This window comes from Mycobacterium sp. IS-3022, assembly GCF_001500065.1.
Taxonomy (GTDB): Bacteria; Actinomycetota; Actinomycetes; order Mycobacteriales; family Mycobacteriaceae; genus Mycobacterium.
In genome coordinates, this window is record NZ_LQIN01000001.1 from 1 (window position 1) to 726,325 (window position 726,325).

652 protein-coding genes, 11 tRNA genes, 1 other RNA gene, 10 pseudogenes and 3 riboswitches are annotated in these 726,325 nt (G+C 66.5%); of the genes and pseudogenes, 366 read left to right on the forward strand and 308 right to left on the reverse strand.

Annotated elements, in window-relative coordinates; translation table 11 throughout:
- Positions 1–164: 164 nt before the first annotated feature.
- Together AU188_RS00005 and AU188_RS00010 are read right to left on the reverse strand one after the other, a co-directional pair.
- Positions 165–932, reverse strand: coding sequence for a CPBP family intramembrane glutamic endopeptidase (locus AU188_RS00005; RefSeq protein ID WP_059161699.1), 768 nt, complete (start codon positions 930–932; stop codon positions 165–167).
- Between the two features lie 19 nt (positions 933–951).
- Positions 952–1,740 carry a DUF2470 domain-containing protein gene (locus tag AU188_RS00010; RefSeq protein WP_059161700.1) on the reverse strand — a complete coding sequence of 263 codons (789 nt, stop codon included), beginning with the start codon at positions 1,738–1,740 and terminating at the stop codon, positions 952–954.
- 108 nt (positions 1,741–1,848) lie between these two features.
- Here AU188_RS00010 and pheA point away from each other — a divergent pair, with 108 nt between their 5' ends.
- Together pheA and AU188_RS00020 are read left to right on the forward strand one after the other, a co-directional pair.
- Positions 1,849–2,775, forward strand: coding sequence for a prephenate dehydratase (gene pheA / locus AU188_RS00015; protein WP_059161701.1), 927 nt, complete (start codon positions 1,849–1,851; stop codon positions 2,773–2,775).
- The gene (locus tag AU188_RS00020; RefSeq protein WP_059161702.1) at positions 2,772–3,458 is read left to right on the forward strand and encodes a histidine phosphatase family protein; all 687 of its coding nucleotides are present in this window, start codon (positions 2,772–2,774) and stop codon (positions 3,456–3,458) included. Before pheA ends, AU188_RS00020 begins: the two co-directional genes overlap by 4 nt.
- Here the strand turns inward: AU188_RS00020 and AU188_RS00025 are convergent.
- From AU188_RS00025 to AU188_RS00035, 3 genes are all read right to left on the reverse strand, one after another.
- The gene (locus tag AU188_RS00025; protein WP_059161703.1) at positions 3,438–3,629 is read right to left on the reverse strand and encodes a hypothetical protein; all 192 of its coding nucleotides are present in this window, start codon (positions 3,627–3,629) and stop codon (positions 3,438–3,440) included. The two genes, AU188_RS00020 and AU188_RS00025, sit on opposite strands and share 21 nt — an antisense overlap.
- 79 nt (positions 3,630–3,708) lie before the next feature.
- The gene (locus tag AU188_RS00030) at positions 3,709–4,059 is read right to left on the reverse strand and encodes a metallopeptidase family protein (RefSeq protein WP_059161704.1); all 351 of its coding nucleotides are present in this window, start codon (positions 4,057–4,059) and stop codon (positions 3,709–3,711) included.
- A gap of 4 nt (positions 4,060–4,063) precedes the next feature.
- Positions 4,064–5,530 carry a septum formation family protein gene (locus AU188_RS00035; protein ID WP_059161705.1) on the reverse strand — a complete coding sequence of 489 codons (1,467 nt, stop codon included), beginning with the start codon at positions 5,528–5,530 and terminating at the stop codon, positions 4,064–4,066.
- 93 nt (positions 5,531–5,623) lie between these two features.
- Between AU188_RS00035 and serS the strand changes: the two genes are divergently transcribed.
- Complete coding sequence (gene serS / locus AU188_RS00040) at positions 5,624–6,883, forward strand: serine--tRNA ligase (protein WP_059161706.1); 1,260 nt, start codon at positions 5,624–5,626, stop codon at positions 6,881–6,883.
- A 25-nt stretch (positions 6,884–6,908) separates the two neighbouring features.
- Here serS and AU188_RS00045 read toward each other — a convergent pair whose 3' ends face one another.
- Genes AU188_RS00045 through AU188_RS00055 form a run of 3 tightly spaced genes read right to left on the reverse strand, consistent with a single transcriptional unit; the run spans position 6,909 to position 9,540 of the window.
- Positions 6,909–7,244 carry a hypothetical protein gene (locus AU188_RS00045; RefSeq protein WP_059161707.1) on the reverse strand — a complete coding sequence of 112 codons (336 nt, stop codon included), beginning with the start codon at positions 7,242–7,244 and terminating at the stop codon, positions 6,909–6,911.
- Positions 7,241–8,791 (reverse strand): MBL fold metallo-hydrolase, encoded by a 1,551-nt coding sequence (locus AU188_RS00050; RefSeq protein WP_059161708.1) that lies wholly within the window; start codon positions 8,789–8,791, stop codon positions 7,241–7,243. Before AU188_RS00050 ends, AU188_RS00045 begins: the two co-directional genes overlap by 4 nt.
- 38 nt (positions 8,792–8,829) lie before the next feature.
- On the reverse strand, positions 8,830–9,540 hold the full coding sequence (locus AU188_RS00055) for a phosphotransferase (protein ID WP_059161709.1): 711 nt from the start codon (positions 9,538–9,540) through the stop codon (positions 8,830–8,832).
- Positions 9,541–9,558: 18 nt separating this feature from the next.
- Here AU188_RS00055 and AU188_RS00060 point away from each other — a divergent pair, with 18 nt between their 5' ends.
- From AU188_RS00060 to AU188_RS00070, 3 genes are read left to right on the forward strand one after another with little or no spacing between them, the layout of a single operon-like run.
- Positions 9,559–10,335 (forward strand): lysophospholipid acyltransferase family protein, encoded by a 777-nt coding sequence (locus tag AU188_RS00060; protein ID WP_059161710.1) that lies wholly within the window; start codon positions 9,559–9,561, stop codon positions 10,333–10,335.
- Between the two features lie 5 nt (positions 10,336–10,340).
- Complete coding sequence (locus AU188_RS00065; protein WP_059161711.1) at positions 10,341–11,114, forward strand: lysophospholipid acyltransferase family protein; 774 nt, start codon at positions 10,341–10,343, stop codon at positions 11,112–11,114.
- On the forward strand, positions 11,111–11,926 hold the full coding sequence (locus AU188_RS00070) for a Cof-type HAD-IIB family hydrolase (RefSeq protein ID WP_059161712.1): 816 nt from the start codon (positions 11,111–11,113) through the stop codon (positions 11,924–11,926). The genes AU188_RS00065 and AU188_RS00070 overlap by 4 nt, the downstream gene beginning before the upstream one ends.
- Before the next feature lie 7 nt (positions 11,927–11,933).
- Here the strand turns inward: AU188_RS00070 and AU188_RS00075 are convergent, their stop codons facing one another.
- Together AU188_RS00075 and AU188_RS00080 are read right to left on the reverse strand one after the other, a co-directional pair.
- Positions 11,934–13,556 carry an N-acetylmuramoyl-L-alanine amidase gene (locus AU188_RS00075; protein WP_059161713.1) on the reverse strand — a complete coding sequence of 541 codons (1,623 nt, stop codon included), beginning with the start codon at positions 13,554–13,556 and terminating at the stop codon, positions 11,934–11,936.
- A 130-nt stretch (positions 13,557–13,686) separates the two neighbouring features.
- A complete protein-coding gene (locus AU188_RS00080; protein WP_059161714.1) occupies positions 13,687–14,616 on the reverse strand; it encodes a hypothetical protein in 930 nt (309 codons plus the stop codon).
- 232 nt (positions 14,617–14,848) lie between these two features.
- Here AU188_RS00080 and glf point away from each other — a divergent pair, with 232 nt between their 5' ends.
- The 12 genes from glf to AU188_RS00140 all read left to right on the forward strand — a co-directional run bounded on the left by glf (position 14,849) and on the right by AU188_RS00140 (position 34,378).
- A complete protein-coding gene (glf, locus tag AU188_RS00085; protein ID WP_059162214.1) occupies positions 14,849–16,057 on the forward strand; it encodes a UDP-galactopyranose mutase in 1,209 nt (402 codons plus the stop codon).
- Positions 16,054–17,991 carry a glycosyltransferase gene (locus AU188_RS00090; protein ID WP_059161715.1) on the forward strand — a complete coding sequence of 646 codons (1,938 nt, stop codon included), beginning with the start codon at positions 16,054–16,056 and terminating at the stop codon, positions 17,989–17,991. Before glf ends, AU188_RS00090 begins: the two co-directional genes overlap by 4 nt.
- Positions 17,984–18,508, forward strand: coding sequence for a phosphatase PAP2 family protein (locus tag AU188_RS00095; protein ID WP_059161716.1), 525 nt, complete (start codon positions 17,984–17,986; stop codon positions 18,506–18,508). Before AU188_RS00090 ends, AU188_RS00095 begins: the two co-directional genes overlap by 8 nt.
- Positions 18,509–18,546: 38 nt before the next feature.
- The gene (locus AU188_RS00100; RefSeq protein WP_059161717.1) at positions 18,547–19,461 is read left to right on the forward strand and encodes a decaprenyl-phosphate phosphoribosyltransferase; all 915 of its coding nucleotides are present in this window, start codon (positions 18,547–18,549) and stop codon (positions 19,459–19,461) included.
- Positions 19,439–21,526 carry a terminal beta-(1->2)-arabinofuranosyltransferase gene (gene aftB, locus AU188_RS00105; protein WP_156426518.1) on the forward strand — a complete coding sequence of 696 codons (2,088 nt, stop codon included), beginning with the start codon at positions 19,439–19,441 and terminating at the stop codon, positions 21,524–21,526. The genes AU188_RS00100 and aftB overlap by 23 nt, the downstream gene beginning before the upstream one ends.
- Before the next feature lie 174 nt (positions 21,527–21,700).
- Complete coding sequence (locus AU188_RS00110) at positions 21,701–22,756, forward strand: esterase family protein (RefSeq protein ID WP_059161719.1); 1,056 nt, start codon at positions 21,701–21,703, stop codon at positions 22,754–22,756.
- Positions 22,757–22,897: 141 nt separating this feature from the next.
- The gene (locus AU188_RS00115) at positions 22,898–23,785 is read left to right on the forward strand and encodes an alpha/beta hydrolase-fold protein (RefSeq protein ID WP_059162215.1); all 888 of its coding nucleotides are present in this window, start codon (positions 22,898–22,900) and stop codon (positions 23,783–23,785) included.
- Positions 23,786–23,841: 56 nt separating this feature from the next.
- Entirely contained in the window at positions 23,842–24,309 is a 468-nt protein-coding gene (locus tag AU188_RS00120) for a hypothetical protein (RefSeq protein ID WP_059161720.1), read from the forward strand.
- A gap of 18 nt (positions 24,310–24,327) precedes the next feature.
- Positions 24,328–25,335 carry a carboxylesterase Culp6 gene (gene culp6, locus AU188_RS00125; RefSeq protein ID WP_059161721.1) on the forward strand — a complete coding sequence of 336 codons (1,008 nt, stop codon included), beginning with the start codon at positions 24,328–24,330 and terminating at the stop codon, positions 25,333–25,335.
- 171 nt (positions 25,336–25,506) lie between these two features.
- Positions 25,507–27,396: a long-chain-fatty-acid--AMP ligase FadD32 gene (fadD32, locus tag AU188_RS00130; protein WP_059161722.1), complete on the forward strand. Its 1,890-nt coding sequence runs from the start codon at positions 25,507–25,509 to the stop codon at positions 27,394–27,396.
- A gap of 104 nt (positions 27,397–27,500) precedes the next feature.
- A complete protein-coding gene (pks13, locus tag AU188_RS00135; protein WP_286137261.1) occupies positions 27,501–32,831 on the forward strand; it encodes a polyketide synthase Pks13 in 5,331 nt (1,776 codons plus the stop codon).
- Positions 32,828–34,378, forward strand: a complete 1,551-nt coding sequence (locus AU188_RS00140; RefSeq protein WP_059161724.1) for an acyl-CoA carboxylase subunit beta — start codon at positions 32,828–32,830, stop codon at positions 34,376–34,378. The genes pks13 and AU188_RS00140 overlap by 4 nt, the downstream gene beginning before the upstream one ends.
- 56 nt (positions 34,379–34,434) lie before the next feature.
- Here the strand turns inward: AU188_RS00140 and AU188_RS00145 are convergent, their stop codons facing one another.
- The 8 genes from AU188_RS00145 to dprE1 form a co-directional block, all read right to left on the reverse strand.
- The gene (locus AU188_RS00145) at positions 34,435–35,559 is read right to left on the reverse strand and encodes a transporter substrate-binding domain-containing protein (RefSeq protein WP_286137207.1); all 1,125 of its coding nucleotides are present in this window, start codon (positions 35,557–35,559) and stop codon (positions 34,435–34,437) included.
- Positions 35,560–35,671: 112 nt separating this feature from the next.
- The gene (locus tag AU188_RS00150; RefSeq protein WP_059161726.1) at positions 35,672–36,580 is read right to left on the reverse strand and encodes an MBL fold metallo-hydrolase; all 909 of its coding nucleotides are present in this window, start codon (positions 36,578–36,580) and stop codon (positions 35,672–35,674) included.
- A gap of 107 nt (positions 36,581–36,687) precedes the next feature.
- The gene (locus AU188_RS00155) at positions 36,688–39,915 is read right to left on the reverse strand and encodes an arabinosyltransferase domain-containing protein (RefSeq protein WP_172799367.1); all 3,228 of its coding nucleotides are present in this window, start codon (positions 39,913–39,915) and stop codon (positions 36,688–36,690) included.
- Positions 39,879–43,157 (reverse strand): arabinosyltransferase domain-containing protein, encoded by a 3,279-nt coding sequence (locus AU188_RS00160; RefSeq protein ID WP_059161728.1) that lies wholly within the window; start codon positions 43,155–43,157, stop codon positions 39,879–39,881. Before AU188_RS00160 ends, AU188_RS00155 begins: the two co-directional genes overlap by 37 nt.
- Positions 43,158–43,296: 139 nt before the next feature.
- Positions 43,297–46,521 (reverse strand): arabinosyltransferase domain-containing protein, encoded by a 3,225-nt coding sequence (locus AU188_RS00165; RefSeq protein WP_059161729.1) that lies wholly within the window; start codon positions 46,519–46,521, stop codon positions 43,297–43,299.
- An 11-nt stretch (positions 46,522–46,532) separates the two neighbouring features.
- Positions 46,533–48,434 carry a galactan 5-O-arabinofuranosyltransferase gene (locus AU188_RS00170; RefSeq protein ID WP_059161730.1) on the reverse strand — a complete coding sequence of 634 codons (1,902 nt, stop codon included), beginning with the start codon at positions 48,432–48,434 and terminating at the stop codon, positions 46,533–46,535.
- The gene (gene dprE2 / locus AU188_RS00175; RefSeq protein ID WP_059161731.1) at positions 48,434–49,213 is read right to left on the reverse strand and encodes a decaprenylphospho-beta-D-erythro-pentofuranosid-2-ulose 2-reductase; all 780 of its coding nucleotides are present in this window, start codon (positions 49,211–49,213) and stop codon (positions 48,434–48,436) included. Before dprE2 ends, AU188_RS00170 begins: the two co-directional genes overlap by 1 nt.
- A 12-nt stretch (positions 49,214–49,225) precedes the next feature.
- Positions 49,226–50,626: a decaprenylphosphoryl-beta-D-ribose oxidase gene (dprE1, locus tag AU188_RS00180; RefSeq protein ID WP_059161732.1), complete on the reverse strand. Its 1,401-nt coding sequence runs from the start codon at positions 50,624–50,626 to the stop codon at positions 49,226–49,228.
- Positions 50,627–50,738: 112 nt separating this feature from the next.
- On the opposite strand from dprE1, the gene AU188_RS00185 reads away from it, so the two are divergent.
- Genes AU188_RS00185 through AU188_RS00195 form a run of 3 tightly spaced genes read left to right on the forward strand, consistent with a single transcriptional unit; the run spans position 50,739 to position 53,442 of the window.
- Entirely contained in the window at positions 50,739–52,568 is a 1,830-nt protein-coding gene (locus AU188_RS00185) for an alpha/beta hydrolase (RefSeq protein ID WP_059161733.1), read from the forward strand.
- On the forward strand, positions 52,565–53,134 hold the full coding sequence (locus AU188_RS00190; protein ID WP_059161734.1) for an LppA family lipoprotein: 570 nt from the start codon (positions 52,565–52,567) through the stop codon (positions 53,132–53,134). Before AU188_RS00185 ends, AU188_RS00190 begins: the two co-directional genes overlap by 4 nt.
- Entirely contained in the window at positions 53,131–53,442 is a 312-nt protein-coding gene (locus AU188_RS00195; RefSeq protein ID WP_059161735.1) for an ESX-1 secretion-associated protein, read from the forward strand. The genes AU188_RS00190 and AU188_RS00195 overlap by 4 nt, the downstream gene beginning before the upstream one ends.
- Positions 53,443–53,451: 9 nt before the next feature.
- Here the strand turns inward: AU188_RS00195 and AU188_RS00200 are convergent, their stop codons facing one another.
- Positions 53,452–53,850: a GtrA family protein gene (locus AU188_RS00200; protein WP_059162216.1), complete on the reverse strand. Its 399-nt coding sequence runs from the start codon at positions 53,848–53,850 to the stop codon at positions 53,452–53,454.
- A gap of 50 nt (positions 53,851–53,900) precedes the next feature.
- A complete protein-coding gene (gene pdxR, locus AU188_RS00205; protein ID WP_059161736.1) occupies positions 53,901–55,322 on the reverse strand; it encodes a MocR-like pyridoxine biosynthesis transcription factor PdxR in 1,422 nt (473 codons plus the stop codon).
- Between the two features lie 49 nt (positions 55,323–55,371).
- Between pdxR (AU188_RS00205) and AU188_RS00210 the strand changes: the two genes are divergently transcribed.
- Together AU188_RS00210 and AU188_RS00215 are read left to right on the forward strand one after the other, a co-directional pair.
- The gene (locus tag AU188_RS00210; protein WP_059161737.1) at positions 55,372–55,854 is read left to right on the forward strand and encodes a carboxymuconolactone decarboxylase family protein; all 483 of its coding nucleotides are present in this window, start codon (positions 55,372–55,374) and stop codon (positions 55,852–55,854) included.
- Positions 55,855–55,881: 27 nt separating this feature from the next.
- Entirely contained in the window at positions 55,882–56,640 is a 759-nt protein-coding gene (locus tag AU188_RS00215; protein ID WP_059161738.1) for a phosphotransferase family protein, read from the forward strand.
- Positions 56,641–56,644: 4 nt separating this feature from the next.
- On the opposite strand, the gene AU188_RS00220 is transcribed toward AU188_RS00215, so the two are convergent.
- From AU188_RS00220 to AU188_RS00240, 5 genes are read right to left on the reverse strand one after another with little or no spacing between them, the layout of a single operon-like run.
- Positions 56,645–56,962, reverse strand: a complete 318-nt coding sequence (locus tag AU188_RS00220; RefSeq protein WP_059100727.1) for a TFIIB-type zinc ribbon-containing protein — start codon at positions 56,960–56,962, stop codon at positions 56,645–56,647.
- A gap of 58 nt (positions 56,963–57,020) precedes the next feature.
- Positions 57,021–57,851, reverse strand: coding sequence for a galactan export ABC transporter permease subunit Wzm/RfbD (gene wzm, locus AU188_RS00225; RefSeq protein WP_059100728.1), 831 nt, complete (start codon positions 57,849–57,851; stop codon positions 57,021–57,023).
- The gene (gene glfT1 / locus AU188_RS00230) at positions 57,848–58,879 is read right to left on the reverse strand and encodes a galactofuranosyltransferase GlfT1 (RefSeq protein WP_082686413.1); all 1,032 of its coding nucleotides are present in this window, start codon (positions 58,877–58,879) and stop codon (positions 57,848–57,850) included. The genes wzm and glfT1 overlap by 4 nt, the downstream gene beginning before the upstream one ends.
- On the reverse strand, positions 58,876–59,670 hold the full coding sequence (gene wzt, locus AU188_RS00235; protein WP_059100729.1) for a galactan export ABC transporter ATP-binding subunit Wzt/RfbE: 795 nt from the start codon (positions 59,668–59,670) through the stop codon (positions 58,876–58,878). Before wzt ends, glfT1 begins: the two co-directional genes overlap by 4 nt.
- 18 nt (positions 59,671–59,688) lie before the next feature.
- Positions 59,689–60,192 (reverse strand): bacterial proteasome activator family protein, encoded by a 504-nt coding sequence (locus AU188_RS00240; RefSeq protein WP_059161739.1) that lies wholly within the window; start codon positions 60,190–60,192, stop codon positions 59,689–59,691.
- Between the two features lie 320 nt (positions 60,193–60,512).
- On the opposite strand from AU188_RS00240, the gene AU188_RS00245 reads away from it, so the two are divergent.
- The gene (locus AU188_RS00245; protein ID WP_059161740.1) at positions 60,513–61,709 is read left to right on the forward strand and encodes a cysteine desulfurase-like protein; all 1,197 of its coding nucleotides are present in this window, start codon (positions 60,513–60,515) and stop codon (positions 61,707–61,709) included.
- Positions 61,710–61,716: 7 nt separating this feature from the next.
- Here the strand turns inward: AU188_RS00245 and AU188_RS00250 are convergent, their stop codons facing one another.
- Positions 61,717–62,691, reverse strand: a complete 975-nt coding sequence (locus AU188_RS00250) for an NAD(P)H-quinone oxidoreductase (protein WP_059161741.1) — start codon at positions 62,689–62,691, stop codon at positions 61,717–61,719.
- A 77-nt stretch (positions 62,692–62,768) separates the two neighbouring features.
- On the opposite strand from AU188_RS00250, the gene AU188_RS00255 reads away from it, so the two are divergent.
- Positions 62,769–63,281 (forward strand): MarR family winged helix-turn-helix transcriptional regulator, encoded by a 513-nt coding sequence (locus AU188_RS00255; RefSeq protein WP_059161742.1) that lies wholly within the window; start codon positions 62,769–62,771, stop codon positions 63,279–63,281.
- 48 nt (positions 63,282–63,329) lie between these two features.
- Positions 63,330–63,416 (forward strand) — tRNA-Ser (locus AU188_RS00260).
- Here AU188_RS00260 and pdxR (AU188_RS00265) read toward each other — a convergent pair.
- On the reverse strand, positions 63,398–64,801 hold the full coding sequence (gene pdxR / locus AU188_RS00265) for a MocR-like pyridoxine biosynthesis transcription factor PdxR (protein ID WP_059162218.1): 1,404 nt from the start codon (positions 64,799–64,801) through the stop codon (positions 63,398–63,400). The genes AU188_RS00260 and pdxR (AU188_RS00265) overlap by 19 nt on opposite strands.
- 46 nt (positions 64,802–64,847) lie before the next feature.
- On the opposite strand from pdxR (AU188_RS00265), the gene AU188_RS00270 reads away from it, so the two are divergent.
- Entirely contained in the window at positions 64,848–65,261 is a 414-nt protein-coding gene (locus AU188_RS00270; protein ID WP_059161743.1) for a hypothetical protein, read from the forward strand.
- The gene (locus AU188_RS00275; protein WP_059161744.1) at positions 65,261–66,172 is read left to right on the forward strand and encodes an NAD-dependent epimerase/dehydratase family protein; all 912 of its coding nucleotides are present in this window, start codon (positions 65,261–65,263) and stop codon (positions 66,170–66,172) included. Before AU188_RS00270 ends, AU188_RS00275 begins: the two co-directional genes overlap by 1 nt.
- Here AU188_RS00275 and AU188_RS00280 read toward each other — a convergent pair whose 3' ends face one another.
- Positions 66,173–67,006, reverse strand: coding sequence for a crotonase/enoyl-CoA hydratase family protein (locus AU188_RS00280; protein WP_059161745.1), 834 nt, complete (start codon positions 67,004–67,006; stop codon positions 66,173–66,175).
- A gap of 49 nt (positions 67,007–67,055) precedes the next feature.
- Complete coding sequence (locus AU188_RS00285; protein WP_059161746.1) at positions 67,056–67,490, reverse strand: hypothetical protein; 435 nt, start codon at positions 67,488–67,490, stop codon at positions 67,056–67,058.
- 40 nt (positions 67,491–67,530) lie between these two features.
- Between AU188_RS00285 and AU188_RS00290 the strand changes: the two genes are divergently transcribed.
- The gene (locus tag AU188_RS00290; RefSeq protein WP_059161747.1) at positions 67,531–68,109 is read left to right on the forward strand and encodes a TIGR03086 family metal-binding protein; all 579 of its coding nucleotides are present in this window, start codon (positions 67,531–67,533) and stop codon (positions 68,107–68,109) included.
- Between the two features lie 74 nt (positions 68,110–68,183).
- Here the strand turns inward: AU188_RS00290 and AU188_RS00295 are convergent, their stop codons facing one another.
- Both AU188_RS00295 and hisC read right to left on the reverse strand, forming a co-directional pair.
- Entirely contained in the window at positions 68,184–68,654 is a 471-nt protein-coding gene (locus AU188_RS00295; protein WP_059161748.1) for a DUF4334 domain-containing protein, read from the reverse strand.
- On the reverse strand, positions 68,651–69,706 hold the full coding sequence (hisC, locus tag AU188_RS00300; protein WP_059161749.1) for a histidinol-phosphate transaminase: 1,056 nt from the start codon (positions 69,704–69,706) through the stop codon (positions 68,651–68,653). Before hisC ends, AU188_RS00295 begins: the two co-directional genes overlap by 4 nt.
- Positions 69,707–69,790: 84 nt before the next feature.
- Between hisC and AU188_RS00305 the strand changes: the two genes are divergently transcribed.
- From AU188_RS00305 to AU188_RS00320, 4 genes are all read left to right on the forward strand, one after another.
- Positions 69,791–69,879: transfer RNA gene (locus tag AU188_RS00305), tRNA-Ser, on the forward strand.
- Positions 69,880–69,920: 41 nt separating this feature from the next.
- A tRNA-Arg gene (locus AU188_RS00310) sits at positions 69,921–69,993 on the forward strand.
- 103 nt (positions 69,994–70,096) lie between these two features.
- Entirely contained in the window at positions 70,097–70,600 is a 504-nt protein-coding gene (locus tag AU188_RS00315; RefSeq protein WP_059162219.1) for a metallophosphoesterase family protein, read from the forward strand.
- Positions 70,593–71,006, forward strand: coding sequence for an MmcQ/YjbR family DNA-binding protein (locus tag AU188_RS00320; RefSeq protein WP_059161750.1), 414 nt, complete (start codon positions 70,593–70,595; stop codon positions 71,004–71,006). Before AU188_RS00315 ends, AU188_RS00320 begins: the two co-directional genes overlap by 8 nt.
- On the opposite strand, the gene AU188_RS00325 is transcribed toward AU188_RS00320, so the two are convergent.
- The 4 genes from AU188_RS00325 to AU188_RS00340 are packed head-to-tail and all read right to left on the reverse strand — an operon-like array spanning position 71,003 to position 74,716.
- Complete coding sequence (locus tag AU188_RS00325; protein WP_059101823.1) at positions 71,003–71,551, reverse strand: cupin domain-containing protein; 549 nt, start codon at positions 71,549–71,551, stop codon at positions 71,003–71,005. The genes AU188_RS00320 and AU188_RS00325 overlap by 4 nt on opposite strands.
- A 55-nt stretch (positions 71,552–71,606) precedes the next feature.
- Entirely contained in the window at positions 71,607–72,368 is a 762-nt protein-coding gene (locus tag AU188_RS00330) for an SDR family NAD(P)-dependent oxidoreductase (protein ID WP_059161751.1), read from the reverse strand.
- Positions 72,369–72,384: 16 nt separating this feature from the next.
- Positions 72,385–72,666 (reverse strand): hypothetical protein, encoded by a 282-nt coding sequence (locus AU188_RS00335; RefSeq protein ID WP_059161752.1) that lies wholly within the window; start codon positions 72,664–72,666, stop codon positions 72,385–72,387.
- 55 nt (positions 72,667–72,721) lie between these two features.
- Positions 72,722–74,716: a hypothetical protein gene (locus AU188_RS00340; protein ID WP_156426519.1), complete on the reverse strand. Its 1,995-nt coding sequence runs from the start codon at positions 74,714–74,716 to the stop codon at positions 72,722–72,724.
- A 64-nt stretch (positions 74,717–74,780) separates the two neighbouring features.
- Between AU188_RS00340 and AU188_RS00345 the strand changes: the two genes are divergently transcribed.
- Positions 74,781–75,383, forward strand: coding sequence for a histidine phosphatase family protein (locus AU188_RS00345; RefSeq protein WP_059161754.1), 603 nt, complete (start codon positions 74,781–74,783; stop codon positions 75,381–75,383).
- 9 nt (positions 75,384–75,392) lie between these two features.
- Positions 75,393–76,460, forward strand: coding sequence for a phosphotransferase family protein (locus tag AU188_RS00350; protein ID WP_502687571.1), 1,068 nt, complete (start codon positions 75,393–75,395; stop codon positions 76,458–76,460).
- A gap of 26 nt (positions 76,461–76,486) precedes the next feature.
- Here AU188_RS00350 and AU188_RS00355 read toward each other — a convergent pair whose 3' ends face one another.
- Entirely contained in the window at positions 76,487–76,870 is a 384-nt protein-coding gene (locus AU188_RS00355) for a LapA family protein (protein ID WP_059101876.1), read from the reverse strand.
- 113 nt (positions 76,871–76,983) lie between these two features.
- On the opposite strand from AU188_RS00355, the gene AU188_RS00360 reads away from it, so the two are divergent.
- From AU188_RS00360 to AU188_RS00380, 5 genes are read left to right on the forward strand one after another with little or no spacing between them, the layout of a single operon-like run.
- Positions 76,984–77,940: an ABC transporter substrate-binding protein gene (locus AU188_RS00360; protein WP_059161755.1), complete on the forward strand. Its 957-nt coding sequence runs from the start codon at positions 76,984–76,986 to the stop codon at positions 77,938–77,940.
- A complete protein-coding gene (locus AU188_RS00365; protein ID WP_059161756.1) occupies positions 77,937–79,046 on the forward strand; it encodes an ABC transporter ATP-binding protein in 1,110 nt (369 codons plus the stop codon). The genes AU188_RS00360 and AU188_RS00365 overlap by 4 nt, the downstream gene beginning before the upstream one ends.
- Positions 79,047–79,049: 3 nt before the next feature.
- The gene (locus tag AU188_RS00370) at positions 79,050–79,715 is read left to right on the forward strand and encodes an ABC transporter permease (protein ID WP_059161757.1); all 666 of its coding nucleotides are present in this window, start codon (positions 79,050–79,052) and stop codon (positions 79,713–79,715) included.
- A 5-nt stretch (positions 79,716–79,720) separates the two neighbouring features.
- On the forward strand, positions 79,721–80,518 hold the full coding sequence (locus AU188_RS00375; RefSeq protein ID WP_059161758.1) for an ABC transporter permease: 798 nt from the start codon (positions 79,721–79,723) through the stop codon (positions 80,516–80,518).
- 2 nt (positions 80,519–80,520) lie between these two features.
- Entirely contained in the window at positions 80,521–81,111 is a 591-nt protein-coding gene (locus tag AU188_RS00380) for a putative glycolipid-binding domain-containing protein (protein ID WP_059161759.1), read from the forward strand.
- Here the strand turns inward: AU188_RS00380 and AU188_RS00385 are convergent.
- Positions 81,074–82,033, reverse strand: a complete 960-nt coding sequence (locus AU188_RS00385) for a prephenate dehydrogenase (RefSeq protein ID WP_172799343.1) — start codon at positions 82,031–82,033, stop codon at positions 81,074–81,076. The genes AU188_RS00380 and AU188_RS00385 overlap by 38 nt on opposite strands.
- A gap of 94 nt (positions 82,034–82,127) precedes the next feature.
- Between AU188_RS00385 and AU188_RS00390 the strand changes: the two genes are divergently transcribed.
- The 6 genes from AU188_RS00390 to AU188_RS00415 all read left to right on the forward strand — a co-directional run bounded on the left by AU188_RS00390 (position 82,128) and on the right by AU188_RS00415 (position 86,561).
- Positions 82,128–82,649: a tRNA adenosine deaminase-associated protein gene (locus AU188_RS00390; RefSeq protein WP_059161760.1), complete on the forward strand. Its 522-nt coding sequence runs from the start codon at positions 82,128–82,130 to the stop codon at positions 82,647–82,649.
- Between the two features lie 27 nt (positions 82,650–82,676).
- Positions 82,677–83,135, forward strand: coding sequence for a nucleoside deaminase (locus AU188_RS00395; RefSeq protein WP_156426552.1), 459 nt, complete (start codon positions 82,677–82,679; stop codon positions 83,133–83,135).
- Positions 83,136–83,164: 29 nt separating this feature from the next.
- A tRNA-Ser gene (locus tag AU188_RS00400) sits at positions 83,165–83,255 on the forward strand.
- Between the two features lie 86 nt (positions 83,256–83,341).
- Positions 83,342–84,553 (forward strand): PP2C family protein-serine/threonine phosphatase, encoded by a 1,212-nt coding sequence (locus tag AU188_RS00405; RefSeq protein ID WP_172799344.1) that lies wholly within the window; start codon positions 83,342–83,344, stop codon positions 84,551–84,553.
- Positions 84,550–86,124 carry a sensor histidine kinase gene (locus tag AU188_RS00410; protein WP_059161761.1) on the forward strand — a complete coding sequence of 525 codons (1,575 nt, stop codon included), beginning with the start codon at positions 84,550–84,552 and terminating at the stop codon, positions 86,122–86,124. Before AU188_RS00405 ends, AU188_RS00410 begins: the two co-directional genes overlap by 4 nt.
- A complete protein-coding gene (locus tag AU188_RS00415) occupies positions 86,121–86,561 on the forward strand; it encodes a response regulator (RefSeq protein WP_059161762.1) in 441 nt (146 codons plus the stop codon). Before AU188_RS00410 ends, AU188_RS00415 begins: the two co-directional genes overlap by 4 nt.
- Here AU188_RS00415 and AU188_RS00420 read toward each other — a convergent pair.
- Positions 86,534–87,022, reverse strand: coding sequence for an ATP-binding protein (locus AU188_RS00420; protein ID WP_156426520.1), 489 nt, complete (start codon positions 87,020–87,022; stop codon positions 86,534–86,536). The two genes, AU188_RS00415 and AU188_RS00420, sit on opposite strands and share 28 nt — an antisense overlap.
- 99 nt (positions 87,023–87,121) lie before the next feature.
- Complete coding sequence (locus AU188_RS00425; protein WP_059161763.1) at positions 87,122–87,493, reverse strand: hypothetical protein; 372 nt, start codon at positions 87,491–87,493, stop codon at positions 87,122–87,124.
- 55 nt (positions 87,494–87,548) lie between these two features.
- Between AU188_RS00425 and AU188_RS00430 the strand changes: the two genes are divergently transcribed.
- A complete protein-coding gene (locus AU188_RS00430) occupies positions 87,549–87,890 on the forward strand; it encodes a DUF732 domain-containing protein (RefSeq protein ID WP_059161764.1) in 342 nt (113 codons plus the stop codon).
- A 52-nt stretch (positions 87,891–87,942) separates the two neighbouring features.
- Here AU188_RS00430 and AU188_RS00435 read toward each other — a convergent pair whose 3' ends face one another.
- Positions 87,943–88,407, reverse strand: a complete 465-nt coding sequence (locus AU188_RS00435; RefSeq protein WP_059162225.1) for a lipoprotein LpqH — start codon at positions 88,405–88,407, stop codon at positions 87,943–87,945.
- A gap of 110 nt (positions 88,408–88,517) precedes the next feature.
- The gene (locus tag AU188_RS00440; RefSeq protein WP_172799345.1) at positions 88,518–88,922 is read right to left on the reverse strand and encodes a lipoprotein LpqH; all 405 of its coding nucleotides are present in this window, start codon (positions 88,920–88,922) and stop codon (positions 88,518–88,520) included.
- 68 nt (positions 88,923–88,990) lie between these two features.
- On the opposite strand from AU188_RS00440, the gene tgt reads away from it, so the two are divergent.
- Both tgt and AU188_RS00450 read left to right on the forward strand, forming a co-directional pair.
- Positions 88,991–90,238, forward strand: a complete 1,248-nt coding sequence (gene tgt / locus AU188_RS00445) for a tRNA guanosine(34) transglycosylase Tgt (RefSeq protein ID WP_082686414.1) — start codon at positions 88,991–88,993, stop codon at positions 90,236–90,238.
- 9 nt (positions 90,239–90,247) lie between these two features.
- Positions 90,248–91,567, forward strand: a complete 1,320-nt coding sequence (locus AU188_RS00450) for an acetyl-CoA hydrolase/transferase family protein (RefSeq protein ID WP_059161766.1) — start codon at positions 90,248–90,250, stop codon at positions 91,565–91,567.
- 92 nt (positions 91,568–91,659) lie between these two features.
- On the opposite strand, the gene gluQRS is transcribed toward AU188_RS00450, so the two are convergent.
- Entirely contained in the window at positions 91,660–92,529 is an 870-nt protein-coding gene (gene gluQRS, locus AU188_RS00455; RefSeq protein ID WP_082686453.1) for a tRNA glutamyl-Q(34) synthetase GluQRS, read from the reverse strand.
- Between the two features lie 182 nt (positions 92,530–92,711).
- On the opposite strand from gluQRS, the gene AU188_RS00460 reads away from it, so the two are divergent.
- Positions 92,712–94,100: an MFS transporter gene (locus AU188_RS00460; protein ID WP_059161768.1), complete on the forward strand. Its 1,389-nt coding sequence runs from the start codon at positions 92,712–92,714 to the stop codon at positions 94,098–94,100.
- On the opposite strand, the gene AU188_RS00465 is transcribed toward AU188_RS00460, so the two are convergent.
- Genes AU188_RS00465 through AU188_RS00480 form a run of 4 tightly spaced genes read right to left on the reverse strand, consistent with a single transcriptional unit; the run spans position 94,101 to position 99,203 of the window.
- Positions 94,101–94,526, reverse strand: coding sequence for a hypothetical protein (locus tag AU188_RS00465; protein ID WP_059161769.1), 426 nt, complete (start codon positions 94,524–94,526; stop codon positions 94,101–94,103).
- Between the two features lie 57 nt (positions 94,527–94,583).
- A complete protein-coding gene (locus AU188_RS00470; RefSeq protein ID WP_059161770.1) occupies positions 94,584–95,648 on the reverse strand; it encodes an ATP-dependent DNA ligase in 1,065 nt (354 codons plus the stop codon).
- 49 nt (positions 95,649–95,697) lie between these two features.
- On the reverse strand, positions 95,698–97,110 hold the full coding sequence (locus tag AU188_RS00475; RefSeq protein ID WP_059161771.1) for a cyclic nucleotide-binding domain-containing protein: 1,413 nt from the start codon (positions 97,108–97,110) through the stop codon (positions 95,698–95,700).
- Complete coding sequence (locus tag AU188_RS00480; protein WP_156426521.1) at positions 97,110–99,203, reverse strand: adenylate/guanylate cyclase domain-containing protein; 2,094 nt, start codon at positions 99,201–99,203, stop codon at positions 97,110–97,112. The genes AU188_RS00475 and AU188_RS00480 overlap by 1 nt, the downstream gene beginning before the upstream one ends.
- Before the next feature lie 223 nt (positions 99,204–99,426).
- On the opposite strand from AU188_RS00480, the gene AU188_RS00485 reads away from it, so the two are divergent.
- The 3 genes from AU188_RS00485 to AU188_RS00495 all read left to right on the forward strand — a co-directional run bounded on the left by AU188_RS00485 (position 99,427) and on the right by AU188_RS00495 (position 102,332).
- On the forward strand, positions 99,427–100,509 hold the full coding sequence (locus tag AU188_RS00485) for an ATP-dependent DNA ligase (RefSeq protein ID WP_059161773.1): 1,083 nt from the start codon (positions 99,427–99,429) through the stop codon (positions 100,507–100,509).
- A gap of 1 nt (position 100,510) precedes the next feature.
- Positions 100,511–101,563 carry a non-homologous end-joining DNA ligase gene (gene ligD / locus AU188_RS00490; protein ID WP_059161774.1) on the forward strand — a complete coding sequence of 351 codons (1,053 nt, stop codon included), beginning with the start codon at positions 100,511–100,513 and terminating at the stop codon, positions 101,561–101,563.
- Between the two features lie 115 nt (positions 101,564–101,678).
- Complete coding sequence (locus tag AU188_RS00495; RefSeq protein WP_172799346.1) at positions 101,679–102,332, forward strand: cutinase family protein; 654 nt, start codon at positions 101,679–101,681, stop codon at positions 102,330–102,332.
- Here the strand turns inward: AU188_RS00495 and AU188_RS00500 are convergent.
- The gene (locus AU188_RS00500; protein ID WP_059161776.1) at positions 102,329–104,419 is read right to left on the reverse strand and encodes a serine/threonine-protein kinase; all 2,091 of its coding nucleotides are present in this window, start codon (positions 104,417–104,419) and stop codon (positions 102,329–102,331) included. The two genes, AU188_RS00495 and AU188_RS00500, sit on opposite strands and share 4 nt — an antisense overlap.
- Before the next feature lie 278 nt (positions 104,420–104,697).
- On the opposite strand from AU188_RS00500, the gene AU188_RS00505 reads away from it, so the two are divergent.
- The 3 genes from AU188_RS00505 to AU188_RS00515 all read left to right on the forward strand — a co-directional run bounded on the left by AU188_RS00505 (position 104,698) and on the right by AU188_RS00515 (position 107,779).
- A complete protein-coding gene (locus AU188_RS00505) occupies positions 104,698–105,543 on the forward strand; it encodes a hypothetical protein (protein WP_059161777.1) in 846 nt (281 codons plus the stop codon).
- A 12-nt stretch (positions 105,544–105,555) separates the two neighbouring features.
- A complete protein-coding gene (locus AU188_RS25160) occupies positions 105,556–107,229 on the forward strand; it encodes a hypothetical protein (RefSeq protein ID WP_059161778.1) in 1,674 nt (557 codons plus the stop codon).
- 67 nt (positions 107,230–107,296) lie between these two features.
- A complete protein-coding gene (locus AU188_RS00515; RefSeq protein ID WP_059161779.1) occupies positions 107,297–107,779 on the forward strand; it encodes a hypothetical protein in 483 nt (160 codons plus the stop codon).
- Between the two features lie 31 nt (positions 107,780–107,810).
- Here the strand turns inward: AU188_RS00515 and AU188_RS00520 are convergent, their stop codons facing one another.
- Complete coding sequence (locus tag AU188_RS00520; RefSeq protein WP_059162227.1) at positions 107,811–108,878, reverse strand: NAD(P)H-dependent amine dehydrogenase family protein; 1,068 nt, start codon at positions 108,876–108,878, stop codon at positions 107,811–107,813.
- 88 nt (positions 108,879–108,966) lie between these two features.
- Between AU188_RS00520 and AU188_RS00525 the strand changes: the two genes are divergently transcribed.
- Positions 108,967–109,623, forward strand: coding sequence for a TetR/AcrR family transcriptional regulator (locus AU188_RS00525; RefSeq protein ID WP_059162228.1), 657 nt, complete (start codon positions 108,967–108,969; stop codon positions 109,621–109,623).
- Here AU188_RS00525 and AU188_RS00530 read toward each other — a convergent pair.
- The 3 genes from AU188_RS00530 to AU188_RS00540 all read right to left on the reverse strand — a co-directional run bounded on the left by AU188_RS00530 (position 109,620) and on the right by AU188_RS00540 (position 111,610).
- Positions 109,620–110,636 carry a S1C family serine protease gene (locus AU188_RS00530; RefSeq protein ID WP_059161780.1) on the reverse strand — a complete coding sequence of 339 codons (1,017 nt, stop codon included), beginning with the start codon at positions 110,634–110,636 and terminating at the stop codon, positions 109,620–109,622. The two genes, AU188_RS00525 and AU188_RS00530, sit on opposite strands and share 4 nt — an antisense overlap.
- Before the next feature lie 28 nt (positions 110,637–110,664).
- Positions 110,665–111,453 (reverse strand): lipid uptake coordinator LucA, encoded by a 789-nt coding sequence (lucA, locus tag AU188_RS00535; protein WP_059161781.1) that lies wholly within the window; start codon positions 111,451–111,453, stop codon positions 110,665–110,667.
- 71 nt (positions 111,454–111,524) lie between these two features.
- Positions 111,525–111,610: transfer RNA gene (locus AU188_RS00540), tRNA-Ser, on the reverse strand.
- A gap of 67 nt (positions 111,611–111,677) precedes the next feature.
- On the opposite strand from AU188_RS00540, the gene ffs reads away from it, so the two are divergent.
- Positions 111,678–111,772: signal recognition particle sRNA small type (gene ffs, locus AU188_RS24740), an RNA gene on the forward strand.
- A 22-nt stretch (positions 111,773–111,794) separates the two neighbouring features.
- On the forward strand, positions 111,795–113,069 hold the full coding sequence (locus AU188_RS00545; RefSeq protein WP_059161782.1) for an aspartate aminotransferase type Ic: 1,275 nt from the start codon (positions 111,795–111,797) through the stop codon (positions 113,067–113,069).
- 62 nt (positions 113,070–113,131) lie between these two features.
- Here the strand turns inward: AU188_RS00545 and AU188_RS00550 are convergent, their stop codons facing one another.
- Entirely contained in the window at positions 113,132–114,001 is an 870-nt protein-coding gene (locus tag AU188_RS00550) for a type IV toxin-antitoxin system AbiEi family antitoxin (protein WP_059161783.1), read from the reverse strand.
- A gap of 193 nt (positions 114,002–114,194) precedes the next feature.
- On the opposite strand from AU188_RS00550, the gene AU188_RS00555 reads away from it, so the two are divergent.
- Entirely contained in the window at positions 114,195–116,054 is a 1,860-nt protein-coding gene (locus AU188_RS00555) for a DNA polymerase III subunits gamma/tau (protein WP_059162229.1), read from the forward strand.
- A gap of 4 nt (positions 116,055–116,058) precedes the next feature.
- Here the strand turns inward: AU188_RS00555 and AU188_RS00560 are convergent, their stop codons facing one another.
- Both AU188_RS00560 and AU188_RS00565 read right to left on the reverse strand, forming a co-directional pair.
- Positions 116,059–117,378: a class I SAM-dependent methyltransferase gene (locus AU188_RS00560; protein ID WP_059161784.1), complete on the reverse strand. Its 1,320-nt coding sequence runs from the start codon at positions 117,376–117,378 to the stop codon at positions 116,059–116,061.
- Positions 117,375–118,787: an FAD-binding oxidoreductase gene (locus AU188_RS00565; RefSeq protein WP_059161785.1), complete on the reverse strand. Its 1,413-nt coding sequence runs from the start codon at positions 118,785–118,787 to the stop codon at positions 117,375–117,377. Before AU188_RS00565 ends, AU188_RS00560 begins: the two co-directional genes overlap by 4 nt.
- A gap of 69 nt (positions 118,788–118,856) precedes the next feature.
- On the opposite strand from AU188_RS00565, the gene AU188_RS00570 reads away from it, so the two are divergent.
- Positions 118,857–119,303, forward strand: coding sequence for an SRPBCC family protein (locus AU188_RS00570; RefSeq protein ID WP_059161786.1), 447 nt, complete (start codon positions 118,857–118,859; stop codon positions 119,301–119,303).
- Between the two features lie 57 nt (positions 119,304–119,360).
- On the opposite strand, the gene AU188_RS00575 is transcribed toward AU188_RS00570, so the two are convergent.
- Entirely contained in the window at positions 119,361–120,134 is a 774-nt protein-coding gene (locus AU188_RS00575; RefSeq protein WP_059162230.1) for an Rv3717 family N-acetylmuramoyl-L-alanine amidase, read from the reverse strand.
- A gap of 112 nt (positions 120,135–120,246) precedes the next feature.
- Here AU188_RS00575 and AU188_RS00580 point away from each other — a divergent pair, with 112 nt between their 5' ends.
- From AU188_RS00580 to AU188_RS00590, 3 genes are read left to right on the forward strand one after another with little or no spacing between them, the layout of a single operon-like run.
- Positions 120,247–120,579, forward strand: coding sequence for a YbaB/EbfC family nucleoid-associated protein (locus tag AU188_RS00580; RefSeq protein WP_059161787.1), 333 nt, complete (start codon positions 120,247–120,249; stop codon positions 120,577–120,579).
- Positions 120,580–120,589: 10 nt separating this feature from the next.
- Positions 120,590–121,201 (forward strand): recombination mediator RecR, encoded by a 612-nt coding sequence (gene recR / locus AU188_RS00585; RefSeq protein ID WP_059101787.1) that lies wholly within the window; start codon positions 120,590–120,592, stop codon positions 121,199–121,201.
- A 10-nt stretch (positions 121,202–121,211) separates the two neighbouring features.
- Positions 121,212–121,610, forward strand: a complete 399-nt coding sequence (locus tag AU188_RS00590) for a hypothetical protein (RefSeq protein WP_059161788.1) — start codon at positions 121,212–121,214, stop codon at positions 121,608–121,610.
- A 123-nt stretch (positions 121,611–121,733) separates the two neighbouring features.
- Here the strand turns inward: AU188_RS00590 and AU188_RS00595 are convergent, their stop codons facing one another.
- Together AU188_RS00595 and AU188_RS00600 are read right to left on the reverse strand one after the other, a co-directional pair.
- Positions 121,734–122,453: a type 1 glutamine amidotransferase gene (locus tag AU188_RS00595; RefSeq protein ID WP_059161789.1), complete on the reverse strand. Its 720-nt coding sequence runs from the start codon at positions 122,451–122,453 to the stop codon at positions 121,734–121,736.
- Entirely contained in the window at positions 122,446–123,672 is a 1,227-nt protein-coding gene (locus tag AU188_RS00600; protein ID WP_059161790.1) for a Mur ligase family protein, read from the reverse strand. The genes AU188_RS00595 and AU188_RS00600 overlap by 8 nt, the downstream gene beginning before the upstream one ends.
- A gap of 84 nt (positions 123,673–123,756) precedes the next feature.
- Here AU188_RS00600 and AU188_RS00605 point away from each other — a divergent pair, with 84 nt between their 5' ends.
- Positions 123,757–124,776: a DEDDh family exonuclease gene (locus tag AU188_RS00605; RefSeq protein WP_059161791.1), complete on the forward strand. Its 1,020-nt coding sequence runs from the start codon at positions 123,757–123,759 to the stop codon at positions 124,774–124,776.
- A gap of 108 nt (positions 124,777–124,884) precedes the next feature.
- Here the strand turns inward: AU188_RS00605 and leuA are convergent, their stop codons facing one another.
- Entirely contained in the window at positions 124,885–126,729 is a 1,845-nt protein-coding gene (leuA, locus tag AU188_RS00610) for a 2-isopropylmalate synthase (RefSeq protein WP_059161792.1), read from the reverse strand.
- A 257-nt stretch (positions 126,730–126,986) separates the two neighbouring features.
- Here leuA and AU188_RS00615 point away from each other — a divergent pair, with 257 nt between their 5' ends.
- The 3 genes from AU188_RS00615 to AU188_RS00625 all read left to right on the forward strand — a co-directional run bounded on the left by AU188_RS00615 (position 126,987) and on the right by AU188_RS00625 (position 130,220).
- The gene (locus AU188_RS00615) at positions 126,987–127,436 is read left to right on the forward strand and encodes a hypothetical protein (RefSeq protein ID WP_059162231.1); all 450 of its coding nucleotides are present in this window, start codon (positions 126,987–126,989) and stop codon (positions 127,434–127,436) included.
- A gap of 21 nt (positions 127,437–127,457) precedes the next feature.
- Positions 127,458–128,441 (forward strand): linear amide C-N hydrolase, encoded by a 984-nt coding sequence (locus tag AU188_RS00620; RefSeq protein WP_059161793.1) that lies wholly within the window; start codon positions 127,458–127,460, stop codon positions 128,439–128,441.
- 408 nt (positions 128,442–128,849) lie between these two features.
- Positions 128,850–130,220 carry a sugar transferase gene (locus tag AU188_RS00625; protein ID WP_059161794.1) on the forward strand — a complete coding sequence of 457 codons (1,371 nt, stop codon included), beginning with the start codon at positions 128,850–128,852 and terminating at the stop codon, positions 130,218–130,220.
- Positions 130,221–130,230: 10 nt separating this feature from the next.
- Here the strand turns inward: AU188_RS00625 and AU188_RS00630 are convergent, their stop codons facing one another.
- Positions 130,231–131,178, reverse strand: a complete 948-nt coding sequence (locus AU188_RS00630; protein WP_059161795.1) for an amino acid--[acyl-carrier-protein] ligase — start codon at positions 131,176–131,178, stop codon at positions 130,231–130,233.
- 152 nt (positions 131,179–131,330) lie between these two features.
- On the opposite strand from AU188_RS00630, the gene AU188_RS00635 reads away from it, so the two are divergent.
- From AU188_RS00635 to AU188_RS00645, 3 genes are all read left to right on the forward strand, one after another.
- Complete coding sequence (locus tag AU188_RS00635) at positions 131,331–131,567, forward strand: acyl carrier protein (protein ID WP_059162232.1); 237 nt, start codon at positions 131,331–131,333, stop codon at positions 131,565–131,567.
- A 41-nt stretch (positions 131,568–131,608) separates the two neighbouring features.
- A complete protein-coding gene (locus AU188_RS00640; protein ID WP_059161796.1) occupies positions 131,609–132,022 on the forward strand; it encodes a 4'-phosphopantetheinyl transferase superfamily protein in 414 nt (137 codons plus the stop codon).
- A gap of 126 nt (positions 132,023–132,148) precedes the next feature.
- Positions 132,149–133,843, forward strand: a complete 1,695-nt coding sequence (locus AU188_RS00645) for a serine aminopeptidase domain-containing protein (RefSeq protein ID WP_286137214.1) — start codon at positions 132,149–132,151, stop codon at positions 133,841–133,843.
- Positions 133,844–133,859: 16 nt separating this feature from the next.
- Here AU188_RS00645 and AU188_RS00650 read toward each other — a convergent pair whose 3' ends face one another.
- Genes AU188_RS00650 through AU188_RS00680 form a run of 7 tightly spaced genes read right to left on the reverse strand, consistent with a single transcriptional unit; the run spans position 133,860 to position 142,310 of the window.
- A complete protein-coding gene (locus tag AU188_RS00650) occupies positions 133,860–135,068 on the reverse strand; it encodes a glycosyltransferase (RefSeq protein WP_059161797.1) in 1,209 nt (402 codons plus the stop codon).
- Positions 135,065–136,207, reverse strand: a complete 1,143-nt coding sequence (locus AU188_RS00655; RefSeq protein WP_059161798.1) for a glycosyltransferase — start codon at positions 136,205–136,207, stop codon at positions 135,065–135,067. Before AU188_RS00655 ends, AU188_RS00650 begins: the two co-directional genes overlap by 4 nt.
- Positions 136,204–137,154, reverse strand: a complete 951-nt coding sequence (locus tag AU188_RS00660) for a hypothetical protein (RefSeq protein ID WP_353612102.1) — start codon at positions 137,152–137,154, stop codon at positions 136,204–136,206. Before AU188_RS00660 ends, AU188_RS00655 begins: the two co-directional genes overlap by 4 nt.
- On the reverse strand, positions 137,154–138,353 hold the full coding sequence (locus AU188_RS00665; protein ID WP_059161800.1) for a glycosyltransferase family 4 protein: 1,200 nt from the start codon (positions 138,351–138,353) through the stop codon (positions 137,154–137,156). Before AU188_RS00665 ends, AU188_RS00660 begins: the two co-directional genes overlap by 1 nt.
- Positions 138,350–140,206, reverse strand: coding sequence for an O-antigen ligase family protein (locus AU188_RS00670; RefSeq protein WP_156426523.1), 1,857 nt, complete (start codon positions 140,204–140,206; stop codon positions 138,350–138,352). The genes AU188_RS00665 and AU188_RS00670 overlap by 4 nt, the downstream gene beginning before the upstream one ends.
- Before the next feature lie 2 nt (positions 140,207–140,208).
- Positions 140,209–140,790 carry a YveK family protein gene (locus AU188_RS00675; RefSeq protein WP_059161802.1) on the reverse strand — a complete coding sequence of 194 codons (582 nt, stop codon included), beginning with the start codon at positions 140,788–140,790 and terminating at the stop codon, positions 140,209–140,211.
- Entirely contained in the window at positions 140,787–142,310 is a 1,524-nt protein-coding gene (locus AU188_RS00680) for a lipopolysaccharide biosynthesis protein (protein WP_059161803.1), read from the reverse strand. The genes AU188_RS00675 and AU188_RS00680 overlap by 4 nt, the downstream gene beginning before the upstream one ends.
- Positions 142,311–142,553: 243 nt before the next feature.
- On the opposite strand from AU188_RS00680, the gene AU188_RS00685 reads away from it, so the two are divergent.
- On the forward strand, positions 142,554–143,807 hold the full coding sequence (locus AU188_RS00685; protein WP_286137217.1) for a glycosyltransferase family 4 protein: 1,254 nt from the start codon (positions 142,554–142,556) through the stop codon (positions 143,805–143,807).
- 10 nt (positions 143,808–143,817) lie between these two features.
- Here AU188_RS00685 and efeO read toward each other — a convergent pair whose 3' ends face one another.
- Both efeO and AU188_RS25640 read right to left on the reverse strand, forming a co-directional pair.
- The gene (gene efeO, locus AU188_RS00690; protein WP_059162234.1) at positions 143,818–144,987 is read right to left on the reverse strand and encodes an iron uptake system protein EfeO; all 1,170 of its coding nucleotides are present in this window, start codon (positions 144,985–144,987) and stop codon (positions 143,818–143,820) included.
- Positions 144,988–145,172: 185 nt separating this feature from the next.
- The gene (locus AU188_RS25640; RefSeq protein WP_286137218.1) at positions 145,173–145,298 is read right to left on the reverse strand and encodes a hypothetical protein; all 126 of its coding nucleotides are present in this window, start codon (positions 145,296–145,298) and stop codon (positions 145,173–145,175) included.
- Between the two features lie 151 nt (positions 145,299–145,449).
- Between AU188_RS25640 and AU188_RS00695 the strand changes: the two genes are divergently transcribed.
- A complete protein-coding gene (locus AU188_RS00695) occupies positions 145,450–147,186 on the forward strand; it encodes a hypothetical protein (protein ID WP_286137219.1) in 1,737 nt (578 codons plus the stop codon).
- Here the strand turns inward: AU188_RS00695 and AU188_RS00700 are convergent.
- Positions 147,183–148,139: a UTP--glucose-1-phosphate uridylyltransferase gene (locus tag AU188_RS00700; RefSeq protein WP_059161805.1), complete on the reverse strand. Its 957-nt coding sequence runs from the start codon at positions 148,137–148,139 to the stop codon at positions 147,183–147,185. The genes AU188_RS00695 and AU188_RS00700 overlap by 4 nt on opposite strands.
- A 388-nt stretch (positions 148,140–148,527) precedes the next feature.
- Here AU188_RS00700 and AU188_RS00705 point away from each other — a divergent pair, with 388 nt between their 5' ends.
- The 12 genes and pseudogenes from AU188_RS00705 to egtE all read left to right on the forward strand — a co-directional run bounded on the left by AU188_RS00705 (position 148,528) and on the right by egtE (position 160,729).
- Complete coding sequence (locus tag AU188_RS00705; RefSeq protein ID WP_059161806.1) at positions 148,528–149,793, forward strand: aspartate kinase; 1,266 nt, start codon at positions 148,528–148,530, stop codon at positions 149,791–149,793.
- 2 nt (positions 149,794–149,795) lie between these two features.
- A complete protein-coding gene (locus AU188_RS00710) occupies positions 149,796–150,833 on the forward strand; it encodes an aspartate-semialdehyde dehydrogenase (RefSeq protein WP_059161807.1) in 1,038 nt (345 codons plus the stop codon).
- A gap of 40 nt (positions 150,834–150,873) precedes the next feature.
- Positions 150,874–151,977 carry a DUF4185 domain-containing protein gene (locus AU188_RS00715; protein ID WP_059162236.1) on the forward strand — a complete coding sequence of 368 codons (1,104 nt, stop codon included), beginning with the start codon at positions 150,874–150,876 and terminating at the stop codon, positions 151,975–151,977.
- 90 nt (positions 151,978–152,067) lie between these two features.
- Complete coding sequence (locus AU188_RS24745; protein WP_286137221.1) at positions 152,068–152,481, forward strand: hypothetical protein; 414 nt, start codon at positions 152,068–152,070, stop codon at positions 152,479–152,481.
- 144 nt (positions 152,482–152,625) lie between these two features.
- Positions 152,626–154,087 (forward strand): annotated as a pseudogene (locus tag AU188_RS00725) (catalase).
- Between the two features lie 47 nt (positions 154,088–154,134).
- Positions 154,135–154,563, forward strand: coding sequence for an organic hydroperoxide resistance protein (locus AU188_RS00730; protein ID WP_172799347.1), 429 nt, complete (start codon positions 154,135–154,137; stop codon positions 154,561–154,563).
- Between the two features lie 46 nt (positions 154,564–154,609).
- Positions 154,610–155,218, forward strand: a complete 609-nt coding sequence (locus tag AU188_RS00735) for a sensor domain-containing protein (RefSeq protein ID WP_059162237.1) — start codon at positions 154,610–154,612, stop codon at positions 155,216–155,218.
- Between the two features lie 124 nt (positions 155,219–155,342).
- Positions 155,343–156,635, forward strand: a complete 1,293-nt coding sequence (egtA, locus tag AU188_RS00740) for an ergothioneine biosynthesis glutamate--cysteine ligase EgtA (RefSeq protein ID WP_082686418.1) — start codon at positions 155,343–155,345, stop codon at positions 156,633–156,635.
- Positions 156,632–157,906, forward strand: a complete 1,275-nt coding sequence (egtB, locus tag AU188_RS00745) for an ergothioneine biosynthesis protein EgtB (RefSeq protein ID WP_059161809.1) — start codon at positions 156,632–156,634, stop codon at positions 157,904–157,906. The genes egtA and egtB overlap by 4 nt, the downstream gene beginning before the upstream one ends.
- Positions 157,906–158,607, forward strand: a complete 702-nt coding sequence (gene egtC / locus AU188_RS00750; RefSeq protein WP_059161810.1) for an ergothioneine biosynthesis protein EgtC — start codon at positions 157,906–157,908, stop codon at positions 158,605–158,607. Before egtB ends, egtC begins: the two co-directional genes overlap by 1 nt.
- Positions 158,607–159,608 (forward strand): L-histidine N(alpha)-methyltransferase, encoded by a 1,002-nt coding sequence (egtD, locus tag AU188_RS00755; protein ID WP_059161811.1) that lies wholly within the window; start codon positions 158,607–158,609, stop codon positions 159,606–159,608. The genes egtC and egtD overlap by 1 nt, the downstream gene beginning before the upstream one ends.
- The gene (gene egtE, locus AU188_RS00760) at positions 159,605–160,729 is read left to right on the forward strand and encodes an ergothioneine biosynthesis PLP-dependent enzyme EgtE (RefSeq protein WP_059161812.1); all 1,125 of its coding nucleotides are present in this window, start codon (positions 159,605–159,607) and stop codon (positions 160,727–160,729) included. Before egtD ends, egtE begins: the two co-directional genes overlap by 4 nt.
- Here the strand turns inward: egtE and AU188_RS00765 are convergent.
- Positions 160,726–162,210 (reverse strand): glutamate-cysteine ligase family protein, encoded by a 1,485-nt coding sequence (locus AU188_RS00765; protein ID WP_059162239.1) that lies wholly within the window; start codon positions 162,208–162,210, stop codon positions 160,726–160,728. The two genes, egtE and AU188_RS00765, sit on opposite strands and share 4 nt — an antisense overlap.
- Before the next feature lie 89 nt (positions 162,211–162,299).
- On the opposite strand from AU188_RS00765, the gene AU188_RS00770 reads away from it, so the two are divergent.
- From AU188_RS00770 to AU188_RS25165, 3 genes are read left to right on the forward strand one after another with little or no spacing between them, the layout of a single operon-like run.
- The gene (locus tag AU188_RS00770) at positions 162,300–163,100 is read left to right on the forward strand and encodes an MBL fold metallo-hydrolase (RefSeq protein WP_059161813.1); all 801 of its coding nucleotides are present in this window, start codon (positions 162,300–162,302) and stop codon (positions 163,098–163,100) included.
- 10 nt (positions 163,101–163,110) lie between these two features.
- On the forward strand, positions 163,111–164,256 hold the full coding sequence (locus AU188_RS00775) for an acyltransferase family protein (protein ID WP_059161814.1): 1,146 nt from the start codon (positions 163,111–163,113) through the stop codon (positions 164,254–164,256).
- Between the two features lie 29 nt (positions 164,257–164,285).
- Positions 164,286–164,423 (forward strand): hypothetical protein, encoded by a 138-nt coding sequence (locus AU188_RS25165; protein ID WP_156426524.1) that lies wholly within the window; start codon positions 164,286–164,288, stop codon positions 164,421–164,423.
- Here the strand turns inward: AU188_RS25165 and AU188_RS00780 are convergent.
- Entirely contained in the window at positions 164,399–165,166 is a 768-nt protein-coding gene (locus AU188_RS00780) for a class I SAM-dependent methyltransferase (protein ID WP_059162240.1), read from the reverse strand. The two genes, AU188_RS25165 and AU188_RS00780, sit on opposite strands and share 25 nt — an antisense overlap.
- A gap of 9 nt (positions 165,167–165,175) precedes the next feature.
- On the opposite strand from AU188_RS00780, the gene glpK reads away from it, so the two are divergent.
- Complete coding sequence (gene glpK / locus AU188_RS00785; RefSeq protein ID WP_059161815.1) at positions 165,176–166,708, forward strand: glycerol kinase GlpK; 1,533 nt, start codon at positions 165,176–165,178, stop codon at positions 166,706–166,708.
- Positions 166,709–166,769: 61 nt separating this feature from the next.
- Here the strand turns inward: glpK and AU188_RS00790 are convergent, their stop codons facing one another.
- Together AU188_RS00790 and AU188_RS00795 are read right to left on the reverse strand one after the other, a co-directional pair.
- Positions 166,770–167,495, reverse strand: a complete 726-nt coding sequence (locus tag AU188_RS00790; RefSeq protein ID WP_059161816.1) for a PadR family transcriptional regulator — start codon at positions 167,493–167,495, stop codon at positions 166,770–166,772.
- Positions 167,496–167,561: 66 nt separating this feature from the next.
- Positions 167,562–168,107 carry a PadR family transcriptional regulator gene (locus AU188_RS00795; protein ID WP_156426525.1) on the reverse strand — a complete coding sequence of 182 codons (546 nt, stop codon included), beginning with the start codon at positions 168,105–168,107 and terminating at the stop codon, positions 167,562–167,564.
- A 75-nt stretch (positions 168,108–168,182) separates the two neighbouring features.
- Here AU188_RS00795 and AU188_RS00800 point away from each other — a divergent pair, with 75 nt between their 5' ends.
- Positions 168,183–169,517, forward strand: a complete 1,335-nt coding sequence (locus AU188_RS00800) for a carotenoid oxygenase family protein (protein ID WP_059161818.1) — start codon at positions 168,183–168,185, stop codon at positions 169,515–169,517.
- Here AU188_RS00800 and AU188_RS00805 read toward each other — a convergent pair.
- The gene (locus AU188_RS00805) at positions 169,467–170,447 is read right to left on the reverse strand and encodes an AraC family transcriptional regulator (RefSeq protein ID WP_059161819.1); all 981 of its coding nucleotides are present in this window, start codon (positions 170,445–170,447) and stop codon (positions 169,467–169,469) included. The two genes, AU188_RS00800 and AU188_RS00805, sit on opposite strands and share 51 nt — an antisense overlap.
- A 9-nt stretch (positions 170,448–170,456) precedes the next feature.
- Positions 170,457–171,092 (reverse strand): TetR/AcrR family transcriptional regulator, encoded by a 636-nt coding sequence (locus AU188_RS00810; protein WP_059162241.1) that lies wholly within the window; start codon positions 171,090–171,092, stop codon positions 170,457–170,459.
- Between the two features lie 70 nt (positions 171,093–171,162).
- On the opposite strand from AU188_RS00810, the gene AU188_RS00815 reads away from it, so the two are divergent.
- A complete protein-coding gene (locus tag AU188_RS00815) occupies positions 171,163–171,828 on the forward strand; it encodes a DUF998 domain-containing protein (RefSeq protein WP_059161820.1) in 666 nt (221 codons plus the stop codon).
- A 67-nt stretch (positions 171,829–171,895) separates the two neighbouring features.
- Positions 171,896–172,390, forward strand: coding sequence for an anthrone oxygenase family protein (locus tag AU188_RS00820; RefSeq protein ID WP_059161821.1), 495 nt, complete (start codon positions 171,896–171,898; stop codon positions 172,388–172,390).
- Positions 172,391–172,392: 2 nt separating this feature from the next.
- On the opposite strand, the gene AU188_RS00825 is transcribed toward AU188_RS00820, so the two are convergent.
- Positions 172,393–173,256, reverse strand: a complete 864-nt coding sequence (locus AU188_RS00825; RefSeq protein WP_059161822.1) for an RDD family protein — start codon at positions 173,254–173,256, stop codon at positions 172,393–172,395.
- Between the two features lie 29 nt (positions 173,257–173,285).
- Between AU188_RS00825 and AU188_RS00830 the strand changes: the two genes are divergently transcribed.
- Positions 173,286–174,278 (forward strand): stage II sporulation protein M, encoded by a 993-nt coding sequence (locus AU188_RS00830; RefSeq protein WP_059161823.1) that lies wholly within the window; start codon positions 173,286–173,288, stop codon positions 174,276–174,278.
- A gap of 234 nt (positions 174,279–174,512) precedes the next feature.
- Here AU188_RS00830 and AU188_RS00835 read toward each other — a convergent pair whose 3' ends face one another.
- Genes AU188_RS00835 through AU188_RS00855 form a run of 5 tightly spaced genes read right to left on the reverse strand, consistent with a single transcriptional unit; the run spans position 174,513 to position 179,790 of the window.
- A complete protein-coding gene (locus tag AU188_RS00835; protein WP_059161824.1) occupies positions 174,513–175,835 on the reverse strand; it encodes a DUF58 domain-containing protein in 1,323 nt (440 codons plus the stop codon).
- Positions 175,832–176,797 (reverse strand): AAA family ATPase, encoded by a 966-nt coding sequence (locus AU188_RS00840; RefSeq protein ID WP_059161825.1) that lies wholly within the window; start codon positions 176,795–176,797, stop codon positions 175,832–175,834. The genes AU188_RS00835 and AU188_RS00840 overlap by 4 nt, the downstream gene beginning before the upstream one ends.
- Positions 176,794–177,963: a DUF4350 domain-containing protein gene (locus AU188_RS00845; protein ID WP_059162242.1), complete on the reverse strand. Its 1,170-nt coding sequence runs from the start codon at positions 177,961–177,963 to the stop codon at positions 176,794–176,796. Before AU188_RS00845 ends, AU188_RS00840 begins: the two co-directional genes overlap by 4 nt.
- Entirely contained in the window at positions 177,960–178,613 is a 654-nt protein-coding gene (locus AU188_RS00850; RefSeq protein ID WP_059161826.1) for a DUF4129 domain-containing protein, read from the reverse strand. The genes AU188_RS00845 and AU188_RS00850 overlap by 4 nt, the downstream gene beginning before the upstream one ends.
- Before the next feature lies 1 nt (position 178,614).
- Complete coding sequence (locus AU188_RS00855; RefSeq protein WP_172799370.1) at positions 178,615–179,790, reverse strand: hypothetical protein; 1,176 nt, start codon at positions 179,788–179,790, stop codon at positions 178,615–178,617.
- A gap of 82 nt (positions 179,791–179,872) precedes the next feature.
- Here AU188_RS00855 and AU188_RS00860 point away from each other — a divergent pair, with 82 nt between their 5' ends.
- The 3 genes from AU188_RS00860 (at position 179,873) to AU188_RS00870 (ending at position 182,455) form a co-directional block, all read left to right on the forward strand.
- Positions 179,873–180,337: a GatB/YqeY domain-containing protein gene (locus tag AU188_RS00860; RefSeq protein ID WP_059101743.1), complete on the forward strand. Its 465-nt coding sequence runs from the start codon at positions 179,873–179,875 to the stop codon at positions 180,335–180,337.
- A 54-nt stretch (positions 180,338–180,391) separates the two neighbouring features.
- Positions 180,392–181,378, forward strand: a complete 987-nt coding sequence (locus AU188_RS00865) for an LLM class F420-dependent oxidoreductase (protein ID WP_059161827.1) — start codon at positions 180,392–180,394, stop codon at positions 181,376–181,378.
- A gap of 183 nt (positions 181,379–181,561) precedes the next feature.
- The gene (locus tag AU188_RS00870) at positions 181,562–182,455 is read left to right on the forward strand and encodes a manganese catalase family protein (RefSeq protein WP_059101741.1); all 894 of its coding nucleotides are present in this window, start codon (positions 181,562–181,564) and stop codon (positions 182,453–182,455) included.
- Between the two features lie 16 nt (positions 182,456–182,471).
- Here the strand turns inward: AU188_RS00870 and AU188_RS00875 are convergent, their stop codons facing one another.
- A complete protein-coding gene (locus AU188_RS00875; RefSeq protein WP_059162244.1) occupies positions 182,472–183,050 on the reverse strand; it encodes a hemerythrin domain-containing protein in 579 nt (192 codons plus the stop codon).
- A 100-nt stretch (positions 183,051–183,150) separates the two neighbouring features.
- On the opposite strand from AU188_RS00875, the gene AU188_RS25450 reads away from it, so the two are divergent.
- A complete protein-coding gene (locus tag AU188_RS25450) occupies positions 183,151–183,312 on the forward strand; it encodes a hypothetical protein (protein WP_172799349.1) in 162 nt (53 codons plus the stop codon).
- On the opposite strand, the gene AU188_RS00880 is transcribed toward AU188_RS25450, so the two are convergent.
- Positions 183,313–183,984 carry a hypothetical protein gene (locus tag AU188_RS00880; RefSeq protein ID WP_059161828.1) on the reverse strand — a complete coding sequence of 224 codons (672 nt, stop codon included), beginning with the start codon at positions 183,982–183,984 and terminating at the stop codon, positions 183,313–183,315.
- 124 nt (positions 183,985–184,108) lie between these two features.
- Between AU188_RS00880 and AU188_RS00885 the strand changes: the two genes are divergently transcribed.
- Together AU188_RS00885 and AU188_RS00890 are read left to right on the forward strand one after the other, a co-directional pair.
- Positions 184,109–184,804 carry a HemK2/MTQ2 family protein methyltransferase gene (locus AU188_RS00885; RefSeq protein ID WP_059101739.1) on the forward strand — a complete coding sequence of 232 codons (696 nt, stop codon included), beginning with the start codon at positions 184,109–184,111 and terminating at the stop codon, positions 184,802–184,804.
- Positions 184,801–185,028 (forward strand): CDGSH iron-sulfur domain-containing protein, encoded by a 228-nt coding sequence (locus AU188_RS00890; RefSeq protein ID WP_172799350.1) that lies wholly within the window; start codon positions 184,801–184,803, stop codon positions 185,026–185,028. Before AU188_RS00885 ends, AU188_RS00890 begins: the two co-directional genes overlap by 4 nt.
- Here AU188_RS00890 and AU188_RS00895 read toward each other — a convergent pair.
- Entirely contained in the window at positions 185,008–186,027 is a 1,020-nt protein-coding gene (locus tag AU188_RS00895; protein WP_059161829.1) for an iron-containing redox enzyme family protein, read from the reverse strand. The two genes, AU188_RS00890 and AU188_RS00895, sit on opposite strands and share 21 nt — an antisense overlap.
- 673 nt (positions 186,028–186,700) lie before the next feature.
- Between AU188_RS00895 and AU188_RS24750 the strand changes: the two genes are divergently transcribed.
- Positions 186,701–188,263: a deaminase gene (locus AU188_RS24750; protein ID WP_163722343.1), complete on the forward strand. Its 1,563-nt coding sequence runs from the start codon at positions 186,701–186,703 to the stop codon at positions 188,261–188,263.
- Between the two features lie 348 nt (positions 188,264–188,611).
- Here the strand turns inward: AU188_RS24750 and AU188_RS25915 are convergent, their stop codons facing one another.
- From AU188_RS25915 to AU188_RS00905, 3 genes are read right to left on the reverse strand one after another with little or no spacing between them, the layout of a single operon-like run.
- A complete protein-coding gene (locus tag AU188_RS25915; protein WP_220098541.1) occupies positions 188,612–189,046 on the reverse strand; it encodes a ubiquitination-like system serine protease family protein in 435 nt (144 codons plus the stop codon).
- Complete coding sequence (locus AU188_RS00900) at positions 189,043–190,272, reverse strand: ThiF family adenylyltransferase (RefSeq protein WP_082686420.1); 1,230 nt, start codon at positions 190,270–190,272, stop codon at positions 189,043–189,045. Before AU188_RS00900 ends, AU188_RS25915 begins: the two co-directional genes overlap by 4 nt.
- A complete protein-coding gene (locus AU188_RS00905; RefSeq protein WP_059161831.1) occupies positions 190,247–190,531 on the reverse strand; it encodes a multiubiquitin domain-containing protein in 285 nt (94 codons plus the stop codon). Before AU188_RS00905 ends, AU188_RS00900 begins: the two co-directional genes overlap by 26 nt.
- Positions 190,532–191,032: 501 nt before the next feature.
- On the opposite strand from AU188_RS00905, the gene AU188_RS25645 reads away from it, so the two are divergent.
- Positions 191,033–192,133: an XRE family transcriptional regulator gene (locus AU188_RS25645; protein ID WP_059161833.1), complete on the forward strand. Its 1,101-nt coding sequence runs from the start codon at positions 191,033–191,035 to the stop codon at positions 192,131–192,133.
- A 499-nt stretch (positions 192,134–192,632) separates the two neighbouring features.
- On the opposite strand, the gene AU188_RS00920 is transcribed toward AU188_RS25645, so the two are convergent.
- From AU188_RS00920 to AU188_RS00935, 4 genes are all read right to left on the reverse strand, one after another.
- Positions 192,633–195,701, reverse strand: coding sequence for an MMPL/RND family transporter (locus AU188_RS00920; protein WP_059161834.1), 3,069 nt, complete (start codon positions 195,699–195,701; stop codon positions 192,633–192,635).
- 93 nt (positions 195,702–195,794) lie between these two features.
- Positions 195,795–196,223, reverse strand: coding sequence for a DUF6188 family protein (locus tag AU188_RS00925; protein WP_011562217.1), 429 nt, complete (start codon positions 196,221–196,223; stop codon positions 195,795–195,797).
- A gap of 75 nt (positions 196,224–196,298) precedes the next feature.
- Positions 196,299–196,970 (reverse strand): TetR/AcrR family transcriptional regulator, encoded by a 672-nt coding sequence (locus AU188_RS00930; protein WP_059161835.1) that lies wholly within the window; start codon positions 196,968–196,970, stop codon positions 196,299–196,301.
- A complete protein-coding gene (locus AU188_RS00935) occupies positions 196,967–197,476 on the reverse strand; it encodes a PaaI family thioesterase (protein WP_059161836.1) in 510 nt (169 codons plus the stop codon). Before AU188_RS00935 ends, AU188_RS00930 begins: the two co-directional genes overlap by 4 nt.
- 104 nt (positions 197,477–197,580) lie before the next feature.
- Between AU188_RS00935 and AU188_RS00940 the strand changes: the two genes are divergently transcribed.
- Positions 197,581–198,294 carry a TetR/AcrR family transcriptional regulator gene (locus AU188_RS00940; RefSeq protein WP_059161837.1) on the forward strand — a complete coding sequence of 238 codons (714 nt, stop codon included), beginning with the start codon at positions 197,581–197,583 and terminating at the stop codon, positions 198,292–198,294.
- A gap of 763 nt (positions 198,295–199,057) precedes the next feature.
- Positions 199,058–199,249 (forward strand): hypothetical protein, encoded by a 192-nt coding sequence (locus AU188_RS00945; RefSeq protein WP_269976116.1) that lies wholly within the window; start codon positions 199,058–199,060, stop codon positions 199,247–199,249.
- A gap of 170 nt (positions 199,250–199,419) precedes the next feature.
- Here AU188_RS00945 and AU188_RS25455 read toward each other — a convergent pair whose 3' ends face one another.
- Positions 199,420–199,848: a hypothetical protein gene (locus AU188_RS25455; protein WP_172799351.1), complete on the reverse strand. Its 429-nt coding sequence runs from the start codon at positions 199,846–199,848 to the stop codon at positions 199,420–199,422.
- A 719-nt stretch (positions 199,849–200,567) separates the two neighbouring features.
- On the opposite strand from AU188_RS25455, the gene AU188_RS24755 reads away from it, so the two are divergent.
- Both AU188_RS24755 and AU188_RS00955 read left to right on the forward strand, forming a co-directional pair.
- Positions 200,568–200,864, forward strand: coding sequence for a hypothetical protein (locus AU188_RS24755; RefSeq protein WP_082686422.1), 297 nt, complete (start codon positions 200,568–200,570; stop codon positions 200,862–200,864).
- A 2-nt stretch (positions 200,865–200,866) separates the two neighbouring features.
- Complete coding sequence (locus AU188_RS00955; RefSeq protein ID WP_269976114.1) at positions 200,867–201,385, forward strand: hypothetical protein; 519 nt, start codon at positions 200,867–200,869, stop codon at positions 201,383–201,385.
- 185 nt (positions 201,386–201,570) lie between these two features.
- Here the strand turns inward: AU188_RS00955 and AU188_RS25650 are convergent, their stop codons facing one another.
- Positions 201,571–202,011 carry a hypothetical protein gene (locus AU188_RS25650; RefSeq protein WP_269976113.1) on the reverse strand — a complete coding sequence of 147 codons (441 nt, stop codon included), beginning with the start codon at positions 202,009–202,011 and terminating at the stop codon, positions 201,571–201,573.
- A 648-nt stretch (positions 202,012–202,659) separates the two neighbouring features.
- Here AU188_RS25650 and AU188_RS25655 point away from each other — a divergent pair.
- Positions 202,660–203,727: an EspK C-terminal domain-containing protein gene (locus AU188_RS25655; RefSeq protein WP_269976112.1), complete on the forward strand. Its 1,068-nt coding sequence runs from the start codon at positions 202,660–202,662 to the stop codon at positions 203,725–203,727.
- A gap of 931 nt (positions 203,728–204,658) precedes the next feature.
- Positions 204,659–204,814 carry a hypothetical protein gene (locus AU188_RS00965; protein WP_172799352.1) on the forward strand — a complete coding sequence of 52 codons (156 nt, stop codon included), beginning with the start codon at positions 204,659–204,661 and terminating at the stop codon, positions 204,812–204,814.
- A 108-nt stretch (positions 204,815–204,922) separates the two neighbouring features.
- On the opposite strand, the gene AU188_RS00970 is transcribed toward AU188_RS00965, so the two are convergent.
- The 3 genes from AU188_RS00970 to AU188_RS25660 form a co-directional block, all read right to left on the reverse strand.
- Positions 204,923–206,446 (reverse strand): AICE element replication initiation protein, encoded by a 1,524-nt coding sequence (locus tag AU188_RS00970; RefSeq protein WP_269976111.1) that lies wholly within the window; start codon positions 206,444–206,446, stop codon positions 204,923–204,925.
- Between the two features lie 188 nt (positions 206,447–206,634).
- Positions 206,635–206,832: a helix-turn-helix transcriptional regulator gene (locus tag AU188_RS00975; protein ID WP_059161841.1), complete on the reverse strand. Its 198-nt coding sequence runs from the start codon at positions 206,830–206,832 to the stop codon at positions 206,635–206,637.
- Positions 206,833–207,337: 505 nt separating this feature from the next.
- On the reverse strand, positions 207,338–207,694 hold the full coding sequence (locus AU188_RS25660) for a hypothetical protein (protein ID WP_234815186.1): 357 nt from the start codon (positions 207,692–207,694) through the stop codon (positions 207,338–207,340).
- Between AU188_RS25660 and AU188_RS25665 the strand changes: the two are divergent.
- Positions 207,605–208,012 (forward strand): annotated as a pseudogene (locus AU188_RS25665) (tyrosine-type recombinase/integrase); the annotation flags it as partial. The gene AU188_RS25660 and the pseudogene AU188_RS25665 overlap by 90 nt on opposite strands.
- 209 nt (positions 208,013–208,221) lie before the next feature.
- Here AU188_RS25665 and AU188_RS00990 read toward each other — a convergent pair.
- From AU188_RS00990 to ponA2, 7 genes and pseudogenes are all read right to left on the reverse strand, one after another.
- Positions 208,222–208,295: transfer RNA gene (locus AU188_RS00990), tRNA-Pro, on the reverse strand.
- A 168-nt stretch (positions 208,296–208,463) separates the two neighbouring features.
- Positions 208,464–208,727 (reverse strand): SHOCT domain-containing protein, encoded by a 264-nt coding sequence (locus AU188_RS00995; protein ID WP_059161844.1) that lies wholly within the window; start codon positions 208,725–208,727, stop codon positions 208,464–208,466.
- Between the two features lie 86 nt (positions 208,728–208,813).
- On the reverse strand, positions 208,814–209,485 hold the full coding sequence (locus tag AU188_RS01000; protein ID WP_059162248.1) for a response regulator transcription factor: 672 nt from the start codon (positions 209,483–209,485) through the stop codon (positions 208,814–208,816).
- 480 nt (positions 209,486–209,965) lie between these two features.
- Positions 209,966–210,718, reverse strand: a pseudogene (locus tag AU188_RS25920) (histidine kinase); the annotation flags it as partial.
- Positions 210,719–210,899: 181 nt separating this feature from the next.
- A complete protein-coding gene (gene cds1, locus AU188_RS01005; RefSeq protein ID WP_059161845.1) occupies positions 210,900–212,006 on the reverse strand; it encodes an L-cysteine desulfhydrase Cds1 in 1,107 nt (368 codons plus the stop codon).
- The gene (locus AU188_RS01010) at positions 212,003–212,962 is read right to left on the reverse strand and encodes a metallophosphoesterase (protein WP_059161846.1); all 960 of its coding nucleotides are present in this window, start codon (positions 212,960–212,962) and stop codon (positions 212,003–212,005) included. Before AU188_RS01010 ends, cds1 begins: the two co-directional genes overlap by 4 nt.
- Before the next feature lie 70 nt (positions 212,963–213,032).
- Positions 213,033–215,486, reverse strand: coding sequence for a transglycosylase/D,D-transpeptidase PonA2 (gene ponA2 / locus AU188_RS01015; RefSeq protein WP_059161847.1), 2,454 nt, complete (start codon positions 215,484–215,486; stop codon positions 213,033–213,035).
- A 294-nt stretch (positions 215,487–215,780) separates the two neighbouring features.
- Between ponA2 and AU188_RS01020 the strand changes: the two genes are divergently transcribed.
- The gene (locus AU188_RS01020) at positions 215,781–216,137 is read left to right on the forward strand and encodes a WhiB family transcriptional regulator (RefSeq protein WP_059161848.1); all 357 of its coding nucleotides are present in this window, start codon (positions 215,781–215,783) and stop codon (positions 216,135–216,137) included.
- 1 nt (position 216,138) lies between these two features.
- Here the strand turns inward: AU188_RS01020 and bagB are convergent, their stop codons facing one another.
- Together bagB and bagA are read right to left on the reverse strand one after the other, a co-directional pair.
- Positions 216,139–217,272, reverse strand: a complete 1,134-nt coding sequence (gene bagB / locus AU188_RS01025) for an ATPase BagB (RefSeq protein WP_059101730.1) — start codon at positions 217,270–217,272, stop codon at positions 216,139–216,141.
- The gene (bagA, locus tag AU188_RS01030; RefSeq protein WP_059161849.1) at positions 217,272–218,291 is read right to left on the reverse strand and encodes an ATPase BagA; all 1,020 of its coding nucleotides are present in this window, start codon (positions 218,289–218,291) and stop codon (positions 217,272–217,274) included. Before bagA ends, bagB begins: the two co-directional genes overlap by 1 nt.
- Before the next feature lie 48 nt (positions 218,292–218,339).
- Between bagA and sp36 the strand changes: the two genes are divergently transcribed.
- Genes sp36 through AU188_RS01040 form a run of 3 tightly spaced genes read left to right on the forward strand, consistent with a single transcriptional unit; the run spans position 218,340 to position 219,729 of the window.
- Positions 218,340–218,501, forward strand: coding sequence for a Sp36 family protein (gene sp36 / locus AU188_RS25170; protein ID WP_156426527.1), 162 nt, complete (start codon positions 218,340–218,342; stop codon positions 218,499–218,501).
- Entirely contained in the window at positions 218,498–218,956 is a 459-nt protein-coding gene (locus tag AU188_RS01035) for a RidA family protein (protein ID WP_059161850.1), read from the forward strand. Before sp36 ends, AU188_RS01035 begins: the two co-directional genes overlap by 4 nt.
- Positions 218,953–219,729 (forward strand): MBL fold metallo-hydrolase, encoded by a 777-nt coding sequence (locus tag AU188_RS01040; RefSeq protein WP_059161851.1) that lies wholly within the window; start codon positions 218,953–218,955, stop codon positions 219,727–219,729. Before AU188_RS01035 ends, AU188_RS01040 begins: the two co-directional genes overlap by 4 nt.
- Before the next feature lie 48 nt (positions 219,730–219,777).
- On the opposite strand, the gene crp is transcribed toward AU188_RS01040, so the two are convergent.
- Complete coding sequence (gene crp, locus AU188_RS01045; protein ID WP_059101725.1) at positions 219,778–220,452, reverse strand: cAMP-activated global transcriptional regulator CRP; 675 nt, start codon at positions 220,450–220,452, stop codon at positions 219,778–219,780.
- An 88-nt stretch (positions 220,453–220,540) separates the two neighbouring features.
- Entirely contained in the window at positions 220,541–220,834 is a 294-nt protein-coding gene (locus AU188_RS01050; RefSeq protein ID WP_286137265.1) for a hypothetical protein, read from the reverse strand.
- A gap of 236 nt (positions 220,835–221,070) precedes the next feature.
- Between AU188_RS01050 and nth the strand changes: the two genes are divergently transcribed.
- From nth to marP, 4 genes are read left to right on the forward strand one after another with little or no spacing between them, the layout of a single operon-like run.
- Positions 221,071–221,751, forward strand: a complete 681-nt coding sequence (nth, locus tag AU188_RS01055) for an endonuclease III (protein ID WP_172799372.1) — start codon at positions 221,071–221,073, stop codon at positions 221,749–221,751.
- Between the two features lie 21 nt (positions 221,752–221,772).
- Positions 221,773–222,420, forward strand: a complete 648-nt coding sequence (locus AU188_RS01060; RefSeq protein WP_059161853.1) for a TlpA family protein disulfide reductase — start codon at positions 221,773–221,775, stop codon at positions 222,418–222,420.
- Positions 222,417–223,199 (forward strand): NUDIX hydrolase, encoded by a 783-nt coding sequence (locus AU188_RS01065; RefSeq protein ID WP_059161854.1) that lies wholly within the window; start codon positions 222,417–222,419, stop codon positions 223,197–223,199. The genes AU188_RS01060 and AU188_RS01065 overlap by 4 nt, the downstream gene beginning before the upstream one ends.
- Positions 223,196–224,383: an acid resistance serine protease MarP gene (gene marP, locus AU188_RS01070; RefSeq protein ID WP_059161855.1), complete on the forward strand. Its 1,188-nt coding sequence runs from the start codon at positions 223,196–223,198 to the stop codon at positions 224,381–224,383. The genes AU188_RS01065 and marP overlap by 4 nt, the downstream gene beginning before the upstream one ends.
- On the opposite strand, the gene AU188_RS01075 is transcribed toward marP, so the two are convergent.
- Both AU188_RS01075 and AU188_RS01080 read right to left on the reverse strand, forming a co-directional pair.
- The gene (locus AU188_RS01075; RefSeq protein WP_059161856.1) at positions 224,380–225,357 is read right to left on the reverse strand and encodes an alpha/beta fold hydrolase; all 978 of its coding nucleotides are present in this window, start codon (positions 225,355–225,357) and stop codon (positions 224,380–224,382) included. The genes marP and AU188_RS01075 overlap by 4 nt on opposite strands.
- On the reverse strand, positions 225,358–225,867 hold the full coding sequence (locus AU188_RS01080; RefSeq protein ID WP_059161857.1) for a phage holin family protein: 510 nt from the start codon (positions 225,865–225,867) through the stop codon (positions 225,358–225,360). It lies immediately after the preceding gene.
- A 138-nt stretch (positions 225,868–226,005) separates the two neighbouring features.
- Here AU188_RS01080 and AU188_RS01085 point away from each other — a divergent pair, with 138 nt between their 5' ends.
- Entirely contained in the window at positions 226,006–226,713 is a 708-nt protein-coding gene (locus AU188_RS01085) for a S1 family peptidase (protein ID WP_059161858.1), read from the forward strand.
- A gap of 8 nt (positions 226,714–226,721) precedes the next feature.
- On the opposite strand, the gene acs is transcribed toward AU188_RS01085, so the two are convergent.
- Positions 226,722–228,683: an acetate--CoA ligase gene (gene acs / locus AU188_RS01090; protein WP_059161859.1), complete on the reverse strand. Its 1,962-nt coding sequence runs from the start codon at positions 228,681–228,683 to the stop codon at positions 226,722–226,724.
- Between the two features lie 123 nt (positions 228,684–228,806).
- On the opposite strand from acs, the gene AU188_RS01095 reads away from it, so the two are divergent.
- Complete coding sequence (locus AU188_RS01095; protein WP_059161860.1) at positions 228,807–229,559, forward strand: Fic family protein; 753 nt, start codon at positions 228,807–228,809, stop codon at positions 229,557–229,559.
- A gap of 439 nt (positions 229,560–229,998) precedes the next feature.
- Here the strand turns inward: AU188_RS01095 and AU188_RS01100 are convergent, their stop codons facing one another.
- On the reverse strand, positions 229,999–230,856 hold the full coding sequence (locus tag AU188_RS01100; RefSeq protein WP_059161861.1) for an HAD-IB family hydrolase: 858 nt from the start codon (positions 230,854–230,856) through the stop codon (positions 229,999–230,001).
- A 415-nt stretch (positions 230,857–231,271) separates the two neighbouring features.
- On the opposite strand from AU188_RS01100, the gene ssd reads away from it, so the two are divergent.
- The 7 genes from ssd to AU188_RS24790 are packed head-to-tail and all read left to right on the forward strand — an operon-like array spanning position 231,272 to position 235,737.
- Positions 231,272–232,336: a septum site-determining protein Ssd gene (gene ssd, locus AU188_RS01105; RefSeq protein ID WP_059161862.1), complete on the forward strand. Its 1,065-nt coding sequence runs from the start codon at positions 231,272–231,274 to the stop codon at positions 232,334–232,336.
- A complete protein-coding gene (locus AU188_RS01110; RefSeq protein ID WP_059161863.1) occupies positions 232,333–233,499 on the forward strand; it encodes a TadA family conjugal transfer-associated ATPase in 1,167 nt (388 codons plus the stop codon). The genes ssd and AU188_RS01110 overlap by 4 nt, the downstream gene beginning before the upstream one ends.
- A complete protein-coding gene (locus AU188_RS01115) occupies positions 233,496–234,275 on the forward strand; it encodes a type II secretion system F family protein (protein WP_059161864.1) in 780 nt (259 codons plus the stop codon). Before AU188_RS01110 ends, AU188_RS01115 begins: the two co-directional genes overlap by 4 nt.
- Positions 234,272–234,841, forward strand: coding sequence for a type II secretion system F family protein (locus AU188_RS01120; RefSeq protein WP_059161865.1), 570 nt, complete (start codon positions 234,272–234,274; stop codon positions 234,839–234,841). The genes AU188_RS01115 and AU188_RS01120 overlap by 4 nt, the downstream gene beginning before the upstream one ends.
- 23 nt (positions 234,842–234,864) lie before the next feature.
- Entirely contained in the window at positions 234,865–235,071 is a 207-nt protein-coding gene (locus AU188_RS01125; RefSeq protein WP_059162250.1) for a DUF4244 domain-containing protein, read from the forward strand.
- A gap of 41 nt (positions 235,072–235,112) precedes the next feature.
- Positions 235,113–235,394 (forward strand): TadE family type IV pilus minor pilin, encoded by a 282-nt coding sequence (locus AU188_RS25675; protein ID WP_353612103.1) that lies wholly within the window; start codon positions 235,113–235,115, stop codon positions 235,392–235,394.
- Positions 235,395–235,425: 31 nt separating this feature from the next.
- A complete protein-coding gene (locus tag AU188_RS24790) occupies positions 235,426–235,737 on the forward strand; it encodes an Rv3654c family TadE-like protein (protein ID WP_059161866.1) in 312 nt (103 codons plus the stop codon).
- Here AU188_RS24790 and AU188_RS01140 read toward each other — a convergent pair.
- The gene (locus AU188_RS01140) at positions 235,734–236,765 is read right to left on the reverse strand and encodes a PAS domain-containing protein (protein ID WP_059161867.1); all 1,032 of its coding nucleotides are present in this window, start codon (positions 236,763–236,765) and stop codon (positions 235,734–235,736) included. The genes AU188_RS24790 and AU188_RS01140 overlap by 4 nt on opposite strands.
- Before the next feature lie 289 nt (positions 236,766–237,054).
- On the reverse strand, positions 237,055–239,382 hold the full coding sequence (locus tag AU188_RS01145; protein ID WP_059161868.1) for a DEAD/DEAH box helicase: 2,328 nt from the start codon (positions 239,380–239,382) through the stop codon (positions 237,055–237,057).
- A 279-nt stretch (positions 239,383–239,661) separates the two neighbouring features.
- Between AU188_RS01145 and AU188_RS01150 the strand changes: the two genes are divergently transcribed.
- The 3 genes from AU188_RS01150 to topA all read left to right on the forward strand — a co-directional run bounded on the left by AU188_RS01150 (position 239,662) and on the right by topA (position 243,524).
- Complete coding sequence (locus AU188_RS01150; RefSeq protein WP_006243848.1) at positions 239,662–239,865, forward strand: cold-shock protein; 204 nt, start codon at positions 239,662–239,664, stop codon at positions 239,863–239,865.
- A gap of 131 nt (positions 239,866–239,996) precedes the next feature.
- Entirely contained in the window at positions 239,997–240,587 is a 591-nt protein-coding gene (locus AU188_RS01155; RefSeq protein WP_059161869.1) for a hypothetical protein, read from the forward strand.
- A 135-nt stretch (positions 240,588–240,722) separates the two neighbouring features.
- Positions 240,723–243,524 (forward strand): type I DNA topoisomerase, encoded by a 2,802-nt coding sequence (topA, locus tag AU188_RS01160; protein ID WP_059162252.1) that lies wholly within the window; start codon positions 240,723–240,725, stop codon positions 243,522–243,524.
- A 27-nt stretch (positions 243,525–243,551) separates the two neighbouring features.
- Here topA and AU188_RS01165 read toward each other — a convergent pair whose 3' ends face one another.
- Positions 243,552–245,156 carry an adenylate/guanylate cyclase domain-containing protein gene (locus AU188_RS01165; RefSeq protein WP_172799374.1) on the reverse strand — a complete coding sequence of 535 codons (1,605 nt, stop codon included), beginning with the start codon at positions 245,154–245,156 and terminating at the stop codon, positions 243,552–243,554.
- A gap of 88 nt (positions 245,157–245,244) precedes the next feature.
- Here AU188_RS01165 and AU188_RS01170 point away from each other — a divergent pair, with 88 nt between their 5' ends.
- The gene (locus tag AU188_RS01170) at positions 245,245–246,453 is read left to right on the forward strand and encodes a DNA polymerase III subunit delta' (RefSeq protein ID WP_059161871.1); all 1,209 of its coding nucleotides are present in this window, start codon (positions 245,245–245,247) and stop codon (positions 246,451–246,453) included.
- Between the two features lie 84 nt (positions 246,454–246,537).
- A tRNA-Thr gene (locus AU188_RS01175) sits at positions 246,538–246,613 on the forward strand.
- A gap of 54 nt (positions 246,614–246,667) precedes the next feature.
- On the opposite strand, the gene AU188_RS01180 is transcribed toward AU188_RS01175, so the two are convergent.
- The 6 genes from AU188_RS01180 to AU188_RS01205 form a co-directional block, all read right to left on the reverse strand.
- Positions 246,668–247,162: an EspA/EspE family type VII secretion system effector gene (locus tag AU188_RS01180; protein ID WP_059161872.1), complete on the reverse strand. Its 495-nt coding sequence runs from the start codon at positions 247,160–247,162 to the stop codon at positions 246,668–246,670.
- A gap of 25 nt (positions 247,163–247,187) precedes the next feature.
- Positions 247,188–248,978 (reverse strand): hypothetical protein, encoded by a 1,791-nt coding sequence (locus tag AU188_RS01185; RefSeq protein ID WP_082686425.1) that lies wholly within the window; start codon positions 248,976–248,978, stop codon positions 247,188–247,190.
- A complete protein-coding gene (gene galE / locus AU188_RS01190) occupies positions 248,962–249,939 on the reverse strand; it encodes a UDP-glucose 4-epimerase GalE (protein ID WP_059161873.1) in 978 nt (325 codons plus the stop codon). The genes AU188_RS01185 and galE overlap by 17 nt, the downstream gene beginning before the upstream one ends.
- A gap of 62 nt (positions 249,940–250,001) precedes the next feature.
- Positions 250,002–251,279, reverse strand: coding sequence for a polysaccharide biosynthesis protein (locus AU188_RS01195; protein WP_059161874.1), 1,278 nt, complete (start codon positions 251,277–251,279; stop codon positions 250,002–250,004).
- Complete coding sequence (locus AU188_RS01200) at positions 251,276–252,607, reverse strand: M1 family metallopeptidase (protein ID WP_059162254.1); 1,332 nt, start codon at positions 252,605–252,607, stop codon at positions 251,276–251,278. Before AU188_RS01200 ends, AU188_RS01195 begins: the two co-directional genes overlap by 4 nt.
- Positions 252,604–256,521, reverse strand: a complete 3,918-nt coding sequence (locus AU188_RS01205) for a Pls/PosA family non-ribosomal peptide synthetase (RefSeq protein ID WP_059161875.1) — start codon at positions 256,519–256,521, stop codon at positions 252,604–252,606. Before AU188_RS01205 ends, AU188_RS01200 begins: the two co-directional genes overlap by 4 nt.
- 293 nt (positions 256,522–256,814) lie before the next feature.
- On the opposite strand from AU188_RS01205, the gene AU188_RS01210 reads away from it, so the two are divergent.
- Positions 256,815–257,822: a TerC family protein gene (locus AU188_RS01210; RefSeq protein ID WP_059161876.1), complete on the forward strand. Its 1,008-nt coding sequence runs from the start codon at positions 256,815–256,817 to the stop codon at positions 257,820–257,822.
- 4 nt (positions 257,823–257,826) lie between these two features.
- Here the strand turns inward: AU188_RS01210 and AU188_RS01215 are convergent, their stop codons facing one another.
- The 3 genes from AU188_RS01215 to AU188_RS01225 form a co-directional block, all read right to left on the reverse strand.
- Positions 257,827–258,978, reverse strand: a complete 1,152-nt coding sequence (locus AU188_RS01215) for a serine hydrolase domain-containing protein (RefSeq protein ID WP_059161877.1) — start codon at positions 258,976–258,978, stop codon at positions 257,827–257,829.
- 87 nt (positions 258,979–259,065) lie between these two features.
- The gene (locus tag AU188_RS01220; protein ID WP_286137232.1) at positions 259,066–259,587 is read right to left on the reverse strand and encodes a 2-oxo-4-hydroxy-4-carboxy-5-ureidoimidazoline decarboxylase; all 522 of its coding nucleotides are present in this window, start codon (positions 259,585–259,587) and stop codon (positions 259,066–259,068) included.
- Between the two features lie 82 nt (positions 259,588–259,669).
- Complete coding sequence (locus tag AU188_RS01225; protein ID WP_059161878.1) at positions 259,670–260,158, reverse strand: inorganic diphosphatase; 489 nt, start codon at positions 260,156–260,158, stop codon at positions 259,670–259,672.
- Between the two features lie 113 nt (positions 260,159–260,271).
- Here AU188_RS01225 and dacB point away from each other — a divergent pair, with 113 nt between their 5' ends.
- The 5 genes from dacB to AU188_RS01250 all read left to right on the forward strand — a co-directional run bounded on the left by dacB (position 260,272) and on the right by AU188_RS01250 (position 266,672).
- Entirely contained in the window at positions 260,272–261,651 is a 1,380-nt protein-coding gene (dacB, locus tag AU188_RS01230; protein WP_059161879.1) for a D-alanyl-D-alanine carboxypeptidase/D-alanyl-D-alanine endopeptidase, read from the forward strand.
- The gene (locus tag AU188_RS01235) at positions 261,648–262,709 is read left to right on the forward strand and encodes an Rv3626c family coenzyme F420 biosynthesis-associated protein (RefSeq protein WP_156426528.1); all 1,062 of its coding nucleotides are present in this window, start codon (positions 261,648–261,650) and stop codon (positions 262,707–262,709) included. Before dacB ends, AU188_RS01235 begins: the two co-directional genes overlap by 4 nt.
- Positions 262,688–263,677, forward strand: coding sequence for a tRNA lysidine(34) synthetase TilS (gene tilS, locus AU188_RS01240; protein ID WP_059161880.1), 990 nt, complete (start codon positions 262,688–262,690; stop codon positions 263,675–263,677). Before AU188_RS01235 ends, tilS begins: the two co-directional genes overlap by 22 nt.
- Positions 263,664–264,254: a hypoxanthine phosphoribosyltransferase gene (gene hpt, locus AU188_RS01245; protein WP_059161881.1), complete on the forward strand. Its 591-nt coding sequence runs from the start codon at positions 263,664–263,666 to the stop codon at positions 264,252–264,254. Before tilS ends, hpt begins: the two co-directional genes overlap by 14 nt.
- 198 nt (positions 264,255–264,452) lie before the next feature.
- Positions 264,453–266,672, forward strand: coding sequence for a molybdopterin-dependent oxidoreductase (locus tag AU188_RS01250; protein WP_059161882.1), 2,220 nt, complete (start codon positions 264,453–264,455; stop codon positions 266,670–266,672).
- 16 nt (positions 266,673–266,688) lie between these two features.
- On the opposite strand, the gene AU188_RS01255 is transcribed toward AU188_RS01250, so the two are convergent.
- The 3 genes from AU188_RS01255 to AU188_RS01265 are packed head-to-tail and all read right to left on the reverse strand — an operon-like array spanning position 266,689 to position 269,437.
- Positions 266,689–267,435, reverse strand: a complete 747-nt coding sequence (locus tag AU188_RS01255) for an SIMPL domain-containing protein (RefSeq protein ID WP_059162257.1) — start codon at positions 267,433–267,435, stop codon at positions 266,689–266,691.
- Positions 267,436–267,451: 16 nt separating this feature from the next.
- A complete protein-coding gene (locus AU188_RS01260; protein WP_059161883.1) occupies positions 267,452–268,471 on the reverse strand; it encodes a zinc-binding dehydrogenase in 1,020 nt (339 codons plus the stop codon).
- Entirely contained in the window at positions 268,472–269,437 is a 966-nt protein-coding gene (locus AU188_RS01265) for an alpha/beta fold hydrolase (RefSeq protein WP_172799354.1), read from the reverse strand.
- Between the two features lie 188 nt (positions 269,438–269,625).
- On the opposite strand from AU188_RS01265, the gene ftsH reads away from it, so the two are divergent.
- From ftsH to AU188_RS01320, 11 genes are all read left to right on the forward strand, one after another.
- The gene (gene ftsH, locus AU188_RS01270; RefSeq protein ID WP_059161885.1) at positions 269,626–271,941 is read left to right on the forward strand and encodes an ATP-dependent zinc metalloprotease FtsH; all 2,316 of its coding nucleotides are present in this window, start codon (positions 269,626–269,628) and stop codon (positions 271,939–271,941) included.
- 28 nt (positions 271,942–271,969) lie between these two features.
- On the forward strand, positions 271,970–272,578 hold the full coding sequence (gene folE / locus AU188_RS01275) for a GTP cyclohydrolase I FolE (protein ID WP_059161886.1): 609 nt from the start codon (positions 271,970–271,972) through the stop codon (positions 272,576–272,578).
- Positions 272,575–273,396: a dihydropteroate synthase gene (folP, locus tag AU188_RS01280; protein ID WP_059161887.1), complete on the forward strand. Its 822-nt coding sequence runs from the start codon at positions 272,575–272,577 to the stop codon at positions 273,394–273,396. The genes folE and folP overlap by 4 nt, the downstream gene beginning before the upstream one ends.
- On the forward strand, positions 273,389–273,769 hold the full coding sequence (gene folB, locus AU188_RS01285; RefSeq protein WP_059161888.1) for a dihydroneopterin aldolase: 381 nt from the start codon (positions 273,389–273,391) through the stop codon (positions 273,767–273,769). Before folP ends, folB begins: the two co-directional genes overlap by 8 nt.
- Positions 273,766–274,278: a 2-amino-4-hydroxy-6-hydroxymethyldihydropteridine diphosphokinase gene (gene folK / locus AU188_RS01290; protein ID WP_059161889.1), complete on the forward strand. Its 513-nt coding sequence runs from the start codon at positions 273,766–273,768 to the stop codon at positions 274,276–274,278. Before folB ends, folK begins: the two co-directional genes overlap by 4 nt.
- On the forward strand, positions 274,278–274,754 hold the full coding sequence (locus tag AU188_RS01295; protein WP_059161890.1) for a DUF3180 domain-containing protein: 477 nt from the start codon (positions 274,278–274,280) through the stop codon (positions 274,752–274,754). The genes folK and AU188_RS01295 overlap by 1 nt, the downstream gene beginning before the upstream one ends.
- 78 nt (positions 274,755–274,832) lie before the next feature.
- Entirely contained in the window at positions 274,833–276,155 is a 1,323-nt protein-coding gene (locus AU188_RS01300) for a DUF6779 domain-containing protein (RefSeq protein WP_059161891.1), read from the forward strand.
- An 89-nt stretch (positions 276,156–276,244) separates the two neighbouring features.
- Positions 276,245–277,210, forward strand: coding sequence for a Rossmann-like and DUF2520 domain-containing protein (locus AU188_RS01305; protein ID WP_059161892.1), 966 nt, complete (start codon positions 276,245–276,247; stop codon positions 277,208–277,210).
- On the forward strand, positions 277,207–278,139 hold the full coding sequence (gene panC / locus AU188_RS01310) for a pantoate--beta-alanine ligase (RefSeq protein WP_059161893.1): 933 nt from the start codon (positions 277,207–277,209) through the stop codon (positions 278,137–278,139). Before AU188_RS01305 ends, panC begins: the two co-directional genes overlap by 4 nt.
- Positions 278,139–278,546 (forward strand): aspartate 1-decarboxylase, encoded by a 408-nt coding sequence (gene panD / locus AU188_RS01315; RefSeq protein WP_059101682.1) that lies wholly within the window; start codon positions 278,139–278,141, stop codon positions 278,544–278,546. Before panC ends, panD begins: the two co-directional genes overlap by 1 nt.
- Positions 278,547–278,550: 4 nt before the next feature.
- Positions 278,551–279,366, forward strand: a complete 816-nt coding sequence (locus AU188_RS01320; RefSeq protein WP_059161894.1) for a type III pantothenate kinase — start codon at positions 278,551–278,553, stop codon at positions 279,364–279,366.
- Here AU188_RS01320 and AU188_RS01325 read toward each other — a convergent pair.
- A complete protein-coding gene (locus AU188_RS01325; protein WP_059161895.1) occupies positions 279,363–280,592 on the reverse strand; it encodes an alanine racemase in 1,230 nt (409 codons plus the stop codon). The genes AU188_RS01320 and AU188_RS01325 overlap by 4 nt on opposite strands.
- A gap of 23 nt (positions 280,593–280,615) precedes the next feature.
- On the opposite strand from AU188_RS01325, the gene lysS reads away from it, so the two are divergent.
- The 6 genes from lysS to AU188_RS01355 all read left to right on the forward strand — a co-directional run bounded on the left by lysS (position 280,616) and on the right by AU188_RS01355 (position 287,241).
- The gene (lysS, locus tag AU188_RS01330; protein ID WP_059161896.1) at positions 280,616–282,154 is read left to right on the forward strand and encodes a lysine--tRNA ligase; all 1,539 of its coding nucleotides are present in this window, start codon (positions 280,616–280,618) and stop codon (positions 282,152–282,154) included.
- Positions 282,155–282,264: 110 nt separating this feature from the next.
- Positions 282,265–282,606 (forward strand): histone-like nucleoid-structuring protein Lsr2, encoded by a 342-nt coding sequence (gene lsr2, locus AU188_RS01335; protein ID WP_059101678.1) that lies wholly within the window; start codon positions 282,265–282,267, stop codon positions 282,604–282,606.
- Between the two features lie 261 nt (positions 282,607–282,867).
- The gene (gene clpC1, locus AU188_RS01340) at positions 282,868–285,408 is read left to right on the forward strand and encodes an ATP-dependent protease ATP-binding subunit ClpC (protein ID WP_059161897.1); all 2,541 of its coding nucleotides are present in this window, start codon (positions 282,868–282,870) and stop codon (positions 285,406–285,408) included.
- A 272-nt stretch (positions 285,409–285,680) separates the two neighbouring features.
- A complete protein-coding gene (locus AU188_RS01345) occupies positions 285,681–285,896 on the forward strand; it encodes a CbtB domain-containing protein (RefSeq protein ID WP_059161898.1) in 216 nt (71 codons plus the stop codon).
- On the forward strand, positions 285,896–286,693 hold the full coding sequence (locus AU188_RS01350; protein WP_059161899.1) for a CbtA family protein: 798 nt from the start codon (positions 285,896–285,898) through the stop codon (positions 286,691–286,693). The genes AU188_RS01345 and AU188_RS01350 overlap by 1 nt, the downstream gene beginning before the upstream one ends.
- A complete protein-coding gene (locus AU188_RS01355; protein ID WP_059161900.1) occupies positions 286,690–287,241 on the forward strand; it encodes a histidine phosphatase family protein in 552 nt (183 codons plus the stop codon). Before AU188_RS01350 ends, AU188_RS01355 begins: the two co-directional genes overlap by 4 nt.
- Here AU188_RS01355 and AU188_RS01360 read toward each other — a convergent pair.
- Both AU188_RS01360 and mhuD read right to left on the reverse strand, forming a co-directional pair.
- Positions 287,238–288,608: a serine hydrolase gene (locus AU188_RS01360; RefSeq protein WP_216636154.1), complete on the reverse strand. Its 1,371-nt coding sequence runs from the start codon at positions 288,606–288,608 to the stop codon at positions 287,238–287,240. The two genes, AU188_RS01355 and AU188_RS01360, sit on opposite strands and share 4 nt — an antisense overlap.
- Positions 288,589–288,912, reverse strand: a complete 324-nt coding sequence (gene mhuD / locus AU188_RS01365) for a mycobilin-forming heme oxygenase MhuD (protein ID WP_059101672.1) — start codon at positions 288,910–288,912, stop codon at positions 288,589–288,591. The genes AU188_RS01360 and mhuD overlap by 20 nt, the downstream gene beginning before the upstream one ends.
- A gap of 55 nt (positions 288,913–288,967) precedes the next feature.
- On the opposite strand from mhuD, the gene AU188_RS01370 reads away from it, so the two are divergent.
- Positions 288,968–289,750 (forward strand): alpha/beta fold hydrolase, encoded by a 783-nt coding sequence (locus AU188_RS01370; protein ID WP_059162258.1) that lies wholly within the window; start codon positions 288,968–288,970, stop codon positions 289,748–289,750.
- Here the strand turns inward: AU188_RS01370 and AU188_RS01375 are convergent.
- Entirely contained in the window at positions 289,727–289,981 is a 255-nt protein-coding gene (locus AU188_RS01375) for a hypothetical protein (RefSeq protein WP_059161902.1), read from the reverse strand. The two genes, AU188_RS01370 and AU188_RS01375, sit on opposite strands and share 24 nt — an antisense overlap.
- A gap of 71 nt (positions 289,982–290,052) precedes the next feature.
- On the opposite strand from AU188_RS01375, the gene AU188_RS01380 reads away from it, so the two are divergent.
- Entirely contained in the window at positions 290,053–291,048 is a 996-nt protein-coding gene (locus AU188_RS01380; protein ID WP_059161903.1) for a GlxA family transcriptional regulator, read from the forward strand.
- Here the strand turns inward: AU188_RS01380 and AU188_RS01385 are convergent.
- Positions 290,976–291,920, reverse strand: coding sequence for an HhH-GPD family protein (locus AU188_RS01385; RefSeq protein ID WP_059161904.1), 945 nt, complete (start codon positions 291,918–291,920; stop codon positions 290,976–290,978). The two genes, AU188_RS01380 and AU188_RS01385, sit on opposite strands and share 73 nt — an antisense overlap.
- Here AU188_RS01385 and AU188_RS01390 point away from each other — a divergent pair.
- Positions 291,919–292,539, forward strand: coding sequence for a carbonic anhydrase (locus AU188_RS01390; protein WP_059162259.1), 621 nt, complete (start codon positions 291,919–291,921; stop codon positions 292,537–292,539). The genes AU188_RS01385 and AU188_RS01390 overlap by 2 nt on opposite strands.
- A gap of 59 nt (positions 292,540–292,598) precedes the next feature.
- Complete coding sequence (locus tag AU188_RS01395; RefSeq protein WP_059161905.1) at positions 292,599–293,363, forward strand: hypothetical protein; 765 nt, start codon at positions 292,599–292,601, stop codon at positions 293,361–293,363.
- Positions 293,364–293,377: 14 nt separating this feature from the next.
- Here the strand turns inward: AU188_RS01395 and disA are convergent, their stop codons facing one another.
- The 3 genes from disA to AU188_RS01410 all read right to left on the reverse strand — a co-directional run bounded on the left by disA (position 293,378) and on the right by AU188_RS01410 (position 296,569).
- Entirely contained in the window at positions 293,378–294,496 is a 1,119-nt protein-coding gene (gene disA / locus AU188_RS01400) for a DNA integrity scanning diadenylate cyclase DisA (protein WP_059161906.1), read from the reverse strand.
- Between the two features lie 30 nt (positions 294,497–294,526).
- Positions 294,527–295,927, reverse strand: coding sequence for a DNA repair protein RadA (radA, locus tag AU188_RS01405; RefSeq protein WP_059161907.1), 1,401 nt, complete (start codon positions 295,925–295,927; stop codon positions 294,527–294,529).
- A 75-nt stretch (positions 295,928–296,002) separates the two neighbouring features.
- Complete coding sequence (locus AU188_RS01410; protein ID WP_059161908.1) at positions 296,003–296,569, reverse strand: copper chaperone PCu(A)C domain-containing protein; 567 nt, start codon at positions 296,567–296,569, stop codon at positions 296,003–296,005.
- Positions 296,570–296,909: 340 nt separating this feature from the next.
- Here AU188_RS01410 and carD point away from each other — a divergent pair, with 340 nt between their 5' ends.
- Genes carD through rlmB form a run of 4 tightly spaced genes read left to right on the forward strand, consistent with a single transcriptional unit; the run spans position 296,910 to position 300,295 of the window.
- On the forward strand, positions 296,910–297,398 hold the full coding sequence (carD, locus tag AU188_RS01415; protein WP_003888533.1) for an RNA polymerase-binding transcription factor CarD: 489 nt from the start codon (positions 296,910–296,912) through the stop codon (positions 297,396–297,398).
- A gap of 17 nt (positions 297,399–297,415) precedes the next feature.
- Positions 297,416–297,901, forward strand: a complete 486-nt coding sequence (gene ispF, locus AU188_RS01420) for a 2-C-methyl-D-erythritol 2,4-cyclodiphosphate synthase (protein ID WP_059161909.1) — start codon at positions 297,416–297,418, stop codon at positions 297,899–297,901.
- Positions 297,902–297,946: 45 nt separating this feature from the next.
- A complete protein-coding gene (cysS, locus tag AU188_RS01425) occupies positions 297,947–299,347 on the forward strand; it encodes a cysteine--tRNA ligase (protein ID WP_059161910.1) in 1,401 nt (466 codons plus the stop codon).
- Positions 299,348–300,295 carry a 23S rRNA (guanosine(2251)-2'-O)-methyltransferase RlmB gene (gene rlmB / locus AU188_RS01430; RefSeq protein ID WP_059161911.1) on the forward strand — a complete coding sequence of 316 codons (948 nt, stop codon included), beginning with the start codon at positions 299,348–299,350 and terminating at the stop codon, positions 300,293–300,295. It abuts the gene before it with no gap.
- Positions 300,296–300,367: 72 nt separating this feature from the next.
- Here the strand turns inward: rlmB and AU188_RS01435 are convergent, their stop codons facing one another.
- Positions 300,368–301,288 carry an MBL fold metallo-hydrolase gene (locus AU188_RS01435; RefSeq protein WP_059161912.1) on the reverse strand — a complete coding sequence of 307 codons (921 nt, stop codon included), beginning with the start codon at positions 301,286–301,288 and terminating at the stop codon, positions 300,368–300,370.
- Positions 301,289–301,298: 10 nt separating this feature from the next.
- Positions 301,299–302,486 carry a ribosome hibernation factor-recruiting GTPase MRF gene (gene mrf, locus AU188_RS01440; RefSeq protein ID WP_059161913.1) on the reverse strand — a complete coding sequence of 396 codons (1,188 nt, stop codon included), beginning with the start codon at positions 302,484–302,486 and terminating at the stop codon, positions 301,299–301,301.
- Between the two features lie 61 nt (positions 302,487–302,547).
- Between mrf and rpmB the strand changes: the two genes are divergently transcribed.
- The 7 genes from rpmB to AU188_RS01475 all read left to right on the forward strand — a co-directional run bounded on the left by rpmB (position 302,548) and on the right by AU188_RS01475 (position 306,926).
- Complete coding sequence (rpmB, locus tag AU188_RS01445) at positions 302,548–302,784, forward strand: 50S ribosomal protein L28 (RefSeq protein WP_059161914.1); 237 nt, start codon at positions 302,548–302,550, stop codon at positions 302,782–302,784.
- Positions 302,784–302,948 carry a 50S ribosomal protein L33 gene (rpmG, locus tag AU188_RS01450; RefSeq protein WP_059161915.1) on the forward strand — a complete coding sequence of 55 codons (165 nt, stop codon included), beginning with the start codon at positions 302,784–302,786 and terminating at the stop codon, positions 302,946–302,948. The genes rpmB and rpmG overlap by 1 nt, the downstream gene beginning before the upstream one ends.
- On the forward strand, positions 302,948–303,208 hold the full coding sequence (locus AU188_RS01455; RefSeq protein WP_059161916.1) for a WhiB family transcriptional regulator: 261 nt from the start codon (positions 302,948–302,950) through the stop codon (positions 303,206–303,208). Before rpmG ends, AU188_RS01455 begins: the two co-directional genes overlap by 1 nt.
- 26 nt (positions 303,209–303,234) lie before the next feature.
- Positions 303,235–303,357, forward strand: a riboswitch (cobalamin riboswitch).
- An 89-nt stretch (positions 303,358–303,446) separates the two neighbouring features.
- Positions 303,447–304,427, forward strand: a complete 981-nt coding sequence (locus tag AU188_RS01460; protein WP_059161917.1) for an ABC transporter substrate-binding protein — start codon at positions 303,447–303,449, stop codon at positions 304,425–304,427.
- Positions 304,424–305,494 (forward strand): FecCD family ABC transporter permease, encoded by a 1,071-nt coding sequence (locus AU188_RS01465; protein WP_059161918.1) that lies wholly within the window; start codon positions 304,424–304,426, stop codon positions 305,492–305,494. Before AU188_RS01460 ends, AU188_RS01465 begins: the two co-directional genes overlap by 4 nt.
- Positions 305,491–306,270 (forward strand): ABC transporter ATP-binding protein, encoded by a 780-nt coding sequence (locus tag AU188_RS01470; protein ID WP_059161919.1) that lies wholly within the window; start codon positions 305,491–305,493, stop codon positions 306,268–306,270. The genes AU188_RS01465 and AU188_RS01470 overlap by 4 nt, the downstream gene beginning before the upstream one ends.
- On the forward strand, positions 306,267–306,926 hold the full coding sequence (locus AU188_RS01475; protein ID WP_059162260.1) for a (2Fe-2S)-binding protein: 660 nt from the start codon (positions 306,267–306,269) through the stop codon (positions 306,924–306,926). Before AU188_RS01470 ends, AU188_RS01475 begins: the two co-directional genes overlap by 4 nt.
- On the opposite strand, the gene AU188_RS01480 is transcribed toward AU188_RS01475, so the two are convergent.
- From AU188_RS01480 to AU188_RS01490, 3 genes are all read right to left on the reverse strand, one after another.
- Entirely contained in the window at positions 306,919–307,674 is a 756-nt protein-coding gene (locus AU188_RS01480; protein ID WP_059161920.1) for a LamB/YcsF family protein, read from the reverse strand. The two genes, AU188_RS01475 and AU188_RS01480, sit on opposite strands and share 8 nt — an antisense overlap.
- 32 nt (positions 307,675–307,706) lie before the next feature.
- On the reverse strand, positions 307,707–308,381 hold the full coding sequence (gene bluB, locus AU188_RS01485) for a 5,6-dimethylbenzimidazole synthase (protein ID WP_059161921.1): 675 nt from the start codon (positions 308,379–308,381) through the stop codon (positions 307,707–307,709).
- A gap of 466 nt (positions 308,382–308,847) precedes the next feature.
- Complete coding sequence (locus AU188_RS01490) at positions 308,848–309,744, reverse strand: hypothetical protein (RefSeq protein ID WP_059161922.1); 897 nt, start codon at positions 309,742–309,744, stop codon at positions 308,848–308,850.
- A 218-nt stretch (positions 309,745–309,962) separates the two neighbouring features.
- Between AU188_RS01490 and AU188_RS01495 the strand changes: the two are divergent.
- The 5 genes and pseudogenes from AU188_RS01495 to AU188_RS01515 all read left to right on the forward strand — a co-directional run.
- Positions 309,963–310,721: pseudogene (locus AU188_RS01495) on the forward strand (class I SAM-dependent methyltransferase); the annotation flags it as partial.
- A gap of 11 nt (positions 310,722–310,732) precedes the next feature.
- Positions 310,733–311,725 carry a metal ABC transporter solute-binding protein, Zn/Mn family gene (locus AU188_RS01500; protein WP_059161923.1) on the forward strand — a complete coding sequence of 331 codons (993 nt, stop codon included), beginning with the start codon at positions 310,733–310,735 and terminating at the stop codon, positions 311,723–311,725.
- Entirely contained in the window at positions 311,712–312,491 is a 780-nt protein-coding gene (locus tag AU188_RS01505; RefSeq protein WP_172799355.1) for a metal ABC transporter ATP-binding protein, read from the forward strand. The genes AU188_RS01500 and AU188_RS01505 overlap by 14 nt, the downstream gene beginning before the upstream one ends.
- Positions 312,491–313,357 carry a metal ABC transporter permease gene (locus AU188_RS01510; protein ID WP_059161925.1) on the forward strand — a complete coding sequence of 289 codons (867 nt, stop codon included), beginning with the start codon at positions 312,491–312,493 and terminating at the stop codon, positions 313,355–313,357. The genes AU188_RS01505 and AU188_RS01510 overlap by 1 nt, the downstream gene beginning before the upstream one ends.
- Positions 313,358–313,388: 31 nt before the next feature.
- Positions 313,389–314,489 (forward strand): Rv3575c family transcriptional regulator, encoded by a 1,101-nt coding sequence (locus AU188_RS01515; RefSeq protein ID WP_059161926.1) that lies wholly within the window; start codon positions 313,389–313,391, stop codon positions 314,487–314,489.
- Here AU188_RS01515 and AU188_RS01520 read toward each other — a convergent pair.
- From AU188_RS01520 to kstR, 3 genes are read right to left on the reverse strand one after another with little or no spacing between them, the layout of a single operon-like run.
- Positions 314,486–315,424 carry an aminoglycoside phosphotransferase/kinase family protein gene (locus tag AU188_RS01520; RefSeq protein WP_059161927.1) on the reverse strand — a complete coding sequence of 313 codons (939 nt, stop codon included), beginning with the start codon at positions 315,422–315,424 and terminating at the stop codon, positions 314,486–314,488. The two genes, AU188_RS01515 and AU188_RS01520, sit on opposite strands and share 4 nt — an antisense overlap.
- Positions 315,425–315,426: 2 nt before the next feature.
- Complete coding sequence (otsB, locus tag AU188_RS01525) at positions 315,427–316,179, reverse strand: trehalose-phosphatase (protein WP_059161928.1); 753 nt, start codon at positions 316,177–316,179, stop codon at positions 315,427–315,429.
- A 2-nt stretch (positions 316,180–316,181) separates the two neighbouring features.
- Positions 316,182–316,787 carry a cholesterol catabolism transcriptional regulator KstR gene (gene kstR, locus AU188_RS01530; RefSeq protein ID WP_172799375.1) on the reverse strand — a complete coding sequence of 202 codons (606 nt, stop codon included), beginning with the start codon at positions 316,785–316,787 and terminating at the stop codon, positions 316,182–316,184.
- A gap of 274 nt (positions 316,788–317,061) precedes the next feature.
- On the opposite strand from kstR, the gene AU188_RS01535 reads away from it, so the two are divergent.
- A complete protein-coding gene (locus AU188_RS01535; protein ID WP_059161929.1) occupies positions 317,062–319,176 on the forward strand; it encodes an acyl-CoA dehydrogenase family protein in 2,115 nt (704 codons plus the stop codon).
- 30 nt (positions 319,177–319,206) lie between these two features.
- Here AU188_RS01535 and AU188_RS01540 read toward each other — a convergent pair whose 3' ends face one another.
- Entirely contained in the window at positions 319,207–319,746 is a 540-nt protein-coding gene (locus AU188_RS01540; RefSeq protein ID WP_059161930.1) for a hypothetical protein, read from the reverse strand.
- A 72-nt stretch (positions 319,747–319,818) separates the two neighbouring features.
- Positions 319,819–320,877, reverse strand: a complete 1,059-nt coding sequence (locus AU188_RS01545; RefSeq protein WP_059162262.1) for a ferredoxin--NADP reductase — start codon at positions 320,875–320,877, stop codon at positions 319,819–319,821.
- A 204-nt stretch (positions 320,878–321,081) separates the two neighbouring features.
- Here AU188_RS01545 and hsaA point away from each other — a divergent pair, with 204 nt between their 5' ends.
- Genes hsaA through hsaB form a run of 4 tightly spaced genes read left to right on the forward strand, consistent with a single transcriptional unit; the run spans position 321,082 to position 324,637 of the window.
- Entirely contained in the window at positions 321,082–322,266 is a 1,185-nt protein-coding gene (hsaA, locus tag AU188_RS01550) for a 3-hydroxy-9,10-secoandrosta-1,3,5(10)-triene-9,17-dione monooxygenase oxygenase subunit (protein ID WP_059161931.1), read from the forward strand.
- A gap of 12 nt (positions 322,267–322,278) precedes the next feature.
- Positions 322,279–323,163, forward strand: coding sequence for a 4,5:9,10-diseco-3-hydroxy-5,9,17-trioxoandrosta-1(10),2-diene-4-oate hydrolase (gene hsaD / locus AU188_RS01555; protein WP_059161932.1), 885 nt, complete (start codon positions 322,279–322,281; stop codon positions 323,161–323,163).
- Between the two features lie 2 nt (positions 323,164–323,165).
- Complete coding sequence (hsaC, locus tag AU188_RS01560; RefSeq protein WP_059161933.1) at positions 323,166–324,068, forward strand: iron-dependent extradiol dioxygenase HsaC; 903 nt, start codon at positions 323,166–323,168, stop codon at positions 324,066–324,068.
- Entirely contained in the window at positions 324,035–324,637 is a 603-nt protein-coding gene (hsaB, locus tag AU188_RS01565; protein WP_156426529.1) for a 3-hydroxy-9,10-secoandrosta-1,3,5(10)-triene-9,17-dione monooxygenase reductase subunit, read from the forward strand. Before hsaC ends, hsaB begins: the two co-directional genes overlap by 34 nt.
- Positions 324,638–324,648: 11 nt before the next feature.
- On the opposite strand, the gene AU188_RS01570 is transcribed toward hsaB, so the two are convergent.
- Together AU188_RS01570 and AU188_RS01575 are read right to left on the reverse strand one after the other, a co-directional pair.
- Entirely contained in the window at positions 324,649–325,416 is a 768-nt protein-coding gene (locus AU188_RS01570; RefSeq protein WP_059161934.1) for an alpha/beta fold hydrolase, read from the reverse strand.
- Between the two features lie 10 nt (positions 325,417–325,426).
- Complete coding sequence (locus tag AU188_RS01575) at positions 325,427–326,392, reverse strand: LysR family transcriptional regulator (protein ID WP_059161935.1); 966 nt, start codon at positions 326,390–326,392, stop codon at positions 325,427–325,429.
- 71 nt (positions 326,393–326,463) lie between these two features.
- Between AU188_RS01575 and AU188_RS01580 the strand changes: the two genes are divergently transcribed.
- Genes AU188_RS01580 through AU188_RS01590 form a run of 3 tightly spaced genes read left to right on the forward strand, consistent with a single transcriptional unit; the run spans position 326,464 to position 330,466 of the window.
- Positions 326,464–327,828, forward strand: a complete 1,365-nt coding sequence (locus tag AU188_RS01580; protein WP_059161936.1) for an MFS transporter — start codon at positions 326,464–326,466, stop codon at positions 327,826–327,828.
- Positions 327,825–328,571 (forward strand): 3-hydroxybutyrate dehydrogenase, encoded by a 747-nt coding sequence (locus AU188_RS01585; RefSeq protein WP_059161937.1) that lies wholly within the window; start codon positions 327,825–327,827, stop codon positions 328,569–328,571. The genes AU188_RS01580 and AU188_RS01585 overlap by 4 nt, the downstream gene beginning before the upstream one ends.
- Positions 328,568–330,466: an acetoacetate--CoA ligase gene (locus AU188_RS01590; protein ID WP_059161938.1), complete on the forward strand. Its 1,899-nt coding sequence runs from the start codon at positions 328,568–328,570 to the stop codon at positions 330,464–330,466. The genes AU188_RS01585 and AU188_RS01590 overlap by 4 nt, the downstream gene beginning before the upstream one ends.
- On the opposite strand, the gene AU188_RS01595 is transcribed toward AU188_RS01590, so the two are convergent.
- From AU188_RS01595 to fadD3, 7 genes are read right to left on the reverse strand one after another with little or no spacing between them, the layout of a single operon-like run.
- On the reverse strand, positions 330,447–331,727 hold the full coding sequence (locus tag AU188_RS01595; protein WP_059161939.1) for an HNH endonuclease: 1,281 nt from the start codon (positions 331,725–331,727) through the stop codon (positions 330,447–330,449). The genes AU188_RS01590 and AU188_RS01595 overlap by 20 nt on opposite strands.
- Positions 331,728–331,772: 45 nt before the next feature.
- Complete coding sequence (locus AU188_RS01600; protein WP_059161940.1) at positions 331,773–332,939, reverse strand: MFS transporter; 1,167 nt, start codon at positions 332,937–332,939, stop codon at positions 331,773–331,775.
- A gap of 13 nt (positions 332,940–332,952) precedes the next feature.
- The gene (locus AU188_RS01605; protein ID WP_172799376.1) at positions 332,953–334,065 is read right to left on the reverse strand and encodes a pyridoxal phosphate-dependent aminotransferase; all 1,113 of its coding nucleotides are present in this window, start codon (positions 334,063–334,065) and stop codon (positions 332,953–332,955) included.
- A gap of 52 nt (positions 334,066–334,117) precedes the next feature.
- Entirely contained in the window at positions 334,118–335,059 is a 942-nt protein-coding gene (ipdE2, locus tag AU188_RS01610; protein ID WP_059161942.1) for an acyl-CoA dehydrogenase IpdE2, read from the reverse strand.
- Positions 335,056–336,009 (reverse strand): acyl-CoA dehydrogenase family protein, encoded by a 954-nt coding sequence (locus AU188_RS01615; protein WP_059161943.1) that lies wholly within the window; start codon positions 336,007–336,009, stop codon positions 335,056–335,058. The genes ipdE2 and AU188_RS01615 overlap by 4 nt, the downstream gene beginning before the upstream one ends.
- A 4-nt stretch (positions 336,010–336,013) precedes the next feature.
- Positions 336,014–337,138 (reverse strand): acyl-CoA dehydrogenase family protein, encoded by a 1,125-nt coding sequence (locus tag AU188_RS01620; RefSeq protein ID WP_059161944.1) that lies wholly within the window; start codon positions 337,136–337,138, stop codon positions 336,014–336,016.
- Positions 337,138–338,691, reverse strand: a complete 1,554-nt coding sequence (fadD3, locus tag AU188_RS01625; protein ID WP_059161945.1) for a 3-((3aS,4S,7aS)-7a-methyl-1,5-dioxo-octahydro-1H-inden-4-yl)propanoate--CoA ligase FadD3 — start codon at positions 338,689–338,691, stop codon at positions 337,138–337,140. Before fadD3 ends, AU188_RS01620 begins: the two co-directional genes overlap by 1 nt.
- 47 nt (positions 338,692–338,738) lie before the next feature.
- Here fadD3 and ipdE1 point away from each other — a divergent pair, with 47 nt between their 5' ends.
- Together ipdE1 and ipdF are read left to right on the forward strand one after the other, a co-directional pair.
- Positions 338,739–339,890: an acyl-CoA dehydrogenase IpdE1 gene (ipdE1, locus tag AU188_RS01630; RefSeq protein WP_059161946.1), complete on the forward strand. Its 1,152-nt coding sequence runs from the start codon at positions 338,739–338,741 to the stop codon at positions 339,888–339,890.
- Positions 339,887–340,675 carry a (5R,7aS)-5-hydroxy-7a-methyl-1-oxo-2,3,5,6,7,7a-hexahydro-1H-indene-carboxyl-CoA reductase gene (ipdF, locus tag AU188_RS01635; RefSeq protein WP_059161947.1) on the forward strand — a complete coding sequence of 263 codons (789 nt, stop codon included), beginning with the start codon at positions 339,887–339,889 and terminating at the stop codon, positions 340,673–340,675. The genes ipdE1 and ipdF overlap by 4 nt, the downstream gene beginning before the upstream one ends.
- Here ipdF and AU188_RS01640 read toward each other — a convergent pair.
- Genes AU188_RS01640 through AU188_RS01655 form a run of 4 tightly spaced genes read right to left on the reverse strand, consistent with a single transcriptional unit; the run spans position 340,672 to position 342,593 of the window.
- The gene (locus tag AU188_RS01640; RefSeq protein ID WP_059161948.1) at positions 340,672–341,268 is read right to left on the reverse strand and encodes a hypothetical protein; all 597 of its coding nucleotides are present in this window, start codon (positions 341,266–341,268) and stop codon (positions 340,672–340,674) included. The two genes, ipdF and AU188_RS01640, sit on opposite strands and share 4 nt — an antisense overlap.
- A complete protein-coding gene (locus tag AU188_RS01645; protein ID WP_059161949.1) occupies positions 341,268–341,714 on the reverse strand; it encodes a putative alpha/beta hydrolase in 447 nt (148 codons plus the stop codon). Before AU188_RS01645 ends, AU188_RS01640 begins: the two co-directional genes overlap by 1 nt.
- A gap of 6 nt (positions 341,715–341,720) precedes the next feature.
- Complete coding sequence (locus AU188_RS01650) at positions 341,721–342,032, reverse strand: DUF2563 family protein (protein WP_059161950.1); 312 nt, start codon at positions 342,030–342,032, stop codon at positions 341,721–341,723.
- Positions 342,033–342,083: 51 nt separating this feature from the next.
- Positions 342,084–342,593 (reverse strand): hypothetical protein, encoded by a 510-nt coding sequence (locus AU188_RS01655; protein ID WP_059161951.1) that lies wholly within the window; start codon positions 342,591–342,593, stop codon positions 342,084–342,086.
- A gap of 93 nt (positions 342,594–342,686) precedes the next feature.
- Between AU188_RS01655 and kstR2 the strand changes: the two genes are divergently transcribed.
- Together kstR2 and fadA6 are read left to right on the forward strand one after the other, a co-directional pair.
- Positions 342,687–343,298: a TetR family transcriptional regulator KstR2 gene (gene kstR2, locus AU188_RS01660; RefSeq protein ID WP_059162264.1), complete on the forward strand. Its 612-nt coding sequence runs from the start codon at positions 342,687–342,689 to the stop codon at positions 343,296–343,298.
- Entirely contained in the window at positions 343,291–344,451 is a 1,161-nt protein-coding gene (gene fadA6 / locus AU188_RS01665) for a steroid 3-ketoacyl-CoA thiolase FadA6 (protein ID WP_059161952.1), read from the forward strand. Before kstR2 ends, fadA6 begins: the two co-directional genes overlap by 8 nt.
- A gap of 17 nt (positions 344,452–344,468) precedes the next feature.
- Here fadA6 and AU188_RS01670 read toward each other — a convergent pair whose 3' ends face one another.
- The 10 genes and pseudogenes from AU188_RS01670 to AU188_RS01715 all read right to left on the reverse strand — a co-directional run bounded on the left by AU188_RS01670 (position 344,469) and on the right by AU188_RS01715 (position 356,173).
- The gene (locus AU188_RS01670; RefSeq protein WP_059161953.1) at positions 344,469–345,584 is read right to left on the reverse strand and encodes an NDMA-dependent alcohol dehydrogenase; all 1,116 of its coding nucleotides are present in this window, start codon (positions 345,582–345,584) and stop codon (positions 344,469–344,471) included.
- 57 nt (positions 345,585–345,641) lie between these two features.
- Positions 345,642–346,367: a hypothetical protein gene (locus AU188_RS01675; protein WP_059161954.1), complete on the reverse strand. Its 726-nt coding sequence runs from the start codon at positions 346,365–346,367 to the stop codon at positions 345,642–345,644.
- The gene (locus tag AU188_RS01680; RefSeq protein WP_059161955.1) at positions 346,364–347,011 is read right to left on the reverse strand and encodes a SatD family protein; all 648 of its coding nucleotides are present in this window, start codon (positions 347,009–347,011) and stop codon (positions 346,364–346,366) included. Before AU188_RS01680 ends, AU188_RS01675 begins: the two co-directional genes overlap by 4 nt.
- Before the next feature lie 51 nt (positions 347,012–347,062).
- Positions 347,063–348,800: pseudogene (locus AU188_RS01685) on the reverse strand (GMC oxidoreductase).
- Positions 348,801–348,810: 10 nt separating this feature from the next.
- The gene (locus AU188_RS01690) at positions 348,811–350,346 is read right to left on the reverse strand and encodes a succinic semialdehyde dehydrogenase (protein ID WP_156426557.1); all 1,536 of its coding nucleotides are present in this window, start codon (positions 350,344–350,346) and stop codon (positions 348,811–348,813) included.
- Positions 350,347–350,392: 46 nt separating this feature from the next.
- Positions 350,393–351,877, reverse strand: a complete 1,485-nt coding sequence (locus tag AU188_RS01695) for a flavin-containing monooxygenase (RefSeq protein WP_059161957.1) — start codon at positions 351,875–351,877, stop codon at positions 350,393–350,395.
- Positions 351,874–352,917: a Rieske 2Fe-2S domain-containing protein gene (locus tag AU188_RS01700; RefSeq protein ID WP_059161958.1), complete on the reverse strand. Its 1,044-nt coding sequence runs from the start codon at positions 352,915–352,917 to the stop codon at positions 351,874–351,876. Before AU188_RS01700 ends, AU188_RS01695 begins: the two co-directional genes overlap by 4 nt.
- A complete protein-coding gene (locus tag AU188_RS01705) occupies positions 352,914–353,912 on the reverse strand; it encodes a PDR/VanB family oxidoreductase (protein WP_059161959.1) in 999 nt (332 codons plus the stop codon). Before AU188_RS01705 ends, AU188_RS01700 begins: the two co-directional genes overlap by 4 nt.
- Positions 353,909–355,159: a cytochrome P450 gene (locus AU188_RS01710; RefSeq protein ID WP_059162265.1), complete on the reverse strand. Its 1,251-nt coding sequence runs from the start codon at positions 355,157–355,159 to the stop codon at positions 353,909–353,911. The genes AU188_RS01705 and AU188_RS01710 overlap by 4 nt, the downstream gene beginning before the upstream one ends.
- Before the next feature lie 243 nt (positions 355,160–355,402).
- Positions 355,403–356,173 (reverse strand): lysophospholipid acyltransferase family protein, encoded by a 771-nt coding sequence (locus AU188_RS01715; protein ID WP_353612106.1) that lies wholly within the window; start codon positions 356,171–356,173, stop codon positions 355,403–355,405.
- A gap of 505 nt (positions 356,174–356,678) precedes the next feature.
- Here AU188_RS01715 and AU188_RS01720 point away from each other — a divergent pair.
- Complete coding sequence (locus AU188_RS01720; RefSeq protein ID WP_059161961.1) at positions 356,679–357,947, forward strand: PucR family transcriptional regulator; 1,269 nt, start codon at positions 356,679–356,681, stop codon at positions 357,945–357,947.
- 9 nt (positions 357,948–357,956) lie between these two features.
- On the opposite strand, the gene ipdC is transcribed toward AU188_RS01720, so the two are convergent.
- Genes ipdC through echA20 form a run of 4 tightly spaced genes read right to left on the reverse strand, consistent with a single transcriptional unit; the run spans position 357,957 to position 361,391 of the window.
- Positions 357,957–359,018 (reverse strand): (3aS,4S,5R,7aS)-5-hydroxy-7a-methyl-1-oxo-octahydro-1H-indene-4-carboxyl-CoA dehydrogenase, encoded by a 1,062-nt coding sequence (gene ipdC, locus AU188_RS01725; RefSeq protein ID WP_059161962.1) that lies wholly within the window; start codon positions 359,016–359,018, stop codon positions 357,957–357,959.
- On the reverse strand, positions 359,015–359,761 hold the full coding sequence (ipdB, locus tag AU188_RS01730; protein WP_172799357.1) for a cholesterol ring-cleaving hydrolase subunit IpdB: 747 nt from the start codon (positions 359,759–359,761) through the stop codon (positions 359,015–359,017). The genes ipdC and ipdB overlap by 4 nt, the downstream gene beginning before the upstream one ends.
- Positions 359,761–360,636: a cholesterol ring-cleaving hydrolase subunit IpdA gene (ipdA, locus tag AU188_RS01735; protein WP_059161964.1), complete on the reverse strand. Its 876-nt coding sequence runs from the start codon at positions 360,634–360,636 to the stop codon at positions 359,761–359,763. The genes ipdB and ipdA overlap by 1 nt, the downstream gene beginning before the upstream one ends.
- A complete protein-coding gene (echA20, locus tag AU188_RS01740) occupies positions 360,633–361,391 on the reverse strand; it encodes a (7aS)-7a-methyl-1,5-dioxo-2,3,5,6,7,7a-hexahydro-1H-indene-carboxyl-CoA hydrolase (protein ID WP_059161965.1) in 759 nt (252 codons plus the stop codon). The genes ipdA and echA20 overlap by 4 nt, the downstream gene beginning before the upstream one ends.
- Before the next feature lie 85 nt (positions 361,392–361,476).
- Here echA20 and AU188_RS01745 point away from each other — a divergent pair, with 85 nt between their 5' ends.
- Together AU188_RS01745 and AU188_RS01750 are read left to right on the forward strand one after the other, a co-directional pair.
- The gene (locus AU188_RS01745; protein WP_082686427.1) at positions 361,477–362,232 is read left to right on the forward strand and encodes an SDR family oxidoreductase; all 756 of its coding nucleotides are present in this window, start codon (positions 361,477–361,479) and stop codon (positions 362,230–362,232) included.
- Positions 362,233–362,250: 18 nt separating this feature from the next.
- Positions 362,251–363,156: an SDR family oxidoreductase gene (locus tag AU188_RS01750; protein WP_059161966.1), complete on the forward strand. Its 906-nt coding sequence runs from the start codon at positions 362,251–362,253 to the stop codon at positions 363,154–363,156.
- Here the strand turns inward: AU188_RS01750 and AU188_RS01755 are convergent, their stop codons facing one another.
- Complete coding sequence (locus AU188_RS01755; RefSeq protein ID WP_059162267.1) at positions 363,157–363,612, reverse strand: nitroreductase family deazaflavin-dependent oxidoreductase; 456 nt, start codon at positions 363,610–363,612, stop codon at positions 363,157–363,159. It abuts the gene before it with no gap.
- A 23-nt stretch (positions 363,613–363,635) separates the two neighbouring features.
- Here AU188_RS01755 and AU188_RS01760 point away from each other — a divergent pair, with 23 nt between their 5' ends.
- Positions 363,636–364,016 carry a DUF8021 domain-containing protein gene (locus AU188_RS01760; protein ID WP_059161967.1) on the forward strand — a complete coding sequence of 127 codons (381 nt, stop codon included), beginning with the start codon at positions 363,636–363,638 and terminating at the stop codon, positions 364,014–364,016.
- A 99-nt stretch (positions 364,017–364,115) separates the two neighbouring features.
- Here the strand turns inward: AU188_RS01760 and AU188_RS01765 are convergent, their stop codons facing one another.
- On the reverse strand, positions 364,116–365,279 hold the full coding sequence (locus AU188_RS01765; protein WP_059161968.1) for a steroid 3-ketoacyl-CoA thiolase: 1,164 nt from the start codon (positions 365,277–365,279) through the stop codon (positions 364,116–364,118).
- A gap of 122 nt (positions 365,280–365,401) precedes the next feature.
- On the opposite strand from AU188_RS01765, the gene AU188_RS01770 reads away from it, so the two are divergent.
- The 7 genes from AU188_RS01770 to AU188_RS01800 are packed head-to-tail and all read left to right on the forward strand — an operon-like array spanning position 365,402 to position 372,315.
- Positions 365,402–366,661 (forward strand): cytochrome P450, encoded by a 1,260-nt coding sequence (locus tag AU188_RS01770; RefSeq protein ID WP_059161969.1) that lies wholly within the window; start codon positions 365,402–365,404, stop codon positions 366,659–366,661.
- Positions 366,662–366,703: 42 nt separating this feature from the next.
- On the forward strand, positions 366,704–367,753 hold the full coding sequence (locus AU188_RS01775; protein ID WP_059161970.1) for an acyl-CoA dehydrogenase family protein: 1,050 nt from the start codon (positions 366,704–366,706) through the stop codon (positions 367,751–367,753).
- A gap of 2 nt (positions 367,754–367,755) precedes the next feature.
- A complete protein-coding gene (gene fadE29 / locus AU188_RS01780) occupies positions 367,756–368,919 on the forward strand; it encodes an acyl-CoA dehydrogenase FadE29 (protein WP_059161971.1) in 1,164 nt (387 codons plus the stop codon).
- Positions 368,916–369,905, forward strand: a complete 990-nt coding sequence (locus AU188_RS01785) for a bifunctional MaoC family dehydratase N-terminal/OB-fold nucleic acid binding domain-containing protein (RefSeq protein WP_059161972.1) — start codon at positions 368,916–368,918, stop codon at positions 369,903–369,905. Before fadE29 ends, AU188_RS01785 begins: the two co-directional genes overlap by 4 nt.
- On the forward strand, positions 369,902–370,306 hold the full coding sequence (locus AU188_RS01790; protein WP_059161973.1) for a MaoC family dehydratase: 405 nt from the start codon (positions 369,902–369,904) through the stop codon (positions 370,304–370,306). Before AU188_RS01785 ends, AU188_RS01790 begins: the two co-directional genes overlap by 4 nt.
- Before the next feature lie 11 nt (positions 370,307–370,317).
- Positions 370,318–371,472 carry a 17-hydroxy-3-oxo-4-pregnene-20-carboxyl-CoA lyase gene (ltp2, locus tag AU188_RS01795; RefSeq protein ID WP_059161974.1) on the forward strand — a complete coding sequence of 385 codons (1,155 nt, stop codon included), beginning with the start codon at positions 370,318–370,320 and terminating at the stop codon, positions 371,470–371,472.
- 42 nt (positions 371,473–371,514) lie between these two features.
- Positions 371,515–372,315 carry a hypothetical protein gene (locus tag AU188_RS01800; protein WP_059161975.1) on the forward strand — a complete coding sequence of 267 codons (801 nt, stop codon included), beginning with the start codon at positions 371,515–371,517 and terminating at the stop codon, positions 372,313–372,315.
- Positions 372,316–372,351: 36 nt separating this feature from the next.
- Here AU188_RS01800 and AU188_RS01805 read toward each other — a convergent pair whose 3' ends face one another.
- The 3 genes from AU188_RS01805 to kstD form a co-directional block, all read right to left on the reverse strand.
- Entirely contained in the window at positions 372,352–373,266 is a 915-nt protein-coding gene (locus AU188_RS01805; protein WP_059161976.1) for an MPT63 family protein, read from the reverse strand.
- Positions 373,267–373,474: 208 nt separating this feature from the next.
- Positions 373,475–374,341: an enoyl-CoA hydratase ChsH3 gene (gene chsH3, locus AU188_RS01810; protein WP_059161977.1), complete on the reverse strand. Its 867-nt coding sequence runs from the start codon at positions 374,339–374,341 to the stop codon at positions 373,475–373,477.
- Positions 374,341–376,023 carry a 3-oxosteroid 1-dehydrogenase gene (kstD, locus tag AU188_RS01815; RefSeq protein WP_059162268.1) on the reverse strand — a complete coding sequence of 561 codons (1,683 nt, stop codon included), beginning with the start codon at positions 376,021–376,023 and terminating at the stop codon, positions 374,341–374,343. Before kstD ends, chsH3 begins: the two co-directional genes overlap by 1 nt.
- Before the next feature lie 73 nt (positions 376,024–376,096).
- On the opposite strand from kstD, the gene AU188_RS01820 reads away from it, so the two are divergent.
- The 5 genes from AU188_RS01820 to AU188_RS01840 all read left to right on the forward strand — a co-directional run bounded on the left by AU188_RS01820 (position 376,097) and on the right by AU188_RS01840 (position 381,566).
- Complete coding sequence (locus AU188_RS01820) at positions 376,097–376,882, forward strand: 2-keto-4-pentenoate hydratase (protein ID WP_059161978.1); 786 nt, start codon at positions 376,097–376,099, stop codon at positions 376,880–376,882.
- Positions 376,883–376,894: 12 nt separating this feature from the next.
- Positions 376,895–377,824, forward strand: coding sequence for an acetaldehyde dehydrogenase (acetylating) (locus AU188_RS01825; RefSeq protein ID WP_059161979.1), 930 nt, complete (start codon positions 376,895–376,897; stop codon positions 377,822–377,824).
- The gene (gene dmpG / locus AU188_RS01830) at positions 377,821–378,882 is read left to right on the forward strand and encodes a 4-hydroxy-2-oxovalerate aldolase (protein ID WP_059161980.1); all 1,062 of its coding nucleotides are present in this window, start codon (positions 377,821–377,823) and stop codon (positions 378,880–378,882) included. Before AU188_RS01825 ends, dmpG begins: the two co-directional genes overlap by 4 nt.
- 65 nt (positions 378,883–378,947) lie before the next feature.
- A complete protein-coding gene (locus tag AU188_RS01835) occupies positions 378,948–381,035 on the forward strand; it encodes a RecQ family ATP-dependent DNA helicase (RefSeq protein ID WP_059161981.1) in 2,088 nt (695 codons plus the stop codon).
- Between the two features lie 120 nt (positions 381,036–381,155).
- The gene (locus AU188_RS01840) at positions 381,156–381,566 is read left to right on the forward strand and encodes a heme-binding protein (RefSeq protein WP_059161982.1); all 411 of its coding nucleotides are present in this window, start codon (positions 381,156–381,158) and stop codon (positions 381,564–381,566) included.
- 132 nt (positions 381,567–381,698) lie between these two features.
- Here the strand turns inward: AU188_RS01840 and AU188_RS01845 are convergent, their stop codons facing one another.
- Entirely contained in the window at positions 381,699–382,682 is a 984-nt protein-coding gene (locus AU188_RS01845) for an IclR family transcriptional regulator (RefSeq protein WP_082686429.1), read from the reverse strand.
- Positions 382,683–382,767: 85 nt separating this feature from the next.
- Between AU188_RS01845 and AU188_RS01850 the strand changes: the two genes are divergently transcribed.
- Genes AU188_RS01850 through AU188_RS01860 form a run of 3 tightly spaced genes read left to right on the forward strand, consistent with a single transcriptional unit; the run spans position 382,768 to position 385,822 of the window.
- Positions 382,768–383,895, forward strand: a complete 1,128-nt coding sequence (locus AU188_RS01850) for a hypothetical protein (protein ID WP_059161983.1) — start codon at positions 382,768–382,770, stop codon at positions 383,893–383,895.
- Positions 383,896–383,897: 2 nt separating this feature from the next.
- A complete protein-coding gene (locus tag AU188_RS01855; RefSeq protein WP_059161984.1) occupies positions 383,898–384,680 on the forward strand; it encodes an SDR family oxidoreductase in 783 nt (260 codons plus the stop codon).
- Complete coding sequence (locus AU188_RS01860) at positions 384,677–385,822, forward strand: sulfotransferase family protein (RefSeq protein ID WP_059161985.1); 1,146 nt, start codon at positions 384,677–384,679, stop codon at positions 385,820–385,822. Before AU188_RS01855 ends, AU188_RS01860 begins: the two co-directional genes overlap by 4 nt.
- Positions 385,823–385,893: 71 nt before the next feature.
- On the opposite strand, the gene AU188_RS01865 is transcribed toward AU188_RS01860, so the two are convergent.
- The 3 genes from AU188_RS01865 to AU188_RS01875 are packed head-to-tail and all read right to left on the reverse strand — an operon-like array spanning position 385,894 to position 388,235.
- Positions 385,894–386,532 carry a sensor domain-containing protein gene (locus AU188_RS01865; protein WP_059161986.1) on the reverse strand — a complete coding sequence of 213 codons (639 nt, stop codon included), beginning with the start codon at positions 386,530–386,532 and terminating at the stop codon, positions 385,894–385,896.
- 51 nt (positions 386,533–386,583) lie between these two features.
- Positions 386,584–387,072 carry a hypothetical protein gene (locus tag AU188_RS01870; RefSeq protein ID WP_059161987.1) on the reverse strand — a complete coding sequence of 163 codons (489 nt, stop codon included), beginning with the start codon at positions 387,070–387,072 and terminating at the stop codon, positions 386,584–386,586.
- The gene (locus tag AU188_RS01875) at positions 387,069–388,235 is read right to left on the reverse strand and encodes a 3-ketosteroid-9-alpha-monooxygenase, oxygenase component (RefSeq protein ID WP_059161988.1); all 1,167 of its coding nucleotides are present in this window, start codon (positions 388,233–388,235) and stop codon (positions 387,069–387,071) included. Before AU188_RS01875 ends, AU188_RS01870 begins: the two co-directional genes overlap by 4 nt.
- A gap of 109 nt (positions 388,236–388,344) precedes the next feature.
- On the opposite strand from AU188_RS01875, the gene AU188_RS01880 reads away from it, so the two are divergent.
- Entirely contained in the window at positions 388,345–388,878 is a 534-nt protein-coding gene (locus AU188_RS01880) for a gamma carbonic anhydrase family protein (protein WP_059161989.1), read from the forward strand.
- A 7-nt stretch (positions 388,879–388,885) separates the two neighbouring features.
- Here the strand turns inward: AU188_RS01880 and AU188_RS01885 are convergent, their stop codons facing one another.
- The gene (locus tag AU188_RS01885; protein ID WP_502687572.1) at positions 388,886–389,533 is read right to left on the reverse strand and encodes a hypothetical protein; all 648 of its coding nucleotides are present in this window, start codon (positions 389,531–389,533) and stop codon (positions 388,886–388,888) included.
- An 81-nt stretch (positions 389,534–389,614) separates the two neighbouring features.
- Here AU188_RS01885 and AU188_RS01890 point away from each other — a divergent pair, with 81 nt between their 5' ends.
- The 5 genes from AU188_RS01890 to AU188_RS01910 all read left to right on the forward strand — a co-directional run bounded on the left by AU188_RS01890 (position 389,615) and on the right by AU188_RS01910 (position 395,640).
- The gene (locus AU188_RS01890) at positions 389,615–390,598 is read left to right on the forward strand and encodes an MOSC domain-containing protein (protein ID WP_059161990.1); all 984 of its coding nucleotides are present in this window, start codon (positions 389,615–389,617) and stop codon (positions 390,596–390,598) included.
- Between the two features lie 5 nt (positions 390,599–390,603).
- Positions 390,604–391,872 (forward strand): PucR family transcriptional regulator, encoded by a 1,269-nt coding sequence (locus AU188_RS01895; RefSeq protein WP_059161991.1) that lies wholly within the window; start codon positions 390,604–390,606, stop codon positions 391,870–391,872.
- 83 nt (positions 391,873–391,955) lie between these two features.
- Positions 391,956–393,650, forward strand: a complete 1,695-nt coding sequence (locus AU188_RS01900) for a PHA/PHB synthase family protein (RefSeq protein ID WP_059161992.1) — start codon at positions 391,956–391,958, stop codon at positions 393,648–393,650.
- On the forward strand, positions 393,647–394,462 hold the full coding sequence (phaZ, locus tag AU188_RS01905; RefSeq protein ID WP_059161993.1) for a poly(3-hydroxyalkanoate) depolymerase: 816 nt from the start codon (positions 393,647–393,649) through the stop codon (positions 394,460–394,462). The genes AU188_RS01900 and phaZ overlap by 4 nt, the downstream gene beginning before the upstream one ends.
- Positions 394,459–395,640: an acyl-CoA dehydrogenase family protein gene (locus tag AU188_RS01910; RefSeq protein WP_156426533.1), complete on the forward strand. Its 1,182-nt coding sequence runs from the start codon at positions 394,459–394,461 to the stop codon at positions 395,638–395,640. Before phaZ ends, AU188_RS01910 begins: the two co-directional genes overlap by 4 nt.
- Positions 395,641–395,647: 7 nt before the next feature.
- Here the strand turns inward: AU188_RS01910 and AU188_RS01915 are convergent, their stop codons facing one another.
- From AU188_RS01915 to AU188_RS01925, 3 genes are read right to left on the reverse strand one after another with little or no spacing between them, the layout of a single operon-like run.
- Positions 395,648–397,150 carry an aldehyde dehydrogenase family protein gene (locus tag AU188_RS01915; RefSeq protein ID WP_059161994.1) on the reverse strand — a complete coding sequence of 501 codons (1,503 nt, stop codon included), beginning with the start codon at positions 397,148–397,150 and terminating at the stop codon, positions 395,648–395,650.
- Positions 397,147–398,640, reverse strand: coding sequence for a long-chain-fatty-acid--CoA ligase (locus AU188_RS01920; protein ID WP_059161995.1), 1,494 nt, complete (start codon positions 398,638–398,640; stop codon positions 397,147–397,149). The genes AU188_RS01915 and AU188_RS01920 overlap by 4 nt, the downstream gene beginning before the upstream one ends.
- Positions 398,633–400,606, reverse strand: a complete 1,974-nt coding sequence (locus AU188_RS01925; RefSeq protein WP_059162272.1) for a GMC family oxidoreductase — start codon at positions 400,604–400,606, stop codon at positions 398,633–398,635. The genes AU188_RS01920 and AU188_RS01925 overlap by 8 nt, the downstream gene beginning before the upstream one ends.
- Positions 400,607–401,158: 552 nt before the next feature.
- Here AU188_RS01925 and AU188_RS25175 point away from each other — a divergent pair.
- Positions 401,159–401,305 carry a hypothetical protein gene (locus tag AU188_RS25175; protein WP_156426534.1) on the forward strand — a complete coding sequence of 49 codons (147 nt, stop codon included), beginning with the start codon at positions 401,159–401,161 and terminating at the stop codon, positions 401,303–401,305.
- A gap of 15 nt (positions 401,306–401,320) precedes the next feature.
- Here AU188_RS25175 and AU188_RS01935 read toward each other — a convergent pair whose 3' ends face one another.
- Genes AU188_RS01935 through AU188_RS01955 form a run of 5 tightly spaced genes read right to left on the reverse strand, consistent with a single transcriptional unit; the run spans position 401,321 to position 405,865 of the window.
- On the reverse strand, positions 401,321–401,737 hold the full coding sequence (locus AU188_RS01935) for a nuclear transport factor 2 family protein (RefSeq protein WP_059161997.1): 417 nt from the start codon (positions 401,735–401,737) through the stop codon (positions 401,321–401,323).
- Positions 401,738–401,740: 3 nt separating this feature from the next.
- Positions 401,741–402,619, reverse strand: coding sequence for a TIGR03619 family F420-dependent LLM class oxidoreductase (locus AU188_RS01940; protein WP_059161998.1), 879 nt, complete (start codon positions 402,617–402,619; stop codon positions 401,741–401,743).
- Complete coding sequence (locus AU188_RS01945; protein WP_059161999.1) at positions 402,616–403,785, reverse strand: thiolase family protein; 1,170 nt, start codon at positions 403,783–403,785, stop codon at positions 402,616–402,618. The genes AU188_RS01940 and AU188_RS01945 overlap by 4 nt, the downstream gene beginning before the upstream one ends.
- Complete coding sequence (locus AU188_RS01950) at positions 403,782–404,843, reverse strand: thiolase family protein (RefSeq protein WP_172799377.1); 1,062 nt, start codon at positions 404,841–404,843, stop codon at positions 403,782–403,784. The genes AU188_RS01945 and AU188_RS01950 overlap by 4 nt, the downstream gene beginning before the upstream one ends.
- Positions 404,844–404,851: 8 nt before the next feature.
- Positions 404,852–405,865 (reverse strand): Zn-ribbon domain-containing OB-fold protein, encoded by a 1,014-nt coding sequence (locus AU188_RS01955; protein ID WP_059162001.1) that lies wholly within the window; start codon positions 405,863–405,865, stop codon positions 404,852–404,854.
- Positions 405,866–405,923: 58 nt separating this feature from the next.
- Between AU188_RS01955 and AU188_RS01960 the strand changes: the two genes are divergently transcribed.
- Genes AU188_RS01960 through AU188_RS01970 form a run of 3 tightly spaced genes read left to right on the forward strand, consistent with a single transcriptional unit; the run spans position 405,924 to position 408,908 of the window.
- Entirely contained in the window at positions 405,924–406,955 is a 1,032-nt protein-coding gene (locus AU188_RS01960; RefSeq protein ID WP_059162002.1) for an LLM class F420-dependent oxidoreductase, read from the forward strand.
- A 43-nt stretch (positions 406,956–406,998) separates the two neighbouring features.
- Positions 406,999–407,718, forward strand: a complete 720-nt coding sequence (locus AU188_RS01965; protein ID WP_059162003.1) for an acetoacetate decarboxylase family protein — start codon at positions 406,999–407,001, stop codon at positions 407,716–407,718.
- Complete coding sequence (locus tag AU188_RS01970) at positions 407,715–408,908, forward strand: cytochrome P450 (protein WP_059162004.1); 1,194 nt, start codon at positions 407,715–407,717, stop codon at positions 408,906–408,908. Before AU188_RS01965 ends, AU188_RS01970 begins: the two co-directional genes overlap by 4 nt.
- A 58-nt stretch (positions 408,909–408,966) precedes the next feature.
- On the opposite strand, the gene AU188_RS01975 is transcribed toward AU188_RS01970, so the two are convergent.
- Positions 408,967–409,803: a type IV toxin-antitoxin system AbiEi family antitoxin gene (locus AU188_RS01975; RefSeq protein ID WP_059162005.1), complete on the reverse strand. Its 837-nt coding sequence runs from the start codon at positions 409,801–409,803 to the stop codon at positions 408,967–408,969.
- A gap of 136 nt (positions 409,804–409,939) precedes the next feature.
- Positions 409,940–410,740: a crotonase/enoyl-CoA hydratase family protein gene (locus tag AU188_RS01980; RefSeq protein WP_059101577.1), complete on the reverse strand. Its 801-nt coding sequence runs from the start codon at positions 410,738–410,740 to the stop codon at positions 409,940–409,942.
- 33 nt (positions 410,741–410,773) lie between these two features.
- Between AU188_RS01980 and AU188_RS01985 the strand changes: the two genes are divergently transcribed.
- Genes AU188_RS01985 through AU188_RS01995 form a run of 3 tightly spaced genes read left to right on the forward strand, consistent with a single transcriptional unit; the run spans position 410,774 to position 414,522 of the window.
- Positions 410,774–412,462: an acyl-CoA synthetase gene (locus AU188_RS01985; RefSeq protein ID WP_172799358.1), complete on the forward strand. Its 1,689-nt coding sequence runs from the start codon at positions 410,774–410,776 to the stop codon at positions 412,460–412,462.
- A gap of 19 nt (positions 412,463–412,481) precedes the next feature.
- Positions 412,482–413,603, forward strand: a complete 1,122-nt coding sequence (locus tag AU188_RS01990) for an NAD(P)H-dependent flavin oxidoreductase (RefSeq protein ID WP_059162007.1) — start codon at positions 412,482–412,484, stop codon at positions 413,601–413,603.
- Positions 413,604–413,634: 31 nt separating this feature from the next.
- Complete coding sequence (locus AU188_RS01995) at positions 413,635–414,522, forward strand: NAD(P)H-binding protein (RefSeq protein ID WP_059162008.1); 888 nt, start codon at positions 413,635–413,637, stop codon at positions 414,520–414,522.
- A gap of 4 nt (positions 414,523–414,526) precedes the next feature.
- On the opposite strand, the gene fadD17 is transcribed toward AU188_RS01995, so the two are convergent.
- From fadD17 to AU188_RS02010, 3 genes are read right to left on the reverse strand one after another with little or no spacing between them, the layout of a single operon-like run.
- On the reverse strand, positions 414,527–416,032 hold the full coding sequence (fadD17, locus tag AU188_RS02000; protein WP_059162009.1) for a long-chain-fatty-acid--CoA ligase FadD17: 1,506 nt from the start codon (positions 416,030–416,032) through the stop codon (positions 414,527–414,529).
- 1 nt (position 416,033) lies between these two features.
- Positions 416,034–417,131, reverse strand: coding sequence for an acyl-CoA dehydrogenase family protein (locus tag AU188_RS02005; protein ID WP_059162010.1), 1,098 nt, complete (start codon positions 417,129–417,131; stop codon positions 416,034–416,036).
- Between the two features lie 11 nt (positions 417,132–417,142).
- Entirely contained in the window at positions 417,143–418,324 is a 1,182-nt protein-coding gene (locus AU188_RS02010; protein WP_059162011.1) for an acyl-CoA dehydrogenase, read from the reverse strand.
- A gap of 145 nt (positions 418,325–418,469) precedes the next feature.
- Between AU188_RS02010 and AU188_RS02015 the strand changes: the two genes are divergently transcribed.
- From AU188_RS02015 to AU188_RS02070, 12 genes are all read left to right on the forward strand, one after another.
- Entirely contained in the window at positions 418,470–418,661 is a 192-nt protein-coding gene (locus AU188_RS02015; protein WP_059162012.1) for a ferredoxin, read from the forward strand.
- A 45-nt stretch (positions 418,662–418,706) separates the two neighbouring features.
- Entirely contained in the window at positions 418,707–419,612 is a 906-nt protein-coding gene (locus AU188_RS02020; protein ID WP_059162013.1) for a 3-oxoacyl-ACP reductase, read from the forward strand.
- 267 nt (positions 419,613–419,879) lie between these two features.
- Positions 419,880–420,644 (forward strand): MlaE family ABC transporter permease, encoded by a 765-nt coding sequence (locus AU188_RS02025; RefSeq protein WP_059162014.1) that lies wholly within the window; start codon positions 419,880–419,882, stop codon positions 420,642–420,644.
- Complete coding sequence (locus tag AU188_RS02030) at positions 420,641–421,495, forward strand: MlaE family ABC transporter permease (RefSeq protein WP_059162015.1); 855 nt, start codon at positions 420,641–420,643, stop codon at positions 421,493–421,495. The genes AU188_RS02025 and AU188_RS02030 overlap by 4 nt, the downstream gene beginning before the upstream one ends.
- An 11-nt stretch (positions 421,496–421,506) precedes the next feature.
- The gene (locus tag AU188_RS02035) at positions 421,507–422,697 is read left to right on the forward strand and encodes an MCE family protein (protein WP_059162016.1); all 1,191 of its coding nucleotides are present in this window, start codon (positions 421,507–421,509) and stop codon (positions 422,695–422,697) included.
- Positions 422,697–423,731, forward strand: coding sequence for an MCE family protein (locus tag AU188_RS02040; protein WP_059162017.1), 1,035 nt, complete (start codon positions 422,697–422,699; stop codon positions 423,729–423,731). Before AU188_RS02035 ends, AU188_RS02040 begins: the two co-directional genes overlap by 1 nt.
- Complete coding sequence (locus AU188_RS02045; RefSeq protein WP_059162018.1) at positions 423,724–424,770, forward strand: MCE family protein; 1,047 nt, start codon at positions 423,724–423,726, stop codon at positions 424,768–424,770. The genes AU188_RS02040 and AU188_RS02045 overlap by 8 nt, the downstream gene beginning before the upstream one ends.
- Positions 424,767–426,185, forward strand: a complete 1,419-nt coding sequence (locus tag AU188_RS02050; protein WP_286137241.1) for an MCE family protein — start codon at positions 424,767–424,769, stop codon at positions 426,183–426,185. Before AU188_RS02045 ends, AU188_RS02050 begins: the two co-directional genes overlap by 4 nt.
- On the forward strand, positions 426,182–427,378 hold the full coding sequence (locus AU188_RS02055) for an MCE family protein (protein WP_059162019.1): 1,197 nt from the start codon (positions 426,182–426,184) through the stop codon (positions 427,376–427,378). The genes AU188_RS02050 and AU188_RS02055 overlap by 4 nt, the downstream gene beginning before the upstream one ends.
- Positions 427,378–429,189: a virulence factor Mce family protein gene (locus tag AU188_RS02060; RefSeq protein ID WP_059162020.1), complete on the forward strand. Its 1,812-nt coding sequence runs from the start codon at positions 427,378–427,380 to the stop codon at positions 429,187–429,189. Before AU188_RS02055 ends, AU188_RS02060 begins: the two co-directional genes overlap by 1 nt.
- Complete coding sequence (locus AU188_RS02065; RefSeq protein ID WP_059162021.1) at positions 429,186–429,878, forward strand: Rv1363c family protein; 693 nt, start codon at positions 429,186–429,188, stop codon at positions 429,876–429,878. The genes AU188_RS02060 and AU188_RS02065 overlap by 4 nt, the downstream gene beginning before the upstream one ends.
- A complete protein-coding gene (locus tag AU188_RS02070) occupies positions 429,878–430,366 on the forward strand; it encodes a mammalian cell entry protein (RefSeq protein ID WP_059162022.1) in 489 nt (162 codons plus the stop codon). Before AU188_RS02065 ends, AU188_RS02070 begins: the two co-directional genes overlap by 1 nt.
- On the opposite strand, the gene AU188_RS02075 is transcribed toward AU188_RS02070, so the two are convergent.
- The 4 genes from AU188_RS02075 to AU188_RS02085 form a co-directional block, all read right to left on the reverse strand.
- Positions 430,353–431,834, reverse strand: a complete 1,482-nt coding sequence (locus tag AU188_RS02075; protein WP_059162023.1) for an alpha,alpha-trehalose-phosphate synthase (UDP-forming) — start codon at positions 431,832–431,834, stop codon at positions 430,353–430,355. The genes AU188_RS02070 and AU188_RS02075 overlap by 14 nt on opposite strands.
- A complete protein-coding gene (locus AU188_RS25180; protein ID WP_156426535.1) occupies positions 431,835–431,999 on the reverse strand; it encodes a hypothetical protein in 165 nt (54 codons plus the stop codon).
- 50 nt (positions 432,000–432,049) lie between these two features.
- Complete coding sequence (locus tag AU188_RS02080) at positions 432,050–432,406, reverse strand: hypothetical protein (RefSeq protein ID WP_059162274.1); 357 nt, start codon at positions 432,404–432,406, stop codon at positions 432,050–432,052.
- A gap of 99 nt (positions 432,407–432,505) precedes the next feature.
- Positions 432,506–432,856 carry a hypothetical protein gene (locus tag AU188_RS02085; RefSeq protein WP_059162024.1) on the reverse strand — a complete coding sequence of 117 codons (351 nt, stop codon included), beginning with the start codon at positions 432,854–432,856 and terminating at the stop codon, positions 432,506–432,508.
- Between the two features lie 159 nt (positions 432,857–433,015).
- Here AU188_RS02085 and AU188_RS02090 point away from each other — a divergent pair, with 159 nt between their 5' ends.
- The 6 genes from AU188_RS02090 (at position 433,016) to ctaD (ending at position 440,341) form a co-directional block, all read left to right on the forward strand.
- Complete coding sequence (locus AU188_RS02090; RefSeq protein ID WP_059162025.1) at positions 433,016–433,948, forward strand: enoyl-CoA hydratase; 933 nt, start codon at positions 433,016–433,018, stop codon at positions 433,946–433,948.
- A 115-nt stretch (positions 433,949–434,063) separates the two neighbouring features.
- Entirely contained in the window at positions 434,064–434,918 is an 855-nt protein-coding gene (locus AU188_RS02095; protein WP_502687573.1) for an SDR family oxidoreductase, read from the forward strand.
- 43 nt (positions 434,919–434,961) lie between these two features.
- On the forward strand, positions 434,962–436,488 hold the full coding sequence (locus tag AU188_RS02100; RefSeq protein WP_059162026.1) for a PucR family transcriptional regulator: 1,527 nt from the start codon (positions 434,962–434,964) through the stop codon (positions 436,486–436,488).
- A 153-nt stretch (positions 436,489–436,641) separates the two neighbouring features.
- On the forward strand, positions 436,642–437,907 hold the full coding sequence (locus tag AU188_RS02105; protein WP_059162276.1) for an NAD(P)/FAD-dependent oxidoreductase: 1,266 nt from the start codon (positions 436,642–436,644) through the stop codon (positions 437,905–437,907).
- Positions 437,908–438,041: 134 nt separating this feature from the next.
- Complete coding sequence (locus tag AU188_RS02110) at positions 438,042–438,521, forward strand: GreA/GreB family elongation factor (protein WP_059162027.1); 480 nt, start codon at positions 438,042–438,044, stop codon at positions 438,519–438,521.
- A 134-nt stretch (positions 438,522–438,655) separates the two neighbouring features.
- Entirely contained in the window at positions 438,656–440,341 is a 1,686-nt protein-coding gene (gene ctaD / locus AU188_RS02115) for an aa3-type cytochrome oxidase subunit I (protein ID WP_502687576.1), read from the forward strand.
- A 341-nt stretch (positions 440,342–440,682) separates the two neighbouring features.
- Here ctaD and AU188_RS02120 read toward each other — a convergent pair whose 3' ends face one another.
- The 5 genes from AU188_RS02120 to AU188_RS02140 all read right to left on the reverse strand — a co-directional run bounded on the left by AU188_RS02120 (position 440,683) and on the right by AU188_RS02140 (position 446,280).
- The gene (locus AU188_RS02120; protein ID WP_059162029.1) at positions 440,683–441,153 is read right to left on the reverse strand and encodes a (2Fe-2S)-binding protein; all 471 of its coding nucleotides are present in this window, start codon (positions 441,151–441,153) and stop codon (positions 440,683–440,685) included.
- Positions 441,146–442,021: an FAD binding domain-containing protein gene (locus AU188_RS02125; protein WP_059162030.1), complete on the reverse strand. Its 876-nt coding sequence runs from the start codon at positions 442,019–442,021 to the stop codon at positions 441,146–441,148. The genes AU188_RS02120 and AU188_RS02125 overlap by 8 nt, the downstream gene beginning before the upstream one ends.
- Positions 442,018–442,704, reverse strand: a complete 687-nt coding sequence (locus AU188_RS02130) for an SRPBCC family protein (protein ID WP_059162031.1) — start codon at positions 442,702–442,704, stop codon at positions 442,018–442,020. Before AU188_RS02130 ends, AU188_RS02125 begins: the two co-directional genes overlap by 4 nt.
- A gap of 10 nt (positions 442,705–442,714) precedes the next feature.
- Positions 442,715–445,084: a xanthine dehydrogenase family protein molybdopterin-binding subunit gene (locus AU188_RS02135; RefSeq protein WP_059162032.1), complete on the reverse strand. Its 2,370-nt coding sequence runs from the start codon at positions 445,082–445,084 to the stop codon at positions 442,715–442,717.
- A 74-nt stretch (positions 445,085–445,158) separates the two neighbouring features.
- On the reverse strand, positions 445,159–446,280 hold the full coding sequence (locus AU188_RS02140; RefSeq protein ID WP_059162033.1) for an XdhC family protein: 1,122 nt from the start codon (positions 446,278–446,280) through the stop codon (positions 445,159–445,161).
- A gap of 477 nt (positions 446,281–446,757) precedes the next feature.
- Here AU188_RS02140 and AU188_RS02145 point away from each other — a divergent pair, with 477 nt between their 5' ends.
- On the forward strand, positions 446,758–447,411 hold the full coding sequence (locus AU188_RS02145; RefSeq protein ID WP_059162034.1) for a M15 family metallopeptidase: 654 nt from the start codon (positions 446,758–446,760) through the stop codon (positions 447,409–447,411).
- A 202-nt stretch (positions 447,412–447,613) separates the two neighbouring features.
- On the opposite strand, the gene AU188_RS02150 is transcribed toward AU188_RS02145, so the two are convergent.
- Both AU188_RS02150 and AU188_RS02155 read right to left on the reverse strand, forming a co-directional pair.
- Entirely contained in the window at positions 447,614–449,290 is a 1,677-nt protein-coding gene (locus AU188_RS02150; protein WP_059162035.1) for an alpha-amylase family protein, read from the reverse strand.
- The gene (locus tag AU188_RS02155) at positions 449,287–450,261 is read right to left on the reverse strand and encodes a TIGR03885 family FMN-dependent LLM class oxidoreductase (protein WP_059162036.1); all 975 of its coding nucleotides are present in this window, start codon (positions 450,259–450,261) and stop codon (positions 449,287–449,289) included. Before AU188_RS02155 ends, AU188_RS02150 begins: the two co-directional genes overlap by 4 nt.
- A gap of 66 nt (positions 450,262–450,327) precedes the next feature.
- On the opposite strand from AU188_RS02155, the gene AU188_RS02160 reads away from it, so the two are divergent.
- The 9 genes from AU188_RS02160 to metE all read left to right on the forward strand — a co-directional run bounded on the left by AU188_RS02160 (position 450,328) and on the right by metE (position 460,190).
- Complete coding sequence (locus AU188_RS02160; protein ID WP_156426536.1) at positions 450,328–451,350, forward strand: NADP-dependent oxidoreductase; 1,023 nt, start codon at positions 450,328–450,330, stop codon at positions 451,348–451,350.
- A 132-nt stretch (positions 451,351–451,482) separates the two neighbouring features.
- Complete coding sequence (locus tag AU188_RS02165; RefSeq protein ID WP_502687574.1) at positions 451,483–452,346, forward strand: cutinase family protein; 864 nt, start codon at positions 451,483–451,485, stop codon at positions 452,344–452,346.
- Positions 452,347–452,379: 33 nt separating this feature from the next.
- Positions 452,380–452,760 carry a 4-carboxymuconolactone decarboxylase gene (pcaC, locus tag AU188_RS02170; protein ID WP_059162278.1) on the forward strand — a complete coding sequence of 127 codons (381 nt, stop codon included), beginning with the start codon at positions 452,380–452,382 and terminating at the stop codon, positions 452,758–452,760.
- On the forward strand, positions 452,687–453,643 hold the full coding sequence (locus AU188_RS02175; RefSeq protein WP_082686433.1) for an NAD(P)-dependent oxidoreductase: 957 nt from the start codon (positions 452,687–452,689) through the stop codon (positions 453,641–453,643). The genes pcaC and AU188_RS02175 overlap by 74 nt, the downstream gene beginning before the upstream one ends.
- Positions 453,644–453,670: 27 nt before the next feature.
- A complete protein-coding gene (locus tag AU188_RS02180; RefSeq protein WP_059162038.1) occupies positions 453,671–454,219 on the forward strand; it encodes a hypothetical protein in 549 nt (182 codons plus the stop codon).
- Between the two features lie 145 nt (positions 454,220–454,364).
- Positions 454,365–455,786: a PepSY-associated TM helix domain-containing protein gene (locus AU188_RS02185; protein ID WP_059162039.1), complete on the forward strand. Its 1,422-nt coding sequence runs from the start codon at positions 454,365–454,367 to the stop codon at positions 455,784–455,786.
- Positions 455,779–456,309 (forward strand): copper chaperone PCu(A)C, encoded by a 531-nt coding sequence (locus AU188_RS02190; RefSeq protein WP_059162040.1) that lies wholly within the window; start codon positions 455,779–455,781, stop codon positions 456,307–456,309. The genes AU188_RS02185 and AU188_RS02190 overlap by 8 nt, the downstream gene beginning before the upstream one ends.
- Positions 456,302–457,516: a Dyp-type peroxidase gene (locus AU188_RS02195; RefSeq protein WP_059162041.1), complete on the forward strand. Its 1,215-nt coding sequence runs from the start codon at positions 456,302–456,304 to the stop codon at positions 457,514–457,516. Before AU188_RS02190 ends, AU188_RS02195 begins: the two co-directional genes overlap by 8 nt.
- 93 nt (positions 457,517–457,609) lie before the next feature.
- Positions 457,610–457,806: riboswitch (cobalamin riboswitch) on the forward strand.
- A gap of 116 nt (positions 457,807–457,922) precedes the next feature.
- Entirely contained in the window at positions 457,923–460,190 is a 2,268-nt protein-coding gene (gene metE / locus AU188_RS02200) for a 5-methyltetrahydropteroyltriglutamate--homocysteine S-methyltransferase (protein WP_059162279.1), read from the forward strand.
- On the opposite strand, the gene AU188_RS02205 is transcribed toward metE, so the two are convergent.
- A complete protein-coding gene (locus tag AU188_RS02205) occupies positions 460,187–460,603 on the reverse strand; it encodes a DUF5313 domain-containing protein (protein WP_059162042.1) in 417 nt (138 codons plus the stop codon). The genes metE and AU188_RS02205 overlap by 4 nt on opposite strands.
- A 17-nt stretch (positions 460,604–460,620) precedes the next feature.
- Positions 460,621–461,121, reverse strand: coding sequence for a MarR family winged helix-turn-helix transcriptional regulator (locus AU188_RS02210; protein WP_059162043.1), 501 nt, complete (start codon positions 461,119–461,121; stop codon positions 460,621–460,623).
- 90 nt (positions 461,122–461,211) lie between these two features.
- Here AU188_RS02210 and AU188_RS25460 point away from each other — a divergent pair, with 90 nt between their 5' ends.
- The gene (locus AU188_RS25460) at positions 461,212–461,367 is read left to right on the forward strand and encodes a hypothetical protein (RefSeq protein WP_172799359.1); all 156 of its coding nucleotides are present in this window, start codon (positions 461,212–461,214) and stop codon (positions 461,365–461,367) included.
- Positions 461,368–461,487: 120 nt separating this feature from the next.
- On the opposite strand, the gene AU188_RS24800 is transcribed toward AU188_RS25460, so the two are convergent.
- Both AU188_RS24800 and AU188_RS02215 read right to left on the reverse strand, forming a co-directional pair.
- A complete protein-coding gene (locus AU188_RS24800) occupies positions 461,488–461,841 on the reverse strand; it encodes an HNH endonuclease (protein WP_172799360.1) in 354 nt (117 codons plus the stop codon).
- A 111-nt stretch (positions 461,842–461,952) separates the two neighbouring features.
- Positions 461,953–462,024, reverse strand: a tRNA-Thr gene (locus AU188_RS02215).
- A 49-nt stretch (positions 462,025–462,073) separates the two neighbouring features.
- On the opposite strand from AU188_RS02215, the gene AU188_RS02220 reads away from it, so the two are divergent.
- Positions 462,074–462,400 (forward strand): hypothetical protein, encoded by a 327-nt coding sequence (locus AU188_RS02220; protein ID WP_059162044.1) that lies wholly within the window; start codon positions 462,074–462,076, stop codon positions 462,398–462,400.
- Positions 462,401–462,402: 2 nt separating this feature from the next.
- Here the strand turns inward: AU188_RS02220 and AU188_RS02225 are convergent, their stop codons facing one another.
- From AU188_RS02225 to AU188_RS02280, 13 genes are all read right to left on the reverse strand, one after another.
- Entirely contained in the window at positions 462,403–463,227 is an 825-nt protein-coding gene (locus AU188_RS02225) for a hypothetical protein (RefSeq protein WP_059098371.1), read from the reverse strand.
- 39 nt (positions 463,228–463,266) lie between these two features.
- A complete protein-coding gene (locus tag AU188_RS02230; RefSeq protein ID WP_059162045.1) occupies positions 463,267–463,671 on the reverse strand; it encodes an HIT family protein in 405 nt (134 codons plus the stop codon).
- A 65-nt stretch (positions 463,672–463,736) separates the two neighbouring features.
- Positions 463,737–463,934 (reverse strand): hypothetical protein, encoded by a 198-nt coding sequence (locus AU188_RS02235; protein ID WP_156426537.1) that lies wholly within the window; start codon positions 463,932–463,934, stop codon positions 463,737–463,739.
- Between the two features lie 13 nt (positions 463,935–463,947).
- Positions 463,948–464,121 (reverse strand): hypothetical protein, encoded by a 174-nt coding sequence (locus AU188_RS25185; protein WP_156426538.1) that lies wholly within the window; start codon positions 464,119–464,121, stop codon positions 463,948–463,950.
- A 1,508-nt stretch (positions 464,122–465,629) separates the two neighbouring features.
- Positions 465,630–466,508 (reverse strand): SDR family NAD(P)-dependent oxidoreductase, encoded by an 879-nt coding sequence (locus AU188_RS02240; protein ID WP_059162047.1) that lies wholly within the window; start codon positions 466,506–466,508, stop codon positions 465,630–465,632.
- Positions 466,498–466,953, reverse strand: a complete 456-nt coding sequence (locus AU188_RS02245) for a nuclear transport factor 2 family protein (protein WP_059162048.1) — start codon at positions 466,951–466,953, stop codon at positions 466,498–466,500. The genes AU188_RS02240 and AU188_RS02245 overlap by 11 nt, the downstream gene beginning before the upstream one ends.
- 6 nt (positions 466,954–466,959) lie before the next feature.
- The gene (locus AU188_RS02250) at positions 466,960–468,087 is read right to left on the reverse strand and encodes an NDMA-dependent alcohol dehydrogenase (RefSeq protein ID WP_059162049.1); all 1,128 of its coding nucleotides are present in this window, start codon (positions 468,085–468,087) and stop codon (positions 466,960–466,962) included.
- Between the two features lie 90 nt (positions 468,088–468,177).
- Positions 468,178–468,723 (reverse strand): nuclear transport factor 2-like protein, encoded by a 546-nt coding sequence (locus AU188_RS02255; protein ID WP_059162050.1) that lies wholly within the window; start codon positions 468,721–468,723, stop codon positions 468,178–468,180.
- 3 nt (positions 468,724–468,726) lie between these two features.
- Positions 468,727–468,936: a ferredoxin Fdx gene (gene fdx / locus AU188_RS02260; RefSeq protein WP_059098365.1), complete on the reverse strand. Its 210-nt coding sequence runs from the start codon at positions 468,934–468,936 to the stop codon at positions 468,727–468,729.
- 6 nt (positions 468,937–468,942) lie between these two features.
- Complete coding sequence (cyp51, locus tag AU188_RS02265; protein WP_059162051.1) at positions 468,943–470,313, reverse strand: lanosterol 14-alpha demethylase; 1,371 nt, start codon at positions 470,311–470,313, stop codon at positions 468,943–468,945.
- Positions 470,310–471,137 (reverse strand): SDR family oxidoreductase, encoded by an 828-nt coding sequence (locus AU188_RS02270; RefSeq protein ID WP_059162052.1) that lies wholly within the window; start codon positions 471,135–471,137, stop codon positions 470,310–470,312. The genes cyp51 and AU188_RS02270 overlap by 4 nt, the downstream gene beginning before the upstream one ends.
- Positions 471,138–471,147: 10 nt before the next feature.
- Positions 471,148–472,371 carry a cytochrome P450 gene (locus AU188_RS02275; RefSeq protein ID WP_059162053.1) on the reverse strand — a complete coding sequence of 408 codons (1,224 nt, stop codon included), beginning with the start codon at positions 472,369–472,371 and terminating at the stop codon, positions 471,148–471,150.
- Entirely contained in the window at positions 472,368–472,961 is a 594-nt protein-coding gene (locus tag AU188_RS02280) for a TetR/AcrR family transcriptional regulator (RefSeq protein WP_502687577.1), read from the reverse strand. Before AU188_RS02280 ends, AU188_RS02275 begins: the two co-directional genes overlap by 4 nt.
- 156 nt (positions 472,962–473,117) lie before the next feature.
- Between AU188_RS02280 and AU188_RS02285 the strand changes: the two genes are divergently transcribed.
- The 5 genes from AU188_RS02285 to AU188_RS02305 all read left to right on the forward strand — a co-directional run bounded on the left by AU188_RS02285 (position 473,118) and on the right by AU188_RS02305 (position 477,932).
- Positions 473,118–474,584, forward strand: coding sequence for an aldehyde dehydrogenase (locus AU188_RS02285; protein WP_059162055.1), 1,467 nt, complete (start codon positions 473,118–473,120; stop codon positions 474,582–474,584).
- 79 nt (positions 474,585–474,663) lie between these two features.
- Entirely contained in the window at positions 474,664–475,410 is a 747-nt protein-coding gene (locus AU188_RS02290; protein WP_156426539.1) for an SDR family oxidoreductase, read from the forward strand.
- Positions 475,407–476,258, forward strand: a complete 852-nt coding sequence (locus tag AU188_RS02295; protein ID WP_082686436.1) for an NAD(P)-dependent oxidoreductase — start codon at positions 475,407–475,409, stop codon at positions 476,256–476,258. The genes AU188_RS02290 and AU188_RS02295 overlap by 4 nt, the downstream gene beginning before the upstream one ends.
- Positions 476,259–476,263: 5 nt before the next feature.
- Positions 476,264–476,716: a carboxymuconolactone decarboxylase family protein gene (locus AU188_RS02300; RefSeq protein WP_059162057.1), complete on the forward strand. Its 453-nt coding sequence runs from the start codon at positions 476,264–476,266 to the stop codon at positions 476,714–476,716.
- A complete protein-coding gene (locus tag AU188_RS02305) occupies positions 476,697–477,932 on the forward strand; it encodes a hypothetical protein (RefSeq protein WP_059162058.1) in 1,236 nt (411 codons plus the stop codon). The genes AU188_RS02300 and AU188_RS02305 overlap by 20 nt, the downstream gene beginning before the upstream one ends.
- A 13-nt stretch (positions 477,933–477,945) precedes the next feature.
- Here the strand turns inward: AU188_RS02305 and AU188_RS02310 are convergent, their stop codons facing one another.
- Genes AU188_RS02310 through AU188_RS02325 form a run of 4 tightly spaced genes read right to left on the reverse strand, consistent with a single transcriptional unit; the run spans position 477,946 to position 481,229 of the window.
- A complete protein-coding gene (locus AU188_RS02310; RefSeq protein ID WP_059162059.1) occupies positions 477,946–478,593 on the reverse strand; it encodes a sensor domain-containing protein in 648 nt (215 codons plus the stop codon).
- Positions 478,590–479,333 (reverse strand): EspA/EspE family type VII secretion system effector, encoded by a 744-nt coding sequence (locus AU188_RS02315; RefSeq protein WP_059162060.1) that lies wholly within the window; start codon positions 479,331–479,333, stop codon positions 478,590–478,592. The genes AU188_RS02310 and AU188_RS02315 overlap by 4 nt, the downstream gene beginning before the upstream one ends.
- A gap of 19 nt (positions 479,334–479,352) precedes the next feature.
- Positions 479,353–479,970 carry a TetR/AcrR family transcriptional regulator gene (locus AU188_RS02320; protein ID WP_059162061.1) on the reverse strand — a complete coding sequence of 206 codons (618 nt, stop codon included), beginning with the start codon at positions 479,968–479,970 and terminating at the stop codon, positions 479,353–479,355.
- A 26-nt stretch (positions 479,971–479,996) separates the two neighbouring features.
- Positions 479,997–481,229, reverse strand: a complete 1,233-nt coding sequence (locus AU188_RS02325; RefSeq protein WP_059162062.1) for a cytochrome P450 — start codon at positions 481,227–481,229, stop codon at positions 479,997–479,999.
- Positions 481,230–481,302: 73 nt separating this feature from the next.
- Here AU188_RS02325 and purD point away from each other — a divergent pair, with 73 nt between their 5' ends.
- Positions 481,303–482,571: a phosphoribosylamine--glycine ligase gene (purD, locus tag AU188_RS02330; protein ID WP_059162063.1), complete on the forward strand. Its 1,269-nt coding sequence runs from the start codon at positions 481,303–481,305 to the stop codon at positions 482,569–482,571.
- Here the strand turns inward: purD and AU188_RS02335 are convergent.
- On the reverse strand, positions 482,568–483,389 hold the full coding sequence (locus AU188_RS02335; protein ID WP_059162064.1) for an alpha/beta hydrolase: 822 nt from the start codon (positions 483,387–483,389) through the stop codon (positions 482,568–482,570). The two genes, purD and AU188_RS02335, sit on opposite strands and share 4 nt — an antisense overlap.
- Before the next feature lie 129 nt (positions 483,390–483,518).
- On the opposite strand from AU188_RS02335, the gene AU188_RS02340 reads away from it, so the two are divergent.
- Positions 483,519–484,148, forward strand: coding sequence for a TetR/AcrR family transcriptional regulator (locus AU188_RS02340; protein ID WP_059162065.1), 630 nt, complete (start codon positions 483,519–483,521; stop codon positions 484,146–484,148).
- Positions 484,149–484,197: 49 nt separating this feature from the next.
- Positions 484,198–485,616, forward strand: a complete 1,419-nt coding sequence (locus tag AU188_RS02345) for an APC family permease (RefSeq protein ID WP_059162066.1) — start codon at positions 484,198–484,200, stop codon at positions 485,614–485,616.
- On the opposite strand, the gene AU188_RS02350 is transcribed toward AU188_RS02345, so the two are convergent.
- On the reverse strand, positions 485,613–486,476 hold the full coding sequence (locus AU188_RS02350) for a DUF429 domain-containing protein (RefSeq protein WP_059162067.1): 864 nt from the start codon (positions 486,474–486,476) through the stop codon (positions 485,613–485,615). The genes AU188_RS02345 and AU188_RS02350 overlap by 4 nt on opposite strands.
- A gap of 40 nt (positions 486,477–486,516) precedes the next feature.
- Here AU188_RS02350 and purB point away from each other — a divergent pair, with 40 nt between their 5' ends.
- Genes purB through AU188_RS02370 form a run of 4 tightly spaced genes read left to right on the forward strand, consistent with a single transcriptional unit; the run spans position 486,517 to position 490,717 of the window.
- Complete coding sequence (gene purB / locus AU188_RS02355; RefSeq protein WP_059162068.1) at positions 486,517–487,935, forward strand: adenylosuccinate lyase; 1,419 nt, start codon at positions 486,517–486,519, stop codon at positions 487,933–487,935.
- Positions 487,932–489,176: a cytochrome P450 gene (locus tag AU188_RS02360; protein ID WP_059162069.1), complete on the forward strand. Its 1,245-nt coding sequence runs from the start codon at positions 487,932–487,934 to the stop codon at positions 489,174–489,176. Before purB ends, AU188_RS02360 begins: the two co-directional genes overlap by 4 nt.
- Positions 489,177–489,186: 10 nt before the next feature.
- Complete coding sequence (locus AU188_RS02365; RefSeq protein WP_286137243.1) at positions 489,187–490,146, forward strand: tellurite resistance/C4-dicarboxylate transporter family protein; 960 nt, start codon at positions 489,187–489,189, stop codon at positions 490,144–490,146.
- Positions 490,133–490,717 carry a DUF1707 SHOCT-like domain-containing protein gene (locus AU188_RS02370; RefSeq protein WP_059162070.1) on the forward strand — a complete coding sequence of 195 codons (585 nt, stop codon included), beginning with the start codon at positions 490,133–490,135 and terminating at the stop codon, positions 490,715–490,717. The genes AU188_RS02365 and AU188_RS02370 overlap by 14 nt, the downstream gene beginning before the upstream one ends.
- A 6-nt stretch (positions 490,718–490,723) precedes the next feature.
- Here the strand turns inward: AU188_RS02370 and AU188_RS02375 are convergent, their stop codons facing one another.
- Both AU188_RS02375 and AU188_RS02380 read right to left on the reverse strand, forming a co-directional pair.
- Positions 490,724–491,581 carry a type IV toxin-antitoxin system AbiEi family antitoxin domain-containing protein gene (locus AU188_RS02375; RefSeq protein ID WP_059162071.1) on the reverse strand — a complete coding sequence of 286 codons (858 nt, stop codon included), beginning with the start codon at positions 491,579–491,581 and terminating at the stop codon, positions 490,724–490,726.
- Between the two features lie 109 nt (positions 491,582–491,690).
- Positions 491,691–492,311: a hypothetical protein gene (locus AU188_RS02380; RefSeq protein WP_059162072.1), complete on the reverse strand. Its 621-nt coding sequence runs from the start codon at positions 492,309–492,311 to the stop codon at positions 491,691–491,693.
- Positions 492,312–492,342: 31 nt separating this feature from the next.
- On the opposite strand from AU188_RS02380, the gene AU188_RS02385 reads away from it, so the two are divergent.
- From AU188_RS02385 to AU188_RS02410, 6 genes are all read left to right on the forward strand, one after another.
- Positions 492,343–493,230, forward strand: coding sequence for a phosphoribosylaminoimidazolesuccinocarboxamide synthase (locus AU188_RS02385; RefSeq protein WP_059162073.1), 888 nt, complete (start codon positions 492,343–492,345; stop codon positions 493,228–493,230).
- Positions 493,231–493,259: 29 nt separating this feature from the next.
- Positions 493,260–495,365: a S9 family peptidase gene (locus tag AU188_RS02390; protein ID WP_059162074.1), complete on the forward strand. Its 2,106-nt coding sequence runs from the start codon at positions 493,260–493,262 to the stop codon at positions 495,363–495,365.
- Positions 495,366–495,408: 43 nt separating this feature from the next.
- Positions 495,409–495,966, forward strand: coding sequence for a TetR/AcrR family transcriptional regulator (locus AU188_RS02395; protein WP_059162075.1), 558 nt, complete (start codon positions 495,409–495,411; stop codon positions 495,964–495,966).
- A gap of 9 nt (positions 495,967–495,975) precedes the next feature.
- Positions 495,976–496,473 carry a glutathione peroxidase gene (locus tag AU188_RS02400; RefSeq protein WP_059162076.1) on the forward strand — a complete coding sequence of 166 codons (498 nt, stop codon included), beginning with the start codon at positions 495,976–495,978 and terminating at the stop codon, positions 496,471–496,473.
- A 69-nt stretch (positions 496,474–496,542) separates the two neighbouring features.
- A complete protein-coding gene (locus tag AU188_RS02405) occupies positions 496,543–497,247 on the forward strand; it encodes a DUF2334 domain-containing protein (protein WP_059162077.1) in 705 nt (234 codons plus the stop codon).
- Between the two features lie 23 nt (positions 497,248–497,270).
- On the forward strand, positions 497,271–498,908 hold the full coding sequence (locus AU188_RS02410) for an FAD-binding dehydrogenase (protein ID WP_059162078.1): 1,638 nt from the start codon (positions 497,271–497,273) through the stop codon (positions 498,906–498,908).
- A gap of 123 nt (positions 498,909–499,031) precedes the next feature.
- On the opposite strand, the gene AU188_RS02415 is transcribed toward AU188_RS02410, so the two are convergent.
- Positions 499,032–499,685 (reverse strand): MBL fold metallo-hydrolase, encoded by a 654-nt coding sequence (locus AU188_RS02415; protein ID WP_059162079.1) that lies wholly within the window; start codon positions 499,683–499,685, stop codon positions 499,032–499,034.
- Between the two features lie 46 nt (positions 499,686–499,731).
- On the opposite strand from AU188_RS02415, the gene AU188_RS02420 reads away from it, so the two are divergent.
- The 6 genes from AU188_RS02420 (at position 499,732) to AU188_RS02445 (ending at position 503,892) form a co-directional block, all read left to right on the forward strand.
- Positions 499,732–500,397: a hypothetical protein gene (locus tag AU188_RS02420; RefSeq protein WP_059162080.1), complete on the forward strand. Its 666-nt coding sequence runs from the start codon at positions 499,732–499,734 to the stop codon at positions 500,395–500,397.
- A gap of 35 nt (positions 500,398–500,432) precedes the next feature.
- Positions 500,433–500,672: a phosphoribosylformylglycinamidine synthase subunit PurS gene (gene purS, locus AU188_RS02425; RefSeq protein WP_059098337.1), complete on the forward strand. Its 240-nt coding sequence runs from the start codon at positions 500,433–500,435 to the stop codon at positions 500,670–500,672.
- Complete coding sequence (purQ, locus tag AU188_RS02430; RefSeq protein WP_059162081.1) at positions 500,669–501,343, forward strand: phosphoribosylformylglycinamidine synthase subunit PurQ; 675 nt, start codon at positions 500,669–500,671, stop codon at positions 501,341–501,343. Before purS ends, purQ begins: the two co-directional genes overlap by 4 nt.
- A gap of 192 nt (positions 501,344–501,535) precedes the next feature.
- Entirely contained in the window at positions 501,536–501,820 is a 285-nt protein-coding gene (locus AU188_RS02435) for a type VII secretion target (RefSeq protein WP_059162082.1), read from the forward strand.
- Positions 501,821–501,952: 132 nt separating this feature from the next.
- On the forward strand, positions 501,953–503,170 hold the full coding sequence (locus AU188_RS02440) for a hypothetical protein (RefSeq protein WP_286137245.1): 1,218 nt from the start codon (positions 501,953–501,955) through the stop codon (positions 503,168–503,170).
- Positions 503,170–503,892, forward strand: coding sequence for a hypothetical protein (locus AU188_RS02445; protein ID WP_156426540.1), 723 nt, complete (start codon positions 503,170–503,172; stop codon positions 503,890–503,892). The genes AU188_RS02440 and AU188_RS02445 overlap by 1 nt, the downstream gene beginning before the upstream one ends.
- A gap of 182 nt (positions 503,893–504,074) precedes the next feature.
- Here AU188_RS02445 and AU188_RS02450 read toward each other — a convergent pair whose 3' ends face one another.
- Both AU188_RS02450 and AU188_RS02455 read right to left on the reverse strand, forming a co-directional pair.
- A complete protein-coding gene (locus tag AU188_RS02450) occupies positions 504,075–504,872 on the reverse strand; it encodes a family 1 encapsulin nanocompartment shell protein (protein WP_059162085.1) in 798 nt (265 codons plus the stop codon).
- Positions 504,872–505,906, reverse strand: coding sequence for a Dyp-type peroxidase (locus tag AU188_RS02455; protein WP_172799379.1), 1,035 nt, complete (start codon positions 505,904–505,906; stop codon positions 504,872–504,874). The genes AU188_RS02450 and AU188_RS02455 overlap by 1 nt, the downstream gene beginning before the upstream one ends.
- Positions 505,907–505,964: 58 nt before the next feature.
- Here AU188_RS02455 and AU188_RS02460 point away from each other — a divergent pair, with 58 nt between their 5' ends.
- Both AU188_RS02460 and AU188_RS02465 read left to right on the forward strand, forming a co-directional pair.
- The gene (locus tag AU188_RS02460) at positions 505,965–507,227 is read left to right on the forward strand and encodes a M18 family aminopeptidase (RefSeq protein WP_059162087.1); all 1,263 of its coding nucleotides are present in this window, start codon (positions 505,965–505,967) and stop codon (positions 507,225–507,227) included.
- Positions 507,228–507,242: 15 nt separating this feature from the next.
- A complete protein-coding gene (locus AU188_RS02465) occupies positions 507,243–507,599 on the forward strand; it encodes a VOC family protein (protein ID WP_059162088.1) in 357 nt (118 codons plus the stop codon).
- A gap of 45 nt (positions 507,600–507,644) precedes the next feature.
- Here the strand turns inward: AU188_RS02465 and AU188_RS02470 are convergent, their stop codons facing one another.
- The gene (locus AU188_RS02470) at positions 507,645–507,875 is read right to left on the reverse strand and encodes a hypothetical protein (RefSeq protein ID WP_059098330.1); all 231 of its coding nucleotides are present in this window, start codon (positions 507,873–507,875) and stop codon (positions 507,645–507,647) included.
- A 103-nt stretch (positions 507,876–507,978) separates the two neighbouring features.
- Between AU188_RS02470 and purL the strand changes: the two genes are divergently transcribed.
- The 6 genes from purL to purF all read left to right on the forward strand — a co-directional run bounded on the left by purL (position 507,979) and on the right by purF (position 515,573).
- The gene (gene purL / locus AU188_RS02475; protein WP_059162089.1) at positions 507,979–510,288 is read left to right on the forward strand and encodes a phosphoribosylformylglycinamidine synthase subunit PurL; all 2,310 of its coding nucleotides are present in this window, start codon (positions 507,979–507,981) and stop codon (positions 510,286–510,288) included.
- Positions 510,285–512,009 carry an alpha/beta hydrolase gene (locus AU188_RS02480; protein ID WP_172799361.1) on the forward strand — a complete coding sequence of 575 codons (1,725 nt, stop codon included), beginning with the start codon at positions 510,285–510,287 and terminating at the stop codon, positions 512,007–512,009. Before purL ends, AU188_RS02480 begins: the two co-directional genes overlap by 4 nt.
- Entirely contained in the window at positions 512,009–512,632 is a 624-nt protein-coding gene (locus AU188_RS02485) for an Rv0804 family intramembrane glutamic endopeptidase (protein ID WP_059162090.1), read from the forward strand. Before AU188_RS02480 ends, AU188_RS02485 begins: the two co-directional genes overlap by 1 nt.
- Positions 512,629–513,420, forward strand: a complete 792-nt coding sequence (locus tag AU188_RS02490) for an SDR family NAD(P)-dependent oxidoreductase (protein WP_059162091.1) — start codon at positions 512,629–512,631, stop codon at positions 513,418–513,420. The genes AU188_RS02485 and AU188_RS02490 overlap by 4 nt, the downstream gene beginning before the upstream one ends.
- Before the next feature lie 16 nt (positions 513,421–513,436).
- Positions 513,437–513,838, forward strand: a complete 402-nt coding sequence (locus tag AU188_RS02495) for a sterol carrier family protein (protein WP_502687575.1) — start codon at positions 513,437–513,439, stop codon at positions 513,836–513,838.
- Positions 513,839–514,049: 211 nt separating this feature from the next.
- A complete protein-coding gene (gene purF / locus AU188_RS02500; protein WP_059098324.1) occupies positions 514,050–515,573 on the forward strand; it encodes an amidophosphoribosyltransferase in 1,524 nt (507 codons plus the stop codon).
- On the opposite strand, the gene AU188_RS02505 is transcribed toward purF, so the two are convergent.
- Positions 515,574–516,530, reverse strand: coding sequence for an NAD(P)H-binding protein (locus tag AU188_RS02505; protein WP_059162283.1), 957 nt, complete (start codon positions 516,528–516,530; stop codon positions 515,574–515,576).
- An 85-nt stretch (positions 516,531–516,615) separates the two neighbouring features.
- Here AU188_RS02505 and purM point away from each other — a divergent pair, with 85 nt between their 5' ends.
- Positions 516,616–517,689 carry a phosphoribosylformylglycinamidine cyclo-ligase gene (gene purM / locus AU188_RS02510; protein WP_059162093.1) on the forward strand — a complete coding sequence of 358 codons (1,074 nt, stop codon included), beginning with the start codon at positions 516,616–516,618 and terminating at the stop codon, positions 517,687–517,689.
- A 15-nt stretch (positions 517,690–517,704) separates the two neighbouring features.
- Here purM and AU188_RS02515 read toward each other — a convergent pair whose 3' ends face one another.
- Entirely contained in the window at positions 517,705–517,884 is a 180-nt protein-coding gene (locus tag AU188_RS02515) for a DUF3073 domain-containing protein (RefSeq protein WP_059162094.1), read from the reverse strand.
- A 127-nt stretch (positions 517,885–518,011) separates the two neighbouring features.
- On the reverse strand, positions 518,012–519,088 hold the full coding sequence (gene ygfZ / locus AU188_RS02520) for a CAF17-like 4Fe-4S cluster assembly/insertion protein YgfZ (RefSeq protein ID WP_059162095.1): 1,077 nt from the start codon (positions 519,086–519,088) through the stop codon (positions 518,012–518,014).
- Positions 519,089–519,139: 51 nt separating this feature from the next.
- On the opposite strand from ygfZ, the gene AU188_RS02525 reads away from it, so the two are divergent.
- Complete coding sequence (locus AU188_RS02525) at positions 519,140–520,027, forward strand: aminodeoxychorismate lyase (protein ID WP_059162096.1); 888 nt, start codon at positions 519,140–519,142, stop codon at positions 520,025–520,027.
- A 289-nt stretch (positions 520,028–520,316) separates the two neighbouring features.
- Here the strand turns inward: AU188_RS02525 and AU188_RS02530 are convergent, their stop codons facing one another.
- From AU188_RS02530 to lmeA, 8 genes are all read right to left on the reverse strand, one after another.
- A complete protein-coding gene (locus AU188_RS02530; RefSeq protein ID WP_059162097.1) occupies positions 520,317–520,574 on the reverse strand; it encodes a YajG family lipoprotein in 258 nt (85 codons plus the stop codon).
- Positions 520,574–521,203, reverse strand: coding sequence for a heme-binding beta-barrel domain-containing protein (locus tag AU188_RS02535; protein WP_059162098.1), 630 nt, complete (start codon positions 521,201–521,203; stop codon positions 520,574–520,576). Before AU188_RS02535 ends, AU188_RS02530 begins: the two co-directional genes overlap by 1 nt.
- A gap of 215 nt (positions 521,204–521,418) precedes the next feature.
- Entirely contained in the window at positions 521,419–521,721 is a 303-nt protein-coding gene (locus AU188_RS02540) for a DUF1416 domain-containing protein (protein WP_059098314.1), read from the reverse strand.
- 1 nt (position 521,722) lies between these two features.
- Positions 521,723–522,556, reverse strand: a complete 834-nt coding sequence (locus AU188_RS02545) for a sulfurtransferase (protein WP_059162099.1) — start codon at positions 522,554–522,556, stop codon at positions 521,723–521,725.
- A gap of 36 nt (positions 522,557–522,592) precedes the next feature.
- Positions 522,593–523,069, reverse strand: a complete 477-nt coding sequence (locus AU188_RS02550; protein WP_156426560.1) for a DUF4395 domain-containing protein — start codon at positions 523,067–523,069, stop codon at positions 522,593–522,595.
- A gap of 104 nt (positions 523,070–523,173) precedes the next feature.
- Positions 523,174–523,263 carry an Ms5788A family Cys-rich leader peptide gene (locus AU188_RS25925; RefSeq protein WP_353612105.1) on the reverse strand — a complete coding sequence of 30 codons (90 nt, stop codon included), beginning with the start codon at positions 523,261–523,263 and terminating at the stop codon, positions 523,174–523,176.
- A gap of 29 nt (positions 523,264–523,292) precedes the next feature.
- Entirely contained in the window at positions 523,293–523,715 is a 423-nt protein-coding gene (locus tag AU188_RS02555) for a thioredoxin family protein (protein ID WP_059162101.1), read from the reverse strand.
- A complete protein-coding gene (gene lmeA, locus AU188_RS02560) occupies positions 523,712–524,509 on the reverse strand; it encodes a mannan chain length control protein LmeA (protein ID WP_059162284.1) in 798 nt (265 codons plus the stop codon). Before lmeA ends, AU188_RS02555 begins: the two co-directional genes overlap by 4 nt.
- A gap of 178 nt (positions 524,510–524,687) precedes the next feature.
- Here lmeA and AU188_RS02565 point away from each other — a divergent pair, with 178 nt between their 5' ends.
- The 6 genes from AU188_RS02565 (at position 524,688) to pstB (ending at position 530,390) form a co-directional block, all read left to right on the forward strand.
- Positions 524,688–525,467 (forward strand): winged helix-turn-helix transcriptional regulator, encoded by a 780-nt coding sequence (locus tag AU188_RS02565; protein ID WP_059098310.1) that lies wholly within the window; start codon positions 524,688–524,690, stop codon positions 525,465–525,467.
- The gene (gene mshD, locus AU188_RS02570) at positions 525,464–526,357 is read left to right on the forward strand and encodes a mycothiol synthase (RefSeq protein WP_059162102.1); all 894 of its coding nucleotides are present in this window, start codon (positions 525,464–525,466) and stop codon (positions 526,355–526,357) included. Before AU188_RS02565 ends, mshD begins: the two co-directional genes overlap by 4 nt.
- 126 nt (positions 526,358–526,483) lie before the next feature.
- On the forward strand, positions 526,484–527,602 hold the full coding sequence (gene pstS, locus AU188_RS02575) for a phosphate ABC transporter substrate-binding protein PstS (protein WP_059162103.1): 1,119 nt from the start codon (positions 526,484–526,486) through the stop codon (positions 527,600–527,602).
- A gap of 47 nt (positions 527,603–527,649) precedes the next feature.
- Positions 527,650–528,693 carry a phosphate ABC transporter permease subunit PstC gene (gene pstC, locus AU188_RS02580; protein WP_059162104.1) on the forward strand — a complete coding sequence of 348 codons (1,044 nt, stop codon included), beginning with the start codon at positions 527,650–527,652 and terminating at the stop codon, positions 528,691–528,693.
- Positions 528,690–529,604 carry a phosphate ABC transporter permease PstA gene (gene pstA, locus AU188_RS02585; RefSeq protein ID WP_059162105.1) on the forward strand — a complete coding sequence of 305 codons (915 nt, stop codon included), beginning with the start codon at positions 528,690–528,692 and terminating at the stop codon, positions 529,602–529,604. Before pstC ends, pstA begins: the two co-directional genes overlap by 4 nt.
- Positions 529,605–529,613: 9 nt before the next feature.
- The gene (pstB, locus tag AU188_RS02590) at positions 529,614–530,390 is read left to right on the forward strand and encodes a phosphate ABC transporter ATP-binding protein PstB (protein WP_059098305.1); all 777 of its coding nucleotides are present in this window, start codon (positions 529,614–529,616) and stop codon (positions 530,388–530,390) included.
- Positions 530,391–530,515: 125 nt separating this feature from the next.
- Here pstB and phoU read toward each other — a convergent pair whose 3' ends face one another.
- The 4 genes from phoU to AU188_RS02610 form a co-directional block, all read right to left on the reverse strand.
- On the reverse strand, positions 530,516–531,184 hold the full coding sequence (gene phoU / locus AU188_RS02595; RefSeq protein WP_059098304.1) for a phosphate signaling complex protein PhoU: 669 nt from the start codon (positions 531,182–531,184) through the stop codon (positions 530,516–530,518).
- Between the two features lie 94 nt (positions 531,185–531,278).
- On the reverse strand, positions 531,279–533,363 hold the full coding sequence (locus AU188_RS02600; protein WP_059162106.1) for an LCP family protein: 2,085 nt from the start codon (positions 533,361–533,363) through the stop codon (positions 531,279–531,281).
- Between the two features lie 199 nt (positions 533,364–533,562).
- Positions 533,563–534,723 (reverse strand): tRNA dihydrouridine synthase DusB, encoded by a 1,161-nt coding sequence (gene dusB / locus AU188_RS02605; protein ID WP_082686437.1) that lies wholly within the window; start codon positions 534,721–534,723, stop codon positions 533,563–533,565.
- Positions 534,724–534,731: 8 nt separating this feature from the next.
- On the reverse strand, positions 534,732–535,730 hold the full coding sequence (locus AU188_RS02610) for an acyl-ACP desaturase (RefSeq protein ID WP_059162107.1): 999 nt from the start codon (positions 535,728–535,730) through the stop codon (positions 534,732–534,734).
- A 233-nt stretch (positions 535,731–535,963) separates the two neighbouring features.
- On the opposite strand from AU188_RS02610, the gene AU188_RS02615 reads away from it, so the two are divergent.
- The 3 genes from AU188_RS02615 to AU188_RS02625 all read left to right on the forward strand — a co-directional run bounded on the left by AU188_RS02615 (position 535,964) and on the right by AU188_RS02625 (position 537,541).
- Entirely contained in the window at positions 535,964–536,422 is a 459-nt protein-coding gene (locus AU188_RS02615) for a PASTA domain-containing protein (protein ID WP_286137249.1), read from the forward strand.
- 86 nt (positions 536,423–536,508) lie between these two features.
- The gene (locus AU188_RS02620) at positions 536,509–536,952 is read left to right on the forward strand and encodes a PASTA domain-containing protein (RefSeq protein ID WP_059162108.1); all 444 of its coding nucleotides are present in this window, start codon (positions 536,509–536,511) and stop codon (positions 536,950–536,952) included.
- Positions 536,953–537,112: 160 nt separating this feature from the next.
- Positions 537,113–537,541, forward strand: coding sequence for a hypothetical protein (locus tag AU188_RS02625; RefSeq protein ID WP_059162109.1), 429 nt, complete (start codon positions 537,113–537,115; stop codon positions 537,539–537,541).
- 3 nt (positions 537,542–537,544) lie between these two features.
- Here the strand turns inward: AU188_RS02625 and AU188_RS02630 are convergent, their stop codons facing one another.
- Complete coding sequence (locus AU188_RS02630; RefSeq protein ID WP_059162110.1) at positions 537,545–538,129, reverse strand: TetR/AcrR family transcriptional regulator; 585 nt, start codon at positions 538,127–538,129, stop codon at positions 537,545–537,547.
- Between the two features lie 102 nt (positions 538,130–538,231).
- Between AU188_RS02630 and AU188_RS02635 the strand changes: the two genes are divergently transcribed.
- Positions 538,232–539,206, forward strand: a complete 975-nt coding sequence (locus tag AU188_RS02635) for an oxygenase MpaB family protein (protein WP_286137250.1) — start codon at positions 538,232–538,234, stop codon at positions 539,204–539,206.
- Between the two features lie 10 nt (positions 539,207–539,216).
- On the opposite strand, the pseudogene arsB reads toward AU188_RS02635, so the two are convergent.
- A pseudogene (gene arsB / locus AU188_RS02645) lies at positions 539,217–540,700 on the reverse strand (ACR3 family arsenite efflux transporter).
- 127 nt (positions 540,701–540,827) lie between these two features.
- Positions 540,828–541,298, reverse strand: coding sequence for an ArsI/CadI family heavy metal resistance metalloenzyme (locus AU188_RS02650; RefSeq protein WP_059162114.1), 471 nt, complete (start codon positions 541,296–541,298; stop codon positions 540,828–540,830).
- Between the two features lie 101 nt (positions 541,299–541,399).
- Between AU188_RS02650 and AU188_RS02655 the strand changes: the two genes are divergently transcribed.
- Entirely contained in the window at positions 541,400–541,759 is a 360-nt protein-coding gene (locus AU188_RS02655) for an Rv2640c family ArsR-like transcriptional regulator (RefSeq protein ID WP_059162115.1), read from the forward strand.
- A gap of 599 nt (positions 541,760–542,358) precedes the next feature.
- Here the strand turns inward: AU188_RS02655 and AU188_RS25930 are convergent.
- Positions 542,359–543,801, reverse strand: a complete 1,443-nt coding sequence (locus tag AU188_RS25930; protein WP_502687578.1) for an RNA-guided endonuclease InsQ/TnpB family protein — start codon at positions 543,799–543,801, stop codon at positions 542,359–542,361.
- A gap of 171 nt (positions 543,802–543,972) precedes the next feature.
- On the opposite strand from AU188_RS25930, the gene AU188_RS02660 reads away from it, so the two are divergent.
- From AU188_RS02660 to AU188_RS02705, 11 genes are all read left to right on the forward strand, one after another.
- Positions 543,973–544,045, forward strand: a tRNA-Glu gene (locus AU188_RS02660).
- A gap of 34 nt (positions 544,046–544,079) precedes the next feature.
- A tRNA-Asp gene (locus AU188_RS02665) sits at positions 544,080–544,156 on the forward strand.
- A 42-nt stretch (positions 544,157–544,198) separates the two neighbouring features.
- Positions 544,199–544,275, forward strand: a tRNA-Phe gene (locus AU188_RS02670).
- A 105-nt stretch (positions 544,276–544,380) separates the two neighbouring features.
- Entirely contained in the window at positions 544,381–544,656 is a 276-nt protein-coding gene (locus AU188_RS02675) for a hypothetical protein (RefSeq protein ID WP_059162116.1), read from the forward strand.
- Entirely contained in the window at positions 544,653–545,129 is a 477-nt protein-coding gene (locus AU188_RS02680) for a hypothetical protein (RefSeq protein ID WP_216636155.1), read from the forward strand. Before AU188_RS02675 ends, AU188_RS02680 begins: the two co-directional genes overlap by 4 nt.
- Positions 545,130–545,153: 24 nt before the next feature.
- On the forward strand, positions 545,154–546,713 hold the full coding sequence (locus AU188_RS25620) for a hypothetical protein (protein WP_216636156.1): 1,560 nt from the start codon (positions 545,154–545,156) through the stop codon (positions 546,711–546,713).
- Position 546,714: 1 nt separating this feature from the next.
- On the forward strand, positions 546,715–547,035 hold the full coding sequence (locus tag AU188_RS02685; protein ID WP_059162117.1) for a hypothetical protein: 321 nt from the start codon (positions 546,715–546,717) through the stop codon (positions 547,033–547,035).
- Between the two features lie 242 nt (positions 547,036–547,277).
- Positions 547,278–548,774, forward strand: a complete 1,497-nt coding sequence (locus AU188_RS02690) for a cytochrome P450 (RefSeq protein ID WP_286137251.1) — start codon at positions 547,278–547,280, stop codon at positions 548,772–548,774.
- 105 nt (positions 548,775–548,879) lie between these two features.
- Positions 548,880–550,238: a cytochrome P450 gene (locus AU188_RS02695; protein WP_059162118.1), complete on the forward strand. Its 1,359-nt coding sequence runs from the start codon at positions 548,880–548,882 to the stop codon at positions 550,236–550,238.
- The gene (locus tag AU188_RS02700; protein ID WP_286137252.1) at positions 550,235–551,119 is read left to right on the forward strand and encodes an alpha/beta fold hydrolase; all 885 of its coding nucleotides are present in this window, start codon (positions 550,235–550,237) and stop codon (positions 551,117–551,119) included. Before AU188_RS02695 ends, AU188_RS02700 begins: the two co-directional genes overlap by 4 nt.
- The gene (locus AU188_RS02705; RefSeq protein WP_059162119.1) at positions 551,116–551,961 is read left to right on the forward strand and encodes an SDR family NAD(P)-dependent oxidoreductase; all 846 of its coding nucleotides are present in this window, start codon (positions 551,116–551,118) and stop codon (positions 551,959–551,961) included. The genes AU188_RS02700 and AU188_RS02705 overlap by 4 nt, the downstream gene beginning before the upstream one ends.
- On the opposite strand, the gene AU188_RS02710 is transcribed toward AU188_RS02705, so the two are convergent.
- The gene (locus AU188_RS02710; protein WP_059162120.1) at positions 551,958–552,746 is read right to left on the reverse strand and encodes an MBL fold metallo-hydrolase; all 789 of its coding nucleotides are present in this window, start codon (positions 552,744–552,746) and stop codon (positions 551,958–551,960) included. The genes AU188_RS02705 and AU188_RS02710 overlap by 4 nt on opposite strands.
- A 47-nt stretch (positions 552,747–552,793) precedes the next feature.
- Positions 552,794–553,288 carry a DUF2834 domain-containing protein gene (locus tag AU188_RS02715; protein ID WP_059162121.1) on the reverse strand — a complete coding sequence of 165 codons (495 nt, stop codon included), beginning with the start codon at positions 553,286–553,288 and terminating at the stop codon, positions 552,794–552,796.
- A 71-nt stretch (positions 553,289–553,359) separates the two neighbouring features.
- Between AU188_RS02715 and AU188_RS02720 the strand changes: the two genes are divergently transcribed.
- Genes AU188_RS02720 through AU188_RS02730 form a run of 3 tightly spaced genes read left to right on the forward strand, consistent with a single transcriptional unit; the run spans position 553,360 to position 556,615 of the window.
- Entirely contained in the window at positions 553,360–553,953 is a 594-nt protein-coding gene (locus tag AU188_RS02720; protein WP_059162289.1) for a TetR/AcrR family transcriptional regulator, read from the forward strand.
- Positions 553,954–554,005: 52 nt separating this feature from the next.
- Positions 554,006–555,595: a phytoene desaturase family protein gene (locus AU188_RS02725; protein WP_059162122.1), complete on the forward strand. Its 1,590-nt coding sequence runs from the start codon at positions 554,006–554,008 to the stop codon at positions 555,593–555,595.
- A 39-nt stretch (positions 555,596–555,634) separates the two neighbouring features.
- Positions 555,635–556,615 carry an SDR family oxidoreductase gene (locus AU188_RS02730; protein WP_059162123.1) on the forward strand — a complete coding sequence of 327 codons (981 nt, stop codon included), beginning with the start codon at positions 555,635–555,637 and terminating at the stop codon, positions 556,613–556,615.
- Position 556,616: 1 nt separating this feature from the next.
- Here the strand turns inward: AU188_RS02730 and AU188_RS02735 are convergent, their stop codons facing one another.
- Both AU188_RS02735 and AU188_RS02740 read right to left on the reverse strand, forming a co-directional pair.
- Positions 556,617–556,802 carry a hypothetical protein gene (locus tag AU188_RS02735; protein WP_059162290.1) on the reverse strand — a complete coding sequence of 62 codons (186 nt, stop codon included), beginning with the start codon at positions 556,800–556,802 and terminating at the stop codon, positions 556,617–556,619.
- A gap of 51 nt (positions 556,803–556,853) precedes the next feature.
- Positions 556,854–557,297 (reverse strand): nuclear transport factor 2 family protein, encoded by a 444-nt coding sequence (locus AU188_RS02740; protein WP_059162124.1) that lies wholly within the window; start codon positions 557,295–557,297, stop codon positions 556,854–556,856.
- Positions 557,298–557,329: 32 nt separating this feature from the next.
- Between AU188_RS02740 and AU188_RS02745 the strand changes: the two genes are divergently transcribed.
- Positions 557,330–557,773 carry an SRPBCC family protein gene (locus tag AU188_RS02745; protein ID WP_059162125.1) on the forward strand — a complete coding sequence of 148 codons (444 nt, stop codon included), beginning with the start codon at positions 557,330–557,332 and terminating at the stop codon, positions 557,771–557,773.
- Here the strand turns inward: AU188_RS02745 and AU188_RS02750 are convergent.
- Positions 557,757–558,719: a cation diffusion facilitator family transporter gene (locus AU188_RS02750; protein WP_059162126.1), complete on the reverse strand. Its 963-nt coding sequence runs from the start codon at positions 558,717–558,719 to the stop codon at positions 557,757–557,759. The genes AU188_RS02745 and AU188_RS02750 overlap by 17 nt on opposite strands.
- A gap of 18 nt (positions 558,720–558,737) precedes the next feature.
- Here AU188_RS02750 and AU188_RS02755 point away from each other — a divergent pair, with 18 nt between their 5' ends.
- The 3 genes from AU188_RS02755 to AU188_RS02765 are packed head-to-tail and all read left to right on the forward strand — an operon-like array spanning position 558,738 to position 560,782.
- Positions 558,738–559,826 (forward strand): CaiB/BaiF CoA transferase family protein, encoded by a 1,089-nt coding sequence (locus AU188_RS02755; protein ID WP_059162127.1) that lies wholly within the window; start codon positions 558,738–558,740, stop codon positions 559,824–559,826.
- A 47-nt stretch (positions 559,827–559,873) separates the two neighbouring features.
- Complete coding sequence (locus AU188_RS02760) at positions 559,874–560,314, forward strand: SRPBCC family protein (protein ID WP_059162128.1); 441 nt, start codon at positions 559,874–559,876, stop codon at positions 560,312–560,314.
- Positions 560,315–560,323: 9 nt separating this feature from the next.
- On the forward strand, positions 560,324–560,782 hold the full coding sequence (locus AU188_RS02765) for an SRPBCC family protein (RefSeq protein ID WP_082686439.1): 459 nt from the start codon (positions 560,324–560,326) through the stop codon (positions 560,780–560,782).
- A 68-nt stretch (positions 560,783–560,850) separates the two neighbouring features.
- Here the strand turns inward: AU188_RS02765 and AU188_RS02770 are convergent, their stop codons facing one another.
- Positions 560,851–562,023 (reverse strand): pyridoxal phosphate-dependent aminotransferase, encoded by a 1,173-nt coding sequence (locus AU188_RS02770; RefSeq protein WP_059162130.1) that lies wholly within the window; start codon positions 562,021–562,023, stop codon positions 560,851–560,853.
- Between the two features lie 226 nt (positions 562,024–562,249).
- Between AU188_RS02770 and AU188_RS02775 the strand changes: the two genes are divergently transcribed.
- The 3 genes from AU188_RS02775 to AU188_RS02785 are packed head-to-tail and all read left to right on the forward strand — an operon-like array spanning position 562,250 to position 567,148.
- A complete protein-coding gene (locus tag AU188_RS02775; RefSeq protein ID WP_059162131.1) occupies positions 562,250–563,461 on the forward strand; it encodes an acetyl-CoA C-acetyltransferase in 1,212 nt (403 codons plus the stop codon).
- 4 nt (positions 563,462–563,465) lie between these two features.
- Complete coding sequence (locus AU188_RS02780) at positions 563,466–565,622, forward strand: 3-hydroxyacyl-CoA dehydrogenase NAD-binding domain-containing protein (RefSeq protein ID WP_059162132.1); 2,157 nt, start codon at positions 563,466–563,468, stop codon at positions 565,620–565,622.
- Between the two features lie 35 nt (positions 565,623–565,657).
- A complete protein-coding gene (locus AU188_RS02785) occupies positions 565,658–567,148 on the forward strand; it encodes a class I adenylate-forming enzyme family protein (RefSeq protein ID WP_082686461.1) in 1,491 nt (496 codons plus the stop codon).
- Here AU188_RS02785 and AU188_RS02790 read toward each other — a convergent pair.
- The 3 genes from AU188_RS02790 to AU188_RS02800 are packed head-to-tail and all read right to left on the reverse strand — an operon-like array spanning position 567,124 to position 568,407.
- The gene (locus AU188_RS02790; protein ID WP_059162134.1) at positions 567,124–567,720 is read right to left on the reverse strand and encodes a class I SAM-dependent methyltransferase; all 597 of its coding nucleotides are present in this window, start codon (positions 567,718–567,720) and stop codon (positions 567,124–567,126) included. The genes AU188_RS02785 and AU188_RS02790 overlap by 25 nt on opposite strands.
- A gap of 4 nt (positions 567,721–567,724) precedes the next feature.
- Positions 567,725–568,150, reverse strand: coding sequence for a pyridoxamine 5'-phosphate oxidase family protein (locus tag AU188_RS02795; protein ID WP_059162135.1), 426 nt, complete (start codon positions 568,148–568,150; stop codon positions 567,725–567,727).
- A 47-nt stretch (positions 568,151–568,197) separates the two neighbouring features.
- The gene (locus AU188_RS02800) at positions 568,198–568,407 is read right to left on the reverse strand and encodes a hypothetical protein (protein ID WP_156426543.1); all 210 of its coding nucleotides are present in this window, start codon (positions 568,405–568,407) and stop codon (positions 568,198–568,200) included.
- A 333-nt stretch (positions 568,408–568,740) separates the two neighbouring features.
- On the opposite strand from AU188_RS02800, the gene AU188_RS02805 reads away from it, so the two are divergent.
- Positions 568,741–569,733, forward strand: coding sequence for an LLM class F420-dependent oxidoreductase (locus AU188_RS02805; RefSeq protein WP_059162137.1), 993 nt, complete (start codon positions 568,741–568,743; stop codon positions 569,731–569,733).
- On the opposite strand, the gene AU188_RS24810 is transcribed toward AU188_RS02805, so the two are convergent.
- A complete protein-coding gene (locus AU188_RS24810) occupies positions 569,730–570,335 on the reverse strand; it encodes a hypothetical protein (RefSeq protein WP_082686440.1) in 606 nt (201 codons plus the stop codon). The two genes, AU188_RS02805 and AU188_RS24810, sit on opposite strands and share 4 nt — an antisense overlap.
- 196 nt (positions 570,336–570,531) lie before the next feature.
- On the opposite strand from AU188_RS24810, the gene AU188_RS02810 reads away from it, so the two are divergent.
- Positions 570,532–570,876, forward strand: a complete 345-nt coding sequence (locus AU188_RS02810; protein WP_059098466.1) for a cupin domain-containing protein — start codon at positions 570,532–570,534, stop codon at positions 570,874–570,876.
- Between the two features lie 5 nt (positions 570,877–570,881).
- Here AU188_RS02810 and AU188_RS02815 read toward each other — a convergent pair whose 3' ends face one another.
- Positions 570,882–572,531, reverse strand: coding sequence for a DNA repair helicase XPB (locus AU188_RS02815; protein ID WP_059162138.1), 1,650 nt, complete (start codon positions 572,529–572,531; stop codon positions 570,882–570,884).
- A 116-nt stretch (positions 572,532–572,647) separates the two neighbouring features.
- Positions 572,648–574,906 carry a helicase-associated domain-containing protein gene (locus AU188_RS02820; protein ID WP_059162139.1) on the reverse strand — a complete coding sequence of 753 codons (2,259 nt, stop codon included), beginning with the start codon at positions 574,904–574,906 and terminating at the stop codon, positions 572,648–572,650.
- Between the two features lie 58 nt (positions 574,907–574,964).
- On the opposite strand from AU188_RS02820, the gene AU188_RS02825 reads away from it, so the two are divergent.
- Genes AU188_RS02825 through AU188_RS02840 form a run of 4 tightly spaced genes read left to right on the forward strand, consistent with a single transcriptional unit; the run spans position 574,965 to position 576,540 of the window.
- A complete protein-coding gene (locus AU188_RS02825) occupies positions 574,965–575,162 on the forward strand; it encodes a hypothetical protein (protein ID WP_172799362.1) in 198 nt (65 codons plus the stop codon).
- A gap of 51 nt (positions 575,163–575,213) precedes the next feature.
- Positions 575,214–575,639, forward strand: coding sequence for a cyclic pyranopterin monophosphate synthase MoaC (gene moaC, locus AU188_RS02830; protein WP_059162292.1), 426 nt, complete (start codon positions 575,214–575,216; stop codon positions 575,637–575,639).
- A complete protein-coding gene (locus AU188_RS02835) occupies positions 575,639–576,115 on the forward strand; it encodes a MogA/MoaB family molybdenum cofactor biosynthesis protein (protein WP_172799363.1) in 477 nt (158 codons plus the stop codon). The genes moaC and AU188_RS02835 overlap by 1 nt, the downstream gene beginning before the upstream one ends.
- On the forward strand, positions 576,112–576,540 hold the full coding sequence (locus tag AU188_RS02840; protein ID WP_059162140.1) for a molybdenum cofactor biosynthesis protein MoaE: 429 nt from the start codon (positions 576,112–576,114) through the stop codon (positions 576,538–576,540). Before AU188_RS02835 ends, AU188_RS02840 begins: the two co-directional genes overlap by 4 nt.
- Before the next feature lie 36 nt (positions 576,541–576,576).
- Here the strand turns inward: AU188_RS02840 and AU188_RS02845 are convergent.
- The 4 genes and pseudogenes from AU188_RS02845 to AU188_RS02860 all read right to left on the reverse strand — a co-directional run.
- A pseudogene (locus tag AU188_RS02845) lies at positions 576,577–577,098 on the reverse strand (transglycosylase family protein); the annotation flags it as partial.
- A gap of 9 nt (positions 577,099–577,107) precedes the next feature.
- Positions 577,108–577,287, reverse strand: a riboswitch (cyclic di-AMP (ydaO/yuaA leader).
- A 250-nt stretch (positions 577,288–577,537) separates the two neighbouring features.
- Entirely contained in the window at positions 577,538–577,804 is a 267-nt protein-coding gene (locus tag AU188_RS02850; RefSeq protein WP_059162294.1) for a MoaD/ThiS family protein, read from the reverse strand.
- A 12-nt stretch (positions 577,805–577,816) separates the two neighbouring features.
- Positions 577,817–578,863, reverse strand: coding sequence for a GTP 3',8-cyclase MoaA (gene moaA, locus AU188_RS02855; RefSeq protein ID WP_059162141.1), 1,047 nt, complete (start codon positions 578,861–578,863; stop codon positions 577,817–577,819).
- Positions 578,860–579,264, reverse strand: coding sequence for a YccF domain-containing protein (locus AU188_RS02860; RefSeq protein WP_059162142.1), 405 nt, complete (start codon positions 579,262–579,264; stop codon positions 578,860–578,862). Before AU188_RS02860 ends, moaA begins: the two co-directional genes overlap by 4 nt.
- A gap of 166 nt (positions 579,265–579,430) precedes the next feature.
- On the opposite strand from AU188_RS02860, the gene AU188_RS02865 reads away from it, so the two are divergent.
- A complete protein-coding gene (locus AU188_RS02865) occupies positions 579,431–579,841 on the forward strand; it encodes a cold-shock protein (RefSeq protein ID WP_059162143.1) in 411 nt (136 codons plus the stop codon).
- Between the two features lie 85 nt (positions 579,842–579,926).
- On the forward strand, positions 579,927–580,940 hold the full coding sequence (locus AU188_RS02870; RefSeq protein WP_059162144.1) for a glutathione S-transferase family protein: 1,014 nt from the start codon (positions 579,927–579,929) through the stop codon (positions 580,938–580,940).
- 75 nt (positions 580,941–581,015) lie between these two features.
- On the opposite strand, the gene AU188_RS02875 is transcribed toward AU188_RS02870, so the two are convergent.
- On the reverse strand, positions 581,016–581,495 hold the full coding sequence (locus AU188_RS02875; protein ID WP_059162145.1) for a DUF2771 domain-containing protein: 480 nt from the start codon (positions 581,493–581,495) through the stop codon (positions 581,016–581,018).
- Positions 581,492–583,075, reverse strand: coding sequence for an MFS transporter (locus tag AU188_RS02880; RefSeq protein WP_172799382.1), 1,584 nt, complete (start codon positions 583,073–583,075; stop codon positions 581,492–581,494). Before AU188_RS02880 ends, AU188_RS02875 begins: the two co-directional genes overlap by 4 nt.
- Positions 583,076–583,259: 184 nt before the next feature.
- Between AU188_RS02880 and AU188_RS02885 the strand changes: the two genes are divergently transcribed.
- Positions 583,260–584,057 carry a DUF3027 domain-containing protein gene (locus tag AU188_RS02885; protein ID WP_059162147.1) on the forward strand — a complete coding sequence of 266 codons (798 nt, stop codon included), beginning with the start codon at positions 583,260–583,262 and terminating at the stop codon, positions 584,055–584,057.
- On the opposite strand, the gene AU188_RS02890 is transcribed toward AU188_RS02885, so the two are convergent.
- Positions 584,054–584,506: an SRPBCC family protein gene (locus AU188_RS02890; RefSeq protein ID WP_059162148.1), complete on the reverse strand. Its 453-nt coding sequence runs from the start codon at positions 584,504–584,506 to the stop codon at positions 584,054–584,056. The genes AU188_RS02885 and AU188_RS02890 overlap by 4 nt on opposite strands.
- 20 nt (positions 584,507–584,526) lie before the next feature.
- A complete protein-coding gene (locus AU188_RS02895; protein ID WP_059162149.1) occupies positions 584,527–584,766 on the reverse strand; it encodes a DUF2530 domain-containing protein in 240 nt (79 codons plus the stop codon).
- A gap of 51 nt (positions 584,767–584,817) precedes the next feature.
- Here AU188_RS02895 and AU188_RS02900 point away from each other — a divergent pair, with 51 nt between their 5' ends.
- Positions 584,818–585,648, forward strand: a complete 831-nt coding sequence (locus tag AU188_RS02900) for a TrmH family RNA methyltransferase (protein ID WP_286137254.1) — start codon at positions 584,818–584,820, stop codon at positions 585,646–585,648.
- A complete protein-coding gene (locus AU188_RS02905; RefSeq protein ID WP_059162151.1) occupies positions 585,645–585,917 on the forward strand; it encodes a DUF2537 domain-containing protein in 273 nt (90 codons plus the stop codon). Before AU188_RS02900 ends, AU188_RS02905 begins: the two co-directional genes overlap by 4 nt.
- Before the next feature lie 55 nt (positions 585,918–585,972).
- Here the strand turns inward: AU188_RS02905 and AU188_RS25195 are convergent.
- The 8 genes and pseudogenes from AU188_RS25195 to serC all read right to left on the reverse strand — a co-directional run.
- Positions 585,973–586,132, reverse strand: a pseudogene (locus AU188_RS25195) (transposase); the annotation flags it as partial.
- The gene (locus tag AU188_RS02910; protein WP_059162152.1) at positions 586,126–586,308 is read right to left on the reverse strand and encodes a hypothetical protein; all 183 of its coding nucleotides are present in this window, start codon (positions 586,306–586,308) and stop codon (positions 586,126–586,128) included. The pseudogene AU188_RS25195 and the gene AU188_RS02910, both read right to left, overlap by 7 nt.
- 36 nt (positions 586,309–586,344) lie before the next feature.
- On the reverse strand, positions 586,345–587,016 hold the full coding sequence (locus AU188_RS02915; RefSeq protein ID WP_156426544.1) for a hypothetical protein: 672 nt from the start codon (positions 587,014–587,016) through the stop codon (positions 586,345–586,347).
- A 334-nt stretch (positions 587,017–587,350) separates the two neighbouring features.
- Positions 587,351–588,049: a hypothetical protein gene (locus AU188_RS02920; RefSeq protein WP_059162154.1), complete on the reverse strand. Its 699-nt coding sequence runs from the start codon at positions 588,047–588,049 to the stop codon at positions 587,351–587,353.
- Between the two features lie 188 nt (positions 588,050–588,237).
- A complete protein-coding gene (locus tag AU188_RS02925; protein ID WP_059162155.1) occupies positions 588,238–590,478 on the reverse strand; it encodes a TPR repeat domain-containing protein in 2,241 nt (746 codons plus the stop codon).
- Positions 590,479–590,487: 9 nt separating this feature from the next.
- Entirely contained in the window at positions 590,488–590,811 is a 324-nt protein-coding gene (locus AU188_RS02930) for a WXG100 family type VII secretion target (RefSeq protein WP_059162156.1), read from the reverse strand.
- 155 nt (positions 590,812–590,966) lie between these two features.
- Entirely contained in the window at positions 590,967–591,779 is an 813-nt protein-coding gene (sepH, locus tag AU188_RS02935; protein ID WP_059162157.1) for a septation protein SepH, read from the reverse strand.
- 173 nt (positions 591,780–591,952) lie between these two features.
- On the reverse strand, positions 591,953–593,065 hold the full coding sequence (serC, locus tag AU188_RS02940; RefSeq protein ID WP_059162158.1) for a phosphoserine transaminase: 1,113 nt from the start codon (positions 593,063–593,065) through the stop codon (positions 591,953–591,955).
- Positions 593,066–593,266: 201 nt separating this feature from the next.
- Here serC and AU188_RS02945 point away from each other — a divergent pair, with 201 nt between their 5' ends.
- From AU188_RS02945 to AU188_RS02955, 3 genes are all read left to right on the forward strand, one after another.
- Positions 593,267–593,698, forward strand: a complete 432-nt coding sequence (locus tag AU188_RS02945) for a CAP domain-containing protein (RefSeq protein ID WP_286137255.1) — start codon at positions 593,267–593,269, stop codon at positions 593,696–593,698.
- Between the two features lie 182 nt (positions 593,699–593,880).
- Positions 593,881–594,894: an AurF N-oxygenase family protein gene (locus AU188_RS02950; RefSeq protein WP_059162160.1), complete on the forward strand. Its 1,014-nt coding sequence runs from the start codon at positions 593,881–593,883 to the stop codon at positions 594,892–594,894.
- A 9-nt stretch (positions 594,895–594,903) separates the two neighbouring features.
- A complete protein-coding gene (locus AU188_RS02955; protein WP_059162161.1) occupies positions 594,904–596,592 on the forward strand; it encodes an FAD-dependent oxidoreductase in 1,689 nt (562 codons plus the stop codon).
- A gap of 6 nt (positions 596,593–596,598) precedes the next feature.
- On the opposite strand, the gene AU188_RS02960 is transcribed toward AU188_RS02955, so the two are convergent.
- The 3 genes from AU188_RS02960 to AU188_RS02970 form a co-directional block, all read right to left on the reverse strand.
- The gene (locus AU188_RS02960) at positions 596,599–597,054 is read right to left on the reverse strand and encodes a VOC family protein (protein WP_059162162.1); all 456 of its coding nucleotides are present in this window, start codon (positions 597,052–597,054) and stop codon (positions 596,599–596,601) included.
- 133 nt (positions 597,055–597,187) lie between these two features.
- Positions 597,188–597,811 carry a maleylpyruvate isomerase family mycothiol-dependent enzyme gene (locus tag AU188_RS02965; RefSeq protein WP_059162163.1) on the reverse strand — a complete coding sequence of 208 codons (624 nt, stop codon included), beginning with the start codon at positions 597,809–597,811 and terminating at the stop codon, positions 597,188–597,190.
- A complete protein-coding gene (locus tag AU188_RS02970; protein WP_059162164.1) occupies positions 597,787–598,905 on the reverse strand; it encodes a citrate synthase 2 in 1,119 nt (372 codons plus the stop codon). Before AU188_RS02970 ends, AU188_RS02965 begins: the two co-directional genes overlap by 25 nt.
- A 125-nt stretch (positions 598,906–599,030) precedes the next feature.
- Between AU188_RS02970 and pdxH the strand changes: the two genes are divergently transcribed.
- The 4 genes from pdxH (at position 599,031) to AU188_RS02990 (ending at position 603,358) form a co-directional block, all read left to right on the forward strand.
- Positions 599,031–599,660 (forward strand): pyridoxamine 5'-phosphate oxidase, encoded by a 630-nt coding sequence (pdxH, locus tag AU188_RS02975; RefSeq protein WP_059162165.1) that lies wholly within the window; start codon positions 599,031–599,033, stop codon positions 599,658–599,660.
- 113 nt (positions 599,661–599,773) lie between these two features.
- On the forward strand, positions 599,774–600,433 hold the full coding sequence (locus AU188_RS02980; protein ID WP_156426546.1) for a TetR/AcrR family transcriptional regulator: 660 nt from the start codon (positions 599,774–599,776) through the stop codon (positions 600,431–600,433).
- A 96-nt stretch (positions 600,434–600,529) separates the two neighbouring features.
- Complete coding sequence (locus tag AU188_RS02985) at positions 600,530–601,837, forward strand: citrate synthase (RefSeq protein ID WP_082684017.1); 1,308 nt, start codon at positions 600,530–600,532, stop codon at positions 601,835–601,837.
- Between the two features lie 105 nt (positions 601,838–601,942).
- Complete coding sequence (locus AU188_RS02990; protein WP_059162166.1) at positions 601,943–603,358, forward strand: MFS transporter; 1,416 nt, start codon at positions 601,943–601,945, stop codon at positions 603,356–603,358.
- Here AU188_RS02990 and AU188_RS02995 read toward each other — a convergent pair.
- Together AU188_RS02995 and AU188_RS03000 are read right to left on the reverse strand one after the other, a co-directional pair.
- Entirely contained in the window at positions 603,351–604,919 is a 1,569-nt protein-coding gene (locus AU188_RS02995; protein WP_059162296.1) for a phytoene desaturase family protein, read from the reverse strand. The genes AU188_RS02990 and AU188_RS02995 overlap by 8 nt on opposite strands.
- Positions 604,916–605,176, reverse strand: a complete 261-nt coding sequence (locus AU188_RS03000) for a DUF2630 family protein (RefSeq protein ID WP_059162167.1) — start codon at positions 605,174–605,176, stop codon at positions 604,916–604,918. The genes AU188_RS02995 and AU188_RS03000 overlap by 4 nt, the downstream gene beginning before the upstream one ends.
- A gap of 22 nt (positions 605,177–605,198) precedes the next feature.
- On the opposite strand from AU188_RS03000, the gene AU188_RS03005 reads away from it, so the two are divergent.
- Positions 605,199–605,582, forward strand: coding sequence for an FKBP-type peptidyl-prolyl cis-trans isomerase (locus tag AU188_RS03005; protein WP_172799364.1), 384 nt, complete (start codon positions 605,199–605,201; stop codon positions 605,580–605,582).
- A 57-nt stretch (positions 605,583–605,639) separates the two neighbouring features.
- Here AU188_RS03005 and AU188_RS03010 read toward each other — a convergent pair whose 3' ends face one another.
- The 6 genes from AU188_RS03010 to AU188_RS03035 all read right to left on the reverse strand — a co-directional run bounded on the left by AU188_RS03010 (position 605,640) and on the right by AU188_RS03035 (position 611,207).
- A complete protein-coding gene (locus tag AU188_RS03010; RefSeq protein ID WP_059162168.1) occupies positions 605,640–606,983 on the reverse strand; it encodes a sensor histidine kinase in 1,344 nt (447 codons plus the stop codon).
- Positions 606,984–607,048: 65 nt separating this feature from the next.
- Positions 607,049–607,759 carry a two-component system response regulator PrrA gene (gene prrA, locus AU188_RS03015; protein WP_172799383.1) on the reverse strand — a complete coding sequence of 237 codons (711 nt, stop codon included), beginning with the start codon at positions 607,757–607,759 and terminating at the stop codon, positions 607,049–607,051.
- Positions 607,760–607,876: 117 nt separating this feature from the next.
- Positions 607,877–608,659, reverse strand: coding sequence for a DUF4097 family beta strand repeat-containing protein (locus tag AU188_RS03020; protein ID WP_156426547.1), 783 nt, complete (start codon positions 608,657–608,659; stop codon positions 607,877–607,879).
- Between the two features lie 121 nt (positions 608,660–608,780).
- Entirely contained in the window at positions 608,781–609,248 is a 468-nt protein-coding gene (locus AU188_RS03025; RefSeq protein WP_059162169.1) for a DUF6197 family protein, read from the reverse strand.
- 22 nt (positions 609,249–609,270) lie between these two features.
- A complete protein-coding gene (locus AU188_RS03030; RefSeq protein ID WP_059162170.1) occupies positions 609,271–609,915 on the reverse strand; it encodes a response regulator transcription factor in 645 nt (214 codons plus the stop codon).
- Positions 609,903–611,207, reverse strand: coding sequence for a sensor histidine kinase (locus tag AU188_RS03035; protein ID WP_059162171.1), 1,305 nt, complete (start codon positions 611,205–611,207; stop codon positions 609,903–609,905). Before AU188_RS03035 ends, AU188_RS03030 begins: the two co-directional genes overlap by 13 nt.
- Before the next feature lie 120 nt (positions 611,208–611,327).
- Here AU188_RS03035 and AU188_RS03040 point away from each other — a divergent pair, with 120 nt between their 5' ends.
- From AU188_RS03040 to AU188_RS03060, 5 genes are all read left to right on the forward strand, one after another.
- Positions 611,328–612,125 carry an alpha/beta fold hydrolase gene (locus AU188_RS03040; protein ID WP_059162172.1) on the forward strand — a complete coding sequence of 266 codons (798 nt, stop codon included), beginning with the start codon at positions 611,328–611,330 and terminating at the stop codon, positions 612,123–612,125.
- A 453-nt stretch (positions 612,126–612,578) separates the two neighbouring features.
- Positions 612,579–613,001: an MmpS family transport accessory protein gene (locus tag AU188_RS03045; RefSeq protein ID WP_286137270.1), complete on the forward strand. Its 423-nt coding sequence runs from the start codon at positions 612,579–612,581 to the stop codon at positions 612,999–613,001.
- Entirely contained in the window at positions 612,998–615,877 is a 2,880-nt protein-coding gene (locus AU188_RS03050) for an MMPL/RND family transporter (RefSeq protein WP_059162174.1), read from the forward strand. The genes AU188_RS03045 and AU188_RS03050 overlap by 4 nt, the downstream gene beginning before the upstream one ends.
- A 39-nt stretch (positions 615,878–615,916) precedes the next feature.
- Positions 615,917–618,793 (forward strand): MMPL/RND family transporter, encoded by a 2,877-nt coding sequence (locus AU188_RS03055; protein WP_059162175.1) that lies wholly within the window; start codon positions 615,917–615,919, stop codon positions 618,791–618,793.
- A gap of 261 nt (positions 618,794–619,054) precedes the next feature.
- On the forward strand, positions 619,055–619,390 hold the full coding sequence (locus tag AU188_RS03060; protein ID WP_059162176.1) for a hemophore-related protein: 336 nt from the start codon (positions 619,055–619,057) through the stop codon (positions 619,388–619,390).
- Positions 619,391–619,695: 305 nt separating this feature from the next.
- On the opposite strand, the gene AU188_RS03065 is transcribed toward AU188_RS03060, so the two are convergent.
- Complete coding sequence (locus tag AU188_RS03065; protein WP_082686443.1) at positions 619,696–620,709, reverse strand: class I SAM-dependent methyltransferase; 1,014 nt, start codon at positions 620,707–620,709, stop codon at positions 619,696–619,698.
- Positions 620,710–621,735: 1,026 nt separating this feature from the next.
- Between AU188_RS03065 and AU188_RS03070 the strand changes: the two genes are divergently transcribed.
- The 3 genes from AU188_RS03070 to AU188_RS03080 all read left to right on the forward strand — a co-directional run bounded on the left by AU188_RS03070 (position 621,736) and on the right by AU188_RS03080 (position 659,744).
- The gene (locus AU188_RS03070; protein WP_059162178.1) at positions 621,736–621,966 is read left to right on the forward strand and encodes an MbtH family protein; all 231 of its coding nucleotides are present in this window, start codon (positions 621,736–621,738) and stop codon (positions 621,964–621,966) included.
- Between the two features lie 69 nt (positions 621,967–622,035).
- Positions 622,036–649,434: a non-ribosomal peptide synthase/polyketide synthase gene (locus tag AU188_RS03075; protein WP_286137271.1), complete on the forward strand. Its 27,399-nt coding sequence runs from the start codon at positions 622,036–622,038 to the stop codon at positions 649,432–649,434.
- 35 nt (positions 649,435–649,469) lie between these two features.
- Positions 649,470–659,744: an amino acid adenylation domain-containing protein gene (locus AU188_RS03080; RefSeq protein WP_502687579.1), complete on the forward strand. Its 10,275-nt coding sequence runs from the start codon at positions 649,470–649,472 to the stop codon at positions 659,742–659,744.
- Between the two features lie 426 nt (positions 659,745–660,170).
- On the opposite strand, the gene AU188_RS03085 is transcribed toward AU188_RS03080, so the two are convergent.
- A complete protein-coding gene (locus AU188_RS03085; protein WP_059162181.1) occupies positions 660,171–660,509 on the reverse strand; it encodes a hemophore-related protein in 339 nt (112 codons plus the stop codon).
- A 397-nt stretch (positions 660,510–660,906) separates the two neighbouring features.
- Here AU188_RS03085 and AU188_RS03090 point away from each other — a divergent pair.
- Together AU188_RS03090 and AU188_RS03095 are read left to right on the forward strand one after the other, a co-directional pair.
- Positions 660,907–662,361: pseudogene (locus AU188_RS03090) on the forward strand (MFS transporter); the annotation flags it as partial.
- 145 nt (positions 662,362–662,506) lie between these two features.
- Entirely contained in the window at positions 662,507–663,805 is a 1,299-nt protein-coding gene (locus tag AU188_RS03095) for a glycosyltransferase (protein ID WP_059162183.1), read from the forward strand.
- Positions 663,806–663,824: 19 nt separating this feature from the next.
- Here the strand turns inward: AU188_RS03095 and AU188_RS03100 are convergent, their stop codons facing one another.
- The gene (locus AU188_RS03100) at positions 663,825–664,673 is read right to left on the reverse strand and encodes a class I SAM-dependent methyltransferase (protein WP_286137256.1); all 849 of its coding nucleotides are present in this window, start codon (positions 664,671–664,673) and stop codon (positions 663,825–663,827) included.
- Positions 664,674–664,977: 304 nt separating this feature from the next.
- Here AU188_RS03100 and AU188_RS03105 point away from each other — a divergent pair, with 304 nt between their 5' ends.
- From AU188_RS03105 to AU188_RS03120, 4 genes are read left to right on the forward strand one after another with little or no spacing between them, the layout of a single operon-like run.
- The gene (locus AU188_RS03105) at positions 664,978–666,042 is read left to right on the forward strand and encodes a dTDP-glucose 4,6-dehydratase (protein WP_082686447.1); all 1,065 of its coding nucleotides are present in this window, start codon (positions 664,978–664,980) and stop codon (positions 666,040–666,042) included.
- Positions 666,039–666,482, forward strand: a complete 444-nt coding sequence (locus AU188_RS03110; RefSeq protein WP_059162186.1) for a cupin domain-containing protein — start codon at positions 666,039–666,041, stop codon at positions 666,480–666,482. The genes AU188_RS03105 and AU188_RS03110 overlap by 4 nt, the downstream gene beginning before the upstream one ends.
- Positions 666,483–666,484: 2 nt before the next feature.
- Complete coding sequence (locus AU188_RS03115) at positions 666,485–667,714, forward strand: class I SAM-dependent methyltransferase (RefSeq protein WP_156426562.1); 1,230 nt, start codon at positions 666,485–666,487, stop codon at positions 667,712–667,714.
- Between the two features lie 10 nt (positions 667,715–667,724).
- Positions 667,725–668,642, forward strand: a complete 918-nt coding sequence (locus tag AU188_RS03120) for a Gfo/Idh/MocA family protein (protein ID WP_059162187.1) — start codon at positions 667,725–667,727, stop codon at positions 668,640–668,642.
- An 18-nt stretch (positions 668,643–668,660) separates the two neighbouring features.
- Here AU188_RS03120 and AU188_RS03125 read toward each other — a convergent pair whose 3' ends face one another.
- The gene (locus AU188_RS03125; protein ID WP_059162188.1) at positions 668,661–670,052 is read right to left on the reverse strand and encodes a condensation domain-containing protein; all 1,392 of its coding nucleotides are present in this window, start codon (positions 670,050–670,052) and stop codon (positions 668,661–668,663) included.
- 292 nt (positions 670,053–670,344) lie between these two features.
- On the opposite strand from AU188_RS03125, the gene AU188_RS03130 reads away from it, so the two are divergent.
- Positions 670,345–671,613 carry a glycosyltransferase gene (locus AU188_RS03130; RefSeq protein ID WP_059162189.1) on the forward strand — a complete coding sequence of 423 codons (1,269 nt, stop codon included), beginning with the start codon at positions 670,345–670,347 and terminating at the stop codon, positions 671,611–671,613.
- Positions 671,614–671,680: 67 nt separating this feature from the next.
- Here AU188_RS03130 and AU188_RS03135 read toward each other — a convergent pair whose 3' ends face one another.
- A complete protein-coding gene (locus AU188_RS03135; protein WP_059162190.1) occupies positions 671,681–672,475 on the reverse strand; it encodes a GAP family protein in 795 nt (264 codons plus the stop codon).
- Positions 672,476–672,770: 295 nt separating this feature from the next.
- Between AU188_RS03135 and AU188_RS03140 the strand changes: the two genes are divergently transcribed.
- From AU188_RS03140 to AU188_RS03165, 6 genes are all read left to right on the forward strand, one after another.
- On the forward strand, positions 672,771–674,087 hold the full coding sequence (locus tag AU188_RS03140; protein ID WP_059162191.1) for a WS/DGAT/MGAT family O-acyltransferase: 1,317 nt from the start codon (positions 672,771–672,773) through the stop codon (positions 674,085–674,087).
- Positions 674,088–674,123: 36 nt separating this feature from the next.
- Positions 674,124–675,392, forward strand: a complete 1,269-nt coding sequence (locus tag AU188_RS03145) for a glycosyltransferase (RefSeq protein WP_059162192.1) — start codon at positions 674,124–674,126, stop codon at positions 675,390–675,392.
- A gap of 78 nt (positions 675,393–675,470) precedes the next feature.
- A complete protein-coding gene (locus AU188_RS03150) occupies positions 675,471–676,310 on the forward strand; it encodes a phthiotriol/phenolphthiotriol dimycocerosates methyltransferase (protein ID WP_082686449.1) in 840 nt (279 codons plus the stop codon).
- 65 nt (positions 676,311–676,375) lie between these two features.
- Complete coding sequence (locus tag AU188_RS03155; protein WP_059162193.1) at positions 676,376–677,644, forward strand: glycosyltransferase; 1,269 nt, start codon at positions 676,376–676,378, stop codon at positions 677,642–677,644.
- A gap of 439 nt (positions 677,645–678,083) precedes the next feature.
- Positions 678,084–679,196 carry an acyltransferase family protein gene (locus tag AU188_RS03160; protein WP_082686450.1) on the forward strand — a complete coding sequence of 371 codons (1,113 nt, stop codon included), beginning with the start codon at positions 678,084–678,086 and terminating at the stop codon, positions 679,194–679,196.
- Positions 679,197–679,833: 637 nt separating this feature from the next.
- Positions 679,834–681,108, forward strand: a complete 1,275-nt coding sequence (locus AU188_RS03165) for a glycosyltransferase (protein ID WP_059162195.1) — start codon at positions 679,834–679,836, stop codon at positions 681,106–681,108.
- A gap of 45 nt (positions 681,109–681,153) precedes the next feature.
- On the opposite strand, the gene AU188_RS03170 is transcribed toward AU188_RS03165, so the two are convergent.
- Positions 681,154–682,263 (reverse strand): NAD-dependent epimerase/dehydratase family protein, encoded by a 1,110-nt coding sequence (locus AU188_RS03170; protein WP_059162196.1) that lies wholly within the window; start codon positions 682,261–682,263, stop codon positions 681,154–681,156.
- Positions 682,264–682,520: 257 nt separating this feature from the next.
- Between AU188_RS03170 and AU188_RS03175 the strand changes: the two genes are divergently transcribed.
- From AU188_RS03175 to AU188_RS03195, 5 genes are all read left to right on the forward strand, one after another.
- Complete coding sequence (locus AU188_RS03175) at positions 682,521–683,639, forward strand: acyltransferase family protein (RefSeq protein ID WP_059162301.1); 1,119 nt, start codon at positions 682,521–682,523, stop codon at positions 683,637–683,639.
- A gap of 232 nt (positions 683,640–683,871) precedes the next feature.
- On the forward strand, positions 683,872–684,975 hold the full coding sequence (locus AU188_RS03180; RefSeq protein WP_059162197.1) for a TylF/MycF/NovP-related O-methyltransferase: 1,104 nt from the start codon (positions 683,872–683,874) through the stop codon (positions 684,973–684,975).
- 669 nt (positions 684,976–685,644) lie between these two features.
- Positions 685,645–685,860, forward strand: coding sequence for an MbtH family protein (locus AU188_RS03185; RefSeq protein ID WP_059162198.1), 216 nt, complete (start codon positions 685,645–685,647; stop codon positions 685,858–685,860).
- A gap of 32 nt (positions 685,861–685,892) precedes the next feature.
- Positions 685,893–702,917 (forward strand): non-ribosomal peptide synthetase, encoded by a 17,025-nt coding sequence (locus AU188_RS03190; protein ID WP_059162199.1) that lies wholly within the window; start codon positions 685,893–685,895, stop codon positions 702,915–702,917.
- Between the two features lie 43 nt (positions 702,918–702,960).
- On the forward strand, positions 702,961–704,214 hold the full coding sequence (locus tag AU188_RS03195; protein WP_059162200.1) for a M48 family metalloprotease: 1,254 nt from the start codon (positions 702,961–702,963) through the stop codon (positions 704,212–704,214).
- 13 nt (positions 704,215–704,227) lie between these two features.
- On the opposite strand, the gene AU188_RS03200 is transcribed toward AU188_RS03195, so the two are convergent.
- Positions 704,228–705,586 carry a condensation domain-containing protein gene (locus AU188_RS03200; RefSeq protein ID WP_082686452.1) on the reverse strand — a complete coding sequence of 453 codons (1,359 nt, stop codon included), beginning with the start codon at positions 705,584–705,586 and terminating at the stop codon, positions 704,228–704,230.
- A 414-nt stretch (positions 705,587–706,000) separates the two neighbouring features.
- On the opposite strand from AU188_RS03200, the gene AU188_RS03205 reads away from it, so the two are divergent.
- A complete protein-coding gene (locus tag AU188_RS03205; RefSeq protein ID WP_286137257.1) occupies positions 706,001–707,002 on the forward strand; it encodes a class I SAM-dependent methyltransferase in 1,002 nt (333 codons plus the stop codon).
- Between the two features lie 339 nt (positions 707,003–707,341).
- Positions 707,342–708,217 carry a sulfotransferase family protein gene (locus AU188_RS03210; RefSeq protein WP_502687580.1) on the forward strand — a complete coding sequence of 292 codons (876 nt, stop codon included), beginning with the start codon at positions 707,342–707,344 and terminating at the stop codon, positions 708,215–708,217.
- 32 nt (positions 708,218–708,249) lie between these two features.
- On the opposite strand, the gene AU188_RS03215 is transcribed toward AU188_RS03210, so the two are convergent.
- The 4 genes and pseudogenes from AU188_RS03215 to AU188_RS26025 all read right to left on the reverse strand — a co-directional run.
- A complete protein-coding gene (locus AU188_RS03215; protein ID WP_059162202.1) occupies positions 708,250–709,020 on the reverse strand; it encodes a GAP family protein in 771 nt (256 codons plus the stop codon).
- 83 nt (positions 709,021–709,103) lie between these two features.
- Positions 709,104–709,952: a CbiQ family ECF transporter T component gene (locus AU188_RS03220; RefSeq protein WP_059162203.1), complete on the reverse strand. Its 849-nt coding sequence runs from the start codon at positions 709,950–709,952 to the stop codon at positions 709,104–709,106.
- Positions 709,949–710,836 carry an ABC transporter ATP-binding protein gene (locus AU188_RS26020; RefSeq protein WP_502687581.1) on the reverse strand — a complete coding sequence of 296 codons (888 nt, stop codon included), beginning with the start codon at positions 710,834–710,836 and terminating at the stop codon, positions 709,949–709,951. Before AU188_RS26020 ends, AU188_RS03220 begins: the two co-directional genes overlap by 4 nt.
- A gap of 60 nt (positions 710,837–710,896) precedes the next feature.
- Positions 710,897–711,217: pseudogene (locus AU188_RS26025) on the reverse strand (ATP-binding cassette domain-containing protein); the annotation flags it as partial.
- Positions 711,218–712,161: 944 nt separating this feature from the next.
- Here AU188_RS26025 and AU188_RS03230 point away from each other — a divergent pair.
- Together AU188_RS03230 and AU188_RS03235 are read left to right on the forward strand one after the other, a co-directional pair.
- Positions 712,162–713,022 (forward strand): NAD-dependent epimerase/dehydratase family protein, encoded by an 861-nt coding sequence (locus AU188_RS03230; protein ID WP_059162205.1) that lies wholly within the window; start codon positions 712,162–712,164, stop codon positions 713,020–713,022.
- A 33-nt stretch (positions 713,023–713,055) separates the two neighbouring features.
- Complete coding sequence (locus AU188_RS03235; protein ID WP_059162206.1) at positions 713,056–713,826, forward strand: cephalosporin hydroxylase family protein; 771 nt, start codon at positions 713,056–713,058, stop codon at positions 713,824–713,826.
- A gap of 45 nt (positions 713,827–713,871) precedes the next feature.
- Here AU188_RS03235 and AU188_RS03240 read toward each other — a convergent pair whose 3' ends face one another.
- From AU188_RS03240 to AU188_RS03260, 5 genes are all read right to left on the reverse strand, one after another.
- The gene (locus tag AU188_RS03240; protein WP_059162207.1) at positions 713,872–714,423 is read right to left on the reverse strand and encodes a dTDP-4-dehydrorhamnose 3,5-epimerase family protein; all 552 of its coding nucleotides are present in this window, start codon (positions 714,421–714,423) and stop codon (positions 713,872–713,874) included.
- Positions 714,420–715,508 (reverse strand): CDP-glucose 4,6-dehydratase, encoded by a 1,089-nt coding sequence (gene rfbG / locus AU188_RS03245; RefSeq protein ID WP_286137260.1) that lies wholly within the window; start codon positions 715,506–715,508, stop codon positions 714,420–714,422. Before rfbG ends, AU188_RS03240 begins: the two co-directional genes overlap by 4 nt.
- Positions 715,496–716,269 carry a glucose-1-phosphate cytidylyltransferase gene (gene rfbF / locus AU188_RS03250; protein WP_059162209.1) on the reverse strand — a complete coding sequence of 258 codons (774 nt, stop codon included), beginning with the start codon at positions 716,267–716,269 and terminating at the stop codon, positions 715,496–715,498. The genes rfbG and rfbF overlap by 13 nt, the downstream gene beginning before the upstream one ends.
- The gene (locus tag AU188_RS03255) at positions 716,266–716,949 is read right to left on the reverse strand and encodes a hypothetical protein (protein ID WP_059162210.1); all 684 of its coding nucleotides are present in this window, start codon (positions 716,947–716,949) and stop codon (positions 716,266–716,268) included. The genes rfbF and AU188_RS03255 overlap by 4 nt, the downstream gene beginning before the upstream one ends.
- Before the next feature lie 409 nt (positions 716,950–717,358).
- Positions 717,359–718,081, reverse strand: a complete 723-nt coding sequence (locus AU188_RS03260; protein ID WP_156426549.1) for a class I SAM-dependent methyltransferase — start codon at positions 718,079–718,081, stop codon at positions 717,359–717,361.
- A 179-nt stretch (positions 718,082–718,260) separates the two neighbouring features.
- Here AU188_RS03260 and AU188_RS03265 point away from each other — a divergent pair, with 179 nt between their 5' ends.
- The 4 genes from AU188_RS03265 to AU188_RS03280 all read left to right on the forward strand — a co-directional run.
- On the forward strand, positions 718,261–719,604 hold the full coding sequence (locus tag AU188_RS03265) for a hypothetical protein (protein WP_059162304.1): 1,344 nt from the start codon (positions 718,261–718,263) through the stop codon (positions 719,602–719,604).
- A 90-nt stretch (positions 719,605–719,694) separates the two neighbouring features.
- The gene (locus AU188_RS03270) at positions 719,695–720,963 is read left to right on the forward strand and encodes a glycosyltransferase (protein WP_059162212.1); all 1,269 of its coding nucleotides are present in this window, start codon (positions 719,695–719,697) and stop codon (positions 720,961–720,963) included.
- Positions 720,964–721,032: 69 nt separating this feature from the next.
- On the forward strand, positions 721,033–722,298 hold the full coding sequence (locus AU188_RS03275; RefSeq protein ID WP_059162213.1) for a glycosyltransferase: 1,266 nt from the start codon (positions 721,033–721,035) through the stop codon (positions 722,296–722,298).
- 467 nt (positions 722,299–722,765) lie between these two features.
- The coding region (locus AU188_RS03280; protein WP_156426550.1) for a non-ribosomal peptide synthetase at positions 722,766–726,325 on the forward strand (3,560 nt) is incomplete at its 3' end.

Consider the following 726,325-nt stretch of genomic DNA (forward strand, 5'->3'; position numbering starts at 1 on the left):
GGTGGGGGCGCGCTCGGCGGCGTCGGGGGAGGCGGCGGCCGGTAGGCGGGATCGCGGCGGATCACCTGTGACGGCTCCCGGCGTGCCCGCGGCGGGTGCTCGAACCCGCGGGGCGGCTGCCGGTTGTCGGTCATCTGACGAATCTACGTCGCCTTCGGCCGTGTTCACCGCAACCAGCCCAGGTGGCCGGCGGCCACGGTGTAGCCCACGAATGCCACGGCGTCGATCAGCGCGTGGGCGATGATCAGCGGCCACAGCCGACCGGTGCGCAGATAGACGTAGCCGAACACCAGGCCCATCGCCAAGTTCCCCAAGCCCGCCCCGAAGCCCTGATAGAGGTGGTACAGGCCGCGCAGCACGCTGGAGACGATGACGGCGGACGCCGGGCTCACGCGCAGTTGACGCAGCCGGGTGATCAGGAAGCCGACGACCACCACCTCCTCTGCCCAGCCGTTCGCGAGCGACGTCAACAACAGGACCGGGATCCGCCACCAGGTGTCGTAGAGTTCGGCGGGTTCGACGTCGGCGTTCATGCCGAGGATGCGGGCGATCTGATACAACGCGAGACCGGGGATCCCGATGAGCGCGGCCAAACCCAACCCGCCGAGCAGGTCCGGCCGCCACCGCGGTCGACCCAGTCCGATCGCCTCGAGAATGAATCCGCTGCGCCACAACAGGTATACGGCGAGCGCGCCCCATGCCGAAAGTTGGAAGACCCAGACGAGGTTGAGCCCGAGGTCGATCAGGTCGAATGGGGATCGGCGCGGATTGAGTGCCACGACTTGGCCGGAAAGCCCCAGCAGGACCGACTCGGTCAGGTTCAGCAGTGCGCTGTAGGCGGACAGGCCGAACGTCACCGCCAGTACGACGGCGACTTCGATGCGAAGCGCCCGGCGCTCGGGGTCGGTCAGCTCGTCGGAGGCGCCGGTCACCGCAGCTACGGTAGTGGCGTCACAGCTTGCGTGCGCGCAGCCCGTTGAGGAACGGGCAGCCCATCAGCACCCGGATCGCCTGGCTGAGCCCGGTGACGTCGTCGACCGGCTTGGTGAACGGCAGCCGCACGTCGTGATCACCGTCGTCGGTTTCCACCCGAAGCCGCACGCCGTAGCGGTCCAGTCCCAGCGGCCGAACGCGGCCGCGGCGCAACGACATCGGCAGCCGACTGGCCAGCCGCTCGACCACGTCGCGGTGTGCCGACTCCATGTGCTGCAACCAGCACGACTCCATCGCGCAGAACGGATCCGGCCGGGCGTCGAGCAGCGTGCTCACCCCGACCGATTCGGCGCCGGTGGAGTCCGCCACGACCACCGAGTCGATCTCGAGGCGTAGGAGTGCATAGCCACGATCACCGTCGGACTGCCCGGAGTTCACCTGCAGGAGGTTCGGGTTGGGGTCCTCGGAGGCGACCAGATCGAGCAGGTTGGGCACCTCGCCCGCCGGCACGTCGTGCAGGCCCCCGCGGATCCACACCAGGGACCGCACCGGCTCGCGCAGCGGCAGCGGCGCGTAGTCGGTCATCTCCAGCACCGCCTGCACCCCGGCGGTGCCGGCGGAAACGGCCTTGGCCGCCACGGGGCTGTCGAGCGGGACGGTGATCGCGAACGAGCCGTCGTCGAGCAGATGGTGGACCGGCGTCTCGGTGGGCTCGATACCTTCGACCGCGAGCATCGCGCCGCCGGCCCGGGCGCACGCGCTGCGGATCCGCTCGGCCGTCGTCGGTGCCGTGGTCGTTGTCGTCATGCCGCCTCCTCAGATAAGGTGAGCCTAACTTAACTAGGTTGCCGCGGATCCCGCAAGGCTTTCGTGCTGCGGAACGGCATTACCGCAGTGACCCGATAGTGTTGAGCCGTGCCGCGCATCGCTTATCTGGGACCTCAGGGGACCTTCACCGAGGTGGCGCTTCTCACGATGTCCGCCGAGGGCATGCTGCCGGGTGGGCCGTCCGCCGACGAGGTGACCGCAGTCCCAACCGACAGCACCACCGGCGCCTTGGCCGTGGTCCGCAGCGGAGACGCGGACTACGCCTGCGTGCCGATCGAGAACTCGATCGAGGGATCGGTGCTACCGACGCTGGACGGCCTGGCCACCGGTACGCCCCTGCAGATTTTCGCCGAACTGACGCTCGACGTGTCGTTCACGATCGTGGTGCGCGACGGTATGCGGGCCGGTGATGTCGCCACGGTCGCCGCCTATCCCGTCGCGGCCGCCCAGGTGCGCAACTGGCTGGCCGAGCAGCTGCCGTCGGCGCAGTTGGTGCCCGCCAACTCCAACGCCGCGGCCGCCAACGACGTGGCCGAGGGCCGCGCCGACGCGGGTGTGAGCACCGCGCTCGCCGCGGAGCGTTACGGCCTTACGGCATTGGCGTCCGACATCGTCGACGAACCCAACGCGCGTACCAGGTTCGTGTTGGTCGGACCGCCCGCTCCGCCGCCGGACCGCACGGGCGCCGACCGCACCTCGGTGGTACTGCGACTGGCCAACGTGCCCGGCGCGCTGGTGTCGGCGATGACCGAGCTCGCGGTCCGCGACATCGACCTGACGCGAATCGAATCACGCCCCACCCGAACGGGTTTGGGCACCTACATGTTCTTTCTCGACTGTGTCGGCCACATCGACGACGATGCGGTCGCCGAGGCACTCAAGGCGCTGCACCGTCGTTGTTCGGATGTGCGATTCCTGGGTTCCTGGCCGACCGGAGCCACCGCAGGGGCGGCGCCGCCCGCGCTGGACGAGGCCTCTCGCTGGCTGGCGAGGCTGAAGGAGGGAAAGCCGTGACCGGGCGCCTGGTGCTGGTGCGGCACGGGCAGTCACTGGCGAACGTGCAGCGTCGTCTCGACACCAGGCCGCCCGGGGCCGAGCTGACCGACCTCGGCCGCAACCAGGCGCGCTCCTACGCCACGGGCCTGCCGCTGCCACCCGCGATACTTGCGCATTCGGTGGCGCACCGGGCCCGCCAGACCGCCGAGGAGATCGCAGGCGCGCTGCGGGTGCCGCCCGTGGAACTCGAGGGCATCCACGAGGTGCAGGTGGGCGACCTGGAGGACCGCAACGACGACGAGGCGATCGCGATGTTCGAGACCGTCTACCAGCAGTGGCACGAAGGTAACCTCGACGCGTCGATGCCCAACGGCGAGACCGGTAACGACGTGTTGGACCGGTATGTGCCGGCCATCACGCAGCTGCGGATGCGGCACCTCGACGACGACGCCTGGCGCGGCGACATCGTGGTGGTCAGCCACGGCGCGGCGATCCGGCTGGTGTCGTCGGTGCTGGCGGGCGTCGAGCGCAGCTTCGTGCTCGACCATCACCTCGGCAACACCGAGGCCGTCGTGCTGGCCCCGATCACCGACGGCCGGTGGAGTTGCGTGCGGTGGGGGTCGATGACGCCGCCGTTCTACCCGGAGCCCGACGTGCACCCGGTCGAAGACGCCCTGCAGTCAGCCGACCCGATGGGCTGACAGCGAGACGGCGCACGTGCAGCCGATCGCCTCGCAGTCGATCACGAACGCGTGCACCACTTCCGGGGTCACGCAGTCCGGCTCGGTGCATTCCGCCCGATACGACGCGTGGTGGATGACGGTGCCATGGCAGTGTTCGAGGCCGCCCATGCAGTCTCGGCACTCGGTCATGGCCCCTTGATAGCACCGGCGGGGGACAAAGCGTGGTTGCCGCGCGGTGTGTTCCGGGCTTTGCGCGGTCTTCCCGCTGTTATCCCCAACCGAGTTCGTGCAGGCGTTCGTCGTCGATACCGAAATGGTGCGCAATCTCGTGGATCACGGTGATCGCCACCTCGTCGACGACCTCGTCCTCGGTGTCGCAGTGCTGCAGCAGCGCTTCGCGGTAGATCGTGATCTTGTCCGGCAGCGAGCCCGCGTACCACGAATCGCGTTCGGTCAGCGCGACGCCCTCGTAGAGGCCCAGCAGGTCGGGTTCCTCGTCGTTGCGGGCCTCGACCAGGACGACGACGTTGTCGAGCGCGTCGGCGAGCTTCGGCGGTATCAGGTCGAGCGCCTCGGAGACCAGTTCGTCGAACCGTTGCGGGCTCATCCGCACGGTCACGCGGCTACGGTCCCGGCGGCGGAGGCGGCGGCGCCGGTGGGGGAGGCGCAGGCGCCGGTGGCGGTGGCGGTGCGGGCGCAGGTGCAGGCGCCGGCGGCGGAGGAGCGGCCGCGGGCGGCGGCGGTGGCAGCGGGGCGCCCGGCGGAGGCGGCGGCGGAACCGGCGCACCCGGAGGCAGCGGCGCGCCCGGCGGTGGCGGCCCCCCGTTGAACGTGTTGCCCGGCGCGTGCCCCTGGCCGGCGTCGGGCTCGCCCGCGTCCGTCACCTGCGCGGGCCCGTGGGTCGACTGGTCGCTGCTACTGCTGTCGCTGTCACTGCTGCTGTCGTCGGAGGACTGGTCGCTGGTGACCTGCGAGGTGCTGCCCGAGTCGTCGTCGGGGATCGGGATCGGCGGGAAGTTCAGCCGCTCCTCGGGAATGTCGGGGGGCGGGACCGGCGGCTGACCGTTGATCAGAAGCGGACCCTTGGCGCTGTTGAGCAGAGTCGACCAGCCCCCGTTGCCGAGGGTCGCACCGATGCTGCACGACACCTGACGGCTGCCCGCTGACCAACTCGGCAGCGAAATGGTGCTGTAGATCAGTGTCAGCGTGGTGCTGCGCAACTCGATCGGCGCAAGATAGGCGTCCGTCATCCGGGTGCACGCGTCCTTGATGAAGGCGTCCTGCTCGGGCTCCGGCGGCAAACCGCCGGGGAACTTCTCGGCGAGGTTCACCGCGCCGGTGACCTCCATCGCATGCGGGGCCGCGCAGTCGACGGGAATGTCGGTGGGCTGGTTGGTGGTCGGGTCGATTCCCAGGCAGGTTCCGGCGGGCCACACCTTGGACTGGTCGATCTCGGCCACCTTGCCCGTGAACGGCAACTGCTGGTTGTTGGGGCCTGGCAACTGCAGGCCGCACAGCATGCGTCGTTCACCGGACTGGCGCCAGGCCTTGTCGCCCGACCAGAGCATGCTCACGGTGAAGCGGCTGTTCGGATCGAAGCGCGGACCCAGGTAACGCTTCACGGCCGTCGAGCACTGCTCCTGGCTGATCTGCTGGATACGCGCGCTCGACGGCGGCGCGGCGTCGGGCCCGTACTCGCTGCCCGGGAAGGTCCGCATGTCGACCGACTCGGCGACCTCGAACCGGTGCTCCTTGTTGCAATCGACGATCTCGGCGGCGTCGGGCGTGCGGTCGGGCCAGTTGAGGCAGTCCCCGGCCTTGGCGTGTTCGAACGTCGCATTGCCGCGCGGGCCGAGGGAGATCGTGCTGGCGGTCAGACCATTGGCACCCTCGCTCTGCGGCAGGGCGGTGATGAAGCCGGCTATGAGCAGCCCCCCGAGGGCCGTCAGCAACAGGGCGCGCCGCGTCGACGTGGCGTGGAAACTCTGCCACCACGCCACCCGCTGCGACGGTTCGGTGTCGTCTTGCTGCAGATCGGCGCGCTCTTGCGCGTCGCCCGGACGACCTGGTGCCTCCAACATCTGCTCCATTGTGACAGGCGTGTCAGGTGCTGTGACAACTGTTGCAGTTGTAAAGTTATGCGGTTGTGCTGGCTCGACCCGTCGACCAGTAGGGTTGCGGCCGTGATCGACCTCAAGTTGCTGCGCGATAACCCCGATGCGGTCCGTGCCTCGCAACGCGCCCGCGGTGAAGATCCGAACCTCGTCGACGCGCTGCTGCAGTCCGACGCCACCCGCCGGGCCGCGGTGTCGGCGGCCGACAATCTGCGCGCCGAACAGAAGGCCGCGAGCAAGAAGGTCGGCAAGGCGTCACCCGAGGAGCGGCCCGCTCTGCTCGAGCACGCCAAGCAGCTCGCCGAGAAGGTCAAGGCCGCCGAGGCCGATCAAGCCGAGGCCGAGCGGGCGTTCACCGCGGCGCACATGGCGTTGTCGAACGTGATCATCGACGGAGTGCCGGTCGGCGGCGAGGACGACGCCGTGGTGCTCGAGACCGTCGGCGAGCCACCGCGCATCGAGGACCCCAAGGATCACGTCGAGCTCGGCGAGGCGCTGGGACTGATCGACCTCGAACGCGGCGCCAAGGTGGCCGGGTCGCGGTTCTACTTCCTCACCGGCGCGGGCGCGCTGCTGCAACTGGGCTTGCTGCAGCTGGCGGTCAGGCTGGCCACCGAGAACGGCTTCACGTTGATGATCCCCCCGGTGCTGGTGCGCCCGGAGATCATGGCGGGGACCGGCTTCCTCGGCGCCCACAGCGAGGAGGTGTACCGCATCGAGGACGACGACCTGTACCTCGTCGGGACCTCGGAGGTGCCGCTGGCCGGATACCACGCCGACGAGATCCTCGACCTGTCCGACGGACCGTTGCGGTACGCGGGCTGGTCGTCGTGCTTCCGCCGGGAAGCCGGCAGTCACGGCAAGGACACCCGCGGCATCATCCGGGTGCACCAGTTCGACAAGGTCGAGGGGTTCGTCTACTGCAAGCCCGAGGACGCCGAGGCCGAACACGACCGGCTGCTGGGCTGGCAGCGCGAGATGCTGGCCAAGATCGAGGTGCCCTACCGCATCGTCGACATCGCGGCGGGTGATCTCGGGTCGTCGGCGGCACGCAAATTCGATTGCGAGGCTTGGTTTCCCACTCAGCGCACCTACCGCGAGCTGACCTCGACGTCGAATTGCACGACGTTCCAGGCGCGTCGGCTGGCGGTGCGGTACCGCGACGAGAACGGACGGCCGCAGACCGCGGCCACGCTCAACGGCACGTTCGCGACGACGCGGTGGCTGGTGGCGATCCTGGAGAACCACCAGCAGCCCGACGGCAGTGTCCGCGTCCCGGAAGCGTTGGTGCCCTTCGTCGGAACCGAACTTCTGACGCCGGCCAAGTGAGCGCCGGCGCTTGTGCCGTCGTTCGCTAGTCGTTCAGCAGTTCGTCGAGGCTCGCGAGGAACTCGGTGGGCCGCTGCGGCGTGAACGCGGGTTTGGGTCGGGCGCCCGGAACGTCGAGCGTCACCAAAGTCGACTTGATCGGTCGCCACACGTCGAGTGGCAGCCAGCGCCGCAGGTCCGAGCTGCCCCAGATGCGGAACCGGTGGGTGAACATGCCCAGCGGCTCGGCCTTGTATCCGCGGATCGACCGCAGCGGGATGATCTTCGAGGTGCCCGACGGGAAGTGGTAGCGGCGCAGTGTGATCGCCTCACGGTCGAGCTGGATCATCCCGTCGTCGTAAAACTGCTGCGGGGCCATCATTTCGGGGCGCACCTCAACTCGTGACCCTTGGAGGTCAGGCAGCGGCCGTTCTGCAGGTTCCACTGCCACCCGTGAAGATTGCAAGTCAGTGTCGACCCTTCGACCACACCGAATTTCGACAGGTCGGCCTTCAAGTGCGGGCACCGGCGCTGGATCTCCCAGCCGTCCAACGTGATCGTGGAGGAGTCGTCATGGGCCTCGGCGAACCACCCGTCGGCATAAGCGATCCGCTCGTCGGTCAGGCACTTGAAGAATGTGTAGAGGTACTCGTTGTAGCCGCCGACCCGCCACGCCCGGAACCGGGTCGACAGGAAGATGGTGTTGACCCAGTCGGGTTCGTTGTCCCGCAGCACGGTGCGCACCAGTTCCGGCGCAATCGCGAAGCCGTAGCGGAATTTCTCGTCGGGAATAGGTTCACGCACAACCCGTTTCGGGAAATCGAGGACCACCGTCTCGGGGCCCAACCGCAACTCCACCGGGTAGCCGATACCGTCGCAGATCTGATCTGTCTGGATCATGATCGGCTCGAAGACCGTGCGCAGCGGTTCCAGCAGCGGCTCGCCCGCCGCGGGCGCCCAATTCGCCTTCTCCGCGGCCAGCACCGGCGCCATCCGCTCGGCGTAGTCGGCGATGTAGTCGGCCTTGCCGGTCGTGAAGATCGCCTGCACCTGGTCGTCGGGCAGCGGATGGGTCAGCGAATCCAGTTGCGAGCCGGTGAAAGCCGCCGTCGACCCCGGGATCATCAGCAGGCCACCCTGGTGGCCGTGCGCGCGCAGCTGATCCAGGAACACCGCCTGGTCGGGAAAGATGTTGGCCGGATCGCCATGGTCGTCGTTCAGCTGGCGCAGGTCCGGATCGAGGAAGCACGGCGGGCCCGCCGACGGGACGACCCAGGTGGCGCCGACCTGCGCGATGTACTGGCGGCAGCGGTCCATCTGGCGCTGCCGCTTCTGGATGCCGAACGCCTCCTTGGCGCGGGCGGGCATGTCGTAGACCATCGGGTACCAGATGGCGCCGGAGTACTGCAGCATGTGCACGTCGACGTGGCCGAAGTCGGCGTGCACCACGTCGAGGTCGACGGGCCGCGCGTCGTTCATGTTGAAAGCCACGGTTTCCCCGTCGTCGACCACGAGTCCGGAGTCACCGATGGGACCGTCGGCCGGGGCACGCAACGCGATGATCATCACCTTGAGATCGCCGCGCGGGCCGCTGACGGTGTGGGTGACCGAATCCGTCGTCTCGAAGAACCGGTGGAAGCCGAGCTTCTCGAGTTCGCGTCGCAGATCGGGCACCGGATAGTCCGGCAGCAGCACGACCGCGTCCTTGTTGACGTGTCTGCGCAGTAGCCGCGGATCGAAGTGGTCGCGGTGCAGATGCGAGACGTACAGGTAGTCGCAGTCGCCGAGCGCGTCCCAGTCCAACCCGCTGTTGTCGGGGAACGGGAACCACGACGCGAAGTAGGCGGGGTTGACCCAGGGGTCGCACAAGATGCTCCCGGCCTGGGTATCGATGCGAAAACCCGCGTGCCCGACGCTCGTGACCTGCACAAATACCCTTTCTCTGGGATGCGGCGCTCGCGAAGAGTCTAGCCCGCCGGCAGGTCCTGACCGTCGTCGTAGGCGTCCCACGCGCGCCGGTAGTAGCCGATGCGCTCGCCATCGGCTGCGACGCCGTACGCCTCGAGCAGTAGTTCCTGGAAACCGCCGGGGCCCTCGGTGGGGAAGTTCCAGTCCAGCGACATCGTCGCGACGGCCAGGTCGGCCCAGCGGTCGGCGACCCCGAGGTCGCCGAGGTCGACGTGCCCGCTGAACGCGCCGTCGTCGGCCATCAGAGTGTTCGGGGCGCAGGCGTCGCCGTGGCACACCACGAGCCGGTCGGCCGGTGGCGCGTCGATCGGCACCCAGGGCGGCCTGCCGAACGGACAGTCCTCGACCGGCAGCGCGGCGTGCAAGCGCCGCAGCCCCTGCCCGATTGCGCGGGCGGCGGTTGCAGGTTCGTCGGCCCAGCGGGCATCGATTGCGGAGCGACCCGTCAGGCGCGCGGTGTGCAGCCAGCCCGAACCGGACGCCAGCACTTCCGGTACCGGCGTGTAGCGCCCCGCCCAGCGCAACCGGGGCACCTCTGCGGCCAGTAGGTGCGCGTAGACGTCGGGATACACCTTGACGAACTCCGCGCCCCCGTCGATCTCGAAAGTGATGCCACCGAGCTCGTTGACCCAGACGGCACGCACCGGGCGGCCCGCCGCTATCGAGGCGACGAGGGCGGGAACTGGCACGGGTTCGCCGGGTCGGGTCACGCGACTAGGCTGCCTGATGTGGAACCGGTATACGGCACCGTCATCCAGCTGGCGCGGCTGCTGTGGCGTGTGCAGGGGCTGAAGTTCACGGTCACGGGCGTGGAGAACCTGCCGGCCACCGGCGGCGCGGTGATCGCGATCAACCACACCAGCTATTTCGACTTCACGTTCGCGGGCTTGCCCGCCTACCGGCAGGGGCAGGGCCGCAAGGTCCGCTTCATGGCCAAGAAAGAGGTCTTCGACCACAAGATCACCGGACCGCTCATGCGCAGCCTGCGCCACATCGAGGTGGACCGCGACAGCGGCGCAGGATCCTTCGACGAGGCCTGCCGCAAGCTCAAGGAGGGTGAGTGGGTCGGCGTCTATCCGGAGGCCACGATCAGCCGCAGCTTCGAGATCAAGGCGTTCAAGTCCGGCGCCGCGCGCATGGCGATCGCCGCCGATGTGCCGATCGTTCCGCACGTCGTATGGGGTGCCCAGCGGATCTGGACAAAGGGCCACCCGAAGAAGATGTGGCGGCCCAAGGTGCCGATCTCGGTTGCGGTCGGTGAACCGATCGAGCCGACGCTGCCCGCAGCCGAGCTCACCGCGCTGCTGCACTCGCGTATGCAGCACTTGTTGGAGCGGGTGCAGGACGCTTACGGTCCACACCCGCCCGGCGAGTTCTGGGTGCCGCACCGGCTGGGCGGGGGAGCACCGACTCTGGCGGAGGCCAACCGGATGGACGCCGAGGAGGCTGCCGAGAAGGCCGCCAGGCGCGCACAGCGTCCCGACCCCAGCGGAGCACCGGGGTAACCGACATGGAGCCCGTCTTCTACACGCTCGAGGTACTGGTCAAGGCGGCGGTCAGGGTCAACGGGATCCAAATCACCTACCACGGTCTGGAGAACATCCCCGCCACTGGCGGTGCGGTGATCGCGATCAACCACACCAGCTATGTCGACTGGTTGCCGGCCGCGCTGGCAGCGCATTACCGCAAGCGGCGGCTGCGTTTCATGATCAAAGAAGAGATGCAGCAGGTGAAGGTCGTCAACTACCTCATCAGCCGCACGGGCACGATCCCGGTGGATCGCACTGCCGGGGCCGGCTCCTACGCCGTCGCCGTGGAGCGGCTGCGGGCGGGCGAACTCGTCGGCGTCTATCCGGAGGCCACGATCAGTCGCAGCTTCGAGCTCAAGGACTTCAAGACCGGTGCGGCCCGCATGGCGCGGGAGGCCGACGTGCCGATCGTTCCGCTCATCGTGTGGGGCGCCCAGCGGCTCTGGACCAAAGACCATCCGCGGCGTCTTTGGGGTCGACGGGGCCGCAGCAAGCTTCCGATCACCGTCGAAGTGGGTAAACCCCTGCGGGCCGACGACACGATGGAGCGGACGTTGCAGAACCTGCGCACGGCGATGACCGAGCTGTTGCACGAGGCGCAACGCGACTACCCACGCCCGGAGGGCGCGTTCTGGGTGCCGCGCCGGCTCGGCGGCGGCGCACCGACACCCGTCGAGGCCAAAGCGCTCGACGAGGCGGAACTGGCCGAGCGGGCCCGCAAGCGCGCTGAGCGGGAAGCCAAGAGTCGCCGGTGACCCTCCCATTGCTGATCGCCTCCGACGTCGACGGCACGCTGCTTGACGACGACGAGAAGGTCTCCCAGCGCACCCGAGCGGCGGTCACCGCCGCGGTCGCGGCGGGCACGAAATTCGTGCTGGCCACCGGGCGCCCGCCGCGGTGGGTGCAGCCCGTCGTCGATGAGCTGGGCTTCGCGCCGATGGCGGTGTGCGCCAACGGTGCGGTGATCTACGACCCGGCCACCGATCGGATCGTGTCCGCCCGCACATTGACCACCGACGTGCTCGGCGAGCTCGCCGACATCGCGACGCGGGCGATCCCGGGCGCCGGCCTGGCCGTCGAGCGGGTGGGCCGCAGCGCCCATGACGCCGCGACCCCGCAGTTCGTCAGCTCACCGGGCTATGAACACGCGTGGCTCAACCCGGACAACACCGAGGTGTCCCTCGAGGACCTGCTCAGCGCGCCCGCCGTCAAGCTACTCATCCGCAAGGCCGGCGCACGCAGCGCCGACATGGCCGCCGAGCTCGCCAAACACGTTGGCCCGCAGGGCGATATCACGTATTCCACGAACAACGGCTTGGTGGAGATCATGCCGGTCGGCATCAGCAAGGCCACCGGCGTGGAGGAATTGGCCCGCCCGCTCGGCATCACCGCCGGGGAGATCGTGACGTTCGGTGACATGCCCAACGACGTGCCGATGCTGCAATGGGCCGGGTTGGGTGTCGCCATGGGGCATGCTCATCCGGACGCGTTGGCCGCGGCCGACGAGGTCACCTCCACCAACAACGACGACGGCGTCGCACGGGTGCTCGAGCGGTGGTGGATGTAACGCCGAATCAACTGCTGATCGGCGGGGTGAACCGCTCGAGCTGCACGGGCGCCGCATCGGCCGTCGGCTTCGGTAGCTCGACCGGGATGCCGTCGAACACCCGTGTGACGGTGCCGTTCTCGCGATCGAGGTTCAGCGTGCCGTGTTGGAAATTCTGCACAATCCAAAGCGGTGCTTGGATTTCCGCGCTCGTCGGCAATCCGAGCGCGCCACGCTCGAAACCCAGTGCGCCCCAGGCCTTGTAGATTTCGCCGGTGACCGGTTGAGCGCCGCTCTGCGGCGACCAGTACACCGCGCCGCGTTCGAATGTGACGTAGCGGGCGCCGCCCTCGCCGGCAGCCTCCAATGACGTCGGCCTGCCCAGCGGGCTCTTCATTCCGCCCATCGCCTCCCAGCGCGCGAAAATGGCGCCCCCGCGCAGTGATTCGGACAGATCGTCGGGGCCCGGCGGGTGATTGAACCGGGCGGCGATGTCACGGATGTGGTCCATCAGGGCATACGCCGCATTGCCGGGGCACTCCGTGGCACCGACGTCGCGGTGGGTGAAGATCGCGGGCAGCTTGGGTGTCGCGCCCGTCGGGAAGGCCGAGAACGACCCACCCGAGGAGGCCAGCACCACGGTGCCGCGCGGATCCACGTGGTCCAATCCGAGCCGCCACCCGAGCAATCGGGCCGTGGTGCGCAACTGGATCGGTGTCGGCGGGACCACCTCGAAGTTGCCCATCATCGCCACACCCCAGGTGTCGCGGTTGAAGCCGCCGGTGTGCGCGCCCTCGACCGGTTTGGTCATGCCGCCCGCGCGCCCCTCGAAGACCTGTCCGTACTTGTCGACCAGTGCGTTGTACGCGATGTCGCACCAGCCCAGAGTGCGGGTGTGGTACTCGTAGACCGATCGGACGATGCCCGCGGAGTCCTGGGGTGCGTATTCGTTGCTGCCGGCCGTGTGGTGCACGATTCCGGCTCGAATTCCCAAGTCGTAGCGCGGTTCACCGCACCGCATCGATTCGTCGGCGCCCCACTGCGACCGGTTGATGATGTTCGGCGGCACGCCCGGCGCGTTGACTGCCGACGGCGGCGGCAGCGTGTCGACCGGCGGCGCCTGCGGCGGGCTGATCAGCACGGCGTTCAGGTTTTGCCCGATGGACTGCTCCACGCTGGCCGGCAGGTAACCGAGGCCGGGCCCCTGCGCGGGCGCCGGCTCCGGGGTCGTGGCCGCATCGGGTGGACGAGTCACGGCAATCTGCACGGTGGTGGTGCGCCCGACGAACACCGGCTCGGTGCCGATCGGGCCGGCAGCGGGAGTGTCCGGGCCGACGCCCTCGAGAGGCTCGGCCTCGTACCACGGCCCCCATGTGCCGTCGGCCTTCTTGGCCCGCACGCGGGCGGTGGTGCCGGCGAAGTCGTCTGCGGTCAGCGCGACCAACGAGAACGGTGCGTCCTGATGGATCTCGCGGACCGTCTCTCCGCCCGTGAGGCCGGTCAGCGGTTGTTGCGCGAGCCGGGGCGCCTCCGGGGCCGTCGCCCGGTCCGGCCCGTCATCCGGTGGGCCGTAGAGCGCCATCGGCAGCATAACGACCGTCGCCGCCAGGGCGGTGAAGATCAGCGACGGCGTGGGACGGCGAGTCGGCACGGACCGATGTTACGTATGTGTCAGTTGTTGCTTGTGGTACGACACGGCCCGGAGCCGCACCAAAATCGACGGCGACCTGCACCGGCACCGCAGAGCCGCCGGCTTCTGCGGTGCCGTCTGGTGGCAGGTCTCAGGCGCCGGGTGCGGGCGGCGCGGGCACCGGCGGTGCGGGCACGGCGGCCGGGGCACCCGGCGGCTTCACCGCCGACATGATGGCCGGCATCACCATGCCTTTGAGCAGGTCGATCGCCTGTCCCGCGCCGAGTTGTTCGGCCATGCTGGACAGCTCGCCGACGATCCCACCACTGCCTCCGCTGGTCGCGGCGGGCATCGTCGCCAGAGAGGGGTCGCCGAGAATCGGGTACGTGCCGGCGGCCGGGTCCAGCCCGATCGGCGCCGCAATGGGCACCTCACCAGGAGCCGGCAGGCCCGTGGTCGCCGAGATCGGCGTGGTGCCCAGCGCCGGGTCCGTCAGCGCCGGCGGCGTGGACAGGCCCGGAGTCGTCAGGCTGCCGGCATCTCCGGTGGGACTGGTCAGCCCTGGGCTGGTCAGGTCCGGGCTGGTCAGCGCGGGATTGGTCAACGCCGGGTCGGTGAGAGAGGGGCCGGTGGCGGTGACCGGCGGAACCGTGGCGCTCGGGGCGGTCAGTCCCGGAGTCGTCAGGCCGGGCGTGGTCAGGCCGGGAGTGGTGAGCCCGGGCGCCGTTAGGCTCGGAGACGTCAGCTCCGGCGTGGTGAGACCCGGCGTGGTGAGACCCGGCGTCGTCAGCCCCGGGGAGGTGAGCGTGGTCGGCGCGCTCGCCCCCGTGCCCGTCAGCATCCCGGTCGGCATCGGAGGAAGATTGATGCCGAACTGCGAGAGGCCCTGAGACAGGGCGGACATCAACTCGTTCGGCAGATCGGTGATCATCGCTGCCTGGACGAACTCGCGGTGCTGGGACGCCGGCTCGGTGCTCTCCGACAACTCGGTCACGGCGACTACTGCGGCGGGACTCGCGACTGCCAAGGCCAGCACTGCGCTCGTGGCTGTCGACAGCCTGCGTCGACGTCGGTTCGGCACGGAAGTCTCCTCAATACATGGGCTACATCTGTTAGGCGGTCTGCTAGGTCGCGCTAGGCGATTCAGGTGAACCGCCCAGGTCGTGCGCTGTCGGCACGGGTTGCCGACGTGAACGACGGTACTGGTGTGACTAGTGGGACGAAAGTGACGATATGGAATCGTGAGCCGATCGCAATCTTCGGCTCCTGTCGAATTCGGGTCGGGCGGTCGCGGTCGGATACCCTTGCTGCCGATGACAGCTCGTTTCGACCTCCTTGTCGTCGGCTCCGGATTCTTCGGCCTGACGATTGCCGAGCGCGCGGCAACCCAGCTGGACAAACGTGTCCTCGTCGTCGAGCGACGCCCGCACATCGGTGGCAACGCGTACTCCGAACCCGAGCCGCAGACCGGCATCGAGGTGCACAAGTATGGCGCCCACCTGTTCCACACCTCCAACAAGCGGGTGTGGGACTACGTACGGCAGTTCACCGAGTTCACCGGCTACCAGCATCGCGTCTACGCCATGCACAACGGGCAGGCCTACCAGTTCCCGATGGGGCTGGGCCTGGTCTCGCAGTTCTTCGGCAAGTACTTCACGCCCGACGAGGCCCGCCAACTGATCAAGGAGCAGGCCGCCGAGATCAAGACCGAAGACGCCCAGAACTTCGAGGAGAAGGCGATCAGCCTGGTCGGGCGCCCCCTGTACGAGGCATTCCTGAAGAACTACACCGCCAAGCAGTGGCAGACCGACCCGAAGGAATTGCCGGCCAGCAACATCACCCGGCTACCCGTGCGATACACCTTCGACAACCGCTACTTCAACGACACCTATGAAGGGCTGCCGGCCGAGGGCTACACCGCGTGGCTGCAGAACATGGCCGCCGACGACCGCATCGAGGTGCGGCTGGACACCGACTGGTTCGACGTGGGTGACCAGCTGCGTGCCGAGAACCCCGACGCCCCATTGGTCTACACCGGGCCGCTGGACCGCTATTTCGACTACGCCGAGGGGCGGCTGGGTTGGCGCACCCTCGATTTCGAGGTCGAGGTGTTGAGCGACTGCGGTGATTTTCAAGGCACACCCGTCATGAACTACAACGACGCCGACGTGCCCTTCACCCGCATCCACGAGTTCCGGCACTTCCATCCCGAACGCGCGTACCCGACCGACAAGACGGTCATCATGCGCGAGTTCTCCAGGTTCGCCGATGACGACGACGAGCCCTACTATCCGATCAACACCGAAGCCGACCGCGCGTTGTTGGCCGCGTACCGCGCCCGGGCGAAGGCCGAAACCGCTTCTGCGAAGGTGTTGTTCGGTGGCCGACTGGGCACCTACCAGTACCTGGACATGCACATGGCGATCGCCAGCGCGCTGAGCATGTACGACAACACGCTGGCCCCGCACCTGCGCGACGGTGCTCCACTGACCGAACCGGACCCAGAAAGCAGTAGCGCATGAGCGAGATCCCGTCCGGCGCCCTCGACGCCGACGAATCGAAGGCGGTCAGCCTGCTGGCCCGCGTCATCCTGCCGCGTCCCGGCGAACCGCATGACGTCCGCAAGCTCTATATCGAGGAAGCAGACACCAACGCCAAACGCGCGCACGCGCCGACCCGCACGGCACTCGAGATCGGCACCGAATCGCAGGTGTCGTTCGCGACCTACTTCAACGCCTTCCCCGCCAGCTACTGGCGGCGTTGGTCGACACTGCAATCGGTGGTGCTGCGGGTCGAGCTGACCGGCAGCGCGCGCGTCGACGTCTACCGATCCAAGGCCACCGGGGCCCGCATCACCGTCGGCGGCGCTCCGGTCGCCAGCGAGCGCGACGGCGCCCGCGCCGCGGTCGAGTTCGAGATCGACCTCGGCCCGTTCGAGGACGGCGGCTGGATCTGGTTCGACATCGCCACCGACGCCGCGTCGACGTTGCATCACGCCGGTTGGTACGCGCCGGTGCCCGCACCGGGCCGGGCCAACATCGCGGTCGGCATCCCGACCTTCAACCGCCCGGCGGACTGTGTCAACGCGCTGGCCGCGCTGACTTCGGATCCGTTGGTGGACGAGGTGATCGGCGCCGTGATCGTGACCGATCAGGGCGCGAACAAGGCCAAGGATCATCCCGGTTTCGACGAGGCCGCGGCCGCACTGGGCAACCGGCTGTCGGTGCACAACCAGCCCAACCTCGGTGGTTCCGGCGGCTACAGCCGGGTGATGTACGAGGCGCTGAAAAACACCGACTGCGAACAGATCCTGTTCATGGATGACGACATCCGCATCGAGCCGGACTCGATTCTGCGCGCGTTGGCGATGAACCGGTTCGCGAAGTCGCCGACCCTGGTCGGCGGCCAGATGCTCAACCTGCAGGAACCCTCGCACCTGCACGTGATGGGTGAGATGGTCGACTCCGAGAACTTCATGTGGACCAACGCGGTCAACACCGAGTACGACCACAACTTCGCCAAATTCCGGCTCAGCGACGAGGATTCGCCACGCAGCAAGCTGCTGCACCGCCGCATCGACGTGGATTACAACGGCTGGTGGATGTGCATGATCCCGCGCCAGGTCGCAGAGGAACTCGGTCAGCCGCTGCCGCTGTTCATCAAGTGGGATGACGCCGACTACGGCCTGCGTGCCGGCGAGCACGGCTATCCGACCGTCACGCTGCCCGGGGCCGCCATCTGGCACATGGCTTGGAGCGACAAGGACGACGCGATCGACTGGCAGGCGTACTTTCATCTGCGCAACCGGCTGGTGGTGGCGGCGCTGCACTGGGACGGCAACATCAGCGGGCTGATCGCAAGCCATCTGAAGGCGACCCTGAAACACCTTCTCTGCCTTGAGTATTCGACGGTCGCCATTCAGAACAGGGCGATGGACGACTTCCTGGCCGGACCCGAGCACATCTTCTCGATCCTGGAGTCCGCGCTGCCTGAGGTGCGCAAGATGCGCCAGGAGTACCCCGACGCGGTGGTGCTGTCCAGCGCGGCCGAGCTACCGACACCGTCGGACAAGCGGTGGCGCAAGAAGGTGAACATCCCCACGAACGCGCTGGCGATCTCGTGGCGGCTGTCCCGCGGCGTCATCCACCAACTGAAGGCACCCGACCCCGAGCACCATCGCCGTCCGCAGATCAACGTCGCCACCCAGGACGCCCGCTGGTTCTCGCTGTGCAGGGTCGACGGCGTCACGGTGACGACCGCCGACGGTCGCGGTGTGGTGTATCGCCAACGCGACCGCGAGAAGATGTTCGAGCTGCTGCGGGAGTCGCTGAAGCGCCAGGCCCGCCTCGCGCGCAAGTTCAACCGGATGCGCAAGGTCTACCGCGAGGCGCTGCCGACGTTGTCGAGCAAGCAGAAGTGGGAGACGGTCCTACTGGAGTCGTCTGCACATGGCTGAGACTCCGCGCGGCGAAGAGGCCGCGCTGGTCGCCGTGCAGTCCGCGCTCGCCGGCCGGCCGGGGATCCTCTCGGGTGCACGCGCGTTGTCGCATTTCGGCGAGCACAGCCTCGGCTGGTTGGGAATCGCCTTGCTAGGAGCGGTCTTTCAGGCCGACCGCCGACGCGCCTGGCTGGCCGCGGGGGTGGGCGCATTCGTCGCGCACGCCACGGCCGTCGTGATCAAGCGGGTGGTGCGCCGCGAGCGCCCGCACCACCCGGCGGTCACGGTCAACGTCGGAACCCCGAGTCGGCTGAGCTTCCCGTCGGCCCACGCCACGTCCACCACCGCCGCGTCGCTGCTGATGGCCAGGACCACCGGGTTGCCGCTGCCGGCGCTGCTGGTGCCGCCGATGGCGTTGTCGCGGTTGGTGCTCGGCGTGCACTACCCGAGCGACGTGCTGACCGGTGTCGCGGTCGGGGCGGCCGTCGCCAAGGTGGTCGGCACGGTCGCCGACCGCGCCCAGGGGAGCCCATGAGCATCTCGAGTGACAGCAGCGCAGAGAGCGTACGGCCAATGAGTCAACAATCGGCACCGGTCAAGGGACCACCGCGAAACGCCGCGACGGGTCTGATCAAGGCGATCCGGCCGCGGCAGTGGGTGAAGAACCTGCTCGTCCTCGCCGCGCCCATCGCCGCGCTCGGCGGGGACGTGGATTATGACTACCGCGAGGTCGCGGTCAAGATCCTGATCGCCTTCGTGGCGTTCTCACTGGCCGCCTCGTCGATCTATCTGGTCAACGACGCGCGCGACGTCGAGGCCGACCGTCAGCATCCCACGAAGCGGTTCCGGCCGATCGCGGCCGGCGTCGTCCCGGAATGGCTGGCCTACTGCGCCGCCGTCGTGCTGGCCGCTGCGGCCCTGGGTATTTCGGTGCTCGCATCGACGAATCTGGCAGTGGTGATCGCGGTCTACATCGCGATGCAGCTGGCCTACTGCTTCGGGCTCAAACACCAGGCCGTCCTCGACATCTGCATCGTCTCCTCGGCGTACCTGATCCGCGCCATCGCGGGCGGCGCGGCGGCGAGCATCCCGCTGTCGCAATGGTTCCTGTTGGTGATGACCTTCGGCTCGCTGTTCATGGTGGCCGGAAAGCGTTACGCCGAACTGCAACTCGCCGAACGCACCGGCGCCAAGATCCGCAAGTCCCTGGAAAGTTACACCGCGTCCTACCTGCGCTTCGTGTGGACGTTGTCGGCCACCGCGATGGTTCTCTGCTACGGACTGTGGGCCTTCGAACGCGACGGCGCGACCGCCTCCTGGTACGCAATCACGATCATCCCGATCACCATCGCGATCCTGCGGTACGCGGTCGACGTCGACGGCGGGTTGGCCGGGGAGCCCGAGGAGATCGCGTTGAAGGACCGGGTACTGCAGCTGTTGCTGCTGGCGTGGATCGGGACCATCGGTGCCGCCGTCTTCCTCAGCTGAGAAGGTGGCCCCGCCCGTCGCGGGGCGATGGGCCGACGAACTCACCCGCAACCTGGCCCGCTGGCCCGCCTTCCGGTACGACACCACGGTACGGGTGAGCCTGTGGCTCAGCGTGCTGGTGGTCGCGGTGCTGTTCGGCTGGGGCGCCTGGCAGCGGCGCTGGATCGCCGATGACGGCCTGATCGTGCTGCGGACAGTCCGAAACCTGTTGGCGGGCAACGGACCGGTGTTCAACGCGGGTGAGCGGGTGGAGGCCAACACCTCCACGGTGTGGACCTATCTGGTCTACCTCGGCGCACTGGTGGGTGGCTCGGTACGGCTGGAGTACGTGGTGCTCGTGCTGGCGTTGGTGCTCAGCCTGCTGGGGGTGGCTTTCGCGATGCTGGGCACCGGCCGGCTGTATGCGCCGAGCCTGCAGGGCCGGCGCGCGCTGATGCTGCCCGCGGGCGCACTGGTGTACATCGCCGTACCGCCCGCCCGCGACTTCGCCACTTCCGGACTCGAAAACGGTTTGGTGCTGGCCTATCTCGGCTTGCTGTGGTGGATGATGGTGTGCTGGTCACAAATACCGCGCGCCCGCCGTGCCGCCCCGGCGCCGATCACCCGCGGCGGCGCACCGGTGATCCGCCGGCATCCCGCCGGTTCGCAGGCGCCGTCGTCACCGCCCCGACCGGCGAGCGGAACATTCGACGGCGCACTGGCTTTCGTCGCGGGCCTGAGCGTGCTCGTGCGCCCCGAGTTGGCGTTGATCGGAGGGCTCGCCCTGGTGATGATGCTGATCGCGGCACGCGATTGGCGGCGCCGCACCATCATCCTCGTCGCGGGCGGGCTGCTTCCGGTGGCTTATGAGATCTTCCGAATGGGCTACTACGGGTTGCTGTTTCCCGGCACCGCGCTGGCCAAGGACGCCACCGGATCGAAGTGGTCGCAGGGATTCGTGTACCTCGCCAACTTCAACCAGCCGTACCTGCTGTGGGCGCCGGCGATCCTGCTGGCCGGGCTGGCCGGGGTGGTGTGGGTGACCCGCGGGCGCCCCCGGCCGGGCCGCGGCACCGCGGCGCCCGGCTACGGATGGTTGGCGCGGATGGTGCAGAGTCCCGCTGCGGTGGTGATCTTCTTCCTCGTCAGCGGCCTGCTGCAGGCGCTGTACTGGATCCGCCAGGGTGGGGACTTCATGCACGGCAGGGTGCTGCTGACCCCGCTGTTCTGCCTGTTGATGCCGATCGCCGTGATTCCCGTCGTACTGCCCGACGAAACCCGAATGGCCCGTGGCGCAGGCTATTTGTTCGTCGGCGCCACCAGTGTGCTGTGGTTGGCCGTCGCGGGATGGTCGCTGTGGGCGGCCAATTCGGGCGGGATGGGCAGTGACGCCACCCGCGTCACCTACTCCGGCATCGTCGACGAGCGGCGGTTCTACGCTCAGGCCACCGGCCATGCGCACCCGCTGACCGCCGCGGACTACCTGGACTATCCACGCATGCGGGCGGTACTCGAGGCGTTGGACAACACGCCCGACGGTGCGCTGCTGCTGCCGTCGGGCAATTACGACCAATGGGATGTGGTGCCCGCGCTCCCGCCGCCGCCCGACGCACCGAAGGACTACCGAGGGCCGCACACAGTCTTTTTCACCAACCTCGGCATGCTGGGCATGAACGTCGGATTGGACGTGCGGGTCATCGACCAGATCGGCCTCGCCAACCCGCTGGCGGCGCACACCGCGCGCCTCGAGGACGGCCGAATCGGCCACGACAAGAACCTGTTTCCCGACTGGGCGATCGCCGAGGGGCCGTTCCTCAAAGAGCCACCGTTCATTCCGGGCTACATCGACGAGGACTGGGTCAAGCAGGCCGAGGCGGCGCTGGAATGTCCGGCGACCGATGCGATGTTGACGTCGGTGCGCGGCCCGATGGGCCCGCGGCGGTTCCTGTCGAACCTCGTGCACGCATACCAGTTCACGCAGTACCGGATCAACCGCGTGCCACTATATGAACTCATCCGCTGTGGGTTGCCGGTGCCGGAGTCCACGGTCGACCCGTATCAAGGCATGCCGGCGACGGGTCCGTAACGCGGAAGCCCCATGCGACCGATAGATCAGTGGCTCAACGGCTTAGCGTCGTGACCAGGAACGACACGCTCTGAATGGGAAGATCGCGACGAGGTGTGGTTGACTGCACGGGTTACGCGGCATGCCCGAGGGGCTTTTCCGCGAGCGGCATACGACAGATGGGATAGATGAAGCATGAAGTTCGTTGGCAAGATCCGGGGTGCCTGGGTCCGCCGGCTGGCAACAGCGGCGATGGTCGCCGCGGTGCTGCCCGGTTTGATCAGCGCCATCGGAGGCTCGGCGACTGCGGGGGCTTTCTCTCGTCCGGGTCTGCCGGTCGAGTACCTCATGGTTCCGTCCGCCGGGATGGGCCGTGACATCAAAGTTCAGTTCCAGAACGGCGGTCCGAACGCACCGGGCGTGTATCTGCTCGACGGTCTTCGTGCGCGCGACGACTTCAACGGCTGGGACATCGAGACCGCGGCATTCGAGTGGTACCTGGATTCCGGGCTCGCGGTGATCATGCCGGTCGGTGGCCAGTCCAGCTTCTACAGCGACTGGTACAAGCCGGCCTGCGGCAAGGCCGGTTGCCAGACGTACAAGTGGGAGACGTTCCTGACCCAGGAACTGCCCGCGTACCTGGCGGCCAACAAGGGTGTGAACCCGAACCGCAACGCGGCCGTCGGGCTGTCGATGGCCGGATCCGCCGCGCTCACGCTGGCGATCTACTACCCGCAGCAGTTCCAGTACGCTGCTTCGCTTTCGGGCTTCCTGAACCTCTCCGAGGGTTGGTGGCCGATGCTGGTGGGTCTGTCGATGGGCGACGCGGGCGGCTACGAGTCCGAGGACATGTGGGGCCCGTCGAGTGATCCGGCGTGGAAGCGCAACGACCCGATGGTGAACATCGACAAGCTGGTCGCCAACGGCACCCGGATCTGGGTGTTCTGCGGTAACGGCAAGCCGGCCGACATCAACGGAACCGGCGTTGCTGCGGGCGACAACTTCAACGCGAAGTTCCTGGAGAGCTTCACGCTGCGGACGAACGAGACGTTCCAGGAGCAGTACCTCGCGGCGGGCGGCAAGAACGGTGTGTTCAACTTCCCGCAGGCCGGCACTCACAGCTGGGAGTACTGGGGTCAGCAGCTGCAGCAGATGAAGCCGGACATCCAGCGAGTGCTGGGTGCCACGCCTCAGCCGACGACTCCGATCGCGACCGAGGCCTCGGCGCAGACGCCGAACGCCGGGAACTGACCGGTACGGCAATAACTACACAGTTGGCGGCGGCGATCCCCAGGGGTCGCCGCCGTCAGCCGTTTCCAGCCCGATCCGGAGGGCGGGTGTGATTGACTACCTCGCGCGGGGACAGCAGGCGAACACGAGGTGGGTCAAGTGATGCGTGGGATCTTCCGGACGATCATGACCGTGGCGCTGGCCGCCGGTCTGTGGACCGCTGGCACGTCCATGGCGCCGTCGGCGAACGCACAAGTCGAGATGCTCATGGTGCCGTCGGCCGCGATGGGACGCGACATCCCCGTCGCCTTCCAGGGTGGTGGCCCGCACGCGGTCGTGCTGCTCGACGCGTTCAACGCTGCCCCCGACGTGAGCAACTGGGTGACCGCGGGCAACGCGATGAACACCCTCGCCGGGAAGGGCATCTCGGTGGCCGCACCCGCGGGTGGCGCGTGGAGCATGTACACCAACTGGGAGTTGGACGGCAGCCGGCAGTGGGAGACGTTCCTCGCCGACGAACTGCCGAACTGGCTGGCCGCCAACAAGGGGCTGGCCCCGTCGGGCCACGGCATCGTCGGTGCGGCGCAGGGCGGGTACGGCGCGATGGCGATGGCCACCTTCCACCCCGACCGCTACCGCTACGCGGGCTCGCTGTCCGGCTTCCTGACCCCCGAGCGCACCGGTGTCGACGGCGCCATCACCGCCGGGCTCGCCCAGTACGGCGGCGTCGAGACCCGCAACATGTGGGGCCTGCCACAGCTGGGCCGGTGGAAGTGGCATTCGCCCAACGTCCATGTGCAGTTGCTGGCCGACAACAACACCCGGTTGTGGGTGTGGAGCGCGCCGGTCGGCGGCTGCACCGATCCGCCCGCGATGATCGGCTACTGCGACATCGCCCAGGGCACCAATCGCGAGTTCTACCAGCACTACCGCTCTGTCGGCGGCCACAACGGGCATTTCGACTTCCCGACCAGCGGCACCCACGACTGGGGTTCCTGGAGCGCACAGCTGGCCGCCATGAGCGGGGAACTGGCCGCGACGATCAAGTAGCCGGCGAGCCGTCCTCGACGACCGGTCCGCTCGCGGGCTGCCGGTACCTTGGAGGAGTGCAACGCTCGGTACGGACATCGGCGGCAGGGTCGCTGTTGATCGCTTCGGCGACCGCGATGCTGACCGGATGCTCGGGTGATGCGGTCATGGCGACCATGGGCATGCCGACGACCGAGTCGGCGCCGGCCCACGGCACAGCCCATGCGCAGCCGGGGCCGCCGCCCGCAGGCGGTCAGTCCAACGCGCTGGTCGTCACCGACCGGCAGCGCGCCTACCTCGACGGGTTGGCCGCCGAGCGCGTCGAACCGTCCAGTGACCTGCTGGCGTTGAGCATCGGCTCGTACGTGTGTCAGGCCCGCGCCGCCAAGCACACCGACCAGGAAGTGTGGGACGCCGTGTTGCCGATGGTGCGCAGCGATATGGATGAACGGGTGGAACGGACGGCGGGGATGGCGTCCTCGTCCGTCGACGTCCACGCCGCCACTTCCGACTACATTCGCATCGCAACCGACCGACTCTGCTAGCAGGAGCCCAACCGACACATGGCCAAGACCAATCGGCGGAAACGCCATCGCATCCTCGCGCTCGTCGCAGCCGGCGCGATGGCGCTTGTGGTGGTGCTGCTCGTCGTCATCGTCGTGGTGATCCTGCGCAAACCCGAGGGCCCGCCGACCGCGGGGCCGCCGTCGGCGGTGCCCCCGACCGGCGCCAGCCCGACCAAGAAGCCGCGGCCGGAGTTTCAGGACGCCAGCTGCCCGGATGTGCAGATGATCTCGGTCCCGGGCACGTGGGAGTCCTCGCCGCACCTCGATCCGTTCAACCCGACACAGTTCCCGATCGCCCTGTTGCTCGGCGTCTCGAACCCGATCCGCGAGCAGTTTGACGACAATCGGCTCGAGGTGTTCACCGTCCCCTACACGGCGCAGTTCCACAATCCGTTCTCCCAGGACGGCCAGATGTCCTACAACGACAGCCGCGCCGAGGGCTTCAACGCGACGGTCAAGGCGATGACGGAGATGAACGAGCGGTGCCCGTTGACGAGTTACGTCATCGTCGGCTTCTCCCAGGGCGCGGTGATCGCGGGTGATATCGCCAGCGACATCGGTAACGGGCGCGGGCCGGTCGACGAGGACCTGGTGCTCGGTGTGACGTTGATCGCCGACGGCCGTCGACAGGTCGGCGTCGGCCGCGACGTCGGGCCGAATCCGCCCGGGCAGGGCGCCGAGATCACGCTTCGTGATGTGCCGTTGCTCGAGGGGATGGGGCTGGCGATGACGGGTCCCCGGCCCGGCGGGTTCGGCGCGTTGAACGATCGCGTCAACGAGATCTGCGCTCCTGGCGACCTGATCTGCTCGGCGCCGCCGGAGGCGTTCAACATCATGAACCTGCCCAAGACCATCGACATCTTGCTCGGCGGTGCGGGACAACCGATCCACGCGATGTACGCGACGACGCAGTTCTGGAATCTCGACGGCGCTTCGGCCACACAGTGGACACTGAATTGGGCGAAGGGGTTGATCGATAACGCCCCGCGCCCGAAACATGGCTGACCTGTGATCAGACGGATTTGGACTGCGCCAACCGGTCACCTAACATTAAGAAAAAACTAAGAGCAGTAAGCGGATAGCCGACCGGTACGATCTTCCGGGGCTTGGCGGGGCGGCTCCGAGATCATGTGCGAATCGGCATCGAGAAGCGTGTGCCGTTGACAGGAGAGTGCGATGGGGTTCCATAACCCGTTCATCAAGGACGGACTGATCAAGTTTCCCGACAACGGGAGCCTGGTCAAACACGTCGAACGATGGGCGAAGGTGCGTGGAGACAAGCTCGCCTACCGGTTCATCGACTTCTCCACCGAGCGTGACGGTGTCGCGCGCGACTTGCACTGGGCCGACTTCGGCGCCCGAAACCGCGCCGTCGGCGCCCGCTTGCAGCAGGTCACCCAGCCCGGCGACCGCGTCGCGATCCTGTGCCCGCAGAACCTCGAATACCTCGTCGCGTTCTTCGGCACCCTGTACTCCGGCCGCATCGCCGTTCCGCTGTTCGACCCGAACGAACCCGGCCACGTGGGCCGGCTGCACGCCGTGCTCGACGACTGCCACCCGTCGGCGATCCTGACCACCACCGAGGCGGCCGAGGGCGTTCGCAAGTTCTTCCGCAGCCGCCCGGCCAACCAGCGCCCGCGCGTCATCGCCGTCGACGCGGTGCCCAACGAGGTCGGCGCCACCTGGGAGCCGGTCGACGTCGACGAGCACACCATCGCCTACCTGCAGTACACGTCGGGGTCGACGCGCATCCCGACCGGCGTGCAGATCACGCACCTCAACCTGGCCACCAACGTCGTTCAGGTGATCGAGGCCCTCGACGGCGAGGAGGGTGACCGGGGTGTGTCCTGGCTACCGTTCTTCCACGACATGGGCCTGATCACCGTGCTGCTGTCGCCGATGATCGGTCACTACGTGACGTTCATGACCCCGGCCGCGTTCGTCCGTCGCCCCGGGCGCTGGATCCGCGAACTCGCGCGCAAGGAAGGCGACACCGGCGGCACCATCTCGGTGGCGCCGAACTTCGCGTTCGACCACGCCGCGGCCCGCGGTGTGCCAAAGGACGGGGAACCTCCGCTGGACCTGTCCAACGTCAAGTGCATCCTCAACGGCAGTGAGCCGATCTCGGCGGCCACCGTGCGCCGGTTCAACGAGGCGTTCGGGCCGTTCGGCTTCAAGCCGCAGGCCATCAAGCCGTCCTACGGCCTGGCCGAGGCGACCCTGTTCGTGTCCACCACGCCGATGGACGCCGAGCCGGTGATCATCTCGGTGGACCGCGACGAGTTGAACGCCGGGCGTTTCGTCCCGGTACCCGACGACTCGCCGAAGGCCGTCGCGCAGGCCGGCGCCGGCAAGATCGGCTTGGCCGAATGGGCGGTCATCGTCGACAACGACACCGCCACCGAGTTGCCGGACGGGCAGATCGGTGAGATCTGGATCAGCGGTCAGAACATGGGCACCGGTTACTGGGGCAAGCCCGAGGAGACGGTCGCCACGTTCCAGAACATCCTCAAGTCGCGGACCAACCCGTCGCACGCCGAAGGGGCCGCCGACGACGCCACCTGGGTGCGCACCGGTGACCTCGGCACCTACCACGACGGTGAGCTCTACATCACCGGTCGCGTCAAGGACCTGGTGATCATCGACGGCCGCAACCACTACCCGCAGGACCTCGAGTACTCCGCGCAGGAGGCCACCAAGGCGCTGCGCACCGGGTTCGTCGCGGCGTTCTCGGTGCCCGCCAACCAGCTGCCGGACGAGGTGTTCGAGAACGCCCACTCCGGTTTGAAGCGCGATCCCGACGACACCTCCGAGCAGCTGGTGATCGTCGGCGAGCGCGCGCCGGGCGCACACAAGCTCGACATGGGGCCGATCGCCGACGACATCCGCGCCGCGATCGCGGTGCGCCACGGCGTCACCGTGCGCGACGTGCTGCTCACCCCCGCAGGCGCGATCCCCCGTACCTCGAGCGGCAAGATCGGTCGGCGGGCGTGCCGCTCGGCATACCTGGACGGCAGTCTGCGCAGCGGGAAGATCGCCAACGCGTTCCCTGACGAGACAGACTGAGAACTCACTCGAAAATGGCTGATACACCAGACGATTCGCAGCAACCCGCCGGCGACGAGATCCAGCTGGCACCCGAGAAGCCACTGACTGCACCGCGAACCGATATGTCGGTCAACGAAATGCGTGAGTGGCTGCGCAACTGGATCGGTAACGCCACGGGCCAGTCGCCCGACTCGATCAGCGAGTCCGCGCCGATGGTCGAACTCGGCCTCTCGTCGCGCGACGCCGTCGCGATGGCCAGCGACATCGAGGACCTCACCGGCGTCACGCTGACCGCCACTGTGGCCTTCCGCCATCCCACGATCGAGTCGCTGGCGACGGTGATCATCGAGGGCGAGCCCGAACTCGAGCAGGGTGACGACGACGAGGACTGGAGCCGCGACGACACGGCCTCCCGGGACATCGCCATTGTCGGCCTGGCCACCCGCTTCCCCGGCGACATGAACACACCCGACGAGACGTGGCAGGCGCTGCTCGAGGGTCGCGATGCGATCAGCGACCTGCCGGAGGGCCGCTGGGAGGAGTTCCTCGGCGAGCCGCGCATTTCCGAGCGGGTCGCCAAGGCCCGCACCCGCGGTGGCTACCTGTCCGACATCAAGGGCTTCGACGCCGAGTTCTTCGCACTGTCGAAGATGGAGGCCGACAACATCGATCCGCAGCAGCGGATGGCGCTCGAGCTGACCTGGGAGGCGCTGGAGAACGCCCGCATCCCGGCGTCGAGCCTGCGCGGCAGCAACGTCGGCGTCTACATCGGCAGCTCGCTGAACGACTACAGCTTCCTGGCGATGTCGGATCCCTCGGTCGCGCATCCGTACGCGATCACCGGCACGGCGAGCTCGATCATCGCCAACCGGGTGTCGTACTTCTACGACTTCCGCGGCCCGTCGGTGGCCGTCGACACCGCGTGTTCGTCCTCGTTGGTCGCCGCGCACCAGGGGGTGCAGGCGTTGCGGTCCGGGGAGGCCGACGTGGTGGTCGTCGGCGGTGTCAACGCGTTGATCACCCCTCTGGTGACGGTCGGTTTCGACGAGGTCGGCGGCGTGCTCGCGCCCGACGGCCGGATCAAGTCGTTCTCGCAGGACGCCGACGGCTACGCCCGCTCCGAGGGCGGCGGCATGCTGGTGCTCAAGCGGGTGGCCGACGCCCGGCGCGACGGCGACGAGATCCTCGCCGTCATCGCCGGAAGCGCAGTCAACCACGACGGCCGGTCCAACGGCCTGCTGGCGCCGAACCCCGACGCCCAGGCCGAGGTGCTGCGCAAGGCGTACAAGGACGCCGGCATCAACCCGCGCCTCGTCGACTACGTCGAGGCGCACGGCACCGGCACCATTCTCGGTGACCCGATCGAGGCCGACGCGCTCGGCCGGGTCGTCGGCAGGGGCCGGGCGCCCGACAAACCCGCGCTGCTGGGTGCGATCAAATCCAATGTGGGACACCTGGAGTCGGCGGCCGGCGCGGCGAGCCTGGCGAAGATGACGCTGGCGCTGCGCAACGACAAGATCCCGCCCTCGATCAACTACACCGGCCCCAACCCCTACATCGACTTCGACGGTGTGCACCTGAAGGTCGCCGACACCGTCACCGACTGGCCGCGCTACAGCGGGCACGCGATCACCGGGGTGTCCGGGTTCGGTTTCGGCGGCGCCAACGCCCACCTCGTGTTGCGCGAGGTGCTGCCGTCCGATCTCGTCGAGCCCGAGACCGAAGAGCCGGTAGCCGAAGCCACCGCGAGCCCGTCTGAAGCGACCGCCGTCTACGTCGGCGGCGTACGGATGGACGAGTACGGCGAGTTCATCGACGACGACTCAGAAGACGATGCACTGGACCGGCCCGCCGTCGCGGTCGATGACGAACCCGAGTTGCCGGGGCTGACCGACGAGGCGCGGAGGCTGCTGGAGGTCGCCAGAGAAGAGCTGGAGTCCGCAGAACAGCCCACTCCCGTTGTGCCGCTGGTTGTTTCAGGTTTCCTGACGTCGCGCAAGAAGGCCACCGCGGCCGAGCTGGCCGACTGGATCGACAGTCCGGAGGGCCGCGCTTCGTCGCTGGAGTCGATCGGCCGCGCGCTGTCGCGGCGCAACCACGGCCGCTCCCGCGCGGTGGTGCTGGCGCACGACCACGACGAGGCGGTCAAGGGCATGCGCGCGGTCGCCGAGGGCAAACAACACCCGAGCGTGTTCAGCGCGGACGGCCCGGTCACCAACGGTCCGGTGTGGGTGCTGGCCGGGTTCGGTGCGCAGCACCGCAAGATGGGCAAGAACCTGTACCTGCGCAACGAGGTCTTCGCCGAGTGGATCAACAAGGTCGACGCCCTCATCCAGGATGAACGGGGCTATTCGATCGTCGAGATGATCCTCGATGACGCGATCGACTACACCAATGAGACCTGCGAATACCCCATCGAAGTAGTCCAGACGGTGATCTTCGCCCTGCAGATCGCACTCGGTGAGCTGCTCAAGCACCACGGCGCGAAACCCGCTGCGGTGGTGGGCCAGTCGCTCGGCGAGGCGGCCGCCGCCTATTTCGCCGGCGGCCTGTCGCTGGAGGACGCCACCCGGGCGATCTGTTCGCGCGCGCACCTCATGGGTGAGGGCGAAGCGATGCTTTTCGGCGAATGGATCCGGTTGATGGCGCTGGTCGAGTACTCGGCCGAGGAGATCGAGACCGTCTTCGCCGATTTCAAGGATCTCGAGGTGTGCGTGTACGCCGCGCCCAGCCAGACCGTCATCGGCGGCCCGCCCGACCAGGTCGATGCGATCATCGAACGTTGCGAGCAAGAGGGCAAATTCGCGCGCAAGATGCAGACCAAGGGCGCCAGCCACACCTCGCAGATGGACCCGCTGTTGGGCGAGCTGGCCGCCGAACTCGTTGGCATCCAACCGCATCCGCTGAAGATCGGGTATTTCTCGACGGTGCACGAGGGTCGCTACATCCGGCCCGGCGAGACGATCCACGACGTCGACTACTGGAAGAAGGGGCTGCGCCACAGCGTCTACTTCACCCACGGCATCCGCAATGCCGTCGACAACGGCCACACCACGTTCCTGGAGTTGGCGCCGAATCCCGTTGCGCTCATGCAGGTCGGCCTGACGACGGCGGCTGCCGGTCTTCACGACGCACAGCTGATCGCGACGCTGGCGCGCAAGCAGGACGAGGTCGACTCGATGACCGTGGCGATGGCGCAGCTGTTCGTGCACGGCCACGACTTGGACATCCGCACGCTGTTCCCGCGCCGGTCCAAGGGGCTGGCCGGAGCGCTGGACTTCGCGAACATCCCGCCGACGCGGTTCCGGCGCAAGCCGCACTGGCTCGACGCGCGGTTCACCGGGGACAGCTCGGTGATGATGCCGGGCAACCACGTCGCGACCCCGGACGGCCGGCATGTCTGGGAGTTCGCGCCGAAGGGCGAACCGGATCTCGCCGCGCTGGTGAAAGCCGCTGCGGCGCAGGTGCTTCCCGACGCCAAGCTGGTCGCATCCGAGCAGCGCGCGGTTCCCGGCGAGGGGGCGCGGTTGGTGACGACGCTGACCCGGCATCCCGGCGGGGCCAGTGTGCAGGTGCACGCCCGCATCGACGAGTCGTTCACGCTGGTGTACGACGCGGTGGTGAGCCGGGAGGGCGCCGTCGGCGCGCTGCCCGTCGCCGTGGGTGCCGGCACTGGTGTGGCGCAGCAGCTTTCGGCCGCGCCCGTCGATGACGAGCCCGAGGATGATGCCGAGATCCTGCAGGACAACCTCACGGCGGGCGCAGGTCTGGCGGCGGGCTTCGCCAAGTGGTCACCGGATTCCGGGGAGACCATCCACGACCGGTTGGGCGCGATCGTCGGCGGCGCGATGGGCTACGAGCCCGAAGACCTGCCCTGGGAGGTTCCGCTGATCGAACTCGGCCTCGATTCGCTGATGGCCGTGCGGATCAAGAACCGCGTCGAATACGACTTCGACCTGCCGCCGATTCAGCTGACCGCCGTGCGCGACGCCAACCTGTACGCCGTCGAGAAGCTGATCGAATACGCGATCGAGCACCGCGACGAGGTCGACCAGCTTGCCGAGCACCAGAAGTCGAAGACCGCCGAGGAGATCGCGGCCGAGCAGGCCGAGCTGATGGGTGGCGCGACGACCGTCGCCGAGCTCGAACGGAAGCTCGCCGAACGGGGCGGGGAATCCCCGCTCACGAGTGCCGGTACTGCGACCGCCACCGACATCCCGCCGCCACCCACGGATCCGAGCGGTCCGAACATCCCGCCGCCACCGACCGACCCGAGCGGTCCCACCGGTCCGTCGGAGTCGACAGGTCCGTCGGAGTCGACCGTCGCGGCGGCCGCCAAGGTGCTCAGCCAGGACGCGGTCACCGAGGCGCTGGGCGCCGACGTGCCGCCGCGGGACGCCGCCGAACGCGTCACGTTCGCGACGTGGGCGATCGTCACCGGCAAGTCGCCGGGCGGAATCTTCAACGAATTGCCCGCACTCGACGAGACGACCGCGAGCAAGATCGCCGAGCGGCTGACCGAACGCGTCGACGAAGGCACGATCACCGCCGACGACGTCACCGGCGCGCGGACCATCGAGGAGCTGGCCACCACGGTCCGCGAGTACCTCGAGGGCGGCAAGGTCGACGGCTTCGTGCGGACGTTGCGCGCCCCGCAGGAGGGCTCGAACCGGATTCCGGTGTTCGTCTTCCACGCCGCGGGTGGGTCCACGGTGGTCTACGAGCCGCTGCTCAAACGGCTGCCGGCCGACACCCCGATGTACGGCATCGAACGGGTGGAGGGCTCGATCGAGGAACGCGCCCGCGAGTACGTGCCGAAGCTGTTGGAGCTCAACGGCGATCGCCCGTTCATCCTGACGGGCTGGTCGCTCGGCGGTGTGTTGGCCTACGCGTGCGCGATCGGGCTGAAGCAGGCCGGTGCCGATGTACGGTTCGTCGGTCTCATCGACGCGGTGCGTCCGGGTGAGGAGATACCGCAGACGCGCGAGGAGACCCGCGCCCGCTGGGATCGCTACGCCCGGTTCGCCGAGCGCACGTTCAACGTCGAGGTGCCCGAAATCCCCTACGAGGAACTCGAAAAGCTGGACGACGAGGGCCAGGTGAAGTTCGTCCTCGACGTGGTCAGCCAGAGTGGGGTACAGATCCCGGGCGGCATCATCGAGCACCAGCGCACGTCCTACCTGGATCAGCGGGCCATCGACACCGCCGAGATCAAGCCGTACGACGGCAAGGTCACGCTGTACATGGCCGACCGCTACCACGACGACGCGATCTATTTCGAGCCGCGCTACGCCACCCGCAAGCCCGACGGCGGCTGGGGTGAGTTCGTCTCCGAGCTCGAGGTCGTCCCGGTCGGGGGTGAGCACATCCAGGTGATCGACGAGCCGTACATTGCGAAGGTCGGTGCGCATATGAGCGAGGCGATCAGCCGGATCGAGAGCGAGAACGAGTGACCACCAAGACGACCGCAGAACTGCTGGCCGAACTCCGCGAGAAGCTCGAGCTGGCCAAGGAACCCGGTGGCGAGAAGGCGGTGGCCAAACGGGAGAAGAAGGGGATCCCGAGTGCCCGCGCCCGAATTCACGCGCTGGTGGATCCGGGTAGCTTCCTGGAAATCGGGGCGCTGGCGAAGACCCCCGGCGATCCCAACGCGTTGTTCGGCGACGGCGTGGTGACCGGCCACGCAAGGATCAACGGCAGGCCGGTCGGCGTGTTCAGCCACGACCAGACGGTGTTCCAGGGCTCGGTCGGTGAGATGTTCGGTCGCAAGGTGGCCAAGCTGATGGAGTGGGTGGCGATGGTCGGCTGCCCGATCATCGGCATCAACGACTCGGCGGGCGCCCGGATCCAGGACGCCGTGACGTCGCTGGCGTGGTACGCCGAGCTGGGCCGGCGCCATGAGTTGCTGCGTGGGTTGGTGCCCGAGATCTCCATCATCCTCGGCAAATGCGCTGGCGGAGCGGTGTATTCCCCGATCCAGACCGATCTCGTCGTCGCGGTGCGCGATCAGGGCTACATGTTCGTCACAGGTCCCGACGTGATCAAGGACGTCACCGGCGAGGACGTCACGCTCGACGAACTCGGCGGCGCCGACGCGCAGGCCCGCTACGGCAACATCCACCAGGTGGTGGAGAGCGAGGCCGCTGCGTTCCAGTACGTTCGCGACTACCTGGAGTTCCTGCCCCCCAACACCTTCGACGACCCGCCGATCGTCAACCCGGGCCTGGAACCCGAGATAACACCGCACGACTACGAGCTCGACACGATCGTGCCGGACAGCGACAACATGGCTTACGACATGCACGAGATCCTGCTGCGGATCTTCGACGACGGCGACGTTTTCGACGTGGCCGAGCAGCAGGGCCCGGCGATCATCACCGCGTTCGCCCGCGTCGACGGCCGCCCGGTCGGGGTGGTCGCCAACCAGCCGATGCACCTGTCCGGGGCGATCGACAACGAGGCTTCCGACAAGGCGGCGCGGTTCATCCGGTTCTGCGACTCCTACAACCTGCCACTGGTTTTCGTGGTCGACACACCCGGGTTCATGCCGGGCGTCGAACAGGAGAAGGGCGGCATCATCAAGCGCGGCGGCCGGTTCCTCAACGCCGTCGTCGAGGCCGACGTACCGAAGGTGACGATCACGATCCGTAAATCATACGGCGGCGCGTACGCGGTGATGGGTTCCAAGCAGCTCTCCGCCGACCTGAACTTCGCGTGGCCGACCGCACGAATCGCGGTGATCGGAGCCGAGGGCGCGGCACAGCTGCTGGTGAAGCGGTTCCCCGACCCGACCGCGCCGGAAGTGCAGAAGATTCGTGCCGACTTCATCGAGGGCTACAACCTGAACATGGCCACGCCGTGGATCGCCGCCGAGCGCGGGTTCATCGACGCGGTGATCCAGCCGCACGAGACCCGCCTGCTGCTGCGGAAGTCACTGAACCTGTTGCGCGACAAGCAGATCGACCGCGTACAGCGCAAACACGGACTCACCCCGATCTAATTTCGCGGTCTGCGCACGCTCGTCGCATCGTGAGCATGCGCCTAACGGTGCGCCGCCTAGTTCATGTCTCCAGCCGTGGTCGCGATGTCGTCGCCGAACCACTTCTCTTTGATGAGGTTGTAGGTGCCGTCTTCGCGCATCCGGAACAGCGTTTGATTGATCGGTCTGCGCAGCGGACTGCCGATCTCGGTGACGAAGCCTTGGTCCTCTTCATGGAAAACCGGTCCCGCCATCACCGCCACGCCCTCGCCGCGGTGGGCCACGTAGTACCGCAGTACCGGAGCGTCGAAAACGACCGCGTCGTAGCCCTCTTCACGCAATAGGTGGTAGGAGTCCTCGACTGTGGAGGTTTCGGTGGCGTCAATGCCCATGCCCCGAAGAAACGTCGCGGCGGTGGTGCCTGCGACGGTGGCAACCGATTTGTCGTACAGGTCTGCCGGCCCGGTGATCTTGGCGTCCAGTTTGGCGACGGTCAACGTGGCGCTGAGGTTGGCCGAGTAGTACGCGATGAAGACGATGCCTGCGAAGCCCCACAGGATCGCCAATGCCTTGGTGACTGTCTTCGTCGCGGAGGCGCTGTTCTTGCCCACCAAGGAACCGATGCCCCACCCGAACGATTGGACGATACCGGGAAAGTAGGCGCGCGACACGACAGGCTTGTCGCTGCGGCGTTCGATGAGCCAAAAGACGTGTGCGGGAAGCACGCTTACGACCACGGCAGCACTCAGCCAGATCAGCATCGTCCTGGACAGCAGTAGGTCGAGGTAGCCGCCCAAGCCGGGCACCGACGGCCGGGTGTCGTGGACGGGCACAATGATCTGCAAGCCGGCATCGAGCGTCGGGTGGGTGAAGTCGAACGATTGCTCCCGCTCCGCCGTCAACGAAACGCCTCCGACGGCCACCTTGGCACGTCCGTCGGCGACCGCAGCCAATTGACCACGCACATCACCGGTTTCGACGTAGTGGGTGGACCAGTCGAGGCGTTTGGCGATCTCCTCCCACAACTCGACGCTGAACCCTGTCAGCGCGCCGCTGCCGGTCGGCATGACGAATGGCTCCAGCGTGTGAACAGCGGCGGTCACCGTCCGCGTGCCCGGTTCGGGTTGGGGCTCGGGGTCGGCGGAAGCCCCCGGGGCGGCGCCGGGTACTGCTGCGAACAGACACACCCAGAGAACGGTCACGGCCAGCGCATACCACCGCAAACCCATGAGACGGTCGACCTCTTTCCACCTTGGCGGCTCTGTGAACCATACAAGTCGCCTGATCCGCGCCCGCGGGCCACCGCAACGGGTCCTAGATCGGTGGAAGGCCGAGCCAGTCGTCGACCATGAACGTGTCCCCGCGAGCGACGACCGTCGCGCCGCCACGGCCCGGATAGTGCGCCGGAATAACCGCAGCTCGCCGCCGCGACGCCTCGGTCAGAACGCGTTTACGCGTCGTCGCGGCCGCTTCGAAGTCTTCGTCCCAGCCGCACGGATCGTCCGGTCTGACAATCTGGATCGGGCAGTGCGTCAGGTCACCGACGAATACCGCGGGTTTACCGGCGTCGAGCCACACCACCGACGACCCGGGGGTATGGCCCGGCGCGGGGCGAAGCCACAGCGACTGGCTGAGCCGATGGTCGCCGGACCACAACTCGATCTGGGGCTCGACGGGCGTAACACTGTCGGCGAAGACCGTTCGCACATGCCGTTGCACCGATTCCTCCTCCTCGGTCCGCGGCGTCGACGACTGCGCGGGGCCGTCGGGACCGAAGTGCCGGAAGTCGGCCTCGGATACCAGATAGCGGGCGTTGGGGAACGTCGGAACCCAGGAGTCGTTGAGCCACAGTGTGTTCCAGCCGACGTGGTCGAAATGCAGGTGTGTGTTGACGACGACGTCCACCTCGGCCGGGTCGAATCCCGCCGCGCGGAACGAAGCCAGGAATTCTGTCTGCAATCCCGACAGCACGGGCATCCGTGGCCGGGGTTTGTCGTTGCCCGCACCGGTGTCGACCACCACGGTCCGCCCGTCGACCTCGATCACCCAGATCTGCAGCGCGATACGCCATCCGGCGTCGGTCCAGAATGTCGGCGAGAACTCGTCTGCGTGGCTTGACCACGCTTCGGCGGGGGTGTGCGGGAACACCGATGTCGGTAAATCGTCGACCCGCCACTCGATGACGCGGGTGAGCGTCGCGGCGCCGAGCCGGATCCGGTCCACCGCCTCAGATTAGAGGACTGTGACGCTGCGCGAGCGACCCCAGAATGCTCGCAGACCCGCGGCGTGTCGTGTGCAAACACGGTCAGTCACGCAGGAAGAGCGGACGTCTACGGTTTGATGCGGATGTGGCCCGGGCTGTACAACCCGCTATGCGTCGCCGTGCCGTATTCCAGCGTCGCCGGCTTCGCCCCTTGCGCTTCGGGGGTCATGACGAACCTGCGCAGCGAACCCCAGTCGCGGCCCCAGTCCTTCGACAGATACGTCGACATCACGTGTGCGCGCATCAACAGGTCCGTGATGCCGAGCAGCCCGCCGTTGAGCCCGTCCTGCCAGGTGTCGGTGTCTTTGCGCTTGGCGTTGTAGTCCGGTGTGATGCGGAACTTCGGAATCTCGGTGACGCCGTTGGCGTGCAGCATCGGCTGCTGGCACGGGAACGCCAGGCCGACGGCCCAGTCCATCAGCACCGGCTGCTCGGATCCGACGTATTCCTGCACCGAGCGCAGTTCGGGCACCCGCGGCGGCGTCACCGCCAGCCAGTCACCGGTCGTCAGCGAACGGTCCTCGGCGACAACACGAACCGCGACAGCATCGGATGGAATGTCGGCCCGCGGGAACCGCAGGTTCCGCCACGACGGGATCGGACCCAGGTCGTAGGGCACCAGCCGGCCGGCGGGTACCGGCGCGCCGTCCGGGCCGCGGCGCGCATACTCCAGTTCGACGGTCTCACCCTCGGTGCGCCCGTTGAACACGCTGTCGCCGGTGATGGTGCCCGCGGCGGTGATGACCACGAGCGGATGCGCGTCGTCGGCGGGCGGCAGTTCGTACCACGCTGACGTCAGCGTGCTCTGCTGTTGCGGCCCCTCGACGTAACTGCCCGCCAGGGGCACCCGCTTCGGATCGAGCCCGTACGGCAGCGGGACCGTGGAACCATTGATCCCGGGAGTCTCGAGCTTGGTCGGCTGGTCCCAGTCGTAATCGGTACCCGGCATCGGAAGGTTGACCCGAATCGCCTCGGCGACAATCTCTTCCGGCATACCGCTGGCCGTGAACCCGACCGGCCCGACACCGCCGAGCGGTCCCAGCGGCCCGTAATCGCCGGGCAGCGGCTGGAGGAACCCGTCGTTGCTGTCGGGTTCGACGAGCACGTCGTCGGCCAGGCCGCAGCCGCCGGCGAAGGCACGCAGGTTGGCCCACCCGTTCGAGTACGTCGGATATTGGCGAACCACGCCGATGAGCATCGAGCCCACGAACACCACCACCATGAACCCCGCCGTGACGGGAATGGGCGCGGCGGTCAGCGTCCGTGCGATCCGGCCTTCACCGCGGGTTCGTGACGAGAAGTGCAGCCACGCCGCCCACAGCGCCGCGACCGCGAACATCGCGAAAAAGATGGTGCTGAGCGTGATTCCGCCGATCGCAGGCTTGTCGTTGTTGAACGGCACGCCGAAGCTGGACACGTACCACCAGCCGTTGGTGGTCGCGAAACACAGCGCCAGCACGAACAACACCGCGGCCAGGAACGCCATCCGGTTGCGGGACCATGCCAACACCTTCGGTGACACCAGCACCGTGGCCAGGGCCGCCATCGCCGCGCCCACCGCGGCGAACAGACCGAAGTGGTGCACCCACTTCGTCGGGGTGAACATCAGGAAGAACATCGTGCCGAGGATGATCCCCATCAGCCGCCAGGCCGGGCCGCGCGCCACACCGGCGATCCGCTTGCGCCGCAACATGATGAACATCGACGCGAACAGCGACAGCGCGGTGATCAGGAAGCCGAAGCGCCGCGACAGCGACCCGTCGACGGTCGGCAGGATCAGGTAGTAGTAGCGCAGGTTCTCGGTGTACCACTCCTGGTTCGGGCCGATCGCGGTGCGAATCCTGGTGGCTTCCAACACCGTCGCGAAGGTCTGGTCGAAGAAGACGACCGTCAGGATCACCGTGCCGGCCGCGAGCAGCGGCAGCACCAGTGGCCAGGTTCCCACGACGCGCCGCCGCCGCACCAGGATCCGCAGCAGCGGGCGGCCGCCGGCGAGCAGCGCGGCCACCGCGATCAGGCCCGTCGGCTGGATGCCCAGCGTGAACGAGGCCGTGAGGATCGCGAACGCGGCCGGAGTGAGCCGGCCCGAGCTGATGGCCCGCTCGATCAGCACGTAGGTGATCAGGGCGCCGGTGGCGATCTGGCCTTCCGGGCGCAACCCGTTGTTGAACGGCATCCACGCCGCCAGCAGCACCAGGCCCGCGGCCCACAGCGCGGGCTTGCTCGCCGCCACGGCCGGCCCCAACCGAGGCAGCACTTCGCGGGACAGCAAGAGCCAACAGACGATTCCGCAGACCAGGTCGGGCAGCCGCATCCAGATGCTCGCGTCGCTGACGCTGGTCATCATCGCCAGCAGGTTGTAGTACCAGCCGAACGGGTCCTCCGGGCTGCCGAACCAGCGGAAATAGTTCGACATGTAGCCGGCGTGCCCGGCCACGCGCGCCATGCCGAGGATGTAACCGTCGTCGGAGGAGTTGGCCCCGATCACATGCCAGACCATGAAGCCGCCGACCACCACGACGTCGGTGGCGGTGAAGGTGCGCCAGCGCTGAGGGATCAGCCGCCGCATCCGCCGGCCGTCCATGCGATCCAGTCGCCACAGCGCCAGCAGCGCGATCGCGGTCGACGCGATGGCCAGCACCATCGCCGTCAGCTTCAACGGCGTCGGCGTGGTGGTGAATCGGGTGTCGATCTCCGCCGACAGGCTCAATCCCGGTGGCGCCGGACCGGTCAGGTCGGTGAACACGCCCACGATCGCGGGGCGCAGATTCGGATCCGGAAAGCCGCTGTACTGCGGCGAGCCGTCCCGTTTCGTCAACCCGACGAATGTCGCGAAGGTGCCCTCCTCGGAGGACGTGATCTCGATCCGCTGGCAGTCGGGGCCGACGACGCGTTCCCGAGGAACGCTGGCCACCACGACGTTTCGGTCGGTGATGTCGACGCGCTGGGCGTTGACCGTCACGAACAGGCTCTGCAGAGCGGCCTGCTTGCCGTCCTTGGGCGCGGTACCCAACACCACCCCGCCGCGGGCGGGCATCTCCCGGATCACGTCGCACGGCACCGTCACCGACATCCTGACCGGCGTCTGCGAGATCAACGGCGCGGTGACGCTGTTCAGCTGCCCCTGCTGCGGCCAGTTCAGGGTGGCGGTGGTCTGCTCGACCGGAAGCAGGGGCGTGGCCACCGACAGCACGAACCCGATCAGCCCGGCAATGGCCGCGACCCAGCGGGCGATCCTCACATCGCTGATGTCTCGACTCACGGCAGCGCCCTGATCGGTCCGTTGCGGCTCCAGCCGAACACTCGCGTCGTGCCCTGTTGGACGACCGCGTCGGGCGCCTGCGACTCGGGCACCACGCGGTCGTAACGCTCGATCGAGCCCCAGTCGCGGTACCAGTCGTCACGCAGGTACGTAGGCACGGTCGACGTGCGCAGCAGCGCCTGGATGAACAGGAACGGACCGCCGTCCTGGGCGGACTGCCACTGATTCGAGGACACGACCACCTGCTTGAGGTTCGGAAGGATCCGGTACTCCGGCAGTTCGGCGATGCCGAGATGCTCGGAGAACGGGCGCTGGCACGGGAAATTCGCCGCCGTGGCGATGTCCATCAGCACGGGGGTCTGCGCACCGAGGAACTGCTGAGCGGTCTGCAACACCGGCACCCGCGGCGGGGTGAACGCGAACCACTGATCGGTGGACAAGTTCGGGTCGTCGGCCACGATGCGCGCGACGTTGGCCTCCGGCGGCGCCCAGGCGAGCGGGAATCGCAGGTTGCGCCAAGCCTTCTGGGGACCCGGTCCGACGTCGATCGGCTGCACCTCGGCCAGCGGGAGGTAGCTGCCGTCGGGACGGTGCACACCCCACTGCAACTTCAGGGACTGCCCGTAGTTGAACGAGCCGTCCTCCTCGTAGAACCAGATGGCGCCCGCGGCCGCGACGGTGACCAACGGCCGATCGGGGCTTCGAGGCGGCAGTTGGTACCAGGCCGAAGTGACCTCGGCCGCAAGGTTGTTCTCGTCGTAGCTGCCCATCACCGGCGTGCGTTCGGGGTCGAGACCGAACGGCAGGAAGACGTTCGAACCGTTGACCCCGACCGGGCCGTAGCCGCCGCCGGTCCCTGCCGCGAAACCGATGCCGATGTTCGGCTCGTTCGGCGAGCCGTCGGAGTTCACCGTGCCGGGGTTCGCGGTGATCGGTTCGGGCGGGTCCAGCGTGTCGCTGACGCCGTTGGGCGTGAAACCGACCGGGTCCTCGCCGCCGAGCGGACCGTACTCGCCGAAGCGTTGTCCCGGAACCGGTTGCAGCATACCGGCGTTCGTGTCCGCCTCGACCAGCACGTCGTCGGCCATCGCGCAGCTGGTGTCCGAGAGCCCCGACTTCAGGGCGGAGAGGTTCGCCTTGGCGGTCGTGTAGACGGGATAGCGCTGCACGGCGCCCTTGGCCATCGAACCCACTTCGAGCACCACCATGATGGTCGCCACCACCAGCAGCGGCGTCGACGCGAGCACCCGGTTGCGCCGGGTGTCGGCGACCTGCGTGTGGCCCGCGTAGTCCATCCGGAAGTGCAGCCATCCCGCGAGCAGGCCCGTCAGGATCGCCAGCGCGAGGAAGATGCCCGTGACCGGGATACCGGCGATCACCGGCTGCTTGTCGAACCACGGCACACCGTAGTTGCCGACATAGAACCAGCCGTTGATACCCGATGTCGCCCAGGCCAATACGAACAGCAGCGCGGTGACGTACAGCGCGAGGTTACGTCGGCTGTGCAGACCGACCCGGGAGAACGCGAACGCGGTCACCGCCCCGAGCGCACCCGCCAGCCCGGCGAACACACCGAACTGCACCGCCCACTTCGTCGGCGTGAACGTCAGCAGGAGCAGGCCGATCGCCGTCGACCCGATCAGCCGCCAGACCGACCCGCGGGCCATGCCCGGGACGCCGCCGCGCCGCAGCAACACGGCCAGCATCCCGAACAGGCAGAGCATCAGCACCAGCACCGCGAAGCGCCGGGTCAGCGACGAGTCGACGCTGTCCTCGACGGTGAGGAAGTAGTAGCGCAGAAACTCTTGGTACCAGGCGATGGTCGGGCCGACCACATATTTGATGCGTGCCGACTCGGCGACCGTCGCCAGGGTCTGGTCCCGGAACACCACCACGAAGATCAGGGCAAGCGCCGCCAACAGCGTCGCAAGTGGCGCCAGGATGCCGTCGACCGGGCGCCGGGCGCGAACGGTGCGCACGATCGCGCGGGATCCGACGAGCAGTGGCGCGATCGCGATCAGACCCTGCGGGGCCAGCGTCACGCTGAACACGGCGACGACGATCGCCAGCGCGGCCGGCCACGTCCGCCGGGTCGCGACCGCGTTCTCGACCAGCACCCACACCGCGACGGTGCCGAACGCGATCAGCGGTTCGGGCCGTAGGCCGTTGTTGAACGGCAACCACGCCGCGAGGAACACCGCCCCCGCAGTCCACACGGCGACCTTGTTCACCGCCAGTCGGCGGCCGAGTCGGGGCAGCACGCATCGGCTGACGATCAGCCACGCGCCGATCGCGGCCAGCGTCGCGGGCAGCCGCATCCACACGCTCGCGGTGCTGACCGTCGCGAAGGCTGCGAGCACCGACTGGTACCAGTCGAACGGCGCCTCGGTGGCGCCGAAGAAGCGGTAGTAGTTCGCGGTGTAGCCGGCCTCGGCGGAGACGCGCGCGATCGTCAGGTTGTAGCCGTCGTCGGACGACAAGGCGCCGATGACGTGCCACAGCAGCAGGGTGCCGACGACGCCGGCGTCGGCGAGCCAGTGCCCGAGGCCGACGCGCCAGAACCGTCGCCAGGCCCCCGGTACGCGACGGCGGTGCCGGCGGTCGAGCACCGCCAACGCCACGATCGACGCGATCACGCTCGCCACCCCGAGCACCATCGCCGCGAGCTTGGGCGCGGTGGGCGAGCTGATGAACCGGGTGTCGACGTCGATGCGCGCCGACAGCCCGTCCTGCGCCGCCACCTTCAGATCCGTGAAGACCCCTGCGACCTGCGGCTTCTCTTCCGGGGGCAGCGTCCCTGCGGCGACGGGCAGCCCGACGAAGTCGGCGCCGACCTGCCCTGGATTCGCCCAGATGTGCAGCGTGCTGCAGGTCCCGGACTCGACAGCAGGCCGCGGCGCGACCGCGGCGACGGAGTCACGGAACGCCACCACCACGACGTCGGAGGTGGCCCGCACGAACAGCCCGTTGCGGCTGGCGTCGATACCCGCCGGCGGGACCGTCGACAACACCAGGCCACCGGCCTCGGGCAGGGTGGCGACGGCCTGGCAGGGGATCGAGATGTCGAGGGCCTGCGGCGCGCCGGAGACCAGCGGCGCGGTGATGTCGGTGACGAAACCGTCGGGGCCGGGCGCTTGCGGCCACAGGATCGTCGCGGTGGTCTGCTTCACCGGCAGGAGTGGGACCAGCCCGCACAGCAATACACCGGCGATGCCTGCGACGACCGCGATCAGTCGCGCGAACCGGTGGGTCCGCTGATCTTCGTCGCGTGGCACGAGGGTCGATGGTAGGCGACGAAACCGTCCGGGCTGACGACGGCAGGCCGTCGCGGTCCACAACGTCAGTCTGAGAGCGTCGCCGTGTACATATAGCCGTGACGACGCTCTCAGCGTGACATTGCGTCGGCGAGGCGTATCAGGAAAGACGCAGCGGGGCCGGGCTCCACAGCCCGCTGCGCGTCGCGGTGCCCAGGTCCAGCCGGGCCGGCTCGGCGTTCGGGTACCACGGGGTGAGCTGCTGCAGCGAGCCCCAGTCCCGGAACCAGTCGTCCTCGAGGTAGGTCGGCACCGTTGTGGCGCGCACGAGTAGCTCGGTGATGCCGAGCGGCCCGCCGCCGAGGTAGTCCATCACCGGGGAGTTGGCCTCGGCGCCGAACCGGTCGGGCAAGATCCGCCACTCGGGCACCTCGATGACGCCGTTCTGGTGCCCGAACGGCCGCTGGCAGGGGAAGGCCAAACCGACCAGCCAGTCGAGCAGGACGGGATCCTCGGAGCCGACGACGTCCTGCAGCGTGCGCAGGTTCGGGATTCGCGGCGGCGTCAACGCGATCCAGTGCTGCGGGTCGAGGTCGTCGTCGGTGGCCACCAGCCGGATCTGCGTGGCCTGCTGCGGGATCGCGGCCATCGGCGCCCGCAGGTTGCGCCATGCGGGAGCGGCCCCGACGTCGGCGAACCCGAGCGCGCCACCGGGCTCGTCGTCGCGCGCCTGTGCGTCGGTGGCCCACTGCACGACGACCTCGCCGGGGTCGAAGCGGCCGGCCGCCGCGACAACCAGCAGCGGCCCGGCCTCGTCGCGCGAGGGCAGGCGGTACCAGGCCGAGCGCAACTGCGCCGGCTGCTGTGTGCCCGGACGCCAGCTGCCCATCACCGGTGTGCGGGCGGGATCGAGGTCGTAGGGCAGCCGGGCCCGCGAGCCGTTGACGCCCGCTGCGGCGGTGGTCCCGCCTTCGGTGCCGCCGTTGCCGGCCTGGTCCTCGTCTGCGTCGGTGTCGGCGAAGTTGGTGGAGGTGCCTTCTCCGCTCATCGCTTCGTCGGCGGAGACGTCGGTGGGAATTCCGTTGGGGCCGAAGCCCTGTGCAGTCACGGCGCCGAGCGCCTCGCCGACCGGCGTGCCGATGGGGTTCAGCATGCCGGCGTTCGGGTTCTCCTCGACGAGCACGTCCTCGGCCATGCCGCAGGTCTTTCCGGTCAAGGCTTCGAGGTTGGAACGCCCGACACTCCATGCCGGGTACTGGTCGACCATCGCCAGCGTCAGCGAGACCACCTCGAACACCACCACCAGCCAGGTGGCCACGGCCAGGGGCGACCGCACGATCCGCTGCCACCGACGTGGTGGCCCCGGCGGCGACACGTCTCGCCCGGAGAAGTGGAACCACGCCGCGGCCAGCAGCGCCAGCACGGCCAGCCCGAGCAGGATGGTGCTGAAGCCGAACTTCCACTCCGGCATCTGATTCGACCAAGGCACCCCGAAATTCGAGACGTACCACCAGCCGTTGACGGTGGCGAACGAGAGCGCCATCGCGAACAGCACCGCGGCGGCGAACACCGATCGGTTGCGCCGCGAGCGCATCGCGGTCACGGTGACGGCGACCGCGGCCAACGCGCCCAGCGAGCCGGCCAGGCCGGCGAACACGCCGAAGTGATGCGTCCACTTGGTGGGCGTGAACATCATCGCCAGGAACGAGATCACCGTGATGCCGATGATGCGGCGGCTCGGTCCCAGCGCAGTACCGGGAATCCTGAACTTGCGCAACGACATCGCCACCGACACGGCCAGCGCCAGCAGCAGCGTGAGCACCGCGAACCGTCGTGCGACCGAACCGTCCGGGCTCAGCGTGAACAGCCGCTCGTAGCGGATGTGCTCGTCGAACCAGCTCAGGCTCGGCCCGACCGCGGACTTGAACGTGCTGGCCTGCAGTTCGGCGGCCAGCGTCTGGTCCCGGAAGATCAAGATGATCGTGACGGTGGCAGCGGCCAGAATCGGCGCCAGCAGGGCGAGATACCCGAATCGCGAAACATGCGCTGCGACAATTGTTTTCAGCGGTCCGACGGCCACCAGCAGCGCGCCGACCGCCGCGATGCCGGTCGGGCCGGAGAACAGTGTGAGCGCGCCGATGATGACCGCGATCGCGACCGGCAGCAGCCGGCTCGTGGCGACCCCGCGTTCGACCGAGCACCAGGTGAGCAGAATGCCGAGCGCGATGATCGGTTCGGGGCGCAGGCCGTTGTTCAGCGGCAGCCAGAACGCCAGGAACAGACCCGCCGCCGTCCACGCCGCCGCCGGGGTGGACTTGACCGCGTGCCCCAGGCGCGGGATCACCTCGCGGCTGATCACCCACCAGCACGCCAGCGCCATCACCAGAGTCGGCAGCCGCATCCACACGCTGTGCGTGCTGACGTGCGCCCACAGCGCCAGCAGGTCGTAGTACCACCCGAACGGCGCTTCGGGAGTGCCGAACCAGCGGTAGTAGTTGGCCATGTAGCCGGCCTGCTCGGACACCCGGGCCATGGTCAGGATGTAGCCGTCGTCGGCGGTGTTCGCGCCGACGAAGTGCCACCACACCAGAACCGCGGCGACGAGCCCGTCCAGCGGCCGCAGTGTCCACCACCGCGGCGGCAGGAACCGCTTGGCCCGACGGCCGTCTGCGGTGTCCAGCATGTGCAAGGCGGCCAACGCGATTACCGTCATCGCCACCCCGACGACCATCGCGAGCGTCTTGAGCAGGGTGGGTGACGTGCTGTACCGGGAGTCGAGGGTCGCGGAGAACTCCAGTCCCGGCGGCGCCGGACCGCTCAGATCGGTGAAGACCCCGACGATCTGCGGCCGGAAGTCGTAGCCGCCGCGCTCGCCGCGCAGCGGTTCCCCGGGATCCCGGTCGTCGGCACCTTGTACGAGGCCGACGAACTCGCCGGTCACCTTGTCGGCATGCGCAGTGAAGGTCAGCCGCTCGCACTGCGGGCTGAGCACCTGATCCAGCGGGGCGCTGACCACCGGGGTGTTGCGCACGATCACCAGCAGGTCGTTGTTGACCCGCTCGATGAGCAGTCCGCGGTCGACGGCCTTGGGCGCCTGTTTGGGCACCGTCGACAGCAGCACCGTGCGACCGCGGTTCTCCGGCCGAGCCAAAGGAGCCGCCGCGCGGCACGGCACGCTGATCTGCAGGTCGGTCGCGACGTAGCCGATGAGCGGGGCGTTCACACTCTGCAACACGCCGTTCTGCGGCCAGTTCAGCTGCGCGGTCGTCTGCGTGACCGGCAGCAACGGGGTCGCGATCGCGAGCAGGGCGCCGAGCAACCCGGCGACGATGGCAATCAGCCGCACGGTCCGATGGTTGGACGCGACCCCGGCTTCACCGACCACGGGGTTCGATCCTAATTGGGCTGCCGAATCGCCAGCACGAACGGGCCGATGGTGGACACCTCGAAGCGCGGGTCGTCGAACAGGGCCTCGTCGAGCGCGACGTGATAGCGGCGCACGTTCGGCTGGTTGGGATAGACGTCCGATGCCAGCCGAAGCGTGTAGGTGTCGTCGGCGCCGCGGCGCATCAGAAACACCGTCGGCGGCTGCCACGGCAGCGTGTCGAGCGCCTCGACGAACTGGTCGGCGTCGGTCAGCGTCGCCCAGCCCTCGATGGCTTCGGCCCGCTTTTCGAACTGCGCCAGCGGGTTCGCGTAGTGCGACGTCAGCCCCTGGAAGCCGTAGTAGGGGTAGTACGACAGAAAGCTGTAGTCCGCGGTCAGCACGACGGTCTCGTCGCGCGGCCGGCCGGTCACCTCGGCGATCTTGGCGTCGATCTCGCGGTAGTAGCGCTCGGCGCCGGGCGGCCGCCGGTCGGCGCGCTGACCGTAGCCGTCGGTGTCGGTGTAGGCGACGATGATGTCGGAGCGCAGCACGTCGGGAATGTCCTGGCTGAACGTGACCGCGCCGAGTGCGCCCAGCGTGGCCGCCACCGCGACGACCCGTTTCGCGTTCTCCCGCCGCACCCGCGCCGCGACCGCGCGCGTGACATCGATGAAGCCGAACGCGCCGGCCGCGGTCAACAGCACGGTCAGCGTCGGGTTCAGCCGGAACGACAACAACGTCGTGCCCGCCAGCGTGGTCAGCATCGACAGCAGTGACCAGGCGTAGACGGCCAGCACCGCGATCGCGAGCGCGCCGGCCCGGGTCGATGACCGGGCGCGCCAGACCAGCCACAGCGTGCCGAGCATGCACAACGCCCCGAGCAGCGTGAAGTGCAGCATCGGAAACTCGAGTTGCGCACCGTCGGTCGGCAGGTAGTGCTGTGCCGTGCCGGAATCGGCGGGCTCACCGGTGATCGCGGCCAGCAGCCACGGACCCAGGCCGATCAGCCACATGGCACCGGAGATCACCGCGATGACGACGAGTCGCAGCAGCGGCTCGACGCGCTTCCGGGCGACGGCGATCGTGAACGCCATGATCGCCAACGTGAACGCGGCGTAGGCGAACAGCAGGGTGTACGACAGTGCCGCCGCGCCGAGGAACAATCCGGTGCCGATGACCGCGGCCCACCCGGCTCGCGTCCTCCCGCCCGCCACCCCGTGCGGCCCGCCTCCGCGCACAACCCGATCGCCTCCGCGCAGTCCCGACCAGGCCAGCACGAAAACCGGCGGCAACAGCACGGTGATGATCGCGGCGTACGGCTCGGCCGGCGAGTACGCGAGCGTGGCGGCGGCGGTGGCGGTCGTGACGACGAGTGCGTACTCGAACCGGATCATGGCCGCCCACAACACGAACGCCGCCACGATCGCGACGGTGATCGAGATGATCGCCCACGGTTTGAACATCTCCCATGCGGGCGTCCCGGTCAGCGCGGCAAGACGCCCGCCGATCCAGAACCAGCCCGGCGGATAGAACGGCGGGAGCCCGATGTAGGTCATGTCGCGCAGCGCGGCGGTGTCGGTCAGCCGGGTCAGATACTCGGTGCGGAACGCCTGGTCGACGGAGATGCCGTGCAGATAGAGCCGGGTGGCTCCCAGCGGCATCGCCAGCGTCACAACGGAGAACGCGGACAGGAACAGCGTCGCCGCGCCCTTGGCGATAAGGCGACGCCCGCACCGCCACACCCAGCCGCACACCAACAGCCCCGTCAGGCAGGCGAATTGGCCGACTGTTGTCAGCGCGTGCAGCTGATTCGACGAGTTGTACGCGGGCCACTCCACCCGGGCGATCGCGGCAAGGGAGATCACCGCCACGACGACCGCCACCGCAGCAGCCGCCGCCATCTGGCCGATGACGGCCAGCGTGCCGCGCATCAGATGGGAAGCTTGCGGAAGATCGGCCGTGGGATGTGTCGCAACACCATCATCACGTACCTGAACGCTCCCGGCGCCCATACCAGTTCCTTGCCCTTGGCTGCTGCCGTGACCGCCAGTTCGGCGACGTCCTCCTTGTCGACGGTGAACGGCGCCTCCTTCGTGCCGGTCGCCTTCCAGTGCTCGACGGTGGTCGTGGTGCGAACCTGCCCGGGTCTGATGACCAGCACTCGAACGCCGTACTCCCGCAACGCTTCTCCCAGCCCGAGGTAGAAGCCGTCCAGGCCGGCCTTGGTGGAGCCGTACACGAAGTTGGACCGCCGCACCCGCTCACCGGCCGCCGAGCTCATCGCGATGATCTGTCCGAAGCCCTGAGCGCGCATCTTCTCGCCGAGCAGCACGCCGACCGAAACCGCTGCGGTGTAATTGATCTCGGCGATCTGCACGGCCTTTCGCTGGTCCTGCCACAGCTCTTCGGCATTACCGAGCAGGCCGAACGCCACGATCGCCACATCGACATCACCGTCGGCGAACGCGGCGTCGATCACGGCCGGGTGGCCGTCGGTGTCGGTGCCGTCGAAGTCGATCCACTCGACCGACTTCGCGCCGGCCGCCTTCATCGCCGCGATGGCGTTGTCCTTGCGCGGGTGGTCGGGCAGGTCAGCCAAGACGATCCGGGCGTGGGCGTTGCGCAGGTAGCGCTCGCAGATCGCCAGCCCGATCTCGGACGTACCGCCGAGCAGCAGGATCGTTTGGGGATTACCAACGGCATCAAGCATTTTTGTGAACCATTACAAGAGCTCCAAGCGTCGGGCCATATCGGATGCGAAGACGCCGTTCGGGTCGGCCTTGCGGCGCACGACGATCCACTCATCGATACGGGGATACATCTTGTGGAACCGTTCGGCGCTGACGCGAGAGTCCTTCGCCGTATACACCCGGCCACCGAACTCCATGACCCGGTCGTCGAGTTCGTTGAGGAATTCGTTGACGCCGGCTTTGTTCGGGAAGTCCATCGCGACGTTCCAGCCGGCCATCGGAAAGCTCAGTGGCGCACGGTTGCCGGGTCCGAACAGCTTGAACACGTTCAGCGCAGAGTAGTGGCCGCGGGTCTGGATCCAACCGATGATGGCCTTGAACTCCTCGAGCGCGTCGGGCGGCACCAGGAACTGGTGCTGTGCGAAACCTGCTGGGCCATAAGCGTTGTTCCACCCGCTGACCAGGTCGAGCATGTGGTAGAACTGCGACAGATTCATGATCTTGCCGCTGTAGGTACCGCCGAGCCGGTAGTACACCTCGCCGATGGCCATGAACGACAGCTTGTTCATCGCGCTGACCGGAAACACGTCGGGCACCGTCAGTAGTTGCGGCGCATCGAATTTCAACGGGTTCTTGGCCAGTTTCGGTGGCAGCTGGTCCAGTGTCGCGAGGCTGCCGCGGCTGATCGAGGCGCGGCCGAGCTTCGGTGGCGGGCTGATGAGATCGAACCAGGCGCTGGAGTAGGTGTAGCGGTCCTCGCTGCCGTCGAGGTGCACGGCTATGGTCTCGTCGAGGTCTTTGGTGGCCACCCCGTCGGCGATGAAGTAGGCGGTCTCGGTGCGGGTCATCGCGATACGGGCGCGCAGCACGATGCCGGTGAGGCCGTTACCGCCGACGGTGGCCCAGAAGAGCTCGCTGTCCGGCCCGTCGGGCGTCAGGGCGCGCACCTCGCCGTCGGCCATCAACAGGTCCATCGACAACACGTGGTTGCCGAAGCTGCCGGCGCTGTGGTGGTTCTTGCCGTGGATGTCGGAGGCGATGGCTCCGCCGACGGTGACCTGCCGGGTGCCCGGCAGCACCGGAACCCACAACCCGAACGGCAGCGCCGCCTTCATCAGCTGATGCAGGCTGACGCCCGCGTCCACGTCGGCGACGGCGGTGTCGGCGCTTATCGAGTGGATCGTGTTCAGCGCGGTCATGTCGACGACGAGCCCACCGCCGTTGCACGCCTGGTCGCCATAGGACCGGCCGAGCCCACGGGCGAGCACACCACGGCGCAGGAAGGACGGACTCGTCGCGGCGGGGTCGGCGGCTTCCCGAACGGCGCGGGCGATCACCTCGACGTCGGGGGTGCGCAGCACCTGGGCGACCGACGGTGCAGTGCGCCCGAAGCCGGTCAGGGCACGCGAAGTCGTCGGCAGGTTCTCGGACATCGTGACGAGGGTACCGTGCGGCGGGTCGAGCCCCGGAGAGCCGGAAATTGGTGCACGGACCACGTGTGCCGGTGAGTTAGCGTGGTCAGGCGACTGTTAGGGGTCACCGCCGATGCTGCTCAGCGACATCGACACCTGGAACGTGGGTGCGTTGCGGTCCATCGCGTTCGAGCTCGGCGGCGAGCTGACGACCATCGAGGGAGTCGCCTCCGACCTCGAGCTCATCTCCCGGCTGCCGGGCTGGGAATCGCCTGCCGCGGACGCCGCGCGGGGCAAGATCGACGAGACGACCGGTCGGGTGCTCGACGACGTCGCGGTGATCGGCGCCGTGCAGCAACTCGCGTCGGAGACCGCCGCGGCGGTCGAGAAACTGCAGACCGAACTCGACGCCATCCGTGCCGACATCGCCGCGCAGGCCGGCTTGCTCACCCTGTCCGACAACGGCGACGTCACGATCAACGCGCCGCCGGACATGCGTGACGAGTTGCGCCCGATCGCCGACAACATCGAGGCGCGGGCCAAGGCGCTCATACGTCAGGCCGAGGACGTCGACGCCGACTGCGCCGAGGTGTTCGGTCACCTCGAAGACGGCGACATCACCTCGAAGGGCGCCACCGATTTCGCCGGCGCCCAGCAGATGGGCCGTGACCAGTCGGGTCTGTCGGCACCGTATCCGCCCGAGGGCGAGGGCGCCACGCCCGAAGACGTCACGGGGTGGTGGAACGCGCTGTCGCAGGAGGAGCAGGACAAGGTCAAGGCCGAACATCCAGACTGGATCGCCAACCGCGACGGGGTGCCGACCCCGGTGCGCAGTGAGCTGAACAAGGCGGCGCTGGACCGCGAACTGGCCGACGCGCAGCGGGCCGTCGACGAGTTGCCGACACTGGAGGAGTACCTGGGCGGCACCGGCGCGGGCCCCGGATCGGCGATCAAGCGGTCGGAGTACAGCCGGATGGTGGCCGAACGGCAGGATCGGTTGAACGATGCGAGGGCTATGAGGGCCGCGATGTCGGTGGACGGCAAGACCGAGAGCGCGTACGACCCGAACAAGTACCTGATGCTGTTGGAGTTCCCGGAAGACAGGGAAGCCCGGGCCGCCATCGCGGTCGGCAATCCCGACACCGCCGAACATGTCAGCGTGACGACGCCGGGCGTCGACACCCGACCGACCAGTCTGCCGGGCATGGTCAACGAGGCCACCGCGCTGCGCAACGAGACCGTCAACCAGCTCGAGCTCGCCAAGCGCCCCGGGGAGGAGGTGTCGACGATCGCATGGCTCGGCTATGAGCCACCGGGCAAGGACATCTCGGTGTTGGAGGCCGGTTTCGAGAACCGGGCCAACGACGCCGCGCCGGATCTCGCCGATTTCTACCGCGGAATCAACGCGACCAACGAACACGGATCGGATGTGCACTTGTCGGCGCTGGGGCATTCCTACGGTTCGCTCACCACCGCGCAGGCGCTCTACGAGCTCGGCCAGACCGGGGTGGTCGACGACGCCGCGTTCTACGGGTCGCCGGGCCTCGGGCACACCGACGAAGTCGGCTCGGTCACCGGCGTCCATGGCGTCCCGCTGGAGGTGATGCGTCCCATCGGCGACGAGGCCGACATGTTCTTGCAGGACGGCCACGCATACGTCATGAGCGCGCCGGGGGACTGGATCTCCGGAGACCCCAAGCTCGGACCGATCCCGATGCCGTCGGCCGGTGATCTCGGGCAATTCGGACCGAACCCGACCACGCTGCCGCTGGAGCAACTGTCCTCGGAGGCGGCGAGAAGTCCCACCGACAACGTTTCTCGCGCGGGCGCGGAGAGCCATGCCGACTACCCGCGATCAGACGACAGCGGCGTGCTGCGCACCACCGGCTACAACTTGGCGATCATCACCGGTGGGCTGGCGGAAGTACCTTTGGATAACGGCGACGAAAGGTTGATTCGATGACGACGACGCGCGCGTTGGCGGCCTTGTTGGCGACCGCGGCGCTGGTCATCGCGGGATGCAATGGCGGTGGCGGTGCGGACGGCGCCTCGAGCGTCGGCCAGGACAAACCCGAATCCCCGATCACGAACGAGGACGTACCGGCAATGGACATCGCAGACCTGCCCGATATCGAGGCCACGCGAGCCCAGATGCTCGACCTGATCGAGCGCGTGCGCGGTGAGGTCAGCCGGCTGGTGCCGGCCAGTGCCCCGTGGGAGTGGCGCAGAGAAGAGTCGCGCGCCGGCTGCGAACGCAACGGTCGGCAGGGCGTGGCGCTGTACTTCGCCAAGCTGACTTCTCCGCACTCGTTCACCGACGAGGAGTGGAACCTCGCCCTGCCGGCGGTGCAGCGGCTGGCCGCCGAGGCGGGCTTGACCTCCGACACCGCGATGCAGAACTCGGCAGGAGCCCACGATGTGCGGCTCACCAGTGACGACGGGCGCGAGTTGATGTTCGGCTCGATCGAAGCGTCGCTGATCACCGGAACGATCGCGTGCCGGCTCTCGCCCGGAGACAAAACGCCATGACCTACGGCAATCTCATTGTGGTGACCGCCGAGGTTCGCCGGTCCGCCGACCAGATGCAGGTGGTGGCCGACGAGGCGGCGTCGAGTCGCGCAGCGGTGGCCGACAGCATCTCGACCCAAGGTGCGGCGTGGAAGCAGGCGGGCACCCCCGGATTCGGGAAGTTCATCGACATCCTCGAGACGCAGGCGCAGCGTCTGCGCACCGACCTGACCGACCTCAGCGACAAGTTGCGCGCCGCTGCCGACGTCTACGACCGGCAGGACCACGAAGCCGGCGCAGCGCTCGACGGTGCTCTCCGTCGCGAGTGAAACCGTCCGTCACGACTGAAGGCGGAAGATCACCGCGCGCTGGACCACGAAGTTGATCACGGTCGCGGTGCCCTGGGCGATGACGAACGCGACCGGGACCCGCCACGGCTTCTCGTCCCACGCCACATAGAACGCGTAGTTGATGCCGACCTGGACGGCATAGGTGACGGCGTAGAGCACGCAGACGGCGATGAACCGCGCCGCGCTCGGCGGTGCCTGAAAGGTCCACCGGCGGTTGATGAGATAGGCGGTCGTGGTGCCGGCGATGAAGCTGACGGTCTTGGCGACGTTGACGTGCAGGCCGGCGGCGAGCAACGCGACATACAACCCGAAGTCGACGACCGCCGAAACCCCGCCGGTGATGATGAACCGCCCCATCTGGGTGCCCAGGCTGAGGTTCGGCTGCATCGGCGGCTCGGCCACCCGGGCAGCTTACGGTGCGATCGGCGGCGATGCGGTCAGCGGGCCAGCCCGCTCGACTCGAGCACACCGCACAATGCGTCGACGGCCGCGGCGAAGGCATTCTCGGCCGGTGTGCCGAAGCCGATGATGATGCCGTCGGGATCGGGCACGTCGGCACTTGCCTGCGGGTGTCGCATGATCGAAAGCCCCTGCAGCGCAACGCCGGCGTCACCCGCCCGCTGCAGCACTTCGGGTTCGGCGCCGTCGGGCAGCGTCAGCAGCAGATTGAGCCCCGCGTTGAGCCCGCCGATCCCGATGTGAAAGCCGCCCAACGCCTCGACGAGGGTGTCCCGGCGGTGCCGGTACCGGATCCGCATGCGTCGGATGTGTTTGTCGTAGGCGCCGCTGGTGATGAAATCGGCCATCGTCAGCTGCGCGATTCCGTTGACGTAGAACTGATCTCCGCCGCCGGCCGCAAGCACCGACTCGACGAGTTGGTCCGGCAGCACCATCCAGCCCAGGCGCAGCACGGGCGACAGGCTCTTGCTCGCCGAACCGAGGTAGACGACGCGCTCCGGACACAGCGCCTGCAGGGCGCCGACGGGTTGGCGGTCATAGCGGAACTCGCCGTCGTAGTCGTCGTCGATCACGTAACCGTTCGCGCGTCGGGCCCACTCGACCACCGCGGCGCGGCGCTCCGGATGAAGCGACATACCGAGCGGGCTGTGGTGGGCGGGGGTCAGAAGCGCAGCGGGTACGTCTATGGCATCGAGATCGGCCACCACCGCGCCGTGATCGTCGACGCCGATCGGCACCGTGTGCCCGCCGAGTGCGGCGATCGCGTCGCGAAAGATAAAGAGCCCGTAGGCTTCCACTGCGATCGGCCGGCTGGTGCCGAACACGCGCGTCAGCACCTCGACGCCGTGTCGGGTGCCGGCGCAGATGACGATCGAGTCCGGGGTGGTGCGCACCCCACGCACGCGCGCGAGGTAGCCGGCGATCGCCTCGCGCAGTTCCAGACGCCCGCGTGGATCGCCCATGCGTAGCGCCTCGGTGGGCGCGTTGGCCAGCGCCCGACGGGTGGATGCGACCCACTCGGTGCGGGGGAATTCCGAAACGTCCGGTGATCCGGGCATGAAGTTGTGCCGCGGTGCGGTGCGCATCCCGCGGCGGGGACGCGCCGGGGCTGCCGCGCCGCCTGCGTTGAGCACCCAGGTGCCCGCGCCCTGCCGCGAGGCGAGCCATCCTTCCGCGACCAGCTCGGCATAGGCTTCGGCGACGGTGTTGCGGGCCAGCCCGAGGTCGCCGGCCAGGCTGCGCGAAGGCGGCAACACGGCGCCGGGTGCGAGTCGTCCCGAGCGCACCGCATCGCGCAGGGCGCCGATCAGCAGGTCACGCGCGCCGCGGGTGCCGGGCACGATGCGGTGGCGCAGATCCAGATGTAGATCGCGCGTCCCCGGATTGGCCCACGAAGCCATGCCTGAATTGAACCATGTAGCTGGGACATTTCGTACTAGCGTCGGAGTCATGACACAGACACTGGAAACCCGCGAAGCCACCAACAGCGCCGACCGGCTCAAGATCTACAAGACGTCTCCGGAGTTGCTTGACGCGATGATGACGCTGAGCAACGCCGCCGCCAAGGATCTCGACGTCGAACTCGGCGAGCTGATCAAGATTCGCGCGTCGCAGATGAACCACTGCGCGTTCTGCCTCGACATGCACACCCGAGATGCCCGTGAACAGGGCGTCGACGAGCAGAAGCTCGATCTCCTGGCCGCATGGAGGGAGGCCGGCGGGCTGTTCTCCGAGCGTGAGCGCGCGGCCCTGGCGCTGACCGAGGCGGTCACCGACCTGCGGGACGGCCCCGTGCCTGACGACGTGTACGCGCAAGCCGCCGGGGTGTTCTCCGAGCGCGAGCTGGGACAGGTCGTCGCGATGGCGGTCACCATCAACGCGTGGAACCGCATCAACGCCGCCATCGTTCAGCAACCGCCGCGGCGTCGATGACGGCCGACACCCAATACCGTTTCAGGCGTGCAGACCCCGTCCGGTGCGCAGATCGTCGTCGAAGGCGTCGGTTCCGATGCCGTCGTCTACAAGCTGCACCGGCCGGGCACCGACCCCCGCGCACTGGCCGCCCGGCTTAGCATCGCCGCCCGGTCGGACTGTCTGCTCTCACCGCTGCTGCCGACCCCCGAGCCGGTCGGCGACCGATGGAGGACCCAGTGGCCGTGGGTGGAAACCGTTGCCCAGCAACCTGGTTGCTTACCATGGGCCGAGGCCGGGCAGCTGCTGGCCAGGTTGCACTGCGAATCGCGCCCGCCGCGCTTGCCGGCGCACGGTTGGCCGCAGCGGATGCGGCGGGCGGTCGACACATTGCGCAAGGACGGCGACCCGACGGTGCGCCGGGCGGCGGCCGGCCTGCCCGACGCGGTTTGGCGCGCCGGGTCGCCGAACCGTCCGGTGACGCTGGTGCACGGCGACTGGCATCTGGGCCAGCTCGGGCGCCGGCGCGGGGACGCCCCGTGGGTGCTCATCGACGTCGACGACCTCGGCGCGGGTGACCCGGCATGGGACCTCGCGCGGCCGGCCGGGTTCTGGGCGGCGGGCCTGATTCCCGACGACGACTGGACGCGCTTCGCCGACGCCTACCGCGGCGCGGGCGGTCCCGCGCTGCCCAACGACGACCCCTGGCCGGTGCTCGAACCGTTCGCGCGCGCCGCCGTCGTGCAGGCCGCGGCCCATCACCCCGATGACGAACTGTTGCTGGCCGCCTGCGCGCGAATGTGCTGATCGGCTAGCTGGAGAAGAACAGCCGGCCGAACCCCTGCTTGCGGTAGTACTTGTTGCCGCGGTGACCCCAACCGGGCCCGTAGCCGTAGCCCGGCTGAACGGGCGGCGGGGGCGGCGGGGACTGCACGAACCGGTTCTCCATCTGGGTGAGCGACTCGAGTTCGCCGAAGTCGAGGAAGATGCCCCGGCAGGTGTCGCACTGCTCGAGGTGGATGCCGTTGCGTTCGTATGTGCGCATCGAGCCCGCACACTTCGGGCACGTCAACGTGCCGCCGGCGCTCTGCGGTGTGGACGACGGTGGTTGATATGGCGGGATGCTCATATGTCCATAACGGCCGCGGTGGCTCCCCAGGTTCCGCCGGGTGCCTTACGTAGGAGAATCAGACCCAGTACGGCACGCGGGCCCGGTACTGGCGCATCGCAAACGCCGCGAGTATCCAACCGATCACCGTCAGCACAAGCACCACCACCCAGTGCCGCAGTTCCTGGTCGGCGCCGAGCAGCGGCGCACGCACGATGTCGAGATAGTGCAGCAGCGGGTTGAGTTCGACGACCTTCGCGTACTGAGCCGCGCCCTGCTGCTGCAGGGTCGATTCGTTCCAGATGATCGGCGTCATGAAGAACAGCAGTTGCACCAGGCTGTTCAGCAGGGGGCTGATGTCGCGGTAGCGCGTCGCCAGGATGCCGAAGCACAGCGATACCCAGATGCAGTTGAGCACGATCAGCCCCAGCGCGGGAATGACCGCCAGATCGGTCCATTTCCACGGCTTGGGATAGATCATCGCGATGATCACGAAGATGATCATGTTGTGGGCGAACAGGATCATCTGCCGCCACACCAGTCGATACACGTGTACCGACAGCGGAGTCGGCAACTGCTTGATCAGACCCTCGTTGGCGACGAACACGTCGGCGCCCTCCAAGATCGCCGCGTTGATCAGGTTCCACACGATCAACCCGAGGGTGACGTACGGAAGGTGTTCGGCCAGTTCGAGTTTGAACAGCTTCGAGTACAGCAGGCCCATGGCGACGGCGGTCGCGCCGGTCGCGATCGTGATCCAGAACGGGCCGAGGACCGAGCGGCGGTAGCGCTGTTTGATGTCCTGCCAGCCGAGGTGCAGCCACAGTTCGCGCTTGCCGAAGCCGGCGACCAGGTCGCCCCACGCCCGGCCCATGGTCCTCGACTGCGCGGCGGCGTCGGTGAACGTCATCTCTTTTTCCCGTCGTCCCCTGCCCTACGGGCGTGGCCCCTTCGCTCGCCCAGGTGTGCTGGCCTGCCGAACCTCTCCTTACGGCCCAAGCGCCGCAACCGAATCCACTCCATCAGGCCGGCGGGGTCGCGGCGTGACACCAGAAAGAACCAGCCGAAGCGGGCCCATTCCTGCAACTGCAGCCGGCGCAGCCCGGGTTGGGACAACAGATAGCCGCGGTTGCGGTAGGTATAGAAACGTTTAGCAGCGTTTTCCGGGTGCTGGGTGTGCATCCGGCCGCCGAGGATCGGCTTGAACTCGTCGCCGCCCTGTGGGTGCAGGTACACCGCGGTCAAGCAGGTGCCGAACGGCAGCCCGGAGCGCACCAGCCTGCGGTGCAGTTCGGTTTCGTCGCCGCGCACGAACAGCCGCAGATCCGGCACACCGACCGCGTCCAGCGTCCCGGCGGCGAACAGCGCCCCGTTGAACAGCGACGCGATGCCCGGCAGCAGATCGCCGGCATCGGTGCGTAACTCCTCGACCCGGCGCCGCCACACGATGCCGCGGCGCAGCGGGAACGCCAGTCGCCCAGGGTCGGTCATATCGCAGACCATCGGTGACACTTCGGCAAGGCCGTGGCGGGCGGCGCACTCGAGCAGTGTGCCGAGCACCTCGGAGTCGGCGGGGCGACCGTCGTCGTCGGCCAGCCAGACCCAGTCGGCGCCCAGCGCCAGCGCGTGCAGCATGCCCAACGCGAAACCGCCTGCGCCCCCGAGATTTCGCCGTGATCCCAGATACGTGGTCGGTACCGGCTGGCCGGCCACCAGCTCGGCCACGCGCTGGTCGCCACCTTCTGAGAAGTCGTTGTCGACGACGATCAGATGGTCGGGCGCACGGGTCTGGGCCGACACCGCCTCCAGCGATTTGGCCAGGTCGTCGGGCCGCCGGTGGGTGACCACCACCGCGCACACGACGGGGTTGGTTGGCTCCTCGGGCAAGCCCTCGTCGGGGTTGGTTGGCTCCTCGGGCAAGCCCTCGTCGGCGGTCATCCCTGGCGCGTCTCTTCGAGCACTTCCCGAACGTGCCGGGCGGCGTCGTCGCCCTCATACGCACGGACGACATCCTCGATCCCGCCGGTCATCTTGACCGTGCCGTGGTCGATCCACATCGCGGTGTTGCAGAGCCGGGCCAGGAATTCGTTGGAGTGGCTGGCGAACACCAGAATTCCGGAACGCTCGACGAGCTCGGCCAACCGGGTCTGCGCCTTCTTCAAGAACTCGGCGTCCACCGCGCCGATACCCTCGTCGAGCAGCAGGATCTCCGGGTCGATGCTCGTCACCACGCCCATCGCCAGACGTACCCGCATACCGGTGGAATACGTGCGCAACGGCATCGACAGATAATCGCCGAGTTCGGTGAACTCCGCGATCTCGTCGACCTTTGCCAGCATCTGCTTGCGGGTCTGCCCGAGGAACAACCCGCGGATGATGATGTTCTCGAACCCCGAGATCTCCGGGTCCATCCCGACGCCGAGGTCGAACACCGGCGCCACCCGGCCGGTCACCGTCGCCACGCCGCGGGTGGGCTCGTAGATGCCCGACAGCAGCCGCAGCAGCGTCGACTTGCCCGCGCCGTTGTGGCCGACGAGGCCCACCCGGTCGCCGAGTTCCAGCGACATGGTGATGTCCCGCAGGGCCTCGATGACCACGACGTTGGAGTCGTTGCGTCCGATCGCGCCGCCGGCCTTGCCGAGGAACGCCTTCTTCAATGAGCGCGACTTCGCGTCGAAGATCGGGAACTCCACCCACGCATTGCGTGTCTCGATGTGCGGGACCACCAACCGGCTCCTACCCGAAAATCAGAGGTACTGTCCGGTCCCCGGATGCGACGGGCCACCGCGGACCGCCACGCCGGGGGGCAGCGCGCCCTGTCCGCGCATCTGCTCGAGCTGTTGGCGGGCGGCCATCTGCTGGGCGAACAGCGCGGTCTGGATCCCGTGGAACAACCCCTCCAGCCAGCCGACCAGTTGCGCCTGCGCAATGCGCAGCTCGGCGTCGGAGGGCACGCCGTCGTCTGTGAACGGCAGCGTGAGCCGTTCGAGCTCGTCGCGCAGCTCAGGGGCGAGCCCGTCTTCGAGTTCGGTGATGCTGGTGCGGTGGATCTCGCGGAGCCGGTTGCGGCTGGCCTCGTCGAGCGGGGCGGCGCGGACCTCCTCGAGGAGTTGCTTGATCATGGTGCCGATCCGCATGACCTTCGCCGGTTGCTCGACGAGGTCGGTCAGCGACTTGCCGTCGCTGTCCTCGTCGGCGTCGGCCTCGCCGGTCCCGCCGCTGATGATCTCGATGTTGTCGTCGTCGGTCATAACCTCGGTGTTCCCTCTGGGTTCCATCTAATCCACGTCATTCGTCGGCGCGGGCCCCCCGACCGCGAACCACCTAGCGACACTAGTCCCAGGGTCGCGGCGAGCCCGCTCACCTCTGGTGTCGAGGCCATTCCGTAGCGCGAGTTGAGCGTTGCTGCGGGGCTGACCAGCAACGACAACGCGATTAGCACACCGGTGGCGAAGCTCACTGGACTAGTATGGCTGCGCAACAGACCCAGTCCGGCATGGCGGGTCGGGCCGAGCTTCGGCCAGAATCGTGTCGGTTTGTGAAAATCACGGACGCTCGAAGGTGGACTGGCATGGCATACGACGTCGCCCGGGTGCGCGGTTTGCACCCGTCCCTGGGCGATGGGTGGGTGCGTTTCGACGCCCAGCACGGCATGCTGCTGCCCGACAGCGTCGGCCGTGCGGTGTCGACGGCCTTCCGCGGTTCGATGCCGACGCCGGTGGGCCCGCACCCGTCGGCGCAGCGTAGCGCCGCCGTGCTGGAGGCCGCCCGCTCGGCGGTGGCCGACCTGGTCAACGCCGATCCGCGCGGTGTGGTGCTGGGCGCCGACCGCGCGATCCTGCTGACCTCGCTGGCGGACGCGTCGTCGTCGCGGGTCGGACTCGGCTATGAAGTGGTTGTCACCCGGCTCGACGACGAGGCCAACATCGCGCCGTGGCTGCGGGCCGCCAATCGCTATGGGGCGAAGGTGAAGTGGGCCGAGGTTGACATCGAGACCGGCGAACTGCCCAGCTGGCAGTGGGAAAGCCTGGTCACCAGGAACACCCGGTTGGTCGCAATCACTTCTGCCTCTTCGACTTTGGGCACGGTGACCGACCTGCGCGCGGTGACGAAGCTGGCGCATGACCAGGGCGCACTGGTCGTCGTCGACCATTCCGCGGCCGCGCCCTACCAGCTGATCGACATCGACGAGATCGACGCCGACGTGGTGGCGGTCAACGCGTTGGCATGGGGCGGGCCGCCGATCGGCGCGCTGGTGTTCCGCGACCCGTCCCTCATCGACACGTTCAGCTCGGTTTCGTTGAACCCGTATGCGATCGGGGCTTCGCGGCTGGAGGTCGGCGCGCATCAATTCGGCTTGCTCGCCGGGGTGGTGGCGAGCATCGAGTACTTGGCTTCGCTGGACGAGAACGCGCACGGCACGCGTCGCGAACGGCTGGGCATCTCGATGCAATCGGCGAGCCTGTACATGAACCGGTTGTTCGACTACCTGCTGATCTCGCTGCGGTCGCTGTCCACCGTCATGGTCATCGGCCAGCCGGAATCCAGAATTCCGGTGCTCAGCTTCGCGGTCAGCGATGTGCCCGCCGAACGGGTGGTGCAGCGCCTGGCCGACAACGGGATTCTGGCCATATCGAACGCGAACTCGCGGGTGCTGGACGTGATCGGCGTCAATGATGTCGGCGGCGCCGTGACCGTGGGATTGGCGCATTACACCACCACCGCAGAGGTCGACCAGCTGGTTCGCGCGCTCGCCTCGCTGGGCTGACCTTCGGTTAATCGGCAACGCGCAGAAGGACTTTGCCCGAAACCTCGCCGGACTGCAGAAGTTCGTGTGCCGCGCCGGCCTCCTGAACCGGGTACTCGGCCCCGATGATCGGCCGCACCTGACCGCTCTCGACCATCGGCCAGACGTTCGCCACCACCTCGGCGACGACCTCGCTCTTGCTGCCGCGTCCGTCGACCGGGCGGGAGCGCAGCGCGGTGGCGATGACACCGGCGCGCTTGCCGAGCAGCTTGCCGATGTTGAGTTCGGCCTTGACCCCGCCCTGCATCCCAATGACCACCACGCGGCCGTCGGGCCCGAGCGCGTCGATGTTGCGGTCGAGGTAGGCCGCCCCCATGATGTCGAGGATCACGTCGGCGCCACCCTCGGCGCCGATCCGCTCGACGAAGTCCTCGTCGCGGTAGTTGATCGTCACCTCGGCCCCCAATTCGGCGCACAGGTCGAGCTTCTGCGTCGAACCTGCGGTCACCGCCACCCGGGCGCCGAGGGCACGGCCCACCTGGATGGCGTGGGTGCCGATGCCGCTGGCGCCGCCGTGGATCAGCACCAACTGCCCGGCAGTCAGGCCCGCCGTCATCACCAGGTTCGACCAGACCGTGCAAGCCACTTCGGGTAGGCCGGCGGCCTCGTGCAGGCTCACCGACGCGGGCAGCGGCAGCACCTGTCCGGCGGGCACCGCCACATACTCGGCGTATCCGCCGCCGGCCAGCAGCGCGCAGACCTGTTGTCCGACCGACCATCCGGCGGTGCTGTCGCCGGTCGCGACGACGGTTCCGGAAACCTCGAGCCCGAGGATGTCACTGGCGCCCGGCGGTGGCGGGTACTTCCCGGCGGCTTGCAGCAGATCGGCCCGGTTGATCCCGGCGCTGGCCACCTTGATCAGTAGCTCGTCGCCGGCGGGCTTGATGTCGGGAACTTCCTGCCAGGTCAGTCGGCCTTCGGGCCCGGCCACGATCGCGTGCATCCAACTAACGCTATAGCCTGCGGAAACAGTCTGACAAATCTCCTACCAGCAACGCACGCGCGATTTACTATGACCGCATGGAGGGGATTATCGCGGGACGTACCGCGGGGGACATGCCGGGCCTGGACATCGCTGAGCAACGGTCCTGGCAAAACTTTCTGGACTCGGCGTTGCGGCTTTACGCGACGCTGAACCGCTCGCTCGTGGACACGCACCACCTCACGCTGAACGACGTGCGGTTGCTGGACATGCTGGACAAGTCCGCGACCGGGTCGGCCCGCATGGGGGACCTCGCGGACGGGTTGATGTCGCTACCGAGCCGGGTCACCCGGCAGATTCGCCGGCTGGAACTGCAGGGACTGGTGCGCCGTGGCGCGAGCCCCGACGACGGCCGTGGCGTACTGGCCAGCATCACCGAGGACGGCCAGGCCGCGGTGCGACAGGCCATGACCACGTACGGCGAAGGCGTCCGCGCACATTTTCTCGACCGGCTGTCGCGGCCCCAGGTTGCGGCGATGGGCGAGAACTGCAGGCGGATCAGCGTTGCGCTGAAGAGCGGGACCTCGAACGCCAAGCTCGGCCGCGTCTGAGCGGTCTCCCCGTCGCTCCCGAGCCGGGACCCCCGTACTCTTGTCGGCGGTGGCGTGGCAGAGCGGCCTAATGCACTCGCCTTGAAAGCGAGAGACGGCTAACACCGTCCGGGGGTTCAAATCCCTCCGCCACCGCTCTTCGCGCATCGCGCCAACGTCTGCACGCCCGAATCGATCTGTGTCTCAGTGAGGTTGGCATAGCCCAGGAGCAGTCCCGGTGGCGCCGACGCCGGATCGGCGTAGCACGGCGCCAGGGGTTCGACGCGCACGCGTTGAGCCGCGGCCCGACGCACCAACTGCTCGACCGGGAATCCGTCGGGAAAGTGCACGGTCAGATGCACACCGGCCGCCGCGCCGAGCACCCTCGCCCGCGGCAAGTACCGGCGCAGCGCCCCCAACAGCGCGTTGCGGCGGATCAGGTAGCGACGACGCATCTGGCGCAGGTGCCGGTCGTATCCGCCCGAGGTGAGAAGTTGCGCGAACGCCAACTGGTCCATCACCGAACTTCCGGTGTCGGCAAGGCCTTTCGCCATTGTCACGGATTCCACGAGATGCGCGGGAAGCACCATCCAGCCGATGCGAAGGCCCGGCGCCAGCGTCTTGCTGGTCGAGCCGACATAGACGACGCGGTCGGGCGCGATGCCCTGCAGCGCGCCGACAGGCGCACGGTCGTAGCGGTACTCGGCGTCGTAGTCGTCCTCGATGACCAGGTGACCGGCGCGCGCCCAGTCCATCAGCTCGGTCCGCCGCGCGGCCGACAGCACGACCCCGGTCGGAGACTGGTGGGCTGGGGTGGCGAGCACGGCGTCGGCACCGCTGTCGGCCAGCGCGCCGACATCGAGCCCGTCGTCGTCGACTGGAACGGGTATCGGCTCGACCCCGTTGTTGCGCAGCACCATTCGATGCAGCCAGAAGCCGGGGTCCTCCATCGCCAGCGAGGTCGTGGGCAGCGACTGCGCCAGCAGTGCCACGGCCTGGGTGGCCCCCGAGCAGAGCACGATGTGATGCGGGTCGGCGTGTACGGCTCGGGCGCGACGTAGGTAGTCGGCCACCGCAACCCGCGCCGCGAACAGCCCCTGCGGCGCCACGTAGCCGAATGCGTCCGAGCCGATTTCGGCGAGGCCCTGCCGCAGGGCCCGCAGCCAAGCTTCGCGCGGGAAACTCCGCAGATCCGGCGATCCCGGCAGGAAGTCGACGTCGTAGCGCGTCGTTGGTCCGCGTGCGTCGCCGGTGGGCATGTGCACCGTGTCGACCGTGGCGACCACGGTGCCCGACCCGTGCCTGCCGAGCAGGAAGCCCTCGGCGACGAGTTGGCTGTAGGCGTTGACCACCAGACGCCGGGAGACGCCGAGGTCGACGGCCAGCACCCGACTCGAGGGCAGCCGTGTCCCCGGTGCGAGGCGACCCGTGCGGATGGCCTCCCGCAGCCCGTCGGTGAGTTGGCGGTGCAGCGGATCGCCGGCGGTGCGGTCCAGTTCCAACAACAGCTCGGGCCCCGAAGTGGTACCCGATTTCGCCATAGAAGTGGTGCCTATCTTGAGGCCAGTAACGAACTAGCGTGACCGTATGACAACGACGCCGACGCGCACAAGGGCCGGGTTCGTTGAGGTGACTCTCATCGTCTTCGGGCTGTACGCCCTGGCGGTGGGGCTGTTCATGTTGTTCGCGCCCGGCGTCTTCTTCGATACGCTCGGCAACTTCGGCTCGCGCAACGATCACTACATCTTCGACAACGCCACCTTCGAGGTGCCGCAGGGGCTCATGCTGCTCGCCGCGGTGCGGTGGCCGACCTGGCGCACACCCGCGCTGGCATTCGCGACGCTGCACTGGGCGCTGCACGCGCTCAGCCACCTCATCGATCCACACCACGGCGCGGGCGACTGGATCGGCTGGCTGGAGGCCGGTGGCCTGGTGGCGACCACCGTGATACTGGCAATCGCATTGCGCGTCAATGTAGTTGCTGAAAGAGGAGGGCGTTGATGCGGGTACTGGTGGCCGGCGCGACGAGCGTACCGGGGCTTCCGCTGTTGCGGGAGTTGAACTTCCGCGGCCACGAGGTCGCCGGGCTGACCCGGTCGCAGTCGAAAACGTCACAGATCGCGGCGGCGGGCGCCAAACCGGTGGTGGCCGACGTTTTCGATGCCGACGCCGTCGACAAGGTGGTGGCAGACATCGGCCCGGAAGTGGTGGTGTCGCTGCTGACCACGCTGCCCAAGCGGGGGCCGATGCGGCTCAAGGACTTCGAGCCCGCGCGAAAGCTGTGGGGAACCGGCGCGCCCAACCTCCTGGCGGCGGCGCAGCGTGCCGGTGTGCGGCGCGTCGTCGCCGAGTCCGTGATCTTCGCGTACGGCTACCCGACCACCGGGCCCACACTCATGGACGAGAGCGACCCATATCCCGGCCCGCCTCCGCCCGGCGGTGCCGCGATGCTGGCGGCGCTACGCGGGATGGAGCAGATGGTCCTGACGTCCGGCGAACACAGCGACACGGAGGGAATCGTGTTGCGCTATGGCGCCTTCTATGGGCCGGGCGTACCGCACGACGAGACCTTCGCCCGGATGGCGAAGTGGCGCGTGGGGTTGGACATGGGCGGCTCGGGGATCGTGTCCTGGGTCCACATCGACGACGTCGCCAAGGCCACCGCGGAGGCGCTCGACCGCGGCCACGGTGGGGAGATCTACAACATCATCGACGACCGCCCGCAGTCGTTCAACGACTACACCCGGGAACTGGCCGCCAAGCTGGGACGGCCTCGGCAGCTACGCATTCCGCGCAGTGTGGTCAAGCTCGTCGCACCGTACGGGGTGACGGCATTCGGCGACACGTGGTTGCCGCTGTCGAACGCCAAGGCCAAGGACGAACTGGGTTGGACGCCAGTTCCCCGGGTCTGACTAATCCCCCGTGAAGTTCGGCGGCCGCTTCTCGAACGTCGCGCTGATTCCCTCGGTCAGGTCTTTCGACGGGAGGAACGCGGAGTTCCACGCGGCGACGTAGCGCAGGCTCTCCGAGACGCGGGCGATGCGCTGCTGGTCGAGCACGTCCTTCACCCCGGCGACGGTCAGCGGAGGGTTGGCGGCGATCTCGGCGGCGGTCCGGTGCGCGGCGGCCAGTGACGCCTCGGCATCGTCGTACACGTCGTTGACCAACCCGATCTTCTCCGCGCGCGCCGCGTCGATGTCCTTGCCCGTCAACGCGAGTTCGCGCAAGTGCCCGTCGTTGAGGATCAGCGGCAACCTGGCCAGGCTGCCGACGTCGGCCACCATCGCGAGCTTGATCTCTCGCACGGAGAACTTGGCGTCGGCGCTGGCGTATCTGATGTCGACCGCCGAGATCAGATCGACGCCGCCGCCGATGCACCAGCCGTGCACAGAGGCGATCGTCGGTGTGCGGCAGTCGGCGACCGCGCTGATCGCGCCTTGCATGCGGAGCACCGTCGCGTGGAATTCGGCGCGTGGCCGGGCGCTCGCACCCCCGGACAGCACGCCTGAGAGCGTCCCGCCCATCGCGGGCAGGTCGAGCCCGTAACTGAAGTGCTTGCCCGAGCCGGTCAGCACGATCGCGCGCACCTCGCGGTCGGCGTCGAGTTCGGCGAACACCTCGGGCATCTCGGCCCAGAACGCGGGACCCATGGCATTGCCCTTGCCAGGACCGATCAACGTCACCCGCGCGACGTGATCGGAGATGTCGACGGTGAGCGATTCGTAAGCACCGGTTTCAAGGCCCATGGGGCAACACGCTAGTTCGTCACGAATGAGCGCTTGCGCGAAGACCCGGTTACGGCGGCGGCTTGCCCAGCAGGATCTCGTTCACCGTGGCGCTGGGCAGGAACTGGCAGGCGGCCTCGGCGAGCATCTGACCGATGCCCTCCCCGTTGGGCCCCAGCGGGTTGTTCTCCTGCTCGAGGATCGCGCGGATCACGGCGAGCCGGGTCGCCTCGTCGAGCCCGTTGAACTCCTCGCATGTCATCGAAAGGGCGTTCGGAGGTGGCGGCACGGTCGGCACGTCGGTGTTGCGGGTCGGCAGCGGTAAGCCGGGAATCTCGAGATCGGGCAGACCGGGAATCGACGGCAACGCCGTCGGCGCCGGGGAGGTCAACGGCGGCCCCGGTTCGGTGGTCATCGCGACGGAGCCCTCCGTGGTGCGCTGGCATGCCGTCGTGACGCCGACGAACACCAGCATCGCCGCCGCCACTCGCACGTGCGTCCTCATCCCGGCAACGATATGCCCAACGGCGACGTAGCGTGGCGGCATGCCCGAGGACTTGCGCCCAGGACCCGATTCGCCACCGACCGACGAACTGCGCAGTGCGGAGAAGTCGTTCGCCGTGTTGCAGCACGTCCTGCACGGCATCGCCGCCGACGATCTGCACAAGCAGACCCCGTGCCGGGAGTTCGACGTCGCCGCGCTGACCGACCACCTGCTCAACTCGATCACCATCATCGGCGGGATGGCCGGCGCCGAGTTCGGTGAGCGCGACCGCGACGCTTCCGTCGAGCAGCAGGTGGTGTTGGCGGCGCGGCCCGCGCTCGACGCCTGGCAGCGCCGCGGCCTGGACGGCACCGTCGAGTTCGGCGGAAACGAGGCGCCCGCCAAGGTGATGGTCGGTGTGCTGTCGCTCGAGTTCCTCGTGCACGCATGGGATTACGCCGAGGCGGTCGGGCGTGAGGTCGACGCTCCGGAGTCGCTGTCCGACTACGTGCTGGGGTTGGCGCGCAAGATCATCACGCCGGAGGGGCGCGTCAACGTCGGCTTCGACGACCCGCTCGAAGTCGCCGATGACGCGGATGCGCTGACGCGCTTGCTCGCATACACCGGCCGCCGGGCCTAGCGTCGAGATTGCACACAGGGTCGTGGTCAGAACCAACTGCCCTCAGCGCAATCTCGGCCCTAGCATCGCGACTATTACACCCGCTCGAGGTAGAAGTAGAGGTGCCTGCCCGCATCGAGGGCGCCCTTGCCGTTCATGATTCCGACGACGGCGTTCTCGTCGACGACCTTGAAGTGATCATGGACCGGAGCGCCGTCGTAGACCATCGACGCGACCACCTCGCCGCGGAACTCCTCCATCCACAAGCTCGCCTCGCCCTTCATCGCGTCGGTGTTGGAGAACTTGTTGCCCTCGTCGTCGAGGCACACCAGCGGCTTGGCGTCGGTGGCCGACACGAACGTCTTGCCGAACCAGTTGAGCCGCTCCATGAAGCCGTTCGCCTTGTGGCCGGTGTGGAACTCGCCGCCTTTCCACTCGCCGATCATGAAGTCGATGGTGGCCGGCTGCAGCGTGGCCCAGAACTCGTCGAGCTCGGCGTCGGAGATCTGACCGGTGCGCTTCGTGAGGTCGGTGAACGTCTCGCGGGCAGTGCGCGTCGAAGTCATGTGTTTCCTTTCCACTGGCGGGCGAACTCGATGAACGCGTCGTTCTCGTGCGTCGCGGCGACGGTGACGCGCACCCCGTCGTCGCCGTAGGGCCGCACGATGATGCGGTGATCCGCCGACGCCTCGGCGAACTCTTGAGCGCGCCCCGGCATCGGCAGCCACACGAAGTTGGCTTGCGAGTCCGGCACCGTGTAGCCGGCCTCACGCAGTGCCGCCGTGACGCGGGCGCGTTCGGCGACGACCGCATCGGTGCGCTCGAGCAGTTCGTCGGCGGCATCAAGGGACGCGATCGCGGCCGCCTGGGAGATGCTGGTCGCGGTGAACGGGACGTACACCTTGCCGAGCGCGGCGATGACGTCCGGGTCGCCGACCGCGTAGCCGATCCGCAGCCCGGCCAGCCCATATGCTTTCGAAAACGTCCGTAAGACAACAAGGTTCGGGTGGGCGCGGACCAGGCCGAAGCTGTCCGGCAGCATGGGCTCGCGGATGTACTCGACGTAGGCCTCGTCGAGCGCGATCAGGATGTGCGGCGGCACCGCCGCGACGAAGCGGGCGAGCGCGGCCGGCTCGACGACGGTGGAGGTCGGGTTGTTCGGATTGCACACGAAGATCAACCGGGTGCGGTCGGTGATCGCGGCGAGCATCGCATCGAGGTCGTGCGTGTGGTCGGTCAGCGGCACACGCACGGCAGTGGCGCCCGCCGTGCGCACCTGCAGCGGATAGATCTCGAAGCTGCGCCAGCCGAACAACACCTCGTCGCCGACGGTCGAGGTGATCTGGATCAGCTGCTGGCACAAGCTGACCGATCCGCAGCCGACCGAGATGTGCTCCGGAGCGAAGTTGACGTGTTTGGCGAGCCGCTCCTTGAGTTCGACGTAACCGTTGTCGGGATAGCGGTTGATGTTGCCGGCGGCCTTCTCGATCGCAGCCCGCACGCTCGGCAGCGGCGGATGCACCGTCTCGTTGCTGGCGATCTTGATCGCGCCGGGAACGGTTCTGCCGGGGGTGTACGCAGGCAGATCAGCCAGTTCGGGGCGCAGCCGGACGGTCACCGCACCAGTTTATGGGTCGGGCGAATGCGCTTTGCCTCGCGCGGTGGCCGATGTGTACGCTGTCGGATCGGCGGTAATCGTCGAGGAGGCGTGCCAGAGCGGCCGAATGGGGCTCACTGCTAATGAGTTGTCGCCCTCAAAGGCGACCGGAGGTTCAAATCCTCTCGCCTCCGCCGCGGCTGACCCGTCAGCCATACAACTCAAGATTGACCAGGCGCCCGTAGCTCAACGGATAGAGCATCTGACTACGGATCAGAAGGTTAGGGGTTCGAATCCCTTCGGGCGCGCTTTTTCTTGCCGCCGAACCTGAAGTTTTTCTCGAGTTCCAGCCCAGACTTCGCACACAAGCTCAGGTTCGGCGTCGGCATCGCCACCACTAGATTGGCCGGTATGCGGCTGCTGCTCATCGCCGATACCCATGTCCCCAAGCGCGCCCGAGATCTGCCCGCCAGAGTGTGGGACGAAGTGTCGAAGGCCGACGTCGTCGTCCATGCCGGCGACTGGGTCGAGCCGTCGCTGCTGGACACTCTGGAGGCCCGCGCCACGCGACTGGTCGCATGCTGGGGCAACAACGACGGCGCCGAACTACGAAGGCGACTGCCCGAACGCGCCGACGTGACGCTCGACGGCCTGCGGTTCACCGTCGTCCACGAGACCGGCGCGGCGACCGGTCGCGAGGCGCGGATGGCCAAGGCGTACCCCGACACCGACGTCCTGGTGTTCGGCCACAGTCACATACCGTGGGACACGACGGCGAAAACCGGTCTGCGCCTGCTCAATCCCGGCTCACCGACCGACCGTCGCCGCCAGCCTTACTGCACCTATATGACGGCGACGGTGCGTAACGCCACGCTGACCGACGTCGTCTTGCACACCTTGGACCGCCATGCGTGACCGACCGGCGCGAGTGGCCGACGTGCACGAGATCGCCGCGTCGATGCCGCACACCAAACGCATCGAGGGTCCCAAGGGCAACCCGATCTACCAGGTGGGCGGCAAGTCGTTCGTGTTCTTCCGCACCCCGCAACCCGACGCCGAAGACCCCGAGACGGGCGAACGCTACACCGATGTGATCATGATCTGGGTGGAGTCGGAAATGGACAAGCTGGCGCTCGTTCAAGACTCCTCTTCGCCGTTCTTCACCACCGACCGCTTCGAGGGGCACCCGTCGGTTCTGGTGCGGGCCAGCAGGTTACCCGAGATCGGCAAGGTGGAGCTGACCGAACTGATTCAGGACGCGTGGCTGTCGCGGGCGTCGCGCCGGCGGGCGGATCAGTGGCTCGCCGAGCACCAGAGTTAGGGCACGATCACGTCGGCGTGCTCAGCGCCGCAGATGAAAACGGCCATGCGGGCAGGCTTGTCGCCCGGGTTCTTCCACCGGTGCCGCGTGCCGTTCTGCACCACCGTGTCACCCGGGTGCAACGTCACCTCGGCGCCGTCGTCGAGCTCGAGCACCACCGTGCCGTCGAGAACCACCTCGAAGTCGACGGTGGGAGTGGTATGCATGCCCGGATCGGTGTAGTCCATGTAACCCAGCATCCCGGGCAGTTTCTCCTCCATCTCGGCCATCGCTTCGTCGACGTCGAGACCAGCCGGCGCCTCGGCGGTGTGCGAAGGCGGCAGCGTCAGCATCGCGAACCGGAATCCACCGACGGGCGGGAAGTAATTGCGCCACTGCGGCATCGAGCCGTCATCGGGGAATCGGCAAGGTTCGTCGCCGCCCCACAACAGATGGTTCTCGAAGCCCCGCATCAACATGGTCTCGATGGGGGCAACGTGAGTGTCGCTGACGAAAACGGACTTCCCGGACGGGTCGTGCCCGGTCACCACTCGGCGTACGTGCATGGGCTCAGTGAACCAGCCACACGCCGATGCCGGGGTGGATATGGCGCGACCCGACTCAGGGAATGCCGCCGTCGACGCGGATGATCGAGCCCGACGTATAGCTCGACGCATCCGACATCAGATACAGTGCGGCGCCGACGATCTCGGGTGGCTCACCGAGTCGCTTCAAAGCGAAATGCTGCGCGCCCGCCGTCGTCGCCGGAATGTCCCAGGCCTTGCTGATGTCGGTGAGGAACGGGCCGGGCATCAGCGTGTTGACCCGCACCGTCGGGCCGTACGCCAGCGCGAGCCCCTCGGTCAACGCGTTGAGGCCCGCCTTGGCCGCCGAGTACGGCAGCTGCTCAGGGCGGGGCCGGCGCGAACCGCTCGAGCTGACGTTGACGATCGAGCCGCCACCGTCGGCGACCATCCGTTCGCCGACGAGGGCGGACAACCGGAACGGGCCCTTCAGGTTGAGGTTGATCACCGCATCGAACAGCTTCTCCGGCACCGACACCAGTGACTCGTACAGCGGTGACATGCCGGCGTTGTTCACCAGGACGTCGACCTTGCCGAACCGTTCATAGGCCGCGCCGACCAAACCGTCGAGCTCATCCCACCGCCCGACGTGCACCTGATACGGGAGCGCGGCGCGGCCCGTCGCCGCAGCGATCTCCTCGGCCGTCGCCACGCAGGAGTCGTACTTGCGGCTGGCGATCACCACATCGGCGCCGCAGCGCGCGGCGGCGAACGCCATCTCCCGGCCCAGCCCGCGGCTGCCGCCGGTGATCAGCACGACGCGGTCGGTCAGGTCGAACAGTTGGTCGGCGTAACCCATCAGACCGCGCGGCGACTTACGCCTTGGCGGCCTCACGACGTTCGCGGCGAATGTCCTGAGCCTTTTCGACCGCCGTCTGGATTTCAGCGAACACGGTCTCGACATCGGTCTCCCCTCCACGGAGAGACATCGACATCGAGGCCGAGTCTGTACCGCGCAGGGTGTATTTCGGCCGTCCGCCATGGATCAGGGAGTTCTCGACAAAGTCGCCCGAAGCGATGTCGTCTTCGTCGGTCTCGGCACTGATGAGGACGATTTCCGTCTCTGTTCCGCCGACCGATGCGATGCTTGTCGTCATTCCCGCGAACTCCCTTTCTGAGGATGCCGAGGCTAGTCTTCGCCCTGCACCTACGTCAACGTTGCCGGTACACGTAGCGGGCATACTTTCCGAGCAACACGAACGTGATGATCGCGGTGCTCAGCGTGGAGGAGAACACCAGCGACGCCCACAAGACATCCACGATTTCCAGAGTGTCGGCGAGAGGCGTGCCCCACCGCACGCCGAACGGCAGCTGTAGGTGTGCTCCGTCCCACGAAAAGGCCTCGTTGCGGCCAAGAGCAACAGCAGCGAATGCGACGGCCAACACCGCGTTGAGAAGCGTCCAAGCAATGAGGGCTAGGGCCGGTAGAGATACGCGGGCGATCGACGAGGTGGTGAACTTCGTCAAGAACCACGCCGAGATGAGCGCGGGAACGGTGAAGATGACGGTCGTCCACACTGGCGGGATACCGGTGCTGCTACCCAAAATCTCTGCATAGAACAGTCCCACAGTCCAGACAATGAACCCAACGTAAAGTGATAGCAATAACGTCGGCAGGAGGATGCCGGGCAGGCGTTCCCTGAACTCGATGTCAAGCGCTGGTACGACGCTGCTCTGTCGCTTTTCGGTTTCGTCGACAAGACCGAGACGCCAGATTGCGCGGAAGTATCCGTGGGCCCGCGAGCCGCCGAGGCCTGTCACGCTGAGTCGCGGCGACACAAATCCCTTCGCTAGAGTGTCGAGCTTGCGGTTTCGCGTGGCATTTCGTCGCTTGGGCCAGGCCCGCGGTGATGCGTCGACCAAACCGATATCGGCGTCGTAGAAATACAACCCATCTGCCGCTTCCAGTTCTAAGTGATAACTGTCGGTCTCCCTGGCGAATGGCAGCGGATAAGTCAGTTTCCTTGGTGTCATGCCGAGCAGCCCGCGCACCTTTTCGCTGAGATTCGGCTGCCGTGTCGCCGGCGCAAGGTGGCGATGGGTGATCCGGTTCCAGGACGGTTTGTCGACGTTGCCCTTGCCAGGAACTAGGAGACTGCACCAAATGATCTGGTTGCGGCATAGGTCACTGAGCAAGAAGACGAGCTCGTCGATTTTCGCCTCAGCCTCCGGGTTCACCTGCAGGAGCCCAGCCCGAAGCGAGTCGAGGTAATCCCTCAAGCGCAGTTCACGCCGTCCGTGGCATCGCGATTTGCCGCATTCGGGACACTGTGCAGGCGACTGCGCTTGCACTGCATGATCAGAAATCACCCCCCTTGCGATCGAGAAGAAAACGTTTTCGAGGGCCTGGTCGGCTTTCACGTCGTCCCCGTCACCGGACACCACCTCCGTGTAGTTGGTGTGCACGACGGCGAGCATGATGGCCCTCGCGTCACGCAGACTCAGCGTCGACCAATCGTCGCCGTCGACCGCCACCGACAAGTTGGTGAGGATCGCGCCCTTTTCGGCACGGTGCACGACTGCGACTTGCTCGTATGGCGCATCGTCGCGCACTTGGTCAACCCGACGGATGTAGGTGTTTTCGTCGTACAGATCCATCGGTGTGATCGTGTGTCCAATGCGCGGCGTGACCAGCCAAGGGGAAGTGAGATGCAAATTGGCAAATGCGACCGTGCGCTTGTCGGGAAACCGTTCATCGCAGTGGTTGAGGAGGTCGTAGACGATCATGGGCATGTAATTTGTAGGCGAATCTGCCCGCCCACACGCGTCGTGATTCGGGGCGTGGACGGGCTGATTGGTCGTGCGTGAGTTACGGTTCCGGCGAACACCGCGTGAGATGCGCCACCAGATGAGCGCTACAAATGTCAAAGCAAGACCGATGAGCGTCCACGGGTTCGGTCGGTTCTCGTACTCGATGAACGTTCCCGCTCCCTCATTGCGCGGGATCAGCCCGAAAACCAGAAACACTGCAGTGACGGCTGCTGAGACGAGCAGTATGCCATTGACCGCAGCCCGAACGCGTGCCCGGACGTCGGTGGTAGGGCGTTTCAGCACAGTTCCTTCGCCGGTCTCTCCGGCGCTGGGAAGCCCGAACGCGGCGATGGGCAACTCATGTGCGGCGAGTACCTCGCCGGCTGAGCCGGCCATGCGCCGCACCATATCGTGACACTGGCGCCACCGAGCGCAAGAGAGAGGCGGGTCATCGCGAAATATGCAGTTGCTCATCATCCGACACGCGCTGCCCCTGCGCAGCGAGCCCGGCCAGGGCTCCGACCCCGACCTCTCCGAAGAAGGTGTCGAACAGGCCAAACGCCTACCCGATGCGCTCGCCCGGTTCCCGATATCGCGGCTCGTCAGCAGCCCGCAGCGGCGCGCGATCCAAACGGCGCAGCCGGTCGCCGACGCGTTGGGACTCGAAATAGACGTCGACGACCGCCTCGCCGAGTACGACCGCGACCTGTCGCACTACACCCCGGTCGAGGAGATCTCCGAGGAGGACATGCGCCGCCTGGCCAACGGCGAGCTGCCCAGCGGGGTGGACCAGTCGGCGTTCATCACCCGCGTCAAGGCCGGGGTCGCCGACATCGTCAAGGCCGCCGACCGGGAGGACACCGTCGCGCTGTTCAGCCACGGCGGCGTCATCAACGCATTGGTCCACGACGTCATGGGCACCGAGCGCCTGCTGTGCGTGCAGGTCGACTACGCGGGCATCACCCGGCTGCTGTGGTCGTCGTCGCGCGAGACGTTCTTCGTGGCGGGGGTCAACGCGACCGAGCACGTATGGGATCTGCTGCCGAGAAATCAGCAGTGGTAGACAAGTCCGGTGACCACTGAGCCGCGCCCGTCCGTGCCCGCCCGGCTGGAAGGGCTCGACCTCGACGCCCTGGACCGTCACCTCCGTTCGGAAGGCATCCCGCGTTCCGGTGGCCTACGCGCCGAGCTCATCTCCGGCGGCCGGTCCAACCTGACCTTCCTGATCGCCGACGACGCCTCGAAGTGGGTGCTGCGCCGCCCGCCGCTGCACGGGCTCACGCCGTCGGCGCACGACATGGCCCGCGAGTACAAGGTCGTCGCCGCTCTGCAGAACACCGCTGTACCCGTCGCCCGGGCCGTGACCATGCGCAACGACGACTCCGTGCTCGGAGCGCCGTTCCAGATGGTCGAGTACGTGCCGGGCCGCGTCATCCGCCACGCCGACGAACTCGAGGCGCTGGGCGGCAAGGACGAAATCGAGGCGTGCGTGGACGCGCTGATCAAGGTGCTCGCCGACCTGCACGCGCTGGAACCCGAAGAGGTCGGCCTCGGCGACTTCGGCAAGCCCACCGGATACCTCGAACGACAGGTCAAGCGCTGGGGCGGCCAGTGGGAGCTGGTGCGCCGCGACATCAATGGAGGGGACGAACGCGACGGCGACGTCAAGCGGCTGCACTCGGCGCTGGGCGAGGCGATCCCGCCGCAGCGCCGCAGCGCGATCGTGCACGGCGACTATCGCATCGACAACACGATGCTCGACGCCACCGACGCCAGCAAGGTGCTGGCGGTGCTGGACTGGGAGATGTCCACCCTCGGCGACCCGATCAGCGACGCCGCGCTGATGTGCGTCTACCGCCATCCGATGTTCAACCTGGTGCACGCCGACGCGGCGTGGGCATCACCGCTGATCCCGACGGCCGACGAACTGGCGCAACGCTATTCGGTGGCATCCGGCGAGCCGCTGGACCACTGGGACTTCTACATGGGGCTGGCGTACTTCAAGCTGGCGATCATCGCCGCGGGCATCGCCTACCGCGGCCGGGTGGGCGGCGCGGACGCGGAGTTCGTCACCATGGTCGACGACGCGGTGGCGCCGTTGATCGCCGCGGGCCTCGAATCGGTCTCGCGCCGAGCGTGAGACCAGTGCGAGCGAGGCCCAAAGGCCTACGGCCGTGGACCCAGTCCCTTGAAATTCTTCTTGGCCGCGCGACGCAGCTGAACGATTCTGGCCGTGCCTGCCGCGACAGTCAGCAACCCGCCACACACGGCGGCCAACAGAATCGCCACGCCGACAGGCAAATGCCACTCCCACGCGAAGAAGTTGATGGTCGTCGAGTCGGTGTTCTGCATGATGAACACCAACAACACGATCAGGATCACGAAGCCTGCGAACAACGCCGACCACAGCGCCGCGGCGCGGGTGAACTTCACCGCCGACTCCGGTTTTACGAGGTAGTCACCCGGGGTCGCGGTCGGATCGGGTGGTGTCCCGCGCGAGGACTCCGGCGAGGGGACGGACGGCGGCACTTCAGCGGGATCGCTGGTCATGCCCACATCTTTGCCCGTTCCGGCACTCGGGAAACCCAGTTCGGAGAATCGCGGCGAGATTCGGGCTGAAACAAACCCGGGTGGAGCTGCGGTGCGGTGGATAGTTTGGGCTTATGACAGCCTCGTCCGCGGCCCCGCGACGCCGGCACCGTCCTTTCGTTGTTCTCGTCCTGGTCGCGGGAATGCTGTCGGCCTGCGGAAGCTCCAACCCGCTCGGCGGGGGCGAGATCTCCGGTGACCTCAAGACGATCGCCGTCGGGTCGGCGGACTTCACGGAGTCCAAGATCATCGCCGAGATCTACGCCCAGGCGCTGGAGGCCAACGACTTCACCGTGCGCCGCCAGTTCGGCATCGGCAGCCGCGAGACCTACGTCCCTGCCGTGCAGGATCACTCCATCGATCTCATCCCCGAGTACACCGGCAACCTGCTGCAGTATTTCGACGAGGACACCACCGCCACCACTCCCGACGAGGTGTTGCTGGCGCTGTTCGAGGTGCTTCCCGGCGACCTGTCGATCCTGAATCCGTCGCCGGCGCAGGACAAGGACACCCTCGCGGTGACGGAGGCGACCGCGCAGCGGTGGAACCTCAAGACCATCGGTGATCTGGCCGAGCATTCCGCCGAGGTCAAAGTCGGTGCGCCGTCTGAGTTTCAGACGCGCGTCACCGGGCTGGTCGGGCTCAAGGACGAATACGGCCTGGACATCGCACCCGCGAACTTCGTCGCGATCAGCGACGGCGGCGGCCCGGCGACCGTCGATGCCCTCAACAGCGGGGCGGTCACCGCCGCCAACATCTTCAGCACCTCACCGGCGATCGAGCAGAACAACCTCGTCGTCCTCGAGGACCCCGAGAACGTCTTCCTCTCCGCCAACGTGGTGCCGCTGGTGGCGTCGCAGAAGAAGTCCACTCAGCTCAAGACGGTGCTCGACGCGGTCAGCGCGAAACTCACCACCGAGGCGTTGACAGCGCTCAACACCTCGGTGGAGGGCAACCGGGGCCTCGACCCCGATGAAGCGGCCCGAAAGTGGATCGCCGACAACGGATTCGACAAGCCGGTGGGCAGTTGATCACGTTCTCCGACGTCACGAAGCGCTACCCGGACGGCACCGTCGCGGTCGACGACCTCACCCTGGAGGTACCCGAGGGCACGCTGACGGTCTTCGTCGGTCCGTCGGGCTGCGGCAAGACCACCTCGATGCGGATGATCAACCGGATGATCGAGCCGACCTCGGGCACGCTGACAGTCGACGGCCGGGACGTCAGCGAGGTGGATCCGGTCAAGCTGCGGCTCGGCATCGGTTACGTGATCCAGAGCGCCGGGCTCATGCCGCACCTGCGGGTCGTCGACAACGTGGCCACCGTGCCGGTGCTCCGCGGCCAATCTCGGCGCAGCGCAAGACGATCCGCACTGCAGGTGATGGAACGGGTGGGGCTGGACACCAAACTCGCCGACCGCTATCCCGCCCAGCTCTCGGGCGGTCAGCAACAGCGCGTCGGGGTGGCCCGGGCGCTGGCCGCGGACCCACCGATCCTGTTGATGGACGAGCCGTTCAGCGCCGTCGACCCGGTGGTGCGCGAGGACCTGCAGGCCGAAATCGTGCGGCTGCACGGCGAATTGCGCAAGACCATCGTGTTCGTCACCCACGACATCGACGAGGCGGTCAAGCTCGGCGACAAGGTGGCGGTGTTCGGCCGCGGCGGCGTGCTGCGCCAGTACGCCGACCCGGCGTTCGTGCTGTCCAACCCCGCCGACGAGGAGGTGGCCGCGTTCGTCGGCGCCGACCGCGGCTACCGCGGCCTGCAGTTCTTCCACGCCACCGGACTGCCGCTGCACGACATCGACCACGTCTCCGAGGACCAGGTGGACGGGCTGAGCCTGCAACCGGGTGCGTGGACGCTGGTCACCAAGGGAAACGGCAAGCCGTACGCGTGGATCAACGCCGACGGCGTGGCGCTGCACCGCAACGGAAGTTCGCTGCACGACAGCACCATCGGCGGCGGATCGCTGTTCCGGCCGGACGGCACGCTGCGGCATGCGCTCGACGCGGCGCTGTCCTCGCCGAGCGGCCTGGGCGTCGCAGTCGACGAGCACGGAGGGGTGATCGGCGGGGTGAAGGCCGACGACGTGCTGGCCGCACTCGACAAGCAGCGTCGCCTGCCGGAGTTGGGGTAGCGCATGCGCTATCTGCTCACCCACCTCGATGACCTGTGGGCGTTGACGCTGATCCATCTGCGGCTGTCGCTGATCCCGATCGTGCTCGGACTGATCATCGCGGTGCCGTTGGGCGCCGCGGTCCAGCGGACCACCACGCTGCGACGGTTGACCACGATAACCGCCAGCATCGTCTTCACGGTTCCGTCGCTGGCGCTGTTCGTCGTGCTGCCGCTGGTCATCCCGACGCGCATCCTCGACGAGGCGAACGTGATCGTCGCGCTGACGCTCTACACCGTCGCGCTGCTCGTGCGAGCGGTGCCCGAGGCCTTGGACGCGGTGTCGCCGACGGTACTCGACGCCGCGACGGCGGTCGGCTACCGGCCCTTGACCCGGATGATCAAAGTCGAACTGCCGCTGGCGCTTCCGGTTCTGACAGCCAGTCTGCGGGTGGTCGCCGTCACCAACATCTCGATGGTGTCCGTCGGTTCTGTGATCGGCATCGGCGGGCTGGGCACCTGGTTCACCGAGGGTTATCAGGCCAACAAGAGCGATCAGATCGTCGCGGGCATCATCGCGATCTTCCTGCTGGCGATCCTCATCGACACGTTGATCATGCTGTCGGGCAAGGCGCTCACACCCTGGACGCGCGCCACGCGCACGAGCCGAGTCAAGGCGGTCTCCGCGTGAGCCCGATGAGCTTCTTGACCGAGGCGCTGTCGTATATCTTCACCGCGGCCAACTGGGGCGGACCGGCCGGGCTGACCGCCCGCCTGCTCGAACACCTGCTGTACACGGTCGTCGCGGTGTTCTTCTCGGCCCTCGTCGCGGTCCCGATCGGGATGCTCATCGGCCACACCGGCCGCGGGATCTTCCTGGTGGTCACCGGGGTCAACGCATTGCGGGCGCTTCCGACGCTCGGCGTCCTGCTGCTCGGCGTGCTGCTGTGGGGTCTGGGCCTCATACCGCCGACGGTCGCGTTGATGTTGCTGGGTATCCCGCCACTGCTGGCAGGCACCTACGCCGGAATCGCCAACGTCGATCACGCGGTCGTCGACGCCGCGCGGGCGATGGGCATGACCGAGCGGCGCATCCTGCTGCGGGTGGAGGCGCCGATCGCGTTGCCGTTGATCCTCAGCGGGTTGCGCACCGCCACACTGCAGATCGTGGCCACCGCAACGGTTGCCGCGTACGCCAGCCTCGGCGGGCTGGGCCGCTACCTCATCGACGGCATCAAGGTGCGGCAGTTCCAACTGGCGTTGGTCGGCGCACTGATGGTGACGGCGCTGGCGTTGCTCCTCGACGCCGCGCTCGCATTCGCAGTGTGGGTTTCGGTACCGGGGACCGGTCGGCTCAGGAGATCGCCGATGCCCCAGCCGCTGCTCAGTGACGAAGTCGTCCTCGAATCCCGACCGCGCGCAACATCACAGAACGCCGGCAAAACCGCCGCCCAAGCACGTTACGAACGGGGCGATCCTTCGCATACGGTATAGGGGTGAGTGAAGCAGGTGGCTCCGAGAAGTCATGGCCGGCGATCCTGACCTGGCGGGCGCATGACGTACCGCGGATGGAATCGGTCCGGCTTCATGTGTCGGGCAACCGCATCAAGGCCTACGGCAGGATCGTGGCCGCCGCGACGCCGTCGCACCCGGCGTTCTCGGCCTCCTACGATCTGGTGACCGACGAGGCCGGTGCCACCAAGCGGCTTTCGATGACGGTCACACTCGCCGAGCGGGAACGGCAGCTGTCGATCGCTCGCGACGAAGAGAACATGTGGCTGGTCCAGCAGCACACCGGCGAGTCCCGACGCGCCGCGTACGACGGTGCGCTCGACGTCGACGTGATCTTCAGCCCGTTCTTCAATGCGCTACCGATCCGGCGCACCCGGCTCTATCAACGCTCGGACTCGATCAGCTGTCCGGTGGTGTACGTGCGACTGCCGGAGATGTCCGTCGAGGCCGCGGTGATCAGCTACAGCAGCGCCGAGGACGGCATCAAACTGCACTCGCCGGTCGCCGAGACGACGATCAGCGTGGACTCCGACGGATTCATCCTCGATTACCCAGGGCTGGCAGAGCGGATCTGATCACCCCGCCGGCGCGGCCCGCGGCGGCGAGTTCCTCGCGCCACCTGTCCTCGCCGACGACGACCGTGACGATCTCCGGCCTGCTGAAGCTGTCATAGCGGATCCGGGCCGCGTGGCCAATTTCGACGAGGTCGGTCAAGGGCTTGTGCTCGGCCAGCGCATCGCGCGCATGGTGCAGCAGACCCAGCGTGCGCTCCAGGACCGGCAGCAGTTCGTCGGCGTTGGCCTCACACATCGCCCGCACCAGATCCGGCGCGGTCGCTGCCACCCGGGTGCCGTCCCGGAAGGACCCCGCCGCCAGAGCGAACGCCAACGGCACCTCTCCCGCGGTCGCGGCGAGCGCCTCGGCCAGCAGGTGCGGCAGGTGCGAGATCGTCGCTGCGGCGGCATCGTGTTCATCCGAGCGGGCCGGGACGACGACTGCGCCGCAGTCCAACGCGAGGTCCATCACCTGGGTCCAGACCTCGGGGTCGACGTGGTCGTCGACGCTGATCACCCAGGGCGCCCCGACGAACAACCGGGCGTTGCCGGCCGCCCAACCGGAGTGCGCCGTGCCCGCCATCGGATGGCCTCCGACGAACCGCTCCAGCAGTCCGAACGACTGAACCTCCTGCAGCACAGCGGTTTTCACGCTGGTCACATCGGTCAGGGGACATCCCGGCGCCGTTTCGCGGATGCGGCCGAGCATCTGGGCCAGTGCGGGCACCGGGACCGCCAGCACGATCAGCGCATTGCCTGCCGCCGCGCGACCGAGCGTGGCATCGAGGTCTTCGCTGGCGTCGAACCCGTCGGCCACCGCCGCCTGGACGGCCTCCAGTGACCGGTTGTACCCGAAGACCTCGCGTCCGGCGGCCGCCGCCGCACGCATCACCGAACCCCCGATCAGCCCGAGGCCGACCACGCAAACCGGTGTGTTCGTCACCCTTCAAGGTTGGCACATCGAGGGCCATCGACCGCCGTCAGGCTTGGCGCCTTTTCCTGGTCAAGGGCATGGTCGGCGACTACCGTAGGCCGACATGGGAGCACAGCGTGCGCCGGCGCGGGAGCAGTCCGTCGAGACCCCCGACGGCTTCGGCGTGGCGGTCGTCCGGGAGGACGGCAAGTGGCGTTGCGCACCGCTGCGCCGCGCGGCGCTGAGCAGCCTGACCGCCGCCGAGACCGAGCTCCGCGAGATACGCAGTGCCGGAGCGGTGTTCGGGCTGCTCGACATCGACGATGAGTTCTTTGTGATCGTGCGGCCCGCACCGGCGGGCACGCGGTTGTTGCTCTCGGATGCCACCGCGGCGCTGGACTACGACATCGCCGCCGAGGCGCTGGAAAAGCTCGACGCCGACATCGAGCCCGAGGAACTCGAGGAGGCCGAACCCTTCGAGGAGGGCGACCTGGGCCTGCTGTCCGACGTCGGCCTGCCGGAGGCGGTGCTCGGCGTCATCCTCGACGAATCCGATCTCTACGCCGACGAACAATTGGGCAGGATCGCGCGGGAGATGGGATTCGCCGACGAACTGTCGGCGGTGCTGGATCGTCTGGGTCGGTGAACCGACAAAAGGCTGGGGTCGGTGAACCTGATCGACGACGAGGCGCTGATCCGCGCCGCCCTCGAGGCTGCGTCCGCCGCAGGACCGCGCGACGTGCCCGTCGGCGCGGTCGTCGTGTCCGCCGACGGCACCGAACTGGCCCGCGCGGCCAACGCGCGCGAAGCGTTGGGCGACCCCACCGCGCACGCGGAGATCCTCGCAATCCGCGCGGCCGCGGCGGTGCTCGGGGACGGCTGGCGGCTGGAGGGTACGACGCTGGCCGTCACCGTCGAACCCTGCACGATGTGCGCCGGTGCGCTGGTGATGGCGCGCGTGGCGCGCGTGGTGTTCGGCGCCTGGGAGCCCAAGACCGGAGCCGTCGGATCGCTGTGGGATGTGGTGCGCGACAGGCGGCTGACGCATCGGGCCCAGGTGCGCGGCGGGGTGCTGGCCGAGCAGTGCGCGGCGCCGCTGGAGGAGTTCTTCGCCCGGCAGCGATTGGAGTAGAAGGGCGGGCGCCCGGTAAGCTGCCACACGGTGGCGTGTCCGAGCGGCCTAAGGAGCACGCCTCGAAAGCGTGTGACGGGTAACCCCCGTCCGAGGGTTCAAATCCCTCCGCCACCGCCACAACGACTGACGCACTATTGTCGGATCCGTCACTGAAGCAGAGGTCGAGGCGACCGCGGTGACCAACGCGAGAGAATTGGTTACATATGCGTGCGCTTCATGACCAAGGCCCGTCCGCCTCGGCCGGCACCGGCGCTGCCGTGCGCCCTTTTTCCGTGCTCCTCGTCGAGGACGATCGCGGCGACGCGATGCTGGTCGAGGAGTTGATCGCCGATGCCGCCGTCGAAATCGATGTCGCGTGGGCGCCGTCGATGGAGGACGCCGAACGGCAGTTGGATACCTCTCGGCCGGATTGTGTGCTGCTTGATTTGAACCTGCCCGATGCGAACGGCATCAAGGCGCTCGACCGGATCACCAGGCGCGACATCACTTTGCCGATCGTGGTGTTGACGGGGCTCAACGACGAGCACTTCGGCGTCTCCGCCGTCGCCGCCGGCGCTCAGGACTATCTCGTCAAGGGCCGAGTGGAACCCGAGACGCTCCGCCGCGCGCTGCTCTACGCAGTGGAACGCAAACGCGCCGAGCTGACGTCGGTGGAACTGCACGCCAGCGAGCTGCGTGCCATGGAGAACGCCCGTCTCGAGCGTGGGCTGCTGCCGTCTCCGCTGCTCCTTGACCCGCCCGGTGTCGACATCGTCGCCGAGTACCGGCCCAGCAGACAGCATGCGCTGCTCGGCGGTGACTTCTACGACTTCGTGCAGACGCCGGACCGCACCGTGCACGTCATGGTCGGCGACGTGGCCGGGCACGGCCCCGACGAGGCCGCACTGGGAGTGGCGCTGCGGATCGGCTGGCGCGCGCTGACGTTCGCCGGGCTGCGCGGCAACGAACGCATGCGACAACTCGAACGGATTCTGAGCACCGAACGGCCGGGTTCGAGCATCTTCGCGACCGTGATCAGCGTCGCGATGTCGACCGACACCCTCAGCTTCAACGTGGTGTCCGCCGGCCATCCCGGCATGCTGCTGCACGGTCCCGACACCGTGGAGTGGCTGGAGCCGAAGGTGGGTCCCGCCCTCGGCCTGTATGGCCACGAGTGGCCGCTGAACGTCCTCGAGCTGCCGCCGGGGTACGGCCTGGTGTTGCTGACCGATGGGCTGTTCGAGGGCCGCTCCGGTGAGGGCACCCGACGCCTCGGCGAGAAGGGCCTGCTCGACGTCGCGCGCGGCTATGCGCATCTGCCCGGCGCCGAGTTCGTCAGCGCGCTGATCGACGATGTGGAGCGCCGCGCGCAGTCGGTGGGCGGCATCAGTGACGACATCGCGGTCGTGCGGGTGGAGCGGACGACGACCGGATGAGATCGCGCCTCACCGTTCAGGGCTGGCAGAACCTGGTGCTGTCGATGATGGGTGTGGTGGTGATCGCCGGTGCGATCGCCGCTGCCCTGCTGCTGAACCGGACCGACGACATCTCGCGTGAGCTCAACCTCGGCATCCAACCCGCCCGCGTCGCGGCGTACCAACTGCAGGCCGCTTTGCGTGACCAGGAGACCGCCATTCGCGGATATGCCATCGCCGCCGACCGCCAGTTCCTCGAACCGTATTACGCCGGCCAGGGGGCCGAGCGCGCCGCCGCGCAGCAGGTCCGCGACGGCATCGGCCACCGGCCCGAGTTGCTCGCCGACCTCGAAGCGATCGAAGAGGCCGCTGCAGCGTGGCGCTCGACGTTCGCGGACCCGGTCCTCGCGTCGGTGACGCCGGGTTCGCCGAAGGTTCTGGACGCCGAGACGGCCGCGCGCGGCAAAGCCGAATTCGACAGCCTACGAGCGTTGTTCGAAGCCCAGAACCGCGATCTCACACAGGCCCGGCAGGACGCCGTCGACGACCTCACCCGGGTGCAGACCTGGCGGAACGTCGTGCTCCTCACGGTCGTGGCGACATTCCTCGTGGCCGCGATCGCGTTGGCGGTGCTGGTGCGACGCGCAGTCACCCGGCCGCTGGAAGCGCTCGCCGCGGCCTGCCGCAAGATCACCGAAGGCAGTTTCGGCGAGAGGATCGCGGTGGGGGGCCCACGCGACATTCGGTCCATCGCCGCGGCTGTCGAGGACATGAGGCAGCGCATCGTCGACGAACTCGAAGCGTCGCGGGAGGCGCGGAGCCAGCTGGCCGACCAGGCCCTCGAACTGCAGCGCTCCAATGCCGAACTCGAGCAGTTCGCGTATGTCGCCTCGCATGACCTGCAGGAGCCGCTGCGCAAGGTGGCGTCGTTCTGTCAACTTCTGGAGAAGCGCTACGGCGACAAGTTGGACGAGCGAGGCGTCGAGTACATCCGGTTCGCCGTCGACGGCGCCAAGCGGATGCAGGTGCTGATCAACGATCTGCTGACGTTCTCCCGCGTCGGCAGGCTCAATTCGGTGCACGACGACGTCGACCTTTCAGCCGTGTTGGACGACGCGATGGACAACCTGGCCACCACGATCGAGGAGGCCGGTGCCGAGGTGGTGGTCCACTCCGGACAGCCGCTACCTTCGGTCAAGGGTGACCCGACCCTGCTGACGATGCTCTGGCAGAACCTGATCGGCAACGCGGTGAAGTTCGCCAGACCGGGCGTCGTACCGCGGATCGTCATCGACTGCGAGGCGGGCGAGGACGCGCAGGAGGGTTCGTGGCTGTTCACCGTCACCGACAATGGGATCGGGATCCCCGACGAGTTCACGGAGAAGGTCTTCGTGATCTTCCAGCGCCTGCACGGCCGCGAGTCGTACTCCGGCACGGGAATCGGGCTTGCGCTGTGTCGCAAGATCGTCGAGTACCACGGCGGCAGCATCTGGATCGACACCACCTACACGGACGGCACCAGGTTCCGTTTCACCATTCCCTGCGTCGTCGACGAGCCCGTCGAGGCCGATATGGAAGGATCAACCGCATGACATTGGACGGTCGGGCGATCGACGTTCTGCTGATCGAGGACGATCCGGGCGATGAGCTGATCACCCGGGAAGCCTTCGAGCACAACAAGATCAAGAACACGCTGCACGTCGCCCACGATGGCGAGGAGGGGCTCGACTTCCTCTACCGCCGCGGCAAGTTCGCCGACGCGCCGCGCCCCGATTTGATCCTGCTCGATCTGAACCTGCCGAAGTACGACGGCAGGCAACTGCTGGAGACCATCAAATCCGACGCGGACCTGAGCCACATCCCGGTGGTGGTACTCACGACATCGTCGGCGGAGGAAGACATCCTGCGCAGCTACAAGCTGCATGCCAACGCCTACGTCACCAAACCGGTTGACCTCGACCAGTTCATGAACGCCGTTCGGCAGATCGACGAGTTCTTCGTTCAGGTGGTTCGGCTGCCCCAGTCGTGACGTCCGTCGGTGACCTCGAAGTCGATCCGCACGGTGGTGCCGCTCGCCGAACCCGCGACGTCCACTCCGTCGCCTACCGCCCGGATGATCGGCAGCCCGCGACCGCGGGTGGTCGGTTCGGCGCTCGGTGTTCGCCACGCGCCGTGATCGGAGACGCAGACGATGATCCGCTCGTCCTCGACGGTCGCGTCGATGACGATCACGCCGTCGTCGCAATCTCGATAGGCATGTTCGACGCAGTTGGTGGCCGCTTCGTTGACCGCCAGCACGATGTCGGCGACGACGGGATCGGGCACGCCGATCGGGGCCATCCAGTCGAGTAGTCGATGGCGGATCTGGGCCAATCGATCCGCGGTGGCCGGTACCTCGATACGCAACGGGTCTGCCGGCCGCAGGCGCACATCGATCACCACGCCCGTGTTGTACCCCGCTTGGCCCGATTCCTCACGCACGCCACGCATACGCGGTCGATCTCGAAACCGTAGCGAGGCGCAGATCACACCTCGACGGCCGACGAGACGGCGATCACGGGACCTCGCCGCCGGCGCCTTTCGCGCGCGTCAGCCGTAGAACATCACGCGGTAGTCGGGGGTCCAGGCACCTTCGAGGCAGCTCAGCGGAACGCCGTCCGGCGACTGCGCGACCCCGGTCGCGTCCCCGCAGGGCAGCCGGTTGGTCCGGATGCCGATCAGCGGTGGTGATGCGATCCATGTGCTGCGTGAGTTGCATGCGAGCGTGTTGCCCGACGCGTCGAGCCCGAAGTTGTAGCGGGTGTTCTGCACGCAATGCGTGCCTTCCACCGCGGTCCGGTCGACATACGGGACGCAATCCGCGCCGTCGCAGTAACCCGGGGACGCCGGCGCATTCGCGGCGGTGAACATCGGTGCGGCGACGAACCCGCACGCCAGCGCAGCTGCAGCCATGAGCCTCATGGGGTTAGCGTATGTGCCCCGCACCGGCGGCGGGCACGGAATAGGCTCATATGCCATGAAGCGGATCATCGTTGCTTTGGCCGCCGCCGCTGCCGGTGCCGCCGCCCTCGTCTGCGCCCCGCCGGCCGGCGGCGACGTCGTCGCCTATCTGGTCAACGTGCACGTGCGACCCGGCTACAACTTCCCGAACGCGGACGCGGCCATCGGCTACGGCAACAGCATCTGCGACCGGGTGGCGGCCAAGATGCGTTACGCCCAACTCGTCGATCAGGTGAAGGCCGACTTCCACACCGCGGACTATTACCAGGGCGCGTACCTGATCAACCAGGCCGTCAACGAGCTGTGTCCGGCGCAGATCTGGCAGCTGCGCCAGTCGGCGGCCGGCTACACCGGATGACGAACGGCGGCGCCCCGGTCCGGGACGCCGCCGCTTTTCGTGCACGATTTTCCTACGGGCAGCTGACCTCGATCTCGAACGGCTTGTTGACCGGCTGCAGCGGGTTCGCCATGTCGACACCCGTCGCGGTGCCGGTGATCTTGTAGGTGTTGCCGTCCTTCTCCACCTTGGCGTCGCCCTGGCCCGTACCGCTCTGGTAGCCCAGCGTCACGCCGTTGACGTTGCCCAGACCGACGGACTGCACGGTTGGCTCGTCACCGGAGCTGACCACTGCGCCGATGCCGGTGGTCGCGTCACCGATCGCGATGTTGGTGTTGCCGCCGACCGAACTGCACACGACCGTGCCGGTTACGGCCTGATCCTGGCCGTCGATCGTGACGGTGGTCTTGCCTTCCGCTGCTGCGGCCGTTGACGTCTCACCCGTCGTCTCTGACTTCTTGTCGTCGGAAGAACAGCCGGACAGTCCGGCGATGACGAGAGCCGCGCCGCCTACCGCGACCAGGAAACCACGCTTCACCACAGTTCTCCTTTTGTTGTCGTGACCCGTCAAGATCGGATCATCTAGAGCAGTATGGTTCGCGGCACCCCTGCGAACAGCGGTTTCGAGGAAAAATTGATCTTGCCCGGTCAGCAGGACACGCGGATGTGGAATGGGCCGGAAGTGCGAAAGCTCGGCGAGTCGGTCTTGAAGCCGTGGGCGGTGCCGGAGATGTCGTAGGTCCGGCCGGTCATCTGAACCTCAGCGGCCTCAACTTCCGCGCCGCCGGCACCGGCGTTGTAACTACCGGTGAAGCCGCCGACGTTGTTGATGCTGACCGACTCCGCGGCCAGTTCGTCTTCGGCCGACAGCATCGCCGTGACCCCGGACGTCTGATCGCCGGTGGTGATGGTGGTGAGCCACCCCGTCGTGTCGCACTGCACTGCCTCGGTGACGCCCGCGTCGTGGCCGTTGACCGTCACCTGCGCCGTGCCCGCGACGAGTTCACCCGCCGGCGGTTGGTAGTCCGGCGGATCCGACGAACATCCAGCCATCGCCAGCACCGTCGCGGCTGCACAGCACGTGGGGACCCACCGGTTTCTCACAGTGCAGAATCTACGGCGTGGCCGTGCCGAATTCTCCCGCTCCGAAAGAGTCGTCGGCACCGTCGTTCAGCGTGGTGACCGAACTGCCCGGTCGCTTCGGCCGCACGGGCGTCATCCGCACCCCGCACGGCGAGATCCACACCCCGGCGTTCATCCCGGTGGGCACCCAGGCCACCGTCAAGGCGGTGCTGCCCGAGATGATGAAAGAGCTTGGCGCTCAGGCGATCCTGGCCAACGCCTATCACCTGTATCTGCAGCCGGGTGCGGACATCGTCGACGAGGCCGGCGGGGTGGGCGCGTTCATGAACTGGTCGGGGCCGACGTTCACCGACAGCGGCGGGTTCCAGGTGCTGTCGCTGGGCGCCGGGTTCCGCAAGGTGTTGGCGATGGATACCGAACGCGTCCAGGCCGACGACATCATCGCCGAGGGCAAGGAGCGGTTGGCCAACGTCGACGACGACGGGGTGACGTTCCGGTCGCACCTCGACGGCTCGACCCACCGGTTCACCCCCGAGGTGTCGATCGGCATCCAGCACCAACTCGGCGCCGACATCATCTTCGCGTTCGACGAACTGACCACGCTGGTGAACACCCGCGGCTACCAGGAAAGCTCGGTGCAGCGCACCCACGAGTGGGCGGTGCGCTGCCGGGCCGAGCACGAGAGGTTGTCGACCCTTCGCCCGGACAGGCCGCCGCAGGCGTTGTTCGGTGTGGTGCAGGGCGCGCAGTACGAAGACCTGCGCCGGCAGGCGACCCGCGGGCTGGTGTCGATCGGGTTCGACGGCTACGGCATCGGCGGGGCACTGGAGAAGCAGAACCTGGCCACCATCGTCGGGTGGGTGTGTGAGGAACTGCCCGTCGACAAGCCCCGCCACCTGTTGGGCATCAGCGAGCCCGACGACCTGTTCGACGCGGTGGCCGCCGGAGCCGACACCTTCGACTGCGTATCGCCGTCGCGCGTCGCGCGCAACGCCGCGCTCTACTCGTCCACCGGCCGGTTCAACATCACCAACGCACGGTTCCGGCGCGACTTCACACCGATCGACGAGGACTGCGACTGCTACACCTGCGCTCACTACACCCGGGCTTATCTGCATCACCTGTTCAAGGCCAAGGAGATCCTCTCGGCGACGCTGTGCACCATCCACAACGAGCGGTTCGTGGTGCGCCTCGTCGACCGGATCCGCGCGGCGATCGACGCGGGTGAGTTCGACGAACTTCGCGCCGACGTGCTGGGCCGGTACTACTCGACGCCCACGCGGTAGTTTCACGCCATGCCTACCGAGCTCACCGCCGAGCAGGCCGCCGCGCGGCTCGCGACCGACGACACCCTGGGGATACCGCTCGGACCCGGCCAGCCGCCGGCGGTGCTGCGGGCGCTCGGCGAGCGCGAGGACTGGACGGATCTGCGGGTGTACGGCGCGTTGCTCGCGGTCGGCACGGAGCTGTTCGCCCGCCCCGGCGTGCATTACCTGTCGGGCTTCTTCGGTCCGCTCGAGCGGGCGCTGCGGGATACGGGCGCCAATGTCGAGTTCGCGCCCGCGGACTTCCGCCGGTTCGGGCCGCTGCTCGAGCAACAGTCGCCGCGGGTGATGACGACGGTCGCGGCCCCGCCCGACGTGGACGGCTGGTGCTCGCTGTCCCTGCACGCGGGCGGCACGGTCAACGAATTGCGCCGTGCCGGAACCGATCCCGAACGGCTGCTGATCGTCGAGGTGTCAACCGCCTACCCGCGGACATTCGGGCTCGATGAACACCGGCACGCGCTGCACGTCGACGAGATCGACGTACTCGTGCACTCGACCGATGTGCCGATTGCACTGCCGGGCGGGGACGCGGCGCCCACCGACGCCGATACGGCGATCGCGCGCCACGCGGTCAAGTTCATCGCCTCCGGCGCGACTCTGCAGACCGGCATCGGTTCGATACCCAGCCAGATCGCGACGCTGCTGGCCGAGGGCGACGGTGGCGAATACGGTTTGCACAGCGAGATGTTCACCGACGGCTGCATGAAACTGCATCGCGCGGGCAAGGTCACCAACACCGGCAAGGGTATCTACGACGGTGTCAGCGTGACGACGTTCGCGTTCGGGTCGGCGGAGCTGTACGCCTGGCTCGACGGCAACCACGACGTCGCATTCCTGCCCGTGGAGATCGTCAACGCGCCCGGGGTGATCGGGGCCAACAACGACATGGTCTCGATCAACGGTGCGCTCGCGATCGACATCCAGGGCCAAGTCGTCGCCGACACGATCGGCGGCAATCAGTTCAGCGGAGTCGGCGGCGCCGAGGATTTCGTCGCCGGCGCGGGTCTCGAGCTGTCGGACCGCTCGCTGATCTGTCTGCCTTCGACGTTCGAGAAGGACGGCGAACTGCAGTCGCGGATCGTGCCGTGGTTCGGGCCGGGCGCGGTGATCACGACACCGCGACACCACGTCGACGTGATCGTCACCGAGTACGGCGCTGCCGAACTGGAGGGCAAGACGGTCCGCGAACGCGGTGAAGCGCTCGCCGCGATCGCGCATCCGCGGTTCCGCGACGACCTGCTTGCGGCTGCCGAGCGCGCCGCCAAGGGCCGCTCCCCGGTCATTTAGTCGGCACGAGTGACCGCTGAACCCCGGCGAGCGACCGCGCTTGTACAACGACACGCCGCCGATGGCGGTGCAAACACGGTCGCTCGCGCCGGTCAAGTGACCGGGTAGATCCACGGGCGTCGCGGCAACTCGGCCGGGTCGAATTCGGCCAGCATGCCCTCGACGTCGCGGGCCTGCCAGCCCAACGACGCGCTGATCTGCTCGAGCGCGCCCTGGACGCCGATCTCGGCGAGCGTTACCGCGCCGTCGCGCTTGGCCAGCCGGGCGCCGTCCTCGTTGAGCACCAGCGCGACGTGGGCGTACGTCGGCTCCGGAAACCCGAGCATCCGGGCCAGGTACGCCTGGCGCGGCGACGAAGGGAGGAGGTCGTCACCGCGCACCACCTGGTCGATGCCCTGCGCCGCGTCGTCGACGACGACCGCGAGGTTGTACGCGGGCACGCCGTCGCCCCGGCGGACCACGAAATCGTCGACGATGCCGGTGTAGTCGCCGTGCAGCAGGTCGTGGATGGTGTGCACGATCGCGTCGGTGCGCAGCCGTAACGCGGGCGCCCGTCCGATCTCGGCTCGGCGCGTCGCGCGCTCGGCGTCGGTGAGGTCGCGGCAGGTCCCGGGGTAGGCGCCCTGCGGTGCATGCGGGGCCCGCGGCGCTTGCGCGATATCCCTTCGGCTGCAATAGCATTCGTACAGCAGTCCGCGGCCCGCCAGCTCCTCGATCGCCGAGGAGTAACGGTCGGCCTGCTCGGACTGCCACTCGACGGCGTCCCACGTCAACCCGATCGCGGCGAGGTCGGCGAGTTGCTGTCGGCCGATCTCGGTCGAGGTGCGGTCGTCGAGGTCGTCGACGCGGATCAGGAACCGGCGGCCGGTGGACCGGGCGAACAACCACGCGAGCACCGCGGTGCGCAGGTTGCCGATGTGCAGGTCGGCAGAGGGGCTCGGGGCGAACCTGCCTGCGCTCACCACAGAAATCTAGCCATTCGGCGCATGCCGTCGATCAACGGCGCCTGCCGCGAGGCGATCCGGGGTACTCGCCTGAAGCGCTGGTACTTTGCTCGTGCACCGAGAAACACGGCCCTCCGCCGGCGCTCGCCGTGCCTAGGCGTCCCGGGGGCCGTGCCCGACGGACGCGAGGAGGCACGCGCGTGCACCCCGAAGGCTCCAGCAACCCGCACCACGAGCCCGAGCAGGAGTCGCCGCCGGGCCAGGTGAAGAAAGCCATCGCGGCCTCGGCCGTCGGCAACTTCACCGAGTGGTTCGACTACGGCCTCTACGCCTACGGCGTCTCCTACATCTCCGCGGCCATCTTCCCGGGCGACGGCGCCACGGCGACGCTGTTGGCGCTGATGACGTTCGCCGTCTCGTTCCTGGTCCGCCCGCTCGGCGGATTCGTCTGGGGCCCGCTCGGCGACCGACTCGGCCGACGGCGGGTCCTCGCCATCACGATCCTGGTGATGGCCGGCGCAACGCTGTGCGTCGGGCTCGTTCCCAGCTACGCCGTGATCGGGCTCTGGGCCCCCGCGCTCATGGTGATCTTGCGAATGATCCAGGGCTTCTCGACGGGCGGAGAGTACGGCGGGGCCGCCACCTTCATGGCGGAATACGCGCCGACCCGTCGTCGGGGGATGCTCGGCAGCTTCCTCGAATTCGGCACCTTGTCCGGCTTCTCGGTGGGCGCGCTGTTCATGCTCGGGTTCTCGCTGGTGCTCACCGACGACCAGATGAACGTATGGGGCTGGCGGCTGCCCTTCCTGCTCGCCGCGCCGCTCGGCCTGATCGGGCTGTATCTGCGCACCCGACTGGACGAGACGCCGGTGTTCAAGGAGTTGGCGAAGTCGGGCGAACGAGAGCACGACGTCGGCGGCGAGTTCAAGGATCTACTGGTCCAATACTGGGGTCCGATCCTGCGCCTGGGCGGCCTGGTCGTCGCGCTCAATGTCGTCAACTACACACTCCTCACCTACATGCCCACCTATCTCGAGCAGTCGATCGGCCTGTCCACCGACATGTCGCTCGTCGTCCCGATCATCGGCATGCTCTCGATGATGGTGTTCCTGCCGTTCGCCGGCCTGGCGTCGGACAGGATCGGGCGCAAGCCGATCTGGTGGATCTCCCTCATCGGGCTGTTCGTCGCGGGCATCCCGATGTTCATGTTGATGTCGACCGGCGCGCTCGGCGCCGTCATCGGTTTCGCCGTGCTGGGCTTGCTTTACGTTCCGCAGTTGGCGACGATCTCGGCCACCTTCCCGGCGATGTTCCCGACACAGGTGCGCTACGCCGGTTTCGCGATCGCCTACAACGTGTCGACCGCGATCTTCGGTGGCACCGCGCCGGCGGTCAACGACTGGCTGGTCAACGCGACGGGCCACAACCTCGTACCGGCGTACTACATGATGGCCGCCTGCGTCGTCGGCGCGATCGCCCTGCTCAAAATGCCGGAGACCGCGCGGTGCCCGATCAACGGCACCGAAATACCCGGCACGCCCGAAGCGCCGCCGCAGTTGGACTACGAGCTCTCGGGCAGTCGCGGCTGACTACAGCGGTTGCAAGCTGATCGGGTTCTCGTGCCGGCTCGCGTTGGGATCATTGCACGCCCCGGGCTTCGACGTGTATGTGGCGGTGCCCGCCAGGCTGGCGGGGTCGAACGCGTACGACAGATCGCCGGGCCCGGTACTACCGTCGGGGCACGTCCAGCCGTTCGGGACGTCATGGCGCTCGACGAGCCACGGGCCGTCGGCCGCCCGGCTGATATGGGCGATCATGCCGGTGGAACTCGACACCGTCCCGGCGCAGTAACCTTCGGGGTTGCATTGCGTGGTGATCGCCCACGTGTTGGACGTTGCGCCGTTGACGAATCGGTAGTCGCCCTCGAGGCGCCCGTCCGCCCATGCGGGGCTTGCCAATCCGATCGCGACGCCGGCGATTGCGGCCGCTGCTGCCATCGGGCGTGTGAGCATCATGCAGGCAGCATCACACGTTCGAGGCGCGGAGATACGCCTTCCGACGAAAGTGCTTCTTCAGCCCAGCCCGGGGACGATGTCACCGAGCTTGAAGATGACGGGTTGCTCGAGTTGTTCGTAGGTGCACGATCGAGGGTCCCGGTCTGGGCGCCAGCGATTGAATTGTGCGGTGTGGCGGAATCTTTCGCCCTCCATGTGGTCGTAGCGCACCTCGACGACGAGTTCGGGCCGCAGGGGTACGAACGACAGGTCCTTACCGGCGTTCCAGCGTGACCCCTCGTTGCGGCGGGGTGTGCGGTCGCCGACCATGTGTGCGGCCCAGTTCCAAGGGTGTTCGTCGAATGTCGTTACCAGCGGCTGCAATTCGGCGAAGAGCTCGCGACGCCGGGCCATCGGGAAAGCGCCGATGACGCCGACGGATGCGAGCGTCCCATCGTCCTTGTACAGCCCGAGCAGCAGCGAACCGATCGCGTCCTCGCCGGACTTGTGCACCCGGTAGCCCGCGACCACACAGTCTGCGGTGCGCTCGTGTTTGATCTTGAACATCACTCGCTTCTCCGGCTGATAGGTCAGGTCCAACGGCTTGGCGATGATGCCGTCGAGGCCCGCGCCCTCGAACTCGTCGAACCAGCGCTCAGCGGTGGCCGCGTCGGTGCTCGCCGGCGTGATGTGGAACGACGGCCCGGCGTCGCCGAGCGCGTCGACGAGCGCGGCGCGCCGCTGTGTGAACGGCCGGCCGGTGTAGTCGTCATCGCCGAGCGCGAGCAGGTCGAACGCGATGAACGATGCCGGGATCTGCTCGGCAAGCATGCGCACCCGGCTGGCGGCGGGGTGCAGGCGTAGCTGAAGCGCCTCGAAATCCAAGCCCCGGTCGGTCGCGATGATGATCTCGCCGTCGATGACGCAGCGATCGGGCAGTTCGGCCTTGGCTGCCTCGACCACCTCGGGGAAGTATCGGGTCATCGGCCGCTCGTTGCGACTGCCCAACTCGACCTCGTCGCCGTCACGAAAGCAGATGGTTCGAAAGCCATCCCACTTCGGTTCGTAGGAGGCGTCGGCTGGAATCGAGGTGACCGGTTTGGCCAGCATCGGCGACACCGGAGGCATCACGGGCAGGTGCATCCCGCCATTGTCGCAGCGAGCTCTGCGGCAGCGACGCCGCCGCGTCGCACTATGCGCTCTTGTCTCCGGCCGCGGCGAGGGATCGGTGGACCATCGCCTTCCGCTCCTCGATGGCGCGGCCAATCTCCTGCAACAGCAACGGTTTTCGACGCGCGAGGGCCTCGATATGTTCGCGTTCCACCTCTACGACGGTGACTTCCTCGAGCGCTCGAGCGGCGGCGATCACCGGCTCGCGAGTCAGCGTTGTCTGACCTAGGTAGTCGCCCCGATCGAGGGTGCGAACGCCGACGGTCGCGTTGTCGTCGGTGGTTGCGGTAAGTCGTATGTGACCGCTCACCACGAACGTCATGTGCTTGGGCACCTCGCCGGGGAACTGCAGGGTTTCGTCGGTCCCGTACCGCACGATGCGGATGTAGGGCTGGAGTAGCTGCTGGTCGGTGCGCCCGATCCGCAACGCCTGCCCCAGCACGGTCAATGCATCTTCCTGCAGGTCCGGGTCGGGATATCCATCGTCCGCGTCATCCAGATGCAGCTCGGCTCGCCGGGCCGCGTACCACAGCCAGCGCAGAAAGGTCGACCGCGCTGCGGCGTCGTTTCCCGCGCTGCGCAGGGGGATCGTCGTCGTGTACTCGCCGCCTGCACCCTTGGTGACTTCGGGCACGGCGTCGGGCCGCAGTTGCGGGAGCTGTTGCGCCACCCGCGCCAGCACCGAGCACACCTGGTCGGGGGAGTCGTTCGGCGAGAAGACGGTGACCACTTCCGTCGAGCGGCCGTCGCGCGGCAGGCTCAGGTTGATGAACCATTCCGTTGCCAGTAGCGAGTTGGGAAGTACGTATACACCATTGCCGGACTCGAGATGGGTTGCCCGCCAGTTGACTTCGACCACCCGGCCGCCCGGAAGCCACCGGGTGGCCACCAGGTCGCCCAGTTGGAACGGCTGCTCGAACAGCACCAGCAGCCCGGCGATGATCTGGCCGACGGAGTTCTGCAGGACCAAACCCAAGACAATGGACCCGACGCCGAGCGCGGCGAACAGCCCGCCGACGTTGGCCCCCCAAATCCAGGCGAAGATGAGCGCGATGCCGACGGCGATCACCACGAAGCGGGCGACATCGAGGAAGATCGACGGCACCCGCTGCCGCCAGCTTCCTTCCGGCGCTCCTTGGAAGAGGGTGGCGTTGAGCCCGGAAAGCAACAGCACCAGGACGACGAACCCGAGCCCTGTCGCGACGATCCGCACCGCGGTGGCCTCGGTCGCCACCTCGTTGGCCTTGACCAGAAGTAACAGCAGCGCACCCAGCGGCAGTACGTAGTTGCGGATCAGGTTCACCGGCCGGGCGAGATAACTGCGTCGGCGAGCCAGCGCGTTGTGCAGTTCGGTGAGGCATACCAAGGCCAGCGGCAATCCGACCGCGATGACGAGGGCCCACCAGAACCACGGCGCCGACAACACGCCGTTCATCACTGTCGCTCCGACAGTTGCCAGACATGCTCGGTGCGTCCGTCCACCTTGATTTCGCCCGCGGCAGTGAACTGTGTCGAGCCCCGCATCGCCTCGAAAACCCGGGTGGTGACGTACACGCCTGGTCGTGAGAAGCCGCTCTGCACCTGGTAAGCAAGGTTGACCGCGGCGCCCCACATGTCGTACGCGAGGCTGGTTCGACCCACCAGCCCGCTGGTCACTGTGCCCGTATCTATGCCCGCACGCAGCTGTAGGTGATTGCCCGTCTCGCCGTTGAACCGATCGATGATGTGCTGTAGCTCAACGGCGAACTCAACCGTTCGCCGGACGTTGTCCAGCCGCGGCACGTTGAGTCCGCAGCTGGCCAGGTAGCCGTTGTGCAGCGTGCGGACCTTCTCCACGCCCAGGTTCTCTGCCGCCCCGTCGAACTCCCGCACCAGCCGATTGACGATGGACAGAGCTTCTTCGGACGTCAGCTCGTTTGCGAGCACATCCAAGCCGACGATGTCGGCGAAGATCACCGTGACGTCCTGGTGGTCCTGCGCGATCGTCTCGTCACCCTCGCGGTAGCGTTGCGCCACCTGCTCGGGCATCACCGACAGCAGCAGCCGGTCGTTCTCTCGCCGCTGCTCGGTGAGCAGGTCCTCCTTGATCCGCAGATTGCGGCTCATCTCGTTGAAGGCATGCGTCAGATCGCCGAACTCGTCGCGTGAGATGACCGGCAGGGCGACGTCGTAGTCGCCCGCGCTGATCCGCCGCGCGCCGCCCTCGAGTCGGCGTATCGGGCCCACGAAAATGCGTGCCAGCAGCATCGCGGCGATACAGACCACGAAGATGATCACCGCTGTCGACAACACCAGGGTCCGAGTGAACGCCGCAACCGGGGCGAAGGCCTCCTCGGTGTCGATCTTGGCCACGATGGACCAGTTGAGCCCCGGCAAGTCGATCGGTGCGTATGCCTGCAGGGTCTCGCGTCCCTTGTAGTCGGTGTCGATCAGCGTCCCATGTTGACCCTGCAGCGCGCGCTCCGCGGCATCGGTGGTCATCGGCTGTACCAGTGTGGTGCCGTTCTGTCGGATCGCCTGCTCGACGACTTCGACCGGCGTACCGGCCGCAACGACGTCGCGGCGGTACGCATCACGATCCTCGAGGAACAATCGAGCGTCCGACCGCATGAGATTGTCCGGCCCGACGATGACCGTCTCGCCGGTCCGGCCCAGACCCGCCGCCTCCCATTGCTGACCGAACGTCGTCACCTGGTTGAGCTTGGAGATGGGCAGTTGCAGCGCAAGGACACCCTGGATGTTCGTCGCCGGGCCGACCGGCGAAACCATCCAGGCGGCTGGCTCCTCCGAGGGCTGGTAATCGCCGAAGTCGGTGACGGCAACGTAATCGAGCGCGTTGGACGCCAGCGCCTCCTCGTAGGCATCGGTGAGGTTGCTGCCGCGATACGGGCCATTGAGGATGTTGGTACCGAGGTCGGCGCCTTTGTAGGCCGAGTAGACGACGTTGCCCGTGTCGTCGATGAGCAGGGCGTCCTCGAACTGGAATCGGCTGACCATTACGCGGAAGAACTCGTTGAACCTGGCGTTTGCCGCCGACCACGCACTGCCGTCGCGCGCGTCGTCCAGCTTGATCGCGGCGTCCCTGTCTTCGGCCCGGACGGTGTAATGCGCCTGCAGGTACCGTTGCGCATTCGATCGCGGAACCAGAGTGTCCACGTCGACCTCGGCGCCGGTGACATCACCATCGCGTGCCGCGAGAGTCTCGGTGTAGTGATCCACGATGGCCTGCTGCTGGGCTGGGCTGATACGTGCGTCATTGAGTTCAGCGAATCCCGCCCTGAACGCTCCCATTGCGTCTTCGGCGGTGCCGCCCCGCGTGTAGACCGCCAGGGAGTTCGTCAGGTTTCCTACCGTGGCCTCGAGGTGGCGAGCTTGCGAACCGCGAATCTGGGTGAGCCGGTCGAACGCGGAGTCGCGCAATGATTCGCGTCCGGACTGATAGCCGATGAATCCCACCACGGCGGCCGACAAGACACTGATCACCAGCATCATCACCAGGAGCTTGGACTGGATGCTGATGCGGGACATGAACCGCCGTCGCGGGGTCCTCGGTTCAGGCGCAGGTTCAGGTCCGATGGCCGTCATATGCCCTTCAACGCTAGCGGCGAAACCTGCATGGGGCAGGACCGTCGCGAAATCAGTCGCTCGTGACGACATGAGCCAGCGGCGCTCACTGTGTGGGTCGGCCTGTTCGGGTCGGCACCGATGACATTGCCCGACGTCGACGGTCTGAAGTGGCGTGGACGCAATAATGGACCAGGTGGACCTTCCCGTGCTGCCGCCGCTCGAACCGATGCTGGCCAAGGCCCAGGCCAAGGTGCCACCCGAGGCGGGCGTGTGGTCGTACGAGCCCAAGTGGGACGGCTACCGCGCGCTGGTGTTCCGCGACGGCGACAAGGTGGTGCTGCTTTCCCGCAGCGGTAAGGACCTGGGCCGCTACTTCCCTGAGGTCCTCGAGTCGGTGCGCGAGGAATTGGCGACGCGGTGTGTGCTCGACGGTGAGATCGTCGTACCCCGCGAGATCGGCGGGCGCACACGGCTGGACTGGGAGTCGCTGAGTCAGCGTATCCACCCCGCCGTCAGCCGGATCAAGATGCTGTCCGAGCAGACGCCGGCCCACTTCATCGGTTTCGATGCGCTTGCCACCGGCGACACGTCGTTGATGAAGGAGTCTTTCCGGGTCCGCCGCGAGGCGCTGCTCGATGCGGTGACCGAAAAGCAGTGGTGTCACGTCACCCGCACCACCGAGGATCCCGAACTAGGCGCCCAATGGCTCGAGGAGTTCGAGGGCGCCGGGCTCGACGGTGTGATCGCCAAGCGCCTCGACGGTCCATACCTGCCGGGCAAGCGGGAGATGGTGAAGGTCAAGCACGCCCGCGACGCCGACTGTGTGGCGATCGGATACCGCATACACAAGAGCGGCGAGGGCATCGGGTCCATCTTGCTGGGCCTGTATCGCGACGATGGTGAACTCCAGATGGTCGGTGGCGCAGCGTCTTTCACAGCGAAGGACCGGCTCAAGCTGCTCGCCGAACTGGAGCCGCTGCGCGAGGGCGACCAGATGCGCGAAGGGGATCCCAGCCGGTGGAACTCGGCCGCCGACAAGCGGTGGATTCCGATCCGGCCGGAGAAGGTGTGCGAGGTGGCCTACGACCAGATGGAGGGCAACACCGTGCTCGGAGCCGGGCCGCCGGCGACATCTGGCCCGGGCCGACGTTTCCGGCATGCGGTGAAATTCCGCCGCTGGCGTCCAGACCGGGATCCCGAGAGCTGCACGTTCGACCAGCTCGAGGTACCGCTGAACTACGACCTGTACGACGTTCTGGAGTCCTGAAATGGCAACGGCTGCTGAGGAAATCGACGTCGACGGCGTCAAGGTCCGGCTGACCAACCGCGACAAGCCCTACTTCCCGAAACTCGGTAAGGAGGGCACCAAGGGCAAGCTCTTCGAGTATTACCTGTCGGTGGCTGACCGGATGGTGATGCTGTTGCGAGATCGGCCCACGCATCTGCAGCGTTTCCCCGACGGCATCGACGGCGAGGAGATCTACCAGAAGCGGGTGCCGCAGAAGCATCCCGACTATCTGCAGACGTGCCAGGTCACCTTCCCGTCCGGCCGCACCGCCGACGCACTCAAGGTGACCCACCCATCGGCGATCGCATGGGCGGCACAGATGGGCACGATCACGCTGCATCCGTGGCAGGTGCGGTGCCCGGACACCGAGCATCCCGACGAGCTGCGCATCGACCTGGACCCGCAGCCCGGGACGGATTTCAGTGATGCCAGTTCGGTGGCGGTGGACGTGCTGAAACCGCTGCTCGACGAGTTGGGTCTGATCGGCTATCCGAAGACCTCGGGCGGTCGAGGCGTACATGTCTTCCTGCGAATCAAGACCGACTGGGACTTCATCGCGGTGCGTCGTGCAGGCATCGCGCTGGCCCGCGAGGTCGAGCGCCGGGCACCCGATGCGGTCACCACTTCGTGGTGGAAAGAAGAGCGGGGCGCGCGCACCTTCATCGACTACAACCAGAACGCCAGAGACCGCACGTTCGCGTCGGCGTACTCGGCGCGCAAGACTCCGATCGCCACCGTGTCGACGCCCTTGACGTGGGACGAATTGCGCACCGCCGACCCCGATGACTTCACGATCTCGACGGTGCCGGATTTCGTTGCGGGACGGTCGGATCCGTGGGCCGACATCGACAGCGATGCGCAATCGCTCGAACCACTGTTGAAGCTGGTGAAAGCCGACGAGGAGCGCGGACTGGGTGATATGCCCTATCCGCCGAACTACCCGAAGATGCCTGGCGAACCGCCGCGCGTGCAGCCCAGCAAGAAGGTCGCATCCAACTGGGACGCCGACGGCAACCCGGTGAAACCGGACTGACGAAAACGCGCCATCGCCGGCGATGTGCTCTTAGCATCGACGAATCGCCACCAGATGGGCACGAATTTGGATCGCCGTACGGGTCTGCGCAGCCGGCCTGGCGGCGGTCGTTGTATTGAGCGGCCCGGTCGGCGTCCCTTCTGCGTGGGCCCAAACGTGTCCCGACATCGAGGTGGTGTTCGCGCGCGGGACGGGCGACCCGGTTGGTGTGGGCGCCGTGGGGCAGGCGTTCATCGACTCGCTGCGGTCGAAAGTGGGCGACAGAACGGTGGGCCAGTACGCGGTCAACTACGCCGCCACCATGAACTTCCTGCGAGCCGCCGAGGGCGCCGCCGACGCGAACGGTCACGTCGGGTACATGACCGCGAACTGCCCGGCCACCCGGTTGGTCCTCGGCGGCTTCTCGCAGGGCGCCGCTGTCATCGACCTGATGCTGGGCGTCACTCCCGGCCTGAGTGCCATCTCGGGGTTGGGTGCGATACCAGGCCTGGAGGCTGTGCCCGGCCTGGATCTCGGTGCCGTCGCCGCGCCGCTGCCTCCGCAAGCCGCCGACCATGTGGCCGCCGTCGCGGTGTTCGGCAACCCACTGGCCAAGATCGTCGGCCCGCTGAACGCGCTCAGCCCGGTCTATGGCGGCAGGACCATCGACCTGTGCAATGCCAACGACCCGATCTGCGGCGAGGGCGACCTGGACAACCGGGCCGCGCATCATCAGTACGTACCTGGAATGACCGATCAGGCCGCATCTTTCGTCGCCGGTCTGGTCTAGTCTCCGGTGCGCTGGACGCGTGATTCGAAATCACTGTTGAAGGGGCAGCCGCCCGTGACGGTGTAGTGCCCGCGTCCGGTGAGCAGGGTGATCGGATCCTGCGGCGGCTGCGGCAGCGGGTAGTTCAGGGTGATCTCGCGGTGAGCCGGCGCACCGTTCTTGCACTGCGAGTCCGTCGAGGTGTTGGTCAGTGTCCACTGGTTCTGTTCGAACACCAGGACTTTGACGTCGTTGGGGTTCAGCCAGTAACTCAGGCACCGCTGCCCGCTGCGCAGGCAGTACGTCTGGATGTCGAAACTCACTTCGGCGCTGCGGTTTCCGTCGACGTACGTATCGACTTCCTGATAGCGGCCGTGTAAGGCCTGCGCTGGGGACGCGACGCGCGCCGGCTGACTGGCCGGGTCGGCGACCGACACGCCGGCCTCGGGGTCACCGGTGCGGGTAAAAGTCACCGGCTGGTTACTCGCGCAACTGCCGCTGGTCGACCGGAGGACGAACTCACCCTCCAGGCTTCCGTCGGGCTGAGACTGCAGCGAGAACACCTCCCAGAGTTCGACGGGCTCGGTGCCCTGGCAGGTGCCTTGTTTCACGTTGACCGCTTCCCAACGTCCGTCGATCTCGTCGAGCACCAGAGTCGACGTCGTTGTGCGGGACCCGTTGACCTTCGTCGCCGACGCGACACATCCGCCGTCGCGGCACGCGGATCGGATCACCCATTTCTCGTTGCCGCCCTGTGCGTTTTGATAAGGCTCGCCGTTGGGCTTTGTCGGCGAACCGAATTCGACGGCGAACGTCCCGTCGAGAGGCGCATCCGGTGGTTGTGCGACGGGTCGGTTGCCGCCGTCGTCACTGATCACAGTGAGGATGGTGGCCGCGGCGGCGATGATCAGAATTACACTGATGGGCACGACGATCGCGGTCCGTCGCCACCACGGCAGCGGCGCGTCTTCGTCGGGCGTCTTGTCCGAAGAGTCGCCCGGAGGCAGCGTTTCGGCGGGGCCGACCGAATCGGCAGGCCGCTCCTGAGTCCCCGCGTATGCCTGTTCGTCATGAGCGGCAGGCGCGGCATGGGTTGGTGCCCATGCCTTCTTCACATGCTCCGGCGGACCGGCCTGCGTGGGGTCCGCGGGCGCATCGACCTGCTCTGCAGGGCGAGCTTGGGTCGCCGCCCACGCCTGTCCCGCTTGAGCCGTACTGGCAGCTGCGGTGGGCGCGGAGACGGCGGGTCCTGCAGCTGTCGGCGCTGAATGTGGTTGTGCCGGTTGGGTGACGGCCGGATCGGTGATGGCCTTGCTTGCCGCTTGGGCGAGTTCGACGGTCGTTCCGTAGCGCTCCTCGGGGTCTTTTGCCATGCCGGCCGCGATCACGTCATCCAACTCCGGCGTCACCTCCGGCCGCGAGATCGACGGCCGCGGTGGCGGAGTCGTCAGGTGACCCGCGATCTGCTGTTCGACGCTGTCGCCGGGGAAGGGGCGGCTGGACGTGAGGCACTCATACAACACGCACGTCAACGCATAGACGTCCGCGCGGGTGTCGGTTTGGCCGGTGGTGAACCGCTCGGGCGCCATGTATGGCCACGTGCCGACCACGTTGCCGGTGGCGGTCAGCTTGGTGTCGCCCGTCGCACGTGCAATCCCGAAATCGATCAGATACGAGAAATCGTCTTCGGCGACGAGGATGTTGGAGGGTTTGACGTCGCGATGCACGAGCCCGATCCGATGCGCGGCATGCAGCGCCGAGGCAATCTGGGCGATGATCTTCACCGCCCGTTCCGGCTCCAATGGGCCGAGCGCTAGCAGGTGTTCGAGATCCTGACCCTCGATCAACCGCATGTCGACATACAGTCGGCCTTCGATCTCGCCGAAGTTGTGAATCGGCACCACATGGGGATTGGTCAGGCCGGCGGCCGCGAAAGCCTCGTGCCGGAACCGCTGTTCGAACACCGGGTCGGCGGCGAGATGCGCCGGCAGCACCTTCACCGCGACCACACGCTGGGTGGCCGTGTCGAATGCCTTCCAGACCTCGCCCATGCCACCGCGGCCCAACAACTCGACCAATCGGTATCGGCCGAACGGCGCGCCGTCCACTACGCCTCCCGTGGACTGCTGCGTACCAGCGGATTCACAGTCATCACCATAAGCCGGTCCGGGGCCGCTCGTTCGCTCTTGGAATGGTTGCTCTACCTGGACACCCACCGCTGCGGCGCCGTGCGAATGTCCGGCGCCGCGGGCTAGATGCTGCGCGCATGGTTCGCAGTTGCACCAAAATTTGCTGTTTTTGCAGTTTTCCGAATGCTCGCAACTTTCGGCTGAAACAATTCGACGATCTGACCGTTCGGGGGTCACCAGGTCAAAGGGGACAGTCGATGAACTCGTCACACGAACCCAAACCGCGCTCGTCAATCGTTGTCGTGTTGGCCGCCGCTTTTGCCGTTGTCTGCGCGTGGGCAGCGGCCCCGGCGCAGGCGTTCCAGATCCAGAACCACGACCGCATCACTCGCGATGCACTGGCGCCGCTGGGAGTCGACAACGTCACCATGGGCCAGATACTCGTCGGGCCCCCGCCGGGCGCCGGCGTGGTAGGCAGCGACGCATTCTTCGCCGACGAGTTCCGCCACATCGACAACGCAAAAGACCCCGCCGACATCTGCGCCCGCACCCAGGAAGCGTGGAACTTTTTCACTCCGCTCATCCTCAGCGGCGCTCAGCCCGCCGGTCCCGGCGGCAGCGACCTCGTCGACGGGCCCGGGGCCCGCGCCGCGTTCGGCGGACTGGCCCACGCTCTGCAGGACTTCTACTCCCACTCGAACTGGGTCGAGGACAACATCGCTGTCGGCCAACTCGATCGGATGCCGCCACCGCTGATGCCGACATGCGATCCGGCGAGCCTGCCGCCCGGGCTGCAGACCGGGTTCTACGCCGTCGACAGCGACCGCCACGACCCGCTGGGCGGCTGCCCGCCCGGTGGTCCGCCGCCGGGCTTCGTCGAGTGCCACTCGACGCTGAACAAGGACGCCTGGGACACCCCCCGCGGCATGATGCTCGTGCCAGGCACCAATCCGCCGATCAACCATTTCGACTTGGCCGCACAGCTGGCGACGAAGGCCACCGCTGACCTGTACTGGCAGATCCGCAACCTCGTCGTCAGCGATGCGGGAGAGTGCGCCGCCGCCAATCTGTTCCAGGCGGAGCGGCGTCAAGCCTGCTGGTGAGAAGAGGTTGACGTGCCTGTCGCAGTCAGCATTCCGCGCGTCCGCCACCTAGCGGCTGCGCTGGCTTCAGTGGCGGCTGTCGCGTTGATCGCGGCCGGCACCGATGTGCACCCAGCGTTCGCCCAGCCGGACACGACCGCACCGACCGAGACCGCCTACGCTCCCGCAGAAGAGGCGCCTGCCGAAGTCCCGACCTACGAAGCACCGCCGGCGGTCGAGGCACCACCGGCGGTCGAGGCACCACCGGCGGTCGAGGCACCACCGGCGGTCGAAGCCCCGCCTGCGGTCGAAGCCCCGCCTGCGGTCGAAGCACCCCCGACGTATGAAGCGCCGACGGAGGTTCCGACGCCCGTGGCGCCGGAGCCGCCGCAGGAACCGCAAGCGCCCCAGGAGCCTACGACGCAAGCCCCGGTCGTCACCGAAGAGACGCAGGCACCGGATAGCGCGACGACGACGGGCGCGCCGAGTCCTACTCCGACGTCACAGGCGACACCGACGACGCGGGCGACGACCGAGGCCACGACGGCAGCGACGACGCCGTCGGCCACCACGTCGCCGTCCCCGGCCCCGGCAACGACGTCGGGAACCCCGACGGTCACGAGTGCACCGGCCGGCCTGCAGCCCGAGACGACGACGGGCACCGCATCGCCGAGTGAGACGGTGCCCGCCGGGGGATCGCAGCAGTCAAGTTCCGAGGAAACCGCTCCCGTTGGCGGAACGACGGATTCGTCGGGGGTGACGCAGTCGCCAAGTGCGGAACTGGCAGCGGGCGTGACTGAAACCCCTGAGCCGCAAAGGTCGGAAGCATCGCCACAGGACATCAAGATCGCTCAGCTGGCTGCCCCCGTCCAGGAAATACCGCCGCCTGCGCCGCCGGCGGAGATCGACCGCCTCAGGAACCTGGTCGTCCCCGCGGCAGATCCCGGCGCCAACGCCCCGGCGAGCGGCGCCGCTGAGGCGGGCGGTGCGACCGCGCCGTTGAGAGTGTTGCAATGGCAACCGGACTGGGTGGAATACGACCGGTACTTCAGGCCGCTGATCTTCAACCCTTACCCGGAACCGCTGCAGCTGGTCTACGAGGTAGCCGGGGTGCCGCGGATCCTGCTCATCCCCCCGCTGGGCCGCATCGTCACCGAAGTGCGCGATCTCGGGTCGTACAACTTCACCGCACTGCGACTCAATCCCTTCGGGATTCCGATCGACGTCGCGGTCGGCAACTTCTTCGGCGGTGGCTACTTCCCCGGACCGGGGCTGCCACCTCCGCCGCCGCCTCCACCGGTGCGGACGCTCACCGATGTCCCGGTCCAGGTCAAGTACACGAACGCGACATATCGGCCGATCGTGGTCCGAAAGATTGTCGACGTCGGCCCTGACCCGGCCGTCGGCGGTGCGCACAAAGTCCTACTCGACGGCGTCACCCCGGCTTGGGGGGAATGGAAGCAAAACGACAGCGGCGTACCGCAATTCGAGGTTCACCAGACTCAGAGCTTCCCGGGTATGGAAGGCCCCGGGGAGGGCCCGTTGCCCGGCGACTACGACCTGCAGCTGGTAAGTGACTCCTCGCCCACCGGCCTCAGCGGCAAGGACATCACGTTGATCGTCGCGGCCGCGCTGGTTGCGGCACTGGGTCTCGGCGGGATCTTCCTGACGCTGTTCCTCGGCAGACGCCGCCGGATCAGGCACTGAGAGAACCGCCGTCGGTAATGCGACGGAAACGCCGCGCATCCGGTGGCCCACCAGGTTTCCTTGACGCATGCGCGTGTCGACTGCCGTCCGCAAATGGTCCGCGGGACTGGCGCTGCTCGCCCTCATCGCCGGCGGCGTCGGCATGGCGGCCGTGATGATCCTCGGCAGTGTCAACGCGCCCGAGCAGGCGCAGCGGGCGACAACGCCGCGCTCCACGTTAGCTCCGCCGCCGGCGAAGGTTCCGACACCGGTGGAGTTCACGGTCAACGTGATCGTCACCGACCGGCAGTGCCCACCGGGACCGTCCGCCTGTACCTACAGGTATACGATCGAGCCGAAATACATTGGACTGCACCCACTTCCCGATACTCCGTTCACGGTCTTCTACGAAGTCGTCGGCGGCGCGGCGCCGCAGAAGGGTGAGTTCACCGTGCACAGGGATCAGGCCAAGATACTCAAAGACGTTGTCCTGGAAGGACCGCCGAACGCCCAGCTGAAGGCGACCGTCATGGGCGTCAACGGTGCTGCGGTGCCTCCGCCTCGCCCATAGTCACGACGCGGCCATCGGCGGAGAACCGGCGTCAGCTCTTCGGCCCGACCCCGCGGGCCTGCGGTAGCGGCAGGTCGTTGTAGGTGGCGATACCGGGCGCCGCAGCCACGACCGCCGGTATCGCATGGATCGGCGGCATTGCGGTCATGATGTGCCCGAGCACGAAGAAGTCCTCGATCGACTTGGCGTTCTCGATCATGTCCGGCGGCGGTAGGAAACCGACCTGCATGTTGACCGTCGGCCGGCCGTCGACAGTGATCTTCCAGCCGTCACCGTCGAGCTGCCAGTCCGGATCGAGCGTCTGCCCCTTTTTCCACCGGACGTTGATGTCGACGACGGTCTTCCCGTTCACCATGCCCTGCCAGCTGGCATAGACGCCCGCAACATGTCCGGCCGGGATGGTCCACGACGCCATCACGAGATCCTCTGTGGTCTGGGCATATTCGGAGACACACTTGATCTCGTCGAGTTCGACGCCGATGGAGTCGGCGACCAGGCGCACCGCTTCGGCGAACACCGCGGTGCCGTTGGCGGCCATCGGGGGCAGGGTCGGGTCGTCGATCGCGGTGCCGAAGCCGGTCGGCCGCTCCGTGTCGGGGGAGTCGTAGAGCGTGGTGTCGGCGGATTCGGAGATGGTGACCTTGTCGACCCGATCGCAGGCCGTCGAGGCGACGATGGCGAGCAGTTCGGCGAAGCCGGGGCTGACACCGGAACCGAACAGCGTCGAACCGCCCCGTCGGCACGCCTCTTCGAGTTTGTCCCGGCCGGCGCCGAGGTTGTGGCCGGTGATGAAGGACGCCGACGCCACGACGTTGACGCCGGCCTCGAGGATGCGGACCAGTTCGTCGACGTCGATCCACATCGGGTTGTAGACGACCACGTCGGGCTTCAGCGCGAGCAGCGCGTCGACGTCGTTGGTGGCCTGCACGCCGAGGGATGCAATGCCGGCGAGCTCACCGGCGTCCCGGCCCACCTTGTCCTTCGACCACGCGTAGAGGCCGACGAGTTCGTAGTTCGGGTTCTTGGCGATCGCCTCGACCGAAATCTTGCCGACATTGCCGGTCGTCCACTGAACGACGCGATAAGGGGTGTTTGGCACGCGCACAGCATAGGGAAACGCGACGCGTCGCGATGGTGTTTTTACCGACCGGTGAAAAATATGTGCCGTACCCCTTAGGGTGACCGTGATGAGCGGCCGCGGCAGAGGTCGTCCACCCCGGATCAGCCGAGACCAGATCGTCGCGGCGGCGCACGGCGTGGCGGGCCGAGACCTGACGATGCAGGCGGTGGCCGACGCGCTCGGTGTCAGCCGAAAGGCGCTGCACTACTACGTCGGTGACCGGGAGGGGCTTCTGACGCTGATGGTCGCCGACCTGTTCGAACGCGAACTGACCAGCGTCGAGTTGCCGGTCGACGACGACTGGCGTGCGGTGCTGCGCGCATACAGCGTCGCGTTCCGCGAGGGCCTGGTGCAGGTCGGGGTAGCGACCGATTTCACGCGGTTGCGCGGAATCGGCGCCGCGGCCGCCCTGGCGCTGGCCGACCGGGTGCTCGACGCACTGCTCGCCGCGGGCTTCCCGCCCGACGCCGCCCGGTACGCCCTGACCGCGGCGTCCAACATCGCGCAGTCGGCCGCGTACAGCAGCGCCGCCCAGACCGCATCGGGGGTGCATCGGCACCGCGCCGAGACGTCCGCGGCGCTCGAACACGAACCGCAGGACACCTACCCGGCACTGCGCACGGTGCTGGCGTCGGCCGAATCGCAGCGCCACGACGCCGAGCGTCAATTCGACTTCGAATTGGGCCTGCTGATCGGCGGTCTTGACCGCCTCCTGGACGCTTAGAGCGGCGTCAGGGTGGCTTTGCCGGTGCGTTCCTGCCCGCTGCGGTCGATCCACGTCAGGTCGATCACATCGCCGGGGTAGTGGCGGTCCAGCACGTAGGTCAGCGTGGTCGCCGAATCGAGGGGAGTGCCGTCGAGCACGACCAGTACGTCACCGGCGAGCAGTCCGGCGCGGTCAGCGGGCCCGCCGCGCAGCACCTCGGCGATCTGCACGCCCGGGCCGCGTTGCGCCGAGCGGACCCCGACACCGAGCAACACCGGCGGCCCGATGTGCACCTCGGCAGAGGGAGCTCGGGACCGGATCTGGTTCGCGACCGGCATGGCGTCGTTGATCGGGATCGCGTAGCCCTCTCCGCCCGGACCGAACCGGTAGTTCACCGATGCCGCGGTGGTGATGCCGACAACCTGCCCGGCGCTGTTGACCACGGGTCCGCCGGAATCACCCGCGACCACCGGCGCGGCGAACTCGAAAAGCCCTGCGAGTTCGTCCTTGCTGCCGGTCAACGTGTCTTCGGCGTTGACGGTACGGCCGAACCCGGTGACCTGTCCGACCTCGCGGGTCAGCGGTCCGTTCGATCCGTTGGCGTTGCCGAGCGCCACGACGGGTTCGCCCGGAACCAGCTGCGCGGAATCGCCGATCGGTGCGACGGGCAACCCGTTCGCGCCGATCAGTTGCAGCACCGCGATGTCACGCCTGCGGTTGTAGCCGACCAGCTCGGCGGGATAGGACCGGCCCCCGACGCTCGCGGTGATCCGGTCGGCGCCCGACACGACGTGGAAGTTGGTCAGCACCTGGCCGCCCGGATCGAGCACGAAACCCGCGCCGTTGCCGATGGCGCCCTGGTAGTCGATCTCGGTGTCGATGCGCACGACGGCCGGCTCCACCTGCGCCGCCGCCGCGATCGGGTCGGCGGGGGCCGCCGTGGCCGGAATAACCGGTACGACCATGGCCAGCACCGCGGCCAACGCGATCAGTAGCGCCGCGAACGGACGCCGGACGGGGATTTTGCCCATGAACCCATATTGCCCGATGCGCGGGCGGCTAATCGTCTACGACGACGCCGCCACGCAGTCGCCTGCGGCGCCGGCGGGTCGGCTCGGGGCGGCGATTGCGCAGCTTGCCGTCGGTTTGCTCGGCTTCTTCGGTGGCGGTCGAGGTGGGTTCTTCGGCGCCCGAGTCGGGCTCTTCAGCGACGGTTTCGTCCTCGCCGTCCACCTCGGCGGTGGTCTTCTCTGGCGCTGAGGCGTCCTCGTGCTCGGCGTCCTCGGACGCTTCGGCCTCTTCCGCCTCTTCGGCCTCTTCCGCCTCTTTCTCCTCACCAGCTTCCGCGGCGTCCTTCTCGGCGCCTTTGCGTCGGCCGCGCCGCTTCTTCGGCGCCTTGACCTTGAGCGGTTTCGGCGGCGGTGGTGGCATCTCGGCGACCCAGGCCAGATAGAAGGCGAAGACGGCGAGCAAGGCGATCGCCGCGGCGGCCCCGTAGATGCCGAACAACCACCGGCCCGCGTCGTCGAGCGACAGCCAGATCTCGGCGATCGCCGCGCCCAGGATCAGGACCCCGGCCAACACGTGCAACACGATGGACCAGGTCCGCAGCCTCAGCGCCAGCAGCGGTGTGCCGAACTCCGGCCTGCGGGTGCGCAGCAACGTGAACACCACCGGCAGCGCCGCCAGCCCGATCAGCGCACCGACCACGATGCGCATCGCGATGCCCAGTGTGTGGGGGATGTCGCCAGACAACTCGTACCAGCGAGGCAGGACGAAGAAGAAGTACAGAACACCGGCCACGACGCTGAACGATGCGTGCCAGATCACCGCGACGGTGCGGCTCATACTCCTCCTAGACATTTGGTTGGACGGGGTGCGACCGGGCGAGGCCTGCAGATCGCACCCCGTGCCGAGTGCGGAGGATGCGGGATTTGAACCCGCGAGGGCTATTAACCCAACCCGCGTTCCAGGCGAGCGCCATAGGCCACTAGGCGAATCCTCCGCGGCCATGGTAGCCGACCCCGAAGATGAGCCCGTCCGGATGCGGGAGGCTCTGGTATTAGACTCGCCGTGGACCCCGCGCGGCGTCCATCCTGTGAACTCCCCCAGGGCCGGAAGGCAGCAAGGGTCAATGGGCTCTGGCGGGTGCGCGGGGTCCCCTTCTTCCACGGTTCGAAAGGCTTCCGGTGTCTTTTCTGTCGCTCGGCCGAGACGACCTCTCCGCACAGCACGAGCAGCAGAAGCGCAACTATGCCGAGCTGCAGGCCAAAGGCCTCAAACTGGACCTGACCCGGGGCAAGCCGGCGCCCGCGCAGCTGGACCTGTCGAACGGGCTGCTGGACCTGCCGGGCAAGGACGACTTCCGGGACGGTGACGGCACCGACACCCGTAACTACGGCGGTGTCCACGGGCTGCCGGAATTGCGGGCGATCTTCGGCGAGCTGCTGGGCATCCCGGTGCAGAATCTCATCGCCGGCAACAACGCCAGCCTGGAGCTGATGCACGACGTGGTGGTGTTCTCGATGCTGCACGGCACGGCCGACTCGCCGCGGCCCTGGAGCCAAGAGCCCACGCTGAAGTTTCTGTGCCCCGCTCCCGGCTATGACCGGCACTTCGCGATCACCGAGAGCCTGGGCATCGAGATGATCACCGTGCCGATGCGCGAGGACGGCCCCGACGTCGACCTGATCGAGGAACTCGTCGCCGCCGACCCGGCCATCAAGGGCATCTGGTGCGTGCCGGTCTACTCCAACCCGACCGGCGTCACCTATTCGTGGGAGGTCGTGCGCCGACTCGTCCAGATGCGCACGGCCGCAACAGATTTCCGAATCATCTGGGATAACGCGTACGCGGTGCACACGTTGACCCACGACTTCGTCCGGCAGATCGACGTGCTCGGGCTGGCGGAAGCCGCTGGCAACGCGAACCGGCCGCTGGTGTTCGCGTCGACGTCGAAGATCACGTTCGCCGGCGCCGGGGTGAGCTTCCTCGGCGGGTCGCTGGGCAACATCGCCTGGTATCTGCAGCATGCGGGCAAGAAGTCGATCGGCCCCGACAAGGTGAACCAACTGCGGCACCTGCGCTTCTTCGGCGACGCGGACGGAGTGCGCCTGCAGATGCAACGCCACCAGCAATTGTTGGCGCCGAAGTTCGCCGCGGTGCTGGAAATCCTCTCCGACCGCCTCGGCGAATCGAAGATCGCGTCGTGGACCGAACCCAAGGGCGGCTACTTCATCAGCCTCGACGTGCTGCCCGGGACGGCCAAGCGCACGGTGGCGCTGGCGAAGGACGCCGGCATCGCGGTGACCGAGGCCGGGGCGACGTTCCCGTATCGAAACGACCCGGAGGACAAGAACATCCGGATCGCGCCGACGTTCCCCGCCGAACCGGAGCTGCGGGCGGCGATCGACGGCCTGGCCACCTGTGCACTGCTGTCGGCCACCGAATCGCTGCTCTCCTAGGCCCGTCTCTTAGGCCCGTTTGTGAATCTGACGACGAAATCCGCCCGAAAACGTCGCCAGATTCACAATCGAAACCCGCGCGAATACAACGCGCTCTCGACCCTGGCTACATAGGTGGAGCGCCGATAACGCAGCAGGTCTCTGCTGACCCGGATGATCAGCCAATCCAGCCCGGTCAATACGAACTGCTTATCGATATCGCGCTGCCGCACTGCGGGATCGGTCCAGTGTTGCGGCCCGTCGTATTCGATACCGACTTTAAAATCCTCATACGCCATGTCGACGCGTGCGACGAACTGCCCGTACTCGTCGAATATCCGGACCTGCGTCTGCGGGGCCGGAAGGCCCGCATCGATCAACGCCAGCCGGGCAAGCGTCTCTTGTGGGGATTCCGCACCGCCGTCCATCAGCGGAAGCACGCTGCGCAGTCGCGGAATGCCGCGGGCCCCCGCGTGTGCAGCGATCACCGCCTCCACGTCGACGTGTTTGAGACCAGTCGCATTGGCCAGAGCGTCGAGTCGTTGCACTGCGACGGTCCGAGACTCGAGATGGCGACCGAGGTCGAACGCGGTGCGGGCCGGCGTGGTCACGCGCATCTCGCTTATCGTCACGAGTTCGTTCGGCAGCACCCGTTCAGTCCTGACGACGAGTTTCGGTGGCGGCCTCCGATTGTCGTGGATCAGCTCCGCGGCCTCCGACGGATCGATCCACTTGGTACCCAGGACCGCCGCCGCCGACAGGCCGGCAACGACTCCGCGCCGCTTCGACCACAGCCAGGCCGCCTGGGCACGATGCTGCGCCGACACGGTGGCGTCGCGTGGGACGTAGATCCCCGGATACATCGGTGCGTACAGGCGGCGCATCGTGCGCTCGGAGATGCTGCCTGTCGACAACGCTTCGGTTCCGACGAACGGCCACGGCAGCTCGGTCATGCCCGTACGGTGCACGCGTGGACCGACGGATCAGGGCTGCGGTCGACGAGTCATCCACAGAGTTGCGCCGCCCGGCCGAACCCGTTTGTGAATCTGACGACGCGCATCGCACCCCAACCGTCGTCAGATGCACAATCCAGAGACGCAGTGGCGGCCCGCCGGTGCGTCAGACCGCATCGGTAGCCTGCTGAGCGTGGCGCTCTACCGCAAGTACCGGCCTGCGACGTTCGCCGAAGTCGTCGGACAGGAACATGTCACCGAGCCCCTGTCGACGGCCCTTTCCTCGGGCCGGATCAATCACGCGTACCTGTTCTCCGGTCCGCGGGGGTGCGGCAAGACCTCGTCGGCGCGCATCCTGGCCCGCTCGCTGAACTGCGCGCAGGGACCGACGGCCACCCCGTGCGGGGTGTGCGACTCGTGTGTGGCGCTCGCGCCCAACGGGCCGGGCAGCGTCGACGTCGTCGAACTCGACGCAGCCAGCCACGGCGGCGTGGACGACACCCGCGAGCTGCGCGACCGCGCGTTCTATGCACCGGCGCAGTCGCGGTACCGGATCTTCATCGTCGACGAAGCGCACATGGTCACCACGGCCGGCTTCAACGCGCTGCTGAAGATCGTCGAGGAACCGCCGGAACACCTGATCTTCGTGTTCGCGACCACCGAACCGGAGAAGGTGCTGCCGACCATCCGCTCGCGCACGCATCACTACCCGTTCCGGTTGCTTGCCCCGCGCACCATGCGGTCGCTGCTGGAGGGCATCTGCGCGCAGGAGGGCGTGACCGTCGACGACGCGGTGTATCCGTTGGTGATCCGCGCCGGTGGCGGATCGCCGCGCGACACGTTGTCGGTGCTCGACCAGTTGCTGGCGGGAGCCGAGGGCAACCACGTCACGTATGCGCGGGCTCTGGCGCTGCTCGGTGCGACGGACGTCGCGCTGATCGACGACGCGATCGACGCGCTCGCCGCCAACGACGCCGCCGCCCTCTTCGGGGTTGTCGAGGCGGTGATCGACGCCGGCCACGACCCGCGCCGGTTCGCGACCGACTTGTTGGAGCGGTTCCGCGACCTGATCGTGCTGCAGTCGGTGCCCGACGCGGGAGCGCGTGGCGTCGTCGACGGGCCGGAGGATGTGCTCGAGCGGATGCGTGAGCAGGCGACGCGCATCGGGACTGCGACGCTGACCCGCTACGCCGAGGTGGTGCATGCCGGGCTCGGCGAGATGCGGGGCGCCACTGCGCCTCGACTGCTTCTCGAAGTGGTGTGCGCGCGGCTGCTGCTGCCGTCGGCCAGCGACACCGAATCGGCGCTGCTGCAACGTGTCGAGCGCATCGAGACCCGGCTGGACATGTCGCTTCCGGCCGGAGAGGGCGCAGCGGCGCAGGGCAGCGGGCCGCCGAGGCAGTACGCCCGCAAGAGCAAGGCGGCCGAACCGCGTCAGGCTCCGCCCGAGCTCTCGGCGCCCACCGAACCGGTGCCCGAAGTCAGGGCGCCCCAGGAAAAGGCGCGGGAAGACAAAGCGTCTGAAGACAAGGCGCCCGAAGAGAAGCCGCCGTCGCCTCCACCGGTGCGACCGCCGTCGGACCCGGTGGTGGAGGCACCGGCGGCGGCCGGCGAGCCGAACGCGGCGGCCGTGCGCAGCATGTGGTCGACGGTGCGCGACAAGGTCCGCGAACGCAGCCGCACCACCGAGGTGATGTTGTCGGGCGCGATCGTCCGCGCGATCGAGGGCGACACGCTGGTCCTCAGCCACGACTCGGCGCCGCTGGCCAAGCGGTTGGCCGAACAGCGCAACGCCGACGTCATCCGCGAAGCGTTGAAGGACGCCCTCGGGGTGAACTGGAAGATCCGCTGCGAGACCGGTTCTGCGGATCCTGTGGCCGCTCAGACCAAGCCGGCCGCCGACGTGCCCGCGCCGGCGCAGCGCGACGAGGACGAGGAAGACATGCTGGCCGAAGCCGGCAGCGACACCTCCGACACCCCGCGCCGGGATCCCGAGGAAGCCGCGCTCGAACTTCTGCAGAACGAACTGGGAGCGCGGCGCATCGACGGCTGACGCTTCAAGGTGTCCACCACGGCCGCAGCGGCAGCCCGCCATCGCGTCCATCGCGGTCCAGCTTGACCGCCAGAACCTGGTGTAGCTGAACCACATTCGTCTCGAACCCGAGGCGCGACCCGGCCATGTACAAGCCCCACACCTTGGCGGTCGCCAGGCCGACCTCGGCGACGGCCTCATCCCAGTGCTCCACCAGGTTGCGACACCAGTCGCGCAACGTCAGCGCGTAGTGGTTGCGCAGGTTCTCCTCGTGCAGGACCTCCAGGCCCACGTCCTGCGCCTCGCTGATGATCCGTCCGGACCCGGTCAGCTCACCGTCGGGGAAGACGTAGCGGTCGATGAAGCCTCCAGCAGTCGCCCCGGTTCTGTTGTCCGGACGCGTGATGCAGTGGTTGAGCAGCAACGCGCCGGCACGCATCCTCGACTGCAGGAACGCGAAGTAGGCCGGATAGTTGTGCACGCCGATGTGCTCGGTCAGCCCGATCGACGAGACCGCGTCGAAGCCGTCCTCGCGGACGTCGCGGTAGTCACCGTGCCGAACCTCGGCCAGATCGCCGAGGCCGTCCTCCGCGATCGCCTTCTGCGCCCAGGACGCCTGCTCTCTCGACAGCGTGACGCCGATCGCCTTGACTCCGTGGCGCGCGGCGTAGCGCACCATGCCGCCCCAACCGCAGCCCACGTCTAGCAGCCGATCGCCGGGCTTGAGCCGCAGCTTCTCGAACACCAGCCGGTACTTGTTCTCCTGCGCTTCCTCCAGGGTGGCCCCCTGGTGCGGATAGCAGGCGCAGGTGTAGGTCATCGACGGGCCCAGCACCCACTCGTAGAAGGTGTTGGACACGTCGTAGTGGTGATGGATCGCCTCGGCGTCACGGGTCTTGCTGTGCCGCAGGCCCTCTGCGATTCGACGCCAGCGTGGCAGTGCCTCCTGCGGCGGCGGCGCGATCGGCTTGAGGTGCTCGATGCCGATGGAACGCACGATGTTGGCGAGCACCCGCGCGGGCGGTCGTTTGAAATCCATCTTGTCAGCGAGCGCCTTGAGCAGCTCGTAGGGATCGCCTGGGTGCACTCCGTGCGGTTCCAAATCGCCCGACACGTAGGCCCGCGCCAAGCCCAAATCGCCGAACGCGGTCGCCAGGTAGGTGGTGCCGCGGGGGGTCAGCAATTCGAGGCCGAGCGGCGAATCCTCGGGCCCGGCCGAACTACCGTCATAGGCTGTGAATCTCAGCGGTAGGTTCCCCGCGGCGAGGATCTCCAGGATCTCCGCCAACGTAAGCTTTCTGGCCGGCGCGTGAGAATGTGCGGCGTTTTCCTTGAAGGTCGTCATCGTCTTTGCACCGCCTTCGCATACAGATCGAGGAGCCGGGAATCTGGATCGTAGGCCTTTTTGACGATCTTGTAGGTTTCCCCGCCGTAGAGATCGTCAAACTCGTCGCGGCCGTAGTACGAATCCGAGTACAGCGATTTGTGTCCGTCGAGTTCACTGACCTTGCGTTCGATCAGCCTGTTGGTGTGGCCTTGCTCGGCCGGCCGGTTGGGATCGATAGGCACCGAGGACCAGAACCCGACGTTGACGTAGGTGTGGCCCGGCCGCAAAGGATAAAGCGGCCAGCCGCCACCTGTCCTCGGGTCGTCGCGAAGACGTAACGGGCACAACCAGATCGGCTCGATCGGAACGTTGGCGAGGAACCAGTGCAGGAACTCGGCGACCCGCTCGATCGGCACCTCGACGTCCTGTACGACGCGTTCGCGCGGCGACCGCCCGTTGCGCTTCTCGATCCGGTCGGCGATGTCGAACCGCTGGTCGTAGGCGATGAGCTTCCAGTAGAAGCTGCTGCGCCGGTAGCGCCTTGGCCACCACCGGCGGATCCGCGGGTTCTGCGCGCCGAACGCCCGCGAGCACCAGAACCAGTCGGTGTCCCAGCGCCAGAGGTAGTCGTGGATCGTCAGCCGGTCATGCTTTTCGGCGCCGTTGTCGCCCGCGTGCTGGATCGAGCGGTAGTAGATCTGCTGGCCGGTGTAATCGCTGACGGGCCCAGGCGTCGCGGTCTGGAATCCCAGCGTCAGGTACGCCTCGTCGGCGGAGAACACCACACCGTCGAGGTAGTCGACTTGGGCTCCGTCGTAACCGCCGGTCTCGACGATGCGGTCCATGGCGGCGACGAGAGCCTCGATGGTGTTGAACCGCAGGTGGCGAATGGCGACGAACGGGAGGACCGTCTCCAGCTCGATCTTCAACCGGACCGAATAGCCCAGAGTGCCATACGAATTCGGGAATGCCCGGTACAAGTCGACGTGCTGGTCCGGCGACGCGGTGAGCACCTCGCCGGTGCCGGTCAGGATGTCCATCTCCAGCACCGACTCATGCGGGAGGCCGTTGCGGAACGATGCGGACTCGATGCCGAGCCCGGTGACCGCGCCACCGAGCGTGATCGTCTTCAGTTGCGGTACCACCAACGGGGACAAGCCGTATGGCAGCGTCGCGGCCACCAGGTCTTCGTAGGTGCACATGCCCGCCACGTCTGCGGTGCGGGCATCGGGGTCGACGGTGATGACCCCGGTCAGGCCCGAGACGTCCAACCCCTTGACGGTGGTCTTGGCGCGCGCTCGAAACAGGTTCGACGTGGGCTTGGCGAGACGCACGGTCGCATCGGGCGGGATCGCACGGTAGCTGGACAGTAGCCGCTGCACGCCCGCGGCATGTGAAGCACGTGCGTCGGTTCGGGCAACAGACACGCATATACGCTAGTCCGCGGTGGCACCTGATGCGACCCAACCAACTTTCAACCAAGGAGCTCGTAGGAGATGGGACAGGTCAGCGCGTCCAGCACGGTTTTGATCGACGCGGCGCCGGAGGCGGTGTTGTCGGCCGTCGCGGATTACGCGACCGTGCGTCCGAGAATTCTGTCGCCGCACTACAGCGAATTCAAGGTGCTCGAGGGCGGCCAGGGCGCGGGAACCGTGGCGAGTTGGAAGCTGCAGGCGACCAAGTCGCGGGTGCGCGACGTGAAGGCCAACGTCGACGTTGCGGGTCACACGGTGATCGAGAAGGACGCCAATTCGTCGATGATCACCAACTGGACCGTCGCTCCCGCGGGGCCTGGCTCCTCGGTGACCGTCAAGACGTCCTGGCAGGGCGCGGGCGGTATCGGCGGCTTCTTCGAGAAGACGTTCGCGCCGCTCGGGTTGCGCAAGATCCAGGCCGAGGTGCTGGCGAACCTCAAGAAAGAGGTGGAGGGCTCACCTCGTTAAGCGGTTGATCACACGCACCAGATGCGAGCAATCAACCGCTTAGGGGCAAGAGGCGCGCTAGCTGGCGCCCAAGAAGCCCGCGATGCCGCGCACCACGGCGTCGGCGTACTTCTGCCGGCCTTCCGCCGTTTTCATCAGCGCCGAGTCGACCGGGTTCTTCATGTTGCCCAGCTCGACGAGTATCGACGGGTATTGGGCGAGGTTCAGCCCGGCGATGTCCGAGCGCGGGTTGAGGCCGCCGGAGCCGATGTAGGTCGACGGCACGAAGCCCGACGCCTGCAACTGGTCGCGCATGATCGCCGCGAACCGTGGAGACGGCCCCGCCTGCGCGTCGTTGAGCGGCGGGGAGGAGTACAGCACGTGAAATCCGCGCCCGGTGGGCGGGCCGCCGTCGGCGTGGATGCTCACGATCGCATTCGGCTTCAGCGAGTTGGCCATCGCGGCGCGCTCGTCGACGCAGGGGCCCACTGCGGTGTCGTTGCCCCGCGACATCGCGGTGCGCACGCCGAGCGCGGTCAGCGCCTGACGGATCCGCAGGGTGGTGTCCCAGGCGAAGGTGTGCTCGGCGTAGCCGTCGTCGGTGGAGGTGCCGCTGGCCTGGCAGTCCTTGGTGCCGCCGCGGCCGGTGGGCACCTGCCGGCTGATCGACGCGTCGTTGGCGCCGTTGTGGCCCGGGTCGAGGAACACGATCTTGCCCGCGATGCTGGCTGGCGCGGCGGCGGCTTCGCCGGCTGGGCTGACGAGCGTCGATGCGACAACGAGCAGTCCGATGGCCACTGCGGCGCAACCGCGCATTGCTCGAGTGGCGCCGACACGCAGGCGGGCAGGCACGGGCGTCACCGTAGCCGCAACCACGACTACGCTGAAAGGCCAAACCGCCGCGAGCGGGCGAGGCGAGACCAAGTCGAAACCCGTCCGCAATCAACACGCAAGGGGATCAGTAATGCAACCCGGAGGCCAACCGGATATGTCGGCCCTGCTCGCGCAGGCGCAGCAGGTGCAGCAGCAACTGATGGAGGCGCAAGAGGCGCTGGCCAACTCCGAGGTGCACGGACAGGCCGGCGGCGGTCTGGTGCAGGTCACGATGAAGGGCAGCGGTGAAGTGGTCGCCGTGTCCATCGATCCGAAGGTCGTCGACCCCAACGACGTCGAGACGCTGCAGGACCTCGTCGTCGGCGCGATCGCCGACGCCTCCAAGCAGGTCACCATCCTCGCCCACGACCGGCTCGGGCCGCTGGCGGGCGGGATGGGCAACATCGGTCTGCCGGGAATGTAATTGTCCCTCCATGTTTGAAGGACCCGTCCAGGATCTGATCGACGAGCTCGGCAAGCTGCCCGGTATCGGGCCGAAGAGCGCGCAGCGGATCGCCTTTCACCTGCTGTCGGTGGAACCACCCGACATCGACCGGCTGACCGCCGTGCTCAACAAGGTGCGGGACGGGGTCAAGTTCTGCGCGGTGTGCGGAAACGTCTCCGACGACGATCGCTGCCGCATCTGCAGCGATCCGCGGCGCGACGCGTCGCTGGTGTGCGTGGTCGAGGAGCCCAAGGATGTGCAGGCCGTCGAGCGCACGCGTGAGTTCCGCGGCCGCTACCACGTGCTGGGCGGTGCGTTGGATCCGCTGTCGGGGGTCGGGCCGGAACAGCTGCGAATCCGCGAGTTGCTCAACCGGATCGGGGAGCGGGTGGACGGCGTGGATGTCACCGAGGTGATCATCGCGACCGACCCCAACACCGAGGGCGAGGCCACGGCCACGTACCTGGTGCGCATGCTGCGCGACATCCCGGGGCTGACCGTGACGCGGATCGCGTCCGGTCTGCCGATGGGCGGGGATCTGGAATTCGCCGACGAGCTGACGTTGGGCAGGGCGCTGGCTGGCCGCCGGGCCATGGCATAGGTTGGCCGTCATGCCGGACGAGGAGTTCAAGGTCGAGGTCGAGCTGGGCAGCGATGAGCACCGGCTCTCGTTCTGGGAGAAGCTGCGAACCCTGGATCTGGACGACGGCGCGCGCCGACGGCTCGGGTCGCGGGTGACGGTGACGCGCGACGGCGATCGCATCCAGCTGTACACCCACACGCTCGCCGATGCGCAGGAGGCCGAACGCACGCTGCGCGCGTTGGTGGCCGACGACCACGTGAGTGCGCAGTACACCCTGAGCCGGTGGGACGCCTCGAGCCAGGAGTGGGTGGACCCGGTCAGCGGGCACGAGGTGTCCGACGACGCGCGCGAGGCGCCCGCACCGGACCCGAGCTACGTGATCCTCGAGGCCTACAAGCCGCAGTTCCTGCGCGACCTCGGGCTGTAACCACCGCCCTTGTAACCCGAGCCGATCGGCGCCGTCGGGCTCGCCCGCCTAGCCTCAGGAGTCACAGCTATCGACGCTTGGTAGACGCGTTCTCGCGCGCAACACAATTCAAAGATGCAACAACTAAGACGCCCGCCGCGGTGCGGCCAGGCGTTCACGGCGAAGCCGGTCGACCTCGGGCAGCTCGAGCGGCGGCAGCTCGCCCACCACCTTGCTCAGCAGATGGTCGGCCAGCTCCGGATTGCGGGCCAGGCACGGGCCGTGCAGATAGGTCGCGACGACGCTGCCCTGCACCGCACCGTCGTAGCCGTCGCCAGCCCGGTTGCCCGCACCCTTCTCGACCCGGGCCAACGGCCGCGAATCACCACCGAGAACCGTTCCGCCGCGGTGGTTCTCGAAACCCGTGAGCCGCTGCGACAAGCCGGCCAACAACGGCTCCGACACCACCTCGCCGATCGTGCGCGCATCCTGCGGCGAGGTGGTGACGTCGAGCAGGCCGACGCCGTCGACACGGTCCCCCGACGAGGTCTCATACCAGTGCCCCAGCACCTGAATCGCCGCGCAGATCGCCAGCACCGGCGCGCCGCGTCCGGCGGCCTGCTGCAGACCCGGATACCGCAGCAGGTGCCTGGTGGCCAGCCGTTGCGCGTAGTCCTCGGCGCCGCCGAGGGTGTACAGGTCCAGTTCGGCGGGCACCGGGTCGCTCAGCGTGATCTCCACGACCTCGGCGTCGATTCCCCGCAGCCGCAGGCGTTCTCGCAGTACGACGGCGTTGCCGCCGTCACCGTAGGTGCCCATCACGTCGGGCAGCACCAGCCCGATGCGCACCGTCGACTCAGCCACCGGGCAGCCGCCTGTTCAGCTGCAGAAACGCCGTGTAGTTCGCGATCACCTCGACGTGCCCCGGCGGGCATGACTCGATCGCGTTGAGCGTGTCGTGCACCAGCGTGTGCTCGACGCCGGCGTAGCCGAGGCGCACCGCGAGGTCGGTGCCGCGTTCACCGGCGGCCACGACTTGGGTATCGCCGAAATGCTCGAACCGCACATCCCACAGCCACGACAGATCCTCGCCGTCGGGCACCTGCCCGTTGACCGAGATCACCACGCCCGCACCGTGTTTGTCGACCATCGACAGCGCCTCCTGCCAGCCCGCGGGGTTCTTGGCCAGCAGCACACGCACGGTGTGCTCGCCGAGTCGAACAGTGCGGTACCGGCCCGCGACCTCGTCGACGGCGGACACCGCCGCAACCGCTGCGGCCGCGTCGACGCCCATCGCCACCGCGGCGGCCACGGCCTGGGTGGCGTTGCCACGGTTGACCGCGCCGGGCAGCGCCAGCGTCATCGGCGACGAAAACCCTTCCGGCCCATGGATGTTCGATTCATCGAACCACCATTGCGGGCTCGGACGCTTGAAATCCGTTCCGGTGGAATACCAGTGCGAACCGTCGCGCACGATGATCTCACCCGACCGGGGGCAGCTCACCGAGTCGTTGGCCCAGCTGCCGCCCGCGGCCACCCACACGACATTCGGGCTGTCGTAGGCTGCCGACGTCATCAGCACGTCGTCACAGTTCGCCACGACCACGGCCGATGGATGACGGGCCAGCCCGCCGCGCAGTGTGCGCTCGATGTGGTTGATCTCGCCGACGCGGTCCAGTTGGTCCCGCGACAGGTTCAGCAGCACGACGACTTGCGGGTCGGTGGCATCGGCTACGTGGGGCACGTGCATCTCGTCGACCTCGAGGGCGGCGAGCCCGGCGTCACGGGCACCTGCGAGGGCCGCGACCAGACCGGCGTCCATGTTGGCACCCGTGTCGTTGGTGGCCACTGCGCCGACCGTGCGCAGCGCCGCGGCGACCATCCGGGTGGTCGTCGACTTGCCGTTGGTTCCGGTCACCACCACAGTGCGGCGGTCCCGGCCCAACTGGTGCAGCAACGACTTGTCGAGGGCCAATGCGACCAGCCCGCCGATCATCGCGCCCGCACCGCGCCCGGTGACGCGCGACGCCCAGCGCGCGGCTGCGCCCGCCGCGAGTGCTGCCCGTCCCCGAGTCGTGACCATCCCCGGGATTCTAAGGAGCCGACACGCTGGCGAGCGATTCGGCGAGGTCCCGGCTTTGTCACTGCTGCGTGCCATCCTGACGAAGTGACCCGAACTGGCGCCGGATGTCGCCGGCCGGGCGGCTCCTGGGGCCGGCCGGCGAGCGAGGACGGTGCCGGTTGGGCGGTCGTCGACGTGGAGACGTCGGGCTTCCGGCCGGGTCAGGCACGCATCGTCAGCGTCGCCGCGCTCGCTCTCGGCGACGACGGCAACGTCGAACACAGCCTCTACAGCCTGCTCAACCCGGGTGTCGACCCCGGGCCCACCCATGTGCACGGGCTGACGGCCGCGATGCTGGAGGGCCAGCCGACATTCGCCGACATCGTCGACCACCTCGTCGAGCTGCTCGCCGGGCGCACCCTCGTCGCACACAACGTCGGTTTCGACTACTCGTTCCTGGCCGCGGAGGCGGAGCTGGTCAACCGCGAGCTGCCCACCGATACCGTGATGTGCACGGTCGAACTGGCCCGCCGGCTCGACCTCGACGTCGAGAACCTGCGGCTCGAGACGCTGGCCGCGCACTGGGGCATCACCCAGATGCGGCCCCACGACGCGCTCGACGACGCGCTGGTGCTCGCCCAGATCCTCAAACCGGCACTCGTGCGGGCCCGCGACCGCAAGGTGTGGCTTCCGGTGCATCCGGTCACGCGACGGCGCTGGCCGAACGGCTTCGTCACGCACGACGAACTGCGCCCGCTCAAGGCGGTCGCGGCGCGGCTGCCGTGCGCGTATCTGAACCCGGGGCGCTTCGTCGCGGGGCGGCCACTCGTGCAGGGCATGCGCGTCGCGCTGTCGGCGGAGGTGACGCGCACCCACGAGGAGCTCCTCGAGCGGATCCTGCACGCCGGACTCGCCTACACCGATGCCGTCGACAACGAAACCTCGCTGGTGGTCTGCAACGACGCCCGCCCGGCTCACGGCAAGGGTTACCAGGCCAACCAGTCGGGTGTTCCGCTGCTCACCGATGCCGACTTCATGCGCTGTCTCGACGCTGTCGTCGGCGGCACCGGTATCGAGGAGTTCACCGACACCACGCTCGCCGGCGACCAGTTCGCACTGTTCTGATCGCCGCCTCCGGCGGCGGTGTTCTGATCGCCGCCTCCGGCGGCACTGTTCTGATCGCCGCCTCCGGCGGCGGTGTTCTGATCGCCGCCTCCGGCACCGCCTCTCTGATCAGCCTCGTGCGGCGCGGTTGACCGCCGACACCACCGCGCGCAGCGATGCCGTGGTGATCGACGGCGCGATGCCGACGCCCCACACCGTCTTGCCATCGATCGACGCCTCGACGTACGCCGCGGCCTGGGCCTCCTCGCCCGCCGACAGCGCATGCTCGGAGTAGTCCAGCACGGAGATCTGGTAGCCCAACGCGCCTAATGCATCGCAGAACGCCGCCAGCGGACCGTTGCCTGCGCCGACGATCTCGCGCTCGACCCCGTCGACCTTCACCACCGCCTCGATGGTGTCGGTGCCGCCGTCGACCTCGGACGCCGTCACCTTCTGACGGATCCGTTCGAGCGGGCGGACCGGGGCCAGGTACTCCTCGGCGAAGACGTCCCACATCTCCTTCGGCGAGACTTCGCCGCCCTCACCGTCGGTGATCTGCTGGATCGCCTGGCTGAACTCGATCTGCAGCCGCCGCGGCAGCGCCAGGCCGTGGTCGGCCTTCATGATGTAGGCGACGCCGCCCTTGCCGGACTGCGAGTTGACCCGGATCACGGCCTCGTAGGTGCGGCCGACGTCGCGCGGGTCGATCGGCAGATACGGAACCTGCCACAGGATGTCGTCGACGTCCTTGTCGGCAGCGTCGGCGTCGAATTTCATCGCATCCAGGCCCTTGTTGATCGCGTCCTGGTGGCTGCCGGAGAACGCGGTGTAGACCAGATCGCCGCCGTACGGGTGGCGTTCGTGCACCGGCAACTGGTTGCAGTACTCGACGGTGCGGCGGATCTCGTCGATGTTGGAGAAGTCGATCTGCGGGTCGACGCCGCGGCTGAACAGGTTCAAGCCCAGCGTCACCAGGCAGACGTTCCCGGTGCGCTCACCGTTGCCGAACAGGCAGCCCTCGATGCGGTCGGCGCCGGCCTGGTAGCCCAATTCGGCTGCGGCGACGGCGGTTCCGCGGTCGTTGTGCGGGTGCAGGCTCAAGACGATGGACTCGCGTGGGGTCAGATGCCGGTGCATCCACTCGATCGAGTCGGCGTAGACGTTGGGCGTGGCCATCTCGACGGTGGCGGGCAGGTTGACGATCAGCGGCACATCGGGTGTGGGCGCGACGATTTCGGCGACGGCGTTGCAGACGTCGACGGCGTACTCCAACTCGGTGCCGGTGTAGGACTCGGGGGAGTACTCGAAGCGCCACTTGGTGTCCGGGTATTTCTCGGCCTGTTCCACGCACAGCCGGGCGCCGTCGGTGGCGATCTTCTTGACCGCCTCCCGGTCGGCGCGAAAGACCACGCGGCGCTGCAGGATCGACGTCGAGTTGTAGAAGTGCACGATCACGCGGGGCGCGCCCTGGCACGCCTCGAACGTCCGCTCGATCAGTTCCGGCCGGCACTGCGTCAGCACCTGGATCGTGACGTCGTCGGGGATCACGCCCTCGGAGATGATCTCTCGGACGAAGTCGAAGTCGGTCTGGCTCGCCGACGGGAAGCCGACCTCGATCTCCTTGTAGCCCATGCGCACCAGCAGGTCGAACATGCGGCGCTTTCGGGCCGGGCTCATCGGGTCGATCAACGCCTGATTGCCGTCGCGCAGATCGACCGCGCACCACATCGGCGCCGTCTCGATCACCTTGTCCGGCCAGGTGCGGTCGAAAGGAGTCGGAACTGGGCCCAATGCCGGGCTGCCGCCCGGCACCTCCTCGGCGAAGCTGCGGTAGCGGCTGACCGGCATCGCGGACCCGCGCTGGGTGTTGTACGCCGGCTGGCCGGGGTGAGGCGGACCGGACGGCTTGGTGATCTGGCGTACCGACGAAAACGCGTCGGGTGAATCGGGTGAGGGTTTCGAGAATGTGGTCACGGTGGTCGCTCCGGGAGTTTCAAAGGGGACTCGACCGGCGCATCGCGAACACCCGCGACGGGAAGCCGGTCTGGATCAGACCCCGTCGCGGCTGCCGAGAAGGAGCACCCGCTGCACGCAGGCCACTGTACTCCGGCCCCATCGCGTCACAAAATGGACTCCTGCAGCGCGAGCGTGCAGCTAGGTACGGTTTCCAGGCCCAACGGGTACGTCGGTGAGCGCCCGCGGCCGCGGCGCTGGCTAGAGTGCGAGCGGTGATGAGGCTTGATCGGCGATGGTGGGTGGCGATCGGTGTCGTCGTGGTCGCGATTGTGGCGCTGGTCTACTCCCAGCTGCAACAACCGCCGCAGGAGTGCCGCCCGGTGCTCGATCTGCTCGAGTTCAACAAGTCCCAGAACGACCTGATCAGCTCGAAGAGCGAGGGTGCGCAGGGTCCGCCGACCGCGGCCGAGGAGCTGGCGTATCAGCAGTGGGCCGACGGGTTGGCTGAACGCGCCCGCAAGATCGACGCACCCGAGCTGCGGTTCACCGCCGTGGAAGTCGCCGATCTCGCCACGGCGTTCGTCGCAAAGATGCCGCGAGCACGCGCCGCGGTGGAAGCCCAGGCGCCGGGCGCACCGGCGCCACAGGTCTACTACGAGATGTCGGCGCTCGACGCCCAGATCCAGCGCAAGCTCGCGGAGCTCACCGCCGCGTGCTCGAGCTGAGCCCGCATAGGCTCACTCATCGTGTGCACACGCGTGGTTTACCTCGGAACGAACGACCGCAACGTCACGGGTCGCTCGATGGACTGGAAATCGGAGATCGGCACGAACCTGTGGGCGCTGCCGCGCGGCGTGCGCCGGACCGGCCAGGGCGGCGCGAACTCCGCCCAGTGGACTTCCAAGTACGGCAGCGTCGTCGCCAGCGGCTACGACATCAGCACCACCGACGGGGTGAACGAGGCGGGCCTCGCTGTGAACCTGTTGTGGCTGGCCGAGTCGCAGTACCCGGCGGAAACGGCAGAGGGCCCCGCGGTCTCGCTTGCCTTGTGGGGCCAGTACGTGCTCGACAACTTCGCGACGGTCGCCGGGGCGGTGCAGGAGCTGACCGCAACCCCGCTGCGGGTCGCGACCGCGGAGGTACCCGGTGAGGAGCGGATGGCGACGCTGCACCTGGCGATGTCCGACGCCGGCGGGGACAGCGCGATCGTCGAGTACATCGACGGTCAGCAGGTCATCCACCACGGCAGGCAGTACCGGGTGATGACAAACTCGCCGACTTTCGACAAGCAGCTCGCGATCAATGAGTACTGGAAGGAGATCGGCGGCACGGTGATGCTGCCGGGCACCAACCGCGCCGCCGACCGGTTCGTGCGGGCGTCGTTCTACATCGACGCGGTGCCCAAGACCGACGACCCGCTGCTGGCCGCCGCGGCGGTCCTCAGCGTGGTGCGTAACGCGTCCACCCCGTACGGCATCTCGACTTCGGAAGAACCAAACATTTCGACCACCCGTTGGCGCACCGTCGTCGATCACAAGGCGCTGCGCTACTTCTTCGAGTCGGCGCTCTCGCCCAACACCTTCTGGGTGGAGCTGCGCAACATCGACTTCTCCCCCGGGGCTTCGACGCTGCGGCTGAACCTGGGCGAGGGGGAGCGCACGATCTACGCCGGGGACGCCAGCTCCGAGTTCGAGCCGGCCGACCCGTTCCCGTTCCTCGGAGTGCCCTGACGGTGTGGTAGCCACCGTGTGCTTTTCGAGCACCACTTCTCTGGTCGTTGCCGAATTTGCCTGCGGTGCAACAAATACGATGGCCGGCGCGCCGCAATGATGCATTGTCGCGAAGCTGGCCAGTGCCGTTGGCGCGACGGTTGCCCGCAACCGATCACAGAAATCGTTGTCGCGGCAACGCCTGCGCGCCATAATCACGGGACATCGATGTGGCGGATGAGGACGATGACCACATCGCACACGCCGAGTTTTCGTCCGACGAACGTCTGATGGAGCGCCGATGGAAAAGCGTCTGACGACGTGAAGTCTGACTCTTTTGCAAGCCTTCATTTCGCGCCCGATGAGGCGCGGGCCCAGGCGCGCCGGTGGAGATCCGCCTATCACCGGCGGGTTCTTGCCGTCGATGCGGTGACCCTCGCCGCGGTCGTCATATTCGCCGAATGGATCGGAACGCGGCTGGCGCATCGCCATTTCGCCGATTTCACCACGGCAACGGCCTTCTCGGTCGGCATCTACATCGGATGGCTGATAGCCCTCGGTTACGCGCGTTCACGTGATATCTCGCTGGTCGGCCAACAGGCCGAGGAGTACCGCCGCGTTGCTGCGGCGACCGGGTGGACATTTGCCATCGCGGCGGCGTTCGAAATTTTTCTCGACATGCCGATCTCGCGCATCCAGTTCGGTGTGACATTCGGCCTCGGCTTGGTCGTCCTTTTCCTCACCCGCTATCTACTTCGGGCGGATGTACGCCGACGCAGGAAGAAAGGCACCTACATCTCGCGTGTCGTCGCGCTGGGCGATCTTGATTCGGCACGGACATTGTGTGAGTACTTCGCGCGGTCGCCGACCGCCGGCTACCGCGTCGTGGGGCTCTGCATCCCCGACGCCGGAGACCAGATCGGGCAGAACGTGAGCCTGCCCACCGGCACGGTTCCCATCCTCGGTTACGACGACGACAGCCTCATCGAGTCGGCCGTCCAGTCCGCCGGAGCAGACACCCTCGCGGCTGTCTATTCCGAGCAGCTGGGGCCCGAGACGGTCGAGTATCTCGCTTGGCGTATGCAGGCGATCAACACCGAACTCATCGTCGTCCCGGCATTGACGGAGGTGGCCGCGCACCGACTGCAATTGCGACCGCTCGAGAACCTGCCGCTGTTCGTCATCGACGCGCCGACGCACGATGCGCCGTCGATGATCACGAAACGCATCCTCGATCTTGTGCTGGCCACCGTTGGACTGGTGGTGGCGCTTCCGGTCATCGCGCTAGCGGGGTTGGCCATCAAGCTCGACGACCGGGGACCGGTCTTCTACCGGCAGCAACGGGTGGGCATGGACGGCAAGCCATTCAAGATCATCAAATTGCGCAGCATGTATGTGGACACCGATAAGACGGCGCAACCAGAGAGCCACCGCCACGGCAGCATTTTTCACAAACGCACTTCCGATTCCTGCGTGACCCGCGTCGGAAAGTTCCTCCGTGCCAGCAGCGTCGACGAGCTGCCGCAGTTGTTCAATGTGCTCGAAGGCTCGATGAGCATAGTCGGGCCCCGACCGCTGGCTGTGGGAGAAGCAGGGGCCCGCGAGCACTTCATCGAACACCGGTCACACGTCAAGCCTGGAATGACTGGTTTGTGGCAGGTGTCCGGGCGGTCCGATTTGGAAGACAAAGACCGCATACGGCTCGACGAGTCGTATGCGGGCAACTGGTCGGTTGTTGGAGACTTGCTGATCATCTGGCGTACGGTGGGCGCCGTTCTGAAACGCAAGGGCGCATATTGACATACGTGGACTACCAGCCCATCGCCGTGCGCACTTCCTCCGGCCAGGAGACCGGGTCAAGACCGTGAGTCCGCAGCATTCCCAGGGCGATTCGCTCCATGCCGAAACCTACGCAGGCGCTGTGTGCAACGCCACCATCGGCGGTGCGCAGGGAGAACGTTTCACCGAAGTGGTCTCGGTGGCAATTGGCCGACACCACGGCGGTGCCCTCGTGCAGGTCGCCGTAGAGCCGCACCACTAGTTCAGTCTTCAGATTCTCGTCACGCTGGTTGGCGGCCAACAACTTGCCGACCCGGCCGAAGAACGGGTCGTTGGCCGCTACGGGGCGGGCGTCCAATCCGAGTTCGGTCAGTACCGCCATGCCGTGGCCCACCCAGCCGTCCCGGTGTGTCTGCGCCTGATCGGGCGTTCCGACCAACACGTACTCGTGCATCCGGAACGCCTGCATGCGCGCCGGGTCAATGGCCGGCTCGTGCCGGAAGCAGTACCCATAGATGTCCATCAGCACACCGCCGTCGGGCAGGCTCGACGGCAGCGTGGCATAGCTCGGATGGCACGCCGCCGAAACCAGCATCGTCCCAGCGGAACTCAGATGTCCGTCCCACGGCAGGCCGGCATCGCGATCAGCCAACAGCGCGCGGTGCTCGGCGTTTCCGCCGGTGAATGTCGAGATCGCGCCAGTCAGATCCGGGAAAGAAGCTATGTAGTCGGTCTTCTCGAATTGCTCGCGTGGGAATACCGGTGGAAACCGCAGCACCTTCGCCCGATCCCCGTGGACCTCGGCGCCCTTTCGCTCTACCACGTGTTCGACACCGTCGACGATGCCCTCGAAAACCTCTCCACGGCCGTACAGTCCGTCGATACCCATCGGCACCAACAAGCCCGCCGCAATCAGCTCATCGCGGAACTGCCGGCGGGCCGACTCGAGTTGCGCATCTTGGTCATGAGCTTCGGTCATCTGCAAACCCTATCGCCGGCCGGCGGAGGCCGGACGTGAACCGCGGCCCACCAGATCGTGGTCCTCACCGCTGTTGACCTTGGTCGTGTTCGCCGATCCGCATGGAAATTCATCAGCGAACTCTGCGCCGCTCGCGAATTATGCTGATCAGCATGCGGGACAGAATTCAGAAGGCATTGGCCGACCACGGAAGAATGTCGGTCGACCCGAACGGCGTCGACGCCGACGCCGACCTCTACGAGCTCGGGCTGACCTCCCATGCCTCGGTCAACGTCATGCTCGCGCTCGAGGACGAGTTCGACATCGAGTTCCCCGACGAGGCGATGAAGAAATCCACTTTCGCTTCGATCAACAACATCGAAGCTGCCGTCACGAGCCTGATCAAGTAGCACCCGACGAGGGCGCACCGCGACTTCGAACAGGAAGACCCATGAACCCGCCCGAGGTGCAGCTACCGGGTCACCTGATCCGCGTGGGGTGCGATGTGGTGGCCCTCGAGGAGATCGAGAATTCGTTGTCCACGTTCGGGGACCGGTTTCTGGCCAAGATCTACACCGCTGACGAGGTCGCGACCTGTGCCGGTTCGAACCGGCTGGCCCGGCTTGCCGCCCGGTTCGCCGCCAAGGAGGCCGCCATGAAGGCGTTCGCGCGGCCGGACGCTGCGCTTTCCCCGCTCGACATGGAGGTTGTCCTTTCGGGCCATCTGCCGACGTTGCGGCTCAGCGGATCGGCTGCCGAGCTGGCCGCGACGCAGCGGTGGCTACAGGTCTCCGTGTCGATCACCCATGCCGACTGCCACGCGGCAGCCGTCGTGGTAGCGGTCTGCGCCGAGGAGACGCGGTAGCCGGGAAATGGTCGTACGGTCTATCGAGAGCGACTCACAAATTCCGATGTCTGATAGATGTGCGCCAAGATGCAAAGTTCGGACCGATCTCGGGTCTCTTCGGGGGATGACTGGATGAACGCAGGCATGACAGGGGTATCCGGTGTGCCGACGTGGTTCGGCCCCGAGGAATCTCGGCTTTTCGGCGTTCTACACGTCCCGGGCGGCGGGGTTGCGCGCGCGGGCGTGGTCATCTGCCCACCGCTCGGCCGTCAGCACCTGGATACCTACACCGGACTGAAGCTGCTGGCGCAGCGGTTGTGTGCAAAGGGATTTGCAGTGTTGCGCTTCGATTACCCGGGCACCGGGGACTCGATGGGCGACCAATGTCGGGACAGTGCCGTGGATGACTACGTGGAGGGCATTCGGACGGCAGTGGGGTATCTGCAGGCTTGCGGAGCACAGAGTGTGTCGCTGATCGGGCTGCGGGTCGGCGCGTTGTTCGCCGCGACAGCGGCGCCCTCGATAGCGGGCCTCGGCGGCCTGGTCATGTGGGACCCGGTCACCAATGGTCGCCGATACCTGCGCGAACAACAGGCGCTCTACCGGGTGACCGTCGGCGGCGAGGAGAGTTCCGAATTACCGCCCGAGCCGGGCGTGGTGCCGCTTCTCGGTATCACGCTCTCGTCCACAGCCGCCACCGCCCTTGGTGCGCTGAAGATGCCGGCGGATGTCGGATCGACTTCGATGCTTGTTTTGAGCCGGCCCGAACACACCGGTGACCGCCTGCTCGCCGATCTGCCCGCAGCGGGCGACCGCATGGTTCAGCAAATCGACGGGCAGCCCGAATTCGTGGAGCCACCCAGCATTGTGGTCAGGATTCCGATGGAAACCCTGGCGATGATCGAGAAGTGGCTCGACGCGACGCTGACATCGGAGACGTTCGCATTCGAGCCGGTGTTCGCCGGTATCGCCGTGGCGGACGAGTTGCCCGACGGCCGCAAGATCATCGAGTCGATCACCGAACTCGGCCCCAACCGGCTGTTCGCCATCCGCACCACGATCGATGGCACTGCTGCGGGTGGGCCGACGGTGTTGTGTCACAACACCGCGTGTGAACATCGGGTCGGCTCGGGACGAATCTGGCCAGACACGGCCCGGGAACTGGCAGCGCTGGGCGTGAGCGTGGTCCGCTACGACCGTCGTGGGGTAGGCGACACCGGTTTCGCAACCGGCGAGTTCCCGTGGATGCACACGCCAGCGGCCAAGGCTGATGTGACCGATGCGATTGCGGCCCTGGCAGTGCCGGAAGACCGTCTGATGATGGCTGGAATCTGTTCGGGTGCTTGGAATTGCGCGTATGGGGCTTTGCAGTGCGGCGCCAAACTGGTGGTTCTGCTGAACATCCTGCTGTACTCATTGCGGCGTGCCGACGGCGGATCGGAGCGGATCGCGCAGGTGACCGACGCTGTTGCCGGCGATCACGACACCCGGGAGCGTCGGCTATGGGCAATGATCAAGCAGGGGCTGCGAAATTGGTTGCCGTATCAGGGTTGGTTGCTCCTCGGTCGCCTCGGTTATACCCAGGCCCCCGAGGTGCTGCTCAAGGCGCTCGGCAAAAGCGGAGTACCGACTGAGTTGGTGCTGTCACCGTCGGATTTCGAATGGTACGTAGAGCATCGGGGCCTGATCGGGGCCAAGCGGCTGGCACGTCGTGGGTGGGCACCCAAGCTGACCGTGCCGCCCGCCGGTGACCATGCGGTGCTCCACCGCGGTTTGCAGAACCTCATGCGTGAGTATCTGCTCGCCGCGGCGCGCCGGGAATTCGCCGACCAGCTGTGAAGCGCGGGAGCCGGTATCAGACCGTTGCGAACAGAGAACGTAGCGCGGCACTGGTTGCGGTGATGTCGAATTCCCGCTCGACCAGGTCGCGTCCCGCGCGGGCGTAGTCGTCGAGTATGGGGCCCGACGACATCAATTGTTCCAGTGTGTCGTGCAGGCTCTGCGCGTCGGCCGGGGTGGCCAGGAGGCCGGTTCTCCCGGGTATGACCAATTCCGGGATGCCCGACAGACTTGTTGACACGGTGGGTATTCCGCTCGCCAGCGCCTCCATGAGGGCGACCGGCAGACCTTCCATCTGGCCGTCGGTGGCTACGATGCTCGGCAGTACGAACAGATCGGCCTCGGCCAATGCCTGCTTGACCATTGCCTCGGACTGTCCGCCATGGAAGCGGACCCGCGATCCGAGCCCGAGTTCAGTTGCAAGCTTGTGCAATTCGTCGTGCAGCGGCCCGTTGCCGATGAGGTCCAGTTCGGTCCGGTCCAGGCCGGGCCCGCCCAACGATAACGCCCGCAGCAGCACCTCGTGTCCTTTGTACTCCTGCAGGGATGCCACACATAACGCGCGGATCGGGCCACTGGCGGGGATTCTCCTGGGACGGAACGGGTATGCCGCCGAGTCGATTCCGCAGTGGATGACGTGCACCGGGGTGGAGGTATAGCGCTCCAGCAGTCGACGGTTGTACTCCGACACTGTGACGACGAAATCTGCACCATCGAGTTTGCGGCCGAGCATCGACTGGTCGACGTAGAGGTCGTGCGCATGCACGGTGACGCTGTAGGTGACACCGGCCAATCTGGAGCAGATCCACGCGGCAAGGGCGGGATACGTGGCGTAGTGGGCGTGGATGTGCCGTGCGCCTTCCGACGACTGCAGATCGCGGGCGTGCGCAGTGGCGATCGGAACCGTGATAAGGGCGCGGATCAGCAGGTTGGGCCGCGCAGCGTAACCGCGCACCACGGCGGCCAGAAGCGACAGCGTGGTCAGCGGGTGCCGCACCAGCGCCCACCCGAGTCCGGCCACACAGGCGCCGACACCGGGCCGTATCAACTTGTCCATCCACCGCCTGGCGATGTCGTGGACCTGAGCGTCCGGCGACGGAAACAGCGACCGCAGCCCGAATTCACGTCCGTCGGTGGTGGACAGCGCATCAAGCTCCCGGACGATGAAGGTCTCCGAGATAACGGGGAACCGGGACACCAGATAGTCGATCTGTTTGCCGCTCAACGTCGACGCTCGATCAGTCCGCGGTAGAGGTCCTGCAGCCGGTGGGCCCACGAGGTGGCCGAGAACTCGGCGCGGGCGCGCTCGATAGCCGGCTTTCCCAACGACATTCGAAGCTCCGGATCGTCCAACAACCGCGTCACGGTGGTGGCCAATGCGGCAGGATCATTGGGCTCGAAAAGCAGCCCCGTGGAGCCGTCGACGATGATGTCCGGAATGCCGCCGATCCGCGACGCAGCGATCGCCTTGCCCGACGCCGACGCCTCGATCAGCACGGTGGGCAGGTTCTCACCGTAGGTCGACGGCAGCAGTACGACGTCGGCAGCCCGGTAGACCTGCGGCATGTCCGAGCGGACGCCGGCGAAGATCACCGAGTCGGTGACGCCCACTTCGCCGACCAGCCTACGGAGCTCGGCCTCGTCCGGGCCGCCACCGACCAGGGACAGGACGGCGTCCGGATGCGTCTGCACTATCTGCGGCCACGCCGCGATCGCCACCGGGATGCCCTTGAAATCGCGGAAGGCGGCCGGTAGGACCACCAAAGGTCCAGGGCCACCGCCGAGTTCGCTGCGGACCGTCGGATCTGGTTCGCCCGGGTGGAAGTTGCTGACGTCGATTCCGTTGTGCAGCACATCCCAGTTGGCCGGAATCCGGCCTCGGCGATGCACCTGTGCCCACGACACCCGACTGGCCTCAGAGACGAACAGCACCCGGTCGCCCCGGGTCGCCGCTTCCGTCGCGATCTGCTCGCGCCAGTGCTCGCGCCCGGGCCAACGCTCCGTCACATGGTGGAACGTGCACACCACCGGGCGGCCGGTCAGCTTCGCCGCCGGTACCGCGAACGTTGCCGACATCTCCAAGTGCGTGTGCACCAGATCGTAACCACCCCTGCGAATCTCGCGAGCCAATCGGAAAACACCGGTGAGGTCGAGTAGCCGGCGGATTCCGAGGGAGCGGGGATGCACACCGGCTTCGGACAGTATCTTCATGGTTTTATCGGAATTGACCGATGCGTCGTCCAGGCCGACAAAGTCCATCTGGACATCGGTGTTGCGCATGGCGAGGGCCATCGGTGCCAGCAGGGTTTCGGCACCACCCATACGGAACCCGTCGATGAGGGTCATCACCCGGATAGGCGTCATTTGAGAACCCGCAACTTGTTCCACGGGATTTTCGTCATCCCGTCATAGTCCCATTGAATTCCCGCAGCACTGTAGGTTCGCCCGACGGTTCCGGGGGCGGCTGTGTTGTCCCGTTCGAAGCTAATGCTCAGCGGTGATCCGCTGACATCGACGATGTAAGCGCCGTACCGCTGGAGAGCCTCGGCCACCGTGTGTTGTGCCGGGGAAAGGCCCAGGCTGTTGATGTCCAAGGTGGGGTCCAATTGTATGCGCGCTCCTTCGGGGATGCAGTCGGGCCTGGTCGACCGGCCGTCGGTCTTGAGGGCCGGCGGCCGAAACACCTTGGCGCACACGTTGTTGCTTTGCATGGCGAGTGCATGCGGAATCGCACCCTGGGCGATCTCGGCTACCCGCACCACTCCGGCCAGTCGGGATGCACCCGAGCCTGTGCTTGCACCGCCCCAGCCGGAACCGTCGAGGCTGTTCACAGCGCCGAATTCGGTTGTCCAGGAACCGTCTACCTTCTTGGCCCGCCAGAACTCGTAGATCGTTCGGCTGTCCGGGTCGATCACCACCATCGCGCCGTCGGAGCCATCCTGCGGCCGCGCGTCGTCAGGGATCGGTACCTCGAGGCCATCGAACGGGCAGCGGCCCCATTCGGCGATGACGCACGGGACGGAATGACGAGGGGTGTGCCTGTCCGCGGTGTAGATCGGGATTCCGAATTCAACCGTCGATGCGTAAGCGCTGTTCTCCCAGTGCACCGCGCGGATCATTTCGGCGCTGTTCGGGTCGACCTCGGCGTCGGCAGGGATCAGGGTGCGAAAAGGGCTGTCCTCGGCAAACGGTTGGGGTAGGTCGGTCCGCGCAGGGCTGTCTGTGACGAAACTGGCGATGATGAGGAGCGCGCCAACGGCCGCAGCGACGAGTGCAGTGATGGCGACCTGCCACCGTGTCTGCCTGCTCATCATGGCTCAATCTCCGGACCGACACGTTTGGTGGCGGCTGTCACCGCATCGCTGATCAAGCCGGCGGCGACGGCCCAAGAGCGCTGTACAGCAGTGTGCCCCGCCTCGCCGAGTTTCGCTGCCAACTGCGGATCCCGCAACAGGTGAAGCATTGCGGCGGCGAGTACCCCGGCGTCGTTCGGCGGGACCAGCAGACCGGTGACACCGTCCTCGATCGCGGCCGGTAGATCGCCGACGGTGGTGCCGATGACCGGACGGCCGAAGGTGTACGCCAGGTGTGCCACGCCGCTGGCGCTGGCGCGGATATACGGTGTGACGACGACTCGCGCGGATTCGATGAGTTCGGGCACCTCCTCCATTGCGCAGTAGCCGGGTCTGGCGTCCACGCCGTTGGCCGCGGCCCGGGCCAGCAGGTTCGGAAGATCCACATCGGCACTGACGGCACCTGCGAGGATCAGCTGTGCGGTCGGCATTTCGGCTTTGACCAGACCGAACGCGTCAATCAGGACATCGATGCCCTTGTAGGTGGTCCAGGTGCCGAAGAACAGGGCGATCGGTTCGGTCTGGACCACCGGCGCCGGTGGCCGGCCGCGCCGCATGGCGCCGGAGTCGCCGTGCGGGATGACCACGACCTCGCCGTTGGGTTGCCAGTGGTCGAGGACGATCTGCCGGGTCCGCGGCCCCAATACGAATGCGACGTCCATCTGGCGCCATGCCGCGGCGAACGAGGCCTGCAGCAACCGCCCCTCTTTTGGCGTGCTGGTGTCCTTGGCGTCGGATCGCGGAAGTGGCTCGTGGGCGATGATGCCGAACACCGTGCGCGGCAACAACTTGCAGATCGTCACCACGAACCACGGCTCGAAGGTGAAGCGCCACTGCGAGAACAGCACCGCGCGCGGCGGTCGACGGCGCAGCTGATAGGCCAGCACCAGCCAGGCCAGCACCAGTTGGCCGGCACGCCGGCCCCGGCGCACCAGATACCTCAGGTGGCCGTCGTCACCGGTATCGCTGGGATGCCAGGTCGGCAACACCGAGCGGATCTCGAATCCGGCTTCCGCGGAGGTGATTTCGGGCTGCGGGCCGGTCCACAGCTCTACCACCTCGCCGTGGTCAGCCAGAGCGCTGCCGAGTTGGGCGGCGAACTGGAAGAGCCCGCCCGAGGGCGAGAACTCGACCAGGACCGTGCGGTCATTCGTCATACCGCGGCTCCGACGCGCTCAGGTGGCACCACGGCCGCGCGTGTCCGGAAACGGTTCGCCAAGCGGCCCAACAGCAATCGGACCAACACCATGGCGGCCAGGCCCCAGCCCATTGCATAGGCCGGCGCCGACTTGGACCGCACGGAGATCCGTTCCACGTGAACGTCGGTGATGGTCTCGACGGTGTATTGCATCGGGCCGATGTGGTCGTTGATCCGCGTGCGCGCCACAGCCAACGCGTCGGCCAGGCCTCGCTCGGCCCCGTCGGCATCCTGCGCGGTGACCGAGAACGTCGCGATGCCGCGGATCGGGTCGGAGTGAATCTCCGCCGGGGCGTCGGAGTTGTACATGACTTCGATCAGGGTGGGCAGGAATGACTCGCGCGCCCGGACGTTCATCGCGTACGCGGCCCAGCCGTCGAGCGGGCCGACCGGCATCATGATGACCTTCTGGCTGGCCCGCACCGCCGGGGTGCCCGCCATCAGCATGGTGACAGCGGCTACGGCGGCGCCGACGACGACGGCCACCACCCACAGCGCGGCGGTCCGGAGCATGTTGCGGACGACTGCCGGTTGCACCGTTTCGGCCGGGCCGAGGGCGCACGCCAGTGCCAGCACGATCGCGAACGACCGGAAGTAGGCCAGGTGGAGAAAGATGCTTGCCACCGACCAGGTGACGATGCCGGTGAGCGTTGCCGCGGCCAGCGCCCGATCCACCGAAGCGGGGTTCGCAGCGATTCGCAGGGCCACGATCGTGAAGATGCCACCGACCATGACCAGCCAGGTGAACAGCCCGGTCACCCCGGACTCGGCGAGGAATTGGGCGTAGAGATTGTGCGGGGCGACGAGCCCTTCGTTGACGGCCGTCCTCACCCGGTCGGTGTAGTAGGGCACCTCGTAGCCGAAGGCCCCCGGGCCGAACCCGAAGGCGGGCCGTTCCTGGAACATTCGCCAGGCCATCTCCTGAGATGCCTCGCGACCGAGGACTGAGGGATCGATGTCGTAGCTGCGCTGTCCACCGGATCCACCGAGCACGTCGTTCAGCAGGGCTACCATTCGGTCGCCGATGCCGGGGATCGCGAATGTCAACAGCATGACCGGTGCTGCCCATGCCAGCTTCTTCGGCTTGCCGGAAGCGACGAACCACAGCGCGACCGCCGCCCCGGCCGTCAACAGTGTGCCGCGTGACTGGGTCAGATAGATGCCGACCAGCATGAGAGCGCTGCAGAGCAGCCACGCCACCGACTGCCGCTGCCTGCCGGCGCGACGACTGCGCTGTGCCAGTGCCCAGCCCATGGGCAGCCCCAAGACCAGTTGGCGGCCCCAGAAATTCGAGTCACCGTACGGTCCGGCATACCGCTGGGTGGTGATCAACTCTCCCTGGGCTTCTGAGATCAGGGCAAAGCCGCCGAACGTCTCATCCCCACCGGTCAGATAACTCGCGATCGACAGCAGCGACAGGGCCGCCAGTGTTACGGCCATCGCCATCGCCACCGCCCAGGGTTTCCCGGTGACCTGGGTCAGCATCAGGATGACGAGCAGGAACGCAAGATCGACCGCTGACCGCCAGCCCTCGGCGGTTGATGCGGCTGTGTCGACGCTCCCGACGAGCGCAATCACCTGGCCTGCGACATACATCCCGATCAGGGCGGCGCCGATGACCGTCCAGCGATTGAGGCGGGCCCGGGCCTGTGGGTCCCGCAGGGCGACGATCAGCGCGAGAACGCCCAACGCCACACTGGCCTTGAACAGGGGAGCCGAGGTGTATTGGGTGGCCACCTCGGAGACGTTGGCCACCTCCGCGACGACCATGCCTACGAGGACGCCGACGATCCATGGGCTCGAGCCGGACACCGCTATGTGTTGCTCCGGCGTGAGCGCAGCCAGGCCGCGCCGATTCCGACCGCGGCGCCGACCAGCAGACCGCCCAGCGCGCCGGCCAGGACCAGTTGGGTCCGTGGTGCCGTCATCGCGAACGCACCATTGGGCGGCGAAACCACCCGGACCTGAAACGGCGCCGAGACCGCTGTGACCTCAGGGGTGGCCTTGGCGAGGAGATCAGAAGCCGCGGCTTGTGCGGCTTGAGCCGACGGAGCATCGGCGGTGATCGACACCATCGTGGTGTCCGGTATCGCACCGGCCGTCAACGTGAGGCTCGATGGGTCGATTCCGGCAGTCGACGCCGCGCCGGCGGCCCAACGCGGGTCGGAGTAGACGGCCGCCGCGGTGCGCGAAACCTGCCCCTGGGTGAGGACCTCCCAATAGGCCGATGCATCGGCGGCGGTCAGGTCTGGGCCCGGGACCAAGGCCACCTGTGCGGTCGCGCGATACGTCGTCGATACCGGCACCAACAGGCCGGCGATGCCACCGATGACGAGGCCGACAGCCGCGCATACTGCGACGATCGGCTTCAGCCAAAGGCGTTGCGGGAGACTCATGGACCGTCCTTTTCGCCATGGGCGTTACCCCTTCGCCATGATCCTGCCAGGCGGCCGACAACTGGCCGGGCCAACTGCGGCGCGGTGACAGACAGCGCCGCTGCATAGACGACGATGCCTAGTGGCACCAGGACAGCAAGTTGGACAGGGGCCGACCAATGAACAACCAGAAGGCCGATGCCGAAGACGCTGGCGGCCATGGGGATGGTCGCAACCAAAGGCCCGCCTACGACCGAGAAGATCTGCGTCCACCGTAGTGGAATGACCCGGCGGACAACGGTCATCCGGATCGTGAAATGAACCAACTCAACACTGAGAAGGGCTACCGCCACCAGTGTCGCGCTGTGGCCGGCCGCCCACCAGATCGGTCCTATCAGTAGGACGAGTTTGACCGCATTGATCGCGGTGAGCATGCCGGGGCGGCCCGCGGCTTTGAATACGTCGCCCGCGTGGTACGAGGCCGAATAGATCGCGGTATACAACGCCAACACGACCAAGATGTTCTTGGCGCCGTCGTACTGCGAGCCGTACAAGGTGTGCAGCAGCGGGTCGGCCACCACAGCCAAGCCGACGCCCGCCGGCAAGGTCAGTGCCAGGACGATGCCCAAGGCCTTCTGGTACTGCGATGACATGGCCCCGCGATCGTGCTGCAGCCGGGACATCGAACTGAACAACACGTCGCTTATCACGGCGCACAGGTTGAGCACGACGAGCTCGGGCACCCGGTACGCCAGGGTGTACAGGCCGAGTTCAGTGGTGCCGAGCCGGGTGCCGACGGCGAGATAGTCGACGTTGTAGATCGCGTAGGCGAGCAGTGTGACACCGGTGACGGGAATGCCGAACCGCAGCAGCGCCTTGGCTTCGTCCAGATGCAACCGCGGCCAGACGAAGTTCGGTGCGGCCCACCAATACATGATCGCGGTGATCAGCACGCCGGCGAGTTGGCCATACACGAGGCTCCACACCCCGTGGCCGGTCGCCGCGAGCCAAATGGTGAGCGCCGTCTTGACCACTGCGCCGGCGAACTCTGGGAGCAGTCGGCGTTGGAACTTCAGATCGCGCCGCAACCAGGACAACGGCACGACGCTGGCAGCCGAGATCACCAACGCGATCGCAAGGACGCGGATCAGCGGCGCGAGGTCGGGATGGCGTAGGAGGTCCGCCGTGATGTCAGCGGTCGCGGCCAGCAGCACCCCGGCGGTCACCCCGAATCCGATGGAGAGCGTCAATCCCGTTGGCGCGATTCGATTCCAGGGGCGGTGACTTTGAATGAGCGCCTCTGCGACGCCGAGGTCCTTGACGTAATCGAATAAGTTGACCAGCAGCAAAGCCAGCGCGAAGACGCCGAATTCGGCTGGGGTGAGGAGGCGCGCGACCACGACCGTCATCAGCAGCGTGGAACTCTTGCTTATGGCAAAGACGGTGTAGTTCCAGATCGTCTGCCTGCCGAGGTGTGCTCGCTTGGCCGGCAGCGGATCCGGGGTGTCGAGCGGTGGATCAGGGGGGTTGCTCGGCGTCATGGCTCTGCGGTTCGGTGAAGAACCGTCTCTCGCCACCGAATCGCTCCTGTCGACTTTGCTGAGGTTGCGTTAGCGCACGGCTCGGTTGGTGACAGCCTGCTATTGAGCGCCGGACCAGTGTATGCCAGCGGACGCTCGACCCAGCGGGAAACAATGCCCTCGATCGGTGATCGTCGATTCGGTGCAACGGTTAACTTGATGCGAGCGGGCGAGTAGAGCAATCGAGGCAGGTGTGCGGTGTCGGTGACCCTGGTGAGTGCGGTCGATCCATTTCCCACCGACGCTGGAAAGAAGGTGGTGCTGGCCGGATTTCTCGAGTACTTCCGGGATCGGCTGGGTCCACAGGACGTGCACTACCTACTTGTCGGCGGCCAGCCTCAGTCGGAGTTCCCGGTCACGTTGCACCCGCTGCCCAGACCGAGTCGGAAAGCGGCGTTGACGGCGGTAGCCCGCCGGGTACCGACCGGTCGGGCGACTCTGCAGGAGTCCTTGCTGTATTCGCCGGAAGTGCAACGCGCGGTACAGATGACGCTGGAGCGGATCGGCCCGGATCTGGAGATCTACGACACCATTCGGATGGCGCAGTACGCCGACGAGGCCCACGCCGACCGGCAGCTGTGTTATCTCGATGACCTGTTCTCCGAGCGGTATACGGCCATGCTCGACGCGGCGGATCGCTATCCGGACGTGACGATCCGGCCGCTGGGCAACTTCGCCGAACATGTGCCCCGCCGGTTGCGGCCACTGGCCGACAGCAAGCTTCCGCAACGGGCGCTGCTACGCATGGAGGCCACCCTGGCCCGCCGCAGCGAAGACCGCGCGGCTTTGCGGTTCCGCCGGAACCTGTTGGTGAACGACGGGGAGGCCGCCCGGTTGGCGGCCCGGGTCGCGAATCGTGGATCAGCCGACGTGATTGCGGTGCCGCCGTTGGTCAAACCGCCGCAGTACCGCCAGCGCCAGTACGGTGGAGCACCTGACTTCGTCTTCCTCGGGCTGTTGTCGTTGCCGCACAACGAAGATGGCGTGCGGTCGTTCCTGACTGACGTGTGGCCGACGGTGCTGACCCGGATGCCGAGGGCTCGGTTGCGCATCATCGGGCGGGACTGCAGCCCGGAACTGGCCGAGGTGGCGGAACGGTTCGGCGGTTCGGTGACGCGGGAGGGCTATGTCGACGATCTCACCGAGGTGCTGTCTTCGGCGGCCGGCCTGATCAACCACCTGCGATTCGGCTCGGGGATCAAGCTGAAAGTGATCGAAGCACTTGGGCGGGGGCTACCAGTGATCTCGACGAGCGTGGGTGCCGACGGGTTCGCCACCGGGCGCGAGCACGGAGTGCTGGTTGCTGACCACGCCACACAGTTCGCCGAAGCCATGGCCGAATTGACCGATCCAGGACGTAACCGCGAGATGTCCGACAGTGCCCGTGGACAATTCGAAACCACCTATGCGCGGGACGCCGTATTCGCTTGCTACGACAAGGCTTTCGCGCTTCGCTGATCGTCGAAGCTCATTGCTGGGATATGACACCCTGCACCTTGTTGACTTCGGCGACCAACGCGTCGATGGCAGGTGAAAGTTCATGCCGCTCAGGTTCGGTTACCTTGTCGTAAGGCACGAAGCCGGCGTTCCACTGGTGCTTGTCCAGCAGCCCCTGGACATTCGCGAAGGCCGAGTCGACCTGCGCACCGAGCTCGTGATCGCGCTCATCGATGATCGGCCGGACTGAGCCGACTGCAACACGAGCACCGTCGAGGTTGGCCTGGATGTCCCAGAGATCGGTGTGGCTGAAGACGTCTTCCTCGCCGGCGATCGTGTTCTCGGCGATCCTGTCCAGCAGACGTTGCGCTCCGCCGGTGATCTCGGTGGCGTCGATCGTCCATTTCGGGTCCTTGACCAGGGCGTCGAATTCCTTGACGTCGGCCACCAGCTGGTCGGCGACCGCGCCGGTGTCCGGCTGCAGATTGCTCACCCACAGATCCTTTTCCAAGCGGTGGAACCCGGTCCACCGCTCGCCTGGGCGCACATCGGCCTCGCGCAGGTCGATTCGCCGGTCCAGATCGTTCGGGAACGAAGTGGCGATCTGTTCGACGCGCCCGTAGTAGGTGCGCGCCTGGGAATACAGCGCCTGGGCGCCTTGCCAGTCACCCTTCTTCGTGGCGCCGGCGAACGCCTCGGTGACGATCACCAGATTGGTGGTCTGACCCGTGACGTACGCCTTATAGCCGGCAATGGCTTCCTCGAACTTGTCCTGGACGTCCGCCGGAAGGGCGTTGCCGGTGACGGTGAAGTCACCGCGGATGCCGTCGCCGACCATGCCGGGCTTGCAGGCGGTGTAGTACCTACCCGGCTCCGGCAGCTGCACGACCAGTTTGCGCTGCAGGCCGGGCGAGATGTTCCCCGCCGTGCCCATGACCCGGTCACCGGCACCGTAGACGTAGAACTCGGTGACCATGGTGCCGTGGTTGGTGATGACGAATGTCGTCGTGCCGGTGTCTGCGGACGCCATCGACAGCTGGCAAGACTCATCGCCGGCCGCCACGGTGATCTCATTGCTGTCGGGCTTGCCGTCGGGGACCGTCGGCTTGGGCGCACACCCGGAGACCAGCATTCCGGTGAGGCCGACCACCAGGACGGCGGCGGCCAACCCCGCTTTTGCGTTGTGCAAAGCGCAAGCCATGTCGCGGACCTTTCCGAGCAGTGCAGCCGCCACCACCAGATAACCAAGCCGACGGCGAAATTGCAGCATTGAGTTCTTCTCTTGATAGGCGGATTTCCCGCCGAGAAGTGCGAGAAACGAGTGCTGGACAGCCAATTGCCCGTCAGTCGGCGGTGCCCGCCGGTATTATCCGATCCCTGTTGGGATTACGAAGGCTGGACATCCGAAAGCAGGTCGAACAGCGTGCACCGGCTGAGCCGCAGCATCCTGGCGCGTGTGCTGTCGTCGGCGATGTTGGTGCTCTTGCCGGTAGCGGCCGCCGGATCGCTCACGGCCCCCGCGCATGCGCAGCCGCAGCCGCCGCCACCGGACCAGCCGAGCCTGACGTTGCCCTGGCAGGAACTCGGATTGAACTCCGAGATCTACCTCGATCCCGATCACCCGTCGAGCTTCACCATGCCGGTCCCACGCGGGCTGACCGCTGTGCGGTTGGTCGGCACCATTGACGCGCCGCTGAACATCGATGCCGGCACGCTCGTGATCACGGGCAACGGCAACCTCCTCGCGGCGATCGAACTGCCCCCCGGCGCGACCGGCAGACCCGCAACGCCGCTCGATGTCGACCTTTCGGCCGCAGGCGGGGGTGGTTCGTCGGTCGACTTGTCATTCGCCATTCGGCCACGCTTCGATCCCCAATACTGCGGGCCGCGGCGGCAATTGGTGCTGAACAACCTTTCCACGGTCTTCACCGGGATCGAGGTCGCTCCGACGACGATCGCGAACTTCTTCCCGGCGGTCCTCCAGCGCGCCACGATCTTCACGCCGACCGATGCCGACGCCGATGAACAACAAGCGGTGTTGTTGCTGGTATCCACCCTGGCGCGGCTCTACCAGAACCAGCCGATGGTCATCAGCGTCGTCAACCAACCCCGTGGCGCGACGCCGCCGCCGGCGGGTCAGCTGGCGCGCACGATCCTCGTCGAGAGAGGCGGTACCGCGGGGCTGAAGGTCGAAAACCGCGAAACCCCAGAGGTATTCCTTCGTGTCTCCGGCAGCGGCGGCGAGCTGTCGACCCAGGTGTCGCTGCTTGTCAATCAGCTCCAGGCGCTGGCGCAGGTAGACACGGTCCGGGTGGACCAAGCCGGGTCGTCAGCCCCGGCGCCGAGCGGCGACACCATGACGTTCCGCCAGTTGAACATTGAGGGGCAAACCGACGTCATTTGGACCAGCAGCCTGTCGGTCGGCGTCGACCGTGCCTCGCTCGGGGCAGAGCGCGTCGACGGCGTGCAGGTGCATCTGCTTGCCGATTACACACCCGTGGCCAGAGACGACGCGGCATCTGTGGTGATCCGGTCCGGCGGGGTGGTTGTCTATCGAGCGGCGCTCGACAACACCGGTCTGCTGGACGCGACGTTCGATTTGGACAGCGAGAAGATCGGACAATTCGTCGACCTCGATATGGCCCTCACCTACACCCCGCGCGAAACCTGCGGGGCACTGATCGCGCCCCTCACCTTTCAAGTCGATCCGCAGTCCACCCTGAAGGTGCACCGCGGTGGTCCCCCGCTCAATGGTTTCGGCGCCGCACCATCGGAGTTCAGCCCCAGTTTCATGGTCGCGATGGACGGGACCGGCCCCGATCAGCTGGCCTACGTCGCCCGGCTGGTCGCGTCGATGGCGCGTTCTTCCAGCAAACCGCTGTCACCACAAGTTGTGGATCTCGACACAGCCGCCGAGGCCAGCACGGGGGCGCTGATCGTGGCCAACACCGAGGCGCTGAAGCAGACCTCTCTCGACCCCCCTATCAGTGCCGACGGCACGATGGTAGAGGTCGGGCTGCCCACCGTGCTTCGTGCGGACATGGGGGGTGGTCTGGGGTCGATCCAGGCGTTCGCCGATCAGCCTCGGAATCGGTCCGTCATCCTCGTCACGACGACCGGCGCCTGGACACTGGTCGACCCGCTGTTCAGTTACCTCGACGGCTTGAACGACGACTTGTCTGCGCTCACGGGAGATGTGCTCTTCGCCGGTCCGGCGGGTGAGCCGACGAACCTCGCCATCCGAGCCGCCGGCAATGCTTCCGATACCGCTCAATCACCGCAGTCGCTGAGCCGGTCGATCGTGATCGGCGCCGGAGTGGCTGTGGTAGCGCTCATCGCGATGACCGCGGCGGTGCTGTGGACGAGAAGGCGTCGCACCACCAGAGGTTCGGCCGGCTAGGCGGGAGTCTCGCGCGACGGACCGTCGATCTCGATTGCCAGTGTGTGCAGCAGCGGGCCTTCGAGCTGGGCTGCCAGATTCCGTAACACCGGGCCGTATTCCGGATGGGCCAGGGCGAACGCGAACTGCGCGACCAGATAGTCGGAGGGATTGCCGGTGTCACACCAGTGGCCCTGGATCACCTGACCGTAGACGGCATGGTCCTTGGCGTAGGTGTTGATCGCGTCGGTCAGGTAGATCTCACCCGTGTGGGTCTGCTCATACCAGCGTTTCGTCTGCTCACGCAGCTCGTCGACGACGGCGGGTGTGATGACATAGCCGCCGATGGCGGCGTACTCCGACGGAGCCTCGTGTGGTTGTGGTTTCTCGACGATTCCGGTGACCCGCAACAGCCCGCCGTCGAGATCCTCCTTGACGATCGGCACGCCGTACCGGCGAGAGTTCTCGGGCGCCATCGGCATCAGCGCCAGAACTGGGGACGCGGTCTGCTCGTAGGCCTTGATCAGTTGCTGGGCACGGGGCACCTCGGCGACGAAGACGTCGTCCGGCCAGAGCACCAGGACCGGCTCGTCACCGAACGAGCGTGACGCGTTGAGCACCGGGGTGCCGTTGCCGTACGGACCGTACTGGTAGAGGTACGTGATATGGCCATGCTGGGACAATTTGCCGACCTCGTCGACCGCGTCGGCATACGCGTCCTTGCCGGCTGCGCGCAGTTGGTCGACCAGCGCCGGATTGGGGCGAAAGTGCTCCTGTATCAGGGTCTTTCCGCCCGACACCACGATCGTTATGTCGGTGATGCCGGAATTGATCAGCTCGCGAACGGTGTGTTCGATGACAGGCTTGTCGCCGACGGGCAGCATCTCCTTGGGGATCGCCTTGGTCATCGGCAACAGGCGTGAGCCGATGCCGGCCGCGGGGATGACCGCTTTGCGGATGGTCTGTCGCGCCATACGTGCCTCTTTCCGTCAGGCTTGGCGGCTCGGGCCGGCTCGGATCGGGTGATCGACCAACGTGGTTGATTCACCGAATATCCGCCGCAACTTCCGCGCATATCCTATTCGCCGCAAGGCGATAGTTTTGTGCGCAATTCGAACCGGACACAGAATGGTGAGGTCGCCGACATTTCGCGGTGGCTTCGCGCGCAATGGCACTCGAGGCGAATGGCGTAATCGCTGTCGAACGCGCTCTGCTCCAGCGGCCGCTCGCGATGACCCCGTCGAGGCCCAACGGACCGCTCGGACCCTCGAGCACGTTCGCCGGACTACCGGCGGAAAAAATCACGCGCACCTCTCCCTTATCCTTGTTGGGACTCAATCCCGGCTTGTTGAGAGGTAGACAGTGGCGCTCGTCGTGCAGAAGTACGGCGGATCCTCGGTGTCCGACGCCGAGCGGATCCGTCGCGTCGCCGAGCGGATCGTCGAGACCAAGAAGCAGGGCAACGACGTCGTGGTGGTCGTCTCGGCGATGGGCGACACCACCGACGATCTGCTCGACCTGGCCCACCAGGTGTGCCCCGCGCCACCCGCGCGCGAGATGGACATGCTGCTGACATCCGGGGAGCGGATCTCCAACGCACTGGTCGCCATGGCCATCCATTCGCTGGGCGCGCAGGCGCGGTCGTTCACCGGATCGCAGGCCGGCGTGATCACCACCGGTATCCACGGCAACGCCAAGATCATCGACGTCACACCGGGCCGGTTGCGCGACGCCCTCGATGAAGGCGTGATCGTGCTGGTCGCCGGTTTCCAGGGGGTCAGCCAGGACAGCAAGGACGTCACCACGCTGGGCCGGGGCGGCTCGGACACCACGGCGGTTGCTTTGGCCGCGGCGCTCGAGGCGGACGTCTGCGAGATCTACACCGACGTGGACGGCATCTTCACCGCGGACCCGCGAATCGTGCCCAACGCGCGTCACCTCGACCGGATCAGTTTCGAGGAGATGCTCGAAATGGCCGCCTGCGGCGCCAAGGTGCTGATGCTGCGGTGTGTGGAATACGCCCGCCGCTATCACGTGCCGATCCGCGTGCGCTCGTCATACTCAGACAATCTCGGCACCCTGGTGTCCGGATCGATGGAGGACATACCCGTGGAAGACGCCATCCTGACCGGAGTCGCGCACGACCGCAGTGAAGCCAAGGTGACCGTCGTCGGCATCCCGGACGTGCCCGGTTACGCCGCCAAGGTGTTCCGCGCGGTCGCCGACGCCGACATCAACATCGACATGGTGCTGCAGAACATCTCCAAGGTCGAGGACGGCAAGACCGACATCACGTTCACCTGTCCCCGGGACAACGGTCCGGCGGCGGTGCAGAAGCTGAGCTCGCTGCAGGGGGAGATCGGTTTCACCGGGGTGCTCTACGACGACCACATCGGCAAGGTCTCGCTGGTTGGTGCCGGTATGAAGAGCCATCCGGGCGTCACCGCGAAATTCTGTGAAACGCTGGCCTCGGTCGGGGTGAACATCGACCTGATCTCTACTTCGGAAATCCGGATCTCAGTGCTGGTGAAGGACACCGATCTCGACAAGGCGGTCGCCGCGCTGCACGAGGCGTTCGGACTGGGCGGCGAAGAGCAAGCCGTCGTCTACGCGGGAACGGGGCGTTAGCCATGGTGAATCTAGGAATCGTGGGCGCGACCGGTCAGGTCGGCCAAGTGATGCGGAACCTGTTGGAAGAGCGCGACTTTCCTGCTTCGTCGGTGCGTTTCTTCGCATCGGCGCGGTCGCAGGGCAAGAAGCTCTCGTTCCGTGGCCAGGAGATCGAGGTAGAGGACGCCGCGACCGCCGACCCCACCGGACTGGACATCGCATTGTTCTCCGCGGGCGCGACGATGTCGCGCGTGCAGGCGCCGCGGTTCGCCGAGGCCGGCGCGGTGGTGATCGACAACTCGTCGGCGTGGCGCAAGGACGCCGACGTACCGCTGGTTGTCAGCGAGGTGAACTTCGCGCGCGACGTGCGAGGCGTCACCCTCAAGAAGGGCATCATCGCGAACCCGAACTGCACCACGATGGCCGCGATGCCGGTGCTCATGCCGTTGCACGAGGAAGCGGGCCTGGTGCGGATGATCGCGTCGACCTACCAGGCGGTGTCGGGCAGCGGCGTCGCAGGCGTCGACGAGTTGTTCAGCCAGGTCAGCGCCGTCGCCGCGGACAGCAGGGACTTGGTGGCCGACGGTGCGGCGCTGGACTTCCCGGCGCCTTCGAAGTATGTGGCGCCCATCGCGTTCAACGTCGTCCCGCTGGCGGGTTCGTACGTCGACGACGACTCTGGTGAGACCGACGAAGACCAGAAACTGCGCAACGAGAGCCGCAAGATCCTGGGTATCCCGGACCTTGCGGTCAGCGGCACGTGTGTGCGGGTCCCGGTGTACACCGGGCATTCGCTGTCGCTGAACCTCGAGTTCTCTCAACCGCTTTCGGTGCAGCGCGCCGCCGAGTTGCTGGAGTCGGCTCCGGGTGTGAAGGTGGTCGACGTTCCGACGCCGCTGGCGGCCGCCGGTGTGGACGACTCACTCGTCGGCCGGATCCGCCGGGATCCCGGTGTGCCCGAAGGTCGCGGGCTGGCGCTGTTCGTGTCCAGCGACAACCTCCGAAAGGGCGCGGCGCTCAACACGATTCAGATCGCCGAGCTGCTGGCTCGAGGCTGATTTGCGCCGAAACCGACGTTTTGGTGGGAAAGTGCGAGTAATTTCCGCCATTTCGTCGATCTCGGCGTTGGGCCTCGTCGCGGCGCCGTCGGCCGTCGCCCAGCCCGCGCCGATTCCCGACCCGGTGCTACCGCCGCTGGCGCCGGGTCAGGTGATCCGGATCGGCCCGACGGCCGGAACCGGCACGCCGACACGTGATTACGGGGTCGGTGCCACCGATCTGTGCGAGTTCATGGAGTTTCCCAGCGGCATCCTGCAAGTGTGCGGTGACAGCTTCGCCGGCCAAGGTGTCGGCTACGGTGGCTGGTTCTCGCCGATCGCGCTGCACGTCGAGACGGATTCGATCGACGACCCGTCCGGCGTGCGCTATGACGGCGTGACAGGCACCGACCGACCGCTGCTCGCCGACCCGACGCCCGCGGGCATGTCGCAGTTGCCTGCGGGCGTGGTCCAGATCAACCGTGAGAACTACATGATGGTCACGACGGTGCGTGAACTGGAGCCTGAGTCGTCGCGGTTGGTGAAATCCGATCCGGCGCAAGGGAGTTGGCCGACAGTGAACGGATCGGAGCGAGCGGCTTCATACGCGAGGGGCCAGCAGTCGCAGATCAGCGGCTACTACGATCCGATCCCTCGTCCCGATTCGCCCACCGGATGGGTCTACATCGTGGCCGACAACTTCGACCGCAGTGCGCCACTGGTGCTGTATCGCGTTGCACCCGAGGCGTTCGAGGACCGGTCCAGCTGGCAGGGCTGGTCGGCTGGCTCGGGTTGGGGGAATACGCCGACGGCCCTGTGGCCGGACGCAGTGGGCGAGATGAGTATCCGGCAGATCGACGGCAAGACCGTGCTGTCGTATTTCAACGCCACCACCGGCAACATGGAGATGCGCGTGGCCGACGATCCAACCGGGCTCGGCACCGCGCCGGTGACGACCGTCGTCGTCGCGACCGAGTGGCCGGATCCGGTGGACCATCTGGGACCGCCGGAGAACAACCGGCTGGCTCAACCGTATGGCGGGTACATCTCGCCCGGCTCGACGCTCGACGAGGTGCGGGTGTTCGTCAGCCAGTGGAACACCGGTCCGCGCGGTGGGTCGCCGTACCGGGTGATCCAGTTCGCGGTCAACCCGTTCAAGCCGTAGCCGAAACCGGCCTCGACGGTCGCCGCATTCACAGCTTGCGCACAGGTGCCGCATGACCGGCACATCAGAAGTGCCCGCAAGATGGCAGCCATGAGTCAAACACCTAGCGAACCTGGGACTGAACCCGTCGTCACCGCATCACCGCACGATCCCGTCGCGCCGGCCGCGCGTGAGGAACCGCGCCGCTCCCGCCTCGGCGCCGTCGCCGCTTGGGTCGGCATCGTCGCCGGCGTGGTCTTCGTCGTCGCGGTGATCTTCTTCTCCGGATTCATCATCGGCGCGCACTCCGGTGGCCACCACGGTGGCGGCCGACCCGGTGGCCACGACCGTGATTTCGCGATCTTCCACCGTGGCCCACCGCCGGGATTCCCGATGGGTCCGCGTGGCGATTTCCAGGGCCCGCGGTTCGGCGGCCCGGAAGGAGCGGAAGGCCCACGATTCCAACCGCCTCAGCAACCGCAGTCGCCCGAGGCGCCGACCACGACCGCGCCGGCGCGACCGTAACCACTTCCGCCTCGAGAGCCCGGTATCCCGCCGGGCCCTCGAGCGTCGGCTCACTTTGAGGTTTGGAATCGATCCACTCTGGGGGACTCCACCCTGAGCGAGGCGGCTCAGCCCGATGCCGCTCGACTCGAGGAGTGACACCTGATGCCCGATAAGTACACGACCAACGACGCAGGCAATCCGGCACCGAGCGTCGAGCACTCACTCACGGTGGGCCCCGACGGCCCCATCCTTCTGCACGACCACTACCTGATCGAGCAGATGGCCAACTTCAACCGGGAGCGGATCCCCGAGCGTCAACCGCATGCCAAAGGCGGCGGGGCATTCGGTCACTTCGAGGTCACCCAAGACGTCAGCAAGTACACCAAGGCTGCGGTATTCCAGCCCGGCACCAAAACCGACACCCTGATCCGGTTCTCCACCGTCGCCGGCGAGCGCGGCAGCCCCGACACGTGGCGCGACCCCCGCGGATTCGCACTGAAGTTCTACACCACCGATGGCATCTTCGACATGGTCGGCAACAACACCCCGGTGTTCTTCGTCCGCGACCCGATGAAGTTCCAGAACTTCATCCCGTTCACAGAAGCGCATGCAGGCCACCAACCTGCGCGATCACCACATGCAGTGGGACTTCTGGACGCTCTCACCGGAGTCCGCTCACCAGGTCACCTGGTTGATGGGTGACCGCGGCATCCCCAAGACGTGGCGCCACATGAACGGCTACTCCAGCCACACCTACAGCTGGCTGAACGATGCCGGCGAGCTGTTCTGGGTGAAGTACCACTTCAAGACGGACCAGGGCATCGAGTTCCTCACCCAGGAGGAGGGCGATCGGCTGGCCGGCGAGGACGGCGATTACCACCAGCGTGATCTCTACGAGTCGATCGAGGGTGGCGACCACCCGAGTTGGACGCTGCACGTGCAGATCATGCCGTTCGAGGATGCCAAGACCTACCGGTTCAACCCCTTCGACCTGACCAAGGTGTGGCCGCACGGCGACTACCCACTGCACGAGGTCGGCCGGCTCACGTTGGACCGCAATGTGACCGACTACCACACCGAAATGGAGCAGGCCGCGTTCGAACCGAACAACATCGTGCCCGGAACCGGCCTGAGCCCGGACAAGATGCTGCTGGCCCGCGGCTTCTCCTATGCCGATGCGCACCGCCACCGGCTGGGCGTCAACTACAAGCAGATACCGGTCAACGAGCCCACGGTCGAGGTCCGCGCGTACTCCAAAGACGGCCCGATGCGCATCCGAAACGTCACCGATCCGATCTATACGCCGAACTCGATGGGCGGCCCGGAAGCCGACCCGAAGCGGGCGGCCGAGGTGCACTGGGCTTCGGACGGCGACATGGTGCGCAACGCGTACACGCTGAGACCGGACGACGACGACTGGGGCCAGGCTGGCACGCTGGTCCGCGAGGTGCTCGATGACGATGCACGAGACCGTTTGGCACACAACGTGATCGGTCACGTAACCAAGGGCGTGCGCGAGCCGGTGTTGTCGCGAGTGTTCGAGTACTGGAAGAACGTCGACCCGGATCTCGGCAAGAAGATCGAGGAGGGAGTTCGAGCCAAGCTCGACGGCAACGGGCGGTGACGAAGGGGCGTCTTGCCGTCTCGGAGTGGGCTGGCATGATCGAGGCCATGAGCATCGAAGTCGTTTTCACCCAGGAGTCCACCGCAACCGGCGGCGGCCGCGAGGGCCACGTCAAGTCCTCGACCGGCAAGATCGATCTGAACACCAACCACCCGAAGGAGATGGGTGGCAGTGGTGAGGGCACGAACCCCGAGGAGCTGTTCTCCGCCGGGTACGCCGCATGCTTCCTCGGCGCGCTGAGGCTGGTGGCGAAGAACAACGACGTCAAGCTGGACGACGCGACCGGCATCACCGCCCAGGTCGGCTTCGGCAAGGACCCCGAGGGCGGCTTCGGCATCAACGCGCACCTGATCGGCTACCTGCCCGGCCTCGAGCAGAGCGCGGCCGACGACCTGATGAACAAGGCGCACCAGGTCTGCCCGTACTCGAAGGCCACCCGCGGCAACATCGACGTCAAGCTGTCGGCGAAGGTTTGAGCCGGTGCGGATCGCCGCCCTAGCCGGCGTCGGTCTTGCGCTCGGCATGTCGATTGTGGCGCCGGCCGACGTCGCCTCGGCGCGCCCATCGGATCCCGGCGTGGTGAACTACGCCGTGCTGCCGAAGGGTTCGGTGGGCAATATCGTCGGCGCCACAATGCGATTCGAGACGACGTTCACCGATCCGGTGCAGTCGTTCCGTGTCGACAACCCGGTGTGTAACAACTGGGCCGACATCGGTCTGCCGGACGTCTACGCCGACCCCGACCTGGCGTCGTTCAACGGTGCCGTGACGCAGGAGTCGCCCACCGACACGACACATCTGGTCAAGCAGGCGGTCGGGGTGTTCGCGACGAGCGACGCGGCCGACCGGGCCTTCCGCCGCGTCGTCGACCGCACCGTCGGCTGCAACGGCCAGACCACCGCGATGCACCTGGACAACCTGCGCACCCAGGTCTGGACGTTCACCGGCGGGCCCACCTCGGCGACGGACGCCGACTGGGTCAAACAGGAGGCCGGCACGGATCGGCGCTGCTTCACCACCACCCGCAAGCGGGAGAACGTCCTGCTTCAGGCGAAGGTCTGCCAATCCGGGAACGGTGGCCCAGCGGTCAACGTGCTGGCCGGGGCGATGCAGAACACGCTCGGCCAGTAGCCGAGCGGCGCAGTCGACCACATGTAACGAACACGTCATCGAAAAAATCGCGAGACTTTGTCGGTCTCGTCTGGAAGATGGTTGAAAGGGGGCGAGCGGTCCAGACCCGGAAGGGGACGGTTGGGTGACCTTCACCATCACGACCGAGGTGGACGACGCGCACCCGTCGCGAGCCGCTTCGGCAGAGCTGACCAGCGTTGAGGGCGCTGCGCTGCACGTCGGTGCCGGCTGCTTGCGCGACGGCCCGGTGGGTCAGGTGGGTCTGGAGATCGAGGCGCACTGCTTCGACCTGGCCGACCCGATGCGCCGGCCGACATGGCAGCAACTCACCGACATCATCGCCGGATTGCCGGTACTTCCGGGCGGCAGCAAGGTCACCGTCGAACCCGGCGGGGCCGTCGAACTGTCCGGCCCACCATTGCCGGGCCCGATGGCCGCGATCGACGCGATGAGCGCCGACCGTGCGGTGCTGCGGGCGGCGTTCGCCGGTGCGGGCTTCGGCTTGGTCCTGCTCGGTGCCGACCCGCTGCGCGCGCCGCAGCGGATCAATCCCGGTGCCCGCTACCGCGCGATGGAGACCTTCTTCGAGGCCAGCCGGACCGGCGCCGCGGGCGCGGCGATGATGACGTCAACGGCCTCGGTGCAGATCAACCTCGACGCCGGGCCGCGGAACGGCTGGGCGGATCGGGTGCGGCTGAGCCATGCGCTCGGGCCGACGATGATCGCCGTAGCGGCGAACTCACCGCTGCTGAGCGGCCGGTTCTCCGGCTGGCAATCCGCGCGGCAACGGGTGTGGAGTCGACTGGACGCCGCTCGTTGCGGTCCTGTACTCGGCGAAAGCGGCGACGACCCGGCCTGCGACTGGGCCCGGTATGCGCTCAAAGCGCCGGTCATGCTCGTCAACAACACGGCCGCCGACGCCGAACCGGTCACCGAGTGGGTGCCGTTCGCCGACTGGGTCGAAGGACGTGTGCCGCTCGGCGGGCGCAGACCCACCGAAGCCGATCTCGATTACCACCTGACCACGCTGTTCCCCCCGGTACGGCCGCGTCAGTGGCTCGAGATCCGGTATCTCGACAGCGTGCCCGAGGCCGTCTGGCCGGCGATCGTGTTCACGCTCGTCACGCTGCTCGACGATCCGACCGCCGCGGACGTCGCCGCCGAAGCCACCGCACCCGTCGCCACCGCGTGGGATCTGGCCGCCCGGGTCGGCCTGGCCGACCGCCGGTTGCGGACCGCTGCCGAACAATGCGTGCAGGCTGCCGCCGAACGCGCGCCGGCCGAACTCGAGGAATCGATGCGACGGTTGGTGCGTTCGGTCGAGCAGGGACGGTGTCCGGCCGACGAGTTCGGCGACCGTGCCGTGAGATACGGGATCGCGCCGGCGGTCACCCAACTGGCCCGAGGAGAAATGTGACTTCTCGCGAAAGCATCGCGCGCGAACTCACCAGGGCACGCGAGCGCACCTTGCGGCTGGTCGATTTCGACGACGCCGAACTGGGCCGCCAGTACAGCCCGCTGATGAGCCCGTTGGTGTGGGACCTCGCGCACATCGCGCAGCAGGAGGAGCTCTGGCTGCTGCGCGACGGCAACCCGGACCGGCCGGGCATGCTGCCGCCCGGGGTCGAGCGGCTCTACGACGCGTTCGTCAACTCCCGTGCCAGCCGCGCGAACCTGCCGCTGCTTCCGCCGTCGGACGCCAGGGCCTACTGCGGAACCGTGCGCAACCGGGTGCTCGACACGTTGGACGCGATGCCCGACGACGATCCGGCGTTCAACTTCGCACTGGTCATCAGCCACGAGAACCAGCACGACGAAACCATGTTGCAGGCGCTGAATCTGCGCACCGGCGCGCCGCTGCTCGACGCCGGCGCCCCGCTACCCCAAGGCCGGCCGGGCGTCGCGGGCACCTCGGTCCTGGTGCCGGCCGGCGAGTTCGTCCTCGGCGTCGACGCGGTCACCGAACCGCACTCGCTGGACAACGAGCGTCCGGCCCACGTCGTCGAGGTGCGCGCCTTCCGGATCGGCCGTGTCCCGGTCACCAACGCCGAGTGGCGCCGGTTCGTCGACGACGGCGGCTACGACAACCCGCAATGGTGGTCGCCGCGCGGCTGGGCGCACCGGCAGGAGACGGGTCTGCGGGCACCGCAGTTCTGGAACACCGACGGCACCCGCACGCGGTTCGGCCACGTCGAGGACATCCCCGGTGACGAACCCGTCCAACACGTCACCTTCTTCGAGGCCGAGGCCTACGCGGCATGGGCCGGCGCCCGGCTACCCACCGAGATCGAGTGGGAGAAGGCCTGTGCGTGGGACCCGGCGGTCGACGCGCGACGGCGCTATCCGTGGGGCGCCTCGGAACCGACGACGCACCTGGCCAACCTCGGCGGCGACGCGCTGCGGCCCGCCCCCGTGGGTGCCTATCCGGCGGGCGCGTCGGCGTACGGCGCCGAACAGATGCTCGGTGACGTGTGGGAGTGGACCACCTCGCCGCTGCGGCCGTGGCCGGGTTTCACGCCGATGATCTACGAGCAGTATTCGGCGCCGTTCTTCGATGGTGACTACAAGGTGTTGCGCGGCGGGTCATGGGCCGTGGCGGCAAGCATCCTGCGGCCCAGCTTCCGCAACTGGGACCACCCCATCCGGCGGCAGATCTTTTCGGGCGTGCGCCTGGCCTGGGACGCTTGATGTGCAGACATCTGGGGTGGCTCGGCGAACCCGTGTCGGTGGCGTCGCTGGTCCTCGAACCCGCCAACGGCCTTCTGGTGCAGTCGTATTCGCCGCGCAGGCAGAAGTACGGGCTGATGAACGCCGACGGGTGGGGCGTGGGGTTCTTCTCGGCCGATGTGGCTGACGGCACGCCCCGGCGGTGGCGCAGCGCGACGCCGCTGTGGGGGGACGGCTCGTTCGCGTCGGTCGCGCCGGCGCTGCGCAGCGGTTGTGTGGTGGCCGCCGTGCGGTCGGCCAGCATCGGCATGCCGATCGAGGCGACAGCGTCGGCACCGTTCACCGACGGGCACTGGCTGCTGTCGCACAACGGACTGGTGGACCGCGCCGTCCTGCCGTTGTCGCCGCGCGCCGAGTCGACGAACGACAGCGCCCTGCTGGCGGCGCTGATCTTCGATCGCGGGCTCGACGCGCTGGGCGACACCATCGTCGAAGTGGCTGCCGCGGACCCCGGTGCCCGGCTCAACATCTTGGCGGGCAACGGTTCTCGGTTGCTGGCCACCACGTGGGGGGACACCCTGTCGGTGCTGCGCCGAAGCGATGGCGTCGTGCTGGCCAGCGAACCCTACGACGACGATCCGGCCTGGGCGGAAGTTCCCGACCGTCATCTCGTACACGTGCACGGCCCGGATGTCGACCTGATCCCCCTGAAAGGATCGTGATGACAGTCAAGCGAGGAGCGGAGGCGGATCACGCATCCACCCTGACACTGTCGAATCACCTGTCGGCCGACTCGGCTGCGGTGGCACTGCGCCGCGATGTGCTCGATGGGTTGACGCAGCAGCCGAAGTCGTTGCCGCCCAAGTGGTTTTACGATTCCGTCGGAAGCGATCTGTTCGACCAGATCACCCGCCTGCCCGAGTACTATCCGACGCGCACCGAGGCGCAGATCCTGCGGGACCGTTCCGCCGAGATCGCCGCGGCCTCCGGTGCGGACACGCTCGTCGAACTCGGCAGCGGTACATCGGAGAAAACCCGCATGCTGCTCGACGCCCTGCGGGACCGTGGGTCGCTGCGCCGGTTCATCCCGTTCGACGTCGACGTGGGGGTGCTCGCCGCCGCCGGGTCGGAGCTCAGCGTCGAGTATCCCGGCATCGAGATCGACGCAGTGGGCGGCGATTTCGACGAGCACCTCGATCGGATACCGCGGATCGGGCGCCGCCTGGTCGCGTTCCTCGGCTCGACGATCGGCAATTTCACACCCCGTCCGCGCGCAGACTTCCTCGCGGCGCTGTCGCAGACGCTGCGGCCCGGCGACACGCTGCTGTTGGGCACCGACCTGGTCAAGGACGCCGACCGGCTGGTGCGGGCCTACGACGACAGCGCGGGTGTCACCGCGAAGTTCAACCGCAACGTGCTGGCGGTGGTGAACCGGGAACTGCGCGCCAACTTCGACCCGGAGGCGTTCGAACATGTCGCGAAGTGGAACGCCGACGAGGAGCGTATCGAAATGTGGTTGCGCGCCAGGACTTCTCAGCGGGTAACGGTGCACGACCTCGATCTGACCGTCGACTTCGCCGACGGGGAGGAGATGCTGACCGAGGTGTCGTGCAAGTTCCGCCCCGACGGGGTCGCCGCCGAACTCGCCGCCGTCGGGCTGCGGCGCACCCACTGGTGGACCGACGCCGCAGGGGACTTCGGCTTGTCGCTGTCGACGAAATGAGCCTCGGCGAACAGTGGCGGTCCGCGCGACCGGCCGTCGCAGGGCTGCATCTCGACAGCGCGGCCTGCTCGCGTCAGAGCTTCGCGGCGATGGACGCCGCCGCCCAGCACGCCCGGCACGAAGCCGAGGTCGGCGCATACGTCGCCGCCGAAGCGGCCACGCCGGTGCTGGACGCGGGGCGCGCGGCCGTCGGCGTGCTCGCAGGGCTCAACGGCAGTGACGTCGTGTTCACCACCGGCGCCAACAATGCGCTGGACCTGCTGCTGTCCGCCTGGCCGGGCCCGCGCACCCTGGCCTGCCTGCCGGGTGAGTACGGACCGAATCTGGCCGTCATGTCCGCCAACGGTTTCGACGTCCGCCCGCTGGCGGCCGACGGGGACGGACGCCTCGACGTCGACGCATCGACGCGCATGCTGGCCGCGGACCCGCCCGCGCTGGTGCACCTGACCGCACTGGGCAGCCACCGCGGCACCGCACAGCCCCTTGCCGCGCTGACGCAGGTGTGCCGTGACCTCGACGTGCCGCTGGTGGTCGACGCCGCGCAGGCGCTCGGGCACCTCGACTGCGCGGTCGCGCCGTCGGCGATATACGGATCGTCACGCAAATGGCTCGCCGGCCCGCGCGGAGTGGGCTTCCTGGCGATCGGACCGGCGCTTGCCGAGCGGCTGCGGCCGCGGTTGCCGCCGCCGGACTGGAATCTGCCCTTGACGGTGATGCAGCGCCTCGAGCAAGGTGAAGCGAATGTCGCGGCCCGCGTGGGGTTTTCCGTCGCGGTCGGGGAGCATCTGGCCGCGGGACCTGCTCGGGTGCGTGACCGCCTGAGCGAGGTCGGCCGGATGACGCGCGAGGCGTTGGCCGACATTCACGGCTGGCGGGTGGTCGAGGCAACCGACGAGCCGACGGCCGTCACCACGCTGGCGCCGACGGCCGGCGCCGATCCGCAGAAGGTGCGGGCCTGGCTGCTCGCCGAGCGGGGCATCGTCACCACCCATGCCGAAGTGTTGCGGGCCCCATTCGAGATGACGACACCGGTGCTGCGGGCATCGCCACACGTCGATGCGACTCCAGGGGATCTCGCGCAGTTCGCCGAAGCGCTGGTGACCGCGACCGAGAAGGCCTAGTCGTCGAAGCCCTCGTCCCAGGTGTGCACGGGTTCGTTGCTGTGCATCCGCGTCCCGTACCGGCGCAGCATCTCCGCGAGCGCGGCGGGCCGCGCCATACCGCGTTCCTGCAGCGCCCGCACCGTCTCGACCTGCCAGGTGGCGCCGTTGCGACCGGACTTGGCGCGGCCCTCGATCACCCCGAGATACCTGTCGCGCACCTCGGCCGCCACCTCCCAGCGGCGCAGGCCCTCGTCGGCCATCGGCAACAACTGGCGCAGCACCAACTCGTCCGCCGTCACCTCGCCCAGGCCCGGCCAGTACAGCCGGGCGTCTATCCCGTGCTGCGCGGCCTGCACGAAATTGTGCTGTGCCGCAGGGAAACTCATTTTGGTCCACAACGGGCGGTCCTCCTCGGACAGCGTCCGTAGCGTGCCGTAGTAGAACGCGGCGTTGGCCATCATGTCCACCACGGTCGGACCCGCGGGCAACACCCTGTTCTCCACCCGCAGGTGCGGACGGCCGTGCACGACGTCGTACACCGGCCGGTTCCAGCGGTAGATGGTGCCGTTGTGCAGCCGCAGCTCGGCCAGCTTCGGGGTGCGGCCCTCGGCGAGCTCACGGACCGGGTCCTCGTCGGACAGTTCCGGCAATAGCGACGGGAAGTAGCGCACGTTCTCCTCGAACAAGTCGAAGATCGACGTGATCCAGCGTTCGCCGAACCAAACGCGGGGCCGCACGCCCTGTGCCTTGAGCTCGTCCGGTCGGGTGTCGGTGGCCTGGGCGAACAGTTCGATGCGGGTCTCGGCCCACAGTTCGTGGCCGAAGAAGTACGGCGAGTTGGCGCCCAGCGCGAGCTGCGGCCCGGCCAACACCTGAGCGGCATTCCAGTTCTGCGCGAACTCCGCGGGCGACACCTGAAGGTGCAGTTGCATGCTCGTACACGCGGACTCCGGCGCGATCGACGCGGTCTGCAGGCTCAGCCGTTCCGGTCCGACGATGTCGATCAAGATGTCCTCGCCACGCGCGGTGAAGATCGAGTCGTTGAGCGCCTGATACCGCGTCGACTCGCTCATCCAGTGGCCCGACAGGTGCTCAGGTAGCAGCGTCGGCAGAATCCCGATCATCACTATATGCGCGTCGTGTCGGCTGGCTTTCGTCTCGGCCGCGTTCAGGCTCGCGCGCACCTCGGATTCCAGTTCGAGAGCAGCCCGTCCCGGCAACCGGCGTGGCGGCACGTTGAATTCGATGTTGTAAGCGCCCAATTCGGTTTGATACGCCGGATCGGCGATCGCCTGCAGCACCTCTTGGTTGCTCATCGCGGGTTGATACGCCGAGTCGACCAGATTGCACTCGATCTCCATGCCGGTCAGCGGCCGCTCGAACTCGAAGCTCGACTGGGCGAGCATCGTCTCGAAGACGTCGAGGCACTGCTGCACCTTGCGGCGGTACTCCCGGCGGTGCGCGCCGCTGTAGCCGGTGCCCTTGACTTCCTCACCCACATCCCCATTGTCGGCGAGCGCCCGTGTTTGCATCGAGACACGCCGCTATTCGGTGGCATGAACCTCGCCCGGGCGGGTAGTCGGAGGCTATGGACGTCACCGTCACCTTCATCGGCAATGCCACCACGCTGATCTCCGGTGGCGGCATAACCCTGTTGACGGACCCGAACTTCCTGCACCAAGGCCAGCACGCCTACCTGGGCTACGGTCTGCTGTCCAAGCGGCGCAAAGGACCGGTGCTCGACATCGACCAGTTGCCCGCGCTCGACGGCGTGGTGCTGTCGCATATGCACGGCGACCACTGGGACCGGGTGTCGCAACGCCGCCTCGACCATGCGCTGCCGATCGTGACCACCCCGCACGCGGCGAAGCGGCTTATTCACCGCGGGTTCGGCAGCGCCGTGGCGCTGGACACCTGGCAGCACCACACCTTCGTCAAGGGCACGACGTCGGTCACCGTCACCTCACTGCCCGGTCGGCATGCGCCCACCCCGATCGACCGCTTGCTGCCGCCGGTGATGGGCAGCATGGTCGAGTTCTCCGACGGGACGGCGCGCCGACGGCTCTACATCTCCGGAGACACGCTGCTGATCGACGAATTGCATGACATACCAGTGCGATTCGAAGCGATCGACGTCGGCATACTGCATCTGGGCGGTACTCGACTGCCGTTCGGCAGACACCTGCCGTTCGGGCTGACGGTGACGATGGACGGTCGCCAGGGCACCGACGTCGTCGAGTTGCTCGACCTGCCCAAGATGATCCCGGTGCACTTCGACGACTATGGGGTGTTCGGCTCGCCGCTGTTCGACTTCCTCGACGAGATGAAGCGGCGCGGGCTGGGTGACCGGATCATCGAATTGGAACGCGGTTCGTCGGTCACGGTTTGATACTGACGCGGTGTCAGGTCCATGGTCGGGCGACGACCAGGGTGGCCTCGAACAGGTTTCCACGGTCGACCGGGTCGCGTCGCTCACAGGGATCCGTGCTGTCGCGGCGCTGCTCGTCATGGGGACCCACGCCGCGTACGGTACGGGGGCATACAACCGCGGTTATCTCGGGTTGACGTTTGCGCGCATGGAGATCGGTGTCGCGATCTTCTTCGTGCTCTCGGGCTTTCTGCTGTTCGGTTCTTGGGTGCGGGCCACCGCGACCGGAACCGCACCGCCGAGTCTGCGCCGATACGCCCGCAGCCGGGTGCGCCGCATCATGCCCGCCTACGCGGTGACGGTGCTGCTGGCCTACGTCGTCTACGAATTCCGTCCGATCGATCCGAATCCGGGCCACAGCTGGAACGGGTTGGTGCGCAACCTCACGCTCACGCAGATTTACAGCGGCAACTACCTCACGACGTACGTGCACCAGGGCCTCACCCAGATGTGGAGCCTGGCGGTCGAGCTGGCGTTCTACGCCGTCCTGCCCGCGCTCGCATACGTGTTGCTCGGGTGGCTGTGCCGGCGCCGCTGGCGACCGGGCGTGCTGCTGGCCGGCCTGGCCGCCGTCGGTGCGCTGAGCCCGCTGTGGCTCGTCGTCCTGCACAAGACCGACTGGCTGCCGAACGGTGCCGGGTTGTGGTTGCCGCACTACCTCGTGTGGTTCATCGGGGGGATGGCACTTGCGGTGTTGGCGCACAACAACGTTCGGTGCTACGCCGTCGCGGCGCTGCCGGTCGCGCTCGTCGCCTATCTGGTGGTGGCCACCCCGATCGCGGGGCGGACCGACGCCCCGGCGCTCGACCTCGGCCAGGATCTCGCCAAGGTGATGTTCTATGCGGCGATCGCCACGCTCGTCGTCGCGCCGCTGGCGCTCGGCGACTCCGGTTGGTACTCGCGGTTGTTGAGCAGCAGGCCGATGGTGTGGCTGGGCGAGATCTCCTACGAGATCTTCCTGCTGCACGTGCTCGTGATGGAGATCGCGATGGTGTCGGTGTTGCGCTGGCAGGTCTACACCGGTTCGGTGGTGGTGCTGTTCGTCGTGACGCTGATGCTCACGATCCCCGCCGCGTGGCTTCTGCACCGGCTCACCCGCCCCCGCCGCAGGGTTTGACCTGCGGCGACGTGGGTATCAAGGTCAATATGAAACTGATCGGTGTGCTGATCGCGCGGCATCCGGCGCTATACGACGTGCTCGATGCCCTCATCGAGTACGGGCAGCAGCGGTGGCCGTCGGTGTGGCGCGCCGCGGAGCGTCAGCAGCGCGCGACGACCACCTGAGGACTCAGCAACCCGCCGCGCAGCTCCAGTTCGATGCCGGGACCGGCATGCGCGGCCAACGCCCGCAGCGCCGACGGGCTGTAGGTGCGCAGCGAGCTGATGACACCGTCGTGCGCGAAGGGGAACACCGGCGCGAACGGAAGCATGGTCGCCAGGCGCAGCAGATGAAGCGGCGACGGTGGCCGAGGAAGGTCGATGATCAGCAGTTTGCCGGCCACCCGGGTGCCCTCGGCGATCGCGCGCGCGGCTGCCGAGGGCGGCAGGTGGTGGAAGGACAGCGCGAACACCGCCAGGTCGAACTGGCCGTCCGGGCCGCCGATCGCGGTGGCGTCCACCTGCCGGACCGTGGCGCGGGGGTGCCGGCCCAGGTCGCTGTCGGCCATCGCCTCGACCGAGGCCGCTTCCACGTCGGTGATCGTCACGTGCGCGGTCGGATGCCAGTCGAGCAGCTTGCGCGACAAACCCCCGTGCCCCGCACCGAGTTCGAGGATCGTCGGATCGGCGACATCGGCGATCTCGGCGAGCGCGATCTCGGCGAACTTGTCGGTGGTGCCGAACCGCTCTCCGGTCCATTCCAGCGCGCGGATCACGCTGCGCTTGCGGGCGGCGTCGGCGGGACGGTCCGAATCGCGGTCCAGGTACTCGAGCCGGTCGGTTTCAAGCAGACGGTCCAGGCACGACGCGTCGGGCCCGCCGCGCGGCATGCGGTCAATGTCGGCGAGCGGTCCGGTCATGTAGTCCATCATGAAGGAATGCCAGCCGAATTCGTCGCCGCGATCGACCAGGGCACCACCAGCACCCGATGCATGATCTTCGACCACGGCGGCGCCGAAGTCGGTCGCCATCAACTCGAGCACGAGCAGATCCTGCCGAAGGCCGGTTGGGTCGAACACAATCCGGTCGAGATCTGGGAACGCACCGCTTCGGTCATCATGTCGGCGCTGAACAAGACGAACCTGGCGGCGACCGACCTGGCCGCGTTGGGCATCACCAACCAGCGGGAGACGGCGCTGGTCTGGAACAAGCGGACGGGCCGGCCGTACTACAACGCGATCGTGTGGCAGGACACCCGCACCGATCGCATCGCCTCGGCGCTGGACCGTGATGGCCGTGGCGAAGTGATCCGCCGCAAGGCCGGCCTGCCGCCGGCGACCTACTTCTCGGCCGGCAAGGTGCAGTGGATCCTGGAGAACGTCGACGGCGTCCGGGAGGCCGCCGAGAGCGGCGAGGCGATCTTCGGTACGCCCGACACGTGGGTGTTGTGGAATCTGACCGGTGGTCCGCGCGGCGGGGCGCACGTCACCGATGTCACCAACGCCAGCCGCACCATGCTGATGAACCTGGAGACGCTGGACTGGGACGACGAACTGTTGTCGTTCTTCGGGATTCCGCGGCAGATGCTGCCGGAGATCAAGCCGTCGTCGTATCCGGAGTCGTACGGCATCACCCGCGACGACGGGCCGGTCGCCGGACAGGCGCCGCTGACCGGCATCCTCGGCGACCAGCAGGCGGCGATGGTCGGCCAGGTGTGCCTCGATGCCGGTGAGGCCAAGAACACCTACGGCACAGGGAATTTCCTGCTGCTGAACACCGGTGAGAAAATCGTGCGTTCTGAGAACGGCTTGCTGACCACGCTGTGCTACCAGTTCACCGACCGAGATGGGCCCGCCAAACCCGTTTACGCGCTGGAGGGTTCGATCGCGGTCACCGGTTCGGCCGTGCAGTGGCTGCGCGACCAACTGGGCATCATCAGCGGCGCGGCACAGAGCGAGGCGCTGGCGCGCCAGGTCGAGGACAACGGCGGCGTGTACTTCGTGCCCGCATTCTCGGGATTGTTTGCGCCGTATTGGCGTTCGGATGCCCGCGGCGCGATCGTCGGGCTGTCGCGGTACAACACCAACGCGCATCTGGCGCGGGCAACGCTCGAGGCGATCTGCTACCAGAGCCGCGACGTCGTCGACGCGATGGAGGCCGACTCCGGCGTGCGCATGGAGGTCCTCAAGGTCGACGGCGGCATCACCGCCAACGACCTGTGCATGCAGATCCAGGCCGACGTGCTCGGCGTCGACGTCGTCAAGCCGGTCGTCGCCGAGACCACCGCGTTGGGCGCGGCTTACGCCGCCGGTCTCGCGGTCGGGTTCTGGGAGAACGCCGACGACCTGCGGTCGAACTGGCAGGAGGGCAAGCGCTGGACGCCATCGTGGAGCGACGAGCAGCGCGAGTTCGCCTACGCCGGTTGGCAGAAGGCGGTGCAGCGCACGCTGGACTGGGTCGACGTCGAGTGATTTGTGGAGCGCTAGCGGCGCTGACCGCCGCGAACACTCCACAAATCGCAAACCGGACGGTTTATTCAGACTCGCCGAGGATGCCGTAGATCTCGCGCCGGGCGTTGTTGACGATGTCGACGATCCGCTGTTGCTGCTCCTCGCCGGTGGCGTAGGCCGCCTGCGCGACGGCGCCCATCAACTGGGCGGCCGCGGTCTGGAGGTTGACGTGGCTCGGGTCGACGTTGTCGGCGATCTCCTCCCACGGCGCGGTCTCGACCTTCTCCACCGCGGTGCGGCCGTCGTTGGTGAGCGCGAAAAGCTTTTTGCTGCCGTCACTTTCGGTCGCCTCGATGAGCCCTTCGTCAACGAGCAACTGCAACGTCGGATACACCGACCCGGGGCTCGGCCGCCACAGGTTCTGGCTGCGCTCGGCGATCTCCTGGATCATCTCGTAGCCGTGCATCGGCCGTTCGGCGAGCAGTTTGAGGATCGCCGCGCGCACATCGCCGCGACGGCCACGGCCGCGACGGCGACCGCGGTGCAGGCCGCCGGGGCCGAAACCCGGGCCGAAGCCGGGGCGGAAGCCGAATCCGCCGCGCGGGTCGAAGCCGAATTCGAAGCCGCCGCGACCGGGACCGAAGCCGGGCGAGCCGCCGAAGCCCGGCCCGCCGTCGTGCTGGCGGAGTTGTTCACGCAGGTTCTCGCGGAACTCGCGCCGGGCCTGCCGCCGCTGCTGATGCAGCGCGCGCCGGTCCAGTGGGGTGAAGCCGAAGTCGCCGGGCGGCGGCGTGAATGGGTTTGTCATGTCCGTTTCCTTTGATCGTGAGAAAGCGCGTCGTGCGCTCCCGATACGTAGACGATATATCGGAAACTATCGTGATGCAACGTCGCGGCGCCGATCCCGGTCGTCGATCCCCTCGATCACCGACTGCGCCCACGCCGCTTCCATCGCGTTGAGCTGCAGCCCATATTCGAGAGCGGCTCGGCCGTAGAAGTGTCCGTCGCTGTCGTCCCAGGCGATCGAGTCGCGCAGCTTCTCGAGGCGGATGATCTCGGTTTGGGCGCGCTCGGCCATCGCCGCGAGGTGCTCGCGTGCCTGCTCATGAGTGATCTCGCCGAGGAGGAAGATGCGCAGAAGCGCTGCGCTGCGAAACGGCGGATCATCCTGGGGATTGACGATCCACCGCCGCAACTCGGCCCGGCCCGCCGCGGTGATGCGGTACTCCTTGCGGCCACGTGGCCCGATGGCCGAAACCTCGATCAACCCGGCGTCGGCCAGCTTGTTGAGCTCGCCGTACAACTGGCTCTGCGTGGCCGGCCACACGTTGGCCATCGACTTCTCGAAGTGCTTGAGCAAGTCGTACCCACTGGCCGGCTCTTGGGCAAGGAGTCCCAGCGCCGCAATTCGCAAACTCACCGCTCCACCATACTTCACTCTTGACATGTCAGAAGTGACATGTCAGTGTCGGGTCACCGACTTCAGGAGACGCAGATGACCGAGACGACCGATTCGACACTCTTCGGCACCGACGACTTCTTCCGGCGCGGCAACTACGCCCCGGTCGTAGACGAACTGACCGAATACGACCTCCCGGTGCACGGCGCGATACCGCCGGAGCTGGACGGCTGGTATCTGCGCAACGGGCCCAATCCACGCCAGGCATCGGCGCACTGGTTCACCGGTGACGGCATGATCCACGGCGTCCGCATCGAATGCGGCCGGGCCAAGTGGTACCGCAACCGGTGGGTGCGAACCGACAGTTTCATCTCCGACTTTCCGCTCTACAACGCCGACGGCACCCGCAATCTGCGGGCGAGCGTCGCCAACACGCACGTCGTCAACCACGCGGGCAGAACTCTCGCGCTCGTCGAATCGTCCCTGCCCTACGAGATCACCAACGATCTGGAGACGTTGGGTGCCTACGATTTCGGCGGCAAACTCGTCGACTCCATGACGGCTCATCCCAAGATCTGCCCGACGACCGGCGAGTTGCACTTCTTCGGGTACGGCAACATCTTCGCCCCGCACGTGACGTATCACCGCGCCGACGCCACCGGCGAGTTGACTGTCAACCGGCCGCTCGACGTGCCGGCGCTGACGATGATGCATGACTTCGCGCTGACCGCGTCGTACGTCGTCTTCATGGATCTGCCCATCGTGTTCGACCTCGACATCGCCATGAAGGCCGCAAGTGACATGCCGTACCGCTGGGACGACGATTACGGCGCTCGCTTCGGCCTGCTGCGCCGCGACGACCCGTTCGGCGAGGTGCGGTGGTTCGAGATCGACCCGTGCTATGTGTTCCACGTCGCGAACGCGTACGACAACGGGGATTCGGTTGTGCTGCAGGCGGTCCGCTACCCCGAGTTGTGGCGGGGCACCGGCGGTTTCGAGGCCGACGGCGTGTTGTGGAGTTGGACGATCGATCCCTCCACGGGCACCGTCTCCGAACGTCAGCTCGACGAGCGCGCGGTCGAGTTCCCGCGCATCGACGACCGGTTGGCCACCTTGCCGGCCCGCTATGCCGTCGCCGTCGGAGACGGCCGGCTCGTCCGCTACGAGCTGTCGACCGGCGCCGCGCTGGAGCACACCTTCGGTACTGCACAAGCCCCCGGTGGCCCTGGCGAGGCGGTGTTCGTCCCATCGGCATCGGCGCCCGCCGACGAGAGCAGCGGCTGGTACCTCGGCTACGTCTACGATCCGGCGCGCGACGGCAGCGACCTCGTCATCATCGACGCGTCCGACTTCTCGGGGCCGCCGGTCGCGAGAATTGAGCTACCGCAACGGGTTCCCTACGGCTTCCACGGAAACTGGATCGCCGGTTGACGCGCTCGCGGCGCGGTGGGTGTTCGGGCTGACGCCGTAGGCCCGCTTGAATGCGCTGCTGAGCGCGAACGGCGTGCTGTAGCCGACCTGCCGCGCGACCGCCGCGATCGTCGCTCCGCTTGACTGGAGCAGATCGGCGGCGAGCGCGAGCCGCCAACCGGTCAGGAACGCGATCGGTGGTTCACCGACCAGCTCTGTGAACCTGCGAGCGAACACTGCCCGCGACGAACCCACCGCCGCAGCGAGATTCGCAACCGTCCAGGGCTGCTCGGGATTGTTGTAGATCAGTTTGAGCGCAGGTCCGACGACGGGGTCCTGTTCGGCGTGCCACCACGTCGGCGCGTTGCAGTCACGACCGAACCAGGCCCTCAGCACCGCGATCAGCAGCACATCGAGCAGGCGGTCCAGGTAGGCCTCCTGCCCGGGGCCCTCACAGCCCGCCTCGGCGCCGAGCAGGTCCACCAGCGGCGTGTCCCACTCGTCGGCCCGCAGCACCAGCACAGAGGGCAGCACGTCCAACAGGCGGGCGCTGACCTCGCTACGGCCCTCGTAGGCGCAGATCACCGACCGGGTCGCGCCGGACGCATTGTTGCCCCAGGTCCGCACGCCGATCGACATCGCGAATTCCAGGGTGTCGCCGGTCAGCGTCGTGCAGCGCTGACCGGGATGGATGACGGCCATCGGGGCGGTCGACGGGTCATCGGCGAACACATAGTGGTCGATGCCGCGGGTCAATGCGACGTCGCCGGGATGCAGCCACGTCGTTCCGCTGGATTCGCCCACGATGGCTGCGCTGCCATGTGTCTGGCAGATCAGTGTCAGCGGCGCGTCATCGCGGATAGACAGCGACCACGGCGGGTCCATCCGCATCCGCAGCACAAACGCGCCGCGCGCCCGCACCCCGTCGAGCAAGCCGACAACGGCGTCCACGGTTTGAGCCTATCCCGCGGGTGCGCGGTAGCTCGCCAGGAAGACGGCGACACCGGCGGCGACGTGCCGGTCGACGTCGATCGCTTCGAGCACATCGGGCCCGCCGTGAAACAGCGCCTGGTCGATGCACCTGCCGACGATTAGGAATGCGAAATGTTCTGCGGCCAACTCGGGTTCGGGCGCACGGAGCAGACCGCGGCCGTGCAGGTGACCGAAAGAGTCGGCGTAGGCGGCCAGCGTTCGGGCAGGCGCGCGCTCGTAGTACAACCGCGCCAGTGCCGGCGATCGATTGGCCTCGCCGACAATGAGCCGGCGCAACTGCACGACGGGTTCCTGCAGGACCGCGCGCAGATAGTCACCCGCAAGAGCGGTCAGGTCCGCCTCGAGATCGGAGGTCTCGGCGAGCGCCTCGATGCGGTCGGCAAACGGGGCGACCGTGCCCTCGAGAGCGTCGTCGACGATCGCAAGAAGCAGTTCCTGCTTGTCGCCGAAGTGTTTGTACACCGTCTGCTTGGACACCTCGGCCGTCGCGGCCACCTGATCCATGCTGGTGCCCTGGTAACCGTTGCCGAGGAACAGCGCACGGCCCGCGGACAGGATCGATGCGCGCTTGCGGGCCGACCGGCCGAGGGCATCCGTCGTCACGGTCACATATGGTACTGGACAGTCTAGTTCTCAGTACTGTACCGTCCAGTCTATTAGGAGGGAGTGCTCGATGACCACGACTGACTGTCCGCCCCTGCATGTGCGGGTGACCAAGTCGCTGCTGGGCTACGGCATCATCGCCGGACCGATCTACGTCGTCGTCGCGGCCGCGCAGGCACTCACCCGAGACGGCTACGACCCGACACGGCACGCGATCAGCCAACTCGCCAACGGCCCATGGGGGTGGATCCAGATCGTCAACTTTCTGGTCACCGGCGCCATGACCGTCGCCGCGGCCGTTGGCGTGCGCCGCGCACTCGGTCGGGGACGCCGGTCCGCCTGGGCGTCGGCGCTGCTCGGCGCCTACGGCGTCGGACTGCTCGGCGCCGGCGTCTTCCGCGCGGATCCGTCGGACGGCTTCCCACCCGGCACGCCGCCGGGGATGGGCGAAGTGAGCTGGCACGGCATGGCGCACTTCGCGATCGCCGGCCTCGCGTTCGGATGTCTGGTGGCCGCCTGCTTCGTGTTCGCCGGCTGGTTCGCAGGCAGCGGTGACGCGGCGAGGGCGTGGTTCTCGCGCACCACCGGTGCCGTCTTCGGGCTGAGTTTCCTCGCGCTGGCGTCCGGAACAGGCGGAGCCGCAGCGGTTCTGACCTTCACCGCGGCCGTTGTGCTGGTATGGGGTTGGTTGACGGCGGTGTCGACCAAGCTCTATCGCGACGTGCTGGCCACCTAGACGCGCGCGTATGCGCGCAGGACGCTCGACGATGGCATTCGGCTGCGCGCACCGATTGACTGAAGCCATGACTGCAAGCCCCTTCGTCATCCTTACCTCGGTTGCCGCGCTCGCCGCGGCGGCGGCCGCGGGCATGATGTATGTGTTCTCGACCTTCGTGCTGCGCGGGCTCGATCGGACGGGACCGGTAGACGCGATCACCGCGATGCGTGGAATCAACGCCGAGGCGAACACCAATGCGCCGTTCCTGATCGGCTATTTCGGTTCGGCGATTCTCGCAGTCGCCGTCGGTGTGATGGCCGTCGTGAAGTGGGGCGAACCCGGCAGCGTCTGGGTGTTGGTGGGCGCCGCCTTCGGTGTGCTCGCCGCGATCATCACGATCGCGTTCAACGTGCCGCTGAACAACCACCTCGACACCGTCGACCCTGCCGGCCTTTCGATCGCCGAGGCGGCACGTGAATGGCGGGAGTACTACTCGCCGTGGACCGCATGGAATCACGTGCGCACGGCCACCAGCATCACCGCGGCGATACTGATGGTGATAGCTCTGCGCTACAACTGAATTCAGCGGGGCGGGGCGAACCCCCCGGAGTCCGGACGCGGCATCGGTTGCGGTGGAAGGTTCACCGGTGGTGGCGTTTGATACCCCGGCCAGTGCTGCTGGCGTGCCGACTGCGCTGCCTGCAGGCGAGCCAATTCCCGGCGATGCCGCTCGGCCAGTACCGCGGCGAGTACGAGCTGCGGCGGCGTACCCGGCGGCGGTGGCGGTGAGATCTGCGCGACGACGCCTGCGGTGATCCGGTATGCCATCTGTTCGCGAACCGCAGGGTTCAATTGCGCTGCCCGGCCGAGGAACTGGCGCGCCAGCTCCGCCTGCTCGGGCCGAAGTCCGGACAGCTGTAACGACGATGCCCACCAGGCGAGCTGCGGCGGCATCGGCGGTGGGGGCGACATCCGCGGAGCGCGTTCGCTGATCACCACGGTGCCGGCGAAGATGTCCCCGAGCCGTTTCCCTTTGGCCGACAACAAGCTGCAGATCACCGCGGGACCGCCGGCGAGCATCCAGATTTCGATCACGCCGGACAGCGCGCGAAAGAACGCCTGCCGGAAGCGTTCCGGGCCGCCGTCTTCGGACACCACCCGAAGCCCCATCGCAATCTTGCCCAGCGACCGACCCCGTGTCGCGGTCTCGAATACGAGCGGATACCCGAGCAGGGCCAGCACCGTGAAGATGATCATCACCGCCGCCGACAGCGCCGGATCGAACTGGGTGATCGTCAGCGAAAAAAGCAGCAGCCCGATCAGATAGAGCAGGAAGACCACGGTGACGTCGATGAGCGCTGCGACCGCGCGAACCGGAAGCTGGGCGATCTGAACATCAAGGACCACCGCGTCCCCGGTCACGACTGGTTCCTGCGGCCCGACCATAACGCGACACGCTACTAGGATTCGGATTCGTGGATGTCGACGCGTTCGTGCTGGCGCACCGCCGGACGTGGGACCGGCTCGAACAGCTGGTCAAGCGGCGCCGCCGGCTCACCGGCGCCGAAGTCGTCGAGCTCGTCGACCTCTACCAGCGCGTGTCGACGCACCTGTCTATGCTGCGCGCCGCATCCGCCGACCCGGTAGTGGTGGGCCGGTTGTCGGGCCTGGTGGCGCAGGCGCGTAGCGCGGTGACCAGTGTGCACGCACCGCTGTGGCGGGAGTTCGTCCGGTTCTGGACGGTGTCGTTTCCGGTGGTCGCTTACCGGTCCAGGCGGTGGTGGCTTAGCACGGCCGTCGTGTTCCTCGTCGTCTCTGCGGTCATCGCGTTGTGGGTGTCGGGCAGTCCGGAGGTGCGGGCGTCGATCGGCACACCGGACGAGCTCCACCAGCTGATCAACAACGACTTCGCCTCGTACTACAGCGAGAACCCGGCCGGCTCGTTCGCGCTTCAGGTCTGGGTGAACAACGCCTGGGTTTCCTTGCAATGCCTTGGGTTTGCGATCCTGCTCGGCATTCCCATTCCGTACATCCTGTTCCAGAACGCCGCCAATCTCGGCGTGAGTGCGGGGTTGATGTTCGGCGCGGGCAAAGGCGACATCTTCCTCGGTCTCATCACACCGCACGGCCTGCTCGAACTGACCGCGGTGTTCCTGGCGGCGGGCGCCGGGATGCGGTTGGGCTGGACAGTGATCTCGCCGGGGGACCGGCCGCGCGGACAGGCGCTCGCCGAACAAGGCCGCGCGATCGGTGCGGTGGCCGGTGGGCTGGTGGCGGTGCTCCTGGTGTCTGGCCTCATCGAGGCACTCGTGACACCTTCGCCGCTGCCGACTGCGGCCCGCATAGGCATCGGCGTGGCGGTCGAGATCGCTTTCCTGGCTTACATATTCCACTTCGGACGCCGAGCCGAGCGGGCCGGTGAGACCGGAGACGTCGAGCACGCGCCCGATGTGGTGCCGACCGGCTAGTGTCCTGAGTCGTTACTTCGTCGTCAGTGAGAATTTGAGGTTCGCGCGTTCGGTGTGGTCCGTTTTCGGCTTCCTATGCTCGAGATTGCACACACGGCTGTGGTCGTTTTCTCAGATCAGCACAACCCTGAATGCAATCTCGGCGCTAGGACCATCTCGCAGACCAGCACCACCCGGCCCCGTGCATGCGTACAGGCACCCCAAGTTCTGCTCCCGAACTAATGACTCACGACACTAGAGCCGGCCGGTGGCTTTGAACGCCAGGTAGTGATCGGCCAACGCGGGTGCGAGCTCCTCAGGCGGGGCGTCGATGACGCCGACACCGCGGCGCCGCAACCGCGATGCGATCGCCCGCCGCTCGTTGCGGGCGCGCTCGGCCGCTGCGGCGTCGTAGACCTGCGGCGCATCGGAGCGTCCGCCGGCGAGGACCTCGACCCGGGGGTCGGCGACCGCGGCGACGATCACCCCATGCTTTGCCGTCAGCTGTGACAGCACGGTCATCAGGCCTTCGTCGAGCGCGGACGCGTTGAGGTCGGTGAGCAACACGACCAGCGCACGCCGGCGGACCCGGCGCAGAACCGCGGCGACCATTGCGCCGGCGTCGGATTCGATCAGCGCGGGTTCGATGGGGGCCATTGCGGCCACCAGTTGGGGGAGGAGTTCGGTGCGCGAGGCGTTGAATACCGCCGCCCTGGTGACGCGGTCGTGGGCGAGGAAGTCGACGTGGTCACCGGCGCGGGACGCCAGCGCCGCGAGGAGCAGCGCGGCGTCCATCGACCAGTCCAACCGTGGCCATCCGGAGACGTCGTTCGCCGTGGGATCGACGCCGACGCGGCCGGCCGACGTGCGGCCCGTGTCGAGCACGATGACCACGCGTTGATCCCGTTCGGGGCGCCACGTGCGGACCACCACGTCCGCGCGACGGGCGGAGGCGCGCCAGTCGATCGACCTGACGTCGTCGCCGATGACGTACTCGCGTAGTGAGTCGAACTCGGTGCCCCGGCCACGGATCAGCACCGGCGTATTACCTTCGAGTTCACGCAGTTTCGCCAGTCGCGACGGAAGGTGCTTGCGGGACAGGAACGGTGGCAGGACCCTGATCCGCCATGGCACCCGGTGCGAGCTCTGTCGTCCGGCCAGCCCCAGGGGTCCGGTCGCGCGCACGGTGACCAATGCCGAGTCCTGGTCGCCCCGGCGCACGGGCCGCAGTGTCGTGACGAGGCGGAGTTGTTGGCCGGCAGCCAGATTGACCGGGTGAAGACGGGGGTAGGCGCGGGCGCTCGGCGGCCAGGCGTCGCGGACGACCCCCTTGATGCGGCGCGGGCCGGCGTTGTCGACCAGCAGTACGGCTGCCACCTGCTGGCCCAACCGTGCGGCGGTGTCGCCGGACCGGCGCAAGCGTACGCGCCGGGTGTTGCCGGCCAGTGTGACGTCGACCGCGATGAGCACGAGCAATGCGATCAGCAGCACGACGAACGTGAGGGCCGGGCGCGGCGAGACCGCGATCGGCAGGACGCAGATTCCTGCGACCAATCCGGCACGTCCGGTGAGAATCACCAGCGCGGCACCGGTACTGCCGCGAGGATGCCGTCGAGCACGCCGTCGGGGGTGGCGCCCTCCAGTTCGGCCTCGGGCCGGAGTTGGATGCGGTGGCGCAGTGTCGAACGCGCCATCGCCTTGACGTCGTCCGGTGTGACGTAGTTGCGTCCCGACAACCAGGCCCACGACCGGGCGGTTGCCAGCAGCGCGGTCGCTCCGCGCGGCGAGACTCCCAGCTGCAGCGAAGGCGAATGCCTTGTCGCGGAGGCGATGTCGACGATGTAGCCGAGAACCTCGTCGGCCACCAACACCTCCCGCACGGCCGCACGTCCGGCGGCCAGTTCCGCGGCCCCCGCGACCGGCCGCACGATCGACAGATCCCGCGGGTCGAAGCCCTGCGCATGCCGGTTCAGGATCGCGACCTCCTGCTCCCGCGACGGCAGCGGCACGTTGAGTTTGAGCAGGAACCGGTCCAGCTGCGCCTCCGGGAGCTGATAGGTGCCCTCGTACTCGATCGGGTTCTGCGTGGCGGCGACGATGAACGGATCCGGCAGCGGCCGCGCCTCGCCCTCGACGCTGACCTGGCGTTCCTCCATCGCCTCCAGCAGCGCGGCCTGGGTCTTGGGCGGTGTCCGGTTGATCTCGTCGGCCAGCAGCAGGTTGGTGAACACGGGCCCGGACCGGAACTCAAATTCCGCTGTGCGCGCGTCGTACACGAGTGAGCCGGTGACATCACCGGGCATGAGGTCGGGCGTGAACTGCAGGCGCTTGAAGTCCAGCTGCAACGCGGACGCGAGCGTTCGGACCAACAGCGTCTTGGCGACGCCGGGGACTCCTTCGAGGAGAACGTGGCCGCGGCACAGCAGCGCGATCACCAGTCCGCTGACGACCGCGTCCTGTCCGACTACTGCCTTGGCTATCTCCGAGCGCAGCGCCAGAAGCGCGGTTCGCGCCGAATCGTGTCCGCCTGCCTGAGTCACGAGCGTGCGACCTGCCTTTCGATGTTGTCGAGTTCGTTTGCGAGATTGACCAGTTCGGCGTCGTCGCGGGGTGGTGGGCCGAACAACGTGTAGGCCAACGACTGCGGTTGGACGCCACAGTGTGCCGAAATCGCTTGGATGACCGCGGCCGGGTCGGTGTTGGTTCCAAGGCCGAGGCGGGGCTGAATCCGCTGCAGCGCGGCAGTGCGCAACGCCGCGGCCGCGCTGTCGCAGGCCCGCCGCGAGCGGTACAGGCGGCCGCGTCCTTCCACGGTTTCGGAGGCGCGCACCACGACGGGGAGCCGTTCGGCCACGAGTGGGCCGATGCGCCGGCTCTTCCAGGCGGCCAGCAACACCACCACCGCGACGAGCTGCCACATGATCCACTTCACCTGCTCAGGAGCGAGGTCGAAAAGCGTTGCGCCACCCTCTGCTTCGCCCTCGGTGAATTGCGGTGCATACCAGATCATCCGCTGATGTGTGCCCGTGAGGTTCATGGCCAGCGCGGCGTTGCCCTCCTCGATCAACCCTCCGTTCGTCATGAATTCGGAGTTTCCGACGACCGTGACGTCCCGGCCGTCGGCGGTGTACCGGACCAGCGCGCCGTCGTAGCAGCGTGTCAGGCCCATGTCGTCGTCTGATGCGTCGTAGGAGTCACTCACTCCGAACTGCACCGCCCCGGCTCGGGTCGCCTCGCGCAGGTCGCAGTCCGGCCGCTCACCGCCTCCGAAGGTGGTTGCCCCGCTCAACTTGATCGCCGGCGCCAGTACTTCTCTGGTATGCGAGATCGGTTGTACGAGAAGACGATCACCGGGCAGCGCGGCCAACCGGCGGAGCGCGGCACGGTCGACGAGGTGATAGGTCTGCACCACCACCAGCAGGGCATCGGGGCCGGCGGCCGCCTCGACCGCGGCCACATCGGGTGCCTCGACGACGTCGACGCCGTGCTCGCGCAGCAGCGTCGTCAGCGCCCGGGCGCCGTCCGGCGAAGTGGAGTCCGGATCCATCCGTCCCCCTGGCCGGGGTGCGGTCAGATAGGCGCTGAGCGTCGCGAATGCGACGATGACGGCCAGCGCCAGCAGGGCCCAACGGGCACCGCGCCATCGCTGCCCGATCGTCGGTTCCGTGGCGGTGCCTCGCCCGCCCGGGGTGGCTTCGACGGTCAACGGATCTCCGCCCAACCGTCGGCTGCGGCGGGCGCGGGCGCAGCGGAGCCGGCCACCGGCGACCGTGACCTCAGGTGGTCGTCGAGGCCGGCGATCAGCGCGTAGGCGTCGTCGGTGCCCGGTCGCTCGCCGTAGGTGACATCGTTGAAAGCCGTTGCCGCCGCTGTCAGTTCATCGGTGAGATGCGGCAGCTGGCGACCCGCGTCACGCGCGAGTTCGGTGGCGGTGCGACCGGGGACCGGATCCAGCAAACCGGTTTCCTCCAATTGGCGGGCGACGGCGCGGAGCCGGTGCCGGATCGCCGCCGCCCAGTCCCTCGCGGCGGCCGACCGTTCGGCGGCGGCCCGGTGCTGTGCAGCGGTCAGATCGTGGCCGCCGAACAAGGCCTCACCGCGGCCACGGCTGGTCCTCATCGAGCGTCGCGCGACCCGGACCGCCACCACCGCCGCCGCCGCGAGCAGTATCAGCAGCACCGTGACCGTCACCCAGCCCCCGGGCACCGATGCGCCCTGCACCGCGAATCGGTACAACAGGTCCTCGATCCAGTCGATCGCCTGCTCGGTGAGGGACCCCTTGGGGTAGATCGGCTTTGCGAGTTCGCGCTGCGCGGCCTCGTGCGCGGCATCGCGGTCGATGTCTATCGTCGGCACGTCAGTTCTGGCGGGTCAGCCACAGATGATCGGTGGAGTCGGACGGGGCAGCGGGGCCATACCCAGCGCCGGTCTGCAGCACGAGATCGAAGGCCTCTCTGCGGATCCGGCCGTCCGTGTACTGCAGCGCGACCACGCCCGCGCTGAACGGTGCGGTGATGATCTGACCGATCGCGCCGCCGACGGTCAACAGGATCAGCGCGAGCATCGCGGCAGCCGTCGTCGTCGCCGCCATCAGCACGATCTGCCCGCCGAGACTGAACGGGAAGGCAACAGCACCCGCGACGAGTTGGGCGACGATCACTGCCAGCAGCCGAATGCCCAACACCCGCCAGAAGTCTCGTTTGATCAATGCGAACGATCGTTGGACGGCGGCGACGATGCCGAGGCGCTCGAGCACGATGATGACCGGAGCGAAGGTCAGCATCGTGCCCAGGTACACCAGCGCCGCGATCAGCGCCAGTACCAATGGGATTCCGATGACCACCGCGGCGGCGCCGCCTGCGGCGACAGCTATCCAGACGATGAGGCCGACGACTGCGGCGATCAGCAGCAGTGCGCCGATCATCTCGAGGACCGTGAACCCGATCAGCGCCCACAGCCGGCCCCGAAGTCGTTGCCACGCTTCGCCGATCGTGATCCCGGAGCCGAAGACGGCCCTGCCGACGACGACGGTGAGCAACCCGCTGAGCAGGATCGACGACAGCCCGGTTGCCACCGATCCGGCCAGGCTCGACATCATGGAGCCGAGCAGCACGCCCGTCGACACCTCTTCTTCGCCGCTGAGTGCCAGCACCAGCTGACCGCCGAAGGCCAGCGGGCCGATGGACAGGATCAACGCGAGTATCTGCGTGATGACCACGACGATGGTGGTCAGGCCGAGCGTCGCTTTCGGGTTGGCCCGGATGTAGCCGACCGCGCCGTTGAAGATGTCGGACAGGCTCAGGGGCCGCAGTGGGATGACCCCCGGCTTCAGCGCGAACGGCCCGTATCCCGGGGGCGGCCCGTAGCCCGGCGGCGGCCCGTAACCCGGGGGCGGCCCGTATCCCGGGGGCGGCCCGAAACCCGGAGGTGAGTAGCCCGGCGGCGCCGCGTAGCCCGGCGGTGGATAGCCGGGTGGTGGCCCGTACCCCGGCGGCGGACCTGCGGTACCGGACCCGCCGGCGTGGGTGCTCATGGCCACCATCCTGTCGAGGGCGATGCGAATTGACAACGTCGTCGCGCGGCCGTGCCGGACTTCGGCGGCGTAGTTTTGGCTCATGGCGGAACTCAAGGACCGGTTGCGGGCCGACCTGACGACGGCGATGAAGTCCCAAGACAAGCTGCGCACCGCGACGTTGCGGATGCTGCTCGCCGCGATCCGCACCGAGGAGGTCTCCGGCAAACAATCGCGCGAACTGACCGACGCCGAGGTGCTCAAGGTCCTAGCCAAGGAGTCCAAGAAGCGCGGTGAGTCCGCGGAGATCTACACCCAGAACGGCCGCGGTGAGCTGGCCGCCAACGAGCACGCCGAGGCCCGCGTCATCGACGAGTACCTGCCGACGCCGCTGACCGAAGCCGAGCTGGCCGACGTCGCCGACACCGCGATCGCACAGGTTGCCGAGCAGATCGGCGAGCGGCCGGGAACCAAGCAGATGGGCCTGGTGATGAAGGCCGCCACGGCGATCGCGGCTGGCAAGGCCGACGGCGCGCGGCTCTCGGCGGCAGTGAAGGCCAGACTGTAGCGACAGCGGGTCGCCAGCCGTTTTCCTGGGTTGGGGCCCGGGTACTCCCGACCCATGACGCGGTTCGGCTACACCTTGATGACAGAGCAGAGCGGGCCAAAAGAGCTTGTCCATTACGCGGTTTCGGCGGAACGCGAGGGTTTCGACTTCGAAGTGTCCTCCGACCACTACTTCCCGTGGTTGTCGTCGCAGGGGCACGCGCCGTATGCCTGGTCGGTGCTGGGTGCCGTCGCGCACGCGACTGAGCGGGTCGAGCTGTTCACCTACGTCACCTGTCCCACGATGCGCTACCACCCCGCAGTCGTCGCGCAGAAGGCGGCCACCTTGCAGCTCCTCGCCGACGGCCGGTTCACCCTGGGACTGGGCAGCGGCGAGAACCTCAACGAACACGTCGTCGGGAAGCGCTGGCCCACGGTGGCCCGGCGCCAGGACATGCTGCGCGAAGCGATCCAGATCATCCGGGAGTTGTTCACCGGCGAGCTCGTCGACTGGAAGGGCGAGTATTTCGAGGTCGACTCCGCCCGGTTGTGGGACCTCCCGCAGACGCCGGTCGCCATCGCCACCGCCGTCTCCGGTGAGCGGTCGGTCGAGACGTTCGCGCCGCTGTCGGACCACCTGATTGCCACCGAGCCGAACAAGGATCTCGTCGACGCCTGGCACGAGGCAAGGCGCGCGACCGGACTCCCGGGCGACGCACGCGTCGTCGGGCAGATTCCCGTTTCGTGGGACCCCGACAAGGACACTGCCGTGCAGCGCGCGCACGACCAGTTTCGGTGGTTCGCCGGCGGCTGGCACGTCAACTCCGACCTGCCGACGACCGCCGGCTTCCATGGCGCGACGCAGTTCGTGCGGCCCGAGGATGTCGCCGAATCCATCCCGTGCGGACCCGACCTCGACGCGATCGTCGAAGCGATCAGCAAGTACTGGGAAGCCGGCTTCACCGATATCGCGCTCGTCCAGATCGGCGACGAGGGCCAGGAACAGTTCCTCAAGGAGGCGGCCGCGCCGCTGCTCGACAAGTTGCGCACCGCTTCGGGCTAGACCGCTGGTCGATCCGTGTAGCGGCTGAATCTTGCGTCAGCGGTTGTGATACCGCGGGGCGAACGGCCCAAGCTGCAAAATCGAGCGCTGAGGCCCGCCGATGAAACGCTGCAAATCCCGTTTGGCGGCCGCACCCCCGGGTATCCCGCGCCGACCTGCCAACCACACAGCCCGGGAGGCTCAATGTTCATTCACAACAAAGATCTTCAGTTCGAGGTTCGCGTCGAGCGGCCGGACCCCCGGTTCGCCAGCCTGCTGCAGGAGCAGTTCGGCGGCGCCAACGGTGAGCTGAAGGCCGCCATGCAGTACTTCACTCAGGCGTTCGTGCTGCGCCAGAAGAATCCGAAGATGTACGACCTGTTCATGGACATCGCCACCGAGGAGTTCAGCCACCTCGAGATGGTCGGTTCGATGATCACCATGCTGCTCGACGGCCTCAACGATGATCTGAAGATGGCCAACGAACGGTGCGACTGGATGCCCGCGATCGCCAGCAAGGACGGGCGCGATGACATCATTCACAGCGTCGCGGTCAACCCGCTCTACTTCGCGCTGAGCGGCGGCGGGCCGGACGTCAAGGATTCCGCGGGGGTGCCGTGGCAGGGAACGTTCGTCAACGCCAACGGCGATCCGACCGTCGACCTGCGCAGCAACCTGGCCGCGGAGTCGCGCGCCAAGATCGTCTACGAGTACCTCAAGCAGTTCACCGACGACCCCGGTGTGCAGGACACCCTGACGTTCCTGATGACCAGGGAGGTGGCGCACTTCCAGCAGTTCACCGCCGCGCTCAACGAGCTACCGGTGAACTTCCCGCCCGGCCAACTGCCCGGCGACGATCGGTTCCAGAACGTGGCCTTCAACATGTCCAACGGGCAGGGCTCGGTGCGGGGCCCGTGGAATGAGGGCCAGGGACCGTGGCCCGAGGGCATGGAGTGGGAGTACGTCGAGAAGCCCAACCAACAGTGGCTGGGCACCAAGAAGCGGGAGAACAAGGGCGCCGAGCGGTGTCCGGAGGGCCAGCCCGCGGTGCAGAGTGAAAAGCCGTTCACCCACGAACAGCACACAGCGACAAGCTGATTCGCCGCCGATGCGGTCAGTGCTGCTGCGGATCCGGCGGATTGTCGGCTTCGCGGCCACTGGCCGCATCGCGCACGTGGTCCATCACCGCGGCCCCCAACCCCATCGTCTTCTGCACCACTGAGCTACCCGGGGTGTCGGGATGCGGTCGGGTCGGGGCGATCTTCTTGGCCGCCTCCAGCTTCTCACCGATCTTCTCGCGCTCCTCGCGACTGACCGCCGCCTCGAACGCCGGCCATACGACGTCCTGTTCGTAGAGGATGTGCTCACGGCCGACCTTGACGAATTCCGCGAGTGCATCGTGGTATTCGGGGTCACCTGGCTCGTTGTCCTCGAGGGTCTGAAGCAAGTGCTTGCCGGCCTGCTCCTGGGCGATGGCTTCGTCGACGAGCCCGTCGCCAATCGCATCACGCACCGCGGGCCAGAAGAACTGTTCCTCGATCGCCTCGTGCTGAGACTCGGCGATGATCAAGTTGGTCACCATGGTGCGCAGACCGCTCATCTCGGCGCCGGTTCCCGACGGCGCACCGTCGAGGACCTCGAGCATGCCCAGCACGCTCTTGTGGTCGTCACGAAGAAATGTCAGGGCGTCCATGTGCATGGCCTTCCGGGTCGCAGTGCGCTGCACATACCCCGGGGATCGAGGTTGAAACGCGGAGCCGGCGGGTAGCTCATCGAAGGACGAAAGGACCGATATGCCGACAGGAAAAGGCATCTACGACGACGACGACGCCGACGAGCGGGACAAGCGCAAGGAGCAACGCACCGGACCGAAAGACGAGGGCGGCGAGGGTGGCATGGCTACCCGGGAGAAGGCGCCCGACGTCGCGGAGTCCGGCGGGGAGCCGACGGCCTGATCATTCGGCGTCTCGGCCCTGCCTGCTGCGCTTGTAGGCCGCGCGTCGGAAGTCGCCGAGCCAGCGCGGCGCCAGTTCCACCTCGGGGTCGCTGTGCAGGGCCGGGTCGAACGCGATGTCGTCGCAGCTGGGGTCGACGTGGCGAAGCGTGAGCCGGGCCAACGGCCGAAAGCCTCCGGTGCCCGACGCCTGGTCGACTGTGAACGTGATTCCGGTTGACGTGATCTGTTTCTCGACGGCACTCAACGACAGCCCCGGTGCATCGATGCGAGTTGCCAGGCGGGCCCGCACCCACCACAGGCCGTCGTGGTAGCGCAGCGGCATCAGGCTGGAGAACGTCGCGCCGGACCACGAAACCGCCGGTGCGAGCCCGATGCGAGTCCCGGCGAGCGTCGACGCGAGCAGAACGTCCCACGGGCTGCAGGAGCGGAGGTCTGGTGGTGGCGGTATCCGCCACGCCAGCCCGGCGATGTCGGGGGTCGCGCCGGGCAGGCCAACCCCTTTGGACACCCGCGCGACGACGTCACAGGAGTTCATCGGTAGCCCCTCACCCTCCGGGGCGACACGTTCGAGGATGCCCTCGGCCATCACACCCGACGGGTGAAAAAGCCGACGGTGACGAAGGGCGGCGCCGAAGCGGACGGGCAACGCGGCGATATCGGAGGCTTGCACGGTGGTCGGATGCCCGCACGGTGGCCCGGCAAAACGGTGGCCGACGTTTCAACCAGCGGGGGACCGGGCATTAACACCGGCAGTGCTGCATCGCAGCAGCAGCTGACCCTGTCGAAAGGCCGATGTGACAACCGCATACACCGACGTCCGCGACCCCTTAGTTGCGGACGAGGGCGTCTACGCCCCGCAGGAAGATTCGCGACTGCTCATCGAGGTCATGGACGGCACCGCGCTGGCACGCGGCCGGCACGTCGTCGATCTGTGCACGGGAAGCGGCGTCGTCGCCGTCGGTGCCGCCGAGCAGGGTGCCGCATCGGTCACCGCTCTCGACATCTGTCCGCGCGCAGTGCGATGTGCGAGGGCCAACGCTCTAGGGGCCGGAGTCAACGTCGACGTGCATCTCGGATCATGGGCGCGGGCAGCCGAATTCGGTCCCTTCGATCTGGTCGTCTGCAATCCGCCGTACGTGCCGCACGATCCGGCCGCCGCGTGCAATCCGCTTCCGGCCCACGTCGGACCCGCACGCGCCTGGGACGCCGGGTGCGACGGTCGACTGGTGCTCGACCCGCTGTGTGCGGCGGTTCCGGAAATCCTCGACCACGGCGGCAGCCTGTTGTTGGTGCAGTCGGAGTTCGCCGATCCGCGCCGAACGCTCGGTGCACTCGCCAGCGTCGGACTCGACGCTGAAATCGTTGCGCGGCAATGGATACCGTTCGGCCCGGTGCTGATCTCGCGGGCCGAGTGGCTCGAGGGAACGGGCCGCCTCGAACCCGGCCGTCGCGAAGAGGAACTGTTGGTGATCCGGGCGGACAAGCCGTGAGTAACGCCGAACCCCGGATCGTGCGGGTGGTGCCGAACGGCCCGCTGATGGTGCAGGGACCGGTTCGCATCGAGATGCCCGACGGGCAGGTGGTGGAATCGGACCGGTTCATGGTGGCCGTCTGTACCTGCCGGCGCAGCAAGGATTATCCGTTGTGCGACACCAGTCACCGGTGTCGGCCGGGCCGCACGCCGGCCAAGGCGTCAGCCAAGCGGTCGGCGTAGCGACGAGCGGTTGTCGGTCCAGCTGTCCATCAGATGCTTGGCCAGCCGCTCCTCGACCACATCGCGCGCCCGGATGCCGAACACGACGTCGCGGTCCAGATGTGGTTCCCTGGCGACGAGGTCGCCGACGACATCGGTGCGCACCACCTGCTCGTGGACGGCGTCTGCCACCACATGCTCCTGGTAGAACGCCACGCAGGCGTCGGGGGCACCCATCCGGCGCAACGCCTCCACCAGCCGTCGTGAACCGGGCGACGAGGTGATCTCCGTCGACGCGAAATGTCCTATCGAAGCGCCGCGCAACTCCCGGTGCAACCCGAACAGCGACATCAGGTTCACCGACGACAACGCGTCGGCGGACACGTGATCGAGGTAGCCCAGATACGACGAGTCCAGGCCGGCCGCCTCCATCAGCTCGGCGTACAGGTGCTGGTGCACGTGTTCGCCTCGGCCGCCGCCGAACTCGTCGAACTCGACGGCGACGAAGGTCGCTTTCGCGTGGCCCGCCAGCCGCGGGATGGTCCAGGCGTGCGGGTCGCCCTCTTTGAGGTGGTACACCGAGCGGTGCACGAAGTACTCGAGCATCTGCTCCCAGGTGCCCTTGTCGCGCAGGTGATACGACGGACCCTCGCCGTCGACCGGTTCGATCGACAGCTTGTCCATCTCGGCTTCCGCGGTCTCGCCCTCGGCGATCTCACCGACATCCTGGCGCACCGCGCTGAGGAACGACTCCTCCAACCTGCCGCGCAGGTGCAGCAGCGCGGGATTCCACTCCCAGCGCGGGCTCACGCCGGCGAAACCGCGGTAGTGCAGCTCGTAGCAGATGTAGAGGGCGAGCTGAAGGTCCAGCCCGTATGGGTCCGCCTCGCACATCGGAACATCGATCGGACGCGCGTGCAGGGCCGGCCGGCCTCGCTGGAGGAGGTCGATGATTGCGGCGGACAGCGGCCCGACGGCCTTCGGCAGAGCAGGCTCGACTAGCGTCGACGGTTTCGTCACGCCCTGCTCAATACCCGGCGTTCCCGCCGGTCAAACACATTTCGGCGCCGAACCGCCAGCGTGAGTCACTCGACTTGCCCGCTCAGCAAATTCACCGAGCCGATGCCTTCTTCTTGTCGGGGTGGCGGGATTTGAACCCACGACCTCTTCGTCCCGAACCACGGCACCAGGGTGTTTGAATAAGCTCGATGCGTTGGGTGGAGTGAGAAGTAGCAGTTCAGCGGTGTTGGCGGGGTTGAGTGGAGCTGGGCGAAGTGCAACTGTGCTGCGGACTGTCTGCGGACTGGACGGATGCGCGGGGCCGCGATGAACGTCAGGGCTGATCAGCCGCTGTCGCTCAGCAATTTTGGGCGTGTCCAGAGGTGGATTTATGAATAGCCTGATGTCAGGGGACCGGTTGAGGCAACGGTCCTGGATCCATGAGCTGGCGTCTAACTTGCCTGTGCGCGGCGGTAGCCGTACGACGGAGGTCTCTACCGGCGAATAGGGCAATGAACCGCAGCCTTGGTCAACGATATGCTCTGCGAGGGAGGTCGGCGCACTTCAGGCTGGCCTGTTCACGATCCGCTCTTCCTTGATCGCTCCACCTGCGAGCCATTGTAGGCAATGATGAATGGATCGCGACTTTCTGCGAAGACGGACCGCCACGACTCGCTCTAGGAATGAACCTCCGATGACAGATCAGGATGCCGTCGCGGCATACGACCCAGACCTTGCTTCAGTCTGGAACGAACTCATCTTCGGAATAGTTCGTCCTGTTGGAGTAGACCGCGACAGGTTCGTGTCCGCGCTAACACAACAACTAAGTACCTTCGGCTATGTCGTGCACCGCGTTCATCTAAGCGAGCTTTTCTCGGAGATGTACATGAGTAATGCCCCGCAGCTGAAGAATATGTCCGAGGCGGACCGCATTAATTCGCTTATTGACGCCGGAGATGAGTTGTGCGAACGCAGCGGGACCGCGGCGGCAGTTGCATTATGCGGGGTTTTGGACATTCGCGAACGTCGGAGAGATGCTGATCCCGCGCTCGATCGGGTCGCCTACATTTTGGATTCCATAAAGAGGGTTGAAGAGGTGTACCAGCTCAGAAATCTTTATGGAGACAGATACATCCAATTTGGTTTGCAGTCGGCAGACGATAACCGACGATCTTTTCTGATTTCGAAAGAAAGGTCCAAATCCTTCGCCAAGACTGCGGGCGAAATTGAGTCGAGCGTCAGCATCCTGATGGAGCGCGACCTTCGTGAGTCTAGTAGTTTCGGCCAGAACACGATGCGGTCCTTTCCCTTGTCGGATGTTTTTGTCGATATGGATTCCGATCCTGAACGCCAAATAGCTCGTTTCGCAGACCTGTTGTTCGGCCGGCCGGAGTATCCGGTACCGACATGTGAAGAGTATGGAATGCAGCTGGCGACTATAAGCAGCACGCGGTCACCAGAATTGGGCCTTAAGGTCGGGGCGGCAATCCTAGCTGAAGATGATCGTGTCATCGCAATGGGTGTGAATGCGCATCCGGAGGAGAAAACGCAATCGCCTGCATTCGATGAGAATGCTTCAGATATTGGTAAACTAATTCTCGATACAATACAGAATCTAGCTCCCAACTACCTGAATGAATCCGCACAGGAAAAACTGGAAGAAGATCCGGATGGATTCACCCGCGAACTTCTTGATGGTGCTCTGAAATCAGCTCAGATTCGAGATCTTACCGAATTTCAGCCCACCGTGCATGCCGAGATGTCAGCTTTACTTGATGCAATACACGCGCAATCTTCGCTCAAGGATGTGACGATGTATGTGACGGCCTATCCGTGTCACGGGTGTGCGAAGCACCTAGTAGCTTTGGGGCTACCTGTCGTCTATTTGGAGCCGTATCCCAAAAGTCGCGCAGCGACGATGTATGGAAGAACGGTCAGTAAAACATTTCGAGCATTCACTGGTGTCGCTCCAACCCGGTATCAGAAGTTGTTTGCGGTGGTAGAGGATCGCAAACTATCTGACGGCACTCGTAAATCATGGACTGATACTGAGCGGAAACTGGCCGATCCCAAGGTTGATTCAAACGTGACCATCAGCTTGATCAATGAGCGGGAGGTTACAGCGATCGAGCGGTTGCCCGATCCTCAGGAACTAGATCTGTCTCGCGGCGGCGTGGATGTCGTACCCGAGGGCAATACTGAATCTAACGAAGGCGATGGGGTACCTTCTGACACAGCGAGTGACGTGGAGGATTGACATGTCAGAGTCTGATCGACCCAACCAGAGACAAACCCGACGGGAGGCCATTCTCGCTGCTCGCACCACTGCTAGATCGCTCCCAGAACGTCGTCGGGAAGTGCTCAATGCCCAGTTTGAGTCGGCCTCAACCAGAGCGCAGCATCAGGCCGAATACAGGCGACGGTAGATCCGTAATGACGCTGGCTACCATACTGTGGAACGTCCTGGGAAGCCTGACCACGTAGGGTTGCGACCTCCGCACGGACACTTCGCCACTAGTGGCAAAATAGTCCTCGCTGTGCCGACGTACGGCGCGCTGACCGGCTTTGAGTTAGCCAACCCAGTTCAGCTTCGAACTCAAGGTATTTAGTGCTTCGAACAGCCGGGCGTGCCTTCTCGTGGCCGTCCGAAGGCCCGTTGTACGCGGTCCCAGATGCGGCGCCACCAGGGTTTGAGGGACCGTGGAGTGGGGGGCTGTGTGTGCGCTGCTCGGTCTCGGTCGCTCGCGAGCTGGGTGGCCCGCTTCGAGATGGTGGGGAGCCATTCAATGCGGTCGTTGCGAATGTTGTAGTGCGATCTGCAGGCCTGTTGCCCGTTACCGATGGAGGGGCGGAGTGAGACGGTGCCGTCGAAGGTGAATGTCCAGTCATGGCGCCCGAACGGTGTTACGACCTTGGTGTGGCATCCGCAGGCGCACAGGTGGACTGATGTTTCGTAGCGCATGGAGATGTAGAGGGTTCCCGGTTCGAGGTCCGCGGGGATGGACTCGGTAAATACCGGGACGAGGGACTTATTCTTCATGCTGCGTCGCCGTCGTCAGCGTCTGAAGGCGGGTTGTCGCTGATGCCGTACCGATGATGTAGATCGCCGCTGTCGACGACGTAGACGGTGTGGTGTTCACCTTCTCCGTCGGTGTAGAAGCCAAGGAGCTTCTTGTAACGGATAAGGGCGAGGTTGGCGGTCATGGCGTTGAGTTCGTCTACCTGGAGGTTGGTGTCGTACTCGGCGTCCTGACCGGCGAAATAGGAGATCAGGCAATCCTTTGTGATGTGCTCGCTCTGTTCGGGGGTGGAGGTAGTGATGCGGAGCTGGCCGTTGATGCCTCCGGTGTCCTTGCTCAGGCCGACGCCGGTGTCGATGAAGGGAATTCCGTCAGCGGTCAGGGTGTCGATGATGGCCTTCTTGTCCGGCCCGGAGTCCATCGCAAGGAACACAAAGTCTGCGTCGAGAAGCTCGTGCGCGTTCTCGGCGGTGATATTGACAGGGTGAGGGACGATGCCGCGCCGCATGATGGAGTACATCGCGGTGTAATAGTCCACCTTCTTCTTGCCGGCTGTGAGGTCCTCGAGGCACGCGGCGCCAGGAGCGCGGAATGCGTTGTGAGTGCGGAAAACGTCACCGTCGTAGAGGTGGATGGTCCGAGCCGGGGTCTTGGCGAGGGCGTCCAGGAGATGGGCGCCGGTGCCACCGAGACCGATGATCACCACCTTGTCGAGGGTGAGCCGGTCGTTCAGGTCGGTAATGCCCGCGCGGCTGGAGAAGGTGTCCGCGTAGAGGAACACACCGTCGTCTTCGTCGGTTTGCACCGGCTTATAGCTGTACGGAGTCACGTCCGGATCTTTGGCCTGGGCTGGACCAACGATCATTGCGGCGTAGTACGTGACCTTCTCGTAGAAGTCGGAGTAACCACCGCCAGCGGGCTTCTGCGAAAAGCCGCAGCTGGCGGTGAGCTCTGCAGTGGCGGACCACTTCTCAACGCCGTCGTTGACCAGGCCGTCGATGGCGTGGCCGTTCTTGTCGCGGGGGACGCCGCCGACGAAACACATGACGTGGGTGCTGGGACGAGCGGTGGTGTTACCGCTCAGGTCCAAGGGGCACAACAAGGACCCCAGCTGGACCTGAGCGTTGTCATCCACGAAAGGGATGTCATCTACGACGAGGAACGCGTTGACGATGCGCACGGCGAAGCCGTCCTGCACCAGGCGGGCCAGATCTGGGCTATTACGAACGAGTCGTGAGTCGAACATGGAACTCGGTGCCCTTCTTCTTGACCTTCACCGATTCACCGGCCACCAGGGTCCCGCTGGCCTTGCCGCCATGGGACGGATCGGCGTGGCGGTAAGTGACGGTGAACATGGCCGCCGGATCGTGGCCCGGGAAGGCCAGTTCGCCCAGTTCTTCGTAGGTGATCCGGTCGTGCTCCAAGAAGGTCTCGGTGCCGTTGATGACGACCTTGTACTCCTTGTCCTTCTTCTTCTTGCTCAACTCCTGGCTCACTGCCGTCATTACCGGTTCCTCTCTACGTGGATATCGGAGCTCTGTCACTCGCATCGAATGTATCATGTAATCACCCCTAAGGTGATGATCGAAATACGAGTACTCACAGCGCGTCAGAATGCCGCAGGTCGACGAGGTGGCGTTAAGGTGCTATGACCGGCTGATATCCGTCTTCAGCCGATGGGTGATGGAGAGCAGACGCATGGAACGGGCGTACTCGGACGAGGGCTTGCGCCGCCTCGCCCTAGATCCCGAGTTCCGGCCGGCGGGTTGGACTGACCGCGAGATCCGGGACTTCCACCGTCTCATCCAGTGCGCACGTGCCGCTCACGTCGAAACTGACCTGCGGAACATGCGCTTGCTGCGGATTGAACCCGACCACTCCGGTGACCCGACACGGGCACGGGCCACGTTGAGTTCGGGCCGCGTTATTGACCTCAAGTTCAGGAGCTCCGAAAACCACGGCGCTGTGGTCTTCGGAGTCTTGGCAGTAGAGATGGAATCCCTGCGATGAGCAACACCGCACACAACGACCCACTACCCATTGATCAGACACCTGTCGGCGAACTCCTGGGCGAGGAACTCGAAGCCCGCGGATGGTCTCAGGCCGACTTCGCCGCGGTGATTGACCGCCCCACCCAATTCGTGTCCGAGATTGTGACCGGGAAAAAGGAGATCACCCGAGAGTCGGCCGCCCAAATTGGTGCCGCCCTTTCCCAATCGCCGGAGTTCTGGCTGAATCTGCAGGACCAGTTCTTCCTGGCCCAACAAGCAAAGAATCAGACGACGCAAGCGAAACTTGACGACGTACGCCGCCGGGCACGACTCAATCAGCTCGCACCCATTCAACTTCTACAGAAGAGAAAGATCCTTACCGGTTCGACCTTGGACGAGCTGGAAGCCGAGGTGATGGACCTGTTCGAACTTACTTCCATAAATGACCAGCCCGAGCATGGAGCAGCAGCCAAACGCGCGAACCACGGTGAAGGCATCACCATGTTGCAGCAAGCATGGGTCGCCTGCGTTCGTAAACAAGCTAGGAAGCTACTCCCAGCCGGTGAATATTCGCCCGAAATGCTAGCCAAACTTGCCGCATCACTCCCGCGGTCGGTGAAGTCAGCTGACGACTTCGCAACGCTGCCTGACCAATTGCGTGACGCCGGCGTCCGGCTGGTGTACGTCGAAGCACTACCAAGCGCCAAGATCGACGGGTGCGCACTGTTCGTGGATGGCCAGCCAGTCATCGGCCTATCTGGACGCGGCAAGCGACTCGACAAAGTCCTGTTCACCTTGCTCCACGAGATTGCACACATTCTCCGAGGCCACGTTGATGAGGGCCCCATCGTCGAGGACTTGGAAGACAGTCATGCACAGGAGTCAACCCGAGAGAGAGAAGCGAACGACAACGCGGGTGACTGGATTTTTCCAAACGGGTGCCCCTCAATGCCCTCTCGTATCAACGCGGCATGGATAGAGCAGACGGCAGCCAAAATCGGACTCGCGCGCATCGTGCTGATTGGCCAATTGCAGAAGCGGGGTCGCTTGGACTGGCGAACGACACTGGCGAAGAATGCCCCTTCGGTCAGCGATGTCCTACCTCACTGGAAATAGCAGAGCCATGCTGGATGAGACGCTGGCCTTAAGCCGAGTCTCGAACTGGAAGACGGAGTACGTGGCTAAACCTCGCTTTCCTCGCGTGACTCGTCTGCTGGCTGATTTGTCGAGGTAGTCGCGGAGGGTGCGATTTGCGTGCGTTGCGTGGCAAATAAGGAGGTCTTGAGTCCTCCTATAACCGGTTGTCGGTGCCACATTACTGCTCTACGTCCGTCGAGACTGAAGTGGCTGAGGGCTACGCGAAAGGTGCAAATCCAACACCGCTTCGTACTAGACAGATGCCGCGCGAAAGCCAAAGCGGAGCAAGGGAAAAGCGACCGTCCGGGCGTGTCGACCGCTTTTCGTCCGTCGATAACCGGCCGCCGTACTGGCGTAGGGGTCATATTCGGGCGGGGCGAATTCCACGCTGACGGGTTTGGTTGGCAGCCGGTCGCCACCTTTTTGATTCGTATGCCTGTTGACTTCCCCGCGTATGGGCGACGGCGCGAAGCGGTGTTCAGGTTGTGCTGATGTTTGGTTTGGTGGGCCACCAGCTGGCTTCGCGTAGGAGTGTGGCGATGGCGGGCACGGTGAGGGTGCGTACGAGGAAGGTGTCGAGCAGTAGTCCGAATCCGATGATGAGGCCGGCTTGGATCATGATGGCGACCGAGCCGACCATGAGGCCGAACATGCTGACGGCGAAGATGAGGCCGGCGGACGTGATGACGGCGCCGGTGTTGGCGACGGTGCGCAGCACGCCGACGCGGATGTTGCTTCCGGATTCTTCGCGTAGTCGGGAGACGAGCAGCATGTTGTAGTCGGCTCCGACGGCGACGAGGATGATGAATGCCAACAGAGGCACGGGCCAGGCGATTTCGTGGCCGAGGATCAATTGGAATACCAGGACGCCGAATCCGATCGAGGCGAGGTAGTTGAGCAGGACGGTGCCGAGAAGATAGATCGGTGCCAGTAGTGCGCGTAGCAGCAGCACCAGGATGATGCCGACAATGATGGTGGTGGCGAGGGCCAGTTGGGCGAAGTCTGCCCACAGGAGCCGTTGGATGTCGGAATTGACGGCTGGGAAGCCGGCGACAGAGACGGTGGCGTCAGAAAGCGAGGTGTTGGGCCGTGCGGTGTTGGCGGTGTTGGTGATGCGGTTGGCGAGGTCCATGGCTTCGACGCTGTAGGGGTCGTGGCTGGTTTCGATCATGAACCGTGCTGTTTTGCCGTCGGGTGAGAGGAATTGCTTGGCGACGTCGGTGAATTGGCGGTTCTCGAAGGCGTTGGCGGGCAGGTAGAAACCGCTTGATGAGTCGGAGTCCTGTGCCGCGCGTGCGGAGTTTTGTAGCTGGGTGGCGATCTGGCTCATCCCGGAGAGCATGTCGATGTTGCTGTCGGCCAGGGTGCGCACACCGGTGGCCAACGCTTGGGCGCCGGAGGCGAGTTGGCCGATCCCGTCTTGTAGGCGGCGCAGGTTGCCGGCCAGGTCAGCGGGGTTTCCGAGGGCCCCGAAGGCCTTGTCGAGTGAGGTGACGGCGTTCTGGACGTTGGTGAGTGTTCCGGCGACGGTGGCATTGCTGGCGGGGTCATAGCGGTCGCCGAGGTCGGCGATCTGGTTGAAGAATCCGCTGTTGCGCAGTGTGATCAGGATCTGTACTTGGTCGCGGATCTGGGCGCATTGGGGTGTGGTGGCACACCACGGCGAGGTGTTGAGGGCACCCACGAGCGGCTCCAAAGTGGTGATCGCGTGTTGTGCCTGGTCGGCCAGGGGGCGTAGTCCTGGGCCGGATTGGATGGCCTGATCGACCGCAGGGGCGGTCGCTGACAGTTGTTGCAGCAGTGGTCGGAACTGGTTGACCTGAGTGCCAGCGGATTGGGCTTGAGTGAGGATTCCCGCCAGGGGGGCTAGGGCGGTGCGCACGGTGGTGTCGAGTTGGGCCAGTCCGCCGGCGAGTTGATCGGCGCCGTCGGTGAGTTTCGTGAGGTCGTCTCGGCGGGCGTTGCCGTCGGCGACTGCGCCGGCCATCTTGTCTCCAATTTGACCGTTTTGCCAGGCCAGTTGCGCTTGATCGAGGCGTTCCCCGGTGGGGCGGGTGACACCGGAGACTTTGGTGACACCGGGAACCTGGGAGACGCGGGACGCCATTTCGTCGAGGTCGGCCAGTCCCTTGCCGGTGCGCATGTCGGTGGGGCTCTCGACGACGAGGAATTCGGTGATGACGACGTCTTTTCGGAAGTGGCGGTCCAGCAGCTGATAGCCCTGGTTGCTGGCGGTGGTGGCAGGTTGGCCTTTGCGGTCGTCGTAGCTGATTTTGATGGTCACGGCTACCGCGGACAGTGCGAGCAGGATGACGAGGCTGACGATCAGCAGCGGCACCGGGCGGCGCACCACCGCCACGGCGACACTGTTCCAGTAGCGACGGGTGCGATCGGATTTGGGTTCACCGATGCCACGTTTAGCTGCCAGCGCCAGCACTGGTGGCAGCAGGGTGACTGTGGCCAGGAAACCGAAGAGAACGGCGATGGCGCACGCCGGGCCCAGGGCGGCGAACACACTCAAGCGGGCGAACACCATCGCCAGGAAGGCGAGTGCGACAGTGGCTGCTGAGGCCAGGATTACGCGGCCGATGCTGGCGGTGGCGTGGATGATGGCCTGATCCGCCGGCACCTGTGCGCGGCGCTGCTCGTGGTAGCGGCTGATCAGGAACACGGTGTAGTCGGTGCCGGCGCCGAGCAGGATCGCGGTCATGAACGCGACGGTGAATTGGGACACCGGCATACCCATCTCGCCGAGCGCGGACAGTACGCCGCGCCCGACGGCCAGGCTCAGTCCGATGACCAGCAGCGGCAGTAGTGCGGTGAACACCGACCGGTAGACGATCAGCAGGATCAGGGCGATCATGCCGGCGGTGGCGATCGAGATCAACAGCAGATCGTGCTCGGCGGAGGCGATCATGTCACTGAACGTCGCCGGCGGTCCGGTGACGTGCGCGGTGGTGGTGGAGTCGCTGAACACCTCGGCGGTGATGTCACGCACCGCCTTGACTGACTCGGCGGCCGTGGGGTCACCCAGCGTGCCGGTCACTCCGACCGGCAGATACCACGATTTGCCGTCGGCGCTGACGGCTTGGGTTTTTGTGACCGGATCGGCCAGCAGATCCTGCACGAGCAACACGTGCTCACTGTCGGCGCGCAGCCGCTCCAGAAGGCGGTCGTAGCGCTGCTGGGCCGCAGGGGTCAGCCCGGCAGGATCTTCCATGGCCACAATCAGCACGGTTTTCGACCCTTGCTCGCCGAAGGCCGTGCTCATCCGCTCCACCGTCTGCAGGGACGGGGCGTCGCGCGGTATCAGATCCACCGACTGCTGCCGCACCACCGTCTCCAGCTGCGGGAACAGCAGCGCCAGGATGATGGCGGCGCCGATCCACACCCCGATGGTTAATGCTTTGTGCCGCACTGTGAATCGGCCCAGCGCTGCCAGCCGGGCGCTGTACTCGCGGCTGTGTGCGGGATCGGCGGAAGGGCTGTCACGCCGGCGAGTTGGGGCTGCAGGTGCTGTCGAGGAGCCTGTCGTGCGGTCGGTCACCGAACCTCCCCTGGTCGACGATACTATCAGTATCGCTACGCTACAGCATGTAGCGAAGTGGTTCGCAGTTGGTCGGCGCCAGCTGGAGCGGGCCTATCGTCGGTTCACGATGTTGGCGTCGTCGTCGTCGGGGATGTCGTGCCGGACCACACGGACTCGCCCCTGAGGTAGGCAAGCCATGTATCCATGTCGCTTTCCGTACAGCTCCCATGCGGTGACCTGCTCGTCGGGATCGACGTCGATGCGGTGCCCGCGGGAGAAGGCCAGATGCAGACCTCCGTCGTCACCAGACCAGGCCTGGGTGCACACAGCGCCGGCCAGATTGAGCAGCGGGCGCTCATGCACCGAGATCCGCAAGGGGTTGATGAGTACCGCCTCGGTGGGAAAGCGGCCGGCCGCAGGCAGGGTGAGCAGCAAGGGGCGCGAGATCACGACCTCGTTGTAGTCGTCAAGGTCCAACACCAAGCCGTCGCGCACAGAGACACGTTGCACGACACAGTCTTCAATCCATTGGGTGTACATGGCCTTCTCCTTCGACGCATCGTTGAGCCGTACCTGAAGAGTACGACAGGTATCGCTGCGATACCAGAAGTAGCGTTACGGTGCGGTTGTGCTCGGGGCCGCCCTGTCGATGACTCTGCGGGTGGCCCGGTCGATGCGATCGCGGGTATCGGCTGCCGACACGCGCCCACTGATGAAGGCAACGAGGTTGGCCAGCCAGATGTCGGAGATAACGCCGGCGACACACAGATCTGCCGGTGTCGGCTCGCCACCTCCGAGGGTGCGGGCCAGCAGGATTTCGATCGTTGCGGCGGCGCGGTCGAGCTCCGCGGCGGCGCGGGTGTCGGCAACGGCGAAGGCCCGGGTCATGGCGTCGGTCAGCAGCGGGTCGCGCTGCCACCGGTCGTGTAGATGGGCGGTCAGTCGATCCAATCGCTGTTGCGGTGTGCCGGCACCGCTTGCCCAGTCGCCGGAGACATCAAGGCGCTGAAATTCTCGGGTCAACGCCGCCACCAGCAGGTGGGTCTTCGCCGGGTAGTACCGGTACAGCGTGCCCACGGCGATACCGACTCGCTCGGCCACTGTCCGCATGTGGACCGCTTCGTAACCGCCCGTGGCAGCAACAGTCAGCGCGGCATCCATGATCGCTTCGCGGCGACGCGCCGAGGCACGCGAACGCGGCACCTCAGCTGCGTGGGCCTGGTCGGAAGCCGGACTGGCCTGATTCTGCGCGGGATTGCTGCTCACCCGAGCGCTGGCGACAGTCACGGCGTTTGGCCGTTGACGCCGCTGCGGCGCGAGAACTGCTCGAAGATCTCACCGAAACCGCTGACATCGCCGTGAGCGGCGAAATGCGCGGTGTCGACCACAACGAACACTGCGCTCGCAGTGAACCGGGTGACCCCCTCACAGGTCCCGGTCGCCGCAATATGCAGCGCCCGCCCCTCACGGGCGCTGATGTGCGCGGTGATCCGGTGGGGCTGATGCAACGGCACTGGCTGCAGGTACTCCACCGTCAGAGTGCGCGTCACCGCCGGGGTTCCGGCGATCCACAACGTAAAGCCCAGCACGTCATCGCAGGCAGCGGCCACCGCCCCACCATGCGCCAAGCCCGGGGCTCCAATGTGACGCTCGTCGAACGTGACATCGGCATACACCGAATCCGCACTGCGGTGGACCTCCAAATGCAGGCCATGTGGGTTGGCCGGGCCGCACCCCATGCACGTCGGGGTGTGCGAAGGTAGCCGTTCCGACGGCACTGCACTATCTGGCACGAGGACACTCCCGGTACATCTAGTTTCGCTGCGATACTCTTGGTACCACAACTGCTAGACTGCTGTGCGCGACATCGCCTGAAATCGACCGCCGAGGTGACCCCGTGAGCGACAGCAGTCAGCCATCCCTGCACGATGATGACGACATCGACCCGCGGCGGATACGGTCACGCAACCGGTTATTAGACGCTGCCGCAACGCTTCTGAGCACCGGAGGCGTCGAGGCCGTCACCATCGATGCTGTCACCAAAGCATCCAAGGTTGCCCGTACCACCCTTTATCGGCATTTTCAGAGCTCGTCGCATCTGCTTGCCGCGACGTTTGAGCGGCTGCTGCCGCAGGTGACCACACCGGCACCGACCAGCGGTTCCCTGCGCGATCAACTCATTGAGCTGCTCAGCCGCCAAGCCGCCCTGTTCAACGACGCCCCGCTGCACGTCACCACCCTGGCATGGCTCTCACTCGGGCCGACCGGTGCCAAAGACGAGACCGAGGATCGCCACGCATCCGGGGCTCTGCGGGCCCGAGTCGTCGACCAGTACCGACAACCGTTCGATGCGCTCCTCAAGGACGATAAAGCTCGAGCCGAACTCGACGACTTCGACCTTGAATTGGCGCTGTGCCAACTCGTCGGCCCGCTGGCCTTCGCACGCATGACCGGGATTCGCACCGTAACCCACAAGGACTGCGCGAACATCGTCGACGATTTCCTCGCCGCCCACTGTAAGACCAGGGATTACGGTGGCGACCAGGCGAAGCCCAGAACCACGCGGCGGTCAGACGGGCCGCGCCGTCCGTCTAGGCAGATAGTCACCTGATACCGGCACGGGGCGGCTCTGTCGGCAACCACAGCATCCCTCAAATGCTCAAGGTGGAGCCGTTTAACCCAACTCCGATCGCAGGCTAGAGCCGGATGCGAAGTACGTTCGACCGCGGAAAGATTTGATCCCTGAGTAGTAGCCGGGACATCAACCATATCGGCGGAGGATCCGCCCGTAGACAGCTCAGGACGTCCCCGCCGTAAGTGTCGTGACCGAGAAATGAGGAGGCGCCGGGTTCAACAGCGCCGGTACGCCGACTTCGTGTGGCAGGTTGTGCCGTTGACGTGCTCGCAGAGGGATTTCGACTGCCCGACGACTCTCGATGCGCATGGTGCGCCATGGTGTACGAATCTCGGTGCTGAACCACGGCCTCTATCCACATCGGGTCCGAGCGGTACATGAATTCGCGCCAGTCACCTGGGCCGCGTGAACCGGAGAACGAATTTCGTCCGTCGAAAATCAGCGGATCACCGCCCAGAATGCAAGAGGTGTGTGGGTCGTGCCGTTGAACAGCGAGTTCGGACCGGGGGCGGCCGAAGGTCGCGGTGCGGATGGCAGGAGGAGTAGCCACCGGAGTCAGGCGGGGAAAGCAGCCGTCGGGCTAAAGACATGCCAGGACTTGTGACGCTTACTGGGGACTGCGCGAGAACAGCTCGCGATCGCGCGAGAAGAGGCCTGCGGGGTGCTCTGTGGGCCCGATGCCCCGTCAGCGTGGCGCACCCCTTTGTTGGCAGAGCCGCGGCTGCCTATCGTCGGGGACATGGCGTCACGTCCATCCAACGAGTCCCGACCGGTCGCCGTGCACCCCGCGGCGCCTGACGAGCATCTGCTTGACGCCAAGTACGCCGAGTTCGCCGCCACGTTCAACGCTGACGTCGCCGACGCAGAGAGGCGCGCGGCGCGCGACAACTACACCGGCCGCAGAGAAGGCGCGCCAAGCGTCGACGATTGATCGTCCAACGGCTCGCTGCTGACGGTAATTCTGACGCCTACACGGCGCGGCGGCGTCCACGGACAGCTAGATGTCGAGGAAGGCATCCGCGTTGCGCTCGAATGTGGCTGCGGTGGTGGACGATAACGCTCGATTCGTTCTACGTTGCGTCCATGAGTGGAAGCGAGAAGTTACGGGCGCGCCAGCGTGCGCGAGAAGCGCAGCGCAGAGCGAACGAGAAACGCGCGAGCCTTGAGCTCGCCAACGCAGACGACGCCGCCTCGATTCGTGTTCTGCTGCAGCGGGTGGGTGCCGTTGATGCTTGGGAGAGTGTGCGACTCGATCAAGTGTCTGAGAACGTCCGAAAGGATGCGGCTCGGAAGCGAGTGAGCCACTTCGTCAACTTGCAGAGCGTTATCGGGCGGATGAGGGACCGCGGTCAGACGATTGCATCGATCGCCGATCTCGCTGAAGTCGGGGCTCGCGACCTTCAGAATGTGCTCCGCAGAGCGCGTGCCGGCGACGGCGGTGCGCAGCGTGCAACCAAATCCCGTAATGCCGGAGGCCTGGGCGCGAACGGCGCAACGTTGCGAAGCCACAGCGCAGTTGATGTTGATCATCGGTCGATGGGAGCAGATAGCGACTTAACGTTCGATCCAACTCGGTGCGTCCGTTGCGATGCCGTCATGCTGGATCCTGACGTCACGTCTCGGAGGGGGCGTCCGCGCCGCTATTGCTCTGACACGTGCCGCAGAGACGCCTCAGCGGCACGCACAGCTGCCCAGCGCCATGGAGAACCTATTCGCGTCGTCGAGGTACCTCGTGCTGCCGACCGGAATGAACCGCGCACACAGCACGAGTGCGCCACTGCTTCGGAGATTCGTTCCGCCTGCGACGCGGTTGAACTGGCTCTCCACAACGCCGACGCCATGAAGATCTTGTTGTCGAGTGTCGCTGATCGGGCGCGGCGTAAAGAGTTGGACCGCAGCACCTTCGAGGTCGCTCGCGAACTCGCCAGAGCGGTCTATCCGAATCGGAAATAGTGAGCCCTGACTTTTCGCTGTCCGTCAGGTCGGACGCACTCCGGTGTCCGCGTGCATGTCATGAATAGTGGCCGCCCACGAGGCGCCCTACGCGAATAGGCGACGTCGATCCCATCGTGACTGGATCCGCACACCTGGGAGATCGGGGCCAGAAACAAGCGTTCCGGACATGACACCGCTGCTAGTGTCTTGTTTGCTTGAAAACGCATATCAGCGCTATAAGCAGGAAAAATGCCCTGCATAGATATGTGCTCAGCTGTGGCGAAATGTCCGTGCAAGGCGGTACTTTATGGGCCATGGAACGTCTCGATCTGCAGCCGGCCACCGCCTGGGGCGGAATCGCAGCCGCTGGCGTGGCGGGTGCAGACGCCTCGGTTGTCGAACCTGACGGTCCGGTCGCTACAGGCAGGTTGTCCATCATCGACGCGGCAGCTGGCCTCGCAGACTTCACTTCTGTCGCTGCTCAGCGAGGTCATGCGGCGGGGCTGCTCCTGCGGGTTGAAGCATTGAGCGCAGCAGCGGCCGCAGCGGTTAATTCCCTTGTCGTCATTGACGAATCCAACACCGCACAACTTCGCGCCGTGGTGGAGTGACTGTGAGCAGGGCGGCGCTCTACCTCGCAGTTGTTGGCGCTGCCGCTGCAATCGTGTCGCTCGCCGTCAGTCTCAACACCTCCATGCGTGGGCAGGCTGAACGCTCGCCGACGCCAGCGACCTCAGCTATGCCTGTTGTGGAGCCATCGGAGAAGCAGCGCGCAGCACTTGAGGCGTGTGCCGGCCTCGGGAACTTCAAGAGCGGTGTTGGGATTGCGCGTGGCGCGTTCATCGATCGAGTTGACCGGGCCCATGACTGGGAGTCATCGCAAAGCCTCGGTGTACAGGGCTATTACTTCAGCGCGGTGGGTGCAGAGCTGAACTACCTGGAAACCCGGATGGGTCCAGAGGTACCACGAGAAATCAGTGATGCGCTCGCTGATGTCCGGCAGTCGATTGTCGCTGTCGTCGATGCCGACTTACGACGCGAACCCGCCTCGATTTCGAATGACATGATCGATCAGTATTCGAGTGCACTCCAGGCCGCTGAAACTGCCTGCGAAGCAACGGGAGCCGGCTGATGCCTGCGTCACCACCTGCTCGCACCTACTCACGCTTTATCGTGGCTCCCGACGTATGGCCGTCCACGCGCGAAGAATCTGAAGGCAGGGCTGCAGCTCAACGCCATCTGGCGATTGCGACTGCGGCCGCAGCCGATGCTCACCGGGTCGCCTTGCACGGATTGCAGGCTGCCGGTGTGGCGCAGTCAAGTGGTTTCGAAGCAATGCACGCTGCCTACAGATGTATTCAAGTCCGGGCCGACGACAAGGCTGAGGCGGACAGTGCCGCGGCTGATCTGATGCAGAGTGTTGCCGCGATCCAGATGAGTGCTGGGCTGATGATCGACACGATCGATGCTGAGGCACATAAGCAACTGGTCCATGTGCCGAGCAGGAGTCCCATCGCGATCGGCATCATGACCGGTGCTGCTGCGCGGGCACGAGCGACCGCTGTCGGTTCGGCCGATGAGATTCGCGCTCTTACCGTGCAATTCGGGCAGAGATTTGCGCCGTTGCCGGAGGGGCCGCCGAGTGGCGATCCGGTCGGTGCTGGCGATGGCGATCGGTCGACCGATAAGCGATCCGACGAATCGCCCGAGCGTCCGCCCGACGCAGTAGTAGAGACCGGCGGTACGCAGACTCGTCATTCGGTGCCGGACCCGCCTGACGCCAACCTGTCGTCTGGCAACAATGCGCAGAGAGTCAGCATCGGGCCTACCCCTGGTTCTTCCTCGGTGTCATCGCAACTCTCGGCGCAAGGCACCGGTCCCGCGTACGGCGCCGCTGTGGCCGATATCGGAAGCAGTGGGGCCGGCCTCACCGGTACAGGACCATGGTCATCCGCAGGCTCGGTGGCCGCGCTCGGCGGTTCGGCATCCTCGTTATCGGGATCGGGCGCTGGAGGGATGCCGCACGCAGGCTCCGTACGACCGTCAGCGTCCGCATCGTCGTCATCTGCCGTCGCGCTGCAGGGGGTCATGCACGCGAGTGCTCCAGCGCCGCTGTCCTCGGTGGCCGGCACCCAGACAACAACCCCTGCTGCTTTCCCAGCCGCTGCGTCGGCAGCAATGCAGGCGCCATCGCCAAGTGGTACATCGCAGCCGCCTATTGTGGCGACCACGGGTGCGGTACCAGCGTCTATCGCTGGGCCACATGCCGTGTCTAGCGGTGGTCCCCATTCCCCGGTTGCAGCGTCCTTGCTGCCCCCAGGCCCGCTGGGTCCGCCGCCGTCGGCTTCGGCCGCCATTGCGCCGGCGACGGGTGCTGGTCCGCCGGTTGGCGGTGCTCACGCCTCAATGACGCCTGCCACCGCATCCGTCGCGACAGCAGCACTGACAACTCCGGCCGCGACGCTGCCGTCGCGGGTAGCGGCCGCCGCAGCCCGCGACTTGGAACGGCAGCGCAACGAGTCGAGCGATCTACAGATGGTCAAGCGGTTGGCATGGGAACTGCTGTACGCCACCGAGACTTGTCGTTCCTTCGCGCTGTGGGCGGTTGGCTTGATGTATTCAGCAACCGGGGATCGGCTTATTGTTGCGCTGACCCACCACGGTGCAGGCTACGTACCCGCGGGGGTCGAGGTCCCTCAAGGCGTGCGGATGCTTTGGTCCGACCAAGCTATTGGCGAGGGCTTTCGTAGCCGGTGGACCGGGAATCTCGATCCGGCTGCAACGCTGGCGGCCTACGCGGAACTCAAGGCCGCGGAGCCGGCTGGCTGGCGCTTGGCGGCTGCAGCGACCACCTGGTCCGAGGTATCGGCGCTGATGACTGCCGCGCAGCGCTGGGGCACTGAATGGGCCACCTGCTCCGGCATGTCCATGCCCGCCTCGATCGAAAAGCTGGCCGCCATCTCCAACGAGGATGCTCCGCACCGACTGGAGCGAGAGTTCCCCGAACTTTTCGAGCGTGTAGCCCAACTTCGTGCTAGAGGGCTCACCCATCGGGCCGCCAAACTGATCACCGAAGCGATCGTTTCCGACGCGCGCCTCGCGGTCGTCACCGCTGATGTCCCTCGGATTCCGTCGAACTTCGATTCGGTATGGCCGGCGGCAGCTGACGGCAGGATAGATGCCGCGGACCGTGCCCAATTTGCCGAAGCGGTTCAGCAGCAATGGTTCAGCATTGGAATGGTGCAGCCGGGTTGGGACGACGAACCCACTGAGAGTGCCTGTGCAGAGTACCGGGCGCAATGGCTCATTTGCCGGGCGCTTGAGGTGGTCCTGGGGTGGATTGCTGACGGCAACAGCGGGGCAACGCCGGCGGATCTGCCGATGGAAGACATGATCTACGCCGCAGCACATGCTTACCTTGACGGCCGCGGAACTGGTTGGATCACTGATCTTTTCGACGCTGCAGGAGCGTGATTTCGGAGAATGGATTCCGCTTCTCATGAGATAGATGGTGAAGCTTGGCGGGCCGAGCTGGAGCGGCTGCATGCTCATCTGGTGAACGTCGTCGATCAGGCGTCTGCATGGGCCCGCGAGTTTCACGTTCGGACTGGGGATGAGTTGTGGGGAAACGACTCCTTGCCCGTCAGCTATCCATTGATGAACTACGCGAACAGGCTGGAGCGGATCAGCTCGAAGCTAAAGATCATCTGTGCAAACGCTTCGCTACAGTCTCCGCCACCGACCTGGGACCGCGCAACCCTGTATTCGCCCTCACCTCCATCGGTACCTTCGCGTGGCCCAAATCGGCGATGGGCCGACTACTCGGAAGGTGGCCGATACGTGCTGATGCTTCAGCCCACGTCGCCGCACGGCCACATAGTTACCGCTCGCCAACAGTGGAGCGTTGCCCTTCGCCTTGCGAATCCAAGCATCATCGAACGCGAATTTGGTGTACCGCAGCTGGTTGCATACAGTTGGTTCTCTCGATCAGAGTTCGACAAGGCATATTGGTTGGTGTACAGAGCGTTTCGTGACAGTGTGGCAGCCACGTTCGGTCGTGTGTGGGCAACCGGATCATCCGAGGATAGATCTCGTTCGACGGCAGTGCTGGTGAGTTGGATGAAAGCACTGACCGACTACGGGAGCTCAGTTGAGGATTGTGAATCCGTGCTTCGTGACATCGAGGTGGTAGAATCGAGCTCAGTCGCGGATTACCGAGCAGCCCAAAAAGTTTGGTGCCCTGTCATGCCTTGACCGACTCGCCGGCGGCTACGGGGCACCCGCTCGAATGCGACTTGGCCATTGACATGTTGAAGGCCGAATCCCAAACACGACAAGCTGGTAATCGCCCAGCAGTCCTCTCGCGACTGAACCGGATATGACCTCGAAGTCTTGGAGCACGATGATGAAGATCATTGCGGTGCCTGATCTCCTGCGCGACTTCGACGAAGTGCTGTCGAGCGTTGAGAGAGGAGAATCATTCGAAATCCGCGCGGCTGACGGTCATGCGATCGCTCTCCTGCTGTCGATTCAGGACGAAGCTCAGGACCCAACCGACTGATCTCCGCGAGCAGCCACTCGTCGGCTCTCCGCCGCTGTCGAAGCATTGTCAGATGAGGCGGGACGCGACAAAGCAACTTGGCACCTGACCCCCTGTGCGGGCCGCAGGTCATGACGCTTCCGCCGTGACATCACCGCCGGCTGTAGTGTCGGCTTCCAGCGCCTTCCGGCAACTCCCGGTGGCATTCGCATTTCCGCCGATCTGCGTCAGCGAGGCACGCGAGGATTGCGAGGCTCGCTGAGCCACAACATCTTTGTACGGCGGATAGATGGTCCACTGCAGAACGTTCCTGTGGTTGCGCGCGCCATCTTCTTCGATCACCCATCCGAGGGTGCGAAGCGCCGGGGCATGCCTCCGCAGTAACCCTGAAACGTCGCGACCGTTCTTCGGCCATTCCCTTGGTCGTCGCCAGTTGTCGTCGACCGGTGTGAGTAACGCCAGCAAATCGCCGCCGGATTGACCAACGAGAGGTTCTCGAGTGCGCGAGCGAAGCTGTTCGACGAACGGGTCAATGGACAAACTGTCCTCAGACAAATGATTGGCGCGCGACGTGTAGCGTCGTACGCCATCAGTCGACAAGATCTCGTCCACAGCCGCCAGCGTGCGACAAAAGTCCGCCATCCTGGGCGGGTCTTCAACTGAGATGGTCTCCAGCCGATGGTGAACGGTGGCAGCCAAATTGAGTAGTCCGCCGAAGATACCTGGTAGAGCCGTTTCCCACCGCTGTCGCATCTTGGCCTCTGACTGTCGCATGCTGTGATCGATGCGTCGCAGCTCCACAATCGCTAGTCGGTCCGCCAGATCAGGTCTGATCGCACCAACGTCGATTCCGTTTATGATCACGCATCGGCGGAACTTGATGACCGCGAGATCGGCATCTGTATATAGAGACCGTTTCACCGTGGCGTCGCCTGTCGCAGCGCGACATAACGAGTCCGACAGCCACGGCGGGATGCCCGATAGGTTGTCCAGAGCAACAACCCACGATCCAGACGCGGCAGTCGCCCACGAATCCGCGTCGCGTGGCGCTTGGCGAAACGGGGCGGGTGAGGGGTCGATGAGTTCGACCAGGTTCCGCGTCGTTGTGGTTTTCGCGCTACCTTGCTCGGCGAATAGGGCAAGTACCGGATGCGGAACGTCGCACTGAACCAAAGCAGCTACCAGAAATGCGAGAAGAACTGGGCGATCCTCAACTGCGACATTGACGAACTCCCAGAGCCTCGTCACGTCCCCGTCTGGGTGCGGTGCCGTCATCGCCCCCGTCAGCTTCTTGTTGCGGAGAAACCTCACCGGCGCAGCGGAAGCTATCGACCACCTTCCATTGCGGACTTTGATCACATGGCCGTCTGGATCTCCGGTGTCGATGTAGATCGTCCCGTCGTGGTCGGCGACGCGTAGGTACAACTTCTCGGGTGCCTGCGTGGCTGCCAGGCCTTCCAAGATCAGAGTGGCGTCGGTAAGTGCTTGGCCGCCGGCGACCGCGCCGGTTTCGGTGAAGTAGCGTGCTGCGAGATCGGCTCGTAGCCCAGCGCGGCCGCCACGCAGGAGCATCGCGAGGTGCGGTCGATTGCGTTCGGCGCCAAATGGCTCGCCATCCTCGGACACGCCGAGAAGGTAGCGTTCCCGGGCCATGTCGACTAAGCGTGCCGCTACTGACTTCTTGTCTGATTCACCTCTACCGCTCATGGGTTTTCCTGCCCATGGTGCTGTTGTGTACGGGCATACCGCGCTATTCTCATGTGGAATCTCCGTGCTGAGTAATCGGGTGGTTCGAACGAAAGACCTCGGCTAGTCCCCGAGGTCTTTTTCGTGGGTGGACGTCATGCGGCGTCGCCGCCGCCGCGGCGGGTTGCATTCTCCCGCTGCGAGATCCAGCGCAGAACTTCGTCCCGCCGATATACGACCCTGCGTCCCAGCGTAAAGCTCGCCGGCCCGATATTGGAGTGCCGCCAGTAGCGCAGCGTGCCGACCGGAACGCCGATCAGCTCCGATACCTGTTTAGCTCCAAGCAGTTCCATCACATTCCTCCTGAAGTACGGTCGGTTCAATCGAACCAACAGTGACACTCCACCACTTGATGAGTCCACCACCATGGGCAACTTCGATCGGAAATTGGTGAGATTCGTTTACTTTCAGTAGTTGTCGGTTCTCAATGGCACACTCGCTGTTACGGAGGAGGGGACTATGCAGAGACGTAATCGTCGCGCTGGTGTCGAGGATCGCTGGCGGCGGGCGGACGGCAGCCCAACGGCGCGGGCCAACACGGGGCGTCGTTGGCTGGCCCGCTACGTCGACGACCAGGGGCAAGAAAACACCAGGTCCTTCGATCGCAAAGTGGATGCTCAAGCCTGGCTCGATGAGATCACTGCCATGCAGGTGACGGGCGCCTATGTCGCGCCGAAGGCGGGTCGCGTCAGCGTCGGCGAACTGTATGCGAAATGGGTCGGAACGCAGAGCCATCTCAAGAAAACCACCGCGTCGACCCGGAGGTACACCTGGCCGGTGTACGTCGAGCCGCGGTGGTCAGCGGTCGCCGTCGCCGACGTCCAGACGACGGACGTGCGTGCCTGGGTCCACTCGATGACGTCCTCGGGTGCCGGGGCCGCCACCGTTGAGAATGCCGTCGGCATCTTGCGTCAGGTACTGGAGATGGCGGTCGAGGATCGACGGATCGCGCGCAATCCGTGTGCGGGGATCAAGCTTCCTCGCCGCAAGCGGCGGCCGCGCGGGTATCTGACGCACCGGCAGGTGGAGCAGCTCGCGATTGAAGTCGGGCCGGATGCGACGGTCGTGCGCTTCTTGGCCTACACCGGTCTGCGCTGGGGAGAAATGGCGGCGCTGCGCGTCGGTGACGCGAAGATGCTTCGACGTCGCATCCACGTCCGGGAGTCCGTGACAGAGGTCGAAGGGCAACTGGAGTGGTCGTCACCCAAGTCGTACGAGCAGCGGATGGTGCCTTTCCCCGCATTTCTTGCTGACGAACTGGCCGTCCTGATGATTGGGAAGAAGCCCGATGACCTCATCTTCGCCGCGCCCGAAGGCGGAGTTCTGAGAGTGTCGAACTGGCGCCGCCGAGTCTTCAACAAAGCGGTCAAGCGGGTCCTCGAGAAGGATGCGACCTTCCCAGTCGTAACTCCGCACGATCTCCGTCACACCGCCGCATCCCTTGCCATCAGTGCCGGCGCCAATGTCAAAGCCGTGCAGACCATGCTGGGGCACGCCTCGGCGGTGCTGACCCTGGACACTTACGCCGACCTGTTCCCAGATGATCTGGAGATGGTTTCCGCGGCTTTGGACGACGCGCGAACCAAGTCCCTAAAAGCTGCTGCGGACCAACTGCGGACTGGAACGAAAGAAGGCCCCGAACTGGAGAACCAGTCAGGGCCTTCTACCTGCAGTCACACGAGTCGGGGTGGCGGGATTCGAACCCACGACCTCTTCGTCCCGAACGAAGCGCGCTACCAAGCTGCGCCACACCCCGCGTGAAGCCACGACAGCGTATCGCACCGGCGGGGTGCGAGGCCAAACGCTTACCGCGGCCTCCGTCGACGACCGCGAGTTCTACACCAGGGCTGTGATTCTTCTCCGAGGACGACCCTGGTGCAGAAATCGCGAGCCCGGCTGAGGCGTCACGCTAGCGAACGGGGGGCTAGCGGCGGGTTTCCCTCAGCACGGCCAGACGCTCGCGGTACTCGGCCTCGGTGACCTCGCCCTTGGCGTAGGAGTCACGCAGCGTGCGAATGCCATGGCTGCCGCGGAAACGGCGCGCGACGTAGACGATGCCGATGATGACAAGCGTCCAGAACGTCAGCGGGATGAGCAGGAACCACGGGTTCCAGTCATGATCGGCGAACCGGCCGCCATGCTCGGCGAGAAATGTGGTTGTGGTGGGGGCGATTTCGTTGATGTTCATGGGATCGAGCCTGCCGCTGACGGTGCGGGCGCCGCATCGGCCTACGGTCGGCAACTGCGCTACGTCCGCGAACGTAGGGCGATGCGTCAGCCCTGCCATCCCGGCCGTACCAGGCCGGTCTCGTAGGCGATCACCACCAGCTGGGTGCGGTCGCGGGCGCCCAGCTTGGTCAGGATCCGGCTTACGTGGGTCCGCGCCGTGGCCGGGCTCATGAACAACCGCCCGCCGATCTCGGCGTTGGTCAGGCCCTCGGCAACCAGTGCCATCACCTCGCGCTCCCGCGTCGTCAAGTCGGCCAGCACGGCCGGCGACCCGGCGGGCGCCTTGGTCCTGGCGGCGAACTCCGCCACCAGCCGACGCGTCACCGACGGCGACAGCAGCGCGTCGCCCTCGGCGACCACCCGCACCGCCCGTACCAGTTCAATCGGCTCGGTGTGCTTGACCAGAAAGCCGCTCGCCCCGGCGCGCATCGCCTCGAACACGTACTCGTCGAGTTCGAACGTCGTCAGCACCACCACCCGCACCCCGCTCAGCGCCGGGTCCGCCACGATCTCGCGCGTTGCGGCCAACCCGTCCATCTCCGGCATCCGGATGTCCATCAAGACCACATCGGGCCGTAGTTCGCGTGCGGACGCGAGCGCAGCGGCCCCGGTGTCGGCCTCCGCGACCACCTCGATGCCGTCCTGCGCGTCGAGCAGTGCGGCGAAGCCCGCCCGCACCAACGCTTGGTCATCAGCGATGATTACCCGAATCGTCATGTCGCGTCGGGACTTTCGGCCGCCAACGGAAGGGAGGCCCGTACGCTGAATCCGCCGCCGGGATGCCGGTGCACCGACAGATCGCCACCGAGCGCACGTGCCCGCTCTCGCATGCCGACGATGCCACTGCCTCCCGACGGTGGCCCCGGAGTTGAGCGGGTGTCCGTCGTTGTCGACCGCGACGGCCAACGTGTCGGCCCCGTAAGTGACTGTGACGGTGGCGTGTTCGGCAGTCGAATGCCGTACCACGTTCGTCAATGACTCCTGCACGATGCGGGCTGCGGCGACGTCGATCACCGCGGGCACCGGACGCGGTTCGCCGCGCACCGCCGTGGTCACCGTCAGCCCCGTCGCGCGGGCGGCACCGACGAGACCGTCCAGATCGGCGATGCCGGGCGTCGGCGCCGTCGGTTGGCCTTGCTCGGTGCGCAGCGCGTCAACCAACGAGTGCACATCCGAAATCGCTTGCCGGCTGGCATCCTTGATGGCGGCAAGCGCAGGGCCGGCCCGTTCCGGATGCTGATCGAGCAATTCCAGTGCGACCGATGACTGCACGTTGATCATCGACAGGCTGTGCGCCAGCACGTCGTGCAGCTCTCGGGCGATCGACAGCCGCGCCTGCGTCGCCTGGCGCTCCTGCTCGGACTGCGCCTCCCGCGCCATCGCGGCCTTGCGCTGACGACGTGCGTCGATCACCGCGCGACGCTGCCGGATGCCCTCGGCTACAGCGACGAGCACGATGAGCCACGCCGCGATCGCGCCGATCGCGACGGTGGGCGGCGGCTCCTCGCCCCGAAGCAGTGGGATCAGCCAGACCACCGCCGCCCAGCCCAGCAGCGGCAGGGGATAGCTACGCCAGCGTGGGCCCGTGACGGCCGCGGTCAGAAAGGCCACTATCAGCGATGCGAAGACCGGTCCGACCCGGAACCCCGCCGCCAGGTAGACCATGGTGATCGCGATCACGGTCAGCAGCACCGCGTACGGGTAGACGGTGCGCAGCAGCAGCGCCACCGGGCCGGCGATCAGCAGCACGTAGCCGAACCAGTTGAGCGGCACCCAGTGCAGGTCCGGTCCTCGGCGGTGACGCGGTCCGGCGGTGCCTGCGAGTTGAACCGCGGCCACCACAACCGGGATCAGCCACACCGCGGGGCGGCGCAGCACATCCCGCAGGCGGTCCATACCGGAAACGTAGTCGGGAACGGGCCGGCTTGGCGTCCGCGCAGAGGCGTACATCACGACACGCCGCGGGAAGCAACGGGGCTGTCGGTGGCGTTATGCACACTGACGGCAGGAACCGACGAAGCGAGGACGAGATGACTGGTCTTGGCGCATCCATCTATCTGGGTTTCTTCGTGCTCGCCGCGGTGTGGCTGTTCCTCACCTCCGACGGCCCGCTGAGCGGCGGGGCCGACGATCAGGACCAGCGTCCTGAGCGTTCGAACTCGACCAACACCGACGCAAACTCCGAGTCGTCCAACGCGTGGTTGGTCAGCCACTCGTCGCAGAAGTAGGTGTCCGCGTAGCGGTCCCCGCTGTCGGCCAGCAGCGTCACCACCGAACCACTGCGCCCTGCGGTCCTCATCTCCGCCAAGAGCCCGAACGACCCCCATAGGTTCGTCCCGGTCGACGGGCCCACCCGCCGGCCCAGCACCCTGCTGGCGTGCCGAGCGGCAGCCACCGAGGCGGCATCCGGCACGACCACCATGCGGTCGACCACGCCGGGCAGGAACGACGGCTCCACTCGCGGTCGGCCGATACCCTCGATCCGCGACGACATCCCGGTCACCACATCAGCGCGGCCCTGCGCGTAGGCGGGAAAGAACGCCGAGTTCTCCGGATCGACCACGCACAGCCGGGTCGCGTGGCGTCGATAGCGGATGTAACGGCCGATGGTCGCGCTGGTGCCGCCGGTGCCGGCACCCACCACGATCCAGTCGGGCACCGGATGCGCCTCGTCGCGCATCTGCTCGAAGATCGACTCGGCGATGTTGTTGTTGCCACGCCAGTCGGTGGCCCGCTCGGCGTTGGTGAACTGATCGATGTAGTGCCCGCCGGTCTCTTCGGCGAGTCGTTCCGCCTCGGCGTAAACCTGACTGGACTCAGCCACGAAATGGCAACGCCCACCCTGTGTTTCGATCAGAGCGATCTTGCTGGCGCTCGTCGAGGACGGCATCACGGCGATGAACGGCAAGCCGAGCAGTGCCGCAAAGTACGCCTCCGACACCGCTGTCGAGCCCGAAGAGGCTTCGATGATCGTGGTGTTCTCGTCGATCCAGCCGTTGCACAGCGCGTACAGAAACAGTGAGCGCGCCAGCCGGTGCTTGAGGCTGCCGGTGATGTGGGTCGTCTCATCCTTGAGATACAACTGCAGGTCGCAGCCGTCGGACCAGGCCGCCGGCAGCGGATACCGCAGCAGATGAGTGTCGGCGCTACGGCGCGCGTCGGCCTCGATCAACCGGACCGCATCGTGCACCCACGTGCGTGGACCGCTGCGACTGGCTGTTGAGGACTTGTCGGTCACCGCACGGAGACGCTCGGATGGGATATGCCCGCCCGAGTGTCTGCGTCCCGGCCGCCGATCGGCGCCGCGACCAGTGTCAGCAGCGTGGCCTCGGGCCGGCAGCAGAACCGCAGCGGAGCGTACGGCGAGGTGCCGATGCCCGCCGAGACGTGCAGTTGGGTGCGCACGCCCCACCGTGACGGGCCCTTGACCCGCGAACGGTCCAAGCCGCAGTTGGTCACCAGGGCGCCGTAGAACGGCAGGCACAACTGCCCGCCGTGCGTGTGGCCGGCCATCACCAACTGGTACCCGTCGGCCGCGAAGCGGTCGAGGACCCGCGGCTCCGGCGAGTGCGTCAGTCCTAACGTGAGGTTGGCGGCGGGGCTGGCCGGCCCTGCGATGGTCTCGTAGCGGTCCCGCGACAGATGCGGGTCGTCGACGCCGGCCGCAGCGATGTGCAGGCCCCGCACCTCCAGCTCACGGCGGGTGTGCGTCACGTCGAGCCAGCCGCGCTCGGTGAACGCCGCCCGCAGGTCCTGCCAGGGCAGCGGTTCACCGTGGATGCGGTGACCGGGCCGGGTGATGTAGTTGAGCGGGTTCTTCGGCCGGGGTCCGAAATAGTCGTTGCTGCCGAACACGAACACGCCCGGGACCGACAGCAGCTCCGACAGCGACTGCACCACCGCGGGCACAGCCTTGGCGTGCGCCAGGTTGTCACCGGTGTTGACCACCAGGTCGGGTTCCAGGGTCGCCAGGTCCCGCAGCCAGGCCTGTTTGCGTCGCTGTCCGGGACGCATGTGGATGTCGCTGATGTGCAGCACCTTCAACGGCGACGAGCCCGGCGAGAGCACCGGCATCGTCAATTCCCGCACGGCGAAGGCGTTGCGCTCGATCAGCGAGGCATAGCCGATGCCGGCGACCAGCGCACCGGCTGACGCCGCGGCGGAGTTCTTCAGGATCGTCGAACGGGCGGACATGCTGCAGAGCCTACTGCCAGTCGCGCCCAACGACCGCCTTCACCCGTCCCGCGCGCGCACGCCCAGCAGATCACGGCGGGGGCGGCGCCGGTGGTGGCGGGCCCAGCACCGGCACGGTGATCGGCGGCAGGCCGGGGATCTCCACCACCGTTTCGCCCACCGGCGCCGGAAGCCCCGGAATCCCGGGTATCCCGGCGGGCGGAGGCGGCGGTGCGGGCGGGATGCCGTTGGAGACCTGGATCGTGATGATCGAACCGGGCACGGTCTGCCCGTTCGGTGTCGTGCCGACGACCGACCCTCGTGGCGCCGAACTGTTCACCGACGCCGCCTGATCCGACACCTGGAAACCGGCGTCACGCAGCCGTTCCCGGGCTGTGCCCTCCGTCAGGCCCGAGACGCTGGGCACCCGTGACCCGGGACCGCCCTCGACGTAGCGCGGATCCGTCGGCGGCAGCCGGACCTCACCGAAGTTGTTGGCGATCGGCTTCATCGCGCTGAACCAGGTCCGGGCCGGCTCGTTGCCGCCGTACAGGTTGCCGTAGCCGCACTTGCGCAGCGGGAACGAACACAGTTCACCGGGCGCGGTGGAGTCGTCGTAGATGTAGTTCCCGGCGGCGAGCGTGTTGGTGAACCCGAGGAACGCCGACGAGCGGTGCGCCTCGGTGGTGCCGGTCTTGCCGGACATCGGCAGGTTCCAACCGACCGAACCCGCGGCCGCCGCAGCGGTGCCTGCGCCCTCGTGGTCCTTGCTCAACGCGTTCGCCAGCGTATTGGCCAGCCCGTCGGGCACCACCTGCTCACAGGTCTCGGTGGTGACCGCGACTTCCTCACCGTGGCGGTCGATGACCTGCGCGATCGGGTTCGGTGGGCACCACATGCCGCCGGAGGCCAGCGTCGCCGCGACGTTCGAGAACTCGAGTGCGTTGACCTCGATCGGCCCCAGCACGAACGAGCCGAGGTTCTGCCGCTTGATGAAGTCGGCCAGGCTCTCGTTGCTGCCGGGGTCGTAGTCTCGAGCGGTGCCCGGCAGCGCATAGGACCGCAGCCCCAGCCGGACCGCCATGTCGACGCTGCGCTGCACACCGACTTGCGAGATCAGTTTGGCGAAGGCGGTGTTCGGCGAGGTGGCCAGCGCGTCGGTGATGTTCATCGTGCCGCGGTAGTTGCCCGCGTTCTTCACACACCAGGTGGCGGGTGGACAGCCCGGGGTATCGCTGCTGCCCAGGCCCTTGGCCTGGAACTGGGCGGGCACGTCGAGTTGGGCGTTGATGCCCATGCCCATCTCCATGGCCGCGGCCACTGTGAAGATCTTGAACGTCGATCCGGCGCCGTCACCGACGAGGGAGAACGGTTGAGGTTGCATGGTCTCGCCGGCATCGAGGTCGAGCCCGTAAGTGCGGCTGCTGGCCATGGCCAGGACCGGGTGCGACTCCTTGCCGGGTTTGATCACGCTCATGACGCTCGCCACACCGTCGAGGTCGGGACTGGCGAACTGGTTGACCGCGGCCTTCACCGGACCCTGCACGTCCGGGTCGAGCGTCGTCTTGATCAGGTAGCCGCCCCTGGCGACCTGCTCCTTGCTGATCCCCGCGCGCGCCAGGTACTCGAGCGCGTAGTCGCAGAAGAACGCCCGGTCGCCGGCAGCGATGCAGCCGCGCGGCAGCTCCTTGGGCTGCGGCAGCACTCCCAGCGGCTGCTCCTTGGCCGCCCGAAGCGCGTCCGCCTCCTCGGGAATGTTCTCGATCATGGTGTCCAGCACCAGGTTTCGACGCGCCAGCGCACCCTCGGGATTGGTGTACGGGTTCAGCGTGCTGGTGGACTGCACCATGCCGGCCAGCAGGGCCGCCTGCTGCCAGTTCAAATCGGAGGCGTTGATGCCGAAGTACGTCTGCGCTGCGTCCTGCACCCCGAAGGCGCCGTTGCCGAACGACACCAGGTTCAGGTAGCGGGTCAGGATCTCCGACTTGGTGAACGTCTTGTCCAGCGTCAGCGCCATTCGGATCTCACGCAGCTTGCGGGCCGGCGTGGTCTCGACGGCCGCCCGCTTCTCCGCCTCGGTCTGGGCGATCACCAGGAGTTGGTAATTCTTGACGTACTGCTGCTCGATGGTGGAGCCACCACGGGTGTCCAGGTTGCCCGACAGATATCCCGAAAGACCGGTCAACGTGCCTTGCCAGTCGACGCCGTTGTGCTCGGCAAACCGCTTGTCTTCGATCGAAACGATCGCCAATTTCATCGTGTTGGCGATTTGCTCGCTGGGCACCTCGAACCGCCGTTGCGAGTACAGCCAGGCGATCACGTTGCCCTTGGCGTCGACCATCGTCGAGACCTGCGGTACCTCGCCCTCCACCAACTGCGCCGAGCCGTTCGCGACGACGTCGGAGGCCCGGTTCGAGACCAGCCCGAACCCGCCGACGAGCGGAAACATCAAGGCCGCGGTGATAACGCTGGCCAACAGAACGCACCAGGCGAGCTTGATGACCGTAACCGTCGTCGGCGGTCGACTCGGCTGGCTCTCCGGCATGACTTACAGCGTAACGACGTCGCAAAACGGCAGCTTCTGACGGTCGATTGCCAGTTCCGTGAGCCCCGCCGACCGGCGCGGACGTCAATTTTGCTGTCTGACGGCACGGTCGTCCCAAAAAAGTGGCTCGTACGTATTGCGCAGAACGGCTGTGACCATCTAATTTGGTCGAACAGTGCGATGCAGGTCACACTGACCCCACGCAATGTGGCGTAGATCGCAGCAGGCGTTCTACACCTGGGACTGCGCCGTACCGGTGTTGGCCGGGGGGCGGTTGGAACGGAGGGAACGCTGGTGTCAGCTACTAGGCCCGCGGTACGCAGGACCGCGATGACGTCCTCGGCTCACAGTGTTGTCCACGGCGCTGAAGCCGAAGCCCGCATTGCCTGGGTATCGCAGGCCCGATGCCGCCAGACCGATCCCGACGAACTGTTCGTGCGCGGGGCCGCGCAGCGCAAAGCCGCCGTGATCTGCAGACACTGCCCGGTGATCCTCGAGTGCGGCGCCGACGCGCTCGACAACCGCGTCGAGTTCGGGGTGTGGGGCGGGATGACCGAGCGTCAGCGCCGTGCGCTGCTCAAGCAGCACCCCGAGGTGGTTTCCTGGGCCGAGTTCTTCGCCGCCCAGCGCAAGCACCGCAGCGCGGTCTGAGCTACGCGGCGGAAGCAGCCTCGCCGGTGATCTGATCGGCGATGGCACGCAGCGCTTCGAGGTCCGACACGTCGAACGGCAATGACGGCACACCGACGATCGCCACATGCGGATTGGCGCCGGTGAACCGGGACAGCAACCGGATCTCACGTTTGGCGGTGGACGCCCTGTCGGCGTGAATCCGCAGCACCGCCGCGGTCAACGAGTCGGGATCGGTCTTCTCGATGGTCTCGGCGGCCTCCTCGGCCTTCTCGGCGTGCAGGTCCGACAGCATCGGATGGGTGCGATTGAGGATCAGACCCGACAGCGGCATGTGCTCTTCGGAGAGTCGGTCGACGAAGAACGACGCTTCGCGCAGAGCGTCCGGTTCGGCCGCCGACACCACCACGAACTGGGTGCCGCGGCGTTTGAGGAGATCGTAGGTGCGGTCGGCCTTCTCGCGGAAGCCGCCGAACGTCGAGTCGAGTGATTGCACGAAAGCCGCTGCGTCGGAAAGCATTTGCGAGCCGAGAACAGTGGACAGGGCCTTCATCGCCAGCCCCATCGCGCCCGTCACCAAACGACCGATTCCCCGACCGGGACCCAGCAGCAGCTTCCAGAGCCGGCTGTCCATGAAGCCGCCCAACCGCTTTGGCGCGTCCAGGAAGTCCAGTGCATTGCGCGACGGCGGGGTGTCGACGACGACCAAGTCCCACCGGTCCTCGCCGAGAAGCTGGCCGAGCTTCTCCATCGCCATGTACTCCTGAGTTCCCGCCAACGAGGTGGCGACCGTCTGATAGAACTGGTTGTCCAGAATCTCTTGCGCCCGTTGGGGTCCCGAGTACTGGATAACCATCTCGTCGAACGTGCGACGCATGTCGAGCATCATCGCGTGCAGCTCACCCGGCACCTCCGGGGCGAGCGGAACACGCTGTGGGGTGTTGCCCAGGGTCTTGATGCCCAGCGCCTGGGCGAGTCGCTTCGCCGGGTCGATGGTCAGCACGACGACGGTTCTGCCGTACTCCGCCGCGCGGAGCGCCATCGCCGCCGCGGTGGTGGTCTTGCCGACACCGCCCGCACCGCAACAGACCACGACGCGGTTCGACGTGTCCCGCAGAATCGAGCCCATGTCGAGGGCCGGTGGAGTCGCACTCATCATCGCACCCCCTGGCGTTCGAGTTCTTCGGCGAGTTCGTAGAGGCTGCCGAGGTCCACACCGTCGGTGATCTGCGGCAGCTGCAACCGCGCGACATCCAGCGCGTCGAGTTGCTCGGCGCTTTCGGCACGGGCCATGATCCGGGTGGCGTGCTGGATAGTCTCGGTCAGCAGACCTGCGAAGTCGGTGTCGGACAACGTGATTCCGGCTTCGCCCAGGCCGGTGCGAACGGCGTCGGCGTCGATGTCACCCTCGGCGGCCTTGGCCAGGGCGTCGGCAGGCAGGTAGGCGGGGATGTTGCGGTTGACGATCACGCTGCCGATCGGCAGGCCGAGGTCCTTCAGCTCGTCGATGGCCTCCAGCGTCTCCTGGATGGGCAGCGCCTCCAGCAGCGTGACGAGGTGGATGGCGGTCATCTCCGAGTGCAGCACCTTGACCACGCTCTCGGCCTGCCCGTGCACCGGACCGCCCTTGGCGAGGTCGGACACCGCCTTGGTGACGTCGAGGAACCGTGCGATGCGACCGGTCGGCGGTGAGTCGACGACGACGGCGTCGTAAACGGGCTGCTTGCCCTTCTCGGCGCGGGTCACGATCTCGCGGATCTTGCCGGTCAGCAGCACGTCGCGCAGGCCCGGCGCGATCGTGGTCGCGAACTCGACGGCTCCGATCCTGCGCATGGCCCGGCCGGCCAGGCCGAGGTTGTAGAACATGTCGAGGTATTCGAGGAATGCGGCCTCGGTGTCGATCGCCAGCGCGTTGACCTGACCACCACCCTCGGCGGTCGCGATCTTGACCTCTTGATACGGCAGCGGCGGCACGTCGAAAAGCTGCGCAATGCCTTGGCGCCCTTCGACTTCCACCAGTAGGACCTTGCGTCCGCCCGCGGCCAGGGCCAACGCCAGCGAGGCGGCGATCGTCGATTTGCCGGTGCCGCCCTTGCCGGTGACGAAGTGCAATCGGGCTTTGCTCAGCCGCGACGGCCAGCCGACGGATCTACCGCCATTGGTAGTGGAAGCCACCCGTGCATGCTAGCCAACTCCCGATCGCTGCCCGATAAGCTCGGCCACATGACCGAATCGACCCGCTGGGAGTACGCCACCGTCCCGCTGCTGACCCACGCCACCAAGCAGATTCTCGACCAGTGGGGAGAGGACGGCTGGGAGCTGGTGGCGGTGCTGCCGGGCCCCACGGGCGAACAGCACGTCGCCTACCTCAAACGCCCCAAATGAGCACGCCATCGGCCCGGCTGACCGAACTCGGCATCGAGCTGCCCGCCGTGGTGCCGCCGCTGGCGGCGTACGTTCCCGCGGTGCGCACCGGCAACCTCGTCTACACCGCCGGTCAGCTGCCGATGGAGTCGGGCGCGCTGCTGCAGACCGGCAAGGTCGGTGCCGGCGTCAGCCCCGAGGACGGCAAGGCGCTGGCCCGGGTGTGCGCGCTCAACGCGTTGGCGGCGGTGCACTCATTGGTCGGCATCGACTCGGTGCGCCGTGTCGTCAAGGTGGTCGGGTTCGTCGCCTCGGCGCCGGGCTTCAACGGTCAGCCAGGCATCGTCAACGGCGCGTCGGAGTTGCTCGGCGAGGTATTCGGCGACGGGGGCGCACACGCGCGATCGGCGGTCGGAGTGTCGGAGCTGCCGTTGGATGCGCCGGTCGAGGTCGAGCTGATTGTCGAGATCAGTTGACGCTGCAGCATCCGGCGTACGGGCTACTGCGCCCGGTGACCGACTCTGCGTCGGTGCTGCTGTGCGACAACCCCGGCCTGATGACGCTGGAGGGCACCAACACCTGGGTGCTGCGCGGACCCGGCAGCGACGAGATGGTCGTCGTCGATCCCGGGCCCGAGGACGACGAGCACATCGCGCGTATTGCGGAGCTTGGCAGCATCCCGCTGGTATTGATCAGCCACCGGCATGAGGACCACACCGGCGCCATCGACAAGATCGTCGACCGTACCGGGGCGGTGGTGCGTGCTGTGGGCAGCGGGTTTCTGCGCGGCCTGGGCGGGCCGCTGACGGACGGCGAGGTCATCGACGCCGCGGGGCTGCGCATCACGGTGATGGCCACGCCGGGGCATACGGTCGACTCGGTGTCGTTCGTGCTCGACGACGCGGTGCTGACCGCGGACACCGTGCTGGGGCGCGGCACCACGGTGATCGACAAGGAAGACGGCAGCCTGAGCCAGTACCTGGATTCACTGCAGCGGCTGCGCGGGCTGGGCCATCGCACGGTGCTGCCGGGGCACGGCCCCGAACTCGACGATCTGGAAGAGGTCAGCGCCGGGTATCTCGCCCATCGCCGGGAGCGGCTCGAGCAGGTGCGAGCGGCCTTGCGCGTGCTGGGTGACGACGCCACGGTCCGCCAGGTCGTCGAGCACGTCTACACCGACGTCGACGAGAAGCTCTGGGACGTAGCGGAATGGAGCGTCCAGGCGCAGCTCGACTACCTACGAGCGTGACTTGTGGAGCCTTACCGGCGCTCACCGCTGCTACGGCTCCACAAACCGCTAGCGGGCTCGGCGGGCCAGTCGCTCCGAGTCGGAGATCAGAACGCTCTTGCCCTCCAAGCGAATCCAGCCGCGGTGGGCGAAGTCGGCGAGCGCCTTGTTGACGGTTTCCCGGGATGCGCCGACGAGCTGGGCGATCTCTTCCTGGGTGAGGTCGTGGGTCACCCGCAGTGCGCCGCCTTCCTGGGTGCCGAACCGCTGAGCCAGCTGCAGCAGCTGCTTGGCGACGCGGCCGGGCACGTCGGTGAAGATCAGGTCGGCCAGGTTGTTGTTGGTGCGGCGCAGCCGACGGGCCAGCACCCGCAGCAGTTGCTCGGCGATCTCCGGCCGGTCGGCGATCCACGCGCGCAGCGCGTCACGGTCCATCGACACGGCGCGCACCTCGGTGATCGTGGTCGCGCTCGACGTCCGCGGGCCGGGGTCGAAGATCGACAGCTCGCCGAACATGTCCGACGGCCCCATGATGGTCAGCAGGTTCTCCCGGCCGTCCGGCGACCGGCGGCCGATCTTGACCTTGCCCGAAATGATGATGTAGAGCCGGTCGCCGGGCTCCCCCTCGGCGAACACGGTGTGTCCACGAGGGAAGTCGACTGGCTGCAGTTGCTTGGTCAGCGCGGCGACGGCGCTTGGTTCGACCCCCTGGAAGATTCCGGCCCGCGCCAGGATCTCGTCCACGTTGCCCCTCTTAAGCTGTTAGGTGAAGCCGACCTCTATCGGTTAGCGAGATAAGTCTAGAGGTAGCCGGTTTCGTGACCAGCCCACGCTACACACGATCGGCATGTCGGGTCGGCCGAAACTCCGGATTCACCCCGGCCTCGGGAAAGCGGTGCGTCGGCAAACCCGAGTCGTGATAGATGGGCGTGGATCCGCCGGCCATCACGTGGTCAACGTGCTGTCGTTGGCGCAGACCGTCGAGCGCGCGGCTCATCCCGTCCCGCGCCAGCGTGTCGACGTCGGACGGCTCGGCCTCCGCAAGGAATTTCGCCACATCGGTGGCTGAGACGGTGTCGCGGTGCAGGCCTGCCTCGAGTCGCTGCAGCCCGAATGTCGCCACCATCAGCAACCCCGGAATCAGCCCGACCAGCAACCACGACACAAGGGTGAAGTAAACACGCCGAAGGTCTCAGCAGGATCACGAATTGTCACCGGTCCGCAGTACCGGTGTCGGCGCGTCTCAGTACGCTGGCTTTCGTGACCGTGGGTGAGACGTCGGCAAAGAAGTCGGGCGCGGTGAAGCGGGCCCGGAACCGGGACGGCGAAACGCGCATCGGTCTGGTTCGGCGCGCGCGCCGGATGAATCGCGCGCTGGCGCAGGCGTTTCCGCATGTGTACTGCGAGCTGGACTTCACCAACCCGCTCGAGCTGACCGTCGCGACGATCCTGTCGGCGCAGAGCACCGACAAGCGGGTCAACCTGACCACCCCGGCGCTGTTCAAGAAGTACCGCACCGCACTGGACTACGCGAAAGCCGATCGCACCGAGCTGGAGGAGATCATTCGGCCCACCGGGTTCTACCGCAACAAGGCGAATTCACTCATCCGGCTCGGCCAGGAACTCGTCGAACGGTTCGACGGTCAGGTGCCCACGACCATGGAGGAGTTGGTGACGCTGCCCGGCGTCGGACGCAAGACCGCCAACGTCATCCTCGGCAATGCGTTCGGCATCCCCGGCATCACCGTCGACACGCATTTCGGCCGGCTCGTCCGCCGGTGGCGGTGGACCACCGAGGAGGATCCGGTCAAGGTCGAGCACGCCGTCGGTGAACTCATCGAGCGCAGCGAGTGGACCGACCTCAGCCACCGGGTGATCTTTCACGGCCGCCGCGTCTGCCACGCGCGCAAGCCGGCGTGCGGTGTCTGCGTGCTGGCCAACGACTGCCCATCGTTCGGTATCGGACCGACCGACCCCCTGATCGCCGCGCCGCTGGTCAAGGGCCCCGAAACCGAACACCTGCTGGCTCTGGCCGGGCTGTAACCCGCCGGCCGTCGACTGACCGTGCGTACCTCGACTCGTTGGACCGTGGTGGTCCTCGTGGCCATGGTGGCGCTGGGGTGGGCCCTGTGGGCGCAGTTGGATGACGACGCTCGGTCTCCCGAGTCGCCGTCGCAGACCAGCGCGCGGGATCGGCGCGACGCCGACACCGCCGAGGCGCTGGCCGGGCCGCGGGCGCGAGCCGATCTGCCCGGGTGCCCGGCGCCGAGTGCGGGGCCGGGACCGGCAGCTCTGCACGGCATCACCCTGGAGTGCGCCGGCAACGGGGAGCCGGTCGACGTCGCCAAGGCGGTCGCCGGCCGCGTCGTCGTGCTCAATCTCTGGGCGTACTGGTGCGCGCCCTGCACCGAGGAACTGCCGGCGATGGCCGAATACCAACGCCGGATGGGTTCGGCGGTGACCGTGCTGACCGTGCACCAGGACGAGAACGAGACCGCGGCGCTGCTGCGACTGGCCGAACTCGGCGTGCGGTTGCCCACGCTGCAGGACGGCAGGCGGCTGATCGCCGCCGCATTGCGGGTGCCCAACGTCATGCCCGCAACCGTGGTGCTGCGCGCGGACGGTAGCGTTGCCGACGTCCTGCCGCGCTCGTTCACCAGTGCCGACGAGATCGCCGCAGCGGTGAACTCACAGATTGGAGCGGCGCGGTGAGTTGGGTCGACGAGGACAGCGGGCTGACCCCCGACGCCGCCCCGCCGTGGCTCAAGCCGCTGTTGGACAACGCCGCCGACGTCAAGCAGGTCTACCGCCGTCGGGTGCCGCCCGAACTGCTCGCCATGGTCACCGCCGAACGGAACCAGCTCGGAGCGCCGCCCGCCGGACGCGAAGCGGCGGTACTGGTGCTGTTTTCCGGCCCGGCCGACACGCAGACCGGCGGCTTGCCCGAGGACGCCGACCTGCTCGTCACCGTCCGCGCCGCGACACTGCGCCACCACGCCGGCCAGGCCGCCTTCCCGGGCGGCGCATTCGAAGCCGGCGACCACAGCCCGGTGCAGACCGCACTGCGGGAAGCCAACGAGGAGACCGGCGTCGACGTCGGGCGGTTGCACCCACTGGCGACCATGGAGCGGCTGTTCATCCCGCCGTCGGGTTTTCACGTGGTGCCCGTACTGGCCTACTCGCCGGACCCCGGGCCGGTGGCCGTCGTCGACCAGGCCGAGACCGCGCACGTCGCCCGCGTCCCGGTGCGGGCGTTCGTCAACCCCGAGAACCGAATCATGGTGTATCGCAGCGCCAACACCCGCCGGTATGCGGGTCCGGCGTTTCTACTCAACGAGATGCTGGTGTGGGGGTTCACCGGCCAGGTGATCTCGGCGATGCTCGACGTCGCGGGCTGGTCCCAGCCGTGGAACACCGACGACGTGCGCGAACTCGAGGACGCAATGGCGCTCGTCGGCGGCGACGCCGGTTACGGTGATGGACAACCATGACATCGTCACAGTGGGTGGACTTCGCGGTCCTCGCAATCGCCTTCGTCGCGGGCATCTCGGGCTGGCGCTCGGGTGCGCTCGGGTCGATGCTGTCGTTCCTCGGTGTGGTGCTCGGCGCGGTCGCCGGGGTGCTGCTGGCACCCCACCTGGTCGAGCACATCGACGGCCCGCGCACCAAGCTGTTCGTGACGCTGTTCCTGATCCTCGCGCTGGTGGTCATCGGGGAGATCGCGGGCGTCGTGCTGGGCCGGGCGGTGCGCAGCGCCATCCGCAACCGCACGCTGCGCGCGGTCGACTCGCTGGTCGGCGTGGCGATACAGATTGTCGCGGTGTTGGTGGCGGCGTGGATGCTGACGTACCCGCTGCAGTCCTCCGACCAACCCAACCTGGCGGCCGCGGTGCGTGGCTCGAAGGTGCTCAAAGAGGTCAACGACGCCGCACCGGACTGGCTGCGCTCGGTGCCGACGCGTCTTTCGGCGCTGCTGGACACTTCGGGTCTGCCCGACGTGTTGCAACCGTTCGGCCGCACCCCGATCGTCGCCGTCGACGCACCCGACGCCGCGCTTGCCGCCGACCCGGTTGTGGCCGCGACGCGGCCCAGCGTGGTCAAGATCCGCGGGGTGGCGCCGGGATGCCAGAAGGTGCTGGAAGGCACCGGGTTCGTCGCCGCGACCAATCGCGTGATATCGAACGCGCACGTGGTCGCCGGTTCGGAAAGCGTCACCGTCGAGGCCGACGGACAGACCTACGACGCGTACGTCGTGTCTTACGACCCACAGGCAGACATCTCGATCCTGGACGTGCCGGACCTGCCCGCGGCCCCGCTGCCGTTCGCCGACACCCCGGCCACCACGGGCACGGACGCGGTGGTGATGGGCTATCCCGGCGGCGGTAACTTCGTCGCCACGCCGGCGCGCGTCCGCGAGATCATCGAGCTGAGCGGCCCCGACATCTACCGCACCACCACGGTCGAGCGCGAGGTCTACACGATCAGAGGCAGTGTGCGCCAAGGAAACTCGGGTGGGCCGATGATCGACCGGGAAGGCCGCGTACTGGGCGTGGTGTTCGGCGCGGCGGTCGACGACGCCGACACCGGTTTCGTGCTGACCACCAACGAGGTGTCCCATCAACTCGCCAAGCTGAACAACAGCGAACGGGTGCCGACCGGCGCCTGCATCACCTAACCGTAAACGTGCCTCAGGAACCGGGACAGCTGCTCGGTGACCGGTCCAGGCGCCTCCTCATGGGCGAAATGCCCTGCGCCGGCGACGGATACGTAGCGGCCGTGCGGCGCGTAGCGCTGTGTGCGGTACACGGGATCGGCCAGCACGTAAGGGTCGGCGTCTCCGCGCAGATGCAGCACGGGCACATTGATCGGGCGCTTCATGGACCGCATGAACCGACGCCCTTCGCCACGCAACTGGCTGCGTACCGCCCAGCGCTGGTATTCCAACGCCGAGTGCGCGGCCCCCGGAATCTGGATCGCCTGCCGCATGTGCGCGATGGTCTGCGAGAAGTCCTCGGAGGCAACCCATTTACCACTCGACCGGCTGCGGACGAGGCGTTCCAGCTCCTCGGCATTGTGCCGGGTGAGCGAACGCTCGGGCCACATCGGAACCTGGTAGCTCAGCATCGACGGCAGCAGCGCGCGGCCCTGGTCACGGCGCCGCAGGGCGGAGGCTCGCAGCGCCACCGGATGCGGTGAGCTGACCACCGCGATGGCGCGGACCGCGCGGGGATGCAGCACTGCGGTGGCCCAGCACACCAGGCCGCCGTCGGCATGCCCGACCAGCGTCGCGGTGCTGTGGCCGAGCGCGCGCACCAACCCGGCGGTGTCGCCGGCCAGCGTCCAGCCGTCATAGCCTCGCGGTGGTTTGTCGCTGGCCCCGTAGCCGCGCAGGTCGACGGCGACCACGCGAGCACCGGTCAGCCCTCGGAGCTGGTGACGCCAGGACCACCAGAACGAGCCGAATCCGTGCAGCAGAATCACCAGCGGTCGCTCGGTGGCCGGAGCCGCAGCGGCGGCATCAGACGTCGGCGAGCGGTGTGCGGCGTCGGACTCCGCTTCGACCACATGGAAGCGAATCCCGTTGGCGTGCACCTCGAGATGACGCCACGGCCCGTCGATGCGGACGACCGACGGAGCGGGTGGGGGCACTTACCAGCCCGACGGATCGGCCGTCGACGCCGGTTTTCCGTCACCCGCCGCCACCGCCTTGGCCTTGTCATGGCCCGGCGTCAGCGCTTCGGGGATTTCCTTGACCGATTCGATGGTCTTCTGCGGACCGCGGATGCGTCGCACCTTGAGGTAGCCCAGCAGCGCGAACACCGCGGTGACCATCACCATCAGCCCGAACACGATCAGGTACGCCGCCCACTTCACCAGCCACAGATCGAGCAGTTCGCCGAGGAAGAAGAAGAAAAAGAACGTCGAGTAGAACAGCACGACCAGCGCGAGGACGAAGAAGACGCTGCCGGTGAGACCCTTTTTGACGTCGCGGGTGATCTCGGCCTTCGCCAACTCCACCTCGGCCCGCACCAGCGTGGAGACCTGCGCGGTCGCATCCTTGACGAGGTCACCGATGGACGGGTCGGCCTTCGGGGCATGCGGGTCGACCAGCGGTATCGACGTCACAGTGGTCGGCGCGCCGTTCCTGCGATCGCTCACGACAGTTCCTCCCGCACTCAGGTCTCGGTCGCGACTCATGTTGCCATGTGGCGTGCGCTGAAACGATGCCGGTCGGCGATAGACTGACTCGATCCAAGGCAGGGCAGGTCGGGGCGCGTCGATAGGGGAAACGTTCACGTGAAGACCAGCGGCCTCCGCCTGAGCCGTCTCGCCGCGACCATCGCCGTCGCCGCCGCCCTGCTCTCGACGCCCGCCGTGGCACAGGCCCAGGAGCGGGTTCCGCTGGGCGGCGGCTCGGGCCTGGTGGTCAACGGCGAGACGCTGTGCACGCTCACCGCGATCGGCACCGACAACCGCGGCAAGCTCGTCGGCTTCACTTCGGCGCACTGCGGTGGCCCAGGTGCCCGAGTCAGCGCCGAGGGTGCGGAGGCGGCCGGTGTGGTTGGCACGATGGTGGCGGGCAACGATGCGCTCGACTACGCGGTGATCGAGTTCGACCCGCAGAAGGTGCGCCCGGTCAACAACGTCAACGGGTTTCAGATCGACGGACTGGGGCCGGACCCGGTCGTCGGCGACGTCGCCTGCAAGCTCGGCCGCACCACCGGTTACTCGTGCGGCGTGACGTGGGGTCCCGGCGAGCAACCCGGCACGTTCATCAACCAGGTTTGCGGTCAGCCGGGCGATTCGGGTGCGCCGGTGACGGTCAACAACCGGCTGGTCGGCATGATCCACGGCGCCTTCTCCGAGGAATTGCCGACGTGCATCATCAAGTACATCCCGCTGCACACCCCCGCGGTGAACATGTCGTTCAACACCCAGCTCGCCGACATCACGGCCAAGAACCGGCCGGGAACGGGTTTCGTCCCGGTGGGCGCCGCCGGTTGAGCTGACGTCTACTTGCTGGCCCGGATCGCCTCGAACACGCTGGGATCCACCAGGGTTGACGTATCGCCCAGTTCGCGGCCCTCGGCGACGTCGCGCAGCAACCGCCGCATGATCTTGCCGCTGCGGGTCTTCGGCAGTTCCGGCACCACATGAATCTCCCTGGGGCGGGCGATCTTTCCGATCTCCTTGGCCACCTGCTCGCGCAGTTCGGCGGTCATCTCATCGTCGTCGCGGTGTTGAGCGTGTGACTCGAGGATGACGAACGCGCAGATGCCCTGGCCGGTGGTCTCGTCGCTGGCGCCGACGACCGCGGCTTCCGCCACACCGGAGTGGCCCACCAACGCCGACTCCACCTCTGTGGTCGAGATGCGGTGGCCGGACACGTTCATCACGTCGTCGATGCGGCCGAGCAGCCAGATGGAGCCGTCCGAGTCGACACGCGCGCCGTCACCGGCGAAGTACCAGCCCTTCTCGGCGTACCGGGACCAGTAGGTCTCCTTGTAGCGTTCCGGGTCGCCCCAGATGCCGCGCAGCATCGCCGGCCACGGCTGATCGAGCACCAGGTATCCGGTGACGTGCTCGGCCTCGTCCGCGCCCGGAACGAGTTCGTTGCCTTCCTCGTCGACGATCTTCGCCGAGATTCCCGGCAACGGCTGCATTGCCGACCCCGGCTTGGCTGCGGTGACACCGGGCAGCGGAGAGATCATGATGGCACCGGTCTCGGTCTGCCACCACGTGTCGACAACCGGAGTCTTGTTGCCGCCGAACGCATCCCGGTACCAGCGCCATGCCTCCGGGTTGATCGGCTCGCCGACCGAGCCGAGTAGTCGCAGACTGGACAGGTCGTGGGCGTCGGGGATTTCGCGGCCCCACTTCATGAACATCCTGATCAGGGTGGGCGCCGTGTAATAAATTGTGACGCCGTACTTTTCGATGATCTCGAAATGCCGGTGCTCATTCGGTGAGTTCGGCGTGCCCTCGTAGACCACCTGGGTGCATCCGTTCGACAGCGGGCCGTAGACAATGTAAGTGTGTCCGGTGACCCAGCCGATATCCGCCGTGCACCAGTAGATGTCGGTCTCCGGCTTGATGTCGAAGACGTTGTGATGGGTGTACGACGCCTGGGTCAGGAAACCACCGGAGGTGTGCACGATGCCCTTCGGCTTGCCGGTGGTGCCCGACGTGTACAGCAGAAACAACGGATGCTCGGAGTCGAACGCCTCCGGGGTGTGCTCGGGTGACGCCGTGTCGACGGTTTCGTGCCACCACAGATCGCGACCGTCCGTCCACGGAATGTCAATCCCCGTGCGGCGCACCACCAGTACGTGCTCCACCGACTTCTGCCCTTCACAAGCCTCGTCGGCAGAGTCCTTGAGCGACACCGCCTGACCGCGCCGGTACTGCCCGTCGGTGGTGATCACCAGCTTCGCCTCAGCGTCCTCGATGCGGGCCTTCAGCGCAGACGCCGAGAATCCGGCGAACACCACCGAATGGAGTACGCCCAACCGGGCGCAGGCCAGCATCGCCACGATCGCCTCGGGCACCATCGGCATGTAGATGGCGGCGCGGTCACCGGCCACCAAGCCGAGGTCGGTCAGCGCATTGGCTGCTTTCGAGACCGCCGCCAGCAGATCGGAATAGCTGATCTCGCGGCTGTCGCCGGGCTCACCCTCCCAACGGATCGCGACCCGGTCCCCGTTGCCGGCTTCGACGTGCCGGTCCACGCAGTTGTACGCGACGTTGAGCTTGCCGCCGACAAACCACTTGGCGACGGGAGCGTCCGACCAGTCCAGAACGTCAGTGAAAGCCGTTTCCCACGTGAGCCGGTTCGCTTGTTCGGCCCAGAACGCCAACCGATCCTTCTCGGCCTGCCGGTACATCTCCTCAGTGGCGTTGGCCTGCTCGGCGAACTCGGGCGGAGGGGGATAGACGGACGGACCGTGGGCGTGCTGTGCGGTGGTGTCGGTCATATCTGTGAGGGTAGTCACCGGCTCGGCGGCGCACATATGCATGTCACAGACCAGCCTCGTCGGAGGCGTTTGCGGGTGAACGGCGCGGCTCGCCGGGCCGACGGTCGGCTAGCGTGTGCTGCCGTGACGGGTGGCTTCTCGAAAGACCCCTTGGCGCCGCTTGCCGACCTGCCCGGCGTGGCGGAGGCAGCCGAGGAGGCGCGCGAAGCGCTTGGCCGAGCCCATCGGCACCGGACCAACCTGCGCGGCTGGCCGAGCAGCGCCGCAGAGGCCGCTCTGCGCGCGGCCCGGGCGTCTTCGGTGCTGGACGGCGGCGCGCTGCAACTGTCCGACGACGGCACGGATCCGGTGCTGGCCGGCGCGCTGCGGGTGTCCGAAGCCGTGGAAGGCGGTGCAACGGCGTTGGTCGGGGTGTGGCAACGAGCCCCACTGCAGGCGATCGCCAGGTTGCATGCGTTGGCGGCCGCGGACATCGCCGATGACGATCGGCTGGGCCGACCGCGCACGGACGCCGACGTCGGCACGCGGCTGGCGCTGTTGGCCGACATCCTCACCGGAGGTACTCGGGCGTCGGCACCCGTGCTGGCCGCCGTCGTGCACGGCGAACTCCTCACGCTCGCACCATTCGGCGTCGCTGACGGTGTGGTGGCCCGCGCGGCGTCGCGGTTGGTGACGATCACCACCGGACTCGATCCGCATGGCCTCGGCGTGCCGGAGGTGTACTGGATGCGCCAGTCGGGCGATTACGCCGCTGCGGCGCGGGGCTTTTCGTCAGGAACGCCCGACGGTCTCACCGCGTGGATTCTGCTGAGCTGCCGCGCCCTGCACGCCGGCGCCCGTGAGGCACTGTCGATCGCGCAGGCCGCGTCGTCCTGAGCCGTCGCTGCAACACCGACCATTCCGACGACCAGCAACGCAAAGCGGGCGACGATCCGAACGTCGGTTCGGCGCGTCGCCCGCTAGCACGGACACCGGTTACCAAGCGTGCTCTCATGGGTTGCGTGGGTGGCCTCGGCGTCTTGTCGATGCGCTTCGACTTCGGCCCCACCCAAAGGGCCACTCTAGTCGTCCGCTCTTCGCAAATACGCAGGCCCGCAACACTTTTGCCTATTCCGCGGCATGTGCTCCGCGTGGGTGCCGGGATCCGTGCTGGGGAGCCTGAAGTGGGAGATCCGAGCCTTCTCTTCCGGCTCGGTCTTGGCCTCTCCAAGCTTCCGTGATTCCTTTGTACCCCGTGACGGCGGTCACATCAAGGGTCAAAATCGGCGGTAGTCCGGATCGTTACGCGCGTGTTGGCTAATTCGCGAATCCTCGGCTAGAAAGCGAAGCGCCGCAACAGTGAATAGGTCAGCGCGCCGGCCGCCAATGCGCTCACACCGACCGCCGCAGTGGTTGCCATGGCGGCGCCGGACGGTGCCGGGATCCGGTCCCGCAGCGACACCGGGTTGGAGAAGTTCAGCACCGGCCATCCCCGCGCGACGGCTTCTTTGCGCAACGCGCGATCTGGGTTAACCACGCTCGGGTGGCCGACGACCTCGAGCATCGGCAGATCGGTGATCGAGTCGGAATAGGCATAGCAGTGCTCGAGCGCGTATCCCTCACGTGCCGCCAGTTCCCGGATCGCCGCCACCTTGCCCTCGCCGTAGCAGTAGAAGGCGATCTCGCCGGTGTACTTGCCGTCCTCGACGACCATCCGGGTGGCCATCGCGTGGGTGGCGCCCAACGCCCTGGCGATCGGTGCGACGATCTCCTCGCCGGAAGCCGAAACCATGACCACATCGCGGCCGCACAACTTGTGGTCGGCGATCAACTCGGCCGCTTCGGCGAACACCAACGGGTTGACGATGTCGTGCAGTGTTTCGCCGACGATCGCCTTCACCTGCTCGACGTCCCAGCCCGCGCACATGTTGGTGACGTACGCGCGCATGCGATCCATCTGATCGTGGTCGGCGCCGGACATCAGGAACAGGAATTGGGCGTAGGTGGACTTCAGCACTGCCCGCCGATTCATTAGCCCTTGCTCGAAGAAGGGTTTGCTGAAAGCCAGTGTGCTGGATTTCGCGATCACCGTTTTGTCGAGATCGAAGAAGGCGGCGGTGCGGACCGGACTGCCCGTCGGGACGCCCGTTTGCCGAGTGTTCGAACCCCCGGCCGCCGGCTCGGATACGGTCACAGCGCCAGCATAGGGGCCGCCGCGTGACAATCGGCGGGCGACTGTACAAAGTGGCAGGTTATGACACCTGTCGGCGGCCTGACAATTCCGTAAAGCGGGGTGTTTCCCGACGCAACCAGCACTTGCGCCGCCGACGACTGGCGTGTGTATAGTGAGCGTTACCCGGCTTATGTCGGGGGTGCATCAGCCCGACCCCCCGGGGCTGATACACGACGACCTCCGCCTCCTCCCCCCCTGGCGGGGGTCGTCCTTTTTCGGCAGCTGTTCGCATTCCGGATACGTGTTGCCATTCCAAAGAGTTGCGGAACGTTGTTTTCGGTTGGCCGGTTTCCGCCGTTATCCCCATGATGGAGTTCATCCACAGACTGGGGCTTGGCGCTAGCGCCCCCCGAACCGTCGGGCGCAGGCTCGACCCGTGGCTTCGTTAAGTGGATATCTCGCGTTGGTCGACGACCCTGCGCTCCGCGACGACGTCGACCGGGTGTGCGCGGCGGCAGGCGTACCGGTGGTCCACGCCATCGAGCCGTCCAGTCGCAAGGTCTGGACCGACGCGGCCGCGATCGTGCTCGACGCGACGGGTGCCCAGCGATGTGCGGCGCGCGCACTGCCGCGCCGCACCCGCGTCGTGCTGGTGGGCCGCGTCGAACCGCGCGCCGCCGACTGGCAGGCGGCGATCGCCGTGGGCGCCCAGCGAGTGCTGACCCTGCCCGCACAGGACGGCGAGTTGATGGCCGAGTTGGCCGAGGCCGCCGAGCGCGTGCACGACGACGGCAGCCGCGGCGCGGTGGCGGCTGTCATCGCCGGCCGGGGCGGCGCCGGTGCATCGGTCTTCGCGACGGCGCTGGCGCGGGTCGCCACCGATGCGCTCCTGCTCGACGCCGATCCGTGGAGCGGCGGCATCGATCTCGTGGTCGGCGGCGAAGCCGAAGCTGGCCTGCGCTGGCCTGATCTGGAGCTGCGGGGCGGGCGGCTCAGCTACGCGGCACTGCGCGATGCGCTTCCGCGGGTGCAGGGCGTGAGCGTGTTGTCGGGCAGCCGAGGTGGCGGGGACGTCGATGCCGCTCCGCTGGAAGCGGTGATCGACGCGGGCAGCCGCGGCGGCGCAACCGTGGTGTGTGACGTGCCGAGGCGATCGACCGCGGCCGCCGAGACCGCTCTGGCGGCAGCGGATCTCGCCGTAGTGGTGGCGTCGGCCGATGTGCGGTCGTGTGCGGCGGCCGCCGTCGTCGCACGGTGGGTGTCGACGGTGAACCCGAACGCGGGCGTGGTGGTGCGCGGTCCGTCGCCGGGGGGATTGCGATCGGCAGAGGTCGCCGGAATCGTCGGGCTTCCGCTGCTGGCGGCGATGCGTCCCCAACCCGGTTTGGCCGCAACCCTCGAGCGCGGCGGGCTGAAGATCCCGCAACGGTCGCCGCTGGCCTGTGCGGCACGGAAAGTGCTCGCTGTGTTGCAGCAGCATCCGGGGGTTTCTGCCGCATGAGTGACTCGTTGATCGACAGGGTGCGCGAGCGGCTCGCCACCGAGTCGGCGCCGTTGCGGCCGACGGTGGTGGCCGCGGCGATCCGCGCGGAATCTGGCGGGTTGCTCGGCGACAGTGAGGTGCTCAGCGGGCTGCGCCTGCTGGAGACCGAGTTGACCGGCGCAGGTGTGCTCGACCAGCTGCTGTGTGCCGAGGGCACCACGGACGTCCTCGTCACCGCGCCGGACGCGGTGTGGGTCGACGACGGTAACGGGTTGCGCCGCAGCCCGATCCGGTTTCCGAATGAGGACGCCGTGCGCAGGCTTGCGCAACGGCTCGCGCTGGCCGCGGGACGGCGCCTCGACGAGGCTCAACCATGGGTCGACGGCCAGTTGACCGGGCTGGGGGCCGGCCAGTTCACGGTCCGTCTGCATGCGGTCCTGCCGCCGGTCGCCGCCGCGGGAACGTGCTTGTCCCTGCGGGTGTTGCGGCCCGCCACCCAGGATCTGGCGTCGCTGACCGCCGCGGGCGCCATCGAACCGGCCGCCGCGTCCCTGCTCGACGACATCGTTCGAGCCCGGTTGGCGTTCCTGATCTCCGGCGGCACCGGGGCGGGCAAGACGACACTGCTGGCCGCAGTCCTGGGCGCGGTTGCCGGGACCGAACGCATCGTCTGCGTCGAGGACGCCCCGGAACTCGCTCCGGCACATCCGCATCTGGTGAAACTCGTCGCGCGCTGCGCCAACGTCGAAGGCGCAGGCGAGGTGACCATGCGGGATCTGGTCAGGCAGGCGCTGCGGATGCGGCCCGACCGCATCGTCGTCGGCGAGGTACGCGGCGCCGAGGTGGTCGATCTGCTCGCTGCGCTCAACACCGGTCACGACGGCGGTGCCGGTACCGTCCACGCCAACAGCCCGGGCGAGGTCCCCGCCCGCCTCGAGGCGCTGGCCGCGCTCGGCGGTCTCGACCGGGCCGCGCTGCACAGCCAGCTTGCAGCCGCGGTGCAGGTGGTGATCCACGTCGACCGTGACCGGGCGGGCAAGCGCCGGCTCAGTGAGATCGCATTCCTGACGGCTGGGCTGGACGGCCAGGTCCGGGTTTCGACGGCGTGGCACCTCGAGCGCGGCTTCGGTTGCGGCACCGAGCGATTGCGGGACCTCCTCCGGCAGCGGGGCGCGTTGTGAGCGGCGCAGCGCTGGCCCTTGCGCTGGCGCTTCTGGTCGCACCCGGCCCGCGTCGGCGGTCGATCCGCGTGTACGAGGGAGGCGACCGCCGGTCGAGGCGGATTCCGGTCGCACCTTGGCTGGCGATCGGCCTGCTCGCGTTGCTTGCGGTTGCCCCGTTCGGGGTCGTCGTGGCGGCAGCGATCGCCGCGCTCACCGGTGAGGCCCGCCGGCGGCGCCGGCGCAGGCAGCGAGAACGCAAAGCGGAATCGGAAGCACTGGAGGGTGCGCTGGACGTCCTGGTCGGCGAGCTGAGAGTCGGTGCGCATCCGGTAGCCGCATTCGACGCGGCCGCAGCGGAAGTCGACGGCGTCGTCGCGGCGTCGCTGCGAACGGTGGCAGCCAGAGCACGGATGGGCGCCGACGTCGCAGCCGGGCTACACAGCGTGGCGGGCCGGTCAGCGATGCCCGCACACTGGCAGCGACTCGCGGCCTGTTGGCAATTGGCTCAGGCGCACGGCCTCGCGATCGCGGCACTGATGCACACCGCACACCGTGACATCGTTGCGCGGGAACGGTTCTCGGCACAGGTGAATGCCGGGATGGCGGGTGCACGCACCACCGCCACGGTGCTCGCGGCGCTGCCACTGCTCGGGGTGGGGCTCGGCGAACTGATCGGTGCCGAACCGCTGCGCTTCCTGTTCACGGGTGGCCAGTGGCTGCTCGTCGTCGGAGTGACGCTGACCTGCCTGGGCCTGACCTGGTCGGACCGGATAACCGGCGGGGTGGTCAAATGACGCTTGCGGCAGTGCTTCTCGCCGGCGCGTTGCTCGTCGGTGGCGTTGACAGCCGGGCGCGGGTTCGCGGCACTCCGGTCTCATCGCGGGGGATACCCGATGGAGGCGGGCCAGGTGATCCGCTGGCGTTCGCTTCGACGCTGGACGTGCTGGCCGCCTGCCTGCGTTCGGGGATGGCCGTGTCTAGTGCCGCGGCCGCCGCGGCCCCGTCGGCGCCATCACATTTGGCGCAGTTGTTGCTTCGCGCTGCAGACCTGCTGGCGTTGGGCGCCGATCCGTCGACTGCATGGGCGACTCCGGCCGACGCGGACCGCCACGCCGACGCGCTGCTGCGGTTGGCGCGGCGCTCGGCGTCCTCCGGAACGGCGCTGGCGCAGGGCGTGACCGAGTTGGCGGGCCGGTCGCGTGACGACGCCGCTGATGCGGCCCGTGCCGCTGCCGAGCGGGCGTCGGTCTTGATCGCCGGCCCGCTGGGCGTGTGCTACCTCCCCGCGTTCGTGTGCCTGGGCATCGTGCCCGTGGTCGCCGGCCTGGCCGGTGACGTGCTGCAGTCGGGGATCTTGTGAAGGGTATCGAGTGGGGAGAAAAGATGAAGGTGCGCAAGCGGATTCGTGCGTTGCAAGCACGACTGGCATTGTTGATGGTGGAGGAGGACGGCATGTCGACCGTCGAGTACGCGATCGGCACGATCGCCGCCGCCGCGTTCGGCGCGATCCTGTACACGGTGGTCACCGGCGACTCGATCGTCAGCGCCTTGACCAACATCATCAGCCGCGCGCTCAACACCAACGTCTAGCCGGTGAGCGTGGCGGCGCCACGGTCGAGGCGGCGTTCGCGGTGGCCGCACTGGTTGCGGTGCTCATCATGTGTGTGGCCGGTCTCGCGGCGGTGTCGACGCACATCCGCTGTGTCGACGCCGCCCGCGAGGCGGCACGGCTCGCCGCCCGGGGCGACAACGGCGGCGATGTGGTACGGAATCTCGCGCCCGAAGGCGCCGCCGTGCTCATCCGCCGCGACGGCGCCTTCGTCGTCGCCACCGTCACTGCGCGGTCCGCGATGCTGCCGGGACTCACCGTCGAAGCGAAAGCGGTGGCGGCCGTGGAACCAGCTTCACGCTGACGACGGTTCGGCAACCCTTGTCGCAGCGGCGATGATCGCCGTGCTGCTGACGATCACCGTCGGCGCGGCGTATCTCGGCGTGGCGGTGGCAGCGCGCCACCGCGCTCAGGCGGCCGCCGACCTGGGCGCCTTGGCCGCTGCCCACCGAATCGCCACGGGTGTGGATGCGGCGTGTGCATCGGCGGCCGAGGTCACCACCGCGATGCGGGCCAACATGACTCGGTGTGAGGTGGACGACCTGGATGTGGTTGTCGCCGTCGATGTTTCGGTCAGGCTGGGCCGACTCGGACTGGGCCCTGCCCGCGCGGTCGCCCGTGCCGGACCAGGGGATCCGGTGGGCTAAGGCTCGTCTGCGTGCCGACCCGCTTGCGTAATCTCCGTGGCGCTGGGCCGACGCAGCGTTGCCAGCGCCGCGTAGACGTCGTCGTCGAGTTCTACCCGGTTCACGGTCACATGCACCGGCGTCCATTCGCTGTCGCCGACCCCGGTCATCCGCAGCACACCGGTGGCAACGCCGGTGCTGAATTCGGTTGCCATGCGCTCCATCTCGGCCCGATCGGCAGGGTGCACCGCATGCTCTCCCGCCAGGCTGACCCGCCAGTCGAAGAACGGTGCGGGCTCGTCGAGCCACTTCAGCAGGGTCCAGTTCGCCGGGTCCACCAGCGCGCGGTGCACCCCAGGCTGGGCCAGCCCGTTGAGGATTCGCTGCGCGAGGTGGTCCTGCGGCGGCGCGGTCTCTTCGTGCTCACTTCGCCAGTTCATCGCCCGGCACAGCAGCCGATCGGGGCCGTCGTCGCGTGGCTCGACCACCGTGCGCGTGACGAACCCGACGGTGATCGGCTCACCGCGATAGTCGGTGACGTCCCATGTGCTGCAGAACGTCGTGCCCGGCTCGCGTTTGATCGCCATCGTCAGCACCTTGGCTTCGCTCGGGTTGAGCTCACGCATCGGCAGATCGTCGGCGAAGGTGCGGTTCTGCGTCGGTTCCTTGTCTGGATCCCATCCGCTGTTGAACAGCGATTCCTCGGTGTTGGTGGCGGTGCCGGTGCCGAGATCCCACAACAGCGGTCCAGGCACAGGCCGCTGCGGGGGTTCCATGTCCGGCGGCCCGATCCAGATGTGCACGCCGTGGATGCGGCCGTCGGTCATCTGCACCACCTCCGTGCGGATGACGCGATCGTTCTTGGGTGTGATGCTGCTCAGGCCCTGTCGCGCCCGCACGGTTTCGCCGATGGCGGTCTGTACGGCCATCAGGTGAGGGTTACGCCGCAAAAACGCACCGACCGGAATCAAATTCTGGGTTCGATGGCCCTGCGCGACCACGACGGGCTCGCTGCCCAGCGTCTCCACGAGCAGCCAGTCGTGGGTCATGGTGACACTTTACCGGCGGCCGTGGGGGCCTCCGGGGTGACAGGTGCGAAATTCGTTGCGATTCGGCGACGTCACGACTTCCGGGGTGTCTCATCGCCCGCCTCGGGAGTTGCAACCGCCTCATCAACGAGGTAGCTTTCGTCTGCGCCCGGCTTCCGGGATTGGGAACGGATCGCGTCGTTCGGCCGTTCCCCGCATGGTTCGCGCTCGGTGGCCAGTTCACGGCCCCGATGGCGGGCACCGTGGGGGGCGATCGTCGAGGGGTCGATCGCCCCCTTCGCACGGTCCGTCAGGGCGAGTCGCCGGAAATCTCGCGGAGCACAAGGCGCAACACCCGCACCGCGCCGTCCTTGTCCAGCGGGTCGTTTCCGTTGCCACACTTGGGCGACTGCACGCAGGACGGGCATCCCGCGGGGCATTCGCACGCCTCGATCGCATCGGCCGTCGCCGCCCACCAAGTGGCAACCCTACGGAATCCGCGGTCGGCGAAGCCCGCACCGCCGGGGTAGCCGTCGTAGACGAAGATCGTCGGCAGTCCCTGCACCGGCCCGACCGCCGTCGACACTCCGCCGATGTCACCACGATCGCAGCTGGCGACCAGCGGCAGAAGGCCGATCGCCGCGTGTTCGGCGGCGTGAAGGGCGCCGGGCACCCGAAGTAAGTCGAGGCCGTTGTGCTGCAACGCCTGTGGAGTGATCGTGCACATCACCGCGGTGGTGTCCAGCGTGCGGGTGGGCATCTCGAGTTCGACGAAGTCGATCACCTCGCCCGTCAGGCGACGGCGCAGATAGCCGATCACCCTATTGGTCACCGAAACCGGCACGAGTCCAACGGTCACCGGGCCGAACGCTTTTCGCTCACCCTCGCCGGTGACCGAGATGTCGGCCACTTCCCGGGCGGAGGTGGTGTAGCCCGGATCGTCCGCGTGCACGAACGCCACGCCGTCTTCGAAGTCGAGGGAGTCGACGACGTAGCTCTCGCCCTGGTGCAGATACACGGCGCCGGGATGCACCGAGGCGGGCGCCTGACCCGCACCCGTGCTGCCCACCATGCGGCCGGTACCCGCCTCCAGGATCGCGATCTGTCCGCCCGACCCGCCGCGGATGTCGACGGCCGGATGCGGATCCATGCCGGGGGTGGGAAAGTAACCGCTCGACCGGCGGCGCAGCAGTCCGTCGTCGACGAGGGCTCCGGCGACCGCCTCGGCGTTCCACATCCGCACCTCGGCATCTGTCAGCGCCAGTTCGGTCGCCGCACACAGCAGTTGCGGCCCAAGCACATACGGGTTCGTCGGATCGATGACGACGCGTTCGATCGGCTTGTCCAGCAGTGCGGTCGGGTGGTGCACCAGGTAGGTGTCCAGCGGATCGTCGCGGGCGATCAACACGATCAGCGCGCCCTGTCCCCGACGGCCCGACCGGCCGGCCTGCTGCCAGAACGATGTCACGGTGCCCGGGAAGCCGGCGAGTACAACGGCGTCCAGACCGGCGATGTCCACGCCCAACTCCAGGGCGTTCGTCGTCGCCAGCCCCCGCAGCTCCCCGTCGGCCAGGGCGCGTTCGAGCGCGCGGCGGTCTTCGGCGAGGTAACCGGCGCGGTAGGACGCCACCCGGTCGGCGAGATCCGGCGCCCGCTCCTGCAGCCGGGCCCGCGCGCCGAGTGCCGTCAGTTCGGCGCCCCGGCGGGACCGCACGAACGTCAGCATCCGGGCGCCTTCGGCGATCAGGTCGGCCATCACGCCGGCGGCCTCGGCGCCCGCCGAACGCCGTACCGGGGCCCCGTTTTCGCCCATCACGTCGTCGAGCAGCGGGGGCTCCCACAGTGCCACGGTGCGGGCCCCCTGCGGCGAGCCGTCCTCGGTCACTTCGACGACGGTCTGCCCGATCAGTTCGGAAGCCGTTTCCGCGGGTGCGGCCGTCGTCGCGCTGGCGAAGATCACCGTCGGCATGCTGCCGGTGGCCGAGTACCGCGCGCACAACCGCAGCAGCCGTCGCAGCACCATCGCCACGTTCGAGCCGAAAATGCCTCGGTAGTAATGGCATTCGTCGATGACGAGGTAGCGCAGGTGGCGTAGGAACACCGCCCAGCGGGCATGGTTGCGCAGCAACGACAGGTGGATCATGTCAGGGTTGGAGAACAGCCAACGCGACCGTTCGCGCGCGAAACGCCGCACGTCACCGGGACTGTCGCCGTCATAGGCGCACGGCGCGACGTCGGGTAGCGGCACAGCCTCGGTGAGCGCCACCGCGGTTCGGAGTTGGTCGTGGCCGAGCGCCTTGGTCGGCGACAGGTACAGCACCCGCGCCCGCGGATCCGCTTTCAAGTCCGTCAATATGGGCAGTTGGTAGGAAAGCGACTTGCCCGATGCCGTGCCGGTGCACAGCACCACGTGGCGGCCGTCGTGGGCGAGCTCCGCCGCGGCGAGCTGATGTGACCACGGGGCCTCGATGCCCCGATCAACGAACGCCCGCACCACATCTGGGTCGGCCCAGCGCGGCCACCGCTGCGGTCGCCCCTGGCGCGGCGGAATATCAGCGACGTGGCGCAGCGGATTCTGCCCGCCGTGCCCGGCGCCTTCGACCGCGCAAGCGAGCAGCTCGCGGCCGAAATCAGCCATCGATCGTCCTCCCTGAATGCTCCGTTGGAGTGAATTGTTCCCCACTTACCAGCGCCGAGACTGTACGCAGCAGTGACGAACGTGATTGACTTAGCGCGGTCGCAGCTTCTGTGTTCGTGTATCAGCACTCGCAGGAACGACGTTGCGATCGCGGTTCCTGCGAGGGTTGTAGGTCGGGTCGAGTTCCGAGCTTCCACGAAGGAGAGCGGTCGGAACGGGCCCGGTGTACCGAAACACGGTGGACCGCACCCGGTGAATAAGAGAAGGAAACAACAGGAAATGCCACAGGGAACTGTGAAGTGGTTCAACGCGGAGAAGGGCTTCGGCTTCATCGCCCCGGAGGACGGCTCCGCCGACGTTTTTGTCCACTACACGGAAATTCAGGGCAGCGGCTTCCGCACCCTGGAGGAGAACCAGAAGGTTGAGTTCGAGGTTGGCCAGAGCCCCAAGGGGCCGCAGGCCACGGGTGTTCGGGCCGTCTAGCACGACCAACACGATCTGAGGGCAACACCCCGCGCGCATCCGAGACCGGTTGCCGCGGGGTGTTCGCCATTCCGGCGCGCCACGGGCCCGGCCGACACGGTAGATGTCGACGGCTGCCTTACTGTCGATTCGTGAGCCAGCTGTCGTTCTTCTCGGCGGAGTCGGTGCCCCCCGCGGTCGCCGACCTCACCGGGCTGCTCGCCGCCCCCGGCCAGGTGGTACTGGTCGGTGCGGGCACCCAGCAGGGTGCGCGGCTGTCGGTCGTCGTCGACCAGATGTGGCGCGCCGAGGCCATCGCAGAGATGATCGTCGAGGCGGGTCTGCAGCCGGAGATCTCCCGCACCGACGAGAACAACCCATTGGTGCGTACCGCGGTCGACTCGCGGCTGGTCGCCATCGCGGCTGATTGGACCCGTGGAGCCGTCAAGACCGTGCCGCTGCAGTGGCTGCCCGGACCGCGGGAACTTCGGGCCTGGACGCTGGCGGCGGGGACGCCGGAGGCGGACCGGTATCTGCTCGGACTGGACCCGCATGCGCCGGACACCCATGCGCCGCTCGCGTCGGCGATGATGCGGGTCGGGATTGCCCCGACGTTGATCGGTACGCGAGGCTCCCGCCCGGCGCTGCGGATCAGCGGTCGCCGGCGGCTGTCGCGCCTGGTAGAGAACGTGGGGGAACCGCCCGGCCACACGGAAGCGTTCCACCAATGGCCGCGCATTTGACGGCCGTACCGAGGGGGGCCAGTTTGCGTCGGCTCGCGTGGGGTGCGAAATTGTCAGTTGCCGACGGGGTCGACGAGCCGCCGAGTGCGGAATCCGGCGCTGTGGGCGACTGAAGAAGTGGAGCGTAAGCAAAAGGTGGCAGACGGTGACCGCGGCGGCAGTCGCAACGGTGGCGTCCGGCGGCTCGTCATAGTCGAGTCGCCGACCAAGGCGCGCAAAATAGCTGGTTACCTGGGCTCCAACTACATCGTCGAGTCCTCCCGGGGGCACATCCGCGACCTGCCCCGCAACGCCGCCGACGTGCCCGCGAAGTACAAATCGGAGCCGTGGGCCCGGCTCGGGGTGGATGTCGACCACAACTTCGAGCCGCTCTACATCATCAGCCCCGAAAAGAAGAGCACGGTCGCCGAGCTGAAAGACCTGCTCAAGAACGTCGACGAGCTCTATCTGGCGACCGACGGCGACCGCGAGGGCGAGGCCATCGCCTGGCATCTGCTCGAGACGCTCAAGCCACGCATCCCGGTCAGGCGGATGGTGTTTCACGAGATCACCGAGCCGGCCATCCGGGCCGCCGCCCAGGACCCCCGCGACCTGGACAACGACCTGGTCGACGCGCAGGAGACCCGCCGCATCCTGGACCGGCTGTACGGCTACGAGGTCAGCCCGGTGCTGTGGAAGAAGGTCGCACCGAAGTTGTCCGCGGGCCGGGTGCAGTCGGTGGCGACGCGGATCATCGTCCAGCGGGAACGCGAGCGGATGGCGTTCCGCAGCGCGGGCTACTGGGACGTCACCGCCGAACTCGACGCCAGCGTGTCCGACCCGCAGGCGGCCCCGCCCACCTTCACCGCGAAGCTGAACACCGTCGACGGCCGGCGGGTGGCCACCGGACGTGACTTCGACTCGCTGGGCCAGCTCCGCAAGCCCGACGAGGTGCTGGTGCTCGACGAGGCCGCCGCGAGTGCGCTGGCCACCGGCCTGCGCGGGGCACAGCTGGCGGTCAGCTCGGTGGAGCAGAAGCCCTACACCCGCAGGCCGTACGCCCCGTTCATGACGTCGACCCTGCAGCAGGAGGCGGGCCGCAAGTTGCGGTTCTCCTCGGAGCGCACGATGAGCATCGCGCAGCGGCTCTACGAGAACGGCTACATCACTTATATGCGCACCGACTCGACCACGCTGTCGGCAAGCGCCGTTGAAGCCGCGCGCAACCAGGCCCGCCAGCTCTACGGCGAGGAATACCTGCACCCGACCCCGCGGCAGTACACCCGCAAGGTGAAGAACGCGCAGGAGGCGCACGAGGCCATCCGGCCCGCCGGCGACGTCTTCTCCACGCCCGGCCAGCTGCACGGCCAACTGGACACCGACGAGTTCCGGCTCTACGAACTGATCTGGCAGCGCACGGTGGCCTCGCAGATGGCCGATGCGCGCGGCACCACGCTTTCGCTGCGGATCTCCGGCCAGTCCTCGGATGGGCAGCAGGTCGTGTTCAACGCCAGCGGTCGCACGATCACGTTCCCCGGGTTCCTGAAGGCCTACGTCGAGAGCATCGACGAGCAGGCCGGCGGCGAGGCCGACGACGCCGAGAGCCGGCTGCCTTCGTTGCAGCAGGGCCAGCGCGTCGACGCCAAGGACCTCACCGCCGACGGGCACAACACTTCCCCGCCCGCCCGCTACACCGAGGCCTCGCTGATCAAGGCGCTCGAGGACCTCGGTATCGGCCGGCCGTCGACATACTCGTCGATCATCAAGACCATCCAGGACCGTGGTTACGTCGTGAAGCGGGGTAGCGCGCTGGTGCCGTCGTGGGTGGCGTTCGCCGTCATCGGACTGCTCGAGCAGCATTTCAGCCGTCTCGTGGACTACGGGTTCACCGCGGCGATGGAAGACGAGCTCGACGAGATCGCCGCCGGTCACGAGCGACGGACCAACTGGCTCAACAACTTCTACTTCGGCGGTGAGCACGGAGTCGAGGACTCGATCGCCCGGGCGGGCGGGCTCAAGAAGCTCGTCGGGGTCAACCTCGAGGAGATCGACGCTCGAGAAGTCAACTCCATCAGGCTCTTTGACGACGCGCAGGGCCGTCCGATCTACGTGCGGGTGGGCAAGAACGGCGCGTACCTGGAGCGGATGGTCACCGGCGACGACGGCGAGCAGACCCCGCAGCGGGCCAACCTCAAGGACGAGCTGACCCCCGACGAGCTGACGCTGGAGCTCGCCGAAAAGCTGTTCGCCACACCGCAAGAGGGACGATCGTTGGGCGTCGACCCGCAGACCGGGCACGAGATCGTCGCCAAGGACGGCCGCTACGGTCCGTATGTCACCGAGGTGCTGCCCGAACCGCCGGACGACGGGGAGGCCGGTGCACCGGCGAAGAAGGGCAAGAAGCCGACGGGCCCCAAGCCGCGCACCGGGTCGCTGCTGCGCTCGATGGACTTGGAGACGGTCACGCTCGACGACGCGCTTCGGCTGTTGTCACTGCCGCGGGTGGTCGGTGTTGACCCGAACACCGGTGAGGAGATCACCGCGCAGAACGGACGCTACGGTCCGTACCTCAAGCGCGGCAACGACTCTCGTTCACTGGCCACCGAAGAGCAGATGTTCGACATCACGCTCGAGGAAGCGCTGAAAATCTACTCGGAGCCGAAACGCCGTGGGCAGCGCGCGGCGGCCCCGCCGCTGCGTGAGTTGGGCAACGACCCGGCGACCGGCAAGCCGATGGTGATCAAGGACGGCCGGTTCGGCCCGTACGTCACCGACGGAGAGACCAACGCCAGCCTGCGCAAGGGCGATGACGTGCTGTCGATCACCGACGACCGCGCCGCGGAGCTGCTGGCCGACCGGCGGGCGCGGGGTCCGGTGAAGCGGACCAAGAAGGCCGGAGCCAAGAAGTCGCCGGCGAAGAAGAAGGCGCCCGCGAAGAAAGCGGCCAAGAAGAGCTGACGCGCGAACGTGAGCTGGCGCTCCAAATCAGCGTGATTCTTCGGTCACAATCTCGCGTTCGGCGTTGGCCGCATCGGGGCTGACCAGATTCACCGGCCTGGCCAACTGCGTCGGCGCGGTGCGTCCGCGCAACTCGACGATCTCGCCGACGTCCCAACACAGCGCTTCGGCGTCGAGCGCCCCGCTGACTGCGATCGCCGAGGCCAGCACGTGCCCCTCTTCCAGTTTCGCCAGTTCGGTGAGCCGCGCCGCCTCGTTGACCGGATCACCGATCACGGTGTATTCGAAGCGTGCCTGGGCGCCGATGTGCCCGGCGATCGCCCGGCCTGCCGACACCCCGATGCCGAACTCGGTCTGGCCCAGCACCTCGATCAGCTCGTCGTGCAGTTCCCGGGAGGCGGCGAGCGCCGCTCCGCACGCATCCGGGTGCTCGATCGGTGCGCCGAAGATGGCGAGCGCCGCGTCGCCCTGGAACTTGTTGACGAAGCCGCCGTGCCGGTTGACGGTGTCGACCACCACGCGGAAGAAGTCGTTGAGCAGGTTGACGACCTCGGAGGCCGGGATCGTCGCCGCCAACTGCGTCGAGCCGACCAGATCGACGAACAGCACCGCGACGTCGCGCTCCTGACCACCCAGTTCGGTCCCGCGTTCCAACGCGCGGCGGGCCACGTCCTCGCCGACGTAACGACCGAACAGGTCCCGCAACCGCTGTCGTTCGGCCAGGTCGCGGACCATGTCGTTGAAGCCGGCCTGCAGCAGACCCAGCTCGCTGGCGTCGTAGATCTGCATGTGGGCGTTGTAGTTGCCCCGCTGCACCTCGCCGAGCGCCCAGCGCAGCTGGCGCAGCGGGTCGGCGATCGACATGGCCACCAGGACGGTGCCGGCCAACCCGACCACCAGCGCGGAGATCGCGAGGATCAGGATCGGCGTGGTGAGGCGGTGGGCGGGCGCGGTGAGGATCTCGAACTTGCTGGCCACCAACGCCAGCACGATCGCGATGATCGGCACGGCGGTGGACAGCACCCACGTCATCACCTGGCGCGCGATCACCCCCGGCGCCCGGAAGTTCTCCGGTACGCCACCGCGCAGGGCGGCCACGGCGACGGGCCGCAACACGCGCTCGGACTGCAGATAACCGATGATCGCGGTCGCGGTGGCGCCCAGTCCGGTGGCGACAGCCACGACGGGCGCCGATTTGCTGGCCACCGGCCAGCTCGCGACGATGAACACCACCGAGCCGAGGAACCAGTTCACGACGTTGATCACCGACCGGTAGAACGGCATCTTCAGAGCCCTGGTGCGGGCCACCTCGGTGTCGGCGGGGTCACCGCGGTCGCCGAGGAGCATGTCGCGGCGCTGCCAGCGCATCACCGGGATCAGCAGCCGCAGGCTCCAGTACGCGGCGACGGTGAACGAGACGAACAGGAAGCCGAGGAACACCGCCAGGTTGAAGGCGGGCAGATCCTGCAGTTGGATGCGGTCCTCGGGCGGCAGGCCGAACCTCAGGAAGCTCAGGACCAGCAGGGCGCCGATGATGTCGGCCTGCACCATGCCCAACGTGAAAACTGGCCACGGGGTGCGCGCGGCCCAGCGGACGAATGCGCTGATTCGCCCGATCGGTTTCGCGTCCATGGCCACGCGTCAACCGTATCGGGCGTCGGTGACGTCTACGGGTGGTGTGAGACGGACGTGTCGGTTCGCAGCATTACTGTTATCTGCGATGGGCGGTGTCTTCTCGCGTCTGGTGGGTCAGCAGGCCGTGGAGGCCGAGCTGGTGGCCGCGGCACGCGCCGCGCGGGGTGAGGCGGCTCACACCGGCCTCGTCACCGGGACCATGACACACGCCTGGCTCATCACGGGCCCGCCGGGCTCGGGTCGATCGGTGGCCGCGTTGTGTTTCGCGGCCGCACTGCAATGCACAGCCGAAGGTGCGCCGGGCTGTGGTGAATGCCGCGCATGCACGACGACCATGGCCGGCACGCATGCCGATGTGCGTCGCATCATTCCCGAGGGACTGTCGATCGGCGTCGACGAGATGCGCGGCATCGTGCAGATCGCCTCGCGGCGGCCGGGCACCGGGCGGTGGCAGATCGTGCTGATCGAGGATGCCGATCGGCTCACGGAGGGCGCGGCGAACGCACTGCTCAAAGTGGTGGAGGAGCCTCCGCCGTCGACGGTGTTCCTGCTGTGTGCGCCGTCGGTGGACCCGGAGGACATCGCGATCACCCTGCGGTCGCGGTGCCGGCACGTGGCGTTGGTGACGCCGAGTGTGGACGCCATCGCGGACGTACTGGTCGAAAGCGACGGGCTGCCGGAGGCCGACGCCCGATGGGCGGCGTCGGTCAGCGGCGGCCATGTCGGCAGGGCCAGGCGTCTGGCCACCGACGAGGCGGCCCGCGAGCGCAGGAAGCGCGCGTTGGGGCTGGCGCGGGACGCGGCGACTCCCTCGCGGGCTTACGCCGCGGCCGAGGAGTTGGTGAGGACGGCCGAGGACGAGGCGTTGGCGCTGACGGTGGACCGCAACGAGGCCGAGACGGAGGAGCTGCGCACCGCACTCGGCGCGGGCGGCACCGGCAAAGGCACGACCGGCTCGCTGCGCGGAGCGGCGGGTGCACTGAATGCCCTTGAGCGACGGCAGAAGTCGCGCAAGACGCGGGCATCACGCGATTCACTCGACCGGGCGTTGATCGATCTCGCGACCTACTTCCGCGACGCGCTGCTGGTGGCCTCCGGTGCGGGGGATGTGCAACACCACCATCCCGACATGGAGGATGAGGTCGCCAAGATCGCCGCGCATGCATCGCCGGAGAAGCTGTTGCGGTGCATCGAGGCGGTGCTGGAATGTCGCGAGGCGCTGGCGGTGAACGTCAAGCCGAAGTTCGCGGTCGACGCGATGGTCGCCACCGTCGGGCGCGCACTGCGTGACTGAGTTGGGTCCGCGACCGGCCCTGCCGTAGACTCGTGCCGCCGCTACGGCGCTTGGCTCCTCGCGCAAGCGCTCGTCGGACGGCACGCCACCTTAGCTCAGTCGGCAGAGCGGCTCACTCGTAATGAGCAGGTCAGGAGTTCGATTCTCCTAGGTGGCTCCAGTTCTTTCTCGCCGAGCGCACGCTTGGTGTCCCGTCTCGGAGAGTTTGCGTACCTCAACCGTGCGCTCGGTGCCGGTACTCATCCTCCAGCATCCTGATGCGTGCGCCGATCGCGTGGGACTCGGCGTTGGTGCGGTGCATGATCTCCTGCAGTTGCCACAGGCCCCTCTCTGCGATGACCATGCGCAGACGGTCGCCGTTGTCGTCCGCGGGGAGGCTGTCAGCGGCCTCGACGACCCACCTGCGCAAGTCGTCGAGATCGCGGCGGCCGGCGCCCACCGACTGCGCGGAGTTGTCGACTTCGGTTGCCAGTCGCCGGTCCAGTTCGGTTAGCCGACCGATGACGCGCCGGTGCTCGGTGTTGGCCTCGTCGTACTCGGTGGCAGCGCGGCCGGTCCACCGGAAACCCGGTGCGGCCGACTCGAGGTCGGCCTGCAGCCCGCGCAGCGCGCTGCTGTTGTCGTACTGCGCGCCGGTCTGCGGGGCGCCCTCACCATGGGTCCGGCGCACGTTCGACCAAGTCGTCAGGAACGCGTCGATCTCGCTCATCGGTCAAGTATCTCAGCCCGCCGGGCTACCTCGGCGCCACGAATCCGACCGGCCCAGAGGCGATGCACACCGACAACGCCGCGGTGTTCGCGCGCACCTCGATCGCGTCTCCGGCGCCCGGCAGTCGGACGAACACCCGATTCAGGCCGGGCCGGACCGGCACTTTGACCTCCTGGCCCTCCGACAGCGCCATCATCATCGAGCCGTCGCTGTTGGCCAGGTAGTTGATCTCTGCCGTCCAGTCGGCCGGCAGCAGCGGGCCGTCCAACGGCATCCGGACCGGGGCATCGGGTTGCACCAGATATCCGCAACCCGGCGCCGGCCCGGGTGCGATGCTGCGCACCCACGTGACCATCGCGTCGACCACGCGACCCGCATTGTCCAGCATGCGCAATTCCGGTGTGGCCGCGGCAAATTCAGGACGGTTCGGCAGCAGCGCGAACATGTGGCTGGAACGGTTCTCCGGCCCCACCACCCGTTGCAACACCATGGGGTCGACCTCCTGGTCGAGCATCGGCGCATCGGACATCTCGGCGGCCTCGGCCAACCCGGCCACCGCATTCTGCAGATACGGATGCGCCGGATTGTCGCGCCAACTCGTCAGGAACGTCGCGGTCGAGTACAGGCTGCTCGCCACGAAAGCTGCGGTCAGCGAACAGATCACGGCCGTGCGCGCGCGCGACGCGTCCAGCCATTGTGACCTCTCCCGGTTCGGCGCACACAGTCCGACCGCCGCCAGCAGCGCCAGCACGACGACCAGATCCGGAAGGTACCGCAGCGTCTGCGCCAGCTCCAAAGCGGTGAACTGCGACGACCGCATCAGGTAGATCGGGATCTGGCAGGCCACCGCGTAGCCCGCGGCCGCCAGCCACACCGCGCCGATGCGTCGCTTGCGCAGCACCGTCACCGCAACCACTGCGGCCAGCGCCACCCAACCCAACACCATCACAGTCTGCGGCGGTGTTCCCCACGGCGATGCCGGGGCCCAGCGCTGCCAGTCCCACGGGCCGCCGACCAGGCCCGGCACGATCCCGTGCGTCACCGACCGCGCGAGCAGGTCCCACGTCATCGTCAGATCCATGCTCCAGCGCTTCTGATCGACCACGACGAGGTAGACGACGATCCATCCGGCCGTAATCAGCAGGGACGGTACCCACAGACGGATACCTTTGCGCCACACCGCTTTCATCGATGCGGTATCGGTCACATGCGCTAACAGCGCAGCCACCGCGAACGCGACGAACGGAATCACCGCCGCCTTCTCGAAGAACAACAACCCACCGACATACACCACCAAACCCGTCGCCGCGTAACGCCACCTACCGGTGCGGACCAACAGGATCGCGTCGCCGCACACCCACGCCATCGCGGCCAGCATCGGCAGTGAGTTCAGCGCCGCGGCCCACCACGCGAATCCGGGTACCGCCAGCGGCGTGAACAACGCGAAGGTGAACGGCAGCAACAACACCGGCCGCCAACCGAGGATCACGTGCAGGGCCCGCAGCAACGCCAACGAGGCCAGCAACTGCAGGACCAGCAGGCTGATCGCCGGGCCAACCCAGTTCAGCGGCGCCAGCCGGGTGATGCCGCCCGCGACGAGGAACGCCGCGGGCATGACGTGGCCGTCGTGGTCGTCGAACAAATATGCCGGCGACAACAGTGGCTGCGTGCCGGCGCGACCGATCAGGATCAGATCGTCCCAGTAGAAGTAGCCGCCGAACGCAAGCACCGCCCGGATCGCCAACTGCACGACGACCAAGACGACGGCGGTGCGAGCGACCCAGGTGCCCGACCACGAGTTACCGGGGATAGGCATCCCCTGCTTGCCGGCGAGCGGTCCACGCGGACCGCACCATTTCCTCCAGCGAGTGCCGCATCTGCCAGTCCAGGTCGCGCGCCGCCAGGTCACCCGACGCGACGATGCGCGCCGGGTCGCCGGGTCGGCGCGCGGCGATGATCGGCTCGAAATCGAAGCCGGTGACATCGCGGATCGTGGTCATGATCTCGCGAACCGAGGTGCCGCTGCCGCTTCCGAGGTTGTAGACGGGCTCGATCGGCTCGCCGGCGGCCAATCGCCTCGCCGCGGCGACATGCGCGAGCGCCAGATCCGACACGTGAATGTAGTCACGCACGCAGGTGCCGTCCGGGGTCGGGTAGTCCGCGCCGTTGATCCGCGGCGTCTCGCCGCGGCAGAGCATGTCGAACACCAGAGGAAACAGATTGTGCGGGCTGACGTCGAACAGATCCTCCGACCCCGAGCCGACCACGTTGAAGTAGCGAAGGCTCGTGTGCCGCAGTCCGCATGCACGGGCGGTATCGCGAATGATCCACTCGCCCACGAGCTTACTGACGCCGTAGGGCGATTCGGGTGCCGTCGGTGTCTGCTCCGTGACGATGTCGACATCCGGTGTGCCGTAGGTGGCCGCGCTGGACGAGAACACCATCTTGTCGGTGCCGGCGGCTTCCATCGCCTTGAGTAGCGTGACTGTTGCCGACACGTTCTGCTCGTAGGTGTGTAGCGGTTGTTGCACCGAGACGCCCGCGTACTTGAAGCCCGCGATGTGTACGACGCCGGCCACGCGATGCTCGTCGAGTGTACGGGCGACAAGTCGACCATCGAGCAGGCTGCCGCGCACCAGGGGGACGTTCGACGGAACGAATCGCTCGAGGCCGGTCGAGAGGTCGTCGATCACCACCACGGGCATGTCGGCGGCCGAGAATGCGCGCACCACATGCGAACCGATATATCCCGCGCCACCGGTCACCAGCCAGGTCATTCGATCATCCTCACCCTCGGAACGGCCGCCAGCATACGGACGATCTCGGTCCGCACCCTCGATCACCCTGTGCGCTGACGTGACAGCGCGCGCAGGTGCACCGCGATGCCGACCAGCGGCCCGCACAGCAGCGCGAACACCGTGCGGGTCTGCAAGTCGAGTGGTAACAGCAGCAACAGCGTCGAGGCAACCGTGGCCGACACCCAGCCCAACGAATACGCGCGATGCAGCGACGCCGCCACCGCCGCCGCACCGGTCAGCGTGAGCAGCGCTATCGCGGTCGCCCCGGCCGTCAGCCAGGCCAGCAGCGCGCCGTCGGCCCGGTACTCCGCGCCGAACCCGCTGCGCAGCAACCACGGCCCGACCGTCCACGCGGCGAGCATGCCCAGCGAACCGACGCCGACCACGAGGACCGTGGGGGCCGCCAGCGCGCGCAACCGGTGCGCGCGCTCGTCGACGAAGTGGGCGATCAAGTTTCCCTGCATCGCCGTGAGCGGAACGAGCAGCGGCGCCCGCGTCAGCGTCACGGCGAGGATCACCACGCCTCCGGCCGCGCCGAGGTCGCCTGACGTCGCCTTGAGCAGCACCGGAAATCCCATCACAAGGATCGCGCTGGCGCCCGCCGCGGCGATCGAGTGCATCGCGCCGCGCAGGAACGTCGCAGTCCGAACCGGGGTCAGCAGGCCGGCGGCGTGCCGGGTGGAAGGTGAGGCGATCAACATGAGCAGCCATGCCACCGCACCCGCCACGGTGGCCCACAGGTAGCCGACCAGCCCCCAGCCGATCAGAAACGTCGCGATGGCCACCAGCACCCGCAGTCCGGCGTCGGTCACCATCAGCGAGCCGTAGGCCGTCCATCGGTTCAACCCCGCGAGTATCCCGAGAAGCGTTGCGTGCAAGCAGAACCCGGCCAGCCCGACGGCCAGCAACGCGATCGACGTCCACCGTGATTCGACGAACACGTGCTCCGACCACAACGGTGAGCTCACCGCGATCGCCGCCGCCGACACGACGCCCACGACGGCGGCCACCCGCAGCGGACGGGTATGTGGCCCGTCGGGCGCCTCGAGATCACCGGCGGTGCGCACCTCTCGGGTGGCCTCCTGCAGCAGGCCGAACGCGGCGCCCGTGACGAGTCCGAACGCTCCCCAGAACACCCCGAACACCGAGAAGCCCGCCGGCTCGAGGTCGCGGGCGGCCAGATACAGCACCGCGTAACCGCACAGCGCGGACACGGCAGTCGCCGCACCGACCCGAGCGACGCTGCTGCGCGCGACCGGACCGGTCGGCGATGTGCCGCTTGCGCTGAGCGCATCGAACGGCGCGCCCGCATCCGTCACGGCGGGTCCAGCGCGGGAAGGTCGGTCGAATACAACCAGCGGTCCCACAGCGGCCGCAGTGACGTGTTCGTGTAATGCGAAGCCAGGCCGGTGAAATCGTCGGACACCACGGTGCTGTGCCGGTAGCGCGCAGTCCAATCCTGCAGTAGGGCAAAGAAGTTGACATCACCGAGCTGACGCCGCAGTACGTGCAGCGTCAGCGCGCCGCGTTTGTACACCCGGTCGTCGAACATGTCCCGTGGACCGGGATCGGCGAGGACGAGGTCCTGCCGCGAGTTTGCGAGCCGCTGATGGTAGTGCCGCGCCCAGTCCTCGGCGCTGCGGCCGCCGGAATTCTCCGACCATAGCCACTCGGCGTAGCAGGCGAACCCTTCGTGCAGCCAGATGTGCCGCCACCGTTTCGCGGTCACCGAGTTGCCGAACCACTGATGGGCGAGTTCATGTGCGATGAGCCGCTCGGCGCGGCGGCTGCCGTCGCAGTGGTTGGCGCCGAAGATCGAAATACCTTGCGCCTCCAGCGGGATCTCGAGATCGTCGTCGGTGACCACCACGGTGTAACCGTCGCCCAGCGGGTAGGCCCCGAACAACTCGACGAACAGCTTCATCATCTGCGGCTGGCGGGCGAAGTCGTGTTCGAAGTTGCCGAGCAACCGACTTGGCAGCACTGCGTCGATCGGAATGCCGTTCTTGGCAATGCGATGCCGGTCGTACATCCCGATCTGCATCGTGACCAGATAGGTCGACGTCGGCTCCGCCAGCTCGTAGGTCCACGTCGTCATCCCGGCCCGCGCACGCCGGGACACCAACTCGCCGTTGGCGATCGCGCGATACGGGCTCTCGGTGGTGATCTGGACGCGAAAGCTCGCCTTGGCGCTCGGATGATCGTCGCAGGGAAACCATGACTGTGCGCCGTTCGGCTGGCCGGCGACCAGGGCGCCGTCGGTCAATTCCTCGAATCCGACGTCACCCCACAGTGAACGGATCGGCCGTGGGACGCCGCCGTAGCGCACGACGATCGTCATCGCCGCGCCTGCCGGCATCGTGTCGCGCAATGCGATGTGCAACTTGCCCGTCGAGGTGTGAAACCGTTGCGGTCGGGCGTCATTGACGGTCACCTTCGTCGCCGACAGCGTGTCGCTGAGGTCGAGGGTGAAGGTGCGCAACGCCGCAAGCGTGACCGCGGTGATCGTCGCCGTGCCCGAGAGCCTGTTGATCGTTACCTTGTACTCGAGATCGAGTTCATAGCGCGACACCCGGTAACCGAAGTTGCCGCTGGCCGGTACGTACGGGTCGATGACCAGTGGCGGCTTCTTCTTGCTGCTCGTCACGCTGCCGTTGTTCTGGTCGAAGGTGCCGACGTACCACGGCGCTTCTTGCGCGGCGCAATCCACGGCGCGATGGGATTGCCCTGCCAGCGGGTCGACGGGGGCACCTCATCGCCACGCATCACGAGCGAAGCGGGGCCGACGGTCGCTCCGGCACCGATGCGCGCCGCGGGCAGTGCGACACAATGCGTACCGAGTGTCGAACCGCGTTCCAGCACAACGGTGTCCATCCGCATGATCCTGTCGTGGAACAGGTGGGTCTGCACCACGCAGCCGCGGTTGACGGTGGCGCCCGTCTCGAGGGTGACCAGGTCGGCCTCCGGCAACCAGTACGTCTCACACCAGACGCCGCGGCCGATCCGGGCGCCCAGTGCGCGCAGCCACAGGTTCATCACCGGCGTGCCGCTGGCGGCGCGCGCGAACCACGGCGCGGCGACGGTTTCGACGAAGGTGTCGGAGACCTCGTTACGCCAGACGAACGGCGACCACAGCGGATGCTCGCCGGCCTCGATACGCCCGACCACAAGCCATTTCGCGATGACGGCAGCGATCCCGGCGACCGCGCCCGCCGCCAGCAGCACCGCGCCGCCGGCCAGCACAGCCCACCCCCAACCGGCATGCACGGCCAGCCACTGCAGGGCCAGCAACACCGCGACACCGATGCCGAACGTCACGATCAGCGGAACGACCCGGCACGTCTCGACCAAGCCGCGCAGCAGCTTCAGCCGCGCCGACGGCGCGAAGGTGCGCAGCGCGTCGGCGGCGGTCGGTTTGCGGCGCAACCTGACCGGCGGACTGCCCAGCCAGGACGACCCCGCCTTGGCCTTGCGCGGGGCCGCCGACAGCACCGCGACAAGCCCGTCGTCGGGCACTCGGCGGCCCGGTTGGGTGATGCCCGAGTTGCCGAGGAAAGCGCGCTTGCCGATTGTCGCCTTCGCGACGTGGATCCAGCCGCCGCCGAGCTCATAGGACGCCACCATGGTGTCGTCGGCCAGGAACGCGCCGTCCTCCACCACCGTGAACTTCGGGGTGAACAGTGCCGTCGAAATCTCCGTTCCGCGACCCACTTTGGCGCCGAGGAGTCGCAACCACCACGGCGTGAGCAGGCTTGCATAAATCGGGAAGAGATACGTGCGTGCGGCGTCCATCAGGCGTTCGGTGGCCCAGAGCTGCCATCCGATGCGGCTGCGCACCGGGCGATAACCCTCCCGCAGTCCCAGCGACAGCAGCCGCACTCCGGTCACCGTCAACACCGCGTAGGCCGCCACCGCAGCCAGCGTCGCCACCGGCGTCCACAGGACAGCGGGCGCAATCGCGTCCGTCACCGACTCGGTATCGCGGACGCCGTAACCCAGCACGGCCAACCCGACCGCGATCGCGAGCAGCGGCAGCCCGCCGAGGAACAGGGACGTGACGCCGTAGACCGCCACCCACAGCGGGGCCCGGCGCGGGCGGTGGTCCGGCCACGGATGCCGCGCCTTTCCCGACTTCACCGCGGGCGAACCCTTCCAGTACTGACCGTTTTTCACCTTGCCGACGACTCCGGAGCCGGGGGCCACATCGGCGTTCTTTCCGACGACGGCGCCGGGCAGCAACGTCGTGCGCGCACCGATGGTCGCGTCGTTTCCGACGGTGATCGGCCCGACGTGGAATCGGTCGCCGTCGATCCAGTGGCCCGACAAGTCGACCTCCGGCTCGATCGAGCTCCGGTGCCCGAGCTTGAGCATCCCGGTCACCGGCGGAGTCGAGTGCAGGTCCACGCCCTTGCCGACCTTGTTGCCCAGTGCGCGCGCGTAGAACACCAACCACGGTGCGCCCGCGAGGTTTTCGGCGCCGCTGGCTTCGGCGATCCGCTCGGCGAGCCACACCCGCAGGTGGACGGGGCCGCCGCGCCGGTAGGTGCCGGGCTCCACCCCGCCGAGCAGCAGTCGGGCGCACAGCGCCGCGATGCCCATCCGGCCGAGTGGAGTGACGAACAGGACGAAGCCCATCCCCACCCACCACCAGTTCAGCGGCGCGGTCCACGGCACGAGGCCGGCCAGAACGTTGTTGGCCAACGCCAGCCATACCACCCACTGCAATCCGGTCAGCGTGGCCAGCGGAAGCGACAACGCCACCTGGGCCCCCTGCGTGAGATGCGACGTCGGCTTCACCTCGCGCGGACCCACCTGCGGTGGTGGTTCGAGTTCCTCGAGGAAGCTCGCCAGCGATCCCAGCCGGGGATGGTCGTAGAGGTCGCCGACGGTCACCTGAGGATGGCGCCGGCGCAGCGCGGCGACCAGTTGCGCCGCCGACAGTGAGCCGCCGCCGAGCGCGAAGAAGTCCGCTTCGGGGCCGTCGACCGGGGCGGCGAGCACGTCGCGCCAGAGGCCGGCGAGCCAGCCCATCGTGCCCGTCAGGTCGGCGCCGTGGTCTCCGGCGTCAGTTCGCGCAGGGTCGATCGGCCACGGCAAGGCGTCGCGGTCGACCTTGCCCGAGGTGCGGGTCGGCAGCTCGTCGACGAGCACGAGTCGCGGGACCAGCGCTGCCGGCAGTGTCTCGGCCAGCGCGACGCGCGCCTTGGCGAGGTCGAACGACGGGTCGGCGCTGGCGACATAGCCGACCAGCAGCGGCGTGCCACTGGCCGTTCGGCGCACCGCCGCTGCACCGCCGCTGACGCCGGGCAGGTTGACCAGTGCGGCGTCCACTTCACCCAGTTCGATGCGCCGGCCGCCGACCTTGACCTGGTCGTCGGCGCGACCGACGAAGTAGAGGCCGTCGCGTTCCAGCCGCACCAGGTCACCACTGCGGTAGCCCCGGGACCAACCCAGCAACGGCATCGGCGCGTATTTCGCCGCGTCCTTGTCGGGGTCCAGATAGCGCGCCAAGCCCACCCCTCCGATGACGAGTTCGCCCACCTCGCCGTACGGCACCGGCTCACCGTTTCGATCGACCACGGCCAGGTCCCAGCCGGCCAGTGGCAGCCCGATGCTCACCGGGCCGCCACCGGTCAGGCGGGCGGCGCATGCCACGACGGTCGCCTCGGTCGGTCCGTAGGTGTTCCACACCTCGCGGCCCTCGACGGCGAGCCGGTCCGCCAAATCGGGTGGGCAGGCTTCACCGCCGAAGATCAGCAGGCGCACCGCCTCGAGTGCCTCCGCGGGCCACAGGGCGGCCAGGGTCGGCACCGTGGACACCACCGTGACGTCGCGCGCGACGAGCCACGGCCCCAGATCCATTCCGCTGCGCACCAGCGACCGCGGCGCGGGCACCAGGCAGGCTCCGTGCCGCCAGGCCAGCCACATCTCCTCGCATGACGCGTCGAACGCCACGGACAACCCGGCCAGCACGCGGTCGCCCGGACCGATCGGATTGTCCTGCAGAAACATTCGTGCCTCGGCATCGACGAACGCGGCGGCGCTGCGATGGGTGACCGCGACACCTTTCGGCGTGCCGGTCGAGCCGGACGTGAAGATGATCCACGCGTCGTCGCGACCCAGTGGCGACACCGCGCGCCAGCCCCGAGAAGAACCGGGCCCGCGGGAAAGTCCCGCTTCGGTGATGATGGCCACCACGTTGGCCTCGGTGAACACCAGTTCGGCCCGCTCCTGCGGATCGTCGGCGTCGACGGGCACATAGGCGGCACCGGTGGCCAGGGTCGCCAGGATCGCGACGTACAGCGCGTAACTGCCCGATGGCATGCGGATGCCGATCCGGTCGCCGCGGCCGATGCCCCGCGCGGCCAGCCACCGCACGCTGTCCTCGATGTCGGTGATGAGTTCGGCGTAGGTGAGCTGCACCTCGCCGTCGTCGATCGCGGGCGCTTCGGGATAGCGGCCCGCGGTTTCGTAGAGGATGTCGATGAGCGTGCGGGGCGCCGGTGCCGCCGGGGACAACAGGTATTGAGGCGGTACTTCCGGCGGCAACTCCCCAGTCACGGCTACAAAACTACTCAGCGTCGGGGTTGTGTTGCCCGCGCCGCACGCGGCGGGTGATCACGATTACGACAACGCCGGGACGTGGTCCGCCGACGACGTCGTCGACAGCAGGTTTGATTTCCCCCGGTTTCGGTCATTCGCAGGTACCTGGCAGAATCGGCTGCGGAGGGGAGTATTCCTTCGCCGCGGTGTCGTCATCACGTCGGCCGTCATCGGACGACCGGTGCTGCGGGCCGACACGAGCCGTCGTGGCGGTGGAAGAGACCTCCGGCGCTTTGACGACCGGAGGATCAGTGAACGTTTCCCAACTCGAATGGATCATCACGCTGAGCGTGACGATCGGAATTCTGCTGTTCGACGTCGTCGTGATCGGCCGACGGCCGCACGAACCGTCGAGACGGGAGACCGGGATCGCGCTGACGTTCTACGTGGGGCTGGCGATCGCGTTCGGGTTGTGGACCTGGTTCTTCCACGGCGGGCAGTACGGGCTCGAGTTCTTCGCCGGTTGGCTCACGGAGTACAGCCTGTCGGTGGACAACCTGTTCGTGTTCCTGATCATCATGGCGAGCTTCAACGTGCCCAGGAAGTATCAGCAGCAGGCGCTTCTGGTGGGCATCATCCTGGCGTTGATCTTCCGCGGCATCTTCATCGCCCTCGGCGCCGTGGCGATCAACCAGTTCTCGTGGGTGTTCTACATCTTCGCTGCGTTTCTGATCTACACCGCGATCAACCTCGCCCGCAACACCGATCACGAGGACGACGGCGACAACATCGTGGTGAGGTTCGCACGCAATCACCTGAGCATGACCGACAAGTGGGACGGCCTGAAGCTGTGGGTCAAAGAAAACGGCAAGCGGCTGATGACGCCGATGTTCCTCGTCATCGTCGCGCTCGGCACCACTGACCTGATCTTCGCGCTCGACTCCATCCCGGCGATCTACGGCCTGACTCAGGAGCCGTACCTGGTCTTCACGGCGAACGTGTTCGCGCTGATGGGGTTGCGCCAGCTGTACTTCCTGCTGGGCGACCTGCTCAAGCGACTGGTCTTCTTGTCTCAGGGCCTCGCGTTCATCCTGGGGTTCATCGGAGTGAAGCTGCTGCTGCATGCGCTGCACGAAAACGAGGTGCCGTTCATCAACGGCGGCGAGCATGTTGCGGTGCCCGAGATCCCGACGTTGCTGTCACTGGGGGTGATCGTCGTGACGCTGCTCATCACCACCGCGGCGAGCCTGTACAAGACGCGGGTGCACGACGTGAAGAACGGCGCGAGCGAGACCACGAAATCGATCGATTCGCGCTGAGCGGTCAGGCGAGCGCTTCGTAGACGAGTTTCGCGTAGCGGTTGGTGCGGTCCGTTCCGGTGGTGCCAGGACCCATCCGGTTCATCACGTAAGTCAATGTCGTTCGGCGGTCGACGTCCATCACCGCCATCGAACCGCCCCAGCCGCCCCAGAAGCAGATCTTCCCTTCCGGGATCGCGGGAACGCTTGCCGGACAGGGCAGTCCGAAGCCGATGCCGAAGCGCAGCGGGATCATCAGGACCTGGTCTGGGCCGTTGGACTGTTCGTCGAAGATCAGCTCGATGGTCGCCGGTGCCAGCAGCTGCGCACCGTTGGCTTTGCCGCCCAACGAGATCGGTGACAGCGCCCGCGCCAGCCCGCGAGCATTCCCGTGGCCGTTCGCGCCGCCGATATCCGCCCGCCGCCACGCGACGGTCTCGGCGAAGGAGGCGACGTCCTGGTCGGGCCGGATCGTGCCGAACGTCTTGATCATCGGATGGTCCTGCGGCAGAAGGTCGTACGGCAGGTCCAGCGGCGGAGGCGGGATCAGCTCGGCGATCCGGTGGTCGTCCTCGCGTGCGGCGCCGATCTGCACGTCGGCGTTCAACGGCGTGGCGATCTCGTCGCGGACGAACTCCTTGAGCGTCTTGCCCGTGACGCGCCGGATCACCTCGCCGATGAGATGGCCGTAGTTGAGTGCGTGATAGCCCGACGCCGTTCCCGGCGGCCACCATGGGGCCTGACCCGCCAGGCGGCTGGTCGAACTGTCCCAGTCGTACATGTCCTCTAGCCCGAATGGCGCCTCCCAGCCCGATACCCCGGAGGTGTGCGCCAAGAGATGTCGGACTTCGATGTCCTGTTTGCCGTTCGCCGCGAACTCGGGCCAGTAGTCGGCGACCGGGGCGTGGGGGTCGAGTTGGCCGCGGTCGACGACCATCAACGCCGCGAGCGCGGTGAGCGTCTTGCTGCAGGACCAGAAGTTGACGATCGTGTCGCGGACCCATGGGGTCGTTTTGGCGCGATCGGCGTGGCCGCCCCAGATGTCGACGACGGACTCGCCGTCGATGTCGACCGCGATGGACGCACCGAGTTCCTCGCCCTTGGTGATCTCGTCGGCCAGCGCCTCGGCCACCTTGTCGAATCGGTTGTCCCACTGGCCGTCGATGACGTTGTGCATCGGCTCATCATGCCCGCGGCAGAAGCCTCGAGTGGCCAGTTGACGCACGCCCGGCCGTGAAAAGCATCGCCCAGCAGTGCGCCAGCGTCACCAGTTGTCGTAGCCGCCCTCGGGACCCAGCATGCGCTCGAAGCGGGTGCGGTTGATGCGGGCCAACTCGTTGCGGACGATCTTGCGCTCGGTGTCGACGTCGTTGTGCATCCGGTCGGTCACCGTCGCGAGCACCTCTTCGGCGCCGTAGCCGTTGACGAACATCACGAAGCCGAAGCCGAAAAGTTCGACGTAGCGCCTCGAGGCCTGGGCCAGGCGTTCCATCACCTCGGGTTGGTCGCACCAGATCGCGCACTGTTCGGCGGCCGACTTTTCGCTGCCCGGGCGTCGCCCGACGTCCGGATACGCCTGCAGGATGGTATCGACGGATTTCTCCGACAACCCGAACAGCAACGCGTCCGCCTCGCGGAACAACGCGGCGTGATCGGGGTAGGGCCGAGCACGCGCCAGATCGGCGGCCAACGGCACGCTGTAGCAGCATTCGTACACGGCGTGCACCGCCCTGCGCATCGGCATTGCGTTGAACACGTCGAGGCCGATCCCCTGATGCATCAACACAAGATCATGATCGAAGCCGTGGAGAACGAGCAGGTTACCTCGGGTTACAGCGAGGAAAATTCAGTAGGCGCAGTGATCGGGCTCAGTGGCCGGATTCCTTGAACCGCTGCACCGACGCCTGCACTTCCGCCTCGGCCTTCTCGCGGCCCACCCAGTCGGCGGCCTTGACGTATTTTCCGGGCTCGAGGTCCTTGTAGTGCACGAAGAAGTGCTTGATGGCCTCGAGTTCGTAGGAGGGCACGTCACCGAGGTCCTGGATGTGCTCCCACCGAGGGTCGTCGGCCGGCACGCACAGGACCTTGTCGTCGCCGCCGGCCTCGTCGGTCATCTGGAACATGGCGACCGGACGAACCTCGACGACGCAGCCGGGAAACACCGATTCGGGCAGCAGTACCAGCGCGTCGAGCGGGTCGCCGTCCTCGCCGAGGGTGTCTTCGAAGAATCCGTAGTCGGTCGGATAGGCCATCGACGTATACAGGTAGCGGTCCAACTTCACCCGGCCGGTGTCGTGGTCCACCTCATACTTGTTGCGCGAACCCTTGGGAATCTCGATGACTGCGTCGAACTGCACGGCGGTGGCTCCTTGCCCTGTGCTCTGGTCTGGGTCGTCCTGTGAGAACGCGGGTCAACCTTAATGGAGCGATACGCTGCTGTACGGGGGCGGTCTAGTTGAGCAGGAGTGTTATGCGGCCCACTCGGTGGCGGCGATCCACGCATATGGCGGTCGGGGTGGCGGTGTTGGTGCTGATCGCCGTGGTCGTGGTGGTTGCCGCGCTGCTCACCGCGGGTCCGTCCACCGAGGCTGCGGCCGTCAAGCCGGCGCCCGCTGCCGCGACGGCGAACCCCGCCGTCGTGCCGGTCGCCGACTCGGCGCCGAAGCCGGCACCGCACCGGTTGGCCGCCGTGCTCGCGCCCGCGCTGGCCGATCCGAACCTGGGCCACCTGACCGGCCGCGTCACCGACGCCATCACCGGGACCACGCTGTGGGCGCAGGAAGCCGAGGTGCCGATGCAGCCGGCGTCGACCAACAAGACGCTGACCGCCGCCGCGGCGCTGCTGACACTGGACCGCGACGCCCGGCTGACCACCCGCGTGTACAGCGGCAGCAGGCCCGGGGTGGTGGTGCTCAAGGGCGGCGGTGACCCGACCTTGTCGGCCGCGCCCACCGGACAGGAGACCTGGTACCGCGACGCGGCCCGCATAAGCGACCTGGCCGAGCAGGTCCGAGGCAGCGGCATCGAGGTGACGGCCGTGCAGGTCGACACCAGCACCTACAGCGGCCCGACGATGGCACCGGGGTGGGATCCGCTGGACATCGACGGCGGCGACATCGCGCCGATGGAGTCGGTGATGCTCGACTGCGGGCGCACCCAGCCGGTGAGCGTGGACTCCGCGCGATCGCGCACACCTGCGCTGGACGCCGGCCGGGCGCTGGCGGCCGCGCTGGAGATCGACCCGGCGAAGGTGAGCGTTCAGCCCGGAAGCGCAAGCGGCGGCAACGAGATCGCCGCGGTGCAGTCGCCGCCGCTGATGCCACGGCTGCGCGAGATGATGAACGCCTCGGACAACGTGATGGCCGAGGCGATCGGCCGGGAGATTGCCGCGGAGAAGAACCTGCCGCAGAGCTTCGACGGCGCCGTCCGTGCGACGCTCGGCGCTCTCGACGAAGCCGGGATCGACACCACCGGCGCAAGGTTGTTCGACTCCAGCGGACTGTCCGTCGATGACCGCCTCACCGCGGAAACGCTGGACGAGGTGGTCCAGGCGGCGGCCGGAAGCGACCATCCGTCGCTGCGACCGCTGCTCGACCTGCTGCCGATCGCCGGGGGCAGCGGAACACTGTCCAACCGGTATCTGGACACCGACATCGTCAAGCCCGCCGCCGGTTTCCTGCGCGCCAAGACGGGGTCGCTGACCGGCACCAACTCACTGGCCGGCATCGTCACCGACGCGAGCGGACGCGTCCTGACGTTCGCGCTGATCTCCAACAACGCCGGCCCCACCGGACGCGTCGCGCTCGACAACCTGGCCGCCACGCTGCGAGCGTGCGGATGCAGCGCATGACATCGACGACCAAGACCTCACCCTCCGTCGGCCGCGCCGTCGACTGGAAGTTCGCGGCGACGGTCGGGGAGAAGCTGGTCCGCCCGGGTCCGGCGTCGAGCGAGTACACGCGACGTCAGGTGATCGAGCAGTTGTCCGAGGCGGCGCGCTCCGCCGAAATCCCGGTGCGCGAGGTCACCGGTCTGACCGAGGGTGGCGAGATCCCCGAGGCCCGCATCGTGGACCGGCCGCAGTGGATCCGCGCGGCCACGCGGTCGATGCGGGTGATGACCGGCGGGACCGACAATCCCAGAGGTTTCATCAGCGGGCGGATCACCGGCGCCCAGACCGGCGCGGTGCTCGCATTCGTCTCGTCGGGCATCCTCGGCCAGTACGACCCGTTCGGCCCGGACGGCGGTGAACTGCTGCTGGTCTACCCCAACGTGATCGCGGTGGAACGGCAACTTCGTGTGCAGCCCTACGACTTCCGGTTGTGGGTGTGCCTGCATGAGGTCACCCACCGAGTGCAGTTCCGCGCCAATCCGTGGCTGGCAGACCACATGTCTCGGGCGCTCGCCGTACTCACCGAGGAGAACACCGACGACATCGCCGAAATGGTATCGCGGCTCGCGGAATTCGTTCGCGGTCGCCGCGGGAACGCCAATGGGGTTGCGTCGGAAGCAAATTCGAACGGAGTGATCGGGCTGCTGCGGGCGGTGCAATCCGAGCCGCAGCGCGAGGCGCTCGACCAGCTTCTGGTGTTGGGCACGCTGCTCGAAGGTCACGCGGACCATGTGATGGATGCTGTCGGGCCCGCCGTGGTGCCTTCGGTGGCCACCATCCGCAGCCGGTTCGACGAGCGGCGGCAACGCAAACAGCCGCCACTGCAGCGGGTGGTGCGCGCATTGCTCGGGTTCGACGCCAAGCTCAGCCAGTACACCCGTGGCAAGGCCTTCGTCGACCACGTGGTGTCCGCTGTCGGGATGGCCCGGTTCAACTCCGTGTGGTCCGGTCCCGAAACGCTGCCTCTGCCAACAGAAATCGATGAGCCGCAACGATGGATCGACAGGGTGCTGTAGCCGCGGTCCGGGCGGCTGTCACAGCGTTCGCCCGTGACCACGGCGCCGGTGACGACCGCTGGTGCGTCGCGCTGTCCGGTGGTGCGGATTCTCTCGCGTTGACGGCGATCGCGGCCGGTGTGAAACCGACCACCGCGTTGATCGTGGATCACCAGCTGCAGCCGAACTCAGCGGCCGTGGCGCAAACCGCGCAGCAGCAGGCTCTGTCGCTCGGATGCGTTGCGACACAGGTGATCCGCGTCGACGTCGGGATCACAGGCGGACCCGAAGCGGCCGCGCGCACCGCCCGCTACGGGGCGCTCGACGCGGCGCGGGACGGGGCGCCGGTGCTGCTCGGGCACACCCTGGACGACCAGGCCGAGACGGTGCTGCTGGGCTTGGGCCGCGGCTCGGGGGCGCGGTCCATGGCCGGTATGCGACCGTGTGACCCGCCGTGGTACCGGCCGCTGCTCGGCGTTCGGCGGGCGGTGACCCCGGCCGCGTGTGCCGAGCTCAGCCTGAACCCGTGGCAGGATCCGCACAACTCCGACCGTCGCTTCACCCGGGTCCGGTTGCGCGAAGAAGTATTGCCACTGCTCGAGGACGTGCTCGGCGGCGGCGTCGCCGAGGCGCTCGCCCGCACCGCGAGCGCGCTGCGCGCGGATACCGACACTCTCGACGAACTCGCCGACCGCGCGCTGCTCGACCTTCGCCACGACGGTGCACTCGACACCGAAAAGCTGGCCGTACTGCCGGAAGCCCTGCGCCTGCGGGTGATTCGTCGCTGGCTGCTCGACGGTGGCGCCAGCGACCTGACCGACAAGCAGATTCGCGGTGTGGACGCGCTGGTGACGGCGTGGCGAGGTCAAGGTGGCGTCGCGGTCGGATCCCCCCTTCGTGAGCGACGACTGATTGCCGCTCGCCGTGACGGCATGCTGACCCTGCACACCGAGCCGGTACGAAACGTGGAAAACTGTGCCCGTGCCTGACCAACCCGCCGAGCTGTACTCCGGCGACATCAAGTCGGTGCTGCTGTCGTCCGACGAGATTCAGGCAAAGATCGCCGAACTCGGTGCGCGCATCGGCGAGGAGTATCGCGAGGCCGTCGAGGCAGGCGGCCAAGACCTGTTGCTGGTCACCGTGCTCAAGGGCGCGGTGTTCTTCGTCACCGACCTCGCGCGGGCGATTCCGCTGCCGACGCAGTTGGAGTTCATGGCGGTCAGCTCGTATGGCTCGTCGACGTCGTCGTCCGGCGTGGTGCGCATCCTCAAAGACCTCGACCGCGACATCAACGGCCGCGACGTGCTCATCGTCGAGGACATCGTGGACTCCGGACTGACCCTGTCTTGGTTGTTGCGCAACCTCGCCACCCGCCATCCCCGTTCACTGCGGGTGTGCACGCTGATGCGCAAACCCGACGCCGTGCGCGCCGACGTCGACATCGCCTACGTCGGGTTCGACATTCCCAACGAGTTCGTCGTCGGCTACGGCCTGGATTACGCCGAGCGTTACCGCGACCTCAACTACATCGGAACGCTGGACCCGAAGGTCTACGACCAGGATTGAGGCGACGATCCTCGCGCGTCACACCACTCAACGTCTTGCCGACAACGGGCGAGTAGCGGGCCGCAATAAGTTGATCGGTGTGCAAGCTGAGGTGATTACCGATCACGTAGCGGCGCACCCGGCAGGTCGCGGCGCAAGGTGCGCCAACTATGCCTCAAGTAATGGCGCGAATCACCTGCTCGGCGCAGAATGCGGGGCATGAGCGAAACAGCCCTTCGCATCTGTCCACTCTGCGAGGCGACCTGCGGCCTGACCCTGACCATCGACGATGGTCGCGTCACGGCTGCCCGCGGCGACCGTGAAGACGTGTTCAGCAAGGGCTTCATCTGCCCGAAAGGCGCCAGCTTCGCCGAACTCGACAACGACCCCGACCGGTTGACCCGCCCGCTGATCCGTCGGGACGGCGTGCTGAGCCAGGCGACGTGGGAGGAGGCGTTCGCGGCGGTCGCCGAGGGCCTCGGCGACGCCATCGCCCAGCACGGCGGCGCGGCGGTCGGCGTGTACCTCGGCAACCCGAACGCCCACACCATCGCCGGCGGACTGTACACACCGCTGGTCGTGAAAGCGTTGGGCACGCGGCAGGTGTACTCGGCGAGCACACTCGACCAGATGCCCAAGCACGTCGCGCTGGGCTACATGTTCGGCAGCCCGGTCGCGTTCACCGTGCCCGACCTCGACCGCACCGACTACCTCGTGGTCATCGGCGCGAATCCCCTTGTGTCCAATGGAAGTCTGGCGACCGCTGCCGACTTCCCGGGCAAGCTGCGCGCGCTGCGAAAGCGCGGTGGACGCCTCGTCGTCATCGACCCGGCCCGAACCCGCACCGCCGAACTCGCCGACCGCCACCTCGCGCCCCGGCCGGGCACCGACGCGGCTCTGCTCGCCGGCGTCGTCAACGTGCTGTTCGACGAAGACCTTGTCGATCTGAAGGAACTCGCCGGACATGTCGACGGCATCGACGAGGTCCGCGCGCTGACCGCTGACTTCTCCCCGGACACCGTGGCCGCCTACTGCGAAGTGCCCGCCGACGACATCCGCACACTGGCCCGCGAGATCGCTGCCGCGCCGTCGGCGGCCGTCTACGGTCGAATCGGCACGTCCACAGTGGAATTCGGCACGCTGGGCAGCTGGCTGGTCGACGTCGTCAACATCCTCACCGGCAACCTGGACCGCCCCGGTGGTGCGATGTTCCCGCTCTCGCCGATCGCGCCCGCGCCACGTCCGCCGAAGCCCGGCCGCGGCTTCCTCACCGGCCGCTGGCACAGCCGCGTATCCGGCTATCCCGAAGCGCTGTCGGAGCTTCCGGCCGCGGCGTTCGCCGAGGAGATCGACACCCCCGGCGACGGCCAGATCAAGGCCGTCATCACCATCGCGGGTAACCCGGTGCTGTCGGCGCCCGACGGGGACCGCCTCGACAAGGCGCTCGACAGCGTCGAGTTCATGCTCAGCGTCGACCCGTATCTCAACGAGACCACCCGGCACGCCGACGTCATCCTGCCGCCGCCTCCGCCGTCGCGCAGCGCACATTTCGACATCGCGCTCAACAGCCTCGCCGTGCGCAACAACGCCCGCTATTCACCGCCTGCGCTTCCGCTGACCGGCCGGCCGGATGAAGCCGAGATACTGTCGCGCATCGCCCTGATCCTCTACGGCCTCGGGCACGACGGAGATCCGATGCTGGTCGACGACCAGGTGATCGCCATGACGTTGGCCAAGGAGGTCGGCGACCCTCATTCACCGGTCGCCGGGCGGTCCGTCGACGACCTGACCGCGATGCTGCCGCCCGGGCCGGGCTACGAACGGCGTCTCGACATGATGCTGCGACTCGGCGCCTACGGGGACGCGTTCGGCGCCAACCCCGACGGCCTCACGCTCGCCAAGCTCAAGGCCGCGCCGCACGGCATCGATCTCGGTCCGCTGCGGCCGCGGCTCGCCGAGGTACTGCGGACACCAAGTGGGCGAATCGAACTCGCGCCGCACCAGCTGACCGCCGACGTCGCGCGGCTGCGGGATGCGCTGGGACGGCGGGCCGACGGGTTCGTGCTGATCGGGCGACGGCACCTGCGATCCAACAACAGCTGGATGCACAACCTGCCCGCGTTGTCGGGCGGGTCGAACCGGTGCACGCTGCGCATCAATCCCGACGACGCGGCCGATCTCGGCCTGACCGACACGGCCGTCGTCAAGGGGCCCGGCGGCGAGCTCCTGGCCCCGGTGGAGATCACCCCCGAAATGCGCCGCGGCGTGGTGTCGCTGCCGCACGGATGGGGCCACGACCGCGGCGGCACCGGACAACGCGTCGCCGCGGACGAGCCCGGCGTGAACGTCAACCAGCTCAACGACGGCAACCATCTGGATCCGCTGTCGGGCACGGCTGTGCTCAACGGCATACCGGTCGACATCGCGCCCGCGGGTTGAGTTCCTTGCTCGCGGGTCAGGTGAGCTCGTAGACCACGGTCACGTTGAAGCCGACGGCCTGCTGGCCGGGCTCGACCGGCACGGCGGCCATCTCCGCCGCCGGACCGCGTGGCCCCGGATACGGCGTCGGAGGCGTCGACGACGGCACCTCCGAGATCGAGATGACCTTGCCCAGATCCAGGTCGGCCAACAGCGCGTACTGTTCGGCCCGGCTCTTGGCGTCGTTGAACGCCCGGGCGCGCGCCTCGCGGACGAGCTGCGAATCGTCCTCGATGGCGAGGGTGACGTCGTTGATCCGCATCGCGTTGCCACCCCTGCTCGCGATGATCCCGAACGCCTGCGACGCCGTGTTCAGCTCACGGATCTTGATGTCGATGGTGTTCGACGCCCGGTACCCGGTGATGTTGGTGGAGTCGCCGCCGGCGTACTGCGGCTGCACACTCACCTGAGAGGTGTTGATGTCCTTGCGGTCGATGCCCGAGTCGACCAATGCGTCGATGACGCCACGCTGCAGCTGGCTGGTCTGGTTCAAGGCGCCGGCAGCGTCGGGGGCGACGACCTCCATCGCCGCGTTGATCGTCAGCGTGTCGGGCGTGCCGAGCACCTCGCCGGTGCCGACGACCGTGACCTGACGCGGCGCGCTGTCGTCGTTGGTGAGGACCGGGCTGGACTTCGCGTCACAGCCCGAAAGGACGGCGATCAATCCCACCGCGGCGGCGGCGAGGACTCGGATGGGCGTCTTCGCCCGCGCAGCGATTGGCATGACCGGCACCCTACCGTCAGGGCGTTACCACGATCTTGCAGTGCGTGTCGGGATGGGCCAACTCCTCGAACGCGGCGCCGACCCCGTCGAGGCCCACCTCGCCGGTGATCAGCGGCGAGACGTCGATGCGGCCGTCGGCGATGGCGCGCAACGCTTCCGCGAATTCGTTGTGGTCGTAGGCGTTGACGAAATGCACGTTGATCTCCTTCGCGATGCCGAACAGCGGCAGCACGGTGTCGGGCTGCATGCACACTCCGGCCACCACCAAGCGGCTGCCCAACGGTGCGCGTCGCAGCACGTCGTTGATGATGCCGGGCACGCCGACGGCCTCGAAGATCACCGCAGGCTTCGCGGTGTCGAATGGCGACCCGTCCGCCGGGTCCAGCGTCATGTGCGCTCCGATGGTCGCGGCGAGCTCCCGGCGCGTCGACGAAAAGTCGGCAGCCACAATGTGTTCGACGCCTTTGAGCCGTAACGCGGCGACGATCGCAATACCGATCGGACCGCAGCCGATGACGAGGGCGGGCTCACCGGAGGCGATCGCGGATTTGTTGACCGCGTGCAGCCCAACGGCCATCGGTTCGGTGAGCGCGGCGTGCCGGGGGTCGACGCCGTCGGGCACGCGCAGCAGCAGCGGGGCCGACAGCAGCATCCGCTCGGCGTATCCGCCGAGCACCGTGTTGCTCGACAGGATCGGCTCGAAACCGTTCGGCGACAGCAACACCGGCAGCGACGTCACGACCGTTCCGGGTGCCGGCGCGTCGGTGCGCGGTCCGGCCTCGAGGATCTCGGCGCTGAACTCGTGGCCCATGTACACGTCGTCGTCGACGTCGACGGGCAGACCGCCTTGCACCGGCATTCCCGTGATCTCGCGGGTGAGCCGAACCATCTGGTCGCCGTGTTTCGCGAAATGCAGATCCGAGCCACAGATGCCGCAGGCTTTGACCGCGACGAGAACCTGACCCTCCAGGGGAACCGGTTCGGGCACGTCGTCGCGGACCACCATCCGACCGTCCCGCAGTACGGCTGCGCGCATTCACCACTCCAATCGGGCGAGGAAATCGAGCAGCACCGCGTTGACCGCGGCGGGGCGTTCCTGCGGCAGCCAGTGCCCGGCGCCGTCGATCATCACTTCCCGGTAATCGCCGGTGACGATTTCGCGGGCGCGGTGTCGCGGCGTGTAGGCCAGGGTCGGATCGTCGGCGCCGCCGAGGAACAGCGAGGGGACCGCGATCGTGGCGGCGGGGGTGGTCGCGGTCAGCTCCCAGTTGAGATCGAAACAGCGGTACCAGTTCAGCGGTGCGGTGAACCCGGTGCGGGTGAACTCGTCGACGTAGTAGTCGAATTCGTCCTGGCTGATCCAGTCGGGTAGGTCGCCGGGTTCGGGAATGCGCGCCAGGAACCCGTGCGGACCCGGCTCGAGCATCCGCTGGTCGACGAGCCCGTCCTTGGCCGCGGTGGCCGAGCCGAGCAACTTGCGCATGGTCATGGCGGGGTCGCGGTTCAACTCCGCGTCGGCGGGGCCGGGTTCCTGGTAGTAGAGGATGTAGAAGAACTTCTCGCCGAAGATGCGGCGGAACGCCTGCGTGGTGGGTACCCGCGAGCGCGGCACCGGCGGTGCGCAGATGCCCACCGCCCCGGCGAACCGGTCAGGGTGCAGCAGCGGCGCCGCCCACGCCACCACGCCGCCGAAGTCGTGACCCACGATGACGGCCCGCTCCGCGCCTGTGTCGTCGAGCAGGCCGACGACGTCGGCGCACAGCTCGACGACGTTGTAGGCGTCGATGGCGTCGGGCCGCGACGACCCGCCGTAGCCGCGCTGATCCGGCGCCAGCACGTGATAACCGGCCTCGGCGAGCGCCGGCAGTTGATGACGCCAGGAGTAGGCAAGTTCGGGGAAGCCGTGGGCGAGCACCACGAGCGGCGCGCCCCGCTCACCCGCTTCGAGCACCCGCAGCCGGACGCCATTGGTATCGACAAACCGCTCGGTCGGTGTGAGCACGCTCATATCTTCGATGCCGAAAGTACGGTTGTGAACACAAAACGCGGGTGAACTCGCGAACAAGCGTTCGCTCGGCGGAGAACCGTCGGGAACCTCGGATCGTTGGTCTAGCGGTAGCCTGAACTATTCCAGCTGCGCACATTGGACAGAACTAACGGCCCCTGCGGCCGAACGACGACGGATAGTTGATGAACCGGAAAAATGTCATCCGCACGCTGACCGTGATCGCGGTCGTGCTGTTGCTGGGTTGGTCCTTCTACTACTTCAGCGACGACACCCGCGGCTACAAGCCCATCGAGACTTCGGTGGCGGTCGCCCAGATCAACGGCGACAACGTCGACTCGGCCCAGATCGACGACCGCGAACAACAGCTCCGGCTCGAGCTGAAGAACGAGGTCGAAGGCAGCGACAAGGTCATCACCAAGTATCCGACCGGCTACGGCGCGACGCTGTTCGAGTCGCTGCAGGACAAGAACGTCAAGACCAACACCGTGGTCAACCAGGGCAGCATGCTCGGTTCGCTGCTGATCTACCTGCTGCCGCTGTTGCTGCTGGTCGCGCTGTTTGTGATGTTCTCCCGGATGCAGACCGGCGGCCGGATGGGCTTCGGTTTCGGCAAGTCGCGGGCCAAGCAGTTGACCAAGGACATGCCCAAGACCACGTTCGCCGACGTGGCCGGCGTCGACGAGGCCGTCGAAGAGCTCTACGAGATCAAGGACTTCCTGCAGAATCCGTCGCGGTATCAGGCGCTGGGCGCCAAGATCCCGAAGGGCGTGCTGCTGTTCGGGCCGCCCGGCACCGGTAAGACGCTGCTGGCGCGGGCCGTCGCGGGCGAGGCCGGTGTCCCGTTCTTCACGATCTCCGGCTCGGACTTCGTCGAGATGTTCGTCGGCGTCGGTGCCTCGCGGGTTCGGGACCTGTTCGAACAGGCCAAGCAGAACAGCCCCTGCATCATCTTCGTCGACGAGATCGACGCGGTCGGTCGCCAGCGCGGCGCCGGCCTGGGCGGCGGCCACGACGAACGCGAGCAGACGCTCAACCAGCTGCTCGTCGAGATGGACGGCTTCGGCGACCGCCAAGGCGTCATCCTGATCGCCGCCACCAACCGGCCCGACATCCTCGACCCCGCGCTGCTGCGCCCCGGCCGCTTCGACCGCCAGATCCCGGTCTCCAACCCCGATCTCGCGGGCCGCCGCGCGGTGCTGCGGGTGCACTCGCAGGGCAAACCGATCGCCGACGACGCCGACCTCGACGGGCTGGCCAAGCGCACGGTCGGCATGTCGGGCGCCGACCTGGCCAACGTCATCAACGAGGCGGCGCTGCTCACGGCCCGCGAGAACGGCACCGTCATCACCGGTCCCGCGCTCGAAGAGGCCGTCGACCGCGTCGTCGGCGGGCCGCGCCGCAAGAGCCGCATCATCAGCGAGCACGAGAAGAAGATCACCGCCTACCACGAGGGCGGCCACACCCTGGCGGCGTGGGCGATGCCCGACATCGACCCGATCTACAAGGTGACGATTCTGGCCCGCGGCCGCACCGGCGGACATGCCATGGCGGTGCCCGAGGACGACAAGGGCCTGATGACCCGGTCCGAGATGATCGCCCGGCTGGTGTTCGCGATGGGCGGCCGAGCGGCCGAGGAGCTGGTGTTCCGCGAGCCGACCACCGGCGCGGTTTCCGACATCGAGCAGGCCACCAAGATCGCCCGCGCGATGGTCACCGAGTACGGCATGAGCTCCAAGCTCGGCGCGGTGCGTTACGGCACCGAGCACGGCGACCCGTTCCTGGGCCGCACCATGGGCACCCAACCCGACTACAGCCACGAGGTCGCGCAGATCATCGACGACGAGATCCGCAAGCTCATCGAGGCCGCGCACACCGAGGCGTGGGAGATCCTCACCGAGTACCGCGACGTGCTCGACACCCTCGCCGGCGAACTGCTGGAGAAGGAGACACTGCACCGGCGCGAGCTCGAAGCGATTTTCGGCGACGTGAAGAAGCGCCCGCGGTTGACCATGTTCGACGACTTCGGTGGCCGCGTGCCGTCCGACAAACCGCCGATCAAGACGCCCGGCGAGCTCGCGATCGAGCGCGGTGAGGAATGGCCGAAACCGGTGCCCGAGCCGGCGTTCAAGGCCGCCATTGCCGCGGCCAGCAAGGCCGCCGAAGCCACCAAGCTCGCCGAGGGCGGCAAGAACGGAACCAACGGCAGCGGCAACGGATCCTCCGGCAATGCGCCGACGCAGCCGGACTACGGCGCGCCCGCCGGCTGGCACGCCCCGGGTTGGCCCCCGCAGCAGCAACAACAACAGCCGCCGGTCCAGCAGCCCCACGGCTACTGGTATCCGCCGCCGCAGGCGGGTTGGCATCCCCCCAATGCCGCAGGTGCCCCGCCCTATCCGCAGTATCAGCCGTATCCGCAGCCCGGCCCGCCCGGCGCCCAACCGAACGCGCCCCAGCCCAGCGAGGACCAGGGTCAGGACAACAGCCGGCGAAACGGCTGACAAGCAGGCAGGCTCACAGGAGGCTCCATTGGCGCAGTCGCAGCACAACTCTGTCACCTTCAGCCCCGCGAAGTTCGATCAGCCGCGTGCGGAGGCCGCGGTGCGCGAGCTTCTGCTCGCCGTCGGAGAGGACCCCGACCGGCATGGGCTGGAGTCGACGCCGACGCGGGTGGCGCGGGCGTACAAGGAGCTGTTCGCCGGGCTCTACATCGACCCGGACTCGGTGCTGGACACCACCTTTGACGAGCAGCACGACGAAATGGTGCTCGTCAAGCAGATCCCGATGTACTCGACCTGCGAACATCACCTGGTGTCATTCCATGGCGTCGCGCACGTGGGCTACATCCCGGGTAACGACGGCCGCGTCACCGGGTTGTCCAAGATCGCCCGACTCGTCGATCTCTACGCCAAGCGACCGCAGGTGCAGGAACGGCTCACCGGGCAGATCGCCGACGCGATGATGCGCAAACTGGATCCGCGCGGGGTGATCGTCGTGGTGGAAGCCGAGCACCTGTGCATGTCCATGCGCGGCGTACGCAAACCGGGCGCGGTGACGACCACGTCGGCGGTGCGTGGCCAGTTCAAGGTCGATGCGGCATCGAGGGCCGAGGCGCTGGACCTGATCCTGCGCAGATGAACCAGACCAAGGTGCGCGTCATGGGGGTCGTGAACGTCACCGACGACTCCTTCTCCGACGGAGGCTTGTTCCTCGACCGTGACCGCGCCGTCGAGCACGGGCTCGAGTTGGTCGCTCAGGGTGCGGCGATCGTCGATGTCGGCGGTGAGTCCACCCGTCCCGGCGCCGTCCGCATCGAGCCCGATGTCGAGAAGTCGCGCGTGACACCGGTCATCGGCGAACTCGCCGCACAAGGCGTCACCGTCAGCATCGACACCATGCACGCCGACGTCGCGCGGGCGGCGCTGGAGAACGGTGCGCAGATCGTCAACGACGTGTCCGGCGGCCGCGCCGACCCGAACATGGCTGCCCTGCTCGCCGACGCGAAAGTGCCCTGGGTGCTGATGCATTGGCGCTCGGTCGGCGCGGACCGGCCCCACGAGGTGCCCGTCTACCGGGACGTGGTCGAAGAGGTGCGCACCGAACTGCTCGCCAGCGTCGACGCCGCGGTGGCCGCGGGCGTCGACCCGGCCAGGCTCGTCATCGATCCGGGTCTGGGATTCGCCAAGACCGGCGAACACAACTGGGCGCTGCTGCGCGCGCTGCCCGAGTTCGTCGCGACCGGCATCCCGGTGCTGGTCGGTGCGTCGCGCAAGCGCTTTCTCGGCACGCTGCTGGCGGACCCGGACGGCCGACCGCGGTCGCCGGACGGCCGCGAGACCGCGACCGCGGTGATTTCTGCGCTGGCCGGCCTGCACGGCGCCTGGGGCGTGCGGGTGCACGACGTGCGCGCCTCGGTGGATGCCATCAAGGTGCTGGAGGCGTGGCAGCATGGCTGACCGAATGGAGTTGCGCGGCTTGCGGGTTCGCGGCCACCACGGCGTCTACGCGCACGAGCGCCGCGACGGCCAGGACTTCGTCGTCGACATCACGGTCTGGCTGGATCTCGCCGTTGCAGCGGCCAGCGACGACCTGGCCGACACCTTGGACTACGGCGCGCTGGCGCAGCGGGCGGCCGACGTCGTGGCCGGCCCGCCGCGCGACCTGATCGAGGCCGTGGCCGGCGAGATCGCCGACGGCGTCATGACCGATGACCGCGTGCACGCCGTCGAGGTCGTCGTGCACAAGCCGGCGGCGCCGATCCCGCTGACGTTCGCCGACGTCGCGGTGGTGGCCCGTCGATCACGCCGCGGCCGGGGCGGTGACCGTTGACCCGCGCAGTTCTCTCGATCGGCTCGAACCTCGGCGACCGGCTGGCCATGTTGCGCTCGGTCGTGGACGGGCTCGGCGAAGCGGTGCGCACAGTGTCGCCGGTGTACGAGACCGCCCCGTGGGGTGGTGTCGACCAGGGCCCGTTCCTCAACGCGGTGGTGATCGCCGACGACCCCGGACTCGACGGCCGCGGATGGTTACAGCGCGCGCATGAGCTCGAGCGGTCCGCCGACCGGGTGCGCACGCAACGTTGGGGACCGCGCACCCTCGACGTGGACATCGTCACCTGCCACGCCGACGGCGCCGAGCTGATCTCATGCGACGCGGAGCTGACCCTGCCGCACCCGCGGGCGCATCAGCGTGCGTTCGTGCTCGTGCCGTGGCTCGCGATCGAACCGGACGCCGTGTTGACCGTGGCGGGGCGGCCGCGCCGGGTGGACGAGCTGCTCACCGCACTCGACGCGACCGAACGCGACGGCGTTCGCCGTACCGACCTGGTGCTGAGCTGATGGGGCCGACCCGCTGGCGGGACCTCGTCGTGGCGGCCGTGCTCACCGCCGTGGTGGGCTATTTGCTCGTGCTCGCGCTGTACCGGTGGTTTCCGCCGATCACACTCTGGACGGGCATATCGCTGCTGGTGGTCGCGATCGCCGAAGCGGGCTGGGCGTTCCATGTCCGGGCCAAGGTCCGTGACGGCGAGATCGGTGTCGGGTCCGGCCGGTTGGACCCCCTCGCGGTGGCGAGGTCGGTGGTGATCGCCAAGGCGTCGGCCTGGGTCGGGGCGCTGGTGCTGGGGTGGTGGTCGGCCGTGCTCGTCTACCTGCTTCCGCGGCGGTCGACTTTGCGCGTCGCGGCCGACGACACCGCGGGCGCCGCAGTGGCGGCGGGGTGTGCGCTGGCGCTCGTCGTTGCTGCGCTGTGGTTGCAGCATTGCTGCAAGTCTCCGGGGGAGCCGCCGGAGAAGCCCGACGGGGCAACGGAATAGCCGACTGGCGCGAGCGCGCGGTCGAATCGCCGCGAAGGTCGACACGCGGAGTGACCTGTGGCGGGTACAGTCGCCCCCATGACCGATCCGACCCGCAGCGCCCGGTCTCGGCGCGGCGGCCGCAGGCCGGGTTGGATGTTGTTGACCGCGTTGCTGGTGCTGGCGATCGCGGCGAGTTCCGCCTTGGTGTTCACCAACCGGGTGGAGCTGCTCAAGCTGGCCGTCATCCTCGCGTTGTGGGCTGCGGTTGTCGCGGCGTTCGTGTCGGTCATCTACCGACGGCAGAGCGATATCGACCAGGCCAAGGTGCGCGACCTCAAGCTGGTGTACGACCTGCAGTTGGACCGGGAGATCTCGGCGCGCCGCGAATACGAGCTGTCGCTGGAGTCGCAACTGCGCCGCGAACTCGCCTCCGAGGTGCGCGCCCAGGCCGCCGACGAGGTGGCGAACCTGCGGGCGGAGCTGGCCGCGCTGCGGGCCAACCTGGAGATCCTGTTCGACGCCGACCTGTCCCACCGGCCCGCGATCGAGACCGAACGCACCACCGTCCGCGCCTACAGCGACTGGGCACGCGACTCGGAAACCACCGGGCGGGTGACCGCCGGCCCGTTCGAGTCGTACCGGCCGCATGTCGATGAGCGCACCGAGGAGAGCCCGATCATCGACGTGCCCGCCGAACCGCAGCCGGAGTTCGGTTGGGCGGCGTCGTCGGAAACCGCTGGGGCGCACCGCAGATCGTTCGACGACGAGCGGGTCCGCCAGCCGGTGGAGGAATCCTTTCCGTGGGTTCCTCCGACGCCACAGCCCGCGCCACAGCCGCCGCCGCAGCCGCAGCCGCGGCCCGAGCCCGTCCCGCAACCTCCGCCGCGACCAGAACCCGCCGCGGCGGCTGCGCCGGTGACCCCTCCTCCGCAACCGACACCGCCACCCGAGCCGGAGCCGGCACCAGAACCGCAGCCGGAGCCGGCGGCTGAGTGGCAGCCCGCGCCCGCCGACGGCCTGTGGCTTCCACCGGGAAGCCCGGGCAGCAACTGGGTGTCGTCGAGCATCAACGGAGAGGCGAACGAATACGTCGGCAGGCGGCGCGCCCCCGAACCCACGCAGGACGCGACCGAGGGGACAGGCGTGCAGCCCGCCATGTCGACGCCGACGCCAGGACCGCGGCGCGGGCGGCATTCCGCCCCACCGGACGCCGGAGATCCCGGCCGCCCAGTCGGCCCCACGCTGGCCGCCGAACCGGCACAGCAGCCCTCCGAGCCCCCGTCGGCGCCGGCCGCCGAACGGTCGCGACACCGCAGCGCTGACGACACCGACACCGCCGGCCAGTCCGTCGCCGAACTGCTGGCCCGGCTGCAAGCGAGCCCTACGCCGGGTGGGCGTCGGCGCCGCCGCGAGGAGTGAGCTAACCTCGTATCGACCGTCCGGTACCCGCACCGCAGGACCGGAACGAAGACACATCAACTCTCAGCGAGGTCGGCTTCGTGGTTCTCATGGCGACCCCACCTGGCGGATTCCGTCCGGCGCGGCTCACTGTCGGCATCATTTCCGCAGGTCGCGTCGGTTCGGCGCTAGGCGTTGCCCTCGAGCGCGCCGAGCATGTCGTGGTGGCGTGCAGCGCGATCTCGCGCGCGTCCCGCGACCGCGCGCACCGCAGGTTGCCCGACACGGCGGTGCTCCCGGTCGACGAGGTCGCAGGCCGCGCCGAACTCCTGCTGCTTGCGGTGCCCGACGCCGTGCTCGCGGACCTGGTGTCGGGTCTGTCCGCAACCGGGTCGGTACGGCCGGGCACGATCGTCGCGCACACCTCCGGCGCCAACGGCATCGGCGTGCTGGCGCCGCTGGCCGATCAGGGCTGCATCCCGCTGGCGATTCACCCGGCGATGACGTTCACCGGGACCGACGAGGACATCGAACGGCTGCCCGACACCTGCTTCGGTGTGACCGCCGCCGACGAAGTCGCCTACGCGATCGCCCAGTCACTGGTGCTCGAGATCGGCGGCGAGCCGTTCCGGGTCCGGGAGGACGCGCGCGCGCTGTATCACGCCGCGCTCGCGCACGGCAGCAACCACGTGGTCACCGTGCTGCTCGACGCGGTCGAAGCGCTGCGGTCCGCGCTGCGGGGTCAGGAACTGTTGGGCCAGGAACTGGTCGACGATGCGCCGGGCGGCATCGCGGAGCGGGTGATCGGTCCGCTGGCGCGGGCCTCTCTGGAGAACGCGCTGCACCGAGGGCAGGGAGCGCTGACCGGACCCGTGGCGCGCGGCGACGCGGCCGCGGTCGCGACACATCTGGAGGCGTTGACGGAGGTGGAACCCGAACTGACACAGGCGTATCGGGCGAATTCGCTGCGAACCGCCCAGCGTGCACACGCCCCCGACGAGATATTCGCTGTGCTCGCAGCGGAACCCAGCGTCGGCCGGGGTGGGCCCACGCGTCAGCTGGGGACGGGCCGATGATCAAGGGCAAACCCCAGTTCAACGCGGGCGAACTGAACATCTACTCGAACCCGCGCGACGTCTCGGCCGTCACGAAGGCGCTGCGCAGCACCGGTCGCCGGGTGGTGCTGGTGCCGACGATGGGCGCCCTGCACGAGGGCCATCTCACGCTGATCCGCGCCGCCAAGCGCGTTCAGGGCGCCGTCGTGGTGGTGTCGATCTTCGTCAACCCGCTGCAGTTCGGCGCGGGCGAAGACCTCGACGCGTATCCGCGAACCCTCGACGACGACCTGGACGCGCTGCGCGCGGAGGGGATCGAGATCGCGTTCACACCGACCGTCGCGGACATGTACCCGAACGGCACCCGCACCGCCGTCCATCCCGGCCCGCTCGGCTCGGACCTCGAAGGGTCCTCTCGGCCCGAGCATTTCGCGGGCGTGCTGACGGTCGTGCTCAAGCTCCTCAACATCGTCCATCCCGACCGCGCCTTCTTCGGTGAGAAGGACTACCAGCAGTTGGCGCTCATAAGGCAGATGGTCGCCGACCTCGACGTAGACACGCAGATCGTCGGCGTGCCGATCGTGCGGGAGGCCGACGGCCTGGCGATGTCGTCGCGCAACCGCTATCTCAACGAGGAGGAGCGCGAACACGCCGGTGCGCTGTCTGCGGCGCTGTTGGCCGGGATGTACGCGGCGGGCGAAGGAGCCGCCGCCGCTTTGGACGCGGCACGCGCGGTGCTCGATGAGGTGCCCGCCATCGAGGTCGATTACCTGCAGGTGCGAGACCCGATGCTGGGCCCCGCACCCGTCGTGGGGGCGGCCCGAATGCTGCTGGCCGGTCGGCTCGGCCGCACCCGGCTGCTGGACAACATCGCCATCGACATCGGCGTCCCGTCGGGATCGGGTCCGGATGTCGCCTTTGACGAACACGAACTCCCTTGGAGGAATTGATGTTACGAACAATGCTCAAATCGAAGATCCACCGTGCCACGGTCACGCAAGCCGACCTGCACTACGTCGGATCCGTGACCATCGACGCGGACCTGATGGATGCCGCCGACCTGCTCGAAGGTGAGCAGGTGACGATCGTCGACATCGACAACGGCGCGCGGCTGGTGACGTACGCGATCACCGGCGAACGCGGCAGTGGGGTGATCGGGATCAACGGCGCGGCAGCACATCTCGTGCATCCCGGCGACCTGGTGATCCTGATCGCCTACGGCACCATGGAGGACGCCGAGGCCCGTGCATATCAACCGCGGATCGTGTTCGTCGACGCCGACAACAAGCAGATCGACCTGGGCCACGACCCTGCGTTCGTACCGGCCGACGCCGCCGAGCTGATGTCGCCCCGGTAGTCGCGTGTTACTTGCGATCGACGTCCGCAACACCCACACCGTCGTGGGGTTGGTATCGGGCTCGGGAGAACATGCGAAAGTCGTTCAGCAGTGGCGGATCCGCACCGAATCCGAGGTGACCGCCGACGAACTCGCGCTGACCATCGACGGCCTCATCGGTGACGACTCCGAACATCTGACCGGGGCCGCCGGCCTGTCGACCGTCCCCTCGGTGATGCACGAGTTGCGCGAGATGTTGGGGCAGTACTGGCCGACGGTGCCGCACGTGCTGATCGAGCCTGGGGTGCGGACCGGCATTCCGCTACTGGTGGACAACCCGAAAGAGGTCGGCGCCGACCGCATCGTCAATTGCCTTGCCGCATACGACAAGTACGGGACCGCGGCGATCGTGGTCGACTTCGGCTCGTCGATCTGCGTCGACGTCGTGTCGGCGAAAGGTGAATTCCTCGGAGGTGCGATAGCTCCGGGTGTCGAGGTGTCCTCCGACGCGGCCGCGGCCCGGTCGGCGGCACTGCGGCGTATCGAGCTGACCCGGCCGCGATCGGTCATCGGCAAGAACACCGTCGAATGCATGCAGGCCGGTGCGGTGTTCGGATTCGCGGGATTGGTCGACGGGCTGGTGCAACGCATCCGCGACGACGTCGACGGCTTCTCGGGCACCGACGTTGCCGTGGTCGCGACCGGACACACCGCGCCGCTGGTGCTGCCGGACATGCGGACCGTTCAGCATTACGACGAGCACCTCACCCTGGACGGCCTGCGGTTGGTGTTCGAGCGCAACCGCGACAACCAACGCGGTCGCCTCAAACAAGCCCGCTAGAAGAACGTGCGGATGAGGTCGACGACGCGCCCGGCCTCGTCGAGCATCGGGATCATCGGCCACTTGTCGAACACCGTGCAGGGATGCGAGATCCCGAACTCCACCCAATCGCCGATGTCGACGGAGTCGCCGCCATCCAGTCGCAGGTACGCGTGCTGATCGTTGAGCTTGGTGACGCTGCTGGCCGGCAACCGTCGCGGCGCCGGCAGGTCCTGGTCGAACGACACGTCTCGGCGGCCCATCGTCAACAGCGCCAGATCGGGCTGCGGACGCGACATCACCTGCGCCCACACGCTGAGCGCGGGCCGCAGCGCGTCACGCAGCGGCGACGTCCGCCGGTACAGGCCGTCGTCGTGAGTGAGGTAGCAGCCGCTGCGCAGGATCACGCGCACCGGCAGCCCGGTGGGCCAGCCGGTCAGGGCCTCGGCCACCGCGTCGAAGTATGTGCTGCCACCCGCGGTGGCGATCACGACGTCGGTCTCGAAGAGCGGCGCCAGCCGCAGCACCGCGGCGCGCACGTCAGCCAGGTGCGACGCGACCGCCTCCTGCGATCTGTCGTGGCCCAGGGCTGCCTCGTATCCGGCCACGCCGACGAGCCGCAGCCGCGCCGAGGCGGCGACCGCGCGGGCCACCGCGTCGACGGTGTCGCGGTCACGGCAACCGGTGCGCCCGCCCGGCATGCCGACCTCGACACACACGTCCAGCTGGCGGACCGTGCCGATGGAGGCCAACGTCGACGCCATCAACTCGACCCCTCGGATCGAGTCGACCCAGCATGTGACGTTGAAGGACGGATCGGTATCGAGCTGGCCGCCGAGCCAGCGCAACCCGGCCTCGTCGACGAGCTCATTGGCCAGGATCACCTCGCGTACCCCGAACGCCCGGAACACCCGCACCTGGCTGACGGTGGCGGCGGTGACGGCGCAGGCTCCGGCCTCGAGCTGACGGGCCAGCAGCTGCGGCGCCATGTGCGTCTTGCCGTGCGGAGCCAACTGCACTGCGTGCGCGGCACACCATCGCGCCATGGTCGTGATGTTGTGCGCCACCGCCTCGGCCCGCAGGACGCAGACCGGGCCCACGGCGCCGTCGACGAACAGATGGGGTTTGCGCCCACAGATTTCCGCGACCGTGTGACCCCACCAGGCGGCGGGCAGCCCCTTGAACCGCCAGTCCAGCGGTTCGTCGGCCAACGCGGCCACCGCCGCTGCGCTGATCGGGGCCGTCATGGGTTCATTTAAGCTGGCACGACGTGACCGAACCTGACTCGCCCCGCACCGCACCGGCAGCGGCCGCGGCATCCGAGCCCGACATTCCGGAGCAGTACCGGATCCGTCAGGCCAAGCGTGAGCGACTGCTCGCCGACGGGCGGGACCCGTACCCGGTCGAGGTCGCACGCACCCACACCCTGGCCGAGATCCGCCAGGCCTATCCCGACCTGACCGCCGACACCGAGACCGGCCAGATCGTCGGTGTCGCCGGCCGCGTGATGTTCGCCCGGAACTCCGGCAAGCTGTGTTTTGCCACCCTTCAGGAGGGCGACGGCACGCAGCTGCAGGTGATGATCAGCTTCAACAAGGTCGGGCAGGAATCGCTGGACGCGTGGAAAGCCGACGTCGACCTCGGCGACATCGTGTTCGTGCACGGCGAAGTGATCAGTTCCCGGCGCGGCGAACTCTCCGTGCTGGCCGATTCCTGGCGCATTGTTTCGAAAGCCTTGCGGCCACTACCGGTCGCGCACAAGGAGATGAGCGAAGAGTCGCGGGTGCGGCAGCGCTACATCGACCTGATCGTGCGGCCCGAGGCCCGTGCCATTGCCCGTCAGCGAGTCGCAGTGGTGCGGGCGTTGCGGTCGGCGCTGGAACGGCGCGGCTTTCTCGAAGTCGAAACGCCGATGCTGCAGACGCTCGCAGGTGGCGCAGCGGCCCGGCCTTTCGTCACGCACTCCAACGCACTGGACGCCGACCTCTACCTTCGCATCGCCCCTGAACTGTTTCTCAAGCGGGCGTTGGTCGGCGGATTCGAGCGCGTCTTCGAGCTGAATCGGGTGTTCCGAAACGAAGGGGCGGATTCCACACATTCACCGGAATTCGCGATGCTCGAGACATATCAGGCATACGGCACCTACGACGATTCCGCGGACATGATCCGAGAGCTTATTCAAGAGGTTGCCGACGAGGCGATCGGAACGCGAAACGTGCCATTGCCTGATGGCACAGTCTACGATCTCGACGGCGAATGGCAGTCCATCGAAATGTATCCATCGCTATCCGAAGCGCTTGGCGAAGACATCACTCCCGAAACGACGGCCGAGCGGTTATGGGAGATCGCGGATCGACTAGCCGTCGAGATTCCGCGTGATCGCGGTTACGGGCACGGGAAATTGGTCGAGGAGCTTTGGGAGCACACAGTCGGCAACACGCTGTGGGCACCGACCTTCGTCCGCGACTTTCCCGTCGAGACAACCCCGCTGACGCGCGAACACCGCAGCATTCCGGGCGTCACTGAGAAATGGGATCTCTACATCCGGCGCTTCGAGTTGGCCACCGGGTATTCCGAGCTGGTCGACCCGGTTGTCCAACGGGAAAGGTTCGAAGCCCAGGCCAGGGCGGCGGCCGCCGGCGACGACGAGGCAATGGCTCTCGACGAAGATTTTCTCGCCGCCATGGAGTATGCAATGCCGCCATCCACGGGCACCGGAATGGGCATCGATAGGTTGTTGATGGCATTGACGGGACTGTCGATTCGGGAGACAGTTTTGTTTCCGATTGTTCGGCGTCACGGGAACTGAACACCGTCTATTCTGATTGTGTTGAATGGGGCACACACATATGGCACATTGATGCCGGGGTTCGAGGACTTAACCGCGATCCAGTGATCGCGCAGAAGGGCGTGTGGGAAATGGCGAAGAAAGTTACCGTCACGTTGGTCGATGATTTCGACGGCGAAGGTGCGGCTGACGAGACGGTTGAATTCGGTCTCGACGGGGTGAGCTACGAGATCGACCTTTCTTCGAAGAATGCCGCGAAGTTGCGGAATGACTTGAAGCAGTGGGTCGAGGCCGGTCGACGGGTGGGCGGCCGTCGCCGCGGACGTTCCGCAGGGTCGGGACGCGGGCGCGCGGCCATCGACCGTGAACAGAGTGCGGCCATCCGGGAGTGGGCGCGGCGCAACGGCCACAATGTCTCGACCCGCGGCCGCATACCCGCCGACGTGATCGACGCATTCCACGCGGCGACGTAGCCGGGGAGTTCTGACGCCCGTTCGCTAGCCGCGAACCTGCTGCGGCTCGATCGGGAAACGAATCACCCCGTCGACGCGTTGCTACTCGTAGCGTCGGGTATTCGACCCGATACGCATTGATGCCACTGTCCGCGCAGAGCTGACCGGCGGGCGCGGCATCGGGGCGAGCCGCCCATTAGAGTGGACGGCAGGTGCGGTGCGTCGCTCGGAGCCTTCGAGGCGCATGGCACCGACCTATTGATGGAGAGCAGGTAACCACCGATGTTCGAGAGATTCACCGACCGTGCCCGCAGGGTCGTCGTCCTGGCTCAAGAAGAGGCCCGGATGCTCAACCACAACTACATCGGAACCGAGCACATCCTGTTGGGACTCATTCACGAGGGTGAAGGTGTAGCGGCCAAGTCTTTGGAGTCGCTGGGCATCTCGCTCGAGGGCGTGCGCAGCCAGGTCGAGGAGATCATCGGCCAGGGCCAGCAGGCGCCGTCCGGCCACATTCCGTTCACCCCGCGCGCCAAGAAGGTGCTGGAGCTGAGCCTGCGCGAGGCGCTGCAGCTCGGCCACAACTACATCGGCACCGAGCACATCCTGCTCGGCCTGATCCGTGAGGGCGAGGGCGTCGCCGCCCAGGTGCTGGTCAAGCTCGGCGCCGAGCTGACGCGCGTGCGCCAGCAGGTCATCCAGCTGCTGAGCGGCTATCAGGGCAAGGAGACCGCGGAGGCCGGCACCGGCGGCCGCGGCGGTGAGGCCGGCAACCCGTCGACCTCGCTGGTGCTCGACCAGTTCGGCCGCAACCTGACCGCCGCCGCGATGGAGGGCAAGCTCGACCCGGTCATCGGCCGCGAGAAGGAAATCGAGCGGGTCATGCAGGTGCTGAGCCGCCGCACCAAGAACAACCCGGTGCTGATCGGCGAGCCCGGCGTCGGCAAGACCGCTGTCGTCGAAGGTTTGGCCCAGGCAATCGTGCACGGCGAGGTCCCCGAGACGCTGAAGGACAAGCAGCTCTACACGCTGGATCTCGGCTCTCTGGTCGCGGGCTCGAGGTATCGCGGTGATTTCGAGGAGCGCCTGAAGAAGGTCCTCAAGGAGATCAACACCCGCGGCGACATCATCCTGTTCATCGACGAGCTGCACACGCTCGTGGGTGCGGGCGCCGCCGAGGGTGCGATCGACGCGGCCAGCATCCTCAAGCCGAAGCTGGCCCGCGGCGAGCTGCAGACCATCGGCGCCACCACGCTCGACGAGTACCGCAAGTACATCGAGAAGGACGCCGCCCTCGAGCGCCGGTTCCAGCCGGTTCAGGTCGGTGAGCCGACGGTCGAGCACACCATCGAGATCCTCAAGGGTCTGCGCGACCGGTACGAGGCGCACCACCGCGTCTCGATCACCGATTCGGCGATGGTCGCGGCCGCCACGCTGGCCGACCGCTACATCAACGACCGGTTCCTGCCGGACAAGGCGATCGACCTGATCGACGAGGCCGGCGCCCGGATGCGGATCCGGCGTATGACCGCGCCGCCAGACCTGCGCGAGTTCGACGAGAAGATCGCCGATGCACGCCGGGAGAAGGAGTCCGCGATCGACGCGCAGGACTTCGAGAAGGCGGCGAGCCTGCGCGACAAGGAGAAGCAGCTGGTCGCCCAGCGCGCCGAGCGGGAGAAGCAGTGGCGCTCAGGCGATCTCGACGTCGTCGCCGAGGTCGACGACGAGCAGATCGCCGAGGTCTTGGGCAACTGGACCGGCATCCCGGTGTTCAAGCTGACCGAGGAGGAGACCACTCGGCTGCTGCGCATGGAGGAGGAGCTGCACAAGCGGATCATCGGCCAGGAGGACGCCGTCAAGGCGGTCTCGAAGGCGATCCGCCGCACCCGCGCCGGTCTGAAGGACCCCAAGCGCCCGTCCGGTTCGTTCATCTTCGCCGGCCCGTCCGGTGTCGGTAAGACCGAGCTGTCCAAGGCGCTGGCCAACTTCCTGTTCGGCGACGACGACGCGCTCATCCAGATCGACATGGGCGAGTTCCACGACCGCTTCACCGCCTCGCGGCTCTTCGGTGCCCCTCCGGGCTACGTCGGATACGAGGAGGGCGGCCAGCTCACCGAGAAGGTGCGCCGCAAGCCGTTCAGCGTCGTGCTGTTCGACGAGATCGAGAAGGCGCACCAGGAGATCTACAACAGCCTGTTGCAGGTCCTCGAGGACGGCCGCCTGACCGACGGCCAGGGCCGCACGGTCGACTTCAAGAACACCGTGCTGATCTTCACCTCGAACCTCGGCACGTCCGACATCAGCAAGGCGGTCGGCCTGGGCTTCAGCCCGGGTGGCGGCGAGAACAACTACGAGCGGATGAAGCAGAAGGTCAACGACGAGCTGAAGAAGCACTTCCGCCCGGAGTTCCTCAACCGCATCGACGACATCATCGTCTTCCACCAGCTGACTCGCGACGAGATCATCCGGATGGTCGACCTGATGATCGGCCGGGTGTCCAACCAGCTCAAGGCCAAGGACATGACGTTGGAGCTGACGGACATGGCCAAGGCACTGCTCGCCAAGCGCGGCTTCGATCCGGTGCTCGGCGCGCGGCCGCTGCGGCGCACCATCCAGCGCGAGATCGAGGACCAGCTGTCGGAGAAGATCCTGTTCGAGGAGATCGGCCCGGGCCAGCTCGTCACCGTCGATGTCGAGAACTGGGACGGCGAGGGCGCCGGCGAGGATGCGGTGTTCACGTTCAAGGGCACCAAGAAGCCGGCTCCGGTGGCCGAGCCCGACCTCGCTCAGGCGGGTGCGGCCGGAGCCGCCAGCGCTGAGTAACCGCTGACACAATGTCACGCTGAGAACGCCGTCGCGGCTATATACACGTCGCGTCGCTCTCAGCGTGACATTGTGTCGTCTCGGCATCCGGTTGCCTCGAAGTTCGAGCCAGTCGCCCGCTTCGCTAGCCCTTTTGCATAGGATGTGCGATGTAATCGGCGGGCGAAGGAATCTGGTGAGAATCCAGAACGGTCGCGCCACTGTGTCAAGTCAGACCCGACGCTCGCCGCAACCGTCGAACTGGGACGCGAAATCCCGGAAAGGACACCGACATGACCTCTCCCGAGGCCCGTAAGAGCGTTGCGCCCGCGCTGGACTTCTCGGCCGCCAAGGCGGTGATGTGGTTGGCGTTCACCGCATTCTTCGCGCTCTTGGTGCTCTACTTCGTCGGCATGGATCAGGGTGCGACGTCGGTGTTCGGCAACAGCACCGTCATCCACGAGTTCGTGCATGACGCCCGCCACCTGCTCGGCTTCCCCTGCCACTGATGGAAAAGCAGATCATCGGGCGCGGGCTGCTCGCCGGCGCCCTGGCCGGACTGTTCGCGTTCGTCTTCGCCCGCATCTTCGTCGAACCCGTCATCGAGCGGGCGATCGGCTACGAGGAGGGCGTCGGCGCCGCGCACGAAGCGATGGCAGGCCACGCGCACGGCGGCCACAGCCACGGTGACGGTGGCGGATTCGACCGCGTCGTGCAGGCCAACATCGGCATGGGATTGGGTGTGCTGGCCTTCAGCGTCGCGATCGCCGCGTTGTTCGCGGTGGTCTTCGCCGTGGCCTACGGGCGCGTCGGCGACGTCTCGGCACGGCTGCTGTCGGTGTACGTGGCCGGCGGAATGTTGTTGAGCCTCTACATCGTCCCTTCGCTGAAGTATCCGGCGAGCCCTCCGGCGCTCAGCCTGGACGAGACGATCCGCCAGCGCACGCTGCTGTACCTGCTGATGGTGGTGTTGTCCGCGGCCCTGCTGGTCGGCGCGGTGTATCTGGGTAGGCGGTTGGCCGACCGGCTGGGCGCATGGAACGCGACGTTGGCCGCTGCGGGGTCCTACGTCGTCGCGATCGCGGTGCTGATGCTGGTGCTGCCGGGCATCCACGAAACCCCCGGGCCGCTGCGCGACGGTGCGGGCACCATCGTCTACGAGGGCTTCCCGGCCGACGTGCTCTACGAGTTCCGGCTGTTTTCTCTGGGCACGCAGGTGGTCATCTACGCGACGATCGCCGTGGCGTTCGGCGCGATGGCCGCGCGCCTGCTCGGCGAGAAGCGGCGGGAGAGCGTTCCTTTGTGAGTGAGGTCGTTCGGCTGACGCTCGTGTCGCATGCGTTGACGGACGCGATGTCGGCCGGACGATTCCCCACCGACGAGCCGTTGAGCCCGATCGGCCACCGGCAGGTCGACGCGTCCATCGACCTGGGTGTCGCGGATGCCGCGTTCTGCGGTCCTGAGAAGCGCACCAGACAGACCGCCGAACTGCTAGGACTGCAGGCCGAGGTCGACAGTCGGCTGGCCGATCTGGATTGCGGCCGATGGCGCGGTGACGTACTGGGTGGCGTGCGACCGGCGGACCTGGCGGTCTGGTTGACCGACCCGACGCGGGCACCGCACGGCGGCGAATCGGTCGTCGACCTGGTCGAGCGGGTGCGCGACTGGATGGAGTCGCTGACGACGGTCCGCAGCAGGATCGTCGTGGTGACGCACCCGGCGGTGATCCGGGCGGCCATTCTGGTGGCGCTCGATGCGCCGCCGAAGTCGTTCTGGCGCATCGACATTGCCCCGGTCAGCCGCACGGTGATGCACTTTCGCGGGCACGCCTGGACGCTCCGGTCATCCCGCTAGCCGCTGAGCGGCTCCAGGTCGAAAGCCTGGCGCACGATCGACAACAACCACCCGGCGGCCGTCGGGCTGCGGTACCTGGGCCAGTTCAACTGGAAGCTGACGACCCACGGTTGGCCGGTGTGGTCGACGGCATACCAGCTGAACGTCAGATCGCCCGGCAGGTTTCCGCCCTTGGCGCCGATGTAGTCCCACTTGGACCGGTCCAGATCGATGCCGGGAATCGCGGCGAGGATGTCCTTGACCGGCGCGGCCTCGCCGACAGCGGCCGCCTGCAGGGCGATGTGCACGCGGCAGATGTCGGCGGCGCTGCCGTACCACTCTGCACCGAAGTTCGACGCCGGGGTGTGCGTGCGCTGTGGATCCGGTTCGTAGGGGCGCGAATTCGTCTGCTTCAGCAGTTGCGCACGGGCCTGCGGCTTGCCTTGTTCGACCGCCTGCTGCCACTGTTCGCGCAAGTCCGGTCGACCCCAGCCGACCGAGAACATCTCGTGCATGGTCGGGAACGGCGTCATGCTGCCCGGGTCGTGATGGCCCGCCGCGACCAACGCCCGCTCCACCGCGCCGGGACCGAGGCGTGCGATCAGCAGATCGGTGGCCATGTTGTCGCTCGCCGAAATCATCTGCTGCGCAGCAGTTCTCACCGACACCCGGGCGCCGGGCGGCAGTTCTTCGAGACCGGCCGATCCGACCGCCTTGGCGCGCTTCGTGATGGTCAACGTGTCGGTCCACTCGAGCGTGCCGGCCTTCACTGCGTCGGCAACCGCAAGCAGCACATAGAGTTTGAAGATCGACGCCAACGGCAGCGAGAGTTCGGTGTTGGTCCCCGCCACCACATCGCACCGGTTCGCCACCACCTTCGACACCTGATAGGAATAACGCGCGCCGGACTTGGTCAGCTCGGCATCGACATCAGCCCATTCGTCGATGACCGGCGGCCGGAGCGACACGTCCAACCGATCGACCATGCCGGCGTCGTTGGTGCTCAGGTCGATTTCCTGTGCGACGCCATAAGACGTCAGCACACCCACCGTGGCTTGGCCGGCGCCGATCTCCACGTCGGTGACGGTGAACGGGCGGTCCCACCAGATCCTGTCGAGCTTGAAGGCAATGTCGCCGACCTTCTCGGGCACCGCCAGCGTGCGCACCCCGACCGGCCCGATCGGCCAGTCGGAGTTGAGCATGTCCAGGGCTTGCTTGGCCCGCAGACCCTGCGGCGTGTTGATCTCGATCGGCGTGCCGTACGCGGCGTCGGCCGGTGGGGTGTCGACCTTCGAGCAACCGGCGAGCGTGACGACGACAGAGACTGCGACCGTCAGCCCGAGCGCGCGGCGCGCGGTACGCCTGCCCCTAGTGAGTGGCACCCGCAACGTCGAGGACGACCTCGAACTCGAGCAATGACGCACCCGTGGCGACCGGGTTGGCCTGCTGGCCTTTGTGGGCTTCGATGGCCGGACCCGTGGCCCAGGCCTGGAACGCTTCCTCGGACTCCCACTGCGTCACCACGAAGTAGCGGTTCTCGCCCTTGACGGGGCGCAGAAGTTGAAAGCCGAGGAAGCCGGGCTGGTTGTCGACGGCATGGGCGCGGTGTGCGAACCGCTTCTCCAGTTCGGGACCGGCGTCGGGCGGGACCTCGATTGCGTTGATCTTCACCACGGGGTTCTGGCTGGGCATGCGCTAAAGGCTACCGAATGCACTGCGCGCATCCCGAGGCACGATGATGTCTCCCATGCCGTCCCCAGCACGCGAGTGGGCCCACCTGACCCGTCGCGGTGGTAGGGGCCGCCCGCTGGTCCTCGTGCACGGCCTGATGGGGCGGGGCAGCACGTGGACCCGTCAGCTGCCGTGGCTGACTCAGCTGGGCGATGTCTATACCTACGACGCGCCGTGGCACCGGGGCCGTGACGTCGACGAGGCCGGCCCGATCAGCACCGAAAGGTTCGTCGAAGAACTCGGCGACGCGGTGGCGACAATCGGCCGACCCACCGTCCTGATCGGGCACTCGATGGGCGCGCTGCACTCGTGGTGCCTGGCGGCGACGCGACCCGACCTGGTGGAGGCGTTGGTCGTCGAGGACATGGCACCGGACTTCCGCGGCCGCACCACCGGGCCGTGGGAGCCGTGGCTGCACGCGCTGCCGATCGAATTCGACTCCGCGCAACGGGTTTACGACGAGTTCGGACCGGTGGCCGGCCAGTACTTCCTGGAGGCATTCGACCGCACAGCGACCGGCTGGCGGTTACACGGTGAGCCCAAGGTGTGGATCGAGATCGCCGCCGAGTGGGGCACCCGCGACTACTGGCGCGAGTGGGAAGCGGCGCGCGTACCGGCGCTACTGCTCGAGGCGGGCAACTCCGTCACACCTGGAGGCCAGATGGCCAAGATGGCGCAGACCGGCCACCGGACGACGTATCTGCGTGTGCCCGGCGCCGGTCACCTCATCCACGACGACGCACCGCACGTTTACCGCCAAGCGGTCGAATCTTTCCTATCGGCGCTCCCCGAAGGCTGAGGAGGAGGACCAGCCCGCCGGACGCTCGAACCGGGTGCGGATCGCGTCGAGATCATGCTCGATGCGCAGCAGGTCGCGGTCATCTTCGAAGATCCGGCCCGCCATCGGCGCCGCGATGCGGAACTGGTCAGGGTGCAGCCGCAGGACGCCCGAGCGGTGGGCGGCCCAACCGAACGCCGCGGCCACCGCGAACGGGGATGCCAGGATCAGGAGTGTCAGTGCAGTGGTCATGGCAGTAATCTTTCGCTCAAGCATATCCAGCCAACAGTGGCAGGAACGACACTTTGAGATAAAATGCTGCCATGGCGATGAAGAGCGTATCGACGCTGGTGCTCGACGGTCTGGCGATTTTCGAGTTCGGCGTGATCTGCGAGGTCTTCGGTATCGACCGCTCCGCCGACGGCGTGCCTAATTTCGACTTCAAGATCTGCGGACCCGGACCCGGTAGACCGGTCAGCACCTCCGTCGGGGCGACGATCACCCCCGAGCACGGCCTCGACGACCTGGTCGGTGCCGACCTCGTCGCGATCCCGGCGATCGGCGGATCGGAGTACCTGCCCGAGGCACTGGCCGCCGTGCGCGCCGCCGCGGACGCCGGGTCGATCATCCTCACCGTGTGCTCGGGTGCGTTCGTCGCGGGTGCCGCGGGACTTCTCGACGGCAGGCCCTGCACCACGCACTGGATGCACGCCGACGAACTCGCCCAGAAATACCCCACCGCCAAAGTCGACCGCAACGTGTTGTTCGTCGACGACGGCAATCTGATCACCAGTGCGGGCACCGCGGCAGGAATCGACGCGTGCCTGCATCTGGTACGACGCGAACTCGGCAGCGAGGTGACCAACAAGATCGCCCGCCGAATGGTGGTCCCGCCGCAACGCGATGGCGGCCAACGCCAGTACATCGACCAGCCGATCCCGGTGCGATGTTCGGAACGCTTTGCGCCGCAACTCGATTGGATTCTGGGCAATCTCGACAAACCGCACACGGTCGCCACGTTGGCCGCCCGCGCGCACATGTCGGCGCGCACGTTCGCACGCCGATTCGTCGAAGAGACGGGTCGGACGCCGATGCAATGGGTCACCGATCAACGTGTGCTGTATGCGCGCACCCTGTTGGAGGAGACCGATCTCGACGTCGACCGGATCGCCGAACGCAGCGGCTTCGGCACCGCGACGCTGCTGCGCCACCACTTCCGCAGGATCATCGGAGTGACGCCGTCGGACTACCGCCGCAGGTTCGCTTGTAACGCAGAGGAATCCAATCGCGTCGAGCAGGAATCAGCGGTCACCGCCTGAGCGCCTTCGCCGGCGAGCGCGAACCGGCCGTCGGCGGTCTGTTCGATGAGGCCGTCGACCAACAGCGAATCCAGTGCCCGGTCGCGTTGGGCGGTATCGGACAACCAGGCCACATCGAGCTGCCCGCGGGTGACCGGAGAGTCGTTGCCCCGCAATACATCCAGCAGACGGCCGCGCACCTGCCGGTCGGTGCCCGCGTAGCGCTGCGCGCGGCGCGTCGGCGCCGTCGGCGGGGGGAAGCCACGCGAACGCCACGCGCACACATCCAGCGGGCACAGCCCGCACCGCGGCGCCCGCGCGGTACACACCGTCGCGCCCAGCTCCATCAGTGCGATCGAGAACTTCGGCGCCAGTTCGTCGTCCGGGAGCAGCGCCTCCACGTCGGCGAGGTCGCGCCGCGACGACGATGCCGGTGCGTCGGCGCGACCGTGCACCACCCTGGCGACGACGCGACGGACGTTGGTGTCGACGACCGGCACCCGTTGGTGGTAGGCGAGGCAGGCGATCGCGCGCGCCGTGTATGCGCCGACACCCGGCAGAGTCAACAGCGTCTCGACGTCGGACGGCACGACGTCGTCGTATTCGGTGGCGATCACCGTCGCGCACTCATGCAACCGCTTGGCGCGGCGCGGGTAGCCCAGCTTGCCCCAGGCCCGCAACACGTCGGCGGCAGTGGCCGCCGCGGTCGCCGACGGTGTGGGCCAACGCTGCACCCACGCAAGCCATATCGGCTCGACCCGGGCGACCGGCGTCTGTTGCAGCATGAACTCGCTGACCAGGATCTGCCATGGCGTGACCTCGGGTCTGCGCCAAGGTAGGTCGCGCTGCCCGCGGTCAAACCAATCGAGCAGCTGAGGCACAATGACGGTCATGCCGAACACCAGCCCAGTGACCGCATGGAAAGCACTGAAAGAGGGTAACGAGCGCTTCGTCGCCGGTAAGCCCGAACATCCGAGCCAGAGCGTCGAACACCGCGCGAGCCTCGCCGCGGCGCAGCACCCCACGGCGGTCGTGTTCGGGTGCGGGGACAGCCGAGTGGCTGCCGAACTCATCTTCGACCAGGGACTGGGCGACATGTTCGTGGTCCGGACCGCCGGCCACGTCATCGACTCCGCCGTGCTCGGTTCCATCGAGTTCGCGGTCACGGTGCTCAACGTGCCGCTGATCGCTGTACTCGGTCACGACAGCTGTGGCGCCGTGAAAGCAACGATTTCCGCGCTCGACGACGGCGTGGTGCCCGGTGGCTATGTTCGTGACATCGTCGAGCGGGTCACGCCGTCGATCCTCGCGGGCCGGCGCGAGGGATTGACCAGGGTCGACGAGTTCGAGGCGCGCCACGTGACGGAGACCGGGGCGCAGCTGATGGCCCGCTCCACGGCCATCGCCGAACGGGTCGCGGCGGGTGACCTGGCGATCGTCGGGCTGACCTATCACCTGGCCGACGGTCGGGTGGCGCTGCGGAACCACTTGGGCGACATCGGCGAAGCCTGAGCGGCGACACGCCGGGTCACCTCGGGCGATAAGACGTGACCTGGCCTTACCTTGAACTTGTGCTGGATCTGGAACCGCATGGCCCGCTACCGACGCAGATCTACTGGCGTCGCAGGGCACTCGCGCTGGGCATAGCGGTACTCGTGATCGGCGTGATCGCGGCCATCGTGGTCGTGGTCGTGAAGAGCACCGGGGGCGGCGACGACGCGGAGAAGTCTGCGTCGACCGCGGCGGCGGCGCCGACGCCGCTGCCGGGGGAGAACCCGGAAGTCAAGACGCCGGTGATGCCGCCGGCGCAGGATGCGCCGCCCCCGACGGCGACGCCGACCGCGGCGGTGGTGCCGCCGCCGCTGCTCAACGAGGGCGACGATTGCCCCGATTCGACGCTTGCCGTAAAGGGCATCACCAACCAACCGCAGTACGTCGTGGGTGATCAGCCGAAGTTCACGATGGTCGTCACCAACATCGGGCTCGTCGGCTGCAAACGCGACGTCGGCGCCGCGGTGCTGGCGGCCTACGTGTACTCGCTGGACAACACCCGGCTCTGGTCCAACCTCGACTGTGCGCCGTCGAACGAAACGCTGGTCAAGGCATTTCAGCCCGGCGAACAGGTGACGACGGAGGTCACCTGGACGGGCATGGGCTCCGCGCCTGGCTGCCCGCTGCCGCGGCAACCGATCGGACCCGGCACGTACAACCTGGTCGTGCAGTTGGGCAATCTTCGGTCGGCGACGGTGCCGTTCATCCTCGCCGCGCCCCAGTCGCCGGTGCACGGCAACGGCGCCGCCCCGCCGCCCGGGCCCGCACCCGCACCCGCAGGCTGAGCCGCGATAGCGCGCTAGGCCAGCCGGTCGGCGATCGTCGACTCGGCCAGCTGCGACAGGCCTTCCCGGATGTGGCGCGCCCACATCGAGCCGATGCCCTCGACCGACTGCAGATCGCCTGCGCTGGCCGCCAGCAGGCCCTGCAGCGAGCCGAACGAGCGCACCAGCAGGTCGACGTGCGCGAACTGCAGGCGCGGGATACCGGCCATCGCGCGGTAGCCGCGTGAGCTCATCGCCGAATCCTGCGCCTCGATCGTCGACGGGTAGCCGAAAACCCTTGCCAGCGTGGTGAAGTCGAGCAGCTCGTTGTCGGAGAGGCCGTCGAGTTCCTCGAGTGTGGCGCTCACCTGCGCCGCCGATGGCGGGTCGGGATTCGCGTGATAGTCGCGCACGATCAGCTCGCGGGCGGTGTCGTTGTCGCCCACCAGCTCCTCGAGTTGCAGCTTGAGCTGACGACCGTCGGTACCGAGTTCGACTACATACGAATCGATTTCGAGGCTGATGCGACGAACCATCTCGAGCCGCTGCACCACGGTCATCACGTCGCGCAACGTCACGAAGTCTTCGATCTCGGCCGTCGAGAGCTGCCTGCTGACCTCGTCGAGGCGCGTCTTGTAACGTTCGAGCGTGTCGATGGTCTGATTGGCGCGCGACAGAATGGTCGCCGAGTCGGGGATCACGTGACGTTCGCCGGCCACATACACGGTCACGATGCTCATCGAATGGCTCACCGAGATCACGGGATAGCCGGTCTGGATCGCGGCGCGCTCCGCGGAGCGGTGCCGGGTCCCGGATTCCTCGGTGGGGATCGACGGATCGGGCACCAGTTGCACGTTGGCCCGCAGAATGCGGCTGCCGTCACTGGAGAGCACCACGGCGCCGTCCATCTTGGACAGCTCGCGAAGCCGCGTCGGCGCATAGCGGACGTCGAGGGAGAACCCACCGTCGCAGATCGCCTCGACGCTGTCGTCGTAGCCGACCAGTATCAGCGCGCCGGTGCGCCCGCGCAGAATGCGCTCGAGACCGTCGCGCAGCGCGGTTCCGGGTGCCAGCCGGGCGATGGTCTCGCGGAGCGTCGGCCGGGCCAACGGCACTACGGTGCGACCCGATCTTCCGCCCGACTTCACGGCCATCGCCCCTCCCTAGGATCGGCCGCCATTGCACTATCTTCGCTGATCTTTGCTGATTTCGCGTAAAACCCGCAACGCCGAACCGATGTCGTCGGCGGTGATCGCGCGCAGGCCCGCAGGAACCGACGTCACGCCCGGCGGTATCACCGCCGAGGTGAAGCCCAGCCGCGCCGCTTCGGCCAGTCGACGGTCCATGCCCGTGACCCGGCGCAGGTCACCCGCCAGCCCGACCTCACCGATCGCGACCGCCTCGGCCGGCATGGGCAGGTTCATCGTCGACGACGCGATGGCCACCGCGACCGCGAGATCCGTCGACGGATCGGTCAGCCGCATCCCGCCCACAGTGGACAGGTAGATGTCGCGTGTGGCCACTGCCAGGCCCGCGTGCCTGTCGAGCACCGCGGTGATCATCGCCGCGCGTGACGCGTCGATACCGCTGACCGCCCGCCGCGGAGTCCCGTTCGCGGGTGGCCCGATCAGCGCCTGCACCTCTCCGATCAGCGGACGCTTACCGTCGAGCGCGACCGTGATCGCGGTGCCCGCAACGGGTTTGGGGCGTTGGTCGCGGAACAGGGCGGAAGGGTCGGCGACGCCCTCTATTCCGTTGTCGTGCAACAGAAAGCAGCCGACCTCGTCGGCGGCGCCGAACCGGTTCTTGATGCCGCGGACCATCCGCAGCGACGACGCGCGATCACCTTCGAAGTGCAGGACGACATCGACCAGATGCTCCAGTGAGCGGGGCCCCGCGATCGCACCGTCCTTGGTGACGTGACCGACGAGGATCATCGCGACGCCCCGGGATTGGCCGGCCTTGGCATAGGACGTCAGCGCGGTGGTGACCGCCCGCACCTGGGTGACGCCGCCGGTGACACCGTCTGCCTCGGTACTGGACATCGTCTGCACCGAGTCGACCACCACCAGGCTGGGCTGGACTTCGTCGATATGCCCCAGCGCCGTCGCCAGATCCGATTCGGCGGCCAGGTAGACCTCGTCGTGGGTGCATCCGGTGCGTTCGGCCCGCATCCGGATCTGGCCTGCGGACTCCTCACCCGAGAGGTACAGCGCGCGCCTACCCGCGGCCGCCCATCGGTGCGCGACCTCCAGCAGCAGCGTCGACTTGCCGACCCCAGGGTCGCCGGCCAGCAGCGTCACCGAGCCGGGGACCAGGCCGCCGCCGAGCACCCGGTCGAATTCGGTGACACCGGTGTGGAAGTGGCGGGTGCGGCCGGGATCGATGGACGTGATGGGCACGGCCGGGGAGGAGGGTGCGACCGAACGTCGCGCGCCCGCTCCGGCCACGGCGGAGAGGACGGCTACCTCGTCGACCGTGCCCCAGGTGCCGCACTCCGGGCAGCGACCGACCCACTTGAGGGTGATGTGGTGGCATTCGGAGCAGCGGTACTGCGAACGCGCCTTGACGCCACCTGTGGCCACGCTGTGACGGTAACCGCCGCCTCCGACAGAAACCGACAGAAACTCAGTGCTGAGCCGTCGTGTCGCCGACTTCGCTCAGTGCCCGCCGCCGTGTCCGCCGGCGGTGCCGCCCGCTTCGGCGGCGTCCCCGCGTCGCGGCGCCTCGCCCGCCGAGATCGGCACCGGCACGGTGGTTTCGCCGGCCTTCTGGAACTTGAACGTGAAGTCGTACGTCAGCCCGTTGGTGATCGGCTTGGACAACGTCACCTTCGCCTCGGCGGCTTCTGCCGCCTCGACACTCTCCAACGGGGTGATCTGCCCGTCGGGCGCCCCGACGGTGAGCGCGCCGCCGGCCGGCAGCGTGGTGTCACCGGTCAGTGTCACCGTGCCGACGTCGGAGGTGACCGACACCAGCTTGTCCGCCTCGTCGGGCGAGGCGTTGGACGCCTGGAAGATCAGCTCGACCTCTTTGCCCGGCTGCACGTAATCGCTCACTTGCTCTGCCCGCAGGTGCACGTTGCGCAACGCGATCGCGCCGAGGTCGGCGCTGGTGCCGTTGACGGCCGGCTCCTGCAACGTCATCTGCGAAACCTGACCGGAACTGCAGCCAACGAGCGCGACGGCGGCGGCCAGCCCACAGGCGGCCAGTTTGAAGCGGTCCACTCTTGCCTCCTGCTCGACCGTCGAGCGACCGATGCGATCGGCCGCGGGGATTCGACTATGCACAGTAGTAGGTGCTCGCAGCAGGCGGTAGCTGAGGGCCGAGTGGGCTGCCCGAACTCTCGCCACAGCCACCCGCCAAGATCGGTAACTGCGTGTTCAGGGCTCTGCGAGGGCTACCGCCGGGGCGCCGAAGAGACACCGATCAGACCCCCGAGCCATGCATGGATTCGCCGTCGTGTCAACCCCTGGCGTTCTCCTGAGGTGCCCCTGACCTGCACCGTTGGTGCACCCCCGGCTGGGCCCCGTGCTAGCATTGGTGTGTGAAAGGGGCTCGAAACTGATGATTTTCAAGGTCGGAGACACCGTTGTTTATCCCCACCACGGTGCTGCGTTGATCGAAGCGATCGAAACCCGGACCATCAAAGGCGAGCAAAAGGAATACCTCGTCTTGAAGGTCGCCCAAGGCGACCTCACGGTTCGAGTGCCCGCCGAGAACGCAGAGTATGTCGGGGTGCGCGACGTCGTCGGACAGGAGGGCCTGGACAAGGTTTTCCAGGTGCTCCGCGCCCCCCATACCGAGGAGCCGACCAACTGGTCGCGGCGGTACAAGGCCAATCTCGAGAAGTTGGCTTCAGGTGACGTGAACAAGGTCGCCGAAGTCGTCCGCGACTTGTGGCGACGCGATCAGGAGCGTGGCCTGTCTGCGGGGGAGAAGCGGATGCTGGCCAAGGCCCGGCAGATCCTGGTGGGTGAGCTCGCGCTTGCCGAGAACACCGACGACGAGAAGGCCGCGACCATTCTCGACGAGGCACTCGCCGCCGCCTCCTGAAGGCTGCGTACTCGCTGATGTCGGCGGCGGGCCTGCCCCGGGTCGGGCTCGGCACCGACGTGCACCCCATCCAGGTCGGGCGGCCGTGCTGGTTGTTGTGCCTGCTGTTCGATGACGCCGACGGCTGCGCCGGTCATTCCGATGGCGATGTGGCGGCGCACGCCCTGTGCGATGCGCTTCTGTCGGCGGCCGGCCTCGGCGATCTCGGCGAAGTCTTCGGCACCGGCCGTGCCGAGTGGCGGGACGCCAGCGGCGCGGACATGTTGCGTCACGTCCGGCAGTTGGTCTCTGGACAGGGTTTCCAGATCGGCAACGCGGCTGTCCAGGTCATCGGCAATCGACCCAAGGTCGGCCCGCGGCGTGGCGAGGCGCAGGAACTTCTGTCCGGATTGCTCGACGCCCCCGTGTCGGTGAGCGCGACCACCACCGACGGGCTTGGCCTGACCGGTCGCGGCGAGGGGCTCGCCGCGATCGCGACCGCGTTGGTGGTGAAGCCCGAATAGGCCGGTAAGCTGGCCGGTCGTGAGTGGAGCGAACGGTCGGCAAGGGTGACCGAACTGCGGCTGTACGACACCATGACCGGTGCTGTACGCGATTTCGTCCCGGTCCGCCCCGGCCACGCTTCCGTTTACCTGTGTGGTGCCACCGTGCAGGGGCTGCCACACATCGGACACGTTCGCAGCGGCGTCGCATTCGACGTGCTGCGCCGCTGGCTGCTGGCCAAGGGCTACGACGTCGCGTTCATCCGCAACGTCACCGACATCGACGACAAGATCCTCAACAAGGCAGCCGATGCGGGCAGGCCGTGGTGGGAGTGGGCCGCCACCTACGAGCGCGCGTTCTCGGCCGCGTATGACGCGCTCGGCGTGCTGCCACCGTCCGCCGAACCACGCGCCACCGGTCACATCACCCAGATGGTCGAGTTGATCGAGCGGTTGATCGAGAGCGGGCACGCCTACGCCAGCGGCGGTGACGTGTACTTCGACGTGCTCGCCATGCCGGGCTACGGGAAGCTGTCGGGCCATCGGATCGATGATGTGCATCAGGGCGAGGGCGTCGCGACCGGCAAGCGCGACGACCGCGACTTCACCCTGTGGAAGGGCGCCAAGCCCGGTGAACCGTCCTGGCCGACGCCGTGGGGCCGCGGCAGGCCGGGCTGGCACACCGAATGCGTCGCGATGTGCGAGGCGTACCTCGGCGCCGAGTTCGACATTCATGCCGGCGGGATGGACCTGGTGTTCCCGCACCACGAGAACGAGATAGCCCAGGCCGAGGCCGCCGGCGACCCGTTCGCCCGGTACTGGTTGCACAACGGCTGGGTGACCATGGGCGGCGAGAAGATGAGCAAGTCGCTGGGCAATGTGCTCGCGATTCCCGCTGTGCTGCAACGGGTTCGGGCCGCCGAACTGCGGTACTACCTGGGTAGCGCGCACTACCGGTCGATGCTCGAGTTCTCCGAGACGGCGCTGCAGGACGCGGCGAGGGCATACACGGGGATCGAGGACTTTCTGCACCGTGTGCGCAACCGTGTCGGTGCGGTTGTGCCCGGCGAGTGGACGCCGAAGTTCGCCGCGGCGCTCGACGACGACCTGGCGGTGCCGATCGCGCTGGCCGAGGTACACGCCGCCCGCGCCGAGGGCAATCGGGCCCTCGACGTCGGCGACCACGAGACCGCGTTGGGCCAGGCGATGTCGATCCGCGCGATGATGGGCATTCTCGGCGCCGACCCACTCGACGAGCGCTGGGAGTCCAAGGACGAGACGTCGGCCGCGTTGGCCGCGGTCGACGTGCTGGTGCAGGCGGAAGTGAAGCGCCGCGAGGACGCCCGGGCGCGGCGGGACTGGGCCGAGGCCGACGCGATTCGGGACCGCCTCAAGGAAGCGGGCATCGAGGTCACCGACACCGCCGACGGCCCGCAGTGGACGCTGCTCGACGGGTACACCAAGTAGATGGCGGGCAATTCTCGGCGCAGGGGCGCGGTCCGCAAGCCGGGCACCAAGAAGGGGCCGACGGTCGGGTCGGGCGGTGTGCGGCGACGGGGGCTCGAAGGTCGCGGCGCCACCCCGCCCGCGCATATGCGCCCGAACCATCCGGCCGCAAAGCGCGCGGCCAAGGCGGCGAAGTCACAGGGACGACGGCAGGGCAAGAAGACCGACGACACCGAGGTAGTGCTGGGCCGCAATCCGGTGCTGGAGTGCCTGCGGGCGGATGTGCCGGCCACGGCGCTGTATGTCGCGCTGGGTGCGGACGCCGACGAACGGCTGACCGAGGCCGTGCAGATCGCGGCCGATGCGGGCATCTCGATTCTCGAGGTGCCGCGCCACGATCTCGACCGGATCGCCACCAACGGCTTGCATCAGGGTGTGGCGCTTCAGGTTCCGCCTTACTCGTACGCGCACCCCGACGACTTGCTCGCGTCGGCGAGAACGGCCGGTGCACCGGCCCTGCTGGTGGCTCTGGACAACATCTCGGATCCCCGAAACCTCGGCGCGATCGTGCGATCGGTGGCCGCGTTCGGCGGCCATGGCGTGTTGATCCCGCAACGTCGGTCGGCATCGGTGACCGCGGTGGCGTGGCGCACCAGCGCGGGTGCCGCGGCGCGATTGCCGGTTGCCCGCGCGACGAATCTCACTCGCACACTGAAGAGTTGGGCCGACGCCGGCCTACAGGTCGTCGGGTTGGACGCCGGCGGGGACACCACCGTCGACGAACTCGACGGGTCGGGGCCGATCGTCGTGGTGGTCGGTTCAGAGGGCAAGGGGCTGTCGCGGCTGGTGCGGGAGACCTGTGACGCCGTGGTGTCCATCCCGATGGCCGGGCCCACCGAGTCGTTGAACGCTTCGGTGGCCGCGGGCGTGGTGCTCGCCGAGATCGCGCGCCAACGCCGCCCTTCTTGAGCGCGGGCAGTCGCAAAGTGCCCTATTTCGAGGGCATTTCGGGCCAATTTGCGACTGCACGCGGAAAAAGGATCAGCCCCACGGATCGGCGGGCTGCCAGAGCGTGGGCAGGTGCAGCGCGACGCCGTCCTCGTGGGCCAACTGGGACAACACCCGCATCGAAACATCGAGGTCGTCGGCGGCGTAGGGCAGCGCGCGCAGCGGTTCGTGCAGTGGACGGAAGAAGTCGTCCCAGTGGATGAGCACCACGCGGCGCGCGCGCACCGCCCGCACGGTCTCCTGCCAGTAGTCGACGAGATATCGCTCGGGTTGTAACCCGAGTTGACCGACACCGAGGTACACCACGTCGGCGCGCAGTCCTGTCAGCGCGCCGGGAACGAACCCCGCGCTGCCGATCACCAGCAGGCGTCGGTCCGACGGACGGTGGTGAACCAGCGTGGACCACGCCTCGCCACATCGGTACGCCGACGCCTTGACCGGTGGGACGACCGGTCGGGTGATGACACCGGGGAACCGGTCGGGTGGACAGTGACCCCCCTCGATGAGCGTGACGTCGTAGGCGCCGAGCCGGACGGCCTCTCGGGCGGTGACGACGACGAGGCGGTCTTCCGGCAGCCCGTGGCCGCGGCCCACCTGGGCAGCCGATTCTCCGCCCACGATGCTCGCACCGGTCCGTTCGGCGACCACCGCGCTGTCCATCGCGTGGTCGTAGTGAGTGTGAACCGGTAGGACGGCTTGTAACCGGTCGATGCGCAGGCGGGTCAGGCAGCCGTCGATGCGCGGTTCCGATGGCGCGAGCCGCCGGAGCGCGACTTCGCCGAGGCTGGGCCGGGAGAAGAAACCGTCGGTCAGCACGGCCGAATCGCCGTCGTCGACGAGCAGCGTGGTGACACCTGCCCACGTCACCGTCAGCGGGGCGTCCGGCGCGGCAATTGGGACGTCGAAGTAGTCCGCGTAGTCCGTCAGGTCCGGCCTGCCCAGCTTGAGGCGCATAGCGCCAACCTTAGGTGCGGTCCTCTCCTTCGAAGGACGTGACGCCCATGTCACTTGCGACGTCCGCGCCGGTATCGCAGGGATCCTCATGCCAATCTCCGAACGGGTCTGGGTAGCTGGGCCATTCGCCGGGGTGCGACCATTCCTCGTCGGTCAGCAGGGCGGTGCGCAACGCGTCGACGATCTCCTCGGGCTCCGCACCGCACACGAGCACGGTGATCGACACGTGCCGGTCGCCGAGGCGGTCGTCCCAGTCGGCGGCGGCCAGCGCCACGCGGTGTGGGTCGGCGTAGACCTGTTCCCCGGAACTCATCGCCGCCAGCCATCGACCCGCATACTCGAACCGCATCCCGCCGCCGGCCGATTCCAGCCACATGACGTCGTCGAAGCGATTGGCCAACCACAGCCTGCCCCGAGTGCGCACCACGCCGTCCAGCAGCACGTCGAGCGCGGTGTGCAGGCGCTGCGGATGAAACGGGCGACGCGCAGAGAAGAGCAGCAAGCCGACGTCGCCGTCGGCCTCCAGGGACGGTTGCCCCACGAGCAGCGGATCGTGAGGGCTGTCGCTGCGGCCGCGCCGGCTGTCGGGTTCGAGGTTGTCCAGCGCGACTTCAACCCGCCCGGCCCCGACGGTCAGGCGCGCTCGAGGCGTCAACCGCCGCAACACCTTCAGCGTCTGGGCGTGCGGTTCGCTGAGTACCAACGCGTCGGCGAACTCGGCCTGCCCCACGACCACCTGTGCCACCGTCCGGCCGTCGTCGAGGTAGTCGTCGCCGACGGCCTGCTCCAGCCAGCCGCGGACGTCGACACACGTCACCACGGCGTCGATGCGCACGTCGCGCGCCGCCGGCCCGTCGACGTAGCCGGGGCCTACCCGCACGCGGACATTCTCGATCGCCCAGCAGACCGGCTCCGGTTCTAGCCACGGCATCAGTTGCACCGCAATGCGATTCACGTCCGCACGCCGATGGAGCCGGCGCAGGAGGACGAGGAGGTCGTTGCGCACCGTGCACGCGACGCAACCGCGCACCAACTCCAGCGGCCACTCCGACGTATGTCCGCCGGTTGTCACGCGGCGCACCACCACCTGACCGTCGTAGGTGTGACGGACCACTACCGTGCCGGACGCGCCGGCCAGCACCTCGGTGACACCGTCGGCATCGCCTTGACCGCAGATCAGCACCACTGGAGTGCGCACTCGACCTCCCTGTGTTGAAAATGATTGTCATTAACGTTAGCGTACCGAGGCGAGGAGGAACATGTCCGCGCACTGTCAGGTCACCGGCCGAGCACCCGGCTTCGGCAATTCGATATCGCACTCGCACCGGCGGAGCCCACGTCGCTGGAACCCGAACATCCAGACCAAGAGGTACTACCTGCGGTCCGAGGGCCGGCGAATCACACTGCGAGTCAGTGCGAAAGGAATCAAGGTCATCGACCGCGACGGCATCGAGGCCGTGGTCGCCCGGTTACGCAAGCAAGGGCAGAAAACCTGATGGCGCGCACCGATATTCGACCCGTCGTCAAACTGCGGTCGACGGCCGGTACCGGCTATACGTATGTCACGCGCAAGAATCGGCGCAACGACCCCGATCGCTTGGTGTTGCGCAAGTACGACCCGGTGGTCCGGCGCCACGTCGACTTCCGCGAGGAGCGCTGATGGCCACGGGAGCCGCTACCCGACTCTGGCAGTTGCACGCGCGATGCCGCGGCTTGCCGACCGAGATCTTCTTCGCGTCCGATGCCGAGCGCGGTCAACGCCGGGCAATTCGCGAGGAACAGGCCAAGAAAGTCTGTCGCCGGTGTCCCGTGCAACGCGACTGCCTGCGGTATGCCCTGACGAATGTGGAGCCCTGGGGCATCTGGGGCGCGACGACGCCGCGGGAGCGGCAGCGGCTCGGCGTGTCTCCGCCAGGTTGATCGGAGCGCGGGGTGTGGCAGGATCGATGCCGACAGGCGACCGTGACCCGAGGAAGCCGGTGTGAATCCGGCGCGGTCCCGCCACTGTGATCGGCGCGGTCTTACCGCCGCGCCGGGAGCCAGATACTCCTCGCGGTCGCCTCCTCACCACAACTGGGGCGGATTTCCCCGGCGAGGACGGCCTCGGCATACCGAGCGCGCTTCCCGTCGCATCCGCCCATGACGGGAGGCACGGACAATGGCGGCGCGTCGATACCTTGCCACAGCGGCGATCTCGGCACTGCTTACCGCGGGATGCGGTACACCGGCACCACCATCGGACACCGCGGCAGACGAAGGCTTGGCTGGCTTTCCCGTCACCGTGACCAACTGCGGCATCACCACGACATACGAGCGTCCGCCGCGGCGGGCTGTCGCGCTGAATCAGCACGCGATCGAGACGATGTTGGCGCTGGGGCTGGAGGGATCCATGGTCGCGACCGCATTCCTGGACGACCAGATCCTGCCGGAGTACCAAGATGCCTACGACTCGATACCGGTGATCGCCGAGGAGTACCCGTCGTTCGAGACGCTGCTTGCCGCCGAGCCCGACTTCGTCTACGGAGGATGGGCAAGCGCATTCGACGAGAAGGAAGGGCGCGGACGAGAACGACTGATCGAGGTGGGCGTCGACACGCATCTCAACACCGAGAACTGCACCCCGGGGCCGATGACGGTCTCAGCGGTGGACGACGAGATCCGAACGCTGGGCGAGATATTCGGCGTCAGGGAGCGAGCCGAACAGGAAATCGAACGTCAACGCCGCACCCTGCAGGACAGTGGTGAGCAAATCCACGGTGTCGCGCCGATTGACGTCGCGGTCTATGACAGCGGCGAGGCGACGGTGTTCACCTCCGGCGGAGAAGGTATCGGCAACCAGATCATCGAGTCGGCGGGCGGGCGGAACCTGTTCGCCGACATACCGAAGGTGTGGGCCGACGTGTCATTCGAACAATTCGCCGAGCGGGCGCCGGACGTCATCCTGATCTACGACTATGGCGACCGGTCGGTTGAGCAGAAGAAGAGGTTTCTGCTCGAGAATCCGGTGCTGCAGCGAGTGCCGGCGATTCGTGACCAGCGCTTCGCGGTGCTGCCGCTGTCGTCGATCACCGCTGGTGTCCGTGTCGGGCGCGCGGTGAAATCGCTTGCCGAACAGCTACACCCGGGCCGAACCGGATGACGTCGGCCATCCTGGACCGACCGGCCTCAGCGGTACCGCCGGTTCGTCGAGGCCTTCCATACAGCGTCGCGGTCACGCTGCTCGTGGTGTTGCTGTTGGCGTGCATGACCGCAGGCGTCACCATCGGGTCGGTGGCGATTCCTCCGGGGCAGGTGTGGCGAATCCTGCTGCACGAACTCAATCCGGTGTTGGCGGACGCGACATGGCCGCCGACGCGTGCCTCGATCGTGCTCGATGCGCGGTTGCCCAGGGTCGTGCTGGCGGCGGTGGTTGGCGCAGGCTTGGCGACATGCGGGATGGCGTTGCAGGCGGTGGTGCGCAATCCGTTGGCCGACCCGATGCTGCTGGGTGTCTCGTCGGGCGCCTCGGTGGGAGCAGTCTCGGTGTTGGTGGCCGGCGCGGGGGTCGGGCTGTTGGTGCTGCCGCTGGCCGCGTTCGTGGGAGCGTTGGCCGCGCTGGTCGCGGTCTACTTCCTGGCCCGGACGGGCGGCCGGATGACGACGATGCGGTTGATACTCGCCGGGGTCGCGGTCGCCGAGGTGCTCTCGGCGGCTTCGAGTCTGCTGATCGTCACATCCGACGACCCACACAAGGCCCAGTCCGCGGTGCGCTGGATGCTCGGCGGTCTGGGAGGGGCGACCTGGACGATGGTGTGGATACCGGCGATCGTTGTGACAATCGGTGTGGCGGCGCTGTTGGCGGTGACCCGGTCGTTGAACCTGCTGTACAGCGGTGAAGAGGCCGCGACCGCGCTGGGTCTGGACGTGCACCGGTTCCGCGCAGCGACGTTCGTCGTCGTCGCGTTGATGGTGGGCGCGATGGTCGCTGTCAGCGGTGCGATCGGCTTCGTCGGCTTGATCATGCCGCACATCGTGCGCATGCTCGTCGGCGCCGACCACCGTCGCGCATTGCCCGCGGCCGTGCTGCTCGGCGCCTCGTTCCTCATCGTGTGCGACATCACCGCGCGCACGGTCGCCGCGCCGGAGGAGTTGCCGGTCGGAATACTCACCGCACTCGTCGGCGGCCCATACTTCCTCTGGTTGATGCGACGCAAGGCGCCGGCATGACCGGTCGGATTCACATCGATGACATCACCGTGACGGCGGGGCGTAAAGCCTTGGTCAGCAACGTTTCCCTGCATGTCGGCGCCGGCGAGATGGTGGGCATCGTGGGGCCGAACGGTGCAGGCAAGACGACGCTGCTGCGCACGCTTTACCGTGCCCAACGACCGACGTCGGGCCGCGTGTTGATCGACGGCGAAGACGTCTGGCGGATGCCGGCCAAGCGTGCGGCACGACGGTTGGCGGCGGTACTTCAGGACACTGCTGGCGATTTCGAGCTCACCGTGTTCGACGTGGTCGCCATGGGGCGGGCGCCGTACAAGCGCGCGTTCGAGGGCGACAACGTCGACGACCGTCGGATCATCGCCGAGGCGCTTGACGCCGTGGACATCTCGGTGTCGGCCCACGAACGGTTCGACCAACTTTCGGGCGGACAGAAGCAACGTGTGTTGATCGCGCGGGCGCTGGCACAACGCACCGACACGATTGTGCTGGACGAGCCGACCAACCACCTCGACCTGCGCCACCAGCATGATGCGTTGCACCTGCTACGGACGACGGGTGCCACTGTCATCGCCGCGTTGCACGACCTCAATCTCGCTGCGGCATACTGTGACCGGATCTGCGCCCTGGATCACGGCAGAGTCGTTGCGATCGGTACCCCCGCGGAGGTCCTGACCGTCGAAATGCTGGCGGATGTCTACCGCGTCGACGCCCGCATCGACATCGATGACGCCAACCTGCTGCGGGTCAACGTGACACCGAAGGTGCAGGCATGGTGAGGATCAGCACGGAACTGTCCGAGGTCGCACGGCACGGCGGATTCTTCGCAATCGCGGTCGGGGGCGATGATCGAGGCTGGCGCCCGGTCCAGGAGTGTTATGCCGACGGCTACGCGGACCTGATAGATGCGACGACCCGCAGATATGGCACGACCGACCGTCGTGTCAGCGCGTCGCTCGTCCAGATGAGCCACGCCTCGAGGTTGTGGTCGCCCGTTCTCGCCTGTGCCGTCGCGTACGGCGTGGTACCGGACCTCAGCGGCTTACAGCGCGCCGATGACAGCGCGGCGCTGAGGATCCCTGTGCCCGAAGGCTCGCGGTCTGACGGGCAACTGCCGAACGCGCTCTACCGCATCGTCGTCGAAGAGCACTTGGAGCGGCTCGCCGACGGACTGCGTGTCAAGGTCGCGCCCCCGCTGCTCTACGGCAACATTGCGTCCGCGTTGGTCGCCGCGACGCGCGCGTTGTATTCCGTCCGGCCGCAGCTCCGCGGCGACGCCACCCGCCTGGCTCGGTCGTTGTTGGAGACGGGACGCCTCGCGGGATGCGGAACGGTCAAACACAACTTGGCTTTTCGCCGCCGTAGTTGCTGCCTGTACTACCGCGTCAGTGACGGTGCGAAGTGTTCGGACTGTGCGCTACGACGACTCAGCTGAAGGGGCCGATCTCGACGCCCTCGGCCAGCAGCCGTTCCCGCACCGCCGTCGCAATCTGCACGGCACCAGGCGAATCACCGTGCACACAAATCGATTTGACAGCGATCGGAATTGTCGACCCGTCGACAGCGGCGACCCTGCCCGCGCTCACCATCGAGGCGACCCGGTCGGCGATCTCCGCCGTGTCGTGCAGCACCGCGTTGCGCTCACGCCGCGACACCAGTTGACCGTCCGGGCGATAGGACCGGTCGGCGAATGCCTCGGGCACTGTCTGCATCCCGAGCTGTTCGGCTTCGCGGAAGAATGCCGAGCCCGCGAGCCCGAGCACCGGCAGCGTCCCGTCGACGGCGTGCACTGCCGCGGCGACCGCGTGCGCCTGGTCCCGGTTGGAGGCGATCGCGTTGTACAGCGCCCCATGGGGTTTGACGTAGCTGACGGTTGATCCGGCAACTTCGGCAAGCGCTTGCAGTGCTCCGATCTGATAGATCACCTCGGCCGTCAGCTCATCGGGCGGCACGTCGATGAAACGACGGCCGAACCCGGCGAGATCCCGATAGCTCACCTGCGCGCCGATGCGCACGCCGCGTTCGGCCGCGGCGCGGCACGTCCGCAGCAGCAGGGCGGGATCACCGGCATGGAAGCCGCATGCCACATTGGCACTGGTGACGGTGTCGAGCATGGCCTCGTCGTCGCCGAGGCGCCACACTCCGAAGCCCTCGCCGAGGTCGGCGTTGAGGTCGATCCTCATTCAACAGAGCTTAGGCTCGCGGGCACCCGGAATCAGGTGAGTTCTGCACGGCGAGGCGGTGAATCGTGCCAGGAGTTCTCCGATACGAATTCGGTGAGTGGCCGTGCGAACGTCCACCTCTCGAGCTCGAGGGTGGGGCGCTCAGGGAACTCCGGGACTGGTCCAAGGCAGATGACGGCGACGGGTTCGGCGTCATCGGGCATATTCAGCAGCGCGCCGAGATCGCGTGGTTCGAAAATTGAGACCCAGCCCATGCCAAGGCCTTCGGCTCGGGCGGCAAGCCACATGTTCTGCAAGGCACACGACACCGACGCGAGGTCCATCTGGGGAAGCGTGCGACGGCCGAACACGTGTGACGCCCTACCGTCGGCGAGCGCCACCACAAACAACTCGGCGCACTCGAGAATCCCCTCCACCTTGAGCGCCAGGAACTCGTCGCCGCGGGTCCCGAGCGCCTCCGCCGTGCGTAGCCGCTCCTGGTCGACCAAGCGGTGAATCTCGCGCCGCAAGTCGGTGTCCGTGATCCGGATGAACCGCCACGGTTGCATGAGCCCGACGCTCGGCGCGGTGTGAGCGGCCTCCAGGAGCCTGGCGAGCATGTCTTCGGGCACCGTTGCACCGGGGACGAAGCGGCGTATATCGCGTCGCTCGGTGATCGCCCGGTAGACGGCGCGCCGCTCGGCGGGGCTGAAGGCATGCTCTGTCACGCGGTCAGCCTAGGCGGAGTCACTGTCACACCAGGGACGCAAGAGGTTTCGGCTCAGAGCACTACCGCCGCTTCGCGGTGATCGGCAACCGGTCCGGCTGAGCAGCACGCCGTCCAACTATTGAAAATGATGTTCATTATCGTTAACGTGAGCGCCTATCTGTTGAGAACCAAGAAAGTTCGAGGTCGGCTACGTGCAGAGAAACATGCGTTGGGTATGGGTGGTTCCGTCGGCGGCGTTGATTGCTGCCTACACAGACAGCGTCTCGCATGCACGTACCACTGACCCGTCCATCGCGGTTTGCTCTTTGCGAGCAGAATCCGCTGAGCAGCCGGCGGTAGACCTGGTCAGTCATGAGCGTCCCTTGAGCCCCTCGGATGTCAGCGACCACTCCGGCGTCTCGGGTTCCGACGACCGTGGATCCAACGACCCGAAGGTGAGCGTCGGCTCCGGTCGAAACAGTGATTCACCGCCGGGCGCCCCTGCGCGCGGCGACCACAAGAAGCCCAAGGTGACTGTCGGCTCCGGCCGTGATGATGACCAATCCCCAGGTGCCGCTGCGCATGTGCGCGGCGACAGCACCAAACCCAAGGTGACTGTCGGCTCCGGGAGGGACGGTGACGCGGCGACTGATGTTGCCGCCGACCGAAGCGGCGCATCGCGCAGAACCGAGAGCGACGATCCGCAGCTCGGTGATGATCACGATCACGAACATGATCATGGTGGCGGCGACGATGACGGCCACGATCATGATCATGGTGGTGGCGACGATGACGGTCACGATCACGATCACGGTGGCGGCGATGACGGTCACGATCATGATCATGGTGGTGGCGACGATGACGGTCACCATCATGATCACGGTGGTGGCGACGATGACGGCCACGATCATGATCACGGTGGTGGCGACGATGACGGCCAGGATCATGATCATGGTGGCGGCGGCGACGATGGCCACGACCATGATCATGGTGGCGGCGGCGACGATGGCCACGACCACAGCCACGGTGGTGGTGGCGGCGGTGGAGGCGGTCACGGCCACAGCCACGGCGGCGGCGACAGAGACGGTCACGACCACAGCCGCAGTGGCGCCGGACAGGAGCACGGACACACCCACAGCGCGGGGCACGCGCACAGTCACATCGACGAAGAACACGATCACGCTCACGAGCCAGATGACCACGGCCACAGCCATTCCGACGACGACGCCGATGAGCTGATTCACGACCACAATCACGAGCTCGGCCAGGACCACGTCCACGATCACGACCACGAAGGCAACGATCACGACCACGAACATGACCACGAAGGCCACGAACATGACCACGAAGGCCACGATCACAGCCACGATCACGTCGGCCATCAGGGCAACCCCGAAGTGGTGGACGCCGATGCCGGTGCGCCGCCTTCGGTTGAGCCCGCCGCGTGGACCTCACCCATGATGTGGACGGGGCTTGCGGCACTCCTTGCCGCTTTGGCCCTGGCCGGCCGCTGGCTCCTCGGAACGCCGCGTGCCGTTGCGGACAGCTGGAATCTCCTACGCAAACGGCGCCGGTGACCCGCATGGACGGAAAACCGGTTATCTCATCGTTGTTTCGCTATATCGAAGAGTTGCATGGCGATCGGGCGTGGGGGAGTTTTCTCGACGCGGGGACCGGAGTGAACTCACTCGAGTGGATCCTGACATTGCCCACCGAGCGCTGGACGGCGGTCACTGCCGCCCGCGGCATGGCAGACAAGACCCGCGACGCCTTGGGATCGTCGGTGCGGCCGCAGGATCGGTTGCTCGTCGGCAATTGGATCGATGACAGTCTGCTCACCGGAGAAACCTTCGACACCGTGCTGGTCGACTACCTCGTCGGCGCAATCGAAGGTTTCGCGCCCTACTGGCAGGATCGAGTGTTCGAACGGCTGCGACCGCTGGTTGCCGATGGTGGCCGCCTCTACGTCATCGGCTTGGAACCCTACGTCCAATTCGAACCGACCACCGAAAGCGGCAGAGTCATCTGGGAGATCGGTCGCGTGCGGGACGCCTGTCTATTGCTTGCCGGCGAGCGACCCTACCGGGAATTTCCGCTGGACTGGATGCAGCGGCGGCTCGGCACGGCCGGCTTTCGCATGCTCGAAGCGCGGCGGTTTCCCATCCGGTATCGGGCCCGCTACATCGACAGTCAGCTCAACATGTGTCTCACGCGGCTCGAACGTTTTCCGTCTAAGGACCTCGGCTCGACCATGCGCGACTACGTCGAAGAACTCCGCGCCCGGGCGCTCGAACTCGAAGAACGCCAAGACGGTTTGAGACACGGCAACGATTACGTGATCGCCGCGGAACCCATGTAGGCGACTCCGGCATGAAAATGGTTATCATTGTCGCCGTGCTCACCGCCAAGACCATCGCTGTTCGCGCACTTCTCGCGGGCCTCGCGCTAACTGCCTCGTCCGGGTTAGCGGCATGCGGGGGAGGTGGCGACTCCGGCCCTAACGCGGCGGACACCGGCGCGTGTCCGGCCACGCCAGTCGACGTCGTGGTCAGCGTCGACCAATGGGGCGACATAGTCTCCGAGCTGGGCGGCGACTGCGCTCGCGTCACCACGGTGCTCGCCAGTTCGGCGGTCGACCCGCACGATTACGAACCCGCGCCCTCCGATGCGGCGAAGTTCGAGGGGGCCCAACTGGTGGTTGTCAACGGCGGCCACTACGACGAGTGGGCGGCCAAGCTCGCCGCCGGCGCGTCGCCGGAAGCGCCCGTCGTCGACGCGCTGGCCGTCGGCGGCGCGACCCATGACCACGAGGGCGAGAGCCACGACCACGAAGTGAACCCTCACGCCTGGTACAACCCCGCGACGGTGACCGCGGTCGCCGACGCGGTCAGCGCGCGAATGCGCGACCTGTCGCCCGGCGCCGCGGGCTATTTCGACGAGCGTCGCACCGCGTTCAGTCAGGCCCTCAAGCCGTACGATCAGCTCATCGACTCAATCAGGTCCGGTGCCTCCGGCAAGTCCTATGCCGCAACCGAGACCGTGTTCGACGACATGGGCGCGGCACTCGGCTTGGTCAACCGCACCCCTCGTGGTTATCAGGTCGCCTCGGCCAACGACTCCGAACCGTCGCCCGCGGATCTCGATGCCTTCCTGCAACTGCTGGCCGATCGCGGCGTCGACGTGCTGATCTACAACGTGCAAACGGAAGGCGCTGTCCCGCAACAGCTTCAAGCGGCCGCAGAGCAGGCCGGAGTACCGGTGGTTGACATCACCGAAACCATGCCGCCGGATACGGACTCGTTCCAGAGCTGGCAGGTGAACCAGTTGACCGAAGTTGGCGAGGCACTCGGTGTCAGAACCTGATACCGACGGGGTGGCGCTGGCCTTCGACGACGTAAGCGCGGCGCGCGGCGGGCGACTGATCTGGTCGGAAGCGACGTTCGAGGTGCCGGCGGGCGGCATCGTCGCCGTCATCGGATCCAACGGGGCGGGCAAGACCACGCTGCTGCAGATCGTGCTCGGCCTGCTACCGCCGGCGTCGGGACATGTCCGGGTCTTCGGGGAACCGGCCGGCGTGCTGAACAAGGCGATCGGCTACGTCCCGCAGAACTACGCGTCGGCCTCCGGTGAGGCGATCCGGGCACGGGACGCCGTGATGCTCGGCCTGATCGGGCACCGGTGGGGATTCGGCCGTCCGAGCCGCGACGACAACCGCCGCGTCGACGAAGTGCTCGCGGCCGTCGACGCCACGGCGGTTGCGCACAAGCGGCTGTCGCAGCTGTCGGGCGGGCAACGGCAGCGGGTCGCGTTGGCCGAGGCGCTCGTCTCGAAACCCCGGATGCTGATCCTCGACGAGCCGCTGGCCTCGCTGGACCTGCGTAGCCAACGCGAGATCGTGGGCGTCCTCGAGCGGGTCAACACGGAGTTCGGCGTCACCATCCTGGTCGTCGCGCACGATCTCAACCCGCTGCTGGGCGTGCTGACCAGTGCCATCTACCTGCTCGACGGGCATGCCCACTTCGACACTCTCGACGGTGTCGTCGACGAGACCCTGCTGAGCCACCTTTACGGCACCCGGGTGCAGGTCGTGCACACCCCGCAGGGCGAGCTGTACACGCGGAGGACGTGATGACCACGACCATCGTCGCGCTGGGCTACCAGGAGAACTGGTGGCACATCATCACGTCGGCATTCATGCGCAATGCGCTGATCGGCGGCACGATCGTCGCACTGGCCGCCGGGCTCATCGGTTACTTCGTCGTCGTGCGCAACACCGCGTTCGCCGCCCACGCGCTCGCCCACATCGGGCTGCCCGGCGCGACGGGCGCGGTCCTGGTCGGCGTCCCCGTCGCGGTCGGGCTGGGCGTCTTCTGTATCGGCGGCGCCCTGGTCATCGGGGCGCTGGGACGACGGGCCGCCGACCGCGAGGTGGCGACCGGCACCGTGCTGGCCATGGCGATGGGTCTCGGACTGTTCTTCAACTCGCTGGCGACCAGGAGTTCGAGCACCATGACCAACGTCCTGTTCGGCAACCTGCTGGCGATTTCGGGCCAACAGATCGCGACGTTCGCGGCGCTGCTGGTGGTGCTGGCGCTGTGCATCGCGATGATCTACCGGCCGCTGCTGTTCACCTCGGTCAACGCCCAGGTGGCCGACGCGAAAGGAGTGCCGGTGCGCGCCTTGTCGGTGGCCTTCATGGCGCTTCTCGGCCTGGCGGTGACGATGGCGGTGCAGGCGGTCGGCACGCTACTGCTGTTCGCGCTCGTCGTGACCCCCGCTGCCGCGGCGATCATGCTGACACCACGGCCGGGCAGTGCGATCGCGCTGTCCACCGGGTTCAGCCTCGCCTCGGTGTGGGCCGGGCTCGGGCTGTCGGCGATGTTCAACGCGCCACCCAGCTTCGTGATCGTCACGGTCGCGTGCAGCGTCTGGGCGGTGGTGTGGGCAGCGCAGCGTGGCCTTCGACAAACCGGCGATCGCGTGCTGGTCACCTGAGCGGGAAGCTGCTCGGCTACTCTCCGAGGGCATGCCCAGGAGTCCCACGCCCAGACGGCGGGCCACCCTGGCATCCCTGGCGGCGGAACTGAAGGTTTCCCGCACCACGATCTCCAACGCCTACAACCGGCCTGATCAACTGTCGGCGGACCTTCGTGAGCGGGTACTCGCCACGGCGAAGCGGCTGGGCTACCCCGGCCCGGATCCGGTGGCGCGGTCGCTGCGCACCCGCAAGGCGGGTGCGGTCGGGCTGATGATCACCGAACCCCTCAACTACTCGTTCAGCGACCCGGCCGCGCTCGATTTCGTTGCCGGCCTGGCCGAGTCCTGTGAAGCGGCCGGGCAGGGATTGCTGCTGGTGGCGATCGGCCCCAACCGCAGTGTCAGCGACGGCACGGCTGCGGTGCTGGCCGCCGGGGTGGACGGTTTCGTGGTGTACTCCGCCTCCGACGACGACCCGTATCTCGCGGTGGTCCAGCAGCGCCATCTTCCGATGGTGGTCGTCGACCAACCCAAGGACGTACCGGGAGCCTCGCATGTGTGCATCGACGATCGTGCCGGGATGCGCCAGCTCGCCGAACACGTTCTGCAGCTTGGTCATCGGGAGATCGGCCTGTTGACCATGCGGCTGGGCCGCGACCGGCCGCGCAGCGGGTCAGGTCCGACGGTGGCCGACCCGGACCGGTTGCAGACGCCGCACTTCCACGTACAGCGGGAGCGAATCGCGGGCGTTCGGGATGCGATGGTCGCGGCCGGCCTCGACCCGGAATCTCTGACCGTGGTGGAAAGCTATGAGCACCTTCGGACTTCGGGCGGGGCGGCGGCAGAGGTCGCGCTCAACGCCAACCCACGGCTGACCGCGCTGATGTGCACCGCCGATGTGCTGGCGCTCTCGGCGATGGACCATCTGCGGGGCCGGGGGATATACGTGCCGGGCCAGATGACGGTCACCGGCTTCGACGGAGTCCCCGAGGCGCTGCGGCGCGGGCTCGCCACCGTCGCGCAGCCCAGCGTCGAAAAGGGTCGTCGCGCAGGGCAATTGCTGCACCACCCGCCACGGAGCGGGCTACCCGCGATCGAAGTGCTCGACACCGAGGTCGTCCGTGGCCGCACCGCGGGTCCGCCCGCCTAGATTCCGGTCAGCGGCGCGGTGACGCGCCATTGGTCGATCATCGGCGCGATGCCCTCGACGAGCATCGGCAGGTCCGGCGCCATCGCCAGGGCCGCGATCATCGCGAGCCGGCCGGCCGCCTCGGTGATTTGCAGCACCCGAGTGTCGGTCGGTCGCAGTCCGAGCGAGACGGCGGCCGCGTCATACGCGGCGACAGCCTGCGGGCCCGTCAACGCCAGGTCGGATTCGATCGCCCCCAACGTCACGAGTTCAAAGTCCGACCACAGGTCGCCGTCGGAAGTGGTGATCATGTTGTGGTACGGCGCGTCACCGTGGATGGTCTGCACTTCGACACCGGGAAACGCGGCCTCGAAGGCCGCGCGCGACGTCAGCACCGGGGCGATGACGGCCCATTCCCGTTGGGCGCGTTCGAGATCGGCTGCAGAAATCAATTCGGGCAAGCGCCGCAACTGTACAAGTCCCTCGGGGATGTAGGAGTTGAACGGCGCCCAGAACTCGAGTTCCCCGTCGTAGTCGCGAAGCGCGGCGTGCAACCGCGCGGTCTGCTCCATCCGCCGGCCCATCTCCGGCTCTGGGTTCGGAATCTGTTCGACGAACTGCCAGAACGTCATCGAAAAACCGTTGCGCCGAACGGGTTCTCGCGGTACGAGCGGGCTGGGCGGTACGACGGGATGACCACGGTCGGCGAGCCATCCGGCCACCGCCAGTTCCGCGCGTTGTTGCCTCGTCTGCACGTGCGGGTTCTTCGCGTACGACGGCGGCAGTACGGTCGGCACCCGGACCACCACCGGAGCGGGCGACAGGTGGACGATCACGGAGAACGCGTCGTAGAGCACCCGGGGTTCGTCCACCCGCAGGCCGAGGTCGACACCGGCCGCGGCGGCTGCGGCAACCGCGCGGTCGGTCCGAGCGGTGATCTCGGCGTCGGTCAGCACCGTCAACCCGGCTGCGAGCGACGCGCTTCGAGGAGGAACCTCAGCGCAGCGGCAACGTCTTCGGGCGAGTCCACCCGGTAGGTCGCCAACGTCTCGCCCGGCCCCACCTTCACGCCGACATCGTCGCCGCCCAGCCGCCGGAACGCCTTCTCGTCGGTGACGTCGTCGCCGAAAAAGACCACCGCGGTGGCGTTCTCCTGCGCTCTCAGGACGTCGACCGCCTGCCCTTTGTCGGTCTGGATCACCGCGAACTCCAGCACCGCCTTGCCTTCGGTCAGTTGCGCATCCCATGCCGTCGACGCCTCACGGGCCGCCGCCAGCGCCGCCTCGCCGTCGTCGGCGGAGGCGTTGCGGACGTGCAACGCAACGCTGGCGGGCTTGGTCTCGACGGTGACGCCCGGTCGGCCCGCCGCGATGGCGTCAAGTTCGGCGGTGATCCGGTCCAGCAACCCGCGGTCGACGTCATGGGTGAACCCGGACGCGAACTCGGCGCCGTGGCTGCCGACGAGATGCACCGTCGGCGGCAGCCCGGACAGCTCGCGCAGCACGTCGAGCGCGCGCCCGGAGATCAACGCGCTGGCCGTTTGCGGAACATCGGCCAGGGACGCCAGGGCATCGGCGGCATCGACGAGCGGTCGGGCGTCGGCAGGGTTGTTGACGATCGGTGCGAGGGTGCCGTCGAAGTCAGAGCTGACGAGCAGCCGCGGTGTCGCTGCGGCCGCGGTGAGCGCGCGCTGCAGATCCGCCGGGAGCACGCCTAGATCTTAGGGTGCTCCCCGTCGCCGATCAGCAGCCGCACAGCGAGATCCAGCCGCTTGCTGACGTCGGTCGCCGACGCCCGCCGGGTCAGCCAGGCGAGCAGATTCGACAGCCACACATCGGAGATCACGCGGGCGATGTGGTACTGGTCCTCGGTCGGCTCGCCGTCGCTCATGGCGCGGGCGAACATCGAGTCCATCAACTTGCCGACATGGTCGACCTCACCGGCCGCCGACGCATCGGCGAACACGAACGCACGAGTCATCGCCTCGGTCAGCAGCGGATTGCGCTGCATCGCCCGGTTGAGCTTGCCCACCATGATGTTGAGCCGCTGATACGGCGTGCCGCCGGTCAGCGCCGCGCGGTCGGTCTTGGCGTCGATCCGCTCGAACTCGCGCCCCAGCGCCGAAACCAGCAGATGGACCTTCGACGGGAAGTACCGGTAGAGGGTGCCGACCGCGACGTCGGCGCGTTCGGCCACGGCGCGCATCTGAACGGCTTCGTAGCCGCCTTTGGACGCGATGGCCAACGTGGCATCCAGGATGCGCTTGCGACGCTCACGCTGGGCTTCGGAGCCGAGCTCGGACTCGGACAGCACCGCCACGTTCATCACCTGGCGCGGTCGGGAATCCGACGCCGAACCCGAGCTGGCGGGCGCTGACTGCGAGGGGCCGGACATGCGGCGGGCAACTCCTTCGTCGTGCGTTCTCGTTTCGAAACGATACGCATGCCGATCCTCATTTTCTCACCTCGACACCCGCATTGGCACCGACGTGTCCTGCTGTAATGACGGTCGACTTGACGTTCGATCGCTGGCACTATTAGAACACGTTCTAGTGAGGAGCACCGCCTTCTCACCCAATCGCTAGGAGTGGACGGTGTCGCTCGCATCCCCAGGGACCATCGCCGACGAGCAGTCGGCCGTACGGGAGCTGGTCCGTGACTGGGCGGCAGCCTCCGGTGCCATTTCGGCTGCACGCGACGTCGAGCAGGGCCAGGCGGACGCCTGGCGGCGACCCTATGCGGGGATTGCCCAACTCGGGATCTTCGGTGTCGCGTTGCCCGAGGAGCACGGCGGCGCCGACGGCACGGTCGATGACCTCTGCGCGATGGTCGACGAGGCGGCCGCAGCGTTGGTTCCCGGCCCCATCGCCACGACCGCGTTGGCGACGCTGGTGCTCGAGCAGTCCGAGGTGTTGCACGCACTTGCCGCCGGTGACCGGGTCGCCGGGGTGGCGCTCAGCGGGAATGTGCAGGTCACCGACGGCCGCGCCTCGGGCGCCGCGGAATACGTGCTCGGCGCCGATGCCGCGGGGGTGCTGCTGCTGGCCGCCGGTGACGGGTTCGTTCTGGTCGACGCGGGCGCCGACGGCGTCTCGGTCGAACCGCTGAAGGCGACTGACTTCTCGCGGCCGCTGGCGCGCGTCGTGCTCGACGCCGCGCCCGCCGAGGCGGTCAACGCACCGGCGCAACGGGTGATCGACATCGCGGCGACGGTGATGGCGGCGGAGGCGGCCGGCCTGGCCCGCTGGGCGTTGCAGACCGCGACGGAATACGCGAAAGTGCGCGAGCAGTTCGGCAAGCCGATCGGCAGTTTCCAGGCCATCAAGCACCTGTGTGCCGAAATGCTGCTGCGCTCCGAGCAAGCGTCGGTGGCCGCGGCTGACGCGGCGCGGGCGGTCGGCGAGGACGACGAGCAGTTGTCGGTCGCTGCCGCGGTCGCCGCTGCCGTGGGTATCGACGCGGCGAAGGCCAACGCCAAGGACTGCATTCAGGTGCTGGGCGGTATCGGAATCACCTGGGAACACGATGCGCATCTGTATCTGCGCCGCGCTTATGGGATCGCGCATTTCCTCGGCGGACAGCAGCATTGGCTGCGCCGCGTCTCGGCGTTGACGCAGCAAGGGGTGCGCCGCGAGCTCAACATCGACCTCAAGTCAGTGGAAAACCTGCGGCCCGAAATCGCTTCCGCGGTGGCCGAAATCGCGGCGCTGCCGGTCGAAAAGCAACAGGCCGCGCTGGCCGACGCGGGTCTGCAGGCGCCGCACTGGCCCAAGCCCTACGGCCGCGACGCCGGACCGGCCGAGCAATTGTTGATCGACCAGGAGTTGGCGAAGGCCAACGTCTCGCGTCCCGACCTCGTCATCGGGTGGTGGGCAGCGCCGACGATTCTCGAGCACGGCAGCGCTGAGCAGATCGAGCGGTTCATCCCGCCGACGCTGCGCGGTGAGTTGCTCTGGTGCCAGTTGTTCTCGGAGCCGGGCGCGGGATCCGATCTGGCGGCGTTGCGCACCAAGGCCGTCCGCGCCGACGGGGGCTGGAAGCTGACCGGCCAGAAGGTGTGGACGTCGGCGGCGCACAAGGCCCAATGGGGCATCTGCCTGGCGCGGACCGACGCCGACGCGCCGAAGCACAAGGGCATCACCTACTTCCTGGTCGACATGAAATCGCCGGGCATCGACATCCGGCCGCTGCGCGAGATCACCGGCGACAACCTGTTCAACGAGGTGTTCTTCGACGACGTGTTCGTGCCCGACGAGATGGTCGTGGGCAACGTGAACGACGGATGGCGGCTCGCCAGAACGACATTGGCAAACGAGCGGGTCGCGATGTCACACGGCACCGCGCTGGGCAACCCGATGGAGGAATTGCTCAAGACGGTGGCGACACTGGACTTCGACGTGGCCGGCCAGGACCAACTCGGCTCGTTGATCGTGGCGGCCCAGGTCGGCTCACTGCTGGATCACAAGATCGCCGAACTCGCTGTCGGAGGCCAGGATCCGGGCCCGCAAGCCAGTGCGCGAAAGCTGATCGGGGTGCGTTACCGGCAGGCGCTGGCCGAACTGCGGATGGAGTTGTCCGAAGGTGGCGGCGTGGTCGAGAACTCCACGGTGTTCGACTTCCTCAACACCCGCTGCCTGACCATCGCGGGCGGCACGGAGCAGATTCTGCTCACCCTCGCCGGCGAGCGGCTGCTGGGCCTACCCCGCTAGGAGTCGTTAAGCGCGCCGATCAGCAGTCTCCTAGCTGAACGCGGCCTGTGCGCAGGCGTCGGGCGAGGTGACGTTGACCCCGGCGTAGACCACCTGGATGTGTGAGCAGACGATCAGCGGCACATCGGTCCTCGGTTGGCCGGTGCGCCAGTCGACCGGCCAGACGTCTTCACCGAACCGATATTTCTCCGGCGGTCCGCCGCCGAAGTAGATCGTGGTGAACTCCACATCGGTCAACGACTTGAACGAGCGCGTGTTCGGCGTCTTGAAGCTGAAGTTGATGTAGACGCTGCGGTCCATGGTGCGCAGCGTGGTGGTCTGACGGGCCCACAGATCGCCGGGGAATCCGATAACCCCTTCGGGCGCGCGCAGATTCGCCTGGGTGTTGACCAGGCACCTCGCCTCGGCCTTGATGCAGTTGGCCGTTGCCGCCATTTCGAGTGTCTGCGCTGCGTTGACGGGGATCGTGGCGACTTTTGTGTCCACCGCCGCCGATGCGGTCGGGGCGAGGAGCGCAACCGCCAGCCACATCGCCGATACCACGGCCAGAACGCCGGCGCACCGCTTCACTGGTTTCTGCCTTTCTGGAGCCGCTTGGCGGCGACTTCCAAGTCGGTCGTGCGGCGAATGCTAGCCCCCGCGCTATTCGTCGTAGGTGACTTCGACCGAATCCGAACGCGGCAGCGCCTGGCAGCCGAGAATCAGGCCCTCGTCGAGATCGGACTGCTCCAACACGTCGTTGACGTCCATCTCGACCTCGCCGCTCTTCTTCAGCACCGCGCAGGCGCCGCAATGGCCCTCCCGGCAGGAGAACGGCGCATCGAGGCCCTTGTCCAGGAGCACGTCGAGCAGCTTGGCGTTGCGGGGCCACCGCACCTCGTGCGTCTCGCCGTCGAGCGTGACGATCGCCGTGGCCGGGCCCTCGTCGCTGTCGTCCTCCTCGATGACCACGGCGGCGAACGGGTCGGAGTCCAGCGACTTGAACACCTCGATGTGCACGCGTTCGGCCGGCATTCCGGCGCCCTTGACCGCCTCCTCGGCCGCGGCCATGAACGGGCCCGGCCCGCAGATGTAGGCGTCGTGACCGGTGTACGGGGCGGTCAGGGCGGCCAGCGCCGCCGCGCTCGGCAGCCCCTGCACCGTTTCCAACCAGTGCACGACGACGAGCCGCTCGGGGTATTTCTCGCCCAGTTCACGCAGCGCCGCGCCGAAGATCACCGAGTTCTCGTCGCGGTTGGCGTAGACCAGAACGACCTTGCCGGTGCCCTCGGCGAGCGCCGATTTGCAGATCGACATCATCGGCGTGATCCCCGAGCCGGCGGCCAACAGCAGGAAGTCGGTGTCCAAGGTCTTGGGCACGAACGTGCCCGAAGGTGCCAGCACGTGCACCTTCATGCCGGTGTGCGCGTGATCGCACAGCCAGTTCGACGCGTAGCCGTCGGCGGTGCGCTTGACGGTGACGGTCAGCCGGTCGTCGGTGAACGGGGAACTGCACAGCGAGTAGCAGCGCGCCACCGATCCGGTCCGCTCGCTGGGCACGCGCAGCGTGAGGAACTGACCGGGCGCGTACCGCAGTCGTTCTGCCGGAATCTCGGCACCGGCGGGCACGGTGAACACCAGCGAGCGCGCGTCGTCGGTCTCCTCGACGACGTCGGCAAGCTCCAGCTCGAGCACATGGCTGCCGAGCGGCTCGTCGGTCACTTTCGCGTCCACCTTTCACGTTCGGCGTTGACGCCGATTCAGCCCTATAACTAGAACAGGTTACAGAAATGCATGTGCGCAGGTCCAGCCGCCACAGGTATGCGCTACTCGACACGAATCGTAACGTGTTCTAATCTGACGGCTAAGCGATTCGCGCTTGGCGTGAGTGCTCATCGCAGTCCGTCCTATCCGGGAGGCACATCAGTGACGTCCATTGAACAGCGTGACGCGCAGTCGGTCCTAGCCGGGATCGACGACCTTCTGCCGCTGATCGCCAAACGCGCGCAAGCCACCGAGGACCTGCGCCGCATTCCGGACGAGACGATCAACGAACTCAACGAGGTCGGCTTCTTCAAGCTGCTGCAGCCCGAGCAGTGGGGCGGCCTGCAGTGCGATCCGACGCTGTTCTACGAGGCGGTGCGCCGGCTCGCCGGCGCCTGTGGTTCCACGGGCTGGGTCGGTTCGATCATCGGTGTGCACAACTGGCACCTCGCGCTGTTCGACCAGCAGGCCCAGCAAGAGGTCTGGGGCGACGACCCGGCCGTGCGGATCTCCTCGTCGTACGCGCCGATGGGGGCGGGCACCGTCGTCGACGGCGGCTACATCGTCAACGGGTCCTGGAACTGGTCCTCGGGGTGCGACCACGCCACATGGACATTCGTCGGCGGTCCGGTGATCAAGGACGGCAAGCCCGTCGACTTCGGCAGCTTTCTGATTCCGCGTACCGAGTACGAGATCGACGATGTGTGGCATGTGGTCGGGCTCAAGGGCACGGGAAGCAACACGCTCAAGGTCAAGGACGTCTTCGTGCCGCGGCACCGCTTCCTGTCCTACAAGGCGATGAACGACCGCACCGCGGGCGGGCTGCAGACCAACACCGCGCCTGTCTACAAGATGCCCTGGGGCACAGTGCATCCCACCACCATCTCGGCGCCCATCGTCGGCATGGCGTACGGCGCTTACGCTGCCCATGTCGAGCATCAGGGCAAGCGGGTGCGCGCCGCGTTCGCGGGGGAGAAGGCAAAAGACGATCCGTTCGCCAAGATCCGGATCGCCGAGGCCGCCAGCGACATCGACGCCGCCTGGCGTCAGCTGATCGGCAATGTCGGCGACGAGTACGCCCTGCTGACGGCGGGCGAGGAGATCCCATTCGAACTGCGCGCCCGCGCTCGCCGTGACCAGGTGCGGGCGACCGGCCGCGCGATCGCCTCGATCGACCGGCTCTTCGAGGCATCCGGTGCCACCGCGCTGAACCTCGACGCGCCGGTGCAGCGCTTCTGGCGCGATGCGCACGCCGGCCGGGTGCATGCGGCCAACGACCCCGAACGCGCCTACCTGATCTTCGGCAACAACGAGTTCGGGCTGCCGCCGCAGGACACGATGGTTTAACGGGAAGGCCTGATGACCTCATACATCCAGGAGACCGAGCAGCAGGTCGAGGTCACCTTCGAAGCGACGTCGCGGTACGCGCAGGTCCGAGACGACATGCGGCTGCACTACCACGAAGCCGGTGTCGGCCACTCGCAGACCGTGGTGCTGTTGCACGGCGGCGGACCCGGCGCGTCGAGTTGGTCGAACTTCTCCAAGAACATCGCGGTGCTTGCCAGACACTTCCACGTCATCGCCGTCGACCAGCCCGGCTACGGACACTCCGACAAGCACACCGAACACGAGCAGTACAACCGCTACAGCGCGACGGCGCTGCTGAACCTGTTCGACCATCTCGGCATCGAACGTGCTGCGCTGGTGGGCAATTCGCTGGGCGGCGGGACCGCGGTGCGGTTCGCGCTGGACAACCCCAAGCGGGCCGGGCGACTGGTGCTGATGGGTCCCGGCGGGCTGTCGGTCAACCTGTTCTCTGCGGATCCCACCGAGGGCGTCAAGCTTCTGGGCAGGTTCACCGGCGAGCCAACGCGCGAGAACCTTGAGAAGTTCCTGCGCATCATGGTCTTCGACCAGAGCCTGATCACGCCCGAGTTGATCGATGAGCGGTTCGCGATCGCCAGCCAACCCGAGTCGCTGGCCGCGGCGAAGGCAATGGGTAAGTCGTTCGCAGGAGCCGATTTCGAGCTGGGCATGATGTGGCGCGAGGTGTACAAGCTGCGTCAGCCGGTGTTGCTGATCTGGGGCCGCGAGGACCGCGTCAATCCTCTCGATGGCGCGTTGGTCGCGCTCAAACAGATTCCCCGTGTGCAGCTGCACGTCTTCGGCCAGTGCGGCCACTGGGCGCAGCTGGAGAAATTCGACGAGTTCAACAAGCTGACCATAGACTTCCTCGGGAGCTAATGATGAGCATCAAATCCCTTGGCTACCTTCGGATCGAGGCCACCGACGTCGCCGCGTGGCGGGAATACGGCCTCAAGGTGCTCGGCATGGTCGAGGGCTCCGGCCAGACAGAGGGCGCGCTCTATCTGCGGATGGACGAGTTCCCGGCCCGCTTGGTGATCGTTCCCGGCGAGCATGATCGGCTGCTCCAATCCGGTTGGGAGACCGCCAACGCCGCCCAGCTGCAGGACATCCGAAACCGGCTCGACATCGAAGGCGTTCCCTACAAGGAGGCGTCGACCGCCGAGCTCGCCGAACGTCGGGTCGACGAGATGATCCGGTTCGACGACCCCTCGGGCAATACGCTCGAGGTGTTCCACGGTGTCGCGCTCGAGCACCGCCGCGTCGTCAGCCCCTACGGCCACAAGTTCATCACCGAGGAGCAGGGTCTGGGACACGTGGTGCTGACCACCCGCGACGACGCCGAATCACTGCATTTCTACCGCGACGTGCTCGGCTTCTATCTGCGCGACTCGATGCGGCTGCCTCCGCAGCTCGTCGGCAGGCCGGCCGACGGTGCGCCCGCGTGGCTGCGCTTCTTCGGGGTCAACCCACGGCACCACAGCTTGGCGTTCATGCCCGGTGAGACGCCGAGCGGCATCGTGCATCTGATGGTCGAGGTCGGCGAGGCCGACGACGTCGGGCTCTGCCTGGACCGCGCGTTGCGCCGCAAGGTGCCCATGTCGGCGACGCTGGGCCGCCACGTCAACGACAAGATGCTCTCCTTCTACATGAAGACGCCGGGCGGTTTCGACGTCGAATTCGGTTGTGAGGGACTGCAAGTCGATGACAACGAGGACTGGGTCGCGCGGGAGAGCACCGCGGTGAGCCTATGGGGCCACGACTTCAGCGTTGGTTTCAAGTGACGGTGGCGGCCGAACCGATCGACCCGCGCACGTTCCGCAATGTGCTCGGTCAGTTCTGCACCGGCATCACGGTGATCACCACGATGCATGACGGCAGGCCGGTCGGGTTCGCCTGCCAGTCGTTCGCTGCGCTGTCGCTGAATCCACCGCTGGTGCTGTTCTGCCCGACGAAGATGTCGCGGTCCTGGCAGGCGATCGAAGCCAGCGGCCACTTCTGCGTGAACGTGCTGCACGAGAACCAGAAGGACGTCTCCGCACGGTTCGGCTCGAAGGAGCCCGACAAGTTCGCCGAAATCGATTGGGCACCGTCGAAACTCGGCTCACCTGTCATCGAAGGCACCCTCGCGCACATCGACTGCTCGGTGCACTCGGTGCACGACGGCGGCGACCACTACGTCGTGTTCGGCGCCGTGCATTTTCTGTCGGACGTGCCGCACAAGAAGCCGCGGCCGCTCTTGTTCTACCGCGGGCAATACACCGGTATCGAGCCGGACAAGAACACGCCCGCACACTGGCGCGACGACCTCGAAGCGTTCCTCACCGCCACCACCGACGACACCTGGCTCTAGCAGATCCGCACTTACAACCGCTCGTCGATGAAGTCCACAACGGCTGCGGCCACCTCCCGGTGCACCGTCTCGTTGAGAATGTCGTGGCGCGCGCCCGCGAACTCTGCGAAATCCAGCGCGTCGATCTGCTCGGCGTACGCCCGCACCGCGCCGACCGGGGCGATGACGTCGTTCGAGCCGTGGAGGGCCAGCGTCGGCACGGTGAGTTCCGGCAGGGCGGCGCCGAATCGGTCCCAGGCCCTGTCGAGTTCCCGCGTCAGTGCCGCACCATCGGCTTCGGCAAATACCAGCGGATCGTTCTCCAGCAGGTCGAGGTAGAACGGGTCGTCGGACAGCGCGCCTGGGTTGAGGACGAGCGAGGTGTCGCTGTCGAGCATCGCGGGAGTCGGCACCAGCGGAGCGCCGGAGACGATGCCTGCTCGATAGCGGTCCGGCTGTTCCAGCAGCCGGAACAGCGAGACGATGGAGCCGAACGAATGCCCCTGAGCGATCAACGGCACCCCGCGCCGTGCGGTCTCGGCGACATCGGTCAGGGCATCGGCGAGACCGGAGCTGCCTTCGATCGACCCGAAGTCCCCGCGGGTGCCCGGGCTCAGGCCATGGCCGAACTGGTCGACCGCCCACAGGTCGATACCCGCGGCGTTGAGCGCGAAGCCGTAGCGGTGGTAGAGACCCGAGTGCTCGCCGAAGCCGTGCAGGAAGATCACCGCGGCGCGCGGATCGGCCGACGGCCAGTGGCGGTAGTAGGCGCGGCCCTTCGGATGGTCGATGAACGGCATGCTGACGACGTTAGCCCTTGCCCAGCAGCACATCGCGCTGCTCGTGCACGCGGTCGCGGATCGCCTCCACGACGGCGGCCACCTCGGGCCGGCGCAGCGCCTCTGCGCGGGTGACGAGCCAGTACGTCAGCCGGACCGCCACCTGGCCGGGCAGCACGCGGACCAGATCGTCGTGCCGGTCGGCCATGAAACAGGGCAGCAACCCGATGCCCGCGGCCGCGCGGGTCGCTTCCACATGCACGAAAACGTTTGTGGACGTGACGGATTCGCGCATGGCGGGCGCGAAGCTCGCCGCCACATCGAGGTCGTCGACCTGCAGCATCGAGTCGATGAAGTAGACCAGCGGGTAACGCTCGAGATCGGCGATGCTGGCCGGCGTCCCGTGCTCGGCCAGGTAGCCACGGGCGCCGTAGAGGCCCAGGCAGTAATCGCCGAGCCTGATCGCCCTGGCCAGATGGACCTTGGGTTCGCCGACGACCACCTCCACGTCGAGACCGGACCTCTGCTGGGTGGCGGGTCGCGTCGTGGCGACGAGCTCGACCGCCACCTTTGGATGCCGACGCTGGACGTGAGCCGCGGCCGGTGCGGCGATGTAGGCCGAGAAGCCGTCGGTTGCCGAGATCCGCACGACGCCTTCGAGTGCGCGATCGCCCGCGGCATCGACGGCAAGTGACCGCACGGCCGACTCGATGGCTTCGGCGGCGGCCAGCGCGTCGCGGCCCAATTCGGTGAGTTCCCACCCGCCCGGGCCGCGGGCCAGCACCCGCCCGCCGACCGACTCCTCGAGTGCGGCGATGCGCCGAGAGATCGTGGTGTGGTTGAGCCCGAGTTCCTCAGCTGCCGTCTTGTAGCGGCCGGACCGGCCGACCGCCAGCAACACGAGCAGGTCGTCGGCGCTCGGCCGTCGACCCGACGGCTGGGTCATCGGAGGCGGCACAACTGCATTTTCGCAGATACCTCCTGCACTTTTCGCCATTGCCAGCCGCGGGTATCTGCGTGAATACTCACTGGCGTCTGTGCCTGCCATCACAGCCGAAGGAGTGCGCGATGGATGTCACCAATGTCGCGAACAGCGACGCGCCGGTCCCGACGGGCCTGCGACGCGTCGTGGTCGCTTCGATGGCCGGCACGGTCGTCGAGTGGTACGAGTTCTTCCTCTACGCGACCGCCGCCACGTTGGTCTTCAACAAGGTGTTCTTCGCCGAGGGCACGAGCGAGGCCAGTGGTCTCATCGCCGCCCTGCTGACCTACGCCGTTGGCTTCGTCGCGCGCCCGCTCGGCGGGGTGGTGTTCGGGCATTTCGGCGACAAGTACGGCCGCAAGAAGTTGCTCCAGTTCGCGATCCTTCTCGTCGGTGGCGTCACGTTTCTCATGGGTTGCCTGCCCACCTACGCACAGATCGGGGTATGGGCGCCGATCCTGCTCGTGGTTCTGCGCTTCCTTCAGGGCTTCGCCGTCGGCGGCGAATGGGGCGGCGCAGTCCTGCTCGTCGCCGAGCACAGTCCGAACGACAAGCGAGCGTTCTGGGCCAGCTGGCCGCAGGCGGCGGTGCCCGTCGGCAACATGCTCGCCACCGTCGTTCTGTTGATGCTGACCGGTCTGCTGCCGGAGGCGGCGTTCCTGTCCTGGGGATGGCGGGTGGCGTTCTGGCTGTCCGCGGTGGTGGTGCTGATCGGCTACTACATCCGCACCAAGGTCAGCGACGCGCCGATCTTCGTGGCCGCGCAGGAGGAGGTCGAACGCGTCAAGGCCGTCTCTTACGGTGTGTTCGAGGTGCTGAGGCGTTATCCCCGTGGCGTTTTCACCGCGATGGGGCTGCGGTTCGCGGAGAACATCATGTACTACCTGGTGGTCACGTTCTCGATCGTCTACCTCAAGACGCACGTGGGCGCCGACACCAGCGACATCCTGTGGTGGTTGCTCGTCGCGCACGCCGTGCACTTCGTGGTGATTCCTCAGGTGGGCCGGCTGTCTGACCGGTTCGGCAGGCGGCCGGTGTACATCGTCGGCGCGATCGCCGGCGGAACGTGGGGCTTCTTCGCTTTCCCGATGATGAACAGCGGCTCTTACCTGCTGATCATGGCCGCTGTCATCCTCGGACTGGTTATCCACGCGCTGATGTACTCGCCGCAGCCGGCGATCATGGCCGAGATGTTCCCGACCCGGATGCGGTATTCCGGTGTCTCCCTTGGCTATCAGGTGACGTCAATCGTTGCCGGGTCGCTGGCGCCGGCCATCGCCACGTGGCTGCTCGACAGGTACGATTCGGCGGTCCCGATCGCGCTCTATCTCGCCGCCGCTTCGGTGATCACCTTGGTGGCCGCGTTGTTCACCCGCGAAACCAAGGGCCTCGATCTTGCGACGCTCGATGCTGCCGACCGTGAGCAACTCGCCAAGGCGGGCGTCGTATGAGCGAACTCGACGGCCGCACCGCGTTGGTGACCGGCGGTGCGAGCGGCATCGGGGCCGCATGCGCCCGCGCCTTGGCGGCGGAAGGCGCGAGGGTCACCGTCGCGGATCGCGACGATGTCGGCGCCAAGGCGATCGCCGAAGAGATCGGTGGGAAGCCGTGGGTAGTAGACCTTTCCGACGTCTCCGCGCTCGAGGACCTTCGACTGAAGACCGACATCCTGGTGAACAACGCCGGCGTGCAACACGTCAGCCCGATCGCCGAGTTCCCACCCGAGCGCTTCCGTTTCATCCTTCAACTCATGCTGGAGGCGCCGTTCCTGTTGATCCGTGCGGCGCTGCCGCACATGTACGAGCAGAACTTCGGGCGCATCATCAACATTTCATCGGTGCATGGGCTGCGCGCCTCCGAGTTCAAGAGCGGGTACGTGACCGCGAAGCACGGGCTCGAGGGACTGTCGAAGGTGACCGCGCTGGAGGGCGGGCCGCACGGCGTCACCAGCAACTGCGTCGACCCCGGTTATGTGCGAACTCCGCTGGTGACCAAGCAGATCGCCGATCAGGCCCGCACCCACGGGATCGACGAGGATAAGGTGGTCGCGGACGTTCTGCTGAAGGAGAGCGCGATCAAGCGACTTGTCGAACCCGAAGAAGTTGCCTCGCTGGTCATCTGGCTCGCCTCATCGGACGCGGGGATGGTGACCGGGGCGTCGTACACGATGGACGGCGGCTGGAGCGCCCGATGACCACAACTGCACAATGGACGCCCACTGCGGCCGACATCGCCTCCGCGCGGGTCACCGACTTCGCGCAGTTCGTGCAGCGGCGTACCGGCCTCGACCTACCGGACTACCGGTCACTGTGGCAATGGTCCATCGACGACCCGGACGCGTTCTGGGCTGCGCTGTGGGACTACTTCGGCCTCGGCGACCGGCCTGATACAGTGCTCGCCTCCGCCGAAATGCCCCGCGCACAATGGTTTCCCGGAACGCACGTCAACTACGTGGATCAGGTGGTGCGCAACGCCCGCACCGACCGCCCCGCGATCCTCTATCTCGCCGAAGGCGGTCAGGTCACCGAAGTTTCGTGGGCCGAGTTGCTCAGTCGCACCGTAGCTTTCGCGCAGAGGTTGCGCTCGCTCGGGGTGGCGGCCGGCGACCGGGTGATCGGATACCTGCCGAACATCCCAGAAGCCGTGATCGCGTTCCTGGCCACCGCCAGCATCGGCGCCATCTGGAGCGCCTGCGGTCAGGACTACTCGGCCAAGGCCGCGCTCGACCGGCTCGGACAGCTCGAACCGACGGTGCTGGTGACCGCCGACGGCTACACCTACGGCGGCAAGTTCCACGACAAGAGCCGCGACATCGCCACGCTGCAGGAGGGCCTGCCGACCCTGCGCGGCACGGTGATGACCTCGGAAATGACGGGTTCGAACGGTGCTGAGTTGTCCTCGACGCCGGTCGACTTCGCTCACCCCCTGTGGATTCTGTTCTCCTCAGGCACCACCGGACTGCCGAAGGGCATGATGCACGGCCACGGCGGCGTCCTGCTCGAACACCTCAAAGCCATTGCACTGCAATCAGACATCGGACCCGACGACACCTTCTTCTGGTACACCAGCCCGAGTTGGATGATGTGGAACTTCCAGGTCGCCGGGCTTCTCGTCGGAGCGACGATCGTCTGCTACGACGGCAGCCCCAGCGCCCCACGGCCCGACGCACTGTGGCACCTCGCCGCTCGCGTGAAGGCCACGGTACTGGGAACAAGCCCCGGATACGTGCTCGCCTGCGCGAAGGCCGGTGCGGTGCCGCAGAAGGAGCATGATCTGTCGGCGCTGCGCACGGTCGGCATCACCGGGTCCTCACTGCCGCCGTCGTCGTCGCTGTGGTTGCGCGACAACGTCGGCGAGCAGGTGCAGGTGTCATCGATCAGCGGTGGTACCGATGTGGTGTCGGCGTTCATCGGCGGAGTCCGCACCGTCCCGGTGTGGCCCGGCGAGCTGTCGGCGCCGTACCTCGGGTGTGCGCTGGACTCCTGGAACGAGTCGGGCAAGCCGGTGCGCAACGAGGTCGGTGAGTTGGTGATCACCAAGCCGCTGCCGTCCATGCCCGTCGCGTTCTGGAACGATCCCGACGGATCCCGTTATCGCAGCGCGTATTTCGAGATGTTTCCCGGCGTGTGGCGCCACGGCGACTGGATCACGATCACCGACCACGGCAGCGTCATCGTGCACGGACGGTCGGACTCCACCCTCAACCGGCACGGCATCCGGATGGGCAGCGCCGACATCTACCAGGCGGTCGAGCGCCTCCCCGAGGTCGCCGAAGCGCTGATCATCGGCGTCGACCAGCCCGACGGCGGGTACTGGATGCCGTTGTTCGTGGTCCTGACCGACGATGCGGAACTGACCGACGACCTACTTGACCGCATCAAGAACACCATTCGCGAGGAAGTGTCGCCGCGGCACGTACCCGACGAAATCATCGCCGCGCCAGGCGTTCCGCATACCCGCACGGGCAAGAAGCTCGAGGTGCCGATCAAGAAGCTGTTTCAGGGCGCGGACGCCGCGAAGGTTGTCGAGCGCAGCGCCGTCGACGATCCCGATCTGCTCGATTGGTACGTCACGCAGCGTCGAACGTGATCAGGTCGACGCTGAGTCGGCCCTCGATCATGCTCACGGCTCGCACTGGCGGACCGGGAAGCGGCGGTGCGGTCGATCGGTAGGTCGCACCGGTGGGTGTCGTGAACTCGGCGCGGTGTTCGCCGTCGTGTTCACTTGTCGTCACCGACCAGCCGGGCGCCTCTTTGGCGTAGTTGCACGCCTCGCATTCGCCGAGGCCATTCAGCGCAGTCGTCGGCCCGGCCCGATGCCGGGGCACCGCATGGTCGCGATGGCGTATCGGCGCGTTGCAGTACGGCGTGCGGCACGTCTGATCGCGTATCCCGATGAACGCCGCCAACCCTTTCGGAAAGGCTCGGGCCCTGGATTCCATCGCCACGAGCTGACCGCTGCGCGGGTGGCGGTACAACCGGCGCAGCGTGGTCTTGGCCGTCGCGTCGGCGACCGAGTCGCCAGTCAGTGTTCTCGCGATCGCACTCGGCAGCGGCCCGTAACCATCGAGCCACGCGGGCGCATCGTCATCACCCATCAGCGTGGTGTCGGCCATCACGAGGTTCAAGTTGACATCCGCCGGATGCTCGGCCGGGCGTCCGGTCACCCGTTCCGCCAAGGTGTCGGCCATGATCTGGCCACGCGACCGGTCGTCGAAAGTGGTGTCGGCGGCGCCTTTCAACGCTGCATAGACGCTCACGCCCTGCTTGAGGGGGAGCAGCGCGGTCAACCACACCATCGAGTCGGGCGCCGGGCGAATGGTGACAGACCGGTCCGCTTCGGCCTTGGCGCTGCGATCGACCACCGCGCCCACGTCGAGCTCGCAGGCGATCCTCTTCGCTTCGGTCGCGATCCGCTTGTCGCCCCAGCCATCGAGACGCGTGACGTCGCCGCACATTTGGGCGTCGAGCCGGCGACGGTCCTCGACGCTCAAACACGCCGATTCACGCACGATCAAAGTGGCCCGCCATTCCGAAAGCGCCCCACACTCCAACGCAGCCAGGGTGTAAGGCATCTCGTCAACGAGTGCGCTGGCCAATCCCAGATGACGGCCGCCCTGCACCGGCGCATCTCGGCGCGCCAGCGCGACCTCCGTCGCGAGACCCCGACCGCGTCGACTCGCAGGCACTCCCGCAGCCTCCTCGGCCGCGTAACGCTTCGCCTTCCACAATGCGGTCATGCGTGCCTGCGCGGCGGCGGCGGACGACTTGACCCGTTCGAGCCGCTCGACCGCGACCCGGAGCTCCTCCTCGGAGACCTCGGGACCGATATCGAACGAACTTTCGAACATGAGTCCGACCGTATACCCCCCTACCGACAAGCGGTCGGTCGCTGGTCACTGGTGAGTGGTGCTGCCCTTCGCACGCGCGACCGCCGCAGAAGTGAGTCCGGCCGCGCCGACGAGAACGGCCAGGCCGGCGAACCCGAGTGCCACGGTCGAGGCAGCCGCGATCGATGCCACGACGAGCGGCCCCGCGGCGTCACCGCTCTCCCTGCCGATCTCCGCAGCGCCCATCGTCTGGCCCAGCCGCTCGCTGGGGGTCGTCTTCGCGAGCATCGTGAAGGCCAGCGGGGTGATGAGTCCGCAGCCGGTGCCGATGACAACGGCGGCGCACAGCAGGCCCGCGAGGCCGGGCAAGGCCGCAACCACCAAACCGGCTGCGGTCAGGACCATTCCGATCGCAATGCCCGCGTTGAGGGTGATTCTGCCCGCGTCGTGCGCCCGCCCGGCCATCGGCTGCGCGACCGCTGTGGTGAGCGCGAGCACGGAGACGACGGCGCCGGTGACGACGGGACTCAGGCCGGCCTGGATGCCGAGAACCGGCAGGAAGCCAACGCCGACCGACAGCGCAGCGGTGGCCGCCGCAAGCGCGAGGGTCGGTGTGACAAAGGAGGACTCGGAGAACCTGCGCAGAGTGTCGAGCAGCGTCTGACGCCGCCGGGGCAGCGGTGTCACGGCCGGCACGGATATCCATGCCCACACGGCGACCACGGTTGCGAGCACGGCCATCACGGCGAACAGGCTCTGCAGCCCGCCCAGCGTGACGATCAGGCCACCGAGTAATGGTCCGAGTGTGTAGCCGATCGATTTGTACGAGCCGTACGTTCCGAATGCGCGCCCCTGGGCGGTGGGCGGAGTCATCAGGGCAACCAGCGCCGACGCGGCGGGAGAGAACGCCGCCGCGCCGACGCCCTGGCCCAACCGGCCTGCCCATAGCCACGCCGCGTTGTCAAAGGCGGCGTAGGACGCCGACGCGACCACGAAGACCACCAACCCGGCGATCAGGACGGTGCGGGCGCCGATCCGGTCGGCGAGCGTTCCGAACACTGGCTTCAGCACCACCTCCGCACCGTCGTAGATCGCGAGGAGCGCACCGAGCGTCAGCAGTGAGGCGGCTGTACCGGTCGTGGTGGTCCCGAGCGTGCCTGCGACAGCGTGGGCGCCGAAGGCAGTGGTGAAACCGGCCGCCAACAGCGGTGCCCGCCGCGCAGTGGTACTCACGCGCGCGGAAACCTCAGCCCAGCCACGCGCCGATGCGGCGCAGCGCCTCGGTGATATCGCTCGTCGGTCCCGCGAACGACAGCCGGACGAACGATCCGCCCCGTGCCGGATCGAAGTCGATCCCGGGTGCGATCGCAACGCCGGTGTCATCCAACAGCTTTGAGCAGAACGACAGCGAGTCCGTGGTCAGATGCGAGACGTCGGCGTAGACGTAGAAGGCGCCGTCGGTGGGGGCCAGTCGGTCGATGCCGAGCCCGCGCAGCCCGTCGAGCAGCAGCCGACGGTTGGCGGCGTACTGGTGCAGCAGCGCGTCGGCTTCGGTGATCGACTCCGGGGTGAACGCCGCGATCGCGGCGAGTTGCGGCAGCGTCGGCGGGCAAATCGTGAAGTTGCCCGTCAGACGGTCCACCGCACGCTGCAGTTCCTGCGGGACCAGTAGCCAGCCCAGCCGCCACCCGGTCATCGCGAAGTACTTCGAAAAGCTGTTGGCGACAACGGCATTGCGCGACGTCTGCCATGCGCAACTGGTCGCCGGAGCGCCCTCGTAAACCAGCCCATGATACACCTCGTCGCTGATCAGCCGCACTCCGGTCGTATCGCACCAAGCGGCGATCGCCGCCAATTCGTCCGGAGGGATGACCGTGCCGGTCGGATTTGCCGGGCTCGCCACGATGACACCCTGCACGGGCGGGTCGAGGTCCGCGAGCATCTGAACCGTCGGCTGAAAGCGCGTCTCGGGGCCGCAGGGGATCTCGACGACTTCGCAGCCCAGCGCCGAGAGGATGTTGCGATAGCAGGGGTAGCCCGGGCTGGCGATCGCGACCCGGTCGCCGACGTCGAAGCAAGCGAGAAAGGCCAACAGAAACCCGCCCGACGAGCCCGTCGTGATCACCACGTCGTTCGGGTCCACGACGAGGCCGTGCCGGTCGAGGTACTGGCCGGCGATCGCCGCACGCAATTCCGGAACGCCCAACGCGACGGTGTAGCCGAGCACGGTGGTGTCCAGCGCCTCTTTCGCCGCTGCAAGGACGGCGGCGGGGGCGCCGACGCTGGGTTGGCCCGCCGACAGGTTGACCAGATCGCCGTGGCTGCGCTGGCGTTCCGCGGCGGCCAGCCACACGTCCATCACGTAGAACGGCGGAATACCGGACCGCAGCGAGATGCTCACGCTGCTAACGCTAGAACACTTCGGATTCGAGCCGCCGCAAATGGTCACGCGGTGGTCCGAGCAGCTGCGCACTGCCGTGCGCCCGCTTGAAGTACAGCTGGATGTCGTGCTCCCAGGTGATCGCGATACCACCGTGCATCTGCACGGCTTCGGCGGCCACCTTGGTGAACGCCTCGCTGGCCGAGAACCGCGCCAGCGCAGCCGAAGTCGGCGACGGCGTGGCGATCGCCTCGTCCACGACGGCCCGCGCGGACTGCACGGCGACGTAAAGGTCGGCCATCCGATGCTTGAGCGCCTGGAAACTTCCGATGGGCCTGCCGAACTGCACCCGGTCCTTGGTGTACTGCACCGTCAGGTCCAGGCATCGGGTGGCGGCACCGATTTGCTCGGCGGCCAGCAACAGGGCCGCGGTGTCGGCGAGGCCGGGGTCGGCGCCGATGTCCGCGGTGTCCTGGGCTTCGACGCGCGCCAGCCGGCGCGTGAGGTCCATCGCGTCGACCCGCGCAGCGGTGAACCGAGTCCACCTGGACAACCGCTCGCCGTCGGCGGCGATCACCACGTCGGCGACGTCACCGTTGACCACATGATCGGCGTCGAAAACGACGGCGCCGAGTTTGACACCTTCGACAAGACCCTCCAGGGCCTCGGTGTCCGGTTCGTCCGCGGCCAGCAGGGCCAACTCCGCGAGCGTGGTGCCGAGCAGCGGCGTCGGCACCAACGCCTTGCCGAGTTCCTCGAGCACAACGGCCGCGTCGGCGAGTTCGCCGCCCGCACCGCCGAGTTCCTCGGGCACGACGAGCGCCGCCGCACCGACCTGCTCGCACAGCAGCTTCCACAGCGACTCGTCGTATCCGCGTTCGGATTCCATCGCTTCGCGGACCGCCGCAGGCGCCGCGTGCTTGTCGACCAGCGCGGCCACCGTCTCACGAAGCAGTTGACGTTCTTCGGTCACAAGGCCTCCAATACCCGCCGACGGTGCACGGACGGATCGCCCCACGCCGAGCGCAGCGCCTGAACGCGCAGCAACCACAGCGACAGGTCGTGCTCCTGGGTGAACCCGATCGCGCCGTGCGTCTGCAGCGCCGACCGTGCCGCCAGCAGTGCGGCGTCGGCCGCGGCGGCCTTGGCGGCGCTGACGTCCCGCGCGGTGTCGGGTGAATTGTCCGCCAGCGAGAGCGCGGCGCCGTACACCAGCGGACGGGCCAGTTCGACGGCGATGTGCACATCGGCGAGCTTGTGCTTGATCGCCTGATAGGTACCGATCACCTTGCCGAACTGGCTGCGCTGCTTGGCGTATTCGACCGACATGTCGAGCATCGCCTGCCCGGCTCCGACCAGTTGCGCCGCCGTCGCCAACACGCCGAACTCGTAGGCTCGCGCGACATCGGCCGGCTTGGCATCGCCGGAAGCGCTGACATCGAACAGCTTTCGGCTCGGATCCACGGACTCGTGGCGCGCACCTGCGGCGCCCTCGCGCACCTCGTTGTTGTCGGCCATCAGGATCAGGCCGGCGGTATCGGCGTCGACGGCGTAGGGCACGTGCGGTGGCAGGGCGACGGTGGCGATCAGCTCGCCTGCGGCCAGCGCGGCGCTGCGCTCGTCGTCAGCGAGCAGAATTGGTGCGACCGCAATGGATTCGACGACCGGGCCCGGCACGCACCACCGGCCGAGACGTTCGGTGGCGACCACCAGGTCCACCGGGTGCGCCTCGATACCGTCGTACTTCTCCGGCACCACGAGCGCGGTCACGCCGAGGTCGGTCAACTGCGCCCACACCTTGCGGCCGGGCGCCGTGTCACCCGCCGCCCACGCCCGGACCGCACCCGGCAGATCGGCGGCGCCCAGCGCGGCGTCGATACTGGCCGCGAAGTCGCGCTGCTGTTCGTCCAATTCGAAGTTCATATGACTACTTTCGGGGAAGTCCCAGGAGGCGCTCGGCAATGATATTGCGCTGAATCTCGTTGGTACCGGCGTAAATCGGGCCGCCGAGCGCGAACAGCAGGCCATCGGTCCACTTGTCGACGAGCTCACTGTCGGCGCCGCGCAGGTCGAGTGCGGTCTGGTGGATCGCGACGTCGAGGTCCGACCAGAACACTTTGGTCACCGACGACTCGGCGCCCAACTCGCCGCCTGCGGCGATGCGCGTCACGGTCCCGAACGTGTGCAACCGGTACGCCTGCGCCTTGATCCACGCATCGGCGACCCGGTCGGCGTACGCGGGGTTGCGGTCCTTGGCCCATTCGGCCACCAACCGTTCAGCCGGCGCCAGGAAGCGGGCGGGGCTGCGCAACGACATACCGCGCTCGTTGCTCGAGGTGCTCATCGCCGCGCGCCACCCGTCGTGCACCTCGCCGATGACATCGTTGTCGGGAACGAACACGTCGTCGAGGAAGATCTCGCCGAACCCGGTGTCGCCGCCCAACTGCGCGATGGGACGCACCGTGATGCCTTCGGCCTTGAGGTCGAACATGAAATACGTCAGGCCCTTGTGGCGCTGCGCCTCCGGATCGGAACGGAACAGGCCGAAGGCCCGTTCGCCGAACGGCGCCCGCGAGCTCCAGATCTTCTGCCCGTTGAGCAGCCAGCCCCCGTCGGTTTTCCTCGCCGTCGAGCGCAGGGACGCCAGGTCGCTGCCGGATTCCGGCTCCGACCAAGCCTGCGCCCAGATCTCCTCGCCGGTGGCCATTTTCGGCAGCACACGATCGAGCTGTTCTTCGGTGCCGTGCGCGAACAATGTCGGCGCCAACATCGAAGTACCGTTGGCGCTGGCGCGACCCGGCGCGCCGGCGCGGAAGTACTCCTCTTCGTAGACGACCCACTGCAGCAGGGTCGCGTCGCGGCCACCGTACTTCTCGGGCCAGGTGATGACCGACAGGCCGGCGTCGAAAAGCACCTTGTCCCAACGACGATGCTGTTCGAAACCCTCGGCGGTGTCGTAGGACTTCGTCGGGAACGAGTCCTTGTTGTTCGCCAGGAACTCGCGCACCTCGGCCTGGAAGGCCAAGGTGGCGTCGTCGAACTTCAGGTCCATCAGGAAGACTCAGTCCTCTCACTGTGTTGGCGCAATAGCGGCTTGACCACTTTGCCGCCCGGGTTACGCGGCAGCGCATCCAGGAACTTCACCGACCGGGGTGTCTTGAAGTTCGCGAGATGTTCCCGGGTGTAAGCGATTACGGTCTCTTCATCGAGTTCGACACCGGACTTGGTGACGATGAACGCCTTGCCGACTTCGCCGAGTCGTTCGTCGGGAACCCCGATCACAGCGGATTCGGCGACGCCGTCGAGGCGGGCCAGAACCTGCTCGATCTCGGCCGGATAGACGTTGAACCCGCCGCAGATGTACATGTCCTTGAGCCGGTCTGTGATGCGCAGGTTGCCGTTCTCGTCGATGGTGCCGACGTCACCGGTGTGCAACCAGCCGTCGGAGTCGATCGCCGCTGCAGTCGCCTCGGGGTCGTCGAGGTACCCGAGCATCACGTTGGGGCCGCGCAACAGCACCTCACCGGTACCGTCAGCGGCCGGATCGTCTATGCGCAGTTCGAAATCCGCGATCGGCCGGCCCGACGTGGTGGCGACGGTGACCGCGTCGTCGTCGGCACGGCACATCGTGCCGAACCCGCTCGCCTCGGTCAGGCCGTAGGCGGTCAGCACGATGTCGATGTCGAGTTCGTCCTGCATGCGTTCGATGAGCACCACCGGGATCGTCGCCGCGCCCGTGACGGCGAAGCGCAGCGAACTCAGGTCGTAGTCGGCACGTTTCGGGTGATCGAGCAGAGTTTGGTAGATGGTCGGCGGACCGGGCAGCACGGTGATGCGGTGCTCGGCCACCGCGGCCATCGCCTGCTCCGGGTCGAATGTCAGCTGGGGGATGAGCGTCGCGCCGGTCTGCAGACAAGTCAGGATGCCTGCCTTGTAACCGAAGTTGTGGAAGAACGGGTTGATGCAGAGATATCGGTCGTCGCTGGTGAGTTGGCCGCAGGCGGCCCACGCGGCGGATGCGTCCAGCGACTGCCGGTGCGCGCACAGCACGCCCTTGCTGCGCCCCGTCGTGCCCGAGGTGAACAGGATGTCGGACACATCGTCGGGCGCGACGGCAGCGGCGCGGGCGTCGACCTCGTCGAGGTCCTTTCCCTCTGCCATGAATTCGTCCCAGGTGCCGTCGTCCTTTTCGATCGGCACGCGCACCACGTGCTGCAGGGCGGGTAACGCGTCGCGATCGACGGACGCGGCCTTGTCGGCCCCGAGGAACTCACCGGAGGCGAACAGCAGCGGGGCGCCGGTGCGGGCCAGGATGTCGGTGGCCTCGCTGGCGGTGTAGCGCGTGTTCAGCGGGACCATGACGCCGCCGGCGTAATGCGTGGCCAGGCACGCCACCACCCAGTGCCAGGTGTTCGGTGACCAGATCGCGACCCGGTCGCCGGGCTTGATTCCGAACTGGATCATCGCCGCGGCCGCGCGGCGGACCTCATCGCGCAGCTCGGCGTACTTGATGGTGCGATCGGCTGTGACCAGCGCATTGTGGCCGGAAAACCGGTCGGCGATCCGGTCCAAGACCTCCGGAATGGTCCGCCGATCGCCAGTCATTGATGCTCCTCTAACAAAGCAAGTGCTTGGTAGGTTAGCCTACAAGGGTGATTACGGTCGAGGAGTTCCGGGCCGAGGTCCGTGGCTGGCTTGCCGACAACCTCGTCGGGGAGTACGCGGCGCTGAAAGGGCTCGGTGGGCCGGGCCGGGAGCACGAGGCGTTCGAGGAACGCCGGGCGTGGAACCAGCACCTGGCGGCCGCCGGGTTGACGTGCCTGGGCTGGCCGCAGGAGCACGGCGGTCGCGGATTGTCGGTCGCGCACCGGGTCGCGTTCTACGAGGAATATGCGATCGCGAACGCCCCGGCGAAGGTCAACCACTTCGGTGAGGAATTGCTCGGCCCGACGTTGATCGCCTTCGGCACGCCCGAGCAGCAGCAGCGGTTCCTGCCGAGAATCCTCGATGTCACCGAACTGTGGTGTCAGGGCTACTCCGAACCCGGAGCTGGTAGCGATCTGGCCAACGTGGCGACGACGGCCGAACTCGACGGTGATCAGTGGGTCATCAACGGCCAGAAGGTGTGGACGTCGCTGGCGCACTGGGCGCAGTGGTGCTTCGTCATCGCGCGCACGGAGAAGGGCTCCAAGCGGCATGCGGGCCTGTCGTATCTGCTCGTACCGCTGGACCAGCCGGGCGTCGAGATCCGGCCGATAGTGCAGCTGACCGGTGACTCGGAGTTCAACGAGGTGTTCTTCGACGATGCCCGCACCGATGCCTCGCTGGTTGTCGGTGAGCCTGGCGACGGCTGGCGGGTCGCGATGGGCACGTTGACCTTCGAGCGCGGCGTCTCGACGCTCGGCCAGCAGATTGAATATGCGCGCGAGCTGTCGGGAGTCGCCGAATTGGCGAAACGCACCGGCGCCGCTGACGATCCGTTGATCCGCGAGCGGTTGACACGGTCATGGGCGGGCCTGCGCACGATGCGGTCCTATGCGCTGGCCACGATGGACGTCGAGCAGCCGGGGCAAGACAACGTGTCGAAGCTGTTGTGGGCCAACTGGCATCGCGAACTCGGGGAGATCGCGATGGACGTGCTTGGCCGCGAAGGGCTGACGCTGACCGACGGTGACTTCGACGAATGGCAGCGGCTGTATCTGTTCTCGCGCGCCGACACCATCTACGGCGGGTCCAACGAGGTGCAGCGCAACATCATCGCCGAGCGTGTGCTCGGACTACCGAGAGAGGTCAAAGGCGCGTGAACTTGGCTGAGGCTCCGAAAGAGATTGGCGGCCACGGCCTTCTGACCGGAAAGGTCGTCGTGGTGACCGCGGCGGCCGGCACCGGAATCGGGTCGGCGGTGGCGCGTCGGGCGCTGCTCGAAGGTGCCGACGTCGTCGTGTCCGACCATCACGAGCGGCGACTGGGCGAGACCCGCGACCAGTTGGCCGAACTGGGGCTGGGCCGCGTCGAGAGTGTGGTCTGCGACGTGACGTCCACCGCGCAGGTCGATGCGCTGATCGCGTCGACCACCGCGCGGATGGGCCGACTCGACGTGCTGGTCAACAACGCGGGTCTGGGCGGCCAGACGCCCGTCGTCGACATGACCGACGAGGAATGGGACCGTGTCCTCAACGTGACGCTGACGTCGGTGATGCGCGCGACGCGGGCGGCGCTGAGCTACTTCCGCGAAGCCGACCATGGCGGGGTGATCGTCAACAACGCCAGTGTCCTGGGTTGGCGCGCACAGCATTCACAGTCGCATTACGCCGCGGCGAAGGCCGGCGTGATGGCGTTGACGCGGTGCAGCGCGATCGAAGCCGTCGAGTACGGCGTGCGGATCAACGCGGTGTCGCCCAGCATCGCCCGGCACAAGTTCCTCGAGAAGACGAGCTCGTCGGACCTCCTGGATCGGCTGTCGGAAGGCGAGGCGTTCGGGCGCGCGGCCGAGCCGTGGGAAGTCGCGGCCACGATCGCGTTCCTGGCCAGTGAGTACTCCAGTTACCTGACTGGAGAAGTCATTTCGGTGTCGAGCCAGCGGGCTTAACAGTCGGCCGGCTTGTCGACAGTCCGTCGCTTGCCTGTTTTGTACGCTCCCAGATATACGACCGGGAAGACGCCGAGGGTCAGCACCGCCAGGAGTCCGAGTTGTAGTTTTTGTCCGGCTGCGATTGGGCGGCCGGCGAGGGCGTCACGGTACCCGAGCGAGACGGCGGCGAAAAGGGCGATGGCGCCTAGGCCGACGGGAATCCAGGCCTGTGCGCCGTCGGCGACGAAGGCTGCGCCGCTCGCGATCAGCGTCGCTACCGCGAACACCGCCAACCACCAGGTCTTAGTGGGGGTCAAACCGACGCCGTAATCGTCGATGCTGGCAGGATCGCCGAACAACGAATACGTCCTACCGCCGATCGAAATGAACTCGGTGTTGACGTAGGCCAAGCCGGTGACTGCGCAGGCCGCGAACACCGACATCAACAGCCCCGACTTCCAGTCCGGCGGATAGGCCATGAGAAACACGGACATAGTCGTGATGCCGGCGCCTGACCAGTACAGGATGCGCCCGATACGCAACGGCAGCCATCCGGCGATGATCGCGGCGCCGAGACCGACGAACGCGGTCGCCATGAAGAAGTCGTTCATTAACTCCCAGCCACCCTCTGGTAGATGTTCTGACCGAGCTGCTCGCCGCCGAGCGAACCGATGGAGCCAAGAATAAAAGCGCCCGCGAAGATTCCGACGGGGCCGGCCGGGGCGCCGAGCCACGCGCCGAAGGCGGCCATTCCCGACGCGCCGATCTGTTCGCGATTGAGTTGCAGGGATTCCATGGCGCGCTTGACCTCTGCCGAGTCGTTGATCGGATGGTCGCCGCCGTCCTGACGATCCCATGCAGAGGCGAAGCGCTGTTGAGCAATGGCGAACTCCTCGCTGGTCTCGGTAGTGCACACGCCCGCGTTGTGAAAGGCCGTCGCGAGTTCACTGATCTCGCCGGGTGAACCGCTCTGCACCGTCCGGTTCATCTGCCACGGATCACCGCCGGCAGATCCGGTGAGCACCCCGACATCTAGATGTTTGAGGTCGACCGTCATCTCGAGTCAGGTGATGTTCTCACCTGCCGAGCGCACCGTCGCTGCGCAGGCCTCGTCCTGGGTTTCGAACTCCGCGGCGCCAACGTTGGCCTTCGCAGCTAGACCGTCGAAGTTGGCGTGATGTGCTCGCATGGTTGCGGCCTGTGCTTCGTGCGCGCGGCCGAGGGCGCTGTGGAAGCCATGCGCGGCATCGAAGTCGCCAAAAATCCCGGCAGGTAGCGATGTCGAAGCAAATCGTTCCGCTCCTCGCATGGCGATCTCGCCGGCACTCTTCGAGAAGTCAGCACCCATCCGCAGCAAGTCGGTGTCGACGAACATGGTCCAAGCCTAAAGTGACGCCGTGGCTGCTACGTGCACCGAATTCAGGGCCTACCGGATGCGGAAGCCGTAGCGCTGCAGGGGTTGCAGAGGTGCGGCGCTGTCCCCCTCGACCAACACGAGCCAATGCTTGTCCATGTCGTCGACGCGAGTGGCATAGCGATGCGGAATGCGCATGTCGGCGACATCATCGTCGAGTGCCCCGCCCTCGTCGTACACCCCGGTCACCAACGAGGCGCCGCTGCCGGGAGCAAGGCAGACCGCATAGTCCTCCGCTCGCGGCAACGGCGAATTGGGCAGGTCCTGCATGGTCATCGCCCCGCCGCACGCGGCGACGATCCACGCGAGACCATAGGAGGTCTGCAGGGGTGACGGCGCCGCTGACGTCGTCGCACTTGTCGGTGAGGCGTTTGACACGACCGGGTCGGGTCGGGATTTCTCCACATACAGCGCGGCGACGCCAAGCAGGATCACCAGTATGACCAGATCGGCGATGAGGACGATTTTCGTGCGTCGGGAGAGTCGACTCCAGAATCCGGTCTCTTGCGGCTGGTCGGTCACCGTACATGTTTACCGAAGGGCAAGACCTCGGTTGCAACCGATGTAGCCGAGCAAGCGCTTGGTTGATAGGCTGTCCGGGTGGGTGAGGCACCGCTGAGCCGGCCGGCGAGCCAGCCGATAAGCCGGAGAGACGAGCTTCTCGAGCTCGCCGCGTCGATGTTCGCCGAGCGGGGCCTGCGCGCGACCACCGTGCGCGACATCGCCGACTCGGCGGGCATCCTCTCCGGCAGCCTCTATCACCACTTCGCCTCCAAGGAGGAGATGGTCGACGAGGTGCTGCGCGGATTCCTCGACTGGCTGTTCGCGCGCTACCAGGAGATCGTCGACACCGAACCCAATCCGCTGGAACGGCTCAAAGGGCTGTTCATGACGTCGTTCGAGGCGATCGAGCACCGGCACGCCCAGGTGGTCATCTACCAGGACGAGGCCAAGCGGCTTGCGGGTCAGGAGCGGTTCTCCTATGTCGAGAAGCGCAACCAAGAGCAACGCAAAATGTGGCTGGATCTGCTCAACCAGGGCGTCGACGAGGGGTACTTCCGCCCCGACATCGATGTCGACCTGGTCTACCGGTTCATCCGCGACACCACCTGGGTTTCGGTCCGCTGGTATCAGCCAGGCGGTCCGCTCACGGCCGAAGACGTCGGCCGTCAATATCTGTCGATCGTTCTCGGCGGCATTACCAAAGAAGGAGCCGACAATGCCTGAGGCCTATGTCATTGACGCCGTACGCACAGCCGTCGGTAAGCGCAACGGGTCGCTGGCGGGTGTGCATCCCGTCGACCTCGGCGCCGCGGCGTGGCGCGGACTGTTTGATCGTGTCGACGTCGACCCGGGCGTCGTCGACGATGTGATCGCCGGCTGCGTCGACGCGATCGGACCACAGGCCGGCAACATCGCGAGGTTGTCGTGGCTCGCCGCGGGTTACCCCGAGGAAGTGCCCGGCGTCACGGTCGATCGCCAGTGTGGATCCAGTCAGCAGGCCATTTCCTTTGGCGCACAGGCGATCATGTCCGGTACCGCCGACCTGATTGTCGCCGGTGGTATGCAGAACATGAGCCAGATCCCGATCTCGTCGGCGATGACCGCCGGTGAGCAGTACGGATTCACCTCTCCGACAAACGAATCCAAGAGCTGGCTGCATCGCTACGGTGACCAGGAGATCTCGCAGTTCCGCGGCGCAGAGTTGATCGCCGAGAAGTGGAACATCTCACGTGAAGAGATGGAGGAGTACTCGCTGGCCAGCCATCAGCGCGCGCAGGAGGCGATCCGCGCCGGCTACTTCGAGAACGAGATCATCCCGGTCCCGGTCGATGGGGCTGGCTTTGTCACCGACGAGGGCCCGCGCGATACGTCGCTGGAAAAGATGGCCGGGCTGAAGACCCTTGTCGACGGCGGCCGGTTGACCGCGGCGATGGCCAGCCAGATCTCCGACGGCGCCAGCGCGGTGCTGCTGGCCTCCGAGCAGGCCGTCAAGGACCACCGCCTCAAGCCCCGCGCGCGAATCCACCACATCAGTGCCCGCGGCGCCGACCCGGTGTTCATGCTGACCGGCCCGATCCCCGCCACCGAGTACGCGTTGAAGAAGACCGGCCTGTCGATCGATGACATCGACACCGTTGAGATCAACGAGGCGTTCGCGCCGGTGGTCATGGCGTGGCTGAAGGAGACCGGCGCTGACCACGCGAAGGTCAACCCCAGCGGCGGGGCGATCGCGCTCGGCCATCCGCTCGGTGCAACCGGCGCCAAGTTGTTCGCCACGATGCTGAACACGTTGGAGCGCACCGGCGGTCGCTACGGCCTTCAGACGATGTGCGAGGGCGGTGGCACCGCGAACGTCACGATCATCGAGCGCCTCTAGTCACGCGCGGCTGAATTTCAGTGGTCGTGGATGATCACGCCGCGGATGTTTCGGCCGGCGAGCATGTCGTCGTAGCCCTCGTTGATGTCGTTGAGTTTGTATTCGGCCGTGACGGTTTCGTCGAGCAGCAGCTTGCCGTCGCGGTAGAGATTGAGCAGCCGCGGGATGTCGGCGCGCGGGTTGGCCTCACCGTACAGGCTGCCCAGTAGCCGCTTCTGGAACAGCGTCATCATCGCCATCGACAGCGTCGGCGTCACGTCGGCCATCGACGCGATGGCAGTCATCACCACCGCACCGCCCTTGCGTATGACGTTGAGCGCCTCGTCGATCATCCGGCCCTCGAGCACCCCCATCGTCAACAGCGCGGAATCCGCCATCACGCCGCGGGTCAGCTCACCGACCAACGCCATGGCCTCCTCCATCGAGGTGACGAAATGCGTGGCACCGAACTCAAATGCCTTGTCCCGCTTGGATTCGACGATGTCCACGACGACGATGTGCTCCGCGCCCGCCAATCGCGCGCCCTGGATCGCGCCGCTGCCGATGCCGCCGCAGCCGATGATCACCACCGTGTCGCCCGGGCTGACGTCGGCCGTGTTGACCGCCGAGCCCCACCCGGTCATCACACCGCAGCCCAACAGGCACGCCCGAGCAAGCGGCAGATCATCGTCGACCTTGACGACCGAGGCCTCCGACAGCGTGCCGTACTCGGAGAAGCTACCGACACCCGACAGGATGCCGACGTCTTTACCTTGGACCTTGCGCCGGTAGGTACCGTCGGCCTGCAGTCCCACCAGGATCAAGGCGCCGAGATCGCACAGGTTCTGATGCCCGCTGGCACACCAGCGGCAGCGTCCGCACGCAGGCAGGAACGAGGTGACCACGTGGTCGCCGACCTTGAGATCGCGCACTCCCGGTCCGACGTCGGCGACAATGCCGGCACCTTCATGTCCGCCGATGATCGGCAGCGGCACACCGGCGAAATCCCCGGTGACGACGTGGTGGTCCGAATGGCACAGCCCGGTGGCCTCGAACGAGACGAGGACCTCACCTTCCTTGGGCCCGTCGAGGTCGATCTCCTCGATGCTCCAAGGCTCGTTGAGTCCCCACAGCACGGCGGCGTTCGTCTTCATGGCCGCGAGTGTAGGAAAGCCACGGTCCGAATTCGGCAGAATCGAAAGCCTTACTGTTTAGTGCGCGAGAGCAAGGCCGCCCAGTGCCACGATCCAGCTGGCGAAGCTGCCGACGAGGAAGTACTCGGTGACCTCGTCGATCCCGATACCGCCGTTCTCGCGGGCCTTTTGCGCGTTGATCTCCGGGAACCGGATGATGCTCTTGGCGGCGACGACGGCCGTGGCCGCTGCGAGCTGACCGGCCAGTCCGAGCCCGAGAATCAGCACACGCTCCATCGGCCCGAGGAGTCGGCCGCCCTTGAGGCGGTCCGATGGCTGCGGTTCGCCCGCCGGCTTGACCGCCCCGACCGAGCCGAGCACCAGCCGCACCAACTGGTTGCCCGTCACCAGCTGCATGAGCATGACGCCGATGATCATCAGCAGCCTGTCTCCGGACACTGTCAGTCCCACCCATGGCGGCCAACGCGCCATGACCCCGGAGACATGAGAGTCCCAGCCGGCCAGGATGATCAACACCGACAGCGCCATGCCGAACACCACCAGCGGGGCGAGTTGACCATGTCCCGAGACCTCGGCGCGGGCGCAAAGCACCACCCAGCCCACACTTGCCAACGCCGCGACGGTCAACAGCACGATGTCGCCCAAGTGCCAGAGCCCGGTCAGTGCCGCGCAGGCGACCACCACGGCCGGCGCGACCGCCGCGGGCACCCATACCCGCGAGGTCATCCGCCGAACGACGTCGGCGACACCCATTGCGATCAGCATCACCGCGACCGCGCTCACGGCACACCTCGCAGAAGTCGCGACGCCACCACGATCAGATCCAACCCATCGCGGCCCGCACGTTGGGACACCGCCGACGCGCTGACTCCCTCGGCGGCGGCGATGTCCTTCTTCGTCTGATCGGTCAACAGGCCCTTCACAATCCGTAATGAGCGGTCATCGAGCGATCCAAGCAGATGGTCCCGACACAACAGCGCGGCGTTGATGGCGTCGCCGTCCGACCTGGTGTCGGCGGCCGCCCGGAACGACGTCCGCACCGACGCCAACCCCGGCTGTCGCTGTGCGGTTGCGGTCCACTCGATCGCCTCACGGGCCGCCCACCAGCCCGGACCGTCCTGGATGCCGGCGACGGAGTCCAGTACTGTCACCGCGCCCCACCCGATTCCGAATCGGACGTCGATACCGGGCGCGACGGCCAGCCGGATGGCCAAAGCCGCGTCGACCGCCTCGCCGACCGTCGGAAAGGTGCCCTGAAATTCGTCGCCGACGGTGAACGCGGGCGGATCGATCGCGCCAGCGGCCACATCGGCGAGCGCCTTGTTGATCGCGCGGTGCGCGGCAGCACGGTCGGCGACACGGCGTGAACCGACCACATCACCGATCAGCGTGGCTACTGATGAAGCATCTAGCTTCGCCTCAGTCATATGAAGACGATAGCTTAATTTAGCGCTAATGAAGCAAATAGCTATAGCAGGCTACAGACGTGTCTCTCCACGAACGGCGATTCTCAATTGAGGAATCTCGATGTGTGGAAGCCGCAATGCGCCAGGGGCAGAGGCCGGTACAGCCGGGTTACGCGGGGTCACGGGCGGTATCCGGCGATAACCCCGGCTTTGTTCGGGTCGATGATCGACTTCACCATTGTTCGGCCACATCGCGGCCGCACGCTCAGCCTGCGCGGTGATCGTCAGCGACGGGTTGACGCCCAGGTTGGCCGAGACCGCGGCGCCGTCGACCACGCTGAGGGTGGGGTAGCCGTACACCCGGTGGTACGCGTCGATGACACCGTGCTCGGGATCGGAACCGATGGCGCAGCCGCCCAGGAAATGCGCGGTCATCGGGATGTTGAACAGCTCTCCCCAGCTTCCCGCGGACACGCCGTGAATCTTCTCGGCGATCCTGCGCGTCGCCTCGTTGCCGACAGGGATCCAGGTCGGGTTGGGCTTGCCGTGCCCCTGCCTGCTAGACAAATGCCGCCCGCGCAGTCCGCCCTTGGTGAAGGTTGTGATGGAGTTGTCCAGGTTCTGCATCACGAGGGTGATCACGGTGCGCTCGCTCCAGTTCTTCACCGTCAGCACGCGCAGCAGCGCAACCGGATTCTTCGCGGCCGCGCCCAAGAACTTGAGCCACCGTGGCCATCGGCCGCCACCGTCAACCATCAGGGTCTGCAGAAAGGCCATCGCATTCGAGCCCTTGCTGTACCGCACCGATTCGATGTGAGTGTCACTGGTGGGGTGGATCGAGGAGGTGATCGCCACACCGCGAGTGAGGTCGAGTGCCGGGTCGACCTTGTACTTCGAGGCGCCGAGGATCGACTCGGAATTGGTCCGGGTGAGCACGCCGAGCCGGTCCGACAGGCGGGGCAGCGTGCCGGTGTCCTTCATCTTGTGAAGCAGGTTCTGTGTGCCCCCACGTGCCGGCGGCCAGCACCACGTGCTGCGCGGTGAAGGTTCGGCGGTTCTTGCGCAGTACCCGGCCGGTGCGCACGGTGTCGACGTGCCACGTACCGTCCGGTGCTTGCCGCAGCGATGTGACGGTGGTCAGCGGCTGCACTGTGGCCCCGGCACTTTCGGCAAGGCCCAGATAGTTCTTGACCAACGTGTTCTTCGCGCCGTATCGGCAGCCCGTCATGCATCCGCCGCACTCGATGCAGCCGGTGCGCGCCGGTCCGGCGCCGCCGAAGTACGGGTCGGCGACGGTCTCACCAGGTTCGCCGAAGAACACGCCGACGGGAGTCTGCACGAACGTGTCGCCAACGCCCATGTCCTCGGCGACCGCTTTCATGATCTCGTCGGCCGGGGTCATGTCCGGGTTGATAACCACCCCAAGCATGCGCTTGGCTTGGTCGTAGTACGGCGCCAGTTCGTCTTGCCAGTCGGTGATGTGCGCCCACTGAGGGTCCGTGTAGAACGGACCTGAGGGTTGGTACAAGGTGTTGGCGTAGTTCAGCGAGCCGCCACCGACACCGGCGCCGGCCAGGATGAGGCAGTCCCGCAGCAGATGAATCCGCTGGATGCCATAGCAGCCGAGCTTCGGTGCCCACAGGAACTTGCGGATGTCCCAGCTGGTTTTCGCGAACTGGTCGTCGGTGAAGCGTCGACCGGCTTCCAGCACGCCGACGCGGTAGCCCTTCTCGGTCAGCCGCAGCGCCGTCACCGATCCGCCGAAGCCGGAGCCGATAACCACGACGTCGTAGTCGAATTCATTGCTCATCGCTGTACTCCTACTTGACGCCCGGAACACGGCGCAGAACACGCAGGCCGGTGGTCATGATCCGCGCGTAACGTTTCGCGCTCAGTTGGGCTGGTACCCCGACCGGCAGGAGACGTTCTGTCGCAATCGTCTGCGCCTCCGTGTATTTCAAGATGCCGTGTTCGCCATGACGCCGCCCGATACCGGACGCCTTCATACCGCCCATCGGCGCGTCCATCGACCCCCACGCGGCGGCGTACGCCTCGTTGATGTTGACGGTGCCGGCCTGAAGGCGAACGGCAACCTCCCGGCCGCGCCCGGGATTGGACGTCCAGATGCTGAAGTTGAGCCCATAAGGACTGTCGTTGGCCTTTTCGATCGCCTCGTCTTCTGTGTCGACGGGATAGAGCGAGACGACCGGACCGAACGTCTCGTCGGCGAACACGTCCATGCCGTCATGCACTTCGGCCAGGATGGTCGGCTCGTAGAAGTACGGCCCGATGTCGGGGCGCGCGCGACCGCCGGCGAGCACCGTAGCGCCCTTGGCCACCGCGTCGTCGACATGAGAGGTGACAGTCTTGAGTTGCTTTTCGGAGACCAGCGAGCCGATGTCACCCGAATAGTCAAGTCCGGCAGACAGCTTCAACGCCTCAGTGGTGGCCACGAACCTGGGGACGAAGTCCGCCCACATCGCTCGGGGGATGTACATGCGCTCGATGGAGATGCACAGTTGACCGGTGTTGGAGAACGCCGCCCGCACTGCGCCGTTCACCGCCTTGCCGACATCGGCGTCGTCGAGGACCAGCATCGCGTTCTTGCCGCCCAGTTCCATGGAGCATTCGATGAGCCGCTGGCCGGCCTCGGCGGCCACGCCGCACCCCACCTCGGTGGAGCCGGTGAACATCAGGAAGTCGGACTCCTCGACGATCGGCGTCCCGAGTTCGGCTCCGGAGCCGGTGACAACCTGCACCAAGCCGGCCGGCAACCCGGCCTCCTGAAGCAACCGCACGGCCCACAGCGCCGAAAACGGTGTCTGCCGATCGGGTTTGGCCAGCACCGCATTGCCCACGACGAGTGCCGGAAGGGCGTCGCTGATGCCGAGCGTCAACGGATAGTTCCACGGCGACACGATGCCGACCACGCCCTTGGGATGATGGTGCTCCCACACCTCGGTGAGCATCAACTGCACACCCTGGCGGCGTCTGGGCTTTAGGTAGTCGGCGGCGGTGTGCGCGTAGTAGCGGGCCGTGAGGCAGACGTCCATCACCTCTTCGAACGCGTGTCGACGCGCCTTGCCGTTCTCGAGTTGAATGAGGTCGAGCACCTCGTCCTGGCGCTCCAGCACCAGATCGTGAAAACGCATCAGCACGTCGGCGCGCTCACCGATCGGCCTTGCGGCCCAGGCTCGCTGGAGCTCGCGGGCGCGCGCAGCCGCGACGGCCACGTCGTTGGCCGTGCAACCCGGCACTTGCCCGAGCGGTTCTCCGGTCATCGCGTTGGTGACCGTGATGGAGCGGTCACCCGTTGACTGCACCAACTGGGCCAAGTCATCGAACGGAGGCGCCATCCGACTGCTGCGATCATGTCGGTTCACGAGACGTAGTGCGGCCATCTCAACTCCTCGCCTGCTCGGGTGTATCTGTCACGTAGTGGACAGGGTCGAAGTAACGGGTCTTCTTGCGGTAGTCGAAGGTGAAGCTCGGCCAGTTGTTGGTGTTCTTCCCGGCTTCGGTGACATACCAGCTGTCGCAGCCGGCCTGCCAGACCGTCTTCTTCAGCTCGTCCTGAAGCGAGTCGTTGTATTCCCGATGAGCTTCGGGACGCACGTCGAGCCATCGGGCTCCGTGGCTGGCGGCGTGCCGCAGTGCCTCGAGCACGTATTCGGTCTGGGTTTCCAACATGTAGATGATCGAGTTGTGCCCGAGGTTGGTGTTGGGCCCGTAGAGCATGTAGAGGTTCGGAAAGCCCGGCACCGATATTCCCCGGAACGCCTCGGCGCCGCCCCGCTCCGACCACAGCTTGTGCAGGTCGCGTCCGTCGCGGCCGGTTATCGTCATCGGTGCCAGAAAGTCGTTGGTGGCAAATCCGGTACCGAAGATGATGGTGTCCACGTCCCGCTCGGCGCCGTCGGCAGCGACTATCCCGTCGGGCCGAACCTCGGTGAGACCCGCCGGTATCACCTCGACGTTCGGCCGGTTCAACGCGGCGTACCAGTCGTTGGAGATCAGTACCCGCTTGCAGCCGATGGGGTAGTCCGGCCGCAATTTCTCGCGCATCTCGTCGTCGGCGATCTGGGTGTGGAAGTAACGCTCCCATACCTTTTCGAATGCCTTGACCCCGATGCCCTTGGTCAGCGGCAGCACCCGGGCCTCGTGATAGGCGTACTGACGGCTGCGACTCGCGGCCAGCATCGCCGGGAAGTGCCGATACAGATACTTCTCCAGAGGCGTGTACGGGCGGTCCGGCTTGGGCAGCACATACGGTGCCGACCGTTGCAGCACATGAAGTTGCGCCACCTGCTTGGCGATCTGAGGAACGAACTGGATCGCCGACGCACCGCTCCCGACCACCGCGACGTGCTTGCCCCGCAGATCGTAGTCGTGATCCCAACGCGCGGAATGGAACACCTTGCCGTTGAACGACTCCAGGCCCGGAAACCTCGGATCGGCAGGCAGACTGAGCTGCCCGGTGGCCGCGACGAGGAATTGCGAGATGAACTCGTCGCCCGCCGCAGTCCTCACCGTCCACCGGCCAGTCGCCTCGTCGAAGTCGGCCTGTGTCACTTCCTGGCCGAACTCGATGTGGTCCATCACACCGTACTTGTGCGCGCAATGGTCAATGTAGCTCTGGATCTCGGGTTGGGTTCCGTACTTCCGAGACCAGTCGTGGCTCGGCTCAAAGGAATACGAGTACAGGTGCGACGGAATGTCGCATGCCGCGCCGGGATAGGTGTTGTCGCGCCACACGCCACCGACCCGGTCGGCTTTCTCCAGGATGGTGAACGGGATGCCGGCCCGGCGCAGTTTGATGCCAAGGCAGACACCGCCGAATCCGGCGCCGATGATGGTCACACCGCGCTGGCTCATCGCTGCCGTCATGACAGCAATCCGCGCAGCAAGAAGCGGCCGGACTCCTCGTCGACCATCTCCATGGCGATCCGGCGCGCGCGGATGGCGGCGCGGTCGGCCTTCACGTTGATGTCGCGGCGAGGATAGATGTCCTCGTCGAGCCGACGCTGAATCGTCTCGAGCACACCGGCATCCCGCATCGCCCAGTCGTGGAACATCGTCTTCAGGAAGTCGCCGACTTTGCCGTCATCGGTGGCGAAGTTGCGGCCCATCCGCAGGAAGACATGGGTGACGCCGGGAGATTCAGGCGTGAAGCCCTGAATCCGCAACAGGTCGTATGACCGGTCTCCCTCCGGCTCGATGGCGTACCGCTGCACATGGAGAGCCGGCGAGACGAATATCCCTTCTTCGTGTCGTGCTCCAGTCGTCGCGGCGGGCAGACCGGTGATCTCGGCCTCCCATGCCGCCATCCGGCTCGATGGCAACGATCTGGAGTAGGCGACCGACCGTTCGGAGACCTCGACCTCGTCGAGCTGGGGCAGCCTCTCGATATCCGGAGGAACGGCCTCCGGGTGCATCACGAACACATCCGTGAGGTCGAGATAATGCTCCTGTAGCAGTAAGTAATTGGCCTCTACGCGCAGCACCTCGGTGGTACTTTCCCAACGCGTTCCAGCTGAGTACCACGGCACCCGCGGCGGTGGCCGCAGTGCGGCGGCTCCGGGGTCGCCGAGCCACACCCAGATGAAGGGCGACTCCTCGTAGACGGGGTACGTCCGCACCCGCACACCCGGCGGGACGTTCTCCTGGGACGGGACATGGACCAGCCGGCCGTCGGGTTCGTAGACCATGCCGTGGTAGCCGCTGACCACCCGGTCGCCGTCACGCCAGCCGAGCGAAAGCGGATAAGCCCGGTGCGCGCAGCGGTCCTCCATCGCTACGACGTCACCTGAGCCGAGGCGGTACAGCATGACGTGAACACCAAGCAGGCGGCGGGAGAACAGATCCTGGCCGACCTCGTCGCTTGTCGCGGCGACGTACCAGCAATTGAATGGGTAGTTCGGTCTCATAGGTCCAGCACCAACCTCTCCGAACGGGCGCGCGAAACGCAGATCATGATCGTTTCGTTCGCTGCTTTCTCGGCGTCGTTGAGCACGGAGTCGCGGTGATCGCCCTCGCCCTCGATCATGTCGCATTCGCAGGTCCCGCACACGCCTTCCATGCAGGAGCCGAGTACGTCGACGCCTGCTTCATCACATGCTTCGTAGATCGATTTGTCCTGCGTCACAGTCAAAGTCACGCCCGAGCGTTGGCATTCCACTTCAAATGATGCCAGCGTGTTAGCCGGTTCCTCCACCGCCTTGGCCGAGAAGCGCTCGATGTGCAGGCTGTTCTCGGGCCAGGACTTACATGCCTCCTCTACCGCGGCGAGCAACCCCTCGGGCCCACAGCAGTAGACCAGCGTGTCCTGGCCTGGATCGGACAGCGCCGTCGCGAGGCTGGCCCTGAAGTTCGGTCCGTCCTGAACGTCCCGAGCGCATACGCTGACACGCGGCCCGTGGCGTTCCAGCTCATCGACGAAAGCCATCGTCGATCGCTCCCGACCGCCGTACAGCAGGCGCCAGTCGGCGCCGGTCGCTTCGGCCGCTCCGATCATCGGCAGCATCGGCGTGACCCCGATCCCGCCGGCGATGAACAGGTAGCGTGGGGCGCTCACCAACGGAAAGTGGTTGCGCGGGCCGCGAACCCGTACCGTGCTGCCCTCGTGGAGCTTGTCGTGGACGAATTGGGACCCGCCACGGCTGTTCGGGTCGAGCAGCACGCCGACCTGCCACTCCGAGCGATTCGCCGTATCGCCGCACAGCGAGTACTGCCGCACCAGCGACGGCGTCATGATCAGGTCGATGTGCGAGCCCGGCGCCCAGTCCGGCAGGTCCGCGCCGCTGGGGTCGGCGAGCGTCAGGGTCACGACACCGTCGGCCGCTACTTCACGGCGACGAACCTCGACATCGATTTCGACCTCACGGTAGGCCGGTCTGGCGCGGGCCGTCTCGGTCGTCGTCACGATGACCTCCGCACCGGAATCGAGTTGTACTGGTTGAGGAACAGGGCTCGCACCCGGGTCGGCTCACCGTCCAATTCGAGATCCGGGAAGCGTTCCAAGGTCTGCTGGATCCACAGCTTGAGCTCGAGACGCGCGAGGTTGGCGCCCAGGCAGAAGTGCTTGCCGCGACCACCGAAGGCCTGATGCTTGTCGGCGAGACCCTCGCGGGTGATGTCGAACTCGTCCGGATTCTCGAAGACGCTCTCGTCGCGGTTCGAAGCGATGTACCAGAGCAACAGACGGTCACCCTCTTTGATCGTCTTGCCATGCAGCTCGGTGTCTTTGGTTGCCGCGCGGGCCATGAAGGCGAACGCGGGATAGCAGCGCAGCCCCTCTTCGACTGCGGCGTCGATCAGGTCCGGATTTTCGCGGAGCTGGTCGCGAAGCTGGGGGTTACGCAGTATCTCCAGCATCGTGGCGCTGTAGGTGGCGCGGGTGGAGTCGTTGCCCGCGGACATCAGCAACACGAAGAACGTGGCGATCTCGAGCTCGGTGAGCTTCTGGCCCTCCACCTCGGCCGTGAGCATGGTGTTGACCAGGCTGCCCGACACGCTGTCGGTGCGCTCCGCGAGCTGATGGTTGACGTACTCGATGATCTCGGCGACGACGGCGCCGGCGTCACTCCATTGCTCCCGGATGACGGGGTCCTCGAACGCGGTGAAGACGTTCGTCCAATGCACCAGCTTCTGGTCGTCTTCGGGTGGTGTGCCGAGCAGCGAGCCGATCACCCGCGCGGGGATGGGCCGCGCCACGTCGGCCACCAAGTCGAACCGCTCTTTGTCGGCGACGCTGTCGAGGACATCGCTGATGATCTGCTTGACGTCCTCGTCGTGCTCGGCGATCTTCTCCGGGGTGAATTCCTTGATCACCAGCGCCTTGAGTCGGTCGTGGCGCGGCGGGTCCATGGAGATCAACTGCAGTCGCTGGAGGTCCAGTGGGACACCTTCGGCGATGTCGTCGAAATGAAAGATGCCGCGCTTTTCCGAGGAGAAGGTTCGGTGATCCCGGCTGACGGCGCGCACGTCGTCGAAGCGGGTGATGGACCAGAAGCCGCCTTCGCCCGGCGCATTGTTCTGCGGACTGAAATGCACTGGTGCTTCACGCTGCATCCGCTTGAACAGTTCGTAGGGCACTCCGTCGTCCCAGACCGCCGGATCGGCCAGGTCGACGCTGTCCAAATCCACCTTTGTTACGTCCGCAATTGTCATCGTCACTCCTTTGCTAGCTGACCTAGTGGTTGATTTATTTACGCAGGCGGGAATATGCGGGCTGATGAGTTTTCGCGATAGCCAGTGTGCGCCTCTGAATGCGCCGACTTCGTTGTTTGGCAGCATCGATGCGCGTAAACTGACGAACGCCGAAGACCGCCCTCCGGTCGGTTTTCTTCACGCCAAAACCGTTCTCCCGCAATTATTTTCGGTCTGACCTCGATCTCGTGGTCCATCGCTTGCTCACCCCAGCACCGGGAAGCTGCGTCGCTTGGCCAGGCGATCCATGCCGGCCTGGATCGCGCGTTCGACCTCGTCGTAGATCGCGTCGACGTATTCGGTGTCGTCGGCGCCTGCCGGGTCTGTGTCGACTCGTATCGGGTCGAGCAACTCCGTGCGGATCTTCGCGGGCAGCGGCAGATGCATGGGCAGAATCTCGACGGCGAGCGGAAACGGGAACCCCGCGATGATCGGTGCGGTCGCGCCGCGCAGGCGCTTGCCCAATCCCGTCCAGCGTGCGATGAACCGACCCTCGGAGACCACGAACACGGTGTCGTGACCGCCGACGGTCGCCACCGGAACGATCGGCACCGCAGACCGAATGGCCTGGCGGACAAAACCTTTGCGACCGGCCAGGACCGCCTTGTCGCGATGTCGCCAGTTGCGCATCGCGTCCTGCTCGCCGCCGGGCCAGACGATCACGTCGTGGCCCGCCGCCAAGGCGGATGTGACGCCGTCGCGCGATGCGCGGATCACGCCGACCGCCTTGAAGTAGGCGCCCAGCAGCGGTGCGGACATCAGCACGTCGTGCGCGGTGCCGTGCAGGGTACGGCGGCCCTCGAAGTGCCGATGGAACGAGTGCACCAAGGTCCACGCGTCCATGGTCAGCGAACCGCCGGAGTGAATACCGACCAGCAGTGACGGCTCGTCGGGAATCCGGTGCCAGCCGTCGATCTCAAGGCGAAAGTAATGGTCGCACAGAAAGTTCCAGACGGGATTCTGCACGTATCGCATGAACTCTTCGTTGGGTTTCCGCACGGGAGCGACGGTGGACTGGGATGCGGTTCGCGGTGGGGCTTTGACGGTCCGCAGGGTTGTGGTGCCGGGTGGGGTTGACGATGTCATGGTCGGATGTCCGTCCTCGTGGGATGTCGCGGTGATTCCGCGATCAAGCGAATTCGGCGACGAGGTGGGCAGGCAGAGGACCCCGACGCTTCCGCCGGATGTCGGCAATGGCGTGGAACCCGCTGATCGATGCCGGGAGCCACAGCGGCAAGAGCACCAACAGAAAGATCACGATGGGCGCGAGGTAGGACATGTTTTACTCATTTCTCCGCTGGGCGGAACTGATGTGGATTTGGTGCCGACTGTTTGCTGGATCACCGGCGTCATGTTCGTCGTGAACGTTACGGAGACCGCTGTCTGCGGTGAACGTCGAAAACCGACCAAGTGTCGGCAGGGCTTCGTCTGTTACCGACAAACGCCCCCCGCCGTATCGTCGCCGACCTACCGTCTATTCATGGCGGATCCCCCACCCGACGACGACGCTGTTGTCGGAAGGAATGCAGCCCTGATCGTCAGCCGGCTGTCCGCGAAGCTCGACGAGGTGACTGGGCGGATCCAGCAACTGCTGGTCACCAAGATCGCCGAGCTCGGGGGCGACCCCCAGCTCACGCAGTTGCTGCGGGAGACCGTCTCGGGAAACGTCGACACGTTCGTTGCGGCGATCCGGCACGGTATTCCCGTTACTCAGGTCGAGCCGCCGACAGCGGCGCTGGAGTACGCCCGCCGATTGTCCCAACGCGAAATTTCTGCCGACGCGCTCGTGCGTGCCTACCGGCTGGGTCACCGGGCTGCGCTGGAGGCTGTGCTCGACGAGATCCGCGCCGCCGACCTGGACCCCCGCCTGAGCCTGGATGTCTTCGAGCGAATGGCCGCGACGTCATTCGAATACATCGACTGGATTTCGCAGCGGGTCATCGCCACCTATCAGGAAGAGCGTGAGCGTTGGCTGGAGAACCGAAACAGTCTGCGCACCGCGCAGGTCCGCGAGATACTCGCCGGCGGCAGTGTCGACGTCGATGCGATGACTACTGCGATCCGCTACTCGCTCAGAGGAATCCACCTCGCCGTCGTGGTCTGGTGTCCCGAGGCCGAGGACGGCGCCGAACCGGCGGCGTTGGAACCTTCCTTCCGTTCCGTCGCCGAGTCGATCGGTGCTCAGGACCATTCGTTGTTCCTATCGGTGGATCGCGTCACCGGGTGGGGATGGATGTCACTCTCGCGGGAGGCGGCTGTCAAGGCGCCCATGCGTCTACGCGAGCTGGCCGGCGCCACCAGCGGGCCATGCATCGCAGCAGGGAACCCCTTGCCGGGCGTCAAAGGGTTCCGACGTTCACACCAGCAGGCGCAGGATGCGCGCAAGGTCGCGATCACAGCCGGTGCCGATTCACGCCGCCTCACCCAAGCGAGTGATCCGGGCCTCTCGGTGGCAGCTCTGCTGGGTAACGACCTCGAAGCAGCGTCGGCGTGGATCGGCGACATCCTCGGCCCGCTGGCATCTCCCACGGAAAGTGATGAGCGGCTTCGGGAAACGCTGCTGGTGTACATGCGAACCGGGTCCAGCTACACGACCGCCGCCGAAGAGCTGCATCTGCATTTCAACTCGGTGAAGTATCGCGTCCAGCGCGCCATCGAGCGCCGCGGTAAGCCGATTGCCGACGACCGATCGGACGTCGAGGTCGCCTTACTGTTGAGCCACTGGTTCGGCGCTGCAGTGCTGAGGTGAGACGGCGGCTCAGTCGATCAACGCGGCCGCCGCGTGCAGCTGCTTGACGGCATCTGCCACGATCGACTCGATCAGCTCGGCACACGACGGCAGGTCGTCCAGTATCCCCGCGACCTGCCCAGATGCGAGTACACCCGCGTCGGTGTTGCCCTCGACCAGACCGGCCTTCAACAGCATCGGGGTATTGGCCGCCATGACGACCTGCGACCACGTCAACTCCTTGCCGTGGCGCATCTCCAGGCCGTCGCGGATCATCGACCGCCACGTCATGCCCGACATCTTCTTGAACTTCTGCGCGTTGCGCACCGCCGCGGAGAACCCGCGCAGTCGCGATCCGCTCTCGAGCTTTTCCACCAGACCGGTGCGCAACACCCGGTGCGGCATTCCGTCGACGCGGGTCGAGACGACTGTGCCATCCAGCCCCGACTCGAGGTATCGCCGCTTGACCGCGTCCGGCACCGTCGAGTCCGACGTCAACAGGAACCGAGTGCCCATCGCGACGCCCGCCGCGCCATACGACAAGGCCGCCGCAAGGCCGCGGCCGTCGAAGAAGCCGCCGGCCGCCACGACCGGGATGTCGACCGCGTCCAGCACCGAGGGCAACAACAGCGTCGTCGCTATCGGCCCGGTGTGCCCGCCGCCTTCACCGCCCTGCACGATCACCGCGTCGGCGCCCCAGCCCGCCACTTTCTTGGCGTGCTTGGCCAGGCCCACCGACGGAATCACCACGACGCCGGCCTCTTTGAGCTTGGCGATCAGATCTGGCTTGGGCGCCAACGCGAACGAGGCGACCTTGACGCCCTCGCGGATCAGCAGGTCGATGCGCTCGGCGGCGTCGCCCGCGTCCGCGCGGATGTTGATGCCGAACGGCTTGTCGGTCGCGCTCTTCACCTTGGTGACCGCGGTCTGCAGTTCCTCCAGCGTCATGGTCGCCGACGCCAGGATCCCCAGACCGCCGGCATTGGAGGTCGCCGCGACCAGCCGCGCACCCGCCACCCAGCCCATGCCGGTCTGGACCACCGGATGGTCGATACCGACCAGCTCGGTCAACGGTGTGCGCAATCTACTCATGACCGTATTTCCTTGTCCCGCAGACTTTTCGGATCGATGACCTCGCGGATCAACCTCTGCTCACTCCCGGTGGGCAGTCGAGTCTCTACGGCCGAGTCCAGTCCGTGAACCTCGAACGAGGTGTTCTCGGCGACCTGCTCCGCTTGGACGCCGGGGTGCAGCGACACCGCCCGCATCTGATGGTCGGGGCCGTTGAAGTCGAACACGCCGAGGTTGGTCACCACCCGGTAGACGTTGACGAACCGGTAGGCCGGGTTGCCCGGATCGACCTTGTCCCAGCCGATGCCCGAGACCACGTCGACGGAGTCGCCGAACACCCGTTTCGAGTGGTTGCCGACCCAATAGCTGGTGGCGTGGTTGATGGTGTTGCCCGGCGCACCGCGCACACCGAACATCTGACGAGTCGGCTGCTGCAGCGGTCCGAAGGCCGAGAGATTCTGGTTGCCGTAGCGGTCAATCTGGTTGGCGCCCATGACCACATGTCGTCTACCCCACGTCAGCGTCTCGAAGACCCGGCCGAAGGGCATCCACCCCTCGATCGCGCCGGCGGCGCCGACGGCGGGTGTGTCCGCGAGCAGGCGCGCCTCACCGTCGGTCAGCAGGATGTCGGGGGAGAAGGTCAAGCGGGCCAACCGGGCGCCGATCGACACCATGGTCGTCATCGGGCTGACCATGATTTCGCCGGCGTCGCGGAAGAGTTCGGCGCACGCGACGGCGCACACTTCGGCACGGGATACCGACATCACTTGTTCTCTCCAAACTTGCGTACGGCCGCTTGGTAATCGGCCTCGGTACCCGACAGATAGGTCTGTACGAACTGCTGCCACGACTCGTCGGAACCCGCCGCCTCGGCGTAGTGCCGCTGGAACTTCTCGTCGCGGCGGTAATCCGGTTCGGCGGTGGTGAAGTGCGCGCCGTTGGGGGCCTCGACGACGGCGTCGACCATCATCCGGTTGATCAGCAGCGCCTGCGGCGGCACGGCCTTGACCAGCTCCTCGGTCGCGACCACGCGCTCGACCGACAGGAACCGGCGCTCGGCGGCCATCAGGTACAGGTCGTCGAAGTACGGGTCGATACCGGTGTAGGCCGCATTACCTTGTGCGTCACCGAGATTCATGTGCACGAATGCGGCATCCAGAGCCAGCGCGGGCATCGCGATGAGTTCTTCGTAAGCGTCACCGGTCGGGTAGGGCGACGTCACGGTCTTCAACTCTTCACCCCAGAACGCGCGCACGTCGCTGCCGAGCCCCGCTCGGATCGGCAGGAACGGCAGCCGCTGCGCCGCCGCCTGCAGGCCACACCGCAGCATGCCCTCGTCCATCTCGCGCGCCTCGATCGCACCGCTGGTGCGGGCCTTGGCGAACCACGGGTCGTAGAACGGTGGCGAGTCCAGCGACACGAAGCCGTAGTAGACGCGTTTGACCTTGCCCGCCGAGCACAACAGCCCGAGGTCGGGTCCGCCGTAGGCGACAACGGTCAGGTCGGTGACGTCGGTACGCAGCAGCGCCCGCACGAACGCCATCGGCTTGCGGCGCGATCCCCACCCGCCGATGCCGATGGTCATGCCGCTTTCGATCGACGAGACCGCGTCGTCGAGCGTGGTTCGCTTGTCGCTCACGACTTTTCCCCCTTGGACGTGCCGGCGAACGCGTCGCGGTGCTCGTCGGAGACGCCCGCGAGGTTCAACTCGAACGTGAAGCCCTGCTCCATGCGGTAGCTCGAGTTCACCCGCTGCACGTCGATGAAGTTCAGCGCCTCCTTGGCCGCACGGATGACCCGGGTGTCCTTGGCGGCGATGTCTCGGGCGACCCGCAGTGCGGCCCCGTCGAGTTCGGCGCGCGGTACCACCTCGTGCACAGAACCGAAGTGGTGCAACGTTGCCGCGTCCACGGTGGCGGCAGTGAAGAACAGTCGCCGCATCATGTGCTGGGGCACCAATCGCGACAGGTGGGTGGCCGCGCCGAGCGCGCCGCGTTCGACCTCGGGCAGCCCGAACTTGGCGTCGTCGGAGGCGACGATGACGTCCGCGTTGCCGACCAGGCCGATACCGCCGCCGACGCAGAAGCCGTTCACCGCGGCGACGACGGGCACGGCGCACTCGTAGACCGCGCGAAACGCTTCGTAACAGCCGCGGTTGGCGTCGATCAGCGCGGTGAATCCTTCGGTGTTCTGCATCTCCTTGATGTCGACACCGGCGTTGAAGCCCCGACCCTCGGCGCGCAGGATCACGACGTGAGTGCTCTGGTCCCGTCCCGCTGCGGTGATCGCATCGGCCAGTTCGAACCAGCCGCGCGAGGGAATCGCATTGACCGGGGGGTAGTCGACGGTGACCGAGACGATGCCCGGTTCGGTGATGGTATGAGCGATTGTCATCGAAACTCCCGAGTACTTCCTGGGGGACGGCGTAGGAAAGCAAGCACTTGCTTGGTACGCTAGCACAGTGACCGACCTGCAAGACATGAACCTCGGACTCAAGGACAGGGTGGTCCTGGTGACCGGCGGGGTGCGCGGCGTCGGCGCGGGGATCAGCGCGGTGTTCGCCGGCCAGGGTGCCAGCGTGGTGACCTGCGCCCGCCGACCGGTCGAGGGCGTGCCCTACGAGTTCCACCCGTGCGATGTGCGTGACGACGACGCAGTGGGCGCGCTGATCCAGACCATCGTCGACCGGCACGGTCGCCTCGATGTCGTGGTGAACAATGCGGGCGGTTCGCCCTACGTGCTGGCCGCCGAAGCGTCGGCGAAGTTCAGCAGGAAGATCGTCGAACTGAACCTCCTGGGCCCACTGTCGGTCTCCACGCATGCGAACGCGGTGATGCAGACGCAGGAGCACGGCGGGTCGATCGTCAACATCGCCAGCGTCAGCGGTCGCCGACCCACGCCGGGCACCGCCCCCTACGGCGCGGCCAAAGCCGGTATGGAAAGCATCACCGCCACGCTCGCCGTGGAGTGGGCCCCCAAGGTCCGGGTGAACTCGGTGGTGGTCGGCATGGTGGAGACCGAGCAGTCCGAATTGTTCTACGGCGACGCGGATTCGATCGCGGCGATCTCGCGCAACGTCCCGCTCGGCCGACTCGCTGAACCGGCCGACGTGGGGTGGGCCGCCGCATTCCTGGCCTCCGACGCGGCCTCCTACATCAGCGGCGCATCGCTCGAAGTCCACGGCGGCGGTGAGCCGCCCCATTACCTGGCAACCACCACTGCTGACATCAAATAACCAAGGGAGACAACGGATATGGGTTTGCTCGACGGCCGTGTGGTCATCGTGACGGGATCGGGCGGCGGCATCGGACGCGCGCATGCGCTGGCGTTCGCCGCCGAGGGCGCGCGCGTGGTGGTCAACGACATCGGCGTCGGCCTGGACGGGTCACCCGCCGGGGGCGGTAGCGCCGCGCAGAGCGTCGTCGACGAGATCACCGCAGCCGGAGGGGAAGCCGTCGCCAACGGTGCCAACGTCGCGGACTGGACGCAAGCCGAGGGCCTCATTCAGGCGGCTGTCGACACGTTCGGCGGGCTCGACGTCCTTGTCAACAACGCAGGCATCGTTCGCGACCGGATGTTCGCCAACACCAGCGAAGAGGAGTTCGACTCCGTCATCGCCGTGCACCTCAAGGGGCACTTCGCCACGATGCGGCACGCCGCGGCGTATTGGCGCGCACAGTCCAAGGCCGGCAATCCCGTCGATGCCCGGATCATCAACACGAGTTCGGGCGCCGGCCTGCAAGGCAGTGTGGGACAAGCGAATTACAGTGCGGCCAAGGCGGGGATCGCGGCGCTGACTCTGGTCGCGTCCGCCGAGATGGGCCGGTACGGCGTCACCGTCAACGCGATCGCGCCGTCGGCCAGGACCCGGATGACCGAGACCGTGTTCGCCGAGATGATGGCCACCCAGGACCAGGACTTCGACGCGATGGCCCCGGAGAACATTTCCCCGCTGGTGGTCTGGCTGGGCAGCGTCGAGTCGAAGGACGTCACCGGCCGCATGTTCGAGATCGAGGGCGGCATCATTCGGGTCGCAGAGGGCTGGGCGCACGGTCCCCAGGTGGACAAGGGCGCCAGGTGGGATCCCGCCGAGTTGGGGCCCGTCGTCGCCGACCTGCTCGGCAAGGCGCGCACGCCGGTTCCCGTCTACGGCGCCTGATCAGGGCTCGCAGACCACCAGCGGGATCCGGCGGTCCGTCCACGACTGGTAGTCCTCGTAGGTCGGATACATCTCCACGAGCCGCGGCCAGTACCGCGCGCGTTCCTCGTCGGTGGCGTCGCGCGCGGTCAGGTCGAGCACCTCGCTTTTGATCTGCACCTTGACTCTCGGGTTGGCCTTGAGGTTCAGATACCACATCGGGTGCTTGTCGCTGCCGCCCTTGGACGCGGCGACGATGACCTTGTCGCCGTCACGGTGGAAGTACAGCGGGCTCACTCGCGGTTCACCGGTCTTGCGGCCGATGGTTGTCAGCAGCGCCACCGGGATGCCCTGGAACTCGCCGCCGAGCCCCTCGCCGTTGTTACGGCGGTACATGAAGGTGTTGATCTTCGACATCCACTTGATGAAGAAGTCGGAGGCTTTGGTGTCCATGAACCGGGGCCGCGATTTTGGCATGGCGGTCATCCTATGCTCGGTCGGTGGACACAGTTTCCGACACCGACCGCATTGCGGCGGCCGACGCCTACATCGACGCGCTCGCCAGCCATCGGGCCGACGATGTGCCGTTCGCTCCCGACTGCGTGCGCATCGAGCAGGGGCTCAAGACCGGCTTCTCCGGCGACCACCTGCGGCGCAGCCTCAATCGGGGACCGCAGTACCGAATCATCGAAGCCACGACGGACCGCCAGTTCACCGTCGACGGCGACCACGTGCACGCGACGTTCACGGTCGTCACCAAGGCGAAGCTCGCCGGCCGCCGCGTGGTCGCCCCGGTGCGCGAGACGTTCTTGATTCCGGCCTCGGACGGCAGGATTCACCACATCCGGGCGCGCTTCAGTCCGACAGTCAGGCGCGACTAGCGGGCCGCGCGACTGGCGGGCCGAACAGCCGCAAAATGCCCTGAACCGCGGCAATTTCGGGGCACTTCCCGTCTGCTCGGCGCTCGAAAGTGGCGCGCCCTAGATCCGTTCGATGATCGTGCCGGTGGACAGCGCGCCGCCGGCGCACATCGTGATCAGCGCGGTGCTCTTGTCGGTGCGCTCCAACTCGTGCAGAGCGGTGGTGATCAGCCGGCTGCCGGTGCTGCCGACGGGATGGCCGAGCGCGATCGCGCCGCCGTTGACGTTCACGCGGTCCATGTCCGGCTCGTGCACCCGCGCCCAGGACAGCACCACCGAGGCGAACGCCTCGTTGATCTCGACGATGTCGATGTCACCCATCTTCATGCCGGCCTTTTCCAGCACCTTCGCCGTCGACTGCACCGGTCCGTCGAGGTGGTAGTACGGCTCCGCGCCGACCAGCGCCTGGCTGACGATGCGCGCCCGCGGCTTCAACCCCAGTGCGCGCGCCTTGTCTTCGTCCATCCACAACACCGCGGCGGCGCCGTCGGAGATCTGTGAGGACGTGCCCGCGGTGTGGATACCGCCCTCGAGCACCGGCTTGAGTCCGGCGAGACCCTCCAGCGTGGTGTCGCGCAGGCCCTGGTCGCGGGTGACGACGTGGCGTTCGCTGGTCGGCTGCTTCTGCTCGTCGAGCACGGGCGCCTCGATGCCGCTGATCTCCCGGTCGAAGCGGCCTTCGGCCCACGCCTGCTTGGCCTTGCGTTGCGACTCGAAACCGAATTGGTCGATCTCCTCGCGGGTGATCCCGCGGCGTTTGGCGATCCGCTCGGCGGCGGTGAACTGGTCGGGCAGGTCGATGTCCCACGAGGCCGGCCGCAGGATGCTGCGGTCGGGGCCGGCATTGGCGCCCAGCCCGACGCGGCTCATCGCCTCGATGCCGCAGCCGATGCCGATGTCGATGGCGCCCGCCGCGATGAGGCCCGCGATCAGCCCGTTGGCCTGTTGGCCGCTGCCGCACTGGCAGTCGACCGTCATCGCGCCGACGTGTTCGGGCAGGCCGGCCACCAGCCAGCTCACTCGGGTGATGTTGTTGGATTGCTCGCCGTACTGTGTGACGCAACCACCGACGACCTGCTCGACGTCGCCGGCATCGATTCCAGCCTTCTCGACGAGAGCTTTCTGGGTGGCGCCGAGCAACTCGGTGGCGTGCAGGCCGGACAGCCAGCCGTTGCGCTTTCCGATCGGGCTGCGGGTGGCTTCAACGATGACAGGGTTACCCATTCCGTCAGGCTAGAACACGTTTCATTACTCTGACAAGCGACGTTGACTACGTGCCTTTTATCTGCGCAGAAGGCATGTTTTACTGACACTAGAACACGTTGCAATTGAGGAGTGCTTCCCTAATGCCCGGCCCCAACTCGTGCCCGATCAGCCCTGACTTCGATTTCCTCGACGCGACCCTGAACCTCGAGCGTCTCCCGGTCGAGGAACTCGCCGAACTACGCAAGTCCGAGCCTATTCACTGGGTTGACGTGCCTGGCGGCACGGGCGGCTTCGGCGACAAGGGCTATTGGCTGGTGACCAAGCATGCCGACGTCAAAGAGGTGTCCAAGCGCAACGAAATCTTTGGCAGCTCCCCGGACGGCGCCATCCCGGTCTGGCCGAAGGACATGACTCGTGACGCGATCGACCTGCAGAAGGCGGTCCTGCTGAACATGGACGCGCCCCAGCACACCCGTCTTCGCAAGATCATCTCGCGCGGCTTCACACCCCGGGCCGTGGGACGGCTAGAAGACGAGCTGCGGGCTCGCGCGCAGAAGATCGCCCAGACCGCCGCGGCCGAAGGCTCCGGCGACTTCGTCGAACAGGTCTCGTGCGAACTCCCACTGCAGGCGATCGCCGAGCTGCTCGGTGTGCCGCAGGACGACCGCGACAAGATCTTCCGCTGGTCCAACGAGATGACCGCCGGTGAAGACCCGGAGTACGCCGATGTCGATCCCGCGGTTTCGTCGTTCGAGTTGATCCAGTACGCGATGAAGATGGCCGAGGAGCGCGCCAAGAACCCCACCGAGGACATCGTCACCAAGCTGATCGAGGCCGATATCGAGGGCGAGAAGCTCTCCGACGACGAATTCGGGTTCTTCGTCGTGATGCTCGCGGTCGCGGGCAACGAGACCACCCGTAACTCGATCACCCACGGCATGATCGCGTTCTCGCAGAACCCCGAGCAGTGGGAGTTGTACAAGCGGGAACGGCCCGAGACCGCCGCCGACGAGATCGTCCGCTGGGCCACCCCGGTGTCGGCGTTCCAGCGCACCGCTCTGGAGGATGTCGAGCTGGGCGGCGTGCAGATCAAGAAGGGCCAGCGGGTCGTGATGTCCTACCGCTCGGCCAATTTCGACGACGAGGTGTTCGAGGACCCGCACAAGTTCGACATCCTGCGCGATCCCAACCCGCACGTCGGCTTCGGCGGCACCGGTGCCCACTACTGCATCGGCGCGAACCTGGCGAAGATGACCATCAACCTGATCTTCAACGCGGTCGCCGACCACATGCCCGACCTCAAGCCGATCAGCGAGCCCGAGCGGCTGAAGTCCGGTTGGCTCAACGGCATCAAGCACTGGCAGGTGGATTACACCGGTAAGTGCCCGGTCACGAAGTAGTTTTAGCCACTGCGCAAATTCCCGGTACCAAGGAGGATTCGGGTGGACTTCAGTCCAGACGAAGGGCAGCAGGCTGTCGCCGACGTGGTGAACTCGGTGCTCGGTCGTGACAACAGTTGGGACGCCCTGGTTTCCGGCGGCGTGACCGCACTGGCCGTGCCCGAGCGCCTCGGCGGCGACGGGGTGGGTCTGCCCGAGGTGGCCACGGCGCTCACCGAGATCGGCAGGCACGGTACCGTCAGCCCCGCGCTGGCCACCCTGGGCCTCGGATTGCTGCCACTGCTCGACGCAGCGACCGAAGACCAACAGGACCGCTATCTCGCCGGGGTGGCGAAAGGCGCCGTGCTCTCGGCCGCCCTCAACGAACCCGGCGCGCCGCTGCCGGATCGGCCGGCGGTGACGTTCACCAACGGCAGACTCAACGGCACCAAGGTCGCGGTTCCCTATGCGGAGCAAGCGGATTGGCTGGTCGTAACCGCGGGCACCGGAGTAGCGGTGGTGTCCCCGAAGGCGGACGGCGTGACGGTGGTCAAGACCCCGACGTCGAACCACGGCGACGAGTACTCGGTGACGTTCACCGATGCGGCGGTCGACGGAGTGCTCGACGGAGCCGACGCCCGTCGGATCAACCAGTTGGCGCTCGCCGCGATCGGCGCCTTTGCGTCCGGCCTGGTTGCGGGTGCGCTGCGGTTGACCGCCGACTACGTGGCCAACCGGGAGCAGTTCGGCAAGCCGCTGTCGACCTTCCAGACGGTCGCTGCGCAGCTGGCCGAGGTTTACATTGCCTCTCGCACACTGACTCTGGTGTCGAACTCGGTGACGTGGCGATTGTCGGAGGGGCGTGACGCGGACGACGACGTCGACATCCTCGGCTACTGGTTGGCCTCCCAGGCGCCGCCGGTGATGCAGCTGTGCCATCACCTGCACGGCGGGATGGGTATGGACATCACCTATCCCATGGACCGCTACTACTCCTCGATCAAGGACCTGGCCCGCCTGGTGGGCGGTCCGTCACACCGGCTCGACACGGTGGGAGCCGCAGTGGGCGAGCGATGGGGCCACGGCCGGAGGCCAGGGGACGACGGGAGATAGCAATGTTCATCGAACTGACGCCGGAACAGAAACAGCTGCAAGCCGAACTGCGGGAGTACTTCTCGAATCTCATTTCCCCTGAAGAGGCGAAGGAGATGGAGAAGGACCGCCACGGCAAGGCGTACCGCGCGGTCATCAAGCGGATGGGCAGCGACGGCAAGCTCGGTGTCGGCTGGCCCAAGGAGTTCGGCGGCCTGGGCTTCGGTCCGATCGAGCAGTCGATCTTCGTCAACGAGGCACATCGGGCCGACGTGCCGCTGCCGGCGGTCACCCTGCAGACCGTCGGGCCCACGCTGCAGCAGTACGGGTCCGAAGCGCAGAAGAAGAAGTTCCTGCCCGCGATCCTCGCCGGCGAGGTCCATTTCGCGATCGGTTACACCGAGCCGGAGGCCGGCACCGACCTGGCGTCGCTGCGCACCACCGCCGTCCGGCACGGCGACGAGTACATCGTCAACGGGCAGAAGGTGTTCACCACCGGCGCCCACGACGCCGACTACATCTGGCTGGCCTGCCGAACCGACCCGGAAGCGGTGAAACACAAGGGCATTTCGATCCTGATCGTCGACACGAAGGATCCCGGCTACTCCTGGACGCCGATGATCCTGTCCGACGGCGCCCACCACACCAACGCCACCTATTACAACGATGTGCGGGTGCCCGCCGACATGCTCGTCGGCGAGGAGAACGGCGGCTGGAAGCTGATCACCACGCAGCTGAACAACGAACGCGTGATGCTCGGGCCGGCAGGCCGTTTCGCGAGCCTCTACGATCGGATTTACGAGTGGGCGTCGAAGCCGGGCGGAAACGGCGACATCCCGATCAACCACGACGACGTCAAGCGCTCGCTCGGCGAGCTCAAGGCGATGTGGCGGATCAACGAACTGCTCAACTGGCAGGTCGCCGCATCAGGCGAAACCATCGACGTCGCCGATGCGGCCGCCACCAAGGTCTTCGGCACCGAACGCATCCAGTACGCCGGGCGTCTCGCCGAGGAGATCGTCGGCAAGTACGGCAACCCAGCGGAACCCGATACTGCGGAACTGCTGGAATGGCTGGACTCCCAGACGAAACGAAATCTGGTGATCACGTTCGGCGGAGGTGTCAACGAGGTGATGCGGGAGATGATCGCGGCTGCCGGCCTGAAGGTTCCGAGGGTGCCGCGGTGAGCGCCATCGAGGAGATACAGAAGGCCGCCGAACGGATCAAGGCGGAGGGCAAGAGCAAGCCGCGGGTCGGCAGGCATCCGGTCAACCAGCCGATGATCGACCACTGGCTCGACGCGATGGGTGACCGGAACCCGATCTACGTCGACGAGCTGGCCGCAAGAGCCGCTGGTCATCCCGGCGCCGTCGCGCCCCCGGCGATGATCCAGGTCTGGACGATGATGGGCCTCGGCGGTGTCCGGCCCGACGACGACCCGCTCGGCAAGATCCTCGACCTGTTCGACGAGGCGGGCTATGTCGGGGTGGTCGCGACCAACTGCGAGCAGACTTACCACCGGTATCTGCGGGTGGGCGAAGAGGTCAGCGTCACTGCGGAACTGACCGATGTCATCGGGCCGAAGAACACCGCGCTCGGCGAGGGCTTCTTCATCACGCAGAAAATCACGTGGACGGTCGGTGACGACGTAGAAGATCCGGTCGCCGAGATGATGTGGCGCATCATGAAGTTCAGGCCGAGCGACAACGCGGACAAAGACGGGGTCGCGGCGGTGCCCGACGATCTGGACGCGGACATGATGATGCGGCCGGCGTCGTCTCGTGACACCAAGTTCTTCTGGGACGGCGTCAACGCGTACGAGTTGCGCATCCAGAAACGCCCCGACGGCACGTTGGTGCACCCTCCCGTGCCCGCGCTCTGGCAGGACAAAGACCAGCCGACCGACTACGTCGTCGCCAGCGGCAAGGGCACCGTGTTCAGCTTCGTGGTGCACCACGCACCGAAGGTGCCTGGCCGCACGCTGCCGTTCGTCATCGCGCTCGTCGAACTCGAAGAAGGCGTCCGTATGCTCGGCCAGCTGCGCGACGTCGACCCGGCCACCGTGGAGATTGGAATGCCTGTTCGCGCAACGTATATCGACTTCCCAGAAGGAGAGTCAGGTCCCGCGTGGACGCTGTATGCGTGGGAGCCCGGTGAGGAAGCGCCACGATGAGCGCCCCCTCGATCTCTGTTGGCACGAAGCTTCCCGAGCTCGCGCTGTACGGCGACCCGACGTTCATCGTGTCGACCGCGATCGCCACGCGGGACTATCAGGACGTCCACCATGACCGGGACAAGGCACAGGCCAAGGGCTCCAAGGACATCTTCGTCAACATCCTCACCGATACCGGCCTGGTGCAGCGGTACATCACCGACTGGGCAGGTCCGACCGCGGTCATCAAGTCGATCTCGCTGCGCCTGGGAGTCCCGTGGTACGCCTACGACACGGTGACGTTCTCCGGTGAGGTGACCGCGATCGACGACGGGGTGATCACGCTGAAAATCGTTGGCAGCAACAGCCTCGGCGACCATGTGATCGCCACTGCGACATTGACGATCGGGGACCGAGCGTGAGTAGGAGTGAATTGTCCGGCAAGGCGGCAATCGTCGGGATCGGCGCCACCGACTTCTCCAAGAACTCCGGTCGCAGCGAACTCCGTCTCGCGTCGGAGGCGGTGCTCGACGCCCTGGACGACGCCGGCCTCACGCCCGCCGATGTCGACGGCATGGTCACGTTCACCATGGATTCCAACACCGAGGTCGCGATCGCCCGGGCGACGGGCATCGGTGAGCTGAAGTTCTTCTCGAAGATCCATCACGGTGGCGGCGCGGCCTGCGCGACGATCCAGCAGGCGGCGATCGCGGTGGCGACCGGTGTCGCGGAATGTGTTGTGGCGTACCGCGCTTTCAATGAGCGCTCGGGTGTGCGGTTCGGCCAGGTTCAGATGCGGTTGGTGGAGAACGCCGACTCGACCGGGGTCGACAACTCGTTCTCCTATCCGCATGGGCTGTCGACACCCGCTGCGCAGGTCGCGATGATCGCCAGGCGGTACATGCATCAGTCGGGTGCGACGAGCAGAGACTTCGGCATGATCTCGGTCGCGGACCGCAAACATGCGGCGAAGAACCCGAAGGCGTATTTCTACGAAAAGCCGATCACCATTGAGGATCACCAGAATTCGCGGTGGATAGCCGAACCGCTGCGGCTACTCGACTGCTGTCAGGAGACCGACGGCGGGGTGGCGCTGGTGGTGACGTCCGCCGAACGGGCCAAGGACCTCAAGCACCGGCCGGCGGTCATCGAGGCGGCCGCGCAAGGTTCCAGTCCCGACCAGTACTCGATGACGAGCTACTACCGACCCGAGCTGGGGCTGCCCGAGATGGGTCTGGTGGGCAGGCAGTTGTGGGCGCAATCGGGTCTGACGCCGCAAGACATTCAGACCGCGATACTTTACGACCACTTCACCCCCTTCACGCTGATTCAGTTGGAGGAACTCGGCTTCTGCGATCGCGGGGACGCCAAGGACTTCGTCAAAGATGGCGCGATCGAGGTCGGCGGACGGTTGCCGATCAACACCCACGGCGGTCAGTTGGGCGAGGCGTACATACACGGCATGAACGGGATCGCCGAGGGCGTTCGACAGTTGCGTGGCACGTCGGTCAATCCCGTTCCGGACGTCGAGCATGTGCTCGTCACCGCGGGTACCGGAGTGCCGACATCGGGGTTGATCCTGGGCTGACCATCGGATGGGTGGGTGTAGCCGGCCACTACCCTCTGAGGGGTGAGTTCGTCGACGCCACCGGAGCCGGGGCCGCAGGAGAACGACGCGTCGGTCGACGGTGTCCAGGAACCGGAAGCCGACGAGGCGGACACCGGTCCGCTGCAGGCTCACCGGCCTCCCGCCGCGCCGGCCTCGGACTTCTATGCCGCGCAGCGGAATTGGTCGCCGAGGTTCGATGCACCGCTGACCGTCAACCCGCGTCAGGTCAAGCCTCAACGCAATTTCAAGCCGCTGGTCATCGGTGCTGCCGTAATGGGCGCTGTCGCCGTCGTCGGCGGCTTGGTCTTCTGGTGGTCGCGGCCGTCGGGGAACGGTGAGCAACCGCCGAGCGCCGGAGAGCCGACGACGTCCCCGTCGCCGGAGCAACCGGTCCGCTCCGAAGACGATGTCCGGTTGTTACGTCAGTTACCCAAGGGCTATCGGCCGGATGCATGCGAAACCGCCCCTGCCGCGGAGAACGTTTTGGCGCAGGTTCAGTGCGGTCGAAACGACGATCCCGGGGGCCCGCTGTCGGCGACCTACAGCCTGGTGGGCGACAAGGCATCTCTCGAGGCGGTCTTCAATGCCGCGGTCGCAGCGGCGACGAGGGTGAACTGCCCGGGCAACATTCAGTCGCCGGGGCCGTGGCGACGCAACGCGACTCCGGACAGGATCAGCGGAAATCTTTTCTGCGGCCTACAGACCGGTCAACCGACCGTCGTCTGGACCGACGAGGCCAAGATGACGGTCAGCGCCGTCCGAGCGGGGCTGGGCGGCCCGACCTTCCCACAGCTGTACGCGTGGTGGTCATCGCACTCGTGACGACGCTGACCGGTTGACTTGCTACCGACGGTTCCGTCAGGGAGTGGGTGCCGGGATGTAGGTGGTCGGGGTCTGCACCTGGTCACCGGCGGGCAGCGGCGTGCCCTGGCTGCCCGCGGGCTGCGGCACGCCCTCGGCACCCGCCGGGGCGGGAGCGGCCTCGGCGGGCTGAACGGGCGTGCCGTGCGCGGTCGGAACCGGAGCGTCCTGTGCGGGCGGGACCGGAGCGCCTTCGGGCGCCACCGGGGTGCCCTCGCTGCCGGCCGGAATCGGGGTGCCCTGGCTGCCCTCAGGGAGTGGGGTGCCCTGGCTGCCCTCGGGCGCCTCGGTGCCCGCAGCGGCGGGAGCGGCGGTCGTGCCCTCGGGAGCCTCGGCTGCAGGAGCCTCGGCAGGTGCGGCCGTCGCCGGGTCGCTTTCCGCGTCGTAGGAGGTCGACGGCGATGAGCTGCTCGAGCTGGAGGCGGGCGGCTCCGTCCAGACCAGCCGGTCCTGACCACCGGTGTTGTACACGACGCTGTCGGGGGCCGCGCCGGTGACGTCGAAATAGACCTTGCCGGACGTCTGCTGACCCTGGGCTAGCGTCGCCGGGTTCACCCCCTGCGGGGTGGCGGCGCCGAACAGCGCGCGGTAGGTCTGACCGTCGGCGGCCCGCGCGTTCAGATTCGACACGATCGGCGTCGCCGACCCCTGGATCGCCTGGTCGGTTGCGGTGGCTTCCCACAGCTGTCCGGTCACGGGGTAGGGGATGACGTCGCTGCTCGGCTTCAGGTCGGTGATGGTCCAGCCCTGGATGACTGCGCCGTCGACCAGCTTGCCCTGGCTTCCGAGTGTCTGCGTCTGGACGGTGGTGCCGCTCTGGGTGGCTTCGGCTTCAGCGGAGGCCAGCGGTGCCCCGATGAAGCCGGCGGTCGCGGCCGCCGCCAACACGCTGGTGATCTTCGTGATCTTCATGATTTGCTCCTGACTCGTCCGACAATTGGGATGGTCACCAAACGAAACTATCAGGTCACTCGGCGATTGTGGATTCCGGATCGACTGAAGCCGTTGACATTCGAGCTACCCGAGTCCCCATGTGGCAACGACCTTTTCGGGTATGCGACACGGTTGGCGTTGCGTTTCATACGCTTTCGTCGGGCAGGGCAAACCCGGCAGGCCCGAGTTACGCGGGAATCAACTCGACGCCGGCGAGTGCGACCGCGTCGTCACGCTCTGGTGCGGTCACCGTCGCGACGAATCCGTCGCCGTTCTTCCAGACGCTGGCCTTGAGTGTCTCGCCCGGGAACACCACGCCGGCGAACCGGGCACCATAACTTGCGACCCGGGTGGTGTCACCGTCGAGCAGGGCATCCACCATCGCCTTGCACGTCATGCCGTAAGTGCACAGGCCGTGCAGGATTGGCCGCGGGAACCCGGCAGCTGCTGCGAAGTCGGGATCCGAGTGCAGCGGATTGCGATCGCCGCACATCCGGTAGAGCAGCGCCTGCTGCGGTGACACCGGGATCGAGAGTTCGAAGTCGGGCGCACGCGACGTGTGGTCCGATGACGAAGACCCAGACGGACCGCGTTCACCACCGAAACCGCCTTCGCCGCGGGCGAAGATCGAACGCTTCTGTGTCCACAACGGCGTGCCGTCGGGCGCGGTCACCGTGGTCTCCGACCAGATCACCGCTGCCTTGCCCTTGTCCCAGATGTCGGTAAAACGCGTGACCGCGATACCGGTGCCGGCCGGCGGGATCGGCCCCGGCACCGACACCGCCTCGCTGGCGTGCAGCACCTTCGACAGCTCGATGTCGATGCCGGGGAACTTCACCGTCGGCGCCTCGGTCATGTGGAAGCTCTGCGCGACGTTGCCGAATGTCGGCAGCACCTGCGGCGTTTCGTCGGTCAAGTAACGCAACTCGCGCTTGTCCATCGGGTCGGCGCCGGCGCCCAGCCCGAGGTGGTAGAGCTGAATGTCACTGCTAGTCCACGAGAACTCCGCGGCAGGAAGCTCCGCGCCGAGCGCCTCGTCGAGATTGATGGGCATCAGTTCTTCCCCGCTATGTGTAGTGCGGCAAGGTATCCGAACGTCATCGCCGGGCCGATGGTGCCGCCCGGACCGGGATAGGTGTGGCCCATCACCGGCGCGCTGACATTGCCTGCAGCATAGAGCCCTTCGATCACGGAGCCGTCGTCGCGGAGCGCACGGCCGTGCACGTCGGTGACCACGCCGCCCTTGGTACCCAGATCGCCGGGCACCATCTTGGCCGCGTAGTAGGGCGCGTGGCTGATCTCGCCGAGGTTGGGGTTGGGCTTGTTGGTCGGATCGCCGTAGTAGCGGTCGTAGGCGCTCTCGCCGCGCCGGAAATCCTCGTCGACGCCGGACCGGGCGAAACCGTTGAAGCGCTCGACCGTTTCGGTGAAAGCCTGCGCGGGCAGACCGGTCTTCTCGGCCAGCTCCTCGAGCGTGTTCGCCGTGACGATCACCCCCGACTCGAGCCACTTCTTCGGAATCCGTTGTCCAGGTTGCAGTCCGGCGAAGATGTAGCGGTCGCGGTACTGCTGGTCGAACACGAGCCACGCCGGAATGTTCTCGCCGGGTCCCGGTCCCTGTCCGTACTTCCCGCCGTACATGTGATGGCAGGCCTCGACATAGGGCATCGACTCGTTCATGAACCGCTTGCCCGCCATGTTGACGATGATCGATCCGGGCGAGTTGCGTTCCGACAGCGCGAACCACGGCGCGCCCACCAGCGGAACGGTGGGCCCCCACCACGCGTCCTCCATGATGTCGAGCGCGGCGCCCAGCTTCTCGGCGGCGATGATGCCGTCACCGGTGTTGGCCTTGGCACCCACCGTCCATTCGGTGGTGATCGGGGCACGCTGGTACTTCACCCGCATCTGCTCGTTGTGCTCGAAGCCACCTGAGCCGAGGATCACGCCGCGGCGCGCCCGGATCAGTTCGGGCTCAGCGGTCTCCGGTGCGCTGACATCGCGTACGTAGATCCCCCGCACGACGCCGTCTTCGACGTAGAGGTCGGTCAGCGCGGTGTTCAGCCGCACGGGCACGCCCGCGTCGCGCAGGCCGATGCGCAACGGCGCGATCAACGCGCGACCCATGCCGACGAGGTTCTTGCCGGTGGCCTTGGCCCACATCGTGCGCGCACCGACCTTGAGACTGCGCAGCACACCGCGGGGGTGACGCTTGAGCTGGTTGAGCCGAACGTAGTCCTGCTGCATGACGACCACGTTGAGCGGAACCTTGCCGTACGGCGGCTCCAAGCCGGGCAGATCGGGGCCGAGCTTCTTCGCGTCGAACGGTTTGGGTTCGACCGAGCGGCCCGTCGGCTTGCCGCCCGGTGTCTCGGGGTAGTAGTCGGAGTAGCCCGGCACCCAGCACAGCTTCAGCGGCGAGTGCTTCAGCACGAAAGACAGCATTTCCGGACCGCGGTCGAGATAGGTGTCGATCTTCTCAGCGGGCACGACGTCGCCGATGATGCTGTGCAGGTAGGTGCGGGCGGCGTCGGCCGTGTCCTTGACGCCGTCGCGCCGCAGGACCTCGTTGTTCGGGATCCAGACACCGCCGCCTGACCGCGCAGTGGAACCACCGTAGTGCGGAGCCTTCTCGACGACTACTGTGGAAAGTCCCTGGTGGGCTGCGGTGAGCGCGGCGACCATACCGGCTGCGCCGCTTCCCACCACGACGACGTCGTACTCCTGACCACTCATGTAGAACACGTTATAGAATTGCCCGGCCGACCCACAACCGCGCCGGTCAAAAGAACAAGGGGACTTCATAAGAATGCTCAGTGACCAGGTGCGTCAGGAGCTCGCCGCCGACCTCGCGCAGGCCGAGCGCAGCCGGGTTCCGATCGCACCATTGACCGACGGGCATCCGGACATCGACGTCGTCGATGCCTACGAGATTCAGCTGATCAACATCCGCCAGCGCGTGGCCGAGGGCGCCAGGGTCATCGGTCACAAGGTCGGGCTGTCGTCGAAGGCCATGCAGCAGATGATGAACGTCGACGAACCCGACTACGGGCACCTGCTGGACGAGATGGCGGTCTTTGAGGACAAGCCCGTCAAGTCCGCGGACTACCTCTACCCCCGCGTCGAGGTGGAGGTGGGCTTCATCCTCGCCGACGACCTTCCCGGCGCCGGTTGCACCGAGAACGACGTGCTCGCCGCGACCGCCGCTTTCGCGCCCGCGATCGAGCTGATCGACACCCGCATCAAGGACTGGAAGATCAAACTCTGCGACACCATCGCCGACAACGCGTCGTCGGCGGGCTGGGTGCTGGGGGAAGCCAGGGTCTCACCCAAGGACATCGACATCACCGCGATCGACGCCGTGCTCACCCGCAACGGCGAGGTGGTGGCGAAGGGTCGCAGCGATGCGGTGCTCGGCAACCCGGTGACCGCGGTGGCCTGGCTGGCGCGCAAGGTCGACAGCTTCGGCGTCCGCCTCAAGGCGGGTGACATCGTGTTGCCGGGCTCGTGCACCAAGGCGTTCGACGCCACACCCGGCGCCGAGTACATCGCAGATTTCGCCGGGCTGGGCTCGGTTCGTTTGAGCTTCGAATAGGTAGGGAGACATATGCCGAACAAAGCCTCAGTGGCGATCGTCGGGTCGGGCAACATCAGCACCGATCTCCTGTACAAGTTGCTGCGCTCGGAGTGGCTCGAGCCGCGCTGGATGATCGGCATCGACCCGGAAAGCGAAGGATTGGCCCGCGCCCGCAAGCTCGGGTTGGAAACGTCGCACGAGGGCGTGGACTGGCTGCTGGCCCAGGACGAGAAGCCCGACATGGTCTTCGAGGCCACCAGCGCCTACGTGCACCGCGACGCCGCCCCCAAGTACGCCGAGGCCGGGATCCGCGCCATCGACCTCACCCCGGCCGCGGTCGGGCCCGGCGTGATCCCGCCGGCCAACCTGGACGAGCATCTCGATGCGCCCAACGTCAACATGGTCACCTGCGGTGGCCAGGCCACCATCCCGATCGTCTACGCGGTGAGTCGCGTTGTCGACGTGCCCTACGGCGAGATCGTGGCGTCGGTGTCGTCGGCGTCGGCAGGCCCCGGCACGCGAGCCAACATCGACGAGTTCACCAAGACCACCGCTGCGGGCGTGCAGAACATCGGCGGCGCCCAGCGCGGCAAGGCGATCATCATCCTCAACCCCGCCGAACCGCCGATGATCATGCGCGACACCATCTTCTGCGCCATCCCCGAAGACGCCGACCGCGACGCCATCGCGCAGTCCATCAAGGATGTCGTCGCCGAGGTGCAGACGTATGTGCCCGGCTACCGGTTGCTCAACGAACCGCAGTTCGACGAGCCTTCGGTGGTCAACGGTGGCAACCATCTGGTCACCACGTTCATTGAGGTCGAGGGTGCGGGCGACTATCTGCCACCCTACGCTGGAAACCTGGACATCATGACCGCAGCGGCGGCCAAGGTGGGCGAGGAGATCGCCCGGAAACAGGTCGGGGCGAGCCTCTCGGTATCGACAGGAGGCCAGGCATGAGCGTCACCGAACAGATCTACTTCAACCCGATCTGGGACGTCCGGATGACGGACACGTCGCTGCGCGACGGCAGCCACCACAAACGTCACCAGTTCACCAAGGACGAGGTGCACGCGATCGTCTCGGCGCTGGACGCCGCGGGGGTGCCGGTCATCGAGGTCACCCATGGCGACGGGCTGGGCGGGTCCAGCTTCAACTACGGGTTCTCCAAGACGCCGGAGCAGGAGCTGATCAAGCTCGCTGCAGAGACCGCCAAGGAATCCAAGATCGCGTTCCTGATGCTGCCGGGTGTCGGCACCAAGGAGGACATCAAGGAGGCGCAGAACAACGGCGGGTCGATCTGCCGGATCGCCACGCACTGCACCGAGGCCGACGTGTCGATTCAGCACTTCGGGCTGGCGCGCGAACTCGGCCTGGAGACGGTCGGCTTCCTGATGATGAGCCACACCATCCCGCCGGAGAAGCTGGCCGCCCAGGCGCGCATCATGGCCGACGCGGGCTGTCAGTGCGTCTACGTCGTCGACTCCGCGGGCGCGCTGGTGCTCGAGGGCGTGCGCGACCGGGTGGCGGCGCTGGTCGCCGAACTCGGCGACGACGCGCAGGTCGGCTTTCACGGCCACGAGAACCTGGGCCTGGGGGTGGCCAACTCGATCGAGGCGGTGCGCGCGGGCGCCAAGCAGATCGACGGCTCATGCCGCCGCTTCGGCGCGGGTGCGGGCAACGCGCCGGTCGAGGCGCTGATCGGGGTGTTCGACAAGATCGGCGTCAAGACCGGCATCGACTTCTTCGACATCGCCGATGCCGCCGAAGAGGTCGTCGCCCCCGCGATGCCCGCCGAATGCCTGCTGGACCGCAACGCGCTGATCATGGGCTACTCCGGGGTGTACTCGAGCTTCCTCAAGCACGCCATCCGTCAGTCCGAGCGCTACGGCGTCCCGGCGCACAAGCTGCTGCACCGCGCCGGGCAGCGCAAGCTGATCGGCGGCCAGGAGGATCAGCTCATCGACATCGCGCTGGAGATCAAGCGGGAGCAAGAGGCCGCGTCGGCGAGCTCCTGAACCGCACTTGTGAATCTGACGACGGTTTCCCGGGATTTTCGTCGCCAGATGCACAGTCGGCTGCGATGACGACCCGCCAACACGCACAGGCGATCCTCGAGCGGTTGGCCGGGCCGCAGGCTCGTCTGCGCGACGACCAGTGGGCCGCCATCGAAGCGCTGGTGGTGCACCGGCGGCGCGCCCTGGTCGTACAGCGCACCGGCTGGGGTAAGTCCGCGGTCTACTTCATCGCCGCGAAACTGCTGCGCGCCGACGGGCACGGCCCGACCGTGATCGTGTCACCGCTGCTGGCGCTGATGCGAAACCAGGTGGCCGCAGCCGAGCGGGCCGATGTGCACGCCGCGACCATCAACTCGAGCAATGTCGCCGACTGGGACGACATCCACCGCCGGGTGACCCGCGGCGAGCTCGACGTCCTGCTGGTCAGCCCGGAACGGTTGAACAATCCGGACTTTCGCGACGCGGTGTTGCCCGCGCTGGCGCGCGATGCCGGGTTGGTGGTGGTCGACGAGGCGCACTGCGTATCGGACTGGGGTCATGACTTCCGGCCCGACTATCGGCGGATCCGCACCCTGATCGCCGAACTCGGCGCCGACGTCCCGGTGCTCGCGACCACCGCGACCGCCAACGACCGAGTGGTCGACGACGTCGCGGCGCAGTTGGGCGTGGGCGGCGGCGAGACCCTGGTGCTGCGCGGTGGGCTGGACCGGGAGTCGCTGCGCCTGTCGGTGGTCAACGCCGGCAACCCCGCGCAGCGAGCGGCATGGCTTGCCGCACATCTGGATTCGTTACCCGGCTCGGGCATCGTCTACACCCTGACCGTTGCGCAGGCGCACGACGTTGCCGCGCTGCTGCGCGAGCAGGGGCATCCGGTGGCGGCCTATACCGGTTCGACCGAGGCCGCCGAACGCGAACAACTCGAGGCGGACCTGCTCACCAACCGCGTCAAGGCGCTGATCGCGACGTCGGCGCTCGGCATGGGGTTCGACAAACCCGACCTCGGCTTCGTCGTGCATCTCGGCGCCCCGTCCTCGCCGATCGCCTACTACCAGCAGGTCGGCCGGGCCGGCCGGTCGACGGACAGCGCCGAGGTCGTCTTGCTGCCGGGCAGCGAAGACCAGGACGTCTGGCGGTACTTCGCCTCCGTCGCATTTCCGCCAGAAGCGTTGGTACGCAAGGTGATCCGAGAGCTGGATCGGAAACGGCCGCAGTCGACAGCCGCACTGGAACCGCTTGTCGATCTCAATCGGACCCGGTTGGAGATGGTCTTGAAGGTGCTCGACGTCGACGGTGCGGTGCGGCGCGTCAAGGGTGGCTGGGTCGGCACCGGCCAGGAGTGGACCTACGACGAACCGCGCTACCGCAAGCTCGACGACGCGCGCAGGCGGGAACAGCAGGCGATGCTCGACTACCAGGCCACCGACCGCTGCCGGATGGCCTTCCTGCGGGCTCAACTCGACGATCCCGCGCTCACCGACGGTGAGCGTTGCGGCCGCTGCGACAACTGCGCGGGACCGCGGTACGACGCGGCCGTCGACTCCACGGCAGAGGAGCGCACCAGAGCGTCGCTCATGCGTCCGGGGGTGGAACTCACGGCTCGCAAACAGTGGCCGTCCGGATTGAGCAGGCTCGGGATCGATCTCAAGGGCCGAATCGGCGATGGCCCCGCTTGCGGCCGGGCCATCGGCAGACTGTCCGACCTCGGCTGGGGAACCCGCTTGCGACACGTGCTCGACGGCCCGGACGCGGAGGTGCCCGGGGACATGGTCCAGGCCGCCGTGCAGGCGTTGGCCGCGTGGGACTGGGAGACCCGCCCGACCGCGGTGATGGCGCTGGATTCACACGCTCATCCGGTGTTGATTTCGTCACTGGCGCGAGAACTCGCCCGCCTCGGCCGACTGACCGACCTGGGTGTGCTGCGGTATGCGCCGGGGCGCGGGCCGGTGTCCGCGGCGAACTCCGCCTATCGAGTTGCCGCGCTGTGCGACGCGTGGACGGCGCCCGATCCGGCGCTGATCGCGTCCGCCGGTGGGTCGGTGCTGCTCGTGGACGACGTGGCCGACACCGGATGGACGCTGACGATGGCATCGCGGCTGGTGAGGGCCGCGGGCGCGCCGGATGTGCTGCCCTTCACGCTGGCGGGCGTGAGCTGACGTGTCAAGGGTCTGACGACGCCGCGATATGGCGTCTGGCCTGGGGTTGTTTAGCTCGCCCCCGAGGCCGGTTACGCCTTCGGGAGCGGCCACCGGGTCGCAGACTGAAGGAGTGATTCGATGAAGATGTCCGTTACGACCGTGCGACGCGGCCTGTACGGCATGTTTGCAGGCGGGCTTCTCGCATTCGGTTCCGCCGCGATCGTCGCACCCGTTGCCAGCGCCCAGCCGGCCCCTGCGCCGGCGCAGGACAACACCTGCAGCGTGAGCGCCATCGCCAACACCGCGAGCACGGTGTCGGCGTCCACCAGCAACTACCTCTCCTCACACCCCGAGGCCAACGAGGCGCTGACGGAGATCGCCACGCAACCGCAGGAGCAGGCCACGGAGGCCTTCCGCACCTACTTCGCGGAGAATCCGCAGGTCGAGTCCGAGCTCAAGGCGATCAACGAGCCGGTAGCGGCGATCTCGAGCCAATGCGGCATCGAGGTGGAGCCGACGCCGATTTCAGAGGCGTTGACTGACGTCTGAATCGGTTGATCGACCAAGCACATCAGTGGACTCACCGCGCCGGCTTCGGTCGGCGCGGTGAGGTCTGCGATTTGTGCACCGCAGGGAGCGGTGAGCGCTCTGCGGTGAGCGCTCCAGAACGTGCACAGTTCGTCACCGGGAAGTGTTTCCCCTCTTCGTTCCGCCCAGTTGCGCGGTGACCGCATCGGCCGTCGCCACCAATGCTCGTGCTCGTTCGGTTATCTCATTGCCAGTCAACGACTTTCCGATGTGCATCGACGCAACCATGACTTGGCGTTGGTAGTGGTCGTACACCGGCGCCGAGATCACGCTGATGTCATGTCGTCTGCGGCCGCCGGCGGTCTCGGCGCGCAGATACACCCGCTCGCCGATGTCGGATACCAGTTCGCCGAGCAGTGCGCGCAACTCGTCGGGCAGATCGGTCGACATCCCCGCCATCAACGAATACAGCCGCCGCCCGCCGGGTGTCAGCCGTTCGACGAGGTAGCCGTGCGCGCGGCATTCGGCGATCACCCGGTTCAGCCGCTCGGTGTCGGTGCGCAACGGGATTGTCGGCTCTTTGGCCAGCCAGTCGCGCTGAGCCTCGTCGTCCCAGAGCACGAACATCAGCCCGACCGGCGGCGCGAACGGGTAACTCTGCCCGACCACGACGCCGGGCCTGGCGCCGGGCGGCGCGACAAGATCGAGCAGCGTGATCCGGTCGTCGATGACGGCCGACAGCGCGGCGGTGACCCCGTAGCGGGACGACAGCCGCCGTAGCTCTTCGCGGGCGGCCGGGCTGACGCGCAGCGACTCCTGCGCTTTGTGGCCGAGCGTGATCAGTGACGGACCCAGCCGGTAAGTCTTGTCGCCGGAGTCGCGCACGAGGTAGCCCGCGTCGGAGAGCGTGGTGACGATACCCAGGCAGGTCGGCTTGCTCAGCCCGAGCCGGCGGGCCAATTCGGAGACCCCGAACCGCTGGTCGGGGTGGCCGGCGAGGTAATCCAGGATGCGCACCACGCGTTCGGTCGGCGGCGACGCGCGGCCGGTGGCTCTCGCGAAGTCAACACCCGCGTCGTGATCGTGCAACGAATCACGAGCCTGGTGTACGTCTCGCGGGCGGTCCGGACGGGCCATGCGCCAGAATCTACTCCACGTTCCATATTTGGACCAGCTCGTTCTATATATTGACTACGGCTAGAACGCGTTCTAGTTTCAGGGTGTGTACTCGCAGCCACTGGTAGACGCGATCGCCGAGGCCGAACGCCTCGTCACGCAAGCGCCGTTCATCGAATCCGAGGCCGACCTTCTCGAAGGCCTGCAATACCTGGCCGGCTGTGTCGCCGCCTGCACGCACCTGGCGTTCGACTACGACCGCGACCACCCGTTCATGCAATCGGGCACCGGGCCCTTCACCAAGATGGCCCTCGACAACCCCGACACCCTCTATTTCGGCACCCGCGTCCAGCCCGGCCATGAATACGTCGTCACCGGAAAACGCGGCACCACCACCGATCTGAGTTTCCAGATGCTCGGCGGCGAGTACACCGACGACAACGTGCCAGTCAGCCAGGCGGCTTTCGACGACCGCGAACTGGACATCGCCGCCGACGGCACCTTCGAGTGGCGAGTCACGCCGACCAGCCCGTCGCAGTTGCTGGTTCGTGAGGTGTACAACGACTGGTCTGCGCAGCGCGGCTACATCAGCGTCGCGCGCACCGACACCGCGGGCACCGCGCCGCCGCCGCTGACCAAGGAGACGATCGAGAAGCGGTATGCCGTCGCGGGCAAGCAACTGGTGCAGCGGATCAAGACGTGGCTGCAGTTCCCGCAGTGGTTCTACAACAACCTGCCGGTCAACACCATGGTGGCGCCGCGGCTCACGCCGGGCGGGCTGGCCACGCAATACTCGTCGGTGGGGCACTTCGACCTGAGCCCCGACCAGGCGATGGTCATCACGCTGCCGGTGCCCGACGCGCCGTATCTCGGCTTCCAGCTGGGCAGCCTGTGGTACATCTCGCTGGACTACATCAACCACCAGACGTCGCTGAACGGCACTCAGGCACAAGCGGATCCGGATGGCAAGATCCGGATCGTGGTGTCCGACGCCAACCCGGGTGTGACCAATTGGTGTGAGACGCTGGGTCACCGCAAGGGCTACCTGCAGTTCCGCTGGCAGCGACTGTCGCGCGAGTTGACCGAGGCCGACGGCCCGACGGTCGAGGTCGTCGAGGTCGACCAAGTCGCGGCCGCGCTGCCCTACTACGACTCGAACAAGATCTCCGATGAGGATTGGCGGGCGCGAATCGCACTACGACAACAGCAGATTCAGAACAGGATGGTTGGCTGACGATGGCGGGACTTCTGCAGGACAAAGTTGTCGTCATCAGCGGCGTCGGTCCCGCGCTCGGCACCACGCTCGCGCGGCGGTGTGCGGAGAACGGCGCCGACCTGGTGCTCGCCGCGCGCACGGTCGAACGACTCGAGGACGTCGCCAAGGAGGTCACGAACCTGGGCAGGCGCGCACTGTCGGTGGGCACCGACATCACCGACGAGGCCCAGGTGCGCAACCTCGTCGAGGAGACCATGACGGCGTACGGCAAGGTCGACGTGTTGATCAACAACGCGTTTCGGGTGCCGTCGATGAAACCGTTGGCCGACACCACCTTCGAGCACATGCGGGATGCGATCGAGCTGACGGTGTTCGGCGCGCTGCGGTTGATCCAGGGCTTCACTCCCGCGCTGGCGGAGGCCAACGGATCGGTCGTCAACGTCAATTCGATGGTCGTGCGCCACTCGCAGGCCAAGTACGGCGCCTACAAGATGGCGAAGTCGGCGCTGCTGGCGATGTCGCAGTCCCTGGCCACCGAACTCGGTGAGCAGGGCATCCGGGTGAATTCCGTACTGCCCGGATACATCTGGGGCGGAACGTTGGAAAGCTACTTCAACCATCAGGCCGGCAAGTACGGCACCACCGTCGACGAGATCTACAAGGCCACGGCCGCCGCGTCGGACCTCAAGCGGCTGCCCACCGAGGACGAGGTGGCCTCGGCGATATTGTTCATGGCCAGCGATTTGTCCAGCGGTATCACCGGACAGGCGCTCGACGTCAACTGCGGGGAGTACAAGGCGTGAGTGCGCGCACTGACGTCGGCACGGTCGACGATCTGCACGCCTCGGCCACCAAGGCGTGCGGGCTCGACGACTTCGGCAGCGACGACGACAACTACCGCGAAGCGCTGGCGGTGCTGCTCGAGTCCTACCGAAAGGACGCCGATCTCACCGAGTTCGGCAGCAAGATGCAGCGGTTCTTCGTGCGCAACGCATTGGTGGCCCGGCTCGTGAGTGAGGCGGCGTTCAAGCAGTACCCCGAGCATGCCGACGTGCCGATCGAGAGGCCGATCTTCGTCACGGGCCTGCCCCGCACCGGTACCACCGCCATCCACCGGTTGCTCGCCGCCGACCCGCGGCACCAGGGCCTGGAGCTGTGGCTTGCGGAGTTCCCGCAGCCGCGTCCGCCGCGCGAAACATGGCCTCAGAACCCGGTTTTCGCCGAGCTCGACGCCCGGTTCAAGAAGGCTCACGAGGAGAACCCGGACTACACCGGGCTGCACTACATGACCGCCGACGAGGTCGAGGAGTGCTGGCAACTGCTGCGTCAGTCGCTGCACTCGGTCTCCTACGAAACGCTTGCGCACATCCCGACGTACGCGCAATGGCTCTCCCAACAGGACTGGACCAAGCCCTATCAGCGGCATCGCCGCAACCTCCAGTTGATCGGCCTGAACGAACCGGAGAAGCGCTGGGTTTTGAAGAACCCCAGCCACCTGTTCGCGCTAGACGCGTTGTTCAACGCCTATCCGGACGCTCTGGTCATCCAGTGTCACCGGCCGGTCGAGACGATCATGGCGTCGATGTGCTCGCTGGCCCAACACACCACCGAAGGCTGGTCGAACAGCTTCACCGGCGAGGTCATCGGACGGGACGCGATGGAGACCTGGTCGCGGGGTTTGGAGTTGTTCAATCGCGTTCGCGCCGAACACGATCCGGCCCAGTTCTACGACCTGGACTACTTCGAGTTCGTGAAGGACCCGGTCCGGACCGTGGAGAACGTGTACCGGCACTTCGGCATCGACTTCACCGACGATGCTCGCGTGGCGATGGAACACAGCCACCAGGAGAGCAAGCAGGGGCCGCGCGCGCCCAAGCACACCTATTCGCTGGCCGACTACGGTCTGAGCGACGAGCAGGTCAAGGACCGCTTCAAAGGGCTCTGATTTCCTGTGCGAGCAGTCGCAGAGTGCCCATTTCACGCGGCATTTCGGGACAATTTGCGTCTGATCTCCGATCAAGCCGTGGTGTTCGCAAGCTTCTCAATCCGCTCCAGCGCACCGTCGGCCAGTGAACGCACGTCGTAGCCGTTGGCGGGGCCGCACGTCGATATCTCGACGGCCGCGTTGTGCGCGGCGACGAATGCGCTGTCACATGCCCAGTCGTCGCCCTTGAACGACCACAACAGGATCTCGGGGGAATCGGATTCGACCGGCGGAAGAAGCTGGAAGGCGTACTCGCGCTCGCTCATGCTCGTCACCAGAAACGTCTTACCCCGGCATGATTCGATGGACTGGCGCGCTGCATCCAATGCGGCTCCGGCGTCGAAGTCTGCCCGATACACGGCGACCATCTCTTCGATGTATGTCTCCGGCTGGTCGACGTACCAGTGGCCGCCGTCGTACGCGGCTGGATTGTGATCGGCGATGAACGGCGGGTCGACCTCACGCGCCAACCCCGCGCAGTCCTGGGGTTCGACGGAAACGAACAGGTTGCCGTCGGCCTTGGAGACCTTCGAACTCAGCAGGTCGCCGACCTGTCCCGCGGTGATCGGCGCGACCGGCGGCTCGGCCCTCGGTTGCGGGCTGTCCACCACGCGCGTGCAGGCCGCGACACTCATCGCGAGCAGACAGAAAGTGACCCAAAATTGGCGCATTTCAGGGCACTTTACGTCTTCTCGCGAGAAGGGGGCTAGCGCGAGATATCGCTAGCCGTCACCGGGGGAGGGGGCCGACGACATCTCCTCGAGACACCCTTCGGCGACGGCGTGCTTGATGCTGTCGGCGAGCCTCGGACAGGCCTTGGCGCGGGCCGGGTCACCGCCGGATTGCCGAATCTCGTTGAAGTACGCGCAGCGCTGCGACGCTTCGGCGTTCCACTGCACCGACGTGTGAGCCGCCCCGAGCTTCTTGACGTCCACCGAGACGTGGCAGAACCGGCAGTCAACCGACACCAGGCCGGACTTGAGATAGCGTTCACGGTCGCGTTGCGTGGCCTCCCTCAGGGCCGCCGCGCGGTCCGCGCTGAAAGGCGGTGCCTTCCACGTGCTTCCGGGCCTCGGCTCCCCACCGTGGCCGTGGTCGTGATCGTCGTCGTCATGGGCGCCGTGCAGCAACAACATCGCCCGGGCCAGCCGGTCGACGTCGGCGGGGCCGACGATCTGGCCGGAGTCGGGAGCATCTCGGCGCGGAGTCATGAGCTCGCTTGGTCGGCCTTTTCCTTCTCGTCTTTCTGTTCGGCCTGCCGCTTGAGGTTCTCCTCGACCTCGACGTGCCACTTCTCGTTGGCCGCCGTGGTGTCGACCTCGATCTCGAAGCGGTCGGTCATATCCGGCGTGACGTCGGCGACGTCGACGTAGAACTGCTGATACCAGCGCCGCATCTGATAGACCGCGCCGTCTTCCTCGACCAGCAGCGGGTTGTCGATGCGGGTCTTGTGCTTCCAGATCTCGACGTCCTGCAAGAAGCCCTTGCTGACGCCCTCGGTGAACGTGTTGGCCAGTTTCTCGGTCATCTCCTCGTCGAGGCCCTTGGGCTTCTCGACGATGACGCCCCACTGCAGCATGAACGAGTTCTGGGTGACGGGGTAGTGGCAGTTGATCAGGATCGACTCGGCCTTGTAACCGCCGTAGTTGTTGTGCAGCCAGTTGATCATGAACGACGGACCGAAGTACGACGCCTCGGAGTCCAGATGCGCCTCACCGTACGTGGTGCCCATGTCGCTGATGTCGGGCCGGCCGACGTTGTGCAGGTACTGCGAGGCGATATGGCCCTCGAAGACGTTCTTGAAGTACGTCGGCAACCCGTAGTGGATGTAGAAGAAATGCGCCATGTCGGTGACGTTGTCGATGATCTCCCGGCAGTTGGCGTTCTCGATCAGGATCGAGTTCCACTTCCAGTCGGTCCACTCGTCGCTCTCGACCTCCGGAATCTCGGGGATCCGGACCTCGGGCTGCGGCGGGTTGCCCTCATGGTCGTGCCAGACGAACAGCAGGCCGCCGCGCACGTCGGTATGCCAGGCACGGGTGCGCGCCAGTCGTGGTGTGCGCTTGGCGTAGGGCACCAGCTTGCATTTGCCGTCGCCGCCCCAGCGCCAGTCGTGGAACGGGCACGCCACCTCATCGCCCTTGATCGTCCCCTGAGCGAGGTTTCCGCCCATGTGGCGGCAGTACCCGTCGAGCACTTTCACGTCGCCGTGCGAGTCCGCGAAGACCACCAGCATGGTGCCGAAGATCTCGACCCCGTGCGGCTTGCCGTCCAGGTAGCTTTCCACCGGGCCCAGGCAGTGCCAGCCCCGGGCGTACCGGTCGGGCAGAGCGCCGGTGTCGATCTCGCGAATTCCCGCACTGTCGGTAGTCACGGTGGGCCTCCCGTTATGTGTCTCTAACTAGAACACGTTACAGTTTTTCCCGCGCGGCGCGCAATCCAAACGCCTCTACCTGCGGTATATCCAGCGGTATAACCAAACGATGCCGTTGTACTCCTTCGAGGGCCGCGCTCCGACGATCGATCCGGACGCGTTCATCGCGCCCACTGCGACGCTGGTGGGTGACGTCCACGTGGAGGCCGGCGCGTCGGTGTGGTTCAACGCAGTGCTCCGCGCCGATTTCGCGCCGATCGTGATCCGTGAGGGCGCCAACGTGCAGGACGGCTGCGCATTGCACGCACCGCCGGGGATACCCGTCGACGTGGGGCCCGGCGCGACGGTCGCACACGCGTGCGTGGTGCACGGAGCACACATCGGCGCGCAAGCGGTGCTCGCCAACCACTGCACGGTGCTCGACGGCGCGGTCATCGGAAAGCGCAGCCTGATAGCAGCACACTCGCTGGTCATCGGTGGCACGAAAATCCCCGACGAAGTCCTGGTGACGGGGTCGCCCGCGAAGGTGCGCGGTCCGATCGCGGGGACCGGAGCGGAGATGTGGGTGAACACCAATCCCGGCGCTTACCAGGAGTTGGCCCGCAGGTATTCGGCGTCCCTGAAGCGCGTCGACGAGGACTGAGTCACTGCTACCGGCTGAGCCCGGTCCGCAGCGCGATCTGCTGCATCTTTCCGATGTTGATGACGAACTCGTCGGTGGTCGCGTCGCCCGGCGCGCTCTCGAATTCCAGACGCACCAGCGCAGAACCTTGCGTGAACAGCAGCAGCGTGGCCGCCTTGGTGCCGTCGGGCGACATGCCGACGGCCATGGTGCCGTCGGTGCCGACCGGGACCGGTCGCGGAGTCGCCCCGGCGACGACCGTGCCGATCGTCGGCAGGGCCTCACGCAACGTGGTGGTCGCTGTCGCGGCGTCGGGATAGATCACGATGGCGTCGGAGATCGCCCGGGTGTCGTCCTGGTTGACGAAGAGCGCGCTTGCGCCCGGCAACCCGTCGGGACCGCCGGGGGTTGTCGAGCGCACCGCGAAGGTGTCCTCGGCGTCGCTGAGGTCTTCTGGGCGAAGCAGCAAACCGCTGTAGTCGCCGTCCTCGGGCGCCGCGTCGCCGGTGGTCGGGGTCGGCTGCGCCTGTGAGGTCGTGAACGCGGGCAGGCGCGGAGCACCGCCGTCGGGTGCCGGCCCCGATGATTCACAGCCGGCCCCCGCAGCGCATACCAGTGTCGCGAAAGCAATGGCGGACAAAGACTTCCGATATGGAATACGGGGGTTTGCAGGCATTCGATCTTCGCTTCTTGACGTTCGTTGCTGAACAATCGGTCAAACACCCAACGTACCGGCGCGGGGCGTTACGGTGATCAGATGACGATCGGCAACGTCGCGGCCCTCTGGCGGTATCCGGTGAAGTCGCTGGGTGGCGAGCAGGTCGACAGCATCGAGATCGGACCGCGGGGGCTGCACGGCGACCGGTTGTGGGCCGTGCGGGACCTCGAACGCGACGTCACCGCGTCGGCCAGGCGCATCCCGGCGCTGTTGACCGCCACCGCCCGGTACGCCGCTCCGCTCGCGGCCGATGCAGGGCCCGGCAACGTGCCCGAGGTCGAGATCACCTTTCCCGACGGCACCGTCATGTCGAGCAATGACGCCGGTGTGCATTCGAAGCTGTCCGAAGTGGCCGGCCGCGAGGTCCGGCTGACCGCACTGCCGCCGGTCGAGGACACCAGCCTGCATCGGCTGAGCAAGCACGAGCGCGACAACATCTCGATCGCGGCCTACCGGCAGGACTTCGGCATCACCGACGACGAGGGGTTCCCGGATGTCTCGATGTTCCGGATGTCGGATCTGGCCATGCTGGCCCGCTACTCGACGCCGCCGGGGATGTTCGTCGACCTGGCGCCGGTGCATGTGATCAGCCAGACCAGCCTTGCGACGATCGGCGGGGAGGTGGGCGCCGACGTCGACGTACGCCGGTTCCGGCCGAACGTCCTTCTGACCCTCGACGATCCGGACGACGCACTGCCCGAATCACGCTGGACAGGAGGGCACCTGACGGTGGGCGGCGCGGTGCTCGAGGTCACCATGCCGACGATCCGCTGTGTCGTGCCGAGCCGCGCGCAGCCCGGCCTGGAGGTCGACCGCCGCGTCACCCGGGCGGTCGCGCAGCACGAGCGTTGCCTCGGCGTGTACTGCTGGGTGCACAGCGACGGCGTTGTCCGGGTGGGTGATACGGCCGACCTGCGCTCGGCGGCGAGGCCACAGCGGCTCCTCGCCGACGCGACCCGGCGCGCGAAGCGGTTGACGTTCGGGTTGGCGACCGCGGCAGCGGATCGCTTGTCGCGAAAGTGACTCCGATGACGGAGCGCGACGTGGACGCGACCGCCGTCGCCGAGTCGGCGGCGACTGTCGTCGCGCGGTTGAACGACCGGCTGGGCGAGGTAACTCAAACGGTTCAGCAGTACCTGATCGCAGAGATATCAGAGCTGCGCGACGAAGGGCAGCTGCTGGAACTTCTCTATGACAGCACCGAGCAGAACATCGACACCGTCTTCTCGGCGATCCGCCACAACATCCCGATCGAGAACGTGGAGCCGCCGACCGCGGCGCTGGAATATGCGCGACGCCTGGCCCAGCGCGGCAAATCGGCGAATCCCTTGGTGCGCGCCTACCGACTCGGCCAGCAGACCGTGTTGAACATCGTGCTCGATGACATCCGGCACTCCGACTTGGATCCACGACGCGGCCTCGACGTGTTCGAGCAGATCACCGCGACCACCTTCAAATACATCGACTGGATCTCCCAGCAGGTGATCGCCGCCTACCAGAGCGAGCGGGATCGCTGGCTGGAAAACCAGAACAGCACCCGCGCATTGCGGGTTCGCGAACTGCTCGATGCCGACGCCCTTGACGTCGACGCGATGAGCACCGCTATCGGATATCCGCTGCGACGGCTGCATCTGGCCGTGGTGGTCTGGTGCACCGAGGCCGACCACGGCGACGAGCTGGTCCAGATGGAGCGGTTCGTCCGTGCACTCGGTGACTCCCTTGGAAGTCAAGGCCGCCCGATGTTCATCGCCGCGGACAGGGTCACCGGCTGGGGCTGGATTCCGTTGACCGCCAAGGCCGCCCAGCAGGCGGTGGCGCATACGCGCGAATTCGCCGAGTCACACGATCGGGCGCCGTCGGTCGCGATCGGCGACCCGCTGCCGGGACTTGACGGATTCCGCCGTTCGCACGACCAAGCCCTTGGCGCTCATGCGGTGGCCATCGCAGCAGGTGCGCATGCCAAGCGCATCGTCGCCAACAACGATTCCGGTCTGTCCGCGGCGGCCTTGGTCGGACAGAACATCGATGCGACGCGCGCATGGGTGGGCGAGGTGCTCGGTCCGCTCGCGTCGGCCACCGAGAACGATGAACGCCTACGCGAGACGCTGCGAGTCTTCCTGCAGACCGGCTCGAGTTACAAGGCGGCCGCCGGTGAGCTGAACTTGCACTTCAACTCGGTGAAGTATCGCGTGCAGCGCGCCGAGCAGCGCCGAGGCCGGCCGATTGCCGAAGACCGGCTGGACGTCGAACTCGCCTTGCTGCTCTGTCACTGGCTGCAGGCGGCGGTGCTGCACTGACCTTTTGTTGCCCAGAGACAACAAAGCCCATGAAGTTCGTCGCAACGGGACTTCGTTGTGCGCTGGGTAGCCCCATACGGTCGATGACCATGGCTACCGAGACCAAAGCAGAAGAACTCGCCGCACCGCTCGACCTCCTGCTCACCAGCGCCACGCGCGGATTCGCCGCCCGCATGATGCCGAACCAGACATGGGCACGGTTCGGCGCCGGCCTGGCCAAGCGCCCCGGCACACTGCTGGAGCGCGGCTCGTCGTTGGGCCGCGAACTCGGGGCCATCGTCGCCGGCAAATCCCACCGCTCACCGGCGCGGTCCGACAAGCGCTTCAGCGACAACGCGTGGCAACACAACCCGCTACTGCGCCGCACCATGCAGGCGTACCTCGCGGCATCCGAGACAGCCGAACACCTGCTCACCGACGCCGAGCTCGACTGGCGTGACGCGGAGAAGATGCGTTTCGTAGCCGACAATCTCATCGAGGGACTCGCGCCGACCAACAACCCCTTGATCAGTCCGCTCGGTTGGAAGGCGTTGATCGACACCGGAGGACTCTCCGCGCTGCGCGGCGCGAAGGCCTTTGCGCGCGACATGCTCGCCAAACCCCGCGTGCCGGCGATGGTGGAACCCGACGCGTTCACGGTGGGCGAGACGGTCGCGACGACCCCGGGTGAGGTGGTGTTGCGAACCCGGATGTTCGAGTTGATTCAGTATTCTCCGCAAACCGCCAAGGTTCGTCGGATTCCATTGCTGATGGTGCCGCCTGTGATCAACAAGTTCTACATCATGGACATCGCGCCCGGACGCAGCATGATCGAGTACTTCGTGCAGCAAGGCCAACAGGTGTTCGCCATTTCATGGCGCAATCCTCAAGCACGTCACAAGGATTGGGGTATCGACAGTTACGGCGCCGCGATCGTCGAGGCCATGACCGCGGTGCAGGAGATCGCGGACACGGACAGCGTGCACATCTCAGCGTCCTGTTCGGGCGGCATCCTCGCCGCGATGGTCGCTGCGCACTTGGCCGAAATCGGCGAGAGTAGCCGCCTCGCCAGCCTGACGCTGGCGGTCACCGTGCTCGACCAGAGCCGTGCCGGCTTCGCGGCGGCTGCCATGAGCGACCGCGCGGCGCAGGCGGCGACCCGGGCGTCGGCGAGGAAGGGCTATCTCGACGGACGCGCCATGGCGGAGATGTTCGCCTGGCTTCGCCCCACCGACCTCGTGTGGCGGTACTGGGTGAACAACTATGTGCAGGGCCGCCCCCCTGCGGCGTTCGACGTGTTGTTCTGGAACGCTGACACCACCCGGATGGCTGCCGCCCTGCATCGCGACATGGTCCTGATGGGTCTGCGTAACTCGTTGGTCACGCCCGGGGCGACAAGCATGCTGGGCAGCCCGGTCGATCTGGCGAAGATCACCTGCGACGCCTACGTGATCGGCGGCGTCGCCGACCACATCTCGCCATGGCAGGCCACCTACCGCAGTGCGCGGCTACTCGGCAGCAAGGACAATCGCTACGTGCTGTCCACCAGCGGACACATCGCGGCTCTGGTCAACCCGCCGGGCAACCCCAGGGCGTCCTACCAGGTTGAGCAGGCTGGCCCGGAGCGACCCGAGGACTGGCTCGCGTCGGCCGAGAAGCACCAGGACTCCTGGTGGCCCGACTACGTGAGCTGGCTTGCCGCGCGAAGCGGCGACGAGATCGATGCGCCGCAAAGCGTTGGGGCAGAGGGCTACCCACCCGTCGCACCGGCGCCCGGTAGTTACGTCCTGGAAAAATGACGGCCGCCGAGCAGCGGTACATCGCCGTCGGCGGCCAACGAATCCGGGTGTCCGTGCGGCAAGGCGCCGGTGTACCGCTGGTGTTGTGTAACGGTATCGGTGCCAGCCTGGAAGTTCTCGACCCGCTGGTGGAAGCGCTGGACCCCGCGTTGACCGTCATCCGGTTCGACGTCCCAGGCACGGGTGGTTCTCCCACATCCATTGCGCCCTATGGATTTCCGTATCTGGCGTGGATACTGGGCCGCGTGCTCACCCGCCTCGGGTTCTCGGTGGTCGACGTGCTCGGGCTGTCGTGGGGCGGCGCGCTGGCCCAGCAATTCGCCTTCCAGAACCCGCGCCGATGCCGACGCCTCGTCCTGGTGGCGACCGGTACCGGCGCATTGATGGTCCCGGGTCATCCGCGGGTACTCGTTAAGATGCTTACGCCGCGGCGGTTTTCGGATCCCGACTATGCCGCATCGATTGCCGGCGAACTGTATGGCGGAACGGTGCGCCAGCACGGCGAGGATGTGGCGAAGCTGTTCCTCGCGCAGCTGCACGCCGGATCGAAGATGGGCTACCTACATCAACTGCTGGCCGGCTCGGTCTGGACAAGCCTTTTCGCGCTGCCCGCAATCCGGCAGCAGACGCTGATCGTCGCGGGCGAAGACGACCCGATCATTCCGGTGATGAACGCGCGCATCATGGACCGCTTGCTTCCGCATTCACGCGTGCACAGCCATTCTGGAGGGCATATCGACCTCGTCCACAACGCCACCGAGTTGGCACCCGTGATCACCGCTTTCTTGCGCGACCCTGGGGAACGACCATGAGCATCAGCACCATCGACACGTCCGACTTCTACTCCTACGAGAGCCTGCTCGCCGATGACGAACGCGCGATTCTGCACGCGGTGCGCGCGTTCATGACCACCGAGGTCCAGCCCATCGTGCTGGAGCACTGGTCGAAGAGCACCTTCCCGGCCGAGGTGATCCCCGGCCTGAGCAAGCTGGGCATCGGCGGCATCCCATACCGCGGTTACGGGTGCCCGGGTGGGCGTTACCTGCTCGACGGGATGATCGCGATGGAGCTTGCGCGGACCGACTGCTCGATCGCGACGTTCAACGGTGTGCACAGCGGCTTGGCGATGGGGTCCGTCTACCTCTGCGGTTCACAGGAACAGCGCGAACGTTTCCTGCCCGCGATGTCGCGCTTCGAGTTGATCGGCTCCTTCGGCTTGACCGAACCCGATGTCGGTTCCGGCGCATCGGGTGGGCTGCAGACCACCGCCAGGCGTGACGGTGACACGTGGCTACTCAACGGGCAGAAGAAATGGATCGGCAACGCCACCTTCGGAGATCTCACGATCATCTGGGCCAAAGACGTCGCCGACAACCGGGTCAAAGGCTTCGTCGTGGACAACACCGCACCCGGGTTCACCGCCGAGAAGCAGGAACACAAGATGGCGCTGCGGATCGTGCAGAACGGACTGATCACCCTGGACGACGTAGCGGTGGACGAGTCGGACCGGCTGCAGAACGCGAATTCGTTCGCCGACACCGCCGCCGTGCTGCGCATGACCCGAGCCGGCGTGGCCTGGATGGCGGTCGGCTGCGCCATGGGCGCGTATGAGAACGCGCTGCGGTACGCCTGCGAACGCGAGCAGTTCGGTCGGCCGATCGGTGGGTTCCAGTTGGTGCAGGATCTGCTGGTCAGAATGCTCGGCAACATCACCTCTTCGTATGGACTGTGCGTGCGCCTGTCCCAGTTACAGGACGAGGGACTGGCCGAGGATCGTCACTCCTCGCTGGCAAAGGCTTTCTGCACGGTCCGTATGCGTGAGACTGTCGGCTGGGCCCGCGAACTCATGGGCGGAAACGGAATCCTGTTGGAGCACAACGTGGGCCGATTCGTGGCCGATGCCGAGGCGATCTATTCCTACGAGGGCACCCGAGAGATGAACACATTGATCGTCGGCCGGGCGCTGACGGGCCTGAGCGCGTTTGTCTGAGGTCGGATCAGGAAGCTCCGCGGTTCAGGATCGCCAGCAGCCGTCCCAGTAGCCGTGTCCGACGGGCCTTGTAGGGGTGCATGTGCACGTCGCGGCGGGGATTGAACCGCGAGATGAGCAGGGACTGCTGGCGACAGTACTTGCGGATTCCGCCGGGACCGTGGCGGTGGCCCACTCCGGAACCGGGCTTGGCGCCGCCCATCGGCAGCTCGAGCGCGGTGTAGTTGATCAGCGCGTCGTTGACGGTGACCGCGCCGGCGTTGAGCCGCCGCGCCACCGCTTCGCCACGCTTGAGGTTGCGGGAGAACACGGCTGCGGACAGCCCGTATTCGGAGTCGTTGGCCAGCCGGATCGCTTCCTCGGCGTCGGCGACGTTCATGATCGGCAGCGTCGGTCCGAACGTCTCCTCCCGCATGCACGCCATGCCGTGGTCGACGTCGACAAGCACCGTCGGCTCGAACCAATAGCCGCCGGTGCGTCCGCGGTGGCCGCCGGTGAGCACCTTCGCGCCGCGCTCTTGCGCTTCAGAAACGTGGCGTTCCACGGTCTCGACCTGCGGCGGGAAGGTCAGCGATCCGACGTCGACGCTGCCGGGTCCGGCGGGCACGCCCTGCCGAAGCGCACGCACCTTCTCGGTGACGCTTGCGACGAACTCGTCGTAGATCGGTGCCTCGACGTAGCAGCGCTCGATGGAGATGCAGGTCTGGCCGCAGTTGAACATCGAGTAGTAGGCCGCGTGGTTGGCGGCGCGCTCGATGTTGGCGTCGGCGAGCACGATCATCGGATCCTTGCCGCCGAGCTCCAGCGATGCGGGGATCAGCCGTTCGGCGGCCCGCATCGCCACCTTGCGGCCGGTGGCCGTCGATCCGGTGAACATGATCATGTCGACCTCGTCGAGAACGGCCGCGCCGGTTGCGCCGCGTCCGGTCGCCACGGCGAACACGTCCTCGGGCAGGCCGCATTCGGCGAGGCCGTCGGCGAGCAACAGTGACGTCAGCGGTGTGATCTCCGAGGGCTTGAGGATCACGCTGTTGCCTGCGGCGAGCGCGGGTATGCAGTCGCCGAACGAGTTGGTCAGCGGGTAGTTCCACGGGCCGATGACTCCGACGAGGCCGACCGGCCGATACCTGGTGGCCAGGCGCTTGCCTTTGACGAATATCGCTGACGACCGGATCCGTTCGTCGGCGAGGTACTTCGGCGCCTTGTCGGCCCAGAAACCGAATGCGGCTGCGCCGTAGGAGAGTTCGGCGATCTGAGCGTCCTCGTACGCCTTGCCGGTTTCTGAGCAGATGGTGTCGATCACCAGATCGGCGTTGTCGGCCACCCACCGCTGCATCCGCTTCAGGACTCGTGCACGGCCGTCGAACCCCATTGCCTCCCAGCCGGGCTGGGCGACGCGGGCACGACGAGCCAGCTCACTGACCTGCTGAGCGGTCATATCCGCTACATGCCCGATCACCTCGCCCGTCGCCGGGTTTTCGACGGCAATCGCCGGCGCCTGCCCCGTCATGGTTCCTGCACCGGAATTGCGATGTCACGCTTGAGGATCTTGCCGGTGGGCCCCTTGGGCAGCTCGTCGACGAACCAGACCCGACGGGGATACTTGTAACCCGCCACGCGTTCCTTGACGAAGCTTCGGATGGACTCGGCATCGGTTTGCGCTCCCGGCACCAAAGCGATGGCGGCGCCGACCTCTTCGCCGAGCAGGTCGTCGGGGACGCCGACGACGGCGGCCTCGCGGACTTCGGGATGCTCGTAGAGGACCTCCTCGATCTCGCGGGGATATACGTTGTAGCCGCCGCGGATGATCATGTCCTTCGAGCGATCGACGATGAAGTAGTAGCCGTCGTCGTCAACGCGGCCCAGGTCACCGGTGTGGAACCAGCCGTCGGTGTCGATTGCCGCGGTGGTCGCCTCGGGGCGGTTCCAGTAGCCCTTCATCACGTTGTGGCCGCGGATGGCGATCTCGCCGACGCCGTCCTCGTTGGGTTCGAGCAGTTTCATCTCGACGCCCGCGATCGGGGTGCCGATGGATCCGGGCTTGCGCTCGCGGCCGGGGTGGTTGAACGATGCCACCGGCGACGTCTCGCTCAATCCGTATCCCTCGAGCACGATGCAGCCGAAGGCGTCTTCGAAGCCGCGCATCACTTCGACAGGCATCGCGGCGCCGCCGGAGACGCAGAGTCGCAACGTTCCGGTGTCGGGGCGGTCCTCGCAGTGCAGCATCGCGGCGAACATCGTTGGTACGCCTTCGAAAACCGTGACACCGTCACGTTCGATGATCGCTAGCGCCTTCTCCGGGGAGAAACGTGGGATCAAGGTCAGGCAGGCGCCGGCGGCGACGGCCGCGTTCAGCCCGACGGTCTGGCCGAAGGCGTGGAACAGCGGCAGTGCGCCGAGAATCACGTCTTCGGCGCCTAGTTGCATCATCTGGGCCACGACCTCGACATTGGTAAGCAGATTGGCGTGGGTCAGTTCGGCGCCCTTCGGTTTACCGGTGGTGCCCGACGTGTAGAGGATCACCGCGGTGTCGTCGTCGTCGCGCGCAACGGGCTCGTCAAGGGGCGTGGCCGTCGCGATCAGGTCTTCGAATTCGCCCGGCACGACGATGATGCACTCGGCGCCCGCCGCTGTCGCGCCGGCTTGAGCCGCCGATGCGAATTCGTGCCATGCGATTACCGATCTGGCCTGTGGGTCGGACAGGTAGAAGGCGGTTTCGCGGTCTTTCAGAAGGACATTCATCGGGACCACGACGCCGCCCGCGCGCAGCACGCCGTAGTAGGCGACGGCGAAGTGGCAGACGTTGGGCAACATGACCCCGACTCGATCACCGGGCCGCAGTCCGCGGGCGACCAACAGGCCGGCCAGGCGGGCGCTGGCAGCGTCGAGATCGCGATACGACATTTCGATCTCGTCGAGACGCAGCGCTGTGCTGTCGGGCTGACGGCGGGCGGCGTCGACCAGATTGTGGGCGAGGTTGGCAGTGGCGCGGCTAGGCATGAGCGACCGCTGTCCGCGCGGACTGGCTGATCGTCTCCGCAGTGCGGTGCGCCATCGCCATCGTCGAGATCATCGGGTTCACACCCGTGGCCGTCGGCAGCGCGCTCGCGTCACCGATGTAGACACCTGGTGTGTCGTGAAGCTCACCCAACGGATCCGCCACCGACGTCGCGGGATCGGTGCCCATGCGGCAGCTGCTCATCTGATGTGCAGAGAACAGCCGGTGCCCGCCCACACCCAGTGGAAGCCGCTGCATCTCGGCGATGAACTCGTCGAGGTCGTCGCCCGCACGCCAGCGCCGGGCGGTGGCGGCGAACGGCACGACCTCCCGGGCGCCGGCCGCGGCGTGCAGTCGGATCTGAGCCTCGATCGAGCGGTGCGCGATGCGCACGTCGACCTCGTCGGTGAGCGCATAGTTGACGACCGCGTTGCCGTCGGCGTCGACGGTCACGGTGCCATGGCCGCGGTCGCGCGGGATCCCGACGTACCAGGCGGCGTTCTCCAGCTGCGCCATCGTCTCCTTGAGTTCCTCACCCGAGGACCGCGCCATGCCACCGGCCACGATCGAAGTGGCCCACTGGGCGTTCTGAATGAGGAAGCCGTAGTCGTCCTCGGCGTCGGCGAACTCGTCGACCATCGCGGTCATCGGTGCGCCCCACCACGGCCGCTGCGGCTCGGCGTGCAGTGCCAGCGTGGCGACCACCGGGTGCAGGTGCAGGTAGCGCCCAACCGCGGGGCCGCCGATGCCCGAACGCAGCAGCAGTGCCGGGGACTCCAGTGATCCACAGGCCACGACGACGCGCGGCGCACGCACCTCGACGCTCACGTCCGCTCCGGTGTGGGGGTGGACGAACGTCGCCTGCACACCCGCCGCGCGACCGTTGGCGGTGAGGACTCGATCGGCGGTGCAGCGCACGATCACCCGGGCGCCGGCGTCTACGGCGTCGCGCAGGTAGGTGCGGCGAACGTCGAGCTTGGCGCCCGAGCGGTCGCCGAGGCCGATGTAGCCGGCGGTTTCGGGGGAGTACGCCGCGGGGTCGGCGTTGCGGTCGAGCCCGGTGAACGACCAGCCGAGCGCCGCCGCGCCGTCGCGCATGCGCTCGTGTGGGCCGTTGAGATCCGAACAGTCGGCGTTGACACCCAGCCGCGCCCAGACCGCATCCATGTGACGGTCGAACTCGGGCCCGTCGACGCCGTCGAGACCGAACTCGCGCGCCCACTGCTCGCGGACCTTTGCCGGCGTGCGCAGGCAGTTCGACCAGTTGACGGTGGGTCCGCCGCCGAGTGTTCCGCCGGCCAGCAAGGTGACGTTGAAGTCCGCGGTCGGGGTGGGACCGCCGCGCCAGAACAGTTGCTGGAACGCGGGCAGTTCGAGCCCGGCGAAATCGGGTTCGTTGAAGTTGCCGCCTGCCTCGAGAACGACGACCGAAAGGCCCGATTGCGCGAGCTTGCCCGCGATGAGGCCGCCGCCGGCGCCCGATCCGATGACGCAGACGTCGGCGTTGACCACCTGGTCCTGTGGAACGAACGGCGCGGGCGCATCGCCACCGCCCGGCGCGATCGGCGGGGCGCCCGGGTAGCCGAAGCCGGCCCACATCGGGTTCGTCGCAGTCGCGGGGTCGGGACCGGCGTAGGCGAACGCCAGCGTCAGCGAGACGAGCGCGTTCATCGCCGCGGCGGCCTCGACGCCCAACAGGGCGACACCGTGCATCAGCTGCTCACGTTCAGACGGCGATGCGGTGGCGAACCCCTGCGCATGCAGTCCGTCGAGCAGAGCCAGCAAGCCCCCGCGCTGCTCCTCGGGCAAGCCGGTCAGTGCTTGTTCGACGGCGAGGTTCGCGTTCAGGTCGCTGCCGGAAAGTGCCCAGAAGCGAGTAGGGTCCTCGGACCGCTGCATCGACGGCACGACGGTGTCGGCGAGCGCACGTAGCGTTGTCCGGTGGTTCTGGCTGATAAGCGCGGTCACGACTTCTTCTCCGTAGATCAGTTTGGCAGATGTCACGCCGCCGCGGCGGCGGCTTGCTTCTGTCGGAGGGCGGTCGGCTTCCATGTGCCGTACGACCATGTGCCGTACGACTCGCGCCGCCAGGCGATCATGGTGTGGCACAGAGTGATTACTGCGGGAAGCAGCACAGGAGAGAGGACCATCAAGAACACGAGAAAGGCTTGGAAATAGGTCACGGTTCACTTCCATTTCTCCGCAGAACGGATCGGTATCGGGGGGTGAATTCGGCCCGGCGCCCCGGTTCGCGTTACATCTGTGACTCGGCGCTGGGTTCGTCGAAAAAGTTATCCCGGTCTCAGGCCATCGACGATGTCGCGAACCGACCAACTCTCAACACGGTCTTGTCTCCGCGCAACAAACCGCCGGCCTGACCGGTCACTGTTCCCGGTCGACGGCGTTCGGTGTGAGTTCCCCTTGCTGGCTCCACCCGGTTTTGAGGCTCTGTCGGTTTCAGATTCAGTCGGCAGGACGGCTGCGTCCGGCCTGCGAGCTCATTTCCCCGCCACCGCGTCGATGGAAAAGAACAGGCCACCGAACTGGCTGCGCGTCACCGAGAGGACCCTCGTGACCATCCACGAGGCGATCAAGGAGAGATTCGAGTTCCTCGGAGACCAACTTGCCGACGAAGGGTTGAACATCGGGCTGCCCACCGGCAACTGAGCGCAAACCCCTGAGCTAGATCTTTCGCGCGCTCGCCGTGGCCTTGTCGAGTTCCCAGTACGCGCGCAGCGCGACGATCTTGCCGTCGTCGTCGACGCGGTAGGTGAACACACCCTCGGCCGTCACCTCGTATCCGGCCGACCGGATCACGATGTTGCCGACGTTGGCTTCCTCGTTGCCGCACTGGTAGGTCCGCTCGAAGTTGAACGTCAGCTCACTCGGTGCGATCGCCTTGTCGTAGAACGCCGCGATGGCTTCCTTACCGCGGTGGCCCTTGCCCTCCGGATCGAAGTGCGACGGGCCGATTGGATCCTCCACGACGGCGTCGTCGGCGAAGTTGTCCAGCCACGCCTGCTTGTCGTGCGCGATGGCGGCCTCGCGAGAGCGCTTGCCCGCCAAGTGAACCGGCGCGTTCGGATCGGTGACGGTCATCGGTCAGTCCTGCCAGCCCGAGTGGATGTAGGTATCTGCGAAGCGCTTCATCGCGTCCCTCTTCTTCTTCAAGGGCGCGTCGAAGCCCAGACCTTCGAAGACCCACGGGATCACGATGTTGTCGGTGACGCCCGCCTCGGCGAGTTCGCGGTGCCCGTCGACACCGAACTTGTCGATGCACACCGCCTGATACTCGAACGGCGCGTCGGCGCGACCGTATTCGGCGAGCAGCGCCTTGAGCTTGGTGATGGTCTCGGCCAACTGGTCGCCGGTCATCATCGCGCTGGTCCAACCGTCACTGACCCGCGCCGCACGCTTGAGTGCGACCTCGGTGTGGCCGCCGACGTAGAACGGCACCGGCTTACTCGGGGCCGGGCTCATCTGCAGCTTGTCGAAATCGTAGAACTCGCCGTGGAACTCGACCATGCCACCGGCCAGCACCAGCTTGATCACCTCGATCATCTCGTCGACGCGTTTGCCGCGCTTGGCGTACGGCTGCCCGCACCACTCGAACTCCTCGGGCGCCCAGCCGATTCCGACGCCGAACCCGAACCGGTTGTTGGTCAGGTTCGCCACCGAGCCGACCTGGCGCGCGAGCAGCAACGGGTTGCGCGAACCGAGCTTGAGCACATTGGTGTAGAACCGCAGCGTCGACGTCACCGCACCCATCGCGGCCGCGGCGATCAGCGGGTCGACCCACGGGGTGTCCGCGTTCCACATCCGCGAGCCGTCCGGCGTGTACGGATAGTCGGTCGACTGTTTCTCCATGTAGAACAGCGAGTCGGGCAGCGCGATCGCGTCGAACCCGACTTCCTCTGCCGTCTTGGCGATCTCGATGAGCTCCTCGACCGGGCCCATCGCTACGCTGCAGGTGTACTTCACGGCTTGTCCGCCCCGACCACCCACATCGAGTAGTACTGCGACCCGCCGCCGTAGGCATGGCCGAGCGCCTTTCTGGCGCCGTCGACCTGGTGCTCACCCGCCTTGCCCATCACCTGGATCGCCGCCTCGGCGAACCGGATCATGCCCGACGCGCCAATCGGATTCGACGACAGCACACCACCGGACGGGTTGAGCGGGATGCGGCCGCCGATCGCGGTCTCGCCGGCTTCGGTGAGCTTCCAGCCTTCGCCCTCCGGCGCGAAGCCGAGGTTCTCCAACCACATCGGCTCGAACCACGAGAACGGCACGTAGATCTCGGCGACGTCGATCTCGTCGATCGGGCTCTTGATACCCGCCGCCTCCCACAGCGCCGCGGCGGCGTCGCGGCCGGCCTGCGGATTGACCTGGTCGCGTCCCGAGTAGGCGAGCGGTTCGGTGCGCAGCGCGGTGGCGTGGATCCATGCGACGGGATTGCCCTGGGCGACGCGTTTGTCCGCGATTTCTTCGTTGCCGATCACCAGCGCGCACGCACCGTCGGACGACGGGCAGGTCTCGTCGAATCGGATCGGGTCCCACAGCATCTGGGAGGCCATCACCTTCTCCAGCGTGATGTCCGGCTGGTGCAGATGCGCCAACGGGTTCTTCGCGCCGTTGAGCCGGTCCTTGACCGCGACCATCGCGCCGATGTGGTTCGGCGCACCGGAGCGGCGGATGTAGGCACGCACGTGCGGGGCGAAGTAGCCACCCGCACCCGCGCCGACGGGTTTGGTGAACGGGACCGGAATGCTCAACGCCCACATGGCGTTCGACTCCGACTGCTTCTCCCACGCCATCGCCAGCACCCGCCGGTACTTGCCCGACTGCACCAGCGACGCGGCGACCACACCGGTGGATCCGCCGACCGAACCGGCGGTGTGCACGCGGATCAGCGGCTTGTTCGTCGCGCCGACGGCGTCGGCCATGAACAGCTCGGGCATCATGACGCCCTCGAAGAAGTCGGGCGCCTTGCCGACGACCACGGCGTCGATGTCGTCCATCGTCGCACCCGCATCGGCGAGCGCCCGGTCTATGGCCTCGCGCACCAGGCCGTTCATCGACACGTCCTGACGCTTGGCGACGTACTTCGTCTGCCCGGTGCCCAGCACCGCCGCGAGTTGCTTGGTCATCGTCCCTCCATCACGGCCACGAGGTTCTGCTGCAGGGCGGGGCCGCTAGTCGCGTGTGCCAGCACCCGCTGGGCCGAGCCGCTGAAGATGTGTTGTGCGGCGAAGCCGATGCGCTCCAAGCCCGCAGAGAACATCGGGTTGGCCGCCAGCGCTCCACCCGACGGGTTGATCTTCGTCTTCTCGCCCAGGCCGATCGCCTCTTTGAGGATCAGGTGCTGATGGCTGAACGGGGCGTAGATCTCGGCCACTTCGATCGAACCGGCATCGCCTCCCGTCGCCGCCTGCGCCGACGCCGCCGTCGACGGCGAGGCGGTCAGGTCTCGCGCGCCCAACACCGGTGTCTCGATGCGGTGCTCGAATCCGGTGATCCACGCGGGGTTCTCGCGCAGCTCGCGCGCCCGGTCACCGGCCGCCAGCACGATCGCCGACGCGCCGTCGGTGATGGGCGCGATGTCATGGCGGCGCAACGGATCTGCGAAGTACGGCCGGGACAGCAGCTCGTCGATGCTTTTGGCCGGCTTCTCGCTGTCCGTGCGACCCGCGGCGGCCATCGAGTCCAGGGCCACCTGGGCCATCTGCTCGGCGGTCCACTTGCCGGCATCCAGCCCGAATCGCGCCTGCAGGCCGGCCATCGACACCGCGTCCGGCCACAGCGGCGCGACGGTGTAGGGGTCGGTCTGCAGCGCGAGCACGCGGCGCAACGTGCCGGCGCTGGACTTGCCGAAGCCGTACACCAGCGCGGTGTCCACCTCGCCGGTCAGCAGCTTGATGTAGGCCTCGTACAGTGCCCACGCCGCGTCCATCTCGACGTGCGACTCATTGATCGGTGGCACCGCGCCGATAGAGTCGATCGCCGAGATGAACGAGAATGCCCGCCCGGCAAGGTAATCCGACGAGCCCGAGCACCAGAAGCCGATGTCGGTCTGCTGCAGGCCGAGTTCGGAGTAGAGCTGGTGAAAACACGGCATCAGCATCTCGACGCCATTGGTGGTCCCGTCGGTGCGGCGCACATGCGGCGCGTGCGCAAAGCCGACGACAGCGATGTCAGTCATAGTCAGCGAGCCCTTTACAGGTGGTGCTTGTAGGTGTCGTATTCGGCGTCGGGCTCACCCGTCGGCCGGAAGTGGTCGATGTTGTCGATGCCCAGGCCCCATTCCTCGCGGGGCTTCCACACCGCCTCGACCCGCATGCCCATCCGGACTTCGGCGGCGTCGATCTCGGTGACCAGGTGCAAAAACGGGATGTCGGCGCCGTCGAGCAGCACGTACGCCGCGACGTAGGGCGGCTTGATGCGCTGCCCGGCGAACGGGATGTTGATCACCGCGAACGTCGTCACCGTGCCCTTGTCCGGCAGCTCGATGAACTCGTCGAGTTCCAGGCCGGTGGCCGGATCGGCCTCCCGCGGCGGGAAGTACACCTTGCCGGGTTTACCGTCGCGGCCTTTCTTGGTGCGCGCGCCGAGCAGCTTGCCCTCTTCGAGAGCCTTGAGGAACGTGGTCTCCGGGAACGATGCGGTGTGCTGGATCTCGATGCTGCTCGGCGTCACCTGAACCGTGACGGGGTCGCGGTCGTCCGTGGGGGTCTCCGGTGCTGTGTCGTCCCCGGCGTCCCCGAGCTCGAAGTACGCGATGTCGGTGATGGCGCCGACGGGCTCGTCGATCCAGTGTGCGTGCACCCGGGTTCCGGTGCTGATGGCGTCCGACGAACCCGCGTCGACCGCGTGCAGCAGCGGCGTGTCCGCCCCGTCGAGCTTGATCAGCGCCCACGCGAACGGCCGCTCCAGCGGCTGGCCCTCCAGCGGGGTCGACTGCCAGGTCCACGACACCACGGTTCCGACGCCGCTCACCGGTACGATCTCGGTCAATCGTTCGTAGGTGACGGGGTCGAACTCAGCAGGTGGCACGTGCACGCGCCCGTCCGAACCGCGGACGCCGACAATGCGCCGTTTGCGCAGCGCGGTGAAGAACTGGGACAGGAGTGGCCCTACTGAACGGGTGTAGTCGAATGAGAGCCTCAGCGGAGCCGAAAGTGGCCGCTGATGGGGATCGATCTGCACCGGGCTGCTTTGGCTGGTGGTCACGGCATCGAGTAGAACAGGTTCTAAGAATGGTTTCAAGGACGGGTCCGGAGGCGAACTAATGAAGCTAGGTCTTCAACTCGGTTATTGGGGCGCCCAACCGCCCGAAAACCATGCCGAACTGGTGGCAGCGGCCGAGGACGCGGGGTTCGACACGGTGTTCACCGCCGAGGCGTGGGGGTCGGACGCCTACACGCCGCTGGCGTGGTGGGGCCGCGAGACCAAGCGGATGCGGCTCGGCACGTCGGTGATCCAGTTGTCGGCGCGTACGCCGACTGCGTGTGCGATGGCGGCGCTGACGCTCGACCATCTCTCCGGCGGGCGTCACATCCTGGGCCTGGGCGTGTCCGGTCCGCAGGTGGTCGAGGGCTGGTACGGCGCGAAGTTCCCCAAGCCGCTGGCCCGCACCCGCGAGTACATCGACATCCTGCGCCAGGTGTGGGCGCGCGAGGCACCGGTGCGCAGCGACGGCCCGCACTATCCGCTGCCGTTGACCGGCGAGGGCACCACGGGTTTGGGTAAGAACCTCAAACCGATCACGCATCCGCTGCGGGCGGACATCCCGGTCATGCTGGGCGCGGAGGGGCCCAAGAACGTCGCGCTGGCCGCCGAGATCTGTGACGGCTGGTTGCCGATCTTCTACTCGCCGCGCATCGCGAGCATGTACAACGAGTGGCTCGACGAGGGTTTCGCCCGACCCGGCGCGCGCCGCAGCCGCGAGGACTTCGAGATCTGTGCGACGGCGCAAGTGGTGGTCACCGACGACCGCGCGGAGATCATGGAACTGATGAAGCCGCATCTGGCGCTGTACATGGGCGGAATGGGCGCCGAGGACACCAACTTCCACGCCGACGTCTACCGCCGGATGGGGTACGCCGAGGTCGTCGACGACGTCACCAAGCTGTTCCGGTCCGATCGCAAAGACGAGGCGGCCAAGATCATTCCCGACGAGTTGGTCGACGACTCCGCGATCGTCGGCGACCTCTCCTACGTGCAGGAGCAGATCAAGGCGTGGGAGGCCGCGGGCGTCACGATGATGGTCGTCGGTGCGCGATCGCCCGAGCAGATCCGCGACCTCGCCGGACTTGTGTAGACACTTCTTGCTAGTTGTCTATAACGCGTTCTAGATTGACGCGATGAGTCAGCACACCATCGCGGGCACCGTCCTGACCATGCCGGTGAAGATCCGCAAGGCGCAGCAACACATGGCGATGTTCTCGGTGGACGCCGACGCCGCCCAACGGATGATCGACTACAGCGGCCTGCAGGTGTGTCGCTTCCTGCCGGGACGCGCGGTCGTCGTGCTGATGCTGATGCACTACGTCGACGGCGATCTCGGCCAGTACTACGAGTACGGCACCAACGTGATGGTGAACCCGCCTGGGTCTTCGGCTTCTGGCCCGCGCGCGTTGCAGGACGCCGGCGCGTTCATCCACCACCTGCCCGTCGACCAGGCGTTCACACTCGAGGCGGGCACGAAAATCTGGGGCTACCCGAAGGTCATGTCCGACTTCACGATTCGCGACGGCCACACGTTCGGATTCGACGTGACGATCGACGGCCAGTTCGCGGTCGGCATGGATTTCAAGCCGGGGCTGAAGGCGCCGGCGGCGTTCACGTCCAAGCCGCAGGCACACCCCACGTACTCGTACCGCGACGGGGTGGTGCGGAAGACGGTCGGGGAGATGAAGTTGTCCGATGTGCGCTACCGGCTCGGGGGTGCGCACGTTCGGTTGGGCGAACATCCCTACGCCAAGGAGCTCGCCTCGCTGGGTTTCCCCAAACGCGCGTTGTTCTCGAGTTCAGCTGGCAACGTGGAGATGTCGTTCGCTGACGCGCAGGAGGTCCGGCCATGACGCTCACCAGACCAGACGTCGATCTCACCGACGGCGCGTTCTACGCCGGGGACTCTCGATCGGTCTACAAATGGATGCGGGAGAACGAGCCGGTGTTCCGGGACCGCAACGGATTGGCCGCCGCCGCCACCTACGCCGCGGTGATCGAAGCCGAGCGCAATCCGGAGCTGTTCTCCAACGCCGGCGGTATCCGGCCGGATCAGCCGGGCGTCGAAATGATGATCGAGATGGACGATCCGCAGCATCTGTTGCGGCGCAAGCTCGTCAACGCCGGCTTCACCCGCAAGCGGGTAAAAGACCTTGAGGGGTCGATCAGTTCGCTGTGCGACACGCTGATCGACAACGTCTGCGAGCGTGGCGAGTGCGATTTCGTCTGGGACATCGCCGCGCCACTGCCGATGGCCGTCATCGGCGACATGCTCGGTGTGCGCCCCGAGGAACGCGAGATGTTCCTCAAGTGGTCGGACGACCTGGTCAGTTTTCTCAGCAGCACCGCGGACCCCGAGAAATTCCAGATCACGATGGACGCGTTCGCGGCTTACAGCCAGTACATGATGGGCATGATCGAGGCGCGCAAGTCCGAGCCGACCGACGATCTGGTGAGCGTCCTGGTGCACGCGGAGGTCGAGGGCTCGAAGCTGGAGGACCACCAGATCGTCACCGAGGTGCTGCTGCTGCTGATCGGTGGCGACGAGACCACCCGTCACACCCTTTCAGGCGGGACACGGCAGCTGTTGCGTCATCCGGACCAGCATCAGAAGTTGCTCAACGACCTGACGCTGCTGCCCAACGCGATCGAGGAGATGCTGCGCTGGACTGCGCCGGTGAAGAACATGGCGCGAACCGTCACCGCTGACACCGAATTTCACGGAACCGCCCTCAAGGAGGGCGAGAAGATGATCCTGCTGTTCGAGTCGGCCAACTTCGACGAGAGCGTGTTCGAGGATCCGGAGCGGTTCGACATCGAGCGCTATCCGAACAACCACCTGGCGTTCGGGTTCGGCACACATTTCTGCCTGGGCAACCAACTCGCCCGCCTCGAACTGTCCATCATGCAGACCAAGCTGCTGCAGCGCCTGCCCGATCTTCGGTTGGCTACCGGCGACGAATTACCTTTGCGCCCCGCCAACTTCGTGTCCGGCCTGGAGCAGATGCCGGTGGTGTTCACGCCGACAAAGCCGGTGGGGTAGTTCGCTTACGTCGAACGTGCGCTCACCGCGGAAAATCGGCCAAAAATTCGCAGTGGCTTCACGTTCGGTGAGCCCAGGCTGCGGTCAGGCGGTTGATGATCACCGCTTCGGTGTCCAGCGACGTGACGCGGATGTCCGTCCAGCGCAGCCGGGTGACCTCGTCGTGGCGGCGAATGTCGGTGTTGAAACGAACCGGACCACGGTGGTGTTCGCCTTCGTAGTCAAGCGCTAGCTTCCGGTCTTTCCATCCCATGTCGAGGACCGCGATGAGCACACCGTATTCGTTGTAGACCGGTATCTGGGTCTGGGGCCGTGGAAAGCCGTGGCGGATGACGAGTAATCGCAGCCACGTCTCCTTCGGCGACTCTGCGCCCGGATCGACGAGGGCAATTGCTCTGCGGGCGTTGCGGATACCACGTCGACTCCGGTAACGGTCGGCGAAGAGCTCGAGGTCAGCCACCTTCAGGTGCGTGGCGCGGCACAGGGCGTCGATCGCCGCGACCGCCTTGCCAAGGGGATATCTGCGGGCGATGTCGAGCGCCGTGCGCGCGGGCGTTGTCACGCGAACTCCGTCGATGATCTGGACCTCGTCATCGGCGTACTCGTCGGACCAGGTACGGACGCCTTTGGCCGGTCGCCGGTTGTGCCATAGAAGTTCCGCTGGTTGGCGGTTGTCGACCCACTTGGCGCCATGCATTGCGGCTGCAGTCTGACCCGCGATCACCCCTGCCCGCCGCGACCACAGGTATGCCGCTTTTGCCAGAGTGATCGCAGTGACCTCATCGTCCGGCTCCACGTAGACGTCCGGAAAAAGGCGTGCGAACCGACTGCGCAAGGCGTATGTCGACAGCCGACCGGAAGCAAGCGCTTCACTGCCGATGAATGGTTCCCCCATGGCCGAAGTGTGCCGTCAACCACCGACACCACGCCCAACGTGCGCTCACTGTGAATATTCGGCCGACATTCCGCACTGAGCGCACGTTCGGCGCGGATGAGGCAGGCGGGCAGGCGGTAGCGCGGCAGGCGGTGCGCTACTTCATCTTGAAGTTCGGGGCCCGCTTCTCCTTGAACGCCCGGGGGCCCTCCTTGGCGTCCTCGCTCAAGAACACCGGGATGCCGTTGGCGGTATCGGGCTTGAACGCCTCTTCCTCGTGCATGCCCTCGGTTTCGCGGATCGTCTTGAGGATCGCCTGCACGGCCAGCGGACCGTTGTTGTTGATCACCTCGGCGATCTCCAGCGCCTTGTCCAGCGCGGTGCCGTCGGGCACCACGTAGCCGATCAACCCGTACTCCAACGCCTCGGCGGCGGTGATATGACGCCCGGTCAGCAGCAGATCGCATGCGATCGTGTAAGGGATCTGACGCACCAGGCGCACCGCGGAGCCGCCCATCGGGTAGAGGCTCCATTTGGCCTCCGAGATGCCGAACTTGGCGCTTTCGCCGGCGACGCGGATGTCGGTGCCCTGCAGGATCTCGGTGCCCCCCGCGATCGCCGGTCCCTCCACCGCGGCGATCAGCGGCTTCTTGAGTCGACGGCCCTTCAGCAGCCCGTCGATGCGTGACGGGTCGTAGCTGCCGTCCTTGAACGAGTCGCCGGGCGGCTTGGCCGTCGCGGCCTTGAGGTCCATACCCGCGCAGAAGTAGCCGCCGGCGCCGGTGAGGATGCACGTGCGGATCTCCGGATCGTTGTCGACGCGATCCCAGGCCTCGACCATGATCGAGAGCATCTCGGTGGAAAGCGCGTTGCGCGCCTCGGGCCGGTTCAGCGTCAAGATCAAAGTGTGTCCGCGCTGCTCAATGAGCGCGTCGGGGCCCTTCGCCGGCTCACTCACAGGTGTCCGCCTCTCTCCTGATCCACCACAGACTTGAATGAAAATGTAACACGTTCTAGTTTAGGTTCCGTGGCCCTGAACATTGCCGATCTCGCCGAGCACGCCATCGATGCTGTGCCAGACCGCGTCGCCCTGATCTGCGGCGACGACCAGCTCACCTACGCCGAGTTGGAGGACAAGGCCAACCGCCTGGCCCACTACCTGATCGACCGGGGCGTAAAGAAGGACGACAAGGTCGGGCTGTACTGCCGCAACCGCATCGAGATCGTGATCGCGATGGTCGGCATCGTGAAGGCCGGCGCCATCCTGGTCAACGTCAACTTCCGCTACGTCGAAGGCGAGCTGAAGTATCTGTTCGAGAACTCCGACATGGTCGCGCTGGTGCACGAGCGCCGTTACGCCGACCGCGTCGCCAACGTGCTGCCGGAGACGCCGAACGTCAAGACGATCTTGTCTGTCGAGGACGGGTCGGACGACGACTTCGAGCGCTACGGCGGCGTCGAGTTCTACTCCGCGCTCGAGCAGGCTTCGCCTGAGCGGGATTTCGGCCCGCGCAGCGCGGACGACATCTACCTGCTCTACACCGGTGGCACCACGGGTTTCCCCAAGGGCGTGATGTGGCGCCACGAAGACATCTACCGGGTGTTGTTCGGCGGCACCGACTTCGCGACGGGCGAGTTCGTCAAGGACGAGTACGACCTGGCCAAGGCCGCCGCCGAGAACCCGCCGATGGTCCGCTACCCGATTCCGCCGATGATCCACGGCGCCACCCAGTCGGCGACCTGGATGTCGCTGTTCTCGGGCCAAACGACCGTGCTGGCACCGGAATTCGACCCAGACGAAGTGTGGCAGACGATCGAGCAGCACAAGGTCAACCTGCTGTTCTTCACCGGCGACGCGATGGCCCGCCCGCTGCTGGATGCGCTGACCAAACTGCACGACTCCGGCCAAGAGCCGGACCTGTCGAGCCTGTTCCTGCTCGCGAGCACGGCGGCGCTGTTCTCCAGCAGCATCAAGGACAAGTTCCTCGAACTGCTGCCGAACCGGGTGATCACCGACTCGATCGGCTCCTCGGAAACGGGCTTCGGTGGAACCAGCATCGTGGCGAAGGGGCAGTCGCACACCGGCGGACCGCGGGTGACGATCGATCACCGCACCGTCGTGCTCGACGAGGACGGCAACGAGGTCAAGCCCGGTTCGGGAGTGCGCGGCATGATCGCGAAGAAGGGCAACATCCCGGTCGGCTACTACAAGGACGAGAAGAAGACGGCCGAGACGTTCAAGACGTTCAACGGAATTCGCTATGCCATTCCCGGCGACTACGCCGAGGTGGAAGCCGACGGTACCGTCACGATGCTCGGCCGCGGTTCGCAGTCGATCAACAGCGGCGGCGAGAAGATCTACCCCGAGGAGGTCGAGGCCGCGCTCAAGGGGCACCCGGACGTGTTCGACGCGCTCGTGGTCGGGGTGCCCGACGAGCGCTACGGCCAGTGTGTCGCTGCCGTGGTGCATCGCCGTCCCGGCACCGCTCCGACGCTCGCGGACCTCGACACGTTCGTGCGCCAGGAGATCGCGGGATACAAGGTGCCCCGCAAGGTCTGGTGGGTCGACGAGATCCACCGGACGCCGGCCGGTAAGCCGGATTACCGGTGGGCCAAGGACATCACCGAGGAACGGGCCGCCGACGATGCGCACGCCAACCACGTCGGGACCGCGTCCTGACGCGACGGGAGAAATAGAGATGCGCACCGAACTGTGCGACCGCTTCGGCATCGAGTACCCGATCTTCGTCTTCACGCCGTCGGAGAAGGTTGCCGCCGCGGTCAGCAAGGCCGGCGGACTCGGGGTGCTGGGCTGCGTGCGGTTCAACGACGCCGACGACCTCGAGCGCGTCCTGTGCTGGATGGACGAGAACACCGACGGCAAGCCCTACGGCGTCGACGTGGTGATGCCTGCGAAGGTGCCACAGGAGGGCACGGCGGTCGACATCGACAAGTTGATCCCGCAGAGCCACCGGGACTTCGTCGCGAAAACCCTTGCCGACCTTGGGGTCCCGCCACTCCCCGAGGACGGGGAGCGCAACGAGGGTGTGCTCGGCTGGCTTCATTCGGTGGCCCGCTCGCACGTCGAGGTCGCGCTGAAGCATCCGATCAAGCTGATCGCCAACGCGCTCGGCTCGCCGCCGAAGGACGTCATCGACCAGGCGCATGCGGCGGGAGTGCCGGTCGCGGCGCTGGCCGGTAGCGCCAAGCATGCCCAGCGGCATGTCGAGAACGGCGTCGACATCGTGGTGGCGCAGGGTCACGAGGCGGGCGGGCACACCGGTGAAATCGGGTCGATGGTGCTGTGGCCGGAAATCGTTGACGCCCTTGGTGGTAAGGCGCCGGTGCTGGCGGCCGGCGGTATCGGCACCGGCAGGCAGGTGGCCGCCGCGTTGGCGCTGGGCGCATCCGGAGTGTGGATGGGTTCGGCGTTCCTGACGGCGGCCGAATATGACCTCGGCCATCGCAAGCCCAGCGGCGTGTCGACGATCCAGGAAGCGTTGCTGCGCGCCAACTCCAGTGACACCGTGCGCCGCCGCATCTACACGGGCAAGCCCGCGCGGCTGCTGAAGAGCAAGTGGACCGACGCCTGGGATGCCCCCGATGCGCCGGAGCCGTTGCCGATGCCGCTGCAGAACATCCTCGTCAGCGAGGCCCATCAGCGGATGAACGAGTCCGACAACCCCGACACCGTCGCGATGCCGGTGGGCCAGATCGTCGGCCGGATGAACGAAATCCGCCCCGTCGCCGACATCATCGCCGAACTCGTCGAAGGATTCGAGGAGGCCTCGCGCCGCCTCGACACAATCCGCGAGAACTGACCCGCGGCGGTATCCGTGCTACTACGGGACCATGCTCTTGGTCACCGGCCCGTCGGGCAATGTAGGTCACGAGCTCGTCAGGCTCCTCGATGCCCGACAGGGCGGACCGACGTGGCGGGTGGCCAGCCGCCATCCCGAGCAGGTGCACGCGCGGCTACACGGTGGCTCGGCCGTGCCGACGCGCCTCGATTTCTTCGATCCGTCCACATGGAACGACGCGCTCGCCGGCGTGGATTCGCTGTTCCTGCTGTTCCCGCTGCCGGGCAACCGCGCCGCTCGCGAAGCGATCATCCCCTTCCTGCAGGCGGCCGAGCGCGCCGGATGCAGACACGTCGTGTACATCTCGGTGTTCGGTGCCGACCGCGCCCGGTTCATCCCGCACTACAAGGTCGAGGCCGCGTTGCGCGCGAGCTCGATGACGTGGACCGTGCTGCGCTGCAGCTTCTTCATGCAAAACCTGCACCGGCAGATCTCCACTCACGGGCAGGACATCGCCGAGCGCGGTGAATTGTTCATCCCCGCCGGTCGGGGCCGCACGACGTTCATCGACGCCCGCGACGCCGCCGCCGTTGCGGAGCTGGTGCTCGCCGACAGCGAGGCGCACCGCAACGTCGTGTATCACCTGACCGGGCCCGCCGCATTGACCATGACCGAGGTCGCCGAGGAACTCACGGCTGCGCTGGGCCACCCGGTCACCTACACCGATCCGAACCTGATCGCTTTCGCCCGACGGCTGCGCGGCCGCGGCGTCGGCTGGGACACCATCGGGTTCATGGCGGCGGTGTACACGCTGACCCGGTTCGGGCAGAACCAGCAGATCACCGACGATGTCCAGCTACTCCTCGGCAGACCGCCCCGCACGCTCACCGAATTCCTCGACGACAGCGCCTGGCGATGGCGCGACCGCGTCTGGAGCTGAGGCGCTAAGCCCGGATCTCGTAGACGGGGTCCGCGCATTCGGTGCCTTCGGCGGCCAACTGCCGCTTGATCACCTTGAACGTCTCGGTGCGCGGCAGCGTTCCGCTCACCCGGACGAACGACGGCCACTGCTTGGGCCCGAGATCCGGTTGGGCCGCCAGGAAGTCGCGGAACCCGCCGGGATCGAATGCGGCGCCCTCGGTGAGCGTCACCGCGGCCATCACCTGATCGCCGACGTCGGGCGCCGGTATCCCGTACACCGCGGCCTCGACCACGTCCGGATGCCTGAGCAGGACCCGTTCGATCGGTGCCGAGCCGAGGTTCTCGCCGTCGACCCGCATCCAGTCGCCGAGCCGGCCCGCGAAGTAGGCGTAGCCCTGCTCGTCGCGGTAGGCCAGGTCGCCGCTGTGGTAGACACCGCCGCGCATCCGGTCGGCATCGGCCTCGGGGTCGTTGTAATAGCCCTCGAAACGCCCGGTGTCCGAGGCGTTCACGAGTTCACCGGTCACGCCGGGCGGACACGGCTCGCCGGTGTCGACGTCGACGATGTCGGTGCCGGGAGGCAGCGGGCCCAGTGCACCGGGTGGGGTGTCGGGCGTGCGCGCGATCGCGATACCGCCCTCGGTGGAACCGAACCCGTCCATGACCACACAACCGAACCGCTCGGCGAAGCGGTCGATGTCGGCCGGCGCGCCTTCGTTGCCGTAGACCGCCCGCAGCGGATTGTCCGAGTCGTCTGGTCGTTCGGGGGTGGCAAGCACATACGACAGCGGCTTGCCCACGTAGTTCGCGTACGTCGCGCCGAACCGGCGGATGTCGGGCAGGAACTGCGACGCGGAGAACTTGCGGCGCAACGCCAACGAACTCTGCGACGCCAGCGCCACCGACCAGCCCACCAGCACAGCGTTCGAGTGGAACAGGGGCATCGAGACGTAGCAGGTGTCGGCGGGTCCGAGCGAGAAGCGTTGCGTCATCGTCACACCCGCGATCGCGACCTTGCCCTGGCTGCACTTGACCGCCTTGGGGTCACCGCTGGTGCCCGAGGTGTAGATCAACATGAACAGGTCGCCGGGGTCGGCGGGCCTCACCTGCACCGGCGCGTCGCGGTGCGCGGTCACCTCGGCCGCCCACTCGGGGGAGTCGACGTCGATGTGGTCGACATCGCCGAGTGCCGACGCCGACGCTGAATCTGCAAGGACCACTTGGCAATCGGCGTGTTCGACGTCGCGTCGCAGTGCCGCGCCGCGTCGCACCGGATTCAGTCCCACCGGCACGATGCCGGTCAGCCCCGCAGCCACCAGGACCGCCGAGAAGAACGGGGTGTTCTGCAGCAGCACGCCGACATGCGGAGGGCGGTCCGGGTCGAGGCGCGCGCGCAGCGCCGCCGCCACCGCGGCGCCGTGCCGAATGTGTTCACGCCACGGTGTGAACGACTCCTCGAAGTACACCCCGCGGTCGTCGACGTCGATCAGCGGCGTCAACAGTCCTGCGACGGTGGGAAGTTGGTTCACCTCAGGCGGGCGTGTCGGCCAACTCCCGACCGATGCGCAGCAGTTGTCCGGTGGCGCCGCCGACCGCGAACTCGGTCTGCTTGGCCGCCAGGAAGTAGCGATGCACGGGGTGGTCGGTGTCGATGCCCACGCCGCCGTGTACGTGAACCGTGGTGTGCGCGACGCGGTGGCCCGCGTCGGCGGCCCAGAATGCCGCGGTGTTGACGTCGACGTCGGCGGGGAGATTCTCGGAGAGCCGCCACGCGGCCTGGGTCACCGTCAACCGCAGCGCCTTGACGTCGATGTAGCCGTCGGCCAACCGCGACGACACCGCCTGGAAGCTGCCGATCGGCCGGTCGAACTGTTCACGTTCACGAGCGTATTCCGCGGTGAGCTCCAAGGCGCGTTCGAGCGCACCCAACTGGAACGCACTGCGTCCCAGAGTGGCTCGCGTCACCAGCCACGCCAAGGTATCGGCGTCACCGACGACGCGGTCGGCGCCCAGCTCGACACCGCGCAACTCGAGATGTCCCACGCTGCCCTGTCCGGTGGTGCTCAGCGACTCGACCACCACCCCCGCATCGGTTGCCGCGACGAGAAAGACCTTTGTGCCCGAATCTGTTTCGGCCGGAACCAGAAACGCGTCGGCGACCGGTCCGTACGGCACGAGGGTGCGCGAACCGGTGAGCCGGAACCCGTCGCCCCTTGCTTGAGCCTGCACCGGCCCATCGCCCATTTCGCCGTCGAGCGCGATCGTCAGGATTCTCGAGCCCTTGACCGCGGACACCGCCCACTCCTGCTGCAGCGCGTCGGAACCGAACGCGGCCAGCGCGCCCGCCCCCAGCACGACCGACTCCAGGTAGGGCACCGCAGAGAGCTTTCGACCGAGCGCGACGAGCACCGCGACCTGCTCGAGCACGCCGAATCCGCCGCCGCCCACCGCTTCCGGGGATGCCGCCGACAACACGTCGGCATCAATCAGCTTGGTCCACAGGTCGCGGTCGAATCTTTGCTCGAGGCCGTCGAGCTCGCGTTGGCGCTCCGGCGTGACAACCGAGTCGGCGATGGTGCGTACCAGCCCGCCGAGGTCCTCGGACGCTTCCGTCGTCTTGAAGTCCATGTCGACAATCCTTACCGGTTCACTCGGGGCAGGCCGAGCGCGACCATTCCGATGATGTCGCGCTGAATCTCGTTGGTGCCGCCGCCGAACGTCAGGATCAGGCAGCTGCGGTGCATCCGTTCGACCCGCCCGCGCAACAGCGCGCCGGGCGCATCGGGACGCAGCGTCGCGGCGGTACCCAGCACCTCCATCAGCAGGCGGTAGGCCTCGGTGGCCAACTCGGTGCCGTACACCTTGGCCGCCGAGGCGTCCGCCGGCGAGGGCGCCGCCTCGTCCGAGGACGCCAACTCCCAGTTGATGAGCTTGAGCACCTCGGCCTTGGCATGCACCCGGGCCAGGTTCAGCTGCACCCACTCCGAGTCGATCAACCGGTTGCCGTGCACATCCTTGGTGTTCTGCGCCCATTCTCGAACGCCGTTGAGCGCCAGGAAGATCGGCTGCGCGGAAACCAGCGCGACCCGCTCGTGGTTGAGCTGGTTGGTCACCAGCTTCCAGCCGGCGTTCTCCTCGCCGACCAGGTTGGTCACCGGCACCCGCACGTCCTGGTAGTACGTCGCGCTGGTGTCCACGCCGGCCATCGTGTGCACCGGCGTCCACGAGAACCCCTCCGCCGTGGTGGGCACGATCAGCATCGAGATTCCGCGGTGTTTCTTGGCGTCCGGGTTCGTGCGCGCCGCCAGCCAGACGTAGTCGGCGTACGCGATCAGGCTGGTCCACATCTTCTGGCCGTTGATGACGTAGTCGTCGCCGTCGCGGACCGCGGTGGTGCGCAGCGACGCCAGATCGGTGCCTGCGCCCGGTTCGGAATACCCGATCGAGAAGTGCAGATCACCCGAGGCGATCTTGGGCAGGAAGAACTTCTTCTGCTCATCGGTGCCGAACGCCATGATGGTCGGCGCCACGCTGTTGATGGTCAGGAACGGCACCGGCACGTTGGCGATCGCGGCCTCGTCGTTGAAGATCAGCCCGTCGATCGGCGGGCGGGCCTGGCCGCCGAACTCCTTGGGCCACGACAACGTCAGCCAGCCGTCCTTGCCCATCTGAGCGACGGTCTCGCGGTAGACATTCCCGCGGCCCATCTCGCCGTCGTTGGACGCCAGCGCCTCGGCCCGCTCGGGGGTCATCAACTTGGTGAAGTAGGAGCGCAGCTCGCGGCGCAGCTCTTCCTGCTCGGGGGTGTAGCCGATTCGCATCGCCTTGTCCTAACTTCTGTAGAGGCACCACGTGGCAGCCGGGGAGCCAGCCCGCGTTCACCCCCGGTTGTAACACGTTCTAGTCTTGGGGTCCAGACCGGTGTCACACTGGGCTCAGAGCAGCTCTGACCGCGAGGAGGTTGTGATGAGAGTGGAAGTGGACCGGGACCGTTGCGAAGGTAACGCCGTGTGCGTGGGAATCGCGCCGGACCTGTTCGATCTCGATGACGAGGATTATGCGGTGGTCAAGGCCGACCCGGTGCCTGCCGACCAGGAGGAACTGGCGGAGCAGTCGATCGCCGAGTGCCCCCGGGCCGCGCTGATCCGCAGAGACTAGAGGTATTCATAAATTGATGCCGAAACCGGCCACGCGAGGAGCCGCATGAGCACTGACGCCAACGACCTGTCCGGCCGCGTAGCGGTGGTAACCGGCGCGGCCGCCGGACTGGGCCGCGCGGAGGCCATCGGCCTCGCCCGGGCCGGGGCCACCATCGTCGTCAACGACATCGCCGCGGCGTTGGACAAATCCGACGTCATCGACGAGATCACCGCCGCGGGCGTCAAGGCCGTCGCGGTGGCCGGTGACATCAGCGAACGGGCGACGGCCGACGAACTTGTCGAAACGGCCGACGGTCTCGGCGGCCTGGGCATCGTCGTCAACAACGCCGGCATCACCCGCGACCGGATGCTGTTCAACATGTCCGACGAGGACTGGGACGCGGTGATCGCCGTGCATCTGCGGGGACACTTCCTGCTGACCCGCAACGCCGCAACGTACTGGCGGGCGAAAGCCAAGGAGAACAACGGACAGGTCTACGGCCGGGTCATCAACACGTCTTCGGAGGCCGGCCTGGTGGGACCTGTCGGGCAGGCCAACTACGGCGCGGCCAAGGCCGGCATCACCGCGCTGACCCTGTCGATGGCGCGCGCGCTCGAACGCTATGGCGTGCGGGCCAACGCCATCGCGCCACGCGCTCGCACCGCGATGACCGCGGACGTGTTCGGCGAGGCACCGGAACTTGCGGAGGGGCAGATCGACCCGCTGTCGCCGGAGCACGTGGTGAACCTCGTCCGCTTCCTGGCCTCGCCCGCGGCGGAGGGGGTTAACGGACAGCTGTTCATCGTCTACGGTCCAACGGTGACGTTGGTGGCGGCGCCGGCCGTGGAGGCACAGTTCACCGCGGATTCCGCTCAGTGGGACACGGGGGACCTGTCCGAAACGCTGCGAAGCTACTTTGCTGAACGTGATCCGCAGAAGTGTTTTGCGGCCACCGGACTGATGACGTAGCAAGACCGAAAGTCTCGTTCGTCGAGCCGATGCGCTACTAGAACACGTTCTAGAATGATCTGGATCACACCTGTCTTGACCAGCGCAAAGATCACAATTTCGACTCCTTTTCCGGTTCTTTGACACTGCGAACTTGTTCTAGTTAGTATGATCCGGCTCACTAAGAGCAACGCTTAAACAAGGGGTGAGAAGCCCGCCGCGGCAACGCGATTCGCTTTATTCGCCACGACGCACGCGCCGAGCATCTGCCAGAGAACGGAGCCGAGGTTGATCGAACAGCTCACGGTTCCGGCGCGGGCTGTCGGCGGGTTCATGCAGATGTCGCTCGAGACTCTCCGGGCCATGTTCCGTCGCCCGTTCCAGTTCGGCGAGTTCCTCGAGCAAACCTGGATGATCGCGCGCGTTTCGCTCATTCCGACGCTGCTGATCTCGATTCCGTTCACGGTGCTGGTCGCGTTCACCCTCAACATCCTGCTGCGCGAGATCGGTGCAGCGGATTTGTCCGGCTCCGGTACAGCGTTTGGCACGGTGACTCAGCTGGGGCCGATCTCGACCGTGCTCGTCATCGCCGGCGCCGGGGCAACCGCAATCTGCGCCGACCTGGGTGCGCGCACCATCCGTGAAGAGATCGATGCGATGCGGGTGCTCGGCATTGATCCGATCCAACGGCTCGTGGTGCCGCGCGTACTGGCGTCGACCTGTGTGGCGCTGCTGCTCAACGGTCTGGTGATCGCGATCGGTCTCTGCGGTGGCTACGTGTTCTCCGTGCTCCTGCAGGGGGTGAACCCCGGGGCGTTCATCAATGGCTTGACCATCCTGACCGGGCTGGGCGAGTTGGTGATCTCAGAAGTCAAGGCCCTGTTGTTCGGGGTGATGGCGGGGCTCGTCGGCTGCTACCGCGGCCTCACCGTAAAGGGGGGACCCAAGGGCGTCGGTGAGGCCGTCAACGAGACCGTCATCTACGCCTTCATCTGCCTGTTCGTGATCAACGTGCTGATGACCGCAATCGGCGTTCGGGTGCTGGGCGGATGAGCCAGCTGGGGAGCTACGACATCACGCTGCGGATGCGGCGGGCGTTCGGTGGGCTGGTTGACGGCGTCGACTCGTTTGGCGAGCAGGCACTGTTCTACGCCGAGTCAGTCCGATACATACCGAACGCGGTGCGGCGCTACCGCAAAGAGACGATCCGGCTGATTGCGGAGATGACGTTGGGCACCGGCGCGCTGATCCTCATCGGCGGCACCGTCGGCGTCGCGGCCTTCCTTACTCTGGCATCCGGCGGCGTCATCGCGGTGCAGGGCTACGAGTCGCTCGGCAACATCGGCATCGAGGCGCTGACCGGGTTCCTGTCTGCCTACCTCAACGTGCGCATCGTCGCGCCGATCATCGCCGGCATCGCTCTCGCCGCCACCATCGGCGCGGGCACGACCGCCCAACTGGGCGCGATGCGCATCAGCGAGGAGATCGATGCCGTCGAATCAATGGCCGTGCACTCGGTGTCCTACATGGTGTCCACCCGCATCGTGGCCGGGCTGGTCGCGATCATTCCGCTGTATTCGTTGGCAACGCTGGCGGCGTTCTTCTCGGCCCGCACCATCACCGTGTACGTCAACGGCCAGTCCGGCGGTCTCTACGACCACTACTTCAACACGTTTCTGATACCGACAGATCTACTGTGGTCCTTCGCTCAGGCCATTGTGATGGCGGTCGCGGTGATGCTGGTGCATACCTACTACGGCTACAACGCATCCGGCGGTCCAGTCGGCGTGGGCGTCGCTGTGGGAAAGGCGGTTCGGACGTCGCTGATCGTGGTGGTCATCATTACCCTGTTCATTTCCCTGGGCGTGTACGGCGCGACCGGTAACTTCAACCTGTCGGGTTAGAGGAGAGCATCATGTCGAGGACCTCCGCGATCAGGATCGCCGCTGCAGTGCTGGCGGCGATCATCGTGGCGTTCTCGGTGTTCACCTATCTCGCCTACACCGCCGCATTCACCCCGACCGACACAGTGACGGTCACCGCCCCGCGCGCTGGTTTGGTGATGGACAAGGACGCCAAGGTCAAATACCGCGGTATCCAGATCGGCAAGGTCGAAGACATCGAGTATTCCGGTGAACATGCGACGCTGACGCTCGCGATCAACCGTGACGAACTGGGCTACGTTCCATCGAATGCGCCGGTGCGTATCGGCAGCACAACGGTTTTCGGCGCAAAGTCGGTGGAATTCCTTGCGCCGGAGCGCCCGTCCGATACGTCGCTACGCCCCGGCGCCGTTGTGCAGGCCGACGCGGTTCAGCTGGAAGCCAACACGTTGTTCCAGACCCTGATCGATGTACTGAACAAGATCGATCCCATCCACCTGAACGCAACCATCTCGGCGATCGCAGAGGGCCTGCGCGGTCACGGTGACGACTTCGGCTCCACCATGGCGAATTTGAACCAGTATCTCGCCCAACTGAATCCGAAGTTGCCGACGGTCGAGTCGCTGCTCGCGCAGACAGCGACGGTGGCCAACATCTATGGCGATGCCGGTCCCGACCTGGTGACCGTGATCGAGAATGTGCCCACGATCAGTAAGACAATCGGCGATGAGCGGGCAAACCTGAACGCGACGTTGCTCGCAACAATCGGGGTGGCGAACGAGGGATCCGCAACGCTGGAGCCCGCGGCGGACGACTACATTGCTGCGATCCAGCGGTTACGGGCGCCGTTGAAAGTGCTGGGCGACTATTCGCCGGTACTCGGTTGCATAGTGCAGGGTGTCGCGAGGGGAGCCGAGCGGGGCGCGGCCATCCTCGGTGGCTACAACCCTGGGGCGATGGTCAGTTCCAGCTTCGTGTTGGGCGTGCCGTCGTACACCTATCCAGAGAGTCTGCCGATCGTGAACGCGTCGGGCGGCCCGAACTGCCGCGGCCTTCCCGACCTGCCCAGCAAGCAGGTTGGCGGCTCGTTCTACAGGTCACCATTCCTGGTCACTGACAACGCATACATCCCGTACGAGCCGTTCACCGAGGTGCAGGTCGACGCTCCGTCGACGTTCCAGTTCCTCTTCAACGGCGCCTTCGCGGAACGGGACGACTTCTGATGGGCCACCGAGGGATTCTGCTCAAGGTGGGCATTTTCGCGGTGGTCATGCTGATGGTTGCCGTCGGTCTGGTGGTGATCTTCGGTGAGTTCCGATTCGCCAAGACCAACAGCTACCACGCCACGTTCAGCGACGCTTCCAAGCTGGAGGGCGGCAGCGACGTGCGCATCGCCGGGGTTCCGGTCGGCACTGTCGAAAGTGTGAAGCTGAATCCCGACAATACGGTCGATGTGGCGTTCACCCTCGACAAGAAGTACCAGATGTATACGTCGACGCGAGCCGTGATCCGCTACGAAAACCTGGTCGGCGACCGGTATATGGAGATCACCTCGGGTCCGGGCGAGCTTCGAAAGTTGCCGCCGGGTGGCATGGTTTCCATCAACCAGACCCAGCCGGCCCTGGATCTGGACGCCTTGCTCGGCGGCCTGCGCCCAGTGGTCAAGGGTCTCAATGGTGAGCAGGTCAATCAGATCAGCAATGCGATCCTCGAATTGCTCCAGGGCGAGGGTGGCGCGCTTTCCCAATTGCTCTCGGAGACGGGGTCATTCAGCCAGGCTTTGGGCGATCGCTACCAGGTGATCTCGGAGGTGATCCGGAATCTCAACGAGGTGCTGGGCACCATCGACGAGAAGAGCGTCGAGTTCGACGCCAGCGTGGACGAGCTCCAAAAGCTGGTCAGCGGACTGGCTCAGGGCCGGGATCCCATCGCCGGGGCGATTCCTCCGCTGGCTTCCGCGGAAGCGGATCTGACCGACATGCTGGTCAATTCGAGACGACCGCTCCAGGGCGTGCTCGAGAACCTTCGTCCGCTGGCAACCGAACTCGACAACCGCAAGGCCGAGGTCAACAGCGTCATCGAACCACTGGCCGAGAACTACCTGCGGCTCAATTCACTTGGTGCGTACGGGTCATACTTCAACTACTACATCTGCTCGGTGAAGTTGAAGTTCAACGGGCCCGCAGGCAGCGACATCATCCTGCCGATTATGTCGGTCCCGGACCTATCGAAGGGTAGGTGCTCAGACAATGGATAAGACGCTCCGGGCAGGCATCTTCGGAATCATCATCGTGGTGTTGGTCTTGTTCGTCGCGTTCGGCTACACCAGCCTGCCGTTCTATCCGCAAGGCAAGTCCTACGAGGCCTACTTCGCCGACGCCGGCGGCATCTCGCCGGGTAACGACGTCAACGTCTCCGGTATCACGGTCGGCAAAGTGACCGATGTTGCCCTCGCCGGCACCGTGGCAAAGGTGGCATTCACGGTTGACCGCAAGGTCAGGCTGGGGGATCAGACGCTCGTATCGATCCGGACCGACACCGTTCTGGGGGAGCGGTCGTTGGGGGTCGATCCACAAGGTAGCGGATCGGTGACATCAATTCCGTTGAGCCGCACGACAGTTCCGTATACTTTGAACACCGCACTGCAAGATCTCGCTCAGAACTCCGACGCTCTGGACAAAGAGCAGTTGACCCAGGCGCTGCAGGTACTGACCGATTCATTCCGCGACGCGACGCCGGAGCTGCGCCGAACGCTCGACGGGGTGGCCACGTTGTCGCGCAGCATCAATGCCAACGATGCAGCGTTGGGCCAGCTGTTGTCCCGGGCAAAGTCGGTGTCCGCGGTGCTCGCCGACCGGGCCGGTCAGGTCAATCAACTCATCATCGACGGCAATCAGCTTTTCGCCGCTCTCGATGAACGACGGGAAGCTCTGAGTAGTTTGATCGCGGGCATCGACGATGTCTCAGAGCAGATTTCGGGGTTTGTCGCCGATAACCGCCGCGAATTCGGCCCGGCCCTGAGGAAGTTGAATCTGGTACTGGACAACCTGCTCGAACGCCGCGAACACATCAGCGAGGCGCTGAAGCGTCTGCCCCCGTATGCCACCGCCCTCGGCGAGGCGGTCGGCTCGGCGCCGGGTTTCCAGGTGAACCTGCCCAACGCGGTACCGAACAGTACGACGGAGGCTATGCTGCTGGATCTCTACTTCCAACCGGGCAAGATCCCGGACAGCTTGGCCGACATGCTGCGCGGGTTCCTCACCGAGCGGCTGATCATAAGGCCGAAGTCACCGTGAGCCGCTGGATGCGTTATGGACTGATCGCCGCACTGCTGCTGGCGCTTATCGGTGGTGTGTCCGTGGTATGGCCACGAGCCACCACGTACAGGATTGTCGGCTACTTCGCCTCAGCGGCGGGCGTGTATCCGGGCGACGAAGTCCGCGTCGTCGGCGTTCCGGTTGGCTCGATCGAATCGGTCACACCGCAGGCCGATGCCGTCAAGATCACCATGAATGTCAAGGACGGCGTAAAGGTACCCGCCGACGCCCGCGCGGTGATGATGGCGCCAAACCTGGTGGCTGCCCGGTTCATTCAGCTCACCCCCGCTTACGAAGGCGGCCCGGCGATGAAGGACGGCGGCACCATCGAACTCGACCGCACTGCCGTGCCGGTGGAGTGGGACGACGTCAAGACCGAGCTGACCAGGCTCAGCCAGCAGCTCGGACCGTCGGAAGGCCAAGTCCAGGGCCCACTGAGCAAGTTCGTCGATCAGGCCGCGGACACGCTCGACGGCAACGGCGACTCATTCCGGGAAGCCCTGCGCGAACTGTCGCAGACCGCAGGGCGGCTGGGCGACTCGAGCGCCGACCTGTTCGGCACCGTGAAGAATCTGCAGATCCTGGTCGACGCGCTCTCGAAGAGCAACGAGCAAATCGTGCAATTCAGTGGACACTTGGCCTCGGTCTCGCAGGTGTTGGCCGACAGCTCGGTGGGGCTCAACGACACCCTGGGCAGTCTCAACCAGGCCTTGTCGGACGTCCGCGGCTTCCTCGACGAGAACAACCAGACGCTGGTAGGCAGCATCGACAGGCTGACCGACTTCACCAGCATCCTGACAACGCAGACCGATGACGTCGAACAGATACTGCATGTCTTGCCCAACGCCATGGCGAACTTCTACAACATCTACAACCCGGCTCAGGGCACCGCCAACGGCGTTCTGGGCCTGCCGGAGTTCGCCAACCCAGTGCAGTTCGTCTGCGGTAATTTCGACGCTGCAGGAACGCCCGACTACGACAAGCGAACCGAGATCTGTCGCCAGCGGATGGCCCCGGTGCTGAAGCGCCTGGCGGTCAACTACCCGCCCTTCATGTCGCACGGGATCAACACGATCACCGCGTACAAGGGTCAGGTCATCTATGACACCCCGGCGACGGAGGCCAAGGCGAAGACCTACATCCCGTATCTGGAGTGGATACCGGCCGACGGGCAATTCCCGCCACGGCAGGGCGATCCGGGAGATCCCAGCGCGTTGCTGCTGCCTCAACCTGCGGTTCCGGGACCCCCGCCACCGGCGCAGCCGTACACGCTCGGCCCAGTGGTACCGCCGCCAGGTCCCCCTCCTGGTCCGATTCCGGGTGTACCGCCCGCACCAGCTGCACCCGGCCCACTTCCGGCCGAGGCCGCCGTCCCGCATGGAGGCGGACAATGACACGCAGGCTGGTGCGAATCAATGCGGGTCGCGCAACTCGCCGAACCCTGGCCATCGGTTCCGGCGTGGTACTGCTTGCCGGCTGTCAGTTCGGCGGGTTGAACTCGCTGAACATGCCGGGTACCGCAGGCCACGGCAAAGGTGCATTCTCGATCACCGTGGAGGTGCCGGACGTGGCCACGCTGCCACAAAACTCGCCCGTGATGATTGACAACGTCACAGTCGGCAGCGTGTCGGGAATCGAGGCGGTTCAGCGGGCCGACGGCAGCTTCTACGCCGCGGTGAAACTCGCCCTGGACGAAGACGTCAAATTGCCGGCCAACTCGACGGCGAAGGTCGCGCAGACATCGCTGCTGGGGTCGCAGCACATCGAGCTGGCGCCTCCGGTCGACGAACCGCCGGTCGGTGAGCTGCGCGACGGGCTTCAGCTCCCATTGAGCCAGGGCAGCCGTTATCCGTCTACCGAGGAAGTGCTGTCGGCGTTGGGCGTGGTTGTCAACAAGGGCAACCTCGGTGCGCTGCAAGACATCACGCAAGAGGTGTACAACGCGGTGGCCGGCCGCCAGGGCCAGTTCGCCGACCTGATACCGCGACTCGCCGAACTCGCCTCCTCACTGAATCGGCAGACCGAAGACATCATCGCGACAGCCGAGGGCCTGAACCGATTCGCGGGAGTTCTCGCGCGCAGTAAGGACAGTTTGGGTCGCGCGCTGGACACTCTTCCCGGGGCACTCAAAGTACTCAACGAGAACCGTGCCCAGATCGTCGACGCTTTCGCTGCGCTGAGGCGCCTGGCCACTGTGTCGGCGCGTGTCCTTTCCGAAACCAAGGATGATTTCGCCGAGGACATCATTGATGTGTACGCGGTGATCAAGCCGCTCAACGACAATCGCGCGGATCTTGTGACCAGCCTGGACAGCTTGGCGACCTTCCCCTTCCCGGGCAAGAACCTGCATCGAGTGGCCAGGGGCGATTACTTCAACATCTTCGAAACATTCGACCTGACCATCCGCCGGCTCGGCGAAACCATTTTCACCACATCATTTTTCGACCCGAACATGAAGCGACTCTCTGAAGTCGTCAACCCGCCGGAGTTTCTGACCGGGGAGATGGCGAACCTGTCCGGGCAGGCCGCGGACCCGTTCAAGATCCCGCCCGGCACTGCGTCGGGTCAGGAGGTGCCGCCCGAGTAATGTTCACTCGAACTACGCAAATCCAGCTGTGGGTCTTCATCATCGTGACCGTGCTTGCGGTCGGCGCGATAGCCCTGTTGTACGTACGTATTCCCGCCCGGCTCGGCCTGGGTACGTATCAGGTGTCGGCGAATTTCGTCGCCGGCGGCGGATTGTACGAAAACGCCAATGTCACCTTCCGCGGCGTGCAAGCCGGACGCGTCGAGGGCGTGGAGCTGACCGCCGACGGCGTTGCCGCGCACATGCGGCTCAACAGCGATATCAAGATCCCGGCGAACTCCACGGCCACCGTCAAGAGCGTGTCCGCGGTCGGCGAACAATACGTAGATTTCGTTCCGCCCGATGATCCCTCCTCGGCGGTGCTGGGGGATGGCGCAACCATTCCGAAGGAGCGCACGGCGATACCGCAGGAAGTCACCGAATTGTTGCGTGAGGCAGACCAATTGGTGAGCAGCCTCGACAACACGCGGCTTCAGGACCTGTTGAGCGAGACGTTCAAGGCGTTCAACGGCTCCGGGCCCGAACTGGCGCGACTGATCGAGTCGGCACGGAGGTTGATAGACGAGGCGAATGCAAGCTGGCCGCAGACCTCGACCCTGATCGATCAGGCGGGGCCGCTCTTGGAAGCGCAGGTTCGCAGCGGCGATGACATCCGGTCGTTGGCCGACGGACTTGCGCGCTTCACCAGCGAAGTGGCCGGTGCCGACCCGCAGCTGCGTTCGTTGCTCGCGACCGCGCCGGGCGCGGCAGCCGAAGCCAGCGAGACTTTCTCGGGCATCCGTCCGTCGTTCCCGGTGCTCGCGGCCAATCTGGCCAACTTCGGCCGCGTCGGCGTGATCTATCACAAGTCGATCGAACAGGCGCTCGTAATCTTCCCCGCCCTGCAAGCGGCGCTGTTGACAATCGGCGGCCAGCTTCCCGTTGACGAAGGTGGCAAGCAGGACTTCAAGATCTCGATCAACGACCCGCCACCCTGCAACACGGGGTTCTTGCCGCCGTCGGAGATTCGCACACCTGGCGACACGACTTTGCGTGAACTGCCGACGGACATGTATTGCAAAGTTGCGCAGAACGATCCGATGGTGGTGCGTGGCGCGAGGAATTACCCGTGCCAGGAGTTTCCCGGAAAGCGCGCGCCCACAATCCAGTTGTGCCGCGACCCGCGCGGCTACGTCCCGATCGGAAACAGTCCATGGCGCGGTCCGCCGGTGCCGATCGGCACGCCGATGGACGTCATGGAGGACGACACGCCTGAGGACGGGCGAAATATCCTGCCCCCCAACAAGTTTCCATACATTCCACCCGAGAATGATCCAGACCCGGGCTATCCCGTCGCACCAGGTCTGGTTCCCCCCGGGGTGCAGACCGGCCCGGGCCCAGCGCCGCATCAGCCTTGGCCGTATATTCCCCCGCCGAACCAAGGGCCACCGCCGCCACCGTTCACGGCGTGGATACCGCCGGCGCCGTATCCGGAGGCATGGCCGCCGCCTGCGGTCCCGCCGGGGTGGGCGACCAACCCGCCGCCCGTGTTCGCCGGGCCCTACGGGCCGCCGCCACCGCCCGGCCCGGCTCCTGCAGCACCGCCGCCACCTGGGGCCCCCCAGCCGCAGGCCTCGGCGCCCGCCTCACTGGCGCCGGGGGGCCAGCCGCTCGCAGCGCAAGCGAACAGCACCGTCTACGGCACGTACGACCAGAACAGCGGTGTGTTCATCGACCCGGCCGGCGGTACCGGCGTGTACGCGCCTGGTGCCGCTAGTATGCGGCCGCAGGAGAATTGGCTAGATCTCATGCTTTATCCGAGGCAGACATGACATCGACTTCCACCCGCCCGCGTCAGGCGGTTCGACGCCGCGCATCCCGGCCCGCCGGACCGGCCAGCGGCAAGGCCGCCGACGCCACCGCGGTGCGCGTCGGGACACCGGCGACGGCCGGCGCGACACCCGCCCGCAAGACACCTGCGGTCGCGCCACCGCCCCGCCGACCGGCGCACCGTCGGCTGGTCGTGACGCTTGTCCTGACGTTCGGGTTCGTCGCGATGAGCGCACTCGGGGGTGCGGTGGCAGTGTTGATCGTCCAGCGGAACAACGCAGAAGCAGTGCAAGCGCGCAACCAGCAGTTCGTGGACACCGCGACGCAGACCGTGGTGAACATGTTCAGTTTCAAGCAGGACACCATCGACGAGAGCGTCGACCGCTTCTACAACAGCACCAGTGGCCCGTTGCGCGACATGTTCAGCCAGGGCAACAATGTCGAGAATCTCAAGGCCATCTTCCGGGAGACCGGCGGCAGTTCGGAGGCCGTGATCAACGGTGCCGCGCTCGAGAGCATCGACAACATCAGCAACAACGCATCGGTGTTGGTGTCGGCGCGGGTCACGGCAAGCGACATGCACGGGAACAACAGACCGTCGAAACCCTACCGGCTGCGGATCATCGTCCACGAGGATGAGGACGGTCGAATGACCGCCTATGACCTCACCTATCCCAACGGCGGCAACTGATGCGCTGGATTGCGAGGTTGGTCGCGGGCCTGGTGGCTGCGGCGTTCGTGAGTCTGGCCGCGGTGGGCGGTGCGCTGTACTGGCAGCGAGTGGAGACGCGTGGCGAGCAAGCCGCCCGCGAGCATCTGGGACCGCTTGCGCAGAAGCAGATCCCGACCGTGTTCACCTACGACTACAAGACCGTCGAGCGCAACCTCACCGAGGCCTACAACCTGCTGACGCCGGAATACCGCAGAGAGTTCGAGGACAGGGCATTTTCCGACATCATCCCGCAGGCTCGGGAGCGGGAAGTGGTGAGCCAGGCCAACGTGGTTGGCGTGGGAGTAATGGACGCGCAGCGCAACTCGGCAGCGGTGATGGTCTACATCAATCGGACGGTGTCGGAGAAGTCAAACCGCGATCAGCCGATCTACGACGGCGCACGACTGCGCGTGGAATACAAGCGCATCGACGGCCAATGGCTGATCAACTACATCACTCCGATCTAGCGGACGCGGGTTGCTCGTCGGCGGAGCGCGTCGAGGCCAGCGCATCCAGGAACGCCCGCGCCCAGCGGTCGACGTCGTGGGCCAGCACCTGCCTGCGCAGCGCCCGCATCCGGCGCCTACCCTCCTCGGGTGACTGGTTCAGCGCCGCCTCGATGGCGTCCTTGACGCCCTCCAGGTGATGCGGGTTGGCCAAATAAGCCTGGCGCAATTCGGCTGCGGCGCCGGTGAACTCGCTGAGTACCAGCGCGCCGCCCAGATCGCTGCGGCATGCCACGTACTCCTTGGCGACCAGGTTCATCCCGTCACGTAGCGGCGTCACCAGCATGACGTCGGCCGCCACGAAGAACGCGATCAACTCGTCGCGCGGCACCGGACGGTGCAGGTAGTGCACGATCGGATGCCCGACCTCGCCGTACTCCCCGTTGATGTGACCGACCTGGCGTTCAATGTCCTGGCGCATCTCTATGTAGCTCTCGACCCGCTCCCGGCTCGGCGTCGCGAGTTGCACGAACACGGTGTCCTCGCGGTCGGCCCTGCCCTCGGCGAGCAGTTCGGAGAACGCCCGGAGCCGCACGTCGATGCCTTTGGTGTAGTCCAACCGGTCCACACCAAGCAAGATCTTGCGGGGATTGCCCAGCTCCTTGCGAATCTCCAAGGCTCGCTGGCGGATCGACCGCGAGCGCGCCTGCTGGTCGAGGGCCGTCGAGTCGATGGAGATCGGGAAGGCGCCGACCTTCACCGTGCGCGAGCCGACATCGATCTCACCGAACCGCGACCGGACACCGATCGTCGCACGGGAAGTGTTGGCGCCCACCAACCGTCGCGCCAGAATGAGGAAGTTCTGCGCTCCGCCCGGCAGGTGGAAGCCGACGAGGTCCGCACCGAGCAGGCCCTCGACGATCTCGGTCCGCCACGGCATCTGCATGAACAATTCGACCGGCGGGAACGGGATGTGCAGGAAGAAGCCGATGGTCAGGTCCGGACGCAGCGTGCGCAACATATTGGGCACCAGCTGCAGTTGGTAGTCCTGCACCCAGACTGTCGCGCCCTGCGCGGCGTTCTTCGCCGTCGCTTCTGCGAAGCGCCGGTTCACCTCGACGTAGGTGTCCCACCATTCGCGGTGGTAGATCGGCTTGACGATCACGTCGTGATACAGCGGCCACAGTGTCGCGTTGGAGAAGCCCTCGTAGTACTTGGCGACATCGTCGGCCGACAGGCTGACCGGGCACAGGGTCATGTCGTCCTGCTCGATCGGCGCGTCATCGGCGTCGGGTATGCCGGGCCAGCCGATCCACGCCCCCTGCCGACGGCGGAGCAACGGCTCCAGGGCTGTCACCAGCCCGCCGGGGCTTCTTTTCCAGGTGGTGCTGCCGTCAGGCAACCGCTCCATGTCGATGGGCAGCCGGTTGGCCACCACCACGAAGTCGGCGTTCCCGGAGCCGGCCCGCGGACCGCCTCCCGGCGTCACTTACGCCTCGAGCTTCGACGGTCCAATGCCGAGCATCGAGAGGAAGACCCGGCATTCCTCGGCGTCGGTCGCGTATGCGGCGACAACGCGCCGCGCCTGGCGGGCGGTGCTGTCGGCGAGCGGTTCGACGTCGCCGAGTTCGGCGGAATCTGATTTGGCAGGCATACGACAACTCTAGGCGAAGGGGCCGTCGCTGCGGTCCGGCAACCCGCTGACTAGGGGCTGTGGCTGAACACCGGCGCCGGCGGCGGAGTCACCTGCTCGGCCTGGGCCTCCTCGTCGAGGCCGATGCAGCCACCCTGGTTGTGGCCGATGCACGGAACGCCCAGCACCTCCGGCACGTCCGGGTTACCGGCCGGGGTGGAGAACGTCGAACCGGCGTTCGGCACCGTGTGGGGCACGCAGACACCGGTGAACTGGTCGGGCTCTTCGCCACCGGAGCAGCTCTGCGCCACCGGCGCCACGTTCGGGACGGGGGCTGCAAAGGCGGCGAGCACTGGCGCCGCGGCGATCGCAACCGCAAAGCCACCGGCAAGCATCAGTCGTTGTGCGGGGAACTTCAAGGTCGCCATCGTCACGCTTCCTGTAGTTGTCAACCGTGTCGTCGGCATGAAGTCTATGGAAGCCCGCAGTTTTCTGCACAGCTTCGCAGAGTTCCTGGGCAGCGGTGGCTACGGGCTGGAACTGATGATGGACCGGGGTTGCGCCGGTGGGCCCATCGCTGCCTCGTCTTCGGCCAACCCCATGCAGGCCCCGGAGTTGTGCCCGATGCAGGGAATGCCGTCGATCTCCGGGACGTCCGGATTGGCCGCTGTGGTCTGGAACAACGGCGGCGAAGTCGGCACCAGGTACGGCACACACGTCGTGGTGAACTGGTCGGCTTCCTCGCCCGATTGGCAGCCCTGCGCCAGCGCGGCGTCCGGTCCGGCGAGACCCAGGCCGACCGCGGGCGCGGCCGCGATGGCCACGAAGAATCCGCCGGCCAGAACAAGGCGTCGAAGGGGGAACGAGGAATTCGCCATTTCGCGATTCTAGGAGCTTGCCTCGGCATCCGCGCACGATTGGCGCGTCGGTGGGTCGCCATCGACCGCCACGGGGCTCGAACCGGAAGCGGTGCAGGGCCGGTTTGGGCGGCACCGTAATGTGCAGTAAGCCGAACAATGCAAGCGAGGTGGTCCGCGATGGCGAGCCCTGATCTGACAAGCGCCGACGCCGGAGGCGATGCAGCACAACAGGTGACGTACGAAACGCTGGACGACGGCCAGATCGCCCGCATCTGGCTCAACCGCCCGCAGGCGCAGAACGCCCAGTCGCGCACGCTGCTTGTGCAGTTGGACGAGGCGTTCGGCCGCGCCGAGGCCGACGACCGGGTGCGAGTGGTGATCCTGGCCGCGCGTGGCAAGAACTTCTCGGCCGGCCACGATCTCGGGTCCGAAGAAGCGATGCTGGAACGCAAGCCCGGTCCGGCGCAGCATCCGACCTTCCAGTCGCACGGTGCGACCGTGCCCGCGATCGCCGAGCGCACATATCTGCAGGAGTGGCACTTCTTCTTCGAGAACACCCGTCGCTGGCGGGATCTGCGCAAGATCACCATCGCGCAGGTGCAGGGCAACGCGATTTCGGCCGGCCTGATGTTGATCTGGGCATGCGACCTGATCGTCGCCGCCGACGACGCGAAATTCAGCGACGTGGTCGGTGTCAGGATGGGCATGCCCGGTGTCGAGTATTACGCGCACCCATGGGAATTCGGTGCCCGCAAGGCCAAAGAGCTTCTGCTCACCGGTGATTCGATCGATGCCGACGAGGCCCACCGGCTCGGTATGGTTTCCAAGGTTTTCCCGCGCGACCAACTCGAGGACAAGACGCTCGAGTTCGCCCGACGCGTCGCCGAGCGCCCGACGATGGCGGCGCTGTTGATCAAGGATTCGGTGAACGCCGCGGCCGACGCGATGGGCTTCACCGAGGCGCTGCGCCACGCATTCCACATCCACGAACTCGGCCACGCGCACTGGGCGGCGCACAATGAGAACCGTTATCCCGTCGGGCTTCCGCCGAACGTGCCGGACTGGCGCACGCTCGGGGCGCCCAAGCTTGCCCGCCGTGACCAACCGTGACCGCGGGGTATTGCTGACGCAATGTCGCGCTGAGGGCGCTGTCGCGGCTATATATCCGCCGCGACGCTCTCAGACCGACATTGTGATCGGATGAGAAGTCGTTAGAAGAAATCAGATGGCGAAAGGGTCTTCGGTGGAGTTGTCGTTGGCGGGTCGGACGGTACTGGTCACAGGTGGGGGCAGCGGCATCGGCAAGGGCGTGGCCGCGGCGGTGGTGGCGGCCGGCGGAAACGCGATGCTCGTCGGGCGCAACGCCGACAAGCTCTCCACCGCGGCCGACGAGATCTCCGCTCAGGGCGGTTCGGGCTCGGTGCTCTACGAACCGGCCGATGTGACCAACGAAGACGAGGTGGCCCGCGTCGTGGAGGCCACCACGGCATGGAAGGGTCGGCTGTACGGCGTCGTGCACTGCGCAGGCGGCAGCGAGACGATCGGTCCGATCACGCAGATCGACTCGGAGCTGTGGCGCCGCACCGTCGACCTCAACATCAACGGCACCATGTACGTGCTCAAACATTCGGCGCGGGAGATGGTGCGCGGAGGCGGCGGCTCGTTCATCGGCATCTCGTCGATCGCGGCGAGCAACACCCACCGCTGGTTCGGCGCCTACGGGGTGTCCAAGGCGGGCATCGACCACATGATGCAGTTGGCCGCCGACGAACTCGGCGCGTCCTGGGTGCGGGTCAACTGCATCCGGCCCGGTCTGATCCGCACCGAACTGGTCGCGCCGGTACTCGAATCGCCGGAACTGAGCGGTGATTACGCCGCGTGTACGCCGCTGCCTCGGCCCGGCGAGGTCACCGACATCGCGAACGCGTCGCTCTTCCTTCTCAGCGATGCCTCCAGTTTCATCACCGGCCAGGTCATCAACGTCGACGGCGGACAACTCGTGCGCCGCGGCCCGGACTACTCGTCGATGCTCGAGCCGCTCTTCGGTGCGGACGGCTTGCGCGGAGTCGTCTCCAGCTAGCAGTCGAACCGGCTCGTCGAGCCGGCCCGGTAACGTCGGTCGCGTGGTCACCTTGGACCGGCTCGTCAACGTGCTGGGCAGTTACGGCGTGCGCCTACGCTTCTGCCCGATCCCGCGGTCCAGGGAGCTGGGCAGCGTGGTGATGCACGAAATGGCCGGCGGCCGCACGGTCACCGGTGACGTACTGATGGCGATCGGGGCGCGAACCGTCAACGAGGCGTTGCGGTGGGCGGTTTCGGCGCGTGCGGTGGTGGTGCTTCTTCGCGACGGCGACGACGACACCACGTTTGCAGGCATGGTCGAGGGTGTCGCGGTGATGGTCGTCGATCCGACGGTGTCCTGGAGCGAGCTCGCCGCCGTCGTCTACGGGCTGGTGCTCGAGGGACGGGAAACCGAATCCGGGCGGGGGCCAACGGATCTGTTCGCGCTCGCCGACAGCCTGGCCGAAGCGACCGGCGGCGGGGTCACCATCGAGGACCCGTTGTCGCGAGTGCTCGCGTACTCGACGATGCAGGGAAACGCCGATGCGGCACGGGTGGCGACGATCATGAGCAGGCAGGCGCCCGAGTCTCTGCGCGAATTCTTCCGTGCGCAAGGCATATTCGCCCATCTGCTGAACTCCGATGAGCCGCTGTTCGTCGGACCCGACACCGGACACGGGTTGTCCGGCCGCATGGTGGTCGCCGTGCGGTCCGGGCGGGAATTGATGGGATCGGTGTGGGTTTCGTGCTCTGAGCCGTTGGCCGAACCCGAACGCACGGCGCTGGCCGACGGCGCTCGCACGGTGGCTCTGCATCTGCTGCGGTCCCGCGCCAGTGCAGATCTGGAGCGCCAGGTGGAATCCGAGCTGGTGCTCCGACTCCTCGACGGAAGTGCAGCCGCCGCGGCATCAGCCAGCAGACTCGGCCTCTCGCAGGGACCGATGCGGGTCATCGCCGTGCGGGCCTTCATCGGGACCGAACACGACGCCGCGCTGCTGCTGGCGTTCGAAAGGGCGACCGCCGGGTTCGGTTGGTCGCGCCCTGGGCGCAGCGCGCTGGCAGGCAACACCATCTACACGTTGCTGCCGGGCGAGCAGGCCGACGCCGCTCGCAAATGGGTCACCGGATTGCGGGCCGCCCTGCCCGACCGGGTCACCGTGTTGGCCGGCATCAGCAAGGCCGCCGGAACCACCGACCTGCCCGCGGCACGTCAGGAAGCCGACGAGTGCCTGGCGCTGCACGAGATCAGGCCGTCGAACGCGGTGCCCCCCGCCTACGACGAATCGTGGGACGAGATTTTGCTGCAGCGACTCCGCACGGCGGCGCGGTCCGGCCGCACCCCGGACCGTGGACCGGTCGCCGAACTGCGCCGTCACGATCAAGACCACGCCACGGAGTACGTCTCGACGCTGAGGGCATGGCTGGAGGCGCTGGGCGACCCCGTTCAGGCCGGTGTCCGCCTGGGCGTGCACGAGAACACCGTGCGGTACCGGCTGCGCAAGATGGGTGAGATCACCGAACTGCCGCTGGACGACGCCCGCAAGCGGCTGGCCATCATGATCGAACTCGCCGCCGTCGACACCGACTGAAACGGCTTCGCCGCTTCGTCCGGCCAGGTCTGGCTGTTGTCGGATCACCACAACGGCAGCGCCGCGGATTGTCCTGGCGCGGCAATCCACGATGACGCGACCGGCCGCACCATGGGTGGACAACGGGTTGTTTCGGCGACGGAGGGTATCGAGATGGTCAGCGGCGAGCGGATGGACGGTGGGCCGCGGTCTGCGATCGTCGTCGGCGCCGGCATCGTCGGGTTGTCGACGGCATGGTTCCTGCAGGAGCGCGGTGTCGAAGTCACCGTCGTCGACCGCAGCGGGGTGGCCGGCGGCGCCTCCTGGGGCAACGCCGGCTGGGTCGCGCCCGCGCTGACCCTGCCGTTGAACTCGCCGAAGGTGCTGCGCTACGGGCTGCGCTCGTTGCGTGACCGCAGCGCCCCGCTGCACATCCCGCTGAGCATCGACGGTGCGTTGTGGTTGTTCCTGATGCAGTTCGCCGCCAACTGCCGCCCGTCGGCGTGGCGCCGGGCGGTCGAGGCCAGTGTGCCGCTGAACGAAGAATGCATCGAAGCGTTCGACGTTCTCGTCGCGAACGGTGTCGAGGCGCCGGTGACCGACGCCCCGATCACCGCGGTGTTCCGCAACACCGAGGACGCCGAGAAGATGATGCGCGAACTCCGCGCCCTCGAGCGGGCCGGTCAGAAGCTGTTCGTCACCGGGTTGTCCGGTGAGGCGTTGCGTGAGCAGGTGCCGCTGGCATCGCCGGCGATCACCGCCGGTATCAACATCAACGGTCAGCGATTCGTCGATCCCGGCCGGTTTGTCCAAGCCCTGGGTCGGACGGTCGAGGAGCGCGGGGCGAGCATCCTGACTCGGGATGTGCGCGGCGTGTTCAGTTCCGGCAATCAAGTGGTGGTGCAGCCGTACCACGGCAAGCACCTGACCGCGGACACGGCGGTGATCGCCACCGGTGCGTGGATGTCACGGCTGACGGGCCACCGGCTGAGCGTCCCGGTGGAGTCAGGGCGCGGCTACTCCTTCACCGTGCCGGTGGACCGCCCGATCCCCGGGCCCATCTACCTGCCCGACGTACGAGTCGCGTGCACGCCGTACCACGGTGCACTTCGCGTGGCGGGCACGATGGAGTTCCGCGACCCACACGAACCGGTGACCGCCGAGCGGGTGGGGGCGATCGTCGCTTCTGCGAGCCCGCTGCTGCAAGGCGTCCGGTGGGCCGAGCGCAGCGACATCTGGGTCGGACCGCGCCCGATCACCCCGGACGGCAGGCCCCTGGTCGGCGAGATGGCGCGCAATGTCTACGTCGCAGGCGGGCACGGCATGTGGGGGCTCGCGCACGGTCCGGTGACCGGCCGACTCCTGGCCGAACAGATCACCACCGGCAAGCAGCCCGAAGCACTGCGGCCCTTCGATCCACTACGACGCGCGGTCGCCTAGACCGGCGCCCGGCGACCGACCGAAAACCCGTCGCATGCTCGCCCGCCATGGGCGCTGCGAGTCGTCAGGGGCGGCGCTGTCTGCGCCCGTGGCCCGCCCCTGACGGCAACCCCTTTTCCGAGAAAGGACCAGAAATGACCATTGCACAACGTGTTTGGATATCACCGGAGGCCCATACGCGGCTGCAGGAGGAACTCGCCACGCTTCGTGAACTCGTCGCAAATGCAGTCGGTGACGAAGACGCGGACGAGAACGCGACCGCCGTCAAACGCGCCCGCCAGGCGCGCATCCAGCAGATTCACGAGATGCTCATCAACGCTGTGGTCGGCGAGGATCCACCGGATGACGGGATCGCCGAACCGGGCATGGTGGTGACCGTTCGCTATGACGACACCGCCGAGGTCGAGACGTTTCTCCTCGGTGTGCGCAGTGCCGAGCACGGGGACATGGAGGTTTACTCCGTGCAGTCGCCGCTGGGCGCGGCCATCCTCGGCGCCCGCCCGGGTGAACAACGCACGTTCAAACTCCCCAGCGGGGCGGATCTGTCGGTAACGATGCTCACCGCGGTGCCATACGGCCTGCACGGCGGCGACGAGATGGTGCTTCGCGAATAAGCTTTCGGCTCGCTTTGCAGCTAACTAGGATGGATTGACGACGACCCCTACGCCCCGCGCCGAAGGAGGGTCTTGTGACTGCCGAAGTCACCCCGGTTCCGCAACTGGAAGTCCGCAGACCCTTCCCGGCCAGAATGGGCCCGCGGGGCAACTTGGTTTACAAGCTCGTCACCACCACCGATCACAAGCTGATCGGCATCATGTACGTCGTCACCTGCTTCGTCTTCTTCTTCATCGGCGGGCTGATGGCGCTGTTCATCCGGGTCGAGCTGGGTGTACCGGGGCTGCAATTCCTCTCCAACGAGCAGTACAACCAGCTGTTCACCATGCACGGCACGGTGATGCTGCTGTTCTACGCGACCCCGATCGTGTTCGGGTTCGCCAACCTGGTGCTGCCGCTGCAGATCGGCGCGCCCGACGTGGCGTTCCCGCGGCTCAACGCGTTCTCGTTCTGGTTGTTCCTGTTCGGCGGGCTGATCGCGCTCGCCGGCTTCATCACCCCCGGCGGCGCGGCGGACTTCGGCTGGACGGCGTACGCGCCGCTGAGCAACGCCATCCACTCGCCCGGCGCCGGCGGGGACCTGTGGATCCTGGGGTTGGCCGTCGCCGGTCTGGGCACCATCCTCGGCGGGGTCAACATGATCACCACCGTGGTGTGCATGCGCGCACCCGGTATGACGATGTTCCGGATGCCGATCTTCACCTGGAACATCCTGGTCACGTCGATCCTCGTGCTGATGGCCTTCCCGATTCTGACCGCGGCGCTGTTCGGCCTGGCCGCCGACCGCCATCTCGGCGCGCACATCTACGACCCGGCCAACGGCGGGCCGCTCTTGTATCAGCACCTGTTCTGGTTCTTCGGCCACCCCGAGGTGTACATCGTCGCGTTGCCGTTCTTCGGCATCGTGACCGAGATCTTCCCGGTCTTCAGCCGCAAGCCGATCTTCGGTTACACCACGCTGGTGTACGCCACCTTGGGCATCGCCGCGCTGTCAGTGGTGGTGTGGGCGCACCACATGTTCGCGACCGGCGCGGTGCTGCTGCCGTTCTTCGCGTTCACCACCTATCTGATCGCGGTGCCGACCGGCATCAAATTCTTCAACTGGATCGGCACGATGTGGAAGGGCCAGTTGACGTTCGAGACGCCGATGCTGTTCTCGATCGGATTCCTGGTGACGTTCCTGCTCGGTGGGCTCACCGGCGTCATGCTGGCCAGCCCGCCGTTGGACTTCCACGTCACCGACAGCTACTTCGTCGTGGCGCATTTCCACTACGTGCTGTTCGGCACCATCGTGTTCGCCACCTACGCGGGCATCTATTTCTGGTTCCCGAAGATGACCGGCCGGCTGCTCGACGAGCGACTGGGCAAGCTGCATTTCTGGTTGACGTTGATCGGTTTCCACACCACGTTCCTGGTGCAGCACTGGCTGGGTAACGACGGTATGCCGCGGCGTTACGCCGACTACCTGTCGACGGACGGGTTCACCACGCTCAACGTCGTGTCGTCGATCGGCGCGTTCATCCTCGGTGTTTCGGTGCTTCCCTTCACGTGGAATGTGTTCAAGAGCTGGCGTTACGGCGAGCCGGTCACGGTCGACGATCCGTGGGGTTACGGCAACTCGCTGGAGTGGGCGACCTCGTGTCCGCCGCCGCGGCACAACTTCACCGAGCTACCCCGGATCCGTTCGGAGCGCCCGGCGTTCGAGCTGCACTACCCGCACATGGTCGATCGGATGCGTGCCGAGTCCCACATCGGCAGGCACGCCACCGCCGGCGAGTCGCCGACGGGCTTCGGCCCGCGCACCGAACCCGACCGCTAGGCAGTACATCCGCGGGTCGCGCGGCTCAAATCGAGGCTCCGCGAGCGTTGTTGCGCGCGGACAACAAGTGACTCGGCGGTTGTCGTAATGGTGCAACGCCGGTTCCCTGGGAGGCGGGCACCATGGAAGGTGTTCCCCAAACCCTCAACGGAGCGGGCTTGGGGACCCCAAGCGACATGACCGAACGAGGGCAGCAGACATGACCACATCCACCGAAACTGCCGGTGGCACAGCGCTGTTGACGCGACGACACGAAGGTGCTCCGCGGCACAACGATGATCACCTGCTCACCCATCAGGCGATTTCACGGTGGGAGACCGAGGGTGGAGCACTTCCGGGTGCTAGGTCATCTCGGCCGCACGATGGACGGCGTTGACGATCCCCTGGTAACCGGTGCACCGACAGAAGTTGCCCGACAACCCTTCGCGGATCTCCTCGTCGGTCGGCTTGGGGTTGTCGCGTAGCAGCGCCGTGATCGAGGTGACGAAGCCCGGCGTGCAGAAGCCGCACTGCAGACCGTGGCAGTCCCGCAACGCGGCCTGCACCGGCGACAGTTCACCGTCCGGGTCGCCGATACCTTCGACCGTGGTGACCTCCATGCCCTCGGCCTGCACGGCGAACATCAGGCACGCACGCACCGCGTCGCCGTTGAGCAGCACGGTGCAGGCCCCACATGCGCCGTGCTCACAACCGAGATGTGTGCCGGTCAGGCCACACTTCTCGCGCAGGAAGTCGGCGAGTGTGAGCCGCGGTTCGACGGTCGCGGCGAACGTGCGCCCGTTGACCGTCACTTCGACCGGCATGTCATGCATCGATTGCCTCCGTAATGGCTGAAGACCAGGCACGGGCGACCATCGTCGCCCCGACTTTGGCTCGGTAGGTTGCAGACCCCTGCAGGTCGGACGGAATGTCGTCGAGTCCGCTCACTGCGAGCCTGCCGAACTCCCCGGCGTCGATGTCGCCGACCGGCCGACCGATGACGGCATCTTCGGCGGCACTGCCCCGCAGTGGTGTCGAGCCCAAACCCAACAGCCCGATGCCGCAACGGGTTATCCGGTCGTCGTCGTCCAGCTCGACCGCAACCGCCGCGCCGGCAATGGCGAAGTCGCCGTGCCGGCGCGCGAACTCCTCCATCGCGAAGCCCGTCCGTCCGCTCCAGATCGGGAAGTGCACCGCGGTCAGCATCTCGTCGGGTCGCAACGAGGTCTCCCACAGCCCGGTGAAGAAGTCCTTCGCGGCGATCTGCCGGGACCCTTTCGAGGACAGCACGTCCATCCGCGCGTCGAGCGCCAACGCGACGGCCGCATACTCTGCCGCCGGATCGGCGTGGGCGATGGCGCCGCCGAGTGTCCCCCTGGTGCGGATCTGGAAATGACCGATGTGCGGCGTCGCGAGGCTCAGTAGCGGAACCGACTCCGCCACTTCGTCATCCATCCCGACGAAGGAGTGCGGGGTGCCGGCCGCGACGCGTACTGCGTCTTCGATCAGATCGATGCTGCGAAGCTCGTCGATCCGCGAGATGTCGATGAGGTTCTCGAAATACGTCAGTCGCATCGCGAGCATCGGGACCAGGCTCTGCCCGCCGGCAAGGAGTTTTGCATCGTCGCCGAATTCCGCGAGCATGTCCACCGCCTCCTCGACCGACTCGGGGCGGTGGTAGGCGAACGGGGCGGCTTTCATGACGACAGCAGGCGCGCCAGCGCGGCCTGCAGGTCCTCGGCCACCGCCGCGGCGGGCGCCTTCCTGCGACGACGGCCCAACAGGAGGCCGACCGCCAATCCCGCCACCAGACCTGCCGCCACCGGGGCCGCACGCTTGGCCAGCGGTGCCGCAACGACTTTCAGCATGTCTATCGACTCGCCTGCTTCAGGTTGCGCAGCGGCCGCGGCCGCCTCCGTCGTCGGTGCCGCGGTAACCGTGTCACCGAGCACGCTGGCCTCCAGCGACTTGGCGAACTGGCCGATCAGGTTGGAAGCCACATCGGCGAGCACGCCGCGACCGAACTGCGCGGCCTTGCCCGAGATCGTCAGATCCGTGTTGATGACCACCCTGGTCGCGTCGCCCTCGTCCTTCAACTGCGCGGTGACGGTCGCGGCGGCGTTGCCGTTGCCGCGCGTCTCCTTGCCCTCGGCCTTGAGCACGACGCGCTGCGCCGCCGCATCCTTCTCCTGAAACGAGGCAGCGCCCTTGTACGACACCGTGATCGGACCGACCTTGACCTTCACCGCACCGGTGAAGTCATCGCCGTCCACGGACAGCAGGGTGGCGCCGGGCAGACACGGCGCGACCCGCTCGACGTCGGTCAACACCTCCCACGTCTTCGCGGCGGGTACCGCCACCCGGAATTCGTTGTTGAGTTCCACTGCTGCTTCCTTACTTTCGCGCTTGTTCGATCGCCTCGATGATCGCGGCCGGGCTGGCGGGCAGGCGGGTCAGCGTGACGCCGAGGGGCGCCAGGGCGTCGTTGATGGCGTTGATCACGGCCGGCGTCGAACCGATTGCGCCGCCCTCGCCGACACCTTTGTATCCGCCGACTCCCGGCCCCGGGATCTCCACGTGTCCGTACTCGATCGCCGGCACCTCGGTGGCAGTCGGCAACAGGTAGTCGACGAACGTACTCGACAGCGGGTTGCCGTCGTCGTCGTAAGCCATGTCCTCCAGCAGCGCACCGCCGATGCCCTGCACGGTGCCGCCGGCGATCTGACCCTCGACGACGTTGGGGTTGATCATCGGCCCGACGTCCTCGCTGACGATGTATCGGGTCAGCGTGACGCGGCCGGTCTCGATGTCGACCTCACACGTGCACGCGTGCGTGGCGTTCGCCCAGTGGATCGGCGCTTGTGAGGTGAACCGCGCGGTCGCCTCCAACGAGGCCGAGACACCGGGCGGCAGCTGTTGCGGCTCGTAGTACGCGCGATAGGCCAGATCGGCGAAACTGACACTCTTGTCGGGGTTTTCACGCACCCGAACCCGTGAGTCGGCCAGTTCCAGCTCGGACTCCTCGGCCTCCAGGCGCGGCGCCGCCATCGCGAGGATCTGCTTGCGCAGCGTCGCGCCGGCCTCAGCGACGGCGCCCGCGGTCATCGGGCCGCTGCGGCTGCCCTGTGTGCCCGCGCCGTACGGGGTGACCGCGGTGTCGCCCTGGATCGTCGAGACGTCGTCGATGTCGGCGCCCAGCGCGTCGGCGGTCAACTGCACGACCGTGGTCTCGAGGCTGTTGCCCGTCGAACCGCCGTTGACGTAGACGTTGATCTTGCCGGTCGGCTCCATCCGGATCGTCGCGCCTTCGGTGGCGAGGTGACCCGTTGCGGCGCCGGTCGGTTCGATGTAGGCGGAGAACCCCAGTCCGAGGTAACGGCCCTCGGCCAGCGCGTCGGCCTGCTCCTTGCGGAAGCCTTCGTGGTCGAGGATCTTGACGGCCTGTTCGAAGGTGTCGGCGGGCGCGACGTGGTCATAGGGCATGCCGTTGGGGTTGAAGTACGGCATCTCGTCACCGCGCAAGATGTTGCGCCGGCGCAACTCGACCGGATCCATCTTCATTTTTCGCGCTGCGATGTCGAAAAGCACTTCACGCGCGAGGGTTTCGTACTGCCACGGCCCGCGGTAGGCGGCCAGTCCGGCGGTGTTGGAGAACACCGTCTTGTAGTTGAAGCTGGCCTTGGGCACCCGGTACGGGCCGGGGAAGAACATGCCGACCGCAGCGGTGGTCAGCACCGGATACGGCGTCGGATAGGCGCCGATGTCGTAGGTGAAGTCGATGTCGACGGCGAGGATGTTGCCCTCGTCATCGAAAGCCGCCCGGGCGGTGCCGTCGACGTGGCGGGCCTGCCCGGCCGACATCAGGTTCTCGCGGCGGTCCTCGATCCACTTCAGTGCAGCGCCCGATTGCGCGTTCGACGTCGCAGAAGGCACTTTGCGCGCCGCGAGCATGATGCACATGTCCTCGCGCATCGGCACGACCTTCTGGCCGAAACCGCCGCCGGTGTCGCGCATGATCACTCGGACGTTGTGCGCCGGGATGCCGAGCAGGCGGGCGCAGAACGCCCGCAACTCGTGGGGCGTCTGCGTCGACGCCCACATCGTCAGTTCCTCGGTCGCGGGCGTCCACTCGACGACCATGCCGCGGCATTCGATCGGCACCGGCGCGTAGATCTGCTGGTAGACGTTGGCCTCGACAACATGGGGTGACGTGGCGAATAACTCCTCGTCGGGCGGCGCGCCGCCCATGCCGCCCGCGACGTTGTCGGGATAGGCCTCGTGCACCACGGGAACGCCGGCGTCCGCGCCGCCGACTGCCCGGGTGAAATCGGCGATCGCAGGCAGCGGTTCGTAGTCGACCTCCACCGCGTCGGCGCCATCCTCGGCGAGGTAGCGATTGTCGGCCACGACCAGGGCGACCGGGTCCCCGACGAACTTCACCTCACCCTCGGCCAGCGGTGGCCGCGGGGTGTCCGCGAGGTCCTTACCCGCGACGGCGTGCCAGGCCTCTTTGACGTCGGGGTTGAGGTCCTCGGCGGTGAACACCGCGTGCACGCCCGGCATGGCGAGCGCAGCCGACGCGTCGATGCCCTTGATGGTCGCCCTCGCGAACGGGCTGCGCACGAAGCAGGCGTGCAGCATTCCCGGTCGCACGACATCGTCGACGAAGGTCCCGCGACCGGTGAGCAGCCGGTTGTCCTCGATGCGTGGCACGCGGGCCCCCGCGTAGCGGGTCGCGACTTTCTCCGCTGAAGCAGAAGTCACCGGCTCACCCTTCTCCTCGCCGTGTTAAGAGTGACGTTATCGCATCCGAGAACGACATTTCCATACGTGTTGTCTCACGCCTCGTGGTGGATGCGTCCGTCGGTGTCGCTCAGCGGCCTGCCGCCGCCGCCCCACCGGCGGGCGATGATCTCCGCGGCGATCGACACCGCGGTCTCCTCGGGGGTGCGGGCGCCGAGGTCGAGCCCGATCGGGCTGGCCAGCCGGCCCAGTTCGGCGTCGGTCAGGCCGGCCTCGCGCAGCCGCTGCATTCGGTCGTCGTGCGTGCGACGTGAGCCCATCACCCCGATGTAGCCGACGTCGGGCAGGCGCAGTGCGACCTGCAACACCGGGACGTCGAACTTCGGGTCATGGGTGAGCACGCAGATCGCGGTGCGCGAATCGATCGCGCCGTTCTCGGCCTGCTCGGCGAGGTAGCGGTCGGGCCACATCACCACGACCTCCTCGGCGCCCGGGAAGCGTGCGGGTGTCGCGAACACCGGCCGCGCGTCGCACACGGTGACGCGGTAGCCCAGCAATGTCGCCTGCTGGGCCAACGCGCTCGCGAAGTCGATCGCCCCGAAGATCAGCATCCGCGGCGGCGGGGCGTGGCTGGCGACGAACACCTCCATTCCCGACTCCTGACGCTGACCGTCGGGACCGTACGACAGCACGCCCGTGCGGCCGGCCGCGAGCAACCCGCGGGCGTCGTCGGTGACCGCGGCGTCGAGGCGCGCCGAGCCCAGCGAGCCCTCGACCGAGTGCGGCCCGATGACGAGCCGGCGGCCGATCCGGTGCGGATCGGGATGGGCGATCACCGTGGCGAGTGCGGTCGGTCGGTGCGCGGCGATGTCGTCGGCGACGGCCTGCAGTTGCGGAAAGGTGTCGCGGGACACCGGCTCGGCGAAGATGTCGATGACGCCGCCGCACGTGAGTCCCACGGCGAACGCGTCGTCGTCGTTGATGCCGTAGCGCTGCAGTTCCGGGCGCCCCGCCGAGACCACCTCGTTGGCCAGTTCGTAGACCGCGGCCTCGACGCAGCCGCCCGACACCGAGCCGGCGACCGTGCCGTCGGGGCAGACCACCATGGTGGCGCCCGGTTGGCGGGGCGCGGAGCGGATAGTGCGCACGACGGTGGCCACACCGGCGGTGCCGCCGGTCCGCCACACGGTCAGTAACTCATCGAGCACGTCGCGCACGGTCGCAGTGTAAGCCTGCGGCGCTGTGCGAGTGCTCAGCGCACGTCAACTCGACCCAAAATGCTCGGCCGATCTCCCCGCTGGATCGGACAGCCGTGCTGTGATGATGCTCAGGACGGCCCGCGGGCGAGCATCGCGGTACCAGGTGGGAGCGGCTGAAGGGCAAGGGGCGCATGACAACTCGAGGCAAATCAGCGCTGGTCATGGTGAGTTTGACGGTCATGGCGGTCGTTTCGGCTCCGGCCGCCGCTGCTCGACCTACCTGCCAGGACACGGGCTCGATGACGACCTGCCAAACCAACGGCAGTGTGTCGATCAAGACGCGGCCCTCGACGGTCGCACCCCCCGCCAACCAGCCGATGTTTCCCTGGGGAGTACCTAGACGTGTTCGGAGTCCCGGCGGTCGCGGCTAGCATCACGTCGCGGTGCAGATTGCGCGCGTAGCTCCACTTCTCCACTGCAGAAACGAGGCCCGCGATGCGGAAAGCCTGGGCCGGTGCGGCGGCGGCCGTCCTGGCATGGGCGATGTCGGGCGTGGCCGCCGCCGACGAACCGGTTCCGCCGGTGTCCGACGCGGCCCGTGCGGCGGGTCTGGTCGACGTGCGCACCGCTGTTCCCGACGCGGTGATCGACCTCCGGTACGCGACGACGAACAACTTCGTCGGCGAGCAGTTGTATCCCGCCGACGCACGATGCCTGGTCGACGAGTCGGTGGCGCCACGCCTGTCGGCGGCCGCTGACGCGCTGCGCCCCGGCGGCGAGGTGCTCGTGTTCTGGGACTGTTACCGGCCGCACGACGTGCAAGTGCGGATGTACGAGGCGGTGCCGGAGCCCGGCTGGGTGGCGCGGCCGGGGCCGTACGCCCGCAGCCACGAGGCCGGTCTGTCGGTCGACGTCACGCTGGCCCGCGACGGTGCCCTCGTCGACATGGGCACCGGCTTCGACGAGTTCGATCCGCGGGCGAACGCCTATGCCACCGACGGAGTCGGCGCGGCCGCCCGGGCCAACCGCGCGCGGTTGCGGGAAGCGATGGCGGCGGGCGGGCTGACCGTCTACGAGGGAGAGTGGTGGCATTTCGATGCGCCCGGCGCGTACGAGCAGCGGCCGATTCTCGGCGCGCCGGTGAGGTGAGCTGGACTCAGGCCGCGGTCGGACCGACCGTCATGGCCTGGCAGTACGCGCACAACTCCGGCCCGAGCGTCGGGTAACCACAACCAGCGCAGACCGCGACCGCGGTGGTCTCATCGGCTTCGGGCATGTCGCATATCTACCCGCTCGTAGCCGAATCAATCCCAGATTTGGGACACATTTTCCGGAGCTGACGCACGGCGACTCAGATGATGGGCGGATCGCCGGTACCCAGCAGCCGCAGCCACCGATACCCGTACGGTTCCATGCCCACCTCGATGCGGCCCTTGTTGTCGAGCCGGTGTTCGGATAGTCCGTCGAGTAGGTCGACGAGCCTGCATTCCGGCGCTTCGTCGAGTTCGATCGACACGATGCAGGCTTCGGCGCCGAAGTTGTGCAACGCGACCATCGCCCAGCCCGACTCTTCCCGGCAGACATGGGCCAGCACGGCGGAGTTCGGTTGCTTCAGAATCTCGGGGGTCGACCAGCCGATCTCCGGCTGTGAGCGGTAGGTGTAGATCAGATTGCGCATGAACCACCAGAACGACCGATGGTCGTGGCGCTGGTCTGCGGCGTTGACGCGGTCCGGGCCGTACATCCCGTCGGGTTGCGGGCGCGGTAGCCGGCGTTTGGCCGCGGTGGAAAATCCGCCGTTGACGTCGGCGGTCCATTGCATGGGTGTTCGCACAGCGAATCGCCCTGCCACTCCGAGGTTTTCGGCCATGCCGATCTCTTCGCCGTAGAACAGCACCGGAGTGCCGGGCAACGAGAACATCAGCGAGTAGGCCATGCGCATCCGCCGCTGGTCACCGCCGAGCATCGCGGGTAGCCGTCGGCGCAGTCCGCGCCCGTAGAGTTGCATGTCCGGATCCGGACCGAAGGCGTCGAAGACTTCTTGGCGCTCCTCGTCGCTCAGCTTGTCGAGCGTGAGTTCGTCGTGGTTGCGGACGAAATTGGCCCACTGGCTGGTGATGTCGAGCGTCGGCCGCTGGTTGAGCGCCTTGGCGATGGGGCGCGCGTCGCCGCGGGCCAGCGACAGGTAGAGGTTCTGCATCCCGATGAAGTCGAATTGCATGTTGAGCCCGTCACCGTCGGGGCCGCCGAAGAAGCTCTTCTGGTCCTTGTAGGGAACGTTGACCTCGCCGAGCAGGACGGCGTCTCCGACGCGGCGGGTGATGAAATTGCGCACATCGCCGAGGTATTCGTAGGGATTGAACACGCCGGGGTCGCCCGGGACACCGTCGCGGGCGAACAGGAACGGCACGGCATCGACGCGGAAGCCCGACACCCCCAGCTCGAGCCAGAACCCGAGGACACGCGAAATCTCCTCCTGCACTTTCGGATTCGCGATGTTGAGGTCGGGCTGGTGCTTGAGGAAGTGGTGCAGGTACCACTCGCCGCTCTTCGGCTCCAATTCCCAGAGACTGTCTTCCTGATCCGGGAAGACGACGTCCTTTGGGCTTGACTTGGGTTCGGTCGCGCTCCACACGTAATAGTCGCGATACGTATCGTCGGTGCTGCGGCACGCGGACTTGAACCAGGGATGGCGGTCCGAGGTGTGGTTCATCACGAAGTCGACGATCACCCGGATTCCGGTCGCCTTGGCGGTACGCACCAGTTCGACGAAGTCGCCGTGGGTGCCGAAACGCGGATCGACGCCGAAGAAGTCGGTGATGTCGTAGCCGTCATCGATGCGGCCGGTCGGGTAGAAGGGCATGAGCCACAGGCAGTTGATGCCGAGGTCGAAGAGGTACTCGATGCGCTCGGTCATGCCGCGGATGTCGCCGCAGCCGTCGCCGTTCCAGTCGTAGAAGGTTTCGATGTCGGCGCAGTAGAAGACGGCGTTCTTCCACCACAGGTCGCCGGTCTCGATCTTCCTCACGCGCTGACCGCCTCTGAATTCAGCTGTGAGAGCACATGTTCGCCGAACGCGTCGATGAATGCGCTCTGCTTCTGCCCGACGAAATGCAGATAGAGCTCGTCCCACCCCTGTTCGAGATCCTGGTGGAGCCACTCTGTGTGCCGGCCCAGGTCGCTCGAGACCCGAACCGATCGGCGGACGTGCTCCGAGGAGACCTTCTCGCCGATGACGTCGAACGCCTCCACCGTCTCGATGTCCCAGCAGACCGGAGGATCGAAAACGTTGGTGCGCCACTGGTCGTGGGCGATCGCGAGGGCTTCGTCCTCCGAAGGGGCCCAGCTGAGATGGATCTGCAGGCGCGCAGGCCCCCGGCCGCCGGCGTCGCGGTAGGAGTGCAGCACCTTCTGCAGCGCGTCTCGCGACTGGTTGACCGTGACCAGACCGTCCGCCCAGACGGCGTGCCGCGCGGCGGTTTCCGCGGTGACGGCCGGACCGACGAGGTCGGGGATCTTCTCGGGAAGGGTCCATAGCCGCGCCCGGTTCACATTGACCAGGCCTTCATGATTGACCTCTTCGCCGTGCAGCAGGCGCCTGATCACGTCGACGCACTCGACGAGGCGCCGGTCGCGCACCTCCTTACGCGGCCATTGCTCGCCGGTGATCCGTTCGTTGGATGCCTCACCCGAGCCGAGCGCCGCCCAGATCCGGCCGGGGAACATCTGCGCGAGCGTTGCGATCGCCTGGGCGATGATCGCCGGGTGGTAGCGCTGCCCCGGCGCGTTGACGACGCCGAAGGGCAGCTGCGTCGTGGCGAGTGCCGCGCCGAGGAATGCCCACGCGAAACCGGATTCGCCCTGCCGCTCACTCCAGGGGCTGAAGTGATCCGATGACATGCCGGCGGTGAATCCCGCTTGTTCGGCATGCTGCACGTCACGGAGCAACTGGGCCGGGTTGATCTGCTCGTGAGAACAGTGGAAGCCGATGACCGTCATGGCCTACCGCGTACCCGTTCTTCGCGCCTCTTACGTGAACGTCAGCTGCTTCGGTAGGTTGCGTTCGTGGCCGAGCTGATGAACCGCCAGATCGTGTTGCGCCGCAGACCCACCGGGCTGGTCCAGCCCGCCGACACCGAGCTGATCACCCTCCCGGCACCGGAACCCGCCGAAGGCGAGGCGTTGGTGCGAACCACCTACATCGGCATCGACGCCGCCGCCCGCACCTGGCTCAACGACCAGCCGGGGTATCTGCCTCCGGTGCAACTCGGGGAGGTCATCCGCGCGGCGGGGATCGGCGAAGTGGTCGCCTCGCGCTGCGACGCGTACGCCGTCGGTGACGTCGTCACGACGCTGACCGGATTCCAGGAATACGTCATCAGCCGCGACGACATCTTCACCACACCGGTCGAAGGCCCCGATGTCGACCAGCTCGCGGTGATGTCGGTGTACGGGCCGACCGGCGCGACCGCCTATTTCGGGATGGTCGGCATCGGCAAGCCGCAACCGGGGGAGACCGTGGTGGTGTCGGCGGCGGCCGGTGCCACGGGTTCGGTGGCCGGTCAGATCGCCAAGATCGCCGGTGCCCGGGTGGTGGGCATCGCGGGGGGACCGCAGAAGTGCCGGGCCGTCGTCGACGATTTCGGGTTCGACGCGTGCATCGACTACCGCGCGGACGACCTGCCCGCGGCGCTGAAACAGCACTGCCCGAAGGGCGTCGACGTGTACTTCGACAACGTGGGCGGGCCGATCCTCGACGCGGTGCTCGGCCGGCTGGCCCACAAGGCCAGGGTCGTGTTGTGCGGCGTCATTTCGAGCTACCTGACCGGCGAACATCCCGGCCCGGCCAACTACGTCAACCTGCTGTCGAAGACCGCGCTGATGCAGGGATTCAACGCGCTCGACGAGTGGGGCCGTTTCGAGGAGGCGTTCGGGCCACTGCGCCGGTGGGCGCAGGAAGGCCGGTTGGTGCACCGCCAGACGATCTTCGAGGGCATCGAGTCTTGTGTGGAAGCTATGAACGGCTTGTTCACCGGCGCCAACATCGGCAAGATGCTGGTGAGGATCAGCGAGCCGAGCGGCGGATGACGTCCGTCGCTAGAACGGTTGATTATCTGGCAAACAATGCGGGTATGACACCCCGCGACCGTCGTCGCAGTTTGGTTGATACAGCTACACACGTGAAGGAGTGGTCGAATGGGCGCTCGTCGAATCGCTCGGATGGTTGGTCTGGTCGTGCCGTTCGCGGCGCTCGTCAGTGCAACGGTGCCTCTTGCGGCGGCCCAACCGCCGCCGCCCCCGCCACCGCCAGCGCCACCTGCCTGCCCTGACGTGCAAGTCGTGTTCGCGCGCGGGACCGGTGAGCCGGTCGGTGTCGGCGGGGTCGGGCAGGCATTCGTCGACGCGCTGCGCGCGCAGGCCGCTCCGCGCTCGGTCGATGTCTACGCGGTCAACTACCCGGCGAGTGCGGACTTCGGCGACCGGATCCAATTCGCACGGACGGTCGTCGACGGGATCCGCGATGCGGGACGGAAAGTCGAGTCGACGGCTGCGGCGTGCCCCGATACCGACATCGTGCTGGGCGGATTCTCACAGGGCGCCGCGGTGGCCGGTTATGTGACCTCTGCGGAGATCCCTGAGGAGGTACCCGCTGAGTACCGCCAGTTCATCCCCGAGCCGATGTCCGACGAAGTCGGCGACCACGTCGCCGCCGTGGTGTTGTTCGGCCGGCCGTCGGATCGGTTCCTGACCGACGCCGGCGCACCCCCGATCGCGATCGGACCGTCGTATCAGGACAAGACGCTGAGCCTGTGCGCCGAGGGCGACACGATCTGCAACGGCGCTCCCATCGGTCTCCCGAGCTTCGCGCACAATTCGTACCTCGTGAACGGGATGGCCACCGAGGGTGCGGCCTACGCGGTGGCGCGTCTCGAGCCGGCTCCGCCTGCCCCGGAACCAGCCCCGGTTCCCGCACCAGTGCCGGCACCGTTCGGTGCGCCGGCACCAGCGTTGGGGCCAGCCCCGTTCGCGGCACCCGCACCCGGCCCGGCGCCGGTGCCGCCGGCGCCTGCGCCAGCCGGCTGAGTCGGCGCTGTCGCGGTCTGCCACCCTCGAGTGGTGGACCAAGACACGTACGACCGGGGCCGCGAAATCCGCACGGCGGTACTCGGTGAGGCTTATGTGAAGAAGGCCGCGGACGGCGCGGATGACTTCACGGGGCCGTTCCAGGATCTGGTGACCGAGTACTGCTGGGGCGCGGTATGGGGCCGCGACGGCCTACCCCACAAGACCCGAAGCATGCTCAACCTTGCGATGCTGGCGGCGCTGAACCGTCCCGATGAGTTGCGCACGCACGTCAGGGGCGCTCTCACCAACGGAGTCACGCGCGAGGAGATCCGCGAGATCTTCATGCAGGTCGCGGTCTATGCAGGTGTTCCCGCAGCGGTGGCGGCTTTCCGGGTGGCACGCGCGGCCTTCGACGACGCCGACCACCAGTAGGCGCGGCATGGACATCGGCTTCATCGGCCTCGGCAACATGGGATTTCCGATGGCCACTCGCCTGCGGGCCGCCGGTCATCGGGTGGTGGTGTGCGACAGGCGCATTGAGGTGGTCGACAAGGCGGTCGAAGCCGGCGCCGAAGCGGCGGCGTCGGTGCGCGAGGTCGCCGATCGTGTCGCGACGGTATTGGTCAGCTTGCCGACGCCTGCGGCATCGGAGTCCGTCGCCGACGACGTCGCGAGCGGAAGTGTCGTCGAACGCTTTGTCGACTTGTCGACGGTTGGCCGCCGAACGGCCCAGCGCAACAGCGGACTTCTCGCCGAGCGAGGGATCGCCGCACTCGACAGTCCCGTCAGCGGAGGTGTGCACGGAGCCGAGGCGGGCACACTCGCGATCATGGCGTCGGGTCCCCCGGTTCACTTCGAAGCCTGCCTGCCGATCTTCGAGACCATCGGCCGGGCGACTTTTGTCGGCGAGGAGCCGGGAGCGGCACAGACGATGAAGCTGGTGAACAACCTGATCGCGGCGACGACGTTGGCGGTCACCGCCGAGGCGATGGTGGCCGGCGTGAAGTCCGGACTCGACGCCCGGGTGATGCTCGATGTCCTGAACGCGGGGTCGGGCGGCACCCATGCCAGTCGGGACAAGTTCCCGCGGGCGGTCCTACCCCGCACGTTCGATTACGGCTTCGCGACCGGGCTGATGGTCAAGGACGTTCGGCTCTACCTCGACGAAGCGAAAGCGCTGGGGCTGCCGACCGAACTTGCCGACGCCGTGGCGCAGGTCTGGGAGTCGACGATGGCGAGCGAGGGTGCCGACTCCGACTTCACCGCGGTGGTGAAACCGATCGAAGCCGCCGCGGGCGTCGTGGTGGAAGGGTGACGCGACCCGAACGGTAGAGTTCGGCAGGTGAGCACGCCGAGATCGCGCGCACGCTGGCTGCGTGGGAGCCTGGTCGGCGCGTGCTCGGCCATCCTCACCGCGACCGCTCACACCTTCGCCGCGGGCGAGCTTCCTCGGGGCTCGGCGTTGATCGTCGCGATGCTCGTGTGCGCCACCGCGGGCACAGCGGTCGCGCGGCTCACGCTCGACGGTCGCCACGCGCGTCTGGTGGGCGCCGTCGGCGCCTTGAGCCTCGCGCAGGTGCTGGGCCACCTCGCGTTCGTCGTTGCCGGGGGGCACCACCACTCGGCCGCCACCCTAGGCCTCACACCCGCGATGGTGGTGGCGCATGTCGGCGCCGCGCTCGTTCTCGGTGCGGCGATCGCCGCCGTCGAATACCTGTACGTGGTCTGCGTGTCCGTGCTGCGCTGGCTGCGGATTTTCGCCGCTCTTGCCCTGCGGCCGCGGGTGCGTCGACTGCACTGCGCCGCCAAAACCGTTGTCGCCGAATCCGTGCTGTTCAACTACGGCCTCGGTATGCGCGCTCCGCCGGAGAGGTCCGCAACGGCGGCATAGCCCGCCTCCTCGAGTGAATTCGCCGCGATCTCGCTGACCGCGGGTGGGCTGCATCACCTGTATGACGCGGCCCCTGACATCTCAGAACCTCAATCCCCGGCGTGCCGGCGCTCGGCGCGCCACCGGCTCGAAAGCTTCCGATGCCATGACGACGACTCCCACCCGTAGCGCACCCACGCGCCGACATCTGCGTGGACTGCGCCCACTGCTGCTTCGATTGCATTTCTACGCCGGCGTTTTCGTCGGCCCGTTCATCCTGATCGCCGCCGTCACCGGGCTGCTGTACGCGGTGATCCCCCAGATCGACAACGCGGTTCACCGCCACGAGGTCACCGTCGACCGCGTCGGCCAGCAGCGGTTGCCACTGGCCGACCAGATCCGCGCCGCACGGGCCGCGCACCCCGAGGGGACGGTGGAAAGCATCCGCCCACCCGCCGCCGCCGACGAGACGACACGCATCACGCTCGCCGTCGATGACGTACCGCCCGACTACGCGCGCACCGTCTTCGTCGACCCGTACAGCGGCGAGGTTCGCGGCGCGCTGACCACCTACGGCCAGTGGATGCCGCTGCGCGCCTGGTTCGACGAGCTGCATCGCAACCTGCATCTCGGTGCGGTGGGCCGCAACTACAGCGAACTCGCCGCGAGCTGGCTGTGGGTGATCGCGCTGGCGGGGTTGGCGCTGTGGTACCTGCACCGCCGCGACACCAAGAAGCTGCGTCGCATCGCCGTGCCCGACCGCGACAAGACGGATCGCCGCCGGACGCTGTCGTGGCATGGCGCGGTGGGGGTTTGGGTCATCGTGGCGCTGCTGGGGTTGTCGATCACCGGCATCACCTGGTCGCGGTACGGCGGCGAGACCGTCAATCTTCTCCAGGAGCGGTTGAACACCACCGCGCCGACGGTCGACACGACGTTGACGCAAGCGGCCGGCAGCGACATCCGGGGCGGACACCAGCACGGTGGGCCGTCCTCGACGGGCGGTGACGCCGCGCTGCACGGCGCGGACATGGCGCTGCGCACCGCGGTCGACGCGGGGCTGCGCGGGCCGATGTGGATGTACCCACCCGCCGAACCCGGCCACGGCTGGCAGGTCGCGGAGAACAAGCGCGACTGGCCGACCCGGCACGACGCGATCACCGTGAACCCCGACACCGGTGCGATCACCGACCGTGTCGACTTCGCCGAGTGGCCGGTCCTGGCCAAACTCACCGACTGGGCCATCGACGCACACATGGGCGTCCTGTTCGGCATCCCGAATCAGATCCTGTTGGCGCTCACCGCGATCGGACTGATCACGATCGTCGTGCGGGGCTACGTGATGTGGTGGCGACGACGACCGACGCGCGGAACCGCTTGGGCTGTGGGACGTCCGCCGCTGCGCGGCACCCTTCGCGGCCTGAACCCTGTCGCGGTCACCGCGCTGGCCGTCGGCGCGCTCGCCCTGGGCTGGGCGCTGCCGTTGTTCGGGCTCAGCCTCGCGGCATTCATGGTCGTCGACCTCATCGTGGGCGCGGTCAAGAAACGCAAAGAGAACAAGAAGCAGGAGACGAAAGCTCATGTCTGACAAACGGTATCGCAAAGCGCTCCTACTCGCCGCGACGGCGTCGCTCATCGCTGCGGGTTGTACGACGCAGGCCCACCACGACGAAGAGCCGATGGCGTCGGCGGTGACCATCGCCGATCAGTGGGCAAGCTCGGCGGATACGGGCATGGCAGCGGTGTTCGGCACCTTCACCAACACCGGACACCACGACGCCCGCATCGTCAAAGGAACCTCGGATGCGGCGGGCCGAGTCGAAGTCCATGAGGTCGCGCCCGGCGCCGGGGGCGTCAAGACGATGCGCCCCAAGGAGGGCGGCATGACAATCCCGGCCGACGGCTCACATGCATTGGCGCCGGGCGGGGATCACCTGATGTTGATGGACCTCGTGCGGCCGCTGCCGCCGGGCTCAGAGGTCACGCTGACCGTCGAGTTCGAGGACGGTTCGACACTGCCCGTCACCGCGCAGGTGCGTGACTTCGCCGGGGCGGACGAGGACTATCAGCCGTCGACCGGCGGGTCGGCGCCGCACGACGATCATGGCTGAGCGCTCGGCCGGCGCCTCCTTGCGGCTCAACCGGCGGCGCCTCCTCGCGGGTGGCGCCGCAGCAGTCGCCGCCGGGGCGACGCTTACGCAATGCAGCGTCGCACAGTCCGCGGTCCCGACGGAATCGTTCGACCGGGCCGTCGAACCGTTTCACGGCAAGCATCAGCCCGGCGTCGCGACACCACCACAGACGCACGCACTCTTCGTGGCGCTGGACCTGGCACCGCAACCCCGGCGCAGTCCGCGGGACACGCTGGCCGCGGTGCTCAAACTGTGGACCGCGGACGCCGCGCGGTTGACGCAAGGCACGCCCGCGCTGGCGGATACCGAACCCGAACTGGCACACCGGCCGGCCCGCCTCACCGTCACCGTGGGCCTCGGGTCGGGCCTCTTCGACCGGATCGGGTTGGCGCACCTGCGCCCGCGGTCGCTGGCTGAACCGCCCGCCTTCACCACCGACCGGCTTCAACCGCAATGGTGTGGAGGGGACCTCCTGCTGCAGATCTGCGCCAACGATCCGGTCACCGTCGCGCACACCGGCCGGGTGCTGCTGAAGAACGTCCGCACCATGACCACTGCGCGATGGCGGCAGACCGGATTCCGCAACGCGGTCGGAATCGGTGAGGGTGCCAGCATGCGCAACCTCATGGGCCAGATCGACGGCACCGCCAACATCACCGACGAGTCGGGCTTCGACCGGCTGGTCTGGGACACCGGAGACGATCAGCGGTGGTTCGACGGAGGCACGATCCTGGTGTTGCGCCGGATCCGCGCCGAGATGGACACCTGGGACGAACTCGACCGCAACAGCAAGGAACTGACGGTCGGGCGTCGACTTGACACCGGTGCACCGCTCACCGGACAACGGGAGTTCGATGAACCGGATTTCGCCGCGACCGAGAACGGCATCCCGGTGATTCCGCCGAACTCGCACATCGCGCTGGCCCGGCACCGCAACGACGACGAACAGTTCCTCCGCCGTCCCTACAACTTCGACGATCCCCCGCCCGCTGGACGAACCACCGAAAGCGGCCTGGTTTTTGCTGCCTATCAACGTGATCCGGCCGCGCAGTTCACCCCGGTTCAGCAGCGTCTCGCCGCCGCGGATGCGCTGAACGAGTGGATCACCACGATCGGGTCGGCGACGTTCGCGATCCTGCCCGGCGTCGAGCCAGGCGGATATCTCGGCCAGACGCTGCTGGCATAGCCTGCCCCTGACACGGACGCCCGCAGGGGTAGGCTGGTCAGCGCAACTGGTTTGTCGGCGACCCGACTTCGGGGACGAAGTCGGAACATCGACATCGAGTGCCGTATGCCGGTCCGGGTGCGGCGCGAGAGGGAACCCGGTGAGAATCCGGGACTGTCCCGCAGCGGTATGCAGGAACGACCGCCGTCACCAGCACTGGCCCGACGGGCTGGGAAGCGACGGCCACTAGGTGCGCGATCTCCTCGCGCGGGCCTGCAAGTCCGAAGACCTGCCAGCTGTACCGGACGCGCCGCGCCCGGTGGTGCATCGCCTCGTGGAATGGGCTGTGGCCGAAGCCGGTTCGCTGCCGTGCTCGGCTTGACGTCCCCTGGCGATGGCCGTCCGCCGCACCGATGAGGACGTCGTCATGACTGCAAGACCATTCACCGCCACCATCCTCGGTTCGCCGCGCATCGGGCCGAACCGGGAACTCAAACGGGTCGTCGAGAAATACTGGGCTGGGCGTGTCGGCCGCGCCGAACTGGAGTCCATCGCCGCGGGCTTGCGCCGCGATACGTGGCAGGCGCTCACCGCCGCCGGCTTGGACTCCGTTCCGGTGAACACCTTTTCGTACTACGACCACGTGCTCGACACCGCCGTGATGGTCGGTGCGCTGCCGCCACGGGTCGCCGAGGTGCCCGACGAAGTGGACCGCTATTTCGCGGCCGCGCGCGGCAACGATGCCATCGCGCCATTGGAGATGACCAAGTGGTTCGACACCAACTACCACTACCTCGTACCCGAACTGGGCCCGCAGACCGGTTTCGCGCCGAACCCCGCCAAACTTCTGGCCGAACTCGAAGAGGCCCGCGCGCAGGGGGTTCCGGCGCGTCCAGTGATCATCGGGCCGATCACTTTCCTTGCCTTGAGCAAGGCGGTCGACGGCGCAGGTGCGCCGATCGAGCGGCTCCCCGAACTCCTCGTCGTGTACGGCGAGTTGTTGCAGCTGCTCGCCGAACGGGACGTGGAGTGGGTGCAGCTCGACGAGCCGGTTCTCGTCACCGACATCGTCGATAACGCAGGCGAACTCGCCGAGGAGGCATATCAGTTCCTCGGGCGGCGGGAAAAGCGTCCGGCGATCTTCGTGGCCACGTACTTCGGCGAGCTCACCGACGCGCTGCCCGCGCTGGCGCGCACGCCGGTGGAGGCCATCGGCGTAGACCTGGTCGCCGGCAGTGCGTCATCGGTCGCCGCGGTGCCCGAACTCGCGGACAAGTTGCTTGTCGCCGGTGTCGTCGACGGGCGCAACGTCTGGCGCACGGACCTCGAGGCCGCCCTCGGGACACTGGCCATGCTGCTGGGCTCTGCGGGCCACGTCGCGGTGTCGACATCGTGCTCGACGCTGCACGTGCCGTACTCCCTCGACGCCGAGCCGGATACCGATGCCGCGCTGCGCAGTTGGCTGGCATTCGGATCCGAGAAGGTTGCCGAAGTGGTGACGCTCGCCCGAGGCTTGAGGGAGGGACGCGACGCGATCTCCGGTGAGGTGGCCGCGTCGAACATGGCCGTAGAGGCGCGTGGAGTGGATCCGCGGTTGAACAACGGCCATGTCCGGTCGCGGATCTCGTCGATCGTCGCGTCCAGGGCCCAGCGCGGGCCCGCGGAAGAGCGTCGCGCCGCGCAGCAGGCCAGGTTGAAGCTGCCGCTGCTTCCGACCACGACTATCGGCTCCTATCCGCAGACGTCGGCCATCCGGGTGGCACGCGCGGACCTGCGCGCCGGCACCATCGACTTCGCGGAGTACGAGCGCCGGATGAAGGCCGAGATCGCCGATGTCATCAGGCTGCAGGAGGAACTCGGTCTCGACGTGCTCGTCCACGGTGAACCCGAGCGCAACGACATGGTGCAGTACTTCGCCGAACAACTCGACGGGTTCTTCGCGACGCAGAACGGCTGGGTGCAGTCCTACGGCAGCCGCTGCGTACGCCCGCCGATTCTGTACGGCGATGTGGCGCGGCCCAAGCCGATGACGGTGGATTGGATCGCCTATGCGCAGTCACTGACCGAGAAGCCCGTGAAGGGCATGCTCACCGGTCCGGTCACCATCCTTGCCTGGTCGTTCGTGCGCGACGACCAGCCGCTGGCCGAGACGGCGGCCCAGGTCGCGCTGGCGATCCGGGACGAGACGGTCGACCTGGAGGCGGCGGGTATCGCGATCATCCAGGTCGACGAACCCGCCTTGCGGGAACTGTTGCCGTTGCGCGCCAAGGACAAAGACGACTATCTGCGCTGGGCGGTCGACGCGTTCCGGTTGGCGACCTCGGGTGTGGCGGATTCGACGCAGATTCACACCCACTTGTGCTACTCGGAGTTCGGTGAGGTCATCGGCGCGATCGCGGACCTCGACGCTGACGTGACGTCGATCGAGGCGGCGCGATCGCACATGGAGGTGCTGGCCGATCTCAACGCGGCCGGGTTCTCCAACAGCGTCGGACCTGGGGTCTACGACATCCATTCACCGCGCATCCCGGGCGTCGAGGAGATGGCGACAGCGTTGCGCGAAGCCTTGAAGTCCGTTCCTGCCGAACGTCTTTGGGTCAACCCGGACTGCGGCCTCAAGACCCGCAAGACGGACGAGGTGATTGCGTCGCTGCGTAACCTCGTGGCCGCTCTCAACGAGGTCCGCGCCGGTTAGAACGGGCTGCTGTTCTGCTGCCAGCGCGCCTCTTCCGGTCGGGGGCCGAAGCGGCGGGCGTAGTCCTCGTGCATCCGCGCGTCCTTGCGGCGCTTGATCTCGTCGACGAGGTTCGGGTCCAATCCGTGCTGCGCGAGGCGATGCCGACGCCAGATCTTGTTGAGCGCCAATGCCATCAAGATCGCCCAGATGTAGATAGGCACAGTCATTTCCAGATGCACGTACAGCGACGCGGGAAGCAACCAGAACGGAGCCAGGACAAGCAGCGGAGGTATCGCCATCCGGATCATGTGGCGGCGCAGGGCGCCCGGCCCCGCCAGGTCGCGCGCCACCCACTCGCGCATGGAGTCGGGGAGGCGGCGTCCATACGAGTAGGCCAGGTATTGGACGATGCCGGGACGAGCTGCAGCCATAGTTACTCCTCGGGTGGTCAGTCGGCTAGCGCGCCCGCAGCGAGGGCGGCGGTGTTCACGCGGGTCAGCACGTCGCGAAGGTGTTCGAGCTCGTCGAGGTCGACGCCCAGGCGCTCGACCACCGCAGGCGGGATCTTCAGCGCGCGTCGCCGGAGCCGCACACCCTCTTCGGTGAGTCGCACATCGGTGGCGCGCTCGTCTTCAACGCTGCGTGATCGGGTGATCAGACCGAGCGACTCGAGTCGTTTGAGCATCGGCGACAGTGTCGCCGAGTCCAGCTGCAACGAGCGGGCGATGTCCTTGACCGACAACGGCTTCGTCGGGGCGTCGCCGGTACCGCCGGACTTGTGGTGGTCCCACAACGCCAACATCACCAGATATTGAGGATGGGTGAGCCCGAGTGGCTCGAGCAGCGGACGGTAGACCGCCAGCACCGCCCGGTGGGTGACCGCGAGCGCGAAACACACCTGCTGTTCAAGCGCGAGGGGATCGACCTTGGGCGGAAGCGACGTGGTCACACATCCATGGTGTACTAATAGTTAGTGGCCTAGCAATGTACTTCTGGTCACATGGTTTTCGGCGGAGACGGAACGGGCGACCCTGCTCGCATGTCAACGCCGAACGACCCGCCTCCCACGCCGAAGGACGCGACCAAGGTCACCGAGGAACAGCGTGCCCTGCAGGACGATCTGGACCACCGCAACGACGATCCCGAGGCGCCGGGCGGCCATCAGGATCGCCACGACGTCGCCGACGAAACCTGACTTGCTGGCAACGGGACGATGACGTAGTGGCCACGGCCGCCGCGCTGACGAGGCCTGAGATCGAACCTCGCCACAGTTGGGTCCGCAAATGAATGCCTTCGATCACGATGAGGGCGTGCGCTAATACGATTGACCGTTGGCGTATCGCTGCCGGCGGTAAGTGCGGCCGTTGCCCCTGTTCCGACTCTTGTACGTCGGGAGCTGCGAGTCGCAGTTCGGACATACCAGTCGGAGGTTCTCGCGTCGGTTGTTCGTAGGGTCACCATCGATGTGGTCCAAGACGAACGCGAGCGGTAAGCCGGCCCAGACGCTCGCGCCGCCGCAGATTGCGCAGCAATTTGATTGGGCATCGGCGAGGTATTGCCGAACGTAGTGTTTGCGGCGGCCACCGATCGATGCCTCACCGGATTCAAGCCATCGTTTCGTACTCGTGTCGCGCCGGGCCGATGCCTGACAGGCATTACTGCAGTACATCTTCTGACTGCGCTTGGAGAGTGGAGAACCACAACCGCGACACTGTCTCACGTGCAGGACGCTACGTACCCCTACCGACAACCCAGCCGGTATTGGAGTCGACCAGATCTGAGCCCCCTGTCGGGATCGAACCGACGCGCTCCCGCTTACAAGGCGGGTGCTCTACCACTGAGCTAAGGAGGCCTGCGGGCCCCGAGTTTATCCGGTCGCTCGTTCGGGGAACCCGCTGCCCGTGAGTGTCAAGGACGATCTCCTGAGCGACTTCCCGCACGTCTATCCGGGGTTGACCCGGCCGCAGGTGGAGCGACTACTCACGCTCCTCGACGAGAGCGCGAGCACCGGAGGCGGCCTGGGCCTCAGCGTCGCGACTGCCATCAAGCCGCTGGCGCCCGACATCGCCGCCCGTATCGAGTCGTACAACAAGGCCGACGTCGACGACTACGTGCGGATCCTGCGCGGCGCCGCGGTACTCCTTCTTCAGCGGTGGCAGCCGGAGAATCAGCCTCCGAGCCCGGAAAGCGTCGCAGCCGCGGTCGAAACGATCGAAGCCGACGCCTGACGTCACTCCTCGACGTCGATGACGCGCTGTGACGTCACAGTTCGTGACGACGTACGGGCGCGTGGCCGTCGGCCCGGCAACGGGATCCGGTCGGCGATGTTGCTCAGCGGGTTCACCACCTGGCTCAGCGTGACGACGGCGTCGTGCAGCGCGTCGATCGTCGGCGCCAGCGCCTCGAGGCCCGGCGCCAGCCGGTTCAGGGTGTCGGCGACGTCAGCAAGCTTGAGCAGCGGTCCGTCCGGATCGGTCAGTGTGTCCAGCAGGCCATCCTCGGCGAGCAGGCGGTCGGCCACGCCGTCCTCGCGCAGCACCCGCTCGACCAGTCCATCGTTGGCCAGCAGCTGGTCGGCCAGGCCCCCGGGCGCGATCACCCGCGACAATGCGCCGTCATCGGTGGTCATCCGGTCCACCAGCCCGCCCTCGGCCATCACCTGATCCACCAGCCCACCCGGTGCCACAGCTCGGGCCACCGCGCCGTTCTCGGCCGTCAGCCGGTCCAGCAGGCCGCCCTCAGTGGTCAGCTGATCGACCAGCCCGCCCGGCCGCAGCAGCCGGTCCAGTGGGCCGTTCGGTGCCAGCGCCCGTCCCAGCGGGGCATCGTCATCCATCAGCCTGGCCAGCCGGTTCGCCCGCTCCACCGCCTCGTCGAGACCCAGCATGTGCGCGAATGAAGCCGAACCGTTCCTGGTCGCCGTGTTTGCCTCGCCGATCGTCTTCTGAGCCAGCCCCAACGCGCCATTAGCCATGGAGAGCCCGGCGTCGGCGACGGCCAGCCCTACCTTGACGGGCGCAATGGCCAGGTCCGTGAGGGCTTTGCCGTAGTTCATCGCCTCAGTCTATGGACAGCGCAAGACCGGCGTGGCTTCTCAGGGCAGCTGAGCCAACGCCGCTTTGATCTTGGCCTGAGCCTCGTCGAGAGATTGCGGCGACGGGTTCTGATCGGCGTTCGCGAAACCGAAGTCGGCCAGGTTGTTGGTGGGGAAGACATGGACGTGCAGGTGCGGCACCTCCATGCCGGCGATGATGACTCCGGCGCGCTCGGCGGGGAACGCCTTGACCACAGCCTTGCCGATCAGCTGCGAAACCTCCATGACTCGGCCTAAGACCGTGGAGTCGACGTCCTGCCAGTGGTCGATCTCGGCACGGGGCACCACGAGCGTGTGGCCCTGGGTGATCGGCGCGATCGTCAGGAAAGCGACGATGTCGTCGTCTTCGTAGACAAAGCGGCCGGGTAACTCTCCGTTGATGATCTTGGTGAAGACGCTCGCCATGGGTCGAGCATAGTGAGCGATGCCGTGCCCGTTGAGTGCCCGCGGTCGTACGGCCGATGAGTTCGTCAGAAGGGTGGAGGATCGGCGTCGAGGTCGTCGGTGCCCACATCGTGGTCGATGTTCCATGGGTCGTCTGGTGGTGGTCGGCTGGGTTCGGCGGCGACCGGTGTCGCGCGTTGGCTTCGGTCGAGGGTGTTGAGGGCGCGTTCGTGTTCGATTCGTTGCAGCCGGTCCTGGGCGCGGGTGCGTCGTCGGCGCGGCATCATGACGCCCTTGTCACTGCTGTGTGCGGGGTTGTTGTACCGGCGGCAGGGTGGCGGTGGTGATGTCCCAGCCGCGGTAGAACAAGCGGCTACCGGGGTGGGTGAGGTAGGTTCTGCCCGCCGGGGCGGTCCAGATGACGGTTCCATCGGCGTGTTGCTGATCGTGCCACCTACCAAACGTTTTCATGAGGTGGTGGTAGCGACTACTCGACTCCGATACCGGGATACCGCTGAACGCGACTAGGTGGCGCGGTTCGCGGGGGTCGCCCACGCTCCGGCGCTGCCCAAATGGCCGCCGCCGTCACCTGCGCACGGGTCTCCACCGCACCGTAGGGCCGACCGGCCTTGACCGCCTCGGCGTGCGCACGCAGGTGCCGATCACTGACTAGCAGCGTCGGTTGCCATCCGGCCGGTTGGTGTCTTTGACGCCCTCTCGGCGAACGACGCCCTCTCGGCGAACGACGCCCTCTCGGCGAACGAGGTCCTCTCGACCGGCGACGGTGCGATGGCAGCTGGATGCGCCCACTATGACATTCGACGCGAACAATGCGCTATCCGAACGCGCGCTTCAGATTTGAGCGATGGCGACTGTCTGGTGGACCGCCTGCGCCGACTGCGGCACGTCGTTCGTCATGCGGCGCAGCGACGCCACCTACTGCTCACCGGCGTGTCGGCAGCGCGCGTACCGTGCGAGGACGAGCCGCCGGCGAGGAGAATTCGACGCCTGCCGCGCATGTGTGCCTTGAGCCTCATGTCAGTTTTTTCATAGATAGACCTAGACAGGTTGACGAGTCTTGCTGCCCACATCGGGGGGCCGCAAGACTCTCACACGCCATGGATCAACCAACCGGGGTCAGGTTAACGCCACTGCAATTGCGTCGGTTTCGAGCGGCACTACTGCGTCGCGCACAGCACCAGGTCGGCCCGTAATGCAGTAGTGCGCTACTGCATTCGTCGCATAGCGCGCGACCGATGATTCCCGTTGTAACAACGCGAGCTGTCTGGCTCGCTGTCACGAGGAGGGACACAGTGTTTTACAAACTATGCATCGCCGCCGCTGCAGCGGCAGCCGTGTCTATTCCACTGGCCGGGGCGGCGTGGGCGGACCCAGCCGACTCCAGTAGTAGCGGGAACGGGACCGCCTCCAGTAGTGGCGGGAACGGGACCGCCTCCAGCAGTAGCGGGAACGGGATAGGCCAAGGGGGCATCCCCCAGAAGGCCGGAGCTTGGGCCGATTCTATAACAGCAGCCAACCCCGGCTTACCGAATGTGAACCCGAACGGGTCTGGGCCGTTTGCTCCCGGAGAGTTCTTCAGGAACCTCGCAAAAATGCCGGGCAACGCTCCGGAAGCCGGTGCGGCTGCCGCTAATTCGATTTACGGAAACTACACCATCCCCGATGTTTCGGGTACGCCTAACCAGACCAATTTTGAGCATCTTCCTGCAGGGTTGTCCACGAAGGAGTTCACACCTGCTTGCTCCACGGGTCATACAGCAAGCGATCCCGCAGTCAACGGTGGGGACCCGGCCTGCCACTGAGAAGCGCGTTTCGTGTGCCGCCCGCGTCCTGTTCATCGGGCGCGGGTGGTGCAGCGTTCGTAGCTGCATCGAACGCGGCCTACAACGCGACGACACCTTCGCCGAAAACTACAGAAACTGGCTCCAAGCCGCTTGACATCAATAGGAGCATCACGATCAGCGCAGACCGTCGTCCTTCTGCACAGATTCGTGAAGATCAGCAATCGACCACGGCGGCGAATCGTGGTGGTCGCGGTAGGCGAGGATCGCCGGTCTCGGCCTGTCGAAGCGCCCGACGAACCCGCCCGCGGCGACGAAGATCTGCCCCGTCACGTCCTTGGCCGAGTCACTAGCCAGGTACACGTAGGTCGGCGCAACATACTCCGGCGGCGGGGCATCGAGGGCGCCCTGCGCGCTGACCTCGTCGAGCAAGCCACGCCGATGCAGGTCGGCGATCTGAGCTTCGTAGTCCGGTCCGGTGGACAGTCGTGTCTTGGCGCCAGGGCACACCACGTTCGCGCGCACCCCGTGCTCCTTCAACTCGGCCGCGATCGCCAGCGTCAGGCCGTTGACCGCACCCTTGCCCGCCGGGTAGCCGGTGCCGCCGTAGTCACCGAGGAAGGCGAACGAACTGGTGTTCACGATCGCGCCGCCGCCTTGCGCCACCATCTTCGGGGCAGCTGCCCGGCAGGTCTCGAACACCGTGCCGAGGTGCGCGTCGATCAGCTCGCGAAACTGCGCAGAAGTGACGTTGAGGATCGACGACCCGTGGGGCTCGGCGGTGCCCGCGCAGTTGATCAGCATGTCGATCTGACCGAACTCCTGCACGCACAAGTCGATCAGGGTGTCCGCAACGGCCGGATCCGCGGGCGAGCCGGGCAGCCCGCACGCGTTCGGGATCCGTTGCGTTGCTTGGGTTACCGCGTCAGCGTCGCGACCGTTGACGACGACACCCGCGCCACACGCAGCGAGCAGTTCTGCCACGGCCAACCCGACGCCCCGCGAACCGCCGACGACGACGGCGCCACGCCCGCTCAGCGAGGGGCTACTTGGCATCTGATGACTGATTGCCCGCCTGGCCGAACTCCATCATGTCCATGTTCCAGTAGCCGCGCAGGTTGGTCAGCAATCCCGAGTCGTCGGTCTTGTAGGTGAACACGCCGCGCACGGTACTGGTCATGCCGTTGTCGAACTTGCTGCGCAGCACCAGGATATGAGCCACCTCGTGCGGTGAGCTGGAGGGAAACGTCTCCTCGCACGTGATCTTCAGGTCGTTGGAGGCGATGTTGGCGTCGTAGAACCCGGACACCGCCTCCTTCCCGCGCACGCCGTTGCCGTCGGGGTTGGTGAAGGACTGGCCGATCGGATCCTCGATCACGACGTCGTCGGCCATCAAGGCCAGCCAGCCCTGCTTGTCGTGGGCGTGCACGCACTTCCACGAGTTGTGCGACGCGGCCAAAGCCGGTGTCTTCTCGGCGGTTTCGGTGTTCTTGCCGGACATCGCAGTCTAGCGGTCCTCGTCGGTGTAACGGATGACCCCGCGGATGTTGCGGCCCTCGAGCATGTCCTTGTAGCCGTCGTTGATCTGCTCCAGCTTGTACTGCCGGGTGACCATGTCGTCGAGGTTCAGCTTGCCGGCCTTGTACATCGACAGCAGCTGGGGGATGTCGAAGTGCGGGTTACCGCCGCCGAAGATGGTGCCCTGCAGTCGTTTCTGCATCAAGGTGAGCATGGCCAGGTTCAGGTTGACCTCGGTGTCGAGCAGGCTCCCGATCGCGGTTACCACGCAGGTGCCGCCCTTGGCGGTGAGGTTGAGGTAGTTGTCGACGTCCTTGCCGTGCAACTCGCCCACGGTGACGATCACCTTGTGGGCCATCAAGCCCCAGGTGACCTCGCCGATGCCTGCCATGGCCGACTCCCAGTCCGGATAGGCATGTGTGGCACCGAATTTCAGCGCCTGATCGCGCTTCCACTCCACCGGGTCGATGGCGAAGATGCGGCGGGCACCCGCCGCGACGGCGCCCTGCAGCGCTCCCATGCCGACACCGCCGACGCCGACGATCGCCACGTCCTCGCCGGGGCGGACGTCGCCGCTGCGCACCGCCGAACCGTAGCCGGTGGTGATACCGCAGCCGACCAGGCAGGCGACCTCGAACGGGATCGACTCGTCGATCTTCACCACCGAGCTCTTGTGCACGACCATGTAAGGGCTGAAGGTGCCCAGCAACGTCATCGGGAAGACGGGCTTCCCATTTGCGTGGATGCGATGGGTGCCATCGGAGACCGCGGTGCCCCCGAGCAGTCCGGCGCCGAGGTCGCACAGGTTGCGCAGGCCGGCCTGACACGACGGACAGCTGCCGCACGACGGGATGAACGACATCACCACGTGGTCGCCGGGTTTGATGTCCTCGACGCCCGGCCCGACCTCGGTCACGATGCCCGCGCCCTCGTGGCCACCGAGCACGGGGAATCCGGCCATCGGAATGCCGCCGGTCACCAGATGGTGGTCGGAGTGGCACATCCCCGACGCTTCCATCTGAACCTTGACCTCGTCTTTGACGGGGTCGCCGATCTCGATCTCCTCGATCGACCACGGTTGATTGAACTCCCAGATGAGAGCGCCTTTTGTCTTCATTCGCACGTGCCTTCCGTTAGAGCCGGTGACCACAGACTAGAGGGAGTAGTTAGATACGTCACAGTCACCCCCAATCAACTGCTTGGCCGGTCACCAGATGGGTGCGGGGGCCTGACCGAGCGGGTAGTAGCCGGGCAGTTTCTCACCCGCCAGCGAGCGCTCGATGCGCTTTTGCATTCCCGGTGACAGGTCGCCGGACTCGATCAGCTTCGCGTATCCCTTGGCCACGTGGCCGAAGTCGAAGAAGTCGCGCTGCCACTCGATCTTGAGGTTGGCATCGAGTCGGAACCAACTACCACCGATGCCGTAGATCTCGTCCTGCGAGCCATCGGATTTGTTGACGATTTGCTTCCAGAAGCCGACGATTTCGCCCTGTTTGTCGTCGATTAGCACCTTCTGGTACTCGTAGACCCAGTTCTCCAGACCCTCCATCTCCAAACCCAGTGCGACATCGCGTATCTCGTCCTTGCCGACACACATGACGTCTTCCTTGGGGCCGATGTTCCAGCCGTAGGTGGCGTCGTCGGTGTAGAACTCGGCCAACGGCTTCCAGTCGCCCTTGCGCTCGGCGTCCCGGTTGGCCTCCAGCCATTCTTCGACCCACTTGTCGAGGTCCTCGCGAGGCAGTGATGGCATTGTCTACTCTCCTAGTTCCTTGATGGACAGAGCTTGGGTGGGGCACATGTCGACCGCGTTCTGGACTTCATCGCGGGCGTCTTCCGGCGGTTCGGGATCGAGAATTTCGACCTTGCCGCGTTTGGGCACCGTGAAGTAGTCGGGCGCCTCGAGTTCGCACATCGCGTGGCCCTGGCACAGGTCCAGATCCACTTCGATCCGAAAGCAACCCATGGCGACCTACTTGACGCGCCGGCGGTAACGAGCCTTGGCCGGCCGTTGCAGCTGGACCACCATCTTGGAGTGGTCATTGCGGTAGGAGTCGGCCGGCTGGGCCATCTCGAATTCGTACTCGCGCAACAGGACCGAGAATATCGCCTTGATCTGCATCTGGGCGAACGCGGCGCCGACGCAGCGGTGTCTGCCCGCGCCGAACGGGATCCACGTCCACCGGTTGACGACGTCGGCCTGCTCGGGCTTGTTGTAACGGTCCGGGTTGAAGGCGTCGGGGTCGGGGAAGTCCTCTGGAATCCGGTTGCTGATGGCCGGTGAGGCCGCGACGAAGTCGCCCTTGTGGATCGGAAAGCCGGCCACCTCGAACTCGCCCTGTGCCACGCGCATCAGGATGATCAGCGGTGGATGCAGCCGCAGCGTCTCCTTGACGACGTTGTCCAGCTTCGGAATCTGACGCAGCGCATGGAAACTCACCTCCTGGCCGTCGGCGTAGAGCTCGTCGAGTTCGTCCTGCACCTCGGCGTACACCTCGGGGTGCCGGATCAACTCGATCAACGTCCACGCCGACGTGCCCGAGCTGGTGTGGTGCCCGGCGAACATGAGCGAGATGAACATTCCGGTCACCTCGTCGGCGGAGAACCGCGGGTTGCCCTCCTCGTCCTTGATCGACACCAACACGTCGAGCATGTCGCGGTCGGATTTGTCCTTCGGCGGGTTGGCCAGCCGCTGGTTCATGATTTCCTGCACCAGCGCAACGAGTTTCACGCGGGCTTCGTCGCGGCGTTTGAAGCTCTCGATCGGTAGGTACGGATCGACGTAGCACAGCGGGTCGGTGCCGCGCTCGAGGTCGTGGTAGTACTCGGCGAACCGATGGTCGAGCTGGTTGCGGAACTTCAACCCGATCAGACATGCGGTCGAGGTGTAGATCGTCAGCTCGGCGAAGAAGTCGAGCAGTTCGATCTCGCCTTCATCGCCCCAGTCGGCGATCATCTTCTTGACTTCGCCCTCGATGGTGGCCGCATGGCCCTTCATGTGCTCGCCGCGCAACGCCGAGTTGTGCAGCATCTCCTTGCGCCGCTCCGGGCTTGCATCGAACACCACACCCTTGCCGAAGATCGGCGTCATGAACGGATAGGCCTCGGCCTGGTCGAGATCCTCATCGGCCGAACGGAAGAAGAATTCGTTGGCCTCCGCGCCGGAGAGCAGGATGACGTGCTTGTCGACCAGTTGGAACCAGCCGACATCACCGCATTCCTCGCGGACGCGCTTCATCAGACCGATCGGGTCGGTGCGGAACTCCTCGAGGTGGCCGTGCTCCTCCTCGCCGCCGGAAACCCGGGGGACGACGGCCGTCGTCGTCGCATTGGATTCAGTCATGAGTTCAGGTTCTCCTCGTTCAGCTTGAGCTGCTGACGTTCCACCGGTGCGTCCGCCAAGGGGGCTTCGGGCTGCAGTTCCATATTCGCGATGAACCCGCCGCGCGGCGTCTCCGCCACGAACGTGATGGCGCGCGCCAGGTCGGAGGCCCGCAGGAAATAGTCGTGGCGGGCCTGACCCCATTTGGCCCAGTCCTCAAGTGCCGGCCCGATTTTCTCGGCGGGCAGGCTCCAGCCCATGCTGGTCTTCGTGGGGCCGGGGTGCACGATCGAGGCGCGCACGCCGGTTCCCTCCAGTTCCATCTGGAAGTTGTTGACCATCGCGACCAGGGCTGCCTTGGCGGCGCCGTAGGCGCCCATGTGCGGGCGTTGCCGCAGCGCCACATCGGAGCCGACGAATATCAGATCGCCGCGCTGACGCTCGAGCATGCCGGGCAGCACCGCGGCCGCGAGCCGGTTGGCGCCGACGAGGTGGATCTGCAACTGCGATTCGAACTCATCGGTGGTGATCTCGGCGAGCTTGCCGAAGTACGTGTCGCCCGCGCCGGCCACCAGCACCTCGATCTCGCCGAGCGCGTCGACGGACTGGGCGACGAAGGATTTGACCGAATTCGGGTCGGTGACGTCGAGGTGGAACCCGGCCGCCTCGCCGCCGTCGGCGTTGATCTTGCCGACGATGTCGTCGAGCTTCTCGACTCGGCGCGCGCCGAGCGCGACGGGGAAGCCACGCGCGGCCATCTCGACGGCCGTCGCCTCGCCGATTCCTGACGAGGCGCCGGCGACGATGACGGGTCGCCGTTCGGGTAGCGGTTCGAAACGTGGCATGTGTTGGCCTTCAGACGGTTTGGAGAGTGATCGGAAGATGAGCGAACCCGCGGACATTGCTCGAGTGGACACGGACGGCGTTGGCCTCGTCGACCTCGTATCCGCGGATTCGCTTGAACAACTCGGTCAGCGCGACCCTGGCCTCCATGCGCGCGAGGTGCGCGCCGAGGCAGAAGTGTGCGCCGCTGCCGAAACTCATGAGCTTTGAGCCGATTTCGCGGCCGATGATGAACCGGTCGGGATCGTCGAAGACCCGCTCGTCGCGATGCGCCGAACCCGGCAGCAGCAGCAGCACATCACCATCGGGGATGGTGGTGTCATACAGCGTCAGCTCACCGGCCACGGTGCGCGCCAGGATCTGGCTCGAGGTGTCGTAGCGCAGCGTCTCCTCGACCCATAGCGGCACGCGGTCCAGGTCGGCGTACACGGGCGCGAGCTGGTCAGGGTTCTTGTGGCCCCAGAACGCCGCGTTGGCAAGCAGTTTGGTGGTGGTCTCGTTACCGGCGATCACCATCAGGAACATGAAGCCGAGGATCTCGTCGTCGGTGAGCCGGTCGCCGTCGATCTCGGCTTCCAGCAGCGCGGTGGTGAGGTCGTCGGACGGGTTTTTGCGGCGTTCGGCGACCATGCCCTGGTAGTAGATGATCAGGTTGATGGAGGCCTCGACGGCCGCCGGCGGCACGTCGGTCACACCCTCGTCACGGTGCATCACGCCGTCCGCCCAGGCTCGGACCTGGGTGCGGTCGGGTTCGGGCACGCCCATCAGTTCGGAGATGACGTCCATCGGCAGCTTGCCTGCGAATTCGTCGACGTAGTCGACGGTTTCGCTCGACTGGGCCTTTTCCACCATGACATCGAGGTGCTGGACCGCGATCTCGGTGACTCGCGGTTCCAGTTCGCGAATGCGGCGTGGCGTGAAGCCCTTCGACACCAGTGTGCGCAACCGCAGATGCGCCGGATCGTCCATCGCCAGAAACGACATGGTTTTCGACGCGTGCGGGCCGCGCGAGGCGGGATCCAGCGACACACCGAACTTGTTCGACAGCGTGGTGCTGTTGCGGAAACCCTGCAGCACGTCCTGATGCCTCGACAGCGCCCAGAAGCCGAGCTCGTCGTTGCGGTACAGCGGCGCCTCGTCGCGCAACCGCTTGTAGTACGGATACGGGTCCTCGTGGAAGTCGTAGTCGTAGGGGTCGAGGATCACGTCGGAGGCGGCTCCGGTCTGAGGGGTCACTGCTCGTCTCCCAGGATGAGGCCGACTACGTATGACAGCCGGTCGGCGATCTGGTGGTAGGTGAACACGCCGCTGCCGGCGTTGACCAGCGCGCCGAAGAACGTCATCTCCAAGGCGGCCAGCGCACGTGGATCGGCGTCGGGTCCCATGGCCGAGCGGATGCGGCGGTGGATCTCGGCGCCGATACGGTCGCGCACGGCGCGCACGGTGGCGTCGGTTCCGCTCAGCAACGCGGTGGTGCAGGCGGCTGCGACCTCAGGTTCGTCGGCGACCATCAGCGCCATGGCGCGAAGTGTCTTCTCGACGCGGGTCAGTCTGCTCTCGTTGACATCGGTGAAGTACGGCACCTGGCGCATCAGGTCGAGGTAGACCTCGGCGATCAGGTGGTTCTTCGACGAGAAGTAGGTGTAGGCGGTCGCCGGGGCGACCTTGGCCTTCGCCGCGACGGCTCGCACCGTCAGGCCGGCGTAGCTCGATTCCCGCAGCATCTCGACCCCTGCGGCGAGCACCTTGCGAAACGTCTCCTCTTGGCGACGGTTGCGCGGCGTCTCGCCGACGGTCACGGGCGACGGCCCTGTGACCGCGACCACGGGTTCACTGGACACATGTCCAAGCTATCCGATCGCGAGTGCGGGCCGCAAGTGCGCAGCTCTGACGCGTCTGCTTGCCACTTGCCTGGCCAGGGGTCTAAGGTTGCTTTCAAATCAATCCGGACAGTTGTCCAGCAACGGTGGAACGGAGCGCAGATGGCAGTGCTGGCCAATCGCGAGAGTCAGTTGCTCATCGACGGCAAGCTCGTCGACGGCAGTGGCGGGACCTTCCAGACCGTCAACCCGGCGACCGAGGAGGTGCTCGGCGTCGCCGCGGACGCGACCGCCGACGACATGCGGCGCGCGATCGAGGCGGCCCGCCGCGCGTTCGACGAGACGGATTGGTCGACCAACACCGAGTTGCGGGTGCGGTGCCTGCGCCAACTGCAGCAGGTGCTGCGCGACAACATCGAAGAGCTACGGGAGCTGACGATTTCCGAGGTGGGCGCGCCCCGGATGCTGACCTCCGCGGCCCAACTCGAGGGGCCGGTGGAGGATCTGACGTTCTGCGCCGACACTGCCGAGTCGTATCAGTGGATCACCGATCTGGGAGTCGCCTCGCCGATGGGAATTCCGTCTCGCCGCAAGGTGGTTCGCGAGGCCGTCGGCGTCGTAGGTGCTATCACACCGTGGAACTTCCCGCATCAGATCAACCTCGCCAAGATCGGTCCTGCGCTGACGGCGGGCAACACCGTTGTGCTCAAGCCGGCGCCGGACACCCCGTGGTGCGCGGCCGCGGTCGGCGAGCTGATCGCCGAGCACACCGACCTACCGCCGGGTGTGGTCAACATCGTCACGTCCAGCGACCACGGCGTCGGCGCGCTGCTGTCGAAAGACCCACGGGTCGACATGGTTTCGTTCACCGGGTCGACGGCGACGGGCCGGGCCGTGATGGCCGACGGCGCGGCGACGATCAAGAAGGTCTTCCTGGAACTCGGCGGCAAGTCTGCGTTTCTCCTGCTCGACGACGCGGATCTGGCCGGCGCCTGCTCGATGTCCGCGTTCACCGCGTCCATGCACGCGGGCCAAGGATGTGCGATCACCACGCGGTTGGTGGTGCCAAGGGCCCGCTACGACGAAGCCGTCGAGGCGGCGGCGGCGACGATGGCCGGGCTGAAGCCGGGTGACCCGCAGGATGCCGGAACAATCTGTGGGCCTGTGATTTCCGCCCGCCAGCGCGACCGGGTGCAGGGCTACCTGGACTCAGCGATCGACGAGGGCGGCAAGTTCGCGTGCGGCGGCGGCCGTCCACAGGACCGCGACACCGGCTTCTTCATCGAGCCCACCGTGATCGCCGGATTGGACAACAACGCCAAGGTCGCCCGCGAGGAGATTTTCGGGCCGGTGCTCACGGTCATCGCCCACGACGGCGACGACGACGCGGTGCGCATCGCCAACGACTCGCCATACGGGTTGTCCGGCACGGTTTTCTCCGCCGACGAGGAGAGGGCGAACCGGGTGGCGGCGCGGATGCGGGTCGGCACGGTCAACATCAACGGCGGCGTCTGGTACTCCGCGGACATGCCGTTCGGCGGGTACAAGCAGTCGGGACTCGGCCGGGAGATGGGCCTGGCCGGCTTCGAGGAGTACCTGGAGATCAAGGCCATCGCCACAGCAGTTTGACCACGCGCCGAGTGTCGGGTTTATCGACGCGTAGGCGCGAATGACGTGCGACAACCCAACACTCGGCAGAAAGGAAGACATGAGATTCGACGAGAAGGTCGCGATCGTCACCGGTGCGGGCGGCGGGATCGGCCAGGCCTACGCCGAGGCGCTGGCACGCGAGGGCGCGGCCGTCGTCGTCGCCGACATCAACACCGAGGGTGCGCAGAAAGTCGCCGACGGTATCAAGGGCGAGGGCGGTAACGCGCTGGCGGTGCGGGTCGACGTGTCCGACCCCGAATCTGCCAAGGAGATGGCCGCGCAGACGCTTTCGGAGTTCGGTGGCATCGACTACCTGGTGAACAACGCCGCGATCTTCGGCGGCATGAAGCTGGACTTCCTGATCACAGTCGACTGGGACTACTACAAGAAGTTCATGAGCGTGAACATGGACGGTGCGCTGGTGTGCACCCGCGCGGTGTACAAGAAGATGGCCAAGCGCGGGGGCGGGGCGATCGTCAACCAGTCGTCCACCGCGGCGTGGCTGTACTCGAACTTCTACGGGCTGGCCAAGGTGGGCATCAACGGCCTGACGCAGCAATTGGCCACCGAACTCGGCGGCCAGAACATCCGCGTCAACGCGATCGCGCCGGGACCCATCGACACCGAGGCCAACCGCTCCACCACGCCCAAGGAGATGGTCGACGACATCGTGAAGCGGATTCCGTTGTCGCGCATGGGTGAGCCCGAGGATCTGGTCGGCATGTGCTTGTTCCTGCTGTCCGACCAGGCGAAGTGGATCACCGGTCAGATCTTCAACGTCGACGGCGGGCAGATCATCAGGTGACCGACGAACTGAAGCTCGGCTACATCGGCCTCGGCAACATGGGCGCGCCGATGGCCAAGCGCCTGGTCCAGTGGCCGGGCGGGCTGGTGGTTTTCGATGTGCGGGCAGAGGCCATGACACCGCTCGCGGAGGTCGGTGCGACACTGGCCGACAGCGTCGCCGATGTCGCGGCCGCCGACATCATCAGCGTGACGGTGCTCAACGACGAGCAGGTGAGAACGGTCGTCGGCGAGCTGGCGGCCAACGCCAAGCCCGGCACCGTCATCGCGATCCACTCGACGATCAGCCCGCAGACCGCGGTCGAACTCGCCGACCAATTGCGGCCCCAAGGGCTCCACATCGCCGACGCCCCGGTGACCGGCGGTGGTGGCGCTGCGGAGAAGGGCGAGCTGGCGGTGATGGTCGGCGCCGAACGTGACGTGTACGAGCGGATCAAGCCGGCGTTCAAACAGTTCGCGTCGTTGGTCATCCACGCCGGCGAGCCGGGTGCTGGAACCCGGATGAAGTTGGCGCGCAACATGCTGACGTTCACCGGCTATGTTGCGGCGTGCGAGGCGATGAAGTTGGCCGAGGCGTCCGGGCTGAGCCTTCAGGCGCTCGGCAGGGTGGTGCGCCACAGTGACGCCCAGAGCGGCGGCCCCGGCGCGATCATCGTGCGTGAGGACATGAAGGACCTGACCCCCGATCACTGGCTGTATGACGCGTTCACCCACACCCGCGGGTTGGGCGAGAAGGATCTGAGCTTGGCTCTGGAGTTGGGGGAGAGCGTCGACGTCGGGCTGCCGCTGGCCCAGATCGCATTGCAGAACCTGGCTGCCGGGCTCGGCGTGCCGCACACGAAGGGGTGAAGACTATGGACGAGTTGCGCCGCAAGGGCCTCGAGAAGATGAACGAGGTCTACGGCTGGGAGATGCCGAACGTCGAGGGCAACGACTACTTCGCGTTGACCGCCGATCACCTCTTCGGGACCATCTGGACGCGGCCGGGACTTTCCATGCGCGACAAGCGGATCATGACGTTGACCGTCGTCACCGCGCTCGGCAATTCCGACCTCGCCGAGATCCAGGCCAACGCCGCGCTCGCGAACGGTGAGATCACCGAAGACGAGCTCAAGGAGATGGCGATCTTCCTCACCCACTACCTCGGTTTCCCGCTGGGCTCCAAGCTCGATGGAGTGGTCAGCAAGGTGGTCAAGAACCGTAAGAAGGCCGCCGAGAAGGGACGGGGCGAGGACAAGAAGGCGAACGTCAACGCGGCGGTGAGGATGCATTCCGGGGGGACGGTCCATGACGACCCGAAAGAGTAGGTACTCTTCGCTGTCCCGCGACGAACTCGCGGTGTTGGTGCCCGAGCTGCTGCTGATCGGCCAGCTGATCGACCGGTCCGGAATGGCTTGGTGCATAAGTAACTTCGGCCGCGAGGAGATGCTGCAGATCGCGATCGAGGAGTGGATGGGCGCCAGCCCGATCTACACCAAGCGGATGCAGAAGGCGTTGAAGTACGAGGGCGAAGACGTCGTCACGATCTTCAAGGGTCTGCAGCTCGATATCGGTGCGCCGCCGCAGTTCATGGATTTCCGCTACACCGTGCACGACCGCTGGCACGGCGAGTTCCATCTCGACCACTGCGGTGCGCTGCTCGACGTGGAACCGATGGGCGAGGACTATGTGCGCGGCATGTGCCACGACATCGAGGATCCCACGTTCGACGCCACGGCGGTGGCGACCAACCGTCGCGCACAGATCCGGCCGATCCATCGCCCGCCGCGCACCCCCGCCGACCGGCACCCGCACTGCGCATGGACCGTCATCATCGACGAGTCGCATCCGGAGGTCGAAGATCACCCCGTTCTCGACGTGATCCGCCGAACCCGTGCGGCCCGAACCGAACTCGACCCGATCGACGCGCGAGACGAGGGACAGGCCGACTACTCGGGAGCCCTGCTGTCGGACTTCGACTTCGGCGCGTTCTCACATTCAGCGTTGGTGCGCATGGCGGACGAGGTCTGCCTGCAGATGCACTTGTTGAACCTGTCGTTCGTGATCGCGGTCGGCAAGCGGGCAGGGACCAACACCGGACTGGCAACCGAGATCTGCACCAAGCAGCTGATCGGCGTCGCGGGAATCGCCGCCGAGCGGATTCATCGCGCCCTGAGGCTTCCCGGCGGCATCGAGGGCGCGCTGCGCACGATGCAGCTACATCCGATGTTCAACCCCTCTGCCTACCTCGACATGGAGTTCGGCCCGGACGTCGTCCATGTGCGACGGTCGCCGGCCCATGAGGACGGCGCATGGGTGTCGCTGGTGTCGTGCGACGAGGTGCGCCCGCTGCAGGCGATCGTGCGGGCGGTCAATCCGCGCTTCGACGTGGAAGTCGCCGGCAGCGACGAGGACTGGACCGCGCGCGTCGTCGAAACCGGCACGGAGGCCAAGGAATTCTCCGAGGTGTCGGTGGTCAGGGTCAGTGGCGGCGCGTCGTGGGAGTTCGAGGATCGCAAGTCGCTGCCGTTGACGGTGCTATAGAAAGGCATTCGAATCACTGGAGCCGTTGAGCCATCGACTCTGCGACGTCCCGGGCAACGCGTCCCGAGTCCGGTATCCCGACCACAACGACAGCGACCAGGTCCGATGACACCAGCCTGAACACGATGTCGGTGACGTTCGACGTGAGACTGAGCGTCGAGGAATCCGGTGTCGTGACACTGTATTCGTAATTCTTGATGTGCAGTGCGGAGCATTCGCCGATCTTCGGAGCGAGCTTGTCGAACGCGGCTCGTGCCGCGTGCCCGTCGGCATACCGGCCGACCGCCTGAGTCACGATCGCTACGCCGCGAATCTGTCCCGGTCCACTGTCGGTGGCCGCACTGTAACTCACAGTGCGAAATCGGGCGACGTCTGGACCGAAGATGACGTTCTGATCGAGCGCGGCTTTGCACGACCCGGGTGCCGTCGGATCAGGCTGCGGTTGATCGGTCGGCGGACCGGATTCAGCGCTGAGCGCATCGAAGTCTGCAATGGCACGAACGTCTTCCACGGACAGGATCGCGGAGTCGATCGCGGGCACCGCAGGCGGCTGTGCAGGCTGTTGTGTCGTCGTGCATGCTGACAGCACAAGGATGCCCCAGACCGCCGCGGCCGTCGCCAGCGCCCGACCGACATGGCGGTGACGCGTGGTATCGATCATTGGGTCTCGGTGCCGGTCACCTGGATGCCGAGATCTGCGGCCTCCAACACCAATTTCGACTGCTCCAGATCGAGTTCCTCCTTCTCGGCCTGGTAGGCGATCCCGGCCGGGGTGTTGATTGGTGGCCGCGGCCACATGGCGTTGTGCTTGGCGATCCGCGACTGAAGGTCCTCCCAATCCGTGTACCACTGTGCGACATCCTGGGGGTCGGGCGCCTGGGAGTCGGTGCCGTCGGCGGGGGCACGCGGGATTGGCTGCCTCAGCGCTTCGTACTCGCCGCCCAAGCTTCGCATCCGCCGGGCGATCGCGGACAGCTCACCATCGGAGCGACGGACGATATCGGCGACCTCGCTTGCGCCCCTGCTGATGACCGGCCACAGCATCTGCTCGCCGAGGGCGGTCCGTGGGACGGTCGCGGCCGCATCGACCACCCACTGCCTGACGGCCTCGAGGTCGCGTCGGCCGGCCGCCACCACCGCCGCCGACCGGTCGACTTCCGCCTTGAGGCGCTGATCGAGGTCCGCCATCGCGGCCAGCGCACGGCTCTGTCGCTGGTTCGCCTCGGCATACGAGTCCGAGCCCGCGCCGCTCCAGTCCTGCGGCGCGGCGGCGTCGACGTCGCTTTGCAGCCGACGGAACCGCACACTCTGGTCGAAGCCGTCACCGCCGTGGGGAGTGCCCTCGCCGAACGTGGTGCGCGCGCGTTGCCACGTCGTCAGGAAAGCAGCCAGGACACTCACGATCGGAGTCTAAAGCCGGTCAACTCGTGCGTTCGACGGCAATTTCGGGCGCCAGCGCCGTGCCGACCCAACGGCGCAGGTACTTGCGCAGTTCGGCGCCTCTGCGCGGCGGGCGGCCCGGATCGATGATGAATGACTGGATGATCCGCAGCAGATGCTCGGCCAACTCGTCGAGGTCGCCGTCGGTCAAGCCGAGACCGGTCCAGTCCACGTCGAAGCGCCGCAGCATCGAGTTGGCGAACTGCAGCGCCACATCCGAGGTGACCGTCTGACTGAAGGCGCTGGCTCTTCCGGGCATCAGCAGCAGGCCCATGTGCTTGTCCTTGGGCAGCCACTCCAGCGCGGTGGCGATGCCCTCGGCGACCGCCTCCTGCGGGTCGGTCACCCCCTGCAGATGGTCGGCCAACCGATCCAGGAAGCCGGTCGCCGCGCGTTGCGCCGAGGCTTCGAGCAGCGCGTCGGTGCTGGGGAAGTACCGGTAGACGGTTTGCCTCGTTACACCGAGGGTGCGAGCGACGTCGGCGATGGAGAATTCCGCGCCGCGGGCGTCGATCGCCTTGCCTGCGGCGTCGAGGATGCGGGCGACCGCTTCCTCGTCCGTCGACGGTGCCGATCCGGACCAGCCGTGGGTGCGCACGGCGAAATCCTACTCAGCCAGCCCCATCAACCCGTGTAGTAGACCTGCAGGTCCTTGACGCCGTTGATCCAGCCCGACCGAAGACGTTGCGGTTCGCCGAGTTTGGCGATGTCGGGAATCTGGTCGGCGATCTCGTTGAAGATCAGCTTGATCTCCATGCGGGCCAGGTTCGCGCCGATGCAGTAGTGCGCGCCGTTGCCGCCGAAGCCGAGGTGCGGGTTGGGGTCGCGCAGAATGTTGAACTCGAACGGCCGGTCGAAGACATCTTCGTCGTAGTTGGCCGAGCTGTAGAACAGTCCGACGCGCTGGCCCTCGCGGATCGTGACACCGCCAAGTTCGTTGTCGGCCAGGGCGGTTCGCTGGAAACAGTGCACGGGGGTGGCCCAGCGCACGATCTCGTCGGCGGTGGTCTCCGGGCGTTCCCGCTTGAACAGGTCCCACTGGTCGGGGTTCTCGAAGAACGCGTTCATGCCGTGTGTCATGGCGTTGCGGGTGGTTTCATTGCCGGCGACGGCCAGCAGGATCACGAAGAACGCGAACTCGACGTCCTCGAGAGACTCACCTTCGATGTCAGCCTGCACGAGCCGGGTGACGATGTCGTCGGCCGGACACCGGCGACGCTCCTCTGCCATCGAGTAGGCGTAGCCCATCAACTCCGCGTTGGCTGCGGTCGGGTCGGAGTCGAAGTCCGGATCGTCGGTGTTCATGATCGCGTTGGTCCAGTGGAACAGCTTTTCGCGATCGGCCTCGGGTACTCCGATCAGATCGGCGATAGCCAACAGCGGCAGGCTCATCGCGATGTCGTCGACGAAGTTGCCGCTGCCTTTTTCCTTTGCCGCGGCGACGATTTCACGTGCTGCGGTGGCCAGCTTCGCCTCGAGGGTCGTGATCGCCCGCGGTGTGAACAACCGCGACACCAGCTTGCGCAGCCTGGTGTGCTCCGGGGCGTCGTGGTTGATCAGCAGGGCTTTGGTGAGCTCGAGCTGGTCGGCGGTCACACCTTCGGGCAGGCGCATCACCGCTCCCTTGCGGTTGGTCGACCACAGGTCACCGTTGCGGGAGATGGCCTTGATGTCGTCGTGGCGGCTGATCACCCAGTAGCCGCCGTCGTCGAAGATCGACTCGGGCTGCTCGTTCCACCACACCGGGGCGGTCTTGCGCAGCTCGGCGAATTCGGTCACGGGGATGCCGCGGAGCAGCACCTCGGGGTCGGTGAAGTCGTATCCCTCGGGCAGGAACGGACATGTGGCGTGCGTCATACATTCGACCATACAGTGTCGTGTCAAGTGTATGGCCGAAGGGCTGCGTTGACAGGCGTTAGGGTGAGCAGTTGTGCGAGTCCTGGTGATCGGCTCCGGAGCCCGTGAACACGCGCTGCTGCTGGCGCTACGGCGAGATCCCGAGGTCGAGGGACTGGCGGTCGCCCCAGGTAATGCGGGGACCGCCGGGATCGCCGATCAGTACGACGTCGACATCACCTCCGGTGAGGCGGTCGCGAAGTTGGCCCAGCGCATCGCCGCCGACCTCGTGGTCATCGGGCCGGAAGTGCCGTTGGTGCTCGGTGTCGCCGATGCCGTGCGCAGCGTCGGGATCGCCTGCTTCGGGCCGACGAAGGACGCGGCCCGCATCGAGGGTTCGAAGTCGTTCGCCAAGGACGTGATGACCACCGCCGGCGTGCGCACCGCCAGGAGCGAGGTCGTCGACAACCCGGCACGCCTCGATGCCGCGCTCGACCGGTTCGGCCCGCCGGGCGGCGACCCCGCGTGGGTGGTCAAGGACGACGGTCTGGCCGCGGGCAAGGGTGTGGTGGTGACGGCTGACCGCGCCGCCGCGCGGGCGCACGCCGCGAGCCTGCTCGACGCGGGCCATCCGGTGTTGCTCGAGTCGTTCCTCGACGGGCCGGAGGTGTCGCTGTTCTGCGTCGTCGACGGTGAGACCGTGGTGCCCCTGCTTCCGGCGCAGGACTTCAAGCGCGTCGGGGACAACGACACGGGACCCAACACCGGAGGCATGGGGGCATACGCGCCGTTGCCCTGGCTGCCCGACGACATCGTCAACCGGATAGTCGATGATGTGGTGAAACCCGTTGCCGCCGAACTTGTTGCGCGCGGTTGCTCGTTCTCGGGCCTGCTCTACACCGGGTTGGCGATCACCTCGGGTGGGCCCGCGGTGGTCGAATTCAACTGCCGCTTCGGCGATCCGGAGACCCAATGTGTGCTCGCGTTGCTGGAGACGCCGCTGGGACAGCTCTTGTATGCCGCAGCGATCGGAGACCTCGCGGGCGAGCCGCCCTTGCAATGGCGCGACGGCGCCGCGGTGACCGTGGTGCTGGCCGCGGAGAACTACCCGGGCCGCCCGCGGGTCGGCGACGCGATCGCCGGTTCCGAGGTCGACGGGGTGCTGCACGCGGGCACCAGCCGCCGCGAGGACGGCGCGATCGTGTCATCGGGCGGCCGTGTGCTCTCGGTGGTCGGCACGGGTGCAGACCTTCCGGCGGCGCGTGATGCCGCCTACCAGCTGATCAAGTCGATTCGCTTGCCGGGCAGTCATTTTCGCAGCGATATCGGGTTGGCGGCGGCCGAAGGGCGAATCGCACTCTAGGCCGTCAGCAACGGCGCCATCCAGCTCAGCTCGCCGGGCAGTTGCGAGCTCCAGAACCCGCCGTCGTGACCGCCCGGTGAGAACCCGCCGGCGGGCGGATTCGGCAGCTGCGCGATGAACTCTTTCGTCGCCGAATAGAAGGGATCGTCGGTGCCGCAGTCGATTCGGATCGGGATGGATGCCAGCGCGGGCGATCCCCACACGCTGTTGGCCGCATAGTCCTCGGCGCTGTCGAACGCGCCGGGTGCGGCCGCCCCCGGCGACGTCCACAGCGCCGGGCTCACCGCACAGATCGCCGCCGTGCGGGCGGGGCCGAGTCGGGCACCGAGCAGCAGCGCGCCGTAGCCGCCCATCGACCACCCGAGAAAGCCGACGCGCGAGGTGTCCAAGCCTTGCGAGTCGAGCATCGGGATCAACTCGTCGAGCACCATCGCCCCGGAGTCCTCGCCGGACGCCCGTTTGTGCCAGTAGGTTCCGCCACCGTCGACGGCGACCACCGCGAACGGCGGCAGCCCCGCGGCGACGGCCTCGGCCAGGCCCTGCTCCACGCCTCCGGCCATCACACCGGCCGCGTCCTGTCCTTTCCCGTGCAGCGCAATGACGGGCCGCAACGGGGTGCTCTGGCCGGGCGGGCGGGCGATCGCCCAGTTGGTCGTCAGTCCTCCCCGCGCCGGCGAGACGAAGGAGCCGTCGACGTAGGTCGGCGCGGCCGGGGCCGCCGGAACCGTCGGCGCCATCCGCAGCGCCACCGCGCCGGCCGCGGCACCGACTCCGAGGCGCAGAAGCGAACGGCGAGTCAGTTCGGGCATGGCGGCCATGATGCCACCGGCGCTTGCTCACCCGGTCTGGCCGGTTGCGCGTCGCAGCAGGAACACCAGCCCCGTCTTCTGTGGGCAAAGCCTGACGTTTGGCCGAAAGTCCGATGGGAGGCCCGCCCGGCTGGCAGCATGCTAGGCGTGACGGCAGCGGTCACTCCCAAAGGAGAACGTCGGCGGTATGCGCTGGTCAGCGCGGCTGCCGATCTGCTGTGCGAAGGCGGCTTCGATGCGGTGCGCCATCGCGCCGTGGCCCGTCGTGCCGGGCTGCCGTTGGCGTCGACGACCTATTACTTCTCCTCGCTCGACGACCTGATCGCCAAGGCCGTCGAATACGTCGGCGAGCGCGAGGCCGAGCAGTTGCGGGCGCGCGTCGCGCTGCTGTCGCGGCGGCGACGAGGCGCCGAGTCGACCGCCGACATCTTGGTCGACCTGTTGGTCGATGACGCGGTGGGGCAGCGGGTCAGCGAGCAGTTGATCTCGCGGTACGAGCGCTACATCGCATGCGCACGCCACCCCCTGTTGCGCGACATCCAACGGCGGATTCTGCGCCAGCGCAGCGATGCGGTCATCGAGGTCATCGAACGCTCGGGACGGTCGGTGCGGGCGGAGTACCTCACCGCGTTGGTCAACGCCGTCGACGGTGCGGTGGTCGCGGCGCTCGTCGCCGAGGGCGACGGCCCACGCGCAACAGCGCGCGCGACCTTGATCGACGTGATAGACGTGTTGGCACCTATCGACGAGCGAGTGGCGCAGGTCTGAACGCCACAGGGAGGGCGATGAGCGCTTGCGCGAAGAGCAAAGGGCACCGATGAGTACGCCGGTGGACAAGCAGCCCGAACTTCGGCGGGTGATGGGTCCGGGTTTGTTGCTTCTGTTCATCGTCGGCGACATCCTCGGCACCGGCGTGTACGCGCTGACCGGTCAGGTTGCCGGTGAAGTCGGCGGGGCGGCCTGGCTGCCGTTCCTGCTGGCGTTCACCATCGCGACGATCACGGCGTTCTCCTACCTGGAGCTGGTGACCAAATATCCGCAGGCTGCCGGCGCTGCGCTGTACGCGCACAAGGCATTCGGAGTTCAGTTCTTCACCTTCCTCGTCGCGTTCGTGGTGATGTGCTCCGGCATCACGTCGGCTTCGACCGCGTCACAAGCGTTCGCGGCCAACCTGATCAAGGGTTTCGCACTGGATTGGGGCAAGGCGGGTGTCGCCGTCATCGCGCTGGCCTTCATGGCCGTTCTGGCCGCGATCAACCTGCGCGGCGTCAGCGAAAGCGTCAAGCTCAATGTCGGCCTCACCATCATCGAGATCACCGGACTGATGATGGTGATCTTCGTCGGGCTGTGGGCGTTCACTCAGGCCGGTGACTATGATTTCTCGCGCGTTGTCATGTTCGAAAGCAGCCAGGAGCGAAGCACATTCGTCGCGATCACCGCGGCGACGTCACTAGCCTTCTTCGCGATGGTCGGCTTCGAGGATTCGGTCAACATGGCCGAGGAGACCAAGGACCCGGTCCGGATCTTCCCGAAGGTCTTGTTGACCGGCTTGAGCCTCGCCGGCGTGGTGTACATCGTGGTGTCGATCATCGCCGTCGCGTTGGTGCCCATCGGCGAACTGAGGGCAAGCGCCACACCGCTTGTCGACGTGGTCGAGGCGGCGGCACCCGGACTTCCGATCGACGAACTGTTCCCGTTCATCACGATGTTCGCGGTGTCGAACACCGCGCTGATCAACATGTTGATGGCGAGCCGGCTGATCTACGGCATGGCGCGCCAGCATGTGTTGCCGCCGGTGCTGGGCACGGTGCACCGAACACGCCACACCCCCTGGGTTGCAATCGTGTTCACGACGGTCATCGCATTCGGTCTGATCTTCTATGTCTCCGCGTTCGCGAGCAGCAAGGCGGTCTCGGTGCTCGGCGGCACGACGTCGCTGTTGTTGTTGGCGGTCTTCGCGATGGTCAACGTCGCGGTGCTGGTGCTGCGCCGCGACGTCCGCGAGGCCGGCGGGCACTTCAAAACACCGACGGTGCTGCCCGTGATCGGGTTCATCACGTCGCTGTATCTGGTGACGCCGCTGTCGGGCCGCCCCGGTTCGCAGTACCTGGTGGCCGGCGTCCTGCTCGTGATCGGCGTCGTGCTGTTCGTGATCACCATGATGATCAACAAGCAGCTCGGCATCAGGGACGCCGGCATCACCGACCCGACCCGGCTGGCCGAAACGCCGGATTAGCCGCCCAGCTGCCTGCGGATCTCGATCAGCTCACGCTGTGCGCGTTCGATGAGAAGTTGAACCTGCTCGAGCCGCGGCAACACTTCGCCGGGGTCAGGGTCCGGCACCGCACGAGCCCGAGGAGCGGGCGTCAACTCCGGTGGCAACGCAGGGGTGACGATGTAGCCGACTTCGCGGTCACCGTAGATTGTGATGTCCTCGCGCCGCCGCTCGAAATACAGCGCGACGTACGCGCAGAGCACCGCGTCGACGGGATCTTCACAAGCGTTCAGCTGAAAGGCTCGAACGCCCGCCTCGATTCTCTTGCGAAGTTCGAGCCAGGCGGGACTACTGCGCACGCGAAGCTGCGGTGTCGCGTCGTGCAACCCCTCGATCAGCTCCACCATCCTAAGTAGCTCGGACTTGCGCTTCGCGACATCCTTGGAGCGCCGCTTGTACTTGAGCGTCCTGCCGAGTTTGAACAGTGAAACCGTTGCTGCGTGCGGGTAGACCTCGATCGCGCGACGATCACCGCGTGACTGCGGGTCGGGATCGAGGCACAGTCGTTCGCAGAGAACTTCGGCGCGGGGCGGATTGAAAAGTGGATTGCCCGTGTTCGAGGGCTGCGCGGTTGCTTCGAACGGCATGAAATCCCGGTTGTACAGGGTCTCACCGAGTCGGTAGCCGCTGGGATTCTTGACGATGAGCGGGGCGTCGATGGCCACGATGCAGGGGCCGTCGACGTACGGCGCGAGAGTCGCCGCGATCTCGTCGTCGCTGACGGCCGTGCCGACCTGCAAGAGCCGGCCGTCTTCGTCCAGGACGGCTACACCGGTTTGGTTCGCGTCCGCCCATGCGAGATCGAGTCCAACGAAGTACATGGGGCCAGCCTGCCTTACCCGCGCCGTAAGCTGAGTGTTTGTGACGATCCCCAATGTGCTGGCCAATCGTTATGCCAGCGAGGACATGGTGGCCATCTGGTCGCCGGAGGCCAAGGTCGTCGCCGAGCGCCGGCTGTGGGTCGCCGTGCTGCGCGCGCAGGCGGAGTTGGGTGTTGACGTTCCGGCAACGGTGGTGGCCGACTACGAGCGCGCGCTCGAACGCGTGGACCTGGCGTCGATCGCGGCGCGCGAGCGGGTGCTGCGCCACGACGTCAAGGCGCGTATCGAGGAGTTCAATGCGCTGGCGGGCCACGAGCACGTGCACAAGGGCATGACGAGCCGCGACCTCACCGAGAATGTGGAACAGCTGCAGATCCGCCGGTCCCTGGAGCTGGTGCATGCGCATGGGGTGGCGGTGGTGGCCCGCTTGGCCGAACGCGCCGTTCTGTATCGCGACCTCGTGATGGCCGGCCGCAGCCACAACGTCGCCGCGCAGGCGACCACCTTGGGCAAGCGATTCGCGTCGGCGGCCGAAGAGATGCTGATCGCGCTGCAGCGCCTGCGCTCGTTGATCGACCGTTACCCGTTGCGGGGCATCAAGGGCCCGATGGGCACCGCTCAGGACATGCTCGACCTGTTCGACGATGACGCTTCGCGCCTTGCGGATCTCGAGCGGCGGGTCGCCGAATTCCTCGGCTTCACAGACATTTTCACCAGCGTCGGACAGGTGTACCCGCGATCCTTGGATCACGACGTGGTCTCCTCACTGGTGCAGGTGGGCGCTGGACCGTCGTCCCTGGCGCACACCATCCGGCTGATGGCCGGCCACGAACTCGTCACCGAAGGTTTCGCACCCGGCCAGGTCGGATCGTCGGCGATGCCGCACAAGATGAACACCCGCTCGTGTGAGCGGGTGAACGGATTGCAGGTCGTGCTGCGCGGCTACGCCTCCATGGCGGCCGAACTGGCTGGCGCGCAATGGAACGAGGGCGACGTGTTCTGCTCGGTGGTGCGCCGGGTGGCACTGCCCGACGCATTCTTCGCCGTCGACGGGCAGATCGAAACCTTCCTCACGGTGCTCGACGAGTTCGGCGCCTACCCCGCGGTGATCCAGCGGGAGCTGGATCGGTATCTGCCGTTCCTGGCGACGACGCGGATCCTCATCGCCGCCGTCCGCGCCGGGGTCGGCCGCGAAACCGCCCACGAGGTGATCAAGGAGCACGCCGTCGCGGTGGCCCTGGCGATGCGGGAGAAGGGCCAGGAACCCGACCTGCTGGACCGGTTGGCGGCCGATCCACGGCTACCTCTGGACCGACCCGCGCTGGATGCGGCGCTGGCCGACAAGCAGGCGTTCACCGGCGCGGCCGGCGATCAGGTGGACCGGGTCGTCGAGGCCGTCGGCGAATTGGTCAGCCGCTATCCCGAAGCCGCCAAATACACTTCGGGTGCCATCTTGTGACGCTGGCGGCGATCGATTTCACCGATCTGGACAACTTCGCGAACGGGTTTCCGCACGACCTGTTCGCGGTGCATCGGCGCGAGGCGCCGGTGTATTGGCATCCGCCGACCGAGCACACTCCCGACGACGAGGGATTCTGGTCCGTCGCCACCTACGCCGAAACGCATGCGGTGCTGCGTGATCCGCAGACCTTCTCGTCGGTGACCGGCGGGTCCCGCCCATACGGCGGCACGCTGCTACAAGACCTGGCGATCGCCGGGCAGGTGCTCAACATGATGGACGACCCGCGACACGCGCAGATTCGCAAGCTCGTCAGCTCGGGTCTGACGCCGCGAATGATCCGCCGGGTCGAGGATGATCTGCGTGCGCGGGCGCGGCGGCTGTTGGACGCCGTTGAGCCGGGGGAGCCGTTTGACTTCCTGGTCGACGTGGCCGCCGAGTTGCCGATGCAGATGATCTGCATCCTGTTGGGAGTTCCGGAGTCCGAACGTCATTGGCTCTTTCACGCGATCGAGCCGCAGTTCGACTTTGGCGGTTCACGCAAGGCGTCCCTTGGTCAATTGTCGGCCGAGGAGGCCGGCTCGCGGATGTACACCTACGGCCAGGAGTTGATAGCCGCCAAGCGCGCGTCGCCGACCGACGACATGTTGTCGGTGGTGGCGAACGCTTGCCTCGATGACACCGCGGACGACGGCGCGCTCGCTCCGGCCCTCCTTTCGGACCTCGAGTTGTATCTGTTCTTCAGCCTGCTGTTCAGCGCGGGCGCCGAGACGACCCGCAACGCGGTGGCCGGCGGGTTGTTGGCATTGATCGACAACCCCGATTCGCTCGCGGCTCTGCGTTCGGATCTGGGTTCGTTGCCGTCGGCCATCGAGGAGATGGTGCGCTGGACGTCGCCCTCGCCGTCGAAGCGGCGCACCGCGACGCGCGATGTGTCGTTGGGCGGCTGTGAGATCGCGGCCGGTCAGAAAGTGCAGATCTGGGAGGGGTCGGCCAATCGGGACGCGGCGGTCTTCACCGACCCGGATGTGTTCGACATCGGGCGTAAACCGAACCCGCATCTGGGCTTCGGGCACGGTGTGCATTACTGCCTCGGTGCCAACCTCGCGCGGCTGGAGCTTCGGGTGCTGTTCGAGGAGCTGCTGACGCGGTTCTCGGCGGCCACGCTGGTCAAACCCGTCGAGTGGACGCGCAGCAACCGGCACACCGGCATTCGGCATCTCGTCGTGGAGCTGCGGTGAGCGGCGGGCGGTGAGACCGGACGCATTCGCGTTCGTGATGGCGACCGGCATCGTGTCGATCGCTGCGACGGACCACGGCTTCGTGTACGTCAGCGATGGGCTGGCCGTGGTGGCCATCGTCGGGCTCGTGGTTCTCGTCGCGGCCGCGGGAGTTTCCTGGCGCGGACAGCCGCCGGATCTCGCGGATCCCGATGTCACGATCGGCATGTTCACGTTCGTCGCGGCGTGCGCGGTCATCGACAGCAGGCTGACGTCGATATCGGTGGTGGTGTGGACACTGGGCGTGCTGGCGGCGGTGGCGTGGTTGGTGGTGAGCGCTTTGACGGCGCGAAATATCGCGGCCAGGTCTTGGAAAGAGTTGCAGGAGCGTGCGCGCGGCGCATGGGAACTGGGCAGCGTCGGCACGTCCGGACTGGCGATCGTCGCCGTGGCGCTGGCGCATGACACGGGTTCGCATGCCGTGCTGATGATCGGTGTGGCGATCTGGCTGGTGGCGATCGCGGTGTACGTGTTGATGACCGCGTTGATCCTGGCGCGGGCGTTCGCTGCACGGCTGGACCCCAGTGGGTTCGAGCCCGACGCGTGGATACTGATGGGCGCCATGGCCATTGCCACATTGGCCGGAGACCACCTCTACCGGGCGGGGATCGACGACGTCCGCGCCGTGACCATCGCGACGTGGTGTGTGGCTTCGTTGTGGATCCTGCCGCTTCTCTACTTCGGCTTGCGACACATCCAGCGGGCCGAAGCCCGGCGTTTCGCCGCGGTGTGGTGGGCGATGGTGTTTCCGCTCGGCATGTACTCGGCGGCCAGCCACGCCATGGCCGTGGAGACCGGATGGCCTGTCCTGCCCGGCGTTTCGGTGACCTTCTTCTGGATTGCGTTCGCTGCGTGGCTCATCGTGGCGTTCGCCGGCGCGTGGCGGTTGCGTGCCCGCCGCCACCTACCCTCGAGACATGGACTCCGATGACGCGAACCTGCGGATCTCTGACGACGACCGTGCCCATGTGAGCCAACTGCTCGAACGGGCGGTGGGCCAGGGCATGCTCACGCTCGACGAGTTCAGCGACCGGATCGACAGTGTGCTGGCCGCGCGTACTCGTGGAGAACTGCGAAGGGTCTTGGCCGACCTCCCTGATATGGACGTGCCGCCACCGGCGACGGCGGGGTCCGCCGATGGCGAGGTGTTGCGTGGCCGGATGTCGTCGGTGTCGCGGCGGGGGGAGTGGACGGTGCCGTCACACCTGCGGGTGAACACCCGAATGTGTGACACCACGCTCGACTTCACCAACGCGGCAGTGCGCGGTCCGACCGTCGTGCTGGACATCGACGACTACTTCAGCTCGACCGCACTGATCCTGCCTGACGGCGCCACCGCCGACCTCGACGGTGTCGAGACCTTCGCCGGCAGCACGACCGTCAAGGTGCCCCGCGGCCCGCGGTCGGAGCGGTTGCATGTCGTGGTCCGCGGCCGGGTGCGGTTCGGGTCGGTGACGGCGCGGTACTCGTTCGGGCGGGTGTGGCGGCGGGTGCTCGGGTAGTGCGGTTCACTGCCCGGTCGCCGCGGCGATCTCAGCGAGCACGCGTTGCGGATACTCCGTGAGGTCAAGCCAGGTGAAGCGCAACACCTTCCAGCCGAGAAGCGATATTGCATTCTGGCGCTTGCGGTCGATCTGGAACGCATCGGGGTCATGGTGGAAGGCCCACCCGTCGACCTCGATGGCGACTTTCGGCGCGTCGAAGCCGACGTCAACCTGGTAGCCGCCGACGGGATAGTTCGTCTTCCAGCCGGTGAGCCCAGCGTCGCGAAGAAGCTTCACAAGCAGTCGCTCGGCCTCCGAGCGGGCGCCGTCCTCGGCCGCCCGCAAGAGCGTGCGTGCTGAGGGCGAGCCGTACCTGCCCTTGTTGCGTAGGTGCGCTCGCCATAGCTGCGCGAGGTCGACGTGGCGCTGCAATGCGGTATCCATCAACTTGGCTCCGCCACCGCGCCGGACGGCGGCTTCAACGACTGTCAGCGGCAGTGCGGTGACTCGCAGTCCGTCGCGCTCCACCACGTCGTGCGGGTCGAGGTCACGCCGCCGCAGCCTGGTTTCCGGCCGATGTCGAAGTCGACTGTCTCGTGGAACGGTGACCTCGACCGTCGTCGGCGCGAACTGCGTCAGCCGGTGCCACCACGCCGCCGCCATGCCGCTCGCGCATGCCTGCGGGCCGTACGCCAACACAGCGACGCGTACCCGAGCGGCGTTGGTGAATCGCCGATCGGCGACGAAGTACACGCCCCGAGCGCAGCGCAGCCAACGCCCCGACCGAATCCTGCGATTGATCGCATCCTGGCTCAGCCCCACACGAAGCGCCTGAGCCCGTGTGAGTACGCCGTCCTGCCGGCACAGATAGTCGTCGAGCACTCTGTATGGACGCGAGAACGTGCCCAACCGGTTCCATTCCGGGCGATTTGTGGAGCCGCACCGGCGCTCACCGCCGCCAAAACTCCACAAATCGCGGCGGCGGAGCCGCTCAGGTACGGAGCCGGGCGACACCTGCCGAACGCAGCTCCAGCGCGGCCAGGCCGCGGATCGCCGTGGCGTCGTGCTCGCGCCACGCCCCGACAGGATCGGGGTGGATCGCCGCCAGCTTGGCCAGCGGCCGGTTGGCCAGCGCGCGAAGCGCCAGCAGCTGCTCGCCGGCGGGAGTGCGGGCCAGCGCGATCGCGGTCCATTTCCGGCGGAAGAACCGCAGCCGCAGAAACAGCCACGGCATCGCGACGAACAGGATCGGCGGCGCGGCCACCGCCAGTGCGAGCACCCACGCCAACCACGACGCGGTGCTGTCCAGGCTCTGACCGGCCCCCGCGATGTCCAGCGCCGCCTCGCTGGCCGCCCGCAGCGGCTTGCTCAGCGCGTCGCCGACGAGCGGGAAGTCGCCGGTGCGGTCACTCGCGGTGTCGAGATTCTCGGAGACCCCGTTGGCGCCGGTCTCGACTTGACGGCCCACCGCCGCGATCGTCGAGACCGCCGAGTGCACGGCAATGCCGACCATCACCCACACGGTGGTCCAGGCGACCACGACGATGTCGCTGATCAGCTGGCCGAGGATGCGCGACGGTGTGGTGGCGTAGGGGATAAACCGCGAAGTCATGGCTGTAGATGCTGCCCGATAGGCTGGCCCGATGCGCCCCGCTCTGTCCGACTACGAACATCTGGCCAGCGGCAAGGTTCGAGAGCTGTACCGCGTGGACGACGAGACGCTGCTTTTCGTGGCCAGCGACCGGATCTCCGCCTACGACTACATCCTGGACTCACAGATCCCCGACAAGGGCCGCATCCTGACCGCGATGAGCGTGTTCTTCTTCGACCTCCTTGACGCTCCCAATCACCTCGCCGGCCCACCCGACGACGAGCGCATCCCCGCCGATGTGCTCGGCCGCGCGCTGGTCGTGCAGGAACTCCAGATGCTGCCGGTCGAGGCCGTCGCGCGCGGCTACCTGACCGGTTCAGGTCTCATCGACTATCAGCAGACCGGCAAGGTGTGCGGTATCGCGCTGCCCGCGGGCCTGCGCGAGGCCAGCAGGTTCGCCCAGCCGCTGTTCACCCCGGCGACCAAAGCCGAACTGGGACAGCATGATCTGAACATCTCGTTCGACGAGGTGGTCGAATTGATCGGCAAGGAACGAGCCGAGCAGGTCCGCGATCGGACACTGCGGACCTACATCCAGGGCGCCGAGCACGCGTTGACCAAGGGCATCATTGTCGCCGACACCAAGTTCGAGTTCGGCGTGGACAAAGACGGCGAACTGCGACTGGCAGACGAGGTTTTCACCCCGGACTCGAGCCGATATTGGCGCGCAGACGACTGGGAAGAAGGTGTCGTGCAGCAGAGCTTCGACAAGCAGTTCGTCCGCAACTGGCTCACCAGGCCGGATTCCGGATGGGACCGTACCGGCGACACGCCACCGCCACCCCTGCCGCCGGACGTCGTCGAAGCCACCAGGGCTCGCTACATCGAGGCGTACGAACGCATTTCGGGCCTCGACTTCAGCGATTGGATCGGCGGATGAGCGACGCTTGCGGAGCGAATCAACAGAGGATGAGGCCGCCGGTCGCCAAACGCGTCGAAACCCGCCGCGAGCATCACGGTGACGTCTTCGTCGACCCCTACGAATGGCTCCGCGACAAGAGCGATCCGGACGTGACCGCACACCTCGAAGCGGAGAACGCCTACACCGAGCACGTCACCGAGCACCTGGCGTCGTTGCGGCAGAACATCTTCGACGAGATCAAGGCACGCACCAAGGAGACCGACCTGTCGGTGCCGACGCGACGCGATGCCTGGTGGTACTACGGCCGCAGCTTCGAGGGCAAGCAGTACAGCGTGCACTGCCGTTGCCCCGTCGCCGATCCCGGCGACTGGACACCGCCGGTGCTCGACGAGAACACCGAGATCCCCGGCGAGCAGGTGCTGCTCGACGAGAACGTCGAGGCCGAGGGACACGACTTCTTCTCCCTGGGCGCCGCCTCGGTGAGCCTGGACGGCAACATCCTGGCGTACTCCGTCGACGTCAAGGGCGACGAGCGATACACGCTGAGGTTCAAGGATTTACGCACAGGCGAGCTGTACGACGACACGATCGTCGGAATCGGCCCCGGCGCGACATGGGCGGCCGACAACCGCACCGTGTACTACTCAACGCTTGACGAGGCATGGCGCCCGGACACCATCTGGCGGCACCGGCTGGGCGCCGGTCTGCCTGCACAACGCGTCTATCACGAACCCGACGAGCGGTACTGGCTCGGCGTCGGCCGGACCCGCAGCGACAAGTACGTCATCATCGCGGCCGGTAGCGCCGTCACCTCCGAGGTGCGTTACGCCGATGCGACGGACCCGGAGGCAGAGTTCACGGTCGTGTGGCCACGCCGCGATTTCGTCGAATATTCCGTCGAGCACGCCGTCGTGGGAGGCGAAGACCGTTTCCTCATCCTGCACAACGACGGAGCGGAGAACTTCACGCTCGTCGAGGCACCGGTCGCCGACCCCACCGCGGTGCGCACCCTGATCGAGCACCGAGACGACGCCCGCCTGGATTCCGTGGACGCGTTCGAGAGGCACCTCGTCGTCAGCTACCGGAGCGAGGCGCTGCCGAAGATCCAGCTGTGGCCCATCTATCCGAATGGTGAATACGGCCACCCCGAGGACTTCACGTTCGAGTCCGAACTGACGTCAGCCGGGTTGAGCGTCAACCCGAACTGGAGCGCACCGAAACTGCGGATCGGCGCCACCTCGTACGTCATCCCGGTGCGCGTCTACGACGTCGACCTCGCCACCGGCGAACGGACGCTGCTGCGCGAACAGCCCGTGCTCGGCGACTACCGCCCCGAGGATTACGTCGAACGCCGCGATTGGGCAGTGGCACCCGACGGCGCGCGGATACCGATTTCGATCGTGCACAAGATCGGCCTGCAGTATCCGGCGCCGACGCTGCTCTACGGATACGGCGCGTACGAGGCCTGCGAGGATCCGCGCTTCTCGATAGCGCGGCTGTCCCTGCTCGACCGGGGGATGGTGTTCGCGGTCGCCCATGTGCGCGGCGGCGGGGAGCTGGGTAGGCCGTGGTACGAGCACGGCAAGATGCTCGAGAAGAAGAACAGCTTCACCGACTTCATCGCCGTTGCAAACCATCTCGTGCAGACGGATGTCACCCGACCGGAGAACCTCGTCGCTTACGGGGGCAGCGCCGGCGGCCTGCTGGTGGGCGCCGTCGCGAATATGGCTCCGGAGCTGTTCGCGGGGATACTCGCGGTGGTGCCGTTCGTCGACCCGCTCACCACGATCTTGGATCCGTCGCTTCCGCTCACCGTCACGGAATGGGACGAGTGGGGAAACCCCTTGGAGAGCCAGGAAGTCTACGAGTACATGCAGTCGTACTCGCCGTATGAGAACGTGGCGGCCAAGCATTACCCGCCGATCCTCGCGATGACGTCGCTCAACGACACCAGGGTGTACTACGTCGAGCCTGCGAAATGGGTTGCGGCACTGCGTCACACCAAGACCGACGGCAACCCGGTGCTACTCAAGACCGAGATGAACGCCGGCCATGCTGGTATCAGCGGACGCTATGAGCGTTGGAAGGAGACCGCGTTTCAGTACGCCTGGTTACTGGATGTGGCCAAGGCCGATCACGAGCCCCGCCCCTAGACACGATCTAGGCACTGTCAAGTTCACCGAGTATGCTGGCGGTATGGGCAGGACCCCGTACCACCACGGCGATCTCAAGGCCGTCATCCTCGCGGAGGCGGCCGACCTGGTCGCCGTGCGTGGCGCCGACGGCATCTCGCTGCGCGAGCTCGCCCGCGTGGCGGGGGTGTCGCACGCGGCGCCCGCGCACCACTTCACCGACCGCCGCGGACTGTTCACTGCGCTGGCGGCCCAGGGTTGGCGGAAGCTGGCCGCAGCGCTGGCCGATGCGAGGCCGGACTTCCTCGACGCCGCGCTGGCATACGTGCGGTTCGCCCTCGATAACCCCGGCCACTATGCGGTGATGTTCGACCGGTCGCTTGTCGACCCGGCCAACTCTGAGTTGGTGGCGGCTCAGGACGCTGCGGGCGCCGAGCTGGCACAGGGCGTCGGGACCCTCGACGATCCGCGCGCCGCCGAGGACCCCCAAGCCGCCGCGCTGGCGGCATGGTCACTGGTGCACGGGTTTTCGTTGTTGTGGCTGAACAAGGCGATCGACGTCGACGGCGATCCGATGGCAACCGTCCACCGCGTGGCGGGCATGCTTTTCAAGACCGGGTAACGTGCGGGCATGACCGACACACCGCTGACCGACATTGCTGTCACCACCCTCGACGGCCGCGACACCACGTTGGGCGAACTTGCCGACGGCGCCGCGCTGGTGGTCAACGTCGCTTCGAAATGCGGCCTGACGCCGCAGTACACCGCGCTCGAGCAACTGGCCAAGGACTACCGCGACCGCGGCCTGACGGTGATCGGCGTGCCGTGCAATCAATTCATGGGCCAGGAGCCGGGTACTGCCCAGGAGATTCGGGAATTCTGCTCGACCACTTACGGAGTGACGTTCCCGCTGCTGGCCAAGACCGACGTCAACGGAGCCGACCGGCATCCGCTGTACGCTCAACTGACCAAGACCCCCGACGACAGCGGCGAGGCCGGCGACATCCAGTGGAACTTCGAAAAGTTTCTGCTCGCGCCGGGCGGAACGGTGGCCAAGCGGTTCCGTCCCCGCACCGAGCCCGATTCTCCCGAGGTGATCGCGGCCATCGAGGACGTCCTGCCGCGATAGCACGCGATGGCCATGTGCCGTCAGCCCGTCGTAAACCGTTGTGAAACCTGACGTTGCCATACTGGCCGCGTGGCTGGACAACTGATCGTCTCCGTCTCCGGGATCAGCGATCGCACGATGCCCGACGTCGCGGAGTTCTGCGCGCAACTCGACGCGCGCGCAGTGCCGGTCTCGTTCCTGGTGGCGCCGAGGATAAAAGGCGGCTACCGGTTGGACGACGACGCCGCCACGGTGCACTGGCTGGCACGCAGACGCGATGCCCGCGACGTGATTGTGCTGCACGGCTTCGACGAGGCTGCCACCAAGAATCGGCGCGGGGAGTTCGCGACACTGCCCGCGCACGAGGCGAATCTGCGGTTGACGGCCGCCGACCGCGTGATGGAGCACATGGGTTTGCGCACGCGGCTGTTCGCGGCGCCGGGTTGGACGGTGTCGCAGGGGACGCTGATGGCGCTGCCGCGCAACGGCTTTCGACTTCTCGCCGGCCTCACGGAGATCACCGATCTGGCCCGCGGGACGGCGGTGCGGTCGCGGGTCCTCGGCATCGGTGAAGGTTTCCTCAGCGAGCCGTGGTGGTGCCGGACCCTGGTGTTGTCCGCCGAGCGCATCGCGCGGCGAGGAGGGTTGGTTCGGGTGGCCGTCGCCGCGCGACACCTGCGCAGGCCGGGGCCGCGGCGGGCGATGCTCGACGCCGTCGACCTCGCGCTCATGCACCGGTGTGTACCCGGTGTCTACGAATGGCGGCCGTTCAGTGCATTGACAGACGCCGCGTAGCGTGCGCCCGCTAACGTGGCGACATGGCAGATGCTGACGTCATTGTCGTCGGGGCCGGGCTTGCGGGCCTGGTGGCGGCATGCGAACTCGTCGAACGTGGCCGCCGCGTATTGATTGTCGACCAGGAGAACGCCAACAACATCGGCGGTCAGGCGTACTGGTCGTTCGGCGGGCTGTTCTTCGTCGACAGCCCCGAACAGCGTCGGCTGGGCATCCGGGACAGTCACGAGTTGGCTCTGCAGGACTGGCTGGGCTCGGCGGGATTCGACCGCCCGGAGGATCACTGGCCACGCCAATGGGCGCATGCCTACGTCGATTTCGCAGCGGGTGAGAAGCGCGGCTGGCTGCGCGAGCGTGGCCTGCAGACGTTCCCGATCGTCGGGTGGGCCGAGCGTGGCGGATACGACGCCCGCGGGCACGGCAACTCGGTGCCGCGGTTCCACATCACCTGGGGCACTGGACCGGCGATCGTCGACATCTTCGCGCGCCGACTGACCGGACGCGCCCGGTTCGCACATCGCCATCGGGTGGACGAGCTGATCGTCGAGAACGGAGCCGTCGTCGGTGTGCGCGGAACAGTCCTCGAGCCCTCGGACGAGCCGCGCGGTGTCGCGTCGACACGAAAAGCGGTTGCCGAGTTCGAGTTCCGTGCACAGGCGGTCGTCGTCGCGAGTGGCGGCATCGGAGGCAACCACGACCTGGTGCGGCAGAACTGGCCCAAGCGGATGGGCCGGGTGCCCGAACAGTTGCTCTCCGGCGTGCCCGCGCACGTGGACGGACGGATGATCGGCATCACCGAGGCGGCCGGGGCGCGGGTGATCAACAGCGACCGGATGTGGCATTACACCGAGGGCATCACCAACTACGACCCGATCTGGCCGCTGCACGGGATCCGGATCCTGCCCGGGCCGTCGTCGTTGTGGTTGGACGCCAACGGCAACCGCCTGCCATCGCCGCTGTATCCCGGTTTCGACACGCTCGGCACGCTGGAGCACATCGCACAGACCGGGCAGGACTACACGTGGTTCATCCTCAATGCGCGGATCATCGCCAAGGAGTTCGCGCTTTCCGGTCAGGAACAGAACCCGGACCTCACCGGCCGCAGCGTCCGCGATGTCTTGGCGCGGGTACGTGCCGGCGCGCCGCGACCGGTGCAGGCGTTCGTCGACCGCGGTGTCGACTTCGTCAGCGCTGATTCGCTGCGCGAGTTGGTTTCTGCGATGAACGCCGTCCCCGATGTCCAGCCGCTGGACTACGCGACCGTGCAAGCCGAGGTCACCGCTCGCGACCGGGAGGTCGCGAACAAGTTCACCAAGGACTTCCAGATCGCCTCGATCCGGGTGGCGCGCAACTACCTCGGCGACCGGGTGAGTCGCGTCGTCGCACCGCACCGGTTGACCGATCCGAAAGCCGGTCCGCTGATCGCGGTGAAACTGCACATCCTTACGCGAAAGTCGCTGGGTGGCTTGGAAACCGACTTAGACGCGCGGGTGCTGCGACCCGACGGCGGCGTATTCGAGGGCTTGTTCGCCGCCGGGGAGGCCGCGGGATTCGGCGGTGGCGGCGTGCACGGATACCGGTCGCTGGAGGGTACCTTCCTCGGCGGGTGTGTGTTTTCCGGCCGCGCCGCCGGCCGCGCGGCAGCGCGCGACACGGCCTAGACCCGGCGAGCCCGATCGCAATGTCAGCCTGAGAGCGTCGCCGTGCATATATAGCCGCGACGATGCTCTCAGGCCGACATTGCGTCACCAACAAAGCCTGTCGGGTCGGTCGGAGGCGGAAAGCTAGAACTCGGTGCCGTTCTCCGGGTCGAGCACCTGAAAGTCGGTGTCCGTCATCTCCGAGAGCCTGCCGTAGAAGATGCCGCGGGCGCTGGGATCGATGATCCCCTGGTGGATGGGCACCGCATGCGTCGGCGCCACGGCGCGTAGGTAATCCACCGCCTCGGCGATCTTCATCCACGGCGCGGCCGCGGGCGTCGCCAGCACGTCGACCGGTTCGCCAGGAGTGAACAGCGCGTCGCCCGGATGCATGAGACGGGCGCGATGCGAGCCGTCGCCGATCAGGTACGAGATGTTGTCGATCACGGGGATCTCCGGGTGGATCACGGCGTGCTTACCGCCGACACCGCGGACGGTGAGGTGGTCGATGGTGAACTCGTCGCCGACGTTGACCGCGCGCCACGGATCGCCGAGTTGCGCGGCGGTCTGCGGATCGGCGTACAGCGCGGCCTGCGGATTGGCGTCGAGCAGCGCGGGCAGCCGCTCGGTGTCGGCGTGGTCGGGATGCTGATGGGTGATAAGGATCGCCGACAGCCCCGTGATGCCCTCGAAACCGTGCGAGAACGTCCCTGGGTCGAAAAGAATCGTCGATTCGCCACCCGATTCACCCTTGAAATACGCGAGTAAGCATGAATGTCCGAAATGCGTCAATTCCATGCCTATATTGTGGCGGCGCTGGCCGTGTTCAGGGGGTACTTGAGTCGTGCGATTGCTGCTGGCAGTGGCGCTCACGGCGTTCGGTGTGGCGATGACACCTATCCCGCCGGCGGCCGCTGTCCCGGGCATCTGCCCGCCGATCTGCGACGCGATTCCCGATTCCGCGTGGCCGGTGTCCAGCGAGCTTCCGTTGTACTCGGTATACCGCTGGCCGGGCCTGGCCGGTTTGGCGGTCAGCGCGCCATCGCCAGGGTTCATGTTCGAGGAACTCTGCAGCAGCCCGCCGGTGACCGCCGACCCGCGCGACTATGTGGTTGCGGCAAGGGCGGAGGTCGGCAATCCGCCTGGTCAGTGGCAGCTACGGGCGCAGGTGTTGCACTGGCGCGGAGACGTCGCGCACAACGGTCCGCTCTCGCGGTCCGTGCTCGACACCGCGCGACACAGGCTGCGGACCTGCCAGTTGACGGCTCCGCTGGTGTCGCCGTCGATCACCACGAGCGACCCGGAGCGGCTGGCCGCGGTGATCAGTGTGGCCGGCCAACAGGTGGTCCATCAGTATCTGCTCGCGCATCCGACGAGCGGCACGATCGTCGAACTGGTGATGTGGTCGACCCTGCCGGTGCAGGTGCCCTGGGTCGCGGTGTCCGACGCCCGGGTTCTCGACGCGCTGACCGCCCCGCTGTGCGGCGCGTACCTGGGTTCGTGCCGGTGACTCGCGCCAGCCGACACCGCCGGTACAGTTGACGCGTGGCAAGGGTGGTGGTGCACGTGATGCCCAAGGCCGAGATCCTCGACCCGCAGGGGCAGGCGATCGTCGGCGCGTTGGGCCGGCTCGGTTTCGACGGTGTCTCAGATGTGCGGCAGGGCAAGCGCTTTGAGCTCGAGGTCGACGACAGCATCGACGACGACACCCTCGCCGAGATCGCCGAATCGCTGTTGGCGAACACCGTGATCGAGGACTGGTCGGTGAGCAGGGAGCAATCGTGACCGCGCGTGTGGGCGTCATCACATTTCCCGGCACCCTCGACGACGTCGACGCCGCGCGCGCCGTTCGGTTGGCCGGTGCCGAAGCCGTTCCGCTCTGGCACGCCGACGCCGATCTGAAGAACGTCGACGCGGTGGTGGTGCCCGGCGGGTTCTCCTACGGGGACTATCTGCGGGCCGGAGCCATCGCGAAGTTCGCGCCCGTGATGGGCGAAGTGGTGCGCGCCGCCGAGCAGGGCATGCCGGTGTTGGGTATTTGCAACGGTTTTCAGGTGCTGTGCGAGGCGGGTCTGCTGCCGGGCGCGCTGACGCGCAATGTCGGACTGCACTTCGTCTGCCGTGACATCTGGCTGGAAGTCGCGTCGAACTCCTCGGCGTGGACATCGCGTTACGAACAGGGCGCCGACCTGCTGATCCCTCTGAAGTCCGGCGAGGGCCGCTATGTGGCCAGCGACAAGGTGCTCGACGAGCTCGAGGGCGAGGGGCGGGTGGTGTTCCGCTATCGCGAGAACCCCAACGGCTCGCAACGCAACATCGCCGGCATCAGCTCCGCAGACGGACGCGTCGTCGGCCTGATGCCGCATCCCGAGCACGCGACCGAGGCGCTCACCGGACCGTCCGACGACGGGCTCGGCCTGTTCTACTCCGCGCTGGACGGCGTGCTGAGCGTTTGATCCTTTCTGCGCGAGCGTGACCTTTCTGCGCGAGAGTGCGTGGTCGCACACGACACGCCGCGCTTTTGCAGCACTTTCTGCACGCTCGCCGGCTCTTCAGCGTGCAGATTTGGCGTCACGAGTGGTGTCGGACGACCGTTAGGGTCGGATCTGCGGGCAGTTAGTTGCCCAGCGTTGAGATGGAGGAACCTCATGCTCGTCGACCCTGAACTATTGCGCGCCTTCGCAGGTCAGGTGGATACCGCTTCGGCCACCATTCGCGGGACCGACGTTGGACACAAGACGACGACCGCAGCCGACGGGCTTCCCGCGTCGACCACACAGTGGGCCATGAGAGTAGTCGGCAAGCATGTGACACAGCAGGTCAACGACATCGCCACGAATATCACCAAGATGGGCGGCGCGGTTCGCGGGGCCGGTGATAAGTACGAGGTGGAAGACACGGCGCTCGCCGGCGCGTTCGACGGGTTGTTCTAACAGGTGCTGCCTTCACGTTCACGTCTGCAGGGTTGGAATCCCGACTCTCTTCGCCCTGCAGCGGCGGCGCTCTGTGATGCGGGGCTTGCGGTGTACACAACGGCGCGCAATCTCGATGACGGATGTGACCGGATGCCCGAGGCGCGCGCCTGGGATGGGCCCGCGCACAAAGCTGCGACGGAGATGTTTCGCCGGGCGACCGACACGACCTCTGAATTCAGCCACTACACCGAAGGTGTGGCTGCCGCGCTGTCGAAGGGAGCGGGAACCATTGGCGCCGCCCGCACAACGCTGCTGAACCACGCAGACGAAGTCGATCGCGGCGAGCTCTCCGTCAACGACATGTGGGTGGTCCTCATCAAGCCTGCCCGTGTGTCGGCGGAGAAGGCGGCCAGCCTTCAGGCTGCGGCCAAGGCGGAGCAGGTGGAGATCAACCGCCTGCTCACTTCGCTCGGTGATGCCGACAGCGGGACTGCAGCACAGGTACAGGCTGCTGCAAAGGATTTCGGCTTTGCCCTGCCCGGTCCGAACGATCCCCGCAGCCTCGACCCGACGTCGGGATTCGCCCAACCGGCAGACGAGGTACCCAATCCGATGACTCTGAACGGGCTGATCCAGCAGGGCATCGTTCGCGACAGCGACATGGCCCAATCCGTTCGGGAAAGCAAGGAATGGGTCACCGAAGATGGCCAGGTGCGCAAGACGCTGTGGATGATGGATGGCAGCAGACATGAAATCTACGAGTGGAACGACTACGCCCCCTGCGTCGAGGACACCTATTACGACAAGAACGGCAACATGGTGTCCAGCACGTTCTCTCAGGACAAGACGAACTACGACGGCACGAAGTTCACTTCCATCGAATTCGCCGACGGCACACAGTTAACGATGACGCGAACCCCCGACGGCAAGTGCACCGGCGGGGTGATAACTCCCGACGGTCGCGAGGGCGTTCTGCCAGACGAGTTCTTCTCCCACCCGTCACTAACAACGGTCGGCGGTTCGCTCACCGGATTGGAGGAACAGTCAAAGCGCGGAATCCCGATGATGTCACCGCAATCCGTGGAGAATCTCGGTAAGGCCGCGAAGTACGGTGGTCCGACACTCGGTGTGGCAACCGCGCTCTACGACACCGTGACGGCGAGAACATTCGAAGACGCTTGCGTCGCCGCCATATCGGGGGGCACTGGTGTCGCGGGCGGAATCGCGACCGGCACACTTGCGGCTGGAGTGGCTACCGGACTGGGTGTCCCGCAATTCGCGCCTTTTGCAGCTGTTGGCGGAGACATGCTCGGCGGATGGACGTTCGGTTATGTGGGCGGCATCATAGGCAATATTGTGTGCCGTTGATGAAGCTACTTCCGACCGCGATACTCGCCTGGCTGTTCTTCGGGACCTTCGGTGTCTTCAGTGCGGTGTGGACCGCGCTTTTCATCGTCCGCAGTGAGTTCCCCACTGCGCTTGTGGCGCTCGGCGTAGCGGTGTTCTGCTTCGGGCTGATCATTCCTCTGGTGAAGGTTGTTCGCGAGAACGTCGAACCGCGCGCGGAGATCGACGAAGATGGGACGACTTTCAGGCCCGATAGGTGGATCGACATACCGGTTCTGATGTCGCTGTCCGGACTGGTCGTGGCTAGCGCGATGATTACGGTGCTAGCGCCGCCTGGGAAATTGGACATCGCGATACCACCTTTCATGCGGTACTCGCTTCCGCTCGTGTGCGCGGTCGTGGTGCTTACCGGCGCGCCGACGCTGTGGCGGAACTTTCGCCGGGGCAGCACCAGCTATCTGCGCCTGACGCTGGACGGATTCGAACTGGCCCAGGGATGGCGGTCAATGACCGGAGATTGGGCGGACGTCCAAGACGTCACCGATGAAGTCCCCGGCCAACAGGCGCACACACCTAATGCGATCGTATTCGTCATGTCCGATGACACCGCGCCCACGCTCGCGGCTGCATCCTATACACCCGACGCTGCGGCGATTCGAGACTTGGTCCGGTTCTACTGGAAGCACGCGGACTCGAGGGCCGAACTCACCGACGGCCGAGCCCTGCATCGACTCAACAGGTAGACCGCAGAACGGGCGTCATCCTATTTGGAGGTCACGAACTCGCGAGCGGTGGAGCGACTTGGATCGAAGGTATCGACCGCGTCATAATGAGCCCGTTCGCATCCCCGCGAGCATGCACAAACTGCCGAATTTCCGCGGCGTGTCGTGTGCAAACACGCACGCTCGCGGGAACGAAAAGAACCTCAGGGCGTCAGCGCGACCGAGGCTTCGGCAGTGTAGCACAGGAACGTCAGCGTCTCCTCCAGATACAGCTGGACTGTCCCTGCGTCGTGCGACAGATAGCCGATCGACACGTCGGTCCCCAGCTGTAGGTCGAAATCGCCTCCGCGCGTTGACAATACAAACGCCCCGTCGATAGCAGGCGCCCAGATGATGTCGCCGTCGACGAGCCGGTGAAGATGCTCGCGGATCGGATATCCGTGCTGGGTGGTCTCGCTGACCTTGGTGTACACCTCGGCCGACAGCAGCACTGAGTACGGGCCGTCGACGCCGGAGAGCCGCAACTCGGACAGCGCCTGGGAGATCACGTCGGGGATGTCGCGCTCGTCGTCGGGCAGTGCCAGCGCGGTGTTGGAACTGCATGCCCTGATGCCTTCGATCGACGCCGCCTCGTAGCCCTCGAAGATCGCTCGGTCCTCTGCGAAAGCCAGCTTCATCGCGGCGTCCTTGACCGGGTCCCAGTCCGAATCCTGTGAACCCCGCTCGACGTCGTCGATCGCAGTGCGGGACACGGTGAACGGCACCCGCAGCCGTACCAACGGTTTCGCTTCGCGCAGGTGCGCGATCACGCCGTCGCCAGGAGGCGCGACGTCGCGCAGATGTCCCGTGCTGATCGCCGCGGTGGCCGGCCCGCCGGGCTCGCTGACGTCGACCACCCGACGCCCGGCGATGTGCCGTTTGAACGTGCGGCTGGCCTCCAATTCTATTTCCGCCCAAGCGGCTTCGGTGACCGGCGCCAGATCGCGGTACAGGTTGTTCATCAACGGATTCCTTTCAAGCTGCCGATGTCGAGCGAGCCTTCGTATTCGGCGGGAGTCACGGCGGGAGTCACCACGGCCACCGCCGGTGGATCCGCGTCGGCGACCGAATCAGGCAGTGGCGGAGGGTCGTCGAGGAAGTCGAGGGTCGGGGTGAAGAACATGCCGCCCGTCAGGGCGGTCGAGAAGTCCAGGATGCGGTCGGTGTTGCCCGGCGGGTCGCCGATGAACATGTTGTCCAGCATCCGTTCGGTGACCGCGGCGCTCCGCGAATACCCGATGAAATACGTGCCGAACTCGCCCTTTCCGATCTCGCCGAACGGCATGTTGTGCCGCACGATCTTCAGTTCGTTGCCGGCGTCGTCCTCGATCACGTTCAGCGCGACATGTGAATTGGCCGGCTTGACCGCATCGTCGAGTTCGATGTCGTCGAGTTTGGTGCGGCCGATCACCCGCTCCTGCTCCTCGACCGCCAACGAGTTCCACGCCGCCATGTCGTGCACGTACTTCTGCACGTGCACATAACAGCCGCCCGCGAAATCGGGGTCCTCGTCGCCGATCTGGGTTGCCGAGCGCGCGAGCGCACCATCGGGGTTCTCGGTCCCGTCGACGAAGCCCATCAGGTCGCGGTTGTCGAAGAACTTGAAGCCGTGCGTCTCGTCGACGATGGTGATCGCCCCGTCCATCGCCTCGACCAGCTTGGTGGCCAGCTCGAAGCAGACGTCCATCGACTCGGCACGGATATGGAACAGCACGTCGCCCTCGGTCGCCGGGGCGTGGTGGCGCCCGCCGCGGATCTCGGTGAAGGGATGCAGCTCGGCCGGTCGAGGCCCGCTGAACAGCCGGTCCCAGGCATCGGAGCCGATCGACGTGACCGCCGAGAGCCGTTTTGTCGGATCGCGGAAACCGATGGCCCGCACCAGGCTCGAGATCTCCGTCAGCGCGTCGTGCACGGTCTCCTCCCGGCCGGCGACGATGGTCGCCACCAGGAAGACGGCCGCCGGCGTCAACGGTTCGAGCACCGGCTGCGGCTGCATTTCGGGCACAACTGGACCCTATCGCCAACGATCTTGAATCACCCGTAAAGATGAAGAGATGGCAGCCAGCCCCCAGAGCCTGTGTGAGTTCATCGACGCCTCGCCCTCGCCGTACCACGTCTGCGAAACCGCCGCCGACCGGCTGCGCTCGGCCGGCTTCCGCGAACTCTCCGAAGCCGATCCCTGGCCGTCGTCCGGGGGCCGATTTTTCACCGTGCGTGCCGGCTCGCTGGTCGCCTGGCGGACCGATGCGCACAGCCAGGGCGCACCGTTCCGCATCGTCGGCGCCCACACCGACAGCCCGAACCTGCGGGTCAAGCAGCACCCCGACCGATACGTCTCGGGATGGCGGGTGGTCGCGCTGCAGCCATACGGCGGCGCGTGGCTGAACTCGTGGCTGGACCGCGACCTCGGCGTCAGCGGCCGGCTCTCGGTACGCAACGGCAGCCGCCTGGTGCACCAACTCATCCGCATAGACGAACCGATCCTGCGTGTGCCGCAACTGGCCATCCACCTCGCCGAGGACCGCAAGGCCGTCGAGCTGAACCCGCAGCGCCATGTCAACGCCGTGTGGGGCGTCGGCGGCGGGCCCGAATCGTTCCTCGACTACGTGGCCGAGCACGCCGGCGTGCCCGCAGGCGACGTGCTGGGCGCGGATCTGATGACCCACGACCTGACCCCCTCACGGCTCGTCGGCTCGGGCGGCAAGCTGGTCAGCGCGCCTCGCCTGGACAACCAGGCGACCTGCTACGCCGGGCTGGAAGCGTTCTTGGCCGCCGAACCGCGCGCGTACCTGCCGGTGCTGGTGCTTTTCGACCACGAGGAGGTCGGCTCGCAATCCGACCACGGCGCCCAGTCCGATCTGCTGGCGACGGTGCTGGAGCGCATCACACTGGGCGAGGGCGGCGGGCGGGAGGAGTTTCTGCGTCGGCTACCGGACTCGATGGTGGCTTCCGGCGACATGGCGCACGCGACCCATCCGAACTACCCCGAGCGACACGAACCGGGGCACCTCATCGAGGTCAACGCGGGACCGGTGCTCAAGGTGCAGCCGAACCTGCGCTACGCCACCGACGGCCGTACCGCCGCGGCGTTCGCGCTCGCGTGCGCGCAGGCCGGGGTGCCGCTGCAGCGCTACGAGCACCGCGCGGATCTGCCGTGCGGCTCGACGGTCGGGCCGATGACCGCGGCTCGCACCGGCATCCCGACCGTCGATGTGGGTGCACCGCAGCTGGCCATGCATTCGGCCCGGGAGGTGATGGGCGCCGATGACGTCACCGCTTACGCCGCGGCGTTGACGACGTTCTTGTCACCGCAGTGATCTAGGGTCGGCGCCATGACCCTCGCCATCGTGAACGTCACCTTCGACAGCACGGATCCCGACAGGCTCGCCGAGTGGTGGGCTCGCGCCTTGGGCGGCCAGGTAAACGCCGTTGCGCCAGGCCTTTTCGTCACCGTGTCCAGGCCGGGCGGCGGCCCCGGCCTGGGCTTCCACAAGGTCGACGATCCCACGCCGGGCAAGAACCGGGTACACCTCGACTTCGGCGTCGGCGACACCGAGGCGGAGGTCGAACGGCTGGTCGAAATCGGCGCCACTGAAACCGCCCGGCACAGCATCGGCGAGTTCGGCTGGGTGGTGCTCGCCGACCCGGACGGCAACCTGTTCTGTATCGGCTCGGCCGATCACCCGTAGCCCCGGCGGCGACACAGGTGGGCCGTCGCCGGGACCGGATGCTGGTTACTTGATCCTGCTGGCCAGCAGGCGCTTGCCTTCTTCGGCGCCCTTCCTGCTGTCAGCCTGCGCCTTGCGGAACAGCTCTGCGAGCTCATCGTCGCCGTCGCGCTCGGCGTCCCGGACGTAGGTCTCCATCCGCAGCGCGTTCTCGAGGCACTGCTCGGTGTACCAGATGAGGTTGTAGTTCTTGTCCTTCGTCCCGGTCACCTGGCCGGTTTCGGTGGATGTGCTCATTGGTCGCCTCCTTCCATTGGTGACGAGATTCGCCTACCCGGAGCGACCACAGCCAAACCCGTGTCGGGGGGCTGGGTCGGGCGGCCCAAACTAGACTGGCCACGTGACGTCGGAGCTAACCCACGCCTTGGACACCGTCGACCGCGCCGCCGCCACCCCGGATCAGCCGCAACCGTTTCGTGAACTCGGGCTCAAGGACGACGAGTACCAGCGGATCCGCCAAATTCTGGGCCGCAGGCCCACCGACGCCGAGCTGGCGATGTACTCCGTGATGTGGAGCGAGCACTGCTCCTACAAGTCGTCGAAGGTGCATCTGCGCTACTTCGGCGAGACCACCACCGACGAGATGCGCAAGACGATGCTGGCCGGCATCGGGGAGAACGCCGGCGTCGTGGACATCGGTGACGGGTGGGCCGCCACCTTCAAGGTGGAATCGCACAACCACCCCTCCTACATCGAGCCCTATCAGGGTGCGGCTACCGGCGTCGGCGGGATCGTGCGCGACATCATGGCGATGGGCGCCCGACCGGTCGCGGTCATGGACCAGTTGAGGTTCGGCGCGGCCGACGCGCCCGACACCCGCCGCGTCGTCGACGGGGTGGTGCGCGGAATCGGCGGGTACGGTAACTCGTTGGGACTGCCCAACATCGGCGGCGAGACGGTGTTCGACGCGTCCTACGGGGGTAACCCGCTGGTGAACGCGCTGTGCGTCGGGGTGCTGCGCAAGGAGGACCTGCACCTGGCGTTCGCGTCGGGTACCGGCAACAAGATCATTCTGTTCGGCGCCCGCACCGGTCTCGACGGCATCGGCGGCGTGTCGGTGCTGGCCTCGGAGACCTTCGGCGGCGACGAAAGCGGCGCGCCCGGGCGCAAGAAGCTGCCCAGCGTGCAGGTGGGCGACCCGTTCATGGAGAAGGTGCTCATCGAGTGCTGCCTCGAGCTGTACGCCAACGACCTGGTGGTCGGCATCCAGGACCTCGGTGGCGCCGGACTGTCCTGCGCCACAAGTGAACTGGCCTCCGCAGGCGACGGCGGCATGCGCATCGAACTGGACACGGTGCCGCTGCGGGCGGCCAACATGACGCCCGCCGAGATCCTGTCGAGCGAATCGCAGGAGCGGATGTGCGCGGTCGTCACGCCCGACAACGTCGACAGATTCATGGCCGTCTGCCGCAAGTGGGAGGTGCTGGCCACCGTCATCGGCGAGGTGACCGACGGCGACCGGCTGCAGATCACCTGGCACGGCGAGACCGTCGTCGACGTACCACCGCGCACCGTCGCGCACGAGGGACCGGTCTACGAACGGCCGGTACAGCGGCCCGACACGCAGGATGCGCTCAACGCCGACACCACGGCGAGGCTGCCGCGGCCGTCGACCGGTGCGGAGCTCAAAGCGACTCTGCTTGCGCTGCTGGGCAGTCCGCATCTGTGCAGCCGCGCTTTCATCACCGAACAGTACGACCGCTATGTGCGCGGCAACACCGTGTTAGCGGAGGACGCCGACGGCGGGTTGCTGCGCGTCGACGAGAGCAGCGGCCGCGGCATCGCGATATCGACCGACGCATCGGGCCGCTACACCGCACTCGACCCGTACGCCGGGGCGCAGTTGGCGCTGGCCGAGGCATACCGCAACGTCGCGGTCACCGGCGCGACTCCCGTCGCGGTGACGAACTGCCTGAACTTCGGCTCGCCGGAGGATCCGGGCGTGATGTGGCAGTTCAGCCAGGCCGTGCGCGGGTTGGCGGACGGTGCTGCGGCGCTGGGCATTCCGGTCACCGGCGGCAACGTCAGCTTCTACAACCAGACCGGCACCACCGCGATCCTGCCGACACCGGTGGTCGGTGTGCTCGGCGTGATCGACGACGTGAAACGACGCATTCCCACCGGTTTCGGCAACGAACCAGGCGAGACGCTGATGCTGCTCGGCGACACCCGCGACGAGTTCGACGGATCCATCTGGGCGCAGGTCACCGCCGACCACCTGGGTGGGCTGCCGCCCGCGGTGGATCTCGCGCGCGAGAAACTGCTCGCCGAGGTGTTGACCGCCGCGTCCCGCGACGGTCTTGTCTCAGCTGCGCACGACCTGTCCGAAGGCGGACTGATCCAGGCCGTCGTCGAGGCCGCGCTGCGCGGTGAAACCGGCTGTCGCATCGTGCTTCCCGAGGGCTGGCAAGAAGGTTCTGGTCCATTCACGTTCTTGTTCTCCGAATCCGCGGGACGCGTGCTGGTGGCGGTGCCGCGCACCGAAGAGAGCCGGTTCCGCGCCATGTGCGAGGCCCGCGGTCTGCCCGCCATCCGCATCGGCGTGGTCGATGCGGCCAGCGATGCGATCGAGGTCCAAGGCCTGTTCACCGTCACTCTGGAGGACCTGCGCAGCACGTCAGAAAGTGTGCTGCCCGGGTTGTTCGGGTGAGCGAACACACGCGACAACGACACCCGATACACGTCTGGGCGTGGCGCCTGGTCCGCCTCGACTTCGTCGGCGTCGCGTTCGCCGCATTGTTCTTCTGCCTGTCGTTGACGCCGTCGCTGTTGCCGCGCGACTGGCTGTTCGCGGGCCTGATCGGCGGCCTCAACGCCGCGATCGGCTACGGTATCGGCGTCTTCCTCGCAAAAATGTTGCGCCGCTTCGTGTTACGCCGTCGCACCTGGTGGCCTCCATCGAGGCGGGTGCTGTTGGTGCTCAAGACCGCGACGGTGGTGCTGTCGATCGCCGCCAGCATCCTGATGGTGATCCCGGCCGCGGCGTGGCAGCGACAGGTGTCGGCGGTGATGGGAATCGAGGGGCCGGCCACCCTCGGGTATCTGCGCACCCTGGTCATCGCGTTGCTGGTCGGCGGGATGTGCGTGGCCGTCGCGCGCGTGCTGCTCGATTTGATCAAGACGATGGCCCGGTTCTTCATCCGGCGCTGGCGCCTGCACGACGAGGTGGCGCTGTTCATCGGCACCGCCATCGTCGTCGTGCTCGCCATCACGCTGATCAACGGTGTGCTGGTGCGTGGCTTCCTCGCCGGCGCGAACCGGGTTTTCCAGCCGCAGAACACCACCACCCGGGAAGGCGTCATCCAACCGGCCGAACCCGAAAGATCCGGCAGCCCAGAGTCTTTCGCGGCCTGGGACACGCTGGGCTATCAGGGCCGCAACTTCGTCGCCACCGGTCCGCACGCCGATGAGCTCAGCGAACTCAACGGCGCGCCCGCCAAGGAACCGATCCGGGTGTATGTCGGGCTGCAGACCGCCGAAACCGCCGAACAGCGAATGGCGGTCCTGCTCAGCGAGCTCGAGCGCACCGGCGCGTTCGAGCGTGAGCTGCTGGTCATCATCCCCACCACCGGCACCGGCTGGATCAATCCGGTGGCGGCCCGGGCGCTGGAGATGATGTACAACGGCGACACCGCGCTGGTCGGATCGCAGTACTCCTTCCTGCCGAGCTGGATCTCCTTCCTCGGTGATCAGCAGAAGTCGATGGTGTCGGGGCGCATGATGATCGACGCCGTTCAGCAACGCTGGGAAGAACTTCCGCAGGACCGGCGGCCGAAACTCGTGCTCTACGGGGAGAGCCTGGGCTCGATGGCCGGCCAGGGCGCGTTCGACTGGCTGCCCGACATCTCGCGGATGGGCTTCTCGTCGGTGCTGTGGGTCGGTCCACCGAACGCCAGCCCGCTGTGGAAAGCCATCACCGAGCGGCGCGATCCGGGCACCCCGCAAGTCGAGCCGCGGTACGACAACGGCCGCACCGTCCGGTTTTCCGAGGCCACCGATCCCGCCGAGATCGAGCGGGACACGGCGCCGCCGTGGGAGGGTACGCGCGTGCTGTTCCTGCAGCACCCGTCCGATCCGATCGTGTGGTGGTCGCCGGACCTGCTGTTCAGCCGGCCGGACTGGCTGCGCGAACCGCCCGGTCGCGACCGCACGGCCTCCATGCGGTGGTATCCGATCGTGACGTTCGGTCAGGTTGCGGCCGACATGACCAACGCCAGTTCGGTCCCGGGAGGGCACGGCCACAACTACGGCGATCTCGTGCTCGACGGCTGGGCCGCCGTCGCACCGCCCGACGGCTGGACCCGTGAGGACACCGAACGGATCCGCACCGCGCTGACCAAGACCGAGAGCGAAGACGGACCAGAATACTGATGGCGGCGAACAAGTTTCGTGCGACAGCGGTGGCCGTCGCTCTGGTGGGATGGAGCTTCGTCGCACCCCGGGTTCGGTTTCATCCGATTGCGAACGCCGCGCTGGGCACCGGGCTGTACGCGCTCGCCCGCCCCCCGCTGGGACTGCGTCCGCCTGCACTGTGGTCCGGCCTGCGCCACGGCCTGGCCGCGGGCGCACTGATCGCGCTCGGGGTGGCGGCGACGACCGCGGTTCCGTCGGTGCGACGCGGAATGGCCGCGCGTGAACTGCCCGACCGCCCGGTGCGGTGGATGGCCTTCGACATTCCGGTGGGAACCGTCTGGCCCGAGGAGGTCGCCTATCGGGCGACGCTGGGTACCGCCGCCGAGACCGCGTTCGAACCGGTCGGCGGGCGCTTTCTGCAGTCGGTGGCGTTCGGCCTGTGGCACATCATGGATGCCCGCCTCACCCGCAACCCGGTGTTGGGCACGGTCCTTCTCACCGGCGTTGCGGGTTGGGCGTTCGGGTGGCTGCATGCCCGCTCGGGCAGCCTCGCCGCGCCGATGCTGGCCCATCTGGCCGCCAACGAGGCCGCGGCGTTGGCAGCGCTCGCCATTCAGCGGCGCATAGAGTCCCGGGCATGAGCACCGCCGAGCGCGACCGTCCGCGCACCATCGTCGTGACCGGGGCTGCGTCGGGCATCGGCCTGGCCACCGTCAAGCGCCTGCTCGCCCGCGGCGACACCGTGATCGGCGCCGACGTGGCGCCACCACCCGAGGAACCGGGCGAGCGCTTCGAGTTCGTCACCGCCGACATCACCGATGAAGCTGCCGTGGCATCGGTGTTCGCCGCGATTCGCGGACGGCTCGACGGCGTCGTGCACTCGGCCGGGGTCGCCGGCGGCGGGCCGGTGCACCTGCTCGACCGCGCCGAGTGGGAACGCGTGATCGCGGTCAACCTCACCGGAACGTTCCTGGTGGCCAAGGCCGCGGTGGCGAAGATGATCGACCAACCGCGCGTCGACGGCGAGCGCGGGTCAATCGTCACCCTGTCCAGCGTCGAAGGTCTGGAGGGCACCGCCGGCGGCAGCAGCTACAACGCCGCCAAGGGCGGCGTCGTGCTGCTCACCAAGAACATCGCCGTCGACTACGGCCCGAGCGGTATCCGCGCCAACGCCATCTGCCCCGGGTTCATCGACACCCCGATGCTCCAGAGCGTGATGGGCCTCGAAGGCATGGCGGGTCCACTGCGGTCCATCACCGAGGAGCACGCTCTGCAACGGCGCGGCCGGCCCGACGAGATCGCCGCCGTCGCAGCGTTTCTCGTGTCGGCCGATGCGTCGTTCGTGACCGGCCAGGCCATCGCGGTCGACGGTGGCTACACCGCCGGACGCGACCACGGCGTGGTCAAGCTGTTCGGTTTCCCCGACTGAACCTCACGGGTTGATGGTGAACACCTCTCGACGGGCCCGTACTGCCGATCCGGCGAAGACTCGCACCGCGGTCGCGGCGCTGGCGGAGTGGTTACGCGACGATGAGCGGCCCGCGCCGGCGAGATCCGAACTCGCCGAGGCGGTCCGGTTGACGGCCCGCATGCTCGCGGCTGTCGCGCCGGGTTCCAGCGTCGAGGTCCGCGTACCGCCGTTCATCGCGGTGCAGTGCATCGCGGGGCCGGCGCACCGGCGCGGCAACCCGCCCAATGTGGCCGAGACGGATCCGCGGACCTGGCTGCTGCTCGCCTGCGGGATGCTGGCGCTGAACGACGCCGTGGCAGACGGCGGGTTGACGCTGTCGGGGTCACGCGCCGGCGAGATCGCGAGCTGGTTACCGCTGGTCGACCTCGACGGTTAACTTGGCCACACCACTTCCGTCGGGGATTTTGGTGTAGTTCGTCGCGCTGAGCGCTACCAAGTACACCGAAATCGCAGGTTAACGCGGAAATGCAGGCGCTCGAGGGCGCGTTGTTCCGACCACGGCGACACCCCCGCCGCATTCGGTGAATGACCCGTGATGTACGTAGACTGAGGCGGTCTACCCATTCCGCCCTGGGAGCAGCCATATCGTGACCGGCCCGCAGACCGATCCAGAACCCCGCGAAGAGTGTGGCGTATTCGGCGTGTGGGCGCCGGGTGAAGAGGTCGCCAAGCTCACCTACTACGGCCTGTATGCGCTTCAGCACCGTGGCCAGGAAGCCGCGGGGATCGCCGTCGCCGACGGCTCCCAGGTGCTGGTCTTCAAGGATCTGGGGCTGGTCAGCCAGGTCTTCGACGAGCAGACGCTGGCCGCGATGGAAGGTCACGTCGCCATCGGACACTGCCGCTACTCGACCAGCGGTTCGACGACTTGGGAGAACGCCCAGCCGGTGTTCCGCAACACCGCGGCGGGCACCGGCGTCGCGCTGGGACACAACGGCAACCTCGTCAACGCGGCCGAACTGGCCGCCCGCGCCCGCGAGGCCGGATTGCTCGGCACCAGGGGCGCTCCGGCGGCGACCACCGACTCCGACATCCTCGGCGCGCTGCTCGCCCACGGGGCGGCCGACGCCACGCTGGAGCAGGCCGCGCTGGAACTGCTGCCGACCGTTCGCGGCGCGTTCTGCCTGACGTGGATGGACGAGAACACGCTGTATGCGGCGCGCGATCCGTACGGGGTGCGACCGTTGGCGTTGGGGCGGTTGGACCGCGGCTGGGTCGTCGCGTCGGAGACTGCGGCGCTCGACATCGTCGGCGCCTCGTTCGTCCGTGACATCGAGCCCGGTGAGTTGCTGGCCATCGACGCCGACGGGGTGCGCTCCACCCGGTTCGCCAACCCCGAACCCAAGGGCTGCGTCTTCGAATACGTCTATCTGGCGCGCCCGGACAGCACTCTGGCCGGCCGTTCGGTGCACGCCACCCGCGTCGACATCGGCCGCCGGCTGGCCAGGGAGATGCCGGTCGAGGCGGATCTGGTGATCGGCGTGCCGGAGTCGGGCACCCCCGCCGCGGTGGGTTATGCGCAGGAGTCCGGCATCCCCTACGGCCAAGGCCTGATGAAGAACGCCTACGTGGGACGTACGTTCATCCAACCGTCGCAGACCATCCGCCAACTCGGCATCCGGCTCAAGCTCAACCCGCTCAAGGAAGTGATTCGGGGTAAGCGGCTGATCGTCGTCGACGACTCGATCGTGCGCGGCAACACCCAGCGCGCCCTGATCCGGATGCTGCGCGAGGCGGGCGCCGTGGAGGTGCACGTCCGCATCGCGTCGCCGCCCGTCAAATGGCCGTGCTTCTACGGCATCGACTTCGCCACCCCGGCCGAACTGATCGCCAACGCCGTCGAGGACCAGGGGGAGATGCTCGAGGCGGTGCGCCACGCCATCGGCGCCGACACCCTCGGCTACATCAGCCAGCAGGGCATGATCGCCGCGACCGAGCAGCCCGCTTCGCGGTTGTGCAGCGCCTGCTTCGACGGCAAGTACCCGATCGAGTTGCCGGGCGAATCGGCGTTGGGCAAGAACGTGATCGAGCACATGCTCGCCACGGCCGCCAAGACCGGTGTGCCGCTGCAGTCCGACAACGACAACGTCTCGGCGCTGCGCAGGCCGTAACTACCGGCCGACGTGGGCCCAGCGCGGATCGCCGGGCAGCGGGCCGCGCTGCAACGCCTTCGCCACCGCGTCGCGATAACCCGTCAGGCCGCCGGGCGGCGGCGCGATGACGTCATCGATGTCGTGGTTGGCCATCACCGCCTCGCACTCCAGCGACTCGACGAGCGGGCGTGCCAGCGCCCCGGGCAGCGGCGTCACCAACCCGATCCACCAACTCGCCAACGTCGGTGTCAGCCAAGGTAAGTCGATGATCAGCCGCCGTCGCAGACCGGCCACTTCGGCGTACACCTGCATCGCCTCCTGGTATTCGAGCACGTCGGGTCCGCCGATATCCCATGTGCGCGATGCCGGCACCGGCGCAGCGGCGGCCCCGGCCAGATAGTGCAGCGCGTCGTCGATCGCGATCGGCTGAATCTTGTTGTGCACCCACCTTGGTGTCGTCATCACCGGCAAGCGGTTGGTCAGGTGCCGGATCATCTCGAACGACGCCGATCCGGATCCGATCACGATTCCGGCCTGCAGGACGACGGTCTCGATGCCGGACCCGATCAGGATCTCGCCGACGTCGGTCCGCGACCGCAGATGCGGCGACAGGTCGGCTTCTGCCGGGTGCAGGCCGCCCAGATACACCAACCGCCTGATTCCCACGTCGCGTGCAGCGTCGACGACGTTGCGGGCCGACCGGGCCTCTTCTTCGACGAAATTGGGTGAGGTGCCCATTGAGTGCACCAGGTAGTAGACGACGTCCATGCCCTCGAACGCGTCGCGCAGCGACTCCGTTTCGCCGAGGTCGCCGCGTGCCACTTCGGCCCGGTCGCGCCACGGCGCGTCGTCGAGTTTGTCGGGGTCACGCGCCAACGCCCGCACCGCGTGACCGCGGTCGAGCAGGGCGGGCACCAACCGGCCGCCGATGTAGCCGGTCGCACCCGTCACCAAGCAGCGAATCGCGTCTGTCACCACGGCGGGATCGCCGGTTTGGCACTCGGGCAAACCCAAGAAGGCGGTTACCGCGGCGCGGCGAACACCGGTAGCCTTTATCGCGATGAGCGAACGCGCCGAACCTGCCGGCATCTCCTACGCGTCGGCCGGGGTCGACATCGAAGCCGGTGACCGGGCCGTCGAACTCCTCAAACCACTCGCCGAGAAGGCCACCAGGCCCGAGGTGCGCGCCGGCATCGGCGGCTTTGCGGGGCTGTTCGCGCTGCGCGGCGGTTACCGGGAACCGGTGCTGGCCTCGTCGACCGACGGCGTCGGCACCAAACTGGCGGTCGCGCAGGCCATGGACAAGCACGACACGGTCGGAATCGACCTGGTCGCGATGGTCGTCGACGACCTCGTGGTCTGTGGCGCAGAACCGCTGTTCCTGCAGGACTACATCGCGGTCGGGCGCACGGTTCCCGAGCGGATCGGCGAACTGGTGGCCGGCATCGCCAACGGTTGCCAGCTGGCCGGTTGCGCGCTGCTGGGCGGCGAGACGGCCGAGCATCCCGGCCTGATGGCGCCCGACCACTACGACATCTCCGCGACCGGGGTGGGCATCGTCGAGGCCGACGACGTGCTCGGTCCGGACCGGGTCAAGCCCGGGGACGTGCTCATCGCGATGGCCTCGACCGGCCTGCACTCCAACGGCTATTCACTGGCCCGCAAGGTGCTGCTGGAAATCGACCGGATGAACTTGGCCGGTCACGTCGAAGAGTTCGGTCGCACGCTGGGCGAAGAACTGCTGGAGCCGACCCGCATCTACGCCAAGGACTGCCTGGCCCTGGCCGCCGAGACGCAGGTACGCACCTTCTGCCACGTCACCGGCGGCGGGTTGGCCGGCAATCTCGAGCGGGTGGTCCCGCACGGGCTGGTCGCCGAGATCGACCGCGGCACTTGGACGCCGGCACCGGTGTTCGCGATGATCGGGCAACGGGGACGGGTCGAGCGCAGTGAGATGGAGAAGACCTTCAACATGGGTGTCGGGATGGTCGCGGTCGTCGCACCGGAGGACACCGACCGCGCGTTGGCCATCCTGACCGCGCGTCACCTGAATTGCTGGACGCTGGGCACCGTCAAGAAGGGCGGCAAGAACGGTCCCCGAGCCAGGCTCGTGGGTCAGCACCCGCGCTTCTGAGCCTCAGCTCCGAGCTCAGCGGCGCCAGTCGTCGTCGTCGACCCAGTCGTCGGCCACCGGGTCGGTACCGGCCATGTCGTCTTCGGGAGCGCCCGACAGCTCGCGCTGAAGCCGCTCGAAGTCGGTCTGCGGTGAGCTGTATTTGAGCTCACGAGCAACCTTGGTCTGCTTTGCCTTTGCCCGGCCGCGGCCCATGGGGGGACCCCCTCGCGCAATAACGGAGCGGCCCGATTTGCAGGCGGCTCCGATCTGATCTGTCTATTTATCGTCCTGCCGACACTTTACCGTGCCTGGCTGCGGTGCGCTGCCAGGCCCTCGGCGGTCAGCGGTTTCCGCCGCGCAGCTGTTCGACCGCGCGACGCCCGGCACCTGCGACGTCGGGCGGCGGCATCGAGTCCGCGTCGATCAGAGCGGGCACTCCTGCGACGGTGAGTTCGGTCTCCGGCGGCAGCCCTCGCTTGAGCAGTGCCAGCGCGACGGGGCCTTCGTCCACGTGGTCGACCACGGTGCCGAGCCGACCGACCGTCCGGCCGCCGGCGAGCACCGGGTCGCCGGTGCTGGGCCGGTCCGTCGAACCGTCGAGATACAACCGCACCAGCATCCGCGGCGGTTTACCCAGGTTGTGCACCCGGGCGACGGTCTCCTGCCCTCGGTAGCAGCCCTTGTCCAGATGCACGGCGGGGCCGATCCAGCCGACCTCGTGCGGGATCGTCCGCTCGTCGGTGTCCACACCCAGCCGCGGGCGAAGCGCGGCCACCCGGTGGGCCTCGTAGGCCCACACCCCGGCGGGCCGGACCCCGGCATCGTCGAGTCGCCGGCGCCAGCGGTCGACCTGTTCGCGGGGCACCACGAGGTCGAGTTCGAGCGCCGATCCGCCGAGGCGACGCAGGAAGCCGCCTTCGGGACGCGCGACGGCCGTGCGTTCCGCCGGCAGCGAACCGACACCGAGCGCGTCGAGCACCGCGGCGTCGGCCAACCGCGGTCCGAGCAGGGACAGCACCGCCAGGTCGGCCGGTTCGACCGCGACGTCGGACCAGAACACCATCTTGCGCAGGTAGCTCAGCAGCGCCTCACCGCGCCACGCTTCGGTGTCGAGATAGGTGACGCCGCCGAGTTCGGTTTGCAGCCAGTGATCTTCGACACGGCCCTGGCCGTCGAGGCTGAGATTTTCGGTGACCGTGCCGTCGCTCATGTCGCTGACGTGCTGGGTGGTCAGATTGTGCAGCCACGTCTTGCGGTCGCTGCCGGTGAGGGTGAGCACAGCGCGGTGTGAGCGGTCCACGACGACCGCCGCGTCCGCCGCCGCCCGTTGCTCGGCCAGCGGATCGCCGTAGTGCCAGACGGCGCCGGCGTCGGGTCCGGTGTCGGCTGCGGGGACGGCTGACCCAGAGAATGTCACACGTCAACTCTACGTTCGGCGCTCGACGGGTCGCGGCTACGCTGTGGGCCCATGGCTGGCGAACCCGGGGTCGTGGTGACGCTGGACGGGCGGTTGCACGATCCGGCGGCGCCGCTGCTGCACGCCGACGACCTCGCAGCGGTACGCGGCGACGGTGTCTTCGAGACGCTGCTGATCCGCAACGGCCGGCCCTGCCTGCTCGAAAGCCACCTGGCCCGGCTCAGCCAGTCGGCGCGGATGACCGACTTGCCTGCACCCGACCTGCCGCGGTGGCGGGCCGCGGTGTCCGCAGCGGTCGAGGAATGGAACGCGCGCGCCGTCGGCGAGGGCGTTCTGCGGCTGGTGTACAGCCGGGGCCGCGAAGGCGGGTCGCCCCCGACGGCGTTCGCCACGATCGGCACGTTGCCGGCGCGGGTGGCCCACGTGCGCCGCCACGGGCTTGCGGCGCTGACGCTGCCCCGCGGACTACCGACCGAGGGCACCGCCGAGATGCCCTGGCTGCTGGCCGGCGCGAAGACGTTGTCGTACGCGGTGAACATGGCCGCGCTGCGGCATGCCGAGCGCTACGGCGCCGGCGATGTGATCTTCGTCGGCGCCGACGGTTACCTCCTCGAGGGACCGCGTTCGACGGTGGTGATCGCCGCCGAGTCCGAACCGGGCGCGGGCGACGTCGCGTTCTTCACGCCGCCGCCGTGGTTTCCGATCCTGCGTGGCACCACGCAGCAGGCGCTGTTCGAGGTGGCGCGCAACAAGGGGTACGACTGCGACTACCGCTTGTTGCGACCCACGGATCTACTTACCGCTCAAGGTGTTTGGCTGGTGTCGAGTATCACACTGGCCGCGCGGGTGCACACCCTCGACGGCAGAGCGCTGCCGCCGAGCCCATTGGCGGCGGAATTCGCCGAACTCGTCGACGTCGCAATCGTCAGCGATCGCTGAACGCTGAAACGGCCGAAATTCGGTTGTCGCCTCTCACTCGCGCGGGTACCGTCGCTCGTACACAGGGAAGGAGGTGGTCCGAGATTTTGAGTGACTTATGGACTTGTGAGGTGGCTGCGAGCTAGCAGCGCCAGGGGATGAGCTGACGGCTCTTCGCGTTCTGCGCGCACTGGCGAATTCCCCGCAGTCACCCGGCCCCCGAGCCCCTCGGTCTTGTCCGCCAGGAACACACGGCTCGGGGGCCGCCCCATACCTGGGGGCGAATCGGTAACGAGCCGTTGCGGTTTGCTCAGCCGGCGGGTCCGGGCGCGAACGACGCGCAAGCCTGCATGGCCCGATGCCAGGTGTCGGGATCGACGCCCGACGGCGGAGCGGCCGCAGGACCGGGAGCGGCGGGCACCCCGTGGTCGTTGAGGCACTGCGCCAGCGACCCGTGGCCGGCCGGGGCGTTCGATGTGGTGGTCTGCTGCTCGGCCGGCGGGTCCGATGCGCAGCCGGCCAGGATCGCGGCCGCGACGACGCCGGTGGCGAGCCAGATCGCCCGCATCAGCCGACGAACCTCGACAGCCGGGCCGACAGGTGCGGAACCAGGCCGCCGTCGGCGTCGACGCGCTCCTCGACGTACGCGAGATCGCCGCCCTCGACGATGCCGTAGAGCCGTTTCGCCCCACCGACCAGCATCCCGGACTTACTGCGCGCCAACGCATCGGTGACGAGTTCCCACGACGACTGGGTGAGCGGACGGCCGTAGAACAGCTCGATGTAGCCGGCGGAATGGGCCAACAGCAGTTCGATGGCCTGCGACTCGGACGGATCAGCCGGGTCGTTGACGAACCGCCAGTAGCCCGACTCGCGAAGCGACGGCTGGTCATAGTCGCCCGACTCGGTCAGCCGCCACGAGCGCGCTTCCCAGATCAGGTAGTCGCCGCCGTCGTGGGAGACCACGATCTGCTGGCCGAACCGGTAGTCGCCGTCGGTACCGCGGCCCTCACCCTCACCGCGCCAGACTCCGACCAGCGGCAGCAGCGCCAGCAGCGCGTCGTTGAGGTTCACGCCTTCGCGCAGATTGGCGGTGTCGGACGGCGCCGGCAGATCACCGAAGACCGGGATGTTCCGCGCGGCTGTCGTTTTCGCGCGTTCGGCGGCCGCCGCTACTGCGTCGTCCCCCGACGTCACGACTCGTCGGTGATCAGCCGGTACAGCGCGTACAACGCGAACCAGGTGATAACCCCCGTCGCGGCCACGAGCAAGAGTTCGAAGAACAGCACCACGGGGTGCAGTCTATCCTCCGGCTCGTCGCCGGGTTCGCCGGGCCCAGCCCGCCGAATCTGAACCTGTGCGCGAGATTTTCACGAATTCTCAAGCACAAGCTCAGTTTCGACGTAGAACGGCTAGGCGACCTTGACGTCGACCTCGTGGATCCCCGCACCGGACGGCGCCACGACGGCATCCCCGTTGCCGACCTTCGACAACGCGCGCAGCGTCCACGTGCCGGGTGCGGCGAAGAACCGGAAGTCGCCGGTGGCCGAGGCGACCACCTCGGCGGTGAACTCGTCAGAGCTGTCCAGCAGCCGCACGAACGCGCCGCCGACGGCCTGTCCCGACCCGTCCACGACGCGGCCGGTGATCACCGTCTCCTTCTCCAAGTCGACGCTGGCGGGCAACGTCAGGCCTTGTTTCGGGGCAGAGCACATATCAACTTCCCAACTCGATCGGGGCACCCACGAGGGAGCCGTATTCGGTCCAACTACCGTCGTAGTTCTTGACGTTCTTGTGTCCGAGCAACTCCTGCAGCACGAACCACGTGTGCGACGACCGCTCACCGATGCGGCAGTAGGCGATCGTCTCCTTCTCACCGTCCAGGCCGGCCTCGGCGTACAGCTTCGCGAGGTCCTCGTCGGACTTGAACGTGCCGTCGTCGTTGGCCGCCTTGCTCCACGGAACGTTGATCGCGCCCGGGATATGCCCGGGCCGCTGGCTCTGCTCCTGGGGCAGGTGCGCGGGAGCCAGAATCTTGCCGGAGAACTCGTCGGGAGAACGCACGTCGACGAGGTTCTTGCTGTTGATCGCGGCGATCACCTCGTCGCGGAAGGCCCGGATGCTGTTGTCGGGCGCCTTGGCCGTGTAGCTGGTCGCCGGCCGCTTGACCACCTCGGTGGACAGCGGACGACCGTCGAGTTCCCACTTCTTGCGGCCGCCGTCGAGCAGCTTGACGTTCTGGTGCCCGTACAGCTTGAAGTACCAGTAGGCGTACGCGGCGAACCAGTTGTTGTTGCCGCCGTAGAGGATCACCGTGTCGTCGTTGGAGATTCCGCGTTCGCTCAGCAGTTTCGAGAACTGTTGCTGGTCAACGAAATCGCGGCGCACGGGATCCTGCAGATCGGTCTTCCAGTCGATCTTGACGGCGCCCTCGATGTGGCCGGTGTCGTAGGCGCTGGTGTCCTCGTCGACCTCGACGAAGACGGTGTTCGGCGCGTTGAGATTGCTCTCGGCCCAGTCAACCGTGACCAGGACGTCGGAGCGTGCCATGTAGGGGATCCTTTCGGTTGCTTCGGTTTCGAAGTTCTATGCGGGTGACGGTGTGCCGGCGTCCTTTCGAACGCGTACGACGAGCGGGTAGAGCTGACAGCCAAGGCAGATGCCGAAGGCCGCGTTCAGGAAGGCCGCCACGAGCGCGAAGCCGGTGGCGATGAGGCCCAGCAGCGGATGGGCGGACACGAAGCCGGCGACGCCGACCACCGCGAACCCCAAGCCGACGAGTTGGGCGAACTTGAGCGGCGGGACGGGTTCCTTCTCGGTGGCGGGTCCGAGCCGCGGGGCGACGAAGCGGCCGAAGATCACGCCGTAGGGATGCGATCGCGGCCCGCGCCACGCGCCGACGGCGAAGACGACCGCCTGGGCGCCCAGCAGCACAGCCGAGGCGACCGGGCTCAGCGGCCACACCAGCAGCGTCGCCGCGAGGACCCCGGTGGTGAGCCACGCGGCGAAGCGCGGTCCGCGCACGTCCACCTGATCGGGTGTCCGGGTCTTCGTTGTCGACATATCCGTCGCTGACATTCATGTGCTCCTGTGGGCTGTCATGGGCTGGGCTGGGATTGACCACAGAGGTCGCTCCCGAGTGCGGCGCGAAGAAACGGCGCGGCTACTCAGCAGCTACAACAACAGCAAGAACCCGCGACGCGGCACAGATCGACTGCGCGGCGCTTGGTGAGCATCGGCTCGAGGCGGGCGGACACGCCGGACAGCTTACCAACCGACTCGGCGATCAAGCCAACAGCGGTTCCAACGCCGAGCGCAGGTCAGCGGCCTTCGGGACACCGTGGGTCCGGTACCGGGGCCTGCCGTCCTTGTCGAAGACGATCGTGGTGGGCAGCGAGAGCACCGAAAGCCGCCGCGCCGCCTGCGGGTTGGCGTCCATGTCGATCTCGATGTGCGCCACCGCGGGCAACTCGGCGCACACCTCGTCGACCACCCTGCGCACCGCCGCGCAGGGACCGCACCATTCGGCGGAGAAGTGCAGGACCGTCGGTCCGGTCGATGACAAGCCGAGGTCACTGGTGTCGACGTTGGCCGCGGCTTCGCTCGCCTTGAGCAGCCCGGACCGCAGCGCGAGCAGCCGGCCGATCACATACGCCACGCCCAGCGCCGCGACGAGCACGGTGATCGCCAACACCCAGGAGGAGCTCATGATCGGTTGAACTCGTCGAGGACGACGGTTACTCCCTCGGCGATGCCCTCGATGATGATGTCGGAGCCCCGCGCGCCCTGCGCTGTGGGTGCCAGCCCGAACGGCAGCTTCTGGCCGGGCAGGCTCGCGGTGAACGCCGCCAACACCGCCTCCTTCTTGTCGTCGGGCACCTCCTGGTCGGCGGTGCCCGGCCCGGTCAGCACGCCGGTGGCCGTCATCACCAGCGTCGTCTGATCCGGCCCGGCTACGTCGAGGTCAACGGCGATGCTCACCTTGCTGTGAAAGTCCGCCTTCTCGGGCGTCCCGGTGAACACCACGCCCCGGTTGCTCGAGATACCCGATTCCGTGGTGCCGCCGGTGGCGTCGTTGCTCTCTCCCGTCGGCGCCTCGACCAGCAGGTCGGGGATGTCCATGAAGCGGCCGAGATGCGTCGAGTCGATGATGATGCGGCTCTCGGCCTTGCCGACCGGCAACACGGCGTCGGGTCCGATGAGCCAGGAGTCGTCTGGCAGATCGATGTCGTGCAGCGTGGCCTCCAGCGAGGCCTTGCCCACCACGGGGTGATCGACACCGTTGGCCCTGATCTCGACCTCGTCGTAATGGTGATCCATCGCCTGGGTGGCGAATGGGAATCCGAGGATCGCCACCGACGGGTCGTGCTGTAGTTCGGCGGCGCTGCGCACGCTTCTGGCCAGCCGGTATTCGGCGTAGATCGCCGCCCCGAAGTCCGCCCCGACGGCACAGACGGCGACGGCCAGCACCGTCGCGACCACCCCGAGCAGCAGCTTGCGCACCCGCACATTCTGGCCCACCTTCGCCGCGTCGGTGCGTTCGACGCAGCTGACCGGCAGGTTGCGCGCTATCGTTAAGGCACCATCGGCCGGGTAACGGCCGGATGTCGAGCATGAATCTGGGAAGTCACCGACAGACAAAGTTGTCCAGGCGAGGTCCCTGTGGCTGCTGGAGGGCCAGTTGGATCTACTGCTACTGACCGTCGACCCACACCCCGAGTCGGTGCTGCCGTCGTTGTCGCTGCTTCCTCACACCGTGCGGACCGCGCCGACCGAGGTGTCGTCGCTCCTGGAGGCCGGCAGCGCGGACGTCGCGATCGTCGACGCGCGCACCGACCTGGCCGCTGCCCGCGGGTTGTGCCGGCTGCTGGGCACGACCGGAACCTCGGTGCCGGTCGTGGCGGTAGTCAGCGAGGGCGGCCTGGTGGCCGTCAGCGTCGAATGGGGTCTCGACGAGATCCTGCTGCCCGGCACCGGCCCCGCCGAGATCGACGCGCGGCTGCGGCTGCTCGTCGGCCGTCGGGGCGGCATGGCCAATCAGGAGAACGTCGGCAAGATCAGCCTCGGCGAGTTGGTGATCGACGAGGGCACCTACACCGCGCGCCTTCGCGGCCGCCCGCTCGACCTCACCTACAAGGAATTCGAGCTGCTCAAGTATCTGGCCCAACACGCGGGCCGGGTGTTCACCCGCGCACAACTGCTGCAGGAGGTCTGGGGCTACGACTTCTTCGGCGGCACCCGCACGGTGGACGTGCACGTGCGACGGCTGCGCGCCAAACTCGGCCCGGAGTACGAGTCGCTGATCGGGACCGTGCGCAACGTCGGCTACAAGGCGGTGCGCCCGGCGCGCGGCCGCCCGCCGGCCCAAGGCGCCGAGGTGTCCGACGACATCGACGGCGGCGACTACGAGGCGCCCGCCACGATTCCCGAAGCGCTCGCTGACCCGCTGCGTAGTCCGTGACGGAATTCCTTTGGCGCACCGGCCTTTCCGACGATGAACAGAGCCGCATCCGGGACTTGATCGCGGCCGCCACGGCGGCCGACGGCGTAGCCCCGGTCGGGGAGCAGGTGCTCCGGGAACTGCCGCTCGACCGGACCCGACACCTGGTGGCCCGCGACGACCACGACGTCGTCGGCTATCTGAATCTGTCAACCGGTGAGGCGTCCGCGATGGCGGAACTGGTTGTGCACCCCCGGACCAGGCGCCGCGGAATCGGATCGGCTCTGGTGCGCGCCGGCCTGGCGGAGGGCGGCGGCGACGCCCGGGTGTGGGCGCACGGCAACCTCGCGCCGGCGCGCGCCACCGCGGCCTCGCTGGGGCTGGCCGTCGTGCGTGAGCTGCTGCAGATGCGACGCCCGCTGACCGACCTGCCGCCGACGCCGGCGTGCGACGGCATCCGCATCACCACTTACTCCGGTCCCGCCGACGATGCCGCGCTGCTGCGCGTCAACAACGCCGCGTTCGCCTGGCATCCCGAGCAGGGTGGCTGGACCGAGGCCGACATCGCCGAGCGCCGAGGCGAACCATGGTTCGATCCCGACGGGTTGTTCCTCGCCGTCGACGAGGACACCGGCGAGATCCTCGGATTCCACTGGACCAAGGTTCACAACGCCGACCTCGGGGAGGTTTACGTGGTCGGGGTCGACCCCGCGGCGCAGGGGGGCGGTCTGGGCGCTGCGCTGACGTTGACCGGTCTGCACCACCTCGCCGGGCGGCTGTCGCAAAGCTCGCATCCCACGGTCATGCTTTACGTCGAGGCAGATAACTCGGCGGCCGTGAAGACCTACCGGAAGCTGGGCTTCGACGTCTCCGCGGTGGACGCCGCGTACGCCGTGCGTTCCCCGCGCTAGCTGGGAAACCACGACGAACTAACTGAACGTGTTCACCGGCCGTTCACCTGCCATCCGGCAGCTGTCCACCGGCGCCGCATACGTTGCGAGGGAGTTTGAAGCCGTCCAAAGTCGAAAGTGGGATAAGTGAAGCTCAACCTTGGCAAGACACTCGGAACCACGCTGTCGGTGACCGCGATCGCCGCGTTGACCCTGTCCGCGTGCGGCAGCGACAACAACGCCGGCACGACCGCGACGGGCGGCAACGGGGCGGCGTCGGCCGCGGAGTGCGGTGGCAAGGATTCCGTCACCGCCGAGGGCTCGACAGCTCAGCAGAACGCGATCGCCGAGTTCAGCAAGGTCTGGGGCCAGCTGTGCGAGGGCAAGAACCTGTCGTACAACCCCACGGGTTCGGGCGCGGGTCGCGAGCAGTTCATCGCCAAGCAGGTCGACTTCGCCGGGTCGGATTCGGCGCTCAAGGGCGACCAGGTCAAGCAGGCCGCCGAGCGCTGCGGCGGCAATCCGGCGTGGAACCTCCCGCTGGTGTTCGGCCCCGTCGCGCTGGCCTACAACCTCGAGGGGGTCGACAAGCTGGTGCTCAACGCCGACCTGCTCGCCAAGATCTTCCAGGGGCAGATCACCAAGTGGAACGATCCCGCCATCGCGGCGCTGAACGCGGGCACCAACCTGCCGGACACCGCGATCACCCCGATCTACCGCTCGGACTCGTCGGGCACCACCGACAACTTCCAGAAGTACCTGGCGACCGCGGCCCCACAGAGCTGGACCAAGGGCGAGGGCAGCGAGTTCCAGGGCGGCGCGGGCGAGGGCGCCCAGAAGTCTGCGGGCGTCGTGCAGGCCGTCCAGGCCACGGGCGGTGCGATCGGTTACGTGGAGAAGGGTTTCGCCGAGCAGGCAGGTGCGCCGTTCGCTCAAATCGACAGTGGCGCAGGGGCTGTCGCGTTGACCGACGAATCGGCCAAGAAGGCGATCGACGCCGCCGAGTTCGCCGCCGAAGGCAATGACCTGACGCTGGACTTGAACTCGCTGTACGGAACCAAGGAGCCGGGCGCCTACCCGCTGGTGCTCGCCACCTACGAGATCGTCTGCTCGAAGGGCTACGACGCGGAAACCTCGGCGGCGGTCAAGTCGTTCCTGACGGTCGCCGCGAACGAGGGCCAACAGAATCTCTCGCCTGCGGGCTACGTGCCGCTTCCGGACCGGTTCAAGGAGCGTCTGCTGACGTCCATCGAAGCTATTGCCTAGTGCGTGGCGCGCCGGCACGGATACGGTGAGGATGGGTCCTGGGACCGATGACCGATAGGCTCGAAGTGACAATCCCCAATCCGGCCGACGCGGGATCGGGTGAAGCGCTTGCTTCACCCTTTCCCGAGCCGACTCCGATCTCCACCAGCCCGTCGAGGAACGCCAAAGAGCGTGTCGGCGACCGCATCTTCCGCGGATTGGCGGAGGGTTCCGGCGCGTTCATCGTCGCTCTGATCGCGGCGATCGGCGGATTCCTGCTGTGGCGGGCGATTCCGGCGCTGGCACGCAACGAGGAGAACTTCTTCCTCTACGGCGGCAATTGGATCACCACCGACACGTCGGCGATGCACTTCGGCATCCTCGACCTGCTGCAGGTGACGGTGTTCGTGTCGGTGTTCGCGTTGGTACTCGCCATGCCTGTGGCGCTGGGCATCGCAATCTTTTTGACCCAGTACGCGCCGCGGCGGGTGGGCGGACCGCTCGCGTACATGGTCGACCTGCTCGCCGCGGTTCCGTCGATCATCTACGGCGTCTGGGGCCTTTACGTCCTTGCGCCCGTTCTGAAACCGATCGCGTTGTGGCTCAACGAAAATCTCGGTTGGCTGTTTCTCTTCAAGACCGGAACCGCGTCGGTGGCCGGCGGCGGCACGATCTTCACCGCCGGAATCGTGTTGGCGGTGATGATCCTGCCGATAATCACCGCGGTGACAAGGGAAGTGTTCGTTCAGACACCGCGGGGTCAGATCGAGGCGGCGCTGGCGCTGGGCGCGACCCGCTGGGAGGTGGTGCGGACCACCGTGCTGCCCTTCGGCATGTCGGGCTACATCAGCGGCGCCATGCTCGGCCTCGGCCGTGCGCTCGGTGAGACGATCGCGCTGCTGATCATCCTGCGTGGCACGCAGCAGGCGTTCGGGTGGTCGCTGTTCGACGGCGGATACACATTCGCCAGCCTGATCGCCGCCACGGCAAGCGAATTCAACGACCAGTACAAGGCGGGCGCCTACATCGCGGCCGGCCTCGTTCTGTTCATCCTGACGTTCGTGGTGAACTCGCTGGCGCGCGCAGCGGTCGCCGGGAAGGCAGCGAAATGACCTCGACGCTGGACCGCCCGGTCAAGGCGACGACATTCCAAGGGGTCGGGCTTCGGCGCAAGCTGGCCAACAACGTCGCGACGGTTCTGGTCACGCTGTCGGTGCTGATCGCTCTGGTGCCGCTGCTGTGGGTGCTGTACTCGGTGGTCGTCAAGGGCTTCACGGCGCTGACTTCACCGGTCTGGTTCACCAATTCGCAGGCGGGCATGACGGCCTTCGAGGCCGGGGGCGGCGTGTACCACGCGATAGTGGGCACGCTGTTGCAGGGTTTGGTGTGCGCGGTCATCTCGATCCCGATCGGCGTGTTCGTCGGGATCTATCTCGTCGAGTACGGCGGCGGAACGCGATTCGCCAAAGTGACCACCTTCATGGTCGACATCCTCACCGGTGTTCCGTCGATCGTCGCCGCGCTGTTCATCTACGCGTTGTGGGTGGCGACGCTGGGATTTCCGCGGTCGGGTTTCGCGGTGTCACTCTCGCTGGTGTTGTTGATGATCCCGGTCATCGTGCGTGCCACCGAGGAGATGCTGCGCATCGTTCCGATGGATCTACGGGAAGCCAGCTACGCGCTCGGCGTTCCGAAGTGGAAGACCATTGCGCGCATCGTGATTCCGACCGCGTTGTCGGGCATCGTGACCGGAATCATGCTGGCGCTGGCGCGCGTCATGGGTGAAACGGCGCCGTTGCTCGTTCTGGTCGGCTATGCGCAGGCGATGAACTTCGACATGTTCGACGGCTTCATGGGCTCGCTGCCCGGCATGATGTACGACCAGACATCGGCGGGCGCCGGCGCCAATCCTGTTCCCACCGACCGGCTGTGGGGCGCTGCCCTGACCCTCATCCTGCTGATCGCGATACTCAACATCGGGGCCCGGTTCCTCGCGAAGATCTTTGCCCCCAAGAAGGTTTAGGAGCTTTCGATGGCCAAGCGTTTGGACCTCAAGGACGTCAACATCTTCTACGGCTCATTTCACGCCGTCGCCGACGTCTCGCTGGCGGTTCCGCCCCGCAACGTGACGGCGTTCATCGGTCCGTCGGGCTGCGGCAAGTCGACGGTGCTGCGGACGCTCAACCGCATGCACGAGGTGATCCCGGGCGCGCGGGTCGAGGGGTCGGTGCTGCTCGACGGCGAGGACATCTATGCCGCCGGGGTGGATCCGGTCGGTGTGCGTAAGACGATCGGCATGGTGTTCCAGCGGCCGAACCCGTTCCCCACCATGTCGATTCGCGACAACGTCGTCGCCGGGCTCAAGCTCCAAGGCGTCCGCAACAAGAAGACGCTCGACGAGGTGGCCGAGCGGTCGCTGCGGGGCGCCAATCTGTGGAACGAGGTCAAGGACCGGCTGGACAAGCCCGGCGGCGGGCTGTCCGGCGGTCAGCAGCAGCGGTTGTGCATCGCCCGAGCGATCGCCGTGCAACCCGACGTGCTGCTGATGGACGAGCCGTGCTCGGCGCTCGACCCCATTTCGACGCTGGCGATCGAGGATTTGATCGCCACGCTCAAGCAGGAGTTCACGATCGTCATCGTCACGCACAACATGCAGCAGGCCGCTCGGGTGAGTGATCAGACGGCGTTCTTCAACCTCGAGGCTACCGGCAAGCCGGGACGCCTGATCGAGATCGACGACACGGAGAAGATCTTCTCCAATCCGACGCAGAAGGCCACCGAGGACTACATCTCCGGCCGGTTCGGCTGACCATCTGCCCCGCTTTTCTGCGCGAGCAGACGCACAGTGTCCCTATCTGTCGCCATTTGTGCGGCACTATGCGACTGCTCGCGGGTAAACGCGGGTAAGCGCGGGTAAGCGCGGGTAAGCGCGGGTCAGCGCGGCGCGGGGATCTCCTCTTCCGCCGGATGCTTACCCGTGACCTGGAAGATCACCCGCCGGGCGACCTCGACGGCGTGATCGGCGAACCGCTCGTAGAAGCGGCCCAGCAGGGTCACGTCGACCGCCGCGGCCACCCCGTGCTTCCACTCGCGGTCCATCAGCACGGTGAACAGATGGCGGTGCAGGTCGTCCATCGCATCGTCTTCTTCGCCGATCCGGGCCGCCTTCTCCGGGTCGCGGGTGACCAGCACCTCCTGGGCACTGTTACCGAGTTCGACTGCGAGACGCCCCATTTCGGCGAAGTAACCGTTCACCTCTTCGGGCAGGGCGTGCTGGGGATGGCGGCGGCGGGCGATCTTGGCGACGTGCAGTGCGAGCGCGCCCATGCGGTCCACGTCGGCGACGATCTGAATCGAGCCCACGATTGCGCGGAGGTCCCCGGCGACCGGTGCCTGCAGTGCGAGCAGCACGAACGCCGCCTCTTCGGCGCGGGCGCTCATCGCGGCGATCTGTTCGTGGTCGGTGATGACCTGTTCGGCCAGCACCAGGTCGGCCTGCAACAGGGCCTGGGTCGCGCGCTCCATCGCTGCGCCGGCCAGTCCGCACATCTCGCCCAGCTGACTGGTCAGGGCATCCAACTGCTCGTGGTACGCGGTACGCATGGCTCCAGCCTACGGGCTTTGCTGCCCGAACGGCATGAGGCGACCGGTGAACGACCGGTGAACGCCGACCGCCCAAACGCGGTGGTGAGGGCCGCTACTCGCAGGTGGTGTCGGCGGCGTTGGTGACCGCGAGATCCTCGGGAAGCTGCGTCGGAGTGCTATGGGTGCCCCGCACGACCTGCACCTGGACCGGCGACCCGCTCGGCGACGGCGGGTTCACCGTGTAGAAGTCGCTGCCCAGCACGACACGCACGGTGTCGCCCATGCCCGAGACCCGCTCGATCATCGGGTTGGCGAAGGAGGAGGCCACCGTCGCGGCCGCCTCTTCGTTGCCCGGAGAGAAGAACACCGTCGTCGAGTCCAGCGGATCCGGGTAGTCGTCGGGGGTGGTGACGTTGAAACCGTGGGTTTGCAATTCGCTGGCCGCGGTCGCGGCGAGGCCGGTCTCGCCGGTGGAGTTCGACACCTGAACCGTGATGTCGGCCGGATTCGTGGTGATCGCGTCGACCAGTTCGCTCGACGGCGCTGAGTCGTGGGTCGGTGCCGCCGAGTCGGGTTGGGCGCTCATCGACTCGGGTGTGCCCGGCACCGGGGTGTTGTCGGCGTTCTTCTCCTCGGGCAGCGGATCGTCGTTGATGATCGCGTCGAAGATCGCGCGGGTGTCTTCCTCGCGGAGATGCTCGTTGCCGTACTCGTCCATGTAGCCCGTCGTCGGGACGGTCAGGAACGTGATCCGGCCCGCCGCGATGCCCTGAATCGACTGGCCGAGCCGGACCAGGTCCTTGGTGTCCATGTTGTCGACGTAGCTGTCGTTGATGAACATGTTCACGACGTTGTTGAGCTTGGACAGCGAGAAGAACACTTCCTTGGAAATCATCTCGCGCATCAGCGAGGACAGGAACAGCTGCTGACGTTTGATTCGCCCGTAGTCGCCGTTGGTTTCGGTGGTCACCTGGCGGGCGCGAACGTACTGCAGCGCGGTGTGCCCGTCGACGATCTGGCGGCCGGCCGTCGGCAGCACCGTGCCCAGCTCGTAGTCCTCGAGCGGTGTGGTGCTACACACTTCAACGCCGCCGAGAGCGTCGACCATCTTGGAGAAGCCCGCGAAATCGACTGCCATGAAACGGTTTATCGACAGACCCGACATCTTCTGGATGACCTTCACCAGACACTTGGGGCCGCCGACGGCGTACGCCGAGTTGAGCTTGTACTCGGTGTAGACCTCTTCGGCCCCGTACATCGGCGAGTCCGGATCGGTGATCGGTCCGTACGTGCGGGTCTTGGGATCCCACGGCTCGCACTTCATCGGCTCGATGGCGAGGTCCCGCGGAAACGACACAGCCACAACACGTTCCCGGTTCGCCGGGATGTTCACCAGCATCACGGTGTCCGACCGCGCGCCGGCGGCGTCCTCGGTGGTGCCGGCACCCATGTCGCTGTTCTCGCCGATTCGGCTGTCGACGCCGACGATCAGGAAGTTCTCGTCACCGAACTGTGCGTTCGGGTCGAGGATGTCGCGGGAGTCCGGGTCGAGCGCGGAGATCCGGTTGAGCATGTTGTTCTTGGCGGACTGCCACTGCCATGCCCCGCCGGTCAGCGCGAGCGCGAGCACGGCGATCACGGCTGCGACCGCGCGTCCCGCGATGACCGCCGTGCGCCGGCGGCGTGGTTTCGAGCGCGTGCGGCGGGTGACCGAGTGCGCCGCGGGCACCCTGCTCGGGCGGCGCACCAGCGCCAGATCGGGGATGTCCGGGTGGTCGTGCAATACCGGCAAGATCTCGGTGTCGTTGTCGTCCGCCCCGGCTTCGGCTGGTGCGTCCGGTCCGGGCACCGCGTCGATGATCTCGGTGGGCGGCGAGGGCGGGGCGGGAGGTTCGGTGGGTGTCGGTGGTTCGGGTTCGCGGCGCCGACGGCGCAACTCCGGCGGGACCGCGGTGTCGCCCGACAGCTTGGCGATCAGGTCGGCGACGGTGACGCCGTCGGTGTGGTTGCCGGTGGGCTCACCATCGTCCGGGTCGACGTCTGCTGGGAATGGGTCTGACCTGTCAGGACGGGGGGAGATGCCGGTGCGCTCCCACGGCGCTGAACCCGCCGCCGGTCGCTGGTTTCGGGTGAGCCATTGGTTGTCCCCGCCGGTCGGGTCCTCGGGGCCAGGAGTGGCGTTGTCGCCGTCACTCATGTTCCTACCGGCCTCCGACTCGTATCGCGTGCAGCACAGGAGTGTGCGCCGGTGCCGCGCGCCGTTGCGTCGGCACCTGGGTGGCCCCGCGACGGGAGCTCATTACAGACGAGACTCATATCGTACTGAGACATCCTGAGAGATGTGATGTCGGAGTCGTCTCGGAAAAGAGACGACTGCGAGACGGCCGGGAAGCGGGTCAGCCCCCGGAGTGCATGACCTCGGCGCCGGCGGGCACGGTGCAGTCGTCCGGATCGGTCAACCAGCCCTCCGGCAGAGCGACCGCGGCTGCGGAACCCTGGCGCCCGCGCGGTCCGGTCGCCGCGTCGGGAAACGGCACGGTGGCGTCGAGCCTGCCGAGCAGCGTCTCCAGCTCGGCGAGGGATTTGACCAGCGCCAACGACCGCCGCAACTCGGCGCCGGCGGGGAATCCGTGCAGATACCAGGCGATGTGCTTGCGAATGTCGCGCATGCCCTTGTCCTCGCCGAAATGTGCGGACAGCAACTCGCCGTGCCGCAGGATGATCGACGCCACCTCGCCGAGCGTTGGGGGCGTGGGCGCCGGGCGTCCGGTGAAGGCCGCCGACAACTCGGCGAACAGCCACGGCCTGCCGAGGCAGCCACGACCGATCACCACGCCGTCGCACCCGGTCGCCGACATCATCGCCAGCGCGTCCGCGGCTTCGAAGATGTCGCCGTTGCCCAGCACGGACACGCTGGTGACGTGTTGCTTGAGCGCCGCGATCTGCTCCCAGTCCGCCGTGCCGGAGTAGCGCTGGGCCGCGGTGCGGGCGTGCAAGGCGACGGCTGCGGCGCCCTCCTCGGCGGCGATCCGGCCCGCATCGAGATGGGTGCGGTGGGCGTCGTCGATGCCGATGCGGAACTTCACCGTCACTGGAATATCGGTGCCTTCGGTCGCGGCAACCGCAGCCCCCACAATCTGCCCGAACAACCTGCGCTTGAACGGCAATGCCGCGCCGCCGCCGCGCCGGGTGACCTTGGGCACCGGGCAGCCGAAGTTCATGTCGATATGGTCGGCCAGCCCCTCGTCGGCGATCATCTTCGCCGCGGCGTAGGTGTTCTGCGGATCGACCGAGTACAGCTGCAGTGACCGCGGGCTCTCATCGGCTGCGAACGTCACCATGTGCATGGTCGCCGGATGCCGTTCGACGAGGGCCCGCGCAGTGACCATCTCGCACACGTACAGGCCGCTGATCGTGCCCGCCCGGGCCAACTCGAGTTCGCGGCACAGGGTGCGGAACGCCACGTTGGTCACACCGGCCATCGGGGCCAGTACGACGGGGCTGTGGAGCCGAAGCGGGCCGATCTGCAGTTCGTGCTTGTCGGCCAGGACCGTCATGACGCCAGTCACGTCGAGGTGGCGGCGAGGACCTTCTTCGCGGACAGCTTCTCGGCTTTGCGCGCCTCGCGCTCGAGGCGGCGCTGCTTGGACTCCTCGAACTTCTGCGAGGCCTCCTCCAGCTCCTCGACGAGCACACCGAGGTCGTCGCGCATCCGGGCGGCCTCACCGGTGAAGTCCTCGCGTTCGAAGATGCGCCACTTCTTCAGCACCGGCATCACCACGTCGTCGAGGTGGATGCGCGGGTCGTAGACGCCGCCCACCGCGATGATGACGGCTTTGCGGCGGAACTCCGGAACCGTGTAGCCGGGCATCTTGAAGTTGCGCAGCACCCGGTGCAGGGAATGCATCGCCTGGTCCGGGGCGATCTCGAAGCCGGCTTCGCTGACGTCGCGGTAGAAGATCATGTGCAGGTTCTCGTCGGCCGAGACCCGGGCCAGCAGCTGGTCGGCGACGGACTCGTTGCACGCCTTGCCGGTGTTGCGGTGCGAGACGCGGGTCGCCAGTTCCTGGAAAGTGACGTAGATGACCGAATCGAAGAGGCTTTCGGCGAAGAGGTCGCCCTGCTGGTTCTGGCCGGGGGAGAAGCCGCGGGTGACCTGCTCGACGCGCAGCTGTTCCAGCTGCACGGGGTCGACCGCGCGGGTGACGACGAGGTAGTCGCGCAATGCGATGCCGTGGCGGTTCTCCTCGGCCGTCCAGCGGTTCACCCACTGACCCCAGGCGCCGTCCATGCCGAAGTTCATCGCGATCTCGCGGTGGTACGACGGCAGGTTGTCCTCGGTCAGCAGGTTCTGGATCATCGCGACCTGGGCGACCTCTGACAGCTGGGCCTGCTCGGGGTGCCAATCCTGGCCGCCGAGCGCGTAGTAGTTCTTTCCGTCCGACCACGGGATGTAGTCGTGGGGGTTCCAGTCCTTGCGCATCGACAGGTGCCGGTTGAGGTTCTTCTCAACCACCGGCTCGAGCTCATGCAGCAGGTGCAGGTCGGTCAAGTTCTCGTGCATCGGTCCTCAGTCCTCCTCGCGTGCATGGGTCGTTCGTCCTCCTCGCGTGCGGGAAGCCCCTCCAGTTATCTGTACCTGTTGGTTGCACTCAATATATCTGTGAACCCCGGTGACATTCAAGTTCCGTCAGCCGTGTCACGTATGCACCACCAGTCGCATCTGTGCGTTGTAGTATCCCGGCGGGCAAGCATCGACGCCCGGGCCGAAGCTTCACGAGTCTTGGAGGGCGGGCGTTGCTCAAGCCGCGGAACCTACTGGCGGCCGCGCTCGCGGCGGCGGCAGCCTCAGGTGTTGCGCTTGTCGGCGCAGGCGAGGCGGCCGCCGTCCCCGACGTCGTCGACCGGACCTACAGCGACGCACAGAAGATCATCCAGCGGGCAGGCGGAAACGCCGTGATCGCGACGCGGGTGGGAAGCGGCGCCGACGAAGCCGAGTGCTTGGTGACGAACGCGTGGGATGCGGCGGTCCGGCGGCCGAACTCGCGTGGGCGCCCGGTCGCGAACTCCGATGTGATGGTGGCGCTGAACTGCAACGCGGCCGTGGCCGCCCCCGGCGCACCGGGCAACTCGGCGATGAGCCCGGTCGGCCGCGACGCCAAGGCCGAGCAGCAACGCCAGGCGGCCAAGGCCGCGCGTGAAGCGGCCAGGCTGGAAGAACAGGAGTTGGCCCGGGCGGAGACGCCGAACACCTGACCTTCTGCTATTTCGCAGCGGTGGCGGCATACACCCTCACGCAATAGACTTCCACCAGCTATTCACATGGCGGTCATCGCCCGGACATGCAGGTTGGCGGCATCGTGAAAAAGGTCATCTCGATTGCGTTCCTGTCGGCGACGACTGCCGCGGCGGCATGGGCCGCCCTGTGTGGGGCGGGTATCGCCGCCGCCGCGCCCGATGTGGTCGGGATGAAGTATTCCGATGCGCAGCAGGAGATCGAGGACAGCGGCGGGACGGCGGTGATTGCCACCCGGGTCGGTGACAAGCTCGAAGAGGGCGACTGCATCGTGACGAATGCCTGGGACTCCTCGTTCCTGCGTATCGCCGAGCCCGACAGCGACGAGATTTCCGTCGCACTGAACTGTGCCGGCGAATACGCCACGGCGACCAATCCCGGTGCTTCGGTCGCCAGTCCTGAGGGCCGACAGGCGAAGTCGGAGGCCGAAGAGGAAGCCGCAAAGCAGGAAGAACAGGAACTCGAAAACCCCGTCACGCCCGACGAGTAACGCGGTATCCGCCTGCCGCAACGGTTTTCACTTTCGATCAATACTAACGTTGCGCTGCGTTCATCTGTCTTCGTGAAAGTTGCGTGGAATCCACACCGGGTCGGCCGGCGATACCTCTCGCCTGCACTCGCCCCGGAGCACACCACGGAGGCGGGCGGTCATGCGATTGCGGTACTTGGGGATCGGTGTGGTGGCTTCGGCTGCGGCGGCGCTGGTGCTGTTCGGCACCGCGACTGCCACCGCCGACGACTATGTCGGCAAGACGTATGCCGACGCGTCGGAGGCGATGGACGAAGAAGGCCTCGACCCGATCGTCGCGACCAGGGTCGGCGACAAGCTGGAGGATGACGACTGCATCGTGGTCGCCGCCTGGGAGCCGCCGTTCCTGCGCGGGGTCGGAGATGATTTCGAGCACTCCGAGGACGAGATGCTGGTGTCGCTGAACTGCGCGGGTCCGTTCGCGACGGCGACGAAACCCGGTGCCTCCGTTGCTAATCCGCTTGGCCGGGCGGCCAAGTCCGAGGCCGAAGAGGAAGCCGCCGAACAAGAGGAAGAAGAGCTCGAAGCGCCGGTCACTCCCGACGAGTAGCGGTCAGTAACTGGACACGCGGCCGAGCAACATCGCGACGCAGTGGTCGATGAACTGCTCCCGCGTGACGGCGAGCCTGCCGTTGAGATACGCGGTGAACAGCGCGGTCAGCGCCCCGATCAACCCCGTGGCGACCATGGCCGCCAGCGCGGGATCGGTGATGCGGGTGAGCTTTCGTTGCAGCAGTTCGATGAAGCTGGGCATCCACTCGGCACCTGATCGGGTCAGCACCGGTTCACTGGCCGGTGCGAGCAGCAGCACCCTCCCCCGGGTCGGATCGTCGACCATCAGTTCCACGAACCGCTCGACGGCGTCGCGCGGGGTCTCGGCCGTCATCAAGGTCGACATGGCCCGCGCGCACACGTCGTCGTAGACCGCACGGACGAACTCATCGCGGTCGGTGAAGCTCTCGTAGAAGTAGCGTTCGGTCAGCCCGGCGGCCCGGCACACAGCGCGGACGGTGAGGGAAGGGCCCTGCGCGCTGCCGAGAAGCTCGACCCCCGCGGCGATGAGTTCGTCGCGGCGCAACACCTGACGGTCTTGCAGCGGCACGCCGGACCATCGGCCCCGTCGTTGACCCGAAGGCACATCCCTCCTAAGCTCGCCGATGACAACGCCCGTAGTCAAAATCTTGCGACGGACCCGGACGGAAGTACATCAGTGACTCAAGATACGTCTGAGACGTGCCCGATGACCAGCGCCTCCCCGATGGCGGCCGGCTGCCCGGTGACGTCTGGCGGCTATGACGTCCCGCCACTTCCGCTGGGGCTGGACTCGCTGACGTGGCGGTACTTCGGTCAGTGGACGGGGCTGTTTCAGGGCACCTGGGCCGGCTCGATGCAGAACATGCATCCGCAGTTGGGTGCCGCGGTGCAGGAGCACTCGATCTTCTTCATGGAGCGAATCCCTCGGCTGCTGCGGTCGATCTATCCGATCGGCGGCGTGGTCTTCGACGGGGACCGGGCTCCGATGACCGGTGCAGAGGTGCGCGATTACCACATCGGGATCAAGGGCGTCGACGAGCAGGGTCGGCGATACAGCGCGCTCAACCCCGACGTCTTCTACTGGGCGCACGCGACGTTCTTCAAGTCGACGCTGCTGGCGGCCGAGAAGTTCGGCGGCGGGCTGACCGAGGACCAGAAGCGTCAACTGTTCGACGAGCACATCACCTGGTATCGGATGTACGGGATGAGCATGCGCCCGGTGCCGAAAACCTGGGAGGAATTCCAGGAGTACTGGGATCACATGTGCCACAACGTCTTGGAGAACAACTGGGCGGCACGCGAGGTGATGGATCTTTCGACCATGCCCAAACACCCGTCGCTGGAGTGGATTCCGGATCCGCTGTGGCGGCTGAACCTGAAGGTGATGCAGCGCTTCCTGACGTTCATGACCGTGGCCCTGTACGACCCGCCCGTGCGCGAGCTGATGGGCTATACGTGGTCGCCCCGCCAGGAGTGGCTGCACCGGAGGTTCTGTGACGTGATCACTTTCGCCGGCAAGGTGCTGCCCAAGCGCATGCTGATGCATCCGCGGAAGCGCTCTGCGGTTGATCGCGCGACGGGTCGGCTGCCGATAGACGCCCCACTGGTGCAGACGCCGGCGCGCAATTTGCCGCCGGTCGAGTACCGCGGTCAGCCGCAGTTCTACTGCCCGCAGGTCTGATCCGCGGTCGTCAGGCAGTTGGCGGAATCCCGAGTTCGTGCAGCAGTATTCGGACGCGCTGCTCGATCTCGTCTCGAAGCGGGCGGACGTCGTGGACGGATTGGCCGGCCGGGTCAGGCAATTCCCAGTTCTCGTAACGTTTGCCGGGAAGCAGCGGGCAGGTGTCACCGCAGCCCATGGTGACAACGACGTTCGCCTCTCGAAGCATGTCGTCGGTCCACTGCTTGGGCTGCGCGGATGCGATGTCGATGCCCTTCTCGGCCATCGCAGCGACTGCCGAGGGATTCACCTGATCGGCCGGCTCGGACCCGCCGGAGAATACCGAAACACGCTCGCCGCCAAGGAATTCAGCGAAACCCATTGCCATTTGCGAGCGGCCAGCGTTGTGAGTGCACAAGAACAGCACGGAGGTCATCGGCTCACCACCGGTGCGATCCCTGCGAACCGTCGGCGTAGAAACAAGGAGACATATACGAGCCCGACGAGTACCGGCACCTCGATCAGCGGCCCGACCACGCCGGCGAGAGCCTGTCCGGAAGTCGCGCCGTACGTGGCAATGGCCACCGCGATGGCGAGTTCGAAGTTGTTGCCCGCGGCGGTGAACGCCAGCGTCGTGGTGCGCTCATATCCCATGTCGAGCAGCAAGCCGAGACCGTAGCCGCCTGCCCACATGATCGCGAAATAGGCGAGCAGCGGCAGGGCGATACGAGCGACATCCAGGGGGCGGCTGATGATCTGGTCTCCCTGCAACGCGAACAGGACGACGATCGTGAACAGCAGACCGTAGAGCGCCCAAGGGCCGATCCGGGGCAGGAATTTCGACTCATACCAGTCGCGTCCTTTGGCCCGTTCACCCATCCGACGCGACAGATAACCCGCCAAGAGCGGGATGCCCAAGAAGATCAGCACAGACTTCGCGATCTGCCAGGGCGACGTGTCGATTGTCGTCTGCTCGAGACCCAGCCAGCCGGGTAGCACGGAAAGGTAGAACCAACCGAGAACCGCGAACATCAGGACTTGGAAGACGGAGTTGAGCGCCACCAGGACGGCGGCGGCCTCCCGGTCCCCACATGCGAGGTCGTTCCAGATGATCACCATCGCGATACAGCGCGCCAGGCCGACGATGATCAGGCCGGTGCGGTACTCGGGCAGATCCGGCAACAACAGCCAAGCCAGCGCGAACATCAGCGCGGGACCGAGGAGCCAGTTGAGCACCAGAGAGCTGATGAGCAGCTTGCGGTCGGCCGTTACGGTGTCGAGCCTGTCGTAGCGGACCTTCGCCAGCACCGGGTACATCATGATGAGCAGTCCGAGCGCGATCGGCACCGAGATACCGTCTACCTGAACATGATTGAGCACCCCGTTCACACCGGGTGTGAGCCGGCCGATGAGTAAACCCGCGACCATCGCAATGCCGATCCAGACCGGCAGCAGACGGTCCAGCGGCGAGAGCCTCTCCACGACGTGCGTCTCGCGGACGACGGGACCGCTCACGCTGGCGTTCCGACGGTTTCGTTGCTGTCGGCGGCCACGACGGACAACAGTTTCCGGTCCATGGATGAATAGTCGCAGTCGGACAGTGTGCAATCGCACTGGGTGCCCGGCGGGCCCGCGCCAGTCGTCAGCAGCACGCGGACTCCGGCGCCGTCGCGTCGTCCGACGCCGCGGCGCCGCAGCACCCGGCCTGGCCGTGGCCGTCGGCGCGCTGTGGGCTGGTGCCGAACGTGTCGGAGTCGGCGAGCACGGTGTAGACCTCCCACTTCTCGCCGGCCGGACCGGTGACCCACACCTTGTCCTGCTTGGCGAAGCAACAGGTGGTGCCGATCTCCTCGTCGGTGAAGAGGCCCTCGTCGGTCAGTCGAGCGATCTCGGCATGCACCGTGTCGCTGGACTCGACCTCGACGCCGAGGTGGTTGATGGTGCCGCCCTTGCCGGGGTTCTGCAGCAGGACGAGTTTCAGGGGCGGTTCCGCGACGGCGAAGTTGGCGTAGCCCTCTTTGACCTTGGCGGGTGGGGTGTTGAACAACTTCGAGTAGAAAGTGATGGCCTCGTCGAGGTCGTCGACGTTCAGTGCGAGTTGGACGCGGGACATGATGCTTCCTCCGTACCTGTGTGACATATATCGAAATAGCGGCTGCAGCCAGGATGCGCACCTTTTCGATATATGTCAACACCCTGTGGCAACATGGTTGCATGCCCAAGGCGCTACCAGTGATCGACATGTCCGCCCCGGTGTGCTGCGCGCCCGTGGCGGCGGGCCCGATCAGCGACGACGACGCGCTGCACGTCGCGCTGCGGCTCAAGGCCCTCGCCGACCCGGCCCGGGTCAAGATCATGTCGTATCTGTTCAGCTCGGCTACCGGCGAAGAGACCAGCAGCGAGCTTGCCACTGTTCTGGGCTTGACCGAGTCGACGGTCAGTCACCACATCAGCCAGCTTCGGCGGGCTGGGCTCGTCGAGTCCGAGCGTCGGGGCATGAACGTCTACCACCGCGCGCACCGCGACGCCCTCGTCGCGCTGTGCGCTGTGCTGGATCCGACCTGTTGTCGGTAGGCGTAACTACGTTGAGGTCGACAGACGAGTCGGGGAGGGCGATGTGAGACCGTCGCGCAGCGGTCCTCTGCCGATCAACGACCTAAACCTCTATCACGACGTGTTTGGCGATTCATTAACAATCGCGGAAGCCGCGTGTCGCATCACGTCAGTTGTCGCGGATGGCGTACCTGCTGAGGCAACGCCATCCCGCCATGGGTGGGCCCTGTGGGACTCGAACCCACAACCTACGGATTAACCTGCCACTTCGGCTTTCGCCGCCGCTACGAATAGCGTTCGTGGTCTGGACCGTCCCTTCACCATGACTGACGTCGTAGGTGCCACCCGTCCGGTCTCTACACCTTCCGAGGAAACCCTCGGCTTGGCTCGGGATTGCCATCTGACCGGAGTCAGGAAGGGTTCCCCGACTTTGAGTGGTGTCATCCACGGGGTTTCCCCCGTGGCGCTCCTATTGAAGTCCGCAGCTCTGCCAATTGAGCTAAAGGCCCTTGCGGGGAGGAGTCTAACGCAGTGTGCTCCGGTGGTTTCTCACTCTCCCTCGTTCGCGGTCCGAACCGGGCGGCGGCCTACCAACTGAGCTATGAAGCGTGTCAGTCGACTCAGTGAGTCGCCGTCACCGCCCTTCTCGGGCGTCCAACGTTCACACACGGGGTGCGTGAACGTTGGTTCCCGCTTCTTCCGGGCTGGCGTCGCCTGCACGCCGAGCGTGCTGGATGGCGCCGGCCCGTCGGCGGGCATTGGTAGCCCGGCCTCCTGCTTGGGAGTCCGGGGATCGATCGACGTCGTAGCGGGCCTGGGCCCAGCGCGCCAGGGTTCACTGCGGCGTTGTGGTCGCGGTCGGCAGAAAATCCACAATCGCAAGTGAACCGTCGGTCCGCCAGAGTCATATGGGTGCTGATCGAACCACACGCCGCACAGGTCTTAGTCGACGGGAAGAACCGGTCGGCACGCGCCAGCTGCCCGCCCCTCCAGGCTTGCTTATAGCACAGTATCCGGGCAAACTCGGCCCATCCGGCGTCTGAGATCGCTTGAGCGAGGCGGTGATTGGCGAGCATGCCGGTTACGTTCAGATCTTCTACGACGAGCCGGTCGTGGGTCTTGACCAGCGCGTTGGAGACCTGGTGTAGAAAGTGCCGCCGGATGTTCGCGATGCGGTGGAGGTGACGTTGTACTGCTAAAACAGCCTTTTGGTGGTGGCGCGATCCTTTCCTCTTGCGTGACAAATTACGGGTCAACTGTCGGTGTCGCGTCATTGCGGAGCGGAGAGGTTTGGGTGCGGCGTCGAAGCGTGCGACTTCTGTGCCGTCCACATCAGCGGCGACTGCGAATGCGGTGAGCCCACGATCGACACCGACCCAACTACCGTGATCTCCGTCGGTGCGGGTCGGATGGCAGTGCAGCGGATGCAGGTCGGCCGCCTCGACGGTCAAGGAAGCCCACCAGCGTCCACCACGATGGCTGATCGTGACAGCGAGAATCCTGGCGCGGTCCTTGGCTAGCATTCGCCGCAATGGACGGGTGTCATTGTGAACGGCGATCGCGCCAATTCGGGGCAAAGTGATCGAGCGGGGCCGGTTGTCGTCCCCGACGCGGATCGCTGGTCGTCGGCCATCGCGATTCGTGTTGCGCAGTCGGAACGGCCGCGGCCCACTTGCCTTCTTCTTGAACCTCGAAAATCCAACGCGTTTACCGTTGCACCGTCCAGAGCGTGAATCCGCCCACGCTTTGAGGGCACGGCCACAGTCGACGGCAGCTTCCTCGAAAACCTGCTGACAGACGTCGCCTCGCCACGCGAGGCCAGTCGCCGCAAGTTCAATCACTCCATCGCGGCCTACGGCCCATAGCCGGCCGGCGGCCTCGGTCTTTTTCCACGCATTGAACGCGTTGATCAGGTCGAACCCGGTCCATGGCACCACCACCGTTGGGTCTGCGCGACGGGCGGTCAACGCGGTTTTGACCATTCGCAGGCATTCGTTGTACGCGAATCGGACCGCGCCTGAGTGCCGAGCCAACGCAATGCGCTGCTCGGCGGTCGGGTTCAGACAAAATCTGAATCGGTGTGGCGGGCCATGTTGTTTACGAGCGTTCCACGAGGCACCGACAACCGCCTTGTCCCGCCGCCGACCGTCGTTTGAGGATTCGGGTGCCGGTACCCTAAGCTATCGAGGCTCCCAACGTCATCGCGTTGCGAGTACCCCGGAGAGATTCGGCTGGCCCCCTTCGTCTAGCGGCCTAGGACGCCGCCCTTTCAAGGCGGTAGCGCGGGTTCGAATCCCGTAGGGGGTACACGTGGCGGCCCGTACGATGGGACGCACAGCAAGGCCCTGTGGCGCAGTTGGTTAGCGCGCCGCCCTGTCACGGCGGAGGTCGCGGGTTCAAGTCCCGTCAGGGTCGCCATTACGGCGAGGCATCTGGGGTTGTGCACGACCGGTGCCTTCCGGCCAGGTAGCTCAGTTGGTACGAGCGTCCGCCTGAAAAGCGGAAGGTCGCCGGTTCGATCCCGGCCCTGGCCACCACGATCGGCCTGCGCACCCACGCGCTTCCTCCAAAACTCGTGTCGATGGCGGTGCAAATCGTCCGGTAGCGTCATCACCAGCTTTGTGGGCTGTTCGGGGATTGGCATGGCAAACGAACTTGAAGTCGACGCGGCCGGATTGCGGACCGCCGCCGCCGGCAGTGAGGCTGTTGCCGCGGCTCTGACGACTGGTATCGCCGATGGTGCGTCTGGCACCTGCCCAAGTCAGGCGGGCGTGGCCGCCGTTCTTGCCGCAGCCCAGTCCGTCCGCACCCGCCAGTCCCACCGCATCACCGGACAGGCCAATGACCTCTCGGTAGGCAGCGCTCGGTACGAAGCCACGGATTCCGACGCCGCGGACACCATCACGGTGACTGTGTGAGCGCTGCTCCTACCGGGGCCGTCGTGCTGCCCAGCCGGTCGGATATCGAGAACTGGCCGACCGAGCACCTTGACAACGCGGCGGTCCGGCTGCGGACGTCGGGCAACCAGTCCGTCACGTTGTTCGAGCAACACCGACAGAACATCGTCGCTCCCGGCAAAACAACCTGGGAGGGTGACGCGATGGACGCCGCGCTGAATCGGGTGACCACCGACACCGCGGTGGTGCGCCGGCAGACGGCCGTTCAGGATGAGGCCGCCAACATCGCGGAGAACGGCAGCCATGACCTGCGAGGGGCCAAGCGGGCGGTACTGGACGCTATCGCCGAGGCCGAGGCTGATGGGTTCCACGTCGGTGAGGGCTTGTCGCTCACCGACACGCGCGACGTTTCCCCGGATGCCATGGCCGCTCGACAGACCGCCGCGAGTGAGCACACCGAATACATCCGCTGGAATGCCGAGCAGCTGGTTTAAGTCGACAGCCTCATCGGCCAGCGGTTGCAGGACAAAGCCGTTGAGCTGGAAGGCATCCGGTTCGATGGCGAGGGCGAGCGACATGACAGCGAGGGCACGGTTCAACTCGTTGACAACACGGTCAAACTGAATCCTTCAGACCAGCCGGCCGAGGAGGGCAAAGATGAGCCGGACGGCCAGCCCGATGCGGCGCCTGAGCAAGCACCTGGACAGATCGGACCGTTCCCGGTGCCCAAGTCCGTCGACGATGCGGCGAAGAAACCAGAGGCTGAGTCCGACGGGAAGCCCTCTGCCACGAGCGACGTCGGGGGCACACTCGAAGACCTGTTGAATCCAGGAGAAGCCGCGCCCGGTGAATCCGGCGACGGTCCGCCCAGTGGCCTTCCGCCGGCGCTCAGCCAGCAGCCGCCGCGGAGCCCACTGGATCAGATCCTCAACCAACACGCCGGAAACGGCAAAGGGGACGGCCAGGATGGGCGCTACACCAAGTCCCCGTTGACCGCGCCGATCGTGGAGGCCGACCCGTCGGTGGTCGATCGACAAGCCGCCCGAGTCGATGCTGCCCGCGAGGCCCTCGACGCTGCGCAAGCCGAGTTGGACGCCGACGCCGGACAGACCTACTCGCAGGGCGCGGGGGCGGGTCCCGGCCGCGACGTCACCGACCCGTTGAGCCAAGCGGTGTTCGACGCCCGCCGAGAACTGACTGAGCAGACTGCGATACTCCAAGATCTCACCCAGGCCCGGAGCGAACTCGGTGGCCAGGCCGTGCCGATCCCGCCGCTGCCGGAAAACGCTGACGTGCAAGCGTTCGCGCCGGAACCACCGGTCTTCGAGCGAGCGACCGGGGCGTTTGCCGAGGGCATGAAGGACACCTCGAAGACCATCTGGGATCTGACGATGCCCGACGTGGGCAACATGTATGACGTCGCCACCAACTGGGACGAGGCCTCTGGCGCCGAGCGAGCCCAAGCCATCGCCGACGCGGCCGGCATGGCTCCCATCCCCGGCGGCAAAATCCTCGGCGAAGGCATCGAACACGGACTCGACGCCCTCGGCGGGGCATCCCGTCACGTCGATGACGTCCCCACGCCCCACGTCGACGTCGATCCGCCGCCTACGCCGCACAGCCACGGCGACGCACCCTCTGGCAGTCATGGGCCGCTCGACACGTCTCCTGCACCGCATACTCATGTCGAGACGCCCACGTTCGACCTGACTACCGACCACGCCCTGGCCTTGGGAGCCGACCCAGCCAGAGGTGGGTCGTTTGTTGCAAGCGAAGCCGAGACCGGCCTCAGAATTGAACATGAATTGGGCGTGAACCTTTCGCGAGCTGAAGCGGGTGCCTCCCACGACTGGGTTGACGCCAGCGGAAGGACATACGACGCGGTGGGAAACTTCCCCTCAAAGTTCTTTGACGCTCAGTGGTCGAACTTGCAAGATCAAATAATCCGCCACGCAGACCTCAAAGCCGAGATAGTTCCCGTAGATGTTTCTAGGTTCACCGCCGCGCAGCAAGAAACGGTAAGAGAGTTTGTGCGAAGCCTGAATAATCCCAACATCATCGTTATAGGAGGACAGTGAAATGAGCGGATTCGTCCGATTTATTGAGGATGACTGGTCCTGGAGCTCATCGATGACGCGACTTTTGTTTGATTTTCTGGTTGACCAACTCCCCGAAGGCCATGCGAGATCCTACATTGAAGAGTTGCGGGACAATAATGTAATGATGTTGGATTTGCGCGACCCTTCACAGGACCTGATCGTGGCGGCGATCGTTGATGACTTTCCGCGGTACCTAGAAGGCCTGGATTCTAATTTACGGATGTCTCTTCAACCGGGCTTTACCGAGTTGCTTCAACTTGCAAATTCCCAGCACAGGCATAATCAAGCGACAACGGCGTAGTTCGTCACACCATCGAATGTCATTGATTTACTGCGGCGACGGCGGTGCTGGCCGTCAACGAACTCGATGATGTGCCGCTAGAGCTGCGTGTGCACGTGGCTGCGGGCTGTGTAGCGGTCGGACGACGCTTTCCACGACACCGGACGACTGGGATGCCGCACATGGGCGGCTTCAGCACGCCGCCGCGATCGAGAACGGCAGGGTCTAGAACTTATGCAGTACCGGCGGTACTGTATAAGTTCGTGGGCGTCAACGCAGAACTTCATCCGCCGAGCTGGGCCCCCACCTTTGTCCGCTGGCAGCACACGCAGATCGGCTGGCTCAGGTCCTGGCAGCTGACGTTCAAGGGGCTGTGGGCGGGATACCGCCACACCATCTTCGACTACGCCTCGCAGCTGCCGGGCCAGGACGACATCGTGGTGGCTCGAGCGCCGCTGGCAAAGTTCGTCGTCGTCCGCAATCCCGACATCGCCCGCCACGTCCTGGTCTCCAATCAGGACAACTACGCGAAGAACGCCGAATACGATCTTCTCGCAGTGGCTTTCGGTCGCGGCCTGGTCACCGACCTCAACGATGAGCAGTGGCAACGCAATCGCCGATTGGTGCAGCCGATCTTCGCTAAGCGACAGGTCGACACCCTCGCCCCACAGATGACCGCCGCGGCAGTTGCCGCCGCCGAACGGTGGCAACGCCATGCCGCCGCCGGCCAGCCCCTCGACATTGCCGCCGAGATGAACTACATCACCATGGACGTCATCGCCCGCACCATGTTCGGCATCGAGCTGAGCGGCCGGCTCGCCGAACAGATGCGGATCGACTTCTCCAGGCTCCTCACGCTTTTCGGCTACGGGTTCATCGGAGCAGCGGCGCGGCCGTGGCGTCGGCTCAGCGACCGGTTGGGCTCACCGCGGCTGGCCATCAAGGCGCTACGCGCCGGTGCCTCGGTCACCGCCCCACGCACCATGCGCGGGCTACGCCGCATCGAGCGGTTCATCGACGGACTGATCGCCGAGTACCGCAGTGGACGCATCGACCGCACCGACAATCTGCTGGCGCTGCTGATCGCCGCCGAGGACCCCGAAACGGGTTACCGCTACAGCGATGTGGAGATCCGCGACGAGCTGATGACGTTCCTCGGCGCGGGCTTCGAAACCACGGCGGCCGCCTTGGCTTGGACCTGGTATCTGCTGTCGCAGAATCCGCAGGCACGAAACCGGCTCGGCCGCGAGCTCGACGAGGTACTCGCCGGCCGCGAGCCCGCCGCTGATGACGTCGACAACTTGCCGTGGACCCAGGCGGTGGTCGCGGAGGCAATGCGCAGGTATCCGCCGATCATGGGGCTGGGCAGGGTGGCCAAGGCCGACGACGTACTCGGCGACTATCCGATCGAGCGCGGCACCAACGTCGCAATCCTCATCCACGGCGTGCACCACAACGACCGGGTATGGGAGAACCCGCAGGACTTCCACCCGGAGCGCTTCTTGAAAGAGAACCTCGACCCGCACCAGCGTCGCGCTCACATCCCGTTCGGCGCCGGGAAGCGGATGTGCGTCGCCTCGGGCTTCGCCACCCTGGAGGCGAACCTCGTGGTGGCGACTTTGGCGCAGCGATTCGAACTCGATCTCGTCCCCGGCCAGCGACTGCGCCGCGAACTCACCTTCACCGGCGGTCCGGACGGGCCCCTGATGATGTCGCTTCGGCCGCGGGCGCACGCGGACTTGCGCCCCGCCAGGGGGTGACGCCGCACAGGGCGCTACGGGGAGCCGCCCCCTTGTCATCTTCGGTACCACCACGTACCGTAAATCGGTACCTTGGTGTACCACCGCGCAGTAGGAAGGCGGCTCATGGCCGAAGCGACGACGGACCCCGTGCGTCTCCCGCCCGGGCCTCGGCTCCCCAAGGCGGCGGTCGGACTGGCATTCCTGACCGCCCGGCACAGGGCGATCGTGGCGCTCGGCCGCAAGTACGGTGGTGCGTTCAGCGTCGAACTGCCGGTCTTTGGCCCCGCCCTCGTGATCAGCGAGCGAAGCCTCATCAAGGAACTGTTCACCTCGAACAGTGACCTGGTCGCCAGGGCATCCAACCTCGGGCAGGTGCTCGGACCGGGGTCGACGTTCAGCCTCGACGGCGACGAGCATCGCGAACGGCGAAAGCTGCTGGTCCCCCCGTTTCACGGCAAGCGGATGGTCGGTTACGAGGCGATCGTCGAGGAAGAGGTGATGCGCGAGATCGCCACATGGCCCGAAGGCCGCGAGTTCGAGACGTTGGAGCCGATGATGCGCATCACGCTCAACGCGATCCTGCGCACGGTCTTCGGCGCCGAGGGTGGCGCTCTCGACGAGCTGCGCGAGTTGCTGCCGCCGATGGTGCCGCTGGCATCACGAATGGCCCTGCTACCCAGGGCGCTGCGGCGAGACCTCGGGCCCTGGAGCCCGTGGGGCCGGGTGCAGCGCGCTCGCCGGCGCTACGACGAGATCATCGCGACGCTCATCTCCGAGGCGCGCGCCGACCCCGGATTCGAACACCGCACCGACATCCTCGCCCTGCTGTTGCAGGCCCGCTACGAGGACGGTTCGCCGATCTCCGACGGTCACGTCGCCGATGAACTGCTCACGCTGCTGGCCGCCGGCCACGAGACGACCGCGACCACGCTGGCGTGGGCGGTGGAACGGCTGCGCCGCCATCCACGGCTGCTGTCGCGGCTGACCGCCGAAGTCGACGCCGGCGGTACCGAGTTGACCCAGGCCACGGTGTGGGAGGTGCAGCGGACGAGACCCGTCGTCGAGGCGACGATCAGGGTCACCCGTGATCGGCTTCGGCTGGGCGAGTGGGTGGTTCCGAAGGGCCACACCGTCATCGCCAGCATCGGGATGGCCCACGAGTCCCCGCAGAACTTCACCGACCCCGCCGTGTTCAACCCGGACCGCTTCCTCGGGGCCAACCCCGACACCCACACCTGGATTCCCTACGGCGGGGGCATCCGCCGCTGTATCGGTGCCGCGTTCGCGAACATGGAAATGAACGTCACACTGCGAACCCTGTTGCGGCAGTTCGAGTTCGGCACGACATATGCACCGGGGGAGCGTCGGCGCTCACGCGGGGTCGCCTCGGCGCCCGCCCGCGGTGGTCGCGCCGTCGTGTTCCGGCGGCCGACGGCGACCCGGATGACTCCCAAAAGCGATGAACAGCGGGTGTCGGCGTGATCGGGCCAGAGAGGATCGCCGACGTCGGCCGCGGCATCGAGCTGTGTTATCAGCAGATCGGCGATCCGACAGGCACGCCGTTGCTGCTCATCGCCGGCCTCGGTCAGCAGTTGCATTCCTGGCCGGACGATTTCGTCACCGCCCTGGCTGCCCGCGGGCTCTGTGTGACACGCTTCGACAACCGCGACGCGGGCCGGTCCACGCACATGACCCACCGGCCGCCGAACCCCGTCGCGATGTTCCGCGGCCGCAACTCCTACCACCTGGGCGACATGGCACGCGACACCATCGGGCTGATGGACGCGCTCGGTTACGCCGACGCGCATCTGGTCGGAATTTCGATGGGCGGCATGATCGCTCAGACCGTCGCCGCGCATCACCCCGGTCGTGTCCGCACGCTGACCTCGATCATGTCGACCACGGGTGCCTCCCGCCTCGGCAGGCCCGCGTGGTCGACCTGGCGGCGCATATTGACGGCTCGGCCGCCGCGCACCCGCGCCGAGGCGATGGACCGTGCAGCGAACATGTTCCGCCACATCGGCTCTCACGGCTACCCGTATGACGAGCGCGCGGTCCGCGAAGCCGCCGCCATCGCCTGGGACCGCGACCCGACCAACGGCGGCATCGTGCGCCAACTCGCGGGCATCTTCGCCTCCGGCGACCGAACCGCCGAACTGGCCCACATCGACGTGCCCACCCTGGTCATCCACGGCGACCGTGACCGCATGGTGCACCCGACCGGCGGCGCTGCGACCGCGCGCGCGATCCCGGGCGCTCGATTGGAAACCATCCAAGGCCTCGGCCATGACCTGCCCACCGGTGCGTGGGACCGCGTGATTGACCTCATCATCGACCACACCACCGTCAAGGAGTCAGCATGAGCAAGCAGCGCAGAACGATAAGCGGCCGCACCGCGGTCATCACCGGCGCCGCATCAGGCATCGGTCGTGCACTGGCACAACGTCTTTCGTCGTACAGCTGCCCGGTGGCCATCGCCGACGTCGATGAGCGCGGGCTCAAGGAGACAGAGGCGTCGCTGCGCGGTCCGGCCCTGCTGCGGGTACTCGACGTGCGCGACGCCTACGCGCAGCGCGACTTCGCCGCCGAGGTGCGTGAGTGGGCGCCGCAGCCGATCGGCGCGGTGTTCAACAACGCGGGTGTCGCGGTGGCATCAAAAGTGCTGGACGCAGTGCCCGAAGACGATCAGTGGCTGTGGGACATCAACTTCGGTGGTGTGGTCAACGGCACCAGGGCGTTCCTGCCGATCCTCGTCGAACAGGACGAAGGCGTTGTCGTCAACACCTCGAGCGTGTTCGGTCTCGTCGGCATGCCGACGCAAAGCGCCTACTGTGCAGCCAAGTTCGCGGTCCGCGGGTTCACCGACTCGCTTCGCCAGGAATTGCGCGGCACCGGGGTATCGGCAGTCAACGTGCATCCCGGCGGCATCAACACCAACATCGTGCGCAACGCCCGGTACCGGCAGGATCCCGACGGCCGCGGCCGCACCCAGGAACAGATGGCCCAGGAGTTCGCCGCGATCACGATGACGCAACCGGACAAGGCGGCGGCAATCATTCACCGCGGCGTGGAGGCAGGCAAGGCCCGCATCCTCGTCGGCCCCGACGCCTACCTGTTCGACGCGCTCGGGCGCATCGCGCCGACCCGCTACTACGACGCCCTCGGCGGTCTGGAGTCCTTCCTGCGCAAGCGCGCGAGCCGCTAGGCGGTCCTGACCGCGAGGTCCAACAGGCCCGGATCGTGGGAACAGATCAGGAACAGGTCGGGCTCGTTGCGGCCGTACAACTCGGTGAGCCGGGCGTGGTTGTCGCGGACCCGTTTGCGGTCGAACGCCGCGAACTTCTCGAAGGCGCCCAGCAGCCAGGGAATTCGACCGTCGCCGCCGATGGTACTGGGGTGGTAGAACGCGTCCCCGCAGTGCAGCAGCCAGCGGCTGCCTGCATCGACGGCGACACAGGCGTGGCCGCGGGTATGGCCAGGCAGCGAGACCAGCACGAGTCCCGCTGAGATTGCGGTCAACTCCTTGGCGGCGGCGAAGCCGCGCCACGGCTCGCCGTCGGGATCGTGTTCGACGATTTTGGGACGGTGCGCCCACTGCGCGGGCCGGAACCTGAACTTCTCCGCCCGGGTGGGCGCTTGCATCGCGCCGAGCGCTTCTGCTGCGGTGCAATGAATTTCGGCGTCCGGAAAGTCCGCGATGCCGCCGATGTGGTCGGTGTCGAAGTGGGTGACGACGATGTGCCGCACATCGTCGCGGCGAAATCCCAACCGCTGCACCTGTCGAACGGCGCTCTCGTCGCGGTCGAAGACCGGTCGGGTGACCCGTCGGATCGGGCCGGTGCGCGGCGCTGGAGCGTCGCAGTCGCGCAAGCCGTAGCCGCTGTCGACGAGTACCAGACCGTTGTCGGTCTCGACGAGCAGCACATGGCACACCAGGCGACGCACGCTCGGCGGTCGCATCGATCCGCAGTTGAGGTGGTGCACCTTCACGGCGCGCCGTCGGTGATCATCTCCGCACTGTACGGCCGGAAGCGGCGTCAGGCGGTCGACTTGACCTCCGCCGCCGACAGCTGATGTCGGCGTTGCCGCTCGATCGTGGCCAGGTAGAACGCCCAGGCGAACGCCGAACTGGCGAACAGGATGAAGCCGAGATACAGCCAGGCGTGTTTGATTCCGCGCCTGCGGCCGTCGACCAGCAACCACGCCGGGAAGAGCAGCAGGCTCATGATCGTGTAGTCCTGGCTCGCCGAGCCGGCGGCCGGGTTGTCGTAGCCCAGCGCGATGAACTCCGACCAACTGCCGGGTCCCCAGATGAAGTTGTGCAGCCCACCCGGCGGCGCGTACTCGGCCACGAACTGGTTGTTGAAGTAGTAGCCGAGCAGCACCGAGGCGATGCCTGCGACGTAGTAGAACAACTCGAGCTTGGTGACCCGCGGGCCCGAGGAGTAGCGCGCGAAGACCGCCGGATTCGCCTTGACGATCACGGCGAGCGTGGCGAACCCGAGGACGAGGTGAACGATCAGCGAGACCATAGCGGGGAGTCTGGCCACCGTCTGAAGTTTTGTCAATCGTGACATAACTTGGGTCGGGTACCTTCATGGACATGCCACGGCCGGCCCACACCGCACGCAGTGAACGCACGCGCGACGCGCTGCGAAGGGCGGCGGTCGTCCGGTTCCTGGCCCAGGGTGTCGAGGAGACCTCCGCTGAACAGATCGCCGCCGACGCCGGCGTCTCGCTGCGGACCTTCTACCGGCACTTCGCGTCCAAGCACGATCTGCTGTTCGCGGACTACGCCGGGTTGGACTGGTTCCGGGCGGCGCTGGCGGCGCGAAACCCGGACGAGTCCATCGTCGAGTCGGTCCAGTCCGCGATCATGGCACGCCCGTACGACGACTGGGCGGTCGCGCAGACCGCCGCGTTGCGCGCGCAGGAACTCGAACCGGGCCGGGTCGTGCGGCACATGCGACAGGTCGAGGCCGACTTCGCCCAGGCGATCGAGGAGCACTTGAGCGAGGCCGGTCCACCAACCGTCTCCGCCGATGAGCGAATGCGGATCACCATCACCGCGCGGTGCATCGCCGCCGCGGTTTTCGGCGCGATGGAGGTGTGGATGCTCGGGCAGGAGCGGTCCCTGCCGGAGTTGTCGCGGCTCACCGGAGAGGCGCTGAGGGCCGTGGCCGGGGGAATCGACTGACAAGGTTTTGTCATCATTGACAAAACATTGCACGCCGTGTCAGCCTCGGCCGATGAGCGACTTCGACGTGATCGTCATCGGCGCGGGGCACAACGGGTTGACCGCGGCCACGCTGCTTCAGAAGCACGGATTGCGGACGCTCTGCCTGGACACCAAGCTGTACGCCGGCGGCATGGCCTCCACGGTGGAGTTGTTCGACGGGTTCAGATTCGAGATCGCCGGCTCGGTGCAGATCCCGACGTCGGCGGTGGTCAGCCGGGAACTCGGGCTCGACGAGTTGCCGACCGTCGACCTCGACGTGATGTCGGTGTCGTTGCGCGGTGTCGGTGATGAGCCGCTGATCTACTACACCGATCCGATGAAGCTGCTGGAGCACCTCAACGAGGTGCACGGCGCCGAAGCCGTCAACGGGATGGCCGGTCTGATGGCATGGTGTCAGGCGCCCACCCGAGCGCTGGGCCGGTTCGACGCGGGTCAGCCACCGAAGACACTCGACGAGATGTATGCCTGTGCGACAAACGAATTCGAACGCTCCGCGATCACCGACATGTTGTTCGGCTCGGTCACCGACGTCCTCGACCGCTATCTTCCGGACAAGGAGAAGTTCGGCGCGCTGCGCGGCATGCTGTCGCTGCTTGCGTGCAACACCACATACCGCGGACCCGCCACACCGGGCACCGCCGCAGCGCTCGCGTACGGCTTCGCCGTTCCCGACGAGAACGCGCTGCTGGTGAAGAAGCTGCGCGGCGGGATCGGCGCGCTCACGTCGCATCTGTGCGATGTGTTCACCGCCGGCGGGGGCGAGCTGCGGTTACGCAGCAAGGTCGTGGAGGTCACCGTCGTCGCCGGCCGCGTGACCGGCGTGCGCCTCGAAGACGGCACGACGTTGACCGCGCAGATCGTCGTCTCCGGGATCGCACCGGATGTCACCGTCAACCATCTGGTCGATCCGGCCGCGCTGCCCGCCGACGTGCGAGACAGGTTCGCCCGGCTGGACCATCGCGGCAGCTATCTGCAGATGCACTTCGCGCTCGAGGGCGTGCCCGAGTTCGCAGCACCCTACGAACTGCTCAACGACCCGGCGATGCAGTCCAACATCGGGATCTTCAGCACACCTGAGGAGCTTCAGCAACAGTGGGAGGACTGCAGGCGTGGTGTCGTGCCCGCCGACCCGGCCATCGCGCTACAGATCCCGTCGGTCAACGACCCCGGCCTCGCGCCACCGGGCAAGCATGCGGCGTCGGCGTTCTCGCTGTGGTTCCCGCCCGCGGACGCGAGGAGCGGAGACGCCGGAGAGGACGGCCCGTCGAGCTACGGCGCGATGAAGGCGGAGATGGGACAACGGGTGATCGACAAGATCACCAGGCTGGCGCCCAATTTCGAAAGTCTGATCACGAAGCACACGACGTTCACGCCCAAGCACATGGGCACCATGTTCGGCGCACCCGGCGGCGACTACTGCCACGGATTGATCCACCCCGAACAGATGGGTCCGAACCGGCCGGGGCCGAAAGGCTATCGGGATCAACCGATTCCGATCGACGGGCTCTACCTCGCCAGCGCGGGTTGCCACGGTGGCCCGGGTATCACGTTCGTTCCCGGGTACAACGCGGCCAAGCAGGTGCTGGCCGACAGGTGCTGACGGCCGTTTCAACAGGGCGGCGCGGGGAATGCATCGTCCATGGGATTGACCGTGGCTGTCACCGGGCCCACCGGCGAAATCGGCAAGTCGGCCGTGGAGGCACTCGAGGGTGTGGCCGAGGTCGACGAGATCGTCGGCATGGCACGTCGACCTTTCGACCCCGCCGACCACGGTTGGTCGAAGACCACGTACCAGCAGGGCGACATCCTCGACCGGGACGCGGTCGACGCACTGGTCGCGCGCGCCGACGTGGTCGTCCACCTGGCCTTCATCATCATGGGCTCGCGGGAGGAGAGTGCGCGGGTGAACCTGCAGGGCACCCGAAACGTCTTCGAGGCGACGGTGGCCGCGGCACGCCCGCAGCGGCTGGTGTACACCTCGTCGGTCGCGGCCTACGGGTACCACTCCGACAATCCCGTGCCGATCACCGAAAGTGTCCCGCCGCGAGGGTCGCCCGAGCACTACTACTCGCAACAGAAGGCCGCATGTGAGGCCACGCTGGCCGAGGTCACCGACGGAACGCCGCTGGAGGTCTATGTGCTGCGGCCATGCATCGTCGCCGGGCCGAAGGCGACCGCGCTGGCCGACGCCATGCCGTGGAACAAACTGCCCGGACCGGTCAAGCGCATCACGCGTGGGCTGCCGCTGTTCAAACCGCCGATCCCCGACCCCGGCATACCGCTGCAGTTGGTTCATCACGACGACGTGGCGACCGCAATAGCGTTGGCCGCCACGACATCTGCGCCGTCGGGCGCGTACAACATCGCCGGTGACGGCGTGGTGTCGATGTCCGACGTCACCGGCAAGCTCGGGGCTCGCCCGGTGCGGGTGCCGAAGGTCTCGGCGGCCGTGGCGTCGGAGATCGTGGCGCGGCTGCCGTTCGTCCCGTCGATGCTCGAATGGCTACACGTCGGACGCACATCGGTCGTCATGGACACGACCAAGGCGAAGACTCAGCTCGGCTGGACGCCGAAATACACTGCCGCCGAAACACTGTCGCAGCTGGCCGACTCCCTCTGAATCACTGTGTCGGGTCGCCGGTGTCGGCGGGACCGCTCGGTGTCGCGCCGCCCTCATCCGACCAGTCCACGCCCTCCTCGGTGCCGTCCGTACCGCGCGCCGGATCGCTCTGCACGTCGTCGTCGGCCTCCGACGGACCGGCGTCGGTATCCGTGGTGTCGGGATTGTTCTTCTTGTGGTCGCTCACCGGCACCGAGTACCCGCGGAGTCGAGGTTTCAGTCGCCGCTTTTCTGCCCCCTAACGCGCCATCGCAGAGTTCGGCGCGCTCCAGTCGGTCGAGACGAAGCGGTGGCGGATGAGCCAGTTGTCTCCGATCGGGACGAACGTGTCGCGGTAGCGGCCGTAGTGGTCCAGACCGATCTCGGTGAACACCGTGAAATAGCAAGCGACATGCGCCTCGTGCGGCGTCACCCCGGTGAACCGGATGTTGGTCACATTGTGTCGCACGATGCGTTTGACGTTCGACTGCGACGCGGCCGGTTTCGGCGCCGCGACAGCGCCGCCCAAGAACTCGACGATCGCATCGTGGCCCTGCACCGGTTCGCTGCCGCGCACCTCGAGGACGCCGTCGTCGCAGAACGCGGCGGCAAGCTCGGTGAGGCGCAGGGCATCTCCCGACCAGTTGTACTGAGCCAGCGTGTCCCTGATGCGTTCGCGGGCGCAAAGCTCCCAAAGCTCCATGTCGTCAACCGTAACGGCGCTAGGGTCAGGCCATGGCTACCAGCGATTCGCGCGAGGTCGTGATCGAGGCGAGCCCGGCCGAGATCCTCGACGTCATCGCCGACGTCGAGTCCGCACCGGACTGGTCGTCCCAACACCAGGGCGCCGAAGTGCTCGACAGAGACGCCGATGGCCGGCCGGGCCGGGTGCGGCTCAAGCTGAAAACCATGGGCATCTCCGACGAGCAGGTGGTGCAGTACACCTGGACGGAGAACAAGGCCAGCTGGACGCTGCTGGAATCGACTCAGCTCAAGACCCAGAGCGCGTCGTACACACTCACCCCCGACGGCGACAAGACCAAGGTGCGTTTCGAGATCACCGTTGACCCGGCGGTGCCGATCCCCGGTTTCGTGTTGAAGCGTGCGATGAAGGGCGGGTTGGAGTCGGCCACCGACGGCCTGCGCAAGCAGGTGCTCAAGGTCAAGAAGAACCGCTAGCCGACGACGCTTCCAGCTCGTCGGGTTCGGCGATGGTCAACACGGCGTCGACGATGTAGGGGTCGGCCTGCAGCTGCGTCTCCAGGCGCCGAAGCGTCTCGGCGACCCGTGATTCGCTCGCATCGCCCTCGAGATCGACGCTTGCCACCAGGAATAGTTGCTTCGGCCCAACGAACACCAAGCGCACGAAGCGCACCGCGGCGACGTCGGGTAATCGTTCGATGCGCCTGATCGCGGCCTCGCGCACCCGCGGATTGGCGGGCTCGCCGACCAGAAAGCGGCGGTTGCGGTCAATCAGCACCACCGCTATCACCCCGAGCAGCAGCCCCACCATGATTGACCCGACTGCGTCCCAGGCGGCGTTGCCGGTGAGCTGATGCAGGCCAATTCCCAACGCAGCCAAGATGATTCCGATCAACGCGGCAGTGTCCTCGGCGAACACCGCGCGGGTGGTCGGATCCGAGGTCTCGAGCACGTGGTCGAGCAGATCGCGCTCGAAGCGACGAGCTTCTGTGCGCAGCTGGCGCACAGCCTGGACTAGTGACACCGACTCGAGTCCGAACGCAACGGCCAGCACGATGTAGGCGACGAGATAGTCCTCGGGTCCGGTTTCGCCGCGCAGCAATTCGGTGATGCCGTGCCAGACGGAAAGCGAACCGCCAACGACGAACAACCCGACGGCCGCCAACAACGACCACACGTACGCTTCTCGGCCGTAGCCGAACGGACGGTCGGCGTCTGGCGGTCGGCGGCTTCGGCGGTTGGCGATGGCCAGCAAGCCCTGGTTGCCCGCGTCGGCCCAGGAGTGCGCAGCCTCCGCGGTCATCGACGCCGAACCCGTCAGGACGGCGGCCACCGTTTTGGCGACGGCCACCGCCAGGTTGGCGCCGAATGCGACGAGGACGGTCAGCGTGCTCTCGCCGGAGCGCTGGTCGGTTTCGGTCATCCCACTAGTCTGCGACTCATGACGACCCAAGGACCCCTCGCCGGAGTGAAGGTCATCGAGCTCGGCGGCATCGGGCCCGGACCGCACGCCGCGATGATGCTGGCCGACCTCGGCGCCGACGTGGTGCGGGTGCGTAGGCCCGGCGGGTTGCAGATGCCGGCAGAGAACGTCGACCTGCTGCACCGCGGCAAGCGCGTCGTCGACCTGGACTTGAAAAAGGACCCGGCCTCGCTGCTGGCTTTGGCTGCCAAGGCCGACGTGCTCATCGACGCGTTCCGGCCCGGCACCTGTGAACGACTGGGCATCGGACCCGACGACTGCGCGGCGGTGAACCCGCGGCTGATCTTCGCTCGAATCACCGGCTGGGGTCAGCACGGCCCGCTGGCGCGGACCGCCGGCCACGACATCAACTACCTGTCGCAGACGGGCGCGTTGGCGGCCATCGGCTACCGCGACCGGCCGCCGGTGACGCCGCTGAACCTGGTGGCCGATTTCGGCGGTGGCTCGATGCTGGTGCTGGTGGGCATCGTGTCGGCGCTCTACGAGCGGGAGCGCTCCGGCCAAGGGCAAGTGATCGACGCGGCGATGGTCGACGGCGTTTCCGTGCTGGTTCAGGACATGTGGACGATGAAGTCGACCGGCACGCTGCGCGACGAACGGGAGTCGTTCATGCTCGACGGCAGCGCACCGTTCTACCGCACCTACGAGACCGCCGACGGCAAGTACATGGCGGTCGGCGCGATCGAACCGCAGTTCTTCGCGCAGTTGCTTCACGGCCTCGGGTTGAGCGCCGACGAGGTGCCGCGACAGTCGGACAAAGCGGCGTTTCCACGGATGCACAAGCTGTTCGCCGACCGGTTTGCGAGCAAGACTCGTGACGAATGGGCGGCGATCTTTGCGGGTACCGACGCGTGCGTGACACCGGTACTGACATGGAGTGAGGCCGCGCAGAACGACCACCTGCGCGACCGGTCAACTCTGGTGCAGGTCAACGGCGTCGACCAGGCGGCGCCGGCGCCGCGCTTCTCCCGGACGCCGGCGGGTCCGATCGGTTCCCCGCCGCAGGCCGCGACTCCGATCGCCGACATCGACTGGCCTGAGAATTAGCTGGAAGGTCCTATACACGAGGCTGTCGAGCTACTTACGATTGCCACATGGCGGTGCGGGCATCGAGGGAAGTGGTTTTCGAAGCGCCCAAGGATGCGATCTTGGACGCGCTCGCCGACATCGACGCCGTTCCCACGTGGTCGCCTGTGCACAAACGCGTCGAAGTGCTCGACCGGCATCCCGACGGGCGTCCCCATCACGTCAAGGCGACGTTCAAGATCATGGGCGTCACCGACAAGGAAGTGCTCGAATACCACTGGGGTGACAACTGGGTGGTCTGGGACGCCGAGGCCACCCTGCAGCAGCGCGGTCAGCACGGCGAGTACAACCTCACCCCGGTCGGCGAGGATCGCACCCGCGTGCGCTTCGACATCGTCATCGACCTGGCCGCGCCGATTCCCGACTTTCTGCTGCGCCGGGCGAAGAAGATGGTGCTCGACGTCGCGACCGAACGCCTCCGGCGGCGGGTGATGGCGGACGCAAGGTAGGAGCACCAAGTGGCCGTACGGACATCCCGCGAGATCGTCATCGAAGCGCCACCGGAATCCGTCATGGCCGCGTTGGCCGATGTCGGCTCGCTGCCGTCGTACTCGCCCGCCTTCAAGTGCGCCGACGTTCTGGACACCTACGACGACGGCCGTCCCCACCACGTGCACACCGCGGTCAAGGTGCTCGGCAAGGTGTTCGATGACATTCTCGAATACCGTTGGGGGCCCGACTGGTTGGTGTATGACTCAGAACGCACCACACAGCGGTACTCGCAACACATCGAGTACACGCTGCGGCCGGATTACACGCGAACATCGACGACTGTGCGGATGGACGTCACCGCCGAAACCGATTCGCTCATCCCGGATTTCCTTGTCGAGCGGGTCGGCAAGTCGGTGATCGACGCGCAGGTGGAGGGTCTGCGCCGACGGGTGTTGGGCGGCAAGCCATCCGATCAGCCGGAGTAGCCCAGGCGTCTCGATTGTGAATCTGACGACGGAAATGGCACACCGGAATCGTCGCCGGATTGACAAAGTCAGGGGCGGCGCAGTGCAGCCAACCGGCGGATCGCCTCGTCTAGCGTGTCGTCCTTCTTGCAGAACGCGAAACGCACCAGGTGATTCCACGCGCCGGCATGGTCGGCGCCCGGATCGCAGAAGGCCGACATCGGAATCGCAGCTACTCCGGCGCTGTGCGGCAGGTCCGCACAGAACGTGGCGCTGTCGGTGAAGCCGAGCGGCCGTGGGTCAGCGCACAGGAAGTAGGTTCCGCAGCTGTCGTGCACCTCGAAACCCAACTCCGTCAGCGCGTCGCCCAGTCGGTCGCGCTTGGCCTGCATTGAATTCCGCAGAGACGTCACCCACGCCTCTTCGTTGTTGAGCGCGTGCGCGACCGCAGGCTGGAACGGCGCGCCGCCGACGTAGGACATGTACTGTTTGGCCGCGCGTACGCCTGCGATGAGATTGGCTGCGCCGCAGGCCCATCCGATCTTCCAGCCGGTCACGTTGAACATCTTCGCCGCACTGGAGATCGTGATCGTGCGCTCGGCCATCCCGGGATAGGAGGCCAGCGGGATGTGGCGGTGCCCGTCGAACACCAGATGCTCGTAGACCTCGTCGGTGATCACCAGCAGGTCGGTCTCCACGGCGAGTTCGGCCAGCGCGCGTAGTTCGTCGTCGCGGGCCACCATCCCGGTCGGGTTGTGCGGTGAGTTGACGATCAGCGCCTTGGTGTTCGGCGTGACTGCCTTCCGCAGCCCGTCGACGTCGATGGCGAACCCGCGGCCGTCCTGGACCAAGGGGACCGCGCGGCGTTGGCAGCCCGCCATCGCGATCACGGGGGAGTAGGAGTCGTAGAACGGTTCGATCAGCAGGATCTCCGACCCGGGCTCGACGAGCCCGAGGACAGCGGCCGCGATGGCTTCGGTGGCGCCGACGGTCACCAGGACCTCGGAGTCGGGGTCGTATGCGGTGCCGAAGTGGCGTTCGCGCTGCGCGGCGATGGCTTGGCGCAACGGCGGGATGCCGAGGCCGGGCGGGTACTGGTTGACTCCCCCGGCGATGGCCTTTTCGGCGATCTCGAGCATCGCGGGCGGACCGTCTTCGTCGGGGAAGCCCTGGCCGAGGTTGACGGCGCCGATCCGGGCTGCCAGCGCAGACATCTCGGCGAAGATCGTCACCGCGTAGGGCTGGAGCCGTCTGACTGTCACGGCTGTCGAGCCTAAGGTTTTGGGCCCACCGAGTCGCAATGTCAGCCTGACAGCGTCGCCATGGATATATAGCCTCGGCGGAGCCCTCAGCGCGACATTGTGTCAGCAATACCGCCGACCGCCCGGCCAACCAACAGGTTGGCCGAAACTGTTAGGCTGCCGGGCGGAGGACTAGCGTCCATCTGGACAGGCGTCCCGGAACCCAATCTGAACAGGAAATATCTTCATGTCTGAAGAAGCCTTCATCTACGAGGCGATTCGTACGCCTCGCGGCAAGAACAAGAACGGCGCGCTCAACGAGGTCAAGCCGATCAACCTGGTCACCGGCTTGATCGACGAGATGCGGCGGCGCTTTCCCGATCTCGACGAGACACTGATCAGCGACGTCATCCTCGGCGTCGTGTCGCCGGTCGGCGATCAGGGCGGCGACATCGCGCGCACTGCGGTGCTGGCCGCGGGTCTGCCCGACACCACCGGCGGTGTGCAGCTCAACCGCTTCTGCGCCTCGGGTCTGGAGGCGGTCAACACCGCCGCGCAGAAGGTGCGCTCGGGCTGGGACGACCTGGTGCTCGCCGGTGGTGTGGAGTCGATGAGCCGGGTTCCGATGGGGTCGGACGGCGGCGCTTGGGCGACCGACCCGGAGACCAACTACGTCGTCGGCTTCGTCCCGCAGGGCATCGGCGCCGACCTGATCGCGACCATCGAGGGCTTCTCCCGTGAGGACGTCGACGCCTATGCCGCGCGGTCGCAGGAACGGGCGGCAGCGGCGTGGTCGGGCGGTTACTTCGCGAAATCCGTGGTGCCGGTGCGGGACCAGAACGGTCTGGTGATCCTCGATCACGACGAGCACATGCGTCCGGGCACCACGGTGGAGAGTCTGGGCCAGCTCAAGACGGCGTTCGACGGCATCGGCGCGATGGGTGGCTTCGACGACGTGGCGCTGCAGAAGTACCACTGGATCGAGAAGATCAACCACGTGCACACCGGCGGCAACAGCTCGGGCATCGTCGACGGCGCCGCGCTGGTGCTCGTCGGCAGCGAGAAAGCGGGGCAAGCGCAGGGCCTGACCCCCCGCGCGCGCATCGTGGCGACCGCGACCAGCGGCTCTGACCCGGTCATCATGCTCACCGGCCCGACGCCGGCCACGCGCAAGGTGCTCGACCGCGCCGGCCTGACGGTCGACGACATCGACCTGTTCGAGCTCAACGAGGCCTTCGCCTCGGTGGTGCTGAAGTTCCAGAAGGACCTCAACATCCCCGATGAGAAGCTCAACGTCAACGGTGGCGCCATCGCGATGGGTCACCCGCTGGGTGCCACCGGCGCCATGATCACCGGAACCATGGTCGACGAGCTCGAGCGTCGGGGCGCCCGGCGCGCGCTGATCACGCTGTGCGTGGGCGGCGGCATGGGCGTGGCCACCATCATCGAGAGGGTTTAACAGCATGGCAGAGAACACGATTCAGTGGGACAAGGATGCTGACGGCATCGTCACCCTGACGCTGGACGACCCGACCGGCTCGGCCAACGTGATGAACGAGCACTACAAGGAGTCGATGCACAACGCCGTCGAACGCCTTGTGGCCGAGAAGGATTCCATCACCGGCGTCGTCATCACCAGCGCGAAGAAGACCTTCTTCGCCGGCGGTGACCTCAAGGGCATGATGAACGTCGGCCCCGACAATGCCGCCGAGGCGTTCGAGGAGGTCGAGTCCATCAAGGCCGACCTGCGCAAGCTCGAGACGTTGGGCAAGCCGGTCGTGGCCGCCATCAACGGCGCCGCGCTCGGCGGTGGTCTGGAGATCGCGCTGGCGTGTCATCACCGCATCGCCGCGGATGTCAAGGGTTCGGTCATCGGGCTGCCCGAGGTCACGCTGGGCCTGTTGCCCGGCGGCGGCGGCGTCACCCGCACCGTGCGGATGTTCGGCATCCAGAAGGCGTTCATGGAGGTGCTCTCGCAGGGCACCCGGTTCAAGCCGGCCAAGGCCAAGGACACCGGCCTGGTCGACGAACTCGTCAGCAGCGTTGAGGAACTGGTGCCGGCCGCCAAGGCCTGGATCAAGGCGAATCCGGAAAGCCACACCCAGCCGTGGGATGCCAAGGGCTACAAGATGCCCGGCGGCACCCCCTCGTCGCCCGGTCTGGCCAGCATCCTGCCGTCGTTCCCGGCGCTGCTGAAGAAGCAACTCAAGGGTGCGCCGATGCCGGCGCCGCGCGCGATTCTCGACGCAGCCGTCGAGGGCGCACAGGTCGACTTCGACGCCGCAAGCCGCATCGAGAGCCGCTACTTCACCCAGCTGGTCACCGGCCAGACCGCCAAGAACATGATCCAGGCGTTCTTCCTCGACCTGCAGTACATCAACGGCGGCGGCTCACGTCCGGAGGGCATCGAGCCGGTCAAGATCAACAAGATCGGCGTGCTCGGCGCGGGCATGATGGGCGCTGGTATCGCCTACGTGTCGGCCAAGGCCGGCTTCGACGTCGTCCTCAAGGACGTCAGCCTCGAGGCCGCGCAGAAGGGTAAGGGCTACTCCGAGAAACTCGAGGCCAAGGCGCTCGAGCGGGGGCGGACCACCGAGGAGAAGTCCAGGGCGCTGCTGGCCCGCATCACCCCGACCGGAGATCCCGCCGACCTCAAGGGCGTCGACTTCGTCATCGAGGCGGTGTTCGAGGACCAGGACCTCAAGCACAAGGTCTTCCAGGAGATCGAGGACATCGTCGAGCCGAACGCGCTGCTGGGGTCGAACACCTCGACGCTGCCGATCACCGGTCTGGCGACCGGGGTGAAGCGCCAGGAGGACTTCATCGGTATCCACTTCTTCTCACCGGTCGACAAGATGCCGCTGGTGGAGATCATCAAGGGCGAGAAGACCTCCGACGAGGCGCTGGCCCGGGTGTTCGACTACACGCTGGCCATCGGCAAGACCCCGATCGTCGTCAACGACAGCCGCGGCTTCTTCACCAGTCGCGTGATCGGCACGTTCGTCAACGAGGCGCTTGCCATGCTCGGCGAGGGGGTGGAGCCGGCGTCGATCGAGTCGGCGGGTGAGCAGGCGGGTTATCCCGCTGCGCCGCTGCAGCTTTCGGATGAGCTCAACCTCGAGCTGATGCACAAGATCGCCGTCGCCACCCGCAAGGGTGTCGAGTCCACCGGCGGCACGTATGAGCCGCACCCGGCCGAGGCGGTCGTCGAGAAGATGATCGAGATCGGGCGGCCGTCGCGGCTGGCGGGCGCCGGCTTCTACGAGTACGTCGACGGCAAGCGCACCGGTCTGTGGCCGGGCCTGCGGGAGACGTTCAACTCCGGCAGCACTTCAACGTCTCAAATCCCGCTGCAGGACATGATCGACCGCATGTTGTTCGCCGAGGCGCTGGAGACCCAGAAGTGCCTCGACGAAGGCGTGCTCACCTCGACCGCCGACGCGAACATCGGCTCGATCATGGGCATCGGCTTCCCGCCGTACACCGGTGGTTCGGCGCAGTTCATCGTCGGCTACCAGGGTGCCGGCGGCGTCGGCAAGGAGGCCTTCGTGGCCCGCGCCAAGGAGCTGGCCGCCAAGTACGGCGAGCGGTTCAACCCGCCGGCGTCGCTGACTTCGTAGCGCTCACGGGGGCGGTGGCCGCTAGATTGGCCACCGTGCCTCAGAGCTTCACCGAATCGTTCGCGGCGGGGCTGGCCGGCTACGGCGACAAGCCGTGCATCGAGTTCGAGGACCGCTGGTACACCGGCGACGAGGTGGCGGCGTACGGCGAGGCTATCGCCGAGGCGGTGCGGACTGCGGGAGTGGCCGACGACGCCCCCGTCGGGCTCGTGGTGCGCAACCGGCTACCCCACGCCGCGGCGATCATCGGGTTCCTCGCCGCCGGTCGCACGGTGTCGATGATCTACTCGTTTCAGTCGCCCGAGGCGATCGGCCGCGACGTCGAGACGCTGCGGCTGTCGGCCATCATCGCCGACGTCGACGACTGGACGGCACCCGTCGTCGACGCCGCGAGGCGAACGGGAAGCGCCGGCGTGGCGATCTCATCGCGATCGCCGACCGTCGCCGCGGTTCCGGGGCTGGAACATCGCGACCCGAGCCGCTCGCACGCGCACGCGGAACCTGGAGTGGCGCTGCAGATCCTGACCAGCGGAACGACCGGACCGCCGAAACGGCAGGCGATCAAGACGGCGGTGCTCGAACGCACGGTCTTCAGCGTCACCAGCGGCGAGGCCGCGGCCGACGACGCCCCGCCCGAGCTCGCGTACTGGCAGTTCGGCGGAATCGGTGTGTGCCAACTGATCGCGGGCATTTACAACGGCAGGCGGGTCGCGATGCTCGAGCGGTTCAGCGTCGAGGCCTACGTGGACGCGGTGAAGCGGCACCGAATCACGCGTTCGGGCGTTCAGCCGGCCGTCGTCAGGATGCTGCTGGACGCCAAGGTCGCCAAGGAGGACCTTGCGTCGCTGACTTTTCTGATCAGCGCCTCGGGCCCGCTGGATCCGGAGACCCGCGACGAGTTCGAGGCGAGATACGGCATTCCGATCATGCTGGCTTATGGCGCAACGGAATTCGCGGGCTCGCTGTGCGCGTGGACGCCGGAGATGGCGCGCGAATTCGGTTCGGCCAAGCGCAACAGCGTCGGTAGGGCACTGCCCGATGTCCAGTTGCGTGTCGTCGACCCCGACACCGGCGCCCAGCTCCCCATCGGAGAGCAGGGTCTGCTGGAAGCCAAGGTCGCTGCGATCGGACCGGACTGGATCCGCACCACCGACATCGCCTCAATCGACGCCGACGGTTTCGTCACGCTACACGGCAGGGCCGACGGCGCCATCAACCGCGGCGGGTTCAAGATACTGCCGGAAACCGTTAGGCGCGTTCTCATTTCGCATCCCCGCGTGCGGGATGCCTGCGTTGTCGGGGTGCCCGACGCGCGTCTGGGCGAAGTACCGTTCGCGGCGATCGAGGTGACGCCCGGGTCCCCGGTACCGTCCGAGGACGAGTTGGCCGAGCTGGTCCGCTCGACCCTGCCGGTGTACAACGTGCCGGTGGATTTCGCGGTCGTCGACGAACTGCCGCGCAACCCGGCGCTGAAGGTGAGCCTGCCGGCCGTCGCGTCGCTCTACGAACCGCGCGCGAACAGGTAGTGGCGGGGCGCGTGCCCGCCGTCGTGAGCGACTTCCGGTTCGTCCCCGGTCGACAGCAGGGACCAGCCCGTTGCGAAGCGCCGTTGCACCTCGGCCGGCTCGATGCCCGGCACTCCGAACCGTTCGCCGGGAACGAATTCGACGAGGAGTAGTCGGGCGTCGGGTGCGGCCACCGCGGTGACCTCGCGGACGTAGGCGTCGCGATCGTCGGCGCTCATTCCGTGCAGGCAGCCGCTGTCGACGATGAGGTCGAAGTCAGAGCCGACGCCTTCGGCGGACAACCAGGTCGCGTCGGCTTGTGTGAACGTCACGTCGACCTTCGCCGCGGCGGCCTTGGCTCTCGCCGTGTTCACTGCCTTGGCGACGTAGTCGACGCCGGTGACGCGCCAGCCGTGCCGGGCCAGGTAGATCGAAGTGTCGCCGGTGCCGCAGCCGAGATCGAGCGCGGTGCCCGCGGGCAGCGCGTCGACGCCTTCGACGAGCTTTCGCAGGCTCTCGGGCAGGGGGTGGCCATCCCACGGCGTGAACCCCAGCCGGTAGAAGACCTTGAACAGCAGCTGCCGTGACGACATCGGCTCAGAAGGAACCGAGATCTGATGACAGCCAATGCTGCGGCTTCATGAAGATCACCACGCTGTCGCCGTGCTCGCGGCGCGCGTACTCGAGGTAGTCGTCGACTTTCTCGGGCGGCAGATAACGTCTGGCGACCTCGACGAGGTGCTCGTCGGTGCCCGGCTCGATCCGACTGACGGGGCCGTCGACCGCGACGTAGCGCACCGTCGGTTCGATCCGCTCGACCATCAGCGTGAATTCGCCTTGGGTCTCGATGAGCCGGTGCTTGCGCGAGCCGTCGCCGGTGAGGACCCACGGCTCACCGCCGGGGTTGTATTGGTACCAGACGGGCACGGTCAGCGGACCGCGCTTGTCGCCAGCACTCACCGACAGCGCGGCGACATGAGGTTCGGCCAGGAATTGTTCGCGTTCGTCCTTCGACAGGGCCATGGCGTCAGGCTAGCCGTGGCCTCTGACATGATCCGGCGGAGCGAGCGTCAGCAACCGACCCGGGAGAAGAACGCGAGCGTGACGATGCCGATTGCGATCGCGACGGGCGTCTGACCCATCGCCGCGGTGCTCACGATGCCGGCGACGGCGGCGATGGCGATGAGCGCCAGCAAAAGCGCGTAGAACCAGCGGACCCCGATGGCGCCGCTGTGACGCGCGGGGTGAGACTCCATCCGGGTGATCCGATCACGGGCCACGGCCGCCTCCTCATTGTGGCTCAGGTCACACACAGCTTGGTCTGTGAGCCACACCATACAACAGAAACCGCCGGTCAGCGAACCGGCGCGGGCTTTTTCGCCTGTGCAGCCCCGCCGCAGCGGGCTGAGGCGGGGCCCTGGGTGGCGCTGTCGGTGCATGCCCCGACAACTCCCCGCTGCATGGTGATCATGTGAAGCGCAGCTAAGTGCTTTGCGCGGCAGGCGGCGCGGCGCGAGCACGCCAGGCGCCGGAAACGATGGCGGGCCGACACCACTCGGACGCGCCTCGCGCCCTACTGACCCGGCGTCGCCGGTGGCTTACAGTCGGGAGCCATGCGCTTCGGACTGTTCATCCCGCAGGGCTGGCGACTCGATCTGATCGGCATCCCACCCGAGGGGCAGTGGAAGGTGATGCACGACCTCGCCGCCTACGCCGACGGCAGCGACGCCTGGGATTCGCTGTGGGTCTACGACCACTTCCACACCGTGCCGGTCCCCACCTCCGAGGCCACCCACGAGGCGTGGACGCTGATGGCGGCGTACGCGGCGACGACGTCACGGATCAAACTCGGCCAGATGTGTACGGCGATGAGCTACCGCAACCCGGTCTACCTGGCCAAGGTCGCCGCCAACGTAGACGTCATCTCGGGTGGTCGGGTCCAGATGGGCATCGGCGCCGGCTGGTACGAACACGAATGGCGCGCTTACGGTTACGGGTTCCCGTCCGCCGGCGTGCGGCTGGCCCGCCTCGACGAGGGAGTGCGGATCATGCGCGACGCCTGGCGTGCCGGAAAGGTCAGCTTCGACGGAAAGCACTACCAGGTCGCCGGGGCGATAGTCGAGCCGAAGCCGTTGCAGGAAGGCGGGATTCCGATGTGGATCGCCGGCGGCGGCGAGAAGGTGACGCTGCGCATCGCCGCCAGGCACGCCCAGTACACCAACTTCACCTCCGAACCCGGAGGGTTCGCGCACAAGTCGCAGGTGCTGGCCGACCACTGCCGCGAGGTCGGCACCGACTACAACGCGATCGTGCGCTCGGCCAACTTCAACGCGGTGATCGGCGAGTCGGAGGCCGACGTCAAAGACCGGGTGGGGAGGGTGCGCGCGCGGCAGGTCGCCAAGGCCGACGAATCAGCGGTGGACGCGATGTTGAGTACCGTCTCTGCACCCGAATCCGCAAGCGGCACACCGGAACAGGTCGTCGAGAAGCTGGAGAAGATGCGGCAACTGGGCTGCGAGTACGCCATCCTCTACTTCCCGGAAGCCGCGTACGACCGGTCCGGAATCGAACTCTTCGAACGACAGGTGATCCCCGCGCTGAGCTAGGGCCTCGGCGGAACCGGACCCGGGGTCGGGCCCGGTGCGGCGGGAGCGTCGTAGTAACCGGGCGGCGGTGGGCCGTCCAAGGAGTGATACCCGGGCGGCAGCGGGGGACCGCCTCCTGCCGGTGGCGCCACCGGTGGGCCGTTGGACTCCGGGGCCGTTATCGAGGTGTATCCGGGCGGCAGCTGCGGCGCCGGCCCGGCCCCGGGCGGAGGCGGGGCCCCCGCGGGCGTCTGCCCGGGCGGCATCCCGGTGAACCCGAACGGGTCCTGAGCCTGATGCCAGGCGTCCCTGAGGAAGCCCAGCGGACCAGGCCTCGAGCCCTGACCGTACTGGGGGTTCGGGATCTCCGGCACCGGCGGAGCGCCGACGGGTGGCGGCGCGGGTGGTGGATCGGCCGCGGCCGCGGGGGCGGCATAGGGCTGCCCCGGCGCCGGCGGTGCGTCGGCAACGGCGGGCGCGGGCGTCGGGAGCGGCGGGACCCCGGGATCCGCGCCGGCGGGACCGGCCGCGGCGAGTGCTGCGAGACCCGCAGCGACGCCGGCAAGCGCGGTCCGGGCCGCCTTGACGGATGAGAGGGCATCAGCGCGCCCGCGTCTGGTCATGGGTAACGAGGCTAGCGGCTCACCGCGGAAGGCGCGCAGGTACGAGCGATGACGTATCGCGGCCCGACACCTCATCGGTGCCCGCGACCACTAGGATTGTTTTCTTGCCATACCGCGATCGAACAGCCCTCGATTGAGACGATCCATGGCCCACACGCGGGTGGGCGTGCTCGGCCGTCTCGGAAGGAAGCTTGCGATGAACAAGACCTCCCTGACCGCACTGGCGCGTGAGCAACTCGAAACCGCCCGCGCCGCGCGAAGCGGGCGTAGCGCACACACCGTCTACGGCGGCCACGAGCACTCGCTGCGTCAGACGCTGATCGCCTTGACCGGTGGCTCCAAGCTCGACGACCACGAGACGAACGGGGAGGCCACCCTTCATGTGCTGCACGGCCGGGTGCGGCTGACCCACGAGTCGGCGAACTGGGAGGGCTCGGCGGGCGACCACATCGTAGTGCCGAAGTCGCGGCACGGACTGCAGGCGATCGAGGACTCGGCCGTGCTACTGACCGTATCGAATCCCGTTGGGCCACATATCTAGCGCCGCTAGATCGCCGGGCCGAGCAGGTCGTCGGCGTCCTTGATGACGTAGCCGTAGCCCTGCTCGGCAAGGAACCGCTGACGGTGAGCGGCGTACTCGGCGTCGAGGCTGTCGCGCGAGACCACCGAGTAGAACATCGCGCCGCCGCCACTGGCCTTGGGCCGCAGCAGCCGGCCCAACCGCTGAGCCTCCTCCTGCCGGGAACCGAAGGTGCCCGAAACCTGCACCGCCACAGACGCTTCCGGCAGATCAATGGAGAAGTTGGCGACCTTGGACACCACCAGCGTCGGGATCTCGCCCCGGCGGAATGAATCGAACAGCGCTTCGCGCTCGGCGGTCTTCGTCGAGCCCTGGATGATGGGCGCGTCGAGTTCGGCTCCGAGTTCTTCGAGTTGGTCGAGGTAGGCGCCGATCACCAGCGTCGGCTCACCCTTGTGCTTGTCGAGGATCGATTTGACCACCGCGATCTTGGTGTGCACCGTCGAGCACAGCTTGTACCGCTCGTCGGGCTCGGCTGTCGCGTAGAGCATCCGCTCGTTGTCGGTCATCGTCACGCGCACCTCGACGCACTCCGCGGGCGCGATCCAGCCTTGGGCCTCGATGTCCTTCCAGGGTGCGTCGTACCGCTTCGGCCCGATCAACGAGAACACGTCGCCTTCGCGGCCGTCCTCGCGGATCAGGGTCGCGGTCAAGCCGAGTCGGCGGCGCGACTGCAGGTCGGCGGTCATCCGGAACACCGGGGCGGGCAACAGGTGCACCTCGTCGTAGATGATCAGCCCCCAGTCCCGGCTGTCGAACAACTCCAAGTGGCGGTACTCGCCCTTGGTGCGACGCGTGATCACCTGATAGGTGGCGATCGTGACGGGGCGGATCTCCTTGCGCTCACCGGAGTACTCGCCGATCTCGTTCTCGGTCAACGACGTTCGGTTGATCAGCTCACGCTTCCACTGCCGGCCCGCGACGGTGTTGGTCACCAGTATCAGGGTCGTCGCCGAGGCCTTCGCCATCGCGGCCGCACCGACGAGCGTCTTGCCCGCACCGCACGGCAGTACGACGACCCCCGATCCGCCCTCCCAGAACGACTCGGTGGCCATCTGCTGGTAGTCGCGCAGATGCCAGCCGTCCTGCGCGAGGCTGATCGGGTGCTTCTCCCCGTCGACGTAGCCGGCCAGATCCTCTGCGGGCCAACCGATCTTGAGCAGCATCTGCTTGACGCGGCCGCGCTCGCTGTTGTGCACCATGACGGTGTCGTCGTCGATACGCGCACCGAGCATCGGCGCGATCTTCTTGTTGCGCAGCACCTCCTCCAGCACCGCGCGGTCCAAGCTGACCAGGGTCAGGCCGTGTACCGGGCTCTTCACCAGCTGCAGGCGCCCGTAACGGGCCATGGTGTCGACGATGTCGACCAGCAGCGGCTGCGGCACCGCGTAGCGGGAGAACGTCACCAACGCGTCGACGACCTGCTCGGCGTCGTGTCCCGCCGCGCGGGCGTTCCACAGCGCCAGCGGCGTGATGCGGTAGGTGTGGACGTGCTCGGGCGCGCGTTCCAGTTCGGCGAACGGGGCGATCGCGGCACGCGCCGCGCCGGCCTGCTCATGGTCGACTTCGAGCAGCACCGTCTTGTCGGACTGCACGATCAGTGGGCCGTCGGTCATTCTGTCCATTATCCAGAGCGCGCGGACATTCATTTCCCGCGAGCGACCGCAGACTGCACGGCGGATGCGGCGTGTCGGCGGACAAACACGGTCGCTCGCGCAGAAGGGGGGAGAGCTCAGTCGTCGTCGGCGGTGACCACCGAAGTGATCCGGTGGATCGCGAAGTCACGCACCCGCCCCGACGCCGGGTCGTAGGCGGTCAACTGGCCTCCGCGCACGTTGATCGGCGCGACGACACGCTGCGTCGCCACCCCTGCGGGGTCGACGTAGCCGATCACGACGGAAGCCTGCATGTGCGCGGCCTCCTGCAACTGGGTGATCGCCACGGCGGGGTCCAGTCGCATCCCGCCGGTCGGGGCGGACGCCACCTTGCGCAGCACCGCGACGATCGCGGCCAGCGTCTGGCTGGTCGGGGTCGGCGGGAGTCGGTAGGTGCGCCGACGTCCGGGCGGGGCGGGCACCCGCGCGCCGCGCGCCCGGATGTCGACGATGGTGCCGGTCGAGTCCTCGGCTGCCGGGGCGAAGCCGGCCTGCCGCAGCGCGGCGAGCACCTCGGAGATCGGCGCCTGGGACACCGCGACGGTCGGCGCGAGCAGGCGCATCTCGAGGCCTTCGGCCGCCGGCGCGGACACCGCCTGCGCGAGCAGTGCTGCGTCCTCGCACCGCACGAACGATGCTGCCATCCCGACGCGAAGCTGGCCGTGCCTGCGCGCAACGTCGTCGATGAGATACGTCAGTCCTTGCGGCACAGGTGTTTTGGAGTGTCGAGCGAACAGGGCGTGCAGCTCACCGGCGGTTCGCCCGGTGTCGAGCGCCCGCCGGATCGACGCCTCGCTGATGCGGTACACCATCGCTGCGCCTGCGGACTCCACGCTCGCCACCGCGGCCAGTTCTTCGGCCAGGTCGCGTTGCAGCGGTCCCGGCACGATCACCGTCAGGTCGGCCTGGAGCAGGAAGTGGTCGATCGGCGCGGGCAGGATCCGCTCCATCTCCTTGACCACGTCATCGCCGGCGGCGTCGGCGAGCAGCGCCCGGGCCGGGGTGGCGATCGCGCCGCGGCCCACCAGGCCCAGCGCGTGTGCCTCCGTCAGCAGGTCGGCGACCGGCGCCGGTTGCAGCCGTGCCCCCCAGCGCGGCCTGCGCCAGATCATCGCGCGCGACGCCTCCGTCGCGTCGACGCCTGCGCCCGCCGGAAGGCTCGCGAGCATTTCGAGCAACAGCCTGCGGTCCAGCGGCGCGGCGGTCGAGAACAACGAATCCGACAGCGCGGCATAGGGTTTGTTGTCAGGTCCGCGGCTGCCGATCAGACTCGGCCGACCGGGCAGTTCCAGCCACGCCGTGGCCATCAGATGCCACTTGACCGCGGTCGGCGATTCGACGAACCGGTCGGCAGACACCGTCGGCGCCCAGGAGGGCCCGTCGCCGGCTTCTGGTTCGGGCTCGGGCATGCCCGCCGAAATCAAACCCGCGGCCGCGGTCACCGTGAGAATCAGCCCCAGCCTGCGCTCCTCGATGCCGGTCATCTTGGTCAGCCGCTTGACGTCGCGCACTCCGAGCCCGCCGCTGCGAAGCTCGGGAACCGGTGTGGCGCCGAGTGTTTCGAGAACAACCTCGACTTCACGCAGCAGATCCAGCGCAGCGCCCGCGGCCACCGCGTCGGCGTCGGCCGCCGTCGTCGTCACCACCACCGGGTCGGGTTCGGTCCACTGCACCGGGCCGGGCAGTTCACCGCGCAGCACCTGGCCGACCAGTCGCGGCAGAATCACCGTTTCCGCGTCCACCTGGCGCAGCAGCCCGGCCGCCAACAGGCGCTGCACCGGACGGTCGGGCGGTGTGCCGGGGGCGGCATCGCGGGTGCGGCCCACCGGCGAGCCCTCCAGCAACTTGCGCAGCAAATCGGACTGCGCCTCGTCGAGCGTTTCGAGCCGCGCCGCGATCTCCTCCGGCGTTGCCGCGGTGTCCTCGACCGTCGCCTGCCCCGGATACCACGGCAGCCCCGCGGCGGCTTCGGCCGCCACCCGCACCGTCGTGTCGCCCCATACCAGCGCACGGTCGCGCAGATCGTCGACGGCCCCGGCGACGGCCGCCTCATCGGCACGGTCGCCGATCAACTCCAAAAGTTTGGTCAGCGGGACGGCGGTCGTGTCGGCGTGCAGCACCAGCAGCGCGTCGAGCACGGCGAGCGCCAGGAAGTCGAGGTCATCGGTGGCGGCCTTGACCGACTGACGGGCCTGGGCGCGGGCCGCCAGAGCAGCGATCGTCCCGGGTGGCGGTTGGGTCAGGTCGGGCCGCAACTCCAGCAGCCGGATGAGCCGCTCGTCGGGAAGATCAGCCAACCAGGCGCCCAGAGGCACGCCAGGAGCGTTCTCGGTCATTGCTGACCAGGGTAAAGCAGTACGGCCGTTCGCCACCGGCCGAGGCATTTGCCACAATGTGGGCGTGGCAGACAACAAGGGGAAGAAGCGATACGTCGACCCGGGCTGGCCCTCGGTCGACGGTGAAGACGATCACGCGGTCAGTGAACTGGCCACCGACCGCACCGGCGCGCTGTCGCCCTTCGGCGAACTTACCTTTCCGCTGCCATCGGACGACCTGCCGTACGTGCACCCGGTGACGGTCGTCAACAAGTAGGTGTCCGAGCGGGCCCGCCTCTCGCACGTCGACGAGTCCGGCGCAGCGCACATGGTCGACGTCACCGCCAAGGGCGTCACCAAGCGCACGGCCGTCGCGGCGGGCACATTGCACACCACCGCCGACGTCGTGGCGATGATCGCCACGAGTGGGCTGCCCAAGGGCGACGCGCTGGCCACCGCACGGATCGCGGGCATCCAGGCCGCCAAGCGCACCAGCGACCTCATCCCGCTGTGCCATCAGCTGGCGCTGACGGGCGTCGACGTCGACTTCGAGATCGGCACCGAGGCGGTGCAAATCACCGCGACCGTGCGCAGCACCGAGCGCACCGGCGTCGAGATGGAGGCGCTGACCACGGTCAGCGTGGCCGCGCTGACTCTCTACGACATGATCAAGGCCGTCGACCCCGCCGCCCGCATCGACGACGTCCGGGTGCTGCGCAAAGAGGGCGGCAAGACGGGAACGTGGGAACGCTGATGCGTTCGGGTCGCGTCGTCATCGCCTCCACACGCGCCGCTGCCGGGGTGTACGAGGACCGCTGCGGGCCCATCGTCGTGGATTGGCTCACCGGCCGTGACATCGCCACTGCGGCGCCCGTCGTCGTACCGGACGGTGACGCGGTCGCCGATGCGATCTCGGCCGCCGTCGGCGAAGGTGTCGACGTGGTGATCACCTCCGGCGGCACGGGCATCTCGCCGACCGACCGCACCGCCGAAGCCACCGCGGAGATCGTCGACTATCAGATTCCCGGGTTGGCCGACGCGATCCGCCGCGCCGGCGAGGACAAGGTGCCGACGTCGGTGCTGTCACGCGGGGTATGCGGGGTCAAGGGTCGCACGCTGATCGTGAACCTGCCCGGCTCGCCCGGCGGGGTCAAGGACGGCTTGGGTGTGCTGGCCGGGGTCCTCGAGCACGCGCTGGATCAACTCGGCGGAAAGGACCACTCGCGATGACGGCCGTCGTGGTGCGCGCCGACCTGTCCGGGCAGCCGATCGAACCCGTCGAGCACGAGGCGCTGGTCGCAAACGCCTCCGCAGGAGCTGTGGTCAGCTTCGCCGGTGTGGTGCGCGACCACGACGGCGGCCGCTCGGTGATCCGGCTGGAGTATTCGGCGCATCCCTCGGCGGCGCAGACCCTGGCCGAGGTGGCCGCGGAAGTCGCCGCCGAGGCGACGGGCGTGCGGGCCGTCGCTGTCAGCCATCGCATCGGAGTTCTCGAGATCGGTGACGCTGCGCTGGTGGCCGCGGTGGCGGCCGACCATCGCGCGGCGGCCTTCGAGACCTGCGCTCGCCTGGTCGACGTCGTCAAGGAACGGCTACCGGTGTGGAAGCACCAGTTCTTCGCCGACGGCTCCGACGAGTGGGTGAACTCCGCCTAGCGGTTCTTGCCCGCGACGCGCGTAATCAGACCGTCGGGGCGGGCGCGGGAGCCGGGGCGGCACCGGCGCGGCCAACGCGTCGAAGGGCGCGGGCGCAGGCGGCGGTGGCGGAGCGAACGGATTGACCGGCGGGGGCGGGGGCGGCAGCACGTTCTGCACCGCTTCCACCGCGTCGTCGACGACGTTGCGCGGCGTTGCGCCCGACAGCGGACCACCGCATGAGGGCCAGGCACCCTTGCCCTGGCTGGCGAGCACCCGTTCGGCGACCGCGATCTGCTCTTCCTTGGTGGCCAGATGCGCTGCGGGTGCATACTCTCCGCCGCCGTGGCCGCTCCAGGTGCTCGGCGAGAACTGAAGGCCGCCCTGATAACCGTTGCCGGTGTTGATGGCCCAGTTGCCGCCCGACTCGCAGCTGGCGACCTGGTCCCATTCGCCGTCGGTGGCGGCGTTGGCCTGCCCGGCCAGGACGAGGCTTCCGGTTCCGAGAACTGCGCCGGTGAAGGCGACTTTCGCGACGCTTACAGCTGATGCAGTGGGCTTGCGATGCCGTCCACTCATAGGTGCGTTCGGTCCTCTCTTCGGCGCCTACGAGGTCAGCTGTCGGGTTCGGGCTGGAGAGGTATGCCCGGCCGTGTCGCACTACGCGATCCGGCTTCACCCCAAGGAGCCGATGGCTCCAGGTCCGTTTTGACTCGGCGGACCGGTGGGTCCCCCGCCTCCATCCAAGTTGTTCGTCGGTATCCCGTGCACCAACGGATGGAGCTCGGCGCGGTTGGGCACGGCGGGCCGGACGGTTTGAGGTCGACCGGCTTGGGACTGAACCGTAACGGCTCGCTGTGGTCGCGTCACCTTTTGCCGGTAACGGCGTTTCCGACGCCGGCAAATTCTAAAAATCCTCTAAATCCCCAGCAGTTTCCGGCGTTTACGCAGGTCCAAGACCAGCTCCACCGCGCCGTAGCCAGGCTGTGACCATTCCGTTATGTGACAGAAATCACGGCTAACCGCCCGCGAAAGGGGGAAGAACATCGACCGTCTGAGCGTCGCTCAGCGCCGCGCTGTCATCGCGGACGGCGATGCCGTCGCACAGAAAAGAGCAGCGTTTCAACACTTTCGCGAGATTCTCGTCGCGCTCGCCCAATAGGACGACCAGTTCGGCGAGCGTCGTTCCCGGCCGAAGCCGAACCGTCTCCTCATCGTTACCGGCCGCCGCCCGAGCGGCCGCGAAGTAGCGAACCGTCACCGCGATGGTGGCCGTCGTCGTCATCTCACCCACGAGTCATCCGCCGATCGCGCTCATCGGACGGTCGGGCTGCACGAAGTCGGGGTCGTTGATGCCGTGGCCGGCCGCCTTTGCCCACATCGCCGTGCGCCACGCGGCTTCGACGGCGTCGTCGCCCGCCCCGGCGCGCATCAGCTGGCGCAGATCGGTCTCCTGCCGGGCGAACAGGCAGTTGCGGACCTGGCCGTCGGCGGTGAGCCGGGTGCGGTCGCAGGCGGCGCAGAACGCGTGCGAGACCGAGGCGATGATGCCGACCACGCCGCCGCCGTCGACCCGCCACAACTCGGCCGGTGCAGAACCGCGCGGAGCGCTGTCGGGGGTGAGGCGGAAATGCTGCTGCAGCGTGGCGAGCACATCGTCGGCGCCGATCGCCTTGCCGCGCTGCCACTCGTGGCCGGCGTCCAGCGGCATCTGCTCGATGATGCGCAGCTGGTAGCCGTGGTCGAGACAGAACCGCAGCAGCGCGACCGCATCATCGAGGCCGGTGACCGGGTCGAGCACTGCGTTGACCTTCACCGGGTCGAGGCCCGCGGCCTTCGCCGCCCGCAGGCCGGCGAGCACATCGTCGAGTCGGTCGCGCCGGGTGATGGCCGCGAAACGCACGGCGTCGACGGTGTCCAGTGAGACGTTGATGCGGTCGAGTCCGGCCCGCTTCAGCCGATCAGCGCGGGTGGCGAGGCCGATCCCGTTGGTGGTCAACGTGATCTCCGGCCGCGGCCGCAGCGCAGCCGTCGCGGCGATGACGTCCTCGAGATGGCGGGCCACCAGCGGCTCCCCGCCGGTGAAGCGCACGCTGGTGATGCCGAGCCGCGTCACGGCGATGCGCAGCAGGCGCGTCAGCTCGTCGGGCCGCAGCAGGCGCTCCGCCGGCAGCCAGTCCAGGCCGTCGGCGGGCATGCAATAGGTACAGCGCAGGTTGCAGCGGTCGGTCAGCGACACCCGCAGATCCGTGGCGATGCGGCCGAAGGTGTCGATGAGCGGACCGTCGGCCGGAGCCGGGGTGGCCGGTCCGACGGTGGGCAGCCCGAGTCCGACGACGGTCATGCGAAGGCCCGCTCCGGGTTGGTCACCGAGTCGACCGGCACGATCTCCTTGCCCAGCGGCATCAGCGATACCGGGATGAGCTTGAGGTTGGCCAGCGCGAGCGGGATGCCGATGATCGTGATCGCCATCGCCACGGCGGTGATGACATGGCCGATCGCCAGCCAGATGCCGAACAGGATGATCCAGATGATGTTGCCGATGAGCGCCCCGGGCCGCGGACCGGGTTTGTCGACGACGGTGTTGCCGAACGGCCAGAGTGCGAAGACCGCGATGCGCAGAGCCGCGAACCCGAACGGGATCGTGATGATCAGCACGAAGCAGATCAGCGCTGCCAGCAGGTAGCCCAACGCCAGCCACAGGCCGCCGAAGATCAGCCAGATGACATTCAGGATCAATCGCATAGCGGGCGCTTCTTCTCCTTCAGCGGTGGCTCCAGCCTACCGATAAGGGGGTGCTGACGAGGTTGAGGTCAGAGTAGGATCGCAACACGCGTCCCGGCGCATTCGGGGCGCTTTCGTGTGTTTCCTATGTTTCCAACGTTGACGCCAAGACAAGCGGGTGAGACCAGTGCCGACCGGCAGGGTGAAGTGGTACGACGCCGAGAAGGGCTTCGGCTTTCTGTCGCAGGAGGACGGTGAGGACGTCTACGTCCGGTCCTCGGCGCTGCCCACTGGTGTCGAGACGCTCAAGGCCGGCCAGCGCGTCGAGTTCGGCATCGCCGCGGGGCGTCGCGGGCCGCAGGCGTTGACATTGAAGGTCATCGATCCGCCGCCCAGCCTGTCGCGTACGCGTCGGGAGGCGGCGGCCGCCGAACGCAAGCACTCGCCCGACGAGTTGCACGGCATGATCGAGGACATGATCACGCTGCTCGAGAGCGCGGTGCAGCCGGAGCTGCGGAAGGGCCGCTATCCGGACCGCAAAGTCGCCCGCCGGGTGTCTGAGGTGGTGCGGGCGGTCGCGCGCGAGCTCGAGTCCTAGCCATTTCGCGGCGAGTGTCGGGTTGATCGACACCTGACGTCGAATTGCGTGCGTCAACCCGACACTCGGCGGGCATGCTGACTGCATGGCATATGTCGCCGACAAGTCCGACTCAGGTGGCGAGTTCAACCGCGACACCAAGTACATCTCCACGCGCATCACGGCAGACGGCCGCGACGGCTACCCCGTCGAGCCCGGCCGGTATCGGCTCGTCGTGGCGCGGGCCTGCCCGTGGGCCAACCGCACGATCATCGTCCGCAGGCTGCTCGGTCTGGAAGACGCGCTGTCCATTGGCTTTTGCGGGCCTACCCATGACGAGGACAGCTGGACGTTCGACCTCGATCCAGACGGCGTCGACCCGGTGCTGGGAATTCCCCGGCTCAAGGACGCCTACCTGAAGCGCTTCCCCGACTACGACAAGGGCATCACGGTGCCCGCGATCGTCGACGTGCCGACCGGCGAGGTCGTCACCAACGACTTCCCGCAGATCACGCTGGACTTCTCCACCGAATGGACGAAGTATCACCGCGACGGTGCGCCCGACCTGTATCCCGAGCGGCTGCGCGACGAGATAGACGAGGTGGCGCAGCGGGTCTACACAGAAGTCAACAACGGCGTGTACCGATGCGGGTTCGCCGGGTCGCAGGACGCCTACAGCAAGGCCTACGACCGGTTGTTCGCCGCGCTCGACTGGCTCGAGGAGCGACTCCACGACCAGCGCTACCTCGTCGGCGACACGATCACCGAAGCCGACGTGCGGTTGTTCACTACGTTGGCCCGTTTCGACCCCGTCTACCACGGCCACTTCAAGACCAACCGCTCCAAGCTCGCCGAGATGCCGGTGCTGTGGGCGTATGCCCGCGACCTGTTCCAGACGCCCGGATTCGGCGACACCATCGACTTCGTCCAGATCAAGCAGCACTACTACCTCGTGCATACCGACATCAACCCGACGCAGGTCGTGCCGAAGGGTCCGGAGCTGTCCAACTGGCTCACGGCGCACGGTCGGGACACGTTGGGCGGCAGGCCTTTCGGCGATGGAACGCCGCCAGGGCCGCCGCGCGAGGGCGAGCGGGTTCCGCAGGAGCACTCGGCCTGACCGGTCACAATGTCGCGCTGTCAGCGCCGTCGCGGCTATATATCCATGGCGACGCTCTCAGACCGACATTGTGAACTAGGACCACACCGTTCGCACCGACCACTCGGCGTGCGGGGCGGGCACCTCTTCACCGTCGACGCGGATCAGCGTCGGCAGGAGCACGGCGAAACCGGTGAGTTTGCCGCGTCGCGGATCGACGGTGGGGATCGTCACCGCCAACCGCGTCTCGGGCCGGAACTCCTCGATGACGTCGCCACCCTCGTACTGCCGCAACAGCACCCACGGCGCCCGCGCGATCGCCGGTGGCACCGACAACTGCACGGCATCGCGTTCGGTGACCGGTAGTTCGCCCTGCTCTGCGAAAACCTCGCACTTCGTCGGGTTGAGCACCTCGCAGTATCGGTAGGGGCCGACGCGGACCAGGTGTCCGTGCGAAAAAGCGCTGATCTCAGGGTATTTCGGTGAGTCGTGATCGCTGAGCCGCCAGATGAGCACACCCGTACCCACCGACGCGAGAACTACCACCGCCACGAGCGCGGCGAGCATGCGTTTCACTCGTGCGCCACCGCCGCGGTGTCCGGGCGGCTGCCCTCGGGTTCGGCGAGCACCGGCCGGTTACCGCCCAGGCCCGGGATCAACGATTCGCCGCGGTAGCTGACCACGGTCTGCGCCAGGCCGAGAATCAACACCGACGTGATCGCGGTGAAGCCCACCCACAGTTCGGTATAGACCAGCACGCCGACGGCTCCGCCCGCCACCCAGGCCAACTGCAGCACCGACTCCGAACGGCCGAAGGCCGACGCGCGCGACTCCTCGGGCAGGTCGTCCTGCAGCGACGCATCCAGCGACGCCTTGCCTATCGCGCTCGCCCCCGAGGTGAGCAGGGTGGCGATCGCCGCGACCAGCAGTTCGCCGGTCAGCGCGGCGGCCAGGGCGGCCAGCGTGACGACGACCGTGCAGCGCACCACGACCTGCGCCGGACGGCCGAGCTTCAGCCGCGCGCTGGTGAAGTTGCCCGCGAAGTTGCCGATGGCCGCGGCCGCGCCGATCAAGCCCAGTATGCGCAGCTGCTCCCAGCCGCTGGCGTCGTGTGACTTGGCCACGAAGGCCGGATAGAGGAACAGGAAACCGACCATCACCTTGATGGTGCAGTTGCCCCACAGCGCCGTGATGGTGTTGCGGCCCAACGGCTGCCGCGCCGGCTTCGTCGGCGGCTGCTCGAGGCGGCGCCGGAGTTCGCCGGTGCGACCGTGGTAGCTCAGCGTTGCGGGAACCTCACCCTCGGTGACCTCGACCCACTTCGGGATCCGCATCGCCAGCACCGCACCGGCCACCGACACCGCGACGATCACGTACAGCGCACCGGGCAGCTGGACAAGCTGTAACAGGTACTCCGCACCCGCGGCGACCGCGCCGCCGACCATCGTGCCGCCGAGCAGTCCGAAGGTCGTCAACCGCGAGTTCACCCGCACCAGGTCGATGCTCGGCGGCAGCACGCGCGGTGTCACCGCGCTGCGCAAGACACTGAATGACTTGGACAGCACCATCATTCCCAGCGCACAGGGGTAGAGCACCCACGACGGGAAGTTGCCGGTGGCGCTGTCGTAGTTGGCGATCAACACCACGGCCAGCACCGTGCGTAGCGCGAACGAGGTGGCCAGCGCGACGCGGCGGCCATGCTGCAGCCGGTCCAGCGCGGGTCCGATCAACGGCGCGATGACGGCGAACGGCGCAATGGTGATCAACAGGTACAGCGCGACTCTGCTCTTGCTTTCGCCGGAGGCCGCGGCGAAGAACAGCGTGTTGGCCAGCGCGACGGCCATCGCAGCGTCGACGGCGAAGTTCGCGACCACCGGCCACGTCAGCGCGGTCAGCCCGGACTTGTCGGCGCCGTCGGCGGTGGCGGCCCGGTGCACCAGGCCATACATCTTGGAGCCCATCTCGCGGCTGCGTTGCGCGGCCACCCTTGTGACGGTGACCCTTTCGCCCGCTGCGCTGCCCACGTTGTGCGGCGGAGGCTGGGAACTGAACTCGCGGGTCGGCTCGTCGAGCGGCGGTAGCCAGCGGTTGGCGCTGGGGGTCGGCCCACTCCGGCGGGGACGACGGTAGCTGCCGTCGCTCGGGTAGTTCGCCATCCCGGGATGCTCGGCATCCTCGGGCGGGCGCGGAGGGTAATAGCGGGGGTCGCGCCGGCCCGGGGAGTCTCGTGGGTCACGACGCGGTCCGGTCACGAGGACGATTCTCCACCATCGAAGCGGCCACGGGTGTGCAGCCAACCGGTGTGGCTACCGGTTCGCCGGTCAGGCACTATTGAGGACGATGGACAGCGTGACCGAATCCGCCGAGCACGGCGCCGACGCTTCCGACGAGAACGCCGCCGGGCGTCCGGACCTGGAGGCCGTACTCCTGGGCGCCGTCGACGATGCGCGCTCGGCGATCGTCGAGTTCAGCGGCGAGGACACCGTCGGTGAGTACCTGGGGGCGAGCTTCGACGACCCGACCGCGGCCACCCACCGGTTCCTCGCTGTCATGCCGGGCTACCGCGGCTGGCAGTGGGCCGTCGTCGTCGCGGCCTGGCCGGGCGCCGACCACGCCACGATCAGCGAGGTCGTGCTGGTACCCGGACCGACGGCGTTGCTGGCGCCCAGGTGGGTGCCCTGGCAGGACCGCGTCCGGCCGGGCGATCTGGGCCCGGGTGACCTCCTGGCTCCGTCCGCAGACGACCCCCGTCTGGTTCCCGGCTACATGGCCACCGGCGATCCGGAGGTCGACGAGGTCGCCGCCGAAGTGGGTCTGGGCCGTCGTCAGGTGCTCAGCCCGTGGGGCCGGATGGACGCGGCGCAACGTTGGCACGACGGGGATTACGGGCCGGGTTCGCCGATGGCGCGTTCGACTCGGCGCGTGTGCCGCGACTGCGGGTTCTATCTGCCGCTCACCGGGTCGCTGGGCACGATGTTCGGCGTCTGCGCGAACGAGTTCTCCGCCGACGGTCACGTGGTCGATGCCGAATACGGGTGCGGTGCACACTCGGACACGCCGCAACCGGCCGGTGGCGGCTCTCCGCTGTACGACCCGTACGACGACGGCGTGCTCGATCTGACCGAGCCGGCCGACTAGCGCTCGGCCGCGGCCTTGATCCGCGCGAGCGACTCGTTCATGCCCTCGACGAGCTCACGCTCGAAGCTGGGCACACCGCCCATCAACGCGTTGACCGTCATGTTGGAGATCGGTTTCACACCGTTTTCGGCGTGCCGCGTTTCCACCAACCGGGTGCCGGTCTCGGTGGGTTCGAGCTCGTAGCTCCACACCGTGCCGTTCTGATTCACCCGAAACGCGAGCTTCTTCTCGGGAATCAACTCGGTGATCTGGCTTGTGGTGGGCCACACCAGGAACTTTCGCCGATTGAGATTGACCGTCTTCGCCCCGGGCCGCAGCGGACCGAAGGTTTTCATCATTCGGCATTGCGGGCTCCAGCGCGGCATGTTCTTGAGGTCGGAGACCAGTTCCCAGACCTTCGCCACCGGGGCGTTGATCGTGGTTTCGGCCTGCAACAGCGGTGCTGCCATCGCATTCTCCTGTCTTGTCGTCACCTGAGTCCGCTCTGTGCCCCGCGCGACCCGTGCCGCACGGCGCGACGTTGCCACAACCAGATCGCCGTGCCAAGGGCGCCGACGCCCAGGCCGGCCACCGTGTAGGGCCGCCACTCGTGTAGACCGTTCACCGTGAACGCCAGGATCGCAGCGACGACCCAACCGGCCGCGATCGCGACGATGACCGGCAGTGGCCGCAACAGGATGTCGGGCAGCGGGGGCGGATGCGGGGTCATCGCTATGAAACCTAGCCGATCGCGGTCGGCTCTTCGGTCAGACGGCCCGGATTGCGGGCGTCGGTGAGCGTCAACGTAATCGACGTCGCCGATCCGTCCGACCCACGGCTGGACGACTTCCGCGACCTCAACAGCGTCGACCGCAGACCCGACCTGCCCACCGGCAAGGGTCTGGTGATCGCCGAGGGCGTGCTGGTGGTCCAGCGCATGCTGGCGTCGCGGTTTCGGCCCCGCGCGATGATGGGCACCGACCGCCGCCTGCAGGAACTTGCGGCGGACCTGGCCGGCGTCTCGGCGCCCTATTACCGCGTGGAGGCCGACGTGATGGCCGAGGTGGTCGGCTTTCACCTCAACCGCGGCGTGCTGGCCTCGGCGTCGCGACCGCGCGAACTGTCGATCGCCGAGGTGCTGGACGGCGCCCGCACCGTCGCGGTCCTCGAAGGCGTCAACGACCACGAGAACCTGGGCTCGATCTTCCGCAACGCGGCCGGCCTCGGCGTCGACGCGGTCCTATTCGGCACCGGATGTGCCGATCCGCTGTACCGGCGCGCCGTGCGGGTGTCGATGGGCCACGCGCTGCTGGTGCCCTATGCGTGGGCGCAGTCGTGGCCGGCTGACCTTGAGGTGTTGCGCGACAACGGCTTTCGATTGCTGGCGATGACGCCTGCGCCGGCGGCGCGCACGCTGGCCGACACCATGTCGGCCGTCGTCGACGACAAGGTGGCGATCCTGGTCGGCGCCGAAGGGCCGGGACTGACCGAGCGCACAATGCGGGCCGCGGATCTGCGGGTGCGCATCCCGATGTCGCGGGGCACCGACTCGCTCAACGTCGCAACCGCCGCAGCGCTGGCGTTCTACGAGCGGATTAGATTGACGCCATGACCGACGACTCGACGCCATGGGCGATGGGGTTGACGGTGGCGGCGTTCGTCGCCGCGGTCACCGCGGCCGCGATCGTGGTGCTCAGTATCGGGTTGTTACGGGTGCATTCGTTGTTGGCGCTCGGGCTGAACCTGGTCGCGGTCGGCGGGCTTGCCCCGACGGTGTGGGGGTGGCGCAATCGGCCGGTGTGGCGGTGGTTCGTGCTGGGGTCCGGTGTCGGTGTGGCGATCGCGTGGGTCGTCGTTCTCACCATCGCCCTGGGCCGGTGACCTTACCACTGCCGAATCCCTGCCGAGCAGACCCAAAATACCCATGTTTGTGGCTCTACTGACTGATCCGCGGGTGTTTGGTTCGGCCTGGCAGGGCGGGGCGGTGGCCACCTCGGGCGAGCATGGCCAAGACGATGAGCGCCTCTGGGGAGCGGAATCCGAACGCGATCCGGGGTCAGCAGGCGAATCTTGGCGTTAGTGGATTCGATCAGTCCTTGCCGATGCGACTCCAGGTAAGCCCGTAACGGTACGGGGGGCCGGCAGCAACGTCGATGCCGGGTTCGGCGGACCCCAGCGGAACCGCAAGCCGTCGAGCGCTCTTGGCCAGTTCGCCAACGGTGGTCCAGTCGGCGCCCGCGTCGTCGCCTCCACTACACCCCGTCATGGCCATCACGGCGCAGTGCACAGACGCACGAACGACCTGCGGTCATGCGGTGTTGCCCGGCCAGCCGGGAACCGCTGGCTCGGCGCTTGGTGCGGAGTCGAGTTGGCTGGTGTAGAAGGCTCGACGTTGTGCGGCGTCATGGGGCATCCGTTCCAAGCACTGCTGCCTGAGCCGTAGGTACCGCTCATCGGGCCCAGAATGGCGAGCATCCGGCCCAACTGTCGGTCCCCATGATGTGTAGGGGTTGGCGCCGGTGATGTGCCATGGGCCGAACACGTCGCCCAGAGGTGCCGGGTTGGGTCCTTTTTGAGGGACGGTAACGATCGGCGGCGCATCTGGATCCGGTGGTGTGGGGTGGTCGGTGAACTCGACCCGCCACACTTTGACCGCGTTGTCGTCCTGGGTGGGAGTGTTGTCCTTCAGTGTGTAGATCGGCTGGTAGGTGCCGGGGTTGTCGCCGTCGCGGAAGGTTCCGTATAGGCCATCACACACGTAGGCCCGATAGCCGCCATCGATTTCCTTGATCTCGAGGATGTGGAAGTACTCGGTGCCATAGAACCGCATGGGCTGCTTGAAAGCCAACGAAGAGTCGGTGGCTGGCTGGATGAACCACAACTCGAACGGCAGATCCGAGGTTGATTCGCCGATCGGCTTACTCACCCGGGGCACGGCTCGTTCGAATCCCGGATACACATTGTCTGCATCGAAGGTCATGTCACCAATCCGATGAGACTCAAGATAGGCGCGCAACGGCACGGCCGGACCCGACAACAGATCGATACCGGTTTCGGCTGACCACCGAAATCGGAGCCCGTCAAGCGGCTTTGGCCAGTTAGCAAACGCTGGTTCGGGTTGCGACGGGGGTCCGTCGCCACCGTGGCATCCCACCAACCCGAGCGTCAGTAGCAGCGCAACACACCATCGCCCAACGGATTTGGTGGTCATTTCCAAGGCTCGGCAGGTGGTTTGGGTAGCGCGTCGCGGCTGCCATGACGTCCCGTCATCGCCACCGCGAACGCAGTGCACAGACGCACGAACGACCTCGCGGTCATGCGGTGTTGCCCGGCCAGCCCGGCACCGCGGGCTCGGCTGGAGGTGGAGTGTCGAGTTGACTGGTGTAGAAGGCTTGGCGCTGGGCAGCCTCGTGCGGCATTCGATCTAGGCACTGCTGTCTCAGGTCCTGGTACCTCGGGTCAAGTTCGGCTCTCGGCCCCCATGATGTGTTGGGACTGGCACCGGTGATGCGCCATGGGCCGAACACGTCTCCCAGGGGCGCGGGGTTGGGTCCCTTTTGAGGGGCGGTGACGGTCGGCGGCGCATTCGGGTCCGATGCTGTCGGGCGATCGGTGAACTCGATCCGCCAGACTCGGATTGCGGCATTATCGAGGTCGGGATCGGGGTACTTCTCCGTCGGGGCGAAGACAGGCACGTAGGTATCCGGACTGTCACCTTGGCGGAACACCTTGTACTGACCGTCGCAAACGTAGGCGCGGTAACCGGTCTCGATCCGGGTGAGTTCGAGGATGTGGAAGTACTCGTTACCGTAGAACGGCATAGGCTGGATGAAGGCGAACTCGGCGTCGGTGGCCGGTTGGATGTACCACAATTCGAACGGCAAGTTCGAGGTTGATTTGTCGATCGGTTTGCCCATTTCGGGGACAGCGCGTTTGAACCCCGGGTACACGTTGTCGGCGTCGAAGGTCATGTCCCCGATCCGATGCGACTCCAGATAGGCGCGCAACGGCACAGCTGCACCCGAAAGGAGGTCGATGCTAGGCTCGGCCGTCCATCGGAACCTAAAGCCGTCCAACGTGTCCGGCCAGTTCGCAAACTTGGGTTCAACGGGAGAGGGCGTGGGATCGTCGCGGCCGTGACATCCCACCGTCCCGAGGGTTAGCAGCAGCGCGGCGCACCATCGCGCGACGGTTTTGGCGGTCATTTTCCGGGCTCGGCGGGCGGTTTAGGCAGCGCGTCACGGTAGCGGTCCTCGTAGTCTTCGATCCCGAACTTGACCGACGGGTCAATGCCCTCGAAATAGTTGGTGAACGCGCTCTTGAAGTCGCTCAGACGCACGTCATCGTCCTCAAGGGACTTGAGCTGGCCCGTTGCCGGATCAATCAACCCCCTCTCCGTGAACGCGCTCGCGTCACCGATGTGGTTGTTGAGAAGCTCTTGGGCGATGGAGTGCTGCAGGGCATCAGAGGTGCCCATAGTGACAGGGGTGGGGGCGTTCGGTTTTGGTGCGTCGCCAACAAACATGTCTTGGAGGGCATCGTCGGAAACGCCGTCGAGAATCTGCTGCACTCCCGGCACGTTTGCGCCAAGGGTTTCTGCAAGCTGAAACCACTGCTTCCTATTCTCAAAGGCATTTTGCGCGGCCGCGTTGGCGTCGCTGATCGCGTCGTTGGCGGCGACATTGGCGCCCGCTTCGATGACACCGCGCTGGGTGCCTGCCGACTCCAGGTCGCCAGTGTCGACCAGGCCTCCGTCGATGATGGACTGTTCGAAATTGTGTTGGTACTGCAGGCTATTCAGGTAGGCCTGGCTGTTGAGAGTGGCGGCAGCCTCCTCGTTGGTGTCGATAACCGAGAAGAGCCCCCTGGTGTTGGTCAATCCAGCGTCCACCTTTGGATCGTCGAGCGCGTCGAACCCGCGGGTGTTGTCGAGGTTGTTCTTCATCATGTCGTCGAGGTAGGGCTTGTTGGCCTCGGCGAGTGCTTTGGTGAGTTCCGGGTTCACTTGGCCGAGAGACTGGCCGTCGGTTCCGGCGATGTTGAGCAGCCTGTCGTGGTGGGAGCCGGCCCATAAATCGACTGCGTTCAGGGTTTCCCCCGCCCGCGTGGCTTGGGCCAGCTGCGTGGGGTCGGTTACATCGGTGGGGTTGGCGACCGGTGCGGTGCCGTGCAGAAAACTGCCGGCTGCGGCCCCGTCGTCGGCCCACTGGTGGGTCATCAGGTTCTCGATGAATTCGTCGTTCGGTGGCTTACTACCTTCACCTGCGAGCGCGTCGTACACCGCGATCTGGTCACGCCCGGCCGCCGACAGCATGTCCTGCAACACAGGATCAACCTGTCCCTTTACGAAGGGGACCACGTCTTGCGGAACCTTCGAGTTCTCGAGCATGACCTCAGCTTGCTTGAGCATGTGCTGGTCGAAGGTCGTGCCTGCCTGCAGTGCCGGGTTGCCCTTGTCCACCATCGCGGCTAGGTCGCGAAGTTCTTGGCGCGCTTGCGGATAGACCCCAGGCGCTACGTTGGTCTCTGGGAAGTTCAACGGGAACTTTGTGAGATCGCGTCGTACGGCGTCGGGGAGTGCGTCGAAACTACCCCGCGCCGGCACGTAGCCGCTATCGCCTGGTTTGAGCGATGGGTCGATCCCGGTCGCGCTGATGTGTTCGTTCGACACCATCTGCAGGGCGTCCTGGAGCCGGGCCCCGTCAGTGCCAAGCTTGTCCATCAGCGCCCGAATCTCAGGCGTGCTCTTGCCATCCAGCGATCGTGACAATTGATGCAGGTACTCCATCTGGCTGGCGGGCAGCACCAGGTTGCCGCGCTGCAGCGCCGCGAGCTGCTCCGGCGTAAGCGTGGTGTTCTCGGTAAGCCGCGCGGACTCCTCGGGGGTGAGCTGGCCATCCTGAAGCGAGGTTCCGTCCGCGGCGCCTTGTTCGGTCGGCGTTGCGGGATCGCCGCCCGTCGCTGCGGTCAGCACGCGCGCCAAATCGGCGTCGGTCTCTTCGGCACTAGCCAGCACCGCGACGATCCGGTTCTCGAGGTCGTTGATCTTGTCCGCCAACGCCTTTACTTCCGTGTCGTCCCATCCCGTTGTATCCGGTGGAATCACTGTGTTGGTGGCCATATCGACCGTCACTGCCGGATTCGCGGCGGCGTCCTGGAGAATGCTGTGTAGGTCGTTCTTGACCGTGCGCGCGTCCTGCGCTGATTTCTGCGCGCCGAGCGACACGAGGAACGACTCTTTCGCTGTCATGTCCAGCCGGGTCGCTGAGCGCTCTATTGCCTGCTTCGCGGCCTCGCCGGCCTCACCCCGCCAAGTCGAAAACACTTTCAGATTGCGTAGGGCCTGGGCCTGCTCGCCGCTCGTGCGGGCGCGCTGTGCCGCCGCCTCCGAGACTTCGTCGATTTGTTCAGGCTCCCACCGTTGAACATCGGCCAACGACATCCCCAAGGGTCAGATCCCCATGTCGTCAAGTTTGCTGGCAGCGTTGACAATATTTAATGCGCCCTGGTTGTCGGTCGTCGTATACCCGGCCGCAGCGGCCCGGAAGTTTCCAGCATGCCCAGCGATTTCCGAATACAGGCCTGCCGACTCCTGTTCCCACTTCGCTGCTGCAGAGGCCAGCGTGGTGGCACTCGTACCGATCCATCCTGCCTGAGCAGCGCCCATGCGCTCGTGGGCGGAACCATGCCCTGCCCGCAGATTGTCGGCGGCTAGATCAACGTGATCGGCGGCCATTCGCACATCCACCGGATCAACGCGCAAATCCCCGGACATTCAGACCCCTTTGAGCGAAAACGACGCGGCCGCAGTTTGCTGGACGATCTTAGCATCACCGGCCGGCGCCCAACGTCGCCAAGATTCCCAGCGGTTAGGAGACCGCCGAGATCAAAGACGCAACAAGCTAGTGGATAGCGGTTCGGGGATAAGGCTTACCGTTGGCCGCTGGACCGCACACCCAGCAGGACGTCCTCCCAAGCCGGCACCGCCGGCTTCGCCTTACCCCTGCGGGGCTTCGGCTGCTGCGGCGCGACAGCCTCGGACGCAGTTCCGGGCGGTTCGGGCGCGGTGGCCTGCAGCGGCGGGTCGATCGGCAGCGTCGGCTCCTCGACCCGGACCTCCGGCTCGCGCAGCGCTGCCACCGGCCGCAGCGGACGCGCGAAGCTCGGGTCGATCAGCTCGGATGCCGCGTCGTCGAACGCCGTCACGGTGCCGCCGTGCGCGCCAGGGGTGTAGCGGAAGTGTGCGACGTTGTCGGACATCCCCGCCTTCCACGCCAACTGCACGGTCCAACGACCGTCCTCGTTGCGCCATGCGTCCCACATGGGGGCGTCCGGGTCGAGACCGCGCGCGATCAACGCCGTCGTGACCGTTTCCAGCAGCGTCAACACGGACGGGCCGTCGGGAAGGACCGGATGGGCGGCCGTTGCCAGTTCCGCCGCTCGGGAACGCTCCAGCAACACCGGATGGGCAAACCGCTCGATGCGGGCCACGTCGACGCCCGACGCCTCTGCAACCTGCGCGACGGACGCACCGGCCCTGATTCTGGCCTGAATCTCTTTGGGGCGCAGCACGTTTTGCACCTCGGTCTCGTTTCGTGTCTGGCTCAAGCCGACTTGGTCGCCACGAATGGCGGCCCGCAAACGTTCGTCGGGCCGCAGGATGAACTTGTCACCGGAGTCGGCGGCCTCGCAGATGATTCGTTTGCCGTCAACGTCGAGTCCGACGACTTTGAGTTCTCGCATGGCGACCTCCTCCGGGCTAGCGCCAAGCCCGTTCCCCGGACAGTACTGCGTTATCGGCTTGTTACCTGGTAGGACACGCGGGGAGAGCAAGCCGCCCCGCGCCCGTTGGTCGCGGCTAAAGCCGCTCCCGGCCGTTGGTCGCGGCTAGAGCCGCTCCCGGCCGTTGGTCGCGGCTAGAGCCGCTCCACCACCCAGTCGATGCACGCGGTGAGCGCGCTGACGTCGTCGGGGTCGACGGCCGGGAACATCCCGACCCGCAACTGGTTGCGGCCGAGCTTGCGGTACGGCTCGGTGTCGACGATGCCGTTCGCTCGCAGCGTCTTGGCAACGGCTCCGGCATCGACGTCGTCGCTGAAGTCCACGGTGCCGACGACCTGTGAGCGCAACTCCGCATCGGTCACGAACGGCGTCGCGAACGGTGCGGCCTCCGCCCAGCCGTACAGCCGCTGCGACGAGTCCGCCGTGCGCTTGACCGCCCAGTCCAGGCCGCCGTTGGCCAGCATCCAGTCCAGCTGCTCGGCAAACAGCACCAGAGTGCCGATGGCCGGGGTGTTGTAGGTCTGGTTCTTGCTGCTGTTGTCGATGGCGATCGGCAGCGAGAGGAACTCCGGCACCCAGCGGCCCGAGCCTGCGATCGCCACGACCCGGGCGAGCGCGGCGGGCGACAGGATCGCCACCCACAGCCCGCCGTCGCTGGCGAAGTTCTTCTGCGGCGCGAAGTAGTAGACGTCGGATTCGGTGATGTCGACGGGCAGGCCGCCGGCCGCGGAGGTGGCGTCGATCGCGATCAGAGCATCTCCGGATCCGTCCGGGCGTTGCACGGGCACGGCGACGCCCGTCGACGTCTCGTTGTGTGCCCAGCCGATCAGGTCGACCGACGGGTCCGACTGCGGCTTCGGCGCGCTGCCGGGATCGGCTTTGATGACGACGGGGTCACCGACGAACGGGTTCTTGGCCACCGCCGAAGCGAATTTCGAACTGAACTCGCCGTAGGTCAGGTGCAGTGAGCGTTTGTCGATGAGACCAAACGCCGCGGCGTCCCAGAATGCGGTGGTGCCGCCGTTGCCGAGGATCACCTCGTAGCCGTCGGGCAGCGAGAACAGCTGACGCAGCCCGTCGCGTACCCGGCCCACCAGGTTCTTGACCGGCGCCTGGCGATGCGACGTGCCGAACAGGTCGCCGGCGGCGGCGAGCGCGGCCAGCTGTTCCGGCCGGACCTTGGAAGGCCCGCAGCCGAAGCGGCCGTCGCGCGGTTTGAGGTCGGCGGGGATCGTCAGGTCGGCCATGCGGTCAACGATAGTGACCGGGCTTGCGCACCGGCCGCCGGGAGGGGCGGACAGAAAATCCGGGAAATGTGGGTAAACGGTCGATATAGAGACCTCGCTGTGTCCATACTGTGACCAGTCGGGGACTGCAGCTCGAGCCCAGGGGGGCACGTGATGAGTCTTGCGAGGACTTCGACACTGACAACGCTCTGCGCAGCCGCGGTGACGCTTTTCAGCCCGCTGTTCGCGGTTCCTGCCCACGCCGACGAGGGCGGTGCGTTGCTGAACGAGATCAACGCCACGCGCGCGGCCAACGGCTGCGGTCCCGTCGCGGCCAACCCGCAACTCTCGGCGGCCGCATCACGGCAGGCCAACGACATGCTGGCCAACGGCGTGGTCAACCACACGGGCTCGGACGGTTCCTCCGTCGTCAAGCGAATCACGGACGCCGGCTACACGTCGTATGCCAATGTCGGCGAGATCATCTTCTGGAGCACCGGCGTGGGCGCCGTCCCGGCTGCGGCGGTCAACTGGTGGATGAACAGCCCCGGCCACCGCGCGATCATCACCGACTGCGGCATGACCGAGGCCGGGTTCTCGGTCCTGCGCAACGGCAACAGGGCAGCCGCGGTCGGCGAGTTCGGCGAGAAATAGGCAGCGCCGCTCGACCGGCCGGTATCTGGCCGTCTGTCGCGAACTGTGGCCGCCGTCACATCTCAGTCACCAACCGCCGGTGTGACACATCGCGCAACGGGGTATGTTCAGTAGGCGATACCTGCGGTACCGTTGCTGGACATTAAAGGCGCAGATGTAAACCTCACAGGGGAGGTCTGAAGATGGCCCGGACTCGTATGGTCAGGCGTTGGCGTCGCAACATGGAAGTCAGCGACGACGCCCATTACGTCGACACGCTCACCACGCTGTCCGAGGGCTCGGTGCGGCGCAACTTCAATCCGTACACCGACATCGACTGGGATTCGCCGGAGTTCGCGGTCGTGCCGAACGACCCGCGCTGGGTCCTGCCGGCGACCGATCCACTGGGCCGCCACCCCTGGTACCAGGCGCAGCCGCTCGAGCGGCAGATCGAGATCGGCATGTGGCGTCAGGCCAACGTCGCCAAAGTCGGTCTGCATTTCGAGTCGATCCTCATCCGTGGCCTGATGGAGTACGCGTTCTGGACGCCGAACGGGTCGCCGGAGTACCGGTACTGCCTGCACGAGGCGGTCGAAGAGTGCAACCACACGCTGATGTTCCAGGAGATGGTCAATCGCATCGGGGCCGACGTTCCCGGTATGCCGCGGCTGCTCAAGTGGATTCAGCCGCTGATCCCGCTGGTGGCCGGGCCGTTGCCCATCCCGTTCTGGTTCGGCATCCTCGCCGGCGAAGAGCCGATCGACCACACGCAGAAAAACGTGCTGCGCGAAGGCAAGTCCCTGCATCCGATCATGGAAAAGGTGATGGCGATCCACGTGGCCGAGGAGGCCCGCCATATCTCGTTCGCCCACGAGTACCTGCGCAAGCGGGTTCCGCACCTACCGCGGCGCAAGCGGTTCTGGTTGTCGCTCTATGTCCCACTGACCATGCGGATCCTGTGTTCGGCGATCATCGTCCCGCCGAGGGCGTTCTGGAAGGAATTCGACATTCCGCGCTCGGTGCGCAAGGAGGTCTTCTTCCGCTCGCCCGAGTCCAAGCAGATGCTGCGCGACATGTTCGGCGACGTCCGGATGCTGTGCCACGACACCGGCCTGATCAATCCGATCGCCAAGCTCATCTGGCGGATCTGCAAGATCGACGGAAAGCCGAGCCGGTACCGCAGCGAGCCGGCGCGCCAGCACGTGGTCGCCGCCTAGGGGGCTTTTGTGCCGCATGTGATCACCCAGTCGTGTTGCAGCGACGGGTCCTGTGTCTACGCGTGTCCGGTGAACTGCATCCACCCGTCGCCCGACGAGCCGGGCTTCGCCACCGCCGAGATGCTCTACATCGACCCGGTCGCGTGCGTGGACTGCGGCGCGTGCGTATCGGCCTGCCCGGTCGGAGCCATCGCGCCTGACACCAGGCTGGAGCCAAAGCAGCTGCCGTTCGTCGCGCTGAACGCCGCGTTCTACCCCGAGCGCGAGGGCAAGCTGCCGCCGACGTCGAAACTGGCGCCGGTCATCGAGGCGCCGGTGGTGTATCCCCGGCCCAGCGGACCGCTCACCGTGGCGATCGTCGGCTCGGGGCCGGCGGCGATGTATGCCGCCGACGAGCTGCTCACCCAGAAAGGCGTGCGGGTCAACGTCTTCGAACGGCTGCCCACGCCCTACGGCCTGGTGCGCGCGGGTGTTGCTCCCGACCATCAGAGCACCAAGGGCGTCACCCGGTTGTTCGACAGGGTCACCCGCGAGCCCGGCTTCACGTTCTACCTCAACGTCGAGGTCGGCTCGGACCTGACGCACGACGAGTTGCTCGCGCACCATCACGCCGTGCTCTACGCGGTCGGCGCGCCCAACGACCGCCGCCTCGACATCGAGGGCATGGACCTGCCGGGCACCGGCACCGCAACGGAGTTCGTGGCCTGGTACAACGGCCACCCCGAATTCACTGAATTGCCAGTCGATCTCAGCTCCGAGCGAGTGGTCCTGATCGGCAACGGCAACGTCGCACTCGATGTCGCACGCATCCTGACCGCCGATCCCGACGCGCTGGCGCGCACGGACATCTCCGATCATGCGCTCGCCGCGCTGCGCGCCTCCAAGGTGACCGAGGTGGTGATCGCCGCTCGGCGCGGCCCGGCGAACTCGGCGTTCACGTTGCCAGAGTTGATCGGGCTGACGTCGACGAGCGAGGTGGTCCTCTCGGCCGCCGACCACGATCTGGTCAGTCGCGACCTTGCCGACGCGCAGGCTCCGCTGACGCGCAACAAGCTGGAGCTGTTGAGCAAGCTCGGCGACGCTTCGGCGCCGGTGACGCGGCCCCGCATCCGGTTGGCGTATGACTTGACGCCGAAACGGATTGTCGGCGGTGTCCGCGCCGAAGCGATCGAGTTCACGCTCACCGGAACCGAGGAAGTGCATCGACTCGACACCGGGCTGGTGCTGACCTCGATCGGCTACCGCGGCAGACCGGTTCGCGGGCTTCCGTTCGACGAAACCGCGGCGGTGGTGCCCAACGACGGTGGTCGCGTAATCGACCCGCAAACGGGTGCACCGGTCGCCGGCAGCTACGTCGCGGGCTGGATCAAACGCGGTCCGACCGGGTTCATCGGCACCAACAAGTCCTGCGCGGCGGAGGCGGTGCGCAATCTCGTCGCCGACTACAACGACGGCCTGCTGCGCGACCCCGACAGGGCTCGAGCCAAGCCGGCCGCGCTCGACAGGCTCGTGCGCAGCCGGCGGCCCGACCTGGTCGACGCCCGTGGGTGGAAGGCGATCGACGCCGCCGAGATCGCCCGCGGCGGAGACGACCGGCCCCGCGTCAAGCTCACCACCGTCGCCGAGATGCTCGCCGCGGCGGCAGACGCCCCCGCACCGCCGCTCGGTCGGCGTCTGCTCGCCGGGCTACGCCGATAGCGCCGGCTACTGGTGCTGCTTGACCGCCTTGTCGATCTCCTCTGGGCTGACCTCGCGCACCGGCTGACCCATCGACCACAAATGTCCGAAGGGGTCACGCAGCTCGCCGTAGCGGTCGCCCCAGAACATGTCGTCGAGCGGCATCACGACCGTCGCGCCCGCGTCGACAGCCTTCTGGAACTTGGCATCGACGTCATTGACGGTCAGGTGGATGGTCACCGGCGAGCCGCCGAGCGCTTCCGGCGTCGCCGACTTGCCGTCGTTCATCTCGGGAAAATCGTCGTTGAGCATCACCAGCTTGCCGTTGATCCGCAGCGCGGCGTGAAACAACTTCTTGCCGTCGGGCCCCGGGACGCGGCCGAGCTCCTCGGCGTCGAAGGCTTTGACATAGAAGTCGATCGCCGCGGCACCGTCGCTGACCGTGAGCATGGGGGATACGTCGGGCTGAACCTCGATGGCCATTCGGAAGTTCCTTTCGATTCTCGGTCTTCCCCCACAGGGGGCTTGCAGTACCGACCAGGCGATTGCGCTCAATTCATCGCCACTTGGGGTACGTGAGCCATGCAACCACGACGCACCGACAGAAAGCGGTGGCTCAGACGACCGAGTACGACGGCGGCAGCGCATCGCGCCCGGTGAGCGCCAGCAGCACCGGGTCGCCGTCCTGCCCGGCCGCGATGCGCGCCGCCAGGACCAACGCCTCCTCGAGTACCGCAGGTGGCAAGGCGAACGAAATGCCAAGGGCACGGGCGATATCCAAGCAGTGCACCGCCAGCTCGAACGTCCGCGTCGGCAGATAGGTCTGCAGCCGGATGCCCAGCCCACCGAGCACGGTCATCAGTGGGTCGTCGACGGCATCCAGTTGGGTCAGTGCGCGCGAAACCAGCGCCTCGACGGCACCGGCCGGATCGTCACCGAGATCCCGGCCCGCCTGCCTGCCGCGCTCGGCGACCTCGGCGGGGTCCATGCCCAACGCGGCGGGGTTCACCCGCGCGTAGTACTCCTGCGGTGTGGCGATGTCCTCGCGCTCCGCGGGGGCCCCAAGGTAATCGATCACCGTGGTCAAGGACCGCGACGTGTGACCGACGAGCGAACGCAGGTCCCACTCCCCAAGGCCGGGACCGGACCACGCGTCGGCGGGAATCCGCCCGACCAGACGCGCGAAACTGTCTGCCGCCGAGGCGAACGCCGTCGTCACGGCCGGACGACTCGGTCCCATCCCTCGACCGACTCCGGGCTGCGCGGCCCCGGTCCGACGTAAATCGCCGATGGGCGCACCAGCTTGCCGAGCCGTTTCTGCTCGAGGATGTGTGCGCACCAGCCGGCGGTGCGCCCGCAGGTGAACATCGCGGGCATCATCCTGGTCGGCACCTGCGCGAAGTCGAGGATCACCGCTGCCCAGAACTCGACATTGGTCTCGATGGCACGGTCGGGCCGCCGTTCCCGCAACTCGCTCAGCGCGGCCTGCTCGAGCGCCGCGGCCACCTCATAGCGTGGCGCCTCCAGCCGCTTGGCGGTCGCGCGCAGCACCCGGGCCCGCGGATCCTCGGCTCGGTACACCCGGTGCCCGAAGCCCATCAGCTTCTCGTTGCGGTCGAGGATCCCCTTGACGACCGCGCGGGCATCGCCGGTCTGCTCGGCCTCCTCGATCATCGGGATCACCCGCGCCGGGGCACCGCCGTGCAGCGGCCCGCTCATCGCGCCGATCGCACCCGAGAGAGCGGCCGCCACGTCGGCGCCGGTCGACGCGATCACCCGCGCGGTGAATGTGGACGCGTTCATGCCGTGCTCGGCGGCGCTCACCCAGTACGCGTCGATGGCCTCGACATGCCTGGGATCCGGCTCGCCCTGCCAGCGGGTCATGAACCGTTCGGTGACGGTCGAACATTCGTCGATGGTGCGTTGCGGGACGGCGGGTTGGTGAATGCCGCGGGCGGATTGCGCGACGTAGGACAGCGCCATCACCGACGCGCGGGCGAGGTGGCCGCGGGCGGTCGCATCGTCGATGTCCAGCAGCGGGGGATAGCCCCAGATCGGGGCCAGCATCGCCAGGCCCGCCTGCACGTCGACTCGGACATCGCCGCTGTGGATGGGCAGCGGAAACGGTTCGGCGGGCGGCAGACCGTCGCCGAACTTCCCGTCGACCAGCAGCGCCCACACGTCGCCGAAGGTCACCTTCTGGTTGACCAGATCCTCGATGTCGACGCCGCGGTACCGGAGCGCGCCGCCGTCCTTGTCGGGTTCGGCGATCTCGGAGGTGAACGCGACCACGCCTTCGAGGCCGGGCACGAAGTCTTCAGGCACCGCACTCATGGCCAGATTCTCGCACTCGACTTTCGGGTGCCATCTACCGGTTGATCGGACCGGGCCGCACGGCTTGGGCGTAGCGTTGTCGCGTGGCGGCGGTAGGCCCGGAAAACCCAGAGCACTTGGCGAGGATGCGGGTGGAATACGGCTCAGCGGAGAAGGACGGTAGCCCCGACCTGGATGCCGACTGGCTGGACGACGGCTGGGCTGCGTTGTTGCGCAAGTGGTTAGCCGATGCCGAACGCGCGGGCGTCGCCGAACCGAACGCCATGGTGGTCGGCACCGTCGACACGCAGGGCAGGCCCGTGACGCGCTCGGTGTTGTGCAAGAGCGTGGCCGAGGCCGGCATCACCTTCTACACCAACTACGACTCCGACAAGGGCGCGCAACTGGCCGCGACGCCGTACGCGTCGGCCACCTTTCCCTGGTACCTGCTGGGTCGCCAGGTTCACGTCCGCGGACCGGTGACGAAGGTGTCCGCGGAGGAGACCGCCGACTACTGGTCCAAGCGGCCGCGGGGATCTCAACTCGGTGCGTGGGCGTCGTACCAATCCAAGCCGATCGCCTCGCGTGCGTCGCTGCTGGAGCAGCTCGCCGACGTGACAAAGCGATTCGCCGCATACGACGCGGTTCCGGTGCCGCCGAACTGGGGCGGCTACCTGATCGCCGCCGAAGTCGTGGAGTTCTGGCAGGGCCGAGAGGACCGCATACACAACAGGATTCGCGTCCAGGGCGACCGCATCGAACGGTTACAGCCGTAGCGCCGGTAGCCGCGCACTCCTTCGCTAGCGCGCGTCTTACCGAGCAAATCGTGACGTCGACCATCGTTACGGGAGGTCAATTTCTTAGCTCTCTCATATGTTCGGCCGTTAGGATGCCCTTCGTGTCCGACGGTACCGGGGCGCAGGCTGTCGGCCTGCGCGAGCGCAAGAAGCAGCGCACCCGGGCCACCCTCATCGATGCGGCCGTCGAGCTCTGCAACGGGCAGGGTTTCGACAACACCACCGTCGAGCAGATTGCCGCGGTCGCCGACGTCTCGCCGCGCACCTTCAGCCGGTACTTCCCCACCAAGGACGCCATCGCGCTGGCGTTGGTCGACGAGATAATCGACCAAACCGCCATCGAACTGGCTCGGCAACCTGAGGACCTGAACCACTTCGAGGCGATCCTGCGGGCCTACGTCACGATGGCCAGGGCTTCCAAGCACGCCGGGCCCGGCGAGCTGACTGCTGAGCGGATCTTGTGCATCACGCGGATCGTCCTGTCGTCGCCGGCGCTGCGGCAGGTCACCGTCGAGTTCCGCGGCAACGCGATCGAGGTCGCGTTGGCCAAGCGGATGGGGGTCCCGCTGGACGACCGGCGGGTCCGGTTGGCATCGGTCATATGGGGTGCGGTGATCGTGACCGCGCTCAACGATGCGGTGCAGGTCAGCGGGGATCCGTCGAAGGCGTCCATAGATGACCTGATCGAGCACTTGGAGGCGGTCTTCGCGGAGTTCGCCGACCTGACGGGAACCCTCCGGCAGGTCGTCTGAGCAACTGAGCGCCCCCGGCGGGGCACGCCCGCCGGAATGGGACTACCTTTTGTAGAGCAATGTTCGATTACTCCCAGCAGCGACGAAGGGATCCTCGTGGCCGATAACGCGAAGAGTGGGGAAGGGCAAGCCACCCTCTCGTACCCCGGTGGCACGCTTGACCTTGACATCGTTTCCGCCTCCGAAGGCGCCGATGGCATCGCGCTGGGTTCGCTGCTGTCCAAGACCGGCTACACCACGTTCGACGAGGGCTTCGTCAACACCGCTTCGACCAAGAGCGCGATCACCTATATCGACGGCGACGCCGGCATCCTGCGCTACCGCGGCTATCCCATCGAGCAGCTCGCCGAGAAGTCGAACTTCATCGAGGTCAGCTACCTGCTGATCTACGGCGAGCTGCCCTCCAAGGAGCAACTGGCGGAGTTCACCACGCGGATCCAGCGGCACACGCTGCTGCACGAGGACCTGAAGCGGTTCTTCGACGGTTTCCCGGCCAACGCGCATCCGATGCCGGTGTTGTCCAGCGCGGTCAACGCGTTGTCGACGTACTACGAGGACTCGCTCGACCCATTCGACGACAACCAGGTCGAGCTGTCGACGATCCGGCTGCTGGCCAAGTTGCCGACCATCGCGGCGTACGCCTACAAGAAGTCGGCGGGCCAGCCGTTCCTGTACCCGGACAATTCGCTGACGCTGGTCGAGAACTTCCTGCGGATGACGTTCGGTTTCCCGGCCGAGCCTTATGAGGTCGATCCGGAGATCGTCCGCGCGCTGGACATGTTGTTCATCCTGCACGCCGACCACGAACAGAACTGCTCGACGTCGACGGTGCGGTTGGTCGGTTCGTCGCAGGCCAACCTGTTCACCTCGATCTCCGGCGGCATCAACGCGCTGTGGGGTCCGCTGCACGGCGGGGCCAACCAAGCGGTGCTGGAGATGCTGGAGAAGATCCGCCAGGCCGACTTCGACGTTCACGAGTTCATCAAGAAGGTCAAGAACCGCGAGGACGGCGTGAAGCTGATGGGCTTCGGCCACCGGGTCTACAAGAACTACGACCCGCGCGCCCGCATCGTCAAGGAGCAGGCCGACAAGATCCTCGGCAAGCTCGGCGGCGACGACGAGATGCTCGACATCGCCCGGACGCTCGAGGAAGCCGCGCTCACCGACGACTTCTTCATCGAGCGCAAGCTCTACCCGAACGTCGACTTCTACACCGGTGTGATCTACCGGGCGATGGGCTTCCCGACGCGGATGTTCACCGTGCTGTTCGCGCTCGGCCGGCTTCCCGGGTGGATCGCGCACTGGCGTGAGATGCACGACGAGGGCAGCGGCAAGATCGGCCGTCCGCGCCAGATCTACACCGGCTACACCGAACGCGACTACAAGGACGTCAACAGCCGCTAGGCAATCTGCTCATTCCGCGAGTGACCGTGCTTGTACAGCGACACGCCGAGTTCGCGTGTGCAAGAGTGGTCGCTCACGCCGTATGAGCGCGCAGTGAGCGGCGTCATGAGCGCTCGGCGCAAGGCCATCATCCTGGTGAGCTGCTGCCTGAGCCTGCTGATCGTGTCGATGGACGCGACGATCGTCAACGTCGCGATTCCCAACATCCGCGCTGATCTGCACGCGACGGGCTCACAGCTGCAGTGGGTGATCGACATCTACACCCTGGTGTTGGCCTCACTGCTCCTACTGTCGGGCGCGGCCGCCGACCGGTTCGGTCGCCGCGGCACTTTCCAACTCGGGCTCGTGGTGTTCGCGGTCGCGTCGCTGCTGTGCAGCCTGGCGCCGAACATCGAGACCCTGATCGCCGCTCGACTCTTACAGGCGATCGGCGGGTCGATGATGAATCCCGTTGCGATGTCCATCATCACCCAGGTCTTCACCGGCCGGGTGGAACGAGCCCGCGCCATCGGCGTGTGGGGCGGTGTCGTCGGCATCTCGATGGCCGCGGGGCCGATCGTCGGCGGGGCGCTCATCGAATTGATGAACTGGCGTGCGGTGTTCTGGATCAACCTGCCGATTTGCGCTCTGGCGATCCTGCTGACGGCTCTCTTTGTGCCGGAGTCGAAGTCGGCGACCATGCGCGACGTCGACCCGGTCGGGCAGGGGCTCGGCATGGCGTTCCTGTTCGGCGTCGTCTTCATGCTCATCGAGGGCCCGGTCATGGGTTGGACCGACCCGCGGACCGTCGTTGTCGGGGTCGGCGCGGCGGTGGCGTTGGCCGCCTTTCTCGGCTACGAACGCCGTCGGTCCGACCCGTTCATCGACCTGAGGTTCTTCCGCAGCATTCCGTTCTCATCGGCGACGATGATCGCGGTGTGCGCCTTCGCCTCCTGGGGTGCCTTCCTGTTCATGATGTCGCTGTACCTGCAGGACGAGCGGGGCTTCTCGGCGATGCACACCGGGCTGATCTATCTACCGATAGCCATTGGCGCACTGGTGTTCTCGCCGTTGTCGGGGCGGATGGTCGGACGGTTCGGCGCCCGGCCGTCACTGTTGATCGCGGGCACGCTGATCACGGCGGCGACGTTGATGCTCACCCGGTTGTCGGCGACGACGCCGGTGTGGGAGATGCTCGTCGTCTTCGCCGTCTTCGGCATCGGCTTCTCGATGGTGAACGCGCCGGTGACCAACTCGGCGGTCAGCGGCATGCCGACCGACCGGGCGGGTGCCGCGTCGGCGATCGCCTCGACCAGCAGGCAAGTCGGTGTGAGTATCGGTGTGGCGCTGTGCGGTTCGGTCGCCGGAAGCGCACTGGCGGCGACGGGTGACCTGGACTTCGCGGTGGCCTCCCGACCGCTGTGGCTGATCTGCGCCGGGCTCGGAGTGGTGATCATCGCGCTCGGCTTCTACTCGACTTCCGCGAGGGCATTGCGCTCGGCCGATCGACTCGCTCCGCTGGTGACCCCCCATATCACTTGAGCGCTTGGCCTTCCAACACCGCCATCGCCGCGTTGTGCCCGCCGATCCCCGACACCGCACCACCACGGCGAGACCCTGAGCCGCACAACAGGATCCGATCGTGCGCGGTCGCCACGCCCCACCGCTGCGCCGATGTTTCCAGCGGCTCGTCGGCCTCGACGAACGGCCACGACAACCCACCGTGGAAGATGTGTCCGCCGGTCATACCCAGCGAGTGCTCGAGGTCGACGGTGGTCTTCGTTTCGATGCACAGCCGACCGGCCGAATCCTCCAGCAACACCTCGTGAATCGGTTCGGCGAGAACCGAATTCAATGAGTTGAGCACCGCCGAGGTCAACGTGTCGCGTATCCGGTCGGGGTCGCCCGACGCCGCCAGCCGGTGCGGGGTGTGCAAGCCGAACACCGTCAGCGTCTGCGCACCGGCCGTGCGCAGTTCATCGGACAGGATCGACGGATCGGTCAATGAATGACAGTAGATCTCGCACGGCAGCGGATCGGGAACGACGCCGTGCTCGGCCTGCACATACGCCCGGTCCAGTTGGCTGTAGGTCTCGTTGACGTGGAACGTCCCACCGAATGCCTGCTCGGCGGTGACGGTGTCGTCGCGCAGTCGCGGCAGCCGCCGCAGCATCAGGTTCACCTTGACCTGCGCGCCGGGCGTCGACTCCGGCGCCGGCTCACCCAGCAATTCGGCCAGCACCGTCGGCGTCACGTTGGCCAGCACGACGTCGGCGTGCACGGCGCGGTCGGCGCCGTCGTGGCGGTATCGCACCTCGCCGTCCGGATCGATCGCGTAAACATCGGCGCCGCAAGTCAATTCGGCGCCATTACCGGCGGCGGCCGCCGCCAGCGCACCGCTGACCGCTCCCATCCCGCCGATCGGCACGTCCCAGTCGCCGGTGCCGCCGCCGAGCAGGTGGTACAGGAAGCACACGTTCTGGATCAGCGACGGATCGTCGAGGCGGGCGAACGTGCCGATCAACGCGTCGGTGGCGATCACGCCGCGCACCACGTCGTCGCCCACGGCCGCGGTGATCGCGTGCCCGATCGGCTCCTCGACCATCAGCCGCCAGGCCGAAGCATCGTCGACGAGACCGCGAGCCTCGCTGCGACCACGCAACGGTTGCAGCAGCGTCGGCCACAACCGCGCGGCGAGACCACCGCTGCGGCGGTAGAAATCGGCGAACGCGGCCTCGTCGGAGGCCGCGCCGATCGCCCCGAACGTCGACGTCGGCCCGAACGTCGACGTGGGCCCGATCAGCAGGCCGGTGCGACCGCCGGTCGCCGGGTCGGGCGTATAGGAGGAGTAGCGGCGGCGCTGCAGGCGCACCCGCGCGCCGAGGTCTTCGATGATCCGCCGGGGCAACAGGCTGACCAGATAGGAGTAGCGCGACAGTCGCGCGTCGACGCCGTCGAACGCATGCGCCGACACCGCCGCGCCGCCCACGTGGTCGAGTCGTTCGAGCACCCGCACGCGGCGACCGGCCTTGGCCAGATAGGCCGCAGCGACGAGGCCGTTGTGGCCGCCTCCGACGACGATGACGTCGTAACTGCGGTTCAGCTGAGGTAGCCCTCGACCTCGTCCGGCGGACGCACCTCCGCTTCGCGCGGATCGCCGCCGGTTTCCCGCAGGGCGCGGCGTTGCCGCAGCAGGTCCCAGCACTGGTCGAGTTGCACCTCGACGGTCTTCAGCCTCTGATGCTCTTCTGACTCGTCGATCTCACGGTGCTGAAGCTTGGCGCGCAGCTCTTGCTCCTCGGCGACGAGCTTGTTGACCTGATCGAGAATGTCAGCGTCTGTGTTGAAGTCTTTCGCCATCAACTCAGTCTGCCCGACTACCGTGAGTGCGGTGACTTCAAGTTCCGGGCAGAAGCCCGAAATCGAATTCCCCGACGGCCCGCCACCCAGCGAGTTGGTGATCACCGATCTGGTCGTCGGCGACGGCGCCGAAGCTGTGCCCGGCGGCAATGTCGAGGTGCACTACGTCGGGGTCGAGTACGACACCGGCGAGGAGTTCGACAGCTCGTGGAACCGCGGCGAGTCGATCGAGTTTCCGCTGCGCGGGCTCATCCAGGGCTGGCAGGACGGCATCCCCGGGATGAAGGTCGGAGGCCGCCGCCAGTTGGTCATCCCGCCGGAGCAGGCCTACGGTCCGGCCGGCGGCGGGCACCGGCTCTCGGGCAAGACGCTGATCTTCGTGATCGACCTGCTCGCCACGCGTTAGCTTTTCCTCCGCGAGCAAGGCGGATGTTCTGGGGCAATTTACGTCTGCTCGCCGGTATCACCGCACGCCCGGCAGCCGCAGCAGCAGGCGTGCGCCGCCCAATGGGCTCTCCTCCAAAGTGGCGGTGCCGCCGTGCAATTCGGCTTGCTGCGCGACGAGCGCAAGGCCGAGTCCGGAGCCGGAGTGCGACGCCGTCGAGCCGCGGGAGAACCGCTCGAACACGATCGAGCGCTCCTCCTCGGGAATGCCGACGCCGTCGTCGTCGATGGCGATCTCCACACCCGCGCGTGAACTGACCGCCGACAGCTGCACCCGCGTCGCACCGCCGTGCTTCACGGCGTTGGCGATCGCGTTGTCGACCGCCAACCGCAGTCCGGCGGGCAGGCCCACGATGATCACCGTCGGCGCGGGCACCAACGAGACGTCCAGATCCGGATAGACCCGCATCGCGTCGTGCGCGGCGCGGTCCAGCAGCTCGGTGATGTCGACGGGCACGTGGTCGTCGGCGGTCGACAACTCACCCTGGGCCAGGCGTTCCAGCGCACCCAGCGTGGCCTCGATGCGCGACTGTGTCCGGATGACGTCGTTGACCACCTCCTTGCGCTGCTCCTCGGGCATATCGAGGGTGGCCAGCACCTCGAGGTTGGTCCGCATCGCGGTCAACGGAGTGCGCAGTTCATGGGCGGACACCGACGCGAAGTCGCGCGCCGACGCCAGCGCGGCCTTGGTCCGGTCCTGTTCCTTCCACACGCGTTCGACCAGGCCCTTGACCGCCTCGGCGATCTCGACGGCCTCGGTGGCGCCGCGCACCTCGACGTCTGGGTCCTCGTCACCGGCGTCGATCTGGCGGGTCTGCTGAGCCAGGCTCTTGAGTGGGCGCACCGCGAACGCGGCCAGCACCCAGCCGAAGACCGACGCCGCGCCGACGGCGAACACGCAGATGACGATCACCCGCCGGTGCAGGTTGTTGGTGTCGGCGATGGTGGCGTCGTAGGTGGCGCCGACGGCCACCGACATCGGCCCCGGGTAGTAGGGGATGTCGACCGTGCGCACCCGGTAGCGCACGCCGTCGACGTAGGTGTCGGCGTAACCGGGTTCCATCTGTGGGAGCACGACGTCGGAGTTCGACGTCACCTCGCCGCCGCGGTGCACGGTGATGACGGCGTCCTGGTTGTTCGGCGATTTGGGGATCTCGTCCAGGCCGCGGGGCAGGAAGGGGATCGCGAAGCCCGCGGCCTCATCGAGTCGACGGTCGAGGCGCTCCTTGCGGTCGTTGGTGATGCCGACCCAGACGACCGTCCCGACGATGACTACGACGATCGCCGCGCCGATCGCGGTGGCCAGCGCGACGCGGGTGCGCAGCGAGGGGGTTCGGCGGAAAATCCGCGACAGCAGGTTCATGGCTCACTGCTGTCGGTTCTTCGGGCAAGCGTCCCCCTGCCCTGCGGGCGGGCGGTGCCCCCACATCACTGAGTCCTCAGCACGAATCCCACTCCGCGCACGGTGTGCAGCAGGCGGGGTGCGCCGCCGGCTTCCAGCTTGCGGCGCAGGTAGCCGATGAAGACATCGACGACGTTGGTGTCCGCGGCGAAGTCGTAGCCCCAGACGAGCTCGAGCAGCTGCGCGCGCGACAGCACGGCGGTCTTGTGCTCGGCAAGCACCGCGAGCAGGTCGAACTCGCGCTTGGTGAGGTCGACGTCGACGCCGTTGACGCGTGCGCGGCGGCCCGGGATGTCGACCTCGAGCGGGCCGACCTGGATGGTCTCCGAGGAGAACGTCGCGGTGGATCCGCGGCGCCGCAGCAGCGCCTTCACCCGCGCCACCAGCTCCTGAAGCACGAACGGTTTGACCAGGTAGTCGTCGGCGCCCGCTTCCAGACCGGCGACCCGGTCATCGACCGAACTGCGCGCCGAGAGCACGCAGACGGGCACGTCGTTGTCCATCGCACGCAGGGCGGTCACCACGCTGACGCCGTCGAGCACCGGCATGTTGATGTCCAGGACGATCGCGTCGGGCCGGGTTTCGGTCGCGCTACGCAGGGCTTCGGCGCCGTCCACGGCGGTGGCCACATCGAACCCGGACAGCCGCAGCCCACGTTCGAGGGAGGCCAGGACGTCGGGGTCGTCGTCGACCACGAGAACCCGGGGCGAGGCTGCACCACTGTTCATGCCGTCAATCTTGCCTGAAGGACGGGCGTATCGGCGGGAAGGTGGGCGGACGGGGCGGCGCACCGCGCTGAGGCCCGCCGAACGGTTTGCCAGACGCCACTGGAACGTTTGCTGCACGGTCCCGTCTCAGCGTATTTCGGTGACCTTCACGCTGCCGCTTTTCGAGCGGGCTGTCACGACGGGGGCGCTCGGATCGGGGGTCTCCGGCACGGTCACCGTCTCGCCGTTCGGGAGTTCGGACTGGGCGCGCACACGGTATGGCCCGGAGCCGGGCAGGCCTACCGTCACGTCGCCACCGGCGATCGCTTCGATAGTGCGCGGGGCCGCACGGAATTCCACCGAGATGCTGCCGGTTTCGGCTGTCGCCCTGAACTTTTCGGACACCGCGATCCTGGTGTCGGTGCTGATGTCACCGCGGCGCACCGCAACGTCGATCAGGCGGGCCGAGCCGCCGAGCGTCACGGCGCCGTCGTCGATATTCGCAGTCAGCTGATCGAGGTCGGTGTCCGTGGTGAGCGAGCCGGTCCGGCTGTCGACGGTCACGCTCAAACCTCTTGCGGCATCGGGCGGTAGAACGACCGTGAGCTCACCGCTGCCGATGTACCACGGGAACCCGGAAGCGGCGTCGCCGAGAGTCACGCGGCTGCTGCCGTCATCGGTGACGACGGTCGGCTGCGAACCGTCCGCCCTTGTCACCATTCGCAGGTCGACACGGGGCTCGTTGGCGCTGTCATCGGTGGCGATCCGAACGGCCACCGGGACGTCGCCGGTATCGATGGTCAGCCGCTGCATGTCGGCCGGCAGCGTCTGCGTGTGGGTGACGATGCGGCTGCCGGCGAGCCCGAAGGCGAGAACGCCGAGCACGGCCACCGTGGCGAGCGAAACCAATGCCGCGATGGCGACGAGCACGCCACGCATCGCGGTGCGTCGGCCGCCGGACACTAAGGGCGGCAGAGGAGCTGCAGTTGGGGGACCTGGCAGCTCCTCTGCCGGGCTCTGGGGCGGCAATCGGCAGCCATGTTGATGAGGATCACGGCTCCCTATCATCGTGGGCATCGAGGTGCGCCGCAGCGCGCTTGAGCAACAGCACCGCGTCGGCCTTGGTGGTGTATGCGTCGTCGTTGTACGCCTGCAGGCTCGGCCACGCCGGTGCGGCGACGGAATTGGCCAGCCGCAGCAGCAGCCACTCCAGCCGCTCGACTTGGTCGAGTGCCATGTAGGGCTGCGCGCCGTTCCAGTAGCCGGCCGCCGCGCGCAGCGCCCCGCCCAGGCAGAATCTGCAAGGCGTCGCCGCGGCTTCGGTGTGCACCACGTAGCCACCCCCACCGACGTGCTCGGTGCGGACCCGGACCCATTCGCCTGGGGAGCCGGTGACGGGGCGTACCTCAACGCCGTCGGCGTCGCGGCAGTAGGTGCCCTGAATCCATCCGTCGTCACCCTCGATGAGCGCCAATGCGTCCTCGAGCACCTGTCGGTCGGTCTTCGTCTTAGTCCTCATGACGTGTGGTCCCTTCTTTCGATTACGACTCGAGGTAGCGCAAAACGGCGAGGACACGGCGGTTTTCGGTGTCATCGGGCGCCAACCCCAATTTGGTGAAGATGGAGGCGATGTGTTTCTCGGCCGAACCGGTCGACATGTGCAGGGTCGAGGCGATCGCCGAGTTGGTCCGACCCTCGGCCATCAGCTGCAGTACGTCGCGTTCGCGGGGAGTGAGCTGATCAAGCGCGCTGCGGCGATGCGAACGCGCGAGGATCTGGGACACCACCTCGGGGTCGAGCAGGGTCCCGCCGCTGCCTACCACCGCGACCGCGTCCAGGAACGCCGGCACGTCGGCGACGCGGTCTTTGAGCAGGTAGCCGAAGCCTCGGGTGTCGGAGGTGATCAGGTCGGAGGCGTAGCGCTCTTCGACGTAGTGCGACAACACCAGCACGGGTGATTCGGGATTCTCGCTCCGCAGCAGGGCGGCGGCGCGGATTCCCTCGTCGGTGAACGTCGGTGGCATCCGCACGTCGACGATCACGAGGTCGGGTTTGGCCTCGTTGACCAGGCTCAGCAGGTTCGTCGCGTCGGTTACGCTCGCCACCACCTCGTGGCCGGCGTCGACGAGGAGGCGCTCAACTCCCGCGCGCAACAGGGCCGAGTCCTCGGCGATCACGATGCGCATGGCAGCACCGCCGTGACTGTTGTGGGCCCGGTCGCCGGGCTGGACACCGTGAACGTCCCACGGGCGGCGCGCACCCGGTCGGCCAGACCGCGCAGGCCGGTGGCGTTCGCGCTGTCGCTGATCTGCGCGCCGCCGCGGCCGTCGTCGAACACCGAAACGTGCAGCTTGTTCTCGGTCTGGTCGAGTCGCACCGTCACAACTGCATGCGACGCCTGGGCGTGTTTTGCGACGTTGGTGAGCGCCTCGGTGACGACGAAGTAGGCGACGGATTCGGTCTCCGAAGGGATGCGCCGAGGCAGGTCGATGTTCAGCGTCGTCGGGACGCCGATGTTCTGGGCGCGCTGGACCACCGAGGAGAGCGCGGCGTCCAGGCCACGGTCGGACAGGATCGTCGGCGCGATGCCGCGTACGACGTTACGCAGTTCCACCAGAGCGGTTTTCGCGTCGTCATGAGCCTCGGCCATCAGCGCCTTGGCGGCGGACGGGTCGGTGTCGAACTTTGTCTGGGCGAGGCCGATCGTCATCGCCAGCGACACCAGCCGCGGCTGCACACTGTCGTGCAGGTCGCGTTCGATCCGGTTGCGCTCGGTGTGCGCCGACGACACCGCGCCCAGCCGGGCGTCGGTCAGCGCGTCCACCTCGTGTTGCAGCACCGCGGTCGGCGACGGCGAGAGCAGCCAGCGGTCGATCTTGGCGTCGAGAATGGGCGCGTAGACAAGGACCACTGCCGCGGCTGCCAGCGCCACGGCGGCCAGCGGCCACGCCAGCGCGCGCGGGATCAAGGACACTCCGATGTCGCCGCTGCGATTCACGGCGATAGAAGCGGCCGGAATCAGGACCCCGAACGCGAGCAGCACGAATGCGAGTCCACCGGCTGCCAGGTCGTAGACCATCCGCAGGAAATGGTGCGTGCAGCCCTTCCAGAACCGAGTGCAGTTCAAGTCCAGCCACAGCTGGTGGAGCCACCCTCGAAAGCCGTTGTAGTGGGAAATCTTGCGGGGCGGTACCGGGATGTCCATGCCGAAGACGGCTTCGCTACGAACCCGCTCGAGCCACTCGACGCCGCGCATCAGGTAGACGAATACGACGGCCGCGAGCGCGGAACCGATCACCGAAGGGATTGACACGATCCCCACAACCGCGATCATGACGGGTACCCACAGCCAGACCACGGCGATCGCCGCGCCTGCGATCAGCGAAGCGGTGGGCACCAAGCCGATGTGTCGAACCGTCGCAGGCGTGCTCGGGTCAGCCCTGTTCGGCTTGACCTCGTGGTCCGTGACGGCAACCATGATTTCAACGTACGGAACGCCGTGGCGGGACAACATGCCGTTTACCGGACCGTTTTGGGGGGGTTAACCCCCCTATATCAGCCCGCTGCCCGAGCACACCCGTAGTACCGTCCCAGCGTGGTGAACTTGGCGTACGAGGACCGTGGCGACGGTGATCCGGTGCTGTTCATCGCCGGCCAGGGCGGTGTCGGACGCACGTGGGACGTCCATCAGGTGCCGGCGTTCCGTGCGGTCGGTTACCGCGTCATCACGTTCGACAACAGGGGGGTCGGCGCCACGGCGGATGCCGACGGTTTCACAACGGCGACGATGGTGTCGGACACCGCCGAGTTGATCGAGAAGCTCGATGTCGCGCCCGTTCGAATCGTCGCCACCTCGATGGGGTCATACATCGCCCAGGAACTGATGCTGTCCCGGCCCGAGTTGGTGAGACAAGCAGCCCTGATGGCCACCCGCGGACGCCACGACCGCGCGCGCGAGTTCTTTCGAACAGCCGAACGGGATTTCGCCGACGCCGGCGTGCAACTACCAGCCGGCTATGAAGCGAAACTGCGCTTGCTGGAGAACTTTTCACCGAAGACCTTGAACGATGACCGGGCCGTACAGGACTGGATCGACACGTTCACGATGTGGCCGTCGCAGTCGACGCCCGGAGTTCGCGCCCAATATGGCGTCGCGCCGGATAGCGATCGGCTGCGTGTTTACAAAGTGATCACCACGCCGGTACTGGTGCTCGGGTTCGCGGACGACCTCGTGATGCCCCCGCACCTCGGGGCCGAGGTGGCAGCTGCCCTCCCGAACGGGCGGTACCGCGAAATCGCCGACACCGGTCACCTCGGCTTCCTGGAACGGCCACAGGCGGTCAACTCGGCGATCCTCGACTTCTTCGCCTCCGGCACTGGTGATGGTCGGAGCTGAATAGTCACTCCCTGCAACCGATCACGAACACAGATTCGGTTCAATTCGAATAGCGCGGTTGGATCGTCACCGGACCTTGATGATTCGTGTCTTCCATATGGAAATCACCGACGGTAGACTTCGCGGCCGCCCAAAGGCAAGTGTGTGACCTGAGTTGTCGGTAAGAGTGTGACTTCGATACCGTGCCTCGAACGCAGTGGGGTGCATTACGATCCCGTATCGCGTTGGGAACGGGAAAATTGTGGAGGCCAACGGCATGCTTTACTCGTCAAGATCGGGTTTTGCTTCCCGAGGCGCTGCACGTTTGCGGTGACCCCGCACGGCTGGCCTCGGATGCTCACCGCATCCGAGGCGTTGCCGTCTGGCGTGTCGCGGCCGATGTGTAGTTGCATGTCGAGCGGCTGACATGACGACGGGCGTGGAAACGGACGGAAGGAATTCGCGATTTTCAGGATTCTGAGGCGGGTCTGGATTCCGCTGCTCATAGTTGTGGTGGTCGTCGCCGGCGGCTTCACCGTCTCGCGGCTGCGTACCGTCTTCGGGTCCGACATCCGGCCCTCCTACTCCGACACCGAAATCGTGCAACAAGAGGCCTACGACCCCAAGGAACTCGTGTACGAGGTGTTCGGACCGGGCGGCACCACGGCAAACATCAGCTACTTCGACGAGAACTCGGAGCCGGTATATGTCGAAGGAGCAAGTTTGCCGTGGTCGTCGACATTTGGCATAGACGCGGCCTCGGTCGTCGGCAATCTCATGGCGCAGGGCACCGGCAACAGCATCGGCTGCCGCATCATCGTGGACGGTGAGGTCAAAGCGGAGAGGACCAGCCAGGGAGTGAACGCGTTTACCTTCTGTCTGCTGAAGGCCGCATGACCGAGTATCAGGTGCAAGAGCGTCCGTCGCGCATCGCGCGGTGGATCTATCGGCTGGCTGTGCCCATCATCCTCGCGTGGGTGGCGATCGCCATTCTCGTGACTGTCGCCGTCCCCCCGCTGGAGCAGGTGGAGAAGGAACACGCCATCTCGCTGAGCCCCGTCGACGCGCCGTCGTTCAGGGCGATAGAGCGCATGGGCGACCTCTTCGGCGAAACCGAGTCCGGCAGCGTCGCGATGATCGTGCTGGAGGGCGAGCAGCCGCTCGGCGACGAGGCCCATGCCTACTACGACGAGCTGATCCGCCAGCTCAAAGAAGATCGACAGCACGTGGAGCACGTGCAGGACTTTTGGGGGGATCCGCTCACCGCGGGCGCCGCACAAAGTGCCGACGCCAAGGCCACCTATGTCCAGTTGACTCTGACGGGCATCCCGGGTCAAGCCACGGCGAACGAATCCGTGGCAGCCGTCCGGGACATCGTGGAGCGGACGCCGGCGCCGCCGGGGGTCACGGCGCACGTCACCGGCCCCGCGGCGTTCGCTGCGGACCTGGGCCCCTCGGGTAACAGAACCGTCGTCTTGATCACCGTGTTGAGCCTCGCGGTGATCTTCACGATGTTGCTTCTCGTCTACCGGTCGGTTGTCACCGTCGTCGTGTCGTTGTTGATGGTCGGGCTTCAGCTGCAGGTGGCGCGAGGCTTCGTCGCCTTCCTCGGTGACCACGAGATTCTGAGTCTCACCACCTTCGCCGTCAATCTGCTGGTTTCACTCGGAATCGCGGCCGGCACCGACTACGGAATCTTCTTCTTCGGGCGTTATCACGAGGCGCGTCAGTCCGGCGAAGATCGGTTGACGGCGTTCCACACGACCTACCGCAGCGTTGCCAAGGTGGTCTTGGCCTCCGGTTTGACCATCGCCGGAGCCGTTTTCTGTCTCAGTTTCACCCGGCTACCGTATTTCCAACCGCTGGGTGTGCCCTGTGCGATCGGCATGGTCGTGGCCGTCGTGGTGGCCTTGACGCTTGTCCCGGCGGTCATTGCTGTCGGTACTCGCTTCGGTCTGTTCGAACCGAAGCGGAAGGTGGTCGCTCGTCGGTGGCGGCGGATCGGTACGGCGATCGTCCGGTGGCCCGGCCCCATTCTTGTCGCGACGTGCGCGGCTGCTCTCGTGGGACTGCTGGCGCTTCCCGGGTACAAGCCCAGTTACAACGACGCGGACTATATTCCCGAAGACATTCCGGCGAGTTTGGGGCTTGCCGCCGCTGAACGGCATTTCCCCGGGTCCATGATGATGACGCCCGATATTCTCATGATCGAGGCGGATCATGATATGCGAAACCCGGCAGATTTCCTTGTGCTGAATAAACTCGCCAAGGGCGTCCTCGAAGTTCCCGGTATCGCCAGAGTTCAGGCCCCCACTCGGCCCGCCGGAGAACCGCTTCAGCACACCACGATTCCGTTCATGATAAGCATGGGCCAAGCCAGCCAAGTGCAAATGTTGCCGTTTCAGAAAGCGCGCATGGACGACATGCTGAAACAGGCTGACGAAATGACCAAGACCATTGCGCTCATGAACCGCATGTATGCGTTGATGCAAGAACTGACCGCCAGAACCCAAACGATGGTCGAAAAAACGCACGAGATGCAGGACATCACCAACGAACTGCGGGACCACATTGCGAATTTCGACGATTTCTTCCGGCCGATTCGGAATTACTTCTATTGGGAACCGCACTGTTTCAACATTCCGATCTGCTGGTCGTTGCGATCGGTATTCGATGTGATTGATGGTCTCGATAGGGTTACTGTCACGCTGGGCGGACTCGTCGACAATCTCGATCAACTAGTTGCATTGCTGCCGCAATTACTCGCCCAGTTCCCGACGATGATTTCGACCATGGAAAGCACGCGGACCATGATGCTGACGATGCACAGCACCATGTCCGGCACCTTCTCCCAGATGGAGGAGGCAAGCGAGAATGCCACCGCCATGGGCAAAGCCTTCGACGCGGCGAAGAACGACGACTCGTTCTACCTGCCGCCGGACATCTTCGAAAACGAGGACTTCAAAAGGATCATGGACATCTTCCTGTCGGAGGACGGGAAGGCCGCGCGCATGCTCATCTCGCAACGCGGCGATCCTGCGACGCCCGAGGGCATCTCCCGGGTTGAACCAATACTGACGGCGGCCGAGGAGGCCCTCAAGGGGACGCCGCTGGAAAGCGCCGAGATCTACCTCACCGGAACCGCCGCCATGGCGAAAGACCTGGTGGTCGGCTCGACATACGACCTCTTGATCGCAGGGGTCGCGGCGCTCTGCCTCGTATTCATCATCATGCTGATAGTGACGCGAAGTTTCGTTGCCGCCCTCGTCATCGTGGGCACAGTGGCGCTTTCCCTGGGCACGGCGTTCGGGCTTTCTGTCCTCATTTGGCAGCACCTACTCGGAATGCAGATCCACTGGGTCGTGCTCGCGATGTCCGTGATCGTGCTCTTGGCGGTCGGTTCCGACTACAACCTTCTGCTGGTATCGCGGATGAAAGAGGAAATACACGCCGGACTCAACACCGGCATCATCAGGGCTATGGGCGGCACGGGCAGGGTCGTGACGGCCGCCGGTCTGGTGTTCGCATTCACCATGCTGACAATGCTCGCCAGCGACCTGCTCACGATCGGTCAAGTCGGATCCACCATCGGGCTGGGTCTGTTGTTCGACACGCTGGTCGTGCGTGCCTTCATGACGCCTTCGATCGCCGCTCTGCTGGGACGTTGGTTCTGGTGGCCGCAGCGGGTTCGCCCCCGCCCATCCAGTCAGATGTTGCGCCCGTTCGGTTCTCGCCCGCTGGTGCGGTCCCTCCTGTCGAACCAAGAGCGCTAGGGACGTGGACGACCGTACCCGCGGCCGGCTGAAGGCCACATGAGCAACCATCAGCTGACCAACCGTCCGCCGTTCTTCGCGCGGGCGGTGCACATTCTCGCGTTGCCCATCATCATCGGATGGGTGGCGCTCGCTGCCGTCACGTTCTTTTTCGTTCCGTCCCTGGAGAAGGTCGGCCAGGAACGTTCTGTCTCGCAGGTTCCCCAAGACGCGCCCTCGTATCAGGCGATGAAGCACATGGGCGAGGTGTTCAAGGAATCCGACTCCGACAGCTTCGCGATGGTCGTGTTGGAGAGCCAGGAACCGCTCGGCCCGGACGCACGCGAGTACTACGACGAGTTGATTCGTCAGTTGCGGGCCGACGCGAAGCATGTGAACCACCTACAGGATTTCTGGGGCGATCCGCTTACCGCTCCGGGGGCGGAAAGCGCCGACGGAAAAGCGGTTTACGTCCAGGTGAATCTGGCCGGCGACCAGGGTGAGGCCTTGGCGAATGAGTCCGTGGAGGCCGTCCGAGACATCGTCGAGCGCTTGCCAACGCCTCCCGGGCTGAAAACCTATGTCACGGGGCCCGCGCCGTTGATGTCGGACATGGTGGAGGCCGGCGACAGCTCCATTCTGAAGATCACCATCGTGACGCTTCTCGTCATCTTCACGATGTTGCTGTTCGTATACCGCTCGGTCGTCACCGTGATCTTCGTGCTCCTCGCCGTGGGCGTCCAAGTCCAAGTTGCGCGAGGCATCGTCGCATTTTTGGGCGATCAAGGCATGCTCGGGCTATCGACTTTCTCAGTGAACCTGCTGGTTTCGCTCGGAATCGCGGCCGGTACCGACTACGCCATCTTCTTCTTCGGGCGGTATCACGAGGCGCGTCAGGTCGGTGAGGACCGGTTGACGGCCTTCTACACGACCTACCGCAGCGTCGCCAAGGTGGTACTGGCCTCTGGCATGACGATCGCCGGAGCCATCCTTTGTTTGAGCTTCGCCCGGCTGCCGTATTTCCAAACGCTCGGCGTTCCCTGCGCGATAGGCATGGCAGCCGTCGTCGCCGTGGCCGTCACCTTGATTCCAGCGGTCATTGTCGCTGGCGGCGCAGTCGGTATGTTCGAGCCCAAGCGCAAGCTCGCGGTGCGGCGCTGGCGGCGGATAGGTACGGCGATCGTTCGGTGGCCGGCGCCCATTCTCGCCACAACAATCGCGCTCTCGCTCGTCGGGTTACTGGCCTTGCCGGCGTATAAAACGAGCTTCAACGACCGCGCGTATCTGCCCCAGGACATTCCCGCCAATGTGGGCCATGCGGCCGCCGAGCGTCACTTCCCTCCGTCGCGGATGATGCCTGAAATTCTGATGATCGAATCCGACCACGATATGCGCACTCCGACGGACTTCCTGACGTTGCACAAATTGGCCAAAGCCATCTTTGCCGTTCCTGGAGTGTCCCGGGTGCAAGGCATCACCCGGCCCGAGGGAACCCCGATCGAACACACGTCGATCCCGTTCTTGTTGAGCCTACAAACCGCCGGGCAAATGCAGATGTTGCCGTTCCAGCAAGCCAGGATGGATGACATGCTGAAACAGGCCGACGACATGACGACGATGCTCGGCGTGATGGAGCGCATGTACAGCATTACGAAACAGCTCAACGAGAACACCCATCAAATGACGCTCAAGACCCATGAGCTCGAACACTCCTTGAATGAAATACGAGACAGCATCGCGGATTTCGACGATTTCTGGAGGCCGCTCCGCAACTACTTATATTGGGAGCCGCATTGCTTCAACATCCCGATTTGCTGGGCTATCCGGTCCATATTCGATGGGTTGGACGGCACTGATCAAATCAGCGCCGTCATGCGTGAGCTCGTGACAGAGCTTGACGAAGTAGACAAGCTGATGCCGCAGATGCTGGCGCAGTTCCCGCAGATGATCGAAACCTTGCAAACGATGCGCACCATGATCTTGACCATGCACAGCACCATGTCCGGGATCCTCACTCAGATGAAGGAGTCAAGCGAGAACGCCACCGCCATGGGCCAAGCTTTTGACGCCGCGAGAAACGATGACTCGTTCTGGCTGCCTCCGGAGGTTTTCGAAAACGAAGACTTCAAGCGGGCCATGGAGTTGTTCTTTTCACCCGACGGTAAAGCGATGCGACTGTTCATTTCGCATCGAGGTGATCCCGGGACGCCCGAGGCGCTCGCTCGGGTAGACGCGATAAAAAGTGCGGCTGAGGAAGCGCTCAAGACCACGCCTTTGCAGAACGCGAAGATCTATCTCGCCGGAACGGCGGCGACATACAACGACATGGACGACGGCGCCACATTCGATCTCTTGATCGCCGGTCTTGCCGCGCTGTGCCTGATTTTCATCATCATGCTGCTCATTACACGAAGTCTTGTTGCGGCGCTCGTGATCGTCGGCACCGTCGCACTGTCGCTGGGTGCGTCTTTCGGCCTCTCAGTGCTGATCTGGCAGCACATTCTCGGCTTCGAATTGCACTGGCTCGTACTCGCGATGTCGGTCATCATCCTTCTTGCGGTGGGATCTGACTACAACCTCCTGCTCGTTTCAAGAATGAAAGAGGAAATCGGAGCGGGGCTGAATACGGGCATCATCCGGGCGATGGGAGGCACGGGCAAGGTCGTCACGGCGGCAGGCCTGGTGTTTGCGTTCACCATGCTGTCGATGGTCGTCAGCGACCTGCGCATCATCGGCCAGGTCGGCTCGACCATCGGGTTGGGTCTGTTGTTCGACACGTTGGTGGTCCGTGCGTTCATGACGCCTTCGATCGCCGCGCTGCTGGGACGCTGGTTCTGGTGGCCGCAGATTGTGCGCCCCCGTCCCGCCAGTACGATGCTCCGCCCGTACGGGCCCCGCCCGCTGGTGCGTTCCCTGCTGGGGGACCAGGAGCGGTAACGCTTCTATTCGCGATCGGCGTACCGCGAAGTGGCGTCATGTTCGGCGGGATACGGCTTCACGGCCCACTGGTATCGTCGAGGGAGGCTCAAGGTCGTCCGAAAAGCGTGATACGCATCTGAATCGTTGACGCGCAGACCGTTGACCGGATACTGAGCCGTCGTCGACGATTAGGGCGCCGAGCGATGTAACGCCTGGTTTGAAATGAGCGATTAAAGTCAATGAAATCTGCCTGAGAGAGCCTAGAGAGGGAGTCCACATATGTCGAAGGTGTCGTTGAGCAAAATGGCTGTCGGGTTCGGAGGTCTGGCGTTGGCGTTGACCGCCGGGGCCGGAATCGCGTCGGCCCAGCCCAATCTGGATTCGGCCGTCAACACCACCTGTAGTTACCAGCAACTGGAAGCAGCCGCAAAAGCGGCGGATCCCAGGGCTGCGGCGGTGCTTAGCGATCCGATGACCTCGGCTGGCGTCCACCAGTTCCTCGCGGCACCGCCCGCTCAGCGCCGGCTGATGGCACAGCAGATCGCGAGCATGCCGGCCAATCAGCCGTACCTGGGCCTGTATCAGCAGATTTTCGATACCTGCCAGAACTTCTGAACCGGCCTGGCGGCCGGGTAGCGCGTTAAATCGCGTGCCGCAACACAATTGGTGGCCTGTCGCGCATGTATTGGTCGGCAGACTCCGTAGGTACGGTACAGTCCGAGCGGCTCAGCGGCGGGAACACCGCCGCTGAGCGCGGCTCGCGCAACTCGCAAATCGCTCGGTGACGGCTTAGCACGACCAGCGGTTCTATCAGTCAGGTGTCCGCATCAATCAAGGGGCAATCAACCCGCTCTCCCCGCCTTCGGAATTGATGTGGCTTACCTGGGCAAGGTGTCTTGACGTCGTGGCATTGCGCTCGACTAAAGGGGAATTGCGTTCGACCGCACTCGATTTGAGAGATGCTGGGGAGCGTCACCACGACCACCGAGGACTGTGAAGCCTGTCGGCTTGAGTTGATTCTCCAGGACCCGCAGCTTCTTCAGAGGCTCTAGCGCCCGAAACCGCCGCCTCAGCGAGTCGGCTGCGAAAAGGTCTTCTGTGGCCTGGCACAGGTACCGCATGTCGCCGGTTTCTACTTCGTTGAGGTCGATCAACTTGCTGGAATTGAGCAAGTTTATGTTATTGACTGCCGCCCAATCTATTCCTGGACAATCGCGGAGCATGCCGACGATCTCCTCGAACCGATATGCATTGACGATCGGATGAAGGTAGGCGTCCACATCAATACTGACCTGGCTGACTTCGGAAGTTTTTGCCTGTGCAGCGGAGCTACCATATTGCATCACCTCGAGATTTACTCCTAAGTCCTTCAGCACTTGCAGGCCCGCGTCGAACCCCTCGGCGCGGTTCCAGAGCGTCAGAAGGGTTTCTCTATCGAGTAATCTTTGGTGCTCGCCCAGCGAATGGTACAGCCACAGAATCAGAATTCCACTCTCACTGAGTAGCGATGCGAGATGTTTAATTCCGGTGCTCGGATCCTCCAGGTGATGTACTACGCCAATTGACATTATGACGTCGAATGCGTACACATGGTTGAAATTCAGAAGTTCGGATCTGCAAAATTCAACATTGCGAATGCCGTGTCGCTTACTGAGGGCTTCGGCAACTGCGAGTGAGGCTTCTGTCATATCGAGCCCTACGAACTGCGCTTTGGGATATCGCCGAGCCACTGCCAGAAGCCGCTGGCCGGTGCCGCAACCGGCGTCCAGAATCTTTTTGCCGGACAAATCATCCTCACCGAAGATCGTGAACAAGCTGTTCGCGACGTCGGGAATCAGAGAATCGCCCACGGTGGGACTCGGGTATGGATAGGCCTCGTACATCGTTCGCACGTCGCCCACCGTTCCTGTTGCTGCTGCTGCGTTCTCAGGCATGTGTCCCTCCCCATCGGTTGGCGCACCGATGCTAGTACACCAAGGCCGACATCGGTTTGCGCAGCGCGCATCTTGACCATCGTGGCTTTGCGGTCGGCGGGGTTGGCTTGTCAGCTACCGATTGCCGTGGGCGAAGAAGCGGGCCGTAGTCGGCAAGCCAGCTGGCTTGGCCAGATGCCGGTGGTCGTTGGTGTGGTTCGCCGTAATGGTGGCGGGAACGTAACGAAGTTGGCGATGGTCAGGAACCTTGGGCAAGGTCGGCGTCGAACGGTTAGAGTCGATGCAATCGGACAGGGGGAGGAATTCCACGCATCGAACGAACTATCGTGACCAGCTGGGTATCGCAGGTGGGGGCTGGCACTGTGATTCACCGTCGGCGCGATGGGATCTATTCGCACAACACGATTGGTTCCGACTGCCAAACACAACCAGCAATGACGGGCGATTGATGGCGGCGTTGAACGATGAACGGATTGGACGTGAGCTTGTAGCTTTTGCCCTTCCTGATATTAGGGTTTAGCGCCATTCCGTTTTTTCTGTAGGCGGAGATCATATGTAACCAGGGCCGCCGGCGTGGGCTGCAGCGGACTTGTTATCACCAGAGTTAGGCGATCTCACGAACGCCGGACCGACTCCATGTGCCAGCGGCTGAGCGATACCGAACTACGCCCGTCTCGATGTCGTCGCTGGCAGCTGTACCATGATTGCTAGCGCTTCTTGGACACCTGGCCATCGCTGTTCCCGGGCAGGGCATACCACGCGAGGGAGCCGGTGACCGCTCGAGGTCCCGACGAGCAACGAGAACACGGTCCACAAGGCGCTTCTACCTGGTCAATTGCGAAACGTCACGGAGTCGAATTCGCCGCTGGCCTCTCACACCTGTGCCGAGAACCAATGGCTGAGCCGCTCTTGCTGAGTTGCGCGGTACCACACACCAGGAACTTTGCCGAAACGCCGGACCCAAGCTGTGAGCTTCAGTAGGGTGTGCAACGGTTTCACTCATATCGACAAGATGTCTGGAGGGTCGTGAGCACCAATCCTTTCGACGACGACAACGGCAGCTTTTACGTCTTGGTGAACGACGAGGAGCAACACAGCCTGTGGCCGACTTTCGCTGATGTTCCAGCCGGCTGGCGCGTGGTTTACGGCGAAGCAGACCGCGGCGCCTGTCTGGACTACATCGAACAGAACTGGCCCGATATCCGGCCGAAAAGTCTGCGCGACAGGCTTGCAGCTGATCGGGGTTCTGATACGTAAACCGTTCGGTGTAGGGGGAGTTCGATGGAACTGGATGAACGGGTACTTCAGCCAACGCGCCGGCAGCCGATAGAACTCGATGCCGGGGTACATCCGCTCACGCGTGAGCAGCTAGGTATTTGGCTTGCGCAGGAAACGGGTGACTCCGGCACGGAATGGCAGCTCGGCCTATTGGTGAAAATCGGGGGGGCCGTAGAGCGTGATGCCCTTGAGTGGGCGATTCGCCGAGTGGTGGCGGAGGCTGAGCCAGTCAGGGCCTCATTTTTCGAGATTGATGGCCAGGTATTTCAACGCGCGGTCGAATACCCGGATGTCGAGTTGGCCTTCTATGACGTCAGCGGCTCGGACAACCCGGCTGAGGAAGCCCGCGGGATGGCATTATCGATCCAACACGCGCCAATGCCGTTCGATGGCCCGCTGTTCAAATTTGCACTATTCAAGACGCGAATCGATGAATTCTACTTGTTCGGGTGCGGCCATCACATAGTCGTAGACGGATCCGGTATCGGCCTGATTGGCCAGCGGATCGCATCTGTCTACTCCGCGGTTGTTTCTGGCGCGCCGATCCCGGATTCCTTTTTCGGCTCGTTGCAAGACCTGGTTGACTGCGAGTCCGAATACGAAGCGTCAGAGGATTACCTCGAAGACCAGGCCTATTGGACTGAAAACCTGCCGCCGGCAAGCGGACGAGATCTGCCGTTGCCCCAAAACGGTGCTGCGCGTGATCGCTATCAGCACTCTGAGTCCGTTCAATTGGACCCCGCGATCCTTCGCCGAGTTGAAGATTTGTCCCGCGTGTGGCGCGTGCCTCGGTCATCGGTGATCACCGCGGCGTGCGCTCTTTTGGTACGGGGATGGTGCGCTGAGGGGTCAGAGGTGGTACTCGACTTCCCGGTCAGCAAGCGGGTGAGTCCGGAGTCGAAGACCCTGCCCGGGATGCTTTCCGGGGTTGTGCCGCTGGCGTTGCGGATTTCGCCGGAATCTACGGTTGCCGGCTTCTGCGAACATGTGGATGCGCGGATCCGGGAAGCGCTGCAGCATCAAAGGTTCCCGGTGCAAGCCCTCGAGCGCAAAGTTGGTCTCCGCGGGCCAGGGCAGCAATCGGACAGGGTGAGCGTCAACTTCCTCCCGTCCACGATTGCTCTGCCCTTCGGCGGTATTCCGGCGACAGCCTCGTTGACCAACCCCGGCCTGGTTGGAAGCTTCGGGCTGATCTTCTCCAGCGCCGGTGAAGAGCTGTTTCTCAGCACAATGGGCGACGGTCAGCCGTTCTCGAGTTTTGACGTCTCCGATTTGGCGAATCGGTTGCAGCGTGTGCTCGTGGCGATGACCTCGGATCCGACACGACGGTTGTCGTCGATCGATTTGCTCGATGAGGGCGAGCACGCCGAGTTGGATGGGTGGGGTAGTCGAGCGGTCTTGACCACGGCCACGCCGACGGTGTCAATTCCTACCTTGTTCGCCGCGCAGGTGGCGCGGACCCCGCAGGCGGTGGCGCTCAGTTGCGGCGGGCGGTCGTGGACCTACCGCGAGCTTGATGAGGCAGCTAACCGGTTGGCGCACTTGCTGGTTGGTCACGGCGCGGGCCCGGGACAGTGTGTGGCGCTGCTGTTGCCGCGTTCGGCCGAGGCGATCGTGTCGATCTTGGCGGTCTTGAAATCTGGCGCGGCGTACGTGCCGATCGACCCGTCGTTGCCGGCGGCGCGGATCCGGTTCATGGTGGCTGATGCCGCGGTGATCGCCGCGATCACCACCACCGGGCTGGCCGATCGGCTGGACGGGCAAGCGGTGGCGGTCATCGATGTCGAGGACCCCGTGGTCGACGGTCAGCCCAGCACCGCATTGGCGGCGCCGGCTGCCGAGGACATCGCCTACGTCATCTACACCTCGGGTACGACCGGTGTGCCCAAGGGGGTGGCGGTCGCCCATCGCAACGTGACCCAGTTGATGGAAGCACTGCCCGCCGAACTCGCGCCGAAACAGGTCTGGTCACAATGGCATTCGTTGTCCTTTGACGTGTCGGTGTTCGAGATCTTCGGTGCCCTGTTGCATGGTGGGCGGCTGGTCGTCGTGCCCGACGACGTGGCTGGCTCACCCGATGAGCTGCACACCTTGCTGATCGCCGAGCACGTCAGTGTGTTGAATGAAACCCCGTCGGCGGCCGGGATGCTCTCACCGCAGGGGTTGGAGTCGACGGCGTTGGTGGTGGCCGGCGAGGCCTGCCCGCCCGATCTGGTGGATCGTTGGGCGACGCCGGGGCGGGTGATGATCAACGCCTACGGCCCGACCGAGGCCACGGTCTACGCGGCGATCAGCGCGCCGCTGACACCAGGATCGGGGATAGTGCCGATTGGCTCGCCGGTGTCCGGGGCGGCGTTGTTCGTGTTGGATGCGGGGTTGCGTCGGGTACCGGCCGGTGTGGTCGGCGAGTTGTATGTGGCCGGTCGTGGGGTGGCGAGCGGCTATGTGCGTCGGTCCGGACTGACCGCTTCGCGGTTTGTGGCCTGCCCGTTCGGTGCGTCCGGGGGGCGGATGTATCGCACCGGGGACCTGGTCTCCTGGGGTGCTGACGGGCAGTTGCGGTATTTGGGCCGCGCCGATGAGCAGGTCAAGATCCGCGGGTATCGCATCGAGCTGGGCGAAGTGCAGGTGGCCCTGGCCGGATGCGATGGGGTTGAGCAGGCGGTGGTGATCGCCCGCGAGGACCGCCCCGGCGACAAGCGTCTGGTGGGTTACGTGACCGGCGTTGCGGATCCGGCCGGAGTGCGCGCCGCGCTGGCGGAGCGGTTACCGGGCTACATGGTGCCGGCGGCGGTCGTCGTGATCGATGCGTTGCCATTGACGGTCAACGGCAAACTCGACAAACGCGCCTTGCCGCCACCTGAGTACCAGGATGTCGATCGGTATCGCGCCCCGGCCACCCCCACCGAGGAGATCCTCGCCGGGATTTATGCCCGGGTGCTGGGGCTGGAGCGGGTCGGCGTCGATGACTCGTTCTTCGACTTGGGCGGCGATTCGCTTTTGGCGATGCGTGTGGTCGCCGCGGTCAACGCCGGCCTGGATGCCGGTCTCGAGGTGCGCACCGTGTTCGAGGCGCCCACGGTGGCCGAGTTGGCACCCCGCATCGGTGGGCACGCCGGCGCGCTGGAGCCGTTGGCGGCCGGTGATGAGCCGGCGGCGGTGCCGTTGTCGTTTGCGCAGCAGCGGTTGTGGTTCATCGACAAGTTGCATGGACCTTCACCGGTCTCCAACGTGGCGGTCGCGTTGCGGATGTGTGGGCGCCTTGACAGCGAAGCGTTGCGCCGAGCGCTGACCGACGTGGTTGGCCGCCACGAAAGTCTGCGCACGCGGTTCCCAGTGCACGAGGGAATCCCCCAGCAGCTGGTCGTCCCCGTGGAACGGGCCGACTTCGGCTGGCAGATAGTTGAAACCATCGGGTGGTCCGCAGGCCGGCTCGCTGAGGCCATCGACGCCGCGGCGCACCGTCCCATTGACCTGGCAGCTGAGATCCCGTTACGTGCAAGGCTTTTCCGCGTCACCGAGGACGAACACGTGCTGGTGGCAGTGGTCCACCGCATCGCTGCCGATGACTGGTCGATCACTCCACTATTGGCTGATCTGGGGGTGGCCTACGCCAGGCGGTGTGCCGGGCAGGCCCCTGATTGGGAGTCGTTGACGAACCAGTACGTCGACTACGCAGTGTGGCAGCGCGTGCAGTTCGGGGATCTCGATGATCCTCAGAGTGCTGGCCTCGCGCAGTTGGCCTACTGGGAGAGCGCCCTGGCTGGGATGCCTGAACGCCTGCAACTGCCCACCGATCGGCCCTACCCGCCGGTGGCCGATCATTGCGGCGCCACGGTTGCGGTGGAGTGGCCCGCCGAGATGCAGCAGCGGCTTGCTCGGGTCGCTCGTGACCACAATGCGACCAGTCTCGCGGTCGTGCAGGCTGCTCTTGCCGCGGTGTTGTCTCAGCTCAGCGCCAGCAGCTCCGTAGCGATGGGCCTCCCGGTCGACGGTCGGCTCGACCCTGCGCTCGAAGAGTTGGTGGGTCCTCTCGGCAACACATTGGTGCTGCGGGTCGATCTGACCCCGGATGCCACGTTCGCCGAACTGCTGGCCCAGGTGCGCGAGCGCACTTTGGCCGCGTACGAACACCAAGATGTGCCCTTCGAGCTTCTCGTTGAGCGGGTGAAGCCAACTCGAAGCCTGGCCCGTCATCCGTTGGTCCAAGTGTTGCTCGCCTGGCAGGACAATCAGCCTGCGAAGCTGACTTTGGGCGATCTACAGGTCACGCAGCTACCGGTGGACAGCCGCACTGCCCGAATGGATTTGGCGTTCTCACTTGGCGAACGCTGGACCGAGACCGGTGAACCGGCGGGGATTCGGGGGGAGGTCGAGTTCCGCACCGATGTGTTCGATGCCGCCAGCATCGAGTCGCTGGTCGAGCGGTTGGAGCGGGTGTTGGTCGCGGTCACTGCCGACCCCACCCGGCGGCTCTCGTCGGTCTACCTGCTCGGTGCGCGTGAGCACGCTCGGCTGGATGAATGCGGCAATCGCGCGGTACTGGCCGAAGCCGCACCCGCTTCGGTGTCGCTTCCGGCGTTGTTCGCCGCGCAGGTGGCGCGCACACCGGACGCGGTCGCGGCGACCTTCGATGGCCGATCGATCACATACCGCGAACTCGACGAGGCCGCCAACCGATTGGCGCACCTGTTGGCCGCTCACGGCGCGGGCGCCGGACAATGCGTGGCGCTGCTCTTTTCCCGGTCGCTCGAAGCGATCGTGTCGATATTGGCAGTACTCAAAACCGGGGCTGCGTACCTGCCGATTGACCCGGCGTTGCCGGCGGCCCGGATCAGCTTCATGCTCTCCGAAGCCGCGCCGGTTGCCGCAGTCACCACTGCCGGGCTCGCGGACCGGCTGGACGGGCACGGCCTGCCGGTCATTGACGTCGACGACCCGCGCGTCGCGAGCCATCCCGCCGAGGCGTTGCCGATGCCGACTGCAGACGACATCGCATACCTCGTCTACACCGCAGGCACCAGCGGCATCCCGCGGGGGGTGGCGGTCACTCACCGCGGCGTGACGCGTCTGCTGGAGACGTTGCCCGTCGACCTGCCCGCGGCCGGGGTTTGGTCGCAGTGCCACTCGTTGGCCTCGGACTCTTCGGTTTGGGAGATCTTCGGTGCGCTGTTGCACGGTGGGCGGCTGCTGGTGGTTCCCGAGGACGTGACGGCCTCGCCAGTGGACTTCCACGACCTGTTGGTTGCGGAACGGGTCAGTGTCTTGACCCAGAGTCCTTCCGCCGCAGCGATGTTGCCGACTACCGGGCTGGAGTCGACGGCGTTGGTCGTGACCGGTGAAGCCTGCACGGCGCAACTGGTGGACCGCTGGGCGGCCGGGCGGGTGATGATCAACGCCTACGGCGCGGCCGAGACTGCGATGTCTGCGGCGATCAGCGCGCCGTTGACCGGAGGCGGCCCGGGGGTCCCGCCGATCGGTTCGCCGGCGCCTGGGGCGGCGTTGTTTGTGCTGGACCGGTGGTTGCGTCCGGTACCGGCAGGCGTGGCCGGGGAGTTGTATGTGGCCGGGCTCGGGCTGGCCTACGGTTACGTGGGCCAAGGCCCCTTGACCGCGTCACGGTTCGTCGCCTGCCCGTTCGGTGGTGCGGGGACACCCGGAACACGCATGTATCGCACCGGGGATCTGGTGCGGTGGGGCTCCGACGGGCAGCTGCGCTACGTCGGGCCGGCTGATGAGCAGGTCGAATTCCGCGGCTCTCGCATCGAACTGGCTGAGATCGAGTCAGTTCTGGCGGCCCATCCCCGCGTTGCGCATGCGGTCGTCACCAACCACACAGCCACAGCTGAGGGCGTCAGCGACAACCTGTTGAACGGCTACGTCGTCCTGGATCAGGAGATGACGCTCGCCCGGGAGTCGGATCGAGAAGCGCAGCTGGTCGAGCAATGGCACGGCGTGTACGAAGGCCTGTATTCGGGGTCGACGTCCGCAGCGGACACCCCAACTGCTTTGGGAGCGGATTTCGCGGGCTGGAACAGCAGCTACACCGGTATGCCGATCCCCCTGGACGAGATGCGCGAATGGCAGGCGGCTGCCGTGGAACGCATCCAGCGGTTGGGTCCTGGGCGGGTGTTGGAGATCGGGGTGGGTTCCGGGCTCCTGCTCGCGCACCTGGCTCCGATGTCCGACGAGTACTGGGCCACAGACTTTTCCGCGCCGGCGATCCAGACACTGCAGGACGCGGTGGCGACGCAGCCGTGGAGTGATCGAGTGCGGCTGCGCGTGCAGCCTGCGCATGTGGCGGACGGGTTGCCGGAGGGGCACTTCGATGTGGTCGTGCTCAACTCGGTGGTCCAGTACTTCCCGAGCGCGGGATATCTGCTTGATGTGCTGGCAGTTGCGATGCGATTGCTGGCGCCGGGCGGATCGTTGTTCATCGGCGACGTGCGGAACCTGTCCTTGCAAAGCGCGCTCACCACTGGGGTCTTGTGCGCCGACAGCAGCGGTGACGAGGCCACCGCCGGGGTAGTGCGTGAGCGTGTGCGCCGGGAGATGCATGCGGAGCAGGAACTGTTGCTGGCGCCGGAGTTCTTTGCGGCCCTGCCGCAACAGCTTCCCGACATCGCCGCAGTGGATGTGCAGCTCAAGCAGATGCGAGCGGTCAACGAACTAGCTGGTTACCGATACGACGTGGTGCTAGGTAAGGCACCCCTGGCGGTGCGGTCCCTCGCGCACCTACCGGCCGAACCGTGGCGACGATTCCAGAGCCTCACGAGGCTGGGCGAGTATCTGCAGTCCCAGCGGCTGCCGGAGGTGCGCATCACCGGGGTGCCTCACCATGGGATATGGCCCGATGTAGCGCTGGCAGAGGCGCTCTCGCAGTCCGACGATCGAATGACAATCGGCGAATTGCGTACCGACACGGCTGCCCCGCCCGATGCAGTCCTGCCGTACCAGTGCCATCTGCTCGGACAACAGCTCGGGTACACCACAGCGGTGACGTGGTCGCCGACCGCCGGCCACGTGGACGTCATCTACACCCACGCCGCCGAAACGGCCAGTGAGAACCCACCCGCAGCGCTGTCGGATCTGTACGCGCCCGCCGCACGGGTGGATTCCCTCGCCGGATACGCCAATGACCCGTCGGCAGTCGAACGGGTGGCCGAGCTGCGCCGCTTTGTGGCCAGCAGGTTGCCCGCATTCATGGTGCCCGCCGCGATCACGGTGGTGGATTCACTGCCGTTGACGGTCGACGGCAAGCTCGATCGGCAGGCGCTGCCCGCTCCGGAAGTCTTCGGTGAAGTCGCATACCGGGCTCCGCGTGATCGGTGGGAAAGGGTGTTGGCCGCGCTGTTCAGCGAGGTGGTCGGAGAGGCCGTAGTCGGCATCGATGACGGATTCTTCGAGCTGGGCGGGCATTCGCTGTCGGGGTTGCGACTGATGGCGCGGATCCGGACCGAACTGGGTGTCGAGGTGCCGATCCGAGCGCTGTTCGAGGCCCCCACCGTGGCCGCGTTGGCCGAATGGATGAGGACCCATACCGCGGCATTGGTGGGTGCGGGGCTGACAGTGCGGCAGCGGCCGGCGGCGGTGCCGTTGTCGTATGCGCAGAGCCGGTTGTGGTTCATCGATCAATTCGATGGGCGCTCACCGAATTACAACATGGCGGTGGCCTTGCGGCTGCGCGGCCGATTGGATGCCGAGGCGCTGGGTGCGGCGTTGAGCGACGTGGTGGGCCGTCACGAAAGCCTGCGCACCGTTTTCCGGGCGGTCGAGGGGATACCCCAACAGTTCGTGATTCCGGCTGAGCGAGCGACGTTCGGGTGGGACATCGTTGATGCCACCACATGGTCGGCCGGTCAGCTGCATGCGGGCATCGAGGAGGCGGTCGGCTACAGCTTCGACCTGGCGTCTGAGATCCCGCTGCGCGCAAGACTTTTCCGCGTTGCCGATGACGAGTGTGTGTTGGTGGCGGTGGTGCACCATATCGCTGCTGACGGGTGGTCGCTGGGTGTGTTGGCCGCCGATGTGGGCGTGGCGTATGCCGCGCGCTGTGCGGGGCGGATGCCGGGCTGGGCGCCGTTGCCGGTGCAGTACGTCGATTACACGCTGTGGCAGCGGGAGCAGCTCGGTGAGTTGGCGGATCCCGACAGCGCGATCGCTGCGGAGCTGAGGTTTTGGGAACAGGCCCTGGCTGGGATGCCAGAGCGGTTGCAACTGCCGACTGATCGGCCTTATCCGGCCGTGGCGGATTACCGCGGCGCCAAGGTTGCGGTGAATTGGTCGGCCGAGTTGCAGCAGCGGGTTGCTCGGGTGGCTCGTGAGCATGACGCGACCCCTTTCATGGTGGTGCAGGCCGCCCTGGTTGCGTTGCTGTCGAAGATCAGCGCCAGTGCCGACGTGGCTATCGGCTTCCCGGTGGCCGGGCGCGGAGATCCTGCGCTGGACGAGTTGGTGGGATTCTTCGTCAACACGGTGGTGCTGCGCGTTGAGCTGGCTGGGGATCTCACTGTCGGCGAGCTGCTCACCGAGGTGCAACGTCGCAGCCTGGTCGCCTATCAGCATCAAGACGTCCCGTTCGAGTTGCTGGTGGAGCGGCTCAACCCGTCTCGAAGCCTCACTCACCATCCGCTGGTGCAAGTGTTGTTGGCCTGGCAGAACAACGTCGCCGACCCCATATCTGGACTGACCATGGGGGAGGTGCAGGTCGAGCAGATGCCGGTGGACACCCACACCGCCCGGATGGATCTGACGTTCTTCCTTGGGGAACGGTGGACTGAGGCCGGTGAGCTGGCCGGGATCGGTGGAGAAGTGGAGTTCCGCACCGACGTCTTCGATGCGGCCAGCATCGAGGCGTTGATCGAGCGGCTGGAGCGGGTGCTGGTGGCGGTCACCGACGATCCGGCCCGGCGGCTGTCGTCGGTGAATCTGCTCGATGACGGTGACCACGCTCGGTTGGATGAGATCGGTAATCGGGCGGTGTTGACCGGGCCGGCGGCCGCCCCGGTTTCAATTCCGGTGCTGTTCGCCGCGCAGGTGGCCCGCGCGCCGGAGGCGCAGGCACTGACCTTCAACGGCAGCGGCATGACGTATCGGGAGCTGGACGCTGCGGCGAACCGGTTGGCGCACCTGTTGGCCGGCCACGGGGTGGGCCCGGGCCAGCGCGTGGCATTGCTGTTCTCACGCTCCGCCGAGGCGATCGTGGCGATGTTGGCGGTGCTCAAGACCGGCGCGGCGTATGTGCCGATCGACCCGGCGCATCCCGACGCGCGCATCGAATTCATGATCTCCGATGCCGCGCCGACGGTCGTGATCACCACGTCGGGCATGCGGTCCCGATTGGACGGGCATGACCTGCTGATCATCGCCACCGACGACCCGTCCATTGACGATCAACCCAGCACCGCCTTGCCGGCGCCGACCCCCGACGACATCGCCTACCTCATCTACACGTCCGGCACTACCGGCGTCCCGAAGGGGGTGGCGATCACACACCACAACGTGACGCAACTGATCGCGTCGCTGGATCCCGATTTGGTGGGACCCAAGCAGGTGTGGTCGCAGTGGCACTCTTATAGCTTCGACATTTCGGGTTGGGAGATTTACAGCGCGCTGCTCCATGGTGGGCGCCTGGTGGTGGTGCCCGAAGACGTGGCGGCCTCACCCGACGACTTCCACGCGTTACTGGTCGCCGAGGGTGTCAGTGTCTTGTGCCAAACCCCGTCTGCGGTGGCTGCACTCTCTCCTGAAGGGTTGGAGTCGGTGGCGTTGCTGGTGGGCGGTGAGGCCTGCCCCGCCGAGCTGGTGGATCGCTGGGCGCCGGGGCGGGTGATGATCAACGAATACGGCCCGACCGAAGCCACGATGTGGGTGACCTTGAGTGCGCCGCTGGCGGCCGGGTCGACGGTGGTGCCGATCGGCTCGCCGGTGGCCGGGGCCGCGTTGTTTGTGCTCGACGGCTGGTTACGTCCGGTGCCCGCCGGAGTCGTCGGCGAGCTGTACGTGGCCGGCGCCGCGGTCGGCTGCGGGTACTGGCAGCGTGCCCCGTTGACGGCCTCGCGATTTGTGGCGTGCCCGTTCGCTGCCGCCGGGGAGCGGATGTACCGCACCGGCGATCTGGTGCGGTGGGGCACCGACGGGCAGCTGCAGTATCTGGGCCGCGCCGACGAGCAGGTCAAGATTCGCGGGCACCGCATCGAACCCGGTGAAGTCCAGTCGGTGTTGGCCAGATGTGAGGGCGTCGACCACGCAGCAGTCATCGTCCGTGAGGACCGTCCCGGCGACAAGCGGCTGGTGGGTTATGTGACCGGCACCGCCGACCCGGTCGCAGTTCGCGCGGCGCTCGCGGAGCGGCTGCCGGCTTATCTGGTGCCCGCCGCGGTGGTGTTGATCGACGCGCTGCCGTTGACACCCAACGGCAAACTGGACAAGCGCGCGCTGCCGGCACCGGAGTACCAGGACGACGAGGAATACCGCGCCGCCACCACCCCCACCGAGGAGATCTTGGCCGGGATCTTCGCCAAGGTGCTTGGGCTGGAGCGGGTCGGGATCGATGATTCGTTCTTCGACCTCGGCGGCGACTCGCTGTTGGCGATGCGTGTGATCGCCGCGGTGAACACCGGCTTGGATTGCCGGCTGACGGTGCGCACCCTGTTCGAGGCTCCCACGGTGGCCCGGTTGGCGCCCCGTGTCGGTGCCGAGCCGGGTGGGCTTGAGCCCTTGGTGGCCGTGGAACGGCCCGCGGCGGTGCCGTTGTCATATGCGCAGAGCCGGTTGTGGTTCATCGATCAATTCGATGGGCCCTCACCGGATTACAACATGGCTGTCGCGTTGCGGCTGTGCGGACCGTTGCACGTCGAGGCGTTGCGCCAAGCGCTCGCCGATGTGGTGAGCCGTCATGAGAGCCTGCGCACGGTGTTCTCGGCGGTGGAGGGGATACCACAGCAGCTGGTGATCCCGGCCGAGTCGGCGCAGTTCGGTTGGGAAGTCGTCGACGCTACCGAGTCGTCGGCGGATGAGGTGCACGCAGCCATTGCGGAGGCGGTCCGCTACAGCTTTGACTTGGCGTCCGAGATCCCGTTGAGGGCAAAGCTTTTGGGTGTTGACGAGGACGAGCACGTACTGGTCGTCGCGCTGCACCATATCGCCGCCGACGGCTGGTCGCTCGACGTGCTGGCCACCGATGTGGGTCTGGCATATACCGCTCGGGCTGCGGAGCGGGCGCCGGACTGGGCGCCGTTGCCGGTGCAGTATGTCGACTACACGCTGTGGCAGCGTGAACAGCTCGGCGAATTGACAGACCCCGACAGCCTGATCGCCTCCGAGTTGGAGTTTTGGGAGCAAGCTCTGGCTGGGATGCCCGAGCGCTTGCCGCTGCCCACCGATCGGCCTTATCCGCAGGTGGCCGATTCACGCGGTGCCAGTGTGACGGTGGACTGGCCGGCCGATCTGCAGCAACGGGTGCGCGAGTTGGCCGGTGAGCACAACGCCACCAGCTTCATGGTGATCCAGGCTGCAGCCGCGTTGCTGCTATCGCAGGTCAGCGCCAGCAGCGACGTCGCCATCGGTTTCCCGGTCGCCGGGCGTCGCGACCCCTTGCTGGATGAGCTTGTCGGGTTGTTCGTCAACACGCTGGTGTTGCGGGTCGACCTGGGTGGGAATCCCACTGTCGCCGAGCTGCTGGCGCAGGTGCGGCAGCGCAGCCTGGCCGCCTACGAGCACCAAGACGTGCCCTTCGAGGTGCTGGTGGAGCGGCTGAATCCCACTCGAAGCCTGAGTCACCACCCATTGGTCCAGGTGTTGTTGGCTTGGCAGAACTTCCAAGGACAGCACAGCGGCCCTGCCGCCGGGATGCTCTTGGGGGACCTGGAGGTGACGCAGCTGCCGCTGGACACCGACACCGCCCGCATGGACATGACGTTCTTCCTCGGGGAACGCTGGACTGAGGCCGGCGAGCCCGCCGGGATCCACGGAAAGGTGGAGTTCCGCACCGACATTTTCGACGCGGCCAGCATCGAAGCGCTGATGGAGCGGCTGCGGTTGGTGTTGATGGCGATGACCGCCGACTCTGCACGCAGGCTCTCGTCGGTGGAGCTGCTCGATGAGACCGAGCACGCCCGGCTGGATGGGTGGGGCAAGCGGGCGGTCTTGGCCCAGGCTGTGGACGAGGTATCGATTCCGGCGGCGTTCGCTGAGCAGGTGGCGCGTACCCCGCAGGCGGTGGCGCTGACCTTTGGAGTACGTTCGTGGACGTTTCGCGAGCTCGACGAGGCATCGAATCGACTGGCGCACTTTCTGATTGAACACGGTGCGGCGCCGGGGCAGTGTGTAGCGCTGCTGTTGCCGCGCTCGGCCGAAGCGATCGTGTCGATACTGGCGGTGCTGAAAACCGGTGCGGCGTATGTGCCGATCGATCCGGCGTCGCCGGTGGCTCGCATCGGGTTCATATTGGCTGACGCCGCGGCGATCGCTGCAATCACCACCACCGGGCTGGCTGATCGGCTGGACGGACAAGGCTTGACGGTCCTCGATGTCGACGACCCCGCTGTAGAGAGCCAACCGAGTAGCGCTTTGGCAGGGCCGGCCCCGGATGACATCGCCTACCTCATCTACACGTCGGGCACTACGGGTGTGCCCAAAGGGGTGGCGGTCGCACACCGCAGTGTGACCCAGCTTGTGGAGTCAGTGCCCGCCGAGGTTGCACCGGGACAGGTGTGGTCGCAATGGCATTCACTGTCCTTCGACGTCTCGGTGTGGGAAATCTTCGGGGCTCTACTGCATGGTGGGCGATTGGTGGTGGCATCCGAAGACGTCGCCGCTTCACCGAACGAGTTGCACGCCTTGTTGGTTGCTGAACGGGTCGGCGTCTTGTGTCAGACCCCGTCGGCGGCGGGGATGCTATCGCCGCAGGGGCTGGAGTCGACGGTGCTGATGGTCGCCGGCGAGGCGTGCCCGACCGACCTGGTGGATCGGTGGGCGGCGGGACGGGTGATGATCAACGCCTACGGCCCGACCGAAGCCACGGTGTATGCCGCGATGAGTACACCGCTGACACCGGGTTCGGATGTGGCGCCGATCGGGTCACCGGTATCCGGGGCGGCGCTGTTCGTCCTGGACAGATGGTTGCGGCCGGTGCCGGCGGGCGTCGTCGGCGAGTTGTACGTGGCCGGACGCGGGGTGGCGTGCGGGTATGTGCGCCGGTCCGGCTTGACGGCGTCGCGGTTTGTGGCGTGTCCGTTCGGTGATGCCGAGGCAGCCGGAACCCGTATGTATCGCACCGGGGATCTGGTGCGCTGGGGCGTTGACGGGCAGCTGCAATATTTGGGCCGCACCGATGAGCAGGTCAAGATCCGCGGGTATCGCATCGAGCTCGGCGAGGTCCAGGCCGCGCTGGCCGCCCTCGACGGGGTGGAGCAGGCGGTGGCGGTCGCCCGGGAGGACCGTCCCGGCGACAAGCGGCTGGTCGGTTATGTGACCGGGACCGCCGACCCGTCCACGGCGCGCACGAAACTTGCCGAGCGGTTGCCGGCCTACATGGTCCCCGCCGCGGTGGTGGTCATCGACGCGCTGCCGTTGACGCCCAACGGCAAGCTCGACAAGCGCGCCCTTCCGGCACCGGAGTACCAGGACGTCGATCGGTATCGCGCCCCGGCCACCCCCACCGAGGAGATATTGGCCGGTATCTATGCCCAAGTTCTCGGGATCGAACTGGTCGGGGCCGATGACTCGTTCTTCGATTTGGGTGGGGACTCACTGTCGGCGATGCGGGTGATCGCCGCGATCAACACCGGGCTGGGTACCCACCTTGCGGTTCGCACCCTGTTCGAGGCGCCCACGGTGGCCCAGTTGGCGCCCCGTATCGGTTCCGACGGGGGTGGCCTCGAGCCGTTGGTGGCGATGGAGCGGCCGGCGGTGGTGCCGTTGTCGTTTGCCCAGCACCGGCTGTGGTTCATCGACCAGTTGCAGGGGCCCTCACCGATCTACAACATGTCGGTTGCGTTGCAGCTGAGCGGACTGCCGGATGTCGAGGCGTTGGGACAAGCGTTGGTCGATGTGGTGGGCCGCCATGAGAGCCTGCGCACCCTGTTCCCGGCCGTCGACGGGACCCCTCAACAGCTGGTGGTGCCGGCCGAGTCGGCGCAGTTCCAGTGGGAGGTCGTCGACGCTACCGGATGGTCGGCGGTCCAGCTTCACGATGCCATCGGCGCCGCGGTGCGTGAGCCGTTTGATCTGGCGAGCGAGATCCCTTTGCGGGCAAGGCTTTTCCGCATCGCCGATGACCAGCATGTGTTGGTGGCGGCGGTGCACCATATCGCCGCCGACGGCTGGTCGATCATCCCACTGGTGCGTGACCTGGCGGTGGCCTACGCCAGCCGGCGCGCGGGGCAGGCCCCCGGTTGGGCGCCGTTGGCGGTGCAGTATGTCGATTACACGTTGTGGCAGCGTGCGCAGCTGGGTGAACTGGCCGATAGCGACAGCCGCATCGCTGCGCAGCTGGCCTACTGGGAACAGGCCTTGGCCGGCGTGCCCGAGCGACTGCAGCTGCCCACCGATCGGCCCTATCCGCCGGTTGCTGATTATCGGGGCGCGAAGGTTGCGGTGGACTGGCCGGCCGAGTTGCAGCAGCAGATCGCTGCGGTGGCCCGTGAGCACAATGCGACCAGCTTCATGGTGATGCAGGCCGCCCTCGCGGTCCTGCTGGCCAAGCTCAGCGCCAGCACCGATGTGGCCATCGGGTTCCCGATCGCCGGGCGGCGCGATCCCGCCCTGGATGAGCTTGTCGGGTTCTTCGTCAACACCCTGGTGTTGCGGATCGATGTCGCAGGGGACCCCAGTAGCGCCGAGCTGCTGGCACAGGTGCGAGGGCGGAGTCTGGCCGCCTACGAGCACCAAGACGTGCCCTTCGAGGTGTTGGTGGAACGGCTGAACCCGACGCGAAGCCTGACCCATCACCCCCTGGTCCAGGTGATGTTGGCCTGGCAGAACAACGACCTGGCTGCCGAGCTGACCTTGGACGATCTTCAGGTCACGCCGCTGCCGTCCGACACCCGCACAGCGCGCATGGATTTGACGTTCGCCCTCGGCGAGCGCTGGAACCAGGCCGGTGAGCCTGCCGGGATCGCCGGCGAAGTGGAGTTCCGCACCGACGTATTCGATCCGGCCAGCATCGAGGCGCTGATCGGGAGGTGGCGGCGGGTGTTGGTGGCCATGACCGCGGACCCGACACGGCGGCTCTCGTCGGTGGACGTGCTCGATGTCGAGGAGCATGCCCGGCTGGATGAGGTTGGCAACCGGGCGGTATTGACCGCACCGGCACCCGCCCCCATGTCGATTCCCGCGCTTTTTGCCGAGCAGGTGGCGCGCGTCCCGGAGGCAGTGGCGATCAGCGCCGAGGGTCGCTCGGTGACGTATCGGGAGCTCGATGAGGCATCGAATCGGTTGGCGCACTTGCTGATCGGTCATGGGGTGGGCCCCGGTGAGCGGGTGGCGGTGTTGTTGCCGCGCTCGGGCCAGGCGGTCGCGACGATCCTCGGCGTGCTCAAAACAGGAGCGGCCTATGTGCCGCTCGATCCGGCGCACCCCGATGCGCGGATCGCGTTCGTGGTCGGTGATGCCGCCCCGATGGCCGCGGTCACCACTGCAAAGCTGCGGTCGCGATTGGACGGCCATGAGCTGGTGGTCATCGACATCGATGACCCGGCCCTGGACGCTCAACCCCGCGTCGGCTTGCCGGCGCCGTCCCCGGATGAAGTTGCGTATTTGATCTACACCTCGGGTACCACCGGGACCCCGAAGGGGGTGGCGGTGGCGCACCGCAACGTGACTCGGCTGCTGGAGGTGTTGGAGGCCGAGGTCCCCGCGGCGGGGGTGTGGTCGCAGTGTCACTCGCTGGCGTTCGACTTCTCGGTGTGGGAGATGTTCGGCGCGCTGCTGGGTGGTGGGCGGCTGGTGGTGGTGCCCGATGCGGTGGTGCGCTCGCCCGAGGAGCTGCACGCCGTGTCGGTGAACGAGCAGGTGGGTGTGTTGAGCCAGACCCCATCGGCGTTCTATGCGTTGCAGGCCGCCGATGCGCTGGCACCCCAACAGGGCGATCAGCTCAAGCTCGAGACGGTGGTGTTCGGCGGGGAGGCGCTGGAACCGCAGCGTCTTCGGTCGTGGCTGGGTCATCATCGGGGGTTGCCGCGGCTGGTCAACATGTACGGCATCACCGAGACGACGGTGCATGCCTCGGTGCGCGAGATCGTCGACGCCGACGTCGATCACACGGTCAGCCCGATCGGCGTGCCGCTGGCCCATCTCGGCTTCTTCGTGCTGGACCACTGGTTGCGGCCGGTGCCCGCCGGGGTGGTGGGCGAGCTGTATGTGGCCGGCGCCGGTCTGGCGTATGGGTATGTCGGCCGGGCTCCGCTCACGTCGACGCGCTTTGTGGCCTGCCCGTTCGCCGGTGCCGGGGCCCGGATGTATCGCACCGGGGATCTGGTGTCGTGGGGTACCGATGGGCAGCTGCGGTATCTGGGACGCGCCGATGAGCAGGTCAAGATCCGTGGGTATCGCATCGAACTCGGAGAGGTGCAGGCCGCGCTGGCCGGATGCGACGGCGTCCAGCAGGCGGTGGTGATCGCGCGCGAGGACCGCCCCGGCGACAAGCGCCTGGTGGGCTACGTAACTGGGACCGCCGACCCGGCCACCGTGCGGGCAAAGGTGGGTCAGCGGTTGCCGAGCTACATGGTCCCGACCGCGGTTGTGGTACTCGACGCGCTGCCGTTGACGGTCAACGGCAAGCTCGACACCCGCGCCCTGCCGGCACCCGAGTACACCGACACCGACAGTCGATATCGCGCTCCGGCCAACCCCACCGAGGAGATCCTGGCCGGCATCTACGCCCAGGTCCTCGGACTCGAGCAAGTCGGCGTCGACGACTCATTCTTCGAGTTGGGCGGGGATTCACTGTCGGTGATGCGCCTGGTCGCTGCCGTCAACACCGGCCTGGATGCACACCTATCGGTGCGTGCGGTATTTGAGGCGCCGACGGTTGCCGAGTTGGCGCCGCGCCTCGGTGGTGAGGCGGACCGGCTGGAGCCGTTGGTGGCCGTTGAGCGGCCCGCGGTGGTTCCGTTGTCATTCGCCCAGAACCGGTTGTGGGTCATCGACCAGTTGGAAGGGCCCTCCCCGGTCTACAACATGGCGACTGCGTTGCGGCTGTGCGGGCGGCTTGATGCCGAGGCGTTGGGCCAAGCGCTCGGAGATGTGGTGGAGCGCCACGAAAGTCTGCGCACCCTGTTCCCGGCGGTCGGCGGAATCCCGCAACAGCTGGTTACGCCCGCCGAGCGGGCTGACTTCGGTTGGCAGATCATCGATGCCACCGGATGGACGGCAGTCGAGCTAGACGAGGCCATCGACAGCGCGGCGCGTCACGCGTTCGACCTTGCGAACCAAATCCCGTTGCGGGCACGGCTTTTCCGCATCTCTGACGAGGAACACGTGCTGGTGGCCGTGGTACACCACATCGCTGCGGACGGCTGGTCGATCACCCCGCTGGTGGCCGACCTCGGGGTGGCCTATGCCAGCAGGTGCGTGGGGCGGCCTCCCGAGTGGGCGCCGTTGCCGGTGCAGTATGTGGATTACACGCTGTGGCAGCGTGCGCAGCTGGGCGAGCTCGACGACAGCAACAGTCCCATCGCTGCGCAGCTGACCTACTGGGAGCAGGCTTTGACGGGGCTGCCCGAACGCCTGGAGCTGCCGACCGATCGGCCCTATCCGGCAGTTGCCGATTCCCGAGGCGCCCGAGTAGCGGTGGACTGGCCGGCCGAGCTGCAGCAGCGGGTCGCTCGGATGGCTCGTGAAAACAACGCGACCAGCTTCATGGTGGTCCAGGCCGCCTTGGCCGCGCTGCTGTCACAGATCAGCGCCAGCAGCGATGTGGCGGTGGGGTTCCCGATCGCCGGGCGTCGCGACACGGCGCTTGACGGCCTCGTGGGGTTCTTCGTCAACGCCTTGGTGTTGCGGGTCGACCTCGCCGGGGACCCCAGTGCTACCGAGTTGCTGGCTCAAGTGCGAGGGCGGAGCCTGGCTGCCTACGAGCACCAAGACGTGCCCTTCGAGGTGCTGGTGGAGCGGCTGAACCCGACCCGAAGCCTGAGTCATCATCCGCTGATCCAGGTGGTGTTGTCCTGGCAGAACAACGAGCCCGCCGCGGATCTGGGTCTGGGTGATCTGCAAGTCACGCAGCTGCCGGTGGACACCCAAACTGCCCGCATGGATCTGACGTTCTTCCTCGGTGAAAGCTGGACCCGGGCCGGTGAGCCGGCTGGGATTCGAGGGGAGGTGGAGTTCCGCACCGACGTGTTCGACGCGGGAACCATCGAGGCGTTGGTTGCCCGGTTCGAGCGGGTGTTGGTGGCGATGACCGACGACCCGACCTGGCGGCTGTCGTCGGTGGATCTGCTCGATGAGGCCGAGCATGCGCGGCTGGACGAGTTCGGCAATCGGAAGGTGTTGGCCCAACAGGCGACCCAGGGGTCAATTCCCGCATTGTTCGCTGAGCACGTAGCCCGCGCTTCGGAGGCGCCGGCACTGACCTTCGACGGCCGCTCAATGACGTACCGGGAACTGGACGAGGCGGCTAACCGGTTGGCGCACCTGCTGGTTGACCGAGGCGCCGGCCCGGGGCAGTGTGTGGCGCTGCTCTTGCCGCGCTCGGCCAAGGCGATCGTGGCGGTCCTGGCGGTGCTCAAGACCGGCGCGGCCTATCTTCCGATCGACCCCGCCCATCCCGACGCGCGGATCGGTTTCATGGTCGGCGATGCCGCGCCGATTGCCGCAGTCACCACCGCCGACCTGCGGACGCGGCTTGACGGCCACGAACTGACGGTCATCGACGTCGACGATCCATCGATAGACGCCCAGCCGAGCACCGCGCTGCCGATGCCCGCGCCCGAGGACATCGCCTACCTCATCTACACCTCGGGCACTACCGGTGCGCCCAAGGGAGTGGCGGTCGCTCACCGCAACGTGACCCAGTTGCTGGAGTCCCTGCATGCGCCGCTGCCACCGGCGGGGGTGTGGTCGCAGTGGCACTCGTTGGCCTTCGACGCTTCGGTTCAGGAGATCTTCGGCGCCCTGCTGGGCGGTGGCCGGCTGGTGGTGGTGCCCGAAGACGTGGCCCGCTCGCCAGAAGATCTGCGCGCCTTGCTGATCGCCGAACAGGTCACCGTGTTGAGCCAGACCGCTTCTGCGGTGGGGACACTGTCGCCCGAGGGGCTGGATTCGGTGGCGTTGGTCGTGGGCGCTGAGCCGTGTCCCGCCGAGGTGGTGGATCGGTGGGCGCCCCGGCGGGTGATGGTCAACGTCTACGGCCCGACCGAAACCACGGTGGATGTGGCGATCAGCGCACCGCTGACCGCAGGTTCAGGCGTGGTGCCGATCGGCTCGCCTGTCTCGGGAGCGGCCTTCTTTGTGCTGAACCGTTGGTTGCGGCCGGTACCGGTCGGTGTGGTCGGCGAGTTGTACGTCGCGGGCCGTGGCCTGACGTATGGATATCTGGGTCGGGCGCCGTTGACGGCGTCGAGGTTCGTGGCGTGTCCGTTCGGCGGCGCGGAGGCACTCGGAACACGTATGTACCGCACCGGGGATCTGGTGTGCTGGCGACCCGATGGGCAACTGACCTATCTGGGCCGTGCCGATGAGCAGGTCAAGATCCGCGGGTACCGCATCGAACTCGGCGAAGTGCGCGCGGCCCTGGCCGGCTGCGATGGGGTCGAGCAGGCGGTCGTGATCGCCCGCGAGGACCGCCCCGGTGACAGGCGACTGGTGGGCTATGTCACCGAGTCGGCGACCGGAATCGTCGACCCGGCTGAGCTACGCGCTGTCCTGGCCGAACGGCTGCCGGCATATATGGTCCCGGTCGCGGTGGTGGTATTGGAAACGTTGCCGATGACGGTCAACGGCAAACTCGACAAGCGCGCACTACCGGCACCGGAATATCAGGATGCTGATCGGTACCGCGCCCCGGCCAACGCGGTCGAGGAGATCCTGGCCGGCATCTACGCGCAGGTGCTGGGCCTGGAACGGGTCGGCGTCGACGAGTCCTTCTTCGAGCTCGGCGGCGACAGCATCTTGTCGTTGCAGGTGGCGGCGCGGGCCCGGGCAGCCGGTCTGAGGTGCCAGCCGCCCGACATTTTCGTCGAGCAGACCGTGGCCCGTCTTGCCCTGGTGGTCGGCGTGGCTGACGACGAGGCCGCCCCCGCCGACGACGGAATCGGGTCGGTGGTGGCGACCCCGATCATGCGCTGGCTGGAAACCGTCGACGGCCCGGTTGATCAGTACAACCAAACGCTGGTGGTACAGGCCCCGGCCGGGGTCAGCGAGGCCGACGTGGTGGCGGTCCTGCAGGCCTTGGTGGATCGGCATGCGATGTTGCGGCTACGCGTCGACGACGGCGCCGGGTCGTGGTCGTTGACGGTGCCCGAAGCGGGTTCGGTCGATGCGCGCGATCGCCTGCTGACGGTCGACGTGTTGTCCGATGAGGCGGTGGTGGACGCGCGGTCGCGGCTGAACCCGTTCGCCGGGGTGATGCTCAGCGCGTTGTGGGCTGGTTCGACCGGCCAGCTGGCGTTGATGATCCACCATCTGGCCGTCGACGGGGTGTCCTGGCGAATCCTGTTGGAAGACTTGAACATCGCGTGGGCACAGCATCACAGCGGTGAGCCGATAGCCCTGCCGGCCGGCGGCACGTCGTTTGCCCGCTGGGCGTCGTTCCTGGACGAGTATTCACGCCGCCCGGAGGTGGTCGACCAGGCCGACACGTGGCGCCAGGTGGCGTCGTCCCCGGAAGTGTTGCCCGCGGTGCAGCCCGAGGTGGATACCTTCGCCACGGCCGGGCAGTTGTCGATGCAGCTGGACGTGGAGACCACCCGCTTGCTCTTGGGCGAGGTCCCGGCGGCGTTTCACGCCGGGGTGCAAGACATCCTGTTGATCGCGTTCGGGTTGGCGTGGTCGCAGTTCTTGGGCACCGGCGCCACACCGATCGGCATCAATGTCGAGGGCCACGGCCGCCACGAGGAACTGTCCGCCGATATCGATCTGACGCGCACCGTGGGCTGGTTCACCACCGTCTACCCGGTCTCGTTGACGATCGACCCGCCGGACTGGGCCCAGGTGGTCGCCGGCGAGGCCGCGCTGGGGTCGTTGATCAAGGACGCCAAAGAGCAGCTTCGCGCCATGCCCGACTCGCTGACCTACGGCCTGCTGCGCTATCTGAACAGCGACGTCGAGCTGGGCGACTCCGACCCGAGGATCGGGTTCAACTATCTGGGGCGGCTCGGTGCGGCAGCGGCCGAGCTGTCGGAGGAGTTGTGGCGGCTCAGCGAGGAGGGTTTGTCGTTTACGGGCGCGGCCGCGGCGATACCGATGCCGCTGAACCACACCGTGGAGCTCAACGCGGCCACCGCCGACACCGACGCCGGCCCGCAGCTGCACGCCAACTGGACGTGGGCGGAATCGGCAGTCGACCAGGCGCAGATCGACCGGTTGAGCCGGTTGTGGTTTGAGGCGCTCGAAGGGATCTGCGCGCATGTGCGCGCCGGTGGAGGCGGGTTGACGCCGTCGGATCTCGCGCCGGCGCGGCTGACCCAGCAACAGATCGACGAACTGTGCCGGCAATACCGCATCGCTGACGTGTTGCCGTTGACCCCGCTCCAGCAGGGGCTGCTGTATCACGCCGGCAGCGCACAGGACGACGGCGAGGATGTGTACGCGGTCCAGCTGGAGATCACGCTCAGCGGTGCCCTCGATGCGCATCGGCTACGCGATGCCGTTCACACGGTGGTCAAGCGGCATCCGAATCTTGTGGCCCGCTTCTGCGCAGACTTCGACGAGCCGGTGCAGGTCATCCCGGCTGACCCCGTGATGGTGTGGCGGTATGTCGAGCTGGACGCCGACGGCGTCGATGTCGACGAGCAAGTCAAGCAGCTCTGCGCCGACGAACGCGCCGAGGTCGCCGATCTGGTGGATCAGCCGCCGTTCCGGGCGGCGTTGATCCGCACCTCGCAGGATCGCCATCGGTTCGTTCTGACCAACCACCACATCGTGATGGACGGCTGGTCGCTGCCGATCCTGCTGCAGGAAATAGTTGCCGGCTATTACGGGCAGCGGCTGCCGGCGGCCGCGTCCTATCGCAGCTTCGTTGCCTGGCTCGCCGATCAGGATCGCGCTGCCGCCCACGCGGCATGGCGAGACTTGTTTGCCGGTTTCGACACCCCGACACTTGTGGGCCCGCCGGGCTGGTTGGGTCTGGGGCGGCGAGGCGCTGTTCTGCATCGGGTTTCTGAGCAGACCACCCGCGCCATAGGTGAGGTGGCCCGTTCGCACCAAACCACCGTCAACACCGTGCTGCAGGCCGCGTGGGCGCAAATTCTGATGTCGCTGACCGGCCAGCGTGACGTGTCCTTCGGCATCGCAGTGTCGGGACGGCCGGCCGAGCTGGCCGGCGCGGAATCGATGGTGGGGTTGTTGATCAACACCGTGCCGGTTCGGGGGCACATCACGACGGCAACCACCACGGCCGACCTGCTCAACCAGCTGCAACACGCTTACAACCAGACGCTCGAGCACCAGCATCTGGCGCTGACCGAGATCCACCGCGTCACCGGTCACGACCAACTGTTCGACACCCTTTTCGTATACGAGAACTACCCGGTCGATACCGCCGCGTTGTCAAGCGTCCACGAGTTGTCGATCAGCGACATGACGGCGCGCGAATACAACCACTACCCCCTCACGGTGGCTGCCGCGCCAGGCGATGAACTGGCCATCCGCCTCGAATTCGATGCCGATCTGTTCGACCTGGCCAGTGTTGAGGCGCTGGTTGAGCGGCTGGAGCGGATGTTGGTGGCGATGACGGCCGACCCGACCCGGCGGCTCTCGTCGGTGGATCTGCTCGATGAGGCCGAGCATGCCCGGCTGGATGCGGTCGGTAATCGGGCGGTGTTGACCCGGGCCGCCAGCAGGTCGGTGTCGATTCCCGCGTTGTTCGCCGAGCAGGTGGCCCGCGCCCCGGAGGCGGTGGCGGTCACCTTCGAGGGCCGCTCGATGATGTACCGGGAGCTCGATGAGGCCGCCAACCGGTTGGCGCATCAGCTGGCAGAGCTCGGTGCGGGCCCGGGACATCGGGTGGCGCTGCTGCTGCCGCGCTCGGCCGAGGCCATCGTGGCGATGCTGGCGGTGCTCAAGACGGGGGCGGCTTATCTGCCGCTGGATCCGGCGCATCCCGATGCGCGGATCGGGTTCGTGGTCGGCGACGCCGCCCCGACGGTAGCGGTCACCACGGCGGAGCTACGTGCGCGGTTGAACGGCCACGAGCTGGTCGTCATCGAGATCGACGACGCGGCGATCGACAACCGGCCCAGCACCGCACTGCCGGCGCCCGACCCGGACAACGTCGCCTACCTCATCTACACCTCGGGCACCACCGGAACCCCGAAGGGGGTGGCGGTCGCGCACCGCAACGTGACCACGCTGTTGGAGTCATTGGAGGCCGAGGTCCCCGCGGCGGGGGTGTGGTCGCAGTGTCACTCGTTGGCGTTCGACTTCTCGGTATGGGAGATCTTCGGCGCGCTGCTGGGTGGTGGACGCGTGGTGGTGGTGCCCGATGCGGTGGTCCGCTCACCGGAAGAGCTCCACTCCCTATTGGTTGCCGAGCAGGTCAGCGTCTTGAGCCAGACCCCCTCGGCGTTTTATGCACTGCAAACCGCCGATGCGCTGGCACCCGAGCGCGGTGATCAGCTCAAGCTGGAAACGGTGGTGTTCGGCGGTGAAGCGCTCGAGCCGCAGCGGCTGGAGCCGTGGCTACGTAATCATTCGGGGTTGCCGCGGCTGGTCAATATGTACGGCATCACCGAGACCACGGTGCATGCCTCGGTGCGGGGCATCGTCGACAGCGATGTCGAGAGCGCGGTCAGCCCGATCGGGGTGCCGCTGGCCCATCTCGGCTTCTTCGTGCTGGACCACTGGTTACGGCCGGTGCCCGCCGGAGTGGTGGGTGAGTTGTATGTGGCCGGCGCCGGCCTGGCGTATGGGTATGTCGGCCGGTCGGGGTTGACGTCGTCGCGGTTTGTGGCGTGCCCATTCGCCGGTGCCGAGGCATCTGGAATGCGTATGTACCGCACCGGGGATCTGGTGTCGTGGGGTGCTGATGGGCAGCTGCGATATGTGGGCCGCGCTGACGAGCAGGTCAAGATTCGTGGGTATCGCATCGAGCTCGGCGAGGTCCAGGCAGCGCTGGCCGGCTGTGATGGGGTCCAGCACGCGGTGGTGATCGCGCGCGAGGACCGCCCCGGCGACAAGCGCCTGGTCGGCTATGTGATCGGGACCGCCGACCCGGCCACCCTGCGGGCGAAGGTGGGCGAGCGGTTGCCGGCGCATATGGTCCCCGCGGCGGTGGTGGTACTCGATGTTCTCCCGTTGACGGTCAACGGCAAGCTCGACACCAGAGCCCTGCCGGCACCCGAATACACCGATGGTGATCGGTATCGTGCCCCGGCCACCGCTATCGAGGAGATCCTGGCCGGCATCTACGCCCAGGTGCTGGGGCTGGATCGGGTTGGCGTCGACGAGTCGTTCTTCGAGTTGGGCGGGGACAGCATCTTGTCGATGCAAGTGGTGGCCCGTGCCCGGGCCGCCGGGGTGGTGTGTCGTCCGCGCGACATTTTCGTCGAACAGACGGTGGCGCGGCTGGCGCGCGTGGCCCGGGTCACCGACGGTGAGGCCGGCCCGGTCGACGATGGCGTCGGCCCGGTGGTGGCGACGCCGATCATGCGCTGGCTGGAAAGTGTCGAGGGCCCCGTTGAGCAGTTCAATCAAACGGTGGTGGTGCAGGCACCGCTTGGGGCCGGCGAGGCCGACGTGGTTGTTCTGTTGCAGGCCTTGCTGGATCGGCATGCCATGTTGCGGTGTCGCGTCGACAACGCCGACGAGGGTTGGTCATTGCAGGTACCTGAGGCCGGCTCGGTCGACGCGCGCGATTGCCTGCACACGGTCGATGTGCTCTCCGATGAGGCGCTGATAGCGGCGCGGTCGCGGCTCAACCCGGCCGCCGGGGAGATGCTCAGCGCGCTGTGGGTGACTTCCACGAATCAGTTGGCGTTGATCGTGCACCACCTCGCGGTGGATGGGGTGTCCTGGCGAATCCTGTTCGAGGACTTGAACATTGCGTGGGCTCAGCATCACAGCGGGCAGCCGATCGCCCTGCCGGCGCCTGGGACGTCGTTCGCCCGGTGGTCTGCGCTGCTTGCCGAGCACGCACGCGCGCCGGAGGTGGTGGAACTCGCCGATGCGTGGCGGCGGGTGGCGGCGGCCCCGACCGCGCTGCCGGCAATACAGCCAGCCGTAGACACGTTTGCCACGGCCGGGCAGTTGTCCGTGCAGCTGGACGTCGAGAACACTCGGATGCTGCTCGGTGAGGTGCCCGCGGCGTTTCATGCCGGGGTGCAAGACATCTTGTTGATCGCGTTCGGGCTGGCATGCGCGCAGTTTGTGGGCACCAACGGCGTGCCGATCGGCATCGATGTGGAGGGCCACGGGCGGGCCGAGGAACTGGCCGCCGATGTCGACCTTTCGCGCACCGTCGGATGGTTCACCACCGTTTACCCAGTGGCACTGAGGTTTGACGGGCTGGATTGGGCGAAGGTGGTGACCGGTGACGTTCCGTTGGGGGCGCTGGTCAAGGATGCCAAAGAGCAGTTGCGGTCGGTCCCGGACGGCTTGAGTTACGGGTTGCTGCGCCATTTGAACCCCGATGTTGAGCTGTCCGAACAGGATCCGGTGATCGGGTTCAACTATCTAGGGCGGTTGGGCGCGGCGGCGGCTGAGCTCTCCGATGAGGTGTGGCAGCTCAGCCAGGACGGCATGGCGGTCACTGGAATCACCGCGGCCTTGCCGATTCCGTTGGCTCACACCTTGGAGCTCAACGCCGCCACCGCCGACACCGACGCCGGCCCACGCCTGCAGGCCGACTGGAGGTGGGCGCAATCGGCGCTTGACCACGCGCAGGTAGATCGGTTGAGCCGGTTGTGGTTTGACGCGTTGACCGGCATCTGCGCGCACGTGCGCGCCGGTGGGGGCGGGTTGACGCCGTCGGATATCGCGCCGGCGCGGCTGAGCCAGCGTCAGATCGACGAACTGTGCCAGCAGTACCAAGTCGCCGACATTCTGCCGCTGACCCACCTGCAGCAGGGCCTGCTGTTCCACGCGAGCACACCCCAGGGTGGCGACGATCTGTACGCGGTGCAGCTGGATATCACCATCAGCGGTGCCCTTGACGCGGATCGGCTGCGTGACGCCGTGCAGACGGTGCTCAACCGACATCCCAACCTCGCCGCCCAATTCTGTGCAGAGTTCGACGAGCCGGTGCAGATCATCCCGGCCGACCCAGTGCTGCCGTGGCGGTTTGTCGACCTGGGCACCGAAGATATCGATCTCGAGGATCAGGTTCAGCGGCTATGTGCGGCCGAACGCGCCGCGGTCTGCGATTTCGACGATCCGTCGACGTTCCGGGCCGCACTGGTCCGCACCGCAGAGGACCGGCACCGCTTTGTGCTGACGAACCACCACATGGTGATGGATGGCTGGTCTACGTCGATCCTGATGCGGGAGATCATCGCCAGCTACTTCGGACAGCGGCTGCCCGCACCCTCGTCGTATCGCGGCTTTGTGCGCTGGCTGGCCGAGCGCGACCTGGACGCCGCCCGCACGGCCTGGCGTAAGGTGTTCGCCGGGTTCGACACCCCGACACTGGTGGGTCCGGTAGGGCGGATCGGACTGGGGCCGCGGGGCGTTGCCTGGTTCCATGTCCCCGAGGAAATCACCCGGGCTGTCAACGAGCTGGCGCGCTCACACCACACCACCGTCAGTACCGTGCTGCAGGCCGCCTGGGTACAGCTGCTGATGTACATGACCGGCCAGCAGGATGTCGCCTTCGGCACCGCCGTCTCATGGCGGCCCGCCGAGGTGGCCGGCGCGGACTCAATGGTGGGCCTGTTGATCAATACCGTCCCGGTGCGCGCGACCATCTCGCCGGCAACCACCATCGCCGACCTGCTCGACCAGCTCCAACGCGGCTATAACGACACCCTGGAGCACCAGCACCTAGCGCTCAGCGAGATTCACCGCGTCGCCGGCCACGACCAACTGTTCGACACCCTTTTCATGTACGAGAACTACCCGATCGACACCGCCGCAACGGGAGACGACCAGGAATTGGCCATCACAGACATCACCGCACGCGAATTGAATCATTATCCGCTTTCGGTGCAGATTGCCCCGAGTGACGAGCTGCGTGTTCGTGTCGAGTTCGATACCGAGGTATTCGAGGCGGCCACCATCGAGCGGTTGATGCAGCGGTTGAACCGGGTGTTGGTGGCGATGACGGCCGATGTGGGGCAGGAGTCATGACCGCCGATGCGACGCGGCGGCTGTTGTCGTTTGATTTGCTCGATGAGGATGAACACGCCGAGCTGGATGGGTGGGGCAATCGGGCAGTCTTGACCCGTGCTGCGCCGACGGAGTCCATCCCGGCGTTGTTCGCTGCGCAGGTGGCGCGCACGCCGGAGGCGGTGGCGCTGAGCTGCGGGCAACGGTCGTGGACCTATCGCGAACTCGATGAGGCGTCGAACCGGTTAGCGCATCTGTTGGCAGAGTCTGGTGCGGGCCCGGGTGCGTGCGTGGCGTTGTCGTTGCCGCGGTCGGGTGAGGCGATCGTGTCGATCCTGGCGGTGCTCAAGTGCGGGGCGGCCTATGTGCCGATCGATCCGGCATTGCCGGTGGCGCGGATCGGGTTCATGGTGGCCGATGCCGCGGCGATCGCGGCCATCACGACCGCTGGGTTGGCCGATCGGCTGGACGGGCAGGATTTGACGGTCATCGATGTCGGGGACCCGCGTATCGAGGCCTTTCCGTGCACCGCCATGGCGGGGGCGGCAGCACCGGAGGATATCGCCTACCTCATTTACACCTCGGGTACGACGGGTGTGCCGAAGGGTGTGGCGGTCGCGCACCGCAACGTGACCCAGTTGGTGGAGTCGCTGCCCGCCGATCTCGCACCGGGGCAGGTGTGGTCGCAGTGGCATTCGTTGTCGTTCGACGTGTCGGTGTGGGAGATCTTCGGGGCGTTGTTGCATGGCGGGCGCCTGGTGGTGGTGCCCGAAGAGGTGGCCGCCTCACCGGATGAGTTGCACGCCCTGCTGGTTGCTGAACAGGTTGGTGTGTTGTGTCAGACGCCGTCGGCGGCCGGGATGCTCTCACCGCAGGGCTTGGAGTCGACGACGTTGATGGTGGCCGGTGAGGCCTGCCCAGTCGAGCTGGTGGACCGCTGGGCGGCGCCGGGACGGGTGATGATCAACGCCTACGGTCCGACCGAGGCCACCGTGTATGCGGCGATGAGTGCGCCGCTTGTCGCCGGGTCGGGAGTGGCGCCGATCGGCAGGCCGGTGTCGGGAGCGGCGGTGTTCGTTCTCGATGCGGGGTTGCGCCGGGTCTCGGCGGGTGTGGTCGGGGAGTTGTATGTGGCCGGTGGTGGGGTGGCGTGCGGGTATGTGCGCCGGTCCGGGTTGACCGCGTCGCGCTTTGTGGCGTGCCCGTTCGGTGCGCCAGGAGAACGGATGTATCGCACCGGGGATCTGGTGCGTTGGAGCATGGATGGCCAGCTGCAGTATCTGGGGCGCGCCGATGAACAGGTCAAGATCCGCGGGTATCGCATCGAGCTCGGTGAGGTCCAGGCCGCGCTCGCGGCGCTGGATGGGGTGCAGCAGGCGGTCGTGATCGCCCGCGAGGACCGCCCCGGTGACAAACGGTTGGTGGGCTATGTCACCGGCACGGCCGATTCAGCCACGACGCGTGCGGAGCTGGCTGAGCGGTTACCGGCCTATATGGTTCCGGCGGCGGTGGTGGTGTTGGATGCGCTGCCGTTGACGGTTAGCGGCAAGCTCGACAAACGCGCGTTGCCCGCACCGGAGTATCAGGATGTCGATCGGTATCGCGCCCCGACCACGCCCACTGAGGAAATGGTGGCGGGTATCTACGCTCAGGTGCTCGGACTGGAGCGCGTGGGGGTTGACGACTCGTTCTTCGATTTGGGTGGGGATTCGCTGTTGGCGATGCGGGTAGCCGCCGCGGTCAACGCGGGACTGGATGCTCACCTTCCAGTGGGCGCCCTGTTCGAGACGCCCACCGTGGCCGAGTTGGCGCCGCGTATCGCTGGCGACGCGGGTGGACTGGAGCCGTTGGTGGCTGTCGCGCGGCCGGCGCTGGTGCCGCTGTCGTTTGCCCAGCACCGGTTGTGGTTCATCGACCAGCTGCAGGGGCCCTCACCGATCTACAACTTGGCGGTGGCGTTGCGTCTCGATGGCCGGCTGGATGCCGAGGCGTTGGGCCACGCGTTGGGCGATGTGGTGGGCCGCCATGAGACCCTGCGCACGCTGTTCCCGGCAGTCGACGGGATGCCCCAGCAGTTGGTGATACCCGCCGAGCGGGCCGACTTAGGTTGGCAGGTGGTTGATGCCGTCGGTTGGTCGGCGGGCCGGCTCGAGGAGGCCGTCGGAGCGGTCGTGCGCGAGCCGTTTGAGTTGGCCACCGAGATCCCGTTACGGGCACGGCTTTTCCGCATCGCCGATGAGGAGCACGTGTTGGTGGCGGTGGTGCATCATATCGCCGCCGACGGCTGGTCGATCACGCCGCTGGTGCGAGACCTCGGGATGGCCTATACCGCCCGGCGGGCGGGTCAGGCCCCGGGATGGTCGGTGCTGCCGGTGCAGTATGTCGATTACACGTTGTGGCAGCGCGCGCAGTTGGGTGATCTCGAGGATCCCGATAGCCGTATCGCCGCGCAGCTGACCTTTTGGCGGCAGGTGCTGTCCGGGGCGCCGGAGCGGCTGGCGCTGCCCACCGATCGGCCCTATCCGCCGGTGGCTGATTACCGCGGTGCCAAGGTGGCGGTGGACTGGCCGGCCGAGTTGCAGCAGCAGGTGGCTCGGGTGGCTCGCGAGCACAATGCCAGCAGTTTCATGGTGGTGCAGGCCGCTCTCGCGGTGCTGCTGGCCAAGCTCAGCGCCAGCACGGATGTGGCTGTCGGGTTCCCGATCGCCGGGCGGCGCGACCCCGCGCTGGATGAGTTGGTCGGGTTCTTCGTCAACACGTTGGTCTTGCGCGTCGATGTGGCCGGGGATCCCACCGTTGCCGAACTGCTCGCCGACGTGCGGGCGCGCAGCCTGGCCGCCTACGAGCACCAGGATGTGCCGTTCGAGGTGCTGGTGGAACGGCTCAACCCGACCCGCAGCATGACCCACCATCCGCTGGTGCAGGTGGTGTTGGCCTGGCAGAACTTCGCGGGGCAGGACACCACGTCCGCCGAGCTGGCGTTGGGTGATCTTCGGGTCACGCCGCTACCGGCCGACACCCGCACCGCCCGCATGGATCTGACGTTTTCTTTGGGCGAGCGCTGGAGCCAGGCCGGTGAGCCCGCCGGGATCGGCGGGGAGGTGGAGTTCCGCAGCGACGTGTTCGACGCGGCCAGCATCGAGGCGCTGATCGAGCGGCTGGCGCGGGTGTTGGCGGCCATGACCGCCGATCCGACACGGCGGCTCTCATCGGTGGACGTGCTGGACGCGGTCGAGCATGCCCGGTTGGACGAGATCGGTAATCGGGCGGGGTTGACCCAGCGCGCGCCGGCGTCGGTGTCGATTCCGGCGCTGTTCGCCGAGCAGGTAGCGCGCGTTCCGGAGGCGGTGGCGATCACCTTTGAGGGCCACTCGGTGACGTATCGGGAGCTCGACGAGGCGTCGAACCGGCTGGCGCATCTGTTGGCTGGTCATGGGGCGCGCCCGGGTGCGCGGGTGGCGTTGTTGTTGCCGCGCTCGGCCGAGGCGGTCGCGGCGATCTTCGCGGTGCTGAAAACGGGGGCGGCGTATGTGCCGCTCGACCCGGCGCATCCCGATGCGCGGATCGGCTTCGTGGTGACCGATGCGGCGCCGATAGCGGTGATCACCACCGCCGAGTTGCGTTCGCGACTCGACAGTCACGATCTGGTGGTCATCGATGCCGACGATCCCGCGGTGGACAACTACCCCGCCACACCATTGCCGGCGCCGGCACCCGAGGACATCGCTTACCTGATCTACACGTCGGGGACGACCGGGACCCCGAAGGGAGTAGCGGTAGCCCACCGCAACGTGACCACGCTGTTGGAGTCGTTGGACGCCGAGCTGGAGCTGTCGCCGGGGCAGGTGTGGTCGCAGTGTCATTCGCTGGCGTTTGACTTTTCGGTATGGGAGGCCTTCGGTGCCCTGCTGCACGGCGGACGGCTGCTGGTGGTGCCCGATGCGGTAGTACGTTCCCCGGAAGACCTGCATGCGCTGCTGGTTGCTGAGCAGGTCAACGTGTTGAGCCAGACCCCGTCGGCGTTTTATGCGCTACGAACCGCTGATTCGCTCGCGCCGGAAGTGGGAGACCAGCTCAAGCTGGAAACGGTGGTGTTCGGCGGGGAAGCGCTAGAACCCCAGCGGCTGCGGGGGTGGCTGCGGAACCATCCGGGTTTACCGCGCTTGATCAATATGTATGGCATCACCGAGACCACGGTGCATGCCTCGGTGCGCGAAATATTCGAGGCCGACATCGACAGCCCGGTCAGCCCGATCGGGGTGCCGTTGGCTTATCTCGGGTTTTTCGTGCTGGATGGCTGGTTGCGGCCGGTGCCCGCCGGCGTGGTGGGCGAGCTGTATGTGGCCGGCGCCGGGCTGGCATACGGGTACGTGGGTCGGTCCGGGTTGACGTCGTCGCGATTTGTGGCGTGTCCGTTCTTAGGCGCGGAAGCGCCAGGACAACGGATGTATCGCACCGGGGATCTGGTGTCGTGGGGGGCTGATGGGCAGCTGGTCTATCTGGGCCGTGCCGATGAGCAGGTCAAGATCCGCGGGTATCGCATCGAACTCGGTGAGGTCCAAGCCGCACTGGCCGGATGCGATGGGGTCGATCAGGCGGTGGTGATTGCCCGGGAGGATCGCCCCGGCGACAAGCGGCTGGTGGGCTATGTGACCGGCGCCCTCGACCCGGTCGCCGTGCGGGCGAAGCTGGCTGAGCGGTTGCCGGTCTACATGGTGCCGACGGCTGTGGTGGTGCTCGATGCGGTGCCGTTGACGGTGAACGGCAAGATCGACACCCGGGCCTTGCCGGCACCTGAATACGCCGATGTTGACCGTTACCGTGCCCCGGCCAGCGCGGTGGAGGAGGTCCTGGCCGGCATCTATGCCCAAGTCCTCGGACTCGAGCGGGTTGGGGTGGACGACTCGTTTTTCGAACTCGGTGGCGACAGCATCCTGTCGATGCAAGTCGTGGCGCGGGCGCGGGCGGCCGGTGTGCTGTGTCGACCACGCGACATCTTCGTGGAGCAGACGGTGGCGAGGTTGGCCCGGGTGGCCGAGATCACCGACGGTGCGGCCGGTCCGGTCGATGAGGGCGTCGGGCCGGTGGTGGCGACCCCGATCATGCGCTGGCTGCAGGCGATCGATGGCCCGGTCGACGAGTTCAACCAGACGGTGGTGGTGCAGGCCCCGGCCGCAGTGGCCGAGGCCGACGTGGTCGTGTTGTTGCAGGGGTTGCTGGATCGGCATGCCATGTTGCGGTGCCGCGTCGACGACGACGGCGACGGGGGCTGGTCGCTGTGGGTGCCCGAAGCCGGGGCGGTGAACGCCCGCGATTGCCTGTACACCGTCGACGTGTTGTCCGATGAGGCGGTGGCGGGCGCGCGGTCGCGGTTGAACCCGGGCGCCGGCGTAATGCTCAGCGCGCTGTGGGTGCCTGATCCCGGCCAGCTGGTGTTGATCATTCACCATCTCGCGGTGGATGGGGTGTCGTGGCGAATCTTGTTGGAAGACTTGAACATTGCGTGGGCCCAACACCACAATGGGCAGCCGATAGCTCTGCCGGGGACCGGGACGTCGTTTGCCCGGTGGGCGACACTGCTGGCTGAGCACGCGCACGCCGCGGAAGTCGTTGCTCAGGCGGAGGTGTGGCGGCAGGTGGCGACGGCTCCGACGCTGCTGCCGACTCTGCAACCAGAGGTGGATACGTTGGCCACGGCCGGCCAGATGTCGGTGTCCCTGGATGTCGCAACGACGCGGATGCTTCTGGGCGAGGTTCCCGCTGCGTTTCATGCCGGGGTGCACGACATTTTGTTGATCGCGTTCGCCTTGGCGTTCACGGAGTTTTTGGGTGCCGACGGCGCGCCGATCGGCATCGACGTGGAGGGACACGGGCGCGAGGAACTGGCCGCCGATGTGGACCTGTCGCGCACCGTGGGATGGTTCACGGCCAAATACCCGGTGGCATTGGCGGTCGACGGGCTGGACTGGGCGCAGGTCATCGCCGGCGACGCCGCGTTGGGTGCGGTGCTCAAGGACGCCAAGGAACAGCTTCGCGCCGTCCCCGACGGCTGGACCTACGGTCTGCTGCGCTATCTGAATCCCGATGTCGAGTTGGCCGACTCTGACCCGGTCATCGGGTTCAACTATCTGGGGCGCCTCGGCGCAGCGGCGGTTGAGGTGTCCGATGATTTGTGGCGGCTCAGCCAGCAGGGGATGGCGGCCACCGGTGCGGCCGCGGCGACATCCATGCCATTGGCGCATACCGTGGAGCTCAACGCCGCCACCGCCGACACCGAGGACGGCCCACGCCTGCAGGCCAACTGGGCGTGGGCGCAATCGGCGCTTGACCACGCACAGATGGACCGGTTGAGCCGGTTGTGGTTTGACGCGCTGACCGGTATCTGCGCGCATGTGCGTGCCGGTGGGGGCGGGTTGACGCCGTCGGACATCGCGCCGGCGCGGCTAAGCCAACAACAGATCGACGAGCTGTGCGAGCAGTACCAGGTCGCCGATATTCTGCCGCTGACACCCCTGCAGCAGGGCCTGCTGTTTCACGCCAGCACCGCGGCGGGCGGCGACGATGTGTATGCGGTGCAATGGGGCTTCACCATCACCGGCGCCCTCGACGTGGAACGAGTGCGCGCAGCGGTGCACACGGTTGTCAACCGGCATCCCAACCTGGTGGCCCGATTCTCCGCGCAATTCGACGAAGCGGTGCAGGTCATCCTTGCTGATCCCGTTCCGGGGTGGCGCTATCTCGACTTGGAGTCCCAAGACGTCGACGTCAACGATCACCTTCAGCGGATATCCGCCGATGAACGCGCCGCGGTGTGCGAGTTGGCCCACCAGCCGGCGTTTCGGGCGGTGTTGATCCGCACCGCGCCCGACGAGCACCGGCTGGTGCTGACCAATCATCACATCGTGCTCGATGGCTGGTCGACACCGATCCTGCTACAGGAAATCTTCGCCGGGTATTACCGGCAGCGGCTGCCCGCACCCGCGTCGTATCGCAGCTTTGTCGCCTGGCTGGCCGAGCGAGACCTCGATGCCGCTCGGGTGGCCTGGAGCGGGGTGTTTGCCGGTTTTGACACGCCGACGTTGGTGGGTCCGGCGGTCCGGACGGGGCGCGGCCGGCGAGGCGGCGCATCGTTTACGGTCTCTGAGCACACGACACGCGCGCTCACCGAGCTGGCGCGGTCGCAGCACACCACCGTCAACGTCGTGCTTCAGGGAGCGTGGGCACAGCTGCTGATGTCGCTGACCGGCCAAAAGGATGTCGCCTTCGGCACCGCGGTCTCGGGGCGGCCGGCTGAGGTGGTCGACGCGGAATCGATGGTGGGCCTGTTGATCAACACCGTGCCGGTGCGGGCGCGCATAACCACCGAGACCACTACCACAGACCTACTCGACCAGCTGCAAAGCGGCCACAACCAAACACTGGAACACCAGCACCTGTCGCTTGCCGAGATCCACCGCATCACCAGACACGACCAGCTGTTCGACACCGTTTTCGTCTTCGAGAACTATCCGATCGACGCCGGGGCCTTGTCAGCGGAGCATGACCTGGCCATCAGCGACATCAGCATCCATGAATCCACCCACTATCCCCTGACGCTGCAAGCGGGGCCAGGGCCTGAGCTGGGACTTCGCGTCGAATACGACACCGAGGTGTTCCATGGGCCTGGCATTGAGGCGCTGATTGGCCGGCTGCAGCGGGTGTTGGTGGCCATGACCGCCGATCCCGCCAAACCGTTGTCGTCGCTGGATCTGGTCGACGAGGGTGAGCACGCTCGGCTCGATGAGTGGGGTAACCGGGCGGCATTGACCACGCCCGCGCCGACAGTATCGATTCCAGCATTGTTTGCTTCTCAGGTGGAGCGCGCGCCGCAGGCAGTTGCGCTGAGCTGCGGGGAGCGTTCGTGGACTTATCGTGAGCTCGATGAGGCGTCCAACCGGTTGGCGCACCTGCTGGTCGGCCACGGCGCGGGTCCCGGTGAGTGTGTGGCGCTGTTGTTGCCGCGGTCGGGTGAGGCGATCGTGTCGATCCTGGCGGTGTTGAAGAGCGGAGCGGCGTATCTCCCGATTGATCCGGTGTTGCCGGTGGCGCGGATCGGGTTCATGTTGGCCGATACCGCGGCGATCGCCGCCATCACCACCACGGAGCTGGCCGATCGCCTGGATGGGCAAGACTTGGCGGTCATCGATATCGACGACCCAGCGGTGGACAACCAACCCAGTACCGCCTTGCCAGGGCCGGCACCGGAAGATGTCGCTTACCTCATCTACACCTCGGGTACCACCGGCGTTCCCAAAGGCGTGGCGATAACACACCGCAACGCCACCCAGCTATTGGAAGCACTACCCGCATATCTGCCGGTGACGGGGGCGTGGACGCAGTGTCATTCCTACGGGTTTGACGTGTCGGTTTGGGAAATCTGGGGTGCGCTGTCGCACGGTGGTCGAGTGGTGGCGGTGCCCGACTCAGTGACACGCTCGCCGGAAGACTTTCAAGCCTTGCTGGTCGCTGAACAGGTCAGCGTTCTCACCCAGACCCCTTCGGCGGCAAAGATGTTGTCACCGCAGGGTTTGGACACGACCGCGTTGGTGGTGGCCGGTGAGGCCTGCCCGACCGAGCTGGTGGATCGCTGGGCGCCGGGACGGGTGATGATCAACGCCTGCGGGCCCACCGAGACCACGATGGGTGTGAGCCTGAGTCGGCCTCTGACGGCGGGGTCGGGCGTGGTGCCGATCGGCGCTCCGGTGCCAGGGGCCGCGTTGTTCGTCCTGGATGCGGGTTTGCGCCGGGTGCCCGCCGGTGTGGTCGGTGAATTGTATGTGGCCGGACATGGTGTGGGCGTGGGGTATTGGCGACGTCCCGAGCTGACCGCGTCACGGTTTGTCGCGTGTCCATTCGCAGACGCGGGGGCGCCAGGACAACGGATGTATCGCACCGGGGATCTGGTTCGCTGGGGCGCCGATGGGCAGCTGGAATATATGGGCCGCGCGGATGAGCAAGTCAGAATCCGCGGCTACCGCATCGAACTCGATGAGATTCAGGCCGTGTTGGCCGATTGCGATGGGGTGGCCCAGGCGGCGGTGATAACCCGCGAGGACCGCCCCGGCAACAAGCGCCTGGTGGGCTATATCACCGGGACCGCCGACCCGGCCGCGATACGTGCCGCGCTGGCTGAGCGGTTGCCGGCGTTCATGGTGCCGACGGCGGTGGTGGTGATCGAGGAGATGCCGTTGACGCCCAACGGCAAACTCGACAAGCGCGCCTTGCCGGCGCCGGAATACCAGGACACCGACGGTTACCAGGCGCCGGCGACAAAGCTGGAAGCAGTCCTGGCCGATATCTTTGCCCAGGTGCTCGGTTTGGAGCAGGTTGGGGTCAATGACTCGTTTTTCGAGTTGGGTGGGGATTCGCTTTCGGCGATGCGCGTGGTTGCCGCGGTCAACAAATTCTTGGATGGCCACGTCGCGGTGCGCACGCTGTTACTCGCGCCGTCGGTGAGAAGCCTCAGCCAGCTGTTGGGCAGAGATGGCAGCGGTGTGGAACTGCCCCCTGTTGACGTTCTCAAGGAGGGTACGGGCGTTCCGCTGTGCTGTATTCACGAAGGTAACGGGCAAAGCTATGCATATCGGGGGCTGGGTAGCTTTTTGGATTGCCCCATCATCGGAATCAACCAAATCCCGCAGAACGGCGAAGCTGAGCCGGGATCCATTCGCGACATGGCGAAAATCTATGCGGATCGACTCCAAGCCGTTTATCCCGACGGACCCTACAACCTTCTCGGCTGGTCTTTCGGCGGTCCCGTAGCCCACGAGCTCGCCATTGAGCTTCACCGGCGCGGATGTGAAGTCCAACGCGTCATCCTGTTGGACCCGGTGCTCAGCGTCAACCGTACAAGGAGAAACGACGCTGTAGACGACGAGAATCCAGGCGAGGGCCGCCTCCTCGACCTTTTCTTACGGTCCAGTCACATCGATATTCCAGAGCAGTCGGAGCCTCTTACCTACCGGCAGGCCGAGGAGCTGATTCTCCAACAAGGAGAAGTGGTGGAGTTCGTGCTTCCGCCCAGGCAGATCTTTGAGTTCGCTGTGCGAAACCACAATGCGAACGAGTTGTTTCTCCGCGACCACGTGCCCGATGTGTTTGAGGGCGATGTGATCGTATTCTCCGCTAAGCAAGATCCAAATGACGACGACTTATGCGAACCAGAAAATTGGCGACCCTACGTTGCTGGCGACATTACCGTGCACCCAGTTGACTGCGAACACGATGAGATGATGACCCCCGCATCGCTCGCGAAGTACGGCCCACAGCTCAAGGCCTCATTAGAGGCTTAGGGCGGTCGAGCGGAAGAAATTCTCGGGCAAGGTAATTGGACTTGGGAGTGCCGTAGCGGGGGGTTGCCAGGCGGACACCTGGCCGAAGGGCTAAGCGGTATCGGGGTCCAGGAGCGGGTCGATCAGCGACGAAGCCGACGGCGCCGGCGCCAACGTCTGCGGGGTTGCGAGGGAGGTCGGGCCCGGTGCCCGTTTCGGGGGCTCGTCGCGTCGTGCACCACCCACGACGACGGATCGACATCAACGTCGCGCTTCAGCCGGAGCCGTCGCAGCTCCGCGCAATGTGACCAAAGCTGTTGACCGCCACCGGTATCCCGCGTGGCATCACATGCACCGCGGCCTTCCAACTGGAACCTCGCAGTCCCACATCCGCATGAGCAGCACTACGGATCCGGAGGACGAAGCCAGGGCTCGCAGTCAACCCGCTCAGTAGTTATTGCAGACGCTGAAGACGTGCTGGAGGACTGGAATGGCTTGCGCAGCGCCGGGGTTGCTCGCCACCATCTGGGCCATCGCCGCGCGTTCACTCGGCGGCGAGGCGAGGAACTGTTGAATTGCGGACTGGTCGGGCGGCGATGCGTTGAATCCCGCTGCCGCCTCCGGACGTTCCGCATTGAGCGCCGCCACAAACTGCGGGTAAGTGCAGGTCGTGTTGATGGCCGGACCCAGATCTGGAGCTGCGGACGCGACCCCGGCTCCTGCGGTCAGCAACAATGCCAGACCGCCGAGCCCGCTAGCCAACGTGGTCAGCGACAGTTTGATCATCGTATCCACCCTCCCTAATGGCTGATTGCAGCGACTCTACTCGCGAGTACTGCACTTTGCGGCAATATCACACAAGCCAGCAAACCACGGACCTGACATGTTGCGGCCCGTCGAGCGCCCGGCCTCCCAGATCGAAGATGGGTGACATCTGTCGGCCGGGCCGGCGGTAACGGTGTCTCACACCCACCGTCCCGAAGCTCCCGCATACCTGTGCGCCCGGGTGACTCACAGAACGACGGCCGCGCAACCTATGTTTGCTATAGGGTGGCCCGATATGGCGGCTCTCAACGATGGTGAGTGGGCAAATCACTCGACGACAGAGCGCGCCGAACGAACGGCCCCGACCCCTGTCGAAGCGACTACGGGCCGCCATGGGGAGAAGTCGTTCGCGACCCGCCGGTCGTCTCGCCGATTCGTCGCAACGGTGGCCGCGATTGGCGGCATTGAGTTGATGGCGGCGATGGATGGCCCCATTGCGATCTTTGCGCTTCCTACGATTCAGAACGAATTGGGCCTGTCGGATGCCGGGCGAAGCTGGGTGATCACCGCCTACCTATTGACTTACGGCGGCCTGATTTTGCTAGGCGGCCGCCTCGGTGACACCTTCGGGCGCAAGCGCATTTTCATCTTCTCCGTCGCGCTGTTCACCATTGCCTCGGCCATGTGCGGAATCGCCTGGGACGGGCCGAGCCTCGTGGTGGCGCGGCTACTGCAGGGCATCGGTGCCGCGATCGCCATACCGACCTGTTTGGCATTGGCGGCGACAGCGTTTCAGAAGGGGCCGGAGCGCAACGCGGCGATTGCGGCATTCGGTGCGATGTCCGGTGTGGGCGCGGTTATCGGCTTGGTTGCGGGCGGGGCGATCACCGAAGTGTGGTGGCGGCTGGCGTTTTTGGCGAATGTGCCGATCGGGCTGCTGGTTATCTACCTGGCCAGCGTCGCGCTGCGGGAAACCCAGAAGGAGCGGGTGCATCTCGATGCCGCCGGGGCTGTGCTGGCGACATTCGTCTGTACTGCAGGGGTTTTCGGCTTGTCGATGGGGCCGGAGAAGGGCTGGCTGTCGGCTCCGACGGTCGGTTCAGGTGTAGTGGCCCTGGCAGCTTTCGTGGCGTTCGCCGTCGTGGAGCGATCGGCGGAAAATCCCATCGTCCCATTTGGTCTGTTCTTCGACCGCAGCCGGCTGGCCGCGTTCGGCGCCTTCTTCCTTTCCGGGGGGGTGATGTTCACCTTGATCGTGGTGGTCGCCCTCTATGTGCAGAACATCATGGGCTACAGTCCGCTGCGCGCGGGCATCGCCTTCGTCCCGTTTGCCATAGCGATCGCAGTCGGGATGGGCGTGACATCGCGGTTGGTGCCGTGGTTCCCGCCACGGGTGGTGGTTGTCGTCGGCGCCATCCTGCTACTGGGCGCGATCCTTTATGGCTCGACGCTCAACCGTGGCATCCCGTACTTCCCGAATCTTGTGCTTCCGATTGTCATCGGCGGTATTGCCATCGGCATGATCAACGTCCCACTTGGGTTGTCGGTGATCGCAAGTGTGGGCTTCGACAAGATAGGACCCACCACGGCGATCGCAGTGATGCTGCAGGGTCTCGGCGGGCCGTTGGTGCTGGCTGGCATCCAGGCCGTCGTCACGTCGCGCACGCTGTCGCTCGGCGGCACCAGCGGGCCGGTGACGGTCATGAATGAAGCCCAGTTGGACGCACTGGACAAAGGCTTCACCTACGGCTTGGTATGGCTCGCCGGGGTGGTCGCTCTGCTCGGTGGGGTGGCGCTGCTCATCGGCTACACCGCGAAGCAGGTAGGGCGGGCGCAGGAAGTCGAGAAAGCCATCGACGGTCGGAGAAAGTAGCCCATACTCGTCCGGCGTGAGCGTAAACGAGCGACAGACGGCTTTCCGTCCAATGAATGCAGACGGATGCCGAGCTACCCGCGGGTGGCTCAGCCACATGCCAGGCTTTGCAAAATACGCGCGTAGAGAGTAAAGCTAATTCGCAATGAAATTTGTGTTGGCATGCTTTGGAACTCGCGGCGATGTTGAGCCCGGCGTTACTCTTGGCCGTGAGCTGCTGCGAAGAGGGCACGAAGTTCACATCGCAGTCACGTCAGAAATGGTTGGTTTCGTAGAATCGGCTGGGCTCACGGCGGCTACTTATGGGGTGGATGCCAAGCCGGTGATAGAAGCGTACCGAGAGTTCACTGGATATCTCCCCCCAAAGTCATTCCAGATACACGAACTGATCAGGTCGTGGCGCAGATACCGGAAGTTATTTGCGGAGTGCTGGAGCGACATCGGTACGACGTTGACGTCGCTAGTGGATCGGCCTGATCTGCTATTCACCGGCCTGGGTTTCCAGGAGGCTGCCGCCAACGTCGCGGAGTATTACGACATTCCGTTGGCCACGCTGCATTGGTTCCCGCAGAGGGTGAACAGCCAGCAATTTCCGTACCTACCGGCGCCGTTGAGCCGCGCTGCAATGACATTGGACGAGTGGTTGTATTGGCAGATGACACAGAAGGTCGACAACACGCAGCGCAGTGAATTGGGCCTACCGAAGACAACCGCCTCCTCCCCGCGACGGATCGCCGAACGCGGATCGCTGGAACTCCAGGGCTACGACGAAGTGTGCTTTCCCGGGCTGGCAGCCGAATGGGCCAGGTTGGATGTCCGACGGCCGTTTGTTGGCGTGATGACGGCGCAGTTGCCGACAAATTGCGACGACGAGGTCGCCTCGTGGATCGCTGCGGGAACGCCGCCGATCTATTTCGGCTTCGGCAGCATGTGGGTTGAATCTCCGGTGGACACTCTCGCAATGATCAGCGAGGCCTGCGCACAATTAGGGGAACGCGCGTTGGTTTGCTCTGGGCAGAGTGATTGGAGCGAACTGCCGCACTTGGAGCACGTCAAGGTTGTCAGTGCGGTAAACCATTCGGTCACATTTCCCGCTTGCCGAGCGGTCGTGCACCACGGTGGCTCGGGCACCACGGCCGCAGGCCTGCGCGCCGGAGTCCCCTCGTTGATCCTGTGGACGACGGGCGATCAACCGCTCTGGGGAGACCGGGTCAAGCGATTGAGGGTGGGCACGACTCGACGCTTTCTGAGCACTACCCGTGAATCGCTGATCGCGGATCTCCGGACCATACTGGCCCCGCAGTTCGCTACCCGGGCCCGTGCGCTAGCCACCCGGATGACTGAACCCGCCGACAGCGTTGCCAAGGCCGCCGACCTTGTGGAAGGTCTGGCCCGCCGCGGCCGTGTTGGCTTATTCGGCAAGGGCACCTTCGAGGACTCGTAGAGCCGTCGCGACCGCGGGGCTACCGGAGTGCGGAAAGTTCAGCAGCCGCCTGATCAGTGAAAGCTACTTTTTTCTGTAGGATGAGTTGCGAGTAAACGTTCAGAATTTTGTATTCGCCTTTGCGGTATTTCAAAAATACGTTGATTGCCCACGCCGGGTTCGCCCGAGCGCGAGGGTAGCCAGGCCACAAAAAGTCGTCAAAGATCAACAGCCCGCCCTGCTCCAACAGCCGCCATGCGCTGATCGCGTCTGTTAACACATCATCGGCAAAGTGCGACCCATCCACATAAATCACATCAAACTTCTGCTGTTCATCGAGCAGCTCTGCTAGCACATGCACGGATGCGCCTTTGCGCTTGGTTAGCCGCGATGCGAACGGTGCAAGATTGCCGTCGAAACGGGCTTCAAGGCCTTGCAAATCCCTGTAGTGGTGGTATTCGCTTCCGGCCCATGTGTCCACGGCTGTCAGGTGTCCTTGCCAGAAATAAGCCAGAAGGAACAGGGTTGAACGGCCCTCCCAGGACCCGATCTCGAGTATCCGTACGGGATCGGCGCGGTCAAAGACCTTCGCAAACGTGACGCACCACAGGACGATAATTGCGTCAGCCGTGTCGAACCATAATTCCTTGAACCGGCCTTTTGCTGCCTCCGCCTCAAACTCGGTACGAACCTCAGTCACGTTTTTCCGCGCGCGAAACAAAACCCCAAATTTCACCAGGAGATAACGCAAATTGGTCGTAAGATAGTGCCACAGCACAGTAGGGTGATCTTTCCCCACGCGCAATAACAGCGCAAAGCTCTGGGCTTCCCAACGAATTTGGGTTCTCCTGGACAGCCCGATCACGTTGCTCTCGGCCGTGTTCGACAAGATCGATGCCTTTTCTCTCGCGGCTCGGATTGTGCATTCCGACCAATGAAACGCTTCGGCAAGTTCGGTGGTGGGTAGCCTTTGGCATGTTAGCAGGGCGCCGGCTCACAAGCGTGACATTTTCGGACAGGCAGTCGTAGCTACTGCGCCAATTCTTTTGTGTCGAACGCAACTATGGCATGCAACTGGCGACCGGACGGTTGTTGGTGCGGTTATCGCACATCTTCGGGTTGTGACACTTGTGGTTGCGCTTCGAATCCTTTGAACACCTGCCGGGCGCGATGGCGGCACTTAAGGTGACGCCATGGATTGCAAACTGATTCTCGTTACGGGAGGGCTCGGGTTCATCGGGAAGCACTTCGTAAAGCGCTGCCTGGAGCTCGGCCATTTCGTCACGAATGTCGACGTAGTGAACTACGCCGCGGACCGGTTCGCGAATGAAGGGTTTCTGCGGCACCCGAACTACCGGCACATTGCCGAGGACATCGCCGCCCTCGGTCACCTGCCTGACAGCGACGTCATTGTGAATTTCGCCGCCGAGTCGCACGTCGACAACTCCATCGTCGACAACCAACAGTTCTGCTACTCCAACATCCTTGGTGTCCAGCGCCTGCTCGAGTTGGTGCGCGTCAAGAATCCGCATGAAGCGCCCCTGTTTGTTCAGATCAGCAGCGACGAGGTGTACGGCGACATCGCGAACGGCCGTCACAGTGAGTGCGATCCGATGCGCCCGTCGAACCCGTACTCCGCGACCAAGGCGGCTGCCGACATGCTGGTTCTCGGCTGGGCGCGCACTTACGGATTGCGCTACAACATCGTGCGTATGACCAATAACTACGGACCCTTCCAATACCCGGAGAAGCTGATTCCAAAGTCCATCCTCCGTATGCGCCGCGGCCTGCCCGCGCTGATGCACGGCGATGGCAGCTACGTGCGCTCATGGGTCCACGTGGCGGACGCGGCGGAGGCTCTGCTGACGATCTTGGACAAGGGCGAACGCAACACCGTGTACAACGTGCGTGGGGACGACGAGTTGCCCAACATCGATGTGCTGCGCAAGCTCGCCCGTATCTTGAACCGCTCCGAGTCTGAAGCCTTTGTGTCCGTGCCCAATCGCGTGGGCCAGGACATCCGCTACAGCCTCGACGATTCGCGGCTCCGCGCGCTGGGCTGGCAGCCGACAAGGGTGTTTGACGAAGAGCTGACCAAGATCGCTGTTGACGATGACTTCATGCGCTTCCTCGGAGGAAACTCCTTCGCGCCCTACCAAAGCGATGGCTTTGGCGCGACGGAGGTTGCAGCTGAATACGACTTCAAGCACTTCCTCTCAGAACGCGCCACCATGATCCACCAGGAAAGTCGACGATGAGCAACAAGGGTGAGCAGTCCGAGGCCTGGCCTACGACCGGGCCAATCGTGTCCCTACCGGCCGCGTTCGAGGATGCACGCGGCGTGATTCAGACGCTGGTGGACGGCGGTGTGCAGAGCGTTCAGATCATCACGTCGAAGGCGAACACGGTGCGGGCCAACCACTATCACAAGACCGACTCGCACTATATGTATGTGCTGAAAGGCACGATGAAGTATGTGCATCGCGCCGCTGGCGACACATCGGCGCCAAGCTGGCTGCTGGTGAAGGAAGGTCAATTGGTATACACGCCTCCACTCGTCGAGCACGCGGTCGAATTTCTGGAGGATTCCGCGTTCCTCAACATCACCGGCAAGCCTCGCGACCAGAGCTCTTACGAGGATGACCTTGTGCGTGTCGATCTGTACAAGTCCGCCGGCAACCCGGAACCGGGCGAGTGACGGTGCTGCCTCATCACCACAGGCGTGGTGACTGCCGGCTATGTGGGTCCCAAATTCTCGAGCGGGTGCTGCAACTGACGCCGACACCGCCGGCCAATTCCATGGTGAGCGCAGCCGATTGCGCTGTGCCGCAGCCCGTGTATCCACTTGATGTGTACCGCTGCGACGGCTGCGGTCACCTGCAGCTGCTCGACATCGTGGATCCCAAACTGCTGTTCTCCCACTATGTTTACGTTTCGAGCACTTCGCCCGTCATGGTGCGCTACCTACAGGAGCAATGCGCTGCCATCATCGAACGCGCGTGCCTGAAGCCCGGAGACCTGGTAGTCGAGATCGGCTCGAACGACGGAACATTGCTGCGCTTCTTCAAAGCGGCCGGTATGCGTGTGCTTGGCGTCGATCCGGCCGCCAACGTCGTGCCCGACACATCGGAGATCGAGACCCTCACAGATTTCTTCAGCGCCGATCTCGGACGCCAGATACGCGAGAAATATGGACCTGCGCAGGCGATCTGCGCGTACAACGTCTGTGCGCACATCGATGATCTGCGCGGCGTCGTGGACGGCGTGCGCGCCCTGATCGCGCCCGACGGTCAGTTCGTCTTCGAGGTCGGCTATTTGCTCGACGTCTATCGCAAGACGCTTTTCGACACCGTGTACCACGAGCATGTCGACTTCCACCATGTCGAGCCATTGCAGGGCTTCTTCGCCCGTTGCGGCCTCAAGCTTCTGCACACGGAGCGCTCGGACATCCAGGGCGGAGCCCTTGTCGGCTACGTGGGTAGTCCGGACCGGACTGAGGAAGCATCGGTAGCCGCGATGATCGCCGACGAGCGGGCCGCCGGCCTGCACCGTGCCGACACGTTCCTGACTTGGAGCGACATGATTCGGCAGCGCGGCGAAGAGTTGATGGCGCTGCTACGCGGCCTGAAGGCGGCAGGCAAATCGATCGCCGCTTACGGCGCGCCAGCGAAGGCGACGACGCTGATGTATCACTTCGGTCTGGACGGCTCGGTGCTCGACTACATCGTGGACGACAATCCGATCAAGCAGGGCATGTTCACGCCGGGCCTGCACCTGCCGGTATTGCCGGTGGAAACGCTGCGCGAGCGCAAGCCCGACTATGTGGTGCTACTCGCGTGGAACTTCGCGGAGTCCATCGTCGCAAAGCAGCGCGGTTACATGCCGCACGGTCGCTTCGTTCTGCCGCTGCCAGACCTCGCGATTCTCTGAAGGCGGGCGGGTGCGGTTTGGACTGATTGGCGCGGGCCGCTGGGGCACGCGTTACATCGACACGCTCGCACGGCTGCCGGGAGCGGTCCTGGCCCACGTGGGCAGCCGCAATCAGGAAACGGCGCGGCTGGTCCCGAAATCGTGCCGAATTTCCGGCGACCGGCGCGCAGTGCTGGCAAACCCGAGGCTGGACGGCGTCATCCTGGCCTCACCGCCGATGACGCACGCTCCGCTGGCGCTGGAGGCAATCGCCGCCGGGTTGCCAGTTCTCATCGAAAAGCCGATGGCGATGAACGTCGCCGAAGCGCAGGCAGTAGCCGCGGCCGCCGATGCAGCCGGTGTCCTGGTCATGGTCGGGCACACACATCTGTTCAGTCCCGCCTACCGCGCGCTCAAGCAGCGCGGTAATGCTCTCGGCCGCCTTCGATGCACGCAGTCGTCGGCCGGCAATGACGGACCGACGCGTCTCGATGCGAGCGTGTTGTGGGACTGGGGGCCGCATGATGTTGCCATGTGCCTGGACCTCTTCGGCGATTTTCCGGAGAGCGTCCAGGCGTCGATTGTCGGGCAGAAGCGGACCCCGGGGGGCATCGGGCAGGCGCTCGCGCTGCAACTCGGATTTCCGTCGGGCGGGCGCTCACACATTCGCGTAAGCAACATTGAGGTTCGAAAGGTGCGGGTATTCGAAGCGACTTATGACGACGGTCGTCTGGTTTATGACGACGTTCGTGCACCCAAGCTAAGGCAGTCACAGCGCGGGGACGGCGGCGTCGAGCCGATCGCCGTGGACCCTCTACCGCCGCTGACATGCCTTGTACAGGAGTTCGCGGAGTCGATTAGGTCGAATGAATCCACGCATCCAAGCCTCACACTCGGAGTGCAGGTGGTGCAGGTATTGGCGCAATGCGACGCAATGCTGTGCACATAACAGACGAGCATCCGCTGCTCAGTCGATCTCGGCCGTGAGGCCGAACTCAGCCAGTGTGCGGGCGGCCAACTCCCGCAAAGCGGGTTTCGTGTTGTCGGTGCCTGGGTCGTAGGCCGCGAGGGTGATGAAGACCTTGCCGCTCAAGCGTCCAGAGAGCACGGTCATCTGACCGCCTATTGACTCGAGCCACTGTCGCGGTACGTGCTGCCCAGTCACCCGCGCAGCGGCGTACTCGGCGTCGGTGCCGTCGAGCCGGCTGAGCACCGAGCCGAGGTCGCCGAGGTTCGAGCAGAGCACCGGGCGGTCGGGGTCGGCGAACCCCGTGTAGACCATCTGTCTGAGCACCCGTTTCGGGGTGAACGGCGTGAGCCACAGGACTTGCTGGTCGTTCGGCGTCTCGCGCAATGTTTGCAGCGACTGCTTGATCGCGGCCCGGATGTCTTGCAGATCCGTCGTTACGCCGGTGGGATCGACCGTCACGCGGGCATACGACAGAGCCATCGCGCGGGTATCCTCCATCGTTCGATCGCTCATCGGCAGCTGCAATGTGACGGCGCCGTCACTGGCACGCCGACGCCCCATTCGTTCCCCGAGTTTGGCGGCCAACGCCGCGATCAGTGTGTTGCTCGTCCCACCAAGAGCCTGGGCGCGGGCGTCCCAGTCGGCGAGGTCGATGTAGATGGAGACGACCGGTACGACGACAAGGTCGTCGCTTCCGCCTTTGGGGAGTACAGCCTTGCGCGGTGCCGGTGATGGGGCACCGGCACGTCGGCTCTCGCGGGCCATCTTCCCCACCAAGGCGAGTGCGCGGCCAATCTCGGGGATGTCCAGTGCTGTTCGGCGAGCATCCTCGACGATGGCGCGAAATCGGGTCCGGGAGCGAGGCATGGGATAGCCGAGATTTCGCGTGTTGCCCAAGATTGCATCAGCCAATACGAGCGCAAGCCCGAGGCCGTCGATCAGGTAGTGGGAGACCACCAGACTGACCGCCGTCGAGCCGTCCGTCAGCGGAAGGACGCCGAGGTGCCAGCCGGGACCTGTCTCGGAATCTACGGGCAATTGTGAACGCTCATCGGCCCAGTCGCTCAGTTCATCGCGCGGACGGGCGGACCCAGCCATATCGATGTCCGACGGCTGCGGATCGAAGACCCATCGATGCCGGGTGAACGGAAGCGGCGAGCGTTCGATGCGTCGGCCCAACAATCCGTAGCCCAGGTTGTGGTGAAAGCGGTTCACGGCGTCGAAGTCGATGGCGTGCTCGTACACCCATACGCACTGAATCACGACCTTCTGGTTGGCCGCGCGGTGTCCCGCGAACAAGGCTTGGTCGACCAGCGCAAGCCGGTTGTCCGGCTGCGCATCATCTTTGGATCCGCGGCCGTTCGACGACGCGCGAGGAACCCGAAGCACCGGTCAGCCTCCGACGACAGATGAATCGCCCACGACGCCCCAGACGACGCAAACTTTGCAGAGGGGGGCGGCGACGAGGTCGGTATAGCTGTGCCGAATCACCTCACGAGGGTAACTGATCCGCTCTGACCGGATACTTACGAGCGAGACCCCGTCGAAGGTCTGACGTTTGCTGCATTTGGGCGGTCACCCACGCGGTAGAACCGCTGCTGGCCGTGGTGAATCCGAGAGTGCGTGAGCCTGTTAGTTCCTCGCGAAATGCGTATCAGGAAGTGAAAGGTAGGATCGCCGCGTGAAATTTGCACTGGCGAGCTACGGAACCCGCGGCGATGTCGAGCCGTGTCTCGCTGTCGCAAGTGAGTTGCTACGGCGCGGTCACGAAGTACGCATCGCCGTGCCGCCGGATCTTGTCGGCTTCGCCGAGTCTGTCGGGCTGGCTGTGGTCGCCTACGGTCCTGATGCGCGGCGGTGGCAGGACCTGCACCGCGAATTCTTGACACACCTGACCCGCAAGCCATGGAAGGTGCGGGACCTGAGACGGTTGTGGCGCGAAGATTGGGCACTCTTCAGGCGGAGCTGGGAGGAGATGAGTTCGGCCCTGGCATCGCTGGCAGACGGTGCCGACTTGTTATTCACCGGTGTCCTTGGCGAGCAGTCTGCTGCCAACGTCGCGGAGCACTACGACATTCCGTTGGCTACGTGGCATACCTACCCGATGCGGCCCAACGGTCAACTTTTTCCATTCCTGCCGGCGCCGTTGGCCCGCTCCGCAGTTTTGGCATCCGAGTGGCCTAATCGCCTCCTGACGAAGAAGCTCGAGGACGCACAGCGCCGTGAACTCGGCTTGCCGAAGGCCACCGGACTTCCGTCGCGAAGGATCGCCGAACGTGCGGCACTGGAAATTCAAGCCTACGACGAGATGTGCTTCCCCGGGTTGGCCGCCGAATGGGCGAATTGGAGGGAGCGACGGCCCTTCGTGGGAGCTTTGACGCTGGACCTGCCAACCGAGGCCGATGACGATGTTGCGTCCTGGATTGCCCGCGGATCACCGCCGATTTTCTTCGGCTTTGGCAGCATGCCTGTGGATTCTGCGATTGGCACCTTCGCGATGATCAACGAGGCCTGTGCGCGGTTAGGCGAGCGAGCAGTGGTCGTCTCCGGCGGCAGCGATTTCAGCCGAATTCCCCGTGCCGAGCACGTGAAGGTGGTCGACACTCTGAACCTCGCGGCAGCTTTTCCGGTCTGCCGCGCGGTCGTACACCACGGTGGTTCGGGCACTACGGCAGCGAGCTTGCGTGCCGGGGTGCCGACGTTGGTCCTTTCGTCGTGGCCCGACCAAGCGCTCTGGGGCACGGTGGTCAGCCAATTGAAGGTGGGTATCACCCGCCGCTTCTCCGCCACTACGTGCGACTCGTTGGTTGCAGATCTGCGCACCATCCTCACCCCGCAATATGCCGCCCGCGCCCACGAGGTCGGCATTGGAATGAGCAAACCCTCCGAAAGCGTTGTGGCCGCTGCTAATCATATGGAGAGGTGCGCGCGCTTGCGCCATGTCGGCTGATTGGACGCAACGGCCCGGTGAGATATCCGCACCGTCAAGCCGCGCCCAACAGTTTCGCGGCCGGCGCTCAGCCGGTGACCACGCCCCTGAGGATCAACGCGACCCCGCCGATTAAACACATGGCGATCAGAATTTTTCGGTGGTGACTCAAAGCCCAGTCGTGCAGTCGTTGCAGCGTCGCTTGGGTTTTTGTTGGCGCGATCAGACAACTGATGAGCGTGATCTCGACGACAACATTGATCCCGATGATGAAGGCGATGCCGGCGGCGATCTGCGCGCCGATTTCGGCTCCCGACGTCACGATGAACGCGAGGAGTAGTAGACCCGCGTCGGGTTCGATCCCCCCGAATCCGATGCCGATCGCAAAAGCGATCCATAGGGATCCATTCTTCCATCCATCGTGGATGCGCCGTAGCAGTCGCCGAAATGCAGAATCGCTCTCCGCCGGCGCAGCTTGCGCACGGCTGTAAAGTCGCGAGATCGATTGCGGCACGGGCAGGGTCGCCGCGGGGGCCGGCCCGTTGCCGCCGGTTGGCGGCAACTCCGCTGGCTGACGCTTGCGGATAAGCGAGTTGGTTACCAATAGCGCGGCGATAAATAGCGCCAGCACACCCAAGCCGATTTGAATGTAACGGACGATGGGACTGGTGAAGAAATCGTCTACAAGTGGCTCAAACATCGGCGTGACGTGCAGGAGCGTCAGTGGAACCGACACGGCGACGATGCACGCTGTCAGGCAACCGAGCCCGTAAGCGATTAGGTTTTGTATCGGCCGCGGTCGGGAGATCACGAGAAGGGCGATGCCGATACGAAGCGGGTTGAGCCCGGATAGAAGCCCTAGCACCAAGACTGAGCTCCACATGGCGGCAACATTACCGGTTGGACCTCGGTTGCTGCTTTACGGCTTCTTGTGATCTCGGGATAAGACACCTCGTCGTCGAGCAAGCAGGCCCGCGATGACTTCAGCGCAGCCCACTACTGAGCAGTCGTCGGCCTAACGGACTGATCGCGCTATTTTGGGTCCCAGAAACCGTGCATGAACGGTGCTCGATTACTCCAGCGAACTCAGCCTTATCGGCACCACCGTGAGTTTGCCGCAACTGATACGATCCGTCGTCGCGTCGAAGGTATAAATACCGCTAGAAGTACGGTGGAGAATGGACAATGTGCTGGATCCGGTTGATCAGGCCATGTTCGAATTCGGGCGAGTGACGGGGATCAGCGTCCTGATTCAATGTGCCTGGGTGTACAACCGCGGTGTCGACATCAATGGTCTGCGCCGGTTCCACGCCCACTTGCACCGTGGGCGGCTATCCCGCCGCATCGAACGGTCACCGTTGCCCTTCGGCCGCCATCGCTGGATATCGCCGAACGGATCGCATGACATTGAGTTCGTCGCATCGGACCGACCCCGTGACCAATTCGATTCCTGGCTCAACGAGCAGGCCAACACCACGCGCATCGATCCCGAGCATGGACCCGGATGGCACCTTGCGGTGCTTCCGTTCGCAGACGGTGGCGCCGGCGTCAGCTTGCTGGTCCCACATTGCCTTGCCGACGGCCTCGGGTTAACCGAGGCCGTCGCGGACGCCGCACTTGGTCGCGACGACCCGGTTAACTGGCCCCGTGCTGCGTCACGCCGACGGTGGCGGGCGGTCCGCGAGGACGCCCGCCAAACCGCACGAGACACCCGCACGATCGGTCGGGCCCTCGCAGCGGCAATACGGTCGGGCCGGCAAAGCCGCGTCGGCGGCGCACCGCGTTCTGCCGCGCCGCTTGTGCGGTTCGCTGGAACCCCGGAACCCATCACGGTGCCAATCGCGACCATGCTCATCAACGTCGAGGATTGGGAGGCCCGCGCGCAGTCACTCGGCGGGACCAGCAACGCGCTGCTTGCAGGGATAACTGCCCGGCTTGCCGAGCGAAGGGGACGCGTCACTGCGGACGGCCTAGTCACCTTGCGGATCCCGCGCAACGAGCGGACAGCCGGCGATACTCGGGGCAACGCGGTCAGCAATATCGACATCACGGTCGACCCTGCAGTTGTCACGACTGATCTGCGCGGGATTCGGGCCGAAATCAAACGCGCGTTGATTCGCCACCAAGAAGTGCTGGACGACGAGCGGGCACTGCAGTCACTTGTGCCTTTGCTTCCCAAGCGGCTCCTCAAGAAACTCGGCGGCAATGGGACCAGCGTCGTCGCAACACACCTGGGCGTCGTCGATCCGGCCGCGACCCGTCCAGATGGCGTGGTCGCCGACCACTTCGCGATGAAAATGCATTATGCGGGGATGACCAAGGAGATGCTGCATCGCTTTGGCGGGCTGCAGATCGTTGCGTTCGGAAGTGCTAATGGAGAAGCTTTTTTGATGGTCCATGCGTACCAGACCGGCCGCACGAACTCGAATGACGATCTGCGACAAGATGTTTCGAGTGTCCTGAAAGAGTTCGCCCTTACCGGTACGCATCTCTGAGCGTTTCCGTGTCGACGTCGGACTAGGATTTCCGCGATGAAATTTGTGGTGGCCTGCTATGGCAGTCGCGGCGACGTCGAGCCCTGTGTCGCCGTCGCGCGCGAGTTGATGCGTCGCGGGCACGACGTGCGCATGGTGGTCCCTCCGGACCTGGTTGACTTCGCCGAGTCTGTCGGGCTCTCCGCGGTTGCCTGCGGAACAGATATGCGGGAGGTTCTTGACGCGCACCGCAACTTCTGGAGGAGCTTCTTCCGCAGCCCATGGAGGATCCCGGAGCTCATCAGAACGCGGCGTGAAGTAGGGAAGGCCATATTTCACTCCTGGGAGCAGATGGGCGCGACGCTGACGTCGCTGGCGGACGAGGCCGACTTGCTGTTCACAGGCCTCAATTTCGAGGACGCTGCTGCCAATGTCGCTCAGTATCACGACATTCCGCTGGTAACGCTGCACTACTTCCCCTTGCGGGTAAATGGCCAGCTTCTTGCCTTTCTGCCAGCGCGACTGGGCCGCTGGGTAATGCGGGTGTTCTGGTGGGTGTCGTGGCGGGGGACGAAGAAAATCGAGGATGCGCAGCGCCGTGAATTGGGCCTACCCAAAGCAACCGGTCCCTCACCCCAGCGGATTACCGAAGGCGGGGCGCTGGAGATCCAGGCCTACGACGAGACCTGCTTTCCGGGGCTCGCAACGGAGTGGGCTGAGCGGCGTGAGCAGCGGCCCTTCGTCGGGGCGTTGACGATGGAGTTGTCGACGGGTGCCGATGAGGAGGTTGCCTCGTGGGTTGCTGCGGGAGAACCGCCGATTCTCTTTGGCTTTGGCAGTATTCCGATCGAATCTGCGGCCGACACATTAGCCATGATCGCGGCGGCTTGCGCGCAACTGGGCGAGCGGGCGTTGGTCTGCTCTGCCGGGACCGACTTCGGGGACGCCTCCCATTTGGAACATGTCAAGGTGGTGGGCACGGTGAACTACGCGACCGTCTTTCCGACCTGTCGCGCGGTTGTCCACCACGGCGGCGCAGGCACGACTGCTGCAGGCCTGCGAGCGGGGGTGCCGACGTTGATCCTCTCGACCGACCTCGATCAATCACTCTGGGGCGTCCGCGTCAAACGGTTAAAAGTCGGTACTGCTCGGCGCTTTTCGACCACTACTCGAGAAACACTCGTTGCCGACCTGCGCACTATCCTCACTCCCGAGTACCTGGCCCGGGCCGGCGAGATTGCGGCTCGTATGACCAAACCCGCCGAAAGCGTGTCGGCCGCGGCCGACCTTGTAGAAGCCTTCGCGCGCCGACGAAGCGTCGGCTGATTGCCGTACCGATCGCGTCGGCCGCACCTCGATGCGACATTTGCTGCTACCGAGGTGATCGACAAGTAGCATGCCTAAATGACCTCCAATACCCCAGGTGCACCGGGTGTGCTCGAGCGGGGCATTCTAGCGGTCGTTCGCGGCGCGCAGAAGCGGTTCTACCCTTACCTGACCCGCCGCGTCGACGACAATGTCGTCTTCCTCAACTATGGCTACGAAGAAGATCCGCCGATGGGCCTGGAACTGGATGCCGCCGACGAGCCCGAGCGCTACCCGATCCAGCTGTATCACGCCACCGCCACCCAGGCGGACGGGCTTGCTGGCAAGCGGGTGCTGGAGGTTGGCTGCGGACACGGCGGCGGCGCCTCGTATCTGGCGCGCACAATGGCCCCGGCCTCGTATGTGGGGCTTGACCTCAACGCCGCCGGTATCGCGTTCTGTCGCCGCCGCCATCAGGTGCCGGGCTTGGAGTTTGTGCACGGCGATGCCGAAAACCTGCCCTTCCCCGCAGAGTCCTTCGATGTGGTGATCAATGTCGAGTCCGCGCACTGCTACCCACACTTCGATCGATTCCTCGCTGAGGTTGCCCGGGTGCTACGCCCCGGCGGCGCGTTCCTGTATACCGATGTGCACCATGCTGACTGGGCGGCTCAAGGGAAGGCGGCCCTCGAGAGCGTCCCTGGTATGTCGGTGGTGTCACAGCGCCACATCGACGCCGAGGTACTGCGGGGAATGACACTGAATTCAGAGCGCATGCAAGCCTCCATGGCGAAGGCGGCGCCGCGTTTCCTGCAGCGTTGGGTACGCGACGGGTTACCGGTTTATGGGTCGGCGATATACCGGAACGTCCAGAGCGGACGAGACCAATACTGGATGTACTGTCTGGTCAAGGCGACGACAGTGGATGACCGTACTTAGCCACCTTGATCAGCCGATGGTGCCGACAACCGATGCGCGCATCAGAAGTGAGGACCAAATCTGCGATGAAATTTGTGCTGGCCTGCTATGGAACTCGCGGCGATATCGAGCCCGGCGTCGTCCTCGGGCGTGAGCTGGTTCGCAGGGGGCATGAGGTCCGGATGGCTGTCGCACCCGACATGGTTGCGGGAGTTGAGGCGGCTGGGCTTCCTGCGGTCGGGTACGGCCTGGATACACAGGCCGAGATCGACACACACCGCGACTTCTGGACGTCGCTCTTCCGCAACTTCTGGAAGCTTCGCGAGGTCACCAAGTTGTGGCGAGAACTTTGGGACCGCGGCATCCAGTCAAGCGAGGAGATGAGTAGGACGCTTGTTTCGCTAGCAGACGGCGCCGATCTGCTAGTCACCGGCATAAGTTTCCAGGAGGGTGCGGCGAATGTCGCCGAGTACTACGACATTCCGCTGGTCACCCTGCACACGTTCCCAGTGCGGGCCCACGGCTACCTTCTTCCCTTCCTTCCGGCGCCGGTGGGCCGCTCCGCAATGTCTCTGTTCTGGTGGCTGCATTGGCGCATGACGAAGAAGTTCGAGGACACGCAGCGGCGAGAACTCGGTCTGCCGAAGACCACCGCGCCCTCATGGCGTCGGATCGCGGAACGCGGTTCCTTGGAAATCCAAGCTTACGATGGGATCTGCTTTCCGGGCCTGGCAGCCGAATGGGCAGAATACGGAGCTCAGCGGCCGTTTGTTGGCGCATTGACGATGGAGTCGCCGACGGATGCGGACGAGGAGGTCGCGTCGTGGATTGCCGCGGGGACGCCGCCGATTCTGTTCGGGTTCGGGAGTATCCCGGTCGCATCTCCCGCCGACACGCTCGCAATGATCGGCGAGGCTTGCATGCAATTGGGCAAACGAGCGTTGGTTTGCTCGGCATGGAGTGACTTCAGCGACATCCCCCATTTCGAGCACGTCAAGGTTGTCGAGGGGGTGGACTTCGAGGCGATTTTTCCCGTCTGCCGCGCAGTTGTGCACCACGGTGGCGCGGGTACCACCGCCGTGAGCCTGCGTGCAGGGGTTCCCACGTTGATCCTTTGGACATGGCCCGACCAGTCGCTCAGAGGAGGCGCGGTGAAACGGCTGAGGGTCGGGACCTCCAGGCGCTTTTCGTCCATCGACCTCGAGACTCTCGTCGATGATCTGCGCACCATTCTCGCCCCCGAATATCTCTATCGGGCCCGCGAAGTCGGCCCCCAGATAACCAAGCCCGCCGAAAGCATCGCGGTAGCGACCGATCTCGTGGAAGACCGCGCCCGCCTCGGGCGTGTTGGGTGAGATCCGCACGATGAGGGACATACGAGCCCCGGGGTGAGTGCCCAGTTGCTATGGAGTGGCGCCGCAACGCAGATTCTGATATGGATAGTTAGTAGCGACGTAGATCGCGGGGGTCTCGGCTGCGCCGAGGGGGAATAAGAGCAGGGTCTAGTTCGGATTAGCTGGCACTTGCCGCTGGTCGAACTGCAAGGGGGGACGTTGTCCAGAGTTGGCACGCTTTTGGAGAAGTGCTTTGTCCGCTTTCGCCGCACTTCGGTAGCGGCAGCGTCATCGGCGGATTCTGATCGTATGCCCAGTTTATGCACACCGCATCACCGGCACTGACGTCACGACTTTACAGCGGACCACCACCGGAGGTGACGGTCTCGACCGCTGTCGACATCGCGCTGTCCCATTTGTTTCACATTAAACATGCAGAAGACGGAACGGTACGGTACTGATGGCTGAACGGGCGAGCCTCGGGGAAGCATTCGATCCCCGAAACAACGCACTCAACACCTGGCGACTGATCCTCGCGTCAGGAGTGATCCTCGTCCACGCCTACCTCTTCATCACCCGTCACGTCCCCACTGGGCAGTTCCTCGGCGACATATGGGTCGACGGGTTTTTTGCCATCTCCGGTTTTCTCATCACCGGAAGCTGGCTCAACAAACGCAAATCTCGCACGTATTTCGCTGCTCGCGCACTACGGATTTTCCCCGCTCTGTGGGTATGCCTCATCGTCATCGCGTTTATCCTCGCGCCTGCGACCGGCACCGTGAAACTCGCCTCGCAAATCGGGTTCGTCCTGAAAAACGGCACTCTCTTCCCGATACAACCAGACATAGACGGAACGCCCACTCAAACCCATTACCACATCTGGAACGGCTCCCTATGGACCCTGCTCTTTGAGGCCCTGTTCTACTGCCTCGTCGCCGCACTGGGAGCTGCTGGACTGGTGCGCAGATGGTTTATCTCCGCGGCCTTCGCGGCGACGTTGACGTGGACGGTTCTGCTCGTGATTTACCTGCCCCCGGCAAGCTTCTTCCGGCACATGCTCGAAAGCGGACAACCCGTCGGCCCGACCGACTTTCTGATGCTGATCCAAGCCATCACGGCGCGCCTTCTGATCATGTTCCTGGCCGGCGCTCTGCTCTATGTGTACCGCGACAAGATTCCCGCCAATTGGACATTCGTGGCGGTAAGTGCAGCCATCTTCGCCGCCTCCATGTGGCTGCCGGACTACCGGCTGGTCGGCGCCATACCGCTTGCCTACTTACTGATCGTTTCCGGCGCACTTATCCGCCACAAACGGCTGCAGCTACGCAACGATCTTTCCTACGGCACTTACATTTACTCTTTTCCACTCCAACAAGTACTCCTCATCGTCGGCCTGAGGGTCCCTCCTTTAGTGTTTGCCGTCATTTCCACCGCAGTCACACTCCCAGTAGCCGCACTGAGCTGGTTTTTGATTGAGAAACCCGCCCTATCCCTGAAGCGGCGAATCGAACGCCGCGAGAAGGCGCCCGAAACAAAGCCCACACGTAATGTGGCCGAGCGCACTCGGCAATAACAACCTGGCAACGAAGTTGCAATTTGTGCCATCTGCCCGCGTGGCTCGGCCGTTCCGCATGACGGACTTCGGTGGCTGCATCGGCGCCGGAGGACGCGCAGCGCCGTGAACTCCGCCTCCGGAAGCGACAGCCCCGCGAGTCGAGGTTGTTCCGGGTGTGGCTTTCGAGGCGATCTCGCGCTCTGTCGTGCGGTTGAGGATCACCGTGGCGCGGGCACCACGGCCATAAGCCCACGCGAAGGGATCCCGTGCTGATCCTCTGATGTGGCCGGGTCAGTCGCTGAGGGAGGCGCGGTCAGACGCCTCAAACTGGCCACTGCCAGGCGATTCTCATCCACTAACCTGGACACGATCCTCAACGACGCGCGCCTTTTTCTTACCCAAATCCCGGGTCCGAGCCCCTGAGATAGCGCCTCCAACAACCAAACCCGCCGAAAGCATTGCGGCTGTCACCCAACTTGTAGAAGATTATGCAAGCTCCGGACGTGTTAGCTGATCAATAGGGGGACCGTCTTGGTGGTCATCGAACGGCTGAATATTCAATGTCCCGGCTTACTGCCCGCGAAACCTTGGAGCGGCTGCGAAGCTAGCACTGTCTTTCGAGAGTGCGCGCGGAGGTGACGAATAGGGGCTCCCGATGAAGTTCGTTCTGGCGAGTTGGGGGAGTCGTGGCGATATCGAGCCTTTCGCCGCGGTCGGCCGTGAGCTTCTGGACCGGGGGCACGATGTTCAGCTGGCGGTCTCGCCAGACATGGTTGGCTTCGTATCGGCGGTCGGCCTTCCGGCGGTCCCCTACGGGCCGAATGTGCAACCGATAGCGCACGCGCACCGCGCCTACTGGACATGTCTCTTTCGCAACTTTTGGAAGCTCCAGGAGATGAGCAGGTTGCGGGCTGAAGTTTGGAACCCAATAGCCGAGTGCTGGCAGGAGATGAGTCAAACGCTCATGTCGGTGGCGGATGGGGCCGACCTGCTTTTCACCGGCTTGAACATCGAAGACATTGCTGCCAATGTCGCCGAATACTACGGTATTCCATTGGCCACGCAACATTGGTTCCCGCTGCGGCCGAACGGTCAGCTGTTGTCATTTCTCCCAGCGCCAATGACGCGCAGCGCAATACGGGCCTTCTGGTGGCTATCTTGGCGCGGCACGAAGACACTCGAAGACACGCAGCGCCGAGCGCTCGGCTTATCAGAGGCACGATGTTCTGGGATTCGGCGAATCACTGAACGTGGATCCCTCGAAATCCAAGCGTACGATGATTTTTTCTTTCCTGGCCTCAAGACCGAATGGACCAAATTCAACGACCAACGTCCCTTCGTTGGAACGCTCACAATGGAGTTGCCCACAGAAGCCGATGAGGATGTCCTGTCCTGGATTTCCGCGGGGACGCCGCCGATTTTCTTCGGCTTCGGCAGCATCCCAGTCGAATCCCCGGCAGAGACGCTCGCGAAGATCGACACGGCTTGTGCGCAATTGGATGAACGGGCACTCGTTTGTGCTGCGTCGAGCGACTTTAGCAGCGTCGCCAATTTCGAGAGGGTCAAAGTCGTGCAGACAATGAATTACGCGTCCATCTTTCCGGCCTGCCGTGCGGTAGTGCACCACGGAGCTCCGGGGACCACAGCAGCAGGCCTGCGAGCCGGAGTCCCCGCACTGATCCTCTCGACGGACATCGATCAGACCGTCTGGGGAGCCGCAGTAAAGCGGATGCAGGTGGGCACCGCTCGACACTTTTCTACCGCTACACAGGAAACGCTGATTGCGGATCTGCGCACTATTCTCGCACCTGAGTACGCTGCTAGGGCGCGCGAGATTGCGGCTCGGATGAGCAAGCCAACCGAAAGCGTGATGGCGGCAGCTGATCTCGTCGAGGACTTCGCCCGCCATGGCGCAGCAAGGCAGCGGTAGGTGGCGGGTGATAATCGTTGCTGCCGCCATATCGTGCGCCACGCATCATTGCCGAGGACGGTTTGGCCGCTTCGTGGCATCACTTGAGTAACAAGGCGATTCAGACCGGCCGCCGATCCATTCAAGAAGTGTGTTCATTCCGTTCCCAAGGTCCCACCTCGGATTCCAATCGAGATCATCCCTTGCTGACTCGATGGTGCAACCCGCGGCACGCACGTCACCATCGCGAAACTTCGGAATGACGACGGGAGCAGGGGCGTCGCACATTGCGGCGATCTCGCAGCCCAATTCGTAGATGGTGGTTGCAGTACCTGACCCGATATCCAAGCAGCGGTTCGCGGGCTTTTGCACCGCTGCGAACATTGCGTCAACCACATCGTCGATGAAAACGAAATCGCGCACAATCCGGCCGTCTTCGTAGATTTCGATGGCATGTTTCTCGCTCGCCAACCGCGCAAAGAGAGCGACGATTCCGGTGTACGAATTGGTCAGAGACTGGCCCGGCCCATAGACATTCTGCAGTCGCAACATGCTGAGAGTGGTGTCATGCGCAGCCGCCCACGCCGCCATCACATGCTCCTGTGCGAGCTTGGTGGCCCCATAGATATTGGTGGGTCGGGTTTGTGTTCGGCCGGCGCTACTCGGAACCGGGAATACGGGTGCGCCAGAGGGCCCCTCGGGATCCCACTTGCCTGCCAGCAGTTGCGCATGGCTGCGCGGCGGCGGGTAGAAGATTTCATCGCCGCATTGCCAAGCGCCTTCGCCGTATACCGCCCTCGACGAGGCCAGGACGAATTGGTCGGGCACCAGTGCCGAGCGGCTCAAGGCATCGAGCAGCTGCGTGGTGCCCACGACGTTGACCGACCCGTGTCGCGTCGCTTCCGACAGCGATTGAGCCGTTCCAGTCTCGGCCGCTAAGTGCACAATCTGGGAGGGACGGAATAACCGAAGTACAGCGTCGCAATCAGGGGCGTGGGTGACATCGCCGGTGAAGAACCGCACCGATGGGGGTAGGTCCACCTCAACGCTTGCGCCATGCACCTGCGGGTGCAACAGATCCATCACGGCGACCTCGTAATCTGCTGCTGCGAGACGGCGTGCGAGCGCGGATCCGATGAACCCCGCCCCACCAGTTACGAGTACCGATGTTGACAAGCGCCGACGCCTCCGGTTCTTTTTCGAATCTGCACTAAGTGGATCGCATGGATCCTAAACCGCACCCACGGTATATCTTGGATCGTCTGCCCAACGCGACGAGCCGCCCGAGATTGGAAACGGTTGAGCACACTTCAGAAGATCAAGCCAGGAGGGATGGGCGCGAAGGTATTACCCGACACGAGCGCGAAATCTGGAGTTGACGGCTTCGATGGAGCGTCGATCGCAGGCCGATACGACCGGCCGTGGACAGGCAGATGAAACTCGGGCAGGTATTCGATCCCCGAAACAACGCACTCAACGCCTGGCGGCTGACGCTGGCTTTGGGGGTCATCCTGTGGCACACCTACCCACTCACCGGGCGAGACATTTCGTACGAGCCGGTTCACCAACTGCTGCGAGACGCATGGGTTGACGGGTTCTTTGCGATCTCGGGGTTTCTCATCACGGCAAGTTGGTTGAGCAAGCCACGGCTTCGCACGTACTTCGCTGCTCGGGGTCTTCGCCTCCTCCCCGGTTTGTGGATCTGCCTGATCGTCACGGCTTTCGTCGCCGCCCCGATCGGCGTGGCGATGCAGGGAGGCGCGGCCGGTCGGCTCCTTATGTCGGAGGCGCCGATCGAATTCGTCCTCAAGAACAGCGCAGTGGCGATACTCCAGCCCAAAGTTGGCACCACACCGTCCGGTATCCCATGGCCGAACGGATGGAACGGTTCTCTGTGGACTCTCCAATGGGAGCTTTTGTGTTATATCGGCATTGCGGTTCTCGGCGTAGTCGGTCTTCTCACTCGCCGCTGGGTGATTCCAGCGGCGACGGCACTGGCGGTGTTGGCGTCAGCGCTGGCGCCGGCCTGGGCGATGTCCTTGATCGAGGAACCTCAGAGTCCACAACAAGAAATCGACCCCAAGACCGCCGCGCTGGTTGTGTTTGCCATCGCTGCCCGCTTCGCAGTCATGTTCCTCGCTGGCGCGCTGCTATACCAGCTCCGCGAGGTGATACCGGCTCGTTGGTCGCTCGTCGCGGTGAGCGCGGCCGTCGTCTTGGCTGCGAGCCTGATGCCGAATTACCGCGTGATCGGCGCGATTCCACTGGCGTACGCGATCATCGTCTCGGGTGCCCTCATTCACCACAAGCGTTTGAGGTTACGAACGGACCTGTCTTACGGCGTATACATCTACGCGTTTCCCATTCAGCAGTTGCTCGTCATCGGTGGGCTGGGCAGCTTGAATCCATTTGTGTTCGCTCTCATCGCCACGATCGCCACGCTGCCGCTCGCCGCGCTGAGTTGGTTTCTGGTCGAGAAACCCGCGCTTCGTCTGAAGTCTCGTTTCAAACGAAGGAGTGTCGCGCCAGCGGGAGAGCATCAGCCCGCGTAGCCGCTCTCAGGTAAGTCGGCCTTCGGCCGCTGTTTCAGGTGGAGCCGAGGGCGGTTGGTATCTTGGCGAAGCCAATGAGCCATCGTCGCCTCTGGAGCTTTGCTCCTGGGTTGTCCGAGGAGCTAGGGGGGGAGCGGGATTGGAAGGCGTGTCAGATCAGCGGCCCAAGGCCAGTAGGTTCAAGTGCGATGCGCATTCGATCCGGCCCGGCCGAGAGCTTGGAGCCCCACCGGTGACTGCAGTCGATAAGCGGCCCGTCGATCGCATCAACCTCCACCGCACGTGGCGAGTGATCCTCGTCGGGATCGCGCTCGTCGTTGCGACGGTTTGTTATTTCGCGCCGCTGCTTTTGGCCGTGATCGGCGTCCTTCTCGTGTTGCTCGTATGCGCGCGCCTCGTCTACCGAGATCGCGACCGGTTCATCCCGAACTTGTATGCCCGCGACACTAACCTGTACGACGAGGCGTATCAGGGATTCATCCGCCGCACGTTGTCGGAGCTTCGCCACCGGAAGATTCGTGGCCACACTCTGTTGTGGGAAGCAGCGCAGTTGGCGCCGGTCAGCGCCGATAACTCTGATGAACTGGTTCTCGATCTCGGTGTCTGGATCGGCTGGTCCACAAGGCTGACATCGGAGGCTTGCGACCGCACGGTGTACGGCTTCGACACGTTTTCCGGTCTGGTCGAAGACTGGCAACTTGAGAACCAAGTCGTCAAACGCGGAACTTTTTCCCTGTCGGATCCACTGGCACAAGGCGCTATGCGGTTGACCGGCGTCACCCTGCAGGACGACGTACCTTCCGCGCTTGGTCGCCAGGTCCATTTCATAAAAGGGAGCACCTACGAAACGTTGGCGCCATTCCTGGCAGAGCACCCGGGTTCGTCGATCAGGCTCTTCCATATGGATTTGGACACCTATGAGAGTTGTCTGCACGCGCTAGAAGCGTGCAAAGATCGCTTCATCGAAGGCTCCATCCTGGTTTTTGACGAATATCTGGTCACCAGCGGAGAAATGCGCGCATTTCACGAGTTTCAGAGCAAGTACGGGCTGGAATGGCGTTACCGGGGTTGGGGACTCGAGATCATGGAAATGAATCTCGAGATGATCATTTCTCGTTGGAAGCGCCTGCTGTACTTTCTCTTCTGGATCGCGTGGTATTGGCTGGTAGGTGACGGCCGCTACGTTTGGCGATTCTTTAGCCGGCCGTTCTGGCGGTTCTGGCTCGGCGCACCGGTGGGCGATATCGTCTTCATGCTTGGTGCCGCTGGGCAACGGAAGTCGGTCAGTCTCCAGATCACCGGTCTAGGGAAGCTGGGCCCTACTCGTAAAGCGTGACTGGTCGGGCGTTGGCGGCCCTCCATCGCCCTAGCCAGGAAAACTCGGCCGCATTGAAAGACAAGCGTTTCCCGCTCTGCGACCGGCCCCGCGAACGCGCCAAAAGGCGCGCTGGACGAGTCGTATCCGCACAGGCGACGCCATCCGCAGCCGAGAGCCCGACCCGAAGCTGCCGCGCCTGTCAAGGCGGCGGTGGCGATCTGCCTGGCCGGCGCTCGGTGACCTTCAATTGAATCCCCAGCGAACGTTTCGTAACAAGGCGAAGCGCCGATCGCGCTCGGTCGGCGGTGAATGCTTTCATTTGGCTACGTGAGGTCGATGAAGACGCCAGCGGCCGTGAATTTCGACGTTGAGGCCGGTAGCCACGGTTTGGCATGAGTAGCGCCGTGGGGGTATTGTTCGCTCAGGGCGTCGGGGAAACGTTCAACTAACTCTGGGGGCCTGTGCTCGTCTATTCAGAATGCGACAATTTCGCACGCATCCTTGCAGGTTACGGTCTCGGAAGCCGCCAATGCTGGATTCCGGAGGCGCGGATCGACTGCAGAACTGCTTGGCGGAGTCATGTTGGAAGGCGCGCTAGAAACTTTGCCGATCTTGGTATCGGTGGGGTTTGCCGGCAGTAAGGTTTAGAAGGCTTCACTGAAGATCGACTAGTAGGTCTGGAGGACTGTGAGCACCAACCCGTTCGATGACGACAAAGGCAGCTTCTTCGTTTTGGTCAACGACGAGGAGCAACACAGCCTGTGGCCGACTTTTGCCGATTTACCAGCCGGCTGGCGGGTGGTTTACGGCGAAGCGGACCGCGCCGCATGCCTGGACTACATCGAACAGAACTGGCCCGATATCCGGCCGAAGAGCCTTCGGGACCGGCTGGCGGCGGGCTGACGTTCAGACTAGGTAGAGCGTGAGGGCATTCGATGGAGTTCGCTGACGGGGCGCTTCCGCTCACCCGCGGACAGCTCGACATCTGGCTTGCCCAGGAAACAGGCGAATTTGACCCCGAGTGGCATATTGTCGCGTTCGACATCATCGAGGGCGCTGTCAAGCCGGCATTACTTGAGCAGGCGATACAGCATGTCTTGACGGAAGCCGAGCCCATCAGAGCCGCCTTTTTCGAGGTGGACGGCCAGGTCTTCCAACGGCCGATCGAAAACCCACGCGTCGACCTCCCGCTCTACGATCTCGTAGACGAACAGAATCCGGCGCAGGAGGCGTACCGGCTCGCCGAATTGATCCGGTCGACGCCGATGCCGGTGACCGGGCCGCTATTCAAATTCGCGCTATTTCGCACACGGCCGGACCAGTTCTACTGGTTGCTGTGCATCCATCACCTGGTTGCCGATGGATACGCCGGTGTGCTTTTCGCCAATCGGGTCGCCACCGTCTATTCCGCATTAGATTCCGGTACGGCGGTACCTCCTTCGTTTTTTGGCTCCTTAAAGGACTTGGTGTCGTGGGAAACCGAATACGAAGCGTCTGAGGAATATTCCGAGGACTTGGCCTATTGGAGCAAAAATCTTCCACCTGAAAGCCCGCAATACCTGACGGAATCGGTGGACGAGGGCGGTTCGTGCACGGTTTCAGAATCCGTTCAGCTGGACCCCTCGGTTGTTCACCGGGTCCATCAGCTGGCCGACTCGTTGGGAATGCGCCGTTCATCGGTGATCACCGCCGCGTGCGCGCTTTTGGTGCGTGGCTGGCGCGCCGAGGGCTCACAGGTGGTGTTTGATTTCCCGGTCAATCGACGTACCAGCGCGGAGTCATTCACGTTTCCCGGGATGGTCTCCGGGATCGTTCCACTGGTTCTGACCGTTTCACCCGGATCATCGGTAGCGGCGTTCTGTGAGTATGTCGACGTACGGATACGCGAGGCCGTGCAGCACCAGCGGTTTCCGGTGCGCGCCCTCGAGCGCAAAGCCAACCGCGGGCCGAGGAGCGCACCGGATCGAGTGGGCGTCAACTTCGTCCCGTCGATCACCGCTCTGCCATTCGGTGACGCGCCCGCATCTGGATCCACAACGCGGTTTGGCCGCGTCGACTACTTCGGGTTGTTCTTCGTCAGCGGTGAGGGTCAAATCCATCTGCACTCGGTGAGTTCCGGGCAGCCATTCGCCAATCTCGACGTCGCCGACCTGGCGGCGAGGTTGCAGCAGATCTTGATGGCGATGACCGCCGATCCGGCAGGAGCCATCTCGTCGATCGATGTCGTCGACGAGGCCGAGCACGCCCGACTGAACGGATGGGGCAACGAGGCGGGCCTGACCCGGCCGGCAACAAGGTCGGTCTCGATTCCGGAGATGTTCGCCGCGCAGGCGGCGCAGAGCCCGGACGCCGTGGCCATCACTTGCGGAGACTCCGCGTTGACGTACCGCGAGTTGAACGAAGCCGCTGACCGGTTGGCGCACCTCTTGACCGCTCGAGGCGCGGGCCCGGGGGAATCGGTGGCGATTCTGTTTCCCCGCTCCATCGAAGCGATCGTGGCAATCCTCGCGGTGCTCAAGACCGGCGCAGCCTATCTGCCGATCGATCCTGCGCACCCCGAAGCGCGGATCAGCTTCATGCTCGACGATGCCGGACCGATCGCCGCCCTCACCACAACGGAACTGCGGTGGCGACTCGACGAGCACGATCTGCTGGTCATCGACATCAATGGCGCCGAAGCAGCGGCGCAGCCCGCGACGGTACTGCCGCCGCCGAGTCCGGACAACATCGCCTACTTCATCTACACCTCCGGCACCACAGGGGTGCCCAAAGGGGTGGCCATCACCCACCACAACGTCATCCAACTGTTCGAGTGCTTGGAGGCCGACCTCGACCTGCCGCCGAAACAGGTGTGGTCGCAATGGCATTCGCTGGCCTTCGACGTCTCGGTGTGGGAGATCTTCGGCGCGCTGCTACGCGGCGGGCGGCTGGCGATCGTGCCCGAATCGGTGGTCCGCTCACCGGAAGACTTCCTCGCGCTGCTGGTCCGCGAACGCGTCACCGTCCTGAGCCAGACCCCCTCGGCCTTCTACGCGTTGCAAACCGCTGATGCGCTGGCGCACGAACTCGGCCAGCAGCTCGAACTCGAGGCAGTGGTCTTTGCCGGCGAAGCGCTTGAACCGCAACGTCTTCGGAGCTGGCTGGACAATCACCCAGGGTCCCCGCGGCTGATCAACATGTACGGCACCACGGAGACGACGGTGCACGCGTCGGTTCGGGAGATCGTCGAAGCCGATGCCGCCAGCACCGTCAGCCCCGTCGGGGTGCCGTTGACCAATCTGGGCTTCTTCGTGCTCGACGGGTGGTTACGTCCGGCGCCCGTCGGTGTGGTCGGCGAGTTGTACGTGGCCGGCGCCGGACTGGGTGCTGGGTACTGGCGTCGCGGGCCGTTGACGGCGTCACGGTTTGTCGCGTCGCCGTTCGGGTTGCCGGGGCAACGGATGTATCGCACCGGCGACCTGGCCAGCTGGGGGCCCGACGGGCAACTGCAGTATCTGGGTCGGTCCGATGAGCAGGTCAAGATTCGCGGCTATCGCATCGAGCTCGGTGAAGTGCGCGCAGCACTTGCCGATCTAGACGGCGTGGAGCAGGCGGTCGTCATCGCCCGCGAGGACCGCCCCGGCGACAAGAGGCTGGTCGGCTATTTCACCGGCACAGCCGACCCGGCCGGGATACGCGGCCAGCTGGCTGAGCGATTGCCTGCCTATATGGTTCCGGCCGCCGTGGTGCTGCTGGATGCGTTACCGCTGACGGTCAACGGCAAGCTCGACAAACGCGCTCTGCCGGCGCCGGGCTACGCCGATGTCGATCATTACCGTGCCCCGGCCACCGAAGTCGAGGAGATCTTGGCGGGCATTTACGCCCACGTGCTCGGTGTGGAGCAGGTGGGCGTGGACGATTCGTTCTTCGAACTCGGTGGCGACAGCATTCTGTCGATGCAAGTGGTCGCGCGTGCGCGTGCCGCCGGGGTGCTGTTCCGGCCCCGCGACGTGTTCGCCGAGCAGACCGTGGCCCGGCTGGCCGCGGTGGCCAAAGAGACCGACGCAGCCGGCGGCGTCATCGACGAGGGTGTCGGGCCGGTGGATTCGACGCCGATCATGTCGTGGCTCCACGGCGTCGACGGGCCGGTGGACCAGTTCAACCAGACAGTACTGTTGCAGGCTCCGGCGCAGACCAGCCAATCCGACGTGATCATGCTGTTGCAGGCGTTGCTTGATCGGCATGCCATGCTGCGGCTGCGTGTCGAAGACGACGGCGCCGGCGGCTGGTCGTTGCTGGCGCCCGGCACGGGGTCGGTGCACGCGACCCAGTGCCTGCAATCGGTTGAGGCGCTCTCCGATGATGCTCTGCTCGAGGCGCGGTCACGGCTGAACCCGGCGGCGGGCGCGATGCTCAGCGCGCTGTGGGTGACTTCCACGAACCAACTGGTGCTGATCGTTCATCACCTGGCGGTGGACGGTGTGTCGTGGCGAATTTTGTTGGAAGACTTGAATATCGGCTGGGCGCAGCTCCGCGAGGGCCAGCCGCTGGCCTTGCCGGCCTCGGGCACGTCGTTCGCCCGCTGGGCGGCGCTGCTGGCCGAGCATGCGCATCACCCCGACGTGGTCGACACCGCGCCGGCATGGCACCAGGTGGTGGCGTCGCCGGCATTGTTGCCCGCGGTCCAGCCGACAATCGATACCTACCAAGCCGCTGAATCGTTGACGGTGTCTCTGAACGCCGAGACCACCCGGATGTTGTTGAGCGAGGTGCCTGCGGCTTTCAACGCCGGCGTTCACGACGTCCTGTTGATTGCGTTCGGGTTGGCGTTGGCGGAGTTCCTGGGAGCCGCCGGATCAGCGCCGATCGGCATCGACGTCGAGGGCCACGGGCGCAACGAGGACCTGGCCGACGATATCGACTTGTCGCATACCGTCGGATGGTTCACCACCAAATATCCCGTGTCGCTCAGGGTTGATTCCCTCGACTGGGGACAAGTGATCGCCGGCGAGGCGGTGGTGGGCGCGCTGGTCAAGGACGCCAAAGAACAGCTGCGGGCCCTGCCGGACGGCCTGACCTACGGGCTTCTGCGTTACCTGAACAGCCATGTCGATCTCTCCGTTGCCGACCCGCCGGTCGGATTCAATTACTTGGGACGCCTTGGCTCCGTGGGTGATTCCGCCGCTGGCGATGATGCGTGGCAAATTCGCCCGGACGGTCTGTCCCTGACCGGCACCATGGCGGCGATCCCGATGCCGTTGATGCACACCGTCGAGCTCAACGCCAGCACCATCGACACCGAGGCCGGTCCGCAGTTGCATGCGACCTGGACTTGGGCGCCGTCAGCGCTGGACCGTGAACGGGCCAGTCGGTTGAGCCGGCTGTGGTTCGACGCGCTGAGCGGGATCTGCGCGCATGTCAGCAAGGGCGGGGGTGGTCTGACACCGTCCGACATCACGCCGGCTCGACTCCGTCAACAACAGATCGACGAGCTGCAGCAGCGATTCCGACTCGCAGACATCCTGCCGCTCACACCGCTGCAGCAAGGCTTGCTGTTTCACGCCATCACAGCGGCGGGCAACGGCGACGACGTGTACGGCATGCAGCTGGACATCACGTTGTCCGGTCCACTGGACGCCGACCGGTTGCATGATGCGGTGCACGCTGTGGTCACCCGGCATCCGAACCTGGTGGCCCGCTTCTTCGATCGCTTCGACGAGCCGGTGCAGATCATCCCCGCCGACCCGACGGTGCCCTGGCGGTATATCGATCTCAGCGGCGAAGTCGACGCCGACGAGCAGATTCGCCGGCTCAGCGCTGCCGACCGCGCGGCCGTCTGCGATCTCGCCGACCAGCCGCCGTTCCGGGCGACGTTGATCCGTACCGGAGACCAAGAGCACCGATTTGTGCTGACCAATCATCACATCGTGCTCGACGGCTGGTCGCTTCCGATCCTGCTGCAGGAGATCTTCGCCGGCTATCACGGGCAGCGCCTGCCCGCGCCGGTTCCTTATCGGAAGTTCGTCAGTTGGCTGGCGGCAAGAGATTTCGACGCCGCCGAAGCGGTCTGGCGTGAAGCGTTCGACGGCTACGACACTCCCACCCTGGTGGGCCCGCAGGATCGAAAGGGACTGGGCCGGCGAGGGGTGATCTCGGCTCGAGTGGCAGAAGCTGTCACGCGAGCGGTGGGTGAGCTGGCGCGTTCGCGGCACACGACGGTCAACACCGTTCTGCAGGCCGCGTTCAGCCAGCTGCTCAGCCGCATGACCGGACAACACGATGTCGCTTTCGGCACAACGGTTTCGGGGCGGCCGACCGAAGTGGTCGGCGCGGAATCGATGGTCGGGCTGATGATCAACACGGTCCCGGTCCGGGCGCGCACCACGTCGGCCACCACTACCGTCGATCTGCTGGACCAATTGCATGCGGCCTACAACCACACGCTCGAGCACCAGCACCTTGCGTTGAGTGACATTCACCGCGTCGCCGGCCACGACCAACTGTTCGACACCCTTTTCGTCTACGAGAACTACCCACTCGACTCCGCCGGGTTCTCGAGCGTCGACGGGCTTTCCATCTCTGAATTCGCCAGCCGCGAGTTCAACCACTATCCGCTTGCGGTGCAAGTCATTCCGGGCAACGAATTGGGTCTTCGCGTCGAATTCGACACCGACGTGTTCGACGCCCAAGCCGTCGAAACACTGATCGAGCGGTTCGAACGGGTGCTGTCGGCGATGACCGCTGACCCCACGCGGCGGCTGTCGTCGATCGACGTGCTGGAGGAGTCGGAACACGCGCGCCTGGCTGAGTGGGGTAACCAGGCGGTGTTGAATGAGCCGGCCCCGAAGTCGGTTTCGATTCCGGCGATGTTCGCAGCGCAGGCGGCGCGCTGCCCCGACGCCACTGCACTGACTTTCGACGGCCGGTCGTTGACCTACCGTCAGCTCGACGAAGCGGCGAACCGGATGGCGCGCCTGCTCGCCGGTCACGGCGCGCGCCCCGGCGAGCGGGTGGCACTGCTCTTGCCGCGCTCGGTCGAGGCGATCGTGTCGATCCTGGCGGTGCTCAAGACCGGGGCGGCTTATCTGCCGATCGATCCGGCGCACCCCGAAGCGCGCATCAGCTTCATGCTCGAGGACGCCGCTCCCATTGCTGCCGTCACCACAACGGATCTGCGGTCTCGCCTCGACGGCCGCGGCTTGCTGATCGTCGATGTCGATGACCCCGCACTCAGGAGCCAGCCCAGCACAGGCTTGACGGCGCCGAGCCCCGACGACATCGCCTACCTGATCTACACCTCGGGCACCACCGGTACGCCCAAGGGCGTGGCGATCACCCACCGCAATGTGATCGAGCTGTTGGACGCGGTGGATTCCGACCTGGAGCTGGCGGGACAGGTGTGGTCGCAATGGCATTCGCTGGCATTCGATGTCTCGGTATGGGAGATCTTCGGCGCACTGCTGCGCGGTGGTCGGCTGGTGGTCGTGCCCGAATCGGTGGTCCGCTCACCGGAAGACTTCCTTGAATTGCTGGTGACCGAACAGGTCAGCATCTTGAGTCAGACGCCGTCGGCGTTCTATGCATTGCAGACCGGCGCCGCGCTACAGCCGGAGCTCGGACAGCAATTGAAGCTGCAGGCTGTGGTGTTCGCCGGCGAAGCGCTTGAACCGCAACGTCTTCGGGCGTGGCTGGAGAATCACCCTGGGGCGCCGCGCATGATCAACATGTATGGCACCACGGAGACGACGGTGCACGCCTCGTTCCGGGAGATCGTCGAAGCCGATGCCGACAAGGCTGTCAGCCCCATCGGTGTGCCGTTGGACCACCTCGCGTTCTTTGTGCTCGATGGGTGGTTGCGCCCAGCGCCCGTCGGTGTGGTCGGTGAGTTGTATGTGGCCGGTGCGGGGCTGGGGGCCGGGTACTGGCGTCGCGGTCCGTTGACCGCGTCGCGGTTCGTCGCATCTCCGTCCGGGGCGCCAGGCCAGCGGATGTATCGCACCGGAGATCTGGCCTGCTGGGGCTACGACGGGCAGCTGCAGTATTTGGGCCGCTCCGATGAGCAGGTCAAGATCCGCGGCTACCGCATCGAACTCGGAGAAGTGCAGGCGGCGCTGGCCGCGTTGAGCGAGGTCAAGCAGGCGGCGGTGATCGCCCGCGAGGACCGTCCCGGCGACAAGCAACTGGTGGGGTATGTCACCGAATCGGTGACCGGCGCGGTCGACCCGGTGGCGGTGCGCGCCGCCCTGGGTGAGCGCTTGCCGGGTTACATGGTTCCGGCGGCGGTGGTGGTGCTCGACGCGCTGCCGTTGACGGTCAACGGCAAGCTCGACAGACGCGCGCTGCCCGCACCGGAGTTCAGCGATGTGGATCGGTACCGCCCTCCGGCGACCGCGGTCGAGGAGCTCCTGGCCGGCATCTACGCCCAGGTGCTCGGCGTGGAGCGGGTCGGTGTGGACGACTCGTTCTTCGACCTGGGTGGGGATTCGTTGTCGGCGATGCGACTGGTCGCCGCGATCAACAACGGTCTGGACGCCGATCTTTCAGTGCGCGTGATCTTCGAGGCGCCCACGGTGGCGCAGTTGGCGCCCCACATCGGTGCGCACGGAGAGCGGCGGGCTCCGCTGGTGCCGGTGGTGCGCCCGGCCGTGATTCCGTTGTCGTTTGCCCAGCAGCGGTTGTGGTTCCTTGATCAGTTGCAGGGGCCGTCGCCGATCTACAACATGGCGACGGCACTGCGCATCAGCGGAGACCTCGACGCCGACGCGTTGGGTCAGGCGCTTGCCGACGTGGTGGGCCGCCATGAGAGCCTGCGCACGCGGTTCCCCGCGACCGAACCCCAACAACTGGTGGTGCCCGCCGAGCAAGCTGATTTCGGTTGGCAGGTGATCGATGCCGGCGACTGGCCGGGCGGGCGGCTCGACGACGCCATCGCCGAGGTCGCGCGTCACCCGTTCGATCTGGCTGCCGAGATTCCTTTGCGAGCAACGCTTTTCCGCCTCGCGGACGACGAGCATGTGCTGGCGATCGTGGTGCACCACATCGCCGCCGACGGCTGGTCGATCACGCCTCTGGCACGCGATCTGGGGGCTGCCTACGCCAGCCGATGCGCCGGACGGACCCCGGACTGGGCACCGTTGCCGGTGCAGTACGTCGACTACACGCTGTGGCAGCGCGAGCAGTTGGGCGATCTCGACGATCCAGACAGTGCCATTGCGGCCCAGGCCGCCTACTGGGAGCGGGCGCTCGCCGGGATGCCCGAACGCCTCGAGCTGCCGACTGATCGGCCCTACCCACCGGTGGCCGATAATCGTGGCGCGCGAATAGTGGTGGATTGGCCGGCCGAGTTGCATGAGCGGATCGCCCGGCTGGCCCGCGAGCACGACGCGACCAGTTTCATGGTGGTGCAGGCTGCGCTGGCGGTGGTGCTGTCGAAGATCAGCGGCAGTTCCGATGTGGCCGTTGGCTTCCCAGTGGCCGGACGGCGCGACCCCGCCCTCGACGAGTTGGTCGGGTTCTTCGTCAACACCTTGGCGCTGCGCGTCGAGCTGACCGGTAATCCGAGCGTCGCCGAGGTGTTGGGCCAGGTGCGGACGCGCAGTGTCGCCGCCTATGAGCATCAGGATGTGCCGTTCGAGGTGTTGGTGGAGCGGCTCAACCCGACCCGTAATCTGAGCCACCACCCGTTGGTTCAGGTGATGCTGGCCTGGCAGAACAACCCGCCCGCCGCGTTGGCCCTCGGTGATCTGTCCGCCATCCCGATGCCCGTGGACACGAGCACCGTGCGCATGGATCTGGCGTTCACGCTGGCCGAGCGGTGGAGCGAGGACGGGTCACTCGCCGGCATCGGCGGTGAAGTCGAGTTCCGCACCGACGTGTTCGATGCGACCAGCATCGAGGCGCTGACCGAGCGGCTCCGGCGGGCGCTGGTGACGATGACCGCCGATCCGACCCGGTTGCTGTCGTCGGTGGATCTGCTGGATCCCAGCGAGCACGATCTGCTCGACGGGTGGGCGAACCGCGCGGTGTTGAACCGCCCGGTCAGTGCGCCGACGCCGATTCCGGTTCTGTTCGCCGAGCAGGTGTCGCGGGCGCCTGAGGCGGTGGCGATCAGTGGTGGTGGCGCGCAGCTGACCTATCGCGAGGTGGATGTGGCCTCGGATCGGTTGGCGCATCTGTTGGTCGGTCGCGGGGTGCGGCCGGGCGATTCGGTGGCGTTGTTGGTGCCACGCTCAGCGTCGGCTGTGGTGGCGATGTTGGGGGTGCTCAAGGCGGGGGCGGCCTATGTGCCGATTGATGCCGGGGTGCCCGCGGCGCGGATCGAGTTCGTGCTCGGCGATGCTGCGCCGGCGGCGGTGATCACCACCGCGGGGCTGCGTGCGCGGGTCGACGGTCATCAGGTGGTCGTCATCGACATCGACGAGCCCGCTGTGGACACCGCGCCGAACATGACCTTGCCGACCCCGGCGCCCGAGGCCGTCGCGTACACCATTTACACCTCGGGGACCACGGGTGTGCCCAAGGGTGTGGCGATCACGCATCGCAATGTGACGCAGTTGTTGGCGAGTTTGGATGCGGGGTTGCCGGCGGCTGGGGTGTGGGCGCTGTGCCATTCGTTGGCGTTCGACGTCTCGGTGTGGGAGATCTTCGGGGCGCTGCTGCGCGGTGGGCGTCTGGTGGTGGTGCCTGAGGAGGTGACCGCCTCGCCGCAGGATTTCCAGCAGGTGTTGGTCGATGAGGGGGTCAGTGTCCTGACCCAGACTCCGTCGGCGGTCAAGATGCTCTCAGCGCAGCGGTTGGCCGGTACGGCGTTGGTGATGGCCGGGGAGGCCTGCCCGCCGGAGGTGGTGGAGCGGTGGGCGCCGGGGCGGGTGATGCTCAACGCTTACGGGCCGACCGAGACCACGATGTGCGTGGCGATCAGCGCGCCGTTGTCGGCGGGGACCGGGGTGGTGCCGATCGGGTCGCCGGTCTCAGGTGCTGGGTTGTTTGTTCTCGACGGGTCGTTGCATCAGGTGCCGGTGGGGGTGGCCGGAGAGCTGTATGTGGCCGGCGCCGGGGTCGGCGTGGGGTATGTGCGCCGAGGGGCGTTGACGGCGTCGCGGTTCGTGGCGTGCCCGTTCGCCGGTGCGGGGCAGCGGATGTATCGCACCGGGGATCTGGTGCGTTGGGGTGCCGATGGGCAGTTGCAGTATCTGGGCCGCATCGATGAACAGGTCAAGATCCGCGGCTACCGCATCGAACTCGGCGAGATCCAGGCCGCGGTGGCCTCCCTTGACGGGGTAGCCGAGGCGGCGGTGATCGCGCGGGAGGACCGCCCCGGCGACAAACGGCTGGTCGCCTACATCATCGGCACCGCCAATCCGGGTACGGTGCGCGCTGCGCTGGCCGAGCGGCTGCCCGGCTATATGGTGCCTGCGGCGGTGGTGGTGCTCGAGGCGTTGCCGTTGACGGTCAACAACAAACTCGACACCCGCGCGCTGCCGGCCCCGGAGTACAGCGACACCGACCACTACCGTGCCCCCACCACCGCGGTCGAAGAACTGCTGACCGGTATCTACGCCCAGGTCCTCGACGTCGAACGCGTCGGCATCGACGACTCGTTCTTCGACCTCGGGGGCGATTCCCTATCGGCGATGCGCCTGATCGCCGCAGTCAACAGCAGCCTCGATGGCGACTTGTCGGTACGGACCGTGTTCGAGGCGCCGACGGTGGCACAGTTGGCCCCGCGCATCGGTGCCGATTCCGCCCGGCTCGAACCCTTGACGCCAGTGGAACGTCCGACGGAAGTTCCGTTGTCGTTCGCTCAGAAGCGGTTGTGGTTCCTCGACCAACTGCAGGGTCCCTCGGCGATCTACAACATGGCGGTGGCACTGCAGCTCCGCGGTCGCCTCGACGTCGAGGCGTTGCGCCAAGCGCTCACCGACGTGGTCGGTCGCCACGAGAGCCTGCGCACCCTGTTCGCAATGGTCGACGGGGCGCCCCAGCAGCTGGTGCTGCCGGCCGAGCAGGCCGATTTGGCTTGGCGGGTCATCGATGCCACCGGCTGGTCGACGGACGAGTTGCGCGAGGCGGTCAACGCCGCGGCTTCTCACACGTTTAACCTGGCCTCCGAAATCCCCATGCGGGCACAGCTTTTCCGGGTCGCCGATGACGAGCATGTGGCGGTGGCGGTGGTGCACCACATCGCCGCCGACGGTTGGTCCATCGCGCCGCTGATGCGGGATCTCGGACTGGCCTACGCCAGCCGGAGTGCGGGGCACGACCCCAACTGGGCGCCGTTGCCGGTGCAATATGTCGACTACACGCTGTGGCAACGCGATCAGTTCGGTGACCTCGACGATCCGGACAGCCGCATCGCCGGCCAGTTGGCTTTCTGGGATGACGCGTTGGCGGGGCTGCCCGAACGCCTGCAGTTGCCGACCGACCGGCCCTACCCGGCTGTCGCTGATCATCGCGGCGACCGGGTGACCGTGGATTGGCCCCCCGAACTCCAGGACCGGGTCGCTGCGGTGGCCCGCGAGCACCACACCACGAGCTTCATGGTGGTCCAGGCCGCCCTTGCGGCGTTGTTGTCGAAAGTCAGTGCCAGCACCGATGTGGCCGTCGGGTTTCCGATCGCCGGGCGGCGCGACCCCGCACTCGATGAGCTGGTGGGCTTCTTCGTCAACACCTTGGTGCTGCGGGTCGACCTGGCCGGTGACCCCACCGTCGCCGAACTGCTGGACCAGGTTCGAACGCGCAGCCTGGCCGCCTACGAACACCAGGATGTGCCGTTCGAGGTACTGGTGGAGCGACTCAACCCCGTCCGAAGCCTGGCTCACTCCCCGCTGATCCAGGTGATGTTGTCCTGGCACTTCGCCGGGCAGTCGTTCGGTCCGGCCTCCTCACTGGACCTGGGCGATCTGCAGATCAACTCGCTGCCGGCCGACACGAACACCGCCCGCATGGACCTGACCTTCGGCCTGGCCGAACGCTGGACCGAGTCGGGCGAACCCGCCGGAATCGGCGGGGACGTGGAGTTCCGCACAGATGTGTTCGACGCGGCCAGCATCGAGGTGCTCGTTGCGCGGCTACGGCGGGTACTGGAAGCGATAACGGCCGACCAGAGCGTCCGCTTGTCGACGGTGGATGTACTCGATGCCGGTGAGCATGCCCGGTTGTTCGGCTGGGGCAATCGGGCCGCGTTGACCGAGCGGTCGTCGGTGTCGGAGTCGATTCCCGCACTCTTCGCCGGTCAGGTCGCGCGGTCACCGGAGGCGGTGGCGGTGTCGGGTGACGGTCGCTCGTTGACCTACGCCGAGTTGGATGTGGCGTCGTCGAACTTGGCGCGGGCGTTGACCGCCGCGGGTGTGGGTCGCGGCGACCGGGTGGGGCTGTTGTTGCCACGGTCGGTCGATGCGGTCTTGGCGATGCTGGCGATACTCAAGTGTGGTGCGGGATATGTGCCGATGGATCCGGCACATCCGGAGGCGCGCACCGAGTTCGTCCTGGGTGACGCTGCGCCGGTGGCAGTGGTCACGACCGCGGATCTGCGAGCGCGGGTGGATGGCCGTAGCGCGGTGGTCATCGATATCGCCGATGTGGCGTTGGATCCCAATTCCGTTGCTGGAGAGGTTTTCTCGACGCCGAGCCCAGATGACCTGGCGTATGTGATCTATACGTCGGGAACTACGGGCGTGCCCAAGGGCGTGGCGGTTCCACACCGCAACGTCGTGCAGCTGTTGGACACACTGGATGCCGATCTCGAGTTGGCGGGTCAGGCATGGACGCAGTGTCATTCATTGGCGTTCGACTTCTCGGTGTGGGAGATCTGGGGGGCACTGCTGCGCGGCGGTCGGGTGGTGATCGTGCCCGATACGGTGGTGCGTTCCCCCGAAGAGCTGCTGGCATTGCTGGTCACCGAGCAGGTCGGCGTGCTGAGCCAGACCCCGTCGGCCTTCTACGCGCTGCAGGCCGCTCATGGTCTGCAGCCGGAACTCGGCCGGCAGTTGAAGCTGCAGACAGTGGTTTTCGGTGGGGAGGCCTTGGAGCCTTCGCGGCTCGGGCCGTGGATGCAGTCGCATTCGGGGTCACCGCGCTTGATCAACATGTATGGAATCACCGAGACGACGGTGCATGCCTCGTTCAGGGAGATCACCGAGGCTGACATCGAGCGCGCGGTCAGCCCGATCGGTGTGCCGTTGGCGCATTTGGGCTTTTTCGTCCTCGACGGCTCGTTACGAGCGGTACCCGCCGGTGTGGTCGGCGAGTTGTATGTCGCCGGCGGCGGGTTGGCTCACGGCTATGTCGGCCGGGCAGGGCTTACCGCGTCGCGATTCGTGGCGTGCCCGTTCGCCGGGGCCGGAGCGCGGATGTATCGCACCGGGGACCTGGTTCGCTGGGGCGCCGATGGCCATCTGCAGTATGTCGGCCGCAGCGATGAACAGGTCAAGATCCGCGGGTACCGCATCGAGTTGGGCGAGGTGCAGGCGGCACTCGCCGGACTGGATGGGGTGCAGCAGGCGGTCGTCATCGCGCGCGAGGACCGTCCCGGTGATAAGCGCCTGGTCGGGTATGCCACCGGCGCGGTGGATGCGGCGGAGCTGCGTGCGGCGCTGGCTCAGCGGTTGCCCAGCTACATGGTGCCCGCGGCGGTGGTGGTGCTCGAGTCGTTGCCGTTGACGGTCAACGGCAAGCTGGACACGCGGGCGTTGCCTGCTCCGGAGTACAGCGATACGGATCGCTACCGCGCTCCCGCCACTGCGGTGGAAGAGGTCTTGGCCGGTATCTACGCCCAGGTGCTGGGACTGGAGCGGGTCGGGGTCGACGAGTCGTTCTTCGAACTCGGCGGGGACAGCATCCTGTCGATGCAGGTGGTTTCGCGGGCGCGCGCCGCCGGGGTGCTGTGCCGTCCGCGCGATGTGTTCGTCGAGCAGACCGTGGCCAGGTTGGCCCGCGTGGCGCGCACGGCCGACGGGGCTGCCGGTGTGATCGATGAGGGCGTCGGGCCGGTGGTGGCCACACCGATCGTGCGGTGGCTGGAGGAGGTCGACGGCCCGACCGGAGAGTTCAACCAGACGGTCGTCTTGCAGGCCCCCGACACGGCGGACCGGGGCGACGCGGTGGTGCTGGTGCAAGCGTTGCTGGATCGCCACGCCATGTTGCGGCTGCGGGTCGACGACGATGGGGCCGGCGGCTGGTCGTTGCAGGTGCCCGAGCCGGGCGCGGTGCGCGCGGATGAGTGCGTGCACGGCGTGGACACGTTCTCGGACGCGGCCTTGGTGGCCGCGCGGTCGCGGTTGAACCCGGCCGCCGGCGTGATGCTCAGCGCGCTGTGGGTCGCCTCCACGAGCCAGCTGGTGTTGATCGTGCACCACCTCGCGGTCGACGGCGTGTCCTGGCGAATCCTGTTGGAAGACATCAACATCGCGTGGGCTGCCCATCGTGCTGGGCGGCCGGTGGAGTTGACCGGGACCGGAACGTCGTTTGCGCGGTGGTCGGCGCTGCTGGCCGAACACGCCCGCGACGAACAGGTCGTCGCTACCGCCGACGTGTGGCGACAGGTGGCGTCGGCGCCTGCGTTGTTGCCGGCGGTGGTGCCGTCGGTGGATACCTTCGCCAATGCGGGGAATCTGTCGGTGCCGTTGGACACCGAGACCACCCGGTTGTTGCTCGGTGAGGTGCCCGCGGCGTTCCACGCCGGGATCAACGACATCCTGTTGATCGCATTGGGACTCGCGCTGGCCGAGTTCGTCGATGCCGATACCGCTCCGGTGGGCATCGACGTCGAGGGCCATGGCCGTCACGAGGACCTGGGCGACGAGGTGGACCTGTCGCACACGGTGGGCTGGTTCACCACGAAATATCCGGTCGCGCTCAACGTGGGCGGACTGGACTGGGTCCAGGTGCGCTCCGGTGATCCCGGCCTGGGGGCCGTGCTCAAGGCCGCCAAAGAACAGCTGCGGGCGCTGCCCGAGGGACTCACGTATGGGCTGCTGCGGTATCTGAACCCGGAAGTGCAACTGCGCGAGGAGGATCCGCGGGTCGGATTCAACTATCTCGGGCGCCTCGGTGCGGCCGCCGGTGAGGTTTCCGAGGATCTGTGGCGTCTGGTGGCCGACGGATCGTCGGTCAGCGGGGTGGCCGCGGCGATCGCGATGCCGTTGATGCACACCTTGGAACTCAACGCTGCCACCGTCGACACCGCGACGGGTCCGCAGCTGCACGCGACCTGGACGTGGGCGCCGTCGGCGCTCGATCACGGACAGGTTGATCGGTTGAGCCGGTTGTGGTTTGAGGCCCTGGAGGGGATCTGCGTCCACGTGCGGAACGGCGGGGGCGGGTTGACGCCTTCTGACATCGCACCGGCGCGGCTGACCCAGACCCAGATCGAAGCGCTGGCCCAGCGCTACGACGTGGCTGACGTGTTACCGCTGACCCCGCTGCAGCGAGGCTTGCTGTTCCACGCCTTGACCGCGGCGGGCAACGAGGACGACGTCTACGCCGTGCAACTGGACTTCACCGTCACCGGCCCCTTGGACGCCGAGCGGCTACATGACGCGGTGCAATCCGTCGTCAACCGGCACCCCAACCTGGCTGCTCGGTTCCACCACCACCTCGGCGACGAACCCGTACAAGTCATCCCTGCCGACCCTGAAATCCCTTGGCGGTACCTCGATCTCAGTGGTGAAGCCGACGTGCACACTCGAATCCACCGCATGTGTGCCGCCGAACGCGCCGAGGTATACGGCCTCGAAGATCAGCCGGCCTTGCGTGCGGCGCTGGTCCGCACCGGCGAGGAGCGCCACCGGTTCGTGTTGACCAATCACCACATCGTGCTCGACGGCTGGTCGATGCCGATCCTGCTCGGGGAGATCTTCGCCAGCTATTTCGGGCAGCGACTGCCCGCCTCGGTGCCCTACCGCAGGTTTGTCTCCTGGCTGGCCGAACGTGACGTCGAAGCCGCCCGGACGGCCTGGCGTGAGGTGCTCGACGGCTTCGAGACCCCCACTCTGGTCAGCCCACCCGACCGACTCGGCTTGGGCCCCAGGGACATCCGATCCTTCCGAGTGCCGGAAGACACCACCCGGGCGATGGCCGAGCTTGCGCGTTCGCGACACATCACCGTGAACACCGTGCTCCAGGCAGCATGGGCGCAGCTGCTGATGTGGTTGACGGGCCAGCACGATGTCGCTTTCGGCGCCGTGGTCTCAGGTAGGCCGGCAGAGGTCGCCGGTGCGGAGTCGATGGTGGGGCTGTCGATCAACACGGTGCCCGTGCGCGCCCGCATCGCGCCGGAAACCACCACCGTCGAGCTGCTCGATCAGCTTCAAGGTGCGCTGGAGCAGACCTTTGAGCATCAGCACCTGGCGCTCAGCGACATTCACCGTGTCACGGGGCAGAACAGATTGTTCGACACCGTTTTCGTCTTCGAGAACTATCCGATCGATGCCGCCGGATTGTCGTCCGGCCACGATCTGGGTGTTGCTGGGTTCACCGTCCGCGACTACTACCACTACCCGCTCACGGTGCAAGCGGTTCCGGGCGACGAACTGGATCTGCGCGTCCAGTTCCGCACCGACCGGTTCGACCCGGTCACCATCGAAACGCTGATGGGCCGGTTCACCCGGATATTGGCGGCCATGACCGCCGATCCGACCCGACCGTTGTTGTCGATCGATTCGCTTGACGCCGGTGAGCACACGCAGCGCACCGGGTGGGGCAACCGGGCGTCGACCCCGGCCTCTGGTGGCTATCGGGCGCCGGTTGACCTGGTCGAGCAGCGTCTGGCCGACATCGTCGCGCAGGTCCTGAACGTAGAGCGGGTGGGGGTCGACGAGTCTTTCTTCGACTTGGGCGGGGATTCCCTTGCCGCTATGCGTGCGGTAGCCGCGATCAACACCGCCTTCGGTGTTCGCCTGCCGGTGACTGCCCTGGTGGATGCGCCGTCGGTGAGAAGCTTGCGTGCGCAGTTGGGAGACGTGCCCGCTCAGCGGATGTAGTTCACATGAACCAAGCCAGCTGTCGATGAGCGATCAGGTTGGCATGAACGCTAGACGTGACGGTGGCGCGCGTAGGCAGCGGCGAACGCTGCTCGGCGTCGCATTGATCGCCGCCGTTTGGGGGGCGTTGGCCTTCTTTCTCCTCCGTACGGAAGTTCCGGCGCTCAACCTGCCGCAGCTCGATCCCGCGAGTTATTTCTCGTCGGCGGAGTTGGCTCGGATCCACGAGTTCCGCACGGTCACTCGCTGGTTCTGGATTGCGTCGACGCTGATCGAGCTCGGCGTGCTCGCCTTGCTTGCGTGGCGAGGACGCTGGCTCGCGTTCGTCGTCCGCCGTGCCCTGCGGCTGCCGCCGGCGGCGCACGTGCGGTGCGGCATGGCGGTGGCGGCGTGTTGTTCGTTCGCCGTGTGGTTCGCAACCCTCCCGGTCGGCGTGGTCCGGCACTGGTGGTACCGGCGCTACGCCCTCACCGAGCAGGGCTACGGGTCCTGGGCGGGAGACCGGGCGCTGGCGCTTCTGGTGACGACGGTCGCCGTCGTGCTGGCGGTCGCCGGGGCGGTTTACCTCGCCGTCCGGCTCGGGCGGCACTGGTGGCTGGCCGGAAGCGCCGCCATCGCCGTAGTCGGCGTGCTCGTCGTGCTCGCACAGCCACTCGTCATCGAACCGCTGTTCAACCGCTTCACGCCGATCGGCGACGGGAACCTCGCCGCTCGCATCGAAACGTTCGGGAATCGCCTCGGCGTCGACGTCGAGTCCGTCGACGTCTCCGACGCGAGCCGTCGCACGACGACGGCGAATGCGGGGGTGACGGGGATCGGCCCGACACGCCGCGTCGTCCTGTACGACACGCTGCTCGATGGCCGCTTCACGGAGGGCGAGATCCTGTGGGTGTCCGCCCACGAGCTTGCGCACGTCGCACGCGGTCACGTTTGGAAGGGCGTTGCCTGGTTCGCTCTCTTCGCGATCCCGGGCTTGGTGGCGATCGCCTGGTTCACCGAGCGACGAGGGGGCGTCCGCGACCCGGCTGTCGTTCCGCTGGCCCTCCTGTGCGCGTTCGTACTCTCCGTGTTGACGCTGCCCGCGCAGAACTCGATCTCACGCCGCTACGAGACGGAAGCCGACTGGATCGCGCTGCGCATCACCGACGATCCGGCGAGTCAAATCTCGACACAGCTGCGGTTCGCGCGTACGGGCCTCGCCGAGCCCGACCCGCCGGCATGGGCGCTGATGGTCCTCGGCTCGCATCCGACCACGATGCAGCGAATCGAGATGGCGAAGGCGGCCGAGGGACGCTGAGCGTCGAAGCCGGTCAGTAGATGTTGCCGGTCAGTTCGAAGTCGGCCAGCGTCTTCGCAATCAGCTCATGCAACGCGGGCTTGGTATCCCCCACACCCGGTTGGTAGGCGTTCACGGTGACGTAGATCTTGGAGCCGCCTGCGACGCGCCACGACTGCAGAGTCAGCTGACCGCCCGTCAACTCGAGCCACTCTCGCGTTGCGCGTTGCGGTGTCACTCGGATCAAGATGATTTCGCCGTCGGTGCCATCGGGGCGGAACACAATCGGGTCGAACTCATCGAGGTTGGAACAAAGCGTAGGGGCAGCGGGGTCGGCGACCCCCGCATCGACCATCCGTTTCAACGCGCGCTTCGGCATGAACGGCACCAGTGACCGCAGCTGCAGTGATTCGTCAGGCGTCTCCTGCATTGTGTTCAGCGTCTGCTTGATGGCGGCGCGGATGTCACCCAGATCCGTGGTCACGAGTTCCGGGTCGACGCTGACGCTCGCGATCGATATCGCATTGGCACGCGTATCACCCTCGGTGCGTTCGTTCATGGGCAGGTGCAGGGTGACAAAGCCGTCGCCGGCGCGTCGGCGCCCTAAACGCTCGGCGAGTCTGGCAGCCAAGGCCGCGATCAGCGTTTTACCGTTTCCACCGAGAGCCTTCGCGCGGGCATCCCATTCATCCAGCTCGATTTGCATCGAGACCGCCGGCACGATGACAACGTCACCGCCGTCGACTGAGCGGAGGGCGACTGGTGGTGGCGAGGCTGTCGATCGGGCAGGATCCCGACGGGCGCGGCGAGCCAATCTGGCCGCCGCGACAAGCGCGCGGCCGACCTCAGGCGCCTCCCTTGCGGTTTGGCGGGCATCTTCTGACATGGCGCGGCGTCGAGTACGCGAATGCGGCGCTGGATAGCCAAGATCCGCATGGTTTCCCAGCGCCGCATCCGCTACCACCTGGTATCCCCCGATGCCGTCGATCACGTAGTGGGAAAGCACCAGGCTGACCGCGGTCGAGCCGTCGGTAAGGGGAAGGACGCTCAGATGCCAGCCGGGCCCTCGTTCCGCATCAATGGGCACCTGTGTGCGTTCATCAGCCCAGTCGCTGAGTTCGGTGCGCGGACGGGCGAAATCGGCGACATCGATCTCCGACGGCCCCCGATCTGTTACCCACCGATGCCGGCCGAACGGCAGCGGCGAACGCTCGATGCGCCGACCCATCAACCCGTGTCGGAGGTTGTGGTGAAAACGCTTCAGTCCGTCAAAATCGATACCGTGCTCATGAAGCCACATGCATTGCATGACCAGATTGAGTCCAGCGGCGCGGTGTCCCGCGAACAAGCTGTGGTCCACCAACGCGAGACGATTGTCCAGCCGCTCATCCATGGCCGCAGGATAGACGGTGACCGGTTGCTATCGCGGTGAATCGCTATTTCGCCGAATGATTCGGGGCGGAAACCGCCCGCGCTCGCTGTCTTTATCGAGGACACTTATCGTGAGCGACCTCGGAATCCGATGTGATTAGGCGGATTCGGGACGGGCCGCCCATACTGTGTTGGTATGTCTCCGCCGCTTGACCGGCCTAGACATCGTCTGTGGCAGCGCTTAGTGTCTACCTCCGATCAGTCCTCTTGGCGGAGAATACGCTACGGTGCAGGCGCGTTATAGCGTCGCGGGTCGGTCGAAATCCTGCAAAGGTGGGTCACAATGTGCGAGGCGGAGCGACCCCTCATCGGATGCACCGCTTCACCCATCGATACACAGGGCGCGCAGCAATCGGTTGGCTCGAGGACCGACCCAGTGAACGAGATCAGCAAAGAGTGCCGAATATGCGGATCGGTCGGCCCACATAAGACGATCTCGGTTCGCGAAATGATGTTCGGAACTCAAGAGCATTTCGAATACTACTTCTGCGGATCATGCGAGACATTACAAATTGTGAATGTGCTCGAGGGCGCCGAGCTCCAGCGCCATTATGCGGTGGATTACTACTCATACAAGCCCAGCCATGCGCGGTTCTCTCGATGGCTCATCACACAGCACGACCGTAAAAAATTGGGTGTAGGCGGCGGGTTCGCCGGTGCGCTTCTAACGAGGCGGCTGCCCGACGGCATCCTCCGTGCACTTCTCGGCGGAGACGTCGTCGGAATTCTCGCTCAGCTTCAGCTCAAGTCGGACGCGCGAATTCTGGACGTCGGATGTGGTAGCGGTGCGCTGCTCGACCGGTTGGCCAGAGTGGGGTTCACCAACTTGTTTGGTGCGGATCCGTTTATCGCAGCCGATCGTGAGACGCCTCGAGGGGTGCCGCTGAAAAAGGGGCATTTGAGCGAAATGCCGGGCGAATTCGATCTCATAATGTTCAATCATTCGCTCGAACACGTCCCCGATCCGATAGCGGCGCTCAAAACGGCATCCGAAAAGCTCGCTGCCGACGGCATCTGCCTGGCTCGCACGCCGACGACCTCATCCGAAGCGTGGAATACCTATTTGGCGGATTGGGTGCAGATCGACGCTCCTCGGCATTTCGTCGTGCCTTCTCGAAGGGCAATGGCATTGGCGGCGGAGAAGGCGGGGCTCGTCGTGGAGCAGACATTTGACGATTCGAATTTGGGCCAGTTCATGGGAAGCGAAGCCTATAGGCGAGGGGTCGCCGTGACCGACACCAAGATCCTTCGACTGTTTAGTCCGAAGCAGATCTGGGAGTGGGAGAAGAGCGCAGATCGACTCAATCGGCTGGGCCGTGGTGACCAAGCAGGTTTTGTCATGCGGGCCCAACAAGGCAGGCGAGTCGCTGATAGCTGACCCGCCCGACCAGAACTGAAATCGAAGTGCAGCTTGGACTTGTCTTGAACACCGATCTGATCGGCCCACGCGGCGCGCTCGTTTCATGCTGTGGGCGGCCAGCAAATCGCCCATAGCAGAACGGCATTCACGCCAAAGAGTCCAGTCTGCCCCGATCCACCGTTATCCTGATGCCGTGATGATCGGCCCCTACACTGCGACGACGGGTGCGGCGCACGTGGTACCGAGCACAGAGTTTTGCCGGTGACCCCGGCGCAGCAGCCCGGGGGTGCTGCGGCTCGCCCGGTTGCTCTGTTCGTGCTGGGCGTGACCCGCTCCGGAACGTCGGCCCTCACGCGGATGCTCTCACTGTGCGGTGCTGCGCTTCCGCCCGGGCTGGCGGGCGCCAACTCGGCCAACCCGCTCGGCTATTGGGAGCCGCGCGCGTCTCATCGTCTCAACATCGAGATCCTGCGCCGCCACGGAAGCGAATGGTTCGACCCGACATTGCGTTTGCAGGAGGAAGGCGCATTCGACACCGACGAGAAGGCCGCCAGCATCGCCAAGATCAGCGCGTTTCTCACCACATTGCCGACCGCGCCGCTCGTTGTCATCAAGGACCTGCACATAACGGCACTGTCCGACATGTGGTTCGAGGCGGCGCGGCGGACCGGATTCGACGTCGCGGCCGTGATCACGGTGCGCCGCCCGCAGGAGGTTGCCGCGTCACTTGCGTCGTTCAACGGGGCCTCACCGGAGCTCGCGACCGCCCTGTGGCTCAAATCAAATCTGCTGGCCGAGCGGACCACACGCAACCTGCCGCGGATATTCGTCGAGTACCCCAACCTGCTCAACGATTGGCGCAAGGAAGTAAAGCGGATCTCCGCAGCGCTGCCGATCGATCTCAACACCGACAACGAGGCCGCAATCGACGAGTTCCTCAAACCCGATCTTCACCGCCAGCGCCAGAGCGGCCCGGTGACAGCGCCCTTCGGCACAGGCTGGATTTCGACGGTCTACGACGCACTGTGCGCGGCCGCGCGGGACGATTCCTGGGATGAGTCTGCGCTGGATCGCGTGTTCGAGGAGTACCGGGAGAACGAATACGGATTCCGGGTGGCGTTCAAGGATTTCGGCCGCCTCCACAAGTTCAACTGGCTTGTCCGGCCGTCCGTCGTGAGCTTCCTGTACGAGGCCCTCGCCATAGCTCACCGGCGCCGCGGGCCTTGGGCTTGAGATGGCACAGCATCGTGCTCATAGCCGCGAGCTCAGAAGATGCCGATGCCCTTGGCCACCGAAAAAAGCCCGACCAGCGTGAAGATGGCTACCAGGACATGCCGACGGTGAGCCAGCGCCCAGTCATGCAGCGGTTGCAGTACCGCTTGTGTTCTCGCCGGCGCGAACAGATAACTGAGCAGAGCGATCTCGACAACCGAAAACACCGCGACGACGAACACGACGACGGCGAAGACCTGCGTGCCGAGCGCGGCTCCCGAGCCCACGATGGTGGCACCTACGAACAGCACCAGAAGGGGTGGCGGCAACCCGAGGAGGCCGAACACGAACGCGACCCACAAGGATCCGTTGTCCCACGCATTTTGGAGGCGGCCGAGGAACCGCCGGATCGCCGATCCGTCGTCATCTGCCGCAGCCCCCAGCGGACCCAGCGGTGACGTTGCGGTGGGTGTGTTGCCGTCCGGCGTCGGCACGGATGCCCGCTCACGCGCGAAGGAGCGCACAGTGATCACCGCTGCGATCAGGAGCATGAGCATTCCCGTGCCGAGCTGAATGTGCCGGGCGGTGGCGCTCGCCGACGTGGCCGGCACGGTCATCTCGTGCGAAAAGGACGCAAACGCCGGTATCAGGTGCAGCACCATCAGCGGAATCAGCAGGCTACAGAGATACACGATCATGCCGCCGACCCAGTAGGCCAGCAGATTTCGCACGGGCCGCGGCCGGGAGATCATCAGGAGGATGACCGCGAGAAGCACCGGATTGATCGCCACCAGAAACGCCAACCCCAGCAGCGAACTCCACACGGCGGGGAACGCTACCTTGTTGAGCGTTCCACCTCAGACGAAGGGCGCACGAGGACACCGGTCAGGGGCCGAGCCGCGCTCTGCTAGTGGCTGATGTGGAGAATGGTCTCGACCGCGACCGCGCTACCGCCGGCCACAGCAGCAACCGCGAGGGTCACCCAGTCCGCTGGTTTCGGCCGCGCCGGCGCGGCAGAGAACTGCCCGGTGCCGCCGCGAGCGGTGATCGCGTCGCCCATTTCGTCGGCGCGTCGCATGGTCATGGCCAGGGCCGCAGCGATCAGGTCGATCACGTCGCGTGCCTGCTGTCGACGACGGACCTTACGATTTGGCTGCGGCTGCCTGGACCGTAACCGATGGGCTGCATAGAGGGTCTGAAACTCGTCGATCAGCATCGGGAAGGCGCGCAGCCCGAGCGCCAAGGCCACCGCCCATTCGCGCACGGGGATTCGCACATAGGTGAACGGGCGGGCCAATGTCGTTATTGCAGGGACGATTTCGGCGACATTGGTGGTCCAGGACACCATCGCCGCCAGCCCAATCAGACCGAACGCCAGCAGGGCGGCCCGCAGGGCGTACAACGCACCACCGACTGCGATGTCGACTCCACCCACCGAGATCACCGGACTCCCGCCGGCCAGCGTCGCAAACACAACGGCCACCGCGATCAGAATCCACAGCCGACGTGGCCGCGACGGCAGTGCGCCACGCGGAACGCGAGCGATCCGGGCCGCGGCCAGCACCAGAAGCCACACCACCCCGATCATCACCCAACCGGGATAAAACCAGAGCAGCACCGAAAACCAAAGGACAACAAGCAGTTTGGTGCCCGCCCACAACTCGTGGATCGGCGAGGTTCCGGGCACCGGAACCAGTAACAGACCCCGACGAGGAGAGCGCCTGGTCGGGCCGCGCCCAGAGGAGGTTGCCGTCACAGCCCACTCTCCGCCACAGACGGGGCCGTTTCCAGCACGCCATTGCGCAAATGCAGGGTCCGCGGGCAGATGTCCTCCAGCCCGACGGAGTCATGCGAAACGGCCACCACCGTCAGACCCTGCTCACGGCGCAGGCTGGCCAGCAGGTGCAGAAGGCCGCGTTGGCCGATCGTGTCCAGGCCTGCCAGCGGCTCGTCGAGAATCAACGCTCTCGGTGATCGCGCCAACAGCCCGGCAAGGACCACACGGCGCATTTGGCCCCCGCTGAGCTGGTCGATGCGCCGATCGGCGAACGCGGGCCCCAGCCCGACGGACTCCAGCGCCGCCGCCACGCGGTCTTCGTCGTGATGCGAAAAGCCTGCTGCGGACGCCACTTCCAGGCCGACGAAGCTGCGCATCAACTGGAGCCGGGCCGCTTGGAACGACAACGCCACCGCGCCGACATGCTCATAGGCGGGCTCGCCATCGATCAGGCAGGCGCCGGCGGTGGGAATCGTCAGCCCGGCCATGATCCACGCCAGCGTCGACTTACCCGAGCCGTTCCCACCGTGGATCAAGACCCCCTCTCCTTGCTCCACCACGAAGTTGACATCGCGCAGGGCGGTCTTGGCCCACGGTGTGCCACCGCCGTATTCGTGCCCGACATCGACGAGTTCCAGTACCGGTTTGTTCGAGCGGTTCTTGACCGCAATGGTCGGCACTGCGGTCGTCACGGCGGTCTCGGCCTCGTTGGTGTCATCCAGTGAATCGCTGAGGTTGACCGTCCGGTCGGCGCACGCGGCCGCATTGTCGTCGTGGGTGATGTGCACCAGAGCAGTCCGGTGCCGTGTGGTGAGACCCGAGAGCACACGCAGCAGCGCGTCGCGACCCGGTTGGTCAACCATGGCTGTGACCTCGTCGGCGATCAGGAGCGCCGGTTCCCGGGCCAGCGCCGCTGCCAACGCAAGGCGCTGCAGTTCCCCACCGGACAGGCTGCCGGTCTCGTGTTCGGCGAAACCCTCGAGGCCGACCTCCCTGAGCAACCGGACGACATCGACATCGGTACCCGGCGGTAGTCCCCAGACCACATCGTCGACGACCCTTGTGCCCAGGACTTGGCTTTTCGCGTGCTGCAAAACCAGCGCGGTGCCGCCCATCTGGCCGAGACCCACCGCGCCGGGCCGGTCCACCGAACCCGACGTCGGTTCTCGGCCGGCCAGGATCTGCATCAACGTGGTCTTGCCGGAACCGTTCGCGCCGGTGATGGCGACGTGTTCGCCGGGCCGCACGTCCAGGCTGACGTCGCAGAGCGCGTCTTTCGCGGCGCCCGGGTAGCGGAACCGCACCTTGTCCAACCGCACCGGCACCGGCGCGATCGGAACATCCTCGGATGCGGGCGTGCTGAGATCCGCAGCGTCCAGTTCGTAGCCCCTGGGGATGATGTCGCGTAGCCGGTCCAACAGCCTCGACAGCACCGACCAAGCGATGAAACACGCGATTGCAGACCCGAGGACGAGATAGCCGAAGAGCAGCAACGGCCAGTGGTGCAGCCCCTCGGCCAGGTACCGCTGCATAGCGGCGCCGAGCCCCTGCAGGTGCACCCACGACAGGAATGCCGCGATGCCGTCCACGGTCGCGGTGATCACCACGAACATCAGCTGCCGCAATTGCGTCGACACCGCAAAGACGCCGACCCAGAAAGCGGCGTTGATCACCCCGATGAACAAAGACAGGACAAGCAGCGTTGGTGTGCCCCGCCTCTTGCGTTTGACGAATCCGGCCAACCCGCCGACGCTGGCGCAGTTCAGAATCGCAAAAAAGCCGCCCAGCCCGGTGATCAAGAAGGTGATCACGCCACCAGCAACCGTTGCGGCGACCACCGTCCGGAGGCGGAAGCGGTAGGCCAGCAGCGCCGGTAGCGCGATGCCCAGCACGCCCAAGGACTTAGCGAACGGGATCACCACGGCTATGATCACGATGACCGCAGAGAGTCCACCCATGACCGCCGCATGCGCCAACTCGTGTGGTCGAAGCGGTCCACCCTCATGGCTCCGACGATCACGGGCGGTCACTTCGGCGATTGTGCCAGGGTAGCCGCCCGAGTATTCACGAGACCCGTTCTGCGCCTGTCTTCGGTGAGGTGTGCGTGATCGGTCTCGCACGGCAAAGCGGAGGCAACACGCGCGTTCGTCGAGCAGAATCCGACCCGGACGACGGAAGCTGAGGCCCTATGACGGTTACCTTGACCGGAGCGACGGGATTTGTCGGAAGGCGGATCCTGCGCGATCTTGTCGAGCGGGGCTGCTCGGTGCGGGTGCTGGTGCGCGATCCGTCTCGTCTCCCTGATGTCCCGGCGCGTGGACAGTTGGAGGTCATGCAGACGTCCGATTTGTTCGCAGAAACAACCGGCCGATTGGAAGAATTGCTCGAGGGGTCGGAAACCTTGGTGCATGCGGCTTGGCATGGGGAGCCAGATCATTACACGTCGCCGCGCAACCTTGCCTGCCTTACCGGCACGCTAGAACTGGCGTCCGCGTTCGCCGCAGTCGCGGGCAAGCGATTCGTTGGTGTCGGAACGTTCGCGGAGTACGACCCTTCCGCAGACCTGATGGCGACCGATACCCCATTGGCGCCGAATACTCTGTACGGCGCATGCAAGGCGTCAGCCTTCCACGTGCTGCGGTGTTTTCTTGGCACCACGGGCGTCAGCTTCGCCTGGTGTCGGATCTTCAACGTGTATGGAGGAGGTTTGGATGCAGATGAGCGGGGCCTGGTTTCATACATTCGCAGGCAATTGGGGGCGGGGGAGGAAGTGCTCCTCACGCGCGGCGATCAGGAACGTGATTACCTCGATGTGAAGGACGCCGCCGGGATGATCGCCGATGTTGCGCTGGGGCAGCAGGAGGGTGCGGTGAACATCTGCTCTGGCGAAGCGGTGACCGTTAGACAACTCGCCGAACGTATCGCCGACGAGTACGGTCGGCGCGACCTATTACGTTTTGGGGCACGGCCGGAGAACATCTTTGACCCACCGCGGGCCATCGGCGTACGGAATGCGGTCGCGATGGGTCCGGAGGAGAGTGCGACGTGACGAGAGACCAATCCAGTTCGATCGGAGTCGGCCGTGACTGATTTCGAAGATGAAGTCGTAGACCGGATCGACGCCATGTCACGCAACGACCGCCTGCAAGCGCAGGCGGCCGAATTCATCCATACCTCGGCGCTTTCCAAGTATTCGTACAACTTTTTCTGGATGTCGCGGCCGATCATCCAGTATCCCCAGGACGTTTTCGCCATGCAGGAGTTGATCTGGCGCGTCCGTCCGGACCTGATCATCGAGACGGGCATCGCCCACGGCGGATCGATCATCTTCAGCGCGTCCATGCTGGCGCTGCTGGACATGGCTGACGCCATAAACTCCGGTGTCACGCTCGATCCGACCAAGTCAAATCGCAAAGTGCTGGGCATCGATATCGACATCCGGGCGCACAACCGTGCAGCCATCGACGCGCACCCCATGGCCTCCCGCATCCAGATGATCGAGGGCTCGAGCATCGCGCCCGAGGTGGTGGCGCAGGTGCGCGAGATAGCCGCCGGCCACCAGCACGTCCTGGTGTGTCTGGACAGCAACCACACCCATGAGCACGTGCTGGCCGAACTCGAGGCCTATGCCCCGCTGACCTCCGTGGGCAGCTACTGCGTGGCCTTCGACACCTACGTTGATGACTTGCCCGCCAACACCTTTCCCGACCGCCCATGGGGCCCCGGCGACAACCCCAAGACCGCCGTGCGGGAATTCCTCAAGACCCACCCGGAGTTCGAGATCGACAAGAGCATTCAGCACAAGCTGGCGATAACCGTGGCGCCGGACGGGTATTTGAGACGGGTGGCCTGAGATCGATGAGGCTGTGGTCCAAGGGCACACCGCAATGTCGGCACTTCATAACGCAATTGCGGTGAAATCGGCGCTCAGCAGTGGATGGGCCAGGTCACGAGGTGACAGATCCTGCGGCGGCAGTGGCCAGGTGATGGCGAGTCGTGGGTCGTCGTGACGAAGGCCGCCTTCGGAAGGCGGGTGGTAGAAAGCGGTGTGCAGGTACAGCAGTTCGCTCGCGGGCTCCAAGGCCTGAAAGCCGTGGGCGAAACCTTCTGGGATCACCAGCATTTTCGCGTCATCCTGCGCCAATTCCTCGGCGTGCCACTGCAAGAACGTGGGCGAACCGGAGCGCAGATCCACCGCGACATCCCAGACTCGGCCGCGCAGGCACCGGACCATCTTCATTTCCGCGTGTGGTGGCCTTTGGAAGTGCAGGCCGCGCACGGCGCCGGCATCGCTGGTTGTGGAGTGGTTGATCTGCGCGATCTGGCGGTCGCCCAGCAAGGGCTGAAGTTCCTCGGCGCAGAACAGGCGGACGAAGGTGCCGCGACTGTCCCGGTGACACAACGACTGGACGATCTTCAGATCGGCCAGCGGGGTGTCGACGATCTTCATACTCTCGCCCAGTTCAGGCCTGCGTTGGCGGCATCGGCGACATAGGCGGCCAGTTCGTCGGCGCTCGACACTTCACCGCCTTCCAGCAATCGGTGATACCAGTCGGCCGTGCGGTGGATCGCCGTCTCGATATTCCAGACGGGACGCCATCCCAGGTGCATCTTCGCCTTGGCGCTGTCGAGTTGGAGCAAGCCCGCCTCGTGTGGTTGGGGATCGGATGAGACCTGCCACCGCAGCTGTGGCCACGTGCAAGCAAGGTCTCGGAGCACCAGCTCGACCGTACGGTTTCCGTCCCCATCGGGGCCGAAGTTCCAAGCATCGGCACAAGTGGTGTCGCCGGCCAGCAGCCGCTCACCCAGTAGTAGATAGCCGCTGAGGCAATCCAGCACGTGTTGCCAGGGGCGCGTGGCGTGCGGCGACCGGATGACCAGTGGTTCGTTGGCGAGTAGCGAACGTACCAGGTCGGGAATCAGCCGGTCCTCAGACCAGTCGCCGCCGCCGATCACGTTGCCGCCTCGAGCGGTTGCGACCAGCGGCGCCGACGGGCGTTGCGACAGCGCGGTTCGGTAGCTCGCGGCCACCAACTCGGCGCCGGCCTTCGACGCGCTGTAGGGGTCGTGGCCTCCGAGCCGGTCTTGTTCTCGGTAGGCCCAAGGCCATTCGCGATTCTCATAGCACTTGTCGGTCGTGACAACCACCACGGCACGCACATCTGGCGTGTGCTGGGCGGCCTCGAGCACATGCACCGTGCCCATCACATTGGTGGCCCAAGTGGTGACTGGCTCGCGGTAGGAACGACGGACCAGCGGCTGGGCAGCCAAGTGGAAAACGATCTCCGGCCGCTCCGCGACGAGAACCCTACGGACTGCCACTTCGTCGCGAATGTCGATGCGATGATCGTCGATGGACAGCTTCAACAGATCCCAATGGCTGGGCTCCGACGGTGGGTCCAAAGCCAGGCCGGTGACGTGAGCGCCGAGCGCGTGCAGCCACAGACACAACCAACTGCCCTTGAAGCCCGTATGGCCAGTGACCAGGACCCGGCGTTCGCGATAAGCGGTTCCGAAAGCGTTCAACGCCAGCATTTCCAGGGCGCTTCGCTGCTACTCCACAGATCTTCGAGCAGGTTCTTGTCTCGAAGCGTGTCCATCGGCTGCCAGAAGCCGGAATGCACGAAGGCCATCACTTCGCCGTCGGCGGCCAGGCGGGCCAAAGGCGGCCCCTCCCAAGAGGTCTGGTCGCCGTCAATGTAATCGAGCACCGCGGGCGACAGGACGAAAAATCCGCCGTTGATGAGGCCGCCATCGCCACGTGGCTTCTCGACAAAGCGCGCGACCCGGTCGCCCTCGCACTCGACAGCCCCGTAGCGCCCCGGCGGAAGCACCGCCGTGACCGTGGCGTGGCGGCCGTGCTGACGATGGAAGTCGATGCTCGCGCCGATGTTCACGTCGCTGAGCCCGTCACCGTAGGTAAAGCAGAAAGCCTCGTCGTCCTGGATGTAGGAGGCCACGCGCTTGAGGCGTCCCCCGGTCAGCGTGTCGTCACCGGTATCCACCAGCGTCACCCGCCAGGGTTCCGCGTCGTGCCGATGCACTTCCATCTTGTTGAGGGACATATCAAAAGTCACGTCCGACATGTGCAGGAAATAGTTCGCGAAATATTCCTTGATGACGTAACCTTTATAGCCACAGCAAACGATGAAATCATGAATACCGTGGTGAGAGTAGAGTTTCATGATATGCCACAGGATCGGCCGCCCGCCGATCTCCACCATCGGTTTGGGGCGGATGGCGGTTTCTTCGCTGAGGCGAGTCCCCATACCGCCGGCCAGTATTACTGCTTTCACCGGGCTTGCCCATGATCATGCGAATCCAACCCGTTCTTCGGCCGCTCTGTTAATCCGGCGGAGTACCTCGAGTCGCCCTCTACTATCACAGTCATATGCCCAAAGATTTCTGCCGGAATGTTGTTCGAATACTTTTCGACAAGGTGGCGAATCAGAATGAAAGATCCCAGTCTCTCCGAGAGAAATCCGACCGCCCTTATCTGGAAAGCGTTGTATTTTTTCACCCGACTGCCGTATCGATTCAGAAATTCCCTACCCAGAAGTTCGATACTCGACAACGCTTGCACTAACCACGCCTTGGGATAGATGCCGAGTTCAATGCCGCCGGGAATGAAATGTTTTGCCGCCAAGAATTCCGACGCGGACTCGGAATCGAGTAGGTCCATCTCGACCGCGAGGGACGTGTAATCGAGAATATCGCGCCGGTGATGAACGGCTTTGTAGTGACCGAATATCGATTTCTTGACGTGTAGCGGCTGCGCGATCAGGAATTCAAGTTCAGGCCTGGGAATGAATACCGATAGCTCGGCTGTCTTGCCAAAATTCTCGAGGTGCAACTCCCTGAGAGTCGGGTATTTGTAGGCCTCTGTTCCCTCTGGGGAAGGCAGGATCCTCTTCCTGTAATTGGAGATTTCAATGAACTCAGCGTCGCCAGAGAACCTCTCGACCGCGATCGGCACGACGTATGTTCCTGCGGCGCCATATGCAATCGGTCTAGCCTCGTGCCAAAACCGATCAAGTTGGCTTACGTGAAATACAGAGTCAGGTTGAAAATCCCCGAGTGCGATGCAATGGTCATACCAGCTCTCGGGCAGTAATGGCCTCTTATGGCTGATGCAGTACCTGTCGATCATGGGCGTGAATCAGGCCCTGCGGATTGGCTCCCGGCGATTTCGGACCCGCTACTTTCGACGATGCGCGCGCGGTATTCCAGCAATTCTCGGTCCGCGATACTACAAGAGTCGACGGCTGCCACTTTGCGATATCTTTCCGCGTCTAGGGTACTTTTGGGCACCGCAGTATACCAAAGGCAATTCTTGACCATGCGGGCAACGCTTGGTTGGGTCGACGGGAACATAATGATTCACCTCAGGGCCGACAGGTGCGCTGCGGCAGATTTACGGTGGCACGGCGCGCAACGACAAGGTGACCAGCTTTGAAGTTGGCTATGTCCGCGGCGACTTGATAGTGGCCGCGGACGGCGTCGATCAACGCATGGACGAGATCGGTGAACGAAAAGCTGTTGTACAACGTCCAAAAGTCGAAATAAACGTCTTCCGAAATGTAAACGCCCCTGTCGCTCAACGCATTTTCGAACAGGTTGTGGAAGGAGTCCACCATTCGGGAGCTCGTTTGACTGCCGGCATCGATAATGACGTCGAACGGGCCGAATTCTGCAGCCACTTCTCTCAGCAGAGAAACCTTCTGCCCATCGCCGATCCGAACGTGTGCGCTTGCTGAATCGACGATTTTCACCAGTTTTGAATCAACGTCAACTCCGACGATGAGCGACTCGGGGTGAAGGTATTCCTGCCACCTCTGCAGCGAGTCGACATAGAAGTTGCCGATCTCCAACATCCGGATCGGCCTGGTTCGGATGTCCGTACCCCCGCAGATCGGCAGGTAGTGCCGCAACTTGTGAACTCTCGGAGTGCGGTCGGTTACCTCCGTCGTCTCACCGTGAAGCTCGGTGTCCAAGGTCGACCACGTGATCTCTGAAGCAAGATCGCGCCCCAGCGCCCTCAACATTCTGCGTACGCCCCCGTAACGATTGCGCCGAGCGATGGGGGAGAACTTCAGAATGACTTTCACAATGAGCAGCCTGTCATTCGCGGTGTCCGGATGCCGGTGGTCTGGCGTAGCGCAGCACGCTGCGATGGAGTCTAGGGCGCGGCGTTCTCGTCATCGAAATTCCCTCTGATGCGCGGTTGACTTACGAGAGGGCGGTGGAGTATCGCGTCGAAGTAGGTCGGCGCAAGTACGGTACGACGATGGACAACGTACTCGATCCGCTCGACCAGTTCACGTTTGACGCTGAGCGAGCGACAAGAGTCGCCTCGATCCCGCATCCATTCTGGGTGTACAACCGCCCGGTCGACATCGAGGGTCTGCGAAAGTTCCAGCACCATCTTCAGCAGGGATTGTTGGCGCGCCGCATCCAACCGTCACCGCTGCCGTTCGGACGCCACCGCTGGGTATCAGCCGAGGGTCCCTCAGACATCGAGATTGTCGCGACGCCTCGCCCGCGTGAAGAACTCGACGCCTGGTTCGAGGAGCAGGCCACCACTGGAATCGATCCCGAGCATGGACCCGGATGGCATCTTGCGGTGCTGCCCTTCACCGACGGCGGGGCGGCGGTGAGTATGGTCATCTCGCACTGCATCACCGACGGAATCGGGCTTTTCACGGCGATTGCGGATGCGGCGGAAGGCCGCGATGCCCCGATCAGCTGGCCTGCTGCTGGATCCCGCCGGCGGTGGCAGGCCCTGCGCGAGGACGTCCGTCAAACCGTGCGCGACATTCCCGCTCTCGGCCGCGGCGCCGCGGCCGCGGTACGGCTGGCCCGGCGAGCCCGCCGCGAGGCTGCCGGAGCCGCGTCGGCCAGCAGACCACTTCGGCTGCGCACTGGGGCCGACGAACCGCTCACGCCCTCAGTGGCAACGATTTTCGTCGATGCCGGCGAGTGGGACGCTCGCGCCCGCGCACTGGGCGGAACCAGCAGTGTGCTGCTTGCGGGATTGGCGGCCCATCTGGCCCAGCGAATGGGACGGGTCACCGCGGACGGATCGGCCCTCATGAAGGTGCTCGTCAATGAGCGCGTCGCCGGTGACACGCGCGCCAACGCGATCAGCAGCCTCACGGTCACCGTCGACCCCGCTTCTGCGACGACCGACCTGCGCGAGATCCGGGCCGCAGTCAAACGAGCGATGGCCAGCCACCAGGAGATGCGCGACGACGAGCGGGCGGTGATGTCCTTCGTTCCGCTGCTGGGTCTGTTGCCCAAGCGACTCGTCAGGCTCTTCGACAACACCGTCGTCTCATCCAGCCTGGGTCCGGTCGAACCGGCCGTCATCCGGCCAGACGGCACGGACGCCGACCTGTTCGGCGCGAGGGTTTCCTATCCGACCGTGACCAAAGCGTCGATGGACAGCATGGGCGGAGTGCTGTACGTGTTGTCGGCCACTGCGCAGGGGCGGGTCTCTGTCACGGTCACCGCTTATCAGCCGGGCTATACCAACTCGAATGAAGCCTTGCGGCAAGACCTTTCGGCCGCCCTGAATGACTTCTCGCTCACCGGCACGTATATCGGAGCGGTGCCGAACAAGTATCAGTGACGAACCTGGCCTTGTCGTCAATCCCAGTGACGTATCGTGCGAAGACTCGGGCGAGAAAACGCGCGGAATAGTGAAAGGCCAAGACCTGCGATGAAGTTCGTGCTGGCGTGCTATGGAACTCGCGGTGATGTCGAGCCCTGCGCCGCCGTTGGCCGTGAGCTGCTGCGCAGAGGGCACGATGTGCGCACGGCAGTAGCGCCTGATCTCGTTGGCTTCGCCGAATCGGTCGGGCTCCCGGCGGTCGCTTATGGACCGGACGCGCGGGAGTGGCAGGACCTGCACCGCGACGTGGTGACGCATATGTTCCGCAAGTTCTGGAAGGTTCCGGAGCTGCTCAGGTTGGTCCGCCGAGATCGAGCGCTGTTCGACCAGTGCTGGCAAGACGCCCGCACGACGCTGATGTCGCTGGCGGACGGTGCCGACCTGCTGCTCACGGTGGTGATCGGCGAGCAGGTCGGCGCCAACATCGCTGAGTACTACGACATTCCGTTGGCCACGCTGCACACCTTCCCGATGCGGGCCAACGGCCAGCTCGTTCCGGTCCTGCCGGGGCCACTGGCGCGCTCGGCGATGACGGTGTCCGAGTGGCTGGGTTGGCCTGCCATGAAAAAGCTCGAGGATGCACAGCGCCGCGAACTGGGATTGCCGAAGGCGATGGGGCCCGCGTCGCGACGGATCGCCGAGCGCGGATCGCTGGAAATCCAGGCCTACGACGAGGCGTGTTTTCCCGGGCTCGCGGCCGAATGGGCGAAATTCGGCGGCCAACGTCCCTTCGTCGGCGCGTTGACCACGGAGTTGGCGACGGATGCAGACGAGGAGGTCGCCTCGTGGATTGCCGCGGGAACACCGCCGATTCTGTTCGGCTTCGGCAGCACGCTGGTCAAGTCTCCCGCCGAGACGGTTGCCATGATCAGCGAGGCGTGTGCGGAGTTGGGCGAACGGGCCCTGATCTGCTCCGGCGACACCGACTTCAGCCAGGTGTCACATTCGGACCATGTCAAGGTCGTCGGCGTGATCTCATACGCCGCCACCTTTCCCGCCTGCCGCGCTGTAGTGCACCACGGTGGCGCGGGGACCACGGCCGTCGGACTCCGCAGTGCAGTCCCCACGTTGGTCCTTTCTACGTGGGGCGATCAGACGGTCTGGGGGTCTCGGATCAAGCAACTCAAAGTGGGTACCGCACGGCGCTTTTCGGCCACCACGCGGGAATCGCTCGTCGCAGACCTGCGCACGATCCTCGCCCCGGAATGTGTCGCGCGGGCCCGCGAACTCGCGACTCGGATGAGCAAACCCGCCGAAAGCGTCACGGCCGCCGCTGATCTGATGGAGAACTTCGCTCGCACGCGACGTATCGGCTGATCGGGAGCGGCGATCGGTTAAACTTCGGCCGCTGAACGGGGGGCCGAAGCTGAGAGGCGAGGATCCGCGATGAAGTTCGCGTTGGCGTCCTATGGAAGTCGTGGCGATGTCGAGCCTTGCGTCGCCATCGGCCGAGAGTTGCAGCGTCGGGGCCATGACGTGCGGGTGGCCGCCCCGCCTGATCTGGTGGGCTTCGTCGAATCGGTCGGGCTGGCGGCGGTCCCGTACGGACCGGATGTGCAGGCCATTCTGGGAGCGCACCGCGAATTTTGGACGTACTTCTTCCGCAACTTCTGGAAAGTCCGGCAGCTGATCCAGATGCGGCGCGAAATCGCGAATCCCGTTATCCAGCGCTGGGACGAGATCGGCGCCACGCTGACAGCACTGGCGGACTGGGCCGACGTGTTGGTCACCGGCGTGAACTTCGAGCAACCCGCCGCCAATGTCGCGGAGCGCTACGGCATTCCGCTGGCCACCGTGCATCTCTTTCCGATGCGGGCCAGCAGCCACTTCCTGTCGTTCCTGCCGGCGACGTTGGGCCGCTCAACGATGAAGGTCTACGAGTGGCTGGGATGGCGCGCGGCCAAGAAGCTCGACGACACACAGCGCCGCGAACTGGGCCTGCCCAAGGCCACCGGCCCTTTGCCGCAGCGGATCACCGAACACGGATGGCTTGAAATCCAGGCCTACGACGAGGCGTGCTTTCGCGGGCTGGCCGCCGAATGGGCCGAGTTCGATGGTCAGCGGCCTTTTGTCGGTGCGCTGGTGATGGACTTGCCGGGCGGCGCGGACGAGGAGGTGGCGTCGTGGATTTCGGCGGGATCGCCGCCCATTTTCTTCGGCTTTGGCAGCGTGGGCGTGGAGTCTCCGGCCGACACGCTCGAGATGATCAGCTCGGTCTGCGCACAGCTGGGCGAGCGGGCGTTGGTGTGCTCCGCCGGCTCCGACTTCGCCGACGTCTCCCCGCCTGAGCACGTCAAGGTGGTGGAGACGATGAATTACGCGGCCGCTTTTCCGGCCTGCCGCGCCTTGGTGCACCACGGTGGAACCGGGACCACGGCGATCGGCCTGCGCGCGGGAGTCCCGACACTGATCCTTTCGACCGACATCGACCAGACGCTCTGGGGCTCTCGGGTGAAACGACTGAAGGTGGGCACCGCCCGCCGCTTGTCGCGCACTACGCGCGAGTCACTGGTGGTGGATCTGCGCACCATCCTCGCCCCGGAATACGCCACGCGCGCCCGCGAAATCGCCACCCAGATGACCAAATCGGCCGAAAGCGTCGCGGCCGCCGCCAATCTTCTCGAGAAGCTCGCCGGCCTCGGTTCGCGATGACCAATGACGGCCCTCGCCATAGTGCTTAGTCCTGGTCGCTCAGCGAAACGCCATAAAGCCGAAGCGTTTTGTTGTAGGTCGCGTGCGACGATGCGACCCTCGAAACCACACGGCGCAGCACATCGTGACAGAGCCTGCCACATTAAATGGCAGATGCTGCCACATAAATATGGCAGAACCTGTCAGATAATTCTGGCAGATCCTGTCAGAATTAATCGTAATTGACTTTCGCGAAAGCGCGCATAGGCTTGTCCGGACTTTAGTAACGTCCCTTACATACGTCGACTAATTGCTGTGGCGAACGCTGGGCAAGGACTAGGCCCGGCAGTCGCCATCTTTTAGTCGTGGCTTTACGACGAGGAGCAGTACAGCTTGAGACCGACCTTCGCCAAAACGCACCGCACGAGGCGTTCGAGCTATCACCGAGGAGTTTGCACGAGAGGCCGGCACCGGGGCCTGACTGACAAGTGAACCGTGCGCTCGGGGGCAATCGGACAGAGGGGGATAACCGGGCACTACCGCTGACGCGCGCCCAGCTGCAGATATGGCTTGCGGAGGAAACAGGTCGGTTCGGCGCGAAGTGGCAGCTAGGCGCACTTGTCCGAATCGCGGGCCCACTCGACGTTGGATTGTGGAAGTCGGCGCTCGGCCAAGCGGTGCGCGAGGCCGAACCATTGCGCGTTTCCATCTTCCCGGCGAATGGCCAGGTTTTTCAGAAGGTCGTTGACTATCCCGATGTTGAGCTGGCCCGTTACGATCTCCTGGGCTCGCCGGATCCCGCCGGTGAAGCGAATCGGCTTGCATCGTCGATCCAGCGCACGCCGATGCAATTCAGCGGCCCGCTGTTCAAATTTGCGTTGCTGCAGACGCAGGCAGACGAATACTATTTCTTTGCGTGCTGCCACCATATTGTGGTTGACGGAATAGGCCTGGGCCTTTTCTGTCACCGAATCGCCGAAATCTACAATGCGCTTGCCTCCGGCACGCCGATTTCCCCTGCTTTCTTCGGCTCGTTGCGTGACCTGATTGAGTGCGAGTCGGCATATGAGGCATCCGCCGATTTCGAAAATGATCATGCCTATTGGGTCGAAAACCTACCGCCCGAAAGCGAACTGCGCGATCGGTTGACACCCGCCGCCTCGGGTGGGCGTGATTCAGACGAGTGTTCTGAGCCAGTTCAATTGGACCCACTCGTGGTGACCAAGATCCAGGAATTGTCTCAGGCTTTGGGCGTGCGTCGCTCGTCGGTGATTACCGCGGCGTGTGCATTGCTGGTCCGTGAGTGCGACGTCGAGGGTACGGATGTCGTGCTCGATTTTCCGGTGAGCAGGCGTGTGCGTCCGGAGGTACAACTGGTGCCCGGAATGATTTCCGGGGTAGTCCCGCTGGTGTTCAAGACTTCGCCGGAAACTTCGGTTGCTGGCTTTTGTGAACATGCCGACGCGCAATTACGGGCAGCGCTACAACATCAGCGTTTTCCTGTGCAGGCTATCGAGAACACGGCGCGATACCGGACACCGAACCGGGTGGTGGTCAATTTCATCCCGCCTGCATATGTGGCGGATCTCGCGGGTTCTCCGGCATCGGCGACCCTGACCAATTCGGGGCTCGTGGATCAGTTCGGGCTGCTCTTCACGAGGATCGACGATCAGCTGTTTCTCAGCACGGCGGGTGCTGGACCACTCTCTGCGAATGGTGATGTCCATGATTTGGCGCGCCGGTTAGAGCGAGTGTTGATGGCGATGACCGCCGATCCGACGCGGTCGTTGTCGTCGCTGGACGTGCTGGACGCCGGCGAACGCGCCCAATTGGACGGGTGGGGCAACCGGGCGGTGTTGACCGCCGACCCGACCACGCCGGTTTCGATTCCCGAGTCGTTCGCCGCCCAGGTAGCCCGCACGCCGGAGGCCCTCGCGGTCAGTTTCGGGGATCGTTCGTGGACCTACCGCGAGCTCGACGAGTCCGCCAATCGATTGGCGCACCTGCTGGCCGCGCGGGGTGCCGGCCCGGGTGAGTGTGTGGCACTGCTGTTCTCCCGGTCGGCTGAGGCGATCGTGGCGATGTTGGCGGTGCTGAAGACGGGGGCGGCGTATGTGCCGATCGACCCGGCGCTGCCAGCGGTGCGGATCGGGTTGATGGTTGCCGATGCCGCACCGATCGCCGCGGTCACCACGACCGGGTGGGCCGACCAGCTCGACGGGTCCGGTCTGCTGGTCATCGAAGTTGACGACCCCGCTGTTGACACCCAGCCCAGCGTCGCATTGCCGATGCCGACCGCCGACGACGTCGCTTACCTCATCTTCACCTCGGGCACCACCGGGGTGCCCAAGGGAGTCGCGGTCACCCACCGCAACGTGACCCAGTTGTTCGACTCGTTGGACGCCAACCTGACATCGGGCCCCGGAACGGTGTGGTCGCAATGGCATTCCTTGTCCTTCGACGTCTCGGTGTGGGAGATCTTCGGGGCGTTGTTGCACGGTGGGCGGCTGGTGGTCGTGCCCGAAGAGGTGGTCGGCTCGCCGGATGACCTGCATGCGTTGCTGGTTGCCGAGGGCGTCAGCGTCCTGAGCCAGACGCCTTCCGCGGTGGGCATGCTCTCGCCGCAGGGTTTGGAGTCGACGGCCTTGGTGGTGGCCGGTGAGGCATGCCCGGCCGAGGTGGTCGATCGCTGGGCGTTACCCGGGCGCGTGCTGATCAACGCCTACGGCCCGACCGAGGCGACGGTGTATGCGGCGATGAGTGCGCCGTTGAGCGCCGGATCGGGGGCGCCGATCGGTTCGCCGGTGCCGGGAGCGGCGTTGTTTGTGCTCGATGGCTGGTTGCGGCCGGTGCCCGCGGGTTCGGTCGGCGAGTTGTACGTGGCCGGCCATGGCGTGGCATCTGGGTATGTGCATCGCAGCGGTTTGACGGCATCGCGGTTCGTGGCTTGCCCATTCGGGGAAGCCGGCGCCCGGATGTATCGCACCGGCGACTTGGTGTGTTGGGGCGCCGACGGTCAGTTGCAGTACCTCGGGCGCGCCGACGAGCAGGTCAAGATCCGCGGGTATCGCATCGAGTTGGGTGAGGTGCAGGCGGCGCTTGCCGCGGTGGACGGGGTGGAGCAGGCAGTGGTGCTTGCCCGCGAGGACCGTCCCGGTGACAAGCGTCTGGTGGGGTATGTGACGGGAGCCGTCGACCCGTCCGGGGTGCGGAGCGCGCTGTCCGAGCGGCTACCGGCCTACATGGTGCCGGCCGCGGTGATCGCCTTGGATGCCCTGCCGTTGACGGTCAACGGCAAACTCGATCGCCGGGCATTGCCGGCTCCGGAGTACCACGGTGTCGACCGTTACCGCGCCCCGGCCAACCACGTCGAGGAGATGCTGGCCGACATCTTTGCCCGGGTGCTGGGCGTCGAGCGTGTCGGTGTGGATGACTCGTTCTTCGAGTTCGGTGGGGATTCGCTGTTGGCGATGCGAGTGGTCGCCGCCATCAACACCAGCCTGGACGCCGAATTCTCGGTACGCGCGGTCTTCGAGACGCCCACGGTCGCCGAGTTTGCGTCACGCATCGGTCGGGATGCCGGTGCGCTCGAGCCGTTGGTGACCGGCGACGGGCCTGCGGTGGTGCCGTTGTCGTTTGCGCAGAGTCGGTTGTGGTTTGTCGATCAGTTTGATGGTGGCCAGCATCAGCGGTCGGTTTACAACATGGCGGTTGGGTTGCGGTTGTGTGGGCGTGTTGATGTTGGGGCGTTGGGTGCGGCGTTGGGCGATGTGGTGGGTCGTCATGAGAGTTTGCGCACGGTGTTCCCGGCTGTTGATGGGGTTCCGCGGCAGGTGGTGGTGCCGGTTGAGCGGGTGGGGTTGGGGTTTGAGGTTGTTGATGCTGCGGGTTGGCCGGCGGGGCGGTTGACGCAGGCGGTGGACGCGGCGGCGGGTCATCGGTTTGATTTGGCTGCTGAGATCCCGTTGCGGGCTTGGCTTTTCGCGGTGGCTGCCGATGAGTATGTGTTGGTGGTTGTGGTGCACCATATCGCCGCTGATGGTTGGTC

Bases quoted from the DNA above. Each gene is read 5' to 3' on its own strand.
- AU188_RS00010 (WP_059161700.1), bottom strand. From the start codon at position 1,740: ATGACGACAACGACCACGGCACCGACGACGGCCGAGCGGATCCGCAGC.
- AU188_RS00025 (WP_059161703.1), bottom strand. From the start codon at position 3,629: ATGACCGAGTGCCGAGACTGCATGGGCGGCCTCGAACACTGCCATGGC.
- AU188_RS00035 (WP_059161705.1), bottom strand. From the start codon at position 5,530: ATGGAGCAGATGTTGGAGGCACCAGGTCGTCCGGGCGACGCGCAAGAG.
- AU188_RS00045 (WP_059161707.1), bottom strand. From the start codon at position 7,244: ATGATGGCCCCGCAGCAGTTTTACGACGACGGGATGATCCAGCTCGAC.
- AU188_RS00065 (WP_059161711.1), top strand. From the start codon at position 10,341: ATGGAGCCCGTCTTCTACACGCTCGAGGTACTGGTCAAGGCGGCGGTC.
- glf (WP_059162214.1), top strand. From the start codon at position 14,849: ATGACAGCTCGTTTCGACCTCCTTGTCGTCGGCTCCGGATTCTTCGGC.
- AU188_RS00090 (WP_059161715.1), top strand. From the start codon at position 16,054: ATGAGCGAGATCCCGTCCGGCGCCCTCGACGCCGACGAATCGAAGGCG.
- AU188_RS00095 (WP_059161716.1), top strand. From the start codon at position 17,984: ATGGCTGAGACTCCGCGCGGCGAAGAGGCCGCGCTGGTCGCCGTGCAG.
- AU188_RS00100 (WP_059161717.1), top strand. From the start codon at position 18,547: ATGAGTCAACAATCGGCACCGGTCAAGGGACCACCGCGAAACGCCGCG.
- AU188_RS00110 (WP_059161719.1), top strand. From the start codon at position 21,701: ATGAAGTTCGTTGGCAAGATCCGGGGTGCCTGGGTCCGCCGGCTGGCA.
- AU188_RS00115 (WP_059162215.1), top strand. From the start codon at position 22,898: ATGCGTGGGATCTTCCGGACGATCATGACCGTGGCGCTGGCCGCCGGT.
- culp6 (WP_059161721.1), top strand. From the start codon at position 24,328: ATGGCCAAGACCAATCGGCGGAAACGCCATCGCATCCTCGCGCTCGTC.
- fadD32 (WP_059161722.1), top strand. From the start codon at position 25,507: ATGGGGTTCCATAACCCGTTCATCAAGGACGGACTGATCAAGTTTCCC.
- pks13 (WP_286137261.1), top strand. From the start codon at position 27,501: ATGTCGGTCAACGAAATGCGTGAGTGGCTGCGCAACTGGATCGGTAAC.
- AU188_RS00170 (WP_059161730.1), bottom strand. From the start codon at position 48,434: ATGCGCGGCACGCTGGCCGTCATCGGCCAGATGGCGGCGGCTGCTGCG.
- dprE2 (WP_059161731.1), bottom strand. From the start codon at position 49,213: ATGCTTGATGCCGTTGGTAATCCCCAAACGATCCTGCTGCTCGGCGGT.
- dprE1 (WP_059161732.1), bottom strand. From the start codon at position 50,626: ATGTCCGAGAACCTGCCGACGACTTCGCGTGCCCTGACCGGCTTCGGG.
- AU188_RS00185 (WP_059161733.1), top strand. From the start codon at position 50,739: ATGCTGCTCAGCGACATCGACACCTGGAACGTGGGTGCGTTGCGGTCC.
- AU188_RS00190 (WP_059161734.1), top strand. From the start codon at position 52,565: ATGACGACGACGCGCGCGTTGGCGGCCTTGTTGGCGACCGCGGCGCTG.
- AU188_RS00195 (WP_059161735.1), top strand. From the start codon at position 53,131: ATGACCTACGGCAATCTCATTGTGGTGACCGCCGAGGTTCGCCGGTCC.
- AU188_RS00200 (WP_059162216.1), bottom strand. From the start codon at position 53,850: ATGCAGCCGAACCTCAGCCTGGGCACCCAGATGGGGCGGTTCATCATC.
- pdxR (WP_059161736.1), bottom strand. From the start codon at position 55,322: ATGGCTTCGTGGGCCAATCCGGGGACGCGCGATCTACATCTGGATCTG.
- AU188_RS00210 (WP_059161737.1), top strand. From the start codon at position 55,372: ATGACACAGACACTGGAAACCCGCGAAGCCACCAACAGCGCCGACCGG.
- AU188_RS00220 (WP_059100727.1), bottom strand. From the start codon at position 56,962: ATGAGCATCCCGCCATATCAACCACCGTCGTCCACACCGCAGAGCGCC.
- wzm (WP_059100728.1), bottom strand. From the start codon at position 57,851: ATGACGTTCACCGACGCCGCCGCGCAGTCGAGGACCATGGGCCGGGCG.
- glfT1 (WP_082686413.1), bottom strand. From the start codon at position 58,879: ATGACCGCCGACGAGGGCTTGCCCGAGGAGCCAACCAACCCCGACGAG.
- AU188_RS00240 (WP_059161739.1), bottom strand. From the start codon at position 60,192: ATGACCGACGACGACAACATCGAGATCATCAGCGGCGGGACCGGCGAG.
- AU188_RS00245 (WP_059161740.1), top strand. From the start codon at position 60,513: ATGGCATACGACGTCGCCCGGGTGCGCGGTTTGCACCCGTCCCTGGGC.
- AU188_RS00250 (WP_059161741.1), bottom strand. From the start codon at position 62,691: ATGCACGCGATCGTGGCCGGGCCCGAAGGCCGACTGACCTGGCAGGAA.
- AU188_RS00255 (WP_059161742.1), top strand. From the start codon at position 62,769: ATGGAGGGGATTATCGCGGGACGTACCGCGGGGGACATGCCGGGCCTG.
- pdxR (WP_059162218.1), bottom strand. From the start codon at position 64,801: ATGGCGAAATCGGGTACCACTTCGGGGCCCGAGCTGTTGTTGGAACTG.
- AU188_RS00270 (WP_059161743.1), top strand. From the start codon at position 64,848: ATGACAACGACGCCGACGCGCACAAGGGCCGGGTTCGTTGAGGTGACT.
- AU188_RS00275 (WP_059161744.1), top strand. From the start codon at position 65,261: ATGCGGGTACTGGTGGCCGGCGCGACGAGCGTACCGGGGCTTCCGCTG.
- AU188_RS00280 (WP_059161745.1), bottom strand. From the start codon at position 67,006: ATGGGCCTTGAAACCGGTGCTTACGAATCGCTCACCGTCGACATCTCC.
- AU188_RS00285 (WP_059161746.1), bottom strand. From the start codon at position 67,490: ATGAGGACGCACGTGCGAGTGGCGGCGGCGATGCTGGTGTTCGTCGGC.
- AU188_RS00290 (WP_059161747.1), top strand. From the start codon at position 67,531: ATGCCCGAGGACTTGCGCCCAGGACCCGATTCGCCACCGACCGACGAA.
- AU188_RS00295 (WP_059161748.1), bottom strand. From the start codon at position 68,654: ATGACTTCGACGCGCACTGCCCGCGAGACGTTCACCGACCTCACGAAG.
- AU188_RS00315 (WP_059162219.1), top strand. From the start codon at position 70,097: ATGCGGCTGCTGCTCATCGCCGATACCCATGTCCCCAAGCGCGCCCGA.
- AU188_RS00320 (WP_059161750.1), top strand. From the start codon at position 70,593: ATGCGTGACCGACCGGCGCGAGTGGCCGACGTGCACGAGATCGCCGCG.
- AU188_RS00325 (WP_059101823.1), bottom strand. From the start codon at position 71,551: ATGCACGTACGCCGAGTGGTGACCGGGCACGACCCGTCCGGGAAGTCC.
- AU188_RS00330 (WP_059161751.1), bottom strand. From the start codon at position 72,368: ATGGGTTACGCCGACCAACTGTTCGACCTGACCGACCGCGTCGTGCTG.
- AU188_RS00335 (WP_059161752.1), bottom strand. From the start codon at position 72,666: ATGACGACAAGCATCGCATCGGTCGGCGGAACAGAGACGGAAATCGTC.
- AU188_RS00340 (WP_156426519.1), bottom strand. From the start codon at position 74,716: ATGGCCGGCTCAGCCGGCGAGGTACTCGCCGCACATGAGTTGCCCATC.
- AU188_RS00345 (WP_059161754.1), top strand. From the start codon at position 74,781: ATGCAGTTGCTCATCATCCGACACGCGCTGCCCCTGCGCAGCGAGCCC.
- AU188_RS00355 (WP_059101876.1), bottom strand. From the start codon at position 76,870: ATGACCAGCGATCCCGCTGAAGTGCCGCCGTCCGTCCCCTCGCCGGAG.
- AU188_RS00360 (WP_059161755.1), top strand. From the start codon at position 76,984: ATGACAGCCTCGTCCGCGGCCCCGCGACGCCGGCACCGTCCTTTCGTT.
- AU188_RS00370 (WP_059161757.1), top strand. From the start codon at position 79,050: ATGCGCTATCTGCTCACCCACCTCGATGACCTGTGGGCGTTGACGCTG.
- AU188_RS00375 (WP_059161758.1), top strand. From the start codon at position 79,721: ATGAGCTTCTTGACCGAGGCGCTGTCGTATATCTTCACCGCGGCCAAC.
- AU188_RS00390 (WP_059161760.1), top strand. From the start codon at position 82,128: ATGGGAGCACAGCGTGCGCCGGCGCGGGAGCAGTCCGTCGAGACCCCC.
- AU188_RS00405 (WP_172799344.1), top strand. From the start codon at position 83,342: ATGCGTGCGCTTCATGACCAAGGCCCGTCCGCCTCGGCCGGCACCGGC.
- AU188_RS00410 (WP_059161761.1), top strand. From the start codon at position 84,550: ATGAGATCGCGCCTCACCGTTCAGGGCTGGCAGAACCTGGTGCTGTCG.
- AU188_RS00415 (WP_059161762.1), top strand. From the start codon at position 86,121: ATGACATTGGACGGTCGGGCGATCGACGTTCTGCTGATCGAGGACGAT.
- AU188_RS00420 (WP_156426520.1), bottom strand. From the start codon at position 87,022: ATGCGTGGCGTGCGTGAGGAATCGGGCCAAGCGGGGTACAACACGGGC.
- AU188_RS00425 (WP_059161763.1), bottom strand. From the start codon at position 87,493: ATGAGGCTCATGGCTGCAGCTGCGCTGGCGTGCGGGTTCGTCGCCGCA.
- AU188_RS00430 (WP_059161764.1), top strand. From the start codon at position 87,549: ATGAAGCGGATCATCGTTGCTTTGGCCGCCGCCGCTGCCGGTGCCGCC.
- AU188_RS00440 (WP_172799345.1), bottom strand. From the start codon at position 88,922: ATGGCTGGATGTTCGTCGGATCCGCCGGACTACCAACCGCCGGCGGGT.
- AU188_RS00450 (WP_059161766.1), top strand. From the start codon at position 90,248: ATGCCTACCGAGCTCACCGCCGAGCAGGCCGCCGCGCGGCTCGCGACC.
- AU188_RS00465 (WP_059161769.1), bottom strand. From the start codon at position 94,526: ATGATGCTCACACGCCCGATGGCAGCAGCGGCCGCAATCGCCGGCGTC.
- AU188_RS00470 (WP_059161770.1), bottom strand. From the start codon at position 95,648: ATGCACCTGCCCGTGATGCCTCCGGTGTCGCCGATGCTGGCCAAACCG.
- AU188_RS00475 (WP_059161771.1), bottom strand. From the start codon at position 97,110: ATGAACGGCGTGTTGTCGGCGCCGTGGTTCTGGTGGGCCCTCGTCATC.
- AU188_RS00480 (WP_156426521.1), bottom strand. From the start codon at position 99,203: ATGTCCCGCATCAGCATCCAGTCCAAGCTCCTGGTGATGATGCTGGTG.
- AU188_RS00485 (WP_059161773.1), top strand. From the start codon at position 99,427: ATGGACCAGGTGGACCTTCCCGTGCTGCCGCCGCTCGAACCGATGCTG.
- ligD (WP_059161774.1), top strand. From the start codon at position 100,511: ATGGCAACGGCTGCTGAGGAAATCGACGTCGACGGCGTCAAGGTCCGG.
- AU188_RS00505 (WP_059161777.1), top strand. From the start codon at position 104,698: ATGAACTCGTCACACGAACCCAAACCGCGCTCGTCAATCGTTGTCGTG.
- AU188_RS00515 (WP_059161779.1), top strand. From the start codon at position 107,297: ATGCGCGTGTCGACTGCCGTCCGCAAATGGTCCGCGGGACTGGCGCTG.
- AU188_RS00525 (WP_059162228.1), top strand. From the start codon at position 108,967: ATGAGCGGCCGCGGCAGAGGTCGTCCACCCCGGATCAGCCGAGACCAG.
- AU188_RS00530 (WP_059161780.1), bottom strand. From the start codon at position 110,636: ATGGGCAAAATCCCCGTCCGGCGTCCGTTCGCGGCGCTACTGATCGCG.
- lucA (WP_059161781.1), bottom strand. From the start codon at position 111,453: ATGAGCCGCACCGTCGCGGTGATCTGGCACGCATCGTTCAGCGTCGTG.
- AU188_RS00550 (WP_059161783.1), bottom strand. From the start codon at position 114,001: ATGACCGAGCTGCCGTGGCCGTTCGTCGGAACCGAAGCGTTGTCGACA.
- AU188_RS00560 (WP_059161784.1), bottom strand. From the start codon at position 117,378: ATGACGACCTTCAAGGAAAACGCCGCACATTCTCACGCGCCGGCCAGA.
- AU188_RS00570 (WP_059161786.1), top strand. From the start codon at position 118,857: ATGGGACAGGTCAGCGCGTCCAGCACGGTTTTGATCGACGCGGCGCCG.
- AU188_RS00580 (WP_059161787.1), top strand. From the start codon at position 120,247: ATGCAACCCGGAGGCCAACCGGATATGTCGGCCCTGCTCGCGCAGGCG.
- recR (WP_059101787.1), top strand. From the start codon at position 120,590: ATGTTTGAAGGACCCGTCCAGGATCTGATCGACGAGCTCGGCAAGCTG.
- AU188_RS00590 (WP_059161788.1), top strand. From the start codon at position 121,212: ATGCCGGACGAGGAGTTCAAGGTCGAGGTCGAGCTGGGCAGCGATGAG.
- AU188_RS00600 (WP_059161790.1), bottom strand. From the start codon at position 123,672: ATGGTCACGACTCGGGGACGGGCAGCACTCGCGGCGGGCGCAGCCGCG.
- AU188_RS00615 (WP_059162231.1), top strand. From the start codon at position 126,987: ATGAGGCTTGATCGGCGATGGTGGGTGGCGATCGGTGTCGTCGTGGTC.
- AU188_RS00630 (WP_059161795.1), bottom strand. From the start codon at position 131,178: ATGACCGAAGCTCATGACCAAGATGCGCAACTCGAGTCGGCCCGCCGG.
- AU188_RS00635 (WP_059162232.1), top strand. From the start codon at position 131,331: ATGCGGGACAGAATTCAGAAGGCATTGGCCGACCACGGAAGAATGTCG.
- AU188_RS00640 (WP_059161796.1), top strand. From the start codon at position 131,609: ATGAACCCGCCCGAGGTGCAGCTACCGGGTCACCTGATCCGCGTGGGG.
- AU188_RS00645 (WP_286137214.1), top strand. From the start codon at position 132,149: ATGACAGGGGTATCCGGTGTGCCGACGTGGTTCGGCCCCGAGGAATCT.
- AU188_RS00655 (WP_059161798.1), bottom strand. From the start codon at position 136,207: ATGACGCCTATCCGGGTGATGACCCTCATCGACGGGTTCCGTATGGGT.
- AU188_RS00660 (WP_353612102.1), bottom strand. From the start codon at position 137,154: ATGAGCAGGCAGACACGGTGGCAGGTCGCCATCACTGCACTCGTCGCT.
- AU188_RS00665 (WP_059161800.1), bottom strand. From the start codon at position 138,353: ATGACGAATGACCGCACGGTCCTGGTCGAGTTCTCGCCCTCGGGCGGG.
- AU188_RS00675 (WP_059161802.1), bottom strand. From the start codon at position 140,790: ATGAGTCTCCCGCAACGCCTTTGGCTGAAGCCGATCGTCGCAGTATGC.
- AU188_RS00680 (WP_059161803.1), bottom strand. From the start codon at position 142,310: ATGACGCCGAGCAACCCCCCTGATCCACCGCTCGACACCCCGGATCCG.
- efeO (WP_059162234.1), bottom strand. From the start codon at position 144,987: ATGGCTTGCGCTTTGCACAACGCAAAAGCGGGGTTGGCCGCCGCCGTC.
- AU188_RS00700 (WP_059161805.1), bottom strand. From the start codon at position 148,139: ATGGCGCGACAGACCATCCGCAAAGCGGTCATCCCCGCGGCCGGCATC.
- AU188_RS00710 (WP_059161807.1), top strand. From the start codon at position 149,796: ATGGTGAATCTAGGAATCGTGGGCGCGACCGGTCAGGTCGGCCAAGTG.
- AU188_RS24745 (WP_286137221.1), top strand. From the start codon at position 152,068: ATGAGTCAAACACCTAGCGAACCTGGGACTGAACCCGTCGTCACCGCA.
- AU188_RS00730 (WP_172799347.1), top strand. From the start codon at position 154,135: ATGAGCATCGAAGTCGTTTTCACCCAGGAGTCCACCGCAACCGGCGGC.
- AU188_RS00735 (WP_059162237.1), top strand. From the start codon at position 154,610: ATGTCGATTGTGGCGCCGGCCGACGTCGCCTCGGCGCGCCCATCGGAT.
- egtC (WP_059161810.1), top strand. From the start codon at position 157,906: ATGTGCAGACATCTGGGGTGGCTCGGCGAACCCGTGTCGGTGGCGTCG.
- egtD (WP_059161811.1), top strand. From the start codon at position 158,607: ATGACAGTCAAGCGAGGAGCGGAGGCGGATCACGCATCCACCCTGACA.
- egtE (WP_059161812.1), top strand. From the start codon at position 159,605: ATGAGCCTCGGCGAACAGTGGCGGTCCGCGCGACCGGCCGTCGCAGGG.
- AU188_RS00770 (WP_059161813.1), top strand. From the start codon at position 162,300: ATGGACGTCACCGTCACCTTCATCGGCAATGCCACCACGCTGATCTCC.
- AU188_RS25165 (WP_156426524.1), top strand. From the start codon at position 164,286: ATGAAACTGATCGGTGTGCTGATCGCGCGGCATCCGGCGCTATACGAC.
- AU188_RS00780 (WP_059162240.1), bottom strand. From the start codon at position 165,166: ATGGACTACATGACCGGACCGCTCGCCGACATTGACCGCATGCCGCGC.
- glpK (WP_059161815.1), top strand. From the start codon at position 165,176: ATGCCAGCCGAATTCGTCGCCGCGATCGACCAGGGCACCACCAGCACC.
- AU188_RS00790 (WP_059161816.1), bottom strand. From the start codon at position 167,495: ATGACAAACCCATTCACGCCGCCGCCCGGCGACTTCGGCTTCACCCCA.
- AU188_RS00800 (WP_059161818.1), top strand. From the start codon at position 168,183: ATGACCGAGACGACCGATTCGACACTCTTCGGCACCGACGACTTCTTC.
- AU188_RS00815 (WP_059161820.1), top strand. From the start codon at position 171,163: ATGACCACGACTGACTGTCCGCCCCTGCATGTGCGGGTGACCAAGTCG.
- AU188_RS00820 (WP_059161821.1), top strand. From the start codon at position 171,896: ATGACTGCAAGCCCCTTCGTCATCCTTACCTCGGTTGCCGCGCTCGCC.
- AU188_RS00825 (WP_059161822.1), bottom strand. From the start codon at position 173,256: ATGGTCGGGCCGCAGGAACCAGTCGTGACCGGGGACGCGGTGGTCCTT.
- AU188_RS00855 (WP_172799370.1), bottom strand. From the start codon at position 179,790: ATGAGCACCCACGCCGGCGGGTCCGGTACCGCAGGTCCGCCGCCGGGG.
- AU188_RS00860 (WP_059101743.1), top strand. From the start codon at position 179,873: ATGGCGGAACTCAAGGACCGGTTGCGGGCCGACCTGACGACGGCGATG.
- AU188_RS00865 (WP_059161827.1), top strand. From the start codon at position 180,392: ATGACGCGGTTCGGCTACACCTTGATGACAGAGCAGAGCGGGCCAAAA.
- AU188_RS00870 (WP_059101741.1), top strand. From the start codon at position 181,562: ATGTTCATTCACAACAAAGATCTTCAGTTCGAGGTTCGCGTCGAGCGG.
- AU188_RS00875 (WP_059162244.1), bottom strand. From the start codon at position 183,050: ATGGACGCCCTGACATTTCTTCGTGACGACCACAAGAGCGTGCTGGGC.
- AU188_RS25450 (WP_172799349.1), top strand. From the start codon at position 183,151: ATGCCGACAGGAAAAGGCATCTACGACGACGACGACGCCGACGAGCGG.
- AU188_RS24750 (WP_163722343.1), top strand. From the start codon at position 186,701: ATGACAGATCAGGATGCCGTCGCGGCATACGACCCAGACCTTGCTTCA.
- AU188_RS25915 (WP_220098541.1), bottom strand. From the start codon at position 189,046: ATGAAGAATAAGTCCCTCGTCCCGGTATTTACCGAGTCCATCCCCGCG.
- AU188_RS00900 (WP_082686420.1), bottom strand. From the start codon at position 190,272: ATGTTCGACTCACGACTCGTTCGTAATAGCCCAGATCTGGCCCGCCTG.
- AU188_RS00905 (WP_059161831.1), bottom strand. From the start codon at position 190,531: ATGACGGCAGTGAGCCAGGAGTTGAGCAAGAAGAAGAAGGACAAGGAG.
- AU188_RS25645 (WP_059161833.1), top strand. From the start codon at position 191,033: ATGAGCAACACCGCACACAACGACCCACTACCCATTGATCAGACACCT.
- AU188_RS00925 (WP_011562217.1), bottom strand. From the start codon at position 196,223: ATGTACACCCAATGGATTGAAGACTGTGTCGTGCAACGTGTCTCTGTG.
- AU188_RS00945 (WP_269976116.1), top strand. From the start codon at position 199,058: ATGGCGTCACGTCCATCCAACGAGTCCCGACCGGTCGCCGTGCACCCC.
- AU188_RS25455 (WP_172799351.1), bottom strand. From the start codon at position 199,848: ATGATCAACATCAACTGCGCTGTGGCTTCGCAACGTTGCGCCGTTCGC.
- AU188_RS24755 (WP_082686422.1), top strand. From the start codon at position 200,568: ATGGAACGTCTCGATCTGCAGCCGGCCACCGCCTGGGGCGGAATCGCA.
- AU188_RS25650 (WP_269976113.1), bottom strand. From the start codon at position 202,011: ATGACGAGTCTGCGTACCGCCGGTCTCTACTACTGCGTCGGGCGGACG.
- AU188_RS25655 (WP_269976112.1), top strand. From the start codon at position 202,660: ATGACGCCTGCCACCGCATCCGTCGCGACAGCAGCACTGACAACTCCG.
- AU188_RS00965 (WP_172799352.1), top strand. From the start codon at position 204,659: ATGAAGATCATTGCGGTGCCTGATCTCCTGCGCGACTTCGACGAAGTG.
- AU188_RS00970 (WP_269976111.1), bottom strand. From the start codon at position 206,446: ATGGCCCGGGAACGCTACCTTCTCGGCGTGTCCGAGGATGGCGAGCCA.
- AU188_RS00975 (WP_059161841.1), bottom strand. From the start codon at position 206,832: ATGGAACTGCTTGGAGCTAAACAGGTATCGGAGCTGATCGGCGTTCCG.
- AU188_RS00995 (WP_059161844.1), bottom strand. From the start codon at position 208,727: ATGAACATCAACGAAATCGCCCCCACCACAACCACATTTCTCGCCGAG.
- AU188_RS01000 (WP_059162248.1), bottom strand. From the start codon at position 209,485: ATGACGATTCGGGTAATCATCGCTGATGACCAAGCGTTGGTGCGGGCG.
- AU188_RS01010 (WP_059161846.1), bottom strand. From the start codon at position 212,962: ATGTCCGCCCGTTCGACGATCCTGAAGAACTCCGCCGCGGCGTCAGCC.
- ponA2 (WP_059161847.1), bottom strand. From the start codon at position 215,486: ATGCCGGAGAGCCAGCCGAGTCGACCGCCGACGACGGTTACGGTCATC.
- bagB (WP_059101730.1), bottom strand. From the start codon at position 217,272: ATGAGTGCGACTCCACCGGCCCTCGACATGGGCTCGATTCTGCGGGAC.
- sp36 (WP_156426527.1), top strand. From the start codon at position 218,340: ATGACCGAATCGACCCGCTGGGAGTACGCCACCGTCCCGCTGCTGACC.
- AU188_RS01035 (WP_059161850.1), top strand. From the start codon at position 218,498: ATGAGCACGCCATCGGCCCGGCTGACCGAACTCGGCATCGAGCTGCCC.
- AU188_RS01050 (WP_286137265.1), bottom strand. From the start codon at position 220,834: ATGGTGGCGACATTCGGGCTGCAGCGACTCGAGGCAGGCCTGCACCGC.
- nth (WP_172799372.1), top strand. From the start codon at position 221,071: ATGAATCGCGCGCTGGCGCAGGCGTTTCCGCATGTGTACTGCGAGCTG.
- marP (WP_059161855.1), top strand. From the start codon at position 223,196: ATGACATCGTCACAGTGGGTGGACTTCGCGGTCCTCGCAATCGCCTTC.
- acs (WP_059161859.1), bottom strand. From the start codon at position 228,683: ATGACCGACACCACCGCACAGCACGCCCACGGTCCGTCCGTCTATCCC.
- AU188_RS01110 (WP_059161863.1), top strand. From the start codon at position 232,333: ATGAGTGACTCGTTGATCGACAGGGTGCGCGAGCGGCTCGCCACCGAG.
- AU188_RS01120 (WP_059161865.1), top strand. From the start codon at position 234,272: ATGACGCTTGCGGCAGTGCTTCTCGCCGGCGCGTTGCTCGTCGGTGGC.
- AU188_RS01125 (WP_059162250.1), top strand. From the start codon at position 234,865: ATGAAGGTGCGCAAGCGGATTCGTGCGTTGCAAGCACGACTGGCATTG.
- AU188_RS24790 (WP_059161866.1), top strand. From the start codon at position 235,426: ATGATCGCCGTGCTGCTGACGATCACCGTCGGCGCGGCGTATCTCGGC.
- AU188_RS01140 (WP_059161867.1), bottom strand. From the start codon at position 236,765: ATGACCCACGACTGGCTGCTCGTGGAGACGCTGGGCAGCGAGCCCGTC.
- AU188_RS01145 (WP_059161868.1), bottom strand. From the start codon at position 239,382: ATGGCTGATTTCGGCCGCGAGCTGCTCGCTTGCGCGGTCGAAGGCGCC.
- AU188_RS01150 (WP_006243848.1), top strand. From the start codon at position 239,662: ATGCCACAGGGAACTGTGAAGTGGTTCAACGCGGAGAAGGGCTTCGGC.
- AU188_RS01165 (WP_172799374.1), bottom strand. From the start codon at position 245,156: ATGGACGCGAAACCGATCGGGCGAATCAGCGCATTCGTCCGCTGGGCC.
- AU188_RS01170 (WP_059161871.1), top strand. From the start codon at position 245,245: ATGGGCGGTGTCTTCTCGCGTCTGGTGGGTCAGCAGGCCGTGGAGGCC.
- AU188_RS01180 (WP_059161872.1), bottom strand. From the start codon at position 247,162: ATGAGCGAGATCGACGCGTTCCTGACGACTTGGTCGAACGTGCGCCGG.
- AU188_RS01185 (WP_082686425.1), bottom strand. From the start codon at position 248,978: ATGCCTATCCCCGGTAACTCGTGGTCGGGCACCTGGGTCGCTCGCACC.
- galE (WP_059161873.1), bottom strand. From the start codon at position 249,939: ATGACCTGGCTGGTGACCGGTGGCGCGGGATATATCGGTTCGCATGTG.
- AU188_RS01215 (WP_059161877.1), bottom strand. From the start codon at position 258,978: ATGCACAACGTCATCGACGGCCAGTGGGACAACCGATTCGACAAGGTG.
- dacB (WP_059161879.1), top strand. From the start codon at position 260,272: ATGCGGCCCACTCGGTGGCGGCGATCCACGCATATGGCGGTCGGGGTG.
- AU188_RS01235 (WP_156426528.1), top strand. From the start codon at position 261,648: ATGACATCGACGACCAAGACCTCACCCTCCGTCGGCCGCGCCGTCGAC.
- tilS (WP_059161880.1), top strand. From the start codon at position 262,688: ATGGATCGACAGGGTGCTGTAGCCGCGGTCCGGGCGGCTGTCACAGCG.
- AU188_RS01250 (WP_059161882.1), top strand. From the start codon at position 264,453: ATGAGCGAAACAGCCCTTCGCATCTGTCCACTCTGCGAGGCGACCTGC.
- AU188_RS01255 (WP_059162257.1), bottom strand. From the start codon at position 267,435: ATGCCAATCGCTGCGCGGGCGAAGACGCCCATCCGAGTCCTCGCCGCC.
- AU188_RS01260 (WP_059161883.1), bottom strand. From the start codon at position 268,471: ATGCGCGCAGCCGTACTGCGGGACGGTCGGATGGTGGTCCGCGACGAC.
- ftsH (WP_059161885.1), top strand. From the start codon at position 269,626: ATGAACCGGAAAAATGTCATCCGCACGCTGACCGTGATCGCGGTCGTG.
- folP (WP_059161887.1), top strand. From the start codon at position 272,575: ATGAACCAGACCAAGGTGCGCGTCATGGGGGTCGTGAACGTCACCGAC.
- folB (WP_059161888.1), top strand. From the start codon at position 273,389: ATGGCTGACCGAATGGAGTTGCGCGGCTTGCGGGTTCGCGGCCACCAC.
- AU188_RS01295 (WP_059161890.1), top strand. From the start codon at position 274,278: ATGGGGCCGACCCGCTGGCGGGACCTCGTCGTGGCGGCCGTGCTCACC.
- AU188_RS01300 (WP_059161891.1), top strand. From the start codon at position 274,833: ATGACCGATCCGACCCGCAGCGCCCGGTCTCGGCGCGGCGGCCGCAGG.
- AU188_RS01305 (WP_059161892.1), top strand. From the start codon at position 276,245: ATGGCGACCCCACCTGGCGGATTCCGTCCGGCGCGGCTCACTGTCGGC.
- panC (WP_059161893.1), top strand. From the start codon at position 277,207: ATGATCAAGGGCAAACCCCAGTTCAACGCGGGCGAACTGAACATCTAC.
- panD (WP_059101682.1), top strand. From the start codon at position 278,139: ATGTTACGAACAATGCTCAAATCGAAGATCCACCGTGCCACGGTCACG.
- AU188_RS01325 (WP_059161895.1), bottom strand. From the start codon at position 280,592: ATGACGGCCCCGATCAGCGCAGCGGCGGTGGCCGCGTTGGCCGACGAA.
- lsr2 (WP_059101678.1), top strand. From the start codon at position 282,265: ATGGCGAAGAAAGTTACCGTCACGTTGGTCGATGATTTCGACGGCGAA.
- clpC1 (WP_059161897.1), top strand. From the start codon at position 282,868: ATGTTCGAGAGATTCACCGACCGTGCCCGCAGGGTCGTCGTCCTGGCT.
- AU188_RS01345 (WP_059161898.1), top strand. From the start codon at position 285,681: ATGACCTCTCCCGAGGCCCGTAAGAGCGTTGCGCCCGCGCTGGACTTC.
- AU188_RS01350 (WP_059161899.1), top strand. From the start codon at position 285,896: ATGGAAAAGCAGATCATCGGGCGCGGGCTGCTCGCCGGCGCCCTGGCC.
- mhuD (WP_059101672.1), bottom strand. From the start codon at position 288,912: ATGCCCAGCCAGAACCCCGTGGTGAAGATCAACGCAATCGAGGTCCCG.
- AU188_RS01370 (WP_059162258.1), top strand. From the start codon at position 288,968: ATGCCGTCCCCAGCACGCGAGTGGGCCCACCTGACCCGTCGCGGTGGT.
- AU188_RS01375 (WP_059161902.1), bottom strand. From the start codon at position 289,981: ATGACCACTGCACTGACACTCCTGATCCTGGCATCCCCGTTCGCGGTG.
- AU188_RS01380 (WP_059161903.1), top strand. From the start codon at position 290,053: ATGGCGATGAAGAGCGTATCGACGCTGGTGCTCGACGGTCTGGCGATT.
- AU188_RS01390 (WP_059162259.1), top strand. From the start codon at position 291,919: ATGCCGAACACCAGCCCAGTGACCGCATGGAAAGCACTGAAAGAGGGT.
- AU188_RS01385 (WP_059161904.1), bottom strand. From the start codon at position 291,920: ATGACCGTCATTGTGCCTCAGCTGCTCGATTGGTTTGACCGCGGGCAG.
- disA (WP_059161906.1), bottom strand. From the start codon at position 294,496: ATGGCCGTGAAGTCGGGCGGAAGATCGGGTCGCACCGTAGTGCCGTTG.
- carD (WP_003888533.1), top strand. From the start codon at position 296,910: ATGATTTTCAAGGTCGGAGACACCGTTGTTTATCCCCACCACGGTGCT.
- ispF (WP_059161909.1), top strand. From the start codon at position 297,416: ATGTCGGCGGCGGGCCTGCCCCGGGTCGGGCTCGGCACCGACGTGCAC.
- rlmB (WP_059161911.1), top strand. From the start codon at position 299,348: ATGGCGGGCAATTCTCGGCGCAGGGGCGCGGTCCGCAAGCCGGGCACC.
- AU188_RS01435 (WP_059161912.1), bottom strand. From the start codon at position 301,288: ATGCGCCTCAAGCTGGGCAGGCCGGACCTGACGGACTACGCGGACTAC.
- rpmB (WP_059161914.1), top strand. From the start codon at position 302,548: ATGTCCGCGCACTGTCAGGTCACCGGCCGAGCACCCGGCTTCGGCAAT.
- rpmG (WP_059161915.1), top strand. From the start codon at position 302,784: ATGGCGCGCACCGATATTCGACCCGTCGTCAAACTGCGGTCGACGGCC.
- AU188_RS01455 (WP_059161916.1), top strand. From the start codon at position 302,948: ATGGCCACGGGAGCCGCTACCCGACTCTGGCAGTTGCACGCGCGATGC.
- AU188_RS01460 (WP_059161917.1), top strand. From the start codon at position 303,447: ATGGCGGCGCGTCGATACCTTGCCACAGCGGCGATCTCGGCACTGCTT.
- AU188_RS01465 (WP_059161918.1), top strand. From the start codon at position 304,424: ATGACGTCGGCCATCCTGGACCGACCGGCCTCAGCGGTACCGCCGGTT.
- AU188_RS01470 (WP_059161919.1), top strand. From the start codon at position 305,491: ATGACCGGTCGGATTCACATCGATGACATCACCGTGACGGCGGGGCGT.
- AU188_RS01480 (WP_059161920.1), bottom strand. From the start codon at position 307,674: ATGAGGATCGACCTCAACGCCGACCTCGGCGAGGGCTTCGGAGTGTGG.
- AU188_RS01490 (WP_059161922.1), bottom strand. From the start codon at position 309,744: ATGGCCGACGTGATCGTGGCTGTGATCGTGGCCTTCGTGGTCATGTTC.
- AU188_RS01500 (WP_059161923.1), top strand. From the start codon at position 310,733: ATGAAAATGGTTATCATTGTCGCCGTGCTCACCGCCAAGACCATCGCT.
- AU188_RS01510 (WP_059161925.1), top strand. From the start codon at position 312,491: ATGACCACGACCATCGTCGCGCTGGGCTACCAGGAGAACTGGTGGCAC.
- AU188_RS01515 (WP_059161926.1), top strand. From the start codon at position 313,389: ATGCCCAGGAGTCCCACGCCCAGACGGCGGGCCACCCTGGCATCCCTG.
- hsaD (WP_059161932.1), top strand. From the start codon at position 322,279: ATGACCTCATACATCCAGGAGACCGAGCAGCAGGTCGAGGTCACCTTC.
- hsaC (WP_059161933.1), top strand. From the start codon at position 323,166: ATGAGCATCAAATCCCTTGGCTACCTTCGGATCGAGGCCACCGACGTC.
- hsaB (WP_156426529.1), top strand. From the start codon at position 324,035: ATGGGGCCACGACTTCAGCGTTGGTTTCAAGTGACGGTGGCGGCCGAA.
- AU188_RS01570 (WP_059161934.1), bottom strand. From the start codon at position 325,416: ATGCCGTTCATCGACCATCCGAAGGGCCGCGCCTACTACCGCCACTGG.
- AU188_RS01575 (WP_059161935.1), bottom strand. From the start codon at position 326,392: ATGGCGAAAAGTGCAGGAGGTATCTGCGAAAATGCAGTTGTGCCGCCT.
- AU188_RS01580 (WP_059161936.1), top strand. From the start codon at position 326,464: ATGGATGTCACCAATGTCGCGAACAGCGACGCGCCGGTCCCGACGGGC.
- AU188_RS01585 (WP_059161937.1), top strand. From the start codon at position 327,825: ATGAGCGAACTCGACGGCCGCACCGCGTTGGTGACCGGCGGTGCGAGC.
- AU188_RS01590 (WP_059161938.1), top strand. From the start codon at position 328,568: ATGACCACAACTGCACAATGGACGCCCACTGCGGCCGACATCGCCTCC.
- AU188_RS01595 (WP_059161939.1), bottom strand. From the start codon at position 331,727: ATGTTCGAAAGTTCGTTCGATATCGGTCCCGAGGTCTCCGAGGAGGAG.
- AU188_RS01605 (WP_172799376.1), bottom strand. From the start codon at position 334,065: ATGGACGTGTGGCTGGCCGCCGCGGAACGCCAGCGCAGCCACGGCGAT.
- AU188_RS01615 (WP_059161943.1), bottom strand. From the start codon at position 336,009: ATGAACTTCGAATTGGACGAACAGCAGCGCGACTTCGCGGCCAGTATC.
- AU188_RS01620 (WP_059161944.1), bottom strand. From the start codon at position 337,138: ATGGACCTGAAGTTCGACGACGCCACCTTGGCCTTCCAGGCCGAGGTG.
- fadD3 (WP_059161945.1), bottom strand. From the start codon at position 338,691: ATGACTGGCGATCGGCGGACCATTCCGGAGGTCTTGGACCGGATCGCC.
- AU188_RS01640 (WP_059161948.1), bottom strand. From the start codon at position 341,268: ATGAACGACTTCTTCATGGCGACCGCGTTCGTCGGTCTCGGCGCCGCG.
- AU188_RS01645 (WP_059161949.1), bottom strand. From the start codon at position 341,714: ATGACGGTCGACCTCAAACATCTAGATGTCGGGGTGCTCACCGGATCT.
- AU188_RS01650 (WP_059161950.1), bottom strand. From the start codon at position 342,032: ATGTTCGTCGACACCGACTTGCTGCGGATGGGTGCTGACTTCTCGAAG.
- fadA6 (WP_059161952.1), top strand. From the start codon at position 343,291: ATGCCTGAGGCCTATGTCATTGACGCCGTACGCACAGCCGTCGGTAAG.
- AU188_RS01670 (WP_059161953.1), bottom strand. From the start codon at position 345,584: ATGAAGACGAACGCCGCCGTGCTGTGGGGACTCAACGAGCCTTGGAGC.
- AU188_RS01680 (WP_059161955.1), bottom strand. From the start codon at position 347,011: ATGACTGAGGCGAAGCTAGATGCTTCATCAGTAGCCACGCTGATCGGT.
- AU188_RS01690 (WP_156426557.1), bottom strand. From the start codon at position 350,346: ATGGCGCCTCCGTTCGATGACTTGGCCCAGTTGGTGCAGTCAACGGGT.
- AU188_RS01695 (WP_059161957.1), bottom strand. From the start codon at position 351,877: ATGACGGCAGCGATGAGCCAGCGCGGTGTGACCATCATCGGCGCCGGA.
- AU188_RS01700 (WP_059161958.1), bottom strand. From the start codon at position 352,917: ATGAGACCGAACTACCCATTCAATTGCTGGTACGTCGCCGCGACAAGC.
- AU188_RS01710 (WP_059162265.1), bottom strand. From the start codon at position 355,159: ATGACAATTGCGGACGTAACAAAGGTGGATTTGGACAGCGTCGACCTG.
- AU188_RS01715 (WP_353612106.1), bottom strand. From the start codon at position 356,173: ATGCGATACGTGCAGAATCCCGTCTGGAACTTTCTGTGCGACCATTAC.
- AU188_RS01720 (WP_059161961.1), top strand. From the start codon at position 356,679: ATGGCGGATCCCCCACCCGACGACGACGCTGTTGTCGGAAGGAATGCA.
- ipdC (WP_059161962.1), bottom strand. From the start codon at position 359,018: ATGAGTAGATTGCGCACACCGTTGACCGAGCTGGTCGGTATCGACCAT.
- ipdB (WP_172799357.1), bottom strand. From the start codon at position 359,761: ATGTCGGTATCCCGTGCCGAAGTGTGCGCCGTCGCGTGCGCCGAACTC.
- echA20 (WP_059161965.1), bottom strand. From the start codon at position 361,391: ATGACAATCGCTCATACCATCACCGAACCGGGCATCGTCTCGGTCACC.
- AU188_RS01745 (WP_082686427.1), top strand. From the start codon at position 361,477: ATGAACCTCGGACTCAAGGACAGGGTGGTCCTGGTGACCGGCGGGGTG.
- AU188_RS01750 (WP_059161966.1), top strand. From the start codon at position 362,251: ATGGGTTTGCTCGACGGCCGTGTGGTCATCGTGACGGGATCGGGCGGC.
- AU188_RS01755 (WP_059162267.1), bottom strand. From the start codon at position 363,612: ATGCCAAAATCGCGGCCCCGGTTCATGGACACCAAAGCCTCCGACTTC.
- AU188_RS01765 (WP_059161968.1), bottom strand. From the start codon at position 365,279: ATGGGTAACCCTGTCATCGTTGAAGCCACCCGCAGCCCGATCGGAAAG.
- AU188_RS01770 (WP_059161969.1), top strand. From the start codon at position 365,402: ATGCCCGGCCCCAACTCGTGCCCGATCAGCCCTGACTTCGATTTCCTC.
- fadE29 (WP_059161971.1), top strand. From the start codon at position 367,756: ATGTTCATCGAACTGACGCCGGAACAGAAACAGCTGCAAGCCGAACTG.
- AU188_RS01790 (WP_059161973.1), top strand. From the start codon at position 369,902: ATGAGCGCCCCCTCGATCTCTGTTGGCACGAAGCTTCCCGAGCTCGCG.
- AU188_RS01805 (WP_059161976.1), bottom strand. From the start codon at position 373,266: ATGAAGATCACGAAGATCACCAGCGTGTTGGCGGCGGCCGCGACCGCC.
- chsH3 (WP_059161977.1), bottom strand. From the start codon at position 374,341: ATGCCCATCAATCTCGACGAGGCGCTCGGCGCGGAGCTTCCTGCCGCG.
- kstD (WP_059162268.1), bottom strand. From the start codon at position 376,023: ATGAGTGGTCAGGAGTACGACGTCGTCGTGGTGGGAAGCGGCGCAGCC.
- AU188_RS01820 (WP_059161978.1), top strand. From the start codon at position 376,097: ATGCTCAGTGACCAGGTGCGTCAGGAGCTCGCCGCCGACCTCGCGCAG.
- AU188_RS01825 (WP_059161979.1), top strand. From the start codon at position 376,895: ATGCCGAACAAAGCCTCAGTGGCGATCGTCGGGTCGGGCAACATCAGC.
- dmpG (WP_059161980.1), top strand. From the start codon at position 377,821: ATGAGCGTCACCGAACAGATCTACTTCAACCCGATCTGGGACGTCCGG.
- AU188_RS01835 (WP_059161981.1), top strand. From the start codon at position 378,948: ATGACGACCCGCCAACACGCACAGGCGATCCTCGAGCGGTTGGCCGGG.
- AU188_RS01840 (WP_059161982.1), top strand. From the start codon at position 381,156: ATGAAGATGTCCGTTACGACCGTGCGACGCGGCCTGTACGGCATGTTT.
- AU188_RS01845 (WP_082686429.1), bottom strand. From the start codon at position 382,682: ATGGCCCGTCCGGACCGCCCGCGAGACGTACACCAGGCTCGTGATTCG.
- AU188_RS01855 (WP_059161984.1), top strand. From the start codon at position 383,898: ATGGCGGGACTTCTGCAGGACAAAGTTGTCGTCATCAGCGGCGTCGGT.
- AU188_RS01865 (WP_059161986.1), bottom strand. From the start codon at position 386,532: ATGCGCCAATTTTGGGTCACTTTCTGTCTGCTCGCGATGAGTGTCGCG.
- AU188_RS01870 (WP_059161987.1), bottom strand. From the start codon at position 387,072: ATGACTCCGCGCCGAGATGCTCCCGACTCCGGCCAGATCGTCGGCCCC.
- AU188_RS01880 (WP_059161989.1), top strand. From the start codon at position 388,345: ATGCCGTTGTACTCCTTCGAGGGCCGCGCTCCGACGATCGATCCGGAC.
- AU188_RS01885 (WP_502687572.1), bottom strand. From the start codon at position 389,533: ATGCCTGCAAACCCCCGTATTCCATATCGGAAGTCTTTGTCCGCCATT.
- AU188_RS01890 (WP_059161990.1), top strand. From the start codon at position 389,615: ATGACGATCGGCAACGTCGCGGCCCTCTGGCGGTATCCGGTGAAGTCG.
- AU188_RS01895 (WP_059161991.1), top strand. From the start codon at position 390,604: ATGACGGAGCGCGACGTGGACGCGACCGCCGTCGCCGAGTCGGCGGCG.
- AU188_RS01900 (WP_059161992.1), top strand. From the start codon at position 391,956: ATGACCATGGCTACCGAGACCAAAGCAGAAGAACTCGCCGCACCGCTC.
- phaZ (WP_059161993.1), top strand. From the start codon at position 393,647: ATGACGGCCGCCGAGCAGCGGTACATCGCCGTCGGCGGCCAACGAATC.
- AU188_RS01910 (WP_156426533.1), top strand. From the start codon at position 394,459: ATGAGCATCAGCACCATCGACACGTCCGACTTCTACTCCTACGAGAGC.
- AU188_RS01915 (WP_059161994.1), bottom strand. From the start codon at position 397,150: ATGACGGGGCAGGCGCCGGCGATTGCCGTCGAAAACCCGGCGACGGGC.
- AU188_RS01920 (WP_059161995.1), bottom strand. From the start codon at position 398,640: ATGCCTAGCCGCGCCACTGCCAACCTCGCCCACAATCTGGTCGACGCC.
- AU188_RS25175 (WP_156426534.1), top strand. From the start codon at position 401,159: ATGGAAAAGAACAGGCCACCGAACTGGCTGCGCGTCACCGAGAGGACC.
- AU188_RS01935 (WP_059161997.1), bottom strand. From the start codon at position 401,737: ATGACCGTCACCGATCCGAACGCGCCGGTTCACTTGGCGGGCAAGCGC.
- AU188_RS01945 (WP_059161999.1), bottom strand. From the start codon at position 403,785: ATGACCAAGCAACTCGCGGCGGTGCTGGGCACCGGGCAGACGAAGTAC.
- AU188_RS01960 (WP_059162002.1), top strand. From the start codon at position 405,924: ATGAAGCTAGGTCTTCAACTCGGTTATTGGGGCGCCCAACCGCCCGAA.
- AU188_RS01965 (WP_059162003.1), top strand. From the start codon at position 406,999: ATGAGTCAGCACACCATCGCGGGCACCGTCCTGACCATGCCGGTGAAG.
- AU188_RS01970 (WP_059162004.1), top strand. From the start codon at position 407,715: ATGACGCTCACCAGACCAGACGTCGATCTCACCGACGGCGCGTTCTAC.
- AU188_RS01975 (WP_059162005.1), bottom strand. From the start codon at position 409,803: ATGGGGGAACCATTCATCGGCAGTGAAGCGCTTGCTTCCGGTCGGCTG.
- AU188_RS01990 (WP_059162007.1), top strand. From the start codon at position 412,482: ATGCGCACCGAACTGTGCGACCGCTTCGGCATCGAGTACCCGATCTTC.
- AU188_RS01995 (WP_059162008.1), top strand. From the start codon at position 413,635: ATGCTCTTGGTCACCGGCCCGTCGGGCAATGTAGGTCACGAGCTCGTC.
- AU188_RS02005 (WP_059162010.1), bottom strand. From the start codon at position 417,131: ATGGACTTCAAGACGACGGAAGCGTCCGAGGACCTCGGCGGGCTGGTA.
- AU188_RS02010 (WP_059162011.1), bottom strand. From the start codon at position 418,324: ATGCGAATCGGCTACACCCCCGAGCAGGAAGAGCTGCGCCGCGAGCTG.
- AU188_RS02015 (WP_059162012.1), top strand. From the start codon at position 418,470: ATGAGAGTGGAAGTGGACCGGGACCGTTGCGAAGGTAACGCCGTGTGC.
- AU188_RS02020 (WP_059162013.1), top strand. From the start codon at position 418,707: ATGAGCACTGACGCCAACGACCTGTCCGGCCGCGTAGCGGTGGTAACC.
- AU188_RS02030 (WP_059162015.1), top strand. From the start codon at position 420,641: ATGAGCCAGCTGGGGAGCTACGACATCACGCTGCGGATGCGGCGGGCG.
- AU188_RS02035 (WP_059162016.1), top strand. From the start codon at position 421,507: ATGTCGAGGACCTCCGCGATCAGGATCGCCGCTGCAGTGCTGGCGGCG.
- AU188_RS02040 (WP_059162017.1), top strand. From the start codon at position 422,697: ATGGGCCACCGAGGGATTCTGCTCAAGGTGGGCATTTTCGCGGTGGTC.
- AU188_RS02045 (WP_059162018.1), top strand. From the start codon at position 423,724: ATGGATAAGACGCTCCGGGCAGGCATCTTCGGAATCATCATCGTGGTG.
- AU188_RS02055 (WP_059162019.1), top strand. From the start codon at position 426,182: ATGACACGCAGGCTGGTGCGAATCAATGCGGGTCGCGCAACTCGCCGA.
- AU188_RS02060 (WP_059162020.1), top strand. From the start codon at position 427,378: ATGTTCACTCGAACTACGCAAATCCAGCTGTGGGTCTTCATCATCGTG.
- AU188_RS02065 (WP_059162021.1), top strand. From the start codon at position 429,186: ATGACATCGACTTCCACCCGCCCGCGTCAGGCGGTTCGACGCCGCGCA.
- AU188_RS02070 (WP_059162022.1), top strand. From the start codon at position 429,878: ATGCGCTGGATTGCGAGGTTGGTCGCGGGCCTGGTGGCTGCGGCGTTC.
- AU188_RS25180 (WP_156426535.1), bottom strand. From the start codon at position 431,999: ATGCCTGCCAAATCAGATTCCGCCGAACTCGGCGACGTCGAACCGCTC.
- AU188_RS02080 (WP_059162274.1), bottom strand. From the start codon at position 432,406: ATGGCGACCTTGAAGTTCCCCGCACAACGACTGATGCTTGCCGGTGGC.
- AU188_RS02085 (WP_059162024.1), bottom strand. From the start codon at position 432,856: ATGGCGAATTCCTCGTTCCCCCTTCGACGCCTTGTTCTGGCCGGCGGA.
- AU188_RS02090 (WP_059162025.1), top strand. From the start codon at position 433,016: ATGGCGAGCCCTGATCTGACAAGCGCCGACGCCGGAGGCGATGCAGCA.
- AU188_RS02095 (WP_502687573.1), top strand. From the start codon at position 434,064: ATGGCGAAAGGGTCTTCGGTGGAGTTGTCGTTGGCGGGTCGGACGGTA.
- AU188_RS02105 (WP_059162276.1), top strand. From the start codon at position 436,642: ATGGTCAGCGGCGAGCGGATGGACGGTGGGCCGCGGTCTGCGATCGTC.
- AU188_RS02110 (WP_059162027.1), top strand. From the start codon at position 438,042: ATGACCATTGCACAACGTGTTTGGATATCACCGGAGGCCCATACGCGG.
- ctaD (WP_502687576.1), top strand. From the start codon at position 438,656: ATGGGCCCGCGGGGCAACTTGGTTTACAAGCTCGTCACCACCACCGAT.
- AU188_RS02120 (WP_059162029.1), bottom strand. From the start codon at position 441,153: ATGCATGACATGCCGGTCGAAGTGACGGTCAACGGGCGCACGTTCGCC.
- AU188_RS02125 (WP_059162030.1), bottom strand. From the start codon at position 442,021: ATGAAAGCCGCCCCGTTCGCCTACCACCGCCCCGAGTCGGTCGAGGAG.
- AU188_RS02145 (WP_059162034.1), top strand. From the start codon at position 446,758: ATGCGGAAAGCCTGGGCCGGTGCGGCGGCGGCCGTCCTGGCATGGGCG.
- AU188_RS02155 (WP_059162036.1), bottom strand. From the start codon at position 450,261: ATGACGGTCATCGGCTTCCACTGTTCTCACGAGCAGATCAACCCGGCC.
- AU188_RS02165 (WP_502687574.1), top strand. From the start codon at position 451,483: ATGGTTGGTCTGGTCGTGCCGTTCGCGGCGCTCGTCAGTGCAACGGTG.
- AU188_RS02175 (WP_082686433.1), top strand. From the start codon at position 452,687: ATGCAGGTGTTCCCGCAGCGGTGGCGGCTTTCCGGGTGGCACGCGCGG.
- AU188_RS02185 (WP_059162039.1), top strand. From the start codon at position 454,365: ATGACGACGACTCCCACCCGTAGCGCACCCACGCGCCGACATCTGCGT.
- AU188_RS02190 (WP_059162040.1), top strand. From the start codon at position 455,779: ATGTCTGACAAACGGTATCGCAAAGCGCTCCTACTCGCCGCGACGGCG.
- AU188_RS02195 (WP_059162041.1), top strand. From the start codon at position 456,302: ATGGCTGAGCGCTCGGCCGGCGCCTCCTTGCGGCTCAACCGGCGGCGC.
- metE (WP_059162279.1), top strand. From the start codon at position 457,923: ATGACTGCAAGACCATTCACCGCCACCATCCTCGGTTCGCCGCGCATC.
- AU188_RS02205 (WP_059162042.1), bottom strand. From the start codon at position 460,603: ATGGCTGCAGCTCGTCCCGGCATCGTCCAATACCTGGCCTACTCGTAT.
- AU188_RS25460 (WP_172799359.1), top strand. From the start codon at position 461,212: ATGTCAACGCCGAACGACCCGCCTCCCACGCCGAAGGACGCGACCAAG.
- AU188_RS24800 (WP_172799360.1), bottom strand. From the start codon at position 461,841: ATGTACTGCAGTAATGCCTGTCAGGCATCGGCCCGGCGCGACACGAGT.
- AU188_RS02225 (WP_059098371.1), bottom strand. From the start codon at position 463,227: ATGAACTACGGCAAAGCCCTCACGGACCTGGCCATTGCGCCCGTCAAG.
- AU188_RS02230 (WP_059162045.1), bottom strand. From the start codon at position 463,671: ATGGCGAGCGTCTTCACCAAGATCATCAACGGAGAGTTACCCGGCCGC.
- AU188_RS02235 (WP_156426537.1), bottom strand. From the start codon at position 463,934: ATGCCGCGCCGACGACGCACCCGCGCCCAGGACCGGCTGCAACGAATC.
- AU188_RS25185 (WP_156426538.1), bottom strand. From the start codon at position 464,121: ATGAAAACGTTTGGTAGGTGGCACGATCAGCAACACGCCGATGGAACC.
- AU188_RS02240 (WP_059162047.1), bottom strand. From the start codon at position 466,508: ATGCCAAGTAGCCCCTCGCTGAGCGGGCGTGGCGCCGTCGTCGTCGGC.
- AU188_RS02245 (WP_059162048.1), bottom strand. From the start codon at position 466,953: ATGTCCGGCAAGAACACCGAAACCGCCGAGAAGACACCGGCTTTGGCC.
- AU188_RS02250 (WP_059162049.1), bottom strand. From the start codon at position 468,087: ATGAAGACAAAAGGCGCTCTCATCTGGGAGTTCAATCAACCGTGGTCG.
- AU188_RS02255 (WP_059162050.1), bottom strand. From the start codon at position 468,723: ATGCCATCACTGCCTCGCGAGGACCTCGACAAGTGGGTCGAAGAATGG.
- fdx (WP_059098365.1), bottom strand. From the start codon at position 468,936: ATGGGTTGCTTTCGGATCGAAGTGGATCTGGACCTGTGCCAGGGCCAC.
- cyp51 (WP_059162051.1), bottom strand. From the start codon at position 470,313: ATGACTGAATCCAATGCGACGACGACGGCCGTCGTCCCCCGGGTTTCC.
- AU188_RS02270 (WP_059162052.1), bottom strand. From the start codon at position 471,137: ATGCCACGTTTCGAACCGCTACCCGAACGGCGACCCGTCATCGTCGCC.
- AU188_RS02285 (WP_059162055.1), top strand. From the start codon at position 473,118: ATGGCAGTGCTGGCCAATCGCGAGAGTCAGTTGCTCATCGACGGCAAG.
- AU188_RS02290 (WP_156426539.1), top strand. From the start codon at position 474,664: ATGAGATTCGACGAGAAGGTCGCGATCGTCACCGGTGCGGGCGGCGGG.
- AU188_RS02300 (WP_059162057.1), top strand. From the start codon at position 476,264: ATGGACGAGTTGCGCCGCAAGGGCCTCGAGAAGATGAACGAGGTCTAC.
- AU188_RS02305 (WP_059162058.1), top strand. From the start codon at position 476,697: ATGACGACCCGAAAGAGTAGGTACTCTTCGCTGTCCCGCGACGAACTC.
- AU188_RS02310 (WP_059162059.1), bottom strand. From the start codon at position 478,593: ATGATCGATACCACGCGTCACCGCCATGTCGGTCGGGCGCTGGCGACG.
- AU188_RS02325 (WP_059162062.1), bottom strand. From the start codon at position 481,229: ATGACGCACGCCACATGTCCGTTCCTGCCCGAGGGATACGACTTCACC.
- AU188_RS02335 (WP_059162064.1), bottom strand. From the start codon at position 483,389: ATGGCCGCCATGCCCGAACTGACTCGCCGTTCGCTTCTGCGCCTCGGA.
- AU188_RS02340 (WP_059162065.1), top strand. From the start codon at position 483,519: ATGCTAGGCGTGACGGCAGCGGTCACTCCCAAAGGAGAACGTCGGCGG.
- AU188_RS02345 (WP_059162066.1), top strand. From the start codon at position 484,198: ATGAGTACGCCGGTGGACAAGCAGCCCGAACTTCGGCGGGTGATGGGT.
- AU188_RS02350 (WP_059162067.1), bottom strand. From the start codon at position 486,476: ATGTACTTCGTTGGACTCGATCTCGCATGGGCGGACGCGAACCAAACC.
- AU188_RS02370 (WP_059162070.1), top strand. From the start codon at position 490,133: ATGGACTCCGATGACGCGAACCTGCGGATCTCTGACGACGACCGTGCC.
- AU188_RS02380 (WP_059162072.1), bottom strand. From the start codon at position 492,311: ATGACTTCGCGGTTTATCCCCTACGCCACCACACCGTCGCGCATCCTC.
- AU188_RS02385 (WP_059162073.1), top strand. From the start codon at position 492,343: ATGCGCCCCGCTCTGTCCGACTACGAACATCTGGCCAGCGGCAAGGTT.
- AU188_RS02390 (WP_059162074.1), top strand. From the start codon at position 493,260: ATGAGGCCGCCGGTCGCCAAACGCGTCGAAACCCGCCGCGAGCATCAC.
- AU188_RS02395 (WP_059162075.1), top strand. From the start codon at position 495,409: ATGGGCAGGACCCCGTACCACCACGGCGATCTCAAGGCCGTCATCCTC.
- AU188_RS02400 (WP_059162076.1), top strand. From the start codon at position 495,976: ATGACCGACACACCGCTGACCGACATTGCTGTCACCACCCTCGACGGC.
- AU188_RS02410 (WP_059162078.1), top strand. From the start codon at position 497,271: ATGGCAGATGCTGACGTCATTGTCGTCGGGGCCGGGCTTGCGGGCCTG.
- AU188_RS02415 (WP_059162079.1), bottom strand. From the start codon at position 499,685: ATGGAATTGACGCATTTCGGACATTCATGCTTACTCGCGTATTTCAAG.
- AU188_RS02435 (WP_059162082.1), top strand. From the start codon at position 501,536: ATGCTCGTCGACCCTGAACTATTGCGCGCCTTCGCAGGTCAGGTGGAT.
- AU188_RS02440 (WP_286137245.1), top strand. From the start codon at position 501,953: ATGCCCGAGGCGCGCGCCTGGGATGGGCCCGCGCACAAAGCTGCGACG.
- AU188_RS02445 (WP_156426540.1), top strand. From the start codon at position 503,170: ATGAAGCTACTTCCGACCGCGATACTCGCCTGGCTGTTCTTCGGGACC.
- AU188_RS02450 (WP_059162085.1), bottom strand. From the start codon at position 504,872: ATGAACAACCTGTACCGCGATCTGGCGCCGGTCACCGAAGCCGCTTGG.
- AU188_RS02455 (WP_172799379.1), bottom strand. From the start codon at position 505,906: ATGCAGCCGCAGCCGGTGCTCGAACCGTTGACGCCGGCGGCCGTCTTC.
- AU188_RS02460 (WP_059162087.1), top strand. From the start codon at position 505,965: ATGGCAGCCAGCCCCCAGAGCCTGTGTGAGTTCATCGACGCCTCGCCC.
- AU188_RS02465 (WP_059162088.1), top strand. From the start codon at position 507,243: ATGACCCTCGCCATCGTGAACGTCACCTTCGACAGCACGGATCCCGAC.
- AU188_RS02470 (WP_059098330.1), bottom strand. From the start codon at position 507,875: ATGAGCACATCCACCGAAACCGGCCAGGTGACCGGGACGAAGGACAAG.
- AU188_RS02485 (WP_059162090.1), top strand. From the start codon at position 512,009: ATGGCGGCGAACAAGTTTCGTGCGACAGCGGTGGCCGTCGCTCTGGTG.
- AU188_RS02490 (WP_059162091.1), top strand. From the start codon at position 512,629: ATGAGCACCGCCGAGCGCGACCGTCCGCGCACCATCGTCGTGACCGGG.
- purM (WP_059162093.1), top strand. From the start codon at position 516,616: ATGAGCGAACGCGCCGAACCTGCCGGCATCTCCTACGCGTCGGCCGGG.
- AU188_RS02515 (WP_059162094.1), bottom strand. From the start codon at position 517,884: ATGGGCCGCGGCCGGGCAAAGGCAAAGCAGACCAAGGTTGCTCGTGAG.
- AU188_RS02525 (WP_059162096.1), top strand. From the start codon at position 519,140: ATGGCTGGCGAACCCGGGGTCGTGGTGACGCTGGACGGGCGGTTGCAC.
- AU188_RS02530 (WP_059162097.1), bottom strand. From the start codon at position 520,574: ATGCGGGCGATCTGGCTCGCCACCGGCGTCGTCGCGGCCGCGATCCTG.
- AU188_RS02540 (WP_059098314.1), bottom strand. From the start codon at position 521,721: ATGTGCTCTGCCCCGAAACAAGGCCTGACGTTGCCCGCCAGCGTCGAC.
- AU188_RS02545 (WP_059162099.1), bottom strand. From the start codon at position 522,556: ATGGCACGCTCCGACGTCCTGGTCACGGTTGACTGGGCCGAGAGCAAT.
- AU188_RS02550 (WP_156426560.1), bottom strand. From the start codon at position 523,069: ATGTCGACAACGAAGACCCGGACACCCGATCAGGTGGACGTGCGCGGA.
- AU188_RS02555 (WP_059162101.1), bottom strand. From the start codon at position 523,715: ATGAGCTCCTCCTGGGTGTTGGCGATCACCGTGCTCGTCGCGGCGCTG.
- pstC (WP_059162104.1), top strand. From the start codon at position 527,650: ATGACCGATAGGCTCGAAGTGACAATCCCCAATCCGGCCGACGCGGGA.
- pstA (WP_059162105.1), top strand. From the start codon at position 528,690: ATGACCTCGACGCTGGACCGCCCGGTCAAGGCGACGACATTCCAAGGG.
- pstB (WP_059098305.1), top strand. From the start codon at position 529,614: ATGGCCAAGCGTTTGGACCTCAAGGACGTCAACATCTTCTACGGCTCA.
- phoU (WP_059098304.1), bottom strand. From the start codon at position 531,184: ATGCGTACCGCGTACCACGAGCAGTTGGATGCCCTGACCAGTCAGCTG.
- AU188_RS02600 (WP_059162106.1), bottom strand. From the start codon at position 533,363: ATGAGTGACGGCGACAACGCCACTCCTGGCCCCGAGGACCCGACCGGC.
- dusB (WP_082686437.1), bottom strand. From the start codon at position 534,723: ATGACGGTCCTGGCCGACAAGCACGAACTGCAGATCGGCCCGCTTCGG.
- AU188_RS02610 (WP_059162107.1), bottom strand. From the start codon at position 535,730: ATGCACGAGAACTTGACCGACCTGCACCTGCTGCATGAGCTCGAGCCG.
- AU188_RS02620 (WP_059162108.1), top strand. From the start codon at position 536,509: ATGCAGGTTGGCGGCATCGTGAAAAAGGTCATCTCGATTGCGTTCCTG.
- AU188_RS02625 (WP_059162109.1), top strand. From the start codon at position 537,113: ATGCGATTGCGGTACTTGGGGATCGGTGTGGTGGCTTCGGCTGCGGCG.
- AU188_RS02635 (WP_286137250.1), top strand. From the start codon at position 538,232: ATGACCAGCGCCTCCCCGATGGCGGCCGGCTGCCCGGTGACGTCTGGC.
- AU188_RS02650 (WP_059162114.1), bottom strand. From the start codon at position 541,298: ATGTCCCGCGTCCAACTCGCACTGAACGTCGACGACCTCGACGAGGCC.
- AU188_RS02655 (WP_059162115.1), top strand. From the start codon at position 541,400: ATGCCCAAGGCGCTACCAGTGATCGACATGTCCGCCCCGGTGTGCTGC.
- AU188_RS02675 (WP_059162116.1), top strand. From the start codon at position 544,381: ATGGCAAACGAACTTGAAGTCGACGCGGCCGGATTGCGGACCGCCGCC.
- AU188_RS02685 (WP_059162117.1), top strand. From the start codon at position 546,715: ATGAGCGGATTCGTCCGATTTATTGAGGATGACTGGTCCTGGAGCTCA.
- AU188_RS02695 (WP_059162118.1), top strand. From the start codon at position 548,880: ATGGCCGAAGCGACGACGGACCCCGTGCGTCTCCCGCCCGGGCCTCGG.
- AU188_RS02705 (WP_059162119.1), top strand. From the start codon at position 551,116: ATGAGCAAGCAGCGCAGAACGATAAGCGGCCGCACCGCGGTCATCACC.
- AU188_RS02715 (WP_059162121.1), bottom strand. From the start codon at position 553,288: ATGGTCTCGCTGATCGTTCACCTCGTCCTCGGGTTCGCCACGCTCGCC.
- AU188_RS02720 (WP_059162289.1), top strand. From the start codon at position 553,360: ATGCCACGGCCGGCCCACACCGCACGCAGTGAACGCACGCGCGACGCG.
- AU188_RS02725 (WP_059162122.1), top strand. From the start codon at position 554,006: ATGAGCGACTTCGACGTGATCGTCATCGGCGCGGGGCACAACGGGTTG.
- AU188_RS02730 (WP_059162123.1), top strand. From the start codon at position 555,635: ATGGGATTGACCGTGGCTGTCACCGGGCCCACCGGCGAAATCGGCAAG.
- AU188_RS02740 (WP_059162124.1), bottom strand. From the start codon at position 557,297: ATGGAGCTTTGGGAGCTTTGCGCCCGCGAACGCATCAGGGACACGCTG.
- AU188_RS02745 (WP_059162125.1), top strand. From the start codon at position 557,330: ATGGCTACCAGCGATTCGCGCGAGGTCGTGATCGAGGCGAGCCCGGCC.
- AU188_RS02750 (WP_059162126.1), bottom strand. From the start codon at position 558,719: ATGACCGAAACCGACCAGCGCTCCGGCGAGAGCACGCTGACCGTCCTC.
- AU188_RS02755 (WP_059162127.1), top strand. From the start codon at position 558,738: ATGACGACCCAAGGACCCCTCGCCGGAGTGAAGGTCATCGAGCTCGGC.
- AU188_RS02760 (WP_059162128.1), top strand. From the start codon at position 559,874: ATGGCGGTGCGGGCATCGAGGGAAGTGGTTTTCGAAGCGCCCAAGGAT.
- AU188_RS02775 (WP_059162131.1), top strand. From the start codon at position 562,250: ATGTCTGAAGAAGCCTTCATCTACGAGGCGATTCGTACGCCTCGCGGC.
- AU188_RS02780 (WP_059162132.1), top strand. From the start codon at position 563,466: ATGGCAGAGAACACGATTCAGTGGGACAAGGATGCTGACGGCATCGTC.
- AU188_RS02790 (WP_059162134.1), bottom strand. From the start codon at position 567,720: ATGTCGTCACGGCAGCTGCTGTTCAAGGTCTTCTACCGGCTGGGGTTC.
- AU188_RS02795 (WP_059162135.1), bottom strand. From the start codon at position 568,150: ATGGCCCTGTCGAAGGACGAACGCGAACAATTCCTGGCCGAACCTCAT.
- AU188_RS02805 (WP_059162137.1), top strand. From the start codon at position 568,741: ATGCGCTTCGGACTGTTCATCCCGCAGGGCTGGCGACTCGATCTGATC.
- AU188_RS24810 (WP_082686440.1), bottom strand. From the start codon at position 570,335: ATGACCAGACGCGGGCGCGCTGATGCCCTCTCATCCGTCAAGGCGGCC.
- AU188_RS02810 (WP_059098466.1), top strand. From the start codon at position 570,532: ATGAACAAGACCTCCCTGACCGCACTGGCGCGTGAGCAACTCGAAACC.
- AU188_RS02815 (WP_059162138.1), bottom strand. From the start codon at position 572,531: ATGACCGACGGCCCACTGATCGTGCAGTCCGACAAGACGGTGCTGCTC.
- AU188_RS02820 (WP_059162139.1), bottom strand. From the start codon at position 574,906: ATGACCGAGAACGCTCCTGGCGTGCCTCTGGGCGCCTGGTTGGCTGAT.
- moaC (WP_059162292.1), top strand. From the start codon at position 575,214: ATGGTCGACGTCACCGCCAAGGGCGTCACCAAGCGCACGGCCGTCGCG.
- AU188_RS02835 (WP_172799363.1), top strand. From the start codon at position 575,639: ATGCGTTCGGGTCGCGTCGTCATCGCCTCCACACGCGCCGCTGCCGGG.
- AU188_RS02840 (WP_059162140.1), top strand. From the start codon at position 576,112: ATGACGGCCGTCGTGGTGCGCGCCGACCTGTCCGGGCAGCCGATCGAA.
- AU188_RS02850 (WP_059162294.1), bottom strand. From the start codon at position 577,804: ATGACGACGACGGCCACCATCGCGGTGACGGTTCGCTACTTCGCGGCC.
- moaA (WP_059162141.1), bottom strand. From the start codon at position 578,863: ATGACCGTCGTCGGACTCGGGCTGCCCACCGTCGGACCGGCCACCCCG.
- AU188_RS02860 (WP_059162142.1), bottom strand. From the start codon at position 579,264: ATGCGATTGATCCTGAATGTCATCTGGCTGATCTTCGGCGGCCTGTGG.
- AU188_RS02870 (WP_059162144.1), top strand. From the start codon at position 579,927: ATGGCATATGTCGCCGACAAGTCCGACTCAGGTGGCGAGTTCAACCGC.
- AU188_RS02880 (WP_172799382.1), bottom strand. From the start codon at position 583,075: ATGGCGAACTACCCGAGCGACGGCAGCTACCGTCGTCCCCGCCGGAGT.
- AU188_RS02885 (WP_059162147.1), top strand. From the start codon at position 583,260: ATGGACAGCGTGACCGAATCCGCCGAGCACGGCGCCGACGCTTCCGAC.
- AU188_RS02890 (WP_059162148.1), bottom strand. From the start codon at position 584,506: ATGGCAGCACCGCTGTTGCAGGCCGAAACCACGATCAACGCCCCGGTG.
- AU188_RS02895 (WP_059162149.1), bottom strand. From the start codon at position 584,766: ATGACCCCGCATCCGCCCCCGCTGCCCGACATCCTGTTGCGGCCACTG.
- AU188_RS02905 (WP_059162151.1), top strand. From the start codon at position 585,645: ATGACCGACGACTCGACGCCATGGGCGATGGGGTTGACGGTGGCGGCG.
- AU188_RS02910 (WP_059162152.1), bottom strand. From the start codon at position 586,308: ATGGCCATGACGGGGTGTAGTGGAGGCGACGACGCGGGCGCCGACTGG.
- AU188_RS02915 (WP_156426544.1), bottom strand. From the start codon at position 587,016: ATGACCTTCGATGCAGACAATGTGTATCCGGGATTCGAACGAGCCGTG.
- AU188_RS02925 (WP_059162155.1), bottom strand. From the start codon at position 590,478: ATGTCGTTGGCCGATGTTCAACGGTGGGAGCCTGAACAAATCGACGAA.
- AU188_RS02930 (WP_059162156.1), bottom strand. From the start codon at position 590,811: ATGTCCGGGGATTTGCGCGTTGATCCGGTGGATGTGCGAATGGCCGCC.
- sepH (WP_059162157.1), bottom strand. From the start codon at position 591,779: ATGCGAGAACTCAAAGTCGTCGGACTCGACGTTGACGGCAAACGAATC.
- serC (WP_059162158.1), bottom strand. From the start codon at position 593,065: ATGGCCGACCTGACGATCCCCGCCGACCTCAAACCGCGCGACGGCCGC.
- AU188_RS02950 (WP_059162160.1), top strand. From the start codon at position 593,881: ATGGCCCGGACTCGTATGGTCAGGCGTTGGCGTCGCAACATGGAAGTC.
- AU188_RS02960 (WP_059162162.1), bottom strand. From the start codon at position 597,054: ATGGCCATCGAGGTTCAGCCCGACGTATCCCCCATGCTCACGGTCAGC.
- AU188_RS02965 (WP_059162163.1), bottom strand. From the start codon at position 597,811: ATGGGACCGAGTCGTCCGGCCGTGACGACGGCGTTCGCCTCGGCGGCA.
- AU188_RS02970 (WP_059162164.1), bottom strand. From the start codon at position 598,905: ATGAGTGCGGTGCCTGAAGACTTCGTGCCCGGCCTCGAAGGCGTGGTC.
- pdxH (WP_059162165.1), top strand. From the start codon at position 599,031: ATGCGGGTGGAATACGGCTCAGCGGAGAAGGACGGTAGCCCCGACCTG.
- AU188_RS02980 (WP_156426546.1), top strand. From the start codon at position 599,774: ATGCCCTTCGTGTCCGACGGTACCGGGGCGCAGGCTGTCGGCCTGCGC.
- AU188_RS02990 (WP_059162166.1), top strand. From the start codon at position 601,943: ATGAGCGCTCGGCGCAAGGCCATCATCCTGGTGAGCTGCTGCCTGAGC.
- AU188_RS03000 (WP_059162167.1), bottom strand. From the start codon at position 605,176: ATGGCGAAAGACTTCAACACAGACGCTGACATTCTCGATCAGGTCAAC.
- AU188_RS03010 (WP_059162168.1), bottom strand. From the start codon at position 606,983: ATGAACCTGCTGTCGCGGATTTTCCGCCGAACCCCCTCGCTGCGCACC.
- AU188_RS03025 (WP_059162169.1), bottom strand. From the start codon at position 609,248: ATGAGGACTAAGACGAAGACCGACCGACAGGTGCTCGAGGACGCATTG.
- AU188_RS03030 (WP_059162170.1), bottom strand. From the start codon at position 609,915: ATGCGCATCGTGATCGCCGAGGACTCGGCCCTGTTGCGCGCGGGAGTT.
- AU188_RS03035 (WP_059162171.1), bottom strand. From the start codon at position 611,207: ATGGTTGCCGTCACGGACCACGAGGTCAAGCCGAACAGGGCTGACCCG.
- AU188_RS03050 (WP_059162174.1), top strand. From the start codon at position 612,998: ATGACCGAGTATCAGGTGCAAGAGCGTCCGTCGCGCATCGCGCGGTGG.
- AU188_RS03055 (WP_059162175.1), top strand. From the start codon at position 615,917: ATGAGCAACCATCAGCTGACCAACCGTCCGCCGTTCTTCGCGCGGGCG.
- AU188_RS03060 (WP_059162176.1), top strand. From the start codon at position 619,055: ATGTCGAAGGTGTCGTTGAGCAAAATGGCTGTCGGGTTCGGAGGTCTG.
- AU188_RS03065 (WP_082686443.1), bottom strand. From the start codon at position 620,709: ATGCCTGAGAACGCAGCAGCAGCAACAGGAACGGTGGGCGACGTGCGA.
- AU188_RS03085 (WP_059162181.1), bottom strand. From the start codon at position 660,509: ATGATCAAACTGTCGCTGACCACGTTGGCTAGCGGGCTCGGCGGTCTG.
- AU188_RS03095 (WP_059162183.1), top strand. From the start codon at position 662,507: ATGAAATTTGTGTTGGCATGCTTTGGAACTCGCGGCGATGTTGAGCCC.
- AU188_RS03105 (WP_082686447.1), top strand. From the start codon at position 664,978: ATGGATTGCAAACTGATTCTCGTTACGGGAGGGCTCGGGTTCATCGGG.
- AU188_RS03110 (WP_059162186.1), top strand. From the start codon at position 666,039: ATGAGCAACAAGGGTGAGCAGTCCGAGGCCTGGCCTACGACCGGGCCA.
- AU188_RS03135 (WP_059162190.1), bottom strand. From the start codon at position 672,475: ATGTGGAGCTCAGTCTTGGTGCTAGGGCTTCTATCCGGGCTCAACCCG.
- AU188_RS03140 (WP_059162191.1), top strand. From the start codon at position 672,771: ATGGACAATGTGCTGGATCCGGTTGATCAGGCCATGTTCGAATTCGGG.
- AU188_RS03145 (WP_059162192.1), top strand. From the start codon at position 674,124: ATGAAATTTGTGGTGGCCTGCTATGGCAGTCGCGGCGACGTCGAGCCC.
- AU188_RS03150 (WP_082686449.1), top strand. From the start codon at position 675,471: ATGACCTCCAATACCCCAGGTGCACCGGGTGTGCTCGAGCGGGGCATT.
- AU188_RS03155 (WP_059162193.1), top strand. From the start codon at position 676,376: ATGAAATTTGTGCTGGCCTGCTATGGAACTCGCGGCGATATCGAGCCC.
- AU188_RS03160 (WP_082686450.1), top strand. From the start codon at position 678,084: ATGGCTGAACGGGCGAGCCTCGGGGAAGCATTCGATCCCCGAAACAAC.
- AU188_RS03165 (WP_059162195.1), top strand. From the start codon at position 679,834: ATGAAGTTCGTTCTGGCGAGTTGGGGGAGTCGTGGCGATATCGAGCCT.
- AU188_RS03175 (WP_059162301.1), top strand. From the start codon at position 682,521: ATGAAACTCGGGCAGGTATTCGATCCCCGAAACAACGCACTCAACGCC.
- AU188_RS03190 (WP_059162199.1), top strand. From the start codon at position 685,893: ATGGAGTTCGCTGACGGGGCGCTTCCGCTCACCCGCGGACAGCTCGAC.
- AU188_RS03195 (WP_059162200.1), top strand. From the start codon at position 702,961: ATGAACGCTAGACGTGACGGTGGCGCGCGTAGGCAGCGGCGAACGCTG.
- AU188_RS03200 (WP_082686452.1), bottom strand. From the start codon at position 705,586: ATGGATGAGCGGCTGGACAATCGTCTCGCGTTGGTGGACCACAGCTTG.
- AU188_RS03210 (WP_502687580.1), top strand. From the start codon at position 707,342: ATGCTCTCACTGTGCGGTGCTGCGCTTCCGCCCGGGCTGGCGGGCGCC.
- AU188_RS26020 (WP_502687581.1), bottom strand. From the start codon at position 710,836: ATGGTTGACCAACCGGGTCGCGACGCGCTGCTGCGTGTGCTCTCGGGT.
- AU188_RS03230 (WP_059162205.1), top strand. From the start codon at position 712,162: ATGACGGTTACCTTGACCGGAGCGACGGGATTTGTCGGAAGGCGGATC.
- AU188_RS03240 (WP_059162207.1), bottom strand. From the start codon at position 714,423: ATGAAGATCGTCGACACCCCGCTGGCCGATCTGAAGATCGTCCAGTCG.
- rfbG (WP_286137260.1), bottom strand. From the start codon at position 715,508: ATGCTGGCGTTGAACGCTTTCGGAACCGCTTATCGCGAACGCCGGGTC.
- AU188_RS03265 (WP_059162304.1), top strand. From the start codon at position 718,261: ATGGACAACGTACTCGATCCGCTCGACCAGTTCACGTTTGACGCTGAG.
- AU188_RS03270 (WP_059162212.1), top strand. From the start codon at position 719,695: ATGAAGTTCGTGCTGGCGTGCTATGGAACTCGCGGTGATGTCGAGCCC.
- AU188_RS03275 (WP_059162213.1), top strand. From the start codon at position 721,033: ATGAAGTTCGCGTTGGCGTCCTATGGAAGTCGTGGCGATGTCGAGCCT.